This is a genomic window from Acuticoccus yangtzensis, from assembly GCF_001927245.1.
In the GTDB taxonomy this organism is placed as follows: Bacteria; Pseudomonadota; Alphaproteobacteria; order Rhizobiales; family Amorphaceae; genus Acuticoccus; species Acuticoccus yangtzensis.
Map to the genome: position 1 here is coordinate 461,373 of NZ_MJUX01000001.1, position 918,455 is coordinate 1,379,827.

Genomic DNA, 918,455 nt, shown 5'->3' on the forward strand with positions numbered 1-918,455 from the left:
CGCCGGTCCGTGCGGCACCCGCCCCGCGGCGGCCGAACCGTACGGCAATGCCCCTCGGCGGCCGGACCGTGTGGCACCGCCCCCTCGGCAACCGGCCCGTGTGGCGACGCCCCGCGGCGGCCGGAACGCTTAGCAACGCCCCTTGGCGGCCGGGCGGTGGGGCGTCGTGCGGCGGCCGCGGGTTGAGGCGCTGGGCCGGGGCCGGGGCGTCGCCTTATTCGGCGGCGTCCACGGCTTCGACGGTGAGGCGGTCGGTCTCGCCGGCGAGGGTGGAGATGAAGAGGGTGCCGCCGCCGCGTTCGGTCAGGATGCGGCGGGCGGCCTCCACGGCCTCCTCGCGGGTCTCGAACACGTCGGTGGAGCGGCCGGTGACGGCATCGTTGACGACGAAGCCTTCGAACACCTCGACCACGTCGATGCGCTGGTCCTTGGCGGCGGCGGCGCGGGCGGTGGCCTCCGCGGCGCGGCGCACGTCGGGCGGCGTCGTTTCGGCCACCATCTGCGCCACGAAGGAGGCGAGCGGCATCGTCACCTGATCGCGCGAGCCGAGGCGGCGGATGTTGACGGTCTTTTCCTCCGCCTCGCGCCCGCCGACCACCGCGATCACCGGCACCTTGGCGGCCGAATGCTCGCGGACCTTGTAGTTGATCTTCTCGTTGCGCAGGTCCACCTCGGCGTGGATGCCGGCCGCCGCCAGCGCCTTCTGCACCTCCACCGCGTAACCGTCGACGTCGGACACGATGGTGGTCACCATCACCGGCATCGGCGACAGCCACATCGGCATGTGGCCGGCGAAGTTCTCGATCAGGATGCCGAGGAACCGCTCCAGCGAGCCGACCATCGCGCGGTGCAGCATCACGGGCACGTGCTTCTCGCCGTCGGCGCCGATGTAGAAGGCGCCCAGGCGGCCCGGCATGTTGAGGTCCACCTGCACGGTGCCGCACTGCCACTCGCGGCCGATCGCGTCACGCAGCGTGTATTCCAGCTTCGGGCCGTAGAAGGCGCCCTCGCCCTTGTTGGTCGACCATGGGCGGCCGGTGGAGTTCAGAACGTCGATCAGGGCCTTCTCGGCGCGGTCCCACACCTCGTCGGCGCCGACGCGGGTCTCCGGCCGGTCCGAGAACTTGATGATGACGTCCTCGAAGCCGAAGTCCTCGTAGATCGACAGGATGAGGTCGTTCATCTTCAGGCATTCTGCCGCGATCTGCTCCTCGGTGCAGAAGACGTGCGCATCGTCCTGGGTGAAGGCGCGCACGCGCATGAGGCCGTGCAGCGCGCCCGACGCCTCGTAGCGGTGGACCTTGCCGAACTCGGACACTTTGTGCGGCAGCTCGCGGTAGGAGCGCAGGCCGTTCTTGAACACCTGGACGTGGCCGGGGCAGTTCATCGGCTTGATCGCGTAGGTCCGCTCGTCCGGCGTCTGCGTCATATACATGTTGTCGCCGAACTTCTCGGCGTGGCCGGACGCCTGCCAGAGCGAGATGTCCATCAGCTCGGGCGTGTTGACCTCGTGATAGCCGGCGGCGTCGTTGCGGCGGCGCACGTAGTTGACGAGGTCCTGGAAGACGCGCCAGCCCTTCTCGTGCCAGAAGACCGCGCCCGGCGCCTCCTCCTGGAAGTGGAAGAGGTTCATCTCGCGGCCCAGGCGGCGGTGGTCGCGCTTCTCGGCCTCTTCCAGCATGTGGAGGTAGGCGTCGAGGCCCTTCTTGTCGGTCCACGCGGTGCCGTAGATGCGGGTCAGCATCTCGCGGCTGGAATCGCCGCGCCAGTAGGCACCGGCGACGCGCATCAGCTTGAACGCATCGCCGATGTGCCCGGTGGAGGTCATGTGCGGGCCGCGGCACAGGTCGAACCAGTCGCCCTGATGGTAGAGCTTCACGTCCTGGTCTTCGGGGATCGCGTCGACCAGCTCGACCTTGAAGAGCTCGCCCTTCTCGCGGAAGATTTCGCGCACCTCGTTGCGCGGCTTCACCGTCTTCGTGAAGGGGGCGTTGCGCTTGATGATCTCGCGCATCTTCGCCTCGATCTTCTCCAGATCGTCCGAGGAGAAGGGCGTATCGCGATAGAAGTCGTAATAGAAGCCGTCTTTGATGACGGGGCCGATGGTGACCTGGGTGCCCGGCCACAGCTCTTGCACCGCCTCGGCCATCACGTGGGCGGCGTCGTGGCGGATGAGTTCCAGCGCCTCGTCGTCGGTGCGGGTGACGATCTTCAGCGTCGCGTCGGCGGTGATGGGGTCGGCAAGGTCGACCAGGTTGCCGTCGACGACCATGGCCACGGCCTTTTTGGCCAGCGACTTGGAGATGGATGCGGCGATGTCGGCGCCGGAGACGCCGGCCACGAACTCACGGGCCGCGCCGTCGGGAAAGGTGATCGTAATCATAGCACTCGCTCAATCTCTGCCCACGGATGCAGGTAAGCAGGAGCACCGTATCTGCCCGCCCGCGCGGCCGATTGCAACGGCGCGCCGACAGGAAAGGGCGCGGGTGCGCGCACCGGACGGGGCCGGCGCTCACATATAGCGCTTCAGGCGGCGCATCATCTGCTCGGGCGTGCGGCAGTTGACCCAGGGCTGACCGCGCGGGCGCTGCACCATGTAGACCTTCATCTTGCGCTCGCGGGCGGCGACGAGCTTGGCCGCCGTCGCGTCGCCGCCGGAATTCTTCGTCACCATCGCGTCGAAGTCGTAGCGGGCGAAGAGGGCGCGCTCGTCCTCCACGGTGAAGGGGCCGCGGTCGCGGATCACGGTCACGTCGTGGCGGGTGCCGAGTTCGGGCGGGTCGATGCTGCGGATGACGAGGGTGAGGTCGCGGCGCATGAGGAAGGGCTGCACGGAGCGCCCACCCACGGTGAGGAAGACGCGCGAGCCGTTGTCGGGCCCGCGCGCGGCCTCCTCCAGCGAGGCGACGTCGATCCACCGGTCGGCGGCGGAGCGGCGCCAGGGACTGCGCTCGAGCCTCAGATAGCGCACGCGGGCCTTGCGGGCGGCGCGCTTGGCGGTGGGGCTGATGACGGCGGCGAAGGGGTGCGTGGCGTCGGCGACGACCTCGACGCCTTCGCGGGTGAGGAACTCGGCCATGGCCTCCTCGCCGCCGAAGCCGCCGCGCCGCTCGTCGCCCGGATAGGGCGTGGCGGTGGCGCTCGCGAGCGAGACGAGGAAGCTCGCCCCGGCGGCGTCCAGCATCTCGGCGAGGCGGCGGGCTTCTTCGGTGCCGCCGAGCAGCAGGATCTTAGCCATGCGCCACAATCCCTCCCTGGCGGTCGACGATGATCACGTCGACGCCAACGGGTGCGCCGGACAGACGTTCCATCGCCACCGCCTTGGCGCGTGCCGCGACGATGGCGGCGAGGTCGATGCCGTGCGCCGTGGCTGCCTCGCGCGCGGCCATCGCGGTGGGGCCTGCGGCGATGGCGGCACAGGCGGTCGGTGTGGCGGGACCGCCCTCCCCCGCCCAGGCGGCGAGCGCATCGAGATCCACCTGACTGCGGGACGAATGCAGGTCCATCGACCCGGCGGCGAGCTTGGTGAGCTTGGCGAAGCCGCCGGCGATGGTGAGGCGCGGCACCGGGTGACGCGCGAGATATTTCAGGAGACCGCCGGCGAAGTCGCCCATGTCGATCATCGCGATATCGGGAAGGCCGAGCGCGGCCTGAACGGCGCGCTCGGAGGTCGAGCCGGTGGCGGCGGCGATGTGGGTGAGGCCCGCGGCCCGCGCCACGTCCACCCCGCGGTGAATGGAGTGGATCCACGCCGCGCACGAATAGGGCGTGACGATGCCGGTGGTGCCGAGCACGGACAGGCCGCCGATGATGCCGAGGCGCGGGTTCCAGGTCTTCGCCGCCAGCGCCTCGCCGCCGGGGATGGAAATCGTCACCTCGGCGGCGGGAGCGGCGAGGCCCGCCGCGGCGGCGACCTCGGTCAGCGCGGTGGTGATCATCTCGCGCGGGACGGGGTTGATCGCCGGCTCGCCGACGGGAAGCGGCAGGCCGGGCCGGGTGACGGTTCCCACACCGATTCCGGCCCGAAATATCACACCTTCGTGAGCGCGGCGGACGGTCGCGCGGACCAAAGCCCCATGGGTCACGTCCGGATCCTCGCCCGCGTCCTTGACGATGGCGGCGGTGGCTTCTGCGGCGTCCAAAACCTCGGTCGCGAGGGCAAAGGCCGCAGTTCCGCCGCGGGGAAGCGTGATGGTGACGGGGTCGGGGAAGGCGCCGGTGAGGAGGGCCTGATAGGCGGCCTTGGCGGCGGCGGTGGCGCACGCTCCGGTTGTCCACCCCGTCCGGAGAGGCCTGTTGGGTTTGTTGTCCTGATGCCGGCCGCTCATCTTACATCCTGCTTGCGTTGACCGGACTCGGGTATGACGTCACCGTGACAACAGGGCCGCACAGACGGCCAATCCACACGCACCACCGAGGGAGACTTTGAGCGATCGAACGTCATCGTGGAGAGTTTATGCTGCGCGCGATCGGACTGGTCTTATTCTTCTGTTTCACATCTCTATCACAGGCCCGCGCTGAGGGTCTTCCGCCCGTTGTCGACGTCGAACTCGTTCTGGCGGTCGACGTGTCGTGGTCGATGGACCTCGACGAACAGCGGCTACAACGGGACGGCTACATGAATGCGATCCGCGATCCGGAAGTGATCGCGGCGATCCGCAAGGGGGACTGGGGGCGCATCGCCGTCACCTATGTCGAATGGGCGGGGGATGGACTGCAACGCATCGTCGTCCCGTGGATGATCATCGAGGATTTCGACGATGCGGAGGTGTTCGCGGCGATGCTGGGGGACGCCTCCATCGGCCGGATGCGGCGCACCTCCATCTCCAGCGCCCTTTTGGCGAGTGCTGAACTGTTCGACAACGACATCGACGGCATGCGCCGGGTGATCGACATGTCGGGCGACGGGCCCAACAACATGGGGCCGCCGGTGGCCGATGCGCGGGACCATGTGCTGCGTCAGGGCATCACCATCAACGGCCTTCCGATCATGATCAAGCAGCGCATCCGCGGTGACTTTTTCCAGATCGAGAACCTGGACGAATATTATTCCGATTGCGTGATCGGGGGCTTCGGGTCCTTTATGGTCACCATCGAGAGCAAGGAGCAGTTCGGCCACGCGATCCGGCGCAAGCTGATCCTGGAGATCGCCGGGGCCGAGCCGACGATACAGAAGGCGCAGTTCACCCCCATCCCTACCGAACGGGTGGACTGCATGGTGGGCGAGAAGCAATGGAGACGATGGCGCCGCTTCGACGACTGGTGAGCCGCGAAGCAATCGCACAGCCGGGTCCGGCGGCACCTGCGGCACGACCGGGTCCGGTGGCAATTCAGGGACCAGCGGCAATTCAGAGTCCGGCGGCACTCGAGGGACGGGTGGCACGACCGGGTCCGGTGGGCCGAGCCGCCCGGAGCGGGCGAACCACCCCAGGGGCCGACCCGGCACACGCTGCGGTGACGCGCCGCGGCAGGAGATCGGCGCGATGAGGTTCGTCGTCGCCGCGCCGCATTCGGGCTCCGGGAAGACGGTGATCACGTCCGGCCTCATCGCCGCCCTGGCGGCGCGGGGCAAGAGCGTCCACCCCGCCAAGGTGGGGCCGGACTATATCGACACCGCCTTCCTCTCCGCCGCCGCCGGGCGCCCCGCCATCAACCTCGACCTGTGGGCGATGCGCCCGTTGCTGGTGACCGCGCTCGCCGCCCACGACAACCTCGTCGTGGAAGGCGTCATGGGGCTGTTCGACGGGCCGTCCTCCGGCGTCGGCTCCACCGCGGACGTGGCGCGCTTGCTGAACCTGCCGGTGGTGCTGGTGGTCAACGCCGCGCGGCAGAGCCAGTCGGTGGCCGCTCTCGTCCACGGCTTCGCCACCTTCGACAAGACGGTGAACATCGCCGGGGTGATCCTGTCGCGGGTAGGAAGCCTGAAGCACGCCCGCATGCTGCGTGAGGCCTTGGCCGCCACCAGCGTTCCCTGCCTTGGCACGGTGCCGACGGATGAGCGCCTCGCCTTCCCATCGCGCCATCTGGGGCTGACCCAGGCGGGCGAATATGCCGACATCACCGAGCGGATCGACGCCATCGGCCGTGTCATCTCCGGCTGCGTCGACATGAATGCGATCGAGGCGCTGGGCGGCCCGCCGATCGCGATGCCGGACCTTCCGGCGCCGCTGCCGCCGCCCGGCAGCCGCATCGCGATCGCCAGCGACCAGGCCTTTTCGTTCAGCTACACGCACATTCTGAACGGGTGGCGCAGCGCGGGGGCGACCTTGCACCCCTTCTCGCCGCTGGGCGACGAAGCGCCGGACGCGGCGGCCGACGCCATCGTCGTCCCCGGCGGCTATCCCGAGCTGCACGCCGGCCGGCTGGCGGCGGGGACGAAGTGGAAGGCGGGCCTTCGCGCCGCGGCCGAGCGGGGCGTCTTCGTGTTCGGCGAGTGCGGCGGCTACATGGCGCTGGGCGAGACTTTGGTGGATGCCGACGGCACGGCGCACGCGATGGCCGGCCTCCTGCCGATCGCGACGAGTTTCAGGGACCGCCACCGCACGCTCGGCTACCGCGAGCTGACGCACGATGCCGGGCTGCTGCCGCCGACCCTGCGCGGCCACGAGTTCCACTATGCGACCGTCAAGAAGGAGGGCGAACCGCTGTTCCACGCCTTCGACGCCGACGGCAATGCGCTGGGGCCGATGGGCACGCGCTCCGGCAGCGTCTGCGGCTCCTTCGCCCACATCATCGACACCCACTGACGCGCCCCGCCGCCGCACCTGTGCGGGCGGGCGGACGACGGATGCGCGTTGCCGGGGCGCGGCGGCGCAACGGATCACGAGAGGCGGAATGATGGCGAGAATGGCGATCCTGGGCGCGGCGAGCGAAGCCGGCACCTACCGGCGCGGCTGCATCATGGGGCCGGACGCGCTGCGCACCGCGGGGCTGGTCCAATCACTGGCGGACCTCGGCCACACCATCGCCGAAGACCGCAACCTCGTCCCGGACCAGGTCGAGATCGACGACGCCGCGCACGCACCGGCCCACAGCGTCGGCGCCGTCGCGGGATGGGTGCGCGCGGTCCGGCGCGCCTTCGGGGCAGCGCTCGGCCGGGGCAACGTGCCGGTCCTCCTGGGCGGCGACCACTCCATCGCCGCCGGTACGCTGGCCGCCATCATGGACGTTTCCCCCGGAACGCACATCGTGTGGCTGGACGCCCACCCCGACTTCAACACCATCGAGACCACGGTGAGCGGCAACCTGCACGGCATCCCGGTGGCGATCGCCGCGGGCCTCGCGGGGGCGGACGTCATCTACGGCGCGCCGATCACCCCGCTCGACGCCAGCGCGATCACCATGATCGGCATCCGCTCGGTGGACCCGGACGAGCGCGCGCTCCTGAAGGCGCACGGCGTGACGGTGCACGACATGCGCGATGTCGACGAGTTCGGCATGGGCCACCTCATCCGCGGTGCGGTGGCGCGGGCGCGGGCGGCGGGGGCGCGGATCCACGTCTCGCTGGACGTGGATTTTCTCGACCCCGACGTGGCCCCCGCGGTCGGCACCACCGTGCCGGGCGGCGCCACGGTGCGCGAGGCGCATCTGGCGATGGAGCTGCTGCACGAGAGCGGGCTGGTCGCGTCGATGGACATCGTCGAGCTGAACCCGTTTCTGGACGAGCGAGGACGCACGGCGACGCTGATGGTCGACCTCGCGGCGAGCCTGTTCGGACGCACGATCATGGACCGACCGACCCAAAGCTGGTGACACCGCATCGCCGCGCCGAATGCGGCACGCCCCGTCTCCTGCGCAACCCCGCGCCACGCAGCCGCGCAGCCGCGGTGCAGCAGCCGTGGGGGGCGAGCGAAGAGCAGCGGACGCGGCTGGCGGCGGTGCGGTGCGGCGGCGCGCGGTGGGACGGCGCGTGCGCACGGTGCGCAGCCGCGCGGCACTTGGGCAGCACGGCGCGCAGACGGCACGGTGGGCCCGCGGCCGGGCGGCCCCGTGTGCGGCACAGCTCGCGTGGTGCGGCGCGTGAGCAACATGGTGCGCAGCGGGGCGCCGCCAGCACGGCACGCAGCGGGGCAACGCGTAGGCACCATGGCGCACGGCGGGGCGCGCGTGAGCAGCACAGCTCGCAGCGGTGCGGCGCGTGGGCAGCACGGTGCGCAGCGGGGCGGCGCGTGCGCGGCGAGGCGCGTGGCGGGGCGGCGCGTAAGCAACACGGCGGCGCGCGGCGGGCAGTGCGTGAGCAGCACGGCGCGTGGCGGGCAGTGCGTGGCAGCACGGCGCGCGGCGGGCGGCGCGTGAGCAGCACGACGCGCAGCGGGGCGCCGGGCCGGCAGCACGACGCGCAGCGGGGCGGCGCGTGAGCAACATGGCGCACGGCGGGGCGGCAACCCATGGCGGGGCGGCGCGTGGGCAGCACGGTGCGCAGCGGGGCAGCGCGTAGGTACCATGGCGCACGGCGGGGCTCGCGTGAGCAGCACAGCTCGCAGCGGTGCGGCGCGTGGGCAGCAAGGCGCGCGGTGGGGCGGACCGGCGCGCGGCGGGGCGGAGGGGACGCGGCTGCGGAGACAGCGTGCCGGGCCGTTAGACGCGCGACGGCGCGGTAGGCTGCGGCTGGATATGCGGGGGTCGGGGTCTCCAACGGAGGCGCATCAGCCCAGGGACGGCGGCCCGCAGTGCGCATACCCAGTTGCGCGGCCCAAGATGCGCGGTCCGCCGTGCGCGGCGCATGGTGCGTGGCCGAGCGTGCGGGGCCGACGGTCGGGTGAGCGCTGATGGGCGATCGGTGGTGGTGGCCGAGGTGGCGGCGAGCGGTGGGAGGCGTCGGCGGGCGGCGGCGGGAAGGAAGCCGGGCCGGCCGCAAAGCGGGTGGTGGAGGTGGGCTGGGTCGAGCCCGGTCCGCACCGGCAGCGCAAGGTCCGCCGGTGCAGGTCGATCTGCGGCGGATTACATCGCCTTCAACTGCTCGGCCGATGTGCGGCCGCGCTTCGGGTCCTTGTACAATTCGTACGACACCTTCTGCCCTTCGGTGAGGGAATTCATCCCTGCCCGCTCCACCGCCGAGATGTGGACGAACACGTCCGCCCCGCCCTCGTCCGGCTGAATGAACCCGTAACCCTTGGTTCCGTTGAACCACTTGACCGTACCTGTCGCCATCAAAAGGCCTCCTATCTCCCGGTCCCCTTCGCGCCCGGCCCGCACCAGACGTCGAATTCCTTGCAGCCGCACCGAGAGAGCCGCCCCGCGCGAAAGCGGAGCGCCGAACTCGTCACCCAATCCATCAGTGGTTGAGGGTGCGTCCACATCGTGTGCCGGAGCAATCGCCATGCCACGGCCATCTCGTCCCACGCCGAAGGCCCGCAATCATAATGCCGCAGGCCCGCAGCAGAGGGGTCGACCAGTGTCCGCCAAGGGGCGCAGTCACCGGGACCCGCGAATTCGGCGACGCGGGCCGTGTTCGAAACGGCCATCGCATACGGTGCCTATGGATGCACATCGCACATCTATTGCCAAGCAGTTTCAGCGACGATCTTTTGCATTTTATGGAACGTGCCGGTTCACGGCAGACGCCCCGCGTCCGCTCCGCGCTTGCCTATATATGACGTGTCATGGCACGCATGCGCCCAACGAAAATATAGGAGTGACCATGGATCTGGGCATCAAAGGCCGCCGGGCCATCGTGTGTGCATCGTCGAAGGGGCTGGGGCGCGGGACTGCCGAGGCGCTGGCCGCGGCGGGCGTCAACCTGACCTTGAACGCGCGCACGAAGGAGACGCTTGACGCCACCGCCGAGGCGATCACCAAAGCCTATGGCGTCGAGGTGAAGACCGTCGCCTGTGACATCACCACCGACGAGGGCCGCGCGGCGGTGCTGGAAGCCGAACCCGCGCCGGACATCCTGATCAACAATGCCGGCGGCCCGCCCCCCGGCGTGTGGTCCGACTGGGGCCGCAAGGAGTGGCAGTCCGCGTTCGAGGCGAACATGTTGACGCCGATCCTGCTGACGACGGCGGTGCTGCCGGGCATGATCGAGCGCGGCTGGGGCCGCGTGGTGTCGATCACGTCGGGCTCGGTGAAGTCGCCGATCCCGCAGATCGGCCTTTCCAACGGCGCGCGGGCGGGCCTGACCGGCTTCATCGGCGGAACGGCGCGCGCGGTGGCCAAGCACGGCGTCATCATGAACAACATCCTGCCCGGCCAGCACGACACGGACCGCATCGTGTCGTTGATGAACGCGCGGTCGAAGAACGAGGGGATCACGGTCGACCAGGCGCGCGAGAGTGCGCAGGCGGCGATCCCGCGCGGCCGCTTCGGCACCGCGGCGGAGTTCGGATCCGTCGCGGCCTTCCTCTGCTCTGAGCATGTCGGCTTCATGGTCGGCCAGAACGTTCTGCTGGACGGCGGCCTCTTCAACTCGACGATGGGCTGACGGCGACCGTCCGCGCTCCAGCGGGCCGGAGGGCGCCTCTCGCGCCCTCCCTCGCCTACTCCTCCGCCGCCTTCAGCGCGGCGCGGGACAGGCGGTCCAGCGTCTGCAGGAAGCGCGAGCGGTCGCGCGCGGTGAACGACTTGCCGCCGCCGCCGGCCTGGAGCGGGTTGGCGGCGCGCCAGTCGGCCATCAGGTCGCGCGTCGCCATCTCGTTGCCGATGGAGGCGGCGGTGAATGCCTCGCCATTGTGCCGCACCGCCGCCGCGCCGTTTTCGATGCAGCGCGCGGCCAGCGGAATGTCGGAGGTGACGCAGATGTCGCCCGGCCCGGCGCGATCGGCGATCCACATGTCGGCGACGTCCGGCCCGGCGGCGACGACGACGGTCTCGACGAAGGGCTCACGCCGCGGGCGGATGCCGCCGTTGGACACCATCACGACGCGCATCTTGTAGCGTTCGGCCACGCGCACGGCCTCGTCCTTCACCGGACAGGCGTCCGCATCTACGAAGATTGTCTTCATGGCCTCTCTTCTATCCGATCCTGTGCGGCCGTCCCATCGCGCGGCGCGCCGCAGTGTGGCGCCTCAAGGGGCTGAAATCGTGGCAGCGGGCGGGGCGCGTCGCACGGCCGCCCGCGCCGGCGGGGGCGCAATCGGGACGGGGCGCGATCCTGCGCGACGCGAAGCGCTACCCAGGGGCGCGAACATCCGCTACACCGCGCCCATGAACGCGCCGACATTCACCCAGACCCCCGACTTTTTGACCCGCGCCCGCGAGGCGGCGGCCAGCATTCGCCCGCTTTTGGCGCCGACGCCGATTCTGCGCAACGCCCACCTGTCGGAGCGCTACGGGGCGGACATCTACCTGAAGCGCGAGGATCTGACGCCGGTGCGCTCCTACAAGTTGCGCGGCGCGGCCAATTTCTTCCGCAAGGCGCTGGCGGCGAACCCGGACGCGCGGCAGTTCGTCTGCGCCTCCGCCGGCAACCACGCGCAAGGGTTCGCCTTCGTGTGCGCGCACCACGGTGTGAACGGCACCGTCTTCATGCCGACGACGACGCCCAAGCAGAAGATTTTCAAGACCGAGACGTTCGGCGGCGCCAACATCACCGTACGGCTGACCGGCGACACCTTCGACCAATCCTACAAGGCCGCGCGGATCTTCGCGCAGGAGACCGGCGCGGTGTTCGTGCCGCCGTTCGACCATGCGGACATCATCGAGGGTCAGGCGAGCGTCGGCCTCGAAATCCTGGACGCGCTGGACGAGGCGCCGGACATGCTGGTCGTCCCGGTGGGCGGCGGCGGTCTCGCGGCGGGCATGGTGCAGGTGTTCGAGGCGCTGTCGCCGAAGACGGAGATCGTCTTCGTGGAGCCGGCGGGCGCGCCCTCGCTGCACAAGAGCCTGATCGCCGGGCAGCGGGTGACGCTCGACAAGGTGGATTCGTTCGTCGACGGGGCGGCGGTGGCGCAGATCGGAGAGGCCAACTTCGCCGTCCTCGGCAACCGCCACCCGGCGCAGGTGACGCTCGTGCCCGAAGACCGGCTGTGCGAGACGATCCTGGAGATGCTGAACATCGAGGGTATCGTTCTGGAGCCTGCGGGCGCGCTGCAGGTGGACGCGCTGCGCTCGCTGCCGCCGGAGCGGCTGCGCGGGCGGCGGATCGTGTGCATCACGTCGGGCGGCAACTTCGACTTCGAGCGGCTGCCCGAGGTGAAGGAGCGGGCGATGCGCGCCGCGGGCACCAAGAAATATTTCATCCTGCGCCTGCCGCAGCGGCCGGGCGCACTGCGCGACTTCCTGGAGCAGCTCGGGCCGGACGACGACATCTCGCGCTTCGAGTATCTGAAGAAGTCGGCGCGCAATTTCGGCTCCATCCTCATCGGCATCGAGACGCCGGAGCGGCACAACTTCGACCGCCTGACCGCAAAGCTGGACGCGGCGGGCTTCGTCTACCGCGACATCACCGAGGACGAGATCGTGGCGGGCCTCCTGATCTGATGCTGGCACTGACGATGGGCGAACCCGCCGGAGTGGGCGGGGAGATCACGCTGGCGGCCTGGCAGGAACTGCGCGGCACCGGCCCGGCCTTCCTCCTCATCGACGATCCGGAGCGGGTCCGGGCGCTGGCCGCGCGCATGGGACTCGGCGTGCCGGTGGAGACGGTGGCGACGCCCGCCGAGGCGGGCGACGTGTTCGCGCGGGCGCTGCCGGTGCTGCCGCTCGGCATCCCGGTCAGTGCGGAGCCGGGCGTTGCGGACCCGGCGAACGCGGCGGCTGTGATCACCGCGATCCGCGAGGCGGTGCGGCTGGCGCAGGCGGGTGCGGTGGACGGGATCGTCACCAATCCGATCCACAAGGCGGTGCTGCTCGAAGGCGGCTTCCACCACCCCGGCCACACCGAGTTCCTGGCCGAGCTGGCGGGGGTGGAGCGCACGGTGATGCTGCTCGCCGGACCCGGCATCCGCGTCGTCCCGGTGACGATCCACATTCCGCTCGCCGACGTTCCGGCGGAACTGACGGCGGAGCTTCTGGAGGACACCGCCCGCATCGTCGACCGCGACATGAGGGGGATGTTCGGGCTGAAGGCGCCGCGTCTGGTGGTGGCGGGGCTGAACCCGCACGCGGGCGAGAACGGGCAGATCGGCCGCGAGGAGGTGGACCTCGTCGCCCCGGCGGTGGCGCGTCTTGCGGCGGAGGGGCTGAGCATCGAGGGGCCGCAGAGCGCGGACACGATGTTCCACGAGCGCGCCCGCGCCCGCTACGACGTGGCGCTGTGCATGTACCACGACCAGGCGCTGATCCCGATCAAGACGCTGGCCTTCGACGAGGGGGTGAACGTCACCCTCGGCCTTCCCTTCGTGCGCACGTCGCCGGACCACGGCACCGCATTCAATATTGCGGGCCAGGGCCTCGCGCGGCCTAATAGCCTGATCGCGGCGATCACCCTCGCCGACGAGCTGAGCCGAAACCGGAGAGCGTTGTGAGCCTTCCCGCCGTCCCGCGCCTTGGCGTCAACATCGACCACATCGCCACCGTGCGTAATGCGCGCGGCGGCAAGCACCCGGACCCGGTGCACGGCGCCTTTCTGGCGGCCGAGGCGGGGGCGGACGGGATCACAGCGCATCTGCGCGAAGACCGCCGCCACATCCGTGACGCCGACATCGAGCGGCTGATGGCCGAGGGCCCGCTGCCGCTGAACTTCGAGATGGCGGTGACGGACGAGATGCTGGCGATCGCCACGCGCCTTCGCCCGCACGCCTGCTGTCTCGTGCCGGAGAAGCGCGAGGAGGTGACGACCGAAGGCGGCCTGGAGGTGGCGCACGCGGCGGGGGACCTCGCCGGGTTCGTCGCCAAGCTGACGGAGGCGGGGATCCGCGTGTCGCTCTTCATCGACCCGGAGCCGGCGCAGGTTGAGGCGGCGCACCGGGTGGGCGCTCCGGTGGTGGAACTCCATACCGGCGCGTATTGCGATGCGCCGGACGCCGAGCGGGACGCGCAGTTTCAGCGCATCGTCCAGGCGGCGAAGATGGCCGAGTCGCTCGGCATCGAGTGCCATGCGGGGCACGGACTGGACTTCACGACCGCCGGCCCCGTTGCGGCGATCCCCAACATGGCCGAGCTCAACATCGGCCACTTCTTGATCGGCGCGGCGATCTTCACCGGCATCATCCCCGCGGTTCAGGAGATGAAGCGGGTGATCGCGGCGGCGCGCACGGCCGAGTAAGGCGGCGGCGGGCGAGGCTCCGCGCCGGATTGACGCGGATGTCATAGAAGCTTCGCCCAATTGTCGGCGGGGCGACATGGAGGAGCCGCTAGAGACGGGCCACCTTGTTGGAGGCCTTTATGATCCGTCTCGCACTCGGCGCGGCCGTCGCGCTACTTCCCCTCGTCGCCCCGGTTCCGGGGATCGCCACGGCCGCCGATGCGGCCGAGCCGCTGACCTATGGCGTGCGCCCGTTCGCGCTGATCGACAAGCTCGCCGACGGCCCGCTGAAGGAGAAGCTTCTCTCCTGCACCGGCCAGACCCCGAAGGCGACCACCTTCTCGATCGGCCACCGCGGCGCGCCGCTGCAGTTCCCCGAGCACAGCGTTCAGTCCAACCTCGCCGCGGCGCGTCAGGGCGCGGGCATCTTGGAGTGTGACGTCGCCTTCACGAAGGACAAGGAGCTCGTCTGCCGTCACGCCCAGAATGACCTGCATACCACCACCAATATCCTGGTGACGGATCTGGCGGACAAGTGCACCACGCCGTTCAGCGCCGCCGCCGACGGCAAGCCCGCCGCCGCCGAGTGCCGCACGTCCGACCTCACCCTCGACGAATATCTGACGCTGACGCCGAAGATGGATTCCTTCGACAAGACGGCCGAGACCGCCGAGGCCTATCAGGGCGGGATGCCGACCTGGCGCACGACGCTGTTCAACGACGGCGCCGAGCTGATGACGCACAAGCAGTCGATCGCGCTGTTCAAGTCGCTCGGCACCAAGTTCACGCCGGAGCTGAAGGATCCTGCGGTGGAGATGCCGTTCGACGGCTACACCATGGACGACTACGCCCAGCAGCTTCTGGACGAGTACACGGCGGCGGGCATCCCCGCCTCGGACGTCTTCCCGCAGTCCTTCAACTACGATGTGGTGAAGTATTGGGTGGCGAACGGCGGCGAGTTCGCCGAGCAGGCCGTCTTCCTGGTGGAGCCGGCGGACGACTGGCGCCATGACGACCCGTCGACCTGGGTGAACAGCCCGGCCGAGATCGCCGCGGCGGGGGTGAAGTATCTCGCGCCGTCGATCAACATGCTGGTGGCGCTGGGCGGCAAGGGTGACATCGTCGCCTCCGACTATGCCAAGGCCGCGCAGGAGGCGGGGCTGAAGCTGATCACGTGGTCGCTGGAGCGTTCCGGCCCGCTCTCCGGCGGCGGCGGCTGGTACTATAATTCGGTCAACGACGCGATCTCGTCGGACGCCGACTATTACAACGTGCTGAACGTTCTGGCGCAGGACGTCGGCGTCGTCGGCGTGTTCTCCGACTGGCCGGCCACGGTGACCTATTACGCCAACTGCTTCGGCCTCTGAGGCTGCGGCACCCTCCTTCGGGCGGTGCTGGAAGAGGCCGCCTTCGGGCGGCCTTTTTGCGTTGCGGTCAGGCGGTCACCAGGAGGCCCATTCCGGCGAGGATGACGACGGCCCATTTGAGCCGGCGCGCAAGGTCGCCTTCGCGCAGCAGGATGGACCCGGCGAGCACGGTGAGGAGGACGCTGACCTCGCGCACCGGCGCGACGTAGACCACCGGCGTGAAGGTGAGCGCGGTGAGGACGAGGATGTAGGCGAGCGGGGTGAAGACGGCGATGGCGAGGACGCTCCAGCGGTGGCGCGCCCACAGATCCGCCATCTCCGCCCTCCCCCTGGCGCGCGCGGCGATGGGGCCGAGCACCACCACCCGGCCGAGGCACGTCGCATAGTCCATGATGATGGGCGGGACGGCGAGGACGGCGACGGCATGCGCGTCCCACACCGTATAGGTGCCGATGAGGCCGCCGACCGCGAGGCCGAAGAGGAGCGAGGTGGAGACGTTGCGCGCCCCTCCCCGGCCGCCGCCGGTGAGGCAGAGGACGCCCGCGATGATGAGCGCCGCGCCCGCCAGCACCTGAGGCGACGCGTTCTCGCCGAGGAAGAGGATGGCGAACCCGGCGGAGAGGAACGGGCCGGTGGCGCGCGCGGTGGGGTAGACCAGCGAGAGGTCGCCTTTGCGGTAGCCGACCTGCAGCAGCATGAAATAGCCGAGGTGCAGGACGACGCTTCCGGCGATGAAGACGAGCGCCTCGGCACTGGGCGTGAAGCCGCCGTGCAGCAGGCTCCAGAGGGCGAGCGGCGCGTAGAGGACGACGGAGAGGATGCTGACGAGGAGGATCAGCGCCGGGCCGCCGTTGATGCGTTTGACGCAGAAATTCCATGTGGCGTGGCAGAAGGCGGCGGCGAGGACGAGGGAGAAGCCGAGAGGTGTCATCGAGGACCTGAGGTGACGGGCCGAATGGCTGTGAGCCAGATGGCAGCGGGCCAGGGGTGCCGCGCCGCGTGGGCGGCGAGACGGGTGGGGTGGTGCGGGCGCACGACATCGCGCCCTGTCCATCCCCTCTGGCTTTTTCGTCCTCGGGTGTCCGCCAGCTTGCCCGGTTTGCGCCGGGCCGCGGCTCATCGCGGCGCTCGGTCCAGCTTGCGCGGATGCGCAACGGAACCCTAGCCGCACATGGATCGGCCCCTGTTCTCTAGCAGCCGGTGCACCGATATGAAAGGGCGAGAGAAAAAGGGAGCCGTCATGACCGACGCCGAACGCACCGAACTGGAGGCCGCCGCCTTCCGCCGTCTGGTGAACCACCTGCGCGAACGCCCGGACGTGCAGAACATCGACCTCATGAATCTCGCCGGGTTCTGCCGCAACTGCCTGTCGCGCTGGTACGGCGAGGAGGCCGAGGCGCGCGGCATCGCGGTCGACAAGGAGGCCGCGCGAGAGGAGGTGTACGGGATGCCTTACGCGGAGTGGAAGGCGAAGTATCAGACCGAATCCAGCGACGCGCAGAAGGCCGCGTTCGAGGCTGTGCCGAAGCACTGAGGCCGGGGCTGGTCGCTCGTCGGCAGGAAGGCGCAGGCTGCGCCTTCCGACAGCGTGCGGACGAAATGTCACGCCGATTTTAGGCTTCGTGCAATGGCCTCGGCGATCCTCAGAATGTTTTAAGAATGAGAGGGATCGCTGCCATCCCACCCGTTCATTTTAGTACTATCTTGCGTGAGTCACAATTTCGTGATGCTCTTATTGCCTCGACTTGTGCCTGAGTTCTGACGTAATTTGAGAAATGAAATCCTTTTCATCGTATCTTGTTCGTTCAAGATTCGAAGGTTTTTCTCACATATGGTGAGGAGGCGGGATGGTCGGCGAAACGCGGCAGTTCTGGAACGGACAGCTGGAGCATGCTGCCATCATCCCCGATTTTGCCGCGTGGCAAGACCGTCACGAGGCGCTGTCGGCGCAGGCGGATGCACTTGGTATGCCGGAGAGGATCCCGACGGGGGCGGACGACCTGCAGGCGCTGTGGCGCACCAAGCTCGGCAGGGCGTCGCACGGGCTCCTCTACATCCACGGCGGCTTCTGGCGGCGCTACGCGGCTCACGACTTTTCCTTCGTCGCCGAAACGGCGGCGGCCGCCAATGTCACCTTCTACAATGTCGACTATCGGCTGGTTCCGCTGGTGCGGATGAAGGAGGCGGTGGACGATGTGGTCGCCGCATGCGCCATCGCGCGGGAGGCGTGTGACCGGCTCGTGGTGGTCGGCCACTCGGCAGGGGCGCATCTTGCCGTCGAAGCAGCGATGCGCATGGAGAGGCCGCCCGACCACGTCGTCGCGATCAGCGGGATCTACGACCTCGCCCCGCTGAGGTTCGCGTTCATCCAGGACGAGCTCGGATTGTCCGACGAAGAGGTCGCCACGTTCTCACCGATCTTCCGGGCCGCGTCCATGCCGTGCCCGGTTCACATCAGGGTGGGAGCGGCGGAGACGGCGGAATTCCAGCGCCAATCGGTCCGCTTCTTCGAGACGGTGAGCGAGGCGGGCCGCACTGCGACGATCGAATTCATGCAGGCCCATCACCATTCCAGCATCGTCGCCGAGCTTGCCGATTCCAATACCGTCCTCTCGCATCTGGTGCAGTCGCTGCTGCACTGAGGCGCCCTCGCGGGCCTCGCCGCGCTCGCAACGCCCGCCGCCTCGCTTCTCCCTTATCGCGCCGACCGCCCCGCTTCGCCCGCCTGTGCCGACGCCGATTTGCCGGCGCGCCGATTGCGGAGAGGACACTGCACGATTGCAAGAGCCGCGCGGACAGGCCACCATCTGCGGATGCGCCCGCGCAAGACGGGGGTGGGACTGACCGCGCGACGGGTGAGGCTGATGGGATCGACATTCGAGATCGCGGTTCTGGCGGGGGACGGGATCGGCGCGGAGGTGACACCGTCCGCGCTCGTCGTCGCGTCGGAGGCGATGGCGGCGGCCGGCGGGCCGAAGCTCGTGCTGAACGCGCAGCCCGCCGGGGCGGCGCACTTCCAGCACACCGGCAGCGCGCTACCGGAGGAGACGCTGCGCGCGTGCGAGGCGGCGGACGCGATCTATCTCGGCGCCATGGGCCTGCCGGATGTGCGCTATCCGGACGGCACGGAGATCACGCCGCAGATCGCCCTGCGCATCCATTTCGACCTTTATGCCGGGCTGCGGCCGACGCGGGCGATCCCCGGTGTCCCGGCGACGCTCGCCGATCCCGAGGCCGGGCGGATCGACTTCGCCCTGGTGCGCGAGTCCACCGAGGGGCTTTTCGCCTCCTACGGCAAGGGCGAGGTGGAGGGCGACCGGGCGCGCGACACGCAGGTGATCACCCGCGAGGCGACGTTGCGGGTCAGCCGCTTCGCCTTCGACCTCGCCGTCCAGCGCGGGGCCCGCGGCGACGGCGCGTCCGGCGCAGCGGTGACGCTGGTGGACAAGGCCAACGTCTTCGCCTCGTTCGCCTTCATGCGGCGGGTGTTCGATGAGGTCGCGGCAGGCTATCCCGCGGTCACGCCGCACCATCTTTATGTCGATGCGGCCGCCCTCGCCTTCGTCACCAAGCCGTGGACGTTCGATGTGATCGTGACCGAGAACATGTTCGGGGACATCCTGTCGGACCTCGCGGCGGGGCTGGTGGGCGGCATGGGCTATGCGCCGTCCGCCGACATCGGCGATCGGCACGCGGTGTTTCAGCCGGCGCACGGGTCCGCGCCGGACATCATGGGGACGGGGCGGGCCAACCCGACGGCGGCGATCCTCTCCGCGGCGCTGATGCTGGACTGGCTCGGCCAGCGCCACGGCATGACCGCGGCGACGGACGCGGCGATGCTGATCAACCGCGCGGTGGATGCCGCCTTCGCGGACGGCGGCCTTCGCACCGCCGAGCATGGCGGCAGCGCCGGTGTGCGCGAGGTGACGGACCACGTGCTCGACCATCTGCGCCAGTCGACCACGCCTTCGGTGTCGACCCCCGCGGCGCCGCCCCTTTTGTAGGCGGTCCGCTCGCCGTGCGGTGAGGCGGCCTCCAGAGGCGCAGCCGGAGGCGTGAGCCGCCGACGTTCGGCCGCCGCGGTTCAGGTGAGCGGGAGGGCGGCGCGGATGGTGCCGTCCGGCTCGCGCTCGGCCTGCCCTCCCAATTCCAGTTCCACCAGCGCCGCGGTGACGAGACCGGCCGGAAGCCCCGTCGCGCGGATCAGCATGTCGAGCGGCACCGCCGTCAGCGACAGGGCGGTGGCGACGGTGGTGATGGCGTCGGCGGGCATCTCCTGCGGCAGGCGGGCGCCCGTGTCGGCGGCGTCGTCGAAGATGTCCGGCGCTTCGGCGAAACCTGGGAGCATTGGCGCGTCGGTGGTGCCGATCGCGTCCATGACGTCGCGCGCGGTGGTGGCGAGGCCTGCGCCGTCCTTCAGCAGCGCCAGGCAGCCGGCGGCGCGCGGGTCGAGCGGCGATCCGGGCACGGCGAACACGTCGCGCCCTGCGGCGGCGGCGAAGTTGGCGGTGTGGAGCGAGCCGGAGCGCGCCGCGGCCTCCACCACCAGGACACCGCGCGAGAGGCCCGCGATGAGGCGATTGCGCCGCACGAAGAGCCGCGCCGTGGGTTCCACGCCGAGCGGCATCTCGGACAGGATGGCGCCGTCCTCGGCGATTGCGGCGTGGAGGTCGGCGTTGGCCTCGGGGCGCGGCTTGTCGACCCCGCCGGCGACCACGGCGACGGTGCCGGTGGGGAGCGCGCCGCGGTGGGCCTCGGCGTCGATGCCGAGCGCCAGGCCCGAGGCGACGGTCCACCCCTCGCGCCCGAACTCCGCGGACCAGGTCCGGGCGATGGTGCGCCCGGCGGCCGAGGCCTGGCGCGAGCCGACGACGCCGATGGTGGGCCGCGCCGCCAGCGACAGGTCGCCGAGGACCGCGATCACGGGCGGCGGACCGTCGATCTCGGCCAGGAGCGCGGGGTAGGCGCGGCCGCCGAAATAGACGAAGTGGGCGCCGGTGCGGTTGGCGGCGGCCATCTCCCGCTCGATCAGCGCCGGCTCGGCGACGGCGATGGGGCGGCGCAGGCCCCCCGCGGCGGCGAGGTCCGGCAGGGCGGCGAGGGCCGCGGCGGCGGTGCCGAAGCGGCGCATCAGGGTGTGGAAGGTCTCCGGCCCGACATTTTCCGAGCGGATGAGGCGCAGCCAGTCGAACTCTTCGGCGTGGCTGGCGGGCGGCTTCATTTCTTGCCGATCCGGCTTTCCTCACCCTTCATGAGGCGGGCGATGTTGGCGCGGTGCTTGAACCAGAGGAGCGCGGTGAGGACGCCGAAGACTTCGGCATATTGGATCTCGCCCCGGACGGCGAGGATGAAGGGCACGCACAAGGAGCCGAGGAGCGCCGACAGCGACGAGTAGCGCGTGACGATGGCGGTGGTGAGCCAGATGCCGCACAGAGCGAGGCCGGTGGGCCAGGAGGCGGCCAGGAGCACGCCGATATAGGTGGCGACGCCCTTTCCGCCGCGGAAGCCGAGCCAGACCGGGAAGAGATGGCCGAGGAAGGCGCCCAGCGCCGCGGTGACGACGAAATCCGCCCCGCCATAGTGCCAGCCGAGGAGCACCGGAACGGCGCCCTTCAGCGCGTCCAGCACCAGGGTGGCGGCGGCGATGTCCTTGCGGCCCGTGCGCAGGACGTTGGTGGCGCCGATGTTGCCGGAGCCGATCTTGCGCACGTCCCCCAGCCCGGCGAGGCGGGTGAGGATGAGGCCGAAGGGGATCGACCCCGACAGGTAGCTGAGGGCGAAGACGGCGGCGAAGTACGGCCACACGGCGGCCCAACTGATCGGATCCGGCATCCTCTCCCCAAGGACTATCAACCATATTGGGGCGATGAGTGGCCGAAAGCGGAGGCGGACGCAAGTCAGCCGTTGATGCTGACGGCGGGGACGGTTACATCTTACCGACGGACGGGTGTGAGGGTCCGTTAGTGGGGATGCCGCGTTGCACAAGACGATGGACGACACGCTGAACCGGCGCGTCGGCATTCGCCGCGCGGCGGAGCCCGTGCCGGCTCCCGTGCGTCCGCAGACCTATGCCGGTCTGAACACCTATGCGTCGGACCCGGTGCTGACCGCGGCGCTCGATTCGACGCTCGACGAGGCGACAGAGGACAAGCTGAAGGCGCTCGGGGCCTATTGGGGTTCGGCCGAAGCGCAAGAGGTCGCGCGGATCGCCAGCGCCAGCCCGCCGCAGCTTCGCCGTACGGACTTCGACGGCTACCGCGTCGACCAGGTGGAGCTTCACCCCGCCTTCCATGCTCTGGTGAACCGCAGCGTCACCGCGGGGCTCGCCTGCTCGGCCTGGGAGGACGGGGAGGACCGCCGCCAGCACCGCCTGCGCGCCGCCGGGCTCTATCTCACCGCGCAGTGTGATCGCGGCCACCTCACCTTGGTCTCGTCCACCCATGCATCGGTCGCCGCGTTGGCCTATGCCAGCGACCTCGAGGCGGAGCTGTTCCCGCTGATCGCCACCCGCCGCTATGACCGCAAGGCCGTGCCGCTGGCCGAGAAGGACGGCGCGACGGTGACTTTGGCGCTGACCGAGCGCGACACAGGCGCCGACCGCGCGGCGATGACGATGCGCGGCGAGATCATCGGCGGCGACCGCATGAGGGTGACGGGCGACAAATGGTTCGTCGCCGCGCCGACGGCCGATGCCGCACTGGTGCTCGCCCGCACGATCGAGGGGCCGACGGCCGCGCTCGTTCCGCGCTACGCACCGGAGAACGAAGGCACGGTGGAGATCGACGCGCTGCGCGACGTGGGCGGGCTGCGCTCGCAGGCGATCGCGGCGGTCGCCTTCCACGGGTCGACGGGGCGGATCCTGGGCGAGCCGGGGCGCGGCCTCACCGTGCTGCGGGACGTGCGCACGCTGCTGCAGCTCGACTGCGCGATCATGGCCGCGGGGACGATGCGCGCGGCGGTTGGCCGTGCGGTGCACCACGCGCGCTACCGCGAATCCTTCGGCAAGCTCCTCGTCAACCACCCGCTGCATGCGCGCGTTCTGGCCGATCTGGCGCTGGAGAGTGCGGCCCACACCGCGCTCGCCATGCGCGTCGCCGCCGCGTTCGACCAGGCGTTCGAGCGGGACGGCGACCATGCTCTGGCCCGCCTCGTCACCCCCGCCGCGCGGCTTTATGCGATGACCGTTGCGCCGCAGGTGACGATGGCGGCCGCCGATGCGATCGGCGCCTCAGCGTTCGACGCCGCGCACCCCGTGGCGCGGATGCATGCGGACATGGGCGCCCTCTCCATCTGGGACGGGACGGCGAGCGAGGCGGCGATGGACCTCGCCACCCAGGTGGGCCGCGACCAGACGGTGTTGCAGGACGCGCTGGGCGAGCTCGGCGGCGATCTCGGCAACGCCAATGCGGACCTGATCGAGGACACGCTGGAGCTGGGCGAGAGGGCGGCGGGCGACGTCACCCTGGCGCGCGCCTTCGGCGAGCAGCTGGCGATGGTGGCGGCGGCCTCGGCGATGCGGCGCAACCTGCCGCGGGTGATCGCCGACGCCTATATCGCGACGCGCCTGCGCGAACGCTTCCGCGCCGGGTTCGGCACGCTGGACGGCCGCTTCGACGCCGCCGCGATCATCGACTTCATCGTCCCGGAAGACTGAGTCGGGCGGGGCGCCCCCCCAACTGATCCGCGCCACAGACCGCGACGCCATTCCATCGATCGTTTCCCGTTTTCGGAGCGGGTCAGGGTCAAGCACCCGCCCGGACCCACGCGCAGCCCGTCTTGGGGGCGAGCATGGGGAGGACGGGTGCTTGACGCTGTCACGGTCCGACCCAGCCTTGACGCTGACGCTTCAGTCCTTCTTCAGGACGGAACGGCTGCCTGCCGGCGAGGCGGAGTGGAGCGCGAGGAGGGGAACCCTCCTCGCTGAGGCCGCGCCCGTCGCGACATGCCCCCCGTAAAGGCGCGGCGTTATCAGTCGCCCCTGTAGGCGTCGTCGGCGGCGCGCGCGGCGGGCGTGCGGCGGGAGGGGTCGCCGTAGCCGCCGCCGCCGGGGGTCAGCACCTCGATCCAGTCGCCCTCGTGGAGCACGTAGCCTTCACCCTTGGAGAGATGCTCGGGCGTGGTCACGCGCCCCGCCTGACCGATGCGGATGCGGTTGGGAAGCCCCGCCTCGCCGCCCAGGATGCCGGGGGGGCCGAAGCGGCCGTGCTCCATCAGGAACGAGGCCTTCCCCTCCCCGCGCAGCATGCGGAAGCGGTAGTCGAGGCCGTAGCCGCCGCGGTGCTCTCCGGCGCCGGCCGACCCCTCGCGGATGTTGTAGCGCTCGAACAGGAGCGGATAGCGCTGCTCCAGGATCTCGACCGGCTGGTTCTTGGAGATGCCGATGGTGGAGCAGCCGTTGGTGAGGCCGTCGCCGCCCCACCAGCCGCCGTAGCCGCCGCCCGAGAAGGTGTACATGATGTAGTTCTGGCCGGTGGCGGGGTCGTAGCCGCCCAGCGACAGGTTGCCGGACGAGCCGGCGCCCGCGGCAAAGAGTTTGCCGGGGATCGCCTCGGCCAAGGTGAGGCACACCGCTTCCACGATGCGCTGGGAGGTTTCGGACGCGCACCCCGCAACGGGGCGCGGCTCCTCGGCTTTCAAGAACGTCCCTTCGGTGCCGGTGACGGTGAGCGGGGCGAAGCAGCCGGCGTTCATCGGCAGGTCCGGGAAGATGTGCTTGATGGCGACATAGACCGCCGAGAGGGTGGACGCCCAGACCGAGTTCATCGGCCCGCGGCAGGGCGGCGAGGAGCGGGCGAAGTCGAGAGTGAGGTCCGACCCCGCGACGGTGGCGGTGCAGGCGATCTCGAGCGGCGCGTCGACCACGCCGTCGGAATCCATGTAGGCGCTGGCGCTGTAGGTTCCGTCGGGGATGGCGGCGACGTGGGCGCGCATCAGCGCTTCGCCGCGGCGCTCCAGCTCGGCGATGGCGGCCTCCACGGTGGCCTCGCCGTAGCGATCGAGGAGCGCGGTGAGGCGCTTCACCCCGGTGGCGAGCGCCGCGATCTGGGCCTTGATGTCGCCGATCCGCTCGGACGACACGCGCACGTTGGCGAGGACGATGCGGATGATGTCCTCGTCCATCGCGCCCTCGCGCACGAGGCGCACCGGGGGAAGGCGCAGGCCCTCCTGATAGATCTCGGTGGCGGTGGAGTTGAACCCGCCGGGGACCATGCCGCCGGTGTCGGGCCAGTGGCCGGTGTTAGCGAGGTAGCACCAGAGGCGGCCGCGATAGTAGAAGGGCCGCACCATCTTCACGTCCATGAGGTGGGTGCCGCCCATGTAGGGGTCGTTCACCAGCACCACGTCGCCGTCCTTCAGGTCGGTTCGGTCGGCGATGACGGCGCGGGTGGTCTCCTGCATGACGCCGAGGAAGATGGGTAGCCCCATGGCGCCCTGGGCGATCATGCGCCCGTCCTCGCGGTGGTAGATGCCGTTGGAGCGGTCCAGCCCCTCGGAGATGACGGGCGAGAAGGAGGTCTTCTCGTGGACGAGGTCCATTTCCGAGCAGACCTGCTGCAGCCCCTTCTCGATCACCGTGAGGGTGACCGGGTCGATCCCGGAGGTGGAGGTGGCGGAGGTGGTGGCGGCGCGGTCCATCAGGAAAGCTCCACGATGATGTTGCCGACGTGGTCGATGGTGGCGCGGCTGCCGGGGTCCAGCACCAGGGTGGAGTCGGCCTGCTCGACGATGGCGGGGCCGTCGATCACCGCGTCGGCGGGAAGGTGTTCGCGCAGGTAGATGGCGGCGTCGTGCCATTCGCCGGCGAAGAAGGCGCGGCGGGTGCCCTGGTGCGCGGCTTCCATGGAGCCGCCGGAGGGGGCGAAGACGGCGAGGTCCACCTTCTCGCGCAGGCCGACGATGGTGGTGCGCACGTTGGCGAGGATGGGCACCATCTCGGGAAATTCCAGCTCGAAGCGGGTGCGGTAGGCCTCCGCGAAGGCGGCGAGCACGGCCGCGGCGTCGAAGCGGTCGCCGGTGATGGGGACGCGCAGGACGTGGGTCTGGCCTTTGTAGAGGAGGTCGGCCTCGTGGATGATCTCGACCCTCCGGACGGCGACCTTCTCGCGCTCCAGGAGGGCGCGGCCGGCGCCGGCCTGGGCGGCGAGTATTGCGTCGACCGCGCCCGGCTGAAGGGCGGCGACGGGGGTGCTGACGGTCTGCACGAAGTCGTGGCGGACATCGGCGAGGATGCAGCCGAGGGCGGAGGTGAGGCCGGGGAAGCGCGGCACGACGATGCGCGGGATGCCGAGTTCGCGGGCGATCTCGACGGCGTGGAGCGGTCCGGCCCCGCCGAAGGGCATGTAGGCGAAGTCGCGCGGGTCGTGGCCCTTTTCGATGGAGACGAGGCGGATGGCCCCGGCGAGCTCGGCGATGGCGATCTTGACGATCGCGTCGGCGGCGCCTGTGGCGTCGAGGCCCAGCGGCGCGCCGAGGGCGTCCAGCGCGGACTCGACCGCGGCGAGCGGTGCCTCCCCCGCCCCGGTCACGGCGCCGGGATTGAGGCGGCCGAGGTGGAAGTTGGCGTCGGTGATGGTGGGGACGGTGCCGCCGCGGCCGTAGCCGATGGGCCCCGGCGTGGAGCCTGCGCTTTCGGGGCCGACGCGCAGCATGCCGGCCGCGTCGATGGTGGCCAGCGACCCGCCGCCGGCGCCGACGGTGTGGATGTCGATCATGGGAATGCGGATCGGCACCCCGTAGGCGAGGTCCTTCTCGGCGGAGATGACGGGTTCGCCGCCGACCACCAGGGCGACGTCGAAGGAGGTGCCGCCCATGTCGCCGGTGATGATGTTGGCGTGGCCTGAGGCGCCGGCGATGGCGGCGGCGGCGAGCACCCCGGCGGCGGGTCCGCTCATGACGGTCTGCACCGCCTGCTCGGCGACGAGGGAGGCGGCGAGCATCCCCCCGTTGGCCTGCATGACGAGGAGTTCGTTGCGGAATCCGCGCCCCGCCAGCTCGCTCGCGACGGAGGTGATGTAGCGGGAGACGATGGGGCCGATGCCGGCGTGGATGGCGGCGGTCGAGGCGCGCTCGAACTCGCGCACCTCGCGGATGATCTCGTGCCCGGCGACGACGTGCTCGTTGGGCCAGATCGCGCGCACGATGGCGGCGGCGCGGGCCTCGTGGGCATCGTTCACGTAGGAATGCATGAAATGGACGACGACGCTTTCCACCCCTTCGGCCAGCAGGGCGCGGGCCTCGCGCTCCACGGCCGCCTCGTCGAGCGGGACCACCACGGCGCCGGTGGCGTCGATCCTTTCGGCCACCTCGCGGCGGAGGCGGCGGGGGATGAGGGGCGTGAAGTTGCCGGAGAGGCCGTAGGGCTTGGGCCGGGTGCGGCGGCCGAGTTCCAGCGTGTCGCGGAAGCCTGCCGTGGTGATGATGCCGGTGGGGGCGTTCTTGCGTTCCAGGACCGCGTTGGTTCCGGCAGTGGTGCCGTGGACCAGCCAGTCAATGGCGCCTGGGGCGACGGCGAGGCGGTCGATCCCGTCGAGGAAGCCGCGCGCGCGGTCGTCGGTGGTGGTGGGGACCTTGGCGGTGCGGAAGGTCGACGCGGCGGCGTCGAGCAGCAGGAAGTCGGTGAAGGTTCCGCCGACATCGACCCCGACGCTGAGCGTCATTGCGTTGCCTCGGTCATGGCGTTCCCCCGTCCCCGGCGGCCCCCTCTGGGCTGCGTCGACGACGATGGAAGCGCCGGTGCGCGGTGCTGTCAACGCGCGCGGAAGTTGTTTGAGCGCAAATGATCAGCGACGATGCGTCCTGCCCGCAATTGAGGCGGTCCCGCCTGCCGCGCAACGCTCACGGGGAGCGGGTCCCCTCAGCCTGATCGCTGGAGCCGGTCGTCGCGCAAATCCCTTGGCGGAGGCGGTGGTACGCGCGCAAGGAGCCGCAGGCCGGCTTCAGCCGCTTGTCCTTGCGCGTGTGCCGCCGTCTCTGCCACGCGGTGCAGCGTGACGGCTGGATCTAGTGATCAGGCGGCCCCTGATCGCTGGTGAGGCCCGAGCCCGCCGGAGGCTGAGGCGTTCCCGAAGCGCGCGGCGCCCCCCTCCCCGTCAGCGGCAGTTGCGCAGTTGGAAGGCGTAGGAGCTTGCCATGTTGGCGGTGCGGGTGGCGCCCTTCTGGGCGACGGCGGAGCGGCGCCAGGTGCCGCGCGCATAGCCCGACCAGCCGGAATGATAGCTGAGATAGAGCGAGTAGGCGTCGTCGCGGGGGACGCCGTAGCGGTTCACCGTCTTGGCGTAGTACCAGCCGATGAAGTCGACGCTGTCGCCGAAGTCGGTGCGGCGCGCGAGGCTGCGTCCGGTTTCCTTGCGGTACTGGTCCCAGGTGCCGTTGAGGGCCTGGCTGTAACCGAACGCGGAGGACGGGCGCTTCCAGGGGATGATCCCGAGGATTTTGGAGCGCGGCGGCCGGGCATCCCCGTCGAAGCCGGATTCGACGCGCATGGTGGCCATGAGGACGTGGACGGGTATGCCGTGGCGGCGTTCGGCGCGCTTGGCTTCGCTGTACCAGTCGTTGAAGAAGCCGGACCGCTGGCCGAAGACGGCGCACACGTCGTTGATCGACTGGGGCGGCCGGCTGGCGCAGCCGGCGAGGCCCAGAAGCACGATCGCGAGCAGGATGGCGGTACGGCGGTGTCCCATGGGACGGGATGCTAGCGCGCGGGCCGTAAAGGCCGATTTGCGGTGATGCGCGCAATTACATCGACTGGGCGAAAAATCAGAATGCCGCCTCGGCTGCGGCTTCGGACGATGCTGTTCTGGTGGAGACCGACAGACCCGGAGTGACCGAAGATGGTGGGCGGTACTGGGATTGAACCAGTGACCCCTTCGATGTCAACGAAGTGCTCTCCCGCTGAGCTAACCGCCCCGCCGTCGGTGAAGGGGGCTATACAGACCCTTCCCAGGGCCTGCAAGAGGTTTTTTCCGCCTCAGGCATATTCCAGCATGCGGCCAACCTCGCGCACGAGCTCGCGCAGGTGGAAGGGTTTGGAGAGGACCTTGGCGCCGCGCGGGGTGCGATGCTCACCGTCGAGGGCGACGGCGGCGAAGCCGGTGATGAACATCACCGCGAGGTCGGGGTCGAGGCGGGTGGCGCGCCGCGCCAGCTCCACGCCGTTCATGTTGGGCATGACGATATCGGTGAGGAGGAGCGAGAAGGGCTCCTCCTGCAAACGGGCATAGGCGGTCTCACCGTCGTCGACGGCGACGACGTCGTAACCTGCCCGCTCCAGAGCGCGCTCCAGGAAGCGGCGCATATCTTCGTCGTCTTCAGCCAGCAAAATCCGCACGATGGTTCACCGCGGCCGGTCGGCACCGCGTCCCTTGTTTTGTTCGACGGGACACACTGTGCGGGCGCGCCATTTAAATGCCGGTCAAGCGTCTCGCTTACGGGATCGTTACCGGGTCCGTGCGAATCGACGGGACTTTGGAATCGCGGGCGGGGCCACATTCGGTCGGACAGGGCGCGGGGTCGTGCTATGAGGGTCTGCAAAGATGCCGGAGGGGGTGGATGGACATTGTCGACGACTTTGCGGACGGGACGACGTTCGACCTCATCGAGCCGACGACTGCCCCGGTGCCGTTCGTCTTCAGCGCCCCTCACAGCGGCACGACCTATCCCAAATCGCTTCTGGCGCGCACCCGGCTCGACCGGCTGACCTTGCGGCGCTCGGAAGATACCTTCGTCGACGCGTTGTTCGACGGTGTCCCCGCGCTGGGTGCGCCGTTGATCCGCGCGCGCTTTCCGCGCGTCTTCCTCGACCTCAACCGTGACGCTGCGGAGATCGACACGACGATGTTCGACGCGCCGGTGCCGGTGCCGACGGTACGCGACAGCCCGCGCGTGGCGAGCGGGCTCGGCGTGATCGCGCGGATCGTCGGCGAGGGGCAGGACATTTATGCCAGCCGGCTTCCGGCGGCGGAGGCCGAGGACAGGATCCGCCGGTTCTACGCGCCCTATCACGGATCGCTGGCGGCGGCGCTGGCGGCGCGGGTGGACGGGTTCGGCGCGGCGGTGCTGGTGGATTGCCACTCGATGCCGTCCGGCGCCGTGCGGCCAGAGGCGGGCGACAACGGGCGCGTCGATATCGTGCTCGGCGACCGTTACGGGACGAGCTGCTCGGGAATGCTGTCGGAGGAGTTCGCGCGGCTTCTGCGCAACGAGGGGCTGACGGTGGGGCGCAACCGTCCATATGCGGGCGGCTACATCACCGAGCGCTACGGCCACCCTCCCAGCGTCCACGCCATTCAGATCGAGATCAATCGCGGCCTCTACATGAACGAGGCGACGTTCGAGCGGCACCAGGGCTTCGACACTTTGCGCCGGTCGCTGATGCGCACCGCAGAGGGACTGATCGACTGGTTCATGGCGCACGATGCGGGGGTGGATTGGCAGCAGGCCGCCGAATAGGCGGGGGCGGGGCCGCCTGCGGGAGGACGCAGGCGGAGGGCGAGGCCCTCTGGCGTGCGGCCAAAAAAAAGGCCGCTCCGAGGAGCGGCCGTAAGTCTAGGGAGGAAACGCCCAAGGAGGGCAGCGGGACAACAACGTCGTCCCGCGCTGCAACAAATGCCCTCGCGGCGCACAATCGTCAAGATGCGCAGACCTTCATCAGCCACAAAATTTGCTCACCAATTTGGCAAACGGATTACATGCCTCACGTGTGAAATGCCGTTTCAAAATATCAATCCAACAAATTCAACGGGTTAGAACGGGACATGACAAAGCGAGAGGTTATGTGGCGGAATTGTTACGCAATTGCATGGCACCCATGCGATGAATAAAAACCGCGATTTGGTCCTTCTGGAACGATTGGCGGATGTGGCGAGCGCCGCAATCCTCCCGCATTTCAGACGGTTGCAGGGCGTCGAGAACAAGGACGAAGGCGGCTTCGATCCGGTCACCGTGGCCGACAAGGCGGCCGAGCAAGCCATGCGCGAGCTTCTGGCGTCGGACTGTCCCGAGGATGGCATCTTCGGCGAAGAGTATGAGGCGGTGGCGGGCCGCAGCGGGCGGACATGGGTGCTCGACCCGATCGACGGGACGCGCGGCTTCATGGCGGGGCTTCCCACGTGGGGCGTGCTGATCGCGCTTGCCGACGCGCAAGGACCGCAGCTCGGCATGATGTGCCAGCCCTATGTGGGCGAGCGGTTCGTCGGCGGGCCGGACGGGGCGTGGCTGAGCCATGGCGGCGAACGGCGGGCGATCCGCGCGCGCGCCTGCGGGAGCCTCGGCGAGGCGATCCTGGCCGCGACGGGGCCGCAGCACTTCGCGCCCGCCGCCTACGCCGCGTTCCAGCGCGTGGCGGACCAGGCGCGCATGGTGCGCTGGGGGACCGATTGTTACGCCTACGCCATGGTGGCGGCCGGCCAGGTGGACGTGGTGGTCGAATGCGGGCTGAAGCCGGTCGACATCGCCCCCTTCGTTCCGCTGGTCGAGGCGGCGGGCGGGGCGATCACCGACTGGTCGGGCCGGCCGATCGGGCCGACGCTGCCGCACGACTATAATGGCGAGGTGGTCGCGGTGGGTGATCCCTCGCTCCTCGGCCCCGTGCTGGACGCGCTGGCGGCCTGAGCGCGGCCCCGGCGCGTCACGGCTCGGTCCGTGGTCGCGCGGGTCAAACCCCTTCAGGTCGGGTCAGAAGCGCTTGGAGCGGACGACGACGTCGTCGACGCCGTATCCGAGCGCATCGTAGAAGCCGAGGACGGCCGCGTTGTCGCGGCGGACCATGAGCTGAACCTTGGGGACGCCGCGGGCGCGCAGCCAGGCCTCGGCGGCGTCCATCATGGCGCGGCCGTAGCCCCTCCCCTTCGCGTCCGGCGCGACGGCGAGGTAGTAGACCCAGCCGCGATGCCCGTCGTGCCCCACCATGGCGGTCGCGAGGATCGGCCCGCCGTGCGCGGTGGCAGCCGGCACCACGCCGCCCGGTGCGCTAGCGGGGTCCGCCGCATCGTCGGGCCGGCGGGCGATGAGGATGGTGGAGTCCGGGCCGCGTGACGCCAGGGCGATGTCGGCCACGGGATCGTTCCAGGGCCGCGTGAGACCGGCCGCATCCCACAGCGCCACGATGGCGGCGACGACGGCGCGGTCCGCGGCCTCCTCCGGCCGGATCGGTGCGACGCGGAGCGAAGGCGCCTTACCCGCCTCGCCCGTCGGCTCATCCGGCCCGGCGGCCTCAGCCACCGAACAGGCGGCCGAAGAAGCCGCGCCGCTCTCCGCCGCTCGCCTGCGCACCGGGGCGGATCCAGCCGCTCGGCTCGTAGACGTCCTGCTCCTGGATCTGCGGCGGGGCGGAGGCCGTGGGCTGGCCATATTGGCCGTCGAGGCCGTCCGGCGCAGGCTCGATGATCTCCGGCACGATCTCCATGCCGGGAAGGTCGGCCGGCGTCATGCCTTCCTGCACCTTGTTCATCAGCGTCTTCCACAACTCGGCGGGCAGCGAGCCGCCGGTGGCCTTGTTCGTGGAGGAGTTGTCGTCGTTGCCGAGCCACACGCCGGCGGTGAAGAAGGCGGTGTAGCCGACGAACCAGGCATCGCGCCACGCCTGGCTGGTGCCGGTCTTGCCCGCGGCCTGCCAACCGTCGATCTGCGCGTTGTGGGCGGTGCCGGAGGTCAGCGCGGCGTGCAGCATGGTGTTCATCTGCCCCACATGGTCGAGGCTGATCACCTGACCGGGACCGCCGCCGCGGCGCTCGTAGAGCATCTGCCCGTCCGCGGTGCGGATGCGCCGGACCACATGCGGCACCACGCCGATGCCGCCGTTGGAGAAGGGCACGTAGGCCGTGGCGAGCTCCAGCAGCGTCACCTCGGAGGTGCCGAGCGCGATGGAGGCGTTGGGCGCCATGGGCGACTGAATGCCGAGCCTGTGGGCGACGCGCGCAACGGTCTTCGGCCCGACCTCGGCCGTGAGCTGCGCGGCGATGGTGTTGAGCGACAGCGCGAGCGCCTTCGTCAGCGACACCGGGCCGAGATATTTGCGGCTATAATTCTCCGGCTCCCAATCGCCGATGCGGGTCGGCTGGTCGATGCGCATGGAGAGCGGGGTGAGGCCGTGCTCCAGCGCGGCGAGGTAGACGAAGGGCTTGAAGGACGAGCCCGGCTGACGGCGCGCAGACACCGCGCGGTTATATTGGCTGGCGGCATAGTCGCGCCCGCCGACGAGCGCCTTCACCGCGCCCGACCCGTCGAGCACCACGACGGCGCCTTGGCTGACGCCCTTGTCGGCGCCCTTCTCTTCCAGAAGGTCCTGCAGCGCGCTTTGGGCGAGCTCCTGCAGCTCCAGGTTCACCGTGGTCTCGACGATGATGTCGGTGTCGAGCGTGCCGGCGAAGCCTGGCAGAACCTCGGCCACCCAGTCGGCCACGTAGCCGCCGGATGTCGCCACCTTCGGCGCGGCGAGCGAGGCCGGATGCTCCCGCGCATAAGCATATTCGACATCGCTGATATAGCCGACGTCGTGCATCGCATCGAGCACGAGGTTGCCGCGGGTGCGCGAGCGTTCGAGGTCGGTGGTGGGGGCGTAGTAGGTCGGCGCCTTCAGGAGACCGGCGATGAGCGCGGCCTCCGACAGCGTCAGCTCCTCGGCCGGCTTGTCGAAATAGCGGCGGGCCGCGCCGTCGATGCCGGTGGCGCCGGCGCCGAGGTAGACGCGGTTGAGGTACATCTCAAGGATCTCGTCCTTGGAATATTTCATCTCCAGCCAGATGGCGAAGAGCATTTCCTGGATCTTGCGCTCGATGGTGCGCGAGGGGGTCAGGAACATGTTTTTGGCGAGCTGCTGGCTCAGCGTCGAGCCGCCCTGGGACAGGCGCCCGGAGCGCAGGTTGGTCACCATGGCGCGGGCGAGGCCGATCGGGTCGATGCCGGGGTGGCTATAATAGCGCCGGTCCTCGATGGCGACGACGGCCTGCGGCACGTAGGGCGGCAGGTTCTCGATCTCGATGGCGCGGCCGCCGGTGTCGCCGCGGTTGGCGATCAGCTCGCCGTTTTCCGACAGGATGGCGACGTTGGGCGGGCGCTCGGGGACCGCCCACTCGGCCATCGGCGGCAGGGTGGCGGCGTAGTAGGCGATGATGGCGCCGACGCCGATCACGCCCAGCATGGCGAGCGTGAAGGTCATGCGGAAGGCGAAGCGCAGCAGGCTGAAGCGGCGGCGCGGACGACGCCCGTTGCCGCCTTTGGTGCGGCGGCGGGAGGTGTCGGCCTTGCTGCTCTTCGCCGCCGGTTTGGCGGCGCTGCGACGGGAGGACTTGGCGGGGGCGATCTCGAAGTCCTCCGGGCCGACGTCGTCGGGATGCGAGGGGGCCGCGCGGCGCGGTGCGGCCGGGCGGGCGGCCTTCGAGGGTGCGGCCGCGCTGGAGGCCTTGGGCTGTGAGGCCTTTGACTGAGACGATTTAGGTTGAGACGTCTTTGCAGATGGACGCGGCGCGCGCGGCGCCTCGTCCTCGGCAAAGAGGTCGTCATGGGGCCGCTGCGCCTTGGGGCGCGGTGCGGACGGGGCGCCGCGGCGCGGGGCCGGAGCGTCGGCGTCCGCGGCGGGCGGGCGCGCGGTGGGGGCCGCGCGGGCCGGCCGCGCGCTGGTCTCTTCGTCGAAACGGGGGGTCACGCGCGACTTCTGTGCGCTGCGGCCCTCCGTCACGCGGCTGGCGCGCGGCTTGGCATCTTTCATGGCGGCGAACTCATACTGCTGACGACCGGCGACAGGATCGCCGAAAAAGATAATCGCACCCTTCACGAATCAGCGCGGCGGAATCAAGTCGCTGCATTTGTCAGGAAATCTGCGGCGCGGCGAACCGAGCCTGGTGTTCCGCGCATCGAGGAAGGCCGGAAGACCTTGACCTTGCGTATCATATGATACACATGAAGATGCCATAGGAGGCGAATATGGCTCTGATGACGGACACTCTGGCCGCCCCGCCCGCGGGAGCGGACGATAAGGCGGTCACCCTCGCCGTCTGCAAGGCGGTGGTGCGGTGTGCGGCGGCCTGGGGGCTGACAAATGCCGAGGCCGCACGCCTGTTCGACGTGCCTCTGGCCACCTGGAACCGCATGAAGGCGGGGGATTTTCGCGGCAAGCTGGACCAGGACAAGACGACGCGGGCGAGCCTCATCGTCGGCCTCTTCAAGGGGTTGAGGCTGCTGTTCGACGGCCCCTTGTCCACAGCCTGGCCCACGGCGGCCAACAGCGGCGCCTTCTTCGCCGGCCGCCGCCCGGTGGATGTGATGATCGACGGCGGCATCCCGGCGATGATGCGCGTGCGCCAGCATATCGACGCCCTGCGCGGCGGCCTGTGAGGGACGTGAAGTGACGCGCCTGTGGTGACCGACACGTTCCGGATTCCGACGCGCACCTTCACCGACCCGGCGACGGTCCGCCTCATCAACACCGCCTATCTGACCGAGCCGGCGCTGGCCCCTCTCGCCGACAGCGATGCCGAACGGGCGATCCTCGAGGCGCTGGAAGGGCTCACCTCCTCCCGCCGGGCGCCGATGGCGCGGCCCGCGGGCGTCGCCGACGACGAGCTTTTGACCCAGGCGGCGGGCTACGGCTGGAGCTACGTCAACGCCGCATTCTGCTACACGCGCACCGGCGGCAACCGCTTCAACGACGAGACGCGCGGCGCATGGTACGCCTGTTGGGGGCCTGACGCTGCGGTCACCGCCCAGCGCGAGATCGTCTTCCACCTGACGCGGGAGCTGGACGCGGTGGGGGTGTACGAGAACCGCACCGCCTATCGCGAGCTGGTGGCCGGCTTCACCGCCACCTTCCACGACCTCACCGCCGACCGCGGCGCGCCGTGACTGAACGCGGACCCTGCGCAAGGCTACTCGGCGGGCCAGGCGCTGGCGGCGACGATCCGCTCTGCCGGCGGCAACGGCGTTCTCTACCCATCCGTGCGGCATGACGGGGGCTACTGCCTCGCCGCCTTCCGCCCGGCGCTGGTGCAGAATGTGCGCCAGGGGCGGACCTTCGCCTTCGTGTGGGCCGGGCGGCGGGAACCGTACATCCAGTAATGGTGCCGGGCGGGGGCAATCGGCGGCGCGGCGGCGGGGCGACTTGATCCGGCGGGGCGGCCGCCCCAATGTCCGCCAGCCCGGCCCGAGCCGGGATGGCGCGCCCTCCGCGCGCCGTGCGGAGGACCACGATGAGCGACCTGACACCCCCCGGCCCCGGCGACACCGTCTTCCTGGTGGACGGCTCCTCGTTCGTCTTCCGCGCCTACTTCCAGTCCATGAACCAGGACCGCAAGTATAATTACCGGGCGGACGGGCTGCCCACCGGGGCCGTCCGCCTGTTCTGCAACAAGCTCTACCAGTTCATCAAAGACGGCGCGGCGGACATCATGCCGTCCCACCTCGCGATCATCTTCGACAAGTCGGAGGATTCCTTCCGCAAGGAGATGTACCCGGAGTACAAGGCCAACCGCTCCGCCCCGCCGGACGATCTGATCCCGCAATTTCCGCTGATGCGCGCCGCGGTGGAGGCGTTCGGCCTCACGCCGATCGAGAAGGCCGGGTTCGAGGCGGACGACATCATCGCCACCTATGCGCGCCAGGCCGCGGAAGCGGGGGCGGACGTTCTCATCGTCTCCGCCGACAAGGACCTGATGCAGCTCGTCAACGAGCGGGTGTCGATGTACGACCCCGCGTCCGGCGAGGGGCGGCGCGGCGGCTCCAAGATGGGCGTGCGCGAGGAGCGGCGCATCAGTGTGGACGAGGTGGTCGACTATTTCGGCGTCACGCCCGACAAGGTGGTCGACGTTCAGGCGCTGATCGGCGATGCGACGGACAACGTTCCGGGCGTCCCCGGCATCGGCAAGAAGACCGCCGCCCAGCTCATCGCCGAGTTCGGCGACCTCGACACACTGCTGGCGCAGGCGGAAACGATCAAGCAGCCCAAGCGGCGGGAAAACCTCATCGAATTCGCCGACCAGGCCCGTCTGTCGCGCCAGCTCGTGAAGCTGGACGACCATGTCGAGCTGGAGCAGGAGCTGGGCGCGCTGACCTTGAAGCCGGTGCCGCCGCAGCCGCTGGTCGCCTTCTTCAAGGCGATGGATTTCGGCACCCTCACCCGCCGCGCGGCCGAGGATTTCGGCATCGACCACGCCAAGGTCGAGGCGGACGCGCGCTACCTCAACATCGGCCCGGCGGAGGCGGCGCCCGAGGAGACCGCCGAGGAGATCACCGCGACGCTGACGCCGTCCGACCTCGCGCTGCAGATGGAGCGCGGCCTGATGGGCGCCGCCGTCGACCTCGACGCCTACGAGGCGGTGACGACGGCGGATCGGCTCGCCGAGTGGATGGAGGCGGCGCGGGCGACGGGCGTCATGGGCATCGCGGTGCGGCTGGCGAGCGGGCCGGTGATGCGCTCGCCCCTCGCCGGGATCGCGATCGCGGTGGGGCCGAACAAGGCGTGTTACGTGGCGATCGGCCAGCAGGCGGTGGACCTGATGCACGAGCCGCAGGGGATGGCGCTGGAGGATGCGCTGCCGCTTCTGGCGGGGCCGCTCGCCGACCGCAGCATCGCCAAGGTGTCGACGGCGATGAAGCGGGACTATCTGGCGCTGCGCCGGGCGGGGCTGGAGGTGACGCCGCTCGACGATGTGGGGCTCCTCTCCTACACCGCCGATTCCGGCAACGGGCTGCATGATTATCCCGGCCTCGCCAAGCGCTATCTCGCCCACACGCCGATCGACGACCGTGACGTGATGGGGACCGGGCAGAAGAAGATCAGCTTCGCCGAGGTGCCGCTGGACGCCGCCACGCGCCACGGCGCCGAGGAGGCCGACATCGCGCTGCGGCTATGGCCGGTGCTACGCCAACGGGTGATCGCCCAGCGGGTGAGCCGGGTTTACGAGACGCTGGAGCGGCCGCTGGTGCCGGTGCTGGCGCGCATGGAGGAGACGGGAGTCCTCGTCGACCGCAACATCCTGTCGCGCATGTCGGGCGATTTCAGCCAGACCTTGGCGCGGATCGAGGAGGAGATCTACGCGGCGGCGGGCGAGAAGTTCAACATCGGCTCCACCAAGCAGCTTTCGGAAATATTGTTCGACAAGCTGGGCCTGCCGGGGGGCAAGAAGACCAAGACCGGCGCCTGGTCGACGGGGGCGCAGGTGCTGGAAGATCTTGCCGCGGCGGGGCACGAGTTGCCCGTGAAGCTTTTGGAATGGCGGCAGATTTCCAAGCTGAAATCGACCTATACTGATGCGCTGCCGAACGAGATCAACCCGGAGACGGGGCGTGTCCACACCACCTTCATGATGGCGTCGACCACCACGGGACGGCTCTCCTCGACCGATCCGAACGTGCAGAATATTCCCATCCGCACCGAGGAGGGGCGCAAGATCCGCACCGCCTTCGTCGCCGCGCCGGGGACGACCTTGATCGCCGCCGACTACGGCCAGATCGAGCTGCGGGTTCTGGCTCACATGGCCGACATCCCGCAGCTTCGCGAGGCCTTCGCGGAGGGGCAGGACATCCACGCGATCACCGCGTCGGAGATGTTCGGCGTGCCGGTGGAGGGCATGGACCCGATGGTGCGCCGCCGCGCGAAGGCGATCAATTTCGGCATCATCTACGGCATTTCCGCCTTCGGTCTCGCCAACCAGCTCGGCATCCCGAACGGCGAGGCGTCGGCCTATATCAAGAAATATTTCGAGCGCTTCCCCGGCATCCGCGACTACATGGAGGCGACGAAGAAGACCGTGCGCGAGCTCGGCTACGTGGAAACATTGTTCGGCCGGCGGGCGCATTATCCGGAGATCGACACCTCCAACCCGTCGCTGCGCGCCTTCTACGAGCGGGCGGCGATCAACGCGCCGATCCAGGGGTCCGCGGCCGACATCATCCGCCGGGCGATGGTGCGGATCGAGCCGGCGCTGGCCGAGGCGGGCCTTGCCACCCGTATGATGCTGCAGGTGCACGACGAACTGTTGTTCGAGGCGCCGGTGGACGAGGCGGACCGGGCGATCGCGGTGATCTCCACGGTGATGAAGGGCGCGGCCGAGCCTGCGGTGAAGCTCGCCGTTCCGCTCGACGTCGACGCGCGTGCCGGAGCGAGCTGGGCCGAGGCGCACTAAGGTGCGCCATTCGCCCCGCTCCGCCGGCACTTTACCTCGATTGACAGGCCAGGCCGCAACTTAAAGTATCACCCATCGCGGATGCAGATGGGGCATTTCAATGTCGGGCGGATCCTTCGAGGTGACGCGGAAGCGCGGCTTTTTCGGCCAGATCTTCAAGTGGCTGTTCATTCTTTTCAATCTCGTGATGTTTGCGATGTTCCTCGCGATGATCGGCAGCGTGGACGAGGTCGCGAGCAATGCCGTGACCGATGCCGAGCGGGCGGGAGCGGCCATCGGCGGGTCGCTCGCCCTCGGCTCGCTCATGGTGATGTGGGCCGTCGGCTCCGCGATCCTCGGCATCCTCGTGGTGGTGACGCGCGGCAAGCTGCAGTTCCGGCACGATGCGCCGAGCATCAACGTCAACGTGGTCAATCAGGTCGGGTCGGGCCCCAAGCTCGCGGCTGCAGGGCGGACCGGCCCACGCCAGCCGCGCCACCTGCCCCGTTATGACGATGAGGACGACGACGCGATGGACGACTTCTACGTACCCGCGCGACGCGAGCCGCGGTTCAGGGAGCGGCCGAGCGGCTATTGAGAGGCGGCATGGGCACCTCTCGCCGCTCCGCGCCTGACGCCGCTCAGCTCAGCACCGTCACGTCCTCGGGCGGGACGGCGATGGCCTTCAGCACCGCCGCACAGGCAACGCCGGGGGCAAGGCCGAGCGTGCGGACCGACCTTTGGGTGAGCCTGGCGATCAGCCGGTCCGCACCGCATTCGAGGCCGACGAGCGCGCCGGGCCCCTCTCCCTCGCGCACGAAGGCCACGGTCGCGGGCATGACGTTGTGGGTGGACAACCCCTCCGTCGCGCCGACGGCGACGATGATGTCGGTCGCCCTCAGCCGCATGCGCACGCGCGTGCCGACGGGCGCATCGACCAGCGGCAGACTGAGGCGGGTGGACGACAGCGCCACCTCCGTCAACCCATCGTCCGGCCGGTGCAGCGCGATCGTCCCCTCCAGGATGGCGCCCGCATCGCGCGGCCCCATGATCGCGGCGGTGGCCGCATCGGCGAACACTTCGGTCACCGGGCCGGCGGCGACGCTGCGCCCCCCCTGAAGCATCACCACCCGGTCGGCGAGCCGGGCAACCTCGCTGACGGCGTGGCTGACGTAGATCATCGGCAAGCCCGCCTCGGTCCGCAGACGTTCCAGATAAGGCAGGATCTCCGCCTTGCGCGCCTCGTCCAGCGCGGCGAGAGGCTCGTCCAGCATCAAGAGGTCCGGCGAGGAGGCGAGCGCACGGGCGATCGCGACGCGCTGCTTCTCGCCGCCCGAGAGGCCGCCCGGCCGCCGGCGCATCAGATGGCCGATGCCCAGAAGGTCCACGATCGGCCCCAGCGCAGCAGGCTTGCCGCCGCCGAAGCGCTGCGCGAAGGCGAGGTTGCCCGCCACGGACAGATGCGGAAAGAGCCGCCCGTCCTGAAAGACCACCGGCGTGCGGCGTGCGTGCGGGGCGACGTCGATCCCCTTGGCGCTGTCATAAAGCACCCGCCCGCCGACGCTGACGTGTCCGCAATCCGCACGTTCCAGCCCGGCCAGCATGGCGATGAGGGTGGACTTGCCCGCCCCCGAGCGGCCGAACAGTGCGGTCACGCCGCCGTCCGCTTCGAAGGCGACGTCGATCGGAAAGCCGGCCGCGCGGCTCAGGCGGACGGACAGCGTCATGCGCCGCGCACCCACCGCGCGGCGCGGCCGGCCAGCACCTCGGACCCGACGAGGGCAACGACGGAGATGGCGACGGAAATGCCGACGAGAACGGCCGCCCCCGCCTCCCCGCCCGGCACCTGAAGCTCGGTATAGATGGCGAGCGGCAAGGTCCGCGTCACGTCAGGAATGTTGGAGACGAAGGTGATCGTCGCGCCGAATTCGCCCAGCGCCTTGGCAAAGGCGATGATGATCCCGGCGAGGATGCCGGGCGCGATCAACGGCAGCGTCACGCACACGAAGGTTGCGACGGGCCCGGCACCGAGATTGCGCGACGCGGCCTCGACGCGCGGATCCACAGCGTCCACCGCGAGACGGATCGCCCGCACCATCAGCGGGAACGACATCACCCCCGCCGCCAGCGCCGCGCCGGTCCAGTTGAAGGCGAAGACGATGCCGATGTCGGCGAGCCAGGCGCCGACGGCCCCGCGGCGCCCGAACAGGACCAGAAGCAGATAACCCGTCACCACAGGCGGAAGGATGAGCGGCAGATGGACGATGACATTGACGACCCACAGGCCCGGCAGGCGGCTGCGCGACAGGAGCACCGCCACGGCGAGCGCCAGCGGCAGCGCCGCCACCGTCGCCGTCAGCGCCACCTTGAGTGACAGGGTGACGACCGGCCAGACGCTGGGTTCCATCAGGTGCGGGCTTCCATCACGCGGAGGTCACGGCTGGGGCGCGTGGCGGAAACCGGCCGCCTGAAACACCGGCCACGCCGCGTCGCTGCGCAGATAATCGTAGACGGCGCGGGTCTCGGCCCGGTCGGCACCGTCCACGATGGCGATGGGGTAGATGATCGGCGTGTGACTCTGCGCCGGGAAGGTGCCGACGATATGCACCTCCGCGACCGCGGCGTCGGTCTTGTAGACGATGCCGAAGCGCGTCTCGCCGCGGGCGACGAGGGCGAGCGCGGTGCGCACATTGTCGGACTGGGCGACCTGCGGCGCGAGCTCGTCCCACACGCCGAGGCTGCGCATGGCCTGCGCGCCGTAGATGCCGGCGGGAACGGCGTCGACCAGCGCCATGGCGATCCGCTCGCCGCCGACGAGGGCGCGAAGACGTTCAGCCGACAGGTCCGCATCGTCGCCGGGCGCCTCACCGTTCTCGACCAGCACGAGCGAGTTGGCGAGAAGATCGGCGCGGGTGTTCAGGACCACGGCGCCAGTCTGCGAAAGACGCTCCATCCACTCCACGTTGGCGGAGATGAAGATGTCGGCCGGTGCACCGGACTCGATCTGGCGCGCGAGGAGGGAACTCCCCGCGTAGGAGACGGCGACGTCAATCCCCTCGGCGGTCTCGATCTGCCGGACGATCGCGTCCACCGCCTCGCGCAGGCTGGCGGCTGCGAAAATGGTCACGTCCTGCGCGCTGGCGGTGCCGGCGGTGAGGAGGAGGAACGTCGCGGTGAGCGCGCGGCGGAAGGTTTTCACGATACGACCCGGCAGTGCCGTCCCTGTTGGCACGAAGGGCTTAAACCAATTTCGCGACTGCCGGAATCTTGAAGGGGAACGAAAATGCCGCGCCGTGGGGACGGCGCGGCGGGAGAGCGGGCGGGTGCGCGCGAGCGATGCCCGCAATGAAGCGGCGTGAGGATCAGCCGAGGAAGACCGCGGGTTCATGCTCGCGCAGGAGAGCCGAGCGGAGCTTCTGCAGCGCCCTATTCTCGATCTGCCGCACGCGCTCCTTGGAGATGCCGAGCTTTTCGCCCAGCGACTCCAGCGTAGCACCCTCTTCGGACAGGCGCCGCTCGCGCACGATGCGCAATTCGCGCTCGTTCAGCTCATGCAGCGCGCTTTCGAGCCAGCGGACACGTCGGTCCGTGTCGATGTGGTCGGACACGGTCTGATCCTGCAGCGGCGCGCTGCAGGGGATGAAATCCTGGCGGTCCGCGGCCGTGGAATCGCTTTCGATCACCGGCGCATTGAGCGAGGCGTCGGGCGCGGAGAGGCGCGAGTTCATCAGCTCCACATCGGCCTTGGACACGCCGACGGCCGCGGCGATTTCCTCGTACATCGCAGCGTCAGGCGCGCCGGTCCCGTTGCGCGCCATCTTCGCGCGCAGGCGCCGCAGATTGAAGAAGAGCGCCTTCTGGGTGGACGACGTTCCGCCCCGCACGATCGACCAATTGCGCAGGATGTAGTCCTGGATCGAAGCGCGGATCCACCAGGTCGCGTAGGTCGAGAAGCGAACGTTGCGTTCCGGCTCGAACCGGGCGGCGGCTTCGAGCAATCCGACGTGACCTTCTTGGATGAGATCGCCCATCGGCAGGCCGAAATGGCGGAAGCGGGAGGCAATGGAAATGACGAGGCGCATATGAGCGGCGGTCAGTTTGCTGAGCGCCCGCTCATCCCTCTCGTCGCGCCACTTGAGAGCGAGGTCGTGTTCTTCGTCGCGTTCAAGGTAGGGGGCGCTCATCGCAGCCTTGACGAAGTGACGCGGTGAACCATTTTCGGAGGTCATTGAGAGGCACCTTCCCCAGCTCGATCGTATCGTGGCGTTTGGGAAAGTCGCGTGCCGTACCAATCGTTCCCGAGAATTTCAGATTCCGGACGATAAAGTTGTTTCAGTTTAAATCGTGCGCACTTCGCCATGCTCGTAGGCAGCGCGCGCTGGAACCATAGGCAGCGCGCGCCGAAAAGGTGTGCCCCGCTCCGAACCACTCACATGGCCAGAGCGGGTGCATCGTCAAGGCTTGAGGATCGATTCGGGCGCGGTGCCCTCCTCCACCCAGGCCTCTATCGGCGTGATGAGGTCGAGCCGTGACTGGCCGATGCCGGCGGCGTCGGAGTAGATGCCGCAATGATCCATGCCGGGGATCATGAAGAGGCGCGCGGTGTCGGCGAAGGCCTCGCCGCCGTTGGCCGCCTTGGCCGCCTCGTACCATTCGACCGTCTTGTAGGGCGTCACCAGCGGGTCCGCCCACCCGTGATAGACGATCATCTTGCCGCCGGCGGCGATGAAGGCGGAGAGGTCCGGATCGTCGGCGTTGTAGACCTCGTTCATCTTGGCGACCTCGGCGGGGTCGGTCTCGAAATCGAAATCCGTGGTCGTCCAGTCCGGGCCGGGATCGTTCGGGAAGGCCATGTAGCGGCCGAAGTTGGTGGCGAATGCGCCCATGGCGGGCATCCACTTGGCCCAATAGGCCTCTGACCCTTCCGGAATCCCGCCCGGATAGAGCGGGTCGCCGGCGGCGTTGCGCGGTCCCTCGCGCCAGGCGGCGAGGACGTCCATCTTCGCATCGGTCAGGCAGCCTTCGGTGCTGCCGGCGGTGCAAGCGAGCGCGGACAGGTCGGCCTTGCACTGGCGCGGGTCGGCGATGACGCCGTCCGCCGTGCCGTCCTTTGCGTCGCACGATTCCATGACCGCGGCACCGATCAGGGCATAGTCGTCCGCGGTGAGGATGGGCGCGCCCGATGCGTCCAGGTTGGCGTTGACGAAGAAGGAGAAGGCGGTGGCGACGAGGCCCGGATAGTCGAGCGCCGGGGCGCCGGAGATGATGCCGTCGAACATCTCCGGGTAGGTGAGCGCGGCGCGGTTGGCCATGCGGCCACCGGTGGAACAGCCCTGGAAGTAGGCTCTGGCGGGGGCTTCACCGTAGAACGCCTCGATCAGCGCGCCGGCGATGCGGTTGGTTTCGCCGATGGAGCGCCAGCCCCAGTCGCGCTCGCCGTCCGGATTGTCGTGGGCGAAGGTGGCGTCGACGACGCTTTCCCCGGTGTGGCCGCTGTCGGACGTTGCGGTCGCGTAGTGCTTTTCGAGGCCGGGGCGCATGGCGTTGACGACGCCGGGGCCGGAATCGGCGCGGCCGAGGACGCCGCAGAAGCCGCCGCAACCGGCTTGGTAGAGCTTGCCGTTCCAGCCCTCCAGCGGCAGGCGGACTTCGATTCCGATGTCCGCTTCGGCCTTGACCTGCACCTTGCAGAACGCGGGCAGCCCCTCCCCTTCGCCGACTTCGGCGAGGGTGACGGCGGCATGGTCGATGGCGGTACCGGCGAGTGCGGCGCAGGCGGCGGCGTCCTTCACGGGCGCTTGCGCGGCCGCCGGCCCCGCGAGGGCGAGCGCGGCGGCGAGGGCCGCGGTTGCCGCTGCGGCGTTGACTGCGGTTTGACGGCGATTCTCAGTCAGGTTCATCATTCCCCCCAATATTTTGATCTTATTGAGGGGAACTCTACCACCGCGTGCGCTGCCGCCAATGGTCGAATTGCGGGCTGCGTCCGGCCGCGGCGAGATGATGTGGGATAGCTGTTGAGACGGTCGCAAGCCCGGCTCGGAGTGGGATCGGTCCGCCCGGCACAGCGCCCCAAACGAAAAAAGGCGGGCCGAGGCCCGCCTTTTCCGTCACCAAGAGGCGTGGCCTCTTAGTTGTTCTCGGTGTTGCGGGCGCGCAGAGCGGCGCCCAGGATGTCGCCCAGCGAGGCGCCGGAGTCGGTCGAACCATACTGCTCGACGGCCTCCTTCTCCTCGGCGATTTCGAGCGCCTTGATGGAGACCTGCACGCGGCGCGCCTTGCGGTCGAACTGCGTGACGCGGGCGTCGAACTGCTGGCCCACGGAGAAGCGGGTCGGCTGCTGGTCGTTGCGGTCGCGCGCCAGCTCGGAGCGGCGGAGGAAGGTGGCGAGCTCGGTGCCCACGATCTTCACTTCCAGGCCCGCGTCCTTCACTTCCAGCACTTCGCAGGTGACGATGGCGCCGCGCTTCACGGCCTCGCCGCCGGCACCGCCCTCGGCGGCCTCGGTGAACGGATCGGAGCCGAGCTGCTTGATGCCGAGCGAGATGCGCTCCTTGTCGGCGTCCACTTCAAGGACGACCGCCTTCACGACGTCACCCTTGTTGTACTCTTCCATGACCTCTTCGCCCGGACGGTTCCAGTCGAGATCGGAGAGGTGGACCATGCCGTCGATGTCGTTCTCAAGGCCGATGAACAGACCGAACTCGGTCTTGTTCTTGACCTCGCCCTCGACGGTCGAGCCGACGGGGTTGGCATCGAGGAAGGCTTCCCACGGATTGTCCATGACCTGCTTGAGGCCGAGCGAGATGCGGCGCTTCGCGGCGTCGACCTCGAGGATCATGACCGTCACTTCCTGGGAGGTGGCGACGATCTTGCCCGGATGGACGTTTTTCTTGGTCCACGACATCTCGGAGACGTGGATCAGGCCTTCGATGCCGGGCTCCAGCTCCACGAACGCACCATAGTCCGTGATATTCGTGACGCGGCCGGTGAAGCGGGCGTCGATCGGGTACTTCGCCTCGATGCCTTCCCACGGATCGGCCTGAAGCTGCTTCATGCCGAGCGAGATGCGGTGGGTTTCCTGGTTGACGCGGATCACCTGCACCTTGACCGACTGACCGATGGACAGGATCTCGGTGGGGTGATTGACGCGGCGCCAGGCCATGTCGGTGACGTGCAGCAGGCCGTCGATGCCGCCGAGGTCGACGAACGCACCATAATCGGTGATGTTCTTGACCACGCCTTCGATGATCTGACCTTCCTCGAGGGACTGGACGATCTCGTGACGCTGCTCGGCGCGGGTCTCTTCGAGGACGACGCGGCGGGACACGACGATGTTGCCGCGGCGCTTGTCCATCTTGAGGATCTGGAACGGCTGCGGGGTGTTCATCAGCGGGGTGACGTCGCGCACCGGGCGGATGTCCACCTGGGAGCGCGGCAGGAAGGCCACGGCCCCGTCGAGGTCGACGGTGAAGCCGCCCTTGACCTGATTGAAGATCTTGCCGGTGACCTTCTCGTTCTTTTCGAACGCGGCCTCCAGGCGCACCCAGGATTCCTCGCGGCGTGCCTTCTCGCGCGACAGCACGGCCTCACCGAGCGCATTTTCGACGCGCTCAAGGTAGACCTCGACGATGTCGCCGATGGACACTTCGGCTTCGTCGTTGCGGGCGCCGAATTCCTTGGCGGGGACGCGGCCTTCGACCTTCAGGCCCACGTCGATGACGACGAGGTCCTTCTCGAAACCGACGACGGTGCCTTTGACGACGGAGCCTTCGGCCATCTCCGTCTGGTTGAGCGACGCTTCGAGGAGAGCTGCGAAATCGTCGCGGGTGGGGGTTGATAAGCTCATTCAATCTCCGGGTGCGCCTCACGGCGCGGCGGCGTGGTTGGTGTTGATGGAGCACCCGCCGGGCGGTGGTCGCCGCAGTCCGTGAGCGGGGGCGCTGTTTTCGGATGCGCTTCGGCCGAGACCACGAATGAGGAGCAAGGCCATTCAAGCGCAAAAAGCGAAGTCGGCGGATGCCGTCTTCGCATCCGGTTGCATTTACGCGACGGCCGCGCGTTCCACAACCCTGACGGCTGCGGAAAATGCCGCCTCCGCGTCCATATGCGTCGTGTCGAGGAGGTAGGCGTCGGCCGCCTGGGCGAGCGGACTGGCGGCGCGGCCGGTGTCGCGCGCATCGCGGCGCTTGAGATTGGCGAGCAGCGCCTCGAAATGCGGTCCCTCCGCCTCGCCGTGGAGTTCCAGGGCGCGGCGGCGGGCGCGCTCGGCCACGTCGGCGGTGACGAAGAGCTTCACGTCCGCGCCGGGCAGGATGACGGTGCCGACGTCGCGCCCGTCGAGCACGGCGCCGCGGCCGGCCGCGCGGGCCTCCTCGGCGAAGGCGCGCTGGCGTTCCACCAGCGAGGCGCGCAGGCGCGGCATCACGGCGATCTGCGAAGCGCCCTCCCCCGCTTCGGCGCTGGTGATGGCGGGATCGTCGATCAAGGCGAAGTCGAGCGCGGCGGCGGCGGCGACGGCGGCCTCCTCGTCGTCGAAGGCGGCGCCGCTGCGCTGCATGGCGAGCGCGACGGCCCGGTAGGTGCGGCCGGTGTCGAGATAGGCGAGGCCGTAGGTGGCGGCGAGACGGCGCGCCAGGGTGCCCTTGCCGGACGCGGCCGGACCGTCGACGGCGATGATCATGGCGCCACCGCCTCGATCGTCCCGCCGAGGCGGCGGAAGAGGTCGACGAAGCCGGGGAAGCTCGTTTCCATCACCGAAGCGTCGTCCACGGTGACGGGCGCGTCGGCGGCGAGACCCATGACGAGGAAGCTCATCGCGATGCGGTGGTCGAGGTGGGTGACGACGGTGCCGCCGCCGATCTTGGCGGCGCGGCCGGTGACGGTGAGCCAGTCGGGGCCGGTCTCGTGCGGCACGCCGTTGGCGTCGAGGCCCGCGGCGACGGCGGCGAGGCGGTCGCTTTCCTTCACGCGCAGCTCGTCGAGCCCGGTCATGCGGGTGGTCCCCTCGGCGAACGCGGCGGCGACGGCGAGGACGGGATATTCGTCGATCATCGACGGGGCGCGCTCGGCCGGAACGTCGACGCCCTTGAGGCGGCTCGCGGTGACGCGGATGTCGGCGATCGTCTCGCCGCCCGCGTCGCGCTCGTTCACCGTCTGAAGTTCACCACCCATCTCGATGAGCGTCGTCATCAGGCCGGTGCGGGACGGGTTGAGCATCACGTCCTTCACCACGAGCTCGGATCCCGGAACGATGAGCCCCGCCACGATGGCGAAGGCGGCGGACGAGGGGTCGGCCGGAACGGTGACGTCGCACGCTTTCAGCGGCCGGCGCCCGGCGACGGTGATCCTGAGGCCGTCCGGCGACGGCTCGCGGCGGACCTCGGCCCCGAAGGCGGTGAGCATGCGCTCGGTGTGGTCGCGGGTGGGGACGGGTTCGATCACCGTGGTCTCGCCCGGCGCGTTGAGGCCGGCGAAGAGCACCGCCGACTTCACCTGCGCCGAGGCGACCGGCAGGCGGTAGTCCATCGGGGCGAGGCTTTCGGGGCCGCGAATCGTGAGCGGCAGCCGGTCGCCGGAGCGGGCCACCACCTCGGCCCCCATCAGCCTGAGGGGACCCGCGACCCGGCCCATGGGGCGACGCGACAGGGAGGCGTCGCCGACGAAGGTGGCGGCGATCGGATGGCCGGCGACGATGCCCATGGTGAGGCGGATCCCGGTGCCGGCGTTGCCGAAATCGATCACGCTTTCGGGCTCGGCGAGGGCGCCGAGGCCCGCACCGTCGACGGTCGCCGCCGTGCCGTCGATGGTGATCGTGGCGCCGAGGGCCCGCATGGCGCCCGCGGTGGCGAGAACGTCTTCGGCGGTGAGAAGGCCGGTGACGCGGGTGCGGCCGAGGGCGAGCGTCCCCAGCATCAGCGCGCGGTGGGAAATCGACTTGTCGCCGGGGACGCGGACCTCGCCGCGCAAAGGTCCGCTCTGGTGCGCGCTGGCTGCGCGATTTTGCGCCGTGCCCGCTCCGCCGTGTGTGCCGCTCATAGGGTGCTCGCTCCGTCCTCGACGCCCTCTTAGGCAGTCCCGGCGCCGCGATCCACCCTCGCCGGCTGCGATCGTCAGAACATATACGCGCTTTACAGAGCCGCGTGAGGTATGCCATGGGGCCACGCCTCATACGACGATCTAGAAATCTGACGACGCGAACGGAGCTTGTCCTTGGCAAAACCCGAACTCGGCACAAAGCGGCTGTGTCCCAATTGCGGGGCCAAGTACTACGACCTCAACCGCGAGCCCATCACGTGCCCCAAATGTCATTCCCTCTTCGCCCCGAATGCGGTGGTGACGCGGGCCACCGCCCGTCCTGACAACGATACGGACGAGGAGACCGAGAACGAGGAGGACGAGGGCGTCGAGCTGGTCGCCCTGGAAGACGCCGAGGAGGATACCTCGGACGATGACGACGACGCGGTTGACGCACAGATCGATGTCGACGATGACGACGACGACGTCACGGTCGACACCGACGACGATGTCCTGGTCGACGACGAGGACGACGACGAGGTGTCGGATGTGGTTCGCGGCTCCGGTGACGAAGACGACGAACACTAGTTGACAGGGGGGGCGGACCCGGTTACATCCGCCTCCACCGACGGGGGGCCATAGCTCAGTTGGGAGAGCGCTTGAATGGCATTCAAGAGGTCAGGGGTTCGACTCCCCTTGGCTCCACCACCCCAACGGTCAGCCTTCTGACAGTTTGGAATGCATCGGGTCCCGCCTGCGACCCTCGCCTGTGACGCAGTCCCGAAGTCACCGTTCCGACTTGCGTCTGGCAATCTCGTCCTTCGCTGAACGCCCGCTCAGACTCGCACCGTCGCAGTTGATCTACGCCGGTCCCGGTCTGGCATGACCCGTCGCGCCAGCGCGTCGCGGATGACATCGCGGCGGGACGATCGTGCCACGGCGCGTGGAAGCGCCATTCTCCTTCACCCGGCGGCACCACCGCCCTTTACGGCGCCTCCTCCGCGCGCGGGCTGATTGGCGCATGTTCGGGCCGACGCCCGCGCGGGTCGATGGGACGTTGACGTCGTTACGCTGCTCATCGACGCGCCCTTCGGGACGCGGGCGCAAGGTCGGACCAAGGCGCCATCGCGCTTTCCGGAACGCCGGGGCCGGGTGCGGGCCTTGCATGGCGGGGCGATAAGCCGTCGGATGGCGCGAGGGCGCCCGCGGGTCGCCCGATCGCAGAGACGAACGCGCCCCGAGGCCCCTGCGCCGCGGGCGACAGGAACACGCGGCCGATGACTGAAAGAGACCTCGCCTATCTTGCCGACCGGCACCGCATCACCGACGGCAAGACGTTCCGCCTGGCGGCGGTGGATCCGTTCGACACGGACGGGATCGACATCGCCAAGGGCGAGGCCAAGAGCCAGCTCGAGGCGAATGTCAGGATCCTGCGCGACCTTCAGGAGCGGCTGTTCGCGGCCCGCCGCCACGCGGTTCTCATCATCCTGCAGGCAATGGACACGGCGGGAAAGGACAGCGCGATCGAACACGTCATGTCCGGCCTCAACCCGCAGGGCTTCCAAGTGCGGTCCTTCAAAGCGCCGAGCCACATCGAACTCGACCACGACTTTTTGTGGCGCCACCAGGTGGCGCTTCCACCGCGCGGGCTGATCGGCATCCACAACCGTTCCCATTATGAGGAGGTGCTGGCGGTGCGCGTGCATCCGAACCTTCTGGAGGCGGAACGGATCGACTATCATCCGGACCTGTGGGCCGAGCGCTACAAGAGCATCCGCCGGTTCGAGCGCCATCTGACGGGCAACGGCACCCTGGTGCTGAAGTTCTTCCTCCACATCTCCAAGGACGAGCAGGCGCGGCGCATTCTGGCCCGCATCGACGATCCCCAGAAGAATTGGAAATTCTCCGTCGCCGACATGGCCGAGCGCGAGCACTGGGCCGATTATCAGCTCGCCTATGACGAGGCGATCCAGGCGACCGCCCGCCCCGCGGCACCCTGGTATGTCGTCCCCGCGAACGACAAGTGGTATGCCCGGCTGGTGATCTCGAGCGTCGTCACGAAATCGCTTGAGGCGCTCGACCCGCGCTTTCCGAGCCTGCCGCCTGAGGATCTGGAACGCATGAAGACCGCCCGCGCCGCGCTTGAGCAGGAGCTCGGGCTCACCTGACGCCCGTCCTCCCCGCGGCACCTCGGCGAAGGGAGTGGCTGCCCGCGATCCGCCGCAGCGTGATCGTGCGTCGGAGGGCGCTTTTTGCGGCCGGTCCCGGCGGCGCGTCGCCCGTTCGGCAGCGGCGGTGTCGGCGCGCGGCGGACACGCCGGCCTTCGCGGACGCAAGTGCGGCCGGCCGACACGCGGCGCTAAGGATATCATCCTCTCTCAGCCGAGCCTAAATCACGGGACGATCTCCCGTATTTTGTCTCAGCAACAATTCAGGAACCCCAGAAGTGGCCTGGCCTTGTGCCAGAAATGAGCCACCACGCGACCTTCCGCCCTCACGTTCGGGTTGGGACAGATGGACGTACAGGTTGAGTGAGGGATGCGGATGTGAAATGTTTCGCTGCACCTCGCAGAACGGCGCGGACCCACGCTTCGCCGGAACTTGGATAAGGCAGAACGATGGCGCGCAAGCCCGGAGCACCCGCTCGGACACAGACTTTCGACGTGCTCCTGGTCGAGGATGCGGACGGCGATGCCAAGCTCATCGCCGACTATCTGGAAGGCAGCGGCGATGCGCGATTTCGCGTCGTGCGCGTCGCCACTTTGACCGAAGCACTCGAGACCGCGCGCCACTCGCGGTTCGACGCGATCGGCCTCGACCTGTCGCTTCCCGATTCGCACGGCCCGTCCGGCGTGCGCGCGCTCTGCGACTTGTCGCGCGCCCCGGTTCTGGTCCTCACCGGCCACAACGAGGAAGATTTGGCGATCGAGTGCCTGCAGTCGGGCGCCGACGACTATCTGCGCAAGGCGGAGATGGAGCCGCGGTCCCTGGCGCGGGCCTTCGGCTACGCCATCCTGCGGCGGCGCGAAGAGGAATTGCGGACCCTGGCGGAAGCGCGCAACAGCTACACCGCGATGACCTCGAGCCCCGTCGCGACAGGCCAGCCGCGCCTCAGCAGCCTCCAGGCCCGTGACCCCGGCGGCTTCCACCAGGTGGTGATGCGCTATTACGAGACGCTCATCGCCTATACCGCCGCCGCCCGCGACGGCCTGCCCAAGCCGCGGGAAGGAATGGCCGACATCGCCCAGCGTCTGTTTTCCGCAACCTCGTCCACCCGGGACCTGATCATCCTTCACACGAAGGCGCTCGACATCGTGACCAGCGAACTCCCGCTGGCTCATCAGGCTGAAATCGTTGTCGAAGGGCGTCTTTTCGCGCTCGAAATGATGGGCGCGGTCCTCGAACTCTACCGGACCGACGTGGCGGGTAAAGTGACGGAGTCATCGCGTGCAGTTCCGACTTAGCCTTTACATCAGCGGCGAGACGGCGCGCTCTCTCGCCGCCATTCGCAACGTTCGCCTCATCGTCGATACAGAGTTGCCCGAGGGTTACCAGCTCGAATGTATTGACGTGCAAAAGGACCCGGAACGGGCGGAGCGTGACAAAATCATGGCAACTCCAACACTTGTCCGCGAGCATCCTGCCCCGAAAAAGAAGATTATGGGCGAGTTCACGAATCATCGCGCCGTTGTCCTCGCCCTCGAGATCGACCGCCTCCAGCAAGAAACCCGCATTTGACGTCATGAGTGTTGAGACCGCTTTCGACCTTCCCAAATTGCCCACCGGCGTCGCCGGATTCGACGCTATTTCCTTCGGTGGACTGGCGGTCAATGGATCGACCTTGATCGCCGGCGCATCGGGCGCAGGCAAGACCGTGTTCGCGCTGCAGTTTCTCTACGCCGGCGCGACGGACTACGGCCAGAACGGCGTCTTCGTGACGTGCGAGGAGCGCCCGAGCCGGCTCATCCGCAACGTGCGCGGGTTCGGCTGGGACCTTCAGACGCTGATCGACAAGGACGCTTTCGCCATCGTCGACCTGTCGCCCGAGCCGCAGGAAGAAACGATCGACCTGGGGGGCAGCCAGCTCTCGGCGCTCATGGTGCGCGTGGAAGCGGCGGTCAAGCGCGTCAACGCCAAGCGCGTCGTCCTCGATTCCATCGGCTCGCTGCTGCCCCAATTCGCCGATGCGGGGATGGTGCGGCGCGAGCTTCTGCGCGTCATCTCACGCCTACTCGATCTCGACACGACCGTCATCATCACGATCGAGCGGGACGAGACGGACGAAGTGATCGGCCGCTTCGGTGTCGAGGAATATATCGCCGACAACGTCGTCATTCTGCGCAACCGGCTGGAGCGCGAAACGCGCCGCCGCACGGTGGAGATCCTGAAGACGCGCGGCACCGCCCACCAGCGCGGCGAATTCCCCTTCACGATCGACAATCTGGACGGCGTGAACGTCGTACCCTTGTCCTCCACCACGCTCTATCAGGCCGCGCCGACGACCCGCATCTCGTCCGGGCTGGAGCCGCTCGACCAGATGACCGGGGGCGGACTGTTCGAGGCCTCCATCATCCTCGTCTCCGGCGCGACTGGCACCGGCAAGACGCTGATGGTGGCCGAGCAAGTGCGCGCGGCGATCGCCAATGGCGAGAGGTTCCTCCTGTTCGCCGCCGAGGAAGGGCGCGAGCAGCTCTGCCGCAACGCCGCCTCCTGGGGCGTCGACTTCGTCAAGGCCGAGGAGGACGGCCTGTTGAAGATCGCCAACCACTCGCCCGAGGAGTTCGGCCTGGAGGACCACCTCCTGCGCATGAAGCGACTCATTTCCGAATTCAAGCCGAACCGCATCGCCGTCGACAGCCTTTCGGCGTTCGAGCGCGTGTCGACACCCAAATCCTTCCGCGAGTTCGTGATCGGCCTGACCGCCTTCATCAAGGTGCAGCGCGTCACGGCGATCTTCACCAACACGACCTCGCTGTTGATGGGCACCCAGTCGGTCACCGAGACGCACATCTCGACCATCACCGATTCCATCATCCTGCTGCGCTATGTCGAGATCAACGGCGAGATGCGGCGCGGCATCATGGTGCTGAAGATGCGCGGCACCTGGCACGAAAAGGCGATCCGCGAATACGTGATCGACGGGATGGGCATGCGCATCCTCGGCGCCTTCACCGGCGTGCACGGCATCCTGTCGGGCGTACCGAGCTACAGCTTCAGCGCCGAGTCCGAACGCCTGGCCTCGATCATCTCCGAAGACGGGATCTGACGATGGCCCAGGCCGCTCCCCTCCCCATCGTGCGACTGGTGCGCACCGAGGGTGCGGCCTGGGAGACGTCGCTCTTCAGGGACGGGCAGTCGATCGTCGGCGGATGCCGCGTGGAGGTGACGACCAGGCCGTCCCTCAAGGCCGCCTACGAGAGCTTGGCGTTCGACGACATCCTGGTCCTCGCCGATCACGATCTCGAGGATGGGGCAGTGCCGGAGCGCATCGCCGCCTGGGCCGAGCGCGCGGTGGTGATGGCGGTCGGCGCGATGACGGACCTGCCGGCCGCAGTCGCCGTCGTGCCGGGCGAGGACGCGCTCGCGAACGCGCTTCCCATCGTCGGCCGGCAAGCGGGCCTGTTGCGCGACGCGCGGCGCCACCAGCGCAACCTCACCCACCTCATCAACGTCACGCCGGACGCGCTCATCGTCATCGGTGAAGAGGGCGTGGTGCAGCGGGCGAACGCGACGGCACGGCAATGGTTCGCGCCGGAGGGCGAGGACCTGGCGGGCGAGCACATCACCTTTTCCGTCGGCCCGGAGGGGGCGGAACTCGACGTCACGGTCGACGGGGAGCCGCGCATCGGCGACGTGCGCCTCGCCGAGATCGAGTGGGACGACCGGCCGGCGACGCTGGCCCTCGTGCGCGACATCACCCTCATGAAGACGCTGCAGGACAAATTGGCCGAGGCGCAAAAGTCCGACGCCATACGCCTGATGGCCGGCGGCATCGCGCACGAGTTCAACAACATGCTCGTCGTGGCGATGACCAACCTCTATTTCCTGCGCGAACAGGTGCAGAGCCCGGAGGCGCAGCGCCAGCTCGACGGCGTCGACAAGATCATCGAGCGGGCGCGCAGCCTCGCCAATCAGATGCTGATCCTCTCCCAGGCGCACGCGTCCGCGCCCGCCCGGCTCGACATCGCCAACACCCTCAGCGACCAGTATGCGCTGTGGCGCACCACCATCCCCAGCAACATCACGCTGGAGGTGAACGCGGGCGATGCATCGCGTTACATCCTGGTGGACGAGGTGGAGCTGCGCCAGGTCCTCAACAACCTGATCCTGAACGCGACGGCGGCGACCGGACCGGGCGGCAAGATCACCGTCTCCACCGGCGCCACGACCGGCTCGCCCAACGGCCTGCCCCGCGGTGACTATGCCACCATCACCGTGCGTGACACCGGCAGCGGGATCGACCCCGACGTTCTGCCGCGGATTTTCGACCCCTTCTTCACCACGCGGCCCACCGGGCAGGGTCAGGGGCTCGGCCTGTCGGTCAGCCGCGGCTATGTGAGGAAGTGCGGCGGCACGATCAAGGTGTCCTCCACGGTCGGCGAAGGCACGGCGATCACGCTCTACTTCCCGCGCGACGAAGGCCCTGCGGAGAGCGCGATGGCCGCCGCCATCCGCACCCACGGCAAGCCTCACATCCTGCTGCTCGAGGATGACGACGACGTCGCCCACGTCATGCGGCGCGTGCTGGAGCGCGGCGGCTATCAGGTGACGCGGCGGGACAACGGGCTCGACGGGCAGGCGCTGATCCGCCGCGACAAGACGATTTCGCTGGTGGTGAGTGACGTGGTGATGCCGAAATTCGGCGGGCGGGAGCTGGCCGCCTGGCTGTTCCGCTCGCGCCCGGAGCTGAAGCTGATCCTGGTGACGGGCTACAGCGACAGCGTGGAGTGGCTGGAAGCCATCAAGGACGACACGCGCGACTACCTTCTGAAGCCCTTCCCGCCGACCGTCCTCCTGAAAGAAGTGCGGCGGATGCTGAACGGGGCCGTTGCCGAGTAGTCCCCTCCCCCTGCTGGCCGGGTCGCGTGCCTATCCCTGATAGCCGAACACGCGCGGCAGCCACAGCGTCACGTCCGGCACGAAGATGAGGACGAGAAGCGCCGCGACGAGAACGGCGAGGAAGGCCCAGATCTCGCGGATGATTTCGGCCAGCGGAATGCGCGTCACCGCGTTGATGACGAAGAGCAGGATGCCGTAGGGCGGGGTGATCAGCCCAATCATGCAATTGACCACCGCGACCACGCCGAAGTGCACGAGGTCGATGCCGAGTTCGCGGCAGGTGGGCATGAAGAGCGGGATGATGACGAGGATGATCGTCGTCGCATCGAGCAGGCAGCCGAGGATCAGCAGCAGCAGGTTGACGCCGAGCATGAAGACGATCGGCGACACGTCGAGTTCGACCAGCACGGCGGCGAGCTGGCTCGGGATGTTTTCCGACGCCACGACGTAATTGAGGATGAGCGCGCCGCCGATGACGATGCCCACCGCCGCCGACGAGCGCGCGCTGTCCACCAGGATGGAATAGAGCGCCTTCACCGAAAGCGCCCGGTAGAAGACCCCCGCCAGCACCAGCGCATAGGCCGCCGCCACCGCCGCGGCTTCCGTCGGCGTGGTGACGCCGCCATAGATGCCGTAGAGCAGGATCGCCGGCATGAGCAGCGCCGGGAAGGCGTTCAGCGTGCGCTTGGGGAGTTCGGAAAGCGGCACCACCTCGTCCGTCTCGAAGCCGCGGCGGGTGGCGATGATCGCGTTCATCATCATCAGCACCACACCCATGAAGAGGCCGGGCACGATGCCGCCGAGGAAGAGGTAGCCGATGGAGGAGTTTGAGACGAGCGCGTAGAGCACCATCGGGATGGACGGCGGGATGATCGGCCCGATGGTGGCCGAGGCCGCGGTGATCGCCGCCGCATAGCCGCGCGAATAGTGTCCGGAGCGCACCATCATGTCGATGATGACCTTGCCGATGCCGGACGCGTCGGCCACCGCAGAGCCCGACATGCCCGAGAAGATCAGCGACGCCACGACGTTGACGTGGCCGAGGCCGCCCTTGAAGCGCCCCACCACGGCGACGCAGAAGCCGAGCAGCCGGTCCGAAATGGTGCCGGCGTTCATGATGTTGGCGGCAACGATGAAGAGCGGCACGGCGAGCAGCAGGAAGGACTGGTAGATGCCGTCCACCAAGGTCTTGCCGACGATGCCGATCGACTGCCCGGCGGCCGCCACATAGGCCATCGACGCCACGATGATGGCATAGGCGATCGGCACCCCGATGCCGGCGAGGACGAAGAGCGTCCCGACGAGAAAGAGGATTTCGACGCTCATTCGTCGGTGATCTCGAGGTGGTGGTGGGGCTCCGGCTTCACGCCATGGCGGATCGTCTCGACGATGCGCCAGCCGTAACGCAGGCCGACGACGGCGAGGAACAGGAAGTAGATCGAGTAGATCGGCAGCATCTTCACCGGCAGCGTGGCCGAGGACTTGATGCGCAGGATCCGCATCTTGCCGTAGGTCGGCTCGATGGAGAGCCACAGCGCCGCCATGATGGCGAGCGAGCCGACGATCACGAACACCCGCCTGAGACCAGGACCGGCGGCGAAATAGAGGATGTCGAAGGTGACGTGGTCACGCTCGCGCACGATGAAGGCGTTGCCGAAGAAGATCACCCACAGCCACAGCACCATGATGAATTCGAGCGTCCAGCCGAAGGAGGCCGCATCCACCAGGGTGCCGAAATGGGCCGTGAACCACGCCGAGCCGACGATGTAGCGCACCGCGATCTGCAGCACGAAGGTGAGGAAGATGGCCGCCATCATCAGGGCGGCGATCCCTTCCGTCACGCCGCGGAAGGCGCGTGCGATTGTGCGCATGGCGGTCCTCTCCCGCGGCGGTCAGGCGTGGTCGTTCAGGCGTGGTCGGGCAGGGTTGGTCGGTCGGGCGCGGCGGCCGGGCATGAGGGGCCCGCCGCGGCACGCCCCCTCGCCTCAAGCCCGCGTCAGTTACCGAGCGCGTTCACCTTGTCGAGCACACCGTCCGGCCAGGTCTGGGCGAACTCCGACTTCAGATATTCTTCCTGAACATGGGTGCGGAAGGCGGCGACGTCGGGCTCGTAGACGGTGAGACCGTTCTCTTCCAGGAAGGAGACGAGTTCCTCTTCCTTCTTCAACTGGTTCTCGCGGCCGAAGTCGGCGGCGGCCCACGCGGCGTCGCGCACGGCTTGCTGCTGATCCTCGGTCAGCTCCTCGAACACGGCCTTGGAGAAGGCGATGAAGTTCCAGTCCACCAGATGCGAGGTGAGCGCGATCTGGCAGGTGACCTCGTAGAACTTGGCGTCGACGACGGTCGGAAGCGGGTTGTCCTGCCCGTCCACCGCGCCGGAGGAGAGCGCGGTATAGACTTCCGTGAAGGCCATCGGCGTCGGGTTCGCGCCGAGCGCGCGGCCGAGGAACTGCCACGCATCGGTGCCCGGCATGCGCAGGTTCACGCCTGCGAGGTCGGCCGGCGTCTTCACGTCCAGCTCGTCCTTGCACTGGCGCAGGTTCACCTGGCGGCGGCCGAGATACATCGGCGCCAGCAGCATCACGCCCAGCTCGTCCTCGGCCTTCTGCTTGAAGGCGTCGAACACCTCGTCGTTGAAGACGCGGACCTGATGGTCGGCGTCCTGCAACACGTAACCGGCTGTGAAGATGGAGAATTCGGGGAAGAAGGTCGCCAGTTCCTGCGCCGAGGTGATCGACATCTCGAGGTCGCCGGTGGCGATCGCCTCGAGCTCCGCGCCTTGCGCGAAGAGGGTGGCGTTGTAGTGCGGCTCGTAGCTTGCGAAGTCCGCCACGGCGGGTCCGAACTTCTCGGCGAGGGCGACGGCGCGCTGGTCGGTCTCCGAGCTGACGGCGGAGAGACGCAGCTGCACCTTGTCCTGCGCGGTGGCATGGCCGACGAGCGTCGCCGACAAGAGGGCAACCGCGGACGCGGACAACAGCCGGCGCCTGATCATCTGATTCATTGTGGTCCTCCCAAGGTCTATTTTTTTGCAAGCGTTATCGAACCTTGGTCCGGGAAGCAACGCGCAAGGCCTTCGCTGCGCGGCGCCTTGGGCGCTGGTGTTTCGGCGGACTTCGCCGCAACAGGGCGTGCCCCTCTTCACAAACCCCCCCTCGCGCGGCGATACCATCGCCTCATAACAACAAACGAGTGTGCGATGAGCCGCCTGATCACCATCCTCAACGGCCCCAACCTCAACCTTCTCGGGAAACGCCAGCCGCACATTTACGGCTACGACACGCTGGAGACGGTCGAAAACAACTGCCGCACCCTGTGCCGCGACGATTTCGAGGTGGAGTTTCTCCAGTCCAACCATGAGGGCCAGCTCGTCGACTGGATCCACCGTGCGCGCGAGACGTCCTGCGGCATCGGCATCAACGCGGGCGCCTACACCCACACCTCCGTCGCCATCCTCGACGCGCTGAACGCCTTCGAGGGCCCGGTGATCGAGATCCACATCTCCAACGTCCACAAGCGCGAGAGCTTCCGCCACCATTCCTATATCTCGCTGAGGGCGGACGGGGCGATCGTCGGCTTCGGCATCGAGGGTTACGAGGCGGCTGTCCGGCGCATCATGACCGTCGTCGAGGCGCAGAAGTGACTCGGATCGGCCTCGCCGGTGCGGGGCTGATCGGCGCACGCCACGCCGACGCGATCCAGGTGGCCGACGGGGTGACGCTCGCCGCCGTCGCCGACCCGTCGGAGGCCGTGGGGCGCCCGGTCGCCGAAAAGCACGGCGTGCCGTGGCTTTCCTCGCTGGACGACCTAATCCCCCGCGACGACGTGGACGGCATCGTCCTCGCCACCCCGAACCAGGTCCACGTCGAGGGGGGCCTTTCCTGCATCGCCGCCGGCAAGCCGGTGCTGGTGGAGAAGCCTCTCGCGACGGACCTTGCCGAAGCGCGCCGTCTTGTCGAGGCGGCGGAGGCGGCGGGCGTGGTTCTGATGGCCGGTCATCACCGCCGCCACAACCCGTTGATGACGAAGGCGAAGGAGATCGTCGACGAGGGGCGTCTCGGCACCATCGCCAGCGTGCAAGCGACCACCTGGTTCATGAAGCCCGACGATTATTTCGACACCCCGTGGCGCCGCAAGAAGGGCGCGGGGCCGGTCTACATGAACCTCTCCCACGACATCGACCTTCTGCACATGCTGTGCGGCCCCGTCGTCACCGTGCACGCGATGGACTCCAATGCGGTGCGCGGCAACGAGGTGGAGGAGACCGCGGTCGTTCTCCTGCGCTTCCAGTCCGGCACGCTCGGCACTGTCAACATCTCCGACACGGTGGTGACGCCCTGGTCGTGGGAGATGACGGCGCGCGAGAACCCGGTGTACCCGGCCACCTCCGAGGATTGCTACTGGCTCGCCGGGACACACGGCTCGCTCGCGATCCCGTCCCTCTCCTTCTGGGCCAACCCGGCGAAACGATCGTGGTGGGAGCCGCTTTCGGCGACGCGCTTCCCCTACCCCTTCGCTGACCCTCTGGTGTGCCAGATGGCGCAGTTCGGCGCCGTCATCCGCGGCGAGGAAGCGCCAAAGGTGACCGGGCGCGACGGGCTCGCGGCGCTGGAGGTCATCGAGGCGGTGAAGACATCGGCGGCCACCGGCGCGCCGGTGCATCTGGCGCGGCCCTGAGGAGGCGCGCGGCATGACCCGGCTCATCTCGGGACGCACCCGCCTCATCGCCCACCTCGGCGTGCCGACCGAGAGCTTCAAGGCGCCGATGATCTACAACCCCTACTTCGCCGACCGGGACATCGACGTCACCGTGATGCCGATGGGGGTGACGGCGGAGGATTTCGCTGCCTTCCTGCCGCTCCTCTTCCGCCTCACCAACATCGCCGGCGCGCTCATCACCATGCCGCACAAGGTGAGCGTGGTGGACCTTCTGGACGAGGCGTCAACCACGGTGAAGGTGTGCGGGTCCTGCAATGCGGTAAAGAGGGCGGCGGACGGCCGCCTCGTCGGCGACATGTTCGACGGTGAGGGTTTTGTTCGCGGCGTCCTCGCCAAAGGGTGCACGATCGCCGGCGCGTCGGCCTTCGTCTGCGGTTCGGGCGGTGTGGGGTCGGCCATCGCCGCCTCACTCGCCAAGGCGGGTGCCGCGCGGATCGCCCTTTACGACGCGCGGGGTGCCGCGGCCGAGCGCCTCGCCGCCAGCCTGTCCGCCCACTACCCCGGTCTGGCGGTGGCGACCGGCGCCAACGACCCGGCCGGACACGACATCGTCGTCAACGCGACGCCGCTCGGCATGGCGGAGGGCGATCCGCTGCCGATGGACCTGTCGGCGGTCACGGCGGCGACCTTCGTGGGCGAAGTCGTGATGAAGGCGGAAGAGACGCCGTTCCTGAAGACGGCCCGCGAAAAAGGCTGCATGACACAGATCGGGACGGATATGCTGTTCGAGCAGATTCCGGCATATCTGGAATTCTTCGACCTCCCCTCGACCACGCCCGACGCGCTCCGCCGCCTGGCCAAGATCAAATACTGAGGAACCAACCCCATGGACTTGCGTCGCAACGCCTTCAAGGCCGCCCTTCAACGCGGCGAGCGGCAGATCGGCCTCTGGTGCTCAATGGCCGACACCAACGTCGCCGAAATGCTGGCCGGCTGCGGCTACGACTGGCTGCTGTTCGACGCCGAGCACGCCCCGCTGGACCCGCTCTCGGTCATGCCGCTGCTGCAGGCGGTGGCGCCCTACCCGGTGTCGCCCATCGTGCGGCCGAGCTCGCTGAACCCGGCCGAGATCAAGAAGCTGCTCGACTGCGGCGCGCAGTCCCTGCTCATCCCCTATGTGCGCGACGCCGAGGAGGCCAAGCTCGCCGCCGCCGCCGTCGCCTATCCGCCGCACGGTTTCCGCGGCGTCGCCGGCATTACCCGCGCGACCGGCTACGGCGCGGTGAAGGGCTATGCGGCCGCCGCGCGCGAGGACATCTGTCTTCTGGTGCAGATCGAGACCAAGTCCGCGCTCGACGATCTGGAAGCCATCTGCGCCGTGGACGGTGTGGACGGCGTGTTCATCGGCCCGGCGGACCTCGCGGCCAGCCTCGGCTATGCGCACGACCCGTCCCACCCGGATGTGAAGGCCGCCGTGGCGGACGCGATCAAGCGCATCGTCGCCTGCGGCAAGCCGGCCGGGTTCCTGTCGCTCAACGACGAGTGGAACCGCGAGGTGGACGCGCTCGGCAGCCTCTTCACCGCGGTGGACGTGGACATGGCGATCCTGCGCAACGGGGCCGCAGCCCGCGCCGCCGCGTGGAAGAAGTGAAAGAGCTTGCGGCGCTGATCGCCCCGGACGGGCGGCTCGGTGCCGCGATCAACACCGGCAACAAGGCGCTGGTGCAGGACGAGGGCGGGCGGCTTTCGGGCATCAGCCCCGCCCTTGCCGCGCGTCTGGCGGAAGAACTCGGCGCCGAGCTTGTCCCCGTCGTCTATCCCGGTGCGGGCAAGGTGGTGGCGGATGCGGACACCGGGCGCTGGTCCGTCGCCTTCCTCGCCGTCGATCCTGAGCGCGAAGACCGCGTCGCCTTCACCCGGCCCTATGTGACGATCGACACCACCTACGCCGTGCGCCCCGGCGGTCCCGCGACGGTGAAGTTCGTCGACGCGCCGGGCATGACGATCCTGTCGGCGGCGGGCTCGGCCTACGATCTCCACCTCGCCAAGACGATCCGCCACGCAACCATCGTGCGGGCGGACAGCCCCGGCGCGTCGATGGACCGTTTCGCCGCGGGCGAGGGCGATGCGGTGGCGGGCGTGCGTGCCTCGCTGCTCGCGCGGTTCGCGGAGGATACGCAGGCGGTCATCCTGGCCGAGGCGCTGGCGTCGGTGGGTCAGGCGATGGCGGTGCCGGTGGCGCTGGCCGCCGCCCTCCCAGCGCTCGACGCCTTCCTGGTGCGGGCGAAGGTGGACGGGTTCATCGCCAGCGCGATCGACGCCGGCGGAGCGAAGGGACTGACGGTGCCGGCATGAGCGCGCGCTTCCCCCTCATGCGGGCAGGAACAGCGCCCTGTCGCGCCGCATGATGGCGGCGAGGAAGTCGACCACCGCCGCCAGCCGCCGCGAGCCGGCCAGGTTCTCGTGCCACACGGCGACGTAGCGGCGCACGGGCCTCCGGTCGGCGAGCACCGGCACCACGCGCGCGTCGCCCGCCACCATGAAGTCGTGCAGGAGGCCGATGGCGGCGCCCGACAGCACCACCTCGCGCTGGCCGATGGCGGTCGACACCTCGATGGCGGACACCCAGTCGCGCCACACCTCCTCGGCATAGTTGAGCTCGGGCGTGGCGATGAGATCCTCCACGTAGCCGACGAGCCTGTGGGCGGCGAGGTCCTCCACCGCGGCGGGCGTGCCATGGGCGGCGAGGTAGCCGGGCGTCGCATAAAGGCCGAGCGTATAGTCGGACAGGACGCGCGCCCTGAGCCGCCCCTTGGTGGGACGCCCGACCATCACCGCCACGTCCGCCTCGCGCTGGGAGAGGGAGAAGCTGCGGGTCAGCGGAACGATCTGCACGCGCAGCGCCGGATAACGGGCGGCGAGCTCGCCGAGACGCGGGGCGAGGTAGGCGCTGCCGAACCCGTCGGGCGCGGCGATGCGCACGGTGCCGGTGGGGGCCGCCTCCGCCGCGCTCAGCCGCTCCATGGCGGTCAGCATTTCGGCCTCCACCCGCTCGGCGGTGCCGAGGAAGAGGCGGCCGGCGTCGGTCAGCGTGGCGCCGCGGGTGGACCGCTCGAACAGGCGCGCCCCGACCGCCTTCTCCAGGGCGGCAACGCGGCGCGACAGGGTCGCCTGGCTGAGCCCCAGGCGGCGCGCGGCGGCCAGCACTTGCCCCTCGCGCGCAACGGCCAGAAAATGCTTCGCGTCGTTCCAGTCCATCGCCATCTTATCGCAAATTCCGCATAACGGAGCGCCAAGGTTGGCGGTTTATATTCACGAATGAAGACCCCAGAGAAGGGTCGATGCTCGAACGGGAGGATTCGATGACCGAGATTGCCCATTATATCGGCGGCGCGAAGGTCGCCGGCACGTCCGGCCGCAGCCAGCCGGTGTGGAACCCCGCGACCGGGGAGAGCGACAAGACGGTGGCGCTGGCGACCACGGCCGAGGTGGGCGCGGTGATCGAGAATGCCGCCGCCGCGTGGCCGGCCTGGGCCGCGACGCCGCCGCTGCGCCGCGCGCGCATCCTCGACAGGTTCAAGTCCATCCTGTGGGACCGCGCGGGGACGCTCGCCGAGGCGATCTCCGCCGAGCACGGCAAGACGCACGAGGACGCGCTGGGCGAGGTCACGCGCGGCCTGGAAGTCGTAGAGTTCGCGGTCGGCATCCCGACCCACCTCCAGGGCGACTTCTCGGCCAATGTGGGAACGGGCGTCGATTCCTTCTCGGTGCGTCAGCCGCTGGGCGTCGTGGCGGGCATCACGCCGTTCAACTTCCCCGCCATGGTGCCGATGTGGATGTTCCCCGTCGCGCTCGCCTGCGGCAACTGCTTCGTTCTGAAGCCGTCGGAGCGTGATCCGTCCGCCTCCCTCCTCATCGCCGAGTGGCTCACCGAGGCGGGCCTGCCGGACGGCGTCTTCAACGTCGTGCAGGGCGACAAGGAGGCGGTCGACGCCATCCTGACGCACGCGGACATCAAGGCGGTGTCGTTCGTCGGCTCCACGCCGATCGCCCAGTACATCTACACGACCGCGACGGCGAACGGTAAGCGCTGCCAGGCGCTTGGCGGCGCGAAGAACCACATGGTGATCATGCCCGACGCCGACCTCGACATGGCGGTGGGTGCGCTGATGGGCGCGGCCTACGGCTCGGCGGGCGAGCGGTGCATGGCGGTCTCCGTCGCGGTGCCGGTGACGGACGCGGTGGCGGACGCCTTGATCGGCAAGCTGGTGCCGAAGATCGAGGCGCTGAAGGTCGGCCCGGCGGCGGACAAGGCGTCGGAGATGGGCCCGGTGGTGACGAAGGCGGCGCAGGAGAAGATCCTCGGCTACATCACCAAGGGCGAAGAGGAAGGCGCGAAGATCGTCGTCGACGGGCGCGGCTTCACCCCGCCCCAGGGCTACGAGAACGGCTATTATGTCGGCCCGACGCTGATCGACAACGTGACGCCGGACATGTCGATCTGGCAGGATGAAATATTCGGCCCGGTGCTGTCGGTGGTGCGCCGCAACTCGTATCAGGACGCGGTGGATCTCATCCACTCGCACCGCTACGCCAACGGCACGGCCGTCTTCACCCGCGACGGCGACGTGGCGCGGTCGTTCGCGCAGGACATCGAGGTCGGCATGGTGGGCATCAACGTGCCGATCCCGGTGCCGATGGCCTTCCACTCCTTCGGCGGCTGGAAAGATTCCATCTTCGGCGACCACGCGATGCACGGCATGGAAGGTGTGCGCTTCTACACCCGCATCAAGACGACGACGATGCGCTGGCCCAACGGCATGCGCGCCGACGCACAGTTCTCGATGCCGACGCTGGGCTGACGAACGACCGGCCCCGCACCACCCACGGGGCCGCACACTCTTTCCGGCACGGCCGCACCGTCTGACGGGATGTGGCGGGGTCAAGTGGGCGCCCGGAGCCACGCGCAGTGCCCTCTCCCAAGAGAGGGCGCGAGCATGGCGAGGACGGCCGCTTGACGCCGCCGCATCCCGTCGCAGCCTTGCATCAGGTGTTCAGAGGGAAGGTGCTCTTCGCACCTTCACACTGAACACCTGCCCATCGGCGAGATGGGGGAGCGCGAGGGGGAACGCCTCGCGGGGCGCTCCCACCGGGCACGCCCCCGCTAAAGCGCCCCGTCTAGAACGAATTCCACGCCAGCACGGCGAGGCTGATCGCCCCCACCCACAGCGCGGTCAGCCGCACGGCGGAGCGGCTCACGGCGTAGCGTCCCAGGTGCTCGATCGATTGGTCGGAGATGGGCAGGCCGCGCTCCAGAGCGATCTCCAAGTCCTTGGAGAGGCGCTCCACACGCTCGGCGAGGACGGGCGCTGCGAGCACGGCCCGCGTGACGGCGCTGAACGAATCCTGCGCTTTGCGCACGGTGGCCTCGGGGCCGATCTCCTTCACCATCCAGTCGCGCACGACGGGTTCGGCGGTCTGCCAGATGTTGAGGTTGGGGTCCAAAGACCGCGCCACGCCCTCCACGACCACCATCGTCTTCTGCAGCATGATCAGTTGCGGCTGCGTGCGCATCTGGAAGAGGTCGGTGGTCTCGAAGAGGTGCGCCAGGAGGCGGCTCATCGACAGCTCCTGCGCGGTCGCGTCGCGGATCGGCTCGCCCACCGCACGCAGCGCCTGGGCGAACAGGTCCACGTCCTGCGTCATCGGCACATAGCCGGCGCGGAAGTGGATCTCGGCCACGCGGTGGTAGTCGCGCTCGATGAAGCCGTACAAAATCTCCGCCAGGAACCCCCGCTCCTCGCGCGACAGGCGGCCGGTGATCCCGAGGTCGACGGCCACCAGCGTCCCGTCGGCCTCGGCGAACAGGTTGCCCTGGTGCATGTCGGCGTGGAAGAAGCCGTCGCGCACGGCGTGGCGCAGGAAGGTCTGCAGGACGTGGCGGCCGAGGGTCGGCAGGTCGAACCCCGCGTCGCGCAGCTCGGAAACGCGTGACAGCTTGATCCCGTCGATCCACTCCATCGTGAGAACGGTGCGGGAGGTCTTCGCCCATTCGACGCGCGGGACGCGGAAGCGCTCGTCCTCGGCGGTGTTCTCGGCCATCTCGGAGATGGCGGCGGCCTCCAGACGCAGATCCATCTCGAACCGCACGGAGGCGGCCAGCGTGTCGACCACGGCGACGGGCCGCAGGCGGCGGGATTTGGGAACGAACCGCTCCATGAAGCGGGCGGCGGTGTAGTAGGCTTCCAGATCCTTCTCGAACCGGCGGGCAACACCGGGGCGCAGCACCTTCACGGCGACCTCGCGGCGGCCGTGCACCTCGTCGTCCAAGGTGGCGCGGTAGACCTGGGCGATGGAGGCGGCGGCAACGCAGTCGCCGAACTCGGCGAAGACGGCCTCCACAGGCGCGCCCATGGCCTCCTCGATGGCGGCTTTCGCCTCGGCGTCCGGCACCGGCGGCACCTGGTCCTGAAGGAGCGCCAGCTCGGCGGCGACCTCTTCGCCCACCACGTCGGCGCGGGTGGCGAGGAACTGGCCGAGCTTGATGTAGGACGGGCCGAGCCGGTCGAACGCCAGCGACATGCGCGCCGCCATGTCCCGCTTGCGGGCGGACGGGCGCTCGATGGTGCGGATCAGGCGCACGGCGAGCTTGGCGGGGGCCGGCGCATCCTGCAGCGGGACGATGGCGAAGACGCCCTCCCGCGCCATGACGAAGCCGGCGTGGAGGAAGCGCCAGTAGGGTAATAGGCCCATCAGAGCTTGTAGCCGGAGTGGATGGCGGCGATGCCGCCGGTGAGCTTGCGCACCTTCACCTGGTCGAACCCGGCGCGCTCGATCTCGGCGGCGAAGCGCCCGGCATTGGGGAACATGCGGATCGATTCCACGAGGTAGCGGTAGGGCTCGCCGTCGCCGGCGATCCACTGGCCCATGCGCGGGATCATCTCGAACGAATACCGCTCGTAGATCTGCTCCATCAGCGGGATGTCGACGTTGCTGAACTCCAGGCACATGAACCGCCCGCCGCGCTTCAGCACGCGGTAAGCCTCCTCCAGCGCCTGCTGCCGGCGGGTGACGTTCCGGATCCCGAAGGCGATGGTGTAGACGTCCTGCGAGCCGGTCGGCAGCGGCATCGTCTCGGCGTTGGCGGCGACGAAGCGGCAGGGCGTCGTCGGCTTGATGCGCTTGGCGTCCCGCTTGGCGCCGACGCCGAGCATCTCGGGATTGATGTCGCAAACGGTGATCGAACCGTTGACCTCGATCTGGCGGGCGATACGAAAGGCGATGTCGCCGGTGCCGCCGGCCACATCCACCACGCGAAAAGGCCTCGCCGGGCTGCGCGGGGGGGCGAGCCAGGCGACCATGGCGTCTTTCCACACCCGGTGGAGCCCGCCCGACATCGCATCGTTCATCACGTCGTAGCGGCTGGCGACGGTGTCGAACACGGTGTTGACGAGTCCCTGCTTCTCCTCTTCCGGGACGGTGCGGAAGCCGAAGGACGTTTCCATGGACTGGCCTTTCATTACGAACGGGCGAACACATAGCCGGGTCCGCGCCGCATCGCCATACGGGGGTGCGGGATCCGGCGGGAGTGCGACACGACATGCCTGAGTTGCCGGAGGTGGAGACGGTGCGCCGGGGGCTGGCGCCGGTGATGGAGGGCCAGCGCATCGAGCAGGTGCAGCTCGCCCGGCTCGACCTGCGGTTCCCGTTCCCGGACGGGTTCGGCCAGCGCCTGACCGGCCGGCAGATCACCACGCTCGGCCGCCGCGCCAAATATCTGCTGGCCGATCTCGACGATGGGACGACGCTGATCGCCCATCTCGGCATGTCCGGCGCGTTCAGGGTGGAGGGGCAGATGCCGCCCGGCATGTTCGCTTTTCCGAAGGGCAAGATCGCCGCGCACGACCATGTGACGCTGCGGCTGACCCGCTCGACGATCATCTACAACGACCCGCGCCGCTTCGGCTTCATGACGCTGGCGGACACGGCGCTCCTCGACCAGCACCCCTTCTTCGCCCATCTCGGCGTTGAGCCGATGGCGGGGCTTCTGACGGCGGAAGGCCTCGCCGCCGCGATGGCGGGCAAGAAGACGCCGCTGAAAGCCGCACTGCTGGACCAGAGGGTGATCGCGGGGCTCGGCAACATCTATGTCTGCGAGGCGTTGTGGCGGGCGCGCCTGTCGCCGCGGCGGCTGGCCGGCACGCTGGTGAGGAAGGACGGCGGCCCGACCGAGCGGCTCGTCCGACTGACGGCGCACATCATCGCCGTCATCGAGGACGCGATCGCCGCGGGAGGCTCGTCGCTCAGGGACTATGTCGCCGCGGACGGGTCCCTCGGCCGCTTCCAGCACACCTTCGCGGTCTATGGGCGGGAGGGCGACCCCTGTGCGCGGGCGGACTGCGGCGGGGTGGTCGGCCGCATCGTGCAGGGCGGGCGCTCGACCTTTTATTGCCCATCCTGCCAGCGGTGAGGATCGGCCGGGGCTGACGCCGCAGCACGTTACCGATCCGTCATAAACCTATCATCAACCGGACGTAACAGGAGCAAAACACCACTTCCGGGGATCTGCGGATGAAGACGACCACTCTTGTGACGGCGGCGCTGTTGTGCGCCACGGCGGGTACGGCTCACGCCGACGCCTTCAACCGCGTCTCGGCCTTCGCGGTGCCGGGCAACCTCCCCGAAGGCGCGGAGATCACCACCGAGACGTCGGCCGAGATCATCGCCGCCACGGCGGACGGGATGATGGTCGTCTATTCGGACAGCCCGCTGAACGCGATCGGCTTCATCGACATTTCGGATCCCGCGGCGCCGGTGGCGGGCGGCTCGGTGGAGATGCTGGGCGAGCCGACCTCCGTCGCCGTGCTCGGCGGGACGGCTTATGCGGCCGTCAACACGTCGGAGAGCTACACCAATCCGTCGGGCCTGCTGCAGCTCGTGGACATTGCGACGCGCGGCGTCAACCCATCGTGCGATCTGCCGGGCCAGCCCGATTCCATCGCGCTCGCGAAGGACGGCAGCTTCCTCGCCATCGCCATCGAGAACGAGCGCGACGAGGACCTGAACGACGGTGCCTTGCCGCAGATGCCGGCGGGCAGCCTCGTCATCGTTCCGCTGGCGGACGGCGCGCCGGACTGCGACGGGCTGAAGACCGTCGACCTGACGGGCCTCGCCAAGATCGCACCGGAAGATCCCGAGCCGGAATTCGTCTCGATCAACGAGGCGGGCGACATCGCGGTGACGCTCCAGGAGAACAACCACATCGTCATCCTGTCGGCGGACGGCACGGTGACGAGCCATTTCTCCGCCGGCACGGTGACGCTCGAAGGTGTCGACACGGCCGAGGAAGGCGCGCTCGACTTCACCGGCACCATCACCATGGCGCGTGAGCCGGATGCGATCGTGTGGATCGACGAGGACCACGTGGCGATCGCCAACGAGGGCGACTACGAAGGCGGCAGCCGCACGGTGTCGATCTTCCACCGCGACGGCACCTTGGTGTGGGACTCCGGCACGGCGCTCGAATACGCCGTCGTGCGCGCGGGCCACTACCCGGAGAAGCGGTCCGAGAACAAGGGCATCGAGCCCGAGGGCCTGGCGTTCGGCGTCTATGACGGCGTTCCGACCCTCTTCGTCCTTTCCGAGCGCGGCTCCATGGTGGCGGTGTTCGACCTTTCCGGCGACACGCCGGAGCTGACGCAGGTACTCCCGTCCGGCATCGCGCCCGAGGGGGCGGTGGCGATCCCCTCGCGCGGCCTTCTGGTGGTCGCCAACGAGGCGGACCTCGTCGAGGACAACGGCCCGCGCAGCCATGTGATGGTGTTCGCCAAAGAGGACGGCGCGCCCGCCTATCCGACCATTGTGTCGGACCCCGCGGCCAACCCGCCGATCGGCTGGGGCGCGCTGTCGGGCCTCGCCACCGACCCGGAGGCCGAGGGCACGCTCTACGCGATCAACGACTCGTTCTACGCCGCGCAACCGTCGATCTTCACCATCGACGCGGCGCGGACGCCGGCGGTCATCACCGCGGCGACGCCGGTGACGCTGGACGGCGCGCCCGCCACGGGGCTCGACCTCGAAGGCATCACGCCGGACGGAAATGGCGGCTTCTGGCTCGCCTCGGAAGGCAACGCCGAGAAGGACGTCGCTCACCAGCTCATCCACGTCGCGGCGGACGGCGCGATCCAGGAGCAGGTGGCCTTCCCGGACAGCCTGCTGGAGGGTGAGAAGCGCTTCGGCGCCGAGGGTATCGCGATGGTGGACGGCACCTTGTGGGTGACCATGCAGCGCGAGTGGGGCGACGACCCGAAGGGCATGGTAAAGCTCCTCGCCTACACCCCGGCGTCCGGCGAATGGGGCGCGGTGCACTACCCGCTGGAGACGGCCGAGACGGGGTGGATGGGCCTTTCCGACATCGCCGTCCACGGTGACGACGCCTACATCCTGGAGCGTGACAACCAGATCGGCGCGGCGGCGAAGGTGAAGGCGATCTACGCCGTGCCGCTCGCCGACCTCGTCCCGGCTCCCTTGGGCGGGGAACTCCCGGAAGTGAGCAAGACGCTGGTGCGCGATCTGATCCCGGACCTTCAGTCCTTCAACGGCTACGTGGTCGACAAGGCGGAGGGCCTCGCGATCGCCGCCGACGGCACCGGCTATGTGGTGACGGACAATGACGGCGTGGACGATTCGTCCGGCGAAAGCTTCTTCTTCGCCATCCCCAACCTCGCCGACTGAACCACCCTCCCCCGCACAACAAAAAAGGCGCCCCAGTGGCGCCTTTTTCCGTCTCTGCACGGCCGCCCCCCCCCCTTGCAGCGTCACAGCGGGACGGTGCCCGTGCCTGTTCCTCGGAGCCACCCTCGCTGAAGCAGACTGGCGGCGGAGCGGCGGGGTGGGCAAGGGTTCAAGCGGAGCGGCCCTTGCCCACCCCGCCGCTCTGTCGCAGGGAGGCGCGGCGAGGGTGGCGCCGAGGGACAGGCGCGCCCCTGTTCCTAGGTGAACCGGAGCGCCCCCTTTCGGACGCGCCCCGGCGGCGCAAGGTCAGTGGCGGAAGTGGCGCATCCCGGTCATCACCATGGCGATGCCGGCGGCGTCAGCGGCGGCGATCACCTCGTCGTCGCGGCGCGAGCCGCCGGGCTGGATGACCGCGGTGGCGCCGGCGGCGACGATCGTCTCGAGCCCGTCCGCGAAGGGGAAGAAGGCGTCGGAGGCGGCGACGGAGCCTTTCGTCCAGGTCTCGGCATCACCGGCGGTCTTGGCGGCCTCGGCAGCCTTCCAGGCGGCGATACGGGCCGAATCCACGCGGCTCATCTGCCCGGCGCCGACGCCCACGGTGGCCTGACCGCGCGCATAGAGGATCGCGTTGGACTTGATGTGCTTGACCGCGCGCCAGGCGAAGGCGAGGTCGGCCCACTCGGCCACGGTCGGCTGGCGCTTGGTGGCCACCGTCATCGCGCTCCGTGGAACGAAGCCGTCGTCCTTGGACTGGAGGAGGAAGCCGCCGCCCACGGTGTGGACCATGGTGCCGGACAGCTCCGGAAGCGCGTCCACCAGCAGGAGCCGCACGTTGGGTTTGGCGGCGACGACGGCGAGCGCCTCGTCGGTGGCGCCGGGCGCGATCACCACCTCGGTGAAGATGGCGGCGATCTTCTCGGCCGTGTCCTTGTCCAGCGGGCGGGACAGGGCGATCACGCCGCCGAAGGCCGAGACGGGATCGCACATGCGGGCCCGCTCATAGGCTTCGGCGAGGCTGGACCCGATGGCGATGCCGCACGGATTGGCGTGCTTGACGATGACGGCCGCCACCTCGTCCTTGAAGTCGGCGACGGCGGAGAGCGCCGCATCGCCATCCGCCACGTTGTTGTAGGACAGCGCCTTACCCTGGACGATGCGGGCGGAGGCGATGCCGCCGCCGCCGGTCGCGCGGTAGAAGGCGGCGGACTGGTGCGGGTTCTCGCCATAGCGCATCTCGGCAACGCGCTTGCCGCCGAACGCCGCCCACACCTTGTGGTCGATGGCGACGTCGTCATCGCGAGTGGTCTCGTCCATCCACGCGGCGATGGTGGCATCGTAGGCGGAGAGGCGGGCGAAGGCCTTGGCGGCGAGGCGGCGGCGCAGGGCGAGGTCGGTGCCTCCGGCCTCCAACGCGGCGGCCACCGCGTCATAATCCGCCGGGTCCACCACGATGGCGACGTGGGCGAAGTTCTTCGCCGCGGCGCGCGTCATGGAGGGGCCGCCGACGTCGATCGTCTCGACAAGGTCCGCCGCGCCCGCGCCCGACTCCACCGCGTTCTCGAACGGGTAGAGGTTGCAGACGACGAGGCCGATGGGGCCGATCCCGTGCGCCTGAAGCGCGGCCTTGTGCTCGTCCTTGGACAGGTCCGCCAGAAGGCCGCCGTGGATGCCGGGATGCAGCGTCTTCACCCGGCCGTCCATGATCTCGGGGAACTTCGTCACGTCGGACACGTCGGTGACGGGGAGGCCCGCCTCCTTCAAGGCGCGGCTGGTGCCGCCGGTGGAGACGAGCTCCACGCCCTGCGCCACGAGGCGCTCGGCGAAGGGGACGAGGCCGGTCTTGTCCCAGACGGACAGGAGGGCGCGGCGGACCATTGTGGTCATCGAGACTTCCTAGAGTGCTGGCCGCGCGGCGAGGGCGTTGCGGCGTCAAACGACAAAAGCAGCCCGCCGGGCGCCGGGTCAGGCGTCGTCGCTCACAGGCTGTGCATGGCGGGCGATGTGCCAGCGGACGGTGTCATCGGTCAACGTATTACCGGAAATCACCAGTTGAGATGTGCGCCGCGCGCGGTACGGGGCGTTGACGAGGATCGATTCCTCCACCGCGATCTGCGGCCCCTGGTCGACGGCGAAGAGCCAGATGGAGCCGTCCGGCAGCACAAGGAGCACCTTCTTGCGGCTCTTCTCGATCTTCAGCTTCACCTCCGGCCCGACATGGAAGCGGATGGCGAAGGGGCGCCCGTCCAGCCGGTCCTGGCCGATGAGCTGGTCCTCACCGATCAGCGCCAGACCGTCCTCGCCCAAGGTGATGCGCCGCTCGTGGGTGAGGCCGAAGGCGGAGACGTAGCCGTCGTGGGCGGCCTTCACCGTGAGGGCGGAGCGGCGCACGTCGACCGCGGTGGGGCCGGCATAGAGGGTGGGGCCGAACCAGCGCACCAGCGGCCAGCGGGAGACGAGGCGGGCGGATGACGTATCGTCCACCACCAGGGTGGACTGGGCGGCGGTGGCGCGGCCGACGGCGGTCCACTCCTCGCGCAGATCGCCCAGCGCGCCGCAGCTCACGAACAGGCGGTGCGGTCCGTGCGACATCTCGATGGCGAGAGCGGAGGCATGGGCGCGCCCGGCGAAGGGCGGCGGCGGGGCGACGCCGGTGTCGAGCAGCACCACCGTTCGATCGGCGGCGAGGCGCTGGTAGCCGCTATAGCGCGCGTTCTCGATCGGCGCGCCGCCCACGTCGTCGTAGGCGAAGGCGCCTTCCAGGGTGGACGGCGGCAAGGGACGGGCGCCGTGGAAGGTGGCGAGAGCGCCGTCGCTGTGGACGAAGAAGCGCAGCATCGGCAGCATCCGGTCGACGCACTCACGCAGGGGCTCGGGCACGGCCTGCTGGCGGCGGGCCAGCGCCTCACGCACAGGGATGAGGAAGGCGAGCGCCTCGAACAGGGTTTCGGGCGAGCGGGAGACGTGGCCGCCATCGGGCAGGATGTCGGCGGCGACGACGTCGCCCAGGATGCCGAGCGCCCAGCGCGCCAGGCGCTGCTCGTTGGCGATGGAGGTGCCGGCGACCACAAGCGCCGCGGCCACCTTGAGCCGCGCCATGCCGCGCGGCTGCGACGGCAGCGTCCTCTCCAACCGGCGCATGTGGCGGCCGAGGGCGCGCATGTAGCGCTGACGGAAGGCGGGATCGGCACCGTTCAGAAGCAGCGGCGACTGGACGAGCCAGTTGAGAAGCCGCTCGGCGGTGACGCCGGGCCGGTGGGCGACTTCGCTGACGGAGGCGTGGGCGAACCACTCGTCGACCAGGGCGCGGGCGTTGGTGGACGACAGCTCGGTGGCGTTGGCTTCGAGGTGGTGGAGCCAGCCGAAGCCGTGCAGGGCGACCGCCCATTCCTCGGACGGCGGGTCGGCGGAGAAGGGCGAGCGGCCGCCGGTGTCGACCGACTGTCCGGCGAGGGCGAAGACGCCGGCATAGATGTCGCCCGCCACGGCGGCGTCCGCTTCGGCCAGCGTCTCGGGCGCGAAGAGGACGCGGTGGGGGATGCCGGCGGCGGGTCTGCGCCACAGGGAGGCGCGGAGCGTCGCGACGATGCGGTCCAATGTCCGGCGGGCCCCATAGCCGAGGAGCGATGCGAGCGTGGTCTGGGGCATTGTTGGGGGGACCGGTGCGTGGGCTCGCTGGGTGGTGGATGGGCGCTTGCGGACAGGCGCCTCTGGAGGGGCGCTTCTGGATGGCGATGGCGGGGCCTTCGCCGGTGCCGCGCCCGTCCGCGAGGCGGGGCGGGCATGACGCCGGATGCGGCGACCGTTGAGGGGCAATGAGTACAGCGACCCGCCGCCCGCCCGCAAGCCGCGAGCGACATTGGTCCAAAAGGACGATCGGCCCCCGCGTCACGCCTGGTGCGTGGCGCGTGACGCCCGGCGGGTCAGGCGGCTGAGGCGGGTCAGCCGGTGCGGGTGAAGCGGGCGGCGAAGAAGCCGTCCAGCCCTTGCGCCTCGCCGACCGGCATGAAGGGGAGCGTGCGCATCACCCCGGCCTCGGTCGCGAAGGGCGCGGCGGGACCGTCGGTGATCGGCGAAAGGGCGAGCTGAGGCAGATGCTTGCGCGCATACTCCACCTGCCGCTCACCCTCCTCCGGCTCGATCGAGCAGGTGGCGAACACCAGCGTGCCGCCCGGCGCCAGGCACCCGGCGGCGCGCTTCAGTAGCTCCCGCTGGAGATGCGACAGAAGGCCGATGTCCTTCTCGGTCTTGGACCAGGCGACATCGGGCTGGCGGCGCATCGTGCCGGTCGCCGAGCACGGCGCGTCGAGGAGGATCGCATCATAGGTGCCCTCCGCCTTCAGCGCATCGCCCACGACGACCTCGACGCGGTCGGCCAGGCGGGTGCGGGCGAGGTTTTCGGCAAGGCGGGCGGCGCGGTCGGCATCGAGCTCCAGCGCGGTGACATGGGCACCGGCGGCGGCGAGCTGCATCGTCTTGCCGCCGGGCGCGGCGCACATGTCGAGCACGCGCTTGCCGGCGACGTCGCCTAGAAGCACCGCCGGAAGCTGGGCGGCGGCGTCCTGCACCCACCATCCGCCCTCGGCATAGCCGTCGATGGCGGTGACGTCGGAGACCGGGAGGCGCACCCCGCCGGTCGGAAGCGGGACGGCGCCTTCCGGCCGGGCGACGTCGGGACCGGCGAAGGCGAGGTCGAGCGACGCTTCCTCGCGGTGGGCGGCGGCGAGCTTGGCGGCCCCTTCGGAGCCCCACGCTCTGACCCACCGGGCGTAGAGCCAGGGCGGGGTGTTGGCGTCGGCGGGAAGCGCGGCCAAAAGCTCGTCCCGCTCGCGGATGAGGCGGCGCAGGACCGCATTGGTGAGGCCGGAGAAGCCCGCCGTGCCGGGGTCGCCCTTAAGGAGAGTGACGGCGAGGCTCACGGCCGCATGCTCGGCCTGGCGCATGAAGAGAAGCTGGGCGGCGGATATGCGCAGGACCGCACGCACCTCGACCGCCTTCTTCGGCAGCGCCTTCGTCATCAGGCGCGACAGGCACCAGTCGATATCGCCGCGGCGGCGCACGGTGACGCGGGCGATGGCGCGGGCGAGCGCGGCGTCGCGCGGGTCGAGCTTGGCCGTTGCGGGAACGGCGGCTTCGAGCGCGGCGGCAAGGGGTGTGTGCCGCTCGCACACGGAGGCGACGATGTCGGCGGCGATGGCGCGCGGGTCGCTGCCTGCCGGTTTCGGCGGGGCTTTGCGGCCGCGCCGATGCGGGTGTGTCTGAGCCATGGCGCTATAGCGGTGACGGCGCGGGCGGCGTCAAGCCCCTCGCCGTGCGCCGGGGCGGTGGAGGCTCGGCGTCGGCTCAGCGGCCGCGGGGCTCAGCGGCGGCGGGGTTCAGCCCCAGGGGCCGGAGCCGCGCTTCTTGCCGCCGCGGTTCCAGCCGCCGGAGCCGCGCGGGCCGGCCGCCGGTCGCCCGCCGGACGCGCCGCGCGATCCGCCACCGGCGGGGCCGCCGCCCCACGGCCCGCGCGGCGCCGTAGCTGACGGCGCGGCGGGAGCGGGTTGGAGGCGCGCCGCGCCGCCGCCCCACTCGGCCGCGAAGGCGCGCAGGGCGGCGATGCGGTTCTGGGTGTTCGGGTGGGTGGAGAAGAGGTTGTCCATCCGCGCGCCCGACAAGGGGTTGATGATGAACATATGCGCCGTCGCAGGCACCGCCTCGGCCTCCTCGTTGGGGATGCGCCGTCCGCTCTCCAGCTTGCCGAGTGCGGAGGCCAGCCACATCGGGTCACCGCAGATCTCCGCCCCGCGCCGGTCGGCCGAATATTCGCGTGTGCGGCTGATCGCCATCTGCACCAGCATCGCCGCGATCGGCGCGACGATCATCGTCAGGATCAGCCCGATGGCGCCGAGCGGATTGTCCCGCCGGCCGAACAGGAAGGCGAAGTTGGCGAGCATCGAGATGGCACCGGCCAGGGTCGCGGTGATCGTCATGATCAGCGTGTCGCGGTTCTGGATGTGCGCCAGCTCGTGCGCCATCACGCCGGCGACCTCTTCGCGGCTCATCATGTTGAGGAGGCCGCGGGTGGCGGCGACGGCGGCATTTTCGGGGTTACGGCCGGTGGCGAAAGCGTTCGGCTGGTCCTCGTCGAGGATGTAGACGCGCGGCATCGGCAGGCTCGCGCGGGCCGCGAGGTCGCGCACCATCGTGTAATATTCCGGCGCGGTCCGGGCATCAACCTCGCGCGCATTGTGCATGCGCAGCACGAGCTTGTCGGAATTCCAGTAGGCGAAGGCGTTGGTGGCGATGGCGACACCGAAGGCGATCACCATTCCCTGCGGCCCGCCGATCACGTAGCCGACGCCCATGAAGATGGCCGTCATCGCGGCCAGAAGAAGCCCCGTGCGGAACACGTTCATCGAATTGGTTCGCCCCCGTTGTTGCAGCCTTTGGCAGATCAACAGGATATCTGTTCGCCGGGTTCCGGGTTCAACGGACGATGGGGCGCAGATGTTCCGTTAGAGCGCGGTTTCGTCCTTGCCCTCGCTCACCGGCGGCTCCCAGACGAGGACGGTGAATTTCGGCCGGTCGGCGATGCGGCCGATGGGTCCGAGATTGACCGTCTTCGTGGGTTTCGCTCCGACGCCTTGGTAGACCCGCATCGCCGGCGCGGCCGTCACCGAGGCTTCGGTGCGCCAGCGGGCCTTGCCACGGCGCACGACCTCGGCCCCCAGCCAATGGAGGAGCGAGGTGCCGATGCCGCGTCCGCGCGCCGCCGGGTCCACCTTGAAGCCTTCGAGGTAGAGCTCCTCGGGCGTGCCGCGGCGCAGGGTCGCCTCGGCGAGGAGATAGCGAACGGTGCCGCCGACGGGGCCGAACACTTCGCGAAACCGCTTGGGGTCCGGCCACACGCTGCCCTCCCCGTCCATGCGGTAGGAGATGCACCCGGCGATCTCGCCCTTGACGATGGCCACGCACAGCCGGTCCTGGCGCATCCGGTTGCCGACCACCTTGCGGCGCATCTCCTCCGGCCCGACGATGTGCTTCAACGTGGCCCGCTGGGCAGCGGAATAGGCCGCCACCTCGCCGGCGATGAAGTCGGGAATCGGCGAGACCAGCATCCAATCATCCCCCTGTTTGACGATGCATTCGGCGGGGATGGCGGACATGTCGATGGGCATGGGCGTTCCGTAGGGCGTTCCGAGGGCGTACCGGGGCTGAGGCTGAGGCCAGAGCCACCATGGCGGACGGCTCTGGCGGACAACCGCCGGTGGCGGCCGTCCGCCCGCACCCATAGCCGCCCGGCGGGCGGTTGCACAATCCGTCCCGGTGAGGCCGGCCCCTTCGCGCCTCAGTCCTTCGGCTGGCGAAGCTGCCGGTCGATGGCGAGAAGATGCGCCTTGTCGAGCATGAAGTCGGACTGCCGCCAGACCTTTTCCAGATGGGCGAGGCGCTCTCCAAGCTCGGGGCCGGGCGCCCCTCCCTGCTCCAAGAGGTCGGTGCCCGACACGGGGAGGCGCGGCCGGCGCCATTGGCGTGCGGCGGTGACGAGGTGCGGAAGGTCGATGATGTCGGCCCCGCGCGCCGCCCCCACCAGAAGACCGTCGACGAAGGCCTCTGTGCCGTGCTCGTAGAGAAGGGCGTGGGTCTGAGGCACGGAAAGCGGCGGCATCCCGCGCGATGCGGCCATGGCGTCGAGCGCGCGGGCGCGGTCGCGGCGGGAGAATTTCAGCGCGTCGGCCGCGGACTGGAAGGCGGCCTCGTCGAAGTTCAGAAGGGCGGCGATGGCAAGTGCGGGTGTCGGCTCACGCCCCGCCCGGCGCTCCAGTCCGGCGAGGGCGCGGTAGGCGTCCACGTTGTAGGGGCCGGGGAGAAACCCGTCCAAGAAGCCTTCCGCGCCGATGAGGCCGAGAACGTTGCCGGCATTCTGCGCGACGACGATCCGCATCACCTCGTGGCAGATCCGCTCGGCGGCGAGGTCGGCGATGCGCGCCTTGTGGCGGCGCGTGGCGTCGAGGCCGGCCGGGTCCAGCGGACCGCGCCCATAGGCGGCGTTGAAGCGGAAGAAGCGCAGGATCCTGAGATGATCTTCGACGATGCGCTGGTCCGCGTCGCCGATGAACCGCACCCGGCGCGCCAGACAGTCGGCATATCCGCCCACGGTGTCGAGGCCGCGCCCATAGCGGTCGAGATAGAGGGCGTTCATGGTGAAGTCGCGCCGCTCGGCGTCGAGGCTCCAATCGCGGGTGAAGCGCACCGTGGCGCGGCGCCCGTCGGTGGAGACGTCCTCGCGCAGCGTCGTCACCTCGTAGGCGATTCGATCGGCGACGAGCGTGAGGGTTCCGTGTTCGATCCCCGTCTCGTGAACCCTGATGCCGGCCTTCTGTGCGGCGGCAGCCACCTCGTGCGGTTCGGCTTCGGTCGCAAGGTCGATGTCGCTGATCGCCTCGCCGAGGATCGCGTTGCGCACCGCCCCGCCGACGACACGGATCCGCCCGACCGGCTCGATGGCGTCGAAAACGGCGGTGAGGCCGGGAGACGACAGCCAGAAGGCGTTGACCATGAAGGCACTCGCCGACGGGGACGTGGTGCCGGTCATAACCGACGTCGCGGCAAGAGCTGGGGTCGAGGCCGTGTCATCAGGCGTTAAGGTCAATTCTCATAGCGGCCCGGTACTAGTTCGCCGTCGATATATTGTGCAGGAATGTAACGTCCCCCGGTCCCGTCGCCAATAACGGCGAAGTAAATAAATCCAGCAATGACAAATGCACCACCTGTGAGGATGAGGGCGAACATCGGCTTGCTGAGGTCCGCGACGGCGGCGCCCGTTGGGCCGCGGGTGGCGACACGATAGGCGAAGAAGGCGATGAACGGCATCGCGAACAGGATGAGCTGGGTGATGATGATGCGGATCATGGGCCGTAGAGTCGCTCGCTGACGAGTTTGAAGATCCCTGCCGTCACGCCCCATACGCGCCGTTCGCCGACCATGGTTTCGTAGAAGCGGCGGGGCCGCCCCTCTAGCATGACTTCGCGCTCTTCCCGGTGTGCCGTGTCCATCAGCCGCGCCCACGGGGCGAGGAAGATGGTGGCGACCTCGCCGGGATCGGGGGTGAGGGTGACGGGGGCCGTCAGACGGGCGAGCACGGGGACGACGCGGAACCCCGTTCGGGTGAGGTAGGCTTCGGTGAGGCCGAGGAGTTCGACCGCGCCCGGCGGCATCGCCACCTCTTCGTCGGCTTCCCTGAGGGCGGCCATGGCGGGGGTTTCGCCGGGCTCGATCTTGCCGCCGGGGAAGGCGATCTGCCCGGCGTGGGCGTTGAGGTGGGAGGCCCTCTCGGTGAGGACGACGCCGATTTCACCGCCGGGCATGCGGCCGAGGGCGATGAGAACGGCAGCATCGCGCGCAGGCGTGGCCGGACCGCGGTGCCACTCCGGATTGAGGATGTGATCGCCGAAGAGCGGGGCGTCCGCGGCGAGATAATCGCGCGCCGGACGCAGGCCGCGGGCGCGCTCCAGAAGGGTGACACCTGCGGGATCGGCGGTGTCGAACGGGGCGATGGTGAGGGCCCCCTCGCCGTTGCGCGCCGCCGGCCTCCGCTTGGCGCGGTTCAACGCCGTGGCCATGGCGCGGGCGGTCTCGTCGCCGGCCGTCGGACCGCCGCCGGCCGTCGCATCACGCGGGATGGTGCCGTCCTTCGCCGGATCGCCGGGCGCGTCGTTCTCCGGCCGCGCCGCGGCGCCGGTTTGTCGTCCCGCCGTCACCGGGCGGCCTGGGCGGTCTGGGCAGGTTCGGCGGCCGCGAGGGGGAAGCGGGCACCGTCGCTCCAGCAGGTGAGGCTGCCGTCGTCGCCCAGGGTGGCGAGCTCGGCAAGCTCCAGCGCGGCCGAGCGGGTGAGCCGCGCGTCGAGAAGTCCGCGGACGCGCACGTAGGGGATGAAGCCGTCGTTGGCGGTGTCGCGCCGGGCGGTGAGCGGGTGGTCGGGCCCTGCGGTGACGACGTCGCCGACATTGGTGCGCAGGGTGAGGCGCATTGCCTCGCCCTCCCCCTCGGCGGCGATCTCCACCGCCTGGAACGGTGCGTCCTCGACCTCGATGCCGACCTTCTCCACCGGCGTCACGAGCACGAATTCGCCGTCCGGCTCGCGCCGCAGGATGGTCGCGAAGAGCCGCACCAAGCGCTCTCGGCGGATCGGGGTGCCGTTATAGAACCACGTTCCGTCGGCGGCGATGCGCATGGGGATCGGGCCGCAATGGGCGGGGTTCCACTTGTCCACCGGCGCCGCTCCGCCGCCGAGTTCGGAGGCGCGGGCGATCAGTGCGGCAAGGGGGCTCACCGCGGCCGGATCGCCCGGTTCGCCGCGCGCTGAGGGGGCCTCATCGTCGAGCCTTTTGTCCACCGACCAAACCTTTCGTTGCAACCGGAGAGCGGATGAGCGAGTCTGCCACGAGATCTAAGGCACGCTGAGTGGATCGCCAAACCATGGACAAATGGTTAGGCGACGGCGGCCCGCGAGTTGCATTTACTGGCGGGATCGGGCCGCCTGCCACAAGCGGCGCACGAAGGGTGAAAAGCGTTATGAGCATGGACAATGTCCTCGAACGCGAGGATGGCTTCGACGAAGTGAAGGCCATCGAGGCCGCCGTCGACCGCCTCGGCTCCGCCAAAGCCGAGATCGAGCGGATCATCTTCGGACAGGGCGACGTCGTGGAACGGTCGCTGATCGCGGTGCTGTGCGGGGGGCATGCGCTCCTCGTAGGCGTGCCGGGCCTTGCGAAGACGCGTTTGGTCGCCACCCTCGGCACCGTCCTCGGCCTCAGCGAAAACCGCATCCAGTTCACGCCCGACCTGATGCCGTCCGACATTCTGGGCGCCGAGGTGCTGGAGCAGGCCGCCAGCGGTGAGCGCGCCTTCCGCTTCATCAAAGGCCCCGTCTTCGCCCAGCTTCTGATGGCGGACGAGATCAACCGTGCCTCGCCGCGCACCCAGTCGGCGCTGCTTCAGGCGATGCAGGAAGGCTTCGTCACCGTGGCGGGCGAAGCGCATGACCTGCCGACCCCGTTCCACGTTCTGGCCACCCAGAACCCGCTGGAGCAGGAAGGCACCTACCCCCTCCCCGAAGCCCAGCTCGACCGCTTCATCATGCAGGTCGACGTGGTCTATCCGGACCGCGAGGCCGAGCGGCGCATCCTCCTCGAAACCACGCTGACGAGCGATGCGACGCCGAACGCGGTGCTGTCGCGCGACGAGCTGATGGACATTCAAAAGCTCGTCCGCCGCATGCCGGTGGGCGAGAGCGTGGTGGACGCGATCCTCGACCTCGTCCGCTCCGCCCGCCCGCACGAGAATCCCGAGATCGAGGGTGTCGTCGCCTGGGGTCCGGGGCCGCGCGCTTCGCAGTCGTTGATGCTGGCGTGCCGCGCCCGCGCGCTCTTGCAGGGCCGTCTCGCCCCGTCGAAGGACGATATCGTGGCGCTGGCCGAGCCGGTGCTGCAGCACCGCATGGCGCTCAGCTACAGCGCCCGTGCCGATGGCAAGACCATCAAAGGCGTCATCGCCGAGCTGGCCGGCAAGCTCTGATGTTCGAGCGCTTCCGCGCCGACACACCGGAGGACGACGGCGCCGACACGATGATCGCCGCCAAGGCGGCGTCGGCGAACCTGCCCGACCTGTTGGTCGAGGCGAAGCGGATCGCCGGCACGGTGGCCGCCGGCTGGCACGGCCGCCGCCGGGCCGGCACCGGCGAGACCTTCTGGCAGTTCCGCCCGTTCGACTTCGGCGAGCCCGCCCGGCGGATCGACTGGCGCCGCTCCGCCCGCGACGACACTCTTCTCGTGCGCGAGCGCGAGTGGGAGGCCGCCCACACCATGCTCCTTTGGGTCGACCGCACCGCGTCCATGCGGGCGATGTCACGGCTGGCGCAGGGGTCGAAAGAGCAGCGCGGCGTGGTGCTTCTGCTGGCGCTGGCCGACCTCCTCGCCCGTGGCGGCGAACGGATCGGCCTCGTCGACGGTCCGCCGCCGACCGCCCGGCGCAACGCCGCCGACAAGATCGCCGAGGCGCTGGCCGAGACGGAGGCGACCACCACCTCACCGCCCGCGACCGCCAATTTGCGCCGCCACTGCGACGTGGTTCTGATCAGCGATTTCCTGGATCCGGTCGAGACCTGGGAGGATACCCTCGGCGCCTTGGCGGCGAGCGCGGCGCGAACCCATCTCGTGCAGATCCTGGACCCGGTGGAGGAGCGTTTTCCCTTCGGCGGGCGCAACCGCTTCGTCGATCCGGAATCAGGCGTCGCCTTCCTGGTGGGTAAGGCCGAGGCGTGGCGCACCGGCTATGTCGACGCGCTGGCCGCGCAGAAGGCGGCGCTGGCGACCGCGGCGCAGCGGCTCGGCACCTCGCTGATCGTGCATCACACGGACCGGCCCGCGGCTCCGGCGCTGCTCGCCTTGTCGGCCGGTCTCTCCGGCCATCTGGACCGCGCCGCTTGAGCCGCGCCGCCCCGCACGGCGCTCCGGCGCGGCGGGGACCGGCCTTCGCACCGCGTCCGCACTGCGCGGTGCGGACGGGGGGCGCAGGACGGGCCGCGGCGTCCAGCCTGGACTTGCTCCCGCAGCGGGTCGGGGTCGCCGCTTCCAACCAGGTGCGCAGCCCGGAGGATGGGCAGCGACGCCGCCCGGAACGCCTAGGCGAACGTCCGCCGCAGCGGCAAAGCGATGTCCGCCCGGAGCGGCATCGTCAACGCCGTTCGGGGTACAGCGGCGCACGTGGCACGGGGTGCATCGGCGCCCGCCGCCTGGGGTACAGCGGCCCGCGCGGCGTGGGGTGCATTCGCGCACGGCGCCTGGGGTGCAGCGGCGCACGCAGCCTGGGCTGCATCGGCGCACGCAGCCTGGGCTGCATCGGCGCCCGCCGCCGGGGATGTAGGGGCGCTCGCCAGCCGGAGCGCCGCCTGGAGCGCCGGGCGCTGCGGGAGAACGCCGCACGGCGAAGACGACGGTTGTGAGTATGATCCCGCCGGTCAGCGTTCGGCGAGGAGGACGGGAGACGAATGATGACCGCACTGGGGTTCGGCGCGCCGCTGGTTCTGTGGGCGCTCCTCCTTCTGCCGGTCCTGTGGTGGCTGATGCGTTCCACGCCGCCCAGACCGCGCGACATCACCTTCGCGCCGACGCGCCTTCTGATGACGCTCGCCAAGCGGGAGGAGACCCCGTCGCGCACGCCCTGGTGGCTGATGCTGCTGCGGTTGACGCTGGCGGCCGTCGTCATCATCGCCCTCGCCCAGCCCGTCCTGCGGCCGGACGCCGCGCCCGCCGCCGGTGACGGCCCGGCCCTCATCCTCGTCGACAACACCTACGGCGCCGCCGCCGACTGGCAGATCCGCCAGGACACCGCGCTCAGGCTGATCGACGAGGCGGAGGCGGCCAACCGCACCGTGATCCTCGCCGGGACCGCCGATGCCGCCGCCCCCCTCACCGGCCGCAGCCCGGCCGAGGCGCGCGACCTGTTGCGCTCGCTGGAGCCCGAACCGTGGCCGGCCGCGCGCGCCGCCTTCGCAGCCCGCCTCGGCGATATCGCCGCAGGCAGCGCCGCCTGGCTGAGCGACGGCCTCGCCACCGACGCAGACGCCGACTTCTGGACCGCGCTCGACACGAGCACCGACGGCCCCGTGCGCGTCTTCTCGCCCGAACCGGGTCAGATCGTCGGCATCGCCGGTGCCGCCCCCAGCGCCGACGGCATGGAGGTGACCCTCACCGCCGACGCTTATCCGGGCACCCTCCCCCGCACCGTGCGCGCGCTCGACCCGCGCGGCTTCGTCCTCGCGGAAGGGACCGCCACGTTCGCCCCCGGCGACACCACCGCCACCGCCGACCTCACACTGCCGACCGAGCTGCGCAACGACGCGCTGCGCGTCACCGTCGCGGGCGAGCGGAGCGCCGCTGCCGTGCGCCTGCTCGACGAGCGTTTCCGCCGCCGCACCGTCGGCCTCATTTCCGGCGGCGCGCTGGAGCAGGAACAGCCGCTTCTGTCGCCGCTGCATTATCTCAGCGCCGCCCTCGCCCCGTCCTCTGACGTGCGCGAGCCGACAGCGCTCGACCTCCCCGGCGCCATCGCCGAGCTGATCGACGCCGGCACCTCCGTCATCATCCTCGCCGACGTCGGCACCCTGCTGCCGGACACGCAGGACGCCCTCGCCCGCTGGATCAACGCCGGCGGCGTGCTCCTGCGCTTTGCCGGCCCGCGCACCTCGGACGGGACCGACGACCTCTTCCCCGTCCCGCTGCGGGCCGGTGCCCGCACCCTCGGCGGCACCTTGTCGTGGAGCGATCCGCAGCCGCTGTCCGACTTCTCCGACAACGGCCCCTTCGCCGACCTCGCCGTCCCGTCCGACGTCACCGTCACGCGCCAGCTCCTCGCCGAGCCGTCGCTGGCACTGACCGAGCGGACCTGGGCCTCGCTGGCGGACGGAACGCCCTTCGTCACCGGCCGCAATGTCGGCGGCGGGTGGATCGTCTTCTTCCACGTCACCGCCGATACGAGCTGGTCCTCTCTGCCGTTGTCGGGCAGCTTCGTCGAAATGCTGCGCCACGTCGTGCAGCTCTCCAGCGCGTCCGCCGACCGGAGCGGCGAGGACGGCCCTTCGCTGCCGCCTTACCGCGTGCTCGACGGGACCGGCCGCCTCGTCGCTCCGGGCCCCAACGTTCAGCCGGTGGCGGGCGAGGCGGTGCTGGGGCCGCGCACCCCGCCCGGCCTCTACGGGGCGGACGGCGCCTTCCGCGCGATCAATCTCCTGGACGATGGCGAGACTCTCGCCTCGCTTAACCCGGATGCGTTCGTCGGCGCCTCGCTTTCACGCTACACTTCGGATGGTCCGACCGAATTGAAAGGTCCGCTGATGACGTTGGCCGCCGCCCTCCTCCTCGCAGACGCGCTCGCCATCCTCCTTCTGATGGGCAGCTTCCGGCGCCGCGTCGTCGCCTCGCTGGCGGCGGGCCTCCTCGTCACCGCGGGCCTCGCCGTCACCGGCGCGCCGCCCGCCGCCGCCCAATCGTCCGGCGCCCAATCGTCCGGCGGGCCGGAGGCCGCGGACCCCGCCGCAGTCACCCGTTCGGCCGACATCGCCTTCGCCATGCGCGCATCGCTGCAGACCCGTCTCGCCTTCGTCTCCACCGGCAATGCGGATGTGGACCGGGTGTCGGAGGCCGGCCTCACCGGTCTCAGCCAGGCGCTGACCGCACGCACAGCGGTCGAACCGTCCGAGCCGATGAGCGTGAACGTCGAGACGGACGAGCTGGCCTTCTTCCCGCTCATCTACTGGCCGGTGACCGCGGATGCGCCGCGCCCGTCCGATGCCGCGATCGCCCGTGTCGACGCCTACATGAAGAACGGCGGCACCATCCTCTTCGACACGCGCGACCAGGCGGGCTCGCTCTCCGGCTCCACCACCACCGCCGCCACCATGGCGCTCCGCCGCATTCTCGACGGGCTGGACATCCCGCCGCTGGAGCCGGTCCCCGAAGACCACGTCCTCACCAAGACCTTCTACCTGCTCGACGCCTTCCCCGGCCGCTGGTCCGGCTCGCCGCTGTGGGTGGAGGCGAGTCTCGGTGAAAGCCGCGGCGACCGCCCGGCCCGCGCCGGTGACGGCGTGTCGCCCATCATCATCACCGCCAACGACCTCGCAGGCGCCTGGGCCGTGAGCCCGAACGGCGGCTTCCTTCTGCCCACCTCGCCGGCCGATCCCTATCAGCGTGAGCTCGCCTATCGGGCCGGCGTCAACATCGCCATCTACACGATGACGGGGAACTACAAGGCCGATCAGGTCCACATTCCGGCGCTTCTCGAGCGGCTCGGACAGTAGACGTATCAGGTATGACAGATTTCGAGTTCGCGTTTAGTCCTTACCTTCCCGTCTGGCTCATCGCGCTGTTCGCGGTGGTGGGGCTGGGGCTGGCCGGCTTCGGTCTCGCCCGCCGGGTCCGCGGGTCTACACTGCGCCTCGCCGCCGTGGCGCTGTTCGCCGTCGCCCTCCTCAACCCGGCTTTGCAGCGCGAGGTGCGCGAGCCCCTCTCCGGCATCGTCGCCGTGGTGGTGGACCGTTCGCAGAGCCAGCGCACCGCCGGCCGCGTGGAGGAGACCGACGCGATCGCCGCCGACGTCATCGCCCGGCTGGAGGCGACACCACAGCTCGAGGTGCGCACCCTCACCGTGGACCGTCCGCAGGCCGACCGTGACGGCACCGTCCTGTTCGAGCCGCTCGCCGACCTCCTCGGCGACGTTCCGCCGGACCGCATCGCCGGCGCCATCATCGTCACCGACGGTCAGGTCCACGATGCGCCGGCGAGCGCGCCCTTCAACGCCCCCGTCCACGCCCTCATCACCGGCAGCGAGGACGAGCGCGACCGCCGGGTCGAGATCGTCGCCGCACCCCGCTTCGGCCTCGTCGGATCGGAGCAGACGATCGTCGTCACCGTGCACGACGCCTCCGCCGAGGGCGCTGCGGTGGAGCTGAGCGTGCGCGCCGACGATCAGCTCACCGAGCAGCGCATCGCCACCATCGGCGAGCCGCTGGCAATCACCGTGGACATCGGCCACGGCGGCGACAATTTCTACGAGTTCGAGGTCGCGCCGGTCGACGGCGAGTTGACGACGGTGAACAACGCCGCCGTCGCCATCGTCGAAGGGGTGCGGGAGAACCTGCGCGTTCTGCTGGTCTCCGGCGAGCCGCACGCGGGCGAGCGCACCTGGCGCAACCTCTTGAAGTCCGACGCGTCGGTCGACCTCGTCCACTTCACCATCCTGCGCCCTCCGGAGAAGCAGGATGGCACGCCGATCAACGAGTTGTCGCTGATCGCCTTCCCGACCCGCGAACTGTTCAGCCAGAAGATCGACGAGTTCGACCTCATCGTCTTCGACCGCTACCACCGGCGCAACGTTCTGCCGGCGCTCTATTTCGACAACATCGCGCAGTACGTTCTCAACGGCGGCGCGGTGCTGGTGGCGGCCGGGCCGGACTATGCGGGAGCGCGCTCGATCTACCACACGCCGCTGGCGGCGACGCTTCCGGTCGCCCCGTCGGGCGGCATCCTTGAGCAGCCCTTCCGCCCCACCGTCTCGGCGCTCGGCAAGAGGCACCCGGTGACGCGCGACCTTCCCGGCAGCGAGGAGGACCCGCCCGCGTGGAGCGATTGGTTCCGCCTCGTCGAGGCCGTGCCCACCGCGGGCGAAACGGTGATGACCGGCGCCGGCGACAATCCCCTCCTCGTCCTCTCGCGCGAGGGTGAGGGGCGCGTCGCCACCATGCTGTCCGATCACATCTGGCTGTGGGCGCGCGGGTTCGACGGGGGCGGCCCGCACGTGCCCTTGATGCGCCGCCTGTCCCACTGGCTGATGAAGGAGCCGGAGCTGGAGGAAGAAGCCCTGCGCCTCATCACCGGCAACGGTGCGCTGGTGATCCAGCGGCAGACGCTGGCCGACAGCGCCGCCCCGGTGACGCTCACCACCCCGTCCGGCGAAACCCAGGAGCTGACCCTGGAGGAGGCCGAGCCCGGCCTGTGGCGCGCCACGGTGGACACGCCCGACATGGGCCTTTACCGCGCGACCGACGGTGTACTGACCGCCCTCGGCCACGTCGGCCCGGCCAACCCGCTGGAGGCGCGTGACCTCACCTCCACGACCGAGAAGCTGCAGCCGGTCGCCGACGCCACCCGCGGCTCTGTCCGGCGCGTCGAGACGGCGGACGCGGCGCCGCGCATTCTGATGCGACCGGACGGCCGCTCGACCAGCGGCGGCGACTGGATCGGCCTGAAGCGCTCCGAAGCCAGCGAGCTGACCGGAGTCGAGCGGGTGCCCCTCTTCGCCGGACTTCTCGGCCTTGCAATTTTGCTCTCCGCGCTCTCCTCAACGTGGTGGCGTGAGGGGCGTTGACAACGCTAAGCCCCCAAATCGCAACCCGAAATAGCGATGCCCCGCCCCTTGCGCGGGGCATCCGCTTTTAGGCCTCGCCATGCCTGAACGCCGCGCCATATGCCACGAGGCCGCGGGTCGCGGCTATAGGCATCGCTTGGAGATCCCGCGTGAGTTATAAGCCGGACGGCCATACCAGCCTCGCCCCGTTCCTCATCGTCCGATCCGTCGAAGAGACCCTCTCCTTCTTGGAGATCGTGTTCGGCGCCCAGCGTTTGCAGGTGAAGATCGGCTGCGACGGGTCGGTCAGGCACGCCGAGGCGATGGTGGACGATACCGTCTTGATGATCGGCGAGATGGCCGAGCCCGTGCCCGCCCATGTTCATATCTATGTGCCCGATGTCGACCGCGCGTATGCGCGCGCGCTGGAGATGGGGTGCATCAGGGTCCTCGCCCCGACCGAGCCGATCTGCGGCGACAGGCGCAGCGGCGTGCGCGACAAGGACGGGATCACCTGGTGGCTCGTCACGCAGCAGCGGGCCGCCTGAGGGTCCCGCGGGCCTCGCCACGGCCCCGTGTCCGCCGGCATCCTCCGCACGCGCCGGCCTCGGCCGCGGCGCGCACCGCATCCCTCGCCGCGCGGTCGCCCCGGCTCAGAGGCCGACGAGAACGCTGAACCCGCCGGGAAGCTTGGTATCGTCGCGCGTGCGGCCGAGGAGGCGCAGGATGCGGCTCTGGTTCTGCGTCCCCACCGCCAGACCCGCGGGTGTCGACAGAAGCGCGCGCACCGCAACGTCCGCCGGGTTGCCGTTGCCGTCCTCCAGCACGAGGTCGAACGCCTCGCCGTCCTCAGTGCGCCACACCTGGGCGCCGCCGACGATCGCGTCCGCACCGTTCTCGATCGCCTGGAAGGCCTCCCACTGGTGGGTGCCGACATAAAGCGCGCCGTCGTGCACGCCGAGCGCGGCGACCGATGCGTTGAAGAAATCGTCGAAGCCCGGCCCCATCAGCGAGGTCGGCACCTTCAGCCCCTGGGGCGAGAAGCGAGGGCGCCCGGCGATCAGCTCCCACGCGCCGCCCGCGTCCACGCGCATCAGCTCGGCCGATGCGGGGCCGACATTGCGCACCCTGTCGCTGCCGTTGTCCGGCACGCCGCTGCCGACATAAAGGGCCCCGGCGAACTCGGCCATCGCGGTGACGGTGAGGTTCTGGTTGTAGGCCGCGCCGCCATCGGTCACGATCCTGTCCCAGGTGAAGGGGGCCTCGCCGGCGCCATCGCTGGCCCAGAGCTGGAAGCCGCGGGCGGCGTTGAACGTCCCCGCATAGAGCTTGCCGTGGGCGCAGCACAGGGCGCTGACGGCAAGGTTGGCGGCGTCACCGAAGCCGGCCGGTGCCGCCTCCTCCCACACCATCGCGGCCGGGTCGGCGGACACGTAGAGCCGCGCGGCCGGCGGCACTTCGCGGTCGAGCGCATCGTCGGTGACGGTGCCCGCGGGCGCGGCGAAGAGGCGGCCCCCGAACGCGGTCAGACTGCGCAGGGCGAAGACGGAGCCATCACCCATGCCGGGCGCGCAGACGGGCTCGAAGGTCGTGCCATCGGTCGAGCGCAGGATCAGCGCCCCGTCGCGCGACATCGTTCCGGCATAGAGTGCCGGGGCCGGGTCGGACGGGCCTTGGAACACGGTGAGCGACGCGTAGCCGACCTCACGCGGGACGAGGCCGCCTGCGCCGGCCTGGCGGGTCAGCGTGGCGAGCGCGCCACCGCCCAGCGCCGACAGTTGCACGTCGGGCGCATTGGTGCGGGCGCTTGCCGGGACAAGCGGCGCCTCGAATGCGGTCGTCCATGTTTCGTCTGCGAAATCGTAGCGCATGATGCGCGGCGCCTGGGCGGCGGTGCGCGCCACCGGCGATCCCGTGCCGACGTAGAGCGCGCCGTTGAAGAGCGCCATGGCGTAGGCGCTGGTGGCGCCCGGCCGCTCCAGCCCGCCGCTGGCGATCGCGCTGAACAGCGCCCCGTCGAACAACTCGTCCATCATTGGTAACCGAACGCCGTGGCGAGCTTGCGGGTGCGCGGTCCGAACAGGCTGCCGTCCTCACGCCAGGACAGCGGATCGTCGAGCGTCGGCAGTTTCATGCGCTTCAGCCGTTCCTGGTCGATGGACGGACCGTCGAGGAAGTTGGGGTCGTTGCCGAGCGGTGCCCCTTTCGGCCCGCGGCAGGCGTAGGGCGAGTTCTCCGGGTGCATCATCTCAGCCATCGCGGCGGGCGAGGCGTCGATGTCGAGCCATTCGCAGATCTGCGGCAGGTAGAGGTCGAGGTTGGCGAGCAGCGTCTCGCCCTGGATGCGCATCGTCTGGCCGAGGGGAAGGTCTTCGGTCGCCGCCAGAATCAGCTCGTGGCAGCGGTCCCACATGTTCTCGGGGTCGGAGGCCTTGCCGCGCGCCACGAGCTGAAGCTGCTCGTAACGGTTGCGCAGGCCGATGATGGACTCGCCGTTCGCGTGGGGATGGCGCGTCAGATGCAGGAGGTTCGCATCCGGAAACGCGGCGAGGAGGCGCGCCAGAGACTCCGGCCGCGACACGATGCTGGGGCTCTTCTCGACCAGGATCTTCGGCCCGACGCATTCCTGGATGTGAGCCACCAGCGTGGGGATGTCCCAATGCAAATGGGCGGTGATGAAACTGCGCGCGCGCAGCACCGTGTCCTCGGTCTGCACACCGTCATGAAGCTGTGCGATGGCACGCAGCAGACCGTCGCGAAAGATCGGCAGGGACATCGGGCCGTGCCACAGGGATTGAAGATCGTCCGCCAGGAAGAGGTTCAGCTCGGGCAGGCCGTAACACTCGGGGTGTTGTCCCAATATCCCGCATACGATAGACGAAAAGGACCGCGGCGGGCACAGGATGAACAGGGGTTCTGGCATTGCCTCGCTTCAACTCCGGTCCGCGCTTCAACTCTTGCCGGCACCGGCCGCGTGCCGCGTCGTCCCTCTTGGCACGCACGTTGTAGCACTGCAACTGAACCCTTGTTGACCCATATGTGCAGTGCGCGATGAATCAATGTTCTCATACTGGGAATGGACGTTCCGGTGTGATGAGTAACCGAAACGGCCGTCCGAATTTCAGTGAATGCGGTGCGGTGCGCTGGTGCGGCCGCTGTGCGGGGATGACATCCAGACCATGAATCTCACCAACTTCTTGTGCGTTCTGCTTCTTGTCGTCGTGGGTGGCATGATCGCGCTGGCTCAGCCCAGCCGCGCGGCGCCGGTGTCCCAGTCGGAGACGATCCGCACGCCGGATGGGCGGCGGACTTATTACATGGTGCGCCCGGCCCGCACCGTGCCGAACGGCACCACCTATCCCATCGTGGTGATGTTGCATGGCGGCTACGGCAACGGGAAGAACATGGCCAACGCCACGGGCATCGAAAGCTACGTGGCGGAGAGCGGCTTCATCGCCGTGTTCCCCAACGCCTCGCGCAATCATTGGAACGACGGGCGCAGCACCACCGCCGACGGGCCGGACGATGTGGCCTTCATCTCGCGCGTGGTCGCCGACGTTGCGGAGAGGTTCGGCGGCGATCCCGCGCGCGCCTTCGTGGCCGGCATGTCGAACGGCGGCATGCTCACCCACCGCCTCGCCTGCGAAGCGCCGAACGCCTTCCGCGCCTTCGCCACGGTGACGGCGAACATCCCCGAGGATCTCTACAGCGCGTGCACGCCGACCGTTCCGGTGCCGATCGTCATGTTCGCCGGCACCGACGACGAGTTGATGCCCTATAATGGCGGTGCAATCCCGCGCTCGCGCCTGTTCGGCGGCAAGGGCGGCAACGTCATCTCCGCCGCGGCGACGTTCGAGGTCTATCGCACGCTGGACGGCTGCAGCGGGCAGACCTCGTCCGCGCTTCCCGATACAGAGAACGACGGCACCACCGTCACCCGGATCACGGGCACGGGCTGCAGCGACGAGCTGGCGGTGGAGCTCTACCGCATCGACGGCGGCGGCCACACCTGGCCCGGAAGCGAGGGGCGGCGCGGCCCGCTGGCCCGGCGCATGCTCGGTCAGACCTCCTACGACATCGAGGCGACCGACATCATCGTAGATTTCTTCCGCAACTACGGCCTGTGACGATGGACAGCCGAAGCCGTCCGATTTTCGTGCTCGGCGTTCCGTCGACGGCGATGGCGGTGGCGAGCGCGATGATCGGCGCGAACCCGGGCGTGTTCGGCGTGCCGGACCTCAACATCTTCGCCGAGGACCGTCTGGAGACGGCGTTCAGCGAGATGCAGCGCCTCGGCCCGGCCCATGCGGACGGGCTGTTGCGCACGGTCGCCCTGCTCTATGCGGGCGACCAGTCCATCGAGGCGCTGCAGATGGCGAAACGCTGGGTCTTCCGGCGCTATTTCTGGCCGTCGGAGATGGTGTTCGCCGAGCTGTGCGCCCGCGTCGCGCCGCGCCGACTGGTCGACCGCAGCCGCGTCTATGGTGTGCGCGCGGCGGCGGTGGAGCGCATCCGCGCCGCCTATCCCGAGGCGGATTTCGTCCACCTCGTCAGCCATCCGCTGCGGGCGGCCCAGAACCCGTTCGCGCGGCGGCCTAAGCGGGACGATCCGCCGCCTGTTCCGGGTGCCGCCTGGGCCGAGGGGAACGCGGCCATCCTCGCATCGCTGAAGGATGTGGCGCCGGCGCATGTGGCGACGGTGCGCCTGGAGGACATCGCCGCGACGCCCGAGACGGCGCTCGCCGAGGTGTCGGCCCGTCTCGGCCTGCGGGCGGACGGCGCAGCGGTCGCGGCGATGATGCGGCCCGAAGACGGCCCCTTCGCGCGGCCCGGCCCCGCGGGCGGCGCCTTCGGAGACGACCGCGCCTTCCTGCGTGACCCGGCCGCCGCGCACCGCGACTTCACCGCCGCGATGACGGCCCCCCTTCCCGACGAAGCGGTGACGCCGGACGTTGCGGACCTCGCCGCACGCTTCGGCTACACGGTCCGGGCCGAGGCGCCCGCAACCCCCGCCGCCCCCGCGCCCACCGACGCCTGAGCCCCAGTCGGGGCCGTCGCCGCCCCCGCCGCTGTGTGGCAAAGGCGCTCTGACACACACGCGATCCGTCGTCGCGCGGGCGGCCCGGCTGGGCGGGGCGCCCGCGCGGGGGCGCGGCCTCACACGTCGGCGCGGCGCCTTTCCGGCATGCTCGCGCGGGACGAGCGGCGGCTCTTCTGCTCCGGCTTCGTCGCCTGGGAGAAGCCGAGGCCGAGGATGAAGGCGAACATCACCGTGATCGCCGGGATCTGAAGGCTGAAGTCGAACAGCGAGTGAACGCCGGCGGCCAGCGCGCAGCCTGCCGCCGCCAGCGGCACCACGCGGCCCCGCCGCTCGGTCGCAGCGCTCGCCACGATGCGCACCACCACGAGCAAGATCCCTGTGAACAGCGCCAGAGCGGCGGGAAGGCCGAGCTCGAAGATCAGCTCCAGATAGGTGTTGTGCGCCCGGTCCCAGTCGAACCGGCCGGCCGCTTCGGGAACGTAGACGCGGAACATGTCCCAATAGGCGCCGAGGCCGTGCCCGATGAGCGGCTTGTCGGCGATCCCCTCGATCGTCGCCATGTAGATGACGCTGCGCATGTCGTCCCCGGGCGTCGTCGCCATCAGACGGTCGAGCACACCCGCCGCGCTGATGGTGAAGACGAAGACGGCGAGCACCACCACCAGGATCGCCGCCGGGATGGCGCGTCCGCGGTCACCCTTGGAGGTGGCGGTGAGGGCGAAGACGAAGGCCGAGCCAAAGACACCCGCCAGCGCACCGCCGCGCGACTGCGAGCCGAGCAGCGCCACCGCGCAGATGGCAAAGCCGAGGCCGAAGAGCCAGCCGCGCGCGATGAGCTGCTCCAGGAAGTTGCGCAGCGCCTTCGACTGGCTGGGAACGGCTTTGCCGGCCATCGCGTCGGTCAAGAGGACGAGATTGATGATCACCCCGAAGGCGGCATAGGTGCCGAAGGAGTTGCGGTTGATGAAGGTGCCGGTGAGAGTGCCGCCGAGGCCGGCGTCTTCACCGAGGACCGGGTTGACCCCCGTCGTCGCCGCGAACAGGGCGAAGGCGCACATAAGCGTGATTCCGGCGGCTGCCGCCATCAACATCATGCGGCCGCGGGCTGTGTCGCGCCCGGCCTGCACCGCCAGCCAGAAGACGGCGACGTAGCACGTCATCCGCAGCGCCGTGTGGTGCCCGTCGATCGGGTCGGCGCTGATGGTTCCGGGCATGTCCACCGTGCTCCACACCGGGTGAATGAGGTCCGGCGCCGGCAGCGACAACAGCGCGGCGATCTGCCCGGCGATCGCCTGAGCGGCGGCCGAGAGGGCGGGAATGGTTTGCACGAAACCCCAGCCGATGGCCGCCATCACCAGGATGGCCGACGGCCACAGCTTGGCCGAGCGGATGGAAGGCTTCCACAGCTCGATCAGGATACCGATCGAGAAAAGAGCGAAGGTGACCATGGAAAGACCGACCCAGCTCACGGGCCGGTTGGACCCCAGCGGGATCGCGGACGCCAGGGTGACGGCGAGCATCACCCAACCCAGGATGCCCATTCCCCTCGCGGTAACAGTGCCGCTCATATGCAATTATCCAATTCGACTTTAATTCATCAGTCTTTGTAGCCATGGACCGATGCCACAATCCATGCCCACCATCCGATTGTGGCAAAATATCTGCCGACGCGCGCGGGGGCGATCTGCGCCACGGATTCCCCGTTTCCGGGGGATATGCCGCGAAAGCCACTCCCATCACAGGGGGAAGACCAGCGGGATCGTAAACACCACGGCGAGACCGACGATCACGTTCATCGGAACGCCGATCCGCAGGAAATCGGCAAAGCGATAGTTGCCGGCGCCGTAGACCAGGGTGTTGGTTTGATAGCCGATCGGGGTGGCGAAGCTGGCCGATGCGCCCATCATCACGGCAACCACCATCGGCCGCGGGTCCACTCCGGTCTCGGCTGCGAGACCGATCGCGAGCGGCGTCATCACCACGGCGACCGCGTTGTTGGTCACCGTCTCGGTCAGCACGGAGGTGACGATGTAGACGGCGGCGAGCATGACGATCGGCGGCAACCCGCCGATCACGGGTCCCAGCGCGCCGACGAGGAGCGACACGGCGCCCGTCTCCTGCAGCCCCGCCCCGACGATGAGCATCGAGAAGATGAGGACGAGGATGCCGGCGTCGATGGAGCCCCACGCCTCGTCGTTGTCGATGCAGCGCAGGAGAAGGATCGCGGCCACCGCCACCATGGAGGCGATGCTGATCGGCGCCATGCCGAAGGTCGACAGAGCGACCACCGCCAAGAGCGCGCCGAGGGCGAGCGGCGCCTTGCGCCTTTTGTAGGCGCGCCCGCCCGTTTCGCTGATGGCGGCGATCTCGCGCGCTTCCCTCAATGCGGCGACGCCCTCTTCCGTGCCCTCCAGCAGCAGCCGGTCCGCCGGGCGCAGGAGCACGCCCGACAGGCTGGGCCCCAGCCGCTGACCGTGCCGATGCACGCCGAGCACGCGAACCCCATAGCGCCGGCCGACGGCGATCTGCGTCAGCCGCACGCCCTGGCTGCGGCGCGACAGGGTGACCAGCGCCTCGGCCACGGTCAACGTCTCACCCTTGCGGGTCTGCGGACCCGTCCTGAGGCCGACGCTGAGCCCGTTGATGTCCCGCAGCGTGAGAAGCTCGGACGTCGTCACCTCGGCCACGAGGCGGTCCCCCGCCTCCAGCACGCGCTCGGCCACGTTGCCGCGGGTGACGTTCGCGCCCTCCAGCACGCCGAGAATGCGGATCCCCTCGCGCTGGAACGCGCCGACCTCGCCGATCGGCCGGCCGAGGGAGTCGAAGTCGGCCCCGGCACGGATTTCGGTGAGGTAGGCGGGCTCGGCTTTTTCTTCGGCCTGGCCCCTCTCGTGCCGGTCCGGCAGCAGGCGCGGGCCGAGGAGCAGCAGCGTCGCGATGCCGACGGCTGCGGCGACGATGCCCACAGGCGCGATCTCGAAGATGCCGAAGGGTGCGAGGCCGTTCGACTGGGCCACACCGTCGACAAGGAGGTTGGTGGAGGTGCCGATCAGCGTCCACGTCCCGCCAAGCACGGCGACATAGGACAGCGGGATCAGGAATTTGGTGGCCGCGAGCCCAAGCCTGCCGGCCAGCCGGACGACGACCGGGATGAGGATGATGACGACGGGCGTATTGTTCATCAACCCCGACGCGGTGACCGTCGCGAGGAGGAAGGCGCCGGTGGTGAGGAGCGGCCGCCTTTCCGCGCCCTTGATGACGAGTTGGGCGAAGGCGTCGAGCAGGCCGGTGCGCACCAGCGCGCCGCTGATGACGAACATCGCCGCGATGGTGATCGGCGCCGGGTTGGAGAAGACCCCCAGCGCCTTGTCCGCGGGGACGAGGCCGAGGACGACGAAGAGCGCCGCACCGGCGGCGGCGATGACGTCCGGTGGCCACCGCTCGGAGATGAAGGCGGCGAAGAGAAGAACCAGCAGCGCGAGGGCGATGAGGGCCTGATGGTCGGCGATGAAGGCGGGAACGTCCATGAAGACGCCTTGAAGAGAACGCGAAGGGCGTGACGGGCCGGACGCATGAGCCGCCCCGGCCTGTGACGGTCTCGTGCGATGTAGAGCGCGGCGGCCCGCTGTCACCGGCCGACCGCCCTGGACCGACGATCGAGCCGAGCCTCACGGCCGGCCAGCGGGACGCGGCTACGGTCTCACCGCCGGCCCGCGGGCGCAATCGTGCGCGGCCCGCTTGCCGGTTGGCGCGGCGCCGAAGACGTTTTCCGTCGCGGGTCAGGCATCCCTCGGTGGCGCTTATGCGGGCTTTCGGCCTGTCCTAAAGAGGCCGCACAGTCCGGCCCCACGCGCAGGAGAGACCCCTTTGGCCAAAGCCATCCACTCCATGATCCGCGTCCTCGACGAGGCGCGTTCGGTTTCATTCTACGACGAGGCCTTCGGCCTGAAGATCGCCGACCGCCTCGACTTCGACACCTTCACCCTGGTCTACCTCTCCAACCCGGAAGCCGATTTCGAGCTGGAATTGACGATCAACAAAGGCCGGACCGAGCCCTACGACCTCGGCGACGGCTACGGCCACCTCGCCTTCGCGGTGGACGACCTCACCGCGGAGCATGAACGGTTCGCCGCCGCCGGGTTCGCCCCGCGTCCGATGGTCGACTTCGCGCCGGGCGGCGAGGTGATCGCGCGCTTCTTCTTCGTGGCCGATCCGGACGGCTACCAGATCGAAGTGCTGCAACGCGGCGGCCGCTACAGGTAAGGCGGCGGGCGGTTGAGGACGGACGCGCGAGGGCAGTGGTGCCCCCTGGAATCGTGTGTCACTACACCTATACTTTAGCGGCCCCCTGACCGGGGGCCCCTGCCTGCCACCACGGAGCCACCATGCCGCCAGCCTTGTTCACCCCCGGCCAGATGGGGGCGCTGACCCTCGCCAACCGCATCGTCATCGCCCCCATGTGCCAATATTCGGCCGTCGACGGGCAGTTGACCGACTGGCACCTGATGCACCTCGGCCAGCTCGCCATGTCGGGAGCCGGGCTCCTCATCATCGAGGCGTCGGCGGTGGAGCCTGAGGGGCGCATCACCTACGCCGATGCCGGGTTGTGGGACGACGCCACCGAGGCCGCCATGGGCCGCGTCCTCGAAGGCGTGCGCCGCTGGTCCGACATGCCGCTGATGATCCAGCTCGGCCACGCCGGGCGCAAGGCGTCGACCGACGTGCCGTGGAAGGGACGCAGCCAATTCGGCCCGGACCACGCGAACGGGTGGCAGACCGTCGCCCCGTCGCCCACCCCGCACGGCGCCGCCGAAATTCCCCCCGCTGCGCTGGATGCGGCCGGGCTCGCCCGCGTGCGGGACGCCTTCGCCGCCGCAGCCCGCCGCGCGGTGCGCCTCGGCTTCGACGGGGTGCAGGTGCACGCCGCCCACGGCTACCTGCTGCATCAATTCCTCTCGCCGCTGTCCAACACCCGGACCGACGCCTATGGCGGCAGCCTCGAGAACCGGATGCGCTTCCCGTTGGAGGTGTTCGACGCGGTGCGCGAGGCGGTTCCGGCCGGCATCCCCGTCAGCGTGCGCATCTCCGGCTCGGACTTCGTGGAAGGCGGCTGGGACATTGCGGGCTCGGTGGAGTTCTCCAAGGCGCTCCAGGCGCGCGGCTGCGATGTGATGGACGTGTCGGGCGGCGGCAACAGCCCTCACCAGGTGATCCCGCTGGGGCCGAGCTACCAGGTGCCGTTCGCAAGGGCGGTGCGCCAGGCGGTCGACATCCCGGTGATCACCGCGGGACTGATCACCGACTATGAGCAGGCCGACGCCATTGTCGGCACAGGGGACGCCGACTACGTGGCGCTCGCCCGGGCGATGCTCTACGACCCGCGGTGGCCCTGGCATGCGGCCGCCCATCTCGGCGCGACGGTGACGGCGCCGAAGCAATATCTGCGCTCGCAGCCCCGCCGTTACAAAGACCTGTTGCAAGCACCCGGCGCCACCTCCGGCGCGTGACAGCCGACGATCGCGCGGGCTTTCGACGTCCGCGCGGTTTTGGACGCGGCGCCGGGGTGATCACCCCGAGGCACCGTCGCGCGGGCGGCCGGGCTCCACGCCGCCTGACGCGGTTTTTTCAACCGAAGGCTTGTGCGGCGAGCGCGAAGGTCTGCGCGCCGCGCCCCTGCCCGACGACCCGGTTATGCAGCACCGCGCCGGGACGGATCATCGCAATTCCGCCCGCACCTTCGACGAGGCCGCACGACGACAGCCAGTCGGCCAAGGCCTCGTCGCGCGTGTCGATGCGCACGAATGCGCGCGGGGTGCGTGCGACGTGGGCGGCGATCAGGCGCTTGGCGGCCTGGAGATGAGGTGCGACCACCGGGCCGATCACCACCCCATCCCCGAAGGGACGCCGAATGGCGAAGCCGGTGACGAAGGGATCGCGCAGCAGCATCGCCTCCCCGTTCGCCACGAGCGCCTGCAGCAGCCGGGTGCGATCAGCCCCGAAGGCCGCCTTGTCGAGGCCGAGGATGGCGGGCGTCTCACCCTCCATCGCCAGCACGACACCGTTGCGCGGGCCCAAGCCGCCGGCGTCCGGCCAGCCTTCCATCTGGTAGACCCTGCCGGCCGGCTCGAAGCCGAGGCTCTGGTAGAGGGGCACGGCGGACGCGGTGGAGACCAGCCGCAACTGGCGCTCGGGCGCCTGGGCGAGGACCTCGGTCATCAGTGAGCGGCCGAGCCCGTGGCGCCGCGCGTCCTTGGCGACCAGGACCATGGCGACGGCCCCGTCCACCTCGCCATAGGGGATGAAGACCGCCGTGCCGCGCAGATCGTCACCCTCGCGCAGGGCGACGCCGCGGCCGATGCGAAGCATCAGCGCCCAGTCCGCGATGGTGTGGGGCCATCCCTCGGCCTGCGACAATGATACGGCCGCGCCGAGTTGAGGTTCGTCCAAGAACGCCAAGGTCGCCGTCATGAGCTGGACCCGAAATGGTTGGACAATCAATTTATTACGAGTATGCAACCGCCATGCAACTCTCCCGCGAAGCGGCGGGCCGGGTCAAGCCTCGCCGCGGTGATGATCGTCCTCAATCCGCCTGCGGCACGACGGTCGGGGCGGGTGCAAAGGGGACCGGAGTCATCAGCGCATTGCGCTGCGAGACGAGATAGCCCGCCTCGCGGCTCAGTTTGAGGTAGGCCTGCCACTCCGGATCGGCCGCGAGCGCATTGCGCTTGGCCTCGCGGTCCCCCGCGTTCTCGTACACCCAAATGTGAACGTAGGAATTGGGGTCGCCAGTTTCCGTCGCCGCGTAGAGCAAGGGCAAGCCGAGATGGCGCGACTGCGCCGTGTAGCCGTGCTCCTCATAAAGCTTCAGATGCAGCTTGATGGTGCCGGGGCGGCAGACATAGGTGCGGTGGTCGATCAGCATGCGAAACCTTCGGCGGCTCGAGGAAAAGCCGGGGACCGCGATGCCCCCGGATGTCGTTGCGGAAGGATTAGACCAACATCAGCGCCGCGGACACGAAAATGAGGGCGCGGCCCCGGCCGGGCGGCGGGGCGGTCAGCCCTTGCGCGCCTCCGCGTCGCGGATGATGCGCCACACGCGTTCGGCCGTGGCCGGCATCGGCACGTTGCGCACGCCGAGCGGCGACAGCGCGTCCACCACCGCGTTGATGATCGTCGGCGGGGCGGAGATGCAGCCCGCCTGCCCCACGCCCTTGGCGCCGAGGAGGTTCGCCTCCGTCGGCACCCCGCGGAAGGCGACCTCGAAGGCGGGCAGGTCCTCCGCGCGCGGCAGCCAATAATCCATCAGGCTGCCGGACAGGAGCTGCCCGCCCGCATCATAGACCACGTCTTCGCCGAGCGCCTGGCCGATGCCCTGGGCGACACCGCCGTGAACCTGACCCTCGACCAGCACCGGGTTCTGCAACCGCCCATAATCGTCCACCGCGACATAGCGCAGGAGGGAGACGCGGCCCGTCGCCGGGTCCACCTCCACCTCGGCCATGTGGCAGCCGCCGGGGAAGGTGATCGGCGCATTCTCCCGGCGCACCAGCGTGTCGAGGCCGCCCTTCGGGCCGATGTCCTTGCCGCGCGCCGCTGCCGCCACCTCGACGAGGGGGATCGACCGGCCGGGATCGCCGCCGACCATGAAGCGACCGTCCGCATAGGTGACGTCGGCCGCCTCCGCCTGCAGCAGTTGGGCGGCGACGGGGGTCGCGGTGTCGATGAGCTTCTCGATGGCCAAAGCGAGGGTGCCGCCGCCCATGTGCAGCGAGCGGGCGCCGCCGTGGCCGTTGCCCATCGCCGTCACCCGCGTGTCGGCCTGGCGGTAGCGGAAGGCGTCCATCGGCAGGCCCAGGCGCCGGGCGGCGATCTGGGTGAAGACGGTCTCGTGCCCCTGGCCGTTGCTCTCGGTGCCGGTGATGATCTCGATCTTGCCGTCGGCGGCGAAGCGCAGGCCCGCCTCCTCCGTCGGCGCCCCGCGCGCGCTTTCGATGAAGCAGGCGACGCCGAGCCCGCGCATCATCCCCGCCTCCGCGGAGGCCGCGCGCCGCTCGGCGAACCCCGCATAGTCGGCGGCGGTGGCGGCCACGTCGATCGCTGCGCGGAAGGCGCCGCAGTCGACCACCGCCCCCAGCGCCTTCTTGTAGGGGAAGACCTCGACGACGTTGCGCCGCCTCAGATCTACGGGGTCGAAGCCGCACGCGCGCGCCGCCGCGTCCACCAGGCGCTCGATGATGAAGTTCGCTTCCGGCTTGCCCGCACCGCGATAAGCGTCGATCGGCGCCGTGTTGGTGAAGGCGCCGCGCGTTTTCATGGCGATGAAGGGAATGTCGTAGACGCCGCCCATCGTGGTCGACGGCGAGGTCGTCGACGAGCCGGGCCCGAGCGTCGACACATAGGCGCCCATGTCGGCGACGATGTCGACGTCGAGGGCGAGGAAGTTGCCCGCCTCGTCGAGCGCCAGACGGGCGGTGACCTCCTGCGCCCTGGCGTGGACCGCCCCGGCCAGATCGTCGGCCATGGTGGAGACCCAGCGAACGGGGCGGTGGGTGAGCTTGGCCGCCCACAGCACCATCGCGTGCTCGGGGAACGGGAAGTTCTTCAGCCCGAAACCGCCGCCGACATCGAGCGCGTAGACGTCGAGCTTCTCGGGCGCGATCTTCAGCACCGACGTCGCCAGCGTGTTGCGGATGCCGTGGACGCCCTGCCCGGTCACCTCCAGGCTGAGGTGGCCGGTGACCGGGTCCGTCTCGGCGATCGCCGCGCGCGGCTCCATCGGCACGGCGGCGACGCGGTTGTTGGTGAGGTCGAGGCTGACCGTGTGGGCCGCCCGCTCGAAGGCATTCTCCACCGGGCCGCGCTCGCCCTTCTCGAAGGTGAAGGCGAGGTTGCCGGGCGCCTCGTCCCAGATCTGCGGTGCGCCAGGTGCCAACGCCGCCTTGGGGCCGGTGATGGCGGGAAGGTCCTCATAGTCGACCTCGACCGCCTCGGCTCCGTCCACCGCCGCCTGATGCGTCTCGGCCACCACGAAGGCCACCGCCTCGCCCACATGGCGCACCCTGTGGCGGGCGAGGATGTAGCGCGGCGGGTCGATCAGCGGCGTCGTCGTCGGAAGCGCCGTCATCTCGCACGGGATGGGGCCGAGCCGCTCGATGCCGAGATCGGCCGCGGTATAGACGGCGACGACGCCCGGAACCTCGGCCGCGGCCCACGTGGAGATCGAGCGGATCTGCGCGTGGGCGTGGGGCGAACGCACGATGACCATGTGAAGCTCGCCCGGCCGGTGATGATCGGCGGTGTAGCGCCCCTCGCCGCGCACGAAACGCTCGTCCTCGAGCCGCGGCATCACCTCGCCGCTCGTGCCGTCATAGAGTGCCATGGGGGTCGCTCCGTCATCATCCGTTTCGCGCGGGGGGCCGTGTCCGAGCTTCGCCGGACAGGCCCGCCCGTGCGTTGCATCACCGCGGCCATGCGGCAAGACCCATGCCTAGCATGGCCCAAGTCTGGCAGGATGGACCATCGGAAAAGACCTCGCGAGGATCTGCCATGCTGCCCACCGGATTCACGGACCGGCCGTCCCGCCCGTCCTACGATGTCGTCATCGTCGGCGGGGCGATGCACGGCTCGGCGGCCGCGTGGTTCCTGACCGAGCATCCGGGCTTTTCCGGCAGCGTCCTCGTCGTCGAGCGCGACCCGAGCTACGCGAAGGCGGCCACCGCGCTCTCCAACAGCTGCATCCGCCAGCAATATTCGGATGCGATCAATGTCCGCTGCTCGCAGTTCGGCGCGGAGTTCGTGCGCAATTTCCGCGCCCGGCTCGGCGGCGGGGACGAGGTGCCGGAGCTGCGGCTGGACGAAATCGGCTACCTCTATTTGGCTGACAATCCCGCTTTCGCCGCCGCGCTGCAGGCCAACCAGGCCATGCAGGCGGCCGAGGGAGCGGGCACCACCATCCTCACGCCGGACGAGATCGCCGCGCGCTTCCCCTTCTACGTGCTTGACGACATCCTCTGCGGCAGCTTCAACGCGCGCGACGAAGGCTATTTCGACGGGTACGACCTGTTCGCCGGCCTCGCCCGCTCGGCCCGTTCGCGCGGCGTGCAATACGTTGCCGATATGGTGGTGGGGATGCGCCTGTCGCCGGAGGGCCGCCGGGTCGAGGCGGTGCGCCTCGCGTCGGGCGAGGAGATCGCGTGCGGCATCGTCGTCAACGCGTCCGGCACGCGGGGCGGCGCAACGGCGGCGATGGCCGGGATCGCCGCGCCGATCGAGGCGCGCAAGCGGCTGAGCTACATCTTCACCGCCGAGCGGCCGCTGGACCGGCCCTTGCCGCTCACCATCGACCCGTCGGGCATCCACGTGCGCCAGAATGGGCCGGGGAGCTACCTCGCAGGCGGGCATCCGGCCGAGGATCCCGCCGTCGATCCCGACGATTTCACCATGGATCACGACTTCTGGGAGGAGAGCGTGTGGCCGACCCTGGCCGGGCGCATCCCTCAGTTCGAGGCGATCAAGCTGACCCACTCCTGGCCGGGCCACTACGAATATAACGCCTTCGACCATAACGGCATTCTGGGGCCGCACGACGAGGTGACGAACTTCTTCTTCCAGTGCGGATTTTCCGGCCACGGCCTGCAGCATGGCCCGGCCATGGGACGCGGCACGGCCGAGCTGATCGCCACCGGCCGGTTCGAGACGCTGGACCTCTCGCCCTTCTCCCATGCCCGCATCGCCAAGGGCGAGCCCTTCGTCGAGCGCGCGATCATCTGACGCCGCGCCGGCTCAGGCGAAGCCGGCGAGGACCCGCTCGGTGAACGGCGCATCCTTCGGGACGAGAACGAGGTCGGTCATGCGGGACTTGCGCGTGTCGATCTCTTCGATCAGCGCGTCCATGGCCGCCGTGTCCGGCAGGATCTTTCCATCCTCGATGCAGTGGAATTCCTTCATGAGGAAAGTGGCGAAGTCGGCATCGTCGAAAGCGGCGCGTGCGGACCACTTCAGATATTCGATGCGCCAGCAGGCGCGCTTCGCCGCCACGATGCCCCGCGCACCTTTGAAGATGCGCGGCTCATGCCCTTGCGTGTCCAGCTTGATGAAGAGCGGATCGCCGAGGTCTTTCACCACGGTATCGAGGGTCCGGGCGGGAACGACGCGCTCGAGGCTCGTCTCGCTCGGCTTCTCGAACAGGTTGCCGCCGATCGCCCCGCCCTGCTTGAAGGTGTAGAGGGTGTAGCCGTCAAAATCGGTCACCGCCTCGGTGTGGACGATGATCCGATCGGCGAGCGCGTTGAGGTCGATGTTGATCGCCAGCACCTCGCCGGTGGGGCCGGGCTCGAAGGAGTGGATCGCAACGTCGATCCCCTCCTGAGCGGCGCACAGGGCCGCGGGCAGGCAGAAGGTGCCGATATAGGCGCCGACGTCGAGGATCGTCGTGCCTGACCCGAGCGGGCGGACGATCTGGCTGATTTCGGCCCAAATGAGGTTCTTCGCCGGGTCGATGGCGGGACGTGGCGTGTTGAAGAATGTGTTGATCTGCGAGGTCGGCTTACCGTGGTTGTTCGGCTGCCAGCGTTCGTCGACGGGCGAGAACATCCCGAACGCGCCGCAGTCGTAAAATTTGAACTTCCCGAAATGGGACGTGGTGATGCTCACGCAATGAATTCCTCGGCCTGTGATGCCCTCGCGGGGGGCGCAATAGGCCGAGTTTATGCGGTGACGGCGCGCGATGCATCAGGCGCCGCGAATGTTGACCGCGGCGCCCGCCGGCGCTTTCGTCTCAGAAGGCGTTGGTCTCGAACACCTTGCGGATGTCGCGGTTCCAGGCGCCATAATAAGCGTCGACCAGCTCGTCGGCGGGCGAGCGGCTGGAGTGGGCGGCGTCTTCCAGAAGCGTGAGGAAGGTGCGCTCGTCGGCGAGATCGCCCATGGAGCGCGCGCGGCGGCGCAGTCCCTCGGAGGCCAGCGCCAGCGCCTCGCGCGCGATGGCGGCGACGGTGCGGCCTTTGACGTGGGTCAGCAGCCCGTCCGTCGGCACACGGTTCCACATGTGGACGCGGTCCGCGGCCGTCAGCTCGTCCGCCATGGCGAGGGCCTGATCGAGGATGCCGTCGTCATAAAGGAGGCCCACCCAGAAGGCGGGGAGCGCGCAGATGCGGCCCCAGGGCCCGCCGTCCGCGCCGCGCATCTCCAGGAACTTCTTCAGCCGCACTTCGGGGAATAGGGTCGACAGGTGGTTGATCCAGTCACCCATCGTCGGGAGTTCGCCGGGCAGCTTGTCGAACTTGCCGTCCATGAATTGGCGGAAGGTGGCGTTCGTCGCCTCGATGTAGGTGTCGCCGCGCTTGACGAAATACATCGGCACGTCGAGCGCCCAGTCGACGTAACGCTCGTAGCCGAACCCGTCCTCGAAGGCGAAGGGGATCGGGCCGGAGCGGGCGAGGTCGACGTCGCGCCACACTTCGGCGCGGTTGGAGCGCATGCCGTTGGGGACCCCTTCCACGAAGGGGGAGTTGGCGAACAGCGCCGTCGCCACCGGCTGCAGCGCCAAGCCGACACGCATCTTCTTCACCATGTCCGCCTCGGACGAGAAGTCGAGGTTGACCTGAATGGTGCAGGTCCGGTGCATCATGTCGAGGCCGCGGGTGCCGACCTTCGGCATGTAGGCGCGCATGATGTCGTAGCGCTGCTTGGGCATGCGGGCGACCTCGTCGATCGTCCAGGTCGGACAGAAGCCGAGGCCGAGGAAGCCGACGCCGAGACGCTCGGCGATCTCGCGCACTTCGACCAGGTGGCCGTTCGCCTCGCGGCAGGTCTCGTGCAGATTGTCGAGCGGGGCGCCCGACAGCTCGAACTGGCCGCCCGGCTCGATGGAGATGGCGCCGCCGCCCTCGGTTCCCGCAAGGCCGATGATCTTGCCCTGATCGGTGATCGGCTCCCACCCGGTCGCCTCGCCGAGCTGGGTGAGGATGGCGCCGATGCCGCTCGGCCCCTCATAGGGGACCGGCGACAGGTCGCTGAGGTGGAAGGCGAATTTCTCATGCTCGGTGCCGATGCGGAAATCGGCCGCCGGCTTCTCGCCGCCTGCAATGTATGCGACGAGCGCGTCGCGACCCTCGATCGGGGTTTCGTCCAAAGTATCGCGCGCCATCGTCCCCTCGCCTTCGGCGGGGCGGACCTTACGGTTCCCGTCCCGTCCACGCAACTGCGTGCCATGCCACTTAAGTCGCGCATGACGCCGATTCTAGCAACCCATGGCGCTTTAAATGGGAAATGGGTGAAGGACCAAGGGGAAATGTGACTGCAAGAGCACGCCGCCGGGGCGGAGCCCGCCGCCTTGCCCGCATCCAAGGTTGAGACTAGCCTCTCCCCGGCTGCAAGATGCGGGACGCCCCATGCGTTTCACCCGCCCGCTGCGCGCCCGAGGACAGTTTCACCCCCCATGGACCGATGATCGACCTGCCGACCGACGTTGCCGCCCTGCGTGCCATTCCCGCGCTCACCCGCGCCGCCGCCTTCTGCGAGGCCTATTCCCTGACCCGGCCGATCGTGATGGCGCCGATGGCCGGGGCCTGTCCGCCCGCCCTCGCCGCAGCGGTGGCAAGCGCCGGCGGCATGGGCGCGGGGGGAATGGTCGGCGACGGTCCAGACGGGATCAGCGCGTGGGCCGGCAAGGTGCGGGCCGCCACCAACGGCGCCTTCATGATGAACCTGTGGGCGCCCGACCCGCTGCCGGAGCGCGACCCCGCCCATGAGGCGGCGCTGCGTGACGTGCTGGCCGGGTTCGGCCCGCCGCCGCAGGAGATCGCCCTTGCTGCGCCGGAGGATGCGTTTGCCGCGCAGTGCGCCGCCGTCGTCGAGGCCGGTCCCACCGTCGCCTCGTCCATCATGGGCCTCTACCCGCCGGACGTGGTGGCTCGGTTCAAGGAACGGGGCATCCGCTGGTGGGCGACCGTCACCACCGTGAGCGAGGCGCTGATGGCGGCCGAGGCGGGCGCCGATGCGATCATCGCGCAGGGCATGGAGGCGGGCGGCCACCGCGGCGCGTTCGACGCGGCGCGGGGCGAGGCGCAGCTCGTGGGCCTCGCGGCGCTTGTGCCGGCGGTGGCGGAGGCGGTCACGGTGCCGGTGATCGCGGCCGGCGGCATCGCGACGGGGCGCGGCGTCGCGGCGGCGCTGGTGCTGGGCGCGTCCGCGGCGATCGTCGGCACGGCGCTCCTGCGTGCGCCCGAGGCGGGGATCGCCTCCACCTGGGCCGACGCCATCGGCGCCGCGCGGCCCGAGGACACGGTGACGACGCGCGCCTTCTCCGGGCGCCTCGGCCGCAGCCTGCCGACCGGCTATCTGGAAGCGATGGCGGCGCCCGGCGCGCCCGCCCCGGCCCCCTTCCCCGTCCAGCGCTCCCTCACCGCGCCGATGCGCGCCGCCGCGGTCAAGGCGGACGACCTCGCCGGCATCTCCGCCTGGGCCGGCCAATCCGCCGGCGCCTCCCGCGCCGAGCCCGCCGGCGCCATCGTCGAGCGGCTGTGGGCTGAGGCGCTGGCGGAGTTCGGGGGGTGACGGGCGCCCGGCGCCTCAGCGCAGGTCAGCTCGGTAACGCCGCCTCCACCAGCGCCAGAAGCGCCACCGCCGCGGTGTCCGCGCGCAGGATGCGCGGGCCGAGCGAGACGCGCACCGAGCGCGGCAGGAACAGCGCCCGCTCCTCCTCCGAGAAGCCGCCCTCGGGGCCGACGAGCACCGTCAAAGGCTGCCCCGCCGCGCGGATCGCCGCCACCGTGTCGCCCTCCTCGCCCGCGAGCGCCTCGTCGGCCACCACGAGAGGACGGTCCAGGCGGCCGAGGAAGTCGGCGAGCGCGACCGGCTCCTCGATGACGGGCACCGAGAGGATGCCGCACTGCTCGCACGCCTCGACGATGTTGGCGGTCAGCCGCTCGCGGTTGATCTTCCTCACCTGGCCGTGCTGGGTCAGCACCGGGACGAGGCGACCTGCGCCCATCTCCGCCGCCTTCTCCACCATGTAGTCGAGCCGGGCCTGCTTCAGCGGGGCGAAGGCGTAGGTGAGCGTCGGCCGCTTCGTCTGGGGGCGCGTCTTCTCCACCGTCTCCGCGGCACCCACCTTCTTGCCGAGTTCGGCGATCTCGGCGCGCCACTCGCCGTCGCGCCCGTTGAAGACGAGGATGGACGCGCCCGGCGACAGGCGCAGGACGTTGCGCAGATAATTGGTCTGCCCCTGGTCGAAGGGCACGGGGCCGGGAAGATCGGCGTGGACGAACAGGCGGGGAGCGTTGAAGTCGCGCAAGGGGGTGGTTCCGGTCGGGTCGTGAAGGGCCTATCATAGGGCCAATGTCAGGCGCCTTCACCCTCCTCGACGATGACGAGCCGCGCAAAAGCTCCGGCACGAACGCGGCCGAATTCTCGGTGTCGGAGCTGTCGCGCGCGGTCAAGCGCGCGGTGGAGGACGGTTTCGGCTACGTCCGCGTGCGGGGCGAGATTTCGGGATTTCGCGGCCGGCACGGCTCCGGCCATTGCTACTTCTCGCTGAAGGACGCGGACGCGGCGATCGACGCCGTGGTGTGGAAGGGCGCGTGGGGCAAGCTCGCCACCAAGCCGGAGGAAGGGCTGGAGGTCATCGCCACAGGGCGTCTGACCACCTTCGCCCGCTCGTCCAAATATCAGATCGTCGTCGACAATCTGGAGCCCGCCGGCCTCGGCGCGCTGATGAAGCAGCTCGAGGAGCGGCGCAAGACGCTCGCCGCCGAAGGGCTGTTCGACGAGGCGCGAAAGCGGCCTCTGCCGCTGATGCCGCGCGTGATCGGCGTCGTCACCTCGCCCACCGGCGCCGTGATCCGCGATATTCTGCACCGCATCTCCGACCGTTTCCCCGCCCACGTGGTCGTCTGGCCCGTGCGCGTGCAGGGCGAGACGTCGGGCGCGGAGGTGACCGCCGCCGTGAAGGGCTTCGCGGGCGACTATGGCGGGCCGCGGCCGGACGTGATCATCGTCGCGCGCGGCGGCGGCTCGGTCGAGGACCTGTGGGGCTACAACGACGAGGCTCTGGTGCGCGCGGTCGCCGCCTCGCCGATCCCGGTCGTCTCAGCCGTGGGGCACGAGACGGACTGGACGCTCGTCGACCACGCCGCCGACCACCGGGCGCCGACGCCGACCGGGGCGGCCGAGCGCGTCGTCCCTGTACGGTCCGAATGCCTCGCCACCTTGAGCGACCGGGCGCGGCGGCTGGAACTTGCGATCAGCGCCCTCGTGCGCCAGCGGGGCGAGCACTTGCGCTTCCTGTCGCGCGGCCTGCCCGCCGGGGCGGCGCTGGTGGAACCGCAGCGCCAGCGGCTCGACATCGCCGCCGACCGGCTCACCTCGGCGCTCTACAAGCGCACCGCCGACGCGCGGCACCGCTGGTTGATCGCGACGCGGCACCTTTCGCCGGCCATCGCGAGCCGGCCGGTGGAGCGGGCACGGGACCGTCTGACCATGGCGGACGGACGGCTCGGCCGTGCCGCCGATGCGCTGCTGTCCGACCGCAGTGCCGCCGCCCTGCGCAGCGCCGCCCGCCTGTCGCCCCGCCTGCTGGAACGCCCGGTCCGTGAGGCAGGCGACCGCCTCGCCCGCACCGTCGACCGGCGCGACCGGGCGATGGTGCAGCGTCTGGGCGCCGTGCGCCAGCGGCTGACCGGGGCGGAGAGGATGCTGTCGGCGCGGCTTCTCGAGCAGCCGGCCGCCTTCGCGCGGGAACGCCTCTCGCGCACCGCGGAGCGCCATGATCGCGCCTTCGCCCACCGCGTTGCTCAATTGCGCCAGCATCTGTCGGTGACGGACAAGTTGCTGTCCGCGGTGTCCTATCAGGGCGTGCTCGGTCGTGGGTTTGCGCTCGTCCGCCGCGCCGATGCGGGTCTCACCGTGCGCAGTGCAGCCGCCGTGGCCGCCGGCGAACGGCTGGAGCTGCAATTCGCCGACGGGCGCGTGACGGTGACCGAGGGTTCGGCCCCCGGCGCCCCGGCCCCCGCCACAGGCGGAGCCAAGAAGGCCGCGGCCGTCCCAGCCCGGCGCCGCTCCAAGAAGACCGACGACCGCCAGGGCATCCTGCTTTAGCCTCCGCCCGCAGTGACACGCCGCCTCCCTCAACCCGCACCGACGACCGCGCAGGCGCCGAAAGGACGCACGACGCGCTGAAACGGGGCGGCCGCCCGAGCGCGCAGATATTGCAGATCGACCGATGCGGACGCACGGTCAGTGATCGATCACTGAGGCACCGAGGGACGTAAGCGGCGGTCACGTCGCCTGGGGTCAGGTCGCCCGGGGGTCACGTAGCCGGCTGTCACGTCGCCGCGGTCACGTCGCCGCGGTCACGTCGCCGGGGGGTCAGGTCGCCGGGGTCACGTCGCCGGGGTCAGCGGTTGCGCACCACGACGCACGGAACGCGCGCGGCGGAGACGCGGCGGCAGGTGGCCTCCGCCTCGCCGCGGCTGGCGGCGGCGAACATCACCGCGTGGATCGGCCGGCGCCCGCGCGCGGCGAAACGGCGCACCACCACCTGCGGCCCCTGCGCGGCGAGATCGCCCGGTAGCTGCCCCTTCACGCGGCCATATTGGCGCATCGCCACATCACGGCGGATGTGACCGGCGACCTGCGCGCCCCAAGGCGTCCACCCGTTCGCACCGCCGCTCGGCGGGGCGACACGCACCGAGCGGCCCAGCCGCGCGACGAGCTGCGGGCAGTCCACCTTGCGCGGCGCACGGTAGGCGCGCGCGCGCGGCGCTGGGGGCAACGCGGACTGGTGCTCAGCGGGCTCGGCCTCGTCGGGACGGGCCTCGGCCGCGAACGGATCGGCCCCGACTGCCCCTGCGCCGGGGTCCGCCGCGGCCGGGACATAAGCGGCCGGCTCCAGCGTGCCGGTGTCCTCCAGAAGCTCCAGACCCAGCGGCATCGGCCCCGCGGCCGACCGCGGTGCCTGGCGCGTCCCCCACAGAACGCCGGGCGGCGGCGCGTCGGTGATCCGCCCCTCCGCGGCCCGCTGACGCAGCGCCCAATGCTGTGCCGAGCGGCCGGTGATGTCGAACACGTAGTCGATCGTCTCGTAAGGCAGGCCCCCCTCGCCGGCGACGAACGGGGGAACGCGGTTCGGCCCGCCATTGTACCCCGCCGCGGCGAGGCCCCACGAGCCGAGCCGCCGCTTCAGGTCGGACAGGAAGTGCGCGGAGGCGAAAAGCGCCTCCTCCCGGTCGAACGGGTTCTTGAGGCCCCTGATGCGAGCCGTTCCGGGCATGAACTGGGCGATGCCCTGGGCACCGACGGGGCTGACCGCATTCGGATTGAAGCGGCTCTCCTTCCAGATCAGGCGAATGAAGAAGTCCTGCGGCACGCCGTAGCGGTCGGCGGCCCCCGTCATCAATGTGCACAACTCGGCGACGGCCGCGGTGTCTGCGCGGGCCTCCTCGTCCTCATCCGCGTCCGCGTCGGCGGCGTCGCCGGTGCTGGCCTCGTCCATGGCCTCCTCGTCGGTGCCCCCGGCGTCTGCGCTCTCCTGGTCGGTGTCGTCAGCGTCTTCGCTACCGGCGGCGGGCTCGGCGTCCGGGTTATCGGCGGCCGTGTTCCCGGCATTGTCGTCGGCAAGGGCGCTGTCGTCCTGCGGGGGCACCCGGTCCTCGTCGCCCTCGTCCTTCAAGCCGTGTTTCTTGGCGTTCGCGTCTTCCGTGGTCAGAGGTTCGTCGGCCGCGGGATCGGCAGCAGGCCGGGTTTCGGCCACGCTCTCGGCGATGCGGGAGGGGGCCGCGCTGTCGGGGGTCGCGCTTTCAGGAGCCGCGCTGTCGGGGGCGCTCCGCACATCAGCCGCTTGCGCGGGGTCGCCACCGTCCGTTGCCGTGTCCTGCGGCGGGGCCGCATCGGCCGCCGGGCCGGGCACCACGTCCATGGCATCAGCCGGATCAACAACGGGCGCATCAGCGACGGGCGCATCGGGCGCGACCGTGTCCCCAGCGGTCCGGTCCGTGCCGGTCGGGCCAGCCGACGGATCAGCCTGAGCGGTCAGCCACGGCCGACCCTCGACCGGCCCATCCCGCGCAGACCCCCCCTCCACCGAACCGCTCCGCGCAGGCCCGCCCTGCGCAGCCTCGCCCTCCACTGCGCCGCCCACCGGGCCGCCGCGGTCATCACATTCGCGCGCCTTCATGCATGACGGCCATTCATTGGCCTCGCCAGAAACCGCACCTATGTGTACGCAAACGACAAGCGCCGCGGCGCCCAGAGCGAGACGGCCCGGCCCCTTCCGCCAGGCCTCGACGCGCCGGGTGGCAAGGCCAGATTTATGGATCCCGCGCAACAAACGGCCTCCAATATTTACCATGTGAGGCACGTCATTATCACCAAAGCATTGTCAATCTTTGCCGCAACCACCATCAATCTCCGGACGAGACCGGAACGGACCACGCCTTGACCATCACCCTTCACCACGGCGACCTGCCCGAATACCCGCACGATGCCACCTCGATCGCCATCGATACCGAGGCGATGGGGCTCCAGCATCCGCGTGACAGGCTCTGCCTCGTCCAGTTGTCGCGCGGCGATGGCAACGTGGATCTGGTCAAAATCGCGAGAGGGCAAACCGCCGCACCGAACCTCACGCGCCTGCTCGCCGATCCGGCGATCGAAAAGCTGTTCCACTATGGACGCTTCGACATGGGCATCCTCGCCGCCACATTTGGGGTGATGGCGGCGCCTGTCTACTGCACCAAGATCGCGTCCCGCCTCGTGCGCACCTATACGGACCGGCACGGCCTGCGCGAGCTCGCCCGCGAGGTGGCGGGCGAGGACATCTCCAAGCAGCAGCAGTCGTCCGACTGGGGCGCCGACACGCTGACCGACGCGCAAATGGCCTACGCCGCGTCCGACGTCCTGCATTTGCACAAGATCCGCATCGGCCTCGATGCCATGCTGGAACGCGAGGGCCGCACCGAACTGGCGCAGCAATGCTTCGCCTTCCTGCCCACCCGTGTGGCCCTCGACCTTGCAGGCTGGCCCGACATCGACATCTTCGCACACTCATGACCGACGCAGCGATCGCCACCGACACCTCGTTTTTCGCCACGCCGCAGGATGCGCGTGCGCTCGAGGAGCAGCGCGCCATCCGCAACACGCGGCGTGTGAAACGGCTGCGCGTCCTGGTGCCCACCATGGGCATGGCGATCGCGCTGATGTTGACGGTCGGCGCGGTGCTGCCGAAGCTCTTCCCCCTCGCCGCCTTCGCCGGTCTCTCCCTCACCGCGGACGGTCTCGTGATGAACGAGCCGCGCCTCGCCGGCCATCTCGGCGCCGGGCGGCGCTACGAGGTGGTGGCTCAGCGCGCGGTGCAGAGCCTCCTCACACCGTCCCATCTGTCGCTCGAAGCGCTGGATGCGCGCCTGGCGCTGAGCGACGGCGAAGAGGTTGCCCTGCATTCGGCCGAGGCCACCTACAACACCAGCACCGAGATCATGACGCTGGCCAAAGGCATCGACATCGCCTCGACGGACGGCAGCACCGCCACCATGGAGAAGGCCACCGTCTTCTTCCAGGAAGGGCGGATGGAGTCCGAGGCCGGCGTGAAGATCCGCTCGCCCCGCGGCGACATCAGCGCCGGACGGATCGACGTGCTGGACGGCGGCGCGCTGATCCGCTTCTCCGGCGGCGTCGCCATCACCATTCACCCGGAGACGTGAGCACCGTGCCCGTCTTTCCTTCGCCACCCCCCGCCCGCGTGACAGATCCGCGATCAAGACCCGGAGCCGCCATGGTCCCCCACTTCGCCCGCGCACGGACACTCCGCGCGCCTGTCCTGTTTTTGATGGTCGCGCTTCTGGCGGCGCCGTTGCCTGCTGCGGCCCAACAACTGCAGACGGGCTTCGCCGACTTCGGGCAGGACCAGTCGACGCCGATCGAGATCGAGGCCGACGCGCTGGAGGTTCAGGACAAGCAATCCACCGCGACCTTCACCGGCAACGTGACGGTGCGCCAGGGCAACGCCTCGCTCCAGACCTCGCGGCTGACGGTGGTCTATTCGCAGAGCGCGCTGCCCACGCCCGATGCGGCCACCGGGGCGGCCGCCAGCGGGCGCGCCCCCTCCACGCCCGGTGACCAACGGATCTCGCGTCTGGAGGCGAGCGGCGAAGTGTTGCTGGAGGCGGACGGTCAGACCGCGACAGGCAACAACGGCACGATCGACTTCGACACCAACACCCTCGCCCTCAACGGCAACGTGACGCTGACGCAGGGCGAGAACGTCGTCACCGGCGACACGCTCACCGTGGACCTCAACACCGGCGTGGCGCGCGTGCAGTCGACCGGCAGGGTTCGCGTTCTGTTGAACCCCGGCAGCGGCGGCAACAACGGCAACTGACGAAAAAGCCCCGCTCAGCGGGGCTTTTTTTATGGGCGGAGACGGCCATCCGGCGCCGGTTCAGTCCTTCGCATAAGGGTTGTCGCCCTTGCGCAAGAGCAGGCGGATGGGGATGCCCGGCATGTCGAACTGCTCGCGCAGACCGTTGATGAGGTAGCGCTTGTAGCTGTCCGGCAGCGCATCGGGCCGGGAGCAGAAGGCGATGAACGTCGGCGGGCGGGACTTTGCCTGTGTCATGTAGCGGATCTTGATGCGCCGGCCGCCGACCGACGGCGGGGCGTGGCGCTGGGTGGCCATCTCCAGCCAGCGGTTGAGGCGGCCGGTGGAGATGCGCGTGTCCCACCGCTCGACGGCGTCCTTCACCGTCTGCATCAGCTTGTCCACCCCGCGGCCGGACAGGGCCGACACGGGGATCACCCGCACCCCCGCCGCCTGCGGGATCAGCCGCGAGGCCGCCTCGCGCGCGGCGCGGATCGATTCGTCCGGCGTCGGCACCAGGTCCCATTTGTTGAAGGCGATCACCAATGCGCGCCCCTCGCGGGCGACGAGGTCGAGGATGGTGAGGTCCTGCTTCTCGAACGGCATCGTCGCATCGAGCACGACGATGGCCGCGTCCGCGTACTTCATCGCCCGGATGGTGTCGCCGGTGGAGGCCTTCTCCAGCGCCTCGGTGACGCGGGCGCGGCGCCTCAGCCCAGCGGTATCGACGAGGCGGTAGTTCTGCCCGCCGTGGGCGAATTCCACGGTGATGGAATCGCGCGTCAGCCCCGCCTCGGGGCCGGTCAGCATGCGCTCTTCGCCGATGATCTGGTTGAGAAGCGTCGACTTGCCGACGTTCGGGCGGCCGAGGATGGCGACGCTGACCGGACGGCCCTCAGCGCTCTCCTCCTCGTCCTGCACCGTCTCCACCACTTCGCCGAAGGCCTCGACGAGCGCGTCGCGCAGGTCGGACAGCCCCTCGCCGTGCTCGGCCGAAAAGGCAATGGGGTCGCCGAGGCCGAGGCTGTAGGCTTCGAGGCTGGCGAGGTCGCCGAGCCGCCCCTCGGCCTTGTTGGCGATGAGGACGATCGGCTTGCCGCGCCGGCGAACGTCGGCGGCCAGCGTCTCGTCGAGCGGCGTGACACCGGCGCGCGCGTCCATGACGAAGAGGTAGACGTCCGCTTCGTCCATGGCGCGGTCCATCTGCGACCACATGCGGTGTTCGAGGGTGCCGTCGTCGGCCCCCTCGAATCCGGCCGTGTCGACCACGGTGAAGGAGAGGTCCTGCAGACGCGCCTCGGCCTCGCGCCGGTCGCGGGTGACGCCCGGCGTATCGTCGACGATGGCGAGACGCTTGCCGACCAGGCGGTTGAAGAGCGTCGATTTTCCGACATTCGCCCGGCCGGCGATGGCGACTTTCATGGTCCGTCTTTCTCCTGCCGCGACCGGCATCCTGTTGCCGCGGGAACTTCATGGCGTCTGCCGCTGGGCGGCGGGTCGATGCCGCAAGGCGGCTTGAATGAGCGCCGCACGCGGCTTGAACGGGTGCCGCAGGCGGCGGGGCGGACGTGGCGGCGGGAGCCTATCGGCATCCAGCGCGGCGCAAGGCCACCGCCGTAGCATACGCCCGCGGCATTTCCGACCACGGAGAGATTCATGCAGTACGGACGGCGGCCCGGCATCGTCAATGACCTGGGCTTCGGCGTCAGGCTGATGGCCTTCGCAGCATTTGCCGCCTCGGCACCGCTGGCCCTGACCCTGACCGGCCAAAGCACGGTCTATATGGGCATCGGCCTCGCCCTGGTCACGCTCCTTCTGGGCGGTGCTCTCACCTTTTTTCACGGCCGCGCCCTCAGGGCCCTCGCCGCCGGGCTGCAGACGCTGGCGGACGGCGGCAAGGTCGACATCCCGGCCGACAATTCCAAAGATCCGCTCGGCGCCGCGTGGAGCGCACTCCACACGGTCGGCGCGCTCAGCACCACTGCGATGACGATGAAGTCCATCATCGACAAGCTGCCCATTCCGGTGATGATCGCCGACCCGAACGACGAGTTCAAAATCACCTACATGAACAAGGAGACCTTGTCCGAGCTCGGGCCGCTGGAATCCTATCTGCCGGTCAGTCTGAACGACATCAAGGGCCAGTCCATCGACGTCTTCCATCAGGGTCCGGCGCGCATCCGTCAGGCGCTCAGCGATCCCAAGCGCCTGCCCTTCCGCTCCAAGATCGTCCTCGGCGGCAAGGAGAATCTCGACCTCCACTGCACCGCCATCACCGATCAGAGCGGGCGCTATAGCCACTGCGTCCTGACCTGGAAGGTGGTCACCGACCGGGTGCGCTCGGCGAACGACTTCGAGGTGAACGTCAAGTCGGCGCTGGAGCAGATCAAGTCGTCGTTCGTGGACATGCGCCAGCAGGTGAGCGGGATCGCGAACGCCACCGCCTCGACACGCTCCATGCTGTCAAGCGGCGCCACCGCGGTCAGCGAGGCGACGGCGAACGTGCAGATGGTGGCGAGCGCGGCAGAGGAGCTGACCGCGACCATCGCCGAGATCAACGACCGCATCCAGTTCGCCACCAAGAGGACCGCGAAGGCGGAGGTGGAGACGCGCTCGGTCGCCTCGCGCGCGGAAGCCCTCCTGTCGGCCAGTGATCGCATCGTGGAGGTGATGGGGTCGATCTCCGGGATCGCCTACAAGACCAACCTTCTGGCGCTGAACGCCACCATCGAGGCCGCCAGCGCGGGGCCCGCGGGCAAGGGCTTCGCCGTCGTCGCCCACGAGGTGAAGATGCTTGCCGATCAGACCGCGAAGGCGACGGATCAGGTGTCGGAGGAGACCGAGGCGGTGCGCAAGCTCATCGTCGAGGTGGCGAGCGGGGTGAGCGAGGTGACGCGCGTCATCACCGACATCCGCGAGACCTTCGACCAGGTGGCCGCGGCGGTGCACGAGCAGCAGTCCGCGACGCGCTCCATCTCGTCCAGCGCGCAAGATGCTGCGAACGGCGTCAGCAACGCGGCGACCACGCTGAACGAGGTGGAGACGCTGGCGAGCTCCAACCTCGACGCGACGCGGGTGCTGGACGGCCGTGCCGAGGAGATCGCGCTCGCCAACGACAACCTGTCGCGTAACTCCGACGACCTGTTGAAGATGATGCGCTCGATCTGACCGCGGCCCCCCGCGGCACCGAACGACGAAGGCCGCTCCTGATGCGGGAGCGGCCTTTTGAACGGGAAAGGCCGCCCCTTGGGGGAGCGGCCTCATGTGCGCCGGACGTCAGCGCAGCGCGGTGATTTCGCCCGCGCCGGAGACGTAGATCATTTGCCCGCCCGCCACGATCGGCGCCGTGAAGGCTTTGCTGCCGAGGCTGCGGTCGGCGATGATCTCGCCGGTCTGCGGATTGGCGGTGATCAGCCGCCCGTCGTTGGAGATGGCATAGAGCGCGCCGCCCGCAAGAACGGGGCCGACATAGGCCGCGTCCCGCCGGCGCTCCGAAGGCAGCGTGCGCGCCCACAGAACCTCGCCATTGGACTTGTTCAGCGCCACCAGACGCCCGCCGATGTCGAGCAGGAAGATCGACGAGCCCGAGACGACCGGCGTATGAGCCGAGCCGATGTCCGCGCTCCATTTCGGATCGCCGGACGACAGGCTTACGGCGATCGTCTTGCCCGCGACGCCCGTGGCGTAGACGGTGTCACCGTCGATCACGGGGCTGCCCGTCACGTCGTTGAGGCCGGCGATGGCGAGCGAGCGGCTGGGGCGGGTGACGAAATTCTGCCAGACCGGCTCGCCGGACGCGATCGAGAAGGCCATCACTTCGCCCGACGAATAGGGGATCACCACCTTGTCGCCCGAGACCGCGGGCGAGGCGGAGGCGAGAAGCCCGGCCTGCTCGGGGATGCCGTCATACTCGAACGCCTTGGTGCCGTCCTCTTCGTTGACGGCGAAGACCTGGTTCTTCTGCGACACGACGAAGATCTTGCCGCCGCCCGCCGTGGGAGCGCCGCGCAGAGGGGCGTCGAGGTCGGAGCGCCAGATCTCCGCGCCGCTGCCGGCGTCGAGGGCGACGACTTCGCCGTAGCCGGTCGCGGCATAGATGCGCCCGCCGCTCGCCGTGACGCCGCCGCCGACCGCCGAGTCGCGCTCGCCCTCAGGCCGCAGCGAGGTGGACCAGACGCGCCCGCCGCCGGACAGCGACAGCGCCGTCACCGTGCCGTCGGGCGCGTAGATGTAGACGCGGTCGCCGGAGACGATGGGCCGCGCGGTGATGCGCAAGGTGCCGCGCGTCGCCGACTTCTGCACGCCGGAGACGGAGGTGCGCCAGGCCCGCGCCCCCCCGCCGGCGAAGGCGACGTGGCCGGGATCGTTCTGGGCGTTGCCGCCGGGCTGCGGCCAGTCGGCATTGGCCCGGGCGGGGCCGAAGGAGGCGGCCCGCGCTTCGCCGCCGATGACATCCGGCCCGGCGCTGGAGAAGACGGTTTCGCGCTCGCCCAGAAGGTGCTCGTCCTTCGTGCCGAACACGTTGCTGAGGCCATCCATTCCACCGCAGCCGCCGAGGGCTGCCACCAAGACGAACGCGACCCAACGCATCAGTTGTTACCTTCTGTGGTGTCTTCGCTCTCCGCAGGAACGCCGGCCTCGGACGGCGCGGACTCCGCCGGTGACGGAACGAGTGCGGGCTGCGCATCGCCGATCCCGTCGCTGGCCTCCCCTTCCGGCATCGGGAAGGAGAAGGCGCCGGAGGAGGTGCCGAGGGACGGCGAAACATCGCCGCTCGGCATCGGGAAGGACAGGCCGGATCCGGGCGTGGCATCGGCCGGCGCGCTCTCGGCGGGCATGGTGTCCGAGGGCGTGGTGTCGGCGGCGGGAGCATTCGCCGCGGCCTCGGCCTGGGCCTTCAGGCGGGTGATGAGGGCCAGCATCGTATCGGCACGCTGGCGCATGCCCTGGCTCACCGTCGCATCGCTTGAGACGTTGGTGAACCAGCGTTCGGCATCGTCCAGATCGTCATCGGCGTAGGCGGCAAGGCCCATCACCTCGCTCGCCGAGCGGTGGAAGGCGTTGCCCGCATCGTCGGCCATCGGCGCGACGGCTTCGCGCGCGCCGGAAACGTCGTCCGCGTCGAGCAGGACGTAGCCGAGCCGCATGCGGGCGAGGTCCTGGTAGAGACGCGGCGCCGCGCTGTCGGACGCGATGCCGCGAAGGGTCTCGGCCGCAGCCTCCGTCTCCCCCGTCGCCGCCTGCAGCGAGGCGGCACGGAAGCGGGCCAACAGCGCGAAGCCTTCGGGCGCATCGTCGGCGAATGCGGTGAGCGTCGCCGGATCGGCACCGGCGCCCTCAGCGTCGACCTCGGCCACCAGCGCGGCATAGGCCTCGCCCGCGTTACGCTCGGTCCGTGTCACCCACCATTCATAACCGCGCCAGCCAGCCGTCACCACGACGATCAGAACGGCGATGAGGATAACGTAGATGCCGTAGCGCGACCAAACGCGCGAGAGCCGCTCGCGTCTGAGGTCCTGATCAATTTCGTCGAAGATATCGGTCATTGTCGTCCCGGCCGGGGTTCACTCACACGGCTGGCACCACGGCCAGCGGCGACACCCCTATCAGCCACAAATGGAGCTTCCAAACAAACAATGCGTAAACGACGAATCCGACCACGACGGCGACAGCGTCCGCCTGCCACCGCGGCGTGAAGGCGGCCGGGGCGATCTCGCCCGCCCGCTGCCGCCGCTTGACCGAGATGCGGTCCGCCACCGCCCAGGCGAGAAAGGCGCCGAACAGCACGACGGACGCGAGGTCCCCGTTCGCCAACAGATGGGCCAGCGCCCAGATCTTCACCGCCACCAGCATCGGATGCTTCAGCGCGTGCTTGATGTGGCCGGGCAGATAGGCCGCGACGAGGAAGACGAAGGCGAACACCATCAACAGCATAGACAGGTGCGACAGGCCCGCCGGCGGTGTGTAGAGGATCGGCGGTCCCTCGGCCCGCCACGCCCCGTAGCCCCGCGCTGCGAGCACGATGCCGGCCAGCGACAGAAGCGCATAAGCGGCTTTGTAGCCCGTCGCGCCGAGGGCGGCGGACAGCCGGTCGTGCGCCGGTCGCAGGATTTTGAGGGAGTGGACCCCCAGGAAGAGCGCCAGCCCCACGAGCATCGTCACCATGTCGCCGCCTCGCTGCACAACGCCGCAGGTGCGCCGCGTTGAGATGTTGTTTGCGAAAATCGTGGATGATTTTCTGAATTGCTCCGAGTTGAAATAAACGACGCGGCGCGCCCGATCCAGACCGCCACCGGGGAGACCCTTGCGATGATTCGTCCGGCCCTTGTTCTCGCGATGCTTTTGACCGCCGCCGTACCCGCCGCCGCCAAGACGCTGGTGGCACAGGTGGACCTGTCGTCGCAGCAGCTCACCGTCATCTACAAGGGCAAGGCGCTTGCGACGTGGAAGGTGTCGACCGGGCGCGCCGGGTTCCGCACCCCCACCGGCACATGGCGGCCGATGCGCATGTACCGCGACTATTATTCGCGCCAATATGACGATGCGCCGATGCCCAACGCGATCTTCTATCACGAAGGGTACGCGATCCACGGCTCTTACGAGACGCGCAGCCTGGGCCGTCCCGCCTCGCACGGGTGCGTGCGCCTCAGCCCCGAAAACGCGGCCAAGCTGTTCGAGCTGGTGACGACGGTGGGGCCGGAAAACGTCGCCATCACCGTTCAGAACTGAGGCTGCGCCGGACCGGCCGCAGCGGTCGGTTCAGCTTGCGAGGCGCTGGCGGGCGGCGGCCGCGGCGAGAGGCAGTCGGGCGGCGAACTGCGTCCCCGTCGGCCCGGTCATCTCCAGCGTCAGCGAGCCGCCGAGGCCTTGCATGATCTGCCGCGAGATGGCGAGGCCGAGCCCCGCCCCGGCGAGCCCGTGCGGCGCCGCGCCGCTGACGAACTTGCCGAACAGCCGCGGCTGTAGCTCGGCCGGGATGCCCGGCCCGCGGTCGCGCACCCTCAGAATCGCCACGCCATAGTCCACCTCGGCGCTGATCGTCACCGGCGCGCCGCCGGAGAATTTGATCGCGTTGGAGAGGAGGTTGACGAGCACCTGCTTCAGCCGGTCCGCGTCCGCCTTGACGAACACCGGGCCGTTGGTGCGCACCTCCACCGAGGCGCCGAGCCGCTCGGCAAACCCGTCCATCACCGCGGCCGCCTCGGCGATCGCCTCCGCCGCGTCGATGCGCTCGACGCGGATCGGCGCCACCCCCGCCTCGAGCCGCGAGAGATCGAGGATATCGTCGAGCAGGCGGCTGAGGCGCTGGCTCTCGTCGAGGATGATGTCGACGAAGCGGGCGGCGCGGGCGGGGTCGAGCTCGCCCTCGCGCAGGAGCTCGGCGAAGGAGCGCACGGCGGTGACGGGGGTGCGCATCTCGTGACTGACGCGGCTTAGGAAGTCGTCCTTCTCGGCCAGCAGCGCCTTCAGCGCGGCGTTGGTGCCGGCGAGCTGCGCGGTGGTACGCTCCAGCTCCACGGAGCGGATGCCGAGCTGGCGCGCCGCCTCGATGGCCTCCTGCGTTTCGCGCAGCAGCGAGATGGCCGCGTCCACCGCCAGCGGCTCGCCGGTGGCGATCTGGGTGACGAGGGTGTGGGCCGACGAGGTGCCGACCGCGAAGGCGAGTTCGCGCTCCACCTGGGCGATCAGTGCGCTGTCGGCCTCCTCCGAGCCGCTGGTGCGCATGGCGGCGAACACCTCGTCCGCCCGCTGCGGCCCCAGGATGCGGCGGGCGAGGCGCATCAGCTCGCGCCGGCTGGCCGAGCGGCGCAGCATCGGCTCCGACCCGCCCCGCCGCATCGCGTCGACGAAGACGGTCGCCTGAAGCTCGTCGACGATTCCGCCCGAGGTGGCGAGCGAGACGAGGATGAAGGTGAGGACGTTGGCGCCCAGTGAGATGGCCGTACCGAACACGAGCGCGTCCGCCCTGTCCGGGCCGTAGTGCCAGTCCGGCGGCAGGATGAAGGTGCGCAGCGCCTCCAGCATGCCCGTGGCGACGCCGAAGCTCGGCAGCATCAGGAGAAGCACCCATAGGAGCGCGCCCGCCGCGAGCCCCGCCGTGGCGCCGTATTGGTTGGCGCGGCGCCAGAACAGGCCGACGAAGAGCGCCGGGGCGAACTGGGCCACACCGGCGAAGGCGATGAGGCCGATGGAGGCGAGGCCGCCGCCGGTGCCGTGCGCCTCGGCATAGAGCGTGCCGAGGCCGATGACCCCGGCGATGGCGATGCGGCGCGTCAGGATAACCGCGGCGCCGATGCCGCCGGGCGTGTTGAGGCGCCCCACCAGAAGCGGCGCCACGAGGTGGTTGGAGATCATCACCGCCAGCGCCAGCGAGGCGACGATGACCATCGACGTCGCCGCCGAAAGGCCGCCGACGAAGGCCGCCAGCGCCAGCCACGCGGACCCTTGGGCGAGCGGCAGGGTGAGGACGTAGAGGTCCGGCTCGGACCCCGCGGGGAGCGCCAGGAGGCCCGCCGCGGCGATCGGCACCGCCGCCAGGGTGAGGAGGAAGAGGTAGAGGGGGAAGAGCCAGGAGGCGATGTGGATGTGGCCCTCCTCCCGGTTCTCCACCACCGCCACCTGGAACTGGCGCGGCAGGCAGATGATGGCGACCGCCGACAACAGGATGAGCGTCGTCCAGCGCGCCCCGTCGCCCTGGTCCAGCGCCGAGATGGCGTTGAGCGCGGTGGCGGAGGTGGCGAAGAGGGCACCGGGCGCCGGATCGTCCGCCAGCACCAGGGCGCCCAGCGCCGCCACGGCGAGCAGCGCCGCCAGCTTGACGATGGACTCGAAGGCGATGGCGGCGACGATGCCGGGCTGGCTCTCGTCCGCGTTCACCCGGCGGGTGCCGAAGACGATGACGAAGAAGACCATCACCGCCGCCACCCAGAGCGCCGTGCCCGCCCCGTCCGCCGTGCCGCCGGACAGCACCACGAAGGAGCGCCGCACCGCGATGAGCTGCAGCGCGATGTAGGGCGTGATGGAGGCGAGCGCGATTACGGTGACGAGGATTGCCACCGCCCGGCTCTTGCCGTAGCGGGCGGACAGGAAGTCGGCGATGGAGGTGATGCGCTGGGCTTTGGCGATGCGCACCATCTTGGGCAGGAACAGCCACCCCGTCATGAGGGCGAGCGTGGGGCCGATATAGATCGTAACGAACTCCAGCCCCGAGCGCGATGCGGTGCCGACCGCACCGAAGAAGGTCCACGAGGTGCAATAGACCGCCAGCGACAGGGTGTAGACGATCGGCGAGCCGAGGAAGCGCGCCCGCCCCTGCTCGGCGAGCCGGTCGGTGAGGAAGGCGACGAGGAAGAGAATGGCGAGGTAGACCCCGCCGACGGTGATGACGAGAGGCGCGGACAGGGTCATCGCGCGCGCCGGGCGAGAATGAAGGTGAGAGCGATCCCCGCCAGCCAGACGGCGAAGATGTAGACGAGCAGGAAGGGCACGCCGAGGACATCGGCCGGACGGTCGACGAGGAAGAGCGCGGCCGGTGTGAAGAGGATCGGTCCGGCGAGGGCGACGATGGTGCGCGCGTCGGTGCGGCGGCTGAGGTGCGGCCGGTCGAACAGGAAGGGTTGTGAAGGGGCGCCCTGCTCCGACGGCTCGCCGGTCTGTCCGGCGATGAGTGCCTCATCCGCCTCGGCAGACGCCGCCGCTCCGGTGGTGAGGCCGTCCGCCGCGGTGGCGGGCGCCTCGGCCCCGGTGGCGTTCGGATGCGCCACCATGGCGGGCGCCTCCGGCCCTGTGGCGGGAATGTCCCCCACGTATCCCTGAACCCTGCCCGCCGGCGCCGATGCGAAGGCGTGTGCCGATCCGCCCGCCCCGGCAGGGATGGCGGCCTCCCGCCGGGCGGCAGCGCGCGGAGATGTGGCGGCCGCATCGCCGGCTGGGCCACGCGCGGAGGCGTCGCGGGGGCCGCCCGGTTCGTCGCTCACCTGGCGGCGAGTCCGCGCACGGTCTCCATCAGCTCGCTGTTGGAGAAGGGTTTCGACACGAAAGCGTCCACGCCCATGCTCATCATCCGGTCGCGGTCCCCCTTCTGGCCCTTGGCGGTGAGGACGCAGATCTTCGGGCGCTCGGCCAGCGCCATGGCATCGCGCGCGATGTCGAACCCTGAACGGCCCGGCAGCATGATGTCGAGCACCAGGAGATCGTAGCCGCGCATCGCATCGCCAGGCTCGGGCGCCGTCGCCGACACCGTCACCTCGTGCCCTTCACGCTCCAGCAGGAAGGTCACCGCCTCGGCGATGTGCGGCTCGTCCTCGACCACCAGAACCCGCATCTCAACCTCCCTCGGTCCCATGCGCGCGCTGGTGACAGCCCTCGCGCTTGCAGGACAGACATTCATAGCCTGCGAATGTGATCACGCTGTCGCGCTGCGAGGTGAAGGCGTCGCCATAGACGACGGCCCCCGCGTGCTCGGCGGCGACGCCCAGCATCACGGCGAAGCGCGTCGGCGGCTGGGCCTGGCGGCGCGCCGTCTTCTCCACTGTGCGGGCGACGAGCAGGAAGCGCTCCCCGTCGAGGTCGACCATCTGGGCGAGGGTGCGCCCCGGCTGGGCGAAGGTCTCGTAGACCACCCAGAGCGGGCACGCCCCGAACAGAGGCAGCCGCAGCTCCGTCGTCGACAGGCGCTTGGATACGGTGCCGGCCGGGTCGACGCGCAGGAATGCGAAGGGCACCCCCTCCTCACCCGGCCGGCGCAGGGTGGCGAGGCGGTGCGCCACCTGCTCGAAGCTCGTCTCGAACCGGGCGCAGAGGTCGTCGATGTCGTAGCGCGTCTCGAGCGCGGCGGCGCGAAACGGCCGGTAGGGCATCAAGGCAGCGCCCGCGGCATAACGCCAGATCGCGCCGCGCGCCCGCCTCTCGGCCCCTTCGGTGCGGAACTCGTGGCCGGCGATGACATCGTCCACCAGGGTGGGGGCGCGCATCTCGATGATCGCGCGGGCGGCGGCGAACCGCTCGGACGGGGCGCCGGCGATGGCGGGCAGCGGGTCCGCCTCCAGCCGCCGCTCGATGGTGTCGAAGTAGTTGTTGTTGTCGTGCAGGAAGGCGTCGACCTCGCGCACGTCCGCCCCGGCGGCGTCGGCGGCGGTGCCTGTCTGAAGCGCGGCGATCATGTCGCGCGCCACATCGGTCAGCCGCGCGCTTTCGGTCACCACGGTGTCGGTGAAGCGGGCGCGCTGGGCTTCGTCCAGCGGCACGTCGTCGGACAGGATCTCGGCGGCGGAGCGGATGGAGGTGATGCGCGACAGGATGTCGTGGGCGAACGAGGTCCACTGCGGGTCGCGCGCGAATCGGTCGGCGAGACGGAAGGCGCGCGCCTCGGCGGTGATGGCGCGGGTGTGCAGCTCCAGGATGACGCGCGCCCACTCGGGCGAGAAGGCGACGAGCGGGGCGGCCATACCCGGCGGCGCGTTCTCCAGCCGCTGGGCGACCTCGTGGAGGTCGGCGGCGAGCCGGTCGTCGCTGACGGCGGTGAAGGCGTCGGTCGGAACGCCCAGGCGCTCGGCGATCCGCTTCAGAAGGCGGCCGCCGATCTGCCTCTTGTCGCTCTCGATCAAAGACAAATAAGCAGGCGACACGCCGACCGACGACGCGAGGTCCCGCTGTGTCACCCCGCGCGTGCGCCGCTGCGACCGGATGCGATCGCCGATCGGTACGCGCTGCACATTTGCCATGGCGCGCTTCACTCCCCCGGCCGCGGCCGCCCGGCTTTCCTGCCGGGTCATGTGCTGCGGCGTCGTCCTTATCGCCGGGTCGATCCTGCCGTGATACGGACCGAAACGGCGTCTTGTTAAGTCATTTAATGGATCTAGCGCAGATTTACAGACAGTTTGCAAGCGGAGCGGCCTCGGCGCGTGTGGCCGTGGTGTGGAGCCTTCGCCATCCCGCGGTCACAAATTAACAGCTTGGGCCTCTCCTGAGCCACAACTTTACAGATGTTTTACCACCTCCAAAGGTCAGGTTGTCGCACGCTTCGATTGCGGCGATACAAAGAGACGTGGAAATGGGGCGGCAACAGCCCCGTCCCTTGGAGGAACACTATGACGAAGCTTATCCGCCCGTCTCGCCGTCGTTTCCTACACGGTACGGCCCTCGCCGGCGCGGCGCTCGCCACGCCGACCTTCTTCACTCGCGGGGCCTGGGCGCAGGATTTTTGCAACAACCCGACCGGGTCGACGGTCACCCTCGGCTTCAACGTGCCGCAGACCGGACCCTATGCCGAAGAGGGCAAGGACGAGCTGCGCGCCTTCGAGCTCGCCGTCCAGCACCTCAACGGCGAAGGTGACGGCGGCATGATGGCCACCTTCAAGCCGTCCAACCTCACCGGCAACGGCGTGCTGGGCAAAAAAGTCGAGTTCGTCACCGGCGACACGCAGACCAAGTCCGACGCCGCGCGCGCCTCCGCCCGCCGGATGATCGAGAAGGACAAGGTGATCATGGTGTCCGGCGGCTCGTCGTCGGGCGTCGCGGTGGCGGTGCAGTCGCTCTGCCAGGAGATGGGCGTCGTCTTCATGGCCGGCCTCACCCACTCCAACGACACCACCGGCAAGGACAAGCGCCGCTACGGTTTCCGCCACTTCTTCAACGCCTACCAGTCCGGTGTGGCGCTGGGCTCGGTGCTCGCCGAAGCCTACGGCAAGGATCGCCGCGCCTATCACCTCACCGCCGACTATACCTGGGGCTGGACGCAGGAAGAGTCGATCAAGAACGCCACCGAGGCTCAGGGTTGGGAGACCGCACAGGCCGTGCGCACGCCGCTCGGCGCGGGCGACTTCTCGCAGTACCTCACCCCGGTGCTGAACTCGGGTGCCGACGTCCTCATCCTGAACCACTACGGCGGCGACATGGTGAACTCGCTCACCCAGGCGGTTCAGTTCGGCATGCGCGACAAGCAGGTGAACGGCAAACAGTTCGAGATCGTCGTTCCCCTCTATTCGGAGCTGATGGCCGAGGGCGCGGGCGAGAACGTGAAGGGCATCTTCGGCACCTCCAACTGGTCCTGGCAGCTCGACAACGACGGCTCCAAGGCCTTCGCCAAGTCGTTCGGTCAGGCCTACGGGCGTCCGCCCTCGCAGGCCGCCCACACCTGCTACGTGCAGACCCTCCTCTATGCCAACGCGGTGGAGACCGCCGGCACCTTCGCGCCGCCGGAAGTCATCAAGGCGCTGGAAGGCTTCGAGTTCGACGGTATGGGCAACGGGCCGACCCTCTACCGCGCCGAAGATCACCAGTGCTTCAAGGACGTTCTGGTGGTGAAGGGCAACGACAACCCGACCAGCCAGTTCGACCTTCTCAGCGTCTACAAGGTCGTCGGCCGTGACGAGGTGACCTACGACCCGTCGATCTTCGGCGGTGAGCTCGGCCCCTACGACGGCGGCACCTGCGCGGGCTGACCCCGGCCGCGCAGACAGTTCAGCCGTCTAGGAGGACGCCGTCCACGCGGCGTCCTCCGCCTCGAACACCGCAGCGCGCGGGGGCGCCGCATCAATCGACCACTGCGGCCTGCCAGCCGCGGCCATGATGCCCGAGAGCCGCGGCCCGCCAGCCGCGGCACGGCTTGTTGCGCTTGCATGACCTCACCGGCGGGGAGACGTCCATGGACGCCATACTGCTTCAGATCCTCAACGGGCTCGACAAAGGTGGCGCCTATGCGCTCATCGCCCTCGGCCTGACCCTCACCTTCGGCACCCTCGGTGTCGTCAACTTCGCCCACGGTGCGCTCTTCATGCTCGGCGCCTTCTGCGTCGTCGGCGTCCAGCAACTGCTGACGCTGGCCGAACGCGTGCGCGACCCCTCGATCACTTTCTTCGAGGCCTATATCGAGCAGCCCTACCTCGTCTCCTGGTTCGGCGACACCGGCGCCATGATCATCGACTGGGTGATCCCGATCTCGCTGCTTCTGGCGATCCCCATCATGCTCCTCGTCGGCATCGTCATGGAGCGCGGCCTCATCCGCTTCTTCTACAAGCGCCCCCATGCCGAGCAGATCCTCGTCACCTTCGGCCTCGCCATCGTTCTGGCGGAGATCATCAAGGGCTGGTTCGGCGCCAACCCGATCCCGGTGCAGCCGCCTGAAATCGTGCGCGGATCGGCCGACATCGCCGCCTGGTTCGGGCTCGACGCGAACCTGTCTTATCCATGGTGGCGGCTCATCTACCTCGCCGCGTCGCTCCTCATCATCGCCAGCGTCTTCGCCTTCCTCAACCTGACCACCTACGGCATGGTCGTGCGCGCCGGCATGGCCGACCGCGAGACGGTGCAGCTCCTCGGCATCAACATCCAGCGGCGCTTCACCATCGTCTTCGGCCTCGCCGCCGTCGTCGCGGGGCTGGCGGGCGCGCTCTATACCGGCATCCAGCCCCCCAACTACAACATCGGCATGGAATTCCTGGTCCTGTCCTTCGTCGTCGTGGTCGTCGGCGGCATGGGGTCGCTGCCGGGCGCGGTCGCCGCGGGCTTCCTCCTCGGCATGCTGCAATCCTTCGCATCGCTGAACGAGGTGAAGAGCCTGCTGCCGGGCATCGACCAGGTCATCATCTATCTCGTCGCCGTCGTCGTGCTCCTCACCCGTCCGCGGGGATTGATGGGCCGCAAGGGCGTGATGGAGGCATAAATGGACCGCGCACACACCTCCTCCGAACCGGATACCGCAACGGACACCGGCAAGCCGCAATCGGTCTTCCACCGCACCAGCGGCGACGTGCCGACCCAGCTCCCCCCGCTCGGCCCCGAAATGGCGCCGATGTGGCCGCCCAAACGCGACCTCGCGATGACGCTCCTCTTCGGCATCGTCGTCTATACGATGCCGCTGTGGCTGCAGCCCTTCGGCGCCGCCTACCCGGACCTGATGCAGCGCTTCGCGATCTACGGGATCTTCGCGATCGGCTTCAACATCCTGTTCGGGCTGACGGGCTACCTCTCGTTCGGCCATGCCGCCTTCCTCGGCGTCGGCTCCTACACCGCCGTATGGTCGTTCAAGCTCCTGTCGCTCAACGTCATCCCGGCGATCGTCTGCTCGACGCTGATGGCAGGCGTCTTCGCCGTCCTCATCGGCTACGTGTCGCTCCGGCGCTCGGGCATCTACTTCTCGATCCTCACGCTCGCCTTCGCGCAGATGTGCTACAACCTCGCCTATTCGGTGCTGACGCCGATCACCAATGGCGAGACGGGCCTGCGCGTCCTCAGCGACGATCCGCGCGTCGTCGACAGCCTGTTCGGCACCGCGGACATGGCCGTGCCGCGGGCATCCATCTTCGGCATCGAGATGGCCGGGATGGCGGGCTTCTGGACCTGCGCCACGTGTCTGATGATCGCCTTCATCGTCGCGCTGCGCATTACCCGTTCGCCCTTCGGCATGATGCTGCGCGGCATCAAATCGAACCAGACGCGCATGTCCTATATCGGCTTCAACACGCGCCCTTACATGCTGACGGCGTTCGTCATCTCGGGCATGTATGCGGGGCTTGCCGGCGGACTGCTCGCGGTGGTCGACCCGCTCGCCGGGGCGGAGCGCATGCAGTGGACCGCCTCGGGCGAGGTGGTGCTGATGACCATCCTCGGCGGCGCGGGCACGCTGATCGGTCCCTTCATCGGCGCCGTCATCATCAAATATTTCGAGAACATCTTCTCCTCGCTGGGCGATTCGGCGCTGATGGACGCCTTCTCCTTCATCCCCCCGGCGATCGAGAAATGGGTCGTCTTCGCCGTCTCGCCCTTCGTCGGCGAGGGCTGGCACCTGACGCTCGGCGTCCTCTTCATGATCGTCGTCATCTTCCTGCCGGGCGGGCTCATCGAGGGCTTCCGCCGCATCGGCCGCCTGTTCCGAAAGGGCCGCTGAGATGGTCGAAAATACCGTCCTCCACGTCGCCGACGTGCAGAAGAACTTCGCCGGTCTGAAGGCGCTGTCCGACATCGACCTCGCCATCACCGAGGGGAAGACCCACGCCATCATCGGCCCGAACGGTGCGGGCAAGTCGACGCTCCTCAACGTCGTCGTCGGCCGCATCGTCCCCGACGAGGGCGCGGTGGTGTTCGACGGCACCGTGATCACCGGGAAGAAGCCGCACGAGATCAACCAGCTCGGCATCGCCCGCGTGTTCCAGACTCCGGAGATCTTCGGCGACCTGACGCTGCTTCAGAACGTGATGGTTCCCGCCTTCTCCAAGCGTGACGGGCCGACCCGCATGACCGTTCTGCGCGGGCTGGACGGCGACACCGACATCCGCATCCTCGCCGAGGAGATCTTGGAGGACGTGGGCCTCGCCGGGAAGCGGCACGACGACGCAAACGCCCTCTCGCGCGGCGACAAGCGGCGGCTGGAGCTTGCGATGTGCCTCGTCCAGCGGCCGAAGCTGCTGCTGCTCGACGAGCCGACCGCGGGCATGAGCCGGCTCGACACCAACCGCACCATCGACCTTCTGAAGAAGATCAAGGCGAGCGGGATGACCAAGGTGATCATCGAGCACGACATGCACGTGGTCTTTTCGCTGGCCGACACGGTGACGGTGCTGGCGGGCGGGCGGATCATCGCGCAGGGGACGCCCGAAGAGGTCCGCCGTGACCCGAGGGTGCAGGAAGCCTATCTCGGAGGAGCACACTGATGGCCGACGCCGCGACCCTCGCCCGGCCGGGCACCGCCACCGGCACCGCGCCCTTCTTCTCCTGCCGCGATGTCCACGCCTATTATGGCGAAAGCTACATCGTGCAGGGGGTCTCGTTCGAGGTGATGGAGGGCGAGGTGATCGCCCTTCTCGGCCGCAACGGGGCGGGCAAGACGTCCACCCTGCGCACCATCGCCCGGACCGACACGCCGCAGATGCGCTCCGGCGAGATCTGGCTCGGCGGCACCGCGCTGCACAAGACCAACGCCGTCGGCGCCGCGCAGGCAGGGCTGCAACTCGTTCCGGAGGACCGGCGCATCATCGCCGGGCTGACGGTCGAGGAGAACCTGAAGCTCGCTCAGATCGCCGAGCCCATCGGCTGGCCGATCGAGAAGGTGTACGAGCGTTTTCCCCGCCTTGCCGAGCGGCGCCGCCAGGAGGCGGTCACCATGTCGGGCGGCGAACAGCAGATGCTGGCCGTCGCCCGCGCCCTCTGCCGCGAATTGAAGCTCCTGTTGCTGGACGAACCCTACGAGGGCCTCGCCCCGGTGATCGTGCAGGAGATCGAGCGGTGCGTGGCCGAGATCAAGGCGGCCGGCATCACCACCATCATGGTGGAGCAGAACGCCATCGCCGCGCTCCACCTCGCCGACCGCGCGATCATCATGGACATGGGCGAGATCGTCTACACCGGCACCGCCGCCGACGTGCTGGCCGACAAGGCGCTGCGGGAAGAGTATCTCGCCGTGTGACGGCGCGCCGCCTCACGAGGTCGGCGGTCGGCATAGACCGCCGGTCGGCGCGTCAGGTGGGCGCCGCCACCCGGCGCGCGATCTCCGCGATGTGCCGCAGGTCCGTGCCGCAGCAGCCGCCGAACACGGTGAAGTGCGGGTGGCGGCGCGCGATGGCGCCGAGCTGACCGCCGAGCTCCTCCGGATCGCCATCGTCGAGCGCCACCGCCGCGTCGAGCTCGGCGTGGCTGCAGCGGGACGCATTGGCGACGAAGCCCTTGAGGCGCTCCATCCACGGCCCCTCGCCCTGCCCCTCCGTCTGCCTCCACGTCCCTTCGACGTGGTCCGGGTGGGCGCAGTTGACGAGGTAATAGGCCGGGGCGCAGCCGGTCGCAGCGTCCACCGCGGCAATGGCGGCGCCGAGGGGCGCTCCGGTCGGCAAGCGCCCGTCGGTCTCCACGGTGAAGGAGATGGCGACCGGCAATCCCGCCTCGGCCGCCGTGCGGGCGATGCCGATCGCCTCCTCCGCATAGCAGAGCGTGAAGGCGTTGATCATCTCCGCGCCCCCTTCGGCGAAGATCGCGATCTGATCCCGGTGATAGTCGGCGGCTTCGTCCGCGGTCATCAGCGCGGCGGGCGCATAGCCGTCCGCACGCGGGCCGATCATGCCCGACACCACGGTCGGCACCGACCCGGCGCGCGCCTTGGCCTGCTGCGCGAAGACAACCGCACGGCGATTGGCCTCGGCGAGCCGGGCGCCGGTGTAGCCTATCGCCGCCGCGCGGTCCGGATTGGCGGTCCAGGTGTAGGTGTCGAGGATCACCCCCGCCCCGGTTTCGGCGCCGATAGAGATCAGCGCGTCATAATACTGCGCCAGGACGGTTTGCCCGGCAGCCTCCTCCAGCAGCGGATAGGCCGAGAAGTTCGGCAGATCGATCCCCTTGTTGAAGATCAGATCGGTTTCATTGCCCGTATATTGCAGGAACGGGCGGTCCATTTGTGGCAGTCTCTTCGTCATCATCGTCGGTTCCTTGGCACCTCGCCGATGCGGGCGGTGCGTGATGAGGGTGCAGACGGCGCGGGTTCGACGCAGCCGGCGAGAAGTGCGATATGGACGAGGCATCGCGCGGTGGCTGTGCCGGGCAGCACATGACCTTAAGAGATGGACGACGAGATGAGCGAGATGGATTGGCGCCTGAACGGTGTGCGCATCGTGAAATCGGGCGAGCTTGACCCCAACACGGCGTCGACGCCGGGGATGGACCGTGCGGCGGCGATCAACTTCGCCAAGGCCGGCGCCAACAAGCTCTGGGCCGGGACGGTGAAGATCCACCCCGACGCCAAGACCGGCGCGCACCATCACGGCCACCTGGAATCGGTGATCTATGTCGTGAAGGGTCGCGCGCGGATGAGGTGGGGCGACAAGCTGCAGTTCGTGGCCGAGGCGGATCCGGGCGATTTCATCTATGTGCCGCCCTACGTGCCGCACCAGGAAATCAACGCCATGACCGATGAGACGCTGGAGTGCGTGCTCGTTCGCTCGGATCAGGAGCCGGTGGTGGTCAACCTCGACATCGATCCGGTGGAGTCCCCCGAGCCCGTGCGCTGGACGGACCCGAACCACCCGGCGGAATAAGCCGCAGGCGCGTCGACCGCGGCGCTCGGCCGCGTCCCGCGTCACCAACAGGGGCCGCAAGTCCGGTGGCGCCCGCGTGGTTCTCGCGCCGGGCGGCAGTCGCAGTGTTCCGGTGCGCGGCGGAGCCGACACGGCGCCGCGCCCGATGGTGGGTGCAGGGTTAGCGCGGAGGGGATCGGCTTGCGCAGGCATCGCGTGGGACCCCGATGTGCGCGAGGCAGAAAAAAGGCGGGCCGGAGCCCGCCTTTTTTCATGTGCGTTGGACGCCGGCCGGTTCCGCACAGGTGCGTGCGGAACCTCTCAGCTCGGTGCCGCGCCGGTGCGTGCGGCGGGAGCCAGTGCGGCAGAGGTCAGCGCGGAAGCGCTCAGTTCGGCACGCCGGCATTGGGGTCCGGCGGGAAGGCCTCGGACACCTCTTCGCCGTGCAGCAGGGAGATGGCGAACTTCAGCTGCTCGTCGTCGGCCCGTTCGGTCGGCACGTAGGTGAGCGAGCCGGCGCGCTCCTCCTCCTCGCCGTCCTCGGCGACGAGGTGGCCGCGCAGGGACGCTTCGCCGCGCGCCTCCAGCTTGCCCTGCAGTTCTTCCGGCAGCGGCTGAATGACCTGAATGTCGGGGTCGATGCCGCGCGCCTGGATCGACCGGCCGGACGGCGTGTAATAGCGCGCCGTGGTCAAGCGGATGGCGCCGTTCGGGCCGAGCGGGATGATCGTCTGCACCGAACCCTTGCCGAAGGACTGGGTGCCGACGATGGTCGCCCGCTTGTGGTCCTGCAGCGCGCCGGCCACGATCTCGGACGCCGAGGCAGAGCCGCCGTTGATGAGGACGATCAGCGGCAGGCCGTCGACGAGGTCGCCGAGCTCGGCCGAGTAGCGCTGCGCCTTGTCTTCCTCACGGCCGCGGGTGGAGACGATCTCGCCCTGGTCGAGGAAGGAGTCCGACACGTCCACCGCCTCGGTCAGAAGGCCACCGGGGTTGTTGCGCAGGTCGAGGATGAAGCCCTTCAGTCCGCCGTCGCCGGCCTCGGCCTTCAGGCGCTTGATGCCTTCGGTGATGCCGGACGTCGTGCGCTCGGTGAACGAGGAGATGCGCAGGTAGCCGAGATCGTCGCCCATGATCTCCCACTTCACCGACTGGATCTGGATCCTGGCGCGGGTGATCGGGATCTCGATCGGATCCGCCACGCCTTCGCGGCGCACGGTGATGACGATCTTGGAATCGACGGGGCCGCGCATGCGGTCGACCGCTTCGTTGAGGGACAGGCCCATCACGTCCTCACCGTCGAGGTGGGTGATGAGGTCACCGGCCAGGACGCCGGCCTTGAAGGCGGGCGTATCGTCGATCGGCGAGACGACCTTGATGAACTCGTTCTCCATCGTGACCTCGATGCCGAGGCCGCCGAACTCACCCGACGTCTGGACCTGCATGTCCTGGAAATCGTCGGGCGGCATGTAGTTGGAGTGGGGATCGAGAGAGGTCAGCATGCCGTTGACGGCGGCGGCGATCAGGGCCTTTTCGTCCGGCGCTTCGACGTACTGGGCGCGCACGCGCTCGAACACGTCACCGAACAGGTTGAGTTGCCGGTAGGTGTCGGCGGAGGCGGCGTTCGCATTGCCGAGCAGCGCGCCCGGATCCGCCACTGCCACGGCGCCGGCCGCCCCGAAGGCTGCACCCGTCATCAACAAACCAATACGACGGATCATCCACGTGTCCTTCCTGCATCGGCCGTGGCCTCGCGCCACCAGCCCTGACTATCGATTGCAACGCGATCCTTACGGAGCTCAATATAAAGCGCCGGCCTTGATCCAAGGAGATCCGACCCTTCCGCACTGGCGGAGACGGCCGCGGACCGGCTCGCCATCCGCCCCATACGCCCCAGCGGCGCGCCGGGCTCAACCCTGTCTCCGGTGACGACCGAGGTCTCTTCCAAACCTGCCAGGACCATATGGTAACCCTCGCCCGCGTCTAGGATCAAGACTTGGCCATAATCGCTGAACGGCGCCGAAAACAGCACCGTCGCCGCCATGGGCGCAAAAACCGTGGCCTCGGGCAATGCCGCGATCGTGCGGCCGTTCGACACGTCGCCCGTCCCGGTGGCGTCACCGAAGGTCGAGACGACGCTTCCGGCCACAGGTAGAGCCAGCGTACCGCGCTGCGCCTCGAAGGAGCGGCCGGCGGGCGGAGCGACGTTCACGCCTTCACGCGACAGGCGGTCGAGGAGGCCAGAAACGGTGCGTTCCTCTTCGGCCAGACGGGCGAGATCGGCGTTCGCGCGCTCACGCTCGTAAAGCGACAGCGCGCGGCGGCGCTGCAGTTCCGCGCTCAATTCGTCCAGCCGGCGGCGCTCGCCGTTCAGCGTCTCGAGGTCGCCGCGCAGGCTTGCCCAGCGGGCTCTTTCGTCGGCCTCGAGCCGCGCGGCTTCGGCCAGTGTGGCCGACAGGGTGCGGGCGCTGCGGTCGAGCTGGGGAAGCGCGGCGTTGAGGAGGATCGCCCCGCGCACGGCACTGGTGGCATCGCCGCTGTCGCCGAAGAGGGCGGGCGGCGGGCGGCGGCCGATGCGTTGCAGCGCCATCAAAATGGTGGAGAGGTCGCCACGCTTCTCGGCGAGGTCGCGGCGGATGGCGGCCTGATCGTCGGTCAGCCGCTCCAGCGCCACCTCTTCGCCGGCGATGCGTTGCTCCAGTTCGGCGACGGAGGCGGCGGCGGCCTCGGCGCGTTCGCGCAGCCGCGCCTCGTCGCTCGCAAGGTCGATCAGCTCGTCGCCGAGGTCGCTGGCGCGGGCCTCGGCGGCGGCGGTGCTTTCGCGCAGCCGTTCAAGACGTTGCAGCAGTTGCTGCCGCTCGCTCGGCGCGGCGACCGTCGCGCCAGGCTGAGCCTGAGCCAACGCCGGGAGAGGCACCGCCGGGCCGAGCAGAACGGCCGCGGCGAGAGCCAGCGGTGCGCCGCGTCGGGTTCCGGCGCGCACCGTCACGCGCGATGATAGGGGTGGCCAAGACGTATCGTCACCGCTCGATAGAGTTGTTCCAGGAGGATCGCCCGCGCCAGAAGGTGCGGGAGCGTCATCGCGCTCAGCGACATCGTATGGTCGGCCGCGGCTTTGATCGCCTCGCCATGGCCGTCCGCCCCGCCGATGGCGAAGCACACGTTGGGGTGTCCCGCGTCGAGCCAGCTCTGCAGGCGCGCCGCGAACTCGGCGCTCGACCAGGGGGCGCCGTTTTCGTCCAGCACGACGAGCGGTCCGGGCTTTTTGGCCTGGAGCAACTTGTCGCCTTCGAGGGCAGCCTTGGTCGGCCCCGTCGCCTCCGCGAATTCGCGCACGGTGACGGCCGAGAGCCCCAACGAGCGGCCGATCCGCTCGGCCCGCTCCATATAGCGGCCGCACAGTTCGGCTTCGGGACTCTGCCCAGCCTTACCGACGGCGAGAACGAAGAGGTTCAGACGACGAGCTCCACCTGTGCCGCCGGATCCATCTGCCACATCTTCTCGAGGTTGTAGAAGGTCCGAACCTCGGGACGAAACACGTGGATAATGACATCACCCGTATCGATGAGGACCCAATCGCAGCTATTGAGTCCCTCCACCTTCACGGCTTTGGCACCGTTGTCCTTCAGATCGCGAAGGAGACGGTCGGCGACAGCACCGACGTGGCGGTGAGATCGGCCCGATGCCACGACCATGTGGTCGGCGATCGGCGTTTTGCCGGTCACATCGATGGCGACGATGTCCTCAGCCTTGGAGTCCTCCAGACTGTCCAGGACGACGGCGAGGGGCACGGCAATTTCACCGATTTCCTCACGATGAGACGGGATCGCCTCATTTGACGTCAATGCCATGTGTGCGCGGGTTCCTTTCCTAGAACGTCGCTTAAGTAAGGCTTCGAAACCGAGGCCCATGCCGCAAAGATAGGTTTTTGTCCATCACCTTTTCAAGTGTACCGGCATCACATGGCCCCAGTTAGTCCCCAATATGAGGAGGGTTGCGCAGGCGGCTTTCTCCGGACTGGCGCGACGATCTGCAAACCTCGTTGTCCGTCCGCGTCTTAGGCGGGGCGAAGCGCGGCCCGATACACGCCGCGGCGAACCGGCGGCGGCCTTGAGCATTGTCCCTCCAAACCGATCGCGAGAGGAGACGAGACATGCACGACCCGATTCGCATGACCGCGCTGACCGCCGCCCTTCTGACGACGGCCGCCTTCGCCGCCCCCGGTGCCAGCGCCCAGCAGACGACGGGCCCCGCCGGACAGGCCGAAATCACCACCGAGGCGCAGATGACGCCCGCCGCCACCGGCGAGGCGCCCGTGGTCAACGCCGCGCGCCTCGTGGAGATCGACGACGACTTCGTGTTGCCGACCCTCAACATGCCAGTCGACGCCATCGACGACTGGGACGTGGTGGACATCAACGGCAACGAGCTCGGCGAGCTCGAAGAGGTGCTGGGGCCGGACCGCAACACCGCCACCGCCGCCGCCATCGAGTTCGACGGGCCGGGCTGGTTCTTCAACGACAACGACGTCACCCGCGTCGTCGACATCTCCGCCCTGACGATCCAGGACGGGCGCCTGGTGCTCGACATGACCGAGGAAGAGGTGCGCTCGCTGCCGGTCTACGACGACTGAGCAAGCGCCCGAGACGACGCAGCGCGGGCCGATCCCCGCCGCGAAAGGCCGCGCCCGATGGCGCGGCCTTTTTTCGTCGCGCGGCCCCCGCGGAACAGGCGCCGCGCCCGGCCCCCGCGCCGGGGGTTCAGTTCGGCCGATCAGGCGGCCAGGATGTCCGGCGTCGCCGCGAGTACGTCGGCGGAGCCCTCCACCGCGTTGGTGGTGAGGGCCGGAACCGTGATGACCAGCGAATCGGCGAAGAAGCGGGCGAGGCCGGCGCGCGCGGCGGCGGCTTCGTTCTCCGACGCCAGCGCCGCCTTGACGAGATAGGCGCCGCCCGCCGTCAGCCCCATGGCGCGCAGGAACGGCGTCGCACCGGCGAGCGCCTTGTCCACCTCGCCGGCCGCGAGCGCGCCGCGCAGCGCCTCCGCCGCGCCCTCCACGGCGCCGATCGCCGTGTCGAGATGGCGCGCCGCACCGGCCAGGGAGAGGTCGTTGGCCCCGCGCGCCGCCTCGGCGATCTGCCGCAGCTCGCCGAGATAGGCCGCCAGCACCGCCCCGTCCTCGAGCGTGATCTTGCGCCGCACGAGGTCGATCGCCTGGATGCCGTTGGTGCCCTCGTAGATGGTGAAGATGCGCGCGTCGCGGAAATGCTGCGCCGCGCCGGTCTCCTCCACGTAACCCATGCCGCCGTGCACCTGAACGCCCAGCGATGAGACTTCGCAGCCGATGTCCGACGCGAAGGCCTTGGCGATCGGCGTCAGAAGGTCGGCGCGGGACTTCCAGAAGGCGGCGTCCGGCTTGCCGGGGCGACCGCGGTCGATGGCGACGGCGCAGGCATAGCAGATCGCCCGCGCCGCCCGCGTCAGGCCGCGCATGGTGAGGAGCATACGCTTCACGTCCGGGTGGTAGGCGATCGGAGCGGCGCCCTCCCCGGTCCACGTCTCGGCTTTGGCCTGGCGCCGCTCGGCGGCGAAGGCGATGGCGCGCTGCGTCGCCATCTCGGCCACCGCGGCCCCCTGCATGCCGACCGACACGCGCGCGTTGTTCATCATCGTGAACATCGCATTGAGGCCGCGCCCCGGCTGGCCGACGAGGTAGCCGACCGCGCCCTCACCTTTGGCACCATAGGCCATGGTGCATGTGGGCGAGGCGTGGATCCCGAGCTTCTCCTCCACGCCGACGCACTCGACATCGTTGCGCGGGCCCAGCGAGCCGTCCGCGTTCACGAGGAATTTCGGCACCAGGAAGAGCGAGATGCCGCGCGTCCCCTCCGGCGCGTCCGGCAGGCGGGCGAGAACGAGGTGGATGATGTTCTCGGTCAGGTCATGCTCGCCGTAGGAGATGAAGATCTTCTGGCCGAAGATGCGGTAGTGGTCATCCTCCGGCACCGCCTTCGACTTCAGCGTGCCGAGGTCGGACCCCGCCTGCGGCTCGGTGAGGTTCATCGTGCCGGTCCAGGTGCCGGCGATCATCTTGGGCAGGTAGGTGGCCTTCAGCGCGTCCGAGGCGTGGGCCTGCAACGCTTCCACTGCGCCCACGGTCAACAGCGGGTTGAGCGCGAAGGCGGGGTTGGCCTGGTTCAGAATGTCGGTCAGGACGATCTGCAGCGCCATCGGAAGACCCTGGCCGCCATACTCCTCCTCGCCCGTCAGCGAGCCCCAGCCGGCCTCGACCCACGCATCATAGGCCTTCTCCCAACCGGCGGGGGTGTGCACCTCGGCGCCGTCGCGGCGGGAATGCTCGCGGTCGCCCACCGCATTCAGCGGGGCGAGGTGGTCTTCGGCGAAGCGGCCCGCCTCGGTCAGGATGGCGAGCGCGTCGTCCTCGCCGAGGTCGATCGCCCCGGCATCGCGCGCTTCGGCCAGACCCGCCACCTTTTCAAGCGCAAACAGCATCTCCTCGACGGCAGCAGTGTACGTCATCGTGTCTCCCCCCGTATAACTCGCCCATGACAATAGGCGCTCCGATCGCAGGTGGCACCCTTTGCGGTGCGCAAAGAGTTGATTCGTCAGCGGACGAGGCGGCCGCGGCCGCGCGTGCGGCGGACGTCCTTCGCGCCGGCGGGCTCGCCGCGCTGCCGACGGAGACGGTCTATGGCCTCGCCGCGCTGGCCGCGTCGCCGGGGGCCGTGGCGCGGATCTACGCGGCGAAGGGCCGCCCCTCCTCCAACCCCTTGATCGTCCACGTCGCGAGCCTCGAGCAGGCGGCGACCTTTGCGGACACGTCGGCCGCCGCGGCCCTCGCGGACCTGTGGCCTGGCCCCCTCACCGCGGTTCTGCCGCTGACCGACGCCGCCGCCATCGCCCCCGCCGCGCTCGCCGGCGGCACCACGGTGGCGGTGCGCATCCCCGCCTCTCCCCTCTTTCGCGCCGTGTGCGCCGCGGCGGGGCCGCTGGTCGCGCCGAGCGCCAACCGCTCCGGCCGCGTGTCCCCCACCACGGCGGCCGCGGTCGCCGAGGAGCTGGGCGCGGTGATCGACCTCATCGTCGACGCGGGGCCATGCCCGGTGGGGTTGGAATCGACGGTGGTCGACCTCACGGCGACGCCGCCGCGCCTGCTGCGGCCCGGCGCGACGAGCCTTGCCGCGCTCGCCGCCCGGCTCGGCACCGTCGCCACCGGGCCCGCGGCGGACGGCGGTGCGCCGCTCCGCTCGCCGGGCCTTCTCGCGTCTCATTATGCGCCGGACGCCAAGGTGCGGCTCGACGTCGCCGCGGCCGACGTCGGCGCGGACGAGGCGTGGCTCGCCTTCGGGGCGGAGACGTCCGCCGCCGCGCCGGAGCGCACGTTCCGCCTCTCGCTCAACTGCGACCTCGACGAAGCGGCCCGCGGCCTCTACGAAGGATTGCGGCGCCTCGACGCCACGGGGGCGGCCTCCATCGCCGTCTCGCCGATCCCCGCCGAAGGGATCGGCCTTGCCATCCGCGACCGGCTGATGCGCGCCGCAGCCCCGCGCCCGGACAGTCCAGCGAGCGGCGGCCCGACAACGGGCGCACCCGCGAGCGGCGGCCCGGACGCCTAACGAGACGCCCGCCGGCGATCCGGCCCCTCGATCACGTCTCCCATCAGAAGGTGACGGAGCCTGATGACGATCATCTACACCGACCCCGTGTTCGGCCGCCACAAGACGCCCTCCGGCCATCCGGAATGCGCCGAGCGTTTCGCCGCCGCCGAGCGCGCCCTTGCCCACCCCAAGTTCGAGCCGCTGGAGCGCCGCACCGCGGGTCCGGTGCCGGCCGATGCCGTCTTCGCCGTCCACCCCGAGGCGCACATCGCCGACCTCGATTCCATGGTGCCAGATGAAGGCCTCGTCGCTGTCGACGCGGACACCGCGATCGGCCCCTTCACCATGCGGGCCGCGCGCACCGCGTCGGGCTGCGCCATGGCGGCGGTCGATGCCGTGTTCGCGGGGGAGACGAAGAACGCTTTCGTCATCGGCCGTCCGCCCGGCCACCATGCCGAGAAGACGCGGGCGATGGGCTTCTGCTTCCTCAACCACGTCGCCATCGCCGCGCGCCATGCCCAGCGCGTCCACGGCATCAAGCGCGTCGCCATCGTCGACTACGACGTGCACCACGGCAACGGCACGCAAGATATCTTCTGGGACGATCCGACGGTGTTCTACGCCTCCACCCACCAGGTGCCGCTTTATCCCGGCACCGGCGAGGCGAACGAGCGCGGCCGCGGCAACATTCTCAACGTACCGCTGCCGCCCGGAACGCCGGGCTCGCTCTACCGCACGCTGTTCGACGGAGCGGTGATGCCGGCCCTCTCGGCGTTCAAGCCGGAGCTTCTCATCCTCTCCTCCGGGTTCGACGCTCACGACGACGATCCGCTCGCCAACATTCGCCTGTCGGACGCCGATTTCGTGTGGATCACCGAGCGAATGATGGACCTCGCGGACCGCACTTGCGAGGGTCGGCTCGTCTCCTCGCTCGAAGGGGGCTATGACCTTGCCGCGCTCGGCCGCTGTGTTGCCGGCCATGTCGGCGCGCTGATGACCGCCTGAGGAGCCCGCCATGATGGACCGCCCCGACGTTGCGACCATGACCTTCGAGGCCGCCATGGGCGAGCTGGAAGAGATCGTCGACATGCTGGAGAAGGGCAACGTTCCGCTGGAGGAATCCATCGCCTTCTACGAGCGCGGGGAGGCGCTGAAGGGGCGCTGCGACAGCCTCCTCAAGAATGCCGAGATGCGGGTCGAGAAGGTCCGCATGAAGGCGACGGGCGAGCCGTCCGGCACCGAACCTCTCGACAAGAAGGAGCCGGCCGCGCCCGCCGCCCGCTCCGCCGCGCGCCGTCCCGCCCCGGCGGCCCCGGCCTCCCCCCGGCCCGCAGCGCTCGACGACGACGACATTCCGTTCTGACCCGGCCCCTGCCGGCGGTCGCCTTCCGCCGGACCCTCCGCAGCCGTCGCGCTGCCTGCTCCCGGCACCCGTCGCGAGAGCGTGCCCCGCGCCGGGGCTGAACCGGGGCTTGGGGCGCCGGGTCACGATTGGGGCAAAGGGGAATTTTACCTCTCGACATCGCCTCTCCGGCCACGATATCGCCGGGCATTGGCTCAGTCCCAAGAGAGTGGCGTATGTCGAGCGGAACTGTCATTCAGAGCGAGGAGCGCGTCAGCGTCGGCGCCGCGCTCGCTCCGGTCGCGGCGCTGCTGCTCGGCACGGCGCTGCTCTATCTCGGCTACGGACTGCAGGCGACCCTCATCCCGCTGCGCGCGGACCTCGAGGGATTTTCGCGCGTCGCCATCGGCCTTCTCAGCTCCACCTATTATCTCGGCTTCGTCGCGGGCTGCATCTTCGCGCCCTATCTCATCCTGCGCGCGGGCCACATCCGCGCCTTCGCGGCCATGGTGTCGCTTGTGTCGGCCGCCGCCCTCTCCTTCCCGCTGGTGACGGACGAGGTGTCGTGGATGGTCTTCCGCTGCGCCACTGGCTTCTGCATCGCGGGCGTCCTCGTCATCATCGAGAGCTGGCTGAACGACAAGGCGACGAACGCCACCCGCGGCGTGGTGATGAGCGCCTACATCGTCATCACCTATGCGATGATCTCGATCGGCCAGATGGGCGTGGCGGTGCAGCCCATCTCGTCCTTCGCCCTCTTCGCGCTGTGCTCGATCATGCTGTCCGTCGCCGCCGTTCCGGTGGCGTTGACGCGGGCGAGCCAGCCGGCGCCAATCCCGGTGGTGAAGTTCGATCCGGGACTTCTCTGGTCGGTCGCCCCCGCGGCCTTCGTCGGCTCGTTCATGTCCGGGATGATGGTCGGCTCGTTCAACGGCCTCGGCTCCATCTTCGCGGTCGATTCCGGCTTCCGCACCGACGAGGCGGCGATCTTCGTCTCCGCCTGCGTGCTCGGCGGGGCGATCGGTCAATATCCTCTCGGCCGCCTGTCGGACTTCTTCGACCGCCGTCTGGTGCTCCTCGGCGCCTCCGCGGCGACGGCCGCCATCGCCTTCCTGCTCGCCTTTGCGAGCTTCCTGCCCGGCATCGTCATCCTCGGCCTCGGCTTCGTCGTCGGCCTCGCCATGCTGCCGATCTATTCCGTCGCCGCGGCCCACGCTTATGACTGGACGCCGCAGGAGAACATCGTCCCGACCTCGGCCGCGCTCCTCATCGTGTTCGGCGTCGGGTCGATCATCGGCCCGCTTGTCGGCTCCACCTTGATGGCGTTCATGGGTCCGGGCGGGCTCTTCCTCACCATCGCCGGCAGCGCCATATTCCTCGCCCTCTTCGTCTCGGCCCGCATCACCATGCGCAGCCGCCCGGAAGAAGAGATGCGCACCGACTTCGACTATGCCGCGACCGCGGTGGTCGGCGGCGCGATCACGCCGGAGCTGATCGACGAGGACGATCCGTCGATGGAGGTGCCGGTCGGCTTCTCGGCATTGGAGATCGACGAGGCGGAGCGGATCGAGAACGCCGACGACACGATCGAGGCGCCCCAATCGTCGCAGCCCCCCGGCGAGCCCCTTTCCGCCGACACCGTGACGGGCGATAGCAGCGACACGAAGCACTGAGGGAAGCCCTGCCATGAGAACCATCCGCCTCGTCCTTTGGGGACTCGTCCTCGTTCTCGGCGCGGTGGTGGCCGGTGTCACCGTCGGGCGGCTTCTCACCAACGAGCCGATGGTGGCGTCGAGCCCGCTCGGCGCGGCCCAGCACCGCGCCAAGTACGAGAACGCGGGCGGCCCCTTCACCGCCCTCACCACCCAGGGCGCCACCGTCACCGAGGCGGATTTCCGCGGCAAGCCGATGGCGGTCTTCTTCGGCTTCACCCACTGCCCGGACGTGTGCCCGACCGCGCTCCTGGAGGCGCAGCAATGGCTCGACGCGCTGGGTGACGAGGCGGACGAGATCGCCGTCGTGTTCGTCACCGTCGACCCCGAGCGCGACACGCCGGAGGTGCTGGGGCGCTATATCGAGGCGTTCGACGACCGCGTCGTGGGGCTGGTTCCGACGTCGCTGGAGGCGCTGGAGCAGATGGCGGAGAATTACGGCATCATCTATGGTAAGGTTCCCCTCGGCGAAGGCGACTATACGATGAACCACACCGCCGACACGCTGCTGTTCGACGAAGACGGCGCGTTCGCGGGCTTCATCCCGTTCACCCCGTTCTCCACGCGGCAGAACGAGGAGCTGACCGCGCGGGCGACGAACCAGGCGGTCGACCAGTTGAAGGCGCTGATCGAGGGATGAGGCGGGTGGGACGAGGACAGTCCGGCACTGCGAGCAGGATGAGGTGAACGGAATGAGGCGAACGGGATGAACACGGCGGCGGCAGTCTCCATCACCGCGGCGGTCTTCCTCCTCGCCCTCGGGGTGACGATGTGGCTGACCATGGGCGCCACGATCTTCGCCGTGATGACGGAGTTCGGCCAACTCATCTGCGGCTGACCCCCGCCTGCGCCGCTCTTTGGCGCCCCGGACTCCCCGCGCCGCACTCATCGGCATGACGGTCTCCCTGCGGCGCCGCCATCGGCGCGCCGACCAGCCCGGCCGCCAGCGCCGAACCGCGGCAGCACCATTCACCCCTTCGATTGCACGGAACGAGGCGCTATAGAGGCGCCATGATGCGCCTCGCTGTCCTCCCCATCCTGCCGCCCTTCCGCGCCCGGAGCACGCTGTGATGCGTCTCGACCAGGCCCTTGTGGCGCGCGGCCTCAGCCGCACCCGCAGCCAGGCGCGCGAGGCGATCCTGCGCGGCGCCGTCACCGTGGACGGCACCGTCGTCACCAAAGCCGCCCTGCGCGTCGCCGAGGACGCGCGACTTCAGACGGCGGGCGAGGCATGGGTGAGCCGCGCCGCCCACAAGCTCGTCGCCGCGCTCGACCATTACGGGATCGACCCGGAAGGCGCCCGGGCGCTCGACATCGGCGCCTCCACCGGCGGCTTCACCGAGGTGCTCCTGGCGCGCGGCGCGGCGGAGGTGATCGCGCTCGACGTCGGCCACGACCAGCTCGCCGCGAAGCTGCGCGCCGACCCGCGCGTCCACGTCATCGAGGGGCTCAACGCGCGCCATCTCATGGCCGACGATCTCCCCTTCGCGCCGGACCTCGTCGTGTCGGACGTGAGCTTCATCTCGCTGAAGCTGGCGCTGCCGCCGGCACTCGGCCTCGCGGTGCCGGGCGCGCGTCTCGTCGCCCTCGTCAAGCCGCAGTTCGAGGTGGGGCGCGAGGCGATCGGCAAAGGCGGCATCGTGCGGGACGCGGCGGCTGCCGATGCGGCGCTGGCGGACGTCACCGCCACCATCGCCGCGCTCGGCTGGCGCCTGGAGGCGGCGATCTACTCGCCCATCGAAGGCGGCGACGGCAACCGCGAATTCCTCGTCGCCGGGGTGAAGACCGGCGCGGCGGCGGGGGTGACCGCGTGAACGCGGCCGCCGCCGAGGCGCCCGTCGGCACCTGCCCGCTGTTCGGCCGCTGCGGCGGGTGCAGCCATCTGGACCGCCCCGCCGACCTCTACGCGGCCGAGAAGGAGCGCCACGTGGCCGCGGCGCTCGCCGGGCGCGGTGTCACGGCGGCGGTGTCGCCGCTCCTGCGCCTGCCTTTCGCCAGCCGCCGCCGCGCCACGTTCACGGCCGTGCACGACAAGGGCGGCGTGAAGATCGGCTACCAGGCCGCCCGCTCGCACGAGGTGGTGGACGTCGCCTTCTGTCCGGCGCTGGACCCGGACCTTGCCGCCGCCCTGCCGCGCATCCGCGCCATCGGCACCGCGGCGGCCGCGGGAGGGCGCGCTCGCATGACCGCGACGCTGACGGCGAACGGCGTCGACCTCACCATCACCCGCGAGACGAAGACCCCCGCGCGCCGCAAGCCGCCGCGCGGCGCCAAGGGCAAGCGGCGCGATGGGCCCGGCCCGCTGCTCATCGAACCGCCGACCGAGACCGGCCCCGGCGCGCTCGTGCGCGTGATGGTGGACGGTGACCTCTCCTTTATGACCGAGCCGCCGGTGGTGGTGTTCGCCGGTGTCGCCGTCCCCTTCCCGTCCGGCGCCTTCCTGCAGGCGAGCCGCGCCGGCGAGGCGGCGATGATCCGCCTCGTCACGGAGGCGATGGCGGGCGCTGAGAACGTGGCCGACCTCTTCTGCGGCCTCGGCACCTTCGCCGTGCCGCTGACCGCCTCGGCGAAGGTGCTGGCGGCAGAGATCGACGGTCCCGCCCTCGAAGCGCTGCGGGCCGGGATGGCCCACACCACCGGCCGCAGAGCCCTAACCGCCGTCAGCCGCAACCTGATGCACCATCCCCTGTCGCCGCAGGAGCTGAAGGGGATCGACGGCGTCGTCTTCGACCCGCCCCGCGCCGGGGCCGAGGCGGTGGCGCGCGAGCTCGCCCGCTCCGATGTGCCGCGCCTCGCCGCCGTCTCCTGCGAGCCCGCGACGCTCGCCCGCGACCTCGCGATGCTGACCGAAGGCGGGTACAAAATCACGCAGGTGGTGCCCGTCGACCAGTTCGTCGGCACGGCCCATATCGAGGTGGTGGCAACCCTCGAGCGCGAGCGTTGACGCCGACCGGGCGTAAGCGCTGACGCCAACGGAGCGATGACGATGACGCCAGTGGAGCGGCTCGCCCTTCGGACGCGGTTCGGATTGACCCAGGCGGCGCGCGTCGGCTGGTACGCGGCGCAGAACCGTGCGGGTGTGCGCGCCGGACGGGAGGCCGGCGAGGGTCTGCCGCCGCCGCCCAAACCGGTCATCGAGGCGCCGGCGGGCGTCCCGGAGCGGGCCACGCTGCTGAAGCAGGTTCGCCAGCTTCTCGCCCGCGATCTCGCCAACATCGAAGCCGGGCTCTACCCGATGCCGAAGGACGAGCCGGACGGGCTGCGCGGCATGTTCGCCCGGCGCGACCTCTACCTGAAGGACATTCCGGCGATCGTGCGCCGCCGCGCCACGGGATCGCACCAGGAGCTGGACCGCAGCGGCGCCACGCGCCCGCGTTATTACATGCAGAACTTCCACTTCCAGACCGACGGGTGGATGAGCGAGGAGTCTGCAAAGCTCTACGACACGCAGGTCGAAACGCTGTTCTTCGGCGCGGCCGCCGCGATGCGCCGCCAGGGCCTGGTGCCGATCGCCGAGATGGTGCGCGCTCGCGACCAGCGCCGCCTCAAGATGCTCGACGTCGCGTCCGGCTCCGGCGCCTTCCTGGCCGATGTTCGCCACGCCTTCCCGCGCCTTCCGGTGATCGCCAGCGACCTGTCGGAGCCTTATCTGGGGCTGGCGCGGCAGCGGGTGCGGCGCGCGGGCGGTGCGGCGCTGAGCGGTGCGGTCGTCGGCGCGGCGGAAGCGCTGCCCTTCGCGGCGGATACGTTCGACCTCGTGTCCAACATCTACCTTTTCCACGAATTGCCGCCGAAGGTGCGGCCGCTGGTGGCGGGTGAACTGGCGCGTGTCTTGTCACCCGGCGGTCGTCTGATTGTCATTGATAGTTTACAGACAGGCGATAACTTGGAGCTGGATGGCCTGCTCGAACTCTTCCCTCAGCTTTTTCACGAGCCCTACTACCGGTCCTATGTGACGGAGGACATGATCGGGCTGTTCGAAGGGCGAGGCCTCACGCTTGTGGCCAGTTGGGCAGCATTCGTCTCGAAAGTGATGGTGTTCGAAAAAGCACCACGCTGAAGACGGCTCCAGCTGCTAGGGTGAAGTCGTCGTTGGCTTAAGACAACACGCCCGCTTCGGGCGGCAGAGCTGATATGAAACGTGTGCCCAACAGTTTTCGCAAAACGATGCTGATTGCGCTCGGCATCGTCTGCCTCATCGTGGGGGCGATCACCGCCCCCACACCACTGCCGACCGGCGTGCCTTTGCTCGCCATCGGCATCGTGCTGCTGGTGACCCTGTCGCAGACGGCACGGCTTTATGTGCGCCGCCTGCGCGCGCTGTCCGGCCCGGTCGACCGGGGCTTTGCCTTCGTGGAGACGCGCACCGGCCGGCAGATGTCCACCGTGCTGCGCCGCACCCGCCCGCTCGCCCGGAAGATCGAGGCGAAAGCGGCGATGAAGGCGGCCACCGCCGCCATCGCCTCCGTGCGCGCCCGCCACCAGAGCACGGCCCCATCCGGTTCGGCCCCCGCCCCCGGCGCCGACTGACACCGGAGCGCCCGGCAGACCTGATCGAACGCGCCGGACAGGCCCGACAGCGTGCAGGACTGGCCCGGTGAAGGCCCGTCGGAGCCCCGTCGGCACGACATTAACACAACCGTTTGACGCCGCCGCTGGGTTGCCCGAGAAGAGGGCCAAACTCACGGAGGAAACGTCATGGCCGCTCACGAGCCCGGCTTCAACACCCTCTCGATCCACGCCGGGGCCCAGCCGGACCCGACGACGGGCGCCCGCGCCACGCCGATCTACCAGACGACCTCGTTCGTGTTCGACGATGTCGACCACGCGGCGTCGCTGTTCGGCCTGCAGGCCTTCGGCAACATCTATACCCGCATCACCAACCCCACCAACGCGGTGCTGGAAGCGCGCGTCGCCGCGCTTGAAGGCGGCACGGCCGCGCTCGCCGTCGCCTCAGGCCACGCCGCGCAGCTCAACGTCCTCCACACGCTGATGACGCCGGGCGACGAACTCGTCGCCTCCAACAAGCTGTACGGCGGGTCGATCAACCAGTTCACCCACTCGTTCAAGAACTTCGGCTGGAATGTGAAGTGGGCGAACGCGGACGATCCCGCCTCCTTCGCCGCCGCCATCACCGACAAGACGAAGGCCATCTTCATCGAGTCCATCGCCAACCCCGGCGGCGTGATCATGGACATCGAGGCGATCGCCAAGGTGGCGAAGGCCGCCAACGTCCCGCTGATCGTCGATTCCACGATGGCGACGCCCTATCTGATCCGCCCGTTCGAGCACGGCGCCGACATCGTCGTCCACTCGGCGACGAAGTTCCTCGGCGGTCACGGCAACTCCATCGCCGGCGTGATCGTCGACGGCGGCACGTTCAACTGGGCCGGCGACGCGCGCTACCCGATGCTGTCGGCACCGCGTCCGGAATATGACGGGATGGTGGTGGCCGAGACCTTCGGCAACTTCGCCTTCGCCATCGCCGCGCGCGTGCTCGGCCTGCGCGACCTGGGCGCCGCGCTGTCGCCGATGAACGCCTTCCTGGTGCTGACCGGTATCGAGACGCTGGCGCTTCGCATGCAGCGCCACTGCGAGAACGCGCAGAAGGTCGCCGAATTCCTGTCGACGCACCCGAAGGTGTCGTGGGTCAGCTATCCGGGCCTTCCGGGCGACAAGTATCACGAGCTGGCCAAGAAATATTGCCCGAACGGCTCGGGCGCGGTGTTCACCTTCGGCCTCGCCGGCGGTTACGACGCGGGCGTGTCGCTGGTCTCCAACCTGGAGCTGTTCTCGCACCTCGCCAACATCGGCGATACGCGCTCGCTGGTGATCCACCCGGCGTCGACCACCCATCGCCAGCTTTCCACCGAGGCGAAGGTCGCCGCGGGCGCGGGACCGGACGTGGTGCGCGTGTCGATCGGGCTGGAGACGGTCGAGGACATCATCGCCGACCTCGACAAGGCGCTGAACGCCTGACGGCGCTCGGCCGCTGACGCAAAGAAGGCGGCCTTTCGGGGCCGCCTTTTTCGTTCGCGTGGTGGAATGCCGCCTCAGGCTTTGCGGCGGGTCAGGCGGGTCGACGTGTCGACCGTGACCCACAGGATGACGGCCGCCACGAACTGATGCGTCAGCGCCAGATGCAGCGGGACCCGCATGACGACGACCGCGACGCCGATGGCGACCTGCAGGGTGACTAGGGCGGCGAGCGCCACGGAGGCCCCCCGCACGGCGCCCGCCCGCCACGCCGCCAGCGCGAACGCGACGACGGCGAGGAAGACGACATAGCCGAGGATGCGGTGGTCGAACTGCACGGTCAGCGGATTTTCGAGCATGTTCATCCACCAGGGCGAAAGGTTGCCGAGGCCTTCGGGGATCAGCGCGCCGGCCATGGTGGGCCACTCGTCGGAGGCGAGTCCGGCGTCCATCCCGGCGACGAGGGCGCCGAGGAAGATCTGCCCCAGCACCAGGAAGGGCAGCACCTTGCCGAGCGCGGTCACCGCGCCGGGTGCCGCCGCCGTCGCCCGTCGTCCCGCGGCCCGCGCGGAAAGCCACACCGCCAGGGAGAGGATGATACATGCCAGCGTCAGATGCACCGCGAGGCGGTAGTGGCTCACGTCCACCCGCTCGGTGAGGCCCGAGGTGACCATCCACCAGCCGACCGCGCCCTGAAGGCCGCCGAGCGCCAAAAGGCCGAGCGCCCACGGCTTCAGCCACCCCGGAAGCATGCCGCGCAGCCAGAAGAAGGCGAGAGGCAGCGCGAAGACGAGGCCGATGGAGCGCGCCACCAGCCGGTGCGCCCATTCCCAGTAGAAGATGGCCTTGAACTCGTCGAGCGACATGCCGCGGTTGACGAGCTGATATTCGGGGATCTGCCGGTAGAGGGCGAGCGCGTCCTGCCAGGCCGCCTCGCTGAGCGGTGGGATCACGCCGACGATCGGCTCCCACTCGGTGATCGAGAGGCCCGAATCGGTGAGCCGCGTGCCGCCGCCGACCACCAGCGTGGCGATGACGAAGGCGGCCACGACGCGCAGCCACCATACGACAGCGCGGTGTGCGCGTTCGGTTCGGGCGGGCCGGGTTCTGGCAATGTCGGAGTGCAGGCTTTGCGTATCCATGGGGCGAGATCTATCGCCGCCCGCCGCCCTTGCCAAAGCCTTTGTTCGCCGGCGCCATCATGCCGCGCCCGTGCCGCGGCACGATCGTGCGGCGCGGGCTTGCCGGCGCCGGCGCGATCCGTGAGAAGGCATCGGCGGGCGGGTGGTCGCGCTGCGCCCAGCGGGCGGTACGCACCGCTCAGGATCCGGCACGCGGCACGGGAAGGAGACGCGCTTTGAGCATGAGGCTTCGCAAGTTCATCGGAACGATCATCACGGTGAGCTTCCTTCTGATTTACTGCCTCATGGCGATGGTGTTGGCCGCGCGGCTGCTGCCGGGCACCAGCGGCGTCGTGCAGCTCGGCTACTACGCCGTGGCGGGGCTTCTCTGGGTGATTCCGGTCGGCCTCCTCATCAAATGGATGCAGCGCGAGTGATCACGACGCGCGGCGCGCCTTGTTTCGGCGCTTGCCGAGGCTGGTGATGGCTTTGATCAGAAGGATGGCGAGGCTGGCGGCCAGGGTGACGTAGGCGACGGCGAGGCCCCATTGGCCCTCGGTCGTGTGAGTGAGGCGATAATGCTGGCTGCTGGCGCTGGCGGCGAGACGGTCGCGCACCCCGCTGGCGATGGTGTGCCCTGCGAGCATCTGGCCCGACGAGACGCGGATCCGCACGGTTCCCGGCGCCTCCTGCTCGACCTCCACCGCGCGCACCATGCGTTCGACATCGGCCATGCGCGCATCCTGTCCCGCCGTTGCGGCGTCTGCGAGACTGCGGCCGTCGTCCGCGAACGCCGCTCCCGGATGAGCCGGCTGGATCGCGGCGAGCATGGCGGGGGTGAACGTGTCGAGCGCGTCGACGATGGCGCCGTCGCGCGCGGCGCGGACGTGGGCGGGGTCGACCGGGCCATCGAAGGTCATCGTGATTTCGATGGTCGAACGCGGGCTGAACGGGTGGGCGAGCACGGCGGCGAGGCTCATGACCGCCAGGACCACCAATCGGCGCATGGGGCTCTCCTGTCTGAGACCGGATCAGCCTAGCGGACGGCCCTGTCACGAAGCTTCGTGGAATTCGGATAGGTTCGTGTCGCAAATGCTTGCACCCGCGCCGTGAACCCGTTAGATGCTGGCCTTGCTCGGAGCGTAGCGCAGCCTGGTAGCGCACTTGACTGGGGGTCAAGGGGTCGTGGGTTCGAATCCCGCCGCTCCGACCATTTTCCTCACCCGTTTCAATCTGATGATTTTCTTGCGAGGCCAGCTCATGTTGGCCTCCGCGCAATGCTGTGACGGTTGTCGCTGATGGGTGAGGAATCCGCCCGGAGCAGCTACCGGCTTCACGCGTCGGTGGTTTTGCAATCATTTCGCGCCGCGCGGGAAGCTTGAGGGCGCCTCAACCCTCAAGGCGACTGCTCGGGCCGCCGCTGACATTCCTGCACCCTTTGCGATGATGAGCCTCGGTCCCGGCCGCCGCCTCGATGCCCAGCGCGCCCGCATCGCCGACAGCCTTAGATGCTTCCAATGCAGCGCAATTTAAGATAATATTGAGTGGCAGGTTCACGTTGAACCTGCATGTTTTAAGTCTTTTCGATACCCCGCGGCCCTGCCCGCATCACGATTATCGCGACACTGCCGCGTGGGACCGGCATTGGTCGGAACGGATTTCAACCATGCGCCAGACGACCCTTTGCGTTCCGCTCGACGTTCGGCCCGAAAGCACGGAACGCCTCTCCGCGCTGATCGAGCTTTTGCGGCGCCGCGAAGATCGCCCGCACATCGGCGCCGCCGACAACTTCGCGCTTCTCAGCCGGGCCGTCCCCACGCTGCACTTCATGTCGCTCAGCGTCTTCGAGCATCAATCATTCGACCCGATCTTTATCATCGAGGCCAATTTCGACGGGCGACCGGGACCGTTCTGGGCCCAGCTGGAAGCGCAGATGGGCGAGGATCTGCGCGAAATGCTGCGGTGCTGCAAAGAGCCCTTCGACCGAACCCGCAACCTCTACTGCGCGATCACCGCGGAGGGATCACGGGTGCCCGTCGCACCCTATCTCGAAGCGTCCACCCAGCGGCCGAGCGTTTTTCACCACGGCAACCGCGGCCTGACGCGCGACCGCATCATCGCCGAAGCCAAGCTGTTCAGGGCCCTGCGCGAGGAACTCGACAAGCCACAGAACCAGGGAGCGCAGCCCTACCGCGGCGCCGAACCGGAAGACGTTCGGGACCGTCTCTACCAAAAGATGCTGCCCGAGCACCCCTGGCTCGGCACGCCTGGCCCCCCGCGCGTGAGCGGGACCGAGCGCTTCTTGGACATCAGCCGACTGTTCTTGTTCGCCACGATGGTCGTCGGAGCCCTCGCCATCCCCGGCATCCTCATGGCGGCGATCCTTCAGACACCCATCTACCTCGCCGGCGTGGCGCTCTTCGCCCTCGTCGGGATCTACCTCATCGCCCGAGACCGCGCCCCGCTGCCCGGAACGGAGGTGAAGACGACCTTCAGCCTCCTCGGCTACCTGTTGAAGCATGCGCCGCTGGTTCTGTCGGTGCTGCTGCTGCCGGCCGCCATCTTGACCGTGGTGCTGACGGCAGTCGCGCTCAGCCTCGTCGGCCTCTACGGCGCGATCACCGGGCTCACGGGCGAGATGGAGGCTTTCCTCTGGCCGGTCTCGCGTGCGGTCATCCTCGGCGTCCTCGGTATCGTGTCGACCACGCCGTACCTCGTGTGGTGGCTCCGCCGGCTCGAGATGCGCGACCACTCGCAGGACTCGCCGCACGTGGACGACGACATCGCCACGCAGATGGCGCGTTACGAGGACTGGGTCTCGCAAAACCATATGGGCTCGATCGTCCTGATCCGTCCGGGCGTTTTGCGCAGCATCATCATCCGCTACGGCCACATGGGCCTTGGCCTTCTTCTGAGGGTGACCGCGACGAACGGCTACCTCGGAAGCATGCGCACGGTGCATTTCGCGCATTGGGCTTTCCTGAACAACGGCAGCCGTCTGCTCTTCCTCTCCAACTTCGACCAGAGCTGGGGCTCCTATCTCGACGACTTCATCGAGAAAGCCCATGTCGGCCTGACGCTCGCCTGGGGCTGCGGGGTCGGTTTCCCGCCGACACGCTTCCTTATCTTCGACGGCGCCAGCCATGGGCGGCGTTTCAAGGCGTGGGCCCTCGCCTCCCGCGCGGTGAGCCGCTTCTGGTACTCGGCTTATCCCGATCTTTCGGTCGATCAGATCGAGCGCAATCACCGGCTCGCCGAAGGTCTGCGCAACGGCCCGCTGAACCGCGCCGACAGCCGCACCTGGATGAAGGATCTCTGACCCGTGTCAGCCGCACATCCGAGCTGGAAACTTGCCCCTGACGTCGCCGCGGCGACACAGGCGCTGGTGGCGACGGGGTTCGGTCGTCTGCCGACCGGGCGCGCCCTGTTCCTGCGCCTGCCGAGCGATTGCGGCGGCGCATGGCTGAAGGCGTTGCGGGGCGTGGTCCCCATCACCGTCGCCAGCGATCTCGCCGAGAAGGCCCTCCCCCAAGCCGCCGCGATCGCATTCACCTGGACCGGTCTTCAACGCATGGGCCTCGCCCCCAACGCGCTCGCCTCCTTCTCGGCCCCGTTTCGCGAAGGGATGCTGGAGGAGAACAGGCTGAGACGCCTCGGCGACCGGCGCGGCGACGTCTGGCTCGACACGGTCGTCGAAGGCGGCCCGCGCTGGAGCGGCAACACCCCGCCGCGTCAAGCCGAGAAGAACGTGCGCGCCTACAGCGTGGATCTGTCGGAAGGGAAGCCGGAAACCGGCACGGCGGTGACCGGCGGCGTCGTCCATGCGCTGCTCTTGATCTACTCGCGCAACGACGAGGAGGCCGATGCGACGTGTGCCGCCGCCGTGGCGGTGCTGGAAGAGCATCATGTCCGCGTGGTCCACACCCAGCCCCTCCTCCTCGACGTGGAGCAGAGGAGCGGGATCAGCCGCGAGCATTTCGGCTTTGCGGACGGGCTGTCCCAGCCCCAGCCCTACGACCGCAACGGCCACGTCTTGAAGGACGGCGCGCCCGCCACGGAGCCGCATCCGGTCCAGGGCGTTCCCCTCGGCGAATTTCTGATGGGCTATGAGAACGGCCACCAGGAGATCGCTCCGGCACCCGTCGTCCCCGGCGATGTTGCCGGCACGGAGGATCAACGCCCGATCAAGGCCGGCCTCCCACGGCACCCCGAGGCGCGCGGCTTCTTCGATTTCGGCCGCAATGGCAGCTACCTCGTGGTGCGGGAGCTGGCGCAGAACGTCGCCGCCTTCTGGCGCGCGATGGATACCGCCGCCGCCCTCATCCGCGAGAACGAGCCGGAGGCGCGCGAGGTCACGTCAGACTGGGTCGCCGAGCGCGTCGTCGGCCGCGACCGCGAAGGGCATCTCATCCGCCCCGGCAACCGCCGTCAGCTCACCCGCGACGCGCGGCCGGACAACGATTATCTCTTCTTCGACGAGGATCGGCACGGGTTCGGCTGTCCGCTCGGAAGCCATGTGCGGCGTGCCCACCCGCGCGATTCTCTGGCCCCGACACAGAGCACCAAGGCCACGCTGCTGAAGGCCGCCAACAACCACCGGATTTTGCGGCGCGGACGCAAATACGGCCCCAACTGCGCCGACCTGAGGGTCGATGATGGGGCCTCACGCGGCCTCCTCTTCATGTGCCTGAACACGGACATCGCGCGCCAGTTCGAGTTCATCCAGCAGACGTGGCTGCTGAACAGCGACTTCCACACCATGTTCGAGGAGACCGATCCGCTCATCGGGCCGGACGGCTGGATGACCATTCCGGAGGACCCGCTGCGCCGGCGCATCCATGTCGAGACGTTCGTGCAGTTTTCGGGCGGCGAATATTTCTTCTTGCCGAGCATCCCTGCCCTCAACTATCTCGGCCAATTGTGAGCGCGCTGAATTCTCCTCACGTCTTGCGTCCGGCGCGCGGCATGAAGGCGTGGCTGGCGGCCCGTCTCTTGGGCCAGGCCCCGCGCGCCATGGCCGTGCTGAGGCGCGTCCGACCTGTCCTCAAGGTCGGTTCGACCGTCATCGTCACCCGGTACGATGATGTGCTCGAGGTATTCCGCCGCGACGACGTGTTCGATACGCCGTACAAGGCGCAGATCGACGTCCTGACCGGCGGCGAGCCCTTCTTCCTTGGCATGCGGGCCGGCCCGGACTATGACGCGGGCGTCAAGGCGATGCGCACGGTCATGCATGCCGGCGATCTGGCACGGCTGGGCGAGCGAGCGGAGACACTGGCGGCCACCGCCGTCGCCGCACACGAAGGCGGCTTGGACGTGGTCGACGATCTCGCCCGCCGCGTGACCTTCGAGCTTTATGCGGATTATCTCGGCATCCCGCGACCTCCGGAGGGACGCATCGAGGTGTGGGCGACCCGGCTCTTCGAGTTTCAATTCGCCGGTTCCCCCGACGACCACGCGCTGCGGGCCGAGGTGGACGAGATCGCCCCCGCCTTTCGCGCCCACATCGACGGCGAGATCGCCCGTCGCAAGGCCGCCGGATTGAACGGTGCCGACGACGTGATGTCCCGCTGTCTCGCGCTGCAGGCCGCGGGCGAGACGCAGTTCACCGACGCCTTCATCCGCACGCACCTGCTTTGCATGATGGTCGGCGGGCCGCCGCAGCCGCCGATGGTGATCCCTCACGCCATGGAGCAGCTTCTGCGCAGACCGACCGCTCTGTCGGCCGCCGTCGCCGCCGCGCGCGCCGACGACGACGAACGGCTATGGAGGATCGTGCGCGAGGCGCTGCGGTTCGATCCGCTGGCACCGGCTCTGCCGCGCGTCGCCACCGCCGACCTCACCATTGCCTGCGGCACATCGCGGGAGACTCCCCTGGCGGCCGGCACGAAGGTCTTCGCCGCGTTCGCCTCCGCGATGCGTGATCCGCGCCGCCTCCCCTCTCCCGAGACGTTCGACCCCGACCGGCTCGATCACGAGTACATCCACTTCGGCCACGGCCTGCACGAATGCTTCGGGCGGATGATGAACGAAGCCACGTTGCACCGGATCCTGAAACCACTGTTGAAACAGCCTCGTCTGCGGCGCGCTTCCGGTCCTTCGGGCCGCCTCTCCAAGAACGGCGTCTTCGCCGACCGCCTCACCGTGCGATACGGACCCTGAACGTCATGCCGCCTTGCAGTTTTCCCGTCCGACCCGCCCCTGTGAACGGCCTGCCCAAGCCGCGAACTCATCCAGCGCAACTTGCTGCTCTCGGCCCCTCGTGCTCAACTCGCGATGATATTCTTCGCTCCGCCCATACGGCGGATGGGCCCCAATTCATTGGGAGGTCATGAGTGCAACTCTTGTCGCTCGCGGCAGCAGGTGCGGTGGTTGGCCTCCTTGTGGGTCTTTCGGCAAGTGCCGTCGTCTCGTCTCTGATCGGTGCCGTACTGACACTCGCTGCTGCCGTCATCGGCGGAAAACTGGCGACCCCAGCAGATGAGAAGCAGCGTAATCTCTCCCTTCTGGCCTTTACTTTGTCGCTTCTACCGGGACTCGGAGGAGGGTTGATGCTGCGGACCCATGACATCTTGAGCCCCACGCTCGAGTCGTCCGTCGCACGTTGGACCGCGGCCGGCTACACCCCAGCCGAAGCGCGAACGATCGTGGCATTCGAGCGGGCCCGGATCGCGCCGGCCGGAGCAACAAAAAGCGACGCACCATCCACGGCCGCCACGCTCCTGTTCGACATGCCGGGCGGGAGCCTGTGCGGCGTGCTGGACGCCGGCCTCTTTCCGGATGCCGAGACGCGGCTTCAGGAAATGGCCCGGTCGGAGCCGCCTTGGAGCCGGGTCAAGCCTCTCGCAGAAGACGCGTCCCACAATCCCGAGACCGTGGCTGAGACTGCGTGGCAAGTCTTATGCGCACCATGAACCTCAACCCTATCTCGCGGACGGCCCAGCGGCGCTTGGGTCGGATGATCGTCATCCTTGCCGCCTGGCTCAGCGTCGGGCCGGTCGACGCCGCGCCGTCTGCGGATGTCGTGAATGCCGCGAAGCGTTCTGTCGGGCGCATCGAAGCGTCTGGATGCAGCGGCGATACACCAGCGCGCATCGGGACCGGGTTCGTCTGGCTCGACGGCAAAACGGTCCTGACGGCTCGCCACGTCGTTGCAGGATGCAATCGCATCAAGGTCAGGTTCGAGGCGCTGAATCGCTCCTTTGACGCACAGCCCCTGCGCCAACTTGCCGAGCAAGACCTCATCTCACTCCAGCTGCCAGTGCAAACGGGCCTTCCACCCCTTCCGGTGCAGGAAAGCGTCCCCTCGACCGACGATATTCTCGCTGCCATCGGCTATGCACTCGGCGCCCCCACGCTCGACGACAAGCATCTTCGTGTGACCAGCGCCAATGACCGGGACGGGGCACGCCTGCGCGATCTCTTGAACGACTCCGCCCGGAGGGAGCTGGCTCGCTCCGGCGAGCTCGATCCCGACACCCGCATCATCCGCCTCGACGGGAACCTTCTTCCGGGACACTCGGGCGGTCCGCTGATCGACAGTCGCGGGTCTGTGCGAGCGATCGGCTCCGGCGGTCTTCGGTCCGGTGCGGGCGGTGTTGTCTGGGCTGTCCTGGCTCGCTACGCGAAAGATCTCGCCACCGCACCCATCGTTACGCATCCCCTCGCCCACCAAGCGACATCACTTGCCTTCGCCTACCAGACCGAGTTGCCGGACAGCCGCAACGCGCGGGTCGAATGCGGAGACGCAGTGCTCACGCCCGCCGGCCGCTTCACCCTGGCCGATGGCGGCTTGCTGACCGACGATGTGGCGGGCCTGCAGCAAATATTGATGATGTGGCAAATCGGGCCGGACGAACTCGGGACCTACGCCTTCCAACGCTACGTCGATCAGGAGAGTGGCGCCTCCGTTGCCATCCCGGTCCGTGCGGGCGCGCTGCGCTCAAGCGGCGACACTTGCGTTGCGGACGGCATGGACCCGCTCACCTTCGTGATCCAGGGACGGCAATTGGATCAGGCCGCGTCGTTCCAGAGGACGCTCGATGTTCAGCAGAAGTCGGCCGAGTTCGAGGGCGCCATCAATTCACGCTTGCCGAACCGGCCCTTCATGATCGACCCGTCACTAACCTACGGAGCGCCACAAAATCGATGGGACGGGTTCGTCGTGCGGAGGAAGGGTTACGCCAACCAACGGCCGACCTTCAGTGGTGATCCGGAAGCGGACGTCGTCTTCCTCACGCACATGGCGCGGGGTGATCAGTATTTTGGCGTGGCGGCGATCATGCTGGATCTCGAGGTCCCGTACGCAGCCGCGCAGTCTTGCCACTTCGCGCCGCTGAGTGCGCAATGCCGTTCGGTCAAGGACCGCATGGCGCCGCGGCTGTCCTCCATCGTCGCGGTTCATCTCGCCACGTATCCGCCGCTTTGAGCCGCACGAGTTCAGACGGCCGCCGTGAGAAGAGCGTGCGGCGAGAGCGTCGGCGCCGTCGCGTCACATTGGCGCTCCTGCCGCCTCGGCGGGTGGGATGAAATGCTCACCAGGCTCACCCCTGGAAGGCAAAACTGAGCACGTTGCTGACCGACCGATCCGCGTGCCCGGCACGCGACCGAAGAGCGCGGCCGCCGAAAAACGCCGCGACGCCAGGGCATAACGCGCCGGGATGAGGCGTCGGCACTGCGGGCGATCCACCGGGCGCGCCGGCGCGAGGCCACCCTTCGACGGCGCGATATCGACGGCGATCGGGCCTCGGCGCATCGGAAGCGGCATCTACAACAGTCGGGAACTCCAGGTGGAGTTCACGCGCTTCCCGTACACCTTTCTACAAGCCGGGTTGGTGTTCATGGCGTCGTCACACTCCTTACCGGTCGCGATCGGCGGCCCTCCGCTTTATGCCGGGGTCGTCCCATTCGCGACGGTCCCCTTCATCCTCGTTCTCGTCAGCGACATCGTCTACTGGCGCACCTCGAACCTGTTCTGGCAGCATGCCTCCGAGTGGCTCCTCCTCGCGGCATCCGTGATGGGCGGGATCGCGATCGCCCTCTTCCTGCTCGAGGCGCTCTTCCGCCGCTCCATCCGCCCCTTGTTGCCGGGCTGGTCGGCGGCGGTCCTGTTCGGCGCGGCCTATGCGGTCGGTATCGTGAACAATTTCGTCCATGCGCGGGACGGGTGGACGGGCGTCGTCTTCCTGGGCCTCGGCCTGTCCATCGCGACCGTCGTCCTCCTCGTTCTCAGTGCGCTGGCACGGCGCGCTCCGGTCTACCGTCGTGAGTTGGGAGCCCTCCATGCGTAACGCCGCCACCTTTCGCCGTTCGACAGCATTGGTCGGCGGCTCGCTCGCGCTTCTCTTGCTCGCGGGCTGCAACGAAGGCGGATCGGATTTCGACATCTCCTCGCAGATCGGTCCGGACCCCGTCCTCCCCGCCCCGCAGGCCGCGCTCCTTCCGGATCTCAAGGTCGCCCCGGTCATCGGCTGGACCGAGGGGCAGACGCCTTCGGTGCCGGACGGCCTGACCGTCAGCGCCTATGCGAGCGATCTTGCCCACCCGCGGACGGTCCACACGCTGCCCAATGGCGACGTTCTGGTGGTGCAGGGCCAGGGTCCGTCAGGAAAGCCGGTCGAGCGCCCGAAGGATCTCATCCGCGGCTTCATCATGACGATCGCGCAGGGCGGCGGAGGCGAGCAGCGTGAGAGCAACCTCATCACGCTGCTGCAGGATACGGACCGAGACGGCGTGGTCGACAATCGCAGCGACCTTCTGACGGGCCTCGCCTCGCCGTTCGGCGTCGCGTGGATCGACGATACGCTCTATGTCGCGACCACCGAGGCGATCGTCGCCTATCCGTACCGCTTGGGTGAGACGGAAATCACCGCCGAACCCGAAGTGGTCACCCCGCTCCCCGGCGGGCCGATCAACCACCATTGGACCAAAGATCTCGCCCTCTCACCCGACGGCGAGAGGCTCTACGTCTCCGTCGGATCGAACTCCAACATCGCCGAGCGCGGCATGGAGGCGGAGAAGGGGCGCGCCGCGATCTGGGAGGTGGACCGGGCGACCGGGGCCTCGCGCGTATTCGCGTCGGGGCTAAGGAACCCCAATGGTCTGACCTTCCACCCCGAGACCGGCACGCTCTTTACCGTGGTCAACGAACGGGACGAGCTGGGGCCGAATCTGGTGCCCGACTATATGACGTCGGTGCAGGATGGCGGCTTCTATGGGTGGCCGTGGAGCTACTATGGCGACCATGTCGACGATCGGGTTCACCCGCCGCGGCCGGACATGGTGGAGCGGGCGATCAAGCCGGACTACGCCCTGTCGAGCCATGTCGCAGCGCTGGGGATGACGTTTACCATGGGCTCGGCCATGCCGGACGCCTATGCGAACGGCGCCTTCGTCGGCGAGCACGGAAGTTGGAACCGAGGCAACTTCAACGGCTACAAGGTGATCTATATCCCGTTCGAGAACGGAACGCCTTCGGGGATGGCCGAGGATGTCGTGACCGGCTTCCTCGACGGGGACGACACCCGTGGCCGCCCGGTCGGCCTCGCGATCGACGGGACGGGCGCGCTGCTCGTTGCCGACGATGCGGGGAATACCGTGTGGCGCGTCGCAGCGGCCGACGGAAGTGTGACGCCGGAGCCGATCGGAACCGACCGCGTCGGCGCGGGGCCGGCCGATGCCGCGGCCGCGCCCGCAGCAGTTCCGGCGACGGAAGACACTGCGGCGACGGACGCAGGCACTAACCCGGCTGCCGCCGACAGCGAGGCCGCTGCCACGGCCGATCAGGAGGCTCCCGCTTCGCCCGCAGCGGCGGATGCGTCCACCGCGGCGGACACCGCGACCCCGCCGCAGACCGAGATCGCGCCGGCGACCCTCCCTGAAAGCGGCACCCAATAACCGCAATGAGGAGCCGCAGCCGCTGCGGCTCCGCACCCGCATTCCGGCGCGTCAGCCCGAAAGCGGGCATGACGCGCCGCCGTGGCGCGGCGGTCTGCCGCGGTGATCCGCCGGGTGGGAACGAACGGTTTGCCATGCGGTTGCTTTTGGGGGCGGCCACGACTCTCGCGTCGTCGGCCGCTCCAGATTGAACAGTCGATCCAGCGGAGGGCGCCTCGCGGATGAACGCCACGTATTGCGGACCGCCGCCTGCGCCAGACGCGGTCTGGACGACCTGGAATTTCGATCCGATCTTGATCGCGGCCCTTTTGACCCTCGGCGTCTTGGTGCGGCGGGACGCGGCCGGCCTCGCCGCGGTGGTGGTCCTCGCGCTCGCGTTCGTGTCGCCGCTTTGTCCGCTTTCCTCGGCCCTCTTCTCAGCGCGTGCGGTTCACCATGTGCTGCTGGTGGCGGTCGCAGCTCCCTTTCTGGCCTGTGCCTTCCCGGCCCGGCGCGCGGGTCGAAGCGCCGTCGCCTTCGCTGTGTCGTCTGTGGTGCTTTGGGCGTGGCATGTGCCGGGCGCCTATGACCTCGCGCTGTCCAATGTCGCCGTCTATTGGTTGATGCAGCTCACACTGATCGTCAGCGCCACCTGGTTCTGGCGCTGCGTCCTGGCCTGTGAGGCGTCGACGGTGGACAGCCTCGTTCTGATCGTCGCGGCCTTCGCGCAGATGGGGATGCTGGGGGCGATCCTCACCTTCGCTGCGGAGCCGCTCTACGCCGCCCACGTCGCCGCGCCGCTGGCGTTCAGGATTGCGCCGCGCGACGATCAGGCGCTCGGCGGGCTCATCATGTGGGTTCCGGCCGGGATCCCTTACGCCATCGCAGCGGCATACGTCGCGCGGCGCGGCTGGGCGCTGATTACCAATCGGAGTGCCCCGGCGTGCTAGACGGCCCGATCCTCTCGGCGCTCACCGCCGCGATCCCCCTCTTCAAGGCCGTCCATGTCGCCGCACTGCTCGTCTGGGCAGGCGGCCTCATCGCGCTTCCTCTGATGTTGTCGCGGCACGACCCCGCGGTCTCCGCGGAGGACTACGCCATCATCCGCCGCAGCACCCACCTCAGCTATACTCTCTTCGTGACGCCGGCCGCGGTGATCGCCATCATCGCCGGAACCTGGCTGATCTTCCTGCGCGAGGTCTTCACCCCGTGGCTCTACGCCAAGCTCGCGTTCGTCGCGCTGCTGGTGGTGGTGCACGCGTGGGTGGGGTTCATATTGGCGAAGGTGGCCGAGAAGCCGGGCGAGCATACCCCGCCGGCCCCTTGGCTGCCGATCATGGCCATCCTGCTGCCGGTGATCGCAATTCTGGTCCTGGTCCTCGGCAAGCCGACCTTCGGTTGGCTCACCTTTCCCGAATGGCTCAGCGAGCCGCGCGGGCGTCAGCTTCTCTTCGACGTTCCCAGCCGATAGTCGAACACGAGCTTGCCGCCATGCCATCCCGTAAACGCCACGACGCCAGTGCAAAGCGCCGACAGGAGGATGCCATAGGGCAGCACCGCCGCCTCGTAGCCGTAAAGCCTGTGCCCCCAATTGGCACCGAGCAATGCCAGCAGGGTGACCGCGATGATGAAGTGTGTCCATGCCGCTGCGCGGACGCGGATGCCCGCGACCAGCAGGAGCTCTGCCGTACCAGAGAAGCCCGCGAACATGCCGAACAAGAAGCCGGTTCCGGCCGCCCACAGTGCGGCGCGCGCCCAGAAGGCATCGCCCGTCCACCAATAGAGCGCGTCCGCCCCGAAGGTGCAGAAGGTGAGCGCGACCGGGAAGGCCACGCTCATCGCGTGGATGGGGTGGCCCATCACCGCGATACGCGACTCGGTCTCCTCGAAGCCTGGAATCTCGGCGATGGGGTCCGTCAACTCCTCGCCTTCGTTCTTGATCGGTTCGGCCGTCATCCTTCACCCCGCGTCCTCTTCATGATGGCAACGCTGCTGGCGCTGAGCGGTTGCGGCGGTCCGCTGTCGATGCTCGACCCGGCGGGCCCCGCGGCACGCGACATCGCGACGCTCTGGTGGGTCATGCTGGTGGGCGCGCTGCTCATCTTCGTCTTCGTGCTGGCGCTCGTGGTGGCCGCGTTTCGCCGCCCGCGCACGGCGGCACCGACGCACTCCCCGCGCGACGAGGCGGCGCGTGAACGCCTGTTCGTCGTCACGCTCGGCATCGCTTTTCCCGTCGTCGTCCTGCTGGCGCTGCTGGCCTACGGCCTCGTCATCGGCGAGCGCCTGCTGCCGCGGGACGAGCCGTCGGTCGTGCGCGTCGATGCGCAAGCGCGCCGGTCGACGTGGGACTTCACCTACCCGGGCCTCGGTCGCACTAGCCGCAACGTGCTGCACATCCCCGCCGGCCGCCCGGTCGATGTCGCGATCACCACGGCGGACGTGATCCACAGCTTCTGGGTGCCGCGCCTTGCCGGCAAGCTCGATGCGATCCCCGGCCACATCAACGTCCTGCGGATCGAGGCGGACCGGCCAGGCACATATTCCGGGCTGAGCGCCGAATTTTCCGGGCCGGGCTACAGCCACTTCAAGTTCGAGGTGGTGGCACACGACCCCGCCGGATGGGCCGATTTCAGCGAGGACGGGACCGAATGAGAGCGCTCGAACGCCACCGCAAGCTGACCGCGATCTGGTCGTCCGAGCCGGGGTTTCGGGGCTGGTTCTCCACCGTGAACCATACGGACGTCGGCAAGCTGTTTCTCGTCACCGCCTTCGTGTTCTTTCTCATCGGCGGCATCCTGGCGATGTTGATCCGCGCGCAGCTCGCAACGCCGCACTCGGCGTTCGCCGGGCCGGAGATCTACAACCAGATCTTCACCATGCACGGGACCATCATGATGTTCCTGTTCGCGATCCCGACGTTCGAGGGGCTCGCGATCTACCTTCTTCCGAAGCTGCTCGGCACACGAGATCTCGCCTACCCGCGGCTGACCTCGTACGGCTACTGGTGTTACCTCTTCGGCGGCTCGATGCTGCTTGTCTCCATGGTGCTCGGCATCGCACCGAACGGCGGCTGGTTCATGTATCCGCCGCTGACCGGCCCGATCTACTCGCCGGGCATCAACACCGACTTCTGGCTCATCGGCATCACGTTCGTCGAAATCTCCGCCATGGCCGCAGCGGTCGAGCTGTGCGTGTCGATCCTCAAGTACCGCGCCCCCGGCATGTCGCTCGACAAGATGCCGATCTTCGCCTGGTATGCGCTCGTCACCGCGCTGATGATCCTGACCGGGTTCCCGCCGCTGATCCTGGGATCGATCCTTCTGGAGCTCGAACGGGCGTTCGGCCTGCCCTTCTTCCAGGCCGATCTCGGCGGCGACAGCCTCCTGTGGCAGCACCTCTTCTGGCTGTTCGGCCATCCGGAGGTCTACATCATCTTCCTTCCGGCAGCCGGCGTCATCTCGACCGTGCTGCCGGTGATGTGCCGCACGACACTGCTCGGTTACGGTTGGGTCGTCGCCGCGGCGGTGGCGCTGGCGTTCCTGTCGTTCGCCTTGTGGGTCCACCACATGTTCACGACGGGCATCCCACACATGTCGCTCGCCCTGTTTTCCGCAGCCTCGACGCTGGTGGCGGTACCGACGGGCGTTCAGATCTTCGCCTGGATCGGGACCCTGTGGAAGGGCCGTCCCGAGCTGCATCTGCCGATGCTGCACATCCTGGGCTTCTTCGTCACGTTCGTCATCGGCGGGCTGACGGGCGTGATGGTCGCCGTGGTTCCGTTCGACTGGCAGGTGCATGACACGGCCTTCGTGACCGCGCACCTCCACTATGTTCTCTTCGGCGGGTTCGTCTTCCCGATCCTGGCCGGGATTTATTACTGGCTGCCGCAGGTCACCGGCCGAAAGCGCTTTTTCCGCCTCGGCGAAATCGCGTTCGCGCTCATCTTCATCGGCTTCCACCTGACGTTCCTTGCGATGCACTGGGTGGGGCTGCTCGGCCAGCGCCGGCGCATCGACACATATTTGCCGGAGGACGGATGGACGACGGTCAACCTCGTCTCATCTGTGGGTTCCTTCATCATGGCGATGGGCATCGCCATCGTGATCCTGGACGTGGTGGTCCATGTGCTGACGGCGACGCGTGGACCGCGCAATCCCTGGGGCGCCGGAACGCTGGAATGGGCGATGATCATCCCGCCCCCCGCCTACAACTTCGCCAGTCTGCCTCACGTCGCCTCCCGCGATCCGCTCGCCGACGACCCTGACCTGCCGCTGCGTCTGGCGCGGGGCGAGGGCTACCTCGGCGAACCGCGAGAAGGCCGGCGCGAGACGTTGATGGTGGATGTCTCGAGCGGGGCGCCCGAAGCCTTGGTCGTCTACCCGGCCAACACCCGCCTCCCGGTAGCGATGGCGGCGATGACGGGCCTCTTCTTTCTCTCACTTCTCCTGAAGTTCTATTGGGCCGTGCCGATCGCGCTCGCCGGCGTGGCAGCGCTCGCCTGGCGATGGGTCTGGCAGTTGGGCCGAAGCGTCGACGAAGCGCCCGCCCCGGTCGGCCACGGGATCACCCTGCCGAGCGCGCTTGGCGCAGACCGCTCGCCGGGCTGGTGGGGAACCTCGTTCCTCTTGGTGGCCAACGGGACGTTTTTCGGCTCGCTCCTGTTCGGCTTCGCCTTCCTGTGGACCGTGGCGCCCGGTTGGCCACCTCCCGCTTTGTTCGAGGCTTCGCTCGGCGAAATCGCGGTCGGCGTCGCCGCTCTCGCCGTCACGGTCGCGGCCGTCGAGAGTGCCGTTCGAACCAATCGCGCCGGAGGCCGGCCGCTCGCGGCGCTCCTCGCCGGCTTGATCGCGGTCTTTTGCGTCGTCGCCGTCTGCGCCGTCATGATGGCGCGCATCCCGGCGCCGACCGAACACGCCTACTATGCGACGCTCCTGGTTTTGACCGGCTACGCTCTTTTCCACGCGCTGCTGACGGGGCTGATGTTCGCGTTCCTCATCGCCCGGGTCCGCGCAGGCTTCACGTCCCCCTCGCGGCGTGCCGAGTTCACGATCGTCAGTCTCTGGACGAAATACCTTGTCCTCACCGGCGCGCTCGTCTTGGCGGCCTGCCAACTGCCGGACCTTTTCACATGACCGACGTCATGAGGATCGTGCTCTCCCCGCTGGTCTGGCTCGCCAGCTTCAGCGCGGTCTATGGCCTGAACGGCCTCTTGTGCGGTCACGGCCTCGTCGACGCGGCGGTGGGCTCCCTCTCGGTCCAGCGCGCGATCCTCGTCGGCGCTTATGGCCTCGCACTCGCATTGCAGGCGGCGATCCTCGTCGGCCTCCACATGCCGCGCTTCGCGTCGTCGTCCGGTTTCGTCCGGGGCGTCAGCGTCGCCACGGGCATGGCTGGTTTCGTCGCAGCGGCATGGTCCCTCATGCCGGTCCTGACCACGTCCTTATGCTAGAGCGTGCCGGACACACGCGCCGGGGCGGCGCGGGGCAGACCCAACGTCGTCAGGAGGAGCGCCGTGGGTTTGCCGGCGAGCCTATGGGTCTTGGCGAGTGACGTGCGAATGTGGCATCAGCTAACCTGCCGGGTGGGTGGCCGAGTGGTTTAAGGCAGCGGTCTTGAAAGCCATGACTTCGGCTTATAAGTCAACGACTTAGGCTTTTGGGGGCTGCCAAACTTTATCTTTGCGTTTCAATGACTTGCGGGCACGTGCCAAACTTCTGGCATATGGACTCGCGCGAATTTCATGACGTGAGGCGCATTTTCAGGTGCCTGCCAATCAGCGCATATTGTCGGCTTAACGTGGCCGTACCTGTCGCGCCATGGTGATGCAGGCATTCGGGGCGAAAACCGATGAGTATTTCCGAGGTTGTCAGTTGGCTAGCGCCAGCCGCGAGCGGCTTACTTGGCGCATGGTTAGGTGCACGCGTAGTAAGCAGTCAAGCAAAGCTCTCAGAGATGGTTTGGATTGAAGGGCGCGTGCAGCAACTCAACGCTGGCAGAAGGTGTGCCCTAGACGTATTATTTGATCTTCGTATGCTTGGTCAGAGCTGGCTGATGCATGATGATGCCGCAGTCGGAGAGGCTGTTGGCCGAATGCAGTTTTGGCGTGAGAGAATTAAAAATATAACGCATTTTCAAGAGGCTGTGGCAGTCGTGGTTCAAGATGTATATTGGGCTGATGGGGAGAGGAAATCAGTTTTAGAATGCTCGAATGCGCTATCTCGCTCCTTGATTAGATTGGTTCATGCCGTGGACTGTTTTGCGCCGACGGGTCCGGAGCAATCGTTCATTCTTCGATTTCGCAACAACGGCGCATTGCAGCGATGTGAGATATCCACATCGGACCACTCGCTTGATTTGAGAGGGTCTATTGAAATGCGTTCCCTCGAAAAGCGGGTTCAACATCTGCGAATTGCGATACACTCTTGTTTGGGCTGCATCGAGATGCATGAAAATAATTTGAATGGTATGTACAATACACGTGCAATCTCTGTATTCGGATATGCGCCGCAGCAGCAGTGGCGGCGAAAATTATGGCGCAACATCCCTCGCCCGTTTTCGAAACTTCATGGCAAATTTAAACGGTAAGGCCCGACGTTTCCGCCGGGCCTCCATCCTGAAAATAATTGTGGGCTACATCACGCGCGCCCGGCGGTCCGGCGCGCCCGTTCAGTCTCAACCTCGGCGAGAGCGACGTTCAGCATCCGATTGAGATGATGTTGCTTGATCAACATCCGCCGCGTATCTGCGCTGCAAGATGCCGGGCTGAATGCAGGGGTGCCACCCACCTCAGTGGCCAATTCCCGAATCATAACAGCCAACTCGTCATCGGTGACGTTGGCGATTTCCACCTCAGTGAGGCGGCGGAACCCGAACTCATCAACCGCTCGGTCCAACTTCGCTTCAAAGTACCGGTAGCGAAGAACCTCACCCATCATGCCGCCATCGGGAGAACGGGTGCGACTTCAACAGTTGCACCACCGACCCATGCCAGCACTTCCCCCGCGAATTCGGCGAGCGAGCACGGCATCTCGCCCTCAAACGACCAATCCGCAGGGTAACCGGCGGCGGTGAGGACGGCATTGATAGATTCACGAAGGGTGTCGATCAGCGTAACGCTGATCGCATCGAACTGCGATTCAGTCATTGTCAGAGATTTCCTATGGAGAGAAGCCGAATAACTTCGGCGTGGATGTGATACGACGACTCTAAGTCGACGTCAACTGTATTTTTCGCGTCCAGATTTAGCGAAATCTAGATTGTCTTGGAACTTTTTGGATTGGTGGTAAGTTGTCGCCACGTCGGAGGGGTCAGAGCCTCCGGTGTATGGAGAGAGGGCGCCCGGCTGGCATTACTGGCCGGGCGTTTTCGCTCCGGTAAGCACCACGAAGACTATAGATCGCATAACACGACCTCATAGGAAGATCGCTGGATGGCCTTCAGCACTCCAGGAGTGTGATGGGTGCGGCGAACGTTGGAGGCCGCTGTACGGCCTTCTAATGCATTTCTAGGCGGTGTGGTATTATAGTACCGCGCTAGAGAACCAAAATGACAATCAAAAGGGTCGCAACTAACTCGGCGGCGGCCAACCCCAGGCAGGCGTACATCATCGCACGCGTCTCTTCCACGTCAGCGGCGATGGCGTCGAGGGTGATCGCTGCATCAGCCATCACCGCCTCCGGTCCAGGATGCCGCCGCTTCGCATCTGTTGCATCATCTCGCTCACCACCAGACTGCGGACTTCGGACTTCACCGCTTCACCCATGGCCTTCGCCGCCTTGGCGTCGGCGACGGGATCGCCGCTCGCCTTGCTTTCGACGTTGATCACCGGGGCGAAGTTGATTGTCTGACCGCCAACCGCACCATTCATGATCGGGGCAGAACCTGCACCAACTGCACCACCGGCGCGGAATGCGGGGAGACGGTCAATGGCGCCACTGTTGATGGCTTCCAGAAGCGCGCGATGCTTGTTCGCCTGTTTTGCACGAATGACATGTTCGCCATTACTCAACCGGGCCAGGATGGAATCCGAGGTTCCCGAACCTGCACCACGGATTGCGCCACCAACGGCATAGCCTGGAACGTTGACGGGGCCACCATCCGCGAAACCGAACAAAGCGAAGAGGCCACCGAAGCCGCCGAGACCGCCAAAACCACCACCACCGCCCTCGGGCGGCTTGAACATATTTGCGAACAATTGTTGTGTGCCGATATCAATCATCTGTTGGGCAAGTCGCAAAAGCGCGCTGCGCAAAGCCTCGGTGGCATCCTTTCCAGCGGCGAGGTCTTGCAGGAAACCGGAGAGGGCGCCAGTGACGGCTTGGCCAAGTTGCTGCTGAAGCTCGGCGAAAGCCTCTTTGTTGCGTTTGTCCTCTTCGGTCTTTTTGTCGAGGGCCTGCTTCTCAGCCTCAATGGCATCGACGTGCGCATATCGCTGTTCGATGAGCGACGCGATCTGCTGACCTTCGGCGCTGGTGGCGTCAACACCAGCCGTCCGTTGGGCATTCGCGATTTCCTGGTTCATCGCTGACTGGCCAACCAATTCATTTTCATGCGTCAGGTCGGCGATGAGATTTTGGACGGCAAGACGTTGGCGTTCGACTGCCTGTGCCGCTGCATCCCGGCTGGCAGACGCATTCGTCTGCGTCGTGGAAGCTGGCACCTCGAAGTGCATCGCATCCTTCTTCGAAGTCCAATCACCGCCCCAGGACAGGCCGTGCCGCTTCGCCATCTCCGAAACATTCGGCGGCATGTCGGTGATGAGGTTCGGCCCCATGGGGTTCTGCGCTGGATTGATGTCGATGGCGTTGCCGTGGGCATGATTCGACAGCTTGTTTGTTCCAGCGATATTCCTGTAGTTGTAGCCGCCGAGACTTGCGATCTTGTAGCCCGTCGCCTCCAACTCATTGATAAACGCCTGGAATTTTTGAGCGCGCTCGGCGTTGACCGATGCGGCAAGTCCACTAGCCGTCGAGATACGCGCAAGGCTTTGCCCGCCATTGGTGCTTGTCGACAACGGGACTACCTGTCCCGCTGGCGGCGCCGCTGGACCATAGGTTTGACCGCCATTCACGGTGATGTTGAGCGGACCGCCTGCACCAGCTTTAAGGCGCGAAAGTTCTGCATTCGCCTTTTCGAGTTCGGCCCTGAGTGCGGCGGCGGTCTCCTTGGCAACCCGAAGCCCGGTGATCCCCATCTCGCTTTCAGGGAGTGCGGCGTATTTGTCGGCCTCCGCCAATTCCCTGGTCAGCCGTTCAACTTCGGTCTGTTGTTTCGCAATTGCACTACCACGGGCTGCATCAGCGACCGGGCCAGGATTGATCGTCATGCCTTCAGGGACAGACATCAAACCGTTGTTCGCAGCCCAAACGTTGATGCGTTCCCAGAACGATGAGTTACCCAAGTCGTCGGCGAATTTGTCGAGTTTCGACAACGCCTGATCCATCGCATCCACGATGGCGAATGCCGCTGTTCCAGCCTCAATGAAGGCGGTCTTCATCCGGGTGTTGATCGTGGTGCTTACATCGGCGATGCGCTGATCCAGCACAATCGCTTTCCCGATCAAGTCCTCATCGAGAACCGCACCAACCTCATGGGCGCGGCTGCGGAGATCCGACATTGCCCCGTTGGCTTGGTCGAGCAACACCACGAACTGTTCGCCGCCGGTCCCGCCGAACAACTCATCGCTGATACGGATTTGAGCGGCACGATCAAATTGTTTAAGCTTATCAATGATTTCGTCGAAGAACCGGACTGGATCTTTGATCTTCTCACCGACCTGTGTGGCGCTGTAACCGAGCCGTTCGAAGGCTTCTTGCGCTGACCCTTTACCGGTAACGGCAAATTCATCGGCACGAAGCTGAAGCTCTTTAAAACCATCAACCAGCGCATCTTGAGAGATGCGGAACTGGCGCGCCACATAGCCGAACTCCTGGAAGGTCGTCGGATCGAGGCCCGCAACCTTGGCCTCCTTGTTCATCTCGGCGACGGCGCCCGTTGCCTCCTTGATGCGGTTCATGAATTCACCGACGCCAGCGGCGGCGAACGCCCCCGCAAATGCGCCACGCATCGCTGTGAGATTGCCGGTTAACGCACGGAGGTGACCACCACCATTCCGGGCGAGGTTGGCCAATGCACGCTCACCAGCGGCACCACCTTTGGCGAGTTCTTTACCAATCTCTGCACCGGCACGGTCCGATGCTTTTTCGATGCCCTTCATCGCTTTGTCTGCACGCTTCTCAGCGGCATCAAGTTTCTTTTCGAAGTCCTTCACACGGGCTTCGAGGCTTACAATCAATCGGGTATCATCATTGGCCATGTATCTGATTCCTTAAATGAAATGGATCGTTGAAATAGTTGTATCGGTGTAGGCTGCGGCACGGGAGACAGCCATCGCGGCGGCAACGGCGCCATCGATGCGGTCCTTCGACTTTGCTTTATGGAAAGACCGGTTCTCGGCTTTGTCGGTTTCCACGGCGATGTTGTTGAAGTTCCACCGGAGAACTTCGTGGCCTGCATGGTGGAACTTGCCGCCGAGAATTGCACGTTCAAGTTCTGCGATGGCGGGTGACATCGAACGCCAGCCTTGGCGGAAGGCGATGACGGGAAGCCCATCATCTTCAAGCCGCTGCATCATGGCGGATGCGCCGTAGGGATCGAAGGCGATCTCTTCGACGCGATACGTCTTTGCGAGTTCACGGATGTAGGTTTCCACACGTGCATAATCGACGACGTTCCCCGGCGTCGCCTCGATCAACCCTTCATTGCACCAACGCGGATAGGGTACGCCATCGCGGGCGGCACGTGCCTCTAGGTTCTCCGCCGGAACGAAGAAACGCGGACGAACCACATAATTATTCTCAGGATCGCGCCACACCGCGACAACGGCTGTCAGATCGGTCGTGCTCGACAGATCCACAGCGACGAAACAGGGCGCATCACCCAACGCCTCAACGTCCACCTCACCGGCACACGCATCGTAGACGGCCATGTCGACGAACGGCGACGTGGAATGCTCCAGCCACATATTCAGGTGCAGTTGGCGAAATGAATCCCGTTTACCAGGGTTTGTGCGCGCCTCGCGAGCCGCGATCCGCATTCCCTCAATGTCCGGGAAGCCGTGGATGAGGCCGGGGTTTGTGCGGTGCCAAACCGCTTCATCCTCCCACGACTCCGAAAGATCGGATTCAAACAAAATCGGTAACACGGATGGATCGTCGACTTCACCAGATGCGACTGCACGGGCGTATTGCATCGTTTCCCAGGCATGGTTGGTCTGGCCGCGCCCGGCGGTGGTGGCGATCACCATGAGGCTGTTGCGCGTTTTCACCAGCGATGTCTCCAGGACATCGAACAGGTCGCGCTTCGGCCATGCGTGGAGTTCGTCGACCAGCACGAACTGTGGTGTCCGCCCATGCTGTTTGCCAGCATCAGCCGCGATGGCCTGCATGCGGGTACGGTCCCGTAGATGCTCCAAATAATTTCGGGAATCCGTGACGCCGACGTGAGCGTTCAGCCGCTTATCGGCGAGGATGATGTTCCGGGCCTCCTCGAAGCCTACACGGGCGGTGTTACGATCACTCGCGGCGAACTGAACTAACGACACGTTCTGGACCGATGGTATGGAGAAGCGCGAGGCCAGCGCCGAACGAAGTTTTCCGATTACCGCGCGGTATCAGAAGGACCACTTTGCGAACGATGCGATCACCGTTCGGATGGCGCGGGCCGTAGATGCGGCGCACCACTCTCTCTTGCCAGGGCGCAAGATCGAACGCCTGACGCGGCAATGTCGACAATGGATGCCGCAGCGCCCGGAGCGCCCGGACGGCACGCTCACCGTGCCCCAACGGGTCCGGGATGTCGGACCCATCGAACACCCACGACGGGAAGGTGTCACAACCCGAGAGCGGCGAGATCTTCATCTTGGTCTGACGGTTCTGTTCCGACGCGCGAACGTGAAGTCGGGGATAGACCAAGCTCACCGGCGAGTTGGCGCTGAAGAAGTTGGGCTTGGGAAAGGGTGCCGTTGCGCTGCTTGTCGCCGCGTCCAGACGAAATAATTTCGACATTGGCGCAGGCGACACAGTAGGAGGCGAGACAATCGAGGTCCGTTTCGGCGAGAACACGGCGCTCAACGAGGCGTTTAGATACACGTTTCCAGACTGCCGCCGCCTCCGGGGCGAGCCATGCCGGGGCCTTCGGGGTGCGCGTCAGAAGGCCCGTCTCGGTCGGCTTCGGGGTAGGCTTACGACCGCGCGCCATTACGTCCGCTCCCGGCAACGCAGTTCGAGACCGCGACGGCGTCCAAGCTCGACAGCCTCAATAATTTCGAATGTACGGCCATCCATCGCCACACGGTCCTCAAGGGACACATCCGGGCGCCAGCGGAGGCGGAATACAACTATACCTTCGGCGCCTTCGCCCTCGGCCCGGAGGAAGTCGCGCGTCGTGTTCGTAACGCGTTCGGCGTGCGTGGTGGCGTACTCGCTCCACGTCTCCACGGTTGCACCGATGCGGTCCTTGCTAAGGGTGCGACGGCTCAAAATAATTGTGCGATCCAGCTTCCCGGCGGTGATCATGCGTAGGTCTCCACCAAGGCGGTGAAGCCCACGATGGCATGTGCAAGTTCGGGGTCTGCACCATCGCGCATTACGCGTGTTCCATCCCACCGAATATCAACAAGATGATAGGCGGGGTCCGCGATGCTAATCTCTTCGACGGCTTGGCGGATGAGATCGGCGAGGTAACGGACGGTTGCTGTGCCTGGTTCACGTGCGAAAATAGCGATATCCACGGCCATTCGGGAGTGGCGACGTTCGAATGTGAGGCCCGCAGGAACCTCAATAATTGAGCCGATGCGGATCGCGGGGATACCGTTGAGGGCACGCCCTTCGCCGATGTTATCGGCGGGAACAAGGGCGGTGATGTCCGGTGCATTGATGAGGGTGCTGTAAAGCTCCGCCTGAAGCTCCAGGGCGGCGCTCATTGGTTGAAGCTCCGCTTCGCGGCGGCGCTGATTGCACGTTTGATACGGGCCTGAGCCTTCTTTTTGGCGAGGCGATAGCCGGGCCAGAAGTATGGGTTCGCGTCTTCCCCGTTGTACTTCCTCCGCCCTCTCTCAACCCAATCAGCGTAGAACGCTTCCGCCTCAATCGAGACGCGGCGGCTACCGTCTTCGGTCGTCTCCGGGGTATGGACGGTGATGGAGTTGACGAGTTCGCCAGTGATTCTCGGTGCCAGCGCACGCTGGAGGTCGGCGATCTCATTCGCACCCTTGAGAAGGGCGGGTTCAATCGCGTCCTTCACATCGTCTGGAAGTTCGCGGAGCTTCTTCTTGAGCTTATCGAGGCCCTGAATCTTCGCCATCTCAGAACGCCCACACACGGTACGGAGTGAGAAGCGGCGCCATCGCCTCAGTCGGTGCGAACGTACCCCCGCCCATATGATCATAGGCGTTTGCAACACCTGTCAGGATTGCAAGCCTTAGATCTTCCGGGACGGGATCGAGGGTGAGGATCGCAGGATCGCCAGTGAAGTTGACGGCGATGGCGACGGCGCTCGCGATGAGCTTCGTAAGGAAGGCGTCATCAGCGTCGTGGTCAATTCGGAGGTGGGTTTTAGCATCTTCGAGGGTGACGAGCATGGTCGGTAAATTCCTTGTTGAGAATGATTTGCAGGTAAAACATTATTTGCCGTGAAATTTGTACGAAGGGGGACGGGCGGTCCAGGTTAAGTCTATGAAAAGTCTCGGATATCCCCCCCGGCTAAAGATTGCTAATATGCAACCGCTGCTGCGGGGTGACACTGCTTCACAGTCTCCGAGAGTACATGAGCCCGCTTCGACCGCTTGGCCCGCTTGCGTTGGCTAGGCTTCGCCATTTGATCCGCGTAGCGCCCGAACATTGTGTTGTGGATGAAGACCGGATCGAAGCCCGCATTCTCACATACCGCACGAAAGTCTTTGCCCTTCGCCGTTAACCAATAAATGGCTTCCCCACGCCAATCCGGTCGCGATGCCGAGGCTGATGGTCCGTTGGGGTCGGCTAGACAATCGCTCGCCGCTTGGCTGAGAACTGTACGCCATAGCCGCATTCGGATGGCGTGTTGTCCGGGGTCATCAGTGTCATGCACGTGGGTTGCCATCCACTCTGCATGTTCCTCATCGGTGTAACCTTTCGCGGTCATTGGGCGAGGCTCCAATCCTCCACGAACTCGGCGGATACAGTCCGCCGCTTGTTCGGGTGCATTTGACGGTCCCAACGGCGACACACCCATTTCCGGGGTGTGGTCTCGTCGGGCAACGTCCAACGAAAGGGTTCGTAGCCGCCGCGTGCCGTGAAGAACGCTTCGATCTCATCGGCATGGAGGGCGTGGACCTGTGACCATGTCGCCCTGAACTCACGTTTTATATGATTGAGGCCATCTGCGGTTGCCTGGGTGTAGCCGTCGCCAAACTCTGCAATGAGAAGCTTTGGTTGTGTGTTGAGCGCCGATCCCTCAGAGGGCGGGACCGGCGGCGTAAATGTCGGGATGGGCATAATAATTATGAACTTTCGCGTGACTGCTTCCAGGAGGAATGGCAGCGCCGACAAAGGGCCTGCCAGTTCGTGCGAAGCCAAAATAATTGTGTGTTGCCACGGTGCGGGACGATATGATCAACGATGACCGCCGCTTCACCGCATCTCACACACAGTGGATTTTGTTCGAGGAACGCGCGACGGGCGCGTTCCCATTCCGAGTCGTAGCCGCGTTGGCGCGCTGTTCCACGTTCTTGGTCTCGGCGCTTCAGGTAGGCGCGGCGGTGTTCGCATGTCTCACCGGTGCGGAGAGTGCAACCGCAGGCCCGTAGCGAGGGCGGCTTACGGGGCATCGGTGATGCCTCCACCATTCCCGCCTGACGGAAGAAGCGGAGAGCAACGGCATCCATCGCTTCGGGCGTCTTCGCCGTTGCGGGACCGCTCGCCCTCTTCTTGTCCGATCCGAAAATGAGCTTCAGGAAGGACATGCGGCCATTGCGAGCCGCAATGATTTCGCCGGGCGTGCATGTAAGCGCTTCTGCGGGTGTATAGCCGAGCCAGCCCGTCGCAACCTCGAACAAGTCACGATAGACCTTGGCGAAGTCGTGAACCTTCTCGGGGTCAAACGGCTCGCCTTTTGAGGCGTCGGCGCCTTCCTCATCATCCTCGGGCGTGTCGAGCGAGGCCCCAACCAACCCATAGGTCAGTTCCATGACCGCACCGATCAGCGCCGCAGAGGGGAATGGCCGGAGCATCAGCTTGAACAGCGCTTCGATGGTCTCCGGGGTGGCGTCGACGGCGCACGCCTCCACAACTGCACGCATGGCGCTCACCTTCTCCTTGGCGACATCAATGAGAAGGTTCTGCATCCCGTAACGCTTGTTGAGGGTGATCGCCGCCCGAAGCGTTGGGATCAGGTTGAGCCTGACCCCGCCAACGGTGAGTTGAACGCCGTGCATGGTTAGGCCGCCGGGACTTTGACCGGGATGCCCTTCACGCGGGTGATGGTGACATCCAGCATCTCGGTATCCTCTTCACCGCCACCAGCGAGGGCGCACCGGGAAATAAAGCCGCGCCAGTAGATTTTGGTGTTGTTGGAGAGGGTGTAGAGGAAGTTGAACTCACCGCCGCTCGCATGTGCGGCCTCAAGTGCAGCCTGTCCGACATCGCCGGCGAGGTAGATGAACTTGCACTCCATCGAGCCGGGGTCATAGCTCGTCTCATAGGTGATGAGTTCGCCGGTATTGATGTTAGCAACCTGGCTGGTCTTCCGCTCACCGCTGATGGCACCCATCTCGTTAAGGCCATCAATAACCTTGTAAGTATCGGTCAGGTGCGCCGCAGCGGCGGTGCCGATGCTCAACTTCGCGGTATTCACTTTGATCGTCATTCTGAAAATTCCTTGTTCTGAAGAGGGTTGGAGCCGAGAGGCCGCGCTTACGCGGCCTTGAGCTTCATGAAGGTGAGCGCATCGGGGTTGATGACCGCACCGCCAACACGGCGCCCGACGTAGATGCGGCTCATGTTGACGCCGAGAAGCGTCACGTAATCCGGCATCAGGGTAAGGCCCTGCCGGTCGACGACGCGGTAGGTGGTTGCGAGATCGCCGAAGAGGGCGAAGATGCCCGCACCGACGTTGGGAAGGTCGTCGATGATGCGGACCGGATAGCCGAGAAGCTGGGCCGGGGTGCCAGCCGCCAGCGAGTCAGCCCAAGCGTCGGGGGCCATCGCAATCGCCATCTTGCGGAGGGTGGAACGGGTGCGGCGGTTCACATAAAACGCGGCGTTGGCGCCGGTATACGCCGCCGGGATGGAGTCGACGACATCGACGAAATCGTCGATTGAAAGCGTGGTGGCCGCCGTCTCATATTCAGCGATATCGGTATCACGGAGAAGGCCGAGGGGCTGGCCGACGCCCGTACCGTTCAGGTGCGCCAGGTTCTCCTTCTTAGCCGCAACGGACGCGAAATCGGAGGCGATGATGGCCTGGATGTCGATGTGCGAATCAGCAACAAGATCATTCGAGAACTTGATCCACTGGCCCATGTTGAAGGTGTCGATTTTGATCTTGTCGAAGCCCATCGCGGTCTCCGGTCGCTGTTCATTTTCGCCAACCCACGACACATCGACCGTGCTGGTCTGGCGCGGCCATTCGACGGATGTGTTGCCGATGGTCATGGTCGAAGCGAACTGACGGAACGGGGATGCGTCGATCAGCATCCGCTGAACGGTGGCATTGAACTCGGTCGGCGCGACGGAAGCACCCTGATCGCCAAGCGTCAGGGCCTTCTGGTCACCGGCGACGAAGGCACGGAACGCCTTGCGCTCCATCGCGGCAGTGTCGTCGGCGGTCTTGGCCGTCACGATGCCGGGGCGGTTGATGCGGGTGGCGAGCTTGTCGTGCGCGGCCTGGAGGTCGGAATAATTCTTGGTGACGGTGGCGAGGTCGGCCTTGAGGGCGTCGACGGTCGCGGTGATGTCCGTGGTGTCCGCCACGTCGTCGGTAATAGTCTCATCCATGGGAAAGTGCCTTTCAATATCGGATGCGGATTTAATGGAGGTGATCGCCGCGCCGGGGTTCGCCGGGACAGGCACAAGACTGATTTCCATGAGGTCGACGGTGCCGACTTCACGATGACCATTGGGGAGGCGCTTCACGCTGGAGAAGCGGCCACCAATCGAGAGAGCGAGGCCACCAGCCGCAGCGAGGGCGCGATACTGGCGAGCTTCGGGAATGGAGAGTTCAAGGCGCCCTTCGACTTCGAGGCCCTTGGCGGTCCAACGGACGCTGTGCCAGGTGCCGATAGGCTTGCCGTGATCATGTCCGGCGAGGATAGGAAGCGGCGCCTTGGCGGACGCAAATGCAGCACCGGGGATGCGGTCGCCTGCACGATCAGCTTTCCCGTCGGCAGGCCATGCGATACCAATAATGGTGCCGTCTTCCGTGAGCGACGTGGCGAAGCCCTTGGTGGCGCGTTCGATGAGGTCGCTCATTACGGGTATCCCACCAGCCCGGTCGCTGTGGTCCCGGTGGCAAATACCTTCTTGAAAACGCCAGGGACGAATCCCGCCGGGACAGGAAGCGTGACTTCGGCGCCCTCGAAGGTGATGGCGCGCAGGTTGCCAGCGGCCTGCACAGAGATGCCGCGTACGACCTTCGGCAAATCGGCGGAATTATTCGGGGTGATCGTGAACGGCGCCGTTGAAAGGTTTGACCTAAGATGCTGAAAACTCATAATAATTATTCCTCAGAAATATCGTCGTCGTTCAGACCCATGAGCGCCGCGAGGGTCACGAGTGCGATGAGGCGCGCCTTCTCCAACCCCATCGGGATCAGATACGTCTCGGCCAATTCAGCGGCGCGTTCGGGATCGCAACCACCGCCAATGAGCGACAATCTCAGGATCGTCTTGAGATGTGCGACCCGGTAATCCTGCGCATGGAGCGCCCTGATTAGATGCGGAACCCCGGCATCGGTTTGACGCTCAAGTTCCTCGATCAGCGGCAACGTGAGGGCGAAGGCCCGCTCGGCGTCACCCCAATAAAAATTATTGTTCATCGGCCACTCGTTTCGGCGCCCGATGGATTGCCTCGGTGATCTGATAGCGCGTCATGGACGGTCCATGCTCAAACACGAACTTGCGCGCTTTTGTGTCTGCCTGCGCCTCTGTCATGCCTTCGTCGACAAAGTAGTCACGGACCGCGCCATAAAGGGCTTCTAAGTGCGCACCCTTGGGCTTGGCGCGGCGAGCGTGGGTCTCGCGCGCGACGCGGCGGACGAAATCTAGGGCGAAGTGCAACGGGTTGGTCTTCGGCTTCATTGGGTTTCCTCCTGCGGCTGTGCCGTGGCGGTCTGCGTGTAAGGGTTCGTGAGGGCATCCGCCTCCGGCGAGGGATGGAGCGGCATGTTCTCGATTGCGCGCACCTCGTTCGCCGTCAGCACGCCAGCGCTCCGGGCGATCTGGTAGGACTGCCAACGGGCCAGCGTGTCGGACTTCACGAACTCATCGGTCTCGAACTCGAAGAGGAAGGCGCCACGTTCTTCGGGCGTCAGGAGCACGCGGCGGTAAGCGCTGCACCATTCGCGCAGCCAGGGCGCCAGCGAGTAATCGAGGAAGGCGCGGTTCATCTCCGCCGCGTTGGACCACGTCGCACGCCCCATCTCGAATGCGAGGTGCGGCGGAACATTGAAGTGGCGGCAGATGGCAACGTTCGCCTGGATCAGAAGCTTCTCAGCTTCGTTCTCGGCGAGGGGCTGTTGGATCGTCTGATACGTCGCACCGTTGTCGAGGACTGCGGTACGGCCTGCTTTTTCGCCGCTGAAGCCGTCGTTCCATGATGTGCGGATGCGGCCAAGGGAATCGTCGCCAAGGGCCTTCGGGAACTGAAGGACACCGCCAGGCCGCGAATTGTTGGCGAAGGTGGTGGAGACGGTGCGCGCCATGACTATCGCCGTTGCGATGTCGTCCTTCGCGAGGTGGATGAGGGACACGCCCGTCACACCGTCATCCGCACGGACGCCGGAGGTGATGTGCAGAATGTCAGAATAATTTTCGAACCTGACGGCACCATTCGCGAGGGCGATGCGGTAACGCGGCTCACCGGTGAAATCGTCGGTCTCAACGGACACGGCGTGCGGGGCGAGACGAATGAGTTCAACGGGGCGCCCGGCGAGGTCTCGGTTGACGTAGGCGAAGCCGTTGCCCGTAAGGATTGCATCGCGGGTGATGGTGGCTCGGAAGGCGGTGGCGCTCATCCATTCCGTGGCGTCTCGGTGTGCCAGGGCGTAGCCGGGGTGGTCGGTGGCGGGCTGTTTGGCGCCGTCGACACGCTCGTACAGTTTGCAGGGGATGGAGGTGCCGTTCGCAAGTAGGGCGAGGCAGATGGCGACGGTCGCGCATTTGGGCGCCGTTGCAGCGGTGACGTTGATGCCGGACGTGGTGTTAGGCGCAAGCAACCATTCCAGGCCGAACAAGCCCGTGGGCGGTGCGCTTTTCGTTTCGATCATGTCGACGGACGCAATGCCGTCGTCGTCCCGCTCAATGGTCATAATAACGTCCAGGTCGTTCAAAAGATGTAAATAATTGAAGGGTCACCCTAGCCGCTGCCTCTTCACAGCGACGGCTAGGGTGACTTTGCGCAATCAGTCGAGGAAGGAAAAACTCGACTGTGCATATTATGACATAACTAAAGATCAACTAATAGTGGTCTGTATCGTTACAATGATGTAATTTATTGAATATTTGTGAGTCTTGATGCTGATCTTCATAATCCAGGCCTTGGGGAATTAGCCACCAAGGTGCGCATCGTCTTAAGCGCGATTAGAAGGCCGCTGGATGGCCTTGGATGTTCGCCGCTGTCATCACCTATCCCGGAGCGTGAAGGCCATCAGGCGGCCTTCCTACGCGGTCGTGATTCGCCGGGACTTGGATGATGGGGTGTAGCGTTTTGCTGGTTGCCTACGGCGGCACCAACAAATTTTCTGCGGGTGCTCCGCCTGACCCAGTTCTGGAATTCACGGGCCTCCGGCTTGTCGGAGCGCATGATGAGCTTGTACAGGCCGCTTTCGCTGATCACAGTCGCGGTCGACATGCCTTTACCCCCGATCTGACCGGGGGTAAGGCGGCGCTGATCGGATCGCGGGACGCTTGTGAGGTTCTTCGAGACGCCAGCGGCAAGGCCAAAACCGAGCACGCGGCAGACATCGGCGGCGACGAACCAGGGCTGGCCGTCGATCATGGTTGTGCGGAGGTGCATGCCATAGCACCTATCGCCAAAATGATCCATTGATCGGTAGATGTATTGTTGGGATCGAGGGCCGTCGGCTGACGCCATTCCGGGGATGGTGAGGGATGGAGGGTGCGAAGCACCCGACTTCGTCCATTCCGGGATGTGGGTGTGTAGATGTCACGTTTTGGGGCTAACCCTTCCCCTATCTCTTTCAGAGATATTAAGGAAAAACCTTCTTAATATGAACTACGTTCATAGGGGAAAGGTTAGCCCCAAAACGTGACATCCCCTATCCACACCCCGGAGTGGCCATCGCTTTCTCGCCTCCCTCCGCAACGAGGGCGACAAGGAAGTCCAAATCGCTGATCCCATACTCCCGGCGATCCATGACCGATGTTTCTTCTGAAGTGTCTGGGGCGCCCCAGGATTCGCGTTCCGCCTCTACCGCCACAACGATAGCCTCCGGCTCGACATGCGCTTCCTGAGCCTCCTGAGAGGCTTCCAGGGACATAATAATTGCGGCCTTCGCTGCACGCTCTTTCTCCCGCTGCTTCCGTTTCCGCTCCGCAGGCGTCATGGCGATCTTCGGCCCAACCTTCGCCCGGCTCTTCCGTCCGACACGCTCGTAATGCCGCTGAGTTTTTTCGCGGTTCGCGGCCTTGCGAGCTTCGTCGAATGGGTATGCTGAACGGAACATCTCCACCGCCATTGCATCGAACGCATCGGCATTCTCGATCCATGCTTCAACGAAGGGATGGTCGTCGCCGACGTGCTCGATCAACTCGGCGCACTGTTTCATCAACGTCGTGCAGAGACGGTCGTGGGTGACGGTATCATCACGCCATAGACGCGGATCGCCTGAGAGGTATCCAAGCCGAGGATCAAGGTTCGAAGGTGCCTTGCGCCTTGCATCGCGTGCGTCAAGTTCTTCCACGACGTGTTTGCGCGCAAGCTCACGGTTCATCGCGTTGTCGGCGAGACCGCCATCAGCCAGCGCATCCCGGATCATTTTCTCTTCAATAGCTGCACGCCGCTTCTTCGGGTCGTCACGCGCAAAAATCTGGTTCAACTGGAACTTGTCGTGAGCCCAGCCGAGTGCGCCCAGGTAGAAGTGAATGATAGTGGAGCCCACGGACTTTCGCTCATAGGGGAGTCCCATGATGTCGAGGGTCTGTGTGACTCGGACGACACCGTTGCGCTGGGGGGTGTCATGCCATTGGGCCATCTTGAATGGCTTCCGACGAATGACACCATGCTTCGTTTTGAGGTGCCACTTCATGCTTTCCTGAAGCATATCGAACACTTCGTCCGCTCGCTGCATCAGAGGCTTTCCAGCGTTCGAGGGGTGGCACATACGAATTGCATCCCTCTCCCGGCCGATCACTTCCTTCGGAAAGATCAGGCGAGGGCACAGAAGCCAATACGCCTCGTCCCGCGCAAATCGGACGCGATCAATTACGGATTTTCTCTTGAAATCATCTTCGGGCTGTGGCATGGTGTTCTTATTCGATAATTGCCTTTTGCCCGGTCCACGGTCGCACGTGGCCGGGCTAATTTTTATCCGTGATACGATGGCGCCAGCCTTACGGCGCCAAGCTCGTTGGCGCTCCGTTACCTGCGAGAATTTGTCTTGCGGTGGCGATGGCCTCCCGCTCAGCTTTGCGGCGAGCCCGCATGCGGCGCATCCCAATCGCTGATTGAGCGCGATTGCGCTCATGGTAGGCAGGGTCGGCGCTGTGGTTTGCGCGGTAACGGCGTGAACGCTCGGTGCTTGAAAGAGCCATTGAAAAGTTCTCCAACGAATAAGCGCCTATTCTACAGCGATGTGGAGCGTTGCGCAACGGAAATCGCGCTGGCCTAGTTGACGGTAAGCCCCATCTCGACTATACGGGCGGGTTGGCTTTCAATTTTCGCTTTACAAATCCATTCCCGCCAGCCATACCAGCGCCGGGACATGATCACTCGCGCGACCTGGTTGGCGACGCGGCGACGCCCGCCGAACAACCCCAACACCGCCGAGAAGGGAACCGGGCGGGGAAAGCGATTTTCATGAGTGAGTGCAGAACCGTCTAGCTACCCGATCCGTCTTCTTCGCCGAGACCGTGCCGCAGCGTTCTGCGGTGTTTCCCCGACCACATTCGATACCTGGATCGCGCTCGGGCATATCCCCAGCGGGCATCGTGTCGGCGGCGTCGTTGTGTGGGATGTCCGCAAGCTAGATCTCGCCATTGACCGGCTCTTGTACGGCGTCGCCAGCAATGAGAACCTGGTAGACTCCGGTGCGAGCTTGGATGGCAGCGAATGGGACGCGTGATCCTGAAGTACGTCGAGACGTTCACGGACCGTCTGGGACGAACGAAAACCTACTTCCGACACAAGGGGAAGCGGACACCGCTTCCCGCGTCCGACGATCCTGCGTTCGCGAGCGCATACAAGAAGTGTCTCGCCTCCATCGGTGGTCTCGCCACGACCAACACGAAGGGCGGGGCGGACACGCTCGGCTGGCTGGTCCGAGAGTATCAGGCGTCACCGGAGTTCAAGAAGCTCGGTGATCGCACAAAGAAGGACTACCTCGCCATCCTGTCCAGGATCGCCGAAGAGCACGGCGAGAAGGGATGGCGCTCGCTGAACAAGTCGCGGGTGATGAAGCACATCCGCGATCCCTGGGCGGACAAGCCGCGCCGGGCGGATACGCGCGTTGCAGTCCTGTCGGCGGTGTACGGCTGGGCCATCGCGCGGGACATGACCACCGATAATCCATGCAAGGGTGTCCCGAAGCTCTATGAGAAGGGCGGGACGGACGGTTACCGCGCATGGACGGCGGACGAGGTGACGCACTTCCTCGCGCAATGCGGCGACCGAGAGTTTACCGTGTTCTTGCTCGCCGTCTATACCGGTCAGCGCCCCGGCGATCTCCGTCGGCTGACGTGGTTCCAGTACGATGGCACGACGTTGAACGTCGGCCGTCAGAATAAAACCAAACAGGCCGTGCGCATCCCCGTTCATCCTGTCCTGAAGGCGCATCTCGATACTCTTCCGCGCGGTGAAGGGACGATCCTCCAGAACCGCTATGGGAAGGCGTATTCAGAAGACGCGCTCACCTCCATGTTCCGGTCGGCGCTCGTTCGGATGGAGATGCCGAAGGGGGCTGTCATGTACGGGCTACGCGCGACGCACGCCGATACGCTCGCGGAGGCGGGTGCTTCACCTCACCAGATTGCGGCGACGACGGGCCACAAGACGCTCGCGATGGTCCAGCACTACACCCGGAACGCTTCTCAGCATCGTCTTGCGACCGCGTCTGTTTCTCTGCTGCCAAACTTTCTAAAGGATCAGTAACGCACGAAGATCAGCAGGGATTAATGTTAAAGGCATATGCTCGGGGATTTATGTTTCCCATCCAGTAGAACGTTGCAAGTGCATCAGCTTGCTCAGTGGGAAGTTCGTAAGATTCGCCCGTGAACTCAAGGGGGTTACAAGAGCCATCAGAACCAGCGCATAACATTATTGATGCATAAACAGACGTGCCCCGGCTCAATAAAATTGGATTAGATCCCTTCGCAAGTGTCATATTGTAAGTGCCTTGCTCGACATACCAAGAGCCAATATTTTCATGCTTCGAGCTCCCGGCCGGCACCCCATAAACTTCCAGATAGAAGTAACCTTGGCAATTGTTAGTTGCATAGAGTGAGGCTGTAGATCCATAGCTTCGGTCGTAGATGCAGTTGTTGCCCGATATCCGACCGCCAGTGTGTCTACAGGCCAGATTGTCGTACTCTTCGGCTCGATTGTCACTTTGCCCATTCGCGACTGTAAGGTGCGACCCGATTAGTAGCGAGGATATCACAATTAGTGCCGAGTACCGCATGAATTCAACCATAAATCTATCTACGAGAATCCAGTCTGGGTGACCGAAATGCCGATAAAAATACCACAATGATACCCAGATGCTAGTATAAGTAGTATGCGCTAGATCGCTTGGCAAGCTCGGATTTCGTGTTAGTAAGGCAACCGGCGATGAAACGAGAACGGGGACTGCCAAACCCGCCCGGAAAGTGCCAAACCGGGACTGAGTGAGGCGAAAAAGACCAGCGTGTTCAATGTGGGTGGGTGGCCGAGTGGTTTAAGGCAGCGGTCTTGAAAACCGCCGTGCGTGCAAGCGTACCGTGGGTTCGAATCCCACCCCACCCGCCACTTACCCTCGCGAAAGCGTTCTCCCGATTTGGCTGCGGCTGAGAATTCCCGTTCTGGTCGAAGGTTCTGCGGGAAGGGCTGAGCACGGCCTCTGCGCGAGGAGGCTTGGAAGCGGTGTTTCAAGGCCGATTTTTCCAGGCCTAATGACTCCAGAGGTTCGGTGAATGGATTGCATGTCATTGATATGGCGGTCCGCTACTCGTCGGTGCTGTTCGCGGGCGCGCCGGTGATCTGGGTCTTCAACGCCCTGCTGGCGCTTGTCCGGGGGCAGGGCAGCATCCGACTCGCCAAGACGGTGGTCGGCGGCGGTGCAGTCCTTATGCTGCCGCTGCGGGATTCGTGGTGGCCGAGGCCGTCGGTCTTGCCGCCGCGCTGCTGCCTGGCGTCTGGCTCGGCCTCTTCATGGAGGGTACCGAGGCCGTCGCCGTCGGCAGGGTGTACCTGACCACCGTCGGTCCCTTTTATGGATTCTTCGGCGCGGCCTTCGTCCTCTACTGCGCGGCGCAGGGAACCGGGCGCATGATGCTCCCGGTCGCCGGTGCGCTCGCGCGCACCATCGTCGCAGCGACGGGCGGCGCACTCGCGGTCCACCTAGGCGGGACGTTCCTCGCCGCCGGGATCGGCATGATCGTCTTCGCCGCGTTCGGCCTCACCGGCCTGGTCCTTTCGGTCGGCTATGCCGCTTCGGCCAAGCGGTAGCGAGCCGCCGGATGGTCGTGGGACAGGTTCGGACCCAGGGCCGCCCGCGCGGCGAGAAAGGCGTCCCAATCGGCAATGTTGGGCAGCGAAGGGATGGTCACCGTCTCGCCCGCCTCGAAGCCGGCGAGTGCGGCCTCGACGAGGAGGCCGGGGTCCATCTTCATCGCGTCGGGGACGGCCGAGACGTCGGCCTTGGCGCGGTCGAACAGCTCGGTCTTCGTGAACCCGGGCAGGACGGCCTGCAGGCGCACTCCGGTCCCGGCCACCTCGGTCTGCAGCGCCTCGGTCAGAGCCAGAACATAGGCCTTGCCGGCCACGTAGACCGCGTGAAACTGCTCCGGCGCCATCACCACCGCCGACGAGATGTTGGTGATGCCGCCACGCCCGCGTGCGGCGAAGGCCGCGGCAGCCGCCAGAGTCAGCTCCTGCAGTGCGACGACGTTGACCGCCATCAGCGGCGCGTAACGCTTAGCGTCGCCGCCGAGTGCCGGCCCGGCGACCCAGAGGCCGGCACAATTCACGACACGGCCGATCCGCGGGTCCAAGTTGATCCGCTCCGCGACCCGCGCGACGTCACCGGCATCGGCAAGATCCGCGCGGCAGACCTCGACGGCGACGCCGTGTTGGTCCCGCAGTCGCGCCGCCACAGCGTCGAGCCGGTCCACGTCGCGCGCGACGATGACGAGGTCGTTCCCGCGTCGCGCGAGTTCCTGCGCGAACGCCTTACCGATGCCGGACGATGCGCCCGTCACGAGCGCGGTGCCATCGTTCGTGTTCATGGTGACTCCTTGAAGCCCGGATCATCCGGGAGAACCATGGCCGGAGCGTACATCCTGCATCGGGCGCCGATTACTATATCTATGGATGGATAATGCCATCGGGGATCTTCGGTTACCTTTGGGACAGAAGGAGATCCCATCGTGATGCCGGATTGGAATACTGACCGCGACGAACTCAAGGCCGGCGTCGGCGCGTACGGGCGGCTGAGCCCCGAAACGGTGCGCAGCTACGTCGAGCTGTCCTCTGCCGGCGCGAAGAAGGACATCCTCGGCGCCAAGCCGCGCGAGCTGATCGCTCTGGAGGTCGCCGTTGCCCAGCGCTGTAACGGCTGCATCACGATCCACACCGAGCAGGCGCTGAAGCACGAGGCGAGCGAGGAGGAGATCGCCGAGGCGCTTGGGGTCGCCGTCGCGCTTGGGGTCGCCGTCGCGCTCGATGCCGGCGCCTCGCTCGTCTACTCGACGCGGGTGATGGACACCGTCGCCGCCTACCACACGCTCGACGCATGAGCGCCCGGCCGATCCTCGTCGGCCGTATCGACCTTTCCTTCCACGATGCCTCGGCCCGCGAAGTCGAGGCGATCCTGGTGGACGAGGGTCATGCGGTCGAACGCTCCACCGCGCCGCACGAGGAGATGTTCGCGCGGCTCGGCCGCGGCGAGGTGGATGTCCTCGTCTCCGCCTGGCGCTCGGGCTTCCCGAGACGTTGGTCGAGCAGGCGGTCTACGAGAACGGCCTCCGGCGCGACGCCAACTACGACACGTATCAGGTGCTGCGGCGCGAGATGATGCTGCAGGTCACCGTCTCCATCGTCGAGAGCGGCGCGCCGATGGGCGGCGTCGGAGAGCCTGGGCTGCCCGGTGTGACGGGCGCGGTGGTCAACGCCGTCGCGGCGCTGCCCGGGGTCCGGGCGCGCAGCCTGCCGCTCGCCAACATGCAGCTTTCTGGCGCTTAAGGGATAGACCCATGACGAATGAACGGAACGGCGCGCGGCGGCGGTCGCGCGAAGGATGGCGTGCGGCCGCGTGTCTGGCCCCGGTCTTGGCGACAGTCCTCTCGGCCGGAGCGGCACATGCCGACGGCGATCCTGCAGCGGGCAAGCGCGTCTTCGCTCGCTGCCAGAGCTGCCACCAGGTGGGGGAGAAGGCCCGCAATCTCGTCGGCCCGGAGCTGAACGGCGTCATCGGCCGCACCAGCGGGACGGTCGCCGGTTATGCCTATTCGCCGGCCCTCAAGGATGCGGCGATCACGTGGGACCACGACACGATCGCTGCCTTCGTGGCGAAACCGCAGGCCGTCGCGAAGGGCACCCAGATGCCGCCGGTCCCGCCGCTGAAGCCGGACGACGTCGACAACCTCATCGCCTACCTCGCGACGTTCGCCGCCGACGGCGGCGCGGCGCAGTGACAAGAGAACCCGTCATGCACCACCATCTCACGCGGCGCGGCTTCTGCCTGTGCTGCACCGCCGCCGCCGTCGCCGGCCGCGGCTGGCTCACGCCCGCCGAGGCGTGGGCGGAGGCGACCAGCATCGTCGACAGGATGCGCTCCGCCGCCGCCGAAGCCGAAATCACCGTCCACCGGCTTCGCGGCAACGTCGCAGTGCTGGAAGGCTCCGGCGGAAACATCGCGGTTCTCACCGGGCCGGACGGCAAAGTGTTCGTCGACGCGGGCATTACGGCCACGCGGCCGCGCATCCAGGCGGCGGCGGACGGGCTCGGACCGGAGCCCATCACCCACCTCGTCAACACCCATTGGCACTTCGACCATGCCGACGGCAACGAGTGGCTCGCCGGAGAGGGCGCGGCGATCCTCGCCCACGCCAACACGGGCAAACACCTCGCCTCGGCCCAGCGGGTGGAGGACTGGAGCTTCGACTTCCCGCCCGCCCCGCCGGCCGCGATCCCTTCTGAAACCTTCACCGGCGACACCTCCCGCGCCCTGAACGGCACCATCCTGGCGCTGACGTCATACGCTCCGGCCCACACCGACAGCGATATCGCCGTGCGCTTCGTGGAGCCGGACATCCTTCACACCGGCGACACCTACTGGAACGGCATCTACCCGTTCATCGACTATTCCACCGGCGGCAGCATCGACGGGATGATCGCCGCCGCCGATGCCAACCTCGCCGCCACGAGCGAGGCGACCATCGTCATCCCAGGCCACGGCAACCCGGTTTCCAACCGGGCCGAGCTCGCCGCCTTCCGCGAGATGCTGGTCGCCACGCGCGAGGCCGTCGCGGCGCTGAAGGCCGAGGGCCGCTCCCTTGCCGAGACCATCGCGGCGCGGCCGACCGCCCCCTTCGACGCGAAGTGGGGTCAGTTCGTCATCACCCCCGACTTCTACACGCGCCTCGTCTTCGAGGGCGTCTGAGCCATGGAGGAACCCGACATGTCCGCCACTTCAACCGCCGGGAGGCTCCAGGGCGTCGTTTGGGCGCTGGATGAAGCCCCGGCGTTCGCGCCGGGCGACCCGGTGCGCATCCTGACGCGCACGCCGATCGGGCACTATCGCGTGCCGACATACCTGCGCGGCAAGTCCGGCACCGTCGAGGCGGTGATCGAGCCGGCCGGGCTCGACAATGAGCAGGAGGGGTTCGGCCGCAACGCCGGATCCAAGCGCCACTACTACCGCATCGCCATCCCCCTCACCGAGATCTGGCCCGACTATGTCGGCTCGCCGCGCGACGGGCTCCGGATCGAAGTCTTCGAGACATGGCTGGAAAGGGTCTGAGGATGTCCGCCCACGAACATAACCACGAGCACGGCCACGACCATCCGCACGCCGAGATCACCGCCGAGGCGGCCGGATACTACGAGATCATGGAGACCGCCGTGCGCGAGCTCCTGGCCGAGAAGGGGCTGATCGGCCCGGCCGAGATCCGCAGGCAGATCGAGGTGCTGGATTCCCGGACGCCAGCGCTCGGCGCCAAGGTGGTGGCGCGCGCCTGGGTCGACCCTGGCTTCCGCGCGCGGCTCATCGCCGACGGACGTGCCGGGTGCGAAGAACTCGGCATCTCCTTCTACGACGACACGCAGCTCATCGTGCTGGAGAACACGCAAGAGGTCCACAACCTCATCGTCTGCACGCTGTGCTCCTGCTACCCGCGCCCGGTGCTGGGCCTGCCGCCGGACTGGTACAAGGAAAAGCCCTACCGCGCCCGCGCCGTCATCGAGCCGCGCGCCGTGCTCGCCGAGTTCGGCACCACCATACCGGACGATGTGGAGATCCGCGTGTCGGACTCCACCGCCATGGTCCGCTACCTCGTCCTGCCCCGTCGGCCGGAGGGCACCGAGGGGTGGAGCGAGGAGTCGCTCGCCGAACTCGTCACCCGCGACGCGATGATCGGCGTCGTCCCCGCCACCCTGCCGGAGAGCGTGCAATGAACGACAGCGCCCACCTCGTGAAGAAGCTTCCCAACGATATCGGCGGCGTCGAGGCCGGCCCGATCGTCATGGCGGAGCACACGCTGCTGCCGTGGGAGAAGCGCTGTCACGCGCTCGCCGACTTGCTCGACTTCAAGAAGATCATCAACACCGAGGAGAAGCGCCGCGGCGTGGAGGCCCTCGGCGCGACGGTGATCGGCAGCCTTTCCTACTACGAGCGCTGGATCGTCGCCTTCGGCAACATCCTGTTCCAGAAGGGCATACTTACGCCGGAGGAACTCGCCCGCAAGATGGACGAGGTGGAGGCGCGGCACGCCGGAGCGGGCGAGGTGTGACCCCCGCCTGCTTCTTCGAGAACGACCCGAGCCGCGCCCTGTGGCGGCGCGCGGGGGCGGAGGGCGTCGGCACCGCTCTCCTGCTGGCGGCGGCCGTCGGCGGAGGCCTCGCCGCCGAGCGAAGCGGGGCCGCACCCACCATCGCGGCGCTGATGATCGCGGCGTCCATCACGGGCGCGCTGGTCGGGCTCATCGTGGCGCTTGGGCCGGTCTCGGGCGGTCACTTCAACCCGCTCATCTCGGCGGTGCAGTGGCTGGCGGGCGAGCGCACCGGGCGCTGCGCGGCAGCCTACGTGGCGGCACAGGTGGTCGGTGGGCTCGTCGGCGCCGTGCTCGCCGGGGCGCTGGCGCCGTTCGCGACGGGACCGGCGACCGCGGGGTCCCTGCAGTTCGGCGCCAGTGAAGCGCTGGCGGCGTTCGCGCTGATGCTGGTCGTGTTCGCGGTTGCGCGCGGAGCGCCCCGCTCGGCCGGTCCGTTCGCCGTCGGGGCCTGGCTCTTCGCGGCGATCCTGGCCTTCCCGTCCGGATCGCTCGCCAACCCGGCCGTTGCCATCGCGGCCACGGTGGCGGCTGGCCCTCTGTCGCTCACGCCGGGCGCGGCCCTCGCTGCGGTCGCGGCAGAGGTGCTCGGCGGGCTCGCCGCGCTGGGCGTCATCGCGTCTCTGCGCGTGCGGCGCGCAATGGTGCGGCCATGACGCTCCTGTGGTCGACGAGCGCGTTCGGGCAGCAGGAGACCGTCCGGCGCCTTCTCGCGGCTGTGGCGGCGCGAGGAATGACCGTGTTCGCCCGGTTCGACCACGCGGCTGCGGCCCGCACGGCGGGCCTCTCCTTGCGCCCGACTGAGGTTGTGGTGTTCGGCGACCCGCACGCGGGAACGCCGCTGATGCAAGCGGCACCGACCCTCGCGCTGGAGCTTCCGCTGCGCATTCTCGTTCTCGAGCGGGACGATGGGACGACGACGCTCGTCGCGGAGGATCCTGCCGCGGCTGCGGCCCGGCACGGCACGCCCACGGCGCTCGCCCCTGTGCTGGCGCGGATGACGACGGTGATCGAAGCCGTCATGGCGGATGCCGGCGAATCAGCGCGGCTCGATGGATCCAAGTAAAATCAAAGTATAGATTTCAAATCTTGTCGTGAGGCTCAATATTCGTCACACCCAAAGCGAGACGACATATGCTTCCGACATTTCGATCCACACCGTTCGCTCGCGACACGACCGTCCGATCGGTCACCGTCCGCGCCGTCTCCGTCCCGCTCCGCCGACCGGTAATTGCGGACATCGGCCGGTTCGACGAGTGGCCGCTGGTCCTCGTCGACGTCGAGACCGACGATGCCATCGGCAACGCTTACGTCGCCCCCTACCGCGGCCGGTCCGTTCCCGCCCTCGTCGCGACCATCCGCGATCTTGGCGAGGACGTGACCGGCGCCCCGCTCGCCCCGGTCGACTTCGCCGCCCGGGCCGCGAAGGCGCTGAATGTCGCAGGAACGGCAGGCGTCACCATGGATGCCATCGCGGCACTCGACATGGCGCTGTGGGACGCGCGGGCCAAGGCTGCCGGGATGCCGCTGGCGGTCCTTCTCGGCGGGTCTGTCGGCCCGGTCCGCGCCTATAACTCCAACGGCCTGTGGCGACACGAGGCGGCGACTTTGGGTGCGGAAGCGCGGGATCTCATGGCGGAAGGCGGCTTCGATACGCTCAAGCTGCGCCTTGGCAACGCGCGCCTCGCAGACGACCTCGCCGCCATCAACACCGTGCGCGAAGCGGTCGGCGATATCGACCTGATGGTCGACTTCAATCAGGCGCTCGGCCTGGGCGATGCCATCCGCCGCTGCCACGCCCTCGACGATCTCGGCCTCTATTGGTTCGAGGAGCCCATCGCCTACGACAACCTTGCCGGATACGCGCTGCTTGCTGCCAAGCTGCGAACACCGCTCCAGCTTGGCGAAAACTTCTACGGCCCGCGTGACCTCGCGACCGTCATCGCCGGCGGGGGCATCGCCTACGCGATGGGCGACCTCATGCGCATCGGCGGCGTGACCGGCTGGCTGCGCACCGCCGCCGTTGCAGGTGCGGCCGGCGTGCAGTTCTCCAACCACCTCTATCCGGAAATCGCCGCGCACCTCCTGCGCGTCACCCCTTCGTCCCACTGGCTCGAGTGGGTCGACTGGGCGCTTCCCATCCTCGCCGACCCGGTGCTGCCCGTGGACGGCCACCTCACCGCGCCGGACCGCCCCGGCATCGGCCTCGTCTGGGACGAGGCCGCGATCACTCGCCTCGCGGTCCGCGTCTGACCGCACACCCAAGGACTTCGCCATGGCCTACCAGACCATCAACCCCGCCACGGGGACGGTCGAGATGCGCTTCGACACCATCTCCGACGCCGCCCTCGACGACGCCCTCAACACCGCCCGCACCGCGTTCGAGAGCGACTGGCGCCGCCGTTCGATCGACGAGCGCGCGACGATCGTGCGCCGCGCTGCCGCGCTGATGCGCGAGGAGGCGCCCCGCCTCGCCGCGCTGGTGGTGCGCGAGATGGGCAAGCTTTTGGCGCAAGCGGAAGGAGAGGTCGCGCTGTCGGCCTCGATCCTCGACTACTACGCCGACCATGCCGCGCACTACCTGAAGCCCGAGCGGATCGACGAGCACGAGGGGGCGAACGTCCACCGCCTGCCGATCGGCGTCATCCTCGGCGTCGAGCCGTGGAATTTTCCGTACTACCAGCTCGCCCGTGTCGCCGGCCCGCAGCTCATGGTCGGCAACGTGCTGATGGTGAAGCACGCCGGGTCGGTGCCACAGTGCGCCGCCGCGTTCGAGGACGTGATGCGCCGGGCCGGAGCGCCGGACGGCGTCTATACCAACATCTACGCCTCCACCGACCAGGTCGCCCGGCTGATCGAGGATCCGCGCATTGCGGGCGTGACCGTCACCGGGTCGGAGCGCGCCGGGGCTGCCGTTGCCGCGCAGGCCGGAAAGAACCTCAAGAAGTCCGTGATGGAGTTGGGCGGCTCCGATCCGCTGATCGTCCTGCCGGACGCCCCGTTCGGGGCGACGCTCGACAACATCATGTGGGGCCGGATGAACAACACCGGCCAGAGCTGCGTCGCCTCCAAGCGCATCATCGTGGTGGGCGCGGAGCGGGCGGCCGCGTTCCTCGACGCAATTGTTAAGCGGATGGCCGCACTCGTCCCCGGCGACCCGATGGACGCCGCGACGACACTCGGCCCCCTCTCGTCCGAGGACGCGGTGGAGCACATCCTCGACCAGATCCGCCGTGCCGAGGCGGCCGGCGCGGTCGTCCGTCTCGGCGGCCACCGGCTCAACCGGCCGGGCTTCTACGTGGAAGCGACGGTGCTGACCGACATCGACGAGTCTAATCCGATCTATCGCGAGGAGCTGTTCGGCCCGGTCATCTCCTTCTACGCCGCGGCGGACGAGGCCGAGGCGCTGAAGATCGCCAACGCGGTCCCGTTCGGCCTCGGCGGCTCGGTCTTCACCGCGGATCTGGAACGGGGCGAACAGGTGGCGCTCGCCATCGAGAGCGGCATGGCCTTCGTCAACAACCCGACCTGGACGGCGCCCGAGCTGCCCTTCGGCGGGACCAAGAACTCCGGCTACGGTCGCGAGCTGTCGGAACTCGGCTTCGGCGAGTTCGTCAACGCCAAGCTGATCGCCGTCTCCCCAGTGGGCGCGCCGCCCCCCGGCGTGGCGCAGGCCGGTTGAGGGCGCAGCGATGACCACCGTTCGCGAGGCCTTCTACACCGTCTGCCGCGAGCTCGGCATGACGACGATCTTCGGCAACCCGGGTTCGACCGAAGAGACGATGTTGACCGACTTCCCGGCCGACTTCCGCTATGTGCTCGCACTGCAGGAGGCGCCGGCAGTCGCGATGGCGGACGCCTACGCGCAGGCGACCCGCCGCCCGGCGCTCGTCAACCTGCACACCGCCGCCGGCATGGGGAACGCGCTGGGTAACATCGAGTCCGCGTTCCTCAACAAGGTGCCGCTCGTCATCACCGCCGGTCAGCAGACCCGCGAGATGCTGCTCTTGGAGCCGTATCTTACCAACACCGCGCCGCACCTGATCGCGGCGCCGTTCGTGAAGTGGGCCTACGAGCCGGCGCGCGCGGCCGACGTGCCGGCCGCGCTCATGCGCGCCTTCGCCGCGGCGATCCAGCCGCCGGCCGGCCCGGTGTTCCTGTCGATCCCGATGGACGACTTCGAGGCCGACTGCGGGCGCCTGCCCGAAATCCGCACGGTGAGCCGGCGGCTGGGGACTGACAGCGATCTCCTCGCGCCCGTCGCCGAGGCGCTGGCGACGGCGAGGAACCCGGTGCTCATCATCGGCGGCGCGGTGGACCAGGGCGGCGGCTGGGACGATGCCGTCCGCCTCGCCGAGACGGCACACGCCCCGGTCCTCGCCGCGCCCTACGAGGGCCGCCCCGGCTTTCCCGAGACGCACCCGCTGTTCATGGGCTCCGCCATCGGCGCCATCGGTCCCCTCGCCGAGCAGCTCGCGCCCTACGACGTGGTCGTCGTCATCGGAGCGCCGGTGTTCCGGTACTATCCTTACGTCCCCGGCGCGTTTCTACCTGCTGGAACGCGCCTCTTTCACATCAGCGACGACCCGGCCGAGACGGCGCGTGCGCCGGTGGGCACCGCCATCCTCGCAGACCCGGCGCGGGCCTGCGCCATCCTCGCCGCGGACCTCGCGCCGACGACCCGCCCGCTCCCCGCGCCGCGTCCTGCCGCCCCCGCGCCGGAGGACTGCAACGGCGCGTTGACGCCCGACGCGCTCTACGACCGCATCGAGAAGGTGCGGCCGAGGGACTCGGTGATCGTGCAGGAATCGATGTCGAGCCTGAAGGCTCTGCGCCGGCGCATTCCCATCGAAACGCCGGGGTCGTTCTACTCGATGTCGAGCGGCGTGCTCGGCTACGGCCTGCCCGCCGCGGTTGGCGCGGCGCTCGCAGAGCGTGACAACGGCACCCGTCGCAAGGTGATCGCGATCATCGGCGACGGCGCCGCGAACTACGTCATCCAGGCCCTGTGGACGGCGCGGCAGCAGAAGCTCGACATCCTCTACGTCATCGTTCGCAACGGCGCCTACAACATCCTGAAGGCGTTCGCGAACCTGCTCGAGACGCCCGGCGTCCCCGGCCTGAACCTGCCGGACCTCGACTTCGTCTCTCTCGCCACCGGTTACGGCTGCGCGGCCGCCCGCGTGACGAAACCGGCCGACCTCGACGACGCGCTGGCGACCGCCATGGGCCGACCGGGACCGTTCGTCCTCGAGGTGGTCGTCGACGCCACGGTTCCCGCCCTGATCTGACCCGCTCGCGGGTCCTGCCGATATCCCCGAAACTCTTCAGGAAACGCATCCATGCACATCGAACCCGGCGTCGTGACTGGCGCCAAGCTCATCCTGTCCTGCGCCACCGCGGCTGTCGCCGGCGGCGCCCTCACCGCGGCGACCCTGCGCCAGATCCGCCACGAGGGCGCCGCCTCGCTCCTCGCGCGCAGCGTGGTGGCGACAATCGCGGTGTTCGCGTTCTTCGAGGTGCTGCCGCACTGGCCGGTCGGCGTGTCCGAGGTACACCTCATCCTCGGCTCCACGCTGTTCCTGATCCTCGGCCGCGCGCCGGCAGCGATCGGGCTGGCCGCCGGACTTCTCGTCCAGGGCCTCGTCTTCGCCCCGTTCGACCTGCCGCAATACGGCATGAACGTGACCACCCTTCTGTTGCCGCTGTTCGCAATGGCCGCGGTCGCGGATCGGATCATCCCGGCGAACACTCCTTACGCACAGCTGGAGTACCGCGACGTCCTCGCGCTCGCGCTCGTCTACCAGGGCGGTGTCGTCGCGTGGGTGGCGTTCTGGGCTCTCTACGGTCACGGCTTCACCGCCGATACGATGTTCGGCATCGCTTCGTTCGGGACGGCGTACGTCGCCGTCGTTGCGCTGGAACCCCTCGTAGACCTCGCGGTCCTCTTTGCGGTCAAGGCGACGGCCGGACCACGCCGCAGCGGTATTGTCGCCCCGCGGGTCCTTGCTGCGTGAAGACATGCGGGACCCTTCGAAGGGTCCCGAGCAACCCGTTCTTCGAGAAGAGACGACAATGACCAACGTGGCCCTTGTGGCAGGCGTCGGCGGTATCATCGGCGACGCCTCTCCCCCGCCATATGCCCGGCGGATTGGTCTCGACCGCATGTCCCACGCTCGCCGACGACCCCGCCCGCCGCCACCGCTCACCCGCGTCGTCAGGCGCAGATGCGGTCCGACGGTGTCGCGCGGGTGCCGCTCACCGTACGGACGTAGACGTTGCGCCATTGGCCGTGACGGGCGAATTGCGCGGTCAGGCCCAGCGTCGTCTCGGGGCCGCCGAGGATCAGAAATCCGTCGCCCGGCATGATCTTGGCGATCCGCTCCAGCACATTCGTCTTCGTCGGCCGATCGAAATAGATCAGCACGTTGCGGCAGAAGACCACGTCGAACTGGCCCAGCCGGTCGAACGGGTCGAGCAGGTTTCGCGCCTCGAAGGTGACCCGTTTGCGGATCGCGGGGGAGATGACGTAGTGGTTGCGCTCGCCGCGGGTGAAGTAACGCGACAGGTAATGCTGCGGCATCCCGCGCCCGACTTCGAATTGGGTATATTCACCGGCCCGCGCCCGCGCCAGCGCCGCCTGGCTGATGTCGGTGCCGAAGATCTCGAACGTCTGACGGCCGAACTTGGCCGCATTCTCCTCCAGAAGGATGGCGATCGAATAGGCCTCCTGCCCGGTCGAGGAGGCGGCGGACCAGATGCGGATCGGCCGCCCGCCGCGCGCGGCGATGAGCTGCGGCAACATGTGATTGATCAGCACCTCGAACGGCGCCTGATCGCGGAAGAAGAGGGATTCGTTGGTGGTCATTGCGTCGACCACCTCCTCGACCAGCTGGCGCCCTTTCGTCCCGCTGCGCATGGCAACGACGAGATCGGCGAGATCCTTCAGACCGTGTTGCTCGCAGATCGGCTTGAGCCGCGTCGTCACCAGATACTGCTTGTCGGCGCTGAGGGCGAGCCCGGACCGCTCTTTGAGGATCTTTCGCAGGTAGGCAAAGTCGTCGTCGCGGACCATCAGAAGACTCCCTTCATCGCGCTCTGGACCGCGGCACCCATGTCCGGCAGCGGCAGAACGCGATCCACCACACCGGCACCGACCGCGGCACCCGGCATGCCCCAGACGACGCTCGTCGCCTTGTCCTGCGCGTAGATCGCGCCGCCCGCCGCTGAGATCACCTTCGCGCCCTGGCAGCCATCGTTTCCCATCCCGGTCAAAATGACACCGAACACGCCGCGGCCCCAGATTTCCGCCGCCGACACGAAGAGCACGTCGGCGGACGGGCGGCAGAAGTTCACCGGCTCGGTGTCGGTCAGTTTCAGCCGCTTGGTGCCGGCCGAGTTGCAGACGATCATGTGGTGGCCGCCGGGAGCGATGCGGATTTCGCCCGGCGTCAGCGGCTCGTCCGCGGTCGCCTCCTTGGCGGTCCAGGCGGTGGCACGGCTGAGGTGCTCGGCCAAGATCGGCGTGAATGCAGCCGGCATGTGTTGGACGATCAGCACAGGCACCGACACCGCGGCAGGCGGCACCGACGAGAAGAGCGTGATGAGCGCCTGCGGCCCGCCGGTGGAGGAGGCGACGACGAAGACTTGCGGCGGCGGGCGATGGATGCGCGGTGCACGCGGGGCAGCGAGACCCGCCCCCGCGACCGTCGCCGCCATCATCCCCCCGCCCGCCGTGGCCGGTGCGGCGCGCGCCGCCGTCCCGCTTTGCCGCGCCAGCGCGGGCGTCGTCAGCGCAGGGGCCGTCAGCGAAGGGGCCGTCGGCGGCGCGCCGTTCGGCGATGCGCCCGGCGCCTTGCCGCGGGTTCCGCCGCGAAAGCCGAACTGAGCGTCCAAAATGTCGATCACGGCCTGGGCGGCCGGGCGCAGCGCGAACGGCTCGTCCGATGCCGGCTTGCCGACGACGCCGATCGCCCCCTTCTCCATCGCCTCCGCGCGCATGCGCCCCAACTCCGCCTCCGGCGCCACCACGACGATGGGAAGGCGCGGATCCGCGCTCGCGATCTGCTTCAACAGGCCGAGCCCGCGAAGGCCCGGCAACTCCGTGTCGAGCACCAGGCAGTCGGGACGCGCCTCGTCGAAGGCGCGCTTCACGTCGGACGGCCCCACGGCATCGGGCGTCAACGCATAGTTGGAGTGGTTGAGCGCCCGCCGCAGCGCGGTCCGTAAGGCGGCCGAGTGGGCGAGCAGCTGGAGTCGCTTACGGTCCGACACCGGCGCGGCCCGAACCGCTGAGATCATGCGGCAGCCAGTGAGGTCACACCGTCGAACAGGCGGTCCACCGCGACGATGAGAACGAGATGGCTCTCCGAGCGCTGCACGCCGGTGACGATCTCGCGCCAGCGGCGATCGAGGTTCATCGGCGCCGGCTCGCGGTCGGCGGCGACGGAGGTCAGAACGTCCCCCATCTCGTCGACCGCGAGGCCGAAGAGCTCGCCCTGCCGCTCGATCCCGATGGCCATGGTGGGCGCCTTGGACGCGCGGGGGAAGCCCAGGATCTGCCGCGTATCCAGCGCGGTGACGATCCGGCCGCGCAGATTGAGCACGCCGATGATGCCCGGCGGGGACTGCGGCACCGTGGTGATGCGCGACAGGAGAAAGACCTCGTGGACCGCCGAGATGGGCAGCGCGAACCAGTGACCCGCCAGCCGGGCCGTGACGAATCCGTCGGCCTCGTCCAGAAGCGCATTGCGAGTCTTGGTCACGCCGCTTTCTCCCTCTGAGCGTCCGGCTTGGTGAATTCACGCAAGGAGTCGATGAGACCGTTGCGATCGAGCTTGGAGATGTAGTCCGAGAAGCCGCCTTCGCGGGCCTTGGCGATCGCATCGTCGGTCAGCATGCCGGTGAGAGCGACCAGCGGCACGCTCTTCAGACGGTCGATCTTGCGCGCCGCGGCGGCGAACTCGAAGCCGTCCATCTCCGGCATGTCCACGTCGGTGACGATGACCTTCGGGTGCAGACCGGCCTGCAGCTTGTCGAGCGCCTGGGCGCCGGACGAGCAGACCACCGGCTCGAAGCCCGCCGCGCGCACCACCGGCGCCACGAGGTTGCGGAAGAAGGGCGAGTCGTCGACCAAGAGGATCTTGACCGTTTCGTCCACCTTCACGCGCTGGTGCGGGTCGAACCAGTGGTTGGAGGCGAGGCCCAGGAAGTAGCCGACGTCGATCACCTCGGCATGGGCGCCGCCGATGATGGCCGAGCCCAGGATGCCGGGCTGTTCGGACGGGATCTGCACGTCCACCACGTCATCGACGATGTCGACGATCTCGTCCACCAGGAGGCCCATCGACTTGCCGTCGTCCGACATGACGAGCAGCGGCTTGCGCTCCTTGGAGTCCGGATCGGGCGGGCCGCCGAACCACACGAGCGGGATGAGCTCGTTGTTGTACTGGATGTGCCATTGGCCCTCGGACTGGTCGGCATCGGCCAGGCACACGTCCTCGAGGCGCGTGATGAGGCTGATGGGCAGCGCCTTGCGGTTCTGCGTGGCGGCGCGGAACATGAGAAGGAGCTGCTTGTCCTCGGCGGCGATGGCGTCTTCCTCCTCCTGCGCGGCGGCCGACATGCTGGCCTCCGACGGGGTGGCCGAGGCCGAACGCACGCCATTGGGATCGACGATCATGATCACCCGTCCGTCGCCCAGGATGGTCGACCCGGAGAAGTGCTCGATGTTGCGCAGCGCGTGAGGCAGCGGCTTCACGACGATTTCCTCCGTCCGCAGCACCGAATCGACCAGCATGCCGAACCTCAGCCCGCGGGCGCGGATGACCATGACGAAGCCTTCGGTGCTTTCGTCGGCGGTCCGGGGCATGCCGTTCTCGTCCGTCGCGGTCGGAAGTTGCAGGACGGTTCTGAGGTCGACGATGGGGAGCAGCCGGTCGCGCGAGCGCAGCACCGGCGAGTCCTTGATGAGCTGGATCGAGTGGGCGCCGCCCGGCTCCACCTTCAGAAGCTCGTCCACCGACGTCTGCGGGATGGCGAAATCCTCGCCGTCCACGCCGACGATGAGCGCGCGCAAGATGGCCAGCGTCAGCGGGATCTTGAGCGTGAAGACCGATCCCTGCCCCTGGACGGAGCGCACGTCGATCGAGCCGCCGATGCGTTCCACGTTCGACTGCACGACGTCCATGCCGACGCCGCGGCCGGACACCGAGGTGACCTGGGCGGCGGTAGAGAATCCGGGCTCGAAGATGAACGAGAAGATCTGCTCGTTCGTCATCCGGTCGGCGTCTTCCTGCGTGGCGATACCGCGCTCGACCGCCTTCGCCTTGATGCGGTCGACGTTGAGGCCGCGCCCGTCGTCCCCGATCTCCACCAGGATCTGGCCGCCTTCATGGTAGGCGTTCAGCTTGATGTGGCCCTTCTCCGGCTTGCCGGCGGCCAAGCGCTCTGAGGGGATCTCGAGGCCATGGTCCGCCGCATTGCGGACCATGTGCATGAGCGGATCCTTGATGGATTCCAGCACCTGCCGGTCGAGCTCGGTCTGAGCGCCGTTCATCTCGAGTTCGATCGTCTTGCCGAGGTTGGCCGCGACGTCGCGCACGATGCGCGGCAACTTGCGCCAGGCGTTGCCGATCGGCTGCATGCGCGTCGACATGACGGCCTGCTGCAACTCGCCCGTGACGGTGGAGAGGCGCTGGAGCGCGAGCTTGTGGCTCGTGCGCTCTTCGTTGCGCATGATCTCGGTCAGCTCGTTGCGGGTCAGCACCAGCTCCGAGACGACGGTCATCAGGTGCTCGAGCGTCTCGACGGAGACGCGGATGGAGCTCGATTCGGACTCGCCGCCCGACGCCTTCTCTTCCGGCTTGTCCGCCTTCGCGGCCGGCTTCGGGGCGGGTTTGGGCGCCGGCTTCGGGGCCGGTTTGGCTTCAGCCTTCGGCGCGGGTGCGGGCGCGGCAGCCGGCTCCGGAGCGGCCGGGGCCGGTGCGTCCGCCGCCGCCTCCTCCTCGACCGCGACCTCGGGCTGCGCATCGTCAGGGCCGTGCAGCACCTCGGCGGAGGCGTCGGACCCGGCCTGCTGAAGGGCCAGGATGATCGACTCGTCGTTGCCTTCCGGCTCGGTGCCGCCGGAGGACTCGATCGCCCCCAGCAGATATTTCAGCCGGTCGACGACGTGAAGCATCGCGTCGATGGCGTCGTTCGTGACGGGCTCGCCATTGCGCAGGCGGTCCATCAAGGTCTCGGCGTGGTGCGCGAGGCCGGCCATGCGCGGCAGGCCGAGGAAGCCGCAAGTGCCCTTGATGGTGTGCATCAGGCGGAAGAGCTCGTTGAGCATCGACGCCGGTTCAGGCTCGTGCTCGAGCTCGACCAGCCTCACGTCCACCTGTTCCAACGCCTCTTGCGTGTCGGTGATGAATTCGGCGAGGAGTTCGTCGATCCCGTCCATGGATATTGGTCCTCTAAGGCGTCAGGTTCAGGCCGCGTCGGAGCGCATGGAGGCGATGAAGTTCGCCATGCGGGTGCGCAGTGTGTCGGCCTGCGTCGTCAGTTCGTCGGACGCAGCGACGATGTCATTCGCCCCCGTCCCCGTATCGTTGGCAGCCTTCGACACATCGATGATGATGGACGACACGTCTTGCGTGGAGACTGCCGCCTGTTGCACGGATTGGGCGATGGCCCCGGTGGCCGCGGACTGCTCCTCGATGGCCGATGCCACGCTGGAGGCCAGTTCGTTGGCCTTGGTGAAGCTCGTCTTCAGGCTTTGGATGGCGTGAACCACACGGTCCACGTCCGCCTGAACGGCTTGGATCTGCGATGAGATTTCCTTCGTCGCGCTGCCGGTCTGCTCGGCGAGCGACTTCACTTCCATGGCGACGACGGCAAAGCCTTTGCCCGCGTCCCCGGCCCGTGCCGCCTCGATGGTGGCATTAAGGGCGAGAAGGTTGGTCTGACTGGCGATGTCCTCGATGAGGTCGACCACCTGGCCGATCTTCTTGGCCGAACCCGAAAGTCCTTCGACCACCTTGTTTGCGCTCTCGGCCTGGTTCAGGGCCTCCAGCGAAATCTGCGTCGACTGGTGGACCTGGGCGCCGATCTCCTGGGCGGAGGCGGCGAGCTCTTCGGCGGCCGAGGCGACGGCCTGCACGTTGGAGCTCGTCTCCTCCGCGGCGTGCGAGACACGGTCCGATTGGGTGGTGGACTGCTTGGCGCTGTTGCGAAGCTGTCCGGCGCTCGACGAAAGTTGGCTCGCCGCCGCAGACAGGCTGCGCACCACCGAGTTGACGTCCTGATCGAGCCGCGCGATCTGCCGCTCGATGGCCTCGCGCTGGTGCACGGCGCGGTCCTCGCGCTCTTTGCGGGCGGTCGCGCGCATCGTTTCGACTTCGATGAGGTGCAGGCGCAGCGCCTCGGCGCTTTTGGCGAGGGAGCCGAGTTCGTCGTTACGCGCCGTGCCGTCGACCGGCGTATTGAGGGCGCCTTCTTCGAGCTCGCGCAGCCGGTCGCGAACGGACAGCAACGGACGAGAGATCTGCGTCGTCGCGGTCCACAGCGAGTAGCCGGTTCCGGCGAGAATACCGACGAGCGGCAGCCCGATGGTCCAAATCAGCGCCGAGGTGATCTCGCTGACGATGTAGGCGAGGTCTTCTTCGGCCATGGCGACGAGGCCGCCGGCGATTTCCTTGAGCACCTCGGACGCTGCGGCCATGGATTGGCGCGCGTTCTCGATCTGGTAGTTGCCGGTTGTGCCGGTCGTTTCGATGCTTTCGATCAGGGCGCGGCGCTCTGCAAGCACGGCTTCCACCGGCTGGCGCGCGTCGATGCCGAGATTGAAGCCCGCCAGGCGGGCGGCCATGCGCTCCAGGTCCTCTTCGACCTGGGCGATCGCCCCGGAGAGCGGATCCATCCGCGGGTTCTTCCCCCGGCTGACGTCCTCATAGACGGCGGCGGCCGCCATGTTCAGGTATAAAAGATCGCTTTCGAAGTCGACGAGAAGCCGCTCAGCGTCGATGTCACCCGCCATATTGGCGACCGAGCCGCGAATGTTGAGCAAGTTGTAGGTTGCAAGGCCAGTCAGCATCACGAGGCTTGCGCCCATGACGGCGACGATGGCGACTATGCGAAGCTTGACTGACACGAGAGGCCCTTTCTGCGGAAAGAACCGGGCGCGGGGCCCGGCCGGTTAGTGCTTGGACGGCGCGCCGGCGTAGGTGGCGGGCGTGTCGCGCGGGTCCTGCGGCACGGCGGAGTCGTGCGCGGCGGCGGCGACTTTGCGCATCGCGTCCGGTTCGGAGAGGTTGATGTAGTTGAGGCCGTCCACCAGCAGATCCTGGACGACGTCGGCGCCCATCCGCGCATTGACGGCGGCCTTCACCTCGGTGGCGAAGTTGCCCAGGTCGAGCCGTTGCAACTTCCCGAAATTGGTTTCCGCGTGGGAGTAGAGGTTGCGGAAGATCTCGTCCGTGAGGAACGGGTCCGGCGAGGAGGCGAGCGAGCGCAGCACCGCTGCGTCGGCGGTGTAGACCATGCGCACGACGACATAGCCCTCGACCTTGCCGCGCTCGACGACCGGAACGCTCATGGTCGGCAGCGACGTGTAGCGCAGGCCCTCCAGCTTGGGCTTCGCCTCCTCCTCGCCGGAATTGATGGCGAAGTTGGCCGCTGCATAACCGGCGCCGAGCGTGACGACGACGGCCCACATGCCGACCATCAGCGCCCCTCTCATTGCAGGGCCTCGAGACCGGTGGTCATCGGCGCGCGCGGGCCGTAGGTGCCGTCCGATTCCTCGGCGAGCACGGCCTCGGTGACGATTTCGGAGATGATGCGGGCGGCTTCGAGACGGCGCAGGAGGAGCTTTTCTTCGACCGCCAATTTGGCACGAAGGCGGCGGACCTGCTCCAGGGTCTGCTCATCCTCGGCCGCGTGTCCCTTGCCGAGGCGCGACAGTTCAAGGAGCGCGCGGCCCTTGGCGTCGGCGAGCGCCTTGTCGTCGATCGACGCGGAAGCCTTCATCGCGGCGATGGAGGTGTCGATCAGACCTTCGAGGCGGTTGAAGGCGGTGGTGATACCGGTCGTCATGACGCGGGTCCTTTTTGCTCGTCGAGCATGGAGTTGATGATGTCGGCGATGCCGATGCCGCCGGACGCGGCGACTTCCGAGGCCAGGTGCTGGGCGAATACGCCGCGCCAGAGCTTGCCGGCCTGGCCGCCCCAGACGATCGATTCGTCGTCGGGCAGCATGTGTTCGACGAAATCCGTCAACGCGACCGCCTCGAACTCGCGGCCGACGGACTTCGCTTCGAGCGCGCGGGCGGCGGCCGGCTTGGCGGCGCGGATCGCATGCGCGAAGTCGACATGGCCCGGCACGGCCCGGTCGGCGGTGCGCGCAGCCTCGCTCACCTGCGGCAACGGGGTCGCCGGCAGTTCGCTCTTCAATGCTGTGATCGGTGTTATCGACGTCATCGGCAGATCGGCCTTTCAGCATTCGACTGGACGTTAAGGGGGGACGCTGGCGACAGGCTTGCCGGGCGGGGCTGTTGCGCCGGATCGAGCCAGCCTGGGCGCATCGCGCGGGTGATGCGCGGGGACGTGTTCAGGGCGGCGGGCGGCGCGGTGAGCGCCCTGGCGTACTCACGAGTGTCTCGAGATATTTGCGTTCCGCCTTGCGCCGTTCCGCCGTGGCGGCGGCATCGGCGCGGTCGGCCAGAACCTCCGCCGCGTGCTCCTGGCGGCCGTGATTGTGGTTGCGCTCATCCGCCACCCGGCGCAGACGCTCCGTCGTGCGGCCGTTGCGCCGCAGCGTCTCGGCCATCGAGGATACCGCGAAGCCGTGCAGCGCATTGGTCTCGTTGAGTGCGCCGAGGATCTCGTCCGCCTGGGCGCGGCTTTCCTCGAACCGCGCCTTCGCGGCGATGCTCTCGGCCTTCGCCGCATCGGCCAGCGCCCGCTGGGCCCGCGCCAGCCGCTTCAGACGGTCCGCGCTCGTCATAGCGCCCCCGTCAGCTGGCGGAAGGCGTCGGCGAAGGCGAGCATCATCTCGCGCACCGCCATCGCCATCATGATGAGCCCGCCTGCGGTCACGAAGGGCAGCGAGACGAAGAAGACCGGGATCGACGGCGATAGCTTGTTGGTGATGCCGACGGCGAAGTTGATCACCACCGAATAGATGAAGAAGGGCGCGGCCAGCCGAAGGGCCACCAGGAAAGCGGCGGCGATCTGGTCGGACACCGCCACCAGCGCCTCGCGCACGTCGAGCACCGCGCCCGGCGCCAGAACCGTGTAGGAGCCGACGAGGGCGCGCAGGATCTCGTAATGCAGATCGCCGACGAAGATGATCACGGTCGCCGTCGCCATGAAGAGCGTTGCCGCCGCCTGACCGGGTTCGCCGGCTTCCAGCGACAGGCCCGGCACGCCGCCGAGGCCGATCGCGTTGGCGATGGCGATGGACATGGTCTGAAAGGCCATCATCAGAAGGCGCGACAACAGGCCGATCATGAAACCGATCACCGACTCGGTGACGAGGACGGCGACGATCTCGCCCGGCGTCCCCTGCCCCACCGCGGCGACCGCCTGGTCGATCACCATCGGCGACACGGCGAGCGCGATGCCGAGCGCGATGAAAAGCTTCACCTGCACCGCGATACGGATCGACGACAGCCCGGGAGCGATCAGGAAGACGCCGCCGACGCGGGCGAAAATCACCGCGACGGCGAGCACCAGGGCGGCGGGGCCCTCGATCGTCACGAGATGGAGCCGATGGGCTTCACCGCCGTGCCGCGGGCGATCTCGAGATGTGACAGGACCGGGATCGACGGGAACATCCGTTCGATGATCATGCGCACATAAGGCCGCGCGTCGGGTGCGGTGACGATGGCGAAGCGGGCATGGATCGCCAGCATCTCGTTGATGACCTTGGAGGCCGCCTCGCCGAACTCCTCGACCAGGCGCGGATCCATGGCGAGCTCGATGACGTCGCCCTTGGCGTCGCGCTTCAGCCCCTGGTGGAAGGCGAGGTCCCAGCGGTTGCCGAGGCGCAGGACGTGTAGCGATCCCTTCTCGGCGAGGTCGCCGCAGATCTGCTGCGCCATGCGGATGCGCACGTGCTCGGCCACCGCCTCGGCGCGGCGGGCGTGCGGCGCCACCTCCGCCACCGCCTCCAGAATGAGGTTGAGGTTGCGGATGGAGACCCGCTCGGCGAGCAGGAGCTTCAGCACCGCCTGAAGGCCTGAGTTGGAGATCTGCGCCGGGACGATCTCTTCGATCAGCCGCTTATATTCGGGGTCCAGCCGGTCGAGCAGGGCGCGCATGTCCTTGTACGAGAGGAGCTGCGCCAGGTTGTTGCGGGTGATCTCGACCAGATGGGTCAGCACCACGGACAGGTTGTCGATGGGAACGAACCCGTCCCGCTTCACGTCGGCCGCGAACGCCTCGTTGATCCACACCGACTTCATCCCGAAGGCGGGGTCGCGCGTTTCGTCGTGCGGCACGTTGGGCGGCGGTGCCTCGGCGGTGACGATGAGATAGTCGCCGACGCGCAGCTCGTGACTGCCGACGCTGGTGCCGTGAATGTGGATCTCGTAGCCCTTGGAGTGCACGGTCAGGCTCTCGGTGACCTTGATCTCGGGGATCACGAAGCCGAACTCGCGGGCGAACTTGCGGCGGATCTTGGCGACGCGGTGGGCAAGCTCTGTGGGTGAACGCAGCACCGTGCGGGCGAGCTGCTTGCCGACGATGAGCTCGATCTCCGGAATGTCGAGCTCGGCCTTCACCGAGTCCTTCTGCAGCTTCGCCTCGTGCTCGGCGGCGCGCTCCTTGGCGGCGTTCTTGGCGTCCGCCTCCGCCTTCCTCTGCCGCGGAATGGTGTAGGCCACGAAGGCCAGGATGGCGCCCAAAACGAAGAAGGGGATCGTCGGCAGGCCCGGCATGATGGCGAACAGGATCATCAGGCCGGACGCCATGATGAGCGCCTTGGGATAGGCGCCGAGCTGGCCCAGCACCGCCTTGTCGGCCGATCCGCGCGTGCCGCCCTTGGAGACCAGAAGGCCCGCGGCCAGCGAAATGACGAGGGCCGGGATCTGCGCCACCAGACCGTCGCCGACCGAAAGGCGGGTGAAGACGTCGGCCGCACCGGCGAGCGGCATGTCGTAGCGCGTGGTGGCGATCACGATGCCGCCGAAAATATTGACGGCGATGACGATGAGCGAGGCCACCGCCTCCCCGCGCACGAACTTCGAGGCACCGTCCATGGAACCGAAGAACGACGACTCTTCTTCCAATTCGCGACGGCGGCGCTGGGCTTCCTCGTCGTTGATGAGGCCGGACGACAGATCGGCGTCGATCGCCATCTGTTTGCCGGGAATGGCGTCTAGAGTGAACCTGGCACCGACCTCGGCAATACGGGTGGCGCCCTTTGTAATGACGAGGAAGTTCACGATCACGAGGATCAGGAACACCACGATGCCGATGACGAAATCACCCGACATCAGGAAGTTCGAGAATCCGGCGATCACGTGTCCGGCGGCGGTGATGCCCTCATGACCATCGGACAGGATCAGGCGCGTTGTCGCGATTGTGATCGCAAGACGCATCATCGTCGCGATCAGGAGAATGGTCGGGAAGGACGAAAATTCCAGCGGCTTGTCGATCCACAGCGCGACCATGAGGATCAGCACCGCGAGGGCGATCGAGAAGGCCAGCGACACGTCGATCAGGAAGGTCGGGATCGGCAGGATCAAGACCGCCAGCATGCCGACGACGCCGATGGCGAACGCCATGTCGCGGAAGCCAGTGGGGAAGAGCCCGCCCGCAGGCGTGGCCATGGCCTTGGAATTTGCGGTTTGTATCGACATCAGCCTCTCGCCCTCATGGCGAAGCAGGGCGGCCCGGCGCGCACGCAAGGCGTCCCCAGCTTCGATTTGGCTGCAATGTCGCGAGTGACGCTGGGGCGAAGCTGTTTTGCCGTTGGCGGCCTCTATCCGTGCGCCACGGCCGGCCAAACAGCGCAAGCGCGCGGCCGATTTCGGATCGCCAAGCCCGCGAGGGTTGAGAATCCGTGGCGAGAGCGCAACTTTAACCCGTCAGTAATGCGAAAACGCCTCCACAACCGACCCCGTGTTCAGCCGATGGTGCAGTGCGCGTGATCATCAGACCGTTCAGCCTCAGGAAGGCGGCCAGACCCTTGGTCGACGTGACCCGCCTTTATGACGGGACCGTGGGCCGCGGCGGCATGCTCATTCGCTTCGGTGTCGGCGTGGCTTTGATCTCGCCGCCGCTCCTGCTGCTCGTGCAGGCGACCTGCCTTGTTCCCGTACCGCATGGCGTCACGGCGATCGTCATCGCCGCGGGGCTTGGAACCCTCGTGTGGCTCCCCATCGTCAACCGGCGTCGCCTGCAGATGATCTCCGAGGCGGTGGACGCCACACACTGCTCGATCGTCGTCTACGATGCGAACGACAGGCTGATCCTCGCCAACCGGCGGTACAGGGACGTGCTCGGCGTTCCCGCGGGCGCGATCGAGGCGGGGATGACCTACCGCACCCTCATCCGCCGATCGCTGGAAACCTACCTGCCGCCGGACGCGGTGGAGGACGAACTCGTCGAGCGCAACGCGATCCACGCGCGCGGCGACGGGCGCCCCTCGGACAGGCAATATCCCAACAACCGGTGGGAAAGAGTGACGAAGACGCGCCTTCCCAACGGCCTCAACGTCGGCATCGCAATCGACGTCTCGGAATATTATGCGCTGCGCGATCAGCTCGACACGGAGGCGCGGCGTTTCGCGGCACTGGCGCGGGGGGCGCCGGTCGGCATCTGCCTGGTCGACGGGGCGGGCCAGCTCCAATTCGTCAACGACGCGCTCTTGACCATGATGGGCGCGGCGGACCGGCAGGCGCTCCTCGCCGCGAACGACCAGATGATGCTGCGGGACACCGCCGTGCGCGGGTTCGGCGCGCTCATCAGCGAGCTTCGCCAAACCGCTTCGGACACCGAAGTGCGGCTCGAGAAGGGCGGCGAGACCTACCACATGATGGTCCGCAAGGCCTATGCGCCGATCGCCGGAAGCCAGCCCGACGGTCCGGATGCTGCGGAGAATCTGCTGATTTTCGTCGACATCACCACCCGCAAGAAGGCCGAGGCGAAGGTGTCCTACCTCGCCCTTCACGACCCGCTGACCGGCGCGCTCAACCGCGTCGCCTTCGCCGAGGACCTGGAGCGCGCGTCCGGCGGGGCGGACCTCCAGCATCCGGCCGCGCTGATCGCCATCGACCTCGACCGGTTCAAGCCGGTGAACGACGTGCACGGCCACGCGGTCGGGGACGTGCTTCTGTGCCGCGTGGTGGAGCGCATCGGCGAGGCGATCGCGGCCGACTGCCGGCTCTACCGCATCGGCGGGGACGAGTTCGCCGTCCTGTGCCCTCCCCCGACCGGCGCCAACGCCATGGCCTTCGCGCGCGCCATCCTGGACCGCCTGACCGAGCCGTTCACCGTCGAGGGGTACCGCATTCTCATCGGTGCGAGCGTGGGGGTCAGCTCGCTGCCCTCCGACACGGACAATCCGCAGACGCTGATCCACTATGCCGACCTGGCGCTGTATCAGGGCAAGAACCGCGGCGGCGGATCGGTCCATGCGTTCAGCCCGGCGGTGCTGTCGAGTGCCGATACGCGCCGGGTGATGGAGCTGGAGCTCGCCGAGGCGGTGGAGAACGGCGACATCGAGATCATGATGCAGCCGATCGTGGGGACGGAGCGCAAGGTCGCGGTCGCCGCCGAATGCCTGGCCCGCTGGACCAACCGGCGCACGGGCGAGGCCGTTCCGCCGTCGACGTTCATCCCCGTGGCGGAGGCCGCCAACCTCATCGTGCGGCTGGACGTTCTGATCCTCCACAAGGCTCTCGCCACCTACGCCGCGCTCGCCGCCGCGGGAACGGCGCCGCAACGGCTGATGGTGAACGTTTCGGTGCGCACGCTGGAGGAGCCGGGTTTTGCCGGTGAGGTACGCACCGCGCTCGCCCGCAACGCGCTGCCCGGCAGTTCGATCGTTCTGGAGGTCACGGAAAACTTCCTCGTCGACGATGCGCACAAGCTCGGCGCGACGATGCAGCAGATCGCGGCGCTGGGGGTGCACTTTGCGCTGGACGATTTCGGCACCGGCTTCACCACCTTGCGGATGCTGGCCGATTTGCCGATCACCTATCTGAAGATCGACCAGTCCTTCGTGCGCGACCTCGACGATCCGCATCGCCAGCGCCAGCACCGGGTGATCCGCGCGATCATCGACCTCGCGTCGCACCTCGAGCTGGACGTGATCGCCGAGGGGGTGGAAACCGAAGCCGCCTACGAGACGCTGCGCGGCCTCGGCTGCGGGTTGTTCCAGGGCTATCTGTTCGCGCGGCCGCTGCGGCCGGAGGCTTTCGCCAAGGGGACGTTGCCGCAGCGCAAGGGAAGCGCGGCCGCCTGAGGCGCGCGGATGGGGGCGAACCAGAGGCATGGCTGCACCGCACTTGCAGGCGGCGTGGCGGGCCGCCATCGTGCGGGCCTCACGGAGGTGCCCCTTGAATATTGCGATGTGGTCCGGCCCGCGGAACTTGTCGACCGCGATGATGTATGCCTTTGCCGCGCGCGGCGACTGCGCGGTGTGGGACGAGCCGTTCTACGGCGCCTACCTCGCCGCCACGGGGCTCGACCATCCGATGGGCGACGCGATCATGGCCTCCACCGAGACGGACCCGGCGAAGGTGGCCGCCGCCTGCGCCGCACCGGCCGCTTCGGGCGCGCCGCACTTCTACCAGAAGCACATGGCGCACCACATGATCGAGAGGTTCGACCTCGGCTTCATGGACGCGTTGACCCACGTCTTCCTGATCCGCCACCCCGCCCGCGTCCTGGCGAGCTACGACGTGAAGCGCGAGAACCCGACGCTCGCCGACATCGGCTATCCGCACCAGACGGAGCTTTACGACCGGGTGCGGGAGAGGACGGGGAGCGATCCCGTGGTGATCGACAGCACGACGATCCGCGCCGATCCGGCCGGGGCGCTGGAACGGCTGTGCAGGGCGATCGGCCTTCCTTTCACCGATGCGATGCTGTCCTGGCCGGCGGGTGGGCATGCGGACGACGGGGTGTGGGCGGCGCACTGGTACGGCGCGGTGCACAGGAGCACCGGGTTCGCCGGCGCCGAGGGGCCGCTGCCGGAGGTGGCGCCCCACCTCGCCCCGGTGCTGGCCGAGGCGCTGCCCCATTATGAACGGCTGAAGGCGGTCGCCATCTGACCGCCGCGGGCGGGGGTCTACGCGCGGGTGCCGGCGGCGCGGTGCGTGCGGGTCAGTCCTTCTTTTCCGGGAAGGCGATCGGGCCGCCCTTCTTCTGCCAGCCGGAAAAGCCCTCCTTCAGGTGGGCGGCGTCGAACCCCATGTCCTGCAGCGTGGCGACGGTGAGGGCCGAGCGCCCGCCGGAGCCGCAATAGAAGACGAAGCGCTTGTCCTCGTCGAAGATCGCCTTGTGGTAGGGGCTGTCGCTGTCGACCCAGAATTCGGCCATGCCGCGCGGGCAGTGGAAGGCGCCGGGGATGAAGCCCAGGCGTTCCCTCTCGCGCGGGTCGCGCAGGTCGACGAGGACGACATCGGGGTCGTCCACCATGGCGATGGCGTCTTCCACCTCCACCTCGTCGATGCGCGCCCTGGCGGCGGCGACCATGTCGGCGGCGGATAGTTTGAGCTTGGGCAACGGCCCCTCCCCTCGTCCTGCGGGCGCGGCGCCCGGTTGGGGCGACTTTAGCCGATCCTGAATTGCTGTCGCCCCCGTCGGCGCCCCGCTGTCATGCGAGCCACGGTCCGCCCGCGCCAGGACAGGCGGCGCCGAGGGGCGGGACAGGCGCCACCCGATGGAGACGGTGGCGGCGCCAGCAGGGCGGACGCTGCAGCGTTAAGCCGCGCGAGGGTGGAGGCGCCCGCCGCGCGAGGGTGGAAGGCGCCGGCCGCGCGAGGGCCAAAGGCGCCGGGCCCACGAGGGGCGGAGGCGCCGGCCGAGTGACGGCCGGAGGCGCCGGGCGCGCGAGGGGCGGAGGCGTCGGCCGAGTGACGGCCGGAGGCGCCAGGCGCGCGAGGGCGGAGGCGTCAGCCGATGGAGGGCACGCCGGCGTCAGCCGAGCGAGGGCCAGGTGTCGGCGAGGCGGTAGCCGCGTGGCCAAGGGTCGGCGGGGTCGAGGTAGAGCTGGCGGCTGTCGGTGATCCAGGCGCGGCCGGTGATGGTGGGGATGATCGCGGGCAGGTCGCCAACGGTGGTGGTCCCGGCGATCGAGCAGTGGAAGCGGCTTCCCAGGATGGAGACGCCGGTGAAGGCCTCGCCGGGCGCCAATTCGCCGCGCGCGTGCATGACCGCCATGCGGGCGGAGCAGCCGGTTCCGGTCGGCGAACGGTCGAGCTTGCCGGGTGCGATGGCGACGGTGTTGCGCCCGGACTTTACGCCGTCCTCCATGCTGACGGGCTTCGTGAACTGGCAGAAGGAGATGTGGCGCCAGTCCGGATTGTCAGGGTGGGTGAAGCCGAGCTGTTCGGTGGCGGCTTTCGTGAGGGCCATGCCGGTGCGGGCGAGGTCGGCGGCTTCGTCGGGCGTCATCGCAAAGCCGAGCGACGCGGCGTCGACGAGGACGAACGAGTCGCCGCCATAGGCGATGTCGACGGTGAGTGTGCCGTGCCCCACCACCTCCAGAGGCGCGGCGAGCCGGGCGGCGAAGGACGGATGGCCGGTGATGGTGATCGCCTCGGCCTTGCCATCCCGGCAGCGGGCGACGACCTCCACGAGGCCGCCCGGCGCCTCGATGGCGAAGCGCGTTTCCGGCTCTGTCATCGGGACGATGCCGGTGTCCAGCAGTACGGTGGCGACGCAGATGGAGTTGGAGCCGGACATGGGCGGCGTGTGGACCGGCTCCATGATGATGAAGCCCATCGCGGCGCGGGGGTCCTTGGGCGGGACGAGCAGGTTGATGTGGCGGAAGACGCCGCCGCGTGGCTCGTTCAGGACGAAATCGCGGAGGGCTTCGTCGCGGGCGATGTGGCGCGACTGCTCCCACAGAGTGTCGCCGGGGGGCGGCGCGACGCCTCCGGTGATGACGTCGCCGACTTCTCCCTCTGCATGGCAGCCGATGATGTGGATGGTGGTGCGGGTGCGCATGGTGCTTCGTAGCGGAAACAGTGCGCTTGGCAAGCTGTGCGAGGAAGACGAAGATATGTACTACAGACCTTGACGACCACAGAAATCTGCAGTACCTATTTTACCGGGCAAAGCGGAAGCCGATTCTCGGATTAATGGAGTTAACAATGTCAAAATATGTATCGATTCAGCACTACCTTGAGAAGCGACCTCAAGATCGCGTACCTATGACCTTCGATGAGATCGAAGAAGTCCTCGGCTTTCGCCTACCAGCGTCAGCACATAGGCACAGGGCATGGTGGAGCAACAACTCTAGTAACAGTGTGATGACCGATTGCTGGATGAAAGCCGGGTTCAAGACATCGGACGTAGATATGGAAAAGCGCAAGCTCGTTTTTCGGCGCTCAAAGCCTCTGCCGCCGGCGGAGCCCCCCGTTTCCGGTGGGACCCCACGCCATATCCCTGTCGCGCGGAAACGCCCCTCTCTTTTGGGTCGGCTGAAGGGATATATTTCGATTCAGAGCGGCACGGATATAACAAAGCCAGCCGAGCCAGATTGGCCTGAGCCTGACGATCAGAACTAGAGGAAGACGGAGCGCATGCCCCTCCTCCTCGACACCTGCGCGGCGATTTGGACCGCGGAGGACGAACTCGACGAAAATGCGGTCGATCTCATCGGCGATGCCGTCACCAAAGACGAGCTTATCCACGTGTCGGCAATTACCGCCTGGGAGATTGGCCTGCTCGTCGCACGTGGACGGATAACGTCATCCTTGCATCCGCTTGCGTGGTTCCGGCAATTCACGGCGGCGAGCGAAATCGCGGTCGTGGACCTGTCACCCGAGATCCTCGTGGCGTCCTCTTTTCTGCCGGATTGCCCGCTCAAGGACCCCGCTGACAGGATCATCGTCGCATCGGCACGGGAAAATGCGTTTACGATTATGACGCGCGACAGGGCGATCCTGACCTACGCCGATGCAGGTCATGTCCGCGCCGTCAGGTGCTGAGGACACGATCAAATCTCCCGGCGCTTCTCTATTATGAGAAGCGCCGGGAGTTGTAAGCTTGAACCTCTGCCCAGACTTACCCCAGCGCCGCCTGCGCCGCCGCCAGCCGGGCGATCGGCACGCGGAAAGGAGAGCACGACACGTAGTCGAGGTTCACCGTCTCGCAGAACTTGATCGAGTTGGGGTCGCCGCCGTGCTCGCCGCAGATGCCGAGCTTGATGTCGGGGCGGACCTGCCGGCCTTTCTCGGCGCCGATCTTGATCAGCTCGCCCACACCCTCGGTGTCCAGCGACACGAAGGGGTCGACGTCGATGATCGATTCCTTGAGGTAGGACCCCAGGAACACGCCCGCATCGTCACGCGAAATGCCGAAAGTCGTCTGCGTCAGATCGTTGGTGCCGAAGGAGAAGAACTCCGCCTCCTCGGCGATCTTGTCGGCGTTGAGCGCGGCGCGCGGCAGCTCGACCATCGTCCCCACCTGATAGGTGAAGGTCTGGCCGGTCTCCTCGCTGACCGCGCGGGCCGTCGCGTCGATCCTCTTCTTGACGAACTCCAGCTCCGACTTGAGGCCCACCAGCGGCACCATCACCTCCGGCACCACCGGCGCACCGGTCTTCTGGGCGGCGGCGATGGCGGCCTCGAAGATCGCGCGGGACTGCATCTCGGCGATCTCGGGATAGGTGATCGCGAGGCGCACGCCGCGGTGGCCCAGCATCGGGTTGAACTCGGCGAGCGCCGACGCACGGTTCTTCAGCTTCTCGGGGTCGGCACCCAGGGCCTTCGCGACCTCCTCGATCTCCTTGTCCGTGTGCGGAATGAACTCGTGCAGCGGCGGGTCGAGCAGGCGGATGGTGACCGGAAGGCCCGCCATCACCTCGAAGAGCTGGGTAAAGTCCTCGCGCTGCATGGGGAGGAGCTTGTCGAGCGCGGCGCGGCGGGAGGCGGTGTCGTCGGCCAGGATCATCTCGCGCATCGGCATGATGCGCTCCGGGTCGAAGAACATGTGCTCGGTGCGGCAGAGGCCAATGCCCTCCGCGCCGAACTCGCGCGCGGTCTTGGCGTCGTGCGGCGTGTCGGCGTTGGTGCGCACCTTCATGCGGCGCTTGGCGTCGGCCCAGCCCATCAGCCGCTCGAAGTCGCCGGAAAGCTCCGGCTTCAGCATCGGCACCTCACCGACGAACACCTCGCCGGTGCCGCCGTCGATGGTGATCTTGTCGCCCTTCTTCAGCGTCACGCCGCCGGCGGTGATGGTGCCCTTCGCGTAGTCGATCTTCACGCCGCCGGCGCCGGAGACGCAGGGCTTGCCCATGCCGCGGGCCACAACGGCCGCGTGGCTCGTCATGCCGCCGCGGGTGGTGAAGATGCCGTCGGCGGCGTGCATGCCGGCGATGTCCTCGGGGCTGGTCTCGATGCGGCAGAGGACGCACGGGCGGCCGGATGCGGCGAGCCGCTCGGCCTCGGCGGAGGTGAAGCACACTTCGCCCGACGCCGCGCCCGGCGATGCGGGCAGCGCCTTGGCGAATTGGTCCGGCTTGGCGCTGGGGTCGATCATCGGGTGGAGGAGCTGGTCGAGCGAGGCCGGCTCGATGCGCTTGATCGCCTCGGCCTCGGTGATGAGGCCCTCGTCCACCATGTCGACGGCGATCTTCAGCGCGGCCTTGGCGGTGCGCTTGCCCGAGCGGGTCTGCAGCATCCACAGCTTGCCGCGCTCGATGGTGAATTCCAGGTCCTGCACGTCGCGGTAGTGGCGTTCCAGCGTGTCGCAGACGTCCTTGAACTGGGCGAAGGCGTCCGGCAGCGAGCGCTCCAAGGACGGCTTGTCGGAGCCGGCCTCGATGCGCGCGCGCTCGGTGATGTCCTGCGGGGTGCGGATGCCGGCGACGACGTCCTCGCCCTGGGCGTTGATGAGGAATTCGCCGTAGAGCTGGTTCTCGCCCGTCGACGGGTTGCGGGTGAAGGCGACGCCTGTGGCCGACGTCTCGCCCATGTTGCCGAACACCATGGCCTGGACGTTGACGGCGGTGCCCCAGCGCTCGGGGATCTGGTGCAGGCGGCGGTAGACGACGGCGCGCTCGGTCCGCCAGGAGCCGAACACCGCGCCTATCGCACCCCAGAGCTGATCTTTCGGGTCCTGCGGGAAGGGCTTGCCGGATTCGGCGAGGACGACGGCCTTGTAGTCCTCGATGAGAACCTTCCAGTCGTCGGCGGAGAGGTCGGTATCGAGGTCGACGCCCCTCTCCTCCTTCATGGCCTCCAGCTTGTCCTCGAAGGACTTGTGCTCGACGCCCATCACGACGTCGCCGTACATCTGAATGAACCGGCGATAGCTGTCATAGGCGAACCGATCGTCACCGGCGTTCTCGGCCAGCGCGAGGACGGTCTCGTCGTTCAGCCCGAGGTTGAGGACGGTGTCCATCATGCCCGGCATGGAAATCCGCGCGCCGGAGCGCACGGAGACGAGCAGCGGCAGTTTCGGATCGCCGAAGGTGCGGCCCGTCGACGCTGCGATCTGGTCGAGGGCGGCGTTCACCTCCGCTTCCAGCTCGGGCGGATAGCTCTGCTCGTGCTCGTAGAAGTAGGTGCAGACTTCGGTGGTGATGGTCATGCCCGGCGGAACGGGGAGCCCCAGGCTCGCCATTTCTGCAAGGTTTGCGCCCTTGCCGCCGAGAAGGTTGCGTTGGCTTGCGTCACCTTCGGCCGTTCCATCGCCGAATGTGTACACCCATTTGCCCATTGGTCAGTTCCCCTACTACCGCGCGAAACGATATAATGAAGGATAGGGCATCTGGAAACGCCTTGATGGTGACAAGCCTTGCGCTTCCTGTTGCGAAGGTGGACGGTATCGCCTACGTCGCAATTCAGTTTTCGTGTACAAGTTGCGCGCCACCTGCGCATCTTCGTTAAGAGGGGTCTGCCTTGCCACTGTGCACAAAAGGATCGATCCGCGTTCCGTTCGCTCTGGCCCTGTCCGGGTCGCTGGCGTTGGCCGGGTCGCTGGCTACAAGCCCGGCGAACGCGGTGCCCGGCGGCAATGAGCTGTCCGACATCGGTGTCGCGCTCGAACCTGTGGAACGGCTCGGCCTCGGCTCGCTGTCGGGCTATTATCTCGCCGCCCGCCACGCCCAGTTCAATCAGGACATCGCGGCCGCTGCGGGCTTTTTCGCGGCGGCCTTGTCGAAGGACCAGAAGAACACCGATCTTCTGGATTCCTCCGTGGCGCTCAATGTCGCATCCGGCAATTTTCCGCGCGCCTTCACCCTCGCCGAAGAGCTTCTGCGCAACGAGCCCGACGATTGGATGGCGCTGACGACGCTCGCCGTCGATCAGATCCGCAAGGGCGAGCGCAAGGCCGCGCTGGAGACCCTCGGCAACCTCGACGAGGTGGGAGGCCAGATCCAGGAACTGGTGTCCGCGCTCCTGCAGGCCTGGGTCAAGGCCGGCCAGGGCGATGCGGACGCGGCCATCGGTATCCTCGATTCGCTGGAAGGGCCGAGTTGGTACGAGCCGTTCACGCTCCTCCACAGCGGTCTCATCGCCGACCAGGCGGGAATGACCGAGCTCGCGGGGACGGCGCTCGGCACGTCCTATGAGCGCGATGCCGGCTCGCCGCGGGTGGTCGACGCCTATGCCCGCGCTCTCGCCCGCAAAGGCAAGAACGATCGTGCCGACGCCGTCCTCGGCGAGTTCGAAGCCCGGCTCGGCGGCAGCGACCAATATACCGCAGGCGTGCGCGCCGCGCTCCAGGCCGACACGGTCGAGCCGCTGATCACCTCTGCGACTGCGGGCGCGGCAGAAGCCCTCTACGGTCTCGGCACCGCCTATGCGCGGGACGGCGGCAACGCACAGGCGGCGTCGCTCTTCCAGCTCGCGATCTACCTCGACCCCGAGAACTATTTCGCCGCGATGGCGCTGGGCCAGGTGATGGAATTCCTGCGCCAGCACGAGGCTGCGATCGAGATCTATCGTCAGATCCCCGAATCGAGCCCACTCGCGCGCACCGCACGTGTCCAGGAGGCGTTGAACCTCAACGCTCTGGAGCGCAACACCGAAGCGATCGCGCTTCTGGAAGAGGCCGTGGCCGCCGATCCGTCGGACGTGTCGACGATCATCGTCCTCGGCAACATCTTCCGCAGCATGGAAGATTTCGAGCGGTCGCGCGCCACCTACACCCAGGCGATCGAGACGCTGGGCACCGTGCCGCCCCCCTATTGGACGCTGTTCTATTATCGCGGCATCGCCCGCGAGCGGACCGACGACTGGGCCGGGGCAGAGCGCGACTTCCGCCTCGCCCTCACCTATCAGCCGAACAACGCGCACACCTTGAATTACCTCGGCTACTCGCTGATCGACCGGGGCGAGAAGCTCGACGAGGCGATCGACATGGTGCGCCGGGCCGTCGCCGCGGAGCCGTCCAACGGCTACATCGTCGACAGTCTCGGCTGGGCCTATTACCGGCTCGGCCGCTATCAGGACGCGGTGAACGAGCTGGAGCGGGCGATCAGCCTGAAGCCGATCGACCCGGTGATCAACGACCACCTGGGCGACGCCTATTGGCAGGTCGGCCGCAAGCGTGAAGCCTTGTTCCAATGGTCCCACGCGCAGGAGTTCGGGCCGGACGCGACGCTCGCCGCCGCCATCGCCACCAAGCTGGCGAACGGGCTGGAGGCGCCGGAGCCGGTGACCGAGCATACGGACGCCTCGCGCGCCACCGAGGAGGCACCGTCGACCACGACCGCCGAAGCCGGCACCGCGGCCGGGGACGGAACAGAGCGGCCGTCCGGATCCACGACGCAGTAACGGCCGGGCGATGAGCGGGACGACGACACGGGCGCGCACCGCCGGTCCGACGGCCGGCGCCGATGTGCCGCATGGAGACGTCCCGGAGCGCGATCCCGGTCGGGGCGCGTCGGCGGCTGTGGATCATACGGTGGGCAGTCTGGCGGCTGGCGGTCCGGGGGTTGGCGATTTGGGGCGTGGCAATGCGGAAGGCGGCGTGCCGGACGACGTCGGCACCGCGCTGCGTGACAGTACCGCGCTGCGCCTCACCGTCCCCGCCAAGGTGAACCTGGCGCTCCACGTCCTCGGGCGCCGGACGGACGGCTACCACGAGCTGCAAAGCCTCGTCGCGTTCGCCGCCATCGACGACGGCGACGTGGTGGAGGTCGGCTTTGGCCCGCCCGCAGAGGAGGCGCCCGCCTTCACCGTCTCGGGCCGCTTCGGGAGCAGCGTCCCGGCTGGGCCGGAAAATCTCGCCGCCGCTGCCGCACGCCATTGTCCCCAAATTCGGGCGGTGCACCTCGTCAAGGGTCTGCCCGTCGCGGCGGGTATCGGCGGCGGATCGGCCGACGCGGCCGCCGTCTTGCGCGCAGCCGCGCATCGGTACCGCATCGACCCCGCATCCCTTGCCGCCGACGCCCTGTCGCTCGGCGCCGACGTACCCGTTTGCTTGGACGGGCGGCCCTGCTTGATGGAAGGGATCGGCGAGAAGCTGACGCCGGTCGACCTGCCGGCGATCCACGCCATCCTGATCAATCCCGGCCGGCCGCTCGCCACCGCCGACGTGTTCGGCAACCTCGCAACGCCGGACAATGCGCCCTTCATGCCTCCGTCCGTCGGCGGCTTGGAAGAGCTTTTCGCCTGGCTGCGGACGACCCGCAACGACCTCGAAGGCCCCGCTCACGCGGCCATGCCTGAGATCGGCACGCTGCTTCAGGCGCTGCGATCGACCGACGGGTGCCGCATCGCCCGCATGTCCGGCTCAGGACCGACCGTGTTCGGCCTCTATGACGACGCGGCGAGCCGTGATGGCGCGTTGGACACGCTCCGTGCGCGCGCGCCGCAGCGCTGGTGGATCCGCGCGGCCAGGTTCGCCGCCGGCACCGAGCCCGTGCCATTGCCGCAGCCGTGCGCCTTCCCCGGCCCCGCACCGCGCTGAGGGTGCGCCCTCAGCTCCTGCGGGGCGCCGACAATTCCACACCGATCCCGGCCTCGCTGACGAGGCGGCGCGCTTCGTGCGCACGATCCCTATCGACGAGGACGCGCTGCGGGAGTACGCCGAGCGACCCCTCCAGGACGCTCATGTTCTGGTCGACGACGAGATGGTGGATCTTTGCGTCAGACAGCAAGGCGTTTACGAAGGAAATCAGGACGAGGTCGTTCGTCCGCAACAGTTCGTCCACACGGGTCCCTTGGATCGTTGGTGATGGATGGTTTTGATCGTGCCCTGCGGCAGCGGGTCCCCTCCCCGCGGTTGCCGTTCCGAGCCTGTGAGCCTATGGTCCGCCCCATGCAAAATCGTGCGAGTAACCAGCCGTGACTGCCCCTGCCGCCCTGGCCTCGGCGCCGACCACACGCGGAATTGACCGCCTCGTTGGAAGCGTCGCCGATCGGATGACCAAGGTCAACGCACTGATTGCGACGCACGCCGGGTCCGACGTCACGATGATCCCGGAAGTCGCGGACCATCTGATCTCGTCCGGCGGCAAGCGCATCCGCCCGATGCTCACGCTCGGCACCGCGAAGCTGTTCGACTATGAGGGCGAAGGCGACGTGAAGCTCGCCACCGCCGTCGAATACATGCACACCGCGACGCTGCTGCATGACGACGTGGTGGACGACAGCGCGATGCGCCGCGGCAAACCCGCCGCGCGGATGATCTGGGGCAACCAGGCCAGCGTCCTCGTCGGCGACTTCCTGCTCGGCCAGGCGTTCAAGCTGATGGTCGACGTCGGCTCGCTCGAAGCGCTGGACGTCTTCTCCCGCGCCGCCGCGACCATCTCCGAGGGCGAAGTCCGCCAGCTCGCCGGGGCGAAGAGCCTGTCGGTGGGCGAGGCGCACTACATGGCGGTGATCGACGCCAAGACCGCCGCCCTGTTCGCCGCAGCCACCGCCGCGGGCCCGATCATCGCCGGCACTCCGGAATATCGTGCGCCGCTCGAATCCTATGGCCGCAATCTCGGCCTCGCCTTCCAATTGATCGACGATGCGCTCGACTTCGGCGGCGACGCGGAGACGCTCGGCAAGAATGTCGGCGACGACCTGAGGGAGGGCAAAGCGACGCTGCCGGTGCTCCTCGCCTACGCCCGCGGCTCGGCCGAGGATCGCGCCTTCTGGGAACGCTGCATCGAAAAGAGCGACGTGCGCGACGAGGACGTCCTCACCGCGCGCGACCTTGTGACCGCGACCGGCGCCCTCGCCGAGACCCGCGAGCGCGCGCAGGCTTTCGCCGACCGGGCGCTGAACGACCTGTCGGCCGTGCCCGACACGCCGATGCGCGAGGCGCTGGCGGACGTCGTCGGATTCGCGGTCGCGCGTCTTCATTGACACGCGGCGCCGCTCCGTCGCGGTCGACTGACACGCTGCGCCGTGACGGTCCGCGGCGACCGGTGCCCTGCGCGGCAGTGCGCTGACTTATAGCGCAGATTGAGACCCGCGGGATTGTATGCTATTCTGCAACGTGTGGACAGGTCGGGCTTCGCGCGCCCGGTACTGTCGGCCGTGAGGACCGAAGTGGAGCCGTACCAGTCCCTGCGAGCGCTCGGCCGATGGGCCGCCTCCGCGTTCTGCCGTCGCCCGGAACAATGGCTGTATGACAACCCATGTCGTCAACGGATATAGGACGGCCGGTCTGGATGCGTCCCTACACACCCCATCCAATCCAACCACGTTGACACGCTCTGCCGTCCTCAAAGACGTCGACGGGCTCCACCAGAGGCTCAACCTGCCCTGGCCGGTCGCAATCGCGCTTATCGATTGGCTGGAATCCGCGGACCACGAGGCGCTCCTGCGGCTCGCGCGCCTCGTCGTCGGTTGCCCCACGGCCGTCATCACCACGCTGCTTGACGCCGACCATGCCGCACAGCCGGACGCGATGAACAGCAAATCCATGCTGGCGCTGGCGCACCGGGAACGTCAGGCGGTCGACGTCGCGGACGCTGCGGAAGACACCCGTTTCGGCGACGATCTCCTGGTTCACGCCTTCCCGCATGCGCGCTTCTTCGTCGGCGCACCGATCCACGTGAAGACGCAGGTCGTCGGGACGCTCTTCGCCATCGACTATCACCCCCGCCGGCGGCCCAGCGAAGAGACGATGGCCTCGTTCTCCGCGCTCGCCCATCTGTGCGGCCAAGCCGTGGAGCTGGGTGCGCGCCGCCTCGCCGCCCCGGCCGAGCGCAGCCAGCTCGACATGATGGCCGAGCGCTCCCACGCCGCCGTACTCGTCGTCGACCACAGCGGGAGGATCGAGAGCGCCAACCGCGCGGCCAGCATGCTGCTGCGCGAGCGGATCGATTCGTTGAAGACGCAAACGGTGGAGAGCTTCGTCGTCGGGTGGCAGTCCCTCGTCGGCGTCGTCGCCAACCATGCGCTGGCGGCAAGCCGCAACGGCATGGAAACGATGGCCCCGTTGCTCGTCGAGATCATCACCCGCGAGGGGACGATCATCCCCGCCCGCGCCTCGATCACCTACGAGGTGGGGGACGGCACGCCGCGCTACCGCCTCGTCGTGGAAGAGCTGCCCTGAGCGCGGACTGCACCGAAGAGGGCGCCGGTCAGACGGCGGCGCGGCGCTCGGAGCGGATCGCCTTTTCCAGCCGCGCGTAGAACTTCTCGATCAGCTTGTCCGCTGCCCCGTCGATCAGCTTGCCGCCGACCTTCGCCACCATCCCGGAAATCAGGATCGCGTAGGAATAGGTGATCCGGGTGCCGCCATCGACCGGCTCGAAGTCGATCCACCCTTCGCCGAACGACTTGCCCAGAGGCCCGTCCGCCCCGCCGAACAGGACGATGTGGGCGGGCTCGATCACCTCGGCGAACCGGGCATGGACCTTCCAGACGCCCTTGATCGGACCGACCCCGATCCCGACGTCCGCCGCATAGGTCCGGTCCTCGGCCCCCTCCACGCGGTGCAGCGTTTCCGCCCCCGGAATGGCCGCGGCGAGGCGGCTCTCGTCCATGATGAGATCCCACAGCTTCTGCCGCCGCACGGCGATGACGGTGGACCCGCCGCCGCGCAGCGCGTGGCCCTTGCCCTCCGGCATCGTGGGTTCGGCGCGCCCGGCGCGCAGCGGCGTATCGGCAAGTGTCATGGCGTGGTTCAAATGTTCCGAACGTGTCAGCCATGCCAATTTAAGCAGTGCTCCTATCTTTGGGTAGATGCCGATCCTTGAAGCGGGCCGCAGCGAGGCCTATTGCGGCATCAAGGAGTGCCCCATGACCAACATGATCGACCTGATCGGCAACACGCCGCTCGTGAAGCTGAAGCGCGCGTCCGAGGAAACCGGCTGCACCATTCTCGGCAAGGCGGAGTTTCTGAACCCCGGCCAGTCGGTCAAAGACCGCGCGGCGCTCTACATCATCCGTGACGCGGTGAAGCGTGGCGCCCTGCAACCCGGCGGCACCATCGTCGAGGGAACCGCAGGCAACACCGGCATCGGCCTGGCGCTGGTCGGCAACGCGATGGGCTTCCGCACCGTCATCGTCATCCCCGAGACGCAGAGCGCGGAGAAGAAAGAGGCGATCAAGCTCGCCGGTGCGGAGCTGATCGAGGTCCCCGCGGTCCCCTACAAGAACCCCAACAACTACGTGAAGCTGTCCGGCCGCCTCGCCGCCGAAATGGCGAAGACCGAGGCGAAGGGCGCCATCTGGGCCAACCAGTTCGACAACACCGCCAATCGCGACGCGCACATTCACGGCACCGGGCCGGAGATCTGGGCGCAGACCGAGGGGAAGGTGGACGGCTTCATCTGCGCGGTCGGCTCCGGCGGCACGCTCGGCGGTGTCTCCATGGCGCTGAAGGAGCGCGGCGACGTGAAGATCGGCCTCGCCGACCCGATGGGCGCGGCGCTCTACCATTATTATGCCGACGGCGAGCTGAGGTCCGAGGGATCGTCCATCACCGAGGGCATCGGCCAGGGGCGCATCACCGCCAACCTGGAAGGCGTCCAGGTGGACATGCCGTTCCAGATCCAAGATGCGGAGGCGCTGCCGCTGGTCTACGACCTCATCCGCGAGGAGGGGCTGGTGCTGGGCGGATCGTCGGCCATCAACATCGCCGGGGCGATCCGCATGGCGCGCGAGATGGGGCCGGGCCACACCATCGTCACCATCCTGTGCGACTACGGCAACCGCTACGCCTCCAAGATGTTCAACCCGGACTTCCTGCGCTCCAAGGACCTGCCGGTGCCCGAATGGATGGAGCGCACGCCCAACATCGCCGTGCCGTTCGAGGACGCCTGACGCACCGTCTCGCTCTGGTGGTTCACCCGTTCCAGGTTAAATGAAGGGGTGAACCCTTCCATCCGGGTGCCCTTCGCGGCGCCCGCACACGGTGAGACCCCATGAGCGAGCCCCTCTTCCGCGACGATCCCTATCTGAAGTCGGCGGAGGCCACGGTCACGGAGGTGGGCGAAGGCTTCCTGGTGCTGGACCGTTCGCTGTTCTACGCGGCGGGCGGAGGCCAGCCGGGCGACACCGGGCGCATCGACCTCGGCGACGGCACAAGCCTTGCCGTGACCGACGCGCGCTATGGTGAAAACCGCACCACCATCCGTCTCGCCGTGGCGACGCCGCCGCCGGTGGGCACCGCCGTCACCCAGCACCTCGACTGGGCGCGCCGCCACCGGCTGATGCGCATGCACACCGCGCTGCATCTGTTGTCCGTCGCCCTCCCCTTCCCCGTCACCGGCGGGCAGATCGGCGAGACCGAAAGCCGGCTCGACTTCGACCTGCCCGACAGCCCCGACAAGGATGCGGTGACGGCGGAGGTGATGGCGCTGATCGAGGCGGACCACCCTGTCACCACCGAGTGGATCACCGACGCCGAGCTCGACGCCAACCCGGAGCTGGTGAAGACGATGGCGGTGCAGCCGCCGCGCGGATCGGGCCGTGTGCGCCTCGTTCGCATCGGAACGGTGGACCTGCAGCCCTGCGGCGGCACACATGTCGCCTCCACGGCCGAGATCGGCCGTGTGGCGGTGACGAAGATCGAGAAGAAGGGCCGGCAGAACCGCCGCGTCCGCCTGACCTTGCTGGAAGACTGAACGCCATGCTGATCACTCCCGAGGACCTGAAGGCGCGTCTCGGCGACGTCGCCGTGCTCGACGCCTCCTGGCACATGCCCGACGCCAAACGCGACGCGGGCGCCGAGTTCGCCGCCGCCCACATTCCGGGCGCGCTGCGGTTCGACATCGACCGCATCGCCGACACCTCGAGCGGCCTGCCCCACACGCTGCCCTCGCCGGAGGTGTTCGCCGAGATGGTCGGCGCGCTCGGCATCTCCAATTCCACGCCGGTGGTGGTCTACGAGACCGGCGGCGTGTTCGCTGCACCGCGGGCGTGGTGGATGTTCCGCGTCATGGGCCACGACGCCCTGGTGCTGGACGGCGGACTGAAGGCCTGGACCGACGCCGGCTACCCCACCGAATCGGGGCCTCCCGCGACGCCCGCCCCCGCCACCTTCACCCCGACCTTCAACCCGGACCTCTTCGCCAGCGGCGACGACGTGGCCGCCACCCTCGCCGCCGGTGGCCAGGTGGCCGACGCCCGCTCGGCCGAGCGTTACGAGGGCCGGGTGGACGAGCCGCGCCCCGGCCTGCGCGCCGGTCACATGCCGGGGGCCCGCAACGTCCACTATGCCAGCCTCGTGACGCCGGACGGGCGGCTGAAGGACGAGGCGGGGCTGCGCGCCGCCTTCGAGGCCGGCGGCGTCGACCTCGACCGGAAGGTCACCACCTCCTGCGGTTCGGGCGTCACCGCCTCCATCCTCACCCTGGCGCTCGCCAAGCTCGGCACGCCGAGCGCGGTCTATGACGGTTCGTGGACCGAATGGGGCGGCGACCCGAAACGCGAGGTGGTAAAGGGCCCGGCGGACGCGACGGACTGAGGCATCCGAAGCGCCCGGGAAAGGGAAGGTTAACCCTGTTCGTCAATACTCCGAGCCGATCAATCGGAGGTTCGACATGCGCGAGACAGGGTCGTTTCAATTCGGGCTTCTTGTTCCCGGAACGCCGACCTTCCTGACACAGTGGCGCCTCGCCGCGCAGACGACGGTGTGGGACCGTCACTACATCGTCGGCGAGGGATACTCGGTGAAAATCGCGTCCGGCACGCGGCTCGAGGTGAATCGCCGCAGCCGCAGCGGCGGTTTCCGCAAGGAGGAGGAGGTCATCTCCTCCGCCTTCCCGCTGGATTGGATGGTCAGCCTGGCGCTGCGCAAGGTGGTGCCGAAGCCGCTGCGGGCGGCCGCGGCGGACGGGCGCGGCTCGGCCCAGTCGCTCGTCAACGCTCTCGCCGTCGACTGGCTGCCCCAGGCGAGCGTTCACAAATATGCCCGCGTGTTCGAGAAGGGTCCGGTGACGGCCACCGTCACGCACCTGACCGTGCCGGACTGGAACGCCAGCGGCATCCTTCTCAACCTTCGGGCAATGGAGTCGCGGCAGCTCCTGCCCTTCATGGCCGATTACCGTCTGGAGCCGGAGAACGATCTCAGCCTCGACGATTGGCTGGCGGACGCCTTCGTGAAGCACGACGCTGCCGCCGAGACGCCCAAGGCCGCGTAAGCCCCTCCCTCACGCCCCCGCCGCGGCCTCCGGAGGGCGCGGCGGAACCGCGCGGGCTGAGCCGGGTTTGCCCGTCTTCTGTTGCAAGGCTGGCGCGCCTATGCGCCGCCGCCCTCGCATCGCGCGGCGATGCCGACTATGTTGCAGTCAGAAGACAAGGGATTTCGTGAGATGGTGACCGTCCTCGATCGCACCAGCGTGCGCCACCCGGAGAAGGCGAACCGGCCCGATGCGCCCGTGATGCGCAAACCGGACTGGATTCGCGTGCGTGCTCCGGGCTCGCCCGTCTATCGCGAGACGAAGGAGATCGTGAAGGAGAACGGCCTCGTCACCGTGTGCGAGGAGGCCGGCTGCCCGAACATCGGCGAGTGCTGGTCCAAGAAGCACGCCACCTTCATGATCATGGGCGACACCTGCACCCGCGCCTGCGCCTTCTGCAACGTGCGCACGGGGATACCGCAGGCACTCGACCCGAACGAGCCCCAGCACGTGGCCGATGCGACGGCCAAGCTCGGCCTCAACCACGTCGTGGTGACCTCCGTCGACCGTGACGACCTCGCCGACGGCGGCGCGCGCCACATGGCCGACACCATCCGCGCCATCCGCGCAACCGCACCGGGCACGACGATCGAGGTGCTGACGCCCGACTTCCTGAGGAAGCCCGGCGCGCTGGAAATCGTCGTCGAGGCGCGGCCGGACGTCTTCAACCACAATCTGGAGACGGTGCCTTCGCTCTACCTCAACGTCCGTCCCGGTGCGCGTTACTATCACTCGATCCGGCTGCTGGACCGGGTGAAGATGCTGGACCCCACCATCTTCACCAAGAGCGGAATCATGGTCGGCCTCGGCGAGCAGCGCAACGAGGTGCTGCAGCTGATGGACGATCTGCGCTCCGCCGACGTCGACTTCCTGACCATCGGCCAGTACCTCCAGCCGACGCGCAAGCATTATCCGGTGAAGGATTATGTGACGCCCGAGGCGTTCAAGGCCTACCACACGATCGCGATGGCCAAGGGCTTCCTGATGGTGTCCGCCTCGCCGCTCACCCGCTCGTCCCATCACGCGGGGGATGACTATGCGCGGCTGAAGGCGGCGCGCGAGGCACGTGCGGCGACCGGGTCGGCCGGTCTCGTGAGGGCCTGATGCCCCAGTTCGAGACCACGCGCCGCGTCAACCACAGCGTCGACAACATGTTCGACCTGGTGGCCGACGTGAGCGCCTATCCGCGTTTCGTGCCGCTGTGCAAGGCGCTCAGCGTGCGGCGGCGCGACACCTTGCCGGATGGGCGTGAGGTCCTCGTCGCCGAGATGACGGTGGCCTACAAGTTCATCCGGGAGACCTTCACCTCGCGGGTGGTGCTGGACCGCGCCAACAACGTGATCGACGTGACCTATCTGGACGGCCCCTTCAAGGAGCTGTTCAACCGCTGGACCTTCACGCCGGTGGACGACACGACCACGGACGTCCACTTCTCGATCCGCTACGAGTTCAAGAGCCGCACCCTGGCCGCGGTGATGGGCCAGGTGTTCGACCACGCCTTCCGCCGCTTCGCCGCCGCGTTCGAGGAGCGCGCCGACAAGGTCTACGGCCTCCCCGCCTGAAGGCCGGTCGCCGGCGCGCGCAAAGGTGCGGACAGCGCCGGAACGAGGGTGCCCCTGCCGCTCGCCGCGTGCTAGTGTCTCGCCCGTCGTCCTCGTAGCTCAGCAGGATAGAGCACAGGATTCCTAATCCTGGGGTCGCAGGTTCGAATCCTGCCGGGGACACCATTTCGCCCCACACCGGCCCGCTCACGCCGGGGTGCCTTGCGCCGGTCGCGGGGCGGCGAGGGCGGCGGCATGGTCGCGGGTGGCGGCGATGAAATCGTCGACGCTGCGTTCCAGCTCCTCCACTTCGGCCGTGAACCAGTCCACCAGCGTCTTGACGTGGGGCGGCGCGTCATCGGCCACCATCAGGAAAAAGCTGCGATCGAGGCTCGCGACATAGGGGAAGGGCGCAACGAGGCGGCCTGCCCGTAAATCTCCCATCACGAGGGCCAATTGGCCCATCGCGACGCCAGAGCCGCCCAGCGCGGCCTCATAGGCGAGGTCGGAGTTGCCGAACAGGATCGAACGCTCGGGCCGCGCCATCGTGTTCGGCAGGGAGGCCCGCCAGAACGGCCAGTCGTCCAACCGGTTCTGCGACTCCAGCAAGATCGCCCTGTCGAGATCCTCCAGCCGCCGCAACGGGTTCTGCTCCAGATAGGCCGGGCTCGCCACCGGCGTCAGGCGGGCACTGTGAAGACGCACGCTGCGCACACCCGGCCAGCCGCCGAACCCGTCGCGGACGGCGATGGAGGACCCCGCCGGCGCCCGCGTGATCCAGTGGGACGACGTGATCTGCACCTCGATGTCCGGAAAGAGTGCGTAAAAGCGCGGCAGACGCGGGATCAGAACCCGCCGCGCGTGGGTCGGATAGATCAGGATCTGGATCGCGCCCTTGTCGGTGCCGCGGCTCGCGACCGCGTTGACGGCCGAGTCGATCTGCTGGAACGCCGGCATCAACACCGCCGCCAGCATCTGCCCCTCCCGCGTCAACGTCACCGACTGGTGGCCGCGCTCGAAAAGCGCGCAGCCGATGCGCTTTTCCAGCGTGCGGATCTGCTGGCTCACCGCGCTCTGCGTCACGCAAATTTCCGCCGCCGCCTGGGTGAAGCTCGAATGGCGGGCAGCCGCCTCGAAGGCCCGCAGGTGGTTGAGGGGCAGCTTCAACTCATTAGCCATGCTAATGCATTCGACCTCTTTTTTATCGCTTGCCGCAAATCGGTGCGTGATCATTAATCTCTAAGTGCCTGCAAAAAATACACAAGAAAGCCCGGTCAAGCCGGGTCGGGGCACCGGGGAGGAACCATGCGGAAAGACGTGCATCAGAAGAGCTTCACGCCGGAGGCGGTGGGGCCGCTGAAAGGCGTGCGGGTCGTCGATGCCTCGCGCCTCGTGTGCGGTAATACGTTGACTTTCATGCTCGCCGACTTCGGCGCCGAGGTCATCAAGGTGGAGCGTCCCGTGACGGGCGATCCCTTGCGCGAGTGGAAGAACGGCGGCCACAGCCTTTATTGGAAGATTTTCGGCCGCAACAAGAAGAGCACCGCCATCGACTTCGCCCGCCCCGAGGGGCGCGACGTGCTCTTGCGCCTTCTGGAAGCCGCGGACTGCTTCGTTGAAAGCTTCCGCTACGGCACGCTGGAAAAGCTGGGCCTTGGGCCGGACGACCTGTTGAAGCGCAATCCGCGCCTCGTCATCGTGCGGGTCTCCGGCTGGGGCCAGACCGGGCCGTACCGCACGCGGCCGGGCTTCGGCACGCTCATCGAATCCTTCGCAGGCTTTGCCGAGAAGAGCGGCTATCCGGACCGGCCGCCGCTTCTGCCCAACATGCCGCTCGCCGACCAGGTGGCGGGCCTCACGGGCGCCTTCGCCACGCTCGCCGCCCTGCGCCATGCGGAGGCGACCGGCGAGGGCCAGGTGGTGGACCTTTCCATCCTCGAACCGCTGCACGCGCTGATTTCGGCGGACGCCGCCATCTACGACGCCTGTGGCGAGAAGCCCCAGCGCACCGGCAGCCGCTCGGTCACGGTCGCCCCGCGCAACGTCTATCAGACCGCGGACGGGCCCTATATCGCGATCGCCGCGTCCATGCAGTCGATGGCGCATCGCCTGCTGGCGGCCATCGGACGGCCCGAGTTGAACGAGGATCCGCGCTACCGCCTGCCCGAGGACCGGGTGCGCAACGCCGATGATCTCGACCAGATCATCGCCGACTGGGTGCGCAGCCGCTCCCTCGCCGACAACCTGAAGATCCTTGGCGATGCCGGCGTCACCGTCGGCCCCGTCAACGCCGTCGACATGCTGATCGAGGATGAGCACGTCGCCGAACGTGAGGTGCTGGTGCGGGTTCCGGACGAGGAGGCCGGCACGGTTTTGATGCCCGGCATCTTCCCGCGGCTGGACCGATCTCCCGGTGCCCTGCGCACCCCCGCCCCCGGCATCGGCGACCATACCGAAGAGATCCTGACCGGCCTCGGCGTCGAGCCGTCACAGCTCGCGGCGCTGCGCGAAAGCGGCGCGGTCCAGTAGCGCCCGACGCCGCCGCGCCGCTGCGCGACGGGCAGGCGCCCCCCTTCACGAAATCCGGTAGCGGCCGCCAAGAGCCGCACCACCTTCGTCAGCCGGCTCGTTCCGGCGATCACGACACGCCCGGGAGGCACACCGCTCAATGGACTTCGTATTCGTGCTTTTGACCCTGTTCGGGTTGCTGCTCATCGGCGCGCCGATCTTTCTGGCGCTCGGGACGGCGGGCCTCTTGGGTCTGTTCCTGGAGCGCGGACCGATGGCGCTGACCCTCGCCAGCTCCTCGATCTTCAGCCAGCTCCACCACTTCGAGCTCGTCGCTCTGCCGCTCTTCATCCTGATGGGCTTCGTGCTGGTCGAAACGCCGATCGGGCGCGACCTCTTCCGCGCCGCGGAGCAATGGTTCGGCTGGCTGCGCGGCGGCCTCGCCATCTCCTCGGTCGGCACCTGCACCGTGTTCGGTGCGATGAGCGGCGTCTCCATCGCCGGCGTCGCCTCGGTCGGGGCGCTCGCGGTGCCGGAGATGATCGACCGCGGCTATTCCCGTTCGCTCGCCGCCGGCAGCGTGGTGACGGCCGGGGCGCTCGCGATGCTCATTCCCCCCAGCGTCCCCTTCATCATCTACAGCGCGATGACCGGCGTCTCGATCGCCGACCTCTTCGTGGCGGGCATCGTCCCGGGCCTGTCGCTCGCGCTCGCCTTCTCGGTCTACATCTATATCCGCGCGACCTTGAACCCGTCCGAGGCGCCGCAGCCCGAGGGCAGCGTCGGCTGGGGGTCCAAGTTCAAGAGCCTGTCGCGCGTGTGGCACGCTCTGCTGCTCATCTTCATCGTGCTCGGCGCCATCTATGGCGGCGTCGCGACGCCCAGCGAGGCGTCCGCGGTCGGCGCGCTCGGCGCCTTCATCATCGCCGGTGCCGTCTATCGCACGCTGGACTGGGCGGCGGTGAAGCGCATCTTCGTCACCAGCCTCAACGTGACGGCGGCCGTCCTTCTCATCATGGCCGCCGCGCGCATCTTCGGCGACTATCTCAACCTCGCCCGCATTCCGTTCTTCCTCTCGGAATCGATCGTGGCGATGGACATCACCCCGCTTGCGGTGATCCTCGTCATCGCCACCTTCCTCATCCTGCTCGGCATGTTCGTCGACGCGGGGTCGATCATCGTGGTGACGACGCCGATCCTGCTGCCGGTGATCCTGGCGCTCGGCTACGATCCGCTCTGGTTCGGCGTCGTTCTGGTGCTCACCCTGGAAATCGCGGTGGTGACGCCGCCGGTGGGCCTCAACCTCTACGCGCTGCGGGGTACGTGCCCGTTCCTGAGGATCGAGGAAATCATCCGCAGTGCCATGCCCTTCGTCGGCATCCAGATCCTGGTGCTGCTCCTCTTCATCCTGATCCCCGAGCTGGCCCTCTGGCTGCCGCACGCGGTCCGCTAACAAAAAACCAAGGGAAAAACGTCCGTGATTTCGAAGCGTTCACTCCTCAAGGGGGCCATGGCCCTTCCGGCTCTCGCCGCCCTTCCCGGCAGCCTCCGCCCCGCCTTCGCGGCGCAGAAGATGACCGGCGTCACCTACCTGACGCCCGCCTACGAGTCGCTGCTGTGGGGCTTTCACGGCTTCGTCGACGCGCTGAAGGAAGCCGGCGGCGGCGAGATCGAGGTCGACTTCTACGACTCCGGCACGCTGCTGTCGGCCGCCGAGCAGGTCTCGGGCCTGCGCTCCGGCCTGATCGACTTCATGTTCCACACCACCAGCTACATCAACGGCTCCTTCCCGATCCTCGGCGTGACGGGCCTGCCTTATGTGGTGGACGAGCTGTTCCGGAACCCGGACCGGCTGAAGATCGGTAGCCCCCTCTTCACGCTGATCAAAGAGGAAGTCGCCAAGCAGAACATGGAGCTTCTCTCGCTGAGCGGCGGCATCCTCGAGCCGGACTATCTGTGGAGCGGCAGCAGCGCCATCAACTCCATGGACGCCATCTCCGGTAAGCGCATCCGCGTTCAGGGCCTCGAGGCGTCGACGGTGCTCGAGAATCTCGGCGCCGCGGTGGTCTCCCTGCCCTCCTCCGAGCTCTACCTCGCCATCCAGCGCGGCACGATCGACGGCCTGGTGGCCAACGTCGCGACCGTCGACGGGCGCCGCCTGCAGGAGCAGACCAGCCAGGTGCTGAAGCTCCCCATCGGCGCCAACACGCAAGGCCTCTTCATGCTGAAGAGCAGCTACGAGCGCCTCCCCGACGAGACGAAGGACGCACTCGCCACCGCCACCGCCTGGTTCGACGAGAACGCCGCGCGCCACATCGTCGAGGACGACATCCCGACCGTGTGGCCGAAGATGGTCGAGGCGGGCGTCGACGTGATCGAGCCGTCCGAGGCCGACATGGAGAAGTTCCGCGAGATGTCCGAGCCGATCTGGGAGACCTGGAAGGGTCAGGTCGGCGAGGAGGTCGGCGACCGGGCGCTGAAGCTCGCCCTCGGCCAGACCGAGGGCTGAGTGATGCAGACGGTCGCCCGCTTCATCGTCACGGTCGAGCGCTGGTGTGCCGTCAGCGCCCAGCTCGCCCTCGCCTTCATGATGGTGTCGATCTCCTACGACGCCATCATGCGCTACGCCTTCGCCGCTCCGACACGCTGGAGCTTCGAGGTGAACGGCTTCCTGATGATCTACATCGCGATGATTCCGGCCGCGAGCATCCTACGCACCGGCGATCATCTCAACGTGGAGTTCATCTCGAACCTGATGAAGGGATGGCTGCGCACGGTGCAGCGGATCGTGGTGTGGACCCTCGGCCTCGCGTTCTCGCTCCTCATGCTGAAGTACACCTTCATCGGCGCGCACGAGGCGTGGGCCTACAACGAACGGATGTCGACGACCCTCGGGACGCCGATGGTCCTGCCCAAGGCCATCCTGCCGTTCGGCTTCACGCTGCTGTCCCTGCAGTTCGGCCTGAACCTCCTCGGAGAGTTCATGCGCCTGCCGGCCGGCACCGTCACCGGCGCTCCCACCGACCCGCTCGATGAGCCCAAGCCCGCGATCTGACCCGCGCGGCACGTGCCGGGCCGCCCCCATCGCGGGCGCGGCGGCCCGGCCTCATCGGCTTTTGGAAAGACCTCATCATCATGACCGACCTGGACGTGAACTACATCACCGATGACGTGAAGGCGCTCATCGGCATGGAGTCCGACTTTTGCGAGATGCCTCACCCCGTGGAGGCGTCCGAAGTGCGCCGCTTCCACCACGCGGTGATGGACGATTCGCCCCGCTACTCCGACGCCGGCGCCTCGCGCTATGGCGGCCCGGTCGCCCCGCTCGGCTTCCCCGTCCACATGTATCGCCGCCGGCCGGGCGAACCGGACCCGCTCGACGGGATGGACCGTCCCGACCGTGACGGCCTCGACCGCAAGCTGCGCCCCGGCCTTCCGCCGATCGACGTGCCGCTGACCCGGCTGTTGAATGGCGGCTACCGCTACACCTTCTACCGCTACGCCGAGATCGGCGACCGCATCTTCGTGAAGAGCCGGTACCGCGACATCTACCAGCGCAGCGGGCGCTCGGGCGTGATGGTGCTGTTCGACATCGAAGACACCTACGTCAACCAGGATCGCGAGCTGCTCCTGGAGACGAAAAACACCATCATCTTGCGCTGAGGAGACCGCCGTGTTGGCAAAAACGCCGCTATTCGACAGCATCAACGTCGGCGATTCCATCACGCCGCTCGTCAAAGGGCCGATGACGACCGCGCACATCATGCGCTGGTCCTCGGCGATCGAGAATTGGCATCGCATCCACTATGACCGGACCTACGCCCAGGAGCACGACAAGCTACCGGACGTGATGGTCAACGGCTCGTGGAAGCAGCACGTGCTCATCCAGCTCGTCAGCGACTGGGCGGGCGAGGACGGCTGGGTGGTCGAGATCGACTTCCAGTTCCGCGGCATGGACGTGCCGGGCAACACCCTCACCGCCTTCGGCACCGTGACCGAGACGCGCGATTGCGGCGCCTACGGTCTCGTCATGCTGGAGATCGGCCTGAAGAACGAGACCGGCCAGAACGGCACGCCCGGCACCGCGAGCGTACTTCTGCCCAAGGCGGGCGGGCCGCCGGTCCCCTACCCGTTCGACCCGGCCATCCTCGCCGGCGCCGAGAGCTGAGAGGAGCGACACGATGTCTGATCTTCCCAAGACCTGCCACATCATGGAAGTCGGCCCGCGCGACGGGCTGCAGATCGAACCCAAGGTGCTCACCGTCGAGGAGAAGCTGCGGCTGATCGACGGGCTGGAGAAGGCCGGCTTCACCGAGATCGAGGCCGGCTCCTTCGTCAACCCGAAGGCGGTGCCGCAGATGGCGAACACGCCCGAGGTGTTCGCGGGCATCACGCCCAAGCCCGGCGTCCTCTACCGCGCCCTCTGGCTGAACGCGAAGGGGCTTGAGCGCGCCGTCGCCACGCCCAATGTCGCCGTCGACGGGGTGCTGCATCTCACCGCCAGCGAAGTCTTCGTGAAGCGCAACACCAACCGCTCCATCGCCGAGACCTTCGAGCAGCTCCCCTCGTGGATCGAGCTCTACCGCACCCACGGCATCCCGGTCGACAGCATGGGCGTCATGGCGGCGTTCGGCTGCAACTTCGAAGGCAACGTGCCGCCGCAGCGTGTGGTCGACATCATCGCCCGCACGCGCGACATCATCGCCGAGCACGGCGGGGCGCTGAAATATGTCAACCTGGCCGACACCATGGGCTGGGCGGTGCCGGACGGCATCAAGCGCCTTTGCGGGATGGTGCAGGAGCGCTGGCCCGAGCTGGAACTGAAGCTCCACCTTCACGACACGCGCGGCATGGCGATGGCCAACGCGCTGGCCGGCCTCGAGGCGGGCGTCGCCAAATATGACGGGTCGATCGCCGGGCTCGGCGGCTGTCCCTTCGCGGGCCACAAGGGCGCCGCGGGCAACATCTGCAGCGAAGACCTCGCCTTCATGTGCGCCGAGATGGGGATCGACACCGGCCTCGACCTCGACGCCTTGATCGAGGTCGCCGCGCTTGCCGAAGAGCTGGTCGGCCGCACGGTGCCCGGCAAGGTGATGAAGGGCGGCTCGCTGGAGCGCATCCGCCACGCCGTCGCGTCCTGAGCCGCCACCCGCGTGGCGCGCCAGGCCGCCGTGTGACCGCCCACGGCGCCGTTGCGAAGGCAACGGCGCCGCCTCGCGGCTCAGTCCTCGCTGTCCAACACCTCACGCGCGGTGCGGAAGGCGTCGATCCCTGCGGGAAGTCCGCAATAGACCGATGCCTGAAGCAACACTTCGGTGATTTCGGCCTTCGTCACGCCGTTGGTCAGAGCGCCGCGCACATGGGCTTTCAGTTCGTGCGGGCGGTTCAGCGCCGTCAGCATGGCGAGGTTGATGAGGCTCCGGCTTCTCCTGTCGAGCCCCGGCCGGTTCCAGATCTCGCCCCATCCATAGGTGGTCACGAGCTCCTGCAGCGGCGCGTTGAAGTCGTCCATTCCGGCCATCGCGCGGTCGACATAAGCGTCGCCCAGCACCTCGCGGCGCACCTTCATGCCCCGCTCGAAGATTTCTTTTTTGTCCATGAATATCCTCCCCGAGACCCGCTATCCGGCTCTGTCGCCGGATGGCATATCGGAATATGATCCACCGTCTTTTTTTGATGCAGTAGACGGGGCGGCAAACGATGGTCCACGGCGGTGAAGATGAGCCGCGCACCACGTCTCCTCGGTCTCCGGCGCGCTGCGCACCGCCGATCCTGCCGCGTCCCGCCGTCCCGGCGGCGCCGGCTTCGGACCGGAGGCGCGTGGTGCCTCTTGCGAACGGCCGCGAAATCGGCTTCGGGGAAGTCGGCCAATCGACCTTCCCCCCGGCCGAAGGCATCCGACACCTTTTCCCCCGCCCCGACGACATCTCGACGATCAAGCGGCGCACCGCCTTCGCGCCGCCACCCAACGACAAGCGCACACCGGAGTGAGCCGATGCCCACTTTCACCGCCGACGACGGCTGTCCCATCTACTACGAGGACGAAGGCGACGGCCCGGCGATCCTCTTCATTCCGGGCCTGGCCGGCAGCGGCAATTTCTGGTCGGGCGTACGCGCCGGACTGCCGGGCTACCGCACGCTCACCCTCGACCACCGCGGCACGGGCCGCAGCGGCATGGCAGGCGACAGCCATACGATCCCGCGGATCGCCCGCGACGCGCTGGCCCTGCTCGACGCGGCCGGCCTCGAAAGCGCGCACATCGCCGGCCACTCCACCGGCGGGATGGCCGCACAACACATCGCGGTGACGGCGCCCCCGCGCGTGGAGAGGCTCGTCCTCAGCAGCACGTGGGGCCATGCCGACCGGCGCTTCCGGCTGATGTTCGAGGCGCGCCTCGCCCTTCTCACCGGCGCGGGGCTCTATGCCTATACGCAGCTGACACAGGCCATCGGCTACGACGCGGCGACCTTGGACGCGAACGCGGCGGCGCTCGACGCCGACCTCGAGGCGACCCGCGACGCCGGTCCGCAACCGGTGCAGGAGGCGCGCATCCGCATGCTGCTCGGCGAGCCCGGCATTCCTGACCACGCCGACATCATCCAGCCCACCATGGTCATCGGTGCGCCGGACGACGCGATGATCGCCTTCACCCATTCGGAGCGACTGGCGGCGGCCATTCCGAACTCGATCCTGGTGCGGCAGATGGGCGGCCACTTCTTCCCCCGCGCCTATCCCGACGCCTATTGCGCCGCTTTGAAGGCCTTCCTCGGCGGGCAGAGGTGACCGCGATTGCCGAGGAGACCGCTAGCGCCGCGGGCGGGAAACACGTCGCGGTCATCGGCTTCGGCGCCATGGGCCGCGCCGTCACGACGTCGCTCGCGGCGCGCGGCGGGCCGGCACTGATCCGCACGGCCCTGCTGCGTCCGGGCTCGGCGGCCCCGTTGCCGGACGATGTCACGCGCGTCACCAGCGTCGACGATCTCATCGCCGCTCGCCCCGATCTCGTCGTGGAGTGCGCCACCCACGCGGCGGTGGCCACCAGCGTTCCGGCGCTTCTGGCGGCGGGGATCGACGTCGTCATCGCCTCCGTCGGCGCGCTCGGCAAGCCGGAGATCCACGCCGCGGTGACCCAAGCTGCGGCGCGAGGCGGTTCGCGTGCGATCGTCGCCACCGGGGCGATCGGCGGGCTGGACGCGCTGCGCTCGGCCGCCTGTGCAGGGCTCTCGTCGGTCCTCTATACGGGGATCAAGCCCGCAGCCGCCTGGACCGGCACACCGGCCGAGGAGGTGCTGGACCTCGGCGCCCTCACAGCGCCCGCCACGTTTTTCGAGGGCACGGCGCGCGAGGCGGCAGAACGCTTCCCCAAGAACGCCAACGTCACGGCCGCGGTCGCGCTCGCGGGTGTCGGCTTCGACGCGACGCGGGTCCGCCTCGTCGCCGATGTCGCCGGCGGCAACCGGCACGAAGTGAGCGCAGAGGGTCCGTTCGGCTCGTTCCACATCGCGCTCACCAACGCGCCCCTTCCGGACAATCCGAAGACATCCTGGCTCGCCGCTCTCAGCGTGGAACAGGCGATCCTGCGGCAATTCCAACATCTGGAGGCGTGACGGCGGCGGGACCGGCCGGCGGCGCCCCCTGCGGCGCGCCGATGCTGCACCGCGCTACCCATCGCGCCATCTTCGTATAGGGTTGGCGGCATTCTCGCATACGGGGGCCTGACGGCCGCGAAGGGATGAGAATGGGCTACAAGTACGCAGTGGGCCACGAGGTCCATCGGTTCGACACGCTCGCCGTGCTGATGGCGAAGGCGACGCCGCGCCGTTCGGGGGACGAACTCGCCGGTGTCGCGGCGGCGGACCCGGAGGAACGCGCCGCCGCCCAGTTGGCGCTGGCGGACCTGCCGCTGAAGACCTTCCTCGACGAGCCTCTCGTCCCCTACGAGTCAGACGAGGTGACCCGCCTCATCCTCGACAGCCACGACCGGGACGCCTTCGCCCCCATCGCCCACCTGACCGTGGGCGACTTCCGCGACCTTCTGCTGACGGACGACGTGGACGGCGCGGTGCTGGCGGCGCTCGCCCCCGGCCTGACGCCGGAGATGGCGGCGGCGGTCTCCAAGATCTCGCGCAATCAAGACTTGGTCCTCGTCGCCCAGAAGGCGGAGGTGGTCACGCGCTTCCGCAACACCATCGGCCTCAAGGGCCGCTTCTCGACGCGGCTTCAGCCCAACCATCCGACGGACGATCCCAACGGCATCGCCGCGGTGATCCTGGACGGGCTGATGTATGGCAGCGGCGACGCGGTGATCGGCATCAACCCGGTGTCGGACTCCATCCCCGCGGTGATGACGCTCCTGAAGATGCTGGACGATGTGATCCAGACCTACGCCATCCCCACGCAGGGGTGCATTCTCTCCCACGTGACGACCTCGCTCGAATGCATCGAGCGCGGTGCCCCGGTGGACCTCACCTTCCAGTCGATCGGCGGCACGGAGGGCACCAACCGCTCCTTCGGCGTGACGCTCTCCATCCTACAGGAGGCGATGGAGGCGACGCGCAGCCTGAAGCGCGGAACGGTGGGTGACAACGTGATGTATTTCGAGACCGGCCAGGGGAGCGCGCTCTCGGCCGGGGCACACCACGGGGTGGACCAGCAGACGCTGGAGGCGCGGGCCTACGGCGTGGCGCGGGCCTTCTCGCCGCTTCTCGTCAACACGGTGGTCGGCTTCATCGGCCCGGAATATCTCTATGACGGACGGCAGATCCTGCGCGCGGGGCTGGAGGACCATTTCTGCGGCAAGCTGCTCGGCCTGCCGATGGGGTGCGACATCTGCTACACCAACCACGCCGACGCCGACCAGAACGACATGGACACGCTGCTGACGATGCTGGCGGTGGCGGGCGTCACCTACATCATGGGCATTCCGGGGTCGGACGACGTGATGCTGAACTACCAGACGACCTCGTTCCACGACGCGCTCTATGCCCGCCGCGTTCTGGGCCGCCAGCCGGCGCCGGAGTTCGCCGCGTGGCTGGAGAAGACGGGCCTTTTCGACGGGGAGACGCTGACGCGGCGCGCCAGCCCCTCCGGCCCGTTCCAGGCCGTTCTGGAGGCGGCGCGATGAGCGGGAGCGACCCCAAGTCCGCCCTCCCCGCCGCGGTGGTTCCGGACCGCTGGGAGGCGCTGCGCGAGCTGACCCCGGCGCGGATCGCGCTCGGCCACACGGGGGTGAGCCTGCCGACGAAGCACCACCTCGCCTTTCAGATGGCGCACGCGCGCGCCGCGAAAGCCGTGCACGAGGCGCTGGACCCGGACGCCTTCGCGGCGCTCCTGGCGGCGAGAGGCTGGCCCGCCATCGCCCTCTCAAGCGCGGTGGCGGACCGCACGGAGTACCTCACCCGGCCCGACCGCGGACGGCGCCTGTCGGACGCGAGCCGTACGGCGCTGAGCGCCGTTGTCTCGGCTGAAGCCCCGCAGCTCGCCTTCGTGGTGGTGGACGGTCTGTCGCGCGCGGCGATCGAGTCGCATGCGCTGCCCTTCCTGGATGCGGCGATGCCGATGGCGGCGGAGGCGGGGTGGACGGTCGGCCCCATCGCGGTGGTGCGCAACGGGCGCGTGGCGGTCGGCGACGAGGTGGGCGAGGTGTTGGCGGCGACGATCACGGTCGTCCTCATCGGCGAGCGTCCGGGCCTCTCCTCGCCGGACAGTCTGGGCGTCTACCTCACCCACGGGGCGAAGGTCGGCACCACGGACGAGGCGCGCAACTGCATCTCCAACGTGCGCGGCGCGGGCCTTCCCCCGGCGGATGCGGCGGCCAAACTGTTCTGGTTGCTGAAGGAAAGTTTCGGGCGCGGCTTCTCAGGCGTCGCGCTGAAGGACGACGCGCCGGTGTCCCAGGCGATCGACGGCGGCGGCCAGAATTTTCTGACGGGGCGCTGAAGCCCCTCAGTTCATCGGGACCTATGAGGATCGTGGCGGGGTCAAGATCTCGCCCGGACCCGCGCGCAGGCCGCTTCTTCAGCGGGCGAGCACGGGGAGGACGAGGTCTTGACGCCGTCACGATCCTCGACAGCCTTGCATCAGGTGGTCAGTCTCGGGCTTCTTCAGCCCGAACTGACCGCCTGCCCGGTGGCGAGACCCAACTGCGCTTTTGCGCAGTTGGGCAACAAGGATGCTGAAGTCGGCAACAGCCGACTTCAGGGGGAGCGCGAGGGGGGAACGCCCTCGCTGCGGGGGCTCCGCCGGCATGCTGCCGACGAAGTCACGCCAACGGCGCCGCCCGCCAGCGTCAGCGGTAGGGATACCCCGCCTTTTCCTGATTGGCGGCGTACTCCTTGAAGATCTCCACCACCTTGGCGTTGCGCGGGGAGCTTTCGGCGATCTCGTCCCAGAAGCTCTCGGCGTCCTTGACGACCTGGTTCCACTCCTCGGTCGGGATGGACGTCAGCTCCATCTTCTCGCCTTCCACACGCAGCTTCGCCTCGCCGCCCCAGTACCAGACGTTCCGGTAATAGTGGGACTGGTCGATCGTCGACTTGAAGAGCTGCTGCAGGTGCGGCGGCACCTTGGCCCAGCTTTCGGTGTTCGCGAAGTAGGAGCCGAACCACGCGCCGGTGACGGAGTTGGTCAGCGCGTAGTTGCAAACGTCCGCCCAGCCGACCTCGTAGGCCTCGGTGAAGCCGCACCAGGCGACGCCGTCGAGTTCGCCAGTTTGCATCGCCACTTCCACATCGTCCCACGGCACGGTGACGGGGATCAGCCCGTAGCGCGACAGGAAGCGCCCGGCGGTGGGGACGCCGAAGACGCGCTTGCCGCGCATGTCGGCGAGCGAGCGGATCGGCTCGTTGACGGTGAAGATGTGGAGAGGATCCCACGCGCCGGTGGAGAGCCAGGTGACGTTGTCGACCTCGCCGTAGGCCTCGGCCCAGATCTCGTCGAGGCCGTAGTACATGAACATCGACGCGACATCGAGCGAGAAGCGGGTGGCGAAGGGGAAGTAGCCGCCGAACACGGAGATGTCGACCGGCGAGGCCATGGTGGCGTCGTCGGACTGCACGGCGTCGATGGTGCCGTTCTGCATGGCGCGGAACAGCTCACCGGTGGGGACGAGCTGATCGGCGTAGTAGAGCTCGATCTCCATCTCGCCGTTGGCGGCGGCGTTGAAGGCGTCGATCTGCGGCTTGATCACGTGGGCGCCGAGCGGTGCGCCCGAGTAGGTCTGGAGGCGCCACTTGATCGGCGCCTGGGCGCGCACGATGGCGGGGGCGGCCAGGGTGGATGCGCCGAGCGCCGCACCGCCGAGGCCGGCCTTCTTCATGAAGGCGCGGCGGCTGGCCAGAATGCGGTCGGACGGGCTCCTGTTGTCGTCGCTCATGAGACGTCTCCTTCTTTCTCGGGGGTGTGGGGAACAGCGCTCGGCGGCACGATGCCGGCCATACGGCGCACGGTGTCGAGAACGAGGCCGAACGGGCGGCCGAGGACCAGCATGAAGGCCGATGCGGAGGCGATGGCCGCCGCGATCTCGGCCCCGTCCGCCCCGGCGACCACCAGGGTCGCGGCATAGAGCGGCACCTGAAAGGACAGGAAGGCGGCGGTGTCGACCACCGCGCGCAGGGCGGCGGACCCGGCGCCGGCGCGGCGCAGCAGGAGGTCGCGCCACATGCCGTAAGGCCGGGCGGTGGCGATCATGATCGGCACCATCACCGCGCGTGTCAGGGCGACTTCGGCGGGCGACAGGCCGGCGATCAGGAGTTCGGTGGATGCGGCGACGACGGTGAAGAAGACGACGCTGGTGAGCGTATCGACGAGGAAGAGCTTCATGTCCCCGGTGTTGGCCGGCGGGCCGGTGCGAGACCAGCGGCCACGCCCCCCGCCGCCGTACCGAGGGCGCGAGACACGGGCCGCCATGGGCCAGAAGGGCCGCGCCTCAGTAGCCACGGACGGTCTGCGGCAGCCAGAGGGCGATCTGCGGGAAGGCCATCACCAGGGCGATGGTCAGCCCGATCATCAGCACGAACGGCCAGATCGACCGATAGATGTCCGGCAAGGTGATTTCCTTCGGCGCCAAGGCCCGCATCAGGAAAAGGTTATAACCGAAGGGGGGTGTGATGTAGGCGATCTGGCACGTCATCGTATAGAGGACGCCGAACCAGATGAGATCGAACTCCAGGATCTTCACCAGCGGGATATAGAGCGGCGCGACGATGACGAGCATCGCCGTATCGTCCAGGAACATCCCCATGATGATGAACGAGATCTGCATCATGATGATGACCTGCCAGGGCGTCAGCTCCCAGCGGGTGATGAAGAGGCTTTCGATGGCCCGCACCGCGCCGAGCCCGTCGAACACCGCTCCGAAGGCGAGCGCCGCCAGGATCAGCCACAGGAAGAGCGACGACACCGCGAGAGTCTTGCGCGCCGTCGAGTGGATCATCGCGAAGGACAGGCGGCGCTTGGCGGCGGCGGCCAGCGTGGCGGCGGTGGCCCCCACGGCCGAGCTTTCGACGAGGCTTATGTAGCCCATCAGAAATAGCCCGGTCATGGAGAAGAAGATGAGGAACGGGATGATCCCCGCGCGCAAGAGCTTCAGCTTTTCGCCGAGTGGGATCGCCAGCTCCTCGTCCGACAGGCGCGGTGCCAGGCTGGGGTTGGCCTTCGCCCGCATCCACACGTAGACGCCGAACATCACCGCCATCAGGAGGCCGGGGACGACACCCGCCAGCCACAATTGGCTCACCGGCTGGCGCGCGATCATGCCGTAGAGCACCATCACCACCGACGGCGGCACCAGGATGCCGAGCGATGACCCGCCCTGCACCACGCCGGTGATCAACACCTTGTCGTAGCCGCGGCGCAGCATCTCCGGAATGGCGATGGTGGCGCCGATGGCCATCCCCGCCACCGACAGGCCGTTGATGGCCGAGATGATGACGCACAGCATGATGGTGCCGATGGCAAGGCCCCCCGGCAGCCGCCCGAACCAGACGTGCATCATCCGGTAGAGGTCCTCGGCGATGCCGGATTCGGACAGGATGTAGCCCATGTAGATGAACAAGGGCAGCGTCAGCATCGGGAACCAGTTGAACAGCTTGAACGCCGCCGCGAAGGGGAGTTCCACGCCGCCGGTGCCGTAGAGCAGCATCACCGCGGCCGACGCGACGAAGCCGATCGCCGCGAACACCCGCTGCCCCGTGAGGAGGAGCAGCAGCATCGAGGCGAACATGAGAATGGCGATGAGTTCGTTCGTCATGTCAGGCCGGTTGCCGCAAGGTCTTGATGTCTTTGATGACGAGGGCGATGGCCTGGGCGATCATCAGGGCGATGCAGCAGCACATCAGCACCTTGATCGGGATCATCGACGGGTTCCACATGGAGAACCGCTTTTCGCCGGTCTGTACGGCGTATTGGGTAGACGACACCGCGCCCCACAAAAGTACGCCCAGATAGAAGAGAAGGCAGCCGGAGAAGACGAGATCCAGCACCGCCTTGCCGCGCGCGGAGAGGCGCTCGTAGAGGAGGTCCATGCGCGCGTGGTCGTTGTCGCGCAGGGTCATGGGGCCGCCGGTGAAGTAGTAGGCCGTCAGGGTGAACTGCGCCGCCTCGATGCACCAGTGCAGCGGAATGTCGATCACGTTGCGGGTGACGGCGTCGAGCAGCAGGATGCCGATCATCATGAAGATCAGGTACATCGCGCAGATGCCGACATAGCCGGAAAGCTTGTCGACGACCCGGACGTAGGTGTCTGCGGCCTTCATCCGTCCCCCTTGGTTCGGGCCTCGGCCCGGCTTTCGTGTGCGCTGCGCGACGAAGAGTGCCACGGCAACGCGGGCGGCCCATGCAGGATGCCTGCCAGGACCAGGCCCCGCCGCAGCGGTCCGGTATGTGTGTGGATCATTCGCGCACCATCGACCCCCTCACCGCTGCACAGCAGCCGGGATGCGCATGGTGACGCAGCTCGTGATTATGTTCTAGGCATAATGAGCGGGTGGAACGAATTTGACCCGCTCGCCGCAAGCGGCAACAAGGGCGCCTTCGCCAGGCTGGACGGGAGCCGACAGAGATGACACCGGCCGTGCCGCACGCCACGCCCTCTTCAGCCGCCGCGGCGGCGACGGACACGGCGCCTTACGACGTTGCGGTCGTCGGGGCGGGCGTCGTCGGCTGTGCCATCGCCCGGCGTCTTGCGCTGGAGGGGGCGCGTGTCGTGGTGCTGGAGAAGGCGGCGGACGTGCTCGCCGGCGCGTCCAAGGCCAACAGCGCGATCCTGCACACCGGGTTCGATGCGCCGCCCGGCACGCTTGAGGCCGCGTGTATCGCCGCCGGACACGCCGAATATCGCGCCATCCACGACCGGCTCGGCCTGCCGCTGATCGAGACCGGCGCGCTGGTGATCGCCTGGAACGAGACGGAAGCGGCGCGCCTTCCCGCCCTGATGGCCGACGCGGAGCGGAACGATGTCCCGGTCCATCCCCTCACGGCCGCCGAGATCCGCCGGATGGAGCCCAACCTCGGCGCCGGTGTCGCGGGCGGCTTCCGCGTGGCGGGCGAGGCGATCATCGACCCCTGGTCCACGCCGCATGCCTATCTGGCCCAGGCGCTCGCCAACGGCGCGGCTTTGATGACGGGGGCGGAGGTGACCGGCGGCACGTTCGACGGCGCGGCGTGGACGCTTGCCGTCGCCCACCGCGATGCCGTGCGGGCGCGGGTCGTCGTCAACGCCGCAGGGCTGTTCGGCGACCGGGTGGAGGCGGCGCTGCTGGGCGCATCGTCGTTCCAGATCCGCCCGCGCAAAGGCCAGTTCATCGTCTACGACAAGCCGGCCGCCGCGCTTGCCGGGCACATCCTCTTGCCGGTGCCGACGGAGATCACCAAGGGAGTCGTCGTGTGCCGCACGGCGTTCGGCAACCTCCTGGTGGGGCCGACCGCCGAGGAGCAGGAGGACCGCACCACCGCCGCGCTCGACGCCGCCTTGCTGGAGCGGCTGAAGAAGCGGGCCGAGGCGATCGTCCCGGCGCTGGAGGGCGAGACCGTCACCGCGCTCTATGCCGGGCTGCGTCCGGCGAGCGAGGCCAAGGAATACCGCGTCGCGGCGCACCCGGACCGGCGCTATGTGGCGGTCGGCGGTATCCGCTCCACCGGCCTCAGCGCGGCTCTGGGCCTCGCCGTCCACATTCATGGCCTGGTCGCGGGAATGGCGACCGGCGTGATGGGTGGCGCTGCGCCGGCCGATCCGGTGTGGCCGCGCGTGCCCAACATCGCCGAGGGAGCCCCGCGCGATTGGGAGCGTCCCGGCAACGGCGGCATCGTGTGCCACTGCGAAAGCGTGACGCGGCGCGAGATCGAGGCGGCGCTCGCCGGTCCGCTCGGCGCGCGCACGGTCGCCGGGCTGAAGCGCCGCACCCGCGTCACCATGGGCCGCTGCCAGGGCTTTTATTGCAGCGCCGCCCTCGCCGCGCTGACGGACGGGCGCCTCGCCGAACCCTTTGTGCCCGCTCATCCCACGCCGCTGGGCGCCGGCGCCGATCACCCCGCCGCCTCCGTACACGTCGCGGCCGGACGCGCCCTGCCCGCCATGCCGGCAGATGCCCTGCCCTCGGATGCCGCGCCCACAGGTTCCGCACGCGCAGAAGCACCGCCCGCAGAAACCGCATGCGCAGGTGCCGCGCGCGCAGACGGCCAACCCGCAGAAACCGCGCGCCGCGATGCCGGGCCTGCTGACGCGACGCGGGCAGCCGTGTCCGACACCGCTCCATCGCCCGCCACCGTACGTGCCACGCGCGAGGCGGGCCGATGAGTGCGGCCACGCCAGACGCGCCGGACCTCGCCATCATCGGCAGCGGCCCGGCGGGGCTTGCGGCGGCCATCGCCGCACGCGCGCTCGGCCTCTCGGTCCTCGTCATCGAGCGCGAGGCGGAGCCCGGCGGCATCCCGCGCCACTGCGCCCACTCGCCTTACGGCTGGCGCGAATATCGCCGGCTGATGACCGGACCCGCATTCGCCCGCCGCCTTGCCGACGACGCGGCGCGGGCGGGCGCCGTCATCGCCTGCGGCACCACGGTGATGGCGCTGAACCCCGGCCCGGCCCTGACGCTGGCGAGCGACAGAGGCATAGAGACGATCACCCCCGCCCGCGTGCTCCTGGCGATGGGCGCGCGCGAAACGCCGCGCTCCACGCGCCTCATCGGCGGCACCAAGCCGGGCGGCGTCCTCAACACAGGCGCGCTGCAGGGCCTCGTCCATCTCAACGGCATGCTGCCCTTCCGCCGTCCGGTCGTGCTCGGCACCGAGCTCGTCGCCTTCTCCGCCCTCCTCACGCTGCGCCTTGCCGGGGCCAACGCCGCGGCGATGGTGGAACCCGCCGACGCGCCCACCGCACGCTGGCCGGCCGCGCTCCTCCCCCGGCTCCTCAGGGTGCCGCTCCACCTCGGCACCCGCATCGACGCCATCGAGGGAACAAGCCGCGTGGAAGGGGTACGCGTCACCGGCCCGCGCGGGACGAGGCGCATCGCGGCGGACGGGGTCGTCGTCACCGGCGGCTTCCGTCCCGAGGCGGCGTTGCTGCGTGGCACCACGATCGCGCTGGATCCAGCGACCGGCGGCCCCGTCGTCGACCAGTTCGGCCGCACGTCCGACCCCGCCGTGTTCGCCGCGGGCAACCTCCTTCGCCCGGTGGAGACGGCCGGATGGTGCCACCGGGAGGGGCGCGCCGCCGCCGCCACCATCGCCGCCAGCCTCGCCGGGGAGCTGCCGCCGCACGGCCCCGCGCTGAGCATCACGCTCGGCGATGGCGTCGCCTACGTGGTGCCGCAGCGCATCGCACTCGGGACCGGCCCGCACCACGCCCGCGGCCCAGGCGCCGGCTCGGCCCCCGATGCCGCGCAGGTGCGCCTGCAATTGCGCCTCACCGCTCCGGTGCGCGGCGAGGTGCGGGTGGAGGTGGACGGCCGCCGCATCGCCTCCCTCCCCGTCGATTCGCGGCCCGAACGGCGCCTCGTCCTCACCCTCCCGCCGGACGTTCCGCCAGGGTCCGCTACGGTGCGCGTGGAGGCGGAGGCGTGAGCATCATCGCCATCGACCAGGGGACGACGAGCACGCGCGTCCTCCTCGCCGGGCCGGATGCGCCGCGCGTGGTCCACAGCATCGAGCATCGGCAGATCTACCCGGCGCCGGGCCGCGTGGAGCACGATCCGGAGGAGCTTCTCGCCAACATCGTCACCTGCCTGGGCCGCGGCGCGGAGGCGGCGGGCGGACCGGTGACGGCGGCCGGCCTCGCCAACCAGGGCGAAAGCTGCCTCGCCTGGGACCGCGACACGGGCGAGGCGATCACCCCGGTTCTCGTCTGGCAGGACCAGCGCGGGCAGGCGGCACTGGACCGGCTCGCCGCGCGCATTATGCCGCACGGTGGCGGCGCAGACGCCCTCTCGCGCGCCCGCTCCGGCCTGCCGCTGGACCCCTATTTCTCCGCCTCCAAGCTCGGCTGGATCATGGCGGAGGTGCCGGCCGCGCGCCGTCTCGCTGCCGCCGGGCGCCTCGCCCTCGGCACCACCGACGCCTTCTTCCGCCACCGCCTGACCGGCCGCATCGCGACCGACATCACCACCGCCGCCCGCACCGGGCTGATGGCGCTGGACACCGGCAGTTGGGACCGGGATCTGTGCGACCTCTACGGCGTTCCGGTCGAAGCGCTGCCCGCGATCGGCCCCTCCAGCGGTGACCTCGGCGCGCTCACTGCGGGCGGCCGTCCTGTGCCGCTCAACGCCAGTTTGACCGACCAGCAGGCCGCGCTCTACGGCCATGGCTGCCGCGCCCCCGGCGATGCGAAGATCACCTGCGGCACCGGCGCCTTCATGCTGGCGGTGACCGGCGCCGGCCGGCCGCCGGACGCCGGAGGAGCGCTCCCGGCCGTCCTGTGGCGGCGCGAGGGAGAGGCGCCCGTGTTCGGGCTCGACGGCGGGGTCTATACCGCCGCGGCCGCCGTCAACTGGGCCCGCCGCACCGGACTGGTGGATGATCTCGCCGCGTTGAACAGGCTGACCGGCCCGCCCGCGATCCAGCGCGGCCTCATCTTCGTTCCCGCGTTGTCGGGCCTCGCCTGCCCGCATTGGGACCCATCGGCGCGCGGCAGCTTCGTCGGCCTGTCGCTGGACACGACGCGCGAGGACATCGCTCGCGCACTGCTGGAAGGCATCGCACTGCGCATCGCCGAAGTGGCGGCGGCGTTCGGCGCGGCCGTCCCGCTGGCGGACGCCATCCCCGTGGACGGAGGGCTGTGCAACAACCGCTATTTCGTGGACATGCTGGCCGCCTTCACCGGGCGCACGCTCAAGCTCGCCGCCTTCGCGGACGTGACCGCCTACGGCACCGCGAGCCTGGCCGCCGACGTCACCGGCACCCGCATCGCCCCTCCGCCCCCGGCCCGGCTGGTGACACCGGAGCGCGACCTCACCGGCGCCCTTCCCGCCTTCGCCCACGCGGTCGCCGCCACCCGCGCCGCCGCACGCGGCCCGGCCCCGGCAGGCGACGGCCCCGGCACGACGTAACGTCGGCCACACATCGTTTCAGAGTCACCGCTCCATAAGTGGTCCGTCAGTGGATGAGGGCGCCGCCGTTGGCACTGATCTCGATGCCGGTGCAGTAGGCGGACAGGTCGGACGCGAGAAAGAGCGCACAGCCGGCGACATCGTCCGGCGCGCCGGCGCGGCCGAGAGGGATGCCGGTCAAAATGTCGGACAGCATGCCGGGGGCAAGGCGCGCCTTGGTGAAGTCGGTCGCGATGAAGCCGGGGCAGATGGCATTCACCCGCACACGGTCGGGCGCCAGTTCGCGCGCCAACGCCTTCGTCAGGCCGAGGACGCCCGCTTTGGCGGCACAATAATGCGCGCCGGAGAACACCGTGCCTCCACTCAACGCCGCAATGGAGCTGAGGTTGATGATCGACCCCTTGCCGCCCGTGCGCATCCTCGGGATGACCGCCTGACTCATCTGCAACGTACCGCGCAGATTGACGTCGATCACCGCGTTGAAATTGTGGTGCTCGATGTCCATCACCCCCAGCGACTGGGTGAGGCCCGCATTGTTGACGAGGATGTCGATGCGGCCCCACCGGGTGTCGAGCTGGCGCACGACGTCCTCACAGGCCGCCATGTCGGTGACGTCGCAGGCGAGGCCGATATGGCCGACGCCGATGTCGACCGCCGCATCGGCCGCCTGCGTCTTGTCGAGATCCAGGATGGCGACTTGCGCCCCCTGGGCGGCGAACAGGCGGGCCATCGCGCGCCCCAACCCGTTCGGACCGGCCGCCCCGGTGATGATCGCGGTCCGCCCTGCCAAAAGTCCCGTTCCCGCTCCGGCCTGTGCCGCAGCGCTCCCCTCCCTGACGTTACGCAGCGAACTGGTGAACATTGTGTGTCGTCGACCCCCCGCGAGGCTCTTCTACCGTTGTTGAAGTTGGTGACTTTCCACCCGGATCTCACCACACCGTACCCGATCGACCCGCCGATCGTGGCGCAAGACTGCGACAAAGCTGACGCCCAACGGACCGCTGGACGTCTAAACTGATCAATTCGATCGAAGGACTTGTTCGACCTTCGGTGCGTCACCCGCACGGCGGGGACAGGTGCGCGAAGTCGGCCCGCGCAAGCATCGGCTCGGATCGGGCTCTTGCGGCGCCATTGCAAGACGGATCCGTGCTGTTTGGCACTTCCCTTGCAGCATTTTGTTACACGATTTTGATACAGAGAGACGATCATGAACGTCCGCACCGCGCTCCTGGCCAACCGCGCACTCGGCTGTGCCACCGCACTCGCCACGCTGATGGCCGCCTCCGCCGCCTGGTCCCAGGAGGCGCCCGACGCTTGCGCCACCGCGCCCGACGCGCCGGCCCACCACCACATCCCGGCGAGTGCCGACACCGTCCACTGGGGCTACTTCTCCAAGACGCTGGAGCCGGCCGCGACCGTCCATTCGGGGGATCTCGTCACCATCGAGACGCTGACCCACCACGCCAATGACGACGCCTCGCGCATGGTCGACGGTGATCCCGGTGCGGAAAGCGTGTTCCACTGGGAGGCGGGCGAAAAGGGCGTCGATCGCCGCGGAGCGGGTCCGGTCGACGCCTCGATCCACGGGCGCGGTGCCGGTGAAGGCTTCGGCGTCCACATCCTCACCGGGCCGATCTACGTTTGCGGCGCCGAGCCCGGCGACGTCCTGAAGGTCGAGATCCTGGACCTTGCCCCCCGCCCCTCCGCCAACCCGGACTTCGCAGGCCGCACCTTCGGCTCCAACGCGGCCGCCTGGTGGGGCTACCACTATGGCGACTTCATCGGCGGCGAGGAGGCCAAGCGCGAGGTCATCACGATCTACGAGCTGGACGCCACCGGCAAGGAGGACTGGGCGAAAGCCGTCTACAGCTTCAAGTGGACGCCGCAGACCGATCCCGACGGCGTCACCCACGAGATGATCGACTATCCGGGCGTTCCGGTCGATCACTCCACCGTGGAGGAGGTCGAGGGTGTGCTGGAGGGCGTGCGCGTGCCGATCCGCCCGCACTTCGGCACGATGGGCGTCGCCCCGGCCCAGGCGGACTTCGTCGATTCCATCCCGCCCTCGTCCTTCGGCGGCAACATCGACAACTGGCGCGTCGGCGCGGGCGGGACGATGTATTATCCGATCGCCGTTCCGGGTGCGCTTCTGTCGGCGGGCGACCCCCACGCCGCGCAGGGCGATTCCGAGCTCGCCGGCACCGCGATCGAAACCTCGCTCACCGGCCTCGTGCGCGTGACCCTGGTGAAGGCGGACGAGCTGGAGGGCACACCCATCGCCGGGCTCGACTTCCCGCTGCTTGAGACCGCGAACGAGTGGGTCGTCCACGGCTTTTCCTACGCGGACTATCTGGACGACCTCGGCGAGAGCGCGCAGAGCGACATCTACGGCAAGTCCTCCGTCGACGGTGCCATGCGCGACGCCTTCCGCAAGATGCGCGCCTTCCTCATGACCGCCTACGGCCTGTCCGAAGACGAGGCCATTTCGCTGATGTCCGTCGCCTCGGACTTCGGCGTGACGCAGGTGGTGGACGGCAATTGGGGCGTCCACGGCGTGCTCGAAAAGCGCGTTTTCGCCGGCCGCTGAGGCCGCATCGCGGGGGCCGGCCCTTCGCGCCGGTCCCTGCTGCATCCGCCGCGGCGGGCCGCCGTAGCGGGGGCGCCGGCGGCCCCTCTCCTGTGAGCGGTCCGCGCGGCGCGCCATCTCAGTGCAGGGTCCGCGCGCCGGTGTGGCCGGTCCGGATCGGGGCCATGAAGCCTTCCGCCCCGTTCTGCATGCGCAGCAGAAGCCCGTTCCAGTCGGCCGCAAAGCGCGCCGCCGCATCCGGCGCCAGCGGTCCGGGCACGGCCGCGCCGGTGATCGACATCGTCGACAACGCGTCCGCCCACCCCGCAACCGTGTTGGACAAGACGCGGATCGCCCCGTTCGCGATGTGATCGGACAGGCCGTCCGTGCGCGGGCACATGATCGTGCGCCCCGCAGCGAACGCCTTCAAGGCGACCACACCGAACGGCTCCCAACGCGACGGGAGGGCAATCACATCGCAGGTGCCGATGGCAGCCGAGTCCGCCGTCGGCGCATGGAACGAGATATCCGGCCGGTCGCCTGCGAGCTGGCGCAGCAGCGGCTCCTCCGATCCCTTGCCGAAGATGTTGAGCCGCACCTGATCGACCTGCAACTCGCGCACGGCGCGGACCAGAATGTCGAAGCCTTTCTGGATCTCCAGCCGGCCGATCCCGCCGACGACCAGCGGGCCGGAGCGGCGCGGCGCGGCGAGACCGCGAAACGGGTCGAGATCGACACACGGGGCGATCATCACCAGCGCGTCGGGCACAGCGAAGCCCTTGCGCACGAGCCAGCCGGCTTGCGGACGGCTCACCGCGACCACCTGATCGAACATGGCGAAGGCGGCATTCATCAGCGCGTCGAAGCGCCGGTGGTTGTCGATGTTGTGGGCCGCGAAGGCCTCCGAATAGGTGTGCTCGACGTGCACGATCGGCGTATCCGGATAGCGCCCGCGGAGCGCCGAGAGCACCGGCAGGCTTTCCCAGCTGATGACGAGGTGGGACACGATCACGTCCGCGTCCACCTTGAGCATCCCCCGCCCGGCGATCGCCTTCGGGGCATCCGCGCCGAGCGAGAGGGGCCGCACCGAATGGCGCGCCACGCGCTTCAGCCGCTCGCAGGCGGCCATGTGATCGACCATCTGGTGCACGCTGCTGTCGGCAGCCTCGTCGATGAGGTGCGTCACGGCGATCATCGAGGGTCTCCGTCCTGGTGCGCAACTGAGGGATGGGGCCGGATCGAGCCCGCCTGCAGCGACACCGTCCGCCGGGCACTCGCCCGCGTCGGTGGTCACCATCTGGTCAGTCCCCGTCCCGTTCGCTCTTTATGTACGAGATGCATCCGGCAAGGGTTGGGCGACTCCGGCGGATTTAATGCTCTTCAGACTACGCGCCCTATCCTTTTGGATAGTCAGGAGAGAGAACCCTCTCCGGCGTCAGGCGGACGCCGCGGCCTCTCGCTCCGAAATCCTCTCCACGGCGCAATCCAGCGCCTGAAGGGCGGGGCCGGCCGCCTCTTGGAATGCGCCGATGAGAGGGAGGGCGAACTCCGCCTCGCCCTCCACACAGGACTCCTCCAGCGTGGCGAGGATGTCTTGCAGGCCGACCAGGCCGAAGATGGCGGCCGACCCGCAGGTCTTGTGCGCGGTGCGGCCGAGGGCGGGAAGATCGCCCGCCTCCGCCTCGGTCCTGAGGGCGGCCAGCGTCTCGTCGAGCTCGATGCGGAAGGCGTCGACCTGTGCCGCGAATGCCGCCGGCGGGATGATGCTGAGGAGTTCGTCCAGCACCGCGCGGTCGACCACGTCGCCGTCGTCCCGCGCATCTCCCTGTGCGTCGTCGTCACAGAACGCGGCCGCGGCGCCGGGGGGCCGAGGCGTGGCGGCCGGCGCGGAAGGCGTCCCCCCTTCGCCGAGACCCGCAAAGGCCGGGAGGCGTTCGAGGAGGCCGGTCAGGTTCTTGAAACGCAGGGGCTTCAAGAGGCAGTCTTCCATTCCTGCGCGCCGCGCTTCGGCCTGCTCCTCCGGCATCGCCTGCGCCGTCAGGCCGATGATCGGCACATCGGCGGACCGGCCGCTGCCGGCGCGGATGCGGCGTGTGGCCTCCAGCCCGTCCACATGCGGCATCCGCAGATCCATGAGAATGAGGTCGAACCTCTCGCGGTCCGCCCGCACCACGCCGATGAAGCCATCCGCCGCCTCCGTCACGCGGCAACCCGCCTGTTGCAGCATCTGCCGCGCGGCGAAGCGGTTGGTCTCGTTGTCCTCCACAAGGAGAACGCTGGGCGCGGTGCCCGGAGCCTGCGGATGCGGCTCGCCGTCCGGCGCATCCGCCTCCTGCGCGGCCGCCAGCACCGGCCGTCGCGCGCCCGCCGCAGGTCCCGGTACGGCCGCACCCACGTCGGGCGCCTCGGCGGTGAAGGCGAGCGGCAGGCGCACCGTGAAGGCGCTGCCATAGCCGGGGTCGCTCTTCACGGTGATCGCCCCGCCCATCGCCTCGACGATCCGCCGGCAGATGGAAAGGCCGAGCCCGTAGCCCGAAACCGTCCGCTTGTAGGACGGATCCAGCGTCACGAAATCCTCGAAAATGCGCTCCAGATCGTCGGAGGCGATGCCGATGCCGGTGTCACGCACGGTGAGCACGACCGTATGAAGCCGCCCGTCGAGCACATTGCGGCGCGTGTCCTCAAGCCGCGCGCCGATCGTGATGACCCCCCCTTCGGTGAATTTGACGGCATTGCCGACGAGGTTGAGGAGCACCTGGCCGATGCGGTGGCTGTCGCCGACAACCGCCGTGTCAGGCAGCCGCACGTCGCGCCGCAACGTGTTGTGCCGCGCCTCGGCCAGCGGCAGGTTGATCCGCTCCATCTCCTCCAGCAAGCCGACGAGACTGAAGGGTTGCCGCTTGAAGCTCAGCCGCCCCGACTCGATGCGCGTCACGTCGAGCACATCGTCGATGTGGTGCTGCAGGATTTCGCCCGAGCGGGTGGCGGTGTCGACATAGCGGCGCTGCAACGGGGAGAGCGCCGTCGCCCCGAGAAGGTCGAGAATGGCGAGCACGCCGTTCAACGGTGTCCGCATTTCATGGCTCATGACGGCGAGGAACTGAGCGCGCGCCTTGGCGGCGGCAAGCGCCTTGTCGCGCGCGGCGGTCAATTCCATCTCGGTCTCCAGCCGCTCGGTGATGTCGCGGACATAGGCGAGGAAGATCTGCCCCTGGGGTGCGGTCGCCGCGGCGAGCGCCATTTCGATCGGGAAGACGGTGCCGTTGGCGCGCTGCGCGTCGAGCTGGACACGCCCGCGCCCGACCAACCGACCCACTCCGGTCTCTTTGTAGCGATGCAGACTGTTGCGATGCTGGGCGCGGCGCTCGGCCGGAACGATGAGGTCCTCCACCTTTGCGCCGATGGCCACCGCACGCGAATACCCGAAGATTTCCGCCGCGGCCGGATTGAAGTCGATGATCCGCCCGTCCGCATCGGTGATCACGATGGCGTTCGGCGACGAGTTGATGGTCGTCTGGAATCGCTCGGCGCTGAGGCGCACCTCGTCCGCCCGGCGATTGGCGACCCTGTTCAGCCGCACCAACGCGGCGAGCGACACCATCAGAAGGACGATCAGCGTGGCCGCGATGAGGGCGGTGCGCACCAGCAGAGTGCTGAATTCGACGCGGCGGGCATCGGACGCGACGGCGAACTGACGGATGCCGCGCAGCGAGATCGCCCGCAGATCCGGCCGGACCGCGTCGAACCGATCGAGCATGAGGGGGAGCGACGCGCCGAGCTCGGCATCGTTGCCGTCGATGGCGGGGATGCTGCGGTCGAGCGCATCGCGGATGCCGCTCAGGCGGTTGCGCATCTCGTCATCGGCGATCAGCGGCTCGAACACGGCGCCGTGGCTCAGCGTGGCGGCGCGGCTATAGAAGATGTCGAACCGCTGGCGCAGGTCCGCCAAGCTCTCCTCGTCCTCCGGAGAGGCGGTGCGCAACGCATTCAGCAGGGTGTAATATTCGACTTCGAACTGGGCGAGGGTCCATTGGACATTGTCGCGCGAGGTGGCCTGAAGGCTCTTCAGCTCGGCGACGATCTCCACCGCGAACAGCGACAGCGCCGCGACGAGGGCGGCGCCGAGACAGCCGGCGGCGAGCCCCGCGCCGAGGCGCGACGGACCCTTCCGCCAAGCGTTTCTGATGCGGGATCTAATCAAGGATCTCCAGCTCGGAGAGCTGCCATATACTGCGGGTGTAGATCACCTCTGAGCGATAGGCCGCGTCGCTGTCGTAGGGATAGACGATCCAGAGCGGCCCCTTGTCCCGCACGGACATCGGGTGGCCGTCCAGCGCATAGGCGACGAGCGCGGCATCCGTCGTCTCCTCGTCCAGCGGGATATCGATCGCATAGTCGTTGAGGGCGATGGCGCGAACGCGCGTGCCGCTCGCCCCGGCGGCCGCCAGAAGATCGCGCAGAAGCACGCCCTCGAAGGTATGGGGACCGTCGGTCCAGATGGTTCCGGTGCGGTAGCGTTCCGCCGGCAGGCTCCGCAGCGTCTCGAGGTCGAGGCGGATGGTCGGGCGATCCTGTGCACCGCCGCCGGCGTCCGTCATCGTCAGCACCACGGCGCCCGACGGTACCGGCAGACTGTTGGCCTCGGCGGCCTGCGACAGCGTGAGGACGCCTGTCAGAACCATCACGATATGAATGATTGTGCGCACGGGACACCTATCTTGCGTGAAGTCGCGCATCGTACCGCGAGGTCGCTCGCAGCGTCCGGCTTCATCGGGATCGCGGCACCTATTCAGACGTATAGGCAACGGCGAATCCGAACTGTCGCGCCCTGTCCCGTCGCTCAAAACAGCCCCGCTTCCTTGGCGATCATTGCCGCCTGCGTGCGATTGCGTGCCTCCAATTTGCGGCAGAGCGTCTTCACGTGCAGCTTGATCGTCACCTCCTGAAGGGCGAGGTCGCGGGCAATCTCCTTGTTGGACTTGCCCTGCGCCAAGCCCTGCAACACCTCGCGCTCACGCGGGGTCAGGCGTGCGGCCAGAGGGTGCGCGTCCGCCTCTTCCTTCTCGGTCATGAAGGCGATCGGCGCATATTGCTCGCCCGCGGCCATAAAGCGGATGGCGTGGATCAGGCTGCGCGCGGCCATGCTCTTGGGAAGGAAGCCCGCCGCGCCGGAGGCCAGCGCATCCTCCGCCACCTGACGCGAGGCGCTGCCGGACAGGATCGCGACCGGGTTGTTGAAGTTGAGCTCACGCGCCCGCGCGAGGCCCTCCAGCCCGTTCATCCCCGGCATCTCGTAGTCCAGCAGGACGATGTCGAACGGGCCTTCGCGGGTGATGATCTCGGCCGCGGCGTCGAAATCGGAGGCGCTGACGATCTGAAAGTCCGGCTCGCCCGCGAGGTAGGCGCAAAGCGTGTCCCGGACGAGGTCGTGATCGTCTGCCAAGAGGAGTTTCATCCCCTGCCTTCTCCATCCCCTCCCGGTCTCGGCCGGGGTGCTGCTCCGGTTCGTCGAGGTTTTGGCCCCGAAGCAGATTAGCGCATGGAAAGGCGCGGGGTGCACCTGCAATTTCGTCCAGACGTTGTATCCTTAGGACAGAACTTGTCGCTCGGGTCCCGCTCAGGCAGAAAGGCGGTCGATCAGGCGCGACATGAACCGTTCGCCGGCCACCATCTGATTTTCTTCGATGTACTCGTTCGCCTTGTGCGCCACGGCGATGTCGCCCGGCCCGCAGATGATCGTCGGCCAGCCCGCCTCGCGGAACATGCCGCCCTCGGTGCCGAAGGCGACGACGCCGGGGCTGGCGTTGACGCCGAGTTCGGCGACCAGCCGCTCGGCCTCGCTGCCCGGCTCCGGCATCAACGGCGGCACGTGGCTGCGCCGCTCGATGGCAATGCCCGCCCCCGCCCACTTCGCCTTCATCCCCGGCTCCACCGTCTCGCGGATGAACGCCTCATATTCGGCGATGATGGCCGCGGCATCGTCAGGCGGCACCACGCGGATATCCGTGATGAAGCGGCAATGGTCGGCGACGATGTTGGCCGCGGTGCCGCCCTCGATCATGCCGCAATGGACGGTCGTATAAGGCGGCACGAAGAGGCTATCGGGGTCCGCCTCCCGCGCGGCCTTCTCCATCCGCGCCTCCAGCCAGCCGATCAGCCTTGCCGCCACCATCACCGCGCTGACACCGATGTCGATGCGGCTCGAATGCACGGCATAGCCGGTCACGTCGGTATAGAAGGCGGTCGACCCCTTGTGGCCGTTGACGGGCAGCATCATCGACGGCTCGCCGACGATCACCGCGCGCGGCTGCGGGATGGTGAGGCCCATGCGGTCGATCATCGGCTGAACGCCGCGGCAGCCGATCTCCTCGTCGTAGGACAGGGCGATGTGGATCGGCGCCTTCAGATCGCGCTTCACCATCTCGGGCACGGCGGCCAGAACGAGGGCGTCGAACCCTTTCATATCGGCCGAGCCGCGGCCATAGAGCCGGCCGTCCCGTGCCGTCAGCGTCCAAGGGCTGGAGACCCAGGTGTCCTCTTCGGCGGGCACCACGTCGGTGTGGCCGGAGAGGATGATGCCGCCCTCCACCATCGGCCCGATGGTGGCGAAGAGCGCGGCCTTCTCCCCCGTCTCGTCCGGCACCACCGTCGCGGCGACGCCGTGGGCTGCAAGATAGTCCTTCACGAACCCGATGAGATCGAGGTTCGAGTTGGCGGACACGGTGGGGAACGCGACGAGGCGCTCCAGCATCTGGATGGCACTGAGGTTCATGCGCCATGAGATGCGCTAAGCCACGGCGCGGTCAAGCTCCCTCAGCCGCGCACAAGGGCCGTCCCGCATCATGTCCCCGGCGGGGTGGCACGGGATTCGCCTGCCTCGCACGCAACAGCACGGCGCCGGGCGCCGTCACGATACGCACACCGCACTCTCCCACACCGGAGCGCGGCACGAGGGGAGAAGCCGATGCAACAGATCGACATGCTGGTGATCGGCAGCGGACCGGCCGGCCGCCGCGCCGCGGTGCAGTCCGCCAAGCTCGGCAAATCGGTGCTGGTGGTCGACCGCGGCACGCGCCACGGCGGCGTCTCCGTCCACACCGGAACGATCCCCTCGAAGACGTTGCGCGAGACGGTCCTGAACCTCTCCGGGTGGCGCGAGCGGGGCTTCTACGGCCAGAGCTACCGGGTGAAGAAGGACATCTCCGCACTCGACCTGATGCAGCGGCTGCACAAGACGCTGGATCACGAGGTGGAGGTCCTGCAGCACCAGTTCATGCGCAACATGGTGCAGAGCGCCTTCGCCGAGGCGACCTTCGTCGACGCCAACACCGTGGCGCTGACGGACCAGGACGGCGACGTCCACAAGATCACCTTCGACAAGGCGCTGATCGCCACCGGCACCACGCCCTTTCGCCCGGCCCACGTGCCGTTCGACAAGACACGCGTGTTCGACAGTGACGAGATCCTCGAAATCTCCGCCCTTCCCCGCACGCTGACGGTGATCGGCGGCGGCGTCATCGGCGTGGAATATGCCACCATCTTCTCCGCGCTCGACGTCCCGGTGACCTTGATCGAGGCGCGCCCGACCATCCTCGACTTCGTCGACAAGGAGATCGTCGACGACTTCATCCACCAGATGCGCGATCGGGGCATGACGGTTCGGCTCGGCACGGCGGTGAAGTCGATAGAGACGGGGGCGTCCGGCGTGGAGGTCGGGCTGGCGGACGGGCGGCGGGTGCGCTCGCAGGTCCTCCTCTTCGCGGCAGGGCGGGCGGGCAACGTGGACGCCTTGGGGCTGGAGGCGCTCGGCATAAGGCCGGATTCGCGCGGCCGCATCCCGGTCGACGCGAAAACCTTTCAGACGGCGGTCCCCAACATCTATGCTGCGGGCGACGTGATCGGCTTTCCGAGCCTCGCCTCCACGTCGATGGAGCAGGGGCGCGTCGCGGCCTGCCACGCCTTCGGCATGCCGCTGCCGCCGGCGCCGGAGAGCTTTCCCTATGGCATCTACGCGGTGCCGGAGATTTCCACGGTGGGGCTCTCCGAAGAGGAGGCCCGGCAACAGGGCATCCCCTACGAATGCGGCATCGCGCGGTTCCGCGAGACGTCGCGCGGCCACATCATGGGCGTCAATTCGGGCTTTCTGAAGCTGATCTTCTCGATCGAGACGCGGCGGCTTCTCGGCGCGCACATCGTCGGCGAAGGGGCGACGGAGTTGATCCATATCGGCCAGGCGGTGATCAACCTGAAAGGCACGGTGGATTTCTTCGTCGAAAACACCTTCAACTATCCAACGCTGGCGGAAGCCTACAAGGTGGCCGGCCTCGACGCATGGAACCGCATGGGCACCGAAATCCCCGCCGCCGAACACCTGGACGACGCCTGACGTCCCCCTGACCGCCCCCTCACCTGCCCACGCCCACGCGGACGGAACCCACCCCCGCTCAGCCTGTTCCGCGGAGCCTGCCGTCGCTGAAGCCGGACGGCCTGAAAGGGTGGGCCTCACAAGGCCGCAGAGCCGAAGGCGTGCCTTGTGAGGCCCGCCGTTTCGGGCCAGGAGGCGGTAAGCGACGGCGGGCTCCGTGGGACAGGCGGGCCCTGTTCCGTGGAGGGTCCAGAGCGCCGCCGGCCGTTCCGCCGCCGCAGCGTCGCCCGGTCAGGCGCAGAGGTAGCCGCCGTCCACCGGCAGGATCGTGCCGGTGATGTAGGCGGCCATGGGGGACGCCAGGAAGAGGACGGCACCGGCGAGGTCGGAAGGCTCGCCCCACCTTTTCAGCGCCGTGCGCCCCATGATCGCCTCGTTGCGCACCGGATCCTCCCGCAGCGCCTTCGTGAGCGGCGTCGCGATCCATCCCGGCGCGATGGCGTTCACGCGGATGCCGTCCGCCGCATAGGCCAGCGCCAGGGACTTGGTGAGCTGGCCGATGCCGCCCTTCGACGCCGAATAGGCCGGCACCAGCGCGCCGCCGAAATAGGTCAGCATCGACGCGGTGTTGGTGATCGTCCCGCCGGACGCGGCCAACAGAGGGCGTGCCGCGGCGGCGGTGCGCATCGACCCGGTGAGGTTGATGTCCACCACATCGGCGAAGACGTCCGGCGCCAGCTCGTCGCCGCGGCGGATGATCCCGGCGCAGTTCACCAGATGGTCGAGCCGCGCGAAGCCGCCGACGAGTGCATCCACCGCGGACTTGTCGCGCACGTCGAGCTGCAGGACCCGCACGCCCTCCATGGCGGCGGAAGCGGCCTCCACCTCGGCGGGCGTCGCGCCGGTGACGGTGACGTTCGCCCCCGCGGCGCGGAAGCCGGCGGCGATGGCGGCGCCGATGCCGGACGTCGCGCCGACGACCAGCACCTCGGCGCCGGTGAAACAGTCCGTGGGCCAGACACTCATGCGGTCATACTCTGAATGCTGAGACCGAGCGCATCGGCGCGGCGGATCGCATCGGCGACGATCGCTGCGGTCATCGGGCGCGGCTCATTGTGGATGTTGTCGGTGGGGCGGATCGCGCGCTCGACGATGACGGGCAAGGCCGCCTCGACGTCGCCGATACCGAGCTCAGCCAACGTCACGGGAAGGCCGGCTGCGGCAAGGAAGGTGGCGATGCGGCGGATCTCGTCCTCGCTCGCCTCGCCCAGAACCAGCTCGACGAGGGTGCCGAAGGCCACCTTCTCGCCGTGCAGCGCGCCGTGGGTCTCGTGAAGCTCGGCGAGGCCGTTGTGGATCGCGTGTGCCGCGGCGAGGCCGCCGGATTCGAAGCCGAGGCCGGAGAGCAGAATGTTGGCTTCCACCACGGCCTCGAGCGCCTCGCCGGGCACACCGGCGCGGCATTCCTCCATAGCGGCGAGCCCGTGGTCCAGCACCGTATCGCGGCAGACGGCGGCGGCGGCCAGCGCCAGGCGCGTCGCCTGCCCGCCCAGCTTGTTGGGGGCGCCGGAGCGCGCGCACGCCTCGGCCTCGTAATAGGTCGCCAGCGCATCGCCGATGCCGGCGGCGAGGAAGCGCGGCGGCGCGGCGGCGATCACGGCGGTGTCGACCAGGACGAGGCGTGGATTGACCCGTGCGCGGGCCGCCCGCACCACCGCGCCCGCGGCGTCATAGACGATGACCACCGCCGAGCACGGCGCGTCGGACGCGGCGACGGTCGGGATGGCGACGAAGGGCACGTCCATCGCGTCGGCGACGGCGCGGCCGAGGTCGATCACCTTGCCCCCGCCCATCCCGGCGATCGCGTCGGCGCCCGCCGCGCGCGCCTCGGCGACGGTGGCCTCGATCGCCTCGTCGGTACACGCGGCGGCGGTGGCGACGAGCAGGGCGGCGACGCCATCCACCGCCCCCAGCGCGCCGGTGACACCGTCCGGCAATCCGGCGTCGGCCAGCACCAGCGGGCGGCGGGCGAACGGCGCCACCTCCGCGCCGAAGCGGCCGAGCGCACCCGGTCCCTGCACATAGCGGGCCGGAAAAGCTGCGATTTTCATGGGGTTCGGCGAGCTAGCGGATGAACTGGTCGACGTAGTCCGCCCCCAGACCGACCTCTTCGAAGTGCTTGCGGCACATGTCGATCTTGGTGAAGACGTCCTCGTAGCCCATGCCCTTCCCCCAGGGGTCGACGTAATACATGATCCCGTTGACCTGGAAGTAGGTGATCATCTCGTCGACGCCTTCCGGCACCACCAGCGTGTGGGTCTCGCCCGGCGGCTCGTAGACATAGCCGCCCTCCTCGGCCACCCAGTCGTGCTCGAGGTAGTACCAGCGGCCCTTCAGGACGAAGCCGTGCACCGCCTGCGGATGGCGGTGGCGCGACAGCACGCCGGACTTCTTCACCTTGAGAAGGTTCATCCAATAGCCCTGCGAGCGGTTGAGGCAGAGCGGGCGGAAGAAGACGTTCTCCGCCTGCGGCACCCACAGGCGCTCGTCGTCGGGTATCGCTTTGGGGACGACGATTTCCTCCAGCGCTTCCTTCGGGAAGGGCAGCTGGTAGGGCATGCGCGGATCCGCATCCTTGGCGTCGAGCGGCATGGCTCCTCCACATGTTCTTGCCGGCCCTTGCGGTGGCCGGGTGTCCGTCCGGCCCGATGCCGGTGGTTGGGGCCAACCTAGCGCCACCCCGGCCGCTTTGCACAAGATTTGACAAACTGAAATGTGAATTACCTATGCCGCGAGGTCCGGCCGCGCGTCCACCGACGAAGCCGGACGGACCTGCGCACGCTCACCCGGCCAGGGACGCGGCCTACGCCCATGGTCTGCCGGAGTGCATGGCAGGTCCGCCCGCCCTTGCGTCAACGGCCCCTGGCGCCGGCGCGGGGTTGCGATATTTTCGCCCCGCACACGCTGAGCGATGATCCACGCACGGCCCGGCGCGCCCCTGGGGCCGGCGGGCGGCTTGCCGCACATCACGACTGACCGCTTCCCTGGAAAGGGCCGCCATGAGCCACGACCTGACCGCGCCCGGCGCCGCGCTGCCCCGCGCCGACGCCCCGATGGCCGCCTCGTCCGCCGCGACCCCATCCGCAGGGGTCCCGACCTCCCCGCGCGCGGGACCGACAGAAGGGCACGCGCTCTTCGTCATTCTGGCGCTGGCGCTCGGCGGATTTGCGATCGGCACCTCAGAGTTCGCCTCCATGGCGCTGGTCCCCTACTATTCCGCGGCCTTCGGGGTGACGGAGGCGGCCGCGTCGGACGTGATCAGCGCCTATGCGCTCGGCGTCGTCGTCGGCGCGCCGGTCCTCGTCGTGCTGGGCGCATCGGTGGCGAAACGCTGGCTCTTGATCGGCTTCATGACTGCCTTCGCCCTCTTTAACGCCCTCTCGGCGCTCGCCCCCAGCTACGACCTTCTCGTCGCGGCGCGGTTCCTGTCGGGACTGCCGCACGGGGCCTATTTCGGCGTCGCGGCGCTGGTGGCGGCGCGCCAGGTTCCGGCCAACAGGCGCTCCTCGGCGGTCGCCAAGGTGATGCTGGGGCTCACCTTCGCCACCATCATCGGCGTCCCCTTCGCCAACGTGCTCGGCCAAACCGTGGGCTGGCGGGCGGCCTATGGCGTGGTCACACTCATCGCCCTCGCCACGGCGGCGGCCGTCTTCATGACCGTTCCGGCCGGGCGCATGACCAAGGTGTCCAGCCCGCTCACCGAGCTCGGCGCGCTCGCCAACCGGCAGGTCCTCCTCACGCTCGCCACAGGGGCGATCGGGTTCGGCGGCATGTTCGCGGTCTACACCTACATCGCGTCCACGATGATCACCGACATGGCGCTGCCGGAAACGCTGGTGCCGGTGGCGCTGGCGGTGATCGGCACGGGAATGACCGTGGGCGCCATCCTGTCCGGCTGGGCGGCGGACAGGGCACAGACGTTGGCGGGCTACGTCATCCTCATCGGCGCGACGGCGGCGATGCTCGTCTACCCGTTCGCGGCCGCATCGCTGCCGACCTATCTCCTGGTGGTGTTCGCCGTCGGCGCGACGGGCGGCCTCTCCACCGTGCTGCAGACGCGGCTGATGGACGTCGCCGGTGATGCGCAGCAGCTGGCCGCGGCGATGAACCATTCGGCCTTCAACATGGCCAATGCTTTGGGGCCGTGGGCGGCGTCGATGGCGATCACCGCCGGCTACAGCTTCGCCGATGCGTCGGGCTATGTCGGCGCCGGGCTGTGCGTCCTCGGTCTCATCGTCTTCACCATCACCGTGCTGGACGCGCGGCGCCCCCGCTGAGGCCGGCGCCGGCCTTATGCGCGGCGACTACGCATTCGGCGTTCCGGCTTCGGCGACCGGGCTCAGCCGATCGACGAGGGGCAGCCGCAGCTCTCGCCTGGCGGGTCGTCGATCGGGTTGACATCGTCGCCGTGGTGAGGGACGGCATTCATTCCTGAGTGGTTGCGGCAAATCTCGCTCATCCTGCGTGCCGCCCGCCTCGCCGCGGGGCCGGACCGGCGATTTTTCTGGCACACCCCATGCATGGCCGGGCGACGCAGTGATAGAGACGTGAGTGGCGTTGCATTCAGGCAGAGGAGGCCTGGGCCGAGTGCAAGATGGCGCGAAGGTTTCGCTCCTCACGGCAATGATATTTCTGCGCCACGCCCCATAGTGATACGTTATCCCACGGAGCGGAAACAGCAATTGGGCGGAACTGGATGAACGAGGCGATCAAGGTCGCGCTGAAACGGCGGCAAGAGCTGATGCGCGAACTGGAATTGGTCGACCGGTTCATCGCGGCATATGAAGCGCTCTACGGATCAGTGGACGCCCAGCCCGCGGAGGCCCCTTCGCTGACCGGCGTCACGACCGGCAAGCCGATCGGTCCGGATGAAGTGGCTGATATCGCTGAAGAATTGATCCGTCAAAACGGCGCACCGATGACCCGCGCCCAATTGTCCGCAGCGTTCGACGAGCTGGGCTACATTCTGCCGAGTGCTCAGAAGACGCGGTATATCGGGACCATCCTTTGGCGCCACAAAGGCCGGTTCATCAACGTCTATCGCAAGGGCTACACGATCCCGTCGCTGCAGACGCCCGCCGCGGGCTGAGCCTCATCACCCCCTGAACTAAGCTGATCCGCCCGCGGGAATGGGCACTTATGTCGCCGTGTGCCGTCAGTTGACGGTGACACAGTCCTCGGCATGAGTGTCCACAGGTGCCGGGAGGCTCGACCGGCAAAGCTCAAGATAGCGTTGAATTTCCGGCTCTCCCTGGGCGGCTGCGATTTCGTACGCAATATCGATGAGCTCTCTGAGCATCATCATCCCGCACTCCGGGTGCTCTGGGTCCAAAAACCTTGGATTCACAACCGTATTCTCACGTTAAATAGCAAAAAAGTCGGCAAAGATGAGACGATCATATCTGCCGCCTCTCACCACAAGTCCATTTCCTTATACTACACGCCGCGCTTGGTGCAAGCCGACGCCTACAATGTTGCCAACGTTGCAATTTTGCACACTGCAAGCTGAAAATTGAACCTCAACGCACAAAAAAATCCTATTTAGCTCTGGAAACGCATAAGAGTTCCGGTATGAGTGTTGATGGGAACTCAGGAGTCGCCCCTCCGCTGAGTGCTGAGTGTCCGCTTTAGGAATTTGTTGGGAATACGGAAACAAGAGCAATGGCGCGTATATTCGGAACAAAGAAGCTGATCAGCTTGATCGGCGAACAGGACGCCAGCCTCCTGCGGGGAGCGCTCATCGGAAACCAGCTCAATGGCGGTTTCCGTGACGATAATTTGACGGGCACGAGCGCCGGCGATGTCATGAACGGCAGGTTCGGCGATGATACGCTGGACGGGCTCGACGGGCCTGACACCATGGACGGCGGCTTCGGTGACGACACCTTCATCGCCGGTGAAGGCGACGTCATCGACGGTGGCCGCGGCAACGACACCGCGGAATTCGACTTCGATTTCGACGACGCCGACTTTGCCCTTCAGGGCTCCGTTCTCGTCGTCACCGTCGGCACCGACGAACCGATCCGCCTGAACAGCGTCGAAACCTTCGTCTTCAACGACGTCACCTATTCCTACTCGCAGCTTCTCGACGCCATCGTCAACGACGCCCCGGTGATCGACGAAGACCAAACCTTCTCGGTTGCCGAGGATGCCGAGGCCGGCGACGTCGTCGGCACCGTCACGGCCAGCGATGCCGATGGCGACGCGATCACCTACGCGATCGCATCGGGCAACGCCGACGGCATCTTCGCCATCGACGAATTCACCGGCGAGATCACCATCGCCAACCCCGCGAACCTCGATTTCGAAACGACCGAGTCCTACGACCTCGTCATCCGCGCCACCGACTCCGAGGGCGCCAGCGATCTGCAGACGGTCACGATCGATGTGACCGACGTCGAGGAGCCGCTCCCGCCGGAAATCACGGTTGTCGAGACCGACCCGCTGGACTATTCGCTCGACGAGGACCTGACCGACGCCGCCGCCGTGGTCAATCCGGACGGCGACTATAATGGCGGGACGGTCACGATCGCCGTCAACGACGAGTTCGGAGCCTACTTCGGCAGCGATTCCATCGTCTTCGTCGGCGAAGGTGACACGGAAGCGCGCTTCTCTCTCGCCGGCAATCAAATCATTGCCGACGGCTCGGTCACGGCTTCCGGCGAAGACGAGGTCATCGGTGAGGTGGCCTTCGACGACGATGACCGCCTATTTTTCACGATTACGTTCACGTCGGATGAGGTGAATGACGCAACGGTCTCTGCTCTTCTGACGGACCTTCAGCTTGCCGGTCCGATCGAGATCGACGGTTGCGCCAGCATCGGTGAAGTCACCGTCACGGTGACGGACGCTGCCGGTCTCTCCGATTCGTTCACCCGTGTGCTCGACTCCAGCGCCGAAGTGATGGCGTTCTCCGGGCTGAGCGGCGACGACCGCGTGGTCGAAGAGGGCGACGCCACGAATGTCGCCATCGACGTCGGCGGCGATGCATCGCTCGACAACGTGGAAATCGTCTCCGGCACCGTCCTGACGGTCGGATCCTCCGTCGCAACCGATGCGCTTCATTTCGACAACACCACCGGGGCACGCGGTGCGGCCGGCACCGTTCGTGCGGTCGGCGAGTTCGTCACGATCAGCCTGGGCAGCACGGAAAAGATCGTCGGCACCGTGACGGGGCGCAACACGGCGAACCTCACGATCACCTTCGATAATACGGCGACCGAGGAGGACATCGCCAACGTCCTCGATTCGATCCAGATCAATCTCGACACCAACGACCGCACCGTCCGTACGATCACCACCACGGCGACCGACGGCGGCGGGTTCGAGACGGACAGCGTTTCGTCGACGATCGAAATCATCGACGATTTCGTCAACGCGACGGTGGACGGCGAAGACGTCGGCGGCGACTCCTACGCCAACCCGCTGCTGTGGTCCGAGATCGACGCCGCGCTGAACGCCGATCCCGGCCAGACCGTCGTCATCAACGGCAACACCTATATCCAGCTCGACGTCGAAGCGCCGGATACCGACCTCACCGACGCTCTCGTCACCATCGCGCCCGGCGCCACCATCCGCTTCGTCAGCGACGGTCCCGTCGACCTCACCGCGGTCACCGGGCTGAACACCCTCGGCGATCTGGTGTTCGGTACGGATCTTCCCGACGAGCCGTTCCAGGCCGACCTGACGCTGACCGCCACGCAGATCGACGGCGCCACGATCAACAGCGAAGCGGATGTCACCGTCACCGAGCTGCAAGCGAACCCGGACGTCGACCTGTCGGGCTTCAGCATCGACGGCGGGACCTATGCGACCGCCTCCGTGCCTCCCGGCTCGCCGTTCACCTTCACCGGCGATCTCGGCGACTTCAGCCTCCATGTCTCGCGTGACGGCGACACCGGCACGGCCGTCTTCCGCATCGACGCCGATCTGGCCACCGGCAAGGACATCTGCGTCGAGGACGGCAACTTCTTCATCACCAATCTGCAGCCGGCGACGGACTACGACTTCTCCGGCTTCTATTCCGAAGGGCTGCTGCAGGCCCTGATCACCGCCGATCTCGACCTGTCGGGCGATGCGGAACTGAACTTCTGCGAAGTCGAACTCGTCGTCTCGCCGAACGCGACCCTCACCATCGATGCCGAAGACGCCGACGGCGAGGTCATCACAGGCGTCATCGGGACGACCGGAACCACCGGCGGGTCCATCGTCATCCTGCCGCCGGAGCCGGAGGGCGAGGCCACCAGCATCACCCTCAACAACCTCGACTTCGACGACATCACGCCGGGCGCTGCGGGGACGGGTACCGCCGGCACCGCGACGATGACCCTCACCTCCGACACCACCTTCACCAATACGCGGGTGGAGTGGGGCGATTTCGGCGGCGTCACGGTCGAGGTCCCGGCAGGGATCACGGTGACGGCCGAAGCCGACGACTTCCTCGACGGGGACGTCTTCGCCGCCCCGCTGACCGGCGCCGGCAACCTCATCCTCACCGACCTGACCAACGGCGCGGCCGACCTTTCGCCGATCGCGCTGACCGGCGAGCTGACGGCCGAAGTTCCCGCCGACCTCGAATTCACCGGCGACCTCGGTGAGGTCGACGTCGAAGTCGCAGCCGGCGCGACCTTCACCGCCGACATCGACCTGGTCAGCGGTAAGACCATCGAGGGCGAGGCCGCTGTGGCCGGCCTCAATGGTGGCAGCATCGTCGTCACCCTCCCCGGCGGCGACATCGACACGCCGGTCTTCGATCTCAGCGGCATCCTTCCGGGTGCGCCGCTGGTCGAACCGGCGCAGCCCGGCGGAACGGTGGTGGTCGATGTCGACGTCGACTGGTCACCCAATGCGGCGACCGACCTCGGCGTCGCCGAGCTCGATCTCGCCGAGGAGGCCGACGTCGACCTGTCCCCTGCGCAGCTCGACGGGCGGATCATCTCCGGCCAGGGCAGCATTGCGGTGGAGGACCTGACCGCGGCGACCGATGTCACCGGCGTCGGCTCTCTGATCTCCTCGACCTTCACCTTCACCGCGGACACGGACCTCTCCGCCAATGCCGGCCTCGCCGGACTTGGCGGGCCGATCGAGTACGTGATCGACGACGGTCTGGCCTCCGTCAGCGGCGGGATCGACGTCACCATGACCGCCTCGCAGGCGGACGAGCGTGACTTGATCTCCGAGACCGGAGACGGCCGCTTCGTGGTGACCGCGGTCACCGGCCTCACCGGCGACGGCGTCGTCATCGGCGGGTCCGCCGCGGGCGACATCCTCGGCGGCTCGAACCTCAGCGATGAGATCGCCGGCGGTGCGGGTGCCGACTCGATCACCGGCGGCGACGGCGCCGACGAGCTTCTCGGCCAGGGCGGCGCGGACACGATTGTCGGTGGTGCGGGCGATGACATCATCACCGGCGGAGCCGCGACGGACTCTCTGACTGGTGGCGACGGAGACGATGATTTCGTCTTTACCGTCGGTGACAGCGGCATCGGCACCGGCAACCGCGACGTCATCATTGGATTTGACGATCCGGGCATCGCCGGAGGTGACGAGATCGATCTGCGGCCGATTCTGGAGTACTATGCCGAAGAGGACGATTATTCTCTCGAATTCATCGAGACCAGCAGCTTCTCTGGACCGGGCGGCATAGACGATCCGATCGTCGGCGAGGTGCGCTACGCAATCGTCAGCGGCAATGCCGTCGTGGAAATCGACCACAACGGCGATGGTTCGGCCGACATGCAGATCCAGCTCAACGGTGTGGCGAGCCTCACCGAGAGCGACTTCCTGCTGACGGGCTTCGAATAATCCGAGCCGGAGGCCGGGGCTTGTTCCGGCCTCCTCGCTCTGGAGCACGACATTCGAAAATGGCGGCGCCTCGGCGCCGCCATTTTGCGTTGCGGCACTGAGAGAGGCGATGCGGACACGCCCTCGCGCGCAGCAGTCTTGATGAGGAAGGGTTCGGGGACGGACCAAGCCCAGAAATGCGAACGCCGGGCACAAGGCCCGGCGGTTTCAGCATAACCTGACGTGAGCGAGTCAGGGTCTCGATGGTTGCGGGGGCAGGATTTGAACCTGCGACCTTCAGGTTATGAGCCTGACGAGCTACCGGGCTGCTCCACCCCGCGCCAGTTGCCGATCCGGTGAACCACTGTGGGCTCCGTCCCGGCGACGACCTCTACCTAGCAACCTCGGCGGCCGAGATAAAGGGGGGTCGACACCGAAAAGTCATAAAAGGTGGCGAGGCATAGCTCCTATGCCTTTTTGGGAGGCATCGCTGCCCGCGCCGCAGGCGACTCGAGCCCAACCCCCTGGAGAGCCGCGGCCTGCCGCGCCTCCACAGCCCCTGTGGAAAAGCCTTCAAGCTGGGCACGAAAGATCTGATAAAAGTTCAGCTCGGCCTGGAGGTGCAGAAGGACGGCACCGAGACCCACCGCCGCACGGTCCATGAACACGAACTCTCGCGGCACCGTCACCGGCCCCTTCTCCTTCAGCGCCTGGTGCACCTTGAACGCCTCCCGCCGGCCGTACTCGCCGGGCTTGGTGCCATCGGCGAGGCTGCGCACCCGGTCGTCCAGGATCGGCCCGTAAATGAACCTCGCCCAGATGTTCAGGACCTCGATCAGATCGCGCGACAGACCGCGGAAGCCCCACGTCTCGTAGGCGTGGACGACGCGCGCCTCGTCGCCGGTGCGCAAGCCCTCGTAAAGGTCCACCACACCGCCGACGAAGCTGACGGGGAAGATGCGGATGCAGCCATAGTCGAGGAGGTTGATGCCGGCCGGCCTCCCCTCCTCCTCGAACACCGTGTAATTGCCGAGGTGCGGGTCGCCGTGGATCACGCCGACCGCGACGAACGGCGCCCAGTAGGCGCGGAACAGCGCCGTGGCGATCCTGTTGCGGTCCTCGAGCGGCGCATCGCGGTAGGTCAGGAGGCGATTGCCGTCGAGCCAGCCCATCGTCAGGAGGCGGCGGGTGGAGAGGTCCTCGTGGACCTTCGGCACGCGGATCACCGGATCGTCCGCGAAGATCGACCCGTAGAGCGCGGCGTGCTGCGCCTCGCGCCCATAGTCCAGCTCCTCGCGCAGCCGGTCGCCGATCTCCTGCGCGATCTCGGACGTGTCGATCCCCGGCCGCATCCGCCGGTGCAGGCTGAAGATGAAACCGAGCTGCGACAGGTCCGCCTCGATCGCCGAATCCATGTTGGGATATTGCAGCTTGCAGGCGACTTCCTCGCCCGCCGGTGTGGCCGCACGGTGCACCTGGCCGAGCGAGGCGGCGGCGGCGGGCGCCTTGTCGAACCGGGCGAATCGGGTCTGCCAGTTCGGCCCCAGCTCGGCGGCCATGCGGCGCTTCACGAAGGGGTAGCCCATCGGCGGGGCGTCGGACTGCAGCGTCTGCAGCTCGGCGGCATATTCGGGCGGCAGCGCGTCGGGGATGGTGGACAGGAGCTGCGCCACCTTCATCAGCGGCCCCTTGAGGTTGCCGAGCGCGCGGGCCAGCTCCTCGGCGGTCTTGTCGTGCGCCATCTCGGTGCCGAACAGGCGCGAGGCCATCATCTTCGCCGCCACGCCCGACATGTTGCCGCCGACGCGGGCATAGCGCGTGGCCCGCCCGGCAAAGGTGTTGCGCTCGCGGTCGCTCATTCCTCAAACTCCCTGACACCGTCCCCCGCTATATAGAGAGTGCGGGCCGAACCAATCCAGGCTGCGACGATGCGGCGGTTGCGCCGCCGCGGCCCACGTCCTGCCCCGGCCGCAGCGGGGCCTTGCGAAATGGCCGGGCGGGTCCACAAAAGGCTGTCCTTCGGCGCGGCGCCTGCTAAGGCAGGGAAGGGCTGGAGGACATATGGCGACAGGCATTCTGCCGCGGCAGGTGATTGCCGCGATGATCGAGGACGGGGCGCTGACGGCGGACGTGCCCATTCTCCCCGACCAGTTGCAGCCCGCGAGCCTTGACCTCAGGCTCGGTACCAAGGCGCACCGCATCCGCGCCAGCTTCCTCCCCGCCCCCGGCGAGGCGATGGCCGACAAGGTCGCCCGTGTCGTCCTCCACACCATCGACCTCACGCAAGGCGCCGTGCTGGAGACGGGCTGCGTCTACCTCGTCCCGCTGATGGAGCGCCTCGCCTTGCCCGCGGACGTTTCCGCCACCACCAATCCTAAAAGCTCCACCGGGCGGCTCGACGTCTTCACCCGCGTCATCGCCGACGGTGCGGGCGGGTTCGATTTCGCCCCCGCCGGCTACCACGGCGCGCTGGCGCTGGAGATCAGCCCGCGCACCTTCCCGGTGCTGGTGCGGGCGGGGTCGCGCCTCAGCCAGATCCGCTTTCGCACCGGCGACGCGCGCCTCAGCGATGTCGACCTCGCCGCGCTCCACGCTTCGAGCCCCGTCGCGGTGCCGGACGCGGTCATCAAGGACGGGCTGAACCTCACCATCGACCTGAAGCCGGAGTCCGGCCCCGTCGGCTACCGCGCCAAGCGCCACACCTCGGTGATCGACGTCGACAAGCGCGACGCGCTGGCGATGCGCGACTTCTGGGACCCGATCGAGGCGACGGACGGACGGCTGATCCTCGACCCCAACGAGTTCTACATCCTGATGAGCCGCGAGGCGGTCGCCGTACCGCCCGATTATGCCGCCGAGATGGTGCCGTTCGACCCGCTGGTGGGCGAGTTCCGCGTCCACTATGCCGGCTTCTTCGACCCCGGATTCGGCCACGGCCCCGGACTTGCCGCCCGCGGCGTGCTGGAGGTGCGCTCGCGCGAGGTCCCCTTCATCCTTGAGCACGGCCAGGTGGTGGCGCGCCTTGCCTACGAGCGGCTGTCCGCCACGCCCGACCAGCTCTACGGTGCGGGACTGAAGTCGAACTATCAGGGCCAGGCGCTGAAGCTGTCGAAGCATTTTCACGGCGGCTGAACGGAGGATCCGGTGGACCCGTCCCGCCGGGCGGGCGCTCACCCGTGACATCCCCCGCCCGATCGGTTAGCCCAGGAACAAAGTCGGACTGTGCCGGGCGGCGCGGCACTTTCGTATGGGACCAGCGTGGGGGACTAAGGGTGGCAGCATCATCATGAGCGACCCCTCCCTGTTCGGCCGCCCCAACACGGCTAGCCCCCAGCACGATGCCCCCAATTATGACGGCCCCGACTATGACGGGCCGGACTATGGCGCTCCTCCCTACGACGGCCTCCCGTTTGACGGGCCGGCCTACGACGCGCCTCCGTTCGACGGCCCCGCGTACGACAGCCCTCCGTTCGACGGGCCCGACCCTTACGGTCCGGACGCCTACGGCCCCGACCCCTACGGCCCCGACGACCGTGCCGAGATCGCCGCCCCCACGCCGATCCCGCAGACCGCAGAGGGCGTGCTGCACGAGGTCTTCGGCTTTTCCGAGTTCCGCCCCGGCCAGCGCGAGATCGTCGACGCGGTGATGGCGGGCGAGGACGTGCTCGCCGTGATGCCGACGGGCGGCGGCAAGAGCCTGTGCTATCAGCTCCCCGCCCTCTTGAAGCCGGGCGTCACCATCGTCGTCTCGCCGCTCATCGCCCTGATGCGCGATCAGGTGATGTCGCTCCAGGCGCAGGGCGTCGCCGCCGCGGCGCTCAACTCGTCGAACGATTGGGACGCCAACCGGCGCACCTTGCACCGGGCGATCAACGGCACCCTGAAGCTCCTCTATATTTCGCCCGAACGGCTCGCCCACGCCGAGACCCTGGAGCGGCTGCGCGAGGCGCCGATCTCGCTCATCGCCGTGGACGAGGCGCACTGCGTCTCCCAATGGGGCCACGATTTCCGCCCCGAATATCGCCAGATCGGCGCGGTGCGCAAAGACCTCGGCATCAAGCAGACGGTCGCCTTCACCGCCACCGCCGACAAGATGACGCGCGAGGACATCGCCGAACGCCTGTTCGAGGGCGAGCGCAAGGTGTTCCTGCGCTCCTTCGACCGGCCGAACATCTCTCTCGCCATGAGCCAGCGGGACGAGGGCGGGCGCCAACAGTTCGTCGCCTTCCTGAAGGCGCATGCGGGCGAGGCGGGCGTCGTCTACTGCCAATCGCGCAAGAAGGTGGACGAGACGGCCGCCTTCCTCGCCTCGCGCGGGTTCAACGCGGTCCCCTATCACGCCGGACTGACGCGCGAGGAGCGCGACCACAACCAGGACGTCTTCGTGAAGGGGGACGGGGTGATCGTGGTGGCGACGGTGGCGTTCGGCATGGGCGTCGACAAGCCGGACGTGCGCTTCGTCTTCCACATGAACCTGCCGAAGAACATCGAGTCCTACTACCAGGAGATCGGCCGCGCCGGGCGTGACGGGCTGCCCGCCAGCGCCCACGCCCTCTACGGCTTCGGCGAGATCCGCCAGTACCGCCAGTGGATCGAGGGGTCCGAGGCGCCGCCCCACATCATCGAGGTGGAGAACCAGAAGCTGAACGCACTGGTGCGCATGTTCGAGGCGCCGAATTGCCGGCGGGTGCAGCTCCTCGCCTATTTCGGCGAGACGGCCGAGCCTTGCGGCAACTGCGACACCTGCAACGGCCGCGTGGAGACCTTCGACGCCACGGTGCTGGCGCAGAAGGCGCTGTCCGCCGTCGCCCGCACGCGCGAGAGGTTCGGCACCGAGCACCTCATCGCCGTTCTGCGCGGCGAGCGGACGGAGAAGGTGGAGAAGCACGGCCACGACACGCTGAAGACCTTCGGTGTCGGGGCGGACCAGTCGAAGAAGTCGTGGAAGTCGATCTTCCGGCAGCTCGAAGGCCTCGGCCTCGCCGGGCCGGACGCGGACGATTATCACGCCTGGAAGATCACCGCCGCCGGATGGCAGGTGCTGAAGGGCGAAACGCCGGTGCTCCTGCGCAAGGACACGATGAGCCTGAAGGACAAGCCCGCCCCGGTCGCCAAGGACAAGCCGCTGCCGACCGACTACGACGCAGCCCTGTTCGAGGCGCTGAAGGTGCTGCGCCGTCAGTTGGCGTCCGAGCGCGGCATCCCGCCTTACATGATCTTCCAGGACAGGACGCTGATGGAGATGGCAGCGCGCGCGCCGGAGACGTCGGGCGAACTGCGCGGCATTCACGGCATCGGCGAGCGCAAGCTCAACGACTACGGCCCGGCTTTCCTGGAGGTGATCCGCAACACGGTGGGCAGCACGGCGAAGTAGCGGCACGGCCGCCCGCCCCATCGCTGCCGCTCGCCCAGCGCGCAGGCGTAAACCGGTTTCACCATGTTTGAAGGGTGGCGAATGGTGCCGCGGAAGGGACTCGAACCCCCGACCCCATCATTACGAATGACGTGCTCTACCAACTGAGCTACCGCGGCCCGCAGGCGACGGGCTCTCTTTAGTGTGGTTTGGCGGCGCCCGCAACCCGCTAATCGGCCTCTCCACCGTCTTGCTCCAGCTTCATGCAGGAACGCACGGCGGCGGCGCGCCTCAGGGCTCCAGAACGGCGCCGATCACGCTCTGCACCATCGTGCGCGGCACCACGCCGGCCTTGCGTTTGAAGACCGCCAACGAGTCCGCGACATCCACCACTTCGAAGAACTTCTCCACCTCCGAATAAAAGCCGCGCAGGGTGTAGTCGTGGATGGCGAGGCGGGCGCCGTCCAGCATCATCGCCCATGCGACATAGGCGCACAGACGGCGAAAGCGCCCGTCGATCAGGATGACGTCATAGGGATAGTCGAACCGCGTGAACGGCAGCAGCGCGTAGTTCGGCCAGCGCTTCACGCCGCTCATGTCGCTGGGCACGCCCCAGGCGCCGACGGGGCCGATATCGGCATGGAGGAATTGCAGCCGGTTGCTCTTCACGGCGGCGGCGAGAGTCTCCTTTTCCTTCAACTGCTCGATCCACTTGGCGTCGCTCTCGACCGAGATGATGCGTTTCACGCCCGCCGCGACGGCCACCTCGGTGCTGCCGCCGCAGCCATATTCCAGATAATAAGTTTTGCCTTTGATGAGATCCTCAAACAACACGCGTTCCGGGTTCGTCATTCGGATCGCGATGCCATCGTTCTGCTCGGCCACAGCCAACCCCTTGCAAGAATTAATTGAAATGTCCGTACAATTCCATGGACTATCCGGCTTCCGGCGCGAGGGCAAATGTGGCAATGAAGTCCTCACAACAATGACATATGGGGAGTGCTATGAAATCCTTCCTTTCCGCAGCCCTCGTTCTCGGCTTCTGCGCGTCTCCCGCGCTCGCCCAGGATGCTTGCGATGACGGCGAAGTTGTTATCAAGTTTAGTCACGTCGTTGCCGCCCAAGGCCATCCCAAGGGCGAAATGGCCGACGCGCTCGGCCAGCGCATCAACGAAGAGATGGACGGCAAAGCCTGCATGCAGGTCTTCCCGAACTCCCAGCTCTACGACGACGATAAAGTGATGGAGGCGCTGCTGCTGGGCGATGTTCAGCTCGCCGCCCCGTCGCTGTCCAAATTCGGCGCCTACACCGCGAAATTGAACCTGTTCGACCTGCCCTTCCTGTTCACGGACATGGCCGCGGTCGACACCTTCCTGAAGACCGACGAAGCCAACAGCCTGCTCACCTCGATGAGCGACTACGGCTATATCGGCCTCGGCTACATCAACAACGGCCTGAAGCAGTTCTCCGCCGACAAGCCGCTGATCGTCCCGGCCGATGCGGCGGGCCTCAAGTTCCGCATCCAGACGTCGGACGTCGCCAGCGCGATGATCGAGGCTCTCGGCGCCAACGCCCAGAAGCTCGCCTTCAACGAGGTCTATGGCGCGCTGCAGACCGGCGTCGTCGACGGGCAGGAAAACTCCTACACCAACATCTACACGCAGAAGTTCTTCGAGGTGCAGGACGGCATCACGGAGACCAACCACCAGCTCCTGACCTACTTCATCGTCACCACGCAGGAGTTCCTGGACTCGCTCGACGACGACGTGCGCGAACAGTTCATCACCATCCTGAACGAAACCGCCGACGAGTATAACCAGAAGTCCGAGGCGCTGAACCAGGAAGCCAAACAGAAGATCATCGATGCGGGCGGCACCGTGCGCACCCTCACCGACGAGCAGCGCCAGCAATGGGTCGATACGATGCGCCCCGTCTGGGACAAGTTCGCCGACGATATCGGCCAGGACCTGATCGACGCCGCCGTCGCCGCCGGCAAGTCCCACTCCTAATTTACGGCGCGGGGCCGCCATCCGGCCCCGCTCCACCGCGGCCTCATCTGCCGGGCGCCCGATGGTCGCGCTGCGGGCAGGCGCACCGTCCGCGCACGTCACTGCTGCACACACCACCGCCGCAACCGTCACCGCGTCCCTCCGCGCGACGACGACAGACGCCACGGGATGCCGGATGTACGACCTCATCGCCACCTACCCGCTCGGAATGCTCGGCGCATTCATCGCGGTCTATTTCCTGCTCGACCGTCTCATGCCGAACGTCATGAACGTGTTCGAGGAGACGGTAATCTCCATCATCCTCGCCCTCATGGTGCTCGTCGCCTTCGTGCAGGTCATCCTGCGCTACGGCTTCAACACCGGAATCACCGGCGCGCTGGAGCTCAACCGCATCCTGTTCGCCTGGCTCATCCTCTTCGGCATGAGCTACGGGTTGAAGATCGGCACCCATCTCGGCATCGATTCCTTGATGCGCGTGTTCCCCAAGCCGGTCTTCAAGGCCCTCGCCCTCTTCGGCGCCCTCGCCGCGCTCCTGTGGGCCGTCATCCTCATTCACGGCACCTGGCTCACCTATATCGGCGCCACCTCCCGCGGCGGCGGCGCGGTCGACTATTGGGTGCGCTTCTTCAAGCTGCCCTTGGGGCTCGACGATCTCGTCTACCCCTCCTTCCTGCGCGAGTTCGCGGGTCAGGAGCGGGTTCACCGCTGGGTCGCCTACATCATCCTGCCGATCGGCCTCGCCCTCTTCGCCATGCGCGCGCTGCAGGGTGTCATCGACATCGCGCTGGGCAAGCGCGATCTCATCATCGCCAGCCATGAAGCCGAAGACCTCGTCAACGAAAACAAAGACATTCTGAGGGACTGATGGAAGCCGGTATCCTTTTCGCGCTGGTCTTCATCTTTCTTCTGATCGGCGTTCCCGTCGCGATTTCGCTGGGCCTGTCCTCGGTCCTGCTCATCGCCTTCTTCTCCAACGACTCGCTGTCCTCCGTGGCGCAGCAGCTCTTCACCGCGTCGCAGAACTACACCCTGCTCGCGATCCCCTACTTCATCCTCGCCTCGGCCTTCATGTCGACCGGCGGTGTCGCGCAGCGCATCATCCGCTTCGCCATCGCCGCCATCGGCTCCTTCCGCGGCGGCCTCGCCATGGCCTCGGTGCTCGCCTGCATGCTGTTCGCGGCGCTGTCGGGCTCCTCCCCCGCCACCGTGGTCGCCATCGGCACCATCGCCATCGCCGGTATGCGCCAGGTCGGCTATTCCAAGGACTTCGCCGCCGGCATCATCGCCAACGCCGGAACGCTCGGCATCCTCATCCCGCCGTCCATCGTCATGGTGGTCTACGCGGCGGCGACGGATGTCTCGGTCGGGCGCATGTTCCTCGCCGGCGTCATCCCCGGTCTCGTCGCCGGGGCGATGCTGATGATCGCCATCTACATCATCGCCCGCGTCAAAGGGCTGCCGAAGGGCGAATGGCTCGGCTGGGGCGAGTTCGTGCGCGCCGGCAAGGACGCCGCATGGGGCCTCTTCCTCATCATCATCATCCTCGGCGGCATCTATGGCGGCGTCTTCACGCCGACCGAGGCCGCCGCCGTCGCCGCCGTCTATTCCTTCCTCGTCGCCCTCTTCATCTACCGCGACATGGGACCGCTGAAGGGCCGCCGCTTCCTGTCGGAAGACACCTCCGCCGTGGCGCGGGCGGGGTTCTTCGCATGGGTCTACGGCCTGTCACTCGCCGTCATCACCATCATCGTCGGCTACTTCGTCGGCGGCGAGAACGTCTTCTTCGAGCGCGTGGTGGTCGGCCTCATCGTGTCCACCGCGGCGGGCATCCTCTATATCTGCGCCCGCACCGGCCCGGCAACGGTCCCCGTGGCGATCGCCATGGGCCTCGGCCTTCTCTTCAAGAACATCGCGCAGTCACTCGCCTTCGCGCCGCTCACCATCGTCCACAAGGACACGCGCAAGGTGATGATCGACGCCGCGCGCACGACGATCATGCTGATGTTCATCATCGTCAACGCGCTACTCTTCGCCCACGTCCTCACCTCCGAGCGCATCCCCCAGGCGATCACCGGGCTGATGCTGGACGCCGGCTTCACCTGGTTCACCTTCCTCATCGCGGTGAACGTGCTGCTCCTCATCGGCGGCCAGTTCATGGAGCCGTCCGGCCTCCTCCTCATCGTGGCGCCGGTGGTCTTCCCCATCGCGCTGGAGCTCGGCGTCGACCCGATCCACCTCGGCATCATCATGGTGGTGAACATGGAGATCGGCATGATCACCCCGCCGATCGGCCTCAACCTCTTCGTCACGTCGGGCATCACGGGGATGAGCTTGGTGCAGGTCGTGCGCGCGGCGCTGCCGTTCGTGGCGATCCTGTTCCTCTTCCTCATCCTCGTCACCTACGTGCCGGCGATCTCCACCTGGCTGCCGACGGAGCTGATGGGGCCGGAAATCTCCACCCGCGCGCCAGCCGCCCCGGCGACGCCGACGAACTGAACGCAAAAAAGCCGGGCCCAAGAGCCCGGCTTTTCCGTCTTGATGGTGCGTCGCCTTACTGGACGATCATCGTCTCCGGCAGCTCCTCATAAGCCGCCTCGTCGTATTCCGGCATCTCTTCGATCTCGTCTTCCGTCATGTCGGTGTTGAGAACGATCTCGTCGCCGGTGATCGTCAGGTCGCTGTAGGGGAAGGCGATTTCCTTGTCGCCGATGCCGAGCACGCCGCCGACCGACAGGATTACCACCGGGGCGTCCGTCGCCGGGTCCAGGAGCACCGCCTCGACCTCGCCGATCTCCTCGCCGGCCGTGTTCATCACGTCAGCGCCTTCGAGCTCGGCCACGTTGATCTGATAGGTGGTGGTCTTCATCGCAGCGGCATCCGCTTCAATGGACGATGCGTCGACCGCCTGCGACTCCGTCCCCATCTGGTTCGCACGCGCGGCGGCGGTGTCGACCTCGGGCTCGGTGGTGGTCTGAACCGCGACGTCGGCGGTCTCCTGCGCCACCTCGACGTTAGGCTCGGCCTGTTCGACCGCAACGTCGAGCTCGGGCTCGGTCACCTCGACCTCCGGCTCCGGCGTATCGACGGCGACCTCGGGCTCCGGCGTGTCGACGGAGACGGCGGGCGTCCCCTCCTTGACCGCGACCTCGGGCTGGCTCTGCGTGACCGAAACGCTCGGCTCCGGCTGCGACACGGCCACCTCGGGCGCGGGCTGGTCGACCGACACGGTCGGCTCGGCCTGGGTGACGGACACCTCGGGCTTGGCCTCAGTCACTGTGACCTCGGGCTGCTTCTGCTCGACGTTCACGACGGGCTCGGCCTCGGTCACCGTCACATCGGCGGCGGGCTGCGTCACCTCGACGGTGGCGGCCGGCTGGGTCACCGTGATGGTGCCCTTCGGCGCCTCGGTGCCGGCATCGGCGGTGTCCGTGCCAGCGGCGTGATCCACCTCGGCGAACATCAGAATGCCGTCACCGTCGCCGTCGACCTCGGAGAAGCGCGCTTCATACGCGGTCATCTCGTCGGCCCCGAGCGTGATGCCCTCTTCATCCAGGCACGCCTGCAGCTCGTCCATGGACAGGCCGCGATCGTCGTTCAGATCGTAGCCCAGAAACTCTTCGTTGGTCATGGCGTCGACGGCGCAGGCGCCGAAGTCGGACTGCTGTGCCAGCGCCGGGCTTGCGGCGAGCATGGCGGCCATCGCGGTTCCCAGCATCCACCTGTTGGTCATCGAAGGCTCCCTCGTTGTGATCAATATATGGTGCCCAAAGGCCGCGGCCCTTGCGCACACTCTGAAAGATCAATTCCTGTCACGCACAAGCCGTTCCGTTTTCCGGTTCAAAAAGACAGAAAAGCCGCCGCGGTCCGAGACCACGGCGGCTACCAATGCTTTAAAATAGATTACTGTTACTCGACCATGCTGGCCGGAAGCGGTGAATAATCTTCTTCCACATACTCCGGCATGTCCTCGAGCGCGTCGTCACTCGACGAGGTGGCGAGGGTCGCCGTCTCGCCGTTGTAGCTGAGGTCGCTGTAGGGGAAGACGAGGTGTTTCTGGCCGAGGCCCAGGATGCCCCCGACCGAGATCACCACCATCGGCTCTTCGCCGGCGTTCGACAGAACGATGGTGTCGATCCGCCCGATCGTGTCACCCTCGACGTTCTGAACACGCATCCCTTCAAGCGCCTCCAACGGGATGACGACCGGAACGGACGCGGTCTCCACCTCGCTCGGGCTCTGCTCGGCCTCGATGGCGGCAGGCGTTTCGAGCTCGGCAGGAGCGGTGGCGCTGTCCGTCGCGGGGACGGCCGCTGCATCGTCCGCCGGCTCCGTGGTGGCTGCGGCCATCTCGGTGTTCGCCGCGTCCGCGGTCTCCTCGGCCGCCGTCTCGACGCTCTGCGCCGCCTCGCCGGCAGCGTCCGCGGTCTCCTCGGCCGCACTTTCGACCGCCTGCTGGGTGGCGACGGCCGCATCGCCGGCCGCGTCCGCGGCATCGCTCGCCGCCTCCTCGGTGGCCCTGGCGGCGTCGCTGGCCGCCTCCTCGGTGGCATCTGCGGCATCGCTGGCCGCCTCGCCGGCGGCGTCCGCCGTCTCCTCGGCGCCCTCTTCCACCGCGTTCACGGCATCGCCCGTCGCATCCGCAACGCTGGACGCCGCATCGCCCGCCGCATCGGCCGTAGCCTCCGCCGCATCGTTGACGGCTTCGCCGGTGGCCTCGGCCGCATCGTCCGCGGTGGCAACGGCGTCGTCCGCCGCCTCACCCACGGCGTCGGCCGTATCGGACGCGCCCTCCTGCACGGCGTCGGCCGTATCGGTCGCGCCCTCCTGGACGGCGTCCACTGCACCGGACGTCGCCTCGGCGACGCTGTCCGCCGCGTCGCTGGCCGCGTTCCCGGCCGCGTCGGCGGTCTCCTCGGCCGCGTCCTCGGCGTTACCCAGGAGCCGGCCGGCCGCATCGGCGGCATTCTGCGCCGCTTCGCGCATCGCCGCACCGGCCGAGGCCGCAGCCTCCTGCGCCTGGTCGGCCATCTCACGCGCGCGCTGCGCCGCGTTGCTGGCCGCCTCGCGCGCGCTCTCGCCCGCATTGCGCGCCGCCTCTTCGGCCGCAGCCGCCGCCTCACGCGCCCTCTGCGAAGCCGCCTCGGCCGCCTGACGCGCGGTCTCACCCGCCTCGCGGGCCGCATTGCGTGCCGCCTCGGACGCCTGTGCCGCAGCCGCGCGGGCCGCCTCCATCGCCTCGCGCGCACGCTCGCCGGCCGCACGCGCCACGCTCTCCATGGTCTCACCCGCGTCGGAGGCCGCCTCCGCGGTGGCGTCCGCCGCGTCGGAGGCCGCCTCGCCGATCGCCTGGCCCGTCTCCGCCGCCAGCGCCTGGGCGCCGGTCGTCGTCGTGCGCTCCAAGTTCACGTTCGGCTGGGCCTGCTCGATCGTGACCTGCGGCTCTTCCTGCTCGATCTGAACGTTGAAGGTCGGCTGCGCCACCTCGACCTGTGCCTCGGGAGTCTCGACCCGCACGTCCGGCGCCACGGGCGACACGGCCACCTGCGGATCGGCCGGCGTCACCGCGACCTCGGGGGCCGGCTGGTCGACCTCGACCGTCGCCTCGGGCTGGTCGATCGCCACCGACGGACGGCCCTGCTCGACGGTCACCTCGGGGTCGCGAAGCTCGACCTTCACGTCCGGCGCCACCGGCGTCACCGTCACCTGCGGCTTGCGCTGCGTCACGGTCACGATCGGATCGTACTGCTTGACGATGATGCGCGGGGCGGGCTGCGTGACGGTCACCGTCGGCGCCGGCTCGTAGACGCGGATCGTCGCGGACGGCTGACGCACCACGATCACCGTGCGCGCGGGCGCGGCGGCGGGGGCCTCCGCGCCCGTCTGCGGGGCCGGCGTGTCAGGGGAAGCGGCAGGAGTCGCGTCCTGCGCCAATGAGGGGGTGGCGGCAAGCAGGGCTGCAAGAGCCGTGCAGGTCCAAAGCTTCATGGGAGCTCCTCTGTTTTCAACAGAAGTGTCGCAAGCTCGTCGCTCGGCAAGTATGCGTCACATTTATATAACGAACGAAAAGCCGGGGCGTTGCCCCGGCTCCATCGTTTCCAGCGTTTAAGGCCGGATCAATCGTCGATCTCCGTGAAGCGGCTCTCGTCGTAGGACTCCTGGTCCTTCAACGTCTCCTCGTTCAGATCGGTCGCGACGCGCACGACGTCCCCGTCCATGGTCACATCCGACACCGGGAAGGCGAGGTCCTTGTCGCCGATGCCGAGGAAGCCGCCGACAGAGATCACGATATAGGTCTCGCCGGTCGCATTCTCGATCACCACCTCGTCGACGTCGCCGATCTTCTCACCGGCGGAGTTGACCGCGTCGACACCCTCGAGCTCGGTCAGCGGCAGCGCGGAAGCGGTCGCCGTCGTCGCGGACATCGCGGCCGGAGCCTCGGCGGTCGTATCCGCGGTCGTTGCAGCGGGCCGGTCGGGCGCCTCGGTCATCTGGGCCTGAGCCGTCTCGATCGGCGCGGCGGCATCGGCACCCTCGGAGTCCGCTTCGGCCTGCTCGACGACCGGGTCGGCGCCGGAAACGCGCTCGATCACCACCTCGGGCTCGCCCTGCTCGACGACGACCTTCGGCTCTTCGGACGTCACTTCGACGTTGGCCTCGGCGGTCTCGACATTCACCTCGGGCTCGGGCTGGCTCACCGTCACTTCGGGCTCATGCTGCTCGACGGTGACGTTCGGCTGAGCCTGCGTCACCTCGACCTCGGGCGCCGGGGCATCGATCTCGACACGCGGCTCCGGCTGCGACACGGCGACCTGCGCCTCGTCCTGCTGGATCTCCACGGCCGGCTCGGGCTGCACCACGGACACTTCCGGCTCCGGCTGCGACACCTGAACCTCGGGCTCGCGCTGGGTGACGGCGACCTCAGGCTCGGGCTGCTCGACTTCGACCACCGGATTTGCCTGGTCGACGGTGACCGTAGGCGCCGGCTGGTTGACCGCCACCTCGGCCTCGGGCTGCTTCACGTCGACCTCGGTCGCGGTCGCCGTGGTCGCAGTGGCTGTACCCATGTCCAGGTCGGCGATGACGATGACGGCATCGGAGTCCTCGTCCAGCGCGTCGAACTCGTCGAGCAACGCCTGACGTTCGTCCTCGGCGACATTCGCATCGAGGCAGCGCGTCAGCTCGTCGCGGGAAATCTCGCCGTTACCGTCGGCGTCCATGGCTTCGACGCTGGACTGGCTCATCGTATCGCCGGACAGCGCACACAGGGTGGCGTCCTGCTCGGTCTGGGCGAGAGCCGGAGAAGCGGCCAAAAGAGCCGCAAGGGCGGTCCCGGTGAACCAATTCCGATGCATTATGACACTCCGTTGTTTCTGATTTTAGGCAAGGACAACGTCCCCATGTCATCACAACGGACGGCCGGCGGCTTCTGTTCCGACTTTAACCTTGTTCAACGCGCCTCAAGATTGACAAACCTTGCAGCAGCCGGTTTGCCTTGTTGTGTGACGCGGTTGGGCCACACCGAGCCCGGCGGAGGCAGCCATCCTGTGTGCCGAGTGGATGGACGCTGACGTAAGCCGCGCTCGGAAACGAGGGAGTCTATCCGAATGAGCAAACGCATCCTCGCCATGGCGGCCGCCGTGGCGCTCTGCGCTTCAGCCATCCCCGCCAGCGCGCAGGACGAGACGTTCGTGACCATCGGCACCGGTGGCGTCACGGGCGTCTACTACCCGACCGGCGGGGCGATCTGCCGCCTCGTGAACCGCGGACGCCGCGACCACGGCATCCGCTGCTCCGCCGAATCCACCGGCGGCTCGGTCTACAACATCAACACGCTGCGTGCCGGCGAGCTCGACTTCGGCGTCGCGCAGTCCGATTGGCAGTACCACGCCTATCACGGCACCTCCTCCTTCGAGGATGCCGGCCCGTTCGAGGGTCTGCGCGCCGTCTTCGCCGTCCACCCCGAGCCGTTCACCATCGTTGTGCGCGCCGATAGCGACATCGAAGGCTTCGAGGACATCAAGGGCAAGCGCGTCAACGTCGGCAACCCCGGCTCCGGCCAGCGCGCCACCATGGAAATCGTCATGGACGCCTTCGGCATCACCATGGACGATCTGGCCCTCGCCACCGAGCTGAAGGGCGCCGAAATGGCCCAGGCCCTGTGCGACGGCAACATCGACGTCATGATGTACGTCGTCGGCCACCCGGCCGCGGCCATCCAGGAAGCCGCCAACTCGTGCGACGTGAAGGTGGTCCCCGTCACCGGCGAGCCGATCGACAAGCTCGTCGCCGACAACCCCTACTACCGCGTCGCCACCATTCCGGGCGGCATGTACAAGGGCAACCCGGACGACGTCTCGACCTTCGGCGTCGGCGCCACCTTCGTCACCTCGACCGACGTGTCGGAGGACGTGGTCTACAACGTCGTGAAGGCGGTGTTCGACAACTTCGCCCAGTTCAAGCAGCTTCACCCGGCGTTCGAGAACCTGAAGGAAGAGGAGATGATCTCCGATTCGCTCTCGGCTCCGCTGCATCCGGGCGCCGAGAAGTACTACAAAGAGCGCGGCTGGATGTAATCCGGTCCGGCTCAGCCGAACGGCGCCGCCCCTCGGGGCGGCGTTTTCGTATGCGACCCCGGCGGGCTCAGCCCATCTCGGGCGGGCCCTCCCCCGGCACCTCGAACACGTTCAGCGTCATCGACACCAGCGTGTAGTAACCGCAGATCCCGGTGAGATCGACGACACCCTGGTCCCCCAGGGTCGCCACCGCCGCTTGATAGACCATGTCGCTCACCTTGCGCTCGGTGTGCAGCATCAGCGCGAAGTCGTAGACGGCCTGCTGCGTGTCGTTCTCGAACGGCGGCGGCGTGCGGTCGCGGATGGCGTCGATGATCGCGTCCGCCAGTCCCGCCTCACGCGCCATGCGCTTATGAACCGACCACTCGAACTCCGACGACCACACCCGCGCCGTCACCAGAACGGCCAACTCCGACAGGTCCGGCGGCAGCAGCGAATCATAGCGGCAATATTGGCCGAGGCGCTGGGCATGCTGCGCCAATTCGGGCCGGTGAAGCCAAATCCGCATCGGTCCGATGACCGCTTTGCGCGGTCCGGCGATGATCGCCTCCGCCACCGCCTGCTGTTCGGGGGTCAGATCGTCGAGATCTGGGGGCGATAAGCGTTCCATCCTGCCGTCCTTTTGTATTGCGTGAAGTGTGAGACTAGCCTGATCAGGCCGCGCCACCCAACCGGGCACCGCGGCCCCGAACTTGCACCCTCGACCGCAGTTTCGCGAAGGCCCCGATGACCCCACCCCTCCTCGAGATCCGCAACCTGACGAAGACATTCGGCAGCCTCAAAGCCAATGACAGCATCTCCCTCACCCTCGGCGAGGGAGAGATCGTCGCGCTGCTGGGCGAGAACGGGGCCGGCAAGTCGACCCTGGTGAAGATGCTGTTCGGCGCACTGCAGCCCGATTCCGGCGACATCCTGTGGCGCGACAAGGAGACCGTCATCAGCGAACCCGCCGTCGCCCGGCGCCTCGGCATCTCCATGGTGCACCAGCACTTCTCGCTGTTCGAGGCATTCACGGTCGAGGAGAATATCGCGCTCGGCCTGCCGGACATGCCGCGCGCAGGGCTCGCCGAAAAGGCGCGCACCCTCTCGGCCGAATATGGCCTGCCGCTCGACCCCGGCGCCCTCGTCGCCGATCTTTCCGTGGGCGAGCGCCAGCGCATCGAGATCGTGCGCTGCCTGCTCCAAAACCCCACCCTCGTCATCATGGACGAACCCACAAGCGTCCTGACCCCGCAGGAGGTGGAGCGCCTCTTCGGAACCTTGCGCAAGCTGAAGGCGGAGGGGCGCACGGTCGTCTACATCTCCCACAAGCTGGAGGAGGTGCGCGCCTTGTGCGAGCGGGCGGTGATCCTGCGCCACGGCAAGGTGGTGGAGACCTGCATCCCGGCCGAGCGCACCGCGGCCGAGCTCGCCAGCGCCATGGTCGGCGGGGCGATCGCCAATGTCGGCCGGACCAAGCGCACGCCGACCCCGGTGCTGGCGGTGAGGGGGCTCGACCAGCCCGCGGCCACCACCTTCGGCACCAGCCTTTCGGACATCAATCTCGACGTGCGCCCGGGCGAGGTGGTCGGGATCGCCGGCATCGCGGGCAACGGGCAGAGCGAACTCTTCGCCATGTTGTCGGGCGAAGAGCTCGCCGCGAAGGCGGACGCCGTGACGCTGCTCGGCGAGCCCGTCGGGCGCATCGGGATCGACGGGCGCCGCCGCCGGGGGGCCGCCTTCGTGCCGGAGGAGCGACTCGGCCACGGTGCGGTCCCGCCCTTCGACCTGTCGGACAACGCCCTCGTCTCGCGCCACCGCATGAGCGACGGCACGGCAGCGCCCCTCGGCTTCCTGCGCCACGGCGCGGCCCGGCGCTTGGCCGCCCGCGTCATCAAGGCGATGGACGTGCGCGCGCAAGGAACCCACAGCACCGCCGGATCCCTCTCCGGCGGCAACCTGCAAAAGTTCGTCGTCGGGCGCGAGCTCGACGCCAAGCCCAAGCTCCTCATCGTCGATCAACCCACTTGGGGCGTCGATGCGGGGGCCGCCGCCAACATCCGCCAGCACCTCATCGACCTTGCCGAGAGCGGCGCCGGCGTTCTCGTCATCAGTCAGGATCTGGACGAATTGTTTGAAATCGCCGACCGCATCGCCGTCATCGCCGCCGGTCGCCTCTCCCCCGCCGCACCGGCCGATACGTTGACGCGTGAGGCGATCGGCCTCCTGATGGCCGGCCCTGCCCCCTCGTCACCACCCTCCGCCTCACCACCCTCCACCTCGCCAACCCATGCGGCTGGTCCACCTTCACCGCCTCCGGCGTCACCCGCCGCGGAGCACTCACATGCGCATTGACCTTCGCCGCCGCACGAATGTGCCGTGGTGGGCCGAAGCGCTGGCCCCGCTCCTCGCCTTCACCGTCACGCTCGCCATCGGCTCCGTCATGTTCGCCGCCTCGGGCAAGCCGCCGGCGGCCGCGCTGACGGCCTATTTCATCGAGCCATTGTCGGAAATCTGGTCGATCCACGAACTCGCCATCAAGGCGGCGCCGCTGATCATCATCGCGGTCGGCCTCTCGGTCGCCTACCGCTCCAACACCTGGAACATCGGCGCGGAGGGACAGTTCGTCGCCGGTGCCATCACGGGCGCGGCCATTCCCGTGCTCTTCCCCGGCGCGACGGGCGTTTGGGTGCTTCCGGCGATGCTCGCCCTCGGCCTCCTCGGCGGCGCGGCCTGGGGCGCCATTCCCGGCCTCCTCAAGACCCGCTTCGGCGCCAACGAGATCCTCGTCTCGCTGATGCTGGTCTACGTCGCCCAACTGCTGCTGGACTGGCTGGTGCGCGGCCCCTGGCGCAATCCGGAAGGCTACAACTTCCCCGAAACGCGCTTCTTCGACGATTCCGCACGCCTGCCCGAGCTCATCGCGATGGGCGACTATGGCGGGCGGGCGAACTTCGGCATCGTCATCGCCCTGGTCCTGGCCGCGGCAACCGCGATCTTGCTGACCCGCACGAAGAAGGGCTTTGAAATCAAGGTCACCGGCGCCAGCCCCAGAGCCGCCCGCTTCGCCGGGTTCGACCAGAAGGCCACCACCATGTTCGCCTTCCTCTTCTCCGGCGCGCTGGCGGGCCTTGCCGGCATCGTCGAGGTCGCCGGCGCCATCGGCCAGCTCACGCCGGTGATCAGTCCGGGCTACGGGTTCACCGCCATCATCGTCGCCTTCCTCGGCCGGCTCCACCCGATCGGCATCGTCATCGCCGGGCTGGTCCTGGCGCTGACCTATCTCGGCGGCGAGGCGGCGCAGATCTCGCTGGGGCTGTCGGAGAAGATCGCGCAGGTCTTCCAGGGCGTGCTCCTGTTCGCCGTCCTCGCCAGCGACACGCTGGTCCGCTACCGCGTCACCGTCACGGCCCGCGGCCGGGGGGTGCCGGCATGATCGAAGCGATCCTCATTTCCGTGATCATCGCCGCCACGCCGATCCTCATCGCCGCGCTCGGCGAAGTGGTGGCCGAGCGGTCGGGCGTCCTCAATCTCGGCGTTGAGGGCATGATGATCGTCGGCGCCGTGACCGCCTTCGCCACGGCACAGATCACCGGTTCGCCCTATCTCGCCATCCTCACCGCCGCGCTGGCGGGTGTCGCCATGGCGGGTCTGTTCGCGATCCTCGCCATCTGGCTTGCCACCAACCAGGTGGCGACGGGCTTGGCGCTGACCCTCTTCGGCCTCGGTGTGGCCAGCCTCGCCGGCGAATCGTTCGTCGGCCGCCCTGGCGTGAAGCTGGGCGACATCGCCGTCCCCTACCTGTCGGATCTGCCGTATGTCGGCACAGTCCTGTTCGCGCAGAGCCCGCTCTTCTACCTGTCGATCGCCCTCACAGTGGGCGTCACCGTGTTCCTGTTCCGCACGCGGGCCGGATTGCGGCTGCGCTCGGTCGGCGACCAGCCCGTCGCGGCCCACGCGCTGGGGCTGAAGGTGAACCGCATCCGCACCCTGGCGGTGCTCTTCGGCGGACTGTGCGCGGGCATCGCGGGGGCGCAGCTCACCCTCGTCTACACACCGCAGTGGATCGACGGTCTGTCGGCCGGACGCGGGTGGATCGCTCTCGCGCTCGTCGTCTTCGCGAGCTGGCGGCCGACGCGGGTCCTGGCCGGAGCCTACCTCTTCGGCGCGGTGACGATCGCCCAGTTCCACGCGCAGGCGTTCGGGGTCGATATCCCGTCGCAATTCCTCTCGGCACTTCCCTATCTCGCGACGATCCTCGTTCTCGTCATCTTCGCGTCCAACCGGCGCTTCACGATGGTCAACACACCGGCGGCGTTGGGGCGCCCGTTCGTCCCCGACCGTTGAGAGCAAGGCCGAAACAGGGGCGCCCCACCGGGCGCGCCTGTCTCGCCGCGGGGCAACGGCGGCGGGGCCGCGGGCGCACCGCTCAGGCGGCGGCCGCCACCAGCGCGCACCGGCGATAGTCGGACGGTGCAATTCCCACATTGTTGGAGAAAAAGCGCGTGAAGCTCGCCTGGCTGGCGAAGCCGAGGTCGAGGCCGATCGACGTCACCGCATCGCTCGACCAGACCAGCCGGTCGATCGACCGTTCCAGCCGCAACGTGTTGAGGTACATATTCGGCGTCACGCCCAAATTCTGGCGGAAGAGCTTGTAGAAATGGGGTCGTGACATCCCGGCGTCGCGCGCGATCCGGTCGAGCGCGCACGCCTCGGACACCCGCTCGTTCATCAGCGCCAGAGCGTTGCGGATGCGAAAGTCGCGCACGCTCGGCCAGGGATAGGCGGTGCCGCGGGCGGCGGCGCTCGGCATCTGCGGCAGCCACGTGCGGTCGAAGGCTGCGCGGGTCAGCGCGGTCAGCTCCTCATGCACCGTCGCCTCGTGGCCGCAGGCGAGCATGTCGCCGATCCGCGTGACGCGCGCCCGCATCGCGCTGTCGACGTCGAGGGTGGGGGCGCCGAAGCGCACGGGCTGACCCATCGCGCGGGCCAGATCCTCGAACCAGCGCGGCTTGATGTAGAGCGTGAGGTAGAGGGCGCCCTCACCGTAGCAGCCGGGCTGGAAGTCGTGCGGCTGCCATGGGCTGATGGCGATGGCCTGTTCGGCGCGGATGTCGCGCCGGGAGCCTTCCAGATCGACACTTCCGCCGGTCCCGGCCAGGAGAAAAATAAGGTGCCCTTCGCGATGGGCATGCGGCGCCAACGGCCTGTTCAAACGATACAAAGCCGCCCGTCCGATGGCACCATGAAACACGGCGATTGCCGTACTCATCACCACCCTCCCTTGATATCGGAGCATTTTTTGCTCTCTGTGATTGCAATTAGGGCACTGGATTCCGGCGCTGTAAAGCGGCGATGCAATCAAACGTGCGCCAGTTGAGGCGGCTTACGTGTGCGGCGGCCTTATCCAGCGCTTGCGGTGGGACGGCGCAGCCCTCAATTTGCCCCCAACCGGCTGGCCCGACGAGGGCCGGCTCTTGGACCAGGATTACGAGGACATCCGATGGAGCTTACCGGCGAACACCGCATCCCCGCCCCGCGCCAGGCCGTGTGGGAGGCGCTGCATGATCCCGAGATCTTGAAGGCCTGCATCACCGGGTGCGACATGCTCGTGATGACCGACGACGGCACCATGAATGCCAAGGTGACGGCGAAGGTCGGCCCGGTGAAGGCGACGTTCGACGCCGCCGTCGAAATCGTCAACGAGGTGGCCCCGGTCAGCTATACGCTGCAGGGCGAGGGCAAGGGCGGCGTCGCAGGCTTTGCCAAGGGCAAGGCGGACGTGTCGCTCGCCGAGGACGGGACCGACACGATCCTGACCTACAAGGCCGAGGCGAAGATCGGCGGCAAGCTCGCCCAGCTCGGCTCGCGCCTGGTTGATTCCACCGCGAAGAAGTACGCCGCGGACTTCTTCTCGTGCCTCTCCGAAAAGGTGGGCACGGGTGCTGCGGCCGAATCGGGCGTCGACGTCGCGGCGACGGACGCGCCGGTGGTGCCGGATCCGGCCGCCCCTGTCGCAACGCCTGGCGCCACCACCGCGACGACCCCCATCGCGCCGACCTCGCCCCCGGACGTGGCGGCGATCGAGGCGGAAGCAGCGCGCGGCCGCAGCCCGACCTTCCTGTGGGCGGCGGTCGTCATCGCAGCCCTGGTGGTCGCGGTGCTCGCCTACACCTACGCCTGACCGCGGACGGGCCGCTACGCCTGAAACTGGACGGGCCGCGCATCCTGCGGCCCTCCCTTGCGGGGCAGGGAGACGTTCCTCGCCCCGCAGCCGGTCAGACGCGCTCGAGCATCAGCGCGATCCCCTGGCCGACACCGATGCACATGGTGCAGACCGCCCGCTCGGCGTCGCGGTCCGCCATCTCCATCGCGGCCGTCAACGCCAGACGCGCGCCGGACATCCCGAGCGGATGGCCGAGCGCGATCGCCCCGCCGTTCGGGTTCACGTGCTCGGCATCGTCCGGCAGGCCGAGCTGGCGCAGGGTCGCCAACGCCTGCGCCGCGAAGGCCTCGTTCAGCTCCATCACGTCGATGTCGGACACCTTGAGGCCGCGCCGCTCCAAGAGCTTCTGCGTCGCCGGAGCGGGGCCGATGCCCATGATGCGCGGCGGCACACCGGCCGTCGCCCCCGCCACGATGCGCGCCACAGGCGTCAACCCGTAACGCTCGGCCGCGGCGGGCGAGGCCACCAAGAGCGCCGCCGCACCGTCGTTGACGCCCGATGCGTTGCCGGCGGTCACCGTGCCGCCTTCGCGGAACGGCGTCGGCAGCCGGGCGAGCTTCTCCACGGAGGTCTCGCGCGGGTGCTCGTCCTCGCCCACCACGATGGGATCGCCTTTGCGCTGGCGGATCTCGACCGGGACGATTTCGCGCGCGAGCCGTCCGGACGCGCGCGCGGCGATCGCCCGTGCCTGACTGCGCGCGGCGAACGCATCCTGATCCTCGCGGCCGATCTGGAACGCCTCGGCGACGTTCTCCGCCGTCTCGGGCATGGAATCGATGCCGTAGCGCGCCTTCATCGCGGCGTTGACGAAGCGCCAGCCGATGGTGGTGTCGTACATCTCGGCATTGCGGGAGAAGGCGGTGTCGGCCTTGCCCATGACGAAGGGCGCGCGCGACATGCTCTCGACGCCGCCCGCCAGGACCACGTCCGCATCACCGGAGCGGACGAGCCGCGCGGCAATGCCGATCGCGTCGAGCCCAGAGCCGCAGAGGCGGTTGATTGTGGCGCCGGGCACCGTGTCCGGCAGGCCCGCCAAAAGCACGGCCATGCGGGCCACGTTGCGGTTGTCCTCGCCGGCCTGGTTGGCGCAGCCCATGATCGCATCGTCGATGGCGGCGGGGTCCAGCCCCGGCACGCGGGCCAGAAGCGCCGTGATGGCGTGGGCTAGAAGATCGTCCGGCCGCACGGCGCTGAGAGCGCCCCCGTAGCGGCCGATCGGCGTGCGCACGCCCTCGCACAGCAGTGCTTCCGTCATCGCCTTGGTCCTCGCTCCCGTTCACGGCCGCCGCAAGTGGTAGCAGCGGTTCCGCACGCCGGAAACCCGTTTCGCGCTATTCGTTCCGCTTACCGAGCTTCGTCATCGCCGCCACCGCCGGGGCCAGCACGATCACGATGATCATGCGCGCCAGATGGTGGGTCACCACATAGCCGAGGTCCGCCCCGGCGACGATGGCGATGATCGCCATCTCCGCCTGTCCGCCGGGCGAGAAGGCCAGGAAGGCGTCCACGGCGGGGGCGAGGCCGGTCAGCATCACGAACTCGGTGAAGGCGGCGGCGAGCGCGGCGAGGAGGAGCACGAAAACCAGCCCCACGATGACGATGCGCCTCAGCTCCTTCAGCGTCACGCCGACATAGTAGGCGCCGACCGACGCGCCGATGAAGAACTGCGCCGCCAGGATCGCCTCGCTGGGCGGGCGGTGATGCAGGAAGCCGGTGAGCGAGAGGACGCCGCCCACGACCAGCGGGCCGATGATCGCCGCGCCGAACAGGCCGATGCGTTCCCCGCCCTTCCAGCCGACCAGCGCGGCGGCGGCCATCAGCGCCATCTCGCCGAGCGGCAGGTCGCGCGCCGGAATGCCGATCGGATTAACGAAGGCGACGCCGTAGAGATTGAGGAGCAGGATGGGCGCGACGGTGACGATGGCGAGGACGCGCGTCGCCTGGATCAGCGAGACGGCGCGCACGTTGGCGCCTGCCTGCTCACCGAAGGCGATCATGTCCTGCAGGCCGCCGGGCATGGCGGCATAATAGGCGGTCGGCAGGTCGAACCGGGCGACGCGGACGAAGTACGGGACGCCGATGGCGCCGATGACGAGCACATAGACCGGGACGAGGGAAAGCGAGAGCGCCATGGCGGGCAGGCTGTCCACCACCTGCGGGGTGAGCGAGCAGCCGACCGTGAGGCCGAGGACCGTGCGCGCGGCGATGCCGAGCTGACCGGCGCTCTGCAGCTTCACGCCCGCGAGCGCGGTGACGAGGCAGGCCGCCATGGGCCCGAAGAGGAAGGGCAGCGGAATGCCGAGGAGCCAGAAGAGCGTGGCTCCCGCCCCGGCGATGGCGAAGGTGATCAGCCGGTGCAATGTGAAATAGCCCATGCGGTGTAGAGGGTCCTGATGGTCGCGCGCCGGCCGGGTGACGAAGCGCAGTGGCCGGCGTCCGGGAGCGGAACCGCCTCCAGATGGCGCGGTGGCCGCCGCCGCAGCCGGCGCAGTCGTTGTCATGGCAACGATATTATAGGGCCAAAGGGGGCCGGTTGGGCCAGCCCCTAGGCCCGCGGGAGGGCGCGACGGCCGCCAGCCATAGGCTGAGGCGATAGGCCGAGGGTCACGCCGCCGCTTTGGTGTCCACCTCCGCGGAGGGGATGATTTCGACCATCACGGGGTCCGGTGCGGCCGCCTCGCGCGGCGGTGCGGCCTGTCCGCGCTTCTGGTTGGACCGCGTGATCTGACGCGACAAAAGGATGACGGGGATCAGCCCGACCGCGATGATCATCAGCGACGGCACGGCGGCTTCGGCCAACCGCTCGTCGGAGGCGAGGCGGTTGGCGCGGATGGCCAGCGTGTCGAAGTTGAAGGGGCGCAGGATGAGCGTCGCCGGAAGCTCCTTCATGATGTCCACGAAGGTGATGAGGAAGGCCGTGAGCAGCCCGCCCGACAAAAGCGGGGCATGGACGCGGCAGAAGGTGCGCCCCTGCCCCGCCCCCAGCGTGCGCGAGGCCCAGTCCAGCGACGGCGAGATCCGCGCCATCCCCGCCTCCACCCCGTTCAGCGAGACGGCGAGGAAACGCACAACGTAGGCGAAGACGAGCGCGGCGATGGTGCCGGTGAGGATGAGCCCGGTGCCGACGCCGAAGGTCGCCACCATCAGCCCGTTCAGCCAGCGGTCGAACGCGCCGAAGGGGATCAGCAGGCCGACCGCGATGACCGCCCCCGGCACCGCGTAGCCGAAGCCCGCGAGCTGGCCGAGCACCTGCGTCAGCCGTCCGCCCGCCACGCGCCGCGCATAGGCGATGACGATGGCGACGGAGACGGTGGCCACCGCGCCCACGGCGGCGACGAGCACGGTGTTGCCGATGAGGCGCGTCGTGCGCGGGTCGAACCACGCGACGTCGAGGCCGAGGCCGAGGCCGAGCAGGGTCAGCGCCGGGACGAGGAAACCGAAGGCGACGGGGAGCGCGCAGGCGAGGATGGCGGCGGGGATCTGCCAGCCGCTGAGCGCCAGTCCGCGGAATGGGCGGCCGGCCTCGGAGAAGCGTTTGCCGCGGCGCCCCACCCGCTCCAGCGCCATGACGAGAAGCACCAGGGTGACGAGGACGAGCGCCAGTTGCACCGCCGCCGTGCGGTCGCCGAGGGAGAACCAGGTCCGGTAGATCGCCGTCGTGAAGGTCTGAACGCCGAAGAAGGAGACGGCGCCGTAGTCGGCCAGTGTCTCCATCATGACGAGGGCGAGGCCGGCGACGATGGCCGGGCGGGCGAGCGGCACGGCGACGCCGATGAAGGCGCGCCAGGGCGAGCGGCCCATGATGCGCGCCGCCTCGAAGGCGGAGGCGGACTGCTGCAGGAAGGCCGCCCGCGCCATCAGGTAGACGTAGGGAAAGAGCACCATGGAGAGGACGAAGGCCGCCCCGCCGAGGCTGCGGATGTTGGGGAACCAGTAGTCCCGCGGCCCCCAGCCGGTGACGTCCCGCAGCAGCGTCTGCACCGGGCCGGGGTGGGAGAGGAGATGCGTATAGGCGTAGGCGCTGACATAGGCGGGCATGGCGAGCGGCAGCACCAGCGCCCAGGCGAAGACCTCCCGCCCCGGAAAGCGGCACATGGTGACGAGCCAGGCCGAGGCGACGCCCGCCGTCGTCGCCAGAACCGCGACGGCGAGGCACAAGGTGACGGTGTTGACGAGGTAGCCGGGCAGCACGGTTTCGGCATAGTGCAGCAGCGCTTCGCCGGTGCCGCCGAACGCGGAGACGACGAGGGCGGCGAGCGGCAGCAGGCTGGCGACGCTGAGCAGCACGGCAGCGCCGACAAGCACGGATGCACCTGTGCCGCGGCTCACGCGCACCCACCACAGTTTGAACCTAGAAGAAGTCTAGAACCGTTCGCTCTCATCTTAGGCTATTACGGATCGACGCCCGTTTTGCCAAGATGGCGAGAGGCCGGGGCGTGATGGTTGCCCCTTCGCTGAACCGGCAAGGCCTGGCGGGCCGGGGGCAAACCACACAGCGCGCGCGGATACCGGGGACGGCGCGCACCCCTCATGTGCGCGCAGAGCCCCTCATCAGGGCCGCGCCGTCGGCGGGAGATGCGCAGGAGGCTGGGTGCGGTGCGCGGCGGCGGGTGCTCCACGCGGGCTTGCGCGCATCAGAAGGCCGGCGGAGGCGCAGTCCTAAACGCGAAAACGGCGCCTCCGGGATCTCCGGGGCGCCGCTCCAACGCATTTGGGTTGCGGAAACCGGTCGTCTCGCGGCTCCGTGGCCGCGCAAAGGCGGATCAGACCGACTTCATCAGCCTCAGTGAATCGTACACCGCGGCGTGGATGTTGCGGCTCGCGACCGCATCCCCGACGCGCCACAAGGTGTAACGCCCGTCCGGATTGCGGGTAACGGTCTGTGCCGCCCCCGCGATCATCTGACCGAGATCGACCTCGCCGCGATTGGTGGAGCCGTCCTTCAGGTCGAAGTACAGGTCCTCCAGCGGCTGCGTGCCGTTCTCGACGACGATCTGGTCCGCCTCCCGCATCACTTCGCGCTCACCATACTCGTCCCAGAAGACGGCGATGAGGCGGTTGCCCTCGCGCCGGATGGCGCTGAGCTTCAGGTTCAGCGTAGTCGTGACACCATGATCCGAGAAAGCTTTGAAATAAGGCGGGAAGGAGGTGCCTCCGACCTCCGGACCCACGGTTCTCTCCGGGGTGACAATTTGTACGGATGCACCGCTACGGGCGAGAAATTCGGCCGTCGTGAGGCCTGGGTGTGCGCCATTGTCATCATATAGGATCACCTCTTTCGCCGGCTTGGTCGCGCCGGACAATATGTCCCAGGATGAAGTTGCAAGGTCTTCGCCTTCCTCCAGGAAGGAGAAGTCGGGCATGCCCCCGGTGGCGACCACCACCACGTCGGGGCCCTCCGCCACGACATCGTCGTGTTCGGCCCAGTGGTTGTAACGAAAGTCTACGCCCAATCGTTCACATTCGGCAACGCGCCAGTCCACGATGCCGAGAATTTCTTTGCGGCGCTGCAGCCCGGCGGTGAGGCGAACCTGTCCGCCCGGCGCGTCCTGCGCCTCGAACACGACCACCTGGTGACCCCGCTCGGCCGCCACGCGCGCCGCCTCCAGCCCGCCCGGCCCGGCGCCGATGACGACGACCTTCTTCTTCGGCCCGGCCGACGGCGCAGCATGGTGGGGCATCGTCCCCTCCCGCCCGGTCGCCGCGTTGTGAACACACGACGCCTCACCGGCATAAATGGAGTCGATGCAGTAGCCCATGCCCACACACGGACGGATCCGCTCCTCGATCCCGGCGCGGATCTTCTCGACGATGTGCGGGTCCGCAATGTGCGCCCGCGTCATGCCGACGAGGTCCAATTTGCCGCTCTCGATGGCGTGGCGCGCGGTGGCGACGTCCTGGATGCGCGCGGCGTGCATCACGGTCACCTTGGTGGCGGCGCGCACCTCGCCCGCGAAGTCGAGGTGCGGGGCGGATCGCGCCCCCATCCCCGGAATGACCTTGGACAGCCCCTCTTCGGTGTCGAGGTGGCCGCGGATGACGTTGATGAAGTCGATCAGGCCGGACGCCACGTAGCCCTGCGCGATTTCAAACCCCTCGGCCTTGCTGATGCCGTTCTTCACGTCCTCGTCGCACACAAGGCGCAGGCCGAGGATCATGTCCGGGCCGACCCGGTCGCGGATGGCGTTCAGCACCTCGAAGCCGAAGCGCATGCGGTTTTCCAGGCTACCGCCATAGTCGTCGTCCCGCTTGTTGGTCAGCGGCGACAGGAACTGGTCGAAGAGGTGGCCGTAGGCGGTGATCTCGATGCCGTCGAGCCCGGCCGCCTGCACCTTCTCCGCGCCGTCCGCATAGGCGGTGATGACGCGGGAGATGTCCCAATCCTCCATCGCCTTGGGATAGCCGCGGTGGGCCGCCTCGCGCACCGAGGACGGCGCCACCAGAGGCAGCCACGACCCGCGCGACCAGTAGGACCGCCGGCCGAGATGGGTGATCTGGATCATCACCGCGGCGCCATGCTCGTGGCTCTCGTCGGCGAGCTCCTTCAGCCAGCGCACGGACTCGTCCCGCCACAGCTCGATGTTGCCGAAGGACTGCGGCGAATCGGGCGCCACACAGGTGGACCCGCCGATCATGGTGAGGCCGATGCCGCCCTTGGCCTTCTCGGTATGGTAGAGCCGGTAACGCTCCTTCGGCAGGCCGCCTTCGGTATAGGCCGGCTCGTGCGCGGTGGAGATGATCCGGTTCCTGAGCCTCACGCCTTTGAACTGGTAGGGCTCGAGAAGCGGGTCGGCGCGCGTCGTCATGAAACTTCCTTTTCCGAGCGGACGGCTCAGCGGTCGAGAACGATGTCAGACAGTGGGCGGCTGGAGCAGGGCAGGATGAGGCCCCGCGCCACCTCACGGTCGCGAATGCCGCCGCCGTGGTTCATGTCCACGGAGCCGGAGGTTTTCATGCATTTGCAGGTGCCGCAAACGCCCTTGGCGCAGGACGAGGCCATCGGCACGCCCGCCAGCCGCGCCGCCTGCAGGATGGTGAGGCTCTCCGGGCAGTCGAAGTGTTTGCCCGACTTGGCAAAGGTGATGCGATAGAGCGTCCCCTCGGCGGGCACCTCCACGTCCACATCGCCGAAGTCGAAGCTCTCCTGGTGGTAGCGCGAGTCAGGCACGCCGAGGTCGGCGGTGAGGGCGCGCATCGCCACCATGAAGGGCTCCGGCCCGCAGCACATCACCGTGCGCGCGGCGAGATCCGGCACCACGCGGGCGAGGAGGTCGGCGTTGATGCGACCCGTCTCCCCGGCCCACCCCTCTCCGGCCGCCTCCACCACCGGCACCACGCGAAGGCGCGGCATGCGGCGAGCGAGGCGGGCGAGATCGTCGGCGGCGATCACGTCCTTAGGCGAGCGGGCCGCGTGCAGGAACACCGCGTCGAGGTCGAGGCCGATGTCGGCGGCGGTGCGCACGGCCGAAAGCATCGGCGTGATGCCGCTGCCGCCGGATATGAGCGCATAGGGAACGTCCGCCGCCGGGGGCGAGAAGACGCCCGACGGGCCGAAGGCTTCGATCACCGTTCCGGGGGTCAGCGCCGCATGAAGGTGGCCGGAGAGGACGCCCCCCGGCTTCTTCTTCACGGTGATGGAGACCGCCCGCTCACCCGCCGCCGATGACGACAGGGTGTAGCATCGTTCCACCGGATCGCCGTCCGGCCCCGGAACGCGGATGGTGATGAACTGACCCGCGGCGAAGGCGATGCGGCCCCCGTCCTCGGGGGCCAGCAGGAAGCTGCGGACGTCGTGAGTCTCGTCCCACGCGGCGATGCAGCGCATGCGGGCCCATCGATCGGTACGCCACTCGGCCCGCGTGGCAGGAAGGCTGAAGGACGACAAGCCTAGTAACCGTTCGCCTGCATCCGTTCGACATACCAGGTCGACCAGTCGTCCAAGGTGCGCTCGGTGAAGCGCGAATAGGGGCCGGGGCGGTAACCCGCGGACTGGGCGCCCTGGTGGGCGATGCGCACGAGGTCGGCGTCCTCGCGGTTGGTGTCCACCCACACGGAGATGAGGTTGGCGAGGTCGTAATCCTCGCCCTCCACCGCGTCCTTGTGGACCAGCCACTTGGTGCGCACCAGCGTCTTGTCCGGCGAAACCGGGATCACCGTGAAGACCACCGCATGGTCGCCCATGAAGTGGTTCCAGCCGTTGGCGGTCCACAGGTGGGTGTCGCCGGTGCCGGTGGCGACGGCGTCCGACAGCGGAACGCGGCAGGCGGCGCGGGTGTCCAGCGTCTGCGACTCGCCGTGCCCGGCGATGATGAGGCGCTGGGTGCGGAACTGGGTCGGATGGCCGACGACGTTGTTGATCGCCGCCGAGGGAAGACCGCACGCCTCCCACGCCGACGTCTTCTGCGCATAGGCGGCCGCCAGCGCCTCGGCATCGGCGCGCTCGTCGTCGTTCAGCTCCGTCGGGTCGAAGCCGAAGTCTGACGAATGGAAGGACAGCGCCAGTTCCGGGTGGTTGCCCGCGCAGTGGTAGCACTCACGATTGTTTTCCATCGTGAGCTTCCAATTGCCGTCCTCGATCAGGTCGGTCTCGTAGGCGATCTTGGTGTTCTTGAGGTCATAGGGGGCGATGCGCGGCTCCATCGCGGCGGCGAAGTCCTCGATGTCCACCGGCGGATCGTTTGACAGGCACACATAGATGAGCCCGGCGACGTTCCTCATCGCCACCGGCTTGAGGTGATGCAGCGCCTTGTCGAAATCGATCCCCATGTGAGGGGCGCCGGTCAGTTCGCCGGACAGCTCGTAGGTCCACTGGTGGTAGGGGCAGACGAGCTTGCCGACGATGGCGCGCCCGGTCGGCACGATCTTCGCGCCGCGGTGGCTGCAGACGTTGTGGAAGGCGCGGATCTCCCCCTCGTCGTCACGCACGAGAACGATCGGCGAGGGGCCGATATCCACAGCGTAGACGTCGCCGGCTTCCGGAACGTCCGCCTCGCAGCCGACGACGATCCAATGGCGGTGGAAGATGACGTCCATGTCGGCGTCGAACGCGGCCTGGCCGGTGTAGAGCGCGCCCGGCAGCGAAAAGCCCGGCTTCCGCGCCGCCAACAGCGTGAAAAGGTCATCGTCGACGGGATCGACTGCCCGCCATTGGCGCACGACTTGCTGCATTAACAAGCACCTTCCGATCTACTTGGCGACGCACATCGCGCGTCGCAACGCCAAGTATTTTGTCTCGACAAGCGCGTTCCGCAATCCGATAAAAAATCGCGTTTCGCATGAGGTGGAGTTATGGGTTTGCAGGGCCGGTGAAATGTCACGCTTAAGACGGAGCGTCCCGTCGCTCGGCGCCCTCGCCGCGTTCGAGGCGGCGGCTCGTCTCGGCGGGTTCACCAAGGCCGCCGGCGAACTCGGCGTGACCCAGGCCGCCATCTCGCGCCAGATCCGCGTGCTGGAGACCGACCTTGGCAAGCCCTTGTTCGTGCGGGGAAACCGGGTGGTGGAGCTGACCGCGGCCGGCCGCCTCCTCGCCGAAGCAGTGTCCGAATCCTTCACCCGCATGGCCTCGGCAATCGACGAGATCCGCGAGGGGCGAGACCTCACCACCCTCACCGTCTCCACATCGCTCGCCTTCTCGCACTTCTGGCTGCTGCCGCGCCTGCCGTCCTTTCGGGTCGCTCACCCTGACGTAAAGTTATCCGTCCTCTCGTCCGACTATGCGGTCGACTTGCGTTTGGGTGAGGCGGACGTCGCCATCCGCTACGGCAAGCCCCCCTTCAGGGACGGGCACAGCGTCGCATCGCTGCCGGAGATCGCCTATCCGGTCGCAAGCCCCGCCCTGGTGGAGAGGCTGCCCCATCCGATCACCAGCGACACGCTGAACCACCTGCCGCTGATCGAGGGCGAGCCGCGCGAGCGCCAGTGGCTCTCGTGGCCCAAATGGTTCGCGCTGGCCGGGATCGACGCCATCCCCCGCCGCGGCATCCTCACCTTCAACCACTATTCGGACGCTGTTTATGCGGCGATCACCGGCGAGGGTGTGATCCTCGGCTGGCACCGCCTGCTGGAGCGCCCGCTCGGCGACGGGAGGCTCACCCGCGTCGGCGATGTGCAGGTGGAGATCGAGGAGGCGCACCATGTGGTGGTCGCCTCGGACAAGCTGGACCTTCCCACCGTCGGCGCCTTCGTCGAGTGGATCACCGCCGGGTTCGACGGCTGCGCCTAACCGGCCGCCGGCGCGACCAGTGTGCGCCGCCAAACCTCCGGCGTGACCCCCTCCTCGGCCCGGAACACGCGGATGAGGTGGGACGCATCGGAAAATCCGGTCTCGGCGGCGATGTCGGTCACCGAGCGCGGGGTGGCCGCCAAGAGCCGCTTGGCCTCGGCAAGCCGCACCCGCCGCGCCGCGTCGTGCGGGGTCAGCCCCAGCGTGGCGCGGAAATGCCGCTCCAACCTCCTGCGCGAGACGCCGAGCCGCGCTGCCACGTCGCCCACCGCAAGCGGCGCCGCCATCGTCTCGCGCATCAGCCCCAGAGCGCGGCGCACCAGGGGGTCGGTGGTGCGAAGATCCTCCGGCGCCGGTTGCGGCCGGTCCGCCTCGTGCGCCTCGTCGATGATCATGATGGAGAGGCTCTTCCTCGCCGCCGCCCGGCCGACATGGCGGTCCACCAGGAACGCCGCCAGATGCGCCGCCGACACCCCGCCCGAGCACGTCAGACGGTCCCTGTCGACCACGAAGATGCGGTCCGCCACCGGCTCCAGCCCGTCGAACCGGTCGAGGAAATCGTCGCGGTGAAACCAGGAGACGCAGGCGCGGTAGCCCTGCATCAGCCCCGCTGCGTGGAGCACGAAGGAGCCGGTGCAGACGCCGACCAGCGGCACCCCCGCCGCCGCAGCGCGCCGCAGGAAGGCGATCGCGGCCGGGTCCAGCCGCTCCACCTCGTCGATCAGCCCGCCGACGACCACGATGTAGTCGAACATCGCCGGATCGCCGAACCGCGCGTCCGGCGTCACTGCGAGGCCGGAGGAGGAGCGCACCGGCTCCATCGTCGCCGACAGCACCTGCCAGCGGCACAGCACCGGGCGCGAACGGTCCCCCTCGTCGGCCGCGAGGCGCAAGACGTCGACGAAATTGGCGAAGGCGCACAAGGTGAAGCGGCGCGTGAGGATGAAGCCGACCGACAGGCGCGGCCCGTCTTTCGCGCCCGCACGGGCGGCGGCCGGTCCGTCACCCTTGCCAAGCCCGCGCGGTGCCGTTTCCATGGGTGTGCCCGCCGTCGTCATGGTGTCGCAAATCGACGATGCCGCCGACGCATTCATTCTGTACGACGCCGCCGCTTTGGCGCAATGGTCGAGCCTCGCGCGCCGGTCAGTCCGCCACGGTCCCACCGCCCTCACCGCCAGAGCCGTCATGACGCATTTTTCCGCTCTCGAACTCCTGAAAAGCGCCGTCACAGGCGACAAGCACTGGACGAAGCAGTGGCCCGAGGCCGAGCCGAAGGAGGAATATGACGTCGTCATCGTCGGCGCCGGCGGACACGGCCTCGGCGCGGCGCACTATCTCGCCAAGGAGCACGGCATCACCAACGTGGCGGTGATCGACAAGGGCTGGCTCGGCGGCGGCAACACAGGCCGCAACACCACCATCATCCGCTCCAACTACCTCTACGACGAGTCCGCCCGGCTCTACGACCACGCCGTCGACCTGTGGGAAGGGCTTTCCCAGGACCTCAACTACAACGTCATGTTCTCGCGCCGCGGCGTGATGATGCTCGCCCACACGGTCCACGACGTGCAGTCCTTCAAGCGGCACATCCACTCCAACCGCCTCAACGGGGTCGATAATCGCTGGGTGTCGAAGGAGGAGGCGAAGGCGATCTGCCCGCCGCTGAACATCCGCGCCGACGCGCGCTATCCGGTGCTGGGCGCCGCCTGGCAGGGCCGCGCCGGCACAGCGCGGCACGACGCGGTCGCCTGGGGCTATGCCCGCTCGGCCTCCTCGCGCGGGGTGGACATCATCCAGAACTGCCCGGTCACCGCCATCCGGCGCGGGCCGGACGGTGCGGTGTCGGGCGTCGAGACCGCGAAGGGGTTCATCCGCGCCAGGAAGGTGGCGGTATCGGCGGCGGGCCACACCTCGGTGCTGATGGACACGGCCGGCGTCCGCATGCCGCTGGAATCCTACCCCCTCCAGGCGCTGGTGTCGGAGCCGGTGAAGCCGGTCTTCCCGTGCGTCGTCATGTCCAACACCGTGCACGCCTACATCTCGCAGTCGGACAAGGGCGAACTCGTCATCGGCTCGGGCACCGACCAATATACATCCTACTCCCAGCGCGGCGGCATGGCGCTGATCGAGCATACGCTGGCCGCCATCGTCGAGATGTTCCCGCAGTTCAGCCGCATGCGGATGCTGCGGCTGTGGGGCGGCATCGTCGACGTGACACCGGACCGCTCGCCGATCCTGGGCAAGACGCCGGTGCCGAACCTTTACGTCAATTGCGGCTGGGGCACCGGCGGCTTCAAGGCCACGCCCGGCTCGGCGCACGTCTTCGCGCACACCATCGCCACCGGCGAGCCGCACGCGATCAACGCCCCCTTCACCCTGGAACGCTTCACCACCGGCCGCCTCATCGACGAGGCCGCCGCCGCAGCCGTCGCCCACTGAGGCCGCCATGATCCTGATCCACTGCCCCTATTGCGACGAGACGCTGCCGGAGGCCGAATTCACCTACGCCGGCGAGGCCCACGTCGTCCGCCCCGACCCGTCGGTGAGCGACGAGACGTGGCGCGACTTCCTCTATATCCGCAGCAACCCCAAAGGCCCGCACGCCGAGCGCTGGCGCCACGCCCACGGCTGCGGGCGCTACTTCAACGCCATCCGCGACACCGTGTCGGACCGGGTGCTGACCACCTACAAGGCCGGCGAATCCAAACCCGTCCTGCCGGGAGACGTGAAGTGAGCGAGACCTACGAGCACGTCGCCCCCGCGCGCTACCGCATCTCCGGCAAGGGCCGCGTCAACGACCTCGCCCCCGTGCGCTTCACGTTTGACGGGCGTGAGATCGTCGCCGCCGCGGGCGACACCGTGGCTTCGGCGCTGTTGGCGCACGGCATCCACCTCGTCGGCCGCTCGTTCAAGTATCACCGGCCGCGCGGCGTGGTGACGGCGGGGAGCGAGGAGCCCAACGCACTGATCCGCGTGACGCACAGCGCCAAAGGCGGCGAAGGCCGGACGGAGCCGAACACCCGCGCCACCATGCAGGAGGCGGTCGAGGGGCTGAAGGTGGAAAGCCAGAACCGCTGGCCGTCCCTGTCGTTCGATGCGCTCAGCCTCAACGACCGGCTGTCGCGCGTCCTCGGAGCGGGCTTCTACTACAAGACGTTCAAATGGCCGCGCTCCTTCTGGGACAAGGTCTACGAGCCGGCGATCCGCGCCGCCGCCGGCCTCGGCCGCGCGCCGACGGAGGACGACCCGGACCACTACTCGTCCCGCTACGCCTTCTGCGATATTCTGGTGGTGGGCGCCGGTCCCGCGGGCCTTGCCGCCGCGATGGCCGCCGCCGGCGATGGCCGCCGCGTCATCCTCGCCGACGAGTCCGGCGAGCCGGGCGGCAGCCTGCTCGCGATGCCCGCCGCCACCATCGACGGCAAACCAGCCTGGGTGTGGCTGGCCGAAACCTTGGAGACGCTTGCCGCCGCCGGGGTGACGATCCTGCTCCGCACCACCGCCATCGCCTACGACCACGAGAACATGGTCGGCCTCGTCGAGCGCGTGACGGACCACCTTGCGACCGCCCCCGCGGACCTGCCGCGCGAACGCTTTTGGCGCGTGCGGGCGGGCCGCGTCGTGCTCGCCCAAGGCGCCATCGAAAAGCCGCTGGTGTTCGACGGGAACGACCGCCCCGGCGTGATGCTGGCCGGCGCCGCGCAGACCTACCTCAACCGCTACGGTGTCGCGGTCGGCCGCCATGTCGCCGTCGCCACCAGCCACGACAGCGCCTGGCACACCGCCTTTGCGCTGACCGACGCAGGCGTCACCGTCGCCATGATCGCCGACACGCGGGCCCAAGTCGCCCCGGCGCTGACGGCGGCTGCGGCGGAGCGCGGCATCGCGGTGATGCTCTCCACCGTCCCCGTCGCCACCCAGGGCACCAAACGGATCAAGGGCGTGTGGCTCGCCGAGCGCACAGGCGACACGGTGGCGGAGGCGGGTTACCACGCGTGCGACGCGCTTCTGATGTCGGGCGGGTGGACGCCCGCCGTCAGTCTCTTCAGCCACACCAAGGGCAAGCTCGCCTGGGATGCCGCCACCGGCCGCTTCCTGCCGGACACCTCGCCCGAAGCCTGCCACACGGCCGGTGCCGGCGCCGGTGTCTGGGGCCTCGCCGATGCGCTCGCCAGCGGCGCCGAGGCGGGCGCCGCCGCGGCCGGAACCACTGCGCCTTCATTCACCGTCACAGGCGACGATGCCGGCACCGGCGCACCGGAAGGCGCCCTCCCGTCGGACCGTCCGGCCCGCAAGGCGTTCGTGGACTTCCAGAACGACGTGACGGCCAAGGACATCCGCCTCGCCGTCACCGAGGGGATGCGCTCGATCGAGCACATCAAGCGCTACACCACCACCGGGATGGCGACGGATCAGGGCAAGCTCTCCAACATCAACGGTCTGATGATCGCCGCCGAAGCGCTGGGCAAGACCCCGCCGGAGGTCGGCCTCACCACCTTCCGCCCGCCCTATACGCCGACCACCTTCGCCGCCCTTGCAGGACCGCGCCGCGGCGCCACCTTCGAGGTGACGCGCAAGACGGTGATCGACCCGTGGGCCGAGGCGGCGGGCGCCGTGTTCGAGCCTGTCGCCCTGTGGCGCCGCGCCCGCTACTTCCCCAAGGGCGTGGAGACCATGGACGAGGCGGTGGCGCGCGAGTGCAGGACCACCCGCAAGACCGCCGGCATCTTCGATGCGTCGACGCTGGGCAAGATCGAGGTCGTCGGCCCGGACGCAGCAGAGTTCCTGAACCGCATGTACACCAACCCGATGCTGAAGCTCGGCGTCGGCAAGTGCCGCTATGCGCTGATGCTGGGTGATGACGGCTTCATCCGCGACGATGGCGTGATCGCCCGCGTCGCCGAGGACCGGTTCCACGTCACCACCACCACGGGCGGCGCCCCGCGGGTGCTCGCCACCATGGAGGACTACCTTCAGACCGAGTGGCCGGACCTCAAAGTGTGGCTCACCTCCACCACGGAGGAGTGGGCGACGATCGCCATCAACGGCCCCAAGGCGCGCGAGATCCTGAAGCCGTTCATCAAGGACGCGGACATTTCCGCCGAGGCCTTCCCGCACATGTCCATGCTGGAGTGCAGCTTCGCTGGCGTTCCGTGCCGCCTCTTCCGCGTCTCGTTCACCGGCGAACTGGGGTTCGAGGTGAACGTCGGCGCCGCCGAGGGGCGCAAGGTGTGGGAGTTGATCGTGGGTGCGGGCGAGAAGGTCGGCGCCTGCGTCTACGGCACCGAGACGATGCACGTCCTGCGCGCGGAGAAGGGCTACATCATCGTCGGCCAGGAGACGGACGGGACGGTTACACCGCAGGATGCGGGCCTCTCCTGGGCGCTCGGCAAGACGAAAGCCGATTTCGTCGGCATGCGCGCGCTGAAGCGGCCGGACATGGCGAAGGCCGACCGCAAACAGCTCGTCGGCCTCTTCACCGAGGATCCGGGCACGGTGCTGGAGGAAGGCGCGCAGATCGTCGAGGGTCCAGATGAGCCGCTGCCGATGACCATGCTCGGCCACGTCACCTCGTCCTATATGAGCGCCACCTTGGGCCGGTCGATCGCCATGGCGGTCGTCTCCGGCGGTCACGCGCGGATGGGCGAGACGCTCTACGTGCCGATGGACGACGGCGTGATCGCCGCCACCGTCACCTCAACCGTGTTCTTCGACCCCGAAGGAGCGCGCCTCAATGGCTGATGTCACCATCCGCACCCTCACCCGCGCGGCCCGCTTCTCGGTGCGCTGCGGCGAGGCGGACCGCACCGCCGCCGCCGAGGCGCTGGGCGTCCCGCTGATCGGGACCATCGGCGCCATCGCCGTCGCCGGCCCCCGCCGCTCCCTGTGCCTGGGGCCGGACGAGTGGATCGTCGCGGCGCCGCTGGAGGACGGGCCGGCGATGACCGCCGCCTTCGCCGCCTCCCCCGCCGTGGGCAGTCTGGTGGAGGTCACCAACCGCGACGTGACGTTCGCCATCACCGGCCCCGGCGGCGAGGAGCTGCTCGCCCACGGCTGCCCGCGCGACCTCTCCAAGCTCGCACCCGGCCGCGGCGTGCGCACGGTGTTCGACGGGGTGAGCGTGGTGCTGTGGCGCTTCGACGACCGCTTCGAGATGACGGTCTGGCGCTCCTACGTGCCGTTCGTGGAGGCCCTTCTGAGCGCCGCCGCGCGGGAGATGCAAGCCGCCTGAGCCGCCTGACCGCCACGAAGCTCTTGATCGCGTCAACCGGCTGTTGACCTTGTTGGGTCATCATTCAATGAGGCGTGTATAGTGCGGGGCAGAGTGGCCCCTGGCGGAGTACGGCATGAGACCTCTCATCGGGCGAGGCGATGCCGCCCGGCGTTTCGCCGCGGCGATCTGCGCGGCGTTGACGGCGATGGCTGCCGTCGCGCCCGCCGTGGCGCAGACGACCACCGTCCCACGCCCCAAGCCGCGGCCCCATTTCGAGATGTCGCGGTCCGCCGGGCCGGGCGCGACGGCCGCCGCGCCGGTCGACACCCCCGCGCAGACGACCGCCACAACGGAAGCGGTGCCGGTGCCGGAGCCCAATTCCCGCTTCGCCCTCATCGACGAGGTGCTGCGCGAGAGCGGCATTCCCATCCCCGCCGCGGCGCCGACCGCCTTCTCGATGACGGTCGATCCGCGAGCCAACCCGGCGGTGCGCGCCACCGAGGCGGTTGCCGCCTCGCTGACCGCGCCTGTGCGCACCACGCCCGCACCCTCGCCCGCACCCTCACCCACGCCTTCCCCGGCCACGGTCGAAACCGCCGCCGCGGTCGCCCCGCGCGCCGAACCCGCGCGGCGCGACACGGCGCCGCCGGCCGCCGCTCCCTCGGCCGTGGCTCCGTCCGTCGCGGCTCCCTCTGCCGCAACGCCGCCGGCCACCAAGCCCGAAGCGCCGCAGACCGCCGCCACGACCGACGCGCCGCCGGAGACGCCCGAGGCCGCCCCCGTCACCACCCGGCCGAAGCCCAAGCCGGCCGTCAGAACCGCGACGCGCCTCGCCCCGAACGGCACCACCAAGCGGCGCACCGAAGGCCCGCCCAGCAGCGGCAACCGGGTGCAGGAAAGCGTGCGCGCGGCGCGGCTCGACCCCGGGGACGGCCCCGCCTGCGAGGCGGCGCTGAAGGGCAACGCCACCTTCACCGTGCGCGATGCGGTACGCGACAACAGCTGCGGCGCGCCGCGTCCGCTGTCGGTCAGCGCCGTGGAGGGCGTGGCGCTGTCGTCCACCGCCACCTTGCGCTGCCCCGTCGCCACCGCCTTCGCCGACTGGACGGAAACCGTGGTTAAGCCCGCCGCGAAGAAGCACTTCCGGCAGGACATCGCCAGCTACGTGATGGGGCCGAGCTACGCCTGCCGCACGCGCCGCAACGGCTCGCGCACCACGCGGCTGTCCGAGCACGCCTTCGCCAACGCAGTCGACGTCGCGGGCTTCAAGCTGAAGGACGGCACCGTCATCATGGTGGAGCCGAACCATTCGGGCGCGGCGAAGGCGTTCCAGGCGGAGGTGCGCAAGGGGGCGTGCGGCCCGTTCAAGACGGTGCTCGGCCCGCGCACCGTGGCCTATCACGACGATCACCTTCACCTCGATTCCGCGCCGCGCGGCAACGGTTCCATTTACTGCCGGTGACCGGGCCATTCCTTGCCGGTTCATGTGCGCGGCCATAAGTCCCATCCCGCATGATTTTCGGGAGCCGACGATGATCCGAACCTCTGGCGCACTGATGCTGATCGTGGGTGCCCTCGCCTTCGGGGGTCCACCGGCCGCGGCCGATCCGCTGCCCGTGGTCTCACCCGAGGCGGCGGGGCTGTCGGCCGAACGGCTCGCCATGGCGGGCGCCAAGCTCGAGGCGGACATCGCAGCGGGCACCATCCCCGGCGCGGTGCTGACCGTGCTGCGCGGCGGCAAGGTCGCCTACCAGAAGGCGTTCGGCATCGCCGACGGGCGGGCCGGAACGCCGATGGCGGAGGATTCCATCTTCCGCATCTATTCCATGACCAAGCCGGTCACGAGCCTCGTCGTCATGCAGCTCGTCGAGGAGGGCCGCATCCTCCTCACCGACCCGGTGTCGAAATATATCCCCTCCTTCGCGGATCCGGTGATCGGTGTCGAAGGTGTCGACGAGGCGGGCGACCCGGTTCTGGCGGACGAGATCCCCGCGGCACGCGAGCCGACCATTCACGACCTGCTGCGCCACACGGCCGGGCTGGTCTACGGCGCAACCGGGCGCGGTGCCGTGCGCGACATCTATTTCGACACCGAGATCACCCGCGCGATCATGCCCAACCGGGAGATGGCGAAGACGATCGGCGAGGCGCCGCTGGCGTTCGAGCCGGGGACGGGCTGGGAATATGGCCGGGCCACGGACGTTCTGGGCGCGATCATCGAGGAGGTGGAGGGCCGGCCGCTGTCGGAGGTCTTCGAGGCACGCGTCTTCGGCCCGCTCGGCATGGTGGACACGGCGTTTTGGGTGGAAGACGAGGCGGACCGGGCGCGGGTCGCGCAGCCGGCCGATTCGCCGCTCGGCGGACGCGAATTCATGCTGAAGGCGGACCGCAAGCCCTCGTTCGAATCGGGCGGCAACGGTCTCTTTTCCACCGCGCCGGACTATGCCCGCTTCACGGCGATGCTGATGAACGGCGGCACCTTGGACGGTGTGCGCATCATCGGCGAGCGCACATTGGCGTTCATGACGTCGGACCACCTCGGCGCGATCCCTCATGGCGCGCCGGAGGGGGTGAAGTCGCTCGGCTATCTGCCGGGGCCGGGCTACGGTTTCGGCCTCGGCTTCGCGGTGCGTCTGGCGGAGGGCGAGGCGCCCTTCCCCGGCTCACCCGGCGATTATTTCTGGGGTGGCGGCGGCGGCACCTATTTCTGGGTGGACCCGGCGCAGGACCTGGCGGCGATCTTCATGCTGCAGGGCGCCCGCCAGGGACAACACTACCGCCCCCTCCTGCGCAGCATGATCTACGCGGCGATCACCGGCATGCCGGCGGACTGAGCCCCCTTTGCGTGTCCGCCCCGAACGCAAAAAGCCCGCGCGGTGAGCGCGGGCTTTTTCGTCACGCCGGGGCCGATGGCCTCAGATCACGTAGGACGCCAGCGGGGGGAAGCCGTTGAAGGCGACCGAGGCGTAGGTGGTCGTGTAGGCGCCCGTGCCGGCGATGAAGAGCTCGTCGCCGATCTCGAGGTTGATCGGCAGCGGGTACGGGGTCTTCTCGTACATCACGTCGACGGAGTCGCAGGTCGGGCCGGCGAGGATCACCGGGCTCGTCTCACCGCCGCGCGAGGAGGTGATCGGATAGCGAATGGCCTCGTCCATCGTCTCCGCCAGGCCGTTGAACTTGCCGCAGTCCAAGTAGACCCATCGGATATCGTCCTTGGCCTTCTGGGACACGAGGATCACCTCGGTCTTCAGAATGCCGGCGTTGCCCACCATGCCGCGGCCCGGCTCGATGATCGTCTCGGGCAGACGGTTGCCGAAGTGGGCGCGGATGGAGGCGTTGATCTCCTGGCCGTACTCGCCTTCCTCGGGGATGTCCTCGAGATAACGGGTGGCGAAGCCGCCGCCGAGGTTCACCATCTTCAGCTCGATGCCCTTGTAGGACAGGGTGCGGAAGATGTTGGCCGACGACTCCAGCGCCTGATCCCAAGCGCGCGGGTTCTTCTGCTGCGAGCCGACGTGGAAAGACACGCCGTAGGCGGTGAGGCCGGAACGGTGAGCGTGCGACAGGACGTCGATCGCCATGTCGGGCTCGCAGCCGAACTTGCGCGACAGGGCCCACTCGGCGCCCTCGCCGTCGCACAGGATGCGGCAATAGACGCGGGCACCGGGGGCGGCGCGGGCGACCTTGTCCACCTCGGCCTCGCAATCGACGGCGAACATCGTCACGCCGCGGGCGTGGGCGGCGGCGACGTCACGCTCTTTCTTGATCGTGTTGCCGAAGGAGATGCGGTTCGGGGTCGCACCGGCGGCCAGCGCCATGTCGATCTCCTGCACCGAGGCGCAGTCGAAATTGGAGCCGAGCTCGGCCAGGAGGGCGAGGATCTCGGGCGCGGGGTTGGCCTTTACCGCATAGAAGATGCGGCTATCCGGCATGGCTTTTGCAAAGCGCAGATAGTTCTCGCGCACGACCTCGAGGTCGACGACGAGGCAGGGGCCCTCCGGACGGCGATCGCGGAGGAAGTTCATGATGCGGTCGGTCATTGGCGCAACCCCAAAGCAAAGAAGGTTTGCGTCGGCACGACATCGTTCGGCTGCGCTGTGGAGGCGTCAGCCGTCGTCCGTCGAACCGAATGGCCCCCGCAACTGCCTGTTCGGCGGGGACACGTCGCGTCACACGATCCACACGCACGGCGGTGAAGCCGGACGGCGGGGCGATAGAGACGGTGTTCCGAGGGGGTGTGGTCCCTTGGCGTTCCGTCTTGTGATGCTAGCGCTTTGGATGGGGGTGTCCCGTCCGCACGCCTGGCAAGGAAGTAAGTGCCTCTTCAGTGACCCCGGCATTTGGACAGCCGGAAGAGACCAAAAAAGCCCTCTACGTCGTTGCTTCAAGTCGCGCTGCGTTGGGTTGATCGGCAGCTCCTCGCTGCCAACGTCCACCGCAGGGTCCGGTTCAATCCGGAAGACCGGTCATTGCCCCGCAGGATCCAGGCCCGCTCCAGCCGCTGCGAACAGCTGAGGCGTGGCACCCAGGTCCTGCGATGACCGGCACGCGACCACAGGCACGTGCGAAATTGGGCAAGGCGTATATGCTTGAGGGCCGCGGCATTTGCAAGGGGCGATCAGCCCTCCGACACGCAAAACTGTGTTTTTCCGCAAGGGCCGAGCGGACCCGCCGACCCGAGCGCCCGCGCGCCGCCGCACGGTCACGGCGGCCTCACGCCGCAGCACCGCCATCTTGATCGCGCGCGCGGGTGATGCGCGCCTGCGTCCGTTCCCCCGAACTTCAACTTGGTGCAAATAGCGCGCATGTCGCTGGCCCTCGTCCTCACCGCCGTCATCGTCCTCGTCGCGCTCATCGCGGTCGTCGAGGCGATCTCGCGCAGCTTCGCCCTCCCCCAGTCCATCTCGCTGGCGGCCCTCGGCATCGTGCTCGGCCTCCTCGCCACCGCCGGCCATGCCCCCGAACCTCTCGCCCCGCTGGCCGAGCTCTTCCGCGAACTCCCGATCTCGGCGGACGCGCTCACCCTCATCCTGCTGCCGCCCCTCCTGTTCGACGCCGCGTTCCGGACGGACGCGCGGCGCATGCTGGACGACGTCACTCCCATCGTCCTCCTCGCAGTGGTGGCGGTGCTGGTCTCCACCTTCGCCATCGGCCTGGCGCTCGCCCCGGTCACCGGCATGTCGCTGACGATCTGCCTCCTCCTCGGCGCCATCGTCTCCACGACGGATCCGCTCGCCGTCCTCTCCATCTTCCGCGACGTCGGCGCGCCGGCGCGCCTGGTCCGCATCGTCGAAGGGGAAAGCCTCTTCAATGACGCCGCCGCCATCGCCCTCTTCACCATCCTGGTCGGCATCGCGTCGAGCACATCGCCCGGCCTTTCGGGCGCTGAAACCTTCCTCGACGGGGTCGTCGTCTTCACCGTGTCGGGCATCGGCGGCGCGCTGGTGGGCCTTGGGACGGGAACCGCGGCCGGACTCGTCATCGCGCTGACGCGGGGGCATCCGGCCGCCCTCACGTCCGTCACCGTGGCGCTCCCTTATCTCACCTGGGTGCTGTGCGAGGAGCAGCTCGGCATCTCCGGCGCCATCGCCGTCATCGTCTCCGGCCTCGCCACGGCGCGGCGGGCGCAGTCGGGCCGCGCCGTCGCCTCCTGGCGGCACGTTCACATGATCTGGGAACAGCTCTCCTTCTGGTCCAACAGCCTCATCTTCGTTCTGGCGGCCTTCCTGGTGCCGACGCTGCTGTCACGCTTCGATCTCGACATGGCGGTCGCCACGGGCGTCGTGGTGGTGGCGGCCTTCGCGGCGCGGGCGCTGATCCTGTGGGGCTTCCTGCCGGTGCTGCAGCGCCTGGCGCTCGCCCAGAGCATCGAGAACAAGGCCAAGGCGCTGCTCTGGTGGGGCGGCATGCGCGGCGGGTTGACGCTGCTGCTCGCGCTGTCGATCACCGAGCTGGACGCGATCCCGCACGACCAGCAGGAGTTCATCGCGGTCCTCGCCACCGCCTTCACGCTCTTCACCATCTTCGTCAACGGCCTGACCTTGCAGCCTTTGACGACCCTCGTGGGGCTGAACCGGTTGTCGCCATTCGAGCGCAATCTGTCGGCCGGGGCGCGCGCCTTCGCCCGGCGCCGCGCGGCCGAGAGGGTCGAGGCGGCGGCCTCCCAATATGGCATCGAGACCGGCGTCGCGGAGCGTGCGCTGGAGGCCTATGGCCGCGCACAGACGGCCGAGGAGAAGGTGCCCATCACCGCGCGCTCCCACCTCGCCCTCGTGGTGCTCGCCCAGGCCGAGCGGGCCGCCCTCTCCCGCCACGCCGAAAACGCCGTGATCTCACCCCGCGTCGCCGAAAGCCTCAACCGCGAGGCGCAGCGGGTGCGCGAGGCGGCGCGCGTCAACGGCCGGCGCGGCTACCTCGCCGCGGCCGAGCGCACGACGCGATTTTCCCTCACCTTCCGCGCCGCGCTCCTGGCGCAGCGGCTCTTCGGATTGCGCCGGCCTTTGGCCGCCGTGGTCGCCGACAGGTTCGAGCGGCTCATCGTCCACCGCCTGGTGCTCGCCGAGTTGATGCCCTTCTGCCAGGAGCGCATCGCCCCGGTGATGGGGGCGCGCGTCGCCCAGGTGTGCGTGCGCATCCTGGAGCGGCGGCGCGAGAACGTCACCAACGCGCTGGACGCGCTGGTGCTGCAATATCCGCACTTCGCCCGGCGGCTGGAGCAGCGCTTCCTGGAGCGCATCGCGCTGACGGAGGAGCACCACGCCTACCGCGTGCTGCGCGACGAGGGGATCCTCGCCGCCGACGTGTCGAGCGCGCTGGCCGACGAGCTCGCCGCCGCCAACCGCCGCTTCACCGGCGCGCTGACGTTGGACATCTCGGTCGACAAGCGGGCGATGGTGGCGGCGGTGCCTCTCTTCGGCTCGCTGCCCGAGCCGGCGCTGGCCGATCTCGTGCGCAGCCTGCGGACCCGCTTCGTGGTGCCGGGCGAGCGCATCATCCGCCGCGGCGACACCGACGACGAGGTCTATTTCATCGCCTCGGGCGCGGTGGAGGTCGACACCGGGAGCCTTCGCGTGACGCTCGGCCGGGGAAGCTGTGTCGGCGAGATCTCCGCCGTTCTGGGTGTGCCGAGGAGCGCCGATGTGACCATGCTCGGGTTCGGCGAGCTTCTGGTTCTGCCCGGCCGTGCCTTTCGCGCCCTGCTGGAGGCCAACGGCGATTTGCGGCGGGAGATCGTCGCCGAAGCCCGCCGCCGCCGCGCGGAAGGGGCCGAGAGCGACGCCGCGCCGGAGATTATCCACACGCCGGCCGAACAATCGCCGATCGACGCTGGACAGGCGGTCTAAGCCCGATTATACACCCGCTTCGACGGCGCCGCTGACGTGCGACGCCCTCGCCCAGGTAGCTCAGTTGGTAGAGCATGCGACTGAAAATCGCAGTGTCGGTGGTTCGATCCCGCCCCTGGGCACCATTCTCCCCCGAATGGCGCTGATCTGCGGACCTTTCCAGTTTCTGCGGACTTTCGGTGGCCCACCTGCACCACACAGGTGCTACAGATGCTCCTCCGCATGCCGTCTCCGATGAAGCGTCCGCAGTCTACGTCATTCCAATTTCGCCGCCGCATTCCGCGTGACGTTCTCGACAAAGCGCGACGGCAGACGAGCGGGCGGCGGCATCGTGACGGGCCTGATGTAGGCAGGAGAACGCCAACGCCGGATGCAGTCAGCGGTGGCGGAATCATTCGTAGTGGGCTTTGCGATTTTTGCAGAATCCACGGTTTTCGCCATACTACACCACGCCGCATGACTTGAAGAATGCCATCCCAGCGGCAGCGACCTCTGATGCCGAAAACTTAGAGATTGCAACTGAATTGATTCCATCCTTAAATGACAGCTTCCGATTCTCGGGCGAATAACAAGGGCTAAATTAATATATGTCTGACGCCGTCGATTTTGAGGACGAAGAGGACCAAGCCCTTCCTGAAACAACTGCACGCCAGTTCTCTGATGCCGTTCTCTATTCGTCAGATTGGACCGTCGAGACTATCCTATCCCAACTAAACCGAAAAAACATAATCCTAAATCCGAAGTTTCAACGTCGGGATGCTTGGTCCACAAATCGCAAAAGTACATTTATCGAATCGCTAGTCGTCGGCCTGCCTGTCCCTCAGTTAGTATTCGCGGAGGTTGCTGGACAGAGAGGAAAATACTTAGTTCTTGACGGAAAGCAGAGATTACTCTCTCTTATTGCATTTACGGAGAGCCAGGGCGATAGACGTGCCGGCTTCGGCCTATCTGGAATGACGATCAGAAAGGATCTTTCAAGAAAAAAGTTCCACGACTTCTTTAATGACCCCGAGCTGATTGATGAGCTAAATTCATTTTACAATTATACAATTAGAACTGTAATAATAAGAAATTGGCCTAATAACGATTTTTTACATCAGGTATTTTTAAGGCTCAATACGCAAAGCGTTAAACTTTCACCTCAAGAATTGCGACAAGCGATGGCCCCTGGGCCGTTCACAGAGTTTGCTGATGAATTCTCTGCTGAATCTGCAGCCCTTCATTCCCTACTGGGTCGGGACGGGCCAGACCCACGCATGCGCGATGTGGAACTTCTGGTACGATTCATTGCATTCACTGAGCATCTGACTTCGTATAAGGGGAGGATGAAGGCTTTCCTCGATCAAACGTGCCAAATTGAAAACGATCAATGGCAGGTCCGAGAAAATACAATCGACGAAGCCTCCAAACAATTTGAGCGCTTGATACGAGAGTTGCAATCTATTTTTGGTGAAAATCTTGCGCGGAAGCCAAGATCTCGTTCGTTTAATAGAGCGATTTTCGACACGCTATCTTTTTATGCCGCTCAAGGGCCGATACTTGACGCGATGGCCCGCAATCGACAAGCGGTGCATAGCGCTTATGAGCATTTATTCGATGACGTAAAATTTCTTGAGGCCATTGAAAGCGATACCGCGGGCATTCCAAACACAGCCAGCAGGCTTCGCATCTGGGGGGAAGCACTTTCTGGCGCTCTAAATATGAATATTGATCTGCCACGATTAAAAGACGGTCACTTTGTGATCTCAGAGTGAATCATCGTGTCCTCGGAAGCGTATAAGGAATTAAAAGCCTCGGTAAAAATTCTTAGATTGCACCTTCTCTCCAAAAAATTTCGAACCGATGGGTATTATCGCGATCGAGTATTTACTGGGGTTATTTCTTTTAGAGTTTTATCTCATGCCGCAATAGAGGAGTACCTCGAAAAGAGGGCAATTCAGATTGCAGTATCGGCTAGCGCAATATGCAAAAAACACGGCCGGATTTCTCATAGCGCCGCCTGCCTGGTTTCATTTAGCAAGAAAATCTTCGGCGAGCCGCCAGACACATTTGATTCCCCTCAGCCAAATCAGCAAAAAATTTGGCAGGAAAAAATCGATATGAAAACCCGTGTCAGCGTGGCTGCATCTCTTTATATATCGAATATAAAAAATGAAAACCATGGCATTCGCGAAAAGAACGTCCTAAACATCCTTTTGCCAATCGGATTTCCAACCGAGAAAATTGATCCCTTAATGCTTGCTGAGTTTGATACCTTCGGAAAACGTCGAGGAGAGGTTGCTCATAGCTCGCCAAAGGTTCATACGGTAAAAAAACCTGATCCGGAGCAAGAACTGGCGACAGTAAATCGCATTATCAATTTGCTTAAGGATGTCGACGACGAGTTGGACTCGATTCTTGCGTCGGTGACTTGAAACAGTGCGGCATACCGCGGCGCACTCTTACAAATGAACGCTTTCACTTTTTAACGGCACCCTGATCGAAGCGCCTAAGCCAGCACCACGCCGCCGGGCGTGTCGCCTGCGTCCTTGCCGTTCGGGGTGCCGTCGCGCGCGCGGAAGAAGTCGAGAAGGCGCTGCGCCCCGCGGTGAACGTGCTCCTGGGACAAGGCCTCGGCCCGCGCCCCCTGCCCTGCCAGAATCGCCCGCAAGATGTAGTGGTGATCCTCCTGCGCACGGGCGATGAAGGCGAAGTCGAAGGCCTGGTCCTTCACCCGGTCCACACCCGGCAGCGTGCGCGTGCGGCGCAACGTCTCGGCCAGATGCTCGTTGCGCGAGGCCTCGATGATCATGAGATGGAACGTGTTGTTCAACTCGCGCAGCTCGTCCGCCCGGTCCTCCGATCCCGCCTCGATCACCGCGTCCGACTTGGCGACGTTGCGGTTGATGGCCCGCCGCTCGGCCGCGGTCAGCCCGTTCTCGGCCGCAAGCCGCGCCGCCAGCCCTTCCAGCGAGGACCGCACCTCGTAGACACCGGCGATGTAGGCCTGGGTGATCGGCCGCACGACGAAACCCGCGTTGGGCCGGTAGACGACCAGCCCCTCGCTGGCGAGATAGTTGAGCGCCGCGCGCACGGGCGTGCGCGACGTGCCGAGCTCGGCCGCGAGGTCCACCTCGTTCAGACGGGCCTGGGGCTCGTAGTCGCCCCTGATCAGCCGCTCACGCAACTGCGCCGTAATCGCCTGACTGCGCGTGGTCACCAAACGTCGTCTCGCTTTCTTGAGGCCGGGCACACCATTGGTCGGGCGGATGTAAAGGGGCGGCCCGCCAATGACAACGGGCGCCCCTCGATCACGTCGAACCGGGCGTCAGGCCGCAAGATCCGGGTCGAGCACCGGCGCGATCGCCTCGGCCATGCCGAGCAGGGACGAATCGGCGAACCGCGGTGCGATGAGTTGCACCCCCACCGGAAGACCGTTCGGTCCCCTGTGGCCGGGCACCGCGAGGCACGGCGCGTGCAGCACCGTCCACATCGAGTTCATCACCCAGTCGCCGGTGGTATCGAGCCCGACCGGCGCCTCCCCCGGTGCCGCCGGGGTCACGATCACGTCGAGGTCGACGCCGAACAGACCGTCGAAGGTCTCCCGGCACCGCGCGGCAAGGTTCAGATGCTCGGCGAGCAGACGCGGCGTGATCTGGTTGACGTTCTCCACCCGGTCGACGAAGTCCTGATGCATCGCCGCGCCCCGCAACAGATATTCGGCCAGGAACTGCACGCGCCCTTCGCCGAACATCATGACGCGCTGCGTCTGATTGAGATCGGCGAACGGTGCAGGCAGGTCGATGTCGACGACGCGCGCCCCGGCCTCCGCCAACAGGCGCGCCGCCCGCTCCAGCGCGTCCTTGCCCTCCGGCGCGGCGGCGTCCCAATTGTGGGTCCGCGCGATGCCCACCGTCAGGCTCTCCACCGGCGGCGCGGTCACCATGTCCGCCCCCGGCAGGCGGAAGGCCTCGGCCACAAGGGTGAGATCCTGAGGAGAGCGGCCGTACCAGCCGATGGTGTCGAGGCTGGGCGAATAGTGCCGCGCCCCGTCCCAGGAGACGAGGTTGTGGGTGGGCTTCAGCGCATAGACGCCATTGAAGGAGGCCGGGCGGATCAGCGAGCCGCCGGTCTGCGTACCGAAGGCGAGAGGCACCTGGCGGTCGGCCACCGCGGCACCGGAGCCGGAGGAGGAGCCGCCGGGCGTGCGCCCCGGCGCCATCGGGTGGTGCGTCGCCGCCTTGCGCCCGGCGGCGGCGAACTCCACCGTATCGGTCTTGCCGAGCACGTAGGCGCCCATCGCCTTCATGATCGCCACGCAGTGGGCGTCATGGCTCGGCCGGTTGCCGTAGTGGGCGGGCGTGTTGTCGGTGGTCGGATATTCGGCCGTGTCGATCATGTCCTTCACGCCGAAGGGAAGGCCGAGAAGCCGCCCCGGCACGTCGCCGGATGCGCGCCTCTTGTCGGCCTCGCGCGCGGCGCGGATGGCGCGGTCCGGATCGTAGGCCGCCCAGGCCTTCACCGCAGGCTCTCGCGCGTCGATATGGGCAAGGCAGGAGCGGGCCAGTTCCTCGGCCGACAGCTCGCCGGCCTCCATCGAAGCGGCCGCCTGGCTCGCCGTCAGTTCATGGGCTTGCATCGTCAGATCCTATCGGGAGCAAGCAGCGGCGCGAGACGGCGCGCCGCCGCGATCAGCCGCGGCTCGTCGAAGCGCGGCGCGACGATCTGCACGCCGATCGGCAGACCCGACGGCCCGCTCGCCGCGGGAATGGCGAGAAGCGGCACGTGCAGCAGCGTCAGGAAGGCGTTCATCACATAGTCGCCGGTTGAGGTGAGACCCTTCGGCGCCTCGCCTGTGGCCGACGGGCACATGATGACGTCCGGTCCGCCGTCGAACATCGCCTCCAGGCTGCGGCGCCCGGCGGCGGCGGCGTCATAGGCCTCGCGCAGCGCTTCGGCGGGGATCACGTCGCCGCCCACCACACGGCTGACGAAATCGGGCGAAAGCGCCTCGCCCTGCTCCAGATATTCGGCGAGGAAATGGGACATTCCCTCACCGAACATCACCCGCCGGTGCATCTCGGACAGCTCCACGAAGCCGTCCGGCATCTCGACCTCGGTGACGGTGATCCCGGCGGCGGCGAGGCGCTTGCCGGCGCTCTCCAGCATCTCGAGCGTCGCCGGCTCGCAGCGGTCGGCATAAGGCGTCTTGCACAGACCCACCGTCAACGTTTGCGCAGCGGGCGCGGCCTGGTCCACACCGCGGAGGCGGTAGGCGGCGGCCATCATCGCCACATCGTCGACCGAGCGGCCGTACCAGCCGATGGTGTCGAGGCTCGGCGCATATTGGCCGGCGCCCGGCCAGGCGACGGACGCATGGGTCGGCTTCAAGGCATAGATGCCGTTGTAGCTCGCGGGACGGATCAGCGAGCCCGCGGTCTGCGTCCCGAAGGCGACCGGCACATGGTGGTCCCCCACCGCCGCCGCCGAGCCGGACGAGGAGCCGCCGGGCGAATGGCCGGTGTTCATCGGGTGCGTGGTCAGCGCCTTGCGCCCTCCGGAGGCGAATTCCACCGTGTCGGTCTTGCCGAGGATCACCGCCCCGCAGGCCCGCACCACGCGCACGCATTCGGCGTCCCGCGAGGGCACATGGTCCTGGTAGAAGACGCTGTTGAACGTCGTCGGCATGCCTTCGACGTCGATGATGTCTTTCACGCCGATCGGGATGCCGTGCAGCGGCGTCTTCGGTCCGCCGTGGGTGGCGATCTCCTTGTCGCACTCGCGCGCGTCGGCGATCGCCTGGCGCGCGTCAAGATAGCTCCAGGCCTTCACCACCGGATCGCGCGCGGCGATGCGGGAGAGGCATGAGCGCACGAGCGTCTCGGAGGTCAGGCTGCCGTCCGCGATCGCGGCGGAGGCTTCCGCCGCGGAAAGGTCGTAAGGCTCCATAGTTCCGCCCTCAGCGCAGCGGCACGCGGAAGATCGGCGCAGGCTCGTCGTCCTTGCGCGGCATGCGCGGGATCGCAGCGCTCGCCTCGGCGACGGAATCGGCGATGACGCGCATGCGCTCCAGCATGTCCGGCGTCAGGTCCTTCAGCCCGTAGCGGGCGGCGAAGGAGGCGATTTCCTCGGGGGTCCAGGGTGTAGGCATGACGGGGCTCGGCAGTCAGAGGGAGGGACGGGCGGCGCGGGTGTTCGCCGCGATCTCGTAGGCGAAGGCGAGGCGGTAGAGCGTCGCCTCGTCGAAATAGCGGCCGACGAGCTGGGCGCTGGTCGGCAGGCCCTTGGCGTCGAACCCGTTCGCCACCGCCATCGCCGGGTGGCCGGTGACGTTGAAGGGCGAGGTCGCGGCGCCGAAGGTGAAACGGGTCAGCTCGTCCTGGTCGCCGAAGGGCGGCGCGGTGAGGAAGGTGCACGGCGCCAGCACCGCGTCGACTGTGCGAATGACGGCGTCGGTCGCCAGCGCCAATTCGCGGCGGCGGCGCTGGGCGGCGATGAAGTCGACCGCGCGCAGGTGGAAGCCGGCGATCATCTTGGCCTTCAGCGACGCGCCCATCAGGTGATGGCGCTGCATGAAGTCCTCCTCGTGAATGGAGAAGGACTCGCCGTAGTTGATGATGCCGGTGATCGTCCGATATTCGGCGAGCGTCGTGGGCAGCGTGAGATCGACCAGCCGTGCGCCGAGACTTTCAAGAACCGGCTCCATGGCCGCGAGGTTGGCGGCCACCTCGTCCTGCATCACCACGTCCGGGCCGAGATCGCGCACGACACCGATGGTCATGCCGGCGATGCCCGTGCCGATCCCCCGCGCGAAGGGCGGCACCGGCCGGTTCAGCGACTGCGGATCGCGCGGGTCGTAACCGGCCATCGCCTCAAGAACGATGGCGTTGTCCTCGCTGGTCCAGGTCAGCGGACCGGCGACGTCGAGCGTCCAGCAGTTGGGCAGGATGCCCGCGCGGCTGACGACGCCGTAGGTCGCCTTCATGCCCTGGACGCCGGTGGCGGCGGCCGGCAGGCGCACCGAGCCGCCGGTGTCCGAGCCGAGAGCGAACATGGCGCTGCCCGCGGCCACCGCCACGCCCGCCCCGGTGGACGAGCCGCCGGTGAAGTGGTCCGTGTTCCACGGGTTGCGGGCGAGCGGGAACGGCAGGTCGCCGTGAACCTTGCCGTCGCCGGTGCCATATTCCCATGTGTTCAGCTTGCCGAGCAGGATCGCCCCCGAGGCGCACAGATTCTCGATGGTCGTCGCGGTCTCGTCCGCCACGTAGTCCAGCATCAGGCGCGAGCCGCCGGTCGTGCGCACCCCCTTCACATGATAGTTGTCCTTCACCGCGAAGGGGATGCCGTGGAGCGGCCCTTTGTAGCGCCCGGCGGCGATCTCGGCTTCGGCGGCGCGGGCGGCCTCCATCGCCTCTTCGGCGAGCACGGTGATGTAGGTGTTCAGCGTCGCCTGCGTCGCCTCGATGCGGGCGAGGAAGGCGCCGACCAGCTCCACCGGCGACAATTTGCGTGCGGCGATGAGGCGGGACGCCTCGGCGATCGACAGGTGGACGACGTCGCTGGACGCCGCCATGGGGGACAGCTCGTTCACAGGCTCGGCCTCCTCTGCCGATGCGGTGTGGCCGCCTCGAAGGCGGCGGCGATCGAGAACATGGTGGCCTCGCCGAAGAACGGCGCGGCGATCTGCCAGTGCAGCGGAAGCCCGGCCGGGGTGAAGCCGGTGCACTGCACCATGGAGGGATGGCCGGAGAGGCTGAACGGCGTCAGCGCGGTCTCCATGGTGAAATTGATCATCGCCGCCTCGTCGTCGATCGGCGGGGCGACGTGGCAGGCGCCGTAGGTGATGACCGCATCGAAGGAGGTCATCATCGCGTCCATGGCGGCGGCAATGACGCGGCGCTGGCGCTGGGCGGCGATGTAGTCCGCCGCGCGGATCATGCTCCCCTTGAGCAGCTTTTCGCGCAGGCCGTAGCCCATCACCGTCGCCCGGTTGCTGATCTCCTCCTCGTGGATCGCCGCCGATTCCGCCGGGCCGATGATCGAGGAGATCGCGAACTGCTCCTTCGCGGACAACGGCAAGACCGTCTCGCGCAGGTCCGCCCCCAGCGCCTCCAGCACCGTCAGCCCGTCCTCGAAGGCGGCCGTCATCGCGGCATCCGGCACGAAGCCGGGGCCGATGTCGCGGATGACGCCGATGCGCAGTCCGCGAATGGACCCGCCCATCGCGGCCGGGCGCACGAAGGGCGGCACCTCGGCGCTGGAGGGGTCGCGCGGGTCGTAGCCGCTCACCGCCTCGGTGATGAGCGCGGCCTCTTCGACGGTCCAGGTGATCGGCCCCGGAACGTCCATCGCATAGCAGTTGGCGAGGAGACCGGCGCGTGGCATCAGGCCGTGCGTGGCGCGGATGCCGACACAGCCGCACGCGCTCGCCGGCAGCCGCACTGAGCCCGTGGTGTCCGAGCCGAGCGCCAACACCGTGGTGCCGGAGGCGACGGCCGCACCCGTGCCGGTGGAGGAGCCGCCGGCGAAGCGCGACGGATCCCACGGATTGCGGGTCGTGGTGATGGGGAGGTCGAAATATTCGCCGCCGTTGCCGGTGCCATATTCCCAGGTGCCGAGCTTGCCCATCAGCACCGCCCCGGCCGCCTTCATCCGCGCGACCATGGTGGAGTCCTCGGCCGCCACGCTGCCGTCGTGAAGGCGCGAGCCGCCCGTCGTCGGCAGGCCCGCAGCGTCGTAATTGTCCTTCACCGCGAAGGGGATGCCGTGCAGCGGGCCGCGATAATGGCCGCGGGCGATCTCCGCCTCCGCCTTGGCCGCGGCGGCGAGCGCGCCCTCCGCGTCCAGCGTCACATAGGTGTGGAGCAGCGGCTGCAGCGCCTCCGCCCGGTTCAGGCACAGGGTGACGAGCTCGGTCGGCGACAGCCGTCCGGCGGCGATGTCCTTGGCCGCCTCCACGGCGGTCGGCGGAAACTCACCGAGTGCGGGCGGCGCACCCGTGGCGCGGATGTTCATTCTGCGGCCTTCGTGTTGCGGGGAAAATCGGGATCGGCGGGGGCCACCAGCCCGGCCATGCGCATCACCGCGAAGGCGGGCGTCACGAGGGCGATGACGAGGAGGATGCGGATGACGTGGAAAGCCGTCACCACCGGAACGTTGAGGCCGAGCGCCTGGGCGGTGATCGACATTTCGGTGACGCTGCCGGGCGCGGTGGCGAGGATCATCGTCGAGATCGGCTCACCGTCGAACAGGTGGAGCAGTGTGCCGAGCAGCGCGCAGCTTCCGGTGACGAGGACGATGTTGCCGACCGCCACCGGCAAAAAGCGGCGCATGCGGCGCATCACCTGCGGCGTGAACTGCGCGCCGAGATAGACGCCGAGAACCACCTGTGAGGCGCTCATCAACCAGTGCGGGACGGCCGACAGGTTCGCCTCGCCAAGGCCGAGACCGACGCCCACGGCGAGCGGGCCGATGAGGAAGGCCGAATTCACCTTCGCCGCGACGAGGGCGAGGGCCGCCGCGGCCGAGAGCGCCAGGGTGAGCGCCAGCCCGGCGGCGTCGACGCCGAAGCCGGGCGCGCTCGCGGCCCCGTCCCCGGTGACGCCCGCCAGCGTCATCGCCGGCGGGATGACGAGGACGATGCAAACGACGCGCAGGAGCTGGCTCATGGCGATGGGTGCGGTCTCCGCCCCCTGCCGCGCGCCGAGGAGGCTCATTTCCGCAGGCCCGCCGGGCACGGAGCAGAAGAACGCGGTCGCCCGGTCGATTTGCGCGAAATGGGCCAGGAGCAGCGACGCGACGACGCCGATCAGCAGCGTCGCCACCGAAGCGATGAGGATGAGCGGCAGCAGCGCCAGCGCCGTCTCCCCCGCCGCCGGGGTGAAGGTCAGACCCACCCCGGTGAGGAGGATGAGGACGCCGACATTGCGCGACATGCGCGAGGTCGTGGTGGGAAATCCGGCGAGGGTGAAGGCGGCGGTGGCGATCAGTGAGCCGATCATCCAGGCGAGCGGCACACCGAGGAGCGCGGCCCCGGCCCCTCCCAACGCCCCGATGGCATGGGACGCGAGGAAGAGGCCGGCAAGGCGTGGGGTCATCGCGGTCTCATTCGGCGAGCGGGGGCGAGGTGCGCCACGCGGCCTCGGCGCCGTGGATATGGCAGCGCACGGTGCGCCCGGCGGGAAGGCTGGTTGAGCCCGGCTCGTCCTGAACGCACAGGCTCCGCGCGCTCTGGCAACGGGGGGCGAAGGCGCATCCGGGCGGCAGCGCGGCAAGGTCCGGCGGGGCGCCGGGGATGGAGTCCAGCACTTGGCCGCGCATCCCGGCGTGCACCGTGGAGCGCATCAGCGCGCTGGTATAGGGGTGGAGCGGCTCCTTGATGATCCGCCCGACGTCCGCCCCTTCCACCAGGCGGCCGGCATACATCACCCCCACCCTGTCGGCGATCTCGCACGCGACGCCGATGTCGTGGGTGACGAAGACGGTCGCCATGCCGAGCTCCTTCTGCAGCTCGCGCAGGAGGAGCAGCACCTGGATCTGCACCGTGGCGTCCAGCGCCGTGGTCGGCTCGTCGGCGAGCAGCAGCTTGGGATCGCACGACAGCGCCAGCGCGATCATCGCCCGCTGCCGCAGACCGCCGGAGAGTTCGTGCGGATAGGCCTTCAGCCGCGCCGGGGCGTTGGGGATCTGCACCAGTTCCAAGAGCTCCAGCGCGCGCTTTCTGGCCGCCCCGCCGGAGAGGCCCTTATGGGCGCGCAGCGTCTCGGTGATCTGCTGGCCGATGGTGAAGACCGGGTCGAGCGCGGTCATCGGCTCCTGAAAGATCATCGCGACGGTCGAGCCGCGCAGCGGGCGGAGCTGGCGCTCCTTCATCGCCGCGATGTCGTGCCCGTCCACCTCCAGGCGGCCGGAGATGCGCGCATTGCCCGGCAGCAGCCGCATCAACGCGCGCAGTGTGACGCTCTTGCCCGACCCCGATTCGCCGAGGAGGCACAGCACCTCACCCCGGTCGAGGGTGAAGTTCACCCCGTTGAGGATCGAGACATCGCCATCGCGCGACAGGAAGCGGACGTTGAGATCCTCCACGGTGACGAGGCGGTTCTGCGGCATGGCGGGCGCCTCGGGTGCGGGGGTCGCGGCCTGGCGGGCGCTTCGGCTCATCATGAAGGCCATCCTCAGGCTGCGGGGGAGAGGCTGTGGCCTGCGCCCGGCTGGCGGGCGTGGCAGGCGACGGGGTGGGTGGGGCTGTCCGGCAGCGGCGTCAGCACCGGGGCCACCTTGGCGCACACCTCCTCGGCGAGCGCGCAGCGGGTGCGGAAGCGGCAGCCGGACGGCAGATTCACAGGGTTCGGCGGGTCACCCGCCAGCGGCGGCTCGGTCCGCCGCCGCGCCGGGTCCATGGACGGGCGGGACGACAGGAGTGCTTCGGTATAAGGGTGGCTCGGGCGGGCATAGAGCTCGTCCACCTCGCCGATCTCGACCACCTGGCCGAGGTACATCACCAGCACCCTGTCCGAGATATATTGGACCACGTTCAGGTCGTGCGAGATGAAAATGTACGTCAGCTCGAACTGTTCTTTCAGGCGGGCGAGCAGGTTGAGCACCTGCGCCTCGACAGACTTGTCGAGCGCGGACACCGCTTCGTCCAGCACCACGAGGCGCGGCTCCATGGCGAGCGCTCTGGCGATGTTGACGCGCTGGCGCTGGCCGCCGGAGAGCTGATGCGGATAGCGCCTTGCGAACTGGCGCGGATTGAGGCCGACGAGGCCGAGGATCTCCTCCGCACGCGCGCGTGCGACGGACCCTTTCACCCCGTTCGCCTTGGGTCCGAAGGCGATGCTGTCGACGATCGGCAGGCGCGGGTTCAGCGACGAATAGGAGTCCTGAAACACCATCTGCATCTGCCGCCGCAGATCGCGCACCGAGATGCCGCCGGACGCGCCGACCTTCTCGCCGTCGAAGATGATCGACCCGGTGTCGGGGGTGATGAGATGGCTGAGAAGCCGCGCCATCGTCGACTTGCCGCAGCCCGATTCGCCGACGACGCCCAGCGTCTCGCGCTTGGCCACGGTGAAGTTCACACCGTCGACCGCCTTCACGCTGGTGCGCAGACCGCCGAACGCGCCGCCGGTCTTGATGGGGAAATGCTTCTTCAGGTCCTCAACGATCAGCATCGGCTGACGCGGGCCGCCGCGATCGTCCACCGGCAGTGTGCGCGGCGAGGTCTTGGGGGCGAGGGACAGGGTGTCGGTCATCGCCGGGCTCCTATTCCTTGACGTCCATGGCGCCGCGCAACCCGTCACTCATCAGGTTGAAGCACATGGAGGTGATGAAGATCATGATGCCGGGGATCACCGCCTGGCCGGGCGCGATGTAGATCGACTGGCGCAGCGTGTTGAGCATCAGCCCCCAGTCCGCCTGCGGCGGGCTGACGCCGAGGCCGAGGAAGGAGAGGCCGGACGCGATGACGATCGACACCGAGATGAGGCTGGAGGCGTAGATGAAGACCGGCCCCATCACGTTGGGCAGCACGTGGACGGTGATGATGCGCCAGGTCGCCGCCCCGGTCGCCCGCGCGGCTTCCACATAGTCTTCCGCGCGGGCTTGCGTGGTCACGCTTTCGGCGATGCGGCAGATCGGCGGGATGAACACCACGGTGAGCGCGATGAGCACGTTGAGGAGGCCCGCCCCCAGCGCGCCGGAGATCGCGACCGCGAGGAGCACCGAGGGGAAGGCGTAGAAGACGTCCATCGTGCGCATGATCGTCGTGTTGACGAGGCCGCCGAAGAAGCCCGCCGCGAGCCCCAGCACGCCGCCGATCAGCGTCGCCAGCACCACCGGCGTGACGCCGGTGAACAGCGAGATGCGCCCGCCATAGATCAGCCGGGCGAGCATGTCGCGGCCGAGCTCGTCGGTGCCGAGGAAGTGGCCGGGCGTGCCGACGGGCTTCAGCCGCGCCATCATGCTGGTCTTGTACGGGTCGGCGGGCGAAATCAGCGGCGCGAAGACGGCGGCGAGCACGATCGCGAGAATCACGCCGAGACAGATGAGGGTGAGCGGATCGCGCCGCAGCCGCTTGGCGACCCCGCCCCAATAGCCCTGAGCGGGGGTGACGGGCGCCGCCGGGCGGGCCGGCGCGATGGTGGTGACGGTGGCGTCGGTCATATCGGCGCTCCGGTCAGCCGCGGCGAATGCGCGGATCGAAGACGGTCTGAAGCACGTCGACGAGAAGGTTGATGACGACGAAGAACAGCGACAGGACGAGGATCGTCCCCTGCAGCACCGGCAGATCGCGGGTGAAGATGGCGCTGTTCATGAGGAAGCCGGTGCCGGGCCAGGAGAACACCGTTTCGACCAGGATCGACCCGCCGAGGAGCTGGGCGAACTGCAGGCCGCAGACCGCGAGCACCACCGGCGCGGCGTTCTTGGCCACATGCAGGAAGACCCACGCCGGGGAGAGACCCTTGGCGCGCAGGGTGGACACGAAGTCCTTCTTGCGCACGTCGGCGATGGTGGCGCGCACGGAGCGGGCGATGATGCCGGCGGGGATCACCGACAGGGTGATGGCGGGCAGCAGCAGGTGCCTGAGGTGCGCCCAATTGAGGGCGAAGTCGGACTGGCCGCCGGGTCCCATGCCCATGGCGGGAAGCGCCCCCATGTTCACCGCGAAGATGACGACGAGCACCATGCCGAGCCAATAATGCGGCACCGACACGCCGGTGATGGAGATGGCCGTCACCACTTTGTCGGTGAGGCTGCCCTGGCTGTAGCCGGCGATCGCGCCGAGGATGGTGCCGAACGGAAAGCCGATGAGCACCGCCGCGAAGGCGAGGATCATCGTGTTCTGCACCGCCGGGACGATGTCGCCCAGCACCGGGCGTCGGGACTGGATGGAAAGGCCGAAGTCGCCGGACACGACGTTGCCGAGCCACACGAGATATTGGACCGGAAGCGGCTTGTCGAAGCCGTAGGCGGCGCGGATCTCCTCCACCACCTCGGGGGTCGCGTTGTCGGGCAGCACCGTGGACAGGGGATCGCCGGGGGCGAGGTGGATCAGCGAGAAGCAGACGATCGTGACGCCGATCGCGATGGGAATTGCCAAGAGCAGGCGGCGGATCACGTAGAGGATCATCGGACGCTCCGTCCAAGAGCATGGCCCGTCTGCGGCGCGGCGGCGCCGCCGGGCAGGCTCGCGAAGAGGTGGGGTGCGGCGGCCGCGACGGGCCGCCGCGTCGCTCAGTTGTCGACGTAGACGGGCGTCAGATCCTGGTACCAGTTCTGCGCCTGGACGAAGCCCTTCACGTTGGGGCCGAGGGCGCGCGGATTGAGGTCGTGCACGACCCAGATCCACATCGCGTCGTCGACCATCTTGGAGTGGATTTCACCCAAGAGCTTGTTCTGCTCCGCCGGGTCGAAGGCGACCTTGGCCTGTTTGGCGAGGACGTCGATCTCGGGGTTCGAGTAGCCGCCCCAGTTGAAGCCGGCCGGAGGCGTCATGTCGGACGCCGCCGCCTGCAGGATGCCGATGTTCGGATCCCAGAAGGCCCAGGAGTTGTTGAGGCCGTCGGCCCCCTCGTTCTCCGGCGCCATGGCACCGGCACGGCGGCGGGCGCGCAGAGCCTCCCACTCGAACACCTCGAACTCGACGTCGAAGCCGACGGCGGTGAGGTTTTCGGAGATGAACTCGTTCATCGGCAAGGGCTGCATCTGGCCGGAGCCCGAGGTGGAGATGAGGAGCTTGACGTGAAGCGGGTTGTCCGGCCCGTAGCCGGCTTCCTGCATCAAGGACAGCGCCTGTTCCGGATCATAGGTGATCTCGAAGGTGGGGTTGCCGAACCAGGGGTGGCCCTCGGTCACCTGGCCCTTGGCGGGCACGGCGAGGCCGCCGAGGAACTGGGACAGCCCTTCACGGTCGATGGCAAGGTTCGCCGCCTTGCGCACCTTGAGGTCGAGGAACGGCGAATCCGGCTGATAGGAGAGCTGATAGGGCCAGATGTGCGGGTAGACGTTCGTCACGATCTGCATGCCGGAGGACTTGAGCCGCGGCACGGCATCCGGTGACGGGGCCTCGATGAAGTCGACCTGGCCGGACAGGAGCGCTGCGACGCGGGTGGAGGCGTCGGGCATGCACATCAGGATAAGCCGGTCGGAGGCGGGGACGCGTGCCGGATCCCAGTAGTTCGGGTTCTTGACGAGTTCGGCGCGCTCACGCGGGACCAGGCGGTCGAGCATGAAGGGGCCGGTGCCGGAGGGTTCGACCGCGAACTTGCCCCAGTCGCCGCCGAGCTTTTCCCACTGGGCGGGGCTCGAATACATGATGCCGGCGATCTGGTAGGGGAAGGTCGCGTCCGGCTCCTTGGTGGTGATCGCGACGGTCATGTCGTCGATCTTCTCGTAGGAGGCGATGGCGCCGAACCACTGCGAGGCCTGGGCGGCCTGCGAGGCGTCGTACTGGGGCGATTCCTTGTTGAGGAGCTTTTCCAGGTTCCAGATCACCGCGTCGGCGGTGAAGTCGGAGCCGTCGTGGAAGGTCACACCTTCGCGCAGCTTGAAGGTCCAGACGGTCTGCGTGTCGTCGTCGACCGACCATTCGGTGGCGAGGCCGGGCCGCAGCACCGAGGGTTCCTCGGACTTCGACAGGTCCCAATTGATGAGCGCGTCGTAGAGCGTGAGGCCGATGAAGCGCGTGCCTTCGCCGCCCTGGTTGGCCTGGCCGGTGGTGAGCGGCACGTCGGCGACGGTCATGCCGACGCGCAGCACCTTCTCGTCCTGGGCCCAGGCGCTGGACAGCGGCAGGCTGGCGGCGATGGCGAAGGTCGCCACACCGGCCATCAACGTGCGGCGGGTCAGGGCGACGGCGCGCCCGATCCCGTGGCGAGCCGAGCGATCAAACACGAATTTCGTCAACGTTGTCCTCCTGGGTCATGGCGGCGCTGGGTGCACCGGCCTCGGCCTGCACCCCGTGTTCCGCAGCGAGCTTAAGAGCGCCCAGAATTGAATCCAATCGAGTTGCGTGCACAAATGTTTGCCCTGATCACAATTTAGCCATAGAGGCCCATCGGCGGCTGTTTCACCCGCGATCGGCGCCGGCTCCACCCGCCCGTGCCGCGTCGGATGGCAACCCTCACGATCCAGTGCAAAGATTTGCGTCATTTCGTGAATTACAGGCGCCAATACTTTCGGCCGACTGCCAACATGCGACTGGGCGCCCCAAATCGCGTCCGAAAAGCCCGCAGAAAGGGCGATCCCGCCGCAGCAATTTTGCAGCCGCCCTCAAGCGCTTTGACAGATCGAATTTTGCGTATTGTACTCACTTGCCGGTGCGTCTGATCCGGTGCCGCGCGGGCCGGCGCGTTCCCCTCCCCCACGGCCCGCCGACCGCCCCCATCGACGGCCAACCTCACGGCCCGTCCGCCCGCACAACCAATGGAGCCGCTCATGGACGATCCCAACGATCCCGCCGTTTCGCGCGAAATGCTGGCCACGCTTCTGGCTCACGCCGGGCTCGACCCCGCGCCGCAGCAATTCGAGGAAATGCTCGCCGCCGCCCAGTACCTGAAGGAGATGACGGACCGGCTGAAGCGCGACTTCACCTTCGCCGACGAGCCCGCCCACGCCTTCAACGCCGCCCGCTTCTAGCCGCGCCCGAACCGGAGCCCCTCCCCATGGACACCTTCCTCAGCGCGGCCGAGATCGCCGCCCGCTACCGCAACAAGAGCCTGTCGCCGACCGAGTACACCAAGGCCTGCCTCGCCAGGATCGAAGCGCTCGACCCGCTCTTGAACAGCTTCATCACGCTGACGCCCGAGCGCGCCCTCGCCGACGCCGCCGCCGCCGAGGCCGACTTCGCCCGCGGCGTCGACCGCGGCCCGATGCAAGGCATCCCCTACGGCCAGAAGGACATCGTCGAGACCGCCGGCATCCGCACCACCGGCCAGTCCAAAAGCCTCTCTGGCCACGTGCCCACGGCCGATGCGGTGGTGGAAACGAAGCTGCGCGAGGGCGGCGGCGTGCTCCTCGGAAAAACCACCACGTGGGAATTCGCCCACGGCGGCCCGTCCTGGGACGTGGTCGCCCCGCCGGCCGCCAACCCGTGGAACCCGGCGCACCATCCGGCAGGCTCCTCGTCCGGCACCGGCTCGGCCATCGCCGCGGGGTTCATGCCCGTCGGCATCGGCACCGACACGGGCGGGTCCATCCGCATGCCCGCCGCCGCCTGCGGCACCGCGGGGCTGAAGGCCACCTATGGCCGCGTCAGCCGCCGCGGCGTCTTCCCCAACAGCTTCAGCCACGACCACGTCGGCCCGCTCGGCTGGACGGCGATGGACGCGGCGATGATGCTCTCCGTCATCGCCGGCTTCGACCCGCTCGACCCCGGCAGCGCCGACGAGCCCGTGCCCGCCTACCACACCCTGCTGGACGGCGACCTGAAGGGCACCATCATCGGCGTTCCCTGGCACTGGCTGGACGAGGCGAAGACCCCGGACGAGACCAGAGCCGCCTTCGAGGCAGCGCTCACCGTCTTCACCGAGGCGGGCGCCACCATCGTCCCCGTCACCCTGCCCAGCCTGCAGGACTTCTCCGACGCCAAGAAGGTGGTGTCGATGACCGAGCTCTACGCGATCCACCGCAAGACGCTGATCGAGACGCCGGAGCTTCTCGGCGAGAGCCTGCGCTACCGCATCCAGTGCGGCGCCCTCATCCGCGCCGAGGACTATGTTCAGGCGCTGCGCTGGCGCACCCAGCTCACCCGCGCCACCCAGGCCGTGTTCAAGACCGTCGACCTCATCCTGACGCCGACGATGGACCCCGCCGGCAAGCTGGAGCCGACGCCGCACGAGTGGTTGTTTACGCACACGTCCTTCACGACCGCGTTCAACACCACCGGCAACCCCGCCCTCTCGGTCTGCAACGGCTTCAACACGGCCGGGATTCCCTTCTCGCTGCAGATCGTCGGCCGCAATTTCGACGAGGTGGCGACGCTGAAGGCCGGCCACGTCTATGAACAGATGACCACCTGGCGCGCCGCACGGCCGAAGCTGGAGGAATTCGCCGCCGCCGAAGCGGCCTGAGCCACGCCCGCCGGACACCACGCGCCCGGCTCCCCCTCCCACCGGGCGCCCCGTGCGCCCGGCTCCCCCTCCCGCCGGGCGCCCCGTGCGCCCGGATCTTTCTCCCACCGGGCGCCCCGTGCGCCCGGATCTTTCTCCCACCGGGCGCCGATCCCTCGCGCCCGGCCTCTCCTGCCGGCCGCCGATCCCGCGCGCCCGGCTCTTCAACGGACGAAACCCTTGCTCTCAGACTGGATGTGGGTGGCCTTCACCCTGATCGGCGCCGCGGCACAGACCGCCCGAAACTCGATGCAAAAAGAGCTGACCACCACCCTCGGCACGGTCGGCGCCACCCACGTCCGCTTCCTTTACGGGCTCCCCTTCGCCCTTCTCTTCCTCGGCCTCATCTCGATCTTCGTCGGCACGCCGCCCTCCATCCTCGACCCGGCCTTCCTCGTCTGGACGGCGGCGGGCGGCATGACGCAGATCATCGCCACCGGCCTGCTGCTGGCGGCGATGCGCATGCGCTCCTTCGTGGTGGCGATCACCTATTCCAAGATCGAGCCGGTCTTCGTGCTGCTGTTCGCGGCGATCTTCCTGCAGGACCTGCCGACCCACCTCGCCGCGGCCGGCGTGTTCATCGCCACCTCCGGCGTGGTCGCGATGTCGTGGCCCGCGAAGGGGGCGGCCATCGGCGCCTTCGCCAGCACCGCGATGGGCCTCGGCTCCGGCGCGGGGTTCGCGCTGTCGGCGGTGTTCTATCGCGGCGGCATCCTCGACCTTCCGGACGGCAGCTTCGTGGTCAACGCCTCCACCACGTTGTGCGTGGCCCTGGCTGTGCAGTCGGCCACCATCACCGCCTACCTCCTCATCGCCGACCGCGCGGTTCTGCGCGCCCTCCTCGCCTCGTGGCGCGCGTCGGCGCCCGCCGGCTTCTGCGGCGCCTTCGCCTCGCAATTCTGGTTCCTCGCCTTCGCGGTGCAGAGCGCCTCGCTGGTGCGCGCCCTCGCCCTCGTCGAGATCGTCTTCGCCCAGATCATCTCGCGGCGGATCTTCCGCCAGTCCACCTCGGCCAAGGAGTATGCCGGGATCGGCCTCATCACCGCAGGCGTCCTCGTCATCCTTCTCGGCTCGCGCTGAGGCCGCAGCCGGCGGGTCATACCCGCCGGTTCAGCCCCACCAGGCGGTTCATGACGACCAGCAGCACCGACGTCACCACGATGAGCACACCCGAAGCCGCCGCCACCCGCACGTCGAGCGAGGATTCCATCATCCCCCACAAACGGATCGGCAGCATGTCCGTGCGCGCATTGGACAGGAAGAGCGAGATCGGCACGTTGTCCATCGACGCCACGAAGGCGAGGAAGGCCCCCGCCGCCATGCCGGGCGCGATCACCGGCAGAACCACCCGCCTGAAGGTGTAGAAGGACGACGCGCCGAGTGAGGCTGACGAGTCGATCAGCGCCCGGTCGAGCTGTGACAGGCTCGCCGACACGGTGCGGATGACGAACGGGATCACCACGACGAGGTGGCCCGCCGTCAGCCACGTCAGCGACGGGCGTTGGCGCAGCATGGTGACGATGATCAGCGCGGCGAGGCCGAAGGACAACATCGGCAGCACCAAGGGCGACATGAACGCGGTGTCGAGTGCGCGCCCGGCTGCCCCCCTGTGCCGGTCCAGCCACAGCGCCGCCAGGGTGCCGATCAGCATCGCGAGCCCCGCCGCCGACCCCGCCACCTGCAGCGAGTTCAGCGCCGCGCTGTGGATGTGGCCGGACTGCACCGGGTCGAACAGCGCCTCGTACCAGCGGAACGACAGCCCCGTGGGCGGGAACTTCAAGCTCGCGGCCGAGGTGAGCGAGATGGCCAGCACGACGAGCACCGGCACCACAAGGATGGCGATGGCGAGCCCGCCTATGGCGCCGATCACCGCATAATAGGACACGTCGGCGAAGGATCGTGTGGTGCGCATAAGGCCTCCAGGCCCTCAGGTCCGCGCCAGGCGGCCGAGGGCGCTGATCAAAGTGAGTATGCCGAGCACGGTGACGAGGAGCGCGATCGAGACCACCGCCGCGAACGGCCAGTCATAGACCACCAGCGCCTGCTGCCAGATGACGAGTGGCATGTAGATGAGCCGTCCCCCGCCGATCACGCTTTGCGAGATGAAGGCGGCCGTGGAGCTGGCGAAAACGAGCAGGCTCCCCGCGATCAGCCCCGGCACGGACAAGGGCAGGATCACGCGGAACATCGTGCGCCAGCGCGAGGCGCCCAGCGCGTGCGACGCGTCCAGAATGTTGGGGTCGATCCGCGCCATCACCGACAGCAGCGGCAGAAGCATCAACGGCAGCTCTATCTGGGCCAGCGAGATCACGAGGCCGAGTTCCGTCTGCAACAGGCGCAACGGCGCGGCGCTGAGGCCGAGCGACATCACCGCCCAGTTCACCAGCCCCTCGTTGCCCAGGATGACGATCCACGCGAACGTGCGCACCACCACCGAAAGGAGCAGCGGCAGGACGATCGCAAACAACATGAGCGAGCGCACCCGCGGCCCGCACGAGAGGTAGATGACGCCGGTGCAGAAGCCGAGCACCACCGTCAGCGCCACCGTCTTCACGCCGAGCATCACCGTGTCGAGCACCACGTTCCAGTAGAACGGGTCGCCGAGGAAGCGCGCCCACATGGCGACGCCCGTCACCTCCATGTTCTGGTCGTTGTGGAACGACACCCACAAGAGGAGAACGAGCGGGCCGCAGAAGAAGCCGATGAACAACAGGCCCATCGGCACGATCAGCGGCCAGTCGCCGGAGAGGCGGGGAAGGCGCCGGGCGCCCTCCCCTTGTGTGGCGGTCAGGCTCAAGCCGCAACTTCCCGGTTGAAGCGCTCGATCCAGCCCGGACGCAGCGGATTGATCTGCGTCCAGTCGTGACGAACGAAGTCGTTCATGGCGTCGAGCGAGGTCATCGGCAGGGTGTCCAGCAGCGGCACGTCGCTGTTCACGGGGATGAAGTTGTACGGCTCCTGCATCAGCGCCTCCTGGACGCCGGCCGAAATCACCGTGTCGATATAGGCGTAGGCGTTGTCGAGGTTCTCAGCGCCGTCGATGATGTGCATCGTCGTCACAAAGGCGATGGCGCCGGTGTCCGGAACCGCGAACTCGATGTCGACGCCGCGGCCCTTCAGGCTCGCGACCGTCTGGGTGTTGGTGTACATCACGTCGATCTCGCCCTGCTGGAAGAGACCGGCCATGGCCGACGGCTGCGCCACCGCCGCGATCTTCGGCAGCACCTCTTTGATCTTCTCCATCGCCGGATCGATGTCGGTCAGCGAGCCGCCGAAGGCCTTGGCGATCTCGATCAGCGACGTGGTGCCGAAGGTGGTCTGGAAGCCGGTCAGGCCGAGGCGCGACACGTAGGGCTCCTCGAAGAGCTGCGCCCAGCCGGTCGGCGGAGTGTCGAACTTCGTCGGGTTGTAGGCGATGCCCACCACCTGCGCGGCGACCGGGATCGCCATTTCGGACACGAACACCTGCGGCAGCTTGTCGGCGTTTTTCAGCTTGGAGGTGTCGATCGGCTGGTAGAGGCCCATCTCGGCGCCGGTCGCGGCCGGGCCGGGGTCGAGCACGAAGACGTCGAACGGCGGCAGGGCGCGGGCGGCGCGCGCTTTGGCGATCTGGTCGACGGCGTAGGCCGGGTCGAACTCGACGGTGACGCCGGCGGCCTCCTGCAGCGCCGGGGCGACGATGGAGCGGAAGGATTCCTCCCACGTTCCCGGATAGATGGCAGCGATCACCGAGCCCGAGGCGAGCGCGCTGGTGCCCCACAGCGAGGCGGTCGCGGCCGTGGCGGCGGCGCCGCCCGATGCGGCCAGGAATTTGCGGCGATTGAGGGTGAACGCGGTCATGTCGGGTCTCCTTGGAGGGGGTCGCTGCGGGGGGTGAAGTTGACGTGTCGAAGCGGCGGCCCGCGCCTGAGGTGCGGGCCCTTTCGGACGATGGGCGCGGCCAGGCGAAGCGAGGCCGCGGTACGGGGTGTGGCGGGCCGGCACGCGGGGGCCGCGGGCCGGCGGGTGGGCAAGGCCGGCCGGGTCTCAGCCGGCCGGGGCGGGGAAGATCGCGGGCCGCGCGTCCGGCGTGAGCCCGCAATAATGCTGGCCGTTGCCGAGCGGAGGCGCACCGGCGCGCAAGCGCACCAGCTTCACGTCCGCCCCGTCACGGGTCTGAAGGTCGAGCACGGAATTGCCGCCGACCGGCAGCTCCAGCCGGCAGGTGACCGGGAAGAGCCCCTCCCCCGGCGCGTGGGCGATGTGAAGCTGCTCCGGCCGCACCGAGACGAGAACGCGCGATCCGGCCGGCCCGCCCGCCCCTGCGACGGTGAGGCGCCCGCCCGCGTCGAGATCGACGGTGGTGCCGGTCGGCCCGGTCGCCGCCACCGTTCCCGCGAGCAGGTTCGAGGAGCCGATGAAGGAGTTCACGAACAGCGTTTCGGGCCGGTCATAGACCTCCACCGGCGTGCCGAGCTGCTCGATCCGCCCCTTGTTCATCACCGCCACGCGGTCGGCGACGCTCATCGCCTCCTCCTGGTCGTGGGTGACGAGGATCGCGGTGAGGCCGAGGTCGCGCTGCAGGCGCTTCAGCTCGATCTGCATGTCGAGCCGCAGGTTCTTGTCCAGCGCGGCGAACGGCTCGTCGAGCAGCAGGATGCCCGGCTCGATCGCGAGCGCACGGGCGAGCGCCACGCGCTGCTGCTGACCGCCCGAAAGCTCGCGCGGGCGGCGCCGCGCGAAGGCGCTCATCTGCACCACCTCCAAGAAGCGGGCGACGCTGTCCTTGATCTGCCGGCGCGAGCGGCCGCGCGCGGCAAGGCCGTAGCCGACATTCTGCGACACGCTCATGTGCGGGAAGAGCGCGTAATTCTGGAACACGATGCCGATGCCGCGGCGCCCCGCGGGCACCCGGTCCACCGGCGCGCCGTCGACGCGCACGTTGCCCTCGGTGTGGTTCAGGAACCCGGCGATGACGCGCAGCAGCGTGGTCTTGCCGCAGCCGGACGGCCCGAGGAGCGCGACCACCTCGCCCGCCTTCACGCTGAGCGACACGTCGTCGAGCGCGCGGAAGCCGCCATAGCTGTGGCTGACTCGCTCGACGTCGAGCGTCGCGCCACGGCGAGCGGGCTCGGTGGGAACGGCCGGAGTCGGGCGGGCGTCCGGCGGGCCGGATGTCTGCGCGGCGAGGCCGCTGTGGGCGTTCATAAGGTCCGTCCAAATGGGTCGCCGGCCGGGAAGCGGCCGACGTCCGACAGACTACCGATGCTGAGAAAAATCGCATGAGCAAAAGGAATGCAAATTGGTGAAATTTTGCACGCAATTCTGTGTGCGATTGGTGACATAGTATGGAGAGCCGCCCGCGACCCCACGCGAACGGACCCGCCCGCCCCCGCCGCACCGGCCTCCTCGCGCCGGCCCGGCCGCGATGAGAGACGTGTGACAGACATCAAGATCGAACCCCTGACGGCCGAGGCCTTCGCCCTCTTCGGCGACGTTTTCACTCCGCCCGAGACGCCCGGCCGGCTCTACTGCGCCGACGCGCTGGCGAACCTCAGGCCCGGCGCCAAACCCAGCCTGTCCCTCGCCCACAAGGACGCCGTCGCCACCCTGCCGCTGACCGTCACGCAGATGGAGCGGCACGAGTTCTCCTCGCAGACCTTCGTGCCGATGCAGGACGCCGGGATGCTGGTGATCGTCGCCCCGCACGCGGCGGACGGCGGGCCGGACATGGGCCACGCGCGCGCCTTCCTCTCCTCGGGACGCACCGGGATCACCTACGGCGCCAACGTCTGGCACCACCCCTTCACCCTGGTGTCCGGTGCGCCGGGCGCCTTCGCAATCTTCATGTGGCTGGAAGGCGGCGCCGGCGACGAGGAATTCGTGGACGTGCCGCACCACATCGTCAGGGCCTGAGAATGAGCTACGACCGCGACCTGATCGGCTATGCCGACACCCCGCCCGACCCCAAGTGGCCGAACGGCGCCCGCCTCGCCATCAACTTCGTGATGAACTACGAGGAAGGCTCCGAGCCCTCCGTGCAGGACGGCGAGGACTACACCGAGACCGCGCTCACCGAAGCGCCGATCGACCCCGGCGTCGGCGGGCGCGACCTCGCCGGCGAAGGCATGTTCGCCTATGGCTCGCGCGTCGGCTTCTGGCGGCTGATGCGGCTGTTCCAGGAGCGCGGCCTGCCGATGACCGTGTTCGGCTGCGCGCTCGCCTTGGAGCGAAACCCGCGCGCCGCCGCCGCCATCCGCGATTCGGGCTTCGACGTATGCTGCCACGGCTGGCGCTGGGTGCCGCACTACCACCTCAGCGAGGAGGAGGAGCGCGAGCACATCCGCAAAGCTATCGCCTCGCTGAAGGAGACGGTGGGTGAGCGCCCGCTCGGCTGGTATTGCCGCTACGGCCCCAGCGTGAACACGCGCCGCCTGGTGCGCGAAGAGGGCGGCTTCCTCTACGACAGCGACGCCTATGACGACGAGCTGCCCTACTGGGTGAGCGACGCGGACGGCCCGCATCTGGTGGTGCCCTACTCGCTCACCCACAACGACGGGAAATTCAACCGCGGCGGCATCGCCACCGGGGCCGAGTTCTTCGAGTATCTGAAGGAGGCCTTCGACATGCTCTACCACGAGGGCAAGACGACGCCGAAGATGATGTCGGTCGGCATGCACATGCGCCTCGTCGGCCATCCGGGCCGCGCGTCCGGCGTCGCCAAGTTCCTCGACTATGTGCAGAGCCACGAGGACGTGTGGGTGACCCGGCGCGTCGACATCGCCCGCCACTGGCATGAGACGCACCCGTTCGGCGGGTAAGAGGATGGGGCCGCCGCGGCGGCCCCATCGCCCTACAGCGCCTTGATCGCCTCGGCGCGGATGTCCTCGGTCAGCCGCTCTTTGAAGGCGAGCAGCGCGGCCGAGGTCTTCAGGTGATAGTCGCGCGGCCGCGGCAGATCGATCTCGACGTCGGCCTTGATGCGTCCCGGCCGCGCCGTCATCACGATGCAGCGGCTCGCCAGGAAGATCGCTTCCTCGATGTCGTGGGTGACGAACAGCACCGTCTTCTGGTCGTCCTCCCAGATCTTCAGAAGCAGCTCCTGCATCAGCCCGCGCGTCTGATTGTCGAGCGCGCCGAAGGGTTCGTCGAGCAGCAGGATGTCCGGGTCGTTGGCGAGCGCTCTGGCAATCGCCACGCGCTGCTGCATGCCGCCCGACAGCTCTTTGGGAAGGTGCTTGCCGAACTTCGTCAGCCCGGTCTTGCCGAGGTAGAAGTCGACGATCTCCTTCTGCTGCGCGGCGGGCACACCCTTGCGGCGCAGACCGAAGGCGATGTTGTCGGCCACCGTCAGCCACGGGAACAGGGTGTAGGACTGGAACACCATGCCCCGGTCCGGCCCCGGCCCCACCACCTCGCGCCCCGCCACCATCACCTGGCCCGTGGTCGGATCGTCCAGCCCCGCGACGATGCGCAGAAGGGTGGACTTTCCGCAGCCGGAGGGGCCGAGGATCGTCACGAAGTCGTTGCGCTCGACGGTGAGGTCGATCGGCGAGAGGGCGACGGTGGGCTCACCGCCGCGCTTGCCCGGAAAGGTCCGCGAGACCCCTTCGACGACAACGTGACTCACGCCAGACTCCACGGGAACATGGACCTGTTGAGCGCCTTGAACGCGAAGTCCGAGATGAGGCCGATAAGGCCGATGACGATGATGCCGAAGATGATCTGCCCGGTGTTGAGCAGCGCCTGGCTGTCGACGATCATGTGGCCGATGCCGGCGGACGAGCCGATCAGCTCGGCGACGATGACATAGGTCCACGCCCAGCCGAGAACGAGGCGCAGGATCTCGGCGATCTGCGGCGCCGCGTGCGGCAACAGGACGTGACGCACCACGCCGCCGTCGCCGGTCCCCAGCGTATAGGCCGCCTCCACCAGATCGCGCCGGGTGGAGCCGACCGCGACCGCCACCATCAGGATGATCTGAAACACCGCGCCGATGAAGATGACGAGGAGCTTCTGCATCTCGCCGATGCCGGCCCACAGGATGAGGAGCGGAATGAAGGCCGACGCGGGCAGATAGCGCGCGAAGGAGACGAACGGCTCGAAGAAGGCTTCGATCGGCTTGTAGGCGCCCATCAGGATGCCGATCGGCACGGCGACGACGGTCGCCATCACGAACCCGCCGAACACGCGCCAGACGGTGATGGCGATGTCGTAGGAGAAGCCGAAGCGGGTCATCAGCCGCCAGCCCTCGTCGATCATGCGGATCGGCGTGGCGAGGAAGATGGGCCGCACGAAGCCGCCGAAGGTGGCGACCGACCAGACCGCAACGAAGAGGACGAAGAAGGAGAGGCCGAGGACGATGCGCGCCCGGCGCGACACCGGCGTCAGCGGCCGCATGCGCAGGCGGCGGCGCCTGGCGGGCGCAGCAGATGTGGAAACCGGCGCAGCGGGAACCGCTGCACCCTCAGATGCGGAAACCGGCGCAGCGGGAACCGCTGCGCCGGGCGATGAAGGGGCGCCGCTGCCGGCGCCGTCAGGGGATTGTGTCACGGGTGGCTGCGATCCTGGATCAGTTTTTCCAGCTCGTGTCGATCAGGGTGTCGGTCTCCGGGATCTCGCGGATGATGCCGATCGTCTCCAAGAGCGGGCCCGCCTTGGCGTAGAACTCCTGGATGCCGCCGGCCATGAACGCGTCAGACGCCTCGCGGCCCTGCCACTCCAGATAGCCGGCGGACTTGCCGAAGTCTTCGCCCGACTGGTTCACGTCGGCGCCCATGATCTCGTAGGCCTTGGCCTCGTCGCTCTCGATCATGTCGAGCGCGGCGTAGTAGCCGTCGGCCAGCGCCTTCACGAGGTCCGGGTTCTCCTCGATGAATTCCGGCGTGCAGCCGAAGGTGTCCATAACGATCGGATAGTCGATCGTGGTGGCCATAATCTTGCCGGCGTCCGGCGCGTCGCGCACGGCCGACAGATACGGCTCATAGGTCATCGCCGCATCGTTCTGTCCGGCGATGAAGGACTGCGCCGCGGCCGACGGCTCGAGGTTCACCACGGTCACGTCGTCGAGCGAGAGGCCGTTCTCGTTCAGCATCCACGCCAGGACAAAGTAGGGCGATGTGCCGGGGGCGGAGGCGGCGATGGTCTTGCCCTTCAGGTCGGCGATGGTTTCGATGTCGGACCGGGTCGCCATACCGTCGGCGCCGTGGGACATGTCGAGCTGGAAGAGCTGCTTGATCGGCACGCCGTTGGCGTTCCAGATCATGAACGTCTCCACCGTGGTGGCCGCGCACTGGATGTCGCCGGACGCGATGGCGAGGTGGCGGTCCTTCTGCGGGATCTTCTTGATCTCCACGTCGACGCCGGCTTCCTCGAAGAGGCCGGCTTCCTTGGCGAGCGTCAACGGGCCGAAGCCGGTCCAGCCGCTCATGCCGATGGCGACGTCGGCCGCGAAGGTGGGGGTGGAAAGGGCGGCGCCAAAGGCCGTGGCGAGGACGATCGTCCGAAAAGTGGTGTGAGGCATGGTCTGTCCCAAATCCGCGGGCGTCGGGCCGCGTTTTATTGCCAGAGAACCGACCATATCGGGCGCCGAGTGTCAATAATTTGACCAGTCACGGCAGGTGCCCATAGAGTAGGCGAACATGCTGGTACGGCTCGCGATTTCGTGTCGCCCGGCGCTTCACGGCGCGCGCCGCTTCGGGTCGACCCGCATGCGGATCGCGGCAGGGTTGTGGCAAACGGCCTGACCGCCGCCACAACGATCGCTTAAGAAGACCACACATGCCTGCGGCGCGGCTTGACGGGCACGCGCCGTCCTGCGTCCGATCGCCTCAGACCGGGCGCCCGCTCTCCTCTCGCCCGCCTGCAACGGAACGATCTGCCGCCGATGACCTCTCCCGCCGCGGACGCGACATCCGCACACACCGCCCCCGACCGATCCGAAGGCGACCCAAGCGCAGCCGCCAGACCCGAGGCCGAAGCATCCACCACCCCGCCGTCGTCGCCGGCCGCGGCGCAACCGCTGTTCAGCCTGCTGGGCGTCCTCTTGGTGGTGCTCACCGTCCTCGTGGTCGCGTCGGACTGGGGCGCGCCCTCCCCGGTCGCGTCTCTGGTGCCGGTGGTGGAGATCGCCCTCGTCGCGGTTCTTTCGATCCTCGTGGTCCCGGCGCGGCGGGCCTTCGTCCTCGTCGCCCTCGCCATCACCGGCCTGCAGATCGCCCTGCACGAGGACTGGCTCGCCCAGACGCTGCACGGCCTGTCGGTGGCCGCCTTCATCGGCGCCTTCTTCTCCGCCCTCACCACCTTGCGCCACGCCGCGCAGACCTCGCCCTCCATCGCCGCGTGCGGGCGCTTCCTCGCCAGCCAGCCGCCGGGACGGCGCTACGCCGCGCTGTCGGTCGGCGGGCAGATGTTCTCGCTCCTCCTCAACTACGGCGCCATCGCTCTCCTCGGCAGCCTCGCCGTCGCCAGCGCGCGGGAGGAGCCGGACCCGGAAATCCGCGCCATCCGCATGAAGCGCATGCTGCTGGCCGTGCAGCGTGCCCTCGTCGGCACCCTCCCCTGGTCGCCGCTGTCCTTCGCGGTCGCCATCTCCACCGCGCTGATCCCGGGCGCCAGCTGGGGCGCGCTGTTGGCGCCGGCGTTCATCTCGGGCGTGATCCTCGTCGGCATCGGCTACGCGCTCGACACCATTTTCAAGCCGCGCCCGCGCCGCCGCCCGCAACGCACCGAAACGACGGGCGGCTGGGGCGTCCTGCGCCCGCTGGTCCTGCTCCTCGTCATCCTCCTGACCCTCGTCGCCGTGCTGCAGACGGCGACGGGCGTGCGCACCGTGGGCGTCGTCGCGCTGGTGGTGCCGCTGGTGTCGGCCGCATGGGTGTTCATGCAAGGGGCACCGGGCCGCCGGTTCGCCCACCTGCGCAGCCGCGCCGCTGGCTATGTCACGCGGGACTTGCCCACCTACCGCGGCGAGATCACGCTCCTGTCGATGGCCGGCTATATCGGCACCGTGGGCGCCACCTTGATGGCCGAGTGGCTGCAGGCCTCGGGCGTCAGCTTTGCGGCGCTTCCCACGGCGGTGATCCTCGTCGGCCTCATCTGGGTGTTCACATTGGCCGGGCAGGTGGCGATGAACCCGATCCTCACCGCCTCGCTGGTTCTGCCGCTGATCCCCTCGGCGGATGCGCTCGGCATCTCCTCCACCGCGATCCAGGTCGCGGTGACGGCAGGCTGGGCGCTCGCCGGTGCTAACTCACCCTTCACGGCGACGACGCTCCTCACCGGCTCATTCGCGGGCAAGAGCGCGTGGCACGTGGGGCTGCGGTGGAACGGCCTCTTCACCGTCCTGTGCGGCGTGGCGCTGTCGGCCTGGGCGCTGATCTACGCCTTCATCGTCTCCTGACGGTCCGCGCCCGAGGGGCGCGCCGCATGGCGCCCCGTCAGCCCACCCGGCGCAGCTTCTCGTAACGCTTGATCACCCTGTCGCGCTTCAACCGCGACAGGGACTGCAGCCAGAACTTGCCGTCGAGCTGGTCGATCTCGTGCTGATGGCAGACGGCGCGCAGGCCCTCCGCCTCCTCCTCGTGAACGTCGCCCGCAAGGTCCTGGTAGCGCACCCGCACCTTGGCCGGACGCTCCACGTCCTCGGCGACACCCGGCATCGACACGCTCCCCTCCACATGGCGGAAGAGCTCGGCCGACGCCTCGACGATCTCCGGGTTCACGTACGTCACCGGCGCCTCATCCTCCGGCAGCGCCAGCACCACGACGCGCAGCGCCACGCCGATGTGCGGCGCGGTGATGCCGATGCCGGGGGCGGCACGCATCGTGTCGGCGAGGTCGGTCGCGAGTGCGGCGAGGTCGGCGCCGAAGGTCTCCACAGGCGCCGCGACGTCGCGCAATCGCGGGTCGGGATAAATCACGATGGGCCGGACGGGCACGGCATCACTCCACAGGCTGCGCGCCCCTCATAGGCTCAGCGCGCCGGGCGATCCAGCCGCGGCCGGCGATGCGGGATCAGATCGGCAGCGGCTCCGTCATGCCGCTCTCCTCCAGGTGCCAGCGCGCCTGCCACGCCCCGCCGATGCGCTCCAGCACCAGATAGTTGCGCTCGGCCACATAGCGGCCGCGCTGACCCGGCAGGCGGCGGATGGTGATCGGATGCTCCGGCAGAGGGTCCTCGCCCAGCGCCGCCAGCGCCCCCAGGAACCGCGCCCACCCCTTCGGCGGTGGCCGGTGGGCGATGCCGGACGCCACGAGCTGGTCCAGCGTGCGGCCCTCCTTCAGGTCCATCGTCGCCCGCGTGGCGAGGTGGATCTCGCCGGACAGGGCGACGATATCGTGACCGTCGCGGTGGGCGAGGTCGCGCACCAGGCGCAGCATCCGCCGCCACTCGTCGCGGTGGGAGCGGCTCTGCCACTGGTCGCGCAGGTCGTCCTCGTATTTCTGCATCTTCGGGATCGCGACCATCAGGCGTTCGAGCAGCGACATGCGCGGCCCCAAAAGCGGTACGCTCGACATGAGGAAGGTGTGGCCGGCGGCGGGGCGCGCGGCCTCGGCGTCCATCATCGCCCAGCCGCCAGGCCCCATCACGCGGGTCCGGGTGCGTTCCGACCTCAGATCCGGCGCCAGGATGCGCAGGTCCGGCAGCGACACCGTCCACCCGAGCTGCGCCCCGCCGGTGTCGGCGAAGCGGGCGGGCAAGCTGCCGTCGGCGCAGGCGTGCTGGAAGACGAGCGTCGCCTCGCGGGCGGCGGCGAACAGCGTCTGGCCGACCGCCGAGCGCGTCACCTCCTCCGGCAGCGAGCCCCAGCCGTCGCAGATGTCGTGATCGTCCCACTGGGTGAGCGAGGGGACGCGCGCCGCAAGCCAGGCGAACTCGGGCGAGCGGTAGAGCGACACGTAACGCTCCATGAACCGCTCACGCAGGTGATGGGTGAGGCTGGCGAGGGCGGCCGCGCCCGGCGCGTCCTCGATGTCGTCCGGCCAGTCGTCGCTGAGCGGGTGCCCGTCGGTCACCTCGTCCGCATAGACCTGATCGCCGCCGTGGAGGAGCAGCGCGAAGGGGCGCACCTTGTGCTCGTCGCGCAGGCGGGCCCACATGGCGTTGCGCTCCGAGCCCTCGCGCTCCAGGTCGCCGATCTCCTCGCCGTTGCAGGACACGTAGGCGATGGCGAGGTCGCCTCCCATCGCCCCCGCCACCTCATAGGTCTCGGCGTTCCAGCGATAGGTCGACGCCCGGTCGGCCGGCACGGCGAAGCGCGCGCGCCATACGCTGGCGGTATCGTAGACCGCGATCTTCTCGGCCGCTGCGATCCCCTCGGCGGTCTCCACCGGCGACGGGGCCGCGTCCGCCGCCGCGATGAAGAGCGCGGCGAGGTGAAGCGTCCCGGCCTCCGCAGCGTCGAGGAAGAGGACGGGGCCGATGATATCGTCGATCTGAACGGGCATAGCGCCCTTCAGGTAGGACGCCGGGCGGGTTTTCAAAGCACAATCGCAATCGCCGCGGCGGCGCGCCCCGGCCCACAGGCCGCACACGGTGGTGACTTGGAACCGGCGTTGAGTGGCGCTATGCCCACGGTCCGCCTGCGACAGGAGCCGACCATGGACAAGACCGCCGAGACCATCGCTCGCCTAATTGCCGAGGAGATCGGCGCCAAGCCGGGTCAGGTTGCCGCAGCCGTCGAGCTGCTCGACGCCGGTTCGACCGTCCCCTTCATCGCCCGCTACCGCAAGGAGGCGACGGGCGGGCTCGACGACACGCAGCTTCGCACCTTGGGCGACAGGCTGGTCTATCTGCGCGAGCTGGAAGCGCGGCGGGCGGCGATCCTGACCTCGATCCGCGACCAGGGGAAGCTGACGGGCGAGCTGGAAGCCGCCATCGCCGGGGCCGACACCAAGGCGCGGCTGGAAGACCTCTACCTTCCGTTCAAGCCCAAGCGCCGCACCAAGGCGATGATCGCCCGCGAGAACGGCCTGGAGCCGCTGTTGCGCGCCATCGAGGGCGACCGGCGGGCCGATCCGCAGGCGCTCGCCGCCGCCTACGTCAACGACAAGGTCGCCACGGTGAAGGCGGCGCTGGAGGGGGCGCGCGACATCAAGGTCGAGGAGCTGGCGGAGAATGCCGACCTCATCGGCCGCCTGCGCGACTTCATGCGGCGCGAGGCGATCATCTCGGCCACGGTTGTGGCGGGCAAGGAAGAGGCGGGCGCGAAGTTCTCCGACTATTTCGACCACAAGGAGAAGTGGGCCGACATTCCCGCCCACCGCGCGCTCGCCATCATGCGCGCGGCGAACGAGGAGGTGGTGAGCGTCGACATCGCGCCGGATCCCGACACGGGCGTGGCGCGGGCGGAAGGCATCGTGGCGGCGGCGATCGGCATTTCGGGCGATGGGCCGGGCGACCAGTGGCTGCGTCAGGTGGCGTCCTGGGCGTGGCGGGTGAAGCTGAAGCTGTCGATGTATCTCGACCTCTTCGGCGACCTGCGCGCCCGCGCCCACGAGGACGCGATCACCGTCTTCTCCCGCAACCTCAAGGACCTGCTACACGCCGCCCCGGCCGGTGCGCGGGCGACTTTGGGCCTCGACCCCGGCATCCGCACCGGCGTGAAGGCGGCGGTGGTGGACGCCACCGGCAAGCTCCTCGACACGGCGACGCTCTACCCGTTCCAGCCGAAGAACGACGTGCGCGGTGCCGAGGGGAAGATCATCGAGCTGATCCGCCGGCACAACGTGGAGCTGATCGCCATCGGCAACGGGACGGCGAGCCGCGAGACGGAGCGCCTCGTGGCCGACACGCTGAAGCTCTTGCCGGACGGCGGGCCGCGCCCGACGAAGGTCGTCGTCTCGGAGGCGGGCGCGTCGGTCTATTCGGCGTCGGAGCTGGCGGCGAAGGAGTTTCCGGGGCTGGACGTGTCGCTGCGCGGCGCGGTCTCCATCGCGCGGCGGCTGCAGGACCCGCTGGCGGAGCTCGTGAAGATCGAGCCGAAATCCATCGGCGTGGGCCAATATCAGCACGACGTGGACCAGGGCCGCCTCGCCCGCGCGCTGGACGGAGTGGTCGAGGACGCGGTGAACGCGGTGGGGGTCGACCTCAACACCGCCTCGGCGCCCTTGTTGGCGCAGGTGGCGGGTGTCGGTCCGTCGCTGGCGCAGAACATCGTCACCTACCGTGACGCGAACGGCGCCTTCCCGACGCGCAAGGCGCTGATGAAGGTGTCCGGCCTCGGCCCGAAGGCGTTCGAGCAGTGCGCGGGGTTCCTTCGCATCCGCGACGGCAAGGAGCCGCTGGACGGCTCGGCCGTGCACCCGGAGGCATACGGCCTGGCGCGTCGCATCGTCGAGGCGTGCGGGCGGGACATCCGCGACATCATGGGCAACGGCGCGGTGCTGAAGGGTCTCAACCCGGCGCAGTTCGTGGACGAGAAGTTCGGCTTGCCGACGGTGCGGGACATTCTGTCGGAGCTGGAGAAGCCGGGCCGTGACCCGCGCCCGGACTTCCGCACGGCCACCTTCGCGGAGGGCGTGGACCAGATCTCTGACCTGAAACCCGGCATGATGCTGGAAGGCACGGTGACGAACGTCGCGGCGTTCGGCGCGTTCGTCGACGTCGGCGTGCACCAGGACGGGCTCGTCCACATCAGCCAGCTTGCGGACCGCTTCGTGAAGGACCCGCACGAGGTGGTGAAGGCGGGCGACGTGGTGCGGGTTCGCGTGGTCGAAGTGGACATCCCCCGCAAGCGCATCGGCCTCTCCATGCGCAAGGATGCGGAAGCGGCGCCTCAGGACAGCTCCCGCAACCGCGGCGGCGCCGGTGAGCGCCCGCACCGGAGCGGCGGCGGCGGCGGGCCCCAGCGTGGCGGCACGCCTCATGGAAAGGGCAAGCCGCAGGGGAACGGCGGACGGGGCCGCGACCCGAAGGCCACGTCCGGCGGCGGCGAGAGCGCGCTCGGCGCGGCGCTGCTGGAAGCGATGAAGAAGCGCACTTAGCCGCCGCCCGGCCGTCACGCGCGGCAACCGTCACCGGCGGCAACCGTCACGCGCGGAAGCCGTCGCGCGCGGCAGCCGGCGCGGCGGCCCCCAGCACGGCCGTCCCGTAACGGCGGCGACCGACACGCCGCAAACCAGCACGGCGGTAAAAAGCACGGCGGCAAACGGCGCGGCGACCGGCAACCGCCAACCGCCACGGGCGGCAGGCGGCGCGCAGGCTTTTCGCACGACGGGTGCTTGCCGGGATCGTTCGAAGGAGCGTGGCGGGGTCAAGTGTCCGCGCGGACCCACGCGCAGGCCGCTTCTTCAGCGGGCGAGCATGGGGAGCACGGACGCTTGACGCCGTCACGCTCCTTCCGAGGCTCAATTCAGGCTGTCAGGTCAGGCTTCTTCAGCCTGATCTGACGCCTGCCCGGTGGCGAACCGGGGGGAGCGCGAGGGGGGAACGCCCTCGCGGGGCGGCCCCTCTCGCAAAGGCGCTCGGGATGGACGAGGCCACCCCGCAGCGGGTCCAGCGCGGGGGCGCAAAGGCCCCCACACGGCTCAGTCCTTCGGCATGCCGTAGCCGCCGGCGGTCGGGGTGATCACGATCACCGCTTCGCCCGGCTCCAGAAGCGTCTGGTCACAGGGCGCCAGCTCTTCCACCTCGCCGGAGTTGCGGCGCACGAGGGTCTTGCCGACCTCACCCGGCTCGCCGCCCTTCACGCCAAACGGGGGAACCTTGCGGTGGGAGGCGAGGATGGCGCAGTCCATCCGCTTCAGGAAGCGGATCGTGCGGCTGGTGCCGTCGCCGGCCGACCACTCGCCGCGTCCGCCGGACCCTTTGCGGATGTGGAAGTCCTCCAGCACCACGGGGAAGCGCGTCTCGAACACTTCCGGATCTGTCAGGCGCGAGTTCGTCATGTGGACGTGAACGGCGTCGGTGCCGTCGAAGCCCGGCCCGGCGGGTGAGCCGGAACAGATCGTCTCGTAGTACTGATACTCGTCGTCGCCGAAGGTGAGGTTGTTCATCGTCCCCTGCGACGCCGACATCGCCTCGAGCGCACCGAACAGCGTGTTGGTGACGGCCTGTGACACCTCCACGTTGCCGGCCACGACGGCGGCCGGATAACGCGGGCTCAGCATCGTCCCCTCGGGCACGACGATCTTGATCGGCCGCAGGCAGCCGGCGTTGATCGGGATCGCGTCGTCGACCATCACGCGGAAGACGTAGAGCACGGCGGCGCGGGTCACCGGGGCGGGGGCGTTGAAGTTGTCGGCCCGCTGCTCGGAGGTGCCGGTGAAGTCCACCACCGCCTCGCGCTTCTCGCGGTCGATGGTCAGCTTCACGTGGATGGCGCAGCCCTGGTCCATCGGGAAATGGAACTCGGCGTCGTGCAGCTTGGTGAGAAGCCGCGCCACGCTCTCGGCGGCGTTGTCCTGCACGTGGCCCATATAGGCCTGCACGACGTCGAGCCCAAAGGCGCCGATCATCTTGCGCAATTCGGCCGCGCCCTTGGCGTTGGCGGCGATCTGCGCCTTCAGGTCGTTGACGTTCTGGATGTGGTTGCGCACCGGATAGGTGGCCCCCTTCAGGAGCGCGATCAGCTCCTCCTCGCGGAAGCGGCCCTGATCGACGATCTTGAAGTTGTCGATATAGACGCCTTCCTGCTCGATGTTGGTGGCGAGAGGCGACATGGAGCCGGGCGCGGTGCCGCCGACGTCGGCGTGGTGGCCGCGGCTCGCCACCCAGAACATGATCTCCTTGTCGTCCGGCCCGAAGACGGGGGTGCAGACGGTGATGTCCGGCAGGTGGGTGCCGCCGCGATAGGGCGCGTTGAGGCAGAAGACGTCGCCCGGCTTCACCTCGGCATTGTTGGCGACCACGGTTTCCACGGACCGGTCCATGGAGCCGAGGTGCACCGGAATGTGCGGAGCGTTCGCCACCAGCGCGCCGGTCTGGTCGAAGACGGCGCAGGAGAAGTCCAGCCGCTCCTTGATGTTGACGGAGTAGGCGGTGTTCTGGAGCGTCACGCCCATCTGCTCGGCGATGGACATGAAGAGGTTGTTGAAGATCTCCAGCATCACCGGGTCGGCCGCGGTGCCGATGGCCACCTGCCGGTCCAGCGCCTTCACGCGGGTCAGGACGAGGTGGTCCTTTGCCGTCAGCGTGGCGGACCACCCGTCCTCGACGACGACGGTCTGGTTCGGCTCGATGATGATGGCCGGTCCCGCCAGGGTCTGGCCGGGGGCGATCGCCTCGCGCCGGACGACACGGGCCTCGTGCCACGCGCCCTTGGAGAAGAAGCGCGCGGTGTCGCCGCCCTCCACCTCGCCCTCGGTGACGGCCGCGGCCGCCTCCTCGAACTTGGCGCCGCCGCCGATGGCCTCGACCTCGATCGCTTCGACGACGAGGGATTTGGTCTCGTCGGTGAAGCCGAAGCGGGCGTGGTGGGCGGCCTCGAAGGCCTCTTTCATGGCGCCGTCCGGCCCGGCGGGGACTGCGATCGGCGTGTCCGTCCCGGCGTAGCGCACGTGGGCGCGGACGATGAAGGTGATCGCGTCTTCGGCGACGCCCTGTCCCGCGACCTCGCCGCGCGCCTCGTCGATCAGCGGTGCGGCACCTTCCGTTATGGCGGCCTCGGCCCCCTCGCCCACCGGCACGTCGAGCGCGGAGGTGCGGGTGGAGCGGATCTCGGCAAGGCCCATCCCGTAGGCCGACAGAAGTCCGGAGAAGGGGTGCAGCAGAACGGTCTTGATGCCGAGCGCGTCGGCCACCAGGCAGGCGTGCTGGCCGGCGGCGCCGCCGAAGGAGTTCAGCGCGTAGCGGGTGATGTCGTAGCCGCGCTGGACGGAGATCTTTTTGATCGCCTCGGCCATGTTGGCGACGGCGATCTGAATGAACCCGTCCGCCACCTCCTCGGCGCTGCGCCCGTCGCCCACCTCGGCGGCCATCTCGGCAAATTTGGCGCGCACGGCGTCGGCGTCGAGAGGCTCGTCCTGGCCGGGACCGAACACGGCGGGGAATGCCGAGGGGATCAGCTTGCCGACCATGACGTTGGCGTCGGTGACGGCGAGCGGGCCGCCGCGGCGGTAGGCGGCGGGGCCCGGATAGGCGCCGGCGGAATCGGGGCCGACGCGGAAGCGCGACCCGTCGAAATGGAGGATTGAGCCGCCGCCGGCCGCGACGGTGTGGATCAGCATCATCGGCGCGCGCATGCGCACACCGGCGACTTCGGTCTCGAAAGCGCGTTCATATTCGCCGTCGAAGTGGGCGACGTCGGTGGACGTGCCGCCCATGTCGAAGCCGATCACCTTCTCGAACCCGGCCGAGCGCCCGGTCTCGGCGAGGCCGACGACGCCGCCCGCGGGGCCGGATAGGATCGCGTCCTTGCCCTGGAAGAGCTCCGCCGCGGTCAGCCCGCCCGACGACATCATGAACATCAGCCGCGCGCCGGTACGCTCGATGTCCAGTTCCTCGGACACCTGCCGCACGTAGCGGCCCAGGATGGGCGAGAGGTAGGCGTCGACCACGGTGGTATCGCCGCGCCCGACGAGCTTGATGAGGGGCGACACCTCGTGGCTAACGGACACCTGGGTGAAGCCGATCTCGCGGGCGACGCGGGCGGCCAGCGCCTCGTGCTCCGGGTAACGGAAGGCGTGCATGAAGACGATGGCGAGCGCACGGTAGCCCTCGTCGAACCGGGCCTGGAGGGCGGCGCGGATGGCGGCCTCGTCGGCAGCCTTCTCGACCGTGCCGTCGGCGAGGATGCGTTCGTCCACCTCCTCCACGGCATCATAGAGCGCCTCGGGCAGCACGATCTTCTTGGCGAAGATGTCGGGCCGGCCCTGGTAGCCGATGCGCAGAGCGTCGCGGAAGCCGCGGGTGGTCACCAGAAGCGTGCGGTCGCCCTTGCGCTCAAGGAGGGCGTTGGTGGCGACGGTGGTGCCCATGCGCACATCGCCCACGGCGCCGCGCGGGATCGCTTCGCCCTTGGCGAGGCCGAGATGGTCGCGGATGCCCTGGACGGCGGCGTCACGATAGGCGTCGGGGTTGTCGGACAGGAGTTTTTTGGCATGGAGTTTGCCTGTTGGATCGCGTCCGATCACGTCCGTGAAGGTGCCGCCCCGGTCGATCCAGAAATCCCAAGCGCTCATGCCTGTACATGCCTCAACAGTCGGAAAGATATGGCATGCCATAGCCGACTGAGGCGGTCGCGGCTAGCACCATGGGGTGCTTTTGCGCAACGAACCGTATGTAAACAGCCGAATGGTTTAAGATCTACAGACTGAAGCGCCGCTGTGGACTTCGGAGGAAGACTCACGCTTGGGCGCTTCCCCTCCGCAATACTTGTAAGATCGATCCGAAATTCGTTCGCAAACCGTCAACGTGCGTCCACATCTTCTTCGGCGCTGGTATCCACCCCGGGCGCCGCACCGTTGGCCGTGCCTTTCGCACGGCGCCGGTCCTCGCCGATCCGCCGGTAGGACGCGCGCGAGGAGAGAAGATGCGCCCGCATCGTCGTCTCCGCCCACTCGGCATCGCGGGCCTCCAGCGCATCGACGAGCTCGCCGTGCTGGCGGTTGCTGCGCGTCAGCTCGGCCCGCGTCCAGTTGTTGAAGGTCGGGCTCACCACCGGGCGGCGGGCGATGGCGTTGATCATGTCCGCCATCATCGCGTTGCCGCCCTGCGCCCAGATCACGCGGTGGAACGCGGCGTTATATTCGCGGTAGGCGCGGCGGTCCGGCTCCGCCTCGCCGATCGCACCGTCCATCCGCGCATGCAGATCGCGCAGCTTGGCGATGAACGCGTCGTCCACATACTGCACCGCGAGCCCCACCGCGATCGGCTCCACCGCGGCGCGCATGGTGAAGATGTGGATCACCTCGTCGGGGTCCGTCTCCGTCACCACCGCGCGGCGGTAGGCCTCGCGCTGGATCACCCCTTCGGCCTGCAGCCGGCGCAACGCCTCGCGGATCGGCGTGCGGCTGACCCCCAGCCGGTTGGCGAGCTCCCCCTCCGGCAGAACGTCGCCGCCGATATAAGTGCCGTCGGCGATCAGCGACCGGATCCGGCTATAAATGTCCTCGGCCATGGCGCGTCCGGGCTGGTCAGTGGAACCCGCGCGCGGCCAGCCAGTCCGACAAAATCGTCGTGGCCTCAGCCAGTTGCGCGGGCTGGCCGACGAAATAGTGGTTCGCTCCGTCGATCAACCGGAAAGTCTTGTCCTCGGACGCCACCGCATCGTGCACGCGGCGGGTGTGGGGCTGCGGCACCGCGTCGTCCGCCCCGCACTCCACGGCGATGAAGGGGACAGTCACCGCGCGCCCGGTCACCAGGCTGTCCGCGCGGGTGTGCGCGGGCGACCACTGCGACAGCCAGCTCCGCAGGGTCGAAAACCGCCCCAGCCCCACCGGGCCGCTGTTCACCGTCTCCGGATTGCCGAGATAGCTCCACCCCGGCCGGCGCCCGTTCGGCTCGATCGTCGGGTCCAGAAAGCGCGGGTCCGCCATCGTGCGGTGGGTGACGAAGCCGCGCTCCATCTCGGCCCCGCCCTTGGTGCGCAGCCGGTGCAGCGTCTCCTCCACGCGCGCGGTGATCGCCGCCATGCGCGCCGCCTGCGCCGCGCGGTAGGCGGCGACGAAATCGGGATCGAACGGCACCGGACGGCCGGCATAGAGGTCCAGCGCGGGATCGCGGTCGTCGGGGTTCGCCTCGTCCTTCACCGAGGGGTCGAGCCATTCGGCCAACAGCACCGCGCGGGAGGAATGGGCGGCGAGATGCATCACCGCGTCCGCCGGGATCAGCCCCGCCCCGGCGATGTCGACCGGATCGCCAGCAGGAGTCGCCTCGATCGTCGGCCGCTCGGCCTGCGATTGGTACAGCATCGCCAGCGAGCCGCCCCCGCTCCACCCGCACAGGACGACACGCTCATATCCCCACTCCTCCCGCGCCGCGCGGATATAGCGGCCGAGGTCCAGCAGCACGTTCTCCATGATCAGCGCCGTGTCGTTGCGCTGGTAGCGGCTCCCGGCGCACAGGACGTGGTGGCCGAGCTCGGCCATCCGGCGCGGCAGTGGCAGCAGATGCAGCGTCGACGCCGGGTGCATGAACACCAAAAGCGTGGACGACGGCACACCCGCCGGGCGGATCAGGATGCCCTCCATGTGGGTCAGCCCGGTGGTGCCGGCAAAACCGTAGGTCTCGGTGAAGGCGCGGTTGGCCTCCAGGGTCAGGTGCTTCCAGTCGAAGATGAGGTCGTGCATCGCTCAGCTCGCGGCGTCGGCGAGGATGCCCACATCCTCGTCATGGGTGACCCGGCCGGCGACCGGGCGGGCAAGGTCGGGGCGCAGCCGCGCCGCGCCGTCGTCGTGGATGTGGCAGCGCACGCGCCGCCCGCCCGGCTGGTCCGACAGCTCCGGCTCAACCGCCTCGCACAGCGGCGCCACGAACGGGCAGCGCGACGAGAACCGGCACCCCGGCGGCACGTTCAGCGGCGAAGGGACGTCACCGGTCAGCTCGTGCCGCTCCGGCGCCTCGGCCGGGTCCATGCGCGGGATCGCCGCGATCAGCCGCTCCGTATAAGGGTGCAGCGGCTCGGCCAAGATCTCCTCCGCAGGCCCCTCCTCGACGATGCGGCCGAGATACATCACCGCCACATGGTCGCAGATGTAACCCACCGTGGCGATGTCGTGGGAGATGTAGAGAACGGCGAGGCCCAGTTCGCGCGACAGCTCGTCGATCAGCTCCAGCACGCTCGCCTGGATCGACACGTCCAGCATCGACACCGGCTCGTCCGCGACGATGAATTTCGGCTCCAGCACCAGCGCGCGGGCAATGGCGATGCGCTGGCGCTGCCCGCCGGACAGATCGCTCGGATAGCGGTCGACGTTCTCCGCCGGAGGAATACGCACCAGGTTCATCGCCCGCGCCACCCTCTCCCGCCGCTCCGCCGCGTTGCCGATGCGGTGGATGATCAGCGGCTCCTCGATGATCTGGCCGATGGTCAGCCGCGGGTTGAGCGACGAATAAGGGTCCTGGAAAATGATCTGCGCCTGGCGCCGATAGTCCTTCAGCGCGCGCCCCTCGGCCCTGGTGATGTCCTCACCGCGATAGCGCACCCGCCCGCCCGTCGGCTGATACATGCGCACCAGCGACATGCCGAGCGTGGACTTGCCGCAGCCGGACTCGCCGACGAGGCCGACCACCTCGCGCTCGCGGATCGTCACGTCCACACCGTCCAGCGCCCGCGCCACCTTCGGCTTCTGGCCCACCAACGCGCTGATGATCCCGCTGCGCGCCTGGAAATGCGTCTTCAGCCCCTCGGCCTCGATCACGGTCGCCCGATCGCCCTCTCCCCTCCGCTCGCTCATGCCGCGGCCCTCATCTTGCGCCACGTTTCGGGAAGCGCCGCCGCGGCGCGGAACTCTTCGGCGCGGTCGGTGAAGTGGCAGGCGGCCTGCTGCGGCCCAGCGGCGGCGACGGGCGGCGGCGTGGTGCGGCACAGGTCCGCCGCGAACGGGCAGCGCCCGGCGAAGCGGCAGCCCGGCGGCGGACTGGCAAGGTTCGGTACCACGCCCGGAATGGAGATCAGCGGCTGACGGGGCGCCCCGCGGACGGGAAGCCGCGGGAAGGCGTTCTGCAGACCCATCGTATAAGGGTGCAGCGGACGGCCCAGCACCTGCCCCGTCGGCCCGCTCTCCACCACCTTGCCGGCATACATCACGACGGTCGTCTCGCAGGTCTCCGCCACCACCGCGATATCGTGCGTGACGAGCACCATGGACCGGCGCATGTGGGCGTGAATGCCGCGGATGCGCGCCATGATCTGCGACTGCATGATCGGATCCAGCGCGGTGGTCGGCTCGTCGGCCAGCAGCATCCCCGCGTTCAGCGCCAGCGCCATGGCGATCACCGCGCGCTGGCGCATGCCGCCGGAGAACATGTGCGGGAACTCGGTCAGCCGCGCCGCGGGCAGGCCGACGAGGGCGAACATCTCCTCCGCCCGCGCCCAGGCCGTCGCCCGGCCGACCGGCTCGTGGGCGCGGATCGCCTCCACGATCTGATCGCCGATCGAATAGACCGGGTCGAGCGAATTCATCGCGCTCTGGGTGATCAGCGCGATCCGGTTCCACCGCACGTCCCTCAGCGCATCGTCGGTGAGGCCGAGAATGTCGTCCCCGTCGAGAAGCGCGCGCCCGGTCAGCCCCGTGCCTTCCGGCAAAAGCCCCATCAGCGCCTTCACCACCGTGCTCTTGCCGCACCCGCTCTCGCCCACCAGGCCGAGATTGGTCCCCGCCGGCACGGTGAAGCCGACGTCCTCCACCGCGTGGAACGGCCCGCGCGCGGTGTTGTAGGTCACCGACAGACCGTCCACCCGAAGCTCGGCCGCGGGCTTGGCGGCGAGCCGCGCATTCAACTCCGCCAGCGACATCAGCGCCTCCTCAGCCGCGGGTTGGTCTGCTCCTCGTAGGCGCGGCCGATCAGGTAGAGCGAGGAGACGAGGAGAACGAGCGCCACGGACGGCGGCACCACCCACCACCACGCGGTGCGCAGGTTACCGCTGGAGAAGGCGGTGTTGAGCATCTGCCCCCACGAGATCGCCTTCGGATCGCCGAGGCCGAGGAAGGACAGGCTCGCCTCCGTCAAAATGGCGAAGGCGACGGACATGGTGATCCACAGGAACACCACGCGGAACACGTTGGGCAGGATGTGCCGCATGATGATGTGAAAGTGCGACGCCCCCGCCGCCCGCGCCCATTTGACGTAGACGCGCTCCTTCTCCGTCAGCACCGCCGAGCGGATGATGCGCGCCCCGTTGCGCCAGAACAGGATGGTGATGACGAGGATGATGTTCTCGATGCTGGGGCCGAGCAGCGCCACCGCGACGATGGCGAAGGGCAGCGTCGGGATCGACAAGGCGACGTCGGTGATGCGCATCAGGACATCGTCGACGAGGCCGCCGAAATAGCCGGAGAGCACCCCGAAAAGCGTGGAGATGAAGCCCACCGCGACGGCCGCCACCAGCCCCACCATCAGCGCCACGCGGAAGCCGTAGAGGAACTGGCTGAGCACGTCCTGGCCGAAGCCTGTGGTGCCGAAGGGGTTGGCCGCGGTCGGCGGGGAGAGGCGGTTGAGGCGCCCGGCCTCCGTCATCATCGCCTGAAACGGGTCGTAAGGCGCCAGCCACGGGGCGAGCACCGCGAGGACCACGAACACGGACAGGACGACGACGCCGATCAGCGCGAAGCTGTCCCGCATCATCAGCCGCAGCGAGTCCCACGCCGCCGCCCACGGGCTGCGGCCGCGGATGGTGATCGGCGTGGCGCCGGACGAGGACACGGGGCCGGGCACGGGGGCGGGATCGGGCGCGACGGTCATTTGTACACCACCCTCGGGTCGAGCTTGCCGTAGACGAGGTCGGCGGCGAGGTTCGCCAGCACGATCATCACGGCGAGGAGGAAGAAGGCGGCCTGCGCCAAGGGGTAGTCCTGCCGCGTCACCGCCAGCACCAGCTCCCGCCCGACGCCCGGCCACGAGAAGACGATCTCGATCACCACGATGCCGGCGATCGTCTCCGCCAGCGCCGGAAACAGCCAGGTGATCAGCGGCAGCATGGAATTGCGCGCCGCGTGCCAGGCCACCCGCCGCTGCGGCACCCCCTTGGCGCGCACCAGCTCGATATAATCTTCGGTCCGGTTCTCCACGACGCCGGAGCGCATCAGCAGGAGATTCTCGGGCAGGAAGTATATGATGACCGCCACCAGAGGCAGCGTCAGATGGTGCAGGAAGTCCAGCGTCAGATAGCGTGCGAAACCCGTCGTCTCACCCGGATCGCCCATGCCGAAGCCCGGAAACCAGCCGAGCGTGCTGGAAAAGACCGTGAGAAGCGCGATGCCGATGACGAAATTGGGCACCCCGCGGATGACGGTGGCGAGGAAGATGCCCGACCGCTCCAGCTTGCCGCCGCGCCGCGCCCAGCCGACCGCTGTGCCGATGGCCGCGCCGATCGCCGCCCCCAGCAAAAGCCCCGGCACGGCGATCCACAGCGTGTTGACGATGAGCGGGAACAGCACCTCCCACACCGGCTTGCGGTAGAAGAAGGACGCGCCGAAGTCGCCCTGCAGCAGATTGCCGAGATAGGCGATGTACTGGTCCCACAAGGAGCCGGTCAGGCCCCAGCGTTCCAGCAGCGCCTGGCGCGCCTCGTCGGTCAGGCCGCGCTCCAGCAGAATGGCGGTCGGGTCGGCGGGCATCACGCGGAACATGAAGAACATGATTGTGGTGACGGCCCAGACGACCAGAACGCTCTGCGCAAGGCGGCGGAGGATATAGGCGCGCATGGCACAACTCGGGGCAAAGGTCGGGGCGTGACGGGGCCGCACCGCTCACGGTCCGGCGGAGCGGAGCAGCAATAAAGGTCGGCGGTCGAAGATCAGCGGCCGAAGATCAGCGGTTGGGGATCGGGACCAGCGGGCCGCCGCGGGTGAGACCCCGCCGCGGCCCGCCTCGGATCACTTCTTGGGGTAGTGCAGGCGGCCGCTGGAATCCCAGCCGTAGCCCGCCTCTTCCAAGGTGGCGCGCGCGGCCTCCACGTCGAAAGGGATCTCCGGCAGGTCCTTGTTGTGCCACATGCCGATCTGCTCCGGAACGGGGCCTTCGCCCGCCGGAACCGCAAAGCCGAGCCAGCCTTCGATCGCCGCGCGCTGCTTCGACGTCGCCTGCCTGAGCGCCTTGCGGAAGGCGGGGTCGGTGAACGGCGCTTTCTGGTTGTTCAGCCAGACCAGCATCGACCCGTGGGACGGGATCTCGAGGAAGTCGAGGTGGTCGTTCTGCATCGCGAGGTCACTCATCGACGCCACGGGAAGCACCATGCTGGCGATGTCGCCGGTGCCATCCAGCATCGCCGAGCGGATGGCGTCCGCCTGCCCCAGAGCGAGACGGCGCAGACCGTCATATTCCGGCGCGTGGAAGTGCTCCTTGAAGGCGTCGAGCTGGTGCGTCTCGTTCACCCGCCAGGAGCGGAACTTGAACGGGCCGCTGCCGATCACCGCATTCTCGGCCACCACGTCACGTGCGATCATGTCGCCGTCATAGTCCGCCCACACGTGCTCGGGCAGGATGAAAACGTAAGGCAGAACCGTCGTCACGAACGACGCATCCGGCGTCTTCAGGCTGACGTTGAAGGTGAGGTCGTCCACCTTCTCCGCCCCGGCGAGGTTGCCGATGCGCGAGGACATCGCCGGCGGCTGCAGCTCCACGATGGTGTTGATCGTGAACACCGCGTCGTCCGCGCTGACGGGCTCGCCGTCGTGGAAGGTCATCCCCTCGCGCAGGGTGATCTTCACCGTTTGCGGGTCGGTGAACTCCCAGGCGCTGGCGGCCCAGGGCACCGTGTCACCGTCGCTGTTGTTCTTGGCGAAGGTGTCGTAGACGAAGCGGATCCAGCCCACCGCGCCCTCTTCGGCGAGCGGGTTGTAGGTCGTCACGTCCTCATAATGAGCCCAGTCGAGGATGCGGTCGTCGGTCAGCGGGCGGGCGGACAGCCACGGATCGACCAGCCCTTCGTGCGCGGCCACCGGCGCAGGGCTCGTCACGTTCTCCCATTTGTCGCTGTTCCAGAGGATGCCGTAGACGGTGTTCGTCGCCGGCCACCAGGGCATCGTGTCGTAGAAATATTGCTGCGCGTCGTGGACGACCTTCAGGCGCTCCACCGGGTCGACGATCTCGCGCTGGCGCTGGACGATTTCGGTATAGGCCTCGTCGCACCACTTGGCGCCGTTGCGGCGCGCCCCGCAGGCGCCCAGATCGTGCAGCCAATAGGTCGGGTCCACGCGGTCCGGGTCGGCACCGACGGTGAAGACGGCCATGTCCTCCAACCCGCCGCCGACGATGATGTTGGAGATGAAGCTGCTGAACTGCACCGGCTGCATCTGGAAGCTGAGGCCGAGCTTGGCCCACTCCTCCGACATCACGCGGGCGGATTGCTCGTACATCGGCCCCATGTCGGTGGCGTAGTAGGCGATCTGGAGTTCGGGAACCGGCTCGCCCAGGTCCTGGGCCATGGCGGAGCCGCAAAGCGCGAAAAGTCCGGCCGGCAGCCACAAGGGCGCAGCCAGCCGTCTGACGGCGGTTGTCATCGTCGTTCCTCCCTTCCGGCCCGCGTTTTCATGCGACGGAGGCGCCGATCTTCCGACCAGTCTTCTTTTCCGTCGCCTGGGCCGTGCCCGTCAAAAGTGTATACGAAAACTTTCTCTGTCAATAGAATCCGCTTGCCAAGCGGGGCAATTCGTCAAAAGTGAGTGCAGTTACTGGCCGCACGGAGAGAGGCAAAGCCCAAGAGGCAGCCCGGCGGACGGCCTGAGCGAACGGCAGGGAGGGCCGGTTGAGACGTTCTTGGGTGGGCGGCGCCAACGCCGCCGAAACGGATTTTCCGTTGGCGAACCTGCCCTTCGGGGTGTTCTCCACCACCGCGGAGGGACCGCGCTGCGGCGTTGCCATCGGCGATCACGTGGCCGACCTCGCCGCCCTGGCAGCGGCCGGCCTGCTGCCGGGCGACTGCGGCTTCGACGCGCCGGCGCTGAACACCTTCATGGCGCTCGGCCCGGCGCGCTGGGACGAGGTGCGCACCCGCCTCACCGCGCTCCTCGCCGAAGACGGCGACGGCGCCCTTCGAGGCGATGCCGCGCTGTGCGGCCGCGCCTTGGTGCCGCTCGCCGAGGTGGCGATGCACCTCCCCTTCCGCGTCACCGGCTACACGGACTTTTACGCAGGCCGCCAGCACGCCTTCAATTCCGGCTCCATCCTGCGCGGGCCGGACAATGCGCTGACGCCGAACTGGCCGCACATGCCGATTGCCTACAATGGGCGGACCTCCACCGTGGTGGTGTCCGGCACGCCGGTGCGCCGCCCGCTCGGCCAGGTGATGGGGCCGGACGGTGACGGCCCCGTCCTGTCGCCCTCGCGGCGGCTCGATATCGAGGTGGAATTCGGCGCCGTCGTCGGCGTGCCGACGCGCATGGGCGACACGCTCACCGTGGCCGAGGCGTGGGAGAACATCTTCGGGTTCGTCCTCCTGAACGACTGGTCCGCGCGTGACATCCAGCGCTGGGAGGGCCAGCCGCTCGGCCCCTTCCAGGCGAAGGCCTTCGCCACCACGATCAGCCCGTGGGTCGTCACCCGCGCCGCGCTGGAGCCGTTCCGCACCAAGGGCTGGCCGCGCGACAAGGCGCTGCTCCCCTACCTCGACGAGCCGGCCGACTACTTCTTCGACCTCACGCTCGAAACGCATCTCTGCCCCAAGGGCGGCGCCGCAACCCGCATCGTCTCCACCAACACGCGCCACCTCTACTACAGCGCGCCGCAGCTCCTCACCCACCACGCCTTGTGCGGCTGCGCGATGAACGCCGGCGATCTCCTCGGCTCCGGCACCATCTCCGGGCCCGAGAAGTCGAGCTTCGGCTGCCTGCTCGAGCAGACATGGGGCGGGCGTGACCCGGTCCCGCTGGACGGTGGCGAACGGTTGTTCCTGGAGGACGGCGACACCGTCACCATGACCGGCTGGGGCCAGGGCGAAGACTACCGGATCGGATTCGGCCGCTGCGATGGCGAGATCTTGCCCGCACGGCCCAACGTTGGGGCAAATTGATGAAACTCTGCCGATATGACGACAACCGCCTCGGCGTGGTGCGCGGCGACATGGTCCACGATGTCAGCGCCGTCTTGGACACGCTGCCCGCCGTGCGCTACCCGCTGCCGGACCATGACCCGCTGATCGCCGCCCTCCCGACGCTGCGCGACCGGATCGACGCGCTCGCCGACGCGGCGGTGCCGGTGCCGCTCGCCGGCGTCCACCTGCTGCCGCCGGTCGCCTCGCCACGCAAGATCATCGGCGCCCCGGTCAACTACCGCCTCCACCATGACGAGGCGCTGGCGGACCCCACGATCCACCACCAGACCAACATCATGCCGATCGACAAGGCGGGCCTCTTCCTGAAGGCCACCAGCTCGCTGATCGGCGCCTCGTCGCCCGTGGTGCTGCGCCATCCGGACAAGCGCAACGACCACGAGATCGAGCTCGTCGTGGTGATCGGCCGCCGCGCCGACCGCGTCACGCAGGCCGATGCGCTGGACTATGTGGCGGGCTACGCCATCGGCCTCGACATGACCGTGCGCGGTACCGAGGAGCGCAGCATGCGAAAGTCCATCGACACCTACACGGTGCTGGGACCGTGGATGGTGACGGCGGACGAACTCACCGACCCCTCCGCGCTGACGATGGAACTCACCATCAACGGCTCTACACGGCAGAAGGCGACCACCGCCGACATCCTGCGCGACGTGCCGACCCTGATCGAGCGCGCCTCGTCGTTCTACACGCTGATGCCGGGCGACCTCATCTATACCGGCACGCCGGAAGGGGTCAGCGCGGTTCAGGCCGGGGACGTGATGGTGTGTTCGATCGAGGCGATCGGCACCATGCAGGTCGCCGTCACCGTCTGAGAGCGGGCGTCCTTCGGCGGCGCCCGGTGCTGGCGAAGGGGGTGGACGGCGCGGCCTAAAGCTTCGTCAGCACCTCGCCCCGGCGTTCGGCGCTCGTCCTGACTGCGTCGCGCACCGCGGGGCTGCGGTCGAGCAGGCGCCGGAACCTCGCCTCGTCGAGCACCAGCAGCGTCGACAGCGTCATCGACCGCGCTTCCGCACGCAGCGGGCGCTGTTCCAGAATGGAGAGCTGACCGAACATCTCGCCCGGTCCCAGCCGCCACGTCTGACCCGCCCGCTCCAGCTCCACAGCGCCCGACGCGATGAAGTAGACGCTCTTCGCCACCGTGTTCTTGGCGATGATCACGTCACCGATATTGGCATATTGGGTGATGAGGTTCTGGCCGAGCCGGCGGCGGGTCGGCTCGTCGAGATCGGCGAACAGGGGGAACTGCTGCACCAGCTCGGCGCGCTGCAGCACGAGGTCCAGCCGCGGGCGCCGTTCGGCCGCGGCGCGCCGGGCGGAGATCCCCTCCATCAGCGCCGTGTGAAGCTCCGCGCCGATCAACCCGTCATCGCGCATCGCCTGATATTCCCGCTCCTCCAACCGCACCGCGGTGCGGCGGATGAAGCGTCGCTCCATCTCCTCGGCATAGCCCGGATATTGCAGCCGCAGCCCATCCAGCGCGGTTTCGACATTTTCCACACGCCGCGCCACGAGATCGTGCAGCAGCTCGGCCACCCGGCGGCCGTGAATGCGGCGGATGCGCCCGTCGATGAAGCCGTCGAGATCGCGCAGGATGAGGCGATGGGACAGGAGCGCCTCGAACCGGTCCGCCGTCATCCGCCCCAGCGGCCCGGCAATGCCGAGCCGGTTCTGCAGGTCCGCGGCCCATTGGAAGGAGCGGCCATAGGCGAGACTCTCGCGCGCCGCCCGCTCATACTGCGCCCGCCCGCCCCGCGCCGCCTCGATCAGCCGGTCCGCGTCGGACAGCATCGTTTCGGACAGCCGCGCCGAAATCATCCGCTCGTGCATGCGGGCGATGATGGTGTCGCGCTCCGCACCCGCGACGGCGATCAGCCCCAGGGTGATGAGATCGCGGTCGAGAAGGTCTTCGTGGTCCTCCGCCTCCTTCACGGCGCGGTCCAGCCGCTCGGCGAACCGCTTCGCCTCGGATCGCACGATGGTCTGCGTCAGCTCGTAATTCTCGGTCGACCGCGCCACGTCCTCGCGCACGCTCTGCAGCGCCACGGCGACCACCTGGCGCGACAACGCCTCGTCGATCGGCGACAAGCGGTCGAGGCCCAGCCGGCCGATGACCCAGCGCAGCGTGGTCCCCTGGACGATGAGCGTGAAGAGAACGAACCCGGTGGCGAGGATGCCCACCACGCGCTTCGTCTCCACCGGCACGCGGATGCTCTCCGTCACCGCCAATGCCAGCGCCAGGGTGACCGCCCCGCGCAGCCCGCCCCACAGGATCGCCGCGCGGTAGGCCCCGCCCACCACCGGCGAAACCTTCAACCGCGACAACAGCGGCAGAAGCCCGAACAGGATGACCACCCGCGCCAGGATCGCGGCGACCACCACGACGCCGGTGAGGGCGAGGTCGTGAAGGGTCACACCCTCGAGAAGGCGGGGGATGAGGAGCGCTGCGAGAATGAAGATGAGCGCCCCCGCCCAGTGGGCGAGCAGGCTCCAGATCTCGCGCATGTTCGCCCAGGCCTGGGGCGGCAGGCGGCCCGGCGCGGTCACATTCAGCGTCAACCCCGCCGCCACCACGGCGATGACGCCGGACGCGCCGATCATCTGCTCGGCGACGATATACGCAAGATAAGGAAGCGCCACCGAGATGGAGATCTGCGCCAATTCGTAACGCGCGAAAACCGCCATCACCGCCACCGCGAGGCGGGCCAGAACCAGCCCCGTCGCCGCACCGCCGACGATCAGCACCGGGAACTGCCCCAGCGCGCTGAGCAGCGACGGGTTCGGGATCCCCATCATGACGAAGCTCATGAAGAGGCCGAAGAGGGCGATCGCGGCCGCGTCGTTGAGAAGGCTCTCCCCCTCGATGATGCGCGCCAGCCGCTGCGGCGCTGAGATCGAGCGGAAGATCGTCACCACCGCCGAAGGGTCCGTGGTCGACACGATGGAGCCGACCAGAAGACACGCGGCGAGCGGCAGCGCCCCGGTGAGGAAGAGGCCGTATCCCACCGAAAGCGTCGCCACCACCACCGCGACGACGGCGAGCACCAGGATCGGCACCCAATCGTCCAGCATCCGCCGCACGTCGATGCCGAGCATGGCTTGAAAGAGCAGCGTCGGCAGGAAGACGTAGAGGAAGACGTTGGAGCGGATCGGGAAATCCAGGATCGCTTCGGCGACGGGGTTGAAGGCGTCCGTCAAGTCGGTGCGCAGCAGGAAGGTGGCCCCGAGCGCGATGAGGATGCCGAGCCCCGCCAGGATCACCGTGTAGGGAAGCCGCAACCGCGCCGCGAGCGGTTCCGCCGCCCCGATGACGAGGAAGAGCGAGGCGATGACGGCAGTGACGACGATGATGTCCATGAACGGGTAGCGGCCTAGCGTCCGGGGGGAAAGCCCGTTCAGCATGGCATCATTCGCCCGATTTCACAGCACTCATCGGCGCTTGGCCGCTACCGCGCCATGTCGCAGGCGCCCGCTCCCGGCGGACGATCCGCACCGCCTCACCGTCTTATGCGGCCGTCGCCGCCTTGCTCACCGGGCCGGCGCCGCGCTGCCGTCGGCCGCGAAGCTCGCAAGGTAGGCGACGAGATTGTCGACATCGGCCGGGCGCAGCGGGCCGGGCGACGTCATCCGCGTGCCCCGCGCAACGCCCTGCGGATTGGCGACGAAGGCGGCGATGGTATCGTGGTCCCACACGATCGCCGCCGCCTTCAGCGCGGGCGAATAGGTGTAGCCGGGGGCGGTGCCGCTGGTGCGGCCGACAACCCCGTTCAGCTCCGGGCCGACGAGGTTGCGCGCCTTCGGGCCCACCTGGTGGCAGCTCTGGCAGCGGGCGAACACCCGCTTGCCCGCCGCGGGATCGCCGTCCGCCACCGCCGTGCCGGCGAAGATCAGCGGCGCCAGAAGCAGCGCCGCGAGGCAGAAGGCCGCACGGCGCCGTTCGCGCGGCGAGCGCCGCGCGTCGATCTCGTTCATCATTGGTTTGAACCCCTTAGGCGCCGGATAGGGCAGTGTTGGCGAGAGGCAGGCTCCGGACACGGGTCCCGGTCAGCGCGGCGACGGCGTTCACCACCGCCCCCGGCACGCCCGGAAGGCCCGGCTCGCCGACGCCGCCCATCGGCGCCCCGCTCTCGACGATGGAGACGGTGACGGCGGGCATCATCTCCCGCCGCAGCACCTGATAGGTGTCATAGTTGGCGTCCCGCCGCTGGCCGTTCTCGTAAACCGCCTGCTCGACCAGCACCGCCGACAGCCCCAGCGCAACCGCCGACTCCACCTGCCGCTTGACGATGGCCGGGTTCACCACGCTGCCGGGGTCGAACGCCACCCACACGTGATGCACCTTCGTCGCCCCGTCGGCGATGGACACCTCCGCGATGGTCGCCGTCTCTGACCCGAAGGGCGAGGCCATCGCGACACCGCGCGCCCGCACCGTGCCGTCCACCGTGTAGGGGCCGCGCTTCCATCCGCCGGAGATCCGCTCGACCTCGTCCAGCAGGGCCAGATGGCGCGGGCTTTGCGCCAGCAGCGCCTTGCGCAGCGCGAAGGGATCCTGCCCGCCCCCCTCGGCGACCTCGTCGAGGAAGCTTTCATAGAAGCCGTCGTTCATCGAGTGGCCGACCGAGCGCCAGAAGGCGATGTTGACCGGATGCGGCAGCGCCACGCTTTCCATCGCCCGGTTGGCGATCGCGTAGGGCTTTTCGGTGATCCCCTCGACCATGGAGCTGTCCGGCGCCGCGCCGAAATAGCGGCCCAACGGCCCTTCGCCCACCGTGCGGGCGGTGATGGCGGTCGGCATCCCGTCCGCGCCGATGGCGGCCTTGAAGCGGGTGAAGGAGAGCGGGCGCATCGCGTCCATCTTGAACTCTTCTTCGCGCGACCAGACGAGCTTCACCGGCCGGCCCGTCGCCTTCGCCAGCGCAATCGCCTGCGGGAAGGGATTGCCGCTGCCATAGGTGAAGTGCCGGCCGAAGAAGCCGCCCAGCATCGGCTGGTGCAGCGTCACCTTCTCCGGCGCGACACCGCCGGCCTCAGCGCACAGCTTCAGGAACGCGTCCGGCATCTGGTTGGGCAGCCACACCTCCAGCGTCCCGTCGGCATTGAACCGGGCGATGGCGGACGGCGGCTCGAGCTGGGCGTGGGCGAGGTAGGGCGCGTCATACTCGGCCTCCACCGTCTTCGCGGCGGCGGCGAAGGCGGCGTCAACGTCACCCTCGGCCTCCACGGACACACCCTCGGCGGTCGACGCCGCGAGCGCCGCACGCATCGCCGCTGACGAGAAATCCGCCGCGACGGTGTCGATCCCGCTCGGCGCCGGGTCGGACCACGTCACGTCGAGCGCCTCCACCGCCTTGCGGGCGCGCCACCAGGAATCCGCCGTCACCGCCACGGCGCCCGGCAGCGTGTGGACCGAATGAACGCCCGGCATCGCCTTCACGTCAGCCGCGTTGGCGAGCGAGAGCGGCTCGGTGCCATAATACGGCGCATGGACGACGGCGGCGAACAGCATCCCGTCCACCACCTGGTCGATGGTGAACTTGGCGAGGCCGCGGGACTTGTCCGCCACGTCGATCCGCGCGACCGGCTTGCCGATCCACCGGAAGGCGGCCGGATCGCGCAGCGCCACATCCTCGCGCGGGGTGAGCGCCATCGCCTCCTCGGCAAGGTCGCCATAGGTCAAGGTGCGCCCCGTGGCGGCATGCGTCACCACGCCGTCGCTGGTGGAGAGGGACGCCGCGTCCACCTCCAGCCGGGCGGCGGCGGCGCGCAGCATCATGTCGCGCGCCGTGGCCCCCAGCCGCCGCACGACCGGGAACGAGCTGCGGGTGGAGAAGCTGCCGCCGGTGAGGCGCATTCCGTTCACCACCAAATAGTCCGGCCCCGGCGGGGCATAGTCGACGGTGATGCGCGACGGATCCACGTCGAGCTCCTCGCCGACCGTCTGCGCCATGCCGGTGGCGATCCCCTGCCCGCCCTCCACGAAGGGTGACAGGAAGCGCACCGCATTGTCGGCGCCGATCTCGATGAAGGCGGCGACGCGGGTGCCGGGGGCGGGAGCCATGGCCGCGGCCCCTTCGCCCGCCCCCGCCGCCTCGGCGAGGACGCGGGCGGGCAGCGCCGCGCCGAGCACGAAGGCGCCGGATCCGGCGAGGAAGGTGCGGCGCGAAAGGCCGGCGGCGGTGTGCGACGAGGTGGTCATGGCGCGCCTCACGCTTTGGCGGCCTGCCGCACGGCGGCGGCAATGGCGTTATAGGTGCCGCAGCGGCAGATGTTGGACATGCCGTAGAGGATGTCGTCGTCCGCGGGGTCCGGCGTGTCCTTCAAGAGCGCGGTCGCCGCCATCACCTGGCCCGACTGGCAATAGCCGCACTGCGGCACCTCGTTCTCGATCCACGCCGCAACCACGCGCCGGCCCACCTCGTCGGTCTCCACCGCCTCGATGGTGGTGATCGCCGAGTCGCCCACCGCCTCCACGGGAAGCTGACAGGAACGCGTCGCCGCGCCGTCCATCAACACCGTGCAGGCGCCGCATTGGGCGATCCCGCAGCCATATTTCGTGCCGGTCAGCCCAAGCGTGTCGCGCAGGACGAAGAGGAGCGGTGTGCCCTCCTCCACGTCGACCTCGCGCGCGTCTCCGTTGATGGTCAGGGTGAACATGGGGAATGCCTCTGATGGTTGGCAAAGGGGGATCGTCGGCGCACGCAGCGCCGGTCGTGAACTGTTGAGTGACAGCGGCGAGACCGGCGGTCAGGCCGCCGCGAGATCGCGCGAGGCGCGTCTCAGATCCTGCGGCGGGCGCCCGTGGATACGCAGGAAGGCCCGCCGCATCCTCTCGCGGTCGGCAAATCCGGTCTCGGCGGCGATGGTATCGAGCGAGTGGCGCGAGGCGATGATCATCCCGTGCGCCGCATCGACGCGCAGCCGCTCGACCACCTTGGCGGGGGATTCGCCCGTCGCCGCGTTGAACGCCCGGCTGAACTGCCGCGGCGACAGATGCGCCACCTCGGCGAGCTGGCCGACGGTAAGCGGCTCCTTCAGGTTCTTCTTGGCGAAGGCGAGGACGGTCTCGATCCGGTCCGTCTTCGGCACCAGCGTCAGGAGGCCGGAGACCTGCGCGCCGCCGCCCGGCCGCCGCCGCTCCATCACCATCCGCTCGGCCACCTCCCGCGCGATATCTTCGCCGAGGTCCGCCTCCACGAGGGCCAGCATCATGTCGATCCCGGCCGTCATCCCGGCCGCCGTCCAGAACGAGCCGTCCTCGACGTAGAGCCGGTCCCGCAACAGCCGCACCCGCGGGAAGGCCCGCTGAAGCTCCGCAAGGTGGCGCCAGTGCGTCGTCGCGCGGCGGCCGTCCAACAGCCCCGCCGCCGCCAGCACGAAGGCGCCGGTGCAGAAGGACCCGACCCGCCGCGCATCGGCCGCGAGGTGCCGGACCGAGGCCACAAGCGCCTGCGAAGGCACCGCCGTCCCCACGAAGGCGCTGACGAGGAGGGTGTCGAAACGCGCATCCCCGATCGGCACCGTGTCGACGCCGAATCCGGCCGCCGTCGTCACGAGCCCGCCCTCTTCGGACAGGAGCGCGATGCGGTAGGCCGGCTCCGGCGTCAGCGAATTTGCCGTCTGCAGCACGGTCATCGCCGCAAGCGACATGAGCTGCATGGGCGCGACCGCGATGAGACCCACGGTGATCATGGCAACCCCCGATCCGTTGATGGCGTCCCCAATAAAGCCGAATTCGTCCGGCTCGGTCTCTTATATGCTGGTATAATTCGACACTAGATTGCGGACGGGTGATGTCCGCAATCGCTGTGCAAACGACCTTCGAGGCTCGGCCTCCGGGCGGCTAAACCTGTTCCGGCTTCTTCCGCTCGCCCGCAGGATCACGGGTTGCCCCGACGGCCGCAGACCGCTGCGCGGCCGCGATGGGCTTGCATCCCCGTCTGCCGGCGAGGTGACCCGAAGAGGCGTTCACCGGCGCGGGACCCTCGTCCCGCCGCCAGCCACCCGGACACGACGATGATCACCGGCCACCGTCCCGACGTCGCACCCGCCCGCCGCCGCGCGGCCGTTCTGCGGTCAGGCCGCCTTCGACTGGCCATCGCACCGGCTCTCCTCACGCAGCGCAACGCCCGAATGCTCCGTCCCCCACGCCTTGAGGGCGATGAGCACCGGCTGCAGCGTCCGCCCGCGCGCGGTGAGGCTATATTCCACCTTCGGCGGCACCTGCGGGTAGACCGTGCGTTCGATGAGATCGTCCGCCTCGAGCTCGCGAAGCTGGTTGGTCAGCATGCGCTGGGTGACGCTCGGAATGGCCCGGCGGATCTCGTTGAAGCGCATCGTGCCGTCCAGCAGGTGATAGAGGATCACGCCCTTCCATTTCCCGTCGATGAACTGAAGCGCCGCCTCCACCGCGCATCCGGGGGAGCAGTCGAAGCGCTCGTGCCGCGCCTTCGGCATCACGGTATCCTTTTCGACACTATGGGCTAGAAATGTGCGTTCTTGCTGTTTCCAAAGGTAATCGTCACTTCGGCTGGCAGCAATCCGCCATGGAGATGAAAATGCGCGCTGTCGGTTATCAGACCTCCCTGCCCGTCGAGGACGACCAGTCCCTCCAGGACATCACCCTTCCCCAGCCCACGCCCGAAGGCCGCGACCTTCTGGTCGCCGTCCAGGCCATCTCGGTGAACCCGGTCGACACGAAGGTGCGCATGCGCGCCCAGCCCGAGGCCGGGTCGTGGAAGGTGCTCGGCTGGGACGCGGTCGGCGTGGTCGAGGCGGTCGGGCCGGAGGCGACGCTCTTCGCCCCCGGCGATCCGGTGTTCTATGCCGGCGCCCTCGGCCGCCAGGGCACCAATGCCGAGTTCCACCTCGTCGACGAGCGGATCGTCGGCGCCAAGCCCAAGACGCTGTCCGCGCCGGAGGCCGCCGCGCTTCCGCTGACGGCCATCACCGCATGGGAGGCGTTGTTCGACCGGCTGGAAGTCAACCGTCCGGTGCCGGGTGCCGCCGAGGCGATCCTCATCGTCGGCGGTGCGGGCGGCGTCGGCTCCATGGCCACCCAGCTCGCCGCCCGCCTCACCGGCCTCACCGTCATCACCACCGCCTCGCGCGGCGAGACGGCGGACTGGTCGAAGGGCCTCGGCGCCACCCACGTGATCGACCACACGCAGCCGCTGGCCGCGCAAGTGGAAGCGCTCGGCATCGGCGCCCCCGCCTTCGTCTTCTCCACCACGCACACCGACGAGCACCTGGCCGAAATCGCGAAGCTCATCGCCCCGCAAGGCCGCTTCGCCCTGATCGACGACCCGGAGAGCCTCGACATCTCGCCGCTCAAGCAGAAGAGCGTGTCGACCCACTGGGAGTTCATGTTCACCCGCTCGATGTTCGGCACCGCCGATATCGAGAAGCAGGGCGCGCTGCTGAACGAGATCGCCCGGCTGATCGACGAGGGCACGCTGCGCACGACGCTCGGCGAGTGCTTCGGCGCCATCAACGCGGCCAACCTGAAGCGCGCCCACGCGCTGCTCGAAAGCCACCGCGCGAAGGGCAAGATCGTGCTCGAAGGGTGGGAGTGACGGCAGCGCCTCGGCGTTCATGACGTCCGCGACGGCCGGCACGCTGTCACCGCCGCAGGGCGTGCCGCGCCTGTCGTCGCCGGGGTGAGATCGGTCGCCCGCAGGATACACCCCGCGCGACCCCGCCCCGCGAGCCATCGCCATCCCGATGATGCGGACGGACGCCCGAGCGCGCCCGCCGCCCTACGAAGCCGCGCCGCCATCTTTCTTGGCGGCGCGTCGACCCAGGAGTCCGCCGCCGCGCCGTCGCCCCTGCCGATCGGCTCCGGCGCCGCGCCGAACGCTCCCGGCTGATCGGGCCGCTTTACCGGCCGCACGTCCCCCTCAATCCCAGGCGGCGCACCCCGCGACCGCCCTCGCAGCGGCCGCGGCGATGCGGCCGAAGGAGACCGCCATGCGTCGCTCCCCGCTCCCGGTGCGCCTCTGGGTCGCGTCGGGCGTCGTCGCGCACACGCTGTGGACCAGCGCCGCGCCGGCGATGACCTATCCCCTCTACGCCCGCGAATGGGGCCTCTCGACTACGCAGACGACCCTCGTCTTCGCCGTCTACCCGGCGGTCGTGGTCCTCGTCATGCTGCTGGCGGGCGACCTTGCCGATCACGTCGGCCGGCGCCGCGCGATGCTGTGGGGCCTTGCCGCCTCGGCCGCCGGGGTGGCGGTCTTCGCCGTCGCCGGAAACCTCGCCGCGCTCATCGCCGGACGCGTGTTGATGGGCGTCGGCGTCGGCCTGTCGGCGGGGCCGTCGGCGGCGGCGGTCGCCGAAAGCGCGCCCGACCGGCGGACCGGGGCCGCGATCACCGTCGCCGCACAGGCCGCCGGCCTCGTCGCCGCACTCACCATCGACGGCGCAATGATCGAGCACGCGCCGTTCCCGCTGCATCTCCCCTTCGCCGTGCTGCTCGTTTTCATCCTGGCGCTCATGGGTCTCACCGCCGGGCTGGAGCACGCGGCGGCGCGGCCCGGCCGCTGGCGCCCGCACCTGCCGGACCTCGCCGGCATCGGCGGGCCGGACCTTGCCGTCGCCACCATCGCCCTCGTCACCGCCTATGCGCACGGGGTGATGGTGGCCGCACTCGGCGCGCAGATCGCCGGCACCCTCGTCGGCTCGTCCAGCCCCACGGTGAACGGGCTGGCGCTCGCCCTCTTCCCGCTCGCCTTCGGGCTGGTCGGGCTGCGGTTCAAGGTCAAGGATCCGCGCGCCGCCATCTGCGTCGGCGCTCTCTCCACCGCGGCGGCGATGGCCTTCCTCGCCGCCTCCATCCTCGCCCGCGATCTCGTCTTCTTCCTGGCGGCAACGTTCCTTTCCGGCGTCGGCTACGCGCTTCTTGTGGCCGGCGGCTTCCAGATCATCGACGCCGGGTCCACCGCCGCCAACCGCGCTGGGCGGATCTCCTTCGCCCTCCTCTTCGCCTACCTCGTCTCCGGCGCACTCGCGCTCGCCCTCGGCTGGCTCGCGTCGCGCACGGGGCTGTCCTTCTCCGTCTTCATCGGCGCCGGCCTGATGGCGACGCTCGCCGCATCGTCCATCGCGGGCGCTCTGCGGCGGCGGCGCCTGGCCTGAACGCAGCGCACAGAGGTCTTATGCACATCACCATCCACGCCCTCACCTTCGGCCGCCTCACCATGGATTCCAGCGGCCTCGTCCTCTTCCGCCGCCCCGGCACGCGGGCGACGATCCCCTTCATCGGCTACCTCATCCTCGGCGCCGGCGACCCCATCCTCGTCGACACCGGCGCCAGCGATAGGATTGACTGGGCCGGCTGGGGCATGGCGTTCGAGAAGACGCCGGACATGACCGTCGCCGCGCAGCTCGACCGCTTCGGCGTGCGGCCGGAAGACGTGCGCACCGTCGTCCACACCCACGCCCACCTCGACCATGTCGGCCAGGACGACCTCTTCCCGATGACGACCACCGTCGCCATGGCCCGCTCTGAGCTGGAATTCATGGTCTCCGGCGTCATGGGTCCGGGGATGTATACCGCAGGCGACACCCACCACCTGGTCGACCGCCTGCACACCCCCGGCGCGCTCCGCCTGTTCGATGTCGACGGGACCTTCGAAGAGGAGGTGGCGCCCGGTGTCGCGGTACGCCTGTCCGGCGGGCATACGCCGGGTTCGCTGTCGGTTCTGGTGGAGACCGGGGACGGGATCGCCAACATCGCCGGTGACATCGTCTACCATATCGACGATCAGATCGCCGCGCCGCTGAACGACGTGATCGCTCACGAACCGACCATCTCCGGCAACCGCGCAATGCGATCGCTGGAGGAGAAGCGGGCCGTGAAGAAGGCGCTGGCGACGAGCCGCTTCCTCCTCATCGGGCACGACCTCCCGGCGCTGATCGAGGGTGGACGCGTCACCGGCCGCCACCACAGCGCGTTCGACGATGCGGCGGCCGACCTCACCGACGCCGCCAGCTATCAGTGGCCCTAAGCGCCAATTCGGAGCCTCGCCTGCGCGGCGAGGCCCCCGCGTGGCCCCGGCAAAGCGAACGCAAAAAGGCCGCCCGGAGCGATCCGGGCGGCCTCGTGGTGCAGGGCGCGGTGGGGTCAGGCGATGCGGCGCAGGGGCTCCAGCCGCAGCGGCTCGGCCAGCAGCGCATCGAACCGGGCGGCCAACGCGGACAGAGCGGGCGCCGCGGCATGCACGTCGAGCGCGGCCTGATCGGCCCACACCTCGTACATCACGATGGTGCCCGGCGCCTCACGGCTGACATGGGCGGTGTAGCCGAGGCAGCCCTGCTCGCGCCGCACCTGCGGAACGAGCGCGGTCACCGCCTCTCGCAGCGCCGCCTCCTGTCCGGGCTTTGCCACCAGATGCGCAACGAGGCAGATTTCACGGTCGGTCATGGCGGGCCTTTCGATCGCACTTGGCATCAGTCGAGGTGGACGGGACCGGCGCCGATCGGCACCCTGAGGACCCGGTAGGGCTGCACCCGCCTGTCGATGCCGCCGTGGAAGACCGCCTGACGCTCCAACTGGTTGGCGGTGACGTAGAGGTAGCCGTCCGGTCCGACCGCCAGCGTGTCCGGCCAGTCGAGCCGCGTATCCTGCGCGATCGTCGTCCACCGCCGCCCGTCCCAGCGGCGGATGGCATCGTTCTCGTAGTCGCCGGCATAGATGCGGCCGATGCTGTCCTCGGCCAACCCGTCCGACGCGCCCTTTTCGCCGAGATCGCGCACCGCCGCGGCGATCTCCTCCTCGCTCGCCTCGGGGTCCAGCAGCACCGCGGTCGGCACCGCATAAAGGCGGCGGCTCGACAGCGCGCAATAATAGAGCGTCGCCCCGTCGGGCGAGATGGCGATACCGTCGCTCGCCACGCGCCACGGCTGGGCCGGTCCCTCCGCCGGGCGCACCATCAGCGGCTCACCGTCGATCACCGGGACGAATTCAGGATCGGGCATCGTCGAGGCATGTCCCGACAATCGCCGCCGCGCCGTCCCTGTGGCGAGGTCCACCACGATGATGCCGCCCGGCCCGGACAGCGAGCTGTCGGTGATGTAGGCCGTGCCCGCCTCGCCGGTGCCGAAGTCGAACCGCACGTCGTTGAGGTAGGTGCTCGGCAGGACCACGTCCGGCGCGAAGGTGATCGTGCGCACCACGTCGCCGGTCGTGACATCCACCGCGACGAGCTTGGCCCCGCCGGGGACGGGCGCCGCGAAGCCCGGCGCACCGGTGTCGAGGATCCACAGCCGGTCCATGGCGTCCGCCACCACGCTCTGCACGCTGAGGAGATGGTCCACCGGATCGGCGGTCCCATTCGGCTGGTTGAACGGCGTGTCGGGAAAGGGCACCAGCCGCCCGCCGACGAGCTCGGCCACGGCGAACGGGCTCGCGTCGCCCCACTGCGGGAAGTTGAGGAAGATGCGCCCGCCCGGCGTGACGGTGATCCCCGTCGGCATCGCGCCGCGGACCTCCGCGACGAGTTCGACGGGTTCGGCCACCGCCGCCACGGGGGCGATCGGAACGAGCGCGCTCAGGCCGAGCGCGAGCACGGCGATGCGTGTCATGTCAGTCTCCGGGGTTCAGTCGGCGGCGCCGATCTGGCGCAGGAAGGTCAGGTTGTCTTCGAGGTGCCAGTTGTCGGTGATCCGGCCGTCCTCGATCCGCAGAATGTCGGTGGCGATGAAGTCGACCGGCTGCCCCGTGCCCTGGCGGCCCTGGAACGAGCCGGTGAAGTGGCCGGTGAAGTTGAGGTGCGACACCACCCGGTCACCGACGATGAGCCGCTGCACCACGGTCACCGAAAGATCCGGCACCGCCGCCAGGAAGACGCGCGAGGCGGCCACCGGCCCGTCCGGCCCCTGCGGGCGGCCGGGCGGCAGTGTCCTGTCGGTGAAATCCGGGGCGATGGCGGCGGCCAGAAGGTCTGCGCTGCCACTCGCCCAGAAGCCGTAGAAGGCGTCGGCGGCGGCGATCATCGCAGCCCGCTCTTCGGCCGGGATCGCGGGCGAGGCGATCTCCTCCAGCGGCCCCGTCAGACGAAGCGCCGCAGCGTCGCCCGCCGGAGCCGCCGCCGCCGGTCCGGGCAGAAGAGCGAGGGCGAAAAACAAAGCCTTGTGCATCAGATCCTCCAGCGACGCGGCGGCGGCGGCGGCGACCCCGCGGGGTGCCCGCCCGGCCAGCATCGGGGAATGGTGGGAAGGTGGCCCGGCCGCTCCGGCCGGCGCATCGGGGCGGCGCCTCATCGCCGCGCCCGCTGCAAGGCGTCGTCGAGGGCGCTCACCTTGGCGTTGCCCAGGCTGAGGCGCGCGAGGCCGGCCAGCGCCCTCTCACCGATCAGCGCCTCGGCCTCCTTGCGCACGATGAGCGTCGCCTCGTCGCGCCCGCCGAGCAGGCCGCGCGGCTCCAACAGTGCGCGGATCTTGTAGCGGTGGTTCAGCCACTGCGGATGCCACAGCGGCACCACCACCCAGCGCCGCTCGGCCACCGCCTTCTCGAACCGGCCGAAACACTCCGCCTCCGTGCCGGTCTCGAAATGGTAGCCCGCAACGTCGAGCGCGTAGGCGGCGACGATGGCCTTGGAGAAGCGGCTGATGCCGGCGCCAGGATTGATCCCCTGGATCAGCCGGTCCATCCGCCGCAGCGCCATCGGGCCGAGCAGGTCCGCCACGCTTGTGATCGCGTCGGGCACATAATGCGGCACACCCCAGAAGCAGAACGGCTCGTAGAGGATGCCGAGCTTGCGCACCTCGGCCTCGAACGGGGCAAGGTAGGCCCCGTGGCTGGACGGCAGCCAGGCGGACACCAGAACGTCGACCTCGCCGCGTCCCAGCCGGGCAAACATCTCCTCGTGCGGCGCTGCGGAGCGCTCGACCGCAAGGCCCTCCCCCGCCAGAACGGCCTCGACCTCACGGGCCGAGGCGTCGTGGAAGCTGAGGTCGATGTGGCCGACGCGGATCGGCCGCCCGCTCATGCCTCGGCCGCCTCGTAGGTGGCGACCGCGTCCATCACCCGCGTCGAGTAGACGAGGGAGGCCCCGGCGCCGAGCGCGATCGCCACGCCGAGGGCCTCGGCGATCTCGTCCTCGCTGGCGCCCAGCTTCAACGCCTGCTCGGTGTGGATGGTGATGCACCCGTCACACCGCTGCGCCACCGCCACCGCGAGGGCGATCAATTCGCGCGTCTTGGCGCCGAGCACGTCCTTCTTCGCCCCGGCGGAGGACAGGCCGACATAGCTGCGGACGGTGTCCGGGCTGAGCCGTCCAAACGCACCGACTCCCGTTTTCAGGGCGGCGCGGTACGCATTCCAGTCAAGCATCATGGCAAAATCTCCTGATGAGCAGGAGATAATCGTCAGACTACCCGCTGAATATGTATCCGAAGATATAGTATACGTACCGACACTGCATGATTATTTCATCAACCCACCCTCGAATCGTCTTGGGACAGAAGGTTGGAACCCATGCAACAGGGAACAGCGGTGGTCACCGGCGCCTCGTCCGGCATCGGCAGGGCCTATGCGCAGGAGCTCGCCCGCAGGGGCCACGATCTCGTCGTCGCCGCGCGCGACGAGGCGCGGCTCTCCGCGCTGGCGGCGCAACTGAGCGCCGATCATGGCGTCACCGTCGATGTCGTCCGCGCCGATCTCGCCGACAGCGCGGACGTGGCCCGGCTGGCGGAGCAAATCACCTCCGACCCGCGGATCAGCGCCCTCGTCAACTGCGCCGGGCTGTGGATCGCCGGGCGCACCCTCGGCAGCGACAGCCCCGACCACGGGCCGATGCTGGCGGTCAACGTCGTCGCCCTCCAGGAATTGACGCTGGCCGCGGCGACCGCCTTCATCGCCCGCGGCGGCGGCGGCATCATCAACATCTCCTCCGCCGTGGTGATGGCGCCGGAGCGGTTTCACGCGCTCTACGTCGCCGGCAAGGCCTACGTCCTGGCGCTGACCGAGGCGCTGCAAAGCGAGGTCGCCGGAACAGGGGTGCGGCTGCAAGCGGTGCTTCCCGGCTTCACCAAAACGGAGATCTTCGACCGCGCAGGGGGTGATGTCTCCGCCATCCCCGATGCGATGAAGATGGCCCCCGACCTCCTCGTCGAAGCCGCCCTCGCCGGGTTCGACGCGGGCGAGACGGTGACCATCCCCTCCCTGCCCGACGTTGCCGATTGGGAGGCCTTCCTCGCCGCACGGGCCGCGCTGGGGCCGAACCTGTCGCATGATCGCCCGGCCCCGCGCTACCGGCTGTCCGCGGCGGTGTAACCGACCGACAGGACGAGCCCGGCGAGGCCGAACGCGGCAAACACGGCCATGCCGACGCCGATGGCGAGGAAGGTCCCGCCGAGATGGCCCGCCAGCGCGCCGCCCCCGGCCGCCACAGCGGTCCGCGCGAAGGCCCCGGCGACAGGGAGCAGCATCCGCCCCGTCGCCTGGGCCGCGCAGTAGCAGACGAAGGCCGCGCCGAAGAAGCCGTAGAAGGGGCCGGTGGTGGTCAGATAGAGCGTTCCGACCGCCACGGCCTCGGGATCGGCGGTGAAGAGGCCGATCCAGGCGCCCGGCATCAGCGCCGCGGCGAGGCCGACCGCCTCGGCCGCGGCGAACCCCGCCGCCGTCGCCACCCACGCCGCCGCTTTGGCCCGCGCGACACGGCCCGCGCCCAGATTGGTGCCGACGATGACCCCGGCCGGGATCCCGATGCCGGCCGACAGCGGCACCAGCAGGATTTCGAGCCGCGCCCCCGCCCCGTAGCCCGCCAGCGCTTCGAGGCCGGACGCGCCGGCAAACGTCGTCATGACGGCGACGGTGAGATTGGTGGACCCGGCGACCAGCGCGGACAACAGCCCCACCCGCAAGATCACGCCGGTGAGACGAAGCGACAACCGCGGCGGCCACGGCGGGCGGATTGCACCCGTCCGGCCCCAGATCACGCACGCGAAGACGATCGACCCGCCGAGATAATAGACGAGGAGCGCCGTGGCGCCTCCGGCGATGCCGAGGCCGGGCCACGGCCCCGCGCCGAAGATCAGCAGCGGCGACAGCGGCACCATCATGACCGCGCCGCCGCACACCACCGCCGCCGCGAGCCTGATGCGCCCCGCGCCGCGCACAAGCGCCAGAAGCGCGTTGAAGGTCCATATCAGCGGCGCCCCGGCGAAGAGCACCGCGGCGTACCGGATCGCGAGCGCAAGCCCCTCGCCCTCGCCCCCCATGGCGGCGAAAACGGCACCGCCGCAGGTCAGCATCACCGCCGCCGTGACACCGCCGAAGCCGATCGCGACGAGCAGCGCGCACCAGGCGATGAGCCCGGCATCATCATAACGTCCGCGCCCGATGGCCCGGGCGAGGGCCACGGCGATGCCCCCGCCGATCGCCCCTTGAGACACCGCGACGGTGAGCGCCAGAAACGGAAAGACCAGCGCGGCGCCCGCCAGCGCGTCGAGGCCGAGCCGGGCGATGAAGGCGATCTCGAGAAGGCCCACCGCGGCCTGGGCGAGCTGAAGCGCCGCGTTCGTGGCCCCGAGGCCGAGGACCAGCGGCACCACCGGCGCCTCCAGCAGCGCGCGCGTGCGCGGGTCCGCCGGTGGCGGCGGTGCGGACGGCGCGTTCACGCCGACGCCAGCCACGGTGGCGGGGCCACGTCCCCGCGCGGCCTTATCCTTGGTCTCGACAGCCGCATCGCACCGTGTCTCCACGGCCCGAAGCGGCCGCGCGGCCCATTGAGGCACAGTCCAGCTGCCCCTCGGCAAACCTCTCGCCGATCCGTCCTCAATCGTCGGCAAAACGACCGCACGCACGGCATGCGGTCCATCCCGCGTGCACTTCCCCGGACACGCGCCGGGCACCGCGCGGCTCGCCCGCGGCGGCTGCTGGCCCGCGGCGGCGTTCGGCGCTTGGGTGGGACGGGCTTACGGCGGTGGCGGGGCCGCGCGACGTGGCCGGAAGGGTGAGCCGCCCCCGGCCCGGCGGGTCAGCCCTCCCCGGCTCCCCCGCGGAGCACCTTGTCGATGCAGCCGATGATCTCGTCCTCCTGCACCGGCTTTTCCAGAACGCACACCGCGCCGCTGCGCATGGCGCGGCGCCGGACCGTGTCGTCGCCGAAGGACGTCACGAAAATGATCGGCGGCGCGGTCTTGTGCTCGACCAGATGCGTCTGCAGGTCGAGCCCAGTCATGCCGGGCATCTGCACGTCCAAGATCATGCACGCCACCTGCGACCGTTCGGGCGAGGCCAGATAGTCGTGCGCGGACCCGAACATCAACGCGCGATAACCCAGCGACCCGATCAGATCTTCCAGCGCCTCGCGCATGGAAACATCATCATCGACAATGGCAACGAGGGGAGAGACTGACACCAGTTCAAAGCTTTCGATCATGACGACGGCGGATCCGGGCACCGCACCTGCGCCGCTCCCGCCCGTTCGATGTTGGTAACGCCGCGCCGCACACCGGCACGTCCGCCGCTCCCGAAGAGCGGACCGGCCCCAAACCGCACCGCGCCCGGACCATGCGCGAAGGCGATCAGTTCGGCCTGCCGGCGGGCGTGCCGGTGGCCGGGGCCTGGGGCCGCGCCGGCAGAGGCCGGCCCGCTAGGCCGCCCCGTCGCGCATCTTGACGACCTCGACCTTGCGCACGAGCTCGGCGACGGACGCCGCACCCATCTTCTGCATCACGTTGCGGCGGTGGATCTTCACCGTGATCTCCGCAATCCCGAGCTCGTAAGCGATCTGCTTGTTCATCAGCCCGCGCCACACGCACTCCATCACCTCCCGCTCGCGGGGCGTGAGCGAGCCCGCCTGGCGCAGCACTTCGTCCGTCGCATGATGGCTCTGGCGTGCCTCGGCATCCTTGCGCAGCGCCTCGTTGATCGCGTCGATGAACTCCTGATTGCGGAAGGGCTTCGTCAGGAAGTCCACCGCGCCGCCCTTCATCGCACGCACCCCCATCGGAATGTCGCCGAAGCCGGTGATGAAGACGATCGGCACGCCGCTGCCCATCCGGTGCAGCCTGTCCTGAAGCTCCAGCCCGCTGAGCCCCGGCAGGCGCACGTCGAGAACGAGGCAGTTGACGCCCTCCAGTCCCGTCTCGAACAGCGCGTCGACGCTGGCGTGCGCCCGCGCCTCCATGCCGACCGAGCGCACCAGATCGCCGATCGCCTCGCGCATCCCCGGATCGTCGTCGACGACGACGACCAACGGCGTTCCCCCGCTCATCCCTCGCCCTCCGGTTCGGCGCCCGCGGCCCTCACCGCTCGTCCCCGTTCAAGAGCGGCAGCGTGAAGGCGAAGGTCGCCCCCTTCGCCTCGTTGTTGCGCACGTCGAGCGTGCCGCCGAACGACTCGATCGTCGCGCGGCAAATCTGAAGCCCCATGCCCATGCCCCCCGGCTTGGTGGTGTAGAATGCCTCGAAAAGGCGGTCGATGTGCGCCGGGTCGATCCCGGAACCCCGATCGGTGATCGCAACGGCGACCTCCGCCTCCGCGCGCGAGACGTCGACGATCACCTCCCGCTCGGCGGGCGGCGTGTCACGCATCGCCTGCACCGCATTCATGACGAGGTTGATGATCACCTGCTGCAGCTCGATCCGGTCCGCCTCCACCGGCGCGAGGTCCTCCGCGACTCGAAGCTCCGCGCGCGTCCGGTTCAGCCGCAGCTCCCGCTCGATCAGCGCGATCGCCGACGCCGCCACCTCGCCCGCGTCGAGCGGCTCGACGCTGCGCCGCCCCTTCACGAGCTGCTCGCGCGTGCGGCGCAGAATGCCGCTCGCCCGTTCCGCGTTGCCCGCCACCCGCGCCAGCGCGCGCTTGGCCGAGGCAAGGTCCGGCGGGTCGCGCTCCAGCCAGCGCGCCGCCGTCTGCGCGTCCATCATCACCGCGCCGATGGGCTGGTTCAACTCGTGCGCGATGGACGCGGACAACGCCCCCAAGGTCGCCGCCCGGTTCGCCCGCCCCAGCTCCTCCTGCGCCGCCAGGAGAAGCTCCTGCGCACGGTCCCTCTCTGTCACGTCGATCATGCCGACGAGAACATGGCAGCGCCCGTCCGGCGCCTCGATCGGCGAGACGCCGAACAGCACCTTCACGACGCGCCCGTCCAGAACCACGATCTCCGCCTCGGCCTCGATCGTCTCGCGCCGCTCCACCAGCGCGTAATAGCGGTCGATGTCCTCCGCGGTGCGGCTGCGGATGAGCGGGCCCCGCCGCGCCAGCAGCGCCTCACGGTCCGTCGCCCCGAACAGGTCGACCGCGGCGCGGTTGGCATCCAGCACCCGCAACGCGTTCAGGCAGCGCTCGAACGCCTCCGGGTGCGCCGCCAAGTCCGCCGCACCATCGCCGTTCCCCCTGAGGCGTGCCGCGTCCAGCTCCTGCGCGACCGCGGTCAGGTCGAGCTCCAGCATCGCCACATGCGTCTGCTCGAACGCGGAGCGATAGCGCCGCTCGCTGCGGGCGAGCTCGGCCGTGCGCTCGGCCACGCGCGCCTCCAGCGTCTGATTGGTCGCGCGAACGGTGAGCTGGGCGCGCATCTCGTCGTCGATGTCGGTCGCGACGCCCGCCCACTTCTCGATCTCCCCGCTGCCCGCAGCCCGGACAGGCGAGGCGCTGATCTGCAGCCAGCGGTGACTCCCGTCCGCCATCCGCAGGCGGCGATAGAACTCGAACGGCACGCCGTCGCGGATGAACTCGGTCCACTCCTGCAGCGCGGTGGGCTGCTCGTCGGGATGGAACCAGCCGAGAAAGGCGAGACCGTCGCCGGCCAGCCCGTCGGCGATCGTCGCCCCCGTCATCTCCGTCCAGCGGCGGCTGAGATAGACGATGCGGCCGTCCGGCAGCGCCTGCCACAGGATCTGCGGCACGGTGTCCGCCATGATCCTGAGATTGGCCTCGCTCTCGCCGAGCGCCGTTCGGGCCTGATGCAGGCTGAGCCGGCTGAAGAGAAGCGCCGCCGTCAAGGCGATGGCGACGAGCGCGACCAGGACGCGCCCGATGTTGCTCGCGTCCATCGCCCCCCAATGCGTGGCGACGAACGACATCACCGTGAGCGCGCCGCAGACGAGCGCGGCGGCGACCAGGACCCGCTGGTCCCGTCCCGGCGCGACGAGGACGAGCACCACGGCGTAAAGCACCGCGATGGCGCTTTCGTACCCGCTGAAGGTGTCGAACGCGAACACGATGAGGGCGACCGACACCGCGGCGAGCGTGAGCGCCACACGCCGCCGCCTTCCCTGTGCACCCGCCGGAGTCGGGGCCCGCGCGGCCGGGCCGTCCGGCGCCGTGGCCGGCAGAGGGTCCGCCCGCATCAACATGAGAACGCGGCGGGCGGCATGGCCCCCGCCGGCGCGCGGCCGGTGGAGCGGCGCGCCTCAGGCTGTGAGCGTCCCATTCTTGCGACCATCCGTCACCTGCCCGGCCCTGGCGCCGTCCCGGCGCTGCGAAGACTGAGAAAGCGCCATAATGACCAGATCCACCAAGCTATACATAGGTTCGACTTGCAGGGGTCCGCCGAACGGCGGGCGCTGTCACCGGCGATGATCCCGTCGCGGTCACCGACCGCCGCCGTCACCCGATCACGGCGTCGGCACATCCGTCCGCGCCAGGATCGCGTGGATCAGCCGCTGCGTCGCCAGCGCGTCGTCGCCCGAGGCGCGCGGCGGCCGGCCCGTCCGCACCGCCTCCAGAAAGTCGGCGATGACGCGGCGGTGAGGCTCGCTGGAAAAGGCCATCGGGTCCGCCCCGGTGCCGCCCGACCCGGCCGAGGCCACCGTCTCGGTCCGCCCGTCCAGCCAGCGCACCTCGAGATGATCCCCGGACAACGTGGCGCTTCCCTCGGTCCCCGCGATCTCGATGCGCTCGTCGGCACCCGGGTAGAACGCCGTCGTCGTCATCAAGGTGCCGGGCGCACCATCCTTCAGGCGCAGCAGCGCGGCGGCATAGTCCTCGGTCTCCATCCGGTGGGCGGGCGTCGTCAGCGCGTCCGCGGCCACGACGTCGCACGCCCCGGTCAGCGCGCGGAAGAGGTCCACCACGTGGATCGCCTGGGTGATGAGGACGCCGCCCCCGTCGCGTGCCAGGGTGCCGCGGCCGGGCTCGTCATAATAGCTCTGCGGTCGCCACCAGGGCACGCTGCAGGTGGCGAAGGTCAACCGGCCGAGTGCACCGTCCTCCATCAGCGCCGCCAGCCTCAGCGCCGCATCGCGGAACCGGTGCTGCAGCACCACGCCCAGCGTGAGCCGCGCATTGTGCGCCGCCGCCACCAGCGCCTCGGCGTTCGCCAAAGTGCGGTCCAGCGGCTTTTCCACCAACAGGTGCTTGCCCGCCTCCAGCGCCACGCGGCCGAGCGCCAGGTGCGTGTCCGGCGGCGTCAGCAACAGCACCGCCTCCACCGCCGGATCGGTCAGCGCGCGCGTCACGTCCCGCGTCACCGGCCAGGCCGCCGCCGCGGTTCCGGCCGCGCTCGCCGCGAAGGCGGCCGTGCGCGCCTCCGACCGGGCGGCCGCATGCACGATCTCGACCTCTCCCCCAAGGTTTAACAAGGCACTAGCATGCGGTTTGACGGCCATTCCCAGACCGACCACGCTCAGACGAACCATAAATACCTCATTTCATTCTTGGCGAGGCTCGCGAAATCTGGTGGTGTGTCAACCAGACCGGGCCGGAGAGCGCGGCACAAAGGGTAGGGAGCCACACCGTATGACCTTCATGCGAACGATCACGATCGCCGCCATCCTCGCGGCCTCAGTGTCCACCGCACACGCTCAGAAGACATTGAAGTTGAACGGCGTTCAGCCGCCGTCACACCCCGTGTCGATGACCCACGAGTTCTTCGCCGACCGGGTGAAAACCCTCACCGACGGGTCCATTAACATTGACGTCAACCATGCGCGCGCCCTCGGCGACGCCGTGGAATCGGTTCAGAGCCTGCGGGACGGCACACTCGCCTTCGTCACCGTGTCGGCGTCGAACCTGTCGCAGATCGACCGGCGCATGGACATGTTTTCATTGCCGTTTCTATTCAAGACTGCCGATCATTATTGGGATTATTTGACGTCCGAGAAGGCCGCGGAGTTCGTCGCGCCGCTCGAGGATCGCGGCATCCGCGTCCTCGCCTTCATGGATTCGGGCGCGCGCAACTTCTTCGCCGGGAAGGCCATCAGGACGCCTGCCGACCTCGCCGGGCAGAAGATCCGCGTGATGGCCTCGCCGGTGCAGGTGAAGATGGTGGAGGCCATGGGCGGCACCGGCGTGCCGATCGCCTGGGGCGACCTCTACAACGCGCTGCAGACCGGCGTGGTGGACGGCGCGGAGAACAACCACCCCTCCGTGTTCACGATGAAATTCTACGAAGTGTCCGACTACTACACGCTGGACGAACACGCCCGCATCCCGGACATGCTCATCATGTCCCAGGACGTCTATGACAGCCTGAGCGCCGACGAGCAGGCCGCCATCGACAAAGCCGCGGACGAGGCCGAAGCCTATATGCGCGGCGCCTGGGCCGCCTCCGAGCAGATGTCGCTGGAACAGCTCCGCCCCCTCTTCACCGAGATCATCGAGCCCGAGAAGCAACCCTTCATCGACGCCGTCACCCCGCTCCTGAAGGAGCAGGGCGAAGCGCTCGGCGTGACCGACGAGGTGAATTATCTCCTGGAATCGGGGAAGGACTTCTGACCCGTCCCGCACGCTGACCGCCGAACCGGGCCATGCTCGCGATCTTCAACAAGGCGGTGGACGCCGTCGTCTGGCTGGTGCGCACGGTCGCGCTCCTCCAGGCGACGTCGCTCTTCGTCATCATCATCGCCACCGTGGTCATGCGCTACGGGTTCAACTTCGTCTTCTCCTGGTCGGAGGAGGTGCCGCGCTACCTGCTCATCTGGGTCGGCTTCCTCGGCGCCGCGGCGGGGGTGGACGCCAAGGATCACGTCGCCTTCACGCTGCTGCACGATAAGCTGAAGGGCCTTGCCCACCGCCTCCTGTCGCTACTGCTCGACGTCGGCATCTTCGCCTTCGGGGCGGTGCTCCTCGTCTATGGCACCGAGCTCACCGAGCGCTTCGGCGGCGACTACATGACCTCGCTGCCCTACACGAACGTGTGGTTCTATACCGCCGCCCCGGTCTCCGGCGCGCTGATGATGCTGTTCAGCTTCCGCAACCAGCTCAACGCCTGGGCCGGCACCGAACGCGGCCCCGCCCCCACCCCGCTCTACGAATAGACCCTCACAAGAAGGCGCGCCGCCCGCGCGCGCCCGCCGGGACATGCCATGACGGTCATCATCCTCTTCGTCAGCTTCATCGTGCTGCTCCTGGTGGGCATGCCGATCGCCTTCGCCATCGGCATCTCGTCCGCCATCGCGGCGATGAACATGGACGTCATGACCAACATGACGATCGTCCGGCGGATGATCTTCGGCATCAACTCCTTCCCGCTGCTCGCCGTAATCTTCTTCGTCTTCACCGGGGTGGTGATGGCGAACGGCGGCGTCGCGGGGCGCCTGGTGCGGCTGGCCGAGGTCATCGTCGGCCGCCTGCCGGGCGGGCTCGGCCAGATCAACGTCATGTCGTCGATGCTGTTCGGCGGCGTCTCGGGCTCGGCGGTGGCGGACGTCTCCTCCATCGGCCGCATGATGATCGAGGCGATGGAGAAGGACGGCTACACCCGCCGCTTCGCCACCTCCCTCACCCTCGCCTCGGCCACCATGGGGCCGATCATCCCGCCCTCGATCTCGATGATCCTCTACGCCTACATCGCCGGGTCCGTGTCCGTCGGCGGGCTGCTTCTGGCGGGCCTCACGCCTGGCCTCCTCATCGGCGGCGGGCTTCTGCTCGTCGCCTACATCCACGGCCGCCTCTATCACAACACCCGCACGCCCAAGCTGACCGGGCGCGAGAAGCTGTCGCGGGTGGTCGACGGCGGGCTCGGCATGATGACCCTCGTCATCATCCTCGGCGGGATCACCACCGGGATCTTCACCGCCACGGAGGCCGGCGCCATCGCCTCCGTCTACGCCCTCTTCCTGACGATGGTGATCTACCGCGAGATCAAGCCGCGCCAGCTACCCACCCTCATGTGGGAGAGCGTGGTGACCACCGCGGTCGTCCTCTTCCTCATCGCCACCACGTCGATCTTCACGTTCATCCTCACCTACGAGAACGTGCCGCAGTGGATCTCGGAGAACATCCTGGGGCTGACGGACAACCGGATTCTCCTCCTCCTCATCATCAACCTTCTGCTTCTGGTGACGGGCCTCTTCATCGACCTCACCCCGGCGCTCATCATGCTGGTGCCGATCCTCCTGCCGCTGGCCGAGGCGATGGGGCTCGACCTCATCCACCTCGGCGTCATCATGGTGGTGAACCTCACCTTCGGCCTCATCACGCCGCCGGTGGGAACGGCGCTCTTCGTCGGCTGCCGCATCGCCAAGATCTCGATGGTGGAGCTGATCCCGCCGCTGATGCCGATGCTCGCCATCATGCTGGTGGTGCTCGGCATCGTCACCTACGTGCCGGAATCCTTCATGTGGGCGCCGCGCCTGTTCGGCTTCGCGCCCTGAGCCCCGCGCAAACCCCGGCGCCTCGTCCATTGCGCCGTCCGCGGCGCCTCGCCCAATGGTGAGGCGCCTCGCGCTGGCAGGCCGGTGCCTCAGTGTCCCGGAAGCCGGGCCACGCCGAGCCAGTATTTCATCATCGTCTCGAACGCGCTGAAATAGGTCTGCAGATCCACCGGCTTGACGAAGAAGCTGTTCGCGCCGGCCTCATAGCAGAAGTCAACGTCCGCCGGGTTGTCCGACGTCGTCAGGATGATCACCGGAATCTTGCGAGTCGCGCTGTCGGCCTTCAGGCGGGTCAGCACCTCTCGCCCGTCCACCCCCGGCATGTTGAGATCGAGGAAGATGAGGTCCGGCCGCTCGGCAGTCCCGCCATCCGCCGAAAACAGCGCGGTCAGCGCCTTCGTCCCCCCGGCGCAATGGATCAAACCCACCTCACGCCCGGCCATGTCGATGAGTTCGGCGAAGAGTTCGGCATCCTCACGGCTGTCGTCGATCAGCATCACGGTGGCGCGCTGTGTCATGCGACCAGACGGTCCTTCCCTTCGCTCGCCGCCGACGCCTTGCCGGCCCCTCGCACAAGAGGGAGCGTGAAATAGAAGACTGTGCCCGAACCCGGTTCCGACACAAGTCCGACACGTCCCCCTTCCTCCTCTACGATCTGCTTGACGAAGGCCAGCCCCATCCCCGTCCCCTCGCCGAAGACAGGGTCTTCATGCACCCGGCTGAAGACGCGGAACACCTTGTCACGGTGGGCGGGCGCGATGCCGATGCCATTGTCGGCGACGTAGAAGGCATCGCGGTAAGTCTCGCCGCCCACATCCGCCGTGTCGGTGAAGCCGATGCGCACCCGCCGCAAAGGCGCGCGGTTGTAGAGCACTGCATTCGACACGAGGTTCTGGAACACCGTCCGCAGCCGCTCCGGCGCCATCCGCACCCGCGGCAACGGCGTCTCGACGATGATCTCCGCCCCCGCCTCGTCCAGTGTCTCGGCCATCAGATCGCGCAGCACCGCCACCGACAGCTCGGTGTCCACGGACCGGCGCGGCCCCGCCGCCCGCTTCAACCGCGCGAAGTCGAGCAGCGCGGTGATGATCTCGTCGGAGCGCACGCACAGATCCACCATCCGCTGCACGCGCTTGCGCATGGGCGGCGCCAGCTTGCTGCCGAGCAGAAAATGGGCGTTGATGGCGATGCCCCTCAGCGGCGTGCGCAGGTCGTGCGAGGCGACGAAGGCGAACTCGTCGAGCTCGTGATTGGACCGGGCCAGCGCGCGGTTCAAACGGTCCAGCTCCACGTTCGCCGCCTCCACCGCGGCGAGGTGAGTGCGCTCGATCCGGCGCGACCAAAAAAGCGCCAGTGTCCACCCCAGGAGCAGGATGACGATGCCCGCCAGCGCCCCCGCCGTGAGCCTCAGCCGGGACGTGGTCCAGAACGTGGGCGCGCCGAACCACTTCTGATCCAGCGCCTGATATTCGGCCGACACCAGATAGCCCGGAATGATGCCGTTCAGCCGCTCGCGCACGGCGCCGAGGCCGAACCTGAGCGCGGGGGCGCGCACCGTCGACAGCACCGGCGGCACGATCTCCACCACGTCGTTTTCCTTGCCCGTTTCGGCAAGATATTTGAGGAACGGCGCGGTCGGGACCAAGGCGGCCGCCACCTGTCCCGTGAGCAGCAGGTCCAGAATCTCGCCCCGCCGCTCCGACGTGACGATCCGCACATCCGGCACGTGGGCGAGAAGCGCCCGCGCGTGGCTCTGCCGCTCGATCGCCACCGCGCGGCCTTCGAGGTCCGCCACCGTGCCGACCGCGGCCGAATCTCCCGGCCGCACGAAAAGCGACCAGGAATCGGTCTTGATCGGCAGCGTGAAGTCCATGATGCGCGCACGCTCTTCGGTCACGCCGACCTGGGCGAGCATGTCGTAGGTGCCGGGACGCGGCCCCTCGGCGAAGATGTCCCGGTCAATCGGCTTGAACACGAGCCGAAGGTCCGCCCGCGCCGCGAGGTCCCGCATCACGTCCACCGCGAAACCGCCGACCGTGCCGTCCGCGTAGATCTCCTGGAAGGGCGGGAAATGGGTGACGCCCACCGTGAGCACGTCGGGAACCGGCGGCGCGCCCTCCAGCATGTAGCGGGCCTTGATCTGGTCGAGCCGGCCGTCGGCGGCCATGGCGGCGAGCGCACCGTTGATCGCCGGCAGAAGATGGGCATGGCGCTTGTTCACGCTGAGGCTCAGCGCACTCGCCGACAAGGGCTGGCCGACAGCGACGATGCGGTCGTCCATCTTCAGGCTTCGGGCGACGGCCATCGCGAAGGTTTCGCTGAGGATCAGCCCGTCGATCCGCTCCTCCAGGAGCCGCAGCAGCGCCAATTCGAAATGGGCGAATTCCACCAGGGTGTTGCGCCGGCCGATCTCCGACATGGCAAATTCGGCCACCGGCGGGACGATCCCGATCCGCAGCCGCGAGACCGTCTCCGGATCGACCCCCGCCGCGCGCTCAGCCAGCATGTAGAGCCGCACGCGAACGTTGGCGAAGGGATCGGAACGGACGACGTCGGGCCCGAAGTTCGTTCTGTCCAGGCCGGGGAACATGTCGCTGCGTCCGTCGCGCATCGACTGGACGACGTCGCGCGGCGTTTCCATCGCGCGGTAGCTGGGAACGCGGCCGATGCGCGCCAGCACCTCGTCGATGATCTCCGCATAGGCGCCCGAGAGGCTGCCGTCCCGATTCTCGTAGAAGATCGGCTTCGTGTTGCCGTAGGGCACGATGATCGGCGCGTCATCCGGCGGCGCGGCATCCGGGGCCGCAGTAGAGGGGGCCGCAGTATCGGGGGACGCGCTGTCGAGCGGCACAACGGCCCCCGGCGCATACTCCGCAAAGGGCGCGACTTCAGCGGCATCACCGTCCTGTGCCGCGGCTCCGCTGCCGTGCGCGCACAGGAGCGCCGCCACCACACATCCCCGCACGAAACGCGACCACTTGTCCCCCATCGCCTCGCATTCCCTGTGGCACTCACGCACCCTTTGCGTCGGTGCTACCACAGGGTGGGAATCGCGTCGCGGCAACAACTTGTAAAATCGTTCGGCAGTTCAGGCTCGGCACGGCTTTGCGGCGGGGCAGGGCCGGAGCTGGGAGAGCCGGCCCGCTCCCCCGCCCCAATCGCGATTTCAGAACACCGGCAACGCCGACGCGCCGGTGCGCGGATCCACCGCGGCCTGATGCGGCCGGCCCGGCATCACGGTGAGGATCTGGTGCACCGACCGAAGCGCCATCGCCGCCACCGGGTCGGCGCCGGGCGCCGCCGCCCCCGGCTCGGCCGTCAGCCTGTCCGCCGCGTCGAGCGCCCAGCGCGGCCGGGTGATCGCCTCCGCAGGCTCGTCCCCCGCCAGCAGATGCGCCAGCGCCTGCACGTTCCACGGCAGTTGATTGACGCCACCGGGGGTCGCACCGGCGTCGAGCCTTGCGCCCCGCTCCAGCGCGAAGGCATGCACCGTGGTCGGCGGCACGCGGCCGGGACGCGGCGCGGCCAGCGCATCCGCCGGGGCCGAAAGGTCGAAGCCGCGGCCGGGGCGGTTGTTCAGCACCAACCCGTCGTCCAGCACCAGGCCCGACGCGAACTGCGGGAACGAGTTGCTGTGCAGCACCACCGCCACGTTGCCCTCCGCATCCGCCGCGGTGACGCAGGATGTGCCGCCGTCCGTTCCGCCGCGCCCCGCAGAGCGCGCCGCCGCCTTCACCGCGCGCACGATCTCGGGCAGGCGCTCCAGGGGTTCGCCCGCCGCGCAGCGCACCGCCTCGGCGAGCGCCGGGCCATGGGTCGGCGCCGGGGTCACGTGGAGCACCGCGCCGTCCAGATCCACCGCGTGCGCCGGTGCGCCCACCGCCGGGCGCTGCGCGAAGTCCGCCCGCGCCATCACGCCGCCGCGCGCCGCCACGAATGCCGCCAACGCGTCGCCGTGCGGCCCGTCGAACAGCCCCGCCCCGCGCTCGGCAAAGCGCGTCAGCCAGGCGCCGAGGCCCGGCAGGCGGCGCACGTCGCCCACCTGCGGCACCCGCCCGCCCGGCGCATAGGGATTGTCAGGGCTGTAGCGCGCCAGAACCGGCAGCGCCTCCGTGAGATAGCCGAGCGCGAGCGCGCTCCACTCCACGCCTTCCTCCGCCGCCCGCACCGCAGGCGCCACCAGCGTCGCAAGGTCCTGCCGCGCCATCGCGTGAAGCCGCGCATACCCGTCCGGCGCACCGGGCACGCCGACCGACAGCGGCCCCACCCGCTCAGGCCGCGCCTCGGCAAGCCCCAGCGCCCCCGCGCCGACGCTCACCACCGTCTCCACCGGCCCGCCAGCGCGGCGGTAGAGCGCCACGAGATCACCCGCCAAGCCGCACTTCATCGGCAGGAGGACGGTCTCCATGAAGGCCGCCGCCAGCACCGCGTCGAACGCGTTGCCGCCGCGCGCGAGGGCCGCCGCCCCCGCCGCCGTCGCCCCCGGATGCGCCGAGGTGACCACCGCCGGTCCCGCCACCCGCGCGTTGCGGGCGAGCACCGCGCGAAGGGCGTCCGCCTCCGCCTCCGTGGATGGGCCCGTCACAACGCGAACCCGGTGAAGCGCACCTGCGACATCTCCTCGATGGCGTAGCGCACGCCCTCGCGCCCGACGCCGCTCTTCTTCATGCCACCGAACGGGTACATGTCGAGCCGGAAGCGGCTCGCCTCGTTGATCCAGAGCGAACCCACCTCGAACTCCTCGGAAAGCCGCATCGCCGTCGCGAGCGACGCCGTGAAGGCCGCGCCCTGCAGGCCGAAGGGCGAGTCGTTGGCCATCGCGATCGCCTCGTCCAAGGTGTCGAACGGGGCCAGCAGCGCCAGCGGGCCGAACACCTCGTCCCGCCACAGCGCCGCCGTGGCCGGAACCTCGGCGAAGATGCCGGGCGAGACGATGCACCCGGTCCGCTCCGGCATCATCAGCGCCCTTGCCCCCGCGGCGACGGCGCCCTCGGCCATCGCCATCACCCGGTCCGCCGCCGCGGCGTGGACCATCGGGCCGACGTCGGTCGCGGGGTCCGCCGCATCGCCCACCTTCAGCCGGTGCGCCGCGGCCACGAATTTCTCCGCGAAGGCATCGAACACCGGCCGCTCGACCAGAATGCGCTGGGCCGAGATGCACTGCTGCCCGCTCGCCTCGAACGCCGCACCCGCGATCTTCGCGGCGGCGGCGCCGACGTCCGCATCGGCGAAGACGAGGTTGGCGGCGTTCGACCCTAGCTCGGCGGCGAACTTCTTCGCCCCCGCCGCCCGTGCGATCGCCTCGCCCGCCGCCGTGGCGCCGGTGAAGGACACCATCGCCACGTCCTCGTGCGCGGCCAGCGCCAGCGCGGTCTCGCGGTCGCCGGTGACCACATTGAAGAGCCCCGCCGGAACGCCCGCCGCCACGAAGGCGCGCGCCGCCCTCAGCGCCGCGCGGGTGCCGCCGGGCGCCGGCTTCACCACCACCGCGTTGCCCGCCGCCAGCGCCGGGGCGACCTTCTGGACGAGCAGGTTGATCGGCGCGTTGAACGGCGTGATCGCCCCCACCACGCCAAACGGCACCCGCCGCGTGAAGCCGAAATGGGCGCGCCCGTTCGGCACCGCGTCGACGGGCAGCGTCTCGCCGCCCATCTGCGTCAGCGCGTTGGCGGTCGCCTCCAGAAAGGCCCCGCCGCGCCCCGCCTCGAACTTCGCCGCGCGGATCGGCTTGCCGATGTCATCCGAGATGAGGTCGGCGATCGCGTCCGCATCCGCGTTCAGCGCGGCGGCCGCGGCGCGCAGCCACCCCGCCCGGTCGGCTACCGTGGCGCGGCGGTGGGCGAGGAACGTCGCCTTGGCCGCCGCCACCGCCGCGTCCACACCGGACGCACCGGCCTCGACCAGCTCGCCGATCACCGCCCCGTCGGACGGGCGCACCAGCGTCGTCGACGGGCCGTCGGCGGGCACGTCCGCCGCGCCCACGAAAGGTGTCAGCCGCACGCTCACGCCCCCCGCCCTCACGCTCCCCGCCGTCACGCCTTGGCGGCTTTCTTGATCCGCTCCAGCTGCATGTTGGCGAGGAAGGGCACCAGAGGATGCGTGCCCATCGCCACCATGGCGGGAACGTCCATTTTCGCCAGCGCCTCCGCCTGCTCGGGCGGAAGCTGACGCGCCGCGGCATAGGCGGCGGGGTTTTCCAGGAACGCGCGCCGCTCCGGGTCCTGATGCGCCAGCGCATGCAGCGCGCTCGTCAGCCCCACCAGCTCCGGCTTGATCGACGGATAGTGCGCCTCGCGCGTATCCTTCTGCTCGGAAAACCAGCCGAAGGACGCATAATTGTGGTGCCACGAGGGCTCCATGGACACGATGTCCGGCACCCGCTCGCCGAGCGCCCCCGCGCCGCAGGCCCAGCAGCGCAGCTCGATGTTGCCGGTGTCGTCCAGCTCCGCCTCGTCGAAGCCGATCAGCGACTTCAGCTTGCCCTTGGCGAGCGTATCGAACAGCGCCTGGTCCCACTTCAGCTCGGGATTGGAATAGCGGTCCGTGCCCGGAAAGTGCGACATGCCGCCGGAGCAGATGACCGCCGTCCTGAGGCCCATCGCCGTCACCGCCCGCGCCACCGCCTGGCCGAACTGGTAGCACCGCTCCATCGGCGGTTGCGGCGGCAGGTAGGCGTTGACGTAGATCGGCAGCACCGGCGCCGTCAGGCCGATGTGCGTCAGCGGGATGCCGATGGCGTAGTCGATCTTCGCCGTGGACGAGAAGGCCGGGTCGAAGCCCTGCTTGTAGAGCTCGCGCACCAGCTCGAGACCGATTTCGCCCGGCACCTGCCAGTGGAAGTCGCGCCCCGCGAACTGCCCCTTCGCCTCACCGCCGACGTGGATGGTGAAGGGGGGCGCCGCGTCGTGGAAGAACTGCTCGGCATGGTCGTTGGAGAAGATGATCCACAGGTCCGGGTCGAGAGCGCGCAGCTTCTCGCCAATCTTGGCCGCCACCTCGCGGACGCGGATCACAGTGTCCTTGTCCTCGGTGTCGGGCATGGTGAAGAACTGGGGCGCATGGGGCAGCATGGCCCCGCCGACGACGGTCGAATGCATGGCTTTCTCCGGCAGATGAGAGGGCGGTGCGAAAGGGTCGGCGCACCGCGAACCGCAATCCATGGATGAAGCCTAGCCGCGCCGCCGCATGTCCGTTAGACGATGTTTTGACAAAAAGTATCGCTGAAACGACAATCGCTCGATGCCCGCCAAGCGCCTGCCCTCGCCCGCCAACACCACCGCTCGCTGCCCCCGGCCGGACCACGCGGCGGACGGCTCCGCGCCGGACAACACGCCGGACCATGCGGCGCACGCGTCGCAGCCGCGCCGCGACGGCACATGGATGCGCCTCGAGGAGCCGGCCGCCGCCGCCCGCACCGCGCCCGGCGACCCGGCCGCCGCCGCGCCGCTCCTGGACCCGCCCGCGGAACGCCCCGTCGCCGCCTACGTGTTCGACCTGACGCGCGGCGGCGGACGCCCGGTCCACCAGCACGGGCGCGGCCAGTTCGTCTCTGTGGTGGAAGGGTCGATGGCGGTGTCGACGGACGAGGGCACCTACGTCGTCCCCGCCCACCGCGCGCTGTGGCTTCCCGCGGGCACGGCGCATCGCACCCGGCATCTGTCGTCCACGCGCCTGCGCACGCTCTATGTCGACGGGGCCGCAGGGGCAGCCCTCCCCGCCCACGTCGCCTATGTCCACATGACACCGCTCATCGGCGCGCTGATCGACGCGGTGGTGGCGCTCCCCGCCGCCTACCCGCTGGGCGGACCGGAGGAGCGCATGATCGCCGTCCTCATCGACCAGATCGCCGCCGCCGAGGGCGTGCCGCTGCGCCTGCCCCTTCCCCGCGCGCCGGAGCTGCAACGGCTGGCCGAGGCGATCATGGCCGGCGAGGCCGAGGCGAGCGTGGGCGAGATCGCCAGCGCGCTCGCCCTCTCGGTGCGCACGCTGGAACGGCGCTTCAAGGCGCAAACGGGGATGACCCTGCGCGACTACCGCACCCAGGCGCGCCTCTTCCGCGCGGTGCAGCTTCTGGCGGCGGGGCAATCCGTCACCCGCACGGCCGAGGCGGTGGGGTTCGAGAGCCCCAGCACCTTCATCGCCCTCTTCAAGGCGACGTTGGGGGAGACCCCTGGCGTTTATCTTCGCGCCCGCCAGAGCGCGGCCCAGACCGCGACCCAGGCCCGGACCGCGCGCCGAGGCGCATGACCGCCCGCCCCAGCTCGTTGTTGTTCTCAACGATCTTGGTGGCGAGGCGGATGAACTCCTCCTTCTCGCCATCGTCCAGCGGCGCGAGCAATTCGCTCTGCACGAACTTCAGCCGCACGTTGGCGCGCTCCACCAGGCCGCGCCCGGCGTCGGTGATCCTCAATTCGCGCATCCGCCTGTCCCGCTGCGACGGTTCGCGCGTCAGAAGGCCGAGCTTGTCCAGCCGCGCCACCACGTCCGCCCCGTTGGCGCGGTCGATCCCGAGTTCGGCCCCCAGCGCCGACTGGTCGATCCCCGGCCGCTCCAGCACCACCGTCAGCGCGCCGAGTTGCACCGGGGTCAGGTCCAGCCCCTCCATCTCGCGCAGGAAGATCGCCACCGAGATCTGATGCAGCCGCCGCACCAGGAAACCGGCGCGGCGCCACAGGGGCACGATGGGCCCGTCATCCGACATATGTTCCATCCCATCGTGGTCCGGGGCGGTCGTGAGGGTGGTCTCCCTCAACTCACTTCAGGCCGGTGAGCGCCTTGATGTTGCCCGAAAGGATCTTCTGCCGCACCTCGTCCGACACTTCCAGGCGGTCGATCACGGCCATCGTCTCACGGATGAACATGAACCCGTTTTCCGGATCGAACGGGCAGTCCGACGCGAAGACGATGTTGTCCGCGCCGAAGAAGTCGAGCCCGCAGCGGGTGCCCGAGTCCGAGCCGAACAGCGCCGTGTCGGCATAGAACCGCTTGAAATAGTCCACCGGCCGGTGCGGCATCGCCTCCAGCAGCGCCTCATAGTCCTCGTCGTCGGTGCGGCTGCCGAGCTGGTCCCAGCCGGGGCCGACGCGCCCTTCGAAGAACGGGATCATCGCCCCCATGTGGTGGGTGATGACCTTGAGGTTCGGCAGCTTGTCGAACATGCCGGAGAAGACCATGCGCGACATCGCGGCGCTGGTCTCGTAAGGCCAGCCGAAGGTCCACCAGATCTCGTATTTGGATTTGTCTTCCGACTTGTAGTCCGCGAAGCCCGGCCCGCGGCAGGGGTGCAGCCACACCGGCTTGTCGTGTTTCGCCACCGCCTCGAAGATCGGGAAGAAGGCCGCCTCGTCCAGCGGGCGGCCGTTCACGTTGGTGTGGATCTGCACACCCACCGCGCCCAGCTCGCCGATCGCCCGGTTCACCTCCGCCACCGCCGCCTCGGGGTTGTTCATCGGCAGCGACGCGGCGAAGGCGGGAAACTCGTCCGGGTACTTCGCCACCAGCTCGGCCAGGCCGTCGTTGCCGATGCGCGCCAGCTCCGGGCTGTCCTGCGGCGAGGCGACGAACTCCACCGGCGGCATCGAGTTGGTGAGGATCTGCTGATAATCCGCGAACGAGCCGACCATCTTGCGGCGCGCTTCGAGGTCCCACAGCGTCGGCAGGTTCAGCCAGCGCTTGATGCTGCCTTTGTTGGAGACGAGCTCCTGCATCCTGGCGAAGTAGGCCGGGGGGAAGAAGTGGGTGAAGGCGTCAAGATGCATCGGAAGCTCCAGCGGCAGTGGCCGCGACGTGAGGTGCGGCAGCGGCCGCGTCTGAAGATGGGTTGAGGGCAGCGCCCGCCGCGGCGATCGCGGCGACGATGGGCGCATAGCCGGTGCAGCGGCAGATCTGCCCGGCCAGCTCCTTGCGGATCGTCGCCGGGGCCGCCGCGCCGTGGCGGGCGATGATGTCGCGCGCGGAAATCATCATCGCCGGGGTGCAGAAGCCGCACTGCAGCGCGTGCTTGTCGTGGAACTGGCGGCGCAGCTCGGCCATCACCGGGTCGTCCACCAGCCCCTCGGCGGTGGTGACGGCGCGGCCCTCGCACATCGCGGCGAGCACGATGCAGGAGCGCGCAGGCTCCCCGTCGACGAGCACGGTGCAGGCGCCGCACGCCCCGTGCTCGCAGCCGACATGGGTGCCGGTCAGGCCATGCCCCTCGCGCACCAGGTCCGCGAGGCTGGTCCGGTCCTCGACGCGCTGGCTGACCGGCGCGCCGTTGAGGGTGAAACTGAGGTCGATCACGCGCAAACCTCCCGCGCGGCGTTGAGGATGGTGGCGAGGTGGCAGCGGGCGCGGTAGGCGTCCGCGTCGGGGTCGGCCATGGCGATGTCGGCCCGCGCCGCCGCCGCGACGTCGCCGCCCGACGCCACCGCCTCGGCGACGGACGGCAGCAGCACCGCGTGCGACCCCGTGGCGCCGAGGGCGGCGCGCACACCGTCCGGCCGCTTCACCACCACGGCGATGGATTCGGCGAACGCGCCGGTCTTCCTCGCGTGCTTGGCGTGGCCCCAGCGCGTCCCCTCCTGCAACACCGGCACGGTGATGGAGCGGATCAGCTCCCCCGGCTCCAGCACCGTGGAATAAGCCCCGTCGGCGAAGTCCTCCGCCGCCACCTGCCGCGCGCCGCCCGCCGACACGATGTCGTAGGTGGCCCCCAGCGCGATCAGCACCGGGCACCAGTCCGCGGCGGGGTCGGAGAGCGCCAGGCTGCCGCCGATCGTCCCGCGGTTGCGCACCGCGCGGTAGGCGATGCGCCCGGCCACACGCCGCATCAGCCCGCGCGACGGGTCCGGCACCTTGCCGTCCTCGATCATCGCGTGCGTCGTCGCCGCGCCGAACACCACCGCGCCGTCCGCCTCGCGCGCGCCGCACAGCTCGGGAATGCGGGTGACGTCCACCAGCGTCTCGGCCCCGGCGAGGCGCAGGCCGAGAAGCACCAGAAGCGACTGGCCGCCGGCGATGGGCATGGCGTCATCGTCGGCGCCCAGCCGGGACAGCGCGTCGGCAAGACCGTCCGGCCGGGCGAAGGCGAAGGGGGCGGGCCTCATCGTGCGCCCTCGCCATCTGCCGCCGCCACGGCGTCCGACACCCGGCGCGGCGTGAAGGGCGTCTCCAAAAACTGCGCGCGGCTCTGGCGGAACGCGTCGGCCAGCGCATTGCCCACCGCGGCAGGCGGGGCGATCGCGCCGCCCTCACCCATCCCCTTCACGCCGTATTCCGTCACCCTTGCGGGCGTCACCAGATGGCCGATGCGGATGTCCGGGATCTCGCTGGCGCACGGCACCATGTAGTCCCCGAAGGTCGTCGCCAGAGGCTGGCCCAGTTCGGGGTCGAACGGGATTTCCTCATAAAGCGCGGTGCCGATGCCCTGCGCCACGCCGCCGACGATCTGCCCGTCGACGATGAGCGGATTGATCACCGTGCCGCAGTCCTCCGCCACCACGTAGTCGAGAAGATCCACCGCCCCGGTCAGCGGCTCCACCGCCACGACCACAGCGTGGGCCCCATAAGAAAACACCCCGGCCGAATCCGCCGGCTCGTACGACACCGTCGTCTCCAGCAGCGCATCCTCGCCTTCCGGCAAAAATTCCGGCCGCAGCGTCGCCGCGCGGGCGACTTCCGCAAGGCTCACCGAGCCCGCGGGGCCGACGATCTCGCCCGCCTCGATGCGCACATCGTCCGCGCTCACCTGCAGCAGCGCCGCGCCGATGCGCCGCGCCTTCGCCGCCACCTCGCGGCACCCCTTGGCCACCGCGCCGCCGGAAAAGACGATGCTGCGCGACGCGAAGGTGCCGAACCCAAACGGCGTCGTCGCCGTGTCGCCGTAGCGCACGTTGATCGCGTCCGGGTGCAGCCCCAGCTCGGTCGCGGCGATCTGCGACAACGTCGTCTCCAGCCCCTGGCCGTGGTTCTGGATGCCCACCGCGATGTCCACCGTGCCATCGGGATGCATGCGCACATTGGCCGACTCGTGGCCCGGCACCACGCGCGCCTTGCGCTTCATCCATTCGGACGTGCCGTGCCCGCTCTGCTCGGTATAGACGGCGATGCCGAGGCCGATCACCCGCCCGTCCGCCTCGCCCGCCTTCTGCCGCGCGCGAACCTTGTCCACGCCGATCATCTCGCACGCCATATCCAGCGCCGCCGGATAATGGCCGGTGTCGAGCGACAGTCCGCCGACGGTCCTCATGGGCAGATCCGCTTCGGTGATGAGGTTGCGGCGGCGGATCTCGATCGGGTCCATGCCCAGCTCGGCCGCCAGTTCGTCCACCATTCGCTCGATGGCGAAGCACGCGCCCGGCCGCGCCACACCGCGGTACGGCCCCATCGGCGCCTTGTTGGTGGCGACGGTATAGGTCTGAAGGTTCAGCGCCCGCGCCTTGTACGGCCCCGTCAGGTTGCGCGCCGCCATGGAGGCTTCCATGAACGCCCCGGTCGGCCACAGCGCATAGGCACCGGCGTCGATATAGACGTCGCCCGACATGCCGATAATGGTGCCGTCCGCCTCCGCATGCAGCGCGATCTCGTAGGTGTGCTCGCGCGCGTGGAGCGAGGCGATGAGGTGCTCGCGCCGGTCCTCGATCCACCGCAGCGGCTGGCCCGTCTTCAGCGCCATGGCGCAAACGGCGATCTCTTCGGGCGTCAGCCGGTTCTTGCCGCCGAAGCCTCCGCCGACATCCGGCGCGATGACGCGGATCCTGTTCTCGGCCAGCCCCAGCACCTCGGCGAGCCCCCGCCGCATGACGTGCGCGCCCTGGGTCGACAGGTGAACGATCAGTTCGCCATAGCGCCGGTCATAGTGGGCGACGACGCCGCGCCCCTCCAAGGACACGGTCGCCTGGCGGTTCATCTTCAGCCGCCGCCGCACGACCACCGGGGCGGCGGCCAGCGCGTCCTGGTCACCGGCGATCACCGGGGCGGCGATGAAGGCGTTGTCGGCCCACGCCTCGTGCAGGCGCGGCGCGTCCGGGGCGAGGGCGGCCACCGCGTCGGTGACGGCGCCCAGCTCCTCGGTCTCCACCAGCACCTCTGCGGCGATGTCCTCCGCCTCGGCCCGCGTCGCGGCGATCACCGCCGCAACGGGCTGGCCGACGAAGCGCACTTTGTCTCCCGCCAGCGGCGGATAGAGCGAGGTGCGGAACTCGGCGATCTCCGGCCCGGCGACGAGGTCGTTCAGCGGCCCCAGATCGGCCAGCGTGAAGACGTCCGCGCCCTCCGGCTTCGTGACCCCGAGAAGCCGTCCGTGGGCGACGTCCGAGCGCACGAAGGCGACGTCCTTCAGGCCGGGGAGGCGCACGTCGGCGACGTAGCGGCCCGCGGCATAGAGGAAGCGCTCGTCCTCCTTGCGCTTCAGGCGCGCGCCGATCCAGCCCGGCGCGCCGTCAGAGGTGGGCGAGGCCATCGGACTATTCGACCGCGTTGGCGATCGCGAGGCTGTCGATCAGCGAGGACCGCTTCAGGAAGGCCCTGTGGCGCTCCGGGTCCTCCGCCGTGGCGCGCAGATTGTCGAGGTGGGCGCGGCGCTTTTCCGGATCACGCTCCTCCAGCGCCTTCTTGTTGGCGATCGACTGGGCCTGCACGAAGTCCACCTGCGCCTTGCGCCGCTGGCGGGTATAGCGGTCCAGCAGCGGATCCGCCTCGGCCCCGTCGAACCAGATCGCGCCGAGCTTCTCGGCCAGATTCACCGCGTCGTGGATGCCGCCGTTCATGCCCATCCCGCCGATGGGATTGTTGACGTGGGCGCTGTCCCCCGCCAGCAGCACGCGGCCCTTGTTGAAGGTCTCCGCCACGCGCTGATGCACCTTGTAGAGCGCGTGATAGGCGATCTCGTAGGGCGTATCCTTCGGGTGAAGGCGTTGCAGCCGCTCCTGCACACCGGCCTCGGAGACCGCCGTCTCGTCCGGCTCCTCCGGCGGCACGGGGAAGATGCCGCGCCACACGCCGATCTCGTCGTCGCCCTTCACCTTGAAGAGGTTCAGCCACTCGTCCGGGTCGGAGAAATAGTTGCGGGTGCAATAGCCCGCCTCGGCCTTCAGGAAGTCGAAGGGCGTGCCGATCTTGATGAAGCGTTCGCCCCAGGTGAAGCCCTCGAACTCGATCCCGGCGAGCTTCCTCACCGTGGACGATGCGCCGTCGGTGCCGATCACGTAGGAGGCGCGCATCGTCTCCGTCTCCCCGGCGGCGTTCGCCAGGGTCAGCATCACGTGGTCGCCCTTCTGGTCGATGCCGGTGAGGCGGGTGGAGAAGCGCACGTCCGCGTCGTCGTCCGCCATCTTCTTCACGGCGGCACGGACGAGCTTGTACTGCTCCCACTGGAGGACGAACGGGTAGTCCACCTCCCCTTCCAGCATCGAGATGTCGAAGCAGGCGACGAGTTCGCCCGTCTGGCGCTCGCGGAAATGGAACAGCGGCGACAGGAGGCCGGTCTCCCACGCGTCGTCCTTCAGGCCGAGGTCGGCCAGCATTTCGACGGTGGGCGGGTGAACGGTGGCGGCGCGCTGGTCGATGACCGGCCCGGCCTCCGCTTCGATGAGGGTGACGGGGATGCCCTTCTTGGCGAGCGCCAGTGTCATCACGGCGCCGACGGGTCCTGCCCCGACGACGACGATGCGGTCCTTCACAGTCACGGTAACTCCGTATCCGGCTATGCGCGGCGAGCGGCGCTCACGGTGAGCGGGGCCGCGTCTCTATTTCGTCAGTGTACTGATGAATTGGCCGACTGCAATCGCGGATCGGCCATGCATTTACGGACGAAGCGGCGATCAACGCGCTATATCGCACATTTTTCGGCATTATTCGGACACACCGGCGCTCATCCGTGCAAAAATTGATCAGAGTGCCCGAAATTTGAATGTCCAAACTTTGATCTTGCTCAATTTTCCGCCGTTGACGGCCTCAGATTAGTTTGTACACTGACGGATATCGACGGGCCGCACCCCGCACAGCAATCCGCCAGCCGACCAGACCCAGGCGACCCCGCGGACCACACCCCGCATCCACACCGCGAAACGCCGGAGATTCCACGCATCATGACGCGCCGCGACCCTTCCCAGCCGATCAAAGTCGCCGTCGCCGGCCTCGGCGCCGTCGGCATGACCGTCGTGCGCGCCATCGCCAGCGGGGACCTGCCGGGCTTCACCCTCGCCGCCGTCTCCGCGCGCGACACCGAAGCCGCCGCCAAGCGCCTCGACGCGCTTGCAGTATCGGTGCCGGTCGTGCCGATCGACGCGCTGGAGCCCTACGCCGACCTCGTCGTCGAAGCCGCGCCCTCCGAGCTCGTCCCGGCCATCGTCACACCATTCCTCAAGGCCGGAAAATCCGCGCTCGTCATCTCCGTCGGCGCGCTTCTCGCCCACGAAGACCTCATCGCCGTGGCGCGTGAGCATGGCGGCCAGATCGTCGTTCCCACCGGCGCGCTCCTGGGGCTCGACGCGGTCACCGCCGCCGCCGAAGGCACCATCCATTCCGTCACCATGGTGACGCGCAAGCCGCCGCGCGGCCTCAAGGGCGCGCCCTACCTGACCGACAACGCCATCTCGGTCGACGATCTGACCGAGGCCAAGCTCGTCTTCAGCGGCACCGCGCGCGAGGCGGCCAAGGGTTTCCCCGCCAACGTCAACGTCGCCGCCGCGCTCGGCCTCGCCGGGATCGGCGCCGACAGGACCACCATCGAGATCTGGGCCGACCCGGCGGTCACCCGCAACACGCACACGATCTCGGTGGATTCCGACAGCGCCAGCTTCACCCTCGCGATCCAGAACATCCCGTCCGAGAATCCCAAGACCGGACGCATCACGCCGCTCTCCATGCTGGCGGCCCTGCGCAAGATGACGGCGCCCATCCGCGTCGGCACCTGACGCCGCGCGGCGACGCCGCCATCCCGGCCACGACCTTCCACCTCCCCCGCCCCTCCCGACCCGAGGAACTCACGATGGACTTGAAGGCCCTCACCGCCCGCTTCGCCGGGCCGCTCACCGCGATCGCCGCCACGGCGAGCTTCGCCGCGCCCGCCGCCGCAATCACCGTCACGGTGGACGCCAGCGCCGTGCCCGTCTTCGTCGCCGCCGACCGCGGCTTCTTCGGTGACCTCGATGTCGAGGTGTCCCAGGTCGGTTACGCCCAGGTGCAGGCGCTCCTCATCGCCGGCGAGACCGATATCGGCTGGTTCTCCCCCATCGAGGCGGTCCAGTTCGTCACCGAAGGCTCGGACTTCAAGTACTTCTCCACCGCCGGCGCGCAGAACATGTACAACGGCGTCGTCGTGCGCGCGTCCGAAGGCGAAACGTACAACGACATCACCGACCTGAAGGGCAAGCGCCTCGGCATTCCGGGCTACGGCACCGGCACCTGGGCAAGCTTCGTCTCCTTCATGAAGGCCTACTACGACATCGACGATCCGCAGGCCGAATTCGAAGTCGTCACCGCCAGCTCCGGCGCCCTCCTCGCCCTCGTCGAGCGTGAGCAGGTCGACGGCGCGCTGCTCTTCTCCGGCTCCTCCGCCGCCGCCCGGTCGATGGACACGTTCAAAACCATCTTCTCCTTCACCGAGGCGATGCAGGAGAACACCGGCCAGCCGCTCGTCATCACCGGCTCCATCGCCACCACCCCGTGGCTGGAAGAGCACGCCGAAGAGGCCGCCCAGTTCGTCGCCGGACTGGACGCCGCGGTCGAATGGATCATGGCCAACACCGACGCCTTTTCCGAAGGCGGCGAGTACGCCCACCTCGCCGAAGGCGCCGGCTGGCTCTCCTCCCCGGACACCACGTCCACCGTTCAGGGCCTCATCAAAGAGGGCAAGTGGTACCTGACCTCCGCCACCTACACCCAGGACTGGATCGACGCGATCCACGGCCTGGTCGTCGCCGGCGGCACGCTCGAAACCGTCCCGGCCGCAGAGGACGTCTTCCTCGCCCCCGGCACGCTCTCCACGCCCGAGTAACCCCCTTACAAGGCTTGGATTTGTGAGCACGTCCGCCGTCCCCACCGACGCCGCCGCGCAGCCGGCACGCCCCGCAAGGCGTGCCCTCCTGCCGCAGAACCCGCGCGCGCGAAACCTCACCCTCAACGCGCTGCCCGTCCTCGGACTCGTCGCCGTCTGGTGGTTCGTCACGGCCTTCGTGCTCGTCCAGCCGCGGCTCTATCCGACACCCCTCGCCGTCGCCGGCGAACTCGTGCGCATCCTCTCCGGCGACGGTCCCCTCGGCTCCACCTACGTCCACGCCGCGGCCACCTTCTCGCGGCTCCTGGTCGCCTGGTCCGGCGCCTTCGTCATCGGCACCGTCCTCGGCGTCATCGGCGGGCGCAACCGCTGGTTCTTCGACTTCTGCGCCAACCCGGTGTGGATCGCGATGGCCGTCCCCTCGGTGGTCTGGGTCTACATCTTCCTGGTGCTGTTCGGGATCGACAATCTCGTCCCCATCACCGCGCTCCTGGTGCTCCTCACCGCGCCGGTCTTCCTCGGCACCGCCGAGGGCGTGCGCGCCGTCTCGCCCGACATGATCGAGATGTGCGACAGCTACAAGATCGGCCCCATCCGCCGCCTCTTCCACTTCTACCTGCCGTCGATCGCGCCCTACCTCGTCGCCAATGCGCGCGTCTCCTTCGCGCTCGGCATCCGCATCGTCATCATCGCCGAGGTGATCGGCCTGCCCAACGGCGTGGGCCTCCTCGTCGGCTACTGGTCCGACTCGCTCTACATGGCGCCGCTGGTCGCCTGGGGCATCATCCTCATGCTCGTCGGCGTCGCCGTCGACCACCTCGTCTTCGTGCCGCTTCAGCGCCGCATCCGTCAGGAGACGGTCGGCTGACCCGCCGGCCTCCCTCTTTCACACGTTAGGCCGACCATGACCGTCAAAGTGTCGCTCAGAGACCTTCACCTCGCGTTCCCGGGCCGGGACGGTGCGGGCGACAAGGTGATCTACGAAAACCTCAACCTCGACATCGACGAGGGGAGCTTCACCGTGCTCCTCGGCCCGTCGGGCTGCGGCAAGTCCACCCTCCTCAACATCACCAACGGGCTGTTGAAGCCCACCTCCGCGTCCGGCATCATCGTCGACGGCAACGACCTGCGCGACCAGCCGGAGATGAGCCGCAAGATGGCCTACGTCTTCCAGGGCGCGCGGCTGCTGCGGTGGAAGACGCTGGCCCAGAACGCCGAATTCGGCCTCGCCGGGCTCAACGTTCAACCGAAGGAGAAGTGGCAGGGGCTGATGGAGAAATACTTCTCCGCCGTCGGCCTCAAGGACTACATGAACCACTACCCGCACCAGGTGTCGGGCGGCATGCAGCAGCGCGCGTCCATCGTGCGGGCCTGGGTCAACGAGCCGGAAATCCTGCTCATGGACGAACCCTTCAGCCATCTCGACGAGATCACCGCCGCCACCATGCGGCGCATCCTCATCGACCTGTGGCGCCAGGACGAGACGCGCCGCACCATCATCTTCGTCACCCACGACATCGCCGAGGCCGCGCAGATGGCGTCCGACATCGTCATGCTGACGCCGGCCCCCTCCTCCATCTGCTACCGCCGCAAGGTCGACATGCCCTGGCCGCGCGCGATGGAATCGGACGAGGTGATCGACCTGGAGAAAGAGCTGCGCCGCGCCTTCTCCGAAAAGGCCGGGATCCGCTTCTGATGACGGCCTCGATGCGCCTCAAGGAATATTCCGCGCAGCTCGCCTCGCTGGTGCTGATCATCCTCGGATGGGAGATCGCCGCCCAGACGATGAACACCAACGCGCTGCCGCCGGCCTCCACCGTGTTCGCCACCCTCGGCGGCCTCGTGGCGGACGGCGACGCGTTCGGCCCGCTCTTCTCCACGCTCCTGCGCACCGTGCTCGGCTTTGCCCTCGGCTTCCTCCTCGGCACCGCCTACGGCATATTCGCCGCCACCTTCAAAACCTTCGACGAGCTGACGAAGTGGCTGATCCAAATCGCCATCTTCACGCCCACGCTCATCCTCATCTTCCTCTTCCTGGTGGCGATCGGGCGGACCAACTTCACCGTCATCATCCTCATCGCCCTCGTGGTGATGCCGATGATCGGCACCTATATCCGCGACGCGCTGAAGGACTTCGACCCGGACCTCGAAGGGATGGCCGTCTCCTACAAGGTGCCGCTCCACCAGCGGGTGACGGGCATGTACCTGCCCTTCCTCATCCCGCCGATGCTGGCGGCCGGGCGCATCGGCTTCACGCTGTCCTGGAAGGTCGCGTTCCTGGCCGAGATCTTCGGCTTTCCCAACGGCCTCGGCTGGCAGGTGCGCCAGACCTACCAGATCTACAACGTCGCCGGACTGCTGGCGTGGCTGTGCCTCTTCATCATCACGCTCATCGCCATCGAGCAGTTGATGCGCTTCGTCGAGCGCCGCGTCGTCACATGGTAGGGAAAACCGCCCCCGGCGGGGCGCCCGTCCGCCCCGCCCCCTCGACCCGGACGGCCCCAGGTGGTCAAAGTCCCCCCGGACCGTGAGGCGCCGCGCCGCCCGGTCCTGAAACTGAAGGCAAGTGGGATCGGGCGACTGGGATCGGGATGGCGACCTTCTACATTCACGCCGGCTACGGGAAATGCGGCTCCACGGCGATCCAGCGGTGGCTGCAAAATGCCGGCGCCTCGCTGCGCAAGGACGGCGCCTTCAACTGCGGCACCGGCCTGCAGCACTGCCCTGAGGCCCCCTTCGGCACCGTGCCCGAGATGATCCGCGCCATCCGCACCGACCCGGACGCCGCCGCGCGCGACATCGGCGCAGCGCTCGCCGCCGCGGGCGAGCGCCACTCCATCGTCATCTGGTCCTGCGAGGCGCTGCAGCTTCGCCACCGCCTGCTCGCCCCCATCATCGCCGAGCTGATGACCCGGCACGAGGTCAAGGTCGTCCTCTATCTGCGCAACCATGTGGCGTGGCTGCTGTCGGCCTATGCGCAATGGGGCATCAAGCACCCGACCTCGCGCCACAAGACCGCGCCCCACGCCGTCAGCTTCGCCGAGTTCGTGGAATCGCGGCGGCAGGACCTCGACTATGCCGGCGCCATCGCCGGGTGGGAGCGCACCGGCGCCACCGTCCTCCCCCGCTCCTACGACGCCGCGCCGGATGTGGTGGACGACTTCATCGCCCTCGCCGGCCTCTCCGGCTCCAGCGACGGCGGGCGCGCCAACCCGCCGATGCAGCCCACCACTCTTGCGCTCTTGAAGGGCATCCAGAGCGTGCGCAAGGCCCCCGTCGGCATCGCCAGCTTCGAGAAGATGCTGCGCCGCTCAGCGCTCAGCCCCGGCGCCATCGAGACCACCTCGCTGGACCTCCTTCCCGAAGCGGACGTCGACCTCGCCGCCCTCCACGCCTCGTTCCAGGGCGAGCGCGACGCCTTGCGCACCCGCTACGGCCTCGACCTGACGGACAGCGCCCCGCGCAACCCCCTCACCCGCCCCTCCGGCACCAACGACGACGTCGTCGCCGTCCTCTCCCTCATCTGCCAGACCCTGCACGAGCGCGTGGAAACCCTGGAGGCCCGCCTCGCCACTCTGGAGGCCGAGCGCAAGGCCGCCCCCACCGCCGAAGATTGACGCCGCCCACATCCGCCCCTCCCGGCCGCCGCCACCATCCGGTCCGCCCCGCCCCCGGCCCGCGCCCCGGCGGGTTCCGGTGGGGTGAGAGGCGGCCGCGTCGGGGTGCGCTTGAACCGGCCGGCTCTTTGGCGCATGTCAACCGCGCCGGGCCGTCGTCCGGCGGCTTGAAAGGTGTCCCCTTGCCCGCACCCCTGTCAGACGCCCCGTCCGCAGCAATGCCCGCCGACGCACGTCGTGACTTCGTCGCCCTGGTCGAAGCGGCGCTGGCCAAAAGCGTGCGGCGCATCGCCTTCGCCGATTTCGCCCGCGCGGGCCGCGAGATGGGCGTCCTCACCCCGCAGGAAATCACTGCCTGCCAGCGTGGCTCCAAGCTGCCGGACTGGACCCTCGCCGCCCTCGGCCCCGCCCAGGACGTCACCACGGCGGACGGTCTCGCCCGAACCGACAGCATCCGCGAGCCCTTCGGCCCCGACAGCCCACCCGCTCACGCCGTCATCGCCCCTGCCGCCATCGCCCCCGCCATGACTGCCCCCGCAGCGGCCGTCGCAGCGCCGCCTGTCGCATCGACCACCGCCGCAGCGCCGCCCGTAGCGCCCGCGGACGCGGCGCCTGACACCGCGCCTCCCGCCGCCGCCACGGCGCCCGCCGCAGCCTCTCGCGCTCTCCCCCGACCCGCCGTCGCCTCCCACGGCGGACCGCTGCGCCTTTCGGTCCACAACCACAACCGCCTCGCTTTGGCGGGCGATGCCGTCGTCCCCGCCCTCTCCAACCCGCGGGCACACTGGCTCATCCCCCGCGTGCGCGCCGCGGAGGGCGTGCCGCACCTCACCGGCCACACCATCGACGCCGTGGTGGAAGGCGGCCCGCTCTTCTCCCACTTCCTGTTCGACGCTGTCCCCAAACTCCTCGCCCTGCGTCAGCGGCTCGACCCCGCCCGCGCGGACCACATCCTCTTCACCTCCCTGCGCAGCCCGTTCCACACCGAAACGCTGGAGCGCCTCGGCATCGACCCCGCCCGCTGCCTCACGCGCGAGGAACATGGGGCCCTCTTCGACGTCGAGCGCGTCACATGGGTTCGCCCGCTGCGGCGCGGCGGCAAGACGTCCGCCGGGCTCTACGAGGCGGTGCGCACCCTGTTCGGGGCCGACACGGCGACAGGCGGCCCCCGCCGCATCTACATTTCGCGCGGCAAGGCCAAACGCCGCCGCCTCCTCAACGAGGCCGACATGCTTCCCGCCCTCGCCCGCCACGGCTACGAGGTGGTCAATTTCGAGGATCACGGCGTTGCCGGCGCGGCGCGGCTTCTCGCCGGGGCCGAGCATATCGTCGGCCTCCACGGGGCGGGCTTCGCCAACATGGTCTTCGCGCCGGCCACCTGCCGCGTCACCGAACTCCACGGCCCCCACTGCAGCGCCGAATATCGCGATATCGCCGCAATCCGCGGCATGCCCTACGACCGGCTGGACTGCGGCCGAGGCGGGCACGACTTCGCCGGCGACAGCTTCGCCATGAGCTACAGCGACGTCACCGTCGACCCCGCGGCCTTCGCCGCCCTGCTGCTGCCCTGACACGCTCCCGGCCCAGCGCGGCCCGTGAGGCGGAAGAACACGCCGGCGCCACGACCGCCGACGGGGCACCGGCCATTCGGACCCCGCCCGCCCCGCGCAGAGCCGAGCCCGTCGCCCCTCAACGCCCCACTCTCCGGCGCAGACGAGGCCCGATATCACGTCCCGATGCGTCGCAAGACGGGCTCAGCCGGCCGGCATCCACCCCGTGCGCGTGACGTGCGCGATATCGGCCCGGCCATGGCGCTCCGCCTGCCGCGCCGCCGCCTCGTGGTCGTAGGGAACGGTGCGCAGCTCCACCCGCCAGCGCCCGCCGCGCCGCTCCAGCAGCGCATAGCGCGCATCGGGCGAGCCGGCCTCCATCACATGCGGCGCCGGCTCGTCGTCCGCATAGCCCGGCATTCCGACGCTGCCGGGATTGACCACCAGCACACCGTCCACCATGACCGCGCGCGCCACATGGGTGTGGCCGCACAGGACCAGCCCCGCATCGCCGATGCCCTTCAGACGACCGCGGATCGCGTCGCGCCCGGCAAGGCGCGTGCGGCCGGCACTCACGTCCTCCAACAAATAGGTGGTGTCGCCGCCGGTCGGACTGCCGTGACAGGCGAAGATCGCCCCGCCGTCCAGCACCAGCGTCGCCGGCAATGCGGCCATCCAGGCCAGATGAGCCGGCGTCAGCGCCGCGCGGGCGACGACGTCGGACGCGCCCTGTCCGCCCGCCAGAACCTGCCGCTCATGGTTGCCGGCAAGGGTCGCCGCGGCGAGCGCCATCTGCACGTCGGCCGCGCCCGCCGGATCATAAGGGCCCGACACCAGGTCGCCGAGATTGACCACGAGATCGGGCGCCGCGGCGGCGATGTCGGCCAGCACCGCGTCGAGGGCGATCAGATTTCCATGAACATCGGCAAGGACGGCGACACGCATGGGCGAAGCATAGAACCCGTCGCGAAGGCGGCAAAGAGGCAAACGAGCGTTTCGCGCCCCCGGCGACGGACCTCACCGCGTGGTGCGCGATGGCGCCGCCCCCTCAGCCTCTCCCTCAGCCGCCGGCCGGGGCTGCGGCGCGCGCGGCCTGCCTCAGTGGACGAGGCCGTAGAGGAGGTCGCCCTTGGTCAGCGCCGCCGAACCGGGGCCGTCCTGCGGCGCGTCGCCCGCATCTTCGGACAGAAGGTTCTGCTCCGACACGTAGGCGACGGACTCGACGCCGTTGTCGTCCACCCTCAAGCGGTAAAAGGGCTGGTCCCGGTGCGGGCGACGGTCCTTGGGGATCGCCTGGTACCACTCTTCCGTATCGGCAAAGACCGGATCCACGTCGACCACCATGCCCACGAAGTCATAATGACGGTGGCGCACCAACTGGCCGATGTTGAACTTGGCTTCTTTGACGATGATCATGACACACACACCCATTCTTGACCGCGTACGCAGCCGCAGAAACTCGGACCACTTGAAGAAACGGGCGGGACTGCAGACAACCCACGCTGTCAATCACCGCGCCCGTCGGAAGAAGTGCCGAGAGGCGGACCCGGTTCATCCCCGCCACTCCACGATGCAAGCCTCGGAACAGCCACGCCGGCCGGCCCGCCGCCCTCAGGCGATGCGGACCTTTGCGCTCCGTTCGTCCTCGAAGGCGATCGTGACGACACAGCGATAGCCTTCGTCGCTCCAGGACCGCTCTATCTCGATTTCCGGCCGACCGGCAATGGCGCGCATCAATCGCGACCCTCCCCCTTCCTGAAGATCCCCAGCCGGTTGAATGCCGGGCTCCCTCCAATCGACGCAAAGGCGCACGAAATCGCCCTCCGTCTCGCCGCTGAGGGTGATGGCCACCGTCCCGTCGTGGGCCAGCGCGCCATGCTTGGCCGCGTTGGTGGCCAGTTCGTGGATCACCATCGAGACGTCGATCGCCAGCCCCGGCGGAAGCGGCACACGGCAGCTTCCGGTGATGGCGATGACCTGCTCCTCCTGGTCGAAGGGCCGCGTCTGCACGCGGATCAGCTCGGCGAGGTCCACCGCCGCATCGCGCCGGCTGACGTTGATGTCGTGCGCCAGCGCCAGAGCGCGCACCCGGCGCATCAGCCTGTCCGCTACCTCGGGCGGCATCGGCGCGTCCCGCAAGGTCAGGCGGATCACCGATTGCACGGTGGCGAGCGTGTTCTTCACCCGGTGCTGAAGCTCGTCCACCAGAATGCGGCGCTGCCGATCCGCCGCGTCGCGCCGCAGCGCCGCCGCCAGCACGTTGGCCGCCGACTGCAGGAACGCCGCATCGCGCTTGCTGAAGGTGCGGCGGCGGCGCGAATGCACGCCGATCACCCCGAACGGCTCTTCCGGCGCGCCGACGATGACGCTCATCCCGCTCACGATGCCCTCGTCCGTCAACAGACGGGGCTTGTCGAACCGCGCATCGGTGGCGAGGTCGGTGACGACGACCGCTTCCTGCACCGACAAGGTGTAGCCGGCCTGACTGCCGCGCCCGCCCTCCACGATTGTGCCGAGCGCGGCCGAAAAGCCGAACTTGGCCACCAGCTCCAGCGTATTGGAGGCAGGTACAACCTTGATGAACTTGGCGTATTCACACTTCAGCAGCGTCGCCAGGCGCTCCGGCAGTTCGGCGATCATCGCCTCCGGCGGCATCCCCGCCAGACTGCGCCCTCCGAGGCGCGCCACATAGGCGTGCTGCTCGGCCCTCTGCTCGGCCACCGCTTGGGCGTGGGTCAGAGCCGAAATGTCGCGCGCGACGGCGATCACCCGCTTCGTCTCGCCGCTGCGCGACAGGACGGGGGCGGCCGAAAGGAGCACGTCGAAACTGCCGCCGGGGCCGACATAGCGGGCCTGCATGTCCTGCGCGACGCGGCCGGTCCGCCAGGCTTCGGCGGAGGGAAGCTCGTCCGGCCGCAGCTCGCGCCCATCCTTCAGCAGCATATAGGGGCCGACCGGAGAGCGTGGCGGGCCGAACTGCGAACCGAGGCCGAGCATCTTCTGGCCGTAGGCGTTGAGGTGGACGCGCTGGGAGAAGGGCGCATCGGAAATGGCGATGGAGATGGGCGCCAGGTCGAGCACGGTCTGAAGCGCGGCGAGCTCGGCCTCCAGCGCCGTGTTCATCGCGTCCATTCTGTCGTGCGCCTGCTTGAAGGCCGTCACCTCGACGAAGACGGCGACGATGCCGTCCACTTCGTGCGAGGCCGCATGGTAGCGGCTGAGCCGCATCAGGAAGGTGGACCCGTCGGCGTGGAGGCGAACCTCACGCTCCGATGCAGGGCCGCCCGCCATGACCTTGGCCGTCTCCTCCACCAGGTCGAGCCCGGCGATATGCGAAACGACGTGGCAGATGGGCCGGCCGACATCCTCATCGGTGAGCGCCATCAGGCGCTGCATCGGCGGGGTGAAGCAGCGCACGCGGGCCGCACCGTCGAGGAAGAGGATGGCGACGTCGGTGGCGGCGAGGGATTCGGCGACGCCGGGCATGTTGAGCGCCGCCTTCTGCAGCGCCTCGACCCCGCCGATGAGCGAGGAGGTGATCATCTCGCGCCCCTCCGCCTGGAGCGCCGCTTCGGCGGCAGGGTCCGCCGCGACGGCCGACGATGTGGCGGACGGGGCGTTGTCCTGGGTCAGGCCCGGAAGCACCGGGGCGAGACTGTCGCCGCCGGCCTCCGCCACGCCTGCGCCGATGCCGACGTCCACGGAGCCGGGCGCTGCGGCCCCGTCATGACGGGGATCGCCCATCACGACGGAGGGTGCAGCCGTGCTGGCCCCGGCCGCCCCGTAGGAGGCGGGGGCAAAAGCGTCGCCGGCGGTCTCGTCCGTCATGCAAATGTCGGCAGGGCCGGCGTGGACGCTCAGCGCATCCGCCCCCGCGATCTCGTCCTCGGCGGCGGCCGCAGCCGCTCCGCCGTCTTCCGGGGGCGCCTCCAATAGAACGAGGTGACGCAGGCTCTCCCCGGCACCGCCGCCCACCGGGCGCAGGACGATCCGCACCGGCCGCGCCACGCCGCCCTCACCCCGGATCGCCGCCGTCCGTGCGATCGGCACGGCGGGGTTGGCGTCCTTCTCGACCCACAGCTCGGCCGCGGCGTGCGCCAGATCCGGGTGGAGGATGTCCGCCAACGACGCCTCGGCGCCCTCGACGGGAACAACCATGAGGCCGGACAAGGGGCCGCCCGTGTGAAGCACGCGGCCTTCAGCATCGACCAGGGCGAACGCCGGCCCCAACTCGTTCACGATGATGCTGTGAATATGTTCGACCAGCGCGCGCGGTGTGCGCTCTCCGTCCACCGTCATCGACATGCGATCCGCTCTCCTCCCCCACCTATGCGGGCTTGATATGCGGTCGGTGGCTGGTCGAAACCGCGCGCAAAATCGCACCTCGCCCCCAGCACGGCCGAGTTTGAGGGCCACAATTTTTGGCTTAGCACCAATGCGATTGTCAACTCGGCCGATGGACCATAAGAGCGCCTGCCTGACCCCTTTTCCGGCCGCAGACGCGGCCCATCCGCCACACGGCCGCCCGATTTGACAGTTCGACCACGCGCGATATCCCCAGCCCTCTCGCTTTCGGCGCGCGGTGCTCCATCTTCCTGCCGTGCTCCATCTCCTTCAGGTCATGGGGCTTCGCGCGCCGGCGTGGCGGACGGCGCGGGTCATGATCCCGATCCGGCATGCATCCTGCTGCCCGATCTGTCATATATCTGTCGCGAACGCCGCCACTGAGGTCCGTGGAGCTGATGTCTCTGAGTTGGTTCAATATGGTCGCCCCGAACGGGAATCCCCATGTCTGACGACACACGCAGTATGTCCGACGACACATGCAGTTCATCGTCTGACGACAGGAGCAGTCCATCCGGCCTGCCGCGCGTTCTCATCGTCGAGGACGAAATGTTCATCGCACTCGAATTGTCGATGATCGTCGAAGATGCAGGGTTCGAGCCGGTCGGCCCCGCGGGCGACCCGGAGGCTGCCCTCGCCATCCTCGCCAGCGATACGCCCCATGCCGCCATCTTGGACATCAATCTCGGCCCCGGCGTCACCTCCGCCCCTGTGGCCGAGGCGCTGGCGGCCCGCGGCGTGCCGTTCATCTATCTGTCCGGCTACAACGCCAGCTTCGTGTCCGACAACATGCCCGCCGCGCCGCTGATGCCCAAACCCGTCGACCCGGCCGCCATCGTCTCCACCGTGCGCAGCGCCCTTCTCGCCACCGCCAGCGACGCCTGAACCGCGCAGCAGAGCGCCCGTGCCGGACCCGCCCGGCGCTCTCGGCCGGCTGCGCTCCCCGCATAATCGGCGCCTCACCGCTTTATCGCCGGACACGGGCGGGACTATGCTGCGCCCGACCTGCCGACGAGAGACCCGATGCCCGCCCCCACCAGCGACCACAAGACCACCCACGACGCCGCCGACGACCCGCGCAACGAGACGATCCTCATCTACGTCAACGGCGTGCTGAAGCCGAAGGCCGAGGCTACCGTCTCGGTCTACGATTCCGGCTTCATGCTGGGCGACGGCATGTGGGAAGGGATGCGCCTGCACAACGGCAAATGGGCCTTCTTCGGCGACCACATGGACCGCCTCTTCGAAAGCTGCAAAGCCGTCTCCCTCGACATCGGCATGACGCGCGAGGAGATCGCCGCCGCCCTCGCCATGACCGCCGACGCCAACGGCATGACGAACGACGTCCACTGCCGCCTGATGGTCACCCGCGGCACCAAGGTCCGCCCCTTCCAGCACCCGTCCTTGTCGCGCTCCGGCCCCACCGTGGTCATCATCATGGAGCACTCGGTGCCGACCGCCGGCAGCGGACGCGGCATCCGCCTCGCCACCGTGCCCCAGGTGCGCGGCCTGCCGATGAGCCAGGACGCGAAATACAACTCCCACTCCAAGCTCAACTGCATCCTCGCCTGCCTCCAGGCCGAAGAGGCCGGCGCCGACGAGGGGCTGATGCTCGACCCCTTCGGCTTCGTGAACACCACCAACGCCTGCAACTTCTTCATCGTCAGGAAGGGCGCCGTGTGGACCTCCACCGGCGACTACTGCATGAACGGCGTCACCCGCCAGAAGGTGATCGACCTCTGCCGCGACAACGCCATCCCCGTGTTCGAGCGGAACTATTCCCTGTTCGACACCTACGGCGCGGACGAAGCCTTCCTCACCGGCACCCACGGCGGCCAGACCCCCGTCGCGATGATCGACGGCAAACCGATCGGGACGCGCCCCGGCGGCGGCGGCCCTGTGCTGGACCGCATCCGCGCCCTCTACAAAGACCTCGTCGCCCGCGACACGGCCTGAGCCCGCCGCCCCGCCCATGCGCAGCTTCATCGCCGACACCCTCGCCCTCGTCGTCTTCTTCACCATCGTCGGCGCCCTCAACGAACACTTCATCGCCGGGATGACGTGGGCGGAGGTCGCCCGCTCACGCACCATCGGCGCCCCCTTGATGGTGCTCACCGCGCGGCCCTACGGCCTGTGGCGCGACGCGCTCGTCGCCCGCCTCGCCCCGCCGGTGCCGCGCGTCGCCGCCGACGCCCTCGCCCTCCTCCTCTTCCAGGTGCCGATCTATGTCGCCATCCTGTGGGTCAGCGGGGCCAGCGCGGCCGGTCTCGCGCAAGGCGCCGCGGGGTTCGCCGTCCTCATGTTCGTCGTCGGCCGCCCCTACGGCCTGTGGCTCGACTTCGTGCGCGCCCGCTTCGGCCTCACACCCGGCGGCATGAAACCCATGACGCTCGGCGACTGAGCACAGGGCGGCCGCGTCACGCCGGACGAAATCGTCTGGCGAAATGTTGACACGGCCCCGCCCCGCGCCACAGTGACATCAAACGCCCGCCGCTCCACGACGGCGGGTCGACACAAAACGGGGAAGGACACGACCATGACGGGTGCCGCGACACGCGACCCTCTCGGCGACGGGGCCGCGCCGCCCGCGCTCGAAGCCTGGCTTCAAACCAACGTCGCCGGCTACCAGGGCCCGGCCACGCTGGACAAGATCGCCGGCGGCCAATCCAACCCCACCTTCCGCGCCGTCGCCCCGTCCGGGCGCTACGTCATCCGCCGCAAACCGCTCGGCGAAACGCTGCCCTCCGCCCACGCCGTCGACCGCGAGTTCCGCGTCCTCTCCGCCCTCGCCTCCACCGACGTGCCCGTCCCCCCCGTCCACGCCTTGTGCGAGGATCCCGAAGTCGCCGGGCAGATGTTCTACGTGATGGACATGGTGCCCGGCCGCGTCTTCTGGGACCCGCGCCTCACCAACCTCACCGGGCCGGAGCGCGAAGGCATCTTCGCCTCCATGAACGAGACCATCGCCGCCATCCACCGGCTCGAACCCGCCGCCGTGGGGCTCGACGATTTCGGCAAGCACGGCGGCTATCTGGAGCGGCAGATCAACCGGTGGACGCGCCAATATCGCGCGTCGGAGACCGAGACGATCCCCGCCATGGAGCGGCTCATCGGCTGGCTCCCCGCCAACAAGCCCGCCGAAGGCCCCACCCGCCTCGTCCACGGCGACTACCGGCTCGACAACGTGCTGATCCATCCCACCGAGCCTCGCATCGTCGCCGTGCTGGACTGGGAGCTCTCCACCCTCGGCGACCCGCGCGCCGACTTCGCCTACCACGCGATGACCTGGCGCTTCGCCCCGGACCTCTTCCGCGGGCTGGAGGGGGCCGACCTTGCCGCCCTCTCCATCCCCTCCGAGGCCGACTACGTGGCCCGCTACGCCGAGGCCTCCGGCTTCGACCCGCGCGCCGACTGGACCTTCTTCCTGGCCCTCTCCATGTTCCGCATCGCCGCGATCGTGCAAGGGATCGCCAAGCGCGCGCTGGACGGCACCGCCGCCAATGCCGACGCCGCCGAGGTGGGCGCCAAGTGCCGCCCCATCGCCGAGCGCGCCTGCCGCATCATCGACGGCGAAGGCTGAGCCGCCATGCAGATCGAAGGATGCCGCGCCCTCGTCACCGGCGGTGCCGCCGGCATCGGCCGCGCCCTCGCCGAAGCGCTCGCCGCCGCCGGCGCCCACGTCGTCGTCACCGACATCGACGGCGACGGCGCCGCCCGCGTCGCCGCCGCCATCGGCGGCCGCGGCGCTGCGCTCGACGTCACCGACCCCGCCGCGATGGAAGCCCTCGTGGACACCGTGGAGGCCGAGGACGGGCCCATCGGCCTCATGGTCTCCAACGCCGGCATCGCCACCGGCTTCAACGCCTACGACAACGCCGCCGGGCCGGACGACGCCACGTGGCAAAAGGCGTGGGAGGTCAACGTTCTCGCCCACATCCGCGCGGCGCGCATCATGGTGCCGCGCATGAAGGCGCGCGGCGGCGGCCACTTCCTGCACACCATCTCCGCCGCGGGCCTCCTCAGCCAGATCGGCAGCGCGGTCTATTCCACCACCAAGCACGCCGCCGTGGGGTTCGCCGAAAACCTCGCCATCACCCACCGCGACGACGGCATCCGCGTCACCATCCTGTGCCCGCAAGGCGTGGATACGGCGATGCTGGCGGCCATCGGCGGCGGCGCGGAATCGGCGGACGGGGTGCTGACGTCGGCCGATGTCGCCGCCGCCGCGCTCGCCGGCCTCAGGGAGGACCGCTTCCTCGTCCTTCCCCACGCCGAGGTCGCCGGCTACATGGCGCGAAAGGCGGCCGACTATGAACGGTGGATCGGTGGTATGGCGAAGTTCCAACGGACCCTGCGCCGAAGCTGACCACGAGGCTGTGCCATGCTGAAGACCATCGACCCCCTCCTTTCGCCCGAACTCCTCTTCGCGCTTGCGGCCATGGGGCACGGCGACCGCATCGTTCTGGTGGACGCCAACTTCCCCGGCACCAGCGTCGCCGCCGACACCGTCACCGGCAACATCCTGCGCTGCGACGCGGACATCGTGAGCGCTCTCAAGGCCGTGCTCACCCTCCTGCCGCTCGACACCTTCGAGCCGAACCCCGCCGTCGGCATGCAGCCGGTGGACGACCCCGCCTCGATGCCGCCCGTGGTGGCCGAGATGGCCGCCGTGATCGCCGCCGAAGGCTTCGAATACAGCGCCATCGGCCGCTACGACTTCTACGACGCCGCGCGCGAATCCTTCGCCGTGGTGCAGACCGCCGAGCGCCGCTTCTACGGCAACATCATTCTGACCAAGGGCGTCATCCCGCCGGCCTGACGCCCGCCCCCGGCGGCTCGGCGTTCGGCCGCCCGCCCCCGCCCGGCACACCCCGTTGCGCGGGCGGTGTACAGGTCCGCTCTCCTTCGATTAGCATCCCCTCAGATGCTCGCCAGAAGCATCGACGGAGGACACGCATGAGGACGAGCGAACGGCCCCGCCCGCGCCGGACGGGTGCGGCGTGACGCACGACGCCGCCGCTGCCCCGCCGGGCGACGACGCCGCCCACGGCGCGGCCCCGGATCGCACGGCGCAAGATCCCGCCACCCGCGACGGCGGCGCGCAGCAGGGCGCGCACCGGATCGATGCCCACTGCCACCTGTGGCGCCTGGCGCGCGGCGATTATGGCTGGCTGACGGGTGAGGACAGCGGCGACGCGCTCGCCCCCATCCGCCGCGATTTCGAGCTTGCCGACCTCGCCGCCGTCACCCGCCGCGCCGGCATCCACCGCGCCGTCGCCGTCCAGGCCGCGCCCACGGTGGAGGAAACATATTTCCTCCTGCGTTTCGCACGCGAAACACCTCTGGTTGCAGGCGTCGTCGGCTGGGCCGACCTCTCCGCGCCGGATGCAGCCGCCACCATTGCCGCCCTCGCCGCCGATCCCGCCCTCAAGGGCCTGCGCCCCATGCTGCAGGACCTCCCGGAAGACGACTGGATCACCCGCCGCCCCACCGCCGCCGCCCTCGCCGCCATGAAGGCCGCCGCGCTGAGGTTCGACGCTCTGGTGATGCCGCGCCACCTCGCCCCCCTCCTGCGCTTCCTCACCGCCCACCCGGACCTTCCGGCGATCATCGACCACGCCGCCAAACCGGCGCTGGCCGCCCCGCCGGGCGACCCCCGCCACGCCCTCTGGCGCGCCGGCATGGCCGCCCTCGGCCGCGAGACCGGCGCCCGCGTCAAACTCTCTGGCCTCCTGACCGAGATGCCGCCCGTCACTTCGGCCGCCGAAGCCGCCGCCCTCCTCCGGCCGCTCCTCGCCGACCTGCTGGAATGGTTCGGACCGTCCCGCATCGTCTGGGGCTCCGACTGGCCGGTCCTCACCCTCGCCGCCCCCTACGCCCTGTGGGACGAGACGACCACGCTGCTCCTGGCGGACCTCTCCCCGGACAACCGCGCCGCCATCCAGGGCGCCAACGCCGCCCGCTTCTACGGCCTGGAGGATGCGCCATGAGCGTCACCCCCCTCATTTCGATGCGAAACATCGACAAACGCTTCCCCGGCGTCCACGCCCTCAAAGGCGTCTCGTTCGAGCTGCTGCCCGGCGAGGTCCACGCCCTGATGGGCGAGAACGGCGCCGGCAAGTCCACGCTGATGAAGATCCTCTCCGGCATCTACCCGCGCGACGGCGGCGAGATCCTCGTCGGCGGTACCCCGGCCGAGATCGACAGCCCCCGCGCCGCCCAGAGCCACGGCCTCGCCATCATCCATCAGGAACTCGCCCTGATGAACGACCTCACCGTCGCCCAGAACATCTTCATCGGCCGCGAGCCGCGCCTCTCCTTCGGCCGGCTCGACGAGAAGGCGCTGAACCGTAACGCCCGCGACATCTTCGCGAAACTGAACCTCCACCTCGACCCGAAGACGCAGGTCGGCACCCTCACCATCGCCCGCCAGCAGCTCGTCGAGATCGCCAAGGCGCTGTCCTTCAAATCCCGCGTCCTGGTGATGGACGAGCCCACCGCCGCCCTCAACGACCGCGAGATCGACGAGCTCTTCATCATCATCCGCCAGCTCAAGGCGGAGGGCGTCGGCATCGTCTACATCAGCCACAAGATGGACGAGCTGAAGCGCATCGCCGACCGCGTGACGGTGATGCGCGACGGCGCCACCGTCGGCACCGTCTCCGCCGCCGATACGCCCGTGTCCGAGATCATCCGCATGATGGTCGGCCGCGAACTCGGCGCCGAGACGGTCGACATCCCCGACCTCGCCGCCGCCCCGCCGCTCCTCGAAGTGCGCGGCCTCACCCGCGGGCGCGCCGTTCGCGACGTGTCCTTCTCGGTCCGGCAGGGCGAGATCCTGGGCTTCGCCGGGCTGATGGGCGCCGGCCGCACCGAGGTCGCCCGCGCCATCTTCGGCGCCGACCGCAAGAACGGCGGCGAGATCCTCGTCCACGGCAAGGCCCTCACCATCCGCTCCCCCGCCGACGCGGTCGCCGCCGGCATCGGCTACCTGTCGGAAGACCGCAAGCACTTCGGCCTGGCGCTCGGCATGGACGTGAAGGACAACGTGGCGCTCGCCACCATGACCGACTTCGTGTCCCGCGTCGGCGCCATCAACGATGCCCGCATGCGCGCCACCGCCCGCACCTTCATCGACCGCCTGCGCATCCGCACCCCGTCCGAGCGGCAGGAGGTGCGCTTCCTGTCCGGCGGCAACCAGCAGAAGGTGGTCATCGCCAAGTGGCTGCTGCGCAACTGCGACATCCTCATCTTCGATGAACCCACCCGCGGCATCGACGTCGGCGCCAAGTCCGAGATCTACCGCCTGCTCACCGACCTCGCCGCCGAGGGCCGGGCGATCATCGTCATCTCGTCCGAGCTTCCGGAAGTGCTGCGCCTCTCCCACCGCATCGCGGTGATGTGCGAGGGCCGCCTCACCGGCATCCTCCCCGGCGGCCCCGGCACCACGCAGGAGGACATCATGGACCTCGCCACCCGGCGCGCCCCCGCCATGGAACCCGCATTCCCCCCGCCCCCAACGCCTGAAACGAGGGCCCCGCGATGACCACCGCCGACACGCCCCAGGGCGGCGCCCTCTCCCGCATCGGCTCCGCCGGGGCGATGCAGAAGATGCTCGCCTTCGGCAGCCTGGTGCTGCTCCTGGTGGGCTTCTCCCTCGCCTCGCCGCAGTTCATGCAGGTGTCCAACATCATCGCCATCCTGCAGGCGACCTCGGTCAACGGTGTGCTGGCGGTCGCCGTCACCCTCGTCATCATCACCGGCGGGATCGACCTGTCCGTCGGCACCATGATGACATTCTGCGCCGTCATCTCCGGCGTTGTGCTGACCTATTGGGGACTGCCTCTGCCGTTCGGCGTCCTCGCCGCCATCGGCGCCGGGGCTTTCTGCGGGCTGTGTTCCGGCACGTTCGTTGCGAAACTGAAGATCCCGCCCTTCATCGCCACGCTCGGGATGATGCTGATCCTCAAGGGCCTCGCCCTCGTCATCTCCGGCACCCGGCCGATCTACTTCAACGATACGCCGGGCTTCGACCTCATCTCCCGCGGCTCCCTCATCGGCTGGGTCTTCCCCTCCTTGCCGATCCCCAACGGCGTCCTCATCCTCTTCCTCGTCGCGCTCCTCGTCGCCTACATCCTCGGCCGCACCGTGCTCGGCCGCTACACCTTCGCGCTGGGGTCCAACGAGGAGGCGGTGCGGCTCTCCGGCGTCAACGTCGACGCGTGGAAGATCGGCATCTACGCCCTCTCCGGCGCCATCGTCGGCGTGGCGGGCATCCTCATCGCCTCCCGCCTCAACTCCGCACAACCCGCTCTGGGGCTCGGCTACGAACTGGAGGCCATCGCCGCGGTGGTGATCGGCGGAACGTCCCTGTCAGGCGGCCGCGGCACCGTCCTCGGCACAGTCATCGGCGCCCTCATCATGGCGGTGCTCACCAACGGCCTGCGCATCCTCTCCGTGGCGCAGGAGTGGCAGACGGTCGTCACAGGCGCCATCATCATCCTCGCCGTCTACGCCGATCAGGCCCGGCGCCGGAAGGGCTGACCAGGGGCAGAACCCACACTCTCCTCCTGGCGGCAGCGCCTCAGCGAGGAGGGGTTCCCCTCCTCGCGCTCCTCTCCGCTTCGCCAGCGGGCAGGCCTTCAATCCGGAAGAGGATTGAAGGCTGCATCAAGGCTGAGAAGGAGCGTGACGGCGTCAAGCGGCCGTCCTCCCCGTGCTCGCCCGCTGAAGAAGCGGCCTGCGCGCGGGTCCGGGCGACCACTTGACCCCGCCACGATCCTTCAGACCCGCATCATGCACGCCGCCGCTGGACAGGGCGGCGCGGGGCTTGCAGGATTTCGTGTCGCCGGATGAGGACCACCGCGGCGGGGCGATGAGAGGCGGGCGGATGAGCGTTGAGATGGAGGAACCGGCAGGCGCGCCGGAAGGGGGACGCGGATTCGTCCCCTGGCTGAAGAGCATCGCCGTCGCGCTGCCGCCTTACCTCTGGCTCGTCGTCTTCTTCCTCGTCCCCTTCCTCATCGTGTTGCGGATGTCCTTCTCGGAAGCCGTCATCGCGATGCCGCCCTACGCCCCGACCTTCGATCTGTCCGAAGGCGTCTCCGGCCTCTGGGCGCGGGTGCAGGAATTCACGACCTTCAACTACACCTTCCTCGCCGAGGACTCGCTCTACTGGCGCGCCTACCTCTCCTCGCTGCGCATCGCCGCGATCTCCACCGTGATCGCGCTCCTCATCGGCTTTCCGATCGCCCACGCCATGGCGCGGGCGCCGCGGCGCTGGCGGCCGCTGCTGCTCGCCCTCGTCATCATGCCCTTCTGGACCTCGTTCCTCATCCGCGTCTATGCGTGGATCGGCATCCTGAAGCGGGACGGGCTGCTGAACGGCATCCTGCAATGGACCGGTGTGATCTCAGAGCCGCTGACGATCATGAACACCGACCTCGCGGTCTTCATCGGCATCGTCTACGCCTACCTCCCCTTCATGATCCTGCCCCTCTACGCCTCGCTGGAGCGGCAGGACCCGGCGCTGCTGGAAGCCGCCGCCGACCTCGGCAGCCCCCCCTGGCTCGCCTTCTGGCAAGTCACCGTGCGCCTCTCCCTGCCCGGTATCGTCGCCGGGTGCCTGCTCGTCTTCATCCCGGCGGTGGGCGAGTTCGTCATCCCGAGCCTCCTCGGCGGATCGGACACGTTGATGATCGGCCAGACCCTGTGGGACGAGTTCTTCTCCAACCGCGACTGGCCGCTGGCGAGCGCCGTGGCGGTGATCCTCGTCCTGGTGCTGGTGGTGCCGATCACGCTGTTCCAGCGCGCCCAGGCGCGGCAGGCCGATTGAGGGGGCCGCCATGTCACGCTTCACCCGCCTCAACGGCGCCGCACTCGCTCTCGGCTTCGCCTTCCTCTACCTGCCGATCGTCATCCTGATCGTCTTCAGCTTCAACGAGTCGCGCCTCGTCACCGTGTGGGGCGGCTTCTCCACCAAGTGGTACGTGGAACTGTGGCGGAACGCGCAGCTCATCGACGCCGCGAAGGTGTCGTTGATGGTGGGGCTGACCACCGCGACCATCGCCACCGTGCTCGGCACCCTGGCGGCGGTGGCGCTGGTGCGCACCAAGCGCCTGCCCGCCCGCTCCCTCTTCACGGCGATGACCTATGCGCCGCTGGTGATGCCCGAAGTGATCACCGGACTTTCCATGCTGCTGCTCTTCGTGGCGATCGGCGTCGACCGGGGGTTCTGGACGATCACCATCGCCCATACGACATTTGCGCTGTGTTTCGTTGCGGTCGTCGTTCAGTCGCGCCTGTCCGCCTTCGACCTCAGCATCGAGGAGGCGGCGCAGGATCTGGGCGCGCCGCCGTGGAAGGCGTTCTGCCTGGTGACGCTCCCGGCGATCGCCCCGGCGGTGGCCGCCGGGTGGCTGCTGGCCTTCACCCTGTCGCTGGACGATCTGGTGATCGCGAGCTTCACCTCGGGGCCGGGGTCCACCACGCTGCCGATGCGCATCTTCTCCTCGGTGCGCCTCGGCGTGTCACCTGACATCAACGCGGTGTGCACGATCCTTATCGGCTGCGTGGCGGTGGGCGTGATGACGGCGACGCTTGTGACGCACCGCCGCCGCTGAGCGTCATCTCATGGTGACGACGACCTTGCCGATGGCCTGGCGCGAGGCGAGGTGGGCGATGGCGGTGGCGCCCTCGGCGAGCGGCCATGTGCGGCTGACGCGCGGGCGGATCTTGCCCTCGCCCCACCAGGTGAAGAGCTGCGCGATATAGGCGCGGTTCTTCTCCGGATGGCGGCGGGCGAAGGCGCCCCAGAAGACGCCGCGCACGTCGCAGCTCTTCAGAAGGGTGAGGTTCAGCGGCAGGCGCGGGATGCCGGCGGTGAAGCCGGTGACGAGGTAGCGCCCTTCCCAGCCGATCGAGCGGAGCGCGGGCTCGGCATAGTCGCCGCCGACGGGGTCGTAGATCACGTCGGCCCCGTCCTCGCCTGTGGCGGCCTTGAAGGCGGCGGCAAGCGCTTTGGACGCGTCCTTGTCCAGCGGGCCGCGGGGGTAGATGACGACCTCGTCGGCGCCCGCCTCACGCACCGCCGCCGCCTTCTCCTCGCTGGACACGGCGGCGACGACGCGCGCCCCGACCGCCTTGCCGATCTCCACCGCCGACAGGCCGATGCCGCCCGCCGCGCCCAGGATGAGCAGCGTTTCGCCGGCCTTCAATTCGCCCCGGTCGAGCAGCGCGTAGATGGTGGTGCCGTAGGTGAAGAGGAGCGCGGCGCCGTCGGTCGGGTCGAACCCGTCCGGCAGGTGGAAGGCGTCCTCCTCGGCGGCGGTGGCCTTGGTGGCGAGGCCGCCGAAGCGCGTGTCGGCGATCACCCGGTCGCCCGGCTTGAAGGCGGTGACGCCCTCCCCCACCGCCTCGACGGTGCCGGACACCTCGCCCCCCGGCGCAAAGGGGCGGGCGGGCTTGTACTGGTACTTGTCCTCGATGACGAGGACGTCCGGGAAGTTGAGGGCGCAGGCGTCGACGGCGATGAGGATTTCTCCGGCGGCGGGCACGGGGTCGGGCGTCTCGGCCAGCTCCAGCGTCTCGGGGGGGCCAGGCTGGCGCGACAACAATGCCTTCACGGGGTATCCTCCTTGTTTGACGCGCACTTTAATGACTGAGGCGCGCCTGTGAACCGCCGGAGAGGGGTCCGCGCCGCCCATGCGGTGACGCGATAACAGCTAGGCGCAAGGCGCGGCGGGCAGTCTGCCTCCCAAAGGGGAGGCGCTATGCCAAGTGTTGGGAACGTCGTCGCGATGATCGACGGCTCGGTCTACTCCACCAGCGTGTGCGACCATGCGGCGTGGCTGTCGCGGCGGTTGGACGTGCCGCTTGTGCTCGCCCATGTGATCGGCCGGCGCGACGTGGAGCTGCTCGGCCAGGGCGAGAACAACGAGCTGATGCAGAAGCTGAAGGAGGTGGACGGGCACAGGTCCGAGCTTCTGGAGGCGATCGGCGAGCAGATCCTGGCGGACGCGGCGGAGCGTGCGCTGAGCGCGGGCGCCCCCGCCGTGCACCGGCGGCTGCGGCGCGGCGACCTCCTCGACGCGCTGGCCGAGCTGGAGGTGGATTCGCGCTGCATCGTCATCGGCAAGCGCGGCGCGGCGGCGGACTTCGCCAAGCTGCACCTCGGGTCCAACATCGAGCGGGTGGTGCGCGCCTCGCGGGTGCACGTGATGGTGGCGAGCCGCGCGTTCGTGCCGATCAAGCGGTTCCTGGTGGCCTATGACGGCGGGCCGACCTCGGTGAAGGCGCTGAAGCTGATCTCGCGCAGCCCGGTCTATGATCATCTGGAGCCGCATATTCTGACCGTGACCAACGACGAGGCGGAGGGGCGCAAGGCGCTGATCGCCGCGGAGGAACTGCTGAACTGGTCGGGCAAGGTGGTGACCACGGTGGCGAGCGGCGCGCCGGAAAAGGCGATCGCCGATTACGTGGAGAACCGCGCGGTCGATCTCGTGGTGATGGGCGCTTATGGGCACAGCCGCGTGCGCAATCTTCTGGTGGGGTCGACGACGTCGCAGATGATGCAGTCGTGCAAGATCCCGATCGTGATCGTGCGCTGAGCCGGGAAGGCGACGCGCCGGGCGGGCGCGCGTTCAGGCGGCGAACGGGGGCGGCGCGGCACGGGAAGTGGCCGGGCGAGCGAGAGGCCGAGCCGGAGCGGCCGGGCGGAAGATTTTGGCGCCCGGACCGGTGAGGAGCGAACCGGTCCGGGCGCTGGTCGGCCGTTCGGCGGAGCAGCGTTCGGTGAGCCACCACACTCGCCCGAACGCCCATCATGTCCGCCGGTCCGTGGGCCCCGCCTGGGAGACGGGGGGACCGCAGGCGGCCGACGCGACCGCAAGACGGCCGGACGACGGACCCGCAGAGCGGGCCGTGGCCGAGGGGCCATCTGATGTCATCAACCGGGCACGGCCGGAATGGGCCGGGCGGGTTGCAGCCGGAAGACCGGGCCGAGGGCGGCAGGGGCGCTTGGCCGCTGGCCCTGTGGCGCTGGCCGCTGGCGCTTCGGCGCTGGCCGCTGGCGCTTCGGCGCTGGCGTGGGTGCGCTGCGGTCTTCTGCCGAAGACTGCAGCCCGATCATGGCGACTTTGCGAACCGGGCCGGCAGAGGACACGGGTCGCACTCATGTTGGACGGCGATGGCGGCCTGCCACGTCGTGGCGGCGGCCATCGGGGGGATGGGGTCGACGGACGATCCTGTTGATCGGCCCTATGGAGACTAAATGGCCGCGCGGTTCGGCACGTCAACATTCAAAATTGACGTTCCGCTATGTAGAACCGATGGCATTCACCTCGCGAACGGGCGGTCCTGCATCCCCGGGACGGACGGCGGACGGCGGATCGACCGAGCGGCCTGGCGCTTGCGCGGGTTAGAAAGTGGCGGCGTGCAGGGCGTTGGAGGCGGTCCGGCCGGCCTCCATGACCGCGGGCGCGACCTCGCGGATGCGCTGGCGCGAGAGCCGCTGGGTGGGGCCGGAGAGGCCGATCGCGGCCACCACGTCGCCGTTGGCGGCGAAGACGGGCGCGGCGACCCCGGCGAGGTCTTCCTGCCATTCGCCGGTGTTGCGGGCGTAGCCGAGACGTCTGACCTGGGCCATTTCGGTGTCCAGCGCGTCGGCCCCGGTGATGGTGCGCGCGGTGAAGCGCGTCATGGTGGCGAGCACGGCGGCGCGCAGGCTCTCATAGTGGTGGGCGAGCAGCACTTTGCCGGTCGCCACGCAGTAGAGCGGCACCCTCTCGCCGCGTTCGATGGCGGCGCGCACGCTCTGGCCGCTGTCGACGGTGTCGATATGCATCGCCTCGGCGCCTTCGAGCACCGAGAGGTGCGCACTTTCGCCGGTGGCCCGCATGAGGCTGTGCATGGCGGGCGCGCAGAGGCCGGCGAGGCGGTGGTGGCCCATCAGCGTGCTGCCCATGCGCCACAACTTGAGGCTGGCGCGGTAGGTTCGGTCAGGGTCCTGCGCGGCATAGTTCATCTTGCACAGCGTCTTCACGAGGCGGTGCACGCTGGACTTGTTCATGGCGAGCTGCGCTGCGATCTCGGTGATGCCGAGCGGGCGGGGAGATGCGGCGAGGACTTCGAGGATCTGAAGGCCTTTCGTCAAAGTGCTGTCCACGCGTTCGGCCATGGGTCCGTCGGTGGTGGCGCCGTCGGTGGTGGCGCCGTCGGTGGTGGCGCCGTCGGTGGTGGCGCCGTCGGCCACGGCGCCGCCGGCCACGGGGGTGTCCGCCATGGTGGTGCCGGGCGTGGAATTTTCGGACGTGGTGCGCTCGAACGTGGTGCGCTCGGACGGCATGCGCTTAACCTAGACTTTCAGATAGCTTGAGGTTCTTAACACAGCGTGCCATTATACGGAACCGTAGTTCCATATGTTGGAAGGGCCGGTCCCGCCGACCAGAGGTTGCGGCGTCGCCATAGGGGCTGATGCGCGCGGAGAACACACGTGAACAATGTTATCGACCATGTCGCCGTTGGCGCGACGTCGCTCGAATCGGGCACCGCCGCGCTCAAGGAGCTGCTGGGCGTCGAGCTCGCACCGGGCGGCAAGCACCCCGACATGAGCACCCACAATCGCCTGACGCGCACGGGCCCGAGCGAGTTTCTGGAGCTGATCGCGATCGACCCGGAGGCCCCGAAGCCCGCGCACCCGCGCTGGTTCGGGCTGGACGAGCCGGAGACGGCGGCGCGGCTGGAGGACGGTCCGTCGCCGGTGTCCTGGGTGGTGCGCACGGACGATCTTGAGCGCGTGATGGAGCTGGCGCCGGAGAGCGTCGGCACGCCGCGCCGGTTCAGCCGGGGTGACCTCAAATGGACGCTGACGGTGGCCGACAGCGGCGTGGCCGGGCTCGGCGGTCTGGTGCCGTCGTTCATCCAGTGGGACGGTGATCCTCATCCGGCGACGAAGATGGCGGACGATGGATTGTCGCTGGCGCAGATCACCTTGAAGACGCCGGAGCCGGAGCGGATGACGGCCTTCCTGGAGGCGCTTGAGATCGCGCATCTCGCCGTGGTGGAGAAGGCGGATGCGCCGGCGCTGAGCTTCACCTTCCGCACGCTGGACGAGCGGCTGATCACCATCGGCTGAGGGGACCCCTCCCCGGCTTTGCCCGGAGAGGCTCAATAAAAACGGCGACCGGCCGATGGCTGGTCGCCTTTTTTATTGTGGCTCGGGGCGAGGCCCCGCGTCGTCAGTTGAAGAGTTTGCCGGCTTGGCGGAAGAGGCCGCGGCTGCTTTTGGCGACGGAGTTGAAGAAGCCGGCATCGTCATCCTCGGCGGCGTAGCCGAGGGGGGCTGCGGCGTCCGGCGCGGCGGTGGAGGCGACGGGCGTCTCGGCATCGACCGCGGAGGGGGACGGCACGGTGGCGACCGACGTGGATGCCACCGGAGCAGTCTGGGCCGGCGCGGTCTGAGCCGGCGCGGATGTGGAGGCGACCGCGGTGGACGACACGGCCGGTTTGGGCGGCGATACGCGCGGAACGGGAACGGTGCCCGAGGCGGTTGCCGTCGCTGCGCCGGTGGCGGTTGCCGCGTCCTCGCCGGCCGGGGCGGGCGCGTCGTCGGACCGGGCGCGGTTGAAGAAGCCGGCGATGGCGGCCTCACGCTCGGCCCAGCGTTCCTCGCGCTGTTCCTGCATCTGCACCTTGGCGATGACGGTGGCGCGCTTTTCGAGGTCGGACGCCTTCTTGGCGGCGACCAGCTTTTCGACGCCGGGGTCGACCGTGTAGCTGGGGCAGGCGGCGCTGGGGTTGAAGCTGCCCGACGCGCTGGCGTTGAAGACGTAGCGCTGGTTGCACACGTCCACCTTCGGGGCGACGCCGGTCACCTCGAAGTGGTCGGAGCCCTCCTTCAGCATCTCCCAGAAGGCGAGATGCTCGCTGTTCGCATGCTTGGCCATGTTTTCGGGCGTCATGCGGAAGGGGAAGGCCTGGACCTGGAAGGCCTGCTGGCCGCCCATGAACGCTTCACGCGCGAGGGCGTAGATCTCTTCGATCGCGTCGTCCTCCATGGCGTAGCAGCCGCGCGAGGAGCAATCGCCGTGGACCATCAGGTGCGACCCGGTGCGGCCGAGGGAGCGGTCGAAGCGGTTCGGGAAGCCGAGGTCGAAGGAGAGGTGGTAGGAGGAGTTCGGGTTCATCTGGCCGCGGCTGACGGTGTAGAAGCCTTCGGGCGCCTGGCGGTCGCCCTCCTTCTTCTTCGGTCCCAGCTCGCCGGACCAGGCGCAGATGTCGTAGGTCTTCAGCAGCTTGTACTGGCCGGCCTTGTCGCGCTTCCAGACCTCGAGCGAGTCCTCTTCCTTGAAGATGCGCAGCATGATGGGCGAGCGGGCGTCCATGCCCATCCGGTCGATCTTGAGGGCCAGCGCGGAGGGGACGGGGGCGAGGTGGGCCTCGCCGACATTGCCGATGTCGGACACCTGGCAACCGGCCAGGAGTGTCGCGGCGAGAAGGAGCGCACCGATACCGGGTGCCGCGCGGCCGAGCCGGCGGGTGGATCGGTTCATACGCCGTTGGTCATGCGTCATGCGTGCATCCCGCGGGTCATGGGCGGCAGAAACGCGCCGCCGACAGTGGCGTCTACCCTGAGGCGGCGCACTTTACAAATTACAGCCCTGCCTTGTTCCCAACTTGCGTGGGCGAATCGCGCGGTGGTGCGACTCTTGGGCCACGGTAAAGCTCAAACTTCGAGCGTGCGGCCGATATTCAGGAAACGTTGGGCCCGCATCGCCTTCAGCGCGCTGCGGTCGTCGCCGGCGAGTTCGCGCAACGAGCGGGCGATGGCCTCACCGACCGAATCGATGGCGGCGGCGCGGTCGCGGTGGGCGCCTCCGGTGGGCTCCTCGATCACCTCGTCGATGACGCCGAGCTTGAGGAGGTCCTGGGCGGTGATCTTCATGTTGGCGGCCGCGTCCTGGGCGCGGGCGGCGTCGCGCCACAGGATGGAGGCGGCGCCTTCGGGCGAGATCACCGAGTAGATGGCGTGTTCCAGCATGAGGACGCGGTTGGAGGCGGCGAGCGCAAGCGCCCCGCCCGAGCCGCCCTCGCCGATTACGACGGCGACGGAGGGCACGGTGAGCATCAACGCCTGCTCGGTGGAGCGGGCGATGGCTTCGGCCTGACCGCGTTCCTCGGCGCCGATGCCGGGATAGGCGCCTGCGGTGTCGATCAGGGTGACGACGGGCATGTTGAAGCGCTCGGCCATCTGCATGATGCGCTTGGCCTTGCGGTAGCCTTCGGGCCGGGCCATGCCGAAATTGTGCTTCAGGCGGCTTTCGGTGTCGACGCCGCGTTCGTGGCCGAGGACGGCGACGGATTTGCCGTCGAAGCGACCGACGCCGGCGATGATGGCGGCGTCCTCGGCGAAGGCGCGGTCACCGGCGAGCGGGGTGAAGTCCTCCAGCAGCCGGGCGATATAATGCGAGGTGTGCGGCCGGTCGGGATGGCGGGCGACCTCGGTCTTCTGCCAGGGGGTGAGCTTAGAGTAGATCTCGCCCAGCGCCTTCTCGGCCTTGTCCTTCAGCTTCTGGATTTCGTCGCGGGTGTCGACCGTGGACGAATCGCCTGCGGAGCGAAGCTCCTCGATCTTGCCGAACACGTCGGCGACGGGCTTTTCGAAGTCGAGGAATGTGCGCATCTCGTCCAGGGGTACTCATTGGCTGTCGGGCGGGACCGTTGAAGTGGCCCCCCACCGCTGTCAAGCCTCGGCCGCGCCTTTCGCTCAGCCGAGGGGGTGGCAGTCGGCGATGACGGCGGCGAGGTGGTCGTTCCCGACGTGGGTATAAATTTCCGTCGTGGCAATATCCTGATGGCCCAAAAGGGCCTGGACGATGCGCAGGTCCGCCCCGCGTGCGACGAGATGCGTGGCGAAGGCGTGGCGCAGGACGTGGGGCGAGACCGCCTCGGCGCGCAGCCCGGCGGCGGAGGCGAGGACCTTGAGTTCGCGGGCGAAGGCCTGGCGGGTGAGGTGGCCGGCCTTGGAGGCGGCGGGGAACATCATCCGCGACCGGCCGCGCACGGTGCGCCAGCGGGCGACGGCGGCCTTGGCCTGGGGCGTCAGCGGCACGAGGCGTTCCTTTTCGCCCTTGCCGCGGACGACCATCATATCTTCGTCATCGCGCAAGGCGGCGTCGGGCAGGCCGACGAGTTCGGAGACGCGCAGGCCGCCGGAATAAAGGAGTTCCACCAGGGCGGCGCGGCGGATGGCGCCGGGGTCGCCGCGCCCGGCGGCCTCTTCGGCGAGGGTCAGAAGACGGTCCACCTCCTCGACGGAGAGCACCTTGGGGAGCGGGCGGCCCTTCTTCGGGCTGTCGACCTGGGCGCCGGGGTCGTCGCTGCGGGCGCCCTCGGCATAGAGGAAGCGCAGGTAGCGGCGCACGGCGGAGAGGCGCCGGTTCTGGGTGGCGACGGCGGCCCCCTCGCCCGCCATGGCGGCGACGAAGGCGCGGATGTCGTCGGCCCCGGCGGCGTCGGCCTTCACGCCGCGGCGGGCGCAGTGGCCGGCGAAGGTGGTGAGGTCGCGCTTGTAGGCGTCGAGCGTATGGGCCGAGGCGGCTTTTTCCACCGCCATCATTTCAAGGAATGCGTCGAGCCAGTCCATCGCCAATCTCCACCGGGTGGGGCGAGCATGGCGGGCGCGGCGTTGCCGCGGCGTCGCGTTCCTGCCGATAATTTTACCGATCCTGCGAGGTGGCGGCGGGCCGGACACTTCGCCGCTTGACCGTGACGCGGGGTTCCGGCAGCAGAGCGGGCTGAGCCGACCGGCCGGGAGGGACTTGCCCTCGGCGCGGTTTTCGGGTCCGCTGATGGATGCGCCGTGCCCCATGCGAGGGTGGCGAACGAGCTTGGCGGGGATCAAGCGAACGGGGATGGAGACGAGGTTGAGCCAGGATCGGCCTGGACTGGTGACGGCACTCGGGCGCAATCCGGTCCTGGTGGGTCTGCCGGGCGCGGGAAAATCGAGTGTCGGCAAGAGGCTGGCCACCCGGCTCGGCGTTCCCTTCGTGGATGCCGACACCGAGATCGAGAAAGCCGCCGGCATGACGATCGACGAGATCTTCAAGATGCATGGCGAGCCGGCGTTTCGCGATGGCGAGGCGCGGGTGATCGCGCGTCTGGTGCAGGCGGGTCCGCATGTGATCGCGACCGGCGGCGGCGCCTTCATGCGGGCCGACACGCGCGCCGCGATCGCCGAGGGCGGGATCGCCGTATGGCTCGACGCGCCGACGGATGTTCTGATCGCGCGCATCATGCGGCGGGACAATCGCCCGCTCTTCCACAATGTCGACCCGCGCCAGAAGCTGCTCGACCTCAGGGCGATACGCGATCCGCACTTTGCCGAGGCGCCGGTGAAGGTGCTCTCCTCGGCGGGGCCGCATGATCGTGTGGTCAACGCCATCGTGCGTGAACTTCAGCGCTGGGCCGACCGGCAGAATGGTGCGCCCTCCTCCTCTGGCGGCGAGCCCGGTTCGGACGCTGCCCCTTTACCGGAACCTGCGGTCAACTCCTGATGAACGCTCCTTTATCGACGCTCGCCCCGCGCACGGTCCACGTGCCGCTGGGCGAGCGCGCTTATGATGTCCTGATCGGCGACAACCTGATCGCCGAGGCGGGCGGCCACATCGCCGCGCGGCTCGGCAAGCGCCGTGCGCTGGTGGTGACGGACGAGGTGGTGGCGGGGCTGCACCTTTCGCCGCTGATGGCCTCGCTGGAGGCGGCGGGGATCGGCGCCACGGCGCTGGCGCTGCCGGAGGGCGAGGCGACCAAGTCGGCCGAGCGGCTGCTGCAGACCGTCGATGCCATTCTGGACGCGGGGCTCGAGCGCTCGGACATCGTGATCGCGCTGGGCGGCGGGGTGATCGGCGATCTGGCCGGCTTCGCGGCGGCGGTGGCGCGGCGCGGCATGCCCTTCGTGCAGGTGCCGACGACGTTGCTGGCGCAGGTGGACTCCTCGGTGGGCGGCAAGACGGGCATCAACGCGCGGCAGGGCAAGAACCTCGTCGGTGCGTTCCATCAGCCGTCGCTGGTGCTGTCGGACCTTTCGGCGCTGGCGACCCTGTCCGAGCGGCACAGGCGGGCGGGCTATGCCGAGATCGTGAAGATCGGCCTCCTCGGCGACGCGGCCTTCTTCGACCGGCTGGAGGCGCTCGGCCCCCGCGTCTTCACCGACGGGCTCGCCGAGGCGGTGGCGACGGCGGTTGCGGCGAAGGCCGAGGTCGTCGTTACGGACGAGCGCGAGGCGGGACGGCGCGCCCTCCTCAATCTCGGCCACACCTTCGCCCACGCGGTGGAGCGGTGTGCGGGCTATGACGGCCGCGTGGTGCATGGCGAGGCTGTCGGACTGGGCCTTGCCCTCGCCTTCCGCTTCTCGCAAGCTCTTGGATATTCGAGCGGGCAGGACACGGTGCGGGTGGAGCGTCACCTTGCCGCGGTGGGTCTTCCGACGAGGTTCGATGAGGTGCCTGTTCCGCTAAATGCGGCGTCGATGATCGCCGCGATGGCGCAGGACAAGAAGGTGAAGGACGGCATCGTGCGTTTCGTTCTCGTGAACCGGATCGGCGATGCCTTCGTTTCAAGCGGTGTTGCGCCGGGTGCGCTCCGGGATTTTCTCAGCGCGGAGGGCCTTGCGGCGGCATGAGTGCGTTCACCTTTCCCGCAACGGCAATCAATCGAGCCTAGACAGTGATGGACTGGGACCTGTGGCTGACCGTGGGCGCGATCATCGTGCTTCTTGCCATGTCGGCCTTCTTCTCCGGCTCCGAGACGGCGCTCACCGCCGCCTCGCGGGCCAGGCTGATGCAGTTCGAGAAGCAGGGCTCGCGCCGTGCCGGAACCGCGTCCAAGCTGATGGAGATGCGCGAGCGGCTGATCGGCGCCCTTCTGGTCGGCAACAACCTCGTCAACATCTTGTCCTCGGCGCTGGCGACGCAGGCGCTGTTGCAGATCTTCGGCGACACGGCGATCGTCTACGCGACGTTCATCATGACGGCACTGGTGCTGGTCTTCTCCGAGGTGCTGCCGAAGACGCTGGCGATCCTGCGGCCGGAGGCGTTCGCGCTGGTGGTGGCGCCGGTGGTCAGGGTGATCGTCATCATCTTCGCCCCGGTGACGAACCTCGTGAACCGGATCGTGGCGTTGATCCTGCGCGCCTTCGGGGTGCGGGCGGACATGGCGAGCGTACAGTCGGCGCGCGAGGAGATCCGCGGTGCTGTGGATCTGCAGCATGCGGACGGGGCGCTGCACAAGTCGGACCGCGATCGCTTGGGCGCGATCCTCGACCTTGCCGAGCTCGACGTGTCGGACGTGATGGTGCACCGCACGCGCATCCGCATGCTGGACGTGGCGCTGCCGCCGGCGGAGCTCGTGGCCGAGGCGGCGGCCTCGCCCTACACGCGCATGCCGCTGTTCGAGGGTGAGAGCGACAACATCGTCGGCATTTTGCACGCCAAGGACCTGTTGCGGGCGGTGCAGTCGCTCGGCGGCGACATGGACAAGCTGAACGTCAGGGCGATCGCCAAGCCGCCTTGGTATGTGCCCGAGTCGACGATGCTGCACGACCAGTTGAACGCCTTTTTGAAGAAGAAGGCGCATTTCGCTCTGGTGATCGACGAGTATGGCGAGGTGATGGGGCTCATCACCTTGGAGGACATCATCGAGGAGATCGTCGGCGAGATCGAGGACGAGTACGACAACGAGGTCGAGGGTCTGCGCGTGGAGCCGGACGGCAGCGTTCTGGTGGACGGCTCGGTGTCGATCCGCGATCTGAACCGCGCGCTGGACTGGGATCTGCCGGACGACGAGGCGACGACGGCGGCGGGTCTGGTGATCCACGAGGCGCAGATGATCCCGGACGTCGGCCAGGCGTTCACATTCCACGGCGTGAAGTTCGAGGTGGCCGAGCGTGAGCGCAACCGCATCACCTTGTTGAAGGCGACGCGGCAGGAGACGGAGTGAGGCCCCGTTTGAAGGCGCTGCCGTTCGGGGCTGAAATGTGGCGAACTGAACCTTTGCGTGCGCCGCACTCTTAACGAATTTGCAAGAATAGCCTCGAAAACCGCGCTGAATCGCATCAATCCCAACGATCAACCGCATGAAGTTGGGTCAAATTGTGGGGAATCCGGGTTGACCCTACACCGATAGATTGTTAGCGCTATGCATGTTTCCCTGGTGCTTTTCCGTGTCCGTCGCGGTGATCCGCAACGGCTTTAAAGGTACCGGGCCGGTTTCCTGCCGATTTGAAGGAACTGCGTTTTTATGTATGCCCGTTCGAGTGTCGAAAATTGCTGGATCGAAACCTCGTCGAGATCGGGAGAGGTGAAGTAAAATAACAATTTCCTGGGGTTCGCGCGTTTGACGCTTCCCCGGCCTGTTATTCTTCATCTCTTTTAATCTTTTGGTGCGCCTTTCCAAATTTTCTGCGGCAGCACCGCCACGAGGTTCCCATGTCAATTTTCGGCGTCGGCGGAACAAGCCCCTTTTCTGTCAAATATACGAACCCCTGGTGGAACAACACCGGCGGGACCATTGAAATCACCTTCACCGTCCCGGCCGACATTCCCGGCGGAACCGTGTCGCTCTTCTCCATCGTTCCGACCTATACCGGCGGCGGGACCATCTCCAATGCGTGGCTGAGCGGCTATAATGGCGGCTTGCCGCAGCAGCCCAACGCCGGCAACGGTTTCGCGATCGAGACCGGCGGACACGGCGTACCGGTCCTGAAGCCGGGCGACACCATCACCCTCGGCTTCAACATCAACGGCCCGTTCGATCCGTCGGCCTTCACCTTCGACTTCACCGATCTCGACGACCCTGCGACCCCCGGTGCGCCGCAGACCGACCCGCTCGTGACCATCGGAACCGAGGGGGACGACAGCCTTTCGGGGTCGAGCCGCAACGACGTGATCCACGCCAACAACGGCACGAACCAGGTGGACGCGGGCGGCGGCAACAACACCGTCACCGGCGGCAACGGCGACGATACCATCACGACCGGCGCCGGCAACGACACGATCCACGCCAACGACGGGCGCAACTGGGTCGACGCGGGGGACGGCGACAATTCCGTCACCGGCGGCAACCACGAGGACACCGTCTTCACCGGCTCGGGCGACGATATCGTCCACGTGAACGGCGGCAACGACACGGTGCAGGTTGGCGGCGGCACGAACACCGTCTCGCTCGGCGAGGGTGACGACACCTTCATCATCGACTGGACGCAGTCCCAAGGCGCGACCAACACGGTCTATGCCGGCGGCGGGACGGACACCGTGCGCTTCGTCCTCACGAAGGACGAGGCCGAGGACGAGGACGTGCGCGGAGAGATCCGCGCGATGCAGGCGGTCGCCAACAGCGCGTCGACCAACATGCACACCTTCTCGGCGGGTTCCGGCCTCGCCGGCACGCTGTACGATTTCGAGCGCGTCGCCATCGTCGCGCCCGTCGTCGCCGAGGACGACACGGCGGAGGCGAACGAGAACGACGTCTTCACCATCGACGTTCTCGCCAACGATCGTGACCTCCTCGGCGATCTCGCCAATCTGGCGGACGACAATGCGGCGCTGACCATCACCGGCGTGACGAGCACCCTCGCGGGCGATGCCACCGTGGCCGTCTCCGGCGACGGGCGCCGCCTGGAGGTCGATCTCGGCACCGCCTACGACTATCTCGCGGTCGACGAGACGGCGACGGTGACGCTCACCTACACCATCGCCGACGATCAGGGGTTCGAGGACACCGCCGACGTCACGCTGACGATCAACGGCACGAACGATGCGCCGCGCGTTGCCAATCTGACCGGCCCCGTCACCGTCGAGGAAGGCGACGGGCCGTTGACGGCGACCGGCACGTTCAGAGTCGTCGACCTCGACCTCAGCGATAACGTCACGATCGGCCTCACCAACCTCTTCATCGCCGATCTGGCGCTTGCTCCGCGGTTCGACCGGGGCGCGCTGGCGGAGATGTTCACCTTCCCCGCCGTGATCGACGCCGACCCTGCGGCGGGCAACCTCTTCACCTGGACCTTCACCGCGCCCCCCGGCACCTTCGACATGCTGCCCGAAGGCGCCTCCCTGCCGATCCGCGTCGGCTGGGCCTTCAGCGACGGGCACACCACCGTGCCCCGCAGCATGCTGATCACCGTCACCGGCACGAACGACGCCCCGACGCTCAGCGTCGCGGCGGACGACAGCGCCGCGGAGAGCGTTTCCGAAGACGCCGCGTCGGCCGCCGGCACCCTGTCCGCCGGCGACGTCGACCTCGGCGACGTGCTCGAAGCGCGCGTGACGGGTGTGACGCTCGCCGCCGCATCCGGCCAACGTGTTCCGGCCGATCTCACCGAGACGGCGCTTCTCGGCCTCTTCGAGGTCACGGCCGACCCCATCACCCCGAACACCGGCCAAAATCTCGACTGGGAATTCACCGGGGGCAGCAGCTTCGACTTCCTCGCCGTCGGCGAGAGCGTGACTCTCACCTACATGGTCGAGGTGGAGGACCGTGAAGGGGCGACCGCCGCCCTCCCCGTGTCGATCACGGTCACAGGCGCCAACGACGGGCCTGCCGTCTACCGCGCCTCTCCCGGCCATACGGCGCTCTCCGAGGACGGCCCGCTCTTCGCCGAGGGTGCCTTCACCGTCACCGACGCCGACCTTTCCGACACGGTGACGATGGCCCTCGCCGGGGTGACGCTGTCCGGAGATCCGGCAGCTGTCGCGGCCTTCGATCCGGCCGACATCCTGGGCCTCTTCGCCTTCGACGCGACACTCCCCGCCGACCCCGGCGCCGTGAAGAACGCCACCTGGTCCTTCACCGCCCCGAACGGCACCTTCGACGCGCTCGCCGACGGCATGACGCTGACGATCCACGCCCCGTTCACGTTCACGGACGGCAACAGCCTGCCGCGCACCCGCACCGTGACGATCGGCATCGAGGGCACCAACGACAAGCCGGTGGTGCGTTACGCCATCCGCGAGATCGACCTCGTCGAGGGTGACGGCGCTCTCGAGACGGGCGGCACCTTCACCGTCACCGACGTGGACCTCGGCACCACCATCGCCGTGACCATGACCGAGGTCGAGATCCTCGACCCCGCCTTCGCCGACGTGTTCGACGCCGAGGCGCTCGCCACCCTCTTCGAGGTTCCGGACACCGTGCCCGGCGTCGCCACGGCCACCGACAACGTCGCCTGGACCTTCAAGGCCCCCGCCGGCACCTTCGACGCCCTCCCCGAGGGCGCCGTCCTCCCGCTCAAGGCCACCTTCACCTTCAGCGACGGCATCGACACCGTCACCCGCCGCGTCTCCATCGACATCACCGGCACCAACGACAAGCCGGTGGTGCGTTACGCCATCCGCGAGATCGACCTCGTCGAGGGTGACGGCGCCCTCGAGACGGGCGGCACCTTCACCGTCACCGACGTGGATCTCGGCACCACCATCGCCGTGGCCATGACCGAGGTCGAGATCCTCGACCCCGCCTTCGCCGACGTGTTCAACGCCGAGGCGCTCGCCACCCTCTTCGAGGTTCCGGACACCGTGCCCGGCACCCCGACGGCCACCGACAACGTCGCCTGGACCTTCAAGGCCCCCGCCGGCACCTTCGACGCCCTCCCCGAAGGCGCCGTCCTCCCGCTCAAGGCCACCTTCACCTTCAGCGACGGCATCGACACCGTCACCCGCCGCGTCTCCATCGACATCACCGGCACCAACGATGCGCCGGTGCTGACGAACGTGCGCGCCATCGGCACCGAGGAAGACACGTCGATCCGCCTCCAGACGGCGTTCGGGGCCCGGATGGACGACGGGCAAATCCGCAAGCTCCTCATCGCCGACCCGGACGGCGGGGGCGACACCGCCTACACGATCAAATTCACCTACGACACCGCCGAAATCGCGACGCTGCAGCTCACCAATCCGGTGAATGGTCCGGCCGCCTTAACCGCGACCGACGAGCCGGGCGCGCTCACCATCGCGTTCCATTATGCGGACGCGCTCGCCCGGCTGAACAACCTTCTCCAGAACGGCGCCATCGTCGCCACCCCGGCGGCCGACTGGTACGGAACCGCCAGCATCGCCTACACCGTCACCGACGGCGAAGGCGGCACCGACAGCGGCACCATCGACCTCGTCGTCGATGCGGTGAACGATCTTCCCGTTGTCTCGGTGGCGCTCGGCGACCTCGACGGCACCACCATCGACGAGGAGAATTCCGCGACCCTTTCGGTGAGCGGCTCCCTCACGGTGACCGACGTCGACCCCGACGATACGGTCACCGCACGGGTGAAATCCGTCTCCACCAGCGGGACGGATGGCGGGATCTCCGTCACCACCGCCCAGCTCCTCACCTTTCTCACCGTCAACGGCGGTGCGATGGCGGCGGACGGCGAGACCGGCAACCTCGTGTGGAGCTTCGACAGCCGCGGCGTCGGATATCAGGAGCGGTTCGACTATCTGTCCGCCGACGAGGAGGTCACACTCGACTATGTCGTCGAGCTGACGGATTCGGCCGGCGCCACAGTCGATCACGTCCTTTCGATCACGATCGACGGGGCGAACGACCTGCCGAAATGGATCGACAAGGGCCCCATCCCTGTGGCGCTCCAGGAGGCGGATGGCCCCCTCACCAGCTTCGGCAGCATCGCCGTCGGCGACCGGGATCTGTCCGACAGCCTGACCATCACCGGCGCGGTGACGGGCGTCAGCGGCAACCGCGGCACGCTGACGGATCAGGCGATCACGGCGATGTTCGAGGTGACCACACCGTGGCTGGAGGGCGACCTCGATGCCACGGTCTACCCGGCGGTCTATTCCGACACGGCCGATTGGAGCTTCACCTCGGGTACCGAGACTTTCGACTATCTCGCCGCGGGCGAGACGGTGACCTTCACCTACACCATGAACGCCAGCGACGGGGTGCATCCGTGGGATGTCACGACGTCGGTGGAGCTGACCATCACCGGCACCAACGATGCGCCGGTCTTCAACCGCGTGCAGGATTTCACCACCGCCGAGGACACGCCGATCGGCCTGACGGCGGCGACGCGCGTTTGGACCGGGACGCAAAACCTCACCTGGTCCTTCTCGGACGTGGACGACCGGCTCGGCGACATGGCCACGGTCACGTTCAAGATCGCACCGGGAAGCGGCACCTTCTCGGTCAATCCGACCCACGTGAACATGGCGACCAGCACCGTCACCATGGACGAGGCGGCCGGCACTTTCACCATCACCTCGACCGGCACGGTGAACCGGACCGGACTCGACCACATCAACGCGATCATCACCGGTAACGGCGGGCTGATCTTCACCCCCGCGGCGGATCTGAACGGCACCGTGGCGGTGGGCTACACGGTCTCGGACGGGACGGAGGAGACCAGCGGCAGCTTCGCGCTCGACGTGACGCCGGTGAACGACGCGCCAGAGCTCGCGATCACGGACATCCAAGGGACAGAGGACACGCCGATCGTGCTGAAGGACGTCTTCAGCGGGTCGAATGCGCTGGTCGTGGCGGACCCGGATGCGGCGGACGACGCCAGCATGTCGCTGACCTTCACGATGGACCCGGCGGACGTGTCGCTGAGCATCAATTCAACTCAGGGCGCAGCCGGCTGGGATGTGGCCGACGACGGCAACGGCACGGTCACGCTGACCACGCACACCGCGAACAGCATGAGCGCGCTGGACCGGATGAACCACATCCTGAAGTTCGGTGAGATCACGTTCACGCCGACCGCGAATTTCGACGAGACGACGACGGTGTCCTACGAGATCGCCGACGACGAGGGCGGATCGTCGGGAGATGCGTTCGATATCGCGTTCGCGCCGGTGAACGACCCGGAAACGATCGTCACGTTCGACTTCGATGACGGGCAAAACATAACAAACCAGGCCCCCACTAGGGATGGCTTCAAGTTCTCGTTTTCTGGCAGCTATTATACCGATAGCACTCCACTCTTAGGTTACTACACCAGCAACAACTGGCCGGATTACGACAGTGAAGCGTATAACGGGTTCGGCTTCAAATACACAACTATCAAGCGAGCCGACGGAGAAAAATTTCAATTTGTTTCTGCAGAATTTGGCCTGGATTACAGTCAAAACCGGACCAATCTCGGAGGAACAGAACTCACCGTAAACGGCCTTGAGGATGGCCACCTTGTATTTAGCGAAACCGTCAATACAACAAATTCTATGATGCTTCATAATTTCCCAACTGATGAAATCGATCAGCTCGACATCACAGTGACAGCTGGAGGACAGAGCGGTTATGGCGTCACGAATACGGGTTTCTATAGCGTCGATAACTTAGTGTTTATCGCGTAGAGGCAGAGGGGTCGGCGGCGGCAATCTCTGCCGCCACCAGCGCCTGCAATCGCCACAGATTGCGGTCGTGGATGCCGAAGGCCTCGAGGTGCGAAACCGTGTTGAAGAGATATTCGGCGCATGAGCCCACGGGGCCGCAGGCGCGGGCGAGGATCGGAGCCACCTCCTCCAACGGGAGGCGGCTCTGGATGCGCGGCCCCGTCGGCCCGGCCCAGAAGACCAGGACACGCAGCGGCCCCTCCTCGGCGTGAACCTTGATCCACCGGACCATCGACACGTTCTGGTGGAAGCGCACCTCGCGGCGGAGCATGCGGCGGACCTGGGCGAAGCGGTCGTCGTCGGGCATGCGGTAGATCACACCGTCGCAGCGGCCGCCGCGCTCCAGCGCCATCATCAGGCCCGGCGTGTCGGGCGAGCCGCGCCAGCGCCGCATGGTCATGCAGAAGGAGCGGTGCCAGCCGTAGGCGGTCGCGCGCTGGTGGCCGATCGCCTCGAAATCGGGCTTCCAGATCAGCGATCCGTAGGCGAAGACCCATAGCGGATCGGTGCCGGATTGCGCGGTCCAATCCGCCGCCAGCGCGTCGAGCTCCTCCTCCGACAGCGCGGTCCATCCCTCTTCGGGGCCGAGGTCGGGCATCTCGCGCACCGTGCGAGCGACGAGGTCCGGCGTCAGCGCCATGCGCTTAAGGCGCCGTGCCCCTGCGCGCTCGGCCTTGCTTTGCCCCGGCGCCTCCTCGTGGCCCGGTGAGGTGAGGCCGTCCTCGGCCTCGGCGGCGGTCTCCGGTGCCAGCGCGGCCGCCGCTGGAGCATCCGCGGGGCGACGCCCGGCCGCCCCCGTCGCGGAGGCGTGCTCGCCATCAGACACAGCGGAGGCGTGCTCGCCATCAGACACAGCGGAGGCGTCCGCGCCGTCCGGCGCAGCGGAGGCGTCCTCGCCATACGGCGCAGCGGCGGCGTCCTCGCCATCCGGCACGGCGGCGGCGTCTTCGTCGACCGGTGCGGCGTCGTCGCCATTCGGCGTGGCGGCGGCGGTCACGCCGTCCGGCACGGTGGAGGAGTCCGCGTTGTCCGGCGCAGCGGTGGCTTCTTCGCCGACCGGCGCGGCGACATCGTCGTCCGGCACGCCGGCGGCGTCTTCGTCGACCGGCGCGGCGATCTCGCCATCCGGCACAGCGGAGGCGTCTTCGCCGGACCGCGCTGCGGCGTCCTCATCATCCGGCGCGGCGGCGGGGTGCCGTTCAGCCTTCGTCATCGCGGCCTCCTTGGACCGGTGTCGGAACAGCGCCGGGCCGCGACGGTGCGGGCGGTCAAAACAGCCCCTCGACCTCGCCCCCCGGCCCAAGACGGATGCGCTCGGCGGCAGGCGCGGCCGGAAGGCCCGGCATCGTCATGATGTCACCGCAGATGGCCACGACGAAACCCGCACCAGCGGATAGCCGCACCTCGCGCACGGGGAGGCTGTGGCCGGTCGGCGCGCCGCGCAAGGTGGGATCGGCGCTGAAGGAATATTGCGTCTTCGCCACGCAGATCGGCAGGCCGCCGTGCCCCGCGGCCTCCCAATCGGCGAGCTGGGCGCGCACGGAGGCGGGCGCCGTCACCTCGCCGGCGCGGTAGATGCGGGTGGCCGTCGCCTCGATCTTCTCCCACAGCGGCAGATCGTCGGGATAGAGCGGGCGGAAGTCGGCGCCGCCGGAGGTCGCGAGGCGCGCCACGGTTTCGGCCAGCTCGGTGATGCCGGCGCTCCCCTCGGCCCAGTGGCGGCAGACGATCGCCTCCACGCCCATCGCCGCGACCGCCTCGCGCACGGCGGCGATCTCGGCCTCGGTGTCGCCGGTGAAGTGGTTGATGGCGACCACCACGGGCACGCCGTAACCGGCGACGTTCTCCACATGGCGGGCGAGGTTGGCGCAGCCGGCGGTGACGGCGGCGACGTTCTCGGCGCCGAGGTCGTCCTTGGCGACGCCGCCGTTCATCTTCAGCGCGCGCACGGTGGCGACGACCACCGCGGCGTCCGGCGACAGGCCCGCCTTGCGGCACTTGATGTCGAAGAATTTTTGCGCGCCGAGGTCGGCGCCGAAGCCGGCCTCGGTGACGACGAAATCAGCGAGCTTCAGCGCGGTGCGGGTGGCGATGACGGAGTTGCAGCCGTGGGCGATGTTGGCGAAGGGCCCGCCGTGGACCAGCGCCGGGTTGTTCTCCAGCGTCTGCACCAGGTTGGGAAGGATGGCGTCCTTCAGGAGCACGGCCATCGCCCCGTCGGCCTTCAGGTCGCGGCAGGTGACGGGCGTCTTGTCGCGCGTGTAGGCGACGATCATGTCGCCGAGCCGGCGCTCCAGGTCGGCGATGTCGGAGGCGAGGCAGAGGATCGCCATCACCTCGGAGGCGACGGTGATGTCGAACCCGGTCTCGCGCGGGAAGCCGTTGGCGGGGCCGCCGAGACCGGCGGTGACGGTGCGCAATGCGCGGTCGTTCATGTCCACCACGCGGCGCCAGGTGACGCGGCGCACGTCGATGCCGAGGGCGTTGCCCCAGTAGACGTGGTTGTCGATCATCGCGGCGAGGAGGTTGTGGGCGGCGCCGATGGCGTGGAAGTCGCCGGTGAAGTGGAGGTTCATGTCCTCCATCGGCACCACCTGGGCGTAGCCGCCGCCCGCCGCCCCGCCCTTCAAGCCGAAATTGGGGCCGAGCGAGGCCTCGCGGATGCAGGTGATGGCGCGCTTGCCGATGCGGTTCAGCCCGTCGCCGAGGCCGACGGTGGTGGTGGTCTTGCCCTCCCCGGCCGGTGTCGGGTTGATCGCGGTGACGAGGATCAGCTTGCCGTCCGGCCGGTCCGCCAGGCTGTCGATGGTGGCGGCGGTGATCTTCGCCTTGTCGTGGCCGTAGGGAATGAGGCCTTCGGGCGGGATGCCGAGCGCGCCGCCGATCTCCATGATGGGGCGCTTATGGGCGGCGCGGGCAATCTCGATATCGGTTTTGACGGCCATTCGGTCTCGGTACGTCCTCGGTGGTTCCTGTCGTCGCGTTCTGTGATGGCACAGATCGCGCTGCGGATGCAGGCACCGGGCGGCTGAAGTCGAAAGATTGTGCAACAACCCAGGAATGCGCTGAGGAAAAGGCCGCGCGGTGCCAAAGCCGTGCGCCCGAGGCTCAGACGGCCTTGCGGATGGCGCCGCCCGCGGGATCCACCAGAGCGCCGTAGAGGTCCGGCTGGCGGTGCTGGGCGAAGTCGAAGATGTTCTTGCGGATCTCGCGACAGGTGTCGAAGTCGATGTCGGCGACGACCACCTCGTCGCCGCGTGTGGTGGCGAGCGCGATGATCTCGCCGGTGGGGGCGATGATGGCCGACCCGCCGATGAGTTCGCACCCCTCCTCCAGCCCCGCCTTGGCGGCGCCGATGACGTAGGTGCCGTTCTGGTAGGCGCCGGCCTGCATGGAGAGGTGGTTGTGGAAGTCCTGCAGCCGGTCGTGGCCGGGGGCGTTCGGATAGTGCTGCGGCGTGTTGTAGCCGAGGCAGACGAGTTCGGCGTCCTGAAGGCCCATGAGGCGCCAGGTTTCGGGCCAGCGGCGGTCGTTGCAGATGCACATGCCGATGCGCCCGCCGAGCGCGTCCACCACCGGGAAGCCGAGATTGCCGCGCTCGAAGTAGCGCTTTTCGAGGTGCTGGAAGGGGCGCCACGGCTCGTCGTCCCAGTGCCCCGGCAGGTGCACCTTGCGGTATTTGGACAGGATCGCGCCGTCCGGGCCGACGAGGATCGCGGTGTTGTAGCGGTGCGGCCCGTCGATCTCCGCATAGCCGAGGTGGAAGGCGATGCCGAGGCGGCGGGCGGCGTCGAACAAGGGCGCGGTGTCCGCGGACGGCATCTCGGCCTCGAACCAGGCGTCGACGGAGGGCTGGTCGGCCATGAACCAGCGCGGGAAGAAGGTGGTGAGGGCAAGCTCGGGGAAGACGACGAGCGCGGCGCCGCGGGCGGAGGCCTTCTCCATCATCGCCACCATGCGGGCGACGGCGGAGGCGCGCGGCTCGTCCTTGGCGATGGGGCCGAGCTGGGCGGCGGCGACGGTGAGAGGGCGTGACATGAGCGCGGGTCCTGAAGGCGGGATCGAGTGGCCGCCCGCCGAGGGGGCGGACGGCCTCGGATGGTATCTGCTGGCGATTATTCGCCGGACATGAAGACCGACGCGTTGGCCTTGGCGACCTCTTCCTTGAAGAGCGCGACCAGGGCCTGGCCCTCTTCGGACAGGTTCTCGTCGACATGCTTGTCGAACGCGGCCTGGGTGACTTCGCGCATCTTCACGCGGTCTTCGGGCGACAGGGCGGTGATCTTCATGCCCTTGGAGAGGCCGGCGATGCCGCGGTCCGACGCCTCGATGATGCGCGACAGGCCGCGCGAGGCGGACACGCACGCCTGCGTGGCGTACTGGACGATGTTCTTGTTCTCGTCCGACAGGCTGTCATAGACGTCCTTGTTCATGACGAGCGTGTAGGGCGAGAAGAGGTGGTTGGTCAGGGTCATGAAGCCCTGGACTTCCTGGAAGTTGGAGAAGGAGATGATGGGGATCGGGTTCATCTGACCTTCGATGACGCCGGTCTGCAGCGCCGAATAGACTTCGCCCCAGGCGAGCGGATAGGCCTCCGCGCCGAGCGCGTTCATGATCGCCTGGTGGGACGGCACGGTCATGGTGCGCACGCGCACGTCCTTGAAATCGTCCAGCGTGGCGATCTCGTGCACCGAGTTGGTGACGGCGAAGAAGCCGCCGGTGTCCGGGAAGCCGAGGATCTTCACGTCGCCCAGCGTCGCTTCCATGTCGGCGGCGAGCGCGGCGCCGAACTTGCCGTCGAACACCTCGTAGGTGGCGCCGTTGTCGGCGAAGGCGAAGGGCAGGTTCAGAACGTCGATGTTCGGGTAGTAGGGCGCCATCGCGCCGGTGGAGGACAGGCTGATCTCGATGATCCCGTCACGCACCATCTGCACCGCCTCGGTCGCCGTGCCGATGGAGGCGTTGGGGTAGATCTCGACCGCCACGTCGCCGTTGCTGTCGGTCTCGATGATGTTCTTCAGCACCGCGGCGCAGGCGTGGGCCGGATTGTCGTAAGGGTCCGGGTTGTTGTCGTGGGCGATGCGGATCTGCGCGCTCTGGGCGAAGGCGGCGGGGGCGGCGCCCGCCACCATGGCAATGACGGCGGCGCCGGTGAGAAGACGGGGGAAGAGAGAGGCCATGGGGTGTTTCCTTGTGTGGTGGGACAAGTGGCTCACAGGAAGCCGAGGAGACGCGGAACCAGGAGGGCGAGGCCGTCCCAGTAGGCGAAGAGGAGGAGGACGCCGATCTCGGCGATGAGGAAGGGCCACAGCTTCATGGCGATCGCCTCCAGCCTCTCGCCGGTGACGGACGAGAGGACGAAGAGGCAGGCGCCGACGGGCGGTGTCATCAGCGAGATGTTGAGGGCGAGGACGAAGATGATGCCGGAATGGATCGGTTCGAGGCCGATGGCGGTGGCGAGAGGCACCAGCACCGGGGCGAGGATGATAAGGATGGCGGTGATGTCCATCACCATACCGACGAGCAGGAGCACGGCGACGATGAGGAGGATGATCACCCACTTGTTCTCAGAGATCGCGAAGACCGCCTGGGCGATGGCCTGGGGCACGCGCTCGAAGCTCATCCACCAGCCGAGCATGGAGGCGAAGGCGATGATGACAAAGATCACGCCGGTGATGCGCGCGGTGGACAGGAGCATCGCGTAGAGGTCGCGCGCGCCGAGATTGCGGTAGACGACGACGCCGAGGAAGAAGGCGTAGGCGACGGCGACGGACGCCGCCTCGGTGGGGGTGACTACGCCGCCGAGGATGCCGCCGAGGATGATCACCGGCATCAAGAGCGCGGCGAAGGACTTGGCGAAGGTCTTGGCGACGACCTTCAGCGGGGCGCGCGGCTCGGGATCGGGCAGTTTGTTGCGCTTGGCGCCCAGGGCGATGATGCCCATGCACACGGCGCAGATGAAGAGGCCGGGCAGGATGCCGGCGGCGAACAGCCCACCGATGGAGACGCCGAGCAGCGAGCCGTAGACCACCATGAGGCCGGACGGCGGGATGGTGGGGCCGATGATGGACCCCGCCGCGGTGACCGCGCACGCATAGTCGCGCCGGTAGCCCTGGGCGACCATGGCGGGGACGAGCGTCTTGCCGAAGGCGGCGGCGTCGGCGGTGGCCGCGCCCGTGAGGCCGGCGAAGAACACCGAGGCGATCATGTTGGCGTGGGCGAGGCCGCCGCGGAAGTGGCCGACGAGGACGTGGGCGAAGCGCATCAACTGCTGCGTGATGCCGATGTGGTTCATGATCTCGCCCGCCAGGATGAAGAAGGGCATGGCGAGGAAGGGGAAGGAGTCGAGCCCGGCGAAGAGCTTGGAGACGCCGGTGGCGAGGAAGCGCTCGCCGCCCATGGAGACGAGTCCGGCGAGGCCCGCGAGGCCGATCGTGAATCCGATCGGCATGCCGATGAGGAGGAGGACGAGGAAGATGGCGCCGACGAGCATGGCTTAGACTTCCCCGCCCTGGTCGATGATGGATTGGGAACCGCCGTCGCGCACCATGCACAGGCCGAGCTGGAGGGCGCAGAGGGCGGCGGCGGCGGGGACGGCGGCGAAGGCCGGCGCCATGGACATGCCGAAGATCATCGCGCGGCGGGTGGCGCCGCCCATGGCGAAGCCGATGCCGTAATAGAGGACGTAGAGGAAGAGGCCGATGGCGAGCACGTCGCACAGGACGAGCGCGCCGCGGCGCAGGACCACCGGCAGCCGGTCGATGACGATGGACAGGCCGATATGCTCGCGCCGGGCGATGCCGCAGGAGATGGCGAGCAGCGCCATCCAGATCATCAGGTAGCGCGCCATGATTTCGGGCCAGGGGAGCTGCCAGCGGAACATGTAGCGGTCCATCACACCGACCCACACGTCGAGGACGAGGAGCGCCATCAGGAGGACGACGACGGCCTCCACGACCTGATTGAGGCGGTGACTGGCGAGTCCGGCGAATTCTCTCATAGGCGCGGTGTTTCCTGGGGTGGCGGCGGTCAGTCGCCGATGGGGCGGTGGCAGTTGGACATGCCGAGCGCGGACAGGCTGCGGCGGATGCGACGCAGGCCCTCCAGCACGTCGGGGCCGATGGCTTCGGCGACGGAGGTGGCGAGCACGTCGACCACCGTGAGGAGGGCGTAGCGGGCGGCCGACGGCTTGATCACCTGCCCGTCGCCGGGGACGGAGAAGCCGAGGACGATCTCCGCCTCACGGGCGAGCTGGGAGGCGGGATCGGTGATGGCGATGGTGGTGGCGCCGTAGAGCCGGGCGATCTTGGTGGCTTCGACGACCGAGTGGGCCGAGCCGGATGCCGAGAGGGAGATGGCGACCGTGGCCTCCCCGGCGACGGCGGCGACCATGCGCTGCATCTGCCCGTCTGTATGGGCGGTGACGGGAATGGAGAAGCGGAACAGCCGGTTCTGCAGCTCCACCGCGCCGAGCGAGGAGACGCCGCCGGACCCGAAGGTGACCACCTGGCGGGCGGCGGCGATGGCACGGGCGGCGGCCGCGACGGTGTTCATGTCGAGCGAGGCGGCGGCGCGTTCGATGGCGGCGATGGCCCCGTCGCGCACGGAGGTGATGATCTCCTCGTCGTGCGGGCTGCGCGAGACGGGCTCGGGAAACATGGTGAAGCCGCCGATGGCGATGACCTGGGCGAGGCGCAGCTTGAAGTCGCGCAGGCCTTCACACTCCAGCGCGCGGCAGAAGCGGGTGACGGTGGGTTCGGACACGCCGGCGCGCGCGGCGAGCTCGTTGATGGGGGCGAGCGAGGCGGCGTGGGCATCGCCGAGGACGATCTCGGCGAGCCGCTTCTCGGCCGGGCTTCCCTCCAGAGAGAGCCGGCGCAGGCGGTCCACCATGTCGATCGTGCGTGCTCCGTCCACGTCTCGTCCGGCTCCTTTCAGCTTGCGCGGGCGGCGGCGTGTCCGGCGTACGGGCACGTTGACTGCTCCGCGGCGCTGTGTCGCGGCATGGCGGCCGCGTCACCGGGTGTGTCGCAGCCAGAAGACGCGAGGGTGACGCCGTAAATGTCAGTTTGCAACATAAAGAATTGATCGACTTTCGTCCAAACCTTAGCCAACGGGGTCAAAATTTGACCAGATGCAGGAAACTTACATTGCCTGGCTTGCGGATCATGCGGGACTGATTTTAGGCTGAGGTGAACCTGTCGACTGAACGGGCACCAGCGCACGCCCCGCCTTTTCCGGCCGCCGATGTGGCGGTGAAGGCCGCGAGTTCGTGCGCCCGCTGACCCATTTCACAAGGAGTCTCTTCCGTGGCGAAAGAATGCTTCGGCGCCGCCGCAGTCCCGCTGTCCCCGGCCGTGCGCGCGGGCGATTTCATTTATGTGTCCGGTCAGGTGCCGGTGGGCGCGGACGGTGAGATCGTCGGCAGCACCGTCGGCGTGCAGACGCGCCAGGTGCTGGACAACATCAAGGCCGCGCTGGCGCTGGCGGGCGCGGAGATGAAGGACATCGTCAAGACGACGGTGCTGCTGGAGGACGCGCGCGACTTCGGCGCCTTCAACAAGGCCTATGCGGAATATTTCCCGTCCGAGCCGCCGGCCCGCACGACGCAGGAATGCCGCCTGATGATCGACATCAAGGTCGAGATCGACGCGATCGCCTACAAGCCGCGCTGAGCGGCAGGCCATCCCGGCGGACGGTGCGCCGCCCGCCTCCCCCTTCCCCCGACATCGCGCGCCAGGCCGCGCAACAGGATCCATTATGAGCGCGGACCTCGTCCTGAAGGGCGGGCGGGTGATCGACCCGTCCCAAGGCCTCGATAAGATCGCCGACGTCGCCTTCGAAGGCGGCGTGGTCACGGCGATCGGCGATGGCCTCGACACCGCCGGCGCCGAGGTGCGCGACGTCACGGGCAAGATCGTCACCCCCGGCATCATCGACCTGCACACGCACGTCTATTGGGGCGGCACGTCGCTCGGCGTGGACCCGACGATGTTCGCGCAAGACAGCGCGGTGACGACGATGATCGACACCGGCTCGGCGGGCCCCGGCAACTGGCCGGGCTTCCGCAAGCACGTGATCGAGCCGGCGGAACCGCGGATCCTGGCCTATCTCCACGTGTCCTTCGCGGGCATCTACGGCTTCCACACGGCGCTGATGGTGGGCGAGAGCCATGATTGGCGGCTGATGGCGCCGCGCCTCGCGGTGGAGGTGATCGAGGCGAACCGGGACGTCATCATCGGCGTGAAGGTGCGCATCGGGCGGCATGCGTCCGGCCCGTCCGGCATCGACCCGCTGATCGTCGCGCTGGACGTGGCGCAGGAGACCGGACTGCCGGTGATGTGCCACATCGACGAGCCGCCCCCGTCCTACGAGGCGGTCGTCTCCATGCTGCGCGAGGGCGACGTTCTCACCCACTGTTTCCGCCCCTTCCCCAACGCCCCGGTGGACGGCAAGGGCAACGTGAAGCCCGAGATTTTGGCCGCGCGCGACCGCGGCGTCTATTTCGACATCGGCCACGGCATGGGGTCGTTCTCGTGGAAGACGGCGAAGGCGATGATGGCGGCGGGCTTCCCGCCCGACACCATCTCGTCGGACGTCCACGCCTTCTGCATCGACGGCCCGGCCTATGACCAGCTCGTCACCATGTCGAAGTTCCTGGCGCTGGGGATGCCGCTGGCGGAGGTGATCGAGCGGTCCACGGTGGTGCCGGCGAAGGCGCTGCAGCGGCCGGAGCTCGGCCATTTCGGCCCCGGTAACGTGGGCGATGCGTCGATCCTGACGCTGGAGGAGGGCTCCTTCCCGCTCGCCGACGTGCAGGGCGTGGTAGAGACCGGAACGCAGAAGCTGAAGGCCGCGGGCGTGGTGCTCGGCGGGCGTTGGTGGCACGGGTCCTGAGCGCATGTACTGGGAGCGCATGACGGCGCCGGAGCTGAACGCGCTCGACCGCAACGTTCCGCTCGTCTTGTCCGTGGCCGCCGTGGAGCAGCACGGGCCGCATCTGGCGAGCGGGACCGATTCCATCATCGGCGCCCACTTCCTTCAGGCGCTGGAGGCGGCGCGGCCGGACGGCGTGGTGGTGCTGCCGCAGGTCAAGGTGGGATGCTCGGAGCATCACATGGACCTCGGCGGCACGCTGACCGTGAGCCACGCCGTCTTCATCGACTATGTGTGCGAGCTGGCGGGGTCGGCGCTCAGGCACGGCTTCCGCAACCTCGTCATCCTGAACAGCCACGGCGGGAACATCGCCGCGGCGGGGGTGATCGGCGAGCGGCTGGGCCTCGCCTTCCCGGCCTGCCGCATCGTCGTTGCGACGTGGTGGCGGCTGGCGGCGGAGGGTCTGTTGCCGATCAACCTGGGTGGCCCCGGCTCGGTCGGCCATGCGTGCGAGTTCGAGACGTCGGTGGTGATGTGCGCGGCGCCGGGCGAGGTGCGCGGCGACAGGATCCCCGAACGCGGCGACGCGGCGACCTTCCCGTGGGCGGAGGGCGACCTCTTGCGCGGCTCTCCGGCGGTGCTGGTGCGCACGATGGCCGAGATGACGGGCGGCACCGGGGTGCTGGGGACGCCGGCGCTGGCCTCCCCGGACCACGGTGAGCGCATCACGGGTGTGGTGGTCGATGCGTTGACCTCTGTCGTCGACACTCTTTTCGCCGCGCAACCCAAAGAACACGTTGAGTAAATTCTGATCGCGGCGCCCACCCTTCGCGCATCATCCGCGAGAAGGACGGGCATTCTCCCTCTTGATTCGCGATGGAGAAGTCTGCGAACCTGAAAAATATCAGGCGCTCTTCTTGCCTAAAACCACTGCAACGGCGCGCCGCAGGCCACTAACCCCCGAGGAAACCATGAAGATTTGGGCTGACACTGTCCGGCTGCGTCACACGGCTTCGGCCATGGCCCTGGCCGCCGGGCTGGCATTCCCCGGCGCCGCCAGCGCCCAGGAGTTCACGCTCGCCATCGCCCACCTCCTGCCGGAAGAGATGAGCAACGAGGTTCAGCCCGCGCTCGTCCACTTCAAGAGCCTGGTGGAATCGAAGACCAAGGGCGAGGTCGAAGTGGAGATCTTCGGCGCCGGTCAGCTCGGCTCGGAGGTGGAGACCGCCAAGCAGGCGCAGGACGGCATGCTGCTTCAGTCGACCGTCATCTCCTCGGGGGCGATGAGCTCGTTCTACCCGGAATATCAGGTCATTACGGCGCCCTTCCTGTTCCCGAACTACGAGGTCGCCCACGCCTTCTTCGACGGCGAATGGTTCGCCAACTTCATGAAGGGCACGATCGAGTCCTCGGGTCTTCGCTATCTCGGCACGTTCGACGATGGCGGCGGCTTCGTGGCCTTCACCAACAACGGCAAGCCGATCAAGACGGTGGCCGACCTCGAGGGGATGAAGATCCGCGTCGAGGAGAACCCGGCGCACGTGGCGACGATGAAGGCGCTCGGCGCCTCGGCGACGCCACTGCCGTGGGGCGAGGTGATCACCGCGCTTTCCACCGGCCTCGCGGACGGGCAGTTCAACGCACCGGGCGTGTCGAAGAACTGGAAGCTGTGGGAAGTGAACGACTACACGACCCTGTCAGGCCACGTGTACAATTCGCAGTCCTGGCTGATTTCGGAAGAGTTCTACCAGTCCCTGCCGGACGAGTACAAGGAAGCCGTCATCACCTCCGCGCGCGAAGCCATCGAACTGGCGCACGGCATCTCCGCGCTTGCGGCGATCGAGGGGTGGAACGTCTCCTGCGAAGAGTTCAAGGAGTGCTACGTTCTGCCGGAGACCGAGCGCACGGCGATGGCCGAGATCGCCCGCCCGGCCTGGCAGACCTGGATCGTCGACGACTTCGGTGTCGACGCCTCGCTGGTCGAGGAGATGTTCGCCACGGTGGCCGACCTCACCACCTCCGTCGCCGCGACGGACATGGAAAAGTACGGCCAGTAAAGGCCGCCGGGCGGGGCGCCGCGCCCTGCCCCTTTCCGCACCTTCCGGCCGCCCGCCCCGCGCGGGTGGCCGGTGTTCCGGGGGTCACGCCCCGCTCGCCTCTCCGGGGACCTCACCATGGCGCCCACCTTCTCGCGCAGCCGCCTGTCGGCCGGGTTGAACCAGACCATCACCGCGCTCTGCGTCCTTTTCATCCTGGCGATGCTGGGGATCTCCTTCTCCGGCTTCTTCTACATGATCCTGACCGGGGACGCGCTGTCCTGGACCTATTCGCTGGCGCGGCTCTTCATCCCGTGGCTCGGCCTCCTGTCGCTCACCGTCGCCTTCTGGCACGGCGAGCACATCGCCATGACGGCGATCATCGGCGTCCTGCCCAAGCCCGCGGTGACGCTGCTGCACTGGGTCAACACAGCGCTGGTGGCGCTCTTTGCGGGGCTTCTCATCTGGTACGGCTGGCGCTTCTTCATGCGCTCCAGCGACATCTACATGGTGTCCGACGCGATCCAGGTGCCGGCGAAGTTCGTCACCGCCTGCCTTCCGGTGACCGGCGCGGTGCTGATGGCGCACGTGCTGCTCGGCGCCAACCTCCTCATCGAAGAAAGCCCGATGGACGAAGCGCGCGAGCTGGCGGCGGGCGAGAAGGACAACCGCCCGTGACCGCGCCGACGCGCCGCCGCCCCGCCCCCTCCCCGCTCCGGACTCTGTCATGACATCGGCCATCGTCGTCTTCGCCGTGCTGCTTCTGATCGGCACGCCCATCGCGCTCCTCATGACGCTGTCGGGCCTCGCCGGAAGCTGGGAGCTGGGCGGCCTCAGATTCGTGCAGATCATCGCCGAGCGCATGTTTTCGGGCGTCTCGGGCTATCTGTTGATGGCCATCCCCTACTTCATCTTCACGTCCGAGCTGATGAACCAGGCGGGGCTGACGGAGCGCCTGATCGCCTTCAACAACGCGCTGCTGGGGCGCATCCGCGGCGCGCTCAGCCACGTCAACATCGTCGTGTCGCTGTTCTTCTCCGGCCTCACCGGCGCGGCGATCACCGACACGGTGGCGATCGGCAAGATCATCATCCCCGCCATGAAGCGCGAGGGCTATACGCCCGCCTATGCCGCCGCCGTCACCGCGTGCTCGTCGATCATCGGGCCGATCATCCCGCCGTCGGTCATCATGGTGGTCTATGCCTCCATTTTGCAGAACGTGTCGGTGCTGGACCTCTTCGCGGCGGGCATTGCGCCCGGCATCCTGATGACGGCGTCGCTCCTCGTCGCCTCCTTCGTGATGGCGTGGCTCTATAAATTCCCGCGCCACGGCGACACCAATCTGCGCGCCGCCGCGCGGGCCTTCGTGCCGACGATCCCGGCGCTTCTGGTGCCGGTGATCATCCTCGGCGGCATCCTGGGCGGGCTCACCACCATCACCGAGGCCTCGGCCTTCGCGGCGATGTACACGCTGATCCTCGGCTTCCTCGTCTACCGGACGCTGACCGTTCGCAAGGTGTGGGACTGCCTGGTGGCGACGGTGCGGTTCTCGGGCGTCGTCTTCTTCCTGCTCGCCTCGTCGACGGTGCTCGGCTGGTTCGTCACCCGCTCGGGCCTGGCGCGGGACGCGGCGTCCATCATCACCTCCATCTCCGACAACTGGATGGTGCAGATCGGGCTCGTCAACGTCCTCCTCATCCTGCTCGGCACGGTGCTGGACGTGTTGCCGGCGCTGGTGGTGGTGGCGCCGGTGCTGGTTCCGGCGATGGTGCAGCTCGGCTTCGATCCGCTGCACTTCGCCATCGTGATGATCATCACGCTGAACGTCGCCAACATCACGCCGCCGGTGGGGATGACGCTGATGACCGCCTCGCAGATCGCGGGTGTGCCTTATGAGCGTGCGATCCTGACCTCGCTGCCGTTCTATCTCAGCCACCTCGCGGTGATTGCGATCGTGTCGCTGTGGCCGGCCTTCGTGCTCTTCATCCCCGGCCTCTTCGACTAACTTTGCGGCCGGCGGATCCGGCCATTCAGGAGTCACCCCATGGCGCTCGACGCCCCGACGAATTCCACCATCATCGCCGAATTTCGCGACCGCACGCGGCGGTCGGCCGAGCAGGCGGCGGCCGCGCGGAGCGTGTTCCCGTCCGGCATCACGCACGATGCGCGGCGCATGTCGCCCTACCCGGTCACGGTCGACCAGGGCAAAGCCGGCCGGAAGTGGGACATCGACGGCAACGAATATGTCGACTATTTCGGCGGCCACGGGGCGCTGCTGCTGGGCCATTGCCACCCGCGGGTGACGGCGGCGATCAAGGCGGCGCTGGACGACGGGACGCAATTCGCCGCCTCCACCACGCGCGAGTACGAGTGGGGCCGCGCGGTGATCGACATGGTGCCGTCGGCCGAGCGGGTGCGCTTCACCTCCTCCGGCACCGAGGCGACGCTTCTGGCGCTGCGGCTGGCGCGAGCCTTCACCGGCCGCACCAAACTCCTGCGCTTCGCGTCCTATTTCCACGGCTGGCACGACCACATGACGTCCGGCTACAACAGCCACTTCGACGGGTCCGCGACGGCGGGCGTGCTCCCGTCGATCGCCGCGGACGTGGTCCTGGTGCAGCCGAACGACATCGAGGGCGCCCGCGCGGCGCTGGCGGCGGGCGACATCGCGGCGGTGATCATCGAGCCGACGGGCGCCTCGTTCGGCCGTGTGCCGATCGCGGACGGTGTGCTGGCGGCGCTGCGCGAGGCGACGGAGGCCACCGGCACGCTCCTCATCTTCGACGAGGTGATTTCAGGCTTCCGCTGCGCCCCCGGCGGCGCGCAGGAGGCCTACGGCATCACGCCCGACCTGACGACGATGGCGAAGATCGTGGCGGGCGGGCTGCCGGGCGGCTGCGTCGGCGGCCGGGCGGACATCCTGGAGCGGCTCGACTTCGACGCGGCGGCCGAAAAAGGGTTCGAGAAGATCGGCCACCCCGGCACCTTCAACGCCAATCCGGTGTCGGCGGCGGCGGGGATCGCGGCGCTCGACATCATCAAGACGTCCGGCGCGTGCGAGACGGCGAACGCCTACACGGCGGAGCTGCGGGACCGGCTCAACCACCTCTTCGCCGAGACCGGAACGCCGTGGGCCTGCTATGGCACCTTCTCGGGCTTCCAGATCTTCCTCAACACCCAGAAGCGCGCCATCGACCCGGTGAACTTCAACCCTTTCGCGGTGCCGTTCATGGAGCTGAAGGCGGCACCTGGACCGCTGGTCGACCGCTTGCGCATGGCGATGATGCTGAACGGGGTGGACCTGTCCGGCTGGCCGGGCGGTCTCGTCAGCGCGGTGCACACGGCGGACGACATGGCGCACACGCTGGCGGCGTTCAAATCCGCCCTCGCCCGCCTGAAGGACGAGCCGGACCTATGAGCACGCGCGCCGCGACACCGCCTCCCGCCACGCTGGCCGAGATCGATACGCCCGCCGTCCTCATCGACACGGCGAAGGTGGAGGCCAACCTTGCCCGCGCGCAGGCCTATGCGGATGCGCACGGGCTGGCGCTGAGGCCGCACATCAAGACGCATAAGTTGCCGCTCTGGGCGCAGCGGCAGGTGGACCTCGGCGCGGTCGGCATCACCTGCCAGAAGCTCGGCGAGGCGGAGGTGATGGCGGACGCGGGGATCCGCGACATCTTCATCCCCTACAACATCCTGGGCGCGGCGAAGCTCGACCGTCTGGCGGCGCTGCACGAGGCGATCACCATCGCCGTCGGCGCCGACAGCGAGATCACCGTGGCGGGTTATGCGGCGCGCTTCACCGACCCCGCCAATCCCCTCCCCGTGGTGGTGGAGGTGGACACGGGGGCGCTCAGATGCGGGGTGACCTCGGTGGAGGCGCTGGTGGATCTGGCGCGGCAGATCGAGGGAGCGCCGGGGCTGACGTTCGAGGGTCTCTTCACCTATCCGCCGCGGGACAAGGCGGGGGAGATCAACGCCTTCTTCGGCGAGGCGATCGCGGCGTTGACGGCGGCGGGGTGTCCGCCGCGCCGGGTTTCCAACGGCGGATCGCCGAACTTCTACAGCGCGGCGGACGTGACCCACGCGACGGAGCACCGCCCCGGCACCTACATCTATTCGGACAGGATGCAGGTGGCGTTCGGCCACGGCACGCTGGAGGACTGCGCGCTTACCGTTCTCCTGACGGTGGTGAGCGCGCCGGTCCCCGGCCGCGTTGTGCTGGACGCCGGCTCGAAGGGTCTGGCGGCCGACCTCGCCCCGGTGCCGGGCCACGGCCATCTGGTGGAATATCCGGAGGCGGTCATCACCTCGCTCAGCGAGGAGCATGCGGTGGTGGACGTGTCGGCCTGCCCCGTCCCGCCGAAGATCGGCGAGCGGGTACGCGTCATCCCGAACCACGTGTGCGTGATCTCGAACCTGTTCGACGCGGTGCATCTGATGGACGGCGACAAGGTGAGCGCGCTCGTCCCGGTCGCGGCGCGCGGGTTGATGGCCTGATCGGGCGCTTTTTTCCGAAGAGATGAGGCGGGGTCAAGTGATCGCCCGGACCCGCGCGCAGTCCGCTTCTTCAGCGGGCGAGCACGGGGAGGACGGTCGCTTGACGCCGTCTCGTCTCTTCACAGGCTTGATGCAGGGTGTCAGCTCGGGCTTCTTCAGCCCGATCTGACCCCTGCCCGGTGGCGAACCGGGGGGAGCGCGAGGGGGGAACGCCCTCGCGGGGCGCTGCCGCGGGGACGACTGCGCAAGTGAGGACGGGTGGCGCCGCCTCAGGCCCGCGCTCTGATCCGATGGAGTTCCGGCAGCACCCGCCCCAAGTCGGCGGCACGGCCTTCGCCGAACGCGAAATAGACATCGCGGAACAGGGCGAAGAGGTCGGCGTAGGCCGGGGCGGCGGTGGGGTCCGGCGTGAAGGTGCGCATGGGCGGGCAGAGCGCGGCCTGGCCTTCGGCGATGGTGGCGAAGGCGCCGGCGGCGAGACCTGCGAAGACGCAGGAACCGACGCCCACGGGCGAGGCCGTCGGCACCAGGATATCGCGCCCGAGGGCGTTGGCGTAGACTTGGTTCAGGACGTCGCTGCGCTGGGGGATGCCGCCGGCGTTGATGATCCGCTCGGCCGGAACGCCGCCCTCCACCATCCGCTCGATGATGATGCGCACGTGCAGCGCCATGCCTTCGATGGCGGCGAAGAGCTCGTCGGCGGCGGTGGAGCCCAGCGTCCAGCCGAGGGTGAGGCCGCCGAGGTCGGGGCGCACGAGAACGGTGCGGTCGCCGTTGTCCCAGGGGACGCGCAGGAGGCCGGTGGAGCCGGGGCGCATGGCGTCCAGCCCGGCCGAGAGTTCGGCGATGGGCACACCGGCGCGGCGGGCGATGGCGTCGAACACGTCGCCGGTGGCGGACTGGCCGGCCTCGACGCCCATCAGGGCCGGGTCGACGCTACCGGGGACGAGGCCGCAGAGCCCGGCGATGGTGCCGAGGTCCGGCGGCCCCACGGCGATGATGCAGGTGGAGGTGCCCACCACGTTGACGATATCGCCGAGGCGGCAGCCGGAGCCGATGGCGTCCCAGTGCGCATCAAAGGCGCCGACGGGGATGGGGATGCCCTCCGCGAGGCCCAGTTTGTCGGCCCATTCGGCGCTGAGGTGGCCGGCGAGGCGGTCGGATGTGGCGACGGGACCGGCGAGGCGGTCGTTGATGCCGGCCAAGAGCGGGTCGATGCCGGCGAGGATCTCCTGTGGCGGGAGGCCGCCCCATTTGGGGTTCCACATCCACTTGTGGCCCATAGCGCAGGCGGAGCGCACGACGTCTTGCGGGCGCTTCACACCGGCGAGCGTTGCGGCGACCATGTCGCAATGCTCGACGGCGGAGGCGATGCGGGAGGCGTCAGGCGCATGGCGCAGGGCGTGGAGGAGCTTGGCGTAGCCCCATTCGTGGGAGTAGACGCCGCCGCACCAGTCGATCGCCTCGTGACCTGCGGCGCGGAAGGCGGCGGTGATCTCGGCCGCCTCGCGGTGGGCGCGGTGGTCGCACCAGAGGTAGTAGTCGCCGACGGGTTGAAGGTCCTCGTCCACGGGGAGGACGCTGGAGCCGGTGGTGTCGCAGGCGATGGCGGCGACGGAGCGCCCGTCGATCCCGGCATCGGTGACGGCGGTGCGCGCGGCGGTGGCGAGCGCGGCCATATGGTCGGCGTGGGACTGGGTGGCGCGGAACGGGTCGGCGGGGTCGGTGTGGAGGGGGTAGGAGGCGATGGCGGTGGAGAGGTGCTCGCCGCCGGTTTCCATGAGGGTGACGCGCACCGAGAGGGTGCCGAAGTCGACGCCTGCGACGATGGCCATCGTCAGCGCCCTTCCCCGCGGCGCCGGCCATGGCCGCGCCGTTCCCCGCGGCGCCGGCCATGGCCGCGCCGTTCGCCCCGGTGCAGGTCCGCGCCGTGGAGGTCGCGGCCATGCCGGTCGGCGCCGTGCGGGTCGCGGCCGCGCCGATCGCTGCCGTGGAGTCCGGCGCCAGGCCGGTCACTGCCGTGGACGCCGCCCCCAGGCAGGTCGCTGCCATGCCGGTCGCCGCCGTGCCGGTCGCCGCAGGACCAGTGCGCATTGGCCCGAGACGCGGCGCGCCCGTCCTTGACCTGCCCATCCCTGACCTGGCCGTCCCTGCCCTGCCCGCGCATCGTGCGGCTACTGGCCATAGGTGGCGGCGGCGCCGTGCTTGCGCAGGTAATGGCGGTCGCGCAGGTGGTCGGTGATGGCGGGGGCGGCGGGGGCGAGCGTCAAAGTGAGGTAGGCCATGCGGGCGATCTCTTCGAGCAGGAAGGCGTTCTCCACCGCGGCCTCTGGCGTCTCGCCCCAGACGAAGGGCCCGTGGCCCTGCACCAGAGCGGCGGGCACCTCGCCGGGGTCGCGCCCGGCGAACGCCTCGACGATGACGCGGCCGGTGGCGGCGACGTAGTCGGCACCCGTCTCGTCCGGCCGCAGCGCCCGGGTGACGGGCACGGGGCCGCGAAAATAGTCGGCATGGGTGGTGCCGAGGCAGGGGATGGGCCGGCCGGCCTGGGCGAAGATGGTGGCGTAGGTGGAATGGGTGTGGACGACGCCGCCGATCCCCTCGAAGGCGCCGTAGAGCACCACATGGGTGGCAAGGTCGGAGGACGGCTTGAAGCGGTTGTCCTGCGGCACACCGTCCATGGTGGTGAGGACGATCTGCTCGGCGGTCAGCGCATCATAGGGCACGCCGCTCGGCTTGATGGCGATGCGTCCGGCCGCGCGGTCGGCACCGCTGACGTTGCCGAAGGTGGAGATCACGAGGCCGCGCGCCACCGTTTCGACGTTGGCGGCCCGCACCCTCTCTTTCAGCGCATCAAGTGTCATCGGTTCGTCCGGTCATCGAGGGGTTCGCCGCCGCACACGGCGCGGCGGCGGGAGGAAGGCCGCACGCCCACCATGGGGCGCGCGGGCCGTTCGGCGTCAGCGCGGGTCGGTCCAGCCCTTGTACTCTTCCAGGTTGTCGGCGGTGATCAGCTCGGGATCGAGGAGGACGGTGTCCTCGGCCGCCTTGTTACCCTGGAAGGCGTCGACGCCCATCTTCAGCGCCTGGCCGGCCATCACGTAAGGGTCCTGCGAGGCGGACGCCTTGATGAGCGAGGAGCCGCTTTCCAGCTCCTTCTCGATGTCGGGCGCACCGTCCACGGCGGTGATGATGAACTCCGAGCGGCCGAGCTGCTTGGCGGCGAGCGCGGCGCCGATCGCGGTCGGATCGTTGATGGCGAACACGCCGTCGATATCGTCGAAGCGGGTGAGGAGGCCCTGCATGACGGCAAGGCCGCCCTCGCGCGAGCCCTGGCCGTTCTGGTCGTCGGACAGGACGGTGATGCCGGAATGGGCGGAGAAGACCTCCTTGCAGCCCTCGACCCGGTCGATGATCGACGACGAGGCGGGACCGTTGATGATGATCACGTTCCCCTCTTCGCCGATCTGGTCGATGATGTACTGGCAGGCCTTGCGACCGGCGGCGACGTTGTCGGTCATGACGGTGACGTCAGCGCCGGGCGCGGACACGTCGAATGCGGCGACGGTGATGCCGGCATTTTGGGCGCGCTTCACGGCGGGGGCGATGGCCTTGGCGTCCACCGCGTTCAGCATGATGATGTCGACGCCGGCGGCGATGAAGTTGTCGATCTGGCTGACCTGCTTGTTGAGGTCGTAGTCGGCGGACACGGACGTCACCTGCACGTCCGGATTGATCTCCTTGGCGCGGTCCTCGATGCCCTTGATTGTGGCGACGAAGAACGGGTTGCCGAGGAGGCCGACGGAGATGCCGATGGACTTCAGCTCCTTATCCTGAGCGGACGCGCCGGTTACGGCGAGCATCCCGGCGATGGCGGTGGTTGCGAGAAGCGTGGTGATTTTGCGCATTATTGTTTCCTCCCAGAAGTGTTGCCGCGTCAGCCGCGGGTGCCCTTGAGCCGGTAGCGGTCGAGGGCGACGGCGACGATGATGACGAGGCCTTTGATGATGAACTGCCAGATGTCCGACACGCCGGTCAGGATGAGACCGTTCGAGAGGACGGCGATGATGAGCGCGCCGATGAGCGTGCCCCAGATGGACCCGACGCCGCCCACGAAGGAGGTGCCGCCGAGGATGACGGCGGCGATGGCGTCGAGTTCGTAGGCCTGGCCCAGTTGCAGGCCGTTGGCCGCGTAGAGCCGCGCGGCGGACATGACGCCGCCGAGCCCCGCCATGAGACCGCTCATGGCGTAGACGAAGAGGAGGACGAGGCTGACCTTGATGCCGGTCAGGCGCGCGGCCTCCATGTTGCCGCCGATGGAGTAGATCCACAGGCCGAGCACGGTGCGGCGCAGGATCACCCACGACAGGACGATGACGCCGACCGCGATGATGGCGAGCCACGGCACGCCGAAGAGCGAGCCGTTGCCGATCGCCTCGAACGGCAGGTCGGAGTTGAAGACGGTGGTGTCGCCGCCGAGGAGCCGGGCGAGGCCGCGCACGGCGGTGAGCGTTCCGAGCGTGACGATGAAGGGTGGCAGGCCGAGGTAGGCGACGAGCCCGCCGTTCACCAGGCCGCAGGCGAGGCCCATGGCGAGGGCGAGCGGGATGCCGACCATGCCGATATCGGGCCACAGCGAGGCGATGACGGCGACCATGGCGGAGGCGGCGAGCACGGAGCCGACGGACAGGTCGATGCCACCGGTGAGGATGACGAAGGTCATGCCGGCGGCCAGCACGATGTTGATCGACGCCTGCTGCATGACGATCGACAGGTTGTTGACCGTCAAGAATTTGCCGGACATGACCTCGAAGCCGATGCCGAGGAGGATGAGGACCGGCAGCATGCCGAGCGCGGTGAAGAGAACGCGCAATTGCTGCTTGCGGTCGGCGTTGGCGGCGGAGGGCGCCGCCTGATTGGTCGCGGTGCTCACGCTCGTGCTCCTTCGCTGGGCAGCGGTCGGCCGCTCCGGCCGACGCCCGAAGCGCCGGTGGAGAAGGCCATGATGTCTTCCTGGCGGATCGGCTCGCCGCGCGGGGGTGCGACCTCGCCGGCGATGGTCCCCTCGCGCATCACGAGGACGCGGTCAGCGACGCCGACGATCTCCGGCAGCTCGGACGAGATGACGACGACGGCGATGCCGTCGCGCGCCAAGGCGTCGATCAGCCGGTAGATCTCGGACTTGGCGCCGACGTCGACGCCGCGGGTCGGCTCGTCGAGGATGACGACGCGGGGGCCGAGTTCCAGAAGCCGCGCCAGGAGCACCTTCTGCTGGTTGCCGCCGGAGAGGGCGCTGGTGTTGAGCCGGGTGTGAGGGGCGCGGATGGAAAGGGCGCGCATCGCCCCGTCGGCACGGCGCGTTCCGGCGGCGAAGTCGATGAGGCCGCCGGCCTTGGCGTCGCGCTGCAGAACGCCGATGTTGACGTTCTCGCCGATGGTCATGTCGAGGAAGAGGCCGAGGCCTTTGCGGTCCTCGGTGAGGTAGGCGATGCCGTGGGCGAGACCGTCGCGCGGGGTGGCGATGGAAAGCGTCTCGCCGTTCAGGATCACGCGGCCGGCGGCGGGTTTGTCGGCGCCGTAGATGAGGCGGGCAAGCTCGGTGCGGCCGGAGCCGACGAGGCCGGCGATGCCCACCACCTCGCCATGGCGCACGGTGAACGAGCAGTCGCGCACGAAGCGGCCGTCGCCGAGGCCGTCGACCTGAAGCACCACGGCGCCGGGTTCGGCGGCGGCGGCGTGGTCCTTCTTGTAGAAGGTGGAGAGGTCGCGCCCGACCATCATGGAGACGACGCGCTCGGCGGTGATCTCGTCCTTCGCGAGGGTGCCGACGAGTTCGCCGTCGCGCAGCACGGTGCAGCGGTCGGCGAGCGCGTAGACCTCGTCCATGCGGTGGGAGATGTAGATGATCGCGATCCCGTCCGCCTTGAGCTGGGCGATGACGGCGAAGAGCTTGTCCGTCTCGCGCTCGGTCAGCGCGGTGGTGGGTTCGTCCATGACGATGATGCGCGCGTTGGTGGAGAGGGCGCGGGCAATCTCCACCATCTGCCGTTCGCCCAGCGACAGGCGGCCGAGTTGGGTCTGGGGCGAGAAGGACAGGCCGAGCCGGTCCTTCAGGATAGCGCCGGCCTTGGCGTTCATGGTGCGGCGGTCGACGAAGGGGCCGCGCCGCGGCTCGGCGCCGAGGAAGATGTTTTCCGCCACCGTAAGGTTCGGCGAAAGGGCGAGCTCCTGGTAGATGACGGCGATGCCGGCGGCCTTGGCAAGCTTGGGGTCGCCGGTCGCGATCTCCTGCCCGTCGATGAGGATGGCGCCGCCCTTGTCGGCCACGTAGGCGCCGGAGAGGATCTTCATCAGCGTGGATTTGCCGGCGCCGTTCTCGCCCATCAGGGCGTGCACCTCGCCGCGCTCGACCTCCAGCGACACGTCCGCCAGGGCGCGCACGGGGCCGAAGGTCTTGGAGATGCCGCGCATCTGGAGGATCGGCGTCATTGCGGCCCCGCGCTTGTTTCGGCGACGATGAGGTTCACGCCCGCGTCGCGCACCATACGCTCGTCCGCGGCGGAGATGCCGTCGTCGGTAACGAGGGTGGTGATGCGCGACAGTGGCAGCGCGACGACCGGCGGGCAGAGGGCGAACTTGGACGAGTCGACGAGGACGATGATCTCGTTCGCCCGCTCGCTCATCTCCTTGACGAAGCGCACCAGGAGCGGGTGCTGCTCGAGGATCCCCTGCCCCGACACGCCGAGCGCACCGACATAGAATTGGGCGGCATAGTGCGTGGGGCCGGGAACGGGGTCGTAGAGGATGCCGGGCTCGCGGTGGATGTCGCCGCCGCCGACGGTGAGATGGCAGGTGCCGTTTTCGGCGAGGTAGGCGGCGAGCGGCATAGAGTTGGTGAAGACACGCACGTTGCGGAGCGCCAGCCTGCAGCCGAACGTGAAGCAGGTGGACCCGGCGTGGACGATGACGGACGAGCCGTCGCGCACCAGTCCTTCGGCGGCGGCGGCGATGGCGCGTTTCTGCTCGACGGCGAGGTCGCGGTTTTCGACGAAGGGGAGAGCGGAGGGCGGGCGGCGCCAGAGGTTGTCCTCAAGCGCGGCGACACCGCCATACACCTTGCGCGCGACTCCGGCGTCGTTGAGCTTGTCGATGTCGCGGCGCACGGTGGCGGCCGAGACGCCCAGCACCGACTGGAGGTCCCGCACGGACACGAATGTTTGTGATGACAACATGTCAACGATGGACTGTTGCCGCTCCAGATCGCTCATCCCTACCGCCGTTTTGTCACGACTTGAGCAAGAGGTTAGCGCACTCGCTCACATGTGCAAGGCCGAATGATCGACTTCAATCATTCTGCAGTGCGAACGGCGTGACCGCGCCTGCGAGGCGCAGCGTAAGCGGTTGAACGGGCGGGACGATTTCAGGTTGCCGCGAACGACCCGGGGCGGCGATAGGCTCGGCCTCTGACACCTCGCCGCATGGGCGCGGCGCGATTGCGGGCGGCGTGGCGGCGTGTCACATCTCGGCGCCGAAAGGCACCCCCTATGAGCACCATCACGCCCGCTGCGGCCACTTCGTCCCCGGTTCACCCCGCGACCTTGGGCGACGACAGCGTTCCGCGCACCACCCTTGCCGTCCTTCTCGCGCTCAGCGTCTGCCACGGCATCAACGATACGCTTCAGTCGCTGCTCCCCGCGGTGTACCCGCTGCTGCAGCAGAATTATGCGCTGACCTTCACCGAGATCGGCATCCTGCACTGCGCCTTCATGGCGACGGCGTCGGTGCTGCAACCGGCCGTCGGCATCGCCACCGACAAGCGGCCGGTGTTTCAGCTCGCGACGCTCGGCATGGCCGCCAGCGGGCTCGGCCTCATTGGCCTCGCCTATGGGGCGAGCTACGGGCTGCTCCTGATGGGTGCGGTCTTCATCGGCATCGGATCGTCGATCTTCCACCCGGATTCCTCGCGCACGGCACGCACGGCCTCGGGCGGGCGCTACGGTTTCGCGCAATCGCTGTTCCAGGTGGGCGGCAATGCGGGCACGGCGCTGGGGCCGCTCTTGGCGGCCTTCATCGTGCTGCCGTTCGGGCAGACGTCGCTCGCGTGGTTCGCGGGGCTGGCGCTGATCGGCATGGCGGTGCTGTTCAACGTCGGCCGCTGGGCGAAGGCGGAGCACGGGCGAGCGGCGGCGCGGCCGAAGAAGGCGGTTTCGACGGCGCATGTGCCGCCGCGCGTGCCGCTAATCATCGCCATGCTGGGCGCGCTCATCATCTCCAAATACGTCTATCTGGCCTCACTGCAGAGCTACTTCACGTTCTACCTCATCGACAGGTTCGCCCTGTCGGTGGGCCAGTCGCAGATGATGCTGTTCGTGTTCCTTGCGGCGGTGGCGGCGGGGACGTTCGCGGGCGGGCCGATCGGCGACCGCATCGGCCGCAAGGCGGTGATCGTGGTGTCGATCCTGGGCGTTCTGCCGTTCAGCCTGGCGCTGCCCCATGCGGGACTGGCGGGGACGGCGGTGCTGGCGGCGGCGGCCGGGTTCATCCTGGCCTCGGCCTTCTCGGCGATCCTCGTCTATGCCCAGCATCTGGTGCCGGGGCGGGTCGGGCTGGTTTCCGGCCTCTTCTTCGGCTTCGCGTTCGGCATCGGCGGGCTGGGCGCCGCGGCGCTCGGCCTTCTCGCCGACGCCTACGGCATCCGCTTCGTCTACGAGGTGTGCTCGGTGCTGCCTCTGGCCGGGGTCATCGGGCTGCTGCTGCCGGCGGAACCGCGGGGCTAGGGTCGGCGGAGTTCGCCGAGGCGGGCGGCTCGGCGAACGGGTCTTCGAGCACGGGGGCGAGAGCGGCCATCGCCTCCCCGCCCGGATTGGCGGCGGCCATCGCCGTGGCGCCGCCGCCCACCCCACGCGGGCCGCGGGAAATGATGAACGTGGCGTCGATCATCACCCGCGCGACGGAGCGGGCGCCGGTGTGGGCGAGGTAGCGCGGCCGCCAGTCCGGCTTGAACTTGGCCTTGTAGTCGCGCAGCCCGCTGAAATTGAAGAAGGCGCCGCCGCTGCGATAGACGCTCGCCCCCACGCGGCTCCAGGCCGGGGCGAGGCGGTGCTCGGCAAGGCCCGACAGAGGCGCCATGCCCAGGCTGAGGCGCTCCACCCCCTCCCCCTTCAGCGCATTGATGAGCGCGATGAAGAGATAGTCCATCGCCCCCTGCGGCAGGTCGGAGCGGTAGCGCATCAGGTCGATCGTCGCCTCGCGGTGCCCCGCCCCCGCCCAGAGATTGGCGAAGGCGACGGGCACCCCCTCGTGGCGGATCACCGCGACGTCGAAGCGGGCGAGATAGTCCTCGTCCCAGAAGCCGAGGGAGAAGCCTTTCTCGCGGCCGGTCTGGCGGGCGAGCCAGTCCTCTGAGATCGGCTTCAGCGACGGCAGCAGCGGCGCGACGTCGGCGGCGCGGACCAGCTCGAAGGTGAGGCCCGCGCGCTCGGCACGCGCGATCATCTGGCGGAAGCGCGTGGCGCGCGAGCCGTGCATGGAGAATGCGGCGAGGTCGATCACCGCCTCCTCGCCGAGCTTGGCGAAGGTGAAGCCGGCGTCGATGAAGATCGGCAGGGCGGCGGCGGAGACCTGGTAGAAGGCCGGCTCCCCGCCCGCCTTGTGCGCAAGCTCCCGGAAGCGCCAGACGAGGGCGGTGGCCTGGGCCGCATCGCGCGCGACGGGATCGCCCATGGCGAGGTAGGTGCCGCGCTGCACCTGATACATGATGAAGCCGCCGTCCTCGTCGAACAGGAAGCACTTGTCGCCGAGGAAGGCGAGGTTGGCGTAGGGGTCGGCCGCGTCGGCGACGCCGGCGGCCACGGTGGCGGCGTCCGGCGCGGCGGCGGCGAAACCGGCCGGGCGGTGGACGGTGCGCCACAGGACGAGCAGTGCGAAGACCACCGAGGCGCCGAGGATGGCGCGCAGGAAGTGCGGCGTGTCGGCCTGGAAGGCGACCTGCCACCAGGTGACATTCTGCCAGTCCGCCGGTGCGCCGGAGACGAGCGCCACGCCGAGCGCGATGGCGATGGCCGCGGCGATGGCGGCGAGGCGGCGCAGCGAGACGGCCTGGAGCGCGCTGCCGCCACGGTCGAACGAACCGCGCGCGGCGACGAGGCAGGCGATGAGCGCGACGCAGATGAGCGCCTCGCCGATGTGAAGCCCCTTGGCGAGGCTGAGCACGGTTTCGGCCGCGAGGAGCACGATGGCGGCGACCCAGGACGCGCGCATCTGCCGCTTCAGCCCGGAGCCGACGATGAGGAGTGCGGCGCCGGACACGCTGGCGACGAAGTGGGACGCCTCGACGAACGGGATGGGCAGGCCGCGCAGGACGCCGGTCACGGGGGCCGATGCGCCGGGTAGCGCTCCCGCAACGAGAAGGACGAGCCCGGCGGCGAACACGGCGGCGGAGAGGATGAGCGGGACCATCGGCGCCAGCACGGGGCCGAGCAGCCGCGGCAGCGTGCTGAGGCGGTGGCGCTGGGGGGCGAGTTCGGCGAGGGCGAAGGCGACGGCGCCGATGACGAAGGGCGCGACGTAGTAGACGAGGCGGAACACGAGCAGCGAGGCGAGGAGCTCGGACGGGGCGCCCGGCACCAGGATGAGGATCACCGCCTCGAACGCGCCGACGCCGCCGGGGGCGTGGCTGACGACGCCCGCCACGGTGGCCATGGCGAAGATCGGGAGGAAGTGGAGGAAGCCGATGTCGCTTCCGGCGGGCAGCACGCACCAGAGACCGAGCGCGGCAAGACCGGTGTCGGCGATGCCGAGGCCGGCGACGGCGAGGCCGGTGCGCGCGTCCGGCAGGGTGAGGCGCTGGCCGCCGAGGGTGACGGAGCGTCCGCCGCGCAGGATGACGACGGCGAGGAGCAGCGTGACGGCGAGGCCGATGCCGGTGGCGGCGGAGGGCGAGAGGCCGACGAGGGGCTGCAGCACCGAGGGCGCGGCGACGAGGCTGAGCCCGGCCAGCGCGGCGATGCCGAGCCAGAAGAAGACCGCACCGAACAGGGTGATGCGCACGGTTTGCCCGGCGGACAGCCCGGCCCGGCCATAGCGGCGCAGGCGCACGGCGCCACCGGTGATGACGCCGAAGCCGAGCACGAAGGTAAAGGCCCAGCTGATGAAGCCGGTGAAGGCGGCGAGGCGCGGGGGGACGGCGGCGCCGGCCTGACGCACGGCGAGCCACTCGAACCCCATGAGGGCGGTGTAGGAACCGGCGCTGGCAATGGCCGAGGCGATGAGCATGAGCCCGCTGGTGGCGCCGACGGCGCTGGCGACGTCGCGCGCGGCGACGCCTTCCAGCATGTCGACCAGCAGGACGGCGATGGCGCCGGCGAGGACCAGCGCGCCCAGGGCCGCGAGGCGACGCGGGTGGAAGACCCGTTTGGGTCGCACGAAGGCGCGCATGCGCTGGATGGCGCGGCGATGCGCCTGGAGCGCGGCGGCGGGGGTGGCCTGGTTCTGCATAGCGCGCGGACGATGCCCGTTCGGGCTTGTGTCACGGTGAGCGAAAAGGGTCCGAATGCGCTTCAAGTCCCTGTCTTCCCCCACTTTCGGATATGCGCTTGGCGAGGACGGCCATGCGGTTTGCGTCAGATCGGCATGTCCCCTCCTCAGTTGAAGGGGACGCGGCGCGATGGCCGTGGTCAATCGCAGGATGGGGGTGGTGTGGCAAGCCCGCCGGGCCCGGCCTGGCGCGCGAGTTCGGCACGGGTGGCGGCTGTGGCGACCGGCAGGAAGCGGCGCGGTCGAGCAAGATCAGGCCGGCGTGGGGGGATTGGGTGGTACCGACACCTGGGTTCGAACCAGGGACCTCTAGATCCACAATCTAGCGCTCTAACCAACTGAGCTATGTCGGCACGTTTGCCGTTGGACGGTCCGCGCCGTCGCACGGGAAGCATCACCATGGCGGGCTCGAGGGCATGTGCCAAAAATGAAGCGGGTGTGCAAGAGGCACGGCCGCCGTGCGAGGCGGCGGCCCCGTCAGCGACGGATGTGCGTATGGCATAGAAAAAGCGCGCCGGGAAGCCCGGCGCGCCTTGTGACGTTCGTTTTCCCGAAGGTTGGGGAAAATCAGGCGTTGAACTTCTGGGTCGCCCGCTCCCAGGCTTCCTTCATCGGGCCGGTGGTCTCGGAGGCCAGCTTCTGGGCGGTCTCCTGCATCTCACGGGCCTGGGAAGCGAAAGCCTCGAACTGCTCACGCGCAAACTTGGTCTGCAGCTCGACGGCCTCCGAAACGGTCTTGGCGCCGGCAACTTCCTTGGCGAACGCGAAGACGCGATCGGTGTTGGCCTGGGCCTGGTCGATCAGCTTCAGGTTCAGCTCGGTGAACGACTTGCGAGCGGTCTCGTAGGTATCTTCCATCATGTCAGTCGCCTCCTCTGCGGCGTTGCGGGCATTTTCGTACATCTGGCGGGCCGTGGAGATGCTTTGCTCAGCCATCTCACGGACCATTTTGGGGGTATCATACCCCGGAAGGGCGGACGCGAACTGATCGGTCGCCTTGTCGGCAGCCTTGAACGCCTCGTTCGCGAAAGTATCCGGGGTCGGCATGTTTTCGTTAATCGACATTTAGACCTCCTAAACGGGATCGCGGGAAGCACCGCGGCCACCTGGCCGCTGGCTATTCGCCGCTGCCAAACCCTATGTAGCGCACCGATTGTGCAGTGCAACATTTTTTTTGCGGTCGCACAGCAAAAAGCCGAAAACGCCGCCAGCGCTGCGCCATTCTGTAACCGATGCCGTCTACGCTTAACCGTTAACTGAGGCCGTGCGTTGCACGCCGGTTAACTCAATGGCAGCAACGGGCGTGCAAAATCGATCGCTGAATATAGCGCAAGGAGAGGACATGGAGTCGGACGCACCGATCGATGTCGGCAGAATGTCGCGGCCGGAGGCCGATGCGTTCCGCTACATCGCCAAGGCGCTCGGTGCGCAGTTCGCCGGCGACATTCCGGCCGAAGCCGAGCGGGCCCCTCTCGCCAGCCTCGGATCGGACGTTCTGGTGCGCCCGTGGGACAAGCCGCGCGGCTCGATGCTGGACGTCGCCGTTCCCGATCCCAAGGCGAGCAGCCTCATCGAGCGGATGCCCGTCGCCTGTCTCGTCATCGTCAACGACGAGGTGGCCTTCATCAACCGCGCCGCGGTGGTGCTGTTCGGCTATACGTCCGCCAACATTTTGGAGGCGGCGGGCGGCGTCGGCGCGCTGTTTGCGCCGGGCGGGCCGGAGCGGCCGGGCGTCATGGCGATGAAGACCGCCGCCGCGCAGGTCTTCGGCGCCAAGGTGACGATGGCGACGATCGAGTGGGGCGGCGAAACGGGCATGTTGCTGACCGCGATCCCAGCCGAGACGGTGGAGACGGACGCGCGCGCCCGCCCCTCGCCGCGCACCATCGGCGCCGATTCGCTGATCCCGGTGCTCGACGCGAATCCGGATCCGGTGGCGATCGTCACCCGCGGCGGCCATGTCGAGGTGTGCAACCGCGCGTTCGAGATGCTGGCCGAAGCGGGCGACAAGGTGCGCCTCGAGGACCGTGTCGGCGCCGCCGATCTGGAGCACCTGTTCGACGTCATGAAGCTGTCCTTCATGCTGGCCGACGGACAGGCGCGCACCACCAAGCCCGTGCGGGCGGGACATGACCATTATACGGTCAGCGTCGGCGCGCTGCGCCAGGGACGGCTTGCGTGCCTGGTGTTTCACCGGCGGCTGGCGGCCGACAGCGCCCATCCGCCCCACCGTGCGGGTGCGCTGCCCATGACGGCCGCGCCCGCCAATGCCGCGCCCCCCTCCGGCCACGCCCATGCGGCGACCGCGCCCACCGCACACGCGGGGACGGCACACGCGGGTACGGTGCACTCGGGAACGGCGCACGCGGGCACGGCGCACGCGGGCCCGGTGCCCGGCGGCGGCCTTCACGATTGGGCAGAGTTCGACGCAGGCGCGCCGGAAGTGAGGCCGGGCGATACGGCAGCGCGCGGAACGGGCGGCCGCATGACGGGCGGGCCGCAGCTTCCGGACGGAGACGGCGCGGGCGCAACCGGCGCGCGGGCCCTCCTTGCCGCCGCGGCAGCCGCCTTTCCTCCGGGCGGCGACGGAATGGACGGTCCCGCCCTCGCCTCCACCCCCTCCTGCGAGCCGGGCGGCACGGCGCTCTACAGGGCGGTGAGCGAGGTGCGGCGGCTGGTGAAGGACACGGCCGTTCTCATCGTGTCGGACGACAACGAGGTGGCCGCGCGGCCCGGCATCGCCAGCGCCAAGGAGGCCGAACTCATTCGGATCGTCCTTCTGACGGTGGCGGCGCGCGGGCATCCGAGTGCGGTTCTGACGGTCCGGCGCTGCGGCGCATCGACGATCATCGAGGCGCCGGGGACGACGCGGCCGGCGCTGGAGCGCGTGGCCCAGTCGGACAGGATCGCCGATCTTGCCGTGGAGGCGGGATGCAGGGTGACGGTCGACCCGTCGGGGACCATCACCATCACCGCCGAGGAGGTGGACATCGACGCTGAGGCGAGCGAGGCGACTGTGGTTCAGTTCTTCCGCTGAAGGCGGGGCGGCGGCCTGCCGCGCCGACGCGGCAGCGCTCCGTCAGGCCGCTCAGGCGGCGGCGGGGTTGGCGCGGACGGGCTCGGCCGCGGCCTCGTGGCCCGGCATCGGCACCCGCGGCTCGGACTTCGATTGGCGGATCGTCAGCGAGGTGCGCACGCTCTCCACGTTGTCGGCGGAGGTCAGCGTTTCGATGATGAAATTCTGGAACGAGCGCAGCGTCTCGGTGATGCAGAAGAGCACGAAGTCGACCTCGCCGGAGACCATCCACGCATCGCGCACGATCGGCCAGGCGCGAAGCTGCTCCTCGAACTTCAACAGCTCGGCTTCGGTCTGGTTCTTCAGGCCGACGAAGGCGAACGCGGTCAGGTCATAACCGAGCTCCTTCTCGTCGATCAGCGTGCGGTAGCCGGTGATGATGCCATTCTGTTCGAGCGCCCGGACACGGCGCAGGCACGGCGGCGCCGAGATGCCGGCGCGCCGGGCAAGCTCGACGTTGGTCATACGGCCGTTGCTCTGCAAGGCCGCAAGGATCTTCCAATCAACAGCGTCTAGGCGGACTTTCATGGCGGTCGCGCTTATGCTCGCTTCTCGTCAAGCGGAATGGGTGTCATGACCGTGGCCCGCGATGGCGGACTTCAATCGACCCGTCGCAAGAGATTTCTACACAAAGGGACGTTCACGCCGTGGCCCAATGCCTCATAATTTCGGCCAGAGGCAAGAGGGGTCACGAACGCCAGGCCATCGCCATCGCACAACGGCTAGCCCTCTCCTACAGCGTTTCAATTGCGCAAGAGTTCCCAATTCGAACTCATATCCCACCAGAATGTTTATGTCTCATTGCCGCCGGACGGCAGAGTCTTGCCCCCGCGCGGTCCGTTGCGCGCCGGGACGGGGTGCGTCCTTTCGTCCTCGCGCTGCAGCCGGTGCTCTGGCGGCCGGGTGATTTCGACGCGATCTGGTCCCCCCTCCACGACCGGCGCTGGTTCGACCGGCTGCTTCCGCCGCGGATCGAGACGCTGACGGCCCCCTCGGCGGTGACGGCGGCGGACCGCGCGTCCGGCGCCGCGCTGCTGGCCCCCAGGCTGCGGCGGCGGCCCGGAGGCGTCGTCGGCGTCATCGTCGGCGGGGCGACGGCGGACGCGCCGTTCGGCGAGGTGGACGCGGCGCGGCTTGCGGACGCGGTGGCCGGTCTCGCCCATCGCCACGACGTCACCCTGGCTCTGACCACCTCGCGCCGGACCGGCGAGGCGCAAACGCGGCTCTTGGAGGAGCGCCTCGGCGGCGACGGACACGTGATCGTGAACGCGGACGCGCCGGACAGCGCGCTCATTTATGCCGGTCTCCTGGAGCTTGCCGACGCCTTCGTCGTCACCGCCGACTCGGTGGCGATGCTGAGCGACGCGGCCACGACCGGAAAACCTATCCACGCCTGGCGAATCGGTCGTGGAAAACGCCGTTTCGAGCGGTTTCATAACGGCTTGATCACGTACGGTGCCATGCGGTGGTTTGACGGAGACCTGCCCTCCTGGGCCTATGCTCCTTTAGATGCGGCCGCAGACGTGGCGAACGTGTTGCGGCCGAGGTTGGGCTTGCTCCATGCTGCAGCGCAATACAAATAAAGCGAGAAGGGCCACGCGCGTCCGCGAAAGGCGATCACGATGAGTGCATCCGAAAACAACATCATCAGGACGAAGCTCCTGATCATCGGCTCCGGCCCCGCCGGCTATACCGCAGCGATCTACGCGGCACGGGCGATGCTCGAGCCGGTGCTGGTCGCGGGGATCCAGCCCGGCGGACAGATGACCATCACCACCGACGTCGAGAATTATCCCGGATTCGCCGACGTCATCCAAGGTCCGTGGCTGATGGAGCAGATGCGCCAGCAGGCCGAGCATGTCGGCACGCGCATGATGTACGACTATCTGACCTCGGCCGACCTTTCGCAGCGCCCCTTCCGCTTCGAGAGCGACGGCGGCAAGACCTATGTGGCCGACGCGGTGATTTTGGCGACCGGCGCACAGGCGCGCTGGCTGGGCCTGCCGACCGAGGAGCAGTTCAAGGGCTACGGCGTGTCGGCCTGCGCCACGTGCGACGGCTTCTTCTACCGCGGCAAGGAGGTGCTGGTGATCGGCGGCGGCAACACCGCCGTGGAAGAGGCGCTCTACCTGACGCACCACGCCGACAAGGTGACCCTGGTCCACCGCCGCGACACCTTGCGTTCAGAAAAGATCCTGCAGGATCGACTTTTCGCCCACCCGAAGGTGGATGTGATCTGGAATGCCGAGCTGATCGATGTGCTGGGCGAGCATCAGCCGCTGGGCGTGACCGGGGCGCGCCTGCGCGACACTGTGACCGGCGCCGAGCGCGAGATGAAGGTGGACGGGATTTTCGTCGCCATCGGCCACGCTCCGGCGACGGAGCTGATCGCTGGACAGCTTCAGCTCCGCCCGTCCGGCTATGTGTGGACGAAGCCCGACTCGACGGCGACGTCGGTGGATGGTGTGTTCGCCGCCGGTGACGTGAGCGACGAGATTTTCCGCCAGGCGGTCACGGCCGCCGGTATGGGGTGCATGGCCGCGCTGGAGGTCGAGCGTTGGCTGGCCGCCAACCCCGTGACCGAGACTGAAACACTCGCAGCCTGACGGCTGCTCACGACCCGAAGGGGCTGAAGGCAAGACGAGATGGACTGGGATAAGCTGAGGGTCTTCCATTCTGCCGCGCGCAAGGGAAGTTTCACGCACGCAGGCGAAGAGCTCGGCATCAGCCAGTCGGCGGTGAGCCGTCAGGTTCATGCGCTCGAGCAACAGGTCGGCGTGGCGCTCTTCCACCGCCACGCGCGCGGCCTGCTGCTGACGGAGCAGGGAGAAAAGCTGTTCCGGACCACCAGCGGCATCGCCCGCGAGCTTCAGGCCGTCGAAGGCGCGCTGGTCGACTCGCGCGACCGGCCGCGCGGCGTCCTGCGCGTCACCACCACGATGGGCCTCGGCACCACGTGGCTGTCCTCGCGCATCGCCGACTTCGTGGAGACCTATCCCGAAGTCCAGCTCCTGATGATCTTCGACGACAACGAGCTCGACATCGGCATGCGGGAGGCGGACATCGCCATCCGCTGGCGCCAGCCGACGCAGCCGGACCTCGTCCAGCGGCGCCTGTTCACGGTGCATTTCCACACCTACGCCTCGCAGAGCTACATCCAGAAATATGGCGCGCCCGGCACGCTGGACGAGCTGGAGGGCCACCGCATCGTGACGTTCGGCCCCAACCCGCCGGCCTACCTGCGCGAACTCAACTGGCTGGAGATCGCCGGGCGGTCGGCGGACGATCCGCGTCCGGCGGCGCTGCGCATCTCCAACATGCCGGCGATGAAATATGCCATCGCCGCGGGCGCCGGCATCGGCGTGCTGCCCGACTTCATCATCGACGACGACAGCGACCTCGTGCGGCTCGACCTCGGCGCAGAGGCGCCGACCTACGACCTTTATTTCGTCTATGCCGAGGAGCTGCGCTCGTCGGCCCGCGTGCAGGCCTTCCGCGACTTCATCGTCCAGAAGGCGGAGGAATGGCGCTACTGAGCCGCCCCTTGAGCGCCAGGGTGAGCGCCTCCGCCCCCGTTTCGCCGCGTCCGCGCCTGTTGTGGCTGGACGCGGCGCGCGGCGTCGCCATCCTGGCGATGATCGCCTACCACTTCTCGTTCGACCTCTATTATTTCGGTTACGTCGACTGGCCGGTGACGAGCGCGCCCGGCTGGCGCGCCTTCGCGGCGAGCATCGCGTCGACCTTCCTGTTCCTCGTCGGCGTGAGCCTCGTGGCGGCGCATCGGGACGGGATCCGCTTTCGGCCCTTCCTGCGGCGCCTCGCCTGGGTTGCGGCGGGCGCGGCGGTGGTCACGCTGGGAACGGCGTTCGCGATGCCGGTGCCGATCTATTTCGGCATCCTCCACGCCATCGCTCTCTTCAGCCTCATGGCGCTTCCCTTCGTGCGCGCGCCGGTGGTGGTCACCGCGGTGGCGGCGGCGGCGGTCTTCGCCCTCCCCTTCCTGTGGCGCGATGCGATGTTCGCCGCGCCCTGGGGCTACCCGTTTGGCCTCGCCCCGCAGATGCCGGTGACGTTCGACTATGAGCCGATTTTCCCGTGGTTCGCGTCGACGCTGCTCGGCGTCGTCACCGGCCGGCTTTTGACCTTGACGCCGCGTGCCGCGGATGCGGGGCCGGTGTGGGGCTTCATCGCGCGGCTGGGGCGGTGGAGCTTTCCGATCTACCTCCTGCACCAACCTGTGTTGTTCGGGGCACTTCTCGCCATCGCGATGCTGACGCGGGGCTGATCGGCCTGTTCATCGCCGGTTGGCTCTGACTAGGCTAGGTCACACCTGTCGTCCTCGCCCGGAGTTTGTCCGCTGATGCTGCCGCACGCTGCCCGGCTTTTCGCCGTCCTGGCCCTCGGCCTGGCGCTCCTCGCGGCGCACCCGGCGGCCGAGGCGGGGCCGCTCGTCGGCGCGCTGCCGGGGATCGCGGCCGGCACGGTGGTCGAGGTGCAGGGCTATTGCGGGCGGCAGAATTTCGTCTGCCAGCGCCGCTTCGGAGGCGGCGGACGCTATCAGCAGTGCATGGCGCGGCGCGGCTGCGCGGTCGGCGGTGGCGGTGGCGGTGGCGGCGGGCGCTCGGCCGGGGGCAACCGCTGCGAGGCGCGCGAGCGGTTCTGCGCGCGGCGTTTCCCGCCGGGATCGCGCCAGTTCAGCGGCTGCGTGCGGCGCGGCGGCTGCTGAGCCGGACCATCGCCCGAGCGCATTGGAGGCGCGGCCGAGGTACTCTATATCTCGGCCATGGCAGAGCGCATTGACCCGACCGACGAAACCGTGAAACCCGGCGCTTCCGAGGCGTCGGGCGGTGGCGGCTCGATCTCCGCATGGGCCGACGAAATCGAGGCGCAGGAGGGGGAGGCGAAGTCCGCCCCGGCGCCGAAGAAAGCGGCCGCGAAGTCCAAGCCCCGCAAGGCGGCCGAGGCCAAGCCCCGCAAGGCGGCCGAGGCGAAGCCGCGCAAGGTGAACGACGGCGAGGCGAAGCCCCGTGCGAAGGGCGCCGCGAGCGAGCGCACCTCGCGCGGCACGTCGATGGGCGGCAAGGCGAGCGCGCGGGACAGGGCGGCGTCCGGCCTCAACCCCGTCGCGGGCCTCGACATCGCGCTGGAGGACGCCGAGGGGCTGACGGACAGCGGCGCGACCGCGACCGTCGCCGCGCTGGAAGACCTCATCCAGAAGGGCCGGCCGGAGTTCCGCGCCGGCGAGTGGGTGCCCCACCGCCCCGCCCGGCCGGACAAGTCCGAAGGCGGGGTGCCGCTGGAGATCGTCTCCGAATACGAGCCGCGCGGTGACCAGCCCCAGGCGATCCGTGAGCTGGTGGCCGGGCTGAAGGAGAACGACAAGACGCAGGTGCTGCTCGGCGTCACCGGGTCGGGCAAGACCTACACGATGGCGAAGGTCATCGAGGAGATGCAGCGTCCGGCGATCATCCTGGCGCCGAACAAGACGCTGGCGGCCCAGCTTTACGGCGAGTTCAAGAGCTTCTTCCCGAACAATGCCGTCGAATATTTCGTGTCCTATTACGACTATTACCAGCCGGAAGCCTACGTGCCCCGGACGGATACGTATATCGAAAAGGAATCGTCGATCAACGAGCAGATCGACCGGATGCGCCACGCCGCCACCCGCGCGCTGCTGGAGCGGGACGACGTGATCATCGTCGCCTCGGTATCGTGCATTTACGGTATCGGCTCGGTCGAGACCTATACGGCGATGACCTTCTCGATCCAGGTGGGCGAGCGGTTGGACCAGCGCCAGCTTCTGGCCGACCTCGTGGCGCTGCAATATAAACGCTCCGACGCCAACTTCATCCGCGGCACCTTCCGCGTGCGCGGCGATACGGTGGAGATCTTCCCGGCGCACTATGAAGACCGGGCATGGCGCGTGTCGCTGTTCGGCGACGAGGTGGAGTCCATCACCGAGTTCGACCCGCTGACGGGCAAGAAGTCGGAGGAGATGGAGCTCGTCAAAGTCTACGCGAACTCGCACTATGTGACGCCGCGGCCGACCTTGCAGCAGGCGATGAAGTCCATCAAAGCCGAGCTGAAGCACCGGCTGGTGGAGCTGAACAACGCCGGGCGCCTGCTGGAGGCGCAGCGGCTGGAGCAGCGCACCCAATTCGACCTCGAGATGATGGAGGCGACCGGCGCCTGCAACGGCATCGAGAACTATTCGCGCTATCTGACCGGCCGCAAGCCCGGTGAGCCGCCGCCCACCCTGTTCGAGTATCTGCCCGACAACGCCATCGTCTTCCTCGACGAGAGCCACGTGACCGTGCCGCAGATCGGCGCGATGTACAAAGGCGACTTCCGCCGCAAGGCCACCTTGGCCGAGTACGGTTTCCGCCTGCCGTCGTGCATGGACAACCGCCCGCTGAGGTTCGAGGAGTGGGACATGATGCGCCCGCAGTCCGTCGCCGTCTCCGCGACCCCGGCGGGGTGGGAGATGGAGGAGGCCGGCGGTGTCTTCGTGGAGCAGGTCATCCGCCCGACGGGGCTGATCGACCCGCCGGTGGAGATCCGCCCCGCCCGCCACCAGGTCGACGACGTTCTGGGCGAGATCCGCGAGGTGGCGGACAAGGGCTACCGCACGCTCGTCACCACGCTCACCAAGCGCATGGCCGAGGACCTGACCGAGTATCTGCACGATAACGGCGTGCGCGTGCGCTACATGCACTCCGACATCGACACGATCGAGCGGATCGAGATCATCCGCGACCTGCGGCTGGGCGCGTTCGACGTTCTGGTCGGCATCAACCTCTTACGCGAGGGGCTCGACATCCCCGAATGCGGGCTCGTCGCGATCCTGGACGCCGACAAGGAAGGGTTCCTGCGCTCCGAGACGTCGCTGATCCAGACCATCGGCCGTGCGGCGCGCAACGTCGACGGCAAGGTGATCCTTTATGCCGACCACATGACCGGGTCGATGGAACGGGCGATCAGCGAGACCAACCGCCGCCGCGACAAGCAGCTCGCCTACAACGAGGAGCACGGGATCACGCCGGAGTCGGTGAAACGCTCCATCGGCGACATTCTGGAAAGCCTTTACGAGCGCGACCATGTGCGCGTCGACAAAGGCATGTCGGACGGTGCCCCGGGCATGGGCCACAACATGGCCGTCACCGTGGAGGATCTTCAGCGGCGCATGCGTGAGGCGGCGGCGAACCTGGAATTCGAGGAGGCGGCGCGGCTGCGCGACGAGATCCAGCGGTTGGAGAAGACCGAGCTTCTGCTGGCCGACGACCCGATGGCGCGCCAGCGCGACGTGGAGCTGGGCGCCGGACGCTACAAGGGCGACCGCGACTTCAACGCCAGCGCCACGCTGAAGACGCGGGCGAAGAAGCCCGGCCTGGACGACATGGGCCCCGGCACCGACCGCGGGCGCGTCCGCCGCGACGAGCCGCTGGTGGAGGACGACGCGGACCTTCCGCCGACGCGCGCACGCAAGAACAATCTCGACGAGATGACGGTGAAGCGCACCGAGAAGCCGCGCCAGAAGCCGGTGCCCGCGCGTCCGGAGACGGACGAGACGGGCATGGTGCTGCGCCACAAGGTGGGCATCGGCAGCCACGAGGACCCGGCGGACGAGAAAAAACGGGCGCGGCGCAAGAGGAAGACCGGGCGGCCGGGGAACTGAAGGCGCGGCCGCAGGTCGATCCGGGTGGGGCGGCGCGCGCATCGGGTCAGTTGCGTGCCGCGTGCACTAGACGTGCGCGATACGCCCGGCTAAACCCGCGCTTATTCCGGGATGGAGGGGCCGATGACCACGGACACAACCACCCCCGAGCTGAAAACCGTCACCAAGACCAAGCCGGAACGGCCGAAGCTGCACAAAGTGCTGCTCCTGAACGACGACTATACGCCGCGTGAGTTCGTCGTGCGCGTCTTGAAGAGCGTTTTCCGCATCGGGGGCGAGACCGCCTACACGATCATGATGACCGCGCACCAGAAGGGCTCGTGCGTGGTCAGCGTCTATCCGGCGCAGATCGCCGAGACGAAGGCCAACGCGGCCAACGCCATGGCCGAGGACGCCGGGCAGCCGCTGCAGTTCACCACCGAGCCGGAAGAATAACGGATCATCACGCTCAGTTGAACCAATGTATAAGCCGGCCTGGCGATGCTCAGGCCGGCTATTTTCGTGTGCCGGGAGGGGTAAAACGCCAAATACGCTGCCTGTGACCTTCAGCACAGGCACCGGGATCGAGGGGGACCATCTCAGGGTTGTCGCCGGGACACAGTGTCACCGGCACGGAAACACAACGGAGACGACCCAATGACCTTCAAGTCCGCGATCCTCGCCGCCGTGATCGGTTTCGCCACCGTGACCAGCGCCGCCGCCGCCCCGCTCGGCACCCCCGCCCCCGCCGCCGCCGCGACCATCGTCGAGGCCGGCTACCACGGCCATGGCTACAAGAAGCACCACGGTCACGGCCACTACGGCCACGGCTACCACAAGAAGCGCGTCTTCTACGGCCGCAACTGCTTCGTGAAGAAGATCAAGGTGTGGTCCGACTATCACGGCCACTTCGTGTGGAAGTCGCGCAAGGTCTGCCACGGCCCGCGCTTCTACTGAGCCACATCGACTGCGCGCGCAGGCGGAAGGGTCCCACCGGGGCCCTTTTTGCCGTTGCAGGTCAGGCGCCGGCCGCGTCCTCGCGCCCCACGGCCTTGATCACCGCGCGAACGAACCGCTCGCGCGCCTCGGGCAGCGGCTTGTTGGCCTCGCCCGCCACGTGGGCCGACAGGAAGTGGCCGGTGAGGCGGAAACCGTCGGCGAGCGCGGCCGCGTCGCACACCGCGTCCGCCCGCAGGAAGGGGGGCAGCGGCAGCATGCGGTCCTTGTAGGGCGCCCCAGCTTCGCGGCAGACCGCCCGCCCCGAGCGCGGCGAGACGTAGACGAGATCCTCGCGCCCTCCCGTCGCGGCGCAGGTGTCGAGGTCGAGCCCGTAGCCGAACTCGTCCAGAACGATCAGCTCGAAGCGCACGCCCGCCTCCCCCGCCGCGCGCGGCAGGGCGAAGGCGGCGATCAGCGCATTGGCGGCGGCGTAGAGGCGCGGGTGCGGGTCACGCTCGGGCAGGAAGGCGATGAGCGAGGCCATCGAGGCGATGCCGAAGGCGCCCCACGCGCTGTCCATCACCAGCCCCGCCCGCGCCTCGATCATCTCCAGGCTGAGCGTGCCGAGCTGGTCCTCCAGGCGGCCGCGCCAGGTTGCGGCGACGCGGTTGCCGGGCTGCGTGAGGGCGCGCATGGTCTTGGAGCGCGCGCCGCGCACGAGGCCTGAGGCGCGCCCCTCGCCGGGGGTCAGAAGCTCGACGATCTTGGAGTTTTCGCCCAGCGGCCGCGTCGACAGGATCAGGGCCTCGTCGCGCCACTCCATCCCCGCGGGTCCGGCCTAGCGGGAGAAGTCGAGGCCCATCACGCGGTAGCGCTCAGGGTCGTCGGTCCAGCGCGGGCGCACCTTCACGAACAGGAAGAGATGCACCGGCGCGCCGACCAGTTTGGCGATCTCCTGCCGCGCGGACATGGAGATGGCGCGCACGGTCTTGCCCTTCTCGCCGAGGACGATCTTCTTCTGCCCGTCCCGCTCGACGAAGATGGCCTGTTCGATCCGCACGGACCCGTTGCGCAGGCTCTTCCAGGTCTCGGTTTCCACCGTGGCCGAATAAGGCAGCTCGTCGTGCAGGCGCAGCGTCAATTGCTCGCGCGTGATCTCGGCGGCGAGCTGGCGCATCGGGATGTCGGAAATCTGGTCTTCCGGGTAGAGCCAGGGCCCTTGCGGCATGGAGGCGGCGAGGTGGCGGGCGAGATCCGGCACGCCGCTGCCGGTCTGGGCGGAGACCATGAAGGTTTCGTCGAACCGGGTCTTCTCGTTGGCCTTCTCGGCGAGGCCCAGCAGCGTCGGCGGGTCGACGAGGTCCACCTTGGTGAGGAGCAGCGTCTTCGGCTGGCGCACGGAGGTCAGCTCGTCGAGGATCTTCTCGGTCGCCTCGGTGATGCCGCGCTTGGCGTCGATCAGGAGGCACACGCGGTCGGCGTCGTAGGCGTGGGTCCAGGCGGTCTTCACCATCGCCCGGTCGAGCCGGCGGCGCGGGGCGAAGATGCCCGGCGTGTCGACCAGGATGATCTGCGCGTCGCCCTCCATGACGATGCCGCGCACGATGGCGCGCGTCGTCTGCACCTTGTGGGTGACGATGGAGACCTTGGCGCCGACGAGTGCGTTGACGAGGGTGGACTTGCCCGCGTTGGGCGCGCCGATGAGCGCGACGAAGCCCGCGCGTTGACGCTCGGCCGGGACGGAGGCGGGCGACAAAGCGAGCCCCACGGGGGCGGCCGCGTCGTCGGCGTCCGTCTCGGCGGCGGTGTCGGTCTCGGCGGCGTCGTCGATGTCGTCCGGCTCGGCGTCAGCGGCGGCGGCGGCGTCGGTCTCGCCGGGAACGGTCTCGCCGGTATCGTCGGCGCCGGTCGGGCAGGCGTCGGCGGCCAGCGTGTCGTCGCTGTCCGGTCGGGGCGCGTCGGGCGTCATGTCAGGTTCCGCATTCATGGCGCTTAGGAGTGCTCTCGCTGGGTCAGGCGCGCAAGGGCCGCGCGGGCCGCATTCTGCTCCGCCTCACGTTTGGAGCCGCCCTCACCTTCGGCCAGCACGCGGTCACCGTCCACCACCTCGATGACGAAGTGGGGTGCATGGTCCGGCCCGGAGCGCGCCTTCAGCCTGTAGAGCGGCGGCCGGCCGCCCTCGGCCTGGAGGTGCTCCTGCAGGCTGGTCTTCGCGTCGCGCTCGACCCCGTCGTCGCCCAGGAGCGGCTCCCAGGCGGCCAGGATCGTGCGTTCGGCCACGGCGAAACCGGCGTCGAGGAAGACGGCGGCGAGCACAGCCTCGCACGCATCGGCCAGGATGGCGGTCTTGCGGCGCCCGCCGGCCTGCGCCTCGGCCGCTCCCAGGCGAAGCGCCTTGTCGATGCCGAGCGTCAACGCCCGGTCGGCGCAGGTTTCCTTGCGCACCAGGGCGTTGAGGCGGCGGGCGAGGTCACCTTCGTCCGCGCGGGGGTCGCGCCGGTAAAGCTCGGCGGCGATGGTGAGGCCGAGCACGCGGTCGCCCACGAACTCCAGCCGCTGATAATTAGGGCCGCGCCCATTGGCATGGACGCTGGCATGGTTGAGGGCCTCGATCAGGAAGGTGCGGTTGGCAAACTGATGCCCAAGCCGCCGCTCCAAGTCGTCGAGCGCGACATCAAACCGATCACCCACCCGAAACTCCTTTTACAATGTGGTGAAGATGCGGTTCCACCGAACCGCCCACGGCCAATTCCAAATCTGCCAGATGGGCGTTCCTTCTTCGATCGAGAAGAAGATCACCTCGGCCCGGCCCACAAAATTTTCGAACGGAACGAATCCGACGCCGGTCTGGCTGCGGCTGTCGGTCGAGTTGTCGCGGTTGTCGCCCATCATGAAGTAATGGCCGGGCGGCACGGTGTAGACCTGCGTGTTGTCGAACAGGCTGTTCGGCGAGGAATCCAGCACCTCGTAGGAGACGCCGTTGGGGAGCGTCTCCTCGTAGCGGGCGGCGCGCATCTCCCGCCCGTTGGGGCCGATCTCGACATAATCGTCCAGCCTGCGGCGCGGCACCTCGCGGTCGTTGATGAAGAGGATGCCCTCGCGCACCTGGATCCGGTCGCCCGGAAGGCCGATGACGCGCTTGATGTAGTCGGTCGTATTGTCGCGCGGGAGCTTGAAGACGGCGACGTCGCCGCGCTCCGGCTCGGCCGACCAGACGCGCCCGGAGATCGGCACGATGCCGAACGGCACCGAGTAACGCGAGTAGCCGTACGAATATTTGGAGACAAACAGATAGTCACCCACCAACAAGGTGTCGACCATCGACGCCGAAGGAATATTGAACGGTTGGAACAGGAAGGTGCGGATGACCAGTGCAATGAGCAGGGCCTGGACGATCACCTTGATCAACTCGAACAGGCTCCCCTCGCCTTCCGACGTATTCTCTTTCGCCACGCTTTTCGAAACCCCTTGTGCGGCGCGTACTCAACACACGCCAATCGCCGCCGGGCGGCCTGTCCTACTGCTCTTAGTGCCTAAGAGAGACGCAAGCAATTGACCGGAACGGCACTCTGTCGAACCCGCCCTATGCGGGAAGCGCCTCGATCACCACGAAGGCCTGGGCGAGCGGGTGATCGTCGGTCATCGTGAGATGGATCGACGGGCGGTGGCCGGGCGGCATCATCGCATGAAGACGCTCCAGCGCGCCGCCGCTGAGCTGCATCGTGGGCTGGCCTGAGCGCAGGTTCACGACGCCCATCTCGCGCCAGGCGACACCCATGCGGATGCCCGATCCCAGCGCCTTGGAGCACGCCTCCTTGGCGGCGAAGCGCTTGGCGTAGGTGGCCGCCGGCTTCACCCGCCGCTCCGCCTTCGCACGCTCGATGTCGGTGAAGACCCGCTGGACGAAACGCTCGCCGAAGCGGTCGAGCGTCTTTTCGATGCGGCGGATGTCGATGAGGTCGGAGCCGATGCCGATGATCACGATCGCAGCTCGGTCTCGCGCGGTTCGGCCCGGTCCTGCGCGCAGTCGGCGTCCGCAGGTCCGGGTTCGGCGTCCGCATCGCCGTAGTCGTGCGGCAGGAAGATGTCCGCAGGGGATGGCGCCATGGCGAGCGCGTCCTGCCGGTTCTGCGCCGCCTGGGCCAATCGCGCGGCCCGCAGCGATTGCGACATCATCACCGTGGAGCGGACGAGGAGGTAGAGCCCGCCGCCGATCACCGCGCCCATCACCATGCCGCCGACGAACATGGGCTTCAGCGTCGGCCAGATGGTGCCGAACGATTGGGTCAGGAGGTTGAAGGACAGCTCCAGGTCGCCGGGCGCCACACGGTCCGGCGCGGGGCCGAGGATCAATTCGCCGAGCTGGAAGGAGGTGACCCAGATCAGCGGGAAGGTCAGCGGGTTGCCGACGGCGGTGCCGAAGGCGGCGGCGATCATCGACCCGCCGATCACCCAGGCGAGGGCGAAGGAAAGGAGGAAGTGAAATCCCACCAGCGGAGTGCAGGACGCGAAGGCGCCGGCCGCGACGCCGGCGGCGATCGCATGGGGCGAGGCCTCCAGCCGCAGAACGCGGTGTTTGTAATAACTGAAGGATCGTCCGAATGAGCGCCGAGGCCATGCGGCGATACGCGCACGCTCACGAAAATTCGGCCGTGCCCTACGGGCGAACAGCATGCATCCTCCTTCGAGCCAACCTGCCCGTGCGGCCTGCCGTGGTGGTCAGTGGCTGGCCCGCGCCGCCTCGACCACCGAGTCGAGCCGTTGCAGGTGCTCGATCACGCGCGACAGGTGCGCCGCATCACGAACCTCGATATGGAGGTTGAGCTCCCGATAGTCAGGGGTCTTCATCACAACTGTGAGCTCGCTGAGGTCCGACTGCGACGCTTTGAGCGCCCCGGCCAGGTCCGCGAACACGCCCGAACCGTTCTTGGCGACGACGCGGACGACCGCCTTGTAGAGCGTTCCGGACGATTCCGACAGGTCCCAACTCACATCGACCCACGAGTGCGGATCGGCGGCGACGGCCGCCAGCGCCTCGTTGGCGCCTGCGGGATAGACCATGACGCCTTCGCCGGGCTGGAGGACGCCGACGATGCGGTCCCCCGGGATGGTGGTATGCTTGGGCGAGAAGGTGATCGGCAGGTCCTCGCCGTGGCCGCGGATCTTCACGCTGACGCCGTTCGCCGGCGCAGCACTCGGCGGAGCTTCGCCGGCGTCGAAGCCGAGGGCGGCCAGGGCGTCGCTCGCCGACATCGCGCTCGACCCGATGGCGTAGGCGAGCGATTCGGTGTCGGGATGGCCGAGACGTTCGGCGGCGACGCCGAGGGACGGAATGTCCGTGTCGGCCCGGCGCACGACCTCCGCCTCGTAGAGCTGGCGGCCGAGGCGGGCGAACTTGCGCCGGTCCTGCTCGCGATTGGCGCGGCGGATGGCGGCGCGCGCCTTGCCCGTCACCGCCAGCGCATTCCAGGCGGACGGCGGGTGCGCGCCTTCCTTGCAGACGATCTCGACCTCGTCGCCGCTCTGCAGCGGGGTCACCAGCGGGCGCGAATGGCCGTTGATGCGGCAGCCCGTGCAGGTGTTCCCGACGTCGGTGTGGACCTGGTAGGCGAAGTCGATCGGCGTGGCGCCAGGCGGCAGGGCGATGAGCTTGCCGCGCGGTGTGAAGCAGTAGACGCGGTCCTGGAAGAGCTCGAGCTTGGTGTGCTCGAGGAACTCGGCGGCGCCGCCGTCGACGTCGGACAGGAGCTCGATGGTCTGGCGCAGCCACGAATAGGCTTCAGAATCGCGCGCAAGCTCACCCTGGCGCACCATCTTGCCGTCCTTGTAGAAGGCGTGTGCGGCGATGCCGTATTCGGCGAGGCGGTGCATCTCGTGGCTGCGGATCTGCAGCTCGATGCGCTGCTTGCGCGGGCCGACGAGCGTGGTGTGGATCGAGCGATAGCCGTTCTGCTTCGGCGTCGAAATGTGGTCCTTGAAGCGGCCCGGCACCGACTGCCATTTAGTGTGGACGACGCCGAGGGCGGCGTAACAGTCGGCCGTGGTGTCGACGAGGATGCGGAAACCGTAGATGTCGGACAGGTGATCGAAGTTGATCGCCTTGCGCTGCATCTTGGCGAAGATGGAATAGGGCTTCTTCTCGCGCCCCATGACCTTGGCTTTGATGCCGCTGGCTTCGAGACGTTCGCTGAGTTCGGTTTCGATATCGGTCAGGATGGAGCCGACTTCGGCGCGCTTGTCGGCCAGCTTGCCTTCGATGAAGGCCGCCTCCTCCGGGTGGAGGACGTGGAAGGCGAGGTGCTCCAGCTCCTCACGCATCCAGAAGATGCCCATCTTGCCGGCGAGCGGGGCGTAGACCTCCATCGTCTCCTGGGCGATGCGGCCGCGCTTGTGGACCGGCACCCAGTGGATGGTGCGCATGTTGTGCAGCCGGTCGGCGAGCTTCACCAGGAGAACGCGCACGTCCTCGGCGACGGCGAGCAGCAGTTTCCTGAGGTTCTCGCCCTGCTTGTCGGCCTGGCTGACGAAGGCGAGGCGGCCGATCTTGGTGAGGCCCTCGACCAGCTTGCCGATCTTGGGGCCGAACATCTGGTCGATCTCGGCGCGGGTGGCGTCCGTGTCCTCGATCGTGTCGTGCAGGAGGGCGGTGGCGATGGTCGCATCGTCGAGCCGCATCTGCGTCAGGATCGCGGCGACTTCGAGCGGATGGGAGAAGTAGGGATCGCCGGACGCGCGTTTCTGGCCGCCGTGCTTCGTCATCGCATAGACGTAGGCGCGGTTCAGCAGCGCCTCGTCCACGTTCGGATTGTAGGCCGCCACCCGTTCGAGAAGTTCGTACTGCCGCATCATCGGGCGCGGCCCTTCATTCGGTCCACCGGGGCCGCCGGACGGCCCGCTCACCGTGGGCAGATGGGGTGCGGCCTGGCGCGCGGCAATGCGCGCCTCGATCGGGGCCGTGGTCACGACGTTTTCCGCATTGGGGTGTGTGCGAAGCATCGTCTTACTCTGCACTCCCCCACGCATAACGAGAAGCCGTCTTTCGTCTCAGACCTCTTCCGTGCGCTCCGGCGGCACCAGGGTTTCCATGGCGCGCAGGAGTTCGTCCTCCGACATGGAGTTGAAGGTCTGGTCGATCGAATCTTCCTGCGGCGCGCCCGGGGTCTGCTGGAGCGCTGCGGCGGCCGGGATGTCGGCCTCGGGCTCGTCCACTTCGACGTTCTTTTGCAGCGAGTGGATGAGCTCTTCCTTCAGGTCTTCCGGGTGAAGGACCTGATCGGCGATTTCGCGTAAGGCGACGACGGGGTTCTTGTCGTTGTCGCGGTCGACCATGATCGGAGAGCCGGAGGAGATCATCCGGGCCCGGTGAGCCGCAAGGAGAACCAGCTCGAAGCGGTTCTCCACTTTGTCGACGCAGTCTTCAACTGTCACACGCGCCATGGTGCGGACTCCTCAAAATAGGTTGACAAGAAGGGCGATCGGATACCAAGCACTCTCGACCGACGCAAGCGTCATGTTGTAGCATCATGTGTCAGGGCGGTTTTCGCGTATGGTGTTTTCCGACGGCTTCCCCCGTCCCCTTTTCCGGACCCCTACGTCGCCCGCGATCCAGGAACAGAAAGACCCCGAATGTTTGACCCGCGAGAAAAAATCGCACTCTTTATTGATGGTGCCAACCTTTATAGCGCCGCGCGATCGCTAGGCTTTGATATTGACTACAAGCGATTGCTGTCGGTCTTCGGCGAAAAAGGCTACCTCCTGCGCGCCTACTACTACACGGCTCTGGCCGAGGATCAGGAGTTCTCGACCCTGCGGCCGCTCATCGATTGGCTCGATTATAACGGCTATTCTGTCGTCACCAAGCCGCTGAAAGAGTTTTACGATCAGAGCGGGCGCCGCAAAGTCAAAGGCAACATGGACATCGAGCTCGTGATCGATGCCATGGAGCTGGCCGATCAGGTCGATCACATCGTGCTGTTCTCGGGTGACGGTGATTTCCGCCGCCTCGCCGAAGCGCTGCAGCGCAAGGGCAAGAAGGTCAGCGTGGTGTCCACCCTGCAGACCCAACCGCCGATGATCGCCGACGACCTGCGCCGCCAGTCCGACCACTTCATCGAACTGGCCGATCTGCAGGCGCAAATCGGGCGCGATCCGTCCGAGCGAACCCCGCGTGAGCGCGAGCGCGCCCCCGAACGTCCGGTTCACCCCGCCGTTTGAGCCCGGCCAGCCCCGTCGGACCGCGGGATCCGGGACGCGACTGTCCCCTCTGCCCGCGGCTCGTCCAGTACCGCCATGAGCAGCGCGCGCTCGAGCCCGACTGGCACAACGCCCCGGTGCCGACCTTCGGCGACGAGCGGGCGCGGCTGCTCGTCGTCGGCCTGGCGCCAGGGCGCACTGGCGCCAATCGCACCGGCCGCCCCTTCACCGGCGACTATGCCGGCACCCTCCTCTACAGTGCCCTTTGCGCGCACGGTTTCGCCAACGACCGGTTCGATGCGCGGCCCGACGACGGGCTCGTCCTCACCGACGCCGCGGTGACCAACGCCGTGCGCTGCGTCCCGCCGCAGAACAAGCCGACCGGGACGGAGATCCGAGCCTGCGCGCCCTTCCTCGCCGCCACCGTCGCCGCGCGCGCCGAGATCACCTTCATTCTGGCCCTCGGGCGCATCGCCCACGACGCCGTGCTGCGCACATTCGGCGCCCGCCTTGCCGCCCACCCGTTCGCACACGGCGCGATCCACGCCCTGCCCGGCGGCCTGACGGTGGCCGACAGCTACCACCCTTCCCGCTACAACGTGAACACCGGGGTTCTGACCGACGCGATGTTCCACGCCGTCCTCGCCGAGATCCGCCGCCTGATCGACAAGGCCTGATCGAGCCGGCTCAGAGTCATCGTTCGACGCCCCGCCCCAGGCCGTAGCCAAAGAGCCGCTGCCGGCGCGGGACGCAACGCGGGAACCATTACGGCAAAAGGCCCCGCGGATCAGCCGATCCGCGGGGCCTTTTCGTCTCGGCAGCGTGACGCCGGCCGATCAGCGGTTGGTGAACCGCTGCGTCACCGTCAGCGCCGTGATGCCGGTCTGGATGGCAGGGCTGATGATCTGCAGGAACTTGTTGAACTCGGCCGCGGGGTGGTTGGACACGTAGATCAGGTCTTCGTCGCGCAGATCGAAGGTCTGCATCAGGAAGAAGCTCTTCGGATCCCGCAGATTGAGCTGATAGACCACCGGCACCATGGTTCCATCCAGCGCCACCTGCGCCCTGTCCGAAAGCTGCTTGGCGATCGTGTCCGGCTCGAAACGGAACAGGAAGATGCCGCGCGGATCGGCCGTGTTGTCGTCCAGGCCGCCGACGCGGGCGAGACCCTCGGCCATCGTGACGCGGCGCGATTCGAACGGCACTTCGGTCTTGTTCCCCGTGGCGCCGAACACGGTATAGGTGCGCCGCGCCTGGGCCAGGAGGATCGTGTCGCCCGGCTGCACCGCGACATTTTCCTTCGGATTGTCGAACAGGTCTTCCATGTCCGCGCTGGCGACCTTGTTGCCGCGGCGCAGGATCACGCGGGTCTCGTAGGTTGGGATGCTGGACCCGCCAGCCGCGGCGATCACGTCGAGAACACGGAAATCGGACACCGGCACCGGGATCTTACCGCCGCTGCCGACCTCGCCCAGGATGGTGACCGTGTTCACCAGGCTGCTCGCCACCTGCACCTGAACCTGCGGCTGGATCGCCTTGTCCTCCAGCGCAGCCTCGATGTTGGCGCGCAGAGCCTTCGCCGTCAGCCCCGCGGCACGCACCGTGCCGACATAGGGGACGAAGACTTGGCCCTCGTCGTCGATCACCGCCGTGATGGCCGTCGCCTTGGACTGGGTGGAGGAGAAGAGACCGTCCGAACCGGCCTCAAAGATGTTGATAGCGATCGTATCGCCGATGGCGAGGCGGACTTCCACGCCGCCAAAGTCTACGTTGAAGAACGAAGAGAATCCTTTGGCGCGATACTGGCCGCTGACGTTGGCGGCATGCTCGTCCATGGCCACCACCACGTAGGGGGTGGGGGCGCCGAATTCGGGCTGGGTGTCGTCGATGATCGTCGTCGATGGGCCGTCGGACGGCACCGTCCCGCAGCCAACCAACGCCGCGGCACATAACAGTGCGATCCATTTCGCCAACATCGCGAGGCCTCACGTTCCGAACACTACGCGGACACGCTTAACATCGACGTTGTGAGGGATGGAACGCTGGACAGGCGGATTGCAAGACATCGCGCAGACGGCGTGTCTTCTGGGCAACAAGCGCAGATCGCCCCAAACAGCCGCGCAGGCACATCATAGTGCCTGCGAAGTCTTACCAAGTATAGTGAACGTCGTCTTAACGCAACGGTGCCGGCGATGGTCGCGCCAGACTCATCGGACGGCGACCACCCAGCGCAGTCGATCCCACTCAGGCCGTGCGATCGCGGATGGCGGCGGCGACCAGAATGCACAGTCCCCAGACGAAGAAGCACGTCACCCCGACGATGGCGATCCACCGCAAAGCCTCGGGGAACGTCGCCTTCTCCGGCGCCTCGCCCCGAACGAAAACAGTCAGATAACGCTGCTGCTTCAAGGCCTCGACGCGCGCCGCTTCCAGTGTCTCGTAGGACGACTGATATTGGTTCAGCGCGAACTCACGCTCGGCCACCAGCTCCTCATAGCGCGACAGACGCTCGGTGAGGACGGCCTCTTCGGCGGACCCGTCGTCCGCCACGCTGACCCGCCGCCGCTCGGCGTCGATCTGATTGCGCAGCGCGGCGAGTTGGTTACGAACATAGGTCACGCGCGGTGAATTATCGCTCATGGTGGCGCGCAGAGCGGTTAGCTGCGACTCAAGCTGCGCCACCTCGGCCTCGAGGCTGCCGACCACGCTCTGGCGAGCCTCGGCGGTCTTCTCCGGGCTGATCTCCTGCGTCACGCCGCGATAGGAGGCGACGGCCTTGCGCGCGTCCGCATAGCGCGTCTCGGCGAGGTCCACCTCGCGCTGGGCGGCGCGGACGCTGTCTTCACGCGCCCGCATCGAGATCTCGTTGACCAGCGCCTCGGACTTTTCGATCACCTTGCGGGTGATGGCTTCGGCGTCGCTCGGCCGGAAGGCCCGCACCACCAGCGTCATGATGCCGTTTTCCAGCGTGTATTCGACGCTCGCCATCATGTTCCAATATTCCACCAACCCCTCGATCGGCAGCGAAGGGTCGAGCCGATAATAGGGATCGGCGCCGGGTCGGCTGTAGACCTCGAGGAAATTGGCCTCGGCGACCAGGTCTTCGACCATCGCGCGGGACATGATGTATTCTTGGACGATGAAGCTATCGGCGATCTCGCCGCCGACGGACCCGCCGGCGGCGGCGAAGAGGCCGGCCCCGTCCATTGCGCCGCTGGAATCGGCCGACCCGCGCACGGCGAACATGCTCGTCGTCGCATATTGCGGGCTGGCCATGAACGCATAGAACAGCGCCACCACGACCACCGGCAGCAAAACGCACAGGAAGAAGGACAGACGGGCGATCCGCCCGAAGGTGGAGCGCGTCTTCTCGAGCTGAACGCGGGGCGGAAGAACGAAGGTCGGCGCGGCGGGAAGCTGCGCCTCCTGGCTCGGCGCCGGCACCTCTTGGATGTCGTTGTCGTCCACCTCGACGGGGAGCGTACCTTGGCGGCGCTCGGCCAGATAGCGCTCACGACGCTGGGTCCGGCTGACGCGCGCGGCGCCGCGCCGGTCACCATCGGGCAGAGGAACGAGGTTCTTTTCGGTCATAGAGCCCTACATGACTTCGAGGCTGGCGAGCTCGTCTTCGCCATCCTCGTCCTTCTCGTCCTGGCTTGTGAAGGGGTTGGGGTTCTCAGGCTCCGGCAGAGCCTCGAAAACTGCCGCCCCCTCCGCCACGTCGTCGAACGCAAACAAGCGGCCATCATACAATATATAAACCAGATCGCAGTTTTCCGGGAGCTGGCGCGATTTGCTGAGCGTTGAGATGTAGTCCCGCGACATGACCGCGTCCATCATCATCTGCACCCGCTCGGACTGGGGGCCGAACATCTGCGAACGCAACTGCCCGTCCAGGATGTGACAGTCGAAATCGGCAAGCAAGTAAGCCAGCAGACCGATCCGCCGGCGCATGGCCGCAGGGATGTGGCTGAACTGTTCTTTCAGCTGCTTTTCCTGGAAATTGCAGATCTCGCAAGCGGCGCCCATCATGTAGGACGGGCTGACCCCCAGGATATTGGCGAGAAAGACGATATTCTGCCGCAGCGTCAACTTGCGGTCGAAGAACTGGAGGTAGGACACCGCCCAGGACATGCGCGAATTGACCAGCACCCGGCCCGATTGGACCGAACGGCGCTTCAGCATCATGTCGATCAGAACCGTCTTGCCCGATCCCTTGTGGCCGAGGATCGCGATCCGGCGCCCCTTGGGGAAGGCCGCGGACAGATCGTCGAACAGCATGAAGCGGCTGGTCTTGGACTTCATCACCACGCGGCAACGGTCGAGCGCCACATGGCATTGCTCGATATCGATGACCGGCTGCGTGCGCCGCAACAGCTCATCCGTGATCGGACCCTGCCCGCTCTCGGTGCCGGTGCCGCGCGCCCGCATGGCGTCGTCGAACGAGACGATATTCGTCTCCGTCATCTCGTCTCCCGAATAGGCGATGGCCGGGCCGGGAGGGTCAAGGCCCGGCGGCTCCGTGAGGATCTGGGCGGCAGTGCGCGGCGGCCCGATCCATACGGCCGTACATAAAGCCTTTTCGCGCCCGGCGCAAAGCCGCCCCTCCCCCGCGGCGCGGGACGCCGGCATGCGCCGCACCGTGGGGGCTTGACCCGGCCGCACGTGTCGTGACCTTCACCCCATGACCATGCGCCTCGTCCTTTTCGACTGCGACGGCACCCTCGTCGACAGCGCCGCCATCATCGCCACCGCCATGCGCGGCGCCTTCGTGTCGGAAGGCCTGCCGCCTCCGCCGGTGGAAGAGGTGAAGGCCATCATCGGCCTTTCGCTGCCGCGCGCCGTCGCCGTCCTCGCCGCACGCCATCCGGAGGCCCCGGTCGAACTCCTCGTCGACAGCTATAAAGCCGCTTATCGTGATCAGGCGCTCACGACGACGCACCAGGAATTGACCTTCCCCGGGACGCACGAGGCGCTGGAACGCCTGTCGCGGCCCGATACGCTGCTCGGCGTCGTCACCGGCAAGTCGCGCCGCGGGCTGGACCGGATCCTGAAGGAACACGGCATCACCGACCGTTTCGTCACCACCGTCACCGCGGACGATGCAGCCTCCAAGCCCGCGCCAGACATGGTGCTGAAGGCGATGGGCGAGACCGGGGCGGACGCCGCCGGCACCATCGTCGTCGGCGACACGGTGTTCGACGTCGAAATGGCGGTCAGCGCGGGCGCGCAGGCGATCGGCGTCGCCTGGGGCTACCATGCCACCCCCGACCTCACCCGCGCCGGGGCCACCGCCATCGCCGAGACGATGGACGAGCTTCCCGCCCTCATCGACGCCGCCTTGAAGGAGCGCGGCCGATGAGCGGGCGCGAGGCGCCGCGGCCGCCCGAGCCGATCCGCCGCTTCTACCGCGCCGTCACCGTGGGCGAGACGGACGCGGACGGTCTGGCGCGGGTGCTGCTCGACGCGCGGCCGATCCGCACCCCGGCCAAGGCACACCTTGCCACGCCGCCGGAGATCGCCGCGCGCATCGCCGCCGAGTGGGACGCGCAGGGTAAGTATATTCTGCCCATCAGCATGCCGCTGACGCGCCTCGCCAACACCGCCATCGACGGTGTGTCCGCCACGCTGGACGCGGTGAAGGACGACATCGCCCGCATGGCCGAAAGCGATCTCCTGATGTATCGCGCCGATTTCCCGGCCGGCCTCGTCGCGGCGCAAAAGGCGCATTGGGACCCGCTCGTCGCCTTCGCCGAGGAAGCGCTCGGCGTTGGTGTGCGGCTGCAGGAGGGGATCATGCCGCTCGCCCAGGAGGCGGGGCTGGCGCCTGCGGTCCGCGCCCGGCTGCCGGACGCTCCCCTCCCCCTCGCCGCCTTCCACCAGCTCACCACGCTGACCGGCAGCACCCTCACCGCGCTCGCCTTCCACGCCGCGGCGATCGACTTCGAGACGCTGTGGACCGCCGCCCACGTGGACGAGGACTGGAACATCCAGGAATGGGGCGAGGACGAGGAGGCGGCCGAACGCCGCGCCCTGCGCCGCCGCGACGCCGAGGCCGCCGCCTTCGTGCTGCGCGCCGCGGGTCTTCCGGGTTGACCTTCACCCGCGCACGCAGCGCCCTGGAGCAAAAGCGCGCGCGGACCCGCTCACATCGTTGGCTTTTTGCACCGCCGCGGTGCTAACACCGCAGTCGAGGAAACAGATAAACGGGGCCATCGATGAAGGACGTGTTGATCGAGCTGGAACGCCGGCGGGACGAGGCGCGCGCCGGCGGCGGCGCCAAGCGGATCGAAGCCCAGCACGCCCGCGGCAAGCTCACCGCCCGCGAGCGCATCGAGGTCCTGCTGGACGAAGGCTCGTTCGAAGAGTTCGACATGTTCGTCGAACACCGCTGCACCGATTTCGGCATGGAGAAGACGAAATATCCGGGTGACGGCGTCGTCACCGGCTGGGGCACCATCAACGGGCGCCAGGTTTTCGTCTTCGCCAAGGACTTCACCGTCTTCGGCGGCTCGCTGTCGTGGACGCATGCCGAGAAGATCATGAAGGTGCAGGACATGGCCCTGCGCAACCGCGCACCGATCATCGGCCTGTTCGACGCGGGCGGCGCACGCATCCAGGAGGGTGTGGCGGCGCTCGGCGGCTATGGCGAGGTGTTCCAGCGCAACGTTCTGGCATCCGGCGTCATCCCGCAGATCTCGGTCATCATGGGCCCGTGCGCGGGCGGCGACGTCTATTCGCCGGCGATGACGGACTTCATCTTCATGGTGCGCGGGACGTCCTACATGTTCGTCACCGGGCCGGACGTGGTGAAGACCGTCACCAACGAGACGGTGACGGCGGAGGAACTGGGCGGCGCGGAGGTCCACACCACCCGCTCCTCGGTGGCGGACGGCGCCTATAACGACGACATCGCCGCCTTGATCGACGTGCGGCGCCTCGTCGACATTCTGCCGGCCTCCAACGTCTCCCCCGCCCCGGTGCTCGCCACCGAGGACCCGTGGGACCGGGTGGAGATGAGCCTCGACACGTTGATCCCGGACGCGGCGACGGCGCCCTACGACATGAAGGAGCTTCTGGAGAAGGTCGCCGACGTGGGCTCGCTGTTCGAGATCCAGGCGGGTTTCGCGAAGAACATCATCACCACCTTCGGGCGGATCGAGGGCAAGACGGTGGGCTTCGTCGCCAACCAGCCGCTGGTGCTGGCGGGCGTTCTCGATTCCGACGCGTCCCGCAAAGCCGCACGTTTCGTGCGCTTCTGCGACGCCTTCAACATCCCGATCGTGACCTTCGTGGACGTTCCAGGCTTCCTGCCGGGCACGGCGCAGGAGTATGGCGGCCTCATCAAGCACGGCGCCAAGCTCCTCTTCGCCTATGCCGAGGCGACGGTGCCCAAGGTGACGCTGATCACCCGTAAGGCCTATGGCGGCGCCTACGACGTGATGGCCTCCAAGCACCTCAGAGGCGACATCAACTATGCGTGGCCGACGGCGGAGATCGCGGTGATGGGGCCGAAGGGCGCCGCCGAGATCCTCTACCGTGCCGACCGCGACAACCCGGAGGCGCTGGCCGGGCGGATCAAGGAATACGAGACGCGTTTCGCCAACCCGTTCGTGGCGGCCGAGCGCGGCTTCATCGACGAGGTGATCCTGCCGCACTCCACGCGCCGCCGCATCGCCCGCGCGCTGCGTTTGTTGCAGGAGAAGCGCCTGGACAACCCCTGGCGCAAGCACGACACGATCCCGCTCTGATCGGGGCGGCACAGACTTCGAAGGAGTGTGGCGGGGTCAAGCATCCGCGCGGACCCACGCGCAGGCCGCCCTCCAAGGGGCGGGCGAGCATGGGGAGCACGGGTGCTTGACGCCGTCACGCTCCTTCTCAGCCTCGATGCAGCCTTCAATCCCCTTCCGGATTGAAGGCCTGCCAGCCGGCGAGGCGGAGGGAGCGCGAGGGGGGAACTCCCCTCGCTGAGGCGCTGCCGGCCGCACCGCCGCCCGGTCTATGCCGCGACAGCGCCGCAGCCCGCCGCTCAAAACGCGCTGAAGAGCAGGAAGGCCAAGGGCACCAGCAGCGCGGTGAGAGCGCCGTTCAGCGCCATGCCCACACCGGCGAACGCGCCTGCGACGGGGTCAACCTGGAACGCCCGCGCGGTGCCGATGCCGTGGGCGGCCACACCCGCGGCGAACCCACGCGCGCGCATGTCCTTCATGCCCATGACGTTCATCAGCGGCGTCACGGCGATGGCGCCGATGATGCCGGTCAGGATCACCAGCACGGCGGTCAGTGCCGGGATGCCGCCCAGCGCCGAGGCGATGCCCATGGCGATCGGCGTGGTGACGGATTTGGGCGCCAGTGAGGCGAGCACGTCGGACGGCAGGCCGAGCGCCCAGCCGATGAGGATCGCGCACGTGACCGCGGTCACGGACCCCGCCAGCAGAGCCGCCAGGATGGGCTTGAACGAGCGCCGCACGAGGACGCGGTTCTGCACCAGGGGCACCGCCAGCGCCACGGTCGCAGGGCCGAGCATGAAGTGCACGAACTGGGCGCCCTCGAAATAGGTGCGGAAGGGTGTCCCGGTCACCTGCAGCAGGCCGATCACCAGGACCGCCGACACCACGACGGGATTTGCGGCGGGGTGACGCCCCACGGCGGCCGCCAGTCGGTCGGCGATGGCGTAGGCGATGACGGTCACGGTCAGCCAGGTGAGCGGCTCCTCGGAGAGGTAAACCCAGAGGGGAAGGGCCTCGTTCATCATTCCCCGGCCACCCAGCGGAAGGCGAGCGCGGCGGCGGCGAGCGCCATGACGGTGGAGACGACGAGCGCGGCGACGAGCGCGAAACCGTGGGTGAGGAACAGCTCGCGGTGCTCCACCACGCCGACGGCGGCCGGAACGAACAGCAGCGACAGGTTGGAGAGGATCGTTCGCGCGGTGGTGTCGAGCGTGGGGCTGACGCGGCGGCGCACGAGGAGGCCCGCGCACAGAAGCGCCGCGCCGACGACAGGGCCCGGAACAGGCAGGCCCACGAGACGCACGATAATTTCGCCTATGAGCTGGCACCCCAGAAGGAGTGCGATGGCGTTGATCATAGTCACCTCGTTTCGCTTGGGTTTCGTCGCACTATGCGTCTAAAACCACGTCAACAAGATCGACTAAAGGGACGGCAATGTTCGATAAGATCCTGGTGGCGAACCGCGGCGAGATCGCCTGCCGCGTCATGCGGACCTGTCAGCGCCTCGGGATCGGCACGGTGGCCGTCTATTCCGACGCCGACCGCCACGCCCCCCATGTCGAGATGGCCGACGAGGCGGTGCGGATCGGCCCGCCCCCCGCGGCCGAGTCCTACCTTGTCATCGCTGCCATTTTGGAGGCCTGCGCCAAGACCGGCGCGAACGCCGTCCACCCCGGCTACGGCTTCCTCTCCGAGCGCGCCAGCTTCCCCGAGGCGCTGGCCAAGGCGGGCGTGACCTTCATCGGCCCCAACCCCGGCGCGATCGACGCGATGGGCGACAAGATCGAGTCCAAGCGCCGGGCTGATGCGGCGGGCGTCTCCACCGTCCCCGGCGGCAAGGGCGAGGTGAAGACCAGCGAGGAGGCCGTCGCGATCGCCGAGGAGATCGGCTACCCGGTGATGATCAAGGCGTCGGCGGGCGGCGGCGGCAAGGGCATGCGCATCGCCTTTTCCCGCGCCGAGGTGGCCGACGGGTTCGACCGCGCGCGCTCCGAGGCGAAATCCTCGTTCGGCGACGAGCGGGTCTTCGTGGAAAAATTCATCGTCGATCCGCGGCACATCGAGATCCAGGTGCTGGGCGACAAGCACGGCAACGCGATCTCGGTGCTGGAGCGCGAATGCTCGATCCAGCGGCGCAATCAGAAGGTCATCGAGGAGGCGCCCTCCCCGCTCTTGACCCCGGAGGTGCGGGCCAAGATGGGCGAGCAGGCCGTGGCGCTCGCCAAGGCGGTGGCCTACGATTCGGCCGGCACGGTGGAGTTCGTGGCCGACCAGAACGCCAACTTCTACTTCCTCGAGATGAACACGCGGCTTCAGGTGGAGCATCCGGTGACGGAGCTCATCACCGGGCTCGATCTCGTGGAGGAGATGATCCGCGTCGCCGCCGGGGAGCCGCTGCGGTATTCGCAAGGCGACATTCAGCCGAAGGGCTGGGCGATCGAGTCGCGGCTTTATGCCGAGGACCCGGACCGCAAGTTCCTGCCGTCGATCGGCCGCATCCGGCGCCTCTCCATGCCGGCGGAGCGCGCGCCCACGGCGGCCCTGCCGACCACGGTGCGCGTGGACACCGGCATCGTCGAAGGCTCGGAGATCTCGCGCTTCTACGACCCGATGATCGCCAAGATCGTCACCCACGGCGAGACGCGCGAGGCGGCGATCGACGCGATGTCCGTGGCGCTGGACGAAGTGGCGATCGACGGCATCCGCCACAACGGCACCTTCCTTTCGGCGCTGATGGCGCACCCGCGCTGGCGTGAGGGGAACCTCTCCACCGGCTTCATCGCCGAGGAATTCCCGGAGGGGCCGACGCTGCCCGCCACGGACGAGATCCGCACGCTGATGGCGACGGTGGCGTTTGCGGTGGAGGCCCGCGAGGCGCTGCGCCGCTCGTCTTTCGGCTCCCACCCGGTGCCGGTGCCGGGCCCCCTTTCGGCCCTGTTCGACGACGAGACGCGCGTTGAGGGCCATGTCGCCCCGACGCAGGGCGAGGTGGCCGTGACCATCGACGGTACGGCGCGCACGGTGGTGACGCACCGCGCCTCCTACGGGGTGTGGCAGGGGACGATCGACGGTGAGGCGGTGTCGATGGGTCTCGACGAGACGCCGCACGACGTGGGCCTCACCTACCGCGGCCGGCGTCTGAGGGCGAAGGTGCGGCGGCCGCGTGTCGCCGATCTCCAGGCCTTCATGCCGGAAGTGTCGGCGGCGGATACGGCCAAGAAGGTGCTGTGTCCGATGCCGGGCCTCGTCGTCTCCCTCAGCGTGAAGGAGGGCGACCAGGTGGAGGACGGGCAGCAGCTCGCGGTGATCGAGGCGATGAAGATGGAGAACGTCCTGCGCGCCGAGCGTGCGGGCAAGGTGAAGGCGGTCCATGTCGCGGAGGGCGCGAGCCTGGCGGTGGACGCGGTCATCCTCGAGTTCGAGTGATGGCGACGCGCTTCCTCATCGAGGGCCGGGTTCAGGGTGTCGGTTACCGCAACTGGCTCCAGGAGGAGGCGCGGCGCCGGGGCCTTCGCGGCACCGTGCGCAATCTGTCGGACGGCCGGGTCGAGGCGGTGATCATCGGCTCCTACGAGGAGACGGACGCGATGCTGGCGGCGTGCCGCAAGGGTCCGCCGCTGGCGAAGGTGTCCGGGATCGGGCTGGACCCGATCGACGACCCCGACGTGTCGGGCTTCATCGTGCTGCGCGACTACTGACCGGCTGCGGCTGACGCCCTGCGCGGGCACACGCCGGCGTCCAGGGACGCCGGCACCCGAAGCACGTCTTCGCCCGGCGTCCACCTTCGCAAGGTACACGCCTGCGCCCAGTGCACGCCTGCATCCGGTGCACTCCTGCTTTCGGTGCACGCCTGCCCCCAGTGCACGCCTGCGTCCGGTGCGCGCCTGGATCCGTTCGGGCCTGCATCGGGTGCGCGGCTTGGTCCGGAGTTTTGGTGTCGGTACCCGCCAGCGGAGCGCGGCAACGGGCAGCGGCGGAGCGTGCCGAGGGGCGACCAACCCCCTCGGCACGCAAGCCGCGACATGACCCGCGAGACATGGCATCGGGTCTTTACCAAGGTCGCCCCACCCTGGGTCGCAGACTGCCGCGCTGCCACACGGCAACGACAACCTTAGATGGCACGGCGCGACTTGCAAGGGGGATGCGCCATTATCCACGGCGCGGCGCGAGGATGAAGAGCGAAAGGCGGCAAAACCGCTCGTCTCATGCCGCAATTACGACCAACGTCGTATGAAAGCGGCGTGGGGCGACCGCCAGCGGCGCACCAGGCACGCAGCATATGGCCCAATACAGGGGGAGGATCTTGCGTTGATGCGCAAGATCCTCCGGCCGTTCAACGATGAAGGACTGTGCCCCTGACGCGGGGCGCCGGGTCAGACGAGAAGCGACATCGGATTTTCGATGTAGCGGCAGAAGGCCTGCACCACCTCGGCGCCCAGCGCACCGTCGACCACGCGGTGATCGACGGACAGGGTGATCGTCATCACCGTGGCGATGGCGAGCGCCCCGTCCTTCACCACCGCGCGCTGCTCGCCCGCGCCGACCGCGAGGATGGAGCCGTGCGGCGGGTTGATGACGGCGGCGAAGTCCTTGATGCCGAACATGCCGAGGTTGGAGACCGCCGTGGACCCGCCCTGATATTCGGCCGGCTGCAGCTTCTTGTCCCGCGCGCGCTTGGCGAGGTCCTTCATCTCGTTGGAGATGACCGACAGCGTCTTGGAATCGGCCTTGCGCACGACGGGAGTGATCAGCCCGTCCGGGATCGCCACGGCGACGCCCACGTCGACCCCGGTGTGGATCAGGCGGGCGGACGAGGTGAAGGTGGCGTTGGCCATCGGCACGTCGCGCAGCGCCAGCGCCAGCGCCTTGATGACGAAGTCGTTGACCGAGAGCTTGTAGGCGGGCTTGCCGTCGCCGTCCTTGGGGGCGGCGGCGTTCAGGTCGGCGCGCAGTTTCATCAGCGCGTCGAGCTCGACATCGCGCGACAGGTAGAAGTGCGGAACGGTCTGCTTGGACTCCGTCAGGCGGCGGGCGATGGTCTTGCGCATGCCGTCGTGGGGGATCTCCTTGAAGGTCCCCTCCTGGAACATGGCGCGGATCTGATCGTCGCTCATGCCGCCCATCGGCGCCGCTGCGGCGGCCGGTGCCGGCTTCGGCGCGGAAGCGGGCGTGGGCGCGGGCGCGTCGGCCGTGGCGGCGGGCGCGGCCTTCGCGGCGGGTGCGGGGCTCGCCTCGGCCTTCTCGACGTCGGCCTTGACGATGCGGCCGTGCGGGCCGGAGCCGGTCACGGAGGCGAGGTCGATGCCGCCTTCCTTGGCGAGGCGGCGGGCGAGCGGCGAGGCGAAGACGCGCTCACCGCCGGCCCCCGGCGCGGGGCCCGCCCCGTTGGTGGCCGTCGCGGCGCCGTTCGACGCGCTAGCGGGGGTTTCGGACGCCTTTGCGGGCGTTTCGGGCGCCTTGGCGGGGGCGGCCTTCGGAGCCGGTGCGGGCTCTGCCTTCGGGGCCGGTGCGGCCTCGGCCTTCGGGCCCGGTGCGGCCTCGGCCTTCGGGGCCGGCGCGGCGCCGTCGATGTCGGACGCGCTCTCGCCCTCGCCCAGCAGAATGGCGATGGTGTCGTTCACCGGAACGTCGGCCGTGCCCTCGGCGACGACGATCTTGCCCACGGTCCCCTCGTCGACCGCCTCGACCTCCATCGTGGCCTTGTCGGTCTCGATCTCGGCGATCACATCGCCGGCTGCGACCGTGTCCCCCTCCTTCACCAGCCACTTGGCGAGCGTTCCCGCCTCCATCGTGGGCGACAAAGCCGGCATCAAGATCGGGGTGGGCATGGCGCGTCCTTCAGTGTTTTGGCTGTGGCGCGTGCGGAACGCCTCCCGCCGCGCGGGCTGGACTGTTGGACAAGACAGGGCCGAATGCAAGGTTCGTGAGCGTCGCAAATGCCCTGGCCGCGCCGCGTCAAATCGGTGTATGGCCGCGCCATTCGTCCACGAGGCCGTCATGCGCATTCTGTTCCTGCACAACAACTTTCCCGGCCAATATCGGCGCATCGCCACCCACCTGAAGACGGTGGAGGGGGTCGAGATGCTGGCCGGCTCGCTCGCCAGCAACAGCCAGGACATCGGCATCCAGAAGGTGCCCTATACGCCGCATCGAGACGTCTCGAAGGACATCCACCCGACGCTGGTGACGGCCGAGCGCGCGGTGCTGACCGCCCAGGCCGCCTTCAAGGCGCTCTACCCGTTGAAGAGCCAGGGCTGGAAGCCGGACCTCGTCTGCTCGCACTCCGGCTGGGGGCCGTCCCTTCTCATCAAGGAGCTGTGGCCGGACACGAAGATTTTGAGCCTCTTCGAGTGGTTCTATAATCCAAGAGGCAGCGACGCGGACTTCCTGGAGCCGATCAACCACGACTCGGCCGCGCGCGCGCACTTCAAGAATATCCCCATCCTGCTCGACCTGGCGACGATGGACTGGGGCTCGTCGCCGACGCGCTGGCAGCACAGTCAGTTCCCCAAACACCTGACGCAGAATATGTCGGTTCTGCACGAGGGCGTGGACTGCGACTTCTTCAAGCCCGGCCCCGCCTCCGTCACCCATGGCGAGAAGACGTTCACCGCCGAAGACGAGGTCATCACCTACGTCGCGCGCGGGATGGAGCCCTATCGCGGTTTTCCCCAGTTCATGGAAGCTGTGGCGAAGCTGCAACAGAAGCGGCCCCATCTACAGGTGCTCATCGCCGGTACCGACCGCACCGCCTACGGCAAGACGCGCAAGGACGGGAAGACCCACCGCGAGCACGCTTTGGAGACCTTGGACCTCGACGAGAGCCGCATCCACTTCCTCGGCCTCGTTCCGCTTAAGACCTTGAGATCCATGTTCAGAATCACGCGGGCCCATGTCTATCTGACAGTGCCTTTCGTGCTCTCATGGTCGCTCATGGAGGCCATGGCGGCGGGGGCCTTGATCGTCGGATCCGACACCCCTCCATTGCATGAAGTTGTGGATCATAAACGCAACGGTCTGCTCACTCCCTTTTTCGATACCGACGCTTTGGTCGAAATATTGGAACATGTCTTGCGTAACGATGTTGATCACGCAAGCTTGGGCAAAGCCGCGCGCCGCACGATCACGGAACGCTATGCGCTGCCAACCATCCTGCCGAAGCAGTGGGGGATGATGCAGGCGGTGGCGAAGGGTGAACGCCCCAACTTGTGACGTAGAAACCTTCTGGGGGGCTGCCGCCGACGAATATACCGTCGGTGGAGCGCATTAACCGAGAGGATGGATTGTCCGAAACATGATTTCGGCCAAGTTATCCTCGTCATCTGCGCAACTCTTAAGCTGAAGATGTACGGATTGATGACAACAAACACGCCGTAGGCGGCCGAAATCGAGGACGACGGCCGCCAGCGACACAAGGAGAACTACGATGCGCAAACTCGCTCTTTTTGCTCCCCTTGCCGCCCTGGCCTTCACTGCACCCGTGACCACCGCCGACGCCAAGACCGTCTGCAAACAGCGCACCGAGATGGTGCAGATCCTGTCGCGCAAGTTCAACGAGCATCAGCGCTCGTTCGGGCTGCAGAACGACCGGCGCATCCTGGAGCTCTACGTCTCGGCCGAAGGCACCTGGACCGCGATCCTGTCGATGCCCAACGGGCAGTCCTGCGTGGTCGCCGCCGGCGAAGCCTTCACCACGCTTCCCGCAATCCCGACCGGCGAACCGGCCTGATCCGCAGCAGAGCGGCCGCGCCGCTCACCCGCTGACCGGGCACCCTCAGCGCAGCTCTCGGCCCCATGCTCCCGATGCGTGGGCTCGGCCGCATGCTTCCGGCTCAAAGTTCCCGGCCACATGATCGCGCCGGCTCATGATCCTTCAACGTCGCGCCCATTGCGCCGGTGCGACGAAGGCCCTACGCCTCCTCCTTAATAAACGGAGGAAAAACGCTATGGGCGTCGAAGGTAAAATCATCTGCGTCACCGGGGCGAGCCAAGGGATCGGCAAAGCCTGCGCGCTGACACTCGCGAAGCACGGCGCCAAGGTCGTGGCCGCGGCGCGCGGTGAAGACAAGCTGCAAGCCGTCGCCGACGCGGCCGAAGGGTCCATCCTGCCGGTGCGCTGCGACGTCACCGGCGAAGCGTCCGTCAACGCCCTCTTCGCCCGGATCAAATCCGAGTATGGCCGGCTCGACGTCATCTTCAACAATGCCGGCGCCAACGCCCCCGGCACCAATTTCGGCGATGTCAGCTATGACGATTGGCGCAGGGTCGTCGGCGTCAACCTGGACGCCTGCTTCCTCGTCGCCCGCGGCGCCTATCGCATGATGCGCGACCAGGACCCGAGGGGCGGTCGGATCATCAACAACGGTTCGATCTCGGCCCATGCGCCGCGTCCGGGCTCCGTCGCCTACACCGCCTCCAAGCACGGCGTCTCCGGCCTCACCAAGACGATCAGCCTCGACGGGCGCAAACACGACATCGCCTGCAGCCAGATCGACATCGGCAACGCCCAAACCGACATGGCCGCGCGCATGGCGACGGGCGTCCCCCAGGCGAACGGCGAAATCGCCATCGAGCCGCTGATGGACGTGCAGGTGGTCGCCGATACGATCGTCTACATGGCCGGGCTGGACCTCTCCGCCAACGCCCAGTTCCTCACCGTGATGGCGACGAAGATGCCCTTCGTCGGCCGCGGCTGATCCACGCCTGCGTCACACGCAGCGCTCGGGCTTGCCGCACCGGCAAGCCCGTCAGGCCGGGGACAGCCCCGGCCCTCGCCGGTCAGGCGATGCTTTCGATCACACCTTCGTCGGTGACGACGCACGACGCCTGGCCGCCGCCGGCGCTGAGGAGCACCGTGTAGCGCCCCGGCTCGGTCTGCGACGAGGACACCGGCAACACGTCGCTGGCGCCGAGCCGCGTCTGCGCCTCCGTGGCGCACAGAAGCTGCAGGTCCGCCGGGGCGGTGACGACCGAGGCCCGGACCGCGCCGGACTGCGGCTCTGGCGCACTGGTCGAGGACGACTGGCAGGCCCCCAAGCTCAAGGCCGCCGCCGCGACCAGCCAGATCTTCATCATTGCGCTCATCTCCTCAATCGTCCTTCTTCACGGCGCACCACACGCCGCACTACACACCCCGGTAAAGCGCCGCGCCCTGCATCAGGACGATGACCTTCGCCCCCACCGGCACCCGCTCGTAGAGGTCGATCACGTCGTCGTTGTTCATGCGGATGCAGCCGGACGAGATGTCGAGACCGATCGACCATGGCTCGTTGGTCCCGTGGATGCGATAGATCGTGTCCTGGTTGCCCTCGTAGAGGTACATCGCGCGGGCGCCGAGCGGGTTGTCCACGCCGCCGGGCATGCCGTTGGCCCACTTCGCCGCCTTCGGGTCGCGCGCCACCATCTCGGCCGGCGGGGTCCAGGTCGGCCATTCGGTCTTGCGGCCGACGCGCACGATGCCCGCCCAGCCGAACCCGTCGCGCCCGACGCCGATGCCGTAACGCATCGCCTTGAAGTCGCCAAGGACGAGGTAGAGGAAGTGCTTGTTGGCGTCGATGACGATCGTGCCCGGCTTCTCGGCCGTGCGGAAGGTCACCACCTGGCGCTGAAAGTCGGACGGAACCTGACCGTGCTGCTTGTAGTAGCGGATGGCCTGGCCGGGGTCGTAGGGAACCCAGGTGCGCGTGTTCGGGTCGAACACCTCGGTCGCGTGGGCGATGCCAAGGGCCAGAACGCCCGCCCCCGCCAGTGCCGCCATCCGCGCGATCGTCGATCTCATCGGGTCCACTCCGCAATCTTATCCGCATTCGCGGCCATCCACTCGTCCGCCACCTCCTTGGCGGTCTTGCCGTCGACGTGGATGGCGTAGCTCATCGCCTCCGCGTCCTCGGCGGTCAGCGCCATCTTGTCGAGAAAGGCAGTGATCTCCGGCTCGGCCGCGGCGAAGTCGGTCGCATAGCCGATGTGGTAATAAGCCGGCTCCCAGCCCGACCCGGCCTTGGACTTCTCGAGCCACGCCGGGTCCACGTCCGGTGAAAGCACCTCCCAGGTCGCCGGGTCGTAGGCGGGCTCGTCCAGGGTCACGATGTCGTGCAGCGCGAACACGTGATGCGGCGCGTAGCAGTAGAAGACGATCGGCGTCGCCAGCGCCACCGCAGCGTCGACGGCCGCCATCGCCATGTCCTCGGGCATGGTGAGGAGCATCATCGTCTGGTCGTAGCCGTAGCTCTTGGCCCGCAGCCGTTCGATGCGCGTCGCCGACCAATCGAAGTCGCCGATCCACATCTCGCCGCGGCCGTCACCGTCGGTGTCGAACTTCGCCGCCATCTCCGGCTTGGCGAGGTCCGCCACCGCCTTCAGCCCGGTCGCCTCCACCGTCTCCCTGGTGGTGCAGATGTTCTGCGTCGCCTCCACGCGCGCCGGCGCCAGGCTGAGCGTCTTCAACTCGTCGGTATATTTCGCGACGTCGACTGACGAATTCGGCAACCAGATCTCGGGATGGATGTCGATTTCGCCCCGGTCGATCGCGTCGAAGAGCTGCACCGTACCGATCGGCCGCTTTCTCACGGCCGCGTCATAATGCTCTTCCAGCACGGTGCCGATGATCTCGGACGTCACCGCCGCGGTCGGCCAATCGGGCACGCCGATCACCACCGTCGTCTTCGCCGCTGCTGGCCCCACCAGGGCCGCGCTGGCTGCCATGGTGGCCGCCAGAGCCAGGATCCGCCGCATATGGCTCCCCTCGTCTTGGGCGCAACCATACGGGCCGCGCATCACTCCCACGACCATGCATGTCAGCCAAATCGGGGCAACATTGCGGATCATTCGCTCGTGAAGTGTGACCAATCTTCAACAGGCGATCCGCCGCACTTTACCCGCCGCGCAGAATGCCCCAATTACGAACAAAGATGGAACTCAAGGGACTTTCATGCCGCCCTCCACCGGCCGCACGCGCTCGCTGAAGGAAAAGCTCGCCATCCTCGCGGACGCGGCGAAGTACGACGCATCCTGCGCCTCGTCCGGCACCACCAAGCGCAACGCCAAGGCGTCCGGCGGGATCGGCTCGACCGAAGGGTCCGGCATCTGCCACGCTTACGCGCCTGACGGGCGGTGCATCTCGCTCCTCAAGCTGCTGCTGACCAACGCCTGCATCTACGACTGCGCCTATTGCATCAACCGTGTGTCGAGCCGGATCGAGCGCGAGGCCTTCACGGTCGAGGAGGTGGTGGACCTCACCCTCTCCTTCTACCGCCGCAACTATATCGAGGGGCTGTTCCTGTCGTCCGGCATCATCCGCTCGGCCGATCATACGATGGAACAGCTCGTGCGCGTCGCCCGCACGCTGCGGCTGGAGCACCGCTTCCAGGGCTACATCCACCTGAAGACGATCCCCGACGCCTCGCCGGAGCTTCTGGCCGAGGCCGGGCGCTGGGCGGACCGGCTGTCCATCAACATCGAGCTGCCGACGGAGCGCAGCCTGACCTCCTTCGCGCCGGAGAAGTCGAGCCGGATCATCAAATCGTCCATGGCGCACCTGAAGACCGGCATCGAGGCCGCCAAGCGCACCCCGCGCGAGGAGAAGACCGGCCGCGCCAAGCCCCGCCGCTTCGCCCCTGCGGGCCAGTCGACGCAGATGATCGTCGGCGCGGACGGGGCGAGCGACCTCACCATCCTCACCACCAGCCGCACGCTTTATACGTCCTACGACCTGCGCCGGGTCTACTACAGCGCCTTCTCGCCGATCCCCGACGCATCGTCGGCGCTGCCGCCCGCCCCGCCGCCTCTGGCGCGCGAGCACCGGCTCTACCAGGCCGACTGGCTGACCCGCTTCTACGGTTTCGAGCTGTCGGACCTCGAAGGCGCCACCGCCGGCGGCATGCTGGACCTCGAGATCGACCCCAAGCTCGCCTGGGCGCTCGCCCATCGCGAGGCCTTCCCCGTCGACCTCAACCGCGCCCCGCGCGAGATGCTGCTGCGCGTGCCGGGCCTCGGCGTGAAGGCGGTGGACGCGATCGTCAGGACGCGCCGCTATCGGCGGATGAGGTTCGAGGATCTCGCCCGTCTGACGCCGACCGCGCGCAAGGCCAAGCCGTTCATCGTGCTGGAGGGCTGGCAGCCGGCGCGCCTGCTCGACGATGCCGCACTGCGCCAGCGCTTCATCAAAGGCCCGTCGCAGCTCGACCTCTTCGCCGCCCCACCCCCGCCCATAGCGCACACGTCCACGGCGACCCTGCCGCTGGCGGCGACAACCGTGCTGTGACGGCCCCTGCCCGCGCCGCCGCGCCCGCCGCTTCGGGACCGTGGCGCGTCGACCTCGCCCACCCGGCCGACTTCGCCGCCTTCCGTAACACCGCGCGCAAGCTGACCGCGGCCGGGGTCGACCCGCGCGACGTGGTGTGGCAGGTGGCGCAGGAGGATGACGCGCCCCGCGGCCTCTTCGGCACGGGCCGGAGCGTCGATGCGCTTCCCGAGCCGACGCCGGAGACCGCGCCGCGCGCCCCCCGCGCCTTCCTCTCCCTCGCCGAGGCCGTCGTCTGCCACAACGCGCCGGAGAGGTTCGCGCTTCTCCACCGCCTGCTCGCCCGCTTCGCCGCCGAGCCGAAGCTCCTCGACATCGCCAGCGACCCGGACGTTGCCAAGGCGCGCACGATGGCCAAGAACGTCGCCCGCTGCAGCCATAAGATGAAGGCCTTCGTGCGCTTCCGCGAGACGACGGATGCCGACGGCACCGCCCGCTTCGTGGCCTGGTTCGAGCCCGAGCATCATACGCTGGACCGCACCGCGCCCTTCTTCACCCGCCGGTTTCCCGAGATGCGCTGGTCCATCCTCACCCCGGACCGCTCCGCCCACTGGGACGGCGAGACGCTGACCATGGGCCCCGGCGCCTCGCGCGACGTGGCGCCGGACGGCGACATCAACGAAGACCTGTGGCGCACCTATTTCGGCGCGATCTTCAACCCGGCGCGGCTGAAGGTGAAGGCGATGCAGTCCGAAATGCCGAAGCGCTACTGGAAGAACATGCCCGAGGCGGAGCTGATCGCCCCGCTGATCAAGTCCGCCGCCAGCCGGGCCGAGGCGATGGTGGCCGCCCCAGCCCTCGGCCCGGCGCGCTCCACCCGCATCGCCCGCGAACGGCGGAGCGAGGCCGACGCCGTCGCCGCCTTGGGCGACCACTTCGAGACGCTGGCGGACCTGAAGCGGGCGCTTGGCCACTGCACGCGCTGCCCGCTGCATGGCCCGGCGACGCAGGCCGTCCCCGGCGAAGGGGCGTTGGATGCGCCGATCATGTTCGTCGGCGAGCAGCCGGGCGACCAGGAAGATATTGCCGGCAAACCCTTTGTCGGCCCCGCCGGGCAGCTCTTCGACCGGGCGCTGGCCGATGCCGGCATCGACCGCAACCGCACCTTCATCACCAACGCGGTGAAGCACTTCAAATTCGAGCCGCGCGGGAAGCGGCGCATCCACCAGAAGCCGTCGATTTCAGAGATCCATGCCTGTGAGGCGTGGCTCACGGCCGAGCGCCGCTTCGTGCGGCCGCGCCTCACCGTGGCGCTCGGGGCGAGCGCCGCGCGCAGCCTTCTCGGCCGCACGGTCACCATCGGCAAAATGCGCGGAAAGCCTCTCGATTGGGCCGATGGGACGCCCGGCTTTCTGACCGTCCACCCCTCTTTTCTCTTGCGGCTTCCGGACGAATCGGCACGTCGGGCAGAGTATGATAAATTCGTTGCCGACCTGTCACGTGTGCGTGAGATTTCAGTGGCGACAGGCCTGTGACGCTAGACGAGGCGGGCCTCGGTCCGCCTTTATCCGTTAAGCCTATGCAACGGTCGGGCCTCTCGATCCGTTGTACCTAAGCCAACGGTCACATACCTGATCGTTCATCTCGGCTACTGTTGAAGCTTCGGGGATACTCCATGCGCCTTTTGATTGCGGCTGTCGTTGCGGTGCTGTGTGTCGGCGAGGCCGCGGCACAGTCTTGCACCTCGTTGCGCAACCAGCTCGCCGCGGCGCAGAGCGGCGGCGGGTCGGCCGACCTCCAGCGCCAGTACCGGGCTTACGGCTGCAATGCGTCCGGTTTCGGCCGGCACCGTGCGTGTGCGGGGATCGAAGCGCGTATGCGCCGCGGCGGCAACACGCGCGAGGTTGCGGCGTTGCAACGCCGCGTTGCCTCCGCCTGCGCCGAGCAGCGTGTCGTGCGGCGGGAGGCGCCCAAGCCGAAGAACGAGGAATATGTGATGATCGGCGGCCGCCTCGTCGCCGGCGTCCACACCGAAGGCAAGCGGGACCGCGGCATCTTCTCGGGCCTGTTCGGCAGCACGCGCCGGGTGCAGGAAGAGCGCCGCGTCGTCAGCTACGAGCCGGACACCGGGCCGAGCAAAGGCGTCGAGCGCGTCAATCTGACGAACGAGCGGCCGACGTCGAGCAGCAAGGATTCCTATTCGTCCTCGGCCACCCGCTCCAGCGGGCACCGCAAGGGTGAGATGCGCTACGGCAGCTCGCGCACCGTGTGCGTGCGCCTGTGCGACGGGTTCTATTTCCCGATCAACAACAACTCCCACTCCGACAATTTCTACGATGAGCTGGCGATGTGCGTCGGCCGCTGCCCGGGCGCGGACGTGTCGCTCTACAGCCACAACAATTCCTCGCCCGTGGAGAGCATGCGCTCGACCATGACCGGCGAGAGCTATGTGAACCTTCCCACCGCTTTCGCCTATCGCAAGCGAGTCGTGTCCGGCTGCGGATGTCAGCCGCAGTCGATCGGCGCGCCGAACTCCAAGGACATCGATGCCGTGGTGGCCTCGCTGCGCGCCAAGGGCGAGGCGCAGACGGCGACCGACGGAGCGAGCGCCGCCGAGACGGCCGCCGCTGCCGCCGCAGCTTCGCAGGAGCCGCAGTGGACGCCGTTCCGCGCGGTGTACGACGAGACCGGGCAGCCTTTGCCGCCCCTCAAGACGGACCGCACGTCCGAGCCCCCGGCGCGCCTCGTCGGCCTGACCCTGCCGGAGGCGCCGGAGGACGACGAGCCCGCGGCCGGCTCCAGCAGCATCGCCATGAACCAGACCGACGATTATCGCGATGTCGGCCCGCAATTCTTCTCCGAGACGCAGGCGGCGACCGACCGCATCGCTGTTCGCCAGCGCCGCCAGGGAATCGTCACGTCCGCGGTCACGGTGATCCCGCTGACGCCCGAGGCCGCCGCCGCGGCTGCCGCGGCCGAGGACGATCCCGTCGAGGTGACGCCGCTCGGCTCGGCCCCGGCCCGCGTCCCCGCCGCCGACGCGCAGGGCGGCTGATCACCCCGCCGAGCCTCGTTTGCCGACGAAGAAGAGCCGGGCACTCAGCGCCCGGCTCTTCTTCGTTCGTCCCGTAGCGTCATGCGCGCGCCGGCCGGTCAGTCGATCTGCGACAGCGCCGCGCCGAGTCTCCGGTCCGCCTCCGCCCGGCCGAGGAGGCGCAGGATCGGCGCCAGCTCCGGCCCGCTCGCCTCCCCCGTCAACGCCAGACGCAGCGGCATGAAGAGCGCCTTGCCCTTCGCCCCTGTCGCCGTCTTCACCGCGCCGGTCCACGCCTTGAAGGTGGCCTCGTCCCACGGCTCGGGCGGGAGAGCATCGCGCGCGGCCTGAAGCACCGGCCGGTCGGACGGGCCGACCGGCACCACCGCCGGGCCATCGCGCAGGATCGCCACCCAGGGCAGAATGTCGGTGCGCACGGAGAGATTGCCGCGCAGCGCCTCCCACACCGCGGGATCCGTCACGCCGCAAGTCTCCGCCAGCCAGTCGGCCACCGCGGCGAAGGGCATCTCGTGCAGCAGCGCCGCGTTCAGCCGCTCCACGTCGGCCGGGTCGAAGGTGGCGGGGCTCCGGGAGATCGCCGAAAGGTCGGCGCGGGCGGCGAGCGCGCCGAGGTCCGCCACCGGCTCCACCGGGTTCGACGTTCCGGTCAAAACCGCCAGCGAGGCGACCGCCATCGGCTCGATGGAGGCCGCGCGCAGACGGGTCAGCGACAGCGGATTGTCGCGCTTGGAGAGCGGCTCCCCATCGGCGCGGGTGAGAAGATTGTGGTGGCCGAAGGCGGGCGCCGCACCGCCCAGCGCCTCGAACAGGGCAAGCTGCACGCCGGTGTTGGTGATGTGATCCTCGCCGCGCACGACGAGGGTCACGCCCATGTCGAGATCGTCCACCACCGAGGTGAAGGTGTAGAGGTAGCTGCCGTCCGCGCGCACCAGAACGGGGTCGGACACGGCGTCGAGGTTCACCCGCTGCTCGCCCCGGCAGCGGTCGTCCCAGGTGCGCTGCCCGTCCGGCAGGCGGAAGCGCCAGTGCGGGCGGCGCCCCTCCGCCTCGAAAGCGGCGCGTTCGGCGTCGGTCAGCGCCAGGCCGGCGCGGTCGTAGACCGGCGGACGGCCACGCGCCCGCTGCAGGGCGCGTTTGCGCTCCAGCTCGTCCGGCGTCTCGTAGCAGGCGTAGAGGAGGCCCGCCGCCTTCAGCCGCGCCGCCGCCGCGTCGTAAAGCGGGATGCGGTCCGACTGCCGCTCGACCCGCGCCGGAACGATGCCCAGCCATGCGAGGTCCGCCGCGATCGCCTCCGCATAACGCTGCTCGGAGCGTTCGGTGTCGGTGTCGTCGTAGCGAAGGATGAAGCTGCCGCCGGTGGTGAGGGCGACGGCGTAGTTGTAGAGCGCGGTGCGCGCGTTGCCGATGTGGATCTCGCCGGTTGGGGACGGGGCGAAGCGGACGATCTCGGGCATCAGGGTCCTGGCTTGGTCGCACGGGTGGCGTGGCGGGCGGCCCCTGCGCTGTCGGCGGGGCCTCAGCGTCCTAACCGTCCGCGCCGCGATCGTCCACGCCCCTCGCCCACGGGCCCCTCGCCCACACCCCGCGCGGCCGCGGACGGGCTCGCCGGAGCTCCCGGCGCGCCCGTCTACTGCGGCAGCTCCCGCGCGATGGTGCGGCCGAGGGCGAAGAGGCGCTGCTCGACGAAGCGCGGCACCTCGCACACGTAGGGCAGAGAGGCGCGCCGCTCGTTGAAGATGCGCGTCTGCCATTCCAATGCGGTCTGCGCCTCGGCGATCGCCTCGGCATCCGCCGCCCCGTCGCGCCGCAGGGCGCCGAAGTCCGCCGCCATCTGCCGCACCTGCGCGGCCACCTGGCGCTGGCGCCGGGCGTAGCGCTCTATGCCGTCGATGATCTGGCTGCGCTCGGCATTCATCGTCTGGAACAGGCCCGCGAAGAGGAGCGTGAGGCGCTCGCCCTCGTCGGCGCCGAGACCGGCGGCGAAGGTCTCGATCTCCGCCGCCGCCTCCTCCACCGGCAGGCGGCGCTGGGACAGGCGGCTCACCATCGCGGCCACCTCGTCGTCGGCGCGCCAGTCGGCGGTTTCGTCGAACACCGGGCCCGTCCACACCGCGGCGGGCGTCAGCGATGGCACCTTGCGCTGAACGCAGGGCCAGTCCCCGTCACCCTCGGCGGCGAGGACCGGGGAGACGGCCAGGACGGCACAGAGCGCGCCCGCGGCGAGCCGGACCCCGCGCATCGGCTCAGTCCGTCACGTTGAAGATGGCCTGCTGGCTCTCCCCGGTGGTGCCGGGAATGCGCAGCACGAAGCGGCCGGGGCGGATGGGGATGAAGTCCATCTCGATCTCGCCCTCGTCGTCGAATTCGAAGGAGGAGACGCCGAGCGGGCGGATCTCGATATCGTTGATGACGATCTCGTTGATCCACACGTTGCGGAAGAATTCCGGGCCCTCCAGCGCCATCTCGCCCGAGCCGTCGGACTGGATGACGAGTTCGTAGAATTTGCCCGCCTTCAGCTCGTAGGGCGCCTCGGCCAGCGGCTGGCCGACGGAGAGTTTCAGCGGCGGCAGGTCCTCCGCCCCGCCGGTGAGGAGACCGGCCTGGCCGAAGGCGGGGCCGGCGACGAAGGCGCCGAGGGCGAGGGCGGCGGCAGTGATGCGCAAGGTCATGACGTCTCTTTCTTGTTATGGTTAGTCGGCGAGCGTGACGACGCCCCAGGGGAATTCACCCACGGGGATGGTGTTGACGACCTCGCGCGCGGCGACGTCGATGACGGAGACGTCGTTGGAGACGCCGTTGGTTGCGAAGATCATGTCCTCGTCAGGCGAGAAGCCGAGCTGCCAGACGCGCTGGCCGACGAGGAGATAGTCGGTCACCTCGTAGGTGGCAGCGTCCACCACGGCGACGCGGTTGGCGGGGCCGAGCGCCACGAAGGCGGTGCTGCCGTCCTTGGTGATGCGCACGCCGACGGGCTGGATCGCTTCGGGCCTGAGGCCGGGCACCTCGAAGGTGATCTTGTGCGTCACCTCGTGCTTGATCGGGTCGATGATACTCACCGAGCCGCCGATTTCGGACGAGACCCAGACCTCGGAGCCGTCCGCCTTGAATTCGGCGAAGCGCGGGCGCTGGTCCACAAGGACGTTGCCGACGATCTCGTGGCTCTCCGTATCGATGAAGTGGGCCATGTTCGTCGTCTCCGAGGTGTTGACGATGAACTTGCCGTCCGGCGAGACGCCCATCCCCTCCGGCTCCACGCCGACCGGGATTTCGCTCACCATGGAGCGGCTCTTGAGATCGACGACGGTGACGAGATTGTCGTCCTCGTTGGCGATGTAGAGGTGGTTGCCGTCAGGGTGGAGGACGAAGAGCTCGGGATCGGGCCCCGAGGGGAGCGTATAGAGGCGCTCGTGGGTCTTGGTGTCGTAGACCTCGACGGTGTCGTCGTCACCGACGGCGACGAGGAGGTGGGTGCCCTCCTCCGCCACGGTGATGCCGCGCGGGCGCTGGCCGACGTCGATGGTGTCGGTCACCTCCATGGTCTCAGAATCGATCACCGAGACGGAGTTGCCCTTCTCGTTGGAGACGAAGATCGTATAGGCCATGGCCTGTCCGGCCGAGGCGGTGAGCGCCAGAAGACTGGCGGCACACAGGATCGCGCGCATGGTGCTCCTCCCAGGTGAGCGGCGTGGCCCTGGGCGTCGTGACGCGCCCTTGAAGGCCGTGGGTCGAAGGCGCCCCGGTCGGGTGCGCCGGTGGGCCGGCGGGGTCTACCCGCGCCGACGGTTTGGCGTGGCGACGGGCCGGCCGTCAGAAATCGCAGGCGCTCTCGGCACGGTCATAACCCAGCGTGTCGAGGAACGAGGACGGGTGAAGGAAGCCTTCCTGCGGCGACACGGAGACGACGCTCTTGCCGTCGGCGAGCAGGATGGGCTGGCGCAACTGGCGGTTCCAGGAGCGCAAAGTCAGCGCCTCGCCCTTGAAGGCGGCGAGGGAGAAGTCGGGGCCGAGAAGATAGTCGTCGATCGTTTCCGGGTCGCCCGACGCGGCGCGGGTGGCGGCCTCGCCCACGCTGCGCACCGCCATCCAGGCGAGCATGTCCTCCTCCTCCATGCGCCGCCCCACCTTGTCCAGGAAGCGGTTCTGGAGCTGGATGCCGCCCCACTGCTCGTGCACCGGGCTCCAGGCGGTCGGCATCAGGCCGGCGCTTCCCGCAACGGGCCGCGGGGTCCAGGTGTGATAGGGCACATGGGTGCCGAAAACCTCGTTCTCGTCGGCCACCACGACGATGTCGTGCTCGGGCGCGTCCTGCAGGAAGACCGGCAGGCGGCGTTGCACCTGCACGTGGCCGGAATCGGTGGTGCGCGCGCCGCCGGTGTCCTCGAAGGTGCGGTCCTCGACGATGCGGGCGCCGAAGCGGGCTGCGGCGCGGCGGATGGCGTCCGCGAAGGCGATGTCCTCCGGGTGGGAGCCGGCGACGAGGAACCAGCGGGTCCACTTCTTCCAGGCGAGATATTGCGCCAGAGCGTCGGCCAGCATCGCTCGGCTGGGGACGATGTGGACGACGTTGGCAAGGCACGTCTCGGTGCGCAGCGCGTCGTCCCTGGCGCCGACGTTGAAGACCAGCATGCCCTTGGCGTCGGCCGCGGCGGCGAGGGTGACCAGCGCCTCGCCCGGCATGTCGGCGATGACCCAATGGGCGCCGGCGGCGGCGAGGCGGTCGACCGCGGCGGCGGCCTCTTCGGGTGTGGCGGCGGTCTCGGTCAGGAGTTCGTAGGACTGGCCGGTGAAGCGGCCGGTGGTGTTGTTGTCGTCGATCGCGAGGGCGGCGCCCGCTGCGCCGAGGTCGGCGGCGGGGCGGTCCATGAGGGACAGGGTCAACTCGCGCCGTTCGGGTATCAGGTAGCCGATGGCGATCGTCACCGGCTCGGCAGCGTTCGCGGCCGTGCTGACGGCGGCCGATATAACGGCGCCGAGCGCATACGGCGCGACCAGAGCGCACGCCAAGGCGAGCGCGGCAAAGCGGCTCCTCACGGTCCCACCCATAGGTTTCTTATCGTTATACAGGCCGCGGTCTACGGCACGACCAGCCCAACGCAAACTAGACTGTGTGTCAACACTTAAAGAATCGAGACCATTGTCTAGATGCCTCGATCATTATTCAGTCTATTCCTGAAGGGGTTAGAGCGAGGCGCGACGGGAAGAGCGGGCACCGGGTGCGGGCAATTGCCTCACGAGGGCGGCCGCGCCCTGCCCATGTCGCGCAGGAGTTGCAACATCGGGAGGGCGTGGTCTCTCCCCTCGCCCGTTGGGCGGTCATGATGAAAGGAGCGGCAGACGGACGGATCGGGACAGGGCGTTTCTGTGGGAACATCTGCACGCCGCGCCGAATTGCTGGTGCAAGGAGGACGGTGAGATAACAGTCATACAGGTTCGGGCAAGGTTAGGCCCGAACACTGGTGAAGGCTGGGCAAAGGCTCATAAGCCGCTGAAAAGTGGCAGGGTGTCGCAGGCTGCATGGCAGACCTGCAACCGTTCGTAGCATTAAATGGTCGTCAGACCATGCGGCGGGCACTTCCTTTGCAGCTGGAGGGCGTCAACCACGACTTTAGTTCAGTGCAGAGGAACCGAAGATGCCAATCATCCAACTCGTTGTTGCTGTCTGTCTCAATTCGAACCCGGCGATTTGCAGTGAGGAGCGTTTCTCGTTCATGGAACAGGTGACGACGACGACGTGCACCATGCGTGCGATGCCGTATCTGGCCAAATGGGCGGGCGACCACCCGCAATATAAAATCAAGAGCTGGAAGTGCAGCTATCCGAACGTGAACGAACAAGACGCCTGATCCAAGGCGCGAGACCGGCGCTCGAGGTCCAGAACCTCAACCATTCCTATGGGCGCAAGGCCGCGTTGTCGGACGTCTCCTTCACCATCGAGCCGGGGCGGTTCACTGCCCTGCTCGGTCCCAACGGGGCCGGAAAGACCACCCTGTTCGGGCTGCTCACCCGCCTGTTGGCGCTGCAGACGGGGCGCATTCGCATCGAGGGCGTGGAGATCACCGCAGGGGCCGCCGCGCTGGCACCGCTCGGCCTCGTCTTCCAGCAGCCGACGCTCGATCTGGACCTCTCGGTTCGCCAGAACCTGACCTATTTCGCGGCCTTGCGCGGCCTGTCGCGGGCCGAGGCGAAGGCGCGCATCGCCGACGAGCTGACCCGGCTCGACATGGCCGAGCGGGCGCGCGAGCCGGTGCGGGCGCTGAACGGCGGCCACCGCAGGCGGGTGGAGCTGGCGCGCGCCCTCCTCCACCAGCCCTCGATCCTCCTGCTGGACGAGCCCACCGTCGGCCTCGACGTCGAGGCGCGCGGGCGCATCTGCCGCCACGTTCACGCTCTGGCGCGCGAGCGGGGCATCGCCGTCCTGTGGTCCACCCACCTCATCGACGAGGTGTGGCCGGACGACGATCTCGTGGTGCTGGGCGCCGGCGCGGTGCTGGCGAAGGGCCGCGCCGGGGACATCGTCGCCGAGACGGGGGCGGACGACCTCGCCGGTGCCTTCACCCGGCTGACGGGGGTCGAGACGGCGGGGGCGCCCACCCTCAACGCGCGCGAGGGGATGGCATGAGCGCTTACGTGCGTGCCGGGCTCGGCATCGTCCACCGCGAGCTGCTGCGCTTCGTGCAGCAGCGCGGCCGCTTCATCGCCGCCTTGGTGCGGCCTTTGGTGTGGCTCATCGTCTTCGCGGCGGGCTTCCGCGCGGTGCTCGGCGTCGCCATCCAGCCGCCGTACCAGACCTATATCACCTACGACGTCTACATCGTGCCGGGGCTGATCGGCATGATCCAGCTCTTCAACGGGATGCAGTCCTCTCTCTCGATGGTCTACGATCGCGAGATGGGGTCCATGCGCGTCCTGATGACGACGCCGCTGCCGCGCGCTTTCCTGCTGTCGGCCAAGCTGATGGCGGGGGTGATCGTCTCCATCGTCCAGGTCTACGCCTTCCTCGCCATCGCGGCGCTGTTCGGCATCACCTTCCGCTGGGAGGGCTATGTCGCGGTGTTCCCGGCGCTCGTCCTCAGTGGCATGATGCTGGGCGCCGTCGGCATGTTCTTGTCCTCCACGGTGCGGCAGTTGGAGAATTTTGCGGGGGTGATGAACTTCGTCATCTTCCCGTCCTTCTTCCTGTCCTCCGCGCTCTACCCGTTGTGGAGGATGCGCGAGTCCAGCGTCATTTTGTGGCAGATCTCGTCGGCCAACCCGTTCACCCATGCGGTCGAGCTGGTCCGTTTCGCGCTCTACGGACAGGCCGATTGGATGGCCGCGGGGATCGTCGCGGCGGTGCTCGCGGTGTTCCTGGCGCTGGGGCTTTGGGGCTACGACCCGTCCAAGAGCTTGCGTCTGCGCGGACGTGGGGCAGACTGACCGGCGAAAGGCGCGGCGCTGGGTGATGACGGCGCACACGCGCCCGACGAAGAGCGCAGATGCGCCGAATGACAGGGCGCGGACGCGCCGAACGATAAGGCGCACAAGCGCCGCGAATGTTGAGGCGCAAAAGCGCCATGGGGAGAGAGACATGAACGGGTTCAGCCGATCCATGATCGCGCTCGCCGCTGCCGTCGCGGCGGCCTTCAGTCTGTCCGCGGCCGGGGTCACGGCCGCCGCGGCGCAGAACCTGCCCGCCGTGCGCCTCGCCCTCCTGCAGTTCGGTACGGTGAACTGGGAGGCGAGCACCATCAAGGCGGAAGGCTTCGACACGGCCAACGGATTCACGCTGGAGATCGTGCCCTTCGCCAGCGGCAACGCCACACAGGTCGCGCTGTTGTCGGGTGACGTCGACATTTCCACCGGCGACTGGCTCTACGCCTCGCGCCAGCGGGCGATGGGCGAGCCGCTCGCCTTCGTGCCCTATTCCACCTCCATGGGCGGGCTGATGGCGCGGTGCGACGCCGGCTATTCGTCCATCGCCGACCTCAAGGGCAAGACGATCGGCGTCGCGGGCGGTCCGCTCGACAAGAGCTGGCTGATGCTGCAGGGCCTCGCCGAAGGAGAGCACGGCTTCGACCTCAAGGCCGAGACGCGCCAGGTGTTCGGCGCGCCGCCGCTTCTGGCCGAGAAGCTGCGCCAGGGCGAGCTCGATGCGGCGCTGAACTACTGGCACTATAACGCGCGGCTGGAGACGGAGGATTATTGCGAGGTCGTCTCCGCGCAGGACGCGGCCGAGGCATTGGGGGCGACAGGCAAGCTGTCGGCCATCGGCTACCTCTTCAACGAGACGTGGGCCGATGAGAACCCGGACCTCGCGGCGGGTTTCGTCGCCGCCTCCGCCGCCGCCAAGGCGCACCTCGCCACCGACGACGCCGCATGGGACGCCCTGCGCGAGGACATGAAGGCGGAGAACGACGCCGTGTTCGCCGCGCTGAAGACCCATTGGCGCGAGGGAATCCCGGCCGCGGACGTCGCCCAGGAGGAGGCCGACACCGCTGCCGTCTACCTCTATCTCGCGAAGGCCGGGGGCGAGGATCTGGTCGGACCGGCCAAGGAGATGGCGCCCGGCACCTTCTGGCACGGCCTGAAGGCCGGGAACTAGGTGGCGGACACCTCTTCCCTCGCGCCGCCGCGCACGGCACCGCGCCGGATCGTCCCGGCGCGCACCCTCGCCGGGGCGCTGTCCGTCGCCGCCTTCTTCGCGGTGTGGATGCTCGGCACCTGGTGGATGGGGCCGCGCCTGTGCCCCAGCCCCGCCGCGGTCTTCGCGTTCATCGTGCGCGAGACGGCGTCCGGCGAACTTCCCGCCGAGCTCGGCATCACCCTGGCGCGGGTGGCGGCCGCCTTCGTCATCGCCATGACCATCGGCACGGCGGCGGGGCTCCTGATGGGCCGCTCGCGCCTTGCCAACACCATCGGCGAGCCGTGGCTGATCCTGCTCCTCAACGCGCCCGCCCTCATCGTCATCGTGCTCGCCTATATCTGGATCGGGCTGACGGAGACGGCGGCGATCATGGCGGTGGCGATCAACAAGATCCCCAACGTGACCGTGACGATCCGCGAGGGGGCGCGGGCGATGGACCCGCAGCTCACCGAGATGGCGCGCATCTACCGCTTCTCACGCCGGCAGATGCTGACCGAGGTGATGCTGCCGCAGTTGCAGCCCTATATCGCCGCCGCCGCGCGGTCCGGCATCGCGCTGATCTGGAAGATCGTTCTGGTGGTGGAGCTGCTCGGCCGGTCCAACGGCGTCGGCTTCCAGATCCACCTTTATTTCCAGCTTTTCGACGTGCGTGCGATCCTCGGCTACACGCTCGCCTTCGTGGCGGTGATGCTGGTGGTGGAGTTCGCCGTGCTGCAGCCGTGGGAGCGGCGGGCGAGCCGCTGGCGCGGAGGGGCGCGGTGATGCTGGAGCGGGACGGCTACCGCGTCGACATCCGCACCAAGGCCCACCGCGGGGCGGACGGATCGCCGGTCCCGGTGATCGAAGGGCTCGCCTTCACGCTGCCGGAACGCGCCTTCACGTCGGTGATCGGCCCGTCCGGCTGCGGCAAGACCACCACCTTGCGCATCCTCACCGGCCTCGACACCGCCTATGACGGCGCCATCGACGCGCGCTTCGGCGACGCGCGGATCGCCGTCGCCTTCCAGGAGCCGCGCCTCTTGCCGTGGCGCACGGTGGCGCAGAATGTCGCGTTGGCGCTGCCGCCGGGGGCGGAGCGCGCGGCGCGGGTGGCCGAGGCTCTGGCGGACGTCGGCCTCGATGGGCTCGGCGAACGCTATCCGTCGCAGTTGTCGCTGGGCCAGGCGCGGCGGGCCGCACTTGCGCGGGCCTTCGCGGTCAGGCCCGACATTTTGTTTCTGGACGAACCCTTCGTGTCGCTGGACGAATCCAGCGCGCAGCACCTTCGCCAGTTGTTGCTGAACCTCTGGGCGCGGTATCGTGTGACCATTCTCATGGTCACCCACAACGTGCGTGAGGCGGTCCAGCTTTCGGACCACATCATCCTCCTGAGCCAGCGGCCTGCAAGAGTGGTCGACGTGGTGGAAGTTACGCTCGCACGAAATGAGCGAGATGCTGAATCTACAACCCGATTCTCCCAGGAACTGGCCGCGCTTTATCCGACCATAGTCGCGCTCTAACCTCGTCTCGCGCCCTTGTTTGGCCCCGACATTTCAACGACAACGAGGGGCCGGGGGCTGGAGACTGGGACTTCAGGCCCCTTATAGTTAAGCTAAGTGGCGGACATGGATCTTCGTTCATCTGACCGACCGTCGGCGCGTGGCCCGCGTTCGGCGCCTCAGTCGCGTAATCCTGGCGCCCCCAAGGGCCGGCAGGTCGAGGAATCGACCGTCGACGACGTGCGCGCCATCCTGCGACCCATGCCCATCCGGCGCGACATGCTGATCGAAGCGCTGCACGTGGTGCAGGACCGCATCGGCTATATCCACGCCCGCCACATCGCCGCGCTCGCCGAGATCTTCCGCCTCGCCCAGGCCGAGGTTCACGCCGTGGCGAGCTTTTACCACCACTTCGACATCGTGAAGGAGGGGCAGATGCCGCCGGCCCCGCTCACGGTGCGCATCTGCGAGAGCCTGTCCTGCCACATGGCCGGGGCGGACGCGCTGGCCGCGGCGATGGAGGCGGCGACCGACCCCGGCAAGGTGCGCATCGTGAAGGTGCCGTGCATCGGCCGGTGCGATGCCGCCCCCGCCGCCCAGGTCGCCCGCCGCGCGATCGACAACGCCACCGTGGAAAGCTTGACCGAGGCGCTCGGCGGCCCCCGCACGCCGGACATCGCCGCCTACGAGACGCTGGACGCCTACCGCGCCGAGGGTGGTTACGGCACGCTCGCCAAGATCCTGTCGGGCGAGATCAGCGCCGACGACGCCATTCGAATCATGTCCGACGCGAAGCTACGCGGGCTCGGCGGTGCGGGCTTTCCGGCGGGCCGCAAATGGGGCTTCGTGCGCTCCTATCCCGGCCCCCGCCTGATGACCATCAACGGCGACGAGGGCGAGCCCGGCACCTTTAAAGACCGCCATTGGCTGGAGCGGCGCCCGCATCTGATGCTGGAAGGCGCGCTGATCGCCGCCAAGATCGTCGAGGCGGAGCGCATCTATCTCTACATGCGCGACGAATATCAGGGCGTGCTCGAGATCCTGAGGCGCGAGATCGCGGCGCTGGACCGCGCCGGCCTCACCCACGTGCCGATCGAGCTTCGCCGCGGCGCGGGCGCCTACATCTGCGGCGAAGAGTCGGCGATGATCGAGTCCATCGAGGGTAAGCGCGGCCTGCCCCGCCACCGCCCGCCCTACATCGCCGAGGTGGGCCTCTTCGGCCGCCCGACGCTGAACCACAACATCGAAACGCTGCTGTGGGTGCCGACCATCCTTCAGGACGGCGCCGAAGCCTTCGCCAAGATGGGCTGGGACGAGAAGCACGCCGGCATGCGCTCCTTCTCCGTCTCCGGCCGCGTGAAGGAGCCGGGGGTGAAGCTCGCCCCCGCGGGGATCCCGCTGATCCGCCTGATCGAGGATTATTGCGGCGGCATGGCCGAGGGGCACACCTTCAAGGCCTTCCTTCCGGGCGGCGCCTCGGGCGGCATCTTTCCCGCGTCCATGGCCGATCTCGCCATGGATTTCGGCACCTTCGAGCCCCACTCGGGCTTCATCGGCAGCCACGCCGTCGTCATTCTGTCGGACGCGGACTCCATCCACGACGCCGCGCTCAACACGATGCGCTTCTTCCGCCACGAGAGCTGCGGCCAGTGCACCCCCTGCCGCTCCGGCACCGACAAGATGGTGCGGCTGATGGAGCACGGCGACCTCGACCACGACCTTGCCGCCGACCTGATGACGGTGATGCGCGACAGCTCCATATGCGGTCTCGGCCAAGCGGCGTCCAACTGCGTCGCCCATCTCCTGCAGCACTTCCCGGAGGACGTGAAATGAACGCGCCGACACCGGATCTTCGCACCGTCTCGTTCACTCTTGACGGGGAGAGCGTCGACGCGCTGCCGGGCGAATCCATCTGGGACGTCGCGCTGCGGCTCGGCAAGCGCATCCCCCACCTGTGCCACCGTCCGGAGCCGGGCTATACGCCTGACGGCAACTGCCGCGCCTGCATGGTGGAGGTGGAGGGCGAGCGCACCCTCACCGCGTCGTGCGTGCGGCGCCCGTCCGAGGGGATGAAGGTCGCCACCACGGGGCCGCGCGTGGAGAAGAACCGCGCCCTGGTGTTCGAGCTCCTCGCCTCCGACATGCCCGCCCGCGAGGAGAGCCCCGACCCCGACGCCGCTTTCTGGCAGATGGCCGCGCTCACCGAGGTCGGCGACCAGAGGCGCTTTCCCTCCGCCCGCCCCGGCGCCGGACAGGCGATCCCGGTGGAGAGCATCTTCCGCGACAATTCCCACCCGTCGATCGCGGTCAATCTCGACGCGTGCATCGCCTGCAATCTGTGCGAACGGGCGTGCGTGGACGTCCAGTCCAACGACGTCATCGGCATGATGGCGCGCGGCATGGAGGCGCTTCCGGCGTTCGATTCGGCCGATCCCATGGGCCTCTCCACCTGCGTCGCGTGCGGCGAGTGCGTGCAGGCCTGCCCCACCGGCGCGCTGCGCGAACGCACGACGCTGGACGAGACCGCGACCCGCCGCGCCGTCGTCGCAGACCGCACCGTGGACAGCGTCTGCCCCTTCTGCGGCGTCGGCTGCCAGACGAAGATTTCGGTGAAGGACGACCGCATCATCAAGGTGGACGGGCGCGACGGACCCGCCAACCACAACCGCCTCTGCGTCAAAGGGCGCTTCGGGTTCGACTATGTGCTGTCGCCCGAGCGGTTGACGAAGCCCCTCATCCGCCGGGACGACGCGCCCAAGTCCGCCGACGCGACGATGACTTTCGCCGACATCCCCTCGGTCTTCCGCGAGGCGACGTGGGAGGAGGCGCTGGAGCGCGCCGCATCCGGCTTCCGCGCGATCATGGACACGCGCGGCGGCGCATCCCTGTGCGGTTTCGGCTCGGCCAAGGGCACCAACGAGGAGGCCTACCTCTTCCAGAAGCTCATCCGCCAGGGCTTCGGCACCAACAACGTCGACCACTGCACGCGCCTGTGCCACGCCTCGTCCGTCGCGGCGTTGATGGAAGGCGTCGGCTCCGGCGCGGTCTCGGCCCCCTTCACCGCGGTGGAGGACGCGGACTGCATCATCGTCATCGGCGCGCGGCCGAACCAGAACCACCCCGTCGCCGCCTCCTTCTTCAAGGCCGCCGCCAAGCGGGGCGCAAAGCTCATCGTCATGGACCCGCGCCATCAGAACCTGATGCGCTATGCGTCCCACCCGGTGATCTTCAAGCCGGGGCGCGACGTGGCGCTGCTGAACGCGATGCTGAACGTCATCGTCACCGAAGACCTCGTCGACCGGCAATATATTCAGGCCAACGTGGACGGTTACGAGGCGCTGGCCGAGAAGGTGCGCGAATTCACCCCCGAGGCGATGGCCGAGATCTGCGGCGTCCCGGCCGAGACGATCCGCGACGTCGCCCGTACCTATGCGACGGCCGAGCGATCGATCATCTTCTGGGGCATGGGGATCAGCCAGCACGTCCATGGGACGGACAATTCGCGCGGTCTCATCGCGCTCGCCCTCATCACCGGCCATGTCGGCCGGCCGGGGACGGGGCTGCACCCCCTGCGCGGCCAGAACAACGTGCAGGGCGCGTCGGACGCCGGGCTCATCCCGATGCTCTATCCGGACTACAAGTCCGCCGAGGATCCCGACGTGCGCGCCCACTATGAGGACGCCTGGGGCCGCCCGCTGGACCCGGTGCGCGGCCTCACCGTGGTCGAGATCATGGACGCCATCGGCAACGGCGACATCACCGGCATGTACGTGATGGGCGAGAATCCGGCCATGTCGGACCCCGACCAGCACCACGCCAGAGCCGCCCTCGCCGCTCTCGATCACCTCGTCGTGCAGGACATCTTCCTCACCGAGACGGCGTGGTTCGCGGACGTGATCTTCCCCGCCTCCGCCCAGGCCGAGAAGGTGGGCACCACCACCAACACCAACCGCCAGGTGCAGATGAACCGCGCCGCGATCGCGCCCCCCGGCGAGGCGCGGCAGGATTGGGAGCTCATCGTGTCGCTCGCCAACGGCGTCGGGCTCGACTGGCGCTATGGCGGGGTCGACGAGGTCTATGCCGAGATGGCGAGCCACATGCCCTCGCTGGACAACATCACCTGGGAGCGGATCGAGCGGGAGGACGCGGTCACCTACCCGTCCGCCGGGCCGGACGAACCGGGCGCCGACATCATCTTCCGCGAGGCCTTCCCCACCGCGACGGGCCGCGCCAAGGTGGTGCCGACCGAGCTCGTGCCGCCGGACGAGATGCCCGACGAGGAGTTCCCGTTGGTGCTGACCACGGGCCGTCTTCTGGAGCACTGGCACACCGGGGCGATGACCCGCCGCTCCGCCGCGCTGGAGGCGCAAGAGCCCGAGGCGATCGTGGCGATGCACCCGCGCGACATCGGCGAGAAGGGCCTGAAGGCGGGGCAGACGGTGCGGGTGGAGACGCGGCGCGGCGCCGTCAGCCTCACCCTGCGCGCCGACCGCGACGTGACGAAGGGGATGATCTTCATCCCCTTCTGCTTCACCGAGGCCCCTGCCAATTTCCTGACGAACCCGAAGCTCGACCCGATCGGCAAGATCCCCGAGTTCAAGTTCTGCGCCGCCCGCGTCACCGCCACGCAGTAGGCCGCGCCGCAGCGCGCAGTGGTCCGGACCGAGTCGGCCCGGCCGAAGCGCTCCAAGCGGAGCCGGACCGCGTAGCCGTTCGCAGCGGGTGGGGCCATGGGTCGCGCGGCACGCGGAACCGAGTGGCCCGATCGCATCAGGGGCCGCCAATTGTATGGTAATCGGGTCCGCTCGACCCGATTGCACCGGCAGGCCGCCGGTCGCCAGACAAACCGGACCGCCTGCCCCATCACACTGGGCCGCCGCTCAACCGACAAGCCGGACCGAGCAGCCCGTTCGCAGTGGGGGGCTGACGGTCGCCGGGTAAGCCAGAACGCACTGCGCGATCAGCAGACCGGACTCTGGTCGCCCGGTAAGCCAGACCGCCCTGTCCTATCCTCGGCCGGCGGTCAGCCGGACCACCCGCCCGATCACAGGAGGCCGGTCAACAGGTAAGGCGGACCATCCCGCCCGACTTCAGCGGGCCGGGCCGAAGGTGAACCGAGGAGTCGGACCGCCTCGCCTGATCGCAGTGGGCCGGGCCACAGGTGGCTAGATACGCGAAGCCGTGTGCCCCGATCGAGGGGGCGCGGTCGCCGGTCGCCCGATAAGCGGGTCCGTCTTGCAAATTGGTCGCCGGTCGCCCGCCAAACCGACCGGCCTGCCCGACCGGAGCCGGGCCGGGCCGCCGGTCGCTCGATAAGTCGGACCGCCTCGCCCTATCGCAGCGGGGCAATCGCCCGCCTCGTGGAATCCCGTCGGCCGTGCGGCGCCGCCTATTTCACCTGTGCGGCCAGAGTGGCGACGGTGGCGCGTAGGGTGCGGCGGCGGTCGCGGGTGCGGCGCGTCTCGGTGCCGTAGGGTGAGGAATCGAGCAGCCGGTAGATGTCCGCCGCCGCCTGATTGAACCCTCCCGGCAGGTCCGCCGCCTCGTAGGTGTCGCGGATCTCCTCCATCTCTCGCACCCAGCGGCCGGCGTCGGCGGGAAGCGCCGCGACCATCGTCTCCGCACGGCGGAAATGCTGCGCCTGTGAGGCGGCCATCTCGTCAGCGAAGGCATCGCCGAGGTCCAGCCGCTCGGCCAGCACGAAGGCGCCGGTCAAGAGCGCGTTGAACCCCTTGGTGACGGAGGCGTAGACCATCTTCATCGCCGAGGCGGCGCCATAGTCGGCGCCGAGGTGGCGCACGTCGAAGGCGCTGGAGGCCACCTCCACCAGCCCCGCCGGACGCGGTCCCGAAAGGTAGAGACGCGGCCGCGCATCGCCGACAGGGGGCATGCCGATGATCCCGCCGTCGACCACGCTGACCGAGGGGCCGAACCCGGCCGCGATCGCCCGCGACAGGTCCGGCGAGATCGCGTTGGCCTCCACGAAGATCAGCCGGGTGTCACCGGCGGCCCCGGCGGCCTCGGCCACCGCCGCGCCGGTCGCCTCCGCGACCGAAGGCGGCACGATGGAGAAGATGATCGCCGCTTCCGCAGCGATGCCGGCCAGAGGGCGGTCGATCAACCCGGCCTCGATGGCGCGGGTGCGCGTCTCGCCGCTGCGGGCGGACAGATCGGTCAGAACGCGGTGTCCCGCCGCCAGCAGAGCCGCGCCCACCGCGGCTCCCATCTCGCCCGCCCCCACCAGGCCGACCGTCACGCCGCTCTCACCCGTCATCGTCCATCCTCTCCGGTCCGCCCGTCACGCGGCTGCCCGCCCCCGCGAGGCCGCCACACCCGTCACGCCAAAGCAGGGGCCAGATGCGCGGGCAAATCGAACTCCTTCGCCATCCGCGCCCGTGCCTCCGGCGACATCTTGCGCGCGGTCTTGGTGAGGATCCGCAGCACGTCCTCGTCGGCATGTTTCGCCGCGAAGGGCGCGAAATAATGGCGAACGAACACGAAGCAGATGATGTCTTCGAGAAGCTGCATGTGCGGATTGCGCTTGATGCCTTCCTTGCGAAGGAGGCTCTCCACCTCGGCGCGCTCGGCCTCGCCATAGCCGGCGTCGGCCATCAGCCCGCTCACCCGCGTGGCGTGGAACTTGGCGAGATCGGTGCGCCAGGCGAGATAGCCGGCACGCCCCTCGGGGTAGGACTCCCGCTCGCTCGTCCACCGCTCGATGTGCTGGCCCCGCGCGGCGATGCGCACCGTTTCGGGCGCGTCGGGGGCGATGCGCACCAACTCCTGCGACATGCGTTCGCCGTAAAGCAGCGCGGCCGGGCGGCCGGTGGCCTCGTCGAGGTTCGGGTCGGCGGCGTTGGCGGCGTCGATGGCGGCGATCACCGTTTCGAAGCGTGTTGTCATTGGCGGATCATCGGCTTGAGGGACCCCATGGCATGCCCGCCCCCGCACCGGCGCGACGACGCCCCGTCATCCTGCCTCATCTGCTCGCGATCGGCCACAGGGGCGCACGCGGGCGGATCCACCCCGCCCCCGCACGCCGGTCGATTGACGGCGGGCGCCGCAGCGCGGTTAGCTCGGCCCCGCGCCAACGACAGCGGCCGGACCACACGCCGCGAAAGGACGAGGGGGAGACGATGACCGAGCCACAGGCCACCCGGCGGACGCCAGCGCGGTCTTGCCGCTGATGCGCTCCTTCCTGTTCGTCCCCGGCGATTCGGAGAAGAAGCTCGGCAAGGCCTACGATTCGGGCGCCGACGTCGTCATCCTCGACCTCGAGGACTCGGTGTCGATGGACCGCAAGGCGGCGGCGCGCGGGCTCGTCGCCGAGGCGGCGGCGAACGCGCCCGGTTACGTGGCGGTGCGCGTCAACGCGCTCGACACCGGCATAGTGGACGAGGATCTGTCCGCGGTGATGGCCGCCCGCCCGTCCATGATCGTCCTGCCGAAGAGCGAGACGGGGGCGGACGTCGCCCACCTCGCCGCAAAGCTCAGCGTGTTGGAGGCGGAGAACGGGATCGTCGAGGGCGCGACGCAGGTGCTCGCCATCGCCACCGAGACGGCGCAGGCGATGTTCGGGCTCGGCACCTACCGCACCTCCGGGCCGCGGCTGGCGGCGATGACGTGGGGCTTGGAGGACCTTTCCGCCGCGCTCGGCGTGTCGCGCACACGCAATGAGGCGGGGCGGATCACCGACCCGTTCGCGCTCGCCCGCACGCTGTGCCTCGCCGGGGCGAAGGCGGCCGGGGTGCTGCCGATCGATTCCGTCTACACCGATTTCCGCGACGCCGAAGGTCTCGCCGCGGAGGCGCGCGAGGCGGCGGCGGACGGATTTCTCGGCAAGCTCGCCATTCACCCGGCGCAGGTCGCGGTGATCAACGAGGCGTTCACCCCGTCGGCGGAGGCGGTGGCGGCGGCGCGGCGCATCGTCGAGGCCTTCGCGGCGGCGCCGGGGGCCGGTGTCGTCGCGCTGGACGGCAAGATGGTGGACCGGCCGCACCTGGTGAACGCCCAGGCGCTGCTGGCGCGCGCGGGCGAGGGCTGAGGCCCCGCCCCCTCACCGGCCGCCGCGTCGTGGCTCGCGGGGCTTGCGGTCGGCGGCCCTTCGATCGCCGGCCGTCCGGTCGGCGGCCTTGCGGTCAGCGGCCTTGCCGGTCGGCGGGGCGATGGCCCCGCCATGTGCCGGGGCTCAGCCGGGGAAGGTCTCGGCGACGGCCGGCAGCGTCATCGCCCGCTCGGCCAGCGCGGCGAGCTTCGGATACTTGCCCTCGACCAGGAACGGGTTCGTCACCTTGGCCATGTGGTAGGCGCACACGGTCGCGACGTCCGAGCCGTCGGGCGCCGCGCCGCCGAAGAAGCCATCCGCCGGGGCAGCCTCGTCCATGGCCGCGAGACCGCCGCCGATCTGCGTGATCACACGGGCCTGCCAGTCCTTCCAATGCAGGTCCTCCGGGCGCCGGTTCTTCTCGTAGACCAGCGACACGACCTTCTCGACCGTGGAATGGGCGAGGCCGATCCGCTGCAGACAGTCACGCCGGGAAAGGCCGGTGGCCGGGACCAGACGCTTGTCCGGCATCGAATCGTCGAGCCAGTCGCAGATGGCCATGGTTTCGATCAGCTTGGTGCCGTCCTCCAGCACCAGAACGGGAACACGCAGTCCGGGGTGGAAGGTCTTCATCAGGTCCACCTGATCCGGATCGGTGGCGGCGACGGCAACGGACTCGAACGGGCGTCCCTGCAGGTTGCACCAGATCGCCACGCGGCGCACGTAGGGCGACAGCATGCGCCCTACCAGTTTCATTTCGGCCATCGACGTCCTCCCGTTCATGCGCTGCGGGCGGGCGTCCGGTCATGGCGTGCCGGGTCTTGGGCCCATCGTGCGCGCCGCAGCGTGGCGGCCGGAGTTTAACCACTATCGACAACGCCGCGACAATACAGGGCACGATGGAAAAGCCGACGAAAAAGGCCGCGCGGGATGCCGCGCGGCCTTTCCTCGGAAGCGGCTGAAGCCGGTCGGGCTTTAGCCGACGATCTCGTTGCCGCCGAACCAGAAGGCGATTTCTTCGGCGGCGGTCTCCGGCGCGTCGGAGCCGTGCACGGAGTTGGCCTCGATCGACTCGGCGAACTCGGCGCGGATGGTGCCGGGCTCGGCGTTGGCCGGGTTGGTGGCGCCCATCACTTCGCGGTTCTTCAGGACGGCGTTCTCACCTTCCAGCACCTGAACGACGGTCGGGCCGGAGGTCATGAAGGCGACGAGGTCGTTGAAGAAGGGGCGCTCTTTGTGGACGCCGTAGAAGGACTCGGCCTGAGCCTTCGTCATCATGATGCGCTTGGAGGCGACGACGGAGAGACCGGCCTCTTCCAGCTTCTTGGTGATCGCGCCCGTGAGGTTGCGCTTGGTGGCGTCGGGCTTGATCATGGAAAAGGTGCGTTCGATGGCCATAAGGTCCTCGTTGATCGCCGTGTGGCGGTTGGGGTGGTGGTGCGCCGCGCCTCTCGCGACGCCATGTTGCGCCCGCTATAAGATGGCGGACGCTGCAACCGCAACAGGAGCGACGGCGTGATCGGATATGCGTTGTTGGGGCGCTATAATCGGTGGGCCAATCGCCGCGTCTATGCGGCGGCGGCGGCGCTCCCCCCGGCGGACCTCGCCGCCGATTGCGGCGCCGCCTTCGGCTCGGTGATCGGCACCTTGAACCATCTCGTCGTCACCGACCGGATCTGGATGAACCGCTTCCATGGCGCGGCGACCTACCCCGAGGCGCCGCTGGACGCGACAGTGAGCCTCGACCTTGCCGAACTGACCGCGATCCGCACCGCGCTCGATGAGGACATCGCCGCCTTCGCCGAGGCGATGACCGACGCGAAGGCGGCCTCCACCTTCAGCTATCGCCGCGCCACCACGCCGGATCTGATGACCGAGCCGATGGGTCCGGCCCTGATCCACTTCTTCAACCACCAGACCCATCACCGCGGCCAGGTCCACGCGCTGCTGACGCGGCTGGCCGGGACCGCACCGGCGTTGGATCTCATCTATTTCGCCCGCGAGGCGGCGGCCGCCTAACTCTGCCGCGCGGTGGTGGACGGTGTGGCGCGCCGGGTCGTCTGCGCCCTTGCCACAAGGCGCACGAGGGCGCGATAAGGCGCGCCATGCTGACCATCCGCAACCTCACCTACCGCATCGACGGGCGCACCCTTCTGGAAGGCGCCGACGCCACCGTGCCTTCGGGCGCCAAGGTGGGGCTGGTCGGCCGCAACGGCTGCGGCAAAACCACGCTGTTCAACCTCATCTGCGGCGAGCTGTCGCCCGAATCCGGCGACATCATGCTGGCCGAGGGGCAGCGCATCGGCCGCGTTGCCCAGGAGGCGCCGGGGACCGAGCACTCGCTGATCGAGACGGTGCTGGCCGCCGACACCGAGCGCGCCGCCCTTTTGGCCGAGGCCGAGATCGCGACCGACGCCCACCGCATCGGCGAGATCCACAACCGCCTCGCCGACATCGACGCCTATTCGGCCGAGGCGCGGGCGGCGTCGATCCTGGCCGGTCTCGGGTTCGACGCGGCGGCCCAGGCGCGGCCCTGCTCGTCCTTTTCCGGCGGCTGGCGCATGCGCGTGGCGCTGGCGGCGATCCTGTTCCTGGAGCCGGACCTCCTGCTGCTCGACGAGCCGACCAACTATCTCGACCTCGAAGGCACGGTCTGGCTGGAGACCTATCTTCAGCGCTACCCGCACACCGTCGTCGTCATCAGCCACGACCGCGACATGCTGGACTCCGTCGCGCGGCAGATCATCCACGTCGACGGCGGCAAGCTCGTTCCCTACCGCGGCAACTATTCGGAGTTCGAGCGCCAGCGCCGTGAGCGGGCCGAGGCGAAGGCGCGGCAGATCGAGCGGCAGTCGGCCGAGCGGGAGCACCTGCAGGCGTTCATCGACCGGTTCCGCGCCAAGGCGTCGAAGGCCAAGCAGGCCCAGAGCCGGGTGAAGAAGCTCGAGAAGATGAAGTCGCTCGAGCCGATCCTGGACGAGACGATGCCGCCGATCCGCATTCCGAACCCGAAGCGCGCGCTGTCGCCGCCGATCATCGCGGCGGACCGCGTGGTGCTCGGCTACGGCGGAACGTCGGTGCTGCGGCGTGTGAACATCCGCGTCGACGAGGACGACAGGATTGCGCTGCTGGGCGCCAACGGCAACGGCAAGTCGACGCTGGCCAAGATGCTGGCGGACCGGCTGGAGCCGATGGAAGGCAGCGTCATCCGCGCCGACCGGATGAAGATCGCCTATTTCGCCCAGCACCAGCTCGACGAGCTGCGGCCGAAGGAAACGCCGGTCGAGCACGTCCAGGCGCGGCTGAAGTTCGAGGAGGACGAGAAGGACGTGCGCGCGCGGGTCGCCCAGATGGGCCTCGCGGGGGAGCGAATGGACACGCCCGCCAAGGACCTGTCGGGCGGCGAGAGGGCGAAGCTGCTGCTCGGCCTCGCCACGATGGACGGGGCGAACCTTCTGATCCTCGACGAGCCGACCAACCACCTCGACATCGATTCGCGCACCGCCCTCATCGACGCGATCAACGGTTACGAGGGCGCGGTGATCCTCATCAGCCACGACCGCTATCTGGTGGAGGCGTGCGTGGACCGGCTGTGGCTGGTGGCGGACGGCACCGTGGCGCCGTTCGACGACGACATGGACGCCTATCGCGCGCTGATCCTGGGCAATGCCAAGAAGGGCAAGGCGGGGGACGAGAAGCCGGCCGACAAGGTGAGCGCGGCGGACCGGCGGCGCGAGGCGGCCGAGGCGCGTGCGGCGCTGGCCCCCTTGCGCAAGAAGGTGCAGGCGGCCGAGAAGGACATCGCCAAGGCGGAGGCCGAGATCGCCAAGCTGGACGCCAAGCTGGAAGACCCGGCGCTCTACACCAAGGACCCGGCCAAGGCGACGGAGCTCTCCAAGGAGCGCGCCCGCTGGGCCAAGGCGCGCGAGGACGCCGAGGAGGCGTGGCTGGAAGCGTCCGAAGCCTACGAGGCGGCCGAGGCGGGGGCCGCCGTCGCCGGCTGAGCCCCGCTCAGGAGAGGCGCCCGCACGGCGTACCGCCCGGCGGGGCAAGATGGACCACCTTATAACCCTCCTGCTTCAGCGCCGCGAGGAGCCCCGGCAGCATCGCCGCCGTGCGCAGGTGGATGTCGTGGAACAGGATGACGCCCTTGCCGCGTGTCTTCAGCGCCGCGAGGGTCCGCCGCGCCACGGCGTCGCCGCTGGTGCGCAGATAGTCCTTGGAATCGATGTCGACGTCGATCACCACGGTGCCGCGTTCGGCGAGCGCGGCGCGCAGGCCCGGCGTGTCGGCGAGATAGGGGAAGCGGAAGAAGGGCGCGCGGCTGTAGCCGGACCCGGTCAGCGCCGCGGCCACCGCGCGCTCGCCCTCGAACACCTCCGTCAGCGCGTCGGCACGGCTGAGGCTGGCAAGATTGGGGTGGCTCTCGGTATGGGTGCCGATGGTGTGGCCGCGTGCCGCCACCCGCCGCACCAGCGCCGGATAGGACCGCGCCATCTGGCCGACCATCAGGAACGTCGCCTTCACGCCGGCCGCGTCGAGCGCGTTCAGGATGGCGGGCGTGGTCTTCGGGCGCGGCCCGTCGTCGAACGTCAGCACCACCTCGCGCGGATCGAGGGCGATGTCGCCGATCTCTTCGACGGTGATGGTGCGCCCGGCGAGAGAGGACGCGGCGACAACCTCGGTGGGCCGGCAGCGCTCCGCGACCGGGGCGAGCGGGGCCGCCTCGAAATCGGGAGCGATGGGGGCGGCGATCGTTGCCGGGACCGCGTTGCGGTAGGCGAAGGCCTCCGTCTTCGGCGCCCGCGCGCAGGCGGACAGGCCGAGGGCGGCGGAGAGGATGATCGCCAGAGCGGCCGATCGCATGAGCGAGCCTCATCGAGGAAACATGGTTTCCCGATGATTGCCGGACATGGTTAACGCCGCCTTTCTACGGTCCGCCGCATTGGACGGGCAGGCCGCGGGGGCCTGCCCGTAAACGCCTCAGAGCGCCGCCAGAACCCGCGCCCAGGAGCGGATCCCCTTGTGGAAGCTCGACATGTTGAACTTCTCGTTCGGGCTGTGGACGTTGTCGTCCTCCAGCGCGAAGCCGATCATCAGCGTGTCCATGCCGAGCTTGTGCTTGAAGTCGTGGACGATGGGGATGGAGCCGCCCATGCCCACCATCGCCGTCGCCTTGCCCCACTCGGCGTCGAGCGCGGTCTTGCCGACTTCGAGGAGATCCCAATCGTCCGGGATGGTCAGCGCAGGGCCGTTGCCGTGGGCCTTGAACTCGACCGAGCAGTCGGCCGGCACACGCTCGCGCACGAAGGCGCGGAAGGCCTCGCGCAGTTTGTCGGGGTTCTGATCGCCGACGAGGCGGAAGGAGATCTTGGCGTGCGCTTCGGCGGGAATGACGGTCTTGAAGCCGGCGCCCGTGTAGCCGCCCCACATGCCGTTCACCTCCAGCGTCGGCCGCGCCCAGACCTGCTCGAGGATGGTGCGCCCCTCCTCGCCCGCGGGGGTCTTGAGGCCGATCGGGCCGAGGAACTTTTCGGCGGTCATGCCGAGGCTGTCCCAATTGGCCAAGGTCTCGGCCGGGACCTCGGCCACGCCCTCGTAGAAGCCGGGGACCGTGACGCGGCCGGTCTCGTCGTGCAGCGCGGCGATGATCGCGGCCAGCACGTGGTTCGGGTTGCGGGCCGGGCCGCCGAACTGGCCGGAGTGCAGGTCGCGGTTGGAGCACTTCACGGTGATCTCGTCGCCGACGAGGCCGCGCAGGCTCATGGCGATGGCCGGGGTCTCGGGATCCCACATGCCGGTGTCGCAGACGAAGGCCGCGTCGCAGCGCAGCTCCTCCATGGTCTTGGCGAAGAAGGCGGGAAGGCTCGGCGAACCGGACTCCTCCTCGCCCTCGATCAGCACCGTGACCGGCACCGGCAGGCGCCCCTCGACGGCGAGGATGGCGCGCATCGCCTCGATGAAGGTCATGAGCTGACCCTTGTCGTCGCAGGCGCCTCTGGCGACGATGATCTTCGAGCCGTCCTCGCGGGTGACGATGCGCGGGGCGAAGGGATCCTCGTCCCAAAGGTCCAAGGGGTCGACGGGCTGAACGTCGTAGTGGCCGTAGAACAGCACCTTGGGCTTGTCGTCGGACGTCGCCTCGGCGGGGAAGGCCAGCACGATGGGCTTGCCGTCCGTCTCGCGCACTTCGGACAGGAATCCGAGAGCGGCGAGGTCGTCCTTGATCCAGTGCGCTGCGGCGCGGCAGTCGGCGTCGTAGGCCGGATCGGTGGAGATCGACGGGATCTTGAGGAGGGCGAAGAGCCGCTCGAGGCTCTCGTCCAAGTTGTCGTCGATACGCTTGAGGATCGCGTCGATATTCATGGGAGTCCTTCCGGTTGCCTTCCGGCGCGGCTTTAGAATAATGCAGTCGGGGGGAAAGCAGTATGGAAACGAACGCGCAAGCGTCCCTTTTGGCGGACTGGGTCCCGCTGGCGGAAAAAGCGTTGAAGGGCCAAGGCCTTGAAACGCTGAATACGGAGACGCCGAGCGGCTTCACACTCGGCCCCCTCTATGCCGCGGCCGAACCGTCCTACCTCGGGCGCCCCTTCGCCGGTCCTTGGCACGTGGTCGCGCGGATGGATGGGGCGGACCCCGCCGCGCAGGCCCGCACCGACCTCGAAAACGGCGCGTCGGAGCTCGCCCTCGTCTTCGCAGGCGCACCCGGCGCGTTCGGCGGCGGGCTGACGGCGACGACGGTGGACGCGCTGGACGACGCGCTGTCCGGCATCGTCCTCGACCTCGTCCCGCTGCGGCTCGAGGCGGGCGCATCTGCGGTCGGCGCCGCGGCGCTCGTCGCCGCGCTGGTGGAGCGGCGCGGCACCGCCCCGGCGGCGCTCCACGCGAGGATCGACCCGCTCGGCACCTTCGCCGCCACCGGCATCCTCCCCGCATTCGCCGACCCCGGTGCGCTGGTCGACGCGGTCGGCGGGGTCAGCGCGATCGGCGCCCCCGGCACGGTGTTGACGGCGGACGGTCGCATCGCCGCCGAAGCCGGCGCCTCCCCCACCACCGAGCTCGCCTTCGCGCTGCACAGCCTGGCCACGATCCTGCGGCTGGCCGACGCCGGCGGCATGGCCCCGGTGAAGACGCTGCCGCTCGTCGGCATGGCCCTTTCGGCGAGCGAGGAGCAGTTCGCGACGATCGCCAAATTCCGCGCCGCACGACGCCTTCACAAGTTGATCGCCGGAGCCTGCGGCATCGACACGCCGCTGACCCTGCATGGCGAGACGGCGCGGCGCATGCTCTCCTTCTCGGACCCGCAGACCAACCTGTTGCGCCTCACCATCGCCGCCTTCTCGGCCGGTGTGGGCGGGGCCGATTCGGTCACCGTGTTGCCGTTCGACGCGGAGGGCAGCGCCTTCGCCCGGCGCATGGCCCGCAACATCCAGACGCTGCTGATCGAGGAATCCCACGTCGGCCGCCTGTCCGACCCCGGCGCTGGTGCGGGCGCGGTGGAAGCCTACACGGACAGCCTCGCCGAAGCCGCCTGGGCCACATTCCAGATGATGGAGAGCGAGGGTGACGCGGTGGCCACCGGGCGCCTCGCCGAGCTGGTGGCGGCCGACCGAAGGGCCGCAGAAAAGGCTCTGGAGGGCAAGAGGAAGGCGATGATCGGCGTCACCATCCACCCGCCGCAAAGCCCGGCCGCGGTGCCGGACGAGTTCGCCGCTCCGGCTCCCGTCGCCACCGCCACCGGCGACGTCGCCGCCAACTTCGCCGGCTTGAAGGCCGCCGCGGCGCAGGGCGCTCCCCTCGCCGCCCTCGCGGCCAAGGCGACGGACATGGCACCCACGTGCCCGCCGCTCGTGCCCGTCCGCATCGCCGCGTCCTTCGGAGGCTGACCCATGGTTCCCGATTTCCGTAGCCTCGCCTACGCCAAAGCCGCCGCCAGCGCGCCCGCAGCGGCCGAGCCGTGGACCACCGCCGAGGGCATCGCCATCGCCCCTCTCGCGGACCCCGCCGCCGTCGCGGACCTGCCGCTCGGCACCGTGCCCGGCAAGGCGCCCTATATTCGCGGCCCCTACCCGACCATGTACGTGCAGAAGCCGTGGACGATCCGCCAATATGCGGGCTTCTCCACCGCCGAAGCGTCGAACGCCTTCTACCGCCGCAACCTCGCCGCCGGGCAGAAGGGGCTGTCCGTCGCCTTCGACCTCGCCACCCACCGCGGCTATGACAGCGACCATCCCCGCGTGATGGGCGACGTCGGCATGGCGGGCGTCGCGATCGACTCCATCCTCGACATGCGCCAGCTGTTCGACGGCATCCCGCTCGACGAAATGTCCGTGTCGATGACGATGAACGGTGCGGTTCTGCCGGTTCTGGCGCTCTACATCGTTGCCGCCGAAGAACAGGGCGTGCCGCAGTCCAAACTGTCGGGCACCATTCAGAACGATATTCTGAAGGAGTTCATGGTCCGCAACACGTTCATCTATCCGCCTCGCCCGTCGATGCGGATCGTGTCGGACATCTTCGCCTATACCGCCGAGCATATGCCGCGGTACAACTCCATCTCCATCTCCGGCTACCACATGCAGGAGGCGGGGGCGACGGCGGACCTCGAACTCGCCTACACCATCGCCGACGGGCTGGAATATATCCGCACCGGCGTAAAGGCGGGGCTGGACGTCGACACGTTCGCGCCGCGCCTCTCTTTCTTCTGGGCCATCGGCATGCACTTCTTCATGGAAGTCGCCAAGATGCGCGCCGCCCGTTACCTGTGGGCCACGTTGGTGCAGAAGGAGTTCGCGCCCAAGGACCCCCGGTCCACCTCGCTTCGGACCCACTGCCAGACCTCCGGCTGGTCGCTGACGGCGCAGGACGTCTACAACAACGTCGCCCGCACGATGATCGAGGCGATGGCCGCCACCCAGGGCGGCACCCAGTCGCTGCACACCAACGCGCTGGACGAGGCGCTGGCGCTGCCGACCGACTTTTCCGCCCGCATCGCCCGCAACACGCAGCTCGTTATCGCCGCCGAGAGCGGGACGACGCGGTTCATCGACCCGTGGGGCGGCTCGCCTCTGGTGGAGCGGCTGACGCACGATCTCGCCGCCCGCGCACTGACGCATATCGAGGAGGTGGAAAGCCTCGGCGGCATGGCGAAGGCGATCGAGGCCGGAACGCCGAAGCTCAGGATCGAGGAAGCCGCGGCGCGCGCCCAGGCGAAGATCGATTCCGGCGAGCAGACCGTCGTCGGCGTCAACCGCTACAAGCCTGACGTGGATCCGGGCGTCGACGTTCTGAAGGTCGACAATGCGGACGTGCGGCGCCAGCAGCTCGCCAAGCTGGAGCGCCTGCGCGCCGAGCGGGACGAGGTTGCCACCAAGGCCGCCCTCGCCGCGCTGGAGAACGGCGCCAAGGGCGGCGGCAACCTTCTGGCGCTGTGCATCGACGCCGCGCGCGCCCACGCCACGGTGGGCGAGATGAGCGACGCCATGGAACGCGCCTTCGGCCGCCACACGGCGGAGATCAAGGCGATCACGGGCGTCTACAAGAGGGAGGCCGGCAAGATGGGCAAGCGGATCGACGACGTGCGCCGCAAGGCCGACGCTTTCGCCGACGCCGACGGGCGCCGCCCGCGCATCCTCGTCGCCAAGATGGGGCAGGACGGGCACGACCGCGGCCAGAAGGTCATCGCCTCCGCCTTCGCCGACCTCGGCTTCGACGTCGACATCGGCCCCCTCTTCGCGACGCCCGAGGAATGCGCCCGCCAGGCGGTCGACAACGACGTTCACATCGTCGGCGTCTCGTCGCTGGCCGGCTCGCATCTGACGCTGCTGCCGGAGCTGCGCGAGGCGCTGAAGGCGGAGGGCGCGGGCGACATTCTGATCGCCATCGGCGGCGTGATTCCGCCGGGTGACGTGGCGGAGCTGAAGGAGATGGGGGCCGCGGCGATCTTCCCGCCCGGCACCGTCATCGCCGACGCCGCGGAAGGACTGATCGACGAATTGAACGCGCGCCTCGGCTACGCCCCGCGCCAGGCCGCCGAGTAAGCGTGAGCGCACCGGACGAGGCGCTTCTGGCCGCCGCACGCGCGGCTGCCGACGCCGCCTATGCGCCCTACTCCCGCTTCCACGTCGGCGCCGCGGTGCGCGCCGAGGACGGGCGCGTGTTCGCCGCCGCCAATGTCGAGAACGCCTCCTACGGCCTGTCGCTGTGTGCGGAAACGAACGCCATCATGGCCGCCGCGGTCGCCGGGGTGCGGCGCCTGTCGGCCGTCGCGGTGGTCGGCTACCGCGCCGCAACGCCCGGCGAACCTGTGCTCGCCACCCCCTGCGGGCGCTGCCGCCAGGTGATCAACGAGTTCGCCGGGCCGGACACGCCCGTCACGGTCCAGAGCGCCGAGGGCAGCGAGACCTTGGCGGTGACCTTGGGCGATCTCCTCCCCCACGCCTTCGGCCCGGAGCGGCTTTAGCCCCCGTCTCCGCATCGCCGTGGGTCGCCGGCCCCTGCCTCACGCCCGCTTTGCGCTCGCTGATCCGTCGCTGTCCCCCCGTGTGCGGCGGCCAGGGCGTGCCGGCCGTGTCGGTCGATTGATCGGAGCGTGATCGAGCACACATCGCAATCGCCGGTACGGTGCCAGATTGGGGGGACCGGCCGGGCGAGAGGCCGGCGCCGCCGCCTCAGGTATTGCGTGGCGCGCGGCGAGCCCTCGGCCGCGGGCTTATTGCCGCAGCATCCGGGCGCTTTTTGGTGGACCGTGCTGTTGCCCTCAGGTCACGAACCCTGCCGCGCCTTGCCTGAGGCCGGGAGTTGCGCACAATTGAGCCGTCCCCTTTGGTGCTTCGTTCAAGGGTCGGATGCACAGGCTCACCCCTCCCCGAGCCTCTGAAGGCATGTTCATGTCCGCTTTCGCCGCGCCCTCTTCCCGTTCCCCTTTCGCCCGCCCGTCGCGGATCGCCGCCGCTATCATGTCCGCCCTGCTCGCCGCCGGCTGTGTCGCCAACCCGGCCGAGCCGCTGACCGAGGATCGCGTCTCCTCCAGCACGTGGCTAGTGATGACGGACGACGGCATCGGCCCTGTGAAGTCGGGAACGCCCTACCAGGAGACGATCATGGCGCAGGTGGCGCCGGGGGTTGAGATCCGCTCCATCCAGACCGCCAACGAGACCCGAACCGAGTGGACCCACGCCGCCTTCATGGGCGAGGTGCAGGCGGTGCAATTCTTCAAAGGCCCCGGCAACACTGTGGCCGAGATGCACGGCGTGGCGCAGCACCTCGCCGGGCCGAACGGGGAGCGCATCGGCATGTCCATGGCGCAGGCCCGCGTGACGCGGCGCGACTGCCGCGAGGGCACGGACCTGTGGCTCGGCATGGCGGTGTGCAAGGCGCGCGGGGCGCCCCATATCAGCCTGGTGTTCGCCATCCCCCAATATGCCGGCCCGTTCGACAGCCTTGCCTCGGCGGAAGACCTTCAACGCGCCGAGCTTCAGCGAATCGTGTGGCACGCGAAGCCCTGAGCGACCTCGCCGGCCGGATCACGGCGGGTGAGCGGGCGGCCCTCGCCAAGGGGATCACGCTCGTGGAATCGCGCCGTGCGGCCGACCGGGGTGCCGCCGCCGCGCTGATCCAGGAGGTGTTGCCGCACACCGGGCGGGCCATCCGTCTCGGCATCACCGGTGTGCCGGGCGTCGGCAAGTCCACCACCATCGACGCGCTGGGCGTTCAGCTCATCGAGGCAGGGCACAAGGTGGCGGTGCTCGCCATCGACCCCTCGTCCACCCGCACTGGCGGCGCCATTTTGGGCGACAAGACGCGCATGGCGAACCTTGCCGCGCGGCGTGAGGCGTTCATCCGCCCCTCCCCCTCGGCGGGCTCGCTCGGCGGTGTGGCGGCCCGCACGCGCGAGGCGATGCTGTTGGTGGAGGCGGCGGGCTTTTCGGTCGTGATCGTCGAGACGGTGGGCGTCGGCCAGTCCGAACTTGCGGTCGCCGACATGGTGGACACCTTCCTGGCGCTGATGCTGCCGGGCGCGGGGGACGAGCTTCAGGGCATCAAGAAGGGCCTGCTCGAGCGGGCCGACATCATCGCCGTGAACAAGGCGGACGGGAACGCCTTCCACGCCGCGCGCCAAGCCGCGGCCGAGCTTCTCAGCGCGGTGAAGATCCTCGCCGCGGAGGCGCCGCCGGAGATCCTCACCGTATCCGCCCGCACCGGCGAGCGGCTGGACGCGCTGTGGCAGGCGATCCTGCGTCACCGCGATGCGCTCGACGGGTCCGGCAAGCTGGCCACGCGGCGGCGCGAGCAGAACGTCGTATGGATGCGCGACATGATCACCGACGGGCTGCAGGCCTTCCTGGCCGAGCATGCGGGCACGGTCCTCGGCGACGTGACGGAGGCGGTGCGCCGCGGCGACGTCGCCCCCAGCGCCGGGGCGCAGGACATTCTGGCCCGCCTCCCCCGCTGACCGCCGCCTGCCTCCGCCCGCAACACAGGCCGGTGTGAGCGGCCGTGCAACCCTGCCGCCAGATCCGTTTGATAACGAACTCATGGTGACGGAGTGGGAGCGTCTGGCAATGCCGCGAGACTTTTGCAAACAGTGTCAACCCGGCGACGGATTGGGGTTCGATTTCTCGTTCGCCTTTCAGCCGATCGTCGACGTCATGCGGCGCCGGGTCTACGCCTACGAGGCGCTGGTGCGGGGGGTCGACGGCGCGGGTGCACTGGCCATCCTGTCCCAGGTCGACGCCGCGAACCGCTACCACTTCGACCAGATGGCCCGCGTGAGGGCGATCGAGCTGGCCGCCCGCCTGTTCGGCGACAGTGATGCGCTCCTCTCCATCAACATCATGCCCAATGCGGTCTACGACCCCGTGCGCTGCCTGCGCACGACCTTGCGCGCGGCCAAGGAGAACGAATTTCCGCTGGAACGGCTGATGTTCGAGTTCACCGAGCACGAGCGCGTTGCGGACGTGGCGCATCTGCGGCGCATCGCCCGGCACTATGCCTCGTGCGGTTTCACCACCGCGATCGACGATTTCGGCGCCGGCTTCTCCGGCCTCGGTTTCCTCGCCGAGTTCGTGCCGAACGTGGTCAAGATCGACCGCGAGCTGGTGCGCGACATCCAGCACGACCGCGTGCGCCAGGCGATCATCGGTGCGATCTTCTCGGCGGCGCAGGATCTCGACATCACGATCATCGCCGAAGGGATCGAGACGGCCGACGAGTTCGAGTTCCTGGTGGACATGGGGATCGCCCTCTTCCAGGGCTTCTACTTCGCGCGCCCGGCGTTCGAGGCCCTGCCGGAGGTCAACTTCGGCGGGCCGATCGCGCTGGGCTCGTCGCACTATGCCGCCGGTCGCCGCTGACCCCCCGCCCCGCCGGGCCTACTCCGCCGCCTGCAGGAAACCGCCGGACTGACGCGCCCATAGGTCGGCATAGACGCCGCCTTCCGCCAGCAGCGCCGCATGGGTGCCCGTCTGCACCACGCGTCCGCCGTCGACGACGACGATGCGGTCCATCGCCGCGATGGTGGACAGGCGGTGCGCAATGGCGATGACGGTCTTGCCCTGCATCACCTCGTCCAGCGCCTCCTGAATGTCGGCCTCCACCTCGCTGTCGAGCGCGCTCGTCGCCTCGTCGAGCACCAGGATGGGAGCGTCCTTCAGGATCGCGCGGGCCAGCGCGATGCGCTGGCGCTGCCCGCCGGACAGCTTCACCCCGCGCTCGCCGAGGTGGGCGTCGTAGCCGAGGCGGCCCTTGCCGTCGGCGAGCTGGGTGATGAAGTCGTGCGCGCGCGCCCGCCGGGCCGCCTCGTAGGCCGCCTCGCGCCCCGCCTCCGGCCGGCCGTAGAGGATGTTGTCGAGCGCCGAGCGGTTGAAGATCGCGGTCTCCTGCGTGACCGTCGAGATCGCCCGCCGCAACCCGTCCTGGGACAGATCGCGGATGTCCGTCCCGTCGAGCAGGATGCGCCCTTCGGCAACGTCGTGGAGGCGCAGGAGCAGCGAGACGGCGGTGGATTTGCCCGCACCCGAGCGGCCGACGAGCCCGACCTTCTCGCCCGCCGCGATGTCGAGGTTCAGCCCCGCCACGCCGCCGATGGGGCGGCCATAGCGGAAGGTGACGTTCTGGAACTCCACGTGGCCGCGCGTCGCCTTGGGGTCCACTGCATCCGCCGCGTCGACGATGTCGTGGGCGGGAGACAGGGTGTGCGCGCCGTCCTCGATGGTGCCGAGTTCGCCGAAGATGGAGAGTGCGGACTGGGCGATCCAGTTGGACATCGCCGTCAGCCGCAGCGTCATGATGGAGGCCATGGCGATGACGCCGATGGAGGCGCTGCCGATATGGTAAAGCCACAGCGACCCGGCGATGAGGATGACCGTGAGCGCCGAGTTCATGGCGGCGAGGATGACCCGCATCGCCATCATCGATCGGCCGAAGGCGATGCCGGTGCGGCGGAAACCGGCGATGGCGGAGCGGGCCGCCTCCTCCTCGCGCGACGCATGGGCGAAGAGCTTGACCGTCTTGATGTGGCTGAGGCTGTCGACGAGCTGGCCGGTGACGATGGCGCGCGCGGCGGCCCGCGCCTTCGCCCGTGCGCGGATGCGTGGCACGCCCCAGCGGATGGCCAGCGCGAAGCACAGGCTCCAGACCACGACGACGAGCGCCAGAAGCGGCTCGGCCGAGGCGAGGAGCAGCGTGATGGTGACGATGTAGGCCGCCAGCATGCCGAGCGAGGACAGGCTGTCGACGACGACGCTGGTGAGCGCCGTCGAGGTCTGCGTCTGCTTCTGGGCGATGCGGCCGGTGAAGTCTTCCTCGAAGAAGCGCATGGACTGGCCGAGGGTGTGCCGGTGCAGGCGCCAGATGGTCATGGGGTTGAGGCCGGGGCCCAGCGCCAGCGATGTCATCGCGCTTTGGCCGAGCTGCACCAGCGGCTTGCCGAAGACGACGAGCACGAACAGGCTGAGGAGCCAGGGCCATTCCTGCGCGAAGACGTCGGCGGGGCCGGCGGCGGTGGCGCGGTCGACGAGGCCGCCGATGAGGTAGAAGACCAGCCCCTCGGTCGCCCCCACGGCGAGTGCGAATATGGCGAGGAGGACGATGGGCCAGCGCACATCGGCGAGGCTCCACTTGAGGAAGGCGACGAGACCTTCGGGCGGGCGCGTGCCCTCGTAGGGGCGGAACGGGTCGATCATCCGCTCGAACGGCTGGAAGAGGCCGGTGAAGGGTTCGCGGTCCGGCATCCGGTCGGGGTCGGGGATCTTGATGATCGGCTTCACTCTGCACCTCGTCGCCGGTTCGCGTCGGGTCCGCGGGTGCGGGGAACGGCCCGCGCGGACGGGGCGCGGCCGAGAGGGCCCGCGCGCCAGGGTCTATATAGAGTGCCTTGGTGCCGCCTTCGCCAGGGCTCGAAACGCGGCACAGAGTCCACCGCGGCGGCACGCCGTCGCCGGCGCGGGACCGTCGGGGCGCGGGCGGCTCAGTCGTCGACCGGGGCCGCGTCGGCCACGCGGGCGCGGAAGGCGGAGGGCGTCATTCCTGCATAGCGGGTGAAGGCGCGGGTGAAGTAGGCCGGATCGACGAAGCCGAGGTCCCCGGCGATGCGCCCGACCGGATGCGCGGTATAAGCCAGCAGCCGCCGCGCCTCCTTCATCAGCCTCAATTCGATCACCCGCGAGGCGCCGGAGCCCAACTCCGCCCGGCACACGCGCGACAGGTGCGTGGCCGACACCTTCAGCGCGGCGGCATAGTCGGCCACGCGCCAATGGCTGCGATAGTGCGTCTCGATCAGCGCCTCGAACCGGCGGATGAGGGGCGAGCCCTCGGCCCCCATGTCGGGCGCGATGCCGCCGGCCACGCGGGCCGCGATCAGCGTCGCCACCGCCACCAGGCACTGGGCGCGGGCCGGCCGGTTGGCGCCGAATTCCTCGGCCATCGCGTCGAACAGGTAGCCGATGTCCGGACCGGCATCGACCAGGGCCGCGACGCGCAACATGGGGCAGGCGCCGATGCACCCGTCCAGCGCCTCGACCGGGACAGTGACCACCGTGCCGACGGTCTGCGGGGCGAAGCGGAATCCGTGGACGGCGCCGGCGGGCAGGTTCACGACGCCGGGGGCCGCGAGCTCGGCCTCGCGCCCCTCGAACTGCACGGCGGTCGCCCCGGAGGTGACATAGAGGAATTGATGCAGGCGCTCGTGCCGGTGGGGCTGAATGGCCCATCCGTGCAAGCTCGACCGTTCGGCGATCGTCTCACAATGCACGACATCCGGCAGCAAGGCCCGTTCCCCGTAGAGTTCGAACTTCGGAATGCGCGATGTCTCGATGTTCGAATAGTCCAATTGGGGGGTGTCCACGTCCATTCCAGGAGACCGCACTCGGTCGCACACTATGGCTGGGAGGACCAGTCCATGAGAACACAAGCCGCTATCATCGGCGCGGGACCGGCGGGGCTTTTATTGTCGCAGCTCCTGATGCAGTCCGGAATATCCACAGTGGTCATCGAACGCCGCAGCCGCGCGCATGTTCTATCACGCATCCGCGCCGGTGTCCTGGAATGGGGGTCGGTGGAGACGCTGCGGCGGGCCGGTGTCGGCGCGCGGATGGACGCCGAAGGGGCGGTGCACGAGGGCGTTGCGCTCGGCCATTCGAACCACCAGTTCCGCATCGACTTTCGCGCCGCGTGCGACCGCGCGGTGATGGTCTACGGCCAGACCAAGGTCACCAAGGACCTCTACGCCGCGCAGGACGCGGCCGGCGCCGTCATCATCCACGACGCCCAGGATGTGGCGCTTCACGACGTGGAGGGGACGCCTCGGGTGACCTACGCCAAGGAGGGGCGCACGCACGAGGTGGTGGCCGACATCGTCGCCGGGTGCGACGGGTTCCACGGTGTCGCCCGGCAGACGATCCCGGAGGCGAAGCGGACCGAATATGCGCACGCCTTCCCTTTCGCGTGGCTGGGCGTGTTGTCCGAGACGCCGCCGGTGGCGCACGAGCTGATCTACGCCAACCACCCGCGCGGCTTCGCTTTGGCCTCGATGCGCAACGCCAAGCTGTCACGGTATTATGTGCAGGTCCCCGCGGAGACCGAGGCGCAATCGTGGAGCGATGCGGCGTTCTGGGACGAGCTGCGCCGCCGCCTCCCCCACGACGCGGCCGAGCGGCTGATCACCGGCCCGTCGATCGAGAAGTCGGTGGCGCAGTTGCGGGCGTTCGTCGCGGAGCCGATGCGGTGGGGCAATCTGGTGCTGGCGGGGGACGCGGCGCACATCGTGCCGCCCACGGGCGCGAAGGGGCTGAACCTTGCGATCGGCGACGTGGCGCTGCTGGCCGAGGTGCTGACGGCGCACTTCGGCGGTGACCGGGCGGCGCTGGGCACATACACGGCGCGGGCGCTCGAGCGGGTGTGGGCGGGCATCCGCTTCTCGTCCGGGATGACCAATCTGCTGCACCGTTTCCCCGGCCAGAGCGCGTTCGAGCAGCGCATGCAGGAGGCGGAGCTTCACCATATCGAGCATTCGGCCGCCGCCCGCGAGGCGGTGGCCCGCAACTATACGGGCCTCCTCGACTGAGGACGGCGCTCCGACGCAAAAACGCCCGGCACGAAGGCCGGGCGTTTTGTCGTTCGCATGTGCGGCGGGATCAGCGCGCGGCGCCCTCCGCCGGGGCCGCGTTCCGGCTGACCAGCATCTGGTAGGCGAGCACCAGGATGACGAGGCCGATGCCGATCGTATCCGTCCACAGCCCCGGCTTGATGAGGACGAAGGCCGCCCCGATGAGGACGATCCGTTCCACGATGCTGGCGCGGGCGGCGAGATAGCCGATCATCCCCGCCGCCAGGCAGATGACGCCGATGAGCGCCGTGATGAGCGTCGTCACCACCGTCGGCCAGGTGCCGATGAGGAGGATGGACGGGCCGAACACGAACATGAACGGGATGATGTAGCCCGTCGCGCCGAGCTTCAGCGCGGCGAAGCCCGTGTCCCACAGCCCGGCGCGGGAGATGCCGTTGGCGGCGTAGACCGCCATCGCCACCGGCGGCGTGATGGCCGAGAGGATGGCGTAGTAGAAGACGAACATGTGCGCCGCTTCCACCATGACGCCGAGCTTGACGAGCGCCGGCACCAGGAGCGCCACCTGGACGATGTAGGCCGGCGTCGTCGGCATGCCCATGCCGAGGACGATGCCCGCGATCATCGTCAGCACCAGGGCGAGCACGAGGCTGTCCTGCGAGACGGCGATGACGAGGCCGGTGAACTCGGTCCCGAGGTTGGTGAGGGTGATGCAGCCCACCACGATGCCGGCGCAGGCGCAGGCGAGCGCGACGGGGATGGTGTTCTTGGCGCCCGAGATCAGCGCGTCGCCGATCATCTCGAGGGTCAGGTCCTTGCGCGTCTCCTTGCGCAGCATGCAGGTCGGGATGACCGAGACGATGCCGGCGAGGGCGGAGAGCGGCGCGGAATAGCCCATCAGCAGGACCGCGATGATGATGACGAGCGGCAGGAAGAGGTGGCCGCGCGCCAGCATCGTCTCCTTCAGGCTGGGGAGCTCGGAGCGCGGCAGGCCCACCATGCCGGTGCGCTTCGCCTCGAAGTGGACCGCCATGAAGAGGGCGACATAGTAGAGGATCGCCGGGAACAGGGCGAAGGCGGCGACTTCCAGATAGCCGATGCCGAGGAACTCGGCCATGACGAAGGCGGCGGCGCCCATGATGGGGGGCATGATCTGCCCGCCGGTGGAGGCGACCGCCTCGACCGCGCCCGCGAAGCCGGGACGATAGCCGATGCGCTTCATGAGCGGGATGGTGAAGACGCCGGTCGTCATGACGTTGGCGACCGCCGAGCCCGACACCGAACCGAAGAGGCCCGAGGTGACGCAGGCGACCTTCGCCGGACCGCCCGCGGCATGGCCGGTGAGGCTCATGGCGAAGTCCATGAAGAGGCGGCCCGCGCCCGAGCGTTCGACCATCGCGCCGAAGATGATGAAGAGGACGATGTAGGTCGCCGACACGCCGAGCGGGATGCCGAAGATGCCCTCGGTCGTGAGGTAGAGCTGGTCGAGGGTGATCTCGAGCCCGAAGCCGCGCCAGATGAGGGTGTAGATGAGGAAGGCGGCGGCGGTGGCCGGAAGCGCCATGCCGACCGCGCGGCGCGTCGCCTCCAGGATGAGGAGGACGCAGAGCGAGCCGAAGATGAAGTCGGCGGTGTTCAGTTCGTCCACATAATACATGCGCCCGACGAGATAGTCGTAGGCGAAGATCGGGTAGGTCGCCGCGGCGAAGGCGAGGCCGAGCAGGATGAGGTCGAAGATGCCGGGCTTGCCCGTTTCGGGATCGCGGTAGCCGCGGCCGGGCAGCATGAGGAAGGCCAGCACCAGCACGAAGGTCAGGTGGATGGCGCGGAACTTCTGCGCGTCGGGCGGACCGAAGAAGGCGACGTAGAGGTGGTAGAGCGACATCGCCAGGGCGATGGCCCCGGTCGCGGTCACTGCCCAGTTGGCAGTCAAACGTTTAATCATGGCGCGCGCCGCCAGCGGGTCGCGCCGGCGTCCTCTTCACACGAAAGGGCAGCGGGACAGGGCGGCACGCCGCCCGCGCGGTGACCGCGGTGGGGCGAGCATCGCCGCTCGGAGCGGACGGGGCCGCAGGGGCCCCGCCTGATGTCAGGGGTCGAATAGCGGGGCCGTCAAAGCTACCGCCGAGGCCGCGGGCGCCGGGTCAGGCGCGCCCGCGGTGACGCCGATACGGCCGGGCCGACTGTCCCGGCCCGCCGCAACTGGGTCAGCTCTTGCCGGCTTCGTCGTAGAAGCGCTGAGCACCTTCGTGCATCGGCACGCCGACGTCGGCGCCCATGCCTTCGGGGGTGAGGCCCGTCATCGCCTTGGCGATGGCCGAGAGATCGCCGACGTGGTCCGCGAGCTGCTTGGTCACGTTGTAGACGAGGTCCGCATCGAGATCGCAGGCGGCGATGATGTGCGTGGCATAGCCGATCGTCTGCACGTCGGCGTCCTGCTTGGGATAGGAGCCGGCCTTGACGATGATCGGCTTATAGCCGGGGTTCAGCTCCTGCATCTTCGTCATCGCCTCGCCCTCGATCGGGACGACCTTGATGTCGCGCGCGGACGCCAGGTCCATCACCGCGCCGGCGGGAACGGTGGTGCCGAGGGTGAACCATTCGGCGTTGCCGTCCTTCATCAGCGACACGCCGTCCGTATAGGAGCCGTGGTTGACGCGCGGCAGGTCGTCGTAGCTCGCGCCGATGGACTTCAGCAGGTGGGCGGTGATCGCCTCGCCGGTGTTGCCCTTGGGCTGCACGGCCGCCGCCTTGCCGACGAGGTCGGCCGGGCTGTCGATCCCGGAATCGGCCAGCGCGATGACCTGGAAATATTGCGGATAGAGCGTCGCGACGTTGCAGATGTTGGTCGCCTCACCCTCGAACGGGGCGTTGCCCTTGATCGCGTCGACGGTGGAGACGGAATTGGCAAAGCCCATCTGCGCCTTGCCGGCCTCGATCGCCTTCACGTTGGCGATGCCGGCGCCCGGCAGAACCTGGACCGAGGCACCGTCGATGTTGCTTTCGACGATGTTCTGGATGGCACCGCCGAGCGGGTACCAGGAGCCGCCTTGCGGGCCGGTCATGAGACGAATGGTCTGAGCGTTGGCTGCACCGGACACGACGACGGCACCGACCGCAACGGCGGCCAGGAGTTGGCTCTTCATATGATCCTCCCATTGGGCGGCGTGGGTCACCGCTCCTTGAACTGGTATATTAATGGATTGACCCTTGAGAGCAAGCCCACCACGGCGAAGGCGTTGCCCGACAACCCATTGGCGCGCCGAGGCGCCTGCATGCTAAGCCCTGGATCAACAACACGCGAGGAAGAGTCCATGACGATCGAACTCTACACCTGGGGAACGCCGAACGGCAAAAAGGTGTCGATCATGCTGGAGGAGGTCGGCCTCCCCTACACGGTGCATCCGATCAACATCACCAAGGACGAGCAGTTCGACCCGTCGTTTCTGGCGATCGCTCCGAACAACAAGATCCCGGCCATCGTCGACACGGATACCGGGCTGACCTTGATGGAATCGGGCGCGATCCTGCTCTACCTCGCTGAAAAGACGGGTAAGCTTCTTCCCGCGTCCGGCGAGGCGCGGTGGCGCACCTACGAGTGGCTGATGTGGCAGATGGGCGGCTTCGGCCCGATGCTGGGCCAGACGCACCACTTCCACCACTTCAACAAGGGCAAGGCCGACTATGCCGAGGAGCGCTTCCTGAAGGAGACGCAGCGTCTTTACGGCGTGCTCGACAAGCGGCTCGGCGAAACGGCCTACATGGCGGGCGCCGAATATACGGTCGCGGACGTCATCACCTGGCCGTGGGCGGCGCGCTTCGCCTGGCACGGGGTGGACCTCAACGCCTTCCCGAACGTCAAGCGGTGGTACCTGGAGCTGGCCGCGCGGCCTGCGGTGAAGGCCGGCTACAACGTGCCGACGGAGGCCGAAATCCCCATGCCGTGACGGGCGTTCGGCGTGCGCCGCGGCCGCGGAGCAAGCGCCGCCTTAAATAACTGTCTTACGGAGTCTTCGCGGGTGGCGGCGGGCACTTTAGGATAGGGTGATCATCCCAATCAGTTCTTGAAGTTCAGCTTGATATGACCTCGCCCTTTCCCAAGCCTTCCCTCTATGAGTACACCGACCGGCCCGGCTTTTGGCTCCTCGGAACGTCCGCATCCGAGCGCCTCGTCATCCCTCGCGAAGCGTTCCTGACCTGGGGCGGGGCCGGTGACGACCGGATCGCCGGCAACAATTCGCCGAACATGGTGATTGCCGGGCCGGGCAATGACCATGTGCTGCTGCTGGGCGGCAACGACCAGGCGTGGCTGGAAGGCGGGCTCGACACGGTCGACGGCGGCGCCGGCGACGATATGCTCTGGGGCGAGGCCGGCCGCAATCACATCACCGGCGGTCTCGGCGCCGACTATATCCAGGGCGGCGACGGGGCGGACACCATCTTCGGCGGCCGCGGCCGGACCGACGCCGAGGACGACGGCGACTATTTGTCCGGCGGCGGCGGGCGCGACCGGATCTTCGGCGGCGCGGGCGACGACATGATCGGCGGCGGGGCAGATGAGGCTATCGACATCCTCGTCGGCGGGCGCGGGGCGGACGTCTTCTCGGCCCGCGACAACGACCGCATCCTCGACTTCCGGTCAGGCGTCGACATGCTCGGCCTGCTGATCGAGTCGATGGACGATGTCGAAATCGTCGCAGACGGCGACGACACGCTGGTGGTGACGGATACGGCCACTGTCACGCTGGTGGGGTTCACCGGTACGCTGACGGCGGCGGATCTCGGCCTCGTCTGACGCCGCTGCGCCACCGGAGAGCGGGGCGGGCCGCTGAAATTTGCGGCCTGCCTTGAAAAGCACCATGGCATACGATTTGCTCTTCCTGGCGGCACACGGGGGGACCATCGTTGCACGAGGCAGAGCTTGAACTCATCGGCGTCGCCAAGCGGTACGGGGACACGGTCGCGGTTCGCGGCGTCGACCTGAAGATTCCCGCGGGCGCCTATTGCTGCCTTCTCGGCCCCTCCGGCTGCGGCAAGACGACCACGCTGCGCATGATCGCAGGCCACGAGGTGGCGAGCGCCGGCGACGTGGTCCTCGGCGGACGCAACGTCACCGGACTGCCGCCGGCCGAGCGCGGCACGGCGATGATGTTCCAGTCCTACGCCCTCTTCCCGCACATGAGCGTGGTCGACAACGTCGCCTTCGCTTTGCGCGTCCGCGGCCTCAAAAAGAGGCAGCGGCGCGAAGAGGCCATGCAGCGCCTCGAGCTGGTGGAGATGACGAAATATGCAATCCGCCGCCCGGCCGAGCTGTCGGGTGGGCAGCAGCAGCGTGTGGCGCTCGCCCGCGCCCTCGTCACCAACCCCAAGGTGCTGCTGCTGGACGAGCCTTTGTCCGCGCTCGACCCGGCGCTGCGCCTCAGGATGCGCGCCGAGCTGAAGCGGCTGCAGCACGAACTCGGCATCACCTTCATCCACGTCACCCACAGCCAGGACGAGGCGCTCGCCCTCTCCGACCTCGTGGTGTTGATGAAGGACGGCCATATCGAGCAGTCCGGCACCGCGCGTGAGGTGTTCGACACGCCGAAGACCGCCTTCGTCGCCCGCTTCATCGGCGCCCACAACGTGCTCACGGAGGCGGGCCGCGAACTGTCGCTGCGGGCCGACAAGCTCGACCTCGTGGCGCCGGGTGCCGGGCGGCGCACCGCCACCGTCACCTCGGTCGAATATCAGGGCCACTATGTGCTGGTGCGCCTGTCGGGCGAAGACGACCTCTCCGCCATGGTGGACGAGACGGCGATGCGCGCTTTCCCGGTCCACGAAGGCGACACCGTGGGCCTCGCCTGGGACGATGGCGACGTCGTCCCCCTGGGCAAACCCGAAGCGGACGAGGGGCTGAAGGCTGCCTGACCGCCCTCCCCGCAATCCCCTCCCGGCGGCGCCACCACAATCCGCCGGACCCGGCTTCCTGAGTCACCCTTATAAAAATGATGGAGCAATCATGACCGATCGTCCGAGCCGTCCCGGCGGGCTGAACCGCCGCAAGTTCCTCTACGGCACCGCCGCCGCCACCACGGTCGCCGCGTCCACCAAGCTCTTCGCCCCGGCCGTCCAGGCCCAGGAGGCGCCTACGCTGCGTTACCTCGGCACCGCGGTGAACCAGTCGGCGGAGATCGCCGCGAAGGTGAAGGAAGACCTCGGCATCACCATCGAATACATCCCCGTCACCACCGACGAGGTGACGCGGCGCGTGGTGACGCAGCCCAACACCTTCGACCTCGTCGACATCGAGTACATGTCGCTGAAGAACGTTGTCCCGACGGGCAATCTGAAGGGCATGGACACGTCCAAGATCACCCAGGCGGACAACATCACCACGCTGTTCACCGAAGGCACGATCGACGGCCAGCCGGTGGGCGACCAGGGCACCGCGCCGAAGAAGGTGATCTGGCTGCCCGGCGAGGAGGCGACGGACTTCGCCACAGAGCCGACCGGCTTCATGTCGCTGATCCCCACCGTCTATAATGCCGACACGCTGGGCATCCGTCCGGACCTCATCGGCCGCCCGATCGAGTCCTGGGCCGAGCTTCTGAATCCGGAATTCAAGGGCAAGGCGTCGATCCTGAACATTCCGTCCATCGGCATCATGGACGCCGCCCTCGTGGTCGAGGCGCTCGGCGAGCACCAATATGCCGACAAGGGCAACATGACGCGCGACGAGATCGACCTGACGATCGAGACGCTGATCGAGGCCAAGCGTGCCGGCCAGTTCCGCGCCTTGTGGCAGGACTTCAACGAGTCCGTGAACCTGATGGCGTCGGGCGAGGTGGTCATTCAGTCGATGTGGTCGCCGGCCGTGACCGCGGTGCGCACCCAGGGCATCGAGTGCAAGTATCAGCCGCTGAAGGAAGGCTACCGCGCGTGGGCGGCGGGCTTCGGCCTGCCCGCGACGATCGACGGGCGCCAGCAGGACGCGGCGTACGAGTTCATCAACTGGTTCCTCTCCGGCTGGGCCGGTGCCTTCCTCAACCGCCAGGGCTATTACTCGGCGGTTCTGGGCACCGCCAAGGAGAACATGGAAGCCTATGAGTGGGCCTACTGGATGGAAGGCGCCGCGGCCGAGCAGGACATCATGTCTCCGTCCGGCCAGCTCCTCGCCAAGGCAGGCGAAGTGCGTGACGGCGGGTCCTATCAGGACCGTCTCGGCGCCATCTCGTGCTGGAACGCGGTGATGGACGAGAACGTCTACATGGTCCGCAAGTGGAACGAGTTCGTCGCGTCGTGACGACCACCGAGCAGGCCACGGGGACGCCCCCGATTGCCGAGGGGCGAGCGCACACAGCGCTCGTCACCCCGCAAAGCGACGCGGCTGCGCTGCACGGCGTGAAGCGCCGCGTCAGCCTGCTCGACCGCCCCTACGCCCTGGCGGGGCCCCTGATCCTCGTCATGGCGATCTTCTTCGTCGGTCCGTTGATCCTGACGATCATCGTCTCCTTCTGGGAGTACACCCAATATTCCATCGAGCCGGCGATGGTGGTGACGAACTATGTCGACGTGTTCGACCGCTGCATCGCCCGGCTGCCGACGCTGTGCGTCACCTTCGCCACGTACCTGTCGACGCTGAAGTTCTGCTTCATCGTCTGGGCGATCACGCTGATTTTGGGCTTCACGCTCGCCTGGTTCATCGTCTTCGAGGTGAAGAAGACGTCGACGCAGATCGCGCTCTTCCTGTTGTGCACGATCCCGTTCTGGACCTCCAACGTCATCCGCATGATGGCGTGGATCCCGCTGCTCGGCCGCAACGGGCTGGTGAATCAGACGCTGATGTCGATGGGGCTGATCTCCGAGCCGCAGGAGTGGCTGCTCTATTCCGACTTCGCGGTGATTTTGGCCTTCATCCACCTCTATACGATGTTCATGATGGTGCCGATCGTGAACTCGATGATGCGCATCGACCGGGAGATCCTGGAGGCCGCGCGCGACGCTGGCGCGTCGATCTGGACAATCGCGATGTCGGTGGTGGCGCCGCTCTGCCGGCCCGGCATCGTCATCGGGTCGATCTTCGTCATCACCATCGTGATGGGCGACTACATCACCGTGGGCGTGATGGGCGGGCAGCAGATCGCGTCGGTGGGCAAGACGATCCAGGTGCAGATGCAGTATCTTCAGTTCCCGATCGCCGCCGCCAATGCGGTGGTTCTTCTGGGCGCCGTCTTGATGATCATCTTCGCCATGACCAAGCTGGTCGACGTCAGACGGGAGCTGTGAGGGGCCGATGAACGAGCGCGGGCGCCGCTTCTACATCCTGGCGGGCATCTTCACCCTGTTCGTCCTGTTCCTGTACGGGCCGATGTTCGCCATCTTCGCCCTCTCCTTTCAGGGGCCGGAGGGTGGCCTCACCTTCCCCATGCGCGGCTTCTCCACCCACTGGTTCGCCGAACTGTGGAAGGGTGTCGGCGTGGTCGACATCTGGGCGGCGTTCTACCGCTCGCTGCGGCTCGGCGCCGTGGTGGCGGGGCTGACGCTCGCCATCTCGCTGCCGGCGGCGCTGGCCTATAGGCTCGGCTTCCGCGGGGCGACGCTGCTCTTCTACACCGTCATCGCCTCGCTGATCGTCCCGTCCATCGTGGTCTCGCTGGGCATCGGCCTGGAGTTCCGCCTGTTCGACGATTGGGTGAAGGAATTCGTCACCGGTCACCAGACCTCGACCGGCCTCTTCACCTCGGCGCTGGGTGCGCATCTGACGTGGACGCTGCCGTTTGGTCTCCTCATCCTGCTGGCCGCCTTCAACCGGTTCGACAGGCGCTACGAGGAGGCTGCGCGCGACCTCGGCGCCTCGCCGTGGCAGACCTTGTGGCTCGTCATCCTGCCGATCATCGCGCCGTCCCTCATCGGCATCGCGCTCTTCGGCTTCACCCTGTCGTGGGATGAGCTGGCACGGACCAGCCAGGCGATCGGCGGGCGCAACACGCTGCCGCTGGAGCTGCGCGGGCTGACGCAGACGGTGACGACCCCGGCGGTCTACGCGCTGGGGACGATGGTGACGGGCGTGTCGCTGGCGGTGATCGGCGTGTCGTTGCTCGCCATCACCGTCATGGGACGCGCACGGGCGCGCCGGTCGCGATGATCGCCGAGACGCTTGCCGCGGCCTTCGCCGGGTTCGACAGCCGGGCGATGCCGGAGGACGTACGCGCCCACGCCGCGCGGGTCTATGCCGACACGGTGGCCTGCATGGTGGCGGGCTTCACCGACCCGGAGGTGGCGCGCTTCGCCGAGCGATTCGCGGGGCACGGCGCGACAGAGCCGTTGACGGGGCTGAAGGCGGCGTTCGGCAACATCGCGCTGGTTGTCGGCTTCGCGGCGACCGCGCTGGAGCTGGACGACGGCCACTACGACACCGGAAGCCACCCGGCGGCGCACGCTGCGGCGGGTGCGCTTGCGGTGGCGGCGCTGTTGAAGGCGGACGACAAGGCGCGGTTCGACGCTTTCGTGGCGGGCTACGAGGTGGGCGCGCGTGTCGGCCTCGGCACCACGTTGCGGCCGGCGGCGCACGGTCACGGCACGTGGGGAGCGATCGGCGCGGCTGCGGCGGCGGCGCATCTGACGGGGCGCGACCGGGCCGAGTTCGCGGCGATCCTCGACATTGCGGGCGGTCTCGGCCTCGGTACCAGCGTGACGGCGCCGATGAAGGGGGGCACGATCCGCTCGGCGTGGGTGGGTGTCGCGGCCCGCAACGGCCTCCTGGCGCTGGACCTCTTCGACGCGGGGGTAACGGGCGAGCCGGGCGGCATCGAGGCCGTCTTCGGCAACGTCCTCGGCTCTCACTTCGATCCGGACGCCGCAGCGGCGGGTCTCGGCGAAACCTACCTCATCGCGACCAACTTCATGAAGGTGGACGCCTCGTGCCGCGAGACGCAGGGGGCGCTGGCCGCCTTCCGCGCCGCGTGGACGGAGGGCCGACCCGCGGCCGACATCGCGGCGGTAGAGGTCACCACCTTCGCCAGCGCCGCAATGCTGTCGGAGCGCGAGCCGGTCAACGTCATGGCCGGCCGCTTCTCGATCCCGGCGACGGTGGCGCTGGCGGCGACGGGCCGGCCGATCACCGCCGCCGCCTATGAGGCCGCATTGGCGGACGGCGCGGCGCGCGACCTCATGCGGCGCGTCACCGTCACCGCCGACCCGAAGATGACGGCGCTCGCCCCGTTGCGTCGCTGCCGCGTCGACATTCGCCTGACCGACGGCGCGACGCTGACCGCCACGTTGGACGATGCCCCAGGCGACGTGACCGCGCCGATCCCGCCGGCGGACCTGCGCGAAAAGTTCGCCGCTCTCTTCGCGCTCGCCGGCCGCGACGATGCGGACGCGATCTACCGTCGCCTGACCGCCTGAGCCGATCGTTCGTCTCGAAGGGGGATGACGGGGTCAAGCCATCGCCCGGAGCCACGCGCAGTGCCCTCTCTTCAGGGAGGGCGCGAGCATGGCGAGGACGATGGCTTGACGCCGTCAGCCGCCTTCCCAGCCTGATCCAAGGTGGTCAGTCTCGGGCTTCTTCAGCCCGAACTGACCGCCTGCCCGCTGGCGAAGCGGGGGGAGCGCGAGGGGGGAACTCCCCTCGCTGAGGCCGTGCCGCACGCAAGGCGTCGGGAGCGCGCCGCCGAACGGTCAGGCCGACTTGCGCGGCCGCTCGGTGCTCGCCGTCGCAGCGAAGGCTGAGATGCGGCGGCAGGCTTCGGCGATGTCCTCGTCGGGCACGGTGAGGCTGATGCGGATGAAATCGCGGGCCTGGGCGCCGAACGCGCCGCCGGGCATCACCGCCACGCCGCGGTCGAGCATCGCCCAGGCAAAGGTTTCGCCGTCCATGCCGAGGGCGGACACGTCGACGAGGATGAACATTCCCGCGTCCGGCATCAGCGGGACGAGGGGGGAGCCGGCGAGGCCGGCCGTCACCACGTCGGCGCGGCGGCGGTAGGTGGTGCGCAGGATGTCGGCGGTGGGGGACGGCTCGGTGAGCGCGTAGGTGGTCATGTCGGCGATGAAGGGCTGGTTGCCGAACAGCATCGTCTCGGACACCGGCAGGAGCCGCTCGCAAAACTCGGCGGGGCCGACGGCCCAGCCGGAGCGAAAGCCGGGCGCGGCGTGGGACTTGGAGATCGACGACAGAGCGATCGACCGTTCCGCCAGTTCGTCGAGGTCGAGCGGAGAGACGAAGCGGCCCTCGAAGATCAGCTCCTCGTAGACCTCGTCGCAGACGATCCACAGATCGTGACGGCGGCAGACCTCGCCCAGCGCCGCGATCTCGTCCCGCGTCAGGATCGCGCCGGTGGGATTGTGCGGCGAATTGAGGAGCAGCACCCGGCAGCGCGGGGTGATCGCGCGTTCCAGATCCGCGGCCTGCATGTGGAAGGCGTGGCGCGCGTGGAGCGGCACCTTGCGCATGGAGGCCCCGGCGGCGCGAATCACGCCTTCGTAGGTGGCGTAGTAGGGGTCGCCGACCAGCACCTCGTCGCCCTTTTCGGCGAGGCCCATGATGGAGGCGTAAAGCGCCGTCTGGGTGCCGGGAAAGGCGAGCACGTTGGCGGCGGTGAGGGTGCGTCCGGTGCGGGCGGAATATTTCGCGGCGATGGCGTCCGCGAGGGCGGGGTCGGCGCCGCCGCCGATCCCGTAGCCGGTGCGCCCGGCGTGCATCGCCTCGGTACAGACGTCGAGCAGGTTCTCCTCCGGGGGGATGTCGGGCTCCCCGATGGTGAGCTCGATGATCCCCTCTCCCGCATCTGCGCGCCGCCGTGCTTCGAAATGCACGGCCCACTTGCCGGATCCGAGACCGCGAAGCCTGTCCGTAATCGATGCATATCGCATGGGCTGCCTCCGGTTCGTCGCGGGCAAGCTAAGCCGGATCGGGCATCGACCTCAACCCAGAGGCGCCAATTATTGAGGCAACTCAACAACTTGCACGCGAAATCGGCAGAGCGAACCCCGGAGAATCCGGCGGCAGGCGCGCGAATTGCACGCTGGAATAATTTGACCCGGCGCCTCAGAGGGATAACCTGCCGGAGCTTTTTTGACCGCCCGCGACACCCCAGCCCGCCGGACTTCATGGACAACTTCGCACTGCTCTCCTTTGGCGCGGACGGATGGGGCGACGAGCTCCTCGACGGCCTGAAGGTCACACTCGCCCTCGCCTTCGTCACAGCGCCCCTCGCCCTTGCGACCGGCTTCATGCTCGCGCTGGCGCGGCGTTCCGCCCGGTGGACGCTTCGGGTTCCGGCGACGGCTTTCTGCGTCGTCTTCAAGGGGCTGCCGGAGCTCATCACCCTCTTCATCGTCTACTATGGCTCCGGCCTTCTGGTGCGCTGGGTGACGGGCTTCTTCACCGACGTCTATTTCGACATGCCCGCCTTCGCGTCCGGCGTGATCGCGCTCGGCGCAGTGTCGGCGTCCTATGTGGCGGAGGTGTTCATGGGCGCGCTGTCGGGCGTGCCGAAGGGGCAGCGGGAGGCCGCCCAGGCGCTGGGCCTCGGCCCCAAGGCGACGATGTGGAAGATCATGTTGCCGCAGGTGATGCGCCTCGCCCTCCCCGGCCTCTCCAACCTGTGGCTGGTGCTGTTGAAGGATACGGCGCTGGTCATGGCACTCGGCCTTCCGGACCTTTTGCGCCGCACCTTCGTCGCGGTCGGGGTCACCAAGGAGCCGTTCTTCTTCTTCGCGATGGCGATCCTCATCTACTTCGCCATCTCGCTGGTTTCGTCGGGCCTGCTCAGCCTGTTGGAAGCGCGCTACAACCGGGCCTATGCGCGATGAGCGAGTATCTGCCCGAGATCCTCGTGCGCTACGGGGACGACCTTCTCGACGGCTTCGTCGTCACCATTCAGCTCGTCGTCTATTCGGTCGGGCTGGGGGCGATCCTGGCCACCGGCCTCACCTATCTTCGCATGAAGGGGGGGCGGATCACCGGACCGCTGACGTGGCTTTATACCAACCTCTTCCGTGGCACGCCGTTGCTCGCCCAGCTCTTCCTCATCTACTACGGGGCGGGGCAGTTCTCCGGGTTCTGGCGGGCGATCGGGGTGTGGAACTTCCTGCGCGACCCGTTCAACTGCGCGGTGCTCGCCTTCACGCTGAACACGGCGGCCTACCAGTCGGAGATCTTTCGCGGCGCGGTGCGGGCGGTGCCTGTCGGCCAGTGGGAGGGGGCGATGGCGCTCGGCCTCGACCGGCTGCAGACCTTCCGCAAGGTCATCCTGCCCCAGGCCTCGCTCTACGCGCTGCGCCCGTTCGGCAACGAGGTCATTTTGATGATCAAAGGCTCGGCGGTGGCGTCGATCGTCACCGTCTACGACCTTCTCGGCGAGACCCGGCTCGCCTACTCGCAGAGCTTCAGGTTCGAGGTCTACTTCTATGCCGCAGCGCTCTATCTCATCCTGGTGGAGACGCTGCGGCAGGTATGGAACCTTGCCGAACGGCGGCTGACACGGCACTTGAAGACCGCCAACACGGCAAGCCGGCCGGCGGACGCCACCGGGCCGGCCGAGCCCCCTGTGATGAGTGCCACATGAGTTCCCCACGATGAGCCCTATGCCCCTGAAGCCCGAAACCATCGCCGCCCAGGCCGCCGGTCAGATCGACCAGGCCACCGGGGGCATCGTCACCCCCTGGCAGCCCTCCACCACCTTCGTGCGCGACGAGGCTTATCAGACCCCGGCCTCGGGCGACGTCTATCGCCGGCCGCACAGCCCGACGGGGCGCGAGGCGGAGACGATCATCGCCAAGCTGGAGGGCGGGACCGAGGCGGCGCTGTTCGGCTCCGGCCTCGCGGCGGCGGCGGCGATGATGCGCGCCGCGGGCGGCAGCGTGGCCGTGCAGCGCGGTTCCTACTATGGGACGCAGGTGCTGGCGGAGCGGCTGGCGGACGGCGCTCCCATCACCTTCGACGGCGCATCGCTGGACAGCCTCGCCGAGACGGTGGCGACCCACGCCCCGAAGCTCGTCCTCATCGAGACGCCCTCGAACCCCTTCCTCGACGTGATTTCGATCCGCGAGGCGGCCGAGATCGTCCACAAGGCGGGCGCGGTGCTGGCGGTCGATTCCACCACCGCGACGCCGATCCTGACGCGCCCGCTGGAGCACGGCGCGGACATCGTGATGCATTCCGCCACCAAGGGCCTCAACGGCCATTCGGACGTGCTCGCCGGTGTGCTCGTCGTCGGCGAAGGGGACCGCACGCTTTACGACGCTGCGCTCGACATCCGCGCCAAGGAAGGCTGCGTGCTGAGCCCGTTCGACGCCTGGCTCCTGACGCGCGGCATGCGCACCCTGCACGTGCGCGTGCGCGAAGCGTGCCGCAATGCGGAACGTCTGGCGGCCTGGCTGGAGGCGCACCCGAAGGTGACGAAGGTGCGCTATCCGGGCCTTGCCAGCCACCCGGCGCACAACGTGGCCGCGGCGCAGATGGACGGCGGCTTCGGCGCGCTGATGTCGTTCGACGTGGCGGGCGGCGCGGCCGAGGCGCTGGCCTTCGCGGCGCGGCTGACGCTCATCAAACGCGCGACGTCGCTGGGCGGCGTTGAAAGCCTGATCGAGCACCGCCATTCCATCGAGCCGCCGTCGACCAACATGCCGCCGGCGCTGATGCGCTTCGCGGTCGGCATCGAGGCGGCGGACGATCTGATCGCCGATCTCGATCAGGCCTTGGCCGCGCTGCCTTGAGGCCATAGAACTCGAACCTAATACATTAGAACGGAGAAGGAGCGCTCGATGGCAAAGGTCGCATTCCTGGGCCTCGGCGTCATGGGCTACCCCATGGCACGCCACCTGAAGAACGGCGGTCACGATGTGACCGTCTACAACCGCACCACCGCGAAGGCCGAGAAGTGGGCGGCCGAGAACGGCGGCAGCTTCAAGGCGACCCCGGCCGAGGCCGCGGAAGGGCAGGACTTCGTGTTCTGCTGCGTCGGCAACGACGACGACCTGCGTTCGGTGACGATCGCCGAGGGCGGTGCTTTCGCGGCGATGAAGAAGGGCGCCATCTTCGTCGACAACACGACCGCCTCGGCCGAGGTCGCGCGCGAGCTGGGCGCGGCCGCCGCAGCCGCCGGGTTCGAGTTCCTCGACGCCCCGGTGTCCGGCGGCCAGGCCGGCGCCGAGAACGGTGCGCTGACGGTGATGGTCGGCGGCGACGAAGCGGTGTTCGACAAGGCGAAGCCCGTGATCGACTGCTACGCCAAGATGGTCGGTCTGATGGGCCCCACCGGCGCGGGCCAGCTCACCAAGATGGTGAACCAGACCTGCATCGCCGGGCTCGTCCAGGGCCTCGCCGAAGGCATCCACTTCGCGAAGGCCGCCGGGCTCGACATCGAGAAGGTCGTGTCGGTCATCTCCAAGGGCGCGGCCGGCTCGTGGCAGATGGAGAACCGCTGGAAGACGATGGATGCGGACGAGTACAACCACGGCTTCGCGGTCGACTGGATGCGCAAGGACCTGCACATCGTTCTGGAAGAGGCGCGCCGCAACGGCTCGCGCATGCCGGTGACGGCGCTGGTCGACCAGTTCTACGGCGACGTGCAGAAGATGGGCGGCGGGCGCTACGACACGTCAGCCCTGCTGGCGCGTCTTCAGCGGTCCTGAGCCGACGGTCGCATTCACGACCTATCCGTAAGGGTTGGTTCACACTAGCCATAAGATGCCGGGGGAAAAGCCCCCCGGCATGAAACCCAAGCCCCTCTGAGCCGTTAGCCCGTCATGTGTGTATTAACGAAACGGAGGGAACAAAGGTCGCCATGCTGCCGTTAGCTTCCGTTTCTCTAGGCTGGCGTCGCGACCTGACCCTGATCGACGCCTCTCCCTCCGGGGAGCGTGTGAGCGTCGTTCCGGAGGGGTGCCGTTCCGTCCTGTCCGGCGCGCCGATCGCCAGGATCGCTCCGCGCTACGATCCTCGTCACCTTCCCGTCCAGGTCGATGTTGCCGCCGACGATGGCGGTGAGGACGACGGGCTCGCCCGCGGCGTTCCGCTGATGATGCGGCTGCAAATCGTCGATGCCGCGCTGGCCCCGGTGCCGGACGTGTTCGTGCGGCTGGACCTTTTTGCCCCTGCCGGCGACGGGCCGCGGTCGACCCAGGCGTTTGCGATCACGTCGGCTGCGGGTGTGGCCGAGATCGAAACCGTCTTCCCCGTACCGCGCGGCGGACGCCCTCCCGAGCTGCGTTTCGAGGCGGTGCTGGACGACGAGGTCGTGCGCGGGATCATCGTTCTGCCGTCCGAGCTCGGCGACTTTTTGTGCGAGCATGTGGCGCCCTACGCGCCGCGCACGGACGAGTTCGGCGCGTTGGCGGGCTGGCAACCGGCATATTTAGCGCAGGCCGTCATCAGTGCCGATCGTTCGGCGCCGGCCTTCCTTGCGCCGCGCGAGCCGACGCTGTCGCCGGAGGTGCGCCGCCGGCTGGACCGCCCCACGGCCGCGCGCCTTTTCAGCCTGGTGCTTGCGGTGGTGGGGATGGCGACGCAGCTCTTCACCCCCGCCGCGCGCGCGTGCGACACCGAGAGATCCGTCAGCTACGCCAGCCAGCGCGAAGAAGGGTGCGGAAGCGGCCAGACGCCCGCCACAGACCAGAAGAACGGCAAAGGTTAGCGCTCGTTTTTGGCGCCCGTGTTGCTGGGTTCGGATCAACCGGCGGAACAGGGCGACATCGTGCCGAGCAGCGTCATGCAGTCGGCAGCCAAGCTACCGGCAAGCGTCGCGACGGTATCCTGCCCACGGTGCGGCTTAGTCCGCCCGAGGGGCGCCATCAGTGTATATGCTGTGCCTCGTTGCCCGGCTCGGCCGTGCCACCGGCCCGCTCGTCGCAGCGCTCCTCACGAGCAAGCCTGCTGCGACGTGAGTCGATTCCAACCTCACGGGAAGGGCCCCTAACGCTGAGTCGCGTTGTCGCAGCGTAGCCGTGATTGCTCGCCTGATCAGGCGCGATGCCCCACCGCGTCAGCCCCAGCCGAATCCGCGATGAGTGTTCCGGATCCAATCTCGGCGTGAACGCGCAGCACGCCCCGTCCCCTGCCCGTTACGCGGGCATTGCCGCCCGCCTAGTCGTCTGCGCGGCTTACCACGCTCTTGATAGTCTGCACGGACTTTGCGACCGTCTGGTTGTCTGCGCGGCTTGCCGCCCGGCTAGTCGTCTTCTCGGGCTTTGCCGACCGCCTGGTCGTCTGCGCGAGCCTTACAGCCCGCCTGCTCGTCGGCTGGCGCCATCGGCCGGCCGCTGCCACGGTGCAACGCCGCGTCCAGCCGCATTTGTGCAGCGGATCAGCCCTCGCCGAGATAATCCTTTTCGCTGACAGGCTCCTGCCACGTGATGTGGCCAGCTGCCGGATCGCGCTCGTGGATGGCGATGTGGGTCATCATCTGCGTCGCCGTCGCGCCATGCCAATGGCGTTCGCCGGGCGGGATGAAGATGGTGTCGCCGGCGTGGATCTCGATGCGCGCTTCACCCTCGGTCTGAAACCAGCCGGTACCGGAGACGACGTGCAGCGTCTGGCCGAGCGGGTGGGTGTGCCAATTGGTGCGGGCACCGGGCGTGAAGGTCACCGAGGCAGCGTTGACGCGTGCCGGATCCGGCGCGGTGACGATCGGCACCTGGTAAACGGTGCCGGTGAAGTAAGAGGCGGGCGCCGTGACGGTCGCCACCTCTCTTGCGCGCGTGAGCTTCATTGACCGGCTCCACCGGGTGCCGAACCGGGGGTCCAGGCGTCATAGCCCGCCGATACGCCGGCTTCGGGGTCGGGACGGAAGATGGACCCCTGCGGGCGATAGGCGCCCGCGGTGCCGGTCGGATTCGGGCGGTGCGGGGCTTCCCACTCCTTCGCGACGTAGCCCTGGTGGTCGGGCAGAAGGTCGGTCAGGTGGTGCATCCAGCGATACCAGCCGGGGGGGATCGATGTCGCTTCCGCCTCACCGGCATAGATCACCCAGCGGCGGTCATAGCCGAGCGCCGGGTCCTTCTTGCCGCCTTTGGTGCGGAAGTAGCGGTTGCCATACTGATCGGTGCCGACCTCTTCACCGCGAAGATACGTCGTCCACGACGTTCCCCAGGTGGTGCCGTTCCACCAGGTGAAGAGCTGAATCAAGCGGCGGAGCGGGGTCTGAGCCATGCCGATCTCCCTAAAAGGCTGCGGTCCCTGTGTAAAGCATCAACGGGTGCCCGAGCCAGGCTTGAGCGCACGCGTTTCGATATAGAGCTGCGCAATGTCGGGATACATATCCTCGATGCGTGATTTGAGGCGGTGGACGGCCCCTTCCACCTCTTTGGCGGTGAGGCTGTTGTCGAAATCGGCCGAAACCACAGTCAGCACCTCGTTGGGGCCGAGGTGCATGGTGAGGACGTCGCCGACGTCGACCACCGCACGGTCGGCCGCGACGGCGAGGCGCACGCGGTTGACGAGGCGCGGGTTCGCCGCCTCCCCCACCAGAAGGCCCTTCGTCTCGATCGCGAGGGCCACCGCCGTTGCGGCAAGGACCGCGGCCACGGCGAGTGAGGCGGCCGCGTCCCACGCCGAATGCCCGGTGATATGGCTCATCGCGATGCCGAAGAAGGCGAGGACGAGGCCCGTCAGAGCCGCGCTGTCCTCCAACAGGAGGGTGAACAGGGTCGGGTCTTTGGATCGGCGGATCGTCTCGACGAGGCTGCGCCCTTCGGCTGCGGCGCGCAGGGTGCGGTAGGCCATGCGCCAGGCCCAAACCTCGTACACGAGCGCGATCAGGATGACGGCATAATTGATGTAGGACCCGCTCACGCGGCGAGGATGGAGGAGCTTCTCGATCCCCTCGTAGGCCGCGAATCCGGCGCCGGCTCCGAAAATCAGGATCGCCACCAGGAACGCATAGAAGTATAGGTCCTTGCCATGGCCGAAGGGATGCATCCGATTGGCGGGCCGTTGCGCCTGCCGGACACCGAACAGAAGCAGCAGTTGATTGCCTGTATCGACAACAGAATGCACCGCTTCGGCAAACATGGCTGATGACCCCGTCAACACTGATGCAATAAACTTCGTAACAGCGATGGCAATTTTGGCAAAGAGAGCGACATAGATCACCTTTGTATTGCCGTGCACCGCCATATCATCAGTCTCCACCTGCAATGATCGCTAGCGATCATTATGAGATGAACGAGGCGGTATTGTCTGCGTTCACGTCCGAAGATTCACTGCTGGAGCACCCATGCATCCACTTGTTTTGATCCTCCGCCCGATCATCACCGGAGTCCTGGCCGTCTTGCCGGTGCTGTTGACCTTTCTGGTGATCGGCTGGATCGCGGCCTATGTGGCAAGTTTCGTGGGGCCTGGATCGTGGTTCGGCCGGTCCGTGACCCAGCTCGGCGCCTTCGTGGTCGACGATAACCTGGCCTATCTCATCGGGCTGGCGATCGTTCTGGCCGGGCTCTACGCGCTCGGCCTTCTGGTCCAGTCGCGCTTGCGCACCGTGTGGTCGACGTTCTTCAACGAGACCATCGGGCGGCTGCCGCTGATCGGGACCATCTACAAGACGATCACGCGGTTCGTTCAGCTCCTCGAACAGCGTGACGATGTCGACGTGAAGTCGATGAGCCCGGTGTGGTGCTTCTTTTCCGACGAGCGGCGCACGGCGGTGCTGGGGTTGATGCCGTCCGACCACCCGGTCGAAATCGAGGGGCAGGACTACAGGATCGTGATGGTGCCGACGGCGCCGGTCCCGTTCGGCGGCGGGCTTTTCTTCCTGCCGGCGGAGTGGGTGCGGCCGGCCGGATTCGGTGTCGAAGGGCTGACGAACATCTACGTCTCGATGGGGGTGACGGCGCCCGATTATATGAGCGGGATCCGCCGGGCCAGCCGGTCCACGCCGCATGTGGTGAAGCCCGGCGCGGAGAGCGATGCGGCCTGGGAGGCGGTCCCGGTCCCGCCCAAGGATGACTGAGATCGCGACCTGACGCGCAGCGGACTGACCCGCCGCCCCCGGCAGCGCACCGTAAGCGGCGCTGCCGCGCCTCACTCTGTGAGCGGTGCTGCCGCGCCGCGCATTGTGAGCGCCGCTGCGGGCCGCGCCTCGCCGGAAACGATGCTCTTCGGCGATGGTTGAGGGCGCGGTTTTCGTCGAGCGCGGGCGCTGCCGCGGATGAATACGTCTCCTTTTGCTGGGCGCGGAGCGCCCTGCGAGACCGGCAACCACCATACATCGGCCATGGGAAATGTGTCGCCCTCGTCCACTCGGATCGGCCCACCAGGTTTCCAGCCTAATGGCGGCGCGGGTTGGTAAGTGGCGGCCGCGGGGAATGGCTCGGATCATTGGAAATTTCGCCCTTTCGGCAGAGCCTGTCGCAGGTCACGCGCCGCATCTCGCTCCAGGTCCGGCATGGGGTGGCTCGGGGGGCGGGATGCGAGCCTGTGGCCGCTGCGCCCCCCATTGGAGCCGGGCGGGCTCCCGCCTCGCCGGGCCATCCCGTCGGCCGCCGTGCGGTGAGCCGCCAGCGCCTCCGTCACCGCGCGGTTCTGCGCCAGCATCCGCCCGGCGTCCTCTTCCAGCCCAGGAACCTCCGCCAACAAGCGCGCCATCTCAGACCGCGGCTTGACCTCGGTGCGCAGGTCCACGCCAGGGCTCTTCACTTCGTCGGCACGGTCCAGCGCACTCCAATCGCCTCCGTCCTTGCTGAGCGCCGTCAACAGGGGGGTGCGATCCTCCAGCTGCGCCGCGACCACATGCACGACGCCGTCCTCGGCCTGCACCCAGCCCGTGACCTTGATGAAGCGCGCCCCCAGCACCACCTGCCGGAACGCTTCAAACACCTTCGGCCAGACGATGATGTTGGCGATCCCCGTCTCGTCCTCGACGGTCATGAAAATCACACCTTTGGCCGATCCGGGTCGCTGCCGCACCAGGACAAGACCTGCGACGGACACACGTCGCCCCGCAGCGGCCGGCACGTCGCGCGCGGGCCGCACCCCCTCGCGCGCCAAGGCGGGTCGCACGAAGCGCGCAGGATGCGCCTTCAACGAAAGCGACAAGAAGCGGTAATCGTTGATGACCTCTTCTCCCGGCGGCATCGGCGGCAGGTTCGCCGCCACCTCCACTTGCAGCGCCGCATGATCCGACGCGGCGAACAGCGGCAGATCCTCGATACGCGAGTCCTTATCGATTCCGCGGGCGGCCCACAGCGCCTCACGCCTGTTGAGCCCCAGCGATCCGAAGGTGTCGGCATCGGCCAGACGTTCCAGCGTCGCCCGCGGCAGGCCGGTGCGCAGCCACACGTCGCGAACCGAATCGTAGCCCGCTCCGCGCCGCGCGACGAGGCGGCGCATCTCCTCCTCTGCAAGCCCCTTGACCTGCCGCAAACCGAGCCGAACGGCGCAGTGCGAGCGGATCGCCCCGGCCATTTCGGCATGATCGGGGTGCAGACGCTCGGCGGCGCGCGGTCCCGCCTCCAGCGTGCAATCCCAGTCCGACGAGTTGACATCGACCGGCCGCACCGCGACGCCGTGCTCTCGCGCATCGCGAACGATCTGCGCCGGGGCATAAAATCCCATCGGCTGACTGTTGAGAAGCGCCGCACAGAACACGTCCGGATAATGGCACTTCAGCCACGAGGACGAGTAGACGAGAAGCGCAAAACTCGCGGCGTGACTTTCAGGAAACCCGTATTCGCCGAAGCCTTCGATCTGACGGAAGCAACGCTCGGCAAATTCTGGATCATAACCGCGCGCAGCCATGCCTTCGATCATCTTGCGCTGGAAGGTCCCGATGGTTCCGACCTTCTTGAAGGTCGCCATCGCGCGGCGCAGTTGATCGGCCTCGGCTGGCGTAAATCCTGCGGCGACGATCGCAATCTTCATCGCCTGCTCCTGAAAGAGCGGCACGCCGAGGGTTTTCGACAGCACCGCCTTCAGCTCCTGAGACGGATAGGAGACCCTCTCCTTGCCCTGACGCCGACGAAGATAAGGATGCACCATATCGCCTTGAATCGGCCCTGGCCGTACGATCGCCACCTCGATGACGAGGTCGTAAAAGGTGTTCGGTTTCAGGCGCGGCAGCATCGTCATCTGGGCGCGACTCTCGATCTGGAAGACACCCAGCGTGTCGGCCCGGCAAATCATGGCGTAAACGTCCGGATCCTCCGATGGTATGCTCGCCAGGGTGAGGGGGCTGAATGCATCGGTCTGGGCGCTCCCCTCCCCCCCTTCCAAGGGATTCGGCGCGGTTTGGCGGCCCTCTGGCGCGCCGTCATCGGGAGGAGGTAACAGCCCGAAATCGGCGCTATAATGTCGAGCCAGCAGGGACAGTCCTTTGCGCAGGCACGTCAGCATACCGAGCGCCAGCACATCGATCTTGAGGATTCCGAGCGCGTCGAGATCGTCCTTGTCCCACTCGATGGTCGTACGCCCGTCCATCGACGCCTTGACGATGGGCACCATCTCGTCGAGCCGCCCGCGGGTGATGACGAAACCGCCTACATGCTGGGACAAATGGCGCGGAAAACCCGCGATTTCCTGCGATAATCTGATGAGATGACCGATCCGGCCATGGCCTGGATCGAGCCCGGCCCGCTCAGCATCGGCCGCATCGATCCCCCGCCCGCTCGGCCCCCAGACGTTGCCCGACAAGGCTGCCACGCTGTCCTCGCTGAAGCCGAGCGCTTTGCCGATCTCACGCGCCGCCGACCGGGCCCGGTACGTCACCACTGTGGCGGCGATGCCCGCGCGATCACGGCCATATTTTTCATAAATATACTGGATCACCTCCTCGCGCCGCTCATGCTCGAAGTCGACGTCGATATCGGGCGGTTCACGTCGCTCTGGGGAAATAAAACGCTCGAACAGGAGGTCGGCGCGCACCGGGTCCACCTCCGTCACACCGAGGCAGAAGCAGACGGCGGAGTTGGCCGCCGATCCTCGTCCTTGGGCGAGGATCGCATTGTCGCGCGCGAAGCGGACAATGTCATGAACCGTCAGAAAATATGGCGCATATTCAAGTGCTTCGATCAGTTGGAGCTCGTGGGCGATCAGGGCCGCGACCTGATCCGGCATACCTTCCGGGTACCGCCGCGCCGCGCCCTCATAGGTAAGGCGGGCGAGTGTCTGCTGCGGCGTGCACCCCGGATCCGTCGGCTCCTCGGGATACTCGTAGCGCAGCTCGTCGAGCGAAAAGCCGATCTCGTCCATCAGCCTGAGGCTCTCGCTCACAGCACGAGGGGCGGCAGCGAACAGCCGGGCGATTTCGGAAGCGGGCTTCACATACCGCTCGGCGTTGGCAGCAAGCCTCCGACCAGCTTCATCCAGCGTGGTGTGCAGGCGAATGGCGGTCAAAACATCCTGAAGCGGCCGTCTCGCGGGATCGTGATAGAGAGGAAACGTCGTCGCAAGCGGCGCCAGATCGAGCCGCTTGGCCAGAGAGAGATGAGCACGCAGGACGCGCTCATCCTCTGCACCATAATTCATCGCCACAGCGAGGCGCAGCCGGTGAGACAAATGCGGACGAAGGGCGTTCACCACCCCCTCGACGGCCACCTCATCCGCGCCTGGGGCGACGACGGCAAGAATTTGCCCCTCACACCATTCGATGAGATCACCGAGAAAGAGGCGGCAGTCATCCTTGGATCCGCGCAGGTTTCCGACACTGAGGAGGCGGCAGAGACGACCATAAGCTTGGCGGTCGGACGGCCAGACGAGAATGTTGGGGGTGCCGTCAGCGAAGACCAGATGGCAGCCAACGAATGTCCGCAGCCCCACTTCCTTCCCGGCCAGATGAGTGCGCACCACCCCGGCAAGCGTGTTGCGGTCACACACGGCAAGACCTGACAGGCCGAGGAGCGCAGCCGTGAGCACCAGCTCCTCGGGATGCGACGCTCCCTCAAGGAACGAAAAATTACTTTTGGCGGCCAGTTCAATGAAACCGTCCCTCATTAAAGTCATCAACCAAACAAGCCATGCATGAACCAGCGAGGCGATGACGTTTCCCGTTCATAAAGTCCTTTGCGAAAGAGCCAGAAGCCGCGCCCCTCCAGGTCCTCGACGCGAAAGTAGTCGTAGCTTTCCTCCTCTTCGCGCCACCATTCGGGCGCAATACGCTCAGGCCCTTCGGCGAAGGCGACTTGATAGAAGACGCGCCGCCATTGAAATCGGGCCGGCGGGCCATCCGGCACACCCGCGACCGCGTGAATGAGTTCGGGCGGATCAAGAAGACGCAAGGGACGCAGCGGACCTGCCGCACGCCGCGGCCCCGCCTGCGGCCACAAGGAGGCGTTCAAAGCATGAAGGGCCGGCACCCGTCTGGTCTGACGCCCAGGGATGTGAGTGTCGACAGGTGCAAGACGGTAAACGGAGGCAACTCCAAGCCGTTCGCTCAGCGTGTCGATCAGATCGGCAAGGGCACGCGGGGCATCGATAGACGTACCGAGACGGCCTTGTTGCGGCCCCATCTCCTCCACATCGTCAGCCTGGATCCGCATGAGATCGACACCGCTTCCGGCCTCGGAGCGCGGGGGCATGGCTTCGAGCCGCGGCACGAGAAGACGGGCGATACGTTGCGGATCGTCAATCGGCGTGCTTGCCCCCGCCACAATGTCGCTGACCGTCCCATCGGCATAAAAGAGCCGAAGGACGAAGCGGCGGGTCCCCATCCCTTTTTGCGAAAGGGCTTCGGCAAGGGCGGCCGACAGCTGCGAAAGCGCCATCTTGAGCGACTCGAGATGCTCGACGGGCTCGGCAAAAGCACGGTCGAAAATATGCGCCGCAGCGGGGCGTAGCGGGCTGATCGGCTCATCTTCGAGCCCAGTCAGCTGATCGATACGTCGGGCGACGAGGGGGCCGAAGCGCTGCACAAGAGGCCCGCGGGGCTGGGCCAAAACTTCAGCTACGGTTTTCAATCCCAACCGGGCCATGACGGCTACCGTTTCTGCAGGTAGACGCAATGCAGCCAGCGGCAGGTCGGCGGCCGCCGTCACGTGTTCCCCTTTCGGAACGATCCCACCCGAACCATAGCGGGCCACTGCCCAGGCGGCGGAGAGATGATCTGCGACCGCTACGACCGGCAGGATTCCTGCCCCGCGCACCAGATCGCAGAGCTTTTGAACAAGCCCTTCCTCTCCTCCAAAAAGGTGGCTACAGCCGGAAATGTCGAGAATTAAGTCATGGCCGTCTCCCAGAGCGACAAAAGGCGTAAACCTTTTGCAAGCCCCTGCGAGTTGAAGAAGAATTTTGCGTTCCGCAGCTGGGTCAGAAGGGTAAATCTCAAGGTTTTGGATCAATGCCCGGGCGTCGGTCAGCGGCATACCCGCATATAATTTCGCATCCTGAGCCGCTTGGTTACAGGCTGCCACCCGCATCACGTTGTTTGCTTTGACGGAGGTTACGGCCGGCACCTCCGCTTGAGCGAGGCGGAAAATCCTGTCGGTGGGAAGCATGGGTAGCCAGAGATAGAGAATGCGGCATGAGGCGCTCATGCCGCTCCTCCTTTTGCCATCCCGAATTTTGGGCTCAGCGGCCTCGCAACAACCTCTGACTGCTCAGGCTTCTTTTGTCGTGGGCTTGTGCCATTCGCCTGGAGAGATGGAGTGCTGACGAAAGAATGTGTAAGGGGATCATATGATACATTATAAACCCCAATTGATCCTGTTTTGTTCTTTTTAAGTTCCAGGCGCCACCTAGGCCAATTTCTTTTCGTAGGTGTCGACGGGACAGGCAGAACCACCCAGCGCGTCAAAGCGCAGGTGGCACCGACTGAATTTCCCAACACCATAATATGGACAGCACACCCCATTTTCTGAGCCCGTAAGCTGAGACGGCGCGATGCCGTCATATTCACCGGGCCAGAATCAGCGATTTCCCCAACGACACAAGGTATTGCACCTGATGAGAGGGACTGCTCAAGACTCCATAAGACGTCACGCGCCCTTCCCGCTTCGACAAACCACAGCCTTTCAGGATCAATGCCGATATCGATCAGCCCTTCGGGCGAAAAATATCCTGTCTCAGGATGCACCTTGCTCTGTGAAACCCAAAGTATGGGGCCTTTGGAAAAAAGAGACAGAAACGTCAGAAGGAATGATAAAGCTGAGATATGGTCAAGACTTCGGGGAGCTTCATAAATATGAAGCCCTTTTGTCAAAAGCCCGCAGGCTTGGCGCAAAATTCCTGAAGGGAAGCGATCAGAGAGAGCCAGATCATGTTCACTCGGCACCTGAACACGATGCGAAGGGGCCGAAGGAAACCTCTCCGGATGAGCTGGCACAGAAGGCATAACATCTCAAATGGTTAATGTTCTTCTCTTGTTCGAGATAGACGAGAACAAAACGCTTGTCAACGCCGAGGACACAACCTAAGATTCAGACACAGGAGGCGAGGCGATGAAGCAATCACAGGTTCCGCAGCACAGGCGCCGGCTTTTCACCCAATGCCCGCCAGGTCCCAACGAGGCCAAGCCCGACCGTCACGACAATGGCCCCTCCAGCCGCAGCCAACGCAGCACCCGGCATCAGCACGAAGTCCAGATCCATCAAATCCGCGACGATGAACCATCCCGCCACCCCACCCGCTATCAGGGCAAACGCCGCTGCGCCGACACCCAGCAACGCGTATTCAAGCGCATAAGCGGTGAGCAAGGTGACCCGCTTCGCGCCCAACGTCTTCAAAATCACGGCATCGTAGATCCGGCTTCTGTGGCTGGCGGCCAGCGTTCCTGCCAACACCAGCATCGAAGCCACCAAGGTTATGGACGCGGCAACGCGAACGGCGAATACAAGATCGGATACGATACTGTTTACAGCGCTCAGCGCGTCTTTAACGCGGATGCTCGTCACCGTCGGAAACCGCTCCGTCACCTCGCGCAGCAACGCAAGCTCCGCCACATCGCTGCCGCCCCCGTCGAACGCCAGCGTTGCGAGATGTGCGTGTGGCGCACCCTCGAACACGTTGGGCGAAAAAATCATGACGAAATTGATCGAGAGGGATTCCCAGTCGACGGTGCGCAGATTGGCAACCTGCGCCTCCACCTCGCGCCCGAGAACGTTCACTCGGATCCTGTCACCAACCCTCACCCCGAGCTCATTGGCGAGATCCGACGCGAAAGAGACCTCTCTATCCGCAGTATCGGCCGCCCACCATTCGCCGGTGACAATCCGGCTGTCAGGCGGTGGTTCGGCCGAATAGGTAATCCCGCGATCACCCCGCAAGACCCAGGACGCCTCCGTATCGGGCCAATCTTCGGCGCGCACGTCATTGATCGACACGATCCGCCCCCGCAGCATTGGTTGCGACTGCACGATACTTCCCGGCGCCGCCTCTGCGAGAGTGCTGAGAAACGAATCCCGCTCGGCCTGCTGAATATCAATGAAGAAGAAGCTCGGCGCTTCGGCCGGCAACGTCGACGTCAGCGTCTGGCGCAGATTCCCGTCGATCTGGGACAATGCCACGAGAAGCGTCAGGCTGAGGCCGAGCGACAACGTTACCGTCGGCGTCAACGCACCCCGGCGATGGATATTGGCGACCGCCATCCGGATCGTCGTGTAACGGCTTCGCGGCAGCGCACGGCCAAGCGCCATGAACCCACGGGCCACCAGATGGAAAAGTCCGAATGTAGCAGCCGCACCCACCACATAAATAGAAGCAAGCCAACGATCATAGGACGTCGCAACGACGAGAATGGTCAGGATGAGGCCACACGCCAGGGCCGCCACGAGAAACCGAACAGGGACACCCCTCCCGTTCTCCTGGTCCTGATTGCCGCGCAGCAGCGCGATCGGACGAACGTTGCCGGCACGTCCCAAAGGCAGAACCGCGAAGGTGAGCGCCGTCATTGCACCGAACAGAGCAGCAAGACCCAAGGCTCCTGGAAAAATCGTCCAAAGGGCAGAGACCGGCAAAATCCCGTCGAGGAAAATCGCCGCGACCGGCGGCGCCAAGGCGCCAAGGACGAGACCGCCCGCAATCCCGATCGATGCCAGAAGGCCAATCTGCAGGAGATAAACAGCCGTCACGAAGTCACGACGCGCCCCAAGCGAACGCAGCGTCGCGATCTCGGTCCGCTTACGCGTCAAATAGGCCTGGACGGAATTTGCAACGCCGATCCCCCCCACGGCCAGCGATGTCAGCCCGACGATGGTCAGGAACTGCGCGAACCGCTCGATCGACGCGCGAAGCCGTGGCACTGCGTCCAACCGGGTCTCGACGCGCCAGCCCGCCGACGGGAACGCCTGCTGGATTTCGTCGACCAGAGATTTCAGCTCCACCTCCGTGAAGGGGCGCTCCTCTCCCCGTATCCGGTAGTGCCAGCGCACCAGACTTCCGGTCGTGACCAACCCTGTCTCGGCCAAGTCCTGAACCGGCATCATCACGCGCGGCCCGAAGGCGAGCCCGCCGGATATCCGGTCAGGCTCCCTGTCGATCACCGCGACGATCCGCGCCTCGGCACGGCCGATAGAAACGTCATCGCCGACCGAAAGACCTGCCGTCGTGAGCAAGGTCTCATCGACCACGATCGGCACGCGGTTTTGAGCCCCGCGGCGAAAAGCATCGGCCAAGGTCACCCCGCCCGCCAGGTCGACAGCACCGTACAGCGGATAGGCCCCATCCACGGCCTTCAGCTCGACAAGAACCTGGCGCCCGCCGGGACGACGCACCATGGCGCGCAAGGTCGCGACAGTCGAAACGGCCCCTTTATCGTTCAAGAAGTCCAGCTCGTCCGGCCGTGCGGTGCGATGCATCAACGAGATGTTGAGATCACCGCCGAGAAGCGATTGGCCTTCCGCCGAAATGCCGTCGACAAGGCCGCTCGCAAGCGAATTCACCGCGGCGATCGTGGCCGTTCCCAGGATGATACAGGCCAAGAACACGTAAAAGCCGCGCAGCCCGCCTCGCAGTTGGCGCACCGCATAACGCAGCGACAGAGGCGACCTGAGATGACGGCGCCTCGGGCTGGACATTCCAATGACCGCGTCACTCACCGAGCGCCCCCAAGGCCATCGCCGGGACCGGTTCAACCATGCCCGCATGGACCCGAACCGTGCGGTCGCAGCGCGCCGCAAGTCTCGGATCGTGGGTCACGAGAACGATCGTCTGGCCGCGTTCGGACTGTGCAGCAAACATGAGGTCGATGATGCCAAGGCCCGTCGTCTCATCGAGATTGCCGGTCGGCTCATCCGCCAGGAGGACCGCAGGGTGGGGAGCAAACGCGCGCGCCACTGCAACACGCTGCTGCTCACCGCCGGACAATTGCGAGGGATAGTGCCTTACCCGCCCTCCAAGACCCACCTTGTCCAGCTCTGCCCGAGCCCGCGCACCGGCATCCGGTGCTCCGCTCAGCTCGAGCGGTACAGCCACGTTCTCGACCGCCGTCATCGTCGGGATCAGATGGAAGGATTGGAACACGATGCCAATTTCTCGGCCACGAAAGGCGGTCAATTCATCTTCCGACAGGCCTGTCAGATCGCACCCGTTGACGCTCACGCGACCACGGTCGGGACGTTCCAGCCCCGCCAAAACCATCAGGAGACTGGATTTCCCCGAGCCGGAAGGGCCGACGATCGCCACGGACTCACCGCGCATGACGGACAAGTCCGCTCCACGCAGAACCTCGACCGCGGCGGACCCCCGGCCAAGGGTCAGCGCGACGCCACGAAGGTCGATGATAGGTTCCGACATAGGATGTCCTTGTTCCCGAAGGTGCGGCCTTGCTGTTCCACACCGCCTTCACCTCAAAATACCGCACCGCCAAGCGGCCGCACACGGATCCGCACGGCCCACTCGGACGCGAAACACCGGCGGGAGCACACCGGAGAAGACGAAGCACGACTTGCGCAACGTATGACCTCATCTTCTATCCTATGTCGCCGGAATGATGAGGCAATTGGTCAGAGCGCCGCCCCTCGGGGTGATCGCCCGTGCTCTCGAGCGCACATGAAGCGGCCGGCCATCACTGGCACTCTCTCCTTCACCACTACAGGTTCACGCCTGTGGCCGCGCCGCCACGCCGAAGCAGATCGACACGCCCGCGGGGCCGCGAACCATTTGAGCATGTTGAAAATCGCGCGGCGCTCCGTCAGACACGAGGGGGTCTGTAAGGGGGACATGCGATGGTTCGGTTCGCAGCGGCTGTGTTGGCCACCATTGTTGCATGGCAGGCGCCTGCCGCTCAGGCCGCAGACCTTGCCGCTGAGCCGATCCAGAAAGAGCGGCGCTGTAACACCTTCGACAAGATCTGGCTCTTCGGCGATCCCACGGATTGCCCGAACGACGAGACAGTTCCCGCCTGCACGGCACCCAATGTTGTTAGCGCCGCGCTCCGCTTCACCAACCGGGCCGAGCCGGTCTACAGGGCACCGCGGGTCAAGTCTCTCACCCCTCTGGGCGAGCTTTACCAGCCTCTTTATAACCCCAGCCCGCTGGTTCGGCGCTATTGTGAAGGCACCGTGGCCCTCGACAACGGCGACGTGGCGCACGCCTATTATTTCCTCGAAGAAGATTCCGGCTTTGTCGGGATCTCGTGGAGCGTCTACGTCTGCATCGACGGCTACGACAAGTGGCGTGTCTATGACGGGCGGTGCCGCGTCGCCCGTCCCGCGCCCGCCCAGTAAGGGTCCGCCACGCCATTTCGCCAGCCATCGCCAAGCCCGACCGAACGCGCGATGGTTGGGCACGCCGAGACTGGACCGGTGGAGACCATGGCGCGGCGCTGAACGTCCCGATCGACGATCCGGCGAAGCCAGCCGTTCGGGATGCCGAAGAAGCCGCTCAATCACCATCGCGCGGGAAAAGCACCGGGTTGAGGAATTTTGCGAGGTCCGCGTTCGATCGGCGGCGCACGACTTCGTCTCCGCCGATCAAGTAACCGTCGCGGTTGGCGCACAAGGACAGGATCGTCGCGCGCGTGTTCGTGTCCGACATCTCCAGCCGCGTGAAGTCGTCCCGGACGGTGAAGTCACGCGCGACGGTGAAGCGGCAATCGGCGATATGGACGGGAGCGCGCCACGATCGGAGCGCCCCATCCCAGCGATGACGCGCCACATATTCGCGGATCACGACGTCGGACCCGCCGGCGCGGAGATCGTCGGCCAGAATATCGCACGCCCTCGGATCGACGATCGCATCCTCGGTCCCCCACAACATCAAAACGGGGGCACCGGTGGTCGAGGCATCCTCGAAGCGGGCGACGCATGGGCCGTAGAATGCAACGTGCGCTGCAAACGGGATCGAGGCGTTATACGCCGTGACCACCTGGTCATAGGCGGCGTAGATGGACGACATTGCGCCATAGGAGAAGCCGATCAGCGCAGTCCGCCGGGCATCGACATCGGGACGGCTGTCGAGCCACGCGAGCGTCGCGAAGGCGTCGGACAAGGCCATCGCCTCGGTGATGCGCATCAACCGCTCGATGAACCCGCCCCCGCCGCGCGCACCGAACACGTCGATCACTGCGACGGCCACGCCCTGGGCGGCGAGCTGGCGCGCATACCTCCCCTCGCGCACGCGGCTGACACCGCCCGCCCCATGGAGGAGCACCGCCGCGGGGGAAGGCTGTGCCGCGCTCGCGCCGACGGCGGGATAGAAGCGGACCGAGGCTGGCAGAGCTTCGCCTTGACCCGCGGCCGCCTCGGCGAGGGTGAAGGGGCTGCTGCTCGTGACGTCCGCGTCGATGGGGACGACATCGGCCTCCGGCCAATCGCCGCTGGTGTCGAGGTCCGCTTGGACCGGTCCGGTGATTAGGACGGCGATCAGAGCAAGGATGGTTCGCATCCAGCACCATTTCGCGCTCCGCTCTCACCGATCAAGCGCGCGGCATGCCGCACCCGCGGCCAAACCCTCCACTGGCCAGCGGTGCCTGAGGATGCCGAACCCAATCGTCTCGCCACATCGTTCCGCGAGGAGGATGGTGGTGGTGCGCCCTTGCGTCCGTCGCGGCAGGCATCAAAGCCTGTTGAGCGCCTCGAGCTCGGGGAAGGGTCCATACCTGAGACCTTTGCCATGCATCTCGGTGCACTGGGGATGGTCCTCGGTGGCGGCGCGGACGCTGCGCGAGCCGAGCTCGAATTGGATAATGCGTCGGCCGGCATAACCGCCGTAGCCATTGCGCGCATTCAACTGAACGCAGACGATGGTGCGCTCGCGCGTCGAATGCTCGGCCTGGATACCGTAAAACGAGATTTCGGCATCGCGGATCGAATAGGGATCTTTGAACTCGTTGCGGACATACTGGATGATGGCCTGTTTTTGCCAACCGGTCGCCGGTCCTTTGATGAAGAGCGGCACCTCGACGTAAATCGTCTCAACCTTGGGTGCGGACGAGAAGATCCCATAGTCTGACGCACTGCAGCCGGAAAGGCCCAAAGCAATGGCGAAGGCGACTTTAGAATGGGCTTTCATGTGCGGCACTCCAAGGAGCGATAATCCGGCTGAGATTGGGAGCAGAAACGCGATATTTCAATCTAAGGGCGCAACTGAAAGCGCGACTGAAACGTCGAGCACCGGGCGTGTGGCCCCCGTGCCACGACTTCGGCACTCTGTGTCATGGGATCGTTTGCGGGCGGATCACGGATGGCTGGTGCCGAGAATTCGGCCTTAATCCGACGGTTCCCGCTGCGAGCCGGAGCAGGACGTGGACGTGGACGTGGACGTGGACGTGGACGTGGACGTGGACGTGGACGTGGACGTGCGGTTCGCGCAGCGGTGCGATGGGAGCAACCACCCGGCCCTTGCGGCGCGGCGCAACTGCAAGAGTGACCCCTGCTCCATCATGCCGGGGCCAATATCGGCGTGTCTGGCGTCTCGCTGACTACAGCGACGACGTTTGGCCATTGCGGCGACGGAGACAGGGTGGCGAATAAGCCGGAGCAAGTTAAGCTCCGGGCGGCGGACATCGGATGATGCTTGGCCGCCGCACAGCCCAGCGACTTCCGGCGTCTCTGGCGCTGGCTCGGCGGAGGGAAATCGCGATGCAGCGGCGGCCGTTGCAGCCGCACGGCAGGGCTGGGTCGAGGGCTTCAGAGTACGCAATCCGGGGGATAAAGGCACGTCTGGCTGTAGCCGGTAAAGCTCTTCTAGAGCACTTCGCGCTCAATCCGGGTCATATCCGGCGGCTCTGAAATAGGCGCGGGCCTCTTGGGGGGGGGGACGAGGTGGAGGGCGTCACCGATGCGACCCCAAAGCCCGGTGACGGTTCGCTCGGCGGCCTTCTTCAACAGGGCTTTGATCTTGGCGAAGGCCATCTCGATGGGGTTGAAGTCGGGGCTGTAGGGCGGGAGGAACAGAAGCGTCGCCCCGGCGCGCTCGATCAGTTCGCGAACGCGCTGCCCCTTGTGGCTTCCCAGGTTGTCCATCACCACGACATCGCCTGGGGTCAGGCACGGGACGAGGACCTGTTCGACATAGGCCTCGAACCAGGTCCGGTTGATCGCACGATCCAGAACCATCGGCGCGACGATGCCCGATAATGAGAGGCCGGCCACGAGCGTGGTGGTCTTCCAATGGCCGAAGGGCAGCGGCATGCGCAGCCGCTCGCCGCGCCGGCAACGACCGTGCGAACGCGCCATCTTGGTGCTCGCCCAGGTCTCGTCTATGAAAATCAGCCGCGCGGGCTCGAGGTCGTCCTGGCCGTCGAACCAGGCGCGGCGCCGGGCGAGGATGTCGGCGCGGTTCTGCTCGGCCGCGTGGCCGGTCTTTTTTTGCGCGTGATCCCGTGTCGCCTGAAGAAGCGCGAAAGGGATGAAATCGACACGGTGTCTCCGGTCTCGCCGAGCTTCTCCTTGAGCTCGGTCAGCGTGATGTCGCCCGCCTCGTCCAAGAGGGCGAGGATGCGATCGCGGTGCGCTTCGGTCACATGGGACCAGCGATCGCCGCCCTGACGCTTGGCGCGGCATGAACCGGTTCTTGTCCACGCATCGTACCAGCGGATGGCCGTGGACGGGGCGACATCGAACCGCGCCGCGGCTTGGCGGCGGGACAATCCGTCGTCTATCGCGCGGACAACGCGAAGACGAAGATCGTCAGAGAGCAGCTTGGGCATGGTGGCTGGCCCTCCACCGCCAGCCACCATGTTGAATCAGAATGCTGCTCATTTGGGAATCCCCTGCCGATTCACTCTGAGCGCGAAGCGCTCTAGCGTCGACTGCCGGACACTTGCGGCGACAGCCGGGACCAGAGGCATTGGGCGCTTGTCGTCATCCGCGAGGCCTGCCGAACGGGCGTGCCTGCCACATGCCGGAGGCTGACGGTGATGTGCGGCGGGTGCGGACCGCCATGGACATCGTGGGTGCGTCGCGGGACGGATGTCATGCGCCTTTCGCGCGGCCCGGCCGAACGGCCCCGTATTGCACCCGAGTCCGGTCCGGGTGGCCCACCCAAGCCTGCGCGGCGCTCCCGTGGGATCAGCCGCGCTCGGCGGTGAGGGTGGCGATGGCGGCGCGCAGCTCGGGGATGCCGTCCATCTTGGCGGAGGATGTGAGGAGGATCTCGGGGTGCGCGGCGGGGCGGCGGCGCAGCGCGTCCTCGGCCGCCTTCAGCGAAGCGGCCTTGGCGGACCCGGCCTTGTCGGCCTTGGTGAGCACCACCTGGTAGCTCATCGCCGTCTCGTCCATCACGCCCATCGCCTCGATGTCGACGGGCTTGGGGCCGTGGCGCGCATCGATCAGCAGGTAGACGCGGGCAAGGTTGGGGCGGCCGCGCAGATAGTCGAAGACGAGCGCCGTCCAGGCGGCGACCTCGGTCTTCGGCGCCTTGGCGTAGCCATAGCCCGGCATGTCGACGATGGCGGGGCCGACCCCGTCCGAGCGGGCGAAGATGTTGAGGGCGCGCGTGCGGCCGGGCGTGTTCGACGAGCGCGCGAGCTGCTTCTGGCCGACCAGCGCGTTCAAAAGCGAGGACTTGCCGACGTTGGAGCGCCCGGCGAAGGCGACCTCCACGGGACCGGAGGCCGGCAGGTGTTTGATGGAATGGCAGGCGCGGGTGAAGACCCACTCGCCCGCGAAGAGCAGGCGGCCGGACTCCAGCGCTTCGGCACGCGCCTCGTCCTCGGGCGAGGCAGGCGCGTCGGCGGAAGGGACCGCGTGCGCCGCCTGTTGGGATCCGGCGGACAGGTCGGCGCCGCGCGGCCCTGCAGGCAACGCGGCGTCATCCTGCGGCGAGGGGGGCGTGGCCGCCCCCGCCGACTTATGATCGGACGGGCTCAGGTGGCGCTCTTCTTCTTGTCGCCGCGTTTGAACAGCGACGCGATGTTGCCCCACAGCTCCACCTTCACCCCGTGGCGGCGCATGATCACGTATTGCTGCAGCACCGACAGCGAGTTGTTCCACGCCCAGTAGATCACCAGACCCGCCGGGAAGGAGGCGAGAAGGAAGGTGAAGAAGATCGGCATGATGTTGAAGATCATCGCCTGAGTCGGATCGGGCGGCGCCGGATTCATCTTCATCTGGAGCCACATGGTGATGCCCATGATGAGCGGCCACACGCCGATCGCCAGGAAGGAGCCGATCACCGGAACGGCGGACGGATCATAGGGAATGAGGCCGAACAGGTTGAAGACCGACGTCGGATCCGGCGCGGACAGGTCGGTGATCCAGCCGAAGAAGGGCGCGTGCCGCATTTCGATCGACACGAACAGCGTCTTGTACAGCGAGAAGAAGACGGGGATCTGAATGAGGATCGGGATACAACCGGCGAGCGGGTTCACCTTCTCCTTTTTGTACAGCTCCATCATTGCTTGCTGCTGCTTGACGCGGTCGTCCTTGTACCGCTCCTGCATCTGCTTGATCTTGGGCTGCAGCGCCTTCATCTTAGCCATGGAGGTGTAGGCCCGCTGGGCGAGCGGGAAGAACACCAGCTTGACGAGAACCGTGGTGATCAAAATCGCCACGCCGAAGTTGCCGACGATGCCCTGGATGAAGTCCAGCACATAGAACATCGGCTTGGTGATGAAGTAGAACCAGCCCCAGTCGATCATGAGATTGAAGCGGTCGATCGACAGCGTGTCCTCATAGGACTGGATGAGCTTGGTCTCCTTGGCGCCGGCGAAGACACGGGCGGTCGCCTCGACGGTCGTGCCCGGCTCCACGGTCACTGCATCCGCCAGATAATCCGCCTGATAGGCCGGAAGGTTATTCTGCGTGCGGTAGAGGAAGCGCGGGTTGAAGGTGGTCCCAGGGTCCGGGATGATCGCCGTCGCCCAATATTTGTCGGTGATGCCGAGCCAGCCGGAGCCGGAGCGCGGCAGGTTGTTCGTCCCGCTCTCGGCGACGTCGCCGTAATTCTCCTGGACGAGGCCTTCGTCGCCCATCACGCCGAGGAAGCCCTCGTGGAGGATGAAGTAACCGGACGTCTCCACCTCACCTTCGCGGCGCACGCGGCTATAGGGATGGAGCGCGACGGTTGCCTCGGTGGTGTTCTCCACGCTCTGGACGGTGGTGAACATATAATGCTCGTCCACCGAGATGGTGCGGCGGAAGATGAGGCCGGCCCCGTTGTCCCAGCTCAGGGTGACGGGGGTGTTGGGGGTGAGCGTCTCGCCCTCGGTCAGCGTCCACACGGTGGACGAGGTCGGCACGGCGACATCCTGCCCGGACCCCGGCACCCAGCCGGTCTCGACGAAATAGGGATCGCTCGTTCCGGTCGGCGCCAGCAGCACCACCTCGTCCGACGATTTGTCGGGGGTGACGTGGTAGTCCTTGAGCTTCAGGTCGTCGAGCCGGGCGCCGGCGAGGTTGATGGAGCCGTCGACGCTGGGCGTCTCGATCGGCACGCGCGGCGCCTCGGCGATGGCCGCGGCGGCGGCGCCGGGGGTGGCCGGCTGCGTCACGGCGCCATCGGCCTGCGGGGCGGACGGAATGTCGCTGCCGGATGCGGCGGAGCCTGGCGCGGTCGTTCCCGGCGCGGCGCCGGGGGCGATCGTTTCGGACTGGGCAGCGCGGGTCTGCTGCTCCAGCTCCACCTGGCGCTGGGCCTCGAGCTGAGGCTCGATAAAGAAGAATTGCCACAGGACAATCACCGCCAGCGACAGGCCGATGGCGAGGAACATGTTGCGATTGTCGCCCATTACGCTCTCTTTCGGACCGGGGGTCGGTCGAGTTTTGCGCCCGCTGCGCCGAGCGCCTGTCTGAGCTCTTCACCGAGGTCGGCGAACGGCGCGCCGAGCGCGTCCCGGCGTGCCACGATCACATAGTCGGTGGCGCTGTCGAATTCATCAGAAAACTGAAACGCCAAAGCGCGCAGCCTCCGCTTGATGCGGTTGCGCACGACGGCGTTGCCGATTTTCTTCGTCACCGTAAAGCCGACTCGCGCGCCATCGGCTGCGGACTCGTCCGCGTCGCGGCGGCGGGCCTGCAGGGTGAATGTGGTTCGTTGAACGCGAATGCCTTTGGCGGCGGCCTTGAACTCAGCCCGCCGCTTCAGTCGTGCCGGACGGATCAGGCCGACAGCTTCTTGCGGCCCTTGGCGCGGCGGTTGTTGATCACCGCGCGACCGCCCTTCGTGGCCATGCGCGCACGGAACCCGTGGCGGCGCTTACGAACGAGCTTGGAGGGTTGATAGGTGCGTTTCGTCATATCCGCCTCGCTAAGCGACGGATGGTCGGCGCCGCGCCCGTTCTCAGCGCTGCCGCATCCCTCCCGTCGGAACAATGAAAAAGGGAGCGCACGGCCCCCTGACTCGTGCCTCTATAGGAATGCGGCGCGCGAGAGTCAACGCGGCCGCGAGGACACCGGGACGACGCATCCTCGCACATCCCCCGCCGCCGTGCATTCCCCGTACCTGTGCTTTGCGGGTCCCTTCACGCATCGTTGAGGCGGTGCACCTCGTCACGCCGCCTTCGGCCGACTAACTCTTGCGCACAGGTGTTGCGCCGAAAAGAGAGGACCATGGCGCCGATCAGCCCCCATTCCCCGCCCCACTCCGCCGCCTGCCTCACCGCGGCCGGTTCGGATGCGTCGTGTCCGAAACCTGCCGCACAGGGAAGCGCGGAGGCAAGCACGGCCGGATCGGACGGGCAACGCACGCGCAGGCGCCGCATCCTCTCCCGGCTTTGGCCCGTGGGGCTGGTGCTCGTCGCCATGGCCGCCTTTTATGCCGCGGGGCTTCACCGCTCCGTGTCGCTGGACGCCGTCATCGCCCATCACGAAAGGCTGGAAGCGGCGGTCAGCGCTCACTTTGCGGCCACCGCCGCCGCCTATTTCGCGCTCTATGCGCTCGCGGTGGCGGTGTCCTTCCCCGGCGCCAGCCTCGTCACCATCGTCGGCGGCTTCCTGTTCGGCCCGCTTGTCGGCACGCTTCTGACCGCAGTCGCGGCAACTTTGGGGGCGGGCGTTGTCTTCCTTGCCGCGCGCACGACGCTGGGCGGCATCCTGCGGCAGCGCGCCGGCCGCTTCGCCGCGCGCTTCGCCGACGGGTTCGCCGCCAACGCCTTCAGCTATCTGCTCTTTTTACGCCTTGTGCCGCTCTTCCCCTTCTGGCTCGTCAACGTCGCCCCCGCCCTCTTCGACGTGAAGCTGCGCACCTATATCGCCGCGACCGCGATAGGCATCCTTCCCGGAACGCTCGCCTATACGCTGGTCGGCGACGGGCTGGGCGGCCTCATCGAGGCGCAGGAGATGGCCAATCCGGGCTGCGCGGCCGCACGTACCTGCCAAATCGAGCCGGGCGCTCTCCTGACCCCGGGCCTCGTCCTCGCCATCGCCGCCCTCTCCCTCGCCGCCCTCCTCCCCGTTCTGGTCAAACGCCTGAGGCAGCGGCGATGACGGGGCACATGACGGGGCAGCGGGATGCGCCCGCGCGCTACGATATCGCGGTAATCGGTGCCGGGTCGGCCGGGCTCACCGTCGCCGCCGCGGGCGCCGCCTTCGGCCATAACGTCGTGCTGGTGGAACGCGGCGCGATGGGGGGCGACTGCCTCAACTCCGGCTGCGTCCCGTCGAAGGCGCTGATCGCCGCGGCGCGTGAGGCCTATACCGGCGCAGCCCTTCCCTTCGGCATCACCGCCCGCACCGAGGTCGACTTCGCCGCCGTCCACGCCCACGTTCACGACGTCATCGCCGGCATCGCACCGCACGATTCGGTGGAGCGGTTCGAGGGTCTCGGCGTCACCGTCCTCAAGGGCGAGGCGCATTTCACGGGGCCGGACAGCCTCGCCGTCACCACCGCCACCGGCACCCGCACGCTTCGGGCGCGGCGCTATGTCGTCGCCACCGGGTCGCGGCCGATCGTCCCGCCCATCGACGGCCTTGCCGACTGCGCGCCGCTGACCAACGAGACGCTCTTCGACCTCACCCGGCGCCCCGAGCGCCTCGCCATCATCGGCGGCGGGCCGATCGGCTGTGAGATGGCGCAGGCGATGGCCCGTCTCGGCGCCAGCGTCACCGTCATCGAGGGCGCCGCCATCCTGCCGCGCGAGGACCCGGAGGCCGCCGCCGTCGTCCGCGCGGCGATGCAGCGCGACGGGGTGCGGCTTCTGGAAGGGCGCACGGTCACCCGCTGCACCCGCGAGAGCACGCAAAAGACGCTGCATCTGTCGGACGGCAGCAGCGTCGACGCCGACGCCATCCTCGTCGCGGTCGGGCGCCGCCCCACGACCGACCTCGGCCTCGCCGAAGCGGGCGTGGCGATGGACGGCCCGGCGATCCGCGTCGACAGGTCGCTGCGCACCACGAACCGGCGGATCTACGCCATCGGCGACGTGACGGGCGGGCTGCAATTCACCCATGTCGCCGGGCACCAGGCGAGCCTTGCGGTGCGCGCCATCGTCTTCCGCCTGCCGGTTTCCTACGACCCGGCGGTGATGCCGCGCGCCACTTATACCAGCCCCGAGGTCGCCCAGGTCGGCGCCACGGAGGCCGAGGCGAAGGCGGCCGACCCGAAGGCGACCGCCTGGACCGCCCCACTCGAAGGCAACGACCGCGCCCGCGCCGAACGGGAGACCGAGGGCTTCGTGAAGCTCGTCCTCAGCGGCAAGGGCAAGCTCCTCGGCGCGACGATCGTTGCGCCGCACGCTGGCGACCTCATCGCCACCTATCAGCTGGCGATGGCGGCGAAGGTGAAGCCCTCCGCCCTCGCCTCCTTCACGCCGGCCTATCCCACCTATGCCGAAGCCGGGAAGCGCGCGGCCACGCTCTACTTTGGCGCGAAGTTGGCGCGGCCATGGGTGCGCCGCATTCTCACTCTGCTAAAGCGTTTGTGATGCCTTAACGCCACGCTTGCCCCTGCACGAACACGTTGAAACAACATTCGGATGGCACGCGCGCGAAGCTCAGCTAATGTCCGCGATCATGGCCATCGCGACGCATACGGAACGTGTATCGGCACGCGCATCGCTCGGGACGAAACTCCTCGTCCTCACGATATTGTTCGTCATGGTGTCGGAAGTCGCGATCTTCGTGCCGTCGATCGCCAACTACCGGCTGAACTGGCTGAACGACGCGCACCGCAACGCCTCCGTGGCCGCCGCCATCATCGCCGAGACGCCGAACGTGCCGGAGGGGCTGAAGCTGCGCCTTCTGACGGCGACCAACACGATCGCCATCTCCCACCGCGAGGGCAACCGGCGCCGCCTTCTCGCCATGGCGATGCCGCCGACCAGCGTCGACCGGCACATCGAACTTGGCAACGAGACCATCTTTCAGTCCATCGTCGCCGCCTTCGACACGCTGTTCGCGCCGAACGGGCGCATCATCCGCGTCGTCGCCATGCCGCCGGGTCTCGATGAAGAGGTGGACATCATCCTCGACGAGACCCCGCTGCGCCAGGCGATGCTGGCCTATTCCGGCAACATCCTCGCCCTCTCCCTCGTCATCTCCATGGTGACGGCGCTTCTCGTCTTCATGTCGCTCAGGTGGCTGTTCGTGAAGCCGGTGCGGCGCCTCGCCGATGCGATGATCGACTTTGCCGAGGACCCGGAGGACGCGCGCCGCGTGATCCTGCCCTCAGGCCGGCACGACGAGCTGGGCGAGGCGGAGCGCAGCCTCGCGGCGATGCAGCACCAGCTCGCCGATACGATGACCGAGCGGCGCCGCCTCGCCGAGCTCGGCCTCGCCGTCTCCAAGATCAACCACGATCTCAGGAACCTTCTCGCCTCGGCGCAGCTCTTCTCGGACCGGCTCGCCATGGTGCAGGACCCGCAGGTGCAGCGCATGGTGCCGAAGATCGTGCGCGCGCTGGACCGTGCCGTCGGCTACACCGGCGGCGTGCTCGCATACGGGCGCGCGGGCGAGGCGCCGCCCAGCCGCCGCCTCGTCGACCTAGCCCATCTCGCCGCGGATGTGGGCGAGCTTCTCGGCCTCGACACCCACCCGAGCATCGACTTCCGCATCATCGTCGACGACCGGATCGAGATCGATGCCGACCCGGACCAGCTCTACCGGGTGCTGATGAACCTGTGCCGCAATGCCATGGAAGCGTTGGAATCGAACTCGCACGACAGCGTGGTGCGGCGCCTCGCCATCGCGGCCGAGCGCTATGGGTCGGTGGTGCGCATCGTCGTCTCGGACACCGGGCCCGGCATTCCGGCGCGGGTGCGGGAGAACCTCTTCCAGCCCTTCAAAGGCAACGGGCGACGTGGCGGAACGGGGCTGGGGCTCGCCATTTCCGCCGAGCTCGTGAAGGCCCACGGGGGCACCTTGTCGCTGATCGACGCGGCGACCGGGGCGAGCTTCGAGATCATCATCCCCGACAGGCCGATCGACATCGCGGTTCGGCGCGCGGCGATCGCGTGAGTGCCTGCGGGCTGAGCACGCCTATTATTTGGCGGTCCGCCTCGCGAAATTTCGCCACACCTGCCCTACACTATAGATATTGAACGTGCGGCACACCGATCCTGCGGCACGCGGGGGGAAGCCGATGATCGAGCTTTGCTATACGAGCGTCGCGTGCCAGCCGGTGACGCGGGAGGGATTGCGCGACCTCCTGCGCTCGGCGCGAGAGCGCAACAGCGCCCTCGGCGTGACCGGACTGCTGGTCTATGACGACCACCGCTTCATCCAGATTTTGGAGGGCGAGGCGGAGGCGGTCTATGGGATCTATGAGCGCGTGAAGGCCGACCCGCGCCACACCGAGGTGGAACTGGTCTGTCAGGGCGCGATCGAGCAGGCGACCTTCGCCGGTTGGGCGATGGCGTTCGAATATCAGCCGAGCGGTGTGGAACGCCCCTCGGCGAGCGCCCTCCTCGCCAACTCCGCCGGCACCGACTGGAACGACGACGGCAGCACCGCTTTCGCGGCTACTGCTCCTCCGTCGTCCCCGGAGATGGATGAGGAGAGCGAGACCGCCTGCGCCCCCGACACCTGCGCGTTGGCCGGCGCCACCGCGGCCTGACCTTCGACCGCCGCGTTCGCGCCGCACACCTGACGACGCCCTGACGCCCCTGAAGACCACCGGCGCGGGGCGGCTTCGGCGGCGCCCTGCGGGACGCCTTTCCCTCCCGGCTCTTGCCATTCGCGGCCGGCGACCTTATACCCCGCACGCCCGCACCCCTGGAGGCGGGACGCGCAGCCATGCGCGGACGCCGGCGCCACATGGGCCTCCGGCGTCATTTTTACACCGAAGGAGAGTACGATGGCCGAAGGCTTCGAGCTGAAGGCCGAAGTGCGCGAACGGACGGGCAAGGGGGCCGCGCGCGCACTGAGGCGAACTGATATGATTCCCGCCGTGATCTACGGCAACAACGAGCCCCCGCTCGCAATCGCGATCCCCTGGAAGCCGACTTCGATGGCGCTCTATGCCGGCGGCTTCAAGACGCACGTCTGGTCGATCGACGTCGACGGAAAGACGATCCAGGCGCTCGCCCGCGACTATCAGCGTGATCCCGTGAAGGAGCGTCTGCTCCACGTGGACTTCCTGCGCGTCACGGCCCGCTCGCGCGTGACCGTCAACGTGCCGCTGTCCTTCGTCGGCGAGGACGAGTGCCCCGGCCTGAGCCAGCAGGACGGCGTCCTGACGGTCGTCGAGCACAGCCTCTCGGTCGAAGCCGGTGCTACGGCGATCCCCGAGCACATTGAGGTGTCGCTGGCCGGGCTCGAGATCGGTTCGAGCATCCATTCCTCCAGCCTCTCGCTGCCCGCCGGCGTGACGCTGACCAACGAGGAAGACTTCGTCATCGCCACGATCGCCGCGCCGGCGGCCGAGGAGATCGACGACGAGGCGCCAGAGGCCGATGAGGTCCCGACGACCGACGAAGACGCCGCCGAAGGCGACTCGGAGACCTCCGGGGACGCCGAGTAAGGACACGCGCGGACGGGAGACCCGAATGCTGCAACTCATCGTCGGCCTCGGAAATCCCGGCAAAGAGTACGCCATGAACCGCCACAATGTGGGGTTCATGGTGCTCGACCGTCTGCATGACCGCTGGCGTGGTGCGCCGTGGCGCACCAAGTTTCAGAGCGAGGTTGCGGAAGTCGTCATCGACGGCGTCCGCTGCCTCCTCATCAAGCCGATGACCTACATGAACAATTCGGGCCACGCCGTCGCCGAGGCCGCCCGATTCTACAAGGTCGAGCTCGACGATATCGTCGTCGTCCACGACGAGATCGACCTGCCCCCCGGCAAGTTCAAGATGAAGACCGGCGGCGGCACCGGCGGCCACAATGGCCTCAAATCCATCTCATCGCTGCTGAAGGACGGGTATCGCCGTCTGCGCATCGGCGTCGGCCATCCGGGCCGCAAGGAGCTGGTGCCGGGCTATGTGCTGAAAGATTTTCCCAAGGCGGACGGCGACTGGCTGGAGCCGATGCTGAGCGCGATGGCCGAGGAGGCCGCGCTGCTGGCGATGGGCGAGGACGCCAAGTTCGCCTCCAAGGTGCACCTGAGGCTTGGGCCCGCGGTAAAGTCCACAGGCGCCGCGAAACGCGCCCAGCGCGCCGCCGCAAAGGCCGAGGCGCAGGAGGCGGCCGCGCAAACCGCGCCGGCGGCCGAGGCGCCCAAGGGGGTTGCGGCCGATGCCCCAGCGCCGCATGCGCCTTTCGTCTCCGCCAAAGAGGCCGAGACCAAGGACGCCGACAAATCTTCGAGCCCGTTCGCGGCGCTCGCCAATCTTCTGCGAAAATAAGCCTCGGGAATTCTGACCATGGGTTTCAAGTGCGGCATCGTCGGGCTTCCGAATGTCGGCAAGTCCACGCTGTTCAACGCATTGACGAAGACGGCGGCGGCCCAGGCGGCCAATTATCCGTTCTGCACGATCGAGCCGAACACCGGCGACGTCGCTGTTCCGGACCCGCGCCTGACGACGCTCGCCGCGATCGCCAAGTCGCAGAGCATCGTGCCGACGCGTCTCACCTTCGTCGACATCGCCGGGCTGGTGCGCGGCGCGTCGAAGGGCGAGGGTCTCGGCAACCAGTTCCTCGCCAACATCCGTGAGACGGATGCGATCGCGCACGTCCTGCGCTGCTTCATCGACGATGACATCACGCACGTCGCGGGCGGCATCGACCCGATCGCCGATGCCGAGACGATCGAGACCGAGCTGATGCTGGCCGACCTCGAGAGCCTGGAGAAGCGGGCGACCAACCTGCGCAAGCGGGCGACCGGCGGCGACAAGGACGCAAAGTCCGAGGTCGAGCTGATGGACCGCGTGCTGGTGCTCTTGCGCGAGGGCCGTCCGGCGCGTGAACTGGAGCTGTCGCCCGACGAAGTGAAGCCGTTCAAGATGCTGAACCTCCTGACCGGCAAGCCACTGCTCTACGTCCTCAACGTGGACGAGGCGTCGGCGGCGACGGGCAACGAGCTGTCGCGCAAGGCGGCGGAGATGGCGGCCAAGCAGGGCGCTGCGTCGGTGGTCATCTCGGCCGGGATCGAGGCGGAGATCGCCCAGCTCGACGCGGACGAGCAGGCCGAATATCTGGAGACGCTCGGGCTGAAGGAGCCGGGCCTCGACCGTCTCATCCGCGCAGGTTACGGGCTTCTCGGCCTCATCACCTACTTCACGGCGGGTCCGAAGGAGGCGCGGGCCTGGACGATCCGCGACGGTACGCTGGCCCCGCAGGCGGCGGGCGTGATCCACTCGGATTTCGAGAAGGGTTTCATCCGCGCCCAGACGATCGCCTACAATGACTATGTGTCGCTGGGCGGCGAGTCGGCCGCCAAAGAAGCCGGCAAGGCGCGCGACGAAGGCAAGGACTACCGCGTCCACGACGGCGACGTCATCCTGTTCAAGTTCGCGAACTGAGGCCTCTCCCCTTCTGAGGATCGAGGCGGGGTCAAGCATCCACGCGGACCCACGCGCAGGCCGCCCTCTCCGGGGCGGGCGAGCATGGGGAGCATGGGTGCTTGACGCCGTCGCGATCCTCGACAGCCTTGCATCAGGTCTTCAGAGGGAGAGTGCTCTTCGCACTCTCACACTGAAGGCCTGCCCGTCGGCGAGACGGGGGGAGCGCGAGGGGGGAACGCCCTCGCTGAGGCAGTCCTGCGGGCAGGACGTCCGGCTAGTCGCCCGGCGCCTCGACCGCGGGACCGCCGGGCAGCGGATAACCCAGGGCACGAAGGCGGTCGAGTGCGCCCTGGAGGATGATTGACGCGGCCATCTTGTCGATAGATTCGCGGCGTTTGGCGCGGGAGGTATCCATCTCCAGCATGGCACGTTCGGCGGCGACGGTGGACCATCGCTCGTCCCAGGCGATCATCGGCCGCTCGTTCAATTTCAGCATATTGCGGGCGAAGTCGCGGGTGGCCTGGGCGCGTGGGCCGGACGATCCGTCCATATTCAGCGGCAGCCCCACCACGAACGCGGCGACGTTGTAGCGCGCGGCCATCGCCAGAAGCTCGGCCGAATCGGCCTTGAACTTCGTCCGGCGGATGGTGTGGAGCGGCGCTGAGATGCGCCACCCCTCGTCGGACACGGCAATGCCGATGGTCTTAGTGCCGAAGTCCAGCCCGAAGAGCGCGCCCTTGAGGTGGCCGATCTCTTCGATGGGGGTGAAGGGGCCGGTCATCGGGCGAAGAGCGCCGCGGCGTCGGTCCAGGCGGCGCCGGGGTGGCGCGCGACCAGGTGGACGAACTCTTTCACGAAGTCATGCACGGCGTCGGTCTCCACGGCGTGATGGGTGAGGAGGCCGATGGGGCCGCCCTGCCCGAGCGCACGGTCCACCATGTCGCACAAGGCGGCGTCGGTGGCGAGGCTTCGGTCGGTGCGCCAGGCGACGGGGTCGATGTGGGTGTCCACCCGCGTCAGTGGCGTGTGCGACGGGGCGGCACCGAACAGCGAGACGCCGGTGTAGCCGGCGGCGGCGAGATGGGGGGCGAGGTCGTCGCGCATGCGGTTCCAGGGCGGCACCACGGCGGGTACGAAATGCGCGACGTCCAGCCTGGCGCGAGCGGCGACGAGGGCGGCGGCGATGGCGTCGGCGGGCCGTGCGTCGCCCAGCTCGGCGGATTTGCCGGTGCGCTGATGGTTCGTGTGGGCGACGCCGTGCTGAAGAAGGTGGGCGCGCCCGGCGGTCCAGGTGAGCAGGCGGTCGGTGACACCGGCGGGGATGACGGCGAGCGCGATGGTGGCGCCGACGTCGGCCGCCAGCGCCATGGTGCGCTCCAGGCGCGGGCCGACGTCCACCGCGTCATCGTCACGCCACCAGACGGGGAGAGGCGTGCCGCGGTCGGCGGCGGCGTCGAAGGCACGGGCGAGGCGCGTCAGGGCCTGCATCGGGCCTCCTTGATCAAGATGTCGGCCGCGCCCGCCGCACCGGCGAGGTCGATGGCGGGGCGCGCCGGTGCCGGCCGGGCGAGCGCCTCGCGCACCGCGGTGGCGAGGACCGGTCCGCTGAGGTCCCGCTCGGCGACGACATCGGCGAGGCCGCGCGCGGCGAGGGCGCCGGCGCGGTCGGTCTGCTCCGTCTCGGCGTGGGCGGCGAAGGGGACGAAGATGGCGCGCACTCCGGCGGCGAGAACATCGAGCGCGGTATTGTAGCCCGCCTGACTGATCGAGAGTGCGGCGCGGGAGAGGAGCGCGCGGAAATCCGGCCGGTTCGGTTCAAGGGTGACGCAGGCGGGGGCGGCGGCACGCCAGGCGGCGGCGCGGTCCATCAGCCCCGGCGGCAGAAGGACGCGCCAGGGTGCCGGCGTTTGTGGCGCGGCGGCAATGGCGGCATCCACCAGCGCGGCGCCGACCGCACCGCCGCCGCAGGACACGACGACCTCCCCCTCCCCATCGGTTCCGGCGGAGGGTCGGGGCGCAGCGTGGACGAAGCCGGTATAGCGAATGAGATCGGCAAGGCCGTCCGCGGGGGGAAAGCTGTCGCCGAGGGTGACGAAGCGCGGGTCTGCGTGGACCAGGACGAGGTCGAAATGGGCGCGCGCCAAGGCGGCCATCGCCTCGGCCTTGGGGGCGGGCTTGCGGACGAGCACGTCGCGCACAGAGCTTGCGACCAGCGAGCGCGGCGCGGGAAGAGCCGCCAGAACCGGCAGGATCTCGTCCGCGAATTGCCGCCGCCCCAGCGGGAAGGTTTCGACGAGGAGGATATCGGGCCGCGTCTCGGCGACCACCGCGGCGAAGGCGTCGCGCCGTTCGGCGAGGACGGCGGCGTGGGGCCGCCCGTCCGGCGTGGCGAGCGCGGCGAAGGTGGCGTCGGCGGCGAGCACCGGGGTCAGCGTGACGGTGCGGAAGGCGGAGAGGTCCAGCACCGGCGGCGGCGGCGCGCCGAGCACCATCGTCACGTCGACGCCGCGGGCGGCGAGCGCCTCGCCAATGGCGGCGGCGCGCACAGTGTGGCCGGTGCCCAGAAGGTGCTGCACCCAGATGACGGCTTTCATGTCGATCCCTCAGCGCGCGGCGTTGCGGCGCGCGGCGGCGGCGATCAGCGCGTTGAGGCGCGCGAGGCCGGCATTGAGGTCGTTCTGGGCGGCGAAGGCCACGGCGCGGGCGCTGAAGGCGGTCAGGCGGTCGCGGTGGAAGAGCAGCTCCAGCGTGGCGGCGGCGATCGCGGCGGGATCGTCCGGCGTGACGAGGCGGCCGGTGCCGTTGTCCAGCACCACGTCGACCACGCCGCGGGTGCGCCCGGCGACGACGGGAAGCCCCGCCGCCTGCGCCTCCAGGAAGGTGAAGCCGAACGGCTCGTCGATGGCGGGCCAGACGAACAGCGAGGAGCAGGCATAAAGGTCGGCGAGCGCGTCCTGGCTCAGGAGGCCGATGAGGGTGCCGGGCGGGAAGAGCGGCTCCAGCGCGGCCCGCTCGGCCCCGTCTCCGGCGAGGGCGAGGCGCACGTCCGGCCGCCGCGCGCGCATGCGGGTATAGGCGGCGGCGAGGACGCGCACGCTGTCCGCCTTGCGCCCCGGCCGGAACATGGCCGCGGACACGATGGCGCCGCTGCGCGGTGTGCGCGCGCGGCGGAAGGGTTCGGTGTCGATGAAGGGGGGCAGGCTGCGCACCTTGTCGGGCGCGTGCGCGTAGAGCGCCTTGGCGTCGTGGGTGGTGACGGCGCCGAGCGCCCCGGCGGCGGCGAGCGCGTCGTCGGCGAGGGCGAAGCCGCGCGCCCACGGCCCCTCGGCGCGGCGCGGTGCCCTGCTCGGCTCGACGATGGCGAAGGGGAGCGCGAAGGCACGCGCCAGGGCGGGGCCGATGAGGTCCGGCGCCTTGTGGTAGTTGTGGTAGGTGAGCACCGCATCGGGCGGACCCTCGGCGCGCCAGCGGGCGGTGATGCGCTCCACCTCCTCGGCGGCAGCGGCCTCGATCTGCGGCAGATCCTCAGGCGTGCGGCACCAGGTGGTGAGCGTCGACGGCAGGTCCACCTCGTGCCCGCCTTTGGCGAGCGCGGCGCGGATCAGGCGCGCGAAGGTGCGGTCCCCGGAGGGCACCGGGTGGTCAGGCGGCTTCATCGGCGTGAGGAGCGCGATGCGCATCAGGCGGCGAGGCGCTGGCCCATCGTCTCGGCGAGGCGCGCGGCGATGTGGTCGATGCCGGGACCCGGCGAGAAGTGGCCGGCGACGCGCGCCTGTCCGGCACGGCCCATGGCGATGCGGCGTTGAGGGTCGGCGGCCAGCGCGGCGAGCGCGGCGGCGAGCGCCTTCGAGTCGCGCGGCGGCACCATCAGGCCGGTCGCGTCGGTGACGATCTCGGGCACGGCGGAGACCGCGGTGGAAACGACGGGAAGGCCCATCGCCATCGCTTCCATGATGACGTTGGGGAGGCCGTCGCGGTCGCCGTTCTTGGCGATGCGGCTCGCCAACACGAAGAGGCCGGCGCGGCGGTAGGCGGCGACCACCTCGTCGCGCGGGCGGGCGCCGAGGAAGGCGACGCGGTCCGCGATGCCGAGCCGCTCGGCCAGCGCCTGAAGCTCCGGCACCAGGGCGCCGCCGCCGATGTGCTCGAACCGCCAGTCACCCGACAAGGTGGCGAGCGCCTTCAGAACGTCGTCGAGCCCCTTCTTCTCCACCGCGCGGCAGACGGAAAGGATGGTGAGCGGCCCCTCCCCCGCCCGCGCGGCGTCCGCCCCCGCGAAGGGGGCGAGGTCGAGCCCGTGATAGACGAGGTCGACCGGGCGGTTCTTCGGCGCCAGGGCGTTCAGCACCGCGGTGTTGGCGGCGGTGCAGGTGGTGCCCCAGGCGGCATCGGCCATCTTCTCGGCGAGGTCCCAGTGGGGTGTCGTGTAGATGTCCTTGGCGTGGGCGGAGAAGGCGAAGGGGATGCCCGTCATCAGCGAGGCGTAGCGCGCGACGGACGCGGGCGTGTGCAGGAAGTGGACGTAGATGATGCCTGTGCCGGCCGGAAGCTCGGCCGCGAGGACGGCAGCCTGGCCCCAGCGGCGGCGGCGGCTGGCCGAGGCGTCGCGGGCGAAGTCGGCGCGGTAGGCGGCTTCCGCGCGGGCGTAGCCGGGCAGTCCTTCCGCGACGCGTCGCGCAGCCTTCACCCGCGTGGGATCGTCCTTCAGATATTCCGGCAGGTACATCACCGGCGCCTCGATCTCGCGGTGCACCTGGTGGACGATGCTTTCGCTCGGGTGGCGCAGGGAGACGATGGTGAGGTCGAGGCCGCGCTGCTCCAGCCCGCGGATCTCCTGGGCGATGAAGGTCTCCGACAGACGCGGATAGCCTTTGACGACGACGGCGACACGCTGTCCCATGCCTCTCCCCTTCCGTCAGCGCACGAGGCTGAGGCGCTGTCCGCTGTCGCGGCGCGTGCGTTTGGCGAGGATCGCCTCGGCCCTGGCGTTGATGGTGTCAAGGCCGGACAAGAGTTCCTCGAACCCCACGGCCGAGGGCGGGGCGCGCTCCGGCAGGTCGGCGAGCGCGTCGATCATCCGGTCGACGTTGGGGTAGTCGTCGATCGGCAGGCAGGTGACGAGGCCGGCCGCCTCCGCCTTGCGGGCGCGGATCGCCTGCTCCTGGCGCGGCACCACGCGCGGCACGAGTAGGGTCGGTTTGTCGAAGGACAGGATCTCGCAGAAGATGTTGTAGCCGCCCATGCCGACGATCGCGGTCGCCTCGCTCATCAGCTTTTCGATCACCGGGGTGAAGCGGATGACGTGGACGTGGCGCAGCGCGTCGGCTCTGGTCTTGAACTCGGCCTGCTTGTCGGTCGGCATGAAGGGGCCGAGGACGATGAGGGCGGGGAAGAGCGGGCGCTCGTGCGCCTCGTAGGCTCTGAGCACCCAGTCGACCAGCTCCATCCCGTCGCCGCCGCCGCCGGGGGTGACGAGGATGAAGGGCTCTTCCTCGAAGGGGTTCAGCTCGCCGGCATCGTCGCCGTTCGGCAGGTCGCGCTTCAGGTAGCCGGTGAACAGCATCTTGTCGCGCACGGACTGGGAGACGGTGATGCCTTCCAGCGGGTCGTGAACCTCGTTCTTTCCGTAGACCCACACCTCGTCGTAGAGGTCTTCCAGCGCGGCGACGGCGTGTTTCCTCTCCCACTCGTCGGCGAGGCTGGCGGGGTCGTCCATCACGTCGCGCAGGCCGAGCACGAGGCGGGTGCCGCGGTCCTTCAGCATCTCCAGCGTCGGCTGCACTTCGCCGCGCAGGCCGAGCGGCTCCTTGTCGACGATCATGAGGTCCGGGTCGAAAACTTCGGCCGTGTGCTCGATGATGGAGGCGCGCAGGCGCAGCAGATCCTCGATGCCGAGCGAGAGGGAGTGGGACGAATAGGCGCCGTTGCGCAGCTTGATCACGCCCGGAACGCGCACGAAATCGACGCGGCTGCGAAAATCGAAGCTGCCGATGATGGGCGACCCGGACAAGATGATGACCGACAACGTGTCCATCGCCCCCACCATCGAGTGGGCGATGGCGCGGCAGCGGCGCAGGTGACCGAGACCGAACGAATCGTGAGAATAGATGAGGACGCGGGGGTGATTGTTCGGCATGTCACCTTCGACCCGGACCGCAGCCGAGACGCGGGCCTGTGAGGGATTGGGAATGCTATGCTGCACTCATCGGTACAACGCAACAATATGTGAGAGCTTTGGCCTCACGCTGCAGTCCGGTCGGCGATAGGTTGTGGCGTTTCGGCCGCCCTCGAATGGTGGCCATTTTACGATTGCGGCGCCCCGCGACGGTGCTAATCTGAAAGACACGATGGAACGCAGTCTCTTCGGCTTCATTTGGCGCTACTCCAAGCGCCAGCAGATCGTCATCCTCGCACTGACGGTGTGCTCGTTTCCTATCCTCTATATGACGCTCGAGCTGCCGAAGTGGATCGTCAACGACGCCATATCGGGTAGCGACTTCCCCAAGATGGTCATGGGGATGGAGCTGGGACAGATCCAGTATCTGGTGGCCCTGTGTATCGGCTTCCTGGCGCTGGTGGTGGCCAACAACGGCGTCAAATATGTCCTGAACATCTACAAGGGTGTGGCGGGCGAGCGCATGCTGCGGCGCCTGCGCTACATGCTCTACAACTCCATCCTGCGCTTCCGCCTGCCGCGGTTCAGGCGCGTGTCCGGCGGCGAGCTGATCCCGATGATCACCGCCGAGGTGGAGGACGTCGGCGTCTTCATCGGCGAGGCGATCGCGACACCCGCCTTCCAGGGCGGCACGCTCCTCGTCTACATGGTCTTCATCTTCGCGCAGGACGTGTTCCTCGGCGCGGCGGCCATCGCCCTCTTCCCGCTGCAGGCCTACATCATCCCATTGATGCAGAAGAAGGTGATCCGCCTGTCGCGCGAACGCATCATCAACGTGCGCGCCATCTCCGAGCGGATCAACGAAACCGTCAGCGCCGCGCCCGACATCCTCGCCAACGACACCTCGCGCTACCACCTCGCGGACCTTTCGGACCGCCTGTTCCTGAACTACCGGATCCGGCTTGCGATCTTCAAACGCAAGTTCATGATCAAGTTCTTGAACAACTTCATGAACCAGCTTCCGCCCTTCTTCTTCTACTCCATCGGCGGCTATCTCGTGATCCGCGGCGACCTCTCCTTCGGCGCACTAGTCGCGGTGCTGGCGGCGTATAAAGACCTCGCCTCGCCGTGGAAGGAGCTCCTCACCTGGTATCAGACGCTCGCCGGCGTGAACGTGAAGTACGAGACGGTGGTGGAGAATTTCGACGTCGACGACGCGATCCCGGCCGAGCGGCTCGCCGGCGGTGCCGATGCCGTCGTCGACCTCCCGGATACGACGATCGCCCTCCACTCCGTCTCGGCGAGCGCGGGCGGCAGCGGCCAGGAAATCATCGACGTCACGCTGGAGGTGAACCCCGGCGACCGGCTGGCCATCTATGGCGCGGACGGGTCGGGCCGGACCGAACTGGTGATGGCCATGGCCGGCCTACTCAGCCCGATCGCCGGGCGCAGCACCCTCGGCGGGCGCCGGCTGGACGAGCTCACCCAGCAGACCATCGCCCGCTACGTCTCCTACGTCGGATCCGACCCCTACCTCTTCAACGAGACGATCCGCTCCAACATCGTCTACGGGCTGAAGACCGACCCGGTGAACGACGACCAAGACGACCTGTCCGGCCTGCGCCGCGCCGAAGCGATGCTGACCGGCAACTCGCTGCACGATGTCGCCGCCAACTGGGAAGACCATTCGCGCGCCGGGGTGGACGCGGCAGAAGCGCTCGACGAACGCCTTCTGGAGCTCGTCACCCTGGTCGGACTGGAAGGCGATCTTTATCGCCTCGGCCTCGCCTCCTACGCTTTCGAGCGTGACGACCCGGACTTCCGCGACAAGATCCTGAAGGCCCGCGCCGACGTCGTGCGGCAGGTGCGCGAGGACAAGAGCTGGAAAGCCCTCGTCGCGCTGTGGGAACCGAAGACGCTGAACTATTCCGCCACCATCGGCGAGAATGTCCTCTACGGCGTGCCGCGCGCGGTGGGGACGCCGGTCTGGGCGGCCGCCTCCGATCCCAATGTGATCGCCGCACTGGCCAAGGCGGGCGTCGACGACCGGCTGGTGGCGATGGGCGCCGACGTCGCCGGAACGATGATCGAGCTCTTCTCCGACACCGGCGCCGACGCCTCGCTGATCGGCGACTATTCGTTCCTGTCGGCGGAGGAGATCCCGCAGTTCACCGAGCGGCTGCGTCGCCACAAGGCCGGAGAGGACCTCGCCAAGGCCGATCGCGCCGCCTTCATAGGCCTCGCCTTCCGCCTCATTCCGGGGCGCCACCGCATCGTCACCCTCACGCCGGACGACGAAAGCCGCCTCGTCGGCGCGCGCAGCGTCATTCACGACGCGCTTAAGGACGATGCAAATTATGCCCTGTTCGACTCCGGGACCGTCATTCCCCCGTTGTCGATCGAGGAGAATATCCTGTTCGGCAAGCCGCGGGTCGACAGGCGGGGGGCTTCGGACAAGATCGACGCCTTATTGAGGGACACGACGCGGGCTCTCGGCCTGCGCGACCCGATCGCGCGGGCGGGGCTGAATTTCAATGTGGGCATTGCGGGCGGACGTCTTTCGGGCGGACAGAGGCGCCGGATCGGGCTCATTCGAGCCATGATCAAAACGCCGCAGGTCCTGATCCTGGACAGCGTGGTGGACGGCGACCGGCCGCTTCTGGCGCGCGTTCTGGAGGCCTGCGGCACGACCACGGTCGTCACCGGAACCGCAGATCCCAAGGTGGCCGAAGCCATGGGAACCGTGGCCGCGATGCGTGATGGCAGGTTGGTTGCACGCGGCGGATGGGATAGCGTGAGGAACATTGCCGTGTATGGCGAAGATGACGACGCGCGGGAAAGGGAGGCGTCATGAGCATCGACACTGACGCAGCCGCTCTGCGCAAGATTCCCCTCTTCCGCGGGATCGAGGACCAGAAGCTCAGGCTGCTCGCCTTCATGTCCGAGCGGGTCCGCTTCGATGCAGGCGAAAATCTGGTCGAGGAGGGCGATTTCGGCGACGTCGCCTACATCATCCTCTCCGGCCAGGCGGACGTTTTGATCGACTCCAACAGCGGCGAACAACTCGTCGCCACCGTCAAAGAAAACGACTTCGTCGGCGAGATCGCGCTGTTGATCGACGTGCCCAGGACCGCCACTGTCCGCGCCACGTCCGAAGTCGTGGCGCTGGCGGTGACGAAGGAGCACTTCTTCAAGCTCCTCTCCAATTTCCCCGACATGGCGCTCGAGGTGATGCGGGCTCTGGCCCACCGCCTGGAGCGCACGACACGCGAGTTCGGCCGCCTGCGCGCATCGGTGACCAACTCGTGACGGTGCGGAGCCCCGAAACACTGTCGCTCACCATTTGGGGGGCGCGGGGCTCGATACCGGCCCCGGGGCCGCACACCCTGCGTTATGGCGGGGAAACCACCTGCCTTGAGATCCGCGCCGGGTCGCATGTGCTGCTGATCGATTGCGGGTCCGGTGCCCGCCGCTGCGGCGCGGCCTTTGCGCAAGAGGGCATCGAACAGCTGGACGTGCTCTTCACCCACACGCACATGGACCATCTGTGCGGCCTGCCCTTCTTCTGCTCGGCCTATGATCCGCGCGTCGAGGTCAGCCTGTGGGCCGGCCACATCCCGCCAGGCGGCACGCTGGAAGAAATCGTCGAGCGGATGATGAGCCCGCCCATCTTCCCCGTCGCCACATCCGCCTTGCGCAACACCGACTTCCGCGCCTTCAAGCCGCGCAGCACCTTCACGCTGAACTCCGGCCTCGAAGTGTCGTCGACGCGGCTCAACCACCCCGGCAACGGCTGCGGCTTCCGCATCGACTGGTGCGGCTCCTCCATCGCCATCATCACCGATCACGAGCACGGCGACGCGGTGCTCGACGACGAGATCGCCGAGTTCGTCACCGGCGCCGACCTCATGATCTACGATGCGATGTATCTGCAGGACGAGTATCCAAGATTCGTGGGCTGGGGGCACTCCACGCCGACCAAGGCGCTGGAGCTTGCGGCACGGTCAGGCGTCGCCATGCCGGTGGTGTTCCACCACGACCCGTCCCGCGGCGACGATGCGCTCGACACCGTCGCGCGGGAGATCGCCGTTCAGCATCCGGGCGCGATGGTCGCCAAAGAGGGTGAAACGATCCATCTGACCGGCGGCACTGTGGAGGTCGGCACCCGCCGCGCCGCCTGACGCGAGCCGGCCGCGCAACCGGGCCGCTTGGTGGCAGGTTCGACCGACCGCGTACAGAAGCAACGCGGGGTTGCCCCGGCTCGCCACATCCTCGCACCTCGAGCGGAACCGCCCGCTTCGCCGGATCGTCGGACGATTGGGCTTGCGGGCCGGGCACGGCATCAGGCACAGATCGGGAAAAGGTCGCGCGCCCGCTGCCGCTCTCGGGTTGCCTCCGGCTCCGGACGCCGGCGGCACCCGCGTCGCCGGTCGCCCACGCCCGAGAGGAACGCCATGAAGCTGAGCCAAGCCCCCGCCGCCGTCGTCACCGGAGGCGCCTCGGGCCTCGGCGCGGCCACCGCCCGCCGCCTCGCCGCCGCCGGCGCCAAGGTCGCCCTGTTCGACCTCGCCGACGGGTCCGCCGTCGCGGACGAAATCGGCGGCACCTATCACGAAGCGGACGTCACCAGCGAAGACAGCCTGAAGGCCGCCTTCGAAGCCGCCCGCGCCGCCCACGGCCAGGAACGCATCCTCGTCAACTGCGCCGGGATCTGCCCCGCCGCCAAGACCATCTCGCGCGGTGAGGCCCACTCCTTCGCCCTCTACGCCAAGACGATCGACATCAACCTGACCGGCACCTTCCGCACCGCCGCCCTCTCCGCCCTCGGCATGTCGACGCTGGACCCGGTGACGGCGGACGGCGAGCGCGGCGTGATTATCATGACCGCCTCCGTCGCGGCCTATGACGGGCAGGTCGGCCAGGTGGCTTACGCGGCCTCCAAGGCGGGTGTCGCGGGGCTGACGCTCCCTCTGGCGCGCGAAATGAGCCAGTTCGGCATCCGCGTCGCCACCATCGCGCCGGGCATCTTCGAGACGCCGATGCTGTCGGGCCTGCCGGAGAAGGCGCAGGCCTCGCTGGGCGAACAAGTGCCCTTCCCCAAGCGCCTCGGCAAGCCGGACGAATATGCCGACCTCGCCGCCTTCATCGTCGAGAGCCCGGTGCTGAACGGCGAGGTGATCCGCCTCGACGGCGCCATCCGCATGGCCCCGCGCTGAGCCCCGGAGAACGCCATGCTGCTGGATGATGATACCCGCATGATCGCCGAGGCGGCCCGGCGGATCGCCGCCGAGCACATCGCCCCGAACGCCGCCGCGCTGGACCGCCACGTGCCGGGCGCGCGCGAGACCTTCCTCGCCAACCTGAAGCGCCTCGCCGAGAACGGCTTCATGGCGGTCAACATCCCCGCGGCCTATGGCGGCACGGAGGCGGGCGCCACCGCCTTCGCGCTCACGGTGGAGGCGGTCGGTGCGGCGTGCGCGTCCACCGGCGTCACCGTCTCGGTCACCAACATGGTGGGCGAGGTGATCGCCTCCGTCGGCAGCGAGGCGCAGAAGGAGACCTATCTGCCGCGCCTTGCGGACGGCACCTATCCCGCGGGCGCCTTCTGCCTCACCGAGTCCGGCGCCGGGTCCGACCCCGCCGCGATGGTGACGCGCGCCCGCATGGACGGCAACGAATGGGTGCTGAACGGGGCCAAGCTCTACATCACCTCCGCCGCCTATGCGGGGCTCTTCGTGGTCTGGGCCGTCACCGATCCCGAGGCGCCCAAGGGCCGCGGCATCTCCGCCTTCCTGGTGGAGAAGGGCACGCCGGGCCTCGTCATCGGCCGCGAGGAGGAGAAGCTCGGCCAGCGCGGTTCGGCCACCAACGAGGTGCTGTTCGAGGACTGCCGCCTTCCCGCGGACGCGCTGCTGGGGCCGCTCAACGGCGGCTTCCGCATCGCCGCCGGAGAACTCGCCGGTGGGCGCATCGGCATCGCGGCGCTGTCGCTCGGCATCGCGCGGGCGGCGGCGGACGCGGCCATCGCCTTCGTCAAAGAGCGCCGGCAGTTCGGCCAGCCGATTTCCGCGATGCAAGGCCCGCAATGGATGATCGCCGACATGGAGACCGAGCTCGAGGCGGCGCGTCTCCTCATCCTCCAGGCCGCCGCGCTGAAGGATGCGGGCGAACCTTTCGGCAAGGCCGCCTCCATGGCCAAGCTCTACGCCAGCGAGGCGGCGCAGCGCGCGACCTACACCGCGCTGCAGCTTCACGGCGGCGCAGGCTACATCGCCGACCACCCGGTCGAGAGGTACGCCCGCGATGCGCGCATCACCACCATCTACGAGGGGACGAGCGAGATCCAGCGGCTGATCATCGCCCGCGCAACGCTCGCCTGACGGTGCGGTGTGGCGGCGCGCCGCAGCCTCGGCCGCCCATCGTTGCAGTTCGATCACACCTTTATGACCACGTGGCCCCGAAAGGCTCACGACACCTTGAGGCGATTGGTCCGTCGCTTGAGATCGCGCGTTAATTTCGCATCAACAGGCACTTGGACCCGGAGCGGCGTGGCGTCGCGCACCGGCGCCGCGCAAGAGGGATCACGATCATGTCGAGACACATCATGAACCGGCGGGCATTTTGCGCCCTTGGCGCGGTCAGCGCGGCCGCAGCCCTTTCCGGCTGTGTCAGCGACGGATCGTTCCAGTCGGCCGCCCTCGGCTACCGCCCGGTGCCGCAGCTGGGGTCGCCCGAGCGCGAGCCCTTCGCCATGCCGCGCGTGAACTACGAGAAGATCCCGACCACCTTCCGCCGCCAGTACGTCAACGCCACGGGCCGTTACGCGCCGGGCACGATCGTGGTCGACACGGCGAGCCGCCACCTCTACCTCATCGAGAGCGACACGACGGCGATCCGCTACGGCATCGGCGTCGGCCGTGACGGGTTCGGCTGGGGCGGCCAGGCCCGCATCGGCCGCAAGGCGGAGTGGCCGACCTGGACACCGCCGTCCACCATGATCAGCCGCCAGCCGGAGCTGCGCAAATGGGCGACCGGCATGCCCGGCGGCCCGGCCAATCCGCTCGGCGCACGGGCGATGTACCTCTATCGCGGCGGCCGCGACACGCTCTATCGCCTGCACGGCACGAACGATCCGTCGTCGATCGGCCAGGCGATGTCGTCCGGCTGCATCCGCATGCTGAACACTGATGCGATCGACCTTTATGAGCGCGTGAAGGTCGGCGCCACCGTGGTGGTGGTCCAGGGCCAAGCCGTCACGGTCTGAGCCGTCACGGTCTGAGCCGCCTCTCACGACGGGTGCGAGGCCGGCGGTTCTCCGCCGGCCGTCTTGTCACTCAGGCGCCGCCCTCACTCCGGCGCGCTCGCAGGAGCGGCGCCGGTCAGGTCGAAGCGGCGCATCACCACACCGTCAGACATCCGCCGCACCTCGATGCGCGGCGTGTCGCCGCCGATGGTGAGCACCAGCGTGCCGTCCCCCACCGCGACGCTGCGCAGATCGTCGGGCGCGACGTCCAAGATGACGGGCGTGTCGTCAGGGCGCGCACTGTTCTGCGAGATGCGGTAGAAGACCGCGATCGCGACAGCCGCGAAGCCGAGCACCATGATGCCGGACGACACCAACAGAAGGCGCACCAGCTTGCGACGAACCCGCTCCACCGCCGGATCGAGCGGCTCTTCCTCTTCAACCTCGGGTGACGACACCAGTCCTCCTGCCGCGCGCGGCGATGATGAGTGGATGGCCGGCGCCGACGAAGGCGACGAGCCGGATGAGGCGGACGGCGAGACCTTGACCCTGAGCGGCAGCGGGCGCGCCGATGCGCTCCTTGCCGCAGCCAGTGGCCTCAGCCGCACCCGCGTGCAGGCGCTGATAAAGTCAGGCGCCGCAAAACTCAACGGTGCCGCCTTGACCGACCCCGCGGCGCGTTTGCCGGACGGGGCGGAGGTGACGCTTCTCGTACCGCCCCCCGCCCCTGCCGAGCCGATCGCCGAGGCCATCCCCCTCACCGTGCTCTACGAGGACGACGCGGTGCTGGTGCTGGACAAGCCCGCCGGCATGGTGGTCCACCCCGCCGCGGGCCACGCCACCGGCACGCTGGTCAACGCGCTGCTGCACCACTGTGCGGGCTCGCTGTCCGGCATCGGCGGCGTGGCGCGGCCCGGCATCGTCCACCGGCTGGACAAGGACACGTCCGGCGTCATGGTGGTGGCGAAGTCGGACGCGGCGCATCAGGCGCTGGCCGCCCAGTTCGCCGACCATGGCCGCACCGGCCCGCTGAGGCGCCGCTACCACGCCTTCGCCTGGGGCACGCCCTTCCCGGCGGACGGGGTGATCGACAAGCCGCTCGGCCGCCACCCGCAGGACCGGCAGCGCTTCGCCGTGCGCAAGGACGGAAAAGAGGCCATCACCCACTACCGCCTCGTGCGCGAGCTGGGGCCGGTGTCGGAGCTGGAGCTGGAGCTGGAGACCGGCCGCACGCATCAGATCCGCGTCCACATGACCGCCATCGGCACGCCGCTGGTGGGCGATCCGGTCTACGGCACGGGCTTCGCCACCAAGGCCAACCGGCTCGCCCCCGCGGCGAAGGACGCGGCGGTGGCGCTCGGCCGTCAGGCGCTGCACGCCGCGCACCTCACCTTCGCCCACCCGCTGACGGGCGAGGTGATGGCGTTCGACGCCGACCTGCCGGACGACCTCGCCGCCTTCGCGGACGCGCTGACCGCGACCGAAGGCTGAGCCGGCGCTGAGGAGGACAAACTGCGCATTGGCGCGCGCCCTCCCCTCCGCTACTTCCCCCTCATGGCAGAGGGAGGCGAGGTCATGGAACGCGCGGTTGTGATCGGGGCGGGGTTCGGCGGGCTCGCCCTCGCCATCAGGCTGCAGTCGGCCGGCATCCAGACCACGCTGGTGGAGGGCCGCGACAAGCCGGGCGGGCGCGCCTACGTCTACCACGACGCCGGCTTCACCTTCGACGCCGGCCCCACCGTCCTCACCGACCCCACCTGCCTGGAAGAACTCTTCGCCCTCTCCGGCCGGCGGATCGACGATTATGTGAACCTCCTGCCCGTCTCCCCGCTCTATCAGCTGAAGTGGGACGACGGCACGGTGTTCAACTACGTCAACGATCAGGACGAGCTGGAACGCCAGATCCACGCTCTGAACCCTGCCGACGTGGAAGGGTATCGCCGCTTCCTCGCCTACTCCAAGGAGCTTTTGGAGGAGGGCTATGTGAAGCTCGGCGCGGCGCCCTTCCTGTCGGTGGGCTCCATGCTGCGTGTCGCCCCGCAGCTCGTCCGCCTGCAGAGTTTCCGCACGCTCTATGCCCGCGTGGCGCATTTCATCGCCCACGAGAAGCTGCGCGAGGCCTTCTCGTTCCACACCCTTCTGGTGGGCGGCAACCCGTTCGCCACCAGCGCCATCTACGGGCTGATCCACGCGCTCGAGCGGCGCTGGGGCGTGTGGTTCGCCAAGGGCGGCACCGGTGCGCTGGTCGCGGGGCTCGTGCGGCTGTTCGAGGATCTGGGCGGCACCGTGCGCCTCTCCGCCCCCGTCGCCGCGATCGAGACGGAGGGGAACCGCGCCACCGGCGTGCGGCTGGCGAGCGGGGAGGTCCTGCCCGCCACCATCGTCGCCAGCAACGCCGACGTGACGCACACCTACAAGACCCTCTTGGGTGAGACGGAGCGTGGCCGGGCCGAGGCGCGGCGGCTGGAGGCCAAGCGCTACTCCAACTCGCTGTTCGTGATCTATTTCGGCCTCGACCGGGAGGTGCCGGCCGATTTGGAGCACCACACCATCCTGTTCGGGCCGCGCTACCGCGAGCTGATCGCCGAGATCTTCCGCGGGCCGGAGCTGCCGGAGGACTTTTCGCTCTATCTCCACGCCCCGTCGAAGACCGACCCCTCGATGGCGCCGCCCGGGCAGAGCGCCTATTATGTGCTCGCCCCCGTGCCGCATCTCGGCGCGGCCGCGATCGATTGGGAGACCGAAGGGCCGCGCTACCGCGACGCGATCCTGGCCGCGCTGGAGGAGAAGGCCATTCCCCGCCTGCGCGAAACCCTGGTGACGTCGCGCATCTTCACCCCCGCCGATTTTGCGCGCGAGCTGAACGCGCACCTTGGCTCGGCCTTCTCGCTGGAGCCGATCCTGACCCAATCCGCCTTCTTCCGCTGCCACAACCGCGACGATGTAATCGAAAACCTCTACTTCGTCGGGGCGGGGACGCATCCGGGTGCCGGTGTGCCCGGCGTCGTCGGCTCCGCCAAGGCGACCGCCGGGCTTGTGCTGGGCGAACGCGGGACGCGGATGGCGGCGGAGTGACGGGAGGCGCGCCCGCAACCCCCGCAGCCGAGGCCGGCGCTGGCGGAGGCGCTGGTGCCGCGGAGCCTAGTGCCGCGGACCCTGGCGCCGGGGCGCGTGGTGCGGCGGACGGCGTTGCCGCGGAGCGCGCGGCAGCCGCCCGCGCCACGATCGCGAAGGGGTCGAAGAGCTTCGCCGCCGCCTCTACGCTGCTCCCGGCCGCCCTGCGCGACGATGTCGCCCGCCTCTACGCCTGGTGCCGCCACGCCGACGATGTGATCGACGGCCAGGAGATGGGCCACGGCGAGCGCATCGTCGCCGACCCCGCCGCGCGCCTCGCCGAGCTTCGGCGCCTCACCGATGCGGCGCTGGGCGGCGCACCTGTGCCGCCGGTCTTCGCCGAGTTCGCCGAGGTCGCCCACCGACACGGCATCACCCGCCGCCTCGCCTTCGACCACCTGGACGGCTTCGCCATGGACGTCGCCGGCACGCATTATGAGACCGCCGACGATCTCTGCCGCTACTGCTACGGCGTTGCCGGTGTCGTCGGCGTGATGATGGCCCTCGTCATGGGTGTGGCTCCCGGCGACGAGGACACGCTGGACCGTGCGTGCGACCTCGGCCTCGCCTTCCAACTCACCAACATCGCCCGCGACGTCGCCGCCGACGCCGCCACCGGCCGCGTCTACGTGCCCGCGCAATGGCTGGCGGCCGCCGGCGTCCCCGCGACACCCGCAGCCGTGCGCGATCCTGCCAACGCCGCCGCCGTCCACTCCTGCGCCGTCCGCCTGGTCGACATGGCCGAACCCTATTACCGCTCCGCCGCCGTCGGCGCCGCACGCCTGCCGTTCCGCTGCCGCTGGGCCATCGGCGCCGCCGCCCGCGTCTACCGCGCCATCGGCACCCGCCGCCGCGCCGCCGGGCCGGATGCGATCGCGACCCGTGTCGGCACGTCGAAGCTGGAGAAGGTCGCGCTCATCACCGCCGCCTTCGGCAGCGCCGCTGTCCGCTCTCCAGCTCCCTTCCCGCGTGACGGCCTCTGGACACGCCCCGGCCACGCTTGAACCCCGCCAAACCTCTCGAAAACGTTCAGCCGGCCGGGGTAATCGCGCCCGCCTCGACGCGGAAACGGTCGGCGCGGTTGCCGAGCGCGGTGAACAGGCTGTCGTCGGTGCCGGTCATGAAGGTCTGCGCGCCGAGGCCCTCCAAGGTGTCGTAGAGCGCGGCGCGGCGGCCGGGGTCGAGATGCGCCGCCACCTCGTCCAGCAGCAGAATCGGCGTCTCGTTCGTCACCCGCGTCACCAGCGCCGCGTGGCCGAGCACGATGCCGATGAGAAGCGCCTTCTGCTCCCCCGTGGAGGCCAGCGACGCCGGCATGTCCTTCTCCACGTGCGTCACCGAAAGGTCGACACGGTGCGGACCCGACAGCGAGCGCCCGGCACCGCGGTCACGCCCCCGCCCCTCGCGCAGACGGCGCAGGAAGGCCGGGCCGTCCGCGTCTCCCTCGTCGCCGGAAAGGCCCAGCAGCGCCTGCGGGAAGTCGCCCCCCGTCGCCGCGCGCACCGCCTGCGCCGCGTTCAGCTTGATGACGAGGTCGAGCCGCGCCGCCGCCATCGCCGAGCCGTGCTCGGCCATCTCCCGCTCTACCGCCTCGTACCAGTTCGGGTCGTTCACGCCGTCCTCGAACATCTTGTTGCGCTGGCGCATGGCGCGCTCATAAGCGCTCGCGCGGCGGCCGTGATACGGGTGAAGCGCCAGCGCCAAACGGTCGAGGAACCGGCGGCGGTCACTGGTCCCGCCGGTGAAGAGCCCGTCCATCGCCGGGGTGAGCCACAGGATCCGCGCGATGCCGGTGAGATCGTCGGGCCGCGCATCCGCACCGTTCACCCGCACGATGCGGCTCCCCTCGCCCTGCAGGCCGGTGCCGATCGCCGTCTCCTCGCCCGCCTTGTCGATCCGCGCGGACACCGCCCACCCGGTCTCGAACGGCGCGCCCTGGCGCACCATCGCCTTGTACGTCGCGCGGCGCAGCCCCCGGCCGGGTGACAGCAGCGAGATGCCTTCCAGCACGTTCGTCTTGCCGGCGCCGTTGGGGCCGAACAGAACGACATGGTCGCGCCCGGCAGAAAGCTGCGCGGCGGTATAGTTGCGGAAATTGGAGAGGCCGAGGCGCGTCAGACGGACGTGCGCGGGCGGCTTCGGCTCGGGACGCAGCAACGCGGCGCCTGTCCAGTCACGCGGACGGGTGCCTCAGCGCGCTCACACGCGCATCGGCATCAGGACGTACAGCGTCTTCTCGGCGTCGCCGTCGTGGATCAGGGTCGGCGAGCCGGGGTCGGCCAGCGCGAAGGTCGCGTTCTCCGAGCCGAGCTGGCTCGTGATGTCGAGGAGATATTTCGAGTTGAAGCCGATGTCGAGCGGCTCGGAATCGAAGTCGACGACGAGCTCGTCCGTCGCCGTGCCGGAATCGGGGTTGATGACCGAAAGGGTCAGCGCACCGTCCGTCAGCGACAGCTTCACCGCGCGCCCGCGCTCGGACGACACGGTCGATACGCGGTCGACCGCCGCGGCGAAGTCGATCCGGTCGACGTGCATGATCTTGGTGTTGTTCTTCGGAATGACCCGGTCATAGTCCGGGAACGTACCGTCGATCAGCTTCGAGGTCAGGATCACGTTGGCGAAGGACACGCGGATCTTCGTGTCCGACAGCTCGATCGTCAGCTCCGCCTCCGGGTTCTCCATCAGCCGCTGCAGCTCGCCCACGGTCTTGCGCGGGACGATGATGCCGGGCATGCCCGCCGCACCGTCCGGCGCCTGCACCTGCGCCTGGGCCAGACGGTGACCGTCCGTCGCCACGGCACGGAACATCGCCCCGCCCGGTGCGTCCACGGTGTGGAAGTAGATGCCGTTGAGATAGTAGCGGGTCTCTTCGGTGGAGATCGCGAACTGGGTGCGGTCGATCAGCCACTTGAAGTCGGCGGCCTTCAGCTTGAACGAATTGGTGAATTCGCCGCTGGAGATGTCGGGATAGTCGCTCTCGGGCAGCATCTGCAGCGCGAAGCGGGAGCGGCCCGCCGTCAGCGTCATGGTGGACCCGTCCGGGTTCGTCTCCAGCGCGATGCGGGCGCCCTCGGGAATCTTGCGCACGATGTCGTGCAGCATGTGGGCCGGGACGGTGATTGCGCCCGGCTGATCGACGGCGGCTTCCACCGTCTCGATCACCTCGAGGTCGAGGTCGGTCGCCTTCAGGGTCAGGGCCGCCCCGTCGGCGCGGATCAGCACATTGGACAGGATCGGAATCGTGTTGCGGCGCTCAACGACACGCTGGACGTGGCTGAGGGGCTTGAGCAAGTGGGCCCGTTCGAGTGTCGCACGCATGAGCGAAGAGTCCGTCGCAAGAGCGCGGGGTAACGCGCAGGGAGGGTACGTTGACCAGAACAACGGCCACGTTTCAAGGTGCTGCGCCGCACGAAACGGCTGTGACGTGCGGCGTCCACACATCACCCGCCGTCTCGCCGCCCCTCATATCGCCGCGCGCTTCAGTAACCCCGCGCGGCAAGCCAAGCCCGCATCTCGGCAATCTCACGCTCCTGCGTGGCGATGACGGCCTCGGCCATCGCGCGGACCTGCGGATCACGGCCATAGGCGACGACGATCCGCGCCATGTCGACCGCGCCTTGATGGTGCGGGATCATTCCGCTCACGAAGTCGACGTCCGGGTCGCCGGAGGGCTCCACCATCATGGCGGTATGCATCCGGTCCATCGCCGCCCGCATGGCGGCGGCCGCCGGGTCCGCTGTCGCAACATCGGCGGCGGCGGCATCCTGCGGCGCAGCATGGCCCGCATGCGCCGATGACGGCCCGGCGGCTTGCGCGCCGGCGGACAAAGTGTCGTGGCCGCCGTGATGCATCGCCTGGGCGGAGGCGGTGCCACCGGCGGCCGTGAAGAAGCCGGCGGTAAGGACGAGAGCGGACATGAGGGGGCGCAAGGGCATCTCCTGGGCGGCCACGCGGCGGGCGCTGGACATATGAGACCGCCCGGCCATACCGGGCGGATGCTCATATCTAAGCGCTCGTTTCGCCAATGCCTGCCGCGGGAGATGCGTCCGATGGACACGGGGTGTACGGGCGGCACGCTCGCCCGTACCACAGCGGCCTACTGGTCGAGGAGGCGCTTCAGCGTCTCGATGTCCTCGGCCATCTGCTGATCCTTCTGGATCAGCTCTTCCACCTTGCGCACAGCGTGGAGCACGGTGGTGTGGTCGCGGTTGCCGAAGCGCCGGCCGATCTCCGGAAGCGACCGCGGCGTCAGCGTCTTCGACAGGTACATGGCGATCTGCCGGGGGCGGACGATCACCTTCGTGCGGCGTGCCGACACGAGGTCCTGGCGCGACACGTTGAAGTGCTGCGAGGTCACCCGCTGGATGTCCTCGATCTTCGGCTTCTTGCTCTCGCGGGCGCGCAGGAGGTCGCGCAGCGCATTCTCGGCCATCTTCAGGTCGATGGGGGCCGAGGTGAGCTGGTTGTGGGCGACGAGGCGGTTGATCGCCCCGTCGAGGTCGCGCCCGTTGGTGGTGATGGAGCGGGCGACGAAATCGATCACCTCGTCGGGGAAGACGAGCTCCTCGAACATCTCCTGCTGGGCCTTGATGCGCTGCTCCAGGATGGCTTTGCGCATCGTGTAGTCGGGCGGGGTCAGCTCCACGAGGAGACCGCCGCCGAGACGCGAGCGAACCCGCGCGTCCAGCCCTTCGAGGTCGGCCGGAGCCCTGTCGGCGGCGATCACCACCTGGCGCTGGCTGTCGACGAGGGTGGTCAACGTGTGGCCGAACTCCTCCTGCACTTTCTGGCCATTCAGGAACTGAATGTCGTCGATCAGCAGGACGTCGATGTCGCGCAGGATGTCTTTGAACGAGATCGTGTTGCGGTTCATCACCGCGGACACGAAGCGGTACATGAAGTGCTCGGCCGTCAGATAGAGCGTGCGGCGCGCGGGGTTCACCGCGGTCGCAGCCCCGGCGATGGCCTGGAGCAGGTGCGTCTTGCCGAGGCCGACGCCGCCGGTGACGAAGAGTGGATTATAGGCCGCGCGCTCGCCCGGCTGGGCGAAGGCCACCTTCTTCGCCGCGGCGACGGCGAGCTGGTTCGACGAGCCTTCGACGAAGGTGTTGAACGTGAAGCGCGGCTCCAAGGCAGACCCCTCCAGACCACCGGCGGTGTTGGGATTGGACTGCGGCGCGTCGATCTGCCGGCGCGGGGCGGCGACCCCTGCCGTCTGCTCGACCGTGTTGGGCGCGACGGCGGCGGGGCCGGACGCGCGCGGTGCACGGGGCTGCGGACGCAGGGCGCTGCGCACCTTGAACAGAACTTCGCGCGTCCCCGGGCGCACAGCGCGCCAGCGCTGCATCACGTCCGCGGCATAGTGCTGCTGCACCCAGTGGCGGATGAACGAGGTCGGGGTCGAAAGGTTGACCGTCGTGTCCGAGGCGGATTCGAAGTCGATCCGCGCAAACCAAGAGGTGAAAATGTCATCGCCATAGGCCGCGCGGATCTCGGCCTTGATCTGGGCCCAGGTCTCGCTGTCTTGGCTCTGCGTCGTTCCGGCCGATGCGTGGGTTGGCTCCATCGTTCGCACTACTCCTGAAGGTCCCGTGTTTCATGTGTGAGCCCGGACAGCGGTCAAATTCGACAAACCTTTCCCTCTCCGGCACCCGGGTGCGCCAGAGTGGGAACGCGCTACGCGTGGTTCGAAAAAGGATTAGGTCTGGCGCCAGGGGAGGTTTGAGGCCTTCCAGCCGGCGACAGTTCCGCGGTGGCCGTTGTCGTCGGGCGGCCCTTCGAAGCCGTCCGCGACGTTAATGCACCGTTCGTAGCCGAGGGCTGCCATCAGCCTGGCGGCGGCGAGGCTGCGGGCCCCGCTGCGGCAGATGAAGTACAGCGCCGCCGACCGATCAGGGCAGGCGCTCGCGAGCGCCTGGCCAAAGTCGTCCGCGACCGCCATCGTCGGGAAGACCTGCCATTCGATCAGAATGGGCGCCTCGCCCGGAGTGGAGGAAAGATCCGTGATCCCGACATAGGACCATTCTGCGCGGGTCCGCACGTCGATCAGGCGGGCCGAGGGGTCTTCCATCAACGCGGCGAAGGCTTCGGTGGACGACACTTCGGAAATCGGTGGAGTGGCGGCAGGGGTCATGGACAAGAATCCTTTGCCGGGCGACATATCACCCAGGTTACATAACCAGTCGGCTTCTAGTGGATTTCGCGGTCGATGCGAACAGCCTCTAGTCCGGCGAGGTGAAGCAAGAAACAGATGCCATTCCGCAACCTGAAATTGCATTCACCGACATGCCATGACCCTCTTCGACGTCTATAACCCGACCTCGTTGCGAAGCGGGTTTGTTTATTATGAGAGCGGTTCGTTGCCCTGCTCAGTGGTTAACTTCTCGCACGATGACGCTCCGAGGGCAAGCGTCAGAGCACAGCAGAATTGGCCTGTTTCATTGGCAAAACCGCGCATTCCTGCGCCGTTTCCCTGCGCATCTGAGAATTAGCGTTATCAGAGAGTGGCTTCGCACTGAGCCGTGGAAGACGGCCCTATCGGAAATTTTTTTGGTTGACCGGAAAACGAAAACGGCGGGTGCATTGGCTCGTTTCGTCGCGGAAGCATCAAAAACTTACACACAAATTGCGGGCGTCGCGCGAAGGAATTTTCCTTCACAGGTTGCATAATGGTTAACGCCATCCTTCGACCGAGGGGCACATCGTGCGCCATGCATCACGCCGCATCTGCCCCTACCGTAATGCAGGCCAGAAGCCGAAATTCCATGACAGAGGGGTGACATATTGTGAAGAGGCGCATCATAGCGCAGCGCCCTTGTCCCCAGCGGAGGGTGCCTCCGCGATGCCGGTCGGGACAGGATATTTGTACCCGGCTAACCAACCGAAGGGCGCGAATGGCGGACAGGATCATTCACCGATCGGCGCCAACAATTCACGATTCTTTCGAGGCCTTTGTAAAATTGCAAAACCATGAGGCCGGTGGATAACTCGCTGCCGCGCCGCGACGCGGCGGGATCGGCCGGCGTTCTGCGCCACGTTCCAACGGCGGCGGAGCGCGGAGGGAGCAAGATTAGGCGGTTAACTTGATGCAAAAATGAGCAGCGCCGGAAAGCCAAGGCTTGTCCGGCGCTGCTCGGGAATTTCGAAATGGACCTGAGCGACTGTCGTCGGCGCTCTGCCCGCCCTCACAAGGCGCCCAATTTCAAGGACGCGGCGGGCTCACCTCGGCGCTCACCGCTCGTGCCCTCCCTCAAGGGGAGCATGCGGTGAGAGACCACGACCTCCGCCCGGCGAGCGCCCGAGGACGCCGGCCGGCGGCAGGCTTAGCCGAGCGCCTTCACGCGCTGCGCGAGACGGGACACTTTGCGGGACGCGGTGTTCTTGTGAAGGATGCCCTTCTGAGCGGCCCGCATGATCTCCGGCTGCGCGTCCTTCAGCGCATCCTTGGCGGCGGTGGCGTCACCGGCCTTCAGCGCGTCTTCCAGCTTGCGCACGAAGGTACGCATGCGCGAACGGCGCGCGCCGTTGATTTCGGTCCGCTTCTTCAGCTTGCGGACCATCTTCTGTGCGGACTTCGTATTAGCCATGAACTCTTCCAATGACGACGAGCGGCAGCGGACCGGCGCAGGGGCACCGCGAGCCGCTCACTCGCATGATGAGATTGAAGCGCGCGCCTACGACTTCAAGGGCCGCGCGTCAACCTTTTTTTGGTTTTCAGCGGTGTCTGAAGGCCGGTTTACGCTTCTCGACGAAGGCTGTCATCCCCTCTTTCTGGTCATCCGTCGCAAACAGTCCATGGAAGAGCCGGCGCTCGAACTGCACACCCTCGGCAAGCGTCGTCTCGAAGGCCCGGTTCACCGCCTCCTTGCCCGCCATCACCGAAGGACGGCCCATCGACGCGATCACGGCGGCCGCCTTCTTCGCCTCGGCCATCAAATCGGCCGCGGGCACCACGCGCGCCACCAGGCCCGATCGTTCGGCCTCGGCCGCGTCCATCATGCGCCCGGTCAGGACGAGGTCCATCGCCTTCGCCTTGCCGATCGCCCGCGTCAGGCGCTGCGTGCCGCCGACGCCGGGGATGACGCCGAGCTTGATCTCCGGCTGGCCGAACTTCGCCGTATCGGCGGCGATGATGAAGTCGCACATCATCGCCACCTCGCAGCCGCCGCCGAGCGCGAACCCGGCCACCGCGGCGATCACCGGCTTCCTCATCCGCCCGACACCGTCCCAGCGCGACAGGAAGTCCTCGCCGTAGACGTCCGCGAAGGTCTTTGTCTGCATCTCGGTGATGTCGGCGCCCGCGGCGAAGGCCTTGTCGGATCCGGTGATGATCATGGCGCCGATCGCGGGGTCGGCGTCGAACGCGGACAAGGCGTCGATCAGCTCGTCGATGAGCTGCGCGCTCAAGGCGTTCAGCGCCTTGGGCCGGTTCAGCGTGACGATGCCGACGGCCCCGTCGGTCTCGGTGAGGATGGTCTCGTAGGACGCCATCGTGCCCTCCCTCGTGGCATTTTCAGGATCGGTATCATTAACGCCTTCGTCTGCAAGGCTTTTGACGCGGGCCAATCTCTGGCAAAGACACCGCGCCCATCCTGAACCAACGGTCCCCCAATAGCCGAGTATGCAATGACGAACAGCGTGACCGAACGCTACCAGGCGCTCGTGGCCGAGGGCGAGGTGCAGCACGACCCGGCCCAGCTCAAGGTGGCCGCCGCTCTCGACGACGTGGCGAGCGACCTTGCCGCGCAGGAAGGCGGGTTGACCGGCTTCTTTCGCCGCCGCATGGGCCGCACCCGCGCCGTGAAGGGGCTCTACGTCTGGGGCGAGGTCGGCCGCGGCAAGACCATGCTGATGGACCTCTTTTTCGAGACCGTGCCGGTCGAGAAGAAGCGCCGCATGCACTTCAACGACTTCATGGGCGAGGCGCACGGGCGCATCAACGCGCTGCGCCAGACGAAGGTGGACGATGCGGTGCTGAAGGCGGCCGACGACATGGCCGCGGACGCGCGCGTTCTCGCCTTCGACGAATTCGCGGTGACCGACATCGCCGACGCGATGATCCTCGCCCGCCTGTTCCGCCAGCTCTTCGCGCGCGGGGTGACCTTGGTGGCGACCTCCAACGTGGCGCCGGCGGACCTTTATAAAGACGGCCTCAACCGCCAGCTCTTCATCCCCTTCATCCAGCTCCTGCGCGAATATGTCGACGTGGTGCGGCTCGACGCGGACGCCGACTACCGGCTCGATCGGCTGAAGGATTTCCGCGTCTGGTTCGCGCCGGGCGATCCGGGCTTCGAGCGGCTGTGGGCGACGCTGCTCGCCGACCGCACGGCGGAGCCCGCCACCGTCGCCGTCGCCTCGCGCAGTCTGCCGGTGCCGTTGGCGGCGGGGGGGCTGGCGCGCTTCGGGTTCGCCGATCTGGTCGAGCAGCCGCGCAGCGCCAACGACTATATTGCGCTCGCCAAGCGCTTCCACACCCTCTTCCTGGAGGACATTCCAGTGCTGACACCGGAGCGGCGGGAAACGACGCGCCGTTTCATCAACCTCATCGACGTCCTCTATGATCAGAAGGTGCGGCTGATCGTGACCGCGGCGGCCGAGCCGGACGGGCTGTTCGATCCCGGCGAGGACGGCGGGCGCTACGAGGGCTTCGCGTTCGCGCGCACCGCCTCGAGGCTCCACGAGATGCGCTCGGCGAGCTACCTGTCAGACTTGGAGTCGACCCCGCTGACCTGAGCCGGTGCGCCGCCGGCTGGCGCCCCAGGCCCGGTCGAGCCCCGGACCGAACCGGTGGTGCAAATAGAGAAAAGCGCAAGCACCAGTATCGGCGGCCGGCATCCTGCGCGATGACGCGCTCACGGTAGGATTATGGCGGCTGCGGATCGGCTGGAACGGGGCGATCCTTGCACCACGGCGAGAGCCGACCTGTGCGCCGACGGGGATCGCTGCCACTTAAAGCAGCTTGAACGGGGCAAAAGATCGCGCTAGCCCGTCGCCGATACCGTACTCTTTCCCTCGGACATTCACATGGCACGCTCGAAAATCGCGCTCATCGGCTCTGGCCAGATCGGCGGCACGCTCGCTCATCTCGCGGGCCTCAAGGAGCTGGGTGACGTCGTTCTCTTCGACATCGCGGAAGGCACCCCGCAGGGCAAGGCGCTCGACCTCTACCAGTCCTCGCCGATCGACGGCTTCGACTCCAAGCTGTCCGGTGCGAACGACTATTCGGCGATCGCCGGGTCCGACGTCGTCATCGTGACCGCAGGCGTGCCGCGCAAACCGGGCATGAGCCGTGATGATCTCCTCGGCATCAACCTGAAGGTCATGGCCGCGGTGGGTCAGGGCATCAAAGAGAACTGCCCGGACGCGTTCGTGATCTGCATCACCAACCCGCTCGACGCGATGGTGTGGGCGCTGCAGAAGTTCTCCGGCCTGCCCGAGAAGAAGGTCGTCGGTATGGCGGGCGTGCTCGACTCGGCCCGCTTCCGCACCTTCCTCGCCATGGAATTCGACGTGTCGGTCGAGGATGTGACCGCCTTCGTGCTGGGCGGCCACGGCGACACGATGGTTCCGCTGACGCGCTATTCCACCGTCGCCGGCGTGCCGCTGCCGGACCTCGTGAAGCTCGGCTGGACCACGCAGGAGAAGCTCGACTCCATCGTCCAGCGCACCCGTGACGGCGGCGCCGAGATCGTCGGCCTGCTGAAGACCGGTTCGGCCTTCTACGCCCCGGCCGCCGCGGCGATCCAGATGGCCGAGTCCTACCTGAAGGACAAGAAGCGCGTGCTGCCCTGCGCCGCCTACCTCAACGGCCAGTTCGGCGTCGACGATCTCTATGTCGGCGTGCCGGTGGTGATCGGCTCCGAGGGCGTGGAGCGGGTGGTCGAGATCGAGCTTCAGGGCGACGAGAAGGACCAGTTCGACAAGTCTGTCGGCGCGGTGAAGGGTCTCCTCGATGCCTGCAAGACGATCGACCCGTCGCTGGCTTGATCTCGGCCTGACGACGCCGGTTCTTCTGGCGGCCCTGACCCTGTCCGGCGCCGCCACCGAACCGCGCTGGTTCATCAAGAACGACCCCGCCGGCCATGTCGCCATGTGGGGCGTTCCCAGCACCGAGGCCGTGGGCTTCGTGGTGACCTGCGGCGGCACGCGGACCATCGTCCTGTCCCCGGCCCTTTATGCGATGGACGAGCCGCAAGGCCCGTCCCGCATTCGCTTCACGGTCGACGAAATGAGCTATGTGCGCGCCGCCAACCTCGTCTTCAGCGAGCGCGATGCGGCGTGGCAGGCGAGCGCGGTGGTGCCCGCCGATGACGACATTTTGACGGCGTTTCGGCGTGGCCGGTCGCTGACCTACGATTTCGACCCGCCGCGCCGCGCGGGCGATGCCTTCACGGTCTCACTGGACGGTTCGGCCGCCCCACTCGACGACGTGATCTCAGGCTGTTAACCATGGGCCGGTTTGGCGGGCCTCACGGCTCTGCCGGGCCTCCTTCGGACGCGAGGCGCCGCGGCATCCATCGCCGCACACGGCTCCACGTTGCCGCCACCCGGCCCCGCGGTGCGACCTTCGTCGCCGCGGCGTCCGCTCGGGACTTTGACGCACCGAGCCGGCAACAGCCTCCCGGACGGCCCGCGAAGAAAGGGCGTCGCCCACCTTCGCGCATCGCGTCTGCAGTTGAAAATGACGGATAGGATCTATGCGCCAAGTGTTGCGTAAGGCAGCCGCGATCCTCGTGATTGCGAGCGTCCAGACAACCCTCCCGGCCCACAGCTTCGCGGCCGACACGTGGGACGTCACCCCCGATACCGAAGAGACCGCCGCCTTCATCCGCGTCCCCGGCGGGACGGACTGGCCCGACGACACGGTCGGCACCGTCGATGACGGGCAACGCCGCGCGGCCTTCGCGCCCCCTCCCCCGCCGCCTTCCGAGGAGATCAAGCTCGTCGTCAGCTGTGCCGCGGCCAGCACATTGTCCGTTCATGTCACCGGCATCGCTTACGCGCAGCCGCGCATCATCGGCGGGCTGCAGTTCGACGTGGACGGCCATGTGATGAACCGCATCGCCAACCTGGAATTTTCCGAGACGGACGGGGCCTGGTTCCCCGTCACCGAAGTGACCGCGGACGACGAGTTGATCCAGCGGCTGCGCAAAGGCCAGACGGCAAAGGCGTTCGTGGTCGGCAACGCGGCGGACGGACGGGCGGTGGACGTGCCGCTGACCGGGTCCTTTGTTGCGATCGACCGCACGTTGCGCCACTGTTCGACCGGCGTCTGATCGCAAAAGCGAGGCGCGCGGCCGCGTCCCCGCGGCGTTGGCGAAGACGTCGACCACGACCGAGAGGGATCCACGCTGAACGTGACCGAGGATGTTGGGGCCAACGACGGGCCTGCGGGAGACGGGACCGGGAGCGACGCGGTCGTGACGGCCACCGCGCGGTCGGCGGGCCCTGCGGACGGGGATGCGGAGAGCGAGGCGGAAAAGGCCGAGCGGCGCGCACGGCGGCTGATGCGCCGGGCCAAACGCGCCCGCAAGGAGGCCGACGAGGCGGCGCGGGGCGCTCCCGCCACCGCGTACGCCGCATCGGCAGCCACCGCGCGGCCTAGCGCGGGCGAGGCGTTCGCGGCACGGCCTAGCGCGGGCGAGGCATTCGCGGCACGGCCCGCGTCGGCGTTGCGTGCCGTCGAAATGCCGGCGACCCTGCCGGTCGGCACTGCGGTTGCCGCACCGGCCGCGATCGGCCGCGCGGCGATCAGGATCGCCACCATCCAGAACTGCCAGTCCGGCTCGACCGGCGCCTATCTCAGCGCCGCGCTCCCGAACGCCTCCGTCGACCAGTTCCGGCTCGACATGCCGACGTGGAACGATCCCGACGAGCAGGAACGGTTCATTGCGCGCAACAGGGACGCCGACCTCGTCCTGGTTCAGCCGAACCAGCAGACCGGCATCAGTCCCCAGCGTCTGCAGGGCGAGTTCGGCGGGCGTGTCACCGTCCTGTGCAATCTCTACTATTGCGGGCTGACGCCGGATTGCGTCTACGTCGGCTCACGCGCGCGGCGCGTCGCGGGGCCGCTCGACTATCACAGCATCATCGTCCTCGATGCCTACAAGCGCGGTCTTGCGGTGGTGGCGTGCGAAGCGCGCTTCGGCGGAGACGGGTTTGATGACCTCCTGCTCTATGATGCGCACGCCCACTCTCTCGACACACTGCGCCAGCGCGAACGGCAATTCGGCGTCGCCGTTTCCGCCGTCCCCCTGATCGAGCGGGGCTGGCGCGAGGAACGGCTGTTCTATACGGCGAACCACCCCACCGCGGCGCTCCTCGCGCGTTACATGGACGAGGTTCTGGCCCATCTCGGCATCGCCGCGGCTCCGGTGGAGACCGCACGCCTGCGCGACCCGTTGATCCACGCGAACGTTCTTCCGATTTTCGACTGCGTGGCCGAACATCATGATCTGCTGTTCCGAACCACGCAGCATTATTCGACCGTTCAGCGCAGGTTCGCGCCGCTTCGTCAGATCATCGAAGGCTTTTATCGTTCGTATGACGAGGCGTCGCCGGACGATCTGGTGCTGCATGGCGATATCCATCCCGCCTACCGCGCAGACCCCGCCCGGTTCGGCCATTTGTTCGCCGATTGAGCCGGGCATGCTCAAAAACACCGCGCCAGAGCGCATGTGTGCGATGGATCGGCGCGCAAAGTTTGCTATGGGATGGGCCCGTGGCGCACATAGCGCCTTGGACCCGTTGCGACCTTAGGGAAAGCCGCCGATGAACATTCACGAATATCAGGCCAAGCAGCTTCTGAAGACCTTCGGGGCTCCGGTTGCCGAGGGTGTCGCGATCACCAGCGCGGACGAAGCCGCGGCGGCGGCCGCCAAGCTCCCCGGACCGCTTTATGTCGTGAAGAGCCAGATCCACGCCGGCGGGCGCGGCAAGGGCAAGTTCAAGGAGCTCGGCCCGGACGCGAAAGGCGGCGTGCGCCTCGCCAAGTCGGCCGAGGAAGTGGAAGCCCACGTCAAAGAGATGCTCGGCAACACCCTCGTCACCAAGCAGACGGGCCCGGCCGGCAAGCAGGTGAACCGCCTCTATATCGAGGACGGCGCCGACATTGCCCGTGAGCTCTACCTCTCCATCCTCGTCGACCGCACCGTCGGCCAGGTGGCCTTCGTCGTCTCCACCGAAGGCGGCATGGACATCGAGGCCGTCGCCGAAGAGACGCCGGAGAAGATCGTCACCGTGGCGATCGACCCGACCATGGGCGTGACCGCGGCCGACGCCGCCAAGCTCTCCGCCGCGCTGGAGCTGGAGGAGCCCGCGAAGGGCGAGATGGCGACCCTCGCCGCGCAGCTCTACAAGGCGTTCACCGAGAAGGACATGAGCCTTCTGGAGGTGAACCCGCTCATCGTCATGGAGAACGGCCACCTGCGCGTGCTCGACGCGAAGGTCTCGTTCGACGGCAACTCCCTCTTCCGCCATCCGGACGTGATGGAGCTGCGCGACATGACCGAGGAGGACGACAAGGAAATCGAGGCGTCGAAGTACGACCTCGCCTATGTCGCGCTCGACGGGAACATCGGCTGCATGGTCAACGGCGCGGGCCTCGCCATGGCGACGATGGACATCATCAAGCTCTACGGCAAGGAGCCGGCCAACTTCCTCGACGTCGGCGGCGGCGCCACGAAGGAGAAGGTGACCGCGGCGTTCAAGATCATCACCGCCGATCCGAACGTGGAAGGCATCCTGGTCAACATCTTCGGCGGCATCATGCGCTGTGACGTGATCGCAGAGGGCGTGATCGCCGCGGTGAAGGAAGTCGGCCTGACCGTGCCGCTGGTGGTGCGTCTGGAAGGCACCAACGTCGACCAGGGCAAGGCGCTGCTGGACGGCTCGGGCCTCGCCATCACCTCCGCCGACGACCTCGACGACGCGGCGCAGAAGATCGTCGCCGCCGTCGGCAAGTAAGCCCGCCCGCAGCGGAATGCCCGGTTCGCCGGGACGGAAAGGGGCGCATGCGCCCCTTTTTTCGTGCACGCGGCGCGGCCCGCGGCACCCACCGGCTCAGCGGGTGAACTTCCCCTGCGCCTCCGGCACGCCGATGCCGGACAGATAGCCGTCGTCCAGCGTCAGGCCGCACGCCTCCACCACCTTGCGCGAGGGCGCGTTGCCGGCGGCGACGAGTTGATAGACCCGCTCCGCGCCCAGCCTGTCGCACGCCGCGCGCACAGCCGCCGCGTTGACGATGCGGCCGAGCCCTTGCCCCCGCCGCTCGGGCGCCACGGCGAGAAGCCCCACCCAGGCCACCCGGTGATGCGGGCTCGACGCATTGTGGGGCCCGTAGGCGTGGGCTGTGGCGACGATCGCGCCCACCGCGTCGCTGAGGACGAGGGTGATGCCGCCGCCTCGCTCACCGGTCAGCGCGGAGCCGGAGAAGGGGGAGACCCCCTCCCTGTCCATGAAGGTCTGCACGGCGACGACCGCCTCGCCCTCCGGATCGCCGGCGAGTTCGTCCAGCGACAGGCCCGGCGGCAGCGGGGACGCGAGGATGCGCCCGGTCGCCTCGCGCAGCGGGCCGATGTCACCGAGGTAGACCTGATGGGAATCGAAGCGGTAGCCGCGGGCCGCGAGCCATTCGGCGACGCGGGCGGCGACGGGCGCGGGCAGCATACGGAAGCCGACCAGCCCGTCGCGCTCCAGGATCGCGCCGAGGCGGTCCCAGCCCAGCGCGTCCGGGTCGTCGCAGGACATGAAGCGGACGGCGTTGCACAGGCCCGGCGTGACGGCGATGGTGTCCCACTCGTCGTCCACCCGCCGCTGAAGCGCGATCTTCTGGTCGGAGCCGAAATAACCCGCCATCGCGCCATCCTGATGCTCAGAGATCGCCTTGCGAGATCAGCAATGCCAGGATGCGCGATCCGCCGGCGCTCCGCAACCGGGATGCGATCAGCCGCGGCTCAGGCGACCTTCTGGGCCGGCGGGTTGACCACGTCGCGGCGGCGGTCGCTCGCTAGCCACAGGTCCATGAAGTCGGACAGCCACGCGCGAACGGGACCGTCATAGACCGCGCGGCCGCGGAAATGGTCGCCGCGCTGACATGCGCCGGGGAGCTTGAACCGCTCGTAGGCGCGGGTGGTCCAGCGATGCATCATGGCGAGCGTCAGCTCCGGGTGGAACTGAATGCCATAGGCCGTCTCGCCGACGCGGAAGGCCTGTTCCTCGTAATGCTCGCCCGACGCCAAAATGTCCGTGCCGCGCGGGGTGCGGAAGCCCTCGCGGTGCCATTGATAGACCTTGCCGGGCCACTCCATCAACGCGCGGCCGGAGGGGGTGGCGGCGATGTCGTAATAGCCGATCTCGACCTGGCCTTCGGGATGGGGGCCGACGCTGCCGCCGATGGTCTTCGCCAGCATCTGCCCGCCCAGGCAGATGCCGAGGAAGGGTGTCCCCTCCTTCAGCGGCACGTTGATGAAGTCGATCTCGCGCTTCACGAACTCGTCGGGATCGTTCGCACTCATCGGACCGCCGAAGATGACGACGCCGTCGTGCTCCTCGGTGGTCTCCGGCAGCGGATCGCCCAAAGGCGGGCGACGGATGTCGAGCGTGTAGCCGCGCGCCAGAAGGGCCTGGCCGACCCGGCCCGGCGACGAGTGGGCTTGATGCAGGACCGTGAGGATGGGGCGGCGGGCCGGCGACGCGGCAGAGACTTGCTCAGATTCGATCGAATATTGAGACGCCATAGCGCGATGATATCAGACCTAAAATGCAGACGCTACTGGCCTTTGGTGCGCCGGTCCTCGATGTCCTTGCGCAAGGTCACGCGGTCGCGCGAGGATACACCGATCAACTCGGCCACGCGCCAGACGATGTTGTCCTCGAACTCGGACACCACACCGTCGGCATAGACCATCTCCCACATCATCATGACGACGTCGCGCCGGCCTTCCTCGTCCAGCTCGCGCTTGAGGATGGAGGTGAAGCCGTAGAGGTCGACCGCCTCGTCGTCCCGGCGGGTGGCCTCGTCGATCAGGTCCGCGGTCTCGGCCTCGGACAGGCCATAATGCTCACGCAGCACCTCGGCCAGCCGCGCCTTCTCCTCGGGCGTCACGATACCGTCGATCGCGATGATGTGGACCAGGATGGCGGCCACGGAAAGACGCGGATCGGCCACCTGAAAGGTGTCCTCGCCGGTTCCGGCCTGCGTCAACTTCCCGAGCCAGTCCGACAAGGTGCGAAGCATGGTCTGTCCTCTTTCTGGCGCGCCGCGTTGTGGTGCGGCGCCTCGTCAATGTTGGCGCTGCGGAAGGGAAGCGCCAGGGGCCCGGCAGCGGTTCCGGTATATCCACATGGGGACCTATAACGCACGCGCCTTTCAAATGTTCGTTGGATTCGCGTCAGCGGCGGCACGGAGGCGCGAGGGGCGCTTATCTGAGAGGCAAGCGCCGCCGCGAAGGAGCGGCGTGCCCGATCGCGGAGATACGGACATGATGCGTTTTGCCTTTGCTCTCGGCCTCGCGGTGGCGGCGGCCTCCCCTGCCCTGGCGGGGGAGCAGTATGTGAACGCCACCGGATTTGCCAATTCCGGCTACGACGTGGTCGCCTATTTCGATCTGGCGCAGGCGCCGGTGGGCGAGAGGCAGCCGGCCGCGGTGCCAGGGTCTGCGGCCTACACGGCGACCTATAACGGCGCCACCTTCGCCTTCTCCAGCGCAGAGAATCTGGCGAGATTCGAGGCCGATCCGGCCCGCTACGCTCCGCAATATGACGGCCACTGCGCCTACGGAGTGACCAAGGGCGGCAAGGTGCCCGGCCACCCGGACCTGTGGCGGATCGTGGACGGGAAGCTCTACCTCAACATCACGCCGAACGTGGTCACCTTTTGGGAGGAGGACATCTCCGGCAACCTCGCCACGTCCGAGAGGAACTGGCCGGGGATCGAGGATGCGCCCGCATCGGACATGGCGATCCCGAAGTTCACGCCCGCCGCGCCGAAGAGCTGACGGCGGGTCCGGCTGGGCACGGCGACGGGAACGCGCGGTCGTCAAGCCGCCTTGAGCGATGGGGCGAAAGCGTCGAACGGGGCGAGGCCCGCCGACTGAAGGGCGGCCGCGAGCGCTTCGAGGCGCGCGGGGCTGCGGGTGAGAAGCGTCGCCCGGTCCGGCTCGCCGGTGATGGGGTCGCGCGCCACCACGCCGAGGCCCAGCCAGTCCGGCACAGCGCGGCGCCACCGCTCGGCGATGTCCGGCCCATAAAGGCGCCAGTGGCCGTATTTGTCCTCGCGCGCGAACCCATATTCCTTGGTGCGGGCGACGCGCAGAAGGTCCGGCACGGACAGGAAGACGACGCCCTCGGGTCCGGCGACGCGCGCCAGCTCGCCGAGGGCGGCATGGTCGTCCTCCACATGCTCCAGAACGTGGTTGGCGATGACGAGATCATACGCCCCGTCCGCCCGGTCGATGGCCGCCATGTCGAGGTGGTTGGGGCCGCCGAATTGCGACACCTCGAACGCCGAGAACACGGCGCGATCGGCCGACAGGTCCGGACTGAACTGGAGGACGCGCGCGCCCGCCAGGGCGTCGCCGATCGCCTGGAAGATGGTGCGGAAGGCGCGGTGACGTTCCAGCGCGCCGCAACTTGCGCAGCGCGGCGGGATCCCGTTAGGTGACAAACGTCCCGAAGGTCCCAGCGTTAACGACGTTGACAGACAAATCGGACAAGATGCCGATCCGGGACTTGTAGCTTTTGACGCCATACAGGCCGTCCCCTAACTAATGGACACTCGGGTGTCGACTGGGGTGAAAAGGTGGAATTTTCCGGCGAAAAGGTGATCGGCGCCTCTCAGGAGCGTGTTTATGATGCACTCCACGACCCTGTTGTGTTGCGGCAGGTGCTGCCTGGAGTCCAGTCGCTTCACAAGCTCGATGCCGACAAATACGAGATCTCCGCCACGCTGAAAATCGGCGGACTGAAGCCCACCCTCAGCGGTTTGGTGGAGCTATATAATCAGGACAGGCCGTCCGGCTACTCCTTGCGCGGTCAAGCCAGTAGCGCCAACGGCACGGCGATCGGCAGCGCCCACGTCGCACTGGCGGCGATCGATTCGGAGACCACCAACCTCGCCTATCACATCTCGATGGATCTCGACGGGCAGCTCGCCGCCATCGAGGTGCTGCGGCTGGAGACGACGGCGCGCACGCTGACGGGCGAGTTCTTCTCGCGCCTTCAGACGCTGCTGGACGGGGAGCCGCTACCGCCTGCCGAACCGGAGCCCGAACCCGAGGCGCCCGCCCCCACCCCGCCGCCCCAGCATGTGGCGAGCGAGATGAAGACGGTGACGCCGACCTATGCGTCGACCGACGCGACGGGCAATTACGTGGTCGCCGAACCCGATCCTGACCCGCGCTACGACACGAGCCCCGTCACCAGGCGCGGCGAGGCCGGCGAGACTGCGCCGGCCGGTGCGGCTGGGGCGACGCCGCCGCGCCCGCTGGCGCCGAGCCTCGAAACGACAGGCTTCGATCCCCGCCCCGTTCGCGCCGCTGAACCTCAAAGCGGGGGCGGAATCGGCCGGTGGATCGGCGTCATCATCGGCCTGGTGCTGATCGCCGCCCTGCTGAACAACAATTTCTGACGGCTCGCCGCGTCCTGTGCGACGCTTTGGCATCAGCTCGACGCAACTCTTGGCCCTTTCGCCCGTTCTTGCTGCAAACACGGAGAGATGGACATGGCAAACAGCGAAGAGCTCAAAGACAGGTTCTGGGATGCGCTGGATGACAGCCCGTTCGTCATGCTGGGTCTGGCCGGCGTCGACGATTCCCATACGCAGCCGATGACCGCGCAGTTCGATGAAGACCTGCCGAACACGCTGTTCTTCTACACCAATCGCCAGAACCGCCTGGTCCAGGCGCTGACGGTGTCACACGCCGGCGTGGTGCACTTTTCCGCCAAAGGGCATGACCTGTTCGCCTGTGTCCACGGCACGCTGTCGATCGACAACGACCCGGCGATCATCGACAAGTTCTGGTCGCCGGTGGCTGCGGCGTGGTTCGAGAAGGGCCGCGACGATCCGGACCTGACGCTGCTGCGCTTCGAGTGCGGCCCCGCCCAGATCTGGAAGGCCGGCACGGGCGAGTTCCTGCACTACATGGCGAATGCGCTGATGGGCCGGACCGCCGACGAGGCCGCCCGCAAGGACACGGTCGAAACCGTCTTCTGACGACGGCGAACAGCCGAGACGATGCGAAGGTGCCGATGATCGTTCCATCGGCGCCTTTTCGCGTTTGACGGTCAGGCGAGCTCGGTCTCGAAATCGGCCGGGAGGACGACCTCCAGAACTTCGCAATCGTCCGAAAAGTCGACCAGCCGGTGCCGAATCTTCGGCGGCTGCATCCACGCCGACCCGGCGTCCATACGCTCCGGCGGGTGGCCTTCCATTTCGGCCACCACCCAGCCTTTCAGCACGTACACCATCTGAAATTCCACGTCGTGCGTGTGCCAGATGCGCACGTCGTCGGTGCAGGGGCCGTGGAAGCGGATGACGTGGGCGACGGCGGCACCGGCCGACCCTTCCTTCATGCCGAGGTCGCGGTAGGAGGCGTAGGGGCGCAGGCCCGTCTCAAACGCGCAATCCTTGGCGTGGCTGAAGACGAACGTCTGCGGCGTCGGCTGGGTTTTGGTGTCCTCGGCAAGTGCCATCGCGCGTCTCCCTCTTATGATTGTTCGGCCATCATTAAGAGGCGCCCTCTTCGCTCACCGCAAGAGGGGCCGCAGAGGGCGCGCAAAAAAGGGGGCCGGAGCCCCCTTTCGCGTGCGTGAGACGTCGGTGCCGGCCGTGCGCCGTCAGCTCGCGCGCGAGCCGCCGGTTTCGATGCCCGCCGCGTCGGCGGCGCCGCCCTTGGCGAGACCGCGCAGCACGTAGTGCAGGATGCCGCCGTTGTTGTAGTAGGCGAGCTCGTCGGCGGTATCGATGCGAACGAGAAGCTCCACGTCCTTCGTGGTGCCGTCCTCGTAGGTGATCGAGGCGGTGATGGTCTGGCGCGGCTTCAGATCGGCGAGGCCGGAGATCGAAACCGTCTCCTTGCCGGTGATGCCGAGCGAGTCCCACGTGTCGCCGCCGGTGAAGACGAGCGGCAGAACGCCCATGCCGACGAGGTTGGAGCGGTGGATGCGCTCGAAGGATTCGGCGATGACCGCGCGCACGCCGAGCAGGCGCGTGCCCTTCGCCGCCCAGTCGCGCGAGGAGCCGGTCCCGTATTCCTTGCCGGCGAACACCACGAGATCGGTGCCCTCGTCCTGGTACTTCATCGCCGCGTCGTAGATCGGCATCTCGGTGCCGTCCGGCTGGTGGTAGGTCACGCCGCCTTCGACGCCCTTCACCATCTGGTTCTTGATCCGGATGTTGGCGAAGGTGCCGCGCATCATGACTTCGTGGTTGCCGCGGCGCGCACCGTAGGAGTTGAAGTCCCTGACGCCGACCTGATGCTCGGACAGGTAAGTGCCCGCGGGGGACGACGGCTTGATCGAGCCGGCCGGCGAAATGTGGTCGGTGGTGATCGAGTCCTGGAAGAGGGCGAGGATGCGGGCGTCCGCGATATCCTCGACCGCTTCCGGCTCCATGCCCATGCCCTCGAAGTAAGGCGGGTTGCGCACGTAGGTGGAGGACAGCGGCCAGTCATAAGTCAGGCCGCCGGAGACCTCCACCGCCTGCCAGTTCTCGTCGCCCTTGAAGACGTCGGCGTAGCGGGTGTCGAACATCTCGCGCGTGATGGCGGTGCGCACGAGGTCGGCGACCTCCTGCGTGGTCGGCCACACGTCCTTCAGGTAGACGTCCTGGCCGTCCTTGCCCTTGCCGAGCGGCTCCGTGGTGATGTCCTTGGTCATCGTGCCGAGCAGCGCGTAGGCGACCACCAGCGGCGGCGAGGCGAGGTAGTTGGCCCGCACGTCCGGGTTCACGCGGCCTTCGAAGTTGCGGTTGCCGGACAGAACCGAGCAGGCGACGAGGTCCTTGTCGTTGATGACCTTGGAGATCTTCTCCGGCAGCGGCCCCGAGTTGCCGATGCAGGTCGTGCAGCCATAGCCGACGAGGTCGAAGCCCATGGCGTCGAGATGCTCGGTCAGGCCGACCTTGGCAAGATAGTCGGTCACGACCTGGGAGCCCGGCGCCAACGAGGTCTTCACCCACGGCTGCACCTTCAGGCCCAGCTCGTGCGCCTTCTTGGCGACGAGACCGGCGGCGATCAGCACCGACGGGTTGGACGTGTTGGTGCAGGAGGTGATGGCGGCGATCACCACGTCACCATCGTTGAGGCGGTAGCTCTCGCCCTCGACCTCGTGGCCGGGGAAGGGCTCCTGCTCGTGGCCCGCGCCCTCGTCCATGTAGCGCGCCTCGGCGATCGACCCGTTGGCGGCCTCGGTGTTGGACTTGGAGCCGCCTTTGATGGTGGTGACGGCCTCCTTGAAGGCGGTCGCCGCGTCGGTCAGCGCAACGCGGTCCTGCGGGCGCTTCGGCCCGGCGAGCGAGGGGACGACGGTGGCGAGGTCCAGTTCCAGCGTGTCGGTGAAGACCGGGTCGGGCGTCGCGTCCGTCCGGTACATGCCCTGCGTCTCGGCATAGGCCTTCACGAGGTTGATGCGATGCTCCTCGCGGCCGGTCGAGGTGAGGTAGCGGATGGTGTCGTCGTCTACGGGGAAGAAGCCGCAGGTGGCGCCGTATTCTGGTGCCATGTTGGCGATCGTCGCGCAGTCCTCCAGCGACAGGGCGGAGAGGCCGGCGCCGTAGAACTCCACGAACTTGCCCACCACGCCCTTCTTGCGCAGCATCTGCGTGACGGTCAGCACCAGGTCGGTGGCGGTGGTGCCTTCGGGCAGCTTGCCGTGCAGCTTGAAGCCGATCACTTCGGGGATCAGCATCGAAATCGGCTGGCCGAGCATGGCCGCCTCGGCCTCAATGCCGCCGACGCCCCAGCCCAGCACGGCGAGGCCGTTCACCATCGTCGTGTGCGAGTCGGTGCCGACGAGGGTGTCGGGGAAGGCCTGCAGCTCGCCGTCGACGTCGCGCGTCCACACCGTCTGCGCCAGATATTCGAGGTTCACCTGGTGGCAGATGCCGGTTCCGGGGGGCACCACGCGGAAATTGTTGAAGGCGGACTGGCCCCAGCGCAGGAACTGGTAGCGCTCGCCGTTGCGGGCATATTCGAGGTCGACGTTCTGCTTGAAGGCGCTCGGCGTGCCGAAGTGGTCGACCATCACCGAGTGGTCGATCACGAGGTCGACTTCCACCAGCGGGTTGATCTTCTTCGGGTCGGCGCCGAGGGCCTTGGTCGCATCGCGCATCGCGGCAAGGTCGACCACCGCCGGAACGCCGGTGAAGTCCTGCATCAGAACGCGGGCGGGGCGGTAGGCGATTTCACGGTCCGACCGCTTGTCGACGACCCACTGGGCGAGCGCCTTGATGTCGTCGGCGGTGACGGTGTTGCCGTCCTCGTAGCGCAATAAGTTTTCGAGAATGACCTTCAGCGACACCGGTAACTTGGAAACGCCGGGAAGCCCGTTGCGCTCAGCGGCCTTGAGATCGAAAATGGTATAGGATTTTCCGTCCACATCCAGAGTGGTTCGGCTTTTGAAGCTATCGAGCGAACGGGTCACGCCAGGCCCCCTTCATTGGAACGATTTAGAAGTTGCCGCTATCAACGCCCAATCGCCGCTGCGATCAAGCTCTTGAACTCATCCGGATACAACTCGCGCGCCATGCTGACCCTCGAAATTGAAGACCTCGAGGTCGAGCGTGGCGGACGGCGCGTCCTGTCCGGTGTCGCCCTGACTGTGGCCGAGGGCAACGCCGTTGCGGTCGTCGGTGCCAATGGGGCGGGGAAGTCGACCTTTTTGCGCACGATCGCTGGGCTGATCCGGCCTGTGAGCGGCATGATCAGGCTCGTCCCCGCGGAGGGGCCGGCCTCGATCTTCATGCATATGGTCGCGCATCAGAACGGGATCAAGCTGCCCTTGAGCGCGGAGGAGAACGTGCGGTTCTGGGCCCGCACCCTCGGGACAGACGCGCCCGACCCCGCCGCGATCGAGGATGCGCTGGACCGCGTCGGCCTTTTGAAGCTCATCGAAACGCCCGCACAATTCTTCTCCCAGGGCCAGCGCCGGCGCCTGGCGTTGGCGCGGCTTCTGGCGGTGCCGCGCCCGGTGTGGCTGCTCGACGAGCCGACCGCCGGGCTGGACACGGCCTCGCGCCGCGCGTTCGGCGCGATCATGGCCGAGCATCTGGCCGCTGGCGGCATCATCCTCGCGGCGACGCACGAGCCCCTCGGTGTCGCCGCTGCGACGTTGGACCTCACCGCGAAGGGGTCCGCGGTCGCGGCGGGCCATACCGTGCAGGAGGGCGCACCATGAGCCTCGGCGCCATCTACCGGCGCGACGTGCGCATGGCCTGGAGCGCGGGGGGCGGCGGCCCTATCGGCGTGATCTTCTACCTCGCGGTGACGGCGGTGGCGCCGTTCGCGCTGGGGCCGGACCTGCCGCTTCTGGCGCGGATCGGCCCGGCGCTGCTCTGGATCGCCATGTTGCTGGCGCTGCTCCTCGGCTTGGAGCGGCTGTTTCAGGCGGACCATGAAGACGGCACGCTCGACCAGCTCCGCCTCGCCGACACGCCGCTCGTCCTCGTCGTTCTGGCGAAGGCGGCGGCGCATTGGACGGCGGCGGCCCTTCCCCTCATCGCCGCGACGCCGCTCGCCGGGATCCTCCTCAACCTCTCGCCGCGCCTGCTTCTCGTCACGCTTGCGAGCCTCGTCCTGGGGACGCCGGCGCTGGCGCTCATCGGCGCGGTGGGGGCGGCGCTGGCGGTCTCGTTGCGGCGGGCGGGCGTCCTCATCGCCATTCTCGTCTTGCCGCTCTCGATTCCGGTCGTCATCTTCGGCGTCGGCGCGATCGAGGCGGCCGCGTCGGCCCGTTCGGCAGGGCCGTCGTTCGCCCTCCTCGGCGCGCTGACGCTGGTGTTTGCAGTCGTCGGCCCGCTCGCGGCGGCGGCCGCACTGCGGGAGGCGGATTGATGTCGAGGGGCCGGCCGCCCGGAATGCGGACGCCGGGGGCGCAGCCGACGCCCGCCGGGCGGTTGTCTCGCATGGCCGCGTGGGGCGATTCAAGCGGCGCCCAAGGGGCCCGTGCGACCCGCTCGGCGCGGTCCCGCTCGCCGTGGGCCGGCCGGCCGACCTGGCCCGACGCGCTCGACCGAACGGGGCTGATGACCAACCTCATCCCCTTCGCTCCGCGGATCGCCGGCGCCCTGCCGATCAGCCTCGGCCTTGCCGACAGCGGGGTCGAGATCCTGTGCCACGCCGACGACCCGAACGAGATCGCCGAGATGCTGTGGCGCAGCTACCGGCTGACGCAACGTTTCGCCCTGTCGCGCGCCGCACAGGCACCGCATGCGACGCACTGCTACTTCCACGCCTTCGGCTGGGCCTTCCACATCTCCGGGTCGGCGCTTCCGGTGCGCGAGCAGCCGGCTCAGCGTATCCTCGACCTCGAACAGAGGCTGCTGCGGTTCGGTGCCGCGGCGCTGCGTCACAGCGTGATGGAAGCACGGCGCCGCGGCCTGTCGACCGAGGCCGCCTTCGCATCGGTGCTGGGTCTGAGCGGCGATCCGAACACTGCCGTCATGGGGCTGTGCGGGCTGACCGACCGGCAGATCTGCGCGCTTCTGGCGGATGCGGGGTTCGTCCCGCCGCGCCCTTGAGCGCCCAGTAAGCGGGCCGGGTGGCGCAACGCCGCTCCGGCGCCGATGCGCCCCGCCCTCACCCTTTCGGCGGACTTTGAAAGTGGAAGTGGACTGATTAGGATCGCCGCCGACAGGAGTTGCGATGTCTGCTGTGAGTGAATCGGCCGTCAAGCGGCCCTCGATCATCAATCCGGGCCGCTTTGCGGGGATCGCCGACAGGGCGGTGCCGATCCTCGGCGCGCTGACCGCGGCGTCGTTCGCGGTCGGGCTCTATTTCGCGCTCTGGGCCTCGCCTGAGGACTACCAGCAGGGCTCCACGGTGCGGATCATGTATATCCACGCCCCGTCCGCCTACATTGCGCTGATGGCCTATGTGGTGATGACCTCGGCCGCCCTCGGCACCCTCGTCTGGCGCCATCCCTTGGCCGACGTCGCCGCCCGCTCGGCCGCCCCCATCGGCGCCGCCTTCACGTTGGCGACGCTCGCTTCGGGCGCCATCTGGGGTAAGCCCATGTGGGGCGCGTGGTGGGTGTGGGACGCGCGGCTGACGTCGATGCTGATCCTCTTCTTCATGTATCTCGGCCTCATGGCCCTGTCGCGGGCCATCGAAGAGCCGGTGCGCGCCGCAAGGATCACCGCCATCGCGACGCTGATCGGCTTCATCAACATTCCGATCATCAAGTTCTCCGTCGACTGGTGGAACACGCTCCACCAGGGCGCCAGCGTGATGCGGCTCGACGGGCCGACGATGCCGGCCTCCATGCTCACCCCTCTCTTGGTGATGGCGCTCGCCTTCACCCTCCTCTTTCTGACGCTGCATTTGGCGGCGATGCGCACGGAGCTGATCCGCCGCCGCGCCCGCTCGATCCGCATGCGCACGGCCCGGAGCGCCGACTGATGGGCGATTATGCCGCTTACGTCATCTCAGCCTACGTCATCGTCTTCGGCACGATCGTCGGGCTGATCGGGTGGACGGTCTGGGGACGCACCGCCGCGCGGCGTGACCTTCAGCGCGCCGAGCGGGCGGCGGAGAGGGCGACCCGTGCGCGCTAGCCGTCTCCTTCTCGCCGTTCCGCTCGTCCTGTTCGCGGGGCTCGCGGCGGTGTTCGCGCTTCGCATCGGCAGCGGTGCGGACCGCGAGGCGATCCCCTCCGCCCTCATCGACCGTCCCGCCCCCGCGGCGACCTTCGCCCCGCTGAACTCCGGCGGGCCCGGCGTGTCACCGGCGGACTTCGACGGCAAGGTGACGCTCGTCAACATCTTCGCGTCCTGGTGCGCGCCGTGCCGGGTGGAGCATCCGCTGCTGGTCGAACTCGCCAAGACGCCGGGGCTGACGCTGGTCGGCATCAACTACAAGGACAAGCCGGACGCGGCGCGGGCCTTCCTCGCCGAACTCGGCGACCCTTATGAGCGCGTCGGTGTCGACCCGGAGGGACGCGGGGCGATCGACTGGGGGCTGACCGGCGTTCCCGAGTCCTTCCTCATCGACGCCGAGGGGCGGGTTCGGGCCAAGCACGTCGGCCCGCTGTCGGCCGAGGCGCTGGAGGGGAGCTTCGGCGCGGCGATCTCCGCCCTTCTGGCGCGCCAGAGCGAGGCCGCCGGATCGTGACACCCTCCTTCACCCGCCGCGTCCCGGACGGGGACACGGTGGCGCGCGCGGTGTGCGACACGTGTGGCTTCATCGCCTACGACAATCCCAAGATCGTCGCCGGCGCAGTGGTGCGCGTCGGCTCGCGCATCCTCCTGTGCAAACGCAACATCGAGCCTGCGCGAGGCCGCTGGACGCTTCCGGCGGGCTACCTCGAGAACGGTGAAACGCCCGAGGAAGGGGCGCGGCGCGAGGCCTACGAAGAGTCCACCGCGGCGATCAAGATCGACGGGCTGCTCGCGATCTACACGATCCGCAGATTGTCGCAGGTGCAGATCATCTACCGGGCACATTTGGACGATGGCGTGTTCGCGCCCGGCCCGGAGAGCCAGGCGGTTGCCTTATTCGAACCCGACGCGATCCCCTATGACGAGATCGCATTCTCCACCGTTCGCTGGGCTCTGGCCCATGAGCGGCAGCCGGGAGGGCCGTTCACCAACCCGGACAATGTGGAGCCGAGCGGACCGGAATAAGGCAAGATCACGATATCTCGTTCGCCCTGTCACCTTGCGTTGATTGGAAAGCGCTGCCTTCGCAGTCTAAATATGCCCTGCGGCGTGTGTTGCACGATGCGGCCATGATCAACGTCCGCGGTCCGGTGCCCGATGGCGCTTTACTGCGGACTATGGAGCGATTTTATGCACCGATTGTCTCATGCCGCCCGAGCCGGACTTGGGTTGCTGTTCGGCATTGCGGCGTTGGCGAGCGGACCTGCAGCGGCCGACCAAGCGAAACCTAAAGCTGTTTTGGAATTGTTCACCAGCCAGGGCTGCTCGTCCTGCCCCGCGGCGGACAAACTGCTCGCCCGCTATGTGGAGCGCGAGGGCGTTCTGGCCATCACCCTGCCGGTCAAGCTGTGGGACTATCTCGGCTGGGCCGACACGCTGGCGACGGAGATCAACACCAAGCGGCAGATGGCCTATTCCGTCGCCCGCGGCGACCGCGACGTCTACACCCCACAGCTTGTCGTCAACGGAACCGAGGCAATGCTGGGGAGCGACGAAGCGGCCATCGATTCGGCGCTGAAGCGGACCGCCCTGCCGCTGCCGATCGACCTCGAACTGCGCAGCGGCGTTCTCTCCATCCGCGTCGGCGAGAGCGATGTCGATGTCGCCAACGCCACCATCTGGCTCCTCGTGGTGGACGAGAAGGTGTCCGTTCCCGTCGACGCGGGCGAGAACCGCGGCCGCAAGCTCAGCTACTATAATGTCGTGCGGGACATGCGCCCGGTGGGCATCTGGAAGGGGATGCCCCTGTCGCTCGAGCTGCCGCTGTCGGATATCGAGAAGCAGGCCACCACCGGCAGTGTGGTGATCGCTCAGGTCGACACCTTCCGCGGGCCGGGGCGCATCATCGGCGCCGCGAAGATCGACGAGCTGTTTCCGGCCCGCACCGTCGGCAGTGTCGGCGGCACCTTCTCCTTCACACAAGGGCTGCGCTGAAGCGCGAGGGCGTCGAGGCCCGCGGTGCGGACGGCTCGTCCGTTTCAGGCGGTGCGGCCGCCGAACGCCGCGTAGCCGACGCCCAGAACGGCGCCATAGACGAGGTTCAGCCCGGCCAGCATGCCCATCACGCGCCCATCGAGGTCGGTCATGAAGAGTTCGTGGCCGACGAGCGGGGCGAAGACGACCATCATCACCAGCCAGGTGAGGATGCCGAAGCTGATCCCCTCCACAAGGCCGTTGCCCGGCAGGATCGGCTGGATGAGCGCGAAAATCACGCCGTAGACCAAAATGCCCAGGATGACGTGGGAGGCCCACACGCCTTCGGTGCCGGACGGCATGCCGATGCGGGTGTTGAAGCTGGAAATGTCCGCCAGGAGAGGCACTTGAGGCAGGTCGAGCGCCTGTCCGTTCATGAAGATCAGCGCGGATGCGACCGCCGTCGCGATCAACGCGGCAAAGATTGCGCGTGCCATCAGCTTAACTCCCCGCAGGATTCGCGTCGTCCGCAACGCTGATCGCCCAAGGGGCGCCCATTGTCCAGCGACGGCCGAGGGTGTCAGAGTGGAAAGGTTGCATAAATCGCCTCTCTGACGTCATACACAGATGTCGTCGGTTTCAGGCACCGGCACTGGGCTGCTGAGCGGGAAGATTGAGACACTGTGGTCGATAGTTGCCTCGTTGCAAAGTTGGGCCGGTACGCCGCGCTCTCCGAACACGACAAGCAGCTCCTCGTGGCGCTTGAACGTGACGAGAGGGAGTACAAGAAGGACGAGGTGGTCACCCAGAGCGGCCACCGGATCAACGAACTCTATGTCCTGAAATCGGGCTGGCTGACGTCCTATTCGCTGCTGGACGACGGCCGCCGCCAACTCCTGCGGCTGTTTTATCCGGGCGATATCGTCGACCTGGCCGAGATTGCTCTCGTGCGTGCGCGGCATGACGTGAAGTGCCTGACACCGGCGGTGCTGTGCCCCTTCCCCAAGTCGGGGCTGGAGCCGCTCTTCGCCCAGTCGCCGCGCCTCACCGCGCTCCTCTTTTCGATGACGGTGCGCGAGAATTCCACGCTTTTGGACCGGATCCGCGCCGTCGGCCGGTTCAGTGCCTACGAGCGCGTCTGCTATCTGCTCCTGGAGATCGGCTACCGGCTCAACGCGATCGACGACGCCAAGGAGGACGGCGGCTTCCGCCTGCCGCTGACGCAGAGCGATATCGCCGATCTTCTCGGCCTCACCAACGTCTACGTGTCGAAGACGATGTCGCGCATCGAGCAGGACGGGCTCATTCGGCGCGACGGCAACCGGGTGCGCATTCTCGACCACGCCCGCATGGTGGAGCTGTGTGATTTCAACGGCGAGCCGCTGATCGACACGAGCTGGTTCCCGGTCCTCTAGGCGGGGCGTGACGGCGATGAAGGTCGTCTTCGCCAGCCACGGATCGCTCGGCGATCTGGTGCCGTTTTTGGAAATCGGCAAGGTGCTGCGCGCACGCGGTCATACGGCGCTGGTGGCGACCCATTCCGCCCACCGCGGCGCCGTGGAGGGGGCGGGTCTCCTCTTCGCGCCGATGCGCCCGGACAGGCCGCACGACCCCGCCTTCCACCGCCGCTTCATGAATCCGCTGCGTGGTCCCGCCTTCGTTTATCGTAACTTTCTCGTCCCGGCGATCAGGGAGAGCGACCGGGATCTGACCGCGGCGACGGAGGGTGCCGACATTCTCGTCAGCGTCACCTTGGCGCTGGCGGCGCCGCTCGTCGCCGCGCGGCGGGGGCTGCCGTGGCTCTCGGCGGCGTTTCAGCCGGCGATGCTCTACAGCGCCATCGACCCGCCGAAGCTTGCCATGTTGCCGCTGGTGAGGGGCTGGGCGGACTATAATCGCCGGGTGCTCGCCTATGCCGAAAAGGGCGTTGAGGCGTGGGCGCGGCCCCTCGCCGCCTACCGCGCGGCAGAGGGTCTCGGCGACTATGCCGCCCACCCCGCCTTTCGCGGCCAGCACTCGCCCGAGGGCGTGTTGGCGCTCTATTCGCCGCTGTTCGGCACCGTGCCGGCGGACGCGCCCGCGGGGACGGTGCAGACCGGCCAAGTCCTCCAGAGCACTCCCGCGGGCGAGAGGCTCGCCCCTTCCCTTTCAGCCTTCCTCGCGGACGGGCCGCCGCCGGTGGTCTTCACCCTCGGCTCGGCCTCGGCGCATGTGGCGCGGCGCTTCTTCGCGGCGAGCGCTGCGGCGGCGGCGCGGCTCGGCGTGCGGGCGCTGCTCCTTGTGGGGCGCGCCGAGAACGCCGCCGGGCTGCCGCAGCGTGACGGGCTGATGGTGGCCGAGACGGCGCCCTATCAGGCGGTGTTCCCGCAGGCGGCGGCGGTGGTGCACCAGGGCGGCATCGGCACCATCGCGCTCGCCATGGCGGCGGGCGCGCCGATGGTGTGCGTCCCCTTCGCCCACGACCAGCCGGACAATGCGGCGCGCGCGGTGCGGGCGGGTGTCGCGCGGATCGTGCCGCGCTGGCGCTATGGCGTCTCCGCCGCGCCCGCCCTCGCCGACGTTCTGGCCGACGAGGCGATGCGGGAGGCCGCCCGCTCCGCCGCACGCACGATCACCGCCGAGCGGGGCGCCGAGCGCGCGGCGGACGTGATCCTCGCCCACGCCGCCGCGCGCCTCAGCTAGCGCGCGGCGCTTTCGCTAAGCACCTTCAGCGCCCCGGCGATCGGCACGGGTGGCTTGCCGGCGAGGAGGTGCATCCGGTCGAGCGCGGTCAGTCGTCCGGCATAAAACCGCTCGATGAGGGGCTGCGGCAGGCGGTGGAAGCGGGCGAGGATGGTGTGGCGATCCTCCGGCCGGCCCGCCAGGAAGAGCATGCGGTTCAGCAGTCTCTCGAAGCGCGTGGCGGCGAAGTGCTCGGCGACGATGGCGCCCATTTCCGCCCTCAGCGCGGCGCTTGTCACCGGCCCGGGCCGATGCGCGAGACGAAGTGCCGCACGCACCGCGAAGGGCAGCGAATAGCTCGTCACCGGGTGGAAGAGCCCGGCTCTGAGGCCCGCGGGAACGGGACCGTCCGGCGGCGCGGCGGCGGCCCAAAGAGCCGCGTGGTCGCCCGCCAGCACCAGCGGTAGCGAGCCCTGCTCCTCCTCCGCGGTCTCGGCGATGGACCAGCCGCGGGCGGCGGCATAGAGAGCGATGCGCTCCCTCAGCACCTCCCGCGGCACGGCGGGGCTTTCGGTATAATAGGTGTCCTCGATCAACAGCGTGTCGGCGCTGAAGGGGAGCAGATAGACGAAGCGGTAGGCCCCGTGCTGGGCGACGGTGGCGTCCATGATCGTCGGCCGGGTGAGACCGTGCGGGGCGGTCAGGCGCACGGTCTGGCCGAGAAAGGTCTGGTAGCGCAAGGCGAGGCCGGGGAGCGCGGTGGGACCGCGCGCGTCGACCACCGCGTCGGCGCCGAGGCGCGTTCCGTCCTCCAGCGTGGCGCCCGCCGCGTCGAGGCTCTGCACCCGGGTGCCGAGGCGCACGCGGTCCCCCAGCCGGGCGCGGGCGGCGCGGTCGAGGCTCGCCGAGGTGATCGAGCGGTAAGGCGTCGACAGGGTGCGGGTCAGCCCCTGGAAGGCGACGTCGTAACCGCTCCAGCGGTGGGCGACGAGCGGATCGGTGAGGTCCGTCCCTGCGGCATCGAGATCGGTCGCGTAAAAGCTCCAGGTGTGGCGTCCGCCCAGATGGGGCCCCGCCTCCAGCAGCGTCACGTCGACATCGGCCCGCGCGGCGAAGGCGAGAGCGGTCAGCGTGCCCGCGAGCCCGCCCCCTGCGATGATCAGTCTATGCCTCATCCCCTCGCCATGCACCGGCAGGTCCGCTATCTCAAGGTCCGTCTTTCAGCCGCCGGACGGATCCATGACAGCACAGCGCCAGCGCCTTATCGACACTGCGACCGGCATCGGCCTGGCGCTCTGCGTGATCGGGGCGTGGCTCGCGGTGCACATCACGGCGATCTTCGCGGTGGGCTGGTCCCGGACGCCGCTCGTCGTCGCGCTGGCGGTGATCGCGGTGCAGACGTGGCTCTCGGTCGGGCTCTTCATCATCGCTCACGACTGCATGCACGGCTCTCTGGCGCCGGGGCGGCCGGCCGTCAACCGCTGGTTCGGCCGGGTCGCCCTCGCCCTCTACGCGGCCTTCTCGTACGATCGGCTGCTGCCGAAACATCACCGTCACCACAAGCGGCCCGGAACGGCGGACGATCCCGACTTCTGTCCCGACGCGCCGACCGCCTTCCTGCCCTGGTTCATCCGCTTCTTCCTGAACTATTATGGCTGGCGCGAGTTCGCCGCGATGTCCGTCGCGGTGGCGGTCTATATGGCGCTCACCGGCGCGGCGTTCGGCCCCTTCCTCGCCTTCTACGCGCTGCCGGCGATCCTGTCGGCGGTGCAGCTCTTCTATTTCGGCACCTACAGGCCCCACCGGGTGGACGAGGACGACCCCTTCCACGACCGCCACAATGCCCGCACGGACGGCTTTCCGGTGTGGCTGTCGCTGCTGACGTGCTTCCATTTCGGCTATCACCACGAGCACCACGTAACGCCGGGCGTGCCCTGGTGGCGCCTGCCGCAGGCGCACCGGGCCGCGACCCGGGGCGACACGGGCGGTGCGGGGCTGGCGGCGCGGTGATGGTCTACGTGGTCAACACGCTCATCGTCCTCGTCACCGTGGTGGCGATGGAGGGGTTCGCCACCGTGGTGCACCGCTATTTGATGCACGGGTCGCTCGGCTGGGGCTGGCACCGCTCCCACCACGAGGAGACCGAGGGACTGTTCGAGCGGAACGACCTTTATGCGGTGGTGTTCACCGTGCTGTCGGGCGCGTTGATCACCTTCGGCATCGCCGGGGTGTGGCCTCTGCGGCAGGTCGGCATCGGGTTGATGGTCTACGGGATCCTCTATTTCATCGTCCACGACGGGCTGGTGCATCAGCGCTGGCCGTTCCGCGTGACGCCCAAGCGCGGCTACCTGAAGCGCCTGGTGCAGGCGCACAAGATGCACCACGCGGTGGACGGGCGGGACGGGTGCGTGTCCTTCGGCTTCCTCTACGCCCCGCCGGTGACCGCGCTGAAGCGGCGGCTGGCGGGAACGGGTGCGCTCGCGGGACGGCGCGGGACCGCCGCCGGGCCCCGCCGCAGCCCCTTCGACGGCGGCGAGCTGAGCCGAGGGCGGGGCGCGGAACTGGGCGGCAAACTGCAGGATTGACCCGCTCTGCGCGCTTTTCACGCGCCGGGCGGCCTATTCGGGCACCTAAGTGGTTGCAGCCGGCCCCCCTCTGGTCTAGCGAACAGACGCGTTTCAACGCCCTGCCGGAATCCGGAGACCACTGACCTTATGTCCATCCTCGTCGACAAGAACACCAAAGTCATCGTGCAGGGCCTGACCGGCAAGACCGGCTCGTTCCATACCAACCAGGCGCTCGCCTACCACGGCACGCAGATGGTGGCTGGCGTGCACCCCAAGAAGGGCGGCGAGACGTGGACGGCCGAAAGCGGCCAGGAATTGCCGATCTATGCGACCGCGGGCGACGCGAAGGAGGCGACCGGCGCCAACGCTTCGGTGATCTACGTGCCGCCCGCAGGGGCCGGCGCTGCGATCATGGAAGCGATCGAGGCGGAGATCCCGCTCATCATCTGCATCACCGAGGGTATCCCCGTGATGGACATGGTGAAGGTGAAGGCCGCGCTGGACCGCTCGTCCTCGCGCCTGATCGGCCCCAACTGCCCCGGCGTCCTGACGCCGAACGAGTGCAAGATCGGCATCATGCCGGGCTCCATCTTCCGTGACGGTTCGGTCGGCATCGTGTCGCGCTCGGGCACGTTGACCTACGAGGCAGTGTTCCAGACCTCGGCCGAGGGCCTCGGCCAGACCACCGCTGTCGGCATCGGCGGCGACCCGGTGAAGGGCACCGAGTTCATCGACATGCTGGAGATGTTCCTCGCCGACGACGAGACGAAGTCGATCATCATGATCGGCGAGATCGGCGGCTCGGCCGAAGAGGACGCGGCCCAGTTCATCGCCGACGAAGCGAAGAAGGGCCGCAAGAAGCCGATGGCGGGCTTCATCGCCGGCCGCACGGCGCCTCCGGGCCGCACCATGGGCCACGCCGGCGCGGTGATCTCCGGCGGCAAGGGCGGTGCCGAGGACAAGATCGCGGCGATGGAAGCGGCGGGCATCAAGGTCTCCCCCTCCCCCGCCCAGCTCGGCAAGACGCTGGTCGAGGTGCTGAAGGGCTAAGCCCTCCCCGCACACACCGTCTTCAAATGCCGGCCGCCTTCGAGGTGTGGCCGGCATTTTTCGTTTGGCCCCGTGCAGCCGGATCCGGCGGCGGCTTCGCGGGGGGCGCGTGCCCATTTGCCCGTCCGGTCAGTCTGGCCATATTTCGGCCATTCGCGCTATCGTGCGCGCCCCACGCGAACAGCCCGCCACAGAGCGGGCAACGGCGCATGGGGAGGAGGAGACTTTTCCATGTCGAAAGACGAACCGCCGATGCGCCCCGCATCGGCGCCCGCGGTGCTGGCGACCCCTACGGACACGCCCGCCGCCCGCCGACCCCTGCGCAGCCCCGGCGACGCAGGCCATCCAACGGACCCCCGCGCAAGAAGCCGCGTTCGCGACGACGAAACGGCGGATGGTGATACGCAAGACACCCGTCCCCGCCGCACGCGTCGACGGCTTGTGCGGCGTGATCGCGAGTGGGACGACGGCGAGAGCCCGGAGTGGGATCCGGCCGAGCGGGACAGGCCGGATCGGGACGAAGACGACGACGAAGCGGCCCACGCCGCAGCGCGCCGCCGGTCGCGCCGCCGGCCGATGGCGCGGCAGACGGCGGCGCCGGTCCCTGCGATGCCGATCGTCTACAACCTGGACCGTTTTCTCACCGCCCAGGCGCGCGATTTCACCACCGCGATCGCCGAGCTGAAGTCCGGCTACAAGGCGACGCACTGGATCTGGTACGTGTTCCCGCAGCTCGCCGTCCTGGGCCGGTCGGCCACGGCGAAGCTCTACGGCATCGCCTCGCGCGAGGAGGCGGCCGCCTATATGGCGCACCCGGTGCTGGGCCCGCGTCTCGTCGAAGCGGCGGCCGCGGCGCTTTCCTCGGGTGTGACCGATCCGCACGCCCTGTTCGGCACCCCGGACGACCTCAAGGTACGCTCCAGCCTCACCCTTTTCCTCGACGTCGCCCCGGGAGAGGCGGTCCTTCAGAGAGCCCTCGACATCTTCTACGGCGGCGAAAAAGACCCGCTGACCCTGGTCGAGCTGGAGGGTCCCGACGAGGATGAAGATGACGCCGATTGGGACACGCTCAAAGATGAGGCTGACACGCCTGAAGATCAGGCGTCCGAGGCCGATTGGGCAGAATCTCGCGGCAAAGCACGGACGTGACTTGACTGTGGCTGCGCAACGGCGCGTAGACGCTTCAGATTCTGTCCCGGAGTCCCTATGCTAGAGGGGCTTCAAAACTCACGGACCCCTGCCATGGCTCGCCAAGACGCGAACGCCGCGTTCCTCAACACCTCCTTCCTCGATGGCGCCAACGCCGCATACCTGGAGCAGCTCTACGCCAGGTATCAGGTCGACCCCACCTCGGTGGATGCGGGCTGGCAGGCCTTCTTCGCCGGGATGCAGGACGATTCCCACGCCGTCGAAGTCCAGGCGAAGGGCCCGCGCTGGGCCCGCGAGGACTGGCCGGTGCCGATGAACGGCGAGCTCGTCTCCGCCCTCGACGGCAATTGGGGCGAGATCGAAACCCGCGTGAAGGAAAAGGTGGCGGAGAAGGCGCAGAAGAGCGGCCAACCCGTCTCCGAGGGCGACCTGCGCCGGGCCGCCCGCGATTCGGTGCGCGCGATCATGATGATCCGCGCCTACCGCATGCGCGGCCACTACCACGCCCAGCTCGACCCGCTCGGCATCGCCGGGATGACCGACGAGGAATTGTCCCCCCGCGCCTACGGTTTCGAGGGTCCCGACCTCGACCGGCCGATCTTCCTCGACAACGTGCTGGGGCTCGAATTCGCCACCGTGCGGCAGATGCTCGCCATCCTCGAGCGAACCTACTGCCAGACGATGGGCGTGGAGTTCATGCACATCTCGGACGGTTACGAGAAGGGCTGGATCCAGGAGCGCATCGAAGGGCCGGACAAGGCGATCGCCTTCACCGTGGAAGGCCGCAAGGCGATCCTCAACAAGCTCGTCGAAGCGGAGGGCTTCGAGAAGTTCCTCGGCGTCAAATATACCGGCACCAAGCGCTTCGGTCTCGACGGCGGCGAGGCGGTGATCCCGGCGCTGGAACAGATCATCAAGCGCGGCGGCAATCTCGGCATCCGTGACATCGCGGTCGGCATGGCCCACCGCGGCCGCCTCAACGTGCTCGCTCAGGTGATGGGCAAGCCGCTGCGCGCCATCTTCCACGAGTTCAAGGGCGGCTCCTTCAAGCCCGACGAGGTCGAGGGTTCGGGCGACGTGAAGTACCATCTCGGTGCCTCGTCCGACCGCGAGTTCGACGGCAACAGCGTCCACCTGTCGCTGACTGCCAACCCGTCCCACCTCGAAATCGTCGACCCCGTCGTGCTTGGCAAAGTGCGCGCCAAGCAGGACCAGTTCGGCGACACCGACCGCAGCCAGGCGATGGCGCTCCTCCTCCACGGTGACGCGGCCTTCGCCGGCCAGGGCGTCGTCGCGGAATGCTTCGGCCTCTCGGGCCTGAAGGGGCACCGCACCGGCGGGTCCATCCACGTCATCATCAACAACCAGATCGGCTTCACGACGAACCCGCACTTCTCGCGCTCGTCGCCCTACCCGTCCGACGTTGCGAAGATGATCGAAGCGCCGATCTTCCACGTGAACGGCGACGATCCGGAAGCCGTGGTCTTCGCGGCGAAGGTGGCCACGGAATTCCGCCAGAAGTTCCACAAGCCCGTCGTCATCGACATGTTCTGCTACCGCCGCTTCGGCCACAACGAGGGTGACGAGCCGGCGTTCACGCAGCCGATCATGTACAAGAAGATCCGCCAGCATCCGACGACGCTGGAGATCTACGGCAAGCGCCTGGTCGACGAAGGCGTCGTCTCGAACGACGAAGTCGAGAAGATGAAGTCCGACTGGCGCGAGCACCTCGACGCCGAGTTCGAGGCCGGCCAGTCCTTCCTGCCCAACAAGGCCGACTGGCTGGATGGCCGCTGGAAGTCGATCAAGCCGGGCCAGGACGCGGACGATCCGCGCCGCGGCCACACCGGTGTCGAGATGGACGAGCTGAAGTCCGTGGGCGAGAAGCTGACTACCGTGCCGGAGGGCTTCCACGTCCACCGCACCGTCGGCCGTTTCATGGATGCGCGCCGCAAGGCGATCGAGACCGGCGAGGGCATCGACTGGGCGACCGCCGAGGCGCTGGCATTCGGCACGCTCCTGAAGGAAGGCTATCCCGTCCGCCTGTCCGGCCAGGATTGCGAGCGCGGCACCTTCTCGCAGCGCCACTCGGTGCTTTACGATCAGGAGAGCGAGGAGCGTTTCATCCCGCTCAACAACCTCGCCCCCGAGGGTGAGCAGAAGCGCTACGAGGTCATCAATTCGATGCTCTCCGAGGAGGCGGTGCTCGGCTTCGAGTACGGCTATTCCCTCGCCGAGCCGGACTGCCTGACCCTGTGGGAAGCCCAGTTCGGCGACTTCGCCAACGGCGCGCAGGTGGTGTTCGACCAGTTCATCTCGTCGGGCGAGCGCAAATGGCTGCGCATGACGGGCCTCGTCTGCCTGCTGCCGCACGGCTACGAAGGCCAGGGTCCCGAGCACTCCTCGGCGCGCCTGGAGCGCTTCCTGCAACTTTGCGCGGAAGACAACATGCAGGTCGCCAACTGCTCCACCCCGGCGAACTACTTCCACATCCTGCGCCGCCAGTTGAAGCGTGAGGTGCGCAAGCCTCTCATCCTGATGACGCCCAAATCGCTGCTGCGTCACAAGCGGTGCGTGTCCACCTTGGACGAGATGGGGCCGGATTCGACCTTCCACCGCGTCCTGCTCGACGATGCGCAGATGGGCCGCACCGGCGACTTCAAGCTGGCGAAGGACGAGGACATCCGCCGCGTCGTCCTGTGCTCGGGCAAGGTCTATTACGACCTTCTCGAAGAGCGCGAGAGCCGCGAATGCGACGACGTCTATCTCCTGCGCGTCGAGCAGCTCTATCCGTTCCCGGCGAAGTCGATCGTCAACGAACTCAAGCGCTTCCCGAACGCCGATCTCGTCTGGTGCCAGGAAGAGCCGGCCAACATGGGCTCGTGGACCTTCGTGTCCCCGTACCTCGACTGGTGCCTGACGCAGGTGAAGATGGCCTCGCAGCGGCCGCGTTATATCGGCCGCCCAGCCGCCGCATCGCCGGCGACGGGCCTTGCCAAGCGCCACACGCAGCAGCTCGATGCCTTCCTCGAGCAGATCTACGGCGAAGGGTCGAAGTAAGGCCGCCGCGGCCTGTCGTCGGACGGGTCGCGACACCTTCACGCCCTCGAGGGCCGGATCCGCAAGGCCCGGCCCACGCCATGCATCAATGAAAGGGCGGGCGGGATAACCAATCCCGGTCAAATCGCCCACCGACGGGAACCGATGCTTGCCTCCAGGCTTGGTTCAGTTCAAAACGCCACGGGTCCGGTGCGGTTGTGCGGCACCCTACCGGCCCGACAATCGCCGCCGCCACGATTGCGACAAGAACGCCATGACCGAAATTCGCGTCCCGACCCTGGGTGAGTCCGTCACCGAAGCCACCATTGCCAAGTGGTTCAAGGCAGAGGGCGACCAGGTCGCCGCGGACGAGCCCTTGCTCGAACTCGAAACCGACAAGGTGTCCGTCGAGGTGCCCGCCCCCGCGGCCGGCACCCTGTCGGAAATCACCGCGAAGGACGGCGAGACCGTCGAGGTCGGGGCCCTTCTCGGCCAGATCTCCGAGGGCGCCGGCGGTGCCAAGGCCGCTGCGGACAAGCCTGCCGAGAAGCCGGCGGAGAAGCCCGCCGCCGCGTCCGGCAACGGCGCCGCGCCCTCCGGCGGTGCCTCCTCCGGCGGCGCCACGACCGAGGTGCGCGTCCCCACCCTCGGTGAGAGCGTGACCGAGGCGACGGTCGGCCGCATCATGAAGGCCGCCGGCGACACCGTCGCCGCCGACGAGCCGATCTTCGAGCTCGAGACCGACAAGGTCGCGGTCGAGGTTCCGGCCCCCGTCGCGGGCACCCTCTCCAGCCTCTCCGTCAAGGAAGGCGACACGGTCGAGGTGAACGCGCTGCTCGCCACCATCGGCGGATCCGGTGCGGCCGCGGCGCCGAAGGCCGAGGCGCCCAAGGCCGCTGCCGCCCCCGCTCCCACAGCGTCCGGCGACATGCCCGCCGCCCCCTCCGCCAAAAAGGCGATGGCCGAGGCCGGCCTCTCCGAGTCTCAGGTCTCCGGCTCCGGCAAGCGCGGCCAGATCCTGAAGGGCGACGTCCTCGCGGCGATCGAAGGCGGCGCCACGGCCCCGGCCGGCGCCTCCGCCCCTGCCGCATCCGCGCGCCCCGCCGCCCCGGCGGACGATGCCGGCCGCGAAGAGCGCGTGCCGATGACGCGCCTGCGCCGCACCATCGCCAAGCGCCTGAAGGACGCGCAAAACACCGCCGCCATGCTGACGACGTTCAACGACGTCGACATGACCGCCGTCATGGACCTGCGCAAGCAGTACAAGGACGTGTTCGAGAAGAAGCACAAGGTGAAGCTCGGCTTCATGGCCTTTTTCACCAAGGCCTGCGTGCATGCGCTGAAGGAGATCCCGGCCGTCAACGCCGAGATCGACGGCAACGACCTGATCTACAAGAACTACTACCACATGGGCATCGCCGTCGGCACCGATAAGGGCCTCGTCGTGCCGGTGGTGCGCGATGCCGATCAGCTCTCCTTCGCCGACATCGAGAAGACCATCGCCAGCTACGGCAAGAAGGCGCGCGACGGGCAGCTCAAGATCGAGGAGATGCAGGGCGGTACCTTCACGATCACCAACGGCGGCATCTACGGCTCCATGATGTCGACGCCGATCCTGAACGCGCCGCAATCGGGCATCCTCGGCATGCACCGGATCGAGCAGCGCCCGGTCGCCATGAACGGGCAGGTCGTCATCCGGCCGATGATGTATCTCGCCCTCTCCTACGATCACCGCATCGTCGACGGCAAAGAGGCCGTGACCTTCCTGGTGCGCGTCAAGGAAGCGCTGGAAGACCCGCAGCGCCTGCTGCTCGACCTCTGATCCGGCGAGCACCGCGCGCCTCGCCCCGCACCGACGACGGCCCCGCACTGCGGGGCCGTTTGCATTTCACCCGTCCCCATCGCGCGTGTGCCGGTCACCCGGCCGCCCCGCCGCCATCCTGCCGCGGCCCTGCAACCGGACCGCCGTCCGGACATTGACGTTCACGCGATCCCGACGCATGGCGGTGAGGACACCCGCCCGGCCGCACCAGGAAGCGAACCATGACCGACACCACGAGCACCGAACTCCTCTGCCTCGCGATCGCGGCGCTCCTCGTCGTCTTCTCCATCCTGGCCCCCGCGTTCGGGCGTCTGCGTGCCGACCCCAAATGGGCGTCCGGCAACCGCGACACCGGCGCGCCCGACACCAGCCTCAGGGTCCAGCGTGCCGACCGGGCGGCGCGCAACATCCAGGAGACCTTCCCCGTCTTCGCTGCCTTGACGCTCGCCATCGTGGCGACGGGATTGTCGAGCCCGCTCTCGGCGGCCGGTGCGGTCCTTTATGTCGTCGGCCGCGCGCTCTACTGGCCGGCCTATGTGTTCGGCCTCGGCCCCATCCGCTCGCTCTGCTACGCGGCGGCGATGCTGGGCATCCTCTTGGAGTTCATCGCCCTCTTCACCGCCGTGCTTTGAGGGAAGCTGCTATGCGCGCATCGTGCGGAAAGGCTTGACCCGCCGCCCGATAGCGGACACCTGATCTCCAACGAGTGATCCGAGGAGCGGACAATGGCAGGCTACGACGTAACGGTAATCGGAACGGGCCCCGGCGGCTATGTGGCGGCGATTCGCTGCGCCCAGCTCGGCCTTAAGACCGCCGTGGTCGAGAAGTGGCCGACCTTCGGCGGCACCTGCCTCAACGTCGGCTGCATCCCCTCCAAGGCGCTGCTGCACGCATCGGAGCTCTTTGACGAAGCCAACCACGGCTTTGCCGACATGGGCATCAGCGTCGAGCCCAAGCTCGACGTCGCCAAGATGCTCGCCTTCAAGGACGACGGCGTCGCCGGCAACGTGAAGGGCGTCGAATTCCTCTTCAAGAAGAACAAGATCGACACCTTCCGCGGCACCGGCAGCATCGCCGGCCAGGGTAAGGTCCTGGTGACGGCCGAAGACGGCTCCACCCAGGAGATCGAGACCAAGAACACCATCATCGCCTCGGGGTCCGACATCGCCCGCCTTCCGGGCGTCGAGATCGACGAGAAGCGCGTCGTCTCCTCGACCGGTGCGCTGACGTTGGAGAAGGTGCCGGGTCACATGGTGGTCATCGGCGGCGGCGTGATCGGCCTCGAGCTCGGGTCCGTGTGGCGCCGCCTCGGCGCCAAGGTCACCGTGGTGGAGTTCCTCGACAAGATCCTGCCGCCGGAAGACAACGAAATTTCCAAGCAGTTCCAGCGCATCCTCGGCAAGCAGGGCTTCGAGTTCAAGCTGGGCTCCAAGGTCACCGGCGTCGACACCTCGGGCGACATGCTGAAGGTCACCGTCGAGCCGGCCAAGGGCGGCACGGCGGAGACGCTGGAGGCGGACGTCGTCCTCGTCGCCATCGGCCGCAAGCCTTACACCGAGGGGCTGGGGCTGAAGGAAGCGGGCGTCGCGATGGACGAGCGCGGGCGCATCAAGACCGACGATCACTACCGCACCAACGTGCCGGGCGTCTGGGCGATCGGCGACGTGATCGCCGGGCCGATGCTGGCGCACAAGGCCGAGGACGAGGGCGTCGCCTGCGCCGAGATCATCGCCGGCCAGAAGCCGCACGTGAATTACGAGACGATCCCCTCGGTGGTCTACACCTACCCCGAGGTCGCCTCCGTGGGTCGCACCGAGGAGCAGTTGAAGGCGGACGGTGTGGCCTACAATGTCGGCAAGTTCCCCTTCACCGCCAACGGGCGCGCCAAGGTGAACCGCACGACGGACGGCTTCGTGAAGATCCTCGCCGACAAGAAGACCGACCGCGTTCTCGGCGTCCACATCGTCGGCCCGGATGCGGGGACGATGATCGGCGAGGTGACGCTGGGCATGGAGTTCGGCGCGGCGGCGGAAGACATCGCCCGCACCTGCCACGCTCACCCGACGCTGTCGGAAGCCGTCAAGGAAGCCGCGCTCGCCGTGGACAAGCGCCCGATCCACATGTGATCGGCTGCGGCCGGGACCCAGTCCCGGCCCGTTTCCCACGCATTTCGCTTGGCTCGGCCACTAACCCGGCTTGGCGACTGGCCCAAGTCGGCTCGGGGGCCTCAACCCCATCGTGGTCGAGAGGCTTGCGCGCAGTGTGGATGCGCCGCGCTTTGCCACGGCCGCAGATGCATTGTCGGGGCGGACCTGCGCCCTCCCTCCCCCCGCGCGCGAGTTGGGAAGTGCCAATCTGCGCGGCCAGGTCGAAGCGCGTAAGGCGCGCCGTGACGGCAAGGCCCGCCGTGGCGGCAGGGCGCAACCGCCATCACTCCCCTTTCTGGTGTGACAGAAGGGGCTGTGTCGGAAGCGCATGTCTTCCCGCCGGCCGGGCGGCCACCTTGTGGCGGCGCCGGCGCGTCAGATGCGATGCCATGCCGCCGAGGACGACCCCGACGGCGAGCGCGCCCAAAAGCGCGGCATAGACCGGAAGGTCAACCGCCCGGTCCGGGTTCTGCAGCGGATCATAATAGAGCGTGACCGGGTGCCTGTTGGCCACCGCCAGCCCGACCAGACCCGCCGTCAGGATCAGGGCGAGGACGCCGGACCTGCGGCGCACGCCGCCCCGCCCCTATTCCGCAGCGCGGCTATAGCCATCGTCCGGATCGTCGTCCGCCTTTCCCGAGGCTCTGCCTTGCGCGGCCTCGTTGATCCGGTCGCGCATCTCCTTGCCGGTGCGGAAGAATGGGGCGGCCTTCTGCTCCACCTTCACCGGCTCTCCCGTTCGCGGGTTGCGCCCCACACGCGCATCTCTGATTCGCACAGAGAAAGCGCCGAAGCCCCTCAGCTCGACGCGGTTTCCATCCCTCATCGCGTTCGCGATCTCATCGACGAACGCATTCATCACGCCTTCTACGTCGCGCTGCAGAAGGTGCGGGTTCTGCAGCTGTAGGCGGGTGACCAGCTCGGACTTAATCATTGTTTTTCACCTTAGTGTCCGAAGAAAATGAAGCCTGCCAAAGCGATAAGAGACCGTCAACCGAGCCTGTCGATGGAAATGACGGCAAGGTGATCCCAAGAGCACCCAATATGCGGTCGGCAATGGCGCTGGTCATCCGTGCCGTGAGAGAAAAATCCCGTTCTGCCCGAGGCTTATACGTTTTGATCGGAAGGTTTGGGCTCAGATTGCGGTCCCGCGCCAACCACGCGACGGCCGCATCCTCGCCGCCGATCTCGTCGATCAGGCCGGCCTCCAACGCCTGGGTGCCGGTGTAGATCCGCCCGTCCGCCAGACGGCGCGCCGTGGCCTCCTCCAGCCCCCGCCGCTCCACCACCAGCGAGAGGAACCAGGCGTAGCTGTCGTCCACCACGCTCTGCAGCACGTCCACTGCCTCGGGCGGAGTGCTGCCGAAGGGGTCCGGCTCGGCCTTCAGCGGGCCGGAGGTCACCTTGTCCATGGACACGCCGATCTTGTCGAGCAGCCCGCCCACCTGACCATATTGGATGATGACGCCGATCGACCCCGTGAGGCTCGTGCGATGGGCGACGATGTGGTCCGCCGCCATCGCCGTCATGTAGGCGGCGGAGGCACCCAGCGTGTTGATGTGGGCGACCACCGGCTTGTCGATCGCCACCGTGCGCAGCGCCTCGTAGAGCCGCTCGCCGCCGACGGACGTGCCGCCGGGCGAGTCGATCGACAGGAGCACGGCGGCGACATCGTCGTCCTCGCGCACACTGTCCAACAGCTGCATCAGCGGCCGGTCGGAGACGATCGCCCCGGTGATGGCGATGCGCGCAACGTGCTGGCGCTGCGGCGACAGGGTGACGGCGAGGGTCACCGCCGCGGCGATCCCGGCGAGGACGAAGACGAGGCCGCGCCAGAAGGAGATGCGCCGGGCCTGGCGGCGGCGGTCAAGGATGGCGTCGACGTCCAGCGTCATGGCGGCACTCACTCGCGTGTGTCGCTGCCGGCGCGCGCCGAAGAGACAGGCGATCGCCGAAGCGTGTTCGGTCTTCGTCGGTCGCGTTGGCGCGTCCGGCGGCCGAACGACATGACGGCGCCGGGCGCGCTTCACGCACGGGAGATGAGTTGTAGCACGTTGATTAGACGGGTGGCGTCCCGTTTTGGGCCAGCGCATCGCCCACAAGATAAAGTGATCCGCAGATCACGATGCGCGGCGGCGGCTCGTAGCGCCAATTCTCCGTCAACAGACGGAGCGCCGTGCGCAGCGAGGTCACCGGCTCGGCCGACAGCCCCGCCTCCGACGCCGCCTCGGCCAGTGCCGCCGGAGCAATCGCCGAATCGCTCATCGGCACGTCCACGGTGAAGACGTGGCGCACGAGGCCCGCGAAGTGGCGGAAATAGCCGGCGGGGTCCTTGGTGGTCAGCATGCCGCAGATGAGGAAGAGCGGCCGGGGCACGCGGTCTTCCAGGTCCGCGAGGGCGGCGGCGACGGCCTCCCCCGCGTCGGCATTGTGGCCGCCGTCCAGCCACAGATCCGCGTCCGGCGACGCCCAATCGAGAAGGCGGCCCTTGGTGATGCGGTGCATGCGGCCCGGCCAGTCGACCTCGGTCATCCCCGCCTCCAGCGAGGAGGGATGGTCGAGGACGCCCGCCACCCGCGCCGCAGCGATGGCGGTGCCTGCGTTCACCACCTGATGCCGCCCCGCCAGGCGCGGCAACGGCAAATCGACGAGCCCGCCTTCGTCCTGGAAGACGAGGCGGCCGTTCTCGGCACTCACGGTCCAATCCATGCCGCCGAGGTGCAACGGCGCACGACGGCGCCCCGCCTCCCGCTCGATGATCGCGGCGACGGCCTCCTTCTGCGGCGCCGACACCACCGGCACACCGCGCTTGATGATGCCGGTCTTTTCCATCGTGATCTCGCCCAAGGTCGGCCCCAGGAAGCCGATATGGTCGATGCCGATGGAGGTGAGCACCGCTGCGAGCGGCTTTTCGACGACGTTGGTCGCGTCGAGCCGGCCGCCGAGGCCCGTCTCCAGAACCACCGCGTCGGCCGGGGTCTCGGCGAAGAGGACGAAGGCGGCGGCGGTGGTGATCTCGAAGAAGGTGATCGGCTCGCCCGCGTTGGCGGCCTCGACACGCTCCAGCACCTCGCTCAGCGCGGCGTCGCTCACCAGCCGCCCGCCGCCCTCTTCGCCCGCCGGGGCGGCGAGGCGGATGCGCTCGTTGAAGGCGACGAGGTGGGGCGAGATGTAGACGTGGGCGCGCTTGCCGTCCGCCTCCAGCATCGCCCGCAGCATGGCGGTGACGGAGCCTTTTCCGTTGGTGCCGGCGATGTGGATCACCGGCGGCAGGCGCTTCTCGGGATGGTCCAGCCGCTCCAAGAGGCGCTCCAGGCGGCCGAGCGACAGGTCGATACGCTTCGGGTGGAGCGCGTTCAGGCGCTCCAGGATGGGTCCAGCGTCCATTCGCTCAGGACGCGGCCGGCGCCGTCTCCTCGTCCGGGGTCTCCGGCGTCGGGGAGGCGGTCTCGGCGGGGGCCGGGGCGGCTGCGGCGACGGGTGCGGCCTCGGGCGCCGGAAGCGCCCCGACGGCGAGCGCCGGGCGATGCAGCAGAACGCGCAGGAGGCGGCCCAGGGTCTCCTTCATCTCGTGCCGGTGAACGACGAGGTCCACCATGCCGTGATCGTAGAGATATTCGGCGCGCTGGAAGCCCTCGGGCAGCTTCTCGCGGATCGTCTGCTCGATCACGCGGGGCCCCGCGAACCCGATGAGCGCCCCCGGCTCGGCGATGTGGACGTCGCCCAGCATGGCGTAGGACGCGGTGACGCCGCCGGTCGTCGGGTTCGTCAGCACGACGATGTAGGGAAGCCCCGCCTCGCGCAGGCCGATGAGCGCGGCCGTGGTGCGCGGCATCTGCATGAGGGACAGGATGCCCTCCTGCATGCGCGCCCCGCCGGACGCGGCGAAGAGGATGTAGGGCGTCTTGTCGGCCAGAGCGCGCTCGGCGCCGGTGACGATCGCCTCACCCGCCGCCATGCCGAGCGAGCCGCCCATGAAGGCGAAATCCTGCACCGCCACGGTGACGGGGATCGTCTCCAGTGTGCCTTTGGCGACGGCGACGGCATCGTCGCGCCCGGTCTTAGCGCGGGCATCGCGCAGGCGGTCCTGGTAGCGCCGCTCGTCACGGAACTTCAGCGGATCGTGCGGCACGGAGGGCAGCGGCAGCGGCTCGTAGGCGCCGGCATCGAAGATCGAGGCGAGGCGGTCGGCCAACGGCATGCGCATGTGGAAGCCGGAGCCCGGCACCACCCAGCCGTTCTGCTCCAGGTCCCTGTGAAAGACCATCTCGCCCGTCTCGGGGCACTTGATCCACAGGTTCTTCGGAACGTCCCGCTTCGTCCAGAACGACGAAATCTTCGGGCGGACGACAGACGAAATCCAGTTCATGCAGCAACCTTCCGGGCGTCCCGCACGCCTTTAGCGAGCGCGGCGACGATGGTCTTCGCGGCGTTCACGGCCTCGCCCTCGGGTGCCTTGGCGATGGCGTCGACGATGGCCGAGCCGACCACGACGGCATCGGCCACACGGGCGATCGAGGCGGCCTGGGACGGCGTCTTCACGCCGAAGCCGACGGCGACGGGCAGATCGGTCGACGTCTTCAGCCGCTGCACCGCGGCGCCGACGTCGCTCGCCATCGCGCTCGCCGTGCCGGTGATGCCCGCAATGGACACGTAATAGAGGAAGCCGGACGTGTTGGCGAGCACCGCGGGCAGGCGCTTCTCGTCGGTCGTCGGCGTGGCGAGACGGATGAAGTCGAGGCCGGCCTCACGCGCGGGAAGGCAGAGCTCGTCGTCCTCTTCCGGCGGCAGGTCGACGACGATGAGGCCGTCCACCCCCGCCTCCGTCGCCTCCTCGAGGAAGGTGGCGACGCCGCGATGATAGATCGGGTTGTAGTAGCCCATCAGAACGATCGGCGTCTCGTTGTCGCTCCGGCGGAAGCGGCGCACGAGGTCGAGCGTCACCGTCAGCGAGCCGCCGGCGGCGAGTGCGCGGATCGAGGCGGCCTGGATCGCCGGGCCATCGGCCATCGGGTCCGTGAAGGGCATGCCGATCTCGATGACGTCGGCCCCCGCTTCGGCGAGCCCCACCAGGATGGCGGCGGAGGTCTCGATGTCGGGGTCGGCGGCGGTCACGAAGGTGACGAGACCGGCGCGGCCTTCACGGTGAAGCGCGTCGAAGCGCGTGGCGATGCGGCTCATCAGTGGCCCCTGTGCTTCGTCTGGATGCCGAACAATGCGCCGATGTCGGACGTGTGAGAAATGGTGAAGACCTCGATGCTCTCGAGGGCTTCGACGAACCAGGGGATCGCGCGCAGCCGCTCGATGTTCTGGTAGACGGAGGCGAGCGCATCCTCGCCCGAGAAGACGAAGAAGCGACCGTGCCACCAGTCGCCGCCGTGGGCGAGGAGGACCTTCGACACTTCGCGGTCGGCCCACTGCTCGGGATCGATCTGCGCCGCCGGCATGGCGCGATGCACCGTCGGCAGGTCAAGCATGTAAACGAGCGCGTACACTAGTTGGCCTTCTGCACACGAGCATCGAGGGCCGCGGCGACGGTGTGAACGTCCTTGTCGCCTCGCCCGCACAGGTTCATGACGATGATCTGGTCACGCCCCATGGTCGGCGCAACATCGGCGACGTGGGCGAGGGCGTGGGCCGGCTCCAGCGCGGGCAGGATGCCTTCGGTGCGGGCGAGAAGCTGGAAGGCGGCCAGTGCGTCCTCGTCGCCGATCGGCACGTAGCTGACGCGGCCGGTCTCCTTCAGCCACGAATGCTCGGGGCCGATGCCGGGATAGTCGAGCCCCGCCGAGATGGAGTGGCCCTCGAGGATCTGCCCGTCGCCGTCCTGCAGGAGATAGGTCCGGTTGCCGTGGAGAACGCCCGGCGATCCTGCGGTCAGCGAGGCGCAGTGGAGGTTGCCCTCCAGCCCCTCCCCGCCCGCTTCCACGCCGGTGATGGCGACGGACGGATCGTCCAGGAACGGGTGGAAGAGGCCGATGGCGTTGGACCCGCCACCGACCGCCGCGACGACGAGATCCGGCAGACGCCCCGCCATTTCGAGGATCTGCGTGCGCGTCTCGGTGCCGATGACGGATTGGAAGTCGCGCACCATCGCCGGATAAGGATGCGGCCCGGCGGCGGTGCCGATGAGGTAGTAGGTGTTCTCGACGTTGGCGACCCAGTCGCGCAGCGCCTCGTTCATCGCGTCCTTCAGCGTGCCGGCGCCTGCGGTCACCGGGACCACCTCGGCGCCGAGCAGGCGCATGCGGAACACGTTGGGCGCCTGCCGCTCGATGTCCTTGGCGCCCATGTAGACGACGCACGGGAGACCGAACCGCGCGCATACCGTGGCGGTCGCAACGCCGTGCTGGCCTGCGCCCGTCTCGGCGATGATGCGCGTCTTGCCCATCCGCATCGCCAGCAGGATTTGGCCGATGCAGTTGTTGATCTTGTGGCTGCCCGTATGGTTCAGCTCGTCGCGCTTCAGGTAGATGCGCGCGCCGCCCAGCTCGTCGGACAGCCGCTCGGCATAATAGAGCGGCGACGGACGGCCGATATAGTGCGTGCCGAGGTCCGCGATCTGCGCGGCGAATGCGGGATCCTTGCGCGCATCGTCCCAGGCCTTTTCGAGGTCCAGGATCAGCGGCATCAGAGTTTCCGCGACGAAGCGGCCGCCGAAGATCCCGAAGCGGCCCCGCTCATCGGGTCCATTGCGGAAGGAATTGGGGCGTTCGCTCACCGTTCAGCCTCGCAAGATGGGTGGGGAGGCGGCGGGCAAGATGCCGGCACGCCGTCCGGTCACACAGCATGTCGCTTAAGTGCGGTCAAGAACCTGAGCCGCATGGCCTCCTTTCGAGGCTTCCCTGCGAAGCCGCCGATGGCCCGCCGCTCAGTCCTCGGCGAGCTCGTTTTCGGGCATGAACAGGCGCACACGCTTCTGATATTGCTTGACCACCGCGTCAACGAGATCGCGCTCCACGCCGGCATCCATGAATGCGCTCATGAAGCGTTTGCCGTTCTCGGCGATCTCGCGGCATTGGGCAGGATGCGCCTCGCACCAAGCGTAGACGTCTTCCAGGTCTTCAAGGTCGCGCCGGACTTCGACATAGTGCACGCCCGGCCGCAACATGGATTCGCACGCCCAGGACTCGGCATGAATGCGCGGCATGATGATGAGCGAGTTGGACGCCAGAATCCACTTCATGCCGGACGCGAGATCGTTGCCCTCCAGAACCAGAAGATACTTGGCGGCAAGCTGCTCCTTGTAGCTCAGCGTCGGCTTGATGCAGCGTTCCAGCGGACCGAAGTCGTCCTTCAAGCCCACCTTGTCGACCTGGACGATGCGCGAGAAGCCAAAATCGAACCCCGGATTCTGCGCGAACCGGTCCCAATGCTGATAAATGTAGTAGCGGCTGCCGAAGGGCGGGTGCCAGAAGACCCCCGTCGTCGCCCCGCGCCAGACGACGACGGAGGCCTTCTCCTCGAACGGGATGTCGTTATCCGCCACCTCGGCCAGCGGCTCGAAATGGCGCTCGGCGTTCAGCGGCAGGAGGACGGACAGGCCCGGATCGTCGATCCGCCGCGCCTTGTGGAAGGTCGGCGAAGTGTTGGGCGTCAAATCGTCTCCGATGACGAGCTGGAACCGGCGCATGATGCCGACCCGCTGGTGCGCCTCCAGCACGGGATCGAAATAGCGCTTGCGCAACTGGGTGATGATCGCCGGGTTGCGCCCGCTCAGTCCCTTCTTGTCCATGTAGGCTTGCGAGCGGCGCACCGCGACCTCGAACGAGCGCTTGGGGTGGCCGAGGAAGGCCTCCTCAGGGGTGACCGGATAGCGCCGGAAGCCCTTGCCCTCACGTCCCAGCGGAAGCGGCGCAAGGTAGAGATCGAGGCGTTGATCCGCCGTCGGAGCAAGAACGTCGCCGACGGCGTCGCTGGGAATCATCACAATCACGCTCGCTATCGTCGGTCGCGGTCAGCCGGCAGCTTGGCGAACTGCCGCCGCAAAGGCCAGCATCTTCGCCGGGTCCTTCACCCGCTCCACCTCTACGCCGGACGACACGTCGACCGCGTAGGGGGCCAGTGCGCGCACCGCGGCGGCAACGGTCTCTGGGGTCAGGCCGCCGGACAGCATGAAGGGACGGTCCGCCGGCCAACCGTCCAGCAGCGACCAGTCGAAGGAGGCGCCGTGGCCGCCGGGCCGGTCGGCGCCTTTGGGCGGCTTGGCGTCCAGCACCAGGAGCGTCTCGGGATAGTCGTCGATCGCGGCGAGGTCGGCGGCGGAGGCGACGCCGAGCGCTTTCGCGACGGGCCGGTCATAGCGCGCCGCAAGCTCGGCCACACGCGCCGGGCTCTCCTTGCCGTGAAGCTGCAGGATGTCGGGCTCGGCGGCCGCAACCAGCGCATCCAGCGTGGCATCGTCCGCGTCGACGGTCAGCGTCACCAGGGTGACGCGGCCGCGCGCATGGTCGGCGATCGCCCGCGCCGCATCAAGCGCGAGATGGCGGGGGCTGGGCGCGAAGTGGACGAGGCCGATCATGTCGGCCCCGGCGGCGATGGCGGCATCGGCGAGGTCCGGCCGGGTGATGCCGCAGATCTTGATGAGCGGCCAGGCGGCGGGCGCCGGCCACCGCGCATCGAGCCGCGCCGCCGGTCCGGTCACTGACCCTCGGCGAGGATGTCGGGCGCCTCGGCCTCGACCTTCTCTTCGATGATCTCGCGCCGCTCCTCGGCCCGCAATTCGTCGAGCTTGGGCATCGACATGATGTTGTAGCCGGAATCGACGTAGTGGATCTCGCCCGTGACGCCCGACGAATAGTCGGACAGCAGGTAGGACGAGGTCTTGCCGATCTCGTCGATCGTCACCGTGCGCTCCAGCGGGGAGTGCTTGCGCTGATAGTTGAACATCAGCCGCGCATCGGTCACGCCGGCGCCGGCCAGTGTGCGCACCGGCCCAGCAGACACGGCGTTGACGCGGATGTTCCGGCCGCCGAAGTCCGCCGCGAGGTAGCGCACGGAGGATTCCAGCGCCGCCTTGGCCACACCCATGACGTTATAATTCGGCATCACCTTCACCGACCCGCCATAGGTGAGGGTCAGCATGGAGCCGCCATTCGTCATCAGCGCGGCGGCGCGCTTGGCCGCCTCGGTGAAGGAGAAGCACGAAATCACCATCGTGCGGGTGAAGTTCTCCCGCGTGGTGTCGGCATAGAGGCCCTTCAGCTCGTTCTTGTCCGAAAAGGCGACGGCGTGAACGAAGAAGTCGATCGAGCCCCAGACCTCGGCGGCGCGGGCAAAGGTGCGGTCGACGGAGGCGAGATCCTCCACGTCGCACTGCTCCAGGAAGGCGGCGTTGACCTTTTCGGCCAGCGGACGCACGCGGCGCCCGAACTGGTCGTTCTGGTAGGTCAGGCCGATTTCCGCGCCTTCGTTCGCCAGCGTCTGGGCGATGCCCCAGGCGATGGAATGGTTGTTCGCGACGCCCATCACGACGCCGCGTTTGCCGGCCATCAGGCCCATAGGCTCACCCGTCATAACGCGACATCACCAGAACGGCGTTGGTGCCGCCGAACCCGAATCCATTGGACAGGACAGTGTTCAGCTCCACGTTGTCACGCCGCTCGGTGACGATGGGGACCCCTTCGAAGGCGGGGTCGAGGTCCTCGATGTGCGCCGATGCGGCGATGAAGCCGCCGCGCATCATGAGGAGCGAATAGATCGCCTCGTGGACGCCGGCCGCGCCCTGGGCATGGCCCGACAGCGACTTGGTGCCCGAAATCGGCGGGATATCCTTGCCGAAGACGCGGCGGATCGCCTCGACTTCGCGCAGATCGCCGATCGGCGTGGAGGTCGCGTGCGGGTTGATGTAGTCGATCTGACGGCCGCCGGACATGTCCCAGGCCATCTTCATCGCCCGCTCGCCGCCCTCGCCGGACGGGGCCACCATGTCGTCACCGTCCGACGTCGCGCCGTAGCCGACGATCTCGGCGATGATGTTGGCGCCGCGTGCCTTGGCGTGCTCCAGCTCTTCCAGCACGAGGACGCCCGCACCGCCGGCGATCACGAAGCCGTCGCGGTTCTTGTCGAACGGACGCGAGGCGACGGACGGCGTGTCGTTATATTTGGACGACATCGCGCCCATGGCGTCGAACAGCACGGAGAGCGTCCAGTCGAGCTCTTCGCAGCCGCCGGCGAAGACGATGTCCTGCTTGCCCCAGGCGATCTGCTCGGCCGCGTTGCCGATGCAGATGTTGGTGGTCGCGCAGGCCGCGGAGATCGAATAGTTGATCCCCTTGATCTTGAACGCGGTGGAGAGGGTCGCCGACGCGGTGGAGCTCATCGCCTTGGGCACGGCCAGCGGGCCGATCTTGCGCGGCCCCTTCGTGCGGGCGATGTCCGCCGCCTCGACGATGGTGCGTGTGGACGCGCCGCCCGACCCCATCACGATGCCGGTGCGCTCATGCGAGATCTCGGACGGTTCCAGGCCCGCATCGCGGATCGCCTGGTCCATGGCGATGTGGTTCCAGGCCGTACCGCCGCCGTGGAAGCGCAGCTGCCTGCGGTCCAGAACGTCGGCCGGGTCCACGGTGGGGGCTCCGTGCACGTGGCAGCGGAAACCGTGCTCGACATAGGAATCGGCCCGGACGATGCCGGACCGGCCTTCCTGCAACGATGCGGTCACCTCTTGCGTCGATCCGCCAAGCGGCGAAACGATGCCCATTCCGGTGACGACGACGCGTCTCATTGGTGCTCCTTCTGCGAGGCGCGCGCCGTTAGCTGGCGGCGGCCGCCTCGTCCTTGAACAGGCCGACCCTCAGGTCTTCGGCCTTGTAAATGGTCTCGCCGTCGGCCTTCAACCATCCGTCGCCGATGCCGAGCACCAGCTTGGACTTCATGACCCGCTTCAGATCCACGCCATATTCGATGTGCTTCACCTTCGGCGTCACCATGCCGGTGAACTTGATGCCGCCGGTGGAAATCGCGCGGCCGCGCCCTTCCCCGCCGATCCAGCCGAGGAAGAAGCCGAGCATCTGCCACAGCGCGTCGAGGCCGAGGCAGCCCGGCATCACCGGATCACCCTTGAAGTGGCAGGCGAAGAACCAGAGGTCCTCGCGCACCTCGAGTTCGGCGCGGATCTCGCCCTTGCCGTTGGCTCCCCCTTCCGAGGAGATATGGCTGATCCGGTCGAACATCAGCATCGGCGGCAGCGGCAGTTGCGGATTGCCGGGGCCAAACAGCTCCCCGCGCCCGCACGCCAGCAAGTCCTCATATTCGAACCGCGACCTTGTCATCGTCATCGCCAAACGCTCGTTCTCCCGATCGGCCGCAAGCCCTTCACGTAAGGTGCGCGTGCCCAGGCTGCAAACCGTCTCCGGTCATGCACTCATCAACGGTGCCCGATATCGCCACAACGCCGGTTCTGGCAAGCGTCTCGGCCCAAGTCGTTCCATTGATCTCATGGAACGGACCGGTTATATCCTCGGTGCCGGGGTCAACTTCACTCGGACACACGGATCATTTTGGGTTTTGGGACGAGGCGATGGCAGTTTTCTTCTCGCGTGAGACAATGGATGGCGCGAAAGACGTGCGGGCCCCGCACGTGGACATCCGCGATCTGTTGAAAACCGCGGGGCTGCGGCCGACGCGCCAGCGCGTGGCCCTCGGTGATCTGCTGTTCGCCCGCGGCCACCGGCACATCTCCGCCGAAGGCCTGCACGAAGAGGCGATCACCGCCCGCGTCCCGGTGTCGCTGGCGACCGTGTACAACACGCTCCACCAGTTCACCGAGGTCGGCCTCCTGCGCGAAATCGCGGTCGACGGCACCAAGACCTATTTCGACACCAACACCGACGATCACCACCACTTCTTCGACGAGACGAACGGCGAAGTGACGGACATTCCGGGCGACGCGCTCAACCTGTCGCGCATCCCCGAGGCGCCGGAAGGCATGGAAATCGCCCGCGTCGACGTGGTGGTCCGCATCCGCCCGCGCCCCTGAGACGCGCAGAACCGAACGAAAAAAGCCCTGGCGCGTCGCGCCGGGGCTTTTTTTGCGTCAGGCGGCGCGCGCCAGGTTCAGCGGATAGACGTCTTCCGTCACATAAGGCCCGCCGCCGACCGAGGCGCGGGACGACAGCAGCGCGAACTCCTCCGCCACGAAGGGCGGCGCGCAGAAGGCGCCGCGGACCGTGAGCCAATCCGCCACCTCGCGCGATGTGGCGCCCTTGCAGCGCGCAATCGTCACATGCGGGGTGAAGCGGCGCGCCTCCGCCGGCAGCCCCATCCGCTGCAGGGCCCGCTCCTGGTCGGCCTGAAGCTCCATCAGCTCCGGCGTCGGCTCCACCCTGGCCCACACCGAGTGCGGCTGCTTCTTGTTGCCGAAGGAGCCGAGCCCGCTGATCGTCACCGGCACGGGCGCGCGGCGGATCCGCGACAATGTGTGCGCCACCTCGTCGGCGACCCTCTCGTCCACATCGCCGATGAAGCGCAGGGTCACGTGATAATTTTCGGGGTCGATGAAGCGCGCATTGCGCAGACCGCCTCTGAGGCCGGTCATCCACATGCGAACATCCTCGGGAAGCGTGAGAGCGGTGAATAGGCGCGGCATGGCATCCTCCGTTCGGCGGTCCCGGCGGCGGTGCATCTCGCACCGCCGTTGCCGTCAGTCTCATCGACTCGGCGGAAGATTGGCAAGGTCCGCCGCCGCTTCTCAACGGCGCGCCGCCACACGGCTGGCCGCGCCCGGCACCGGCGTGTAGCCTCGCCCCCGTTCAGAAATGGGATGCTTATGGCCGGACGCCTCACCACCCACGTGCTCGACACCATGTTCGGCGCCCCGGCGGGCGGCGTCTCCGTCACCCTGTGCGACCAGGACGGCAACGCTATCGCCTCCGCCACCACCAACGCCGACGGCCGCCTCGACGCGCCGATCCTGGAGGGCGAGGCATTCCAACCCGGCCGTTATGCGCTGGAATTCGGCGCGGGCGACTACTTCCGCCGCATGGGCGTGGAGCTGCCGAGCCCAGCTTTTCTGGAGGTGGTGGTCATCGCCTTCGGGATCTCGGAGACGGACACGCACTACCACGTGCCGCTTCTGATCTCGCCCTACGCCTACTCGACCTACAAGGGGTCCTGACGGGCAAGCCTCGGCCCAGCCCCGGCTGCTATGTCAGTGGGTGAGGCCGAGGTCGGCGAACACGAACGGCAGCGTCTGGTGGGCTTCCATCCCGGTCATCCCCGGCTTGATCGCGGGATGGTAGAGGATGTTCATCAGCGCCTGGTCAAACTTGGTGAAGGTCGCGTGGCGCGACTGGTCGTTGAAGACGCTTTCGGTGAGGCTGTCGTCGTCGTTCATCGGCCCCAGCCCCTGGAGGACTTCTTCCACGAGGCAGCGTTGGAACAGAAAGTCGTCATCGGCGACGATCACGGCCGTGGAATGCTGGATCTTGCCGTTCACCGTCGTCACGCCGACGAGGCATTGCGCGTTCATCGCCAGCGCGTCCGCCTTCAATTCGGTCGAGACGACATCGCCGAAATTGTCCTGCCGCACCAGGATGACGCGAAAATTGGCCCGCGAACGGCGCTCGGTGACCACCGCCTTGAGGCCGGAAATGCGCCGCGGCAGGCGGTTCAGGAACGTCCGCGCCTCGATCTCGCGGCCGAGGCCGGAGCGGTCATCCACATAAAAACGCACCTCGTCGACGAAGCGCTTCACGCGGAAGGCGTCGGTATGGCCGCCATATTCCAGCCCAAACACCGTTTTGAAGAACGCATCCTTCAACGCCGTGGAGTCCACGCCCTCGCCCGCCGAAGGCTGCGACCCGACCGTCACCACCATCGCCATCGCCGAGATGCATAGAAACGTTAACAGTTTGTGCATGGAACCCATCCGCGCCGTCGCCGTGATGGTGCTGCAACACCGGATAGGGCACAACCTTTTTGGTTAGCGAAAAGTTACTAAGGGTTAATTCATCCCGGCATAGGTTGATCGCGTGACACTTGCGCCCGGCCTCATCGACCAACCGGATGGCCGCCCCCGCTGCTTCTGGCACGGCGGCCTGACCGATTACGTCGCCTACCACGACGACGAATGGGGCCGCCCAGTCGCCGACGACACGCGCCTGTTCGAGAAGATCTGCCTCGAGGGTTTCCAGTCCGGCCTCTCCTGGCTCACCATCTTGAGGAAGCGCGAGAATTTCCGCGCCGCCTTCGCCGGGTTCGACATCCCCACCGTCGCCCGCTTCGGCGAGGCGGACGTGGCGCGGCTCCTCGGCGACGCCGGGATCGTGCGCCACCGCGGCAAGATCGAGGCGGCGATCAACAACGCCCGCTGCGCCGAGACGCTGCTGGAGCGCGAGGGATCGCTCGCCGCCTACATCTGGCGCCACGAGCCCGCCCCCGGCGCCGACGCGCTGACGTTGGAGACCCTGCGCGCCCGCACCATCCTGCCGGAAGCGGCCGCCCTGTCGAAGACGCTGCGCAAGGCCGGCTGGCGCTTCGTCGGCCCGACCACGGTGACGGCGATGTTCCAGGCCGCCGGCCTCGTCAACGACCACCTGGAAGGCTGCATCTGCCGCGATGCAGTGACCGCCGCCAGAGCCGCGTTCACACGCCCGACCTAAGCACCTCATAAGCGAAGCCTTTTCGCGATGCCTGCCGCCTCGCCGAGTTTAATCGCTAAACCACTGCCCCGCGGCGGGGCGCTCGCCGCATCCCCATGATTTCACCCGAATATCCGCCATATCCGCCGCCTTTCGCCCGCTTATGCCTGTCAACGGCAGCGGTCCCCGGCGCAACTTTTCGCATGCGGAGCGGCTTGACACATGGCAAAAGTTTATCTTCACTCAACTTCAGAGCCAAAAAGTTTAGTCCTTGCGCTGAACGCGTGAGGCGAAGGCTCGCACAGGTCCGCAGGCAGAGACTCATGAACCCCCGCGCCATAAGGGGGACTGATCGGCGGACGAAGGGATGAAACGCACATCGGCTCGCCCGCGCGGCAGCCCGAAATGGAGGACCTGCGTCCATGTTCTCGCCGTCCGTATCCTCGCCGACCGTCTTCTCGCCGAAACCGGGCCGCCGCAGTCCGGCGCCCGCACGCGCGCTCGCCGCGGCCCTTCTTGCCGGCACCGCGCTCGCCGCCGCCCCCGCCGCCGCTCAGGACAAGGAATTGACGCTCTGCTGGGCGGCCTGGGACCCCGCCAACGCCCTCGTCGAGCTCTCCAAGGACTTCACCGCCGAGAGCGGCATCAAAATGAACTTCGAGTTCGTCCCCTGGACCAACTTCGCCGACCGTATGCTCAACGAGCTCAATTCTGGCGGCCAGCTCTGCGACCTCATGATCGGCGACAGCCAGTGGATCGGCGGCGGCGCCACCTACGGCCACTACGTCAAACTGAACGACTTCTTCGAGAAGGAGGGCATCGCGATGGATGACTTCCTTCCCGCCGCCGTGGACGCCTATTCCGCCTGGCCCAAGGGCACGGACAATTATTATGCCCTCCCCGCCATGGGCGACGCCGTCGGCTGGGTCTACCGCAAGGACTGGTTCGCAAAGCCCGAGATCCAGGCCGCCTTCAAGGAGGAGGTCGGCCGCGACCTCGCCGTGCCGACCACCTGGGACGAGCTGCTCGAGGTCGCGAAATTCTTCCAAGGCCGCGAGATCGACGGCGAGACCCGCTACGGCGCCGCAATCTACACCGAGCGCGGCTCCGAAGGCATCACCATGGGCGTCACCAACACGCTCTACCCGTTCGGCTTCAAGTACGAGATGACGCCCGGCAAGTACGACATGGAGGGCGCGGTGAACTCGCCCGAGGCCGTCGCCGCGCTGGAGACCTACAAGGAACTCTACGACTGCTGCACGCCCCCCGGCCATTCCGACGCCTACATGACCGAGGACCTGGACGCCTACAAATCCGGCCAGACCGCGCTGCAGATGAACTTCTTCGCCTTCTTCCCCGGCATCGCCAAGGATCCGGCGGTCGGCGGCGAGACGTCGGGCTTCTTCGTCAACCCGTCCGCCAACGAGGCGGCCTCGGTGCTGGGCGGCCAGGGCATCTCGGTCGTCGCCTACTCCGACGCGCAGGACGAGGCGCTCGACTACATCAAGTGGTTCGCCCAGCCGGAGGTGCAGAAGAAATGGTGGTCGCTCGGCGGCTACGCGGTGCACAACGCGGTGGTGGAGGATCCGGGCTTCGCCGACAGCGCCCCCTTCGCCGGCGAGTTCCTGAAAGCCATGAGCAATGTGAAGGACTTCTGGCAGGAGCCGATCTACGCCGAGCTGCTGCAGGCCATGCAGAAGCGCGTTCACGACTACGTCGTCGCCGACCAGGGCACCGCGCAAGAGGCGCTCGACAAGCTGATCGAGGACTGGACCATCTCCTTCGAGGACGACGGCAAGCTCTAACCGCCGGGACCGGCACGCCCCGTCCGCTCGGAGCCCCTCCGGCCGGGCGGCACGCCCCGCCTGACGTCATACGCCGGTCCGCTGCGGCCGTGCGGGACGGGGCACGCCCGCCCCTCCGCTGGCGCCGGACGGCGATGCGCCTCCTCCCCGGCGCTTCGGCGCCCAACTGGCCGGCGGCCCACGCCGGCCCCTTCCCGTCCACCGCCCGGCGCCCACCGCCAGGCCCCCAAGGTGCGATGACCGAGGTGCGATGACCGACCACGCCGACATCCGCTACACGGCCGCCCCCGGCGAGGCCGCAACGCCGCACGAGGCCACCGCGCCCGGCCGCCCGCGCCGCGCCGTCCGCGGCCTGCCCGACCGCTGGCTGGCCACGCTCTTCGTCACGCCCAGCATCGCGCTTCTCCTCGCCATCAACATCTTCCCGCTGATCTGGACGGTGTACCTCTCCTTCACCAACTTCCGCGCCAACCAGCCCGGCCGGCCGGTGGAGTGGATCGGCACCCGCAACTACGAGCGCCTGCTCGGCAGCGAGGACATCTGGGGCTACCTCCAGGCCACCGCCCACTTCGTCGTCTGGACCATGCTCATCCAGGTCGCGATCGGCCTCGGCCTCGCCATGCTCATCAACCGCGACTTCAAGGGCGCGTCCTTCTGGACCACCATCATCCTCATCCCGATGATGCTGTCCCCCGCCGTCGTCGGCACCTTCTGGACCTATCTCTACCAGCCGCAGACCGGCATCTTCTCGGCCATCGTCGACCTCTTCACCGGCCTCGGCCCGATCGACATGATCGGCTCGGTCAGCCTCGCCCCATGGGCCATCATCATCGTCGATACGTGGATGTGGACGCCCTACATCATGCTGCTGTGCCTCGCAGGGCTGAGGTCGATCCCCGACTATCTCTACGAGGCGGCCGAGGTGGACCGGGCAGGACCGTTCCAGACCTTCTGGCACATCACCCTGCCGCGCATCCTCCCCTTCCTGATGCTCGCCGTCCTCTTCCGCGGCATCGAGAACTTCAAGATGTTCGACATGGTGGTCGAGCTGACCTCCGGCGGCCCCGGATCCACCACAGAACTCGCCTCCATCAACCTGAAGCGCGAAGCCTTCGAGAAGTGGCGTACCGGCTACGCATCCGCCTTCGCGGTGATCCTGTTCGTCACCGTCTTCGGGCTCGGCAACATCTACGTCAAAGCGCTCAACCGGGTGAAGTCATGAGCAGCGCCGCCGTCCGCGTCACCGATACCAGCCCGCGCGGCAAGATGATCGCCGGCACGCTCGTGATCGCCTACGCGCTGCTCACGATGATCCCGCTCGTCTGGATCGTCGCGACCAGCTTCAAGTCGCCGCCCGACTCCATCTCCTACCCGCCCAAGGTGCTGTTCGAGCCGACCCTGGAGGGCTACGTGAACCTCTTCACCACCCGCTCGCGCCAGACGCCGGAGTACATCGACAGCCTCGGCCCGCCCGCCACCTGGTACGACTCCCTGGTGCGCGAGCGGAACATGGTCATCACCGGCGAGTCCCGCTTCGCCGGGCGCTACATGAACTCGGTGATCATCGGCTTCGGGTCGACCTTCCTCGCGGTCTTCCTCGGCACGCTGGCCGCCTACGCCTTCTCCCGCTTCCGCATCCCGCTGAGGGACGATCTTCTCTTCTTCATCCTGTCGACGCGGATGATGCCGCCCGTCGCGGTCGCGATCCCGATCTACCTCATGTACCGCGGGCTCGGCCTGTCGGACACGCACCTCGGCATGATCCTGCTCTATACGGCGGTGAACCTGTCACTCTCGGTGTGGCTGCTGAAGGGCTTTGTCGACGAGATCCCGCGCGAATATGAGGAAGCCGCGGTGGTGGACGGCTACACCCGCTTCCAAGCCTTCATCAAAGTGGTGCTGCCGCAGATGCGCGCCGGGATCGCCGCCACCGCCATCTTCTGCCTCATCTTCTCGTGGAACGAGTACGCCTTCGCGCTGCTCCTCACCTCGGGCACGGCGCAGACGGCACCGCCCTTCATTCCCATCATCATCGGCGAAGGCGGGCTGGACTGGCCGGCCGTCGCCGCGGGCACCACGCTCTTCCTCGTCCCCGTCGTCGTCTTCACAGTGCTTTTGCGCCGGCAGCTCCTGCGCGGCATCACCTTCGGAGCGGTCCGCCGATGACACGCCTCTTCCGTCGCGCGCCCTGGGAGGCCGCCGCCACCGTCCTCATCGCCGCCGGGGTCGTCATGCTGATGCAACCCGTCTCGATGGCGCTCTATAGCTGGTCCTTCGCGGTCATCCTGACCGGCACGGTCGGCTTCGTCATCGTCAGCCATTTCCCGGAGTGACGGCCATGACCGCGAGACACCACCATGGCTGAGATCGCCCTTCACGACGTGCGCAAGTCCTTCGGCGACTTCACCGCCGTCACCTCGTCCACCTTCACCGTCAAGGACGGCGAGTTCTTCGTGATGCTCGGCCCCTCCGGCTGCGGCAAGACGACGACGCTGCGGATGATCGCCGGGCTGGAGCTGCCGACCTCCGGCCGCATCCTGCTCGACGGCGAGGACGTGACCTTCAACCGCGCATCCAAGCGCGATATCGCTTTCGTTTTTCAGCTCTTTGCGCTCTACCCGCACATGAGCGTGCGGCAGAACATCTCGTTTCCTCTGCGCACCCAGCGCCTTCCCCGGCGCGAGGTGCGCGCCCGCACGGAGGAGGTGGCGAAGATGCTTCAGATCGACACCATCCTCGACCGCCGCGTCACCGGGCTGGCGGCGGGCGACCGGCAGCGCGTGGCGCTCGGCCGCGCCATCGTGCGCCGCGCCAAGGCCTTCCTGATGGACGAGCCGCTCGGCGCGCTCGACGCCGCCTTCCGCGAGACGATGTGCGAGGAGCTGCGCCTGCTGCACGAGAGGATCGGCGCCACCACCGTCTACGTCACACACGACCAGATCGAGGCGATGGCGATGGCCGACCGCATCTGCGTGATGAACCGCGGCGAGGTGCTGCAGATCGGTGCGCCGATGGAGGTCTACGAGCGCCCGGCGACGCGCTTCGTGGCCGGCTTCCTCGGCTCACCCTCCATGAACTTCCTCACCGCGGAGGGCGGCTTCGCCCCCGGCGCCGATGCCATACGCATCGAGGGCGCGCGCCTCGCCATGCCCACCGCGCGCGAGGGGCTGGCCTGCCCGGAAGCGATCGTCGGCGCGCGACCCGAACACATCTCAATTGCCGACGACGGGGCGCTGAGGGGCCGCGTCTTCGCCGTCGAATATATGGGGGCGCGCCAGCTCGTCACGGTGGAGACCGCCGCGGGCCGCCTGCGGGTGCGCACCCCCAACACGGTGCGCGTCGCGACCGGCGAGACCGTCGGCCTCGCCTTCGACGCCGAGCGCCTGGTGGTGTTCGACCCCGTCAGCGACCGCGCCGTCCGCAGCGCCCTCTTCGACCACTCTGGGGCCCTAGCATGAGCGCCGCCGCGCTGATCGGCGCGACCAAGCGCTTCGGCGACACCACCGCCGTCGACGCCATGTCGCTGGAGGTGGCGGACGGTGAGTTCGTCGTCCTCCTCGGACCCACCGGCGCGGGCAAGACTACGACGCTGCGCCTCTTCGCCGGGCTGGAGCGGCCGGACCACGGGCGCGTCACCATCGGCGGCGCGGACGTCACGGCTACCGGCCCCGCGGAACGGGACGTCGCCTTCGTCTTCCAGCAATATTCGCTCTACCCGCACCTCACCGTCTACGAGAACCTCGCCTTTCCGCTGAAGGCGCCGGGCCGCCGCATGGGCGCCGCCGCCATCCGCCGCCGCGTGACCGAGATCGCCGAGCTTTTGCGCATCGCCCCCAAGCTCAAGAACCGTGTCACGGCTCTGTCGGGGGGCGAGATGCAGCGCGTCTCCATCGGCCGCGCCCTGGTGCGCGAGCCGAGCCTCTTTCTCATGGACGAGCCGCTGTCCTCGCTCGACGCCAAGCTGCGCGAGGATCTGCGCGTGGAGCTGAAGCGCATCCAGCGCGACCTCGGCGCCACCATCGTCTACGTCACGCACGATCAGCTCGAGGCGATGACGCTGGCCGACCGCATCGGCGTCCTGTCCGCGGGCCGGCTGATCCAGGTGGACACGCCCCGCGCGGTGTACGAGACGCCGGCCGACATCACCGCCGCCCAGCGCCTCGGCAGCCCGCAGATCAACCTCGTCCCGCCCGCCGCCATGGCGCTCGACTGTCCCGCCGGAGCGGCGACCGCGGGCGTGCGGCCTGAGGACATCATCCTCGTCCCTGGCCGGGCCGACACTCGCGACGTCACGGGCGGCGCAACGGGCGGCGTCACGGGAGCGGTGCTCGCGGTGGAGCATTTCGGCGTGGAGACCGTGGCGCTGGTGGAGATCGCCGGGCGGCAGGTGCACGCCCTCGTCGGCCCGCGCGCCGATTTTGCCCACGGCAGCCCCGTCGCCGCCACCGTCCGCCCCGGCGCCGCCCTCTTCTTCGACAGTTCCGGAGTCCGCCTCTGATGACCACAGACGCCCCACCCGACGCCACCACCGACGCCACAACCGGCGCCGGCCTCGTCGCCGCGCTGATCGAGGCGGCGGCCGCCACCATCGCCGCCCACCGCGACGAGTTGTCGGAGCTCGACCGCGCCATCGGCGACGGCGACCACGGCCACAACATGGCCCGCGGCTTCGAGGCGCTGACCGCCGCCGCGGACGAGATTGCCGCCCTTCCCTTCGGCAAGGCGCTGCAGAAGGCGGGCACCACGCTCGTCATGAAGGTCGGCGGCGCGTCCGGCCCGCTGTTCGGCTCGGCGCTGATGGCCGCCGGCAAGGCCTCCGGCGACGACGCGCCCCGGAGCGCTGCCGAGGTCGCCACGCTGCTGGACGCCGCCATCGACGCGGTGAAATCCCGCGGCAAGTCCGACGTCGGCGCCAAGACGATGCTCGACGTGCTCGCCCCCGTGGCGGACGCACTGCGCACCGGCGGCACCACCGCCGCCGTTCGCGAGGCCGCGGCCGCCGCGCTGGAGGCGACGCGTCCGATGATCGCCACCAAGGGCCGCGCCGCCTTCCTGGGCGAGCGGTCGGCCGGCCATCTCGACCCCGGCGCGCGTTCCTCCGCCCTCCTGGTCGACGCCGCCTGCACCGTGGCGGAGCGCTCATGAGCGACAATGTGGCGATCGTCATCGTCTCCCACTCGGCGGACGTGGCGAAGGGCGCGGCCGACATGGTGCGCCAGATGGTCGGCGACGAGGTGAAGGTCGCTTTCACCGGCGGCACGGCGGACGGCGCACTCGGCACCGACGTTGCAGCCATCATGGCGGCGATCGACGCGGTGTGGACCCAGAAGGGCGTCGCCGTGCTCGTCGATCTCGGCGGGGCGGAGACCAACACGGAAATGGCGATCGAGATGCTGGAGGACGGGCGCGGCGAGCGGGTGGCGATCCTCAACGCGCCGGTTGTGGAGGGCGCGGTGATGGCCGCGACCGAGGCCTCCGGCGGTTCCAGCCTCGAGGACGTGCGCCAGACGGCGGAGGATTTTCAGTCATGAGCAGCCCGGCAACCGCCCCCGCCGACGTGGAATGGATCGAGGGCGCGGCGGTGATCGTCGACCCGACCGGCCTCCACGCGCGCCCGGCGGTGAAGCTCACCAAGCTCGCCAAGACCTTCGCCGCCGCCGTTGAGGTGCGGCCGGACGACGCCGCCGCGCCCTGGGTGAACGCCAAGTCGCCCAACGCGGTGATGAAGATGAAGGCCGCGCACGGTGCACCGCTCCACATCCGTGCCGCGGGTGACGACGCCGCGGACGCCGTCGCCGCCCTGACCGCCCTGGTGGAGCGTAATTTCGATGCCTGACGCGGCTCTGGCGGCGGGCGCGGCGGAGGCTGGCACGTCGGCTGCCGGCGAGGCGGGAAGCGGTGTCTTCCGCGGCACGCCGGTGTGCGGGTCCGTCGCCATCGGCCCGCTCGTCGTCGTCGGCCCCGCCGCGGCCAGGAAGCGCAAGGCGACGGGTGACCCCGCCGCGGAGGCGGACGCGCTGCGCACAGCCATCGCCGCCGCCCTCGCCGCGCTGGAAGAGGCGCTGGCGGCGGAGGACGACCTCGCGGGCGAGATCCTGGAGTTTCAGGCCGCGCTCCTGGAGGACGACGACCTCACCGGCCCCGCCTTCACCGCCATCGCGGACGGCGCCCCCGCCGACCGCGCTTGGACGGTGGCGCTGGCCGCCGAGATCGACGCCTACCGCGCGGACGGCGACCCGGTGCTCAGCGCCCGCGGCGACGACCTCGCCGACCTCTCCGCCCGCGTGCTCTCCCACCTGACCGGCACGGCGGACCCCGCCGCCGACGTGCCGCGCGGCGCGATCGTGGCCGCCGCGGAGATGACGCCGTCCGCCTTCCTCGCCCTCAGCGCGGCGGGGGTTGCCGGCATCGCCACCACCGGCGGCAGCCCGACGAGCCACGTCGCCATCCTCGCCAAGGCCCGCGGCGTTCCCCTGGTCGTCGGGCTGAACGCGCTGCCCGCAGCGTCCCCCGGCCCCGCCGGCGCCGCGATCCTCGACGCCGCCGCCGGAACGCTGCACACGGCGCCGGACGCTGCCGCCCTCGCCGTCGCGCGCGCCCGCAGCGCCGAGGCGGCCACCGCCGCCGAGGCCGCCGCCGCCCGCGCCACCCAGCCCGCCGTCACCCGCGACGGCGCTGAGGTGAAGGTGATGGTGAACATCGACGATCCGGCGATCCTGGACACGCTCGACCCCGCCATCTGCGACGGCGTCGGCCTCACCCGCACCGAATTCCTGTTCCAGCACGGCGCGCCGGACGAAGAGGCGCAGCTCGCCTTCTATACCCGACTCATCGCCTGGGCGGACGGGCGGCCCGTCACCATCCGCACGCTCGACGCGGGCGGCGACAAACCCCTTCCCGGCATCACCGTGGACGGCGAGGCCAACCCCTTCCTAGGTGTGCGCGGCGTCCGCCTGTCGCTCGCCCGGCCGGAGCTGACCAGGGTGCAGCTCCGCGCTCTCGCAAGGGCCGCCGCTACCAGCCCGGTCCCGCTGAAGGTGATGGTGCCGATGGTCACCGTGCCCGCCGAACTGGAAGCGATGCGCGCGCTTCTCACTGCCGAGGTCGACGCGCTCGCCGCCGCCCGGATCGCCCACGCCGCGCCGATCCTCGGCACCATGGTCGAGGTGCCCGCCGCCGCCCTCACCGCCGCGCGATTCGACGCCGCCTTCTACTCCATCGGCTCCAACGACCTCGTGCAATATGCGACCGCCGCGGCGCGCGACAACGCCGCCGTGGCGCCGCTCGCCGACCCCGCCAACCCGGCCGTGCTGGAGCTGATCGGCCGCACCGTCGCGGCGGGCAAGGCGCGCGGCGTCGAGGTCAGCCTGTGCGGCGACATGGCGTCCACGCCCGCCCTCGCCGCCGCGCTCCTCGCCACCGGGCTGAGGGTGTTCAGCGCCGCCCCGGCCGAGGTCGCCGCCGTGAAGGACGCCATCCGCAGCGCCGCCGCGGGACCGGCCGCCTGAGATGAGCGCAACCGACGAGGCCTCCGATGGCGATGCCGTCGCGCACTATAAGCGCCTCCTCAAGGCGGCGCTGGAACGGCGCCCCTCCGGAACGCGGCAGAAGCTGGCGGAGGCGATCGGCACCCACAAGAGCTTCATCAGCCAGGTCACCAACCCGGCCTACCGGGTGCCGCTTCCGGCGCAGCACATCCCCACGGTGTTCCGCGTCTGCCACTTCGGGCCGGAGGAGAAGGACGCCTTCCTCGCCGCCTACCGCGCGGCGCATCCGGGCCAGGCCGGCACGCTCGGCGAGTTCGCCCGCGCCGACGACGACACGCTGACGATCGCGCTGCCCCCGTTTGCCGACCCGCAGACCCGGCGCGATGTCGAAGAGCTGATCCGTGACTTTGCCGAGCGCATCATCGCGCTGGCACAGAAGAAATAATGGCAGGCCGAACCGCCGCCGCAGGGAGGACAGCATGAAGAAATTGATGAACGGGGCCGACACGCTGCTGGCCGAGAGCCTCAGCGGCTTCGGCGCGGTCCACGGCGATCTCGTCACCGTCAGCCTGGACCCGATGTTCGTGGTGCGCCGCTCCCTCAAGTCCGGCAAGGTGGCGCTGGTGTCCGGCGGCGGGTCCGGCCACGAGCCGATGCACGCCGGCTTCGTCGGCGCCGGGATGCTTGACGCGGCGTGTCCCGGTCAGATCTTCACCTCGCCCACCCCGGACCAGATCCTGGCCGCCATGGAGGCCGCCGACGGGGGCGCGGGCACCCTCCTCATCGTGAAGAATTATGCCGGCGACGTCATGAACTTCGAGATGGCGGCGGAGATGGCCTCCGGCGAGGTCGCCACCATCCTCACCAACGACGACGTGGCGGTGGAGGCCTCCACCCACAGCCAGGGGCGGCGCGGCGTGGCGGCGACGGTGATCGTGGAGAAGATCGTCGGCGCGGCGGCCGAGCGGGGCGGCACCCTCGCCGAGCTGAAGGCGCTGGGGGATGCCGTCAACGCCGCATCCGGCACCATGGGCGTGGCGCTGACGAGCTGCACCGTGCCCGCCGCGGGAACGCCAACCTTCACGCTGGCCGATGACGAGATGGAGATGGGCATCGGCATCCACGGCGAGCCGGGGCGGCGGCGCGTGGCGATGATGCAGGCCGACGCCATCGCCGCCGAGATCGTCGGCGCCATCGTGGAGGACCTGAAGCCCGCGGTCGGGACCGAGGCGCTGCTTCTGGTGAACGGCATGGGCGGCACGCCGCTTCTGGAGCTCTACGCACTCTACGATGCCGCCGCGCGCGCCGCCGGAGCCCATGGCCTGACGATCGCGCGCTCCTTGGTCGGCAACTACTGCACGTCGCTGGAGATGGCGGGCGCGTCGATCACGCTCACCATGCTGAGCGCCGAGACGAAGGCGCTGTGGGACGATCCGGTCCACACGCCCGCGCTGTCGTGGGGGGCGGTCGCCTTCTGAGGCGCCGCCTTCCGCGCGGCTCAGGTCGGATCGGCGCCGCGGGTGATGGCGGCGATCCCGGTGCGCGAAACCTCCACGAGGCCGACCGAGGACATCAGCGCCACGAAGCGCTCGATCTCGGTCGTGCTGCCGACCATCTCGAACACGAAGGACGTCAGCGTCGCGTCGATGGTGCGCGCGTCGAACGCCTGGGCGAGGCGCAGCGCCTCGAGGCGTTTTTCGCCCTGGCCGGACACCTTCACCAGCGCCAGCTCCCGCTCGACAGCGTCGCGCTTGTCGGCGGTGAGGTCGGCCACGCGGTGCACCGGGACGAGGCGGGCGAGCTGGTTCTTGATCTGCTCGATCACCATCGGCGTGCCGGTCGTCACGATGGTGATGCGCGAGAGGCTGCGCTCGTGTTCGGTCTCGGACACGGTGAGCGAGTCGATGTTGTAGCCGCGGCCGGAGAAGAGGCCGATGACCCGCGCCAGAACGCCCGGCTCGTTGTCGACGAGCACGGTGATGGTGTGCGTTTCCTTGTCCGCCTCGGGCCGCAGCGCAGGGGCGATGCCGATCGGTTGGTTCATCTCACTCCTCATCGCCCCAGCCATCGGAGCGTTTCTTTGCTCGGTCATTGCACTTTTGTCGCACCCGCAAGGTTAAAGGAACGTCCTTGCCGCGGCGCGCATTGATTGTGTGAACAACGAGGGAGACAACAATGCTTCGCATTCTTGCAACATCTGCTGCCGCCATCGCCTTGTCTTTCGGCGTTGCCAACGCCCAGACGACCGTCGACCCCGACGAGAACGTCATCGACAACGGGTCTGTCGCGGCTGAAACCGATACCGACAACAACCGTCTCGTCCCCAACACCGACGGCGCCGCCGTGCCGATGGGCGCCACGCCCGTCACCCCGGTCGCCGACGACGGCCTCGACCGTGACGAGGACGTGATCGACGATGGTTCGGTCGCCGCTCAGACGGACACCGACAACAACCGCCTGATGCCGACCACCGCCGGCAACACCGCCGAGACGCCTGACCCGATGCCCACCTCGATGGGTAACGGCAGCATGGCCGACGACGGTCTCGACGCCGACGAAGATGTCATCGACGGCACCATCGCCGAAGGCGCCGACACCGACCAGAACCGCCTGACGCCGAAGGCCCAGTAAGGGCCCCGGCTTCACCGGACGATACGATGCCGGGCGCTCAGGCGCCCGGCTTTTTCGCGTTTCACGCTCCGCTTGTCCGCCGCGCGGCGACCACCGCCGCCGACGCCGCCACGCGGAACCGCTTCTGCCGCGCCGTGGCGCCTGCGATCAGCGTCACGTCGCTCTTGCGCAGGCCGAGCGCCTTGGCGAGCGTTGCGGCGACGGCCGTGTTCGCCGCGCCCTTGTCCGGCACCGCCCGCACCCGGACGGCGAGCCAGACCGACCCGTCGTCCATCCTCAGCGCCCCGTCGACCGCGTCTTTCGCCGCGCGGGGCGTGGCGCGGACGGCGATGATCGCGCCGCTCCCGTCCGGATCGCCCTCCCCGTCGGGGGTGAGCCAGCCCGGCAGATCCACCGCGGGCCGCGTCAGACGAGCGCCGCCCCCGCTTCGGTCGGCGCACCGTCCATCGCGTCCTCGAGAACCTCGGCCTCGACATCGTCGCGCGGCGCCAGCAGGATCTCGTTGTGCGCCTTGCCGGACGGGATCATCGGGAAGCAGTTCGTCAGATCGGCGACACGGCAATCCATGATGACCGGTCCGTCATAGGCGATCATCTCGGCGTAGGCGTCGTCGAGCTTGGCCGGGTCGGTGACCTTCATCCCTTTCCAGCCATAGGCCTTCGCCAGCACCTCGAAGTCCGGCAGCGCGTCGGAATAGGAGTGCGACAGGCGGTTGCCGTGGTTGAGCTGCTGCCACTGGCGGACCATGCCCATGTGCTGATTGTTCAGGATCACCAGCTTGATCGGCAGGTTGTACTGAACGGCCGTCCCCATCTCCTGGATGTTCATCTGGATCGACGCATCGCCCGAGATGCACAAAACGAGGTCCTCGGGAGCGGCGAGCTGCGCGCCGATGGCGGCGGGCAGGCCGTAACCCATGGTGCCGAGGCCGCCGGAGGTGAGCCAGCGGTTCGGCTTGTCGAAGCCGAAGAACTGGGCCGCCCACATCTGGTGCTGGCCGACGTCGGTCGCGACGATCGGATTGCGCGCCTTCGTCAGCTCGAACAGGCGTTCGACCGCCTCCTGCGGCATGATGGTGCCGTTGCGCGTCTCGTAGCCGAGCGACTTCTTGGCCCGCCAGGTCGCGATCTCGTCCCACCAGGGCTTGAGGCGGCTTTTGTCGTGCAGGCCGGTCTCGGACCACACGCGCACGATGTCCTCCAGCGCGTGGGCCGCGTCGCCGATGATCGGCAGGTCGACCTTCACGTTCTTGTTGATCGAGGACGGGTCGATGTCGATGTGGATCTTGCGGCTGCCGGGCGAGAAGGCGTCGATGCGGCCGGTGATGCGGTCGTCGAAGCGGGCGCCGATGCAGATCATGAGATCGCAGTCGTGCATCGCCAGGTTGGCCTCGTAGGTGCCGTGCATGCCCAGCATGCCCAGCCACTGCGGATGCGAGGCCGGCATCGCGCCGAGGCCCATCAGCGTCGAGGTGACGGGGAAGCCGGTGATGTCAGCCAGCTCGCGCATCAGATGCGCCGCGGCGGGGCCGGCATTGATGAGGCCGCCGCCGGTATAGAAGACCGGCTTGGAGGCCGCTTTCATCAGCGCCACCGCCTGGCGGATGCCGACCATCTCGGGCCGCGTCTTCGGCTGATAGGTCTTGTGACCGCCGCGGGGCGGATTGTACATGCCGACCGCGACCTGAACGTCCTTCGGGATGTCGATGACGACAGGGCCCGGACGGCCGGACGTCGCGACATAGAAGGCTTCGGCGAGGATGCGCGGCAGATCGTCGACCTTGCGGACCAGATAATTATGCTTGGTGCAGGGCCGTGTGATGCCGACCGTGTCGCACTCCTGGAAGGCGTCGGAGCCGATGAGGTGGGTCGGGACCTGCCCGGTGATGCAGACGAGCGGGATGGAGTCCATCATGGCGTCGGCGAGCGCGGTGACGACGTTGGTGGCGCCGGGGCCGGACGTCACGAGGACGACGCCGGGGCGGCCGGTGGTGCGGGCATAGCCCTCGGCCATGTGGCCGGCGCCGGCCTCGTGTCGCACGAGGATGTGGCGCACGTCGTCCTGCTGGAAGATCTCGTCATAGATCGGGAGGACAGCGCCGCCCGGGTAGCCGAAGATGGTATCGACGCCGTGATCCTTCAGCGCCTCGATGACCATTTGCGCGCCGCTCATGCGGCCTGAATTGCGCTCGTCCATTTCTCGTCTCCGCTCCGCCTGTGCGGCGTGCCGTTTGAGGCTTTCGAGGGGCCCGCTCGGCGACAGGTGGAGAGCGGGCAATAAAAAAAGGCCCCGAAAGGGACCTTGGACCGCGCACCACCGTTCCCGAGCCTGGTCAGACTCTGGTGGTGCGCCCCGCTACAATAAGAATGATGGTGGTAGCCATGTGTGGCGTGCTCAACCCGTGTTCCGGACGGCGCCCCTCGAAAGAAGGTGGACCGTCCATTGATCTGCCAAGGTGCTTATCATGCGCCTCTTCGCCGCGCAATCCTGCTTTCAAAATTGCCGAAGGTGCCTGCAATCGCCGCACAAGTGTGCGCTGCGGAGCGGCCGACCCATTCCGAAATCTGGAAATTAATTCGCCAAAGCAACAGGATGGTGGAATTCACCTTCCTGCGGGGCGGACGACGGGAGTGCACATTCTTCAACGCCCTCTTCTACGATCGACCGATCGTGACCGTGCGATTGAATAAGCGGGCGGGTTCAGGGCAGCGCGGGCATTTCGCCAGGTGCAAGCCTCTGCCATCCGGCGAAGCGGTGGCGGAACCAGGTGTCCTGCCGCTTGGCATATTGGCGTGTCGCGGTGACCGCCGCGGCGGCGGCTGCCTCCAGGCTCATCTCGCCCCGCGCGGCGGCCGCGAGCTCGGCCACGCCGATCGCCTTCATGACCGGGAGGGCGGGGTCGAGCGCACGGGCCGCAAGCGCGGCCGCCTCGCCGGCGCCCCCCTCCTCCACCATCAGCGCGAACCGCTCGGCGATGCGACGGCGCAGGAGATCGCGCGGCGGCGCCACGACGTAGGCCGGGACGCCGGGCCGCACGGGAAGGACGGGCGGGCTCTTCTGCGCCTGCCACGCGGCAAGCGAGCGGCCGGTGGCGTCGACAACCTCCAGCGCGCGCACGATACGTTGCGGATCGGACGGGCGCAGCCGCGCCGCCATCTCAGGGTCGCGCGCGACCAGCATGGCGTGCAGGGCGGGGGCGTCGTGGGTGGCCTGGGCGGCGCGCCAGCGGGTCCGCACCTCGTCCGGCACCGGCGGCATAGTGGAGAGACCTTGCGTGAGCGCGGCGAGGTAGAGCCCCGTCCCGCCGACGACGATGGGCACCCGCCCCTCGGCGCGCACCGCCGCGATCGCGTCCGCCGCCTCGCCGAGCCAACGGGCGACCGAGTAGGCCGCCGCACCGTCCACGTGGCCGTAGAGGCGGTGGGGCAAGGCGGCCTCGTCGGCGGCGCCCGGCCTGGCCGTCAACACCCGCAGATCGCGGTAGACCTGCATGGAATCGGCGTTGACGATCGTCCCGCCGAGCCGCTCCGCTAGGCGCATGGCAAGATGAGACTTGCCGGACGCGGTCGGACCGGCGATGAGGACGCCCATGATCATCGTCACGCTCGTCGCCCCCGGTTCCCTTTCGCCCGAATATGTGGCATCGCTCGTCCATCACCTCGGCGCCCACCGCGCCGACAGGCTGGATGCCCATGCGAGCGACGTCCATGTCAATGGCGAGCTCGGCCATGTGCGCGAGGCGGTGTTTGACCACCTCGCTGCCGCGGGGGTTGCGGTGGACGCCATCGTGCAGCCGGCGGAGACCCGCGCCAAGCGGCTCCTCATCTCGGACATGGACTCCACGCTGATCGGCCAGGAGTGCATCGACGAACTCGCCGCCGTACACGACCTGAAGCCCAAGGTGGCGGCGATCACCGAGCGGGCGATGCGCGGCGAACTCGACTTCGCGGACGCGCTGACGGAGCGTGTGGCGCTGCTGAAGGGCATTCCGGAAGCATCGATCGAGGGCCTTCTGGCGGATGTGATTAGCGCGACGCCCGGCGCGGCGCGGCTGATCGAGGTGGCGAAGGCGAACGGGATCCGCACGGTTCTGGTGTCGGGCGGCTTCCTGCATTTCGCCGAGCCGGTGGCCGAGCGTCTCGGCATCGACGCCGCGTTCGCCAACCGGCTGATCGCGGCGGACGGTCTACTGACCGGCGAGGTCGCCGCGCCGATCCTGGGCGCGGACGAGAAGCGGATCCGCCTGGAGGCCGAGTGTGCGGCCCTCGGCGTCGACCCGTCGGCGGCGATCGCCCTCGGCGACGGGGCGAACGACCTCGCGATGATCAAGGCCGCGGGTCTCGGCATCGCCTACCGCCCCAAGCCCGTGCTCGCGGCGGTGGCCGGCGGCGTCCTTCGCCACACGGACTTGACGTCCGCGCTCTATGCGATGGGTTTCAACCCGCTGACGGGCCGAGATATTTCAGAGGATTAAAGGTTCCCCGATTAAAGGAGACCGAAACAAACGGCGATGACAAAAGCCATTGCGGCGGTCATAGACAAAAGGCCCGTGCTGCGGCTCGAGATCGCGAGCGACCAAAGCTTTGACATGTCCACTCCCCGATAGTTCTTGGTGACATTCTTTTGTCTGTGGGATGCGAAGATAGGCAGCGCTGCCTAACCTTGCAACAGGAAACTGACCCGGCGAAGCACCGGCCCCATCCCTCCGGCTATCTTCCCGACAGACTGGCCCCGCTCCATGCTCCAAATCAACGCACTCAGTGCACCTGAACGCGGCCTGTCCCCAGCGGCGGCCCCTTGCCGCGCCCCCGCCGCTCTCCCCGCTCTTATCCCCGGAATCCTCTGGCCATGACGCAATCCGGACGCTCACCGTCCCCCGCCCCCACGTCGCCGCAGACCGCCGCCAAACCGACCCTGAGGGCCGCCAACTGGGCGATGGCACGGCGCCTGTGGACGGACCATGTGCGCGAGCACCGGACCAAGATCGCCCTGTCCCTGATCGCCGTCGCCTTCATCGCCGTGAGCACGAGCCTTTATCCCGTGCTCATCAATTGGGCGTTCACGTCATTGGGTGAAAAAAGCGGCTGGGCGATCTCGACCCTGCCCTGGCTGGTGCTCGTCGTCACCGCCGTGCGCGGCGCGTCGACCTATATCCAGATCGTCCTCACCCAGCAGGCGGTCACCAAGGTCGAGGCGGACATGCAAAGCCGCCTCTACCGCCACCTCGTCGCCGCCGACCTGACCGCGGTCAACGCCGAAACTCCCGCCGCCTGGACACAGCGCTTCACCACCGACCTTCTCTACGTGCGCAACGCGCTCACGCGGCTCGTCAACATCCTGGTGCGCGAAGGGCTGACCATCGTCGCCCTGTTCGTGACGATGATCTGGCTCGACTGGCAGCTCTCGCTCATCGCCTTCACCGTGCTGCCGCTCGCCCTCATCCCGATCTCGATGATCGGCAAGCGGTTGCGCAAAGTGTCGAAGCGCACCCAGGAGCAGACCGGCGACATGGCGAGCCTGACGGTGGAGACCTTCGGCGCCGCCCGCACGGTGAAGACCTACAAGCTGGAGCCCTACCTCGCGGCCCGCGCCGACCGCGCATTCGAGAGCCTGCGCAAGCTGCGCTACAAGTCGATGATCCAGAAAGGCCGCGTCGACCCGATGACGGAGGCGCTGGGCGGTGTCGCGGTGGCGGCCATCCTCGCCTTCGTCGGCTGGCGGATCATGTCCGGCCAGTCGACCATCGGCGAGTTCACCGGCTTCATGGGCGCGCTCCTCATCGCCTCGCAGCCGCTGCGCGCGCTCGGCAACCTCTCCGCCCTGGTGCAGGAGGGGCTCGCGGCGCTGACACGCTACTATGCCGTTCTCGACGAGCCGGTGACAGTGCGCGACCGGCCGGACGCCCGCCCCGCCACCTTCGGCGCCGACACGGTGCGCTTCGAGGGCGTCGATTTCAGCTACAGCGCCAAGGCCCCCGCCCTCCATGGCGTCACGTTCGAGGCGCGCGCGGGGGAGACGACCGCCATCGTCGGCCGGTCGGGCGCGGGCAAGTCCACCGTCTTCAACCTCATCCCGCGGCTTTATGATCCGTCGGCCGGGCGCATCACCATCGGCGGCGAGGACATCGCCGGCCTCACCTTGTCGTCACTGCGCGAGCGGATCGCCATCGTCTCGCAGGACGTGACCATCTTCAACGACACTGTGGGGGCCAACATCGCGCTGGGGCGGCCGGGCGCCTCGGCGGACGAGATCGCGGCGGCGGCGAAGAATGCCGGGGCGCACGACTTCATCATGCGCGCCCCAGGCGGCTACGACGCGCCCGCGGGCGAGCGGGGCGGCAATTTCTCGGGGGGCGAGCGCCAGCGCATCGCCCTTGCGAGAGCCTTCCTGAAGGACGCGCCGATCCTGCTCCTCGACGAGGCGACCTCGGCGCTGGACGCGGAATCGGAGGAGATCGTCAAGGCCGCGCTGCAGCGGCTGGCGGCGGGGCGCACGACGCTCGTCATCGCCCACCGCCTCGCGACGGTCCGTGCGGCCGAACAGATCATCGTGCTGGACGCCGGGCGCGTCGCCGAGACCGGGACGCACGACGCGCTGGTGGCCTCCGGCGGGCTCTACGCCAAGTTCCACCGCCTGCAGCTCGCGTCTGACTGAGGACGGACCGGGGCCCGAACGAAAAAAGGCGGGCGCCGCAGCGCCCGCCCCCGTTGCGGCCGATCGCCCCGGTCAGAAAATGTCGACGCCGATGATGAGATCGCGCGTGTCGACGCCCTCCAGAACCGCGATCAGACGGTCGCCGTAGAAGATCGCATCGCCGTCGAAGTCGAGCGCGCCGGGCAGCACGTCGGTGAGGTAGATGGTGTCCTCATCGAACGTGAAGTCGGTGATCGTGGTGTAGCCGCGGTCGAGCGCGGTGATGTCGATCACGTCGAACCCGTCGCCGCCGGTCAGCGTGTCGAACCCCATGTCGCCGATCAGCGTGTCGTTGCCGATGCCGCCGAACAGGACGTCGTTGCCGTTGCCGCCTTCGAGGTAGTCCTCGCCGCGGCCGCCGTCCAGGATGTCATGACCGCCACCGCCGTAGACGATATCGTCGGCGCCGTTACCGTTCAGCACGTCGTTGCCGCCGCCGCCGAGGATGTAATCCTCGCCTGAGCCTGCGTCGACCAGATCGTGACCGGCCCCGCCGACGACGTAGTCGTTGCCGCCGCCGCCGTTGAGGGAATCGTTGCCGCTCCCGCCGTTCAGCGTGTCGTGGCCGGCACCGCCCAAAATCTCGTCGTCGCCGTCCTGGCCGAACGCCATGTCCCTGCCGGACGAAGTGAAGATGTAGTCGTCACCGTCGCCGCCATAGGCGCTGTCGTTGCCGGCCCCGCCCAAGAGCGAGTCGTCGCCCGTGCCGCCGGCCATGCTGTCGTCACCATTGGCGCCGACGAGGGAATCGTCACCGTCGCCACCCCAAAGCGTGTCGTTGCCGTCGCGCCCGACCACCGTGTCGTCGCCCTGGCCGCCGTCGACCAGATCGTTGCCCTTGCCGCCGTCGAGGAAGTCGTCGCCGCGCCGTCCTTCCAGCAAGTCGTGACCGTTTCCGCCGTAGACGGTGTCGTTGCCGACGCCGCCGTTGACGGTGTCCGCGCCATCGTTGCCGAGAACGAAGTTGTCCGCATCGTCACCGATGATGACGTCGCTGCCGGACCCGGCGGACAGGGTGTCCTCGCCGAACAGGGTGCCGATGAGAGCGATCGGGCCCGCCGGGGTGCTGCCGTCCTCGCTGACGGCCAGCGCGCTTCCCTCGGGCGCCGCGTTGCCGGTGAGCGCGCTGTCGCGGATCGTCACCGTGCCGCCGTCGATGATGAAGACCGCACCGCCGGCGATGCCTGCGCTGTTCTCGGTGAAGGTGGTGTTCTCCACCTCGGCCGAGACGTCGGCGGAGGTCCACAGGCCGCCGCCTTCGGCCGCCGCGGCGTTGCCGCTGAAGACGCTGCCCGCGATGGCGAGCGTGGTGCCCGCCCCCGCCGCATGCACGCCGCCGCCATTGCCCGGCGCGGAGCCCACGTTGTTGCCGGTGATGGTGGTCCCGGTGAGACGGTTCACGCCTCCGGTCAGCTCCATCGCCCCGCCCGCGCGATTGGCAGCGTTGTTCAGGAACACGTTGTCGGCGGAGGTGAGGGTGCCGCCGATGGAGTGGACCGCACCGCCCGAGCCGGACGTGCCGACGGCGCTGTTGCGCTGGAAGGACGAGTCCGACACCTCGGTGGTGCCGCCATTGTTGAAGAGCGCACCGCCGCCGTTGTCCGCCGCAGTCCCTGTCGCGACGTTGTCGTCGAAGGTGCTGGACGAGATCGCCATGGTGGATCCGGCCTGGTTCCAGACCGCGCCGCCCTCCGCGCTCGCCACGTTGAAGGCGAAGTCTGACGCGGCGATGGTGACCAGAGTGCCGTCGCTGCCGGTGACGTGGATGGCGCCGCCATTGCCGGGCGCGGCCACGGTGAAGCGGCTGTCCCCGGCCATGTTGGAGGACATCGACGTGCCGGAGACCACCAGCGTTCCGTCGATGATCTCGATACCGCCGCCCGCGCGCGCGGCGACGTTGGTGTTGACGACCGACCCTTCCACGACGACGAGCCCGTCCGTGGAGAGGATGCCGCCGCCGGAGCCCGCGGCCCCCGTCGCCGCGTTGGCGTCGATGGTGGAGGACGTCACCGTGACGTCGCCGCCATTGTTGAAGATGCCGCCGCCGCCCATGTCCGCGTCGTCGCCGAGCGCGCGGTTGCCGGTGATGGTGGAGCGGATGACGTTCATCGTCGATCCGGCCTGGTTCCAGAGGCCGCCGCCCTCGGATGCGGCGATGTTTTCCTGAACCAGCGTCTCCTCGACCGTGACGTCGGCGATGCCCGTCACGTGGAGGGCGCCGCCATTGCCGGGCGCCGCGACGGGGCTTCCCGCCTCGTTCATCGACAGGGTGGAGCCGGTGATCACCATGGTGCCGTCGATGATCTCGACGCCGCCGCCGGCCCGGTTCGCGGTGTTCTGCGAGATGGTGGAGTTGGTGACCGTCACCGCGCCGTCGGTGGAGAGGACGCCGCCGCCAGAGCCCGCCGCGCCGTCGGCGAAGTTGCCGAACATGCTGACGCTGGTGAGGTTGACGTCGCCGCCATCGTTGAAGACCGCACCGCCGCCGTTGTCCGCGCCGTCACCGGAGGCGGTGTTGGAGCCGAAGAGGGTGGACGAGATCGTCATCGTCGACCCGGCCGCGTTCCAGACGCCGCCGCCCTCGCTCGCCGCATCGTTGCCGGTGAAGCTGGTGCCGGAAATCGTCGTCGTCGTACCCGCGCCGGTGATGTGGATGCCGCCGCCGTTGCCGGGGGCCGCCGTCGTCTCGCCGACCGCGTTGAGGGAGATGTTCGCGTCGACGATGTCGAGCGTCGTCAGCCCGTTGGTCTCGATCGCGCCGCCCGCCCGGTCGGCCGTGTTGTTGACGAGGGAGGAGGACGTGATGGTGAGGCTGGCGCCGGACGAGAAGATGGCGCCGCCCGAGCCTTCGCTCGCGCCGCCCGTTCCGGTCGCGGTGTTGCCGTCGAGGAGCACGTCCTGAAGGGCGAGGTTGCCTGAGGTGTGGCTGATGCCGCCGCCGTTTGCGTCCGTCGCCGTGCCGCCGACGAGCTTCAAAACGTTCAGCGACACCTCGTTCGCGTCCACCGAGAGGAGCCGGTTGGCAAGGTCGGTGGTGACGATGACGGCATCGTCCTGCTCGGTGCCGCCGGTGATGGTGAGGTTGTCGGTGATCGTGAGCTCACCGAGTGTCAGGTTGATCGTCTGCCCGGCGACGGCGTCGCCGAAGATGATCTCGTCGGCGCCGGCGCTCTGGTTCGCAAGCTCGATCGCCTCGCGCAGCGACAGGTCGCCCGCGGTGAAATCGCCGTCCGACTCATCTGCCGTGGTGGTTACGACGAATGTTGCCATGAAGTCCTCCCTCGAGTGCGCTGGTGCGCCTTGACGCTCTTATGACGTACGAGCCGGTGTGCTGACGAGTTTTCGCGCACGATCACGCAATGAATTGATCAAGCGGCCCTGACCAATATTTCCACTGCGATAACAGTGGATTGGTGCAATATTGCCGGAGCTCTGCCATAATGTCGCAGGGCCGAGGCGCTGAATGCTATTCGCTGATGCCGGCGACCGCATCCACCATGCGGGCAAGGTCTTCCTCGCGCGACAGGCGGTGGTCGCCGTCTTTGATCAACGTCACCACGACGTCGTCGTGGGCGAGGCGGTCCACGAGTTCGAGCGCGTGGCGGTAGGGCACATCCGGGTCGGCGACACCCTGGAGGATGTGGACCGGGCAGCCGGTCTCGATCGGCGCGTCCGTGTAGAGGAGATGGTTGCGCCCGTCCTCGAAGAGGCGCTTCGTCACCGGGGTCGGGTCGCCATAGTCGGACGGAAGGTGCGTGACGCCCTTTTCCATCACCTCGGCCTTCAGCGCGTCGGGAAGCTTCGGCCACATCAACCGCTCGGTGAAGTCCGGTGCGGGGGCGATGAGGACGAGGCCGGCGAGCGGGCGGCCGGCGGCCAGGCGCTGGCGGGCGAGAAGGAGGCCGATCCAGCCGCCCATCGAAGAGCCGACGGCGATGGTCGGACCGTCGCAGAAGGTGGCGTCGACGAGCGCCGCGTCGGCCAGCCAGTCGCCGAGGGCGAAGTCGGTGAAGGCGCCGGATGATTCGCCGTGGCCGCGATAATCGAACCGCACGACGCGCCGGCCGTTTGCTTTTCCCCATGCGGCGAGGCGCACCGCCTTGCCGCCCTGCATGTCGGAGCGGAAGCCGCCAAGCCACAGGATTGCGGGGTTTTTGCCCTCCGTGATCTCCACAGCGAGCTCGTCGGCGCCACTTGAGATCCGTGTTGCCTTGTCAATCATTATTTGGCGCTTCTTTGTTAGGTGGGACAGCGGGCGGCGCTTCGGCCGCGGCGATGAGAGTGAGTGCATGACTGCGCGGCCGATGACGATCCTGCAAGTGGTGCCCCAGCTCGAGACGGGTGGCGCCGAACGCACGACGCTCGACGTGGCCGCCGCGCTCGTCGCGGACGGGGACCGGGCCATCGTGGTGTCCGAGGGCGGGCGCATGGTGCCGGAGCTGGAGGCTTTGGGGGGCGAGCACATCACCATGCCCGTCGCCTCCAAGAAGATCCTGACCATGCGCAAGAACGCCGCACGCCTCGCCGACCTGATGGAGCGGGAGGATGTCGACATCATCCACGCCCGCTCGCGCGCGCCGGCGTGGTCGGCGCTGTGGGCCGCGTCGTGGACCTACCGGCCGTTCGTCACGACCTATCACGGCGCGTACAACGAAGGCTCGTGGCTGAAGAACCGCTACAACTCGGTGATGGCGCGGGGCGATGTGGTGATCGCCAATTCCGAATATACCGCCGCGCTGGTGGCCGAGCGTCATCCGTTCGCGCGGGACAGGATCGTGACCATCCACCGCGGCATCGACCTGTCGGCCTTCGACCAGCCGGCCGAGGACAGGGCCGAAGCGCTGCGCCGCAAGTGGGGGATCGACAAGCGCGACCGTGTGCTCATCAATCTCGCCCGGTTGACGCCGTGGAAGGGCCAGCTCGTTCTGGTGGAGGCGCTGGCGGAGGTGGCGGCGCGGCTGAAGACGGGCTGGGTCTGCGTTCTCGCCGGAGACGACCAGGGACGCACCGACTACCGCCTGGAGGTTCAGGACAGGGTCCGCGCGCTGGGGCTCGAAAAGCGGGTGAAGATCGTCGGCCATTGCGACGACGTGCCGGCGGCGCTGGCGGCGGCGGACCTTGCCGTTCAGCCGTCGATCGAGCCTGAGGCGTTCGGGCGGGCGGCGGTGGAGGCGCAGGCGGCGGGCGTTCCGGTGATCGTCTCCGACCTCGGTGCGGTGCGCGAGACGGTGCTGGCGCCGCCCGAATATGGGCGCGACGTGCGCACGGGCTGGCGGGTTCCGGCCGGCGAGCCGGGGCCGCTCGCCGATGCGATCATGGAGGCGCTGGTGACGGCCGGGGAGACCCGTCTGCAGATCGGTGCGCGGGGCCGTCAGCACGCCGTCACGCACTTTTCACTGGTGTCGATGACGCAAAAGACGCTGGCGGTCTACGATGACCTTTTGGAGAATGCGCAAACCGGGCTATATTAGGGGGTGACGCGATGCAGGGTGGAACTTAATGCCGTGCTGAAGCGTCAACCGAACAACAATTTTTGGAGACACCACCATTCGTCGACCGCACCGCGCCCCCGCTCCGGCACTGAAGCAAGGTCCGAGGACCAACCGTGACATCCGCGTGCCCCGCGTCCAGCTCGTGGACGACGAGGGGACCAACCGCGGCATCTTGTCTATCGACGATGCGATCAAGCTCGCCGAGGACTCCGGGCTCGACCTCGTCGAGGTTGCGCCGAACGCGGATCCGCCCGTCTGTAAGATTCTGGACTATGGCCGCTTCAAGTTCCAGACTCAAAAGAAAGCGGCCGAGGCGCGCAAAAAGCAAAAGACCTTCGAGGTCAAAGAGATCAAGATGCGCCCGAACATCGACACGCACGATTACGACGTGAAGATGAAGGCCATCAAGAAATTCTTCGACGAAGGCGACAAGGTGAAGGTCACCCTGCGCTTCCGCGGGCGTGAGATGGCGCACCAGAACCTCGGCATGGAGCTTCTCAACAAGGTTCGCACCGACACGGCGGAGATCGCCAAGGTCGAGGCCGAGCCGAAACTGGAAGGCCGTCAGATGGTGATGGTGCTGGCCCCCACCGCCCAGCGCTGACGCCCCATCATTGATGCCTCGCCGGCGCGCGGACCTCGTCCCGCACCCGTAGCGTGAGGCATCCGCGCGACGAGACATGAAAAACGGCCGTATGCCCGCATACGGCCGTTTTTGCGTCGAGCAGCCATGCTGATCCGAGGCTTGAGGGTTCGCGCTCGTGCCGTCTCCGGCATAACTGCTATCTATACTTCTGGTTGTGAAACGCACCAGATTGCCGTAGGATGACTCAACCTTGGGAGGCATCCACCATGAATCCGGTCGTTCCGATCACCCTTCGCCTCGACCCGGCTTTGATCGTGTCGTTGACCACCAGTGCCGGCGATCTCGGCATGGGGTTGGACGCGTATGTGACCGAGTTGATCGCCCAGCACGAGCGTCCCGTCCGCGGCATCGAGGCGGACCACGTCGGCCTCATCGCCGATTTCATCATGCTCGCCCTTCGCGTGCGTGACGAAGGCCGGTTCGACGAGAACTTCACGCTCAACGTCTTCCGCACCGCTGTTGCCGCGCCGCGTATGCGCGCCGCTTACGAAAGGGCGATCGGCGGGGACGCCTACGCTCCCAATCTTCCCGGCAAATTCCTGCTGAACATGTCGCTCGCCTGGCACATCCGCAACGCCGTCGGTGCCTCCACGAAGCGGGACGCCAACGGGGTGGAGATGCGCCGCCGCGTCGAGAACGAGCCGATCGAGATCTACACCCTTCTCCAGGAAGCCCGATTGCCGATCGCCGCGTGACATCAGCCTCACCGCCGGCCGCCACCCGGCTCGCCCGCAATGAAACGGATCGTGCGCGGCAAGGCGCCCACGCTCCGGTGGCCACCCGCGGCCGAGGCGCTTGATGGGCTTGAGCGGCCTGGCGGGTGATGCACCTGGTGGCGTAGGAGCCTGGCGGGTGAGGCGCCTGTCGGGTGAGGCGCCTGTCGGGTGAGGCGCCTGGCGGCTGATGCGCTGGGCGGGCAAGTCGCCTGGTGGCGGAGGTGCCTCGTCGCGGCGCGCTGCCGGTGAATTCGGCGCGCCGCCGGTGCGCGGCTTTCGGCCTCCGCGCCCTGTCCTCAGGAGCCGGAAAGCATCACCGCGAGATGATCTTGACCACCCGCGCGAAGAGCCAGATCGGCACGACGATCACCGCACCGACGATCATGATGTTGAAGAACTGCTCGACCGACTCGAAGCCGAGATTCGTAAGCGCGCGGAACCGCTGATCCAGCCAGTTGATGATGTCGTTGGGGTTGATGTCCAGCATCGTCAGAATGAGGCCGACGACGAAAGACATCACGACGAGGCGGATGAAGACGCCCATCGGCGACCCGCCCAAGACACGCTCCGTAGCGCCGTAGCGCCGCTCAAGTGGACTCATTCAACCCTCCGTTTGACCGGATATAGGTGTCCATTCCTGAACTGCCAGCATCCGCGCGCAGGCTCTCGCCCACGCGAGCCACACCATGGCCAAGGACGTGGAACCGAGGCCCCATCGAAACGGCGCTTGGATGATCTTTAGCCGCGCCCACCGCGCCGGAGGACACCACCGAAGCAGGTACCGGCGGCTCCGGCTGACCGTGGATGCGCCTGCCGTTTAGCTGGTCTCGTAGCGGACGCGGCGGCGAGGCGCCCGCTGCTTCCCGCTGCGCCCCTCACCGTCAATGCTTCAGCGGTCGCCGGACGCATCGTCACCCCCCAAGACGCCACCAGAGTCAGCGTTGCGAACCGGCAGACACCGCTTGAGCAGACGAGGAAACGCCGCACGGACGACGCCGCCGCGAGGGGTCACCACCGGTTTGCCCGTCCATTCCATTCATCACCGCGCCCCCCAGAACAGCACTCGTCGAAACAAGAGCGAGACGGGGAAGCACCAGCCCTGGGCTGACGCGCCCCTGCCCCGCCTCCGGCTTGACGTCACTTGAAATTGCGATCTCGGCAACACCCGGCCCCGTCGCCTCGTTTTACGCATAGGCAACCGTCTCAGCCACCATAGTCATCACCGATGCGCCGCCACCTGGCGGTCCGCCGTCTGACGCAGGTGCCCAGCCAAAATGCCGTCGTCGGCAACGCGGTATCGGGAGCGGCCTACTATCATCGCTTCGGCGAGCTGACCGCTCGCTGAGCTACCAGCACCGGGTTGAACGCGGTCACCGGGTTGGACCGGCGGCACCGGGCGAGCAACAGTCGCCGCTTCACCCAACGCGCGCCGATCGCACCGAAACGCCACCAGAGCGCCCGCGGTGCGACGCGATGATTACCGCTTCTCCGCCCAGGCCGCGCCGGGCGGGCACCGCTGCGTCAGCGGCGCCCGCTGCGGGCGAACCGCGTCAAGCCGTCGCGAAGGACGATAGGCGCAGGCCCGTCGAGAGCGCTTCCGGATCGGTGTGGAGGTGAAGGATCGACGGCAGACCGGACTTCACCGCCGCATCGAAGGCGTCGGCGAACTCGGACGTGTCGCGGATCGTCGCCCCGAAGCCGCCATAGGCTTTGGCGAGCGCTGCAAAATCGGCGCTTCTCAAGCGCGTGCCGGAGGTGCGGCCCGGATAATGCCGCTCCTGATGCATGCGGATGGTGCCGTACATCCCGTTGTCGCACACGATGGTGATCAACGCGGCGCCATGCTGTGCGGCGGTGCCGAACTCGTTGCACGTCATCTGGAAGCAGCCGTCACCCGCGAAGGCGACGACGGGCGCGTCCGGGTGCCGCAGCTTGGCCGCGATCGCCGCCGGCAGGCCGTAGCCCATCGAGCCGGAGGTGGGCGCCAGCTGCGTGCGCCAGCCGCGGAACTGGTAGTAGCGGTGCACCCAGCCGGAATAATTGCCGGCGCCGTTGGTGATGATCGCGTCGTCGCCCAGCGTGCGGGAGAGGTGCGACACCACCTCCTCCATCTTCACCGCGCCCGGCGTCTCCTGCGGCGTCGTCCATGCATCGAACGCTGCGCGTGCCTCCGCGCGCACGCTCGACCAGGGCCACGGCACGGGGCCGGCCCTGAACGCGCCCGCCAGCGCCTTGGCGAAGGCGGTGGTGCCGGACACGATGCCGAGGTCCGGGCGGTAGACGCGGCCGATCTCGTCGCCGGTCGGATGAACGTGGATCAGCGTCTGGCTGGGCTCCGGCACCTCGAACAGGGTGTAGCCCTGCGTCGTCATCTCGCCGAGGCGCGCGCCGATGACGAGCACCACGTCCGCCTCGGTCACCAGCTTCTTCAGCGCCGGGCTGATGGCGATGCCCATGTCACCGACATATTGCGGCAGGCGATTGTCGACATAGTCCTGGCAGCGCAGCGAGCAGGCGATCGGAATGTCGGACGCGGCGGCGAAGGCGGCCATCGCCTCCCCCGCCTCCTTCGACCAGCCCGGCCCGCCGACGATGACGAGCGGCCTCTCGGCCCCCTTCAGCATCGCCACCGCCTTGTCCACCGCCTCGGGGCTCGGCTCGGCATAAGCGGGGTTGGAGGCGGGCACGGACGGCGCGGCGGAACGGGCCGAGAGCATCGTCTCCGGAAGCGCCAAGACGACCGGGCCGGGGCGGCCGGACATCGCCGTGTGGAAGGCGTGGCTCACATATTCGGGGATGCGGTCGACCGTGTCGATCTGCGCCGCCCACTTGGCGAGCGGGCCGAACATCTGCCGGTAATCGACCTCCTGGAAGGCCTCGCGGTCCACCATGTCGGCGCCGACCTGGCCGATGAAGAGGATCATCGGCGTAGAATCCTGCATCGCCACGTGGACGCCGGAGGAGCCGTTGGTGGCGCCGGGGCCGCGGGTGACGAAGGCGACGCCGGGGCGGCCGGTCAGCTTGCCGTCGGCCTCGGCCATCATCGTCGCCCCGCCCTCCTGGCGCGCGTTGATGACGTCGACGCCGGACTCGTAGAGACCGTCGAGGGCGGCGAGGAAACTTTCGCCAGGGACCTGAAAGACGCGATCGACGCCTTCTGCTTTGAGCTGTTCGACGAGGATCTGTCCGCCGTGCCGCATGATGAGCTATTCCGCCGCTTGTTGCAGTTTCTTGGATTTGCCGAGCGATGTGATCGCCCGCCCGAAGGCCGGGCCGACGCCGAGATTGGCGCCGAGCGCTTTCAGCTTAGCCGCCTGCGCCTCGGTCTCCACCCCCGCGACCATCACGCGAGCGTTCAAAGCCTTGGCGACGCCGAACATGGCGGCGGTCAGCTTCTCGGAGCGCGGCAGATCGGTGGTGCGGGTCAACCCTTCGTCGAACCGGACACCGTCCACGTCGAGGCGCGACAGGATGGTGGGGGAGGAGGTGCGGCGGGCGAAATCCACCAGCCACACCGACGCGCCGACGCTCTTCAACCGGCTCACGAGTTGCACGCAGAACTCGGGATTGTCCGAAACGATGCGCTCCGGAACGCCGATCTGCAGCGTCCCCGGCTCGATGCGCGCGCGGGCGATGATCGTCTTCATGTCGCCGACGAGTTCGGAGCGGAAGGCCTCGGCGATGGGAAGCGTCAGCATCAGGTTGAGCTGGTTGCCGGAGGCGCGCCATTCGCCGAGCGTCTGAGCGCAGCGGTCGAGGGTGGCGAGCGCCATCTGGAGCGCCATCCCTTCGTGGGAGGCGACGTCCAGAAGCTCGGCCCATGAGAGCGGGCCCTGCAGCGGGTGCTGCCAGGAGGGCACCGCCTCGTAACCGGTGATGGCGCCTGTGCCGAACTCGTAGATCGGCCGATATTGCAGCTTCACCTTGTCTTCGGAGATCGCCCGCTTCAGGTCGCGCGCCAGGCTGCGGCCGGACATGTTGAGGCGGCGCATCAAGGGGTCGAACACCTCGGCCCTGTCGCCGCCCTGGCGCTTGGCGCGGCGCAAAGCGAGCTGTGCATTGTCGAGGATCTCGGCCGCGTTCTCGGCCTTCAGGTCGATCCCGGCGATGCCGAGCGAGCAGATGACGACGATCTCCTCGTCGGCGAAGGGGATCGGCGTTCCCATCGCCTGGCGGATCTTCTCCGACAGATCGTCGAGCTTGGCGGCGTCGGAATAGACGAGGAGGCCGAAGGAATCGCCGGAGAGGCGCGCCACGCTGTCGTGCCGGCGCAGGATGCGGCCGAGGCGGCGCCCCATGGTGAGGAGCACCGAATCGCCGACCGACTGGCCGTACTGGTCGTTGATCTCGGAGAAGTTGTCCGGGTTGACGACGACGACGAAAAGGCGCTGGGCGGTCTGATCGTTGGACCAGGCGCGCGCCATCTCGATGCGGTCGAGGAAGAGGGCCTGGTTGGGAAGGCCCGTCAGATTGTCGTAGACGCTGTCGTGCAGCAGCCGCTCTTCGACGGTCTTCTGCTCGGTCACGTCCGTCAGCGTGCCGACGCAGCGGATGATCTCACCATCGGTGCCGATGACGGGGCGCGCGCGCAGGCGGAACCAGCGGAAGTGCCCGTCCACGCCGCGGAAGCGGAAGAGGTCGTTGATGCGGCCGCGGCGGCGCTCGGTCGTGGCGTCCAGAACGGCGCGGAAGCGGTCGCGGTCCTGCGGATGGAGCGCGGGGAACCAGTCCTGGGGCGGGCCTTGCAGGGCGCCTTTCTCCATGCCGAGGCGGCTTTCGGCCTCGGCGCCGCAGGTGATGTGGTCGCGCTGCAGGTCCCAGTCCCACACGATGTCGCCCGCGCCGGCCAGCGCCAGAACGTCCCGCTCGACGTTCTTGGCGAGCGCGGGGGCGATGGTGGTGCCGGCGAAGGCGTGCTGCATCACCGTGAAGCCGATGAGAAGAACGAGAAGCACGAGCCCGCCATTCAGCGCGGGCTGCACGAAGTCGTTGTCGATATCGCCCGCGACGGTGAGGGCGGCGGCGGCGATCCAGGCGATGAGGAGCGCCCATGTGGGCAGGATCATCACCGCGCGCTCGTTGCCGCGGATCGCCGCGACGATGATGGCGACGAGGCCGAGACCGGCGACAAGCGGCAGGCCTTGGCGGGCGATCTGCGCGGTCAGCTCCGGGCTCTGGAAGGACAGCCACCCGGCGCCGACGGCGAGCGGGATGAAGGCCAGCATCAGACTGGTGCTTCTGAGCCGCCAGCGGGCGATCTGCAGATAGGAGAGGACGAAGGCCGCCAGCGACACCGTCAGCATCGCCTCGGAAAAGGCGCGCAAGGCGGTTTCGGAGGCGAGGCGCGTTGCGACGATGTCGGCGAGGAAGGCGAAATCGATCAGGACATAACCGAAGGCGACCCAGGCGAGCACCGCCGATGCGGCGAACATCATCGTGCCCTTGATCACGAACATGGCGAGGAAGAACAGCGCCATCAGCCCGGCGATGCCGACGATGATGCCCTTGAACAGCGTGTAGGCGTTCTGGCTGTCGCGGTAGGAGTTCGGCTCCCACAGGCGCAAGGTCGGCAGATGGTCGTCGCCGAGCTCCAGAACGAAGGTGACCGTGGCGCCGGGGTCAAGCGTGATGAGGAAGACGTCCGCCTCGGTGGAGGGGACGCGCTGGGGCGGGAAGCCTTCGGACGGAGTGATGGCGACGATGCGCACCGAGCCGAGGTCGGGGTTCCAGACGCCGGAGCCCGGAAGCCGGTGATGCTGCGCCACGAGCAGCCGGTCGAGCTGCTCGTCGCCCGGATTTTGCAGGCCGATGACGGCCCAGTGGCGCGTCGCATCGCTGGTGGGCGTCACCTCGATGCGTTGGGTCACGCCGTTGATGTCTTCGGCGGTGGAGACCTGTAGGCGCTCGGGCTGGTCGAGATAGATCTCGGTCAGCGGCAGGAGGTCGGTCACCGGCGCATCGCCGACAGGCACGGCCTCGACGGCCAGCGCCTGGGCGCTGACGAGCATCATCAAGGCGGTGAAAAGCCAGCGCATCTCAGGCCAACTCAACAAAGGCCAGCGCATCATTGCTCCTCGTCCCGTGTGGGATCGATGGTGTCTCCATTGACGAGACCGAAAAGGACGTGATCGCGCCACGCCCCGTTGATGCACAGGAAGCGGCGGGCATAGCCCTCCTCGGTAAAGCCGACCCGCTTGAGAAGGCGGATCGACCGCTCATTGTGTGGCAGCGTGGCCGCTTCGATTCGGTTAAGGCCGAGCGTCTCGAAGCAGAAGGGGACGATGGTGCGTACGGCATCGCCCATGATGCCCTGGCCGGCGAACCGCTCGCCCATCCAATAGCCCATCGAGCAGGACTGGGTGACGCCGCGCTTGACGTGGGCCAGCGTGATGCCGCCCGCCAGCCGCCCCGTCTCGCCCTCGTAGACGAAGAAGGCGTAGCCCTCGTCGGCGCGGATGTCGCGGTGGTAGCGGCGCAGGCGGCGGCGGAAGGACATGCGCGTCAGGTCGTCGCGCGGCCAGGTCGGTTCCCAGGGCTTTAGGAAATGGCGGCTTTCCGCGCGCAGGGTGCTCCATTCGGTATAGTCGGCCGAAACCGGCATCTTCAGCCGCGTCAGCTTGCCCGCGAGAACGGTGCTCTCGTTCAGCGCGGCGGTGCCGCGCAGGGGGCCGGACCGCGGCAGGGCGCTCATAGGGCGGCGACCGGGGTGCCGAAGCGGGCAATGATGGCGGCGGCGTCCGTCGCCTCCGTGGCACCGATGGTGACGAGGGTCGGCGTGGAACGCACCACTTCGCCGAGGATGCGGCGCACGTCGGCGTCGGTCACGGCCTCGATCTCGGCGATGCGCTCCTCCTTCGGCACCAGGCGGCCGAAGACGATGGCCTGGCGCGCGGCCTGGCCCATGCGCGCGTTGCAGCTTTCGCGGCTCATCAGCAGGCCGGCGCGAAGCTGGGCCTTGGCACGGTCCAGCTCCTCGGCGGTGATGCCGGTGATCGCGGCCTCCAGCTCGTCCAGCACCACAGTGCGCGCTTCGGGCACGTCCTGAGGCGAGGTGGCGAGGTGGATGGCGAAGACGCCGGAATCGGAGAACGCCCAGTGGAAGGCGGAGGTGTCGTAGACGAGCCCCCTCTCCTCGCGCAGCGCCTGGAAGAGGCGGGAGGACATGCCGCCGCCGAGCACCATCGCGGCGAGCTGGGCGGCCACCGCGTCGTCATGCAGCGCGGCCCGGCCCTCGAAGCCGAAGATGAGCTGGCATTCGGACGCGTCGTCCGTCTCGGCCGCGGTGCCGCCGGTGTAGGTCGCCTTGGGTGCGGCGCGGGCGGGGCCGGTGGGCACCCTCTCGAACGCGCGGGCGACATCGTCGACGAAGCGGGCGTGGTCGACCTGGCCGGCGGCGACGACGGTCATCGCCGGGGCGGTATAGTTGGCGGCGAAGAAGCTCCGCAGCGCATCCGGCGAGATGGCGCCCACCGAGGCGCGGGTGCCGAGGATGCGGCGGCCGAGCGGCTGGCCGACGAAGGCCGCCTCCGGCAGCGCGTCGAAGGCGCGGTCTTCGGGGATGTCCTCCGCGGAGCCGATCTCCTGCAGGATCACGTGGCGCTCGCGCTCCACGTCGCCGGGGTCGAAGGCGGGGACGGTCAGAATGTCGGAGATGATGTCGAGGGCGAGCGGCAGGTCCTCGGTCAGCATGCGCGCATGATAGGCCGTGGTCTCGACGCTGGTGGCGGCGTTGATCTCACCGCCGACGCTCTCGATCGCCTCGGAAATCGCGCGGGCCGAGCGGTTCGCCGTGCCCTTGAAGGCCATGTGCTCCATGAAGTGGGCGATCCCGTGCTCGCCCTCCAGCTCGGAGCGCGTGCCGGTCTCCACCCACACGCCGACGGCGACGCTGTCGACATGGGCCATCTCGTCGGTGACGACGGTGAGGCCGGAGGGAAGCGTGGTGAGCTGGCTCATGCGGTCACCGCGCGGGCCCGCTCGAGGACGATGGCCGCGACGGCGGCGACGTCGGCGGCGACTTTGGTGGAGCGTTCTGGGTCGGTCATGACTTTTTCCAGCCGTTCGGGCTGCACGGGGCGGCGCCCGCATCCGGCTTCCACCGCATCCGGGAACTTGGCCGGGTGGGCGGTCGACAGGGTGACGATGGGGGTGCCGGCCGGAAGGTCAGCCTCGGCCGCCGCCTTCAGCCCGACCGCGGTGTGCGGGTCGACGATGAGGCCGGTCTCGGCGTAGGTGCGGCCGATCTGGCGGCGGGTGTCCTCGTCGTCGGCGCGGCCTGAAGCGAAGAGGGTCTTCATCTCGGCGAGTTCGGCCTCGGTCAGCGCGAAGCCGGTGCGCGGGTCGGCCATCCGCTCGGCGATCGACGCGGCGTTGCGGCCGGAAAGGTCGAACACCAGCCGCTCGAAGTTGGAGGACACCTGAATGTCCATCGACGGCGAGGTCGACGGCGAGACCGTGCCCGGAACGTAGCGGCCGGTACGCGAGGCGCGGTCCAGAATGTCGTTCTGGTTCGTGGCGATGATCAGCTTCTCGATCGGCAGGCCCATCTTGTGGGCGACGTAGCCGGCGAGGATGTCGCCGAAATTGCCCGTCGGCACCGAGAAGGCGACCTTGCGCTGCGGTCCGCCCAGCGCCAGGGCGGCGAAGAGATAGTAGGTGATCTGCGCCGCGACACGGGCCCAGTTGATCGAGTTCACGCCCGACATCGCCACCTTCTCGTTGAAGGCGCGGTCGACGAACAGCGCTTTGACGATGCGCTGGCAGTCGTCGAAATCGCCCGCGACGGCGAGGGTGTGGATGTTGTCGTCGGCGATCGTCGTCATCTGCCGGCGCTGCACGTCGGACACGCGCCCGTCCGGGTAGAGGATGAAGACGTCGATGTTGGCGGCGCCGCGGAAGGCTTCGGCGGCGGCGGCGCCCGTGTCGCCCGACGTCGCGGTGACGATGGTCGCCCGGCGGCCGCGCTCCTTCAGGATGCGGTCCATCAGCCGCGCCAGCGTCTGCATGGCGACGTCCTTGAAGGCGAGCGTGGGGCCGTGGAACAGCTCCATGATAAAGTGATCCGGCCCAACCTGGACGAGAGGCGTGCGCGCGATGTGGGTGAAGCTGCCCATCGCAGCGTCGATATCGGCTTTGAGGGCGACTTCGGGAAGTTCACCCGCGGCGAAGCGGGAGAGGACCGTATAGGCCATCGCCTCGAACGGGCGGCCGACGAGGGACGCCAGGGTCTCCTGGCTGAGGACGGGATAGGTCTCGGGCACGAAAAGCCCGCCATCGGGGGCGAGGCCCGCCAGCGTCGCGTCGCAAAAGCCCAGCGGCTGTGCGCCGCCCCTCGTCGAGATATACTGCACCCGGAACCGTTCCCCCCGCAAAAGGTCAGTCTCAGAAGACCTTCCGGCGACGTTCTGTCAACTCACCCCCCGATCTGCCGATGCCACAGCCACGGGTGTCCGGCGGCGTGCGCCGGGGCATGAACCGTCGGCCAGCGTCAAGACGCCTCGTGATCAGGCGTGGCCGGCCGCCGACGAAAGGAGCTGCGGGTCGAAGCCGAGCTTCTTCATCGCGCGCTCATATTTGCTGGTCACGTCGAGGTCGAAGAGAAGATCGTGATCCGCGGCGCAGTGGAGCCAGCCGTTGGAGGCGATCTCCTGCTCGAGCTGGCCGGGCGCCCACCCCGCATAGCCGAGGGCGAGGAGCGCCTGGCTCGGCCCCGATCCATGGGCGATGGCGCGCAGGATCTCCACCGTCGCGGTGAGGCAGACGTCCTCGCCGGCGACGAGGGTGGCCTCCTTCAGCATGAAGTCGGACGTATGGAGGACGAAGCCGCGCCCGGTTTCCACCGGACCGCCGCTGTGGACGGCGACGTTGCGCGCGGCCTGCGGCAGGCGGATCATGTTTTCCTCGTCCACCACGCCGAGCTGGCTCAGGAGGTCCACGAAGGAGACGTTCTTGGCGGGCTTGTTGACGATGATGCCCATCGCCCCTTCCTCGGAATGGGCGCAGAGGAAGACGACCGCGCGCGCAAAACGCTCGTCACCGATCTGCGGCATCGCGATCAGGCATTGACCTTCGAGATAGCCCTCTATCTTGTCCATCGGCTGGCCTCCCTGAGCTGCGCTCGATGAGAAGGTAGCACAGCAATTCGATCCATGAAGGCATGACGCGTGCCGCAAGCCACCTTTGTCATGCGGCGAAATTGCCCGCCCGGTCGAAGGGCCGTCGCAGCGATCGCCGCGGCCGGGGGGTGTGCGCGGCGTGGCGCGGGCCTATAGATGTCGTAACCACCACACGTCGGAGACATCGACCATGACGATTGCCGTTGGCGACACGCTGCCTGCCGCCACCTTCAAGACCATGACCGCGGACGGCCCGTCCGAGGTGAGCACCGAAGAGCTGACCAAAGGCCGCAAGGTCGTCGTGTTCGGCGTTCCGGGTGCCTTCACCCCGACCTGCCACAACAACCACCTCCCCGGCTTCCTCACCAACTACGACGACATCAAGTCCAAGGGCGTCGACGAGATCGCCGTCGTGTCGGTCAACGACGTGTTCGTGATGAACGCCTGGACCAAGGCGACCGAGGCCGGCGGCAAGATCACCTTCCTCGCCGACGGGTCCGCCGCCTTCACCAAGGCCGTGGGCCTCGACCTCGACGCGTCGGGCATCGGCATGGGCATCCGCTCCAAGCGCTACGCGATGCTGGTGGAAGACGGCGTGGTGAAGGTCCTCAACATCGAGGACGCGCCGGGCAAGGCGGTGGAATCCTCCGCCGAAGAGCTGATGAAGAGCCTCTAAGAGGCGCGCGAAAGGCGGCCCGCTCCGGCGGGCGGGCCGCCTTTCCATCCCTGGGGCAATCGGCGATCTACGCCTCGGGCGAGCGGCCATCTACGCCTCGGGCGAGCGGCCATCTACGCCTCGGGCGAGCGACCATCTAAGCCTGGGGCGAGCGGCGATCGACGGGAAAGGACACCACCGGGCTTGACAGGACGGGCAATATTCTCGTTCTGCCAACGATCCAAGATCGTGATCCCGCCTCGTCCGCCGTCTCTGGCGCGGGGTTTCCGCGCCCGACCAGAAAGCCCGTACCCATGTCCGTCACCCCGTCCGAACCGGCCACCGAGACCCGCGACTATTCCAAGACGCTGTTTCTGCCTCAGACGGAGTTCCCGATGCGGGCCGGCCTTCCGAAGAAGGAGCCGGAATGGCTCGCCAAGTGGAAGGAGATGGACCTTTATAAGAGCCTGCGCAAAGCCTCCGCGGGCCGCGAAAAATTCATCCTCCACGACGGCCCGCCCTACGCCAACGGCAACATCCACATCGGCACCGCGCTCAACAAGATCCTGAAGGATTTCGTCGTGCGCTCGCACCAGATGGCGGGATACGACGCCAACTACGTGCCGGGCTGGGACTGCCACGGCCTGCCGATCGAATGGAAGATCGAGGAACAGTACCGCGCCAAGGGCAAGAACAAGGACGAGGTGCCGATCGTCCAGTTCCGCGCCGAATGCCGGGACTATGCGCGCCACTGGGTCGGCGTGCAGCGCGAGGAGTTCGAGCGGCTCGGCGTCGTCGGCGACTTCCCCGTCGACTGGGACGAGAACTTCTCCGCAGGCGTTCCCCAGTCCGGCCCCTACCTGACGATGAGCTACGCCGCCGAGGCCGAGATCGCGCGCGAGATCATGATCTTCGCTTCAACGGGCCAGCTTTATCGCGGCTCCAAGCCGGTGATGTGGTCGGTGGTCGAGCGCACGGCGCTGGCCGAGGCCGAGGTGGAATATTACGACTACCAGTCCGACACGATCACCGTCGCCTTCCCGCTGACGAAGATCGCCGGGACCGGCGCCACGGCCGCCGGCGTCACCCCTGCGGCGGGCGGGATGATGGCGCACGAGATGCCGATGGACGTCACCCACGCCGAAGCGCACGCCGCGGCGGGTGACCTCGAGGGCGCGTCGGTGGTGATCTGGACCACCACGCCCTGGACCATCCCCGGCAACCGCGCCGTTTCCTACGGCCCCACCATCGCCTACGGCCTCTACACCGTCACCGAGGCGGCCGAGGACAACTGGCTGAAGGCCGGAGCCCGGATCATCCTTGCCGACACCTTGGCGGACGAGGTGCTGAAATCCACCCGCGTCACCGGCTGGGAGCGGGTGCGCGACGTGACGGGGGCCGAGCTCTCCGGCTACCGCGCCAGCCATCCCTACGCCACGCTGGACGGGACGAACGGCTTCTACACCTTCCCCGTGCCGCTGCTGCCGGGCGACCACGTGACCGACGACGCGGGCACCGGCTTCGTCCACACGGCGCCCGGCCACGGCGTGGAGGACTTCGAGGCGTGGATGAACGCGCGGCGCGATCTCGAAGCCGCCGGCATCAACCCCGCGATCCCCTACACCGTCGGCCCGGACGGCCTCTACACCAAGGACGCGCCGGGCTTCGAGGGCCTCGCGGTCATCACCGACAAGGGTGAGAAGGGCAAAGCCAACCAGGCCAACATCGACGCGCTGGTGGCGACCGGGGCGATCATCGCGCGCGGCCGGGTGAAGCACACCTATCCGCACTCCTGGCGCTCCAAGAAGCCGGTCATCTTCCGCAACACGCCGCAATGGTTCATCGCCATGGACCGCGAGATCCCGGCGACGCCGTTCGCACCCGCCGGCGGCACCTTGCGCGAGCGCGCCGTGGCGGCCATCGACGAGACCCAGTTCGTGCCGCCCGCCGGCCGCAACCGCCTGCGCGGCATGATCGAGAACCGGCCCGATTGGGTGGTGTCGCGGCAACGCGCCTGGGGCGTGCCGATCACCGTCTTCGTCCACGCCGAGACGGGCGAGGTCCTGAAGGACGATGCGGTGAACGCCGCCATCGCCGCCGCCTTCGAGGCGGAGGGCGCGGACGCCTGGTTCGCGGACGGCGCCAAGGAGCGCTTCCTCGCCGGCCGCGCCGACGCCGACCAATGGCAGATGGTCACCGACATTCTCGACGTGTGGTTCGATTCAGGCTCCACGCACGCCTTCTGCCTCGCCAAGCGCGCCGACCTCCAGTGGCCGGCCGACGTCTATCTGGAAGGCTCCGACCAGCACCGCGGCTGGTTTCACTCCTCGCTCTTGGAAAGCTGCGGCACCCGCGGCCGTGCGCCCTACAAGACCGTCATCACCCACGGCTTCACCATGGCCGAGGACGGGCGCAAGATGTCCAAATCGCTGGGCAACACGATCGCCCCGCAGGACATCATCAAGGAGTTCGGCGCCGACATCCTGCGCCTGTGGGTGGCGAGCCAGGACTATTCGGACGACCAGCGCATCGGCAAGGAGATCATGAAGGGCGTCGCCGACGCCTACCGCAAGCTGCGCAACTCCATCCGCTGGATGCTGGGCACCCTCGCCCACGCCGACGATGCCCCGGTGGACCTCGCCGCGGCGCCCGAGCTGGAGCGGCTGATGCTCCACCGGCTCGCGGTGCTGGACGCGGACATCAAGGACGCCTACCGCCGCTTCGACTACAGCCACGTCGCCCACACGCTGATGACCTTCGCCAACGTGGAGCTGTCGGCCTTCTACTTCGACATCCGCAAGGACGCGCTCTATTGCGACGCGCCGTCCTCGCCGCGCCGCCGTGCCGCGCTCGCCGTGGTCGACAAGCTGTTCGACGCGATCGTCACCTGGATGGCGCCGATCCTGCCCTTCACGATGGAAGAAAGCTGGACCTCGCGCGGCCACGAGGGCTCGGTCCACATGGAGACCTACTTCACCGCCGATCCCGCCTGGCGCGACGATGCGCTGGCGGCGCGCTGGGAGAAGGTGCGCCGCGTGCGCCGCGTCGTCACCGGCGCGCTGGAGGTGGAGCGGCGCGAGAAGCGCATCGGCTCCTCGCTGGAGGCGCATCCGGTCGTGACGATCGCCGACGACGAGCTGCGCGCCGCGGTCGAGGCGGTGGACTTCGCCGACGTCGTCATCGCCTCCGCGGTGACGATAAAGGGTGGCGCGGCGGACGAGAGCGCCTTCACTCTTCCCGAGGTGCCGGGCGTTTCCGTCACCGTGGGCCTCGCCGAAGGCCGCCGCTGCGCCCGCTCGTGGAAGGTGCTGCCGGACGTCGGCGCCGACCCGCGCTACCCGGACCTTTCGCCGCGCGACGCCGCGGCGATGGCCGAGATCGAAGCCGCCGCGTAAGACCCGTCGGCATGACGATCGACACGCCCCGCGCGGCGACCCCGTGGACCGGGCGCACCGCCGCGCTCATCCTCACCCTCGCCCTCTTCGTCGCCGACCAGGCGACGAAGCTCTGGGTGCTGTCGCTCGATTTTTCGGCCGGGCCGATCACCGTCGCCCCCTTCGCCGACATCACCCTGGTGATGAACCGGGGCATCAGCTACGGCCTGCTGCAGCAGGACGGGCACGGGCGCTGGCTCCTCGTCGCCTTCACCCTCGCGGCGACGGCGGCGCTGTCGGTCTGGCTCTGGCGCGCCAAGCTCGGCCTCACGCGGATCGCCCTCGCCTTCATCATCGGCGGCGCGGTGGGCAACCTCGTCGACCGGGTGCTCTACGGCGCGGTGGTGGACTTCGTGCACCTCTATTGGGGCGCCTGGTCGTGGTACATCTTCAACGTGGCGGATGCGGCCATCGTCGTCGGCGTGGCGCTGCTGCTGGTCGAGAGCCTGACCGGCGGCGACGGCCGCCGCTCCCGCCGCGGCGAGACCACCAACGGTTAACAGTTTCCTGCCAGTGTTGCCGCAAAGCCTCAGATCGGCGGTCTCGACACTGCGCCGGTCAGTGTGATCGCGGGCCCGGTTGACTTGGCGGCCCGGCTTCGCGATGGCTTCAGTTGGTGGTGTATCTGCCACAATGTGGAGAGTCCCATGGTGCGTTCCGTCCTCATCGCGGCCTTCGTGGCTGTCGGCTTGTCCGGCTGCAACACGGCCTACAACTATTTCGAGGAAGAGCCGGACCCCACGGCGGAGGTCGAGCAGGGCAGCGTCTTCGGCATGTTGCTGACCCGCGGCGGCCTTGCCGAGCAGACCCGCTCGCCGGGCGACACCTACAAGCCCCGCGCCCCGCTGGCGATGCCGGGCTCCAGCGATCTGCCGCCCCCGTCCGACACGTCGTCGGCCGAAGCCGCGGTGAATTTCCCCAAGGACCACGACGTCGAAGCCCGTGAGGCCAAGCGCGCCCAATACGAGCAGGCGGCAGCGCTCGACGCCGCCGCGACCGCCCGCGGCGGCCGCTTCCTCCCCGGCGAGATGGACGACGGGCCGATGGCCCGCCAGGCCACCGTCGCCGACGAGCTCAGCCGCGTGGAAGATCCGGGCCGCAAATTGTCGCGCGAGGAAATGAAGGTCACCATCCGCGGCCGCTCGATGCGCAACGTGATGCTGAACGAGGACGGCACGGCCGCCCCGCGCACCTCGCTCATCCAGCCGCCGACCGCCTATCGCACCCCGTCCGAGACCGCCGCGCTTCCCGAGAAGCGGGACATCGAGAACTCGGAATGGATGAAAAAAGAGATGTATAAGAACGCCAAGCAGGTGGACCCCAGCGCCCGCGTCATGCCGAAGCAGTGACCGCGTTACAAAATCTTCAGTGGTAACCGGCGCGCGTGAGGCGTACCTCCCTGTCATGAGTAGTGATAGGGTTTCTCCGCATGACGTTCCGAACGATCGTAGCCGCGGCAGCCGCCGCGGCCATGTTGTCGCTCCCCGCAAAGGCTGAGCCCGTGGATCTCGGCAACGTTTCCATCGCCCCCGATACGACCACCTTCACGCTGGACAACGGCCTCGAAGTCGTCGTCATTCCCGACCGCCGCGCGCCGATCGTCACGCACATGATCTGGTACCGGCTCGGCTCGGCGGACGAGCCGGCGGGCAAGTCCGGCATCGCCCACTACCTCGAACACCTGATGTTCAAGGGCACCGAGGCGCACCCCGGCAACACCTTCTCGACCACCGTGGCACGGCTCGGCGGGCGCGAGAACGCCTTCACCTCGAACGACTACACCGCCTATTTCCAGCAGGTCGCCAAGGAGCATCTGCCGGACATGATGGCCTTCGAGGCCGACCGCATGCGCGGCCTGCAGCTCACCGAAGAGGTGTCCGCGCCCGAGCTCCAGGTGATCCTGGAAGAGCGGCGCATGCGCGTCGACACCCAGCCCTCCGCCGAACTCGGCGAGGCGGTGGACGCCGCCCTCTACATCAACCATCCCTATGGCGACCCGGTGATCGGCTGGCCGGACGAGGTGGCAGCCCTCACCCACGAGGACGCGCTCAGCTTCTACCGCAACTATTATCGCCCGGGCGCGGCGATCCTCGTCATCGCCGGTGACGTGACCGAGGCGGAGATCCGCGACCTCGCCGAGAAGACCTACGGCCAGATCCCCGACGATCTCGGCCCCTTCACCCGCGCCCGCCCGCCGATTCAGAAGCTGCGTGCCGAGCGCACGGTGGAGCTGAAGGACCCGCGCGTGCAGCAGCGTTCCACGCAGATCTCGTGGATCGTGCCGAGCTACACCACCGCCGAGCCGGGCGAGGGTGAAGCGCTCGACGTCCTGGGCGAGGTTCTGGGCGGCAACAACACGAGCCGCATTTACACCGCCCTCGTGCGCGAGGAAGGCCTCGCCACCAGCGCAGGCGCCTACTACCAGTCCTCCGCCGTCGACGATACGCGCTTCGTCTTCTACGCCACGCCGGCCGACGGGGCCGAGCTTCCGGCGATCGAGGCGCGGGCGCGCGAGATCATCGCCGACGTGGCGCGGGACGGCATCACCGCCGAGGAGCTGCGCCGCGCCAAGACGAACCTGTTGTCCTCGGTGATTTTCGCGCAGGACAACCAGTCGTCTCTGGCACGCATCTTCGGCGCGGCGATCGCCACCGGCTCCACGGTGGACGACATCAAAGCCTGGCCGCAGCGCATCGCCAGCGTGACCGCCGAACAGGTCCAGGCGGCGGCGCAGACCTATCTGGCCGGCAAGGCCGCGGTCACCGGGCGCCTGCTGACCGCGTCCGCCGAGGACGCCTCCCAAGAGGCGCCCGACGTGGACGCCCCCGCCCCCGCCGCAGTCCAGTAAGGCGGGGTCCATCATGCGTCAGCTCATCCGTACCGTTGCCGCCTTCGGCTTTTTGACCGCCACAATTGGGAGCGCGAGCGCCATCGACATTCAGGAAGTGACCAGCCCCGGCGGCATCAAGGCGTGGCTGGTGTCCGATTCCACGGTCCCGCTGGTCGCCGTCGATTTCGCCTTCGCCGGCGCCGGCAGCTCGCAGGACCCGGACGACAAAACCGGCCGCGCCAACCTCCTCTCCGCCATGCTGGACGAGGGCGCCGCCGACTATGACAGCGTCGCCTTCCAGACCGCGCTGCGCGACAATGCGGTGAGGCTCTCCTTCGACCCCAGCCGCGACCAGTTCTACGGCGACATGCGCGTCATCTCCGCCAATCTGGAGCGCGGCTTCGACCTCCTCGCCCTCGCCCTCAACGAACCGCGGTTCGAGGACGAGGCGATGCGGCGCATGCAGGCGTCCATCATCGCCAGCCTGCGGCGCGAGCAGACCGACCCCGATTCCATCGCCGGCCGGCTCTGGTCCCGCACCGCCTTCCCGGACCACCCCTATGGGCGGCCCGCCAACGGCACCCCGGAATCGATCGCCGCGATGACGCGCGAGGATCTCGAGGCCGCGCTCACCGGCTTCGGCAAGGACAATCTCGTCATCTCCGTGGTGGGCGACGTGGACGCTGAGACGCTGGGTCCGCTCCTCGACCGCGCCTTCGGTGGCTTGCCGGACACCGCGACACTGACCCCGGTTCCGGAGGTCGAGGCGGCGACGGACCAGACCGCGAGCGAAGTCATCGCCACGCCGCAGACGTCGATCCGCTTCGGCGGGCCGGGCATTGCGCGCAAGGACGAGGATTTCATCCCCGCCTACGTGATGAACCACATCCTGGGCGGCGGCTCCTTCTCGTCCTGGCTGTTCGAGGAGGTGCGCGAGAAACGCGGCCTCGCCTACTCGGTCTATTCCTACGTGGCTCCGTTCGACCACACCGCGATCTTCGGCGGCGGCACGGCGACCCGCAACGACCGGGCGATGGAAGCGGTGGAGGTGATCATGGCGCAGCTCCAGCGGATGGCCACCGAAGGGCCGACCGAAGCCGAGCTCGACGACGCCAAGGCTTATCTCACCGGCTCCTATGCGCTACGCTTCGGCTCGTCCAACTCCACCGCGCGGCAACTTTTGGCCATCCAGCTCGAAGAACTCGGCAAGGACTATATCGACCGGCGTAACAGTTTGATCGAAGCTGTGACTTTGGCCGATGTCCGCCGGGCCGCCGCCCGGATTCTGGGGGAAGGCAAGCCCACGGTCGCCGTCGTCGGCGCCCCGGCCGAATAATCCGGCTCGACAGCGTTCCGCGGGTTGATCTATCAAACGCTTGACCCGCGGCATATATGCTCATGGATGACGAAGCTCAAATCGAACTTGTCTCTCGGCTCAAGGCGCTGAAGGAACAGCACCGCGACCTCGACGCCGCCGTCGAGGCGCTTGTTTTCGCCGGCTCCACGGACCTTCTCCAGATCCAGCGCCTCAAGAAGCGGAAGCTTCAGCTGCGGGACGAAATTCGCCTCGTCTCCAACAAGATCCTTCCGGACATCATCGCGTGATTTCCTCCTTCGATCCCGCTGCGCCCGCGGCCCCCGTCGCCGTCATCATGGGCAGCCAGTCCGACTGGGCGACCATGCGCGGCGCGGCGACCACCTTGGGCGAGCTCGGCATCGGCCACGACGCGCTCATCGTGTCGGCCCACCGCACCCCCAAGCGCCTTTACGACTTCGCCGAAACCGCCGCGGCGCGCGGTGTGCGCGTCGTCATCGCCGGGGCGGGGGGCGCTGCCCATCTGCCGGGCATGGTGGCCGCCATCACTCCCCTCCCCGTGTTCGGCGTTCCGGTCGAAAGCAAGGCGCTGTCCGGATGGGACAGCCTGCTTTCGATCGTGCAGATGCCGGCGGGCGTCCCTGTCGGCACCCTTGCCATCGGCCGCGCCGGTGCGGTGAACGCCGCGCTCCTCGCCGCCTCGGTGCTGGCGCTGTCCGACCCCGCCTTGGGCGAGCGTCTCGTCGCCTGGCGTGCGGCCCGCACCGCCTCCGTCGCCGCCCATCCGACGGACGAGGCCTGACCCGTCCGCCCTCCCCGCCCGTTTCGGAGCGCTGTCATGACACTTTCCCCTGGCGCCACCGTCGGCATCCTCGGCGGCGGGCAGCTCGGCCGTATGCTGGCCACCGCCGCCGCCGAGCTCGGCCTCGCCGTCCACATCTTCAGCCCCGAGGCGGACCCGCCCGCGGCTGATGTCGCCCGGTCCACCACCATCGCGCCCTATGAGGACGCCGCCGCGCTGGCCGCCTTCGCCGCCGCCGTCGACGTCGTCACCTACGAGTTCGAGAATGTGCCCGTGTCAGCGGTGCGCCCGCTCGGCGACAAGGTCCGCCCTGGCCCGCGCGCTTTGGAAGTGGCGCAGGACCGGCTGACCGAGAAGGCCTTTCTGGCCGAATGCGGGCTTCCCGTGGCGCCGCACCGCGCTGTGGACAGCGCCGCCGACGTCGCCGCTGCGATGGCCGACTTCGGCGGCAACGGCATCCTGAAGACGCGCCGGCTCGGCTATGACGGCAAGGGCCAGGTGCGCCTCGCGCCGGGCGCCGATCCCGCCGCCGCCTTCGCCGCCATCGGCGAGGTTCCGGCGATCGTGGAAGCGCTGGTGCCCTTCACGGCCGAGACCTCAACCGTTCTCGCCCGCGGGTTGGACGGAAGCGTCGCCGCCTATGCCGCGCCCGCCAACGTCCACAGCGAGGGCATCCTGCGCCGCTCCACCGTTCCGGGGCCGCTCTCCGCGGATCTGGAGGCGACGGCGGCGCGCCACACAGCCGCGGTCGCAGAAGCACTCGGCTATGTCGGCGTCGTCGCCATCGAGTGGTTCGTGACCGACGACCCGGAGCGCCCGCTGATCGCCAACGAGATGGCGCCGCGGGTCCACAATACGGGCCATTGGACGCAGGACGCCGCCGTGGCGAGCCAGTTCGAGAACCACATCCGCGCGATCTCCGGGTGGCCCTTGGGGTCGACGGCGCGCACCGCGGATGCGGCGATGATCAACCTCATCGGCCACGACGCGGACGATTGGGCGGCCCACCTGGACAACCGGCTGGCCAAGCTCCATCTTTATGGCAAGAAAGACACGCGTCCTGGTCGCAAGATGGGGCACGTGAACGTCCTCAGCCGCGGTGTGGACTTCTCCCGCGCGGACTGATAGAGGGCATCATTCGCGCGTATGTAGCTGGGCTGGCGGCTCCTGGGTGGGAGCGGCCCGGCTGCTTGCGCGCATTGGCGTTGGCTTTGGGATCTGACGTCCGGCAAGACGGTGCAGCCGAAAATGCGCCGTGCAACAGAAGGAAGACGGCCAAGTGCAGGTTCTCGTTCGGGACAACAACGTCGATCAGGCGCTGAAGGCGCTGAAGAAGAAGATGCAGCGCGAAGGCATCTTCCGTGAAATGAAGATGCGCAACCACTATGAAAAGCCCTCCGAGCGTAAGGCTCGCGAGAAGGCTGAGGCTGTTCGCCGCGCCCGTAAGCTTGCACGCAAGCGCGCCCAGCGCGAAGGTCTCCTCCCGGGTAAGAAGCGCAGCTGAACCATTTCAGCCGCGTCACCGGCGTGTGGTGGAGTAACATGACGCGGATTCTGTCCCGAACCTTTGCCGTGGCCGTTCCGATGGCCCTCGCGGCCGCCGTGCTCGGCGGCTGCGTGGTCGACGATGCGATGACGACTCCCGGCCGGCTCATCGACCCGGCATCGGGTTCGCCGACCAACATCGCCTCGCTGACGGCCGTGGTGGAAGCCAACCCGAACGATGCCAGCGCCTACAACATGCGCGGCACGGCCTACGGGCGGGGCAACAAGCTGAACGACGCGCTGTCGGACTTCGACAGAGCGATCCAGATCGACCCGCAATATTACCAGGCCTACGCCAACCGCGCCCTGGTGCACCGGCGGATGAACAATCTGGACGCCGCGCTGGCGGACTATAATTCCGCGCTGCGCATCAATCCGACCTACGACACGGCCCTCGTCGGCCGTGGCAACATCTACCGCCTGAAGAACCAGTCGGACCGCGCGCTGGAGGACTTCAACGCCGCGATCCGGGCCAATTCGGGCGATCCGCGCGCCTATCACAACCGCGCGCTGATCTATCAATCGCAGAACCTGCACGCCTTCGCGGTGGAGGACTTCGGCATCGCGATCGGCCTCGATCCGCAGGCGCCCGAGCCCTACAACGGCCGCGGCGTGTCCTATCTCGCCACAGGCGACGTCGAAGCCGCGCTGCAGGACTTCAACCAGGCACTGCAGATCGACCGCCAATATGCCGACGCCTGGTCCAACCGCGGCCTTGCGCTGGAATATCAGGGCGATACGGACAAGGCGCGCGCCGCGTACAACCGCGCGCTGCAGCTCCGCCCCGGCTACGAGCCGGCGCGCGAAGGCCTCAGCCGCATCGACACCGGGCGCGCCCCGCTGCGCTGAGCCCGCGTCAGGGCGCCACGTGAGGCGCCCTCCCCCATCACGACACCGATCATGACGGGACGAGCCGCCGGTAGAGGTGCCACGTGGCATGCCCGAACAGCGGCAGCGCGACGACGAAGCCCGCGAAGGCCGGCGCCGCAGCGATGGACATGAGGGCGCCGATCAGCGCCGCCCAGGACAGCATCACGACCGGGCTCGCCAGCACAGCCTTGAAGGATGTGATGATGGCGGTCGCGATGTCGGCATCCCGGTCCAGCAGGAACGGGAAGGACAGCGCCGAGAGGCAGTAGGCGACGAACGCGAAGGCCGCGCCGACGATGTGCCCCCAGACCAGGAATTCCAGTCCGCGCCGGGTGGTGACGAGGTCCGGCAGCATGTCGACGAATGGCGGCGCGTCGACACCATAATAGATGGCGTAGATGAAGACCGCCGCGCGGCTCCAGATGCCGAGCCACAGCACCAGCACAAGACCGAGGATCATGAGCGAGCGCCGCGCGGTGCCGCCGGCGATGGCGAGCGCGTCCGCCGGGCCGAAGCCGAGCCCCAGCGCACGGCGGCGGCTGATCTCGTAGAGGATGGTCGCCGCAAAGGGCGCCACCATGACGAAGCCGCCGAGCAGCGGGAAGGTCAACCCGTCCCAGGTGGACGATCCGGTGACGGCGACGAGCACCCACCCGAAGGCGGCGTAGGCGAGGCCCACCGTGATGCCGAAGAGCGGGGCGGCGCAGAAGTCGCCCCAACCTGCGGCGAGCGCTGCGCCGAGGTCGCCCCACGTCGCGGCCCTGACCGCCGGCACGCCGGCCGCCTCGCGCCATGGTCCCGCCTCGTCTCTCCCCTCACCCATCGCGCCGCGTCCCGGTTCTATTCTTGCGGGCGAGGGTAGCAGTCTTACGCCCAAGCGCCAGCGCCCGCAGTCGCGGCGCCAACGCAAAAGCCCCGGCGGGATGGACCCCCGGGGCTTTTAAAGGTGTGACGGACAGGCGGCGCGGTGGCGCCGCCCTTCCGATCAGGCGACGTCGCGCAGGGCGGCGTGGGCCGGCTGGACCGCTTCGGCATAGGCCTCGATCAGCGTCTTGGTGATCGCGCCCGGCACGAAGCTGTAGGGCCCGATCTCGCCGACCGGGGTCACCTCGGCGGCGGTGCCGGTGAGGAAGCACTCCTCGAAGTCCGCCATCTCCTCCGGCATGATCGTGCGCTGGTTCACCTCGATGCCGCGCTCGCGGGCGAGGCGGATCACGGTGCGGCGGGTGATGCCGTCCAGGAAGCAATCGGGCGTCGGCGTGTGGATGACGCCGTCCTTGATGAAGAAGACGTTCGCGCCCGTCGCTTCGGCGATGTGGCCGCGATAATCGTACATCAGCGCGTCCTGGTAGCCCTTCGACTCCGCGGCGTGCTTGGACAGCGTGCAGATCATGTAGAGGCCGGCGGCCTTGGCATGGCACGGGATGGTGCGCGGATCGGGGCGCCGCCAGTCGGAGATGTCGAGGCGGATGCCCTTCTCGCGCAGGGCCGGGTCGAAATAGGACGGCCAGGCCCAGGCGGCGATGGCGACGTGGATCGAGTTCTTCTGCGCCGAGACGCCCATCATCTCCGACCCGCGCCAGGCGATCGGACGGACATAAGCGTCGGTCAGACCCATGCGTGCCACGGTTTCCCGCTTGGCAGCATTAATGGCTTCCTTGCTATAGGGCATCTGGAACCCGAGAGCTTCAGCGGAGGCGAAGAGACGGTCGGTATGCGCCTCGCACTCGAAAATCGAGCCGCCATAGGCGCGCTCACCCTCGAATACGGCGCTGCCATAGTGCAGCCCGTGGGACAGAACATGCAGCTTCGCATCTTTCCATTCCACGAACGAGCCGTCGAACCAGATTTCACCCTCATGCTGATCGAAAGGAAGAGCCATCTTTTTAGTCTCCAATGGCGCGCATTTCGCCTGTTGCAGCGCGTGCGTATGAAACAACCCGTCCGCGCAATATTATTTCTCAAAGCCCCACCTAAACGACAGAATAGCGCGTTTGAGAGGGTGCTGAGGTATGCGAAATGTCGCGAAACGTCAATATGGTTGACCTGAAAAAAATCTCCGGGCCGGACCCGGAGCTTTCCCTTGCACTGATCGAAGGCATGTTCTTCGGCTATCGTGATTTCGTCGGCATCGCCGACGACCGTCTCGACGAGCTGGGTTATGGCCGCGCCCACCACCGTGTGTTGCATTTCGTCGACCGCCATCCGGGGCTGACGGTGGGCGAGCTCCTCGGCATTTTGAAGGTGACCAAGCAGGGCATCTCGCGCGTACTTAAGACTTTGGTCGATGATGGGCTGATCGAAGTGCGGCCCGGCCCGTTTGACCGGCGCGAGAAGCGGCTTCAGACCACCGAGGCCGGTCACGCCCTGGCGCGCGAGGTGGTGGCGATCCAGTCGGCGCGCATCGAGAAGGCGTTGAAGGCGGCGGGACCCGGTGCGGCAGAAACGGTCTTTGCCTTTCTCGCCGGGCTCGTAGACGATGAGGATCGCGCCGCGGTGCAGCGGCGGATCGAAGGCGGACGGTAGGCAACGCGGCGTTCGCGCGGCGGAGAGGCGACGATAAGGGCAAGGCCGATGGCTGTGGGAGCGCACGCCCTCTCGGGCGAACCGCGGCACGACGATGACGCGCCGCACATTCTGGTGGTGGACGACGACCAGCGCATCCGGTCGCTGCTGGAGCGTTTTTTGCGCAAAGAGGGCTTCCGCGTCACCGCGACGGCGGACGCGACCGAAGCGCGCCGCATCCTCGGCGGCTTCGTGTTCGACGCCGCGGTGCTCGACGTCATGATGCCGGGCGAGGACGGGCTTTCGCTGCTCGGCCACATGAAAGAGTCCTACGAGACGCCGGTTCTGATGCTGACCGCGCTGGCGGAGGCGGAAAACCGCGTGCAGGGCCTGTCGCTCGGCGCCGACGACTATCTCGGCAAACCATTCGAGCCGCGCGAACTGTCTCTGCGGCTGAAGAACATGTTGCGCCGCCGGCCGGATACGGCGCGCATCGTCACCTTCGGTCCCTTCCGCTACGACGTGAAGCGCGAGGAGCTGACCACCGACGGCGAGACGGTGCGGCTCACCGAGCGTGAAAAACGCCTCCTGCGAATGCTCGCCTCCCGGCCCGGTGCCACGGTGCCGCGCCAGGACCTCGTCGCCGACGAGCAGCTCGGCGACCGGGCGATCGACGTGCAGATGAACCGCCTGCGCCGCAAGCTGGAGGCGGACCCCGCCGAGCCGCGTTATCTGCAAACCGTGCGCGGCCTCGGCTACCGGCTCGTCGCCGACATCGCGGACGGCGCGTGAGCCTCGCCTCGCAGCCCTACCGGCGGCCCTTGTGGCGGCGCGTGCTGCGCTGGGCGGGCCTTCCGCCGCCGATCGAGCGGTGGCTGAGGAAGCGCCTGCCGCGGCGCCTCTTCGCGCGGTCCATCCTCATCATCGTGCTGCCGATGCTGGTGCTGCAATCGGTCGTCGCCTTCGTGTTCCTGGACCGGCATTGGGAGAACATGACCGTGCGCCTGTCGCAGGCGACGGCGCAAGCGGTGGCGGCGACGGTCCAGGCGGTGGAGACCGCGCCCGACGAGGCCGAGCGCGAGCGTTATCTCAGGATTGCCCGCAACACCGGTTTCGACCGTGTGGTGATGCTGGACGACGACACCCTGCCCTCGCGCCGCCCCGCGGGGTTCTTCAACCTCCTCGAATATACCCTGTCGCGCCAGCTCCGGCGCGAGGTGGGGCGCCCCTTCTGGATCGATACCTTCGACGACAACCGCTACGTCGAAATCCGCGTCGAGACCTCCGTCGGCATGATGGCCTTCGTGACGCGGCGCAGCTCAACCTATGCCTCCAACGCGCACATCACCTTGGTATGGATGGCGGGGACGTCGCTGGTGCTGATCGCCGTGGCGGTCTTGTTCCTGCGGGGCCAGGTGCGGCCGATCCAGGAGCTGGCGGCCGCCGCGCAAAAGTTCGGCCAGGGGCGCCCGGTCGGCCGCCTGCGCCCGCACGGCGCCACCGAGGTTCGCCAGGCGACCGGCGCCTTCCTGGAGATGAAGCACCGCATCGAGCTGCAGATCGAGCAACGCACGGCGATGCTGGCGGGTGTCAGCCACGACCTCAGGACCATGCTCACCCGCTTCCGCCTGGAGCTGGCGCTGATGGAGCAGACCGACGACGTCGCCGCCCTCTCCGCCGACGTGGTGCAGATGCAGAAGATGCTGGAGGATTATCTCCAATTCGCCCGCACCGATTCCGACGAGCCGGCGGAAGACGTGTCGATCGCCGACCTCATCGAGGACGCGGCGCGCGGGATGGAGGACATCGACATCCAGGTCCCGCCGGGCCTCGCGGCGACGGTGCGCCCGACCGCCACGCTGCGGATGATCGCCAACCTGATCGGCAATGCGGACAAGCATGCGGCGCGCGTGAGGGTGACGGCGCGGCGCGAGGGCAACCTCCTCGTCATCGACGTGGACGACGACGGGCCGGGCATCCCGGAGGCCAAGCGGGTGCTGGTGTTTCAGCCCTTCGTGCGGCTGGAGGGGGGGCGCAATCAGGACACGTCCGGCACCGGGCTCGGCCTCACCATCGCGCGGGACATCGCCCGGCGGCAGGGCGGCGACATCAGCCTGAGGGAGAGCCCGCTCGGCGGTTTGCGCGCGCGGGTGAAGCTGCCGATCTGAACGCCGCCGCCGAGCATGCCCAATCTTGCGCCGCGGCGCCGACGTGATGGGCGAAACTTGCCGCGACGCCGGGCAGCGCGTCTTTTCCCCTTGCCCTCCCCCGGCCCCGCCGGTACATAGCGGATATGACATTCGCGACGTCCATCCCGCGCCGTTCGCCGCCCTCCGGGCCGGCCGCGCGTCCGGCCGTCGGCATTCTCCTCCTTCTCCTTATTTGCCCCTGAGCGTCGGCGGTCCGGCACACGGGCGCACGTTCAGGGGATGATCGAAGCCAGAGCGAAACCGATCATGCGGTCCTGCGCGCCGATGGCCTGACGCCTCGCGCCGCCGCCCGAGGAGACTCCGATGTCCAACGACAACACCACCGCCGGCGACAACCACGTCATCATCTTCGACACCACCCTGCGTGACGGCGAGCAGTCCGCAGGCGCCACCATGACGCACGACGAAAAGGTCCAGATCGCCGAGGCGCTGGACGAGATGAAGGTCGACGTCATCGAGGCCGGCTTCCCGATCGCCTCCCAGGGCGACTTCGAGGCGGTGTCCGAGATCGCCCGCAAGATGCAATTCTCCATCGTCGCCGGTCTCGCCCGCGCGGTGCCGGGTGACATCGCCCGCGCCGGCGAAGCGGTACGCCACGCCAAGCGCCCGCGCATTCACACCTTCGTCTCCACCTCGCCCATCCACCTGCAGCATCAGATGCGCGCCTCCGAGGACGAGGTGGTCGAGATCATCGAAAAGACGGTGGCGCAGGCGCGCGGCCTGGTCGACGACGTGGAATGGTCGGCGATGGATGCGACGCGCACCCCGCTCGAGTACCTCGCCCGCTGCGTGCGCCAGGCGATCGCCTCCGGCGCCACCACCATCAACCTGCCCGACACCGTCGGCTATGCGACGCCGGGCGAATATCGCGAGATGTTCGAATATATCCGCCGCGAGTGTGGTGACGACGTCGTCTATTCCACCCACTGCCACAACGATCTGGGCCTTGCCGTCGCCAACTCGCTGGCGGGCCTGGAGGGCGGCGCGCGGCAGGTGGAATGCACCATCAACGGCCTCGGCGAGCGTGCGGGCAACGCGGCGTTGGAAGAGGTGGTGATGGCGCTGCGCGTGCGTGGCGACCGCCTGCCTTACACCACCGGCATCGACGCCAAGCAACTCGTGCGCGCCTCCAAGCTGGTCTCCGTCGCGTCCGGCTTCCAGGTGCAGTACAACAAGGCGATCGTCGGCAAGAACGCCTTCGCGCACGAGAGCGGCATTCACCAGGACGGCATGCTGAAGCACGCCGAAACCTACGAGATCATGCGCCCCGAGGACGTGGGCGTGCGCTCCACCACGCTGGTGATGGGCAAGCATTCCGGCCGCCACGCCTTCAAGACCAAGCTGAAGGAGCTGGGCTTCGAGCTGGGCGACAACGCGCTGCAGGACGCCTTCCGCCGCTTCAAGGACCTCGCCGACCGCAAGAAGAACGTCTACGACGAGGACATCGAGGCGCTGTTGGAGGATCAGATCCAGGAGGTCGCCGAGCGCGCCAAGGTGATGAGCCTCACCGTCATCGCCGGCACGGGCGGCCCGCAGAAGGCGATCATCGTGATGGACGTCGAGGGGCAGCACATCACCAAGGAGGCGACGGGCTCCGGCCCGGTGGACGCCGTCTTCAACGCGGTGAAGGCGATCGTCCCGCACGAGGCCAAGCTCTCCCTCTACCAGGTCCATGCGGTGACCGAGGGGACGGACGCGCAGGCCGAGGTGTCGGTCCGGCTGGAGCACAACGGGCGGATCGAGTCCGGCCGCGGCGCCGACGTGGACACGCTGGTCGCCTCCGCGAAAGCCTATGTGGCGGCCGTGAACAAGCTCCAGGCTCGCCGCCGCCTGCACGCCCAGGCCGAAGCCGGCGCCGACTCGACAGTCGCCGCCGCCGAGTAGAGTTTCGGCGCCGCCGGGTTGGTGCTGGCGCCCGCCTCTGCGGGCGGGCTCTGGTTGCCGCGGTGGCTTCGATGCGCGGCCCGATGAGGCCACGCAGCGGGTGATCGCCACCCAGGCGCCGACCGATGGCAGCGTCACCTGGGCCGAAATCGTATCGGCAAGCCGGCGGCTGCACCGGCGCGCGTGAAGTGGGCGCGGGAAAGTGGCAGCCGGAACCGGGGCGCATACGAAAAGCCCCGGCTGGGGCGGATTCGCCGCCCAGCCAGGGCTTTCAATATGGTACTCAGCTACCGAATATTGGACAGGGTCCGTCGGCTTCCCCCGCGTCGTCCCCTCAGACTATGCCGGATCCCTAATGCGGCTCCGGTTGCCCCGATGCGTTCGAAAAGAGTGCCGCATCGGCGACTTGGGCAATTTAGAGGCAGTTTCTCAAATCAGACCAGCTATCAATTTTGATACCTCCATAAGCCGCCATCCACAAGTTTTGGTAGTTTTTTGGGCTAGATTTGAAGCTGCCCGGTCAGAAGCGCCATCGCCAACGCCTGTTCGCGGGTCTTGGCGCCCATCCGCCGCCGCGCCTGGGCGAAGTGTTTCGACACCGTCACCGGCGTGACGCCCATACGCTCGGCGATCTGCGCCGTGTGGAGACCCTCGGCCAGCCACTTCATCGCCTCCGCCTCCCGGTCGGTGAGCCGTGCGACGAAGGAGACTGTTCGGGCCACCGGGTCGCTGAGCAGAGGCTCGAACATCGACGTGAACATGGCGACGGCGACCTTGATCCGGGCCTTCACCTCCGCATCTTCGAGCCAGAGCCGGGCCTCGGGATCGTCGGTCATCAGGACGATACCGCCGGTTTTCATGCCGCTATAGGTCGGGAAGAGCTGTGCGTTCTTGATGCCGTAGGCGTGGAAGAGACGGGCGACGGCGTGCCGTCCCACATTGTCGCGATGCAGGAGCGCCTCGGCGATATCCATCCGGTCCGGTTCGGACCCGGCGATGCAGACGGACATGAAGGGGTCCACGGCGTGGATGCCCTGATCGACGTAATCGCTGACGAGGGCGCTCGGTGCGCTCGACGCGAAGGTCGGCTGATCGAGCCGAGAAGAGAGAGCGATACCCGCCGTAATGTACCCGAAGCCGAGCTCGCCGAAGACTTCGACACCCCTCTCCCACCGCGAGGACGGCGCGGCATCATCGACCAGGCGGGACATGGTATCGGCTACGAATCGCTGCATGACGCTCTCGTAAGCAAAACTCTCCCTGCCGATGGCCGCACACGCGCGCCGCGAGCCGGCTGACGCGCACTATAGCGGACAAGCTGTCGTGTTGACATGCAGAGGTCAAGGCAAGGGCGGGACGCTCGGTCGCACCACCCGACGCAAAAGCCGCATATGACTTGCGGCTCCGAAATCCCACCATGAGGGAAAAAGCCCACCTCAAAGGTGGTGCCCAGGAGAGGACTCGAACCTCCACGGGTTGCCCCACACGGACCTGAACCGTGCGCGTCTACCAGTTCCGCCACCTGGGCTTTGGTGCGTCGGAGACCCGGCTGATACGGGGTCGCCGACCGGCTGTCAACTGCCCACCTCAACAATGTTCACGCGGCGTCTAATCAACACCCCAAAATCGCCAACACCGTTGCCCTTCAAAGCACAACGCCCTAACCCTGGAACCGCACCAAGGTGGCGGACGAGGGGACGATGGAACGCAATCCGATGAAGTTGGTCACGATCTTCGGCGGGTCGGGTTTCGTGGGCCGCTACGTGGTGCGCGAGCTGGCCAAGAAGGGCTGGCGCATCCGCATCGCCGTCCGCCGACCCGATCTCGTCGGCCATTTGCAGCCGATGGGCGGTGTCGGGCAGATCGCCCCGGTCCTGTGCAACGTCCGCTCCAAGGAGGCCGTCGCCCGCGCCGTCGCCAACGCGGACGCGGTGATCAACCTCGTCGGCATCCTCGCCGAAAGCGGCAAGCAGACGTTCGACGCCATCCAGGCCGAAGGCGCCAAGACCGTCGCCGACGCCGCCAAGGCCGCCGGCGTGAAGACCTTCGTGCAGATGTCGGCCATCGGCGCCGACCCGGCCGGCACTTCCGTCTACGCCAAGACCAAGGCCGCCGGTGAAGCCGCCGCCCTCGCCACCTTTCCGGACGCCGTCATCGTGCGCCCGTCCATCGTCTTCGGCCCCGAGGACGACTTCTTCAACCGCTTCGCCGGAATGGCTAAGCTGTCGCCCGTCCTACCGCTGATCGGCGGGGGCGAGACCCGGTTCCAGCCGGTCTATGTCGGCGATGTGGCCCGTTTCATCGCCGCGGCGGCCGAGGGCGCCGTTCCTGGCGGCCGAGCCTACGAGCTCGGCGGGCCGGATGTCGCGACCTTCCGCGAGCTCCTCGAAACGACGTGCGCCATCACCCGCCACACGCGCAAATTCGTCACCCTGTCGTGGGGGATGGCGTCGACCCAGGCGAGCCTCCTGCAATATCTGCCCAAACCGCCGCTCACACCCGACCAGGTGGAGCTTCTGAAGACCGACAACGTGGTCTCCGACGCCGCGAGCGCGGAAGGCCGCACCCTCGCGGCGATCGGCCTTCACCCGCGCAGCATGGGCGCCATCTTGCCGACCTACCTTTGGACCTATCGCAAGAACGGCCAGTTCGCCGAGCCCGGCAGCGCCGCCTGAGCGGCGCCCACCGGCACCGGCGAGGCCTCTGTTCTGGCCGTCCGGCCGCCTGGGCTGTTCCGCCGCCGCGGCCTGCTGTGACTGTCGCGGCGCCGCTGGATAGGGCCGGTGCGTGGCTCAATAGGCAAGCCACGCCAGCCCCAGCACGCCGACGACGATCCGCCACCACGCGAACGGCTCCAGCCCATACCGCGCGACGAAGCCGAGCAGCCCCCGCACGACGACGAAAGCCGCGCTGAAAGCCACCGCGAAGCCGACCGCGGCCACCAGCACTCCGCCACCGGACAACAGGTCACCCGCGTCCAGCACCTCACGATGACGCAAGAACTCCGCCACAAGGGTCCCGCTCATCGCCGGGACGGCGAGGATAAGCGCATAGTCCACCGCGGCACGCGGCTCCACCCGCAGAACCAGCGCCGCGAGGATCGCCGCAGCGGCGCGCGACACGCCCGGAACCAGCGCGACACACTGGGCCGCGCCGACGAGGACCGCGAGCCGGAGAGGAAGGCGCGCCGCATCGGTAAAGCGCGGCGGAGGCGCCCGGCGCACAGCGATGAGCAGCGCCGCCCCTCCCAGCACCAGCCCCGTGCAGATCGCCTGCGCCGTCCACGACAGGACATCCCGCGCGGCAGCCTGCAGCAGCACACTCGCCCCAGCCGCCGCCAGCGACCCGGCCAGCCACCCCGCGACGAAGGTCCGCGCCGCCGGATCGGACGGCGCAGCACGGACCGCGCCGAAGAGCCGCGGTCCGTAGACCGCGAGGAGCGCCGCCAAGGCACCCAGCCGAACCGCCAGCTCGAACGCCGCGCCCGGTGACGCGACCGCGAAAAACTCCCCCAATAGCCGGAGGTGGCCGGTGGACGAGACCGCGGTGAACTCCGTCAGCCCCTCGACGAGACCCAAGATGATCGCCGAAGCGATGGTGTCGGCTTCCATCCGTTCGCCCTATCTGGTGTTGCCATGAGCCGCTATACCGCGCCAGGCTGACGATGCGCCGGTTCGCGCGCGGCGCCCTCACCATCATAGTCAAACGCTCGAGCTGATGATCCTCCACCACCACCCCTTCCTGCCGTCCTGCCGCTTCATCCGGCTCGTCCTCGCCGAGCATGCGATCGACGTGGATCTGACGCTCGAACCCTTTTGGGAGCAGCGGCCTGAATTCGTGGCGGTGAATCCGGGCCTCACTCTGCCGATGGCCTACGACAACGGCCGCGGCCCGGTGATCGGTGCGCGCGTCATCATGGAATATGTCAGCGAGCGCTATGGCGAGATGCGCGCCGCCCACCGGCTGATGCCGTCCGACCCGCTGCAACGCGCCGAGGTGCGCCGCCTCGTCGACTGGTTCCTGCTGAAGTTCGACGAAGAGGTGTCCGGCCCTCTGGTGACGGAGCGCATCCTGAAGGTGGAGATGCCGTCCAAGCGCGGCGGCGGCGCCCCTGATTCCCACGCCATGCGCGCAGCCCGCGCCAACATCGTCGGCCATATGCATTATCTCGGCGCTTTGACCGCCTCGCGTCACTGGCTGGCCGGCGACAGCCTGACCTTCGCCGACCTTGCCGCCGCCGCCGCCCTGTCCTCGGTCGATTATCTGGGCGAGGCGCCGTGGGACGCCGACCCGATGGTGAAGCAGTGGTACCAGCGCGTGAAGTCGCGCCCGGCGTTCCGCCCCCTCCTCACCGACAAGGCGCGACTGGTTGCACCGTCCGCCCACTATGCCGACCTCGATTTCTGATCCGGCCGCCGCGCGGGGCCCCACGGCGGCGGAACGCGCACGCGCCGACATCGAGGCGGACGCGGCGGCCGCCGGGTTCGGCGCCGTCCGCGTGGTGCGCGCGGCGGACTTCGGCGCGCTCCATGGTGCGCGTCTCGCCGAGGCAGTCACCGCGGGGCATCATGGCGACATGGAGTGGCTCGCGGACACCGCCGCGCGCCGCGCCTCGCCTCAGGCGCTGTGGCCGGACGTGCGCTCGGTCATCATGCTCGCCATGAACTACGGGCCGCGTGCCGACCCGCTCGCCGATCTCACCCGGCGCGACCGCGGCGTCGTCTCCGTCTACGCCCGCGGCCGGGATTATCACGACGTGATCAAAGGCAGGCTGAAGGGCCTCGCCCAGCGCCTGGTCGCCCGGCATGGCGGCGACGTGAAGGTGTTCGTCGACACCGCGCCGGTGATGGAGAAGCCGCTCGCCATGGAGGCCGGCATCGGCTGGCAGGGCAAGCACACCAACCTCGTAAGCCGCGATTTCGGCTCGTGGCTCTTCCTCGGCTCCATCTTCACCACTCTGGACCTCGCCCCGGATGCCCCGGCGCGGGACCATTGCGGCAGTTGCCGCCGCTGCCTCGACATCTGCCCCACCGACGCCTTCCCGGCCCCCTACCGGCTCGACGCGCGCCGCTGCCTCGCCTTCCTCACCGTGGAATCGCGCGAGATGATCCCGCTTCAATTCCGCAGGGCCATGGGCAACCGCATTTTCGGCTGCGATGATTGCCTCGCCGTCTGCCCGTGGAACCGCTTCGCCAAGGTCGCGTCGGAGGTGAAGCTGTCGGGCGAGGACGAGCCCGCCCCTCTCGCCGAGCTCGCCGCGCTGGGCGACGAGGCCTTCCGCAAGCGCTATGCGGGCACGCCGGTGAAGCGGCTCGGGCGTGAACGGTTCGTGCGCAACGTCATGGTCGCATGCGGCAATGCGAGGGACGCCGCGCTCGCGCCATCCATCGTCGCGGCCACCGCAGACGAGGCCCCGCAGGTGCGTGCCGCAGCCGTCTGGGCCGCATCCGAGAGCATGGATGCCGAAGATTTCCGCGCCTTGCGTGTTGCGCGCGAGCCGCATGAAGGCCATCAACTCGTAAAATTAGAGTGGGCAAGGGGTGACGCATGCAGGCGTTGACCGAAGAAACGCGCCAGAAGGAGATGAGGCTCGTCGGGCTGGGGTTCGGCTATTCGGCGCATGCCTTCCTGCGCGCGGCCCGGCCGGAGAGCGCGGTCGGCACGGCGCGCAGCGCCGAGAAGGCGGAGGAGCTGTTGCGCCGTGGCGTGCGCTCCATCGTCTATCACGGCGAGCCGAGCCCGGCCCTGTCGGAGGCGGTGCGCCATGCCACCCACATCCTCGTCTCCGCCGGCCCGAACGAGCACGGCGACCCCTTCCTGCGGGTTGTCGAACGCGACTTGGCCCACGCCCCGGACCTGAAATGGATCGGCTATCTCTCCACCGTCGGCGTCTATGGCGACCACGGCGGACAGCTGGTGGACGAGCGCGCGGTCTGTCACCCGATCGCCGACCGCGGGGTGTGGCGCCTGGAAGCAGAGGCGGCATGGATGGCGCTCGGCCGGCGCATCAACGTCCACACGGCTGTCTTCCGCCTCGCCGGGATCTACGGGCCCGGCCGCAACCAGTTCGTGGCACTGAACGAGGGCCGCGCCAAACGCATCGTCAAGCCCGGCCAGGTGTTCAACCGCATCCACGTGGACGACATCGCCGCCACGTTGCAGGCGTCGATCGAGCGGCCTGCCTCGCGCGTCTACAACGTGGCCGACGACGAGCCGGCGCCGCCGCAGGAGGTGGTCGCCTATGCCGCCGGGCTGATGGGCGTGGAGCCACCGCCCGAAGTGCCGTTCGACGAGGCCGATCTGTCACCGATGGCACGGTCATTTTACGGTGAGTTGAAGAGAATATCGAACGCCCGCATCCGTCAGGAGTTGGGAGTGCGCCTCACCTATCCCACATACCGTGAAGGCTTGAACAGGTTGTGGGAAAGCGGACAATGGCGCGGTTATTGATGATGCTGGCGTGTGTGATCTCGGGCGGGGCGGCACTCGCCCAGTCCTCCAGCACCCAATCGGGGCAGCAACTGCTGCTCGATCAGCAACGCCAGACGCAAGCGTTGCAGGAACGCATGTCGCTGGAACGGCAGATCAATTCCTACGAGTTGAGGCAGCGTATGGTGAACACCAACCGTCCGACTTACGGCACCACCCGCACCCTCAGCCCGCAGACTGGACTCGGTGGCATTCCCCGCACCTACGGCAACGGAAGCTGATCGACCGCGCCGGCGCAGCGGCCCCATGAGACGCGCGGCGGATCGCTGAGGGCGCCGCGGCGCGCGCCGCGAACGCACCGGCCGCCTCAGGGCGCGGCCGGACCGTCCGGCGCCGGTGCGACCGCCACCGCGGCCATCATCCATCCCGCGACGCCGACGCTCTCCGCCGTCGCCGCGACCGCGGTGCCGGCGGGCCCGAAAGGCTCATAGGTCACCGCGATCGCCGCTAGCGACACGGCGATGGCGAGCGCCAGAACCGGCGCCACCATGGAAGACACCAGCGAAGGCGTCGCCGGCTGACGTCTAGCCCCCGCGGCGACACCTGACGGCACCGCACCTGACTCTGCGGGCTCTGCCGGCCCCGGCGCCGCGAGTGCTGCCCGGCCGCGCACGGTGGTTGCGGCCGGCACAGGCGCCGCGGACCGTGGGCCGGCCGCAGCGCGCGTCCGCCGCGACGCGGGCCGAACTTGAATGAGACTGAATTGACGCATCGCCGTCTGCATCGTCCTCTCCCTGGGTGCAACAGATGCAGAGGTCAGCGGCCCGGCTTGGCGGCCGGAACGGGATGCTTTGCAGCCTTCGACCCAGCCGCCTGCGCACCCAGCAACGATGCGGTCGCGGGCGAGGCTTCGGCCGGGCGGGTCATCTCCGCCCCCATCGCCGTGACGAAGACGACGGCAGCGGCGACGGCGGTGCGGACGATCATTGTGCGGGTGTTGCGGGCGGTCACGTCACTCTCCCATGCGGTGAATGACAGATAGACGGCGGCTCACCCGCCCGCTGTGACGGCCGTCACGCCGAGCCGCTACAGCACCCAGTCGGCCCCGAAAATCGCCTTGTTGAGCGGTTCGATATCTTTGCGCCGCCGCTTCATGACCGCGACCGCGGGGGCGTACCGCTCGTGATTGAGATGGCGCCACCGTTCCGACGTCGCCATCTCCGCCGCCGCGCCCGAAAACGCGGTCTGGTCGAAGCTGCTGCCGCCGCCGACATCGGGCACGCGGTGGTTGGAGTTGTCGACCACCGGCAGGCCGATCTTCTCCAGCAGTGCGGCGCGGTAGGCCTCGTCGCTCGCCCACCGGGTGAACGAGATGGTGACCGCGTCGCGCAGGTAGCGCGTCTCGCCGAGATATTCGCGCGCGTAGGTCGCCCAGAGCGAGATCATCGCGTCGAAATTGGCCATCGCCGCGCCGAGGTCCTTGTTGCGCACCTCGTAGAGCCTCAGCCGGCTGGCGGCCCAGTTGAAGAAGTCCCGCACCAGCAGGATGCGCGTGGTCCGCGCGCACGGCCCCATCACCCTGTCGTGGTCGCGCACGAGGTCCATGAACGAGAGGCGCGGCAAAATGAGGCTCTCATAACTGACGATGACGAGCGGCTTGTCGGCCGCGCGCAGCTCCTCCAGACGCTGCGCCTGGCTGCGCACGACCTCGACGACCCCCTCCATCTTGACCGCGCGGAAGAAGCGGTAGGGGTCCTTGAAGTGCTCGACGTTGTTGAGGAAGACCGGCGGGGTCGCCGCCTGCTGGGCCAGCCAAGCGACCACGCCGTGGTTGCCGCTGCGCTGCAGGCCGAAGAGGTTGATTTCGAGGCCCGTCGATCCTGCAGGTCCCTGCGGCACCTCGCCCGGCGTCGATGGGGCCGGCGTAGCCGGAACGTTCGACCTCGAGGGCGACGAAGGCGTTTCGACGCTCGCGGCGTCGGGCGCCGCGCCCTCGGCGGCCGCAGCTTGCGCCGAGCGCGCGGCCTGGCGGGCGGCGCGTGCCGCAGCGCGGGACGCCTGCCGCGCCGCGCGTTCCTCCTCACGCACCGTCTGACGCGCGGCGCGCGCCTCCGCACGCGCGACCTGCCGCGCCGCCCGCTCCGTCAGCAGATCGCCCGGTCGAGACGGTTTGGCCTCCGCAGTCGGCTCCGGCACCACCCGTGCCGCGTCCGCCTCCCGCGCCTCGTCCATCACGGCGGCCGCCGCGGCGGTGGCACGCTCCGTCACGGCCTGGCGCGAGGCGACCGGCGGTGCCGCCGGCGCCGGTCCGGCGGTTCCGGCGACGAGCGCCGCGGGATCCTCCGCGCCGGACACGATGGCGTGGATCAGCCGCGCCAGCGACACGCCGCGCCGCTTCAGCGCCTGAGCCGCCTTGTGGTCGCCGCCCGCCACGCGCAACCGGCGCATCGCCGGCCACGCGGCGCACAAGCGGTCGGCGTGCCGCGTATCCTCCTCGCCGTCCGTCCCATGGATCACGCTGTAGTCGATGCCGGGGGCGAAATAGGCCGCCGCATCAGGCATGGTCCAGCGGCGGACCGTGCGCGCGAACTTCAGGTAACGCTTGTCGAAAGGCACGAGGTTCGGCTTGATCGAGCTTTGCGGCACGAAGGCGATGGCGTGGGTGCAGCCCGGCAGATCACGGGCGAAGACCAGCGCCCCGAAGCCCCCCATGGAGTTGCCGATCGTCACCGTGCGCGTCACGCCGTTCGCGGCCATATCGCTGGTCAGGACCGCGCGCACACGCTCGTCGATGCCGTTGAACCAGCCGCGCGCCTTGTCGGTCACGAAATAGGCCGTCACCTCCTCGCCCAGCGTCTTCACGAACTCGTCCGGCTGGGCACCGGCCATCTTAAGAGCGATGCCGTTGAACACGACGTAGGCGAGGCCGGGCGCGCCGGGCTGATGGCTGATCTTGAGGCGCTCATCCTCGAAGAGGATCCGCAGTGCGGGCGTGTCCGGCAACGCGGTCTGGCTGGACAATGGAACCTCGGTGTCGCGGCGAAAGGGGGCCGGTATGGCAAAGGCCGCACGATGAAGGCAAGTCTCGGCGCTGCATAGCCGGGTAGGCCCTCGAACGCGGGCCGATGCGCGCATCCGATCTCGCCGGACGACGAGGCCACGCTAGGTGATGGACGACGCCGCGCCCGACCGGATGCGCGGCCGAGCAGAGCCGGAAGCGGTCCCGCCGCGCGGCGTGGTAACAACCGGCGGCCCGCTGCGGCGGGGGTGCGGGATCCGGCCGGCGCGATGGAGGTGTGATGCGCAGTCTCGGCGAATGGGTGGTGATCCTGCGGCTGGCGCTGGTGCAAGCCGCCGTCGCCTCCGTCACGGTGATCCCCATCTCCACTCTTCCGCGGCTGATGGTGGAGGAACTCGCCTTCTTCGCGCTGATGCCGGCCGGCTTGATCGGCGTCCACTACGCGGTGCAGACCTCCCGCGCCCGGTTCGGCTTCGGCTCGGACGTCGCGCACCGGCGCACACCGTTCGTCCTCGGCGGCCTCGCCCTCCTCGCGGTGGCCGCGGTCGGCTGCGCGGCGGCGACATGGCTGATGGCGAGCTCCCCGGTGCTCGGCTATGCGGCCGCCCTCGTCGCCTACGGGGCTGTCGGCATCGGCATCGGCGCCGCGGGGACGACGCTCTTCGCGCTGGTGTCCACCATGGTCTCGCCCGAGCGGCGGGCGCCCGCGGCCACCGCCATCTTCCTGACGATGATTTTCGGCCTCGTCCTCACCTCCAAGCTGGCGGGGGGCGCAATGATCCCGTTCTCCTTCGCCGCGCTTCTCGAAGTGTCGGCCACGGTCAGTCTCGCGGCCGGGGCGATCGGCACCCTCGCCATCTGGCGGTTGGAGCGCGCGCCCCTGAACCCGACGGGCGCGCCGCCCTCCGCCGGCCGCCCCACCTTCCGCGCCGCACTCGCCATGAGCTGGCACGATCCGACGGTGCGCGGCTTCACCCTCTTCGTGTTCATGTCGATGTTCGCCTACAACATGCAGGAACTCGTCATGGAGCCGTTCAGCGCGGCGGTGTTCGGGTTGGAGCCCGGCGCATCGACGCGGCTTTCGGGCGACCACCACGCGGGCGTCTTCGCCGGGCTGGTGCTGATGGCGCTTGCCGGATGGTGGGCGCGCGGCCGTCCCGCCGCGCTCGTCACCGCGACCGTGGCCGGCTGCGTCGGGTCTGCGTTGGCGCTGGGTGCCTTGGCGACGGCGGCCCTCAACGCGCCAGACTGGCCGCTGCGTCCGACGATCCTCGCCTACGGTCTCGCCAACGGCCTCTTCGCAGGCGGCGCCGTGGCGGCCATGTTCTCGCTCGCGGGTGACGGAACGGCGGGGCGCGAGGGCACGCGGATCGGTCTCTGGGGCACGGCGCAGGCGCTCGGCTTCGGGCTCGGCATGGTCTTCGGCGCGGGGGCGCTGGACGCCGCGCGCGCCCTCATCCCGGTGTCGGAAGCTTTCGCCAGCGTGTTCCTCGTCGAAAGCGCGCTTTTTCTGGTTGCGGCTTTGGTCGCACTCAGGGTGCTACAAATCCGCCCGGACGCCAGAGAAAGGACCGGAATTCACGGCTGATATGCGTTCAGGCGGCCCTTTCGCGATACCGAAAATACAAGACAGCGCTGGACAGAGGGGGTGCTCATCAGAATATGTCTAATGACAGTTCGGATTGAGGGCACGATGGATTACGAGCGTCACTTCGCGGACAGCCTCGACTCGCTGAGGAACGAGGGCCGCTACCGGGTTTTTGCTGATCTGGAACGTCACCGCGGTGCCTTCCCGCGGGCCACCCGCCATCATACTGGCAACGGCCCGAGCGAAGTCACCGTGTGGTGCTCGAACGACTATCTCGGCATGGGTCAGCACCCCAAGGTGCTGGCGGCGATGCACGAGGCGATCGACAAGTGTGGCGCGGGCGCAGGCGGCACCCGCAACATCTCCGGCACCAACCACTACCATGTCGAGCTTGAGAAATCGCTCGCCGACCTGCACGGCAAGCCGGCCGCCCTTCTCTTCACGTCCGGCTACGTGTCCAACTGGGCCGCGCTCGGTACGTTGGCGGCCAAGCTCCCGAACTGCGCCGTCTTCTCCGATGCGATGAACCACGCCTCGATGATCGAGGGCATCCGCCACAGCCGGGCCGAGCGGCACATCTTCGCCCACAACGATCCCGAAGATCTCGACCGCCGCCTGTCGGAGATCGACCCGTCCCGGCCCAAGCTCGTCGCCTTCGAGTCCGTCTATTCGATGGATGGTGACATCGCGCCGATCGAGGAGCTGTGCGACGTCGCCGACAAGCACGGCGCCATGACCTATCTCGACGAGGTTCACGCGGTCGGCCTCTACGGCCCGCGTGGCGGCGGCATCGCCGAAGAGCGCGGCCTGATGGACCGTCTAACCGTCATCGAGGGGACGCTCGGCAAGGCGTTCGGCGTCGTCGGCGGGTACATCGCCGCCTCGCGCGCCTTGTGCGACTTCGTCCGCTCCTTCGCGTCCGGCTTCATCTTCACCACGGCGCTGCCGCCCGCGGTCGCCGCCGGTGCCCGCGCGTCGATCGAGCATCTGAAGACCTCGACGGCCGAGCGTGAGGCGCACCAGGCCGTGGTCGCCACCGTGCGCGCGCGCCTGAAGGCGATCGGCATCCCCGTGCTCGACAATCCGAGCCACATCGTCCCGGTGATGGTGAACGACGCCGCCAAGTGCAAATGGATCTCCGATTTGTTGCTCGACCAGCACGGCGTCTACGTCCAGCCGATCAACTATCCCACCGTGCCGAAGGGGACGGAGCGGCTGCGCATCACCCCCTCCCCGGTCCATACCGAGGCCGATATCGACCACCTGTGCCACGCTTTGTCCGACCTATGGTCGCAGTGCGCCCTGGCCCGCACATCCGCCGTCGCCTGACCCATAGCAGAACAGGTCTCTGAGCGGCCTCGATACGGCCGGTCTAAACTGAGAAAACGTGACGATGGCGGCTTCGGCCGCCATTTTTTATGGCCCGGCCGGAGCCAAGGCACCGGAAGTCAATCCCGGCCCGCCGCGACTGCGGCAAAAAGGCAACGCCCACCCACAGCAAAAGTTGAGCCTGTGGACGACGATCGCAACAATTTTACGCATTTTTCGGTTTTGGGGTTTTCGGGTCCGCCCCTGGACACTAACAGGGCCGGGCAGGCGCCACGCGCCGCATTTTCGCCGGGAGGTTGCAATCGCGCCCCCGGCGCATCCGATGACAGGATCCCGAACATGCTCCACGCCAGGTCCGCCCTTGCGACGGCTGTTGCCGCCCTTTTTATCGCGACCTCTCTGCCTCTCGCAGCTCCGGCGGACGCCGGCACCGTCAAGAATGGTGTCGCATCCTACTACGGCAAGCGCTTCCACGGCCGCCGCACCGCCAATGGCGAGCGCTTCAACATGAACGCGCTCACCGCCGCCCACCGCACCCTGCCCTTCGGCACCCGCGTCAAGGTCACCAACCCGAAGAACGGGCGCTCGGTGACCGTGCGCATCAACGATCGCGGTCCCTATCACGGCAAGCGCTCCATCGATCTGTCGCGCGCCGCCGCCGAGAAGATCGGCATGGTGAACGCCGGCGTCGCCTCGGTGAAGATGGAAATCTTCTGAGGCAGAGGCCCGCGCCCATCACGCAGCCCATCACCGCCACCGATCGCCCAACCGCACAACTTTGAATTTGATACCGGAACCGCACCGCGCCACGCTCGGCCGGAACCGGAGAGGGTGCGGATGATCACGATCCACGGGATGGCGGACTCGGGGAACTGCTACAAACCACGGCTCTTGGCGGCGCTGATCGGGCTGCCATTTCGCCACAACGAGGTATCTTTCCTCGACGGCGGCACCGCGCGGCCCGCGTTCAGGGCCATGGCGCCGCTCGGCAAGGTGCCCGTGCTCCAGCTGGACGACGGGCGCGCGCTGCCCGAATCCAACGCGATCCTCACCTATCTCGGCGATGGGACGGCGTTCGTGCCGCAGGATCGCTTCGCCCACGCCGAGATGCTGGCGTGGATGTTCTTCGAGCAATATAGCCACGAGCCGCACGTGGCGGTGCGCCGCTCCCTCACCGTCTATCCGGCGCTCGCCGCCGCGGCGACGCCGGAGCGGATGGCCGCCACGTTGGAGGGCGGCCGCAAGGCGCTCGGCGTCATGGAGCTGCGGCTTGCCGCCCATGAATGGTTGGTCGGCGACGCGCCGAGCCTCGCCGACATCGCCCTTTACGCCTACACCCATGTGGCGGCCGAGGGCGGGTTCGACCTCGGCGAGACACCGGGCGTTGCGCGGTGGGTGGAGCGGGTGGCCGCGCTTCCGGGCTACCGGCCGATGACCTGGCTCCCATGACGCCGGAGCGCCGCCTCACGGTCGTGCCGTGTCGCCGCCGCCCGCGCCTCTGACCTCTCCTTACAAACGCGAACAGCCCCACAAACGCGAACAGCCCCACAAACGCGAACAGCCCCACAAACGCGAACAGCCCCACAAACGCGAACAGCGCCGCGAAATGCGGCGCTGTTCGGATGTTCATCGGCGGATTGCGGCGGGTGAATCCCCGGGGCCGCCTTCACATCGGCTGCGCTTGCGCATCACGTGAAGGGCGAGGTCCGGCCCGGCTGCTCTCAGGCGGACCCGCGCGGCCGGCGCTTCGTCGATCCGGTCGGCGGGGTCAGCCGAAGAGGGCGTCCACGTCGTCCTGGTTGACGATGCCATAGTCACCTTCGAGAGCGGGACCGTTGAGCAGGTCCTTGTCGGTCCGCTCTTTCTTCTCCTGCACGGGCGCGGTCAGCTCTTGCGCCTTCCACACATCCACCATGGAGGCGATGCGCTCTTCGATGAAGGCCAGCGACTCCACCACCTTGGAGATGCGCTGTCCGGTGATGTCCTGGAAGTTGCAGGCCTCGAAGATCTGAATGACGCTGTCGCCGATGGCCTGTGCACGCTCCCTCAATTCGTCGTCCGCATCCTGCATGATGGCGGCGACGGTGGTGTCGATCGCCTCGGCGGCGGCGAGGATGGTGTCCGTCGCCATCTCGGTGCCCTCGACCACGGCCCTCAGCTCGTCCGCCGCGCGGGCGTTGGATTGCTCCCCCGCGTTGCGGGCGTAGAGCGCGCCGATCTCGGTCTTCGTCACGTCGATCCGCTTTTGGATGTCGTCGACGCCGCTCCACAATGCGATCGCATTGTCCACGGGAGCTGCGGGATCGCCGCCGGCTTTGCCGCGGGCGGTGTGAAGCTCCTTCAGGATTGTTTCCACCTGGTGGGTCATAGGCGAAGTTTCGGCAAGACGCCGTGCTTCTGCGATCTCGACCCGGAATGGTCTTGCCATGTTCAAATGACTCCGTTGACGCACGGTCCGAGAATACACGCTTACCGTGCATTTTCAACCGAGCGCGGGTGGGTGTGGCGAGTGTCGGGCAAGGTTCGACCAAAGCTCGGCGCAAGCGTATCAGCTTAGACCCAAATGGCCGAACATTCGCTCGAACCGGGCGTGCAACATCGCGGAGCAATCGATGTCCCTTGACTTAACGATGCCTGTCCTCGTGGTCGACGACTACAAGACAATGGTTCGTATTATTAAGAACCTCCTGCGTCAGATCGGGTTCACGGACGTGGACGATGCGTCGGACGGCAGTGAAGCCTTGGAAAAGATCAAAGGCAAAACCTACGGTTTGGTCATCTCCGACTGGAATATGGAGCCGATGACCGGCTACGAACTCCTCAAGCAGGTCCGCGCCAATCCCGAAACCGCAGAGCTGCCGTTCATCATGGTCACCGCCGAGGCGAAGTCCGAGAACGTGGTCGCGGCGAAGAAGGCCGGTGTGAACAACTACATCGTCAAACCCTTTAATGCGCAGACTTTGAAGGGGAAAATCGAGTCGGTCTTCCAACCGGCATAAACACGGCGAAATCAGAGCACGCCGTTACGATTTCAGTGTGGGCGGTCGAGCCTTCGGGAGATTGTCGAACAATCTCCCACATTGAGACACAACCGCCCTCTTCCCGATAAAGTTGTCTTCTCGGTTGCGCGGTCGCAGCCCTCGCGTATTGGTTGTACAAAGAGGTCGGGTCATAGAGGTCTCCTCCAACGACCCCCCGACCACGAAACGCTCACGCTCAAACATGGAAGGCACGTACGGTATGTATATTGTTATCGATTCGCGTGAGGTCGTGGCCAACGGCTATAAGTCTGGCTTCGAACGCGAAGGTCTGGCTTGCACCACCTTTGCGGGGACGGAGTTTGCCGACTGGCTGCACTCGATCTCCGACGCGGATACCGCCGCCATCCAAGCGGTCATTCTCGGCGCCACCGAGGACCGTTATAATGTCCCCGCCCTGGTGCGCAGCCGTGCCAAGACGCCGATCATCGCCCTCAAGGAAGAGAGCGGCCTTGAAGAAACGCTCGAACTCTTCAACGTGGGCGTGGACGATGTCGTCAAGAAGCCGGCGCCGGTGCGCGAGCTTGTGGCCCGTGCCAACGCCATCTGGCGTCGGTCGAGCGACTCTCGCGAGGAAGCCCAGTTCGGTCGCCTCACCGTCTACTTCGACAGCCGCGACCCGACCATCGACGATACCTCGGTCGAACTCCCCCGGCGCGAGCGGCAGATCCTGGAATATCTGGTGAAGAACCGCCGGCGGCGGATCACCAAGACCCAACTCTTCAACGCCATCTACGGCCTCTTCAACGAGAACGTGGACGAGACGGTGATCGAAGGCCACATCTCCAAGTTGCGCAAGAAGCTGCGCACGCGCCTCGGCTACGACGTGATCGACGCGAAGCGCTTCGCCGGCTACGCCTTCATCGGCGACAGGCAAGCGTGCGAGATGGAACGCCCCGTCCCGTGCGAGGAAACGACCACGCCGGTCCTGTCCCTCGTCGCCTCCAATCCGAGTGTGACGCGCGGCGTCTCGCGCGGCGGACCGCGGCCGGTCTGACCTGCCCGGCCAGCCACCGGCCGCCCGCCCCGGCGCGGGCGCCTTGGGGCACCACCTGCCGCGTGACGGCGACGGCGCCGTCTGACAGTCCGGCAAAGCTGCACTTCGCTTCCCTGGCAGAAGACGGCTTCCATGGCAGAAGACGCCACCCTCTGAACCCTTCGCCGCCGTGCGAGCACGCTTCGACGCGCCGCCCATCGCACGGCCGACCGGCGACATCCGGCCCGCGGCCTGCGCATCCCGCGCCCTCCCCGCGCCGCACGCCGATCGAGGCCTCCGCCGGCGCACACGCCGCGTGAGACATTCCGCCCCAACCCAGCGCCTCGCTTTGACCGGGACATCACGCCCGCAGTCGGTACTATACGTGCCGTGCCGCGCGTTCTGATCGCCGGCCCCGCGAAGTCCGAGGAGGCGCTATGGTCCCCCGTCCCTTTCGCACGATGCTCGCCGCGTTGACGGCCAGCCTCGCCCTCTCGTCCGTTCCTGCGGCCGCGCAATTCTCGAACTGCCAGGCCATCGCCAGCGCCTTTCCGAACGCGCGCGTGATCACCGTCGCCAGCGAGAGCCCGTCCGACGAGTACGCGGTCGAAATCCGCTATATCGGACACTCCACCTTTCGCATCACCGCGCCCGACGGCACCACCATCGCCACCGACTATGCCGGAGCCGCAGGGGCCGGCCCTGTCCCGGACGTGGTGACGATGAACCACGCCCACACCAGCCATTTTACAAATTTCCCCGATCCCGCGATCCCGCACGTCCTTCAGGGATGGGGCACCAACGGCGCGCCGGCCGATCACATGGTGGAAGTCGGCGAGGTTCTGGTTCGCAACGTCACCACCGACATTCGCAGCTATGCCGGGGTGGAGCCGGACGGCAACTCCATCTTCATCTTCGAGATCCAGGGGCTGTGCCTCGGCCATCTCGGCCACCTGCACCAGCCTCTTTCGGACGGGCAGATCGCCGAGATCGGCCGGCTCGACGTGGTTTTCGTCCCCGTCGACGGCAGCTACACCATGAATCAGGAAACGATGATGGAGGTGGTCTCGCGCCTTCGCGCGTCGATCGCCATTCCGATGCACTGGTTCGGATCCTACACGCTGGCCGACTTCCTGACCCGCACCCGCTCTGACGGGATGGAGGTGGTCATGCAGAGCGAGCCCGTTCTGCGCGTCTCCCTCAACACCCTGCCGCGCCGCCCGACGATGATCGTTCTTCCCCTCAGCTTCGCCAACTGACCATCACCGCGGCGCCCGCTCCCTCTCCGGAATCGGGCCTGCTGATCCCGCTCGGGCGGCCTTGCCAATAAGTTTTCCGACTTTTCCTACATAAGCATGCGCTTTCATGCGACAGCATCGCGCAAGCCTCGGCCGATAGTTTGGACAGGAAATCGACGTGAGTTCCGTCCATGATCGGCAACACCGCAACAAACGATTGCTCCTCGACCACGGCTGAGGGCGGAACAACCGCGGCCGAGCCCGCCGATCCCGGCGACCATTACCTGGCGCGCGAATCCGAGCTGGCACGACGAAGCAGTGTCTTCGGAGTGATGATCCGCCTCGGCGCGCTGATCGACGGTCTTTGGTTCTGGGACCTGGTCGACCGTGAGCACTGCTATTTCAGCCCCGGATTCTGGCGGGTTCTCGGGTTCGATCCCGGCGACAAAGCCCACAAGATGCACGAGTGGATCGACCTCCTCTACGACGAGGACGTGATCCGCTTTCACGAAGCGCTCGACGCGCACCTGAGGGACACCACCCAAGCCTTCAACGTCGTCGTGCGCTGCCGGACCGCGGACGGAGCGACGTTGCGCCTGCGGACCCGCGGTGTCGCGCTGGTCGAAGACGGCGTCCCCTCCCGCATGTCCGGCACCCACGACGTGCTGAGCGACCCGCGCGAGGACGAGCTGTCGGAGAAGATGGCCGAGCTTCTCGAACGCTCCAGCGACGCGATCAGCGTGTGGAGTCCGCTCCACGGCGTCCGGCGCTGGAACGAAGGCGCCCGCCGCATGTTCGGCTGCACCGCCGAGGAGATGATCGGCCGCATACCGCACGAGACCTTCGGCGCCGACTTCTCCGAGCCAGTCGACGACATCATCGAGGCGATCGAAGAGGGCGAGAGCTGGGCCGGCGACATCACCTGGCGCCACCGCGACGGCAGCGTGGTGCACACGTCCTCGCACCTGCAACGCATCGCCGCCCACGGTGACGACACGCTGATCCTGCAGGTCGATCACGACGTGACGGCGAAGGTGGAGCTGCGCCAGCGCCAGAGGGCGATGACGCGCGAGCTCAATCACCGCGTCAAAAATCTGTTCGCGGTGATCCGCTCGCTGGTGAAGCTGTCGGCGATGGACAAGACCGAGGTCCCGCCGCTGGTGCGCGACCTCGATCAACGCATCACCGCGCTCGCGGCCGCTCACGTCGTCAGCCTCGGCTACGAGATGCAGGACGGCGGCCCCGTGGGAGAAATTCTCGAGGCCGTCCTCACGCCCTATCCGGCCGACCGAGCCGCTCTGCGGCTCGACGGTGCGGAGCTGTGGCTACCGCAGAGCAAGATCACGCCGATGGGCCTGATCCTGAACGAGCTCGCCACCAATGCCTTGAAATACGGGGCGTGGAAGACGGGCGACGGTTACGTGTCCATCCGCTGGAGCGCCGTCACCGACGACGGGGTGCCCGTCGTCCGGCTGGTCTGGGATGAACATTCGCCACACTTCGCGCCCGTGGCGCCTGGGGCGGTCCGTCGCGGATTCGGCACCGATCTCATCGACATGTCGACCGCCCAGATGGGCGCCATTCTCACCCGTGGCGACGGGCCGGACGGTATCCGCCTGTCACTGAGCTTCGAAGCCGCTCAGCAGTCCACCCAAGGCGGGCCGGTGTCCGCGTCCGCCCGCCGCCCAGGAGCCTCGCGCCATGAACGCCGAAATCTACACCATTCCAAAGCCGTACAGACCTATGTCTAACCGTACCCCCCGCGTTCTCCTGGTGGAGGACGAGGCGCTGATCGCGCTCACGCTGAAGATGATGCTCGAGATCGACATGGGGTTCGAGGTCATCGGCCCCATCGCGCGCCTCAACGAGGCGATCGAGGCGGCGCGAACCGAAACGCTGGATCTGGCGCTGCTCGACGTGGCGATCATCGGCGGCGAGGTGTTCCCGGTCGCCAACATCCTGCAAGAGCGCCATGTGCCGATCATCTTCCACACCGGCCATGGGCTGCGGGAGGAGCTGAGCGGCTCCTATTCCGGCGCACAGGTCCTGTCCAAGCCCGTGGACGACGCTGTGCTGCGCGAAGCGATGACGCGGATGATCTCCGGCCCCTCCGCGGGAACATGCTGATCTGACAGCGCCGAGGTGCGGTGGAGCCTGAAGGCCCTCTGCACCCGGCGCTGTTTTTTTTTGGCGCCACATGGAGCCTCGTTCCGCTCCGCCTGCGCCTTCGCTGCTGCCTCCCCCCTCGCAATCCTTCTCGCCCCTCCTCCGCCCCCCCTTTCACGCCGGGCGATCTCGGTGACGGGCGCCCTCACCCCTCCCCTTGCGGTCCTCACACATCTGGCGCGGCGTCCCTCAGGGCGCCCGCGGCCGGAGCAGTTTGCGCGGCGGCCGACCAAGGAACCGCCCGCATGCTGGTGCGATATCACCGCCAGCCGTGGCGATGCCGGAGGTCCGCACCTGCCGGCGCCGCAGCGCCCATCCCGTCGCAGGGTCATCCCGGATGGTTGTCCCGTCGCAGGCGCTCCCGCCGCAGGCCCCCCCCGCGCGGGCGCGCCCGCGGTAGGTGGCGCCCGTCGCAATGGTCCGCTGGCAACGCTCCGCCCCGCGGGCAAAAGAAAGCGCCGTGCCCGGTGGGGCACGGCGCTGCGGGTCGCCGGGAAGCGTGCGGCGTAAGGATCAGGACGCGTCCTTCGCCTGCAGCGCCTTCACCACCTCTTTCGACTGGACCGACAGGTTGTCGTTCGCCTCCACGACACGGCGCGCCGCGGACGAAAGCACCGCCGTCGCCTCCAAGTTGTCCGCCGAGAAGGCCTCCACCGCCGAGATGGTCCGCGCCGCGGTGTCGGCCCCGCGCGCCGCCTGCTGGGCGTTCGCCGAAATCGCCGAGGTCGCCGCCTTCTGCTCCTCCGTGGAGTCGACGATGCTGGCGAAGAGCCCGCCCATCTCCTCCATCACCGTCGACACGCTCGAAATGCCGTCCGCGACGTTGCGCACCTGGCCCTGCAGCTTGCCGATCTGCTGCGAGACCTCGTCCGTCGCCTTCGCGGTCTGCATGGCGAGGTTCTTCACCTCCTGCGCAACGACCGCGAAACCCTTGCCCACCTCGCCCGCGCGGGCCGCCTCGATCGTCGCGTTCAGCGCCAGGAGATTGGTCTGGTTGGCGATGCTGGCGATAGTCTCCACCACCTCGTTGATCGCCTCGCTGTCGGCCGCCAGGCGGTGCGACATCTCCACCACGTGCGAAACCTTCTGGTTGGTGTTCGTCGCTTGCGCGTTGGCGTCGATCACCCGGCTGGAAATGGACGTGACCAGCGCGCTGAGGTCGTCGGCGGCACGGGCCACGGTCTGCACGCTCGCCGTCGCGTCGCCGGTCGCGGTCGTCCCCTCGGCCAGCTTCTCGCGCATCTTGGCGACGAGGGTCTGCACCGAGGCGAGCTCGGTCTGCATCGACGAGCTCGCCGCGCCCAGCTCGCCGATCGTCTTCTCGACGTTCTCCTCGAACATCTTCGTGCTCTTCACCTGGAAGGTGATGTTCCGCCACACCAGCATCGCGCCGATATAATTGCGGTTGGTGTCGAACAGCGGCGACACGCGCAGGTCGAGGTGCTCGCGCCCGTTCAGGCTCACCTGCGCGTTCCAAGGCAGCCGGTTGGGATCGCCCAGGATCTTGTGCTGCATCGTCGGATGCTTGTGGAAGAGGTCGACCGACTTGCCCACGATCTCGTCCGGCCGGCACGGCAGATCGCCGGATATCGCCTCCAGCGCATTACAGGCCGCTCGGTTGACGTAATTGATCCGGAACTCGTTGTTCGGGTCGGCCACCATCACCGGAACGGGGAACTGCTCGATCATCTGCTCGCGCGAGAAGGCATGCTCCGTGCGCGCCCGCACCTTGCCGACGGCGGTCCACATGCGCCCCATCGCGTCCTTGCCGTTGTTCTGGCGCACGACGAAATGGGTGTCCGCGTCGCCCAGCTTCTCCAGAGCCATCGCCAGAGCCTGGAGCGGAACCAACGTCCCGCGAAGGACATAGGCGGCAACGCCCAGGCACAGGGCCGCGACGAGAGGGATCGCGATCAGAAGCGCGTTCATCTCCTGCGCGATCAGCGCCGAAAGCTCTTCGCGCGACAGCGTCTCAGTGCTGATCTTCAGCGCGAACGAGGCTTCCATGAAATAGAAGTAGATGCTGAAGGCGGCTTGCGCGGCGATCACGAAGCCAAAGCCGATCAGCACCTTCGGCATCAATGCGAGATTGTTGAGGAAGCCGCGTTTGACGGCCGGGCGCTTGGTCTGGATCATCGGGGACGCCTGTTCAGCGGGTAAAGTCGCCGGATCCTATCGCCTCAAGGTTGCCGGGCGCTGGGCGTGGTCGACGGGGGGCGCGCATTGAACGCCGCGGCGAACGTCCCCATGTCCCGCTCGTCGGCGGCGATCACGCCCGTGTGAGCCGCCGCCGCCCGGATGGTTCCACCGCTGCGGAAAAAATTGTGACGGCGACCACGTTCCGTCGTTGACACCGACAAGGGCTTTTCTTATCTCCGGCGCAACGCTTGGCACTCACCTCAAGAGAGTGCCAACAAGCGGGAAGCACTCAGAGATCGGGCCTCGCGCCCTCATTGTCATGAGGACAGATATGAACTTCCGTCCGCTGCACGACCGCGTCGTCGTGCGCCGCCTCGAGTCCGACACCAAGACCAAGGGCGGCATCATCATCCCCGATACCGCCAAAGAGAAGCCGCAGGAAGGCGAAGTCGTCGCCGTCGGCCCCGGCGCCCGCAACGAGAAGGGCGAAATCGTCGCTCTCGACGTGAAGGCCGGCGACCGCGTCCTGTTCGGCAAGTGGTCCGGCACCGAGGTGAAGCTCGACGGTGAGGACCTCCTCATCATGAAAGAGAGCGACATCATGGGCGTCGTCGAAGGCGTCGCGGTCTCCGCTTAATCATTCGCGCATCCTAGAAGAATTCAAAGGGAGCCCAACATGGCTGCTAAAGAAGTAAAGTTCTCCTCCGACGCGCGCGACAAGATGCTCCGCGGTGTCGACATCCTCGCCAACGCCGTGAAGGTGACGCTCGGCCCGAAGGGTCGCAACGTCGTGATCGAGAAGTCCTTCGGCGCGCCGCGCATCACGAAGGACGGCGTCTCCGTCGCCAAAGAGATCGAGCTTGAGGACAAGTTCGAGAACATGGGCGCGCAGATGGTCCGCGAGGTCGCCTCGAAGACCAACGACCTCGCCGGTGACGGCACCACCACCGCGACCGTTCTCGCCCAGTCGATCGTCCGCGAAGGCGCCAAGGCCGTCGCCGCCGGCATGAACCCGATGGACCTGAAGCGCGGCATCGACCTCGCCGTCACCGCGGCCATCAAGGACCTCGACGCCCGCGCCCGCACGATCAACACCTCCGACGAGGTGGCGCAGGTCGGCACGATCTCTGCCAATGGCGACAAGGAAGTCGGCGCGATGATCGCCGAGGCCATGCAGAAGGTCGGCAACGAGGGTGTCATCACCGTCGAAGAGGCGAAGTCTCTCGAGACCGAGCTCGAAGTCGTCGAAGGCATGCAGTTCGATCGCGGCTACATCTCGCCGTACTTCGTGACCAACGCCGAGAAGATGACCACGGAACTCGAAGATCCGTACATCCTCATCTTCGAGAAGAAGCTCTCCAACCTCCAGGCGATGCTTCCGATCCTCGAAGCCGTCGTCCAGTCCGGCCGTCCGCTCCTCATCATCGCCGAGGACGTCGAGGGCGAGGCTCTGGCCACGCTCGTCGTCAACAAGCTGCGCGGCGGCCTGAAGGTCGCGGCCGTGAAGGCGCCGGGCTTCGGCGACCGTCGCAAGGCCATGCTGCAGGACATCGCGATCCTCACCGCCGGCCAGGTCGTCTCCGAAGACCTCGGCATCAAGCTGGAGTCCGTCTCCATCGAGATGCTCGGCCGCGCGAAGAAGGTCACGATCAACAAGGACGAGACCACCATCGTCGACGGTGCTGGCGAGCAGGACGACATCAAGGGTCGCGTCGCTCAGATCAAGCAGCAGATCGAAGAGACCACCTCCGACTACGACCGTGAGAAGCTCCAGGAGCGTCTCGCGAAGCTCGCGGGCGGCGTCGCGGTGATCCGCGTCGGCGGCGCGACGGAAGTCGAAGTGAAGGAGAAGAAGGACCGCGTCGACGACGCCCTGAACGCGACCCGCGCGGCCGTGGAAGAAGGCATTGTCCCCGGCGGCGGCGTCGCTCTCCTGCGCGCCAAGAAGGCCGTCTCCGAGGTCTCTTCCGAGAACCCGGACGTGGCCGCCGGCATCAAGATCGTGCTGCGTGCCCTTGAGGCCCCGGTGCGTCAGATCTCCGAGAACGCTGGTGTCGAAGGCTCCATCGTCGTCGGCAAGATCCTCGAGAACGACCATTCCGACTACGGCTTCGACGCCCAGACGGAAGAGTACGGCAACATGATCGAGAAGGGCATCATCGACCCGAAGAAGGTGGTTCGCCACGCCCTCCAGGACGCCGCGTCGATCGCCTCCCTGCTCGTGACGACCGAGGCCATGGTTGCCGAGGCTCCGAAGAAGGACTCCGGCGCCCCCGCGATGCCGGGCGGCGGCATGGGCGGCATGGGCGGCATGGACTTCTAAGAAGTCCATTCAAGCCGCCCATTATCTAAGGATGGCCGATGGCCCACGGGCCATCGGACAGGCGGCATGGACTTCCGCGGAAGTCCGTCCATTGTCTGCACATCGGACCGATATGGGAAAGGCCGCGCACTGCGCGGCCTTTTTCTTTTTGCGGCTCGCGCGCGCGGGTCTACGCTCGCCCGGAAACGGTCGCCCGGCGAAGTCACGGCCCCGTAAGGGTTCGCCGACCGGGAACCGGCGTGGACGACGACCTTGCGGAGACGACATGACGAGCACCCCGCCAGCCGGCCCCGGCGCCGCCCCTAACGATCCTGCCAACGACCCGAACGCCGACCCCAATTCCGACCAGCGCACCTTCTGGAACTCGCCGGCGGGCGACAAATGGGTGCGATACCAGGAGGAGCTGGACGGGCTTTTCACCGCCATCACCGCCCGCCTCGTGACGCTCCTTTCCCCCACCCCCGGCATGAACGTCGTCGACATCGGCTGCGGTGCGGGCGACCTTGCCCTCACGCTCGCCCCCCGCGTCGCCAGCGTGACTGGCGTGGACCTGTCGGTGCCCCTCCTCACCCGCGCCCGCGCACGGGCCGACGCCGCGGGCCTCTCCAACGCCGCCTTCATCGAGGCGGACGCGCAGTCGCACGCCTTCGCTTCGCCGATCGACGCGGTCGTCTCGCGCTTCGGCGTCATGTTCTTCGCCGACCCCGTCGCAGCGTTCGCCAACATCCGCGCCGCCATGCGGCCCGGTGCGCCGCTCGTCTTCGCCACGTGGGCCGGGCTTCAGCCGAACCCGTGGTTCGCCATACCGCGCGCCGCCGCGGTGGACCGGCTCGGCGCCGTCCCGCCCGACGCCCCGCGTGAGCCCGGTCCCATGGCTTTCGAGGAGCCGGCCTATGTCGAAGAGATTCTGACCGCGGCCGGGTTCGGCGCCATCGGCATCGACACGGCGACCGTCGACCTCCACCACCCGTCCTTCGCCGATGCCGTGGCGCTGTCGGTCAATGTCGGGCCCGCCTCCCGCATCCTGCGCAGCTACGACGGGACGGACGAGGACGTCGCCGCGATCCAGCAGGCGATCGCCGCCGCCTTCGCGCCCTTCCGCCGGGGTGACGCCATCGCCGTCCCCGCGTGCCTCCATTTCGTCTCCGCAAAGGCGCCCTGACCGGCCCCGCCGCACATCGTGGCGGTGGCGCGGCGCCTGTCACCGTAGCCGAGCCGCGCCCCCCGCGCCGACATCACGATCCCAGGCAGGGGGCCGGCGGCCCGTCGCCCGGAGCGGCAAAGCCGTAGCGCATCACCGCCGCGCTCCCCGACAGCAGGCACAAAAAAAGCCGCCCGCGCGAGGCGGACGGCTTTGGATCTCGCACCGAGCGGGTGGCTCAGTTCGCGCCGACCAGCGCCTCTTCGGCCTGGACGCGGGCGGCATCGGCGGCGCCCTTCGCGTCGGCGTCACGGTCGACGAACTCGATGACGGCGATGGCGGCATTGTCGCCGTAGCGGAAGCCGGCCTTCAGGATGCGCGTGTAACCGCCGTTGCGGTCCTTGTAACGCGGGCCGATCGTGCCGAACAGCTTGCGCACGGCGGCCTCGGAGCGGGTCTTGGAGAGAGCCTGACGGCGGGCGTGCAGGTCGCCGCGCTTGCCCAGCGTCACCAGCTTCTCGACGTAGGGGCGCAGCTCCTTCGCCTTCGGCAAAGTCGTCACGATCTGCTCGTGCTCGATCAGCGAGACGGCCTGGTTGGCCATCATCGCCATCCGGTGGGCGCTGTCACGGCCGAGCTTGCGGTGTGTCTTCTTGTGACGCATGGCGTCTCTCCAATGTCGAAGGTGGGTGCCGGGCGCTCCGGCGTTCGCGCGAGGCCCCGGATGGGGGGCCTAGAAGGAAGGCCGAGGCGTCAGCCCCGGCCTTCGATCTCAGTAGTGATGGTCCTCGTACCGCTTGGCCAGCTCCTCGATGTTGTCGGGCGGCCAGTTGGCGACTTCCATGCCGAGGTGCAGACCCATCTGGGCCAGAACCTCTTTGATCTCGTTCAGCGACTTGCGGCCGAAGTTCGGGGTGCGGAGCATTTCCGCCTCGGACTTCTGGATGAGGTCGCCGATATAGACGATGTTGTCGTTCTTGAGGCAGTTCGCCGAGCGGACGGAGAGTTCCAGCTCGTCGACCTTCTTGAGCAGCGCCGGGTTGAAGGCGAGCTCGGGCACCTCATCGGCGACTTCCGGCTTCTGCGGCTCCTCGAAGTTCACGAAGATCGCCAGCTGGTCCTGCAGGATGCGCGCGGCGTAGGCGACCGCGTCCTCCGGCGAGATGGACCCGTCGGTCTCGATCTGCATGGACAGCTTGTCCTTGTCGAGATCCTGGCCCTCGCGGGTGTTCTCGACGCGGTAGGAGACCTTCTTCACCGGCGAATAGAGCGAATCGACCGGGATGAGGCCGATCGCCGCGTCTTCCGGGCGGTTGCGGTCGGCCGGGACATAGCCCTTGCCGGTGTTGACCGAGAACTCCATCCGCACGTCCGCGCCCTCGTCGAGGGTGCAGATGACGTGGTCGGGGTTCAGGATCGACACGTCGCCGACGGTCTGAATGTCGCCCGCGGTGACGGCGCCCGGCCCCTGCTTGCGCAGGACCATGCGCTTCGGGCCCTCGCCCGACATGCGCACCGCGATCTCCTTGATGTTGAGGATGATGTCTGTCACATCCTCACGCACGCCGTTCATGGACGAGAATTCGTGCAGAACGCCGTCGATCTGGACGGAGGTCACCGCAGCACCCTGCAGCGAGGACAGAAGCACCCGGCGCAGCGCATTGCCCAGCGTCAGGCCGAAACCGCGCTCGAGCGGCTCGGCGACGACGGTGCCGATGCGCTTGGGATCGTAGCCGGGCGTGACCTCGAGCTTGTTCGGGCGGATCAGCTCCTGCCAGTTCTTCTGGTTGGTCGTCACCATTTATGCCTTTCGATCACGTGGGGCGTCGCCCGGAGCGCCCGCGGGGGACGGCCCGCGGGCCAGTGGCGCGCTCGCCCGGATGGCGGCGCAGCCCGGATGCGCGCCCCGTATGGGCGCGCGGGTACCTTGGAGGTTAGACGCGGCGACGCTTCGGCGGACGGCAGCCATTGTGCGGGATCGGCGTCACGTCGCGGATGGACGTGATGGTGAAGCCCGCGGCCTGCAGCGCACGCAGCGCCGACTCGCGGCCCGAACCCGGACCCGTCACCTCGACTTCGAGGGTGCGCATGCCGTGCTCGGAGGCCTTCTTGGCGGCGTCTTCGGCGGCAACCTGGGCCGCGTAGGGGGTGGACTTACGCGACCCCTTGAAGCCCATCGCACCGGAGGAGGACCACGAAATCGCGTTGCCCTGCGCGTCGGTGATGGTGATCTTCGTGTTGTTGAAGGAGGCGTTCACATGGGCGATGCCCGACGTGATGTTCTTCCGCTCCCTGCGCCGAACGCGCGTGGCTTCCTTCGCCATCAATACCCTCTAATGATGATGTGATCGGCCCGCTGAACGGGCCACTCCCCAGCCGCCAGGCCGGGCGTTACTTCTTCTTGCCGGCGATCGGCTTCGCGGGGCCCTTGCGGGTGCGCGCGTTGGTGTGCGTGCGCTGGCCACGGACCGGAAGGCCGCGACGGTGACGCAGGCCGCGATAGCAACCGAGGTCCATGAGACGCTTGATGTTCATCGCGGTCTCGCGGCGCAGGTCGCCCTCGACGATGTAGTCGCGGTCGATGACCTCACGAACCATCAGGACTTCGGCGTCCGACAGCTCGTTCACCCGGCGCTCGGCCGCGATGTTGGTCTTCTCGATGATTTCCTTGGCCATCGAGGGGCCAATGCCGTGAATATACTGCAGCGCGATGAGGACGCGCTTGTTCGTCGGGATGTTGACGCCAGCGATACGAGCCACTTTGCCTCCTGCCGGTGCGACCGGCCACTTCATCTGTCCGGCCAGGCCGGTTCAATTCGTCCGGCCAAGCCGGTCCATTCTCATGCCGGTCACCCGGCGTCCCCTACCGGCGCAGGCCGGCTGATCACAGTCCGGCGGTCGCCGGCGGATCGAAGCCGGCAGACCGGCCTGTTCTTCCACGGACCCGCGTCAGGCGGCCCGGTGTGCCGGTCGACGCCGCTGGTGCGCGCCCGGCTGCCGGTTTCCCGGCTGAATGTCATACGGCCTCGCGGTCGCTCGCGCGCCCGCGCCGAGGAGTCAGACCGCCGGCCCGCTGCCGTTCCGTCAGGGCCACGCTCCGGCGATCCACGCCGACGGCCCCGCGGTTAACCATTGGCCAACTGCTGCCGGTTAAAGCCCGCTCGCCATCGGACCACGAACCCGTCCTACGACGCACTCCGTCGGACCACCGAACCATCGACCGGCGAACGCACCCGACGGTCTGGTGAATAGCCCAACGACGAACGGGCTGATGCCGCCGTCGTCAACGGCGTGCCCAGCCCTGACGCTGTCGGGTTTGGCCATACCAGATGGCGGCGGCGCGTGGGCCCCGCGACTCCTCCAGATAGGCGCGGTGGGTAGCGCGGAGCAAGCCCCGCGTCAACCTTTTTTCGCGCACCTCGGCCGACCCTCAGGTCCGGACCGACAGCGCCTCGTTGATATCAGCTTCCACCTCGTCGATGGACTTCATGCCGTCGATCACGACGAGGTCGCCGGTCGAGCGGTAGTGGTCCACCAGCGGAGCCGTCTGTTCGCGGTAGACGGCGAGGCGCTTCTTCAACGCTTCGACGTTGTCGTCGTCGCGAACTGCACCGCCGCTTTCGGCGACGCGCTGCTCGACACGCGCGGCCAGAGCGCCCTCATCGACCTCGAGCTGAATGACGGCGTCGAGACCCATGCCATGGGCGTTCAGCATCGTCTCCAGCGCCTCGGCCTGCGCCACGGTGCGCGGAAAACCGTCGAGGATGAAACCGCTCTTGCAGTCCGGTTGCTCCACCCGCTCCTCGACGATGCCGACCACGACGGCGTCCGGCACCAAGTCGCCGCGCGCCATGATGTCCTTCGCCTTGAGGCCGATCTCCGTCTCGGCCTTCACCGCAGCGCGCAGCATGTCGCCGGTGGAGAGCTGCGGGATCCCATGCGCGTCCATGAGACGCTTGGCCTGGGTCCCCTTCCCCGCACCCGGCGGTCCGAGCAGAATGAGCCTCATCGGCGACTTCCCTTCAATTTGGCCTTCTTCACGAGGCCCTCATACTGATGGGCCAGCAAATGCCCCTGGACCTGCGCCACCGTATCCATGGTGACCGACACGACGATCAGGAGCGACGTGCCGCCAAAATAGAACGGCACAGCGGTGGCGGAAATCAAAAATTCAGGGATCAGACAGATCACGACGAGGTAGGCCGCGCCGAGCACCGTGATCCGCGTGAGGACGTAGTCGATGTACTGCGCCGTCCGCTCACCGGGCCGGATGCCCGGAATGTAGCCGCCGTGCTTCTTCAGATTGTCCGCCGTGTCGGCCGGATTGAAGACGATCGCCGTGTAGAAGAAGGCGAAGAAGATGATCAGCGCCGCGTAGGTGATCATGTAGAGCGGCCGGCCGTGGGCGAAGAGCGTCTGAACCGTGCCCATGACACCCGTGCCGTCGACCGCGCCGAAGCCCGTCAGCGTCGCCGGGATGACCAGGAGCGACGAGGCGAAGATCGGCGGGATGACGCCCGACGTGTTGAGCTTCAGCGGCAGATGCGAGGAATCGCCCTGGAACATCCGGTTGCCGACCTGACGGCGCGGATACTGGATGAGAAGCCGCCGCTGCGCCCGCTCCACGAAGACGATGAACGCGATCACCGCCACGGCCATGAAGAGGACGAGAAGGATAATCGGCGTCGACAACGCCCCCTGACGCCCGAGCTCCAGCATGCCGGCGAGTGCGGCGGGAAGCTCGGCGACGATGCCGGCAAAGATGATCAGCGAGATGCCGTTGCCGACGCCGCGCGAGGTGATCTGCTCACCCAGCCACATCAGGAACATCGTGCCGCCGACCAACGTCACCACGGTGGTGAAGCGGAAGAAAATGCCCGGGTCGGTGACGATGTTGCCCGCGGTCTCCAGCCCGACGGAGATGCCGTAGGCCTGCACGATCGCCAGCGCCACCGTGCCGAAGCGGGTGTACTGGTTGATGACCTTGCGGCCCTGCTCGCCCTCTTTCTTGAGCTGCTCGAGCTTCGGGATCACCGTCGTCAGAAGCTGCACGATGATCGACGCGGAGATATAGGGCATGATGCCCAGCGCGAAGATCGCCATGCGCGACACGGCACCGCCGGCGAAGACGTTGAACAGGCCGATGATGCCGTTCTGCGCCTGATCGAAGGCCTGTGCGAGCGCGACCGGGTCGATACCGGGGAGCGGGATGTACGTCCCGAGCCGGTAGACCACGAGGGCACCCAGGGTGAACCAGATACGCTTCTTCAGCTCGTCCGCCTTGGCGAACGCCTTGAAGTTCAGGTTGGAAGCAAGCTGTTCGGCGGCTGACGCCATGGACGCTCCGATCCTCGACACTTGAGGTGACACGGACCCCACCCATAGGGTGTGGCTCAAGCGTTGCGCCATAGCGCGTCACGCACGACCTGTCACGACCCTCTTTAGGGCGAATACGGAAAAGACTTAACCATCCACGCCCCGAAGGACAATGGCACTCGGCGCCAAAGCGCGCCGCGCATGATGCAATTGCATCATGCGGCCGATGTCCACCAGGCGGATAAAGGCTTTGAAGGGACAGATAAACGTCGCGGGACCATCGCCGTCGCCGCCTCCCTCCCCGGCCGGTATCGCCTCGAGGATCGTTATGCGCAGCACGTCATGGGGCGCCCTCGCCCTCAGGCTCGACCAGCGAGAGGCGCGCGAGAAAGGCGCGCAACTCGCTCTGGCTGTGAAGCTGCAATTTGCCCAATATCGAAGCGAGCTGATTGCGTGCCGTCGGGTAGGCCACGGACCTGATCCCGGCCGCCTGGCGCAGACTGTGACCGTCCCGCAAGAGGACGGCCAAGGCGCATTCCGCCGGAGTCAGCCTGTAGAGATCCTGGAGCAGCGCACGGGGCGAGCCGCGGTGGCGGAACGGGTCGACGATGGTAGCGAGAAGCAACGGCCGCGGCGTCACCGCTTCCTGCAGCACCGCTGGCTGTGACGCGCCGAGCGGCACCAGCGAAAGGATCGCCGGCGGACCGTGGCCCAGCGGGACCCCCACACGCGCCGTCGCCCGCCGCGAGAGAGCGAACCGCACCGCCTCCTCGACCCTGCGCGCGGTCTGCGCGTCGGACGCGCTCAGCCGCCCGTCACGCGACACCGTCAGCCTGCCGGCCGCCGTCCGCCATGCGTCGTTGGTGACCTCCACGCGGCCCGACGGGCCGATGAGCGCGGCCGGAAGACCCATCGCGTCCATCGACATCGCGGCCCCTTCGGCGCGCGCCTTCTCCGCCATCTGCCCGGCGAGCCAGAAGGAGTGCTGCACCGGTCGCAGCAACCTCTCCAGCCTGTCATAGAGACGGGTGCGGTCGCTCTCGGCAAAGTCGTCCGGCATGGTCGCGGTGATCGCCACCAAGCCGTCCGGATCCGACCGGATCGGCAGCGCGAACGCCGACGTGACGTCCCAGAAATCCCGGCCGAAGGTGTCGTAGAACTCCGTCCGCTTCACCTCGGCGCGGCTGACGAAGCGCTCGGTGACGAAGACCTCCCTCTCGTTCGGCATCCGCGACAGGAACGGGTTGAGGTGGGCGACCTGCGCATAGGCGCTGAGGCTGTCCGGATCGACGAGCGTGACCGTTGCCCCGCTCACCCGGCGCGGTGCCCAGGTCTCGACCTGCAGCATGAAGACGACGTCCGGATGGGCGTGCGACATCTGCCGGATCACCTCGTCGTAACGCGTCACGCCCATGTGGGCGGAGAGCAGCGTGTCGAAAAGGGAACGGTCGGCGTCATCCATGGGTGCCGATTAAGGCACGGCTCCGGCGGTGCATCAATCCGTGGAGGCCCGGCGCTCTGCCGGTTCGCAGGGCGGTTCGGCACGAAAAAGCCCGCCACGGGGGCGGGCTTTCTTGTTCTCGCAGGCGAAGGGGCGCGGCGGCGCGAGCCGCCTCCCCGGACCGGGCCTTATTCAGCCGCGGTCTCGACCTTCTTGGGCGCCAGCACCTCGACGGAGCCGCCGGCCTTCTCGACGATCTCGCGGGCCGCCTTGGAGATCCCGGCGACCTTGAGGTTCAGCGCGGTGTTCAGCTCACCATCGGCGAGGATCCGCACGCCGTCCTTGGCGCGGCGCAGGATGCCGGTCGCGGCGAGCGACTCGGCCGTCACCGGCTGCGAGGGGTCCACACGGCCCGCATCCACCGCCGCCTGCAGCTTGCCGACCGCGATGATGTTGTAATCGGGGCGGAAGATGTTGTTGAAGCCACGCTTCGGCAGGCGCATGTGGAGCGGCATCTGACCGCCCTCGAAGCCTTTGATGGCCACGCCCGAGCGGGACTTCTGACCCTTCACACCACGGCCGCCGGTCTTGCCGGTGCCGGAGCCGATACCGCGGCCGACGCGCTTGCGGGCTTTGGTCGCGCCCGGATTGTCGCGAAGTTCGTTGAGCTTCATGTCAGCCCTCCACAACCTTCACCAGGTGGGCGACCTTGGCGATCATACCGCGCACGGCCGGGGTGTCTTCCAGCTCGCGGCGACGGTGCATCTTGTTGAGGCCGAGACCCTTCAGCGTGTCGCGCTGCTCGGCCGGACGGCGGATCGGCGAACCGGTCTGCTCGACGACGACGGTCGGACGGCCCGCGGCCTTCGCGGCCTCGGCGCCCTTGGTGACGCGGAAATCAGGCATCGGCCATCTCCGACGTCTCGCTCTCGACCGCCGGCTCGTGCTCGGCATCGCGGCGGCGGGACTGGAGCTGCGACACCTTGAGACCGCGACGAGCGGCCACGGAGCGCGGCGAATCCTGGTCCTTCAGCGCCTCGAAGGTCGCGCGGATCATGTTGTAGGGGTTCGACGAGCCGAGCGACTTCGCGACGATGTCGTGAACGCCGAGCGTCTCGAAGACGGCGCGCATCGGGCCACCGGCGATGATGCCGGTACCGGCCGGAGCGGCACGCAGGAAGACCTTGCCCGCGCCCCAACGGCCGGACACGTCGTGGTGCAGCGTGCGGCCTTCGCGCAGCGGAACGCGGATCAGCGTGCGCTTGGCGGACTCGGTCGCCTTGCGGATCGCTTCCGGCACTTCGCGCGCCTTGCCGTGGCCGAAGCCCACGCGGCCCTTGGTGTCGCCCACGACGACGAGCGCGGCGAAGCCGAAGCGACGGCCACCCTTCACCACCTTCGCGACGCGGTTGATGTGAACCAGCTTGTCGACGAATTCGTTGTCTTCGTCGTCGCGATCGCGCCGGCGACCGCCTCTCCTGTTATCGTCAGCCATCTCATGCTCCTTGGCCGGCCGTTCAGGGCAGAACCCTGCGTACCAGCTTCAGACTGCTTATCCGATGCGCCCCGGCCGCCCGCTTGGGGAGGAAGGGAGCGTCGCCCCGGCGGCTCATTCCGCTGAACGGGGGAAGGCCCGGCCGCACGCCTGAATGAACAAGGGCGCGGACGGGCCGGGTGTCACGCCGCGCGGCCGAAGCCGCAGGGCAGGATCAGAATTCGAGGCCACCCTCGCGGGCCGCTTCCGCGAGCGCCTTGAGGCGCCCGTGATAGAGCCGGCCGCCACGGTCGAAGATAACCTTCTCGACGCCGGCCGCCTTGGCGCGCTCGGCGATCAGCTGGCCGACCCGCGTCGCAGCGGCGCAGTCGGCGCCGGTGCGAAGCTCCTCGCGCAGGCCCTTCTCCATGGTGGAGGCGGCGGCGATGGTCGTGCCCTTGAGATCGTCGATGACCTGGCAATAGATGTGCTTCGACGAGCGAAACACGCTGAGGCGCGGACGGCCGTTGGCGGCCGTCTTGAGGGCGCGGCGAACCCTGGCGACGCGCCGCTCGGTGCGAATGCGTTCCCGGCTCACTTCTTCTTCCCTTCCTTACGCACGATGGTCTCGTCGGCGTACTTCACACCCTTGCCCTTGTAGGGCTCCGGCGGACGGTACTTGCGGATCTCCGCAGCCACCTGGCCGACACGCTGCTTGTCGATACCCGTCACGGTGATCTCGGTCGGCTTCGGACACTTGATGTCGATGCCTTCCGGGATCGGATACTTCACCGGGTGCGAGAAGCCCAGCGAAAGCTCCAGGTCCTTGCCCGAGATCGCGGCGCGATAACCGACGCCGTTGATCTGCAGGTTCTTGGAGAACCCTTCGGTGACGCCGGTCATCAGGTTGAGGATCATCGTGCGCGAGAGACCCCACATGGAGCGGGCTTCACGCTCCTCGTTGACGGGGTCGACCTTGATCGACCCGTCTTCGAGCTGCTTGACGATCACACGGTCGGGGACCGTGAACTCGAGCTGGCCCTTGGGCCCCTTCGCGGTGACCTTCTGCCCGTCGACGGTTGCCGTGACCCCCTTGGGGACCGGGACGGCGAGCTTACCAATTCGGCTCATCGATGCCCCCTTAGAAGACCTGGCAGAGCACTTCGCCGCCGACATTGGCGTCGCGCGCGGCGTGCTCCGACATGACGCCCTTGGACGTCGACAGGATGGAGATGCCGAGACCGTCGCGCACGCGCGGCAGCGTCTGCACCGAGGAATAGACCCGGCGGCCCGGCTTGGAGACGCGCTTGATCTCCTTAATCACCGGGGCACCGTCGTAGTACTTCAGCTCGACCTCGATCTCCGAACGGCCGTTCTCGAGTTCTTTGACGGAATAGCCACGGATGTAGCCTTCCAGCTTCAGAACTTCGAGGACATTCGTGCGCAGCTTGGAGCCGGGCGTCACGATCTTGCTCCGCTTGCGCATCTGCGCGTTGCGGATACGGGTCAGCATATCGCCGAGAGGATCAGTCAGGTTCATGGTGTCTGCCCTCCCTTACCAGCTCGACTTGACCAGGCCGGGGATCTTCCCGTCCGAGCCCAGTTCACGCAGCGCGATACGGCTCATCTTGAGCTTACGGTAGTAAGCCTTCGGACGGCCGGTAACCTCGCAACGGTTCTTCACGCGGTTCGGCGCGGAGTTGCGCGGCATCTCGGCCAGCTTCAGCGTCGCCGCGAACCGCTCTTCCATCGGAAGCTCCTGGTTCTGCGTGATCGCCTTCAGCGCCTCGCGCTTGGCCGAATAGGTCTCGACCAGCTGACGGCGCTTGTTGTTGTTCTCGATCTTGCCCTTTTTGGCCATCTCTTACGCCTTCTGCGCCGGGTCACGGAACGGGAAGTTGAAGAGCTTCAGGAGCTCCCGTGCTTCCTCATCGGTCTTGGCCGTGGTCGCGACGATAATATCCATGCCCCACACCTGATCGACCTTGTCGTAGATGATCTCCGGGAAGACCAGGTGCTCCTTCATGCCGCAGGCGAAGTTGCCGCGACCGTCGAAGGACTTCGGGTTGAGACCGCGGAAGTCCTTCACGCGCGGCAGCGCGATCGTGACGAAGCGGTCGAGGAACTCGTACATCTTCTGCCGGCGCAGGGTGACCTTGCAGCCGAGCGGCATGTTCTCACGGACCTTGAAGCCCGCGATCGAGTTCTTGGCACGGGTCACCACCGGCTGCTGGCCGGCGATGAGGGCGAGATCTTTCAGCGCCGATTGGACCTTGCGGGAGTCGGAGGTCGCCTCGCCCACACCCATGTTGAGCACGATCTTATCGACGCGCGGCACCATCATGGGGTTGGCGTAGTTGAACTTCTCGCGCATGCCCGGGACGACTTTCTCCCGGTACAGTTTCAGCGCGCGGGGCTCGTAGCCCTCCGGCATGCCGGTGGTCGCCTCGTCGGCACCCATCACATCAGCCATCGATCAGCTCCCCGGAACGCTTCGCGAAGCGCACCTTCTTGCCGTCCTCGATCCGGAAGCCGACGCGGGTCGGCTGGCCGTCCTTCGGGTCGGCGATCGCAAGGTTCGACAGGTCGATCGGACCCGCCTTCGGAATGATGCCGCCTTCGGACTGCGCGCTCTGGCGCGTGTGGCGCATCTGCGTGTTGACGCCGGCGACGGTCGCGCGGCCCAGCTTCGGGTCGACGCTCAGGACCTCGCCGGACTTGCCCTTGTCACGGCCCGAAAGGACCACGACCTGGTCGCCCTTCTTGATCTTCGCAGCCATTACAAGACCTCCGGCGCGAGCGAGATGACCTTCATGTGACCGGACTGGCGCAGCTCACGCGGCACGGGGCCGAAGATGCGGGTGCCGATCGGCTCCTTGTTGTTGTTCACCAGAACGGCGGCATTGCCGTCGAACCGGATCACGGAACCGTCCGCACGCTTGATGTCCTTCGCGGTGCGCACGACGACGGCTTTCGCCACGTCGCCCTTCTTCACACGGCCGCGCGGCGACGCTTCCTTGATCGACACCACGATGATGTCGCCCACGGAGGCGTACTTGCGCTTCGAGCCGCCGAGCACCTTGATGCACATGACCCGGCGTGCACCGCTATTGTCGGCGACGGCGAGGTTAGTTTGCATCTGAATCATGGTTCAGCTTCTCCGATAGGGGACGAACCCCAACGATACGAAGGGTCGCCCCTTCCACGAGAAGACGGGTCCCTCGACCCGCCCCAACGAAATGGGTCGCCCTCGCTTCAGGGGGCGACCCCGCTGACCGCACGCGGCGGCCTCATTCTTGAACGCGCTCGGCGCCCGTCGCTTACTGCCCGTCGGAGGCGTGCGCGGCGGCATCCTGCGCGGCGCGCTCGGCTTCCTCGGCGCTCGCACCGTGCGCGACCGCGTCGGCGGCAGCGGCCTGGGCGGCGGCGTCGGAGGCGATCAGCTCGCCGGCCGGGGTCAGAGCGCCGATGACCGTCCAGGACTTCGTCTTGGAGATCGGGCGGCACTCCTCGATCCGAACGCGCTGGCCTTCATGGTAGCGGTTCGACTCGTCGTGCGCGTGATACTTCTTGGACCGGCGAACGGTCTTCTTCAGCAGCGGATGAGCAAAGCGGCGCTCCACGGAGACAACGATCGTCTTGTTGCCCTTCGCGGAGGCCACGATGCCTTCAAGTTGACGCTTCGGCATCTAGGGTCCTCACTCAGCCGCAGCCGAAGCGCTTTCGCGCCGGCGCTGGCCCAATACGGTCTTGATACGCGCAATGTCGCGGCGGATGACGCGGCTGCGCGACGTGTTCTCTTGCTGGCCGGTGGCCCGCTGAAAGCGCAGATTGAACTGCTCCTTCTTCAGGTCACGCAGCGTGTCGACCAGCTCATCGGACGTCTTGGCGCGGACGTCCTCGGCTTTCATCGCTTTGTTATCGGCCATGACTTACTCCGGAACGCGCTGGACGAACTTGGTCTTGACCGGCAGCTTCGCACCGGCGAGGCGGAAGGCCTCGCGGGCGATCTCCTCGGAGACGCCGTCGATCTCGAACATGATCCGGCCGGGGTGCACGCGGGCGGCCCAGAACTCGACCGAGCCCTTGCCCTTACCCATACGCACTTCGGTCGGCTTCTTCGTGACCGGGAGGTCCGGGAAGATGCGGATCCAGACACGGCCCTGACGCTTCATGTGACGCGTCATGGCACGACGGGCGGCTTCGATCTGGCGCGCGGTGATGCGCTCCGGCTCGAGAGCCTTCATGCCGTAGGACCCGAAGTTCAGGTCGAACCCGCCCTTCGCGTCACCGTGGATACGGCCTTTGTGCTGTTTGCGGAACTTGGTCCGCTTCGGCTGCAACATGGTTCCGCCCTCTTAGTCCCGGTCGCGACCGCCGCCACCGCGACGGTTCGAGGAACCCTGGTTCGACGCCTCGGTGGCGCGCCGTTCGGACGCCATCGGGTCGTGCTCCAGGATCTCACCCTTGAAGATCCAAACCTTGACACCGCAGATGCCGTAGGCGGTCTTCGCCTCGGCCGTGCCGTAGTCGATGTCGGCGCGCAGCGTGTGCAGCGGCACACGGCCTTCGCGGTACCACTCGGTACGGGCGATTTCCGCACCGCCCAGACGGCCTCCGCAGTTGATGCGGATGCCGCCCGCGCCCATGCGCATCGCCGTCTGCACGGCGCGCTTCATGGCGCGGCGGAACGCGATACGGCGCTCCAGCTGCTGGGCGATCGAAGCCGCCACCAACGTCGCGTCGATCTCCGGCTTGCGGACCTCGACGATGTTGATGTGGACCTCGGAGTCCGTCATCGCCGCGACTTTCTTGCGCAGCTTGTCGATGTCGGCGCCCTTCTTGCCGATGACGACACCCGGACGCGCCGAGTGGATCGTCACGCGGCACTTCTTGTGCGGGCGCTCGATAACGATCTTGGACACCGCGGCCTGCTTCAGCTCTTTCATGAGCATGGAGCGGATCGCGAGATCCTCGTGGAGCAGCTTGCCGTATTCGCCGCCTTCGGCGTACCAGCGCGAGTCCCACGTGCGGTTGATGCCGAGCCGCAGCCCGATCGGGGAAACTTTGTGACCCATCAGGCGGCCTCCTCGACTTCACGCACCACGATCGTGAGGTGCGAGAACGGTTTCTGAATGGAGCCCACACGGCCGCGGCCCCGCGGCGAGAAGCGCTTCATGACGAGCGCCTTGCCGACGAAGGCCTCCTTGACGACGAGCGAGTCGACGTCGAGGTCGTGGTTGTTCTCCGCATTGGCAATGGCGGATTCCAGCGTCTTCTTCACCTCGCCCGAGATGCGCTTGCGCGAAAACTCGAGCTCGGCGAGGGCCGCGGAGACCTTCTTGCCCCGGATCATCGCCGCCACCAGGTTGAGCTTCTGGGGGGAGATGCGGATCATCTTGTTGACGGCGCGAGCCTCGTTGTCGGCGAGGGCGCGGGGAGCTTTGGCCTTACCCATTAGCGCTTCTTCGCCTTCTTGTCCGCGCCGTGACCGTAGTAGGTGCGGGTCGGCGAGAACTCGCCGAACTTCATACCCACCATGTCCTCCGTCACGAGGACCGGCACATGCTTCTGACCGTTGTAGACGCCGAACGTGAGCCCAACGAAGTGAGGCAGGATCGTCGAGCGCCGCGACCAGATCTTAATGACCTCGTTACGACCGCCCTCGCGGACCTTCTCCGCCTTCTTCAGAAGGTATCCGTCGACGAACGGACCTTTCCAAACCGAGCGTGTCATTTACTTCTTCCGTGCGTGGCGCGAGCGGACGATGAACTTGTCCGTCGACTTATTCGAGCGGGTGCGCTTGCCCTTCGTCGGCTGGCCCCAGGGGGTCACCGGGTGACGGCCACCAGAGGTGCGACCTTCACCACCACCATGCGGGTGGTCGAACGGGTTCATCGCCACACCGCGGGTCTGCGGGCGCTTGCCGAGCCAGCGCGAACGGCCGGCCTTCGACAGGTTGATGTTGCCGTGGTCCGGGTTGGACACGGCGCCGATCGACGCCATGCACTGACCCGACACGAGCCGCTGCTCGCCCGACTGCAGGCGAAGAATGGCCCACGGGCCGTCGCGGCCGACGAGCTGCGCATAGGTGCCGGCGGAGCGGGCGATCTGACCACCCTTCATCGGCTTCATCTCCACGTTGTGGATGATGGTGCCGACCGGGATCGCGGCCAGAGGCATCGCGTTGCCGGGCTTCACGTCGACCTTGTCGCCGGCGATGACGGTGTCACCTTCGGCGAGACGCTGCGGCGCGAGGATGTAGGCGAGCTCGCCGTCCTCGTACTTGATCAGCGCGATGAAGGCCGTGCGGTTGGGATCATATTCCAGCCGCTCGACGGTCGCCGCCATGTTCCACTTGGTGCGACGCTTGAAGTCGACCATGCGGTAGGTGCGCTTGTGACCGCCGCCCCGGTGCCGAGCCGTCTTGCGGCCGCGGTTGTTGCGGCCGCCGGACTTCGTCAGACCCTCGGTGAGGGTCTTGACGGGCTTGCCCTTGTAGAGGCCGTCGCGCTTGACGATGACGAGCTGACGCTGGCCCGGCGACGTCGGATTGAATGTCTTCAGTGCCATGGATTAAAGCCCCGTCGTCACGTCGATGTGCTGGCCGTCGGCGAGCGTCACGACGGCATGCTTGACGTCCGACTGACGCCCTCTGATGCCGCGGAAGCGCTTCACCTTGCCCTTGCGGACCAGCGTGTTGACGGCCGTCACCTTGACGGAGAAGAGCGCCTCGACGGCGGCCTTGATCTCCGGCTTGGACGCGGTCTTCGCCACGCGGAAGACGACCTGGTTGTGCTCGGACGCCTCGGTCGTCTTCTCGGTGATCACCGGGGAGACGATGACGTCGTAGTGGTTGAGAGCGATGGCCATCAGTTGGTCCCCTCAGCCTGAGCCTCGGACGAACCCTGGCCCGCGAAGCGCGCCTCGATGCCGTCCAGCGCGGAACGCGTCAGCACCAGCGTGTTGCGACGCAGGATGTCGTAGACGTTCAGGCCGGCGACCGGCAGCACGTCCACCATCGGGATGTTCTTCGCGGCCTTGGCGAAGTTGGCGTCGACCTCACCGTCGATGATGAGGGCGTTCGACAGGCCGAGCCCGGCGAATTGCTCCTTCAGCGCCTTCGTCTTGATGGCCTCGAGCTTGGCGTCCTCGATGACGATGAGGCCCTGGGACTTCACCTTCGCGGACAGCGCATGCTTCAGGCCGAGCACGCGAACCTTCTTGGGAAGGTCGATCGCGTGGCTGCGCGGCTTCGGGCCGTGCGGCTTGGCACCGCCACGGAACTGCGTCGCCTTCTTGTCGGAATGGCGGGCGCGGCCGGTGCCCTTCTGCTTGAACATCTTCTTGCCGGTGGCGTTGATCTCGCCACGCGACTTCACCTTGTGGGTGCCCTGCTGGCGGCGGGCGAGCTGCCAGCGCACCACGCGGTGGAGGAGATCCGCGCGCGGCTCGAGACCGAAGGTCTCGTCGGGCAGGCTGACGGTCCCGTTGGACCCGCCTGCGAGGGTTTTGACCTCAATATCCATCACGCGTCACCCTTCGTCTCGTCGGCGCTCGCCTCGGTGGCGGGAGCCTCCGGCGCGGCATCGTCGGCCGGCGCGGCGTTGACGTTCTCGTCAGCGGCGGCCATGCGGAAGGCACCGGGGGTCGGCGCGTCGGCATGGGCCGGCTTCTTCACCGCGTCGCGGATGATGATCCACGAATTCTTGGCGCCCGGAACGGCACCGGCGACCAGGAGAAGGCCACGCTCGACGTCCGCACGAACCACGGTGAGGTTCTGCGTCGTCACGCGCACGCCGCCCATGTGGCCGGCCATCTTCTTGCCCTTGAACACCTTGCCGGGGTCCTGGCACTGGCCGATGGAGCCGTGGGAGCGGTGGGAGATGGACACGCCGTGAGAGGCGCGCAGGCCGCCGAAGTTGTGGCGCTTCATGGCGCCGGCGAAGCCTTTACCGATCGACGTCCCGGTGGCGTCGACGAACTGACCGGCGACGAAGTGGTCGGCGGTGATCTCGGCACCGACGTCGATGAAGGCGTCTTCCTTGACGCGGCATTCGACGAGGGTGCGCTTGGGCTCAACGTTCGCTTTCGCGAAATGCCCGCGCATGGCACGCGTCGTATTCTTGGCCTTGGCCTTGCCGGCGCCGAGCTGGAGCGCGGTATAACCGTCGCGGTCCTGCGTGCGGTGCGCAACGACCTGGCAGCCATCGAGCGACAACACCGTGACGGGGACATGCTCACCCGCCTCGTTGTAGACGCGCGTCATGCCGAGTTTCCGAGCGACAACGGAAGAACGCTGCTGGACTTGGGTCATGACGATACTCTTAAAGTTTGATCTCGACGTCCACGCCGGCCGCGAGGTCGAGCTTCATCAGCGCGTCAACGGTCTGCGGGGTCGGATCGACAATGTCGAGAAGCCGCTTGTGGGTGCGGATTTCGAACTGCTCGCGGCTCTTCTTGTCGATGTGCGGCGAACGGTTCACGGTGTAGCGCTCGATGCGCGTGGGCAGCGGCACGGGGCCGCGGACCTGGGCGCCGGTGCGGCGCGCCGTCTGTACGATCTCACGGGTACTCGAATCGAGTACTCGGTGATCGAACGCCTTCAGGCGTATGCGAATATTCTGGTTCATCGGTCTCTAACTTGCACCCGCCTGAACGGACAACGCGGTTTCAAGAACCGCACGAACACGAACGGCAACATCTGCCGCCACGAAACCGGCCCTCATGGACCGCAACGGACAAAGCGGCCTGTCCGGCCCTCCTTTAGGCTGGCCGACACGCCGATCGTCAAACTCGCTTGGCTGACGCTCCGTCGTCCGGAGCGACGGCTTACCTAATCGAAGACGAGGCGAATGGCTAGCCCCTTTCGGGGAAAAATGAAGGAATCATAACGGCCACGCATCCCATGGCCGGTGCCCCTTCGTCGCTCTCGGCCCGGCCGCCCCCATCGAAGCAGACCTCAGCTCACCGTGGGAGGACTATAAGCCCACGCCCCTCGGGTCTCAACCCCTCGCACGACACGCTGCGTGCAGGATGCGGATATCGTTCGGACTCTCGCCGCCTCACCGTCCCGCGACGTGGCCCATGGCGGCAAGGCTCGCCTCCCCCCGCAGCGTGATGATGATGTGGTCGTGAAGGCGGATGTCCACCGTCGCCAGCGCCGCGTGGACCTTGTGCGTCAGCGCGATGTCGCGCTGCGACGGCGTCGGGTCGCCGGACGGGTGATTATGGACGAGGACGACCCCCGCGGCGCCGACCTCCAGCGCTCGCCGCACGATCTCGCGCGGATAGGCCGGCGTGTGGTCGATCGTGCCGTGGGCGTGCTCCTCGTCCGCAATCAGTCCGTGCTTCACGTTGAGGTACAGCGCCCACAGCGCCTCGACATGCGCATGGCCGAGGCGAAGGCGCAGATAGTCGACCACGGCGTCGAACCGGCCGAGACGGATCTCTTCCTGCATCCTGCGGCGCCCCAGTCGCAGCGCCACCGCCTCCGCGAGTTTGAGCTGATGCACCGCCTCGCCGCCGAGGCCGCCCGCGCGCGCCAGCGCTTCGGGAGAGGCGCCGAGGAGGCGGCCGATGTCACCGAACTTCGCGAGCAGCCGGCGAGCCAGATGCGGCACCTGCGACGGGGCCGCAGTGCCGCGCAGGAGAAGCTCCAGAAGCCGCTGGTCGGACACCTCACCGCCCCACTCTCCGGGACCGATCTCGCCTTGAACGCGCGGCTCGGACCGCGTCTGAGGCACGGTGCCGCCAGCGCGAACCGCCGCGCGCGCCACGCAGGCCGCTACGGGACACAGCGGCAACGGACGAGGTGATCCGCTGGACGCGCCCGGCGCTCTCACCGACGCGCTGCCGTGCGCGCGGGGCTGCGCACCGGCGTCCGCGCCATGCGCGGGTCCCTCGTCGTGGGGGCCTCCCGTGGATGCGTTCGGATGGGGCCTCTCAGCGGCGTGCTCATCGCACGGGAGGACATGCAGCGGCGCAGGGCGCTCCCCGACCGGCCGTGTGGCGAACCCGCGCGAGGCGGCCGCGTGTGATGAAGGGGAAGGTCCCTCCCCTGCCGCAGTGGGATCAGAGTGGAGGATGGGATCAGAGTGGAGGAGGTGCGCGTCCGGGCAGATCCGGCGGCGCGGCGCCGTTCGGACGGTGCGCCTCTCGTCGTCGCCTCCGGCGATCGCGGTGCCGGTCCACTGCGACGGATACTCAAACTTCGCCACGACGTAACCATACCTTTAGGTTGCAGTCGTGTCATTGCGCCCGAAACCCTCGCCACGGGCAAGGCACAAAAAAAGCGCGGCCGAGGCCGCGCTTTTATTTCTGTTATGCAATTTCGTCTTATTCGACGATCGTCGCCACCACGCCGGCGCCGACGGTGCGGCCACCCTCGCGAATAGCGAAGCGGAGCTGCTCTTCCATCGCGATCGGCACGATCAGCTCGACGTTGATCTCGACGTTGTCGCCGGGCATGACCATCTCGGTGCCCTCGTTCAGCGTCACCACGCCCGTCACGTCCGTCGTACGGAAGTAGAACTGCGGACGGTAGTTGGTGAAGAACGGGGTGTGACGGCCGCCTTCTTCCTTCGTCAGGATGTAGGCCGAACCCTTGAACTTCTTGTGCGGCTTCACGGAGCCCGGCTTGCACAGCACCTGGCCGCGCTCGACGTCCTCACGGCCGACACCACGCAGCAGCGCGCCGATATTGTCACCCGCCTGGCCCTGGTCGAGCAGCTTGCGGAACATCTCGACGCCCGTGATGGTCGTCTTGCGGCTGTCGCGGATGCCGACGATCTCGACTTCCTCACCGACCTTCACGATGCCGCGCTCGACACGACCCGTGACCACGGTACCGCGGCCCGAGATCGAGAACACGTCTTCGATCGGCATCAGGAAGGCGCCGTCGATCGGACGCTCCGGCTCGGGGATGTAGGCGTCGACCTCTTCCATCAGCTTCAGCACCGCGTCGTGGCCGATCTCCTTGTTGGAGTCTTCCAGCGCCGCGAGGGCCGAACCCTTCACGATGGGGATGTCGTCGCCCGGGAAGTCGTAGGACGAGAGGAGCTCGCGAACCTCGAGCTCGACGAGCTCCAAGAGCTCCTCGTCGTCGACCTGGTCGACCTTGTTCAGGAACACCACGATGGCCGGGACGCCGACCTGACGGGCGAGCAGGATGTGCTCGCGGGTCTGCGGCATCGGGCCGTCGGCAGCGGACACCACCAGGATCGCGCCGTCCATCTGGGCGGCGCCGGTGATCATGTTCTTCACATAGTCCGCGTGACCCGGGCAGTCGACGTGGGCATAGTGACGGTTGGCCGTCTCGTACTCGACGTGGGCGGTCGAGATCGTGATGCCGCGGGCCTTCTCTTCCGGCGCCGCGTCGATCTGATCATACGCCTTGAACGTCGCGCCACCCGTTTCCGCCAGCACCTTGGTGATCGCCGCGGTTAGCGACGTCTTACCGTGGTCAACGTGACCGATGGTCCCGATGTTCAGGTGCGGCTTCTTACGCTCGAACTTCTCCTTCGCCATTGGCGATTCTCCACATTCCTCTTAAAGCTTGGGCTGACGCGATGTCATTCGCTCACGGCGTAGACAGATGTCCGGCCGGTGAGTGAGGCCGCTGTCTATCACCGAACTTCGCGAGCAGGAACACGCGAATTCGACTTTATTGGGTCTAATCGTCCCGTTTTCGTCGGTTGAAGCGTTTCGTGGCGCCGCGGGGCCGTGGTTGGGCCGCGGAATCACGTCACCTTCCTCTCGTCACCATGAAGAATCGTGCCGAGAGCATGAACCGACGATGATGGGGCGAAGCGACCTGGGAGGCGGGGGCGAAGAGCCCCGTGCCACCCGTGTCTCGGGAACCGTCATGCCCCGAGGGGCGGTCCGGACCCCGGACCCATGGGGAGAGCGACGCCGGAGCCCCGCCCGTCCCTTGAGCGTCCTCAGGCGTACTTCGCCTTCACGTCGTCGGCGACGGCCTGCGGGACCTGCTCGTAGTGCGAGAACTGCATGGTGTACTGCGCGCGGCCCTGCGTCATGGAACGCAGGTTCGACACGTAGCCGAACATGTTGGCGAGCGGCACGAAGGCGTTGACCACCGTCGCCACACCGCGCGTCTCGGTGCCCTGGATCTGGCCGCGGCGGGAGTTGATATCCCCCATGACCGTGCCGGCAAACTCGTCCGGGCCGACCACCTCGACCTTCATGATCGGCTCGAGAAGCTTCGGGCCGGCCTTGGCGATCGCCTCGCGGAACGCCGCACGGGCAGCAATTTCGAACGCGAGCACCGAGGAGTCGACGTCGTGGAAGGCACCGTCGATGAGGCGGGCCTTGATGTCGACCATCGGGAAGCCGGCGATCGGACCCGACGTCATGACGGACTGGATGCCCTTCTCGACGCCCGGGACATATTCCTTCGGCACCGCGCCGCCGACGATCTCGGACACGAACGCAAAGCCCTCGCCCGCTTCCGCCGGCTCGATGACGATCTTGACGCGGGCGAACTGACCCGTGCCACCCGTCTGCTTCTTGTGGGTGTAGTCGATCTCGGACTGGCGCGAGATGGTCTCGCGATAGGCCACCTGCGGCTGACCGATGTTCGCCTCGACCTTGAACTCGCGCTTCATGCGGTCGACGAGAATGTCGAGGTGCAGTTCGCCCATGCCGGAGATGATCGTCTGGCCCGACTCGTGGTCGGTGCGCACGCGGAAGGACGGATCCTCGGCCGCGAGACGGTTCAGGGCGAGGCCCATCTTCTCCTGGTCGGACTTGGTCTTCGGCTCGATGGCGATGTCGATGACCGGATCCGGGAATTCCATGCGCTCCAGGATCACCGGGGAGTTGGGATCGCAGAGCGTGTCGCCCGTGGTGGTCTCCTTGAGGCCGGCCAGCGCGACGATGTCGCCGGCATAGGCTTCCTTGATCTCTTCACGGGAGTTGGAGTGCATCTGCAGCATACGGCCGACGCGCTCTTTCTTCTCCTTCACGGTGTTCTGCACACCGTCGCCCTGCTCCAGCTTGCCGGAGTAGATACGGCAGAAGGTGAGCGTGCCCACGAACGGGTCGTTCATCACCTTGAAGGCGAGCATGGCGAGCGGCGCCGTGTCGGACGAGCGGCGGACGATCTCTTCCTCGGTCTTCACGTCGATGCCGCGGATCGACTCCACGTCCACCGGGGACGGCAGATAGTCGACGACGGCGTCGAGCAGCGGCTGCACGCCCTTGTTCTTGAAGGCGGAGCCGGTGAAGATAGGGGTGAAGGTGTTGTCGATGGTGCCCTTGCGGACCAGCGCCTTCAGCGTCTCCTCGTCGGGCTCGCTGCCCTCGAGGTAGGCTTCCATCGCCGCTTCGTCGAGCTCGACGGCGGCTTCCACCAGCTTCTCGCGGTACTCGGCGGCCTGGTCGGCGAGGTCGGCGGGGATGTCCGTGTAGTCGAACTTCGCACCCAGCGACTCGTCGTGCCAGACGATCGCCTGCATCTTCACGAGATCGATGCAGCCCTTGAAGTCGGTCTCAGCACCGATCGGCAGCTGCATGACCAGAGGGTTGGCGCCGAGGCGCTCCTTGATCATCGTGACGCAGCGATAGAAATCGGCGCCCGTCTTGTCCATCTTGTTGACGAAGATCATGCGCGGGACGCGGTACTTGTCCGCCTGGCGCCACACGGTCTCGGTCTGCGGCTCCACGCCGGCGTTGGCGTCGAGCAGGGCGATCGCACCGTCGAGCACACGCAGCGACCGCTCGACCTCGATGGTGAAGTCCACGTGGCCGGGGGTGTCGATGATGTTCAGGCGCTTGTCCTGCCAGAAGCAAGTCGTCGCAGCGGAGGTGATCGTAATGCCCCGCTCCTGCTCCTGCTCCATCCAGTCCATCGTCGCAGCACCGTCGTGCACCTCGCCGATCTTATGCGATCGGCCGGTGTAGAACAGGATGCGCTCCGTGGTCGTGGTCTTGCCGGCATCGATGTGCGCCATGATGCCGAAGTTACGGTAGTCTTCGATTTTGTGCGTACGGGGCATGATCGTCTCAGAACTCTGTCAGTTCGGCATTCAGTTCAGACCGCCTCTCAGACCGGCGCCGGAGCCAGCCGGGGGCCGAGCCGCGAACGGGGCGGCCATTGCTGCCGCCCCTTTAGAGGACGGCGCGGGCAAAGGCCACACCCGAGGGCGAATTACCAGCGGTAGTGCGAGAAGGCGCGGTTGGCGTCGGCCATCTTGTGCGTGTCTTCACGCTTCTTCACGGCGGTGCCGCGGTTGTTGGCCGCATCCATCAGCTCGCCCGACAGACGGTCGACCATGGTCTTCTCGTTGCGCTTGCGGGCCGCGGTGATCAGCCAGCGGATGGCGAGAGCCTGGCGGCGCTCCGGGCGAACCTCGACCGGGACCTGATAGGTCGCACCACCGACGCGGCGGGAGCGCACTTCGACCTGCGGCGCGACGTTCGACAGCGCGTCGTGGAACATCTGCAGCGGATCGGTCTTCGCCTTCGACTGGCAGATGTCGAGCGCACCATAGACGATCTTCTCGGCGACGGACTTCTTGCCATCGAGCATGATCGCATTCATGAACTTCGTCAGGACGATATCGCCGAACTTCGGATCCGGCAGGACTTCACGCTTCTCAGCGCTGTGACGACGCGACATTCGCTAACCTTTGTTTCATTGCGGCGAGGATGAGGTCACCGCGACCTAAATGGGCTCGTTCGCGGCACGGCGCCGGCCGTGCCCCGGACCGCGCGGCCACCTTGCGGGCGCCCTGCCGATCCGGTGTCTCGCCCCATGCTGCGCCACTGTCCCGGCCGGGATCCGGGCGCGCGAAGAGCGATGCGGTGCGGGACATGAGCGAAAAGACCCATCCGCCGCCGCGGTGCGGGCGGGGACGGCTCGGCCGCCCTGCCCCGTTGCCTGCCGGTCTCGCCGCAACGGCCACCGGCACTTCGGGTGCGGACCACGTGAACGCGGCCCACCGCACCCGCCGGCCCGGCCAACCGCCGAGCCTCACCGGAAGACACGCCCGCCCCGTCGGGGCAACACTCTGGACATCGGCCCAATCACACCGGCCCAGAGGGGAACGTACCTGCCGGAAACCGTCCTTAGAGCGGACGATCCGTCTCGCGCGTCCTTACTTCGGACGCTTGGCGCCGTACTTGGAGCGGCGCTGCTTGCGGTTCTTGACGCCCTGGGTGTCGAGAACGCCGCGCAGGATGTGGTAACGCACGCCCGGAAGGTCCTTCACGCGGCCGCCGCGGATCATCACCACGGAGTGCTCCTGAAGGTTGTGGCCTTCGCCGGGGATGTAGCCGATGACCTCGTACCCGTTGGTCAGGCGGACCTTGGCCACCTTACGCAGCGCCGAGTTCGGCTTCTTCGGAGTCGTCGTGTAAACACGCGTGCAAACACCGCGCTTCTGCGGGTTGGCCTCCATGGCCGGAACCTTGTTGCGCTTGACGGGCGCAACACGCGGCTTGCGGATCAACTGGTTGATCGTGGGCATCAAACCTCTCACGCGGCAAGTGCCGCACACTTCCCCGGCAAAGGCCGGACCTACCGCCCGGCACGAAGGCCGGATCTCATGAAAAACGACGCGCCGACAGGCCAGCAACGCCAACGGACAAACGCGCCCACAAGCCCCTCGACAGAAGGACATGAGGAGCGCGGCAACTGGAGCGGAGCAGGTGCCAGACCCGCTCAAACTCGGACGGGAACCCAGAGCAGCGGCGCGAACACGCGCTTGACCCGCGCTCGACGGTCTGCCGTTCGGTCGGCGTCACATAAAGATGAATGAGGAGGCAGTCAAGCCTCGGGCGACCGGTTGCGCGCGGACCGCGCCGGACAGACCGAACCGTAACGCGGCTTTTATTGCCGATCAATTGCACGCCATCGCCGCGATGCCGTAGAACGGGCCGTCCAACGAGCCAGTTCTCTCCATGTCGCGTCCGAATATCGCCCGCCTCGTCCTCGCCGCCCCCGCGGTCCTGACGGCCGAAAAATCCTTTCGCCGCAACCCGGTCATCGGCTCCCACGACCTCAACAAGAAGGGCCTGCACCGCCGCCGCGTGGCGCTCGCCGCCCGCATGGCCGAACGCCGCCGCGCCGCCATCGCCCCCCTCGTCGACGCCGATGAACGCGCCCGCTTCGACCGCGACGGCTTCGTCATCCGCCACGACGCCCTGCCGGCCGACCTCCTCGCCCGCGTCCGCGAGGAGATCGCCACGCGCCCCCGCCCCGCCTGGGAAATGCGCCAGGGGCAGACCGTCAACCGCGTCCAGCCCCTCCCCCACGACGGTTCGGCGCTGGCCTCGCTTCACACCTTCGTGCGCCGGCCCGACGTCGCCAACCTCATCGGCTACGCCGCCGGCCGCTCCGGCACCACGCTGACGATGCTTCAGACGATCGTCGTGGACCCGACCTCCGGCGAGCCCGACCCCCAGGCCCACCTCCACGCCGACACCTTCCACCCGACCGCCAAGTTCTGGCTCTTCCTGCACGACGTTGGCGCCGACGAAGGCCCCTTCGCCTTCGTCCCCGGATCGCACCGGCTGACCCCCGAGCGCCTCGCCTGGGAGGACGAGCAGGCCCTCAGCGCCACCGCCAGCGGCGACCCGCACCACGCCGCCGGCTCCTTCCGCCTCGAAGAGCACGAGCTCTCCCGCCTCGGCTATGGCCCGCTCGAGAAGTTTCCGGTCCCCGGCAACACCCTCGTCGTCGCCGACACCTACGGCTTTCACCGCCGCGTCGAGAGTCTGAAGCCCACCGTGCGCACCTCGCTCTACGGCATCTCACGGCGCAACCCGTTCATGCCCTGGAACGGCCTCGACGTGCGCGCCCTGCCTTACGTGCGCGATCGCGGCATGGACTTCTACCTCGCCAGTGAAGACCGCCGGGCTAAACAAGGTCGTAAGGTGGTCTACAAGAATGTCGGCTCCATCCTGGCCGGCGCCGGGCAGCAGCTCTGACCACCCGGCGCCCCGCCTCACGCGGCGACGACGTTGGCGCCCGGACCATAGGGGAAGCCGGTGATGTTCTCGGCCCCCGCCTCGGTCACGACCAGAATGTCGTGCTCGCGGTAGCCGCCGGCGCCGGGGGTCCCCTCCGGCACCCACAGCATCGGCTCCATCGACACCACCATGCCGGGCTCCAGCACGGTGTCGATGTCCTCGCGCAGCTCCAGCCCCGCCTCGCGCCCATAATAGTGGCTGAGCACGCCGAAGGAGTGGCCGTAGCCGAACGAGCGAAAATGCAGGAGCCCCGCATCCGCGAACAGGCGGTTCACCTCGGCGCAGATCCCCGAGCACGTCGCCCCCGGCTTGATCAGCGACAGGCCCAGCTCATGCGCTGCCACGTTCGCCTCCCATAGCCTCAGCGATGCCGCGTCCGGCTCGCCGAGGAAGAGGGTCCTTTCCAGCGCGGTATAATAGCCGGAGATCATCGGGAAGGCGTTCAGGCTCAGGATGTCGCCCCGCTGCAGCGCCCGCGTCGTCACCGGATTGTGCGCCCCGTCGGTGTTGAGCCCCGACTGGAACCAGCACCAGGTGTCGCGCAGCTCGCTCGCCGGATAAGCCTCGGCGATGGCGAACTCCATCGCGTCGCGCCCCGCCATCGCCACGTCGATCTCGCGCGTGCCCGGCCGGATCGCCGCCTTCATCGCCGCCCCGCCGATGTCGGCGATCCGCGCTCCGCCGCGAATGAGCGCGATCTCCTCGGCGGACTTCACCAGCCGCCTCGCCATCGCCGCCGGGGCGATGTCGGCCAGCGTGTCCACATCCAGCGCCGCCAACAGCGCGTCGGACGCCGCCAGCGTCAGGTGGTCGCCTTCCACGCCGAGCCGCTTCACGCCGCGCGTCAGCCCCGCCACCGCGGCCCAGAAGTTGCCGCGCGCCCAGTCGGTATAAATCACGTTGTCGCAGTGGGACCGGCGCCACGGCTGGCCGGCGTCGATGTTCGGGGTCACCGTCGTCGCCCGGTCCGCCGTCACGACGCAGCCGAAGGCCCGGCCGAAGCTGCAATAAAGGAAGCCCGTATAATAGCAGATGTTGTGCATCGAGGTCAGAAGCACCGCATCCAGCTCGGCCTCCGCCATGATCGCACGAAGGCCGGCCATCCGCCGCTCATACTCGGCGCTGGAGAAGGGCAGCTCCGCCCGCTCCCCATTGTGACATGTAAAGGTCTGCGGCCGATCGTTCACATCGCGCATCGCCATATCCTCAGCTCGAGGCCGGACGGCGACGCCGCCTGCGCCTCGCAATCCGGGCGTACAGGACGGTGGACCCCTCGCCGCGGCCGGACGAACCGCCACACGCGATGACCCGCGCACGAGGCAGCCTCCGCGACGCCATCGCGGGCCCGATGCACACCCCTCGCGTAGCCGAAGCCGCGCGCCGGATCAATCGCCGCACAGGCGCGACGCCGTGCCGATTTCCAGCGGATGCATGGGAAATTGACTTGCTATCAAAAGTACAAAGAGGCGAGGGTCCGGCGCCGCAACGGAGTGCCACCGGAGAGACGCCCCACCCGTGCATCTGCGCCAGCTCGAAGCCTTCCGCCTCACCGTGGAGAAAGGCTCCATCACCAAAGCCGCCGAGGCGATGGGACTGTCCCAGCCCGCCGTCACCAAGCTCGTCGCCGCGCTCGAAGCCCACCTCGGCTTCGCCCTCTTCGAACGCTGCGCCACCGGCGTTGTGCCGACCCCCGAAGGCGTCGCCTATCACGGTGAATTGGAACGCGCCCTCCTCGGCCTCGCCCGGCTGGAGGAGGCCGCTCGCGAGATCCGCGGCCTGAAACGCGGCCACGTGCGCATCGGCACCATGCCCGCCCTCGCCGCCGCCTATACGCCCGACGTCATCTGCCGCATCAAAGCCGACCATCCGGCCATGCGCGTCAGCCTCGACGTCTACACCGCCCAGCGCGTCATCGACCTGACCGCCGCCGCCGCCTTCGACATCGGCTTCGCGCACCTGCCCGAACGCCGCTCAGACGTCGAAGTCATCGCCAGCTTCAGCACGGACTGCGTCGTGGCGATGCCTCCGGACCATCCGCTCGCCGTCACAGAGGCCGTCTCCGCCCACGACCTTGCCGATGTCGCCATGGTCGCCCTCGGCCAGCACACCACCATGGCCCCCATCCTCGACGGCGCGTTCGCGGAAGCCGACGTCGCCCGCTCGATTTTCGCGGAATGCCAGCCGAGCTTCGCCGCCTGCGCCCTCGTCGCCCGCGGGGCCGGAGTGGCCATCGTCGACCCCCTCACCCCCACCATCTTCGCGGCCGAGTCCATCGTCACCCGCCCATTCGCGCCCGCCGTGCGCTTCACCTTCCGCATGGTTCGCCCGGTCGGTGTGCCGCACTCCCATGCCGCCCGCGTCGCCGTCGATGCCGCGCTCGCCGCCGCCGAGGACAACCCGCTCATCACCTGCGCGAAGGATTAAAGCCATTCCGATCGGTTATGCGATCTTCGCTTTTTTGAATTTGACGGCATAATCGGCCCCTCCATAGTCTCGACCCGACCAAGGTTCACGCCAGCGTCACAGCGCGCGGGCACAAGGGAGGGATTGCCATGGCCCATGTGAAGCCGACCGGATCGTTCGTCGCGCTCGTCACCCCCATGAACGCCGACGGGTCGATCGACTTCGAAGGGTTCCGCACCCTCCTCGACTGGCATGCCGCCAACGGGACCACCGCCGTGCTCATCATGGGCTCCACCGGCGAAGTCTCCATGCTGTCGCCGGACGAGCGCCGCGCCATCATCTCCGAAACGGTGAAGATGCGCCCCGGCGCGATGCAGATGTACTATGGCTGCACCGGCACCAACACCGAGGCGACCATCGCCAACGTGCGCTACGCCGCCGCCGAGGGAGCGGACGGCGCCATCATCGCCGCGCCCGCCTACATCTGCGCCGACAATGACGCGATCCGCGAATATGCCGCCGAGGTGCTGGACAGCGCCGACCTCGCGATGGGCTTCTACAACAACCCGCCGCGGGTGAAGACGGACCTTCATTGGACCGACATCCTGGCGCTCGCCGACCATCCTAACATGGTCGTCCTCAAGGAGAGCACGACGCGGGTCGGCCAGGTGGCGCAGGTCTGCGCGGCCAAGCCGGACATGTCGATCATGTGCTGCTGCTCGCCCAATCTCGGCCTCGTCATCCCCACCATGGCGCTAGGCGGCCACGGCACGGCCAACATGACCGGCAACCTCATCCCGCGCGAGATGGCCACCATCTCCACGCCCTGGACCTCCGGCGAGGACGCCTTCGCCTGCCGCGAGGCGTGGCTCACCAACCTGCCCGTCCTCCACTTCGCCTATTCGGCCATCAACCCGGTCGCGGTGAAGACGCTGATGCGCGCCATCGGCCTTCCCTCCGGCCCGCTGCGCAAGCCGCTGCGCCCGCTGGACCCGGCCGCGCTCGCCAAGGGCATCGCCACCCTGGAGGCGCTGGAGCTCGACAAGGCCTACGGCTTCACCCTGCGCCCCTCCCTCGCCGCCGAATAAAAAAGCGGCGTCACCTTCAACGGGGCCGCCTGCAGTGCGGCCCGCCCTCAAAGGACCAGAACCCAGCGTGGCGATTGAACGCACCGTCGTGATCACCGGCGCGGCGAGCGGCATCGGGGCTGCCACGGCGCGCCGCCTCGCCGCTCCCGGTACCGGCCTTCTCCTCACCACCCGCGCCAATGGGGACGGCCTCGCCGCCGCCGCGGACGCCGCCCGCGCCGCCGGGGCAAAGGTCGAAACCATGCTGGGCGACCTCACCGACGAGGCCACCGCCGCCGCCCTCGTCGCCACCGCGCGCGACCGGTTCGGGCGGATCGACGGCATCGTCTCCAACGCGGGCAAGGCGGCCAAGGCGAAGGTCGCCGACATCGCGGGTGAGGACGTGCTCGGCGCCGCCCGCCTCGCCGCGCTGCCCTTCCTGGCCCTCGCCAACGCCGCGCGCGCCGACCTCGTCGCCTCGCCCGCCGGGCGCATCGTCGCCGTCAGCTCCTTCGTCGCCAACGGTTTCGGCATCAACGGCACGCTCTTTCCGGCCACCGCCGCGGGCAAGGCCGCGCTGGAGGCGCTGGTGAAGGCGCTCGCCTTCGAGCTCGCCCCGACAGGCGTCACGGTCAACGCCGTCGCCCCCGGCTTCACCCGCAAAGACGGCGGCCACGCCGCACTCGGCGCCGAGGCCTGGACCGCCGCGGCCAAGGCGACGCCGTCGGGCCGCATCGCCGAACCGCAGGACATCGCCGCCGCCATAGCCTTCTTCCTCAGCGCCGAGGCAGGGCATGTCACCGGCCAAGTGCTGCGCGTGGACGGAGGTCTTTCGCTGTTGTGACGGGCGCACAAATATCACTGCCACTTCAAGCGGACTGTATAACAATCCCGGCAACCAAATTGCATGGGTGTTCATGACCGCCGCCGCCCGGACCGGACCTCTCCCTCTCGCCGCCGGGTGCACCACCCCCTCGACCGGCGCGCCCATCGCCCGCGCGCCAGGAGCCCCTCGATGACCGACCTCGCCGCCCTCTCCGCCACCGGAATGACCGCCGCCTTCGCGGACGGCTCCCTCTCGCCGGTGGAAACGCTGGAGGCGGTCGAGGCCCGCGCCCATGCCTCGCAGCCGGTCCTCAACGCCTTCTGCCGCTTCGACCCCGAGGGCGCGCTCGCCGCCGCCCGCGCGTCCGAGGCCAGGTGGAAGGCCGGCACACCGCTCGGCCCGCTCGACGGCGTTCCCGTCAGCGTCAAGGACATGATCCTCACCAAGGGCATGGCGACGCTGAAGGGCTCGCTCACCGTGGACCCCGCCGGACCGTGGGACGAGGACGCCCCCGCCGTCGCCCGGCTGCGCGCCGCCGGGGCCGTCCTCTTCGGCAAGACGACGACGACCGAGTTCGGCGGCAGCCCCTACTCCACCAGCCCGCTCACCGGCCCCACCAACAACGCCTACAACCCCGCCTACGGCAATTGCGGCTCGTCGATGGGCGCCGCCGCACAGCTCGCCGCCGGCATCGGCCCTCTGGCGCTCGCCAACGACGCCGCGGGGTCGATCCGCATGCCGGCGAGCTTCGGCGGCTGCTTCGGCATCAAGCCGAGCTACGGCCTCGTCGCCAACTATCCGCCCAGCGCCGCCGGCAATCTCGGCCACGTCGGGCCGATGAGCTGGACCGTGGCCGACGCCGCCGCCATGCTCGCCCTCATCGCCGGGCCCGACCCGCGCGACCCCGACGCGCTGCCGCCGCAGCCCGCCGCCGACATCGCCATGCTCACAGGCGCCGCGCGCGAGGCCGGCGTCCGCGGCCTCAGGATCGCCTACTCGCGCGACCTCGGCCTCGTCGCGCCCGAGCCGGAGGTCGCCGCCGCGGCCGACGCCGCGGCCGCCGTCTTCGCCGAGCTGGGCGCCCACGTGGAGGAGGCGACCCCCAACCTCTCCGGCCTGTTCGACGCTTACGACACGCTGCGCCTCACCCACCGCGCCGCCGGGATCCTGGCATTGCCGCCGGAGGAACGCGCCAAGCTCGACCCGGTGGTCGCCCGCGTCGCCGAGATGGCGGAGCACTATACGGTGTCCGACTACATCCGCGCCTGCAACGAGCGCATGCGGCTGAAGCGCGTGATGCTGGACTTCCACGCCCGCTACGACATCCTGCTGACGCCCACCATGGCCGTCCTGCCGCACCGCCAGGGCATCGCCCAGGTTCCCGGCGACCGCCATTGGTACGAGATGAACGGCAAGATCTGGGCGCCCTACACCTTTGCCTTCAACATGACGCATCAGCCGGCCGCCAGCATCGTCTGCGGCCTCACCGGCGAAGACTCGCGCGAGGCGCCGGGCTTGCCGATCGGCCTGCAGATCGTCGCCGCCCCGTTCGCCGATGCTCTGGTGCTCGCCGCCGCCGCCGCGTTCGAGGCCGCGCGCCCGCCGCTGCGCCCCGTCTTCGGCGCGCCCCCCGCGGCCCAGGGAACGACCGTCCCCCAGGGCGGGGCCGTCGCCTGATGCGCATCGCGGTTCTGGGCCTGGAGCACGAGACCAACACCTTCCTCCCCACCACTACGGGATACGAGGACTTCGTCGCCCCCGGAGGCTGGCCGCCGCTGTCGGTGGGTGACGACGTCCTGAGCGCGCTGGACGGATCGGGCGTCGCCGCGGCGGGCGCCATCGAAGCCGCGAAGGCCGCCCGCCTGCGCAACGACGCGGTGGAGCTGGTGCCGATCCTGTGGACCATCGCGCTCCCCGGCGGTGTCGTCACCGACGATGCGTTCGACCGGCTCGCGGACGAGATCAGGCGCCGGCTCGCGGCGGCCCACGCCGAAGCCCCGTTCGACGGTGTCTTCGCCGAAATGCACGGCGCGATGGTCACCCAGAGCCATGACCACGCCGAGGAGGCGCTCGCGCTCATCATCCGCGAGGTCGTCGGGCCGCGCATTCCCGTCGCCGTCGCGCTCGACCTCCACGGGAACATTTCGGACGGCTTCCTCGACGCGGTGTCGATCGTCGAGGCCTATCGCACCTATCCCCATGTCGACATGAAGGAGACCGGGGCCCGGGCGATGCGGCGGCTGATCTCCAAGCTCGTCGCCGGGAGGAAGCCGCCGACCAAGGTCACGGTGCGCCCGTCCTTCCAGATCGCCCTCACCTGGCAATGCACGCTGTTCGGGCCGGGCCGCACCGCCGTCTCCGAGGCCGAGGCGCTGATGGCCGCGGACCCTGCGCTCGCCATCGCCACCTTCTTCGGCTTCCCCCTCGCCGACATTCCGGGCGCCGGCCCGACCATCGTCGCCCAGCACCAGGACCCCGCCGCCGCCAGGGCCGCCGCCGACCACCTCGCCGCCCTGTGGCACACGCTGGAGCCGCAATTCGACGGACCCTTGCCCGACGCGGCCGAGGCGGTGTCCGAGGCGATGCGGCTTGCGGCGGCGCCGGGCGACGGTCCCGTCGTCATCGCCGATACGCAGGACAATCCGGGCGGCGGCGGCCCCGGCGACACCACCGGCCTCCTCGCCGCCCTCCTCACCGCCGACGCGCCCGCGCTTCTCGTCCACATCGCCGACGCCGCCGCCTGCGAAGCCGCCCATGCCGCGGGGCCGGGCGGGACGATCGACATCGCCATCGGCGGCCGCGCTATGCCCGAAACCGGCGACCCCGTGCCCGGCCCGTGGACCGTGGTCGCCACCGGCGACGGCACCTTCACCGGCGAGGGGCCGATGTACGGCGGCAACCGCATCACCCTCGGCCCGGTCGCCTGCCTCGCCAAAGGCCGCGTTCGCGTCATCGTCGCGCCGAAGCGGATGCAGGCGTCCGAGCCGGCTCTCCCCAAGCACCTCGGCCAGGACCCGGTCGCGGCGGAGATCCTCGCCGTGAAGAGCTCGGTCCACTTCCGCGGCGCGTATCAGAACGCCGCCCGCGCCATCATCGTCGCCAAGGCTCCCGGCCCCGTCACGGCCGACCTTTCCGACCTTCCCGCCCGCCGCCAGCAGCGCCCCGCCGCAGGCCGCCGCCCCGCTGCCGACTTTTCCCGAATGGAGGACCACCCGTGAAGTTTCATGCATCCCTCGCGCTGGCCGCTCTGGTCGCCGCCTCCCCGGCGATGGCCGGCCCGGACGACAACTCGCTGACCATCGGCCTCGGCGAAGAGCTCCCCGGCTTCGACGGCTACACCTCGACCTCGCGCGACGGTGTGGTGATGACGCGCCACCTGTTCGACACGCTGATCTGGCGCAATCCGGAGACGTTCGAGTACGAGCCGCTGCTCGCCACCGAATGGTCGCGCATCGACGACAGGACCTACGAGTTCAAGCTGCGCGAGGGCGTCACCTTCACCGACGGCTCGCCCTTCGCCGCCGACGACGTGGTCGGCACCCTCACCTATTGGTCCAACCCGGAGAACGGCGCCCGCTCGCAGTCGTCCGTGTCGTGGATCGAGACGGTCGAGGCGGTCGACGACATGACGGTACGCATCGTCTCCAAGGAGCCCTTCCCGGCGGCGCTGGAGTTCGTCGCGGGTTCGCTCCCCATCTACCCCTGGGACTATTTCGAGGAAGTGGGCGCGGAAACCTTCAACCGCGAGCCCGTCGGCTCCGGCCCTTACAAGCTGGAGACGGCCCAGGGCGGCACCACCACCCTGTCGATCAACGAAACCTACTATGACAGCCCGAAGGCGGCCTCGATCGAGACGCTGATGATCCGCACCATCCCCGACGATGCCACCCGCATCGCCGAGCTTCTGGGCGGCGGCATCGACTGGACGTGGAACGTGCCCGCCGACCAGGTGGCGCAGATCGACTCGGTGCCCGGCCGCACGGGCGTTCTGGGGTCCACCATGCGCATCGCCTTCATCGGCCTCGACGCGGCGGGCCGCACCGGCGAGGGCAACCCGCTCACCGACGTGAAGGTGCGCCAGGCGATCAACCACGCCATCGACAAGGCCGCCATCGTCGCCAATCTCGTCGGCGGTGACGGCGAGGTGATCGACGTTCCGTGCTACCCGATGCAGTTCGGCTGCGACGTCGACGCCGCCGTCACCTACGACTACGATCCCGAGAAGGCCAAGGCGCTCCTCGCCGAAGCCGGCTTCGCGGACGGTCTCACCGTGTCGATGACCTCCTACCGCGACCGCGCCCGCGCCGAGGCGGTGCAGGCCTATCTCGCCGCCGTCGGCATCACCGCCAACCTCGAGATGCTGCAGGCCCGCGCCTCCTTCTCCGGCTGGCGCGAGGGGCAGACCGAGGTGTGGTACGGCGATTGGGGCTCCTTCTCCATCGCCGACGCGCAGGCCTCGCTCGGCAACTTCTTCGACGGATCGTCCAACGACGGCTTCCGCGACGAGGAGGTGATGGCGCTGGTGGCCGAGGCGGCCGGAACCGTCGACGAAGAGGTGCGCAAGGCCAACTATGCCGAGGCGATCAAGCTGATCACCGAGCGCGCCTACATGGTGCCGATGCACACCGTCGTGATGGGCTACGCCTACGATTCGGCGCTGAACTTCACCCCGAACGTGGACGAGATCCCGCGCTTCTTCACCGCCTCCTGGTAAGTCACGCTGAACGTCCTATGAATGAAAGGGCGGCGGTCCTGCCGGGCCGCCGCTTCTCAACATCGGGCCGGAGCGCCCCGATCCGACCCGCTTGTCAGACAACACGTCCGAGGCCATGCTGCGTTTCCTCTTGCAGAGATTGATCGTTGCCGCCGCGGTGGCGCTCACCGTGTCGGTGATCACCTTCGTGCTGTCGCACGTCGCCATCGACCCGGCCGTCGCCGTCGCGCCCGACAGCGCGACCGATGCCGACATCGCCGCGATCCGCGCCCAGTACGGCTTCGACCGCCCGCTGCCGGTGCAATATCTCGGCTATCTCGGCGACATCGTCACCCTCGACCTCGGCACCAGCTACCTCACCGGCGAGCCTGTGGCCGGGATGATCGCCGAGCGCGTGCCGACGACGGCGCTCCTCGCCGTCTTCTCCATCCTCTTCGCGCTGGCGCTGGCGATCCCGCTCGGCGTTCTCGCCGCGTCCTTCCCGAACACCATGATCGACCGGCTGTGCCTCCTCCTCGCCGTCGCCGGGCAGGCCATTCCCAACTTCTGGGCCGGGCTGATCCTCATCCTCATCTTCGGCGTCAACCTCCAATGGCTGCCGATTTCGGGCTCTTCGTCGCTCGCCCATTTCGTGCTGCCTACCATCGCGCTCGGCACCTTCGCCATGCCGGCACTGATGCGCCTGACGCGGGCCGGCATGCTCGACGTACTGGCGTCCGACTTCGTGCGCACCCACCGCGCCATGGGCCTCGCCCCAGCCGCCATCCTGTTCCGCTGGGGCCTGTCCAACGCGCTCCTGCCGGTGATCTCGCTCACCGCGGTGCAATTCGGCTTCATGCTCGGCGGGTCGATCATCATCGAAAGCGTGTTCGCCATCCACGGCGTCGGCTATCTCGCGTGGCAGTCCTTCTCGCGGGCAGACATGCCGGTGATCCAGGCGATCGTGCTCCTCGTCTCGCTCGCCTACATCGTCCTCACCCTCGCCGCCGATCTCATCAACGCGTGGATGGACCCGCGCATTAGGAGCGCGGCGTGAGCGTCCCGGCCGCACAGGTGCGCCGCCCGGCCCGCTGGCGCGCCGCGCTCACCCACAAGAGCCTCGTCATAGGCGGCGGCGTGGTGCTCCTCATCGCCATCGCGGCGATCCTGGCGCCGGTGCTGACCCCGTTCGACCCCGCCCAGCCGGACATCGCCAACCGCCTCAAGTCGCCCTTCTGGATGGCCGATACCGTGCCCGGACATTATCTCGGCACCGACCAGCTCGGCCGCGACTACCTCACCCGCCTCCTCTACGGGGCGCGCATTTCGCTCGTCATCGGCCTCGTCGCGGTGGCGATCTCGGCCACCATCGGCATCACGCTCGGCCTCGTCGCCGGCTATTTCGGCGGCAAGGTGGATGCGGTGATCGGCTTTGTCATCACCACGCGCCTGTCGATGCCGCTCGTCCTCATCGCCCTCGCGGTCGTCGCCATCGCCGGCGGTTCGCTGACCACGGTCACGCTGGTCATCGGCCTTCTCATCTGGGACCAGTTCGCCGTCGTCACCCGCACCGCCACGCAGCAGGCCCGCTCGGCCGATTATGTGCGCGCGGCGGAGGCGATGGGGTGCTCCCTGCCGCACATCCTCGCCCGCGAGATCCTGCCCAACATCATGCCCGCCGTCATCGTCGTCGCCACGGTGGAGCTTGCCAACGCCATCCTCTTGGAAGCGGCCTTGTCGTTCCTCGGCCTCGGCGTTCAGGCACCGCTCCCGTCGTGGGGCCTCATGCTGTCGGAGGGGAAAAACTTCATGTTCTTCGACCCCTGGCTGATCACCCTTCCCGGCCTCTGCCTCGTCACCCTCACCATGGCCATCAACCTGATGGGCGACGGCCTGCGCGACGCGCTGCGGAGCGGCCGCCGATGAGTGCGCTCACCCTGCTCGACGTCGACAATCTCTGCGTCACGCTGCCCACCGCGTCCGGCCCGCTGTCGGCGGTGCGCGGCGTCTCGCTCAGCCTGCGGCGCGGCGAGACACTCGGCATCGTCGGCGAATCGGGCTGCGGCAAGTCGATGACGGCTCTTTCCCTGCTCAACCTTCTGCCGTCGGGCGCCAAGGCCACCATGAGCCGCTACGCCTTCGACGGGGAGACCGTCACCGGGCGCGGCAAACGGGGCATCCGCAACCTGCGCGGCAACCGCATCGGCATGATCTTCCAGGAGCCGATGACCGCGCTGAACCCGGTCTTCCCGATCGGCTCGCAGCTCACCGCCGTCTACCGGCGCCACAAGGGCGGGTCCGAGGCGGCCGCGCGCGAGCGGGCGGTGATGCTTCTGGAGCGTGTCGGCATCTCCAACGCGGCGGCGCGCCTGGCGCAGTTTCCGCACCAGCTCTCCGGCGGCCTTCGGCAGCGGGTGATGATCGCCATGGCGCTGATGTGCGAGCCGTCCCTCATCATCGCCGACGAGCCGACCACCGCGCTCGACGTCACCATCCAGATGCAGATCCTGAAGCTCCTCGCCGACATCAAGACCGCGTTCGGCACCGGCCTCATCCTCATCACCCACGACCTCGGCGTCGTCTCCCACGTCGCCGACAAGATCGCGGTGATGTATGCGGGCGAGGTGGTGGAGACCGGGCGCACGGCCGAGATCCTGGCCGCGCCGCGCCATCCTTACACGGTCGGCCTCTTGGGGAGCCTGCCGGACCCGTCGCGCACCGCGCCCGGCGCACCTCTGGCGACGATCCCCGGCACCGTGCCGTCGCTGATCGACCCGCCCGACGCCTGCGCCTTCGCCGACCGCTGCGCCCGCGTGCTGCCGCGCTGCACTGCCGCCGCGCCGGCGCTGCGGCAGGACGGGCCGGGCCGCTCCATCCGCTGCGTCAATCCCGAGCCCGCCGCGTGGGTGGCATGAGCGCCGCCGCACAGAAGCCGGAAGTGTCCGCCGCCGCCCCCGTGCTGGAGGCGCGCGGCGTCACCAAGGTGTACAGCGTTTCGGCCGGCCTCTTCGCAGCACCGCGCCCGCTGACGGCGCTGGCGGGGGTCGACCTTGCTATCCGCGCCGGCAGCGCCATCGGCCTCGTCGGCGAGAGCGGGTCGGGCAAGTCCACCCTGGCGCGGCTCCTCCTCGGCATCGAGCAGCCCACCGGCGGCGCGGTCTTGTTCGACGGCAAGCCCCTCGGCGCACTCAGCCGCCGTGCCGTCGCCCGCCGGGTGCAGCCGGTCTTTCAGGACCCGTTCGGCTCGCTCAACCCGTCGCATGGCGTGGCCGAGATCATCGGCCTGCCGCTCGCCGTCCACCGCGTCGGCGACAAGGCGGCGCGCGTCGCCGAACTGATCGACCAGGTGGGCCTGCCGCGCCGTGTCGCCGACGCCCGGCCGCGCGAACTCTCCGGCGGACAGCGCCAGCGCGTCGCCATCGCGCGAGCCCTCGCCATCCGGCCGGACGTTCTGGTGTGCGACGAGCCCACCTCCGCGCTCGACGTGTCGGTGCAGGCGCAGATCCTCAACCTCCTGGCGGACCTGCGGCGCGAGACCGGCGTCGCCCTCCTCCTCATCAGCCACAACCTGTCCGTCGTCGGGCACCTGTGCGAGCGGGTCGCCATCCTCTATCTCGGCCGCGTGGTCGAGGAGGGACCGGCGGCGGATGTACTGGCCGTGCCCCGCCACCCATACGCCAAGGCGCTGGCGGCCTCCGTGCTCAGCGTCGGCGGCACGGGTCTGCCGGACCTGGGGCTGGGGCAGGAGTGGCCGAACCCGCTCGCCATCCCCTCCGGCTGCCGCTTCCACCCGCGCTGCCCCTCTGTGGTGGACGCCTGCCGCGAGACCGACCCCGCCCTCACCGGCGTGCCGGGCGGCAGTGCGGACCGGCACACCGCCTGCCTGCGCGTCGCCGAGGGCACGCTGTGACGCGCTCCCCGCGGCGCGCTGAGCCCCTGCCATGAAACCCGACGTCATCCTGACTGCCGACCTCGGCGCCGGCTCGCTGCGGGCGGCCGCGATCGGCCTCGACGGGCGCACCCACGCCATCGCCCGGCGCGCCCTCACCATCGCCGCCCCACATCCTGGCTGGGCCGAGGCCGATCCCGCCGGCTGGTGGGACGCCCTCGCCGCCACCTTTGCCGAGGTGCTCGCCGCCGCCGACGTCGCCCCCCGCGCCATCGCCCTCACCGCGATGACCCGCTCCCAGGTGCTGCTGGACGCCTCCGGCGAGGTGCTGCGCCCGGCGATCCTGTGGCGCGACATCCGCGCCGCGGAGGCCGCGCGCGAGGCGGCACGCTGGGTGCCGGTCGCCAACCCCGCCACCGGCATCAACGCCTTCCACACCCTCGCCCGCCTCGCTTGGCTGAACGCCAACGATCCGGACGTCTTCGCTCGCACCGCCGCCGTGCTGGAGCCGAAGGACGCGCTGAACCTCGCCCTTACCGGAGTCCTCGCCGCCGACGGCGTCACCGCCGCCCGGTTCGACGATCTCGCCCCCGCCGCCGACGCGCCGGACTGGATCGGCCGCGCCTTGTCGCTGCTCGACCATCCGCGCCGCATGCCGTGGGAGATCGTCGGCACCGTGACGGCGCGCTCCGCACCGTTCGACCGTCTCGCCGGGCTTCCCGTCTTCGGCGGGGCGATGGACACCTGGGCGGGCGCGGTCGGCTCAGGCGCGGTGGAGGCCGGCATTGCCTACGACGTCGCCGGCACCTCCGAGGCGGTCGGCCTCGTCACCGCCTCGCCCGCGCGGGTGGACGGACTGGTGCCGATGCCGTGGACCGAGACCGCGCACCAGCTCGGCGGACCCACCCAGGCGGGCGCCGACGCCGCGCGCTGGGCCTTCGACCTCCTGCGCCTCCGCGGCACGCTGGAGGACGCCGTCGCCGCCGCGGGCAGCCTCGCCCCCTCTGCCGGCCTGCCGATGTTCATCCCCTACCTCGCCGGCGAGCGCGCGCCCGTGTGGCGGTCCGACGTGCGCGGCGTCATCGCGGGCCTTTCGCGTGAGCACGGCCCCGCCGAAGCGATGTTCGCCGTCATCGAAGGCGTCGCGGGCGCGGTGGCCGACATCGTGCGCACCGCCGAGGCGTCGGGCACCACGGCACGGGCCATCGCCATCTCAGGCGGCGGCGCGCTCAGCGATGCGTGGTGCCAGATCAAGGCCGACGTCACCGGCCTTCCCGTGGTGCGCCCGCGCGAGGTGGAGACCGGCCTCGTCGGCTCCGCGGCGGCCGCCGCCTTCGGCCTCGGCGCCTTCCCGACGCTCGCCGCCGCCAGCGCCGCGATGAACGCGCCGGAGCGCACCTTCACCCCGCGCGCCGCCTTCGCCGAGCTTTTCGCGGCGCGCGCCGAGGCCCGCCTGTTCCTGAAGGTATTTGCACTTTCAATGAAGGTCGGCGAATGATCGGCCCCTCCGCCCTCCACCACCCGCCCGCACCGCTGAACGACTGCCTTTGATGACCGAGTCCACTGCCGCCGCCCATTCCGACGCTCCGCCGGCGCCCGGCGTCCGCCTCAAGACGGCGGTGGCGCGCTACGGCACCGCGGTCGGCGGGATTCTCGTCTTCGCGGTGTTCGCTCTGGCGGCGGACAACTTCCTCACGGTGGGCAACCAGTTCACCATCTTGCGGCAGGTGAGCTTCCTCGTCGTCTTCTCGCTCGGCTTCACCTTCGCGCTGACGGCGGCCGAATTGGACCTCTCCTTCGCCGCCGTCGCATCGCTGGCGGGTGTCGTTTGCGGCGGCCTCGTCCACCACGACTATCCGTGGCCGCTGGGGGCGCTCGCCGCGCTCGCCATCGGTGGCGCCTTCGGCCTCGCTAACGGCCTCTTCGTGACACGCGCGAAGATCCCGTCCCTCATCGCGACGCTCGCCACCGCGTCCATCGCCACCGGGTGCGCCTTCGCCATCACCGAGGGCGTCGCGTGGGTCGGGCGCTGGGACCGCTCGTTCCTGTGGCTGGGACGCGGCGAGATGGGCGGCGTCCCGGTCCTCGTCGTCTGGATGGCGCTCGCCGCGCTGATCGCCGTCTTCGTCATGCGCCAGACGCGCTTCGGCGTGTGGCTGACGGCGACCGGCCAGGCCGACGAAGCAGCCCGCCTCGCCGGCATCCCGATCCGCGCGATGAAGGTGTGGGGCCTCACCCTCTCGGGCCTGTGCGCCGGTCTCGGCGCCGTCCTGTTGACGGCCTCGCTGTCGTCGGCCGGCCCCACCTCGGCCAGCGACTTCCTCATGAAGGGCATCGCCGCCGTGCTCCTCGGCATGACGATGTTCGAGCCGGGCCGGGCCAACGTTCCGGGCACCGTGGTCGGCGCGCTCGTCATCGGCGTGCTCGCCAACGGCCTCGTCCTCGTCGGCGCCGCCTATTACGTGCAGGATATCGTGCTCGGCCTCATCATCCTCCTCTCCGTGGCACTCTCCGCCTCCGTCCTCACCAAAGCGGCCTTCACCGTCTGATCAGGGAACCCTCCATGCGCTTCAGGTCCATCCTCGCCGCGGCCGGTGCGGCCGTCACCCTCGCCGCCACCCCGGCGCTCGCGACCGACATCGGCATCATCGCGTTTCAGATGTCGTCCGACACGCACGCCCGCGTGGCCAACGCCGCCGAGGCCGCGGCGGAAGAGCTCGGCTGGTCGGTGACGCTGCTGAACTCGGCCGGCGCGATGCCGCAGCACGCGGCGCAGATCGAGAACCTGATCCAGGCGGGCGTCGACGGCATCATCATCGCCATGGGCAAGCCGGTGGAGACGGATGCGCAGCTTGCCGCCGCCAAGGAGGCAGGCATTCCCGTCATCACCGTCGCGTCGGGCGGCAGCCAGCAGACGCTGTTCGACGTGCAGGCCAACGAGTATCAGGTGGGCGCGCAGATGGCGCTCTATCTCCTCGGTGAGCTCGGCTACGAAGGCACCATCCTGCAGGAGCGGTTCGAGGGCAACGTGGCGACGCGTATCCGCGGCCGCATCCTCGACGCGGTGCTGGCGGAGAACCAGGCGGTGGAGACGGCGGGCACCCACGCCATGGCCCGCACCGCGAGCTGGCGCGAGGACGTGCGCTCCGGCATGGAGGCGCTGCTTCTGCAGAACCAGGGCAACGTGAACGGCATCTGGGCCTCGTTCGACGGTCAGGCCTTCATCATCGACGACATCCTGGCCCAGCAGGGTCTTTCCAAGGGCGACGTCGTCCTCGTCTCGGCCGATGGCGGGCCGGAAGCTTATGAGCGCATCGCCGACCCCACCAGCCTGCTGTCGGCCACCGTGCGCGTGCCGTTCGAGGAGATGGGCGAGATCGCCGTCGACAGCATGAAGCGCATTCTGGACGGCGAAGAGGCCTCGGCCATCACCTCGGGCCCCTATTTCCTCGTCGATGCGGTTCTAGTCACCGAGAACAACGTCGCCGAGTACCTGTCCGAGTGACGCCGGCGACGGACACGAGCGGCACGGCCGGCACGCCGATCCTCTCGCTTGAGGGGATCGGCAAGACCTACGGCGCGGTGCGCGCCCTGTCCGGTGTGTCGTTCGACGTGCGCGCGGGGGAAACCCTCGCCATCTGCGGCGACAACGGTGCGGGCAAGTCGACGCTCATCCGCATCGTGTCGGGTGCGCAGACGCCGTCCGAGGGGACGATCCGCCTTGCGGGTGCGCCGGTCACCTTCGCCTCCCCGGCCGACGCGCTCAGTCAGGGTGTGGCGACGATCTACCAGGACCTCGCCCTGGCGCCGACGATGACGATCGCCCAGAACGTCTTCCTCGGCTCCGAGCTGACGACGCGGGTGATGGGCGTCCCGCTGCTCGCCAAGCGCCGCATGAGGCGGGAGGCGGCGGAGCACCTCTCGCGCCTGCGCCTCGCTGTGCCGGACATGAACCGGCACGTGTCGGACCTTTCGGGCGGGCAGCGGCAGGCGGTGGCGATCGCGCGGGCGCTGCGGTGGCAGGCGCGCATCGTCATCATGGACGAGCCGACCGCGGCGCTCGGCGTGCGCGAGACGCGGCTTGTGCTGAACCTCATCAAGGAGATCGCGTCGCAGGGGATCACGGTCATCCTGATCAGCCACAACATGGCGGACGTGATCGAGGTCGCCGAGCGCGCGGTGATCCTGAAGGGCGGCCGCAAGGTGCGCGACACGGCGCTCGCCGGCTGGACGGCGGACGACCTCAGCCACGTCATCATGGGCCACGAGGCGGCCTAGACCCGGTAGGCGGACCTCCCCGTCGACCTCGCGCGAATTGCGGACGCCGGTCTCCGGAGCGACAAAGGCCAGGATGAGACCTGTCGACCATCATGAGGCGCGAACGTGATCGACAAGAGCCTCCTCGAACGCTCCTCGCTGTTCGCCTCGCTGAGCGCCGACGGGCTGCGCGAACTTGCGCGGGTGGCGACGCTGAGCCACGTCATCGCGCCGGGGGAGATCCTCTTCGACATCGGCGAACCCAGCGACGCGCTGTTCCTCATCACCCGGCCACGGCGCGACACCGGCGATGACGCTCCCGTCGCCCGCCTGGAATTTGCCGCGGCGGCCGGTCGGCCCATCCGCGCCGACCATGTCGGCGAGTTCGGCGTCATCGGCGGTGTCGAACTGCTGCTGGCCGGGCTCGCCCCAAAGCTTCCGCGCCGGTGCACCCGTGCCGTCGCGGTGACACCGCTCGTGGTGGCGAGGCTACCGGCGCAGACCGTCGCCGCCCTCGGTGAAAGCGATACACAGTTCCGCCGCCTGCTGGTGCGCGAAGGCGCCCGCCGGCTCCTCGATGCGATGCAGGTCCAGGTTCGCCGCCGCGAGGTCGGGGCGGAGATCGCCCTCGCCGCGCTGCTCGCCGAGGCCGCGGCGACGCACGGAACCTTTCACGGCAACCGGGTCGAATTCACCCGCAAGACGACACAGGACGAGCTGGCAGACGAGCTGGCGGTCAGCCGCCGGACGGTCGCCGTCCATCTCGCCGAATGGGCGCGCGCAGGGCTGATCACGACGACACCGCTGGCACTTCTGGACTTCAACCGCATCCGCCTGCTGGCGGACCTGCAGGACGTCGCACCCGCCGACGTGCATCAGGAGGTCGTCGGCGAGATCGACCATCTGCTCGACGCGGGCGACCTTCTGCGGGCGCGCACGCTCGCCCTCGGCTTTGCGCCGCACTTTTTCGATGCGCCGACGCTGGTGTTCCGTGCCGCACTTGCCGCGGCCCGTCTCGGCGCCACCAGCGAGGCTGCCGCTCTGCTCGAGCGCGGCGGCTTCGTACCGGGCATGACGGGCGCTGAGGTGTCGGACCTCGTCCGCGCCGGGCTCAATCGCCTGCGGGACGGCGACGATCAAGACGGGGCCGACGACGACGTCCGTCCGAGGACGGCGTCGGAGCGCCGACTCGCGACCGACATCGCTGCCCTCCTCGGCCGGCTGGAGAAGGACGGTTTTCGCAAGGCGGCGACGCCGCAGGAGGCACAGGCTCACGCGGTCCGCGCCGCAGCCGCCTACGCGACCGCGCACGACATCGCCCGCTCCCCCTTCGCCGCCGTCAACAGAGCCACCATGACTCTACTCGCCGGTGACGCACCGACCGCGGCGCAGCTCGCCCGCCCCTATCTGAGCGACCGTTCGCCGGCCCCCTCCTACTGGTCGGCTGCAACGGCCGCGGAGGCTCTCCTCATCGCCGGCGACAGAGACGCGGCACGGCGCGCCTTCGATGCGGCGGCCGGACTGCCCGATTCCACCGATGGAGCACGCGCGACGACCAGGCGCCAGCTCCGGCTCATCGCCCCGGCGCTGGCGATGGACCCGGACACGCTCGCCGAGTGGATGCCCATCTCCCGACCCGCGGCAGGACTGGGGCACATGATCCGCGCGACGGACGCCGACGCGCCGACCCGCGCCGCGACGGCGAAGCGCATCGCGGCCGGCGTCGAGCGCGCGTTCCAAGCCCGCACCATCGGGGCGCTCTACGTCTCGCTGTCCTGCGGCGCCGACATCGTGCTGGCGGAGGCGGCCTTGGCCCGCGGCGCCGAGCTTCACGTGGTGCTGCCATTCTCGATCGCCGACTTTCGCGCCGCGTCCGTCGCGATCGGCGATGCCGAGGGCGAAAGCGACTGGAGCCGGCGCTTCGATGCGTGTCTGGCGAGCGCGGCGACGATCACCATCCTTTATCCGGGAGGCGTGCCGCGTCTCGGCAAGGATTGGTACTACCGGCAGACCTTTCGCCATTGCGCCGGCCGGGCGCTGGAACGTGCCACCCATCTCGACACCGAACCGCTTCTGATCTCGGTCGTCGGCGGTGGGGACCGCGAGACGATGGCGAGCAGTTCGCACGGGATGGGCGAATGGGTGGCCCAGGGGCTCGACACCGCCGTGGTGGACTTTCCCCTCACCCGGCCGGCCCCCGCCGGTCCGGCCGCCGTGCCGTCCGTCGCAGGAGCCGCCGTCGTCTTCCTCTATCCGGTCGACGATGTCGCCCCGGACGCGGCCAAGCGGCTGTCGGACGCGCTTGCCGGCCGTTTCGGCGACGCGCTCCAGGTCCGGGCCCTCAAGAGCCGGCGCACCGCCTACACCGTCGTGGTCGCTTCGATCCGCGAGGTGAGGTCCGTGGTGGAGAAAGCGCGCGAATGTGCCGCGGCGAACGGGGTGACGATGCGGATCGTCTGCGATCACGGCGGCGTCCGCAGGGCCGATGGGACGATCATTCACGACCAGCTCACCAGGCTGACCGGAGCGGCGGACGTTCCGGGCGCTCCGGCCGATATGACGCTGGCGACGTCCGCCTACGCGATGGAGGCGATCTTCACCGATCGGCGGGGCCAGACGCTCGTCCCGGCCGGAGCGGCGAGCGACATCTATGCGCTGACCTGGGACTGAAGCGAGGCCTGAGCCGAGGCCTGACGCGGCGCCTGACGTGCGCCGCGGCCCGACAGGCGGTGGAATTTTAAATCATACTTTGCTACCCGGCACGGATAGGTTTTTCGGCCACCCGGTCGCGGCGCTCCATTTGCGGGCTCGATTTTTGAACGGCGGCCTGCAATGTTTGATTTTAGGCGAGGTGTTATCTTTGACTCGGCCAGCCTCCCACGACAGTGTTGCCGCACACGGTGCGTTTTCTCGGGATTGACGTCGATGTTTGCCCGGTTGTCCCTGTGCATCGGCCTCGTCGCGGGCCTCGTCGGCCCCGTTCACGGTCAGGATGCGTCCGAAGCGGACTATCTGGCGGCGGTGCTCAGCCGCCCGTCCGATCCGGAGATATCGTTCCGTTACGCGCGCGCTGCGGCAGGGAACGGCAACGTTCGCGGTGCGATCGTCGCTCTTGAGCGCATCGTGCTGATGTTCCCGCACCTCGCCAACATCAAGCTCGAACTCGGCATCCTCTATTTCCGCACGGGGCAGGACGCTCTGGCGCAGCGCATGATCGCCGAAGCGCTCGAGGATCCGGGCGCGCCCGAGGCGGTGAAGGCGCGGGCGCGCGAAATCCTCGCCGCAGCGGAGAAAAATCAGAGGCGGTGGAGCCTGTCGGGTTACGCGTCCGCCGGGGTCGGCGTCGACAGCAACGCCAATTTCGGTCCGGACGATGGTGCGAGCACGGTCAGGGGTACGATCGACCCTTCCGCGGCGGGGCAAGCCGACCTGTCCTTCGTCGGCAGCGGCGGCTTCGGCCTCGCATACGATCTCGGAACGCAGGCCGGTCATACCGCGGTCCTCAGCGCCGGGTTCTACTCGCGCCGCTACGTGACGCTGAACGATTACGACATGGACGTCGTCACGGGTGCCGCGGGCCTCGATTTCCGGCTGGACCGGGTTTTCGGCGGACCGAGCATTCTTCAGGTCCGCACCGACGTCATCCAGCTCTGGCGCGACTACGAGTCCTACATGACGGAGATCGGGCCGTCGGTGCGCCTCACGCTGCCGGCGGGTGCGCGCACGGCCCTCAGCCTCGGCGCATTCGCGCATTATCAGGACTTCCACGCCACCTCGCTCGTACCGGCCAACGACATTCGCGACGGCGCGATCCTCGGCCTGAGCGGCGAGGTGAGCTATCGCTTCACCGAGCGCACCAGCGGCGGGTTCGTGGTGACGGGATTGCGCAAACAGGCCGATGCCGCGTTCGAGGCCTTCGGCGAAGTGGCCGCGGGTGTCACCGGACAGCACAGCTTCCTGTCGCCCTTCGGCCAGCCGCAGCCGTGGACCCTGCAGGCCAACGCCGCGGCCGCTTTGCGCACCTATGACAGCCCCGACAGCGCGATCGACCCGGCGGAGACGCAGGAGGACGTGCGCCTGCGCCTCGGTCTGGCGCTCAACGTGCCCTTGGGCGACCGTGTCTATCTGACGGCTCAATCGGGGTTGGAAAGCAATATGTCGAACTACGACATCGACAGCTACACCAACGTGTTCGGCCTTCTTCTTCTCTCGGCTCGCTTCTGACGCGGCGTGCTGTCATGAGGTCTATGATGCGCCCTTCCGCTCTCGCTGCATGTCTCGTGTGTGCCATCGGAGCCGCCACGCCCGGCGCGGCCGCCGCGCAGCCGCAGGGCTTCACCGTGCGCCAGCTCAACTATGCGGACGGCACCCGGCAGACCTTCCGCGCCGGCGAGCGGGAGACCGTCGAGATCCTCTTTCGGGACGGCGCATCCGTCGTACTCGGCCCCGGCGCCGCGACGACGATGCGCCGCGACACGGACGGCCGCGTCGCGGTGGCGGTCGACGCGGGGATCGTGCGCATCGCAGGTGGTGCCACGAACAGGACCGTTCCCGTCACCATCACCACCCGCGACGCCGCCTTCGCATTGACGGACGGCACCGCGATCATCGACGTCTCGCCCGCCGGGACGCGGGCGCATCTGTTCAACGGGGAGACGCTGGTCGCTTCCAAGGACGGCGTGACCAAAACGCTCTACCGGCCAGGTTTCCAGGTCGTCGCGGACGCTAACCGCCTCATGGGTCCTCGCCGGATGGCGCGCAGCCTCCTGCTCGACGACCTCTACCGGCTCGGCCCGGAGCTGAGGAGCGACGCCGGGGGCGCGGCCGCGCCGAGCCTCGTCGGCCAGATGAAGGTCGTCCCCCTGATCGGTCCGGGCGGCGGCGGTCTTCGATCTGCCCTCGTCGTGTGCTCCGGCGCCGCGGGGGACGATGGAGCCGGGCCGGTCTCCTGCGTGGAGGCGCAGCAGGACGAGGCCACGGCCGATGCCGCGCTCGAGGCCGCGCTGGCCGATCCCGCCTTTGCGCTCACCGATCTCGGCGGCGCGTCGGTGTCCACTGTCGGCCTGCCGCTCACGGTCCAGGCGAACAGCTACTTCGCGTCGATCCTCAACCAGTTGTCGCGGCAGGTGCTGGAAACGGCGGACGGCGGGAGTACGCCGCCGACGGACACAATCGTCGCGGCGCTGGACATCGTCGCGCCCTACCCCGGCGTGGAGCTGACGCGCCGCACCATCGACGATCTCATCGCCCGAACACGGCCGGAGCTGCAGGCGCCCTACGGCGGTCCGCCGATCCCCGACATCGTCGGCTATGCCCGCGGGCTGAGCGCCACGGTCAGCGGCGGCGAGGCGGCGACCTACGCTCTGCTTTCGACCGCCGACGAGAGGCAGTCCAATTTCGCCTTCTTCAACGCCAACCCGCTGACGCGCGGCTTCGAGGCCTCGATCGAATTTCAAGAGTTCTCCCAGTCGATCACCCAGCAGGACGACAGCGCCTTCCAAAACGCCGCCGTGTTCGCCGGATCCAGCAAGGGGCGCCCTTCGCTGGAGGTGGCATCGGGACCGGCGGTCGCCGCTGACGCGCAGCGCAGCGGCAGCGCCGCCCCCTCGCCGGCACCGCGGGACTACGAGCACCTGCGGTGGGGAACCTTCATCGGCCTCGAGCGGAACGAGGAGGGCGGGGTGAAGGTCGAGCGGGGCTACTCGGGGAGCTTCGCCGCGGGTCGGCCGCTGAGCGAGGAGGAGATCGCCGTCGTCGACCAGGCCCGGCGCGATACGACCGCGACGGTCACCTACGACGGCCACGTCATCGGCGACGTGATCGACGGCAACGTGGTGCGCGGCAATGTCGTCGGCACCTATTCCGACGACTTCGACTTCGCCGCGCGGCGAGGGCGCGTCACTGTCGACTTCGACCGGCGCACCTATACCGGGCGCAGTCGCGGTTTCCCGCAATATAACGCGACACTGCGGGCAACGGGGGCGGGAGGGATCACCGGACGTGCGCAAGGGACCTTCGTCGGCCCTCTCGTCAGCGCGACGAGCGACCGGCTCGACACTCCGGCCGGCATCGTGGGGGGCTTCAAGCTCTCCTCGCCCGACACGGCGGCGCGCAGCTACCGCGCGACGGGAACCTTCGCCGCGGAGGTGCAGCGGCGCTGAGGCGGTCCGCATCGGCCGAAATCGCCCGCCGCCCCGGCGGGGCAGCTTTTGCCGCCCCGGACCCCGCCAGCCTTATCACGGGGGCGTCGTTGAGCCATAGTGAAGCCGATGTCACTCGCGGGATGAAACGAACGCACTGCCCCGGCAATCGGGGCTCCACCCCTGCATGACGAAGGCCGTGACGGCGATGGCGTATACACCGGGCTACGAATACGACGTCTTCGTCAGCTACGCGTCCGTGGATGACTTCAACCTCATCGACGACGGCGACGGCTGGATCACCGAACTCGTCGAGCTTCTGGACAGGATGATCCGCAGCCGCCTCGGTGGCGGCGACGACCTCACGATCTACTTCGACCGTCATCGGCTGGCGAGCAATCACGGCCTGTCGACCCTGCTGGACGCCGTGCGCCAGTCGGCGACGTTCTTCGCCGTGGCGTCGAGCGCCTACAATCAACGGGAGTGGACGCAGCGGGAGATCGCCGAATTCTGCCGGCAGCCGGACTACAGCAACCGGCTGTTCGCCATCGAATATCTGCCTCTCCTGCCCGGCGAGCAGTATCATTCGATCCTTGAGAGCCGCAAACGTCTCGCCTTCTGGGAGCGTGACAGCGCCTTCAACGTCGAGCAGACGCTGGTGCGCGGCTCGGCCACCTACCGCGCGCGCTGCACCCAGGTGGCACAGCAGATCGCGACGCAGCTTTTCGCCATGCGCTTCGGCGGCGGCGCCGCGGCCGCACCGTCGGCTGGGACACAGGAGCGCGATCCGGCGACGCCGCTTGGCCGTCCTTCCGCCGCTCTCGCCCCCGCCGGCCCAGCCCAAGCCGCTCTCGCCCCCGCCGCGGCAGCGACCGCGCCCGCGGCGGTGCCTGCGCCGCGCCCGCAGGCCGTCCGCCTCGTCGTGGGGCAGACCGCCGCCGACATGGAAGACGACGCCGAACGTCTCAAGGCCTTCTTCGCGGATCTCGGCTACGACGTCACCTACCTGTCGGAGATGCGCCAGGGTGGACGGGACTTCAAAGCCGACGCCGCCGAGGCGATGGAGGGCGCGACGCTCTTCGTTCTGCCGATCGGCGCCCATCCCGGCCGGCGGCCGAAGGATCTGCCGGAAGGTTACTATGCCGCCCAGCTCGACGTCGCACGCGACTGCGCCACGCCCACGATGGTCTGGCGCCGGCCCGACGTCACCGGCGCGAACACCACCGTGCCGGAGCACGCCGCGCTGATCGACGACGATACGGTGATCGCCGCCACCTATCCCGGTTTCGTCAATCAGGTCCGGTATCTGCTGGAGGCGGCGGCACGGGCCATGTCGGCCTCGGCCAAACCCGCATCGGGCTATATCTTCATCAACGCGGACCAGTCCGACCGGGCGGCGGCGGAGCATTTGCAGGACGTCTTCGTGACGATCGGCCAGGACACCGCCGTGCCGATCTACGACGCCTCGCCGCACGAATTGCGCGAGGACCTGATCGAGCGGCTGAGCGACTGTGACACGCTGCTGCTCCTCTACGGCGAAGTCGGCCTGCGTTGGGTGCGTGCGCAACTGTCGATGCTGAGCAAGATGCGCCCGCACATGAGCGCGCGGATCAAGGCGGTCTGCATCGGCCCGCCCGCGGGCAAGTCCAGCAACCTCGGCTTCCGCTCGCCCGACCTCGAGATCCTCGACCTCAATCCGGACTGGCAGCACAGCCCGATCGTGGATCTCGTGAACAGGTCTTCATGACCAGCGCGGACCGGCTCCCCTATCCGGGCCTGCGCGCCTACTCCCGAGACGAAACCGACCTTTTCTTCGGACGCGAGCGAACGACCGACGCGATGGTCGAGCGGCTCGCGGCGACACGGTTTCTGGCGGTCCTCGGCCCGTCGGGAAGCGGCAAATCGTCCCTCGTGCGGACCGGGCTTCTCGACGCGCTCGACCTCGGCCTCTACGCCGCGGCCGGCTCGGACTGGCGTGTGGCGGACTTCTCGCCCGGCGTCTCGCCGCTCACAAACCTCGCCCGTGCCGTCGCCCATTCCGGCGACGCGCCCGCCGACGCGCTCGACGTCGAGGCCCTCCTCGCCGAGATCGAGCACAGCCCCTTCGGGCTCGTCCGGTGGGCCAACGGGGGGCACCTGCGCCGCGGCCAGAACCTTCTGCTCCTCGTCGACCAGTTCGAAGAGCTGTTCCGCTACAGCGACTATAGTGCGCGCGAGGAGGCCGAGGCTTTCGTCAACCTCCTGCTTGAGAGCGCGAGGGGCGACGCGCCCATTCATGTGGTCCTCACGATGCGGTCCGAATTCCTCGGCGCCTGCGCACTGTTGCCAGGCCTCGCCGAACGCATCAACGAGAGCCTCTACCTCATCGGGCGCATGACGCGCGAAGAGTGCCGCGCGGCGATCGAGGGGCCGGCGGGGGTGCTGGGGTTCGACGTCGAGACCGCGCTGGTCAGCCGGCTTCTAAACGATCTCGCCGCCTTCGCGCCGTGGGATGCGAAGGAAGAGGTCTCGCAACTGGAGCACCTCTCGCGCCAGGCCGATCAGCTTCCACTGATGCAGCACGTCCTCAACTGGTTGTGGATGCGCCAGGCGGGGGGCGACAAGCCGATCACGCTGACGCTTGCCGGCTACCAGGAGATCGGCGGCCTGCGCGGGGCGCTGGACCAGCACGGCGAGAAGATCCTGGCCGAGCTCGGCGAACGGCCGGGAGGCGATTGGATCCAGGTCGTCGAACCGCTCATGCGCGGCCTCGTCACGGGCACCAGCCTGGAGAGCGCCGTCCGCCGGCCCGCGCGGCTGGACGAGCTCGTCGCCCTCACGGGGCGCACCGAAGAGGAGTTGCGCACCGTCATCGAGGCGTTTCGGGCGCCGCACTCCAGCTTCCTGCGCCCGGACCCCTCCGTGCCGCTGGGCGGCGCCACGATCGTCGACATCACCCACGAGAGCCTGGTCCGCCAGTGGTCGCGCCTCGCCGAGTGGCACCGGGCCGAAACGCTCGACGGCGAGCGATGGCGCCAGCTCGCGGCCGAGGCGGAGGCTCATGCCGCCGGGACGGCCGATCTCTTGTCGGAGACCAACCTCGCCGCCGCCTCGGAATGGCTCGATCGGGTGGGGCCGACGGCGCCATGGGCGGACCGTCACGGCGGGCGTTTCGCGACGGTCCACGCCTTCCTCAGGGCGAGCCGCGAGGCGATCGCCGCCGCGCACGAGGAGGAGCTGAAGCGACGGCGCCGGATGCGGCGATTGCGCGACGGTCTGGTCGCAGCGCTCACGGTGCTCCTGGTCGTCGTCACCGGAGCCTCGGTCTGGCTCTACCGGGCCAACCGGGAGAAGGACCGGCTGAACGACGCCTTGTTCGACACGAATGTCCGCCTGACCGCGCTGAACCGCACCCTCGGCGACTTCAAGACGCGCTCGGTGGCGCTCGTGACCGACTTCGCCACGACCATGGCCGAGGTGCAGGACGCGGCGGTCCTCGGGTTCAGCCGCTACGAGGAGAAGCTTTCCAACCTCATCGCGCCTTTTCAGGCCTACACGCTGAGCCAGGCCGCCGAGCGCCTGACGCCGGCGCAGATCATGCACTTCCGGCTGACCTACGGGCAGACGCTGGAGCGGCTGGGCGAGGACGACCGCTCCGTCGCCGTCATCGCCGAGGCGTTCGAGCTGGCGCGCGAGGAGGCCGCGCGCGGGCGAGGTCAACTCGGCCCGGGCGCCCTGGTGCCCTTCTTCCAGGTCGTCACCGCCCATAGCTGGAACCTGATGAACGCCGGGGACTATGCGGGCGCCGATGCCGCGCTCGACCTCTCCGAGGAGGTTCTTGCCCGCCTCGAAGACGTGGCGGAGGCGCCGCTCGCCGACGCCGTCGCGGGTGCGCTCTTCGCCCGCTCACGCTGGCACGACGAATCCACGACCGGCGACAGCGACGCGGCGCTTGCCGCGCTGCGCCGCGCCGCAACGTTCGAGGAACGCGCCCTCGCCGCCGATCCGGAAAATCAGGTCTTCCGGACGCGGGCGATGACCTATCGGCGCAACTTCGCGGGCCGCGCCCGTCAAGCGGCCGACGCCTTGCCGCCGGACGATCCGCAACAGAGCGCCCTGCGTCTCGCAGCCACGAACGCGGAGGAGGCGCTGTGCCTGGAGGCCGATGGGCTGGTCGCGGCGGTCCCGCTCATGGCCGCCACCATCGGCTCGACCTTCGCCCACTGCACCGTCGTCGCCACGCGCCGGCTGACCGCGGACGGAGACATCGCCGAGGCGCGCCAGGTGCTGGAACGCGCGCTCGGGCTCTTCGACATGCTTCTCGCATCCGATCCGGACCTCGCCCCGCTCCAGTTCGCCAAGCTCCAGCTTCTTCAGCAGCGGGTCGCGATCGAGCGTTCTTCCAGCGGCTCGAACGCCGCCTTGGCAGACGCCGGGCGAGCGCTCGCCGCTCACTGGTTGGCGCTGCTCGGCGAGGGCAGCCGGCTCACCGCCGACGTCTTCCGGTTCGAACAGGCGCTCCGCTCGATCGTCGACGCCTTGTCGGGCGAGGCGACGAGCGCGGCGCAGCGGGTCACCTTCTATCGCGCAGCGCTGGATGCCGTGGGCCGCACCCTCGCGGCGAGGCCGGACGGCCCGTCCTTCCGCCGCATGGACGCGATGACCGCCGCGCAGCTTGCCGCGGCGCTGGAAGGCGAGGACGCCGGCGAGAACGAGCAAGCCGCGCTCCACCGGCGCGTGATCGCGGACCACGAGGCCCTCGGGACCTTCCGCTCGGTGGACGAACCGTCGGAAGGGGTGGCTGAGGCGTGCGAAGCCTATGCCGGGATGATCCGGCTCCACGCCAGCGCCAAGCGCGTCGATGCCGCGCGGGAGGCGCTGGCGACCATGGCCGCACGCTGCGCGCCGGTCCTCGCGCGGTTCCCGTGGGACGTTCGACTGCGCCGGGCGCTGGACGGGGCCCGGACGACGGTCGGTGCTCTGCTCTTCGAACGCGGGCGCTACGACGAGGCGAGGCCGGAGCTGGAGGCCGCGAGCCACGCCGGGGAACGCCTCGCGACCCGGTTCCTGGCGCAAATGGCGCGCCTCGGCCTCGGCGTACCGCGTGACGCGGACCGCGCGGCGACGCTCGACGCACAGGCGGAGCGCCAGCGTATCAAGCACCTGTCGATCCCCGTGTCGGTCGCGGGTCTCGTCTATGATGTGGACGTGGACCTTCACCAACGGCCGGACGATTTTCCCTATCGCGGCATCGGCGATCACGTCGTCATGCTGAAGACCTTCCGCGGCGCCGAGGTCGTCGGCGACACCGCCGCCCGTCTCGCAGAGGTCGATCGCCTCGCGCGCGAACGGGGCGTGTCCTTCCCGGCCATGGCGCGCGCTCTGGCGCAGGGCGACGAGCCGCGTCTCGTCTCGCCGGCAGACCCGCTGCCCCAGCCGGGCGAGGCCGACGCGCAGACGGCAGGACAAACCATCGCCGAAGCGCGGACGGCCGCGCGGTCCGGCGCGTTCGAGGAGAGCCTGCGCCTGCTCGATGAGGCGCTGAAACGTGGCGCGGCGGCACACGAGGAGACGCGGGACGATCTCGTCACCGCCTACGGCAGCCTCGCCGGCCTCGCGCTCCGTTCGGACGCCTTCAGCCTCGCGCGGACTGCGGCCGAAGCCGCGCTAGCGCTCGATTCCGAGGCGACATGGGTCGAAGTCAACCGCGCCGTGGCCCTCATGCGTCTCGGCAACGTGGAGGAGGCGCGCGCGATCTTCATGCGGAACCGGGGACGACTTCTTCTCGGCGGGGCGCTCTTGTGGGACCGTGCGGTGCTCGAAGAGTTCTCCGACCTTCGGGCGCGCGGTGTCGACGTTCCGCCGATGGCGGAGATCACGGCCCTGTTCAGCCAGGCCCTGCCCGACCTGCCCAACTTAGCTGACCAGCCCGGCGCTGCGCCGACACCGCCCTGAGCGGAGCCGGAGTGCGGCACACCCGCCTCCGGTCCCCGGTTGCGCCGCCCGGGTGGCGACAGTACCACCTCTAGATCGATATGTTTTTGTGTTGAGGGGATTGGGCGGATGGCAACGTTGGGAACCGTCGCGGATCGCCTGGTCAGCGGATACTGGTCACTCACGGACGAGACCACGCGCTGGTTCCAAGAGGACCGCCTCGAATACAACATCACCGGCTACCGCGTCGGCAACCAGTCCGACACCAACGGCCTTCTTCCCGTCCGCCAGGCGCAAGTCCAGAACGTCATGTCCTATTATGACGCGCTGTTCGGCGACATCGCCTTTCAGCAGACGACCTCGTCCAAGGCGCGTACGACGGACGTGTTCTTCAGCGATGGTCCGGGCAATGTCGCGGCGTCCACCCTGCCGCGGCTGAAGGGTGAGAGCGTCCTCTACGCGTTCACCAACGTCCCGCGCGACTTCAGCCGGACGCTCGACGAAGAGCCGGCGCCGGGGGCGACCCTGTCCGACGTCGACAAGTACCACTACCAGACCTTCCTGCACGAGGTGTTGCACGTTCTCGGCCTCGGCGAGACCATGGTGGCCGGACGGCCTGGAACCCGGCTCGACAACGACAGCTGGGACGTGTCGATCATGTCCTACGTCGACCAGTTGCAGAACCCGGCCGACGATGGAGCGACCTCGCGCCTCTACCTGCTGACCCCGCGCCAGGCGGACTTTCTGGCACTCGAGCGATATTACGACCTCAGCGCCGCGTTCGACGGACCCACCGTCTACGGCCGCGCCGATAGCGGCGGCGATTTGCCCTGGTCGCTGGACAATCTCGCCACGCTGATCTCCGAAGCCGCCTTCACGATCTACGACGCCGGGGGGCGGGATCATCTGAAGTTCGACTATGCCCTCTCCTATCAGCAGCGCATCGATCTCACGATCGTCAACGGCACGATGACGGAGACGCATGCGTCCGACATCGCCGGGCAGAAGGGCAACCTGTCGCTGGCGGTCGGCACCGTGATCGAGGACGCCACCGGCGGCGCCGGGCGCGATACGATCATCGGCAACAGGGTGAACAACCGCCTCGACGGCAACGCCGGCGACGATGCGCTGTTCGGCAAGAGCGGCCACGACAGGCTTCTCGGCGGCGACGGGAGCGACACACTGAGGGGCGGTCCCGGCAACGACACCCTCGTCGGAGGGGCCGACCGCGACTTCCTGTTCGCCGGCATCGGCGACGATCGGCTCGTCGGTCAGAGCGGCGACGACAGCCTGCTGGGCAGCAACGGCGACGATACGGTGTTCGGCAATCTCGGCGACGACACGCTGGTCGGCGGCTTCGCAGACGACCGCGTCATCGGCGGCCGGCACGACGACGCCCTGTTCGGCGACCTCCAGGACTTCCTCCTCAACGGCAGACTGTCCCCGGCCGAGATCCGCCAACGTTCCGGCGCGGACTGGCTGGACGGCGGCGGAGGAAACGACACGCTCGACGGCGGTTCAGGGGACGACACGCTGATCGGCGGGCGCGGCCACGACAGCATGAACGGCGGTCTGGGCGCCGACAGCCTCACCGGGGGCAGCGGCGACGATACGCTGGACGGTGGGCGCAACGCCGACACCCTGTCCGCCGGCGAGGGCAACGACGTGCTCCGCGGCGGGCTCGGCGCGGACGTGATCCATCTCGGCGCGGGGACAGACCGCATCGTCCTCGGCCTTGCTGGAACCGACGTGGTGTTCGGCTTCGTCAACGGCGAGGATCGTCTCGACCTGACCGACGTGGATGCCGATCCGCGAACCGAAGAGTTCGATGCCTTCACGTTCGTCGGCCGCTCGCAGATCCCCGGCCTCGGCGAGCTCACCTATCGGATCGACCTGACGGACCCGCAGACGGGCGGCCCCGTCGTCACCATCATCGGCAACACCGACCTCGATCCGCAGACTGCGGAAGTCGAAGTCCGCCTGATCGGGCTGAACGCGCTCGACGAAGACGCCTTCATCCTCGTCTGAAGTGCGCTCCGGGGGCGCGGGACGAACCGCGCGGTTCGCATGCCGCACAGCCCCCCGAAATGTGAAGGGCTGCTGAAATAAGCCGCCGGATTTCGCGCACCGTCTGGTCATGGGCGGACGCAACGGGCGCCGCGGCACCGAGGACATGACCATGCATGGACGCATCCCTTCGTGGCGGGCGCGCTCGCGCCGGGCCGCACCCGCTCCCGGTCACACCGGAACGCGCATGCACCGCGACCGGTAGCGCTCCTCGGCTCCCTTCGACCGCCCGCACCACGCGCCCGCACCACGCGCCGCACGATGCGTCCGGCCAGGACCCTTGCGTTGCGGCACGTATGGCGCCCGCGGACCCGCCGCTCTTCAACGCCGCACACATGTTTGGACCCCGTCATGAGCAACACGAGCATCCCTGCGGAGGCAACGCGTTTCTCCGTCTACCTTTCCGTCTTTCGGATCGGCAAAGACAACCGGACATTCACGCCGGTTGTGACCGGCCTCTTCACGCTGGATGAGGCGATCCAGGACGCCACCAGGCTTCAGGCGCCGGCTCGCTTCATGAAAACGCTGACGCAGCTTTATGAGACCGACGGCGGCATGGTGGTTCTCAGGAACCGGCACGAGATGTTGTTCTGCGCCCAGCTCGATGATCCGGGTCATCTGGACGGCCACTTCCAGCAGTCGACCGTGAACGTGCTGGAACCCGGCGAAATCCTGACCTGGCATCGCAGAGAGGCCGGCCAGCCTCTTTCGCCCGGCCAGGTCGTCACCACGACACTTCAGGGCATGACGCGGTTGCTCCGCACGAAGGTGGGCGGGCCGGCCATCATGCCGCGCGAGGCGTGGGAGATGCTGGAATATCTCCTCGAATTCAAGCGCATCGACCAACCGGTGATGCTCGTCGTCGACGAGACGCTCAATACGATCAGCCGTTTGCGCGTCAAGGGTGAGCCGCTGTTCGACAGGACCGAGGCCGCCGCCGCCGAGGCCGACCGAGACGAAGACGACGACACGGAGCCGAACCCGAGCGAAGAGATGGTCGCCGACGGCACGGCACGAGAGCAGTGGGCCCGGTGCTGATCCGCGGGCCCGGGTGCGGTCTGCGCGCGACGGCCCGTCCGCCGCTGCTCCGCGATGGGGTCTCGCCGCGCTCCGGTCCCTCTCACCTGCGCCGGTCCGGCCGCGCCCTGAAGGCGCCCGCCGCACACAGGGAAGCAGCAGCCTTCGGCCGTGCGCGCTGACGTTGACCAGCCCTTGCGCCCCGGTCCCGCCACGCGGGGCCGCCGCCTCGCTGCCATGAATGGCGCGCGGCTTTGCCGATGATGCACCCCGTCAAAGAGCATTCTTCCATGAATATCATCAACATATCCTTCGACGATCTGGCCTACTGGATCGGTGCCGCCTCGATATTCACGGATCGGGTCGTCACCCCGAATCTGGACCGCATGGCCGACCTCGGCACCTCCTTCACCAACGCCTACACGCCGGTCGCCCTGTGCAGCCCGGCGCGCACGGCAGCCCTGTCCGGCCAGGCCCCGGTGACGACCGGAGTCTTCACCAATCAGGAGAGCTGGCGCAGCGGCGTCGCGCCGGAGGACACCCTGCCGGGAACGTTCCTGCAGAACGGCTTTCACGTCGCGTCCTACGGCAAGGTCTTTCATCAGAAGGACATTGCGCCGGATCTCGGCGCCAAGCTCTTCAGCGAATACACGACGGTGATCGGCTATCGCGGCGGCGAACCCGCCGGAAGCGAAATCGAACCGATGCCGGACGCGTTCACCGACGAGATGGCGGACAATATCACTGCCGACAATTCCATCGCCTTCCTGGAGCGATACGACGGTGACGCGCCGTTCATGCTGAACGTCGGGTTCGTCAAACCCCACAAGAGCTTCACCGTTCCCGAGCGGTTCTATGATCTCTACCCGATCGAGTCGATCGACACGCCCGGCGAGGGGGCGGACGATCTGGCGGGCATTCCCGCCGCCGTGCTCGAGGATCTGAAATACCGCGGCTGGCATCCCAAACCGGACACGCCGGAGTCGTGGAAGGAGTATGTGCGCGCCTATCTCGCCACCGTGACCTACGTGGATTGGGAGCTCGGCCGCGTGCTCGACGCCGTCGAGCGGACGGGCCATGCCCAGGACACCGTGATCGCCCTGTGGAGCGATCACGGCTACCACCTCGGCGACCGCGACGACCGGTGGGGCAAGTTCACGCTTTGGGAGGAGGCGGCGAAAATCCCCTTCATCTTCGCCGTGCCGGGGGTCACGAAAGGCGGTGAGACGGTCGATCAGGTGGTCAGCCTCCTCGACCTCTTCCCGACCCTTCTCGACGCCGCAGGTCTCGACATTCCCGGCCGGCTCGAGGGGGAGAGCCTGATGCCCTTCCTTGCCGATCCCGATTTTTCGCAGGATCGCGCGGTGTTCACCTGGATGGGCGACAGCGTGATGATCCGCACGCAGACCTACAGCTACATCTCTTATGCGGACGGGACCGAAGAGCTCTACGACATGGTCGGCGACATGGAGCAGAACCGGAACCTCGCCGATGTCCCGGCGCATCAGGAAACCGTCGGCGCGCTATGGCAGCGCCTGATCGAGGCCTATGGCGACGCCCCGCTCAGCAGCACGTTCGACGACGAGAGCGCGGCCCTCGGCCCCCTCGTTCGGGGCGGTGCGGATGACGATCGCATGGTGCTCGGCGGTGGGGACGACCATGCGGCGGGGCGGGCCGGGGACGATACCATCCGCGGCGGAGCCGGTGACGATTCGATCGCCGGCAATGCCGGTTCGGATCTCGTCGACGGCGGTCCGGGCGGCGACACGCTGCAGGGCGGCAACCAGCACGATACCCTGTTGGGCCGACAGGGCGACGACCGGCTGCACGGCGGGCGCGGCAACGACCGGCTGGTCGCCCACGCGGGCGACGATGCGATCTACGGCGACAGCGGAAGAGACAGCATCTGGGGCGGCAAAGGGGCCGACTTCGTTCTCGCCGGCCGGCACGACGACGTGGTCAATGGCGGCAGCGGCCGGGACACCCTCAGCGGCGAACGCGGCAACGATCAGCTCAACGGCGGGGGCTGGGCCGACAGCCTCTACGGCGGGGCGGGCGACGATACGTTACGTGGCGGCGATCACCGCGACACCCTGGTGGGGAACAGCGGCGACGACAGTCTGATCGGGGGCCACGGGTCCGACATCCTGCTGCCGGGCGGCGGGAGCGACACGCTGATATTCGAAGGACGGTTCGGCAACGACACCGTGGCCGGGTTCGATGCTGCCGACGACACGATCGAGATCCGCGGTGCGAGCCTTGACGACGTCGCGATCCAGACGACGGCCGAGGGCACGCTCCTGACGGTGTCGGGCAACGCGACCGGCACGATCATGCTCGAAGGCGTCTTCGCGTTCGATCCCGCCACGATAGTCGACGACGTCATCCTCTGACATGGCGGCGTGGTTCGGGGCCTCGCGCCGCCCGTTCAGAGTGAGCCGGTCACGCGCGGCGCCAGCCCCGGCACGCCCTTCATCACGCCGAACAGCCCCATCATGTTCAGCGCCATCGTCGCCGCGGCGAGTGCGGTGACTTCAGCGTGGTCGTAGGCGGGCGCGACCTCCACGATGTCCATGCCCACGAAGGGCACGCCGGCGAGGCCGGTGAGGATGCGCTCGGCGGTGCCGGTGGAAAGGCCGCCGCAGACGGGCGTTCCGGTGCCGGGCGCGAAGGCGGGGTCCAGAACGTCGATGTCGAAGGTGAGGTAGGACGGCCCCTCCCCGGCGATCTCGGCGATGCGGCGGGCGACGGCGGCGGGCGGGTGGTCGGCCACCGCGTCGGCGTCGATGGTGGTGAGGCCGAACGTCTCCTCGTTGCCGGAGCGGATGCCGACCTGCACCGAGCGGGCGGGGTCGATCACGCCTTCCTCGACGGCGCGGAAGAACATGGTGCCGTGGTCGATCCGCCGGCCGTTGTCGCGCCAGGTGTCGGAGTGGGAATCGAACTGCACCAGTCCCAGCGGTCCGTGGCGGGCGGCATGGGCCTTCAGCACAGGGTAGGTGACGAAATGATCGCCGCCGAGGCAGAAGAGTTTGGCCCCGGTGGCGATGATCTCGGCCGCGCGCGCCTGAAGCGTGGCGGCGAAGGCGGCGGTGTCGCCGATGTCGAAGGCAAGGTCGCCGGTGTCGACCACGTTGAGCCCGGCGAAGGGGTCGGCGGTCCAGCGCCACGGCCCGCCGGACCAGGTGACGCTGGCGGAGGCGGCGCGCACCGCGCGGGGGCCGAGCCGCGCACCCGGCCGGTTCGTCACCGCCTGGTCGAACGGGATGCCGAGAACGGCGACGTCGGCGCCGGAAGGGTCGCGCTGGTAGCGGCGGCGGAACAGGCTCGTCGCCCCGCCGAACCAATTTTCGTTGCCGATGCCGTAGTCGCCGCCGGTGAAGGCGCGGTCGGTGGTGTCGTTCACGGCGCGCCCTCCTCCTCGGCGGCCGCGGCGGGCACGACGCCGGCCATCGCGGCGTTGTAGTAACGCGGATTGCCGGTCACCTCGCGCCCCAGCCAGGCGGCGTAGGGGACGGGCGCATCCGGCCGGGGCAGCTCCACCTCTGCGAGGACGAGACCGGGCTCGGGGCTCGCGAACTCGTCCACCTCCACGGTGGCGGCGCCGACGGGAACGATGAACCGGCGCTTGCGGATGGTGGTGCCCTCCGCCATCGCCATCAGCGCCTCGGCCTTGGCGAGCGGGATGCGGTATTCGATCTCGGTGCGGCTGAGGGTGGCGCCGCTGCTCTTCACGGTCATCGTCGCCTCCTTGCCGTTCTTGATGCGCACGCGCACGCTGACCCGGCCGGTCACGGCGATGTAGCCCTGCTCGATCTCGGCGCTGCTCTTGGCGGCGGCGCGCCAATCGTCCCCGGCGACGAGGAATTTGCGCTCGATCTCCAGCTCACCGGTCGAGGGCGTCTCCGGCTCGGCGTCGGCGGCGGGGTCGTCCACGGGCTGGCGGCGCCATGCCTTCCACAGCGCCTCGATGCGGCGGGCGACCACCTTCGGATCATCGGCGAAGACGCGGGCGGCGAGCATCATCGCCTCGGCATGCAGGGCGGCGCGGCGCTCCTCGGCCAAGGTGACGACGGGCGCCACCAGATCGGCCGCCAGCGGAGCGTCCTTCAGCGCGGCGACGAGAAGGGAGAGGTCGCGCTCCTCGCCCAGCCGGTCGGTCAACGCCTCCACCTCGTCCGCGAGCGCGCTCATCGGCCCCGGCCACAGATCGCGCAGGAGGCGGATGTGGGCGTGATAATACTTCACCTGCTTGCGAAGGTCGTGCAGGCGATCCGCGCTCGGCTTCTTGCGCACGGCGGCGAGATCGTCCGCCGCCCGGCGCAGGATCGCCTCGACTCCTTCGGCGACGGTGGCGGCCTCCTTGCCCTTCACCGTCCACTCGCGCACATCGTCGAGCGCGCCGGCCATGGTGGCGCGGAAGTCCGCCATCGCGTCGGCGAGGTCGGAGGCGTCGGCGTGGGCTTCGCGCCGCCTGTCGACGAGGACGTTGCGCACGGTGGCGGCGGCGGCGCGGTCGAAGCGCGGCCCGCAGGCGTCGGCGAGACCGTCGAAGGCTTCCAGCAGGACAGCCGCGTCACGCACCGTCGAAAGGCGGCGCGCAGCATCGCGGAAGGTCGCGTTCTTGTCGCCATAATCGGCGAGGCCCGGCCGCACGAGCCGCACGAGGCCGCGCAGCTTCTTGGTGCGGCGGCGCACGCGGTGGACGGCGGTGGCAAGGTCCGACGTCGCCGCCGCCTCCTCCAGAGCGCGGCGGATCTGCGAGCGCGCCACCCGCCGGACCGCATCCTGCAACGTGGCGTCAGTGGGCTTGAACTGAAACGACATGGTGGGTCCGTCCGCACGAGGCGCAACCATTGCGCCGACGCCAGAGGATTGTCACAGCCGGCGGCCCGGCGCCAGCGGATGTGCGTGCGGGCCCCGCCCTTCCCCTCGAACCCGCCGCGTCAGAGAAGGGCGCCGATGCCGCTGACGACGAGGAGCGCCGCCAGCAAGGCGAGCATGACGAAGATGATCCGCCGGAAGCCGTCCATGCTGAGGCGCGAGGCGAGACGGTCGCCGATCGGCATCCCCACCACGGTCGCCACCAAGGACAGGACGCCGAGGCCGAACCGCTCCCACGTCATCGTCCCTTCGACGAGAAGGGCGAGGATCTGGATGGCCGACAGCACGAGGAACATCGCCGAGATGCTGCCGACGAAGCCGGGACGCTCCAGCTTCAGCGCGGTAAGGAAGGCGATACTGACCACGCTGGAGATCCCCACCGCGCCCTGCATCAGCCCGGCGAGGAAGCCGAACGGCGCGCCGAGGCGGCGGCTCTCCTCCATCGACACCTCGAACGGGGGCAACAGCACGCGCGAGCCGAGATAGGCGAGCACCGCGGCGCCGAGGCCGATCTGCAACACGTCCACCGGCGCATGAGCGAGGACGAAGGTGCCGGCCCCGACGCCAACCATCCCCGCAATCAGATAGGGGACGAGATAACGCTGCTTCGGCAGCTCGGCGCGAAACTTCACCACCTGCTGGATGTTGGTGACGACGATCGGCACGGCGACGATGGCGATCGCCGCCGGAACGCCGAGGTGCATGGACAGGACCGGCGTCGCCAGAAGCGGCAGGCCGATGCCGATGGCCCCTTTCATCACCGATCCGATGAAGATGGTGACGAGAACGAGGGCGATCGTCAGCACGGTAAACGCCGGACCGCTGCCGCCGTGCAGACGGATGCGGGAAGGATGGTCGCGCGGCAGGCCGCGGACGGGCGCACGGCGCGGCCCGTGTCGGGGAAAGTCATGGGGGGTGAAACAGTCAGCTCACGGGTGCGGAGATCGGGCAATCGTCGAACGTGGGGTCGAGCTCGTCCACCCGGAAACGCAGCTTGCTCGCCACTTCGACGAAGACCTTCTTGCCATCTTGCTCCTCGACCGTGAAGCACGATGTGGAGGTCGTGGTCGCCCGCGGATAGGTGAAGCAGGTCCGCCCGTCCTCGTCGATCTCCACAAAGCCGGTCGAGATCTGCCCTTCGATGTTGTAGACGGTCTCGCCGTTGGGCGAGATGCACTCGAACCATTGCTCGTTTGTCTCGACGAGCACGCCCGACATTTTCACCCCCAGCATGAAGTCCCGCACTTCCTGCGCGGTGAGGGGATCAGCCAGACTGTGGGTTGCAAGAAGAGACAGGGCCAACGACGGGCCCACCCAGGCAACTCGACCAAACATCCATGGTCCTCGCCGGAAACAGTCGAACGCGCCTAGCATAGGCCCCGCTTTCACGCAAATCTTCGCAGGGAATGCCGGCGCGTCCGTTGTCGTCCCGCCGCCGTTAAGCGGCGCCGGCCGCGTGCAGCGCCTGCCACACCCGCAGCGGTGTCGCCGGCATGTCGAACGCGCCCACCCCGCGCGAGGCGAGCGCGTCGTTGACCGCGTTCAGCCCCGCCGCGACGGCGCCGACCGAGCCCGCCTCGCCGACACCCTTCACGTGCAGCGGGTTCAGCGCCGTCTCCACGTTCGAGAAGCCGGTGGCGATGGCGGGCATGTCGTCAGCGCGCGGCACCGAATAGTCCATGAAGCTGGCCGACAGAAGCTGCCCGTCGCCGGGGGCGTAGACGACGTTTTCCTGGAAGATCTGTCCGAGCCCCTGCACCACGCCGCCGTGGATCTGGCCGGACGCAAGCTGCGGATTGAGCACGCGGCCGATGTCCTCCACGGCCTTGTAGCTGGCGATCACGCAGGCGCCCGTGTCGGGGTCCACCTCCACCTCGCAGACGTGGAAGCCGTTCGGGAAGGTCGCCTCCTCCGGCTTGAACGCACCCGCACCGGCGAGCGGATCACCCGCCGCGGCCGCCTCGGCACCGAGCTCGGCGAGGCCCACCGCGCGGTCGGTGCCGACGACGCGGAACACGCCCGCCTCATATTCGATGTCCGCCTCGGCGGTCTCGAGCTTGTCCGCCGCCTTGGTCTTGGCCTTGGCGACGAGCTCGTCGACCGCCATGAGGACGGCCGCGCCGCACGAGATCATGGCCGAAGAGCCGCCCATACCCTTGCCCTCGGGAACGATGGCCGTGTCACCCTGCGCGTAGCTGAAGAGGTCCGGGGACAGGCCCAGCTTTTCGGCCGCCACGTCGATCATCGCGGTCTCGAGCCCCTGCCCGGCGCTGAACGCCCCGCCGGTGAGAAGGATCTTGCCGTCGGCGCCGAGGGTGATGTCCGAATAGTCCGTCGCCGTGCGTTTGTAGGGGCCGCCGGCCGCCTCCACGCACATGGCGACGCCGAGGCCGCGCAGGAGGCCCTTCGCCTCGCTGGCCGCGCGCCGTGCCGGAAAACCAGCGACGTCGCAGAAGGCGGTGCCGTCGGCCAGCACCTTGGGGAAGTCGCCGCAGTCGTAGTTGAAGATGAAGGGCGATTCCCACGGCATCTCGTCCGCGGTGATGAGGTTGCGGCGGCGGATCTCGACCGGGTCGATGCCCAATTCGCGCGCCGCCTGGTCCACCGCCCGCTCGATGGCGAGAGTCGCCTCCGGCCGCCCCGCCCCGCGATAGGCCGACACGGGTGCCGTATGGGTCAGCATGCCCGTCAGCCGCGCGGCGATGACCGGCGTGCGGTAGACGCCGGCGATGCCGCCGACATTGAAGATCGGCGGCTGCGACCGGCCCGTGGCATAGGCGCCGAGATTGGCCCACAACTCCACGAACAGGCCGGTGAAGATGCCGTCCGCATCAAGGCCCAGGGTGACGTCGAGCAGGACGTCGCGGCCGGCCTCGTCGGTGAGGAAGTCCTCGGTACGGTCGGCGATCCAGCGCACCGGAACGCCCATTTTGCGCGCGGCGTAGAAGATCAGCATCTCCTCGCGCATCGGCCCCATCTTCATGCCGAAGGAGCCGCCGACGTCGCCGGCCACGACGCGCACGGCCTCCGGCGCCAGATCGAAGGCGGACGCCAGCGCACCACGCAGCCCCTGAGGCTGCTGATGGCTGACGTAGAGCGTGGTCTGCCCGTTCTCCTCACGCGCCAGAGCGTTACGCGGCTCCATCGCCGCCGGAGCGACGCGCGTCACCGGCGTCCTCACCCGCACGGTATGGGCGGATGCCGCGATCGCCGCCTCCGCCGCGGCGCGGTCGCCGTGCCCCCACTCGAAGCCGATGTTGCCGGGGCGGTCGTCGAACACCAGAGGCGCGCCTGGCGCCTTGGCCTCGGCCACCGTCGTCACCGCGGGTTCGTCGTGATAGTTGATCTCGACCGCCTCGGCGGCGTCCATCGCCGCGGCGCGGCTGTCGGCGAGCACCAAGGCCACCGGCTCGCCGACGAAGCGGACCCGCCCGTCCGCCAAGAGAGGCCGCGCGGTCTGGCTCCACACCTTGCCGTCCGGCCCGGTGACGTTGAGCGGGGCCTGCACAGGGCCGATCCCGTCCGCCGCGAGGTCGGCCGCCGTGAGGATCGCGCGCACGCCGTCCATGTCCGCCGCCGCGCTGGTGCCGATATCGGAAATGCGGGCCGAGGCCATCGGCGCCCGCACGAAGACCGCCCGCAGCGCGTCCGGCGCCGTTACATCCGCCGTATAGCGGCCCGTTCCCGTGATGAAGCGTGCATCTTCGATGCGCCCAGTGCGATTGGACATGACATCTCTCTTCCTGGCGAAAGGTCGGGCCTGAGACGGCCCAAAGGCGGGGACTGGTGGCCCGGTTACATCAGCGATTGGGTGTCACCGTCGATGGATATGGCCTGACCTGAGATGGTCCGTCCACGCTCCGAGGCAAGAAAGAGCATCTGATCGGCCAATTGCCGCGCGGTGACGAAGGTGCGCATGGAGTTCATGGCGAGCGCCGCCGCCTCGATCTCCTTGGCGCTCACGTTCTTCGCCCGCGCCTTGCCCTCGAACACGCGCTGGATGCGGTCACCCGCCACCAGCCCCGGCAGGATCGCGTTACAGCGGATGCCGAACGGCCCGAGCTCGATCGCCAGCGACTTGGTGAAGCCGATGACGCCCCATTTGGCCGCCGCATAGGGCGAGCGCAGGCCGAAGCCGAACTTGCCCGCCGCCGAGGACAGGTTGACGATGAGCGGGTTGGACGACTGCTTCAGATGCGGCACCGCGAGGCGCGCGCAGTTGAACTGGCCGGTGAGGCAGATGGCGAGGCAGTCGTCCCACTCCTCCGGCTCCACCTCGTCGACATACTTCGTCGGCCCGGCGATGCCGGCATTGTTGATGAGGACGTCGAGACCGCCGAGGTCGGCGAGCGCGGCCTTGAACAGCCGGTCCACCGCCGCGCGGTCAGATACGTCGCACACGGTGCCTTTGATCGCGGGATCGCTCGCCTCCAGCGCCTCGAGCGCGGCTTCATCGACGTCGCACACGTGGACGCGCGCGCCCTCTTCCACGAAGGCGCGCGCGGTCTGAAGGCCGATGCCCCCGGCCCCCGCTGTGATGAGCACCTTCAGGCCCTTCAGTCCAAGCTCCATGGTCGTCTCCCCTCGTTTCTCGTTGTCGTTGGGTCAGCGTGCGAGGCGGCCGGTGGCGGCGATCAGCCCCGCCGTCGTCTCGATATCCTGTTTGATGGCGGCGCGCGCCTCTTTCCCGTCACGCGCCCGCACGGCGGCGATGGCGCGCGCATGCTGCGCCTCCGCCCCGCCGATGGCGAGCCGCTGCGAAGAAAGGCGCAAATCGAGGTTCAGGACCGGGCCGATCTTCAGCCAAAGCCCGGTGATGATGGGCATCAAGGTCGGCAGATCGGCCGCCGCATAAAGTGCGAAATGGAAATTGCGATTGGCCTTCAGTGCGGCGACGCGGTCCGGGATCGCCGCCTCGCACTCGCGCCGGAAGGCCGCGTCATGGGCCGCGATGCCGGCCATATCGCTGTTCTTGTGGTTGTAGGCGGCCTGCTCGGCGGCGAACCCTTCGATCGCCACGCGAACCGTGGTCAATTCGCAAAAGGCCTCGCGCGTCATCACCGGCACGGCCACCGCCTTGTTGGGCGAAACCTCCAGCGCGCCGTCCGCCACCAGGCGCGACACCGCCTCGCGCACGGGCATGACGGACGTGCCGAGCGTTTCGGCGATGTGGCGCAGCGAAATCTTCTCGCCCGGTGCCAATTCGCCGCCCACCAGCCTTTGACTGAGCGCCGCGTAGACCTGCGTGCCGAGCGTGACCTTACGGCCGCTCTCGGAGCTGGCAACAACGGCGCTGGCTTCGGGCATTGAACGCTCTCGACAAACGAGGAGACTTGGTTCAGCGTAAGTGTGATCACAGACCGCGGCAAGCGGCGACGGCAGGTTTTGCGCTGATCCGGCCGAGGGAGGCGAATGCCTCGTCCACGGAACAGCGCCAGGGGGGACGGCATGAAGGCGGCGATCATCGGCGCGGGACTGATCGGACGCGCATGGGCGATGGTGTTCGCCCGCGGCGGCTGGTCCGTCAGCCTCTTCGACCCGGTGGATGGTGCGGCCGCAAACGCCCTTTCCGCATGCGAGGCGGGCCTTTCCACCCTCGCCGCCCACGGCCTTTGCGACGATCTCGCCGCCGCCTTCGCCCGCATCTCCGCAGCGCCCAGCCTCGCCGCCGCGCTGGATGGCGCCGCCCACGTGCAGGAGAACGGGCCGGAGGTGCTCGCCACCAAACAAGCGATCTTCGCCGAGCTGGATGCGCTCGCGGCGCCGGAGACGGTGCTCGCCTCGTCCACCTCCGCGCTGCAATGCTCGCTCTTCACCGAGGGTCTCGCCGGGCGCGCGCGCTGCCTCGTCGCCCATCCGGTGAACCCGCCGCATCTGGTGCCGGTGGTGGAGCTTTCCGGCGCGCCGTGGACGGACCCCGCCGTCGTCGCCCGCACCCGCACGATGTTCGAGGCGCTGGGCCAGAAGCCCATCACGGTGAAGAAGGAGGTGGACGGGTTCATCCTCAACCGCCTTCAGGCCGTGCTTCTGGTGGAGGCGCTGCGGCTCGTCGGCGAGGGTTACGTGTCCGCCGAGGACCTCGACGCCACGGTGGCCGAGGGGCTGGGGCTGCGGTGGTCCTTCATCGGCCCGCTCCAGGTGGGCGAATTGAACGCACCCGCGGGCCTTGCCGACTATCTCACCCGATATGGTCCCTTCTTCGCGCGGGTGGCCGCCGGGTTCGACGGCGAGGCCGCGCTGAACCCCGACAATATCGACCGCTGCATCGAGGCCTGGGGCGCCGCCCCCTCGGCCGAAGCCGTCGCCGAGATGAGCCGCTGGCGCGATGCCCGTCTCGCCGCCCTCGCCGCCCACAAGAGGGCTGCCGCGCCCTTCGCGCCCGCCCCCGCTTCCTCCGCCGATACATAGGAGCTTTCATGGCCAACAAGGTCATCATCACCTGCGCCGTCACAGGGTCGATCCACACGCCCTCGATGTCGCCGCACCTGCCGATCACGCCGGAGGAAATCGCCGACGCCGCGGTGGGCGCGGCCGAGGCGGGCGCCGCCATCGTCCACCTTCACGCGCGCGATCCGCAGACGGGGCTGCCGGACCAGTCGCCCGAAGCCTTCGGCCGGTTCCTCGGCGTGGTGAAGCAGCGCTCCAACGTGGTCATCAACATCACCACCGGCGGCGCGCCGACGATGTCGGTGGAAGAGCGCATGAAGCCGGCCGAGGTGTTCAAGCCGGAGGTCGCCTCGCTCAACATGGGGTCGATGAATTTCGGCCTGTTCCCGATGCTGAACCGCTTCAAGGAGTTCAAGCACGACTGGGAGAAGCCCTACCTGGAAGGCTCCAAGGACCGGATCTTCAAGAACACGTTCGGCGATATCGAGCATATCCTGACTGCCTGCGCCGAAAACGGCACGCGGTTCGAGATCGAATGCTACGACATCGGCCACCTTTATACGCTGGCCCACTTCGTCGACCGCGGTCTGGTGAAGCCGCCCTTCTTCGTGCAGTCGGTGTTCGGCATTCTGGGCGGCATCGGCGGCCACCCGGAGGACGTGGCGCACATGAAGCGCACCGCGGACCGGCTGTTCGGGAGCGATTATCGCTGGTCCGTGCTGGGGGCCGGGCGCAACCAGATGACGATCGCTGCCATCGCGGCGGCGATGGGCGGCAACGTGCGCGTCGGGCTGGAAGACAACTTGTGGGCCGGTAAGGGGCGCCTCGCCACCACCAATGCCGAGCAGGTGACCATCGCCCGCGGCATCATCGAGGGCCTGGGGCTCGAGATCGCGACACCGGACGAGGCGCGCGAAATCCTGTCGCTGAAGGGCGGCGACCGCGTCGAGTTCTGACGCCGTGCGCGGCGGTTCGCGGCGAGGGCGCGCCGCCATCCGCCGCGCCCCCACCGCGACGCTCGTCCGCACGCCCGACATTCCGCCGGCCGCCGTGCCGCATCTGGAGCCTGACCCGTGATCGAAGCCCCTCCCCTCATCAGCATCAAGCGCACCAGGCGCAGGCCGACGGAAGCACAGATCGCCGCCTTCCAGGGTGTGCCGACCGGCTTCGTGGTCGACGCGCTCTATAATCGCGGCGCGCTGTCCTCGGCGATCGTGCCGCTGGCCGGGCGGGAGCGCCAGCCGACCATCGCCGGCCCGGCTCTCACGGCCGAATGCACGCCGGGCGACGTTCTCGGCACCTTCGCCGCGTTGGGCTCACTGGTGCCGGGCGACATCCTCCTGACCGCGTTCGGCGGCTATCAGGGCTGCGCCGTCGCCGGCGACCGGCTGGCGGGGATGATGAAGAATTGCGGCGCCATCGGCTTCGTCACGGATGGGCCGATGCGCGATTATCCGGGCGTCATCGCCACGGGCCTGCCGGTGTGGTGCTCCGGGATCACGCCCGCATCGCCGCAGATGACGGGGCCGGGCATGGTCGGCTTCCCCATCCAGATCGGCGGCCAGGAGGTCGAGACGGGCGACATGGTGATCGCCGATCAGGACGGCGTCGTCGTGGTCCCGTTCGAGCGCATCGACGAGGCGCTGGAGGGTCTGGAGCGCGTCAAGACGGCCGAGGCGGAGGCCGACGCCAAGGTCGCCGCGGGCCTCAGGATCCCGCCGTGGGTCGAAGCGATCCTGGCGGGCGATCAGACGGTGACGAAGGACTGACCACGAAAAAGCCCGCGGCGTCGGCCGCGGGCTTCGCTCATAGGTGCAGGCTTCGCACGAAGGCGGCGCACTGTCGCGCCGCCCCCGGCAAACCTCGACGGCTTATTCCGCCGCGTGGGACATGCCGGGCAGGCCGTGGGCGGCGTTGCCGGCGGTCTTCTGCGGCGTGTTGCCGGTGATCGGCAGGCCGTTCGGGTCGTAGCCCGCGTCACGGCTCTTCGCCTCCCAGGCGGCACGCACACCGGCCTCGTAGCGCGGATCGCAGGCCCGCAGGTGGCCGAACCAGCGCTCGACGATCTCGGTCGGCACGCCGACCATCGCCCCGCCCATGTTGGCGTGGAGACGGTCGCGCTCCTCCTGGCTCATCACCTCGGCATAGAGCGCGCGGGGCTGCTCGTAATCGTCGTATTCGGTCCGGTCGTAGCGGTCGGCATCGCCGGAGATCTTCAGCGGCGGCTCCTGCGCGGACCGGTCTTCCTGCGCGCCGTTGAAGGAGTTCGGCTCGTAGTAGGCGTTCTCGTTGCCGGAGGCGAGGCCACCGTACATGTTCATCTCACCATCGCGGTGATAGTGATGCACCGGGCAACGCGGGCGGTTCACCGGGATCGTCTCATAATGCGTACCGAGGCGGTGACGGTGCGCGTCGGCATAGGAGAAGATGCGCGCCTGCAGCATCTTGTCCGGCGACCACGAAATCCCCGGGACGATGTTCGACGGCGAGAAGGCCGCGTTCTCGATCTCGGTGAAGTAGTTGTCGGCGTTGCGGTTCAGCTCGAAATAGCCGACCTCGATCGGCGGGTAATCCTTGTGCGGCCACACCTTGGTGAGGTCGAACGGATTGTACGGCGTCTTCTCGGCGTCTTCCTCGGGCATGATCTGCACCTGGAAGGTCCAGCGCGGGTACTCGCCCTTTTCGATGCCGTTGAACAGCGCTTCCTGGTAGCCTTCGCGGGTCCGGCCGATGATCTGCTCGGACTCCTCGTTGGAGTACCACTTGTGGCCCTGCTGGGTCTTGAAGTGGAACTTCACCCAGTAGCGCTCGCCGGCGTCATTCCACAGCGAGAAGGTGTGCGAGCCGTAGCCGTTCATGTTCATCGGCGTCTGCGGCAGGCCGCGGTCCGACATAAGGATGGTGACCTGGTGCAGCGCTTCCGGCGTCAGCGACCAGAAGTCCCACATCGCGGTCGGGGAGCGCATGTTGGTCTTCGGGTGACGCTTCTGGGTGTGGATGAAGTCCGGGAACTTGTACGCATCGCGCACGAAGAAGACCGGCGTGTTGTTGCCGACGAGGTCCCAGTTGCCCTCTTCGGTGTAGAACTTCAGCGCGAAGCCGCGCACGTCACGCTCGTGGTCGGCGGCGCCGGCCTCACCCGCGACGGTGGAGAAGCGCGCCAGCATCGGCGTCTCGGCGCCGGGCTGAAGCACCTTCGCCTTGGTGTACTTCGAAATGTCGCCCGTGATGACGAGCTTGCCGTGCGCGCCCCAGCCCTTGGCGTGGACCGTGCGCTCGGGGATCCGCTCGCGGTTCTGATGGGCGAGCTTTTCGATGAGCTGGTAGTCCTGCAACAGGACGGGGCCGCGCTTGCCTGCCGAAATGGAGTCCTGGTTGTTCGGCCAGGGCGCGCCGCCGGAGGTTGTGAGCTTGGGACGATCGACCATCGGATTGGGCTCCTCGAATTGTTCTGATTGGACATGTAGGCAAGAGACCGCCTATCGTCCAATCAGAATTTGGGGAGCGGAATATAGACGATCCCTATCTCGGTTTCCCCGATCGCAAAGCAGCGGCCTATCACCGCTCCTGGGGGAGAGCCCTCAGCCTCAGCCGGAGTTTCTGAGCCCGGCGGCGATGCCGTTGATGGTGAGGTTGATGCCGTGCGGCACCCGGTCGTCCGCGTCGCCCGCGCGGTGGCGCTTCATCAACTCGACCTGAAGGTGGTTGAGCGGGTCGAGATAGGGGAAGCGGTTGCGGATCGAGCGGGCGAGCAGCGGGTTGTCCGCCAGCAGCTCGGTCTGGCCGTTCACCTTGAACAGCATCGCCTTCGTCAGGTCGTGCTCGGCGCGGATGCGCGGGAAGATCGCGTCCCGCAGCGCCTTGTCGGTGACGAGTTCGGCATAGCGGGAGGCGATGGCGATATCGGTCTTGGACAGCACCATGTCGAGCGAGGACAGGAGTGTATCGAAATAAGGCCACTCGGCGGCGAGGCGGTGGAGCATGTCGAGCCCGCCTTCGTTGTCGGCCAGATAGCCCTCGACCGCGGTGCCGAAGCCGTACCAGCCCGGCAGCATCAGCCGGCACTGCGACCAGCCGAACACCCAAGGGATCGCCCGCAGATCCTCGATGGCGCGCGAGTTCTTGCGGCTTGCGGGGCGGGAGCCGATGTTGAGGTTGGCGATCTCGCCAATCACCGTGGAGGACCAGAAATAATCCTCGAACCCGTCTGTCTCGTAGACCAGGGCGCGGTAGGCCTTGAAGGCGCGCTCGGACAGGTCATCCATCACCGCCATGAATTCCGGCGGCGAGGAGCCGGCGGCCTCCGGCAGCATGGTCGCCTCCAGCGTGGCGGCGAGGATCGCCTCGAGGTTGCGCCGCCCCAGCTCGGGGTTTGAATATTTGCCGGTGATCACCTCGCCCTGCTCGGTGATGCGGATGGCGCCGGTCACCGCGCCCGCGGGCTGGGCCACGATCGCCTCATAGCTCGGCCCGCCGCCGCGGCCGACCGAACCGCCGCGGCCGTGGAACAGGCGGATGGACACGCCGTGCTTGGCGAACACGTCGACGAGCTGGTGCTCGGACTTGAACACCTCCCAGCGCGAGGTGAGGAAGCCGCCGTCCTTGTTGGAGTCCGAGTAGCCGAGCATCACCTCCTGCATGCGCCCGCGGCTGTCCAGAAGCGGCTTGTAGACCGGCAGGCTGAAGAGCCGGTCCATGATGCCGGGCGCGGCGCGCAGATCGCCGATGGTCTCGAACAGCGGCACGATGTTGAGGGCCAGCGTGTGGTCCATCGGCTGCATCAGGCCGACTTCCTTCAGGAGCACGGCCACTTCCAGAACGTCGCTGGCCGAATCCGCCTTGGAGATGATCGCGTTTTCGATCACCCGGTCGCCATAGGCCGCGCGCGCCGCCGCCGCCTGACGCAGGATGCCGAGCTCCTTCTCGGTCTCCTCGCTGTAATCGAGGAAGGGTGAGACGAGGATGCGCGGCGTCCCCAGCTCCGCCGACAGAAGCGCGATCTTGTCGTCTTCGGAGAGGCCGGCATAGTCCGCGGTCACGCCGGCCTTCGTGAAGAGTTCGCCCAGAACCCGCTCGTGGACGTCGGAATTCTGGCGCAGGTCGATGGTGGCGAGGTGAAAGCCGAAGATGTCGGCCGCGCGGCGAAGGTGGCGCAGGCGCCCGTTGGCGAGCCCTGCCGACCCGTTGGCCGACAGCGAGCGGTGGATGGCGGCGAGGTCCTGGCGGAACTCGTCCGGCCCGGCATAAGGCGGCGGGTCGAGGTGACCGTTCGGCTTGTGCAGCGCGGCGCGGGTTGCGGCGATGCGCTTGCTCACCCCGCTCAGGGCCCGGCGATAGGGCTCGGAGGCCTGATGCGGCGTCGGATCGGCGAGGGCGGCCATCTCGGCCACCTCTGCGCTCACCTTCACCAGCCGCTCGTCCAGCGACAATTCGCCCGCCAGGCTGAAGAGCTCGCGTTGATAGTGGTCGAAGATCTTGTCGCTGTTGAGGCCTGTGGCGGTCTTCAGCACGTCGGCGGTGACGAAGGGGTGGCCGTCCCGATCGCCGCCGATCCACGATCCCATGCGGAAGAAGGCCGGCAGCGGATCTTCCGCCGGATTGGCGCCGAGATCGTCCTCCAGCATGTTGTAGAGCCGCGGCAGCTCTTCGAGGAACGTATAGTCGTAGTAGGCGAGCGCGTTCACCACCTCGTCCGGCACGCCGAGGCGGTTGCGGCGCAGGATGGACGTCTGCCACAGCGTCAGGATGGCGCGTTCCAGCGTGCCCTCGGTGGCGGCCTCCTCCTGAGGGGTGAGGTTGCCGCGGTCGCGCGCGGTGAGGATGGCGGCGATCTCGCGCTCGCGGTCGAGGGCGGATTTGCGGCGCACCTCGGTCGGATGGGCGGTCAAAACAGGGCTGATGAGGGCCTTGTCCAGGGCGCGGCGGATCTCGGTCGTGCCGATGCCGCCCTCCTTCAGCCGCTTCATGGTCATGTCGAGACTGCCGCTGCGCGGCTCGGACCCGGCGATCTGGTGCGCACGGTTGCGGCGGATGTGGTGCTGATCCTCGCAGATGTTGGCGAGGTGGGAGAAGTAGCTGAAGGCGCGGATGACCTGGATCGCACCGCCCCGCGACAGGTGGGACAGGATGTCCTCCAACTCGTCGCGGGCGGTGGGGTCGTCGTCACGGTGGAAGCGCAGGCCGAGTTTGCGGACCTGCTCGACCAGGGCGTAGATCTCGCCGCCTTCCTGGGCGCGCACGACCTCGCCGAGGAGACGGCCTATGAGCCGGATATCCTCACGCAGGGGGGCATCCTTGTCGGCTTCGGTGGTCATCGTGGTCTCCCCTGTCCACAAGGCAGCGCCGGCGCCATCCGAGCGCGCCGCGCCTGCCTCATTGCGATGCAATTCCCCGGCCAGGGCGCTATCCGCCCAATCTGTCGCCAATGATGAGCCGTCCGCTGCAATGTTCTGCGGAACAACCGGGTTCGATGCATAGCGAGCGCCCCCCTCCCCATGCATTTGCATACCTAAAAGTCACAACGATGGGCGAAGATGCCTCATACTTAGCATCGTTCGCGAATGTCCTGGGCACGAACTTTGGGGAGAAGGCATGGACCCGCTGGCACTTGAAAAAGATGGCTTGACGCTGGCTGAGCTGCGCAAGGCGGTCGGGCGTGAGATGTGGGTCTCCCGCTGGTTCGAAGTCGACCAGGCGCTGATCGACCGGCACGCCGAGTCGAGCGGCGACAACCAGTTCATCCACGTCGACCCGGCGCGCGCCAAGGTGGAATCGCCCTTCGGCGGCACCATCGCCCACGGTTTCCTGACCCTGTCGCTTCTGCCGGCCATGTCGAACGACGCGCTGCCGCCGCGCGCCGGTGTGCGCATGACGCTGGACTACGGGTTCGACCGGGTGCGCTTTCTGGCGCCGGTACGCTGCGGCTCGCGGGTTCGAGGCCGCTTCTCCCTCACCCATCTCGACGATCAGACCCCCGCCGAGCTGACCCTGACCTGGTCGGTGACGGTCGAGGTCGAAGGCGGGTTGAAGCCCGTGCTCGCCGCGACCTGGATCACGCGGCAATATCTGGAAGACTGAGCCGCACCGCCGGCCGACCTGTGGCGGCCGCCGCCCCGTCGTCGAGCGGCTTCGAGCCTGCCGAGCCGGCATTGGCCGCGTGGCGCCTCTCCCCGGCGCCCCCTCCCCAGCGCCCTCGCCGGTCCCGCGGCACTGGCCATCCCACCATCTCACTCGCCGTTCTGCCCGTTTTGCAGCGCCGCCGGCCGTGGCGGACCTGGGCCTCGGCACGCCGCCGCGCGCAACCGCTCGCCGGGCATGGCGTCGCGCGGCACGGCCTCGCCTTGCGGATCGGTCACAAAGCGTGATCGCCGCCCCCGCCGCAGCGCGTTGATGTTGCGGTATGTTGCCGCTAATCGAAACCTCCTGCCCTGGGCCGCAGCGCCCTTCTGCGGCAGCCGGACCCGCCTCGACGGGTCTTGCGGGGACAGATCGCGCCCGGTTGCGGCGCTGGCCGGGAGGGCCGCATGGCAGACCTCGTCTTCTACACCAACCCGATGTCGCGCGGGCGCATCGCCCGGTGGATGCTGGAAGAGACCGGCGGCCCCTATGACGCCGTCATCCTCAACTACGACGATACCGAGCCCAGCATGGCCGGCGCCGCCTTCCGCTCCATCAACCCGATGGGCAAGGTCCCCGCGATCGTCCACAACGGCCAGGTCGTCACCGAATGCGCGGCGATCTGCGCCTACCTCGCCGACGCCTTTCCGGAGGCGGGCCTCGCCCCCGCCCCGGCTGACCGCGGCGCTTATTATCGCTGGCTCTTCTTCGCGGCGGGCTGCGTGGAGGCCGCCGTCACCACCCGCACGCTACAGCTCGAGATCCCGGCCGTGCGCCAACGCATGGTCGGCTTCGGCAGCTACGAGCGCACCTTAGACGTGCTGGAGGGCGCGGTGTCGGCCGGTCCCTTCGTCGCCGGCGACACCTTCACGGCGGCGGACGTCTATGTCGGCGCGCAGGTGATTTTCGGCACCAGCTTCGGCACCATAGAGCCGCGTCCCGCCTTCACTGCTTATGCCGACCGGCTGAAGGCACGCCCCGCCTATCTCAAGGCCACCGCCATCGACGATGCCGACGCCGCGGCGAGGGCCGCCTCGGGCGCCGCCGCCCGCGCCTGATCCCGCTTCAGCCCGCACGCCCTCTTGCGCCTCCATTCGCCCCGCCATTCGCCCCCGCTGCACGACGAGACCCATGACCGCCAAGCCCCCCATCATCGCCGCCACGCTGACGGACGACCACGTCACCCTCGTGCCGCTCGACCCGTCCCACCATGACGGGCTGGTCGAGGCGGCGAAGGACGGCGACCTTTGGCGCCTATGGTACACGTCGGTGCCCTCGCCGGAGGGGATGGCGCGGGAGATCGACCGGCGGCTGGGGCTCCAAGAGGCCCGTTCGATGGTGCCCTGGACGGTGATCGACGCGGATGGGCGCATCGCCGGCATGACCACCTACATGAACATCGACAACACCAACCAGCGGGTGGAGATCGGCTCCACCTGGTACGCGCGCCGAGTGCAGCGCACGCCGCTCAACACCGAGGCGAAGCGCCTGCTGCTCGGCTACGCCTTCGACACGCTGGACTGCATCGCGGTGGAATTTCGCACCCACTTCATGAACCGGCAGAGCCGTAAGGCGATCGAGCGGCTGGGCGCCAAGCTGGACGGCGTGCTGCGCAACCACCAGGTGGCGCCCGACGGCAGCCTGCGCGACACGGTGGTCTATTCCATCCTCCCCGGCGAATGGCCCGCCGTCCGCAGCAATCTCACCGGCATGCTGGCCCGCTGAGCCCTGCCGCGTCGCCACCCCCTATCGTTGGCCGCAAGAGCATCGTCGCCCCCTGATGGTGCTCGCCGGGCACCTCCCCCTCAGGCCGCGGCCCAGCTGGGCATCTTCACCCCTGACGGCTTGGCCGGGCATCTTCACCCGCTGACTGTTCCGCCGGGCATTCAGTCCCTGGCCGTGGCCGCCGGGCGTTCACCGCTGGCGGTGCCCAACGGTCGAAGCGTGAAAGGCGGCGGGATCGCTCACCCGCCGAGCTGCCCGCCGACAGCGCGACCCCGCGCCGCGCTTCTCCCTGCCCCAGCTTGTGCGCCATGCTTAGGGACGTCCCGCGCCCCCCTGGGCGTGTGCGCACAGACGGCAGACGGCAGACGGCAGACGGCAGACGGCAGACGGCAGACGGCAGACGGCAGACGGCAGACGGCAGACGGCAGACGGCAGACGGCAGAGACGATGGACTGGCACCAAACGATCGACAATTATTGCGAGCGGCTCTCCCCCGCCTTCTGGGCCGAGCCGGTCAACGCCGTCACCAACGCCGCCTTCATCATCGCCGCGGCCGTCGCCCTCGTCATGGCGCACCGGCGCGGGCAGCTCGACGGGGCGGTGATCCTCCTCACCGTCATCCTGTCGGCCATCGGCATCGGCTCGTTCCTGTTCCACACCTTCGCCACGCGCTGGGCGGTGATGGCGGATGTGATCCCGATCCAGATCTTCATCCTCACTTTTTTCGCGCTGGCGATGCGCCGGTTCGCGGGAATGCCCTGGTGGGGCACGCTCATGGCGACGGCGGGCTTCGTCGCCTTCTCCATCGCCGGAGGGCGCGCGGCCGCCATGCTCGGCGACCTCAACGGCTCCGAAGGCTACCTGCCGCCGCTCGCCGGCCTCTTCGTGGTCGGGGCCATTCTCCTCGCCGCCGGACGGAGCGGGGCGGGCTGGTCGCTCATCGTCGCGGCCGCCATCTTCGCCGTCTCGCTCACCTTCCGCACGCTCGACATGGCGGTGTGCGGCGCCTTCCCTCTCGGCACGCATTTCATGTGGCACACGCTCAACGGCGTGCTCCTCGGCCATCTCATCGTGGCCATGATCCGCTTCGGCGCCGTGCCCGCGCGCCCTTAGGCGCGCTGGTCGGCCGGGCCCCCGCTCAGCCCTTCTTCGGCGCGGCGATGGCGATCCCCAGAAAATCGTCGGCCTTCAGGCTGGCCCCGCCGACCAGCGCGCCGTCCACATTCTCGACCGCGAGAAGCTCGGCCGCGTTGGACGGTTTCACCGAGCCGCCATAGAGAATGCGCACCGGCACATCGAACCGCTCTTCCAGCTTGGCACGGATCAACGCATGGACCGCGGCCACATCCTCCACCGAGGGCGTGCGCCCGGTGCCGATCGCCCACACCGGCTCGTAGGCGATGACGAGCTTGGCCGCGTCCAGCGACGGCGGCGCGGAGGCGTCCACCTGGGCGGCGACCACGCTCTCGGTCTGGCCGGCGTCGCGCTCGGCCTCCGTCTCGCCGACGCAGACGATCGCCGTCAGCCCGGCGCGCTGGGCCGCCGCGGCCTTTTCGGCCACGAGCTGGTTGGTCTCGCCATGGTCCGCCCGGCGCTCCGAATGGCCGACGATCACCGCCGAGGCACCGCACGCGGCCAGCATCTCGGCCGAGATGTCGCCGGTGTGGGCGCCCTTCTCCTTCGGGTGGCAGTCCTGCCCGCCGATGGCGATTTTGGACACCGTCGCCCGGTCGGCGAACTTGGAGATGAGGACGGCCGGAGGGCATACGAGAAGGTCGATGCCGCGGGCGGTGGCCTCGGGGGCACGGGCGATCATGCGGCCGAACTCCTCCATGGAGTCGGGCGTGCCGTTCATTTTCCAGTTGCCTGCGATGAGCATTCTGTGTCCCTTTCCTCCTGCGGCCGGCGGCTGGGGCGCGCCGATTGGGCCTCTTGCCGCTGCAGTCTATCGTGCGTATGCCGCGCAGCGCGTAAACAAACGGCTCTACCATGTTGAATGCACTGAGAAGTGCGGCGAAAGGCACCCTCGCCAAGCTTCTGATCGCCCTACTCGTCATGTCCTTCGCCGTCTGGGGCGTCGCCGACTTTGTGAACACGGTCAACCCGACCGAGGTGGCCCGCGTCGGCGACACGCCCGTGTCCTCGCGCGAGTTCGAACGCGTCTGGCGCATGCAAAATGCGCGCATTACGCAACAGCTCGGCCGCCAATTGTCGCCGCAGGAGGTCCAGGCCTTCGGCCTCGCCGAGAGCGTCCTGCAGTCGCTCGTTTCCGAGGCGGTGCAGGTGGACGCGGCGCGCGACCTCGGCGTCGACATCAGCGATGCCGCCCTTGCCGAGCGCATCCGCACCGATCCGCGCTTCGCCCCCGGCGGCAACTTCGACCGCATGGCCTTCGACCGCTATCTCGCCAATCTCGGCTACAACGAGAACGAGTTTATCGGCATCGAGCGGCAAGGCGCCATCCAGGAGCTGTGGACGAACAGCCTCGTCGGCGGCCTCAACGCCCCGAACATCTACCTCGCCGCCGTCAACCGCTTCGCCAATCAGACCCGCACGGTGAGCTATTTCACCCTCGGCAACGACGCGATCGGCACCATCGACGATCCGTCCGAGGAAGAGCTGCGCGCCTTCTACGACGCCAATCAGGACGATTTTCGCGCGCCCGAGCGGCGCAGCTTCAGCATCGTCACCCTGTCGGCGGACGAGCTGGCCGAGCCGGACCTCGTCAGCGAAGACGCCGTGCGCCGCGCCTACGAGACCGACGGCGCCTACGGCGAGGTCGAGCGGCGCCAGGTGCAGCAGATCGTTCTGGACGACAAGGAGATCGCCGAGAACGCCGCGCAGGCGATCAACGACGGCTACGCCTTCTCGTCGATCCTGCGCCAGCTCGACCGGCGCAGCGCCGACGTCGACCTCGGCCTGATCACCCGCGCCGACATCTTCGACCCCGCCATCGCCGAGGCCGCCTTCTCGCTGGAAGAGCGCAAGGCCACCGTGGTCGACGGCCGCTTCGGGCCGACGCTCATTCGCGTGTCGGAGATCCAGCCGGCCCAGAAGCGCCCCTTCGAGGAGGTGGAAGGCGAGATCCGCGCGTCCCTCGCCCTCGACGAGGCGATGGATCAGGCCCGCGCGCTGCAGACCGATGTGACCGACGCGGTCGCAGGTGGCGCCCCGGTGTCGGAGATCGGCGAACGCTTCGACCTTCCCGTTCAGTCCTTCAGCGCGATCGACCGCAACGGCATGGACCAGGACCGCCAAGAGGTGGACATTCCGGGTGCGGCCGCGGTGATCAACGCCGCCTTCGCCGCCGATGCCGGCAGCGATGCCGTCGCCGTCGACGAAGGGGACGCCACCTACTGGGTGCAGGTCGACACCGTGATCGAGGCAGACGTTCGCCCGTTCGAGGAGGCCCAGCTCGACGTTCTCGTCGCCTGGACCGCGGCCGAGAGGACCGAACGGCTGAACGCTGTCGCCGAAGAGGCCGTCGCCGCGCTCGAGGGGGGCGAGGACATCGCCGCCGTGGCCGCGCGCTATGGCGCCGAGGTCGCGACCTCCGATCCGTTCACCTTCAACGCCGCGCCTGAGGGGCTGCCGGACGGCGTCGCCGCCGAGGCGTTCGAAGGCGGCACCGGCCACGCTGCCGCCGTGACGAACGGCGAGGAGCGGATCGTTCTGGAGGTGACCGACATCGTCGAGCCGTTCTTCTTCGAGAACGACCCGGCACTGTCGCAGACGCGCCAGCAGCTCAACCAGGGCATCGGCACCGCGGTCCTTTATGACCTGCTCAATGCCTGGCAGACCGAGGTCGGCGCCACGGTGAACCGCCAGATCATGGACCAGATCACGGGCGTCGCCCCGGCACAGGGCCGGATCTGATGACGCGGCCGGGACCGAGCCACGCCGGGGGTGCGCGTGGCTGACCTCAAGACCTTCATCGCCAAGGCCGCGGACGGCGGGGCTCTCAGCCGCGCCGAAGCCGCCGCCGCTTTCGACGTGTTGATGTCGGGCGAGGCCACACCGGCGCAGATCGGCGGCCTCCTGATGGCGCTGCGCGTCCGCGGCGAAACGGTCGACGAGATCGCCGGCGCGGTGGAGGTGATGCGCGCCCGCATGACGCCCGTCGCCGCCCCCGCCGACGCCATCGACATCGTCGGCACCGGCGGCGACGCCAAGGGCACCTACAACGTTTCCACCTGCGCGGCCTTCATCGTCGCGGCCGCCGGTGTGCCGGTCGCCAAGCACGGCAACAGGGCGCTGTCGTCGAAGTCGGGCGCGGCGGACTGCCTCGCCTCGCTCGGCATCGCGCTGGACCTGTCGCCGGACGGCATCGCCCGCTGCATCCGCGAGGCGGGGATCGGCTTCATGTTCGCCCCCGCCCACCATGCGGCGATGAAGCACGTCGGCCCCGCCCGCGTGGAGCTTGGCACCCGCACGATCTTTAACCTTCTCGGCCCCATGTCGAACCCCGCGGGGGTGAAGCGCCAGCTTCTCGGCGTTTTCGCGCCGCAGTGGGTGCGCCCGCTGGCGGAGGCTCTTGCCGCGCTGGGCGCCGAGCGCGTCTGGGTCGTCCACGGCACGGACGGGCTCGACGAGATGTCGACCACCGCGCCGACCGAGGTCGCGGCCGTGGAGAACGGCGCCGTCACCACATTCACCGTCACGCCAGAGGATGCCGGTCTGCCGCGCGCCGACATGGACGACCTCATCGGCGGTGACGGCGCCCACAACGCCGCGGCCCTGCGCGACGTGTTGGCCGGCCGCCCCAGCGCTTACCGCGACATCGCCTGCCTCAACGCCGCCGGTGCGTTGATCGTGGCGGGGAAGGCCGCGACCTTGGCCGAAGGGGTCGGCCTCGCCCAGTCGCTGCTCGACGACGGGTCGGCAGCCGCGCGGCTCGACGCGCTGGTCTCCGTCTCCAAATCCGCCGCCGCGCACTGACGCCAGCCGGCGGGCGGGCGCGCTGGGCCTCATCGCAGCCGGCCGCCGGCGGACCGCCACATCCGCCCGCTCCGGCCGCGTCACGGTCCCGCCTTGCGGTGCGCCGCACCAGCGCCATTCCGATCAGCGCCCGGCGCGGTCGATGCCGCAGGGCGCCTTCTCCAGCACCCGGCGCCGGTTGGCGATACCGGCCGCGGCGAAAATGCTCTAGAAGGCCAGGAGAGGGCGGCCCGTCGCCCCGACCGCCGCCGCAACGAGGAGCCGCCAGAGCCCGATGGACGCCGCACCCGACATCCTCTCGAAGATCGAAGCCTATAAGCGCGAGGAGATCGCCGCAGCGCGCCTCGTGGAGGATGGCGCCTCGTGGCGGTCCCGTGCCGAGGCCGCGCCGCCGCCGCGCGATTTCACCGGCGCGCTGAGGGCCGCCGCCGCCGAGGGCCGCCCCGGCCTCATCGCCGAAATCAAGAAGGCGAGCCCGTCCAAGGGCCTCATCCGCGCCGATTTCGACCCGCCCGCCCTTGCCCGCGCCTATGCCGACGGCGGCGCCGCCTGCCTCTCGGTGCTGACGGACAAGCCCTCCTTCCAAGGCGCGCCGGACTTCCTCGGCGCCGCCCGCGCGGCCGTCACCCTGCCGGTGCTGCGCAAGGACTTCATGTATGTGCCCGAACAGGTGTTCGAGGCACGGGTGTGGGGCGCCGACGCGATCCTCGTCATCCTCACCGCGGTCGACGATGAAGTGGCGCGCGACCTCGTCGACACCGCCCACGCGCTGGGCATGGCGGCGCTGCTGGAGGTCCACGACGAGAGGGACATGGAGCGCGCGCTCGCCCTCCCGTCCGCCCTCGTCGGCGTCAACAACCGCGACCTCAGGACCTTCGTCACCGATCTTGGCGTGACCGAACGGCTTTCCGCGATGGTGCCGGCGGACCGCATCCTGATCGCCGAATCCGGCATCTCCACCAACGCCGACGTGGTGCGCCTCACGGCCGCTGGGGCCTCCGCCTTCCTCGTCGGCGAAAGCCTGATGCGCCACGACGACGTCACCCGCGCCACCCGCGCCCTCCTCGGCAACCCGCTGACCCACATCGACGCTGCCGGCGCCGCGCGGATGGTGGACGTGTCCGCCAAGGAAGAGACGAGCCGCGTTGCCGTCGCCGAAGGCACGGTGCGTATGGCGGCCGAGACGCTGGCGGCGATCGAAGCCGGCAACATGAAGAAGGGCGACGTGGTGGGCGTCGCGCGGATCGCCGGCATCATGGCCGCCAAGCGCACGTCCGAGCTGATCCCGCTGTGCCACCCGCTGCCTTTGTCGTCGGTGGCGGTGGACCTGACGCCGGACCCGTCGCTGCCCGGGTTCCACATCACCGCCCGCGCCACCACCCACGGCAAGACCGGGGTGGAGATGGAGGCGCTCACCGCCGTCTCCACCGCCTGCCTGACGCTCTACGACATGGCCAAGGCAATGGATCGCGGCATGGAGATCGGCGGCATCCGCCTGCTGGAGAAGTCCGGCGGCCGCTCGGGCCTGTGGCGCGCCGACGCGGACACCCCGGCGTGATCAGCGTCGACGAGGCGCAGGCCCTCCTCCTCGCCGCGGCGCCCCGCCTCGGCGCGCAGGACGTGCCGCTGGCCGATGCGGCGGGCCGTGTCGCCGCGGCCGACATCGTCGCCTTGCGCACCCAGCCGCCCTTCGCCTCCTCGGCGATGGACGGATACGCCGTGCGCGCGACCGACATGCCGGGACCAGTGCGTGTCGTCGGCGAATCCGCGGCGGGGCGCAGCTTCGGCGCGCCGATCGCGCCGGGCGAGGCGGTGCGCATCTTCACCGGCGCCCCGGTGCCGGAGGGGGCCGACGCGGTGCTCATCCAAGAGGACGCCGCCCGCGACGGCGACCGCCTCACCGCCACCGACACCGTGCGCTCCGGCGACAACATCCGCCCTCTCGGCCTCGACTTCTCCGCTGGCGACACGCTGATGACGGCGGGCACCATCCTCGCCCCTCGCCACATCGCGCTGGCCGGTGCGGGCGGGCATCCGGCGCTCAGCGTCGCCCGCCGCCCGCGCGTCGCCTTCCTCGCCACCGGCGACGAGTTGGTCCCCCCCGGCACCCCGGCGGGGCCGGATCAGATCGTCGCCTCCATCACCCCCGCGCTGGCCGCCACCGTGCGCGCGGCAGGGGCAGAGACGATCGACCTCGGCATCGCGCCCGACGACCGGGCCGAGATCGCACGCCGCTGCGCCGCGGGGATCGCCGAGGCGGACATTCTCGTCACCCTCGGCGGCGCGTCGGTGGGAGACCACGACCTCGTCAAGCCGGCTCTGTCGGACATCGGTGTCGAGCCCGACTTCTGGAAGGTGGCGGTCCGCCCCGGCAAGCCGCTGATGTTCGCTTCGCGCCCGCTGGTGCTGGGGTTGCCCGGCAACCCGGTGTCCGGCGCGGTCTGTGCGGTGCTCTTCCTCGTGCCGCTGGTCAAGGCGATGCAGGGTGTCCCCTCGCCGCTTCCGGAGGTGTTCGAGGGCGTCCTGGGCCGTGACATCGCGGCAAATGGTGTCCGCCGCGACCACATGCGCGCGGTCCGTGACGGCCGCACGATCACCCCCGCCAGCCGCCAGGATTCCTCGATGCTGGCGACGCTTGCGTCATCTGAAGTTCTTTTGGTGCGTCAGCCGCACGAACCGGCCGCGAAGGCGGGTGATCCTTGCGTCTATATCGCGTTGTGATTGCTTGACAGGCCGCGTTCTGGGCTCCCGTCCTTGCGGAACACACGACGAACGTGTATAGATGAAATCGGAATGATTCGGGTACTAATGCTGGTCAGAGAGCAGATAGGCGACATCGGACGATGCTGACAAAAAAGCAATACGATCTTCTCATGTTCATTCATGAGCGGATGAGCTCGACCGGCGTCCCCCCGTCTTTCGAGGAGATGAAGGACGCGCTCGACCTCAAATCCAAGTCCGGTATCCACCGGCTGATCACGGCGCTGGAGGAGCGGGGCTTCATCCGCCGCCTCCCCAACCGCGCCCGTGCGCTTGAAGTTCTTCGCCTGCCGGATGTCGCTCTCGCCAAGACCCCGCCGCCGCACCGCCCGCGCGGCTTCTCCCCCTCGGTGATCGAGGGGAACGCCCAGCGTGACCCCGTCGCGCCGCGCCGCACATCGCTGCGCCCGGTCACCACCGCCTATGACATCGTCGACATCCCGATGATGGGTCGTATCGCCGCCGGTGTGCCGATCGAGGCGATCCAGCAGCAGAGCGCCGCCGTCCATCTCCCGTCCGACATGATCGGCCCCGGAGAACACTTCGCGCTGGAGATCAACGGCGACTCGATGATCGACGCCGGCATCCACGACGGTGACACCGTCGTCGTCCGCCGCACCGACCATGCCGACAATGGCGACATCGTCGTGGCGCTGATCGACGGTGAGGAAGCCACGCTCAAGCGCCTGCGCAAGCGCGGCAACACGATCGCGCTCGAGGCCGCCAACCCGGCCTACGAAACCCGCATCTTCGGCGCCGACCGCGTGCAGATCCAGGGCAAGCTCGCCGCCCTCCTGCGCCACTACTGAGGCGCAGCCGAGGTCACCCTCGGCTCTGCGCCGTCTCTTCCGGGCCTCAGAGCGAGGCGCAGACGTGGCCGCCGTCCACGGTGATCACGCTGCCCGTCATGAACGACGAGGCATCGCTCGCCAGAAGGCACAGCGGCGCCGACAGGTCATCCATCTGCCCGAGGCGGCGCTGCGGAACACGCTTGATCAGCGCCTTACCGGCCTCCGTCTCGAAGAAGTCGCGGTTGATGTCCGTCTCGAAATAACCCGGTGCGATCGCGTTCACGCGGATGCCGTAGCGCGCCCACTCCAGCGCCAGAACCTTCGTGAGCTGGATCAGCCCCGCCTTCGCCGCCGCATAATGGGCGAGCGCCCCCGCCGGACGGATCCCGGTGATCGACGCGATGTTGACGATCGACCCGCCGCTGCCGGCCGCCTTCAACCGCCGTGCCGTCTCGCGCGCCACGGTGAAGCAGCCGGTGAGGTTGGTGTCGACGACGAACTTCCAATCTTCGTCGCTGGTCTCCATCGCCGGGGCCGCCGCCGACACGCCGGCATTGTTCACCGCCACGGTGATGGTGCCGAGCGCGGCCGCTGCAGCGTCCAGCCCCGCGGCGATCGAGGCGGGGTCCGTCACGTCCATCGGCACCGCGGTCACCTTGGCGCCGGACGCCGCAAGCTCGTCCCGCAGCGCCTCGAGCCGGTCGATCCGCCGCGCCGCCAGCGCCACCGATGCGCCCGACCCCGCCAGCACCTTGGCGAAATGCGCGCCCAAGCCGCTCGACGCGCCTGTGACCAGCGCGACCTTTCCCTCCAGCGAAAGCTCCATTGCGATCCTCCTCGTCCGTGTTGTGAAGTGGGTCCCGGCCGCCGCGCCCGGCGCCGTACCATCGTTGCTCCAGCGGTAGTGCCGACCGGAAGGCGCCGCCCGTGAACCGCCGCGAGCCGCCGACGGCGCGGCCTCAAGAGCGGGGCCTGCGCAGCTTCCACACGCCATCTGCGGTCGCGACGATCCGCCCGTCCACCCGCGCAGAGCCGCGCAGGAAGAGAACGGAGCGGGCGGCACGCACCACCTCGACGTCCGCCTCCAGCAGCGCCGGTGCCACGACGCCTTCGACGAAGGACACGGTCAGGCTCATCGTCGCCTGCCCGGGCGCGTCGTGCGCCCGCGCCCCGTGCGTGCCGAGCGCATGATCGAGGAAGGTCATGATCGCGCCGCCATGAACGATCCCGGCCGCGTTCAGGTGCCGCTCCTCCACGCGCATCGCGTAGCGCACCTCGCCACCGGGCAGGGTGCGGGTGAGGAAGGGGCCGACATCGCCCATGAAACCGCGCGATGCGACGGGCGTCCATCCGTCGTCCGCAAGATCACTGTCATCCACAAGCCGCCCTCCCATCGCCAGCGTGGCTTATCACGAGCGGCCGGGCGGCTACCAGAGGAGCGGGCGAAATCGTCCGCCCTTTTCGTCAGACGCTTGTCTCAAGCGGTGCGTCCCCGGCGGCACGTACCCCCACCCGTTCAGGCGACCCCCTCCGGCTCGCCGACTCGCCCAGGCACCGCCAGCCCCGTCAGCATCAGACGCGAAACGTCGTCGGCCGCCTCGTACTGCGTCCAGTGGCCGATCCCGGGGAGAACGTGTTGCCGGGCCCCGGCAGCATGTCGCGAGAGGACCTGCCACCGCTCGTCATGCTGGAAGGCCACCACGTCGTGCTCGCCGTAGATCGCGGTCACCGGAGCGTCCACCCGCGGCAGCGCTTCGACCAGGGCCGTCGACCGCGACACAAGACGGCTCGGCGTGCGCGCCCGCGGTACGTTCAGCGCCTGGATGTGCACCGCCAGAGGGTCGATCTTCGCCGGGTCGGCGAACATCATCGCCGCGAGGTTCGCCCGGTGCACCTGCGCCAGCTCGTCCGGCTCCACGTTGCGCACCTTGCGCAGCGGGGGCGGCGGGCCGAGGCGGAAGCCGAACCCCATCGCGCCGATGATGACGAGATGATCCAACCGCCCCGGCAGCATGGCCGCCGCCCGCGCCGCGACCACGCCGCCGAACGAGAAGCCGGCGATCGAGACGTGTTCGCGGCCCAGAAGCGTCGTCAGCCCCTCCACCACGGGGGCGGCGATGACGTCGGACAGCGCCACACCCTCGTCCGGAAAAGGGCCGGGATCGGCCGAATCGCCGAAGCCCGGCATGTCGGGGACGAGCACCCGGTAGCGCGTGGCGAGCGGAGCGATGACCTTCAGCCAGTGCAGCCACGTGCCGTGTCCCCCGTGCAGAAGCACGAAGGCCGGACCGTTGCCGAAGACGTGCCACACCATCCGCCCCTCGCCGCAGCGGGTCTTCACCCGCCGGGCCGCTCGCTCGAATGCGGCGACCACCGCAGCAGGGTCCGCCGCAGGGTCGGCCAGGAGCTCTGCGGCCGCGGCCAGTTCGTCGTCTCTCATCGTCTCTCCTCGTGGGACGGCGCAGCGGCGCTGCACCGCGGCCTATCATCGCCCGCGCATCCGCCCGCGTGACACCCCGCAAGGCAGCGCCCGCGCCTCTACCCTCTATTGGCCGAGCCTATCGCCCGCCGCGCCCGCCAACCCTTTTCGCGTCCGCCAACCCCTATCGCGCAGGGCCGGCCGCGCGCGGCGCAGGCGCCATGCCGGGCCGGTCGCGCGTCAGATCGACCGCGGCGAGCTCGGCCTCGTAGGTGGCGAACAGCGCATCGGCATCGGCCCCCAAAGCGTGAAGCGTGTCGAATGTGTAGAGGCCCGTGTCGTGCCCGTCGCTGAAGCCGATCCTGACCGCATAACGCCCCACCGGCTCCACCGTGCGGATGGTGACGCCGCGTTTCCCGCCGATCACTTGCCGGTTGCCGTGGCCGGTGCGCTCCGCCGACGGCGTCAGCACCCGCAAAAGTTCCGACCCGATGGTATGACGCGCCCCGTCTTCATAGTCGATCGTCAGCAGCGTATGGTCCCGATTGACCGTCAGGCGCACCGGCCATGAAATAGGTTGCATGACACGTGTCCTTTCCAGAGGGGCTTGGATGTGTGGGCCCGGAACCGATATAGAGCGTTAAGCGACGCAAGAGGAATTGTATGACGGCACAATTGGAGGACACGTTTGGGCGGCGCGTGACCTACCTGCGCATCTCGGTCACGGACCGGTGCGATTTCCGGTGCGTCTACTGCATGGCCGAGAATATGCAGTTCCTCCCCAAGCGCGAGCTGTTGACGCTGGAGGAGCTGGACCGCGTGTCCACCGCCTTCGTACGGCGCGGCGTGCGCAAATTGCGCATCACGGGCGGCGAACCGCTCGTCCGGCGCAACATCATGAGCCTGTTCCGCAACCTGTCGCGTCATCTCAAGTCTGGCGCGCTGGACGAGTTGACCCTCACCACCAACGGCTCGCAGCTCGCCAAATATGCGACCGAGCTTGCCGACTGCGGGGTGAAGCGCGTCAACGTCTCGCTGGATACGCTGGATGCGGACAATTTCCGCACCATCACGCGCTGGGGCCGGCTGGACCAGGTGATGCAGGGGATCGACGCCGCCAAGGCCGCCGGCCTGAAGGTGAAGATCAACATGGTCGCGCTGAAGGACGCCAACGAGGACGAGATCGTCCCGATGATGCGCTTCTGCCACGAGAACGGTCACGATCTGACCCTGATCGAGACGATGCCGCTGGGTGAGATCGAGGCGGACCGGACCGACCAATATCTGCCGCTGTCCGAGGTGCGCCGTCGCCTCGCTGAAGAGTTCACCCTCACCCCGCTGATGGACCGCACCGGCGGCCCGGCCCGCTACATGCGCGTCGAGGAGACGGGCGGGCGGATCGGCTTCATCACGCCGCTGACGCATAATTTCTGCGAGAGCTGCAACCGCGTCCGGCTGACCTGCACGGGAACGCTCTTCCTGTGCCTCGGCCAGGATCACGCTGTGGACCTGCGCGAGCCGATGCGCCAGTCCGAAGGCGACGAGGCGCTGGACCGTGCGATCGACCACGGCATGCTGATCAAGCCGAAGGGCCACGACTTCGTGATCGAGCGGCGCAATGCCCGCCCGGCCGTCGCGCGCCATATGTCGACCACGGGCGGCTGACCCGCCGCGCGCCGCCCTCGTTCGAGGTCGCCCGGCGCCATTCCTGAAGTCACGGCCGCACGCGGTGGGAGCGCCCGCCGCTGCGGCCGTCCTGTGTCAACGCTCTGGCGGGCCGCCTGGTGTCACCGCCGCCCGCCTGGAAGGACTCGCCGTGCCCGATCATGATCGCGCCCCCGCACACCCCGGCGCGGAGGACGACTTTGGCCCGGCGGGCCTTTCCGTAACCTCAGGCGACACGGGCCAGGACGACACGCCGACGCCGACCGCGGCACGCAGGGGCACGGCGAAGGTGGCCGCCGGAGAAGCCCCCTGCCCGACCGGCGCGGCCGCCGCCCTGTCCATCGCACCCGCACCCACCTCCGCCGCACCGGCGCCCACCTCCGCCGCGCTCGCCCGGCTGGCCCGCGCACCGCGCTATTTCTCGGCCGCGATCGCCCGCCATCCGGCGCCGCTCTGGCTCCTCATCGCGATGAGCTGCGTGCAGCCGGTCTCGCTCAACATGTACCTGCCGGCGATGGTCGCGATGCAGGTCGACCTCGGCACCACGCAGGCCGCCATCTCGGCCAGCCTCTCGGCCTATCTCATCGCCACCGCCGTCGCGACGCTCGTCGTCGGCGCCCTGTCCGACATGCTGGGACGCCGTCCCGTGCTCGTCGCCGGACTTTCGCTCTACACGGTGGGGAGCGCCATCTGTGCGGCCGCGCCGACGGTGGAGGTGCTGATCGGCGGCCGGCTTCTCCAGGCTGTCGGCGGCTGCGCGGGCCTTGCATTGTCGCGCGCCATCGTGCGCGACTTGCATTCGGCCCGCAGCGCCGCGTCTGCCCTTGCCTACGTCACCATGGGCATGGCCGTCGCGCCGATGATCGCCCCCAGCGTCGGCGGCGTCCTGTCGGAGGCGATGGGCTGGCGCTCGATCTTCGTGCTGATGACGGCCGTCGGCGCGGCGGTCACCACGGCCACCGTGCTGCGTCTGGGCGAAACTCACCCGCCGTCAGGCGGCGCAGGCGGTTTCGCCCGCATGCGGCGCGAGGCGATGGAACTCTTCGGCGTGCGCACCTTCTGGCTCTACGTCGCCACCCTGTCCTTCATCTCGACCAGCTTCTTCGCATTCGTCGCCGGATCGTCCTTCGTCTCCGAATCGGTGCTCCACCTGACGCCTTCGGTCTACGGGCTCTATTTCATCTGCGTCGCCGCCGGGTACATCTGCGGCAACTTCATCACCGGACGCTTCGTCGAGAAGATCGGCATCGTGATGATGATCCGCTGCGGCACGGTGTTGACGCTGTCCGGCATCATGATCGCGATCTTCGCCGAGCTGATGGGCGTCGTTCACCCGGTGACCTTCTTCGGGCCGATCGCGCTGGTGGGGATGGGCAACGGCTTCACCCTGCCCAATTCCATCGCCGGTGCGGTCAGCGTGCGCCCGCACCTCGCCGGGACCGCGTCGGGCCTCGCCGGGTCGATCCAGATGGGCGCGGGCGCCATCGTGGCCATTCTCGTCGGCACCCTGTGCGACATCGACCCGTGGCCCGGAACGCTGTGGCCTGTCCTCATCCCGATGATGGTCGGTGCGGCCATCGCGGTCGCCTTCAGCATGACGCTGAGGCGCGGTGCGGTGACCTGATCCGTGCGGTCCTGAGGCTCAGCTTTCGAACACGATGTCGGGGAAGGGCCGCTCGGCCGCCCCTTCCAGAACGCCGGCAAGGTCGGCCGCGATCGCCGCATAGGCCCGCCCTTCCGCGCTTGCCGTGTCCAGCGCGACGGGGCGGCCGGTGTCCGAGGCGTCGCGGATCGCGCGGGTCAGCGGGATGCGGCCGAGGAAGGGCACACCTTCCGCCGCGGCCTCGCGCTCGCCGCCGCCGTGGCCGAAAATGTCCGTCTCGCCGCCGCAGTGGGGGCAGATGAAGGTGGCCATGTTCTCCACCATGCCGAGGATCGGCACCTTCACGGCGGCGAACATGTTGGTGGCCTTGCGTACGTCGATGAGGGCGAGGTCCTGCGGCGTCGTCACCACGACGGCCCCCGTCAGCGCCACGCGCTGGGCGAGGGAGAGCTGGATGTCGCCCGTCCCCGGCGGCATGTCGATGAGGAGCGCGTCGAGCTCGCCCCACGTGGTGTCGCGCACGAGCTGCATCAGCGCGCCGGACACCATCGGCCCGCGCCACACCACCGCCTTCGCCGGGTCCACCATGAAGCCGATGGACATCACCTTCACCCCGTGCGCGTCGAGCGGGACGAAGCCGCCTTTGGGGCGGTAATCCTCGGCGCCGAAGAGGAGCGGGACGGAAGGGCCGAAGATGTCCGCATCCACCAGGCCGACGCGCCAGCCGAGACCGGCCAGAGCCACGGCGAGGTTGGCCGACACGGTGGACTTGCCGACGCCGCCCTTGCCCGAGCCGACGGCGATGATGCGCTTCACCTGCGCCAGATTGTCCGGCTTTTCGCCGCTCTGCGCCGGTGCGGCCGCGGCCGGGCGCTGCGGCGCCGCCGGGCGCTGCGGGGCTGCGGGCGGCGCGGCGGCCGGTGGTGCGGGGGCTGCGGTGGACGCTGTGGTGGGCGCTTTCGTGGACTTGGCCCCGCCGACGAGGCGCCGCGCCTTGGCGAGAAGGCCGCCCGCCTCGGACCCGGCCTCCGCCGCCGCCGCCTCCGCCGTGTGACCGTCACGTTCCGACAGGATCGCCGCCAGCACGTCGCTCACGCCGTCCATCGCCCTCAGCGCCGCCTCGGCCGCGGCGCGCGCCCCCTCCAGTCCTGCCGGGTCCGGGCCCGCCAGCGCAAAGCCGACACGCCCTTCCTTCACCACCAGCGACCGCACCCGCCCTTTGGTGACGATGTCGCCGCCCTCGGGGTCCGGCACGGTGGCGAGCACCGCCAGCACATCCTCGCGTGACACCATACCTCAGCTCCCTCTTGCCTCTGCGCCGGCCGGTATCATCCGGCGGCCTGCCGCGTCGTCGGCCGCCGGTCTGCCCCGGCCGCCCGCGCCCCGTCCATCATTCCCGTCGTCTCGGCGGTCAACCATGGTTGACGCGGGCGCCTCAGCCGTGATGATGCCCGTCCGTCCAACCGACCATCCCACACAGATCCGATCCGCCGCCCGTGACTGTCCAACCGTGACCCTTCGCCTGGAGCGTTTCGCCTTCGTCGCCGCAGAGACGACGGAGGCGCGGGCCGCCGCCCATGCCCTCACCGACCGCTACGGCGCCCACGAGCCGGACGAGGCCGACGTCATCATCGCCCTCGGCGGGGACGGGCTGATGCTGTCCTGCCTGCACCGCTTCATGTCCACCGGCAAGCCCACCTTCGGGATGAATCGCGGCTCCGTCGGCTTCCTCATGAACGATTTCGCCGTCGAGCGGCTGCCCGAGCGCATCGCCGCCGCGGAGATGACGACGATCCGCCCGCTTGCCATGCGCGCCACCAACATCCGCGACGAGGTGTTCGAGGCGCGGGCGATCAACGAGGTGTCGATCCTGCGGCAGACCTACCAGGCCGCCAAGCTCGCCATCCACATCGACGGACGGCCGCGCCTGCGCGAGCTGATCTGCGACGGCGTCCTGGTCGCCACCCCGGCCGGGTCGACCGCCTACAACCTGTCCGCCCACGGGCCGATCCTGCCCATCAATGCGCAGCTTCTGGCGCTGACGCCGATTTCCGCCTTCCGCCCGCGGCGCTGGCGCGGCGCGCTGCTGCCGTCCCACGTCACCGTGACGATCGAGGCGCTGGAGCAGACCAAACGCCCCATCGCCGCCGCGGCCGACCACGTCGAGATCCGCCAGGTGGCGCGGGTGGAGGTGCGCGAGGACACGGCCGCCTCGTGCATCATCATGTTCGACCCCGACCATTCGTGGGACGAGCGCATCCTTGCCGAACAATTCATGTACTGAGGCCCGGAGGCGATGCGGCGCGGCGCGGCCCGCCTCCACCCGCTCCGGCTTGCCGTGGAGCGAGAGGGGCCACCCCATAAGCCGGCGCGGCGAACCCATACCCGAGAATGGGAAAGTTCATATTTCTTCGCTCGATAACCCTCGATTTGGCGTAACACTTTCGCCAAGCCTCGATTGCGACAGGCCCCGACCACAACAGCGCGACAGAACGCCAGGAGACGCCCCATGAACCACATCGACCTCGAAGGACGCGTCGCCGCGGTGACCGGCGGCGCGCAGGGGATCGGCCTTGCCGTGGCCAAGCGCCTCGCCGCCGGCGGTGCGAAAGTCTCCATTTGGGACCGTGACGCCGCGCTCGGCGAAGCCACCGCCGCCGAACACGGCTTCGACTTCCGCGCCCTCGACCAGACCGACGAGGCCGCCGTCTCCGCCACCGTGAAGGCGGTGGAGAGCGATCTCGGCGCGATCGACATCCTCATCGCCTGCGCCGGTGTCGCCGGGGCCAACGCCCCGGTGAAGGACTACGAGCCGGCCGAATGGCGCATGATCATCGACATCAACCTGAACGGCGTCTTCTACCTCAACCGCGCCGTGGTGCCGGGGATGATCGCGCGCGGCTACGGGCGCATCGTCAACGTCGCGTCGATCGCCGGCAAGGAAGGCAACCCCAACGCATCCGCCTACTCGGCCTCCAAAGCCGCGGTGATCGCGCTGACGAAGTCGCTCGGCAAGGAGTGTGCGGGCTACGACATCGCCGTCAACTGCGTGACCCCCGCCGCGGCACGCACGCGCATCTTCGACCAGATGAGCCAGGAGCACATCGACTACATGCTCTCCAAGATCCCGCGGAACCGCTTCCTCGAGGTCGACGAAGCGGCCGCGATGATCGCCTGGCTGTCCTCGGCGGAGAACTCCTTCACCACCGGCGCGGTTTTCGACATCTCCGGCGGCCGCGCCACCTACTGACCCCCAACCCGAGACGGAAACGACCCCATGAAACTCCTGCGCATCGGCGCTCCGGGCCAAGAGAAGCCCGCCATTCTGGACGCCGACGGCACCGCCCGCGACCTCTCCGGCATCGTCCCCGACATCGCCGGTGACGTCCTGACCCCCGAAGGCCTCGCCAAGATCGCCGCCGTCGACCCGTCGACCCTGCCGGCGATCGACGGACGCATCGGCCCCTGCGTCGCGGGTGTGGGCAAGTTCATCTGCATCGGCCTCAACTACGCCGACCACGCCGCCGAAAGCGGCATGGCCGTGCCGGAAGAGCCGATCATGTTCTTCAAGGCCAACTCCGCCATCGTCGGCCCGAACGACGACGTTCTGGTCCCGCGCGGCTCGGACAAGTGCGATTGGGAAGTCGAGCTCGGCGTCGTCATCGGCAAGGGCGGCAGCTACATCGCCCCCGAGGACGCGATGAGCCACGTCGCCGGCTACTGCGTCATCAACGACGTGTCGGAGCGTACCTTCCAGCTCGCCCGCGGCGGGCAGTGGGTGAAGGGCAAGTCCGCCGACACCTTCGGTCCGATCGGTCCGTGGCTCGTCACCGCCGACGAGGTTCCCGACCCGCAGAAGCTGAAGTTGTGGCTGGAGGTCGACGGCAAGCGCTACCAGGACGGGACGACCGAGACGATGGTCTTCGGCGTCGCCCATCTCGTCCATTACATCTCGCAGTTCATGTCGCTTCAGCCGGGCGACGTGATCTCGACCGGCACGCCTCCGGGTGTCGGCATGGGCATCAAGCCCGAGCCCGTCTTCCTCAAGGGCGGCGAGACGATGCGCCTCGGCATCGAAGGCCTCGGCGAGCAGACCCAGAAGGTCGGCAACGCCTGAGCCCGGCCGCGGGCGCAGCGCCTGCGAAACGTTGGGCGCGAGGGGATTTCCCCTCGCGCTCCCTCTGAAGCCCGGCCCCTTTGCAGCGGGCCGTCAGCGGATGGCGCCGCCCAGCGACGCGACCAGCGTCGGCTCGGCCTCCTGCGACAGAAGCGGCGTCAGGCGGCGCACCACGACCCGGCGATTGCGCCTCTCTGCACCGGCCGTCTCCACCGCGAGAGCGCCTGCCCCGTAGCCTTGGGTGACGAGGTTTTCCGGCGGGATCTCGAACGCCTCGGTGAGGAGGGTGGCGACGGTCTCGGCGCGGCGGTCGCTGAGGAGCATGTTGGCGACGGGATCGCCCTGCGCGTCGGTATGCCCTTCGATGAGGAAGACCTCGGCCGGGTTGCGGGCGATCGCCGCCGCCAGCGCCGCCCCCAGCACCTCCAGCGAGAAGATCTCGTTGTCGAGCACTTCCGCCGAATCGGTGTCGAAATGGACCCCTTCCAGCTCGACGCGGGGCATCAGATCGCGCACGCCCCGATTGAACAGCACCTGGTCCAGCGTGAAGACGCGGCCGAGAGGGGCGATCGGCTCGGCCGTCACCGCGGCGAAGAGCCGGTTCATGGACGCGGTGTCGCCGGCCAGCGCAGCAGCGGCGACGCGGCCCGCGGGCGGGGCGAGGTTCGGCACCTCGAGCGCGGCATCCCCCGGCCACCAGCGCGGCAGGTTGTTGAAGAAGGTGATCGCCTCGCCCTCGGCGGTGATCGCCATGCGGCTGACCAGCGCGCCTGACGGATCGCGCAGGGTGGAGACGACCGTGCCGTCGGCGCGGCGCGTTCGCGTCTCGCGCCAGAGGTTGGCATATTCGAAGGTGTCGAATGTGTCGGCGCGCCAGCGGAAGCGCCCGTCGCCCACGTCCTGGACGATGCGGGTCTCGCCGTTGCTGCGCGTGCTGCGGGTGGGGCTCCCCTCGGCGGGCTCGTTGCGCCAGAAGGCGAGCGGGCCGAGGCCGCCGGGAGGGCCGCTTCTCTGCTCGTCCTCCCAGGCGCGTTGAGCCCGCTCGCGCATGGCGGCCCCCTGCCCGTCCGCGGCGGTGCGCTGGTCGGCGCTGGCGGCCATCAGCGCATCGCGGGTGGGGCTGTGCCGCTTCACGCGAGAGGCCGCACGGCGGTCGTCGCTCGCGGTCCACGTGTCGGAGGTGACGAGCCGCGCGCGGCCCGCCGGGCGCCCTGTCGAGAGCCTGGCGGTACCGACCCCGGTGCCGACCTCTCCCGTGACCCCGTCCCCCGTGACGCCCTGCCCTGTGACGCCCTGCCCCGTGCCCCCGTGCGCCGCATAGGCGGTCGCCGGCGCATCCACGCTGCCGGTGAGGTTTCCCTCGGCGCGCCACGGAGCGCGGCTCTTCTGCTGGCTGGTGCGGGCGGCCTCTTGCTGCGCCCGGCGCGCGGCCTCCTGCTGTTTCTCGATCTCGCGGCGCTTCTTCTCCTGGGCGCGGCGCTGCGCGTCCAATTCCTTCTGGCGGCGGGCGCGAGGGTCGTCGGCGAACTGCACCACCAGGGCGGCGGACGGGAGGCCGAGCACCGGAACGGGAATGCTCCGCGCGAACGCCCCCGCGGCGCCGGGATTTAGGAGGAACGCGGCCACCGCAAGAACGACCAGTCGGAACACTTGCACGAAACACCTCACACGATCTGCGCCCCCATTGGAGCGCATCTCGCTTGGCGCGGGCTGGCCCCGTCCCCGCCGCGGCAACGGGGTTCGGCCGGGACGCAGCGGCTCCGAGCCCGGTGCCGCGGCGTTCCGGCTCTTCGCGGAAGGCTCAGCGGTGGGTCAGCGTTCGCGAGACGGCATCGCGCCACAGGCCGATGAGGCGGCTGCGGTCCGCCTCGGCCATCGCCGGCTCGAACCGGCGGTCGCGCTGCCAGCTCTCGGCGAACCCTTCCATGCCCGGCCACACCCCGGCGTGCATGCCGGCGAGCCACGCCGCGCCGAGCGCCGTCGTCTCGTTGATGGACGGCCGGTCGACCGGCGCGCCGAGCACGTCCGACAGGCACTGCATCGCCCAGTCCGAGGCGACCATCCCGCCGTCGACCCGAAGAACCGTGTCCGCCGCACCGGCCCAGTCCTTGTGCATCGCCTGGATGAGGTCGTGCGTCTGCAGCGCCACGCTCTCCAGCGCCGCCTTGGCGAGTTCAGCCGGGCCGGTGGAGCGGGTGATGCCGAAGATCGCCCCGCGTGCCTCAGCGTCCCAATGCGGCGCACCGAGGCCGACGAAGGCCGGCACGAGAATGACGTCCTGATTGGGGTCCGCCCGCGCCGCCAGCTCGCCCGACTGCGCCGCGTGTTCGATGATGCCGAGCCCGTCCCGCAGCCACTGCACCGCCGCCCCGGCAACGAAGATCGCCCCCTCCAGCGCGTAGGTGGTGACGCCGCCCAGGCGGTACGCCACCGTCGTCAGAAGCCGGTTGTCGGAGGTGACGCGGTCCGTACCGGTGTTGATGAGGGCGAAACAGCCGGTGCCGTAGGTGGACTTCACCATGCCCGGCTTGAAGCAGGCGTTGCCCATCACCGCCGCCTGCTGGTCGCCCGCAACGCCGTACACCGGCACCGCCGCGCCGAAGAGGTCCGGCCGCGTGGTGCCGTAGTCGGCGGCGTTGTCGCGCACCTCGGCGAGCATTCCCATCGGCACGCCGAGTAGGCGGCACAGGTCCTCGTCCCAGCGGCCGGCGCCGATGTCGTAGAGGAGCGTGCGGGACGCGTTGGTGACGTCGGTCGCGAAGTGCCCGGTCAGGCGGGCGATGAGGAAGGTGTCGATGGTGCCGAAGACCACCTCCCCCGCCTCGGCCCGCGCGCGCAGCCCCTCCACATTGTCGAGAAGCCAGGCGAGCTTGGTGCCGGAAAAGTAGGGGTCCAGCAGAAGGCCGGTCTTTTCGGCGACCATCGCTTCCACACCTTCCGCGCGCAGTTCGGCGCAGCGGTCGGCGGTGCGGCGGTCCTGCCAGACGATGGCCTTGTGGACCGGCTTGCCCGTCGCCCGCTCCCACACCGCCACCGTCTCGCGCTGGTTGGTGATGCCGATGGCGGCGAGGTCGGCCGCCTCCAACTTGGCCTCCGCCAGCGCGGCTTTGATGGTGGCGAGGGTGGTGGCCCAGATCTCCTCGAGGTCGTGCTCCACCCAGCCGGACCGCGGGAAATGCTGCGTGAACTCCTGCTGGCCGATGCCGATGATCCCGCGCGTGGCCGAGAAGACGATGGCGCGCGTGGAGGTGGTGCCCTGGTCGATGGCGAGGATGGGGGCGGTCATATCGCTTCTTATGGTTGGCCCTTGGGTGGCGTCACGCTGTCCCGAACCCCAACCGCATGTCAAACGGCCACGAACGAAAACGAGTCGCAAGTGTCTCGCCGTGACCGGACCGCGCTACTTTCCGGCGGTGGTGAGCATGTAGGCCTCCAGCGCCTTCAGATCAGCGTTGGAGGCGGGGAATTCGGGCATCACCGGGTGCGGGGCGAGGATGGCCTTGGCGAGCATCGTGACATCGAACCCCGGCCGGGCGACGATCGCGGCGAAGGACGGGGGTCCGGCCACCGCCGATGCCTGCCCCGGCAGGCCCGTGGCGTGGCAGCGGGCGCACCATGCCGACGCCAGCTCGGCGCCCCGCGCGGCCCGCGGGTCCTGCGACGCGGCTGCCGCGCTCGGCTCCTGCGCGAAAGCGGGCGTTGCGGCCACAGCCAGCAGCAGCGCCGCGGCACGCACGGGTGACATTCGCATAAATCCCTCCTGTTTTCCGGCCGAGGGTGGCATGGCTCGCGGCGGCGCACTTTGATCGACGTCACCGCGCGGGCGAGGCGCCCTCCCCACCATCCGACACGAGGCGGACCATGGCACCGACCCCCGAACACATCGTCTTCGACATCGGCCGCGTGCTTCTGGTGTGGGACCCCGAGCGGCCTTTCCGGCGGCTGATCCCGGATGAGGCGAAGCGGCGCTGGTTCCTCGACACCGTCTGTACCTCCGCCTGGAACGGCGAGCAGGACCGCGGGCGCCCGTGGGCCGAGGCGGAGGCGCTCCTCATCGCCGACTATCCGGACGAGGCCGACCTCATCCGCGCCTACCGCACCCACTGGGTGGAGATGGTGCCCGAGACGTTGCCGGAGACGCCCGCCATCATGGACGCGCTGATCGACGCGGGCCACGACGTCACCATGCTGACGAACTTCGCCACCGACACCTTCGCCGAGGCGCTGGCGCGGTTCCCGCTGCTGTCGCGGCCGCGCGGCGTCACCGTGTCGGGCGAGTACGGCATCATCAAGCCGGACCGGGCGATCTACGACCTGCATGTGGAGCGGTTCGGCCTGGTGCCGGAGAAGACGATCTTCTTCGACGACAGTGCCGCCAACGTCGAGGCGGCGCGGGCGGCGGGGTGGCAGGCGCACCTCTTCACCGACGCGGCGGGGATGCGGCGCGACCTTGCCGCCGCGGGCATCGCCGTGTGACGCGGCGGGGCGCGGTCACATTGGCGTGAGCGTCAATTTGACCGATCGTCATATGGCGAGGCGAGCGCCCATCCTCGGTCAAAATTTTCCAAGGAGAGGCGCCATGCAAGCCAAGGTTCCGGCCCCCGTTGCCCGCAAGACGGCGAAGGATTTCCCCCAAGAGCTCCTCGACCTCTACGACTACTATGCCCACGGCAAGCTGACGAAGCGCGAGTTCATGGACCGCGCCGCCAAGTTCGCCGTCGGCGGTGTCACCGCGGCGATGCTGCTGCGCGAACTCTCGCCCGATTACGCGCTGGCCCAGCAGGTGGCCGAGGACGACCCGGACATTTCGGCCGAGTGGATCACCTACACGTCACCGAACGGTCATGGCGAAATCAACGCCTACCTCGTCACCCCGGCGGGCTTCACCGCGCCCGGCCCGGCCGTTTTGGTGATCCACGAGAACCGCGGGCTGAACCCCTACATCCAGGACGTCGCGCGGCGGATGGCGAAGGCCGGGTTCCTGACCCTGGCGCCGGACGGGCTGACGCCGAAGGGCGGCTATCCCGGCAGCGACGACGAGGGCCGCACGCTGCAGGCGGAACTCGACACCACCAAGCTGATGAACGACTTCTTCGCCGCGTTCGAGTATCTGAATGGGCGTGAGGACACCACCAAGGTGGGTGCGGTCGGCTTCTGCTATGGCGGCGGCGTGGTGAACGCGATCGCGGTCGCCTACCCGGAGCTGGGCGCGGGCGTGCCCTTCTACGGCCGCCAGCCCGCGCCGGAGCAGGTGAGCGAGATCGAGGCGCCTCTTCTCATCCAGTATGCCGCGCTGGACGAGCGCATCAATGCCGGCTGGCCCGCCTACAAGGAGGCGCTGGACGCGGCCGGCACCACGTACGAGATGCAGATGTACGAAGGCGTGAACCACGGCTTCCACAACGACACGACGCCGCGCTACGACGCGGACGCCGCAGCGCTGGCGGAGGAGCGGACCATCGCCTTCTTCAAGGCCAACCTCGGCTAGAAGGGGACGGCTAGAACAGGCTGGGCTGCTCGTCCATGACAGGGGCCGGCTCAGGCGGCGCGGCGGGATCGGGCATGAGAAGCCCCGCCCCCTCGTTGCGCGCGTTGGAGAGCCGCACCGAGACCGGGCGCGCCGTATAGTCGCCCCTGTCGGCCCAGGCGAGCGCCTTCTGCCCGTCGTCGTTCGCGGGGTCCAGCCACTCCTCGAAACGCGGTCCGGCGACGGTCAGCGGCATCCTCGTGTGATAGTCCGCCGCGGTGCCGGTCGCCTCTGCGGTGAGGATCGCCACGGTGTCGACCTCCTCGCCGTTGGGGCCGTGCCACGTCTCGTAGACACCGGCGAGGGCGATGGGATGGCCCGCCTCGAACAGGAAGGGCACCTTGCGACCGTCCTCCCGCTTCCATTCGTAGTACCCTGTGGCGGGCAGCAGCACGCGGCGGCGGCGCAGCGCGTTGCGGAAGGCGGGCTTCTCGGCCGCCGTCTCGGCCCTCGCGTTGATGAGGAGCGGGAACTTCGCCGGATCCTTGACCCAGGACGGCATGAAGGCCCAGCGCATCAGCGTGAGTTCGCGACCGTGCGGGCCGGCGCGCACGACGTGGACCGGCTGCGTCGGCGCGATATTGTAGCGCGGCGGGAAGGGCTCGATCTCGTTCACCACCGCGAAGATCTGCCGGATCGCCTCGGGCGGCAGCGTTAGATTATATCGGCCGCACATGCCGCCCTCCCTTCGTCACCCTTTTCTAGATGACGTTGAAATAGGTGACCGACAAGCGCCCCAGGATCAGCGCCCCGAACCCCACCAGAAGCGCCCCTGCGACGACGTTGACCTTGGCAAGGGTCGACTCGTTGAGGTGAAAGCGCAGGCGGGTGACGATGGCGGCCAGACCGCACCACCAGCCGATGGTGCCGACCGCCACCCCGATGAGAAGTTGCGCGGTTCCGAGAATGTCGCCCTGCTGCGGCCCCCATTCGCCGAGGGCACCGAAATAGGCGAGGAAGCCGAAGATGGTCGCCGGATTCCACAGGGTGAGGAAAAATGTGGTGAAAGCGGTGCCGATGGGCCCTTTCTCTTTGGAGTCGCCGGGAAGGGGCTGTCCAAAACCGGGCTGGCGCCACAGGATGCGGGCGCCGAAGAGGACGACGAGGATACCGCCGACGAGCTGGATGATCCGCGAATGGCCTTCGACGAAGGCCGAGACGGTGGAGACCCCGAAGACGGCGGCGGTGGCGAAGATGAGATCGGCGACGGACGCGCCGACCCCGGCGGCGAGGCCGATCGGAAATCCGTAGCGGAATGCGCGCTGCATGATCATCACGTTGACGGGTCCGACAGGAGCCGTCACGAACACGCCGCCGAGAATGCCGAGGGCGATGAAGGCGAGTGGGTTCAAATCGGAAGGACCGTCAACACGTGTGTCATGCCTCGCGCCGAGTGCAATTGGGGAGAGGCCGTGACATGGTCGACCCAGCGATGAAAGGAGCGGATGGCTTATGCCGCGACTGCCCCGAGGCGCATTTGGCCGTCTCATCCCGCCGGTGGCAACCGCGATGCTGGCCAGTTCCGCATTTGGCCTGACGGCGGCGCTCGCCTATGCGCCGGTCGATCATGTGGCAAGCGCCCCCGAGGACATTCAGCTCCACGCCAATATCGGCCCGATCCGTCCGACGACGGGGGTCAAAGGCGGACTGCCCGACCGGCTGAAGCCGGCGACCGGAGCGCCCGATTGGAACAGCGAGGATGAGGTAGAGCAGGACCCGCATTCGGCCGACCGCGATGCAAATTTCATGCCATCGCCGTCCCGCGCCGCGGTTTCGGACATCAAATGGGGTGATTCGGACCTTCCGCCCCCTGTTCTCGCCATGCGTGACAGCTTGATCAAAGCAGCGCGCACTGGCGAGATCGACGCCCTGCGACCCATCTTCGCAGGCCAGACCCTGCCGCCCATCGTCTCCACCTACGTCGACGTCGAGGACGAGGTGGACTTCCTGCGCCACGAGTCGGGCGATGCCGAAGGGCGCGAGATCCTCGCCATCCTCCTGGAGATCCTGGAGACCGGGCACGTGCGCCTGGAGGAGGACGGAACCTATGTGTGGCCCTATTTCGCCGAGGTCCCCCTCGAGGAATTGCAACCGGAACATTATGTCGAACTCTACCGCATTCTGACATCCATCGACGTGGAGGAGATGCAGCGCATGGGCCGCTACACCTTCTTCCGCGTGGGGATCAGCGACGATGGGCGCCTGCGCTATTTCACTGCTGGCGACATCGAGTAGGAGACTCGCCTTGGCCATCGCCTTGACGGACCGATCCCTCATCCTGGTCGGCGGGCCGGACCGGCTTCACTTCCTCGACGGCCTTCTGAGCTGCCACACCGCAGACCTTGAGCCCGGCGCCCTCGTCTATGGCGCGTTGCTGACGCCGCAGGGCAAGGTGCTGACCGACCTCTTCGTCCACGCCCGCGCGGACGATGTCGTCGTCGACCTTCCCGCCGCCGTCCGTGACGACGTGTTGCGCCGCCTCACCCTCTACAAACTGCGCGCGGCGGTCACCGTGGAGCCGCTGGACGGCACCGTTCTCGTCGGCGACGATGTGCCGGGCGGCGCGCCGGACCCGCGCGCGGCGGACGGAGCGCTCGGCCTGCGCGGCATCGGCCCGGTCGAGGCCGCGGCGGACGGTCCCGCCGCCTACGACGCCGCGCGGATCGCCGCCGGTGTGCCCGACGCGGTGGTCGACTTCGAACTCGGCAACGCCTTCCCGCACGACGCCAACATGGACATCACCGGCGGCGTCGACTTCCACAAGGGCTGTTTCGTCGGCCAGGAGGTCGTCTCGCGCATGCGCCATCGCGGCACCGCGCGGCGCCGCACCGTCATCGTCACCGCCGATGCGCCGCTCCCCGCCACCGGCACCGCGCTCACCGTCGGCACGCGCGAGGTCGGCCGGCTCGGCACCGTGGCGGGCAACCGCGGCCTCGCGCTCGTGCGCATCGACAGGACGGACGGCACGGCCGAGGCGGACGGCGTCCCCGTGACGCTGACGCCGCCGCCGGGCGCATCGTTCACCTTCGCCGCCCCCGCCCCCGCCACCGTTGATGCGGACGGCGAGGCCGAGGCTTGAGCGGAACGGCGCGCGTGCGAAAGGCGCCGCCGCGGGCCTGGCAGAGGATGCTCTCGGGGCGGCGCCTCAACATCCTCGACCCCTCCCCGCTCGACATCGAGATCCGCGACATCGCGCACGGCCTCGCGCGCGTCGCCCGCTGGAACGGGCAGACGGTGGGCGAACACTCCTTCTCGGTCGCCCAGCACTCGCTTCTGGTGGACAGGATCGTCGGCCTGATCGCCCCGGCGAGCCCGGCCGACCACCTGGCCGCCCTGCTGCACGACGCGCCGGAATACGTCATCGGCGACATCATCTCGCCCTTCAAGTCCGTCATCGGCGAGGCGTACAAGACCGTCGAAGCGCGGATCGAGCATGCGATCCACCTGCGCTTCGGCATTCCCTACGACCCGGACGGGCGCTGCAAGAGGCTGATCAAGTCGGCCGACACGGTGGCGGCCTATTTCGAGGCGGTGGCGCTGGCGGGGTTCGCGCCGGACGAGGCGCGGCGCTTCTTCGGCAACCCGCAGGTGAGCGAGACCGACATCGCCGCCTATCTTGCCCCATGGCCGACGGGTAAGGCGCAGGCCGCCTTCCTCGCCCGGTTCGCAGAGGCGGAAGCCGCCTTCGCGGCGGCCGAATGAAGCTATGCCGGGCGCGCCGGGCCGGGCGCGCGTAAGACCTCAGCCGCGCTGGACGGCGGCGGCGGCCGTGGCGCACGGGGTTTCGGCGTCGGTCTCGGCGTCTGCGGCGGCTTCGAGATCGGCCAGAAGCTCGTGCAGCGTGGCGAGACGGTCCGCCCCGTAACGCTCGATCAGCATCGTCTCCGTCTCGCGCCAGGACTTGCGGGCGGCTGCCACCGTGTCGCGGCCATGATCGGTCAGGCTGAGGCGGCGCTCGCGCCGGTCGTCCCCCGGCGTGGCGGCCACGAGCTCGGCCTGGCGCATCCGCTCGACGGTGCGGGACAGGGTCGTGCGGTCCGTCCCCACCCGGTCGGCGAGCGCCGACAGCGTCAACGGCTCCTCGCGGCTGAGGGCGGACAGAACGGCATAGGTGACGATGGAGACGCCGTTCTCGGCCAATGCGCCATCGTAGATCGTGGTGATCTGGCGGGCGATCCGGCGCAGGCGCAAGCATGTGCACGGGAGAGTTTTCCCTCCCGGTGAAATACTGGCCTGCAGTGCGATATCGATCGGCTTCTCTGACATGACAACCTTATACTCGTGCGCCAGAGCGCCCACGACAAGAGGTGACACGATGACGGACGACACGAATATGACACACGGCCCGAACGGATTGGAGCGGTTGCGCGCCCTTATGGTCAATCTCGGCCATTCCGGCACGATGCTGCGCACGCTGAACATGTCTCTGGTCAGCGCCGAGGCCGATCATGTCGTCTTTCGTGGCGCTCCGACGGCAGAGCACATGAATCCCTTCGGCTCGGTCCATGGCGGCTGGGCGTCGACCATCCTCGATTCGGCGCTCGGCTGCGCCACGCAGATCGCACTCGCCCCCGGTGAGGTTTTTACCACATTGGAGCTGAAGGTGAACCTCATCCGCGCCCTGCAGCCGGACGGGCCGCCGCTGACGGCGACGGGCCGCCTCATCAATCGCGGCCGCCGCACCGCCCTCACCGAAGCGACCCTCACCGACGATGCCGGCAAGGTCTACGCTCACGGCGTGTCCACCTGCATGATCATGCAAGACGCCTGAGGCGAGGGCCCCAGGCGCTTTTCTTCCTTCAGGCGGCCGCGGGTGCGCCGGCCAGACGCGGCGAAGGCGCATCGCGGATCGGCAGGTGAACCACCGCGGCGAAGACGCCGAGGGCGATGCCGATATACCAGAGCAGATCGTAGCTCCCGGTCCGCGCATAGATGAGACCGCCCAGCCATACGCCCATGAACGAGCCGACCTGGTGCGAGAAGAAGACCAGGCCGAACAACGTCGCCATGTAGCGCGGCCCGAACATGACCGCGACGAGGCCGGAGGTGAGCGGCACGGTGGAGAGCCACAGAAGGCCCATCACCGACGAGAAGACGATGACGCTGAACGGCGTCACCGGCACCATCACGAAGACGACGATGGCGATCGAGCGCAGGGCATAGAGGATCGCCAGCGAATAGGCCTTAGAGTAGCGCTGGCCGATCGCCCCGGCCACCAGCGAGCCGACGACGTTGAAGAGGCCGATCAGCGCGATCGCCGTGCCGCCCACCGCCGGACCCATGCCGAGGTCGACGAGATAGGACGGCATGTGCGCGATGATGAAGGCGACATGGAAGCCGCAGACGAAGAAGCCGAACACGAGGAGCACGTAGCTCTTGTAGCCGATCGCCTCCTTCAAGGCTGCTCCGAGCGACTGTTGCGGCCCCGTCCGATCGACCTCCGCCTTGCCTCGCAGGGGGATAGCGAAGAGGACGACCGACAGGGCGATGGCCGCGAAGATCGTCATCGCGTTCTCCCAGCCGGTCTGGTTGATGAGGACGGCCGCCAGAGGGCCGAACAGGAACATGCCCAGCGAGCCGGCCGCGGTGCCGACACCGAAGGCCAGCGAACGCTGCGCCGGCGAGACGATGCGCCCGAAGGCGGAGATGACGAGCGTGAACGAGCAGGCCGACATGGCAAGTCCGAGCAGCAGGCCGAACATGATCGTCACGGCCGTGGCCGACTCCATGTAGACGGTGCCCGCCAAGGCGAGCGCGTACATCACGCCGCCGCACGCCAACACGCGGAAGGTGCCGTAGCGATCCGCCAACGCTCCGGCGAACGGCTGGCCGATGCCCCACAGCAGATTTTGCAACGCAAAGGCGAAGGCGAAGGTCTCGCGTCCCCATTCCCGCGCGCCGGCCATGTCCGCCTGAAACAGGCCGAAAGCGGAGCGCTCGCCAAGCGAGATCATCGCGATACCTGACCCGCAGGCCAGCACAAGGGGGAGCGAATAGCGCGACATCGTGACACCTCCGGCGGTCGACCATCCCGCTTAGACGCAACTAGTTGCCAATGCAACCATCCATTCGGGGCGTCCGTCCTCCGTGCGCGATCGCCCGGCGAAAAAGGTCGGCCACCCCCTCGCGCGTGACCGAAAACGCACGGTTTGTGCCGTCACGCGCAGGACGGCGTCAGGTCCAGCCGCCGCCGCGCGTCATGAAGAAGGTGTGGTCCCCGATCGTCTTCACCGCGCGCATCAGGTTGGCCCAGCTCGGCGAAACGCTCTTGGCGTGATAGTGCGTCGCCGCGCCGACGTCGGCCAGCCACAGCTCGCCCTTGGCGTAGCGGGTGGCGATGTCCTCGGCCACCGCCCACGCTTCAGGGTCGCGCACGACGTCGGCGATCCGGTCGCAGGCGAAGGTGAACTGGCAGCGATTATACCACTTACGGTTCTGGAACACGACGCCGCAAATGTCGTCCGGATAGGCGGGGTTCTTGACGCGGTTGATGACCACCTGCGCCACGGCCTCCTGTCCCAGCACGGGTTCGCCCCGCGACTCGAAATAGATCGCCTGCGCCAGACACTTGATCGACTCGGCGCTGGCGATCCCCTTCGGCAGCGGCCGGTCGGACCACCAATGGTCGAGCCCGTTGCCGGAGAGGCCGGGCGGCAGCACCGCCACCGGGCGCGGCGTGCGCGGATCCTTCAACAGCAGCTCGAACGGCGTCTCGATCGCCACCTGCTCGGGAAGATAGGCCGAATACATCGAGGTCAGCGCCGCTTCGGCGAGACGGGAGGACGCGGCGCGCGGCTTCGGCCTTGCGTCGCTCCGGCCGGCGTCGGACTTGGCGGCCGCGGCATCGACCTTGCGCGGCCGCACGAAGGCCACGCGCGGCAAGAGGTCGGCGCTGGCCGAAGCGAGAAGGCTTTCCACGGGCTCCACCGTCGGCCCGTGCGGCGGGGCGAGACGGGCGGTGCGGCTGTCCCCCTTGGCGGCGGGTGCGTCGGCCTCGGTGCCCGCCACCACGGCGACGAGGCCGTCCGGGAAGGCGAGGTTGGGCGACAAGGCGACGCCCGGATCGGCCGCCCGCAGCGCCGGCGCCCACGACGGTCGCCCATCGGTCAGCGAGGCGAGGACGCTCTGCTCACCCACGGCGGCCCCCGACAGGATCAGGAGACCGACGGACAGCGCCGCGTATTTCAGAGCGCGACCGGTGCCGCGCACGGCAAAGCGCAAGGACGGCAAACGCGGCGCAGGGCCGGGCACATAGATCGGACGCGTGCCGGGGACCAACCTGGCACTGCCTTCAGGAAGATCGGTGAGACGCAACGCCGGTCACTCCACACTGCCGGATGCGAACAATGCACCCGACCCGGTTTTGACCCCATTGAGGTTGCCGTATCGTAAAGTTTGCGTGATGCGCCCGCGCAACACGCTCCTGCCGCCCGAATCAGGACACGAAAAAGCCCGGCGCGCGGGCGCCGGGCTCGATTTGCCGCGCCCCAACGAGGCGCGGGCCAAATTGTCGGATGCGGCTCAGGCCGGGACCTTGTGCGCTTCCACGAACCAGCGAGCGCGGTCCGCGGTGCGGCTGATCTCGGTGAAGAGATCGGCCGTGCCCTCGTCACCCGCCTCGCTCGCCTCGTCGATCGCCTTGCGGATGTTCTCCGCATAGGCGGCCAGCGACTTGGTCACCGCCTCGACATGCTCGTCGATGGCGACGGCCTGCATCGGATACTTCGGCAGGCGCGAGGTCTGCGCGGATACGTCCACCGTACCCTCGGCCTGGCCGCCCAGGACGGCGATGCGCTCGGCCGTCAGGTCCACCTTCTCCTCGATCTGCTCGTGGAGGTCGTCCAGCAGTTCGTGAAAGCCGATGAAGTTCGGGCCCCGCGCGGTCCAGTGGGCCTGCTTCAGCTGATAGACGAGGTCGATGCCGTCGGCGAGGTTCGCCTGCAGCACACCGACCATCGCCTTGCGCGTCTGCTCGCTGATGTCGGTCGAGGTCGGAATCTTCTTGGCTTTCATCGTCGTCTCCTTCGCCATGGGGGACGGGGCGGCGGTAAAGCCGTCGCAGCAGATCCAGCGGCCGCGTGACCGGGCGCCCGTGAGGCGCGAGCCCGCTCGCCGCTCCGCTTCTGCCATGTCCCGTCCCGCTGGGCCGGTTGGTGAATTCGGCGGGCCGGTTCACACCGCACCCGATAAACAGTCACCCTTGAAACGACGCCCCCTCTGTTTCGTTTCATGCGACCCGCGAAAATCTGCGGCGCCCGGCGTATGGCTGCGTCCCGCCCGCGCCCCCTTGAAGCGCGGCACCAGCTCGCCCCGGCCGCGCTCCTGCCTCGGCCCAGGGTGCGCTGATAGCGATGACGCCGATGTTTCCCACCCGAAGGTAGTTCAGACAATGCGATTGGGCACGCGTATCACGCTTGTGGCTATGGTTCCCCTCCTCGGCCTGACCGCGCTGTGCGTCTGGGTACTGAGCGAACAATATGTCCTGTGGCAGCGCGCCGACATGGTCATGCGCAGCGTCACCTACGCACCGTCCTTCGGCGGACTGGCGCACGAGATGCAGAAGGAACGGGGCCTCTCCGCCGGTTACATCACCGCGAAGGGGGGCAATTTTACGCCGCTTCTGGAGGAGCAGCGCCGCCTGACCGACGCGGCCTACACCAAACTGGTCGCGATGCTGGACAACGGCCCGCTCGAGGGCGCGATCGGCGAGGCCGCCGATGCGGCCATGGCCGAGATGGGTGCCCTCGCCGACATCCGCCGCCAGGTCTCCGACCTCACCTGGACCGTGCCCGACATGGCGAAAGCCTATACGGGGCGCATCATGGCGCTGATCACCACCGCCAGCATGGTCGCCGACACCGCCGATGATGTGCGCACCGCGCGCATCGCCGGTGTCTACAACGCGCTGTTGATGGCCAAGGAGATGGCGGGACGTGAACGGGCCGCGGGCGCGGTCGGGTTCGCCGCAGGCCGGTTCTCCCACCGGCAGCTCCACACCCTCGCGACCCTCGGCGCCGAACAGGACGCCCTCGTCGCCCTCGCCTTGTCGCGCGCTCCTGCGAAGGACCGGCCGGCCATCGAGGCCATCACCACAGGCGAAGAGGCGGCCCGTACCGATGCGCTGCGCGAGGTCGCCCTCGAAAGCCTCACGAGCGGCAACGTCGGCGGTATCACCGGCCCGGAATGGTTCGCCGCCTCCACCGCCCGTATCGACGTCATGAAGAAGGCGGTCGATGCGGTCACCTCCTCGCTGCTGACGGTGGCCGGAACCCACGTCGGCGAGGCGCGGACGCACTTCTTCATCATCGTAATCGCCGGCGGCCTCAACACCGTGCTGTGCCTCTTGGTGTCCATCTTCAACGTGCGCGGCCTGAAGGCACCGATTTCGCGGATCGTCGCGCAGATCGGCCAGGTCAGCAGCGGCACGACGGACATCAGCATCGAAGACGCCGACCGCTCGGACGAGATCGGTGACATCGCCTCGGCGCTGGAGCTCATGCGGCGCGGCGAGGTGGAGCGCAAGAAGCTGCTGGAGAAGGAGGCGGAGCGCCATCGGCTGGAGGAGCTGAGGACCAAGCGCATGGAGGAGGCGATCGACGCCTTCCAGTCGCGCGCCCAGACCACGCTGGCCGCGCTCGACGAGATGAGCCACGCTTTGACCGAAGTCGCCGACAATCTCGCCGACACTGCGGATCATACGGCCTCCGGCTCGACCCAGGCCAAGGCGTCGTCCGACGAAGCGGCGCGCGCGGTCCAGGGTGTCGCCGCGGCGATCGACCAGCTCCACGGCTCCATCCACGAGATCACCAGCAAGGTGGCCACCTCGCAGAAGGCGACGGACGCGGCCGCGTCGGTGGTCACCGCCACCTCCAAGCGCGTCACCGGCCTCGCCACCGCGGCGGAGGCGATCAACAACGTGGCGACGATGATCGCCTCGATCGCCGAGCAGACGAACCTTCTCGCCCTCAACGCCACCATCGAGGCGGAGCGGGCGGGGCCTGCGGGACGCGGTTTCGCCGTGGTGGCGCACGAGGTGAAGGCGCTCGCCAATCAGACGGCTGCGGCCACCAGCGAGATCGCCAAGCAGATCGAGGACATCCAGAGCGAGACGCGCTCGGCGGTTCAGGGGATCGACGAGATCCTGGGGCGGTTCGATGCGCTGCGCTCGTCCTCGCAGGGAATCTCCTCGGTGATGTCGGAGCAGAGCGCGGCGACGCGGGACATCGGCGCCGGCGTTCAGAGCGCGACGGAGGGGTCGCTCACGGCCTCCAAATCCGTCAGCCTGGTGGTGACGGCGGCAGAAAAGGCGTCCCACGACGCTCACGACGTGCAGTCCACCGCGACGCGGATGCGCGACGTCTCCAGCCAGCTCCGCGAGGTCTTCTCGACCTTCCTCACCCAAGTGCGCGCCGTCTAGGCGCGCGCCGCTCCCGGATCGCGCGCCGTCTGGGCGCGCGCCGCTTCCGGATTACTCGCCGTCTAGGCGCGCCACACTCGGGCTGGGCGGCGTCGAGACCTGGCCGACCGGCGCGCCTCAGACGACGCGGAGCCCCTCGCGCCACACGCCGCGCACCACCGGGATCTCGCCGCGCTCGCGCCGCCGCACCCGCACGATGTCGCCGCGCAGGCCCTCCACGAGCCGGCCGCGGTCGTCCATCTTCAGCGCCCGTGCCGGGTTGGCGGACACGGTGGCCAGCGCCGCCGGCAGCCCCCACCCTTCCCGGTCCGACAGCACGAACGCTGATTGCAGCATCGAAAAGGGCACATAGTCGGACGAGAGGATGTCCAGCATCCCGAGGTCCGCCAGCTCCGCCGCCGACACGTTGCCCGAGTGCGAGCCGCCACGCACCATGTTCGGACCGCCCATCAAAATCTGCATGTCCGCCGCGCGCGAGGCCTCGGCCGCCTCCACCGTGGTCGGAAACTCGGCGAGCGTCACGCCGTCGCGGATCGCCTCGTCGACATGGCCCGTCGTCGCATCGTCGTGGCTGGCGATGATGACGCCGCGCGCCTTCGCCCGTTCGGCCAAGGCGCGGCGGTTGCGATCGGACCACTTGCCCGCCCGCGCCACCCGCTCGGCCTTGAAGAGCTCGAACTCGGCATCGTTCATGCCGCTCTTGCCCTGGAAATAGATCTTGTAGGCCTCCATCGAGCGGAACTGGCGCTGACCGGGCGTGTGGTCCATCAGCGAGATGAGCCGCACGTCAGCGACATCCTCGAACAGCTCGAACCCCGCGATCGCCATCTCGTCCGACACCTCGCATCGCAGGTGGAAGTGATGCTCGGCCCTCAGACGGCCCTCCGCCCCGGCCGCGGCGATCGCATCGGCGAAGTCGCGCGAGTCCTGGGAGGTGATGGCGGCGTCAGCGTCTAGCCCCACCCGCAGCGCGTCGAGCACGGTGGTGATGCCGGAGGCGGCGATCTGCGCATCGTGGGCCTGGATCGCGGCGGTGACGTTCCAGCGCACCTTCGGGCGGGGGGCGATGTGGGTCTCGAGGTGATCCGTGTGCAGCTCGATGAGGCCGGGGACGATATAGTCACCGCCGCAATCCTCGCCCGCGGCCGGCCCTTCGCCGATGGCGGCGATGCGCCCGCCCTCCAGCACGATATGGCCGCGCACCACCTCGTCCGGCAGCACAAGATGGGCATTGGTCAATGTGGTCACGGGGTCTTGTCCGAATTGTCGTTGGCGGCGGTGCCCTGGGCGGCAATCACCCTGAAGGCCCCGCCGGGCGTGTCTTCACGATAGATGGCGTGGACGAGCGGGTGGGCCGCCTTGTCCAGCGCGCCGAAATGGGAGCGCGCGGCCGCGGCGACGGCCTCGGCACCGATGCCGAGCGGCCCGGTCAGCGTCATGTGGAACTGGAAGCGCTCCATCACATAGGGATAGCCCCATGTGTCGAGCAGCTCACGCTCGCGCGGGTCCAGCCGTTCAGGCTGGCGGCGGGCGAGGTCGGCCGCGGTCAGCGGGGCGCGCAGCGGCTCGAACGCCTCCACCGCGGCGCGCGCGGCGGCGCCGAGCGCCGGATCGTCCGACCGGAAGGCGAGGAAGCGCGACAAGGGGGCGATGGTGAGCACTGGAACGATGGGCGCAACGCGGGCGATGTGGTGCCGGAAGGCGGCAACGAGGTCGAGCTCGGACACACCGTCGGCAAGCCGGAAGGGGGCGCGCAACGTGGCGTGGAAGCCGTAGCGCGCGGGTACATGGGCCGACGCCTCGGGCGGTGCGACGGGGGGCATCGCCGCGTCGAAAAAGGGCGAGCGGCCGAGCCAGGAGGCCGCGGCCTCGGCCAATTGCGACCCGTCGGGCGGGGTCAGATAGACGGCGTAACGCATCGCACCTTCATACACTCGTGACGAACGATTCGAACCTCACGGCCGTTTCATCACAAAAGACTGCAAGGCACGAGCCGGAGCGACCCTATGCCGAGGACAGACCATCCGGGCCGACCTGTCACATATGTTTGTGACACGGCGTCGACACCCCTCCTCCCCGCAGGAGGCGGCCGATGAGCGCCGCCAGCGTGATCACCGCCGCGGACTGGGTGGGCGCGGCCTTCCTCGCGACCGGGGCGGGCGCGATCCTGGTGCTCGGCGGGTTCGATACGCCGCGCCAGTCCGCCCGCACCGCGCTCGCCGCCGTCACCGCGATGCTGGCCGCCGCCTTCTACGCCTTCCCCGCCCTCGGCATCCCGGCGCTCCACCTCGGCTTTGCCGCGGTGGAGGCGCATTATGTGCTGTGGCTGGCCGCCTCGCCGCTGGTCCTCGCCGCGCTGATGGTAACCGCGACCCCCGCCGGCCGCAGCCTCTTGCCGATGGCGCTGACCGCCATCTTCATCGACGTGGCGATGGTCGTCGCGCTGGCGGTCGCGGGCGGCGCATCGGGCGGCGCGGCGGTGGTGTGGTTCATCGCCGCCGCGATCCTCCTCGGCATTCTCGCCGCGGTGCTGTGGGGCCCGGTGCGCTCGTTCGCCCATGAGGGCCACCCTGTCCGCGCCGCGCTTTATGACCGCCACGCCGGCATCCTCACCGTCCTGTGGGGGCTGTGGTTTCTGGCGGTGCTGCTGGGCCCGTCCGGCGTCGGGGGCATCGGTCCGGTGGCGCAGGAGGTGGTGTTCATCCTGGTCGACGTTGCCGCGTTCGCCGCCTTCGGCCTGTTGGTGGCGCTGGAGGACGAGAAACTGGCGCCGTTGGAGGAAGGCGCCGAGGCCGAGCACATGGCCGAGCGCGCGGCCGCCGAAGTGCCCTACCCGCTGCGGCCGGCCGCACTGACCGGCGAGGCGGCGGAGGCCGAACGGCTTATCGCCCTGCACTATCGCCGCGTGGCCGAGCGGGAAGCCAGGCGCCGGGCGCGCCGCGAGAGGGTCGCCGTGCGCCCGCGCAAGCCTGCCCCTGCCGCCACGCGCGCCGCCGCCAAGCGTGAGGAGCGCCCCCCGCGCCACCCGCGCAAGCGTCCGGGCCTCTTGACCGCGCTGACCGCCACACCGTTCGGGCCGCTGACACGAGAGGATGCCCTGCCCGTCGCGCTGGTCGCCGGGGTGCTGATGGTGGTGGCGCACGCGGACAAGATCGGCGGCCGGCGCCGCTGAGCCTCAGCCGCCGTGCTTTTCCAGGAACACGTCCACCGGGAGCGCCTGAAAGTCCGGCAGTGCGGCGGCCAAGCGATCGTGCGGCCAATCCCACCAGGCGAGCGCCATCAGCCTGTCGCCCACCGCAGCGGGGAAGCGCGGGCGCAGCGGCCGGGCCGGAACGCCGGTGACGATCCAGTACGGCGCCACGTCGCGCGTGACCACCGCGCCCGCCCCGACGACGGCCCCGTCACCCACGGTGACGCCGGGCATGATGGTGGCACCGTGGCCGATCCACACGTCGTTGCCGATCCGCACCCGGTCGGCGCGGCGCCAGTCGAACAACCCTTCGTCGTGCGCCGCGCCCTCGAAATAATCGCCCGCGCGATAGGTGAAGTGGTGCGACGAGGCCCGCTCGATCGGATGGTTCGACGGGTTCAGCCGCACCGCAGCGGCGATCGACACGAACTTCGCCACGTCCGCGTAGAGCACGTGGCCGTTTCCATGATGTAGCTGTAGTCGCCGAGCGTGGACTCGGCGATCGCGGTGTGGGCCGCAATCTCGGTGTAGCGGCCCAGCGTGGTGCCGGTCACCCGCGCCGTGGGGTCCACGGTCGGCGCCTCGGAAAGCCGCATCGGCTCAGGCGGCCCGGCGCGGCGAGAAGGCCGTCACGTCGACCACGCGGTCGCACACCGCCTCGCGCACCTCGTGGTCGTGGAAGATGCCGAGGATGGCCGTCCCCGCCGCCTTCTTCGCCGTGATCAGGTCCACGACGACGGCGCGATTGGCGGCGTCCAGGCTCGCGGTCGGCTCGTCCACCAACAGCAGCGGCGTCTTGCGGATGAACCCGGCGGCGATGTTCACGCGCTGCTTCTCACCGCCCGAGAAGGTCGCCGGCGGCAGGCCCCACAGCCGTTCGGGCAGGTTGAGGCGCGTCAGCAGCGATGCGGCCTCCTCGCGCGCGCCGTCGCCGCCGCCCGCCGCGCTCACGAGGTCGAGCGCCGAAACGCGTGGGATGGCGCGCAGGAATTGCGTCACCTCGGCGATCGTCTCGCGCCGCACCGCGGCGAAGTCGCGCGCGGTCATCGCCGTGGTGTCGACGAGGGCGCCGCGGTGGCGCACCTTCACCGCCCCGGACCGCGCCTGATAGGTGCCCGCGACGATCTTCATGATCGAGCTTTTGCCCGCGCCGGACGGGCCGCCCAGCACCACGCATTCCCCCGCCGCGACGGTGAAGCTGACGTGCTCCAGCACCGGCAGGACGATGCCGCCGCGCAGGTGCATGGTGAAGGCTTTCGAGAGATTTTCGACCGCGAGGATGGTGTCCGCCATGGTCACACCGCCAAAATCGAGGAGACGAGGAGCTGGGTGTAGGGGTGCTGCGGGTCTTCGAGCACCCGGTCGGTGAGGCCCTCCTCCACCACGCGCCCGCCCTTCATCACCATCATGCGGTCGGCGAGCAGCCGCGCCACGGCGAGATCGTGGGTGACGAGGATGGCGGCGAGGCCCAAGTCGGCGACGAGGCGACGCATGACGTCGAGCACGCGGGCCTGGACGGAGACGTCGAGCCCGCCGGTTGGCTCGTCGAGGAAGACGAGGCGCGGATGGGTGACGAGGTTGCGGGCGATCTGCAGGCGCTGGCGCATGCCGCCGGAGAAGGTGCGCGGGGCGTCGTCGATGCGGTCGGCGGGGATCTCGACACGCTCAAGCCAGGCGGCGGCGGTGGCGCGGATGTCGCCATAGTGGCGGCCGCCGACGGCCATCAGCCGCTCGCCCACGTTGCCGCCGGCGGAGACCGACATGCGCAGCCCGTCGGCGGGGTTCTGGTGGACGAAGCCCCAGTCGGTGCGGGCGAGGCGGCGGCGCTCGGCCTCGGTCATATCGTCGATATCGGTCACCGTGCCGTCCCGCAGGCGGTAGGTGATGGCGCCGGAGGTGCGCGGCAGGCGGCCGGAGACGGTGCTGAGGAGCGTGGTCTTGCCGGAGCCGGATTCGCCGACGATGGCGAGCACCTCGCCCGGCCAGAGCGAGAAGGTGACGTCCGCGCAGCCGATGCGCGCGCCGTAGGTCTTGGTGAGGCCGGTGGCGGTGAGGAGCGGCGCGTCCTCGTCCGGCGTACCGGGCGCGCGCGGCTGATCCGCTCCGGGATGCGCCCCGTGCGCCGCAGCCCTGCGGAGTGCGGTGCCGGTGTTCAGGGTGTGCGGCGCGGCGCTCCCCTCTGCCGGTCCCGGCGGGGATGGGAGAGGGTTCGCCGTGTCGGTGGCCATGGCCGTGTCCTTACTCTGCGCGGGCGTATCACACTGCCGCCGCGTGATGGCGCGGGCCATCTTGCGTCCCCGGCGGTGCGCGGCCGCCGTGCCGCCTGCCCTGCCGCCGCTCCGATGCCGCCCAATGCCAAGGCGCCATGACAGGGTTGTGACGCCGACCCTGCGCCCGAATGCGGTGCCGGTCCACCGGGCGGTGCGCAAAAGGAGGCGCGTGGGCGTCGGCCGGACCGCAGACCGAGCCTGACCGCGGTGCGGCGGGCGGCAACCCTGTGGACGGCAACCCTGTGGACGGCAACCCTGTGGACGGCAACCCTGTGGACGGCAACCCTGTGGACGGCACCGCGGCAATGAACGGCGCAGGCGCGGAGACAAGGAAGCATTAACCAAGTGCGTTCACGACTTGGTCAGATCATGGGCGCCGAAGGGATCGGGAGATGTCGAGACTGGCCATGCCTCTGGCTCTGGCGGCCGCGCTGTCGCTGTCGGGATGCATCTCGGGCGATTGGAGCGGGCTCGGCCTCTTCGCGGAGGCGGACAGTGAAACCTGCCGGTCGGACGGTTGGGTCGACGTGTGCCAGGACGGCGGGGCGATCCGCGTCACCGACAACAGCCCCGGCGCGCGCCAGCTCAGCGAGGCGGAGCTGGCGGACCGGGCCTATGACCTCATCGACGTCGCCCAGCTTCCTGTCGGCGGATCGCAGTCGGGACCGGCCGGCGCGGGATTTTCGCTCGGCCGGACGGATCTCAGCGCTTGCAGCGTCGGCAGCGGGATCGCCGAGGGGAACACCGCCATTTTGACGTGCCGCCTGACGATGGTGGTCACCCTCGACTGAGGGCGACCACCACCGCGTCATGCGGGTTCGGCGAGCGATCAGCAGCCGGTCGGGGCGAGGCTGACGTAGTCTTCCTTGATGCGCTTGCGGGTCTCGATATAGAGCGGCGCGTTGCGGCCGACGACGTAGCGGTTACCATCGACGGAAATGGTCTTCTGGGCGCCGCGCAGCTTGATGCCCTTCGGATAGACTTTGTAATGGGCCGGGTAATAGGTGCCGACGTAGCACTTTTGTGCACCGCGGTCGTCCCGCTCGACGACATAAGAGTCCGTCGGGTCCCCTGCCAGCGCGGGCAGAGCGAAAGCCGACATGGCGGCGCTAATGGCAGCAATACAGATCAGTTTCATAAAAATCTCCCACAAGCCAAGGTCCATCAGGGGCACCCCGTGCCTGTGGATACAAGTAAAAATTGGGTTGCGCTGTCAATACTTCGTTTACCGATTTGTGCGTGCCGGCGCATTGCCATAAGTCTTAACGTGCGCCGTTAACCATTTTTTCGCCCGCCGATCGGCCGAGTTGAACTTAAACGTTCGGCGCCTCCGCGGCGCGTCTCTGCGTGCAGAAATCCGTATCCGAGCAGGTGAACATGCGCCCACCCGCGTCGTCGGTCACGATCTCGTCAAGGTAGACGCCGGTCGCCCCGCACAGCGCGCAGGGTGCATCGAACGCCTGCACCGCGAAGGGATGGTCCTCGAAGTCGAGGCTCACGACCTCGGTGAAGGGCGGCACCGCGTAGATGCGCTTCTCACGTCCGGCGCCGAAGAGCTGCAGCGCGGGCGAACGGTGCATCTTCGGATTGTCGAACTTCGGCGTCGGCGAAGGGTCCATGATGTACCGCCCCTCCACCTTCACCGGGTAGGCGTAGGTGGTGGCGATGTGGCCGTGGCGGGCGATGTCCTCGTAAAGCTTCACGTGCATCAGGCCGTATTCTTCCAGCGCGTGCATCACCCGCGTCTCCGTCTCGCGCGGCTCCAGGAAGCGCAAGGGCTCGGGGATCGGCACCTGGAAGACGAGGATCTGCCCGGCCGAGAGCGGCGTCTCGGGGATGCGGTGGCGGGTCTGGATGATCGTCGCGTCCCTGGTCGCCGTCGTCACCGCCACGTTGGCGACGCGGGCGAAGAAGGCGCGGATGGACACCGCATTGGTGGTGTCGTCGGACCCCTGGTCGATCACCTTCAGCGTATCGTCGGGGCCGATGATGGAGGCGGTGACCTGCACGCCGCCGGTGCCCCAGCCATAGGGCATCGGCATTTCGCGGCTGGCGAAGGGGACCTGGTAGCCGGGGATCGCCACGGCCTTCAAAATCGCCCGGCGGATCATGCGTTTGGTCGCCTCGTCGAGATAGGCGAAGTTGTAGGTGAGCGTCACTCCGCCGCCTCCTGCGCGTCCGTTTCGCCGGGCGCGGCGCCGGCGGCGGCCTCGGCGCGGAGGCGCCGCACCAGCGCCGCCTCGGCCTGGAAGTCCACGTAGTGGGGCAGCTTCAGGTGCTCCACGAAGCCGGTCGCCTGCACATTGTCGCTGTGGGCGATGACGAATTCTTCGTCCTGCGCCGGCGCCACGCGGTCCTCGCCGAGTTCGCCCGCCCTCAGCGCGCGGTCCACCAGCGCCATCGCCATCGCCTTCCTCTCCACCCGGCCGAAAACGAGGCCGTAGCCGCGCGTGAATTGCGGCGGCTCCTCGGCGGACCCGTGGAACTGGTTCACCATCTGGCATTCGGTCAGCGTCATGGTGCCGAGCGTGACGGGGAAGCCGAGTTCCGGCACGTCGAGCTCCAGCTCCACCGCGCCGGTGCGGATCTCGCCCACGAAGGGGTGGTTGCGCCCGTACCCGCGCTGCGTGGAATAGGCGAGGCCGAGAAGCCATCCCTCGTCGCCGCGCGCCAACGCCTGCAGCCGCACGTCACGCGGCAGCGGCGAGACGAGCGGCTCGCGCGTGAGGTCGCCCGGCTCGGCGTCGCGCGCGGCGGGGTCCGCGGCGTCCGGCTCGACAAGGCCCTCGTGGCCCAGAACGTCGGTCACGCGCGGGGCGGGGCCGAGCGGGTCCGCGGTGGCGGGCGGCTCAGCACCAAGGTCCGGCTCGATCAGGCGGTGCGTATAGTCGAAAGTCGGCCCCAGCACCTGGCCGCCGGGAAGGTCCTTGAAGGTCGCGGAAATGCGCCGCTCGATCGCCATCGCCGCGGTGTCCACGGGGCGCGAGGCGCCGAGCCGCGGCAAGGTGGTGCGGAAGGCGCGCACGAGGAAGATCGCCTCGATGAGGTCGCCGCGCGCCTGGCGGATGGCGATGGCGGCCAGCTCCGGGTCATAGAGCGAGCCCTCGGCCATCACCCGGTCCACGGCGAGCGTGAGCTGGCCGGCGATCTGCTCGGCGGTGAGTTCGGGAACGGCGGGATCGCCGCGGCGGTCCTTGGCGAGCAGGCGGTGGGCGTTGGCGATCGCCGCGGCGCCGCCCTTCACTGCGACGTACACGTGACCTCCGTGGTGCGCGGCAGCCCGACGACGCCGGCGCCCGCTTCGTCGATGAGGATGAAATCCAGACCGCGCGGGAACAGCGCCCGGTTGGCGGCGAGGCGGGCGAGCACCGCGTCGGACAGGTCGGCGTCGAGGGTGCGGGCGCCGTCGATGCCGGGGCCGGCGAGGCGCAGCGTGCGGCCTGAAAGGCGCACCGGGGCGATGAGCGTGGCGGAGCGGTCCGGGTAGACGTCGTCGCCAACGCTGAGCCCATTCGGCAGCGCGTTCAGACCGGTGACGGCGGCGAAGCGCGCGGCGGCCGGGTCGGCGGTGACGGGGGCGCCGGTGTGGAAGGTGAGCCAGGGCGCGGCCGCCGCGAAGGCGGGGGCGAGATAGACCGGCGTCTCCTGGTCGGCGAGCGTGAGGAGCACGGCGCCCGCCCCGGCAGAAAGCGGCGCGGGCGGCCCGGCGGCCGGCAGAGCGTGGACGGTCCCGGGCTCGGCGAGCGCGGACAGGACGGCGCGAAAAGCGGCCTGCGCGTCGAACACGGGGTGCGCGAAGGCGCCCTCAAGGGCGGTGGTGAGATCGGAGTTGTCCATCAGTCCTCGCCCCGCACCATGGTGAAGAAATCGACCCGCGTGGCGGCGACCTCGGCGGCGCGGGCGGCCTCGCGCGCGGTGCGGGCGGCGTCCATCGCGCGGGCGGCGGCCGCGATCGTTTCCGCGTGCGCCGCGGTCTGGGCCAGCGCGTCGAGGAGGGCGATGGCTTTGGCGCGCGTCTCGTCCCGGCCCATGACGTGGCCGAAGCCGACTTCGCCGCTGGCAAGCTTCACGGTGCAGCGCGCCACGGTGGCTTCGCCCGCATTGAACGGCGCGCCGCCGCCGCCGATGCGTCCGCGCACCATGACGAGGCCGACCTCCGGCCCGCGCACGACGGTGTAGTCCGGCGCGGGGTCGATGGCGCCGAGCGTCGCCAGCACCTCGTCCGCCTCGGCGAGGGCGAGGGTGCGCAGGAGGGCCTGGCGGGATGCGATGGCGGGGTCCGGCGCCGGGGCGGGATCGGGCGCGGTGGCGGCGGGGTCGGGGGCGGGTCGGGTCATGTCGCCTCGCTAGGCAGGCTTCGTGACAGCCTTATGACCGCGGGAGCGATGGCCCGGCAAGCGGGTGGCTTCTCCGCCCGCGTCTTGAGGCCGAGCGAGGGGCTCGTCCGCCCGCGTCTTCGCGGCAGCGGTGCGGCCTGCCCGCTCGCATCGCCCCTTCGCGCAACGAAAAAGGGCGCGGGGAAGACCCCGCGCCCTTCGTCCAGCCCGGAAGGCCGGGTCCGATTACTGGCGGTTGCCGAGCAGCGACAGCAGGAACTGGAACATCATGATGAAGTCCAGGTAGAGCTGCAGCGCGCCGATGACGGCCTTGCGGCCCGCCGTGGCCGAGTCGTCGCCCACATAGTAGCTTTCCTTGATCTTCTGCGTATCGAACGCGGTCAGGCCGGCAAACACCAGCACGCCGATGATCGAGATCGCGAACTGCAGCGCGGAGGACTGCAGGAAGATGTTCACCAGCATCGCGATGAAGATGCCGATCACACCCATGATCAGGAACGAGCCCATCCCGGACAGGTCCTTCTTGGTGGTGTAGCCGTAGAGGCTGAGACCACCGAAGGCGACCGCCGTGATGAAGAACACGCGCACGATGCTCTCGGACGTGTAGACGAGGAAGATCGTCGACAGCGAGGCGCCGACCAGCGCGGCATAGAGGAAGAAGAGCGCGCGGGCCTTCGCCGGCTCCATCTTGTGGACGCCGAAGGAGAGCCAGAAGACGACGCCGAGCGGGGCGAGCGCCAGCACCCACTTCAGCGGGGTCGTGTAGAGGGTGACGCCGAACTGCGTCAGATAGATGCCGTTGCCGACCTGCGCGACGGCGCCTTCGCCGCCCTGCGTGGTCGCCAAGGCGAAGACGGCGAGCGCCGCCACACCCGTGAGGGCGAGCCCGATGGCCATGTAGTTGTAGACCTGCAGCATGTAGCTGCGCAGGCCCTGGTCGATGGATGCATCGTACCGCGCGGCTCCAGTGGCCGGCCGTGTGGTCGTGTTCTGATTCCAGGTCGCCATTGAAATCCCTATGACAGTCCTAAGGAGCCGGGGCGGGCGGCCGCGAACGGACGCCTCCCAGGTCGGTAAGATATGGCAACCGGGCAACCGCGCCGCAAGAACTTCGCGCATGGGTGCGGCTTCGGATCGTCGTCTTTTGCCGCCGCGCTCGGGCGCCAATTGACGCAGCCGGCGCGCAAGGCCCGGCTCCGCGCCGCCGCCCGCAGCCTCGCCTACTCGCGCTCGAAGGTGATTTCGGCCGTCGTCACCAGCGTTTTGCCGTCGGACATCGTGTCCACGGTGACGATGCTGAATTCCTTGTCGTTTGCGGGGGCGATCGTCATGGTCGCGATGTCGTCGCCATGGATCGTCTTCGGAAACGTCATGGTCAGGACGATGCGCCCGTCTTCCTGCGGCCCGCCGTCGAGCTCGGCCGGCCCCGCATTGGAGCCGATATAGGTGCCCTTCAGCCGCTCGCCCTGGCGCACCATGTCGGCGCCGATGGCCCGCTTCAGCACCATCATCGCCCGGCATTCGCCATCGAAACCGATCTGGTCGCCGGACTGCGCGCCCTCGATCTCGCAGGTGACGTTCATCTTGCGCGACTTGTCATCCTTCTGAACGAAGCCTTTGCCGCTCCACTTGCCGGTAATATCGAAAATCGAGGTTTCCTCGGCGGCGGCCTGACGGACCGGCACAGCGAGATTAAACCCGGCCACCATCAAGGCCGTGACGAGTGTGAACTTCAGCATCCCATCTCCTTCAACCGCTTTGATTGCGCCGCATCATAATAGATGCGTCATGGATACCAACGGAGCTTCGCATAATCCGTTCGCGGTGCGATGGCGAGTCACAGGTCGGCGAGGCGCTTGTCAGAGTTCGGCATCACTGGTAGCTCCAGGGCCGCAGCGTTCCGTGGAGGAACTGGAAGCGATCGCGGTGCGGCCGACCCAACTCGGGGGCCAAGTCCGCGGCTGTGTCTGACGGGTCCGGCCCCTCGGCCGCCCCCGCCATCCCGGTGCGCGCGTCGTGAATGGAGACTCTATGCGCACCCCGACCGCCGCCATGCCCGTCCCCCTGCGCCCCGCGGTGAGCGCGGCTGTGCGCCCGAAGGCGAACGAAGGCGACGCGGTCTCGATCCGAGCGGGTGCGGCACGATGAGCGGTAAAATCGGTGTCATGGTCTGCGGCCACGGCTCGCGGTCCAAGAGCGCGGTCGCCGAATTCGCCACCGCCGCCGAGGCGCTGAAGACGCGGTTCCCGGACTGGCCGGTCGAATACGGGTATCTGGAATTCGCCAACCCCGTCATCCGCGACGGTCTCGATGCCCTGCGCGCGAAGGGCGTGGACCACATCCTCGCCGTGCCGGGCATGCTGTTCGCGGCGATGCACGCCAAGAACGACATTCCGAGCGTCCTCAACACCTACGCCGCCAAGCACGGCATCCGCATCGACTATGGCCGCGAGCTGGGCGTGGACGCTCGGATGCTGCGCGCCGCGGGCGAGCGGGTGCGCGCCGCGCTGGAGGAGCTCGACGCTGCCCACGGCCCCGCCCCGGCGAGCGAGACCTGCCTCGTCGTCGTCGGCCGCGGCGCGTCGGACCCCGACGCCAACGGCAACGTCGCCAAGGTGGCGCGGCTTCTGTGGGAAGGCTTCGGCTTCGGCTGGTGCGAGACGGCCTATTCGGGCGTGACCTTCCCGCTCGTCGAGCCGTGCCTGGAGAAGGTGGCGAAGCTCGGCTTCAAGCGCGTCGTCGTGTTCCCCTACTTCCTGTTCTCGGGGATCCTGATCGACCGCATCTACGGTTTCGCCGACACGGTGGCCGCGCGCCATCCGGACATCGCCTTCGCCAAGGCGTCCTATCTCGGCAGCCACCCGGCGGTGATCGACACGTTCGCCGAGCGCGTGACCGAGCTTCTGGACGGCCCGGCGGCGATGAATTGCGGGCTATGCAAATACCGCATCCAGGTGCTGGGCTTCGAGGACGAGGTGGGTGCGCCGCAGGAGAGCCACCACCACCACGTCGAGGGCATGGGCGCATCGGCTCCCGGCTCGGCGGTCGAGACCTGCCGCCTGTGCCACACCTTCTGCACAGGCGCCTGCCGCCTGCTCGCCGGCCCCGGCGACCACCGCCATCATGGGGATGGGCACGATCATGGACATGCGCACCACGATCATGGCCATTCTCATGCGCACGACCATGCGCATCACGATCACGCCCACGAGCACACGCATGGTCATGGGCACACCCATGACCATGACCATGGCCACGCACAAGCAGAAGGGCACGGGCACGATCATGGCCACGGGCACGGCCACCATCACCCGCGCTATCCGCACGAGAACCACCCGCTCGGCCCCAAGAGCGTGGTGACGGGCGGCCTCTACACCTACGAACGCGATCCCGACGCGATCTACGCCCAGTCCTTCGCCATCATCCGTGCCGAGGCCGACCTCGCCCGCTTCGGCGACGCGGCGCCGCTCGCCGAGCGCATCGCCCACGCCGCGGGCGACACCGGCGTTTTGGCCGACCTCGTCGTCCACGGCCCGGTGATCGCCGCCGCCAAGGCCGCGCTCGCCGCGGGCCGCCCCGTCATCGTCGACACCGAGATGACGCGCCACGCCATCGCCGCGCGCTACGTCCCGCGCGAGCAGGTGCGCTGCCACATCCTCGACGCCGAGACGCCGGCCGAGGCGGAGGCCGCCGCGACCACCCGCTCGGCGATCGCCATCCGCCGCGCGGCGGACGCGCTCACCGGGTCCGTCGTCGTCATCGGCAACGCGCCCACCGCACTGTTCGAGCTGCTGGAGCTGATCCGCGGCGGCGCCCGCCCCGCCGCCATTTTCGGCTTCCCCGTCGGCTTCGTCGGCGCGGTGGAATCGAAGGCGGCGCTGGTGGCGATGGCCCCGGCCCCCTTCGCGACGGTACGCGGGCGGCGCGGCGGATCGGCCATCGCCGGGGCCGCGCTCAACGCCGCAGCCGCCGCCACCGCCGACACGCGCATCAGCGCCTGATGCGCCGCTCCGGGACCCGCCGCCCGGTGGGTCCCGCCCGCCGCGCCTTCATTCGCACGCCGGCCTGGTCCGCCTGTCGTCCCGCCACCCGCCGCGCTGCAGGCGGCACACCGTGACGGACCCCTGGCTCACCGTCGTCGGCTGCCTGCCGGGCGGCGCGCTCGCCCCCGGCGCGCCCGCGGAGGCACTTCACGCCGCCGCCGTGTTCGGCCCGGCGCGGCTTTTGGATGTCGTCGCCGTCACGCCGGAGCGCCGCCGCCCGTGGCCGAGCCCCTTCGCGGACGGCATCGCGGCGCTTCTTAGTCTGCGCGGCACCCCCGTCACGGTGCTGGCGAGCGGCGACCCGCTGAACCACGGCGTCGCCGCCACGCTGCTGCGGCATGTGGCGGCTGAGGAGATGCGCGTCTTTCCCGCACCCTCCGCCTTCTCGCTGGCGGCGGCGGCTCTCCTGTGGCCGCTCGCCGAGGTGGCGCAGGTCTCGCTTCACACAGCCCCGCCGGAAGCGATCCTCGGCCACGTCGCGCCCGGCCGCCGCATCCTCGCCCTCACCCGCGACGGCAAGGCGCCCGCGCTCATCGCCGCCGCCCTCACCCGCGCGGGCTATGGCGACGCGGCACTCGCCGTCTGCGCCGACCTCGGCGGCCCCGGCGCCAGCGTCTATCGCACGCGCGCGGGCGAACTGACGGGCGAGATGCCCGCCCTCAACGTCCTGGCCGTGGAGTGCGGCGCGGGCCCCTCCCCGCTCACCGTCGACGCCCTCACCCACGACGGCTGCGTCACCCGTGACGAGGTGCGCACGCTCACCCTGGCGGCCCTCGCCGCCGCCCCAGTCGCGTTTGGCCATCTGTGGGACGTCGGCTCCGGCAGCGGGTCCGTCGCCATCGACTGGATCCGCCGCGGCGGCACGGCCACCCTGTTCGAGCGCCACCCCGGACGCCTCGCCGCCATCGCCGCCAACCTCGCCGCCACGGGCACCGCCTCGGCCGCCACCGTGCTGGCCGGGGACGCCGCGGCGGCGCTCGCCCAGGCGGCCGACCCCACGCACATCTTCATGGGCGGCGCGGTCGGCGATGCGGCGCTGTTCGAGGCGCTGTGGGCGCGGCTGCCCGCGGGCGGCCTCTTCATTTCCAACGCGGTGACGGCGCTGGCGGAGGCGGAGACGATCCGCCGGCACGCGCGCCTCGGCGGCCGGCTGACACGCATCGCCCTGTCGCACGATGCCCTCATCGGCGGCCTCACCGCCCTCAAGCCGGCCATGCCGGTCCTCCAATGGCGAGCCACACGATCATGAGCGGGACACTTCACGTCGTCGGGGTCGGCCCCGGCGACCCGGACCTCATCACCCTGAAGGCGGCGCGCGTCATCGAGTCTGCCGCCGTCGTCGCCTACCCGCAGACGACGACGGGGAGCCTTGCCGCTCGCATCGCCGCCGCGCACATCGGCACCGCCGAGCAGGCCCCGTTCACGGTGCCGATGAGCAATGACGGCGCCGCCGAGGCCGCCTACGACGCCGCCGCCGCGATGATCGAAGCCCACTGCGCCGCCGGCCGCGACGTGGCGCTCCTGTGCGAGGGCGACCCGATGCTCTACGGCAGCGCCGCCTCGGTGACGGCGCGGCTCGCCGGGCGCGTTTCGATCGCCATCGTCCCCGGCGTCGCCGCGGCTACCGCCTGCGCCGCCGCCGCCGGGGCGAGCCTCGTGCGCGGCGAGGCCCCTCTCACTATCCTCCCGTCCACCGCCGATGCGGACATTCTGCGCCGCGCCCTCGCCTCGCCCGGCGCCGTGGTGCTCTACAAGGTGGGCCGTCACTTCGACGCGGTGCGCGCGCTGGTCGAGGAGGCGGGGCGCACCGGCACACTCGTCATCCGCGCCACCACCGAGGACGAGCGGGTGATGCCGCTCGCCGACGCGCCCGCCGGGATCAAGCCCTACTTCTCCACCATCCTGGTAACCGACCCACCCGCCCCGCGGCCCGCCCCATCCGGCGACGTCGCCGTGGTGGTGCTGGCGCCGGGCGCGCTGGAGACGGCCCGCCGCGCCAAGGCCGCCCTCGCAGCCGAAGGCCGCGCCGTGACGCTGCACGGCCTCGCCGCCCGCGTCGCCCCGGAGGAGGTCGACGTGTCGTTCGCCTCCGCGACGCACCATATCGGCCGCCTGTTCGCGGGGGGAACCTCCGTCGTCGGCGTCTGCGCGGCGGGGATCCTCATCCGCAGCGCGGCGCCCTTCGTGCGGGACAAGACGACCGAGCCGCCCCTCGTCGCGCTCGCCGAGGACGGGAGCGCCGTCGTGCCTCTGCTCGGCGCCCACCACGGCGGCGGACGCATCGCCGCGACGCTCGGCGCGACCTTCGCCGTCGCCCCCGCCGCCACCACGCTGTCCGACACGCGCCTCGGCATCGCTCTCGACGATCCGCCCGAGGGCTACACCGTCGCCGACATCGCCCCCTTCAAGGCGCTCGCCCGCACGCTGGCGTCGGGCGATGGCGTCGACACCGCGGCCCCCTTCCTCGCCGACCTGCCGCGCGGGCCGCACAAGGTCGCCGTCACCTCGCGCCTCGCCGAGGACGCCGCGACGGTGCCGACCTACATCGCCCGCACCGTGGCGCTCGGCATGGGCGCGGAGCGGGGCGCGGACCCCGCCGCCGCCGTCCGCCTCGCCCGCACGATGCTCGCCGCCGCCGGGATCGACCCGCGCGCCGTCGCCGCCGTCGTCACGCTGGACCTGAAGGCCGACGAGACCGCGCTCCACGCCGTCGCCGCCGACCTCGGCGCCCCGCTCCGCGTCTTCACCCGCGAGCGCCTCGCCCAGGAGGACGCCCGCCTCGCCACACCGTCCGACGTGGTGCGCGCGGCGGTCGGCATCGGCGGAGTCGCGGAGGCCGCCGCCCTCGCCGCAGCGGGGCCGGACGGCATCCTCGTCTCGCCCAAGGTGATCGGCGACGGACTGACGGTGGCGCTCGCCGAAGCCCCGGCCCCCATCGGCCCCGTCGGCCGCGCGCGCGGAAAACTCACCGTGGTCGGCATCGGCCCCGGCACGACGCTCTGGCGCACGGGCGACTGCGTTGCGGCGCTCGCCCGCGCCGACGCCTTCGTCGGCTACACGCTCTATCTGGACCTCGTGGAGGACCTGCGCGCCCACCAGACCCGGCACGACTTCCCCCTCGGCGACGAGACGGAGCGCACGCGCTTCGCCCTCGAGCTCGCCGCGGAGGGGCGCGAGGTGGCGCTGATCTCGTCGGGCGACCCCGGCATCTACGCCATGGCCACCTTGGCGATGGAGCTCCTCGACACCGGCGACCTCAGCGACGCGGCCCGCCGGGTGGACGTCGCGGTGGTTCCGGGCGTCTCCGCCGCGCAGGCCGCCGCCGCCAGAGCGGGCGCGCCGCTGGGGCACGACTTCGCGTTCATCTCGCTGTCCGACCTTCTGACGCCGTGGCCCGCCATCGCCCGGCGGCTGATGGCGGCGGCCGCGTCCGACTTCGTGGTGGCGCTCTACAATCCCCGCTCGCGCCGCCGCACGGAGCAGCTCGCCCGCGCGCTGGAGATCTTCCGCGGCTCGCGCCCGGCGACCACACCGGTGATCCTCGCCGCGAATGTCGGCCGCCCGGCGGAGGCGATCACCGTCACCACCATCGCCGACCTCGACCCCGAGGACGTCGACATGCTTTCGACCGTCATCATCGGCGCGTCAACGACGCGCGCCTTCACGCGCGGTGACGGGCGCACGCTCGTCTACACCCCGCGCGGCTACGACAAGAAGAATACGTTATGACGATCCACTTCATCGGCGCCGGCCCCGGCGCGCCCGACCTCATCACCGTGCGCGGCCTCAACCTCATCCGCCGCTGTCCGGTCTGTCTCTATGCCGGATCGCTGGTGCCGGAGGCGGTGGTGGCCGAAGCGCCGGAGGGCGCCCGCGTCATCGACACCGCGCCCATGAACCTGGACGAGATCATGGCCGAGATGGAGGCCGCCCACGCGCGGGGGGAGGACGTCGCCCGCGTCCACTCCGGCGATCCGTCGCTCTACGGCGCGATCGGCGAGCAGATCCGCCGGTTGGAGGCGGTCGGCATCCCCTTCGACATCGTCCCCGGCGTGCCCGCCTTCGCCGCCGCCGCCGCCACGCTGAAGACCGAGCTGACGCTGCCGGACGTCGCCCAGACGGTCATCCTCACCCGCACGGCGATGAAGTCCTCCGCGATGCCCAACGCCGAGGACCTCGACACGCTGGGTGCCTCGGGGGCGACGCTCGCCATCCACCTTTCGGTGCGCAACATGCGGCACGTGGTGGAGACGCTGACGCCGTTCTACGGCGAGGACTGCCCGGTGGCCGTGGTGGTGCGCGCCTCCTGGCCCGACGAGGAGGTGATCCGCGGCACCTTGTCGACCATCGCCGCCGCGGTGCGCGCCGCGAAGGTCACGCGCACGGCGCTGATCCTGGTCGGCCGGGTGCTGGACCCCGGCGCCTTCACCGACTCGGCGCTCTACGACCCGGCCCACCGCCACCTTTTCCGCAACCAGAAGACCAGGAAGCACGAGCCGTCCGCCTAGCGACGGCCGGAGCGGGGCGCGCACACGGACCGTCACGGCCGATCACATTGCGTCAGGCCGGTCACCAGACCGTGGCAATATGATGCAGTCTCATGTTATGTGGAACATAAGCATAACATGGGAGGCGCAATGCGCAAGACGATCACGTGGGCCGCCGCGGGGGCGGCAATGATGTGCGCGGTAGCTGGGGGCGCCGGCGCGGCCGAGTCCCTCAGCCAGCCGGAGCTGGTGAAGCGGGGCGATTACCTCGTCAACACCGTGATGGCCTGCGGCAACTGCCACACGCCGATGGGGCCGCAGGGGCCGGACATGAGCCGCTTCCTCGCCGGCGGTTTCCACTTCGACACGCCCGGTTTCAAGGTCACGGCGTCCAACCTGACCTCGCATTCCACCGGCCTCGGCGACTGGAGCGACGAGGAGATCAAGACGGCCATCCGAACCGGCCACAGGCCGGACGGCAGCGCCCTCGCCCCGGTGATGCCGACGAGCTACTACAAGATCCTCACCCCCGGTGACCTCGACGCGGTTGTCGCCTACCTGCGCACCGTGCCGCCGGTGGACAACAAGGTGCCGGATCCGGTCTATGACGGTGCCGCGCCGCCAGCCTTCCCCGGCGCCGAAACGCCGCTGATGGAGGACGCCCAGGCCGCCGACCCGGTGGAGAAAGGGCGCTACCTCGTCACCATCGCCCACTGCATGGAATGCCACATGACGCGCGAGCCGGGCGCCCCACTCGGCGGCGGCGGCCTGGAGATCCCCGGCCCCTGGGGCGTGGTGGTTTCCGCCAACATCACGTCGGATCCGGAGCACGGGCTCGGCAACTGGTCGGACGAGGAGATCGTGAGGGCGATCACCACCGGCATCTCGCGCGACGGCAAGGAGCTCAGCCCGCCGATGGGCTATCCTTATTATGCGCACATGACACCGGAAGACTTGGCGGCGATGGTCGCCTATCTGCGCACCATCCCGCCTGCGCCGTAAACCGCCAGCGCCGTGACGGGCGGCGCCGTGACCTTCCTCAGACGGAGCGCAGGACGACCATCACCGCCATCGCCGAGAAGACGGTGATGGTCGTGCCGAAGCGGAACGAGAGGAGCAGCGCGAGGCCCAGGACCACCGCCTCGCGCCATCCCCCGTCGACGGCCGCGGGAACGACCAGGGTCGTCATCACGGCGGCCGGCACCGCGTCGAGCGCGGCGGCGACGCGGAAGTGAAGCCGCTCGAACCGCGAGAGGATGAGGTAGCCGCCTGTGCGCGCGACCATCGCCACGATGGTGCAGGCGGCGATGAAGACGAGATCGTCGCTCATCGGGCGGGGCTCATCCGCCCGTCATCGGCAGGCGCGTCAGGGTCGACCAGCGACAGGTGGGGCTGAAGCTCCGGCTCCTCGGGCGCCGACAAAGGCGGCGAGCCGGGCCGCGCCACGATCGCCGCCGCCAGCATGCCGCCCAGGCAGCCGATGGTCATGTGCCACGGTGTGCCGAGGAAGGTGATGCCCCACTCCGGCGCCTTGTAGACGATGCCGGAGACGATGAAGGTGACCACCACCGTCAGCGCCCAGTTGGGCCGCCGCCGGAAGCTCATCACCAGCGCGACGAAGTAGATCGGCAGCAGCATGTCGAGCGCGTAGGCTTCGGGGTCGGTCAGGAAGGAGCCGAACAGGACGCCGAGCGCCGTGCCGCCCAGCCAAACCACGTAGAGCGAGACGCCGAGCCCGAAATAGGCCGCGAGGTTGAGCCGCTGGCGCTCTTCCTGGATGAAGGCGAAGGTCGGGTCCGTCAGCAGGAAGAAGAGAGGCAGCTTGACCCGCCAGGGGAAGGACCGCACCGCCTTGGTGACCGCCGCCGAATAAAGGAGATGGCGGAAGTTGACCGCGAAGACGGACAGGACGACCGACCACATGGGGATCTTCTGCCCGTAGAGGTCGATGGCGACGAACTGTGCAGAGCCTGCGAAAACCACCGCGCTCATCAGGATCGTGTCGAATCCCGACAGGCCGCCGCGCCCGAGGGCCAGGGCGCCGAACAGCATCGCCATCGGCGCCAGCGCGGTTTGCACCGGCAGACCATACGCCACGCCAACACGAACGGAGGACCAGAAGGATTGCGCCACCCGCGCCACCTACACCCGCGCCCAAACCTTCGCAAGCATGCCATATGACGACGCTATGGCTCACCATCGGCATGCGCTGCCCCTTCGCCAGGGCGCGAGGGACGGGCGCCCGCGGCTCGAGGCGGCCCGGGATATAGGGGCGCCCGCGGGACGAAGGGGTCCGCGGCACAGGGGAGAGTGATGATGGACGCGAGGCCGGCCGCACGGCACCGCCGGTGCCACGGGACCCGCATCGGGACCGTGCTGGACCGTCGCGCGGCGCTCGCCCTCCTTCTCGGCGGAGCGCTGGCGGGGATCGCCGCACGTTCGGCCGCAGCCGGAGACGGGAGCCGGGACGGGCTGCGCTTGGAGAACGCGCGAGGCCGGAGGACGACGCTCCCCGCGTTGACCGGCGGGCGGCCCGCCATCCTCCACGTTTGGGCGACGTGGTGCGCGCCGTGCCTGACCGAGCTGCCGGAGCTGGCGCGCTACGTCGCCGCCCATCCGGCCGAGGCGGAGGCGGTGGTGATCGTCTCGGCCGACACACGGCCCACGGCGGATGTGGCCGCCTTCCTGGGCGAGCGGATCGGCCTCGACCTTGCCACATGGCGCAGCACCGGGCCGACGCCCGGTGACGTCTACGGCCTCACCGGCCTCCCCGCCACGCTGTTCCTCGCCGCGGACGGCACCGTCGTCGCCCGCCACGCGGGATCGCTCGACTGGACCGCGCCCGAGACGGCGGCGCGCATCGCCGCCCACCTCGCGCGCTGAGCCGATCCGGCCTGGCTGAACCCGCTTCGCCGCGCGGGCCGGCTCAGCCGCGCAGGGCCGCGACGACGTTGCGCGGCAGCGCCACGATGCCCGGCAACAGCGCCAGAAGCGCCGCCATGGAGACGAAGGCCGCGACGAGATGCACCTCGCCCCACCCGAGCGTGGCGGTGACGAGGATGTCGGTCTTCGCGGTGACGATGCGCGACAGCACCGCCGTCGCCCCAAGCCCGACGCCGAGGCCGAGGAGCCCGCCGAGGCCGATCAGCACCGCCGCATAGGACCACACGACGGCGAGCACGAAGCGCACCGGCGCGCCGAGAGCCCGCAGCAGCGCCAACCGCTGCGCATAGAGCCGCGTGAGGATGACGAGCCCGGTCAACACCCCCGCCGCCACCAGCACCTGGGTGACGATGGCCATGAGCGACATGACCTGCCGCACGTCGCCGAGCAGGCGGTGGAGTTCGCCCAGCACCGCGCCGGGGAAGAAGGCCATCACGTCGTCGCGCGTGAACTGGGAGCGCAGGGCATAGTTGGCCCACAGCTCCTCGGCGCGCACGATGATGGCGGGCGTACCGGGGAAGGACTCCGCGTCGAACGGCTCGCCGACGGTGCCGTTCCAGTCCGCCCCGTGGCCGCTGGCGAGGCCATGGACGTGCCACACCGCCTCGACCGGCACCAGGATGGCGCGGTCCCACGGGCTGCCGGTCGGCGCCATGCGGCCGACGACGTGGAAGTCGGCGTCGTCATGGGCGTGCTCGTCGGCCGCCTCGCCGGTGCCGTGGGCCGGCTCGAACTCGTCGCCGACCGCCAGCGGCACGTGGGCGCCGACGACCGCTTCCGCCTCGCCGGTGAAGACGCGGCCCTCGGCCAGCGTCCCCGCAAGGTGGGTGACGAAGCGCGGCGTCGTGCCGACCACGGGCGCGCCCTCATAGGAATCCCCGAAGGCGATCGGAGCGGCGATGTCGACCCGCGGATCGGCGGCCACCTCGGCGTAGATGGCGCCGGAGAGGAGCGGAACATCCGCCGGCTGCAGGTAGACGGCAGCCATCAGCATCGTCATCTCGCTGCCCGGCGCGGCCAGGACCAGGTCGAACTTGTCGGCGGCGCGCGCTGTGCCGGCGCGCAGCCCCCTCTCCTGCGCGATCAGTCCGGCGCCGATGCCGACCGACACCGCGATGAGCGCCACGAAGACCGCGTTGGTGACCCGGAACCGCCACAGCATGGCGCCGACGAGGGCGCCCGGCCGGTAACCCGCCATCAGAACGAGACCGAGGAGGACGGCGGGGGCGAGGATGGCGCCGGTCAGCGCGATGTCCTGCGTCAGCGGGGCGAGGCCGTCCCAGGCATCGCGCAGCGCGTCAGGACTGAGCGCGTCCGGCCAGCGGATCTCGGACCAGTCGAACTCAGTCATGGACGTCGCTCCGGGCGGCGGAAGGGGCGGTCGCGCCGGGCGCCGTCAGTGTGCCGTCGGCAATCTCGACGACGCGGTCCATGGCGGCGAGCAGGGCCGGATCGTGGCTGACGGCGACCAGCGTCTTGCCGCCGCTGCGTGCGGCGCCGACGAGATCGGCGATCAGGGCGCCCTTGGTCTCGGCGTCGAGGCTCGCGGTGGGTTCGTCGGCGAGGATGATGGCGGGGTCGGCGGCCAGGGCGCGGGCCAGCGCGATGCGCTGCCGCTCACCGCCCGAGAATGTGCGCGCGGCGCGGCGCCCGCCCGGAACCTTCAGCGCGGCGAGGCGCTCCTCGGCACGCACCCGAAGCGCCCGTCCGCGCCGCCCGCCGGTGAAACCCGACGCGATCGACGCATTGGCCGCGGCGCCCAGCTCCTCGAACAACAAAAAGTCCTGGAAGACGAAGCCGACCGTCTGTCGGCGGAAGCGGGCGCGGGCACCGGGGCGCATGGCCAGAATGTCCTGCCCGCCCCAGCGCACCGTGCCGGAGGCCGAGCCCGCCGGGACGAGGCCCGCCAGCGCATAGAGGAAGGTCGACTTGCCCGCGCCGGACGGACCCTTGATGCCGACGCATGCGCCGGGCTCAGCCGCGAAGTCGGCGATGTCGATGAGCGTCCGGCCGCCGGCGGCGACCACCAGCGAGCGGACGAAGAGCGGTAGGCCCATGAGACGAGGTCCCGATCGGTTGACGTTGGTAGGGCGTGGCCGCGGCAGGCGTCCTGCGGCGCAGGTGCGGGGCGCCGTGCTCAGGCCCGTGAGACGGTCGCGTCCGACAGACGCACGCGCGACAGGAAGCCGGTGTCGGGGTCGCGATAGTCGCCCAGCTCCAACGTCCCGCGGGCGATCAGCGGTACGTTGAACGGCTCCACCTGGAGCGTGCGCTTCAAGTAGATGGCGAGAATGTCGTCCGGCCAATCGGCGGAGGTTTCGCAGAACGGGCAGACGGCCATCGGGCGCTTGGTCAAGACGAAGAAGTTGGAATCGGCCTTCAGCGGCGGGGCCATGAAGCCGCTCACCGTGAGGCGCGTCCCCTCGCGCGATTGGGCGAGCGGGGTGAAGTCGCCGTTCTTCTCGTAAAGATCGCGCAGGCGGATCGAATCGGACTCGGCCCAGACGGGGCCGGCGGGAAGGGTCAGGGCAGCGGCCCCCAGGATGAAGCGTCTACGGTCCATCGCGGCCTCCTTCGCAGGACGTCGGTCCTGTCACGCACGAATATCATGTCGGCAAAACGAGGCGGCACCCCGGCCGGGCCGCCGCCTCGCGTCATGGTGAGGGGGCGGCCCGGCCCCCTCGCGGCGCCGGCTCAGTTGGCCGCGCCGAACATCGCGTGGTGCATCACGTGGAAGATGTAGTTCTGCTCCACGGTGCCGGTGAAGAGGTGCGCCCAGGGACCGCGCGCATAGACCGCGACGTCCTCGCCCGAGTGCGTCTCGGACGACATCGGCAGCAGCGCCTGCTGCAGGTAGTCGATGTCGGTGGCTTCGTCCTGGGCCACGTCGGCACGGCCCTCGGGGGCGGCGAAGGTGCCGTCCGCCTGCTCGGTCAGCACGGAGCCGGCGCCGTTCAGGTAGCCGATGACGGTGTAGGGCTTGCCGTCGGCGGCCGTCTCAGGCTCGCCATTGTGCTCGATCCCGCCGGCGGTGACGCCCATGCAAAGGCCCAGGATCGGCGTGCCGCGGCCGCAATAGCCGTTGAAGGCGATCGCATGCTCGTGGTCAGCGGTGACGATGATGAGGGTATCCTCGACGTTCGTCATCTCGGCGGCGGCGGCGACGGCCTGGGCGAACTCCTGCGCGTCGACGAGGGTGCGGTAGGCGTTGCCGTCATGGTTGGCGTGGTCGACGCGGCCGGCCTCGACTTCCAGATAGTAGCCGTCCTCGTTGGTGGAGAGGTAGGAGATCGCCGCGCGGGTCATGTCTTCCAGCGACGGCTCGTCCTCGTCGGCGCGGTCGGCCTCGTACTTCATGTGCGAGTCCTCGAACAGCGCCAGCACGGGGGTGCTGCCGTCGAGGTTCAGCGCGTTGAAGGTCTCGGTGTTCCACGCATATTGCGCGCCGGCCTCGGTCGCGGTCTCGATCAGGTTGGCCGAGCCCTCGGTGCGACGGCCGCTGCCGCCCTCGTCCGTCTGCGTACCGGCGGGCACGAAGTAGCGACGGCCACCGCCCATGGCGAGATCGACGACGCCGGCCTGCATCTGGTCGATGAGCTGGGCGGCGATGTCCTTGGAATTGTTGCAGCCTTCCGGCATGTCCGCATCGCCTTCCCAGTTCCGGTTGGCGGTCTTGGCGTAGACAGCGGCCGGGGTGGCGTGGGTGATGCGCGCGGTGGAGACGACGCCGGTCGACTTGCCGGCCTCGGACGCGATCTCGGCGATCGTCGTCAGGCGGTTGCCCTCTTCGGTCGAGCAGTCGTCGTGCACGCCGCCGGTCTCGGGGTTGATGTTGATGGTGTTGAACGCCTGCTTGATGCCGGTGTTCATGGCGCCGGCGGTCGGCGCGGAGTCGGGCGTTTGGGCGTTGACGTTGTAGGTCTTCACCAGGGCGAGGTGCGGGAATTCCTCGTAAGGGAGGACGTTCTCTTCGCCGAGCATGCCTTTCGACTGACCGTCGAACAGGCGGGCCGCGTAGTTGGTGCCGACGCCGTTGCCATCGGCGACGAAGACGATGACGTTCTTGGCGGTGGTGGTGATCGGCTGCTCGGCCATCTTCTGCTGCAGCACGGCCTGGGCGTCGGTGAACCAGGGGCTGGAGGTCTGGGCCTCCGGCAGCGTCTGGGCGTTCACCTGGGAGGCGGACAGGGCCAGCGCGATCGCGGTGGTGGCCAGCGCGAAGTTCTTCATAGCGTCCTCTTGGGGATCGAGCGAATTCGCAAGCCGCATAATCCCGCAAGATGACAGTTGGATCACATCACCGGCGCTAAAATTGCCGTTCGTGTCGTTGCGGCGCTCGGGTGCGGCCGGTTGCATGCCAACCGGATCACCCGTCGCGCCGCGGACCGGCGATCAGGTGCGCATGGCGCGCATCGCCCGGCGCATGCTGATGCGGCGAAGCGCGCCGAGTTCTTCCACGGCGGCGCGCGCCTTGGCCGGAGCGTGGCTCCTCACCGCGTCGGCAAGGGCCTGGTACTGGCCGAGCGCTTCGGCGTGCGAACTCGCGCTGATGAACATCGGGGACAGGAAGGTCGACAGGGCGCTTTCGGTCACCGCGTGGACGTGGGAGCAGAACGAGTTGCCCATGGTGTCGACCAGGGCGCGGTGAAAATCCTGCTCGGCTTCGGCGAGGGTGTTGCGGTCGGTCGGGTCGGCCTGTTCCAGCGCGCTGACGGCGTCGGCCAGCGGTGAAGCGTCAAAATCGAGGTCCTCGGCGCAGCGGATGCCGGCGATGATCTCGACCGCCATCACGATGTCGACGAGGTCGTCGAGAACCTTGTCGTCGGGATCGTAGCGGATGCGCCAGTCGATCACGTTGCGGTCGAACTGGCTCCAGCTCGCGATCGGCGTGACCTCGGTTCCGAGACGGCGGCGGGTGCGCAACATGCCCTTGGCCACCAGCGTGCGCACAGCTTCGCGCACCACGGTGCGCGAGACGCCGAGTTCTTCGACGATTTCCGCTTCGTTGGGGATGATGCTGCCGACGGGAAATTCCCCGCTGACGATGCGCCTTGCGATGGCCTCCACCGTGACGACCAGAAGGGTTGCCCCGGCCGGCTCGGGAGAGACGTAAATTCCGGCGGTCCCTGCTGCGCGGGTCATGTGGATGCCAAAGCGCTCATGTGAAATTCCAATTGCATATCAGCAATGCAAGAAAAATGCTATCTATGCGAAATTGTTCTCATGGCGCCAAAAAATGTTCCGGTTGAATAATCTTTGGCACCCGGTTGCGAGACGTTGCGCCGATTTTGATACGATTATGATCGCCGGTCGTCGCCGCAATAGTCAGCGCGTGCCGTCTCGCATCGGGGTGCGGCCGGAGGATGGCGCAGATCCGCGGCCATCCCCGGTCCGGTTGAGCAATTGGCGATGATTGAGCGTGGATGCTGCGGCCTGCCATGCGAAGGAGAATGACAGAAGCGACTTCTCTTCGATGCGATCGAGATCAAGGTCGACGATCACGCGTTCGAAAAGTGCAAAGAGGTCGAGGCGGATCTCGTCGAAGTCCTGGTCGCGGGTGGCCGCCTCGATGCGCGCGACGATGTCGACGATTTCGAGGTTGTAGTGGTCCGCGCGGTTCTTGCGCGCGCCCGCCAGCCAGATGCGCGCCTGCCACAGCCCCGAGAGCATAAGCGCCAGCGCGGTGACGCCGAGCGCCAGCGGCTCGGCATATTCCACCACGAAGATGGGATCGTCCTGACGATAGTAGCGGTCGGCGCCGGGATGGACGCCGAAGGCGAGGCGCTCCTCGGACGTCGGCGCGGTGATGAAGGCGGCCTGGGGCAATTGGCGCACCATCGCCTGGCGCTTCTCGAACAGGGCGCGGGTGACGGCCTCGACGGTCGCCTCCGGAACATCGCGCCCCACCGCCATCAGGCTGCGCACGGAGATGATGGGGATCGGCCGGTTGGGGACGGGACGGTCGCCCGAATAGGCGCCGACGGGCACCTCCTTGGCCTCCAGCGCGGGGTCGAACAGCGCCAGCGCCTCGGCCTGCTCGATCGGCACGAGCTGCGTCGGCGTTGCCTTGATAATGCCCTGAATGGTCGAATTGCCGAGGGCAACCACCATGAAGAATGCATCGATGTCCCCGTCGCCGATCATCACCGCGAGGTCGGCCAGCGTGGCGTGGACGATCGTCAGACTGGACGGAGGCACTTCGTAGTGTGCGAGCAGCCGGTCGAAGAGGTCGTTCGATCCGGCACCCTGCGGCAGCAGGCCGACCCGCTTTCCGGCGAGATCGTGGACGGAGTCGATCCCTGCCCCCTCGCGCGCGACGAGGTGGAAGGCCTCGGGGAAGAGGCGCGCCATGATGGTGACGTTGCTGCCGACCGCCGTGTCGCCCTGGATGAGGCCGAAGTCCGCCTCGCCGTTCTGGATGCGCAGCGCGTTCTGGGTGGCGCCGTTGGACACCATCGTCTCGATCGCGGTCACACCGTCGCCTGCGACGGTGCGGGCGAGCACTTCGCCGAACGCCGAGTAGGTGCCGCCCGCGACGCCCGCGGTGAAGCGCACCGGGTGCGGGCCATCCACCTGCGTTTCCCACAGCGCCAGCGCGCCGCCGATCAGAATGGCGACGATCGCAATGGCGGCAAAGGTCAACTGGCGACGCGTCATCCTCGTCCTTCGCCTGCGGGGCGGTTGCATTTGCGCTAACGTCGAAGAAAAGAGCGCGGCAAGCAAGCCGTTCGGCCGATGTCGCGGAAGCTTTTGGAGGCGAGGATGAGCGTTCTGGTCTGTGGCGAGATGCTCTACGACGTGTTTGCCGACCGGCGGACGGGCGTGAGCGAGGACCGGCCGGCGGGTGGCGGCTTCTCGCTCGACGCGCGCATCGGCGGCTCGGCGCTCAACGTCGCAGCGGGTCTGGCGCGTCTCGGCGTTCCGGTGGCGCAACTCACCGGCGTCTCCACCGACGTGTTCGGCGCGCAGCTGACCGCTTTTCTGGAGGCGGAGGGGGTCGAAACGCGGTACCTGAAGCGCACCGCTGCCCCCACAACCCTCGCCATGGTGATGCCGGGGCCGGATGGGTCCGCCGCCTACACCTTCTACGGCGAGGGCGCGGCGGATCGGCAGGTCGAGCTGGCCGACCTGCCGTCGCTCGGCGGGGTCGATGCGCTGGTCTTCGGCTGCTTCTCGCTGCTGACGCGACCGACGGGCGACTCCTTCTTGGAGCTGGCCCGCCGCGCGAAGGCCGCCTCCCCCGCCCCGGTGGTGGTGCTGGACCCCAATGTCCGGCTGGCCGTGGAGCCGGACCCGGCGGTGTGGCGGCGCAGGATCGGCGAGTTCGCGGCGTTCGCGGATCTCGTCAAGCTGTCGCGGGAGGATCTCGAGACGGTCTATGCGGACGCGCCCGAGGCGCAGCCCGCGGCATGGCTCAGGGACGGGGCGACCGCGGTGATTGTCACCGATGGGCCGCGCGGGGCGCGGTGGTGGTCGGCGGCCGGCACCGTCGACGTGAGCGCGCCGAAGGTGAGCGTGGTGGACACGGTGGGGGCGGGCGACAGCTTCCTCGCCGCGCTCATGGCGGGCCTGGCGGAACGGGGGATGCTGACCGCCGCGGGTTTATCGTCCCTCGCCGCGGCGGAGGCGCGCGATGTGTTGGCCTTTGCGGTGAAGGCCGCGGCGCTGACCTGCACCCGCCGCGGGGCGGATCTGCCGCGGCGTGCCGACCTCGCGACGGGGTGAGCCGCGCGCCGGACGGGCGCGAAGCGCGCAGAGCGAGAAGGCGCGCCAACGAGGGGGCACGAGACGCGAAGGAGCGTTTCGGACGGGCCGGCCTACTCGGCGGACCTCACCGCGGGGACGGTATCGGTTGCCGCGGCGTTGCCATCGGCGGGATCGTCGGCGGCCGGGTCTGCGGCTTTGATGGCCTCACGCTCGCTGTGGGACAGCGTTTCCATGCGCGCCTGCAGCGTGGCGAGCTCGGCCCGCAGTGCGGCGACGTCCTGCGCGAGATTGTCGCCCCCCTGCTGGGCCTGGGGCTGGACGCCGGCCGGCGGCGGCGCCGGTTGAGGCGGGCTCGGCGGCTCGGACGCGGCGAAGGGCATGAACATGCGCATGGAGCGCTGAAACATGTCCATATTGCGCCGCACCTGATCCTCGATCACGGAGAAGGCCTTTTCGCCGGCCGCGTCGATCCATTGCTGGCGCAGCCGCTCCTGCTCGCGTGCGAAGGAGGCGAGCGAATGCTCCAGATAGGTCGGGACGATGGTCTGCATCCGCCCGTCGTAGAAGGTAATCAGCTGCCGCAGGAAGGCAATCGGCAACAGGCCGCCCCCTTTGCTTTCGGCATCGAAGATGATCTGCCCCAGGACACCGCGGGTGATGTCTTCGCCCGTCTTGGCATCCTGAACCACGAACTCTTCACCCGAGCGCACCATTTCGGCGAGATCGTCCAGCGTCACATAGGCGCTGGTCCCGGTGTGATAGAGACGCCGGTTGGCATACTTTTTGATGACCGTCGAAGTCTTTTCGGCTGTCATCGCATCCTCGTGACGATGGGGGGTGTGCCGGCGAACGCCAGGCGCCGCACCGTAGGTACGCATCACACACTCCAAGAAAAACCGTGTCTGGTTGGCAACTTAAGGGTAAACGCGGCGCCGCACCAGAGAAATTGCTGCAATTGCGAACGCGGCGCCGTTAAACGTCCCGGTTGACACTGCTCAAATGCAGGTATGTGTGTGCCTGTATAATTGAAAATGATTGCCGCGCCACGCTGTCGCGGCACAGGAAGAGGAGACCGTTATGGCCGACAGCATCGTCATCGCCAGCGCCGCCCGCACCCCCGTTGGCGCCTTCAACGGGTCGTTCGCCACCGTTCCGGCCGCCGAGCTCGGCGCCACCGCCATCAAAGCCGCGCTCGAACGCGCAGGCGTCTCGCCCGACGACGTCGACGAGGTTATTCTCGGCCAGGTCCTCACCGCCACCTGCGGCATGAACCCCGCCCGCCAGGCCGCCATGGGCGCCGGCATCCCGAAGGAAAAGACCGCCTGGACCATGAACCAGGTCTGCGGCTCGGGCCTGCGCTCGGTCGCAATCGGCATGCAGCAGATCCTCACCGGCGACGCCGACATTATCGTCGCCGGCGGTCAGGAGAACATGACGCTTTCGCCCCACGCCGCGCACCTTCGCGCCGGCCACAAGATGGGCGACATGAGCTTCATCGACACGATGATCAAAGACGGCCTGTGGGACGCCTTCAACGGCTACCACATGGGCGGCACGGCCGAGAACGTCGCGCGCGAGTGGCAGATCACCCGCGAAGCACAGGACGAGTTCGCCGTCGCCTCCCAGAACAAGGCCGAAGCCGCCCAGAAGGCCGGCAAATTCAAGGACGAGATCGTCCCCGTCACCGTGAAGGGCCGCAAGGGTGACACCATCGTCGACGCCGACGAGTACATCCGCCACGGCGCCACGATCGACGCGATGACCAAGCTGCGCCCGGCCTTCGCCAAGGACGGCACCGTCACCGCCGGCAACGCCTCCGGCATCAACGACGGCGCCTCCGCCATGGTGCTGATGACCGAGGCCGAAGCGATGAAGCGCGGCATCACGCCGATGGTGCGCATCGCCTCCTGGGCGACCGCTGGCGTCGACCCCAAGGTGATGGGGACCGGGCCGATCCCCGCCTCCAAGAAGGCGCTGGAGAAGGCGGGCTGGTCGGTCGGCGACCTCGACCTCGTGGAAGCCAACGAGGCGTTCGCCGCGCAGGCCTGCGCGGTCAACAAGGACATGGGCTGGTCCGATGACATCGTGAACGTCAACGGCGGCGCCATCGCCATCGGCCACCCGATCGGCGCGTCCGGCAACCGCGTCCTGACGACGCTGCTGTTCGAGATGCAGAAGCGCGGCGCCAAGAAGGGCCTCGCCACCCTGTGCATCGGCGGCGGCATGGGCGTTGCCCTGTGCGTCGAAGCGATCTGACCGGGGCCGTGTCATCGCCTGGGCGCTGACCGAAACCGTCGCGACGCGCGCAGGCGCGGTCGCGGCGGGCCGCACCGGCGAGGGCCCGCCTCTGGTCCTCGCCCACGGCTGGCCGTGGTCGTCCTTCTCGTGGCACCGCATCATTCCGGCGCTCGAAGAACACTTCACCTTATACTTCTACGACATGCCCGGCTTCGGCCGCTCCGAAATGCGCCCCGACCAGCGCACCTCGCTCGACGTGCAGGGCGAAGTCTTTGCCGAGATGCTCGGCCACTGGGGGCTGAGCGCGCCTTCCGTCGTCGCGCACGACTTCGGCGGCGCGATCACATTGCGTGCCCATTTGTTGCATGGCTGCAATTTCTCGCGCTACGTGCTGATGAACGTGGTGGCCATGCGGCCCTGGGGGTCGGACTTCTTTTCCCATGTCGGGCGTCATGTCGACGCCTTCACCGGCCTGCCGCCGCACATCCACGGGGCCGTCGTACGCGCTTACATTGATGGCGCTCTGGCCACCCCGCTGCCGCAGTCCGACCTCGACGCGCTGGCCGCACCGTGGCTCACCGAAGCCGGCCGCATCAGCTTCTACCGCCAGTTCGCCCAGGCGGACGAGAAGTATACTGCCGAAGTTGAACCGCTTTTCGGCGATATCCGCGCGCCGACCTCGATCATCTGGGGCGCGAAAGATCCTTGGATCCCGCTCTCGCGCGGCCGTGCCTTGCATTCGCGCATCCCGAATGCCGACTTCACGGAGCTACCTGAGGTAGGACATTTGCCGCAGCTCGAAAATCCTATCGCCCTTCAGGTGCCTCTTCTCAAAGCACTTTCTAGAAACGTCCAAAGATAGCTCTGCTTTTAAGCACATCAGAACATTGACGCAGCTCATTGTTCTTGGCGATGAATTTAGCACAAACAGATCCGCGAAGCGGACGTTCCACTGGGAGGATATTATGGCTCGCGTTGCACTCGTGACGGGCGGGACCCGCGGCATCGGCGCCGCAATCACGAAATCGCTCAAGGCCGCCGGTCACACCGTCGTCGCCAACTATGGCGGCAACGATGAAAAGGCCAACGCCTTCAAAGAAGAGACCGGGATCGACGTCGCGAAGTTCGATGTCGGCGACGCGGCGGCCTGCGAGGCGAAGATCGCCGAGATCGAGTCCAGCGTCGGCCCGATCGACATCGTGATCAACAATGCCGGCATCACCCGTGACGGCACCTTCCACCGCATGACGTTCGACCAGTGGAAGGCGGTGATCGACACCAACCTCAACTCGATGTTCTGCGTCACCCGGCCGGTCATCAACGGCATGCGCGACCGCGGCTTCGGTCGGATCATTTCCATCTCGTCGATCAACGGCCAGAAAGGGCAGATGGGGCAGGCCAACTACTCCGCCGCGAAGGCGGGCGTGATCGGCTTCACCAAGGCGCTGGCCCAGGAGAACGCCAAGAAGGGCATCACCGCCAACGTGGTCGCCCCCGGCTACATCGACACCGACATGGTGGCCGCGGTGCCGCCGAAGGTGCTGGAGGCGATCATCGGCGGCATTCCGGTCGGCCGCCTGGGCAAGGCCGAGGAGATCGGCGCCCTGTGCGCCTATCTCGCCTCCGACGATGCCGGCTTCATCACCGGCGCCACGATGTCGATCAACGGCGGCCAGTACATGGCCTGACCTTCAGGGGCGAGGCGGGAGCCCGGCACATTCGCGCCGGGCCTTCTCGTCCGCACCCCACAGCCGCACGGCCGGAGGCCCGATCGGGCGAAAGACTGGGTCAGGCCACCGATCCCGTCGCCGCCTGGAACGCCACGTAGCCGGCATAGAGCGCGACCAGGACCGCCCCTTCCCAGCGCGTCACCCGCTGCCCCGTCGCCACGACGATGACGAGAAGAACGGACACCGCCACCATCACCGGGATGTCGAAGAACTGCATGGTGGGCGACACCGGCACGGGATGGACGAGCGCCGTCACGCCGGTGATGCCGATGGCGTTGTAGATGTTGGAGCCGAGAACGTTGCCGAGCGCGATCTCGGACTGCTTCTTCAGCGCGGCGATCACCGAGGTGGCGAGCTCGGGAAGCGATGTGCCGACAGCGACCATGGTGAGGCCGATCACCTCCTCCGACACGCCGTAGCGCGAGGCGAGCTCCACCGAGCCGGACACCAGGAGGTCCGCGCCGATGATCACGCCGCCGAGGCCGATCGCGACGAACAGGAGCGACAAAGGCAGAGAGGCGCACGGCACCTCGGGCGTATCCGCCGCAGCGGAGGCCTGACGGTCCTGTCGCACGGTGAAGACGATGTAGCCGACCAGAGCAAGGACGAACAGCGTTCCGGCGATCCGCGTGAACTCGCCCGTGAAGGCGACCAGCATGAAGGCGGCCGCCGTGGCGATGACGATCGACCCGTCGCGCAGGACGGCCGAGCGCGAGGTCACGAAGGGCCGCATCAACGCGGCCGCGCCCAAGATCAGCAGGATATTGGCGATGTTTGAGCCGACGATGTTGCCGACGGCGATGCCTGGCGCACCGGCGAGGGCGGCGCGAATACAGGTGACGAGTTCGGGCGCGGATGTGCCTAAGCCGACGATGACCACGCCGACGACGAGAGGAGATATTCCGAAGCGCACGGCGAGCGAGCTCGAGCCGCGCACCAGCAATTCGCCGCCTATGAAGAGGCCGACGAGCCCACCGATGATCGAGAGGGCAAGTGTCATGAACGTTCCTTGGGTGCGACCAGTCGTTCGCTAGGTGTGGGAACGCCGGGGAGGCGGTTCAACGGCCGCTCCCGTCATTCGGCGATATTAAACCGGATCGTCATACAATGCCGCGATCCGGCGAGAGCGCTAAGCGGGCGCCGTCTCTGGCGTTCCGGCTGTGTGCGGGTTGGCGCCCGCGCCCGCTGCGGCAAAGCGTCCGCGCGCCTAAGCGTCCGGCAGCCAGGCGACGGCGGGCGGGCGGGCGACGGCGGGAGTTGCCCCGCCCCGTGTCAGCCCTTCGCCGGGCGCGGCGTCGGCCGCCAGTCGGGCGGGGCCATCTCGAACCCTTCGAAGACGAAGCCGGGTGCCACCGTGCAGCCGACCAGCGTGTAGGCGCCCAGGGATTCGGCGGTCTGCCAATGGCCGGCCGGAACCACCACCTGCGGGCGCTCTCCTGCGGCGATGTCGGGGCCCAGCCGGTGGGCGACCGCGTCGTGACCGTTGGGCGACAGCGTCAAGGCGAGAGGCGCGCCGGCATAGTAGTGCCAGACCTCGGCCGCGTCGTTGACCCGGTGCCAGGCCGAGCAGTCGCCCGCCTCGAGCAGATAGTAGATCGCCGTGGAATGGCCGCGCCCACCGTCCGCCGCATCGCGAAAGGTCTCGACGAAATAGCCGCCTTCGGGATGCGGCTGCATCCCCAGAGCGGCGATGATGGCCTTCGCGCTCATGGCGCGGCGCTCGCGGAGCGCGCTGTGTCCTGCCGGGCGCTCACGAGAAGCCGTCCCGTCCCTTGCGCAGCCGCGCGAACACGTCGACGGGGTCCGCCCCCTCCATGCCGAGCGCCAGCGCGACAGCGGGGTCGTCGGCCCGCATGAAGGGGTTGGTCGCCTTTTCGGCGGCCATGGTCGTCGGCACGGTCGGCTCCAGCCGGTCGCGCGCGGCACGCACCACCGCCAACCGCTCGGCGATGGCCGCGTCATCCGGCAGCGTTTCGGCTGCATAGCGGGCGTTGGTGAGGGTATATTCGTGGCCGCAATAGATCGCGGTCTCGTCCGGCAGCGCCGTCCGCAGCGCCTTCAGGGAGGCCCACATGGTGGCGGCGTCCCCCTCGAACAGGCGCCCGCAGCCCATGGCGAACAGCGTGTCGGCCGTGAAGGCGATGCCCTCCTGCGGCAGGTGATAGCTCAGCGGGCCGGAGGTGTGTCCGGGCGTCGCGATCGCCGTCACGCTGATCGGGCCGAGGGTGAAGGTCTCGCCATCCTTGATCGTGCGGTCGAGCCCCTTGATGCGGTCCGCCTCGGCCGCCGGGCCGATCACGGTGGCGCTCCCCTTCACCTCGCCGATCGCCTGAACGTGGTCAGAGTGGTGGTGTGTGACGAGGATGGTGGTGAGCGTCCACCCCGTCTCGTCGAGCGCAGCCTTGATCGGCGCGGCCTCGGGGGCGTCCACCAGGATGGTCTCCCCGTCCTTGTGGACCAGAACCGCGTAGTTGTCCGACAGGCACGGGATCAGCCGCACGTCCGCCATGAGATCTCCTCATTTTCGTTGGCGTGAGAATGGCCCAGCGGGGGCGGAACGTCCACCGCGGCGCCGGAATTGAGCTTGGATCGACCCGCGTGCTATTGCTGGCCTTCAATTGAGGACTTGTCCATGCACCTCGACGTCACGCAGTTGAGTGCATTCTATCTGTCGCCTCTGGGGCGGATCGCGCGGCAGATTCTGGCCGCCGAGGTGCGGTCGGTGTGGCCCGACGTGAGGGGTGACCGGATCGTCGGGCTCGGCCATGCGACGCCTTTCCTGCGCCCCTTTCTCGGCGAGGCGGAGCGCGTTCTGGCTGTGATGCCGGCGGCCGAGGGGGTCCTCCATTGGCCGCCCGAGGGCCCCAATCTCACCACCCTCGCCTACGAGCAGCACCTGCCGCTGCCGCACAACAGCGTCGACCGGCTCCTCATCGTCCACCTGCTGGAGGCGACGAAGGACCCGGCCGAGGTGCTGCGCGAGGCGTGGCGCGTGCTGGTGCCGTCCGGCCGGGTTCTGGCGGTCGTTCCGTACCGGGCGGGGGCCTGGGCACGGGCCGATTCGACGCCCATGGGTCTCGGCCGCCCGTTCAGCCGCGCCCAGCTCGCCCGGCTGATGGACGAGTGCTGGCTCGACCCGGTCGACGTCAGGCGCTGCCTCTACGTGCCGCCGAGCCGCATGCGCATGGTGCTGGGCTCGGCGCGCGCGTGGGAGCGGATCGGCCGCAGCGTCGTGCCGCGGTTCGCCGGCCTCCTCGCGATCGAGGGGCGCAAGACGTTGACCCGCGGCATCCCGGTGCGCCCGCCGCGAAAGCTCGCCGACCTCGTCCCCGCGCTGACGCCCGTGCCGAAACCGGCCGCCACGTGCGCCGCGAACCTCAACGCCGAGGGTGCGCCGCGGTCTATTCTGCAGGGCACTCCGGAACGGGATCGACGCGCAGCTCGGTAAGCCGGCCGCCGAGCGCATACTGGCCGTAGTCGAAGCTCGCCGCGTAGACGACGCCGTTGCCGAGCAGACGGAAGCCGATCACCTGCTCCGGCAGCGGCTCACCCGCCTGCGCATCCTGGCGGAAATACGAGATCGAAACTGCGTAGGACGGCATGTCGGCAGCGCCCGGAAGCGAGCCGAACGCGCGCGTCTCGCGGTCGGTCGCGCCGGGGAGGCCGGTCGTGCCGGGTCCGATCACCGTCGTCGTGTCGAACACCTCGTCTGCGGCCCCGCCGCCGTCGAACATCGGCGCTTCCAGCACCCGCTCGCCCTCCGCTCCGGCATCAAGCAGCAGATGGGCATGCTGCGAGGGGAAGACGGCGCGCGGAAGCTCGAGGTGCGCGCCGACCGGCTTCTCGAGCTCCACCACGGTGCCGGCGGGGGTGCCGGTGGCCTGGCCCTGAACCAGCAGCTCGTCCGCCGTATCGGTGACGGTCTGGTTGAGGAAGCTGAATTCGGGCGGGGAGAGCGTCTCGAACGTGGAAGCGCGCAGGCCGGTGCGCGTGCTCTGCCCCTCCCGGTCGACGGTAACGATCTGGAACGTGGTCGTGACCGTGTAGCCGTCGCACCACGAACCCTCGATCTCGTAGACCAAGGTGCCGGTGATGGAGAGGATCGACACCGAGGCTTCGACGCGCGACACCGACAGATCGTAGACGGCGCGGTGCGGTGCCAGCGGGTGGTCGGGCGCAGCGGCCGAGGCCGGCGCCGCGCCGATGGCAAGGAGCGGGGCGAGCAGCGTCACGAGCCAGCCCGCAGAATGCGCCGCACCAAGAGCCCCACCGGAGCCGGACCTGCAGGCGAAGGATGGCATGTTCGGCTCCGTGGCGCGCGAGGGACGCTTCGCCCTTCACACGCCCCCCGCCAAGGGTCAAGCGCGGCCGCCCACCCATGTGGGCCACGACCTGCGCGCCCCCGTCTGCACAGGAGACGCCTTGCACAGGAGAGGGCCCGCCTCTAGACGAAACGAAGCGATGAATTGCGAGGAAGACCGATGAGCCAAGTCGAACGCAAGCTTGCGGACATGGAGCTGGCCCTGCCGACCGCGGGTGCCCCCGCCGGGTCCTACGTGCCGACCGTGCAGACGGGCAACCTCGTCTTCGTCTCCGGCCAGATCTCCGTCGATGCGGACGGCGCCATGATCATCGGCCGCTGCGGCGAGAACATGGGCGTCGAAGAAGGCCAGGCCGCCGCCGAGCGCTGCGCCCTCATGATCCTCGCCCAGCTCAAGGCCGCCATCGGCGATCTCGACAAGGTGAGCCGCGTCGTGAAGCTGAACGGCTTCGTCAACTCCGCGCCCGGCTTCGGCGATCACCCGAAGGTCATCAACGGCGCGTCCGACCTGATGGTCAAGGTGTTCGGAGACAAGGGTAAGCATGCGCGTGCCGCTGTCGGCGTCGCCAACCTGCCCTTCGGCGTCGCGGTCGAGGTCGAGGCGATCTTCGAGGTCGTGTCATAACCGGCATCCTCCCGGACTGGCTGACCCGCACCCCCATCGCCCACCGCGGGCTGCATGGGGACGGGCTCGTCGAAAACACGCTGGGCGCCGTGGAAGCGGCGATCGAGGCCGGATTCGCGGTCGAGGTGGATCTGCAGCTCACCGCCGACGCCGGCCTCGTCATCAACCACGACGCGACGCTGGACCGCACGACCGACGGCACTGGGCGCATCTCCGACTATCCGCTCGACGATCTGCGGCGCATCCGCATCCGCGGGTCGGACGAGACGCTGTCCTCGGTGACCGACCTCCTGGCGCTGACATCCGGCCGGGCGCCGCTCTTCATCGAGCTGAAGTCGCCCGCCGATCCCACCGCAAAGGTGGCGATGGCGAGCGTCATCACCCGCGCCCTGGCCGGCTACAGCGGCGCCGTGGCGCTGATGACCTTCGACCCGGACCTTCTTGCCCTCCTGCGCCCGGCGCTGAAGGACACGCCGCTCGGCATCCTGGCGGGCGGCGAGGAGCACGGCTCGCTCATCTCCCGCTTCGGGCGGGACATGATGCTGCACACGCCGCGCACCAAGCCGGACTTCGTGAGCTACTACGCGGTGGCGCTGCCGCATCCGGGTCCGGCGCTGCAGCGGCGCCGCGGCCGTCCCGTTCTGTCGTGGACCGTGCGCTCTGCGGCGGAGGCGAAGCGGATCGAGCCCTACGTGGACCAGATCATCTTCGAGGACTTCCGGCCCTGATCGCGGGTGCCGCGTTCTGCGGCCGCCCTCTCGCCACACGGTGCCGCGTCCTGCGGCGCGATAGGGCCGGTGCCGCCCGGCATCGGGGGACGAGGCGGTGCGCCGATGCATCGCTGGTGGCCGCGCCTTGTCGTCTCGACGCGGCGGCCAAATTCCTGTTCCTTAAGCCGTGGCGCGCCCTGCGTGCCGTGGTCAGCGTAGGGGGAGCATCGTCATGCCAACCATGACCGTCGAGGCCACCGGCAGCCTCTCCACCATCGACAGGGACGAGTGGGATGCGCTCGCCAATCCGGGCTGGGTGCTCGGCGAGGGCGGACGATTGTCGCGCGCCGCGGGGGCGGGTCCCGGCGGTCAGCCGGGCGATCAGGCGTTCAACCCGTTCGTCGCCTACGATTTCCTGCGCGCGCTGGAGGATGCCGGCTGCGTCGGCGGGCGCTCCGGCTGGTATCAGCGCCACCTCGTCATCAAGGGCGCGGAGGGCGCCTTGCTCGGCGCCGCCCCCGCCTATCTCAAGACCCACTCCAAGGGCGAATACGTCTTCGATTATGGCTGGGCCGACGCCTTCGAGCGGGCGGGCGGGCAATATTACCCGAAGCTCCAGGTGTCGGTGCCCTTCACCCCCGCCAACGGGCCGCGCCTTCTGGTCGGCGACGGGCCGGACGAGGCGCGGCTCCTCGTCGCCCAGGCGCTGAAGGCGCTGGCCGAGCAGAGCGACGCCTCGTCCGTCCACGCCACCTTCCTCAGCCCGGCCGACCGCGCCGCGTTCGAGGCGGAGGGCTACCTCATGCGCACCGACACCCAGTTCCACTTCACCAACGACGGTTACGCCACGCCGGACGATTTCCTCGCCGCGCTGGCGAGCCGCAAGCGCAAGCAGGTGAAGCGCGAGCGGCGGGACGCATTGGCGGACGGCATCACCGTGCGCTGGCTGACCGGCGACGACATCACCGAGGACCACTGGGACGCGTTCTACCAGTTCTACATGGACACCGGCTCGCGCAAATGGGGCCGTCCCTACCTCAACCGCACCTTCTTTTCGCTGCTGGGCGAGAGGATGCGCCACTGCGTCTGCCTCATGATCGCCGAGCGCGAGGGGCGGCCGATCGCCGGCGCGCTCAACCTCATCGGCTCGGACGCGCTCTATGGCCGCTACTGGGGCTGCACCGAGGACCACCCCTTCCTGCATTTCGAGGTCTGCTATTATCAGGCGATCGACTTCGCCATCGCCCATAAGCTCGCCCGCGTGGAGGCCGGCGCCCAAGGCGGCCACAAGCTCGCCCGCGGCTACGAACCGACGCAGACGGTCTCGGCCCACTATATCGACCATCCGGGCCTGCGCGATGCGATCGCCCGCTACCTGGAGGGTGAGCGGGCCGAGGTGGCGGCGCATCAGGAGTACATGAACGCCGCCCTCCCCTTCCGCCGCGACGGCAACCGCCATAGTGAATGATCCGCGCGGAAACGGACGGGACGGCATGACGGGCGGGAGAGAATGACGGGCGGCACCGAATGACCGGCAAGAGCCGCGGCGCGGACGAGTGGACCCCCGCGCGGGTGACCCGTAAGGGTCCGCTGATCATCTCCCTTCACATACCGAAAACGGCGGGTTCGCGCTTCGGCGAGACGCTGCGGCGCCGCTACGGCAAGCGCCTCGCCTTCTACTACGGCAAGGCCAACCCGAAGACGCACCCGCTGCTGCGCGTGCCGCCGCGCCAACTCACGGCCGAGCGGCTCGACGAGCTGGCCGCGTCCGGCGTCTCCATCCTGCACGGTCACCTCAGCGCCGACGTGATGCTGAAGGCGGTGCCGGACCCCGCCCGCTACTGGACCGTGATGCGCGAGCCGGTGGAGACCGCGATCTCGCTCTACCATTTCGTGCGCGCCGGGCGCGGCGGCGACCCGAAGCTGCGCGCCGCGTTCGACGCGGCCGAGCCGACGCTCGCCGAGTTCGTGACGATGGAGCGCATCGCCAACCACCAGTCGCGCTATCTCGGCGCGCTGCCGCTGGAGCGCATCGGCTTCCTCGGCGTCACCGAGCTGATGGGCGACATGCTGCCCATGGTGGGCCTGAAGACGAGCCGCCACCGCGGCAACATCAACCGCGAGAAGCCGCTGGCGAGCCTCGCCGAGCGCGAGGCGGTGGCCGCGGCGATGACCGCCGACTGCGCGCGCTACGGTCTCGCCATGGAGCTGGCCATGCGCCGGCTCGGCCGCCGCGGCCGCTGACCCCGAGGGACTCCCCATGCACGAACGGCTGGTCGATCAGGTGCGGCGCAGCGACCGCCTCATCCTCTCGGTCCACATCCCCAAAACCGCGGGTTCACGCTTCCACGCGGCGCTGAAGGCGCGCTATGGCCGCGCCTTCGCGGTGCACTATGGCGCCGACGACAGCCGCACCCACCCGCTCGCCCGCCGCCACCCGCGCGACTTCGACTCCGAAATGATCCGCGATCTGGAGCGCGCCGGGGTGCGCATCCTGCACGGCCATTTCACCGTGCGCCGCCTCGCCGGGGTGGTGGACGACCCGTCGCGTTATTGGGTGTGGCTGCGCGAGCCGATCGAGCGGACGATCAGCCACTATCACTTCGTGAAGAAGCGCGCGGCGTTCAGCGACAATGCGTTCGGCGAGGCGATCGCCGCGGGGGAGGACCTCGCGACCTTCGCCGCGCGGGCGCGCATCGCCGCCTTCCAGTCCCATTATGCCGAGGTGTTTCCGCTGGCCGACTACGGCTTCGTCGGCATCAGCGAGATGTTCGTGGACCTGATCGCGCGGGAGGGGCTGGCCGACGCGCCGGGCGCCTCCAACACCAACCGCGACAAGCCGTTCGCCTCGGCGGAGGAGCGGCGGGTGTTGGCCACGGCGCTGGCGCCCGACATCGGCTTCTATTCGGAGGCGATGGCGCGCACGGTGGCGCGGCTGGGCGCTGCGGCGCCGCGGCGTGCGGGCCTCGCCGCGCGGCTCCTGGGGCGCTAAGACGGGGCTGAGACATCCGACCCGGAGAGCCAACAATGCCCGCCTACGATCCCGACAACATCTTCGCCAAGATCCTGCGGGACGAGCTGCCGTCCGAGACCGTGTACGAGGACGAGAACACCCGCGTGATCATGGACATCATGCCGCGCGCGACGGGCCATGCTCTGGTGCTGCCCAAGGCGCCCTCGCGCAACATGCTGGACATCGAGCCGGACGCGCTGGCCGCGGTGATGGCGACGGTGCAGAAGGTCGCCCGCGCCGCCAAGGAGGCGTTCGCGGCGGACGGGATCACCATTCAGCAGTTCAACGAGAGCGCGGGCGGGCAGATGGTGTTCCACACGCACGTGCATGTGTTGCCGCGCCACGAGGGCGTGCCGCTGAAGCCGCATTCGGGCGAGATCGCGCCGAAGGAGGAGGTGGCCGCCGCCGCCGCCAAACTGCGCGCCGCGCTGGCTTGAGCGGCCCACACGGACGACGCCGGACGACGCCCGGCCCGGCTTGCCGTCGCACGGTGACTGTGCCCGGGGTCCGTCAGCCGAGGGCCAACCAGCCGCCGATGAGAAGGGCCTCCGTGGTGAGGATCCCGAAGGCCAGCGTCTTGCCGGAGGCGAGGTAGACCGCGAACCCCGCGGCGATGGCGCCGATGCGCAGCAGCAGCGGCGTATCGGCCACCGCGCCGCCGGGGTTCAGGATGAGCTGCGCGACCACCGCTGCCACCAGCGCCGTCGCCACCGCCTTGACCCAGACGAAGATCTCGGACGTTTCGGCCATCCGCCCGGCGAGGACGACGCCGATCCATCGCCACACCTGCGTCGGCAGCGCCGCGGCGACGAGGATGGCGAGGTAGGTGCCCCAGGGATCGAGGGAGGGGAAAGGCTCCGTCATTGCGCCGCCTCCCCGGCCGCCCGCCGCGCTTTGAGGACGCGGCCTATGATGTATGCCGCCGTCCCCGCCACAAGCCCGGCCGCGAGGAGGTCCACCCCCGGCACCAGCGCCGCGGCGGCCGGCCCGGCGAAGAGGCCGAGCATCAACGCCAACCGGTCCGCATCCCCGCGCGAGGCGCCCCAAAGTGCACAGATGAAGTAGATCGGCGTCAACATGACGAGGCCGCCGGACACCAGCGGCGGCAATCGCTCCAGCAAGACGTGACTGATGCCGACGACCGCGGTGCTGACGACCGCGAGGCCCATCCCGAACCCGACGAAGAACGGCAGCCGCGCCGCCCGCGGATAGTTCGGCAGATGGGACATGGCGAACACCCAGGAGGTGACGGCCACGAACCACGAGGCGAACAGCATGCCGATGCGCCCGCCGCGCTCGGGCCGCACGACCGGCGCCCAGGCGAGCACCATCGGCAGGAAGCGCACCGAGGACAGCGCCACGGCGAGCGCGATGGCCGGCAGGCTCTGCCCCGCCGCGAGGAAGCCGATGAAGACCACCTGCGCCGGCAGCGCATAGACGAAGAGGGCGATCGCCATGGTCTCGCCGACGGTGAAGCCCGCCTCACGCGCTAGCGCGGCGAAGCCGACCTGCGCCGAGAACAGCACCAGGGCCGGCAGCGAGAAGACGTTGAGGACACCGCGCCCGAACCAGCCCGCCGCCGTCGCGGCCGCCGGTGCGGGTGTGTCAGCCGCGTGAGGATGAGAAGCCATCCATCCGCTCTAGACCCAAGGCGCGGGCGGCACCATAGAGCCGCGACCTATGGCTCGGCCGACGCGCCGCTCTACCGCGACCGGGACAGGCGGCGCGGATCGCGGGTCAGGCCGTGCGGATCAGGCGGCGGCGGGTCATGTGCCGGGGTCACGCGATGAGATCGCCCGGGAGAAGCTCGTCCGGCGCGATATCCTCCAGCGTGATGGTGCCGAAGCTCGTCTCGACCACAGCATCGCCCGCGCCGTTGCTGCCGATGGCGACGATAGCGCGGGCGGAGACGACGGTGTCGACGCCGGGTGTGAAATCGCCGATCGTGTCGTCGCCGTCGCGGAAGACGAAGCGGTCGGCCCCGGCCCCGCCGAACAGGAGGTCATCGCCCGCGTCGCCGACGATGCGGTCGTTGCCGGCGCCGCCATAGAGCGTGTCTCCGCCGCCCTGACCGCGCAAGAGGTCCTCGCCCCAGGCGCCGACGATGCGATCTCCGCCCTGACCGCCGAACACACGGTCCTCGCCCTCGCCGCCGTTCAGCGTGTCGGCTCCGGCGGCACCCATCAGCACGTCGTCACCGTCGCCGCCGCGGACATGATCGTCGCCGCCGCGGGCGCGAACGGTGTCGTCCCCGTTGCCTGCCTCGATGACTTCGCCGCCGGACGTTCCGATGATCCGCTCCGCCAGCGGTGTGCCCGCGCCGACCCCGCCGGGCCGTCCACCGCCGGAACCGCCGCCCGTGCCGCCGCCGACCGGAACCGGTGCGGGAACGGGCTGGGGTTGAGGGCCCGGCGAAGGTGCAGGGTCCGGCGACGGTGCGGGACCGCTGGGCACAGGGTTGATTCCCTGCACGAGCCGATCCACCGCGACGACCCCGTCGGCGAACTCCAGATACTCGATATCGAGGAGGGTGTCGGTGCCGTCCGCCCCGTCGTGGGTGACGGTCACCACGTCGCCGGTGAGGGTGATCCCATAATCGGCCCGGTCGAAGCGGTAGCGGGCGCCGTCCTCGCCGGCGCCGCCGCTGATCGTATCGTCGCCGCCGAAGCCGGTCAGAACATCCGCCCCCGCGCCGCCCTCGATCCGGTTGTCGCCGTCCAGGCTGGTCGCATAGGGCGTGTCGTAGCCATTGAAGAGGGCGATATATTCTCCCATGGGCGTGCCGAAGGGGTCGTCCGCCGCGTCGAAGCCGCCGGAGGAGAGATAGCGGCTCATCCCCTCGAAGCCGACGAGCCATGTGGCGCCGAGGATGCCGGACAGGGTCAGCGCCTGGCCGTTCAGCGTTTGCCCGGCATAGATGTCGAAGCCGTACTGGGTCAGCGTGCGCCAATTCCAGTCGTGATATTCGCGGGCCGCGCTCTCCTGCACCTCGGGCCTGGCGAGGAAGTCGGCGGCGGAGCGGATGCCGTCGCGGCCGGTGAAGGCGCCGGCGAAATCGTTCTGCGGGGTGGGGTCGCCGGCATAGTAGCCGATCTCGGCCAGGGCGCCCTCGCTGAACTGGTACTTGCCGAGATAGCCGAGGCTGGAAACGAGGCCGTAATCGCCGCCGGACTCGCGCTGGCCGAGCGCCTCGAGATAGTCGTCAAAGGATCCCATCGACGGCATGGCGGCCCCCTCTCGCGGTCGGCGAGGCGGGCGGCGCCCGCCTCAACGGGGCGCCCGCCTCGACCACGGCGCCCGCGGCGGCCATCCTGCCGCCGCGGACCATCTCACACAGTTCTAGCGGCCCGCTGTCAACGCTGCGTCTTCCACTCGTGGCGCAGTGCGACAAAGATCGACACGCACATGAGGAGGAGCAGGATGGCGAACGGGAAGCCGGTGGCCACCGCCATCGCCTGCAGCGCCGCGAGGCCGCCGCCGGCCATCAGCACGATCGCCACCAGCCCCTCGAACACGCACCAGAAGACGCGCTGCGGCACGGGGGCGTCGGTCTTGCCGCCGGCGGTGATCGTGTCGATCACCAGCGAGCCGGAGTCCGACGAGGTGACGAAGAAGACGATCACCAGGACGATGCCGATGAGCGAGGTGATGGACGCCAGCGGAAGCTGGGACAGCATCTCGAAGAGCTGCACCGGCAGGTCGGCATCCGCCGCGCCGCTGAAGCCGTCGATGATCACCTGGTGGATCGCGGTGCCGCCGAAGACGCCCATCCAGATCGCGCAGACGAGCGAGGGGATGAGAAGCACGCAGACGATGAACTCGCGCACCGTGCGGCCGCGCGACACGCGGGCGATGAACATGCCGACGAAGGGCGACCAGGAGATCCACCACGCCCAGTAGAACGAGGTCCAACCCTCGGCGAAGTTGGTGTCCTCGCGGCCGAACGGGTTGGCGAGCTCAGGCATGTGGGTGATGTAGCCCGCCAGCGACGAGCCGAGGGTGGAGACGATCTCGCCCGTGGGGCCGACGAAGAAGACGAAGGCGAGAAGCAGCGTGGCGAGGATGAGGTTCGCCTCGGACAGGAGCTTCACGCCCTTGTCGAGCCCGGTGACGACCGACGCCGTGGCCATCGCGGTGATGATGCAGATGAAGATGATCTTCAGCGTTTCGCCGCCCGTGCCGTCGCCGGTCGAGAAGCCGAAGACGCTGCGGGTGCCCTCTTCCGCGCTGCCGGTGCCGAACAGGAAGTCGAAGCCCGCGACCGCCTGCTCCGCGCCGATGCCGAGCGAAGTGGCGAGGCCGAACAGCGTGGCGAAGACGGCGATGATGTCGATCACATGGCCGGTCCAGCCCCACACGCGGTCGCCGAAGAGCGGGTAGAAGGCGGTGCGGATGGCGAGCGGCATGCCGCGGTTGTACGAGAAGAAGGCGAGCGCCAGGGCCACAACCGCGTAGATGCCCCAGGGGTGCAGCGCCCAGTGGTAGATGGCGGCGGAGAGGCCAAGTTCGGCGGCCGCCTGCGGGTCGCCCGCCGCGCCGCCCACCGGCGCCCAACTGTCCGGCGATCCCGCCCCTTCGGCGACGGACGCGCTGAAGTGGGAGAGCGGTTCGGACACGCCGTAGAACATGAGGCCGATGCCCATGCCGGCGGCGAACAGCATCGCGAACCAGCCCATGTAGCCGTAGTCGGGTGTGGCGTCCGGCCCGCCGAGGCGCACATTGCCGAGCGGTGAGACCACGATGGCGAGGCCGAACAGCACGAAAATGTTGCCGGCCAGGATGAAGAACCAAGAGAAGTTGGACGTCAGCCATGTGCGGATGCCGTTGAAGGCCGTGGTGGCCTGCTCGGGCATGAGGACGGTGATCGCCACGAAGAGGATGACGGCGATCGCGGCGATCACGAAGACGGGGTTGTGAATATCAAACCCGATGGGACCGACTTTGGCCTCGATATTGTCTTGGCCTACCTCATAGTCGATGTCCTCGATCGAGGCGGCCGCTTTCGAACTCTGATCCGACATTCAATCTCCTTCTAAGGTCCGGATTGGTGCGCTGAGGCATATTGACCTACCTAGACCGCGAGATTGATCCGGCGACCCCATGGAGACCGCGCCCGTGAACGAGGGTCGCTGGGGCACGATCGGGGGGTGCATGGGGCGGATCGATCGCGGCAGGCGGGGGCACCGACAGGCCCCTCCGCGCGGCCGTATGGTCTTCGCCGTAGGGGTGGTGTGTCAAGGCGAGCACCCGCGGAGGGTGTGAAAGGCTGCGATGCGGCGCGGTGGAATACGGGGTGCGGGAATGGGAAAGGCCGCCGGACGCGGCGGGGCTTGATGCGCTGGGCGCCGGTGCCGGGGTGCGGCGGGCAGCAGCCATGCCGCTCCTGCTGCAGCGGCTCAGGAGCGGGATCGACCCCACCGCGGCGAGCGCCATCCGGTGCGCGATGCCGGGTCGGACCATCCGCTCAGCGTCCGGCTGCATCGGTGGGCTCGGCTCAGCGGAGTTGAATGAGCGGGCCGGAGTCGGCGCGGCTGAATAAGCGTGCCGCAGTCAGCGAAGTTGAATCAGCGGGCCGGGGTCAGCGAGGCTGCCTGAGCGGAATTGATGAGTGGAGAGGCCGGCGAGCTTGGCTCAGCGTAGGTGGATGCGCGAAGGGGATAGGCGAGTTCGGCCTGCGGCAAGCGGATGAACGGGCCCGATGAGTTCGGACCGGTCATGGCATCGGACATGGCGTGCAGAGAGGGGTGGGCCAGCGGGCGGCATCGAACTCAGCCGGTCGGCCGTCAAAGGGCCGGCTGATCGGCGTCGGCGGGCGACGCAGGGCGCGTCGCCGGGGGGAGACCGGGCCAGTGTGGCCCGGTCGTTCGGTCGGAGCGCGGCGGGGTCAGCTCGACAGCGGCACGCGCGGGATGCCCGAGGAGCCGGAGCCGGTCAGTTCGCCGGCATCGTCGTCCTCTTCCGGCTCGTCGGCCGGGGCGTTGGGGTCGGCGATGGCTTCGAGGGCGAGCTTTTTCTTGCCGTCCTCGCCTTCCTCGACGGTCACCTTCACGGTGCCGCCCTTCTTCAGTTCGCCGAACAGGACGGCGTCAGCCAGCGGGCGCTTGATCTGCTCCTGGATGACGCGGCCGAGCGGGCGGGCGCCCATCTTCTCGTCGTAGCCTTCCTCGGCCAGAAGCGCGATCGCGTCTTCCGACAGCTCGAAGGTGACGTTGCGGTCGGCGAGCTGGGCCTCCAGCTGCATGACGAACTTTTCGACCACGCGGTGCACCACGTCCTGCGGCAGCGGGCCGAAGGGGACGATGGCGTCGAGCCGGTTGCGGAACTCGGGGGTGAACAGGCGGTTGATCGCGTCCTGATCCTCACCCTCACGGCGCGAGCGGTTGAAGCCGATGGGAGCCTTGGCGAGATCGGCGGCGCCCGCGTTCGTCGTCATGATGATGATGACGTTGCGGAAGTCGACCTTCTTGCCGTTGTGGTCCGTCAGCTTGCCGTGGTCCATCACCTGCAGGAGGATGTTAAAGAGGTCCGGGTGGGCCTTTTCGATCTCGTCCAGCAAGAGGACGCAGTGCGGATGCTGATCGACACCGTCGGTCAGGAGTCCGCCCTGGTCGAAGCCGACATAGCCCGGAGGCGCGCCGATGAGGCGGCTCACCGTGTGCCGCTCCATGTACTCCGACATGTCAAAGCGCAGGAGCTCGACGCCCATCAGCTCGGCGAGCTGGCGGGCCACCTCGGTCTTGCCGACGCCGGTGGGGCCGGAGAAGAGGTAGGAGCCGATCGGCTTGTTGGGCTCGCGCAGGCCGGCGCGGGCGAGCTTGATCGCCGACGACAGCGTCTCGATCGCGCTTTCCTGGCCGTAGACCACGCGCTTCAGGTTGGTCTCGATCGACTGGAGCACCTCCGCGTCGTCCTTGGAGACGGATTTGGGCGGAATGCGCGCCATCGTCGCGACGGTGGCTTCGATCTCCTTCACGTCGACCTGCTTACGGCGCTTGTTTTCGGCCAGCAGCATCTGCGAGGCGCCGGTTTCGTCGATCACGTCGATCGCCTTATCCGGCAGCTTGCGGTCGTTGATGTAGCGGTGCGACAGCTCGACCGCGGACTTGATCGCCTCGTTGGTGAAGGTCAGGCCGTGGAACTCTTCGTAGCGCGGCTTGAGGCCCTTCAGGATCTCGATGGCGTCTTCGATGTTCGGCTCGGGCACGTCGATCTTCTGGAAGCGGCGCACCAGGGCGCGGTCCTTCTCGAAGAACTGGCGATATTCCTTGTAGGTGGTCGAGCCGATGCACTTGATCGCGCCCGAGGACAGAGCGGGCTTCAGGAGGTTGGACGCGTCCATCGCGCCGCCCGACGTCGCCCCGGCACCGATGACGGTGTGGATCTCGTCGATGAACATGATGGCACCGGGATAGTCCTCGATCTCCTTGACGACCTGCTTCAGCCGCTCCTCGAAGTCGCCGCGATAGCGGGTGCCGGCGAGGAGCGCGCCCATGTCGAGGGCGAAGATGGTCGACTCGGAGAGGACCTCGGGCACCTCACCGTCGATGATGCGCTTGGCGAGGCCTTCGGCGATCGCCGTCTTGCCGACGCCGGGGTCGCCGACGAAGAGCGGGTTGTTCTTCTGACGGCGGCACAAGACCTGGATGGTGCGGCGCACCTCCTGGTCACGCCCGATCAGCGGATCGACTTTGCCCTTGCGGGCCTTCTCGTTGAGATTGATGCAGTAGGCCTCGAGGGCGTCTGTCTTCCGCTTCGGGCCCGCAGCTTCGTCCTGCGGCATATCTTCTTCGGCCTCGCGGGTGCGTTCGGCCCCGGCGCCTGCGCGTTTTGCGATGCCGTGGCTGATATAATTGACAGCGTCGTAGCGCGTCATCTCCTGTTCCTGCAGGAAGTATGCCGCGTGGCTTTCGCGTTCGGCGAAGATCGCGACAAGGACATTGGCCCCCGTCACTTCCTCTCGGCCGGAAGACTGGACGTGAATCACTGCGCGCTGGATGACGCGCTGGAAGGAGGCCGTGGGTTTGCTATCGTCGTCACCATCGACGACCAGATTATCGAGCTCCGTGTCAATATATTCGGACAGGTCGCGGCGCAGGCGGTCGAGATCGACGTTGCAGGCCTTCATGACGGAGGCCGCGTCTTGATCGTCCACCAGCGCAAGTAGGAGGTGTTCCAGGGTTGCGTATTCCTGGCGGCGTTCGTTGGCGGCGGCGAGCGCTTGGTGCAGGGCCTTTTCGAGGCTACGGGAGAATGACGGCACGGTCGCTCCTCACTTCTTCTCCATCACACACTGGAGAGGATGCTGATGCTTTCGAGCAAAGTCCATCACCTGCGTCACCTTTGTTTCGGCCACCTCGTAGGTGTAAACGCCGCACTCGCCGACGCCGTGGTGATGAACATGCAACATAACTCTGGTCGCTTCTTCCCGATTCTTTTGGAAAAAGCGTTCCAGAACGTGAACGACGAACTCCATCGGCGTGTAGTCGTCGTTTAAAAGAAGCACCCGGTACATGTTCGGGCGCTTCGTCTTCGGCTTCGGCCGCGTGATGACCAGCGTGCCGGGATCGTTCCCGTCGCCATTGTCACCCCCAGTATCCCCGTCGTCCTTGTCCGAGGCCATCCCCGTCGAAAGGAGGCTGGCGAGAGGCCAGACGGGGGCGAAGTCCGGCTCCGCAGACGTGAGCGGCCGTGCCGCCATCGCCTGCCCTGGTGCCGTTCGCTCCGGTCCCGTTCTCATAGTCGCCATCCTGAAACGTCGAAGAACATCGCGCAAGCCGGTCCCTTTCACTGATGCCGGCTCAGTCCAACGGGGAAATCTGGCGTCTGACGATGATGGTAATCCCAACAGTGGCCAAGGCAAGAGGCCGACGCCGTTCCATCCCAAATGGGAATGCAATCAGCGCCCGACAAGCCGTCCGCCAGAGACGTGCCGCGGCGCATCGTCCCCGCGCACAGTGTCCCCGCGCACAGCATCCTCGTGTGCCGTGTCCGACAGAGTGCGATCCAGCGCGGCCAGCCAATCGGTGAGTGCCCACGTGAAGGACGGCGCACTCGCTCCGGCGCTGCCGAGCTCGATCACCCTCAGGACCGTATGACAATCGAAAACGCGCGAAAGGTCCACCGGCCGGCCGCCGCGCGCTACGTAAAGCCGCACGACACGCCGCGTCAGGTCGGGCGAGATGAAGGAGGGGTAGGAGAGGTCGCGGTGGCGCGGGCCGATCCCGGCATCGCCGAAATCGAACAGACCGGCGAGGCGCCCGGAGGCCGCGTCGAAAGCCATGTTCCAGCCGTGGGTGTCGAAATGGCCGAACACGGCGTGGTCGTCGGGCCCGGCTGCGACGCGGCCGAGAACGTCGGCCACGCGCGCCAGAAGCGGCGGGTCGAGGCGGCGGCGCACCGCGTCGAACAGCGCCTCCGCGGAGGGCCAGGGCGCGACAGGCGCGACCCCCGCCGCCGCGACGTCCGCCGGATCGGCCGCGTGAAGCGCGAGGTAGACCCCGGCGACGGCTCCCGCGAGGCGCTCCCTCTCGTCTTCGCCGAGCGCGTGGTAGCCGGCCGGATCCAGCATCGTCCCGGCGATGAGAGGGTGTTCGGAGAAGAGACGCGGGGTGCGGTGCAGGATCATGCGCGGCAGGGCGGGATGGTCCCCGCCCGCGAGCAGGCGCCGCGCGACGCCGAGGCGCACCGGCTCCCCCTCCAGCCGCGCCTCCGCCGCCGCGGTGCGAGGGAATTTGAACAACGACCCGCCCTGCTCGATGGCGAGGCAGTCCCACCCGGCCGCGTGGACGACCGCCGCCGCGCCGCGAAGGTCCGGCCGGGCGGTGAGGATTGCGGCCTCCGCGGCCGCCCGCTCGGCCGGGTCCGGCGCAGGCGGCGTGGTCCGGCCTGATTCGGCCGCGCGTGCCACCGAGCCGCGATCAGGCCCGGCCCCGCGCTCCACACGTTCATCCACAGGCGATGACATGTTGCAAAATCTCCTCAGTCGGGGCAAAAACGTGTGGACGGCGCCAATCGGCCCTTGGGCTGCGCTTGCTGCCCGGCAAGGCAGAATCCAGGCTTTGTTCGTATATCCGTATTAACCCTGTCGGTTGAGCGGCTCGTAACCCTTTGTCCCGTCCTATGCGGTGCGTGTTTGTCTCGTAACCGACCGGCTTTCATCGGATTTTCCGCTGCCGGAGCGCCGAAGGACCGTATGCACGCCCAAAGCCCCCGTCACCGCAGCCCACTCGTGCTCTGGCTGACAAAAGCCCTTAGCGTCGCCTTCTTCCTGGCCGTAGCGGCCATGCCGGCGGCCGCGAACCCCAAATATGCCGGGCTCGTGGTCGATGTGATCAGCGGCAAGGACCTCTACGCCGACAGCGCCGACGAGATGCGCTACCCGGCCTCCCTCACGAAGATCATGACGCTCTACGTCGTCTTCGAGGAGCTCGCGGCCGGACGGATCACCCTCGACACCAACTTCACGATGTCCGAGTACGCCGCATCGCGCCCGCCCTCGAAGATCGGCATCCGTCCCGGCGGCACCATGGCGGTACGCGACGCCATCAAGGCGCTTGTCACCAAGTCCGCCAACGACGTCGCGGCGATGACGGCGGAGAACATTTCCGGCTCGGTCTCCGCCTTCACCGCGCGCATGACGAAGACGGCCCATCGCCTCGGCATGGCGCACACCACCTTCACCACCCCGTCCGGACTGCCCGACCCCGGCAACAAGACGACCGCGCGCGACATGGTCACGCTCGGCATCGCCATTCAGCGGGACTTCCCGCAATATTATGGCGTGTTCTCGACGCGGGTGTTCGAGTACGGCAAGCGCCGCTACGGCAACCACAACCGCCTGCTCGGCCGGGTCGAGGGCGTCGATGGCATCAAGACCGGCTACATCAACGCCTCCGGTTTCAACCTCGTCACCTCTGTACGGCGCGACGGGCGCCACCTCGTCGCCGTGGTGATGGGCGGCACCAGCGGCGCGGCGCGCGACAAGCACATGGCCGACCTCATCGCCCGCACGCTGCCCAAGGCCAAGCGCGGTGAGCCGATGGTCTTCGCCGCCTGGAGCGACTTCGGCCCGCCGCCGATCCCGGTCGCGCGCCCGACCCTCGCCGTGCGCTTCGCCGCCCGGATCGAAAAGCGCGACGCGCCCGAGGGCGACCCGCTGCAGACCATCCTCGCCTTCGCCTCGCAGACCCGCGAGGCCGCCGGCATCACCGCCCCCGCCAACGCGACCGACGCGCTCCACGCCGTCATCGCCAGCGCCGGCGAGGCGGCCGCGCCTTCCGCAGAGCCCCTCCCCTCCCCCGTCTCGATCCCGTCGCCGCGCAGTGTGGAAGCGGCACTCGAGAGCGGCAACGCCCGCGCGGGCGGTACGGCGGGCAACACCATCGAACTCGCCTCGGCGGATCCGGACGCGGTGACGCGCACGCTGAGCGAGCGAGGCGAGGCTCCCGTGTCGCGCTTCGGTGCCGTCTTCGGCGTCTTCGCCACGGGCACGACGGCGGCGAACGACAACGCGCTCAGCGCCTTCGTGGAAGAGCGCATGGTGCCGGTGAGCGGGCTGACGGTGATCGCCATGGGTTCCGCACCCGTGACCACCGGCAAGCGCGCCCCGCGTGACCCCTCCTCGGCCAAGCACACGATGCGGCTGGCGCTTGCGGCTGTGGAGTCGGCTGCGGCCGCGGCGAAGGCCCCGGCGGCCGACGCGAAGGCTGCCGCCCCCGCCGAGAGCGGTTGGCAGATCCAGGTGGGCGCGGTTAAGAGCGAATCAGCGGCCGCCGCCATCCTCGACGAAGCGGCGCGGACCGTGCCAGCCATGGGCCAGCAGACCCGTGTTACTGTGACGGCGACCACCGCGAACGGCACGATCTATCGCGCACGGTTCGGCGGTTTCCGGTCTGAGGCCGACGCAATTGCGGCCTGCAAACTCTTCACTAACCACAACCGGCCATGCTGGGCGGTATCCATGTAACGCAGGGGGCGCACCCAATGACTGGCGCGCCTCGGTGCGCCAGTTGTGAGTCGAGCGATGAGCGTTGTTTCAACGACGTCCGAGAAGGACGTCCCTGGCCTCGTTGAGCCTGGCGGCCAGGCCACTCGTTCCCCCGTGATCGGGGTGCATTTGCTTCATCAGGCGGCGATGGCTTGCGCGGACCTCGCCTTCGGACGCACCGGGACGAAGGCCGAGCACCTCGTAGGCCTCCTGCTCGGACATGGAACCGCCGTGAAAGCGGCCCGCGCCTCCAGAGCCTTGCGCCCCCGAATCAGCGTGAACCTCAGCGCTCTCACGCCAAGCGGGGTCCAGGCGGTCGAGATATGCCTCCACGAGGAGGCGTGAGTCGGCCTCACCGGCCCGCTCCATCTCGCGCCACAGCACGATCAGCTCGGACAGAATCATGCCCGAGAAGCGCCGGCCCTGAAAGCGGCCCTTGAGGACGGTGGCGTCCATATCCCCAGAATCGTGATCGAGCGTCGCCTCCAAGGAGGCGGTGCGCACGGTGGACCCGGTGCCGGCCGAGCGGCGGGTCCTGCGCGGCCCGTCGCCGAAGGGGCCGAACGGGCCGCCGCCGAATCCGCCCGCGCCGGGGAAGCCTCCGCCCGGGAACCCTCCTCCGAAGCCGCCGAACCCGCCGCCGGCGCCGCCCGAAAAGCCGCCTGGGAAATTGCCGGGGAAATTGCCGCCCGACATGCGGCCGAGACCGGCGCCGATGAGCGTGATGCCGAGCCCCACCCGGCCGCGCAGCAGCAGGAAGAGGCCGACCAGCACCAGCCCCGCGTTGCCGCCCTGCTTGACGCTTTCGGCCAGCTTTTGCGTGTTGGCGCCGGCGAACCACCGCACCGCCAGCACCATCGCCCCCAACAGGCCGAGGCCGACGAGAAGCGGCAGCAGAAGCAGAATCATGAAAGCTTCTCCAGGAGGAGGCGGGCGCCCCCGTCCCCCTTCGCGCTGCGGTCCGACAGCGCCGTCACGCCGCCCGCCGCATAGACCGCCACCGCCTTCAGGAGCCGCGCGAGCTCGGCCCCGGATGCGCCGTCCAGCGTCAGATGCGCACCCTTGGAGAGCCGCGCCATCTCGGCGAAGGCACGCGTCGCCGCAGGGTCGCGCCGCTCCTGGAAGATGAAGATGGGCACCCGCAGCATGCCGAGCTGCCCTGCCCGCTCGCCGAGGAGGTCGATGTTCTCCTCCATCGCGTCACCGACATAGACGAGCGCCTGCACA

Annotated in this window: 821 protein-coding genes, 10 tRNA genes and 10 pseudogenes (1 of these 841 only partly in view); 424 read left to right on the plus strand and 417 right to left on the minus strand. The window is 68.5% G+C overall.

All coding sequences use genetic code 11. The features are described from left to right. Positions 1-214: 214 nt before the first annotated feature. The 3 genes from thrS to BIX52_RS02060 form a co-directional block, all read right to left on the minus strand. Positions 215-2,383 carry a threonine--tRNA ligase gene (thrS, locus tag BIX52_RS02050; RefSeq protein ID WP_075219325.1) on the minus strand — a complete coding sequence of 723 codons (2,169 nt, stop codon included), beginning with the start codon at positions 2,381-2,383 and terminating at the stop codon, positions 215-217. Between the two features lie 129 nt (positions 2,384-2,512). Beyond that, entirely contained in the window at positions 2,513-3,238 is a 726-nt protein-coding gene (locus tag BIX52_RS02055) for a cobalt-precorrin-6A reductase (protein ID WP_075219326.1), read from the minus strand. Then, complete coding sequence (locus tag BIX52_RS02060; protein ID WP_075219327.1) at positions 3,231-4,328, minus strand: cobalt-precorrin-5B (C(1))-methyltransferase; 1,098 nt, start codon at positions 4,326-4,328, stop codon at positions 3,231-3,233. Before BIX52_RS02060 ends, BIX52_RS02055 begins: the two co-directional genes overlap by 8 nt. Positions 4,329-4,456: 128 nt before the next feature. Between BIX52_RS02060 and BIX52_RS02065 the strand changes: the two genes are divergently transcribed. From BIX52_RS02065 to rocF, 3 genes are all read left to right on the plus strand, one after another. Further along, positions 4,457-5,266 (plus strand): DUF1194 domain-containing protein, encoded by an 810-nt coding sequence (locus BIX52_RS02065; RefSeq protein WP_075219328.1) that lies wholly within the window; start codon positions 4,457-4,459, stop codon positions 5,264-5,266. Between the two features lie 217 nt (positions 5,267-5,483). Next, positions 5,484-6,746: a cobyrinic acid a,c-diamide synthase CobB gene (locus BIX52_RS02070; RefSeq protein WP_075219329.1), complete on the plus strand. Its 1,263-nt coding sequence runs from the start codon at positions 5,484-5,486 to the stop codon at positions 6,744-6,746. Positions 6,747-6,846: 100 nt separating this feature from the next. Continuing rightward, entirely contained in the window at positions 6,847-7,752 is a 906-nt protein-coding gene (rocF, locus tag BIX52_RS02075) for an arginase (RefSeq protein WP_245803089.1), read from the plus strand. 1,188 nt (positions 7,753-8,940) lie between these two features. Here rocF and BIX52_RS02080 read toward each other — a convergent pair. Continuing rightward, positions 8,941-9,150 (minus strand): cold-shock protein, encoded by a 210-nt coding sequence (locus tag BIX52_RS02080; protein WP_075220106.1) that lies wholly within the window; start codon positions 9,148-9,150, stop codon positions 8,941-8,943. A 490-nt stretch (positions 9,151-9,640) separates the two neighbouring features. Here BIX52_RS02080 and BIX52_RS02085 point away from each other — a divergent pair, with 490 nt between their 5' ends. Continuing rightward, entirely contained in the window at positions 9,641-10,423 is a 783-nt protein-coding gene (locus BIX52_RS02085) for an SDR family oxidoreductase (RefSeq protein ID WP_075220107.1), read from the plus strand. A gap of 55 nt (positions 10,424-10,478) precedes the next feature. Here BIX52_RS02085 and BIX52_RS02090 read toward each other — a convergent pair whose 3' ends face one another. Beyond that, entirely contained in the window at positions 10,479-10,943 is a 465-nt protein-coding gene (locus BIX52_RS02090) for a YaiI/YqxD family protein (RefSeq protein WP_075219330.1), read from the minus strand. 238 nt (positions 10,944-11,181) lie between these two features. On the opposite strand from BIX52_RS02090, the gene ilvA reads away from it, so the two are divergent. From ilvA to BIX52_RS02110, 4 genes are all read left to right on the plus strand, one after another. Continuing rightward, complete coding sequence (ilvA, locus tag BIX52_RS02095) at positions 11,182-12,420, plus strand: threonine ammonia-lyase IlvA (protein ID WP_075220108.1); 1,239 nt, start codon at positions 11,182-11,184, stop codon at positions 12,418-12,420. Continuing rightward, entirely contained in the window at positions 12,420-13,406 is a 987-nt protein-coding gene (gene pdxA / locus BIX52_RS02100) for a 4-hydroxythreonine-4-phosphate dehydrogenase PdxA (protein ID WP_075219331.1), read from the plus strand. The genes ilvA and pdxA overlap by 1 nt, the downstream gene beginning before the upstream one ends. Beyond that, positions 13,403-14,146: a pyridoxine 5'-phosphate synthase gene (locus BIX52_RS02105; protein ID WP_075219332.1), complete on the plus strand. Its 744-nt coding sequence runs from the start codon at positions 13,403-13,405 to the stop codon at positions 14,144-14,146. Before pdxA ends, BIX52_RS02105 begins: the two co-directional genes overlap by 4 nt. A 119-nt stretch (positions 14,147-14,265) precedes the next feature. Next, a complete protein-coding gene (locus BIX52_RS02110) occupies positions 14,266-15,492 on the plus strand; it encodes a glycerophosphodiester phosphodiesterase family protein (RefSeq protein WP_075219333.1) in 1,227 nt (408 codons plus the stop codon). 67 nt (positions 15,493-15,559) lie between these two features. Here BIX52_RS02110 and BIX52_RS02115 read toward each other — a convergent pair whose 3' ends face one another. Further along, on the minus strand, positions 15,560-16,423 hold the full coding sequence (locus BIX52_RS02115) for a DMT family transporter (protein ID WP_075219334.1): 864 nt from the start codon (positions 16,421-16,423) through the stop codon (positions 15,560-15,562). Between the two features lie 309 nt (positions 16,424-16,732). On the opposite strand from BIX52_RS02115, the gene BIX52_RS02120 reads away from it, so the two are divergent. The 3 genes from BIX52_RS02120 (at position 16,733) to BIX52_RS02130 (ending at position 19,496) form a co-directional block, all read left to right on the plus strand. After that, on the plus strand, positions 16,733-17,026 hold the full coding sequence (locus tag BIX52_RS02120) for a DUF1244 domain-containing protein (RefSeq protein WP_075219335.1): 294 nt from the start codon (positions 16,733-16,735) through the stop codon (positions 17,024-17,026). A 313-nt stretch (positions 17,027-17,339) separates the two neighbouring features. Continuing rightward, positions 17,340-18,134, plus strand: coding sequence for an alpha/beta hydrolase (locus BIX52_RS02125; protein ID WP_075219336.1), 795 nt, complete (start codon positions 17,340-17,342; stop codon positions 18,132-18,134). Between the two features lie 222 nt (positions 18,135-18,356). After that, on the plus strand, positions 18,357-19,496 hold the full coding sequence (locus tag BIX52_RS02130; protein WP_075219337.1) for an isocitrate/isopropylmalate dehydrogenase family protein: 1,140 nt from the start codon (positions 18,357-18,359) through the stop codon (positions 19,494-19,496). Between the two features lie 80 nt (positions 19,497-19,576). Here the strand turns inward: BIX52_RS02130 and dprA are convergent, their stop codons facing one another. Both dprA and plsY read right to left on the minus strand, forming a co-directional pair. Further along, positions 19,577-20,713 (minus strand): DNA-processing protein DprA, encoded by a 1,137-nt coding sequence (gene dprA / locus BIX52_RS02135; RefSeq protein WP_075219338.1) that lies wholly within the window; start codon positions 20,711-20,713, stop codon positions 19,577-19,579. Continuing rightward, positions 20,710-21,324: a glycerol-3-phosphate 1-O-acyltransferase PlsY gene (gene plsY / locus BIX52_RS02140; RefSeq protein ID WP_075219339.1), complete on the minus strand. Its 615-nt coding sequence runs from the start codon at positions 21,322-21,324 to the stop codon at positions 20,710-20,712. Before plsY ends, dprA begins: the two co-directional genes overlap by 4 nt. A 145-nt stretch (positions 21,325-21,469) precedes the next feature. Between plsY and BIX52_RS02145 the strand changes: the two genes are divergently transcribed. After that, positions 21,470-23,146, plus strand: a complete 1,677-nt coding sequence (locus BIX52_RS02145) for an acyl-CoA dehydrogenase family protein (protein ID WP_083659947.1) — start codon at positions 21,470-21,472, stop codon at positions 23,144-23,146. A 314-nt stretch (positions 23,147-23,460) separates the two neighbouring features. Here the strand turns inward: BIX52_RS02145 and BIX52_RS02150 are convergent, their stop codons facing one another. From BIX52_RS02150 to cpdR, 5 genes are all read right to left on the minus strand, one after another. Beyond that, entirely contained in the window at positions 23,461-25,128 is a 1,668-nt protein-coding gene (locus tag BIX52_RS02150; protein WP_075219340.1) for a hydantoinase B/oxoprolinase family protein, read from the minus strand. Next, on the minus strand, positions 25,128-27,149 hold the full coding sequence (locus BIX52_RS02155; RefSeq protein ID WP_075219341.1) for a hydantoinase/oxoprolinase family protein: 2,022 nt from the start codon (positions 27,147-27,149) through the stop codon (positions 25,128-25,130). Before BIX52_RS02155 ends, BIX52_RS02150 begins: the two co-directional genes overlap by 1 nt. Positions 27,150-27,581: 432 nt before the next feature. Further along, the gene (locus BIX52_RS02160; protein WP_075219342.1) at positions 27,582-28,172 is read right to left on the minus strand and encodes a transglycosylase SLT domain-containing protein; all 591 of its coding nucleotides are present in this window, start codon (positions 28,170-28,172) and stop codon (positions 27,582-27,584) included. A 151-nt stretch (positions 28,173-28,323) separates the two neighbouring features. After that, positions 28,324-28,398: transfer RNA gene (locus BIX52_RS02165), tRNA-Val, on the minus strand. A gap of 61 nt (positions 28,399-28,459) precedes the next feature. Beyond that, positions 28,460-28,822, minus strand: coding sequence for a cell cycle two-component system response regulator CpdR (gene cpdR / locus BIX52_RS02170; RefSeq protein ID WP_075219343.1), 363 nt, complete (start codon positions 28,820-28,822; stop codon positions 28,460-28,462). Positions 28,823-29,040: 218 nt separating this feature from the next. On the opposite strand from cpdR, the gene BIX52_RS02175 reads away from it, so the two are divergent. Beyond that, positions 29,041-29,940 carry an N-formylglutamate amidohydrolase gene (locus BIX52_RS02175; protein ID WP_075219344.1) on the plus strand — a complete coding sequence of 300 codons (900 nt, stop codon included), beginning with the start codon at positions 29,041-29,043 and terminating at the stop codon, positions 29,938-29,940. 363 nt (positions 29,941-30,303) lie between these two features. Then, positions 30,304-31,101 (plus strand): inositol monophosphatase family protein, encoded by a 798-nt coding sequence (locus tag BIX52_RS02180; protein ID WP_075219345.1) that lies wholly within the window; start codon positions 30,304-30,306, stop codon positions 31,099-31,101. A gap of 63 nt (positions 31,102-31,164) precedes the next feature. Here BIX52_RS02180 and BIX52_RS02185 read toward each other — a convergent pair whose 3' ends face one another. Both BIX52_RS02185 and BIX52_RS02190 read right to left on the minus strand, forming a co-directional pair. Continuing rightward, positions 31,165-31,638: a GNAT family acetyltransferase gene (locus tag BIX52_RS02185; protein WP_075220110.1), complete on the minus strand. Its 474-nt coding sequence runs from the start codon at positions 31,636-31,638 to the stop codon at positions 31,165-31,167. 64 nt (positions 31,639-31,702) lie between these two features. Then, positions 31,703-34,195: a transglycosylase domain-containing protein gene (locus tag BIX52_RS02190; protein ID WP_083660053.1), complete on the minus strand. Its 2,493-nt coding sequence runs from the start codon at positions 34,193-34,195 to the stop codon at positions 31,703-31,705. 215 nt (positions 34,196-34,410) lie between these two features. Between BIX52_RS02190 and BIX52_RS23585 the strand changes: the two genes are divergently transcribed. From BIX52_RS23585 to BIX52_RS02210, 4 genes and pseudogenes are all read left to right on the plus strand, one after another. Then, positions 34,411-34,821, plus strand: a complete 411-nt coding sequence (locus BIX52_RS23585; RefSeq protein WP_083547758.1) for an antitoxin Xre-like helix-turn-helix domain-containing protein — start codon at positions 34,411-34,413, stop codon at positions 34,819-34,821. A gap of 195 nt (positions 34,822-35,016) precedes the next feature. Beyond that, positions 35,017-35,541 (plus strand): annotated as a pseudogene (locus tag BIX52_RS23590) (RES family NAD+ phosphorylase). A gap of 131 nt (positions 35,542-35,672) precedes the next feature. After that, positions 35,673-38,606: a DNA polymerase I gene (polA, locus tag BIX52_RS02205; RefSeq protein ID WP_075219347.1), complete on the plus strand. Its 2,934-nt coding sequence runs from the start codon at positions 35,673-35,675 to the stop codon at positions 38,604-38,606. A 100-nt stretch (positions 38,607-38,706) separates the two neighbouring features. After that, positions 38,707-39,183 (plus strand): hypothetical protein, encoded by a 477-nt coding sequence (locus BIX52_RS02210; RefSeq protein ID WP_075219348.1) that lies wholly within the window; start codon positions 38,707-38,709, stop codon positions 39,181-39,183. Between the two features lie 43 nt (positions 39,184-39,226). Here BIX52_RS02210 and modC read toward each other — a convergent pair whose 3' ends face one another. The 8 genes from modC to aroA form a co-directional block, all read right to left on the minus strand. Beyond that, a complete protein-coding gene (gene modC, locus BIX52_RS02215; protein ID WP_075220112.1) occupies positions 39,227-40,312 on the minus strand; it encodes a molybdenum ABC transporter ATP-binding protein in 1,086 nt (361 codons plus the stop codon). Continuing rightward, the gene (gene modB / locus BIX52_RS02220) at positions 40,309-40,992 is read right to left on the minus strand and encodes a molybdate ABC transporter permease subunit (protein ID WP_075219349.1); all 684 of its coding nucleotides are present in this window, start codon (positions 40,990-40,992) and stop codon (positions 40,309-40,311) included. Before modB ends, modC begins: the two co-directional genes overlap by 4 nt. Before the next feature lie 27 nt (positions 40,993-41,019). Further along, positions 41,020-41,784 (minus strand): molybdate ABC transporter substrate-binding protein, encoded by a 765-nt coding sequence (modA, locus tag BIX52_RS02225; protein WP_075219350.1) that lies wholly within the window; start codon positions 41,782-41,784, stop codon positions 41,020-41,022. Between the two features lie 163 nt (positions 41,785-41,947). Next, on the minus strand, positions 41,948-42,814 hold the full coding sequence (locus tag BIX52_RS02230) for an RNA polymerase factor sigma-32 (RefSeq protein ID WP_075219351.1): 867 nt from the start codon (positions 42,812-42,814) through the stop codon (positions 41,948-41,950). A 225-nt stretch (positions 42,815-43,039) separates the two neighbouring features. Further along, positions 43,040-44,488, minus strand: coding sequence for a tannase/feruloyl esterase family alpha/beta hydrolase (locus BIX52_RS02235; RefSeq protein ID WP_245803090.1), 1,449 nt, complete (start codon positions 44,486-44,488; stop codon positions 43,040-43,042). Positions 44,489-44,712: 224 nt separating this feature from the next. Continuing rightward, positions 44,713-46,431, minus strand: a complete 1,719-nt coding sequence (gene rpsA / locus BIX52_RS02240) for a 30S ribosomal protein S1 (RefSeq protein WP_075219352.1) — start codon at positions 46,429-46,431, stop codon at positions 44,713-44,715. A gap of 195 nt (positions 46,432-46,626) precedes the next feature. Continuing rightward, positions 46,627-47,265, minus strand: a complete 639-nt coding sequence (cmk, locus tag BIX52_RS02245; protein WP_075219353.1) for a (d)CMP kinase — start codon at positions 47,263-47,265, stop codon at positions 46,627-46,629. Beyond that, positions 47,262-48,620: a 3-phosphoshikimate 1-carboxyvinyltransferase gene (aroA, locus tag BIX52_RS02250; RefSeq protein WP_075219354.1), complete on the minus strand. Its 1,359-nt coding sequence runs from the start codon at positions 48,618-48,620 to the stop codon at positions 47,262-47,264. Before aroA ends, cmk begins: the two co-directional genes overlap by 4 nt. 174 nt (positions 48,621-48,794) lie before the next feature. Here aroA and BIX52_RS02255 point away from each other — a divergent pair, with 174 nt between their 5' ends. The 7 genes from BIX52_RS02255 (at position 48,795) to BIX52_RS02285 (ending at position 55,658) form a co-directional block, all read left to right on the plus strand. Continuing rightward, positions 48,795-49,187, plus strand: coding sequence for a TIGR02300 family protein (locus BIX52_RS02255; RefSeq protein WP_075219355.1), 393 nt, complete (start codon positions 48,795-48,797; stop codon positions 49,185-49,187). Positions 49,188-49,231: 44 nt separating this feature from the next. Next, a tRNA-Ala gene (locus BIX52_RS02260) sits at positions 49,232-49,307 on the plus strand. Between the two features lie 569 nt (positions 49,308-49,876). Continuing rightward, positions 49,877-50,767 (plus strand): polyphosphate kinase 2 family protein, encoded by an 891-nt coding sequence (locus BIX52_RS02265; RefSeq protein WP_075219356.1) that lies wholly within the window; start codon positions 49,877-49,879, stop codon positions 50,765-50,767. Positions 50,768-51,217: 450 nt separating this feature from the next. Beyond that, positions 51,218-52,063: a response regulator transcription factor gene (locus BIX52_RS02270; RefSeq protein ID WP_083659951.1), complete on the plus strand. Its 846-nt coding sequence runs from the start codon at positions 51,218-51,220 to the stop codon at positions 52,061-52,063. Beyond that, positions 52,047-52,337: a circadian clock KaiB family protein gene (locus BIX52_RS02275; RefSeq protein WP_075219358.1), complete on the plus strand. Its 291-nt coding sequence runs from the start codon at positions 52,047-52,049 to the stop codon at positions 52,335-52,337. Before BIX52_RS02270 ends, BIX52_RS02275 begins: the two co-directional genes overlap by 17 nt. Before the next feature lie 4 nt (positions 52,338-52,341). Then, positions 52,342-53,865, plus strand: a complete 1,524-nt coding sequence (gene kaiC, locus BIX52_RS02280; protein WP_075219359.1) for a circadian clock protein KaiC — start codon at positions 52,342-52,344, stop codon at positions 53,863-53,865. Between the two features lie 2 nt (positions 53,866-53,867). Continuing rightward, a complete protein-coding gene (locus tag BIX52_RS02285) occupies positions 53,868-55,658 on the plus strand; it encodes a hybrid sensor histidine kinase/response regulator (protein ID WP_075219360.1) in 1,791 nt (596 codons plus the stop codon). A 30-nt stretch (positions 55,659-55,688) separates the two neighbouring features. On the opposite strand, the gene BIX52_RS02290 is transcribed toward BIX52_RS02285, so the two are convergent. The 3 genes from BIX52_RS02290 to dctP all read right to left on the minus strand — a co-directional run bounded on the left by BIX52_RS02290 (position 55,689) and on the right by dctP (position 58,662). Next, the gene (locus BIX52_RS02290; protein ID WP_075219361.1) at positions 55,689-56,984 is read right to left on the minus strand and encodes a TRAP transporter large permease; all 1,296 of its coding nucleotides are present in this window, start codon (positions 56,982-56,984) and stop codon (positions 55,689-55,691) included. Beyond that, on the minus strand, positions 56,981-57,529 hold the full coding sequence (locus BIX52_RS02295; protein ID WP_075219362.1) for a TRAP transporter small permease: 549 nt from the start codon (positions 57,527-57,529) through the stop codon (positions 56,981-56,983). The genes BIX52_RS02290 and BIX52_RS02295 overlap by 4 nt, the downstream gene beginning before the upstream one ends. Positions 57,530-57,654: 125 nt before the next feature. Continuing rightward, entirely contained in the window at positions 57,655-58,662 is a 1,008-nt protein-coding gene (gene dctP / locus BIX52_RS02300; RefSeq protein WP_075219363.1) for a TRAP transporter substrate-binding protein DctP, read from the minus strand. A gap of 195 nt (positions 58,663-58,857) precedes the next feature. Between dctP and aroQ the strand changes: the two genes are divergently transcribed. Genes aroQ through BIX52_RS02325 form a run of 5 tightly spaced genes read left to right on the plus strand, consistent with a single transcriptional unit; the run spans position 58,858 to position 62,672 of the window. Beyond that, positions 58,858-59,301 (plus strand): type II 3-dehydroquinate dehydratase, encoded by a 444-nt coding sequence (gene aroQ, locus BIX52_RS02305; RefSeq protein ID WP_075219364.1) that lies wholly within the window; start codon positions 58,858-58,860, stop codon positions 59,299-59,301. Beyond that, the gene (locus tag BIX52_RS02310) at positions 59,298-60,335 is read left to right on the plus strand and encodes a Gfo/Idh/MocA family protein (RefSeq protein WP_075219365.1); all 1,038 of its coding nucleotides are present in this window, start codon (positions 59,298-59,300) and stop codon (positions 60,333-60,335) included. The genes aroQ and BIX52_RS02310 overlap by 4 nt, the downstream gene beginning before the upstream one ends. 13 nt (positions 60,336-60,348) lie before the next feature. Then, positions 60,349-61,191, plus strand: a complete 843-nt coding sequence (locus BIX52_RS02315; protein WP_075219366.1) for a shikimate dehydrogenase family protein — start codon at positions 60,349-60,351, stop codon at positions 61,189-61,191. Positions 61,192-61,203: 12 nt separating this feature from the next. After that, on the plus strand, positions 61,204-61,968 hold the full coding sequence (locus BIX52_RS02320; RefSeq protein ID WP_075219367.1) for an HpcH/HpaI aldolase family protein: 765 nt from the start codon (positions 61,204-61,206) through the stop codon (positions 61,966-61,968). Beyond that, positions 61,956-62,672, plus strand: coding sequence for a transporter substrate-binding domain-containing protein (locus tag BIX52_RS02325; RefSeq protein ID WP_075219368.1), 717 nt, complete (start codon positions 61,956-61,958; stop codon positions 62,670-62,672). The genes BIX52_RS02320 and BIX52_RS02325 overlap by 13 nt, the downstream gene beginning before the upstream one ends. 15 nt (positions 62,673-62,687) lie before the next feature. On the opposite strand, the gene BIX52_RS02330 is transcribed toward BIX52_RS02325, so the two are convergent. Next, entirely contained in the window at positions 62,688-63,575 is an 888-nt protein-coding gene (locus BIX52_RS02330) for a LysR family transcriptional regulator (RefSeq protein WP_075220115.1), read from the minus strand. 104 nt (positions 63,576-63,679) lie between these two features. Between BIX52_RS02330 and BIX52_RS02335 the strand changes: the two genes are divergently transcribed. After that, positions 63,680-65,179: a CoA-acylating methylmalonate-semialdehyde dehydrogenase gene (locus BIX52_RS02335; RefSeq protein WP_075220114.1), complete on the plus strand. Its 1,500-nt coding sequence runs from the start codon at positions 63,680-63,682 to the stop codon at positions 65,177-65,179. A gap of 316 nt (positions 65,180-65,495) precedes the next feature. On the opposite strand, the gene ubiB is transcribed toward BIX52_RS02335, so the two are convergent. Both ubiB and ubiE read right to left on the minus strand, forming a co-directional pair. Further along, the gene (ubiB, locus tag BIX52_RS02340; RefSeq protein ID WP_075219369.1) at positions 65,496-67,070 is read right to left on the minus strand and encodes a 2-polyprenylphenol 6-hydroxylase; all 1,575 of its coding nucleotides are present in this window, start codon (positions 67,068-67,070) and stop codon (positions 65,496-65,498) included. After that, positions 67,070-67,837 (minus strand): bifunctional demethylmenaquinone methyltransferase/2-methoxy-6-polyprenyl-1,4-benzoquinol methylase UbiE, encoded by a 768-nt coding sequence (gene ubiE, locus BIX52_RS02345; protein ID WP_075219370.1) that lies wholly within the window; start codon positions 67,835-67,837, stop codon positions 67,070-67,072. Before ubiE ends, ubiB begins: the two co-directional genes overlap by 1 nt. Before the next feature lie 80 nt (positions 67,838-67,917). Here ubiE and mutM point away from each other — a divergent pair, with 80 nt between their 5' ends. Both mutM and BIX52_RS02355 read left to right on the plus strand, forming a co-directional pair. Then, the gene (gene mutM / locus BIX52_RS02350) at positions 67,918-68,787 is read left to right on the plus strand and encodes a bifunctional DNA-formamidopyrimidine glycosylase/DNA-(apurinic or apyrimidinic site) lyase (protein ID WP_075219371.1); all 870 of its coding nucleotides are present in this window, start codon (positions 67,918-67,920) and stop codon (positions 68,785-68,787) included. Between the two features lie 101 nt (positions 68,788-68,888). Beyond that, positions 68,889-71,051, plus strand: coding sequence for an esterase-like activity of phytase family protein (locus tag BIX52_RS02355; protein WP_075219372.1), 2,163 nt, complete (start codon positions 68,889-68,891; stop codon positions 71,049-71,051). Positions 71,052-71,357: 306 nt separating this feature from the next. On the opposite strand, the gene purH is transcribed toward BIX52_RS02355, so the two are convergent. The 9 genes from purH to BIX52_RS02400 form a co-directional block, all read right to left on the minus strand. After that, on the minus strand, positions 71,358-72,935 hold the full coding sequence (gene purH, locus BIX52_RS02360; protein WP_075219373.1) for a bifunctional phosphoribosylaminoimidazolecarboxamide formyltransferase/IMP cyclohydrolase: 1,578 nt from the start codon (positions 72,933-72,935) through the stop codon (positions 71,358-71,360). Between the two features lie 78 nt (positions 72,936-73,013). Then, complete coding sequence (locus tag BIX52_RS02365; protein WP_075219374.1) at positions 73,014-74,696, minus strand: heparinase II/III family protein; 1,683 nt, start codon at positions 74,694-74,696, stop codon at positions 73,014-73,016. Between the two features lie 293 nt (positions 74,697-74,989). Continuing rightward, positions 74,990-76,315: an RsmB/NOP family class I SAM-dependent RNA methyltransferase gene (locus BIX52_RS02370; RefSeq protein ID WP_075219375.1), complete on the minus strand. Its 1,326-nt coding sequence runs from the start codon at positions 76,313-76,315 to the stop codon at positions 74,990-74,992. A 108-nt stretch (positions 76,316-76,423) separates the two neighbouring features. Continuing rightward, positions 76,424-77,446 (minus strand): zinc metalloprotease HtpX, encoded by a 1,023-nt coding sequence (gene htpX, locus BIX52_RS02375; protein WP_075219376.1) that lies wholly within the window; start codon positions 77,444-77,446, stop codon positions 76,424-76,426. A 99-nt stretch (positions 77,447-77,545) separates the two neighbouring features. Continuing rightward, positions 77,546-78,208 (minus strand): GNAT family N-acetyltransferase, encoded by a 663-nt coding sequence (locus BIX52_RS02380; RefSeq protein ID WP_075219377.1) that lies wholly within the window; start codon positions 78,206-78,208, stop codon positions 77,546-77,548. Between the two features lie 170 nt (positions 78,209-78,378). Continuing rightward, positions 78,379-79,626 (minus strand): CCA tRNA nucleotidyltransferase, encoded by a 1,248-nt coding sequence (locus BIX52_RS02385; RefSeq protein ID WP_083659954.1) that lies wholly within the window; start codon positions 79,624-79,626, stop codon positions 78,379-78,381. Between the two features lie 53 nt (positions 79,627-79,679). Beyond that, positions 79,680-79,943, minus strand: coding sequence for a DUF6111 family protein (locus tag BIX52_RS02390; protein WP_075219378.1), 264 nt, complete (start codon positions 79,941-79,943; stop codon positions 79,680-79,682). Beyond that, the gene (locus BIX52_RS02395; RefSeq protein WP_075219379.1) at positions 79,940-80,791 is read right to left on the minus strand and encodes an NUDIX hydrolase; all 852 of its coding nucleotides are present in this window, start codon (positions 80,789-80,791) and stop codon (positions 79,940-79,942) included. The genes BIX52_RS02390 and BIX52_RS02395 overlap by 4 nt, the downstream gene beginning before the upstream one ends. Further along, positions 80,788-81,426, minus strand: a complete 639-nt coding sequence (locus tag BIX52_RS02400) for a DUF1285 domain-containing protein (RefSeq protein WP_075219380.1) — start codon at positions 81,424-81,426, stop codon at positions 80,788-80,790. The genes BIX52_RS02395 and BIX52_RS02400 overlap by 4 nt, the downstream gene beginning before the upstream one ends. A 185-nt stretch (positions 81,427-81,611) precedes the next feature. On the opposite strand from BIX52_RS02400, the gene BIX52_RS02405 reads away from it, so the two are divergent. The 5 genes from BIX52_RS02405 (at position 81,612) to BIX52_RS02425 (ending at position 89,482) form a co-directional block, all read left to right on the plus strand. Beyond that, positions 81,612-82,607 (plus strand): AAA family ATPase, encoded by a 996-nt coding sequence (locus BIX52_RS02405; protein ID WP_075220117.1) that lies wholly within the window; start codon positions 81,612-81,614, stop codon positions 82,605-82,607. After that, entirely contained in the window at positions 82,607-83,518 is a 912-nt protein-coding gene (locus tag BIX52_RS02410; protein ID WP_075219381.1) for a DUF58 domain-containing protein, read from the plus strand. The genes BIX52_RS02405 and BIX52_RS02410 overlap by 1 nt, the downstream gene beginning before the upstream one ends. Positions 83,519-84,078: 560 nt before the next feature. Beyond that, positions 84,079-86,889 (plus strand): DUF4159 domain-containing protein, encoded by a 2,811-nt coding sequence (locus BIX52_RS02415; protein ID WP_075219382.1) that lies wholly within the window; start codon positions 84,079-84,081, stop codon positions 86,887-86,889. Positions 86,890-86,900: 11 nt separating this feature from the next. Continuing rightward, positions 86,901-88,955, plus strand: coding sequence for a hypothetical protein (locus tag BIX52_RS02420; protein WP_075219383.1), 2,055 nt, complete (start codon positions 86,901-86,903; stop codon positions 88,953-88,955). 149 nt (positions 88,956-89,104) lie between these two features. Then, entirely contained in the window at positions 89,105-89,482 is a 378-nt protein-coding gene (locus BIX52_RS02425) for a VOC family protein (RefSeq protein ID WP_075219384.1), read from the plus strand. Between the two features lie 105 nt (positions 89,483-89,587). Here BIX52_RS02425 and BIX52_RS02430 read toward each other — a convergent pair whose 3' ends face one another. Both BIX52_RS02430 and BIX52_RS02435 read right to left on the minus strand, forming a co-directional pair. Further along, a complete protein-coding gene (locus tag BIX52_RS02430; protein WP_139312693.1) occupies positions 89,588-90,970 on the minus strand; it encodes a hypothetical protein in 1,383 nt (460 codons plus the stop codon). Then, positions 90,967-91,857, minus strand: coding sequence for a sulfotransferase family protein (locus BIX52_RS02435; RefSeq protein ID WP_075219386.1), 891 nt, complete (start codon positions 91,855-91,857; stop codon positions 90,967-90,969). The genes BIX52_RS02430 and BIX52_RS02435 overlap by 4 nt, the downstream gene beginning before the upstream one ends. Positions 91,858-92,113: 256 nt before the next feature. On the opposite strand from BIX52_RS02435, the gene BIX52_RS02440 reads away from it, so the two are divergent. Beyond that, a complete protein-coding gene (locus BIX52_RS02440; RefSeq protein ID WP_157956185.1) occupies positions 92,114-93,061 on the plus strand; it encodes a CE1 family esterase in 948 nt (315 codons plus the stop codon). Between the two features lie 2 nt (positions 93,062-93,063). Beyond that, positions 93,064-93,972 (plus strand): sulfotransferase, encoded by a 909-nt coding sequence (locus BIX52_RS02445; RefSeq protein WP_075219388.1) that lies wholly within the window; start codon positions 93,064-93,066, stop codon positions 93,970-93,972. A gap of 119 nt (positions 93,973-94,091) precedes the next feature. Here BIX52_RS02445 and BIX52_RS02450 read toward each other — a convergent pair whose 3' ends face one another. Then, the gene (locus tag BIX52_RS02450; protein ID WP_083659957.1) at positions 94,092-95,543 is read right to left on the minus strand and encodes an O-antigen ligase family protein; all 1,452 of its coding nucleotides are present in this window, start codon (positions 95,541-95,543) and stop codon (positions 94,092-94,094) included. 168 nt (positions 95,544-95,711) lie between these two features. Then, a complete protein-coding gene (locus tag BIX52_RS02455; protein WP_075219390.1) occupies positions 95,712-97,502 on the minus strand; it encodes an SLC13 family permease in 1,791 nt (596 codons plus the stop codon). 340 nt (positions 97,503-97,842) lie between these two features. Between BIX52_RS02455 and BIX52_RS02460 the strand changes: the two genes are divergently transcribed. Together BIX52_RS02460 and BIX52_RS02465 are read left to right on the plus strand one after the other, a co-directional pair. Beyond that, positions 97,843-98,238 (plus strand): VOC family protein, encoded by a 396-nt coding sequence (locus BIX52_RS02460; RefSeq protein WP_075219391.1) that lies wholly within the window; start codon positions 97,843-97,845, stop codon positions 98,236-98,238. A gap of 122 nt (positions 98,239-98,360) precedes the next feature. Beyond that, positions 98,361-99,482 carry an NADH:flavin oxidoreductase/NADH oxidase gene (locus BIX52_RS02465; RefSeq protein ID WP_075219392.1) on the plus strand — a complete coding sequence of 374 codons (1,122 nt, stop codon included), beginning with the start codon at positions 98,361-98,363 and terminating at the stop codon, positions 99,480-99,482. Between the two features lie 118 nt (positions 99,483-99,600). On the opposite strand, the gene BIX52_RS02470 is transcribed toward BIX52_RS02465, so the two are convergent. From BIX52_RS02470 to BIX52_RS02480, 3 genes are all read right to left on the minus strand, one after another. After that, complete coding sequence (locus BIX52_RS02470; protein ID WP_170126389.1) at positions 99,601-100,431, minus strand: GNAT family N-acetyltransferase; 831 nt, start codon at positions 100,429-100,431, stop codon at positions 99,601-99,603. Positions 100,432-100,555: 124 nt separating this feature from the next. Then, on the minus strand, positions 100,556-100,897 hold the full coding sequence (locus BIX52_RS02475; RefSeq protein ID WP_075219394.1) for an NIPSNAP family protein: 342 nt from the start codon (positions 100,895-100,897) through the stop codon (positions 100,556-100,558). Positions 100,898-101,029: 132 nt separating this feature from the next. Next, positions 101,030-103,354, minus strand: coding sequence for a xanthine dehydrogenase family protein molybdopterin-binding subunit (locus BIX52_RS02480; protein ID WP_075219395.1), 2,325 nt, complete (start codon positions 103,352-103,354; stop codon positions 101,030-101,032). Between the two features lie 167 nt (positions 103,355-103,521). Here BIX52_RS02480 and BIX52_RS02485 point away from each other — a divergent pair, with 167 nt between their 5' ends. After that, the gene (locus tag BIX52_RS02485; protein WP_075219396.1) at positions 103,522-104,745 is read left to right on the plus strand and encodes an NAD(P)/FAD-dependent oxidoreductase; all 1,224 of its coding nucleotides are present in this window, start codon (positions 103,522-103,524) and stop codon (positions 104,743-104,745) included. A gap of 12 nt (positions 104,746-104,757) precedes the next feature. Here BIX52_RS02485 and BIX52_RS02490 read toward each other — a convergent pair whose 3' ends face one another. Both BIX52_RS02490 and BIX52_RS02495 read right to left on the minus strand, forming a co-directional pair. After that, positions 104,758-105,627 (minus strand): FkbM family methyltransferase, encoded by an 870-nt coding sequence (locus BIX52_RS02490; RefSeq protein ID WP_075219397.1) that lies wholly within the window; start codon positions 105,625-105,627, stop codon positions 104,758-104,760. A 124-nt stretch (positions 105,628-105,751) separates the two neighbouring features. After that, positions 105,752-107,122, minus strand: a complete 1,371-nt coding sequence (locus tag BIX52_RS02495; RefSeq protein WP_075219398.1) for a glutamate--cysteine ligase — start codon at positions 107,120-107,122, stop codon at positions 105,752-105,754. 299 nt (positions 107,123-107,421) lie between these two features. On the opposite strand from BIX52_RS02495, the gene BIX52_RS02500 reads away from it, so the two are divergent. Further along, on the plus strand, positions 107,422-108,531 hold the full coding sequence (locus BIX52_RS02500; RefSeq protein WP_075219399.1) for an NAD(P)H-dependent flavin oxidoreductase: 1,110 nt from the start codon (positions 107,422-107,424) through the stop codon (positions 108,529-108,531). A gap of 25 nt (positions 108,532-108,556) precedes the next feature. Here the strand turns inward: BIX52_RS02500 and BIX52_RS02505 are convergent, their stop codons facing one another. Further along, positions 108,557-109,270, minus strand: coding sequence for a 16S rRNA (uracil(1498)-N(3))-methyltransferase (locus BIX52_RS02505; RefSeq protein ID WP_075219400.1), 714 nt, complete (start codon positions 109,268-109,270; stop codon positions 108,557-108,559). 44 nt (positions 109,271-109,314) lie between these two features. Here BIX52_RS02505 and xseA point away from each other — a divergent pair, with 44 nt between their 5' ends. Continuing rightward, the gene (gene xseA, locus BIX52_RS02510; protein WP_075219401.1) at positions 109,315-111,072 is read left to right on the plus strand and encodes an exodeoxyribonuclease VII large subunit; all 1,758 of its coding nucleotides are present in this window, start codon (positions 109,315-109,317) and stop codon (positions 111,070-111,072) included. A 298-nt stretch (positions 111,073-111,370) separates the two neighbouring features. On the opposite strand, the gene BIX52_RS22695 is transcribed toward xseA, so the two are convergent. After that, a complete protein-coding gene (locus tag BIX52_RS22695; RefSeq protein ID WP_075219402.1) occupies positions 111,371-112,891 on the minus strand; it encodes a transglycosylase SLT domain-containing protein in 1,521 nt (506 codons plus the stop codon). 518 nt (positions 112,892-113,409) lie between these two features. Between BIX52_RS22695 and BIX52_RS02520 the strand changes: the two genes are divergently transcribed. The 3 genes from BIX52_RS02520 to BIX52_RS02530 all read left to right on the plus strand — a co-directional run bounded on the left by BIX52_RS02520 (position 113,410) and on the right by BIX52_RS02530 (position 115,351). Then, positions 113,410-114,024, plus strand: a complete 615-nt coding sequence (locus tag BIX52_RS02520; RefSeq protein WP_075219403.1) for a ribonuclease D — start codon at positions 113,410-113,412, stop codon at positions 114,022-114,024. Continuing rightward, the gene (gene lptC / locus BIX52_RS02525; protein ID WP_075219404.1) at positions 114,021-114,674 is read left to right on the plus strand and encodes an LPS export ABC transporter periplasmic protein LptC; all 654 of its coding nucleotides are present in this window, start codon (positions 114,021-114,023) and stop codon (positions 114,672-114,674) included. Before BIX52_RS02520 ends, lptC begins: the two co-directional genes overlap by 4 nt. 71 nt (positions 114,675-114,745) lie before the next feature. Continuing rightward, positions 114,746-115,351: an LptA/OstA family protein gene (locus BIX52_RS02530; RefSeq protein WP_208990546.1), complete on the plus strand. Its 606-nt coding sequence runs from the start codon at positions 114,746-114,748 to the stop codon at positions 115,349-115,351. A gap of 60 nt (positions 115,352-115,411) precedes the next feature. Here BIX52_RS02530 and der read toward each other — a convergent pair whose 3' ends face one another. Further along, the gene (der, locus tag BIX52_RS02535; protein WP_075219406.1) at positions 115,412-116,752 is read right to left on the minus strand and encodes a ribosome biogenesis GTPase Der; all 1,341 of its coding nucleotides are present in this window, start codon (positions 116,750-116,752) and stop codon (positions 115,412-115,414) included. Positions 116,753-116,986: 234 nt separating this feature from the next. Between der and BIX52_RS02540 the strand changes: the two genes are divergently transcribed. Further along, the gene (locus BIX52_RS02540) at positions 116,987-118,498 is read left to right on the plus strand and encodes a methyl-accepting chemotaxis protein (RefSeq protein ID WP_075219407.1); all 1,512 of its coding nucleotides are present in this window, start codon (positions 116,987-116,989) and stop codon (positions 118,496-118,498) included. A gap of 108 nt (positions 118,499-118,606) precedes the next feature. Here BIX52_RS02540 and BIX52_RS02545 read toward each other — a convergent pair whose 3' ends face one another. The 3 genes from BIX52_RS02545 to BIX52_RS02555 are packed head-to-tail and all read right to left on the minus strand — an operon-like array spanning position 118,607 to position 121,495. Continuing rightward, positions 118,607-119,920, minus strand: coding sequence for an outer membrane protein assembly factor BamB family protein (locus BIX52_RS02545; RefSeq protein ID WP_075219408.1), 1,314 nt, complete (start codon positions 119,918-119,920; stop codon positions 118,607-118,609). Beyond that, a complete protein-coding gene (locus BIX52_RS02550) occupies positions 119,920-120,876 on the minus strand; it encodes a tetratricopeptide repeat protein (RefSeq protein ID WP_075219409.1) in 957 nt (318 codons plus the stop codon). The genes BIX52_RS02545 and BIX52_RS02550 overlap by 1 nt, the downstream gene beginning before the upstream one ends. Positions 120,877-120,898: 22 nt before the next feature. Further along, the gene (locus BIX52_RS02555; protein WP_075219410.1) at positions 120,899-121,495 is read right to left on the minus strand and encodes an NnrU family protein; all 597 of its coding nucleotides are present in this window, start codon (positions 121,493-121,495) and stop codon (positions 120,899-120,901) included. A 144-nt stretch (positions 121,496-121,639) separates the two neighbouring features. Between BIX52_RS02555 and BIX52_RS02560 the strand changes: the two genes are divergently transcribed. Continuing rightward, positions 121,640-122,059, plus strand: a complete 420-nt coding sequence (locus BIX52_RS02560) for a L,D-transpeptidase (RefSeq protein ID WP_075220118.1) — start codon at positions 121,640-121,642, stop codon at positions 122,057-122,059. 30 nt (positions 122,060-122,089) lie between these two features. Here BIX52_RS02560 and BIX52_RS02565 read toward each other — a convergent pair whose 3' ends face one another. The 4 genes from BIX52_RS02565 to BIX52_RS02580 form a co-directional block, all read right to left on the minus strand. Further along, positions 122,090-124,738, minus strand: coding sequence for an ATP-binding protein (locus BIX52_RS02565; RefSeq protein ID WP_075219411.1), 2,649 nt, complete (start codon positions 124,736-124,738; stop codon positions 122,090-122,092). Next, complete coding sequence (locus BIX52_RS02570; RefSeq protein ID WP_139312694.1) at positions 124,735-125,136, minus strand: hypothetical protein; 402 nt, start codon at positions 125,134-125,136, stop codon at positions 124,735-124,737. The genes BIX52_RS02565 and BIX52_RS02570 overlap by 4 nt, the downstream gene beginning before the upstream one ends. 167 nt (positions 125,137-125,303) lie before the next feature. Then, a complete protein-coding gene (locus tag BIX52_RS02575) occupies positions 125,304-125,654 on the minus strand; it encodes a response regulator transcription factor (RefSeq protein ID WP_075219413.1) in 351 nt (116 codons plus the stop codon). Between the two features lies 1 nt (position 125,655). Continuing rightward, positions 125,656-127,053, minus strand: coding sequence for a helix-turn-helix domain-containing protein (locus BIX52_RS02580; RefSeq protein ID WP_170126390.1), 1,398 nt, complete (start codon positions 127,051-127,053; stop codon positions 125,656-125,658). A 366-nt stretch (positions 127,054-127,419) separates the two neighbouring features. On the opposite strand from BIX52_RS02580, the gene BIX52_RS02585 reads away from it, so the two are divergent. The 5 genes from BIX52_RS02585 (at position 127,420) to BIX52_RS02605 (ending at position 132,731) form a co-directional block, all read left to right on the plus strand. Continuing rightward, positions 127,420-128,772, plus strand: a complete 1,353-nt coding sequence (locus tag BIX52_RS02585; RefSeq protein WP_075219415.1) for a substrate-binding protein — start codon at positions 127,420-127,422, stop codon at positions 128,770-128,772. 203 nt (positions 128,773-128,975) lie between these two features. Further along, complete coding sequence (locus tag BIX52_RS02590) at positions 128,976-129,992, plus strand: branched-chain amino acid ABC transporter permease (RefSeq protein WP_075219416.1); 1,017 nt, start codon at positions 128,976-128,978, stop codon at positions 129,990-129,992. A gap of 129 nt (positions 129,993-130,121) precedes the next feature. Then, the gene (locus BIX52_RS02595; RefSeq protein ID WP_171973577.1) at positions 130,122-131,216 is read left to right on the plus strand and encodes a branched-chain amino acid ABC transporter permease; all 1,095 of its coding nucleotides are present in this window, start codon (positions 130,122-130,124) and stop codon (positions 131,214-131,216) included. Between the two features lies 1 nt (position 131,217). Continuing rightward, positions 131,218-131,979, plus strand: coding sequence for an ABC transporter ATP-binding protein (locus tag BIX52_RS02600; protein ID WP_075219417.1), 762 nt, complete (start codon positions 131,218-131,220; stop codon positions 131,977-131,979). Further along, positions 131,979-132,731 carry an ABC transporter ATP-binding protein gene (locus tag BIX52_RS02605; protein WP_075219418.1) on the plus strand — a complete coding sequence of 251 codons (753 nt, stop codon included), beginning with the start codon at positions 131,979-131,981 and terminating at the stop codon, positions 132,729-132,731. Before BIX52_RS02600 ends, BIX52_RS02605 begins: the two co-directional genes overlap by 1 nt. Positions 132,732-132,783: 52 nt before the next feature. On the opposite strand, the gene BIX52_RS02610 is transcribed toward BIX52_RS02605, so the two are convergent. Further along, positions 132,784-133,731: a homocysteine S-methyltransferase family protein gene (locus BIX52_RS02610; protein ID WP_075219419.1), complete on the minus strand. Its 948-nt coding sequence runs from the start codon at positions 133,729-133,731 to the stop codon at positions 132,784-132,786. A gap of 141 nt (positions 133,732-133,872) precedes the next feature. Here BIX52_RS02610 and BIX52_RS02615 point away from each other — a divergent pair, with 141 nt between their 5' ends. Then, a complete protein-coding gene (locus BIX52_RS02615; RefSeq protein ID WP_075219420.1) occupies positions 133,873-134,346 on the plus strand; it encodes a cupin domain-containing protein in 474 nt (157 codons plus the stop codon). 365 nt (positions 134,347-134,711) lie between these two features. Here the strand turns inward: BIX52_RS02615 and BIX52_RS02620 are convergent, their stop codons facing one another. From BIX52_RS02620 to rsfS, 4 genes are read right to left on the minus strand one after another with little or no spacing between them, the layout of a single operon-like run. Next, on the minus strand, positions 134,712-136,046 hold the full coding sequence (locus BIX52_RS02620; protein WP_075219421.1) for a S41 family peptidase: 1,335 nt from the start codon (positions 136,044-136,046) through the stop codon (positions 134,712-134,714). Next, the gene (locus BIX52_RS02625; RefSeq protein ID WP_139312695.1) at positions 136,043-137,308 is read right to left on the minus strand and encodes a murein hydrolase activator EnvC family protein; all 1,266 of its coding nucleotides are present in this window, start codon (positions 137,306-137,308) and stop codon (positions 136,043-136,045) included. The genes BIX52_RS02620 and BIX52_RS02625 overlap by 4 nt, the downstream gene beginning before the upstream one ends. A gap of 2 nt (positions 137,309-137,310) precedes the next feature. Next, positions 137,311-137,820, minus strand: a complete 510-nt coding sequence (locus BIX52_RS02630; protein ID WP_083552183.1) for a 23S rRNA (pseudouridine(1915)-N(3))-methyltransferase RlmH — start codon at positions 137,818-137,820, stop codon at positions 137,311-137,313. Continuing rightward, positions 137,778-138,176 (minus strand): ribosome silencing factor, encoded by a 399-nt coding sequence (rsfS, locus tag BIX52_RS02635; RefSeq protein WP_075219423.1) that lies wholly within the window; start codon positions 138,174-138,176, stop codon positions 137,778-137,780. Before rsfS ends, BIX52_RS02630 begins: the two co-directional genes overlap by 43 nt. Positions 138,177-138,478: 302 nt before the next feature. On the opposite strand from rsfS, the gene BIX52_RS02640 reads away from it, so the two are divergent. Next, positions 138,479-138,958, plus strand: coding sequence for a hypothetical protein (locus BIX52_RS02640; RefSeq protein ID WP_075219424.1), 480 nt, complete (start codon positions 138,479-138,481; stop codon positions 138,956-138,958). A 140-nt stretch (positions 138,959-139,098) separates the two neighbouring features. Here BIX52_RS02640 and BIX52_RS02645 read toward each other — a convergent pair whose 3' ends face one another. Next, positions 139,099-140,865, minus strand: coding sequence for an acyl-CoA dehydrogenase family protein (locus BIX52_RS02645; protein WP_075219425.1), 1,767 nt, complete (start codon positions 140,863-140,865; stop codon positions 139,099-139,101). 26 nt (positions 140,866-140,891) lie between these two features. Here BIX52_RS02645 and BIX52_RS02650 point away from each other — a divergent pair, with 26 nt between their 5' ends. From BIX52_RS02650 to BIX52_RS02695, 11 genes and pseudogenes are all read left to right on the plus strand, one after another. After that, complete coding sequence (locus BIX52_RS02650) at positions 140,892-141,962, plus strand: L-threonylcarbamoyladenylate synthase (RefSeq protein WP_083659958.1); 1,071 nt, start codon at positions 140,892-140,894, stop codon at positions 141,960-141,962. A gap of 63 nt (positions 141,963-142,025) precedes the next feature. Next, the gene (locus BIX52_RS02655) at positions 142,026-142,949 is read left to right on the plus strand and encodes a histone deacetylase family protein (RefSeq protein WP_205647678.1); all 924 of its coding nucleotides are present in this window, start codon (positions 142,026-142,028) and stop codon (positions 142,947-142,949) included. 10 nt (positions 142,950-142,959) lie between these two features. After that, positions 142,960-143,196, plus strand: a pseudogene (locus tag BIX52_RS02660) (exodeoxyribonuclease VII small subunit); the annotation flags it as partial. A gap of 326 nt (positions 143,197-143,522) precedes the next feature. Further along, positions 143,523-144,959 carry an MFS transporter gene (locus BIX52_RS02665; protein WP_075219428.1) on the plus strand — a complete coding sequence of 479 codons (1,437 nt, stop codon included), beginning with the start codon at positions 143,523-143,525 and terminating at the stop codon, positions 144,957-144,959. 13 nt (positions 144,960-144,972) lie between these two features. After that, positions 144,973-145,638, plus strand: a complete 666-nt coding sequence (locus BIX52_RS02670; protein WP_075219429.1) for an SCO family protein — start codon at positions 144,973-144,975, stop codon at positions 145,636-145,638. Positions 145,639-145,704: 66 nt separating this feature from the next. After that, positions 145,705-145,836, plus strand: coding sequence for a hypothetical protein (locus BIX52_RS23890; RefSeq protein WP_281249172.1), 132 nt, complete (start codon positions 145,705-145,707; stop codon positions 145,834-145,836). 232 nt (positions 145,837-146,068) lie between these two features. Beyond that, the gene (locus tag BIX52_RS02675; RefSeq protein WP_075219430.1) at positions 146,069-146,812 is read left to right on the plus strand and encodes a TlyA family RNA methyltransferase; all 744 of its coding nucleotides are present in this window, start codon (positions 146,069-146,071) and stop codon (positions 146,810-146,812) included. Next, on the plus strand, positions 146,809-147,942 hold the full coding sequence (locus tag BIX52_RS02680; protein WP_075219431.1) for a class I SAM-dependent RNA methyltransferase: 1,134 nt from the start codon (positions 146,809-146,811) through the stop codon (positions 147,940-147,942). Before BIX52_RS02675 ends, BIX52_RS02680 begins: the two co-directional genes overlap by 4 nt. Positions 147,943-147,978: 36 nt before the next feature. Next, the gene (locus tag BIX52_RS02685) at positions 147,979-149,058 is read left to right on the plus strand and encodes a class I SAM-dependent methyltransferase (protein ID WP_075219432.1); all 1,080 of its coding nucleotides are present in this window, start codon (positions 147,979-147,981) and stop codon (positions 149,056-149,058) included. Positions 149,059-149,132: 74 nt separating this feature from the next. Then, entirely contained in the window at positions 149,133-149,528 is a 396-nt protein-coding gene (locus BIX52_RS02690) for a hypothetical protein (RefSeq protein WP_139312696.1), read from the plus strand. Between the two features lie 168 nt (positions 149,529-149,696). Continuing rightward, a complete protein-coding gene (locus BIX52_RS02695) occupies positions 149,697-150,977 on the plus strand; it encodes an O-acetylhomoserine aminocarboxypropyltransferase (protein WP_075219434.1) in 1,281 nt (426 codons plus the stop codon). A 74-nt stretch (positions 150,978-151,051) separates the two neighbouring features. On the opposite strand, the gene BIX52_RS02700 is transcribed toward BIX52_RS02695, so the two are convergent. Further along, positions 151,052-152,116 (minus strand): COX15/CtaA family protein, encoded by a 1,065-nt coding sequence (locus BIX52_RS02700; RefSeq protein WP_075219435.1) that lies wholly within the window; start codon positions 152,114-152,116, stop codon positions 151,052-151,054. Positions 152,117-152,337: 221 nt separating this feature from the next. Here BIX52_RS02700 and BIX52_RS02705 point away from each other — a divergent pair, with 221 nt between their 5' ends. Then, on the plus strand, positions 152,338-152,532 hold the full coding sequence (locus tag BIX52_RS02705; protein ID WP_075220122.1) for a DUF2842 domain-containing protein: 195 nt from the start codon (positions 152,338-152,340) through the stop codon (positions 152,530-152,532). Here BIX52_RS02705 and BIX52_RS02710 read toward each other — a convergent pair whose 3' ends face one another. After that, positions 152,533-153,102, minus strand: a complete 570-nt coding sequence (locus BIX52_RS02710; RefSeq protein WP_075219436.1) for a hypothetical protein — start codon at positions 153,100-153,102, stop codon at positions 152,533-152,535. Between the two features lie 129 nt (positions 153,103-153,231). Here BIX52_RS02710 and BIX52_RS02715 point away from each other — a divergent pair. From BIX52_RS02715 to BIX52_RS02760, 10 genes are all read left to right on the plus strand, one after another. Then, positions 153,232-153,308, plus strand: a tRNA-Pro gene (locus BIX52_RS02715). 261 nt (positions 153,309-153,569) lie between these two features. Then, positions 153,570-155,414 carry a hypothetical protein gene (locus BIX52_RS02720; protein ID WP_139312697.1) on the plus strand — a complete coding sequence of 615 codons (1,845 nt, stop codon included), beginning with the start codon at positions 153,570-153,572 and terminating at the stop codon, positions 155,412-155,414. Between the two features lie 3 nt (positions 155,415-155,417). Beyond that, entirely contained in the window at positions 155,418-157,019 is a 1,602-nt protein-coding gene (locus BIX52_RS02725) for a Dyp-type peroxidase (protein ID WP_075219438.1), read from the plus strand. A gap of 41 nt (positions 157,020-157,060) precedes the next feature. Further along, entirely contained in the window at positions 157,061-158,257 is a 1,197-nt protein-coding gene (locus tag BIX52_RS02730) for a cytochrome P450 (RefSeq protein WP_075219439.1), read from the plus strand. A 173-nt stretch (positions 158,258-158,430) separates the two neighbouring features. Beyond that, positions 158,431-159,009, plus strand: coding sequence for a hypothetical protein (locus BIX52_RS22705; RefSeq protein ID WP_139312698.1), 579 nt, complete (start codon positions 158,431-158,433; stop codon positions 159,007-159,009). Then, positions 158,997-160,523 carry a S1 family peptidase gene (locus BIX52_RS02740; RefSeq protein ID WP_075219441.1) on the plus strand — a complete coding sequence of 509 codons (1,527 nt, stop codon included), beginning with the start codon at positions 158,997-158,999 and terminating at the stop codon, positions 160,521-160,523. The genes BIX52_RS22705 and BIX52_RS02740 overlap by 13 nt, the downstream gene beginning before the upstream one ends. Positions 160,524-160,884: 361 nt before the next feature. Next, positions 160,885-161,385, plus strand: a complete 501-nt coding sequence (locus tag BIX52_RS02745) for a DUF2231 domain-containing protein (RefSeq protein WP_083659959.1) — start codon at positions 160,885-160,887, stop codon at positions 161,383-161,385. Continuing rightward, entirely contained in the window at positions 161,378-162,991 is a 1,614-nt protein-coding gene (locus BIX52_RS02750; RefSeq protein ID WP_075219442.1) for a PQQ-dependent sugar dehydrogenase, read from the plus strand. Before BIX52_RS02745 ends, BIX52_RS02750 begins: the two co-directional genes overlap by 8 nt. Before the next feature lie 221 nt (positions 162,992-163,212). Beyond that, positions 163,213-163,920, plus strand: coding sequence for a cytochrome c oxidase assembly protein (locus tag BIX52_RS02755; RefSeq protein ID WP_075219443.1), 708 nt, complete (start codon positions 163,213-163,215; stop codon positions 163,918-163,920). Beyond that, a complete protein-coding gene (locus BIX52_RS02760; protein ID WP_245803092.1) occupies positions 163,914-164,441 on the plus strand; it encodes a CopD family protein in 528 nt (175 codons plus the stop codon). The genes BIX52_RS02755 and BIX52_RS02760 overlap by 7 nt, the downstream gene beginning before the upstream one ends. Here the strand turns inward: BIX52_RS02760 and BIX52_RS02765 are convergent. After that, positions 164,411-164,926, minus strand: a complete 516-nt coding sequence (locus BIX52_RS02765) for a DUF2231 domain-containing protein (RefSeq protein ID WP_075219444.1) — start codon at positions 164,924-164,926, stop codon at positions 164,411-164,413. The genes BIX52_RS02760 and BIX52_RS02765 overlap by 31 nt on opposite strands. Positions 164,927-164,947: 21 nt before the next feature. Here BIX52_RS02765 and BIX52_RS02770 point away from each other — a divergent pair, with 21 nt between their 5' ends. The 4 genes from BIX52_RS02770 (at position 164,948) to BIX52_RS22710 (ending at position 169,555) form a co-directional block, all read left to right on the plus strand. After that, the gene (locus BIX52_RS02770; RefSeq protein WP_075219445.1) at positions 164,948-165,622 is read left to right on the plus strand and encodes a cytochrome c oxidase subunit II; all 675 of its coding nucleotides are present in this window, start codon (positions 164,948-164,950) and stop codon (positions 165,620-165,622) included. Beyond that, the gene (ctaD, locus tag BIX52_RS02775; protein ID WP_075219446.1) at positions 165,619-168,102 is read left to right on the plus strand and encodes a cytochrome c oxidase subunit I; all 2,484 of its coding nucleotides are present in this window, start codon (positions 165,619-165,621) and stop codon (positions 168,100-168,102) included. Before BIX52_RS02770 ends, ctaD begins: the two co-directional genes overlap by 4 nt. Then, positions 168,099-168,419, plus strand: coding sequence for a hypothetical protein (locus BIX52_RS02780; RefSeq protein ID WP_075219447.1), 321 nt, complete (start codon positions 168,099-168,101; stop codon positions 168,417-168,419). Before ctaD ends, BIX52_RS02780 begins: the two co-directional genes overlap by 4 nt. Before the next feature lie 398 nt (positions 168,420-168,817). Then, on the plus strand, positions 168,818-169,555 hold the full coding sequence (locus BIX52_RS22710) for a hypothetical protein (protein ID WP_139312699.1): 738 nt from the start codon (positions 168,818-168,820) through the stop codon (positions 169,553-169,555). Between the two features lie 50 nt (positions 169,556-169,605). On the opposite strand, the gene BIX52_RS02785 is transcribed toward BIX52_RS22710, so the two are convergent. From BIX52_RS02785 to BIX52_RS02870, 21 genes and pseudogenes are all read right to left on the minus strand, one after another. After that, positions 169,606-169,905 (minus strand): hypothetical protein, encoded by a 300-nt coding sequence (locus tag BIX52_RS02785; RefSeq protein ID WP_075219448.1) that lies wholly within the window; start codon positions 169,903-169,905, stop codon positions 169,606-169,608. Continuing rightward, positions 169,902-170,114 carry a hypothetical protein gene (locus BIX52_RS02790; protein WP_075219449.1) on the minus strand — a complete coding sequence of 71 codons (213 nt, stop codon included), beginning with the start codon at positions 170,112-170,114 and terminating at the stop codon, positions 169,902-169,904. Before BIX52_RS02790 ends, BIX52_RS02785 begins: the two co-directional genes overlap by 4 nt. A gap of 388 nt (positions 170,115-170,502) precedes the next feature. Next, the gene (locus tag BIX52_RS23895; protein ID WP_281249173.1) at positions 170,503-170,637 is read right to left on the minus strand and encodes a hypothetical protein; all 135 of its coding nucleotides are present in this window, start codon (positions 170,635-170,637) and stop codon (positions 170,503-170,505) included. After that, a complete protein-coding gene (locus BIX52_RS23425) occupies positions 170,637-173,285 on the minus strand; it encodes a M15 family metallopeptidase (RefSeq protein WP_083659960.1) in 2,649 nt (882 codons plus the stop codon). Before BIX52_RS23425 ends, BIX52_RS23895 begins: the two co-directional genes overlap by 1 nt. 12 nt (positions 173,286-173,297) lie before the next feature. Continuing rightward, positions 173,298-174,572, minus strand: coding sequence for a terminase large subunit (locus BIX52_RS02800; RefSeq protein WP_245803093.1), 1,275 nt, complete (start codon positions 174,570-174,572; stop codon positions 173,298-173,300). Continuing rightward, positions 174,544-175,035, minus strand: a complete 492-nt coding sequence (locus BIX52_RS24150; protein ID WP_245803094.1) for a hypothetical protein — start codon at positions 175,033-175,035, stop codon at positions 174,544-174,546. The genes BIX52_RS02800 and BIX52_RS24150 overlap by 29 nt, the downstream gene beginning before the upstream one ends. A 43-nt stretch (positions 175,036-175,078) precedes the next feature. Beyond that, a pseudogene (locus tag BIX52_RS24155) lies at positions 175,079-175,228 on the minus strand (phage terminase small subunit P27 family); the annotation flags it as partial. Then, positions 175,228-175,545, minus strand: a complete 318-nt coding sequence (locus tag BIX52_RS02810) for a phage head closure protein (RefSeq protein WP_075219452.1) — start codon at positions 175,543-175,545, stop codon at positions 175,228-175,230. The pseudogene BIX52_RS24155 and the gene BIX52_RS02810, both read right to left, overlap by 1 nt. After that, positions 175,542-175,952 (minus strand): DUF3168 domain-containing protein, encoded by a 411-nt coding sequence (locus BIX52_RS02815; RefSeq protein WP_075219453.1) that lies wholly within the window; start codon positions 175,950-175,952, stop codon positions 175,542-175,544. The genes BIX52_RS02810 and BIX52_RS02815 overlap by 4 nt, the downstream gene beginning before the upstream one ends. Beyond that, positions 175,949-176,332, minus strand: coding sequence for an HK97-gp10 family putative phage morphogenesis protein (locus BIX52_RS02820; RefSeq protein ID WP_075219454.1), 384 nt, complete (start codon positions 176,330-176,332; stop codon positions 175,949-175,951). Before BIX52_RS02820 ends, BIX52_RS02815 begins: the two co-directional genes overlap by 4 nt. Position 176,333: 1 nt before the next feature. Then, the gene (locus BIX52_RS02825) at positions 176,334-176,609 is read right to left on the minus strand and encodes a head-tail connector protein (RefSeq protein WP_075219455.1); all 276 of its coding nucleotides are present in this window, start codon (positions 176,607-176,609) and stop codon (positions 176,334-176,336) included. A 538-nt stretch (positions 176,610-177,147) separates the two neighbouring features. Next, positions 177,148-177,504 (minus strand): phage tail protein, encoded by a 357-nt coding sequence (locus tag BIX52_RS24045; protein WP_075219456.1) that lies wholly within the window; start codon positions 177,502-177,504, stop codon positions 177,148-177,150. Positions 177,505-177,509: 5 nt separating this feature from the next. Continuing rightward, positions 177,510-178,442 carry an HNH endonuclease gene (locus BIX52_RS23600; protein WP_245803095.1) on the minus strand — a complete coding sequence of 311 codons (933 nt, stop codon included), beginning with the start codon at positions 178,440-178,442 and terminating at the stop codon, positions 177,510-177,512. Positions 178,443-178,444: 2 nt separating this feature from the next. Next, positions 178,445-178,873, minus strand: coding sequence for a hypothetical protein (locus tag BIX52_RS02840; RefSeq protein ID WP_075219457.1), 429 nt, complete (start codon positions 178,871-178,873; stop codon positions 178,445-178,447). Between the two features lie 47 nt (positions 178,874-178,920). Then, entirely contained in the window at positions 178,921-180,477 is a 1,557-nt protein-coding gene (locus BIX52_RS02845) for a phage major capsid protein (RefSeq protein WP_075219458.1), read from the minus strand. Continuing rightward, positions 180,477-180,719, minus strand: coding sequence for a spike base protein, RCAP_Rcc01079 family (locus tag BIX52_RS22725; RefSeq protein WP_139312700.1), 243 nt, complete (start codon positions 180,717-180,719; stop codon positions 180,477-180,479). Before BIX52_RS22725 ends, BIX52_RS02845 begins: the two co-directional genes overlap by 1 nt. 5 nt (positions 180,720-180,724) lie before the next feature. Further along, positions 180,725-181,042, minus strand: a complete 318-nt coding sequence (locus BIX52_RS02850; protein ID WP_075219459.1) for a gene transfer agent family protein — start codon at positions 181,040-181,042, stop codon at positions 180,725-180,727. Further along, positions 181,032-181,304 (minus strand): hypothetical protein, encoded by a 273-nt coding sequence (locus tag BIX52_RS02855; RefSeq protein WP_075219460.1) that lies wholly within the window; start codon positions 181,302-181,304, stop codon positions 181,032-181,034. Before BIX52_RS02855 ends, BIX52_RS02850 begins: the two co-directional genes overlap by 11 nt. Next, positions 181,301-182,554, minus strand: coding sequence for a phage portal protein (locus tag BIX52_RS02860; RefSeq protein WP_139312701.1), 1,254 nt, complete (start codon positions 182,552-182,554; stop codon positions 181,301-181,303). The genes BIX52_RS02855 and BIX52_RS02860 overlap by 4 nt, the downstream gene beginning before the upstream one ends. Before the next feature lie 317 nt (positions 182,555-182,871). Further along, positions 182,872-183,240, minus strand: a complete 369-nt coding sequence (locus BIX52_RS02865; RefSeq protein ID WP_075219461.1) for a BRO-N domain-containing protein — start codon at positions 183,238-183,240, stop codon at positions 182,872-182,874. A gap of 262 nt (positions 183,241-183,502) precedes the next feature. After that, entirely contained in the window at positions 183,503-184,708 is a 1,206-nt protein-coding gene (locus BIX52_RS02870) for a hypothetical protein (protein WP_139312702.1), read from the minus strand. A gap of 806 nt (positions 184,709-185,514) precedes the next feature. Here BIX52_RS02870 and BIX52_RS02880 point away from each other — a divergent pair. From BIX52_RS02880 to BIX52_RS02890, 3 genes are all read left to right on the plus strand, one after another. Further along, positions 185,515-186,552: a tyrosine-type recombinase/integrase gene (locus BIX52_RS02880; protein WP_075219464.1), complete on the plus strand. Its 1,038-nt coding sequence runs from the start codon at positions 185,515-185,517 to the stop codon at positions 186,550-186,552. 765 nt (positions 186,553-187,317) lie between these two features. Beyond that, positions 187,318-187,407 (plus strand) — tRNA-Ser (locus BIX52_RS02885). A gap of 342 nt (positions 187,408-187,749) precedes the next feature. After that, positions 187,750-188,106 carry an MATE family efflux transporter gene (locus tag BIX52_RS02890; RefSeq protein ID WP_075219465.1) on the plus strand — a complete coding sequence of 119 codons (357 nt, stop codon included), beginning with the start codon at positions 187,750-187,752 and terminating at the stop codon, positions 188,104-188,106. Here BIX52_RS02890 and BIX52_RS02895 read toward each other — a convergent pair. Beyond that, positions 188,082-188,885 carry an SDR family NAD(P)-dependent oxidoreductase gene (locus tag BIX52_RS02895; RefSeq protein ID WP_075219466.1) on the minus strand — a complete coding sequence of 268 codons (804 nt, stop codon included), beginning with the start codon at positions 188,883-188,885 and terminating at the stop codon, positions 188,082-188,084. The genes BIX52_RS02890 and BIX52_RS02895 overlap by 25 nt on opposite strands. Positions 188,886-189,029: 144 nt before the next feature. Between BIX52_RS02895 and BIX52_RS02900 the strand changes: the two genes are divergently transcribed. From BIX52_RS02900 to BIX52_RS02960, 13 genes and pseudogenes are all read left to right on the plus strand, one after another. Continuing rightward, the gene (locus tag BIX52_RS02900; RefSeq protein WP_075219467.1) at positions 189,030-189,395 is read left to right on the plus strand and encodes a carboxymuconolactone decarboxylase family protein; all 366 of its coding nucleotides are present in this window, start codon (positions 189,030-189,032) and stop codon (positions 189,393-189,395) included. Between the two features lie 175 nt (positions 189,396-189,570). Continuing rightward, positions 189,571-189,840 (plus strand): annotated as a pseudogene (locus tag BIX52_RS02905) (xanthine dehydrogenase family protein molybdopterin-binding subunit); the annotation flags it as partial. A gap of 86 nt (positions 189,841-189,926) precedes the next feature. Beyond that, positions 189,927-190,292, plus strand: a complete 366-nt coding sequence (locus BIX52_RS02910) for a c-type cytochrome (protein ID WP_245803096.1) — start codon at positions 189,927-189,929, stop codon at positions 190,290-190,292. Positions 190,293-190,306: 14 nt separating this feature from the next. Further along, positions 190,307-191,260, plus strand: coding sequence for an MBL fold metallo-hydrolase (locus BIX52_RS02915; protein WP_075219470.1), 954 nt, complete (start codon positions 190,307-190,309; stop codon positions 191,258-191,260). 18 nt (positions 191,261-191,278) lie between these two features. Continuing rightward, complete coding sequence (locus BIX52_RS02920) at positions 191,279-191,620, plus strand: SH3-like domain-containing protein (RefSeq protein WP_075219471.1); 342 nt, start codon at positions 191,279-191,281, stop codon at positions 191,618-191,620. Positions 191,621-191,622: 2 nt separating this feature from the next. Continuing rightward, the gene (gene nthA, locus BIX52_RS02925; protein WP_075219472.1) at positions 191,623-192,273 is read left to right on the plus strand and encodes a nitrile hydratase subunit alpha; all 651 of its coding nucleotides are present in this window, start codon (positions 191,623-191,625) and stop codon (positions 192,271-192,273) included. Continuing rightward, positions 192,270-192,608 (plus strand): SH3-like domain-containing protein, encoded by a 339-nt coding sequence (locus BIX52_RS02930; RefSeq protein WP_075219473.1) that lies wholly within the window; start codon positions 192,270-192,272, stop codon positions 192,606-192,608. Before nthA ends, BIX52_RS02930 begins: the two co-directional genes overlap by 4 nt. Further along, positions 192,605-193,303: an aquaporin gene (locus BIX52_RS02935; RefSeq protein WP_075219474.1), complete on the plus strand. Its 699-nt coding sequence runs from the start codon at positions 192,605-192,607 to the stop codon at positions 193,301-193,303. Before BIX52_RS02930 ends, BIX52_RS02935 begins: the two co-directional genes overlap by 4 nt. Continuing rightward, complete coding sequence (locus BIX52_RS02940; protein WP_075219475.1) at positions 193,300-193,713, plus strand: DUF302 domain-containing protein; 414 nt, start codon at positions 193,300-193,302, stop codon at positions 193,711-193,713. Before BIX52_RS02935 ends, BIX52_RS02940 begins: the two co-directional genes overlap by 4 nt. A 68-nt stretch (positions 193,714-193,781) precedes the next feature. Beyond that, positions 193,782-194,900, plus strand: coding sequence for an enolase C-terminal domain-like protein (locus BIX52_RS02945; protein ID WP_075219476.1), 1,119 nt, complete (start codon positions 193,782-193,784; stop codon positions 194,898-194,900). A 22-nt stretch (positions 194,901-194,922) separates the two neighbouring features. After that, positions 194,923-196,329, plus strand: coding sequence for an NAD-dependent succinate-semialdehyde dehydrogenase (locus tag BIX52_RS02950; RefSeq protein ID WP_075219477.1), 1,407 nt, complete (start codon positions 194,923-194,925; stop codon positions 196,327-196,329). Positions 196,330-196,339: 10 nt separating this feature from the next. Continuing rightward, entirely contained in the window at positions 196,340-197,938 is a 1,599-nt protein-coding gene (mdlC, locus tag BIX52_RS02955; RefSeq protein WP_075219478.1) for a benzoylformate decarboxylase, read from the plus strand. A 51-nt stretch (positions 197,939-197,989) separates the two neighbouring features. Further along, entirely contained in the window at positions 197,990-198,664 is a 675-nt protein-coding gene (locus BIX52_RS02960; RefSeq protein WP_075219479.1) for an energy-coupling factor ABC transporter permease, read from the plus strand. Between the two features lie 200 nt (positions 198,665-198,864). Here the strand turns inward: BIX52_RS02960 and BIX52_RS02965 are convergent, their stop codons facing one another. The 11 genes from BIX52_RS02965 to flhA all read right to left on the minus strand — a co-directional run bounded on the left by BIX52_RS02965 (position 198,865) and on the right by flhA (position 210,462). Then, positions 198,865-199,722 carry a CheR family methyltransferase gene (locus BIX52_RS02965; RefSeq protein WP_075219480.1) on the minus strand — a complete coding sequence of 286 codons (858 nt, stop codon included), beginning with the start codon at positions 199,720-199,722 and terminating at the stop codon, positions 198,865-198,867. Further along, positions 199,722-200,948 carry a chemotaxis protein CheB gene (locus BIX52_RS02970; protein ID WP_083659964.1) on the minus strand — a complete coding sequence of 409 codons (1,227 nt, stop codon included), beginning with the start codon at positions 200,946-200,948 and terminating at the stop codon, positions 199,722-199,724. The genes BIX52_RS02965 and BIX52_RS02970 overlap by 1 nt, the downstream gene beginning before the upstream one ends. Next, entirely contained in the window at positions 200,945-201,412 is a 468-nt protein-coding gene (locus tag BIX52_RS02975; protein WP_075219482.1) for a chemotaxis protein CheW, read from the minus strand. The genes BIX52_RS02970 and BIX52_RS02975 overlap by 4 nt, the downstream gene beginning before the upstream one ends. Continuing rightward, positions 201,409-204,093, minus strand: a complete 2,685-nt coding sequence (locus BIX52_RS02980; protein WP_245803097.1) for a hybrid sensor histidine kinase/response regulator — start codon at positions 204,091-204,093, stop codon at positions 201,409-201,411. The genes BIX52_RS02975 and BIX52_RS02980 overlap by 4 nt, the downstream gene beginning before the upstream one ends. A 27-nt stretch (positions 204,094-204,120) precedes the next feature. Continuing rightward, the gene (locus BIX52_RS02985) at positions 204,121-205,782 is read right to left on the minus strand and encodes a methyl-accepting chemotaxis protein (protein ID WP_083659965.1); all 1,662 of its coding nucleotides are present in this window, start codon (positions 205,780-205,782) and stop codon (positions 204,121-204,123) included. 45 nt (positions 205,783-205,827) lie between these two features. Continuing rightward, positions 205,828-206,355: a hypothetical protein gene (locus BIX52_RS02990; RefSeq protein WP_075219483.1), complete on the minus strand. Its 528-nt coding sequence runs from the start codon at positions 206,353-206,355 to the stop codon at positions 205,828-205,830. An 11-nt stretch (positions 206,356-206,366) separates the two neighbouring features. Then, positions 206,367-206,723, minus strand: a complete 357-nt coding sequence (locus tag BIX52_RS02995) for a hypothetical protein (RefSeq protein WP_075219484.1) — start codon at positions 206,721-206,723, stop codon at positions 206,367-206,369. Beyond that, positions 206,720-207,043 carry a rod-binding protein gene (locus tag BIX52_RS03000; RefSeq protein ID WP_245803126.1) on the minus strand — a complete coding sequence of 108 codons (324 nt, stop codon included), beginning with the start codon at positions 207,041-207,043 and terminating at the stop codon, positions 206,720-206,722. The genes BIX52_RS02995 and BIX52_RS03000 overlap by 4 nt, the downstream gene beginning before the upstream one ends. 193 nt (positions 207,044-207,236) lie before the next feature. Next, entirely contained in the window at positions 207,237-207,632 is a 396-nt protein-coding gene (locus BIX52_RS03005; RefSeq protein WP_075219486.1) for a hypothetical protein, read from the minus strand. Continuing rightward, positions 207,629-208,387 (minus strand): flagellar biosynthetic protein FliR, encoded by a 759-nt coding sequence (locus BIX52_RS03010; RefSeq protein WP_075219487.1) that lies wholly within the window; start codon positions 208,385-208,387, stop codon positions 207,629-207,631. The genes BIX52_RS03005 and BIX52_RS03010 overlap by 4 nt, the downstream gene beginning before the upstream one ends. Continuing rightward, positions 208,384-210,462 carry a flagellar biosynthesis protein FlhA gene (gene flhA, locus BIX52_RS03015; protein WP_075219488.1) on the minus strand — a complete coding sequence of 693 codons (2,079 nt, stop codon included), beginning with the start codon at positions 210,460-210,462 and terminating at the stop codon, positions 208,384-208,386. The genes BIX52_RS03010 and flhA overlap by 4 nt, the downstream gene beginning before the upstream one ends. A gap of 368 nt (positions 210,463-210,830) precedes the next feature. Between flhA and BIX52_RS03020 the strand changes: the two genes are divergently transcribed. Both BIX52_RS03020 and BIX52_RS03025 read left to right on the plus strand, forming a co-directional pair. Then, positions 210,831-213,101 (plus strand): putative bifunctional diguanylate cyclase/phosphodiesterase, encoded by a 2,271-nt coding sequence (locus BIX52_RS03020; RefSeq protein WP_245803127.1) that lies wholly within the window; start codon positions 210,831-210,833, stop codon positions 213,099-213,101. Positions 213,102-213,195: 94 nt separating this feature from the next. Then, positions 213,196-213,912 (plus strand): sulfotransferase-like domain-containing protein, encoded by a 717-nt coding sequence (locus tag BIX52_RS03025; RefSeq protein WP_083659967.1) that lies wholly within the window; start codon positions 213,196-213,198, stop codon positions 213,910-213,912. Between the two features lie 52 nt (positions 213,913-213,964). On the opposite strand, the gene BIX52_RS03030 is transcribed toward BIX52_RS03025, so the two are convergent. Further along, positions 213,965-214,366, minus strand: coding sequence for a rhodanese-like domain-containing protein (locus BIX52_RS03030; RefSeq protein ID WP_205647680.1), 402 nt, complete (start codon positions 214,364-214,366; stop codon positions 213,965-213,967). 414 nt (positions 214,367-214,780) lie between these two features. Beyond that, entirely contained in the window at positions 214,781-215,812 is a 1,032-nt protein-coding gene (locus tag BIX52_RS03035) for a trans-3-hydroxy-L-proline dehydratase (protein ID WP_075219491.1), read from the minus strand. A 146-nt stretch (positions 215,813-215,958) separates the two neighbouring features. Between BIX52_RS03035 and BIX52_RS24050 the strand changes: the two genes are divergently transcribed. Both BIX52_RS24050 and BIX52_RS03040 read left to right on the plus strand, forming a co-directional pair. Next, positions 215,959-216,375: a DUF7662 domain-containing protein gene (locus BIX52_RS24050; protein ID WP_425426665.1), complete on the plus strand. Its 417-nt coding sequence runs from the start codon at positions 215,959-215,961 to the stop codon at positions 216,373-216,375. A gap of 15 nt (positions 216,376-216,390) precedes the next feature. Further along, positions 216,391-216,798, plus strand: a complete 408-nt coding sequence (locus BIX52_RS03040) for a type II toxin-antitoxin system VapC family toxin (protein WP_075219492.1) — start codon at positions 216,391-216,393, stop codon at positions 216,796-216,798. 76 nt (positions 216,799-216,874) lie between these two features. On the opposite strand, the gene ppdK is transcribed toward BIX52_RS03040, so the two are convergent. After that, positions 216,875-219,532, minus strand: coding sequence for a pyruvate, phosphate dikinase (gene ppdK / locus BIX52_RS03045; RefSeq protein ID WP_075219493.1), 2,658 nt, complete (start codon positions 219,530-219,532; stop codon positions 216,875-216,877). A 182-nt stretch (positions 219,533-219,714) separates the two neighbouring features. Here ppdK and BIX52_RS03050 point away from each other — a divergent pair, with 182 nt between their 5' ends. After that, positions 219,715-221,595 carry a tetratricopeptide repeat protein gene (locus BIX52_RS03050; RefSeq protein WP_139312703.1) on the plus strand — a complete coding sequence of 627 codons (1,881 nt, stop codon included), beginning with the start codon at positions 219,715-219,717 and terminating at the stop codon, positions 221,593-221,595. Positions 221,596-221,791: 196 nt separating this feature from the next. Then, positions 221,792-222,733, plus strand: coding sequence for a 4-(cytidine 5'-diphospho)-2-C-methyl-D-erythritol kinase (locus BIX52_RS03055; protein WP_075219495.1), 942 nt, complete (start codon positions 221,792-221,794; stop codon positions 222,731-222,733). A 10-nt stretch (positions 222,734-222,743) separates the two neighbouring features. Here the strand turns inward: BIX52_RS03055 and BIX52_RS03060 are convergent, their stop codons facing one another. After that, entirely contained in the window at positions 222,744-222,977 is a 234-nt protein-coding gene (locus BIX52_RS03060; protein ID WP_075219496.1) for a putative signal transducing protein, read from the minus strand. 211 nt (positions 222,978-223,188) lie between these two features. Here BIX52_RS03060 and BIX52_RS03065 point away from each other — a divergent pair, with 211 nt between their 5' ends. Together BIX52_RS03065 and BIX52_RS03070 are read left to right on the plus strand one after the other, a co-directional pair. After that, complete coding sequence (locus tag BIX52_RS03065) at positions 223,189-224,121, plus strand: polyprenyl synthetase family protein (protein ID WP_083552764.1); 933 nt, start codon at positions 223,189-223,191, stop codon at positions 224,119-224,121. Between the two features lie 343 nt (positions 224,122-224,464). Continuing rightward, entirely contained in the window at positions 224,465-225,319 is an 855-nt protein-coding gene (locus BIX52_RS03070; protein WP_075219498.1) for a GAF domain-containing protein, read from the plus strand. Positions 225,320-225,347: 28 nt separating this feature from the next. On the opposite strand, the gene BIX52_RS03075 is transcribed toward BIX52_RS03070, so the two are convergent. Further along, positions 225,348-225,884 carry an SRPBCC family protein gene (locus BIX52_RS03075; protein ID WP_083552769.1) on the minus strand — a complete coding sequence of 179 codons (537 nt, stop codon included), beginning with the start codon at positions 225,882-225,884 and terminating at the stop codon, positions 225,348-225,350. 124 nt (positions 225,885-226,008) lie between these two features. On the opposite strand from BIX52_RS03075, the gene BIX52_RS03080 reads away from it, so the two are divergent. From BIX52_RS03080 to BIX52_RS03110, 7 genes are all read left to right on the plus strand, one after another. After that, positions 226,009-227,034, plus strand: a complete 1,026-nt coding sequence (locus tag BIX52_RS03080; RefSeq protein WP_075219500.1) for a cysteine synthase A — start codon at positions 226,009-226,011, stop codon at positions 227,032-227,034. Between the two features lie 101 nt (positions 227,035-227,135). Then, positions 227,136-227,837, plus strand: a complete 702-nt coding sequence (locus BIX52_RS03085) for an alanyl-tRNA editing protein (RefSeq protein ID WP_075219501.1) — start codon at positions 227,136-227,138, stop codon at positions 227,835-227,837. A 5-nt stretch (positions 227,838-227,842) separates the two neighbouring features. Beyond that, on the plus strand, positions 227,843-228,679 hold the full coding sequence (locus tag BIX52_RS03090; RefSeq protein WP_075219502.1) for a sulfurtransferase: 837 nt from the start codon (positions 227,843-227,845) through the stop codon (positions 228,677-228,679). 76 nt (positions 228,680-228,755) lie between these two features. After that, on the plus strand, positions 228,756-229,355 hold the full coding sequence (locus BIX52_RS03095) for a hypothetical protein (protein ID WP_075219503.1): 600 nt from the start codon (positions 228,756-228,758) through the stop codon (positions 229,353-229,355). A gap of 171 nt (positions 229,356-229,526) precedes the next feature. Next, positions 229,527-230,498, plus strand: coding sequence for a lipoyl synthase (gene lipA, locus BIX52_RS03100; RefSeq protein ID WP_075219504.1), 972 nt, complete (start codon positions 229,527-229,529; stop codon positions 230,496-230,498). Continuing rightward, entirely contained in the window at positions 230,498-230,956 is a 459-nt protein-coding gene (locus tag BIX52_RS03105) for a type II toxin-antitoxin system RatA family toxin (RefSeq protein ID WP_075219505.1), read from the plus strand. The genes lipA and BIX52_RS03105 overlap by 1 nt, the downstream gene beginning before the upstream one ends. A gap of 88 nt (positions 230,957-231,044) precedes the next feature. Beyond that, positions 231,045-231,121 (plus strand) — tRNA-Arg (locus BIX52_RS03110). Between the two features lie 21 nt (positions 231,122-231,142). Here the strand turns inward: BIX52_RS03110 and BIX52_RS03115 are convergent. Beyond that, on the minus strand, positions 231,143-232,114 hold the full coding sequence (locus BIX52_RS03115) for a LysR family transcriptional regulator (RefSeq protein WP_170126391.1): 972 nt from the start codon (positions 232,112-232,114) through the stop codon (positions 231,143-231,145). 126 nt (positions 232,115-232,240) lie between these two features. Here BIX52_RS03115 and BIX52_RS03120 point away from each other — a divergent pair, with 126 nt between their 5' ends. The 7 genes from BIX52_RS03120 to BIX52_RS03150 all read left to right on the plus strand — a co-directional run bounded on the left by BIX52_RS03120 (position 232,241) and on the right by BIX52_RS03150 (position 238,584). Next, positions 232,241-233,464, plus strand: coding sequence for a CaiB/BaiF CoA transferase family protein (locus BIX52_RS03120; protein WP_075219507.1), 1,224 nt, complete (start codon positions 232,241-232,243; stop codon positions 233,462-233,464). Positions 233,465-233,603: 139 nt separating this feature from the next. After that, positions 233,604-234,896, plus strand: a complete 1,293-nt coding sequence (locus BIX52_RS03125) for a TRAP transporter large permease (RefSeq protein WP_075219508.1) — start codon at positions 233,604-233,606, stop codon at positions 234,894-234,896. Between the two features lie 57 nt (positions 234,897-234,953). Continuing rightward, on the plus strand, positions 234,954-235,952 hold the full coding sequence (locus tag BIX52_RS03130; RefSeq protein ID WP_075219509.1) for a TRAP transporter substrate-binding protein: 999 nt from the start codon (positions 234,954-234,956) through the stop codon (positions 235,950-235,952). A gap of 3 nt (positions 235,953-235,955) precedes the next feature. Continuing rightward, on the plus strand, positions 235,956-236,498 hold the full coding sequence (locus BIX52_RS03135) for a TRAP transporter small permease (RefSeq protein WP_108676389.1): 543 nt from the start codon (positions 235,956-235,958) through the stop codon (positions 236,496-236,498). A gap of 80 nt (positions 236,499-236,578) precedes the next feature. Further along, positions 236,579-237,106 carry an FAS1-like dehydratase domain-containing protein gene (locus tag BIX52_RS03140; protein ID WP_075219511.1) on the plus strand — a complete coding sequence of 176 codons (528 nt, stop codon included), beginning with the start codon at positions 236,579-236,581 and terminating at the stop codon, positions 237,104-237,106. Between the two features lie 10 nt (positions 237,107-237,116). After that, positions 237,117-237,611, plus strand: a complete 495-nt coding sequence (locus tag BIX52_RS03145) for a hotdog family protein (RefSeq protein ID WP_205647681.1) — start codon at positions 237,117-237,119, stop codon at positions 237,609-237,611. 13 nt (positions 237,612-237,624) lie between these two features. Beyond that, positions 237,625-238,584 carry a hydroxymethylglutaryl-CoA lyase gene (locus BIX52_RS03150; protein WP_075219513.1) on the plus strand — a complete coding sequence of 320 codons (960 nt, stop codon included), beginning with the start codon at positions 237,625-237,627 and terminating at the stop codon, positions 238,582-238,584. Between the two features lie 80 nt (positions 238,585-238,664). Here BIX52_RS03150 and pcaC read toward each other — a convergent pair whose 3' ends face one another. Then, positions 238,665-239,042: a 4-carboxymuconolactone decarboxylase gene (pcaC, locus tag BIX52_RS03155; protein ID WP_075219514.1), complete on the minus strand. Its 378-nt coding sequence runs from the start codon at positions 239,040-239,042 to the stop codon at positions 238,665-238,667. A gap of 224 nt (positions 239,043-239,266) precedes the next feature. Here pcaC and BIX52_RS23430 point away from each other — a divergent pair, with 224 nt between their 5' ends. The 5 genes from BIX52_RS23430 to eutC all read left to right on the plus strand — a co-directional run bounded on the left by BIX52_RS23430 (position 239,267) and on the right by eutC (position 243,383). Next, a complete protein-coding gene (locus tag BIX52_RS23430) occupies positions 239,267-239,434 on the plus strand; it encodes a hypothetical protein (RefSeq protein ID WP_157956188.1) in 168 nt (55 codons plus the stop codon). Positions 239,435-239,438: 4 nt separating this feature from the next. After that, entirely contained in the window at positions 239,439-240,227 is a 789-nt protein-coding gene (locus tag BIX52_RS03160; protein ID WP_075219515.1) for an alpha/beta fold hydrolase, read from the plus strand. Further along, the gene (locus BIX52_RS03165; RefSeq protein ID WP_211098140.1) at positions 240,224-241,051 is read left to right on the plus strand and encodes an aspartate dehydrogenase; all 828 of its coding nucleotides are present in this window, start codon (positions 240,224-240,226) and stop codon (positions 241,049-241,051) included. The genes BIX52_RS03160 and BIX52_RS03165 overlap by 4 nt, the downstream gene beginning before the upstream one ends. A gap of 131 nt (positions 241,052-241,182) precedes the next feature. After that, positions 241,183-242,568, plus strand: a complete 1,386-nt coding sequence (locus BIX52_RS03170) for an ethanolamine ammonia-lyase subunit EutB (protein ID WP_075219516.1) — start codon at positions 241,183-241,185, stop codon at positions 242,566-242,568. After that, positions 242,565-243,383, plus strand: a complete 819-nt coding sequence (eutC, locus tag BIX52_RS03175) for an ethanolamine ammonia-lyase subunit EutC (RefSeq protein WP_075219517.1) — start codon at positions 242,565-242,567, stop codon at positions 243,381-243,383. Before BIX52_RS03170 ends, eutC begins: the two co-directional genes overlap by 4 nt. Before the next feature lie 349 nt (positions 243,384-243,732). On the opposite strand, the gene BIX52_RS03180 is transcribed toward eutC, so the two are convergent. From BIX52_RS03180 to BIX52_RS03195, 4 genes are all read right to left on the minus strand, one after another. Further along, positions 243,733-244,818 carry a twin-arginine translocation signal domain-containing protein gene (locus BIX52_RS03180; RefSeq protein WP_075219518.1) on the minus strand — a complete coding sequence of 362 codons (1,086 nt, stop codon included), beginning with the start codon at positions 244,816-244,818 and terminating at the stop codon, positions 243,733-243,735. Then, positions 244,815-245,264 carry an L-alanine exporter AlaE gene (gene alaE / locus BIX52_RS03185; RefSeq protein ID WP_075219519.1) on the minus strand — a complete coding sequence of 150 codons (450 nt, stop codon included), beginning with the start codon at positions 245,262-245,264 and terminating at the stop codon, positions 244,815-244,817. Before alaE (BIX52_RS03185) ends, BIX52_RS03180 begins: the two co-directional genes overlap by 4 nt. 106 nt (positions 245,265-245,370) lie before the next feature. After that, entirely contained in the window at positions 245,371-246,693 is a 1,323-nt protein-coding gene (locus BIX52_RS03190) for a TRAP transporter large permease (RefSeq protein WP_075219520.1), read from the minus strand. A gap of 1 nt (position 246,694) precedes the next feature. Then, positions 246,695-247,198: a TRAP transporter small permease subunit gene (locus BIX52_RS03195; protein WP_075219521.1), complete on the minus strand. Its 504-nt coding sequence runs from the start codon at positions 247,196-247,198 to the stop codon at positions 246,695-246,697. Positions 247,199-247,503: 305 nt separating this feature from the next. Between BIX52_RS03195 and BIX52_RS03200 the strand changes: the two genes are divergently transcribed. From BIX52_RS03200 to BIX52_RS03210, 3 genes are read left to right on the plus strand one after another with little or no spacing between them, the layout of a single operon-like run. Further along, positions 247,504-249,237, plus strand: coding sequence for an FAD-dependent oxidoreductase (locus BIX52_RS03200; RefSeq protein ID WP_083659971.1), 1,734 nt, complete (start codon positions 247,504-247,506; stop codon positions 249,235-249,237). Then, on the plus strand, positions 249,234-250,502 hold the full coding sequence (locus BIX52_RS03205; protein ID WP_075219523.1) for an FAD-dependent oxidoreductase: 1,269 nt from the start codon (positions 249,234-249,236) through the stop codon (positions 250,500-250,502). Before BIX52_RS03200 ends, BIX52_RS03205 begins: the two co-directional genes overlap by 4 nt. After that, positions 250,499-251,983, plus strand: a complete 1,485-nt coding sequence (locus BIX52_RS03210; RefSeq protein WP_075219524.1) for an FGGY family carbohydrate kinase — start codon at positions 250,499-250,501, stop codon at positions 251,981-251,983. Before BIX52_RS03205 ends, BIX52_RS03210 begins: the two co-directional genes overlap by 4 nt. A 46-nt stretch (positions 251,984-252,029) precedes the next feature. On the opposite strand, the gene BIX52_RS03215 is transcribed toward BIX52_RS03210, so the two are convergent. Next, a complete protein-coding gene (locus BIX52_RS03215; protein WP_083659972.1) occupies positions 252,030-252,845 on the minus strand; it encodes an SDR family NAD(P)-dependent oxidoreductase in 816 nt (271 codons plus the stop codon). Between the two features lie 345 nt (positions 252,846-253,190). Here BIX52_RS03215 and BIX52_RS03220 point away from each other — a divergent pair, with 345 nt between their 5' ends. Beyond that, positions 253,191-254,570 carry an acetamidase/formamidase family protein gene (locus BIX52_RS03220; protein ID WP_075219525.1) on the plus strand — a complete coding sequence of 460 codons (1,380 nt, stop codon included), beginning with the start codon at positions 253,191-253,193 and terminating at the stop codon, positions 254,568-254,570. 118 nt (positions 254,571-254,688) lie between these two features. Here the strand turns inward: BIX52_RS03220 and BIX52_RS03225 are convergent, their stop codons facing one another. The 5 genes from BIX52_RS03225 to argE form a co-directional block, all read right to left on the minus strand. Continuing rightward, the gene (locus BIX52_RS03225) at positions 254,689-255,744 is read right to left on the minus strand and encodes a glycosyltransferase family 4 protein (protein WP_075219526.1); all 1,056 of its coding nucleotides are present in this window, start codon (positions 255,742-255,744) and stop codon (positions 254,689-254,691) included. Positions 255,745-255,984: 240 nt separating this feature from the next. Then, a complete protein-coding gene (locus BIX52_RS03230) occupies positions 255,985-258,750 on the minus strand; it encodes a hybrid sensor histidine kinase/response regulator (protein ID WP_075219527.1) in 2,766 nt (921 codons plus the stop codon). Then, on the minus strand, positions 258,743-259,255 hold the full coding sequence (locus BIX52_RS03235; protein ID WP_245803098.1) for a putative pterin-binding protein: 513 nt from the start codon (positions 259,253-259,255) through the stop codon (positions 258,743-258,745). Before BIX52_RS03235 ends, BIX52_RS03230 begins: the two co-directional genes overlap by 8 nt. A 134-nt stretch (positions 259,256-259,389) precedes the next feature. Continuing rightward, positions 259,390-260,004 carry a response regulator gene (locus tag BIX52_RS03240; protein ID WP_075219528.1) on the minus strand — a complete coding sequence of 205 codons (615 nt, stop codon included), beginning with the start codon at positions 260,002-260,004 and terminating at the stop codon, positions 259,390-259,392. Between the two features lie 162 nt (positions 260,005-260,166). Next, complete coding sequence (gene argE / locus BIX52_RS03245) at positions 260,167-261,321, minus strand: acetylornithine deacetylase (protein WP_075219529.1); 1,155 nt, start codon at positions 261,319-261,321, stop codon at positions 260,167-260,169. 192 nt (positions 261,322-261,513) lie between these two features. On the opposite strand from argE, the gene sthA reads away from it, so the two are divergent. Continuing rightward, the gene (gene sthA / locus BIX52_RS03250) at positions 261,514-262,935 is read left to right on the plus strand and encodes a Si-specific NAD(P)(+) transhydrogenase (protein ID WP_075219530.1); all 1,422 of its coding nucleotides are present in this window, start codon (positions 261,514-261,516) and stop codon (positions 262,933-262,935) included. A gap of 270 nt (positions 262,936-263,205) precedes the next feature. Here sthA and BIX52_RS03255 read toward each other — a convergent pair whose 3' ends face one another. Genes BIX52_RS03255 through BIX52_RS03265 form a run of 3 tightly spaced genes read right to left on the minus strand, consistent with a single transcriptional unit; the run spans position 263,206 to position 265,566 of the window. Beyond that, positions 263,206-263,940 carry an SDR family NAD(P)-dependent oxidoreductase gene (locus BIX52_RS03255; RefSeq protein WP_075219531.1) on the minus strand — a complete coding sequence of 245 codons (735 nt, stop codon included), beginning with the start codon at positions 263,938-263,940 and terminating at the stop codon, positions 263,206-263,208. After that, a complete protein-coding gene (locus BIX52_RS03260) occupies positions 263,937-265,025 on the minus strand; it encodes a glycerol dehydrogenase (RefSeq protein WP_075219532.1) in 1,089 nt (362 codons plus the stop codon). Before BIX52_RS03260 ends, BIX52_RS03255 begins: the two co-directional genes overlap by 4 nt. 13 nt (positions 265,026-265,038) lie before the next feature. Next, the gene (locus BIX52_RS03265; protein ID WP_075219533.1) at positions 265,039-265,566 is read right to left on the minus strand and encodes a 2,4'-dihydroxyacetophenone dioxygenase family protein; all 528 of its coding nucleotides are present in this window, start codon (positions 265,564-265,566) and stop codon (positions 265,039-265,041) included. Between the two features lie 407 nt (positions 265,567-265,973). Between BIX52_RS03265 and BIX52_RS03270 the strand changes: the two genes are divergently transcribed. From BIX52_RS03270 to BIX52_RS03280, 4 genes are all read left to right on the plus strand, one after another. After that, positions 265,974-267,251 (plus strand): MFS transporter, encoded by a 1,278-nt coding sequence (locus tag BIX52_RS03270; RefSeq protein WP_245803099.1) that lies wholly within the window; start codon positions 265,974-265,976, stop codon positions 267,249-267,251. Between the two features lie 419 nt (positions 267,252-267,670). Then, positions 267,671-268,063 (plus strand): hypothetical protein, encoded by a 393-nt coding sequence (locus BIX52_RS03275; protein WP_075219534.1) that lies wholly within the window; start codon positions 267,671-267,673, stop codon positions 268,061-268,063. A gap of 144 nt (positions 268,064-268,207) precedes the next feature. Beyond that, positions 268,208-268,483 (plus strand): hypothetical protein, encoded by a 276-nt coding sequence (locus BIX52_RS22730; RefSeq protein ID WP_139312704.1) that lies wholly within the window; start codon positions 268,208-268,210, stop codon positions 268,481-268,483. Between the two features lie 152 nt (positions 268,484-268,635). Next, positions 268,636-272,778 (plus strand): cadherin domain-containing protein, encoded by a 4,143-nt coding sequence (locus BIX52_RS03280; RefSeq protein ID WP_075219535.1) that lies wholly within the window; start codon positions 268,636-268,638, stop codon positions 272,776-272,778. Between the two features lie 243 nt (positions 272,779-273,021). On the opposite strand, the gene BIX52_RS03285 is transcribed toward BIX52_RS03280, so the two are convergent. Continuing rightward, positions 273,022-273,098 (minus strand) — tRNA-Met (locus BIX52_RS03285). Between the two features lie 126 nt (positions 273,099-273,224). Further along, complete coding sequence (locus BIX52_RS03290) at positions 273,225-274,616, minus strand: ABC1 kinase family protein (protein ID WP_075219536.1); 1,392 nt, start codon at positions 274,614-274,616, stop codon at positions 273,225-273,227. Between the two features lie 202 nt (positions 274,617-274,818). On the opposite strand from BIX52_RS03290, the gene BIX52_RS03295 reads away from it, so the two are divergent. Together BIX52_RS03295 and recQ are read left to right on the plus strand one after the other, a co-directional pair. After that, the gene (locus BIX52_RS03295; protein ID WP_075219537.1) at positions 274,819-275,889 is read left to right on the plus strand and encodes a 2'-deoxycytidine 5'-triphosphate deaminase; all 1,071 of its coding nucleotides are present in this window, start codon (positions 274,819-274,821) and stop codon (positions 275,887-275,889) included. A gap of 154 nt (positions 275,890-276,043) precedes the next feature. Then, positions 276,044-278,131 carry a DNA helicase RecQ gene (gene recQ / locus BIX52_RS03300; RefSeq protein WP_083659974.1) on the plus strand — a complete coding sequence of 696 codons (2,088 nt, stop codon included), beginning with the start codon at positions 276,044-276,046 and terminating at the stop codon, positions 278,129-278,131. 82 nt (positions 278,132-278,213) lie between these two features. Here the strand turns inward: recQ and BIX52_RS03305 are convergent. After that, positions 278,214-278,289: transfer RNA gene (locus tag BIX52_RS03305), tRNA-Thr, on the minus strand. A 112-nt stretch (positions 278,290-278,401) separates the two neighbouring features. After that, positions 278,402-278,962 carry a hypothetical protein gene (locus BIX52_RS03310; protein ID WP_139312705.1) on the minus strand — a complete coding sequence of 187 codons (561 nt, stop codon included), beginning with the start codon at positions 278,960-278,962 and terminating at the stop codon, positions 278,402-278,404. A 152-nt stretch (positions 278,963-279,114) separates the two neighbouring features. Here BIX52_RS03310 and BIX52_RS03315 point away from each other — a divergent pair, with 152 nt between their 5' ends. From BIX52_RS03315 to BIX52_RS03325, 3 genes are all read left to right on the plus strand, one after another. Then, positions 279,115-280,119, plus strand: coding sequence for a DctP family TRAP transporter solute-binding subunit (locus BIX52_RS03315; protein ID WP_075219539.1), 1,005 nt, complete (start codon positions 279,115-279,117; stop codon positions 280,117-280,119). Positions 280,120-280,294: 175 nt separating this feature from the next. After that, positions 280,295-280,984, plus strand: coding sequence for a TRAP transporter small permease (locus BIX52_RS03320; RefSeq protein ID WP_208990437.1), 690 nt, complete (start codon positions 280,295-280,297; stop codon positions 280,982-280,984). After that, positions 280,984-282,615 carry a TRAP transporter large permease gene (locus BIX52_RS03325; RefSeq protein ID WP_075219540.1) on the plus strand — a complete coding sequence of 544 codons (1,632 nt, stop codon included), beginning with the start codon at positions 280,984-280,986 and terminating at the stop codon, positions 282,613-282,615. Before BIX52_RS03320 ends, BIX52_RS03325 begins: the two co-directional genes overlap by 1 nt. A 55-nt stretch (positions 282,616-282,670) precedes the next feature. On the opposite strand, the gene BIX52_RS03330 is transcribed toward BIX52_RS03325, so the two are convergent. The 3 genes from BIX52_RS03330 to BIX52_RS03340 all read right to left on the minus strand — a co-directional run bounded on the left by BIX52_RS03330 (position 282,671) and on the right by BIX52_RS03340 (position 287,471). Beyond that, the gene (locus BIX52_RS03330) at positions 282,671-283,849 is read right to left on the minus strand and encodes a PRC-barrel domain-containing protein (RefSeq protein ID WP_075219541.1); all 1,179 of its coding nucleotides are present in this window, start codon (positions 283,847-283,849) and stop codon (positions 282,671-282,673) included. Positions 283,850-284,025: 176 nt separating this feature from the next. After that, positions 284,026-286,104: a PRC-barrel domain-containing protein gene (locus BIX52_RS03335; RefSeq protein ID WP_075219542.1), complete on the minus strand. Its 2,079-nt coding sequence runs from the start codon at positions 286,102-286,104 to the stop codon at positions 284,026-284,028. 128 nt (positions 286,105-286,232) lie between these two features. Beyond that, a complete protein-coding gene (locus BIX52_RS03340; protein WP_075219543.1) occupies positions 286,233-287,471 on the minus strand; it encodes a PRC-barrel domain-containing protein in 1,239 nt (412 codons plus the stop codon). 252 nt (positions 287,472-287,723) lie between these two features. Between BIX52_RS03340 and BIX52_RS03345 the strand changes: the two genes are divergently transcribed. Further along, on the plus strand, positions 287,724-288,692 hold the full coding sequence (locus BIX52_RS03345; RefSeq protein ID WP_171973572.1) for a TAXI family TRAP transporter solute-binding subunit: 969 nt from the start codon (positions 287,724-287,726) through the stop codon (positions 288,690-288,692). Positions 288,693-288,759: 67 nt separating this feature from the next. On the opposite strand, the gene BIX52_RS03350 is transcribed toward BIX52_RS03345, so the two are convergent. Continuing rightward, a complete protein-coding gene (locus tag BIX52_RS03350) occupies positions 288,760-289,302 on the minus strand; it encodes a carboxymuconolactone decarboxylase family protein (RefSeq protein WP_075219545.1) in 543 nt (180 codons plus the stop codon). Between the two features lie 116 nt (positions 289,303-289,418). Between BIX52_RS03350 and BIX52_RS03355 the strand changes: the two genes are divergently transcribed. From BIX52_RS03355 to BIX52_RS03365, 3 genes are read left to right on the plus strand one after another with little or no spacing between them, the layout of a single operon-like run. Next, positions 289,419-291,026 (plus strand): ABC transporter ATP-binding protein, encoded by a 1,608-nt coding sequence (locus BIX52_RS03355; protein WP_075219546.1) that lies wholly within the window; start codon positions 289,419-289,421, stop codon positions 291,024-291,026. Continuing rightward, positions 291,016-292,107: an ABC transporter permease gene (locus tag BIX52_RS03360; protein ID WP_075219547.1), complete on the plus strand. Its 1,092-nt coding sequence runs from the start codon at positions 291,016-291,018 to the stop codon at positions 292,105-292,107. Before BIX52_RS03355 ends, BIX52_RS03360 begins: the two co-directional genes overlap by 11 nt. Next, positions 292,104-293,018 carry an ABC transporter permease gene (locus BIX52_RS03365; protein WP_075219548.1) on the plus strand — a complete coding sequence of 305 codons (915 nt, stop codon included), beginning with the start codon at positions 292,104-292,106 and terminating at the stop codon, positions 293,016-293,018. The genes BIX52_RS03360 and BIX52_RS03365 overlap by 4 nt, the downstream gene beginning before the upstream one ends. 82 nt (positions 293,019-293,100) lie before the next feature. On the opposite strand, the gene BIX52_RS03370 is transcribed toward BIX52_RS03365, so the two are convergent. Then, on the minus strand, positions 293,101-293,943 hold the full coding sequence (locus BIX52_RS03370; RefSeq protein WP_075219549.1) for a helix-turn-helix transcriptional regulator: 843 nt from the start codon (positions 293,941-293,943) through the stop codon (positions 293,101-293,103). Between the two features lie 231 nt (positions 293,944-294,174). On the opposite strand from BIX52_RS03370, the gene BIX52_RS03375 reads away from it, so the two are divergent. Continuing rightward, positions 294,175-294,855, plus strand: a complete 681-nt coding sequence (locus BIX52_RS03375) for an SRPBCC family protein (RefSeq protein ID WP_075219550.1) — start codon at positions 294,175-294,177, stop codon at positions 294,853-294,855. A gap of 94 nt (positions 294,856-294,949) precedes the next feature. Here BIX52_RS03375 and pcaF read toward each other — a convergent pair whose 3' ends face one another. From pcaF to BIX52_RS03405, 6 genes are all read right to left on the minus strand, one after another. Continuing rightward, positions 294,950-296,152 carry a 3-oxoadipyl-CoA thiolase gene (gene pcaF, locus BIX52_RS03380; protein ID WP_075219551.1) on the minus strand — a complete coding sequence of 401 codons (1,203 nt, stop codon included), beginning with the start codon at positions 296,150-296,152 and terminating at the stop codon, positions 294,950-294,952. A gap of 76 nt (positions 296,153-296,228) precedes the next feature. Next, positions 296,229-297,272: an AbrB family transcriptional regulator gene (locus BIX52_RS03385; protein WP_075219552.1), complete on the minus strand. Its 1,044-nt coding sequence runs from the start codon at positions 297,270-297,272 to the stop codon at positions 296,229-296,231. A gap of 229 nt (positions 297,273-297,501) precedes the next feature. Next, a complete protein-coding gene (locus tag BIX52_RS03390; RefSeq protein WP_075219553.1) occupies positions 297,502-299,202 on the minus strand; it encodes an ABC transporter permease in 1,701 nt (566 codons plus the stop codon). A 458-nt stretch (positions 299,203-299,660) separates the two neighbouring features. Then, positions 299,661-301,703: an NADH:flavin oxidoreductase gene (locus tag BIX52_RS03395; RefSeq protein WP_075219554.1), complete on the minus strand. Its 2,043-nt coding sequence runs from the start codon at positions 301,701-301,703 to the stop codon at positions 299,661-299,663. Between the two features lie 26 nt (positions 301,704-301,729). Next, positions 301,730-302,722 carry an FAD-binding oxidoreductase gene (locus tag BIX52_RS03400; RefSeq protein WP_083659976.1) on the minus strand — a complete coding sequence of 331 codons (993 nt, stop codon included), beginning with the start codon at positions 302,720-302,722 and terminating at the stop codon, positions 301,730-301,732. Positions 302,723-302,784: 62 nt separating this feature from the next. Beyond that, positions 302,785-304,065, minus strand: a complete 1,281-nt coding sequence (locus BIX52_RS03405; RefSeq protein ID WP_075219556.1) for an aromatic ring-hydroxylating oxygenase subunit alpha — start codon at positions 304,063-304,065, stop codon at positions 302,785-302,787. Positions 304,066-304,207: 142 nt separating this feature from the next. Between BIX52_RS03405 and BIX52_RS03410 the strand changes: the two genes are divergently transcribed. Then, positions 304,208-305,119 (plus strand): LysR substrate-binding domain-containing protein, encoded by a 912-nt coding sequence (locus tag BIX52_RS03410; RefSeq protein ID WP_075219557.1) that lies wholly within the window; start codon positions 304,208-304,210, stop codon positions 305,117-305,119. Here BIX52_RS03410 and BIX52_RS03415 read toward each other — a convergent pair. After that, positions 305,116-306,156 carry a GlxA family transcriptional regulator gene (locus BIX52_RS03415; RefSeq protein ID WP_083660058.1) on the minus strand — a complete coding sequence of 347 codons (1,041 nt, stop codon included), beginning with the start codon at positions 306,154-306,156 and terminating at the stop codon, positions 305,116-305,118. The two genes, BIX52_RS03410 and BIX52_RS03415, sit on opposite strands and share 4 nt — an antisense overlap. Positions 306,157-306,304: 148 nt before the next feature. Between BIX52_RS03415 and BIX52_RS03420 the strand changes: the two genes are divergently transcribed. From BIX52_RS03420 to BIX52_RS03445, 6 genes are all read left to right on the plus strand, one after another. Further along, a complete protein-coding gene (locus BIX52_RS03420) occupies positions 306,305-307,558 on the plus strand; it encodes a sarcosine oxidase subunit beta family protein (protein ID WP_075220137.1) in 1,254 nt (417 codons plus the stop codon). Positions 307,559-307,565: 7 nt separating this feature from the next. Further along, a complete protein-coding gene (locus BIX52_RS03425) occupies positions 307,566-307,853 on the plus strand; it encodes a sarcosine oxidase subunit delta (RefSeq protein WP_075219558.1) in 288 nt (95 codons plus the stop codon). Continuing rightward, a complete protein-coding gene (locus tag BIX52_RS03430; RefSeq protein WP_075219559.1) occupies positions 307,850-310,861 on the plus strand; it encodes a sarcosine oxidase subunit alpha family protein in 3,012 nt (1,003 codons plus the stop codon). The genes BIX52_RS03425 and BIX52_RS03430 overlap by 4 nt, the downstream gene beginning before the upstream one ends. Further along, a complete protein-coding gene (locus tag BIX52_RS03435; protein WP_075219560.1) occupies positions 310,854-311,351 on the plus strand; it encodes a sarcosine oxidase subunit gamma in 498 nt (165 codons plus the stop codon). The genes BIX52_RS03430 and BIX52_RS03435 overlap by 8 nt, the downstream gene beginning before the upstream one ends. 115 nt (positions 311,352-311,466) lie before the next feature. Then, positions 311,467-312,795 (plus strand): extensin-like domain-containing protein, encoded by a 1,329-nt coding sequence (locus BIX52_RS03440; RefSeq protein WP_075219561.1) that lies wholly within the window; start codon positions 311,467-311,469, stop codon positions 312,793-312,795. A 70-nt stretch (positions 312,796-312,865) separates the two neighbouring features. Next, on the plus strand, positions 312,866-314,167 hold the full coding sequence (locus tag BIX52_RS03445) for a serine hydrolase domain-containing protein (protein ID WP_157956189.1): 1,302 nt from the start codon (positions 312,866-312,868) through the stop codon (positions 314,165-314,167). A gap of 81 nt (positions 314,168-314,248) precedes the next feature. Here the strand turns inward: BIX52_RS03445 and BIX52_RS03450 are convergent, their stop codons facing one another. Next, entirely contained in the window at positions 314,249-315,373 is a 1,125-nt protein-coding gene (locus BIX52_RS03450) for a type III PLP-dependent enzyme (RefSeq protein ID WP_075219563.1), read from the minus strand. Positions 315,374-316,138: 765 nt separating this feature from the next. Here BIX52_RS03450 and BIX52_RS03455 point away from each other — a divergent pair. The 4 genes from BIX52_RS03455 to BIX52_RS22735 all read left to right on the plus strand — a co-directional run bounded on the left by BIX52_RS03455 (position 316,139) and on the right by BIX52_RS22735 (position 321,090). Then, the gene (locus BIX52_RS03455; protein WP_075219564.1) at positions 316,139-318,676 is read left to right on the plus strand and encodes a cation:proton antiporter; all 2,538 of its coding nucleotides are present in this window, start codon (positions 316,139-316,141) and stop codon (positions 318,674-318,676) included. Positions 318,677-318,725: 49 nt separating this feature from the next. Continuing rightward, positions 318,726-318,801: transfer RNA gene (locus BIX52_RS03460), tRNA-Phe, on the plus strand. A gap of 462 nt (positions 318,802-319,263) precedes the next feature. Next, positions 319,264-320,430 (plus strand): DUF262 domain-containing protein, encoded by a 1,167-nt coding sequence (locus tag BIX52_RS03465; protein ID WP_075219565.1) that lies wholly within the window; start codon positions 319,264-319,266, stop codon positions 320,428-320,430. Between the two features lie 6 nt (positions 320,431-320,436). After that, the gene (locus BIX52_RS22735; RefSeq protein WP_139312707.1) at positions 320,437-321,090 is read left to right on the plus strand and encodes a HEPN domain-containing protein; all 654 of its coding nucleotides are present in this window, start codon (positions 320,437-320,439) and stop codon (positions 321,088-321,090) included. 74 nt (positions 321,091-321,164) lie between these two features. On the opposite strand, the gene BIX52_RS03470 is transcribed toward BIX52_RS22735, so the two are convergent. The 12 genes from BIX52_RS03470 to BIX52_RS03525 all read right to left on the minus strand — a co-directional run bounded on the left by BIX52_RS03470 (position 321,165) and on the right by BIX52_RS03525 (position 334,486). Continuing rightward, the gene (locus BIX52_RS03470; protein WP_139312708.1) at positions 321,165-321,875 is read right to left on the minus strand and encodes a GntR family transcriptional regulator; all 711 of its coding nucleotides are present in this window, start codon (positions 321,873-321,875) and stop codon (positions 321,165-321,167) included. 108 nt (positions 321,876-321,983) lie between these two features. After that, a complete protein-coding gene (locus BIX52_RS03475) occupies positions 321,984-323,294 on the minus strand; it encodes an amidase (protein ID WP_083659977.1) in 1,311 nt (436 codons plus the stop codon). A 2-nt stretch (positions 323,295-323,296) separates the two neighbouring features. Next, entirely contained in the window at positions 323,297-324,604 is a 1,308-nt protein-coding gene (locus BIX52_RS03480; protein ID WP_075219568.1) for an amidase, read from the minus strand. Between the two features lie 10 nt (positions 324,605-324,614). Continuing rightward, the gene (locus tag BIX52_RS03485; RefSeq protein ID WP_075219569.1) at positions 324,615-324,806 is read right to left on the minus strand and encodes a hypothetical protein; all 192 of its coding nucleotides are present in this window, start codon (positions 324,804-324,806) and stop codon (positions 324,615-324,617) included. Between the two features lie 15 nt (positions 324,807-324,821). Beyond that, positions 324,822-326,246, minus strand: coding sequence for an amidase (locus tag BIX52_RS03490; RefSeq protein ID WP_083659978.1), 1,425 nt, complete (start codon positions 326,244-326,246; stop codon positions 324,822-324,824). After that, positions 326,243-327,670: an amidase gene (locus tag BIX52_RS03495; protein WP_075219570.1), complete on the minus strand. Its 1,428-nt coding sequence runs from the start codon at positions 327,668-327,670 to the stop codon at positions 326,243-326,245. Before BIX52_RS03495 ends, BIX52_RS03490 begins: the two co-directional genes overlap by 4 nt. Next, on the minus strand, positions 327,667-328,752 hold the full coding sequence (locus BIX52_RS03500; protein WP_075219571.1) for an AbrB family transcriptional regulator: 1,086 nt from the start codon (positions 328,750-328,752) through the stop codon (positions 327,667-327,669). Before BIX52_RS03500 ends, BIX52_RS03495 begins: the two co-directional genes overlap by 4 nt. 7 nt (positions 328,753-328,759) lie before the next feature. Then, positions 328,760-329,764 (minus strand): ABC transporter ATP-binding protein, encoded by a 1,005-nt coding sequence (locus BIX52_RS03505; RefSeq protein WP_075220139.1) that lies wholly within the window; start codon positions 329,762-329,764, stop codon positions 328,760-328,762. Between the two features lie 65 nt (positions 329,765-329,829). After that, a complete protein-coding gene (locus BIX52_RS03510) occupies positions 329,830-330,909 on the minus strand; it encodes an ABC transporter ATP-binding protein (protein ID WP_075219572.1) in 1,080 nt (359 codons plus the stop codon). A gap of 10 nt (positions 330,910-330,919) precedes the next feature. Then, positions 330,920-331,819: an ABC transporter permease gene (locus BIX52_RS03515; RefSeq protein WP_075219573.1), complete on the minus strand. Its 900-nt coding sequence runs from the start codon at positions 331,817-331,819 to the stop codon at positions 330,920-330,922. Between the two features lie 13 nt (positions 331,820-331,832). Beyond that, positions 331,833-332,786: an ABC transporter permease gene (locus tag BIX52_RS03520; protein ID WP_075219574.1), complete on the minus strand. Its 954-nt coding sequence runs from the start codon at positions 332,784-332,786 to the stop codon at positions 331,833-331,835. 104 nt (positions 332,787-332,890) lie between these two features. Beyond that, positions 332,891-334,486 carry an ABC transporter substrate-binding protein gene (locus BIX52_RS03525; RefSeq protein WP_075220140.1) on the minus strand — a complete coding sequence of 532 codons (1,596 nt, stop codon included), beginning with the start codon at positions 334,484-334,486 and terminating at the stop codon, positions 332,891-332,893. Between the two features lie 606 nt (positions 334,487-335,092). Between BIX52_RS03525 and BIX52_RS23185 the strand changes: the two genes are divergently transcribed. The 3 genes from BIX52_RS23185 (at position 335,093) to BIX52_RS03540 (ending at position 337,845) form a co-directional block, all read left to right on the plus strand. After that, a complete protein-coding gene (locus BIX52_RS23185) occupies positions 335,093-335,293 on the plus strand; it encodes a hypothetical protein (protein WP_157956190.1) in 201 nt (66 codons plus the stop codon). Positions 335,294-335,319: 26 nt separating this feature from the next. Next, positions 335,320-336,726, plus strand: coding sequence for an amidase (locus BIX52_RS03535; RefSeq protein ID WP_075219576.1), 1,407 nt, complete (start codon positions 335,320-335,322; stop codon positions 336,724-336,726). Between the two features lie 219 nt (positions 336,727-336,945). Next, entirely contained in the window at positions 336,946-337,845 is a 900-nt protein-coding gene (locus tag BIX52_RS03540) for a DMT family transporter (protein WP_211098142.1), read from the plus strand. A 16-nt stretch (positions 337,846-337,861) separates the two neighbouring features. On the opposite strand, the gene BIX52_RS03545 is transcribed toward BIX52_RS03540, so the two are convergent. From BIX52_RS03545 to BIX52_RS03560, 4 genes are all read right to left on the minus strand, one after another. Further along, positions 337,862-338,677: an ABC transporter permease gene (locus tag BIX52_RS03545; protein ID WP_075219578.1), complete on the minus strand. Its 816-nt coding sequence runs from the start codon at positions 338,675-338,677 to the stop codon at positions 337,862-337,864. A 15-nt stretch (positions 338,678-338,692) separates the two neighbouring features. Then, entirely contained in the window at positions 338,693-339,562 is an 870-nt protein-coding gene (locus BIX52_RS03550) for an ABC transporter permease (protein ID WP_245803101.1), read from the minus strand. Further along, positions 339,559-340,605 (minus strand): extracellular solute-binding protein, encoded by a 1,047-nt coding sequence (locus tag BIX52_RS03555; protein ID WP_075219579.1) that lies wholly within the window; start codon positions 340,603-340,605, stop codon positions 339,559-339,561. The genes BIX52_RS03550 and BIX52_RS03555 overlap by 4 nt, the downstream gene beginning before the upstream one ends. 186 nt (positions 340,606-340,791) lie before the next feature. Continuing rightward, positions 340,792-341,952: an ABC transporter ATP-binding protein gene (locus tag BIX52_RS03560; RefSeq protein ID WP_083659980.1), complete on the minus strand. Its 1,161-nt coding sequence runs from the start codon at positions 341,950-341,952 to the stop codon at positions 340,792-340,794. Positions 341,953-342,183: 231 nt separating this feature from the next. Between BIX52_RS03560 and BIX52_RS03565 the strand changes: the two genes are divergently transcribed. Both BIX52_RS03565 and BIX52_RS03570 read left to right on the plus strand, forming a co-directional pair. Then, positions 342,184-342,660, plus strand: a complete 477-nt coding sequence (locus tag BIX52_RS03565; protein ID WP_075219580.1) for an ureidoglycolate lyase — start codon at positions 342,184-342,186, stop codon at positions 342,658-342,660. A 2-nt stretch (positions 342,661-342,662) separates the two neighbouring features. Continuing rightward, positions 342,663-343,565, plus strand: a complete 903-nt coding sequence (locus BIX52_RS03570; protein WP_075219581.1) for an allantoinase PuuE — start codon at positions 342,663-342,665, stop codon at positions 343,563-343,565. Positions 343,566-343,597: 32 nt separating this feature from the next. Here the strand turns inward: BIX52_RS03570 and BIX52_RS03575 are convergent, their stop codons facing one another. The 3 genes from BIX52_RS03575 to BIX52_RS03585 all read right to left on the minus strand — a co-directional run bounded on the left by BIX52_RS03575 (position 343,598) and on the right by BIX52_RS03585 (position 346,267). After that, on the minus strand, positions 343,598-344,374 hold the full coding sequence (locus BIX52_RS03575; protein ID WP_075219582.1) for an ABC transporter ATP-binding protein: 777 nt from the start codon (positions 344,372-344,374) through the stop codon (positions 343,598-343,600). Next, positions 344,371-345,144: an ABC transporter permease gene (locus tag BIX52_RS03580; RefSeq protein ID WP_075219583.1), complete on the minus strand. Its 774-nt coding sequence runs from the start codon at positions 345,142-345,144 to the stop codon at positions 344,371-344,373. Before BIX52_RS03580 ends, BIX52_RS03575 begins: the two co-directional genes overlap by 4 nt. A 172-nt stretch (positions 345,145-345,316) precedes the next feature. Further along, on the minus strand, positions 345,317-346,267 hold the full coding sequence (locus tag BIX52_RS03585) for an ABC transporter substrate-binding protein (protein ID WP_075219584.1): 951 nt from the start codon (positions 346,265-346,267) through the stop codon (positions 345,317-345,319). 363 nt (positions 346,268-346,630) lie between these two features. Between BIX52_RS03585 and BIX52_RS03590 the strand changes: the two genes are divergently transcribed. Beyond that, complete coding sequence (locus BIX52_RS03590) at positions 346,631-348,145, plus strand: hypothetical protein (protein ID WP_083659983.1); 1,515 nt, start codon at positions 346,631-346,633, stop codon at positions 348,143-348,145. Between the two features lie 37 nt (positions 348,146-348,182). Here BIX52_RS03590 and BIX52_RS03595 read toward each other — a convergent pair whose 3' ends face one another. Together BIX52_RS03595 and BIX52_RS03600 are read right to left on the minus strand one after the other, a co-directional pair. Continuing rightward, complete coding sequence (locus BIX52_RS03595; protein WP_075219585.1) at positions 348,183-348,683, minus strand: peptide deformylase; 501 nt, start codon at positions 348,681-348,683, stop codon at positions 348,183-348,185. Positions 348,684-348,759: 76 nt separating this feature from the next. After that, positions 348,760-350,193: an alkaline phosphatase D family protein gene (locus BIX52_RS03600; RefSeq protein ID WP_075219586.1), complete on the minus strand. Its 1,434-nt coding sequence runs from the start codon at positions 350,191-350,193 to the stop codon at positions 348,760-348,762. Positions 350,194-350,346: 153 nt separating this feature from the next. On the opposite strand from BIX52_RS03600, the gene BIX52_RS03605 reads away from it, so the two are divergent. Beyond that, positions 350,347-352,731 (plus strand): Tex family protein, encoded by a 2,385-nt coding sequence (locus tag BIX52_RS03605; RefSeq protein WP_075220143.1) that lies wholly within the window; start codon positions 350,347-350,349, stop codon positions 352,729-352,731. Positions 352,732-353,274: 543 nt separating this feature from the next. Here the strand turns inward: BIX52_RS03605 and BIX52_RS03610 are convergent. The 8 genes from BIX52_RS03610 to BIX52_RS03645 all read right to left on the minus strand — a co-directional run bounded on the left by BIX52_RS03610 (position 353,275) and on the right by BIX52_RS03645 (position 364,851). Then, entirely contained in the window at positions 353,275-356,868 is a 3,594-nt protein-coding gene (locus BIX52_RS03610) for a hydantoinase B/oxoprolinase family protein (RefSeq protein ID WP_075219587.1), read from the minus strand. A gap of 227 nt (positions 356,869-357,095) precedes the next feature. Further along, complete coding sequence (locus tag BIX52_RS03615) at positions 357,096-357,806, minus strand: GntR family transcriptional regulator (protein WP_075219588.1); 711 nt, start codon at positions 357,804-357,806, stop codon at positions 357,096-357,098. A gap of 16 nt (positions 357,807-357,822) precedes the next feature. Beyond that, positions 357,823-358,977: an alpha/beta hydrolase gene (locus BIX52_RS03620; RefSeq protein ID WP_075219589.1), complete on the minus strand. Its 1,155-nt coding sequence runs from the start codon at positions 358,975-358,977 to the stop codon at positions 357,823-357,825. A gap of 3 nt (positions 358,978-358,980) precedes the next feature. Beyond that, positions 358,981-360,084, minus strand: a complete 1,104-nt coding sequence (locus BIX52_RS03625) for an ABC transporter ATP-binding protein (RefSeq protein ID WP_083659984.1) — start codon at positions 360,082-360,084, stop codon at positions 358,981-358,983. Beyond that, complete coding sequence (locus BIX52_RS03630) at positions 360,081-361,145, minus strand: ABC transporter ATP-binding protein (protein ID WP_075219591.1); 1,065 nt, start codon at positions 361,143-361,145, stop codon at positions 360,081-360,083. The genes BIX52_RS03625 and BIX52_RS03630 overlap by 4 nt, the downstream gene beginning before the upstream one ends. Then, on the minus strand, positions 361,145-362,092 hold the full coding sequence (locus BIX52_RS03635; RefSeq protein WP_083549179.1) for an ABC transporter permease: 948 nt from the start codon (positions 362,090-362,092) through the stop codon (positions 361,145-361,147). Before BIX52_RS03635 ends, BIX52_RS03630 begins: the two co-directional genes overlap by 1 nt. Further along, positions 362,089-363,054, minus strand: a complete 966-nt coding sequence (locus BIX52_RS03640; RefSeq protein ID WP_075219592.1) for an ABC transporter permease — start codon at positions 363,052-363,054, stop codon at positions 362,089-362,091. Before BIX52_RS03640 ends, BIX52_RS03635 begins: the two co-directional genes overlap by 4 nt. A 171-nt stretch (positions 363,055-363,225) precedes the next feature. Then, a complete protein-coding gene (locus tag BIX52_RS03645; RefSeq protein ID WP_075219593.1) occupies positions 363,226-364,851 on the minus strand; it encodes an ABC transporter substrate-binding protein in 1,626 nt (541 codons plus the stop codon). Between the two features lie 245 nt (positions 364,852-365,096). Between BIX52_RS03645 and fahA the strand changes: the two genes are divergently transcribed. After that, positions 365,097-366,359, plus strand: coding sequence for a fumarylacetoacetase (gene fahA, locus BIX52_RS03650; RefSeq protein WP_075219594.1), 1,263 nt, complete (start codon positions 365,097-365,099; stop codon positions 366,357-366,359). Further along, positions 366,359-367,213, plus strand: coding sequence for a fumarylacetoacetate hydrolase family protein (locus tag BIX52_RS03655; RefSeq protein WP_075219595.1), 855 nt, complete (start codon positions 366,359-366,361; stop codon positions 367,211-367,213). Before fahA ends, BIX52_RS03655 begins: the two co-directional genes overlap by 1 nt. 55 nt (positions 367,214-367,268) lie before the next feature. On the opposite strand, the gene BIX52_RS03660 is transcribed toward BIX52_RS03655, so the two are convergent. The 6 genes from BIX52_RS03660 to BIX52_RS03685 all read right to left on the minus strand — a co-directional run bounded on the left by BIX52_RS03660 (position 367,269) and on the right by BIX52_RS03685 (position 374,852). Continuing rightward, a complete protein-coding gene (locus BIX52_RS03660) occupies positions 367,269-369,800 on the minus strand; it encodes a cation:proton antiporter (protein ID WP_211098143.1) in 2,532 nt (843 codons plus the stop codon). A 126-nt stretch (positions 369,801-369,926) separates the two neighbouring features. After that, a complete protein-coding gene (locus tag BIX52_RS03665) occupies positions 369,927-370,373 on the minus strand; it encodes a c-type cytochrome (protein WP_205647682.1) in 447 nt (148 codons plus the stop codon). A gap of 13 nt (positions 370,374-370,386) precedes the next feature. After that, on the minus strand, positions 370,387-372,594 hold the full coding sequence (locus BIX52_RS03670) for a xanthine dehydrogenase family protein molybdopterin-binding subunit (RefSeq protein ID WP_075219596.1): 2,208 nt from the start codon (positions 372,592-372,594) through the stop codon (positions 370,387-370,389). Between the two features lie 8 nt (positions 372,595-372,602). After that, positions 372,603-373,052 carry a (2Fe-2S)-binding protein gene (locus BIX52_RS03675; RefSeq protein ID WP_075219597.1) on the minus strand — a complete coding sequence of 150 codons (450 nt, stop codon included), beginning with the start codon at positions 373,050-373,052 and terminating at the stop codon, positions 372,603-372,605. Between the two features lie 90 nt (positions 373,053-373,142). Beyond that, a complete protein-coding gene (locus tag BIX52_RS03680; protein ID WP_075219598.1) occupies positions 373,143-374,087 on the minus strand; it encodes a GlxA family transcriptional regulator in 945 nt (314 codons plus the stop codon). 384 nt (positions 374,088-374,471) lie between these two features. Further along, entirely contained in the window at positions 374,472-374,852 is a 381-nt protein-coding gene (locus tag BIX52_RS03685) for a winged helix-turn-helix transcriptional regulator (protein ID WP_083659985.1), read from the minus strand. A 101-nt stretch (positions 374,853-374,953) separates the two neighbouring features. On the opposite strand from BIX52_RS03685, the gene BIX52_RS03690 reads away from it, so the two are divergent. The 3 genes from BIX52_RS03690 (at position 374,954) to BIX52_RS03700 (ending at position 378,403) form a co-directional block, all read left to right on the plus strand. Beyond that, a complete protein-coding gene (locus BIX52_RS03690) occupies positions 374,954-375,970 on the plus strand; it encodes a zinc-binding alcohol dehydrogenase family protein (protein ID WP_075220147.1) in 1,017 nt (338 codons plus the stop codon). A 394-nt stretch (positions 375,971-376,364) separates the two neighbouring features. After that, positions 376,365-377,531 carry an MFS transporter gene (locus BIX52_RS03695; RefSeq protein ID WP_075219600.1) on the plus strand — a complete coding sequence of 389 codons (1,167 nt, stop codon included), beginning with the start codon at positions 376,365-376,367 and terminating at the stop codon, positions 377,529-377,531. 20 nt (positions 377,532-377,551) lie between these two features. After that, entirely contained in the window at positions 377,552-378,403 is an 852-nt protein-coding gene (locus BIX52_RS03700) for an N-acyl homoserine lactonase family protein (protein WP_075219601.1), read from the plus strand. Between the two features lie 116 nt (positions 378,404-378,519). On the opposite strand, the gene BIX52_RS03705 is transcribed toward BIX52_RS03700, so the two are convergent. The 5 genes from BIX52_RS03705 to BIX52_RS03725 all read right to left on the minus strand — a co-directional run bounded on the left by BIX52_RS03705 (position 378,520) and on the right by BIX52_RS03725 (position 381,729). After that, complete coding sequence (locus BIX52_RS03705) at positions 378,520-378,819, minus strand: putative quinol monooxygenase (protein ID WP_075219602.1); 300 nt, start codon at positions 378,817-378,819, stop codon at positions 378,520-378,522. 26 nt (positions 378,820-378,845) lie between these two features. Continuing rightward, positions 378,846-379,979 carry an L-dopachrome tautomerase-related protein gene (locus BIX52_RS03710; protein ID WP_075219603.1) on the minus strand — a complete coding sequence of 378 codons (1,134 nt, stop codon included), beginning with the start codon at positions 379,977-379,979 and terminating at the stop codon, positions 378,846-378,848. 15 nt (positions 379,980-379,994) lie between these two features. Continuing rightward, complete coding sequence (locus BIX52_RS03715) at positions 379,995-380,534, minus strand: ester cyclase (RefSeq protein ID WP_075220148.1); 540 nt, start codon at positions 380,532-380,534, stop codon at positions 379,995-379,997. Positions 380,535-380,653: 119 nt separating this feature from the next. Beyond that, positions 380,654-381,385, minus strand: a complete 732-nt coding sequence (locus tag BIX52_RS03720; protein ID WP_075219604.1) for a glycine betaine ABC transporter substrate-binding protein — start codon at positions 381,383-381,385, stop codon at positions 380,654-380,656. After that, the gene (locus BIX52_RS03725) at positions 381,382-381,729 is read right to left on the minus strand and encodes a carboxymuconolactone decarboxylase family protein (RefSeq protein ID WP_075220149.1); all 348 of its coding nucleotides are present in this window, start codon (positions 381,727-381,729) and stop codon (positions 381,382-381,384) included. The genes BIX52_RS03720 and BIX52_RS03725 overlap by 4 nt, the downstream gene beginning before the upstream one ends. A gap of 144 nt (positions 381,730-381,873) precedes the next feature. Between BIX52_RS03725 and BIX52_RS03730 the strand changes: the two genes are divergently transcribed. Next, positions 381,874-382,671: an SDR family NAD(P)-dependent oxidoreductase gene (locus BIX52_RS03730; protein ID WP_075219605.1), complete on the plus strand. Its 798-nt coding sequence runs from the start codon at positions 381,874-381,876 to the stop codon at positions 382,669-382,671. On the opposite strand, the gene BIX52_RS03735 is transcribed toward BIX52_RS03730, so the two are convergent. The 5 genes from BIX52_RS03735 to BIX52_RS03755 form a co-directional block, all read right to left on the minus strand. Continuing rightward, positions 382,647-384,017 carry an MATE family efflux transporter gene (locus BIX52_RS03735; RefSeq protein WP_075220150.1) on the minus strand — a complete coding sequence of 457 codons (1,371 nt, stop codon included), beginning with the start codon at positions 384,015-384,017 and terminating at the stop codon, positions 382,647-382,649. The genes BIX52_RS03730 and BIX52_RS03735 overlap by 25 nt on opposite strands. Positions 384,018-384,376: 359 nt before the next feature. Then, on the minus strand, positions 384,377-384,781 hold the full coding sequence (locus BIX52_RS03740) for a response regulator transcription factor (RefSeq protein WP_205647684.1): 405 nt from the start codon (positions 384,779-384,781) through the stop codon (positions 384,377-384,379). A 213-nt stretch (positions 384,782-384,994) separates the two neighbouring features. After that, positions 384,995-385,618 carry a response regulator transcription factor gene (locus BIX52_RS03745; RefSeq protein WP_075219606.1) on the minus strand — a complete coding sequence of 208 codons (624 nt, stop codon included), beginning with the start codon at positions 385,616-385,618 and terminating at the stop codon, positions 384,995-384,997. A 31-nt stretch (positions 385,619-385,649) separates the two neighbouring features. Next, complete coding sequence (locus BIX52_RS03750; RefSeq protein ID WP_075219607.1) at positions 385,650-387,608, minus strand: PAS domain-containing sensor histidine kinase; 1,959 nt, start codon at positions 387,606-387,608, stop codon at positions 385,650-385,652. Positions 387,609-387,965: 357 nt separating this feature from the next. After that, entirely contained in the window at positions 387,966-388,988 is a 1,023-nt protein-coding gene (locus BIX52_RS03755; RefSeq protein ID WP_075219608.1) for a Gfo/Idh/MocA family protein, read from the minus strand. Between the two features lie 100 nt (positions 388,989-389,088). Between BIX52_RS03755 and BIX52_RS03760 the strand changes: the two genes are divergently transcribed. From BIX52_RS03760 to BIX52_RS03770, 3 genes are read left to right on the plus strand one after another with little or no spacing between them, the layout of a single operon-like run. After that, entirely contained in the window at positions 389,089-390,066 is a 978-nt protein-coding gene (locus tag BIX52_RS03760; RefSeq protein ID WP_075219609.1) for a TRAP transporter substrate-binding protein, read from the plus strand. Between the two features lie 32 nt (positions 390,067-390,098). Beyond that, positions 390,099-390,608, plus strand: a complete 510-nt coding sequence (locus tag BIX52_RS03765; RefSeq protein ID WP_075219610.1) for a TRAP transporter small permease — start codon at positions 390,099-390,101, stop codon at positions 390,606-390,608. Positions 390,609-390,656: 48 nt separating this feature from the next. After that, entirely contained in the window at positions 390,657-391,946 is a 1,290-nt protein-coding gene (locus BIX52_RS03770) for a TRAP transporter large permease (RefSeq protein ID WP_075219611.1), read from the plus strand. Between the two features lie 89 nt (positions 391,947-392,035). Here the strand turns inward: BIX52_RS03770 and BIX52_RS03775 are convergent, their stop codons facing one another. The 5 genes from BIX52_RS03775 to BIX52_RS03795 form a co-directional block, all read right to left on the minus strand. After that, positions 392,036-392,464 (minus strand): response regulator, encoded by a 429-nt coding sequence (locus BIX52_RS03775; protein WP_075219612.1) that lies wholly within the window; start codon positions 392,462-392,464, stop codon positions 392,036-392,038. After that, complete coding sequence (locus BIX52_RS03780) at positions 392,461-394,935, minus strand: transporter substrate-binding domain-containing protein (protein WP_075219613.1); 2,475 nt, start codon at positions 394,933-394,935, stop codon at positions 392,461-392,463. The genes BIX52_RS03775 and BIX52_RS03780 overlap by 4 nt, the downstream gene beginning before the upstream one ends. A 177-nt stretch (positions 394,936-395,112) precedes the next feature. Then, positions 395,113-396,531: a gamma-glutamyltransferase gene (locus BIX52_RS03785; RefSeq protein WP_075219614.1), complete on the minus strand. Its 1,419-nt coding sequence runs from the start codon at positions 396,529-396,531 to the stop codon at positions 395,113-395,115. Next, the gene (locus BIX52_RS03790; protein ID WP_171973573.1) at positions 396,528-397,952 is read right to left on the minus strand and encodes an aldehyde dehydrogenase family protein; all 1,425 of its coding nucleotides are present in this window, start codon (positions 397,950-397,952) and stop codon (positions 396,528-396,530) included. Before BIX52_RS03790 ends, BIX52_RS03785 begins: the two co-directional genes overlap by 4 nt. A gap of 26 nt (positions 397,953-397,978) precedes the next feature. Continuing rightward, a complete protein-coding gene (locus BIX52_RS03795; RefSeq protein WP_075219616.1) occupies positions 397,979-399,043 on the minus strand; it encodes a DODA-type extradiol aromatic ring-opening family dioxygenase in 1,065 nt (354 codons plus the stop codon). 142 nt (positions 399,044-399,185) lie between these two features. Here BIX52_RS03795 and BIX52_RS03800 point away from each other — a divergent pair, with 142 nt between their 5' ends. Beyond that, positions 399,186-400,193, plus strand: coding sequence for a helix-turn-helix domain-containing protein (locus tag BIX52_RS03800; protein WP_075219617.1), 1,008 nt, complete (start codon positions 399,186-399,188; stop codon positions 400,191-400,193). On the opposite strand, the gene BIX52_RS03805 is transcribed toward BIX52_RS03800, so the two are convergent. From BIX52_RS03805 to BIX52_RS03830, 6 genes are read right to left on the minus strand one after another with little or no spacing between them, the layout of a single operon-like run. Next, complete coding sequence (locus BIX52_RS03805; RefSeq protein WP_157956192.1) at positions 400,093-400,647, minus strand: MarR family winged helix-turn-helix transcriptional regulator; 555 nt, start codon at positions 400,645-400,647, stop codon at positions 400,093-400,095. The two genes, BIX52_RS03800 and BIX52_RS03805, sit on opposite strands and share 101 nt — an antisense overlap. Before the next feature lie 52 nt (positions 400,648-400,699). Continuing rightward, a complete protein-coding gene (locus BIX52_RS03810) occupies positions 400,700-401,704 on the minus strand; it encodes an amidohydrolase family protein (RefSeq protein ID WP_075219619.1) in 1,005 nt (334 codons plus the stop codon). Then, complete coding sequence (locus BIX52_RS03815) at positions 401,694-402,227, minus strand: (2Fe-2S)-binding protein (RefSeq protein WP_205647685.1); 534 nt, start codon at positions 402,225-402,227, stop codon at positions 401,694-401,696. Before BIX52_RS03815 ends, BIX52_RS03810 begins: the two co-directional genes overlap by 11 nt. Further along, complete coding sequence (locus tag BIX52_RS03820; protein WP_075219620.1) at positions 402,224-403,033, minus strand: FAD binding domain-containing protein; 810 nt, start codon at positions 403,031-403,033, stop codon at positions 402,224-402,226. Before BIX52_RS03820 ends, BIX52_RS03815 begins: the two co-directional genes overlap by 4 nt. Further along, positions 403,030-405,387 carry a xanthine dehydrogenase family protein molybdopterin-binding subunit gene (locus BIX52_RS03825; protein WP_075219621.1) on the minus strand — a complete coding sequence of 786 codons (2,358 nt, stop codon included), beginning with the start codon at positions 405,385-405,387 and terminating at the stop codon, positions 403,030-403,032. Before BIX52_RS03825 ends, BIX52_RS03820 begins: the two co-directional genes overlap by 4 nt. Positions 405,388-405,391: 4 nt before the next feature. Next, positions 405,392-406,612 (minus strand): FAD-dependent oxidoreductase, encoded by a 1,221-nt coding sequence (locus BIX52_RS03830; RefSeq protein ID WP_108676397.1) that lies wholly within the window; start codon positions 406,610-406,612, stop codon positions 405,392-405,394. A gap of 402 nt (positions 406,613-407,014) precedes the next feature. Here BIX52_RS03830 and BIX52_RS03835 point away from each other — a divergent pair, with 402 nt between their 5' ends. The 7 genes from BIX52_RS03835 to BIX52_RS22745 all read left to right on the plus strand — a co-directional run bounded on the left by BIX52_RS03835 (position 407,015) and on the right by BIX52_RS22745 (position 414,112). Then, positions 407,015-407,842 (plus strand): aspartate dehydrogenase, encoded by an 828-nt coding sequence (locus BIX52_RS03835; RefSeq protein ID WP_075219623.1) that lies wholly within the window; start codon positions 407,015-407,017, stop codon positions 407,840-407,842. 74 nt (positions 407,843-407,916) lie between these two features. Next, entirely contained in the window at positions 407,917-408,924 is a 1,008-nt protein-coding gene (locus tag BIX52_RS03840; RefSeq protein ID WP_075219624.1) for an ABC transporter substrate-binding protein, read from the plus strand. Positions 408,925-408,946: 22 nt separating this feature from the next. After that, positions 408,947-409,792, plus strand: a complete 846-nt coding sequence (locus tag BIX52_RS03845; protein ID WP_075219625.1) for an ABC transporter permease — start codon at positions 408,947-408,949, stop codon at positions 409,790-409,792. 36 nt (positions 409,793-409,828) lie between these two features. Continuing rightward, positions 409,829-410,620, plus strand: coding sequence for an ABC transporter ATP-binding protein (locus BIX52_RS03850; protein WP_075219626.1), 792 nt, complete (start codon positions 409,829-409,831; stop codon positions 410,618-410,620). Further along, positions 410,620-411,369: an ABC transporter permease gene (locus BIX52_RS03855; protein ID WP_075219627.1), complete on the plus strand. Its 750-nt coding sequence runs from the start codon at positions 410,620-410,622 to the stop codon at positions 411,367-411,369. Before BIX52_RS03850 ends, BIX52_RS03855 begins: the two co-directional genes overlap by 1 nt. 146 nt (positions 411,370-411,515) lie before the next feature. Next, the gene (locus tag BIX52_RS22740; RefSeq protein WP_075219628.1) at positions 411,516-412,541 is read left to right on the plus strand and encodes a hypothetical protein; all 1,026 of its coding nucleotides are present in this window, start codon (positions 411,516-411,518) and stop codon (positions 412,539-412,541) included. 182 nt (positions 412,542-412,723) lie between these two features. After that, positions 412,724-414,112, plus strand: coding sequence for a glycosyltransferase family 61 protein (locus BIX52_RS22745; protein WP_139312710.1), 1,389 nt, complete (start codon positions 412,724-412,726; stop codon positions 414,110-414,112). A gap of 183 nt (positions 414,113-414,295) precedes the next feature. On the opposite strand, the gene BIX52_RS03870 is transcribed toward BIX52_RS22745, so the two are convergent. The 3 genes from BIX52_RS03870 to BIX52_RS03880 form a co-directional block, all read right to left on the minus strand. Further along, positions 414,296-415,036 (minus strand): metallophosphoesterase family protein, encoded by a 741-nt coding sequence (locus BIX52_RS03870; protein WP_075219630.1) that lies wholly within the window; start codon positions 415,034-415,036, stop codon positions 414,296-414,298. A gap of 153 nt (positions 415,037-415,189) precedes the next feature. Continuing rightward, positions 415,190-415,507 (minus strand): heat shock protein HspQ, encoded by a 318-nt coding sequence (gene hspQ, locus BIX52_RS03875; protein WP_075219631.1) that lies wholly within the window; start codon positions 415,505-415,507, stop codon positions 415,190-415,192. Positions 415,508-415,702: 195 nt separating this feature from the next. After that, positions 415,703-418,396: an HWE histidine kinase domain-containing protein gene (locus tag BIX52_RS03880; protein WP_075219632.1), complete on the minus strand. Its 2,694-nt coding sequence runs from the start codon at positions 418,394-418,396 to the stop codon at positions 415,703-415,705. Between the two features lie 483 nt (positions 418,397-418,879). Between BIX52_RS03880 and BIX52_RS03885 the strand changes: the two genes are divergently transcribed. The 11 genes from BIX52_RS03885 (at position 418,880) to BIX52_RS03935 (ending at position 429,057) form a co-directional block, all read left to right on the plus strand. Continuing rightward, positions 418,880-419,320, plus strand: coding sequence for a response regulator (locus BIX52_RS03885; protein ID WP_083659990.1), 441 nt, complete (start codon positions 418,880-418,882; stop codon positions 419,318-419,320). A gap of 138 nt (positions 419,321-419,458) precedes the next feature. Next, positions 419,459-420,391 carry an aminotransferase class IV gene (locus tag BIX52_RS03890; RefSeq protein ID WP_075219634.1) on the plus strand — a complete coding sequence of 311 codons (933 nt, stop codon included), beginning with the start codon at positions 419,459-419,461 and terminating at the stop codon, positions 420,389-420,391. A 16-nt stretch (positions 420,392-420,407) separates the two neighbouring features. Beyond that, positions 420,408-420,836 (plus strand): L-alanine exporter AlaE, encoded by a 429-nt coding sequence (alaE, locus tag BIX52_RS03895; RefSeq protein WP_075219635.1) that lies wholly within the window; start codon positions 420,408-420,410, stop codon positions 420,834-420,836. Positions 420,837-420,971: 135 nt separating this feature from the next. After that, on the plus strand, positions 420,972-422,015 hold the full coding sequence (locus BIX52_RS03900; protein WP_108676398.1) for a phosphotransferase family protein: 1,044 nt from the start codon (positions 420,972-420,974) through the stop codon (positions 422,013-422,015). 6 nt (positions 422,016-422,021) lie between these two features. Then, the gene (locus tag BIX52_RS03905; protein ID WP_075219636.1) at positions 422,022-422,801 is read left to right on the plus strand and encodes an SDR family oxidoreductase; all 780 of its coding nucleotides are present in this window, start codon (positions 422,022-422,024) and stop codon (positions 422,799-422,801) included. 15 nt (positions 422,802-422,816) lie between these two features. Next, positions 422,817-423,254, plus strand: coding sequence for an RbsD/FucU family protein (locus BIX52_RS03910; protein ID WP_075219637.1), 438 nt, complete (start codon positions 422,817-422,819; stop codon positions 423,252-423,254). A gap of 181 nt (positions 423,255-423,435) precedes the next feature. Further along, entirely contained in the window at positions 423,436-424,425 is a 990-nt protein-coding gene (locus tag BIX52_RS03915; protein ID WP_245803102.1) for an amidohydrolase family protein, read from the plus strand. Beyond that, the gene (locus tag BIX52_RS03920) at positions 424,422-425,981 is read left to right on the plus strand and encodes a sugar ABC transporter ATP-binding protein (protein ID WP_211098144.1); all 1,560 of its coding nucleotides are present in this window, start codon (positions 424,422-424,424) and stop codon (positions 425,979-425,981) included. Before BIX52_RS03915 ends, BIX52_RS03920 begins: the two co-directional genes overlap by 4 nt. Then, the gene (locus BIX52_RS03925; RefSeq protein ID WP_075219638.1) at positions 425,978-426,979 is read left to right on the plus strand and encodes an ABC transporter permease; all 1,002 of its coding nucleotides are present in this window, start codon (positions 425,978-425,980) and stop codon (positions 426,977-426,979) included. The genes BIX52_RS03920 and BIX52_RS03925 overlap by 4 nt, the downstream gene beginning before the upstream one ends. Positions 426,980-427,337: 358 nt before the next feature. Then, positions 427,338-428,270, plus strand: a complete 933-nt coding sequence (locus BIX52_RS03930) for an ABC transporter permease (protein ID WP_075219639.1) — start codon at positions 427,338-427,340, stop codon at positions 428,268-428,270. 10 nt (positions 428,271-428,280) lie between these two features. After that, positions 428,281-429,057: an ABC transporter permease gene (locus BIX52_RS03935; RefSeq protein ID WP_075219640.1), complete on the plus strand. Its 777-nt coding sequence runs from the start codon at positions 428,281-428,283 to the stop codon at positions 429,055-429,057. A gap of 3 nt (positions 429,058-429,060) precedes the next feature. On the opposite strand, the gene BIX52_RS03940 is transcribed toward BIX52_RS03935, so the two are convergent. Continuing rightward, positions 429,061-430,059, minus strand: coding sequence for an NADPH:quinone oxidoreductase family protein (locus BIX52_RS03940; protein ID WP_171973574.1), 999 nt, complete (start codon positions 430,057-430,059; stop codon positions 429,061-429,063). Positions 430,060-430,206: 147 nt separating this feature from the next. Here BIX52_RS03940 and BIX52_RS03945 point away from each other — a divergent pair, with 147 nt between their 5' ends. Continuing rightward, positions 430,207-431,043, plus strand: coding sequence for a universal stress protein (locus BIX52_RS03945; protein ID WP_075219641.1), 837 nt, complete (start codon positions 430,207-430,209; stop codon positions 431,041-431,043). Between the two features lie 809 nt (positions 431,044-431,852). On the opposite strand, the gene BIX52_RS03950 is transcribed toward BIX52_RS03945, so the two are convergent. Beyond that, positions 431,853-432,779, minus strand: coding sequence for an IclR family transcriptional regulator (locus tag BIX52_RS03950; RefSeq protein WP_083659992.1), 927 nt, complete (start codon positions 432,777-432,779; stop codon positions 431,853-431,855). Positions 432,780-432,926: 147 nt separating this feature from the next. Between BIX52_RS03950 and BIX52_RS03955 the strand changes: the two genes are divergently transcribed. Then, positions 432,927-433,568, plus strand: coding sequence for a VOC family protein (locus BIX52_RS03955; protein WP_075219642.1), 642 nt, complete (start codon positions 432,927-432,929; stop codon positions 433,566-433,568). Positions 433,569-433,671: 103 nt separating this feature from the next. Here the strand turns inward: BIX52_RS03955 and BIX52_RS03960 are convergent, their stop codons facing one another. From BIX52_RS03960 to BIX52_RS03970, 3 genes are all read right to left on the minus strand, one after another. After that, entirely contained in the window at positions 433,672-434,985 is a 1,314-nt protein-coding gene (locus BIX52_RS03960) for a L,D-transpeptidase family protein (protein WP_075219643.1), read from the minus strand. Positions 434,986-435,158: 173 nt separating this feature from the next. Next, positions 435,159-436,115 (minus strand): acetyl-CoA carboxylase carboxyltransferase subunit alpha, encoded by a 957-nt coding sequence (locus BIX52_RS03965; protein WP_075219644.1) that lies wholly within the window; start codon positions 436,113-436,115, stop codon positions 435,159-435,161. A gap of 84 nt (positions 436,116-436,199) precedes the next feature. Then, a complete protein-coding gene (locus BIX52_RS03970) occupies positions 436,200-437,078 on the minus strand; it encodes a site-specific tyrosine recombinase XerD (protein ID WP_075219645.1) in 879 nt (292 codons plus the stop codon). A gap of 268 nt (positions 437,079-437,346) precedes the next feature. Between BIX52_RS03970 and BIX52_RS03975 the strand changes: the two genes are divergently transcribed. The 4 genes from BIX52_RS03975 (at position 437,347) to BIX52_RS03990 (ending at position 446,793) form a co-directional block, all read left to right on the plus strand. Then, positions 437,347-437,988 carry a shikimate kinase gene (locus tag BIX52_RS03975; protein WP_075219646.1) on the plus strand — a complete coding sequence of 214 codons (642 nt, stop codon included), beginning with the start codon at positions 437,347-437,349 and terminating at the stop codon, positions 437,986-437,988. Beyond that, entirely contained in the window at positions 437,988-439,115 is a 1,128-nt protein-coding gene (aroB, locus tag BIX52_RS03980) for a 3-dehydroquinate synthase (protein WP_075219647.1), read from the plus strand. Before BIX52_RS03975 ends, aroB begins: the two co-directional genes overlap by 1 nt. Positions 439,116-439,159: 44 nt before the next feature. After that, the gene (locus tag BIX52_RS03985; protein ID WP_075219648.1) at positions 439,160-440,431 is read left to right on the plus strand and encodes an HlyC/CorC family transporter; all 1,272 of its coding nucleotides are present in this window, start codon (positions 439,160-439,162) and stop codon (positions 440,429-440,431) included. 488 nt (positions 440,432-440,919) lie between these two features. Further along, positions 440,920-446,793 (plus strand): beta strand repeat-containing protein, encoded by a 5,874-nt coding sequence (locus BIX52_RS03990; protein ID WP_075219649.1) that lies wholly within the window; start codon positions 440,920-440,922, stop codon positions 446,791-446,793. Here the strand turns inward: BIX52_RS03990 and BIX52_RS24015 are convergent. From BIX52_RS24015 to BIX52_RS04025, 7 genes are all read right to left on the minus strand, one after another. After that, positions 446,783-448,045, minus strand: coding sequence for a gamma-glutamylcyclotransferase (locus BIX52_RS24015; protein WP_205647687.1), 1,263 nt, complete (start codon positions 448,043-448,045; stop codon positions 446,783-446,785). The genes BIX52_RS03990 and BIX52_RS24015 overlap by 11 nt on opposite strands. Positions 448,046-448,100: 55 nt before the next feature. Beyond that, positions 448,101-449,777 carry a formate--tetrahydrofolate ligase gene (locus BIX52_RS04000; RefSeq protein ID WP_075219650.1) on the minus strand — a complete coding sequence of 559 codons (1,677 nt, stop codon included), beginning with the start codon at positions 449,775-449,777 and terminating at the stop codon, positions 448,101-448,103. A gap of 163 nt (positions 449,778-449,940) precedes the next feature. Next, a complete protein-coding gene (locus BIX52_RS04005; RefSeq protein WP_075219651.1) occupies positions 449,941-450,870 on the minus strand; it encodes an N-carbamoyl-D-amino-acid hydrolase in 930 nt (309 codons plus the stop codon). A 77-nt stretch (positions 450,871-450,947) separates the two neighbouring features. Then, positions 450,948-452,012, minus strand: coding sequence for a TRAP transporter substrate-binding protein (locus BIX52_RS04010; RefSeq protein WP_075219652.1), 1,065 nt, complete (start codon positions 452,010-452,012; stop codon positions 450,948-450,950). A 32-nt stretch (positions 452,013-452,044) separates the two neighbouring features. Continuing rightward, on the minus strand, positions 452,045-453,325 hold the full coding sequence (locus BIX52_RS04015) for a TRAP transporter large permease (protein ID WP_075219653.1): 1,281 nt from the start codon (positions 453,323-453,325) through the stop codon (positions 452,045-452,047). A gap of 3 nt (positions 453,326-453,328) precedes the next feature. After that, positions 453,329-453,832 carry a TRAP transporter small permease gene (locus BIX52_RS04020; RefSeq protein WP_075219654.1) on the minus strand — a complete coding sequence of 168 codons (504 nt, stop codon included), beginning with the start codon at positions 453,830-453,832 and terminating at the stop codon, positions 453,329-453,331. 29 nt (positions 453,833-453,861) lie between these two features. Next, on the minus strand, positions 453,862-454,725 hold the full coding sequence (locus tag BIX52_RS04025; RefSeq protein WP_075220158.1) for an SIS domain-containing protein: 864 nt from the start codon (positions 454,723-454,725) through the stop codon (positions 453,862-453,864). Between the two features lie 416 nt (positions 454,726-455,141). Here BIX52_RS04025 and BIX52_RS04030 point away from each other — a divergent pair, with 416 nt between their 5' ends. The 8 genes from BIX52_RS04030 to BIX52_RS04065 all read left to right on the plus strand — a co-directional run bounded on the left by BIX52_RS04030 (position 455,142) and on the right by BIX52_RS04065 (position 463,247). Continuing rightward, positions 455,142-455,507: a RidA family protein gene (locus tag BIX52_RS04030; protein WP_075219655.1), complete on the plus strand. Its 366-nt coding sequence runs from the start codon at positions 455,142-455,144 to the stop codon at positions 455,505-455,507. Positions 455,508-455,592: 85 nt separating this feature from the next. After that, complete coding sequence (locus BIX52_RS04035; RefSeq protein WP_075219656.1) at positions 455,593-456,729, plus strand: amidohydrolase/deacetylase family metallohydrolase; 1,137 nt, start codon at positions 455,593-455,595, stop codon at positions 456,727-456,729. Positions 456,730-456,733: 4 nt separating this feature from the next. Next, complete coding sequence (locus BIX52_RS04040; RefSeq protein WP_075219657.1) at positions 456,734-457,513, plus strand: creatininase family protein; 780 nt, start codon at positions 456,734-456,736, stop codon at positions 457,511-457,513. 166 nt (positions 457,514-457,679) lie between these two features. Beyond that, positions 457,680-458,765, plus strand: a complete 1,086-nt coding sequence (locus BIX52_RS04045; RefSeq protein WP_075219658.1) for a DctP family TRAP transporter solute-binding subunit — start codon at positions 457,680-457,682, stop codon at positions 458,763-458,765. Positions 458,766-458,882: 117 nt separating this feature from the next. Then, complete coding sequence (locus BIX52_RS04050; RefSeq protein WP_075219659.1) at positions 458,883-459,422, plus strand: TRAP transporter small permease; 540 nt, start codon at positions 458,883-458,885, stop codon at positions 459,420-459,422. Positions 459,423-459,471: 49 nt separating this feature from the next. Continuing rightward, positions 459,472-460,749, plus strand: a complete 1,278-nt coding sequence (locus BIX52_RS04055) for a TRAP transporter large permease (protein WP_075219660.1) — start codon at positions 459,472-459,474, stop codon at positions 460,747-460,749. A 39-nt stretch (positions 460,750-460,788) separates the two neighbouring features. Further along, positions 460,789-462,162: an aspartate aminotransferase family protein gene (locus BIX52_RS04060; RefSeq protein ID WP_075219661.1), complete on the plus strand. Its 1,374-nt coding sequence runs from the start codon at positions 460,789-460,791 to the stop codon at positions 462,160-462,162. Then, the gene (locus BIX52_RS04065; RefSeq protein ID WP_075219662.1) at positions 462,159-463,247 is read left to right on the plus strand and encodes a D-TA family PLP-dependent enzyme; all 1,089 of its coding nucleotides are present in this window, start codon (positions 462,159-462,161) and stop codon (positions 463,245-463,247) included. Before BIX52_RS04060 ends, BIX52_RS04065 begins: the two co-directional genes overlap by 4 nt. A gap of 269 nt (positions 463,248-463,516) precedes the next feature. Here the strand turns inward: BIX52_RS04065 and BIX52_RS04070 are convergent, their stop codons facing one another. The 6 genes from BIX52_RS04070 to BIX52_RS04095 all read right to left on the minus strand — a co-directional run bounded on the left by BIX52_RS04070 (position 463,517) and on the right by BIX52_RS04095 (position 470,515). Beyond that, positions 463,517-465,082 (minus strand): ribulokinase, encoded by a 1,566-nt coding sequence (locus BIX52_RS04070; protein ID WP_075219663.1) that lies wholly within the window; start codon positions 465,080-465,082, stop codon positions 463,517-463,519. Positions 465,083-465,421: 339 nt separating this feature from the next. Further along, positions 465,422-466,111, minus strand: coding sequence for an L-ribulose-5-phosphate 4-epimerase AraD (araD, locus tag BIX52_RS04075; protein WP_075219664.1), 690 nt, complete (start codon positions 466,109-466,111; stop codon positions 465,422-465,424). A gap of 96 nt (positions 466,112-466,207) precedes the next feature. Then, positions 466,208-467,155, minus strand: a complete 948-nt coding sequence (locus BIX52_RS04080) for an ABC transporter substrate-binding protein (protein WP_075219665.1) — start codon at positions 467,153-467,155, stop codon at positions 466,208-466,210. A 29-nt stretch (positions 467,156-467,184) separates the two neighbouring features. After that, on the minus strand, positions 467,185-468,180 hold the full coding sequence (locus tag BIX52_RS04085) for an ABC transporter permease subunit (protein ID WP_075219666.1): 996 nt from the start codon (positions 468,178-468,180) through the stop codon (positions 467,185-467,187). Continuing rightward, entirely contained in the window at positions 468,177-469,736 is a 1,560-nt protein-coding gene (locus tag BIX52_RS04090; protein WP_075219667.1) for a sugar ABC transporter ATP-binding protein, read from the minus strand. Before BIX52_RS04090 ends, BIX52_RS04085 begins: the two co-directional genes overlap by 4 nt. Beyond that, positions 469,733-470,515: a DeoR/GlpR family DNA-binding transcription regulator gene (locus BIX52_RS04095; RefSeq protein WP_075219668.1), complete on the minus strand. Its 783-nt coding sequence runs from the start codon at positions 470,513-470,515 to the stop codon at positions 469,733-469,735. Before BIX52_RS04095 ends, BIX52_RS04090 begins: the two co-directional genes overlap by 4 nt. Before the next feature lie 276 nt (positions 470,516-470,791). On the opposite strand from BIX52_RS04095, the gene BIX52_RS04100 reads away from it, so the two are divergent. Next, positions 470,792-472,024: an MFS transporter gene (locus BIX52_RS04100; RefSeq protein ID WP_083659993.1), complete on the plus strand. Its 1,233-nt coding sequence runs from the start codon at positions 470,792-470,794 to the stop codon at positions 472,022-472,024. Here BIX52_RS04100 and mprF read toward each other — a convergent pair. The 3 genes from mprF to BIX52_RS04115 form a co-directional block, all read right to left on the minus strand. Then, complete coding sequence (mprF, locus tag BIX52_RS04105; protein WP_075219669.1) at positions 471,987-474,743, minus strand: bifunctional lysylphosphatidylglycerol flippase/synthetase MprF; 2,757 nt, start codon at positions 474,741-474,743, stop codon at positions 471,987-471,989. The two genes, BIX52_RS04100 and mprF, sit on opposite strands and share 38 nt — an antisense overlap. A 315-nt stretch (positions 474,744-475,058) precedes the next feature. After that, positions 475,059-475,135 (minus strand) — tRNA-His (locus BIX52_RS04110). A 214-nt stretch (positions 475,136-475,349) separates the two neighbouring features. Next, positions 475,350-475,847, minus strand: coding sequence for a phasin family protein (locus tag BIX52_RS04115; protein ID WP_208990444.1), 498 nt, complete (start codon positions 475,845-475,847; stop codon positions 475,350-475,352). A gap of 277 nt (positions 475,848-476,124) precedes the next feature. On the opposite strand from BIX52_RS04115, the gene BIX52_RS04120 reads away from it, so the two are divergent. After that, positions 476,125-477,819 carry a PAS domain-containing protein gene (locus BIX52_RS04120; RefSeq protein WP_075219670.1) on the plus strand — a complete coding sequence of 565 codons (1,695 nt, stop codon included), beginning with the start codon at positions 476,125-476,127 and terminating at the stop codon, positions 477,817-477,819. 51 nt (positions 477,820-477,870) lie between these two features. On the opposite strand, the gene BIX52_RS04125 is transcribed toward BIX52_RS04120, so the two are convergent. After that, entirely contained in the window at positions 477,871-478,386 is a 516-nt protein-coding gene (locus BIX52_RS04125; protein ID WP_075219671.1) for an Lrp/AsnC family transcriptional regulator, read from the minus strand. A 119-nt stretch (positions 478,387-478,505) separates the two neighbouring features. Between BIX52_RS04125 and BIX52_RS04130 the strand changes: the two genes are divergently transcribed. The 8 genes from BIX52_RS04130 to BIX52_RS04165 all read left to right on the plus strand — a co-directional run bounded on the left by BIX52_RS04130 (position 478,506) and on the right by BIX52_RS04165 (position 486,469). Continuing rightward, a complete protein-coding gene (locus BIX52_RS04130; protein WP_075219672.1) occupies positions 478,506-479,441 on the plus strand; it encodes an ELM1/GtrOC1 family putative glycosyltransferase in 936 nt (311 codons plus the stop codon). 39 nt (positions 479,442-479,480) lie between these two features. Further along, positions 479,481-480,464 carry a thioredoxin-disulfide reductase gene (gene trxB / locus BIX52_RS04135; protein ID WP_075219673.1) on the plus strand — a complete coding sequence of 328 codons (984 nt, stop codon included), beginning with the start codon at positions 479,481-479,483 and terminating at the stop codon, positions 480,462-480,464. A gap of 39 nt (positions 480,465-480,503) precedes the next feature. Next, complete coding sequence (locus BIX52_RS04140) at positions 480,504-481,394, plus strand: LysR family transcriptional regulator (RefSeq protein WP_075219674.1); 891 nt, start codon at positions 480,504-480,506, stop codon at positions 481,392-481,394. After that, positions 481,382-482,143, plus strand: coding sequence for an acetyltransferase domain-containing protein (locus BIX52_RS04145; protein ID WP_083659995.1), 762 nt, complete (start codon positions 481,382-481,384; stop codon positions 482,141-482,143). The genes BIX52_RS04140 and BIX52_RS04145 overlap by 13 nt, the downstream gene beginning before the upstream one ends. A 75-nt stretch (positions 482,144-482,218) precedes the next feature. After that, complete coding sequence (locus BIX52_RS04150; protein ID WP_075219676.1) at positions 482,219-482,584, plus strand: hypothetical protein; 366 nt, start codon at positions 482,219-482,221, stop codon at positions 482,582-482,584. Between the two features lie 57 nt (positions 482,585-482,641). Beyond that, a complete protein-coding gene (gene uvrB / locus BIX52_RS04155; protein WP_083659996.1) occupies positions 482,642-485,533 on the plus strand; it encodes an excinuclease ABC subunit UvrB in 2,892 nt (963 codons plus the stop codon). 123 nt (positions 485,534-485,656) lie between these two features. Next, positions 485,657-485,968 (plus strand): ATP-dependent Clp protease adaptor ClpS, encoded by a 312-nt coding sequence (locus tag BIX52_RS04160; protein WP_075219677.1) that lies wholly within the window; start codon positions 485,657-485,659, stop codon positions 485,966-485,968. 201 nt (positions 485,969-486,169) lie between these two features. Next, entirely contained in the window at positions 486,170-486,469 is a 300-nt protein-coding gene (locus BIX52_RS04165) for a hypothetical protein (RefSeq protein ID WP_075219678.1), read from the plus strand. A gap of 61 nt (positions 486,470-486,530) precedes the next feature. Here BIX52_RS04165 and recO read toward each other — a convergent pair whose 3' ends face one another. From recO to rpoZ, 8 genes are all read right to left on the minus strand, one after another. Next, positions 486,531-487,274: a DNA repair protein RecO gene (gene recO, locus BIX52_RS04170; protein WP_075219679.1), complete on the minus strand. Its 744-nt coding sequence runs from the start codon at positions 487,272-487,274 to the stop codon at positions 486,531-486,533. A gap of 15 nt (positions 487,275-487,289) precedes the next feature. Then, positions 487,290-488,219 carry a GTPase Era gene (gene era, locus BIX52_RS04175; RefSeq protein ID WP_075220162.1) on the minus strand — a complete coding sequence of 310 codons (930 nt, stop codon included), beginning with the start codon at positions 488,217-488,219 and terminating at the stop codon, positions 487,290-487,292. A gap of 224 nt (positions 488,220-488,443) precedes the next feature. Further along, positions 488,444-489,142, minus strand: a complete 699-nt coding sequence (gene rnc / locus BIX52_RS04180) for a ribonuclease III (RefSeq protein ID WP_075219680.1) — start codon at positions 489,140-489,142, stop codon at positions 488,444-488,446. A 12-nt stretch (positions 489,143-489,154) separates the two neighbouring features. After that, the gene (gene lepB, locus BIX52_RS04185) at positions 489,155-489,904 is read right to left on the minus strand and encodes a signal peptidase I (protein WP_075219681.1); all 750 of its coding nucleotides are present in this window, start codon (positions 489,902-489,904) and stop codon (positions 489,155-489,157) included. Between the two features lie 130 nt (positions 489,905-490,034). Then, on the minus strand, positions 490,035-490,433 hold the full coding sequence (acpS, locus tag BIX52_RS04190; RefSeq protein ID WP_075219682.1) for a holo-ACP synthase: 399 nt from the start codon (positions 490,431-490,433) through the stop codon (positions 490,035-490,037). Beyond that, positions 490,430-491,125, minus strand: a complete 696-nt coding sequence (locus tag BIX52_RS04195) for a DUF2062 domain-containing protein (RefSeq protein WP_075219683.1) — start codon at positions 491,123-491,125, stop codon at positions 490,430-490,432. Before BIX52_RS04195 ends, acpS begins: the two co-directional genes overlap by 4 nt. A 45-nt stretch (positions 491,126-491,170) precedes the next feature. After that, positions 491,171-493,300 (minus strand): RelA/SpoT family protein, encoded by a 2,130-nt coding sequence (locus BIX52_RS04200; protein ID WP_075220163.1) that lies wholly within the window; start codon positions 493,298-493,300, stop codon positions 491,171-491,173. A gap of 195 nt (positions 493,301-493,495) precedes the next feature. Continuing rightward, positions 493,496-493,888, minus strand: a complete 393-nt coding sequence (gene rpoZ, locus BIX52_RS04205; RefSeq protein ID WP_075219684.1) for a DNA-directed RNA polymerase subunit omega — start codon at positions 493,886-493,888, stop codon at positions 493,496-493,498. 189 nt (positions 493,889-494,077) lie between these two features. On the opposite strand from rpoZ, the gene BIX52_RS04210 reads away from it, so the two are divergent. Next, complete coding sequence (locus BIX52_RS04210; protein WP_075219685.1) at positions 494,078-494,665, plus strand: LabA-like NYN domain-containing protein; 588 nt, start codon at positions 494,078-494,080, stop codon at positions 494,663-494,665. Continuing rightward, positions 494,662-495,321, plus strand: a complete 660-nt coding sequence (locus tag BIX52_RS04215) for a uracil-DNA glycosylase (protein WP_075219686.1) — start codon at positions 494,662-494,664, stop codon at positions 495,319-495,321. Before BIX52_RS04210 ends, BIX52_RS04215 begins: the two co-directional genes overlap by 4 nt. A 159-nt stretch (positions 495,322-495,480) precedes the next feature. Here the strand turns inward: BIX52_RS04215 and BIX52_RS04220 are convergent, their stop codons facing one another. From BIX52_RS04220 to BIX52_RS04230, 3 genes are all read right to left on the minus strand, one after another. Next, positions 495,481-496,620 (minus strand): polysaccharide biosynthesis/export family protein, encoded by a 1,140-nt coding sequence (locus tag BIX52_RS04220; protein WP_083659998.1) that lies wholly within the window; start codon positions 496,618-496,620, stop codon positions 495,481-495,483. Between the two features lie 268 nt (positions 496,621-496,888). After that, entirely contained in the window at positions 496,889-498,235 is a 1,347-nt protein-coding gene (locus BIX52_RS04225; protein WP_075219687.1) for a KpsE/RkpR family capsule polysaccharide export protein, read from the minus strand. Between the two features lie 6 nt (positions 498,236-498,241). Continuing rightward, positions 498,242-499,111: an ATP-binding cassette domain-containing protein gene (locus BIX52_RS04230; RefSeq protein WP_075219688.1), complete on the minus strand. Its 870-nt coding sequence runs from the start codon at positions 499,109-499,111 to the stop codon at positions 498,242-498,244. Positions 499,112-499,328: 217 nt separating this feature from the next. Here BIX52_RS04230 and BIX52_RS04235 point away from each other — a divergent pair, with 217 nt between their 5' ends. The 3 genes from BIX52_RS04235 to BIX52_RS04245 all read left to right on the plus strand — a co-directional run bounded on the left by BIX52_RS04235 (position 499,329) and on the right by BIX52_RS04245 (position 502,395). Then, entirely contained in the window at positions 499,329-500,006 is a 678-nt protein-coding gene (locus BIX52_RS04235) for an HAD-IA family hydrolase (RefSeq protein WP_108676402.1), read from the plus strand. After that, positions 500,003-500,740: an ATP12 family protein gene (locus BIX52_RS04240; protein ID WP_075219689.1), complete on the plus strand. Its 738-nt coding sequence runs from the start codon at positions 500,003-500,005 to the stop codon at positions 500,738-500,740. Before BIX52_RS04235 ends, BIX52_RS04240 begins: the two co-directional genes overlap by 4 nt. A 122-nt stretch (positions 500,741-500,862) precedes the next feature. Beyond that, positions 500,863-502,395: an acyl-CoA carboxylase subunit beta gene (locus BIX52_RS04245; protein ID WP_075219690.1), complete on the plus strand. Its 1,533-nt coding sequence runs from the start codon at positions 500,863-500,865 to the stop codon at positions 502,393-502,395. Positions 502,396-502,673: 278 nt separating this feature from the next. Here the strand turns inward: BIX52_RS04245 and BIX52_RS04250 are convergent, their stop codons facing one another. Together BIX52_RS04250 and BIX52_RS04255 are read right to left on the minus strand one after the other, a co-directional pair. Continuing rightward, a complete protein-coding gene (locus BIX52_RS04250; RefSeq protein WP_075219691.1) occupies positions 502,674-503,396 on the minus strand; it encodes an LrgB family protein in 723 nt (240 codons plus the stop codon). Next, the gene (locus BIX52_RS04255) at positions 503,396-503,731 is read right to left on the minus strand and encodes a CidA/LrgA family protein (protein WP_075219692.1); all 336 of its coding nucleotides are present in this window, start codon (positions 503,729-503,731) and stop codon (positions 503,396-503,398) included. Before BIX52_RS04255 ends, BIX52_RS04250 begins: the two co-directional genes overlap by 1 nt. A gap of 77 nt (positions 503,732-503,808) precedes the next feature. Between BIX52_RS04255 and BIX52_RS04260 the strand changes: the two genes are divergently transcribed. Beyond that, positions 503,809-505,800 carry an acetyl-CoA carboxylase biotin carboxylase subunit gene (locus BIX52_RS04260; RefSeq protein WP_075219693.1) on the plus strand — a complete coding sequence of 664 codons (1,992 nt, stop codon included), beginning with the start codon at positions 503,809-503,811 and terminating at the stop codon, positions 505,798-505,800. After that, the gene (locus BIX52_RS04265; protein ID WP_075219694.1) at positions 505,800-506,072 is read left to right on the plus strand and encodes an acylphosphatase; all 273 of its coding nucleotides are present in this window, start codon (positions 505,800-505,802) and stop codon (positions 506,070-506,072) included. Before BIX52_RS04260 ends, BIX52_RS04265 begins: the two co-directional genes overlap by 1 nt. 675 nt (positions 506,073-506,747) lie before the next feature. On the opposite strand, the gene BIX52_RS04270 is transcribed toward BIX52_RS04265, so the two are convergent. Next, on the minus strand, positions 506,748-508,202 hold the full coding sequence (locus BIX52_RS04270; RefSeq protein WP_075219695.1) for a pyruvate dehydrogenase complex dihydrolipoamide acetyltransferase: 1,455 nt from the start codon (positions 508,200-508,202) through the stop codon (positions 506,748-506,750). 139 nt (positions 508,203-508,341) lie between these two features. Between BIX52_RS04270 and BIX52_RS04275 the strand changes: the two genes are divergently transcribed. From BIX52_RS04275 to BIX52_RS04285, 3 genes are all read left to right on the plus strand, one after another. Next, positions 508,342-509,586: a glycosyltransferase gene (locus BIX52_RS04275; protein ID WP_205647689.1), complete on the plus strand. Its 1,245-nt coding sequence runs from the start codon at positions 508,342-508,344 to the stop codon at positions 509,584-509,586. Positions 509,587-509,800: 214 nt separating this feature from the next. Next, positions 509,801-510,103 (plus strand): hypothetical protein, encoded by a 303-nt coding sequence (locus tag BIX52_RS04280; RefSeq protein ID WP_075219696.1) that lies wholly within the window; start codon positions 509,801-509,803, stop codon positions 510,101-510,103. Between the two features lie 217 nt (positions 510,104-510,320). Continuing rightward, positions 510,321-511,070, plus strand: coding sequence for an SDR family oxidoreductase (locus BIX52_RS04285; protein WP_075219697.1), 750 nt, complete (start codon positions 510,321-510,323; stop codon positions 511,068-511,070). A gap of 82 nt (positions 511,071-511,152) precedes the next feature. Here the strand turns inward: BIX52_RS04285 and BIX52_RS04290 are convergent, their stop codons facing one another. The 3 genes from BIX52_RS04290 to BIX52_RS04300 are packed head-to-tail and all read right to left on the minus strand — an operon-like array spanning position 511,153 to position 513,105. Then, the gene (locus tag BIX52_RS04290) at positions 511,153-511,449 is read right to left on the minus strand and encodes a hypothetical protein (RefSeq protein ID WP_205647690.1); all 297 of its coding nucleotides are present in this window, start codon (positions 511,447-511,449) and stop codon (positions 511,153-511,155) included. A 49-nt stretch (positions 511,450-511,498) separates the two neighbouring features. Then, a complete protein-coding gene (locus BIX52_RS04295; RefSeq protein ID WP_083660064.1) occupies positions 511,499-512,152 on the minus strand; it encodes a L,D-transpeptidase in 654 nt (217 codons plus the stop codon). Further along, positions 512,149-513,105: an ABC transporter substrate-binding protein gene (locus BIX52_RS04300; RefSeq protein ID WP_075219698.1), complete on the minus strand. Its 957-nt coding sequence runs from the start codon at positions 513,103-513,105 to the stop codon at positions 512,149-512,151. The genes BIX52_RS04295 and BIX52_RS04300 overlap by 4 nt, the downstream gene beginning before the upstream one ends. Positions 513,106-513,301: 196 nt before the next feature. Between BIX52_RS04300 and BIX52_RS04305 the strand changes: the two are divergent. The 3 genes and pseudogenes from BIX52_RS04305 to BIX52_RS04315 all read left to right on the plus strand — a co-directional run. Further along, a pseudogene (locus tag BIX52_RS04305) lies at positions 513,302-514,558 on the plus strand (putative DNA modification/repair radical SAM protein); the annotation flags it as partial. Positions 514,559-514,629: 71 nt separating this feature from the next. Beyond that, complete coding sequence (locus BIX52_RS04310; protein WP_075219700.1) at positions 514,630-516,147, plus strand: UdgX family uracil-DNA binding protein; 1,518 nt, start codon at positions 514,630-514,632, stop codon at positions 516,145-516,147. A 140-nt stretch (positions 516,148-516,287) separates the two neighbouring features. After that, on the plus strand, positions 516,288-517,667 hold the full coding sequence (locus BIX52_RS04315; RefSeq protein ID WP_075219701.1) for a DUF2865 domain-containing protein: 1,380 nt from the start codon (positions 516,288-516,290) through the stop codon (positions 517,665-517,667). 98 nt (positions 517,668-517,765) lie between these two features. On the opposite strand, the gene BIX52_RS04320 is transcribed toward BIX52_RS04315, so the two are convergent. The 5 genes from BIX52_RS04320 to BIX52_RS04340 form a co-directional block, all read right to left on the minus strand. Further along, positions 517,766-519,121 carry a glutamate--tRNA ligase gene (locus BIX52_RS04320; RefSeq protein ID WP_075219702.1) on the minus strand — a complete coding sequence of 452 codons (1,356 nt, stop codon included), beginning with the start codon at positions 519,119-519,121 and terminating at the stop codon, positions 517,766-517,768. Positions 519,122-519,294: 173 nt separating this feature from the next. Beyond that, on the minus strand, positions 519,295-519,906 hold the full coding sequence (locus tag BIX52_RS04325; protein WP_075219703.1) for a hypothetical protein: 612 nt from the start codon (positions 519,904-519,906) through the stop codon (positions 519,295-519,297). 4 nt (positions 519,907-519,910) lie between these two features. Further along, a complete protein-coding gene (locus BIX52_RS04330) occupies positions 519,911-520,336 on the minus strand; it encodes a cupredoxin domain-containing protein (protein ID WP_075219704.1) in 426 nt (141 codons plus the stop codon). Between the two features lie 21 nt (positions 520,337-520,357). Next, a complete protein-coding gene (locus tag BIX52_RS04335) occupies positions 520,358-521,329 on the minus strand; it encodes a YVTN family beta-propeller repeat protein (RefSeq protein WP_075219705.1) in 972 nt (323 codons plus the stop codon). A 145-nt stretch (positions 521,330-521,474) separates the two neighbouring features. Then, complete coding sequence (locus BIX52_RS04340) at positions 521,475-522,710, minus strand: ABC transporter substrate-binding protein (protein ID WP_075219706.1); 1,236 nt, start codon at positions 522,708-522,710, stop codon at positions 521,475-521,477. Positions 522,711-523,297: 587 nt separating this feature from the next. Between BIX52_RS04340 and BIX52_RS22750 the strand changes: the two genes are divergently transcribed. The 8 genes from BIX52_RS22750 to fdhF all read left to right on the plus strand — a co-directional run bounded on the left by BIX52_RS22750 (position 523,298) and on the right by fdhF (position 532,402). Further along, positions 523,298-523,510 (plus strand): hypothetical protein, encoded by a 213-nt coding sequence (locus BIX52_RS22750; protein WP_075220169.1) that lies wholly within the window; start codon positions 523,298-523,300, stop codon positions 523,508-523,510. Beyond that, entirely contained in the window at positions 523,474-524,286 is an 813-nt protein-coding gene (locus BIX52_RS04350; protein WP_245803104.1) for an ABC transporter ATP-binding protein, read from the plus strand. Before BIX52_RS22750 ends, BIX52_RS04350 begins: the two co-directional genes overlap by 37 nt. Then, positions 524,283-525,083, plus strand: coding sequence for an ABC transporter permease (locus BIX52_RS04355; protein WP_075219707.1), 801 nt, complete (start codon positions 524,283-524,285; stop codon positions 525,081-525,083). Before BIX52_RS04350 ends, BIX52_RS04355 begins: the two co-directional genes overlap by 4 nt. 151 nt (positions 525,084-525,234) lie before the next feature. Then, a complete protein-coding gene (locus BIX52_RS04360) occupies positions 525,235-526,248 on the plus strand; it encodes an ABC transporter substrate-binding protein (RefSeq protein ID WP_075219708.1) in 1,014 nt (337 codons plus the stop codon). Positions 526,249-526,356: 108 nt separating this feature from the next. Beyond that, a complete protein-coding gene (locus BIX52_RS04365; RefSeq protein ID WP_075220172.1) occupies positions 526,357-527,052 on the plus strand; it encodes an ABC transporter permease in 696 nt (231 codons plus the stop codon). After that, complete coding sequence (locus tag BIX52_RS04370) at positions 527,052-527,789, plus strand: ABC transporter ATP-binding protein (protein ID WP_083660065.1); 738 nt, start codon at positions 527,052-527,054, stop codon at positions 527,787-527,789. The genes BIX52_RS04365 and BIX52_RS04370 overlap by 1 nt, the downstream gene beginning before the upstream one ends. Before the next feature lie 105 nt (positions 527,790-527,894). Further along, a complete protein-coding gene (locus BIX52_RS04375; RefSeq protein ID WP_075219709.1) occupies positions 527,895-529,601 on the plus strand; it encodes an NAD(P)H-dependent oxidoreductase subunit E in 1,707 nt (568 codons plus the stop codon). Beyond that, positions 529,598-532,402, plus strand: a complete 2,805-nt coding sequence (gene fdhF / locus BIX52_RS04380; RefSeq protein ID WP_075219710.1) for a formate dehydrogenase subunit alpha — start codon at positions 529,598-529,600, stop codon at positions 532,400-532,402. The genes BIX52_RS04375 and fdhF overlap by 4 nt, the downstream gene beginning before the upstream one ends. A 755-nt stretch (positions 532,403-533,157) precedes the next feature. Here fdhF and BIX52_RS04385 read toward each other — a convergent pair. Continuing rightward, a complete protein-coding gene (locus BIX52_RS04385) occupies positions 533,158-534,042 on the minus strand; it encodes a DUF1932 domain-containing protein (protein WP_075219711.1) in 885 nt (294 codons plus the stop codon). A gap of 62 nt (positions 534,043-534,104) precedes the next feature. After that, positions 534,105-534,671 (minus strand): DUF4202 domain-containing protein, encoded by a 567-nt coding sequence (locus tag BIX52_RS04390; RefSeq protein ID WP_075219712.1) that lies wholly within the window; start codon positions 534,669-534,671, stop codon positions 534,105-534,107. Between the two features lie 283 nt (positions 534,672-534,954). Here BIX52_RS04390 and BIX52_RS04395 point away from each other — a divergent pair, with 283 nt between their 5' ends. Next, positions 534,955-535,812, plus strand: a complete 858-nt coding sequence (locus BIX52_RS04395) for an HpcH/HpaI aldolase/citrate lyase family protein (protein WP_075220173.1) — start codon at positions 534,955-534,957, stop codon at positions 535,810-535,812. Positions 535,813-535,956: 144 nt separating this feature from the next. Here BIX52_RS04395 and BIX52_RS04400 read toward each other — a convergent pair whose 3' ends face one another. Further along, positions 535,957-536,577, minus strand: coding sequence for a glutathione S-transferase family protein (locus BIX52_RS04400; protein ID WP_157956193.1), 621 nt, complete (start codon positions 536,575-536,577; stop codon positions 535,957-535,959). 210 nt (positions 536,578-536,787) lie between these two features. Then, positions 536,788-537,210, minus strand: a complete 423-nt coding sequence (gene ndk / locus BIX52_RS04405) for a nucleoside-diphosphate kinase (protein ID WP_075219714.1) — start codon at positions 537,208-537,210, stop codon at positions 536,788-536,790. Positions 537,211-537,327: 117 nt separating this feature from the next. Between ndk and BIX52_RS04410 the strand changes: the two genes are divergently transcribed. Further along, complete coding sequence (locus BIX52_RS04410) at positions 537,328-537,831, plus strand: DinB family protein (RefSeq protein ID WP_075219715.1); 504 nt, start codon at positions 537,328-537,330, stop codon at positions 537,829-537,831. Between the two features lie 86 nt (positions 537,832-537,917). After that, positions 537,918-539,816, plus strand: coding sequence for an ABC-F family ATP-binding cassette domain-containing protein (locus BIX52_RS04415; RefSeq protein WP_075219716.1), 1,899 nt, complete (start codon positions 537,918-537,920; stop codon positions 539,814-539,816). Between the two features lie 7 nt (positions 539,817-539,823). On the opposite strand, the gene BIX52_RS04420 is transcribed toward BIX52_RS04415, so the two are convergent. Both BIX52_RS04420 and BIX52_RS04425 read right to left on the minus strand, forming a co-directional pair. Then, complete coding sequence (locus BIX52_RS04420) at positions 539,824-540,678, minus strand: polysaccharide deacetylase family protein (RefSeq protein ID WP_075219717.1); 855 nt, start codon at positions 540,676-540,678, stop codon at positions 539,824-539,826. A gap of 117 nt (positions 540,679-540,795) precedes the next feature. Beyond that, the gene (locus BIX52_RS04425) at positions 540,796-542,178 is read right to left on the minus strand and encodes a dipeptidase (RefSeq protein WP_075219718.1); all 1,383 of its coding nucleotides are present in this window, start codon (positions 542,176-542,178) and stop codon (positions 540,796-540,798) included. A gap of 62 nt (positions 542,179-542,240) precedes the next feature. On the opposite strand from BIX52_RS04425, the gene BIX52_RS04430 reads away from it, so the two are divergent. The 6 genes from BIX52_RS04430 to BIX52_RS04455 all read left to right on the plus strand — a co-directional run bounded on the left by BIX52_RS04430 (position 542,241) and on the right by BIX52_RS04455 (position 549,167). Further along, complete coding sequence (locus tag BIX52_RS04430) at positions 542,241-543,698, plus strand: methylmalonyl-CoA mutase family protein (RefSeq protein WP_075219719.1); 1,458 nt, start codon at positions 542,241-542,243, stop codon at positions 543,696-543,698. 3 nt (positions 543,699-543,701) lie between these two features. Beyond that, the gene (scpA, locus tag BIX52_RS04435; RefSeq protein ID WP_075219720.1) at positions 543,702-545,852 is read left to right on the plus strand and encodes a methylmalonyl-CoA mutase; all 2,151 of its coding nucleotides are present in this window, start codon (positions 543,702-543,704) and stop codon (positions 545,850-545,852) included. A gap of 2 nt (positions 545,853-545,854) precedes the next feature. After that, positions 545,855-546,274: a cytidine deaminase gene (locus tag BIX52_RS04440; protein ID WP_075219721.1), complete on the plus strand. Its 420-nt coding sequence runs from the start codon at positions 545,855-545,857 to the stop codon at positions 546,272-546,274. A gap of 496 nt (positions 546,275-546,770) precedes the next feature. Continuing rightward, positions 546,771-547,319 carry a DUF1131 family protein gene (locus BIX52_RS04445; RefSeq protein WP_157956194.1) on the plus strand — a complete coding sequence of 183 codons (549 nt, stop codon included), beginning with the start codon at positions 546,771-546,773 and terminating at the stop codon, positions 547,317-547,319. Further along, entirely contained in the window at positions 547,301-548,266 is a 966-nt protein-coding gene (gene meaB, locus BIX52_RS04450; protein ID WP_075219722.1) for a methylmalonyl Co-A mutase-associated GTPase MeaB, read from the plus strand. The genes BIX52_RS04445 and meaB overlap by 19 nt, the downstream gene beginning before the upstream one ends. 151 nt (positions 548,267-548,417) lie before the next feature. Beyond that, the gene (locus tag BIX52_RS04455) at positions 548,418-549,167 is read left to right on the plus strand and encodes an EAL domain-containing protein (RefSeq protein WP_342743810.1); all 750 of its coding nucleotides are present in this window, start codon (positions 548,418-548,420) and stop codon (positions 549,165-549,167) included. A gap of 18 nt (positions 549,168-549,185) precedes the next feature. Here BIX52_RS04455 and BIX52_RS04460 read toward each other — a convergent pair whose 3' ends face one another. Together BIX52_RS04460 and BIX52_RS04465 are read right to left on the minus strand one after the other, a co-directional pair. Beyond that, the gene (locus tag BIX52_RS04460; protein ID WP_211098145.1) at positions 549,186-551,081 is read right to left on the minus strand and encodes an ABC transporter ATP-binding protein; all 1,896 of its coding nucleotides are present in this window, start codon (positions 551,079-551,081) and stop codon (positions 549,186-549,188) included. Between the two features lie 200 nt (positions 551,082-551,281). Further along, positions 551,282-552,157: a helix-turn-helix domain-containing protein gene (locus BIX52_RS04465; protein WP_205647692.1), complete on the minus strand. Its 876-nt coding sequence runs from the start codon at positions 552,155-552,157 to the stop codon at positions 551,282-551,284. A gap of 54 nt (positions 552,158-552,211) precedes the next feature. Between BIX52_RS04465 and pobA the strand changes: the two genes are divergently transcribed. Beyond that, positions 552,212-553,375: a 4-hydroxybenzoate 3-monooxygenase gene (gene pobA / locus BIX52_RS04470; RefSeq protein WP_075219725.1), complete on the plus strand. Its 1,164-nt coding sequence runs from the start codon at positions 552,212-552,214 to the stop codon at positions 553,373-553,375. A 70-nt stretch (positions 553,376-553,445) separates the two neighbouring features. Here pobA and BIX52_RS04475 read toward each other — a convergent pair whose 3' ends face one another. Beyond that, a complete protein-coding gene (locus BIX52_RS04475; RefSeq protein WP_075219726.1) occupies positions 553,446-555,320 on the minus strand; it encodes a TRAP transporter permease in 1,875 nt (624 codons plus the stop codon). A gap of 262 nt (positions 555,321-555,582) precedes the next feature. Next, positions 555,583-556,521, minus strand: coding sequence for a TAXI family TRAP transporter solute-binding subunit (locus BIX52_RS04480; protein ID WP_075219727.1), 939 nt, complete (start codon positions 556,519-556,521; stop codon positions 555,583-555,585). A gap of 168 nt (positions 556,522-556,689) precedes the next feature. On the opposite strand from BIX52_RS04480, the gene BIX52_RS04485 reads away from it, so the two are divergent. From BIX52_RS04485 to BIX52_RS04515, 7 genes are all read left to right on the plus strand, one after another. Then, a complete protein-coding gene (locus BIX52_RS04485) occupies positions 556,690-557,322 on the plus strand; it encodes a glutathione S-transferase family protein (protein WP_075219728.1) in 633 nt (210 codons plus the stop codon). A 134-nt stretch (positions 557,323-557,456) separates the two neighbouring features. Then, positions 557,457-558,170 carry a calcium-binding protein gene (locus BIX52_RS04490; RefSeq protein ID WP_075219729.1) on the plus strand — a complete coding sequence of 238 codons (714 nt, stop codon included), beginning with the start codon at positions 557,457-557,459 and terminating at the stop codon, positions 558,168-558,170. Between the two features lie 110 nt (positions 558,171-558,280). Further along, entirely contained in the window at positions 558,281-559,285 is a 1,005-nt protein-coding gene (locus BIX52_RS04495; RefSeq protein WP_075219730.1) for an ABC transporter ATP-binding protein, read from the plus strand. Between the two features lie 91 nt (positions 559,286-559,376). Beyond that, the gene (locus tag BIX52_RS04500; RefSeq protein ID WP_075219731.1) at positions 559,377-560,660 is read left to right on the plus strand and encodes an ABC transporter substrate-binding protein; all 1,284 of its coding nucleotides are present in this window, start codon (positions 559,377-559,379) and stop codon (positions 560,658-560,660) included. Further along, on the plus strand, positions 560,657-561,643 hold the full coding sequence (locus tag BIX52_RS04505; RefSeq protein WP_425426666.1) for an ABC transporter permease: 987 nt from the start codon (positions 560,657-560,659) through the stop codon (positions 561,641-561,643). The genes BIX52_RS04500 and BIX52_RS04505 overlap by 4 nt, the downstream gene beginning before the upstream one ends. 7 nt (positions 561,644-561,650) lie before the next feature. Beyond that, positions 561,651-562,502 (plus strand): ABC transporter permease, encoded by an 852-nt coding sequence (locus BIX52_RS04510; protein WP_075219732.1) that lies wholly within the window; start codon positions 561,651-561,653, stop codon positions 562,500-562,502. Further along, positions 562,499-563,764, plus strand: a complete 1,266-nt coding sequence (locus BIX52_RS04515; RefSeq protein WP_075219733.1) for an MmgE/PrpD family protein — start codon at positions 562,499-562,501, stop codon at positions 563,762-563,764. The genes BIX52_RS04510 and BIX52_RS04515 overlap by 4 nt, the downstream gene beginning before the upstream one ends. 273 nt (positions 563,765-564,037) lie before the next feature. Here BIX52_RS04515 and BIX52_RS04520 read toward each other — a convergent pair whose 3' ends face one another. After that, the gene (locus tag BIX52_RS04520; protein WP_075219734.1) at positions 564,038-565,231 is read right to left on the minus strand and encodes a pyridoxal phosphate-dependent aminotransferase; all 1,194 of its coding nucleotides are present in this window, start codon (positions 565,229-565,231) and stop codon (positions 564,038-564,040) included. A 237-nt stretch (positions 565,232-565,468) separates the two neighbouring features. Here BIX52_RS04520 and BIX52_RS04525 point away from each other — a divergent pair, with 237 nt between their 5' ends. The 5 genes from BIX52_RS04525 to BIX52_RS04545 all read left to right on the plus strand — a co-directional run bounded on the left by BIX52_RS04525 (position 565,469) and on the right by BIX52_RS04545 (position 569,997). Continuing rightward, positions 565,469-566,173 carry an ABC transporter permease gene (locus BIX52_RS04525; RefSeq protein WP_075219735.1) on the plus strand — a complete coding sequence of 235 codons (705 nt, stop codon included), beginning with the start codon at positions 565,469-565,471 and terminating at the stop codon, positions 566,171-566,173. Beyond that, on the plus strand, positions 566,170-566,928 hold the full coding sequence (locus tag BIX52_RS04530) for an ABC transporter permease (protein ID WP_075219736.1): 759 nt from the start codon (positions 566,170-566,172) through the stop codon (positions 566,926-566,928). Before BIX52_RS04525 ends, BIX52_RS04530 begins: the two co-directional genes overlap by 4 nt. A 10-nt stretch (positions 566,929-566,938) precedes the next feature. Next, positions 566,939-568,078 carry a trans-sulfuration enzyme family protein gene (locus BIX52_RS04535; RefSeq protein WP_075219737.1) on the plus strand — a complete coding sequence of 380 codons (1,140 nt, stop codon included), beginning with the start codon at positions 566,939-566,941 and terminating at the stop codon, positions 568,076-568,078. A 48-nt stretch (positions 568,079-568,126) separates the two neighbouring features. After that, positions 568,127-568,996, plus strand: a complete 870-nt coding sequence (locus BIX52_RS04540) for an NAD(P)-dependent oxidoreductase (RefSeq protein WP_075219738.1) — start codon at positions 568,127-568,129, stop codon at positions 568,994-568,996. 230 nt (positions 568,997-569,226) lie between these two features. After that, positions 569,227-569,997, plus strand: coding sequence for a peptidase associated/transthyretin-like domain-containing protein (locus BIX52_RS04545; RefSeq protein ID WP_075219739.1), 771 nt, complete (start codon positions 569,227-569,229; stop codon positions 569,995-569,997). 669 nt (positions 569,998-570,666) lie between these two features. On the opposite strand, the gene BIX52_RS04550 is transcribed toward BIX52_RS04545, so the two are convergent. Genes BIX52_RS04550 through BIX52_RS04560 form a run of 3 tightly spaced genes read right to left on the minus strand, consistent with a single transcriptional unit; the run spans position 570,667 to position 572,477 of the window. Then, positions 570,667-571,071: a (R)-mandelonitrile lyase gene (locus BIX52_RS04550; protein WP_075219740.1), complete on the minus strand. Its 405-nt coding sequence runs from the start codon at positions 571,069-571,071 to the stop codon at positions 570,667-570,669. Further along, positions 571,068-571,511, minus strand: coding sequence for an NADH:ubiquinone oxidoreductase subunit NDUFA12 (locus tag BIX52_RS04555; RefSeq protein ID WP_075219741.1), 444 nt, complete (start codon positions 571,509-571,511; stop codon positions 571,068-571,070). Before BIX52_RS04555 ends, BIX52_RS04550 begins: the two co-directional genes overlap by 4 nt. Positions 571,512-571,550: 39 nt before the next feature. After that, positions 571,551-572,477, minus strand: a complete 927-nt coding sequence (locus BIX52_RS04560) for a cation diffusion facilitator family transporter (RefSeq protein WP_075219742.1) — start codon at positions 572,475-572,477, stop codon at positions 571,551-571,553. Positions 572,478-572,577: 100 nt separating this feature from the next. Here BIX52_RS04560 and BIX52_RS04565 point away from each other — a divergent pair, with 100 nt between their 5' ends. Beyond that, positions 572,578-573,309, plus strand: coding sequence for a DUF502 domain-containing protein (locus BIX52_RS04565; RefSeq protein ID WP_075219743.1), 732 nt, complete (start codon positions 572,578-572,580; stop codon positions 573,307-573,309). A 365-nt stretch (positions 573,310-573,674) separates the two neighbouring features. Here BIX52_RS04565 and BIX52_RS04570 read toward each other — a convergent pair whose 3' ends face one another. The 5 genes from BIX52_RS04570 to BIX52_RS04585 all read right to left on the minus strand — a co-directional run bounded on the left by BIX52_RS04570 (position 573,675) and on the right by BIX52_RS04585 (position 583,019). Further along, positions 573,675-577,295 carry an error-prone DNA polymerase gene (locus tag BIX52_RS04570; RefSeq protein ID WP_075219744.1) on the minus strand — a complete coding sequence of 1,207 codons (3,621 nt, stop codon included), beginning with the start codon at positions 577,293-577,295 and terminating at the stop codon, positions 573,675-573,677. Next, entirely contained in the window at positions 577,295-578,824 is a 1,530-nt protein-coding gene (locus tag BIX52_RS04575) for a Y-family DNA polymerase (protein WP_075219745.1), read from the minus strand. The genes BIX52_RS04570 and BIX52_RS04575 overlap by 1 nt, the downstream gene beginning before the upstream one ends. Further along, a complete protein-coding gene (locus BIX52_RS22755) occupies positions 578,821-579,621 on the minus strand; it encodes an ImuA family protein (protein WP_139312711.1) in 801 nt (266 codons plus the stop codon). Before BIX52_RS22755 ends, BIX52_RS04575 begins: the two co-directional genes overlap by 4 nt. A gap of 115 nt (positions 579,622-579,736) precedes the next feature. Continuing rightward, positions 579,737-582,322 carry an ABC transporter permease gene (locus BIX52_RS04580; RefSeq protein WP_342743811.1) on the minus strand — a complete coding sequence of 862 codons (2,586 nt, stop codon included), beginning with the start codon at positions 582,320-582,322 and terminating at the stop codon, positions 579,737-579,739. Then, the gene (locus BIX52_RS04585) at positions 582,315-583,019 is read right to left on the minus strand and encodes an ABC transporter ATP-binding protein (RefSeq protein WP_075219747.1); all 705 of its coding nucleotides are present in this window, start codon (positions 583,017-583,019) and stop codon (positions 582,315-582,317) included. The genes BIX52_RS04580 and BIX52_RS04585 overlap by 8 nt, the downstream gene beginning before the upstream one ends. 431 nt (positions 583,020-583,450) lie before the next feature. On the opposite strand from BIX52_RS04585, the gene BIX52_RS22395 reads away from it, so the two are divergent. After that, on the plus strand, positions 583,451-583,951 hold the full coding sequence (locus tag BIX52_RS22395) for a hypothetical protein (protein ID WP_083660005.1): 501 nt from the start codon (positions 583,451-583,453) through the stop codon (positions 583,949-583,951). A 157-nt stretch (positions 583,952-584,108) separates the two neighbouring features. Here BIX52_RS22395 and BIX52_RS04595 read toward each other — a convergent pair whose 3' ends face one another. The 7 genes and pseudogenes from BIX52_RS04595 to rpmH all read right to left on the minus strand — a co-directional run bounded on the left by BIX52_RS04595 (position 584,109) and on the right by rpmH (position 590,905). Further along, positions 584,109-585,110, minus strand: coding sequence for a dienelactone hydrolase family protein (locus tag BIX52_RS04595; protein ID WP_075219748.1), 1,002 nt, complete (start codon positions 585,108-585,110; stop codon positions 584,109-584,111). Between the two features lie 171 nt (positions 585,111-585,281). Further along, positions 585,282-585,737: a hypothetical protein gene (locus tag BIX52_RS04600; RefSeq protein ID WP_139312712.1), complete on the minus strand. Its 456-nt coding sequence runs from the start codon at positions 585,735-585,737 to the stop codon at positions 585,282-585,284. A 690-nt stretch (positions 585,738-586,427) separates the two neighbouring features. Then, a pseudogene (locus tag BIX52_RS04610) lies at positions 586,428-587,376 on the minus strand (IS630 family transposase). Positions 587,377-587,737: 361 nt separating this feature from the next. Beyond that, entirely contained in the window at positions 587,738-588,472 is a 735-nt protein-coding gene (gene yihA / locus BIX52_RS04620; RefSeq protein ID WP_425426667.1) for a ribosome biogenesis GTP-binding protein YihA/YsxC, read from the minus strand. Between the two features lie 62 nt (positions 588,473-588,534). Further along, entirely contained in the window at positions 588,535-590,397 is a 1,863-nt protein-coding gene (gene yidC, locus BIX52_RS04625) for a membrane protein insertase YidC (protein WP_075219751.1), read from the minus strand. Further along, positions 590,397-590,771, minus strand: a complete 375-nt coding sequence (rnpA, locus tag BIX52_RS04630) for a ribonuclease P protein component (protein WP_075219752.1) — start codon at positions 590,769-590,771, stop codon at positions 590,397-590,399. Before rnpA ends, yidC begins: the two co-directional genes overlap by 1 nt. Continuing rightward, entirely contained in the window at positions 590,768-590,905 is a 138-nt protein-coding gene (gene rpmH / locus BIX52_RS04635) for a 50S ribosomal protein L34 (protein WP_075219753.1), read from the minus strand. The genes rnpA and rpmH overlap by 4 nt, the downstream gene beginning before the upstream one ends. 483 nt (positions 590,906-591,388) lie before the next feature. Here rpmH and BIX52_RS04640 point away from each other — a divergent pair, with 483 nt between their 5' ends. The 7 genes and pseudogenes from BIX52_RS04640 (at position 591,389) to ychF (ending at position 598,503) form a co-directional block, all read left to right on the plus strand. Further along, positions 591,389-592,093 carry a TVP38/TMEM64 family protein gene (locus BIX52_RS04640; protein WP_245803106.1) on the plus strand — a complete coding sequence of 235 codons (705 nt, stop codon included), beginning with the start codon at positions 591,389-591,391 and terminating at the stop codon, positions 592,091-592,093. After that, on the plus strand, positions 592,090-593,529 hold the full coding sequence (locus BIX52_RS04645; protein WP_245803107.1) for a dihydrolipoyl dehydrogenase family protein: 1,440 nt from the start codon (positions 592,090-592,092) through the stop codon (positions 593,527-593,529). Before BIX52_RS04640 ends, BIX52_RS04645 begins: the two co-directional genes overlap by 4 nt. A gap of 76 nt (positions 593,530-593,605) precedes the next feature. Next, on the plus strand, positions 593,606-595,060 hold the full coding sequence (locus BIX52_RS04650) for a sensor histidine kinase (protein WP_083549414.1): 1,455 nt from the start codon (positions 593,606-593,608) through the stop codon (positions 595,058-595,060). Between the two features lie 124 nt (positions 595,061-595,184). Next, positions 595,185-595,658, plus strand: a complete 474-nt coding sequence (locus tag BIX52_RS04655; RefSeq protein WP_075219755.1) for a BLUF domain-containing protein — start codon at positions 595,185-595,187, stop codon at positions 595,656-595,658. 240 nt (positions 595,659-595,898) lie between these two features. Next, a complete protein-coding gene (locus BIX52_RS04660) occupies positions 595,899-596,564 on the plus strand; it encodes a 50S ribosomal protein L25/general stress protein Ctc (protein ID WP_075219756.1) in 666 nt (221 codons plus the stop codon). Positions 596,565-596,592: 28 nt separating this feature from the next. Beyond that, positions 596,593-597,153: pseudogene (gene pth / locus BIX52_RS04665) on the plus strand (aminoacyl-tRNA hydrolase); the annotation flags it as partial. A gap of 252 nt (positions 597,154-597,405) precedes the next feature. Then, a complete protein-coding gene (ychF, locus tag BIX52_RS04670; protein WP_075219757.1) occupies positions 597,406-598,503 on the plus strand; it encodes a redox-regulated ATPase YchF in 1,098 nt (365 codons plus the stop codon). A 256-nt stretch (positions 598,504-598,759) separates the two neighbouring features. Here the strand turns inward: ychF and ruvX are convergent, their stop codons facing one another. From ruvX to BIX52_RS04700, 6 genes are read right to left on the minus strand one after another with little or no spacing between them, the layout of a single operon-like run. Further along, on the minus strand, positions 598,760-599,266 hold the full coding sequence (ruvX, locus tag BIX52_RS04675) for a Holliday junction resolvase RuvX (RefSeq protein WP_075219758.1): 507 nt from the start codon (positions 599,264-599,266) through the stop codon (positions 598,760-598,762). Beyond that, positions 599,263-599,973 (minus strand): polysaccharide deacetylase family protein, encoded by a 711-nt coding sequence (locus BIX52_RS04680; protein ID WP_075219759.1) that lies wholly within the window; start codon positions 599,971-599,973, stop codon positions 599,263-599,265. Before BIX52_RS04680 ends, ruvX begins: the two co-directional genes overlap by 4 nt. Then, on the minus strand, positions 599,961-601,079 hold the full coding sequence (locus BIX52_RS04685) for a glycosyltransferase family protein (RefSeq protein WP_075219760.1): 1,119 nt from the start codon (positions 601,077-601,079) through the stop codon (positions 599,961-599,963). The genes BIX52_RS04680 and BIX52_RS04685 overlap by 13 nt, the downstream gene beginning before the upstream one ends. A 9-nt stretch (positions 601,080-601,088) precedes the next feature. Further along, positions 601,089-602,165, minus strand: a complete 1,077-nt coding sequence (locus BIX52_RS04690) for a glycosyltransferase family 4 protein (protein ID WP_075219761.1) — start codon at positions 602,163-602,165, stop codon at positions 601,089-601,091. Continuing rightward, positions 602,165-603,385, minus strand: a complete 1,221-nt coding sequence (locus BIX52_RS04695) for a glycosyltransferase (protein ID WP_075219762.1) — start codon at positions 603,383-603,385, stop codon at positions 602,165-602,167. The genes BIX52_RS04690 and BIX52_RS04695 overlap by 1 nt, the downstream gene beginning before the upstream one ends. 15 nt (positions 603,386-603,400) lie before the next feature. Further along, complete coding sequence (locus tag BIX52_RS04700) at positions 603,401-604,621, minus strand: glycosyltransferase family protein (protein ID WP_075219763.1); 1,221 nt, start codon at positions 604,619-604,621, stop codon at positions 603,401-603,403. Positions 604,622-604,832: 211 nt separating this feature from the next. On the opposite strand from BIX52_RS04700, the gene BIX52_RS04705 reads away from it, so the two are divergent. The 6 genes from BIX52_RS04705 to BIX52_RS04730 all read left to right on the plus strand — a co-directional run bounded on the left by BIX52_RS04705 (position 604,833) and on the right by BIX52_RS04730 (position 611,864). Continuing rightward, positions 604,833-607,454: an ABC transporter ATP-binding protein/permease gene (locus BIX52_RS04705; RefSeq protein WP_075219764.1), complete on the plus strand. Its 2,622-nt coding sequence runs from the start codon at positions 604,833-604,835 to the stop codon at positions 607,452-607,454. Continuing rightward, entirely contained in the window at positions 607,451-607,909 is a 459-nt protein-coding gene (locus BIX52_RS04710; protein ID WP_075219765.1) for a cyclic nucleotide-binding domain-containing protein, read from the plus strand. The genes BIX52_RS04705 and BIX52_RS04710 overlap by 4 nt, the downstream gene beginning before the upstream one ends. A gap of 2 nt (positions 607,910-607,911) precedes the next feature. Beyond that, positions 607,912-608,781 carry an MBL fold metallo-hydrolase gene (locus BIX52_RS04715; RefSeq protein WP_281249182.1) on the plus strand — a complete coding sequence of 290 codons (870 nt, stop codon included), beginning with the start codon at positions 607,912-607,914 and terminating at the stop codon, positions 608,779-608,781. Between the two features lie 273 nt (positions 608,782-609,054). Further along, positions 609,055-609,816, plus strand: coding sequence for an SDR family NAD(P)-dependent oxidoreductase (locus BIX52_RS04720; RefSeq protein WP_075219766.1), 762 nt, complete (start codon positions 609,055-609,057; stop codon positions 609,814-609,816). Positions 609,817-609,831: 15 nt separating this feature from the next. Beyond that, positions 609,832-610,980, plus strand: a complete 1,149-nt coding sequence (locus tag BIX52_RS04725) for an acyl-CoA dehydrogenase family protein (RefSeq protein WP_075219767.1) — start codon at positions 609,832-609,834, stop codon at positions 610,978-610,980. A gap of 224 nt (positions 610,981-611,204) precedes the next feature. Next, positions 611,205-611,864, plus strand: coding sequence for a L,D-transpeptidase (locus tag BIX52_RS04730; protein WP_075219768.1), 660 nt, complete (start codon positions 611,205-611,207; stop codon positions 611,862-611,864). 83 nt (positions 611,865-611,947) lie between these two features. On the opposite strand, the gene BIX52_RS04735 is transcribed toward BIX52_RS04730, so the two are convergent. Then, positions 611,948-612,301 (minus strand): hypothetical protein, encoded by a 354-nt coding sequence (locus tag BIX52_RS04735; RefSeq protein WP_075219769.1) that lies wholly within the window; start codon positions 612,299-612,301, stop codon positions 611,948-611,950. A 34-nt stretch (positions 612,302-612,335) separates the two neighbouring features. Here BIX52_RS04735 and BIX52_RS04740 point away from each other — a divergent pair, with 34 nt between their 5' ends. From BIX52_RS04740 to BIX52_RS04750, 3 genes are all read left to right on the plus strand, one after another. Continuing rightward, positions 612,336-613,334, plus strand: a complete 999-nt coding sequence (locus BIX52_RS04740) for an RluA family pseudouridine synthase (protein ID WP_083660006.1) — start codon at positions 612,336-612,338, stop codon at positions 613,332-613,334. Between the two features lie 84 nt (positions 613,335-613,418). Next, the gene (locus tag BIX52_RS04745) at positions 613,419-614,918 is read left to right on the plus strand and encodes a phytoene desaturase (protein WP_075219770.1); all 1,500 of its coding nucleotides are present in this window, start codon (positions 613,419-613,421) and stop codon (positions 614,916-614,918) included. Next, complete coding sequence (locus BIX52_RS04750; RefSeq protein ID WP_205647693.1) at positions 614,915-615,961, plus strand: phytoene/squalene synthase family protein; 1,047 nt, start codon at positions 614,915-614,917, stop codon at positions 615,959-615,961. The genes BIX52_RS04745 and BIX52_RS04750 overlap by 4 nt, the downstream gene beginning before the upstream one ends. A 25-nt stretch (positions 615,962-615,986) precedes the next feature. Here BIX52_RS04750 and recF read toward each other — a convergent pair whose 3' ends face one another. From recF to BIX52_RS04785, 7 genes are all read right to left on the minus strand, one after another. Further along, entirely contained in the window at positions 615,987-617,114 is a 1,128-nt protein-coding gene (recF, locus tag BIX52_RS04755; RefSeq protein WP_245803110.1) for a DNA replication/repair protein RecF, read from the minus strand. A gap of 42 nt (positions 617,115-617,156) precedes the next feature. Then, complete coding sequence (dnaN, locus tag BIX52_RS04760) at positions 617,157-618,275, minus strand: DNA polymerase III subunit beta (protein ID WP_075219771.1); 1,119 nt, start codon at positions 618,273-618,275, stop codon at positions 617,157-617,159. A 161-nt stretch (positions 618,276-618,436) separates the two neighbouring features. Further along, on the minus strand, positions 618,437-618,892 hold the full coding sequence (copM, locus tag BIX52_RS04765) for a CopM family metallochaperone (protein ID WP_245803136.1): 456 nt from the start codon (positions 618,890-618,892) through the stop codon (positions 618,437-618,439). Between the two features lie 161 nt (positions 618,893-619,053). After that, positions 619,054-620,523 carry a chromosomal replication initiator protein DnaA gene (dnaA, locus tag BIX52_RS04770; protein ID WP_075219772.1) on the minus strand — a complete coding sequence of 490 codons (1,470 nt, stop codon included), beginning with the start codon at positions 620,521-620,523 and terminating at the stop codon, positions 619,054-619,056. Positions 620,524-620,655: 132 nt separating this feature from the next. Next, a complete protein-coding gene (locus BIX52_RS04775) occupies positions 620,656-621,090 on the minus strand; it encodes a rhodanese-like domain-containing protein (protein ID WP_075219773.1) in 435 nt (144 codons plus the stop codon). A gap of 1,189 nt (positions 621,091-622,279) precedes the next feature. After that, positions 622,280-622,543 carry a 30S ribosomal protein S20 gene (rpsT, locus tag BIX52_RS04780; RefSeq protein ID WP_075219774.1) on the minus strand — a complete coding sequence of 88 codons (264 nt, stop codon included), beginning with the start codon at positions 622,541-622,543 and terminating at the stop codon, positions 622,280-622,282. A 127-nt stretch (positions 622,544-622,670) separates the two neighbouring features. Continuing rightward, positions 622,671-623,447: an enoyl-CoA hydratase gene (locus tag BIX52_RS04785; RefSeq protein WP_075219775.1), complete on the minus strand. Its 777-nt coding sequence runs from the start codon at positions 623,445-623,447 to the stop codon at positions 622,671-622,673. 135 nt (positions 623,448-623,582) lie between these two features. On the opposite strand from BIX52_RS04785, the gene zapE reads away from it, so the two are divergent. From zapE to sucC, 6 genes are all read left to right on the plus strand, one after another. Continuing rightward, on the plus strand, positions 623,583-624,689 hold the full coding sequence (gene zapE, locus BIX52_RS04790) for a cell division protein ZapE (protein ID WP_075219776.1): 1,107 nt from the start codon (positions 623,583-623,585) through the stop codon (positions 624,687-624,689). 291 nt (positions 624,690-624,980) lie between these two features. Further along, positions 624,981-625,943, plus strand: coding sequence for a malate dehydrogenase (gene mdh / locus BIX52_RS04795; RefSeq protein ID WP_075219777.1), 963 nt, complete (start codon positions 624,981-624,983; stop codon positions 625,941-625,943). Beyond that, positions 625,909-626,403: an invasion associated locus B family protein gene (locus BIX52_RS04800; RefSeq protein ID WP_075219778.1), complete on the plus strand. Its 495-nt coding sequence runs from the start codon at positions 625,909-625,911 to the stop codon at positions 626,401-626,403. Before mdh ends, BIX52_RS04800 begins: the two co-directional genes overlap by 35 nt. Before the next feature lie 250 nt (positions 626,404-626,653). Beyond that, positions 626,654-627,232 carry a hypothetical protein gene (locus BIX52_RS04805; RefSeq protein WP_075219779.1) on the plus strand — a complete coding sequence of 193 codons (579 nt, stop codon included), beginning with the start codon at positions 626,654-626,656 and terminating at the stop codon, positions 627,230-627,232. An 81-nt stretch (positions 627,233-627,313) separates the two neighbouring features. Next, on the plus strand, positions 627,314-628,597 hold the full coding sequence (locus BIX52_RS04810) for a WcbI family polysaccharide biosynthesis putative acetyltransferase (RefSeq protein ID WP_075219780.1): 1,284 nt from the start codon (positions 627,314-627,316) through the stop codon (positions 628,595-628,597). A 130-nt stretch (positions 628,598-628,727) separates the two neighbouring features. Beyond that, on the plus strand, positions 628,728-629,921 hold the full coding sequence (gene sucC / locus BIX52_RS04815; RefSeq protein ID WP_075219781.1) for an ADP-forming succinate--CoA ligase subunit beta: 1,194 nt from the start codon (positions 628,728-628,730) through the stop codon (positions 629,919-629,921). A 96-nt stretch (positions 629,922-630,017) separates the two neighbouring features. Here sucC and BIX52_RS04820 read toward each other — a convergent pair whose 3' ends face one another. The 3 genes from BIX52_RS04820 to BIX52_RS04830 form a co-directional block, all read right to left on the minus strand. Next, entirely contained in the window at positions 630,018-630,812 is a 795-nt protein-coding gene (locus BIX52_RS04820; RefSeq protein WP_075219782.1) for a GNAT family N-acetyltransferase, read from the minus strand. 98 nt (positions 630,813-630,910) lie between these two features. Then, positions 630,911-631,693, minus strand: a complete 783-nt coding sequence (locus BIX52_RS04825) for a glutamine amidotransferase (protein ID WP_075219783.1) — start codon at positions 631,691-631,693, stop codon at positions 630,911-630,913. 32 nt (positions 631,694-631,725) lie between these two features. Further along, on the minus strand, positions 631,726-632,193 hold the full coding sequence (locus tag BIX52_RS04830; RefSeq protein ID WP_075219784.1) for a tellurite resistance TerB family protein: 468 nt from the start codon (positions 632,191-632,193) through the stop codon (positions 631,726-631,728). Positions 632,194-632,437: 244 nt separating this feature from the next. Between BIX52_RS04830 and BIX52_RS04835 the strand changes: the two genes are divergently transcribed. Then, complete coding sequence (locus tag BIX52_RS04835) at positions 632,438-632,953, plus strand: YHS domain-containing (seleno)protein (protein WP_245803111.1); 516 nt, start codon at positions 632,438-632,440, stop codon at positions 632,951-632,953. Positions 632,954-632,994: 41 nt separating this feature from the next. Here BIX52_RS04835 and BIX52_RS04840 read toward each other — a convergent pair whose 3' ends face one another. After that, positions 632,995-633,621 carry a class I SAM-dependent methyltransferase gene (locus tag BIX52_RS04840; RefSeq protein ID WP_075219785.1) on the minus strand — a complete coding sequence of 209 codons (627 nt, stop codon included), beginning with the start codon at positions 633,619-633,621 and terminating at the stop codon, positions 632,995-632,997. 135 nt (positions 633,622-633,756) lie between these two features. Between BIX52_RS04840 and BIX52_RS04845 the strand changes: the two genes are divergently transcribed. Further along, positions 633,757-634,584 (plus strand): SRPBCC family protein, encoded by an 828-nt coding sequence (locus BIX52_RS04845; protein ID WP_075219786.1) that lies wholly within the window; start codon positions 633,757-633,759, stop codon positions 634,582-634,584. Between the two features lie 93 nt (positions 634,585-634,677). Beyond that, positions 634,678-635,169, plus strand: a complete 492-nt coding sequence (locus BIX52_RS04850) for a pyridoxamine 5'-phosphate oxidase family protein (protein WP_157956195.1) — start codon at positions 634,678-634,680, stop codon at positions 635,167-635,169. Between the two features lie 71 nt (positions 635,170-635,240). Here the strand turns inward: BIX52_RS04850 and BIX52_RS04855 are convergent, their stop codons facing one another. Together BIX52_RS04855 and acnA are read right to left on the minus strand one after the other, a co-directional pair. Beyond that, the gene (locus BIX52_RS04855; protein WP_083549463.1) at positions 635,241-635,648 is read right to left on the minus strand and encodes a cupin domain-containing protein; all 408 of its coding nucleotides are present in this window, start codon (positions 635,646-635,648) and stop codon (positions 635,241-635,243) included. 144 nt (positions 635,649-635,792) lie between these two features. After that, a complete protein-coding gene (acnA, locus tag BIX52_RS04860) occupies positions 635,793-638,597 on the minus strand; it encodes an aconitate hydratase AcnA (protein ID WP_075219788.1) in 2,805 nt (934 codons plus the stop codon). Positions 638,598-638,669: 72 nt separating this feature from the next. On the opposite strand from acnA, the gene ccmA reads away from it, so the two are divergent. From ccmA to BIX52_RS04900, 8 genes are all read left to right on the plus strand, one after another. Then, positions 638,670-639,350, plus strand: a complete 681-nt coding sequence (gene ccmA, locus BIX52_RS04865) for a heme ABC exporter ATP-binding protein CcmA (protein WP_245803112.1) — start codon at positions 638,670-638,672, stop codon at positions 639,348-639,350. Next, positions 639,347-640,006, plus strand: coding sequence for a heme exporter protein CcmB (ccmB, locus tag BIX52_RS04870; protein WP_075219790.1), 660 nt, complete (start codon positions 639,347-639,349; stop codon positions 640,004-640,006). Before ccmA ends, ccmB begins: the two co-directional genes overlap by 4 nt. A gap of 71 nt (positions 640,007-640,077) precedes the next feature. Beyond that, the gene (locus BIX52_RS04875) at positions 640,078-640,692 is read left to right on the plus strand and encodes a DUF4269 domain-containing protein (RefSeq protein WP_281249177.1); all 615 of its coding nucleotides are present in this window, start codon (positions 640,078-640,080) and stop codon (positions 640,690-640,692) included. A 124-nt stretch (positions 640,693-640,816) separates the two neighbouring features. After that, positions 640,817-641,572, plus strand: coding sequence for a heme ABC transporter permease (locus tag BIX52_RS04880; protein WP_075219792.1), 756 nt, complete (start codon positions 640,817-640,819; stop codon positions 641,570-641,572). Further along, the gene (ccmD, locus tag BIX52_RS04885; protein ID WP_075219793.1) at positions 641,572-641,727 is read left to right on the plus strand and encodes a heme exporter protein CcmD; all 156 of its coding nucleotides are present in this window, start codon (positions 641,572-641,574) and stop codon (positions 641,725-641,727) included. Before BIX52_RS04880 ends, ccmD begins: the two co-directional genes overlap by 1 nt. After that, positions 641,717-642,283 carry a DsbE family thiol:disulfide interchange protein gene (locus tag BIX52_RS04890; protein ID WP_245803113.1) on the plus strand — a complete coding sequence of 189 codons (567 nt, stop codon included), beginning with the start codon at positions 641,717-641,719 and terminating at the stop codon, positions 642,281-642,283. The genes ccmD and BIX52_RS04890 overlap by 11 nt, the downstream gene beginning before the upstream one ends. Beyond that, positions 642,280-642,795, plus strand: coding sequence for an NUDIX hydrolase (locus BIX52_RS04895; protein ID WP_205647694.1), 516 nt, complete (start codon positions 642,280-642,282; stop codon positions 642,793-642,795). The genes BIX52_RS04890 and BIX52_RS04895 overlap by 4 nt, the downstream gene beginning before the upstream one ends. A 273-nt stretch (positions 642,796-643,068) precedes the next feature. Then, positions 643,069-643,764: a DUF1223 domain-containing protein gene (locus BIX52_RS04900; RefSeq protein WP_075219796.1), complete on the plus strand. Its 696-nt coding sequence runs from the start codon at positions 643,069-643,071 to the stop codon at positions 643,762-643,764. A 44-nt stretch (positions 643,765-643,808) separates the two neighbouring features. Here the strand turns inward: BIX52_RS04900 and BIX52_RS04905 are convergent, their stop codons facing one another. Further along, on the minus strand, positions 643,809-644,240 hold the full coding sequence (locus BIX52_RS04905; RefSeq protein ID WP_075219797.1) for a DUF6789 family protein: 432 nt from the start codon (positions 644,238-644,240) through the stop codon (positions 643,809-643,811). A gap of 186 nt (positions 644,241-644,426) precedes the next feature. Between BIX52_RS04905 and BIX52_RS04910 the strand changes: the two genes are divergently transcribed. Then, complete coding sequence (locus BIX52_RS04910) at positions 644,427-645,158, plus strand: Crp/Fnr family transcriptional regulator (protein ID WP_075219798.1); 732 nt, start codon at positions 644,427-644,429, stop codon at positions 645,156-645,158. 16 nt (positions 645,159-645,174) lie between these two features. Then, positions 645,175-646,425 (plus strand): glycosyltransferase, encoded by a 1,251-nt coding sequence (locus BIX52_RS04915; protein ID WP_108676406.1) that lies wholly within the window; start codon positions 645,175-645,177, stop codon positions 646,423-646,425. Here the strand turns inward: BIX52_RS04915 and crtY are convergent. Continuing rightward, a complete protein-coding gene (gene crtY / locus BIX52_RS04920) occupies positions 646,422-647,579 on the minus strand; it encodes a lycopene beta-cyclase CrtY (protein ID WP_075219800.1) in 1,158 nt (385 codons plus the stop codon). The genes BIX52_RS04915 and crtY overlap by 4 nt on opposite strands. A gap of 64 nt (positions 647,580-647,643) precedes the next feature. Here crtY and BIX52_RS04925 point away from each other — a divergent pair, with 64 nt between their 5' ends. The 8 genes from BIX52_RS04925 (at position 647,644) to lpdA (ending at position 658,157) form a co-directional block, all read left to right on the plus strand. Continuing rightward, the gene (locus BIX52_RS04925; protein WP_075219801.1) at positions 647,644-648,414 is read left to right on the plus strand and encodes a fatty acid desaturase; all 771 of its coding nucleotides are present in this window, start codon (positions 647,644-647,646) and stop codon (positions 648,412-648,414) included. Continuing rightward, positions 648,414-648,989 (plus strand): sterol desaturase family protein, encoded by a 576-nt coding sequence (locus tag BIX52_RS04930; protein WP_075219802.1) that lies wholly within the window; start codon positions 648,414-648,416, stop codon positions 648,987-648,989. Before BIX52_RS04925 ends, BIX52_RS04930 begins: the two co-directional genes overlap by 1 nt. A 129-nt stretch (positions 648,990-649,118) precedes the next feature. Continuing rightward, entirely contained in the window at positions 649,119-650,021 is a 903-nt protein-coding gene (sucD, locus tag BIX52_RS04935) for a succinate--CoA ligase subunit alpha (protein WP_075219803.1), read from the plus strand. 609 nt (positions 650,022-650,630) lie between these two features. After that, the gene (locus BIX52_RS04940) at positions 650,631-651,170 is read left to right on the plus strand and encodes a DUF1810 domain-containing protein (protein ID WP_083660068.1); all 540 of its coding nucleotides are present in this window, start codon (positions 650,631-650,633) and stop codon (positions 651,168-651,170) included. Positions 651,171-651,263: 93 nt separating this feature from the next. Then, on the plus strand, positions 651,264-654,230 hold the full coding sequence (locus tag BIX52_RS04945) for a 2-oxoglutarate dehydrogenase E1 component (protein WP_075219805.1): 2,967 nt from the start codon (positions 651,264-651,266) through the stop codon (positions 654,228-654,230). A gap of 253 nt (positions 654,231-654,483) precedes the next feature. Further along, positions 654,484-656,031 (plus strand): 2-oxoglutarate dehydrogenase complex dihydrolipoyllysine-residue succinyltransferase, encoded by a 1,548-nt coding sequence (gene odhB / locus BIX52_RS04950; protein WP_075219806.1) that lies wholly within the window; start codon positions 654,484-654,486, stop codon positions 656,029-656,031. A gap of 221 nt (positions 656,032-656,252) precedes the next feature. Continuing rightward, complete coding sequence (locus tag BIX52_RS04955) at positions 656,253-656,663, plus strand: MAPEG family protein (RefSeq protein ID WP_075219807.1); 411 nt, start codon at positions 656,253-656,255, stop codon at positions 656,661-656,663. A 93-nt stretch (positions 656,664-656,756) separates the two neighbouring features. Continuing rightward, positions 656,757-658,157, plus strand: a complete 1,401-nt coding sequence (lpdA, locus tag BIX52_RS04960) for a dihydrolipoyl dehydrogenase (RefSeq protein ID WP_075219808.1) — start codon at positions 656,757-656,759, stop codon at positions 658,155-658,157. Between the two features lie 304 nt (positions 658,158-658,461). On the opposite strand, the gene BIX52_RS04965 is transcribed toward lpdA, so the two are convergent. The 13 genes from BIX52_RS04965 to fabA all read right to left on the minus strand — a co-directional run bounded on the left by BIX52_RS04965 (position 658,462) and on the right by fabA (position 669,457). Next, entirely contained in the window at positions 658,462-658,752 is a 291-nt protein-coding gene (locus tag BIX52_RS04965; protein WP_075219809.1) for a LapA family protein, read from the minus strand. 12 nt (positions 658,753-658,764) lie between these two features. Beyond that, entirely contained in the window at positions 658,765-659,112 is a 348-nt protein-coding gene (locus BIX52_RS04970) for an integration host factor subunit beta (RefSeq protein ID WP_075219810.1), read from the minus strand. Beyond that, a complete protein-coding gene (gene sppA, locus BIX52_RS04975; RefSeq protein ID WP_075219811.1) occupies positions 659,105-660,073 on the minus strand; it encodes a signal peptide peptidase SppA in 969 nt (322 codons plus the stop codon). Before sppA ends, BIX52_RS04970 begins: the two co-directional genes overlap by 8 nt. Before the next feature lie 163 nt (positions 660,074-660,236). Beyond that, positions 660,237-661,565 carry a bifunctional folylpolyglutamate synthase/dihydrofolate synthase gene (locus tag BIX52_RS04980; RefSeq protein WP_075219812.1) on the minus strand — a complete coding sequence of 443 codons (1,329 nt, stop codon included), beginning with the start codon at positions 661,563-661,565 and terminating at the stop codon, positions 660,237-660,239. Between the two features lie 4 nt (positions 661,566-661,569). Beyond that, positions 661,570-662,547 carry an acetyl-CoA carboxylase, carboxyltransferase subunit beta gene (accD, locus tag BIX52_RS04985; protein ID WP_075219813.1) on the minus strand — a complete coding sequence of 326 codons (978 nt, stop codon included), beginning with the start codon at positions 662,545-662,547 and terminating at the stop codon, positions 661,570-661,572. Continuing rightward, the gene (gene trpA, locus BIX52_RS04990) at positions 662,544-663,362 is read right to left on the minus strand and encodes a tryptophan synthase subunit alpha (RefSeq protein ID WP_075220189.1); all 819 of its coding nucleotides are present in this window, start codon (positions 663,360-663,362) and stop codon (positions 662,544-662,546) included. The genes accD and trpA overlap by 4 nt, the downstream gene beginning before the upstream one ends. Next, a complete protein-coding gene (locus BIX52_RS23190) occupies positions 663,359-663,673 on the minus strand; it encodes a hypothetical protein (protein WP_170126394.1) in 315 nt (104 codons plus the stop codon). Before BIX52_RS23190 ends, trpA begins: the two co-directional genes overlap by 4 nt. Beyond that, positions 663,673-664,899, minus strand: coding sequence for a tryptophan synthase subunit beta (gene trpB, locus BIX52_RS04995; protein ID WP_075219814.1), 1,227 nt, complete (start codon positions 664,897-664,899; stop codon positions 663,673-663,675). The genes BIX52_RS23190 and trpB overlap by 1 nt, the downstream gene beginning before the upstream one ends. 150 nt (positions 664,900-665,049) lie before the next feature. Further along, positions 665,050-666,105, minus strand: a complete 1,056-nt coding sequence (locus tag BIX52_RS05000) for a glycosyl transferase family 90 (protein ID WP_245803137.1) — start codon at positions 666,103-666,105, stop codon at positions 665,050-665,052. A 30-nt stretch (positions 666,106-666,135) separates the two neighbouring features. Next, positions 666,136-666,822, minus strand: a complete 687-nt coding sequence (locus tag BIX52_RS05005; protein ID WP_075219816.1) for a phosphoribosylanthranilate isomerase — start codon at positions 666,820-666,822, stop codon at positions 666,136-666,138. Further along, the gene (fabI, locus tag BIX52_RS05010; RefSeq protein ID WP_205647696.1) at positions 666,819-667,694 is read right to left on the minus strand and encodes an enoyl-ACP reductase FabI; all 876 of its coding nucleotides are present in this window, start codon (positions 667,692-667,694) and stop codon (positions 666,819-666,821) included. Before fabI ends, BIX52_RS05005 begins: the two co-directional genes overlap by 4 nt. Next, positions 667,684-668,904, minus strand: coding sequence for a beta-ketoacyl-ACP synthase I (fabB, locus tag BIX52_RS05015; RefSeq protein WP_075219818.1), 1,221 nt, complete (start codon positions 668,902-668,904; stop codon positions 667,684-667,686). Before fabB ends, fabI begins: the two co-directional genes overlap by 11 nt. 28 nt (positions 668,905-668,932) lie before the next feature. Next, the gene (gene fabA / locus BIX52_RS05020) at positions 668,933-669,457 is read right to left on the minus strand and encodes a 3-hydroxyacyl-[acyl-carrier-protein] dehydratase FabA (RefSeq protein ID WP_075219819.1); all 525 of its coding nucleotides are present in this window, start codon (positions 669,455-669,457) and stop codon (positions 668,933-668,935) included. Positions 669,458-669,726: 269 nt separating this feature from the next. On the opposite strand from fabA, the gene irrA reads away from it, so the two are divergent. Further along, a complete protein-coding gene (gene irrA, locus BIX52_RS05025) occupies positions 669,727-670,158 on the plus strand; it encodes an iron response transcriptional regulator IrrA (protein WP_075219820.1) in 432 nt (143 codons plus the stop codon). Positions 670,159-670,215: 57 nt separating this feature from the next. Here irrA and thpR read toward each other — a convergent pair whose 3' ends face one another. Then, positions 670,216-670,767 (minus strand): RNA 2',3'-cyclic phosphodiesterase, encoded by a 552-nt coding sequence (gene thpR, locus BIX52_RS05030; RefSeq protein WP_075220190.1) that lies wholly within the window; start codon positions 670,765-670,767, stop codon positions 670,216-670,218. A 174-nt stretch (positions 670,768-670,941) separates the two neighbouring features. Between thpR and uraH the strand changes: the two genes are divergently transcribed. Then, positions 670,942-671,295, plus strand: coding sequence for a hydroxyisourate hydrolase (gene uraH / locus BIX52_RS05035; RefSeq protein WP_083549502.1), 354 nt, complete (start codon positions 670,942-670,944; stop codon positions 671,293-671,295). 33 nt (positions 671,296-671,328) lie between these two features. On the opposite strand, the gene BIX52_RS05040 is transcribed toward uraH, so the two are convergent. Next, positions 671,329-672,039, minus strand: coding sequence for a DUF2927 domain-containing protein (locus BIX52_RS05040; RefSeq protein ID WP_157956196.1), 711 nt, complete (start codon positions 672,037-672,039; stop codon positions 671,329-671,331). A 112-nt stretch (positions 672,040-672,151) separates the two neighbouring features. Between BIX52_RS05040 and BIX52_RS05045 the strand changes: the two genes are divergently transcribed. The 13 genes from BIX52_RS05045 to dhaK all read left to right on the plus strand — a co-directional run bounded on the left by BIX52_RS05045 (position 672,152) and on the right by dhaK (position 683,530). Beyond that, positions 672,152-672,781, plus strand: a complete 630-nt coding sequence (locus tag BIX52_RS05045) for a DNA-3-methyladenine glycosylase I (RefSeq protein ID WP_075219823.1) — start codon at positions 672,152-672,154, stop codon at positions 672,779-672,781. 401 nt (positions 672,782-673,182) lie between these two features. Further along, complete coding sequence (locus BIX52_RS05050) at positions 673,183-674,565, plus strand: ABC transporter substrate-binding protein (RefSeq protein WP_083660010.1); 1,383 nt, start codon at positions 673,183-673,185, stop codon at positions 674,563-674,565. Between the two features lie 250 nt (positions 674,566-674,815). Beyond that, positions 674,816-675,787 (plus strand): carbohydrate ABC transporter permease, encoded by a 972-nt coding sequence (locus tag BIX52_RS05055; RefSeq protein WP_083660011.1) that lies wholly within the window; start codon positions 674,816-674,818, stop codon positions 675,785-675,787. Continuing rightward, positions 675,784-676,731, plus strand: coding sequence for a carbohydrate ABC transporter permease (locus BIX52_RS05060; protein WP_075219824.1), 948 nt, complete (start codon positions 675,784-675,786; stop codon positions 676,729-676,731). Before BIX52_RS05055 ends, BIX52_RS05060 begins: the two co-directional genes overlap by 4 nt. Next, complete coding sequence (locus BIX52_RS23195) at positions 676,728-676,898, plus strand: hypothetical protein (protein WP_170126395.1); 171 nt, start codon at positions 676,728-676,730, stop codon at positions 676,896-676,898. The genes BIX52_RS05060 and BIX52_RS23195 overlap by 4 nt, the downstream gene beginning before the upstream one ends. Positions 676,899-676,922: 24 nt before the next feature. After that, entirely contained in the window at positions 676,923-678,023 is a 1,101-nt protein-coding gene (locus BIX52_RS05065) for an ABC transporter ATP-binding protein (protein ID WP_075219825.1), read from the plus strand. After that, entirely contained in the window at positions 678,020-679,063 is a 1,044-nt protein-coding gene (locus BIX52_RS05070) for an ABC transporter ATP-binding protein (protein ID WP_075219826.1), read from the plus strand. The genes BIX52_RS05065 and BIX52_RS05070 overlap by 4 nt, the downstream gene beginning before the upstream one ends. Next, a complete protein-coding gene (gene dhaL / locus BIX52_RS05075; protein ID WP_083660012.1) occupies positions 679,063-679,710 on the plus strand; it encodes a dihydroxyacetone kinase subunit DhaL in 648 nt (215 codons plus the stop codon). Before BIX52_RS05070 ends, dhaL begins: the two co-directional genes overlap by 1 nt. Further along, positions 679,707-680,096 (plus strand): dihydroxyacetone kinase phosphoryl donor subunit DhaM, encoded by a 390-nt coding sequence (dhaM, locus tag BIX52_RS05080; protein WP_075219827.1) that lies wholly within the window; start codon positions 679,707-679,709, stop codon positions 680,094-680,096. The genes dhaL and dhaM overlap by 4 nt, the downstream gene beginning before the upstream one ends. Next, positions 680,093-680,401, plus strand: coding sequence for an HPr family phosphocarrier protein (locus BIX52_RS05085; protein ID WP_083660013.1), 309 nt, complete (start codon positions 680,093-680,095; stop codon positions 680,399-680,401). Before dhaM ends, BIX52_RS05085 begins: the two co-directional genes overlap by 4 nt. Beyond that, on the plus strand, positions 680,394-682,073 hold the full coding sequence (locus BIX52_RS05090) for a putative PEP-binding protein (protein WP_083660014.1): 1,680 nt from the start codon (positions 680,394-680,396) through the stop codon (positions 682,071-682,073). The genes BIX52_RS05085 and BIX52_RS05090 overlap by 8 nt, the downstream gene beginning before the upstream one ends. 1 nt (position 682,074) lies before the next feature. Next, on the plus strand, positions 682,075-682,497 hold the full coding sequence (locus tag BIX52_RS05095; RefSeq protein ID WP_075219828.1) for a hypothetical protein: 423 nt from the start codon (positions 682,075-682,077) through the stop codon (positions 682,495-682,497). Between the two features lie 34 nt (positions 682,498-682,531). Beyond that, positions 682,532-683,530 (plus strand): dihydroxyacetone kinase subunit DhaK, encoded by a 999-nt coding sequence (dhaK, locus tag BIX52_RS05100; RefSeq protein WP_075219829.1) that lies wholly within the window; start codon positions 682,532-682,534, stop codon positions 683,528-683,530. A gap of 20 nt (positions 683,531-683,550) precedes the next feature. Here the strand turns inward: dhaK and ilvN are convergent, their stop codons facing one another. Further along, a complete protein-coding gene (ilvN, locus tag BIX52_RS05105) occupies positions 683,551-684,096 on the minus strand; it encodes an acetolactate synthase small subunit (protein WP_075219830.1) in 546 nt (181 codons plus the stop codon). Between the two features lie 131 nt (positions 684,097-684,227). Between ilvN and BIX52_RS05110 the strand changes: the two genes are divergently transcribed. Then, a complete protein-coding gene (locus BIX52_RS05110; RefSeq protein WP_075219831.1) occupies positions 684,228-684,683 on the plus strand; it encodes a hypothetical protein in 456 nt (151 codons plus the stop codon). A 61-nt stretch (positions 684,684-684,744) separates the two neighbouring features. Here the strand turns inward: BIX52_RS05110 and BIX52_RS05115 are convergent, their stop codons facing one another. The 3 genes from BIX52_RS05115 to miaA all read right to left on the minus strand — a co-directional run bounded on the left by BIX52_RS05115 (position 684,745) and on the right by miaA (position 688,280). Next, positions 684,745-685,071, minus strand: a complete 327-nt coding sequence (locus BIX52_RS05115) for a DUF167 domain-containing protein (protein ID WP_205647720.1) — start codon at positions 685,069-685,071, stop codon at positions 684,745-684,747. 17 nt (positions 685,072-685,088) lie between these two features. Further along, complete coding sequence (locus BIX52_RS05120) at positions 685,089-686,879, minus strand: acetolactate synthase 3 large subunit (RefSeq protein ID WP_075219832.1); 1,791 nt, start codon at positions 686,877-686,879, stop codon at positions 685,089-685,091. 504 nt (positions 686,880-687,383) lie between these two features. Further along, complete coding sequence (gene miaA / locus BIX52_RS05125; protein WP_075219833.1) at positions 687,384-688,280, minus strand: tRNA (adenosine(37)-N6)-dimethylallyltransferase MiaA; 897 nt, start codon at positions 688,278-688,280, stop codon at positions 687,384-687,386. Here miaA and serB point away from each other — a divergent pair. Together serB and BIX52_RS05135 are read left to right on the plus strand one after the other, a co-directional pair. Continuing rightward, the gene (serB, locus tag BIX52_RS05130; protein ID WP_075219834.1) at positions 688,273-689,157 is read left to right on the plus strand and encodes a phosphoserine phosphatase SerB; all 885 of its coding nucleotides are present in this window, start codon (positions 688,273-688,275) and stop codon (positions 689,155-689,157) included. The two genes, miaA and serB, sit on opposite strands and share 8 nt — an antisense overlap. A 374-nt stretch (positions 689,158-689,531) precedes the next feature. Further along, positions 689,532-691,337, plus strand: a complete 1,806-nt coding sequence (locus tag BIX52_RS05135) for an ABC transporter transmembrane domain-containing protein (RefSeq protein ID WP_083660015.1) — start codon at positions 689,532-689,534, stop codon at positions 691,335-691,337. 72 nt (positions 691,338-691,409) lie between these two features. On the opposite strand, the gene BIX52_RS05140 is transcribed toward BIX52_RS05135, so the two are convergent. Together BIX52_RS05140 and BIX52_RS05145 are read right to left on the minus strand one after the other, a co-directional pair. Continuing rightward, positions 691,410-694,646 carry a CSLREA domain-containing protein gene (locus tag BIX52_RS05140; RefSeq protein WP_075219836.1) on the minus strand — a complete coding sequence of 1,079 codons (3,237 nt, stop codon included), beginning with the start codon at positions 694,644-694,646 and terminating at the stop codon, positions 691,410-691,412. Positions 694,647-694,842: 196 nt separating this feature from the next. Then, positions 694,843-695,598, minus strand: coding sequence for an alpha/beta hydrolase (locus BIX52_RS05145; protein WP_075219837.1), 756 nt, complete (start codon positions 695,596-695,598; stop codon positions 694,843-694,845). A 67-nt stretch (positions 695,599-695,665) separates the two neighbouring features. Here BIX52_RS05145 and BIX52_RS05150 point away from each other — a divergent pair, with 67 nt between their 5' ends. From BIX52_RS05150 to BIX52_RS05160, 3 genes are all read left to right on the plus strand, one after another. Beyond that, positions 695,666-696,847 (plus strand): glycosyltransferase family 4 protein, encoded by a 1,182-nt coding sequence (locus BIX52_RS05150; protein ID WP_075219838.1) that lies wholly within the window; start codon positions 695,666-695,668, stop codon positions 696,845-696,847. A 76-nt stretch (positions 696,848-696,923) separates the two neighbouring features. After that, positions 696,924-697,472: a translation initiation factor IF-3 gene (gene infC / locus BIX52_RS05155; RefSeq protein ID WP_075219839.1), complete on the plus strand. Its 549-nt coding sequence runs from the start codon at positions 696,924-696,926 to the stop codon at positions 697,470-697,472. Between the two features lie 248 nt (positions 697,473-697,720). Next, positions 697,721-698,209 (plus strand): hypothetical protein, encoded by a 489-nt coding sequence (locus tag BIX52_RS05160; protein WP_075219840.1) that lies wholly within the window; start codon positions 697,721-697,723, stop codon positions 698,207-698,209. A 334-nt stretch (positions 698,210-698,543) separates the two neighbouring features. Here the strand turns inward: BIX52_RS05160 and BIX52_RS05165 are convergent, their stop codons facing one another. The 7 genes from BIX52_RS05165 to BIX52_RS05195 all read right to left on the minus strand — a co-directional run bounded on the left by BIX52_RS05165 (position 698,544) and on the right by BIX52_RS05195 (position 708,324). Next, on the minus strand, positions 698,544-698,831 hold the full coding sequence (locus tag BIX52_RS05165) for a DUF6460 domain-containing protein (RefSeq protein WP_075219841.1): 288 nt from the start codon (positions 698,829-698,831) through the stop codon (positions 698,544-698,546). Positions 698,832-699,780: 949 nt separating this feature from the next. Beyond that, positions 699,781-701,430 (minus strand): thiamine pyrophosphate-binding protein, encoded by a 1,650-nt coding sequence (locus BIX52_RS05170; RefSeq protein WP_075219842.1) that lies wholly within the window; start codon positions 701,428-701,430, stop codon positions 699,781-699,783. Positions 701,431-701,436: 6 nt separating this feature from the next. Further along, positions 701,437-704,265, minus strand: a complete 2,829-nt coding sequence (locus BIX52_RS05175) for an EAL domain-containing protein (RefSeq protein ID WP_083660017.1) — start codon at positions 704,263-704,265, stop codon at positions 701,437-701,439. Positions 704,266-704,294: 29 nt separating this feature from the next. Beyond that, complete coding sequence (locus BIX52_RS05180) at positions 704,295-704,921, minus strand: GNAT family N-acetyltransferase (protein ID WP_075219844.1); 627 nt, start codon at positions 704,919-704,921, stop codon at positions 704,295-704,297. Continuing rightward, positions 704,918-706,186 carry a M16 family metallopeptidase gene (locus tag BIX52_RS05185; protein ID WP_075219845.1) on the minus strand — a complete coding sequence of 423 codons (1,269 nt, stop codon included), beginning with the start codon at positions 706,184-706,186 and terminating at the stop codon, positions 704,918-704,920. Before BIX52_RS05185 ends, BIX52_RS05180 begins: the two co-directional genes overlap by 4 nt. Further along, positions 706,183-707,580 carry a threonine synthase gene (gene thrC / locus BIX52_RS05190; RefSeq protein ID WP_075219846.1) on the minus strand — a complete coding sequence of 466 codons (1,398 nt, stop codon included), beginning with the start codon at positions 707,578-707,580 and terminating at the stop codon, positions 706,183-706,185. Before thrC ends, BIX52_RS05185 begins: the two co-directional genes overlap by 4 nt. Positions 707,581-707,733: 153 nt before the next feature. Then, complete coding sequence (locus BIX52_RS05195) at positions 707,734-708,324, minus strand: YqgE/AlgH family protein (protein WP_075219847.1); 591 nt, start codon at positions 708,322-708,324, stop codon at positions 707,734-707,736. Positions 708,325-708,535: 211 nt separating this feature from the next. Between BIX52_RS05195 and BIX52_RS05200 the strand changes: the two genes are divergently transcribed. The 11 genes from BIX52_RS05200 (at position 708,536) to BIX52_RS05250 (ending at position 719,775) form a co-directional block, all read left to right on the plus strand. Next, positions 708,536-709,021, plus strand: a complete 486-nt coding sequence (locus BIX52_RS05200; protein ID WP_075219848.1) for a peroxiredoxin — start codon at positions 708,536-708,538, stop codon at positions 709,019-709,021. Positions 709,022-709,314: 293 nt separating this feature from the next. Beyond that, positions 709,315-712,395: an isoleucine--tRNA ligase gene (gene ileS / locus BIX52_RS05205; protein ID WP_075219849.1), complete on the plus strand. Its 3,081-nt coding sequence runs from the start codon at positions 709,315-709,317 to the stop codon at positions 712,393-712,395. 11 nt (positions 712,396-712,406) lie between these two features. After that, a complete protein-coding gene (lspA, locus tag BIX52_RS05210) occupies positions 712,407-712,934 on the plus strand; it encodes a signal peptidase II (RefSeq protein ID WP_075219850.1) in 528 nt (175 codons plus the stop codon). Positions 712,935-713,081: 147 nt separating this feature from the next. Continuing rightward, positions 713,082-713,783, plus strand: coding sequence for a hypothetical protein (locus tag BIX52_RS05215; protein ID WP_075219851.1), 702 nt, complete (start codon positions 713,082-713,084; stop codon positions 713,781-713,783). 80 nt (positions 713,784-713,863) lie between these two features. Further along, positions 713,864-715,282 carry a M16 family metallopeptidase gene (locus tag BIX52_RS05220; protein WP_075219852.1) on the plus strand — a complete coding sequence of 473 codons (1,419 nt, stop codon included), beginning with the start codon at positions 713,864-713,866 and terminating at the stop codon, positions 715,280-715,282. A 13-nt stretch (positions 715,283-715,295) separates the two neighbouring features. Further along, positions 715,296-716,600, plus strand: coding sequence for a M16 family metallopeptidase (locus BIX52_RS05225; RefSeq protein ID WP_075219853.1), 1,305 nt, complete (start codon positions 715,296-715,298; stop codon positions 716,598-716,600). Between the two features lie 62 nt (positions 716,601-716,662). After that, positions 716,663-716,869 (plus strand): YdcH family protein, encoded by a 207-nt coding sequence (locus BIX52_RS05230; protein ID WP_075220196.1) that lies wholly within the window; start codon positions 716,663-716,665, stop codon positions 716,867-716,869. 47 nt (positions 716,870-716,916) lie between these two features. Next, positions 716,917-717,381: a 5-(carboxyamino)imidazole ribonucleotide mutase gene (gene purE / locus BIX52_RS05235; protein WP_075220197.1), complete on the plus strand. Its 465-nt coding sequence runs from the start codon at positions 716,917-716,919 to the stop codon at positions 717,379-717,381. Positions 717,382-717,417: 36 nt separating this feature from the next. Continuing rightward, positions 717,418-718,506, plus strand: coding sequence for a 5-(carboxyamino)imidazole ribonucleotide synthase (locus BIX52_RS05240; RefSeq protein ID WP_075219854.1), 1,089 nt, complete (start codon positions 717,418-717,420; stop codon positions 718,504-718,506). A gap of 154 nt (positions 718,507-718,660) precedes the next feature. Then, a complete protein-coding gene (gene rpsU, locus BIX52_RS05245) occupies positions 718,661-718,885 on the plus strand; it encodes a 30S ribosomal protein S21 (RefSeq protein WP_075219855.1) in 225 nt (74 codons plus the stop codon). Positions 718,886-718,923: 38 nt separating this feature from the next. Further along, entirely contained in the window at positions 718,924-719,775 is an 852-nt protein-coding gene (locus tag BIX52_RS05250; protein WP_108676407.1) for a tetratricopeptide repeat protein, read from the plus strand. 49 nt (positions 719,776-719,824) lie between these two features. Here BIX52_RS05250 and BIX52_RS05255 read toward each other — a convergent pair whose 3' ends face one another. Both BIX52_RS05255 and BIX52_RS05260 read right to left on the minus strand, forming a co-directional pair. Next, a complete protein-coding gene (locus BIX52_RS05255; protein ID WP_075219856.1) occupies positions 719,825-720,619 on the minus strand; it encodes a DUF2189 domain-containing protein in 795 nt (264 codons plus the stop codon). A gap of 162 nt (positions 720,620-720,781) precedes the next feature. Further along, complete coding sequence (locus BIX52_RS05260; protein WP_075219857.1) at positions 720,782-721,678, minus strand: branched-chain amino acid aminotransferase; 897 nt, start codon at positions 721,676-721,678, stop codon at positions 720,782-720,784. Between the two features lie 137 nt (positions 721,679-721,815). On the opposite strand from BIX52_RS05260, the gene BIX52_RS05265 reads away from it, so the two are divergent. The 4 genes from BIX52_RS05265 to BIX52_RS05280 all read left to right on the plus strand — a co-directional run bounded on the left by BIX52_RS05265 (position 721,816) and on the right by BIX52_RS05280 (position 726,395). After that, positions 721,816-722,322 (plus strand): MarR family winged helix-turn-helix transcriptional regulator, encoded by a 507-nt coding sequence (locus BIX52_RS05265; RefSeq protein WP_083660018.1) that lies wholly within the window; start codon positions 721,816-721,818, stop codon positions 722,320-722,322. Positions 722,323-722,370: 48 nt separating this feature from the next. Beyond that, positions 722,371-723,093, plus strand: coding sequence for a response regulator (locus tag BIX52_RS05270; protein ID WP_075219858.1), 723 nt, complete (start codon positions 722,371-722,373; stop codon positions 723,091-723,093). Continuing rightward, positions 723,090-724,469, plus strand: coding sequence for an ATP-binding protein (locus BIX52_RS05275; protein WP_205647698.1), 1,380 nt, complete (start codon positions 723,090-723,092; stop codon positions 724,467-724,469). The genes BIX52_RS05270 and BIX52_RS05275 overlap by 4 nt, the downstream gene beginning before the upstream one ends. Before the next feature lie 345 nt (positions 724,470-724,814). Further along, the gene (locus BIX52_RS05280) at positions 724,815-726,395 is read left to right on the plus strand and encodes a 2-isopropylmalate synthase (protein WP_075219859.1); all 1,581 of its coding nucleotides are present in this window, start codon (positions 724,815-724,817) and stop codon (positions 726,393-726,395) included. 500 nt (positions 726,396-726,895) lie between these two features. On the opposite strand, the gene BIX52_RS05285 is transcribed toward BIX52_RS05280, so the two are convergent. Beyond that, complete coding sequence (locus tag BIX52_RS05285; protein ID WP_083660019.1) at positions 726,896-727,630, minus strand: helix-turn-helix transcriptional regulator; 735 nt, start codon at positions 727,628-727,630, stop codon at positions 726,896-726,898. Positions 727,631-727,838: 208 nt separating this feature from the next. After that, a tRNA-Leu gene (locus BIX52_RS05290) sits at positions 727,839-727,923 on the minus strand. Positions 727,924-728,110: 187 nt separating this feature from the next. On the opposite strand from BIX52_RS05290, the gene BIX52_RS05295 reads away from it, so the two are divergent. Then, a complete protein-coding gene (locus BIX52_RS05295; protein ID WP_342743812.1) occupies positions 728,111-729,070 on the plus strand; it encodes a complex I NDUFA9 subunit family protein in 960 nt (319 codons plus the stop codon). A gap of 117 nt (positions 729,071-729,187) precedes the next feature. Here the strand turns inward: BIX52_RS05295 and BIX52_RS05300 are convergent, their stop codons facing one another. Then, a complete protein-coding gene (locus BIX52_RS05300; RefSeq protein ID WP_075219862.1) occupies positions 729,188-730,006 on the minus strand; it encodes an undecaprenyl-diphosphate phosphatase in 819 nt (272 codons plus the stop codon). 106 nt (positions 730,007-730,112) lie between these two features. On the opposite strand from BIX52_RS05300, the gene BIX52_RS05305 reads away from it, so the two are divergent. The 4 genes from BIX52_RS05305 to BIX52_RS05320 are packed head-to-tail and all read left to right on the plus strand — an operon-like array spanning position 730,113 to position 733,105. Continuing rightward, on the plus strand, positions 730,113-730,802 hold the full coding sequence (locus BIX52_RS05305) for a glutathione S-transferase family protein (protein WP_075219863.1): 690 nt from the start codon (positions 730,113-730,115) through the stop codon (positions 730,800-730,802). Next, positions 730,783-731,955: a tRNA epoxyqueuosine(34) reductase QueG gene (queG, locus tag BIX52_RS05310; RefSeq protein WP_075219864.1), complete on the plus strand. Its 1,173-nt coding sequence runs from the start codon at positions 730,783-730,785 to the stop codon at positions 731,953-731,955. The genes BIX52_RS05305 and queG overlap by 20 nt, the downstream gene beginning before the upstream one ends. Next, positions 731,943-732,845 carry an SDR family oxidoreductase gene (locus BIX52_RS05315; RefSeq protein WP_245803114.1) on the plus strand — a complete coding sequence of 301 codons (903 nt, stop codon included), beginning with the start codon at positions 731,943-731,945 and terminating at the stop codon, positions 732,843-732,845. The genes queG and BIX52_RS05315 overlap by 13 nt, the downstream gene beginning before the upstream one ends. Beyond that, entirely contained in the window at positions 732,830-733,105 is a 276-nt protein-coding gene (locus BIX52_RS05320; protein ID WP_108676409.1) for a hypothetical protein, read from the plus strand. The genes BIX52_RS05315 and BIX52_RS05320 overlap by 16 nt, the downstream gene beginning before the upstream one ends. An 86-nt stretch (positions 733,106-733,191) precedes the next feature. Here BIX52_RS05320 and BIX52_RS05325 read toward each other — a convergent pair whose 3' ends face one another. The 3 genes from BIX52_RS05325 to BIX52_RS05330 all read right to left on the minus strand — a co-directional run bounded on the left by BIX52_RS05325 (position 733,192) and on the right by BIX52_RS05330 (position 735,845). Beyond that, positions 733,192-733,374, minus strand: coding sequence for a hypothetical protein (locus BIX52_RS05325; RefSeq protein WP_075219866.1), 183 nt, complete (start codon positions 733,372-733,374; stop codon positions 733,192-733,194). Between the two features lie 266 nt (positions 733,375-733,640). Further along, a complete protein-coding gene (locus BIX52_RS22765) occupies positions 733,641-733,835 on the minus strand; it encodes a hypothetical protein (RefSeq protein WP_108676410.1) in 195 nt (64 codons plus the stop codon). Between the two features lie 75 nt (positions 733,836-733,910). Next, the gene (locus BIX52_RS05330; protein ID WP_075219867.1) at positions 733,911-735,845 is read right to left on the minus strand and encodes an alpha/beta fold hydrolase; all 1,935 of its coding nucleotides are present in this window, start codon (positions 735,843-735,845) and stop codon (positions 733,911-733,913) included. Between the two features lie 278 nt (positions 735,846-736,123). Between BIX52_RS05330 and BIX52_RS05335 the strand changes: the two genes are divergently transcribed. The 4 genes from BIX52_RS05335 (at position 736,124) to BIX52_RS05350 (ending at position 740,209) form a co-directional block, all read left to right on the plus strand. Beyond that, positions 736,124-737,431, plus strand: a complete 1,308-nt coding sequence (locus tag BIX52_RS05335) for a BCD family MFS transporter (protein WP_075219868.1) — start codon at positions 736,124-736,126, stop codon at positions 737,429-737,431. Between the two features lie 105 nt (positions 737,432-737,536). Then, complete coding sequence (gene hemA / locus BIX52_RS05340) at positions 737,537-738,760, plus strand: 5-aminolevulinate synthase (RefSeq protein ID WP_075219869.1); 1,224 nt, start codon at positions 737,537-737,539, stop codon at positions 738,758-738,760. Between the two features lie 339 nt (positions 738,761-739,099). Beyond that, positions 739,100-739,477, plus strand: coding sequence for a septal ring lytic transglycosylase RlpA family protein (locus BIX52_RS05345; protein WP_083549570.1), 378 nt, complete (start codon positions 739,100-739,102; stop codon positions 739,475-739,477). Between the two features lie 120 nt (positions 739,478-739,597). Continuing rightward, positions 739,598-740,209: a glutathione S-transferase family protein gene (locus BIX52_RS05350; RefSeq protein ID WP_075219870.1), complete on the plus strand. Its 612-nt coding sequence runs from the start codon at positions 739,598-739,600 to the stop codon at positions 740,207-740,209. 319 nt (positions 740,210-740,528) lie between these two features. On the opposite strand, the gene BIX52_RS05355 is transcribed toward BIX52_RS05350, so the two are convergent. Continuing rightward, on the minus strand, positions 740,529-741,116 hold the full coding sequence (locus BIX52_RS05355; protein ID WP_157956197.1) for a protein phosphatase CheZ: 588 nt from the start codon (positions 741,114-741,116) through the stop codon (positions 740,529-740,531). 256 nt (positions 741,117-741,372) lie between these two features. Here BIX52_RS05355 and BIX52_RS05360 point away from each other — a divergent pair, with 256 nt between their 5' ends. The 5 genes from BIX52_RS05360 to BIX52_RS05380 all read left to right on the plus strand — a co-directional run bounded on the left by BIX52_RS05360 (position 741,373) and on the right by BIX52_RS05380 (position 746,139). Further along, positions 741,373-741,759, plus strand: coding sequence for a response regulator (locus BIX52_RS05360; protein WP_075219872.1), 387 nt, complete (start codon positions 741,373-741,375; stop codon positions 741,757-741,759). Positions 741,760-742,000: 241 nt separating this feature from the next. Next, positions 742,001-742,795, plus strand: coding sequence for a response regulator transcription factor (locus tag BIX52_RS05365; RefSeq protein WP_075219873.1), 795 nt, complete (start codon positions 742,001-742,003; stop codon positions 742,793-742,795). A gap of 416 nt (positions 742,796-743,211) precedes the next feature. Beyond that, positions 743,212-744,033 (plus strand): MBL fold metallo-hydrolase, encoded by an 822-nt coding sequence (locus BIX52_RS05370; RefSeq protein ID WP_083660021.1) that lies wholly within the window; start codon positions 743,212-743,214, stop codon positions 744,031-744,033. A 170-nt stretch (positions 744,034-744,203) separates the two neighbouring features. Further along, positions 744,204-745,763, plus strand: a complete 1,560-nt coding sequence (locus BIX52_RS05375; RefSeq protein ID WP_075219874.1) for a sensor histidine kinase — start codon at positions 744,204-744,206, stop codon at positions 745,761-745,763. Continuing rightward, entirely contained in the window at positions 745,756-746,139 is a 384-nt protein-coding gene (locus BIX52_RS05380; RefSeq protein WP_075219875.1) for a response regulator, read from the plus strand. The genes BIX52_RS05375 and BIX52_RS05380 overlap by 8 nt, the downstream gene beginning before the upstream one ends. 552 nt (positions 746,140-746,691) lie before the next feature. Here the strand turns inward: BIX52_RS05380 and BIX52_RS23900 are convergent. After that, the gene (locus BIX52_RS23900) at positions 746,692-748,314 is read right to left on the minus strand and encodes a methyl-accepting chemotaxis protein (RefSeq protein WP_075219876.1); all 1,623 of its coding nucleotides are present in this window, start codon (positions 748,312-748,314) and stop codon (positions 746,692-746,694) included. Positions 748,315-748,648: 334 nt separating this feature from the next. Here BIX52_RS23900 and groES point away from each other — a divergent pair, with 334 nt between their 5' ends. The 3 genes from groES to BIX52_RS05400 all read left to right on the plus strand — a co-directional run bounded on the left by groES (position 748,649) and on the right by BIX52_RS05400 (position 751,802). Then, on the plus strand, positions 748,649-748,954 hold the full coding sequence (gene groES / locus BIX52_RS05390) for a co-chaperone GroES (RefSeq protein ID WP_075219877.1): 306 nt from the start codon (positions 748,649-748,651) through the stop codon (positions 748,952-748,954). 39 nt (positions 748,955-748,993) lie between these two features. Next, positions 748,994-750,640, plus strand: a complete 1,647-nt coding sequence (gene groL, locus BIX52_RS05395) for a chaperonin GroEL (RefSeq protein ID WP_075219878.1) — start codon at positions 748,994-748,996, stop codon at positions 750,638-750,640. A 265-nt stretch (positions 750,641-750,905) separates the two neighbouring features. Then, positions 750,906-751,802 carry a class I SAM-dependent methyltransferase gene (locus tag BIX52_RS05400; protein WP_170126396.1) on the plus strand — a complete coding sequence of 299 codons (897 nt, stop codon included), beginning with the start codon at positions 750,906-750,908 and terminating at the stop codon, positions 751,800-751,802. Positions 751,803-752,019: 217 nt separating this feature from the next. On the opposite strand, the gene rplQ is transcribed toward BIX52_RS05400, so the two are convergent. The 33 genes and pseudogenes from rplQ to rpsL form a co-directional block, all read right to left on the minus strand. Further along, a complete protein-coding gene (gene rplQ / locus BIX52_RS05405; RefSeq protein WP_075219879.1) occupies positions 752,020-752,445 on the minus strand; it encodes a 50S ribosomal protein L17 in 426 nt (141 codons plus the stop codon). Positions 752,446-752,553: 108 nt separating this feature from the next. Further along, entirely contained in the window at positions 752,554-753,582 is a 1,029-nt protein-coding gene (locus BIX52_RS05410) for a DNA-directed RNA polymerase subunit alpha (RefSeq protein WP_075219880.1), read from the minus strand. 133 nt (positions 753,583-753,715) lie between these two features. Continuing rightward, positions 753,716-754,105 (minus strand): 30S ribosomal protein S11, encoded by a 390-nt coding sequence (gene rpsK / locus BIX52_RS05415; RefSeq protein ID WP_075219881.1) that lies wholly within the window; start codon positions 754,103-754,105, stop codon positions 753,716-753,718. Positions 754,106-754,172: 67 nt separating this feature from the next. Further along, the gene (gene rpsM / locus BIX52_RS05420) at positions 754,173-754,541 is read right to left on the minus strand and encodes a 30S ribosomal protein S13 (RefSeq protein ID WP_075219882.1); all 369 of its coding nucleotides are present in this window, start codon (positions 754,539-754,541) and stop codon (positions 754,173-754,175) included. Between the two features lie 670 nt (positions 754,542-755,211). Continuing rightward, positions 755,212-755,790, minus strand: a complete 579-nt coding sequence (locus tag BIX52_RS05425; protein WP_075219883.1) for an adenylate kinase — start codon at positions 755,788-755,790, stop codon at positions 755,212-755,214. Then, positions 755,787-757,118: a preprotein translocase subunit SecY gene (gene secY, locus BIX52_RS05430; protein ID WP_075219884.1), complete on the minus strand. Its 1,332-nt coding sequence runs from the start codon at positions 757,116-757,118 to the stop codon at positions 755,787-755,789. Before secY ends, BIX52_RS05425 begins: the two co-directional genes overlap by 4 nt. A gap of 319 nt (positions 757,119-757,437) precedes the next feature. Further along, entirely contained in the window at positions 757,438-758,559 is a 1,122-nt protein-coding gene (locus tag BIX52_RS05440) for a helix-turn-helix transcriptional regulator (protein WP_075219886.1), read from the minus strand. A 167-nt stretch (positions 758,560-758,726) separates the two neighbouring features. Continuing rightward, a complete protein-coding gene (rplO, locus tag BIX52_RS05445) occupies positions 758,727-759,212 on the minus strand; it encodes a 50S ribosomal protein L15 (protein WP_075219887.1) in 486 nt (161 codons plus the stop codon). A 1-nt stretch (position 759,213) separates the two neighbouring features. Beyond that, positions 759,214-759,444, minus strand: a complete 231-nt coding sequence (gene rpmD / locus BIX52_RS05450) for a 50S ribosomal protein L30 (protein ID WP_075219888.1) — start codon at positions 759,442-759,444, stop codon at positions 759,214-759,216. Continuing rightward, positions 759,437-760,033, minus strand: coding sequence for a 30S ribosomal protein S5 (gene rpsE, locus BIX52_RS05455; RefSeq protein ID WP_075219889.1), 597 nt, complete (start codon positions 760,031-760,033; stop codon positions 759,437-759,439). The genes rpmD and rpsE overlap by 8 nt, the downstream gene beginning before the upstream one ends. A 214-nt stretch (positions 760,034-760,247) precedes the next feature. Further along, on the minus strand, positions 760,248-760,610 hold the full coding sequence (gene rplR / locus BIX52_RS05460) for a 50S ribosomal protein L18 (RefSeq protein WP_075219890.1): 363 nt from the start codon (positions 760,608-760,610) through the stop codon (positions 760,248-760,250). After that, positions 760,607-761,143 carry a 50S ribosomal protein L6 gene (gene rplF, locus BIX52_RS05465; RefSeq protein WP_075219891.1) on the minus strand — a complete coding sequence of 179 codons (537 nt, stop codon included), beginning with the start codon at positions 761,141-761,143 and terminating at the stop codon, positions 760,607-760,609. Before rplF ends, rplR begins: the two co-directional genes overlap by 4 nt. A gap of 10 nt (positions 761,144-761,153) precedes the next feature. After that, positions 761,154-761,552 (minus strand): 30S ribosomal protein S8, encoded by a 399-nt coding sequence (gene rpsH / locus BIX52_RS05470; protein ID WP_075219892.1) that lies wholly within the window; start codon positions 761,550-761,552, stop codon positions 761,154-761,156. 15 nt (positions 761,553-761,567) lie between these two features. After that, positions 761,568-761,873 carry a 30S ribosomal protein S14 gene (rpsN, locus tag BIX52_RS05475; RefSeq protein WP_075219893.1) on the minus strand — a complete coding sequence of 102 codons (306 nt, stop codon included), beginning with the start codon at positions 761,871-761,873 and terminating at the stop codon, positions 761,568-761,570. 3 nt (positions 761,874-761,876) lie between these two features. Next, positions 761,877-762,485, minus strand: a complete 609-nt coding sequence (gene rplE / locus BIX52_RS05480; protein WP_281249178.1) for a 50S ribosomal protein L5 — start codon at positions 762,483-762,485, stop codon at positions 761,877-761,879. Next, entirely contained in the window at positions 762,478-762,792 is a 315-nt protein-coding gene (gene rplX / locus BIX52_RS05485) for a 50S ribosomal protein L24 (protein WP_075219894.1), read from the minus strand. The genes rplE and rplX overlap by 8 nt, the downstream gene beginning before the upstream one ends. Next, on the minus strand, positions 762,792-763,160 hold the full coding sequence (gene rplN, locus BIX52_RS05490) for a 50S ribosomal protein L14 (RefSeq protein WP_075219895.1): 369 nt from the start codon (positions 763,158-763,160) through the stop codon (positions 762,792-762,794). Before rplN ends, rplX begins: the two co-directional genes overlap by 1 nt. Positions 763,161-763,473: 313 nt before the next feature. After that, positions 763,474-763,701, minus strand: a pseudogene (rpsQ, locus tag BIX52_RS23610) (30S ribosomal protein S17); the annotation flags it as partial. A gap of 9 nt (positions 763,702-763,710) precedes the next feature. Continuing rightward, positions 763,711-763,923, minus strand: a complete 213-nt coding sequence (gene rpmC / locus BIX52_RS05500) for a 50S ribosomal protein L29 (RefSeq protein WP_075220206.1) — start codon at positions 763,921-763,923, stop codon at positions 763,711-763,713. Between the two features lie 21 nt (positions 763,924-763,944). Then, positions 763,945-764,358, minus strand: coding sequence for a 50S ribosomal protein L16 (gene rplP / locus BIX52_RS05505; protein ID WP_075219896.1), 414 nt, complete (start codon positions 764,356-764,358; stop codon positions 763,945-763,947). Between the two features lie 12 nt (positions 764,359-764,370). Further along, the gene (gene rpsC, locus BIX52_RS05510) at positions 764,371-765,090 is read right to left on the minus strand and encodes a 30S ribosomal protein S3 (RefSeq protein ID WP_075219897.1); all 720 of its coding nucleotides are present in this window, start codon (positions 765,088-765,090) and stop codon (positions 764,371-764,373) included. Then, positions 765,090-765,470 (minus strand): 50S ribosomal protein L22, encoded by a 381-nt coding sequence (gene rplV / locus BIX52_RS05515; RefSeq protein ID WP_075219898.1) that lies wholly within the window; start codon positions 765,468-765,470, stop codon positions 765,090-765,092. The genes rpsC and rplV overlap by 1 nt, the downstream gene beginning before the upstream one ends. Continuing rightward, the gene (gene rpsS, locus BIX52_RS05520) at positions 765,470-765,748 is read right to left on the minus strand and encodes a 30S ribosomal protein S19 (RefSeq protein ID WP_075219899.1); all 279 of its coding nucleotides are present in this window, start codon (positions 765,746-765,748) and stop codon (positions 765,470-765,472) included. Before rpsS ends, rplV begins: the two co-directional genes overlap by 1 nt. Next, positions 765,749-766,585 carry a 50S ribosomal protein L2 gene (rplB, locus tag BIX52_RS05525; protein ID WP_075219900.1) on the minus strand — a complete coding sequence of 279 codons (837 nt, stop codon included), beginning with the start codon at positions 766,583-766,585 and terminating at the stop codon, positions 765,749-765,751. It lies immediately after the preceding gene. 3 nt (positions 766,586-766,588) lie between these two features. Further along, positions 766,589-766,885 carry a 50S ribosomal protein L23 gene (locus BIX52_RS05530; protein ID WP_075219901.1) on the minus strand — a complete coding sequence of 99 codons (297 nt, stop codon included), beginning with the start codon at positions 766,883-766,885 and terminating at the stop codon, positions 766,589-766,591. Next, the gene (rplD, locus tag BIX52_RS05535; RefSeq protein WP_075219902.1) at positions 766,885-767,541 is read right to left on the minus strand and encodes a 50S ribosomal protein L4; all 657 of its coding nucleotides are present in this window, start codon (positions 767,539-767,541) and stop codon (positions 766,885-766,887) included. Before rplD ends, BIX52_RS05530 begins: the two co-directional genes overlap by 1 nt. Next, positions 767,541-768,281 (minus strand): 50S ribosomal protein L3, encoded by a 741-nt coding sequence (rplC, locus tag BIX52_RS05540; RefSeq protein WP_245803115.1) that lies wholly within the window; start codon positions 768,279-768,281, stop codon positions 767,541-767,543. Before rplC ends, rplD begins: the two co-directional genes overlap by 1 nt. Positions 768,282-768,339: 58 nt before the next feature. Beyond that, positions 768,340-768,645 (minus strand): 30S ribosomal protein S10, encoded by a 306-nt coding sequence (gene rpsJ / locus BIX52_RS05545; RefSeq protein ID WP_075219904.1) that lies wholly within the window; start codon positions 768,643-768,645, stop codon positions 768,340-768,342. A gap of 432 nt (positions 768,646-769,077) precedes the next feature. Further along, positions 769,078-769,758, minus strand: coding sequence for a RadC family protein (gene radC / locus BIX52_RS23200; protein ID WP_157956198.1), 681 nt, complete (start codon positions 769,756-769,758; stop codon positions 769,078-769,080). 592 nt (positions 769,759-770,350) lie between these two features. Further along, entirely contained in the window at positions 770,351-771,541 is a 1,191-nt protein-coding gene (gene tuf, locus BIX52_RS05555) for an elongation factor Tu (RefSeq protein WP_075219906.1), read from the minus strand. Positions 771,542-771,954: 413 nt separating this feature from the next. After that, complete coding sequence (gene fusA / locus BIX52_RS05560) at positions 771,955-774,030, minus strand: elongation factor G (RefSeq protein ID WP_075219907.1); 2,076 nt, start codon at positions 774,028-774,030, stop codon at positions 771,955-771,957. Between the two features lie 152 nt (positions 774,031-774,182). Further along, entirely contained in the window at positions 774,183-774,653 is a 471-nt protein-coding gene (gene rpsG / locus BIX52_RS05565; RefSeq protein WP_075219908.1) for a 30S ribosomal protein S7, read from the minus strand. Between the two features lie 478 nt (positions 774,654-775,131). After that, positions 775,132-775,503 carry a 30S ribosomal protein S12 gene (gene rpsL, locus BIX52_RS05570; protein ID WP_075219909.1) on the minus strand — a complete coding sequence of 124 codons (372 nt, stop codon included), beginning with the start codon at positions 775,501-775,503 and terminating at the stop codon, positions 775,132-775,134. A 433-nt stretch (positions 775,504-775,936) separates the two neighbouring features. Here rpsL and BIX52_RS05575 point away from each other — a divergent pair, with 433 nt between their 5' ends. Further along, entirely contained in the window at positions 775,937-776,965 is a 1,029-nt protein-coding gene (locus tag BIX52_RS05575; RefSeq protein WP_075219910.1) for a phytanoyl-CoA dioxygenase family protein, read from the plus strand. Positions 776,966-776,982: 17 nt separating this feature from the next. On the opposite strand, the gene BIX52_RS05580 is transcribed toward BIX52_RS05575, so the two are convergent. Then, on the minus strand, positions 776,983-778,203 hold the full coding sequence (locus BIX52_RS05580) for an aminopeptidase P family protein (RefSeq protein WP_075220207.1): 1,221 nt from the start codon (positions 778,201-778,203) through the stop codon (positions 776,983-776,985). A gap of 319 nt (positions 778,204-778,522) precedes the next feature. On the opposite strand from BIX52_RS05580, the gene BIX52_RS05585 reads away from it, so the two are divergent. The 22 genes from BIX52_RS05585 (at position 778,523) to BIX52_RS05690 (ending at position 811,672) form a co-directional block, all read left to right on the plus strand. Further along, positions 778,523-779,431: a LysR family transcriptional regulator gene (locus BIX52_RS05585; protein WP_075219911.1), complete on the plus strand. Its 909-nt coding sequence runs from the start codon at positions 778,523-778,525 to the stop codon at positions 779,429-779,431. Positions 779,432-779,559: 128 nt separating this feature from the next. After that, positions 779,560-780,498, plus strand: a complete 939-nt coding sequence (locus BIX52_RS05590) for a dihydrodipicolinate synthase family protein (protein WP_075219912.1) — start codon at positions 779,560-779,562, stop codon at positions 780,496-780,498. A gap of 67 nt (positions 780,499-780,565) precedes the next feature. Continuing rightward, on the plus strand, positions 780,566-781,321 hold the full coding sequence (locus BIX52_RS05595) for an SDR family NAD(P)-dependent oxidoreductase (protein WP_075219913.1): 756 nt from the start codon (positions 780,566-780,568) through the stop codon (positions 781,319-781,321). Between the two features lie 171 nt (positions 781,322-781,492). Further along, positions 781,493-782,980, plus strand: coding sequence for an amidase family protein (locus BIX52_RS05600; RefSeq protein ID WP_075219914.1), 1,488 nt, complete (start codon positions 781,493-781,495; stop codon positions 782,978-782,980). Continuing rightward, positions 782,980-784,521 (plus strand): M81 family metallopeptidase, encoded by a 1,542-nt coding sequence (locus BIX52_RS05605; protein WP_075219915.1) that lies wholly within the window; start codon positions 782,980-782,982, stop codon positions 784,519-784,521. Before BIX52_RS05600 ends, BIX52_RS05605 begins: the two co-directional genes overlap by 1 nt. Further along, complete coding sequence (locus BIX52_RS05610; protein ID WP_083660025.1) at positions 784,518-786,017, plus strand: ABC transporter substrate-binding protein; 1,500 nt, start codon at positions 784,518-784,520, stop codon at positions 786,015-786,017. The genes BIX52_RS05605 and BIX52_RS05610 overlap by 4 nt, the downstream gene beginning before the upstream one ends. 115 nt (positions 786,018-786,132) lie before the next feature. Further along, positions 786,133-787,053 (plus strand): ABC transporter permease, encoded by a 921-nt coding sequence (locus BIX52_RS05615; RefSeq protein ID WP_075220209.1) that lies wholly within the window; start codon positions 786,133-786,135, stop codon positions 787,051-787,053. Continuing rightward, positions 787,050-787,922: an ABC transporter permease gene (locus BIX52_RS05620; RefSeq protein ID WP_075219916.1), complete on the plus strand. Its 873-nt coding sequence runs from the start codon at positions 787,050-787,052 to the stop codon at positions 787,920-787,922. The genes BIX52_RS05615 and BIX52_RS05620 overlap by 4 nt, the downstream gene beginning before the upstream one ends. After that, positions 787,919-788,911: an ABC transporter ATP-binding protein gene (locus BIX52_RS05625; RefSeq protein ID WP_075219917.1), complete on the plus strand. Its 993-nt coding sequence runs from the start codon at positions 787,919-787,921 to the stop codon at positions 788,909-788,911. The genes BIX52_RS05620 and BIX52_RS05625 overlap by 4 nt, the downstream gene beginning before the upstream one ends. Then, positions 788,908-789,906, plus strand: coding sequence for an oligopeptide/dipeptide ABC transporter ATP-binding protein (locus tag BIX52_RS05630; RefSeq protein ID WP_075219918.1), 999 nt, complete (start codon positions 788,908-788,910; stop codon positions 789,904-789,906). Before BIX52_RS05625 ends, BIX52_RS05630 begins: the two co-directional genes overlap by 4 nt. Before the next feature lie 31 nt (positions 789,907-789,937). After that, positions 789,938-791,383 (plus strand): xylulokinase, encoded by a 1,446-nt coding sequence (locus tag BIX52_RS05635; protein WP_075219919.1) that lies wholly within the window; start codon positions 789,938-789,940, stop codon positions 791,381-791,383. A 52-nt stretch (positions 791,384-791,435) separates the two neighbouring features. Beyond that, positions 791,436-792,434: an ABC transporter permease gene (locus tag BIX52_RS05640; RefSeq protein ID WP_075219920.1), complete on the plus strand. Its 999-nt coding sequence runs from the start codon at positions 791,436-791,438 to the stop codon at positions 792,432-792,434. Between the two features lie 14 nt (positions 792,435-792,448). Further along, positions 792,449-793,390 carry a sugar ABC transporter substrate-binding protein gene (locus BIX52_RS05645; RefSeq protein ID WP_075219921.1) on the plus strand — a complete coding sequence of 314 codons (942 nt, stop codon included), beginning with the start codon at positions 792,449-792,451 and terminating at the stop codon, positions 793,388-793,390. Next, the gene (locus BIX52_RS05650) at positions 793,387-794,163 is read left to right on the plus strand and encodes an ATP-binding cassette domain-containing protein (protein WP_083660026.1); all 777 of its coding nucleotides are present in this window, start codon (positions 793,387-793,389) and stop codon (positions 794,161-794,163) included. Before BIX52_RS05645 ends, BIX52_RS05650 begins: the two co-directional genes overlap by 4 nt. Before the next feature lie 105 nt (positions 794,164-794,268). Continuing rightward, positions 794,269-796,812 (plus strand): Crp/Fnr family transcriptional regulator, encoded by a 2,544-nt coding sequence (locus BIX52_RS05655; protein ID WP_075219922.1) that lies wholly within the window; start codon positions 794,269-794,271, stop codon positions 796,810-796,812. Positions 796,813-797,067: 255 nt separating this feature from the next. Next, complete coding sequence (locus BIX52_RS05660) at positions 797,068-798,366, plus strand: tetratricopeptide repeat protein (RefSeq protein ID WP_075219923.1); 1,299 nt, start codon at positions 797,068-797,070, stop codon at positions 798,364-798,366. Between the two features lie 23 nt (positions 798,367-798,389). Then, positions 798,390-800,303: a hypothetical protein gene (locus BIX52_RS05665; RefSeq protein WP_075219924.1), complete on the plus strand. Its 1,914-nt coding sequence runs from the start codon at positions 798,390-798,392 to the stop codon at positions 800,301-800,303. A 187-nt stretch (positions 800,304-800,490) separates the two neighbouring features. Beyond that, entirely contained in the window at positions 800,491-802,029 is a 1,539-nt protein-coding gene (locus BIX52_RS05670) for a toll/interleukin-1 receptor domain-containing protein (RefSeq protein WP_139312714.1), read from the plus strand. After that, entirely contained in the window at positions 802,026-806,216 is a 4,191-nt protein-coding gene (locus BIX52_RS05675; RefSeq protein WP_075219926.1) for an nSTAND1 domain-containing NTPase, read from the plus strand. Before BIX52_RS05670 ends, BIX52_RS05675 begins: the two co-directional genes overlap by 4 nt. Positions 806,217-806,324: 108 nt before the next feature. Then, a complete protein-coding gene (locus BIX52_RS05680; RefSeq protein WP_075219927.1) occupies positions 806,325-808,223 on the plus strand; it encodes a M10 family metallopeptidase C-terminal domain-containing protein in 1,899 nt (632 codons plus the stop codon). A gap of 378 nt (positions 808,224-808,601) precedes the next feature. Continuing rightward, positions 808,602-809,300, plus strand: a complete 699-nt coding sequence (locus tag BIX52_RS05685; RefSeq protein ID WP_139312715.1) for a hypothetical protein — start codon at positions 808,602-808,604, stop codon at positions 809,298-809,300. Positions 809,301-809,569: 269 nt separating this feature from the next. After that, on the plus strand, positions 809,570-811,672 hold the full coding sequence (locus BIX52_RS05690; protein WP_170126397.1) for a sulfatase-like hydrolase/transferase: 2,103 nt from the start codon (positions 809,570-809,572) through the stop codon (positions 811,670-811,672). Between the two features lie 35 nt (positions 811,673-811,707). On the opposite strand, the gene speB is transcribed toward BIX52_RS05690, so the two are convergent. From speB to BIX52_RS05725, 7 genes are all read right to left on the minus strand, one after another. Beyond that, a complete protein-coding gene (gene speB, locus BIX52_RS05695; RefSeq protein WP_075219930.1) occupies positions 811,708-812,685 on the minus strand; it encodes an agmatinase in 978 nt (325 codons plus the stop codon). Beyond that, positions 812,682-814,106 (minus strand): CHAD domain-containing protein, encoded by a 1,425-nt coding sequence (locus BIX52_RS05700; RefSeq protein ID WP_075219931.1) that lies wholly within the window; start codon positions 814,104-814,106, stop codon positions 812,682-812,684. Before BIX52_RS05700 ends, speB begins: the two co-directional genes overlap by 4 nt. A 119-nt stretch (positions 814,107-814,225) precedes the next feature. Continuing rightward, complete coding sequence (locus BIX52_RS05705; RefSeq protein ID WP_075219932.1) at positions 814,226-814,969, minus strand: sulfite exporter TauE/SafE family protein; 744 nt, start codon at positions 814,967-814,969, stop codon at positions 814,226-814,228. 118 nt (positions 814,970-815,087) lie between these two features. Then, positions 815,088-815,498, minus strand: coding sequence for a hypothetical protein (locus BIX52_RS05710; RefSeq protein WP_139312716.1), 411 nt, complete (start codon positions 815,496-815,498; stop codon positions 815,088-815,090). A gap of 103 nt (positions 815,499-815,601) precedes the next feature. After that, on the minus strand, positions 815,602-817,893 hold the full coding sequence (locus BIX52_RS05715; RefSeq protein ID WP_075219934.1) for a xanthine dehydrogenase family protein molybdopterin-binding subunit: 2,292 nt from the start codon (positions 817,891-817,893) through the stop codon (positions 815,602-815,604). A 65-nt stretch (positions 817,894-817,958) separates the two neighbouring features. After that, a complete protein-coding gene (locus tag BIX52_RS05720; protein WP_075219935.1) occupies positions 817,959-818,735 on the minus strand; it encodes an SDR family oxidoreductase in 777 nt (258 codons plus the stop codon). 33 nt (positions 818,736-818,768) lie between these two features. After that, positions 818,769-819,470 (minus strand): GntR family transcriptional regulator, encoded by a 702-nt coding sequence (locus BIX52_RS05725; protein ID WP_075219936.1) that lies wholly within the window; start codon positions 819,468-819,470, stop codon positions 818,769-818,771. A 141-nt stretch (positions 819,471-819,611) separates the two neighbouring features. Here BIX52_RS05725 and BIX52_RS05730 point away from each other — a divergent pair, with 141 nt between their 5' ends. The 3 genes from BIX52_RS05730 to BIX52_RS05740 all read left to right on the plus strand — a co-directional run bounded on the left by BIX52_RS05730 (position 819,612) and on the right by BIX52_RS05740 (position 822,319). Further along, on the plus strand, positions 819,612-820,571 hold the full coding sequence (locus BIX52_RS05730; protein ID WP_075219937.1) for a 3-hydroxyacyl-CoA dehydrogenase: 960 nt from the start codon (positions 819,612-819,614) through the stop codon (positions 820,569-820,571). An 8-nt stretch (positions 820,572-820,579) separates the two neighbouring features. Beyond that, positions 820,580-821,506, plus strand: a complete 927-nt coding sequence (gene kce / locus BIX52_RS05735) for a 3,5-dioxohexanoate:acetyl-CoA acetone transferase (RefSeq protein WP_075219938.1) — start codon at positions 820,580-820,582, stop codon at positions 821,504-821,506. A 117-nt stretch (positions 821,507-821,623) separates the two neighbouring features. Next, the gene (locus tag BIX52_RS05740; RefSeq protein WP_075219939.1) at positions 821,624-822,319 is read left to right on the plus strand and encodes an RraA family protein; all 696 of its coding nucleotides are present in this window, start codon (positions 821,624-821,626) and stop codon (positions 822,317-822,319) included. A gap of 102 nt (positions 822,320-822,421) precedes the next feature. On the opposite strand, the gene BIX52_RS05745 is transcribed toward BIX52_RS05740, so the two are convergent. Together BIX52_RS05745 and ppc are read right to left on the minus strand one after the other, a co-directional pair. After that, the gene (locus BIX52_RS05745) at positions 822,422-823,978 is read right to left on the minus strand and encodes a catalase (RefSeq protein WP_075219940.1); all 1,557 of its coding nucleotides are present in this window, start codon (positions 823,976-823,978) and stop codon (positions 822,422-822,424) included. 159 nt (positions 823,979-824,137) lie between these two features. After that, a complete protein-coding gene (ppc, locus tag BIX52_RS05750) occupies positions 824,138-826,864 on the minus strand; it encodes a phosphoenolpyruvate carboxylase (RefSeq protein ID WP_075219941.1) in 2,727 nt (908 codons plus the stop codon). Between the two features lie 307 nt (positions 826,865-827,171). Here ppc and BIX52_RS05755 point away from each other — a divergent pair, with 307 nt between their 5' ends. The 4 genes from BIX52_RS05755 to BIX52_RS05770 all read left to right on the plus strand — a co-directional run bounded on the left by BIX52_RS05755 (position 827,172) and on the right by BIX52_RS05770 (position 830,504). Further along, positions 827,172-827,627 carry a MaoC family dehydratase gene (locus tag BIX52_RS05755; protein WP_245803116.1) on the plus strand — a complete coding sequence of 152 codons (456 nt, stop codon included), beginning with the start codon at positions 827,172-827,174 and terminating at the stop codon, positions 827,625-827,627. Positions 827,628-828,073: 446 nt separating this feature from the next. Then, positions 828,074-828,724: a glutathione S-transferase family protein gene (locus BIX52_RS05760; protein ID WP_075219943.1), complete on the plus strand. Its 651-nt coding sequence runs from the start codon at positions 828,074-828,076 to the stop codon at positions 828,722-828,724. Between the two features lie 73 nt (positions 828,725-828,797). Further along, on the plus strand, positions 828,798-829,391 hold the full coding sequence (locus BIX52_RS05765) for a GNAT family N-acetyltransferase (protein WP_075219944.1): 594 nt from the start codon (positions 828,798-828,800) through the stop codon (positions 829,389-829,391). A 447-nt stretch (positions 829,392-829,838) separates the two neighbouring features. After that, positions 829,839-830,504 carry a ceramidase domain-containing protein gene (locus BIX52_RS05770; RefSeq protein ID WP_075219945.1) on the plus strand — a complete coding sequence of 222 codons (666 nt, stop codon included), beginning with the start codon at positions 829,839-829,841 and terminating at the stop codon, positions 830,502-830,504. Between the two features lie 25 nt (positions 830,505-830,529). On the opposite strand, the gene tpiA is transcribed toward BIX52_RS05770, so the two are convergent. Then, a complete protein-coding gene (tpiA, locus tag BIX52_RS05775; RefSeq protein ID WP_075219946.1) occupies positions 830,530-831,270 on the minus strand; it encodes a triose-phosphate isomerase in 741 nt (246 codons plus the stop codon). Between the two features lie 110 nt (positions 831,271-831,380). Here tpiA and BIX52_RS05780 point away from each other — a divergent pair, with 110 nt between their 5' ends. From BIX52_RS05780 to lexA, 5 genes are all read left to right on the plus strand, one after another. Further along, positions 831,381-833,267, plus strand: coding sequence for a peptidylprolyl isomerase (locus tag BIX52_RS05780; protein ID WP_075219947.1), 1,887 nt, complete (start codon positions 831,381-831,383; stop codon positions 833,265-833,267). 36 nt (positions 833,268-833,303) lie between these two features. Beyond that, positions 833,304-834,329, plus strand: coding sequence for an anthranilate phosphoribosyltransferase (gene trpD / locus BIX52_RS05785; protein WP_075220211.1), 1,026 nt, complete (start codon positions 833,304-833,306; stop codon positions 834,327-834,329). A gap of 274 nt (positions 834,330-834,603) precedes the next feature. Then, positions 834,604-835,887, plus strand: coding sequence for an indole-3-glycerol phosphate synthase TrpC (trpC, locus tag BIX52_RS23905; protein WP_075219948.1), 1,284 nt, complete (start codon positions 834,604-834,606; stop codon positions 835,885-835,887). Next, positions 835,884-837,050: a molybdopterin molybdotransferase MoeA gene (locus BIX52_RS05795; RefSeq protein WP_205647699.1), complete on the plus strand. Its 1,167-nt coding sequence runs from the start codon at positions 835,884-835,886 to the stop codon at positions 837,048-837,050. Before trpC ends, BIX52_RS05795 begins: the two co-directional genes overlap by 4 nt. Before the next feature lie 122 nt (positions 837,051-837,172). Beyond that, positions 837,173-837,898: a transcriptional repressor LexA gene (lexA, locus tag BIX52_RS05800; RefSeq protein ID WP_075219950.1), complete on the plus strand. Its 726-nt coding sequence runs from the start codon at positions 837,173-837,175 to the stop codon at positions 837,896-837,898. Between the two features lie 46 nt (positions 837,899-837,944). On the opposite strand, the gene BIX52_RS05805 is transcribed toward lexA, so the two are convergent. The 4 genes from BIX52_RS05805 to BIX52_RS05820 form a co-directional block, all read right to left on the minus strand. Further along, positions 837,945-838,706, minus strand: a complete 762-nt coding sequence (locus BIX52_RS05805; RefSeq protein ID WP_075219951.1) for an SDR family NAD(P)-dependent oxidoreductase — start codon at positions 838,704-838,706, stop codon at positions 837,945-837,947. A gap of 133 nt (positions 838,707-838,839) precedes the next feature. Next, positions 838,840-839,259 (minus strand): PaaI family thioesterase, encoded by a 420-nt coding sequence (locus BIX52_RS05810; RefSeq protein ID WP_157956200.1) that lies wholly within the window; start codon positions 839,257-839,259, stop codon positions 838,840-838,842. 137 nt (positions 839,260-839,396) lie between these two features. Next, complete coding sequence (locus BIX52_RS05815) at positions 839,397-840,320, minus strand: alpha/beta fold hydrolase (protein WP_075219953.1); 924 nt, start codon at positions 840,318-840,320, stop codon at positions 839,397-839,399. A gap of 163 nt (positions 840,321-840,483) precedes the next feature. After that, complete coding sequence (locus BIX52_RS05820) at positions 840,484-840,882, minus strand: gamma-butyrobetaine hydroxylase family protein (RefSeq protein WP_075219954.1); 399 nt, start codon at positions 840,880-840,882, stop codon at positions 840,484-840,486. An 80-nt stretch (positions 840,883-840,962) separates the two neighbouring features. Between BIX52_RS05820 and moaA the strand changes: the two genes are divergently transcribed. After that, complete coding sequence (moaA, locus tag BIX52_RS05825) at positions 840,963-841,964, plus strand: GTP 3',8-cyclase MoaA (RefSeq protein ID WP_075219955.1); 1,002 nt, start codon at positions 840,963-840,965, stop codon at positions 841,962-841,964. A gap of 151 nt (positions 841,965-842,115) precedes the next feature. Further along, positions 842,116-843,588 carry a multidrug effflux MFS transporter gene (locus BIX52_RS05830; protein ID WP_083660029.1) on the plus strand — a complete coding sequence of 491 codons (1,473 nt, stop codon included), beginning with the start codon at positions 842,116-842,118 and terminating at the stop codon, positions 843,586-843,588. 18 nt (positions 843,589-843,606) lie between these two features. On the opposite strand, the gene BIX52_RS24055 is transcribed toward BIX52_RS05830, so the two are convergent. Continuing rightward, positions 843,607-844,860: an Mrp/NBP35 family ATP-binding protein gene (locus tag BIX52_RS24055; protein WP_075219956.1), complete on the minus strand. Its 1,254-nt coding sequence runs from the start codon at positions 844,858-844,860 to the stop codon at positions 843,607-843,609. A gap of 217 nt (positions 844,861-845,077) precedes the next feature. Between BIX52_RS24055 and BIX52_RS05840 the strand changes: the two genes are divergently transcribed. The 3 genes from BIX52_RS05840 (at position 845,078) to BIX52_RS05850 (ending at position 847,684) form a co-directional block, all read left to right on the plus strand. Further along, positions 845,078-845,851 carry an NAD kinase gene (locus BIX52_RS05840; protein ID WP_075219957.1) on the plus strand — a complete coding sequence of 258 codons (774 nt, stop codon included), beginning with the start codon at positions 845,078-845,080 and terminating at the stop codon, positions 845,849-845,851. Positions 845,852-846,076: 225 nt separating this feature from the next. After that, complete coding sequence (locus BIX52_RS05845; protein ID WP_075219958.1) at positions 846,077-846,817, plus strand: SDR family NAD(P)-dependent oxidoreductase; 741 nt, start codon at positions 846,077-846,079, stop codon at positions 846,815-846,817. A 27-nt stretch (positions 846,818-846,844) separates the two neighbouring features. Continuing rightward, positions 846,845-847,684: a fumarylacetoacetate hydrolase family protein gene (locus BIX52_RS05850; protein ID WP_075219959.1), complete on the plus strand. Its 840-nt coding sequence runs from the start codon at positions 846,845-846,847 to the stop codon at positions 847,682-847,684. 93 nt (positions 847,685-847,777) lie between these two features. Here the strand turns inward: BIX52_RS05850 and BIX52_RS05855 are convergent, their stop codons facing one another. The 3 genes from BIX52_RS05855 to BIX52_RS22770 form a co-directional block, all read right to left on the minus strand. Further along, positions 847,778-849,340 (minus strand): OmpA family protein, encoded by a 1,563-nt coding sequence (locus BIX52_RS05855; RefSeq protein WP_139312717.1) that lies wholly within the window; start codon positions 849,338-849,340, stop codon positions 847,778-847,780. Positions 849,341-849,485: 145 nt separating this feature from the next. Further along, on the minus strand, positions 849,486-850,970 hold the full coding sequence (gene glpK / locus BIX52_RS05860) for a glycerol kinase GlpK (protein ID WP_075219961.1): 1,485 nt from the start codon (positions 850,968-850,970) through the stop codon (positions 849,486-849,488). A gap of 114 nt (positions 850,971-851,084) precedes the next feature. Next, complete coding sequence (locus tag BIX52_RS22770) at positions 851,085-851,435, minus strand: c-type cytochrome (protein ID WP_205647700.1); 351 nt, start codon at positions 851,433-851,435, stop codon at positions 851,085-851,087. Between the two features lie 110 nt (positions 851,436-851,545). On the opposite strand from BIX52_RS22770, the gene BIX52_RS05870 reads away from it, so the two are divergent. Together BIX52_RS05870 and yghX are read left to right on the plus strand one after the other, a co-directional pair. Then, positions 851,546-852,160, plus strand: coding sequence for an HAD family hydrolase (locus BIX52_RS05870; RefSeq protein WP_075219963.1), 615 nt, complete (start codon positions 851,546-851,548; stop codon positions 852,158-852,160). A gap of 103 nt (positions 852,161-852,263) precedes the next feature. After that, a complete protein-coding gene (gene yghX, locus BIX52_RS05875; protein WP_075219964.1) occupies positions 852,264-853,172 on the plus strand; it encodes a YghX family hydrolase in 909 nt (302 codons plus the stop codon). 10 nt (positions 853,173-853,182) lie between these two features. Here yghX and BIX52_RS05880 read toward each other — a convergent pair whose 3' ends face one another. Beyond that, complete coding sequence (locus tag BIX52_RS05880; protein WP_075219965.1) at positions 853,183-853,887, minus strand: SOS response-associated peptidase; 705 nt, start codon at positions 853,885-853,887, stop codon at positions 853,183-853,185. A gap of 25 nt (positions 853,888-853,912) precedes the next feature. Next, on the minus strand, positions 853,913-854,563 hold the full coding sequence (locus BIX52_RS05885; protein ID WP_075219966.1) for a LysE family translocator: 651 nt from the start codon (positions 854,561-854,563) through the stop codon (positions 853,913-853,915). Positions 854,564-854,720: 157 nt separating this feature from the next. Between BIX52_RS05885 and BIX52_RS05890 the strand changes: the two genes are divergently transcribed. From BIX52_RS05890 to BIX52_RS05900, 3 genes are read left to right on the plus strand one after another with little or no spacing between them, the layout of a single operon-like run. Next, on the plus strand, positions 854,721-855,446 hold the full coding sequence (locus BIX52_RS05890) for a hypothetical protein (RefSeq protein ID WP_075219967.1): 726 nt from the start codon (positions 854,721-854,723) through the stop codon (positions 855,444-855,446). A 10-nt stretch (positions 855,447-855,456) separates the two neighbouring features. Then, complete coding sequence (gene ygfZ, locus BIX52_RS05895) at positions 855,457-856,290, plus strand: CAF17-like 4Fe-4S cluster assembly/insertion protein YgfZ (RefSeq protein WP_075219968.1); 834 nt, start codon at positions 855,457-855,459, stop codon at positions 856,288-856,290. Between the two features lie 47 nt (positions 856,291-856,337). Further along, complete coding sequence (locus tag BIX52_RS05900; RefSeq protein ID WP_075219969.1) at positions 856,338-856,913, plus strand: YfbR-like 5'-deoxynucleotidase; 576 nt, start codon at positions 856,338-856,340, stop codon at positions 856,911-856,913. Positions 856,914-856,952: 39 nt separating this feature from the next. Here the strand turns inward: BIX52_RS05900 and BIX52_RS05905 are convergent, their stop codons facing one another. Next, on the minus strand, positions 856,953-857,402 hold the full coding sequence (locus BIX52_RS05905) for a MarR family winged helix-turn-helix transcriptional regulator (RefSeq protein ID WP_157956201.1): 450 nt from the start codon (positions 857,400-857,402) through the stop codon (positions 856,953-856,955). Positions 857,403-857,526: 124 nt separating this feature from the next. Between BIX52_RS05905 and BIX52_RS05910 the strand changes: the two genes are divergently transcribed. Continuing rightward, complete coding sequence (locus BIX52_RS05910) at positions 857,527-857,982, plus strand: PaaI family thioesterase (RefSeq protein ID WP_157956202.1); 456 nt, start codon at positions 857,527-857,529, stop codon at positions 857,980-857,982. A 28-nt stretch (positions 857,983-858,010) separates the two neighbouring features. Here the strand turns inward: BIX52_RS05910 and BIX52_RS05915 are convergent, their stop codons facing one another. From BIX52_RS05915 to dps, 3 genes are all read right to left on the minus strand, one after another. After that, positions 858,011-859,216, minus strand: coding sequence for an MFS transporter (locus BIX52_RS05915; RefSeq protein ID WP_075219972.1), 1,206 nt, complete (start codon positions 859,214-859,216; stop codon positions 858,011-858,013). Between the two features lie 169 nt (positions 859,217-859,385). Beyond that, positions 859,386-860,420 carry a cell wall hydrolase gene (locus BIX52_RS05920; RefSeq protein WP_139312718.1) on the minus strand — a complete coding sequence of 345 codons (1,035 nt, stop codon included), beginning with the start codon at positions 860,418-860,420 and terminating at the stop codon, positions 859,386-859,388. 312 nt (positions 860,421-860,732) lie between these two features. Then, positions 860,733-861,224, minus strand: coding sequence for a DNA starvation/stationary phase protection protein Dps (dps, locus tag BIX52_RS05925; protein ID WP_075220213.1), 492 nt, complete (start codon positions 861,222-861,224; stop codon positions 860,733-860,735). 409 nt (positions 861,225-861,633) lie between these two features. Between dps and BIX52_RS05930 the strand changes: the two genes are divergently transcribed. Further along, positions 861,634-863,628: a methyl-accepting chemotaxis protein gene (locus tag BIX52_RS05930; protein WP_075219974.1), complete on the plus strand. Its 1,995-nt coding sequence runs from the start codon at positions 861,634-861,636 to the stop codon at positions 863,626-863,628. 117 nt (positions 863,629-863,745) lie between these two features. On the opposite strand, the gene BIX52_RS05935 is transcribed toward BIX52_RS05930, so the two are convergent. Next, positions 863,746-864,876: an alpha-D-ribose 1-methylphosphonate 5-triphosphate diphosphatase gene (locus BIX52_RS05935; RefSeq protein ID WP_075219975.1), complete on the minus strand. Its 1,131-nt coding sequence runs from the start codon at positions 864,874-864,876 to the stop codon at positions 863,746-863,748. Next, positions 864,873-865,547: a DUF1045 domain-containing protein gene (locus tag BIX52_RS05940; RefSeq protein WP_075220214.1), complete on the minus strand. Its 675-nt coding sequence runs from the start codon at positions 865,545-865,547 to the stop codon at positions 864,873-864,875. The genes BIX52_RS05935 and BIX52_RS05940 overlap by 4 nt, the downstream gene beginning before the upstream one ends. A gap of 173 nt (positions 865,548-865,720) precedes the next feature. On the opposite strand from BIX52_RS05940, the gene BIX52_RS05945 reads away from it, so the two are divergent. Continuing rightward, positions 865,721-866,800: a bacteriorhodopsin gene (locus BIX52_RS05945; RefSeq protein WP_075219976.1), complete on the plus strand. Its 1,080-nt coding sequence runs from the start codon at positions 865,721-865,723 to the stop codon at positions 866,798-866,800. Positions 866,801-866,803: 3 nt separating this feature from the next. Here the strand turns inward: BIX52_RS05945 and BIX52_RS05950 are convergent. From BIX52_RS05950 to phnK, 3 genes and pseudogenes are all read right to left on the minus strand, one after another. Further along, positions 866,804-867,414 (minus strand): annotated as a pseudogene (locus tag BIX52_RS05950) (DapH/DapD/GlmU-related protein). 4 nt (positions 867,415-867,418) lie between these two features. After that, positions 867,419-868,111, minus strand: coding sequence for a phosphonate C-P lyase system protein PhnL (gene phnL / locus BIX52_RS05955; RefSeq protein WP_075219977.1), 693 nt, complete (start codon positions 868,109-868,111; stop codon positions 867,419-867,421). A 2-nt stretch (positions 868,112-868,113) separates the two neighbouring features. Next, a complete protein-coding gene (gene phnK / locus BIX52_RS05960) occupies positions 868,114-869,046 on the minus strand; it encodes a phosphonate C-P lyase system protein PhnK (RefSeq protein ID WP_083660035.1) in 933 nt (310 codons plus the stop codon). Between the two features lie 434 nt (positions 869,047-869,480). Here phnK and BIX52_RS05965 point away from each other — a divergent pair, with 434 nt between their 5' ends. Beyond that, a complete protein-coding gene (locus BIX52_RS05965) occupies positions 869,481-869,879 on the plus strand; it encodes a hypothetical protein (RefSeq protein WP_139312719.1) in 399 nt (132 codons plus the stop codon). Between the two features lie 38 nt (positions 869,880-869,917). Here BIX52_RS05965 and BIX52_RS05970 read toward each other — a convergent pair whose 3' ends face one another. The 7 genes from BIX52_RS05970 to BIX52_RS06000 form a co-directional block, all read right to left on the minus strand. After that, positions 869,918-870,226 carry a hypothetical protein gene (locus BIX52_RS05970; RefSeq protein WP_157956204.1) on the minus strand — a complete coding sequence of 103 codons (309 nt, stop codon included), beginning with the start codon at positions 870,224-870,226 and terminating at the stop codon, positions 869,918-869,920. Between the two features lie 175 nt (positions 870,227-870,401). Beyond that, on the minus strand, positions 870,402-871,247 hold the full coding sequence (locus BIX52_RS05975; RefSeq protein ID WP_075219980.1) for an alpha-D-ribose 1-methylphosphonate 5-phosphate C-P-lyase PhnJ: 846 nt from the start codon (positions 871,245-871,247) through the stop codon (positions 870,402-870,404). Continuing rightward, on the minus strand, positions 871,244-872,344 hold the full coding sequence (locus BIX52_RS05980) for a carbon-phosphorus lyase complex subunit (protein ID WP_075219981.1): 1,101 nt from the start codon (positions 872,342-872,344) through the stop codon (positions 871,244-871,246). The genes BIX52_RS05975 and BIX52_RS05980 overlap by 4 nt, the downstream gene beginning before the upstream one ends. Further along, positions 872,329-872,925, minus strand: a complete 597-nt coding sequence (gene phnH, locus BIX52_RS05985) for a phosphonate C-P lyase system protein PhnH (RefSeq protein WP_075219982.1) — start codon at positions 872,923-872,925, stop codon at positions 872,329-872,331. The genes BIX52_RS05980 and phnH overlap by 16 nt, the downstream gene beginning before the upstream one ends. Then, positions 872,925-873,425: a phosphonate C-P lyase system protein PhnG gene (gene phnG, locus BIX52_RS05990; protein ID WP_075219983.1), complete on the minus strand. Its 501-nt coding sequence runs from the start codon at positions 873,423-873,425 to the stop codon at positions 872,925-872,927. Before phnG ends, phnH begins: the two co-directional genes overlap by 1 nt. Positions 873,426-873,650: 225 nt before the next feature. Beyond that, complete coding sequence (locus BIX52_RS05995) at positions 873,651-874,433, minus strand: Bax inhibitor-1/YccA family protein (RefSeq protein WP_075219984.1); 783 nt, start codon at positions 874,431-874,433, stop codon at positions 873,651-873,653. A 212-nt stretch (positions 874,434-874,645) separates the two neighbouring features. Beyond that, a complete protein-coding gene (locus tag BIX52_RS06000) occupies positions 874,646-875,164 on the minus strand; it encodes a hypothetical protein (protein WP_075219985.1) in 519 nt (172 codons plus the stop codon). A 426-nt stretch (positions 875,165-875,590) separates the two neighbouring features. Between BIX52_RS06000 and BIX52_RS24020 the strand changes: the two are divergent. From BIX52_RS24020 to BIX52_RS06035, 6 genes and pseudogenes are all read left to right on the plus strand, one after another. Beyond that, positions 875,591-876,298: pseudogene (locus tag BIX52_RS24020) on the plus strand (sirohydrochlorin chelatase); the annotation flags it as partial. Positions 876,299-876,781: 483 nt separating this feature from the next. Continuing rightward, positions 876,782-877,426: a precorrin-8X methylmutase gene (locus BIX52_RS23435; protein WP_205647724.1), complete on the plus strand. Its 645-nt coding sequence runs from the start codon at positions 876,782-876,784 to the stop codon at positions 877,424-877,426. Between the two features lie 112 nt (positions 877,427-877,538). Continuing rightward, positions 877,539-878,717, plus strand: coding sequence for a bifunctional cobalt-precorrin-7 (C(5))-methyltransferase CbiE/decarboxylating cobalt-precorrin-6B (C(15))-methyltransferase CbiT (locus tag BIX52_RS06015; RefSeq protein WP_075219986.1), 1,179 nt, complete (start codon positions 877,539-877,541; stop codon positions 878,715-878,717). Further along, on the plus strand, positions 878,714-881,197 hold the full coding sequence (gene cobJ / locus BIX52_RS06025) for a precorrin-3B C(17)-methyltransferase (RefSeq protein WP_205647701.1): 2,484 nt from the start codon (positions 878,714-878,716) through the stop codon (positions 881,195-881,197). The genes BIX52_RS06015 and cobJ overlap by 4 nt, the downstream gene beginning before the upstream one ends. Next, entirely contained in the window at positions 881,194-881,976 is a 783-nt protein-coding gene (gene cobM, locus BIX52_RS06030; protein WP_075219987.1) for a precorrin-4 C(11)-methyltransferase, read from the plus strand. Before cobJ ends, cobM begins: the two co-directional genes overlap by 4 nt. 129 nt (positions 881,977-882,105) lie before the next feature. After that, on the plus strand, positions 882,106-882,957 hold the full coding sequence (locus tag BIX52_RS06035; RefSeq protein WP_245803118.1) for a c-type cytochrome: 852 nt from the start codon (positions 882,106-882,108) through the stop codon (positions 882,955-882,957). A 37-nt stretch (positions 882,958-882,994) separates the two neighbouring features. Here the strand turns inward: BIX52_RS06035 and BIX52_RS06040 are convergent, their stop codons facing one another. Further along, complete coding sequence (locus BIX52_RS06040) at positions 882,995-883,285, minus strand: AzlD domain-containing protein (RefSeq protein ID WP_075219988.1); 291 nt, start codon at positions 883,283-883,285, stop codon at positions 882,995-882,997. Then, the gene (locus tag BIX52_RS06045; protein WP_075219989.1) at positions 883,282-884,034 is read right to left on the minus strand and encodes an AzlC family ABC transporter permease; all 753 of its coding nucleotides are present in this window, start codon (positions 884,032-884,034) and stop codon (positions 883,282-883,284) included. The genes BIX52_RS06040 and BIX52_RS06045 overlap by 4 nt, the downstream gene beginning before the upstream one ends. Positions 884,035-884,328: 294 nt before the next feature. Here BIX52_RS06045 and BIX52_RS06050 point away from each other — a divergent pair, with 294 nt between their 5' ends. After that, positions 884,329-884,838, plus strand: a complete 510-nt coding sequence (locus BIX52_RS06050; protein ID WP_157956206.1) for a TlpA disulfide reductase family protein — start codon at positions 884,329-884,331, stop codon at positions 884,836-884,838. 43 nt (positions 884,839-884,881) lie between these two features. On the opposite strand, the gene BIX52_RS06055 is transcribed toward BIX52_RS06050, so the two are convergent. From BIX52_RS06055 to BIX52_RS06080, 6 genes are all read right to left on the minus strand, one after another. Continuing rightward, positions 884,882-886,249, minus strand: coding sequence for an ABC transporter permease family protein (locus tag BIX52_RS06055; RefSeq protein ID WP_108676418.1), 1,368 nt, complete (start codon positions 886,247-886,249; stop codon positions 884,882-884,884). Continuing rightward, a complete protein-coding gene (locus BIX52_RS06060; protein ID WP_075219991.1) occupies positions 886,242-886,955 on the minus strand; it encodes an ABC transporter ATP-binding protein in 714 nt (237 codons plus the stop codon). Before BIX52_RS06060 ends, BIX52_RS06055 begins: the two co-directional genes overlap by 8 nt. A gap of 80 nt (positions 886,956-887,035) precedes the next feature. Next, positions 887,036-887,461 (minus strand): hypothetical protein, encoded by a 426-nt coding sequence (locus BIX52_RS06065; RefSeq protein WP_075219992.1) that lies wholly within the window; start codon positions 887,459-887,461, stop codon positions 887,036-887,038. A 131-nt stretch (positions 887,462-887,592) separates the two neighbouring features. Then, entirely contained in the window at positions 887,593-889,128 is a 1,536-nt protein-coding gene (locus tag BIX52_RS06070; protein WP_075219993.1) for an alkaline phosphatase, read from the minus strand. A 162-nt stretch (positions 889,129-889,290) separates the two neighbouring features. Beyond that, complete coding sequence (locus BIX52_RS06075; RefSeq protein ID WP_075219994.1) at positions 889,291-890,040, minus strand: FadR/GntR family transcriptional regulator; 750 nt, start codon at positions 890,038-890,040, stop codon at positions 889,291-889,293. Positions 890,041-890,223: 183 nt separating this feature from the next. Beyond that, on the minus strand, positions 890,224-891,555 hold the full coding sequence (locus BIX52_RS06080; RefSeq protein WP_075219995.1) for a TAXI family TRAP transporter solute-binding subunit: 1,332 nt from the start codon (positions 891,553-891,555) through the stop codon (positions 890,224-890,226). A 105-nt stretch (positions 891,556-891,660) separates the two neighbouring features. Here BIX52_RS06080 and BIX52_RS06085 point away from each other — a divergent pair, with 105 nt between their 5' ends. Next, positions 891,661-892,623 (plus strand): carbohydrate kinase family protein, encoded by a 963-nt coding sequence (locus BIX52_RS06085; protein ID WP_075220218.1) that lies wholly within the window; start codon positions 891,661-891,663, stop codon positions 892,621-892,623. Between the two features lie 92 nt (positions 892,624-892,715). Here the strand turns inward: BIX52_RS06085 and phaR are convergent, their stop codons facing one another. Continuing rightward, positions 892,716-893,420, minus strand: coding sequence for a polyhydroxyalkanoate synthesis repressor PhaR (gene phaR, locus BIX52_RS06090; protein ID WP_075219996.1), 705 nt, complete (start codon positions 893,418-893,420; stop codon positions 892,716-892,718). A gap of 262 nt (positions 893,421-893,682) precedes the next feature. Here phaR and BIX52_RS06095 point away from each other — a divergent pair, with 262 nt between their 5' ends. The 3 genes from BIX52_RS06095 to phbB all read left to right on the plus strand — a co-directional run bounded on the left by BIX52_RS06095 (position 893,683) and on the right by phbB (position 896,531). Further along, positions 893,683-894,861, plus strand: a complete 1,179-nt coding sequence (locus BIX52_RS06095) for an acetyl-CoA C-acetyltransferase (RefSeq protein WP_075219997.1) — start codon at positions 893,683-893,685, stop codon at positions 894,859-894,861. Continuing rightward, on the plus strand, positions 894,836-895,705 hold the full coding sequence (locus BIX52_RS06100) for an alpha/beta fold hydrolase (RefSeq protein ID WP_245803119.1): 870 nt from the start codon (positions 894,836-894,838) through the stop codon (positions 895,703-895,705). The genes BIX52_RS06095 and BIX52_RS06100 overlap by 26 nt, the downstream gene beginning before the upstream one ends. 103 nt (positions 895,706-895,808) lie before the next feature. Continuing rightward, a complete protein-coding gene (gene phbB / locus BIX52_RS06105) occupies positions 895,809-896,531 on the plus strand; it encodes an acetoacetyl-CoA reductase (protein ID WP_075219998.1) in 723 nt (240 codons plus the stop codon). Between the two features lie 100 nt (positions 896,532-896,631). Here phbB and BIX52_RS06110 read toward each other — a convergent pair whose 3' ends face one another. The 3 genes from BIX52_RS06110 to gloB form a co-directional block, all read right to left on the minus strand. Next, positions 896,632-897,573 carry a calcium/sodium antiporter gene (locus tag BIX52_RS06110; protein WP_075219999.1) on the minus strand — a complete coding sequence of 314 codons (942 nt, stop codon included), beginning with the start codon at positions 897,571-897,573 and terminating at the stop codon, positions 896,632-896,634. Between the two features lie 272 nt (positions 897,574-897,845). Beyond that, complete coding sequence (locus BIX52_RS06115) at positions 897,846-898,283, minus strand: cupin domain-containing protein (protein WP_075220000.1); 438 nt, start codon at positions 898,281-898,283, stop codon at positions 897,846-897,848. 40 nt (positions 898,284-898,323) lie between these two features. Continuing rightward, positions 898,324-899,082, minus strand: a complete 759-nt coding sequence (gene gloB / locus BIX52_RS06120; RefSeq protein ID WP_075220001.1) for a hydroxyacylglutathione hydrolase — start codon at positions 899,080-899,082, stop codon at positions 898,324-898,326. Positions 899,083-899,205: 123 nt separating this feature from the next. Between gloB and BIX52_RS06125 the strand changes: the two genes are divergently transcribed. After that, a complete protein-coding gene (locus BIX52_RS06125; protein ID WP_075220002.1) occupies positions 899,206-900,021 on the plus strand; it encodes a class I SAM-dependent methyltransferase in 816 nt (271 codons plus the stop codon). Here BIX52_RS06125 and BIX52_RS06130 read toward each other — a convergent pair. Next, positions 899,975-900,874: an EipB family protein gene (locus BIX52_RS06130; protein ID WP_075220003.1), complete on the minus strand. Its 900-nt coding sequence runs from the start codon at positions 900,872-900,874 to the stop codon at positions 899,975-899,977. The two genes, BIX52_RS06125 and BIX52_RS06130, sit on opposite strands and share 47 nt — an antisense overlap. Before the next feature lie 180 nt (positions 900,875-901,054). Here BIX52_RS06130 and BIX52_RS06135 point away from each other — a divergent pair, with 180 nt between their 5' ends. The 6 genes from BIX52_RS06135 to BIX52_RS06160 all read left to right on the plus strand — a co-directional run bounded on the left by BIX52_RS06135 (position 901,055) and on the right by BIX52_RS06160 (position 905,679). Then, the gene (locus BIX52_RS06135) at positions 901,055-901,519 is read left to right on the plus strand and encodes a RidA family protein (protein WP_075220004.1); all 465 of its coding nucleotides are present in this window, start codon (positions 901,055-901,057) and stop codon (positions 901,517-901,519) included. A gap of 50 nt (positions 901,520-901,569) precedes the next feature. Then, entirely contained in the window at positions 901,570-902,247 is a 678-nt protein-coding gene (locus BIX52_RS06140) for a glycerophosphodiester phosphodiesterase family protein (RefSeq protein WP_281249184.1), read from the plus strand. Between the two features lie 214 nt (positions 902,248-902,461). Continuing rightward, positions 902,462-903,697: a GNAT family N-acetyltransferase gene (locus tag BIX52_RS06145; RefSeq protein ID WP_075220006.1), complete on the plus strand. Its 1,236-nt coding sequence runs from the start codon at positions 902,462-902,464 to the stop codon at positions 903,695-903,697. Positions 903,698-903,756: 59 nt separating this feature from the next. Continuing rightward, entirely contained in the window at positions 903,757-904,473 is a 717-nt protein-coding gene (locus BIX52_RS06150) for a sulfotransferase family protein (RefSeq protein WP_075220007.1), read from the plus strand. A 16-nt stretch (positions 904,474-904,489) separates the two neighbouring features. Continuing rightward, positions 904,490-905,221, plus strand: coding sequence for a sulfotransferase family protein (locus tag BIX52_RS06155; RefSeq protein WP_075220008.1), 732 nt, complete (start codon positions 904,490-904,492; stop codon positions 905,219-905,221). A 35-nt stretch (positions 905,222-905,256) separates the two neighbouring features. After that, positions 905,257-905,679 carry an HIT family protein gene (locus BIX52_RS06160; protein ID WP_075220009.1) on the plus strand — a complete coding sequence of 141 codons (423 nt, stop codon included), beginning with the start codon at positions 905,257-905,259 and terminating at the stop codon, positions 905,677-905,679. A gap of 73 nt (positions 905,680-905,752) precedes the next feature. Here the strand turns inward: BIX52_RS06160 and BIX52_RS06165 are convergent, their stop codons facing one another. The 7 genes from BIX52_RS06165 to BIX52_RS06200 form a co-directional block, all read right to left on the minus strand. Further along, positions 905,753-906,106 (minus strand): AzlD domain-containing protein, encoded by a 354-nt coding sequence (locus BIX52_RS06165; protein WP_075220010.1) that lies wholly within the window; start codon positions 906,104-906,106, stop codon positions 905,753-905,755. Further along, positions 906,103-906,873, minus strand: coding sequence for an AzlC family ABC transporter permease (locus BIX52_RS06170; protein WP_075220011.1), 771 nt, complete (start codon positions 906,871-906,873; stop codon positions 906,103-906,105). The genes BIX52_RS06165 and BIX52_RS06170 overlap by 4 nt, the downstream gene beginning before the upstream one ends. A gap of 148 nt (positions 906,874-907,021) precedes the next feature. Next, positions 907,022-908,467 carry a calcium-binding protein gene (locus BIX52_RS06175; protein WP_075220012.1) on the minus strand — a complete coding sequence of 482 codons (1,446 nt, stop codon included), beginning with the start codon at positions 908,465-908,467 and terminating at the stop codon, positions 907,022-907,024. Positions 908,468-908,595: 128 nt separating this feature from the next. After that, positions 908,596-910,263 (minus strand): BCCT family transporter, encoded by a 1,668-nt coding sequence (locus BIX52_RS06180; protein ID WP_075220013.1) that lies wholly within the window; start codon positions 910,261-910,263, stop codon positions 908,596-908,598. Positions 910,264-911,126: 863 nt separating this feature from the next. Continuing rightward, positions 911,127-913,502, minus strand: a complete 2,376-nt coding sequence (clpA, locus tag BIX52_RS06190) for an ATP-dependent Clp protease ATP-binding subunit ClpA (RefSeq protein ID WP_075220015.1) — start codon at positions 913,500-913,502, stop codon at positions 911,127-911,129. Positions 913,503-913,511: 9 nt separating this feature from the next. Further along, entirely contained in the window at positions 913,512-913,862 is a 351-nt protein-coding gene (clpS, locus tag BIX52_RS06195; RefSeq protein ID WP_075220220.1) for an ATP-dependent Clp protease adapter ClpS, read from the minus strand. A 276-nt stretch (positions 913,863-914,138) separates the two neighbouring features. Beyond that, positions 914,139-915,206, minus strand: coding sequence for an aminoglycoside phosphotransferase family protein (locus BIX52_RS06200; RefSeq protein WP_083660038.1), 1,068 nt, complete (start codon positions 915,204-915,206; stop codon positions 914,139-914,141). Between the two features lie 264 nt (positions 915,207-915,470). Between BIX52_RS06200 and BIX52_RS22780 the strand changes: the two genes are divergently transcribed. Further along, the gene (locus BIX52_RS22780) at positions 915,471-917,207 is read left to right on the plus strand and encodes a D-alanyl-D-alanine carboxypeptidase family protein (protein WP_075220221.1); all 1,737 of its coding nucleotides are present in this window, start codon (positions 915,471-915,473) and stop codon (positions 917,205-917,207) included. Between the two features lie 69 nt (positions 917,208-917,276). Here BIX52_RS22780 and BIX52_RS23920 read toward each other — a convergent pair whose 3' ends face one another. Further along, positions 917,277-918,137: a DnaJ domain-containing protein gene (locus BIX52_RS23920; RefSeq protein ID WP_075220017.1), complete on the minus strand. Its 861-nt coding sequence runs from the start codon at positions 918,135-918,137 to the stop codon at positions 917,277-917,279. Continuing rightward, positions 918,134-918,455 carry the final stretch of a hypothetical protein gene (locus tag BIX52_RS06215; protein ID WP_075220018.1) on the minus strand. The gene runs 410 nt beyond the window's last position, so only the last 322 of its 732 coding nucleotides appear in the window; its start codon lies off the right edge, out of view; the stop codon is at positions 918,134-918,136. The genes BIX52_RS23920 and BIX52_RS06215 overlap by 4 nt, the downstream gene beginning before the upstream one ends.

Coding starts and splice junctions, on each gene's coding strand:
- thrS (WP_075219325.1), bottom strand. CDS start 2,383: ATGATTACGATCACCTTTCCCGACGGCGCGGCCCGTGAGTTCGTGGCC.
- BIX52_RS02055 (WP_075219326.1), bottom strand. CDS start 3,238: ATGGCTAAGATCCTGCTGCTCGGCGGCACCGAAGAAGCCCGCCGCCTC.
- BIX52_RS02060 (WP_075219327.1), bottom strand. CDS start 4,328: ATGAGCGGCCGGCATCAGGACAACAAACCCAACAGGCCTCTCCGGACG.
- BIX52_RS02065 (WP_075219328.1), top strand. CDS start 4,457: ATGCTGCGCGCGATCGGACTGGTCTTATTCTTCTGTTTCACATCTCTA.
- BIX52_RS02070 (WP_075219329.1), top strand. CDS start 5,484: ATGAGGTTCGTCGTCGCCGCGCCGCATTCGGGCTCCGGGAAGACGGTG.
- rocF (WP_245803089.1), top strand. CDS start 6,847: ATGGCGATCCTGGGCGCGGCGAGCGAAGCCGGCACCTACCGGCGCGGC.
- BIX52_RS02080 (WP_075220106.1), bottom strand. CDS start 9,150: ATGGCGACAGGTACGGTCAAGTGGTTCAACGGAACCAAGGGTTACGGG.
- BIX52_RS02085 (WP_075220107.1), top strand. CDS start 9,641: ATGGATCTGGGCATCAAAGGCCGCCGGGCCATCGTGTGTGCATCGTCG.
- BIX52_RS02090 (WP_075219330.1), bottom strand. CDS start 10,943: ATGAAGACAATCTTCGTAGATGCGGACGCCTGTCCGGTGAAGGACGAG.
- pdxA (WP_075219331.1), top strand. CDS start 12,420: ATGCTGGCACTGACGATGGGCGAACCCGCCGGAGTGGGCGGGGAGATC.
- BIX52_RS02110 (WP_075219333.1), top strand. CDS start 14,266: ATGATCCGTCTCGCACTCGGCGCGGCCGTCGCGCTACTTCCCCTCGTC.
- BIX52_RS02115 (WP_075219334.1), bottom strand. CDS start 16,423: ATGACACCTCTCGGCTTCTCCCTCGTCCTCGCCGCCGCCTTCTGCCAC.
- BIX52_RS02120 (WP_075219335.1), top strand. CDS start 16,733: ATGACCGACGCCGAACGCACCGAACTGGAGGCCGCCGCCTTCCGCCGT.
- BIX52_RS02125 (WP_075219336.1), top strand. CDS start 17,340: ATGGTCGGCGAAACGCGGCAGTTCTGGAACGGACAGCTGGAGCATGCT.
- BIX52_RS02130 (WP_075219337.1), top strand. CDS start 18,357: ATGGGATCGACATTCGAGATCGCGGTTCTGGCGGGGGACGGGATCGGC.
- dprA (WP_075219338.1), bottom strand. CDS start 20,713: ATGAAGCCGCCCGCCAGCCACGCCGAAGAGTTCGACTGGCTGCGCCTC.
- plsY (WP_075219339.1), bottom strand. CDS start 21,324: ATGCCGGATCCGATCAGTTGGGCCGCCGTGTGGCCGTACTTCGCCGCC.
- BIX52_RS02150 (WP_075219340.1), bottom strand. CDS start 25,128: ATGGACCGCGCCGCCACCACCTCCGCCACCTCCACCTCCGGGATCGAC.
- BIX52_RS02155 (WP_075219341.1), bottom strand. CDS start 27,149: ATGACGCTCAGCGTCGGGGTCGATGTCGGCGGAACCTTCACCGACTTC.
- BIX52_RS02160 (WP_075219342.1), bottom strand. CDS start 28,172: ATGGGACACCGCCGTACCGCCATCCTGCTCGCGATCGTGCTTCTGGGC.
- BIX52_RS02175 (WP_075219344.1), top strand. CDS start 29,041: ATGGACATTGTCGACGACTTTGCGGACGGGACGACGTTCGACCTCATC.
- BIX52_RS02180 (WP_075219345.1), top strand. CDS start 30,304: ATGAATAAAAACCGCGATTTGGTCCTTCTGGAACGATTGGCGGATGTG.
- BIX52_RS02190 (WP_083660053.1), bottom strand. CDS start 34,195: ATGAAAGATGCCAAGCCGCGCGCCAGCCGCGTGACGGAGGGCCGCAGC.
- BIX52_RS23585 (WP_083547758.1), top strand. CDS start 34,411: ATGGCTCTGATGACGGACACTCTGGCCGCCCCGCCCGCGGGAGCGGAC.
- polA (WP_075219347.1), top strand. CDS start 35,673: ATGAGCGACCTGACACCCCCCGGCCCCGGCGACACCGTCTTCCTGGTG.
- BIX52_RS02210 (WP_075219348.1), top strand. CDS start 38,707: ATGTCGGGCGGATCCTTCGAGGTGACGCGGAAGCGCGGCTTTTTCGGC.
- modC (WP_075220112.1), bottom strand. CDS start 40,312: ATGACGCTGTCCGTCCGCCTGAGCCGCGCGGCCGGCTTTCCGATCGAC.
- modB (WP_075219349.1), bottom strand. CDS start 40,992: ATGGAACCCAGCGTCTGGCCGGTCGTCACCCTGTCACTCAAGGTGGCG.
- BIX52_RS02230 (WP_075219351.1), bottom strand. CDS start 42,814: ATGACCTCCGAAAATGGTTCACCGCGTCACTTCGTCAAGGCTGCGATG.
- BIX52_RS02235 (WP_245803090.1), bottom strand. CDS start 44,488: ATGATGAACCTGACTGAGAATCGCCGTCAAACCGCAGTCAACGCCGCA.
- rpsA (WP_075219352.1), bottom strand. CDS start 46,431: ATGAGCTTATCAACCCCCACCCGCGACGATTTCGCAGCTCTCCTCGAA.
- cmk (WP_075219353.1), bottom strand. CDS start 47,265: ATGATCATCGCCGTCGACGGTCCGGCCGCGTCCGGCAAGGGCACCCTG.
- aroA (WP_075219354.1), bottom strand. CDS start 48,620: ATGAGCGGCACACACGGCGGAGCGGGCACGGCGCAAAATCGCGCAGCC.
- BIX52_RS02265 (WP_075219356.1), top strand. CDS start 49,877: ATGACTGAAAGAGACCTCGCCTATCTTGCCGACCGGCACCGCATCACC.
- BIX52_RS02270 (WP_083659951.1), top strand. CDS start 51,218: ATGGCGCGCAAGCCCGGAGCACCCGCTCGGACACAGACTTTCGACGTG.
- kaiC (WP_075219359.1), top strand. CDS start 52,342: ATGAGTGTTGAGACCGCTTTCGACCTTCCCAAATTGCCCACCGGCGTC.
- BIX52_RS02285 (WP_075219360.1), top strand. CDS start 53,868: ATGGCCCAGGCCGCTCCCCTCCCCATCGTGCGACTGGTGCGCACCGAG.
- BIX52_RS02290 (WP_075219361.1), bottom strand. CDS start 56,984: ATGAGCGTCGAAATCCTCTTTCTCGTCGGGACGCTCTTCGTCCTCGCC.
- BIX52_RS02295 (WP_075219362.1), bottom strand. CDS start 57,529: ATGCGCACAATCGCACGCGCCTTCCGCGGCGTGACGGAAGGGATCGCC.
- dctP (WP_075219363.1), bottom strand. CDS start 58,662: ATGAATCAGATGATCAGGCGCCGGCTGTTGTCCGCGTCCGCGGTTGCC.
- aroQ (WP_075219364.1), top strand. CDS start 58,858: ATGAGCCGCCTGATCACCATCCTCAACGGCCCCAACCTCAACCTTCTC.
- BIX52_RS02315 (WP_075219366.1), top strand. CDS start 60,349: ATGACCCGGCTCATCTCGGGACGCACCCGCCTCATCGCCCACCTCGGC.
- BIX52_RS02320 (WP_075219367.1), top strand. CDS start 61,204: ATGGACTTGCGTCGCAACGCCTTCAAGGCCGCCCTTCAACGCGGCGAG.
- BIX52_RS02330 (WP_075220115.1), bottom strand. CDS start 63,575: ATGGACTGGAACGACGCGAAGCATTTTCTGGCCGTTGCGCGCGAGGGG.
- BIX52_RS02335 (WP_075220114.1), top strand. CDS start 63,680: ATGACCGAGATTGCCCATTATATCGGCGGCGCGAAGGTCGCCGGCACG.
- ubiB (WP_075219369.1), bottom strand. CDS start 67,070: ATGGGCCTATTACCCTACTGGCGCTTCCTCCACGCCGGCTTCGTCATG.
- ubiE (WP_075219370.1), bottom strand. CDS start 67,837: ATGAAAGGCCAGTCCATGGAAACGTCCTTCGGCTTCCGCACCGTCCCG.
- mutM (WP_075219371.1), top strand. CDS start 67,918: ATGCCTGAGTTGCCGGAGGTGGAGACGGTGCGCCGGGGGCTGGCGCCG.
- BIX52_RS02355 (WP_075219372.1), top strand. CDS start 68,889: ATGAAGACGACCACTCTTGTGACGGCGGCGCTGTTGTGCGCCACGGCG.
- purH (WP_075219373.1), bottom strand. CDS start 72,935: ATGACCACAATGGTCCGCCGCGCCCTCCTGTCCGTCTGGGACAAGACC.
- BIX52_RS02365 (WP_075219374.1), bottom strand. CDS start 74,696: ATGCCCCAGACCACGCTCGCATCGCTCCTCGGCTATGGGGCCCGCCGG.
- BIX52_RS02370 (WP_075219375.1), bottom strand. CDS start 76,315: ATGGCTCAGACACACCCGCATCGGCGCGGCCGCAAAGCCCCGCCGAAA.
- htpX (WP_075219376.1), bottom strand. CDS start 77,446: ATGAACGTGTTCCGCACGGGGCTTCTTCTGGCCGCGATGACGGCCATC.
- BIX52_RS02380 (WP_075219377.1), bottom strand. CDS start 78,208: ATGCCCATCGACATGTCCGCCATCCCCGCCGAATGCATCGTCAAACAG.
- BIX52_RS02385 (WP_083659954.1), bottom strand. CDS start 79,626: ATGACCGGCACCACGTCCCCGTCGGCGAGTGCCTTCATGGTCAACGCC.
- BIX52_RS02390 (WP_075219378.1), bottom strand. CDS start 79,943: ATGATCCGCATCATCATCACCCAGCTCATCCTGTTCGCGATGCCGTTC.
- BIX52_RS02405 (WP_075220117.1), top strand. CDS start 81,612: ATGGACAATGTCCTCGAACGCGAGGATGGCTTCGACGAAGTGAAGGCC.
- BIX52_RS02410 (WP_075219381.1), top strand. CDS start 82,607: ATGTTCGAGCGCTTCCGCGCCGACACACCGGAGGACGACGGCGCCGAC.
- BIX52_RS02415 (WP_075219382.1), top strand. CDS start 84,079: ATGATGACCGCACTGGGGTTCGGCGCGCCGCTGGTTCTGTGGGCGCTC.
- BIX52_RS02420 (WP_075219383.1), top strand. CDS start 86,901: ATGACAGATTTCGAGTTCGCGTTTAGTCCTTACCTTCCCGTCTGGCTC.
- BIX52_RS02430 (WP_139312693.1), bottom strand. CDS start 90,970: ATGATGGACGAGTTGTTCGACGGGGCGCTGTTCAGCGCGATCGCCAGC.
- BIX52_RS02435 (WP_075219386.1), bottom strand. CDS start 91,857: ATGCCAGAACCCCTGTTCATCCTGTGCCCGCCGCGGTCCTTTTCGTCT.
- BIX52_RS02440 (WP_157956185.1), top strand. CDS start 92,114: ATGAATCTCACCAACTTCTTGTGCGTTCTGCTTCTTGTCGTCGTGGGT.
- BIX52_RS02445 (WP_075219388.1), top strand. CDS start 93,064: ATGGACAGCCGAAGCCGTCCGATTTTCGTGCTCGGCGTTCCGTCGACG.
- BIX52_RS02450 (WP_083659957.1), bottom strand. CDS start 95,543: ATGAGCGGCACTGTTACCGCGAGGGGAATGGGCATCCTGGGTTGGGTG.
- BIX52_RS02455 (WP_075219390.1), bottom strand. CDS start 97,502: ATGGACGTTCCCGCCTTCATCGCCGACCATCAGGCCCTCATCGCCCTC.
- BIX52_RS02465 (WP_075219392.1), top strand. CDS start 98,361: ATGCCGCCAGCCTTGTTCACCCCCGGCCAGATGGGGGCGCTGACCCTC.
- BIX52_RS02475 (WP_075219394.1), bottom strand. CDS start 100,897: ATGCTGATCGACCACCGCACCTATGTCTGCCGCCCCGGCACCATCAAG.
- BIX52_RS02480 (WP_075219395.1), bottom strand. CDS start 103,354: ATGGCACTCTATGACGGCACGAGCGGCGAGGTGATGCCGCGGCTCGAG.
- BIX52_RS02485 (WP_075219396.1), top strand. CDS start 103,522: ATGCTGCCCACCGGATTCACGGACCGGCCGTCCCGCCCGTCCTACGAT.
- BIX52_RS02495 (WP_075219398.1), bottom strand. CDS start 107,122: ATGGCGCGCGATACTTTGGACGAAACCCCGATCGAGGGTCGCGACGCG.
- BIX52_RS02500 (WP_075219399.1), top strand. CDS start 107,422: ATGATCGACCTGCCGACCGACGTTGCCGCCCTGCGTGCCATTCCCGCG.
- xseA (WP_075219401.1), top strand. CDS start 109,315: ATGTCAGGCGCCTTCACCCTCCTCGACGATGACGAGCCGCGCAAAAGC.
- BIX52_RS22695 (WP_075219402.1), bottom strand. CDS start 112,891: ATGGACGTGGTGCCCGGCCCGGCGGCCGATGCGGCCCCGCCGCAGGAC.
- lptC (WP_075219404.1), top strand. CDS start 114,021: ATGACCGACGCAGCGATCGCCACCGACACCTCGTTTTTCGCCACGCCG.
- BIX52_RS02530 (WP_208990546.1), top strand. CDS start 114,746: ATGGTCCCCCACTTCGCCCGCGCACGGACACTCCGCGCGCCTGTCCTG.
- der (WP_075219406.1), bottom strand. CDS start 116,752: ATGAAAGTCGCCATCGCCGGCCGGGCGAATGTCGGAAAATCGACGCTC.
- BIX52_RS02540 (WP_075219407.1), top strand. CDS start 116,987: ATGCAGTACGGACGGCGGCCCGGCATCGTCAATGACCTGGGCTTCGGC.
- BIX52_RS02545 (WP_075219408.1), bottom strand. CDS start 119,920: ATGCGTTGGGTCGCGTTCGTCTTGGTGGCAGCCCTCGGCGGCTGCGGT.
- BIX52_RS02550 (WP_075219409.1), bottom strand. CDS start 120,876: ATGACCGATATCTTCGACGAAATTGATCAGGACCTCAGACGCGAGCGG.
- BIX52_RS02555 (WP_075219410.1), bottom strand. CDS start 121,495: ATGGTGACGATGCTCGTGGGGCTGGCGCTCTTCCTGGGGGTCCACTCC.
- BIX52_RS02560 (WP_075220118.1), top strand. CDS start 121,640: ATGATTCGTCCGGCCCTTGTTCTCGCGATGCTTTTGACCGCCGCCGTA.
- BIX52_RS02565 (WP_075219411.1), bottom strand. CDS start 124,738: ATGACCCTGTCCGCGCCTCTCGTCATCACCGTCGGCGGGGTCTACCTC.
- BIX52_RS02575 (WP_075219413.1), bottom strand. CDS start 125,654: ATGCGGGTTCTGGTGGTCGAGGACGAGCCGCACATCGCCGAGGCGGTG.
- BIX52_RS02580 (WP_170126390.1), bottom strand. CDS start 127,053: ATGGCAAATGTGCAGCGCGTACCGATCGGCGATCGCATCCGGTCGCAG.
- BIX52_RS02585 (WP_075219415.1), top strand. CDS start 127,420: ATGACGAAGCTTATCCGCCCGTCTCGCCGTCGTTTCCTACACGGTACG.
- BIX52_RS02590 (WP_075219416.1), top strand. CDS start 128,976: ATGGACGCCATACTGCTTCAGATCCTCAACGGGCTCGACAAAGGTGGC.
- BIX52_RS02595 (WP_171973577.1), top strand. CDS start 130,122: ATGTGGCCGCCCAAACGCGACCTCGCGATGACGCTCCTCTTCGGCATC.
- BIX52_RS02600 (WP_075219417.1), top strand. CDS start 131,218: ATGGTCGAAAATACCGTCCTCCACGTCGCCGACGTGCAGAAGAACTTC.
- BIX52_RS02605 (WP_075219418.1), top strand. CDS start 131,979: ATGGCCGACGCCGCGACCCTCGCCCGGCCGGGCACCGCCACCGGCACC.
- BIX52_RS02610 (WP_075219419.1), bottom strand. CDS start 133,731: ATGATGACGAAGAGACTGCCACAAATGGACCGCCCGTTCCTGCAATAT.
- BIX52_RS02615 (WP_075219420.1), top strand. CDS start 133,873: ATGGACGACGAGATGAGCGAGATGGATTGGCGCCTGAACGGTGTGCGC.
- BIX52_RS02620 (WP_075219421.1), bottom strand. CDS start 136,046: ATGATCCGTCGTATTGGTTTGTTGATGACGGGTGCAGCCTTCGGGGCG.
- rsfS (WP_075219423.1), bottom strand. CDS start 138,176: ATGGCATTGACGTCAAATGAGGCGATCCCGTCTCATCGTGAGGAAATC.
- BIX52_RS02640 (WP_075219424.1), top strand. CDS start 138,479: ATGCACGACCCGATTCGCATGACCGCGCTGACCGCCGCCCTTCTGACG.
- BIX52_RS02645 (WP_075219425.1), bottom strand. CDS start 140,865: ATGACGTACACTGCTGCCGTCGAGGAGATGCTGTTTGCGCTTGAAAAG.
- BIX52_RS02650 (WP_083659958.1), top strand. CDS start 140,892: ATGACAATAGGCGCTCCGATCGCAGGTGGCACCCTTTGCGGTGCGCAA.
- BIX52_RS02655 (WP_205647678.1), top strand. CDS start 142,026: ATGACGATCATCTACACCGACCCCGTGTTCGGCCGCCACAAGACGCCC.
- BIX52_RS02665 (WP_075219428.1), top strand. CDS start 143,523: ATGTCGAGCGGAACTGTCATTCAGAGCGAGGAGCGCGTCAGCGTCGGC.
- BIX52_RS02670 (WP_075219429.1), top strand. CDS start 144,973: ATGAGAACCATCCGCCTCGTCCTTTGGGGACTCGTCCTCGTTCTCGGC.
- BIX52_RS23890 (WP_281249172.1), top strand. CDS start 145,705: ATGAACACGGCGGCGGCAGTCTCCATCACCGCGGCGGTCTTCCTCCTC.
- BIX52_RS02675 (WP_075219430.1), top strand. CDS start 146,069: ATGCGTCTCGACCAGGCCCTTGTGGCGCGCGGCCTCAGCCGCACCCGC.
- BIX52_RS02685 (WP_075219432.1), top strand. CDS start 147,979: ATGACGATGACGCCAGTGGAGCGGCTCGCCCTTCGGACGCGGTTCGGA.
- BIX52_RS02690 (WP_139312696.1), top strand. CDS start 149,133: ATGAAACGTGTGCCCAACAGTTTTCGCAAAACGATGCTGATTGCGCTC.
- BIX52_RS02695 (WP_075219434.1), top strand. CDS start 149,697: ATGGCCGCTCACGAGCCCGGCTTCAACACCCTCTCGATCCACGCCGGG.
- BIX52_RS02700 (WP_075219435.1), bottom strand. CDS start 152,116: ATGGATACGCAAAGCCTGCACTCCGACATTGCCAGAACCCGGCCCGCC.
- BIX52_RS02705 (WP_075220122.1), top strand. CDS start 152,338: ATGAGGCTTCGCAAGTTCATCGGAACGATCATCACGGTGAGCTTCCTT.
- BIX52_RS02710 (WP_075219436.1), bottom strand. CDS start 153,102: ATGCGCCGATTGGTGGTCCTGGCGGTCATGAGCCTCGCCGCCGTGCTC.
- BIX52_RS02720 (WP_139312697.1), top strand. CDS start 153,570: ATGCCCAGCGCGCCCGCATCGCCGACAGCCTTAGATGCTTCCAATGCA.
- BIX52_RS02730 (WP_075219439.1), top strand. CDS start 157,061: ATGAAGGCGTGGCTGGCGGCCCGTCTCTTGGGCCAGGCCCCGCGCGCC.
- BIX52_RS02740 (WP_075219441.1), top strand. CDS start 158,997: ATGCGCACCATGAACCTCAACCCTATCTCGCGGACGGCCCAGCGGCGC.
- BIX52_RS02750 (WP_075219442.1), top strand. CDS start 161,378: ATGCGTAACGCCGCCACCTTTCGCCGTTCGACAGCATTGGTCGGCGGC.
- BIX52_RS02755 (WP_075219443.1), top strand. CDS start 163,213: ATGAACGCCACGTATTGCGGACCGCCGCCTGCGCCAGACGCGGTCTGG.
- BIX52_RS02765 (WP_075219444.1), bottom strand. CDS start 164,926: ATGACGGCCGAACCGATCAAGAACGAAGGCGAGGAGTTGACGGACCCC.
- BIX52_RS02770 (WP_075219445.1), top strand. CDS start 164,948: ATGATGGCAACGCTGCTGGCGCTGAGCGGTTGCGGCGGTCCGCTGTCG.
- ctaD (WP_075219446.1), top strand. CDS start 165,619: ATGAGAGCGCTCGAACGCCACCGCAAGCTGACCGCGATCTGGTCGTCC.
- BIX52_RS02780 (WP_075219447.1), top strand. CDS start 168,099: ATGACCGACGTCATGAGGATCGTGCTCTCCCCGCTGGTCTGGCTCGCC.
- BIX52_RS22710 (WP_139312699.1), top strand. CDS start 168,818: ATGAGTATTTCCGAGGTTGTCAGTTGGCTAGCGCCAGCCGCGAGCGGC.
- BIX52_RS02785 (WP_075219448.1), bottom strand. CDS start 169,905: ATGATGGGTGAGGTTCTTCGCTACCGGTACTTTGAAGCGAAGTTGGAC.
- BIX52_RS02790 (WP_075219449.1), bottom strand. CDS start 170,114: ATGACTGAATCGCAGTTCGATGCGATCAGCGTTACGCTGATCGACACC.
- BIX52_RS23895 (WP_281249173.1), bottom strand. CDS start 170,637: ATGGCTGATGCAGCGATCACCCTCGACGCCATCGCCGCTGACGTGGAA.
- BIX52_RS23425 (WP_083659960.1), bottom strand. CDS start 173,285: ATGGCCAATGATGATACCCGATTGATTGTAAGCCTCGAAGCCCGTGTG.
- BIX52_RS24150 (WP_245803094.1), bottom strand. CDS start 175,035: ATGTCGAAATTATTTCGTCTGGACGCGGCGACAAGCAGCGCAACGGCA.
- BIX52_RS02810 (WP_075219452.1), bottom strand. CDS start 175,545: ATGATCACCGCCGGGAAGCTGGATCGCACAATTATTTTGAGCCGTCGC.
- BIX52_RS02815 (WP_075219453.1), bottom strand. CDS start 175,952: ATGAGCGCCGCCCTGGAGCTTCAGGCGGAGCTTTACAGCACCCTCATC.
- BIX52_RS02820 (WP_075219454.1), bottom strand. CDS start 176,332: ATGGCGAAGATTCAGGGCCTCGATAAGCTCAAGAAGAAGCTCCGCGAA.
- BIX52_RS02825 (WP_075219455.1), bottom strand. CDS start 176,609: ATGCTCGTCACCCTCGAAGATGCTAAAACCCACCTCCGAATTGACCAC.
- BIX52_RS24045 (WP_075219456.1), bottom strand. CDS start 177,504: ATGCCCATCCCGACATTTACGCCGCCGGTCCCGCCCTCTGAGGGATCG.
- BIX52_RS23600 (WP_245803095.1), bottom strand. CDS start 178,442: ATGCACGGCGTTCAACTCACCGTTGGCGGGGTCAGGCTCAACCTGATC.
- BIX52_RS02840 (WP_075219457.1), bottom strand. CDS start 178,873: ATGACGATCAAAGTGAATACCGCGAAGTTGAGCATCGGCACCGCCGCT.
- BIX52_RS02845 (WP_075219458.1), bottom strand. CDS start 180,477: ATGAGCGACCTCATCGAACGCGCCACCAAGGGCTTCGCCACGTCGCTC.
- BIX52_RS22725 (WP_139312700.1), bottom strand. CDS start 180,719: ATGAGTTTTCAGCATCTTAGGTCAAACCTTTCAACGGCGCCGTTCACG.
- BIX52_RS02850 (WP_075219459.1), bottom strand. CDS start 181,042: ATGAACAATAATTTTTATTGGGGTGACGCCGAGCGGGCCTTCGCCCTC.
- BIX52_RS02855 (WP_075219460.1), bottom strand. CDS start 181,304: ATGAAGCCGAAGACCAACCCGTTGCACTTCGCCCTAGATTTCGTCCGC.
- BIX52_RS02865 (WP_075219461.1), bottom strand. CDS start 183,240: ATGCACCTCCGCACAACCATGATCGACGGCCAGCCCTGGTTCGTCGCC.
- BIX52_RS02870 (WP_139312702.1), bottom strand. CDS start 184,708: ATGCCACAGCCCGAAGATGATTTCAAGAGAAAATCCGTAATTGATCGC.
- BIX52_RS02880 (WP_075219464.1), top strand. CDS start 185,515: ATGGGACGCGTGATCCTGAAGTACGTCGAGACGTTCACGGACCGTCTG.
- BIX52_RS02895 (WP_075219466.1), bottom strand. CDS start 188,885: ATGAACACGAACGATGGCACCGCGCTCGTGACGGGCGCATCGTCCGGC.
- BIX52_RS02900 (WP_075219467.1), top strand. CDS start 189,030: ATGCCGGATTGGAATACTGACCGCGACGAACTCAAGGCCGGCGTCGGC.
- BIX52_RS02915 (WP_075219470.1), top strand. CDS start 190,307: ATGCACCACCATCTCACGCGGCGCGGCTTCTGCCTGTGCTGCACCGCC.
- BIX52_RS02920 (WP_075219471.1), top strand. CDS start 191,279: ATGTCCGCCACTTCAACCGCCGGGAGGCTCCAGGGCGTCGTTTGGGCG.
- nthA (WP_075219472.1), top strand. CDS start 191,623: ATGTCCGCCCACGAACATAACCACGAGCACGGCCACGACCATCCGCAC.
- BIX52_RS02930 (WP_075219473.1), top strand. CDS start 192,270: ATGAACGACAGCGCCCACCTCGTGAAGAAGCTTCCCAACGATATCGGC.
- BIX52_RS02940 (WP_075219475.1), top strand. CDS start 193,300: ATGACGCTCCTGTGGTCGACGAGCGCGTTCGGGCAGCAGGAGACCGTC.
- BIX52_RS02945 (WP_075219476.1), top strand. CDS start 193,782: ATGCTTCCGACATTTCGATCCACACCGTTCGCTCGCGACACGACCGTC.
- BIX52_RS02950 (WP_075219477.1), top strand. CDS start 194,923: ATGGCCTACCAGACCATCAACCCCGCCACGGGGACGGTCGAGATGCGC.
- mdlC (WP_075219478.1), top strand. CDS start 196,340: ATGACCACCGTTCGCGAGGCCTTCTACACCGTCTGCCGCGAGCTCGGC.
- BIX52_RS02960 (WP_075219479.1), top strand. CDS start 197,990: ATGCACATCGAACCCGGCGTCGTGACTGGCGCCAAGCTCATCCTGTCC.
- BIX52_RS02965 (WP_075219480.1), bottom strand. CDS start 199,722: ATGGTCCGCGACGACGACTTTGCCTACCTGCGAAAGATCCTCAAAGAG.
- BIX52_RS02970 (WP_083659964.1), bottom strand. CDS start 200,948: ATGATCTCAGCGGTTCGGGCCGCGCCGGTGTCGGACCGTAAGCGACTC.
- BIX52_RS02980 (WP_245803097.1), bottom strand. CDS start 204,093: ATGGACGGGATCGACGAACTCCTCGCCGAATTCATCACCGACACGCAA.
- BIX52_RS02990 (WP_075219483.1), bottom strand. CDS start 206,355: ATGGTCGGCATGTGGGCCGTCGTCGTCACGCTCGGCGCCGGTTATGCA.
- BIX52_RS02995 (WP_075219484.1), bottom strand. CDS start 206,723: ATGACGACCGGTATCACCACCGCCTTCAACCGCCTCGAAGGTCTGATC.
- BIX52_RS03005 (WP_075219486.1), bottom strand. CDS start 207,632: ATGACGAGCGCGGACCGTCTGAAGCGGCTGGCGCGGGCCCAGCGGGCG.
- flhA (WP_075219488.1), bottom strand. CDS start 210,462: ATGGCCACGCCTGCGGGCGGGCTCTTCCCCACTGGCTTCCGCGACATG.
- BIX52_RS03035 (WP_075219491.1), bottom strand. CDS start 215,812: ATGCGCACCCGCACCACCATCCACATCATCGGCTGCCATGCAGAGGGA.
- BIX52_RS24050 (WP_425426665.1), top strand. CDS start 215,959: ATGTCAAAATATGTATCGATTCAGCACTACCTTGAGAAGCGACCTCAA.
- BIX52_RS03040 (WP_075219492.1), top strand. CDS start 216,391: ATGCCCCTCCTCCTCGACACCTGCGCGGCGATTTGGACCGCGGAGGAC.
- ppdK (WP_075219493.1), bottom strand. CDS start 219,532: ATGGGCAAATGGGTGTACACATTCGGCGATGGAACGGCCGAAGGTGAC.
- BIX52_RS03065 (WP_083552764.1), top strand. CDS start 223,189: ATGACCAAGGTCAACGCACTGATTGCGACGCACGCCGGGTCCGACGTC.
- BIX52_RS03075 (WP_083552769.1), bottom strand. CDS start 225,884: ATGACACTTGCCGATACGCCGCTGCGCGCCGGGCGCGCCGAACCCACG.
- BIX52_RS03080 (WP_075219500.1), top strand. CDS start 226,009: ATGACCAACATGATCGACCTGATCGGCAACACGCCGCTCGTGAAGCTG.
- BIX52_RS03085 (WP_075219501.1), top strand. CDS start 227,136: ATGAGCGAGCCCCTCTTCCGCGACGATCCCTATCTGAAGTCGGCGGAG.
- BIX52_RS03090 (WP_075219502.1), top strand. CDS start 227,843: ATGCTGATCACTCCCGAGGACCTGAAGGCGCGTCTCGGCGACGTCGCC.
- BIX52_RS03095 (WP_075219503.1), top strand. CDS start 228,756: ATGCGCGAGACAGGGTCGTTTCAATTCGGGCTTCTTGTTCCCGGAACG.
- lipA (WP_075219504.1), top strand. CDS start 229,527: ATGGTGACCGTCCTCGATCGCACCAGCGTGCGCCACCCGGAGAAGGCG.
- BIX52_RS03105 (WP_075219505.1), top strand. CDS start 230,498: ATGCCCCAGTTCGAGACCACGCGCCGCGTCAACCACAGCGTCGACAAC.
- BIX52_RS03115 (WP_170126391.1), bottom strand. CDS start 232,114: ATGGCTAATGAGTTGAAGCTGCCCCTCAACCACCTGCGGGCCTTCGAG.
- BIX52_RS03120 (WP_075219507.1), top strand. CDS start 232,241: ATGCGGAAAGACGTGCATCAGAAGAGCTTCACGCCGGAGGCGGTGGGG.
- BIX52_RS03125 (WP_075219508.1), top strand. CDS start 233,604: ATGGACTTCGTATTCGTGCTTTTGACCCTGTTCGGGTTGCTGCTCATC.
- BIX52_RS03130 (WP_075219509.1), top strand. CDS start 234,954: ATGGCCCTTCCGGCTCTCGCCGCCCTTCCCGGCAGCCTCCGCCCCGCC.
- BIX52_RS03135 (WP_108676389.1), top strand. CDS start 235,956: ATGCAGACGGTCGCCCGCTTCATCGTCACGGTCGAGCGCTGGTGTGCC.
- BIX52_RS03140 (WP_075219511.1), top strand. CDS start 236,579: ATGACCGACCTGGACGTGAACTACATCACCGATGACGTGAAGGCGCTC.
- BIX52_RS03150 (WP_075219513.1), top strand. CDS start 237,625: ATGTCTGATCTTCCCAAGACCTGCCACATCATGGAAGTCGGCCCGCGC.
- pcaC (WP_075219514.1), bottom strand. CDS start 239,042: ATGGACAAAAAAGAAATCTTCGAGCGGGGCATGAAGGTGCGCCGCGAG.
- BIX52_RS03160 (WP_075219515.1), top strand. CDS start 239,439: ATGCCCACTTTCACCGCCGACGACGGCTGTCCCATCTACTACGAGGAC.
- BIX52_RS03170 (WP_075219516.1), top strand. CDS start 241,183: ATGGGCTACAAGTACGCAGTGGGCCACGAGGTCCATCGGTTCGACACG.
- eutC (WP_075219517.1), top strand. CDS start 242,565: ATGAGCGGGAGCGACCCCAAGTCCGCCCTCCCCGCCGCGGTGGTTCCG.
- BIX52_RS03180 (WP_075219518.1), bottom strand. CDS start 244,818: ATGAGCGACGACAACAGGAGCCCGTCCGACCGCATTCTGGCCAGCCGC.
- alaE (WP_075219519.1), bottom strand. CDS start 245,264: ATGAAGCTCTTCCTCGTCGATACGCTCACCAGCGTCGTCTTCTTCACC.
- BIX52_RS03190 (WP_075219520.1), bottom strand. CDS start 246,693: ATGACGAACGAACTCATCGCCATTCTCATGTTCGCCTCGATGCTGCTG.
- BIX52_RS03195 (WP_075219521.1), bottom strand. CDS start 247,198: ATGAAGGCCGCAGACACCTACGTCCGGGTCGTCGACAAGCTTTCCGGC.
- BIX52_RS03200 (WP_083659971.1), top strand. CDS start 247,504: ATGACACCGGCCGTGCCGCACGCCACGCCCTCTTCAGCCGCCGCGGCG.
- BIX52_RS03205 (WP_075219523.1), top strand. CDS start 249,234: ATGAGTGCGGCCACGCCAGACGCGCCGGACCTCGCCATCATCGGCAGC.
- BIX52_RS03215 (WP_083659972.1), bottom strand. CDS start 252,845: ATGTTCACCAGTTCGCTGCGTAACGTCAGGGAGGGGAGCGCTGCGGCA.
- BIX52_RS03220 (WP_075219525.1), top strand. CDS start 253,191: ATGAACGTCCGCACCGCGCTCCTGGCCAACCGCGCACTCGGCTGTGCC.
- BIX52_RS03225 (WP_075219526.1), bottom strand. CDS start 255,744: ATGATCGCCGTGACGCACCTCATCGACGAGGCTGCCGACAGCAGCGTG.
- BIX52_RS03240 (WP_075219528.1), bottom strand. CDS start 260,004: ATGAAACTCCTCTTGGCAGACGATCACGACCTCGTCCGGGACACGCTT.
- argE (WP_075219529.1), bottom strand. CDS start 261,321: ATGAACCTCAGTGCCATCCAGATGCTGGAGCGCCTCGTCGCGTTCCCC.
- sthA (WP_075219530.1), top strand. CDS start 261,514: ATGCAACAGATCGACATGCTGGTGATCGGCAGCGGACCGGCCGGCCGC.
- BIX52_RS03255 (WP_075219531.1), bottom strand. CDS start 263,940: ATGAGTGTCTGGCCCACGGACTGTTTCACCGGCGCCGAGGTGCTGGTC.
- BIX52_RS03260 (WP_075219532.1), bottom strand. CDS start 265,025: ATGAAAATCGCAGCTTTTCCGGCCCGCTATGTGCAGGGACCGGGTGCG.
- BIX52_RS03265 (WP_075219533.1), bottom strand. CDS start 265,566: ATGCCGCTCGACGCCAAGGATGCGGATCCGCGCATGCCCTACCAGCTG.
- BIX52_RS03270 (WP_245803099.1), top strand. CDS start 265,974: ATGAGCCACGACCTGACCGCGCCCGGCGCCGCGCTGCCCCGCGCCGAC.
- BIX52_RS03275 (WP_075219534.1), top strand. CDS start 267,671: ATGAACGAGGCGATCAAGGTCGCGCTGAAACGGCGGCAAGAGCTGATG.
- BIX52_RS03280 (WP_075219535.1), top strand. CDS start 268,636: ATGGCGCGTATATTCGGAACAAAGAAGCTGATCAGCTTGATCGGCGAA.
- BIX52_RS03290 (WP_075219536.1), bottom strand. CDS start 274,616: ATGAGCGACCGCGAGCGCAACACCTTTGCCGGGCGGGCCACGCGCTAT.
- BIX52_RS03295 (WP_075219537.1), top strand. CDS start 274,819: ATGGCGACAGGCATTCTGCCGCGGCAGGTGATTGCCGCGATGATCGAG.
- recQ (WP_083659974.1), top strand. CDS start 276,044: ATGAGCGACCCCTCCCTGTTCGGCCGCCCCAACACGGCTAGCCCCCAG.
- BIX52_RS03310 (WP_139312705.1), bottom strand. CDS start 278,962: ATGACGAACCCGGAACGCGTGTTGTTTGAGGATCTCATCAAAGGCAAA.
- BIX52_RS03315 (WP_075219539.1), top strand. CDS start 279,115: ATGAAATCCTTCCTTTCCGCAGCCCTCGTTCTCGGCTTCTGCGCGTCT.
- BIX52_RS03320 (WP_208990437.1), top strand. CDS start 280,295: ATGTACGACCTCATCGCCACCTACCCGCTCGGAATGCTCGGCGCATTC.
- BIX52_RS03325 (WP_075219540.1), top strand. CDS start 280,984: ATGGAAGCCGGTATCCTTTTCGCGCTGGTCTTCATCTTTCTTCTGATC.
- BIX52_RS03330 (WP_075219541.1), bottom strand. CDS start 283,849: ATGACCAACAGGTGGATGCTGGGAACCGCGATGGCCGCCATGCTCGCC.
- BIX52_RS03335 (WP_075219542.1), bottom strand. CDS start 286,104: ATGAAGCTTTGGACCTGCACGGCTCTTGCAGCCCTGCTTGCCGCCACC.
- BIX52_RS03340 (WP_075219543.1), bottom strand. CDS start 287,471: ATGCATCGGAATTGGTTCACCGGGACCGCCCTTGCGGCTCTTTTGGCC.
- BIX52_RS03345 (WP_171973572.1), top strand. CDS start 287,724: ATGAGCAAACGCATCCTCGCCATGGCGGCCGCCGTGGCGCTCTGCGCT.
- BIX52_RS03350 (WP_075219545.1), bottom strand. CDS start 289,302: ATGGAACGCTTATCGCCCCCAGATCTCGACGATCTGACCCCCGAACAG.
- BIX52_RS03355 (WP_075219546.1), top strand. CDS start 289,419: ATGACCCCACCCCTCCTCGAGATCCGCAACCTGACGAAGACATTCGGC.
- BIX52_RS03360 (WP_075219547.1), top strand. CDS start 291,016: ATGCGCATTGACCTTCGCCGCCGCACGAATGTGCCGTGGTGGGCCGAA.
- BIX52_RS03365 (WP_075219548.1), top strand. CDS start 292,104: ATGATCGAAGCGATCCTCATTTCCGTGATCATCGCCGCCACGCCGATC.
- BIX52_RS03370 (WP_075219549.1), bottom strand. CDS start 293,943: ATGAGTACGGCAATCGCCGTGTTTCATGGTGCCATCGGACGGGCGGCT.
- BIX52_RS03375 (WP_075219550.1), top strand. CDS start 294,175: ATGGAGCTTACCGGCGAACACCGCATCCCCGCCCCGCGCCAGGCCGTG.
- pcaF (WP_075219551.1), bottom strand. CDS start 296,152: ATGACGGAAGCACTGCTGTGCGAGGGCGTGCGCACGCCGATCGGCCGC.
- BIX52_RS03385 (WP_075219552.1), bottom strand. CDS start 297,272: ATGGGCTATTTCACATTGCACCGGCTGATCACCTTCGCCATCGCCGGG.
- BIX52_RS03395 (WP_075219554.1), bottom strand. CDS start 301,703: ATGACGACGCGCGCCGACCCGCTTCTCGAGCCCTACCAGTTCAAAGGC.
- BIX52_RS03400 (WP_083659976.1), bottom strand. CDS start 302,722: ATGCGCTGCATCGCCGCGTGGGACGAGACTCACGACGTCCGCAGCTTC.
- BIX52_RS03405 (WP_075219556.1), bottom strand. CDS start 304,065: ATGCAGCAAGTCGTGCGCCAATGGCGGGCAGTCGATCCCGTCGACGAT.
- BIX52_RS03410 (WP_075219557.1), top strand. CDS start 304,208: ATGTCACGCTTAAGACGGAGCGTCCCGTCGCTCGGCGCCCTCGCCGCG.
- BIX52_RS03415 (WP_083660058.1), bottom strand. CDS start 306,156: ATGGAAACGGCACCGCGCGGGCTTGGCAAGGGTGACGGACCGGCCGCC.
- BIX52_RS03420 (WP_075220137.1), top strand. CDS start 306,305: ATGACGCATTTTTCCGCTCTCGAACTCCTGAAAAGCGCCGTCACAGGC.
- BIX52_RS03425 (WP_075219558.1), top strand. CDS start 307,566: ATGATCCTGATCCACTGCCCCTATTGCGACGAGACGCTGCCGGAGGCC.
- BIX52_RS03435 (WP_075219560.1), top strand. CDS start 310,854: ATGGCTGATGTCACCATCCGCACCCTCACCCGCGCGGCCCGCTTCTCG.
- BIX52_RS03440 (WP_075219561.1), top strand. CDS start 311,467: ATGAGACCTCTCATCGGGCGAGGCGATGCCGCCCGGCGTTTCGCCGCG.
- BIX52_RS03445 (WP_157956189.1), top strand. CDS start 312,866: ATGATCCGAACCTCTGGCGCACTGATGCTGATCGTGGGTGCCCTCGCC.
- BIX52_RS03450 (WP_075219563.1), bottom strand. CDS start 315,373: ATGACCGACCGCATCATGAACTTCCTCCGCGATCGCCGTCCGGAGGGC.
- BIX52_RS03455 (WP_075219564.1), top strand. CDS start 316,139: ATGTCGCTGGCCCTCGTCCTCACCGCCGTCATCGTCCTCGTCGCGCTC.
- BIX52_RS03465 (WP_075219565.1), top strand. CDS start 319,264: ATGTCTGACGCCGTCGATTTTGAGGACGAAGAGGACCAAGCCCTTCCT.
- BIX52_RS03475 (WP_083659977.1), bottom strand. CDS start 323,294: ATGCAAGCCCATGAACTGACGGCGAGCCAGGCGGCCGCTTCGATGGAG.
- BIX52_RS03480 (WP_075219568.1), bottom strand. CDS start 324,604: ATGGAGCCTTACGACCTTTCCGCGGCGGAAGCCTCCGCCGCGATCGCG.
- BIX52_RS03485 (WP_075219569.1), bottom strand. CDS start 324,806: ATGCCTACACCCTGGACCCCCGAGGAAATCGCCTCCTTCGCCGCCCGC.
- BIX52_RS03495 (WP_075219570.1), bottom strand. CDS start 327,670: ATGAACATCCGCGCCACGGGTGCGCCGCCCGCACTCGGTGAGTTTCCG.
- BIX52_RS03500 (WP_075219571.1), bottom strand. CDS start 328,752: ATGACCCCACGCCTTGCCGGCCTCTTCCTCGCGTCCCATGCCATCGGG.
- BIX52_RS03505 (WP_075220139.1), bottom strand. CDS start 329,764: ATGCCGCAGAACCGCCTCGTCACCGTGGAGGATCTCAACGTCCGCTTC.
- BIX52_RS03510 (WP_075219572.1), bottom strand. CDS start 330,909: ATGACCGACACCCTGTCCCTCGCCCCCAAGACCTCGCCGCGCACACTG.
- BIX52_RS03515 (WP_075219573.1), bottom strand. CDS start 331,819: ATGACCGACGCCACCGTCACCACCATCGCGCCGGCCCGCCCGGCGGCG.
- BIX52_RS03520 (WP_075219574.1), bottom strand. CDS start 332,786: ATGATCCTCTACGTGATCCGCCGCCTGCTCTTGGCAATTCCCATCGCG.
- BIX52_RS03525 (WP_075220140.1), bottom strand. CDS start 334,486: ATGGCCGGTGTGGCGACCTTCGCCATCGCCGCCAGCCTGCCGCTGTCC.
- BIX52_RS23185 (WP_157956190.1), top strand. CDS start 335,093: ATGGACGATCCCAACGATCCCGCCGTTTCGCGCGAAATGCTGGCCACG.
- BIX52_RS03535 (WP_075219576.1), top strand. CDS start 335,320: ATGGACACCTTCCTCAGCGCGGCCGAGATCGCCGCCCGCTACCGCAAC.
- BIX52_RS03545 (WP_075219578.1), bottom strand. CDS start 338,677: ATGCGCACCACACGATCCTTCGCCGACGTGTCCTATTATGCGGTGATC.
- BIX52_RS03555 (WP_075219579.1), bottom strand. CDS start 340,605: ATGACCGCGTTCACCCTCAATCGCCGCAAATTCCTGGCCGCATCGGGC.
- BIX52_RS03560 (WP_083659980.1), bottom strand. CDS start 341,952: ATGAACGCCCACAGCGGCCTCGCCGCGCAGACATCCGGCCCGCCGGAC.
- BIX52_RS03570 (WP_075219581.1), top strand. CDS start 342,663: ATGAGCTACGACCGCGACCTGATCGGCTATGCCGACACCCCGCCCGAC.
- BIX52_RS03580 (WP_075219583.1), bottom strand. CDS start 345,144: ATGCGGCCGCTGACGCCGGTGTCGCGCCGGGCGCGCATCGTCCTCGGC.
- BIX52_RS03585 (WP_075219584.1), bottom strand. CDS start 346,267: ATGCCTCACACCACTTTTCGGACGATCGTCCTCGCCACGGCCTTTGGC.
- BIX52_RS03590 (WP_083659983.1), top strand. CDS start 346,631: ATGACCTCTCCCGCCGCGGACGCGACATCCGCACACACCGCCCCCGAC.
- BIX52_RS03600 (WP_075219586.1), bottom strand. CDS start 350,193: ATGCCCGTTCAGATCGACGATATCATCGGCCCCGTCCTCTTCCTCGAC.
- BIX52_RS03605 (WP_075220143.1), top strand. CDS start 350,347: ATGGACAAGACCGCCGAGACCATCGCTCGCCTAATTGCCGAGGAGATC.
- BIX52_RS03610 (WP_075219587.1), bottom strand. CDS start 356,868: ATGAGCGCTTGGGATTTCTGGATCGACCGGGGCGGCACCTTCACGGAC.
- BIX52_RS03615 (WP_075219588.1), bottom strand. CDS start 357,806: ATGGCCGAGGACATTTATAGCCGGATCCGGTCGCTGATCGCCGACGGC.
- BIX52_RS03620 (WP_075219589.1), bottom strand. CDS start 358,977: ATGCACGACCTCATCTTCGACTGGAAGCACCTGACCCTGGAGGCCAAC.
- BIX52_RS03625 (WP_083659984.1), bottom strand. CDS start 360,084: ATGAGCGAGCGGAGGGGAGAGGGCGATCGGGCGACCGTGATCGAGGCC.
- BIX52_RS03630 (WP_075219591.1), bottom strand. CDS start 361,145: ATGTCGCTGGCGGAGTTGAATGCGCGGCTCGCCGCCAAGCCCGCGGCC.
- BIX52_RS03635 (WP_083549179.1), bottom strand. CDS start 362,092: ATGACCGTCGCGCCCGATCCCGCCCCCGTGCCCGGCCCCGTGTCCTCG.
- BIX52_RS03640 (WP_075219592.1), bottom strand. CDS start 363,054: ATGCGCGCCTATATCCTCCGCCGCCTTGCGCAGAGCGTTCTGGTCGTC.
- BIX52_RS03645 (WP_075219593.1), bottom strand. CDS start 364,851: ATGACAACCGCCGTCAGACGGCTGGCTGCGCCCTTGTGGCTGCCGGCC.
- BIX52_RS03655 (WP_075219595.1), top strand. CDS start 366,359: ATGAAACTCTGCCGATATGACGACAACCGCCTCGGCGTGGTGCGCGGC.
- BIX52_RS03660 (WP_211098143.1), bottom strand. CDS start 369,800: ATGCTGAACGGGCTTTCCCCCCGGACGCTAGGCCGCTACCCGTTCATG.
- BIX52_RS03665 (WP_205647682.1), bottom strand. CDS start 370,373: ATGATGAACGAGATCGACGCGCGGCGCTCGCCGCGCGAACGGCGCCGT.
- BIX52_RS03670 (WP_075219596.1), bottom strand. CDS start 372,594: ATGACCACCTCGTCGCACACCGCCGCCGGCCTTTCGCGCCGCACCTTC.
- BIX52_RS03675 (WP_075219597.1), bottom strand. CDS start 373,052: ATGTTCACCCTGACCATCAACGGAGACGCGCGCGAGGTCGACGTGGAG.
- BIX52_RS03680 (WP_075219598.1), bottom strand. CDS start 374,087: ATGATCACCGTGGGTCTCATCGCGGTCGCGCCCATGCAGCTCATGTCG.
- BIX52_RS03685 (WP_083659985.1), bottom strand. CDS start 374,852: ATGCCGAAGGCGCGGCACGAGCGCTTCGACTGCTCCCCCGGATGCGCG.
- BIX52_RS03690 (WP_075220147.1), top strand. CDS start 374,954: ATGCGCGCTGTCGGTTATCAGACCTCCCTGCCCGTCGAGGACGACCAG.
- BIX52_RS03695 (WP_075219600.1), top strand. CDS start 376,365: ATGCGTCGCTCCCCGCTCCCGGTGCGCCTCTGGGTCGCGTCGGGCGTC.
- BIX52_RS03700 (WP_075219601.1), top strand. CDS start 377,552: ATGCACATCACCATCCACGCCCTCACCTTCGGCCGCCTCACCATGGAT.
- BIX52_RS03705 (WP_075219602.1), bottom strand. CDS start 378,819: ATGACCGACCGTGAAATCTGCCTCGTTGCGCATCTGGTGGCAAAGCCC.
- BIX52_RS03710 (WP_075219603.1), bottom strand. CDS start 379,979: ATGACACGCATCGCCGTGCTCGCGCTCGGCCTGAGCGCGCTCGTTCCG.
- BIX52_RS03715 (WP_075220148.1), bottom strand. CDS start 380,534: ATGCACAAGGCTTTGTTTTTCGCCCTCGCTCTTCTGCCCGGACCGGCG.
- BIX52_RS03720 (WP_075219604.1), bottom strand. CDS start 381,385: ATGAGCGGGCGGCCGATCCGCGTCGGCCACATCGACCTCAGCTTCCAC.
- BIX52_RS03725 (WP_075220149.1), bottom strand. CDS start 381,729: ATGCTTGACTGGAATGCGTACCGCGCCGCCCTGAAAACGGGAGTCGGT.
- BIX52_RS03730 (WP_075219605.1), top strand. CDS start 381,874: ATGCAACAGGGAACAGCGGTGGTCACCGGCGCCTCGTCCGGCATCGGC.
- BIX52_RS03740 (WP_205647684.1), bottom strand. CDS start 384,781: ATGATCGAAAGCTTTGAACTGGTGTCAGTCTCTCCCCTCGTTGCCATT.
- BIX52_RS03745 (WP_075219606.1), bottom strand. CDS start 385,618: ATGAGCGGGGGAACGCCGTTGGTCGTCGTCGTCGACGACGATCCGGGG.
- BIX52_RS03755 (WP_075219608.1), bottom strand. CDS start 388,988: ATGGTTCGTCTGAGCGTGGTCGGTCTGGGAATGGCCGTCAAACCGCAT.
- BIX52_RS03760 (WP_075219609.1), top strand. CDS start 389,089: ATGACCTTCATGCGAACGATCACGATCGCCGCCATCCTCGCGGCCTCA.
- BIX52_RS03765 (WP_075219610.1), top strand. CDS start 390,099: ATGCTCGCGATCTTCAACAAGGCGGTGGACGCCGTCGTCTGGCTGGTG.
- BIX52_RS03770 (WP_075219611.1), top strand. CDS start 390,657: ATGACGGTCATCATCCTCTTCGTCAGCTTCATCGTGCTGCTCCTGGTG.
- BIX52_RS03775 (WP_075219612.1), bottom strand. CDS start 392,464: ATGACACAGCGCGCCACCGTGATGCTGATCGACGACAGCCGTGAGGAT.
- BIX52_RS03780 (WP_075219613.1), bottom strand. CDS start 394,935: ATGGGGGACAAGTGGTCGCGTTTCGTGCGGGGATGTGTGGTGGCGGCG.
- BIX52_RS03795 (WP_075219616.1), bottom strand. CDS start 399,043: ATGCATTCGACCGTCGTCGGCGGGGCCATGCTGCCCCATGCGCCCCAG.
- BIX52_RS03800 (WP_075219617.1), top strand. CDS start 399,186: ATGCCCGCCAAGCGCCTGCCCTCGCCCGCCAACACCACCGCTCGCTGC.
- BIX52_RS03805 (WP_157956192.1), bottom strand. CDS start 400,647: ATGTCGGATGACGGGCCCATCGTGCCCCTGTGGCGCCGCGCCGGTTTC.
- BIX52_RS03810 (WP_075219619.1), bottom strand. CDS start 401,704: ATGCATCTTGACGCCTTCACCCACTTCTTCCCCCCGGCCTACTTCGCC.
- BIX52_RS03820 (WP_075219620.1), bottom strand. CDS start 403,033: ATGAGGCCCGCCCCCTTCGCCTTCGCCCGGCCGGACGGTCTTGCCGAC.
- BIX52_RS03825 (WP_075219621.1), bottom strand. CDS start 405,387: ATGGCCTCGCCCACCTCTGACGGCGCGCCGGGCTGGATCGGCGCGCGC.
- BIX52_RS03835 (WP_075219623.1), top strand. CDS start 407,015: ATGACGCGCCGCGACCCTTCCCAGCCGATCAAAGTCGCCGTCGCCGGC.
- BIX52_RS03840 (WP_075219624.1), top strand. CDS start 407,917: ATGGACTTGAAGGCCCTCACCGCCCGCTTCGCCGGGCCGCTCACCGCG.
- BIX52_RS03850 (WP_075219626.1), top strand. CDS start 409,829: ATGACCGTCAAAGTGTCGCTCAGAGACCTTCACCTCGCGTTCCCGGGC.
- BIX52_RS03855 (WP_075219627.1), top strand. CDS start 410,620: ATGACGGCCTCGATGCGCCTCAAGGAATATTCCGCGCAGCTCGCCTCG.
- BIX52_RS22740 (WP_075219628.1), top strand. CDS start 411,516: ATGGCGACCTTCTACATTCACGCCGGCTACGGGAAATGCGGCTCCACG.
- BIX52_RS03870 (WP_075219630.1), bottom strand. CDS start 415,036: ATGCGTGTCGCCGTCCTTGCCGATGTTCATGGAAATCTGATCGCCCTC.
- hspQ (WP_075219631.1), bottom strand. CDS start 415,507: ATGATCATCGTCAAAGAAGCCAAGTTCAACATCGGCCAGTTGGTGCGC.
- BIX52_RS03880 (WP_075219632.1), bottom strand. CDS start 418,396: ATGTCGATGACGGTGGACGGAGAGCGCACACCGCGCGCGCTGGTCGAA.
- BIX52_RS03885 (WP_083659990.1), top strand. CDS start 418,880: ATGTCTGACGACACACGCAGTATGTCCGACGACACATGCAGTTCATCG.
- BIX52_RS03890 (WP_075219634.1), top strand. CDS start 419,459: ATGCCCGCCCCCACCAGCGACCACAAGACCACCCACGACGCCGCCGAC.
- alaE (WP_075219635.1), top strand. CDS start 420,408: ATGCGCAGCTTCATCGCCGACACCCTCGCCCTCGTCGTCTTCTTCACC.
- BIX52_RS03900 (WP_108676398.1), top strand. CDS start 420,972: ATGACGGGTGCCGCGACACGCGACCCTCTCGGCGACGGGGCCGCGCCG.
- BIX52_RS03905 (WP_075219636.1), top strand. CDS start 422,022: ATGCAGATCGAAGGATGCCGCGCCCTCGTCACCGGCGGTGCCGCCGGC.
- BIX52_RS03910 (WP_075219637.1), top strand. CDS start 422,817: ATGCTGAAGACCATCGACCCCCTCCTTTCGCCCGAACTCCTCTTCGCG.
- BIX52_RS03920 (WP_211098144.1), top strand. CDS start 424,422: ATGAGCGTCACCCCCCTCATTTCGATGCGAAACATCGACAAACGCTTC.
- BIX52_RS03925 (WP_075219638.1), top strand. CDS start 425,978: ATGACCACCGCCGACACGCCCCAGGGCGGCGCCCTCTCCCGCATCGGC.
- BIX52_RS03930 (WP_075219639.1), top strand. CDS start 427,338: ATGGAGGAACCGGCAGGCGCGCCGGAAGGGGGACGCGGATTCGTCCCC.
- BIX52_RS03935 (WP_075219640.1), top strand. CDS start 428,281: ATGTCACGCTTCACCCGCCTCAACGGCGCCGCACTCGCTCTCGGCTTC.
- BIX52_RS03945 (WP_075219641.1), top strand. CDS start 430,207: ATGCCAAGTGTTGGGAACGTCGTCGCGATGATCGACGGCTCGGTCTAC.
- BIX52_RS03950 (WP_083659992.1), bottom strand. CDS start 432,779: ATGCCGTCCGAGCGCACCACGTTCGAGCGCACCACGTCCGAAAATTCC.
- BIX52_RS03960 (WP_075219643.1), bottom strand. CDS start 434,985: ATGAACCGATCCACCCGCCGGCTCGGCCGCGCGGCACCCGGTATCGGT.
- BIX52_RS03965 (WP_075219644.1), bottom strand. CDS start 436,115: ATGCGCACATTCCTCGACTTCGAAAAGCCCGTCGCCGACGTGTTCGGC.
- BIX52_RS03970 (WP_075219645.1), bottom strand. CDS start 437,078: ATGGACTGGCTCGACGCATTCCTTGAAATGATGGCGGTGGAAAAAGCC.
- BIX52_RS03975 (WP_075219646.1), top strand. CDS start 437,347: ATGGAGACGAGGTTGAGCCAGGATCGGCCTGGACTGGTGACGGCACTC.
- aroB (WP_075219647.1), top strand. CDS start 437,988: ATGAACGCTCCTTTATCGACGCTCGCCCCGCGCACGGTCCACGTGCCG.
- BIX52_RS03990 (WP_075219649.1), top strand. CDS start 440,920: ATGTCAATTTTCGGCGTCGGCGGAACAAGCCCCTTTTCTGTCAAATAT.
- BIX52_RS24015 (WP_205647687.1), bottom strand. CDS start 448,045: ATGACGAAGGCTGAACGGCACCCCGCCGCCGCGCCGGATGATGAGGAC.
- BIX52_RS04000 (WP_075219650.1), bottom strand. CDS start 449,777: ATGGCCGTCAAAACCGATATCGAGATTGCCCGCGCCGCCCATAAGCGC.
- BIX52_RS04005 (WP_075219651.1), bottom strand. CDS start 450,870: ATGTCACGCCCTCTCACCGTCGCCGCCGCCCAGCTCGGCCCCATCGCC.
- BIX52_RS04010 (WP_075219652.1), bottom strand. CDS start 452,012: ATGGCCTCTCTCTTCCCCCGTCTTCTCACCGGCGCCGCCGTCATTGCC.
- BIX52_RS04015 (WP_075219653.1), bottom strand. CDS start 453,325: ATGCTCGTCGGCGCCATCTTCCTCGTCCTCCTCCTCATCGGCATGCCG.
- BIX52_RS04020 (WP_075219654.1), bottom strand. CDS start 453,832: ATGAGAGAATTCGCCGGACTCGCCAGTCACCGCCTCAATCAGGTCGTG.
- BIX52_RS04025 (WP_075220158.1), bottom strand. CDS start 454,725: ATGGTGGACCGCCTGCGCCGGCTCTCTCTGGAGGGAAGCCCGGCCGAG.
- BIX52_RS04035 (WP_075219656.1), top strand. CDS start 455,593: ATGAGCGCGGACCTCGTCCTGAAGGGCGGGCGGGTGATCGACCCGTCC.
- BIX52_RS04040 (WP_075219657.1), top strand. CDS start 456,734: ATGTACTGGGAGCGCATGACGGCGCCGGAGCTGAACGCGCTCGACCGC.
- BIX52_RS04045 (WP_075219658.1), top strand. CDS start 457,680: ATGAAGATTTGGGCTGACACTGTCCGGCTGCGTCACACGGCTTCGGCC.
- BIX52_RS04050 (WP_075219659.1), top strand. CDS start 458,883: ATGGCGCCCACCTTCTCGCGCAGCCGCCTGTCGGCCGGGTTGAACCAG.
- BIX52_RS04055 (WP_075219660.1), top strand. CDS start 459,472: ATGACATCGGCCATCGTCGTCTTCGCCGTGCTGCTTCTGATCGGCACG.
- BIX52_RS04060 (WP_075219661.1), top strand. CDS start 460,789: ATGGCGCTCGACGCCCCGACGAATTCCACCATCATCGCCGAATTTCGC.
- BIX52_RS04065 (WP_075219662.1), top strand. CDS start 462,159: ATGAGCACGCGCGCCGCGACACCGCCTCCCGCCACGCTGGCCGAGATC.
- BIX52_RS04070 (WP_075219663.1), bottom strand. CDS start 465,082: ATGGCCATCGTCGCAGGCGTCGACTTCGGCACCCTCTCGGTGCGCGTC.
- araD (WP_075219664.1), bottom strand. CDS start 466,111: ATGACACTTGATGCGCTGAAAGAGAGGGTGCGGGCCGCCAACGTCGAA.
- BIX52_RS04080 (WP_075219665.1), bottom strand. CDS start 467,155: ATGCGCAAAATCACCACGCTTCTCGCAACCACCGCCATCGCCGGGATG.
- BIX52_RS04090 (WP_075219667.1), bottom strand. CDS start 469,736: ATGACGCCGATCCTCCAGATGCGCGGCATCTCCAAGACCTTCGGCCCC.
- BIX52_RS04095 (WP_075219668.1), bottom strand. CDS start 470,515: ATGAGCGATCTGGAGCGGCAACAGTCCATCGTTGACATGTTGTCATCA.
- BIX52_RS04100 (WP_083659993.1), top strand. CDS start 470,792: ATGAGCACCATCACGCCCGCTGCGGCCACTTCGTCCCCGGTTCACCCC.
- mprF (WP_075219669.1), bottom strand. CDS start 474,743: ATGCAGAACCAGGCCACCCCCGCCGCCGCGCTCCAGGCGCATCGCCGC.
- BIX52_RS04115 (WP_208990444.1), bottom strand. CDS start 475,847: ATGTCGATTAACGAAAACATGCCGACCCCGGATACTTTCGCGAACGAG.
- BIX52_RS04120 (WP_075219670.1), top strand. CDS start 476,125: ATGGAGTCGGACGCACCGATCGATGTCGGCAGAATGTCGCGGCCGGAG.
- BIX52_RS04125 (WP_075219671.1), bottom strand. CDS start 478,386: ATGAAAGTCCGCCTAGACGCTGTTGATTGGAAGATCCTTGCGGCCTTG.
- trxB (WP_075219673.1), top strand. CDS start 479,481: ATGAGTGCATCCGAAAACAACATCATCAGGACGAAGCTCCTGATCATC.
- BIX52_RS04140 (WP_075219674.1), top strand. CDS start 480,504: ATGGACTGGGATAAGCTGAGGGTCTTCCATTCTGCCGCGCGCAAGGGA.
- BIX52_RS04145 (WP_083659995.1), top strand. CDS start 481,382: ATGGCGCTACTGAGCCGCCCCTTGAGCGCCAGGGTGAGCGCCTCCGCC.
- BIX52_RS04150 (WP_075219676.1), top strand. CDS start 482,219: ATGCTGCCGCACGCTGCCCGGCTTTTCGCCGTCCTGGCCCTCGGCCTG.
- uvrB (WP_083659996.1), top strand. CDS start 482,642: ATGGCAGAGCGCATTGACCCGACCGACGAAACCGTGAAACCCGGCGCT.
- BIX52_RS04160 (WP_075219677.1), top strand. CDS start 485,657: ATGACCACGGACACAACCACCCCCGAGCTGAAAACCGTCACCAAGACC.
- BIX52_RS04165 (WP_075219678.1), top strand. CDS start 486,170: ATGACCTTCAAGTCCGCGATCCTCGCCGCCGTGATCGGTTTCGCCACC.
- recO (WP_075219679.1), bottom strand. CDS start 487,274: ATGGAGTGGCGCGACGAGGCCCTGATCCTGTCGACGCGGCCGCTGGGC.
- BIX52_RS04195 (WP_075219683.1), bottom strand. CDS start 491,125: ATGCTGTTCGCCCGTAGGGCACGGCCGAATTTTCGTGAGCGTGCGCGT.
- BIX52_RS04200 (WP_075220163.1), bottom strand. CDS start 493,300: ATGATGCGGCAGTACGAACTTCTCGAACGGGTGGCGGCCTACAATCCG.
- rpoZ (WP_075219684.1), bottom strand. CDS start 493,888: ATGGCGCGTGTGACAGTTGAAGACTGCGTCGACAAAGTGGAGAACCGC.
- BIX52_RS04210 (WP_075219685.1), top strand. CDS start 494,078: ATGTTTGACCCGCGAGAAAAAATCGCACTCTTTATTGATGGTGCCAAC.
- BIX52_RS04220 (WP_083659998.1), bottom strand. CDS start 496,620: ATGTTGGCGAAATGGATCGCACTGTTATGTGCCGCGGCGTTGGTTGGC.
- BIX52_RS04225 (WP_075219687.1), bottom strand. CDS start 498,235: ATGACCGAAAAGAACCTCGTTCCTCTGCCCGATGGTGACCGGCGCGGC.
- BIX52_RS04230 (WP_075219688.1), bottom strand. CDS start 499,111: ATGACGGAGACGAATATCGTCTCGTTCGACGACGCCATGCGGGCGCGC.
- BIX52_RS04235 (WP_108676402.1), top strand. CDS start 499,329: ATGACCATGCGCCTCGTCCTTTTCGACTGCGACGGCACCCTCGTCGAC.
- BIX52_RS04240 (WP_075219689.1), top strand. CDS start 500,003: ATGAGCGGGCGCGAGGCGCCGCGGCCGCCCGAGCCGATCCGCCGCTTC.
- BIX52_RS04245 (WP_075219690.1), top strand. CDS start 500,863: ATGAAGGACGTGTTGATCGAGCTGGAACGCCGGCGGGACGAGGCGCGC.
- BIX52_RS04250 (WP_075219691.1), bottom strand. CDS start 503,396: ATGAACGAGGCCCTTCCCCTCTGGGTTTACCTCTCCGAGGAGCCGCTC.
- BIX52_RS04255 (WP_075219692.1), bottom strand. CDS start 503,731: ATGATCAACGCCATCGCACTCCTTCTGGGGTGCCAGCTCATAGGCGAA.
- BIX52_RS04260 (WP_075219693.1), top strand. CDS start 503,809: ATGTTCGATAAGATCCTGGTGGCGAACCGCGGCGAGATCGCCTGCCGC.
- BIX52_RS04265 (WP_075219694.1), top strand. CDS start 505,800: ATGGCGACGCGCTTCCTCATCGAGGGCCGGGTTCAGGGTGTCGGTTAC.
- BIX52_RS04270 (WP_075219695.1), bottom strand. CDS start 508,202: ATGCCCACCCCGATCTTGATGCCGGCTTTGTCGCCCACGATGGAGGCG.
- BIX52_RS04275 (WP_205647689.1), top strand. CDS start 508,342: ATGGCCGCGCCATTCGTCCACGAGGCCGTCATGCGCATTCTGTTCCTG.
- BIX52_RS04280 (WP_075219696.1), top strand. CDS start 509,801: ATGCGCAAACTCGCTCTTTTTGCTCCCCTTGCCGCCCTGGCCTTCACT.
- BIX52_RS04285 (WP_075219697.1), top strand. CDS start 510,321: ATGGGCGTCGAAGGTAAAATCATCTGCGTCACCGGGGCGAGCCAAGGG.
- BIX52_RS04290 (WP_205647690.1), bottom strand. CDS start 511,449: ATGATGAAGATCTGGCTGGTCGCGGCGGCGGCCTTGAGCTTGGGGGCC.
- BIX52_RS04295 (WP_083660064.1), bottom strand. CDS start 512,152: ATGAGATCGACGATCGCGCGGATGGCGGCACTGGCGGGGGCGGGCGTT.
- BIX52_RS04300 (WP_075219698.1), bottom strand. CDS start 513,105: ATGCGGCGGATCCTGGCTCTGGCGGCCACCATGGCAGCCAGCGCGGCC.
- BIX52_RS04315 (WP_075219701.1), top strand. CDS start 516,288: ATGCGCCTTTTGATTGCGGCTGTCGTTGCGGTGCTGTGTGTCGGCGAG.
- BIX52_RS04320 (WP_075219702.1), bottom strand. CDS start 519,121: ATGCCCGAGATCGTCCGCTTCGCCCCGTCCCCAACCGGCGAGATCCAC.
- BIX52_RS04325 (WP_075219703.1), bottom strand. CDS start 519,906: ATGCGCGGGGTCCGGCTCGCCGCGGGCGCGCTCTGTGCCGTCCTGGCC.
- BIX52_RS04330 (WP_075219704.1), bottom strand. CDS start 520,336: ATGACCTTGCGCATCACTGCCGCCGCCCTCGCCCTCGGCGCCTTCGTC.
- BIX52_RS04335 (WP_075219705.1), bottom strand. CDS start 521,329: ATGCGCGCGATCCTGTGTGCCGCCAGTCTTCTGGCGCTCACCGCCTCG.
- BIX52_RS04340 (WP_075219706.1), bottom strand. CDS start 522,710: ATGGGTGGGACCGTGAGGAGCCGCTTTGCCGCGCTCGCCTTGGCGTGC.
- BIX52_RS22750 (WP_075220169.1), top strand. CDS start 523,298: ATGCCAATCATCCAACTCGTTGTTGCTGTCTGTCTCAATTCGAACCCG.
- BIX52_RS04355 (WP_075219707.1), top strand. CDS start 524,283: ATGAGCGCTTACGTGCGTGCCGGGCTCGGCATCGTCCACCGCGAGCTG.
- BIX52_RS04360 (WP_075219708.1), top strand. CDS start 525,235: ATGAACGGGTTCAGCCGATCCATGATCGCGCTCGCCGCTGCCGTCGCG.
- BIX52_RS04365 (WP_075220172.1), top strand. CDS start 526,357: ATGCTCGGCACCTGGTGGATGGGGCCGCGCCTGTGCCCCAGCCCCGCC.
- BIX52_RS04370 (WP_083660065.1), top strand. CDS start 527,052: ATGCTGGAGCGGGACGGCTACCGCGTCGACATCCGCACCAAGGCCCAC.
- BIX52_RS04375 (WP_075219709.1), top strand. CDS start 527,895: ATGGATCTTCGTTCATCTGACCGACCGTCGGCGCGTGGCCCGCGTTCG.
- fdhF (WP_075219710.1), top strand. CDS start 529,598: ATGAACGCGCCGACACCGGATCTTCGCACCGTCTCGTTCACTCTTGAC.
- BIX52_RS04385 (WP_075219711.1), bottom strand. CDS start 534,042: ATGACGGGTGAGAGCGGCGTGACGGTCGGCCTGGTGGGGGCGGGCGAG.
- BIX52_RS04390 (WP_075219712.1), bottom strand. CDS start 534,671: ATGACAACACGCTTCGAAACGGTGATCGCCGCCATCGACGCCGCCAAC.
- BIX52_RS04395 (WP_075220173.1), top strand. CDS start 534,955: ATGCGCTCCTTCCTGTTCGTCCCCGGCGATTCGGAGAAGAAGCTCGGC.
- BIX52_RS04400 (WP_157956193.1), bottom strand. CDS start 536,577: ATGGCCGAAATGAAACTGGTAGGGCGCATGCTGTCGCCCTACGTGCGC.
- ndk (WP_075219714.1), bottom strand. CDS start 537,210: ATGGCCATCGAACGCACCTTTTCCATGATCAAGCCCGACGCCACCAAG.
- BIX52_RS04415 (WP_075219716.1), top strand. CDS start 537,918: ATGCTGACCATCCGCAACCTCACCTACCGCATCGACGGGCGCACCCTT.
- BIX52_RS04420 (WP_075219717.1), bottom strand. CDS start 540,678: ATGCGATCGGCCGCTCTGGCGATCATCCTCTCCGCCGCCCTCGGCCTG.
- BIX52_RS04425 (WP_075219718.1), bottom strand. CDS start 542,178: ATGAATATCGACGCGATCCTCAAGCGTATCGACGACAACTTGGACGAG.
- BIX52_RS04430 (WP_075219719.1), top strand. CDS start 542,241: ATGGAAACGAACGCGCAAGCGTCCCTTTTGGCGGACTGGGTCCCGCTG.
- scpA (WP_075219720.1), top strand. CDS start 543,702: ATGGTTCCCGATTTCCGTAGCCTCGCCTACGCCAAAGCCGCCGCCAGC.
- BIX52_RS04445 (WP_157956194.1), top strand. CDS start 546,771: ATGTCCGCCCTGCTCGCCGCCGGCTGTGTCGCCAACCCGGCCGAGCCG.
- pobA (WP_075219725.1), top strand. CDS start 552,212: ATGAGAACACAAGCCGCTATCATCGGCGCGGGACCGGCGGGGCTTTTA.
- BIX52_RS04475 (WP_075219726.1), bottom strand. CDS start 555,320: ATGATTAAACGTTTGACTGCCAACTGGGCAGTGACCGCGACCGGGGCC.
- BIX52_RS04480 (WP_075219727.1), bottom strand. CDS start 556,521: ATGAAGAGCCAACTCCTGGCCGCCGTTGCGGTCGGTGCCGTCGTCGTG.
- BIX52_RS04485 (WP_075219728.1), top strand. CDS start 556,690: ATGACGATCGAACTCTACACCTGGGGAACGCCGAACGGCAAAAAGGTG.
- BIX52_RS04490 (WP_075219729.1), top strand. CDS start 557,457: ATGACCTCGCCCTTTCCCAAGCCTTCCCTCTATGAGTACACCGACCGG.
- BIX52_RS04500 (WP_075219731.1), top strand. CDS start 559,377: ATGACCGATCGTCCGAGCCGTCCCGGCGGGCTGAACCGCCGCAAGTTC.
- BIX52_RS04510 (WP_075219732.1), top strand. CDS start 561,651: ATGAACGAGCGCGGGCGCCGCTTCTACATCCTGGCGGGCATCTTCACC.
- BIX52_RS04515 (WP_075219733.1), top strand. CDS start 562,499: ATGATCGCCGAGACGCTTGCCGCGGCCTTCGCCGGGTTCGACAGCCGG.
- BIX52_RS04520 (WP_075219734.1), bottom strand. CDS start 565,231: ATGCGATATGCATCGATTACGGACAGGCTTCGCGGTCTCGGATCCGGC.
- BIX52_RS04525 (WP_075219735.1), top strand. CDS start 565,469: ATGGACAACTTCGCACTGCTCTCCTTTGGCGCGGACGGATGGGGCGAC.
- BIX52_RS04530 (WP_075219736.1), top strand. CDS start 566,170: ATGAGCGAGTATCTGCCCGAGATCCTCGTGCGCTACGGGGACGACCTT.
- BIX52_RS04535 (WP_075219737.1), top strand. CDS start 566,939: ATGAGCCCTATGCCCCTGAAGCCCGAAACCATCGCCGCCCAGGCCGCC.
- BIX52_RS04540 (WP_075219738.1), top strand. CDS start 568,127: ATGGCAAAGGTCGCATTCCTGGGCCTCGGCGTCATGGGCTACCCCATG.
- BIX52_RS04550 (WP_075219740.1), bottom strand. CDS start 571,071: ATGAAGCTCACGCGCGCAAGAGAGGTGGCGACCGTCACGGCGCCCGCC.
- BIX52_RS04555 (WP_075219741.1), bottom strand. CDS start 571,511: ATGGCTCAGACCCCGCTCCGCCGCTTGATTCAGCTCTTCACCTGGTGG.
- BIX52_RS04560 (WP_075219742.1), bottom strand. CDS start 572,477: ATGGCGGTGCACGGCAATACAAAGGTGATCTATGTCGCTCTCTTTGCC.
- BIX52_RS04565 (WP_075219743.1), top strand. CDS start 572,578: ATGCATCCACTTGTTTTGATCCTCCGCCCGATCATCACCGGAGTCCTG.
- BIX52_RS04570 (WP_075219744.1), bottom strand. CDS start 577,295: ATGACTTTAATGAGGGACGGTTTCATTGAACTGGCCGCCAAAAGTAAT.
- BIX52_RS04575 (WP_075219745.1), bottom strand. CDS start 578,824: ATGAGCGCCTCATGCCGCATTCTCTATCTCTGGCTACCCATGCTTCCC.
- BIX52_RS22755 (WP_139312711.1), bottom strand. CDS start 579,621: ATGCCTTCTGTGCCAGCTCATCCGGAGAGGTTTCCTTCGGCCCCTTCG.
- BIX52_RS04585 (WP_075219747.1), bottom strand. CDS start 583,019: ATGTCGGAACCTATCATCGACCTTCGTGGCGTCGCGCTGACCCTTGGC.
- BIX52_RS22395 (WP_083660005.1), top strand. CDS start 583,451: ATGGTTCGGTTCGCAGCGGCTGTGTTGGCCACCATTGTTGCATGGCAG.
- BIX52_RS04595 (WP_075219748.1), bottom strand. CDS start 585,110: ATGCGAACCATCCTTGCTCTGATCGCCGTCCTAATCACCGGACCGGTC.
- BIX52_RS04600 (WP_139312712.1), bottom strand. CDS start 585,737: ATGAAAGCCCATTCTAAAGTCGCCTTCGCCATTGCTTTGGGCCTTTCC.
- yidC (WP_075219751.1), bottom strand. CDS start 590,397: ATGGGCGACAATCGCAACATGTTCCTCGCCATCGGCCTGTCGCTGGCG.
- rpmH (WP_075219753.1), bottom strand. CDS start 590,905: ATGACGAAACGCACCTATCAACCCTCCAAGCTCGTTCGTAAGCGCCGC.
- BIX52_RS04645 (WP_245803107.1), top strand. CDS start 592,090: ATGACGGGGCACATGACGGGGCAGCGGGATGCGCCCGCGCGCTACGAT.
- BIX52_RS04650 (WP_083549414.1), top strand. CDS start 593,606: ATGTCCGCGATCATGGCCATCGCGACGCATACGGAACGTGTATCGGCA.
- BIX52_RS04655 (WP_075219755.1), top strand. CDS start 595,185: ATGATCGAGCTTTGCTATACGAGCGTCGCGTGCCAGCCGGTGACGCGG.
- BIX52_RS04660 (WP_075219756.1), top strand. CDS start 595,899: ATGGCCGAAGGCTTCGAGCTGAAGGCCGAAGTGCGCGAACGGACGGGC.
- ychF (WP_075219757.1), top strand. CDS start 597,406: ATGGGTTTCAAGTGCGGCATCGTCGGGCTTCCGAATGTCGGCAAGTCC.
- ruvX (WP_075219758.1), bottom strand. CDS start 599,266: ATGACCGGCCCCTTCACCCCCATCGAAGAGATCGGCCACCTCAAGGGC.
- BIX52_RS04680 (WP_075219759.1), bottom strand. CDS start 599,973: ATGCAGGCCCTGACGCGCCTCGCCCGTGCCTTCGACGCCGCCGCCGAC.
- BIX52_RS04685 (WP_075219760.1), bottom strand. CDS start 601,079: ATGAAAGCCGTCATCTGGGTGCAGCACCTTCTGGGCACCGGCCACACT.
- BIX52_RS04690 (WP_075219761.1), bottom strand. CDS start 602,165: ATGCGCATCGCGCTCCTCACGCCGATGAAGCCGCCTGACCACCCGGTG.
- BIX52_RS04695 (WP_075219762.1), bottom strand. CDS start 603,385: ATGGGACAGCGTGTCGCCGTCGTCGTCAAAGGCTATCCGCGTCTGTCG.
- BIX52_RS04700 (WP_075219763.1), bottom strand. CDS start 604,621: ATGCCGAACAATCACCCCCGCGTCCTCATCTATTCTCACGATTCGTTC.
- BIX52_RS04705 (WP_075219764.1), top strand. CDS start 604,833: ATGGAACGCAGTCTCTTCGGCTTCATTTGGCGCTACTCCAAGCGCCAG.
- BIX52_RS04710 (WP_075219765.1), top strand. CDS start 607,451: ATGAGCATCGACACTGACGCAGCCGCTCTGCGCAAGATTCCCCTCTTC.
- BIX52_RS04720 (WP_075219766.1), top strand. CDS start 609,055: ATGAAGCTGAGCCAAGCCCCCGCCGCCGTCGTCACCGGAGGCGCCTCG.
- BIX52_RS04725 (WP_075219767.1), top strand. CDS start 609,832: ATGCTGCTGGATGATGATACCCGCATGATCGCCGAGGCGGCCCGGCGG.
- BIX52_RS04730 (WP_075219768.1), top strand. CDS start 611,205: ATGAACCGGCGGGCATTTTGCGCCCTTGGCGCGGTCAGCGCGGCCGCA.
- BIX52_RS04740 (WP_083660006.1), top strand. CDS start 612,336: ATGGCCGGCGCCGACGAAGGCGACGAGCCGGATGAGGCGGACGGCGAG.
- BIX52_RS04745 (WP_075219770.1), top strand. CDS start 613,419: ATGGAACGCGCGGTTGTGATCGGGGCGGGGTTCGGCGGGCTCGCCCTC.
- dnaN (WP_075219771.1), bottom strand. CDS start 618,275: ATGCGTGCGACACTCGAACGGGCCCACTTGCTCAAGCCCCTCAGCCAC.
- copM (WP_245803136.1), bottom strand. CDS start 618,892: ATGCCCTTGCGCCCCCTCATGTCCGCTCTCGTCCTTACCGCCGGCTTC.
- dnaA (WP_075219772.1), bottom strand. CDS start 620,523: ATGGAGCCAACCCACGCATCGGCCGGAACGACGCAGAGCCAAGACAGC.
- BIX52_RS04775 (WP_075219773.1), bottom strand. CDS start 621,090: ATGACCCCTGCCGCCACTCCACCGATTTCCGAAGTGTCGTCCACCGAA.
- rpsT (WP_075219774.1), bottom strand. CDS start 622,543: ATGGCTAATACGAAGTCCGCACAGAAGATGGTCCGCAAGCTGAAGAAG.
- BIX52_RS04785 (WP_075219775.1), bottom strand. CDS start 623,447: ATGGCGTCCTACGAGACCATCCTCACCGAGACCGACGGGGCCGTCGGC.
- zapE (WP_075219776.1), top strand. CDS start 623,583: ATGACGAACAGCGTGACCGAACGCTACCAGGCGCTCGTGGCCGAGGGC.
- mdh (WP_075219777.1), top strand. CDS start 624,981: ATGGCACGCTCGAAAATCGCGCTCATCGGCTCTGGCCAGATCGGCGGC.
- BIX52_RS04800 (WP_075219778.1), top strand. CDS start 625,909: ATGCCTGCAAGACGATCGACCCGTCGCTGGCTTGATCTCGGCCTGACG.
- BIX52_RS04805 (WP_075219779.1), top strand. CDS start 626,654: ATGCGCCAAGTGTTGCGTAAGGCAGCCGCGATCCTCGTGATTGCGAGC.
- sucC (WP_075219781.1), top strand. CDS start 628,728: ATGAACATTCACGAATATCAGGCCAAGCAGCTTCTGAAGACCTTCGGG.
- BIX52_RS04820 (WP_075219782.1), bottom strand. CDS start 630,812: ATGGCGGGTTATTTCGGCTCCGACCAGAAGATCGCGCTTCAGCGGCGG.
- BIX52_RS04825 (WP_075219783.1), bottom strand. CDS start 631,693: ATGGCGTCTCAATATTCGATCGAATCTGAGCAAGTCTCTGCCGCGTCG.
- BIX52_RS04830 (WP_075219784.1), bottom strand. CDS start 632,193: ATGCTTCGCACCTTGTCGGACTGGCTCGGGAAGTTGACGCAGGCCGGA.
- BIX52_RS04835 (WP_245803111.1), top strand. CDS start 632,438: ATGATGCGTTTTGCCTTTGCTCTCGGCCTCGCGGTGGCGGCGGCCTCC.
- BIX52_RS04850 (WP_157956195.1), top strand. CDS start 634,678: ATGGCAAACAGCGAAGAGCTCAAAGACAGGTTCTGGGATGCGCTGGAT.
- BIX52_RS04855 (WP_083549463.1), bottom strand. CDS start 635,648: ATGGCACTTGCCGAGGACACCAAAACCCAGCCGACGCCGCAGACGTTC.
- ccmB (WP_075219790.1), top strand. CDS start 639,347: ATGAGCCTCGGCGCCATCTACCGGCGCGACGTGCGCATGGCCTGGAGC.
- BIX52_RS04875 (WP_281249177.1), top strand. CDS start 640,078: ATGGCCGCGTGGGGCGATTCAAGCGGCGCCCAAGGGGCCCGTGCGACC.
- BIX52_RS04880 (WP_075219792.1), top strand. CDS start 640,817: ATGTCTGCTGTGAGTGAATCGGCCGTCAAGCGGCCCTCGATCATCAAT.
- ccmD (WP_075219793.1), top strand. CDS start 641,572: ATGGGCGATTATGCCGCTTACGTCATCTCAGCCTACGTCATCGTCTTC.
- BIX52_RS04905 (WP_075219797.1), bottom strand. CDS start 644,240: ATGGCACGCGCAATCTTTGCCGCGTTGATCGCGACGGCGGTCGCATCC.
- BIX52_RS04915 (WP_108676406.1), top strand. CDS start 645,175: ATGAAGGTCGTCTTCGCCAGCCACGGATCGCTCGGCGATCTGGTGCCG.
- crtY (WP_075219800.1), bottom strand. CDS start 647,579: ATGAGGCATAGACTGATCATCGCAGGGGGCGGGCTCGCGGGCACGCTG.
- BIX52_RS04925 (WP_075219801.1), top strand. CDS start 647,644: ATGACAGCACAGCGCCAGCGCCTTATCGACACTGCGACCGGCATCGGC.
- BIX52_RS04930 (WP_075219802.1), top strand. CDS start 648,414: ATGGTCTACGTGGTCAACACGCTCATCGTCCTCGTCACCGTGGTGGCG.
- sucD (WP_075219803.1), top strand. CDS start 649,119: ATGTCCATCCTCGTCGACAAGAACACCAAAGTCATCGTGCAGGGCCTG.
- BIX52_RS04940 (WP_083660068.1), top strand. CDS start 650,631: ATGCCGATCGTCTACAACCTGGACCGTTTTCTCACCGCCCAGGCGCGC.
- BIX52_RS04945 (WP_075219805.1), top strand. CDS start 651,264: ATGGCTCGCCAAGACGCGAACGCCGCGTTCCTCAACACCTCCTTCCTC.
- odhB (WP_075219806.1), top strand. CDS start 654,484: ATGACCGAAATTCGCGTCCCGACCCTGGGTGAGTCCGTCACCGAAGCC.
- BIX52_RS04955 (WP_075219807.1), top strand. CDS start 656,253: ATGACCGACACCACGAGCACCGAACTCCTCTGCCTCGCGATCGCGGCG.
- lpdA (WP_075219808.1), top strand. CDS start 656,757: ATGGCAGGCTACGACGTAACGGTAATCGGAACGGGCCCCGGCGGCTAT.
- BIX52_RS04970 (WP_075219810.1), bottom strand. CDS start 659,112: ATGATTAAGTCCGAGCTGGTCACCCGCCTACAGCTGCAGAACCCGCAC.
- sppA (WP_075219811.1), bottom strand. CDS start 660,073: ATGACGCTGGACGTCGACGCCATCCTTGACCGCCGCCGCCAGGCCCGG.
- BIX52_RS04980 (WP_075219812.1), bottom strand. CDS start 661,565: ATGGACGCTGGACCCATCCTGGAGCGCCTGAACGCGCTCCACCCGAAG.
- accD (WP_075219813.1), bottom strand. CDS start 662,547: ATGAACTGGATTTCGTCTGTCGTCCGCCCGAAGATTTCGTCGTTCTGG.
- BIX52_RS05000 (WP_245803137.1), bottom strand. CDS start 666,105: ATGATTCCCAGCGACGCCGTCGGCGACGTTCTTGCTCCGACGGCGGAT.
- fabI (WP_205647696.1), bottom strand. CDS start 667,694: ATGACGGGTGAGCCTATGGGCCTGATGGCCGGCAAACGCGGCGTCGTG.
- fabB (WP_075219818.1), bottom strand. CDS start 668,904: ATGAGACGCGTCGTCGTCACCGGAATGGGCATCGTTTCGCCGCTTGGC.
- fabA (WP_075219819.1), bottom strand. CDS start 669,457: ATGACGATGACAAGGTCGCGGTTCGAATATGAGGACTTGCTGGCGTGC.
- irrA (WP_075219820.1), top strand. CDS start 669,727: ATGGATGGCGCGAAAGACGTGCGGGCCCCGCACGTGGACATCCGCGAT.
- thpR (WP_075220190.1), bottom strand. CDS start 670,767: ATGCCGCGCCTATTCACCGCTCTCACGCTTCCCGAGGATGTTCGCATG.
- uraH (WP_083549502.1), top strand. CDS start 670,942: ATGCTTATGGCCGGACGCCTCACCACCCACGTGCTCGACACCATGTTC.
- BIX52_RS05040 (WP_157956196.1), bottom strand. CDS start 672,039: ATGCACAAACTGTTAACGTTTCTATGCATCTCGGCGATGGCGATGGTG.
- BIX52_RS05050 (WP_083660010.1), top strand. CDS start 673,183: ATGTTCTCGCCGTCCGTATCCTCGCCGACCGTCTTCTCGCCGAAACCG.
- BIX52_RS05055 (WP_083660011.1), top strand. CDS start 674,816: ATGACCGACCACGCCGACATCCGCTACACGGCCGCCCCCGGCGAGGCC.
- BIX52_RS05060 (WP_075219824.1), top strand. CDS start 675,784: ATGAGCAGCGCCGCCGTCCGCGTCACCGATACCAGCCCGCGCGGCAAG.
- BIX52_RS23195 (WP_170126395.1), top strand. CDS start 676,728: ATGACACGCCTCTTCCGTCGCGCGCCCTGGGAGGCCGCCGCCACCGTC.
- BIX52_RS05065 (WP_075219825.1), top strand. CDS start 676,923: ATGGCTGAGATCGCCCTTCACGACGTGCGCAAGTCCTTCGGCGACTTC.
- BIX52_RS05070 (WP_075219826.1), top strand. CDS start 678,020: ATGAGCGCCGCCGCGCTGATCGGCGCGACCAAGCGCTTCGGCGACACC.
- dhaL (WP_083660012.1), top strand. CDS start 679,063: ATGACCACAGACGCCCCACCCGACGCCACCACCGACGCCACAACCGGC.
- dhaM (WP_075219827.1), top strand. CDS start 679,707: ATGAGCGACAATGTGGCGATCGTCATCGTCTCCCACTCGGCGGACGTG.
- BIX52_RS05085 (WP_083660013.1), top strand. CDS start 680,093: ATGAGCAGCCCGGCAACCGCCCCCGCCGACGTGGAATGGATCGAGGGC.
- BIX52_RS05090 (WP_083660014.1), top strand. CDS start 680,394: ATGCCTGACGCGGCTCTGGCGGCGGGCGCGGCGGAGGCTGGCACGTCG.
- BIX52_RS05095 (WP_075219828.1), top strand. CDS start 682,075: ATGAGCGCAACCGACGAGGCCTCCGATGGCGATGCCGTCGCGCACTAT.
- dhaK (WP_075219829.1), top strand. CDS start 682,532: ATGAAGAAATTGATGAACGGGGCCGACACGCTGCTGGCCGAGAGCCTC.
- ilvN (WP_075219830.1), bottom strand. CDS start 684,096: ATGAACCAACCGATCGGCATCGCCCCTGCGCTGCGGCCCGAGGCGGAC.
- BIX52_RS05110 (WP_075219831.1), top strand. CDS start 684,228: ATGCTTCGCATTCTTGCAACATCTGCTGCCGCCATCGCCTTGTCTTTC.
- BIX52_RS05120 (WP_075219832.1), bottom strand. CDS start 686,879: ATGGACGAGCGCAATTCAGGCCGCATGAGCGGCGCGCAAATGGTCATC.
- serB (WP_075219834.1), top strand. CDS start 688,273: ATGATCATCGTCACGCTCGTCGCCCCCGGTTCCCTTTCGCCCGAATAT.
- miaA (WP_075219833.1), bottom strand. CDS start 688,280: ATGATCATGGGCGTCCTCATCGCCGGTCCGACCGCGTCCGGCAAGTCT.
- BIX52_RS05135 (WP_083660015.1), top strand. CDS start 689,532: ATGACGCAATCCGGACGCTCACCGTCCCCCGCCCCCACGTCGCCGCAG.
- BIX52_RS05140 (WP_075219836.1), bottom strand. CDS start 694,646: ATGGCAACATTCGTCGTAACCACCACGGCAGATGAGTCGGACGGCGAT.
- BIX52_RS05145 (WP_075219837.1), bottom strand. CDS start 695,598: ATGATTGACAAGGCAACACGGATCTCAAGTGGCGCCGACGAGCTCGCT.
- BIX52_RS05150 (WP_075219838.1), top strand. CDS start 695,666: ATGACTGCGCGGCCGATGACGATCCTGCAAGTGGTGCCCCAGCTCGAG.
- BIX52_RS05160 (WP_075219840.1), top strand. CDS start 697,721: ATGAATCCGGTCGTTCCGATCACCCTTCGCCTCGACCCGGCTTTGATC.
- BIX52_RS05165 (WP_075219841.1), bottom strand. CDS start 698,831: ATGAGTCCACTTGAGCGGCGCTACGGCGCTACGGAGCGTGTCTTGGGC.
- BIX52_RS05170 (WP_075219842.1), bottom strand. CDS start 701,430: ATGCGGCACGGCGGACAGATCCTCGTCGAACAGCTCAAAGCAGAAGGC.
- BIX52_RS05175 (WP_083660017.1), bottom strand. CDS start 704,265: ATGCGCTGGCTTTTCACCGCCTTGATGATGCTCGTCAGCGCCCAGGCG.
- BIX52_RS05180 (WP_075219844.1), bottom strand. CDS start 704,921: ATGAGCGCCCTGCCGCGGTCCGGCCCCCTGCGCGGCACCGCCGCGCTG.
- BIX52_RS05185 (WP_075219845.1), bottom strand. CDS start 706,186: ATGAGCCAGCTCACCACGCTTCCCTCCGGCCTCACCGTCGTCACCGAC.
- BIX52_RS05195 (WP_075219847.1), bottom strand. CDS start 708,324: ATGGACAAGATAGAGGGCTATCTCGAAGGTCAATGCCTGATCGCGATG.
- BIX52_RS05200 (WP_075219848.1), top strand. CDS start 708,536: ATGACGATTGCCGTTGGCGACACGCTGCCTGCCGCCACCTTCAAGACC.
- ileS (WP_075219849.1), top strand. CDS start 709,315: ATGTCCGTCACCCCGTCCGAACCGGCCACCGAGACCCGCGACTATTCC.
- lspA (WP_075219850.1), top strand. CDS start 712,407: ATGACGATCGACACGCCCCGCGCGGCGACCCCGTGGACCGGGCGCACC.
- BIX52_RS05215 (WP_075219851.1), top strand. CDS start 713,082: ATGGTGCGTTCCGTCCTCATCGCGGCCTTCGTGGCTGTCGGCTTGTCC.
- BIX52_RS05220 (WP_075219852.1), top strand. CDS start 713,864: ATGACGTTCCGAACGATCGTAGCCGCGGCAGCCGCCGCGGCCATGTTG.
- BIX52_RS05225 (WP_075219853.1), top strand. CDS start 715,296: ATGCGTCAGCTCATCCGTACCGTTGCCGCCTTCGGCTTTTTGACCGCC.
- BIX52_RS05230 (WP_075220196.1), top strand. CDS start 716,663: ATGGATGACGAAGCTCAAATCGAACTTGTCTCTCGGCTCAAGGCGCTG.
- purE (WP_075220197.1), top strand. CDS start 716,917: ATGGGCAGCCAGTCCGACTGGGCGACCATGCGCGGCGCGGCGACCACC.
- BIX52_RS05240 (WP_075219854.1), top strand. CDS start 717,418: ATGACACTTTCCCCTGGCGCCACCGTCGGCATCCTCGGCGGCGGGCAG.
- BIX52_RS05250 (WP_108676407.1), top strand. CDS start 718,924: ATGACGCGGATTCTGTCCCGAACCTTTGCCGTGGCCGTTCCGATGGCC.
- BIX52_RS05255 (WP_075219856.1), bottom strand. CDS start 720,619: ATGGGTGAGGGGAGAGACGAGGCGGGACCATGGCGCGAGGCGGCCGGC.
- BIX52_RS05260 (WP_075219857.1), bottom strand. CDS start 721,678: ATGGCTCTTCCTTTCGATCAGCATGAGGGTGAAATCTGGTTCGACGGC.
- BIX52_RS05265 (WP_083660018.1), top strand. CDS start 721,816: ATGTCGCGAAACGTCAATATGGTTGACCTGAAAAAAATCTCCGGGCCG.
- BIX52_RS05270 (WP_075219858.1), top strand. CDS start 722,371: ATGGCTGTGGGAGCGCACGCCCTCTCGGGCGAACCGCGGCACGACGAT.
- BIX52_RS05280 (WP_075219859.1), top strand. CDS start 724,815: ATGTCCAACGACAACACCACCGCCGGCGACAACCACGTCATCATCTTC.
- BIX52_RS05285 (WP_083660019.1), bottom strand. CDS start 727,630: ATGCAGCGATTCGTAGCCGATACCATGTCCCGCCTGGTCGATGATGCC.
- BIX52_RS05295 (WP_342743812.1), top strand. CDS start 728,111: ATGAAGTTGGTCACGATCTTCGGCGGGTCGGGTTTCGTGGGCCGCTAC.
- BIX52_RS05300 (WP_075219862.1), bottom strand. CDS start 730,006: ATGGAAGCCGACACCATCGCTTCGGCGATCATCTTGGGTCTCGTCGAG.
- BIX52_RS05305 (WP_075219863.1), top strand. CDS start 730,113: ATGATCCTCCACCACCACCCCTTCCTGCCGTCCTGCCGCTTCATCCGG.
- queG (WP_075219864.1), top strand. CDS start 730,783: ATGCCGACCTCGATTTCTGATCCGGCCGCCGCGCGGGGCCCCACGGCG.
- BIX52_RS05315 (WP_245803114.1), top strand. CDS start 731,943: ATGCAGGCGTTGACCGAAGAAACGCGCCAGAAGGAGATGAGGCTCGTC.
- BIX52_RS05320 (WP_108676409.1), top strand. CDS start 732,830: ATGGCGCGGTTATTGATGATGCTGGCGTGTGTGATCTCGGGCGGGGCG.
- BIX52_RS05325 (WP_075219866.1), bottom strand. CDS start 733,374: ATGGTGGCGCCGGTTCTGGCGCTCGCCATCGCCGTGTCGCTAGCGGCG.
- BIX52_RS05335 (WP_075219868.1), top strand. CDS start 736,124: ATGCGCAGTCTCGGCGAATGGGTGGTGATCCTGCGGCTGGCGCTGGTG.
- hemA (WP_075219869.1), top strand. CDS start 737,537: ATGGATTACGAGCGTCACTTCGCGGACAGCCTCGACTCGCTGAGGAAC.
- BIX52_RS05345 (WP_083549570.1), top strand. CDS start 739,100: ATGCTCCACGCCAGGTCCGCCCTTGCGACGGCTGTTGCCGCCCTTTTT.
- BIX52_RS05350 (WP_075219870.1), top strand. CDS start 739,598: ATGATCACGATCCACGGGATGGCGGACTCGGGGAACTGCTACAAACCA.
- BIX52_RS05360 (WP_075219872.1), top strand. CDS start 741,373: ATGTCCCTTGACTTAACGATGCCTGTCCTCGTGGTCGACGACTACAAG.
- BIX52_RS05365 (WP_075219873.1), top strand. CDS start 742,001: ATGTATATTGTTATCGATTCGCGTGAGGTCGTGGCCAACGGCTATAAG.
- BIX52_RS05370 (WP_083660021.1), top strand. CDS start 743,212: ATGGTCCCCCGTCCCTTTCGCACGATGCTCGCCGCGTTGACGGCCAGC.
- BIX52_RS05375 (WP_075219874.1), top strand. CDS start 744,204: ATGATCGGCAACACCGCAACAAACGATTGCTCCTCGACCACGGCTGAG.
- BIX52_RS05380 (WP_075219875.1), top strand. CDS start 745,756: ATGTCTAACCGTACCCCCCGCGTTCTCCTGGTGGAGGACGAGGCGCTG.
- BIX52_RS23900 (WP_075219876.1), bottom strand. CDS start 748,314: ATGATCCAGACCAAGCGCCCGGCCGTCAAACGCGGCTTCCTCAACAAT.
- groES (WP_075219877.1), top strand. CDS start 748,649: ATGAACTTCCGTCCGCTGCACGACCGCGTCGTCGTGCGCCGCCTCGAG.
- groL (WP_075219878.1), top strand. CDS start 748,994: ATGGCTGCTAAAGAAGTAAAGTTCTCCTCCGACGCGCGCGACAAGATG.
- BIX52_RS05400 (WP_170126396.1), top strand. CDS start 750,906: ATGACGAGCACCCCGCCAGCCGGCCCCGGCGCCGCCCCTAACGATCCT.
- rplQ (WP_075219879.1), bottom strand. CDS start 752,445: ATGCGTCACAAGAAGACACACCGCAAGCTCGGCCGTGACAGCGCCCAC.
- BIX52_RS05410 (WP_075219880.1), bottom strand. CDS start 753,582: ATGGTGACGACCAACCAGAAGAACTGGCAGGAGCTGATCCGCCCGAAC.
- rpsK (WP_075219881.1), bottom strand. CDS start 754,105: ATGGCGAAGGAAGCCACGCGCGTTCGGCGCAGGGAGCGGAAGAACATC.
- BIX52_RS05425 (WP_075219883.1), bottom strand. CDS start 755,790: ATGAGGCTCATTCTGCTCGGACCGCCGGGTGCGGGGAAGGGGACCCAG.
- secY (WP_075219884.1), bottom strand. CDS start 757,118: ATGGCGTCAGCCGCCGAACAGCTTGCTTCCAACCTGAACTTCAAGGCG.
- BIX52_RS05440 (WP_075219886.1), bottom strand. CDS start 758,559: ATGGATGACGCCGACCGTTCCCTTTTCGACACGCTGCTCTCCGCCCAC.
- rplO (WP_075219887.1), bottom strand. CDS start 759,212: ATGAAGCTCAACGAACTTCGCGACAATCCGGGCGCGACCAAAGCCCGC.
- rpmD (WP_075219888.1), bottom strand. CDS start 759,444: ATGCCTGATTTCCGCGTCACCAAGGGCGCCGAGGCCGCGAAGGCCGCG.
- rpsE (WP_075219889.1), bottom strand. CDS start 760,033: ATGGCTGACGATAACAGGAGAGGCGGTCGCCGGCGCGATCGCGACGAC.
- rplF (WP_075219891.1), bottom strand. CDS start 761,143: ATGAGCCGAATTGGTAAGCTCGCCGTCCCGGTCCCCAAGGGGGTCACG.
- rpsH (WP_075219892.1), bottom strand. CDS start 761,552: ATGAACCTGACTGATCCTCTCGGCGATATGCTGACCCGTATCCGCAAC.
- rpsN (WP_075219893.1), bottom strand. CDS start 761,873: ATGGCCAAAAAGGGCAAGATCGAGAACAACAACAAGCGCCGTCAGCTG.
- rplE (WP_281249178.1), bottom strand. CDS start 762,485: ATGGCTGATGTGATGGGTGCCGACGAGGCGACCACCGGCATGCCGGAG.
- rplX (WP_075219894.1), bottom strand. CDS start 762,792: ATGGCTGCGAAGATCAAGAAGGGCGACCAGGTCGTGGTCCTTTCGGGC.
- rplN (WP_075219895.1), bottom strand. CDS start 763,160: ATGATTCAGATGCAAACTAACCTCGCCGTCGCCGACAATAGCGGTGCA.
- rpmC (WP_075220206.1), bottom strand. CDS start 763,923: ATGAAAGCCGAGGACGTCCGCGCCAAGACGTCCGATGAGCTGGTCGAC.
- rplP (WP_075219896.1), bottom strand. CDS start 764,358: ATGTTGCAGCCGAAGCGGACCAAGTTCCGCAAACAGCACAAAGGCCGT.
- rpsC (WP_075219897.1), bottom strand. CDS start 765,090: ATGGGTCACAAAGTTTCCCCGATCGGGCTGCGGCTCGGCATCAACCGC.
- rplV (WP_075219898.1), bottom strand. CDS start 765,470: ATGGGTAAGGCCAAAGCTCCCCGCGCCCTCGCCGACAACGAGGCTCGC.
- rpsS (WP_075219899.1), bottom strand. CDS start 765,748: ATGACACGCTCGGTTTGGAAAGGTCCGTTCGTCGACGGATACCTTCTG.
- rplB (WP_075219900.1), bottom strand. CDS start 766,585: ATGGCACTGAAGACATTCAATCCGACGTCGCCGGGCCAGCGTCAGCTC.
- BIX52_RS05530 (WP_075219901.1), bottom strand. CDS start 766,885: ATGGCCATCGCTCTCAACCACTACGACGTCATCGTCTCCCCGGTGATC.
- rplD (WP_075219902.1), bottom strand. CDS start 767,541: ATGGATATTGAGGTCAAAACCCTCGCAGGCGGGTCCAACGGGACCGTC.
- rplC (WP_245803115.1), bottom strand. CDS start 768,281: ATGACGCGCGTCTACAACGAGGCGGGTGAGCATGTCCCCGTCACGGTG.
- rpsJ (WP_075219904.1), bottom strand. CDS start 768,645: ATGAACCAGAATATTCGCATACGCCTGAAGGCGTTCGATCACCGAGTA.
- tuf (WP_075219906.1), bottom strand. CDS start 771,541: ATGGCGAAGGAGAAGTTCGAGCGTAAGAAGCCGCACCTGAACATCGGG.
- fusA (WP_075219907.1), bottom strand. CDS start 774,030: ATGCCCCGTACGCACAAAATCGAAGACTACCGTAACTTCGGCATCATG.
- rpsG (WP_075219908.1), bottom strand. CDS start 774,653: ATGTCGCGTCGTCACAGCGCTGAGAAGCGTGAAGTCCTGCCGGATCCG.
- rpsL (WP_075219909.1), bottom strand. CDS start 775,503: ATGCCCACGATCAACCAGTTGATCCGCAAGCCGCGTGTTGCGCCCGTC.
- BIX52_RS05575 (WP_075219910.1), top strand. CDS start 775,937: ATGTCGCGTCCGAATATCGCCCGCCTCGTCCTCGCCGCCCCCGCGGTC.
- BIX52_RS05580 (WP_075220207.1), bottom strand. CDS start 778,203: ATGCGCGATGTGAACGATCGGCCGCAGACCTTTACATGTCACAATGGG.
- BIX52_RS05590 (WP_075219912.1), top strand. CDS start 779,560: ATGGCCCATGTGAAGCCGACCGGATCGTTCGTCGCGCTCGTCACCCCC.
- BIX52_RS05600 (WP_075219914.1), top strand. CDS start 781,493: ATGACCGACCTCGCCGCCCTCTCCGCCACCGGAATGACCGCCGCCTTC.
- BIX52_RS05605 (WP_075219915.1), top strand. CDS start 782,980: ATGCGCATCGCGGTTCTGGGCCTGGAGCACGAGACCAACACCTTCCTC.
- BIX52_RS05615 (WP_075220209.1), top strand. CDS start 786,133: ATGCTGCGTTTCCTCTTGCAGAGATTGATCGTTGCCGCCGCGGTGGCG.
- BIX52_RS05625 (WP_075219917.1), top strand. CDS start 787,919: ATGAGTGCGCTCACCCTGCTCGACGTCGACAATCTCTGCGTCACGCTG.
- BIX52_RS05630 (WP_075219918.1), top strand. CDS start 788,908: ATGAGCGCCGCCGCACAGAAGCCGGAAGTGTCCGCCGCCGCCCCCGTG.
- BIX52_RS05635 (WP_075219919.1), top strand. CDS start 789,938: ATGAAACCCGACGTCATCCTGACTGCCGACCTCGGCGCCGGCTCGCTG.
- BIX52_RS05640 (WP_075219920.1), top strand. CDS start 791,436: ATGACCGAGTCCACTGCCGCCGCCCATTCCGACGCTCCGCCGGCGCCC.
- BIX52_RS05645 (WP_075219921.1), top strand. CDS start 792,449: ATGCGCTTCAGGTCCATCCTCGCCGCGGCCGGTGCGGCCGTCACCCTC.
- BIX52_RS05660 (WP_075219923.1), top strand. CDS start 797,068: ATGTTTGCCCGGTTGTCCCTGTGCATCGGCCTCGTCGCGGGCCTCGTC.
- BIX52_RS05665 (WP_075219924.1), top strand. CDS start 798,390: ATGATGCGCCCTTCCGCTCTCGCTGCATGTCTCGTGTGTGCCATCGGA.
- BIX52_RS05670 (WP_139312714.1), top strand. CDS start 800,491: ATGGCGTATACACCGGGCTACGAATACGACGTCTTCGTCAGCTACGCG.
- BIX52_RS05675 (WP_075219926.1), top strand. CDS start 802,026: ATGACCAGCGCGGACCGGCTCCCCTATCCGGGCCTGCGCGCCTACTCC.
- BIX52_RS05680 (WP_075219927.1), top strand. CDS start 806,325: ATGGCAACGTTGGGAACCGTCGCGGATCGCCTGGTCAGCGGATACTGG.
- BIX52_RS05690 (WP_170126397.1), top strand. CDS start 809,570: ATGAATATCATCAACATATCCTTCGACGATCTGGCCTACTGGATCGGT.
- BIX52_RS05700 (WP_075219931.1), bottom strand. CDS start 814,106: ATGTCGTTTCAGTTCAAGCCCACTGACGCCACGTTGCAGGATGCGGTC.
- BIX52_RS05710 (WP_139312716.1), bottom strand. CDS start 815,498: ATGTTTGGTCGAGTTGCCTGGGTGGGCCCGTCGTTGGCCCTGTCTCTT.
- BIX52_RS05715 (WP_075219934.1), bottom strand. CDS start 817,893: ATGTCCAATCGCACTGGGCGCATCGAAGATGCACGCTTCATCACGGGA.
- BIX52_RS05720 (WP_075219935.1), bottom strand. CDS start 818,735: ATGGAGCTTGGACTGAAGGGCCTGAAGGTGCTCATCACAGCGGGGGCC.
- BIX52_RS05725 (WP_075219936.1), bottom strand. CDS start 819,470: ATGCCCGAAGCCAGCGCCGTTGTTGCCAGCTCCGAGAGCGGCCGTAAG.
- BIX52_RS05730 (WP_075219937.1), top strand. CDS start 819,612: ATGAAGGCGGCGATCATCGGCGCGGGACTGATCGGACGCGCATGGGCG.
- kce (WP_075219938.1), top strand. CDS start 820,580: ATGGCCAACAAGGTCATCATCACCTGCGCCGTCACAGGGTCGATCCAC.
- BIX52_RS05745 (WP_075219940.1), bottom strand. CDS start 823,978: ATGGTCGATCGTCCCAAGCTCACAACCTCCGGCGGCGCGCCCTGGCCG.
- ppc (WP_075219941.1), bottom strand. CDS start 826,864: ATGACCACCGAAGCCGACAAGGATGCCCCCCTGCGTGAGGATATCCGG.
- BIX52_RS05760 (WP_075219943.1), top strand. CDS start 828,074: ATGGCAGACCTCGTCTTCTACACCAACCCGATGTCGCGCGGGCGCATC.
- BIX52_RS05765 (WP_075219944.1), top strand. CDS start 828,798: ATGACCGCCAAGCCCCCCATCATCGCCGCCACGCTGACGGACGACCAC.
- BIX52_RS05770 (WP_075219945.1), top strand. CDS start 829,839: ATGGACTGGCACCAAACGATCGACAATTATTGCGAGCGGCTCTCCCCC.
- tpiA (WP_075219946.1), bottom strand. CDS start 831,270: ATGCTCATCGCAGGCAACTGGAAAATGAACGGCACGCCCGACTCCATG.
- BIX52_RS05780 (WP_075219947.1), top strand. CDS start 831,381: ATGTTGAATGCACTGAGAAGTGCGGCGAAAGGCACCCTCGCCAAGCTT.
- trpC (WP_075219948.1), top strand. CDS start 834,604: ATGGACGCCGCACCCGACATCCTCTCGAAGATCGAAGCCTATAAGCGC.
- lexA (WP_075219950.1), top strand. CDS start 837,173: ATGCTGACAAAAAAGCAATACGATCTTCTCATGTTCATTCATGAGCGG.
- BIX52_RS05805 (WP_075219951.1), bottom strand. CDS start 838,706: ATGGAGCTTTCGCTGGAGGGAAAGGTCGCGCTGGTCACAGGCGCGTCG.
- BIX52_RS05815 (WP_075219953.1), bottom strand. CDS start 840,320: ATGAGAGACGACGAACTGGCCGCGGCCGCAGAGCTCCTGGCCGACCCT.
- BIX52_RS05820 (WP_075219954.1), bottom strand. CDS start 840,882: ATGCAACCTATTTCATGGCCGGTGCGCCTGACGGTCAATCGGGACCAT.
- moaA (WP_075219955.1), top strand. CDS start 840,963: ATGACGGCACAATTGGAGGACACGTTTGGGCGGCGCGTGACCTACCTG.
- BIX52_RS24055 (WP_075219956.1), bottom strand. CDS start 844,860: ATGGTGTCACGCGAGGATGTGCTGGCGGTGCTCGCCACCGTGCCGGAC.
- BIX52_RS05845 (WP_075219958.1), top strand. CDS start 846,077: ATGAACCACATCGACCTCGAAGGACGCGTCGCCGCGGTGACCGGCGGC.
- BIX52_RS05850 (WP_075219959.1), top strand. CDS start 846,845: ATGAAACTCCTGCGCATCGGCGCTCCGGGCCAAGAGAAGCCCGCCATT.
- glpK (WP_075219961.1), bottom strand. CDS start 850,970: ATGACCGCCCCCATCCTCGCCATCGACCAGGGCACCACCTCCACGCGC.
- BIX52_RS22770 (WP_205647700.1), bottom strand. CDS start 851,435: ATGCGAATGTCACCCGTGCGTGCCGCGGCGCTGCTGCTGGCTGTGGCC.
- BIX52_RS05870 (WP_075219963.1), top strand. CDS start 851,546: ATGGCACCGACCCCCGAACACATCGTCTTCGACATCGGCCGCGTGCTT.
- yghX (WP_075219964.1), top strand. CDS start 852,264: ATGCAAGCCAAGGTTCCGGCCCCCGTTGCCCGCAAGACGGCGAAGGAT.
- BIX52_RS05880 (WP_075219965.1), bottom strand. CDS start 853,887: ATGTGCGGCCGATATAATCTAACGCTGCCGCCCGAGGCGATCCGGCAG.
- BIX52_RS05890 (WP_075219967.1), top strand. CDS start 854,721: ATGCTGGCCAGTTCCGCATTTGGCCTGACGGCGGCGCTCGCCTATGCG.
- BIX52_RS05900 (WP_075219969.1), top strand. CDS start 856,338: ATGCTCTCGGGGCGGCGCCTCAACATCCTCGACCCCTCCCCGCTCGAC.
- BIX52_RS05910 (WP_157956202.1), top strand. CDS start 857,527: ATGACGGACGACACGAATATGACACACGGCCCGAACGGATTGGAGCGG.
- BIX52_RS05915 (WP_075219972.1), bottom strand. CDS start 859,216: ATGTCGCGCTATTCGCTCCCCCTTGTGCTGGCCTGCGGGTCAGGTATC.
- dps (WP_075220213.1), bottom strand. CDS start 861,224: ATGAAAGCCAAGAAGATTCCGACCTCGACCGACATCAGCGAGCAGACG.
- BIX52_RS05930 (WP_075219974.1), top strand. CDS start 861,634: ATGGTTCCCCTCCTCGGCCTGACCGCGCTGTGCGTCTGGGTACTGAGC.
- BIX52_RS05940 (WP_075220214.1), bottom strand. CDS start 865,547: ATGCGTTACGCCGTCTATCTGACCCCGCCCGACGGGTCGCAATTGGCC.
- BIX52_RS05945 (WP_075219976.1), top strand. CDS start 865,721: ATGAGCGCCGCCAGCGTGATCACCGCCGCGGACTGGGTGGGCGCGGCC.
- phnL (WP_075219977.1), bottom strand. CDS start 868,111: ATGGCGGACACCATCCTCGCGGTCGAAAATCTCTCGAAAGCCTTCACC.
- phnK (WP_083660035.1), bottom strand. CDS start 869,046: ATGGCCACCGACACGGCGAACCCTCTCCCATCCCCGCCGGGACCGGCA.
- BIX52_RS05965 (WP_139312719.1), top strand. CDS start 869,481: ATGTCGAGACTGGCCATGCCTCTGGCTCTGGCGGCCGCGCTGTCGCTG.
- BIX52_RS05970 (WP_157956204.1), bottom strand. CDS start 870,226: ATGAAACTGATCTGTATTGCTGCCATTAGCGCCGCCATGTCGGCTTTC.
- phnH (WP_075219982.1), bottom strand. CDS start 872,925: ATGGACAACTCCGATCTCACCACCGCCCTTGAGGGCGCCTTCGCGCAC.
- phnG (WP_075219983.1), bottom strand. CDS start 873,425: ATGACCCGACCCGCCCCCGACCCCGCCGCCACCGCGCCCGATCCCGCC.
- BIX52_RS05995 (WP_075219984.1), bottom strand. CDS start 874,433: ATGGCGACCTGGAATCAGAACACGACCACACGGCCGGCCACTGGAGCC.
- BIX52_RS06000 (WP_075219985.1), bottom strand. CDS start 875,164: ATGCTGAAGTTCACACTCGTCACGGCCTTGATGGTGGCCGGGTTTAAT.
- cobJ (WP_205647701.1), top strand. CDS start 878,714: ATGAGCGGGACACTTCACGTCGTCGGGGTCGGCCCCGGCGACCCGGAC.
- cobM (WP_075219987.1), top strand. CDS start 881,194: ATGACGATCCACTTCATCGGCGCCGGCCCCGGCGCGCCCGACCTCATC.
- BIX52_RS06035 (WP_245803118.1), top strand. CDS start 882,106: ATGCGCAAGACGATCACGTGGGCCGCCGCGGGGGCGGCAATGATGTGC.
- BIX52_RS06040 (WP_075219988.1), bottom strand. CDS start 883,285: ATGAGCGACGATCTCGTCTTCATCGCCGCCTGCACCATCGTGGCGATG.
- BIX52_RS06055 (WP_108676418.1), bottom strand. CDS start 886,249: ATGACTGAGTTCGACTGGTCCGAGATCCGCTGGCCGGACGCGCTCAGT.
- BIX52_RS06060 (WP_075219991.1), bottom strand. CDS start 886,955: ATGGGCCTACCGCTCTTCGTCCGCTCGCTGGTGGTCGCCGCCGGCGGC.
- BIX52_RS06065 (WP_075219992.1), bottom strand. CDS start 887,461: ATGGACCGTAGACGCTTCATCCTGGGGGCCGCTGCCCTGACCCTTCCC.
- BIX52_RS06070 (WP_075219993.1), bottom strand. CDS start 889,128: ATGAAGAACTTCGCGCTGGCCACCACCGCGATCGCGCTGGCCCTGTCC.
- BIX52_RS06075 (WP_075219994.1), bottom strand. CDS start 890,040: ATGACCCGCGCAGCAGGGACCGCCGGAATTTACGTCTCTCCCGAGCCG.
- BIX52_RS06080 (WP_075219995.1), bottom strand. CDS start 891,555: ATGACGCGTCGCCAGTTGACCTTTGCCGCCATTGCGATCGTCGCCATT.
- BIX52_RS06085 (WP_075220218.1), top strand. CDS start 891,661: ATGAGCGTTCTGGTCTGTGGCGAGATGCTCTACGACGTGTTTGCCGAC.
- phaR (WP_075219996.1), bottom strand. CDS start 893,420: ATGACAGCCGAAAAGACTTCGACGGTCATCAAAAAGTATGCCAACCGG.
- BIX52_RS06095 (WP_075219997.1), top strand. CDS start 893,683: ATGGCCGACAGCATCGTCATCGCCAGCGCCGCCCGCACCCCCGTTGGC.
- phbB (WP_075219998.1), top strand. CDS start 895,809: ATGGCTCGCGTTGCACTCGTGACGGGCGGGACCCGCGGCATCGGCGCC.
- BIX52_RS06110 (WP_075219999.1), bottom strand. CDS start 897,573: ATGACACTTGCCCTCTCGATCATCGGTGGGCTCGTCGGCCTCTTCATA.
- BIX52_RS06115 (WP_075220000.1), bottom strand. CDS start 898,283: ATGAGCGCGAAGGCCATCATCGCCGCTCTGGGGATGCAGCCGCATCCC.
- gloB (WP_075220001.1), bottom strand. CDS start 899,082: ATGGCGGACGTGCGGCTGATCCCGTGCCTGTCGGACAACTACGCGGTT.
- BIX52_RS06125 (WP_075220002.1), top strand. CDS start 899,206: ATGCACCTCGACGTCACGCAGTTGAGTGCATTCTATCTGTCGCCTCTG.
- BIX52_RS06130 (WP_075220003.1), bottom strand. CDS start 900,874: ATGCCATCCTTCGCCTGCAGGTCCGGCTCCGGTGGGGCTCTTGGTGCG.
- BIX52_RS06135 (WP_075220004.1), top strand. CDS start 901,055: ATGAGCCAAGTCGAACGCAAGCTTGCGGACATGGAGCTGGCCCTGCCG.
- BIX52_RS06145 (WP_075220006.1), top strand. CDS start 902,462: ATGCCAACCATGACCGTCGAGGCCACCGGCAGCCTCTCCACCATCGAC.
- BIX52_RS06150 (WP_075220007.1), top strand. CDS start 903,757: ATGACCGGCAAGAGCCGCGGCGCGGACGAGTGGACCCCCGCGCGGGTG.
- BIX52_RS06155 (WP_075220008.1), top strand. CDS start 904,490: ATGCACGAACGGCTGGTCGATCAGGTGCGGCGCAGCGACCGCCTCATC.
- BIX52_RS06160 (WP_075220009.1), top strand. CDS start 905,257: ATGCCCGCCTACGATCCCGACAACATCTTCGCCAAGATCCTGCGGGAC.
- BIX52_RS06165 (WP_075220010.1), bottom strand. CDS start 906,106: ATGACGGAGCCTTTCCCCTCCCTCGATCCCTGGGGCACCTACCTCGCC.
- BIX52_RS06170 (WP_075220011.1), bottom strand. CDS start 906,873: ATGGCTTCTCATCCTCACGCGGCTGACACACCCGCACCGGCGGCCGCG.
- BIX52_RS06175 (WP_075220012.1), bottom strand. CDS start 908,467: ATGCCGTCGATGGGATCCTTTGACGACTATCTCGAGGCGCTCGGCCAG.
- BIX52_RS06180 (WP_075220013.1), bottom strand. CDS start 910,263: ATGTCGGATCAGAGTTCGAAAGCGGCCGCCTCGATCGAGGACATCGAC.
- clpS (WP_075220220.1), bottom strand. CDS start 913,862: ATGGCCTCGGACAAGGACGACGGGGATACTGGGGGTGACAATGGCGAC.
- BIX52_RS06200 (WP_083660038.1), bottom strand. CDS start 915,206: ATGTCATCGCCTGTGGATGAACGTGTGGAGCGCGGGGCCGGGCCTGAT.
- BIX52_RS23920 (WP_075220017.1), bottom strand. CDS start 918,137: ATGATTCTGCTTCTGCTGCCGCTTCTCGTCGGCCTCGGCCTGTTGGGG.